Source organism: Tessaracoccus oleiagri, from assembly GCF_900103275.1.
Classification (GTDB): Bacteria; Actinomycetota; Actinomycetes; order Propionibacteriales; family Propionibacteriaceae; genus Arachnia; species Arachnia oleiagri.
In genome coordinates this window covers 113,187-1,027,476 of record NZ_FNGP01000001.1, presented here as the reverse complement: position 1 = coordinate 1,027,476, position 914,290 = coordinate 113,187, and the positions used below count along the sequence as shown (strand labels likewise).

Below are 914,290 nucleotides of genomic sequence, written 5' to 3'. Positions count from 1 at the left end.
GGGGGTCGGAGCTGAAGTTCACGGGGACGTACGGCGTCTCCGCAGTCGCCAGGGTCTCGACGTAGGCCTGCATCTCGTTGACCCAAGGAACGGTGACGGCCGCGTCGCTGCCGGCAGCGTTGAGCACGTTGCGCAGACCGGACTCGCTGAGGTACGTCTTCTGGGCGTCGGTGAGGCCGTCGGCCGGCGTGCGCTCGTGGGAGCTGAACAGCATGAGGCCGGCGATTTGCTCAACGGTCATCTGCCCGGCGAGGTCGGCTGCCCGCTCGCTCGCGTCGAGGCGCCAGTCCTCCCAGGTGTCGAGTTCGCCGTTGCCGTTCATGTCCTTGAACGCGTAGGTCTCCCCGTCGATCTCCTCCTCGAGGAGCGTCACGCCACCGTCGGCGCTGTATGAGAGGTCGGGGCCGTCGCCGGGATTGTCGACGACCTTGAACGTCGTCGTGCCGTCGGTGACCTCGCGCTCGGTGTAGCTGCCGCTCGCGGTGCCGCTGCCGGAACCCGTCGCGGGCGCCGGGGACTGGGATCCCTGCGGCGCAGAGGCCGCGGTGCATCCGGTCAGGGCCATGGCGGCGATCCCGGTGAACGCCAGGAACCGCGTGGCGGAGCGTTGCATCGAGCGCCTCCCCGCACCGTCAGGCTGGTGAACCTTCATCGATTTCTCCTCGTCGAGTGGGACGCGGCTGATACCGCGTGTTACCGAGAGGAACTCAATCAGCCCTCGCGAGGGCCGCCCTCCGCCGTCGCACAACCTGTCGGTCCGTGCGCACAATCGGCTGGGTCGAGGCTTCGGGCTTTGTAAGGACTGCGGATCTTCGGCAATCAATACGCACTCATGCGTATTCCCAACCGCAGCCGCCCGACGGAGACTTTTGTTGGTCCGGTTCCAAATGGGGGGAACCAGAATCGGAAGGAAGACAATGAACCGTCGTACCGCGCAGCGTCTGCTGGCCGTCGCGAGCGGAGCCGTGGCGATCGCCGTCGGCAACGCCTCGCTGGCGAGCGCGCACCACTGTTACAAGGAGAGCTGGGCGGACGCCGCGTACGCACAGCTCAGCCAGAGCAACACCGCCTGGGTGTCGCTGAGCGACATGGGGAAACAGTTCCTCGTGGCACCGGATGAACTCGAAGAGTGTGGCTACCTGATCGACGAGGCGGTGGCGGAGTTCATGGACGCCCACGACCTCGAGCAGGAGCCGCTCATCCATTCGAAGGCCACGATCGGTTCGGGGGCCTACTACAAGAAGGGGAAGGAGCCGGGCAAGATCCGGTACCTGACCGATGACCAGTTCGGTCACCTGACCATGCTGGTCTTCGAGAAGCTTGAGGCCAACGGTTGTTCCTTGCCGGACATGGGGGGCGGCGAGGGCGCCTGATCACAGGCTGGGTAGTAGCCCGAATCGCTGGGCGCTGAGGACCGCGGAGAGGCGGTCCGCAGCGCCCAGCTTCCTGTACAGGTGCTCTTGGTGCTTGTGCACCGTGCGCGGCGAGATCGCGAGCCGCGCAGCGATCCCCTCGACGGTCCTCCCCTGCGCGATGAGGCACAGGATGACCCTCTCCCGGGGTGTGAGCACGGGCCCGCCCTGCGCCACGGCCAGCGCCTGGCGGAGCAGCCGGCAGTGCTTCGCGAGACCGGTGAGCAGGAGGCGGACACGTTCGAGTTCGTCGAGTTCGGCCTCGGTGAACGGGTCGGACGCGAGGAGGACCCAGCCGTCGAACGCGGACGGGTCGTCCCCGACGACCATCGACACCTGCTCGGGGGGCAGGCCGAGCCGCCGGACCAGTTGTCGCCCCTCGTCGTCCATGCGCCAACCGAGCCGCTCGACGTCGCGGAGCGCCGTCACCCTGGTCTCACCGGTGGCGGCGTAGAACGCGTTGAGCGGGTGGCGCCGGATCATCGGCGCGTCCGGCCACGTCTCGGGACGGTCCGGCAGCGAGTCGCCGACCGCGGTGCGCGTCATCCACTTCGGGTCGGTGTTGCTCAACTGCACGTGCACGGCGAGATCCGCGCGCGTGACGGCCGTGAGCGTAGACGCCACCATCTCGTCGGCCTCCGCCGGATCCTCGGCCGCCAATGCCGCAGCCGCGAGGTCCAGCCACACGGTCGGATCCATCGCTTCCCCCTAGGGACGCATGGTAACCCGGCCGCCGGTCGGGCGGAACCCCTCTTCTGCCTGTGGCTCAGGCCTCCAGCTCGACGAGCGGCTGCCCGCCCTGCACGGCGTCGCCCGGGGCCACGAGGATCCGGCCGACCGTACCCGCGGCGGGCGCGGTGATCTCGGTCTCCATCTTCATGGCCTCGAGGACCAGGACGACGGCGCCGGCCTCGATCGCGTCACCCTCGGCGACCAGGATCCGCGACACCGACCCCGCGAGCGGGGCCGAGATGGCGTTGGCGCTCCCGGCGGGGACGGACGCCTTGGTGGGGATGGGGTTGGCACCGGCGTTGACGCCGATGATCACCGGCCCCAGCCCCGGGCGCTCCTCCTCCTGCACCTCGACGTCGATCTCGTACTCCGTCTGGTTGACGGTCACTTTCAGCTTCATGGTTTCCTGCACTCTCGGGATCAACGGACGTGGGGCACGCTGCGGTCGTGGACGCGCTCGCGGGTGGCGGCGGCCCAGCGGGACTGCTGGCCGTAGCGGACGGCCCGCACCCGGGCCTTGTGGCCGAAGTACGCCGCCACCGCCGCGCCGATGGCCACCAGGTCCTCCTCGGGGATCTCCTGGTTCTCCTTCAGCGCCGCCAGCTCCGCCTCCAGTGCGGCGACCCGTTCGGCGAGGACCGCGAGCTGCTCCTGCAGCTGTTCCAATGACATGTCAGACTCCGATCAGGCCGGGCCGAGGCCGTGCTTCTTGGCGGGGCGGAGCTCGCGCTTGCCGATGAGCAACTCCAGGGCCATGGCGATCTCGCGACGGGTGTCGGCCGGGTCGATGATGTCGTCGACGAGGCCGCGGCTCGCAGCCATGTACGGCGTCGAGAACGTCTCCCGGTACTCCTCCACCAGCTCCTGGCGGCGGGCCTCCTTGTCGTCGGCGGCGTCGATCTCCCTACGGAAGACGACGTTCGCCGCGCCCTCGGCGCCCATGACAGCGATCTCGGCCGTCGGCCAGGCGAACACCTTGTCGGCGCCCAGGTCCTTCGAGCACATCGCCAGGTAGGCGCCTCCGTAGGCCTTCCGGAGGACGACGGTGATCTTCGGCACGGTCGCCGCCGAGTAGGCGTAGAGCATCTTGGCGCCGTGGCGGATGATTCCGTTGTGCTCCTGCGCCACCCCGGGGAGGAAGCCCGGCACGTCGACCAGGTTCACCAGCGGGATGTTGAACGCGTTGCAGAACCGGATGAACTTCGACGCCTTGTCGGAGGAGTCGATGTCGAGCACGCCCGACATCACCTTCGGCTGGTTCGCGACGATGCCGACGGTGCGGCCGTTGACGCGCCCGAAGCCGATGACGATGTTCATCGCCCAGCCGGCCTGGACCTCGAGGAAGTCCCGGTGGTCCACGATCTCGGCGATGACCTCGCGCACGTCGTAGCCCTTGTTCGACTGCACCGGCAGGATGTCGCGGAGCTTCGGGTTGGGCTCCACCACGTCGTCGGGGTTGACGATCGGGGCGTCCTCGGTGTTGTTCTGCGGGAGGAAGCTGAGCAGCTTCTGCGCGATCAGGATCGCCTGCTCGTCGTCGTCGGCCACGAAGTGCACGACGCCGGAGCGGCCCATGTGCGCGTCGGCGCCACCGAGCTCGTCCTGCGTCACCTCCTCCCCCGTGACCTGCTTGATCACGCCGGGGCCCGTGATGAACATGTGGGCCTTGCGGGTCTGGATGATGAAGTCGGTCAGCGCGGGCGAGTACGCCGCGCCGCCGGCGCAGGGGCCGGCGATGATCGAGATCTGCGGCACCGCGCCGGACAGCTTCACATTGGCGTAGAACACCTTGCCGTAGCCGGACAGCGAGTCGATGCCCTCCTGGACGCGCGCGCCGCCGGAGTCGTTGATGAAGATGAACGGGGTGCCGGTGGTCAGCGAGGCGTTGAGCATCTCGGTGACCTTGATCGAGTGGGCCTCGCCCGCGGAGCCGCCCATGACCGTGAAGTCCTGGCTGGCCACGTGGACGGGGCGGCCGAACACGGACCCGCTGCCGGTGACCACGCCGTCGGCGGCCATGTCCGCCTTGTCCATGCCGAACGTGGTGGTTCGGTTGCGCCGGAAGGCGCCCACCTCCTGGAACGAACCCGCGTCGAGCAGCGCGTCGAGGCGCTCGCGTGCGGTCAGCTTGCCCTTGGCGCGGTGCTTCTCCAGCTTGTCCTCGCCGCCGCCGGCGTGAACCTTCGCCCTGCGCTCCTGCAGTTGCTCGAGGCGCTCGGCCATCGTGTGCTCGTGAACCATCTGCTGCTCCTTACGCGGGTTCGACCGTGACGCTGTGCTCGCGCCCGGCGAACTTGACGTTGTACTTGACGGGGGCGGTGATGCCCTGGGCGGGACCTGCGGCCTTCGCCTGCTCGGCGGACAGCTGCTCCGGCGTCTTGGCGACGGACTTCGGCCCCTCGGCGCGGGTGGCGAGGAACTTCGCGGCGACGTTCGGGAACATCGCGTTGGTCAGCACGTCCTCCTCGGTGCCGTTGAAGCCCTCGAGCTTCGACGCCTCCTCGGTGAGGTGCTCCCACTCGGGCTCCATGAGGTCGGCGGGACGGACCGAGATCGGCTCCTTCTTGGCCTGCGCCTGCGCGATCGCGACGACCTCGGGGTTGCGCTCGCCCAGGCACTCGCCGTAGTAGCCGAGCATCAGGTCGGCGAACTCGCCGGTCATCACCTTGTAGCGGCCCATCAGCACGTTGAAGACCGCCTGGGTTCCGACGATCTGCGACGAGGGGGTCACCAGCGGCGGGTGGCCGGCGTCGGCCTTCACCCTGGGGACCTCCTCCATGACCTCGTTGATGCGGTCGCCGGCGCCCTGCGCCTTGAGCTGCGACTCCATGTTGGAGAGCATGCCGCCGGGGATCTGCGAGAGGAAGATGTTGGTGTCGACGAGCGTCTTGGACTCGAACTCCTTGTACTTCGGGCGGACGCCGGCGAAGTGGTCGCGGATGCGCAGCAACCGCTCCATGTCGAGGTCGGTCTCGTAGCCGGTGCCCTCGAGCATCTCGACGAGCGACTCGGTGGGGTTGTGGCCGGGGCCGAGCGACATCGAGGAGATGGCGGTGTCGACGACGTCGGCGCCGGCCTCGATGGCCTTCATCAGCGACACGAGCGTGACGCCCGTCGTGGAGTGGCAGTGCACGTTGATCTGCACGTCACCGTAGGTGTCCTTGATGCCCTTGACGATGTCGTAGGCCGGCTGCGGCTGCAGGAGCGCGGCCATGTCCTTGAGCGCGATGGACTCCGCGCCCATGTCGATGAGCTGCCCGGCGAGCTTGATGTAGCCGTCGACGGTGTGCACCGGGGAGATGGTGTAGCAGATCGTGCCCTGCGCGTGCTTGCCCGCGTCGCGGACCGCCTGCATCGCCCTCGCCATGTTCCGCGGGTCGTTGAGCGCATCGAAGACGCGGAAGACGTCCATGCCGTTCTCCGCGGACTTCTCCACGAACTTGTCGACGACGTAGTCCTCGTAGTGGCGGTAGCCCAGGAGGTTCTGGCCGCGCAGCAGCATCTGCAGCCGGCTCTTGGGCATCAGCTTCCGGAAGGTCCGCAGACGCTCCCAGGGGTCCTCGTTGAGGAAGCGGATGGCCGCGTCGTACGTCGCGCCACCCCAGCATTCGACGGACCAGAAGCCGGCGTTGTCGATGTCCTCGCAGGCGCCGATCATGTCCTCGGTGGCCATGCGGGTGGCCATCAAACTCTGGTGAGCGTCACGGAGAACCAGCTCGGTGACCCCAATCTTTCGAGCACTCATGGGTCAATCCAAGCATGATGGTTGGACCGAATTGACGAGACCCCCGGAGAAAGTCTCCGGGGGTCCGCTGGTAATGTTGCAACGAGTCTTGTCAAGGGGCGACGTGGCCCCTCACCCACCCAGCTGCTGCCGCAGGTCGTCGAGCTGCGACTTCAGGTCGGCTTCCGGCACTGCCGCCAACAGCCAGTCGCGTTCGTCCACCAGGCGCTCCCCGTCGTAGAGGTACGACAGGTTGCCGCCCGCCTCGTCGACGAGGGCCACCCTGGTCAACCGCTCCCCCATCATGGCGTCGGACGGACCGAACTCCAGCGAGGCCACCGCGGTCGCCACCTCCGGCGGGATCTCGAGCACCTCCTCGGGCGCGGCGCCGCTCGGCCCGACGGCGCAGACGAAGCCGCCGACTACTGCAGCGGGCTCCGCGGGAACGAGCGTGGGACCGGTGCACGCCTCCGGCCCGAGGCGCGCCGACACGTCGGACTCCGCGCGCTGCGTCGCCCACAGCCCGGTGAGGGTGTTCAGGAACTCCTCGCCGCCCTCGCGGGCGTGCACCTCGTCGGCCGGCCCCGTGTACAGCAGCCGACAGCCGTGCAGCTCGCCGCGCACCGGGAGCCGCTGCCCGTCCAGGTATTCGAAGACCGCCGTGTAGGTCATGCGGTACTCCTCGGTGCACATGATCGCGGCGAGGTCGATGTCCGGGTACGAGTTGAACGTCGCGATCGCCTCGGAGACGGCGTCGGGGTCGGTGAGCGGCTCGTCGGGGAAGACGACGTTGGACACGTCGGGCGCGTCAGGGCAGAGCCACACGCGTGCCGGGGCGTCGGGCAACTCGTCGATGGCGACGATGTTCTCGTCCGCGGTCTCGCTGGGCGGCACGAACGGGTCGCAGAGCTCCGCCGCCGTGATCGTCGGGAACGTCGGGGCGGGCTCGGCGGGTACGACCGGCTCACCGGTGTTGCCCAGCAGCGCGATGCCGAGCGGCACCGCGAGGAGCGTCACCGCACCGAGCGCCACCGCACCACCCGCTGCCCTGCGGCGACGCTGCTTCGCCCGGGCGCGGTCCGCCCAGCCGTGGGTCGGGGGCGCAGGCGGCGCCTGCCGCTGGAACGCTTCACGCAATTCGCTCATGATGGTCCTCCTCCTGGGACAGGTGGTGCGAACTGCGCAGTGCGGCGCAGCCGCGGGAGGTGTGCGTCTTGACGGTGCCCGGGGAGATCCCGAGGATCCGGGCGACCTCGTCGACCGGCCGGTCCTCGAAGAACCGCAGGACGAGCACGGCCCGCTGCATCTTCGGGAGACCCGCGAGGGCGCGCCGAAGGTCGATGTCCGACGGGTACGCCTCCCCCGAGCCCTCGGGCAGGTGCTCGGTGGGCCGCTCGTCGTTCCAACGCCGCCGCCACCACGAGCAGTGCACGCGGTACATCGTCGTCCGGACGTAGGCCTCGAACTGCTCGTCCGTCTGCACGGCGTCGTAACGGGAGTACACCCGCGAGAGCGCCGTCTGGACGAGGTCCTCGGCCTTGTGCGTGTCGCCGGTGAGATACCAGGCGGAACGCCACAACGAGGGACCCTTATCGGCGACGAACCTGTCGAAGCCCATTCGATCGGACACCGGCGCCACCTCCTTCACCCTTGAAGACCGCGATGTGGGGCACACCGGTTGACATACCTCGACGGAAGTTTCCTCCGAAGCTGCGGCGCCCGAAGTGATCAAGTTTCCTGCTCATTTCACCTAGCGGAAACGCTTGCCGACTTATACCCTAGAGGCGGGTCAGTTCAAGCGGACACACCGACACGATGTCCGCTTCTGCGGACGGGGGTCTGGCAGTCGATGAACGCGCCTCGGCGGGCGGCGGAGGAGTCACGGGGGAGGAAGCCTCCGCCGCCGCCCCAACTCCCCTATCGCCGGTTTCCGCCGCGTCGTGCTGCGCGTCCGCCGCGCGCACCGTAGGCTGCGGTGCTGGCGAAAGGGACAAGGATGACCATTCCACTCTCCGACGAGCCGATCACCTGGCTGTTCGTCGGCGACAGCATCACGCACGGCTGCGTGCACACCGACTCGGCCCGGAGCTACGTCGAGCACTTCAACGAGGCCGTGCGCCGCGAGGGCAACCGGAAGACCGACGTGTTGCTCAACACCGCGGTGTCCGGCTGGACCGTCGGCGACCTGCTGAAGGACTTCGAGCACTACGCCGGCCGGTTCCGCCCGGACGTCTGCATCGTGATGTTCGGCACCAACGACGCCCAGGACGGGGTCGAGGGGGTCGCCCGCTACAGGGCCGGCCTGGAGGAGGTGGTGGCGAGGCTGGAGCGCGACAACGCGCGCGTGGTCCTGCAGGTCCCGCCCCCGATCCACGCCGTGGAGTCGGGCCGCGACGAGATCGAGCGGTACCGCGAGGTGGTGCGCGACGTCGCGGCCGAGCGGGAGCTCCTACTGGTGGACCACCCGTCGGACTGGGAAGAGCTGGACGCCGACGGCGGCTACGAGCACCTGCTCGCCGACCACATCCACCCGGGAGCCGAGGGCCACCTCCGCATGGCGGGGCTGGTGCTGCGCACGCTCGGCCTGTCGCACTTGGCGAACTGAGTCACTCGGGGAGGATGGCGAGGAGCTCGTCGGCCCCGAACATCTTGGCGGTGTCCCGGGCGGTGGGCGTCCCGGCATCCGGGTTCGCACCCGCGCCCAGCAGGTGTTCGGCGGAGGCCAGGTCCTTCCGGAAGACCGCGCAGGTGAGTGCGCGCTGGCCCCTGTCGTTCTCCGCCTCGATGTCGGCCCCGTGACGGAGGAGCATCTCGACGGTGTCGGGCTGCTCGTGGTAGGCGGCGAGGATCAGGAAGGTGTCGCCGTTCTCGTTTCGCATGTCGACCGGAGCGCCGGCGTCGATGTACGACGCCAGCCGCTCCGTCTCGCCGTTGCGAGCGAGGTCGAACAGCTGCTGCGCCAACTCGATGAGTTCATCGGACATGGCGCCAGCCTAGTTTCCCGCTGTCGTCAGCCGAAGAGCTTGCCGAAGATCCCCTGCTTGGGTTCGGCGGCGTGGCCCTGGCAGCGCTGGGACTTCGGGACGCCCGAGAGCGCCTGCTCGATGTGGTTGCCGCAGCCGGCCCAGGTCGGCTTGCCGCACTTCCGGCAGGTGGTCTTGTGGCACATATCTACTGGTTTCCTTTCGGTGATTACTTGGTGAGGAGCAGTTCGTCGGCGCGGGGGCCGAGGGTGGCGCGGAGCGTGAGCATGCCGCCCGAGAGGTTGGCCGACCGGAGCCCGGCCTGGGACAATTGCCGGTGCGCCAGGTAGGAGCGCATGCCGGACTGGCAGTAGACGGCGACGCCGCGTCCTCCGGCGGCCTCGCGCACCTCGTCGATCCGGTCCCGCAACTGGGTGTGCGGGATGTTGAGCGCGCCGGGGAGGTGTCCGGTGCGGACCTCACCCGCGCTGCGGACGTCGAGCACAAGCGATTCGCGCATGACGTCCTCTACGTCCTTGGCGTACCAGAGGTTCAGCGTCCCGTCGAGGACGTTGGCCGCCATCATCCCGGCGATGTTCACGGGGTCCTTGGCGGAGCCGTAGGGCGGTGAGTAGGCCAGGTCGAGGTCGATGAGGTCGTGGACGGTCATGCCCGCCTTGAGCGCGACGGCCAGCACGTCGATCCGCTTGTCCACGCCGTCGTTGCCTACGGCTTGGGCGCCGAGCAGCTTGCCGTCGGTCCCGAAGTGGACCATGAGGTGGATCTGGCTCGCGCCGGGGAAGTAGCCGGCGTGGTTGAGCGGGTGGAGGTGCACCGTGTAGTGCGTGATGCCGGCGTCGGCGAGCGCGCGGCGGTTGGCGCCCGTGAGCGCGGCGGTGAGGTCGCCCACGCGGACGATGGCGGTGCCGGTCAGTCCGGGAAGCCGGTGCTGCAGCTTGCCGGAGATGGCGTCGGCGACGAGTCGGCCGGCCCGGTTGGCGGGGCCCGCCAGCGCGACCGGGCGACGGGCGCCGGTGATCCGGTCAACACTCACGGTGGCGTCGCCCGCGGCCCAGACGCGGTCGACGTTGGTGCGGCCCACCTCGTCGACGATGATCGCGCCGCGTTCGCACTCGACACCGGCCGCCTCCCAGACGGAGGTGTCGGGCCGGACGCCGACCGACAACACGATCACATCGGTCTCGAAGCGGGTGCCGTCGGAGAGCACGACGGTGTCGTGCGCCTCGCCCTGCTCGATGGCGTCGGCGGAGACACCGTCGTGGACGGCGATGCCGAGCCGGAGCAGCTCGTCGCGGACGAGGTTGGCCATCTCGTCCTCCAACGGCGGCAGGACGTGGGGCGCGAGCTCGACGATGCTGGTCTCCAGCCCGCGGGCGTTCAGTGCCTCGGCCGCCTCGAGCCCGATGAAGCCGGCGCCGAGCACGACGGCCCGCTTCGCGGTGGCCGCGATGAGGTTGAGCGACAGCGCGTCCGGCACGGTGCGCAGCGTCTGCACGCGGGGCGAGTCGACCCCGGGGATCGGGGGACGCAGCGCCGAAGCACCGGGTGAGAGGATGAGCTCGTCGTAGGTGAGCTCGCTGCGCCCGTCGGCGTCCTCGATCGTAAGCGTGCGGGTCTCCGGGTCCAGCGCCAGCGCGCGGGTGTTGACGCGCACGTCGAGCCCCAGTGAGGCCTCCAAGCTTGCGGGCGTCTGGACGAGGAGCGCGGACTCGTCGGTGATCTCGCCCCCGACGAAGTACGGCAGCCCGCAGTTCGCGAAGGAGACCTCGCCGCCACGCTCGAGCACGATGATCTCGGCGTCCTCGTTGAGGCGACGGAAGCGCGCGGCGGCGCTCATCCCCCCGGCGACGCCGCCGACGACGACCAGCCTCACTTGGCGGCCTCCTGCTTGGCGATCTCGGCGCGGACGGCGTCCATGTCGACCTCGTTCAGCTTGGTGATCAGCTCCTCGAGGGAGGCCGCCGGCAGGGCGCCGGCCTGGTTGAACAGGAGGATGCCGTCGCGGAACGCCATCAGCGTCGGGATGCTCATGATCCCGAGGGCCGCGGAGATTTCCTGGTTCGCCTCGGTGTCGAGCTTCGCGAACGTGATGTCGGGGTGCTTCTCGGAAGCCTTCTCGAAGATGGGGCCGAACATGCGGCACGGGCCGCACCAAGCGGCCCAGAAGTCGACGAGGACGGTACCGGATGCGACGGTCTCCTCGAAGTTTTCAGCAGTGACATTGATGGTTGCCATGCGCTAGACTATACCCCTGGGGGTATGTGCGATGCAAACCCCGGTAGGGTATCCGTCGAAAGGGAGGCGCACATGGATATCTCGACGCAACAGGAAGCCGACGCGCACCGCAAGATCCTCAATCGGCTGAAGCGGGCACGAGGGCAGCTGAACGGCGTCATCGACACGTTCGAGGCCAACGGGCAGTGCAAGGACGTGGTGACGCAGCTCGCCGCAGTGTCGTCAGCACTCGACAAGGCGGGCTTCGCGATCATCGCGAACGCGATGCGCAACTGTTTGATGGACGATGGCCGCGAACCGGAGATGACTCCGGAGGAGCTCGAGAAACTCTTCCTCTCGCTGGCGTGACGGATCCTGGCGAGGCGGCGGCGCCCCCCGCCGTCGTCCCGCCCTTCACCACTCCTGAAGAGAGTGCAGCGGCTCCCCCGGTGATCCACCGGGGGAGCCGCTGACATTGTTCCCGGGTCAGGCGCCGACCAACAGCCCCTTCCGGGCCTCCGCAACGGCGTCGAGCAGCCGCGAGTAGCCGTTCATGAACTGCGTCCGGAACAGCATGACGGGGCCGAAGTCCGCGAACTCGTCGACCTCCAGGCCGTCCGGGTCGATCGCCCGACGGAAGTTGGGCAGCCGCTCCTCCAGCAGGGCCACCTCCTCGTCGCCGGGCCGCTCGAAGGCCGCGGGCGCGTCCAGGTCTCGGCCGAGGTCCAACAGCATCGGCCAGTTCATCGTGACGTCCAGGTCGAGCCCCACGAAGTTCGTGAAGTGCTCGAGCCCCCGGGCGCCACCGCCGATGATGCGGTGCACGGGCAGGCCCGGCTCCCTCGACGCCTCGTACTCGGCCAGCCCGATCAAGGTTCCAGCCTTGCGCAGGAGGTCCGCTGGCACGTCGACCCGTTCGGCCCGCGCCAGGTTCTGGAAGTACTCGTCGGTGATGCCGGTGATGTGAGTGACGTAGAGAGCGGGCGCCTTTCCCGAGCGCTCTGACGCCTCCCGGTAGACCTCCAGCACGGCCCGGTACTGGGAGAGGGAGAAGACTTCCGTTGCACAGATAGGGACGCCATGACGCACCAGCTCGCGGATCACGGCCAGGCCCGGCGCCGTCACGGGGACCTTGGCCATGTAGTTCGGCGCGAGCTGCGCGGCACGCAGGGAGGCCTCGAGGATGTAGTCGGTGTCCTCCTCGCGGCGAGGATCCTCCTGGATGGTGACGAAGCCGCTCCGGCCCCCTGATTCCTCGTACACCGGGAGCCACTGCTCCATGAGCGCCAGGGCGGCGAGGTGGTACGCGCGCTCGGCGGCCGCGGAGATGTCGCGGGAACCGGTGAGCGCCTCGTCGAGGATGCGGCGCATGTGGTCCGGCTCCGTCTGCAGGAGCTTCGAGCAGAACGCCGGGTTCGTCGTTACGCCGATGGCGCCGGCCGCGATCGCCGCCTCACTGTCGGAGAGGGTCGGGTTGTTGACCCAGACCCTGGTGGGCGTGGTGGTCTGGACGTGGTGCAGGTATGACATTGGTTGCTCCTTCTCGGTGAGGGTCACGCGGTGACGGGACGTGCGGACTGGCCCCGGCTCTCGTAGAACTCTTCCTCGGCCGCCGGCGAGACGCCGCGGCGATGCTGCCAGCGGGCCACCCACCCGACGATGAACGGCACCACGAGCGCGGTGGTGACGGTGGCGGCCGCGACCTGAGCCGTGGCGATGGACTCGATGGCCTTGTAGGTGGGATCGAGCAGCGCGAGCGCGGCCGGAGTGGCGATCGCGTTGCCGGCGGTCGTGCCCTCCGCCATGCCGGCGACGAGGTTCCGCACGGGACGCGGGTGCCGGCGGATGACGTGCCACAGCCAGAGGCACACCATGGCGGCTATGCCGGAGAGGAAAATGGTGGCGAGGCCGAGGATGACGCCCTGGATGCCGGCCTGGCCGAAGGTCTTGAAGTCGATTGACCGGCCCACCACGAAGCCGAGGAATGGGATCAGCAGCAGTTCGCCTTGGCTCAGGAACTTCCTGGCCACCTGGCTGAGGTTGCCGAGGATGAAGCCGAGGAAGATCGGCAGGATCGCCCCGATCAGGTCGGCGATGGGGAACGATGCGAGGCCGGCGGCGCCGAGTGCGAGCATCGTGATGAACGGGCCGTCGTTGACCGCGATCACCGAGACCGAGCCGCGGTCGGTGGTGTTGCCGAACTGCTTGAGCAGCGCGACGAAGAGCGTGCTGTTGGAGTTGGTCATCGCGGCGATGATGGCCAGCGGGGTGAGCCCGAGTAGCACGCCGCTGGGCAGGAGGAACGCTACGCCGAGGCCAATGGCCACGCCGACACCCACCTTGCCGATGAGTATTGCGAGCCCCTTCTGCAGGGTGGGGCCGGTCGTGCGCACGTCGAGCTGAGCCCCCATGCAGAAGAAGAACAGGCCGAGCAGCGCACCGGTGCCGTTCTTGAACAGGGCAGTGGTGAAGCTACCGAGTTCGAGTGCCTGCGGGAAGAACGTGTTCATCAGGGCACCCATGAACAACGGCACGATCATCAGTGCGCCGGGGATGACGGAGAACTTCGTGATCCATTCGGCCCGCGTGTGGGGCTCGGGTCCGGGGACCACTGCCGCCGCAGCGCGAACGGGCCTGACGGCATCCACCTCCGGGCTGTCCATTACGTCCTGCGACGCTCGGTCCTGGTCGTGATCTCGCACGGCACCTCCTTGTGTCTCGGGCGGGCAGGCGACGGCATTGCCGCTGCTCGCATCTATCCGGTCTGACCGGTTGTCCCACTCTGCAATCTCCGCAGCCGAGTGTCAAGCGTTTTTCCGGATCAAACTTCCTCTTGACTCCTACACCCGGTCAGACCACTATTGCTCAGAGGATCACGTCCGAACCATCGACGAAGGAGTCACACAGCATGAATCTTCACGGGCTACTGAAGGACCGCGAGCGGGCAGGGACGCCCGTGCGGGTGGGCGTCATCGGTGCCGGCAAGTTCGCCTCCATGTTCTTCTCGCAGATCCCGACGACTCCGGGTCTCCACCTGGTGACCGTAGTGGACCTCGACGTCGAACGGGCGAAGGCTTCGCTCGCCCGGACGGGGTGGGACGAGGAGGACTTTTCGGCCACCTCCACCGCGGACGCGCTCTCCAGCGGCCGGACATACCTGACGACCGACGTCTCCGAGCTCTTCGACTGCCCCGAGATCGAGGTCGTCGTCGAGGTGACCGGCAACCCCATCGCGGGCACCCACCACGCACTCGGCGCGATCGCGGCGCGCAAGCACATCGTCATGGTCAACGTGGAGGCGGACGCGTTCGTCGGCCCGCTGCTGCGCGAGAAGGCCGACGAGGCGGGGGTCATTTACTCGCTCGCCTACGGGGACCAGCCCGCGCTGATCTGCGAGATGGTGGACTGGGCCCGCGCGATCGGGCTGCGAGTCGTGTCGGCGGGCAAGGGCACGAAGTACCTGCCCGAGTACCGCAAGTCCACCCCCGAGACCGTCTGGGACCACTACGGCTTCACCGACGAGCAACTCGCCCGGGGTGACTTCAACCCCAAGATGTTCAACTCCTTCCTCGACGGCACGAAGAGCGCGATCGAGATGGCCGCTCTCGCGAACGCCACCGGACTGGCCGTACCCGAGGAGGGCCTGGAGTTCCCGCCGGTGAGCGCCCTGGAGCTCGCCTCCGAACTGCGGCCGATGAGCGTCGGCGGCGTGCTGCCCCGCAGCGGCATGGTTGAGGTGGTCTCGAGCCTGCACCGTGACGGCAGCCAGGTGGAGAACGACCTCCGCTGGGGCGTCTACGTCACGTTCGAGGCCCCCAACGACTACGCCGCGAACTGCTTCGCCGAGTACGGTCTCCAGACGGACGAGACTGGCCGCTACGGCGCGCTCTACCGTCCGTACCACCTCATCGGGCTCGAGCTGGGCGTGAGCGTCGCCTCGATCGCCACCCGCGGCGAGCCCACCGGCCGCCCGGTCGCGTTCGTCGGTGATGTGGCCGCGCGCGCGAAGCGCGACCTGCGGGCAGGGGACGAGCTCGACGGCGAGGGCGGCTACCTCGTCGTGGGCGAGGTCATCCCGGCCAGGAAGTCGCTGGAGATCGGCGCACTCCCCCTCGGCCTCGCGGGCGGCGGCGCGGTACTGCTGCGCGACGTGGCGGAGGGCGAGATCATCCGCTGGGAGGACGTGGAACTGCCGTCCGACAACGAAGCCATTCGCCTGCGGCGCGAGATGGAGCAGCAGTGGGGAGAGAAGGTCCTCGGCTAGGCTTCGGCTGTGACTTGATCGAGACGCTCCGGGCCCGTCCCGGAGCGTCTCTGCTCGTGATGGGGAGGAACGATGACGGATCCCGAGGGGCTCGACACCGAGCAGCAGCCCACGCAGCTGCGCGTGCTGGCCCAGCTGCGCGAGATGATCCTGGGCGGCCGCTGGGGCGCGGGCGACACGCTTCCCGGGGAGCGGGACCTCGCCACCGAGCTCGGCTGCTCCCGCGCGTCGCTCAGGGAGGCCCTGCGGGTGCTCGAGGCGCAGGGGATCATCGACAGCAAGCCCGGCGGCCGCTCCACCATCCGCAGCCGGGCGAGGAGCGCCTTCGGGAGTGTGCTCGAACTCCAGCTGGCGCTGGGCCAGTACACGACCCCGGAGCTGTTGAACGCCCGCGTCGCGATGGAGATGTGGGCCGCCCGGCAGGCCGCGACCACCCGTCGCCCCGAGCACCTCGAGCGGTTCCACGAGCTGCTCACCCGGATGGGCGACCCCGCGATCCCCGTGCGCGAGTTCAACCAGCTCGACGCGGAGTTCCACGCGCTGATCACCACGTCGGCGGGCAACAACATCGTCACCGACCTCAACCGCGGGCTCCGTGCAGCGATCGAGTTGCAGATGGTCAAGGCCTACGACGCGCTCGACGACTGGTGGGAGTCCACCCACACCGTCCGCAGCGAGCACTGGCAGATCTACCACGCCATCGAGCGGCACGACGGGGAGCTCGCGGCCGCGCTGGTGCGCAGCCACATCACCAACTTCTTCAAGCCCGCACTCGACGGCGAGGGCCGCCTCTTCTGAGGTCCGCCGTCAGACGGTGAGCACCAGTTTCCCGGCCGTACGGCCGGTCTCGCCCAGGCGGTGCGCCTCCGCAGCCCTGTCCAGAGGGAAGGTGCCGGCGATCGTCGCGCGCAACTGCCCCCGCTCCACCAGGTCCGCGATGGCCAGCATGCCCGCGTGGTCGGCCTCGACGAGGATCAGCTCGGCGCGCACGCCCAACTCCGCGGCCCGCTCGAACAGCCCCTCCGCCGCGCGCGGCACCGTCGACACCATGGTCCCGCCGCGCTTGAGCGTCCTCAGCGACCGCAGCTGGTAGTCCTCGCCGATCGTGTCCAGCACGACGTCGACGTCCCGGACGACGTCGGCGAAGTCGACGCTGGTGTAGTCGACCACCTCGTCGGCCCCGAGCGAGCGGACGAAGTCGTGCTTCGGTGCACTCGCGGTGCCGATCACCTCGGCGCCGCGACTCTTGGCGATCTGGACGGCCAGGTGCCCCACTCCCCCGGCGGCGGCGTGGACGAGCACGCGATCACCCGCCCGGACGTGGGCGGTGTCGACCAGGCACTGCCAGGCGGTGAGCGCCGCGAGTGGGATCGCCGCCGCCTGCACGTGGTCGACCGCCGTCGGCTTGGGCGCGAAGGCCCGGGCGGGGCCGACCACGTACTCCGCGTAGGCACCGGCGCCGCCGGGGTACGGCAGCATGCCGAACACCTCGTCGCCCGGCTTGGACAAGGTCACGCCGAGCCCCACCTCCTCGACGACGCCCGAGACGTCCCAGCCCACGACATAGGGCGGGTCGCCCAGGAAGCGGCGGCCGCCACGATGCTTCCAGTCCGTGGGGTTCACGCCGGCGGCCCGGACCCGGACGAGGACCTGGCTGATGCCGGGGCTGGGGCGAGGGATGTCGACCGCCTCCAGCACCTCGGGGCCGCCGAAGCGGTCGACACGCATCGCCCTCATGTCAGAGGCCGAGCTTCGAGCGTCGCAGGAGCTCCCCGTCGGTCTGGTTCGACTCCGCGGTGTGCTCCTTGAGCGGCAGGATCCGCTCGTGGATCGCGTCGAGGATCCACTCGGGCTGCGGGAAGTACTCCTTCTCGAGCTCGGCGGCCGGGGTGATCGCGTTGCGGGAGCCGACGACGACCACCGGGGCGTCGAGCCGGTCGAACGCCACCGACTGGATCCGGGAGGCCACGTCGTGCAGGAACGAGCCGCGGTCCACCTCGTCGGAGGTCAGGACCAGGCGGCCGGTCTTCTCGACGGACTGCTTCACGAGCGTGAGGTCGAGCGGCACGATGAAGCGCAGGTCGATGACCTCGGCCTCGAGCCCGTGGCGCTCCTTGAGCAGGTCGGCCGCCTCCAGCGCGGTGTAGACGGCGGGGCCGATGGCGGCGATGGTGAGGTCCTTGCCCTCGCGGCGGATGACCGGCTGGCCCTCCTCCACCTCGAAGTACTCCTCGGGGACGGCGACGAACTGCTCCGGCACGTCGTAGAGCTTCTGGGACTCGAAGAACACGACGGGGTCGGTGCCGCGCAGCGCGAGGTTGAGCATGCCCTTCGCGTCGTAGGGGCTGGCCGGGTAGTAGACCTTCAGGCCCGGGATGTGCGCGACGAGCGAGCTCCAGTCCTGCGAGTGCTGCGCGCCGTACTTGGAACCGACCGACATGCGCATGACCAGCGGCATCTTCAGTAGGCCGGCGGACATCGCCTGCCACTTCGAGGCCTGGTTGAACACCTCGTCGCCGGCGCGGCCGAGGAAGTCGGTGTACATCAGCTCGACGACGGCGCGGCCGCCGGAGAGCGCGTAGCCGACGCCGGCGCCGATGATGGCGGCCTCGGAGATGGGCGAGTTGAAGAGCCGGTGCCAGGGCAGCAGTTCGGTGAGGCCGCGATAGACGGCGAAGGCGCCACCCCAGTCGCGGTTCTCCTCGCCCCAGGCCGCCATGGTGGCGTCCTTGGTGAAGCGGTGCGCCATGGCCTCGAACAGGCCGTCGCGGTAGCTGTAGGCCTTGGCCTTGGAGACGGGCTTGCCGTTGTCGTCGAGGTGGAAGCGCGCCTTGTTCTTCAGCGACTTCACCCGCGCGTTGTCCTCCAGCGCCTCCTTGAGCTCGGGCTCGCGGGACTCGTCGAGGTTCTCGACGTTGCCGTTGGAGTAGGTGACCTGCTCGATGAAGTCCATCCCGACGCGCGGCGACGAGCCGTCCTCCTTCGTCGCGAGCGCGACGACCTTCGCGAGGCGGTCGATCGTCGCGGCCTCGATGTCGTCGACCTCGCCCTGGCTGAGCACCTTGTTCTCGACGAGGTAGGCGGCGAAGTTGCGGAGCCCGTCGTGCTCCTCCCACAGCGCCATCTCCTCCTTGGTGCGGTAGCTGGAGGCGTCGGAGGGCGAGTGGCCGGAGAAGCGGTAGGTGATGGTGTCGGTGAGGACCGGGCCGCGGCCCTCCTCGAGCAGTTGGCGCTTGCGCCGGACGGAGTCGGCGACCGCCAGGGGGTTGAGCCCGTCGACGCGCTCGGCGTGCATGGCCTCGGCGTTCACACCGCCGCCCACGCGGGCGAGGATGTCGTAACCCATGGTCTCGCCGGAGGTCTGGCCGCCCATGCCGTAGAAGTTGTTGAAGAAGTTGAACCAGATCGGCGGGTTGCCGCGCACCCCGTCGTCCCAGAGGGTGCGGTACTGGTCCATCGAGGCCATCATCATGGCTTCCCAGACGGGGCCGCAGCCCATGGAGGCGTCGCCGATGTTGGCGATGACGATGCCCGGCTGCTGGTTGACGAGCTTGAAGATCGCGGAGCCGGTGGCGATGGTGGCGGAGCCGCCGACGATGGCGTTGTTGGGCATGGAGCCGAAGGGCGCGAAGAAGGCGTGCATCGACCCGCCGAGGCCGCGGTTGAAGCCGGCCTTGCGCGCGAAGGTCTCGGCCACCGTGCCGTAGAGGATGAAGTTCTCGGCGAGTTCGGTGAGGTTGTCGTGGTCCACCTTCTCGGCGAAGCCCAGGGTCTCGCCGTCGAGGAAGGTGCGCATGACCTCCTGCAGCCCGGCCTCGTCGAACTTCCGGGCGGCGGAGAAGCACTTGGCGAGGATCTCGCCGTGGCTGCGGTGCGAGCCGAAGATGAAGTCCTCAGGGCCGAGCTGGGAGGCCTGCCCGACGACGGCGGACTCCTGCCCGATCGACAGGTGCGCGGGGCCGCGGTGGTTGTACTCGATGCCCTGCCAGGCGCCGGTCTTCTTGATGGCGTCCAGCATGGACTCGAACTGGCGGACGACGATCATGTCGTGGAGCATGTCCACCAGCCCCTGCTTGCCGTAGCGCTCCAGCTCGGCCGCGAAGTCGGGCCGGTACTGGTTGACGGGGATCTCGGGTGCCTGGATCACCGACGCCTTGCGGACGTTCGAGGGATCGACGACGAGCGACTTGGTCATGATTCTCCTGGTTTCCTTCTACGTCGGCGCGCTCAGGCCTTGACGGCCCAGGCGGCCTCACGGATGAGTTCGCTGATGGTGGGGTGGGGGATGACGACCTGGCGCAGGTCGTCGATGCTGAGTTCGGTCTCGAGGACGGCGGTGGCGCCCCAGATGGCCTCGGAGGCGTAGGGCGCGAGGAGGTGGATGCCGAGCACCTGGCGAGTGCGCGCGTCGACGACGATCTTCGACGCGCCGACGGCCTGCGTCCCCTCCTCGGCGATGAACCGGCCCGACATGTAGCCCGGCACGGTGGCGGTGACGACGTCGCGGCCGGCGGCGCGCGCCTGCTGTTCTGTGAGCCCGACGCCGGCGGCCTCGGGCAGCGAGTAGACGGCCCACGGGACGAGGTGCCAGCGCATGACCTCGCCGCGGCGGTGCGCCTGCGGGTCGAGGATGTTGGCGACGGCGACCTCACCCATCCGGTAGGCGGCGTGGGCGAGCAGGGACCGGCCGGTCACGTCGCCCACGGCCCAGACGCCGGGCAGGTTGGTGCGCATCCGGTCGTCGACGACGATCCCGCCACGGCCGATGTCGAGCCCGGACTCCTGGGCGCCCCAGCCCTCCAGAGCCGCCCTGCGGCCGACGGCCATCAGGACGACGTCGGCCTCGACGGAGCCGGGGCTTCCGTCGGCGGTCTCGAAGTGGACGGTGCCGCCGTCGACCTTCGTGACCCTGCACGACAGGTGGAAGTCGATGCCCTTCAGCGCGCGGCGCATGGTGGCGGCGAGTTCCGTGTCCATGTTGGGGACGATCTCGGGCAGCATCTCGATGACGCTCACCTGCGAGCCGAGCGTGGCGAAGAGGCTGGCGAACTCGATGCCGATGACGCCGCCGCCGATGACGACGAGCCGCTTCGGCTGCTCGGGGATGTCCAGCAAGCCCGTCGAGTCCACCACCTGGGGGTTGTCCCGCACGCCGGGGATGGGCGGCATGACCGGCACGGAGCCGGTGGCGAGGATCACGTGCTCGGCGGTGTAGGTGCGGCCGTCCGCGCTCACGCGCCCGGGGCCCTCGAAGCGCCCGTAGGCCTCCAGCACCTCGACGCCGGCCTTCTTCTCGCTCTGCGCGACGCCGCCGACGAGGGTGTCGACGACCTTCTTCTTCCAGGCCTGCAGCTTGGCCCAGTCGAGGCTGAGGCCCTCCACCGTGAGCCCGATCCGGGCACCGTGCTGCGCGTGGGCGTAGCTCTTCGCGGCGTTCAGCAGCGTCTTGGTGGGGATGCAGCCCACGTTGAGGCAGGTGCCACCGAGGTACTGGCCCTCGACGAGCAGCACCTTCTTGCCGGCGTGGCCGAGGCGCTCGGCGGCGATGTAGCCGCCGGGGCCGCCGCCCAGGACGATGACGTCGTAGTCGCTCACCTGTCGCCCTCCTAGCCCATCACCGTGAACTCGATGTGCTCGACGAGCCGCACCAGGTCCTGCAGGAAGCGGGCCGCGTCGGCGCCGTCGATCACCCGGTGGTCCGCGGTCAGCGAGAAGCCGATCCGCTGCTGGAGCACGAGCTCCCCGTCGGGGCCGGCCGCGGCGCGGGGCGTGATCGCGCTGACGCCCAGGATGGCCGACTGCGGAGCGTTGAGCACCGGGGTGAACGTCTCGACGCCGAAGCTGCCGAGGTTGCTGACCGTGAACGTGGCGCCCTGGAGGTCGTCGGGGCTGATGGTGCCGTCGATCGCCTGGCGGGCGAGCTCCTTGCTGCGCTCCGAGAAACGCTTCAGCGAGAGCGACGAGGCGTCGCGGACGACGGGGACGAGGAGGCCCCGCGGGGTGTCGCAGGCGAAGCCGAGGTGCACGTCGGCGAAGGTGCGGAGCACGCCGTCGACGAGGTGGGAGTTGTGCGACGGGTGGCGCTCGGCCGCCTTGACGGCCGCGTAGCCGACGAGGTCGCCCACCGTGATGCCGGCGAAGCCCAGCTCCGGGTCCGACTGCTTGAACCGGGCGCGCAGCGCCAGCAGGCCGGCCGCGTCCGCGGTGATGGTGTAGCTGACCTGCGCCGACGAGCTGAGCGAGGCCATCATGCGCTCGGCGATGACCTTGCGGATGCCCTTGAGCGGGGTGTCGGTGTACGAACCAGCCGGGGCGGCCGCGGTGGCGGCGGGCTGCGGCGCCGGGGCCTCCTCGGCGGCTGCCGTTTGGGGGCGTGCGAGGTCGGCGCTGGAGATGCGGCCGCCGAGGCCGGTGCCCTCCACGTCGGTTCCGACGGCCCCGGCGCGTCCGGCGGCGGCCGTGGCGCGGCCCGAGTCGATGGCGGCCTGCACGTCGCGCTCGATCACGCGACCGTGCGGGCCGGAACCCTCGGCGATGGTCTGGATGTCGACGTGCGCGGACGCGGCGAGCGCGCGGGCCCGGGGGCTCGACGCGCCGTCGGCGGCCTGGCGCGCGGCCGGGGCCTGCGCCTCGGCGGCGGGCTCCGGCTCGGGCTCGGCGACCGGCGCGGAGGCGGCCTCCACCTCGTCGCCGGAGGCGTCCCAGCCGGCGTCGTTGAGCGCCGGGCCGGGGTCCTCGCCCGGCTCGCCGACCACGACCAACGGCTGCATGACGGGTACGTCGTCCCCCGCCTCCCAGAGCAGCTTCAGGACGGTGCCGGACGCGGTGGACGGCACCTCCATGGAGGCCTTGTCGGTCTCCACCTCGCAGAGGGTGTCGTTCTCGCGCACCTGGTCGCCCTCGGCCACGGACCAGCCGATGATCAGGCAGCTCTCCACGCTGTTGCCCAGCGCGGGCATCACTACGACGGTCGCCATTGTTTCCTCCTAGACCACGCGTACTTGCGTGTGTTCCGACAGGGCCTCGACCGCCTCGGCCGACAACCCTGCGTCGGTGATGATTCCTGTGATGGCGGCCAGGGGCAGGAAGCTCACGAATCCCGCCTGGCCGAACTTGCTCGAATCCGCGACGAGCCACGTCTCCTCGGCGCGCTCGTGCATGAGGGCCGCCACCTGGGCGCCCTCGACGAACCCGGTGGTGAGCCCCCGCTCCGGCGAGAAGCCGTCGGTGCCGAGGAACGCGATCCGGGTGTTGAACTCGCGTACCGCGCGTTCGGCGGTGGGGCCGACGAGCGACTCGGACTCCCGGCGGAAGACGCCGCCGGTGAGGATGATGTTGAGCGCGGGGTTGAAGCGCGCGTTGTTGAACACGAGGGTGGAGTTGGTGACGATCTGGACCCCGCGTCGCCCGGTCAGGAAGCGGACGATCATGGCAGCGGTCGTGCCCGCCTCGATCAGTACGGTGTCATTGTCCGCGACGAGCTTCGCCGCCTCGGTGGCGATCCGCCGCTTCTGGTCGACGTTGACGCGCTCCCTCTGGAAGATCGTCTTGTAGGCCAAGGGCTTCGCGCCGCCCCGGGTGCGGACGAGCATGCCCTGCTCCTCCAGCGACTTGAGGTCCGCGCGCACGGTCACCACGGAGACACCCAGCTGCTCGGCGAGCTCGGCGACGCTCACGGAGCCGGCGTCGGACAGGCGCGTCAGGATCGCGACCTCGCGACCGCCACGCTCGTCGTTCACTCGTCCTCCTCGACCGGCTTCCACCTTCGGTTCCACCAGCCTAAGACCTTTCGTCTGCTTTCGAAAGACTTTCGCTCAACTTTTTTTGCGGTTTCGCGTAGTCTTTTTGCGTCGCCCACACACGGCCGCCTCTTTCGGGCGCACGATGGTGCGGGCGAAGGAGGAACCAATGGACATCCTGTTCGACACGGCCAGCCTGAAGGCGATCGAGCGGCTCACGCCGATCTACCCGTTCACCGGGGTCACCACCAACCCCACGATCCTGCGGCGCGAGGGCAAGGTGGAGTTCTACGCCCACTTCCGCCGCATCCGCGAGATCATCGGGCCCGACCGGACGCTCCACGTCCAGGTGGTGGCCACCGACTACCAGGGCATTCTCGACGACGCCCGCCGCCTCCTCACGAACATCGACGACCAGGTGTACGTCAAGGTGCCGACGACCGCCGACGGGGTGCGTGCGATGCGCGCGCTGAAGGCCGACGGCGTGCGCGTGACCGCCACCGCCATCTACTCGAAGACGCAGGGCTTCATGGCGATCGCCTCCGGCGTGGACTACCTCGCGCCGTACTACAACCGGATGCAGAGCCTGGACATCGACACCCGCGACACGATCGCCGCGCTGGCGGCCTTCATCGACCGCTTCGACGCGTCCACGAAGATCATGGCGGCGAGCTTCAAGAACATCGCCCAGGTGTCGCACGCCCTCGAGGCGGGCGCCCACGCGGTGACGATGCCCCCGAGCCTGCTCGAGGTGGCCCTCGGCGCCCCGGACATCGTCGCGGCCGTCGACCAGTTCTCCGCGGACTGGAAGAAGGTCTACGGCACCGACCGTCTCCCCGACTGACGCTGCGGCCGGAAACGGCCTCGTGGCACGCCGTCGATCGTAGGATCGGCCCATGAAGAGGCCGACGGTGGAAAGCGCACTCGAGCCGACGCTCGACGACCTGGTCAACGAGGGGCACGACGCCCGCGACGCGGGTGACCACGCCACTGCGCGCGCGAAATGGCGCGAGGCGTGGGAACTCCTGCCGGAGCCGAAGCTCAAGTGGGACTACTACGGGCAGACGATCACCCGTGACATGGCGGGCCTGTGCATCGACACCGGCCGGCTCGACGAGGCAGTGATCTGGATCGACCGTCTGAACGAGGCCCACACCCCGCACACCACCGAGTCGCGGGCGCTCGTCGACTCCCTGCTGGCGAGGCTGAACGAGCGACGCGCGGAGGAGCCGACTGCGCACCCGGGACCCGGACCCGGCGCCGGCTGGGACGTCCGGGTGCCGGAGCCGGGCGTCGGCGAGATCGAGGACGAGCTCGACGACGCCGTCGTGGCCGAGGTGGCGCGCCAGTCCGCCGAGGCCGATGCGTTCATGGAACGCGACGCACCGGGCGCTGCGGCTGCGGCCTACGCCGCCGCGATCGCGCTGCTCCCCCAGCCGTACACGCAGTGGGAGGAGTCGCTGGACCTCTACGTCGGCCTCTGCGACGCCTGCCTGGAGTCGGCGCACTTCCTCGAGGCCGAGCAGGCCGCCCGGATCGCGACGCGCGCCCCCGGCGGGACCGGCAACGGCTACGTGTGGCTGCGCCTCGGCGATGCTCTCCGGTGCCAGGGACGCGATGACGAGGCGCGCGAGGCGTACCTGTCGGCCTACATGCTGGCCGGCCGGGAACTGTTCGACGGCGAGGACCAGGCGTGGGCCGCGCTGGAGGAGGCGGGGATCCCGTCCGACGGGGAGCCCGGCTCAGCTGCTGAGCATGACCTGCCCGCCGGTGACCGGTAGCGCCTGGCCCGTCTCGTAGGCCTGCTCGACGAGGTAGTAGACCGCGCGCATCACGTCGGCGCCGAACGTGCCTCGACGCATCGGCACCTGCGCCTCGTAGTGGCGACGCACGTCGTCGACACTCTTCGCGCCGGGCACCTTGCCCGACTTCCAGTACTGCACGAACAGGCCCTTCACCGGGTCGGACCACAGCGGCCCGTCGAGGAAGTTGCCGGGGCATATCGCGTTGACCTTCACCCCGTGCTCGACGAGCTCCAGGGCGAAGCTCTGGACCAAGCCGATGCCGCCGAACTTCGAGCCGGCGTAGGCGCCGTTGCGGTTCGAGCCGCGGAGTCCGGACTTCGAGTTGATCTGGATGATGTCCGTGAGCCAGCCGGGGCCGCCGGCGTGCTGGTCCCGCAGGATCCGCCCGAGGTGCTTGGTGACCAGGAAGAAGGCGACGTAGTTCACGTCGGTGGACAGCGCGAACTCCGCCAGCGGCTGCTCCAGCACCGAGCCGGCGCGGGCGATGCCCGCGTTGGAGATCACGAGGTCGAGGCCGCCCGTGGTGTCGACGACGACCCTCGCCATCGCCGCCACCGAGTCCTCGTCGGCGACGTTGACCGCCACCGCGGTGGCGCGCTCCCCCAGCTCGTCGGCGAGCGCGGTGGCGCCGTCGGTGTTGAGGTCGGCGATGTACACCCACGCCCCGGAGGCGTGCAGCGCGCGGACGATCTCCTCGCCGAATCCCTGGGCACCGCCGGTCACGAGCGCGACCCGGCCGGCGACGACCGCCGACCTGCTCGCCGCCGAGGCCGCCCCGCGATCACGGGGGTCCAGCACCGGCACGGCGCCGGGCAGCACCTCGGCGCGGACGGTGCGCTGCTCGTCGCCGGACACCACACGGATCACCGCGGGCAGGTCGATGGGCGTCTCAGGCGCCTCCAGGGAGCCGTCGCCCCCGGCGGTGAGCGTGACGTCCGGTGCCTCGTCGCTCGGGCGCAGCACGACGGGCACGCCGTGCGCCGCCATGAGGAGGCCGCGGAGTCGGGGCGACAGGGAGTGCATCATCGTGCCAGTTCCTTCATGGTCGTTTCGGGGGATTCACCCGCCACCAGGCGGGGGCCGAGTGCGCCGTAGCGCTCGACGCGCTCGCGCAGCGGCAGGTCCGCGAGCGGATCCGCGGGGTCGAGCAGGCCGTGGCCCGGCTGCTCGGCGAGGACCTCGTGAGCGACGAGCGCCCAGGTGGACGTGTTGAGGTGTGCGAAGCGCGGCTCCGAGAGCTCGGGGCAGCCGAACTCCTGGCGGGGCGTGTTGATGTCGACGCCGGAGACCTCCATCAGGCCGTGCTCGGCGCACAGCCGCGCCAGCCGCTCGAGTTGCTCCGGGGTGTTGCGAGGCGGCATGTAGGTGATGGCGGGGAAGCCGAGCGCGGCGAGGTGGCCGACCAGCTCGTCGAGGTAGTCGTCCTCGAACTTCTCCGCCTTCTTGTCGCCCGTGGGCGAGGCGGTGACGTCGCCGAGGTACGCGTAGCAGGGCACGGCGCCCACCGACTTGGCGAACTCGACGACTGTGCGCGCGTCGGGCAGTTCGCCGCCTCGCTCGACGTGGTCGGGCTGGATGTAGAAGCGGTCGAGGTACTCGGCCTTGAGCACGCCGAGCAGGTCATAGACGAGGTGCGGGTTGTCCGCGTCGGCGAGCCGCTGCCGGGCCGTGCCGGTCGTCGTGGCGCCCATGCGGTCGAGGCCCTCCACGAGCGCCGGGCCGCGTCCGAAGCCGTCGACGAGCGCGGTCGCCATCGCAAAGAGCAGGTGGCGTTCGGTGACCGTGCCTCCGCGGGCGTACTGGGAGATGCCCACCACGTCGCGGTCGAAGTCGAAGCCGGGGGCGTCGACCGAGGCCAGGATGGCGTTGGCGGCCTCGGCCATCGCCCGGGTGCGTTCGAGGCGGGCGGCGCGGATGGGCGCGAGGAACTCCTCGACGCGCGCCCGGCTCCGCGCGGGGATTCCCTGGACGGTGACGTAGGCGACACCGGCGCTGTCCGGGTTGTTGAGCTTCACGTCGGCGAACCGGGCCTGCCCGGACTCCTCCTCCGCGAGGCTCTGCAGCTTCACGCGGCACTCGAAGCCGGTCACGACGCCCATCCCCAGCATCGCACCCGCCTCCCGCATCTCGGCGGCGGCGGCGATGGAGTCGTGGTCCACCGAGCCCACCACCTGCAGCCCCGCCTCGCGGCCGCGGAGGCACGCCATCGTCGGGGTGTACGGGCTGAAGCTGTAGATCGTGTGGATGTGGTTGTTGGACTCCCTCGTGAACGCGCGCATCGCGGGCGCCCCGTCGAGGTGCGCCCGGAGTGCCGCGAGCCTGTCCTCGGGTGCGGCGCCCGGGTCGTTGAGGGTGGTGGAGAGCATGGGTTCCTCTCAGACGATGCGGAGTTGGGTGTGCTCGGACAGCGAGGCGGCGGCCTCGTCGGTCAGTCCCGAGTCGGTGATGATGCCGGTGATGCGGGCGAGCGGCATGAAGCTCACGAAGCCGGCCTGGCCGAACTTCGACGAGTCGGCCACCAGCCACGTCTCCTCCGCGCGGTCGCGCATGATGTTGGAGACCTGCGCGCCCTCGACGAATCGCGTCGTCAGCCCGCGCTCCGCGGAGAAGCCGTCGGTGCCGAGGAACGCGATGCGCGCGTTGAACTCACCAACGGTGCGCTCGGCGATGGGCCCGACGAACGACTCGGACTCGTGCCGGAACACACCGCCGGAGAGGATTACGTTGAGTGCGGGGTTGGCGCGCGCGTGCGCGAAGACCAGCGCGGAGTTGGTCACCACTTGGATCCCGAGCCGGCCCGTGAGGTGCCCCACGATCAGCGCGGCCGTGGTACCGGCCTCGATCATCACCGCGTCGTCGTCGGTCAGCATGGCGGCTGCGGCCGCGGCGATGCGCTGCTTCTCGTCGACCCGGATGCGCTCGCGCTGGAGGATCGTCTTGTGGCCGAGCGGGCGGGCCCCGCCGTGGGTGCGGACGAGCTTGCCCTGCTGCTCGAGTTTGCGGAGGTCGCCGCGGATGGTGACCTCGCTGACGCCGAGGTCCTGGGCGAGGTCCGCCACGGAGGCCGAGCCGGTGTCCGAGAGGACGCCCATGATGGCGCTGGCGCGGTCGACGCGTTCCGTCATGCCGCCACCCCGCTCCCAGGCAGGGGGCCGGGCGTCGGCTCAGCGGGTGCCGCGCAGCAGCGCATCCTCCGCCTCCCTCGTCCAGACGCCGCCGTTCAGCTTCTCTGCCACGTGCGGCAGGTGCTCCGCCAGTTCGCTGAGCCGCAGGTACGGCAGGTCGCGCAGCTGCGGGAACACCATGATCTTGCCGCCAGACGTGCGGTTCATGACCGCGCCGATGGCGTCCTCGAAGCCGGCGATGCCGGAGATCGCGTCGAGCGAGATGTGGGTGTCGATGATGCCGTCCTCGATCTTGCGCAGGACGGTGCGCATGTCCGAGACGTCGGAGCCCGACGTGCCGAACATGAACACCCGGCGCTCGATGACGTGCTGCAGGTCCATCGGGTGCGGGTTGCCGACGGGGATGCCGGCGAAGGCGTTGAAGATCGCGCCCTCCCCCGCGAGCTCCACGAGTTCCGACACGAACGCCGGTACCGGGACCATGCAGGCGATGTAGGTGAAGCCGGGCTGTAACTGCTCGTCGCCGGTGTTGACGTAGCGGACCTCCACGCCGCGCTCGGCCGCCCGCGCGTCGACGAGGGTGCGCAGGTGGGCGAGCCGCTCGTCGCTCAGGTCCGTCGCGGTGACCCTGAGGCCCTCCCGCTCCAGGACGACGTTGCGGATCGTGTGCATGGTGCCCATCGGTCCCGCGGCGCCGACGATCGCGATGTCGTCGCCGTCGCGGACCTCGCCGGTGGCGGGGATCCAGGCGTAGCCCTCGAGGGGGCTGGAGCCGGTCGTGCCGCAGATGCGGATGAAGTCGTAGTGGATGCGGCCGACGTCGACGCTGACCTTGCGGTCGATCGTCGCGCCGCCGAGGACGAGGCAGAGGACGCCCTTCGGGTCGAGCCGGTCGAGCAGCGCCTCGATCGTCGCGGCGTCATGGCCGAAGTAGACGATGTCGTCGAAGTTGCCCTCGGTCTCCGAGGGATCGGTGGCGCGCACGACGTCGGCCGGGGCGTGGTCCGCGAGCAAGGCGTCGACGTCGCCGTCGCCGACGACGAGGAGCCGGCCCCCGTCGGCGACGTGGTTTCGCTCCTTCCAGGCGTAGGAGCCCTCGACGGTGGCCCACGGCTCGATGAGCCCCACCGCGGCCGCGGACGGCTCGTCGCTCACGTGGATGAGGAACTGCTCGCCGTCGGGGGCGATGACGCAGCGCTCGTCGACGAGGACGTACTCCTGGAGGGCGCCGTCGAAGTTGTAGCCGAACGCCGCGTTGGAGTTCGCAGTGCGGATGTGCTTCCAGTCGGCCTGCACCAGGACGCGGTCACCGACCTTGAAGTGGCGCACCTCGTCGCCGACCCTCACGATGCGCGCGACGGGCTCGTGCCCCGGCGTCGAGGCCTCGGCGCCCGGGTGGTACGACGGGATGCCGGCCAGCGCGTCGGCGTCGAGGCCCTTGACCACCTCGGTCTTGCGCGGGTGCGAGTCGAAGGCGTGCAGCAGCTTCGTGTCGGAGAAGCAGATGCCGCAGGCCTCGACCTGCAGGAGCATCTGCGTGCTGCCGACGGGATCCACCGGCTTCGCCTTGTTGACCAGGATCTCGTCCTTGCCCGTGAACTGGATCGCGTGCTGCGTGGTGGGGATGTCCTGCACCATCGTCTCCCTTCGTCGCTTCCGACTCTAGCGCAAGTCGTAAGCAAATGAAAGGGAAATGAAAGCAATCCGAAGGCACGGCCCTCCTGCTATTCGCCCGGCTGCCGGACTCCGATCGTGACGAGCAGGTTGGCGTAGACTCGGGCCTCGCCGGTCGCGATGACGACGGCCACGTCCTCCGCCCCGGCGGCGGCATAGAAGTCCCAGCGGCTGATGGCGCCGACGGGGACGTCGGGCAGGGCCGCGCGGAACTCGTCGTGGATCGGGATCTCGATCTGCTCGGCGTCCGGGGCTGGGGTCATCACGCTCGCGGCCTCGATCGGGATCGTGCGCTTCAGCACGTCGAGGACGTCCGTGGCGTTGATGAGCCCCGGCGCGAGGTTGAGGAAGACCACCCGGGAGCGGGGGTTGGCGTAGGTCTCGTGCGGGTAGTTCGAGTCCGCGATGAGGATCTTCGCGCCGTGGCCGGCACCCGCGAGGGCACGGAGCAGGGGCGGGTGGGTCATGGGTCCGTGGAGCACGGGGTTTCCTTTCTTCAGGCACTCTCCCGAACGACCAGTTCGGGCTGGAGCACGGTGTGTTCGGCAGGGTGGCCCTGCAGCATGGCGCCGACGCGCTCGACGGCGAGCTGGCCCACCTCGGGGAAGCGTTGGCGGACGGTGGTGAGCGGCGGCGAGTAGGCGTCGGAGCCGGAGGTGTCGTCGAAACCCACGACCGCCACGTCGTCCGGGATGCGGCGGCCGACGCGGTGGGCGTGGCTCATGAAGCCGAGCGCGAGGTGGTCGTTGGCGGTGAAGAGCCCGTCGACGTCCGGCGACAGCGCTCCGGCCACGCGCGCGGCGTCGATCCCCTCCCAGCTGCCGGCGCAGTGCGACTCGTACGGCAGCCCGAGGTCGCGGGCGGCCTCCTCGAAACCCTGCTTGCGCAGCCGGGTGTCGAGCCAGTCCTCGGGCCCGACGATGTGGGCCAGGCTGCGGCGACCCTGCGCCGCGAGGTGCTCGACCGCCAGGCGCGCACCCGCCCGCTGGTCGACCATGACGCCGCTGGCACCCTTGGGCAGTTCTGTGGTGCGGCCGACGTAGACCAGGGGCACCCGCCCCGCGATCGGCTCGAGCCAGGGCTCGGTCTCCTGCATGCCGCCAAGCACGATGACGGCGTCCGCGGTGACCGGCACGATCGAGCGCAGGTCGGTGGTGCCGTAGCCGATGCTGGTCGAGGCCGCCAGGCCGCGCGCGGCCAGCGCCTCGACGATGGCGGTGAAGGACTCGGACATGCCGTGGTAGAGCTTCGCCGCGACGATGACGTGCACGGCCCCGATGCGCCCGGCCGAGAGCGATCGCGCCGCGAGGTTCGGACGGTAGCCCAACAGGGCCACTGCCTCCAGCACCTTCTTGCGCGTCTCCTCCCTCACGTCGGGCGAGTTCCGCACCACGCGGGACACGGTCTGGGCCGAGACACCCGCCAGCGTCGCCACGTCGTGGAGCTTGACCCTGGCGTGGCTGTTCGCGAGCCGGTTGCGCTTACTGGCCACCGCCCACCTCGTACGTGACGGTGCGGGCGGTGCGGGAGATGACCTCGTTGCGTTCGGCCGGGGCCAGCGTCCCCAACGTCTCGAACTGCCCGAGCAGCGATCCGAGCACCGACGCCTCCCCGGGGCCGGCGACCACCGGCAGCCCGGTGGCGTCCGCTGTGAGCTGGCAGAGCAGGCGGTTGCGCGAGCCGCCGCCGACGACGTTGAGCTGCCGGGCGGGCGAACCGGTGAGGCGCACCAGGTCGTCGATGCCGCGGGCGTAGCGGTCGGCGAGGGACTCGCACACGACGCGCACCACCTCCGCGGGCGTCATCCCGTCCCTGCCGCACGCCGCCTCGACGCGCTGCACCATGCCCCCGGGCTGGGCGAAGCCGGGCTCGTCCACGTCGATGATCGTTCCCTGGCTCGGCAGGGCCGCCGCCTCGGCGACGAGGTCGGGGATGCTTGCGCCGAGCCCTTCGTCGGCCCACTGCCGCTCGCACTCCTGGAGGATCCAGAGGCCGGTGATGTTGAACAGGGGCCGCACCCCCGCGTCGGCGCGCGCCTCGTTGGTGATGCCGAGTTCGCGGGCCTCGTCGGAGAGGAGCGCGGTGTCCCGCATCACGCCGAGCACGGACCAGGAGCCGGAGCTCAGGAAGTAGCCCTCGGTGTCGCGGTCGCGCTGCAGCGCATGGACGGCGCAGGCGGAGTCGTGGGCGCCGGCCCGGACGACGGTGAGCTGCTCGAGTCCGGGGACGGTGCAGGGGCCCGCGACCGAGTGCTCCATCGTGAGCTCGCCCACCCAGGAGCGAGGGATGCCGAGCGCCTCGAAGACCTCGGGCGCCCACTCCATGGCGCCGGGCCGGCACAGCGCGCCCGTGGAGGCGATGGAGCGCGACCAGCCCTTCACGCCGCTCAGCAGGTAGGTGAAGTAGTCGGGCAGGAGGAGGACCTGCGACGTGCGCGCCGCCAGTTCCGGCTCCACCTGCAGGTACGCGAACAACTGGTTCGCGGTGTTGATGGTGGCGGGCGCGATGCCGGTGGCCCCCCACAGGGCCGCGTCGGGGATGCGGGCGCGGAAGGCGTCGTGCGTGCGGACGGTGCGCTCGTCTCGGTAGGCCCGGGCCGTCACGAGGCGCTCCCCGTCGTCGTCGAGCGGGACCCAGTCGACGCCCCAGGTGTCGACCGAGACGCTGGAGGCATCCGGGAACCTCTGGATCGCGGCGCGCAGGCCCTCGACGACGGAGGTCCAGATCCGGTCCACGTCCCAGGTGAGGTAGCCGTCGCGGAGCTTGGCGGAGTGGGCGAACCGCGCCACCTCCACCTCCTCGACGCGCCCGTCGGCCAGCGTGCCGGCGACGATGCGGCCCGACGACGAGCCCAGGTCGACGGCGAGGGCGGTGGCGGTCATGGCGTTCGGTGCTCCTGTGGTGTTGGTGGGGGTTCGTGGGTGAGGGGCGGGAAGCCGGGCGGCTCCCCGCCCCTCGTGCAGCGGTCGGTCAGTGGTAGAGCGGGCCGAGTGTGGCGCAGGCGCGGTAGTCGGCGCTCTCCAGGTCCATCGTGCCGAACGCCTTCCAGTTCTTCGGGCGGAAGATCCGGTCCTCGGCGACGTTGTGCATGTTCACCGGGATGCGCAGCATCGAGGCGAGCGTGATCACGAGGTGGCCGATGTGGCCGTAGCTGATGGCGCCGTGGTTGGCGCCCCACGAGTTCATCACCTCGTAGACGCTGGTGAACGCGCCCTTGCCCGTTAGGGTCGGCACGAACCAGGTGCTCGGCCAGCCGGGATCGGTGCGCAGTTCGATGGTCTTGGCGACCTCGTCGGGCAGCTCGATCGTGTAGCCCTCGGCCAGCTGCATGACGGGGCCGAGCCCGTCGACCCAGTTGATGCGCGTCATGGTGACGGGCACGTCGCCCTCGGAGCGGAAGTGGGTGGAGAAGCCGCCGCCCCGGAAGTAGCCGGTGTTGGCGGGGTGGAAGGTGGTGGCCTCCACCATGGCCTTCTGGTCCTCTTCGGTGAGCTCCCACCACGGCTTGATGCAGGGCTTGCCGTCGGCGTCCTTGGCGGCGAACGTGCCGTCGAGGGTGGTGGCGCCGGAGTTGCGCAGGTCGATGAAGCCGCCCTCGCCGCGTCCCTCGAGCTTGTACCCGGTGACCCGCTCGACGGCCTCGGCCGACCAGAAGGTGCGCACGTCGGAGAAGATCTGCGCCTGGTTGGTGAGCAGGTGGTTGAGCAGCATGGAGGCGGCGTTGAGGTTGTCGTTCTCGGTGGCCTGGATGTACGGGGCGCGGGGTCCGTTCCAGTCGAAGGAGGTGTTGAGGATGGTCTCCATCAGGTCGCCGTTGGGCAGGTAGTCGGTCCACTGCCGCTGTCCCTGGAAGCCGGACGCGAGCGCACCGTGGCCCACCGCCTCCTCCTCGAAGCCCTTCTCGGCGAGCTTCGGGTTGCCCACCATGAGGTCCCGGCCGATGAGGACCAGCTTGGTGACGTAGGGCCACCAGTCCTCGTGCTCCTCGCCGGAGCGCTGGAACTCCTCGGGGTTGAAGTCCTCGCCCTGCTGCAGGTTCTCGCGGACCCACGCGTAGGCCTTCTCGTACTCCTCCTCGTCGTAGATGCCGAGCTTGATGCGACGCTCGAGCTCGACCTCGTCGATGTACTCGTTGCGCATGCCGAGGTAGTACTGCCAGAACTCCTCCTTGACCACGCAGCCGGCGATGCCCATGGACACGCCGCCGATGGAGAGGTAGGACTTGCCCTTCAGCTGGGCGACGGCGAGGCCGGCGGTGGCGTACTCGAGCAGGCGGCCGCGGACGTCGTCGGGGATGCTCGCGTCGTCGGAGTCCTGGACCTGCTCGCCGTAGATGCCGAAGGCGGGGATGCCGAGCTGGGTGTGACCGGCGAGGGCGGCGGCCAGGTAGACCGCGCCGGGGCGCTCGGTGCCGTTGAAGCCCCAGATGGCCTGGGGGATGGTGCGGTCGATGTCGATGGTCTCCGTGCCGTAGGCCCAGCAGGGCGTGACGGAGAGGACGAGGCCGACGTTCTGCTCGCGGAACTTGCGGGCGCAGGCCTGCGCCTCGGGCAGGCGGCCGATCGTCGAGTCGGCGATCACGACCTCGACGGGCGCGCCGTCGGGGTAGCGGAGGTTCTCGGTGTAGAGCTTGGCCACGGATTCCGCCATGCGCATGGTCTGCTCTTCCAGCGACTCGCGGACGCCGAGGCGGCGGCCGTCGATGATGGGGCGGATGCCGATCCGGGGATGATCGGTGACCCTCTGGTAGTCAGTCACGTTGCTTTCTTTCTGTGTTCGGGGGCTGGTTGGGATGGACTTGCGGGCGGTGCGGGCCGCGCCGGTCCGCGGGAGGGGGCGGGATGGCTCCCTGCCCCCTCCCGGGACGGGCGGTGTGGGTCACTCGTAGAGGTTGGCGGCGATCTCGGGATCGTCGATGTTGGAGGCGTCGTACCAGGCGAAGCCCGAGTCGATCACTTCCGGCAGCTCCTGGCCGTTGATGGCCTTGATGGCCGCGACGACGGTCTCGTAGCCCATCTTGATCGGGGCCTGGGTGACGGCGCCGGCCTGCTGGCCGTTCTTGATCGCGTCGATCTGGGTCTTGCCGGAGTCGAAGCCGACGACCTTGAGCTCGGAGTTCCCGGACTCGATGGCGCCCTGGACGGCGCCGGTGGCGGCCGCCTCGTTGGAGCCGTAGAGGCCCACCATGTCGGGGTTGGCCTGGATCATCGACTTGGCCGCGTTGGCCGCGAGGCCGACCTCACCGGCGATCTGCTCGGGCAGGACGGTCACGTCGGGAGCGTTCTCCGCCATGTACTCCTTGAAGCCGTCGCAGCGCTGCTTGCCGGTCTGCGAGGTCTGGTCGTGGCAGATCAGGCCGACGGTGCCCTGGCCGCCGATGAGCTCGACGAGGTGCTCCGCAGCAGCCTGCGCCGCGGCGTAGTTGTCGGTCTGGACGGTCGTCAGCGGGATGTCGGAGTCGACACCCGAGTCGAAGGCGATGATCGGGATGCCCGCCGCCTCGATCTGGTCGAGGAGGTCGGAGGCGGCGCCCGAATCGAGGGCGGCGAGGCCGATGGCGGCCGGCTTGGAGTCGAGTGCCGTCTTCAGCATGTTGAGCTGCTCGGTGACCTGCGTCTCGTTCTGGGGGCCGACGAATTCGACCTTGTAGTTGAACTCCTCGCCGGCCTGCTCGGCGCCCTCCCTCACCGCCTGCCAGAAGCGGTGCTGGAAGCCCTTCGAGACCAGGTAGATGGTCTGGGTGCCGTCGCCCTGGGGCACGTCACCGGCGCCTTCGCTGCCGCCCTCCGACGGGGATTCCGAAGGCTCCTCCGAGGCCGACTCGGACTCGGCGGGAGCGGAGGTCGTCTCCTCCGCGGTGGTCGGGTCGGGCGACGACGTGTCGGTGGAGGTGCCACACGCGGTCAACCCGAGTGCGAGCACCGACGCCAGCGCGATTGCGGAACGCATGATGCGCATGGTGGGTTTCCTTTCGTTAAGCGGGAGCCCATTCTCCCGATTTCCTCGTTGAGGTCTGTCAGGCCGCATTCGCGCGGCGTTGACGCTGGATGTCGATAAGGACGGCGATCAGGACGACGACGCCGGTGACCACCAGCTGCCATTCCTGACGGAGGCCCATCATCTGGAGGCCCTTGGTCAGGGTCTGCATGATGAGGGCGCCGATGACCGTGCCGGTGATGTTGGCGCGGCCGCCGGAGAGCGAGGTGCCGCCGATCACGGCTGCGGCGATGACGTTGAGCTCGAAGCCCACGCCCTCGGACGGCTGGACGAACCCGAACCGGCCGGAGTAGAGGATCGCGCCGATGGCGACGAAGAGGCCGCCCACGATGTAGACCATCATCTTCCAGAACCGGACGTTGACGCCGGAGAGCCTGGTGGCCTCCTCGTTGGAGCCGATGGCCAGCGCGTAACGGCCCAGGAGGGTTTTGTTCAGCAGGAACGCCGCAACGATGGCCAGCAGGATGAAGATCAGGACCGAGTTGGGGATCGCGATGGTGCTGCCGCCAAGTTCGAAGCGGGGGATCAGGTTGCCCTGCACGAGGTTCTTGTATCCGGGGTTCGCGATGGAGATCGTCTGGGTCTGGGAGATGACGAGCGCCAGGCCGCGCGCCGCCATCATCATCGCCAGCGTGGCGATGAACGGCGGGAGCCCGAGGATGGCGACGTTGGCGCCGTTGATGGCCCCGATCAACGCTCCCACCAGCAGGACGAGCAGGAGGCCGGCACCGAGCGGCAGGTTCCAGTAGGGCGGTGCGGCGAGGAAGATGCCTGCCGCCACCGCCATCAGGGACATGCCGGTGCCCGACGAGAGGTCGATGCCGCCGGTGGCGATGATGAACGTGGTGCCGAGCGCCATCACGCCGATGTACGCGGACTGCGACAGGATGTCGATCGCGATGCCCAGCTGCGCGAAGTTCGGGGCGGCGAACATGAAGAAGACGTAGATGGCCACCAGCGCGAGGAGGACGAGCAGCTGCTGGAAACTGGAGCCGGAGCGTCCCTCCTTCTTCGCCTCGTGCTCGACTTCCGTCTTCGTCTCCTCGGTGGTGCTCACGAGTGGGCTCCTTCCACGACTGGCTTGCCCACGGTGGCAAGCTCCATGATGTTGGCCTGGGTCGCTTCCTCGTTGTCGAGGAAGCCGGTGATGCGGCCGTTGGCCATGACTGCGATCCGGTGGCTGACGCGCAGCACCTCGGGCAGTTCGGAACTGATGACGACGATCGCCTTGCCCTGCCGGCTCAGGTCGTCCAGCAGCTCGTAGATCTCCTCCTTGGCGCCGACGTCGATGCCGCGGGTGGGCTCGTCGAAGATGAGGACGTCGGAGTCGCGGATCAGCCACTTGGCGATGACGACCTTCTGCTGGTTGCCACCGGAGAGCTTGCGGATGAGCTGGGCGACGCTCGGGGTGCGGACGCGCAGCTTCTTCGAGTACTCCTTGCCGATCTTCTCGATCTTGTCGTCGTGGATGTACCCGGCGGTGTGGAACTTCTCCATCGTGGCCATGGCGGCGTTGTCGCTGATGCTCTGGTCCAGGAGGAGGCCGTACTGCTTGCGGTCCTCGGACAGGTAGCCGATGCCGGCGTTCACCCCGTCGACCGCGTTGTGGATGCGCACGCGCTTGCCGCGCACCTCGATGTCGCCGGACGTGCGGGCGTCGGCACCGAAGACGCAACGCGCCACCTCGGTGCGCCCGGCGCCCACCAGCCCCGCGAACCCGAGGATCTCGCCTTCGCGGACCTCGAAGTTGATGTCGTGCAGGAGGTTCTTCGAGCTGAGGTTCGAGACCTTCAGCACCACCTCGTCGGAGAGCCGCTTCGTCCGGGGCCGCGCCTCTGCCGAGACCTCGCGGCCGACCATCATGGAGACGATCTCGCGCATCTCGACCTCGTCGGTGACGACCGTGCCGACGTACTCGCCGTCGCGGAGGACGGAGACGCGGTCGGTGATCTCGGCGATCTCGGGCATGCGGTGGGAGATGTAGATGAGCCCCGTGGTCGGGGACACGAAGTCGCGGATGAGCTCGAAGAGCCGCTCCGTCTCGACCCCGGTGAGGGCCGCGGTCGGCTCGTCCATCACGAGGATGCGCGAGTCGTAGCTGAGCGCCCGGGCGATCTCGACCATCTGCTGGCGGGCGACGGTCAGGCTGCCCATCCTCGCCCGCGGGTCGATCCGCATCCCGTAGCGGTCGAACAGTTCGGCCGCCCGCTCCTCGAGCGCGCGGTCGTTGATGAACCCGCCCTTGTGGCTCCCGGGTCGGCCGAGGAAGAGGTTCTGGGCGACGGTGAGGTCGTTCACCAGGTTGAGCTCCTGGTGGATGATCGACAGCCCCAGGTCGCGGGCGTGGTTGACGTCCTTGACCTCGACCTGCTTGCCGTCGAGCCAGATCTCCGCCCCCGGGTCAGGGGTGTAGATGCCAGTGAGCACCTTCATGAGCGTGGACTTGCCCGCGCCGTTCTCCCCGCACAGTCCCAACACCTCGCCCTCATTGAGGTCGAGGTGGACGTTCTGCAGCGCTTTCACGCCCGGGAACGTTTTGGAGACGTTCTTCAGTTCCAGCAGCTTCGCCACGTGTACTCCTTCGTGACACGGTCACCAATGACGTTGTTAACGTTAGCAACACGGATAGGCCCTTGGGAAGAGCCCCCGGGAATGTGACCGAATCGCAATCTTTTCCGAGGCACCGGCAACCGCGTCGGGGCCCGGTGCCACAATGGCGCAATGACCAACGCAGTGATGCTCGGAGTGGACGTCGGGACCTCAAGCACCAAGGGGGTGGCGGTCGACGAGAAGGGCCGCCTGCTCGCCGTGGCGGTGCGACAGCACCAGGTGGCGCGGCCGGCGCCCGGCATTGTCGAGATGGACGGCGCGATCTGGTGGGACGAGTTCTCCTCCCTCGCGCGCGAGCTCTCCGCCCACGCCCCCGACGGGTTCGCCGCCGTCGGCGTCTCCGGCATGGGCCCCTGCGTACAGCTCACCGACGCGGACCACCGCCCGACCACGCCCTCGGCGCTGTACGGCGTCGACACGCGCGCCACCGCCGAGATCCAGGAACTGAACGAGGAACTGGGCGCTGACGCCATCTACGAGCGCACCGACTCCTACCTCTCCACCCAGTCGGGCGGTCCGAAGTTCCGGTGGTTCGCGAAGCACCGGCCGGAGGCGTACCGCGCGTCGAGCCGGTTCCACATGCCCGCGAGCCTCATCGTCGCGCGGCTGACCGGCGAGTACGTGCTCGACCGGCAGTCCGCCAGCCAGTCCACGCCGCTGTACGACGCCGCGACGCAGGAGTGGGACCGGGCCTGGGCCGACGTCGTCGCCCCCGGCATCGAACTCCCCCGGCTCGCCTGGGCCGGCGACCTCGCCGGCAGCGTGCACTCCGCCGGCGCCGAGGCGACCGGCCTCCGCGAAGGGACACCGGTGGCCGTCGGGACCATCGACGCGTGGGCGGAGGGACTCAGCGTCGGCGCCGTCGAGGCCGGCGACCTGATGCTCATGTACGGGACCACCATGTTCCTGGTCGCCAACACCGACCACCGCGTCCGGCACCCGGCCATGTGGGGGACGTCGGGGCTCGTGGAGGGCCAGTGGAACGTCGCGGGCGGGATGGCCACGTCGGGCGCGATCACCGGCTGGCTCCGGGAACTGTTCGGCTCACCCGACTTCGGCGCGCTCGTCGACGAGGCCGGCCGCTCGAACCCTGGGGCGAATGGCCTGCTCATGCTCCCCTACTTCGAGGGTGAGCGGACGCCCATCCAGGACCCGCTCGCGCGCGGCACCATCACCGGCCTCACGATCGGGCACACGCGCGGCGACCTCTACCGGGCAGCGCTGGAGGCCACCGCCTACGGCGTGCGGCACAACGTCGAGACCTACCGGGAGGGGGGCGTGGCCATCGACAAGATCTTCGCCATCGGCGGCGGCACCCAGAGCCGGCTGTGGCCGCAGATCGTGTCGGACGCGACGGGCCTGACGCAGCTGATCGCCGAGAAGGCGGTCGGGGCCTCGTACGGCGACGCGTACCTCGCGGCGCGGCTGCTGGACCCGTCGGTCAGGATCGGCGACTGGAACCCCGTCGCCGAGGTGGTGGAGCCGAACGCCCACGACGTCTACGAGCAGGGCTACCAGCTCTACCTGGACCTGTACCGCCAGACGAAGGACATCCAGCACTCGCTGGCGCGGGCACAGCTCTCCCGGTGACCACGACGAACGCCTCCGGTGGGAGGGTTCGCACCGAGCTTGGTGCATTCCCTCCCACCGGAGGCGTCTTGGTTCGAGCGAGCCCCGGACTACTTGCCGAGCGAGGTGCCAGCCGAACGCAGGTTCTGGCAGGCCTCGACGATGCGCTGGGCCATGCCGGCCTCGGCCAGCTTGCCCCAGGCGCGGGGGTCGTACATCTTCTTGTTGCCGACCTCGCCGTCGATCTTCAGCACGCCGTCGTAGTTGCGGAACATGTGCTCGACGACGGGACGGGTGAACGCGTACTGCGTGTCGGTGTCGATGTTCATCTTCACGACGCCGAAGTCGACCGCGTCGGAGATCTCCTCCGCTGTGGAGCCGGAGCCACCGTGGAAGACGAGGTCGAACGGCTTCTCCTTGCCGTACTTGGCGCCGACGGCGTCCTGGATCTCCTTGAGGACCGCGGGACGCAGCTTGACCGCGCCGGGCTTGTAGACGCCGTGGACGTTGCCGAAGGTGAGCGCCGTGATGTAGCGGCCCTTCTCGCCCAGGCCCAGTGCCTCGACGGTGGCCATGCCGTCCTCGACGGTGGTGTACAGCTTGTCGTTGATCTCCGCGGCGACGCCGTCCTCCTCGCCACCGACGACACCGACCTCGATCTCGAGGATGATGTTCGCGGCGGAGGTGAGGGCGAGCAGCTCGTCGGCGATGCGGAGGTTCTCGTCCAGCGGCACGGCGGAGCCGTCCCACATGTGCGACTGGAACAGCGGCAGCCCGCCGGCGTTCACGCGCTCCTGCGAGATGGCGATGAGGGGCTTGACGTAGGTGTCGAGCTTCTCCTTCTGGCAGTGGTCGGTGTGGATCGCGATCTGCACCGGGTAGTTCTTGGCGACTTCCTCGGCGTACTTCGCGAGCGCGACCGCGCCGGTGACCATGTCCTTGATCGTCGAGCCGGAGGCGTACTCGGCGCCGCCCGTCGAGACCTGGATGATGCCGTCGGAGCCGGCCTCGGCGAAGCCGCGGAGGGCGGCGGTCACCGACTGGGACGACGTGACGTTGATGGCCGGGTACGCGAACTTGTTCGCCTTGGCCCGGTCGAGCATCTCGCCGTAGACCTCGGGAGTTGCAATGGGCATGGTTGCCTCTTTTCCTAGCGGGTCGAAAAATATGTCAGGACGATTCTACCGTTCCGCGCCGCCCCCGCGACGGGCAGGGGTCCTACACGGATGCCTCGAGCTTAGCGGCATCGAGATGGTGCCTGCCCAGCGAGTGGGCCCTGACCATGGAGTCGATGACCGTGGGGCTGGCGTCGAGCATGCTGAACGGCACCTCGGCCACGACGTCGCCGCCCGCCACGACCGCGAGCCGCGGCCCGGCCCCACCCCGACCGCCCGTCACCGTCAGGGCGTCGATCTCCCCCCAGCGCAGCACCGCCTCCTGCGGGGCCACGAACTCGAGCCCCTCGGGGTCGATGTAGAAGCTCGGGCCGGGCTGGATGCTCTCGAGGTCCCGTTTGGCGCGGGACAGCCCCACGAGGTTGACCACCAGCCAGAAGACCGACGACCCGACCCACAGCACTGCGAACGCCCAGGTGACCCAGGACGACCAGTCGGGTGGGAAGAAGTAGACGATGGCCACGAGGATCGCCACGGAGATCGCCGTCGTGATCCAGCGCCACTTCAGCGCGCCCCGCTGACGGGTCACCCGGGCCGCCGTCGGGAGTGGCGTGAAGCCCACCTCGAACCGCTGGTCGTCCATGCCGGTCATGCTAGTGCGTCCCCCGTCGGCCGCGCGGAAGGGTGACCGACCGACCAGTGGTACATCGCGATGGCGGCTGCGGCGCCCGCGTTCATGGACCGCGTCGACCCGTACTGGGTGATGGAAACGAGCTGACGGCAACCCGCCACCATGGCGTCCGTGAGCCCGGGACCCTCGGAGCCGAACACCAGGCAGGCGTGGCGGGGCAGCTGCGTCGTCTCGAGCGGCACCGACCCCGGTAGGTTGTCGACGCCCACCGGCGTGACGCCCCGCTCGTCGAGGTGGGCGAACAGCGAGGCCTCGTCCTCGTGGTGGACGACGTGGAGATAGCGGTCGGTGACCATGGCGCCGCGGCGGTTCCACCGCCGCTTCCCGACGATGTGGACGGCGGCGACGTTGAACGCGTTGGCGGTGCGGACCATGGATCCGATGTTGAAGTCGTGCTCCCAGTTCTGGATGGCGACGTGCAGCGGGGCCCGGGTTCGGTCGAGGTCCGCGACGATCGCCTCGAGCCGCCAGTAGCGGTAGCGGTCGACGACGTTGCGTCGGTCCCCGTCGCGGAGCAGTTCGGGGTCCAACCGCTCGTCGTCGGGCCAGGGCTCGGGATGGGGGCCCACCCCGACGGAGGGGGCGGTCGGGTCGAACATCACCGCCCCAGCATAGGGCCGGGAACGCGAACACCCCCGGCGCGCGGGCGCCGGGGGTGGTGCGGTTGGAGCGAGTCGGCTCAGGCCTGCTTGATGGCCGAGATCTCGAACTCGAGGGTGACCTTGTCGGAGACGAGGAAGCCACCGGTCTCGAGGGCGGCGTTCCAGGTCAGGCCGAAGTCCTGGCGGGAGACCTGCAGCTTGCCGTCGAAGCCGAGGCGGGTGTTGCCGAAGGGATCCTTGGCCTCGCCCTGGTACTCCAGCGGGATGGTCAGGGTGCGCGTGACGTCCTTGATCGTGAGGTCGCCGGTGACTTCGACGACATCACCCTTGATGGCGTACTGGTTCGCCTTGAAGGTCATCGTCGGGTAGTTCTCCACGTCGAAGAAGTCGGCGCTGCGGAGGTGGTTGTCGCGGTCCGCGTTGCGCGAGTTGACCGAGGCCACCTGGATGGTGACGTTCAGGTCGAGGTTCTTGGCCTCGTCGATGGTGGCGGTGCCCTCGAAGTCCTCGAAGGAACCACGGACCTTGGTCACCATCGCGTGGCGGGTGACCCAGGAGAAGGTGGTGTGCGTGGGGTCGAGGACGTAGGTGCCCTGGATGTCCTGAAGTGCCATGTCAATAAACCTTTCGTTGGCTTGCGTGATCCACACTACACGATGTTGGTTTAGTATTCAACTACTTTCGTGGGCGCCTTGTTCGCTGGCATCGAACTCGGCATCTCGCCTCGTGAGGACACGGTCCACGACGACGAGCACGCCGACCACCAGCGCCCCGGCCAGGGCCATCAGTGCCACGACGCCGGCATCGCCGCCGGGCGCCAGGAAGGCACCGGACTCGTCCTGCCACGGCCACAGCGCTCGCAGGGAACCGAGCATGAGTCCCGCCATCGTCGTCAGCGTGAGGCTGTGGAAGTGGAGCAGCAGCCAGTGCAGGCCCTTGATGAAGAGCGAGAGACCGGTGATCGCCCCGAGCGCGAAGACGGCGATGTAGGTGAGGTTGCGCTCGTCGATGGCCTGCATGGTGGGCGCGTACAGGCCGATGACCAGCAGGAAGAAGGAGCCCGACACCCCGGGCAGCGCGAGGGCGCAGACGGCGATGGCCGCGGCACCGAACACCAGCAGCAGCGGCGGGTCCTGGACGACGGCGCCGCTGCCCCCCGAGGTCAGCAGGAACGCGGCCACGGCGCCGAGGACGAAGACGACGAGGTGGAGCGGCACCCGCCCGCCACGGACCGTCCGCCAGTCGACGAGCAGCAGGGGCACTGCCACGGAGGCGGCGACCATCCCGAGGAACAGCCCGCGGGAGAGCGACGCGTGGTCCGTCACGAAGGCAGCCATGATCCCGGCCAGGCTGAGCACCGCTGTCGCCATGCCGACCAGCATCGGGATGATCAGCCACCAGTCGACCCGGCGGAGGTGCTCACCGAAGCCGCGACCCCGGTCGGGACCGGTGATGAGACGCCGCACCCCGGAGATGAGGTGGTTGCCGGAGTCGAGGACCCGCTCGTAGATGCCGACGATCAGCGCGATGGTGCCGCCCGACACACCGGGGATGAGTTCCGCGAGCCCGATGAGCCCGCCGCGTACGACGTTGAAAACGACGTCGGCGACGGACACGTGCCTCGGCACATGGGTGAGATCTTGTTCCTCGGCCGTCATTCAGACGTCCCTTCTGCTCGGACATGGGTCCGCCCCGTGTCGGTGGACACGGGGCGGACCCACGGTGGTCTGGTTCGGTTCGATCCTGGCCCGGGCGGCCAGGATCACTGGGCTTCGGGCCGCTCGGAGACCTCGCCGAAGTTGACCTGCGGGGCCTGACGGACGACCGGGTCGTTGGCCTCGAAGTAGGTGGCCTTCTCGAAGCGGCCCGCGTTCGCGACGAAATTGCTCGGCACGGACTCGATGCGGGTGTTGTAGTCACGGACGTTGGCGTTGTAGAAGCGCCGCCCTGCCGCGATGCGGTCCTCGGTGTCGCTCAGTTCACGCTGGAGGTGCAGGAAGTTGGTGTCGCTCTTCACCTCGGGGTACGCCTCGACGGACACGATGAGGTTGCGGATGCTCTGTGAGAGCTCCGCCTCGGCCGCCGCGCGCGCCTCCGTCGGCTCGTGACCAGCGGTGTCCGCCAGCTGGCGAGCCTGGTTGCGCAGGGCGATGACCGACTCGAGCGTGTTGCGCTCATGGGCGGCGAAACCGCGCACCGTCTCTACGAGGTTGGGGATCAACTCGTAGCGCCGGGTGAGTTCGACGTCGATCTGCCGCCATGACTCCTGGATCAGGTTCCGGCCGCGCACCAGGGCGTTGTGCGTCGAGATCCACCAGATGACGACGATGAGCGCCAGGACGACGATGACGACGAGTAGACCGATGAGGAATTCCACGGCTGTCTCCTATGGATGTGGTGCTGCTTCAACGGTAGCAGTCAGCGCCGCCTAGAGGCCCAGATCCCCGAGGCCCACGGCGTAGCGGTACTCGAGCCCGGCGTGTGCGATCCGCTCGGCGGCACCGGTGTCGCGGTCGACGACGACGGCCACCGCCACGACCTCTCCCCCGGCCTCCCTGACGGCGTCCACGGCGGTGAGTGCCGACCCACCGGTGGTGGACGTGTCCTCCACGACGAGCACCCTGCGGCCCCGGACGTCAGTGCCCTCGATCCGGCGCTGCAGCCCGTGGGCCTTCGCCTCCTTGCGCACGACGAATGCGTCGAGGCGCGCGCCCTCGGCGGCCGCGGCGTGCAGCATCGCGGTGGCGACGGGATCGGCGCCGAGGGTGAGACCGCCCACGGCGTCGAAGTCGAGGTCCGCGGTCAGCCCGCGCATGACGCGCCCGACGAGCGGCGAGGCTTCGCCGTCGAGTGTGACGCGGCGCATGTCCACGTAGTAGTCGGCCTCCTTGCCGGAGGCCAGCGTCACCTTGCCGCGGACGATGGCGAGACGTTTGATGTGTTCGACGAGTTCGGCCTTCACTTCGGCTCCTCACTTTCCAGTACTGCGAACCCGACCGCGCGGTCGGGCGTGGGGTAGAGATCCTGCTCGGTCGTGAGCGTCAGCACGGCTTCGTGCGGGTCGAAGTCCTTGCCGGGAACGGGGTCGAGCACCCAGGAGTCCTCGGGGGCGACGGTGAGCTCGGCGGGCGCGACCCGCACCACGTAGGTGTAGCGCTTGATCATCGTCTCGACGACCACCTCGTCACCGCGCTCGAGGTCGAGCAGCCTCCGGAACGGTTCGCCGTGCCCGACGCGGCGGCCGGCGAGGGCCATGTTGCCCACCTCGCCGGGGAGGTTGGTCGTCGGGTACCAGCCCACGCCGCGCGACAGGTCGTCCGGATCGGTCCCGGCGATGATCGGCTGCCGGACACCCAGGGCAGGGATCTCGAGGATCCAAGCCGGTCGTCCCGCCTCGGGCAGCGGCAGTTCGGCCTCCGATTCCGCGGCCGTCGGCGCGCGCCAGGCCTCGTCGAGCCCGGCCAGCGCATCGCGGCGGTCCGCGTCCGCCACGGCGTTCGTGCCCACGTGGAACCAGAGCGCCCAGGCGACGGCGACGAACAGGACGGCCAGCAGCACGAGGCCCAGCACCCCAACCGGGGAGACCCTGCGCGCACGTTTCGCCATGTGGGCCATTGTGGCAGGCGGCGACGTTGGGTCGCCCGGTCGCGCAGCTACCGGGTGGCTCGGTTCCCGTGTCCCAACGACATGGATACCCCCTAGGGTATACTCGCCGGAGACCTTCGAGGAGGAACGCATGGCAGAGATCATCACGATCGAGACCCCCACCCTGGGTGACCGCAGCTACGTCGTCCACGACGGCCGATCCGCCATAGTGATCGACCCGCAACGCGACATCGACCGCGTCGTCGACGTGCTGGAGCGGGCCGGCGTGCAACTCGAGGCGGTGTTCGAGACGCACATCCACAACGACTACATCACGGGCGGCCTCGCCCTCGCACGGAAATTCGGCGCGGACTACTACGTCAACGCCGCGGACGAGGTCTCCTTCGAGCGCTCCCCCATCGCCGACGGGCAGGTCGTCGAGGTCAGCCCAACCATGCACGTGAAGGCGCTGGCCACCCCCGGCCACACGTTCACTCACCTCTCCTACGTGCTCATCGATCCCACGGCCGACGACCACGGCGCCGAGGGGCGAGCCGTCTTCACCGGAGGGTCTCTGCTGTTCGGCGCGACCGGCCGCCCCGACCTGCTCGGCGAGGACCACACCCACGAGCTGGTGCGCCACCAGTACCACTCGGCCCAGCGCCTCGCGGCCGAGCTACCCGAGTCCACCGAGGTCCTGCCGACGCACGGGTTCGGCAGCTTCTGTTCCGCCACCGAGACGGAGGGCGACGAGTCCACCATCGGCCGGGAGAAGCAGGTGAACTCCGCGCTCACCACGGACGAGGAGGAGTGGATCGAGGAGATCCTCGCGGGGCTCGACGTCTACCCCGCCTACTACGCGCACATGGCGCCCGCCAACGCGGCCGGCCCGACGGAGCCGGACCTGTCGGAGCCCACCCGCGCCGACCGAGAGGAGATCCGGGCGCGCCTCGGCCGCGGCGAGTGGGTCGTCGACCTGCGCAACCGCACCGCCTATGCCGCGGGCCACGTGCCGGGATCCTTCAACTTCGGCCTCGACGGCTCAATGGCCACCTACCTCGGCTGGATCATCCCGTGGGGCACGCCGCTGACGCTGCTCGGCGAGTCCCGCGAGCAGGTCGCCGAGGGGCAGCGCGAACTCGTGCGCATCGGGATCGACCGGGTCGCCGCGAGCGCCACGGGCGGGCCAGACGACTGGACGGACAAGCCGGCCACGCTTCAGCAGGCCGACTTCGGCGACCTCCGCGAGGTGCGGCACCACCGCCGCGTCGAGGTCCTCGACGTGCGTCGCGCGTCCGAGTTCGAGGCCCGGCACATCGAGGGTGCCACGAACATCCCCCTCCACGAGCTGCTGGACCGCATGGACGAGGCACCCGGGGGCGAGATCTGGGTGCACTGCGAGAGCGGCTACCGCTCGTCGATCGCGGCCTCCATGCTGTTGGCGGCGCGGAAGAAGGTCGTTGCGATCGACGACGACTTCGACAACGCCGCGAAGCGCGGACTGCCGCTGACGGAGGCGGGGGTCGACGGCGAATGACTTGGTGGTTGGTTCCGCTGGCCATCGTGGTCGGCGTGGTGATGGGCGCGCTCGGCGGCGGCGGCGCCATCGTCACCACTCCCGTGCTCGTCTACCTGGCCGGGCAGGCGCCGGGCGCGGCGATGGTCGGTTCGCTGATCGTCGTCAGCGTCACCGCGATCGCCGGGATCGTCGGGCACTGGCGCGCCGGTCATGTGCGGGCGGTGGAGGGCGTCGAGTTCTCGCTGCTGGGCACCGTGGGCGCCATTGTGGGTTCCCTGCTCTCCATGCGCGTCCCCGAGGACGTGCTGATGATCCTGTTCGGTGCGCTGCTGCTCATGGTGTCCGCGCTGATGGCGAAGCGATTCCTCCGGCCGGGCGCGTCGCGGTCCGCCGACCCGCCGCCGCCCGTCTTCGAGCGTCGCCCCTTCCGTGTGAACCTCCGGCAGCTGCTGCTCGTCGCGCTCACGGCCACCGGGGTGGGGTTCCTCACGGGATTCTTCGGTGTGGGTGGCGGCTTCGCCGTCGTCCCTGCGCTCGTCATGGTGCTGGGCTTCTCCATGCCGCAGGCGGTCGCCACGTCACTGCTGGTCATCCTGCTCAACTCGCTCGTCTCGCTGGGCACCCGCCTGACCGCGGCGCAGGACATCGACTGGCTCCTGATCGGCTCCTTCAGTGTCCTCGCGGCCGGCGGGGCCATCCTCGGCGGCCGGCTCAGCCGCCGGCTGCCGGCGCGCACGCTCGGGTTGGGCTTCGCGGCCCTGCTCGCGGTAGTCGCCGTCGCGATCCTGGCCCAGAACCTCCTCTAGAACCAGAGCTTCGAGCCGAACGGCTTCGGTGACGCCTCCGCGTCGGCGTCGGTGAACGGCTCGGCACCGCCGGGCCAGTCCCGCGCGTCGACGTCGGTCACCCACCGGTACGCGGCCGACAGCGGCGCGGTGGCACGTCGGATCCCGTGGAGGTCGGGCCGCCCCAGCGAACCGACGAAGAGCAGGTTCCCGAACCGTCTGCCCTTGTGCACCGCCGGCTCGGCACCGACAAGGAAGCGCGGCCACCGCTCGGCGACGCCGGCCGCGACCCGCCTGGCCCAGTGGAAGGGGGCGTGGTCCGTGACGTTGACGATCACCACCCCCTCGCCGCGGACGACGCGCCGCACCTCATCGAACGCCTCCGCCGTGATCAGTTCGGAGGGGACGCGCGCCCCGTCGAAGGCGTCGATGATCACGGCGTCGGCCCACCCGTCGGCCATGGCGGCGAGCCCGGTGCGGCCGTCGACGTCGCGGATCTTGATGCCCGAGTGCCTCCCGAGCGGGATCTTCCGTCGGACCTCCTCGGTCAGTTCGGTGTTGGGCTCGCACACGACCTGTGCGGTGCGGGGCCGCCGCCACTCCACCCACCGCGGGACGCTCAGCCCTCCCCCGCCGATGTGCACGATGCGCAGGCGCTGGTCGTCAGGCGCGCGGAGCACGGTGTGGTCGAGGATGAGCGCGATGTGCTGGACGTACTCGAACACCAGGAAGTCCGGGCGCGACGGGTCCACGAACGACTGCTGCGTGAGCCCGAACATCACGCGGAAGGCGCCGGGGATCGAGTCGTCGGGGACCAGGTAGGACATCGACGCCAGCCTAATGCGGCGCAGGGTGCCCGACGGTGGACGGCCGTAGACTGCCGCTCGTGTCCCTGACCCGCCGGATCCTGTCGCTCGCCGTCCCGGCGTTCGCGGCGCTCATCGCCCAGCCGCTGATGACCCTCGCCGACACGTGGATCGTGGGCCGCTTGGGCACCATCCCGCTGGCCGGCCTCGGCATCGGCGCCGTGGTGCTGACGACGATGGTCGGGATCATGATCTTCCTCGCCTACGGCTCCACGGCGACTGTGTCGCGCCAGGTCGGTGCCGGCAACCAGCGGCGCGCGCTCGAGCTGGGCACCCAGGCCATGTGGCTCGCGCTGGCCCTCGGCCTGGCCCTCGTCGTGCTCACGGTGCTCGGTGCGTCGTGGATCGCGGGTGCTCTCGGCGCCGATGACGGGGTGCACGCGCAGGCGGTGGAGTACCTGCGCTGGGCGGTCCCCGGGATGCCCGGGATGCTGGTGATGCTGGCCGCCACCGGCACGTTCCGCGGGCTCTCCGACGCGCGGACCCCGCTGGTGCTGCTGGTGGGCGCCGCGAGCCTCAACTTCGCGCTCAACCTCTTCTTCGTCTATGTGGTCGGCATGGGCATCGGTGGAGCCGGACTCGGCACCGCCGTCGCAGAGACGACGATGGGCGCCGCGGCAGCATTCCTCGTCGCCCGCCAGGGACGACGGCTGGGCGCGCGGCTCCGGCCCGTCCCGGTGGACATGTGGCTCAACCTGCGCGTCGGCCTCCCGTTGATGCTCCGCACCCTCGCGCTGCGGATCGCCATCCTCCTGACCACCTACGTCGCGGCCGCACAAGGCGCGGCGGCGCTCGCGGCGCACCACGTCGTGATGCAGGTGTGGAACTTCCTCGCGAACGCGCTCGACGCGATCGCGATCGCGGGCCAGACCATCATCGGCACGGCCCTCGGCGCCTCGCGTCGCGACGAGGCGCGCGAGTCGACGCGCCTGATGACTCGCTGGTCGATCGGGGTCGGGGCCGTGCTCGGGTTGGTGGTGTTCGTCGTCCGGGGGCCGCTGGCGGGTTTCTTCGCCTCCGACCTCGAGGTGCGCGACCACGCTGCCTGGTTGTTCGTCGTCGTCGCCGTGGCCCTGCCGCTGGCCGGCTACGTCTTTCTGCTCGACGGTGTGCTGATCGGTGCGGGCGACGGGCCCTACCTCGCCAGGGCGGGCGTTGTCGCGCTCCTCATCTACGTGCCGCTGGCGATCGCCGTGCTGTGGCTGCCACGCGGGCAACTGGGCCTCGTGGGACTCTGGCTCGCGTTCGCGTTCGGGTACATGGGCGCACGGGCGCTCACGCTGTGGTGGCGCGCCCGGACGGAGGACTGGATGGTCGAAGGCGCCTGAGCGCGGCGGCCAGCGCCTCGGCGAGCTCGGCGACGGTGCGCGGCTCACGGCCGCGCGTCGCGGTGACGGCACCCCCGGTCTCCGCACCCACCTTGGCCTCCCCCTCGGACCTGACCGCCGGCACGTGGATGAACACCGACGGCACGTCCATCCCGTAGGCGTGGAACGCGACGAAGTTGCAGACGAAGCGGCCGGCCTCGTCGCTCGGCTCCGCCGCCCACCCCGCCTCGCGCATCGCCTCGACCAGCGTGTCGACGTCGAGCGCCGTGGCTCGCTCCGCCGGGGCGCCCGTCTCCACCGGCTCCCCCTGGGGCCGGGCCCCGGCGTTGTCCGGGATGCGTGCGGACATCTCGTTGCGCGCCACCCGCTCGGGAGTGATGGCGTGTCGGCCACCCGCCTCTCCCAGTGCGACGAGCAGGTCCGGCCGGTACTCGGCCACGGCGCGGCGCAGGGAGGCATCGTCGAACACGACGGGCAACTCCGCCCCGACGAGCTCGACCGCCGGGTCCCGCCACGTCGCGAGCAGTTCCCGCAGGGCGCCGGCGGAGGCGTTCTCGGAGTCGTTGCCGAAGGGTTCGAACGCTGTGACGAGGATGCGCATCCCCGCAGGCTACTCCGGGCCCCGATCGTTACTTTCCGTTCATGTTCAGTTAACGTATGGAACTGTGGCCATCGCATCACAGCGGGAGACGAGCACGCCCCCTCCCACGCTAGATCCCTCGCCCGGGCGATCGCTCATCAGCGACCGCAACCTGCACCTCATCTTCGGCGCCCTACTGACGGTGACCGCAGTGGCGTTCTTCCTCTGGTCGCTCGACTACATCGACAACTCGCGCCTGGTCATCATCCTGCTGACCGCCATCGTGCTCGGCATGTTCATGGCGTTCAACATCGGCGGCAACGACGTGGCGAACTCGTTCGGCACGTCGGTGGGCGCCGGCACGCTCACCATGAAACAGGCGCTCCTGATCGCGGCCGTCTTCGAGGTGAGCGGCGCCGTGTTGGCCGGTGGCGAGGTGACGGAGACGGTCCGCAGCGGCATCGTCGACCTGGGCACCGACATCTCCGGCAGGGACTTCGCGTTCATCATGATGGCCGCCCTCTTCGGCGCGGCCCTGTGGCTCCTCGTGGCCACGCGATTCGGACTCCCGGTGTCGACGACCCACTCCATCGTGGGCGCGATCGTGGGCGCCTCCCTCACCCTCGGCTACCTCACGGGCACCGGCAGCCTGGAGATGGTGCAGTGGGATGGCATCCGCGACATCGCGATCTCCTGGGTGGCCTCGCCGCTGCTGGGTGGCGTGCTCGCGTTCCTGCTGTTCGGCATGATCCAGCGGCGCATCCTCCTCTACAACGAGAAGGCCGAGGCCAAGCTGCGCGAGCTGAGCGCGGAGCGGATCGCGCACCGGGACCGCGAGGCGAGTGAGTTCGACCGGCTCACTCAGATCCAGCAGGTGGCGTACACGAGCAAGCTCGTGCGCGACTCCGAACTCGCGAAGAGCCCCGACATCGACCCCACCCTGCTCGAGTCGCGCTACTACAAGGAGCTCAAGAAGCTCGACAAGAAGGTCGACGAGGTCCGCTCGCACCGGGCACTCACCAGCTGGGTCCCGCTGCTCGGGGCGCTGGGCTCGATGGTCATCGCGGCGATGGTCCTGTTCAAGGGCCTGAAGAACCTCGACTTCGAGATCAGCGGGCTCGCGGTGGTGCTGGTGCTCGCGATGGTCGGTGTGATCGCCGGCTTCTCGCTGTTCATCTTCGCGCAGTCGCTGAAGGGCAAGCAGCTGTCGCAGGCGACGTTCGTCCTGTTCAGCTGGATGCAGGTCTTCACCGCGTCGGCGTTCGCGTTCAGCCACGGCTCCAACGACATCGCCAACGCCGTCGGCCCGTTCGCCGCGATCCTCGACGTGCTGCGTACGGGTAGCGTCAGCGAGAAGGCCGCCCTTCCGGCCCCGGTGCTGCTGGCCTTCGGCGTGGCGCTGGTGGCGGGGCTGTGGTTCATCGGCCGGGCGGTGATGCGGACGGTCGGCGAGGGGCTCACGAAGATCCACCCGGCCTCGGGCTTCGCCGCGGAGCTCTCCGCGGCCGGCGTCGTGCTCCTGGCCTCCGTCTTCGGCCTCCCTGTCAGCTCGACCCACATCCTGATCGGCGCGATCCTGGGCGTGGGCCTGGTGAACAAGGCCGCCAACTGGCGCCTCATGCGGCCGATCTTCCTGGCCTGGGTGATCACCCTGCCGGCCGCCGCCGGCATCGGCGCGATGGGACTCATCGCGCTCCGGGCGATCTTCTAGGGGTAGAGGCGGGTGGCGCGCCACCCGTCGGCCGAGCGCGTGAAGCGGGCCCGGTCGTGGACCCTGCTGGGCATGCCCTGCCAGAACTCGAACTCGTCGACCTCGATCACGTAGCCGCCCCAGTGCTCGGGCATCGGCACCTCCGCCTCCCCCACACGCTCGGCCGCCGCCTCGAGCTCGGCCTCGAGCTGTGCCCGCGAGGCGAGCTCCTCGGACTGGCGGGACACCGTCGCCGCGATCTGGCTGGGTCTGGGTCGCGAGTGGAAGTAGCGCTCGGAAGCCGCGCGGTCGAGACGATGGACCTCGCCCACGGCGCGGACCTGCCTCATGGGGCCCGGCCACCAGAACGACGCGCTCGCGACGGGATGGGCCGCGAGTTCCTGCCCCTTCGCCGACAGGTAGTTGGTGAAGAACACGAGCCCCTCGGGCGAGAACTGCTTGAGCAGCACCACGCGGGCGGCCGGGCGGCCGTCGGGGCGCACCGTCGAGACCGTCATCGCCGTCGGCTCCGGGAGGGACGCGGCGATCGCGTCGGTCATCCACTGCTCGAACAGTGCCCACGGGTCGGTGCCAGCCAAGTCGTCGGGGAGCGGCTCGCCCAGGTAGTCGGTGCGGATCTGGTGCAGGTCAGTGGCCAAGGCCTCGCTCCTCGCGCTCGATTCGGTCGACGGCTTCCTTCGCCTCCCGCAGGCCGCCGCCGTACACCTCGCGGAACCTGCGCACCGCGTCGATCTTGCGGTTGGCGTGCACGAGCGCGCGGAGTTCGGCGTCGATGTCACCCGCCGGGTAGAAGAACCGCTGCCGCTCGACCGGACGCCGCCCCCGGGCGGCCTGGATGGCGGGGACGATGCCGAAGAACCACACCGCCGCGATCACGAGCAGCGGCCACAGCCGCATGCCGGTGAAGATGACGACGAAGAACACGATCCAGAAGAATCCCGGCGCCGCGTAGGCCGGCTTCGTGACCCTGGCCTCCACGCTCTGCATCGGTCGGTGTGCGGGCACGTACGGGTGCGGGCCGGCCGCCGGGAACGGGCGAGGCGGGACGGGCTCGTCGAAGGGCTCGTCAGGGAGGTCCAGGAAGATCGACTTCAGGTCGCCGGCGGTGCGCGCCTCGAGCGCCTTCTCCATCCGGTCGTCGAACTCGATCATGTCGATCCGGCCCGCGGCGTGGTGCGCACGGAGGCGGCTGATGGCCTCGTCGCGCTCAGCGTCACCGATGCGGATGTTCGGATCCATGCGGCAAGGATAGCCCGCAGCCTGCTGTCCGACGGATCCGGATGGGCTCGGCACGACGACCTACGATGGAGACAGGCGCCGTCACTCCCATGCGGCGCCCCAGCCCCAGAGGGAGGTGGCGCCATGATCCCCGTCCTGATCGCCGGCCTGGCCGTCGACACGAGGTCCCAGCCGGTCGTGATCCTCAAGCCCCTTGACGACGAGGTCGGCCGGGGGCGCATCCTGCCGATCTGGATCGGCGGCCTGGAGGCGGCCGCCATCGTCGCCGGCCTCAACGAGGTCAGTCCCCCGCGGCCCCTGACGCTCGACCTCATGCGCGACGTGATCCAGTCGCTGGACGCCGAGGTGGAGCGCATCGAGGTGACGCGCCTGGAGGAGGGCACCTTCTTCGCGGAGATCACGCTCGACACCCCGGGCGGCGAGCGCGTGCTGGATGCCCGGCCGTCGGACGCGATCGGGCTGTCGCTGCGCACCGGCACGACGATCTGGGTGGCCGAGGAGGTGCTCGACCGGGCCGGCATCGTCATGGAACAGGATGTCGACGAGGAGGCCGAGGTGGCCGCGTTCAGCGAGTTCCTCGAGCACGTGGACCCGGAAGACTTCCAGGGCTGACTCAGCCGGGGTGACCGAGCGAGTACTCCAGGTCGTCGGGGAGACGGAGGTCGTCCACGTCGCCCTCGGGGTCGACGAACAGCGCGCTCAACCGGCCAGCTTCGACGTGCAGCGACACGACGACGGGTGCGCCACCGACCGAGCCCCTGCCGTGGATCGGGAACGTGAACGACTCGACGGGGATCTCCGGCGCGTCGTCCGGGACCTCGAACTCGACGTAGCCGTGCTCGAAGGGCCCGAGCTGTCGGGCGGCGGCGAACTGCTCGCGCAGCTGGGGGGCGCCCCACTCGTCGGTCCGGGCGAGCATCTCCGCGACCACCTGTCGGACGCGCGGCTCGATCTCCTGCGGGGCGGGGAACTCCGCCTCGTCGTCGGGTGAGGTTCGTCGGGCTCCCTGTACCACCGCCACCGCTCCTGCTGCGAGCGTCAGCCCGGCCAGCAGCAGGCGCGGTTGACCCACGCCCAGACGGCGCAGCTTGTCCACGACGAGGGCGTCGAGCGTGAGGAACGGCTCCCTGAGGCCGAAGGTCACGCCCGTCACGGCCGCCATGGTGGCCGCCCGCGTCCCGGTGCCGAACTCGCCGTCGCCCGCGGCCGTGACGACACCGGCCCCGGTCAGCAGGGAGACGGCGCCCCAGTAGGCGGTGCGACGCCAGCCGTGCAGCCTCCGGTGCTCGACGAGCGTGATCGCGGCCGCAGCGGTGTAGAGCGCGGCCTCCGGCCAGTTGATCCGGCGGGCGTCGTCCATGGTGTCTTCTCCGGGTCGGAAAGCGGTGGTGCCGCCCAGCCTACGGGCCGGGCGGCACCACTGCTGCTGATCACGTCCGCTCAGACGATCGTGACCCCGTCGCGGTCGGTCGTGAGGTCGAACGTCACCGACTGGCCGTCGTGGATGTCGCCGGAGAGGATTCGACGTGCCAGCTGGTCCTCCAGCGTCGTCTGAACCAGCCGTCGCAGCGGCCGGGCGCCGTAGATCGGGTCGAAACCGGTGTCGGCCAGCCAGCGCTTGGCGTCCTCGGTCACGTCGACGGTGATCCGGCGCGGCGCCAGGCGTGCGTTTAGCCGGGCGAGCTGGATGTCGACGATGCGGGACAGCTCGTCGGGGCTCAGCGCCTTGAAGAGCACGATGTCGTCCAGCCGGTTGAGGAACTCCGGCCGGAACGCCTGCCGCACCACCGCCATCACCTCGTTGCGCTTCACCTCGTCGCTGGTGGTGAGGTCGGTCAGGTAGTGCGAGCCGAGGTTCGAGGTGAGGATCAGGATGGTGTTGCGGAAGTCCACCGTCCGTCCCTGGCCGTCGGTGAGGCGACCGTCGTCCAGGACCTGCAACAGGATGTTGAACAGGTCCGGGTGGGCCTTCTCGACCTCGTCGAGCAGCACCACCGAGTACGGCCGGCGACGCACGGCCTCCGTCAGCTGGCCGCCCTCCTCGTAGCCGACGTAGCCGGGAGGTGCGCCGACCAGACGGGCCACCGAGTGCTTCTCGGAGTACTCGCTCATGTCGATGCGCACCAGCGCGGTCTCGTCGTCGAACAGGAAGTCGGCGAGCGACTTGGCGAGCTCCGTCTTGCCGACGCCGGTGGGACCCAGGAAGAGGAACGAGCCGGTCGGACGGTTCGGGTCGGAGATGCCGGCGCGCGAGCGGCGCACCGCGTCGGAGACCGACTGGACGGCCTCGTGCTGCCCGATCAGTCGGGCGCCGATCCGCTCCTCCATGCCGAGCAGCTTCTCCTGCTCGCCCTGCAGCAGCTTGCCGACGGGGATGCCCGTCCAGGCCGCCACCACCTCCGCGATGTCCGCGTCCGAGACCTCCTCGGAGACCATCGACGGGGTCTGGTCGTTGGCCTCGGCCTCCGCGAGCTCCTTCTCCGCGGCGGGGATCTCGCCGTAGAGGATCTGCGACGCCTTGGTCAGGTCACCTTCGCGCTGAGCCTTCTCCGCGGACGAGCGGAGCTGGTCGATCCGCTCCTTGATGTCGCCCACGCGGTTGAGGCCGGACTTCTCCGCCTCCCAGCGGGCCTCCAGGGTGCGGAGCTCCTCCTGCGCGTCGGCGAGTTCTGCCTCGAGCGCGGCGAGCCGTTCCCGGGAGGCCTCGTCCTCCTCCTTCTCCAACGCGAACTTCTGCATGGTCATGCGGTCGACGTCGCGGCGCAGCATGTCGATCTCCTCCGGCGAGGAGTCGATCTCCATGCGCAGGCGGGAGGCCGCCTCGTCGATCAGGTCGATGGCCTTGTCGGGCAGCTGACGCGCGGTGATGTAGCGGTGCGACAGCTGGGCGGCGGCCACGAGGGCACCGTCGGTGATGCGGACCTTGTGGTGGGCCTCGTAGCGCTCACGCAGGCCGCGGAGGATGGCGACCGTGTCCTCCACGCTCGGCTCACCGACGTACACCTGCTGGAACCGGCGTTCGAAGGCGGGATCCTTCTCGATGTGCTCGCGGTACTCGTCGAGGGTCGTCGCGCCGATCATCCGCAGCTCGCCGCGCGCCAGCATCGGCTTCAGCATGTTGCCCGCGTCCATCGCGCCCTCGCCGGTGGCGCCGGCACCGACGACGGTGTGCAACTCGTCGATGAATGTGATGATCTGGCCCTCCGCATCGCGGATCTCGTTCAGGACGGCCTTCAGCCGCTCCTCGAACTCGCCCCGGTACTTCGCGCCCGCCACCATCGAGGAGAGGTCGAGCGACACGAGGCGGCGGTCCTTCAGCGAGTCGGGTACGTCGCCGGCGATGAGCCGCTGGGCGAGGCCCTCGACGACGGCGGTCTTGCCGACGCCGGGCTCGCCGATCAGGACGGGGTTGTTCTTGGTGCGGCGGGCGAGGACCTGCACCACGCGCCGGATCTCCTGGTCGCGGCCGATGACCGGGTCCAGCTTGCCGTCGCGGGCGCGCTCGGTGAGGTCGATCGAGTACTTCGCGAGCGCCGACTCGCCGCCGCCCTCGGCGTCCTCCGACTGCACCCGACGTCCGCCGCGCTGGGCGTTGAACGTGGTGGTGAGCTGCTCGGCGTCGACGCCCTCAGCGTCGAGGACCTTCTTGGCATCGGACTCCACCGTGGCCAGCGCGATGAGGAGGTGCTCCGTCGCGGCGAACTGGTCGCCGAGCTTGCCGGCGATGGTCTCGGCCGTGGCGAGCACGCGCACGAACGGGCCGGACAGCGTCGGCTGGGTGACGGAACTGCCGGTGGCCGCCGGCAGCTTCCGGATGGCGGCAGTCGCGCCGGCGTCGACCTGCGAGGGGTTCGCGCCGCAGGCCTCGAGGAGCGGTGCGACGGTGTTGTCGGGGGTCAGCAGAAGGCCGTGCAGGAGGTGCTGCGGCTCGGCGCTCGGGTTCCCGTTGGTGAGCGCCTGACGGACGGCCGCAGTCACCGCGTCACGGCTCTTGGTTGTCAGCTTGTCAGTGTTCATGGGCTCTCCTGGTCGGATCTACAAGTTGAGTCTACCTCACTCAACTGCGTTTCGAAGAGCGCTGTTCCCGTTGTCCTTCGAACCGCGTGGCCACGCCGGTCGGGTATGAATGGGTGCATGACGAACCTCGCACCGACCATCAACCTGACCAGCGGCCCGCAGATCCCCGCGATCGGCGTGGGCACGTGGCCACTCGACGACCGCGAGGTCGAGCACATGGCCCTCACCGCGTTCGAGATCGGCTACCGGCTGATCGACACCGCGGAGAACTATCGCAACGAGGCGGGCGTCGGCGCTGCGGTGCGCAACTCCGGACTGCCGCGCGAGGAGTTGTTCGTCACCACGAAGTTCAACAAGGAGTGGCATCGCGACCCCCTCGCCGGCATTCAGCAGAACCTCTCCACGCTCGGGCTCGACCAGGCAGACCTCATCCTCATCCACTGGCCCAACCCCGACCAGGATCTCTATGTGCGGGCCTGGGAGGGGCTGATCGAGGCCCGAGACAAGGGCCTCACGCGAGCGATCGGCACCTCGAACTTCAAACCAGCACACCTCCAACGGATCATCGACGAGACCGGTGTGGCCCCCGACGTGAACCAGATCCAGTGCAACCCGTTCACCGAGCGGGCCGAGGAGCGCGCCTTCCACGCCCAGCACGGGATCGTGACCGAGGCCTGGGCCCCGCTCGCGGCCGGCAACGGGCTCGTCGAGCACCCGGAGGTGGCGACGGTGGCGGTCGCGCACGGCGCCACCCCCGCCCAGGTGGTCCTCGCCTGGCACCTCCAGCAGGGCATCGTCCCCATCCCCAAGTCCGCCAACGCGGAGCGGCTGCGGGAGAACTTCGAGGCCTTCGAGGTGCGTCTCACCCCGGAGCAGATCGAGCAGCTGACGCGGCTGACCAGCGACGAGTACCGCCTCTCGGACTCGGACCGGTTCGGCCACTGATCCGCCGGATGACCCCTCCGTTTCAGGATCCGTAGCCGTGCCATCCGGGGATGGTGCCGTCGACGTCCCACAGGTCCAGCCACGAGCCGGCGCCCTCCCAGAGGAAGACCTGGCCCTTGATCAGGCGGTTGTTGCGGTCGGTCGCGCGAAGCGCGTGCAGTTCCTCGGGGGTGAGCCGCAGCCTCGTGGCCTCGAACAGGTCCCGCAACTGGTGCTCCTTGACCGAGAAGGGGATCGGGACGACGCCGCGGTTGATCGCCCACGCCACGCACACCCGCGCCCGCGAGACGCCACGGCTCTCCGCGATCTCGACAACCGCCGGCGAGTCCATGTCGACCAGGTCGTCCGGAGTGCGGTCGCGCTCCGGGCGCGACGGCGAGCCGAGCGGCGAGTAGCCCACAACTTGGATGCCGTGGTCGACGAGGTGCTGGAAGAGTTCGCCCTGCTGCAGGGTGGGGTGGTGCTCGATCTCGGTGAGCGACGGCTGGATGCCGCAGTCGGGCAGGATCCGCTGCAGTTTGGGGACGGTGACGTTCGACAGCCCCGCGTGTCGGACGAGCCCCTCGTCGACGAGCTCCTCGAGCGCCGCCCAGGTGCGCATGAAATCGGCGTGGTTGTAGGGACGGGCGTGCGGATCGCGGTCGTCGACGCCTGCCCCGCGGCCGTGGGAGTTCGGGAAGGGCCAGTGGATGAAGCAGGCGTCGAGGTGGTCGAGCCGCAGGTGGGAGAGCGACTTCTCCACCGACGCCCGGACGCGGTCTGGCGCATGGTGGTCGTTCCACACCTTCGACATCACGAACAGCTCCTCGCGCGGCAGCCCCCCGGCGATCGCGGAGGCCAGCACGTCGCCGATGAGGTCCTCATTGCCGTAGACGGCGGCGCAGTCCACGAGCCGGTAACCGATCCCCAAGGCGGTCTCGACCCCCTTCGCCACCTCCGCCGGCGAGTAGCGGTCGGACCCGAAGGTGCCGACCCCGATCGCGGGCATCGTCGTCCCGTCGCGAAGCGTGCGTTCCAGACTGCTCACCATTGACCTCCGAACTGGGAAACTGTTCCTCGACGAAGGGTAGCGCCGGGCGGGCGTCGCCGGCGGAGGACCCCGCGGCAGGAGGCACCATGGAGAGTCGTCACGTGAGCCGCGTGATCCGCGCTCCGTTCAGCGAGGTGTACGACTTCGTCGCCGACCCGATGAACCTGCCGCGCTGGGCCGCCGGGCTCGCCAGGACCGAGGTCACCCGTAGGGGCGACGCGCTCGTCGCCGACTCCCCGATGGGCGAGGTGGTGGTGCGGTTCGTGTCGCGCAACGACTTCGGGGTCGTGGACCACGACGTGACGTTGCCGTCGGGTGAGACCGTCAACAACCCGTTACGCGTCCTCGCGCACCCCGACGGGGCCGAGGTGCTCTTCACCGTGCGTCAGCTCGGGATGACCGACGAGGAGTTCGCGCGGGACTGCCGCCTCGTCGCCAAGGACCTCGACCGTCTGGCGGCCCTCCTCGAGGCCTGAGCGTCTCAGGCCCTCGACACCGCGCCCGCGTACGATCGGTGCACTCCGCACAGGAAGGCGCACGCATGCGAGAAGAGATACCCGAGTCCGAGAAGGGCAGGCGCGGCGAACTCACCGGCGACCGGTTCGTCGCAGGCAAGGACCTCACGACGTGGCGCTCGGCCGCCGGCCGGTGGCTCGCCGCGGTGGCCCAACGCATCGCCCAGTGGATCGGGCCGCACCTCGCGCTCGTCATCGCCCTCGGCATCGGGGCCGGTTTCGCGGCCCTCACGACGTGGCTCGCCTCGGAGGTCTACGAGGCGGTGGTCGACGCGAACGGCGTGGCGCTGTGGGACGAGCCCCTGCTCGAGGCCTCGGTGGCGCTGCGCACGCCCATCACCGAGCAGCTCGTGACGAGCTACACCGACATCGGCGGCGTCGTCGGCATGCCGCTGATCGCGGTGACGACCATGGTGGTGCTGGCCGTGCGCCGGAAGTCGTGGACCCCGGTCATCCTGATGCTCGCTGCCGGCGGGGGGTCGCTGCTGATGACCGTCGCCGGCAAGGAGCTGTTCGGCCGGGCGCGTCCCGAACTCGCGTTCGCCGTGCCCCCGTTCGAGCACTCCCCCTCGTTCCCGTCGGGGCACACGCTCAACGCCGTCGTGGTGGCCGGCATCGTCGCCTACCTCCTGATGCTGCGGCAGGACTCGAAGCGCACGCAGGCGCTCACGGCGGGGCTCGCCGCCGTCTTCGCGATCACGATGGGGATGAGCCGGGTCTACCTCGGACACCACTGGTTCACCGACGTGCTCGTCGCCTGGGTGCTGGGGCTGGCGTGGCTGGCCGTGGTCATCACCGCCCACCGCCTCTACCTGACCACACGCAAGCGCATCGCGGGTCCCGAGGTCACGGGCGAGATCGAACCCTAGAACGCCAGCCCCGCGGGCTCCGGGCCCAGCTCCACGTTCCGCTCGCCGGGGACCTGGAAGCCGTTGGCCTTGTACGCCTCGTAGTCGAAGTTCTCGCACTCCTCGTAGCCGATGAGGTGGTACTCGTAGAAGCCGTCCCAGTCCTCGTAGCCGTCACCGAGCGAGTGCTCGAGGAAGGCGTCGGCCATGGCCTGCCCCAGCCGCGGGGCGGTCCAGAAGCCGCCCATGGCCAGCACGTTGCAGTTCTTGGCCGTGGCTGCGCGCCGGGCGCTGCTGACGTTCTCCGCCACCGCCGCGTGGACGTGGGGGCACTTGCTGGCGGCGACGTGGATACCCATCCCGCTGCCGCAGAACAGGAGCGCCTTCTCGAACTCCCCCTCCGAGATGCGGGAGCCTACGAGGAAGCCGACGCTCAACCACGTCGGCATCACCGTCTCCGACCTCGATCGCTCCATCGAGTTCTACACCGCCCTGGGCTTCGGCGAGCCGCCGGCCGACTGGGTGTTCACGATCGAGGGCGAGTGGCTCAGCCAACTCGTGGACGAGGAGGGGGCGGTGATCCGCGTGGCGTTCCTCCCGATGGGCGACGGGGTGCTCGAGCTGCTGGAGTACCAGACGCCGCAGGGCGAGAAGGCGAACACCCGACCCAACCGCGACGCGGGCGCGATGCACGTCGCGCTCAACGTCGACGACGTGGACGCGCTCTACGAGCGGCTGAAGGACTCCGTCGAGTTCAACTCGCCGCCGCAGACCGTAGCGATGGGCCCCTGGGCGGGCAACAAGGTCGCCTACCTGAAGGACCCGGACGGCACGCCGCTCGAGCTCGTGCAGGACGTCCACAAGTAGTAGCGGGAGCCCACCGGTCGGGCGGCGGTCCCGGCTTCGTCGTCAGCGGCCCGCCAGCTCGGCCACAAACTCCTTCACCAGCTGGTCCGTGCGGAGCTCGTCGCCGCCGACGCCCGGGCTGAAGCCCATCCGCACGACCACCAGTTCGGCAGACGGGACGATGTAGAGACGCTGGCCGTCGTGCCCGAGTGCGCGGACGGTGTCGACCGGGAGCCGCTGGTCGATGGCGGCGCCGTCCGCGTCGCGGTTGACCCACCAGCCGGCCGCGTAGCCCGCCTCCTCGGTGGAATCCACCGGCTCGACGGTGGTCGAGTTCCGCAGCCAGCCCTCGGGCAGCAGCCGCTCCCCGTCCCAGACGCCGTCCTGGAGCACGAACTGGCCGATGGTGGCCCAGTCGCGCGGCGTCGCCCAGAGGTAGGAGCTGCACACCGGCGTCCCCGCACCGTCGACCTCCCACACCGCCGACGCCAGCCCGAGCGGGGCGAAGAGCTTCCGCCGCGGTAGGTCGGCGCCTCCGCCGGCCCGCTCGGCGAGCACGGAGCACAGGAGGTTGGTGCTGCCGCTGGAGTACTGCTGGTGGTTGCCGGGTGTGTGAGCCAGTGGCAGCCCGGCGACGTAGCCCGCCATGTCGTCCTCGAGGTAGAGCATGCGCGTGATGGGCGTGCCGAGGTCGTAGGTCTCGTCCCACTTCAGCCCGCTGGTGCCCCGCATGAGGTCGTCGACGGTGATGTCGCCCCGCTCGTCGGTCCACTCCGGGCGGAGCGCCGCGTCGTCGGGCTCCACCAAGCCCTCGAGGACCAGCGTGCCGGTCAGCAGGTTGGCGACGCTCTTGGACATCGACCAGCCGAGCTGCGGGGTCGTCTCGGTGAACCCGTCGGCGTAGCGCTCGGCCACCACCTCACCCCGGTGGACGACGACCACCGCCCGGGTCCCCAGCGCGTCGCGGGCCGCGTCGTCGAGGTCGTCGCCGAACACCTCGCCGAACACCTCGGCGACTAGCTCGTCGACCGCCGTGGGCGACGTGGCTGCCCCCGGGAGCGGCTCCCCGGCCTCGACCGGCGTGAGCGGGCCGACGTCCGGCGGCCCGTCGCCCAGGGTGCACCCGACACCGTCGACGAACCAGGCCCGCTGCCGCGCGAGCACCCCGAGCACGCTCGCGGAGGCGCCGTCCTCGGAGGTGTCGACGCGCAGGTACGGGACCAGCGGGTTGGGTGGCAGGTCCTCGTCGGCGGGGCGATCGGCCAGGTGGGTGAGCGCGCAGGCGTTGTGGGCGGCGTAGCCCGTGCCGGTCAGGAGCAGCGGCCTCGCGTACCAGTAGCCGGCGACGCCGGCCACCAGCACGAGCATGACGACCACCAGCAGGATCCGGACCACCCAGCGACGCATGGGGGAAACGTAGCCCAATGGAATACCGCACGGGTCCGAATCCGGCGAGCGCTCTTTGGGAAGATGAGATCAGTTACAGCTCGATGGGAGGAATGGTCATGGCAGACGTTGGGCAGAGGTCGGCGCTGGTGACGGGCGCGGGCGGCGGCATCGGCCGCGCCATCGCGCTGAGACTGGCGCACGACGGGCTCGCGGTGACGGTACTGGATCTGGCAGGTGCCCGGGAGAGGCTGGATGCGCTCGTCGACGAGATCAACGCGGAGGGCGGCAGCGCGCTCGCGGTGACCGGCGACGTCTCCGTCGCTGCCGAGGTGGACGCGGCGGTCGAGGCGCACGTGCGGTACCACGGGAAGCTCGACGTGATGGTCGCCAACGCCGGGATCGCGATCACCTCCCCGATCCACGAGACGACCGACGAGGACTTCCAGCGAACCCTGGACGTCAACGTCCGGGGCGTCTTCCACTGCTACCGCGCCGCCGCCCGGCAGATGATCGAGCAGGGGCACGGCGGCCGCATCATCGGCGCCGCGTCCGTGGCCGCGCACCGCGCCGGCAAGTGGCAGGGCGCTTACTCGGCGTCGAAGTTCGCCGTGAGGGGACTCAGCCAGTCCGCCGCCCAGGACCTCGCCGAGCACGGGATCACCGTCAACGTCTACTCCCCCGGCGTCGTCCAGACGCCCATGTGGGACGGCATCGACCGCGACTGGACCGCCCGCACCGGCGCGCCCGTCGGGTCCGCAATGCAGGACATGGTGGCGCAGATCCCGCTCGGCCGGCTGGAGGTCCCCGACGACGTAGCCGGCGTCGTGTCGTTCCTCGCCTCTCCCGACGCCGCCTACGTCACCGGCCAGTCGATCGTCGTCGACGGCGGCATGTGGTTCTCGTGAAGGACTGGGCGCGACGCCACCGCCGGACGCTCGGGGTGCTGGGGGCGGTCCTGGCTGCGGGCATGGCGGTGCTCTGGGCGTTCGTGGTCCCGGAGCGGGCCGACGAGGCCACCGGCCTCCGGGAGCTCGCCATCCGGGCGGGTCACCCCGTCGCCTGGGCACTGTTGGCCGTGTTCGGCGTGCTGGTGGCGGCGGGAGCGTCCGAGCGGGCGCGCTCGCTCGTCGCGTGGGCCGCGCTGGCCGCCTACGTCGCCTTCGTCGCCGCGCTCGTGCTCTAGCCCGTCAGGACGCGTACAGCCGGAGTAGCCGCGCCACCTCCACGACGACCGCCGTGCTGGCGGCGGTGAAGTACTTGCGGGAATCCACGACGCCGGGGTGCTCGTCGAGCCAGGTCCGGATCGTCTCCGTGAACACCTTGTTGACGTGCGTGGACACGTTGATCTTGGTCATGCCGGCCCGTATCGCGGCCTGCATCCCCTCGTCGCTCACGCCCGACGAGCCGTGCAGCACCAGCGGCACGGGCACCGCCTCCCGCAGACGCGCGATCAGCTCGAGGTCGAGGACCGCGTCGCGGGTGCTCATGGCGTGCGAGCTCCCGACAGCCACTGCCAGCAGATCCACTCCGGTGGCCTCGACGAACCGCGCCGCGTCCCCGGGGTCCGTCCGCGCCCCGGGTGCGTGGACGCCGTTCTTGCCGCCCACCTCCCCGAGCTCGGCCTCGATGGAAACGCCCCGGTCGTGGCAGAACGCCGCCAGTTCCGCAGTCATGGCCCGGTTCTCGTCGTCGGGCAGGTGCGAGCCGTCGTACATCACCGACTGCACCCCCAGCTCGACGGCCTGCCGCACGAGGTTGGGCGACTCCGCGTGGTCGAGGTGAACCACCACCGGCGCCGACGAGGCGCGCGCCACCGCCAGCGTGCCCGCCAGGATCGGCTCCAACGCGCCGTGGTACTTCACGGCGTTCTCGCTGATCTGCAACACGACGGGACGTGCGGCCTCCTCCGCCGCGGCGCAGAACATGGTCGCGTGCTCGAGGTGGATGACGTTGAAGGCCCCGAGCCCGACGCGCGACGCGGCCGCGTCGTGCGCCAGTTCCCGCAGGCTCGCGACGGTCATGCGGACTCCTTCCGAGACAGCAGCGCCCGTGCGGCGCCCCGGACACCATGCTGCGTCAGCGCCTCGAACGCGTCAACGAACGCGAGCCGGAACCGCTGCACCTCCCCCACCGCGGAGAGCTGCGGATGGTCGAGCAGCGACAACGGGACGTCGGGACCGTGCCGGACGATCCTCAGCAGCTCGTCGCGCCGGTCGTCCACGACGGTGAGCTCGCGCCCCTGCTCGTCGACGCCGCGGAGCCCGGCGGCCCAGGCGGCCACGACGAGCGCCGCCGCCTCCACCGGCCCGTCCTTGCGGAGGTTGTCGGCCACAGTCGGCAGCACGAACCCGGGGATGCGGTCCGAGGCGTACGCGACGATGCGCTCGACCGTGTCCGCGATCCCGGCGTTGCTGAACCGCGACCGCAGCACACGGCAGTACTCGACGAGGTCCACCGGCACCGGCGGGCACACCGGCTGCGCCTCGTCGCGCCAGAACAGCTCGAGCACCCCGCCGAAGTCGGGGTCGAGGCAGGCCTCGTGCACGTACTCGAGGCCGGCCAGCCGGCCGAGGTGGCCGAGCACCTGGTGGCCGGCGTTCAGCATGCGCAGCTTCATGTGCTCGTACGGCGTCACGTCGGACACCAGTTCGACGCCGGCGTCCTCCCAGCGGGGGCGCCCGGTCGGGAAGTGGTCCTCGATCACCCACTGCCGGAACGGCTCGCAGGTGACGACTGCCTCGTCCTCCACGCCCAGCGCCTCCGCGACGGCGGCCAGGTCTGACGGCTTCGCCGCGGGTGTGATCCCATCGACCATGCTCGACGGGGTGGCCACCTCGCTCGCGATCCACTTGGCGAGCTTCTTGTCCCACGCCTCCGCAAAGCCGACGAGCGCCGCCCTCGCGGCCTTGCCGTTGGCCAGCACGTTGTCGCACGACAGCAGCGTGAAGGGCTCCACGCCGGCCTCGCGGCGCCGGGCCAGCGCCCGGACGAGGTACCCGAAGACCGTCTGCGGCACCCTGTCCTTCCACTCGGCGGCGACAGCGGGGTCGCCGGTCAGGAAGGCGCCTGTGTGGGGGTCGGCGAAGTAGCCGCCCTCGGTGACGGTGAGGGTGACGATCCTCGTCGCCGGGTCGCTCAGCCAGTCGAGCACCTGCTCCCAGTCGCCCGGGCGGTTGACGTCGGCGATGGCGCCGCTGACGCGGTGCGTCACGGTCCCGTCGGTGGCCGTCTCCCGGATCGTGTACAGGCCGTCCTGCGCCGCGAGCGCCTCCAGCCGGGGCGCGTCGCCGGGGCGGACGCCCACCGAGCGCATGCCCCACTCCACGTCGCCCGCGTTGCGCAGCGCGTCGAGGTAGAAGCCCTGGTGGGCGCGGTGGAAGTTGCCCGGCCCGATGTGCACGATCCAGGAGGTTGCGTCGAAGCGCCCGTAGCCGGGCACCGGCACGTCGGCGGGAAGGTTGGACTGGTTGAGGCGTGCCATGCCGGTCACCAGGAGGTGTAGCCGCCGTCGACGACGACGTTGCTGCCGGTCATGAACGTGGAGTGGTCGGAGGCGAGGAACCGGACCAGGTCGGCCACCTCGGACACCTCCGCCGGGCGCCCCATCGGGGTCTCGTCGAACCACAGCTTGGTCCACTCGGGCTGCAGCGCGGCCACCTGCTCGAGGATCGCGGTGTTGGTGTAGCCGGGCGACACCGAATTCACCCGGACGCCCCGGCGGCCCCACTCGCCGGCGAGCGACTTCGTGAGCATGATCACGGCCGCCTTGGACGAGTTGTACGCGCACTGCGGCTGCGGGTGGTTGGACACGATGCCCGACATCGAGGCGATGTTGACGATCACCCCGGAGCCGCGCTCGAGCATGTGCTTGCCGGCCTCCCGGCAGCAGTAGAAGACGCCGTTCAGGTTGATGTCGACGACCTTGGTGAACTGCTCGTCGGTCATCTCCTCCGCGGGCGCGTTGATGTCGATGCCCGCGTTGTTCACCCAGATGTGGATCCCGCCGAACTCGTCGACGACGCTCTCGACGCACTCGCGCACCGAGGCGGAGTCGGTCACGTCGAGGTGGCGGAACGCGCCGCCGAGCCTCTCCGCGGTCTGCTTGCCGAGGTCGTCGTTGAGGTCGGCGATGACGACGGTGGCGCCCGCCTCCCCCAGCGCGACGGCGATGGCCTCGCCGATGCCCTGGGCAGCGCCCGTGACGACGGCGACGCGGCCGCTCAGGTCGATGGCAACGCTCATGGTGTTCTCCTTCAGTGGTGGGTGTGGGGCTCGAGGTGGACCTTCAGCGCGTCGGGGCGCGCCATGGCGGCGAGGGCCTCGTCGAACTGGTCGAGGCCGAAGCGGTGGGTGACGAGTTGCTCCAGCGCCGGGGCGACGGACCCGATCATGTCGGCCGAGGCGGGGTAGGCGTCGGCCAGCGAGAAGGAGCCGACGATGCGCAGCTCGCGGTTGTTGATGTCGAGCGGGCGGATGGTGATCTCGGTGTCGGCGGGCGGGAGGCCCAGCTGCAGGTAGGTGCCGCGGGTCCGGATCCAGCTGAACGCCTCCTGCACCACCGCGGGCACGCCCGTGGCCTCCATCACGTAGTCGAACGGCTGGTGGAGTTCCGCCGCCGACTCGACGACGCGTGCCGCCCCCATGTCGAGGGCCTTGCGCCGCCGCGCCTCGTGGATCTCGACGACGGTGACCTGGTGGCCGAGCTGGTTGGCCAGCGCGAGGCAGGTCAGCCCCATCATGCCGCCGCCGAAGATGACGGTCGACGCGTCGCGCGCCACGTCGGCGTACTGGAAGGCGTGGATGGCGCACGACAGCGGTTCGATGAGGGCGCCGGCCGTCATGGAGAGGGTCTCGGGCAGTCGCACCGCGAGCCGTGCCGGCAGGCAGAGGTACTCCGCGAGGGCGCCCGGCAGCGTGATTCCCACGGCCGCCCACTGCTCGCAGAGGTTGTAGGCGCCGCGTCGGCACCACTCGCACTCGCCGCAGTAGACGTTGGGGTCGGCGGCCACCCGGTCGCCGGGCGCGAACCCGTCGACGCCGTCGCCCACCGCGTCGACCGTGCCGGCGAACTCGTGGCCGAGGATCAGCGGCCGCCCGCGGCCGGGCGGGAAGTGGCCGTGCATGATGCTGAGGTCGGTGCCGCAGATGCCCGCGGCCTCCACCCGGATCCGCAGCTCACCGGGGGCGGGCTCGAGCGTCGGTACCTCCTGGAGCTCGTGCCGCTCCCCCTCGACGAGGACGACCGCCCTCATCGCCGCGCACCGCCGGGGGTGACGAGGACCTTGCCCGACGAGAAGCGCGCGGCCTCGTCGAACGCCGCCGCGGCGTCCTCGAACGGGTGCTGGGCGGTCACGATCTCGTCGGCAGGGATGCGGGCGGCCATGGTGAGCGCCTTCTCCACGTCGACCTCGGTGTAGGCGGCGCACCCCTGGACCCGGAGCTCCCAGTCCTGGATGAGCGGCATCGGCACGACGAAGTCGCGCGGCGGCACGCCGACGATGCAGATCGTCGCGGCCCGCCGCACCAACTGGGTCCACTGCCGGGCCGACGCCTCCATGGCGACGCAGTCGAAGATCACGTCCGCGAGGCCGCCGAGCGCGCCCTGGACCTGTTCGGCGAAGTCCTCGGCAGCGCCGTCGACGGCCGCGTCGGCACCGAGCCGCACGGCGCGGTCGCGCTTGGCCGGGTCGAGGTCGGTGACGACGATCGTGCCCGCCCCCGCCTCCCGCGCGGCCAGCAGCATCAGGATGCCGATGGTCCCGGCACCCATGACCACGACCCGGGCGCCGGTGATGTCCCCGGCGATGCGGGCGGCGTGCACGGGCGTGGCGAGGCACTCCACCAGCACGGCCTGCTCGTCGGCGGCGTCGGCCGGGACCTCGTAGAGGTTGCGCGACGGCGCGGTGAAGAGCTCCGCCATCGCGCCGGGGTACGCGCCGGAGGGGTCGCAGCCCACCCATGCGAGCCGCTGGCAGGCGTTGCTCCGCCCCGCCAGGCAGTTGACGCACTCGCCGCAGGCGACGTTCGGCTTCAGCAGCACGCGCGTGCCCGCGGCCGGCCCGGTGCCGTCGGCGGCCTGCCGCTCGACCACCCCGACGGCCTCGTGGCCCGGGTAGTAGGGCGGCGGCAGGAGCGGGTGGTGCCCCGCCACCGCGTGGGTGTCCGACCCGCAGATCCCGGACGCCAGGGTCCGCACCAGCGCGTGGTGCGGCGGCGGCGTCGGCTCCTCGACGTCGACCACCTCGACGCGGCCGATCTCGGCGGCGAGCACTCTCTTCATGGATTGACCTTCTCTCTACTTTGACGTCACTTGACGGCGCCCAGCGACAGGCCCTGGACGAGCTTGTCCTGCGCCACCCAGCCCGCGATGACCACCGGGATGGACACGACGAGCGCCGCGGCGGACAGCTGGGCGATGAACAGGCCCTCGGAGGTGATGAAGCTCACCAGGTACACCGACGACGTGCCGGCCACCGTCGCGGTGAGGTTGAGGGCGAACATGAACTCGTTCCAGGCGAGGATGAAGCAGATCAGCCCCGTCGCGGCGATGCCGGGCATGGCCAGCGGCAGCACGATCGACGTGAGGATCCGCCACAGCGACGCCCCGTCCACCTCCGCGGCCGACATGATGTCCTTCGGGATCTCCTTCAGGAACGAGTGCATCATCCAGATCGCGATGGGCAGGTTCATGCCGGTGTAGAAGACGACCAGCGCCCAGATGTTGTCGAGCAGCCCGAGCCGCTGGAAGACGACGTAGACGGGGACCAGCGCGGCGATCAGCGGCAGGAACTTCGTCGACAGGATCCACTGGAGGACGCCCCGCGCCTGCCGGATCGGCTTCACACCGGTGGCGTAGGCGGCGGGCACGGCGAGCGCGATCACGAACAGCGTCGAGAAGCCGGCGGCCATCAGCGAGTTGATCAGCGCCGGCCTCGCCCGGCTGCCGAAGACCTTCTCGTACTGGTCGGTGGTCAGGGGTGCGAGGAAGTCCGGGGGCGACACGGCCGCGTCGACCTCCTGGTGGAACGACACGTACACGGTCCAGGCCACGGGCAGGATGAAGAGGATCCCCAGGACCCAGGCGAGCAGCGAGAGGAGCCAGCCCCAGCGGCTGTGCCCGGGCTGCCGGGCCCTGGTGTCCGCGGCCCGCTCGCGGGTGGCGGCGGTGGTGCTCATCGGGCTGCCTCCTTCGGTGCGATGGTGTCGTCGGCCAGCGAGGAGATCAGCTTCAGGCCGAAGCCAGCGATGATGATGCTCGCGATCACGACGAGGACGCCGGCGGCCGAGGCCTCGCCGTAGTCGTAACCGCGGAAGGCCGTGAGGTAAATGGCGTAGGGCAGGTTGGTCGTCGCGGTGCCGGGGCCGCCCTGGGTGATCGTGAACACCTGGTCGTAGGTGTTCAGGAGGTAGATGACGCCGAGCACGATGCAGAGCTCGATGTAGGGCCGCAGCAGCGGCAGCGTCATGTAGCGGAGCTTGGCCCAGTTGCTGGCGCCGTCGACGTCCGCGGCCTCGAGCACCTCGGGGTCCTGGGACTGCAGCCCGGCCAGCAGGATGAGGAACATGAACGGGGTCCACGTCCACACCAGCACCACGATGATCGACAGCATCGGGTAGTCGCTGGTCATGTTGACGAAGGGCAGGCTGATGCCGATGTCGTCGAGCCAGACGCGGATGCTGCGCAGCATGCCGTACTGCGGGTTGTAGATGAGGTGCTTCCAGATGAGCGAGGACGCCATCGGCATGATCAGGAACGGGGTGATCAGCATGGTACGCACGACGCCCCGGCCGAAGAAGCGCCGGTTGAGGAGCAGCGCGAGGACCAGCCCGAGGAGCAGGCACGCAAGCACGGTGGCGACCACCATGACGACGGTGTTGCCCATGGCGGCGATCATGAGGCGGTCGTTGAGGACCGCCTCGTAGTTCCGGAGGGTCCCGAACGCGGTGTCGTTCGGGTACATGATGTTCCAGCTGGTGAAGGAGATGATGATCGTGACGAGGAACGGGATCTGGGTCATCACGACGAGGAAGATCACCGCAGGGAGCAAGGGCCGCCAGCGCTTCGCGTTGCGGCTCTTGGCCACGCGGATCGCGTTCGCCTCGGCGTGTTCGGTCGTGGCGCTCACGAGGGCCTCCTAACTGTGGGGTTGCCCCGGGGGCGGCGGCGTGCCGCCCCCGGGGCGAGGTGGACGGGCGTCAGCGGTGGCGTTCCGCCGCCGTCTCGCCGTACTCGTAGGAGGCCTGCAGTGCGTCCTCGACGGACTTCTGCCCAGCCAGCGCGGCGCTGACCTCCTGGCCCATGCGGGTGCCGAGGTCCGCGAACTCGGGGATCGCGAGGTACTGGCAGCCGGGCGCGGGGCGGGGGTAGGTGCCGCAGTCGTTCGGGTCGGACTGCTCGATGGCGGCGAGCATCTTGTCGCGGTAGGCCTCGGTGGCCTCCTGGTACTCGGGGATCTCGAACGTGGAGAGCCGCTTGCCGTCGGGCACGCGGGTCCAGCCGAGTTCCTCGCCGACCTTCTGTTCATACTCCTTGCCGGAGGCCCAGGAGATGAACTCCCACGCCGCGTCGAGGTTCTTCGTGGTCTTCGGCACGCCCCAGGCCCACGCCCAGACCCAGCCGGAGCGGGCCTCCTGGCGCGGGGCGTCGGCGTAGCCGACCTTGCCGACGACGGTCGACGAGGTGGGCGACTCGACGCTGTTGGCCGCGCTGGTCGCGTCGAACCACATGGCCGCCTCGCCCTGGCTGAAGATGTTCAGGCACTCGGTGAAGCCGGCGTTCGTTGCGCCCTCCTCGCCGTAGTTCTTCACCAGGTCGACGTAGAACTGGACCGCCTCGGTGGTCTCCGGGGAGTTGATCATGTTCTCCCAGTCGGCGTTGAAGAAGCCGCCGCCGAAGGCGTTGAGCATCGATCCGACGACGGCCATGTTCTCGCCCCAGCCGGGCAGGCCGCGCATGCAGACCGGCGTCATCTCCGGCTCGGCCTCCTTGATCTGCGCAGCGAGCTGCTCGATGTCCTCCCAAGTGGGCTCGTCGGGCATCGTCAGGCCGTGCTCGTCGAAGATGTCCTTGCGGTACATGGTGAAGGCCGACTCGCCGTAGAACGGGATGGCGTAGAGGTCGTCGTCCTTGGACAGGACGCCCTTCATGGCCGGCATCAGGTCGTCCACGTCGAAGTCCTCGTCCTGCTCCGCCATGTCCTGCAGGTTGTGCAGCCAGTCGTTGGCGGTCCAGACCGACCCCTCGTAGGCGCCGATGGTGACGACGTCGTACTGGCCGGCACCCGTCGACACGTCCTGCGCGACGCGGTCACGCAGTTCGTTCTCGGGGAGGATGGTGATGTTCAGGTCGATGCCGGACTCCTCCTCGAAGTCGGGCGCGAGGCCCTCGAGGTCGGTCATCTGGGGGTTGCCCACCATGAGGATGTTGAGGCTGCCGCCCCCGTCCCCGCCGTCGGTGCCGCCGGCGCCCGGGGACGCGGTGTCCGACGGGGAGCCCGCCCCGGAACACGCGGCCAGCGTCGTGGCGAGCGCTGCGACGCCCAGCGTCGTCCAGAAGCTCTTCCTGCGATGTATGCGTTGCATCTTGGTAACTCCTTTGTACCTTGTGAACGACTCGCCGGCGCACGGGAGATGCGCCGACCCTGTCAGGGTGTGTCGACGAACGGGTGGGGCAGGCCCGCCGCCTTGGCCGCCGCCATGGCAGCCCCGACGATTCCCGGCTCGTCCGGTGTCCCGGTCCTGGGACGCTGGTCCAGGCGCTCGCGTTCGCGCCGGATCAGTGGATCGTGGGTCCAGCCGCCGAGGATGGCGGACCCGGTGGGTGGGCCGATGACGCGTGAGATGTCATCGGTCATGGACTTCGAGTCGGCCAGGAGCTGTTCCACTGCCTGGCGCCAGAGGGACGGCCGGTCGTCGCCGGAGGTGACCCCGACGATCGAGAAGCCGTCCAGTGTCACGTCCGCGAGCCGTGCGCCGACGGCCGGGGCGGCGTCCATCGCCTCGCGGCTCAGCGCGAGTCGGTCCTCGGTGGTGGGGCAGCCGACGAGGCGGGCGAGCCGCTCGAGGGTCAGCCCCGTGGGGAGGGTCGACAGCACGTACCACCGGTCGCCCAGCGGGTGCCAGTCGACGGTGGCGCCCAGTTCGACGAGGCGCAGCACCTCCGCCTCCGACAGGCTCGGTTCGACGACGCGGATCTGCGCCTCCGACGTGCCGAGCGAGAGGCAGAGCGATCCGGTGCGGTACTGGCCGATCGACAGCGCCGCTACCGGATGGTCGTGGCCGACGGTGGTGACGACGGCGCCCCTCAGGGAGGCGGGCGCCCCGTCGCCGACGGTCCCCAGCGGCGTCCCCGCCGGCAGCGGCTCGCCGGGGAACAACCACTCCCCTGCGCCCAGGAACTCGAGCCCGTCGGCCCACCAGCGGCGGGCGCGGAGCTCGAAGAGCCCGGTCCGCCCGCTGAGCGAGAGCTCGCTGGCCTCCCGGCCGGTGAGCCGCCAGGTGACGTACTCGGGCATGTTGAGCCAACGCTGGCCGGGCCGGAAGACGTGGCCCTGCGCGCGGAGGTGGTCGAGCTTCACGATGCTGGGCGCGAGGTCGCAGCCGTGCCCGGTGGCGGTCATGAACCGCTCGCGGCCGAGCGCCTCCTGGACGCGGTCGGCGTCGCCGAGGGTGTGGTGCCAGGCGTACCCGGGCGCGATCGGGTTGCGGTCCCGGTCGAGGAGCGCCCCGGTCTCGGCCATGCCGGTGGTGCCGATGGCGACGATCCGGTGGCCGTCGGCGGCGGCGCGATCGGCGCAACGCGACGCGGCCTCCAGGGCCAGGGTACCGAGCTCCGCGGGGTCCACGACGGGGCCGTCGGAGGTGCCGCGCCAGGGCGTGGGGAGTGACTCGACCGCCAGGAGCTCGAACTCCGGCGACACGAGTCCCGCCTTGACGCGGCTCGTCCCGATGTCGATCCCGAGGAGGAGGAGGTCCGTCATCGCCCGGCCCGCCTTCCCCGCACGACGAGCTCGCCCACGGTCAGAACCACCTGGCGTGGGGACTCGCCCTCGGCGCGCGGCTGGATGAGCAGGTCGACGGCGGCGCGGCCCAGCGCGTCGGCGCTCTGCTCCACGCAGTGGATGCGGGCGTCGAGGAGGTCGAAGAGCGGGTGGCCGTCGAACGACGCGAGCTCCAGGTCGAGACCCAGGCGATGGCTGGCGTCGACGACCTGCACGAGGGGCCGGACGCTGAGCCCGATCACCGCGGTGGGCCGCTGGGTGCGCAGCATCTCGTCGAGCGCCTCGGTGGGGATGGTGCCCGACTCGTCGGCGCGGGCCACTGCCCCCGGGTCCAGCGTGATGCCGGCCTCGGCGAGCGTGTCGACCACGGCCTGCAGGCGCACGCTCTGCGTCCAGATCTCCGTGTCGAGGCTGACCACGGCGAAGCGCTCGTGGCCGCGTTCCAACAGCGACAGGGTGAGCGCCCGCGCGCCCTCCTCGTTGTCGGTGGTGACGGAGTCGCAGCCGAGGTGGGGGGCGGGGCGGTCGACGGACACCACCGTCGTCCCGAACTGGGCCTCGGTGCTCAGCTGGATGGGGACCGGGCCCGGCGCCGGGACGACGATGAGCGCGGGCACCCGGTGGCTCACCATCTGCCGCACGAGGCGGTCCTGCTCCTCGGGGTGGTTGTTGTGGCAGCCGATCAGCACCTCGAGCCGCTGGCTGCTCGCCGCCGCCTGCACCCCGGCGGCGACGGCGCCGAAGAAGGGGTCGGCCACGTCGGGGATGAGGAGGCCGACGAGGGACAGCTTCACGCCCGTGCGCAGGGAGCTGGCGAGCGCGTTCTGCGTGAAGCCGAGCCGCTCGGCCGTGGCGGTGATCTGCTCGCGGGTGGCCGGCACCACTCGGGGGTCGTTGCGCAGCGCGCGGGAGACCGTGGAGGGGCTGAAGCCGGTGGCGTCGGCCACGGCGCGCAGGGTGGGTCGGGGCATGCGTTGGGACATCACCGGAGCCGCTCCCTGAACTCGCGGACCTGTGCGGCGTCGGCACGCCCGGGGATCCACTGGAGCACCGCGGAGGCAGCGGTGGCGGTGCCCATCGCCACGGCCTCGGCGAAGTCGTCGCCCCCCGCCAGGGTGGCGAGCAACCCGCCGAGGAAGGCGTCACCGGCGCCGATCGGGTTCACCGTCTCCACCTCGAGGCTGGCGCAGGTTCCCGACGCGTCGGGGGTGGCCCAGGCAGCGCCGGCGGAGCCAACGGTCACGACGACGTACCGGACACCGCGCGCGGCGAGTTCCCGGGCGGTGGTGAGCGCCTCGTCGAGGGCGCCGTGGCCGAACTCGACCGCCTCGACGCTGTGCTGGGCCGAGAGCGCCTGCTGTGCCTCGGCGAGGTTGGGGGTGATGAGGTCCGGTCCCGCGGGCAGTGCGGCGGCGAGCCAGGCGGGGCCGGTGTCGAGCGCCACCTTGGCACCGGCGGCCCGGAGGTCGGCGACGAGGCGTGCCACCTGGTCGGCGGAGACACCGGGAGGGAAGCTGCCCGACAGCACGACCCAGTCCTCGTCGGCGGCCCTGCGGACCAGCGCATCGCGCAACGGCTGCCAAGTGGCGTCGGTCATCGGCTGGCCCTGGCCGTTGATGACCGTGGAGCGGCCGGAGTCCTCGTAGCAGATGATGGTTTCCCGCAGGTGCCCCGGCACCTCGTGGGTCTCCGCGTCGAGCCCCTCCTCGCGCAGGAGCTCGAGATAACCCTCGTTGTGCTCGGGCAGCACGACGAGCAGCGTGGGGCGGAATTCGTGGGCCGCCATCGCCCGCAGCACGTCGACCGGCTTGCCGCCGGCGAGGCGGCGGTTGCGGGTGGCGCGGGAGACGGAACCCGGCCGGAGCTCGGGGAGGAAGACCTGCCGATCCATCGTCGGGTTCATGCACACGACAAGCACTTTCGCCACCTCCCTGTGGGTTCTGCCTGCTGTTATGTCTCGCTGTGCTAACGTTGTCATTCCTGCCGGATCATTGTCAAGCCTTTTGCCGGAATTGCCACCGTGGCGAGGCCCGGCGGCACGCGGAGAGGACTTCGGATGGGCGCAACGGTCTGCGCGATCGACCTCGGGACCAGCAGCGCGAAGATCGCGCTCGTCGCCCGCGACGGCACCATGCTGCGCTCCACCAGCGTCGATTACCCGGTCCGCTCCCCCCACCAGGGTTGGGCGGAGACCGACCCGGCCGAGTGGGCGCGCGCGCTGGAGTCGGGGCTCTCGGAGGTGCTCGACGGCGCCGAGGACGACGTCGTCGGCGTGGGTCTGGACGGGCAGATGCACGGCGTCGTGCTCGGGGCCGGCCGCGTCGCGCTGCGCCCCGCCATGCTGTGGCCCGACTCGCGCGCCATGGCGGAGCTGGAGCTGTGGCGCGGCCTGCCCGCCACCGTCCGCGCCTCCCTCGCCAACCCCCTCGCGCCGGGGATGTTCGGGCCGCTGCTCGCCTGGCTCGGGAGCCACGAGCCCGCGACGATGGAGCGGGCCGAGTACGCCTGCTCCCCCAAGGATTGGGTCCGCGCACAGCTCGCCACCGGGCCGCTCGTCACCGATCCCTCCGACGCCTCAGCCACCCTGGTCTGGGACGTGCCCGGTGGGCGATGGCACGCGGAACTCGCCCGCGCCGTCGGCATCCGGACCGACCTGTTGCCGGAGGCCCTGCCCTCCGGCACCGCGCTGGAGTCGCGGCCGTTCGGCCCGCTGCCCGGCGGGCTCCCCGTCTCGGTGGGCTGCGGCGACACCGCGGCCACGCTCCTCGCCACCCGGCTGCAGCCCGGCGAGGCGCTGGTCAACCTGGGCACCGGCATCCAGGTCTGCATGGAGACCGACGAGGCACGCCCCGCCGAGACGCCCACCTGCCACACCTTCGCCCGCGCCGACGGAGGGTGGTACTCGATGGTGGCGCCCCAGAACGGGGGCCTCGCGCTCGGCCAGGTGCGTGCCCTGCTGCGCGCGGAATGGGACGAGGTCTACGCGAGCCTCGACGAGCAGCCCGCCCCCGGGTCGCGGGTGGCGTTCCAGCCATGGTTCTCGCCCGACCGGCTACCCCGGCTCTGGGCCGGTGACGCCGCGGGCTGGCACGGCCTCGGCCTCGGTACCACCCGCGCCGACCTGTTGCGCGCCGCGCTGGAGGCGGTCGCCTTCCAGGTGGCCGACGCGATCGCGGCCCTCCCGGAGCGCCCCACGTCGCTGCGCCTCTCCGGCGGCGGCACCCGCGACGCGCGCATGCGGCAGTTGCTGTGCGACGCCGTCGGCCTCCCGGCGCGGCGTTCGACCGTCGCCGACGCCACCGCCCTCGGGGCCGCGCGGCTCGGCTTCCACGCGGCAGGGCTGGACCCCGACTGGTCCGTCCCCCGGGAGAGGGAGATCATCGAACCGCATCGGGATCCAGCCCTGGTCGACCGGCGTCACCGGTTCAGTGGCCTCGCTGCTCAGCAGCTGGACTTGTAGACCGCCTCCCCGCCTTCGCCCTCGAGGTTGTCCATGGTGATGATGGTGAAGTCGGTCTGGATGTCCTCCTGCTTCTCCTCGCCCTTAAGCGCCTTGTCGGCGGCCTGGACGCCCATCACGCCGATCTCGAACGGCTGCTGCGCCACGAGCGCCTGCACGGTGCCCGCCTTCAGCGCCTCGACCTGGTTGGGCCCGGCGTCGAAGCCGATGACGGCGACGTCCGTCGCGCCGGCCTGGCGGATGCCCGTCGCGGAGCCCTCGGCCGCGAACAGGTTCGCGGCGAAGATGCCGACGATGTCGGGATCCTTCTGGAGTGCGGCCGAGACGAGGTTCGCCGCGGTCGCCGGGTCGTTGTGGCTGTACTGGACGCCCACGTACTCGAACGCCGAGTCCTCCGCCACCGCTTCCTCGAAGCCCTTCACGCGGGCGTCGAGGGTGGAGACGCCGGGATCGGTGCTGATGACGAGCACCTTGCCGCCCTCGGGCTTCAACTCCTTGATGGCGTCGAACGCGGCGGCGCCGCCGCCGATGTTGTCGGAGGCGATGCCGGTCACGGCGAAGGAGGGGTCCTCCACCGTCGTGTCCACGAGCACGACCTTGATGCCCGACTCGGCCGCCCGCTCGAGCGGGCGCTGCATCGCGGTCACGTCCGTCGGCGCCACGAGGAGCGCGTCAGGCGAGGAGGCGACCACCGAGTCGATGATGGGCTGCTGCAGGGTTGGGTCGAACTTCGTCGGACCCTGCGTCTCGACCGTGTAGCCGAGCTTCTCGGCCTCCGAGAGGATGCCGCACTCCATGGTGATGTAGAACTCGTCGCCCTGCACGCCCTGGACGAAGGCGATCGTTCCGCCACCTCCCTCCGCGGGGGTGCTCTCTCCGCCGGTCGCCTCGCTGGTGCTCTCGGTGGGGTCCGCGGCGCCCGTCGGGGACGTCTCCGGGGCGCCGGTGGTGCAGGCGCCCAGCGCGAGCGTGAACGCGCCGAGGACCGCTGCGGTCCTGATGCTGAACTTCATCGTTCTCTCCTTTGGTTGGTGTTCGGTCAGGTGGTGGCTGGGTGTTTGGTGGTTGGCTGTTTGCCCTTGGTGCGGGGCTTCCCGCCCCTCAGGACCTGGGAGCGCCGCTGCTGGTCCACGTAGACCGCGGCGATGAGGATGGCGCCGACCGCGGCCGTCTGCCAGTAGGGCGAGACGCCGATGATGACGAACCCGGACTGCAGGACAGCCGGGATGAAGAGCCCGATCATCGTGCCGAGCATCGACCCCTGGCCGCCGAAGATCGACGTGCCGCCGATGACCACCGCGGTGATGACGTTGAGGTTCGTCATGCTCTGCCCCGCGATGGTGGTGGTGCCGTACTGCGACAGCGAGAGGATCCCGGCCAGTCCGCAGAGCAGTCCGCCCAGCGCGTAGACGAGGATGAGGTGCCGGTCGACGTTGATGCCGACGCGCCGGGCGGCGATCTCGTTGGAGCCCACCGCGTAGGTGTACCGGCCGAACCTGGTCTTGTGGAGCCAGACGCCGCCGATCACCACCACGGCGAGCGAGATCAGCGAGATGGCGGGGATGCCGAGGAAGCGCCCGTAGCCGATGACGTCCTGCAGCACCACCGGCGCCGAGCGGATGTCGAGGCCGCCGGTCATGATCTGCGCCGCGCCGAGCGCGAGCGACAGGGAGCCCAGCGTCACGATGAGCGGCGGCACCTTCGCCTTCGCGATCACGAACCCGTTGAACAGTCCCCACGCCACGCCGGACACCAGCGCGACGAGCAGACCCACCAGCGCGGTGGTCCAGCCTTCGCCGCCCATCGACTCCATGACCTTCGCCGACATCACCGACGAGAACACGAGCAGCGAGCCGACGGACAGGTCGATGCCCGCCGTGATGATGATGTACGTCATGCCGACGGCGATCACCGCCCAGATCGACACGTTCTGCACGATGTTGGTGACGTTGTTGTAGGTGGCGAACTTGCCCGGGGCCATCAGCGTGAAGAACGCGATGATCACGACGAGGACGACGAAGATCCAGAAGGACTGCATCTTGGTCGTGCGCGCGAGCAGGCCGCCCTTGTTGACCTCTTCGTTGGTGGTGGTCACGCCTGCCCCTTGCTCTCGTCGGTGGTCCTGCTCCGGTCGTGCACCTCGATGGCGCCGGTCATCGCGCCGACGAGTTGCTCGACGGATGCGTCGCGGCCGTCGAAGGTGGCCACCCGCCGCCCCAGCCGGAGCACCTGGATGCGGTCCGCCACCTCCAGGACGTGCGGCATGGAGTGGGAGATGAGGACCACGGCGACGCCCTTGTCGCGGACGCGCTTGATCATGTCGAGCACGTTCTGCGTCTGCACGACGCCGAGCGCGGCGGTGGGCTCGTCGAGGAAGAGCACCTTGCTGGCCCAGGAGACCGAGCGGGCGATGGCGACGCTCTGCCGCTGCCCGCCGGACATCTCACCGATGGGCACGTCGACGCGGCGCACCGCGGAGCCCAGGTCCTGGAAGGCCCGCTTCGCCTCCGCCTGCATGGCGCGGTTGTCCAGGAAGCCGAGCTTTCCCAGGATCCCGCCCCTGACGATCTCGCGGCCGAGGAACATGTTCCCGGCGGGGTCGAGGTGCGGCGCGAGCGCCAGGTCCTGGTGCACCACCTCGATCCCGGCGTCGCTGGCGTCGTGCGGGGTCTCGAAGTGCACCCTGCGGCCGTCCATGAGGAGTTCGCCGTCGTCGATGTCGAGGTTGCCGGTCATGGCCTTCACCATCGTCGACTTCCCAGCGCCGTTGTCGCCGATGAGGGCGACGACCTCGCCGGCGTGGACGTCGAAGTCCGCCTGGTCGAGGGCCTGCACGGAGCCGAAGCGACGACTGAGGCCCCTCGCTTCGAGCAGGGGTGTCCGAGTTTCGGGTGGTGCGGTCACCAATGGCCTCCTGGCTGTGTCGGTGTGGCGATCCATCCCGACCGGCCGTGGTCGGGGGTGGCTACTTGAGTGAGGCTGCGGGCGCCGGATACTGCTCGACGACCGCTCCGTGAGTCCGCCGCGGCGGACCTAGTACAACGTTGTCATTCGGATGTGCACGCCACTCTAAGAAGCGAATGCCAACGATGTCAATGGTTTTTATCAATCTGCAACAACCCGTCGCCGGCGCGCTCGTGCTGTGCCAGAATCGCCGACGTGACGACGCTCGGGCGGCGCCGCAGCCGCCACGTCACCCCTGTACCCCGAGCCCAGGAGGACCGATGACCAGGACCGACCTACCCGTGACCCTCATCACCGGCGCCAGCTCCGGCATCGGGCGCGACCTCGCCCTCCGGCTCGCCCGGCGCGGCGACACCGCCCTCGTGCTCGTCGGGCGCGACCGGGCCCGCCTCGAGGCGGTCGCCTCGGCATGCGAATCCCCGACCCTCGTGGTCGCGGCCGATCTCGGCGTCCCCGGGAGCGCCGAGGAGGTCGTGGCAGCGGCCCTCGCGGAGTTCGGGACGCTGGACACGCTCGTCGTCAACGCGGGTCTCTACTTCGGGGGCGAGCTGGACGATGCCCCGCCGGCCGGTGTGGACGCGCTGCTGGGCGTGAACGTCACCGGCTCGATCCAGCTGGTGCGCTCCGCGCTGCCGACGATGCGGGCCGCCGGCCGCGGCGACGTGCTGCTCGTGACCTCGGTCTCGGGCTACCAGGACATCCACTGGGAGCCGGTCTACTCGGCCTCGAAGCACGCCATGGTCTCCTTCGCGCACACCCTGCGGCGCCAGCTCGTCGGCACAGGCATCCGCGTCATGTCCATCGGCCCCGGTGTCGTCCTGACCGAGTTGTGGGGCTACGACCGCGACGACGAGCGCATCAGCGACGAGGCCGCCGCCGCCCGCGGCATCGAGGTCTCGCAGGTGACCGACACCATCTGCTTCATGCTCGACCGCCCCCGCCACGTCACGATCCGCGACGTGGTCCTCCTCCCCACCAACCAGGAGATCTGACATGCTCACCTTCCACGACGGCCCCTACCTCGTCACGGGCGCCAGCGGCGGCATCGGCGCCGCGACGGTGCGGCGGCTCCGCTCCGCCGGCTGCACGGTGTACGCCAGCGGGCGCGACACGGACAAGATCCGAGCGCTCTGCGACGAGACCGGCGCGTTCCCCCTGCCCTTCGACCTCCGCGACGAGGCCTCCATCGAGGGCGCCGTCTCCGGGATCGACTGGTACGGCGTCGTCAACTGCGGTGGCGACGGCGGCGAGATCGCCGCCCCCCAGGACACGGACATCGAGGTGTTCGACCGCGTCATCGCCGTGAATGCCCGCGGCACGCTGCTGGTGACGAAGTACGCGGCGCGCGAGATGATCGCTGCCGGTCGCGGCGGCGCCATCGTCAACGTCTCGAGCCAGGCCTCCCTCGTCGCGCTCACCGGGCACGTCTCCTACGGAGCCTCGAAGGGCGCCGTCGACACCATCACCCGCGTGAGCGCCCTGGAGCTGGGCCCGCACGGCATCCGCGTCAACGCCGTGAACCCGACGGTGGTCATGACGCCGATGTCCGCCTGGTACTGGGACAAGCCCGAGACGGGCGGGAAGCTCCTGGAGGCCATGCCGCTCGGGCGCTACGCCACCGAGGACGAGATCGCCGCCCCGATCGCCTTCCTCCTCAGCAACGAGGCGAGCATGATCAGCGCCGTGACGCTGCCGATCGACGGTGGCTTCACCGCCGTGTGACGCGTCCGTCCCCCACAATGGACCGATGGACAACGCACCGGGCCACGGCCCCCGAGGCGAGGGGGAACGCGCCCTCGTCGTCATCGACATGCAGAACAGCTACTTCGAATTGCCCGGCCTCGCGGGCAAGGAGACGGAGCTCCTGCCGAAGGTCAACGAACTGATCCGCGCCGCGCACGACGCGGGGCGGCCGGTCTTCCTGGTGCGCACCCAGCACGAGCGCGACCGCTCGACGTGGACCGTGAACATGATGGAGGACGACCAAGGGTTCGCGTTCCCGGGCACCCGGCAGGCGGAGTTCCTCGACGGGCTCGTCACCGGCGACCACGTCGAGATCGTGAAGACGCGGGACAGCTCCTTCCACCGCACGGACCTGCTGGAGCGGCTCGAGGAGCGCGGCGTGACGCACCTCCTGCTGTGCGGCATCTCGACGCACTCGTGCGTCAACCAGACCGCGTCGGACGCGTTCGCCCACGACTTCCACGCGTCGATCGCCGTGGACGCGGTCACCTCCGAGAACCCAGAACTCGCCGACGCGATGCTCGACTTCCTGAAGACCGAGATGCGCCAACCCCTCCTGCGGCAGCAGGAGGCGCTGGCCTTCCTCGCCCGCTGAGGCGCGGCTCAGGCGTCGCCGGAGAGGCGGTCGAGTGCCTCCTTGAGCGCGGTGCGCACCTGGTCGGCGAGCGGCTCCATCTCCGGGTTCTTGGTGACGGTGAACATCGCCTCGGGGTCGACGGCCTCGACGACGGTCAACTCGCCCGTGCGGCGCACCACCACGTTGCAGGGCAGCAGCACGCCCAGCGACGGCTCCACCTGGAGCCCCTGGTAGGCGAACCGGGGGTTGCAGGCGCCGAGGATGACCTGGTCCTCGACGTCGACGTCGATCTTGTTCTTGAGGGTCTTCTTGATGTCGATCTCGGTCAGGATGCCGAAGCCGCTCTCGGCGAGCGACTCCCGGACCTTCGGGAGCACCTCGTCGAAGGGCTCCTCGAGATCGATCTGCAGTCCGTAGCTCATGGTTTCCTCCTGTGTTGATCATGGACCCTGAGGGGGGCGGCCGTGGCCGGCGGGGACAAACCCACCATACCCCCGGGGGTACGCGAAGGTGCTGGATGCTGGCCGGTGCTCGCACCGAGTCGGTAGCGTTGAGCAGGTGACGAGCAAGAACAGCGGACCTGTCCCCCAGGAGACCTTCGCCGACGCTCCCGAAGTCGTCGAGGAACTCCCCGAGATCAGCTTCGACGAGCAGCGCTTCGCCGCGCGCCCCACCCGGCTGAGGCCGCGTGCACGGCGTCGCAGCATCGACGACAGCCCGATCACGCCGCCCTTCGAGCCCACCGGCTCGAACCGCGCCTACGTGGAGTGGCTGGAGGAGCAGTCCATGCTGCACGATGCGGAGCGCGTCGCCCGCCAGCTCGCCGGCAAGCACACCATGTGGTCCAACCCCTACGCGCACCCGGACCCCCGGGCCGCGCTCGCCCGGGCGTCGGTCTGGTACACGGCCTACCCGCTGTCGCACATCACGAAGCCGGGCCAGTCGTTCTTGAACTCGCTCGGCTCGCAGGAGCTGTGGGAGGCGTTCAAGCAGGTGGGGATCGACGCGGTGCACACCGGCCCGGTCAAGCTGGCCGGCGGCCTGAAGGGCTGGGAGCCGACGCCCAGCGTCGACGGCCACTTCGACCGCATCTCGATGGCGATCGACCCGCTCTTCGGCACCGAGGACGAGTTCCGCGACATGTGCGAGACGGCCACGCGCATGGGTGGCACGGTCATCGACGACATCGTCCCCGGACACACCGGCAAGGGCGCCGACTTCCGGCTCGCCGAGCTGAACTACCGCGACTACCCCGGCATCTACCACATGGTCGACATCCCGGAGGAGGCCTGGCACCTGCTTCCCGACGTTCCCGAGGGCCGCGACTCGGTCAACCTGGGCGTCGAGGCGGAGCAGGCCCTGGCCGCCGAGGGCTACATCATCGGCGAGTTGCAGCGCGTCATCTTCTACGAGCCGGGCGTGAAGGAGACCAACTGGTCGGTCACCCCGCCGATCCGCGACTACAAGGGACGGGTGCGCCGCTGGGTCTACCTGCACTACTTCAAGGAGGGCCAGCCGACGATCAACTGGCTCGACCCCACCTGCGCGGGCATGCGCCTGGTCATGGGCGACGCGCTGCACTCCCTGCTCGACCTGGGCTCCGGCGGCCTGCGGCTCGACGCGAACGGGTTCCTCGGGGTGGAGCGCAGCTTCGAAGCGCCCGCGTGGTCGGAGGGCCACCCGCTGTCGCTCGCGGCGAACCAGCTCATCGGGTCGCTCGTGCGCAAGGTGGGCGGCTTCACCTTCCAGGAGCTGAACCTCGCGATCGACGACATCCAGAAGACGGGCGCGGTCGGCCCGGACCTCTCGTACGACTTCATCACCCGCCCGGCCGCGCAGGTGGCGCTCGCCACCGCCGACACCGAGTTCCTGCGGCTCGTGCTGCGGGAGGCCATGGAGATCGGTGTCGACCAGGCGTCGCTCATCCACGCGATGCAGAACCACGACGAGCTGACCTACGAGCTCGTGCACTTCGCCGCCGCCCACCGCGACGACGTCTACGAGTTGGGCGGCGAGCAGTACACCGGGCAGACGCTCGCCGAGCACATCCGCCAGACGATGCGCGACAGGCTCACCGGCGAGGCGGCGCCCTACAACGCCGTGTTCACCACGAACGGCATCGCGAGCACGACCGCCTCGATCGTCGCCGCCAGCCTCGGGATCGACAACCTCGACGACATCACCGACGCCGTGGCCCGCCGCATCCAGCAGGCGCACCTGCTGCTGTGCAAGTTCAACGCCTGGCAGCCCGGCGTGTTCGCCCTCTCGGGGTGGGACCTCGTCGGCGCGCTGCCGCTGCCCCGGCAGGAGGTGCAGGCGCTGATCAGCAGCGGCGACACCCGCTGGATCGAGCGCGGCGCCTACGACATCCTCGGGGTGGCTCCCGACGCGAAGAAGTCGAGCTCCGGGATGCCGAGGGCCCGCGCACTCTACGGCCCCCTGCCGGAGCAGTTGAAGCGGGAGACCTCGTTCGCGTCGCGGCTGTCCGAGGTGCTGAAGGTGCGCAAGCGCGGCGGGATCGACGCGGCCACCCTCGTCGACGTGCCCGACGTCAACCAGAAGTCGCTGCTGGTGCTGGTCAACGAGCTGGCCTCGGGCACGACCCAGATCACCGCGCTCAACTTCGGGCCCGAGAAGATCGAGGCCCGGGTCCAGTCGGCGCTGCTCCCCGCCGGGCGCGCCTTCGACCTGAACACCCGGCGCAAGGTGGCCAACATCGACGAGATGAGCGGCTTCAACCTGGAGCTGCCGGCCTTCGGCGGCCAGGCGATGGTGATCCGCGACTAGCCACTCAGTCGAGCTGCTGGGCCAGGGCGTCCACCCCGGCCTCGCCCGAGGGGTGCCCGCGCAGCAGCGGCAGCTCGACGGTGGGCACGCTGGCGAGGACGGCGCGGAGCCGCTCCACCTGGACGTCCTCCAGCCGCCTGCGCTCGGCGAGCACCTCGCCGGCGTCGCCGGGCGAGCGGCGGTTGATGACCACCGCGGCGAGGGTGACGCCGATCTCGTCCAGGTGCAGGGCGAGCTCGAGCGACTCGGCCATCGGCATTGGCTCGGCGAGGGTCACGAGGACGAAGGCGGCGTCGTCATGGAGCACGTCGCGCAGCCGGGCGAACCGCTCGCGGCGCCTGATCAGGGTGCGACGCAGGGCGGCGTCCCGGTCGGTGGGCGGCTGCTCCTTGTGCGGCACGATCGACTCCAGCACGGCGGAGAACTGCTCCGATCTCGCCCGGCTGCGCAGCAGCGTCTCGGCCCAGTCGGTGAGCTGCTCGGGCAGCATGAGCAGCCGCAGCGTGTGCCCGCTCGGGGCGGTGTCGAAGATGACGACGTCGTAGTCGCGCAGGCCGAGCTCGGTGGCCTCCGCGATCCGCTCCAGCATCGCCGACTCGTGGCTGCCCGGGGCGTGACGGGCCCCCTCGAGGTGCCGCTTGGCAGGCCCGTGGAGCCGCTCCGGCAGCATGCGCTCCATCTGCAGGAGGACGGCGTCGAAGTGGCGCTCGACGACGGTCTTCGGGTCGATCTCCACGCCGTCGATCAGACCGCCGTCGGGCGAGGACGCGAGCCGGGTGGGGTCGTCGCCCACCTTCCGCTCCCAAAGGTGGCCGAGGTTGTGGGCGGGATCCGTCGAGACGAGCAGGACCCTTCTCCCGCGCCGCATCAGCGCGTGGCCGAGTGCGGAGCTCACGGAGGTCTTGCCGACCCCGCCCTTGCCCCCGACGAAGAGGACGCGGTGGCCGGCGACGGCGTTCAGCAGCATGACATGTGGTCCAGTGGTGAGCGGGGCATCCCCATGCGGCGATGCCAGGAGTGGAAGTCCTCGAAGAGGTAGGGCAGCAGTTCGGCGCTGTAGTAGGCGGCCGGGTCCGGCACGCCCAGCGCCTCACCCAGCACGACGAGCGTGAAGAAGTCGTCCTCGTCGCGGCGTTCCCGCGCGAGCGCCTGCCGGTAGGGGCGGGCGTAGTACTCCTCAAGGGAGCGGGACACGCTCGCCCAGCGGGAGGTCATGCGACCCCACCACTGGGCGAGCGAGTCCTTTCGAGGGTCCACTCAGACTTCTTCCCTCACCGCTTCGAGGCGGACGTCCTCGTCGTCGGCCTCCGGCGGGGCGGACTGGGCCTTGCGCATGGCGATGAACGCCTCGATCGCCACCCAGATGCTGGACACGATGATGATGATGTCGAGCACCAGCAGTAGCGCGTCGGGGTTGTCCGGGTTGGCGAAGCTGAACGCCTGGTTGATCGCCGCCCAGAAGGACATGACGAACACGACGGCGAGCGGCAGCAGGGCCGGGAGCGGGTTGCGGCGCTTCCGGATCAGCATGATCGCGATGATCGACAGGGTCAGCGAGGCGAGCAGCTGGTTGGTCGTGCCGAACAGCGGCCAGATGCGCATGCCGCCGGAGCCCTCCAGGCCCTGCGAGAACGTCATCGCGGCGCCGATGGCCACGACCAGCAGCGTGGCGACGTACTTGTTGACCCGCATGTTGAACGAGCTGGCCGCCTCCTGGACGACGAAGCGCATCAGGCGCATGCCGGTGTCCATCGTAGTGGCGGCGAACAGCACCGCCATCGTCGCGAGCACCGTGGCGCTGAGCGAGGCCGGGAGGCCGATGCCCTGCTCCATCAGGTTGCCGCCGCCCTCGACGAAGGCACCGACGCCGCCCTTGCCGAACGCGCTGTAGACCTCCTGCCAGTTGGCCAGGGTGCCGAAGCCGCCCGCGACCGCGAGGATGGTGCCGAGCGAGAGCAGGCCCTCGCCGACGGCGCCGAAGTAGCCGACGAAGCGGGCGTCGGTCTCCTTGTCGAGCTGCTTCGCGGAGGTGCCCGACGACACGATGCCGTGGAAGCCGGAGATGGCGCCGCAGGCGATGGTGACGAACAGCAGCGGGAAGATGCTCGGCGTGCCCTCGGGGACGGCGGTGTTGATCATCGGCGCGACGATGGTCGTCGCGTCCGCGCCCAGGAGGGTGCCGATCAGGACGGCGCCGTAGAGCAGCGCCAGGCCCACGAACAGCTGGACGCCGTTGATGTAGTCACGCGGCTGGAGCAGCAACCACACTGGCAGCAGCGACGCCAGGCCGCCGTAGACGAACAGCACGATGATCCAGAACGCGGCCGGGCCGATGCCGAGGAAGTTCTCCGGGAGCACGACGGGCACGCGGTCGCCCACGACGATCAGCGCGTAGAGGGTGACGACGCCGACCACGGTCACAGGCAGCAGCGGCCACTTCGCGCGGTAGATCGCGAGGCCGACCAGGACCGCCACGACGATGGCGCCCCAGGCGGGGATCACCGAGCTGGGCGTGTTGATCAGCAGGCCGGTGATGACGACCGCGAAGGCGGTCACGACCATGAGCAGCAGCAGGAAGATCACGACGAGGAACAGGTACGAGCCGCGCTTGCCGATGTAGCGGGCCGACAGCGAGCCGATGGAGCGGCCCTTGTTGCGCTGCGACGCCCACAGGGCGCCGAGGTCGTGCATGCCGGCGAAGAACACGGTGCCGATCGTCACCCACAGGAATGCGGGGAGCCAACCCCAGATGATCGCGACGGCGGGTCCGACGATGGGGGCCGCGCCCGCGACCGACGTGAAGTGGTGGCCCCACAGGATGAACTTGTTGGTGGGGACGTAGTCGATGCCGTCGTTCAGCTCGTGCGACGGCGTGACGAACGCCTCGTCGAGCTTGAGCACGCGATTCGCGAGGTACTTCGAATACACGAGGTAACCGAAGGCGAAGACCGCCAATCCGATCACCATGAGCACGAGTGAGCTCATCTTTGGGCTCCTTTGGAGAATGTACGCGTTGGTTTGCGGGCACGGGGGGTGCCTGCGCCTACCCAATCAGGAAACCGCCGGATGTGGGACGAATTTCAAATAACGATCTTGTAACGCTCCTAGCGGGAGCCCTGCGGCGCGCGTACCATCCGCCGGAGCGACGCGATGCCCGCGGCCAGCAGGAGCGCGGCGCCTGCCACGACCCAGCCCATGCCGCGGGGCAGCCCGGCTGTCAGGGCCGCGCCGATCGCGACCGCCACCGCGCCGGCCGAGAGCCCGAGGTACGCGGCGGCGCTCCTCGCCCAGCGGCGCACGACCCCCGCGTCCGCCCGCGCCCAGGGCGGGGATGCCGCGGCGAGCCCGGCCCCGAAGTGGAACACGGCCAGTAGCAGGGCCATCACCGCCCACTGCCACCACGACGCTGCCGCGGCGCCGACGAACCACCACAGCGCCAAGCCCGCGAGCGTGACCGTGGGCGCGGCGGAGTCGGGCAGCACCGCCGAGGCCAGCGCGAGGGCGATCGCCGCGCCGAGCAGGACCGGCCCGTATGGGTGCGGGAACCAGAGGAAGCAGAGCAGGCCGGCGGCGGAACCGGCGACGGCGACGAGGAACCGCAGCAGCGCCTGCGGCAGCGCCGTGGCGCGGAGGGTGACGGTCGCCTCCGAGAGGGTCTCGAACAGGTCCTTCACCGCAGCCTCCGGGGCGCGCTCCGCGCCGCCTCCATCGCCCGGAGCACAGCCGCCAGGCTGGTGGGCCCGCGCCACGGCGCGACGGGGATGCCCAGCTCCTGAAGGCGGGCGACGGCGTCGTCGCGCTCCAGCCGCCGGAGCACCCACGCCTCGCCGAGCAGTGTGTCCGGGCGGAAGTCGGGGATGCGGGCCGCGCGGCCGAGCCCGTCGGGAAGGGTGTCGACGGCGACGACCTCGCCGCCCAGCCGCCGGAGCCGCACCAGCTCGTCGCGGACGGACGGGTCCAACAGCGTGGAGAGGAAGAACACGAGGGTGCCGTCGGCGACGTGCGGGACCCGGCGGAAGAGCCGCTCCTCGCTCCCCTGCCGGCGCATGCGGGAGAGCGCGGTCAGCACCGCCTGCGCCTGGCGCGGCCCGCTGCCGGGACGCAGGTGGCGCAGGCGCCCGCCCACGTCATGGATCGCGACGCGGTCGCCGAACCCGACGTAGTGCGCGGTGATCGCAGTGAGGGCGCGGGCCGCGAGGTCGACGCTGGTGATCGCGTCGCGGGTGCCCGCCCCGTACTCGGTGAGGGTGTCGACGACGACGAGGACGTCGGTGTCGCGCTCCACCAGCATCGAGTTGACGTGCAGTTCCCGCGCCCGCGACGAGACCCGCCAGTTGATGCGCCTGAGCCGGTCGCCGGCGCGGAACGGGCGGACGTCGGAGAGGTCGGTGCCGTCGCCGCGGTCGCGGGAGCGGTGGATGCCGCTGATGCCGATCGGGCGCGAGACGCCCGTCGCGCCCTCGAGACGCTGCACGTCGGGGCGCACGGTGAGCACCACCGGCGTGCCCTCCCCCTGCGCACGCCAGCCCCCCGTGCCGTCGGTGACCGCCACGGTGGGCGCGGGGAGGACGTACCTGCCCCAGCGGTCGGGCACCGCCGCCACGGTGACCCGGGCGGTGGTCGCGACCCGGGCGCCGCCCACCACGTCGAAGTCGACGCGCCCGCCGCCGTCCCACTGGACCGCGGTGAGGTTGCCCGGCGTGCCGGCCTCGACCGCGAGCTCGGCGGCGTCGCCCTCGGCCATCGTCGCCGCGCGCGGGGACGTGCGGACGGCGACCTGGCCCGCCGGCCTGCGCACCCACGCCCACGCGGCGTGCACCACGAAGGGGGCGGCGAGCGCGAGCAGGTCGGGGCGGCCCAGCAGCACGCCCGGTACGGCGAGCAGCAGGCCGAGCCACCACGCGCGGGTGAGCGCCCTCGTCGGGAGGAACGTCACGCGGCGGCCTCGGCGTCCGGCACCGGGACCGACTCCAGCACCTGCGCGACGATGGCGGACGGGGTCACGTCGCTCATCCAGAGCTCCGGCCGCACCGTGATGCGGTGGGCGAGGGCGGGCTGGGCGAGGCGCTTCACATCGTCGGGGATGACGAAGTCCCGGCCGGCGAGCAGCGCCAGCGCGCGTGCGCAGAGCAGTAGCGCCAGCGAGCCGCGCGGGCTGGCGCCGACGAGCGCGTCGGGGTGGGCGCGGGTGGCGCGGGCGAGGTCGACGGCGTAGCGGCCCACTCCGTCGGCGACGTGCACCTCCTCCGCCGCGGCCTGCAGCCGGAGCAGCCCTTCCGGCCCGCACACCGCGTCGACGTGCTGGTCCTCCTCCTTGCGGCTGATCCTCCGCGCCAGCACCTCCCACTCCTCGTCGACGTCGGGGTAGCCGAAGCTCAACCTCAGGAGGAAGCGGTCGAGTTGCGCCTCGGGAAGCGGGTACGTGCCCTCGTGCTCGATCGGGTTGGCGGTGGCGACGACGTGGAACGGGCGCGGGAGGCGGAACGTCGTGCCCTCGACGGTGACCTGCCGCTCCTGCATCGCCTCGAGCAGCGCCGACTGCGTCTTCGGCGGGGTGCGGTTGATCTCGTCGGCCAGGAGGAGGCCCGTGAAGACGGGGCCGTTGCGGAACACGAACTCAGCCCGGTTCTGGTCGTAGATCCAGGAGCCGGTGAGGTCGGACGGCAGCAGGTCGGGCGTGAACTGGGCCCTCGCGAACTCCAGCCCGAGCGCCTGCGCGAGGCTCCGGGCCGCGAGCGTCTTGCCGAGGCCGGGCAGGTCCTCGACGAGCACGTGTCCGCCGGCGAGCACCGCGGCCAGCACCAGGCTCATCTCGTCGCGCTTGCCGACGAGGGCCCGGTCCACCTGGTCCAGGACCCGGGCGGCGAGCCGACCCGCCTCGTCGATGGGCAGGGGAACCACTGGGGCGGTGCTCACAGGGCTTCGATCTCCTTCAGGTAGAGGCGCAGGGTGCGGGGGCTGACGGTGCGGGTGCGGTCGGTGCCCGCGCGGCGGAGGTAGTCCAGCAACTGCGGGCTGAGCAGGCCCTCGGCCTGGGCGAGCGGATCGTCGGCGGGCAGGCCGTGGTGGCGGACGAGGCGGGCGGCGGCACGGTCGGCGAGCGCGTCGGTCAGGGCCACGGCGGTGAACCCCTTGGCCGGCTGGGCGTCGTCGATCATGGTCACCGTGCGGCGGGTCTGGAGGTCGGCGGCGAACCGCATGGGTGCGGGGTCGGCGCGCGGGGGCCGCCAGCCGACGGCCGGCGCGGTGGGCACCCGAGTGCCGACGACCCACCACGCGGCACCGCCCAGCGCGCCGAACAGGAGCCAGGGCCAGACGGACACGTCGAAGCCGGCGACGGTGAAGACGACGAGGATCGCCAGCGCGATCGCCTCCGCGGCCAGCAGGTGCGCGACCGGCCCCCGGCCGTTCACCGCGTAGCCGCCGTGAGGGAAACGTGCAGGCGCTCCAGCGCGTCGAGCGCGGCGTCGCGGTCCTCGTCGCCCAGGGCGTGGGCCGAGAAGGCCGCCTCGCGGTACAGGGCGGCGAGCCGGTGCAGCGCGGCGTCGTCGGCCCGCGTCGCCGACAGCACGTCCACGGTGAACTCGTCGGCGGTCTGCGTGGGGCGGCGGACGGTCCCGGTCGCGGCGACCAGGTCCTCGAGGCGCCGCCAGCAGGCGAGGATCGCGGCATCCACGTCGACCCCGCGGCGCAGCGCGAAGAGCGTCTCCGCGAACGACCCGGCGAGCTCCTCCGCGTCGACCCGCAGCGGCTCCTCGTCGAAGGCGACGTGGGGTGCCTCGGCACGACGCGCGCGGATCGCCAACTGCTGCTGCACGAGCCGCGCGACCACCCACACCACCGTCGGCAGCACCACGAACAGCGCGACGAACCAGAGCACGTCGGTCACCCAGTCGGGGACGCCGGGCAGCAGCGGCAGCTCGGCCTCCGACTCCACCGGGTCCTCGAGGTCGACGTCGTAGGGGTTGGACTCGGCCGCAGACGGCGGCGGGATGCCGACGGTGCGCTCCGGGAAGGCGACCAGCGGCGGCAGCGAACTGCCCGCCCCGAGGCCGGCGACGAAGAGGAGGACCAGGACCGCCGCGACGACGGCGCCCGCCGAACGGCTCAGGGTCCTCGATGACATGGGGTCGATTGTAGGCGGGACAGCGGCCGGCGTTAGCGCGGGGAAGCCGGGCAGCCGCGACCACCGGTCACTAGGATCTGCCCACAGGAGGAGAACCATGAAGGCGATCGTCAAGACCCGCTCGGAGCAGGGGCTCGAGCTCATCGACGTGCCCACGCCCACCGTCGGGCCCAACCAGGTGCTCATCAAGGTGAGCCGCACGGGCATCTGCGGCACCGACGTGCACATCCAGAAGTGGGACGGCTGGGCGAGGAAGACCGTGAAGACCCCGCGGGTCATCGGCCACGAGTTCTCCGGTCACATCGTCGAGCTGGGTGAGCTGGTGACCGGCCTCGAGGTGGGGCAGTTCGTGTCCGGCGAGGGCCACTACGTGTGCGGCCGCTGCCGTGCCTGCCTCGCCGGGCGTCGCGAGGTGTGCGGCAACACGCTGGGGATCGGCTACCACGTCGACGGCGCGATGAGCGAGTACTTCGTGATGCCGGCGGGCAACGTGTGGGTGCACCCCGGCGAGCTGGACCACGACGTCGCCGCGATCTTCGACCCGCTGGGCAACGCCGTGCACACCGCGCTGCAGTTCCCGTGCCTGGCCGAGGACGTGCTCGTCTCCGGGGCCGGGCCGATCGGCATCATGGCGGCCCTGGTCGCGCAGTTCCAGGGCGCCCGCAACGTCGTCCTCACCGACGTGTCCGACCAGCGGCTCGACCTCGCGCACCGCGTCGGGATCTCGCAGACGGTCAACGTCGGGCGCGAGGCGCTGCGCGACGTCTACGGCCGGCTCGGGCTCGTCGAGGGCTTCGACGTCGGCCTCGAGATGTCCGGCGCCCCGGCCGCGCTGACGACGATGATCGACCACATGGTCCACGGCGGCCGCATCGCGCTGCTCGGCACGCCCGTCGCCAACGTGGAGATCGACCTCGCGAAGGTGATCTTCAACATGCTGACCCTGCAGGGCGTCACCGGGCGGCGCATCTTCGAGACGTGGTACCAGGCGTCCGCGCTCGTGGAGTCGGGCCTCGACGTCTCGGGAGTCATCACGCACCGCTTCCACTATTCCGAGTTCGAGGAGGCCTTCGAGGTCGCCGGGGACGGGAAGTCTGGCAAAGTCATCATGAACTGGGAGGACTGAACACATGGTCGAGAACATGCTCGCGGCACTCCGCGACGAGTTGGCACAGCTGCGCGAACAGGGCCTGTACAAGGACGAGGCGGCGCTCACGTCCCCGCAGTCGGCGCACATCAGCGTCGAGGACGGGCGCGACGGGGTGCTCAACCTCTGCGCCAACAACTACCTCGGCCTCGCCGACTCGCCCGAGCTGATCGCCGCCGCCAAGCAGTCGCTCGACGAGTGGGGCTTCGGCATGGCCTCCGTGCGGTTCATCTGCGGCACCCAGACCCAGCACAAGGAGTTGGAGCGGGCGATCACGGAGTTCCTGCACCCGGGCGCGAACGGCTGGGACACCATCCTCTACAGCTCCTGCTTCGACGCCAACGGCGGCCTGTTCGAGCCGCTGTTCGGCCCCGAGGACGCGATCATCTCCGACGAGCTCAACCACGCGTCGATCATCGACGGGGTCCGGCTGTGCAAGGCGTCCCGCTACCGCTACCGCAACCGGGACATGGCCGACCTCGAGGCGCAGCTGCAGGCGGCCGAGGGGGCGCGGTTCAAGGTGATCGCCACGGACGGCGTGTTCTCCATGGACGGCTACCTCGCCCCGCTGGACCAGATCTGCGACCTCGCCGAGAAGTACGGCGCGATGGTGTTCGTCGACGACTCCCACGCGGTCGGTTTCGTCGGCGCGACGGGCGGCGGCACCCCGGAGCACTTCGGGGTCCGGGACCGGGTGGACATCATCACCGGCACGCTGGGCAAGGCGCTCGGCGGCGCGTCGGGCGGCTACACGTGCGCGAGGGCGGAGGTCGTGGAGATGCTGCGCCAGAAGTCGCGGCCCTACCTGTTCTCCAACTCGCTGGCGCCCGCCATCGTCGGCGCGACGATGCGCGTCCTGGAGCTCATCAAGGCGTCGGGCGACCTGCTGCACCGGCTCCGCGAGAACACCGCCTACTTCCGCTCCGAGATGACCGCCCGCGGCTTCGACATCCCCGAGTCCGAGCACCCCATCGCGCCCGTCATGATCGGCGACGCCGTGAAGGCGGCGAGGATGGCCGACGAGGTGCTCGCCCGCGGCGTGTACGTGCGGGCGTTCAGCTACCCCGTCGTTCCTAAGGGGAAGGCGCGGATCCGCACCCAGCTGTCGGCGACGCTCACCCGTGAGGACCTGGACCGCGCCATCAGGGCGTTCGAGGAGGCGCGCGACGCCGTCGGGTGATCCGCACTTGGGAAGCGGCTTTCCGGGGACGGTGAGTATCAAGCATCGGACGTCTTTTGTCAAGACATGGACAGCTTGAATTTTCATCTCGACCGAGGACGCGTCTATGGTGGCTGTATACGATCCAGTCGCTTCCCAAAGGAGTGGAATGACCGCGTCAGTCCTCGAGTCCACCACCACCACCGCCGGCCTGCCCACGACGGGCCGCATCCCCACCCACCCCGGCATCCTCAGCTGGGTGGAGGAGGTCGCCACCCTCACCAAGCCGGCCGCCGTCCACTACTGTGACGGCTCCGACGAGGAGTACACACGCCTCGCCGAACAGCTCATCGCCAGCGGCGCAGCCCGCCGCCTGAACGACGAGAAGAAGCCGAACTCCCTCTACGTGCTGACCGATCCCGACGACGTGGCTCGCGTCGAGGACCAGACGTTCATCTGCTCCGAGGACGAGAACGACGCCGGGCCCACCAACAACTGGATGGACCCGAAGCAGATGAAGACGATCATGACGAAGCTGTACGACGGCTCCATGGCCGGCCGCACGATGTACGTCGTCCCCTTCTGCATGGGCCACATCGACGCCGAGGACCCGAAGTTCGGCGTCGAGATCACCGACTCCGCCTACGTCGTGCTCTCGATGCGCATCATGACCCGCATGGGCGAGGCCCCGCTGAAGGCGATGGAGGAGAAGAACGCGTTCTTCGTCCCCGCCCTGCACTCCGTCGGCATGCCGCTCGTGGACGGCGTCAAGGACGTGCCGTGGCCGTGCAACGACGAGAAGTACATCGTCCACTTCCCCGAGGAGCGGGCGATCTGGAGCTACGGGTCGGGCTACGGCGGCAACTCGCTGTTGGGCAAGAAGTGCTACGCGCTGCGCATCGCCTCGGTCATGGGCCGCGACGAGGGCTGGATGGCCGAGCACATGCTGCTGCTGAAGCTCACCTCCCCCGAGGGCAAGTCGTACAACATCGCGGCCGCGTTCCCGTCGGCCTGTGGCAAGACCAACCTGGCCATGATCCAGCCCACCATCCCGGGCTGGAAGGCGGAGACGCTAGGCGACGACATAGTCTGGATGCGCTTCGGCGAGGACGGTCGCCTCTGGGCCATCAACCCCGAGGACGGCATGTTCGGCGTCGCCCCCGGCACCGGCGAGGCCACCAACCCCAACGCCATGGCCGCCGTCAATGCCGGCAACTCGGTGTTCACCAACGTCGCGCTCACCGACGACGGCGACGTGTGGTGGGAGGGCATGACCAAGGAGGTCCCCGCGCACCTCACCGACTGGAAGGGCCGGTCCTGGACCCCCGAGGGCGGCCCGGAGGGTGGCCGCAAGGGCGAGAAGGCGGCCCACCCGAACAGCCGCTTCTGCACCCCGATCCGCCAGATCCCCACGATCGCGCCCGAGTACGACGACCCTCGCGGCGTCCCCGTCGACGCGATCATCTTCGGCGGCCGCCGCGAAAACACCATCCCGCTCGTCGCCCAGGCCCGCAACTGGGAGCACGGCGTCTTCATGGGCGCCACCTGCTCGTCGGAGACCACCGCCGCGGCGACGGGTGCCGTCGGCGTCCTGCGTCGCGACCCGATGGCGATGCTGCCCTTCATCGGCTACCACGTCGGCGACTACCTGCAGCACTGGATCAACATGCAGACCAAGACCGACCCGGAGAAGCTCCCGAAGATCTTCTACGTGAACTGGTTCCGCCGCGACGGCGAGGGCAACTTCATGTGGCCCGGCTTCGGCGAGAACTCGCGCGTGCTGAAGTGGATCGTCGAGCGCATCGAGGAGAGGGTCGGCGCGGTGGACACCCCGGCGGGCCTGCTGCCCGTCGCCGGCGACCTCGACGTCGAGGGCCTCGACATCGAGCCCGACGTCCTGGCCCAGGTGATCTCCTACCAGGAGCAGGAGTGGAAGGACGAGCTGCCGCGCATCCGCCGCTGGCTGCGGTCGCTCGGCCGGAAGGTGCCGCAGGAGATCCACGACGAGCTGTGGCACGTCGCGATGAAGGTGATCGACCCGCGCTGAGCCGCGGTGCCGGGGCCGCGCGTCAGTCCGCAGCGACGGCGACGCGCGACCCCGCACGGCTCTCGCCCAGCTTGACGAAGACCGTGCCCGCGAGGATCACGAGGCCGCCGACCATCTGTGCCGGGGTCAGCGCCTCGGCGAGGACCAGCCAGGCGGCGAACGCGGAGAAGGGCACCTCGACGAGGTTGAGGAACGACCCGACCGTGGCGCCGATGTGCCGCAGGCCGACGATGCCGCACACGTAGGCGCCCACGGTGAACACCACCAACAGTCCGGCGGGGAGCCACCAACCGACGACCGCCCCAGCGAAGTCGACCTCGGAGGCCGAGAAGCGGCCCTTCATCAGCCCCGTGGCGACGGCCACGCCGATGGTGAGCGCGCCGACGAGCATCCCCAGCCCGGTGAACGCCAACGGCGGGATCGCGTTCGACTGGTGCGACGAGACGAAGAAGTAGACCGCCAGGCACGCCGCCGACGCCAGCGCCGCCGCCACCCCCGGAACGCTCAGCGTGGCGCCGCGGAGGTCGAGCACCAGCAGCACCCCGGCGAGCGACACGACGATCCCTACGACGGTGATGGCGGCCGGCCGTCGGCGCGAGCGGGCCCACAGCCAGGCGACGATGATCAGCGGCGCGCCCATCATCTGCAGCAGCAGCGCGACCGCCACGCTCAGGTGCTGGACGGCGACGAAGTAGGTGCCCTGCATCCCCGCCATGCAGACGACGCCGTAGACGAGCAGCAGTTTCCCGTGTCTCCGCACCAGCCGCCAGCGACGGTGCAGCGCCGCCAGCGTCGGGACTGCCAGGAGCAGCGCCGACCCGACCAGCCGGAGCAGCACCACCGAGCCGGGCGTCCAGCCGGCGCCGTAGAGCGCCTTGGCCACGGGGCCGGAGACGGCGAAGAAGAAGGCGGAGAGGATGACGAACCCGAAGCCGAGGACCGTCGAACGGCTCACCGGAAACCATCCCTTTCCCGACAGCAAGCGTCGAGCGCTCATGCTAGCGAGCGGCGGAGTCCGCCTCAGCCGACGGTTCGGGGCACTTGCTCATCCCAGGTTCGCTCCGCGATCAGTTCGCCATCGCTCTCCGCGGTCATGCGCGCGCGGATGTGGAAGGCCTCGGACGTGGCTGTGACCTCTTGATACGTCGTGGTGCGCACGTTCCAGTCGTCGCGCCTCATCCGCACGTCCCACTCCGAGATCGCGACGGCGGAAGTGGGGTCGTCGCCGGTGATCCGGTAGATCTCCCGCGAGTCCTCCGTGTAGACGAGTCCGTTGTCGAGGACCTTCATCGGCACGTAGCCGGGGTCCACGTCGAGCGTCCAGGTGTTCTTCTCGACGTCGAACCTCACCTCCCTGGAGGTCCGGGTGCGCTCCGGCGACGGTGGGGACGCCGGCTTCGGCTTCGGCTCCATCTGCTCGGGCTCCTCGAACGTGACCTCGTCGGCGCTGGGTACGCGCCCAGGCGCCAGGCGTGGCAGTTCGGCAGAGCTCCGTTCGAGGTTCAGTCGCACGGTGAGCGGCTCCGCGTGCGGCCAGACCCACGGCCAGTACGTCGTCGACACTGTGAACCGAAGCACGTGCCCGGCCGGAACGGTCACGCCGACCGAGGTGAGTGGCACCTCGACGGTCTCCGCCGTTCCGGGGGCCCAGGGCACCTCCTTGTCGCGGCCCTGGCGGGCCGACAAGTTCATCACGCCGCGGGCGAGCAGGCGCGACGCACCATCCGGCGCCACGTCGCACAGGCGGACTATCACCTGGCCACGCGGCTTGTCGGAATCGATGTGCAAACGGGTCCGGACGACGCCGAGCAACGTGAGGTCCTCGGCGAGCGGCTCGCTGTCCAACGCGACGCTGCGGCCGTCATCGCCTCGCTGGTCCGGTGGGAGATCCGTGTCGTTGCCGAAGGGGAAGAACCGCCCGCTGTCGACGCCGTTGTGCTGAGCAGTGCGGACGGTCACCCAGCCGTCGAGCACCGGTACCGACGCCCGGTCGAAGCGGTGCTCCCGTGCACCCACTTCGGGTGACGGCCACGGCGTCGCCATCCAGTTGCCCGGTACGTCGGCGTAACGCACCTGCGGCGGCCGGTAGCCCTCGACGAAGACACGCAGGTTGGCCTCGTCCTCCACACCGTTGGCCTCGCCCTTCAGCCAACGATCCCACCAGCGCAGCGATTCCTGCAGGAAACCGATCGCGGGCCCGGGGCTGTCGGCGCGATCGGGGTACTGGTGCGCCCAAGGACCGAGCAGGCCCTTCACCTCGCCCGGCAGGTTCTCGACGAGCCGCAGCACCGTGTCGTGGTAGGGATCCGCCCACCCGCCGACGGTCAGGACCGGGATCTCGATGTCCGAGTAGTTCTCGCACACCGAGCCGTGTTTCCAGTACTCGTCGCGGGTCTGGTGCGAGAGCCAGGTGGCGACGGGCAGGGAGAGTCCGTCCAGGCGTTCCTGCCACATCCGGCGCCAGTCCCGGCCCACCTGGATCGGGTCCGGCGGGCGCGTCATGAATGCGAACACCGCGCCCGCCCAGGCGGTCATGTCCACGCCGAGCACGGAGCCGCCGACGTAATGCACGTCGTTGTCGTAGCGATCGTCGGTGGAGCAGACGGTGATGATCGCCTTCAGCGCGGCAGGACGTCGAGCCGCCAGCTGCAGGCTGTTGAACCCTCCCCAAGAGATGCCGAACATCCCGACATCGCCGGTGCACCATGACTGGTCAGCGATCCACGCCAGCACCGACTCGCCATCACTCAACTCCGACTCCGAGTACTCGTCGGTGTATACACCTTCGGAGTCACCGGTGCCCCGGATGTCGACTCGGATCGATGCGTAGCCGTGGCCGGCGAACCAAGGGTGTCGCTCATGATCCCGGGTCTCCGTCCAGTCGCCCTTGCGGTACGGCAGGTACTCCAGCAGTGCGGGCACCGGCTTGTCCTCGTCGGCATCCTCAGGGATCCAGATGCGAGCGTGGAGGCGTGTCCCGTCGGGCATGGGGATCCAGGCGTGATCGACGCGCACCGGGCGCGGGAGTTGGTCGGGCGTGACGTAACGCAATGGAAAGTCCTCTCCTCAGGGGTGTTCCGACGGGGCATCGACCGGGAGCCAGGCACGTGATCGGTGACCGTCACCATGGTCCTCCCAAGCACCGTCCGGGTCCGGTTTCCAGGTTCGCTCAGAGCCGGCCTGCGCCAAGGGATCCTGCATCACCCACTCCGCATCCCCCGAAGGCCCTTGCGCCGTGGCGGACGCACCGTCGGGGACCACCAGCGTTGCGGACAGCAGTTCCCTCGTGTACGGGTGGCGAGGGTTCCCGAACACCGCCGCCGTGAGCCCTTCCTCAACGACCAGCGCGTCGTGCATGACGAGCACCCGGTCGGCGATGCCACGTACCACGGCGAGGTCGTGGCTGATGAAGATGCAGGCGAGTCGGTTCTCGCGACGGATGTCGTCGAGCAGTCGTAGGACGCTGGCCTGCACGGACACGTCGAGTGCGGTGGTGATCTCATCCGCGATGATGACCGTCGGGTCGCCGGCGAGAGCCCGCGCGATCCCGATGCGCTGCCGTTGGCCGCCGGAGAGCTGGCCAGGGAGACGCCGCGCGAATTCCGCCGGTAGCTCGACTTGCCCCAGAAGTTCCCCGACGCGCTGCTTCTCCTTGCCGCGCGCGGTGCGGAACAGCTGCAGCGGCCGCCTGATCGATGTGCCGACCGTGAGTCGCGGGTTGAGCGCGGTGTCGGCGTTCTGGAAGACGAGCTGGATCCGGCGGCGCAGCCCCAGAGGACGACGGCGCACAGGCTTGGTGAGGTCGGCCTCCGCGACTTCGGTCCCCTCCGGGTCCGTCGCAGCGCCACCCGAATAGGTCAGAGCGCCGCCGCTCGGGGGCGTGAGTCCGGCCACGGACCAGGCGAGTGTGGATTTGCCGGACCCGGACTCGCCGACGAGCGCGACCACTTCGCCCCGACGCACTTCGAGGTCGACGCCATTGACGGCGTGGACCGCCCGGCTTCCACGGCCATAGGTGACCCGGACGTCGCTGCCCCGAATCAGCGCCTCCGTGTCGCGGACGTCGACCCGGGAGCGCACGCGTCGCGTCCCGTCGTCGGTAACCTCGACGAGACCGTCGTCGGTCAGCCGCGGGGCAGAGGCCAGCAGCATCCGGGTGTAGTCGTCGGCGGGGGCGGCGAAGAGCTCCCGCGCGGGCCGGTACTCCACCTGTCTGCCGTCCCGCATGACGAGAACGTCGTCCGCCATGCCCGCAACGACGCCGAGATCGTGCGAGACCAGGAGCGTGGCAGCGTTGAGTTCGTCCGAGAGATCACGGAGGAGCCGCAACACGCCGGCCTGGGTGACCACGTCGAGCGCGGTGGTGGGTTCGTCGAGCACGAGGGCCTGCGGGCGCGCGGCGACCGCCATGGCGATGGCGACGCGCTGCTGCTGGCCGCCGGAGAGCTCATGCGGATACGAGCGGGCCAGTCGGTTGGGCAGCGCCACCTGGTCCAGCAATTCCGCGACGCGCTCGTCGGATGCTGCGCCGCCGTGCACCGTGAGCGCCTCGGCGACCTGCTTGCCGATGCGCATCGACGGGGTCAGCGCCTGGCCCGCGTTCTGCGCCACCAGTGCGACGGTCCCCCCGCGCAGCTCGCGCAGCTCGGGGCCCTTGAGCGCGAAGACGTCTTGGCCACCCACTGTGACCGAGCCCCCGCGCACGAACGAGCCCGGTCGGAGGTAACCCAACAGCGTTCGCGCCACGGTCGACTTGCCCGAGCCGGACTCGCCGACGATGGCGAGGGTCTGGCCAAGTTCCACCTGCAGGCTGACGTCGTGGACGACGTGCACCGGCGGTCGGCCCTGCGCGGTGCGGTAGCTGATGGCGAGGTCCTGGATACGGACGAACGGGTCGGTGGACCGCGTCATCGTCATGCTCCCTTCGAGAGACGGTCGACACCGAGGCGGCCGGACAGGCCGTCCGCGGCCGAGCTGAGTCCGATCACCAGCGTGGACAGCGCGATGATCGGCGCGAGCACCGCCCAGGGCACGACTGTCATCGCCATCCTGCCTTCCGAGATCATCAGGCCCCAGTCGGGGGTGGGTGGGTTGGCACCGAAGCCGAGGAACGACAGCGTGGAGATCAGCAGCACGGCCCACGAGGCGCGCATCGCATACTCCACGAGCATGACCCCCGGCACGTTGGGCAGGATCTCGCGCACGACGATCGAGAAGGCGGATTCGCCCCTGGCCCGCGCCGCCGTGACGAAGTCGAGTGGTGCCACCGCCATTGCGGCGCCCCGGACCACGCGCGTCACTGCGGGCGTGTAGACAACGGTGACGGCCAGCACGATCACGGGGATGCTGTTGCCGAACACGGTGACCACCACGAGCAGCGCGAGGATCGACGGGATCGCGAGCACCGCATCGATGAGCCGCATCACGACCATGTCGAACCAGCCACCGAGGTAGGCGCTGAGGATACCGAGGGCGGATCCGAGGAGCACCGTAACCGTCGTGGCGATGAACGTGACCTGCAGCCCGAACCGCCCGCCGTACAGGGTGCGCGCCAGCACGTCGCGCCCGTACTGGTCCGTGCCCAGCAGGTGTTCGCCGCTAGGCCCCATGAGCGCACGGCTCGGGTCGGACAGCGTCGGGTTGTGCGGGGTGAGGATCGGTGCGGCGAGTGCGATCACGAGGTGGATGGCGATGAGCACCAATCCGACGATCAACGTGGCGCTGCCGCTGTCCAGCCGGAACTTCGGTTTCCGCTCGATGGGCGCTTCGAGCCCCTCGCGGGTCTTTGCTTCGACGGTCATGCCGCTGCCTCCTGCCTCGTGCGCTGCCGGGGGTCGAGGAGCATGGCACCGAGGTCGGCCGCGAGGTTCGCCAGCGAGTAGATGATGGCGGTCACGATGGCCACCGACTGGATGACCGGGAGGTCGCGGTTGTGGACCGCCTCGATCATGTAGGAGCCGAGCCCGGGGTAGTTGAACACCGCTTCCACGACGACGACGCCGCCGATGAGCCAGGCCACGTTGATCGCCAACACGTTGAGCGTGGGCAGGATGGCCGTCGGGAGGGCATGGCGGATCACGACATCGCGTCGCCGCACCCCCTTGAGCATCGCCGTGGTCACGAACTCCGACGCCATCGCGTCGATCACACCGGTACGGGTCATGCGGAGGATGTAGGCGGTCATGGAAATGGTGAGCACGATGATCGGGAGGATGGTCGCGGGGAACAATTCCCCCATCGTCGCCTGGTCGCCGTCGATGACCACCGCGGGCAGGATCGGGAAGGTCACCGCCAACAGCAGCACCCCGAGCGTGGCGGTGACGAACTCGGGGATCGACATGCCCACGAGCGCCAGACCGGAGGCCACCCGGTCCGGTGCCTTGTCGCGGTTGAGGCCCGCAACGAGGCCGAGGTAGACGGCGAGGGCCACACCGAGGACGAACGTCGGGACGGCGATCATCAGCGTGTTGCGGAGCCGCAGGCCGAGTGCGGGACCGACGGGCTCGCGGGTGACTAGCGAGTTTCCGAAGTCGCCCGTGAAGAGCCCGAGCAGCCAGTCTCCGTAACGCGTCAGGACGGGGCGGTCGAGGCCGAGCTCGGTCCGCATCGCCTCGACCGCCTCGGGAGTGGCGTCCTGCCCCAACACCTGCTGGGCGACGTCACCTGGGAGGAGCTGGACCGCGAGGAACACGAGCGTGGCCGCGAGCAGGACGGTGAGCACGGCGGTGCCGAGTCTGGTGAGGATCATTCGAGTCATCGCAGTCACCGCAATCCGATGTTGATGTAGTCGAACTCGAAGCCGTACTCGTGGTAGTTCAGCACATCGCGCGAGATGCCCACGAGCCGGTCGGCGAACATGGGGGTGAGCGTGGCGCCCTCCTCGACGATCAGTCGCTGCGCATCCTGGTAGTGCTGCTTGCGGCGCTCCGGGTCCACTTCGGCCCTGGCCGCGTCGAGCACCGAGTCGAACGTCTCGTTGGACCACGCCGACTCGTTGTACGAACTTCCCGACCGGAAGATCTGGTTGAGCAGCTGGTCCACCGGGCGTCCGGTGAACCAGTACGTGGCCATGGCGGGCTTCTGCATCCAGACCTCGGTGTAGTACGAGTCGGCCGACTCGTTGCGGACGCTGGCCCGGATGCCGGCCTCGCGAAGCGAGTTGACGAAGGCGACGGCCATGGGCGTGAACACCGGGTCGAGACTCGACGTGGAGATCTCGAACCGGAAGTCCGGACGACCCACTTCGGCCAGCAGCGCGGCGGCCCGCTCCGGATCCCGCTCGTGCGGCAGGTCGAGGTACGTGGCGTCCGTCGGCGGAACCGGATTGTCGTTGCCGACGGTGCCCTGCCCTTGGGCTGCGACGGCCAGGATCCGGGCAGGGTCGTAGGCGAGCTTGATCGCCTGCCGCACCCGGACGTCGGAGAACTCCTCGCTCGTGGCGAGCAACGGGATCGTGTACCACTGCCCGTTCTTGACGCGGGCGATGGTGGCCTTGCTGGAGGCCGCCACCACCTGCGCGCTGGCGAAGTCGAGGTTCGTCTGCGAGAGCAGGTCGACCTGCCCGGCGATGAGGGCGTTGGTGCGCGCCTGCGTGTCCTGGACGGAGTAGAACTCGATCTCGTCGAGCGTGGGGCGTCCGGCGAAATGGTCCTCGTACGCCAAGACCCTGCCTCGGCCTCCGGGGCGGAACGAGTCGAGCCGGAAGGGGCCGGTGCCCACGCCGCTGCGGGCGATGTCGGCGCCCGAGTCCTCCGGGATCACGTAGCACTGGTAGGCGGACAACAGGGAGGGAAGGTCCGAGTGCGGGGCGTCGAGCTCGATCACCAGCGTCGTCGGATCGCTTGCCCTGAGCCCGCCTGCCGACATCACCGGTGACAGGACTCCCAGCTGGGGTGAGGCCAGGTCGGGATCGAGGATCTGGGCGATTGTGTATGCCGCGTCGCGTGACGTGAACCGGCGGCCGTCGTGGAACTGCACCCCGTCGCGCATGCGGAACGTCCAGCGCATCGCGTCGTCGGAGACGTCCCAGTCCTGGGCGAGGTCCGGTACCGGGGTGCCGGCCTCGTCGAGCTTCACGAGCCGGTTGTAGAGCGCGCCCAAGTACTCGTAGGCGGACAGCGACGCGGCGGGGTGCAGGCCTTCGGCACGCGAGTTGGCGGGGCGGGCGATCCGCAGGGTGCCGCCGGGCGACGGTCGGCCACGTTCCGCTGCTTCGGGGAGTGCGACGGGACCGTTGGCGGACGTGCATCCGGCGGTCAGGCCGAGGGCGCCGATCGCACCGAACTGCAGCGCTCGGCGACGCCCTACGGTACGGGACAGGAGTGGCGGCGAATGAGACACCCTCTCGACACTAGCGGTTTCACGTTGGCCGTCCTCGGCCCGCGTCCGAATCTCAAGAAACTCTCAGGGAGCGTGCCCCGGGACTCGCCGCGTGGGGAGGGCCCCTGCCCGCGGCTCCTGAGAGGATGGCCCCGTGACTGTGCAACGAGAAGGCGCGAAGGTTTCGATCGTCGGTGCGGGCGCGGTGGGGTCGTCGCTGGCCTACGCCGCGCTCATGGCGGGGGTGGCCCGTCGGGTGGTCCTGCAGGACGTCAACGAGGCGAAGGTGAAGGCTGAGGCGCTGGACCTCGCCCACGGCAGCCAGTTCTTCCCGGAGGCCTCGATCCTGGGCTCGGCGGACGTGGCGGCGACGGAGCACTCCGACGTGGTCGTGATCACCGCCGGGGCGAAGCAGAAGCCGGGCCAGACCCGGCTGGACCTCGCGGAGTCGACGGTCCGGCTGATGACGCACGTGATCCCGCCCCTGGTCGAGCGCTCCCCCGACGCGATCTTCCTGCTGGTGACCAACCCCGTCGACGTCACAACCCAGGTGGCGCTCGACATCAGCGGCCTGCCGCAGGAGCGGGTGATCGGCTCCGGCACGGTCCTCGACTCGTCGCGGCTCCGCCAGCTGCTCGCCGAGGAGTGCGACGTCGCCGTGAGCAACGTGCACGCCTACGTGTGCGGGGAGCACGGCGACACCGAGATCCCGCTGTGGACCTCCTCCTCGATCGGCGGCGTGCCGCTGCTCGACTGGGAACGATCCACCGGACGGCTCGGCGCGGCCAAGCGCGACGAGATCGCGCACCGGGTCGTCAACGCGGCCTACGAGGTGATCGCCGGGAAGGGCGCCACGAACTACGCGATCGGGCTGGCGGGGACCCGCATCCTGCAGGCGATCCTGCGCGACGAGCACGCCGTCCTCCCGGTCTCGCGCCGGCTCGACGGTTGGTACGGCCTGTCGGGCATGTGCATGTCGGTGCCGACGGTGGTGAGCGCCGCCGGCGCGGGACGGCAGCTCGAGTTGCCGCTCTCCGACGACGAACTCGCCGCCCTGCGCGCCAGCGCGGCCACCATCCGGGACACCGCCGAGCGCCTCGAGCGGGCGCTCTGACGGGTCAGCCGGTCAGACGGTCTGCCAGGTGGGCTTCTCCGGCAGGAGCGCCTCGTACTCGGCGACGAGCTGGTCCTGGTAGGCGCCGCGGTAGGTGCCGGCCAGGAAGCGTGGCAGCGCCTCGTCCTTGAACTTCGCCCAGGACTCGCGCTCGAGCCCCGGCTTGATCGGGTAGAACAGCACGCCCTCGCTGAAGGCGGCGTCCCGGTCGCCGGGGGCGTCGCCGATCAGCATGATGTGGTCGAGGTCGTACTTGTCCTTGGCCGCCCAGCGCACGTGCTCGGCCTTGGATCCCATCTCCTGCCCGGCGATGACCTTCATGTACTTGGCGAGGTCGTGCTCGTTCCACTCGCGCTCGAGCGCCTCGACGGGCGTGGCGGACACGACGATGGTGTCCACCTCCGCCTGCATGGCCTCGATGGCCTCCCGCACGCCCGGGAAGGGGGCGGCGCCGTGGACCATCCACGCGATCAACTCGTTGACGCCCTTGCCCCACTCGATGCACTGGCGGATCTCGTCGGAGGGGTGTTCCTCCGCGAACGCGGCGATCCCCTTGTCGGAGCGGGGATAGCCCGAGTCGAGGAACTTCTGCAGCTCCTTGCCCTCCGGGATCGTCACGCCGCGTTCGAGCACCTCGGGCCGCTGCTTGAGCAGCTCGAACAGGCGGGCCAGCGCCACCCAGCGGTTCTGGCCGCGCGTGGTGGAGTAGAGGTTCACGAACAGCGCCGTCTCGCGCACGAGGGTCGACGCGGCCTGCAGGTCGAAGTACTTGATGTAGGCCGGGGTGAAGCACTCCTGGTGCTTGATGTTCATCGCGTCCATGGCGCAGCCGTCGGAGTCGATGCCGACGAAGAACCGCTTCTCGGGGCCGAAGTCCACCAGTGCCTGGGCCTGCTCGGGTCGCTTCGCGTCAGTCATGGTGCTCCGATCAGATCCGGGTGTCGGGGAAGACGAACATCTCGTTGGCGGGCTTGCCGACGAACTCGCTCTTCCCCTCGAGCTTGTCGAGGAGGATTTCGATGTTGAAGTCCTTGTCGTCGAACGCGCTGATGTACGTCTTGACCTGCCCCATGTCGGGCAGGACGTTCGGCGACGCGGTGGAGACGAGGATCGTCGGGATCTCGTGGACGTACCAAGGCATGTCGAGGGTGCCCTTGGTCCCGGGCCAGTAGGGCCGCTCGATCGCCTGGCCGAGGCCGGTGATGTTGGCGACGGAGATCACGAGGTCGTAGTTGTCGGTGAGGTCCGAGATCGGCGACTTGCCGGAGTACGCGTCGCCGAGGATCTGGCGGACCTCCTCGGGTGACTTACCGCGCACCTTGTCGAGCTGCGACTCGTAGCGGGTGGCCTTGTAGCCGCGCGCGTTCAGCTGCTCGACGAACTTGTCCGCGGGGTGGCCGGCGGCGCCCTCGGCCATCATCGCGAACGGGCTGGGGGCCGCGCCGACGGGCACGACGAGCACGCGCGGGTACTTCTCCGTGGAGATCGGCAGGTTCTCGGGCTGCTTGTTCTTGACGAGCGCGATGGCCTTGTCCGCCACCTCCTCCGCGACCTTCTGGTGCTCGGGGAGGCCGATGCGGGCCAGCGCCTCCTCCTTGGGGGGCAGCAGCTCGGTGCGCTCCCGCTTGTGGAGGCCGAGCATGGCCTTGAGCCCGAGGATGCGGGTGAGCGCCTCGTGGAGGCGCTTGTCGGAGAGCTTGCCGCTCTTCCAGCCCTCCATCATCCAGTGGAAGTCCTCGTCCGGGTCGTTGAAGAAGAGCCACAGGTCACAACCTGCCTCGATGGCCATGGGCAGGAGGTCGGAGCGCTTGCCGGCGCCGGTGAGGCCGACCATGTGCGACGCGTCCGTCACGACGACGCCGTTGAAGCCGAGCTTCTCGCGGAGCAGCTTGGTGTTGATCTCCTTGGAGATCGTGGCGGGGAGGATGTCCTCGTCGCGCATGTCGGGGTTGAAGTGCTTCTGGTAGGAGGGCAGCGCGATGTGGCCGGTCATCAGCGACGGCAGGCCCGCGTCGAAGAGGCCCTTGTAGAGCTTGCCGAAGGTGGCGTCCCACTCGTCGGTGGAGAGCCAGTTGGGGGCCTGCGAGAGGTGCTGGTCGCGCTCGTCGATGCCGTCGCCGGGCCAGTGCTTGGCGGCGGGGGCGATGCCGGACTCCTGGATGCCCTTCATGTAGGCGAGGCTCATCTCGAGGACCAGGTCGGCGTCCTCGCCCCAGGTGCGGCGGGAGACGATGGGGTTGCGCCAGTTGCGGTAGATGTCGACGATCGGGGCGAACGACCAGTTGCAGCCGACGGCGGAGGCCTCGATGCCCGAGATGCGTCCCAGCTCGTAGGCGTAGCGCACGTCCCCCGTGGCGGCGACCTTCGCCTCCCAGCCGACGTACGTGCCGTCGGTGCAAGCGCCGTTGCCCCCGGCCTCCGTGTTGGCGGCGATCAGCATCGGGATCTTCGACTTGGCCTGCAGGATGTAGTTCTGCTCCCAGACCTCCTCCGCCTTGCTGGGCTGATAGCGCACGGCGCCGATGTGGTAGGTGTCGAGGACGCCGGTGAGGTACTCCTCCGTACGCTCGGCCCCCATGTTGACGAACAGCTGACCGATCTTCTCCTCGTCGGTCATGGCGGCGATGGTCTGCTCGACCCAGGCCACCCCCTCGTCGTCGAGATTGAACGGCTGGGCTTTGAGGTCCACCATGAACATTCACTCCTTCGTCGGCTTCGCGTACCCCTGATCGCGATACCCTCTAGGGAACCAACAAAACCAGCAGAGTTGTCAAAGTTGCCGTTAATTTCCGATGATGGCGCCAGCCCTCCGCGGGCCGCGCGTTTCGTGCGCGGCAACCGGCCGCTGCCCCTGAGCAAGAACTGGCAACTTCCCTCAGGGCGCCTGCCGACCGACGAAGCTATAGCCACTAGAAGACTCTCAGTAAGGATGGAACATGGCTCTTCCGATTCCCGCTCCCGCCTCCGCCGACATCGGCGTCACCGGCATGGGTGTGATGGGCTCGAACCTCGCCCGCAACCTTGCCCGCAATGGCTACAAGGTGGCCATCCACAACCGCAGCAGCGCCAAGACCGAAGAGGTCTACACCGAGCACGGCAGCGAGGGTGAGTTCATCCCCTCCGAGAACATGGAGGACTTCGTCGGCTCGCTGTCGCGTCCCCGTGTCGCCATCATCATGGTCAAGGCCGGCGCCCCCACCGACGCGGTCATCGAGGAACTCGCCTCCCGCATGGAGGAGGGCGACATCATCGTCGACTGCGGCAACTCGCTGTTCACCGACACCCGCCGCCGCGAGGCCGCCCTCAAGGAGCGCGGCCTCCACTTCGTGGGCACCGGCGTCTCCGGCGGCGAGGAGGGCGCCCTCTGGGGCCCCTCGATCATGCCCGGCGGCTCCCCCCAGTCCTACGACCGCCTCGGTCCCATGTTCGAGAAGATCTCCGCGCACGTCGACGGCGAGCCCTGCTGCACCTACATCGGCGCCGACGGGGCCGGCCACTTCGTGAAGATGGTCCACAACGGCATCGAGTACGCCGACATGCAGGTCATCGGCGAGGCCTACGACCTGCTGCGCCGCTCGCTGGGCCTGAGCCCCGCCGAGATCGCCGACATCTTCGCCGAGTGGAACAAGGGCGAGCTCGACTCCTACCTCATGGAGGTCTCCGTCGAGGTCCTCCGTCAGGTGGACGCCAAGACCGACAAGCCGCTCGTCGACGTGATCGTCGACGCCGCCGCCCAGAAGGGCACCGGCGCCTGGACCGTGCAGACCGCCCTCGACCTCGGCGTCCCGGTGACCGGCATCGGCGAGGCGACGTTCGCGCGCGGCCTCTCCTCCTCCCCCGCCCAGCGCGCGGCGGCCCAAGGCTTCGCCGGCGAGGCGCAGGAGTGGAACGTCGAGGACCGCGAGGCGTTCATCGAGGACGTCCGCAAGGCGCTCTACGCGTCGAAGCTCGTCGCCTACTCGCAGGGCTTCAACGAGATCCAGGCCGCGGCCGAGGCCTACGGCTGGGACATCAACCTCGGCGCGCTCGCCCGCATCTGGCGCGGCGGCTGCATCATCCGGGCCCAGTTCCTCAACGAGATCACCCGCGCCTACGACGCCGACGCCAAGCTCCCCCTGCTGATCGGCGACTCGTACTTCTACGAGCGCATCGTCGACGCCCTGCCGTCCTGGCGACGCGTCGTCTCCCAGGCCACCCTGCACGGCGTGCCGGTGCCGGTGTTCTCCTCGTCGCTGTCCTACTACGACGGTGTCCGCTCCGAGCGTCTGCCCGCCGCCCTCATCCAGGGCCAGCGCGACTTCTTCGGCGCCCACACCTACCAGCGGACCGACGCCGAGGGCGCCTTCCACACCATGTGGGCGGAAGACGGCCGCGCCGAAGTCCAGTGGTGAGCTGAGAGGAGCCGAACCGACATGCAGTTGCGTGAAGACGCGAAGTGGGCGCTCGTCACCCCCACGTCCATGGGTGTGCGGATCACCCCCGAGAACCGCCAGCCGGTCCACTACTCGGACCGCTTCCTGATGCAGGCCACCTCGGCCGAGTCGAACGTCGCCTCCGTGGCGTCCCACCTGGGCCTGCCGGTCAAGGTGCTGACGAACTTCGTGGAGGGCTCGCCCATCTCGGCGTTCATCAAGGCCAACCTGCGTGCCCGCGGTATGGCGTACGAGGGCCCCGACGTGCCGCAGGGCGACGCCTGGGGCTACCGACACCAGTTCAACATCGCCGACTCCGGCTACGGAGGCCGCGGCCCGCGCGTGTGGAACGACCGCGCGGGTGAGGTCGGACGGACGCTGAAGGTCGAGGACTTCGACCTCGACAAGCTGTTCGGTGACGAGGGCGTGAAGATCCTGCACCTGTCCGGCCTGATCGCCGCGCTGTCGCCCGAGACGTCGAAGTTCTGCGTCGAGGTGGCCCGCAAGGCCAAGGAGCACGGCACCCGGATCAGCTTCGACCTCAACTACCGCGCCACCTTCTGGAAGGGCCGCGAGGAGGAGCTGTCGGCCGCGTTCCGCGAGATCGCGAGCCTCTGCGACGTGCTGTACGGCAACGAGGAGGACTTCCAGCTCTGCCTGGGGATCCAGGGCCCCGAGGCCGGCGGCAAGGACATCGCCGAGGAGATCGAGTCGTTCAAGCAGATGATCGGCCGCATCCAGGAGCAGTACCCGGACGCGCAGTACATCGGCACATCGCTGCGTGAGGTCGTCTCGGCCAACCAGCACAAGTGGGGCATGATCCTGTGGGGCGAGGGCGAGTTCAACGTCGCCGAGCTCCGCGACATCGACGTCATCGACCGCATCGGCGGCGGCGACGGCTCCATCGGTGGCGTGCTGTACGGCATCCTCAAGGGCTGGAAGCCCGAGCAGTGCATGCAGTTCGGCTGGGCCACCGGCGCGCTGGCGGCCACCAGCATTTACGACTACGGCGCACCGGCCGACGAGGACCAGGTCTGGTCCATCTGGTCGGGCAACGCCCGCGTCAAGCGCTGACGAAACCGCATCGGACGGCGTCGGACCCCTCGGGGCCCGGCGCCGTTCGTCGTTCCTACCCGCCCACCACGTTCACCTGCGTTTCCTACGTACACCTGCGATGCATGGCTGGTGCAAGTAGGAATCGCTGGCGGCTTGGCCGGGCCGAGACCCGACGGCACCTTTTGCCAACTTGGCCCAGCGGAGAGACCCGCGAACCGCCCTGTGGTAGGTATGGCTCATGACCAGCCTTTACCCCGGGATCGACGAGGCCGCCCGCATCGGCGGGCCCGATCAGGTCCTCAGCCACGACCAGATCCGCGCGTTCGTCCTCGAGCAGTTGCGCGCCTACGACTTCGACGGCAAGCGCGTGACGTTCATCGTTCCCGACGGGACCCGTCACGCCCCGGTGGACGTGGTGACGAAGATCGTCCACGAGGCGCTGGGCGACCGCCCCGCCGACGTGCGCGTCGTGATCGCGCTGGGCACCCACGACTACATGAACGACGCCGCGATCGGGAAGCTGATGGGCTGCGAGCCCGGCCGGTTCGAGGAGACCTACCCCGGCTGGAGGATCTTCAACCACGACTGGCGCAACGAGGAGACCTTCGCGAACCTCGGCACCATCCCCGCGGCGCGGATCGGCGAGCTGACGGGCGGCCGGCTCACGGACCGCGACATGACCGTCCACGTCAACAAGATGGTGGTCGACACCGACATCTCGCTCATCCTCGGCCCCGTGCTGCCGCACGAGGTGGTCGGCATCTCCGGCGGCAACAAGTACTTCTTCCCCGGCCTCTCCGGGCACGACGTGATCGACATGTCGCACTGGGTGGGCGCCCTCATCACGAGCTTCGAGATGATCGGCACCACCGGCATCACGCCCGTCCGGCAGATGATCGACGCGGCCGCCGAGCTGATCCCGTCGACGAAGCTCCTGCTCGGCATGATCGTGAAGCCGGGCAGCGACGACCTGCAGTTCATGGCCTTCGGCGACTCGCGGGCCGCCTGGGAGGCGTGCGCCGAGGTGTCGAGCCAGGTGCACGTGAAGTACGTGCCCAAGGCGTACAAGCGGGTGGTCTCGATAATCCCCGAGATGTACGAGGACATGTGGACCGGCGCCAAGGGCTTCTACAAGCTCGAGCCCGTCGTCGCCGACGGGGGCGAACTCATCATCTATGCGCCGCACATCAAGCAGGTGTCGGTGATGCACCCGGGCATCGAGGACATCGGCTACCACAACCGCCAGTACTTCGTCGGCCAGTGGGAGCGGTTCAAGGACCACCCGTGGGGCGAACTCGCCCACTCGACGCACCTGCGCGGCCTGGGCGACTACGACCCCGAGACCGGCGTGGAGACCAACCGCGTCACGGTGACGCTCGCGACGGGGATCCCGCGCGAGGTCGTCGAGCGGATCAGCCTCAACTACCTCGACCCCTCCGACGTGGACCTCGCGGCCTTCGAGGCGGACCCGGACACGCTGGTCGTTCCGCACGCGGGCGAGCTGCTGCACCGCACGGAGGCGCAGCGCGGCAAGCTCCCCGCCTGAATCCCCCATACGACGAAGGAGGGCCCCCACCGATCGGTGGAGGCCCTCGCCGTTCGGGGTGGTTACTTCATGTCGTCCGAGTGGGGGGCGACGCCCGCCGCCACGCGACGCTCCTCGAGGATGCGCACGTTCTCGGCGACCTTGTTCTTCTTCAGCGGGTAGAGGAAGAGCAGGGCCAGGGCGACGAGGATCGCGCCGATGCCCGGGAGCAGGTTGGCCAGCATGTAGATGCCCTGCTGAACCGACTCGGCCTGCGCCTCGCCCGCCGCGGCCACCGCCGCGTCGAAGCCGACCGCGCCGAGCGCGAAGCCGATGAGGCCGCCGGCGAGGGCCTGCCCCAGCTTGCGGGCCCAGGAGTAGACGGCGTAGACGGTGCCGTCGTCGCGGGAGCCGGTGCGGACCTCCTGGTAGTCGATGACGTCGGTGATGAGCGCCCAGATCAGGAAGTTGAAGACCTGGATGGCGAACATCGTGATGGCGTAGAAGACGATCCAGATGGCGGGGTTCTCGATCTTCAGGAAGTACGCGACGAGCAGGGTGGCGCCGCCGACGAACATCGCGACGATGCCGACCTCGGCCTTGCCGAAGCGCTTGGCGAGCCAGGGCGAGATGAAGATCAGGACCAGCGACGGGGCGATGCCCGCGATCGAGGCCGGCGACTGCCAGGTGCCGTCGCCGAAGTAGTTCAGGAACAGGTAGCCGAGGATGCCGCCCAGGAACATGAACGTCAGCAGCAGGATGAGCGCCGCCGCGATGAGGCCGAGCAGTGCCTTGTTGGTGAACACGGTGCTGAGCATCTTGCCGATGCTCTGGCCGCCCTCGGCCTTGCCCTTGACGGACGACGGGACGCGCTCCTCGACGAGGGCGAAGCAGACCGCGTAGCAGGCGACGGCGAGGATGGAGCAGACCACGGCGGCCATCGTCATGCGCGGGCCGGACAGCACCGAGACGCCGTCGGCGTTCACCGTGTACACGACCAGCGGCAGGATCGCCATGATCGCCAGGTTGGCGAGCGTGGCGCCGGTGGAGCGGAACACGGACAGCTGGGCGCGGTCGTCGGGGTTGCCGGAGACGACGGAAGCCATGGAGCCGTAGGGGATGTTGATCGCCGTGTAGCAGATCGAGCCCCACAGCAGGTAGGTGGCGACCATCCAGGTCACCTTCAGCGCGTAGGAGTCGAAGTCGGCGACGAAGGACATGTACATGAGCGCGGAGGCCACGGCCACCGGGATGGCGATGTACTTGATCCAGCGCTTGAACTTGTACTGCCCCTCCTTCACGGGGAGGCGGTCGACGATGATGCCCATGCCGACGTCGGTGAAGCCGTCGAGGACGCGGGCGCCGAGCAGGAGGAGGCCGACGTGGGCCGGGTTGATCCCCACCACGTTGGTGAAGAACAGCATGAAGAACGCGGACTGGAGGATGAAGGTGAAGTCGTTGCCGAAATCACCGAACATGTAGCCCAGCTTGTCGCGCATGCCGAAGGGGCGAGTGCTGAGCTTCCCCTTGTATGCGCTGAGTGTGGTGGTCATTGCGACTCCGCTCCGGGCAGCTGCTGTGCCGCCCTGTATGGACTTCGGTTGGCTGCCACACCGGCAGCGACTTGTCAATATTCTGCATATCCCGCCGCCCGATGCGGCAACGTTGCCATGTCTTGCATCGGGCCGGGTACGGGGCGACAACTTCCGGCAACCCCCTGCGTCGCACTCGCCCGGCGTGCGAGCCTGAGACGTACAGTCGATTGGAGTGGTGAACGCCTTGCAGACGTATCGAGCGGCCGTGGTCGGCTGCGGAGACATTTCGGTGGTCCACCTGGCCGCCCTGCGCAAGCTCGAGCTGGCGGAGCTCGTCGCGGTGTGCGACGTCGACCCCGTCGCCCGTGAAGCCGCGGCAACCGCGCACGGCGTGCCCGGGTACTCCTCGGTCGAGGAGCTCCTCGCCAACGAGCAGGTCGACGTCGTCCACGTCTGCACCCCGCACGACCAGCACGCGCCGGTCATCATCGCCTGCCTCGAGGCAGGCGTGAACGTGCTCACCGAGAAGCCGCTGGCGGAGTCGCTCGCGTCCGCGGACCGGGTCATCGCCGCAGAGGCGGCGAGCTCGGCGAAGCTCGGCGTCTGCTTCCAGAACCGCTACAACGCCCCGGTGCGCATCGCGCGCGAGCGGTTGTCGTCCGGGGAGTTCGGCACGATCCGCGGCGGGGCTGGCACGGTGATGTGGACCCGCACCCCCGCGTACTACGCGAGCAAGCCGTGGCGCGGCACCTGGGCGAACAGCGGCGGCGGCCTCCTGATGAACCAGGCCATCCACACCGTCGACCTCCTCCAGTGGCTCGTGGGCCCGGTGGAGCGCGTCGACGGGGCCGCCCACACCCGCGCGCTGGCGGATAGTATCGAGGTGGAGGACACCGCGGACATGCTCCTCACGCACGCCGGCGGCGCGACGAGCATCTTCTACGCGACGAACGCGCACACCATCAACGACTCCGTCCTGGTGGAGGTCGTCACCGACACCGCCGTGTTCCGCATCGGCGAGGACCTGACCATCGCGCACACCGACGGGCGGACCGAGCGGATCACCCCGGCACCCGCGTCCAGCGACGGCCGCGACTACTGGGGCACCTCGCACGAGGACCTCATCCGTGACTTCTACAGCCAGCTCGGCAGCGACGAGGGCTTCTGGATCAGCGCCGACGAGGCGCGCAGGAGCCTGGAGATCATCGCCGACGTCTACGACCAGAGTTACCCCGAGAGAACCCAACCGAAGGAGCAGTAATGGCGAGAATCGGCCTGCAGGTCATGACGGTGCGCGAGGAGTTCACCCGCCTCGGCACCTACGAAGCGCTCAAGCAGATCGCGGAGATCGGCTTCAGGAACCTCGAGCTGTCGCAGGTCTCGATGTCCCCCGACAACGTCGCGGAGATGGAGCGCGCGAAGGGCGACTTCGGGCTCGAGTTCTCCGCGATCTCCGCACCGCTCGACGCGCCGGAGGGCGCGGACTCCCTGAGCGGCACGATGGACAAGATCGTCTCCGACGCCAAGCGCCTCGGCGCGCCGTTCGTCCGCATCGGCATGATGGCCCCCGAGGCCATGCGTTCGCGCGAGACCATCGTCGACTACTCGCGTCGCGCCGACGAGGCGGCCAGGCGGCTCGCCGGCGAGGGCATCACGCTCTGCTACCACAACCACCACGTCGAGTTCGCGCGCATCGACGGCCAGTTCATCCTCGACCTGATCCGCGAGACGGCGCCCAACCTGCGCTACGAGATCGACCTCCACTGGGTGCACCGCGGCGGCCTCGAGCCCATCCGCTTCCTCAAGCAGTACGACGGGGTCGTCGACCTCGTCCACCTGAAGGACTACCGCATCGGGCTGCTGGGCGACGAGGCGTTCGAGGCCTACGACAAGAAGGACTTCGGCGCCTTCATGCAGCACTTCCTCGGCGTCGTGCAGTTCGCCGAGGTGGGCGAGGGCAACCTCGACTTCCCGGCGATGATCGCCGCGGCCGAGGAGGTGGGCGCGAAGCACCTGTACGTCGAGCAGGACGCGACGTACGGCCGCGCCCCGTTCGAGGCGCTGCAGCTCTCCCACGACAACCTCGTGAAGATGGGCTTCCAGGACAAGTTCTAGTCCCGGCCCGGAACGCGAAGGGAGGGGGCGACCGTCACGGTCGCCCCCTCCCTCGTCGTTCGGCTGGTGTCAGGCCTCGCGCTCGGGGAACTTGCCCTCTTCGCGGATGCGCTTGTTGAGCTCTTCGAGGTAGCGCTCGGAGGTGCCCTCCAGCGGCACCTCCTCGCCGGTCCAGCTGGACAGGTGGATGGCGTTGGCCAGGCGCACGCCGTTGATGCCGTCGGCGCCGGGCGCGATGAGCTCGGTCCCGTCGAGGATGTTGGCCGCGAAGTTCACGAGGACGCCCGCGTGCTGCTCACCCCACGGTGACTCGAACTCCTTGGTCTCCTGCGTGTACAGGGTGCTCGGGTCGAGCTTGCCCATGAAGAGCTGCTTCACGTCCTCCATCGTCATCTGGTCCGACAGCTCGCGCTCGGGCTTGTCCAGCTTGGTGACGGTGACCGTCTTGCTGTTGTCGACGACGATCTTGCCGCCGTCGAGGAGGATCTCGAACCGGTCGGTGCCGACGAGGTCGTGCGTCGCGGTGACGAAGGTGCCGGTCGCGCCCTCCCCGTAGTCGACGAGCGCGGTCACCTCGTCCTCCACCGCGATGTTGCGGCGGAACCCGAAGGACGCCTTGGCGTAGACCGACTTCGGCACGCCACAGATCCACTGCCACAGGTCGAGTTGGTGCGGGGCCTGGTTGACGAGCACCCCGCCGCCCTCGCCGCCCCACGTCGCGCGCCATTCGCTCTGCTCGTAGTAGCCCTGCGGCCGCCACCACGTCGTGATGATCCAGTTGCTGCGGCGCAGGGCGCCCAGCTCACCGGAGGCGACGAGCTCGCGGACGTACTGGTAGAGCGGGTTGTTGCGCTGGTTGAACATGATCGCGAAGGTCAGCTCGGGCTTCGACTTCGCGAACTCGTTCATCTTCTCGACTTGCGCCGTGTACACGCCGGCCGGCTTGTCCACGAGGACGTGGAGGTCGCGCTCCATGGCGTCGATCGCCATCTCGGGGTGGAGGTAGTGGGGAACGCAGATCACGACCGCGTCCACGTCGCCGCTCTCGAGCATCGCGACGTGGTTGTCGTAGAACTTCGCCTCCGGCAGCACCTTGGCGACCGCTTCCCGCTTGGCCTCGTCGATGTCGCACACCGCGGCGACGGTGATGTTGGGCACCCTGCCGTCGGCGACGAGCGAGCCGTAGAAGCCGCCCTGTGCGCCGAAGCCGATGATGCCGAGCCGTACCTGCTCCGTCATGTTTCGGACCTCCTTGTTCCTGGGTTTCCGTCGAATCTATGCCGGATTGCAGTTGTCGGCCTCCCCTTGCCGAAAGTTGCAGGGGAGGCCGGGCCACGAGGCTCAGGACTGTGCGGTGAGGACCCGCGCACGCTCCTGCGCCTTCAGCGCGAGCTCCACCGACTTGAAGATGTGCTCCTGCGTCATGGCCTCCTCTGTGCGGTTGAGGCAGTCGAGGACCATCTCGCCGAAGAAGGGGTAGCCCACCTTGCCGTTGGCGTTGAAGCGGTGCTCGCCGTCCCCATTGACCATGAAGACGTTGTCGGGGCCGTCGTCGGTGGTGACATTAACGTACTTGCGCAGCTCGATGTAGCCCTCGGTGCCGAGCAGGAAGGAGCGGCCGTCGCCCCAGACCGACAGGCCGTCGGGGGTGAACCAGTCGACGCGGAAGTAGCCCGTCGCACCGTTGTCGCACACGAGGGTGGCGTTGCCGAAGTCGTCCAGCTCGGGGAACTGCGGGTGGTTGTAGTTGGCGATCGCCGCGTCGGTGATCTCGGCGTCCTTCGCACCCGTGAAGTACAGGATCTGCTCGCAGTTGTGGCTGCCGATGTCGGCGAGGATGCCGCCGTACTGCTCCTTGTCGAAGAACCAGTCAGGGCGGGAGTCGGCGTTGAGGCGGTGCGGGCCGAGGTTCAGCACCTGGATGACGCGCCCGATGGCACCGTCGCGGACCAGCTGCCCGGCCATGACGGAGGCCTCGACGTGCAGCCGCTCGGAGTAGTAGACGTTGAACTTCTGGCCCGTCCGCTCCACGGCCTCGCGGGCGCGCGCCAGCTGGTCGAGCGTGGTCATCGGCGTCTTGTCGGTGAAGTAGTCCTTGCCGGCCTCCATCACGCGGATGCCGAGGTCGGCCCGGAGGTTGGGGATGTCAGCGGCCGCGACGAGCTTGATCTCCTCGTCGGCGAGGAGCTCCTCCTCGCTGGAGGCGACGTGCACGTCGGGGAACATCGTCTTGAATGCGGCCACCATCTCCGGGTCGTCGTCGTAGACCGACTTCAGCGTGGCGCCGGCGCCGAGCAGCCCGTTGACCATGCCGAAGATGTGGCCGTGGTGCAGCCCCGTGACCGCGAAGGGGAAGTCGCCGGGCTCGACGACCGGGTTCGGAATCGGGTCCGGTGCGTAGTTCATTCCGTCCTTGCTCAACTGCGTCTCCCTCTCGCGTGGTCCGTTGCGCCCACTGTACTGTCAGGCCCCCTCCGGGGGGCCGTGTCAGGACTGGCAACACACGGCAAGCGGCCGCGCACCCAGGCTCCGGCGGGGTCGCCCCGCCGCCCGCCCCATTGCTGCAACAAACGGCAATTCTCGCCTGACCGCCATGGAAACGTGGTCGAATTGTCGAGGTAGATACCTGCAGCCCACGCGCAAGGGAGCCAACATGCTGAGAATCCGCCGGTCGGTCCTGAGGACCGTCCCTGGCCCGGACGGCATCGACGGGGAGGGCTCCTGAGCACCATGACCACCACCGACCTGTTCATCCAACTGCAGCCGGACCTGCAGCGGATCGCCGACGGCGTCGCCCGAGACATCCGCGACGCCGCGGGGCCGCGCGCCCGCGTCGGCGTCGCCTACTCCGGCGGCGTCGACTCCACCGTGCTCGCTGCCCTGACCGCCCGGGCCGTCGGGCCCGACTGCACCACGCTGTTGATGGCGGTCTCCCCGTCGCTGGCGAAGCGCGAGCGGCGCCTCGCCACCCGCCAGGCCGACGAGTTGGGCCTGCCGCTCGTGGAGGTGGAGACCCGCGAGCTCGACAACCCGCAGTACGCGGCGAACCCCGTCGACCGCTGCTACTTCTGCAAGGACGAGCTGTTCACCCGCCTCGACGACGACCTCGTCGGCCGCCTGCGGCTGGACGCCATCGCCTACGGCGAGAACCTCGACGACGCCGCGCGCCCCGACCGCCCCGGCGCCCGCGCCGCCCGTGAGCACCGCGTCCTGCACCCGCTGGCGTCCGCCGGCGCCACGAAGGCCGACGTGCGGGCCATCGCCCGCGCGCTCGGGCTGAGCAGCGCCGACAAGCCCGCGGCACCGTGCCTCGCCAGCCGCGTCCCGCACGGCGAGCCCGTCACCGCCGAGAAGCTCTTGCAGGTCGACGCGGCCGAGGACGCTGTCCTGGCCGCCGGGTTCTCCGACTGCCGGGTCCGCCACCACGGCGACATCGCCCGGATCGAGGTGCCCTCGTCCGAGTTCGCGCTGGTCGCGGACGACGAGCGTCGGGAGCGGCTCCTGGCCGCCGTCCGCGCCGCGGGCTTCAAGCACGCGGTGCTCGACCTCGCCGGCATCCAGTCCGGCGCCTTCACGCTGCAGTTGCTCACCGCCAGGCCGGGTGCCGCATGAGCGTCGCCACCCTCGACTTCGACCGCTACGCCCGCCGCGGCTACCCCGAGGCGGTGCTCTGCCAGGGCAAGTCCGTCGCGCAGCTCGTCGAGATCACCCGCGCCTGGCGGGAGCGCGCGGCCCGGCAGGACCTCGGCCCCGTGCTGTTCACGCGCGTCAGCCCGGAGCAGGCGGAGGTCGTCCTCGCCGAGCTCCCGGACGCCCACCACGACGAGACCTCGTCGCTCATCGCGTGGCCGGCCGAGCCGCCGCGGCCGACGGGCGGCCGCGTAGTCGTCGTGTGCGCCGGCACCGCCGACCTGCGCGTCGCCCGCGAGGCCACCCTCACCGCCCGGTACCTCGGGCGCGAGGTCACGGAGGTGGTCGACGTGGGCGTGGCCGGCCTCGACCGCATCCTCTCCAAGCGCGACGTGCTCCGCTCGGCGGACGTGGTGGTCGCGGTCGCCGGCATGGACGCGGCACTCGTGCCCGTCGTCGCCGGGCTCGTCGCCTGCCCCGTCGTGGCGGTGCCCACCTCCGTGGGCTACGGCGTCGCCTTCGAGGGCGTCTCCGCGCTGCTCTCCATGCTCAACTCCTGCTCCCCCGGCGTCGGTGTCGTCAACATCGACAACGGCTACGGCGCAGGCCACCTCGCCGCCCAGATCGCCGCCCCGAAGGACAAACCCCATGCATGACAACCACGCCGGCGGCCACCACCACCATCACCCGAAGTCGCTCCCCGACGGCATCACCACCGCCGACGGTGACATCGTCGCGCCGGGCACCGTGATCCCCGCCGGGAAGCTGTGGGTGGACGAGGGCGCGCCGCGACGTCGGCTGTGGATCGACGCCAGCCAGGGCGCCAGCGGCGACATGCTGCTCGGCGCGCTGCTCGACGCGGGCGCGGACGCGGCCAGCGTCGCCGCGGTGCTGCAGCTCGTCGCGCCGGGCAAGCTGCACCTCCAGTGGCGACGGGTGGAGCGCGGCCCGTTCCAGGCGATGAAGGTCGACGTCATCGCCGACGAGGTCGACCCGCCCGCGCGGCACCTGTCGGACATCGAGGCGATGCTCTCGGTGGACGGGGTTCCCGACGAGACCCGCGAGCTCGCGCTCGACGCGTTCCGGCGGCTCGCCCGTGCGGAGGCGCACGTCCACGGCGTGGAGGTCGAAGACGTCCACTTCCACGAGGTCGGCGCCCTCGACTCGATCGGCGACATGGTCGGCGTCGCGGAAGCTGTCCGCACCCTCGGCATCGGCCGCGCGACCTGCTCGGTCGTCGCCGTCGGCACCGGCACCGTCAACACCCAGCACGGCCTGCTCACCGTCCCGCCGCCGGCCGTGCTCCAACTCGCCCGCGGGTGGCAGGTGGAGGCCGGCGGCCCGCCGGAGGCAGGCGAACTGTGCACCCCGACCGGGCTCGCCCTGCTCCGCGCGATCTGCGACGCCGTCGAACCGCTGCCGAAGATGACGCTGCGCAACATCGGCATCGGCGCGGGGTCCAAGGTCCGGGCCGACCGCGCCGGCGTGCTGCGCGCCACCGTCGGCGATGAGGTGGTCGAGAGGCCGCGACCCGCCACGGCCCAGACCCAGGGCGACCGCCCCGAGACCACCATCCACGAGGTCTCGGCCAACGTCGACGACCTCGACCCGCGCGTCTGGCCAGCCGTCATCGACCGGCTCCTCGACGCCGGCGCCGTCGACGCGTGGCTCGTCCCGATCATCATGAAGAAGGGCCGCCCGGCGCACACGATCACCGCGATCGCGCCCGCGGACTGCGTCGACTACGTCGCCGACGCCCTCGTCACCCACACGTCGACGATCGGGGTGCGCATCACGGCCCCGATGCACCGCCGCGTGCTCGAGCGGGTCTGGATCCCGGTCGAGGTCGAGGGCTTCAGCGTCCGCATCAAGGTGTCCGGCGAGGGCGTCGGGCACACCATCCAGCAGGCCACCGCCGAGTTCATCGACGTGGAACAACTCGCCGAACACCTTGGCGTCGCGCAGCGCGTGGCGCTCACCCAGGCACAGTCTGTCGCCTGGGCCGCCGGGCTCTACCCCGGCGCGCCCTGGCCGGAGGAGGAAGGGGGCGTACGGAGATGACGGACGACGAAGTTCCGACTGACACCCCGATACGCAGGAAGAAAGTCACCATCTACGACATCGCCCGGGTGGCGGGCGTCGCGCCGTCGACGGTGTCGCGGACGTTCGCGCGGCCCGGCCGCGTCAACGCCGACACCGCGGAGCGGATCCGCGCCACCGCGCAGGAGCTCGGCTACCGCGCCAAACCGCTGGCGCAGAACAAGGCCGGCGTCGCGACGAACACGCTCGGCTTCGTCGTTGCGGACGTCGCCAACCCCGTGTTCGCCCACATCATGAAGGGCTTCCAGAACGAGGCCGCCGAGCACGGCTACTCCGTCCTGCTGATCGACACCCGCGAGGACGCCAAGATCGAGCGCGAGAGCATCAGCCGGCTCGCGCCGCTCGTCGACGGGCTCGTGCTGGGCGCGTCCCGGCTGAGCGACTCCGCGATCACGCAGATCGTGAAGGTCCGGCCGGTCGCGTCCGTCAACCGCATCATCGCGGGCCTGCCCTCCATCGTCGCCGACACCCCGCGCGGGATGCGGCGCCTCGTCGAGCACCTCGCCTCGCTCGGGCACACGCGCTTCACCTACATCGCGGGGCCCGCCGCCTCCTGGGCCGACGGGGTGCGGTGGCGCGCCGTCTCCGAGGCCTGCCACGAGCTCAACCTCGTGGTGCGGCGCATCGGGCCCTACGCCCCCTCGCTCGACGGCGGAGTCGCTGCCGCGGCCGCCTGGATGGAGCACCCCACGTCGGCGGTCATCGGCTACAACGACATGATGGCCATCGGCTTCATGAAGTCGGTGCAGCGCTCCGGGCTGCGCGTCCCCCAGGACGTGTCCGTGGCCGGCGTCGACAACTCGATCTCGTCGGTGCTGACCACCCCGACGCTCACCAGCGTCGCACCCTCCACCAGCCAGATCGGCATGCGCGCCGCGCGCGCCCTCATCACCCAGCTGCGACACCGCTCCGCCCCGAGTGCGGAGACGATCGTCGTCCCCATGGACCTGCACCTGAGGGACAGCGTCGGACCGGCACGTCCGACCACACACCTACCCCGCCAGAAGATGGAGTGAAATCCGATGCCCGAACCGCTCACCCTGCACCCCGACCGGCTCTTCCCGGCCGACCCGGCGACCCGCGAGATCGCCCGCGAGCTGTACGCCCGCGTCGCCGACCTCCCGATCATCTCCCCCCACGGCCACGTGCCGGTGCAGTGGCTCGCCGACGACACCCCCTTCACCGACCCGACCACGCTCCTGCTGACGCCGGACCACTACACCAACCGTCTGCTGCACAGCGTCGCGGGCGTGGAGCTCGAGGACCTCGGCGTCCCGGTCGGCTCCCCCATGAGCCCCGAGAAGTCGCGTGAGGCGTTCCGCATCTTCTGCTCCAACTGGAAGGTGTTCCGCGGCACCCAGGTGCAGTTCTGGTTCGAGTCGCAGTTCGTCGACGTGTTCGGCATCGACGTCCGGCCCTCCGCCGAGACCGCCGACCGGATCTACGACCAGATCCTCGAGCGCCTCGGCACCGACGAGTACAAGCCCCGCGCGCTGTACAAGCGCTTCAACATCGACTTCCTCGCCACCACCGACGACCCCTGCGACGACCTCGCCGGGCACCAGCAGCTCGTCGACGACCCGACGTGGGACAGCCGCGTCGTGCCGACGTTCCGCCCCGACAAGTACCTCGAGCCCGCCCGCGCCGGCTGGGTGGAGCTGACCAAGCAGCTCGGCGAGGCCGCGGGCGTGGAGATCGGCAGCTATGCCGACCACGTGGAGGCCATGCGCATCCGCCGCCGCTACTTCGTCGACCACGGCGCCGTGTCATCGGACCACTCGCACCGCGACGCCCGCTGCGAGCGGCTGGCGGACGCCGAGGCCGAGCGCCTCTTCGCCCGGGCGCTCGCCGGCGAGATCACCGTCGACGAGGGCGACGCGCTGCGCGCCCACATGGTCAACGAGCAGGCCCGACTGGCCGTCGAGGACGGGCTCGTCATGACGCTGCACCCGGCCGTGTACCGCAACCACGACACCGCCACCTTCGAGCGCTACGGCGCCGACGTCGGCGGCGACGTGCCGCTGCCGGTGGAGTTCGCCGCCTCCCTCCAGCCGATCCTCTCCGCCTACGGCAACGCCGACGGGTTCCAGCTCGTCGTGTTCACCATGGACGAGACGGTCTACTCCCGCGAGCTCGCCCCGCTGGCCGGCTGGTACCGCGGCATGTACATCGGCGCCCCCTGGTGGTTCATCGACGAGAACGACGCCATGATGCGGTTCCGCCGCGCCACCACCGGCTACGGCACGCTGCACAAGGGCTCCGGCTTCATCGACGACACGCGCGCCTTCTGCTCCATCCCGGCGCGCCACGACGCCGCCCGCCGCGTCGACTCGGCGTACCTCGCCGGGCTGGTCGCGGAGCACCGCCTGAGCCTCGACGAGGCGGCCGAGACCGCCGTCGAGCTCGTCACCACCCAGCCGAAGCGCGCCTTCAAGTTGTGAGATTCCGGGACCCGGACTCTTCAGAAAGGAACACCATGACCGCCGTACCCGCCCTCACGCGTAGCCAGTTCGGACGCCCGGCCGCCCCCGTGCGCATCGTCCACCTGGGCCTGGGCAACTTCACCCGTGCCCACCAGGCCTGGTACACCGAGCACGCCTCCGACCGCGACGACTGGGGCATCGCGGCCTTCACCGGCCGCCGTCCCACCATGGCCGAGCTGCTGACCCCGCAGGACGGCCTGTACACGCTGGTCACCAAGGGCGCCGAGGGCGACTCCTACGAGGTCATCTCGTCGGTCTCGCACGTCCACCCGGCTTCCGACTTCGCCGCGCTCGTGCGCTACTTCGCGTCACCGGAGCTCGCGGTCGTGACCTCCACCGTCACCGAGGCCGGCTACTACCGGGCTTCCGACGGGTCCCTGGACGTCGCCGACGCGGCGGTCGCGGCCGACCTCATCGCGGTGCGCGAGCTGCTCGAGAACGGTGCCCCGTCGGTCGAGGACATCGCGGCGCTGCAGGTCGTCACCTCCCCCGTCCGCGTGATGGCCGGGCTCCTGGCGCGACGCGCGGCCGGCGTCGGGCCACTCACGATCCTCCCCTGCGACAACATCCCGGACAACGGCGAGGCGTTCGGCCGCGTCGTCCGCGACGCCGCAGCCGCCACCGACTCGTCGCTGGTGGACTGGATGGGCGAGAACGTCGCCTGGGCCACCTCGATGGTCGACCGCATCACCCCGGCCACGACCGACACCGAGATCGCCGACGTGGAGGCCGCCCAGGGCTACCACGACGCGGCGCCGGTCCCGACCGAGCCGTTCAGCGAGTGGGTCATCAGCGGGCAGTTCCCCGCCGGGCGGCCCGACTGGGAGTCCGCCGGCGTGCAGATCGTCGACGAGGTGGAGCCCTACGAGCAGCGCAAGCTTTGGATGCTCAACGGCTCCCACTCCCTGATGGCCTACGCCGGCCCGATCCTCGGTATCGAGACCGTCTCCGAGGGGATGGCTGACGAGCGCGTCCGCGAGCTCGTGCAGACCTGGTGGTCCGAGGCGGGCCCCGGGCTCAGCGTCCCGTGGGAGGAGTACGCGGCCGCGCTCGTCGAGCGCTACGAGAACGCGAACATCCGCCACCTGCTGGCGCAGATCGCGGCCGACGGCTCGCAGAAGATCGCTGTGCGCATCGTCCCGACGCTCCGCCGCTTCCGCGCGCAGGGCGAGACGCCGAAGGCGGCCGTGACGGCGGTCGCCGCCTGGCTGCTGCACCTGCGCGGCCACGGGGCACCCGTGAAGGACGCGGCCAAGGACAAGGTGGTGGCGCTCGTCGGCGGCACGCTCGAGGAGGACGCCGCCAACGTGCTCGGCTTCGTGGCCCCCGACCTGGCCGGCGACACCGAGCTGGTGCGGGCCATCGCGGAGGCCGCTGAGCAGCTGCTCGCCTGACCCGAGAAAAGCACGGAACCCCCGGCGCCGATCCGATCGGCCGCCGGGGGTTCTCTTCGTCGGCTCAGCGGGTCGGGATGCGGACCCTGTCGAAGCGGATGCCGTCGTAGGCGCCGTACTCCCACGCGACGGCGACGGACCCGTCGGGCAGGGCGACCGCCACCGAGTAGGCGGCGAGGCCAGGGTCGATCACCTGCGGCTCGCTCCAGTCACCGGGGTGGCCGACGCGCAGGACCAGGTTGCGGCGGTCCTCCCACACGGGGCCCGACGTGGCGCCCCGGCCCCCGGTGGGGTCCGGCAGGTCCACGTCGATCGGTTCGCCGCCGTCCGGGAACACCAGCGTGCTGGCCAGCTGCCCGTTGGGGAGCGTGGTGAGGCCGCCGTTGCAGCCGGGGTCGGGAAGGTCGGCGGCGGCGACGGTGAAGCTCTCGCCGTCGTCGTGGGAGATCGCGAACAGCCGCGACGGGGTGCTGCGGCTGTGCAGGACGACCGTCCCGTCGGGCAGTTGGGCCACCTTCGTCTCGTCGCAGCCCTCGACCGGCCTGCCCAGGCGCCAGTGGACGCCGTCGTCGTCGGAGATCGCCATCGCGCAGTAGCGCTCCTGCGTGCCCCTGCGGCGGATGACGAGCGGCTGCAGGATGCGGCCCGAGCCGAGGACGATGCCGTTGCCGGAGGACGCGAAGAGGCAGCCGCCGTCGTCGGGCCAGACGAAGCCGGTCACGTCGGCGTGGACCCAGGTCTCGCCGTCGTCGGCGGAGCGGGCCACCCAGACGGTCCAGTCGGCGCCGGGGCGCTGGTCGTCCCAGAACGACGTGCCGTCGCTGCCGACGTACCAGCACAGCAACTGCCCGCCCGGCAGGGCGATGAGGGAGGCGTCGCCGCAGCCCCACCCGCCGTCGTGCTCGCGGAGCCAGCGCGGATCGGACCAGGTGGCGCCGTCGTCGTCGCTCGTGCGCACGGCCATGCCGTTGGGACCGGGGAGGTCGAGCGGGGAGGTGCGCACGTCGTAGACGAGCACGAGCCGCCCGGAGGAGGAGCGCGTCAGTGCGGGGATGCGGTAGCAGGGGGAATCGGTCGGCGCACCGTCGAAGGGGTCGCCGCTTCTCGCCAGAATTTCCACAGAGCGACTCTACGCCACCGGGCCCCGGGGCCGACGGGGCCCCGGCGAGACGCCGTCAGGGCCAGGTGATCTGTCGCGGTTTGCGGGCCCGGTAGCGGCCGTGGTGGATGCTGCCGTGCTCGTCGGCGGTGAAGACCCGGCTGATGCCGGTGGACTGCAGCCGGCGAAGGGTGTCGCCGAGCCACTCCACCTGGTCGCGGAGCGTCTCCACCTCGTCCTCGAGCGCGAGGATGCGGCGGATGCCCTCGAGGTTGATGCCCTCGCCCTGCGAGAGTTGCTGCACGTGGCGCAGCTTTGCGATGTCGCGCAACGAATAACGGCGTCCGCGGCCCCGCGCTCGCTGCGGGACGACGAGCCCGAGGCGGTCGTAGCCGCGCAGCGTCTGGGGGTGCATCTCGGCGAGCGACGCGGCGATGGAGACAGGGAAGACGGCCGCGTCCGGGTCGAACGGCTGTGGCAGGTTGTCCATGCCGGTCACCCGAAGAGGTCGGCCCGCGGGTTGGCCTGGTGCGAGGCCTCGGTGAACGCCTTGAGCGCCTCCTTGGCCTCCTCGCTCAGGTCCTCGGGCACCTGGACCTTCACGGTGACCAGCAGGTCGCCGTACGAGCCGTCGGGCTTGCGCACACCCTTGCCGCGGACGCGGAGGGTGCGGCCGTTCGGCGTGCCCGGCGGGATGCGCAGCTTCACGTTGGCGCCGCCCAGCGTCGGCACCGTGATGTCCGCGCCCAGCGACGCCTCGCCGATGGTGACGGGCACGTCGAGCGTGAGGTTGGCGCCGCTGCGCCCGAAGAGCTTGTGCGGGGTGACGGACACCTCGACGTACAGGTCTCCCGGGGCGCCGCCGTTCTCCCCCGCCGCGCCCTTGCCCTTGATGCGCACGCGCTGGCCGTCCTGCACCCCGGCGGGGATGCGGACCTGCATGGTGTTCGTCGACTTGCCTCGCCCGGAACCGTCGCAGTCGGGGCACGCCTCCTCGACGATCAGGCCGCGGCCCAGGCAGTCCGGGCACGGCTCGGACAGCGAGAACACGCCGCCCGCGTCGGAGGACTTCATGCCGGAGCCCTCACAGGTGGGGCACACCTTGGGCAGGGTCCCCGCCTTCGCGCCGGTGCCCCGGCAGGACGGGCAGGGGCGGTCGGAGACCGTCCGCAGGGACACGGTCGTGCCCTCGACCGCCTGCTCGAACGACAGCGTGGCCCGAGCCTCCACGTCGGCGCCGCGCCGCGGCCCCCGGGTGGTGGCGCGGCGGGTGGTGGGGCTGCCGCCGAACAGGTTGCCGAAGATGTCGCCGAACCCGCCCGCAGCGCCCCCGGAGGCGTTGCGGAACAGGTCCTCGAACCCGGTGGCCTGCTGGTGGGTGCCCGGCTTCGGGAACCGGAAGCCGGCGCCGCCGAACAGGCTGCGGGCCTCGTCGTACTCCTTGCGCTTGTCGGGGTTGCTGAGCACGGAGTTGGCCTCGGACGCCTCCTTGAAGCGCGCCTCGGCCTTCTTGTCGCCGGGGTTGCGGTCAGGGTGGTTCTCGGACGCGATCTTCCGGAACGCCTTGCGGATCTCCTCGGCCGAAGCGCTCTTGGACACGCCGAGGACCTTGTAGTAGTCCTTCTCGATCCAATCCTTCGTGCTCATCTGTGCCCTTCCCTGGCTTACGGGTTTGCGACGGCGACGCGCGCCGGGCGGATGACCCGGCCGTGCAGCTCGTAGCCCGGCTGGATCACCTGCGAGATGGTGACCACCTGCACCGGCTCGTCGAGCGGCAGCTGCATGAGCGCCTCGTGCCGCACCGGGTTGAACTCCTCGCCGACCTCACCGAACGTCACCAGGCCGTGCTTGGTGGTGACCTTCCTGAGTTCGTCGATGATCATCCGCGACCCCTCGGCCAGGTCGTCGTGCTGCTGCGCGAGCTGGATGGCGTCGAGCACCGGCATCATGTCCGTCATCACGGCCTCGATGCCCGCCTGGCGGGCGAGGCCGCGGTCACGGTCGACGCGCTTCTTGTAGTTCGCGTACTCGGCGTGGACCCGCTGCAGATCCGCGGTGCGTTCTGCGACGAGCGCCTCGTAGTCGACGGTGGCCGCCTCGGCCTCGACCGTTTCCGCGGCAGGCTCGGTTGCCGCGTCGTCGGCCCCGGTCTGTGGCGGGAGGAACTCCTCCACACCCTCCTTGGCCTCCTCCTCGACGATCTCTACCTTCTCCGTATCACCGGCCGAGGCCGGGGGAAGGAACTCCTCGGTCCCCTCCACCACGGCCTCGTCTTCGCGAAATTCGCTCACTTATCTTCCTTCGGCTCTTCCTCGACGATCTCGGCGTCGACCACGTCGTCACCATTATCGGACGACGGCGTGCCTTCCGCAGCCTCGTCGGAACCCTCGGCCGAGCCGGCCGACTGGGCCTGCGCGGCCTGCGCGGCGGCGTACATGGCCTGGCCCATCGCCGCGGCCTTGGTGTTGAGGTCGTCGATCGCCGCCTTCACCTTGTCGTTGTCGTCACCCTTCAGGGCCTCCTTCAGGGCGTCGACCGCCTCCACGACCGGAGCCTTGGTGGACTCGTCGATCTTGTCGGCGTTCTCGGTGAGGAGCTTCTCGGTGCGGAACACCAGGGCGTCGCCCTCGTTGCGCATCTCGACGGTCTCGCGGCGCTTGCGGTCCTCCTCGGCGTGCGCCTCGGCGTCCTTGACCATGCGATCGATGTCCTCCTTACCCAGGGCGGAGCCACCGGTGACAGTCATGGACTGCTCCTTGTTGGTGGCCAGGTCCTTGGCGGAGACGTGGACGATGCCGTTGGCGTCGATGTCGAAGGTGACCTCGATCTGCGGGACCGAGCGCGGTGCCGGCAGGATGCCGGTGAGCTCGAAGTTGCCCAGCGACTTGTTGTCGCGGGCGAACTCGCGCTCGCCCTGGTACACCTGGATCATCACGGCGGGCTGGTTGTCCTCGGCGGTGGTGAACACCTCGGAGCGCTTGGTCGGGATCGTGGTGTTGCGCTCGATGATCTTCGTCATCACGCCACCCTTGGTCTCGATGCCGAGCGAGAGCGGGGTCACGTCGAGCAGGAGCACGTCCTTGACCTCGCCCTTCAGGACACCGGCCTGCAGCGAGGCGCCGAGGGCGACGACCTCGTCGGGGTTCACGCCCTTGTTGGGCTCCTTGCCGCCGGTCAGTTCCTTCACCAGGTCGACGACGGCCGGCATGCGGGTCGAGCCGCCGACGAGGAGCACCTGGTCGATCTTGTCGACGGAGGTGTTGGCGTCCTTGATGACGGCGTTGAACGGCGCGCGGCAGCGGTCGAGCAGGTCCTGCGTGAGGCGCTGGAACTCGGAGCGCGACAGCTTCTCGTCGAGGTGCAGCGGACCGGAGGCGGACGCGGTGATGTACGGCAGGTTGATGGAGGTCTCCGAAGCGGAGCTCAGCTCGATCTTGGCGCGCTCGGCGGCCTCCTGGAGGCGCTGGCGGGCCATCTTGTCGGCCAGCAGGTCGATGCCGTGCTTGTTCTTGAACTGCTGCGCGAGCCACTCCATGACCGCGTGGTCCCAGTCGTCGCCGCCGAGGCGGTTGTCACCGTTGGTGGCCTTCACCTCGAAGACGCCGTCGGCGATGTCGAGCAGTGACACGTCGAAGGTGCCGCCGCCGAGGTCGAAGACGAGGACGGTCTGCTCGATGTCGCCCTTGTCGAGGCCGTACGCGAGCGCGGCCGCGGTGGGCTCGTTGATGATGCGGTCGACCTTCAGGCCGGCGATCTCACCGGCCTCCTTGGTGGCCTGGCGCTGGGCGTCGGAGAAGTACGCGGGGACGGTGATCACGGCGTTGGTGACCGACTCGCCGAGGTAGGCCTCCGCGTCGCGCTTCAGCTTCTGCAGCACGAAGGCCGAGATCTGCTGCGGGTGGTAGTCCTTGCTGTCGATCGTCTGCTTCCAGTCGGTGCCCATGTGGCGCTTGACGGAGCGGATGGTGCGGTCGACGTTGGTGACGGCCTGGCGCTTGGCGACTTCGCCGACGAGCACCTCGCCGGAGTTCGAGAAGGCGACCACCGACGGGGTCGTGCGCTGCCCCTCGGCGTTGGGGATGACGACGGGCTCGCCGCCCTCCAGGACGGCCACAACCGAGTTGGTGGTGCCGAGGTCGATGCCTACTGCACGTGCCATGGGGGTTCCTCCAGTTACGTTCGTTCAGGTTTCCCTTGAGCGGGGTTGACTCAAGTTAACCACATGGCGCGGACTCATTCAAAGAAAGTTGAGCCGGAGCGACTCAGGGTCGGTTCATCTGCGCGGCGACCGCCTGGTCTCCAGTGGCCACTGCGACGCGGGCAGCCGGTGCCAGTGCGGCACCACGTCGCGGACCAACATCGAGACGACGGCGGCCACGTCGCCGGGCGCCTCCGGCTGCGCGGCCAGGGCCTCCGCCGTGAGCCAGCGCAGGTCGAGCGACTCGCCGTCCCCCGGCGCATCGCGGGGCGGCTCGTCGGCGACGAGCGCGTAGACGAGGTCCGTGTGGAAGTGGCCGGAGCCAACCTCGTGGGTGTTCAGGAACGCGGGCAGCGGGTGCGGGTTGTCATGGGTGAGGCCCTGCACGGGCAGGAGCGGTTGCAGGACCATGAGCTGCTCGAGGTGGAAGCCGGTCTCCTCCCTGAGCTCGTGCGCCAGGGCCTGCCACGGGTTCTCGGTCGGCTCGACGTGGCCGCCCGGCTGCAACAGGAGCCCGAGCTTGCGGTGCAGGTGCACCAACACCTCCGGGCCGTCGCCGGCCTCCCGGAAGACGAACGCCGACGCCGTCAGGTCGTGCCCGTCGGGCTGCGTGTGGAGGTGCGGCATCAGGCGAGCTTGACCGTGTTCCCGCCCATGATCGAGATGCCGCGCAGCACGAGCGTCCCCCGGGAGCCGTCGCCGCGCGCGGAGCGCTTCACGGTGTTCCCGCCCATGACGGACTGGCTCTCGTCGACGACATTGACGCCGGGCGGCACCTTGATCGTCGATCCGCCGAGGACGGACTGCGATTCGATGATGAGCACCACCCCCGGCTGGAGCGCCTCACTGAGGTCCACGTTGTCGCCGCCCATGAAGGACATCAGGTGGTAGCGGGTCACGCCGGGCGGCACCATCATGTCCTTGCCGGAGAGGATCGCGATGCTCTGGTTGGCCGTTCCGGGTGAGGCGATGGCGCGCAGGACGGACGACGGGCCCGGGCGCGACGGGGCGGGCGCGACGGTGGGCCGCAGGACGGCGACGACCTCCCTGCCCTCGGGCAGGTCCTCCAGCAGCTCGATGAACTCGTCCGAGAACTTGGCGGTCAGCGCGCGGTCCTGGCGGTCGTTCAGCTCGACGACGTCGAGCCGCCCGGCCGCGTGGGCCAGCTGCAGCAGGTGCAGGACGTAGTCGCGTTCCTCATCACTGGCACGGAGCCGCCGGCTCCCCTGCATCTCGGACATGGGTCCAAGTGTAGCCAGACCGCCCCGCGACGGCGCGGGCGCTTCAGTCGCGCCACCAGTCGTCGAGGATCGACACGGGCGTTGTCCGCTTGTGCCGGCTCCGCTTCCAGATGGCCTCGATCCTGGCCGCGATCTCCTCGTCGATCTCCCTGCCCTCGAGGTAGTCGTCGATGTCGTCGTAGTCGAGGCCGAGCTCGGCCTCGTCGGCTTGGAGCGGCTTGTCGTCCAGCAGGTCGGCGGTGGGCAGCTTCTCGTACAGGAACGCGGGCGCGCCCATGTACTCGAGCATGGACCGTATCTGCCGCTTGTTGAGCCCGAAGAGCGGCAGGATGTCCGCGCCGCCGTCGCCGTACTTGGTGAAGAACCCCGTGACCGACTCGGCGCCGTGGTCGGTGCCGATGACGAGCAGGCCGTGGTCGCCGGCGATCGCGTACTGGGCGATCATCCGGGAGCGGGCCTTGACGTTGCCCTTGTTGAAGTCAGTGATCTGCTTGCCGAGGCCCGACTCGTAGGCGTTCTCCATCCCGTCGACCGCGTCGCGGATGTTGATCGTCACCGACGTGCGGGCACCGACGAAGTCCATGGCTGCCTGCGCGTCCTCCTCGTCGAGTTGCACCCCGTAGGGGAGGCGGACGCCGACGAAGTTCGCGTGGTCGCCCATTCGCTCGACCGCCAGCTGCGCCATCCGGCCGGCCAGCGTGGAGTCCACGCCGCCCGAGATGCCCAGGACGAAGCCCTGGGCGTTGGCCGCCGCGGCGTAGTCGATCAGGAACTGGATCCTGCGCTCGACCTCCTCCGCCGGGTCGATCGTCGGCTTGACGCCCATCTCCGCGATGATTTCCGCTTGCAAAGCACGCATGGCGAGAGCCTACCTTCGCAGCGGGGCGCGGGACGGGTTGCCCGGGCGGTGGGCACTGGGGCCGGGGGCACGCCGTCGGGTTTACCTGCCCGCGATCGAAAAACCTGCCGGATCCGGCGGGCGAATCGCAGGGAGGCGGGCGCCTTCGAGGGAGGCAGGCCAAGCCGTCCCGCGGCCATCGAGCCACCATCCCGGCCCCACGTTTTCGATACACGAATGCACCGATGACTTGTGTGGCTTGGCAGTATGAGCTTGTGAGGTTCGAAATAGCGCCCATGGACCCCGACGAGGTGGCGTCCGTGGCCAAGGCGCACATCGTCATGCAAGCAGCGACGTACGCGCCCTACGCGCAAGGCGACTTCACGGCCCAGCTCTACGACAGCCTCGACGCGCGCATCCCGGACATGCTGAAGACCGACCGCGTGATGGTGGCCAAGAACGCCTGGGGCAACATCGTCGCGGTGGGGATGGCCGGCGACGGCCCGGAGCACTGGGAGCAGCCCGACGACCCGTCCTTCGTCTGGCCGTCGGTCACCCGCTACCTCAAGACGCTCTTCACCATGCCCGGCACCCACGGCAGCGGCCTGGGCACCGCGATGCTGGAGGCGGTGCTGCCCGACGGCGAGGCCGCCTACCTCTGGACGATGACCGAGAACCCGCGCGCCATCCGCTTCTACGAGAAGCACGGCTTCGCGCCGGACGGCTACGGCAAGATTGCGGTCGGGTTCGGGAACATGCAGATGATCCGGATGGTCCGGAACCCCGACGTGGGGACTGACGGGGTGGGAGTCTTGGTAGATGAAGCGATCTAGGCACGCGATCGACGGGGACTGCGTGGTTCTCCTCGACGAGGATGGCCGGCCGGCCGGCGAGGCCGCGAGGCTCGAGGTGCACGGCACCGACACCCCCCTGCACCTCGCGTTCTCCACGTACCTGTTCGACGCGCAGGGCCGAGTGCTGCTCACGCGGCGCGCCATCGACAAGCTCACCTGGCCGGGCGTGTGGACGAACTCCTGCTGCGGCCACCCGCGCCCCGGCGAGGCCATGGAGGACGCCATCCGCAGGCGGGTCCGCGAGGAGTTGGGGCTCGACGTGCAGATGCTCACCAAGGCGCTGCCCGACTTCCGGTACCGCGCCGTCGACGCGAGCGGCGTGGTCGAGAACGAGATCTGCCCGGTGTACCTGGCCTTCGTCGACTCCGAGCCGACGCCGCACCCCGGCGAGGTCATGGACTACCGGTGGGTGGACTGGGAGTCGTTCGTCAGCGGCATCACCGCCGTCCCCGACGTGTACAGCCCGTGGGCGGTCCTGCAGGTGGCGCAACTCGCGCCGAAGCTGCCGCGCCTGATCGGCGGCCCGCCGCGCTCGCCGTCGGACGTCGCGGCCTGCCTCGCCGAGGTGGATGCCCTCATCGTCCAGGAACTGCAGCGGCTCGGCGACACCTGGAACCGGTTCGCCGGCGACATCGGCGTGGACGTGCTGCCCGAGGACCTGCCGCAGTGGCTGGAGTCGATCATGCTGGCGGGCGGCAAGCGCTTCCGCGTCGCCATGACCTACTGGGGCTTCGTCGCGGCAGGCGGGGTTCCCGGCCGGGCCGGCTACCGCAGCATGATGCAGGCGGCCGCCGCGCTCGAGACGTTGCACCTCTTCGCGCTCATCCACGACGACGTGATGGACTGCTCCGACTCGCGCCGCAACCGGCCGACGGCGCACGTCGAGGCCGCGGAGTGGCACCGCGCCTCGGCGAAGACCGGCGAGCCGGCGCGGTTCGGCGAGAACTTGGCGATACTGCTGGGCGACCTCGCGCACACCCTCGCCGACGCCCTGATGGACCGGCTCCCCGAGCGCCTGCGCCGCGCTTGGTACGACCTCTGCATCGAGCTCATCGTCGGCCAGCGCGCCGACCTGACGAGCGCCGCCGCCGGCCGGCGCGACCTCATGCACGCCAAGGCCGTGGCCAGACTGAAGTCCGGTGCCTACACCGTCACCCGTCCGCTGCAGCTGGGCGCCCTGGCCGCCGGGGCCTCGGACGAGGCGCTCGATGCCCTGATGCGCGCGGGCGAGGACATCGGCCAGGCGTTCGCCTACCGCGACGACATCCTCGGGGCCTGGGGCGACCCGGCCCGGACCGGGAAGCCGTCGGGCGACGACCTCGCCGAGGGCAAGGAGACCGTCATCATGGCGCTCGCCGCCGGGCGGCTCGTCGGCGAGGACGCGGACCGGCTCGCCCGCATGGGGTCGGAGCGGATGCGCGACGACGACGTGGCCATCCTGCAGCGCGCGCTCGTGGAGGCGGGCGTGCGCGACGAGGTCGAGCGCCTGATCGACAAGCGGATGGAGTCGGCGTTCGCCCACCTGGCGTCGTCGTCGTTGGATCCCGACGGGGTCGCCGGACTCCGCGAGGCCGCCCGCACCGCAGCCTGGAGGGAATCGTGAAGGTCGCCGTCGTCGGGGCGGGGCTCTCGGGCCTGTCCGCCGCCATGCACCTCGCCGGGCGCGGGCACGACGTCACCGTCGTGGAGCGCGAGGCCACCCCGGGCGGGCGCAACGGCGTCCTGCGCCAGGACGGCTTCGCGTTCGACACCGGGCCCACCGTGTTCACCATGGTGGACCTGCTCGACGACGCGTTCCGGGCGATCGGGCGCCGCACGTCGGACTACGTGACGCTCAAGCTGCTCGACCCCGCCTACCGGGCCTTCTTCGCCGACGGCTCGACGCTGCGCGTGTGGCACGAGCACAAGCGTATGCGGGAGGAGATCGCGAAGGAGTCGGGCTCCCTCGACGCGGCAGCCTTCGACGAGTTCGTCGTGTGGCTCAGGAAGCTCTACATCGCCGAGATGCCCAACTTCATCGACGCCAACTTCGACACACCACTCGACCTGCTGCGCAACCCGCGGGCGGCGCTCGAGCTGGTCCGGCTGGGCGGCTTCGGTCGGCTCGGCCCGGCGATCGCACGCCGCTTCCAGGACGAGCGACTCCACCGCATCTTCAGCTTCCAAGCCATGTACGCGGGCCTCGCCCCGGCGCAGGCGCTGGCGATCTACGCCGTGATCACCTACATGGACTCGATCGAGGGCGTCTGGTTCCCGGAGGGCGGCATGCGCGCCGTCCCCGAGGCCATGGCGCGGGCGGCCGAGGAGGCGGGCGTCACGTTCCGCTGGTCGTCGCCGGTGCGCAGCATCGCCCGGACGGGCGACGGCCGCGCGTCTGGCGTCGAGTTGGAGGACGGTGAGATCATCCCGGCACAGGCGGTCGTGTGCACCGTCGACCTGCCCGTCGCGTACGAGAAGCTGCTGCCCGACGTGCGCCCGCCCCGCGTGGTGCGCAAGGGCTCGTACTCTCCGTCGGCCGTGGTGTGGCACCTCGGCGTGCGGGGCGAGATCCCCGAGGACAAGGGCCACCACAACATCCACTTCGGCGAGGCGTGGGACGAGGCGTTCACCGACCTGCTGCACAGCGGCCGGCCGATGCGCGACCCGTCGCGGCTGGTGTGCGTGCCGTCGCTCGACGACGACACCGCCGCCCCCGACGGCTGCCACACCCTCTACGTGCTCGAGCCCACGCCGAACCTCCAGGTCGGCCGCATCGACTGGGCCCAGGAGGCGCCACGGATGCGGGAGCGGCTGCTGGCCTTTCTCCGCGCCGAGGGCTACCCCACCGACATCGTCACCGAGCACCTGGTGACGCCGGTGGAGTGGGAGCAGCAGGGGCTCGCGGCCGGCGCCCCGTTCGCGCTGGCGCACACCTTCCGGCAGACGGGGCCCTTCCGGCCCGCCAACGTCGACCGCCGGGTGCCCGGGCTCGTGTTCGCCGGCTCCGGCACCGTCCCCGGCGTGGGGATCCCGATGGTGCTCGTCTCCGGCAAGCTCGCCGCCGACCGGATCGACCGCCTCCGATGAGCCGCGACGAACTGCTCCGCAAGGGTTACGCCCGCTGCGCCGAGCTCACGAAGGAGTACGGCACGACGTACTACTGGGGCGCGCTGCTGTTGCCGATGCGGCAGCGCCGCGACGTGTACACGATCTACGCGCTGTGCCGGCTCGCGGACGACATCGTCGACGAGCCGGAGCGGGTCGACGACGCGGTGCCGCATGAGGGTACGCCCGCCGAGCGGCTCGAACGGTTCCGCGACTGGTTCTACGAGGCCCTCGACCGGGGCCACTCCGACGAGCCAGTGCTCGCCGCCGTCGTGGACAGCGTGCAGCGCCGGGGCACCCCGCGCGACTGCTTCGACCGGTTCTTCCACGCCATGGCACTGGACCTCACCGAGACCTCGTGGCCGACGTGGGAGGCGTTGCGCGACGGCTACATGGAGGGGTCGGCCGCGGTGATCGGGGAGATGATGCTGCCGGTGCTCGAGCCGCTCTCGCCGGCGGCGAAGGAGCCGGCCCGCAGCCTCGGCCTGGCTTTCCAGCTCACGAACTTCATCCGCGACATCGACGAGGACCTCGACCGCGGCCGCGTCTACCTGCCCGCCGACGAGCTGGCCGCGCACGGCGCCGACCCGTGGCAGCGGACGGTGACGCCCGAGTGGCGCAGCTTCATGGCCCAGCAGCTCCGCCGCAACCGCGAGCTCTACGCCCACGGCGCCGAGGGGCTCCCCCACCTGCCGCGCGCCTCACGGCGCTGCGTCGGGACCGCGCTCGTGCTCTACTCCCGCATCCTCGACCGCATCGAGGCCGCCGACTACGACGTCTTCCACGGCCGCCACCGCGTCCCCGGGCGCGAGAAGCTGGGCGAGTTCGCCCGCGCGATGGTGCTCGACCCGAAGGTGCCGAGCTTCTCCACCTAGGAGGGGATCAGCCCCCGCATCGGGACGGTCCAGATATCTTGGCCGGCCACGCCCCACTGGCGCAGCAGCGCGTTGGCGGCGAGGTAGCCGGTGGTGGTGGCGCGCTCCATGAGGGCGACGGGGTAGTCGCAGCGCACCCAGTCGCCGGCCAGCGCCAGCCGCGGCCAGGGGGTCTCGACGCCGGGCCGGTCGGTCCAGCGACCCGGGGTGATGAGCGTGCAGTCGTCGCGGACCAGCACCTCACGGTGACGGACGCCCAGCGACTCGGTCTCCGGGAAGATGCGGTGCAGCTCGCGTTCCAGCGCGTCGACGACGGGCTGCGGGTCGGCGAGCGCGGACTCGTCGCAGGCGTAGGCGTGCAGTTCAACGACGGAGCCGCCCTCCTCGTCGGACCAGCGCGCGGCCCCGGCCTCGAAGCGCTCCAGGACCGAGACGTTGTCCAAGGGCCCGTAGCCGCTGGTGGCCACGAAGGCCGGCCGGTCCGCGTCGACCTTGCCGTCGTACCAGAGCCGCACCACGACGAAGGGCGGCGCGTTGACCGTCGCGGCGACGGAGTCCCGCCACGCCTCGCCGCCCTCGGCCTCCAGACCGGCGACCAGCCCACGCGCCGGAGCCGGGTCGGTGGCGACGACGACCGCGTCGGCCTCCAGCGTGCTGCCGTCGGCCAGGGTGACCGTGGCGCCGTCGTCGCGGACCGCCACCTTCTCGGCGCGGGCACCGGTGCGCACGTCGGCGCCGAGCTCGCGCAGGAGGTTCCCGAGCGGCTGCCAGAGGGCGGTGTCGTAGTCGTCATCGGGCACGTCGAACAGCAGCCCCTCGGCCGAGCCGAGGAAGTAGGTGTGGAACATGGCGACGAGCTCGGCGGCCGAGAAGTTCGACGGGTCGGCGAAGAAGGAGCGGGCGAACACCTCGAGGGCGAGGTCGCGGGCGGCCGCCGGGAAGCGCAGCCGGTCCAGGAACTGGGCGGCGGACTCGTCGTCGTAGTCGCTGAACGTGCGCGGGAACGAGACCCGGATGAGCTCGGTGGCGGCCTTCAGGTCGACGTCGGCGAGGGCCCGCACCGGGAAGGTGGGGCTCTGCAGGACGAAGCCGAGGATGCTCCACGGCGGCGTCTTCGGCAGGTTGGTGAAGGAGTCGCGCAGCCCGTCGGGGCGCTGGAGCGGGTAGTCGTCCACCGGGATCAGCCGGTCGAGGTCCGGATCGGTGCGCTTCAGGAGGCCGCGCAGGTTGTAGTACTGGCGGAAGAAGGCGTGGAAGCCGCGGCTCATCGTGCGGCCGTCGCCGAGCGGCCACGCGGCCACCCGGCCGCCGAGCCGCTCCCCCGCCTCGAGCAGCGTCACCCGCACCCCTCGCTCGGCCAGCACGGTGGCGGCCGCGAGGCCCGCGATGCCGCCGCCCACCACCACGACATGGCGATGGTCGGTGAGCCGGTAGCGGCCCTTGGGCGCGGGGTGCCGGACGGCGCGCGGGTCGCGGCCGGGCAGGTCCTGTCGGTGCCTCCGGATGGCCATGGTCACTCCTCAGGTTTGCGGGCGACGAACGTGTGCAGGATGCCACGCTGCCATCCGGGGACGGTGCGGGTGGCGACGTCGATGAAGCCGGCGTCCGAGAGGCGGCGCATGAACCGGGCGGTGGAGTCGAACTCGTGCACGCTGCGCCAGAGGTAGTGGTAGAGGTCGGGGTTGCCGTCGACCATCACGGCCAGCGGAATGATGATGGAGCGGCTGATCACGTCCCAGCGGCGGGCGGCTCCCGGGTCGCCGGCCACCGAGTATTCCTGCGCGACGAGCCAGCCGCCCGGGCGCAGGAGGTCGAACGTCTCGCGCACGGCCGCGTCGCGCGTCGACTCCGGCACGTTGCGGAACAGGTACGCCGCGAAGATCCCGTCGCGGCTGTCCGGCCCGAGCGAGTCGACGTCGAGGTTGCCGCACACCGCGTGGGCGAAGCGCACCCCGTCGGGCCAGCGCTTGCGGCGCGCTTCCGCGAGCATGCCCTCCGACGCGTCGAGCCCGAGGATGCTCGCGGGGCCGGCGGCGAGGAGCGCGCGCGTGGAGGAGCCGGAGCCGCAGGCCAGGTCCATCAGCCGGTGCCGGCCGGGCGTCCCGATGCGGCGGCGGAGCTCGCGGGCGGCGGAACGGAGGTGGCGGTGGTAGCCGGGATTGAGGGAGGTGAGGAGGTCGTAGCGGCCGGCGCCGCGGTCGAAGGCGGTGCGGACGTTGTGCACGGTGGGTCCTCCCTCGGACGGCCGTTCGGCCTCTAGGCATTGTCTACCAGAAAGGCCCTAGTCTGGGGACAACCAGAGCCGGGAGACGCATCATGGAGCAGCCAGCACCCACCCGTCGCAGCAACAGGCCGGACGAGGCCGACGGCCCCCGCGTCGAGCGGGTCGGGCACGTGTGGCGGATCCGGTCGCTGGCCGCCGCCCGCCAGGTGCTCCAGGCCCGGCACGCGACGACGCAGGCCGGCTTCACCGCGGAGTACGTGCCCAAGGGCTACACGAAGCACCACCCGATCCTCTTCTCCGACGGCGAGCTGCACGACCAGCAGCGCAAGAAGGTCGCGCGGTTCTTCGCGCCGAAGGTGGTGTCGTCCCGGTACCGCGACCTCATGCGCGCGAGCGCCGAGCGGCTGGTCGACGAGGCCGTCGCGGCCGGGCGGTGCACCGTCGACGAGCTGGCGCTGCACTACTCGGTGGAGGTGACGCGGGAGGTCGTCGGGCTCACCGAATCCGACATCCGAGGCATGAGCCGGCGGCTGGTGACGTTCTTCAACCAGCCGCCCTTCGACATCACCAAACCGGGCCTCGGACGGTCGAAGCGGCAGTGGGCCGCGGCGGCGTTCAACGGGCTCGCACCCATCGCCCGGTTCTGGTTCGCCGACGTGCGCCCGGCCGTCAAGGCTCGGCGCAGGGAGCCGCGCGAGGACGTCGTGAGCCACCTCATCGCGGAGGGCTACTCGAACCTCGACATCCTCGTCGAGTGCGTCACCTACGGCACCGCCGGCATGGTCACCACGCGCGAGTTCATCGCGATGGCGTGTTGGCATCTCCTGGACGACGACCGGCTTCGGGCGCGCTACCTCGTCGCCGACGAGCCCGAGCGGCTCGCGATCCTCACCGAGGTCATCCGCCTCGAGCCGGTGGTCGGGCACCTGTACCGGCGGGTGCAGGAGGAGGTGGCCATCAGCGACGGCGACAAGTCGTGGACGATTCCGCCGGGCGACCTCGTCGACGTGTGCATCCGCCCCGCCAATGCGGATCCGCAGGCCGTTGGCGAGGAGCCCCTGTCGCTCTGCCCCGGGCGCGACGTGGCGCAGGGCGTCGACCGCGCGGGCCTGAGCTTCGGCGACGGCGCGCACAAGTGCCCCGGGCAGCCGCTCGCCATCCTCGAGACCGACGTGCTGCTCACCACCCTGCTGCGCCGCGAACCGAGGATCCTCAGCCGCCCGACGTTGGGGTGGGACGACCTCGTCGCCGGTTACGCCCTGCGCGGCTTCGGGCTCGTTCTATGACAAGAGGTTCTTGAGGACTTCTCGGAGCGCCTTCAGGAAGTGCTCCCGCGTGAATTGGGCGGCGTCCGATTGACGAACCTCCTCCTTGCCGTCCTTCACCGTGACGATCGAACCCTCCGGATGCTCGTTGCCCTTGTGGGTTGAGTGAGTCACCGTGCCGTCGGCCGCCACCTCGATCTTGACCCAGCCATCCTTCAGGTGCCCGTCCATCACGTCGGCGATGAACGTGGTGATCGCGTTCCAGGTGTCGTCGTGATCGACGACGAACTTTGCGACGACCTTGATCCCGTACCAGGCAGCCAGCCACCACGCGACAGCATTGGGTGGATTGTCCGGCAGCCCCCTGACGTCCAACTCGACCGCCTTCGCGTCGAGCGACGACTGCAGGGTCTCGAGCGGCGCCTTGGCGCTCTCACCCGCCTCGAGCGTCTGCTCGGTGAATTCGACGACGATACGTTCGCTGTTCATGTTCCCCCCTCGAATAGCGCTTGGTTGCACAGTAACCCGCCGGACGACGTCTGGGAAGGTGCAGATCGGCAGAGAATGGTGACCCATTCGGCCGCCGGTGGCCGGGGGGAGCGCTTACTGTCACCCCATACACCGAGGGGCCCGACGAGGGGCTTCATGGACGAGGGGTGAGAGATGAGACGAATACTGACGAGCTTGGCCGGAGCGCTGGTGCTGCTGGCCATGACGATCGCGCCCGGCCACGCGATCACCGGCAATTACGTACCCGATGACGAGCACCCCTTCGTGGGCCTCGTGGCGTTCTACGACGAAGAGGGCGAGTTCACCGGGCGCTGCTCCGGCTCCCTGCTGTCGCCCAGCGTCTTCCTGACGGCCGGTCACTGCACCGACGGCGCCGACACTGCCGTCATCTGGTTCCAGCAGGACGCTGGCGCCGACTACAACACGGAGACGGGCGAGCCCGCGAGCAGCGGCTACCCCGATGGCTGTGCCGAGGGCACGCTGGGGACACTGTGCGCCACCTCTGACGAGCTCTACAACTGGGGCTTCGACGACTTCGCCTCGTTCCCCGACACCAAGGACCTCGGCCTGGTGATCCTGGACCAGCCCATCTATCTGGAGGAGTACGGCCAGTTGGCCGAGGTGGGCATGCTCGACGCTCTCGCCACCCAACGCGGTCTCCAGAACCTCACCGTGACCGCGAGTGGGTACGGATTGTCCTACAGCAGCCCGGTGGGGGTCGAGTCGTTCCGCAGCCGGCTCATGGCGCAGGGGAAGATCACCAACCTCAACAGCCAGAACAACGCGGGCTTCAACGTCCAGACGGTCGGCAACGGCAAGGGGAAGGGCGGCACGTGTTCGGGCGACTCCGGCGGGCCGATCTTCCTCGGGGGCTACGAGTCCAACCTGATCGTCGCGGTGACTTCGTTCGGGCTCAACTCCTACTGCCGGGGCATCGACTTCGCCTACCGTGTCGACACCGCTGCGGCCCAGCAGTGGATCCTCGACACGGTGGCCGCGTCGTCCGTGCCCGAGGAGGCGGAACTCATCGTCATCGGCTGAGTGGCGCTCCAACTGCAGGGGCGGCGCGGCGGGCATCCGACGCGCCGCCCTCGCGTTCTCGGGGCAGATCGATCAGACGACCGCAACCGTTGCGGGCATCGTAGGGGCTGGCTGCGCTATTGCCTCGGCGGGGCCCTTCCGCCGCAGCACGGCCATCAGGTAGAGCGCGTAGCCCACACAGACGACAGTGGTGGCAGCGAGCATGATCAGGTCTGCCGTGGGGTCACCCAGGGTGATGTTCCCGCTGATGTTGAGCAGCGCATGGAACACGATAAGCGGGACGATGGTCCCGGTGACGACGAAGAGCAGCGCCAGGACGATGCCGAGGACCACGCCGAAGCCGACCTGGATGGCCTGCTCTAGCGGTGTCATCCCACGGGCGAGGTTCACCACGTGTCCGATGCCGAAGGTGACGCCCGAGATCACGATCGCGCGCGTGAGCGTGCTGGTGCGCTGGATGCCACGTAGCAGCATTCCCCGGAAGATGAGTTCCTCGAGGAAGCCGACACAGACCATCAGCACGATGATGAGCAGTACTGCCGTGAAGGTGAGATCTTCCTTGAATCCTTTGGTGAATTGCAGTGAGACGATCAGGAGGAGCGGCAGGTATAGCAGCATCGACTGGAAATCCTCTCGACGTAGCGGGCGGACACCGTAGTAACCCAGCCAGCCACGTCGCCGCAGATCGACAACCAACCACAACGAAAGCAGGACCAGGAGAGCACTAGTCACCGAGTTCGGCTCTCCTGCCATTTCAGAGAGCAAGTCGCCCACGTTGACCGTGATGACGTAGATGGCGATCCACGCCACCGCGTGCCAGACGGGATATTTCTCCTGCAACGTGACCACAGTCACACACCCCCAAACGGACGGGCGAACCCAGTTGTCCACCTTCGACCAGCATGAATACTACGCCCCGTAGGACTGGCCCGCGGCATGTCCGGTCATACCGGAACCGAGCGGATCGAGTTGGTGCCATGGGTCCTCGTCTGGCGGGCGCCATGGATCCGGCTCGGGGCAGACTGGTCCCTCGTCGGGTGGTGGGGCCGTCAGGTCTTGGAGGCGGAAGCGGGGGTGTTGTCGTGGCCTGCGGGCCGGGTCGACGTGGCGCGGCGGGACGAAGACCGGTCTGCCGGTGGCCTCGTCGATGGTGACCTCCCACTGCCACTCGGGTGCCCGCTCGGGGTCCGGCTCGACCAGCCGGTGATGGTGCGGGCAAAGGAGCACGAGATTCTGCAGCGACGTGTCCCCGCCGGCCCACCACGGCTGGATGTGGTGCGCCTCGCAGGCCGCGGGCCGGGCGGTGCAGTGCGGGAACACGCAACCCTGGTCCCGATGCGTCAGCGCCGCCCGCAGCCCCTTGGGGACGAGCCGGTACTCCCGGCCCACGTCGAGGGGCTGGGAGTCGGAGCCCAGGACGAGCGGGATGAGGCCGGCGTCGCACGCCATCCGACGCGCCTCCCCCGCCGACAACGACTCGTCGCCGAACCCGAACACGCCTGCGGCGCCGAGCCCGTCGGTGAGAAGGGACAACGGCAGCGTGATCTGCACGTGGGGACGGTCCCCGCCCTGAGCCGGGACCTCGCCGGAGGCGGCCGCGATCCCCGCCAAGCGCATCAACGCATCCGCCCGGCGGGTCTCCGGGCCCGGCACCTCCCCGCCCTCGTCAACGTATGACGACGCGGGTGGCATCAGCGCATCTAACTGCGCCTGCAGCAGCGCGGCGTCGGCCGTCGGGAGCTGGCCCGACAGGCGCATCGAGCCGTGATGGTCCGGAGTCATCTTGAACGCGCGGCCGGCCTTCGCGAGCCGCTCCTCACGCTCCAGGCGGGTGGCTTCGAGTTCGTCGGCGCCGTCGGGGTCCAGCAGTTCCCACATCCGAAGTGCCGCGACGGTGAGCTCCGCTGGCCCGAGCTCGTCGCAGAAGGTCAGGAGTTGCCGCTGGCACCGCTCGAGGTCGTGGCGGCCGAGCGCGGAAGGGAGGCGCTTCAGCCCGGTAATGATCGCCTCCGCCTGCGCGACCGAGATCGCTCCTTCGGCCAGCGCGTCGGCGAGGACCCAGAACCGGTCCGCGAGGTCCCTCCCCAACCGGAGCACGCCGGAGGCCTGGCCGCTGGTGGTGCGCGGCGAGTTGCGAACCTGGTCCACCGCGGCCGCAGCCCCCGCAGCTTGCGCTTCCCCGATCAACTGCAGCCGCAGCCCGGCAAGCCGCGCCTCCGCGACCTCCAGCCGAGCCAACACCGCCTTCACCTCGGCCACGTCCTCCTCGCCGCCGATCCGAAGCGCGCGAAGATCCGACAGCGCGGCATCGATCGCGCCCTCCAGACTCCGCAGTGAATCGCTCATGTGGTCTATTAGATCAGCCACCTCTGACAAAAGGCGTTCCCGACCGGACCGCATCAGAAATTCTCTTTGAGCAGTTCTGAGCCCACGGTCAGTGGATCGAATTGCGGACAAATGACGTGCCGGACCAATTGGGCCACCGGGCGATGCAGCGACACTTCCTCGGCAGTCATGACGGTGGCAGTATGGGCCGGGTGAAACGAACTTGCCACCTGCCAAAAGTCGAAAAACCTGCTGAATACGGCAGGTAAATCGGACGGAGGCAGGTAAACCAATCCGGCGCAAACAAACCCGCAGACCATAGGGAGGATGGATGGGCACCTATCTCGCGTTCCTGCGGGCGATAAACCTGGGGGCGAACCGCAAGTTCCCGAAGGCCGACATCCAGCGCGTGGTCGAGGGAGTTGGCTTCACTGACGTCGAGACTCACATCAACACCGGCAATGTGCGGTTCTCCACCTCCATGCGCTCGCGGGCGCGGATCGAGGAGGCACTGGAGCGCGCCTTCCTCGCCGACCGCGGTTTCGAGGTGCGCACCATCGTCTTCACGCCCAAGGAGTTCGCCGAGATCGCGCGGGTCGGCGCTGAGCTCCGCGCGGCGCGGCCTGCGGTCGAGCGCCAGTACGTCGAGTTGCTCAAGGACGAGCCGACAAAAGATCAGGCAGCCGCGCTGGAGGCCACGAGCACACCGACCGGCGAGGTCGTCGTACGCGGCCGCGCAATCCACGTGCTCCTCACGCCCGAGCATCAGGGCAACACCGTCGTGGCGGCTGCCGCCGCCGCACTGGGCGTGACCACCAACCGCAACTTCAACGTCATCGACACCATCGCGCGGAAGTGGTGCTGAGGATCAGTCCCCGGCGACCGTACGGCGGATGATCTCCTTGATCGCCTCCGGGTCGTTGGGTGCCTCGACGGTGTGCCGCCGCTTGTCCTCGAGCCCGACGAAGCGCTCCGGCCGGTCCGGCACGATGCCCACCGCAGCCTCGATCGTCTCCGAGAACTTCACCGGCAGCGCGGTCTCGAGGACCGCCGTCACCCCCTCCCCGAGCGCACGCGCGACGTGCAGGGCGTCCGCCGTGTGCGGGTCGACGAGCCCCTCGCCGGCCTCGTGGACGCGGCGGATCGTCGTCAGCCGGTCGGCGTGGGTGGAGTGTCCGGCGACGAAGCCGAACCGGTCGCGCAACCGGAGGAAGGCCGGGTCGCCGGAGAGGTCGAAGAACCCGTCGGCCTGCAGCCTGTCGACGAACAGCTCGCGCGTCCGCTCCGGGCTGCGTCCGACGAGGTCGAACACGAACCGCTCGAAGTTGGAGGCCTTGGAGATGTCCATCGACGGTGAGCTCGTCTGGAGCGCGCCCGGCCGCGGCCGGTAGACGCCGGTGGTGAAGAACTCCTCGAGCACGTTGTTCTCGTTGGTCGCCAGCACCAACTGCGTGATCGGCAGCCCCATCTCGCGGGCGATGTGGCCGGCGGCGATGTTGCCGAAGTTCCCCGTCGGCACCGTGAAGCTCACCCGGGCGGCCGGGCCCTCGGCGTCGGTGATCCTGAGCCAGGCGGCGACGTAGTAGACGATCTGCGCGAGCAGCCGGGCCCAGTTGATGGAGTTGACCGCGCCCAGCGAATAGTCCGCCTTGAACGCGGCGTCCGCGTTGACGGCCTTGACGATGTCCTGGCAGTCGTCGAACACCCCGTCGACGACGATGTTGACGATCGCGGGGTCGTCGATGGAGAACATCTGCGCCTGCTGGAACTCGGACATCCGGCCGGCGGGCGACAGCATGAAGACGCGCACGCCGGGCTTGCCGAGCATCGCGTACTCGGCCGACGAGCCCGTGTCGCCGGAGGTGGCGCCGAGGATGTTCAGTTCCTGGCCGCGGCGGCCGAGCTCGTAGGCGAACAGCTCGCCGAGCAGCAGCATGGCCATGTCCTTGAACGCCGCCGACGGGCCGTTCGACAGGTGCACCAGCCAAGTGCCGTCCGACATCTCCGTCACCGGCACCACGTCGGGGTGCGCGAACTTCTCCGGCGCGTACGCGCGCTCGCAGATGCCGCGGAGGTCCTCATCGGGGATGTCGTCGACGAAGAGCCGCACCACCTCGTACGCAAGGGCGGCGTACCCGTCGCGGCGGAGCAGCCGGCTCCACACCTCGAGCTGCGCCGCGTCGACGCTCGGGTAGGTCTCGGGCAGGTAGAGGCCGCCGTCGGGGGCTAGGCCCTCGAGCAGGATGTCGGTGAACCGGCGCGGGCCGGCGCCCCTCGTCGAAAAGTAACGCACGCCGCCAGCCTACTCAGCGGCCCGTCGGCGCCACCACCATACGAATCCAAGCAGTGGGACGGCCACCACCCCCATGGCGACGTACGGCGGCATCAGGTCCTGCAGCGGCGGGAGCATCGTGAAGCCGGCCAGCAGCAGCCACCACGCCAGGCGCCACTCGTCGCGGAGCTTCGCGAACGCGTAGAACGGGATGATCCACGTGAGGTACCACGGCTGGAGCGCCGGGCCGAGCGCCCCGAACGTGAGCAGCGACAGGATCAGGAACAGCCAAGGGCGGCCGGCGTCGTCGGCCTTCGGCCCGATCCACACGTACAGGGCGACGATGGCGCCCACCATCAGCACGAGCGACACGGTGGTCACCGTGGCGTTGACCGTCTCCACCTCCGCGAGCTCGTGGTAGCGGCCGAACGAGGCAACCCACGACAGCGGCGCGTTGCTCGTCGCCGAGATGGGGTTTCCGGCGGTCGAGGCGGTCCAGCCGAACCCGAGCCCGCTCGCCAGGGACACGACGAGGAAGGTGACGATCGTCGTCGAGCCCGGCACCACCGCGGTCCCGAGCAGTCGCCACCAGCCCCGGCGGCCGTCTCGCAGCCGGGACTCCCAGGCGACGGCCACCAGGCCCAGCCCCGCCAATGCCGCCGACTGCTTGATCCCCATGCCCAGCCCGAGGGCGATGCCGCCGAGCGCGAGCGACCACCAGTCGCGCCGCACCATGAGGACGGCCGCCACCGCGACCAGCGCGATCATGAGCGCGTCGTTGTGCACACCACCGACCCACTGCACCAGCAGGATCGGGTTGGCCACGCCCCACCACCAGGCGAGCCGCCGCGAGACGCCGTAGTGACCGGCCAATTTCGCCACCGCCCACGCCAGCACGACGAACGCCACGACGTTGGGCAGCCGCATCCCGACGGCGGCCCAGTACGGGTGGAAGTCGAACAGCCGCGCCACGAGCCCGAAGATCTCCAGCGACAGGCTGGGGTACACCGACGTCGTCTCGAACCAGTGCACGCCCACCAGCAACCCGGAGGTGCCGGCGTCGCCGGAGGGCACGAGGTACGGGTTCTGACCGTGCGCCATCAGCCACCCCTGGGCGGCGTAGCTGTACGCGTCGCGGGAGTGCAGCGGCAGCACGAACAGCAGCGGCAGCGACCAGATCGACGCCGCGAGGAGGGGGCGACGGTAACCGGGCCCCAGCTGCCACCACGCCAGCAGCAACAGCAGGTGCGCCGGCAGCTGCACCATCGGCCGCCACCACGTCGCCCGCCGCTCCAGCAGTCCGGGCGCGTCGAAGAACTGGGCCGCCACGACGAGCAGCACCGCCAACAGGCCGGTCAGGATCCATGCCGCGGGGCGACCTGTGGTCCGCACTGGCATGAGCTTCCGTCCTAGTTTCCGGCAACAAAGCCGAGCTTAGCGGCGGGGATCACCGCACGTCGGGACGGATCTGTTGTCTGCGCCCCCCGCGACGTACCCTGACGGAATGCAGCTGAAAATGTGCAGCGTCCACGTGACGGATCCGGCGAGCGCCCACGAGTTCTACACCGGCAAGCTTGGATTCGAGACTCTGGTGGCGATGCCCGAGGGCATGCTCTTCGTCGTGCACGCGCCCGGCCAGGACGTCGGGCTCCTGCTCGAGCCCAGCGATCCCGAGATCGCCGAACCGTACCGCGCCGCCGTCTACGAACGCGGCCTTCCTGCCATCGTCTTCGGCTCCGACGACCTCGACGCCGACATCGCGCGCCTCCGCGAGGCCGGCGTGAGCGTCGTCGGCGACGTGATGACCGACCCGTCCGGCCGCTCCGTCCTCATCGACGACGAGCACGGCAATTACGTCCAGCTCCACGAAAGCGTCTCATGACCCACCGCACCGTCATCATCGGCTCCGGCTTCGGGGGCCTGTTCGCGTCCAAGGCGCTCAAGGGCGTCGAGACCGACATCACCCTCATCGCGAAGACCACCACCCACCTCTTCCAGCCGCTGCTGTACCAGGTGGCCACCGGCGTGCTCAGCGAGGGCGAGATCGCCCCCACCACCCGCGAGATCCTCCGCCGGCAGAAGAACGTCGGCGTGCTCCTCGGCCTGGTCGAGAACGTCGACCTCGAGCAACGCAAGGTCTACTGGCGCTTCCACGACTCCCGCCACGAGACCGAGTACGACTCGCTGATCGTCGCCGCGGGCGCCGGGCAGTCGTTCTTCGGCAATGACCACTTCGCCACGTACGCCCCCGGCATGAAGACCATCGACGACGCCCTCGAGCTGCGCGCGCGCATCCTGAAGGCGTTCGAGATGGCCGAGTTCCTGGAGGGCGAGGACCGACGACGTGCCCTCACCTTCGTCGTGGTCGGCGCAGGGCCGACCGGCGTCGAGATGGCCGGCCAGATCCGCGAGCTCGCCGCGGCGACCCTCGCCAAGGAATTTCGCAACTACGACCCCCGCGACGCCCGCGTCATCCTGGTCGACGCCGTCGACCAGGTGCTGCCGGCGTTCGGCGAGAGCCTCGGCAAGGAGACCGAGCGGAAGCTCGAGAAGCTGGGCGTCGAGGTGAGGCTCGGGGCGTTCGTCACCGACGTCACCGACGCCGGCGTCACGCTGAAGTTCAAGGACGGGCGCGAGGAGCACATCGAGTCGTTCTGCAAGGTGTGGGCGGCGGGCGTCCAGGGCAACGAGCTCGGCAGGACGTTGGCCGAGCAGAGCGGCGCCGAACTCGACAGGGCGGGGCGCGTCGTCGTGAACGAGGACCTCACCATCCCCGGGCACCCCGAGGTGTTCGTGATTGGCGACCTGATGAGCTTCCCCGGCGTCCCGGGCGTGGCGCAGGGCGCCATCCAGTCCGCCAAGCACGTCGCGAAGACCATCGCCGCCGACGTGGAGGGCAAGCCCCGGCCGGGGCCCTTCAAGTACCGCGACCGCGGCTCGATGGCCACGATCGCGAAGTTCTCGGCCGTGGTGAAGGTCGGCAAGTTCGAGATCACCGGCTTCATCGCCTGGGTGATGTGGCTGTTCCTCCACCTGCTCTACATCGCCGGTTTCAAGCAGCGCGTCACCACGCTGCTGAGCTGGGCGCTCACGTTCATCAGCAACGGACGCTCCCAGCGGGTGGTCACGAACCAGCAGCTGATCGGCCGCCTCGCGATCGCGCGCCTCGGCAAGGGCAGCTCCGCCAAGCTGATGCGCGGCGAGCCGCCGCAGGAGGACTGACCGGGCGAAACCCCAGCCCGCCGCCGCGCCGCCCACTAGCGTGGACCCATGTTGAGATCGTTCGTCAGGGGTTTCCGCGACGTGGCGCTGCTGCTCGCCCGGATAGCGATCGGGGCGATCCTCCTCGCGCGGGGCTGGTACCGCTGGCAGGTGAGCGGGGTGCAGGCGCAGCAGGACGTCCTGGAGCAGGCCGACCTCCCCGCCACGCAGGCCCTCGCCTGGCTCGTCACCGCGTTCGAACTCGCGGGCGGCGTGCTGCTGATCTTCGGCCTGGGGACCCCCCTCGTCGGGCTCGGCATGCTGGTCCTGAACGGTGGGGTGGCGTGGTACCGCAAGTGGGACAACGGTCTCTACCAGCACGAGGGCGGCTACGAGTACAGCCTGGCGCTCGCCGCGATCGGGCTCCTGTTCCTGGCGTTCGGGTCGGGGCGCCTCGGCGTCGACAACCTCTTCCGCGTGCCCGGGGAGCGCCGCTCGAAGGTCGACACGACCCATGCGCCGCCTCCGCCGCCACCGCCCCCGCTGGAACCCAATGAGGAGACGGTGTTTCACAGGAAACCCACAGCGAACCCATAGCCCGGACCCTGTCGGTCGTGCCACAGTGGTGGCATGGCCACCTCCGAACCTCTGCGCCGCCCGGACGGCACGCCGATCCGGGTCCTCACCGTCGACGATGAGCCCAGCCTGATCGAGCTGCTCGCGATGGCCATGCGCTACGAGGGCTGGGACGTCTCCACCGCCACGACCGGCACCGAGGCCGTGAAGGTGGCCCGCGAGGTCGGCCCCGACGCGATCGTCCTGGACATGATGCTCCCCGATTTCGACGGCCTCGAGGTGATGCGCCGCATCCGCGCCGACCAGCCCGACGTGCCGGTCATCTTCCTCACCGCCCGCGACGGGGTGTCCGACCGCATCGCGGGGCTCACCGCCGGCGGCGACGACTACGTCACCAAGCCCTTCTCGCTGGAGGAGGTGATCGCGCGGCTCAGGGGTCTGCTCCGCCGGACGGGCGCGACGACGATCCGCCCGGACTCGCAGCTGATCGTCGGCGACCTCATCCTCGACGAGGAGTCCCACGAGGTGACCCGCAGCGGGGAGCCGATCCACCTGACCGCCACCGAGTTCGAGCTGCTGCGGTTCCTGATGCGCAACCCCAAGCGGGTCCTCAGCAAGGCGCAGATCCTCGACCGCGTGTGGAGCTACGACTTCGGCGGCCAGGCGAACGTCGTCGAGCTCTACATCTCCTACCTGCGCAAGAAGATCGACGCCGGCCGAGACCCGATGATCCACACCATGCGCGGCGCCGGGTACGTGCTCAAACCGGCGGGCACATGAGACGCACCCTCGAGCGCCAGATCCAGACCCGGGTGGCGCTCACCACGGCCGTCATGGCGCTGCTGCTCGCCGCCATGACGATGCTCGTGGCCCAGAACCTGCTGATCAACCAGCTCGACCGCGACATCCAGTCCATCCCGCTGCGCGTCCAGGGCGGCGGGCCGAACGTGCGCAACCCCGGCATCCCGGTGGGCACGATCCTCGTCGGGCAGTCCCACAACGGCACGCTCTACGCCAGCCTGGTGGGCCGCGGTGACGTCAGCGAGGTCCGCGAGGGGGTGAGCGCGCTCCTGGAACTCCCGCCCGGCGAGCAGACCGTCCACATCCCGACGCTCGGTCGCTACCGCGTGAACGTGGAACACGGCATGGGCTCGAGCATCCTCGTCGTGGGACTCCCGACCGCCGGCATCGACCGCACGATGATCGCGCTGAGCATCTCGGCGCTGTCGATCTCGGTGCTCGCCGTCCTCGGCACGGTGCTCATCACCCGGACGCTCATCAAGCGCGCCACCCGTCCGCTCGACTCCCTCACCCACACCGCCGAGACCGTCTCCCAGCTCCGTCTCGACCGCGGCCCCGTCGCGGTGCCGCGCGTCGGGATCGACGACCTGCCGCCCGAGCACGAGGTGGCGCGCGTGGGCAGCGCCTTCAACCACATGCTCGACAACGTCGAGCACGCGCTGGGGGCCCGCGAGGCGTCGGAGCAGAAGTTGCGGCGCTTCGTCGCCGACGCGTCCCACGAACTCCGCAACCCACTCGCCGCCATTCACGGCTACTCCGAGCTGGTGGAGGGGCACGCCGAGGGCCTCGACGAGAACACCACCTTCGCGCTGGGCCGCATCTCCGCCGAGTCCCGGCGGATGCGCAAGCTGGTGGACGACATGATGATGCTGGCCCGGCTGGACTCCCAGCAGCAGCAGGCCCCCGTCCCCGTCGACGCGGTCGAGGTGGTGCTGAACGCCGTCTCCGACGCGCGGGCCTCGTCGGTGGACCACGTGTGGCGGCTGTCGCTGCCCGACGAGCCGGTCGTGGTGCTGGCGGGCGCGGACCAGTTGCAGCAGGTGATGGTGAACCTCCTCAGCAACGCGCGCAACCACACGCCGCCCGGCACCACCGTGTTGACGGAGGTGACCCCGTCGGGCGTCATCACGGTCACCGACGACGGACCGGGCATCAGCCCCGACGTGCTGCCGCGCGTGTTCGAGCGGTTCACCCGCGCCGACGACGCCCGCCGCCACAGCGAGGCGCACTCCACCGGGCTCGGGCTCGCGATCGTGAAGGCGCAGGTGGAGTCGTTCGGCGGCCAGGTGCGCGTGGAGTCGCGGCCGGGCCGGACGCAGTTCGGCGTCCGGCTACCCCTGGCGAACCTGCCCGCCGATGCTCAGTAGTCGCCCTCGGCGGTGGCCCCGTCGAGCACCGCGCGCGAGCCGGACAGCCCGAAACGGGTTGCGCCGGCGTCGACCATCGCCGCCGCGGTCTCGAAGTCGCGGATGCCGCCGGAGGCCTTGATCCCGAGGCGCCCGCCTACGGTGCGGGCCATCAGCTCGACGGCGTGGACGCTGGCGCCGCCGGCGGCGTGGAAGCCGGTGGAGGTCTTCACGTAGTCGGCGCCCGCGGCCTCGGCGGCCCGGCAGGCGGCGACGATCTCATCATCGGTCAGCGCCGCCGACTCGATGATCACCTTCAGCAGCCCACCGGTGGCCTCACGGACGGCGCGGATCTCCTCCTCGACGGCGTCGGCCCGGCCCTCCTTGAGGAGGCCGATGTTGATCACCATGTCGACCTCGTCGGCACCGTTCGCGGTGGCCTCGCGGGCCTCGGCGGCCTTGATGGCGGCGGAATGGTTGCCCGACGGGAAGCCGCAGACGGTGGCGACCTTCACGTCGCCGAGCTCGTCAGTGATCGGCAGCATCGACGGCGACACGCAGATCGAATAGGTGCCCAGCTCCCGGGCCTCGGCGACGAGCGCCGAGACCTGCGCGCGGGTGGCGTCGGTCTTCAGGAGGGTGTGGTCGATCAGCTTCGCCAGATCGTCGCGGGAAATGCTCATGGGACAGAGACTAGCGCCGCCATCCGGGCCGTGGTGGTGCGAGGTACGCGGACTCACTAGGCTCAGGTCATGCTGCTCAGCGACCGAGACATTCTGCAGGGTGCCGACGAGGGTGCCATCGCGCTCGACCCGTGGGATCCCGCCATGGTCCAGCCCTCGAGCGTCGACGTGCGCCTCGACAAGTACTTCCGCGTCTTCGAGAACCACCGCTACCCCACTATCGACCCCGCCCTGGAGCAGCCCGAACTCACGCGGCTCATCGAGGTGCCCGCGGGCGAGCCGTTCGTGCTGCACCCCGGCGAGTTCGCGCTGGCGTCGACGCTCGAGCTGGTCACGCTGGGCACGACGGTGGCGGCGCGGCTGGAGGGCAAGTCGTCGCTCGGCCGCCTCGGCCTGCTGACCCACTCCACCGCCGGCTTCATCGACCCCGGCTTCTCCGGGCACGTGACGCTCGAGCTGTCGAACATGGCGACGCTGCCGATCAAGCTCTGGCCCGGCATGAAGATCGGCCAGCTCTGCTTCTTCCGGCTGAGCTCCGAGGCGCTGCACCCGTACGGGTCGGACAAGTACGGGTCGCGCTACCAGGGCCAGCGGGGGCCGACGCCGTCGCGCTCGCACCTGAACTTCCAGCGCACGGAGGTCTGAGCGCGGCCCCGACGGTTTTACCTGCCTGCGCACGAAAAACCTGCCGGATCCGGCAGGTTTTTTGCATGCTGACAGGCCAACCGGAAGATAGACCAGCTACAGGTGCCGGGCGGGGCGCCGGAGCACCGTGAACCAGCGGTTGCCGTAGGAGACCTGCTGCCCGTCGCGCACCCGCATCTGCACCCCGGCGGGGGCGGGCTCGAGCTCGCCGGCGGCGGTGACCACGGCGGTGCCGTTGGTGGAGCCGCGGTCGACGATGAACACGCCGCGGGGATCGGTGCCGATCAGCACGTGGGTGCGGGAGATCATCCGCCCGTCGCCGCTCGACGGGACCAAGTGCACCTCGGGGTCATCGTCGCCGCGCTGCGGGTTGCGGCCCAGGAGGACGGTGACGTTGAGATCGACCTCGCGGCCGTCGTCGAGCCGGAGGTACCAGCCCTCGTCGCCGGGGCGGCCCGAGTCCGAGTTGGGCAGCGGCGCGATCGTCGTGCCCTCGTTCTCCTCCACGTCGCCGAACTGCCGGGCGCGCACGCGGATGGACTGCGACTGCGTGGGCTCCAGCACCGAGGTGGGCGTGGGCATCGGGATCCAGCCGGCCTGCGGGGTGGTGCGCTGGGGCAGGCCCGGCTCGGGGTGCGGCGCGGGCGGGAGCGAGTTGGGCTGCGACGGGGCGGACGGCTGCCCCTGCGGCTGCCACTGCTGCGGCGACGTGTACGGCGGCACCTGCTGCGGCGCGGCCTGCGGGGGCTGCGAGTGCGGCTGCGGCTGGGACTGCGCCGACAGGGGGCGCTCCCCAAAGGCCCGCGAGTAGGCCTGCTGCACGCCCGGCCGGGGCGCCCACTCGGACTGGCGGTTGGCCTCGGGGCTGAACGCGTCGGCGAGGTGCGGCGGGAGGCCGACGGTGCTCGTCGTCGCCCTGTGCGCCCGGGTCGGCGCCTTCCTCGGCTCGGAGCCCGCCTTCGGCTGGACGAGCACGGACTTGACGGCGACGTCGTGCCACCCCTGGCGGCGCTCGTGGATCACGAGGAAGACGACGAGCGCGATGCCGCCCACGACGGTGGCCATCAGCGCCGAGAAGATCAGTTGGCGCAAGAACACGCGCCACCACCCGATGGGCTGCCCGTCAGCGAGGCCGACGAGCTGGAGGCCGGCGGCACGCGCGCCGAGACCCGCGCCGCGCGTCGCGTAGGCCCACCACTGGAACAGCCCGTAGGCGAGGCCGAGAACGGCGGCCGCGATGGTGGACACCAGCACCACGGCCGGCTCGGCGGACGAGCGGAACACCAGCCACAGCACCACGGGGATGACCAGTACCGGCACGGAGTCGATCACGAACGCCAGGAATCGGCGTCCCAATCCGGCGACCTCGTGGCCCCTCGGGATCAAACGACTCACGCAAACATCCCCTTTCTCCGGACAGGATAGTTGTCGGCGGGATCGACCATCTACTTGGTCCTCCGGAATGACTTCGTCGACAAGCCCGAGAGCACCCACTTCAGCCACCCGACGGAGCGGCGCATCCCGCCCCGGGCGGCGCCCGTCTCCCGCCAGTACTCGGACGCGACGCGCTCGGCCGGCTCGCCGGGCGCGAAGACCAGCCAGTCGGCCTCCTTCGCCAGGGCGACCAGGTCCGCCTTCTGCGTGACCCGCGGGAACGAGGCCGTCAGCTGCTCCGCCTGCTCCGACCGCGTGGCGGAGAACGACGGCGACCGGCCGAGGTCGCGCGCCTTGTCGACGAGCTCCAGCCACGCCCCCGCCACCCGGTTGGCGACCTCCGGGTCGTTGCGCCGGCGGACCCGCCGGCGCCACTTGAGGCCCAGCACCAACGCGATCGGCACGACGATCGTCAGCAGCGGGATGCCGGCGATGAGCATCATGGCCCCCACCTGCGCCCAGTCGATCGTCGTCTCCTGCGACGGCGGCTCGCCCTGGTCGATCGGCAGTTGCTCGTCGGGCGGCGGCACGTCCGGCTTCAGCGGCGGCGGTGGCGGGTTCTCGACGTACGGCTGCGGCTTCGGCGGCTCGGGCGGCTCGATGTCGTCGGCGACGCGGTCCTTCGGCGGCGTCGGGTCGAACCGCACCCAGCCGAGCCCGTCGAGGTACAACTCGGGCCAGGCGCCCACGTCGTCGCCGGTGACCTGTGGCGAGTCGTCCACCTGGTAGCCGTACAGGACGCGCGCGGGGATGCCGAGCTCGCGGGCCATCAGCGCCATCGCGACCGCGTACTGCTCGTGGTCGCCGATCATCAGCGCGGGGTCCGCGAGCAGCTCGGCGATGCGGTGCTGGGAGTGGCCGGGGACGGAGGTGACCTCGTCGGGCTGCCCGTGGCTGAAGTACCCCTGCTGGAGCTGCTCCTCGAGCCGAAGCGCCTGCGCGCCGGCGCCCGAGATGCCCTCGGTCCAGCGGAGCGCGAGCACGCGCACCTGGTCGGGCGCGCCGGTGATCCGCGGCTGCGGGATGCGGCCCGCGGTCGCCTCGCCGATCTCCGCCTTCGAGGGCCGCGTCGGGACGCGCGACTCGAGCGCGTACGCGTCACCGGCCCGCAGCCCGGCGACGTCGACCGCGGTCCCGGTGGCGTGGTTGTAGAAGAAGTTCTCACCGAGCGGGATCGACCGGTCGCCCTGGAAGCGCACAGAGATCGTGCGGCCGATTGTCGGCACCCACACCCCGTCGTAGCCGTGGACCGTGATCGACGCGTCGAGGTCCTCGCCCGGGGTGTCGTCGGCGATCCACTGGCCGACGCGCTTGAACGACGTCTCGGGCCGCACCGCCGTCTCCTTGGTGGAGACGCGGTAGGCGAGCCCGTCGTAGGTGTCGAGGGTGGCGAGGCGCACGATGTCGCCGGGCCTGGCGCCGCGCACCTCGAACAGGGTCTCCGCGCGGTGCTTGGTGATGTTGGCCCGGAACGCCTGGAGCGGCGAACGGTGCTCGGTCAACTCGATGGGGATCTCGACGTGCGCGCGCAGGTTGTCGCGCTCCGCCGTCCCGGCCAGCACCGGGGCCAGCGCGACGCCGGCACCCCCTGCCACCAACAGCATCGCGAGCGCCAGCCCGACCCGCACCGGCTTGAACGTGATCCGGGAGTCGGAGAGGTGGTCGCGGACGGTCTGCCGGCGCCACGTCGTCCACACGAGGACGACGACGAAGAACGCCAGCCCGCTCGGGACCGGCCAGAGCGCCACCGTCGCGCCGAACAGCGCGGCGACGAGGTAGCCGACCGCCGCCGGCACCCAGGCGAGCATCGGCCGGGCGGAGCGGAGCGAGATCGTGTAACCGAGGAGGCCCAGCAGGTAGCCGATCAGCGCGGGCACGACGAGGAGGTTGAACGTCTCGCCGATGGGCGGGTCGAGCGTCAGCATGTCGCGCCAGGCGGTGACGGGGCCGACGACGAGGCCCATCAGGGTCCGCCAGGTGGGCACGACGTAGCCGATCGTCGACGACGGCATCGCCAAGGGCCCGCCGAGGAGCAGCCAGCCCATGACCGCCGCCAACACGGTGCCCCCGACCGGCCACTGCCGCACGGTCCCGACGAACGCGATCCCCATGCCGAGCGCCGCGAACCCCAGGACCGCGACGAACAGCTGCGCGGTCCCGTAGACGGGCAGGAACGCCAGGCACACCAGCGCGCCGAGCAGCAGCAGGGCGACCGCGTCGACGATCGCCCACCGCGTGCGGTGTACGGACCCGCGCCACGGGGTGTCCGGCGCGGCGGCCCTCCTGGCCCTGGTCACTCCATCGACCTCCGCATCGCGCGCGGGAGGTCCTCGAGCGTCCCCACCTGGTTGACCGTGACGCTGCCCACCTTGCGGTTGCGCAGTTCCTCCCCGGTGGCGACCCGGATGCCGATGAACCGGGTGTCGACGTCGAAGCGGGCGCTCGCGTGGCGCACGTCGGCCATGGACGCGGTCGACCCGGTGACGAGGATCGCGATCGACGCGCCAGGCTCGCGCTGGGTGGCCGTGTACGCGAGGTCGGCGACGCCGCCGCGGGCGGTCTGCTCCACCAGCGACAGCTCGTCGAGCGTGCCGCCCGGCGTCAGCGTGGTGAGCCGCTCCTTCGAGGTGAGGATCACCAGCGGCGACTCGCCGTAGAGGGTCTGGAGCGCGATCGACGCGACGACGGAGACCGCGAGCTCGAACTCGTCCTCGTCGATGTAGGAGGTGCGGCCGGTGTCGAGCGCGACCAGGACCCGCGACATCCGCGACTCCTCGAACTGCCGCACCATCAGCTCGCCGGCCCGGGCCGTCGACTTCCAGTGGACGTGCCGGCGGTCGTCGCCCGGGACGTAGGGCCGCAGGGCGTGGAAGTTCATGTCGGCCGACGTGATGTGCGGGCTCGCGTGCCCCTCGAGGTCGTGCACGAACCCGGTCTGCCGGCCCGGCAGCCGCACGGTGCGCGGGTGGACGTAGACCTCCAGCTCCTCGGTCCAGCGGGTCTCCCGACCGGCGAGCGAGAAGGGGTCGCCCTGCACGGAGTTCGCGGGCCCGACGACGACGAGGCCGCGGCGGCTCGTCGGGATCCGGAAGGTGAAGCGCTCCACCTGCCGGGGCGCCATGATCGGCAGCGAGAAGCTGGCCTGCTGGCGGCCGACGGGGAGGTCCAGCCGGGAGCCGAAGTGGCGGCGGGCCGCCTCGTTGCTGACGAGGACCTCGCCGGTGGCCCGGTCGCCCACCACGACCGTCCGGTCGGAGAGCCGGAGCCCGACGGCGAGGTTCGGCTTCCCGATCGTGAACAGCAGCGCGATGGCGACAGTGACCACGGCGACGATGCCGGCGACGACCAACTCCAGCCAGCCGAGGACCAGCCCAGCGGCGAGCGACACCACGCCGAGCAGGAGGCACACCCAGCCGGCGGTGCGCATGCCGAGCGCCTGGCTGGCCCGGCGGTAGGCGTCGCGCAAGGCGGCGCCCGAGGGCGGGTCAACCGCCTCGGGCACCTCCCATCGCGTGGCCGTGGTGGACATCAAGCGGTGGCACGCTCCGTCGGCGGTGGCACGGCACCGACGACCTGGGCCATCACGTCGACGGCCTGGACGCCGCTGAACTCCGCCTCGGGGTCGAGGATCATGCGGTGCGCGAGGCACGGGATGGCCAGGATCTTGATGTCGTCGGGGGTGACGAAGTGCCGGCCCACGGACGCGGCCCAGACGCGGGAGGCGCGCACCAGCGCCAGCGCGCCTCGAACGGAGACCCCGAGGCGGACGTCATCGGCGTGACGGGTGGCGTCCACGAGCCGGGTGATGTAGTCGAAGATCGACGCCTCGATGTGGACGGCGCCGGCCAGCTGGGCCATCTCGGCCACCTGCTGGCTGGTCACCACCGCCGGCAGCGCCGTCGAGCGGGGACGCGAGCCGCCCGTTGCGAGGATGCGCATCGTCGCCTCGTGGTCCGGGTAACCGAGCGTGGTCTTCATGAGGAAGCGGTCGAGCTGCGCCTCGGGCAGTCGGTAGGTGCCGGCCTGCTCGATCGGGTTCTGGGTCGCGATCACCATGAACGGGTTGCCGACCGGGTAGGACTGCCCGTCGACGGTGACCCTGGACTCCTCCATGACCTCGAGCAGCGCCGACTGCGTCTTCGGCGAGGCCCGGTTGATCTCGTCGGCCAGCACGATCGACGCGAAGATCGGGCCCTGGTGGAACTCGAACTCGGCCGACTTCTGGTCGTAGATCGTCACGCCCGTCACGTCGGAGGGCAACAGGTCCGGGGTGAACTGGATCCGGCTGTGCGTGCCCTGGACGGACTGGGCGATCGCCCTCGCCAGCGAGGTCTTGCCCGTGCCCGGGAAGTCCTCGAGGAGCAGGTGGCCCTCCGCGAGCATGCAGGTGACCGCGAGCCGGATGGCCTCCGTCTTGCCCATGATGACGCGTTCCACGTTGCCGACGATGTTCGCGAAGTTCTCGCTGAACCAGCGTGCTTGTTCTGGATTCACTTGACCGCTTTCTCCGTCACCCGGGGATCGTTCTGGACCATTCGGCCGTGTTGTTGTTGATGCTGCACTCGACGTACACCAGCTCCCGGTAGAGGACGACCTCCGCCGCCGGGTCGATGGGGAACGCCTCGTCCATGTGTATCGTGCCCTCGGCGTTGGGCCGCAGCTCCTTCAGGAGCTCCCGGCCGCCGCCCCAGTGATCGTAGACGTTGCAGGCGCTCGAACCGTACGCATAGCGGACGGTGACGATGAAGTTGTCGCCGCTCTTCTCGAAGCGGGAGACCTGGGGGACCGTGACGTCCTTCGAGTAGAGGGTGCTGTGCCGCCAGGACTCGTTGGTGCCGGGGACGGTGCCCGTCCAGCCCTGGTGCACCGTCGTCGTCTCCCCCGCCGGCAGGCTCGCCGACGACTGGTCCTTGTAGTCGCCGGTGTGGACGTAGTAGTGGCCGCTGGTCCACCCGCCGGACGCCGCCGACCCGGGGTTCGGGTTGATCCCGATGCGCACCCGGTCGGGCGCGACGGTCACCAGCTCGCCCAGTGGCTGCTCGAGCGGCCGGGAGCTGAGCGGCGTCATGGTGGGCAGGTTGCTCACCGACGACGTGCGCTGGTCGGTGGAGTTGGTGAGCACCGCCCTGACGCTGAGGTTCACTGGCACGCCGGGAGTGAAGTCCTGGGCCGTCCCGAGGTAGTCCCCGACGGGGGTCAGCCGCCGCCAGCTGGAGCCGCCGGCGCGCGCGTACTCGTAGGTCAGGCCGGCACCCTCCTTGTTGCGGACCTCCGGCGAGTTGAGCTTCAGGAGCATGCCGCCCGCGTACTCGGGCGTGGTGATGGCGGACAGGAGCTGCACCGACGGCGTGGGCCAGGCCACGATCGCCTCCGGGGTCTCCCCCACCGCGACGCTCGAGTGCAGGTTCTCGGCCACGACGCGGAACCGGACCGCGCTCTCGCCCCAGTTGCTGAACGTGACCGTCGACTGCGCGGGCGCGGGGTACGGCACCTGGCGGCGGGCGTCCTCGCGCACGTTGGAGCCGGTCATCGGCACGACGTACACCCTCATCGCGGGATCGCCGTTCGGGTCCAACCCGGCCGTGTTCACCTCGACGCTGAAGCTGCCGCCGATGCTGTCCTTCACCGGCGCAGCGCTCACGGTGACTGAACCCTTCGGCGGCCCCACCGGGAACATCGGCGACGTGCGCGTCGACTCGGGCGAGTCGCCGGCGTTGTTGGTGGCGACCACCCCGAAGACGTAGTTGCTGCCGTTCGTCAGCCCCGTCCAGGTGTGGCTGAAGGTCGACCCCGACAGCGCCTTGCGGCCGACCTCCGCGCCGTCGGCGTTGTACAGCACCAGCGTGTACTGCGTCACGGGGCTGCCCTGGTTGTTCATGTTCTCGAACGGGGCGGGCTGCCACTGGACGGTGAGCGACTGGTCGCCGCGGGTGACCTGCGGCTGCGGCGGGGCGAGCGGCTTCACGTCGGGGGTGTAGGGGGCCGACTGCGGGGACGGCTCCGAGGGGCCGAGCTTGTTGAACTCGACGACGCTGAGCGTCCACGGCACGTTGTTCCGCAGCCCGGTGACGGTGCAGGTGGTGCCCGGGCAGTCCTGCTGCACGGGCGAGCGGCCGGGCGCGGTGGCGGTGACGACGCGTCGCTCGATCGGGTGCCCGTTGGTGCTGCCCGGCTGGTACTCGAAGCGGATCTGCGCGTCGCCCGGCTCGCCGCCGAACGGCGCGGAGGGGGCGCTCGGCACGTCGGTCACGGTGACGCGGATGCTGCCGTCCTGCCGCCGCGCCGGGTCGCCGGTCGCGTCCATGACGGTGTAGCTGGCGGTCAGGGTGCCGACGAAGCCCTCCGACGGGGTGATGGTGACCACGTCGTCGCGGACCTCGACGGTGCCCTCCCCGGAGAGGATGCGCGCGCCCTCGACGGCCAGGGTCTTGTCGTTCAGGTGCGAGGTGTCGTTCGCCAGCACGGGGACGGTGACCGGCCGGCCGGACTGCGCCTCGTCGACGACGTCCGTCACCGTGGTGGTGAGCGGCATCCGCGACGAGGTCATCTCGAGCAGGACCTCGAACTGGCGCGCCGCGCCGCCGGCGTCGCGGACCTCTCCGCGGAGCCGACGGGTCATGCCCGCCTTCGCGGTGATGGGCGCCTCTGCCACGACGACCGAGTTGTTGGCCTCTGAGCGCCAGGTGATCGGGGCGTCGCCGCCCGCGTCGGCGAGGTCGAGGAAGAAGATGTCGTGGCCCTCGGGGTCGCGGAACAGCGGCATCAGGGACAGGCGGAACTCCCCCTCGTCGGGCCCGACGAGCAGCCGCGGCTGCGTCACCTGCTCGGGCGCGAGGTTCGACACCTGCTGCGGCCCGGACTGGTTGCTCTGGCTGCGCGCGGCCTTCACCTCCACGGGGATGGTCACGTACGCGCGCTTGGCGGTCCGGTCGCCCTCGGGGACGACGTCGATGACCTCGAACACCACCGCGGCGGGGCCCCGGTAGTCGACGTGCGGGGTGAACTCGACGCCGCCGGTCGCGGGAACCGCGCTCCCGGTGGTGGCGGCGATGGTGTCGGTGCTGGTCAGTTTCACCGCGCGGCCGTCGGTGCCGACGAGCAGGTCCTCGAAGCTGATGTGGGCGGGCTGCCCGGCCGTGGCCTCCAGCGTGCGGCTCGGGTCGCGCACGAGCGGCACGGCGTCGTCGGTGCCGGGGATGGTGACGAGGCCGAAGCTGGACTCGCCGTCGCCGTCGACGAGCCGGTACCGCACCTGCTGCATGCGGGCCCCGACCGGCACGGTGAGCAGGCCGCCCTCGCTGATGCGGGCCGCGCGCTCGTCGTCGGCGTCCGCCTCTGGCAGTTCGATGCGCAGCCGCTCGTGGGAGCCGTCCGGGTCGAAGTCGTTGGCCCGCACGTCGACCTCGACGAAGTCCTTGTCGATGATCTCGCCCACGGCGACGATGTCGTCCCGCGCCACGGGGGGCAGGAGCGGGGCCTCCTCGTCGACCGTGATCGCGAAGGTGCCGTTGCCGTACTGCTCGCGGAGGTCCTGGAGGCGGTAGGTGCCGGTGTAGACGCCGGGCTCGGAGATGGGGTCGACCTTGATCTCGCGCTCGTTGACGATCTCGGCGTGCAGGGTGTCGTCGTCCATGGACACCGGGTCACCGGCGGCGAACGCGAACCCGTCGCCCTCGATGTCGTAGTCGTTGGCCAGCGCCGCGATCTGGATCGGGCGCCCGGGCCGGACCCGCACGTCGTCGTGGACCCCGATCGGGGGCTCGTTGATGTTGCCGGGCGGGGCGATGCCGATCTTGACCTGCCCGCGGCCCACCTGGCCGTGCGCGTCGACCACCTCGTAGTGGAAGGTGTCGGTGCCTTGGCTGGAGGGGAAGGCCTCGTAGGTGAGGTACTTCTCGCCCACCTCGGTCACGCGCCCGAGCCCGGGCCCCGAACCCAGGCCGACGAGGCGCACCGCGTCGCCGTTGGGGTCGATGCCGTCGAGCCGGACCGGGATGCGGGTGAGCGAGCCGGAGAGCACGCGGTCGACGACGTCGTGTGGCGTGGGCGCCTCGTTGGCGGCGTCCTCGCTGACGACCGTGACCGCGAGCGTGGCCGACGCGACGTTGCCCTCGGTGTCCGTCACCTCGTACGGCAGCGCGATCTGCTGCGACTGCGAGCCTGCCGGGATCTCCACCCGGATCGTGTCGCCGTCCACCCAGGCGCCCTGCCCCAGCGGGTTCTCGAGGATGCGCGTGAGGCCGAGCCCGAGCCCGATCGGCGACGTGTCGTTCTCCAGCACGTGGGCGGTGGCGACGCTGCCGGCGCGGACCCGGATGTCGTCGTCCACGGCCTTGGGCTGCACGGAGCCGGTGTTCCTCGTCGGGATGACGACGATCGTGCCGCGGGCGGTGTGGCGCCCGTCGGAGACGACGTACTCAACCGTGACGGGCGCGTCGGGCTGCGAGTTGGCCGAGATGGTCATCAGGTGGCGCCGCTCCATGACCACCTTCAGCGACGGGTCGGCGCTGAAGGACTGCACGACGAGCACGTCGCCGTCGACGTCGGTGTCGTTGAGCAGCGGGTCGATGAACACCGAGCCGCCGGGCGGGAGGAGCGCGACGTCGAGCGCCGCGATGGGCGGGTTGTTCGTGCCGGTCTCGACGACGTCGATCCGCACCACGCCCGTGGCGACGGGGCCGCTCTGCACGTTGTAGGTGAGGTAGTGGGTGCCGGCCTGCGTCGCGGAGAAGGAGAACCAGCCCTCGTTGTAGTTCGAGACCACGTTGCAGGCGCTGCAGTCGCCGGCCTCCACCTCGGTGAGGATGAGGTTCTCGCCGATGTCGTTCTCCAGAGGCCGCACCACGACGGTCTGCCCGACGGGCACCGTCGCGAAGTCGCCGTTGGCCAGCGGCGGGACGAGGTCCTCGACCACGTTGACGAGCAGCTCACCCATGGACTCGGTCTGGCCGTCGGAGACCGTGAGGTTGATCTTCTTCACCCCGGGGGTCTTGCCGACGTCCTGGTAGGTGATGGTGCCGTCGGGGGTGAAGCTCACGAGGTCCTCGGCGCCGGGCGGGAGGGCGGCGGCCTCGAGGATCAGCGGGTCCCCCTCGGGGTCGCGCCAGTCGAGCAGGACGCGCTTGGTGAACTTGCCGCCCAGCCGCACCGACATGGGCTGCGCGAGCTCGAACGGGTAGGGTGCCTTGTTCTGCTTCGCCGCGTCGGGGTCGGCCACCGTGACGGTCACGGAGGCGGAGTCGCGGAACTCCCCGTCGCTGATCTCGTAGGAGAAGGTGAGCGTGCCGGCGGTCGTCTCCGGCGGGATCGTGATCTGCAGCCCCGCGCCGCCGCGGACGATCTGCAGCGACGCGCCGTCGATCTCGGCGGGGGCGCTGATCGTCAGGATGTCGCCGTCGGGGTCCGAGTCGTTGTCGAGGACCTGCAGGATCGTCGCGCGGCCCTTCCGGGCGGTGAGCTGGTCATCCTGCGCGACCGGGGGCCGGTTGTCCTGGGAGCGGTCGGGCGGGGTGTTGGTGAGCGGCGCGTCCGGTGGCGGCGGCTGGTCCGTCGTCTCGGGGACGAGGTCGTCCCAGCGGTCGATTCGGGCCATGTCCTGGTCCACGAGCCAGACCACGCCGGTGAGCGCCTCGTTGAGCGCGACGGTGCGGCGGTTGACCTGGAACGACAGCGTCGAGGTCGCGGTGCCGTCGTAGCCGGGGATGGTGCGGATCTCGGGCTCGGCGTCGGGGCAGCGCTTCACGAACTGGTCCCCGAACGCGCCGTAGACGCAGTCGCCGAGCTGGACGGGGGTCACCGGTGCGGCCGCCAGCTGGCCGGACAGCGACCGCGGGCCGTCCTGCGTCACCCCGATGAGCCCGGCCTGGGTGGCGTACACGGCACGCACGCCCTCGGCGCCGCCCAGCGCCTCCGCCGACGGCGGGGCCAGCCTCGCCGAGGAGGCGCCCGACACGTCGAACGCCTGCGGCATGCCCTCCACCCAGATGCGGCCCGACGCTCGGTCGAGCACGACGGCGAGGTCGCCGACGGCACTCAACTCCGCCCCGCCGAGGCGGCCCGCGTCGAGCGTGAACGGCAGGTTGGTGCGCACGACCTCCCCGTCCACCTGCCGCAGCAGCTGCGACGCGCCCACGTCGAGGCCGATGAGGTCCCCGTCCGCGGTGAGGGTGGCCGTGCCGTTGAGGCCGACCTCGAGCTGCGCCTTGTCGCGCTGGAGGTCCATGGCGAGCACGTCGGTGGCCTCGCCGGACCAGACGCGGCCGTTCTGCGGGCTGTTGATGAGGAGCTTGGACCCCACGAGCTGCACCTCCGCGCCCACCGGCAGCGTCATGGGCGACTCGAGCCGGTTCCTGCTCGGCGTGTACTGCGTGAGGGTGCTGGACTCCTGGCCGTGGATCAGCACCAGGTCCTCGTGTTGCAGGATCGACGACTCCGAGTCGCCGACGCTCGTGGCGGCGGTGAGCTCCTCGATCTGCGTGTTGACGGTGCCGACGAGGCCCTGGTCGCGCTTGACGGCGTAGACGGTGCCCTCGTCGAGGTGCACGTCGGTCTCGACCAGCCCGGGATTGGCGTACGCCGCGATCCCGAGCGCGAGGGTCAGCACGGCGACGACGATCCACTGCCACCCCCGGCGCAGGAAGCGTCCGAAGAGGCGCGCCCCGCGGGAAGGGTGCTGCTCGACCACCGGGCCCCTGGCTGCTGCTGGCACCGTCAGCCGCTCCTTGGCGGCTCGATGCGCAGGGAGACCCCGTCGCCGAGGTCGAGGATGGTGCCGATCTCGACGGTGACGCTGCGGCCGTCGCGGAGCTCGAACTCGGGCTCGCCGACCGGCCGCACCGTGGTGCCGTTGGTGGAGTGCAGGTCCGTGACGACGATGTTCCAGTCACGCGTCGTGACCATGAGGTGGCTGCGGGAGATGTCGTTGCCCGGGCTCGGCACGCGCAGCAGGTGCGATCCCTGGGGGCCGTGCGATGCGTCGGGGGCCCGGCCGACGATGACGGCGGTGACCACGTCGGCGAACTCACCGTGGTTTGTGTTCACACCGGCCAGCAGCGGGCGGCGCAACAGGCGAGGGTTGCTGGGGTCCACCGGCGCCTGGCAGATGCGGCACTGGCGGGCGCCCGGCGGGTTGGGGTGCCCCTGGACGCACGGCACCGCCAGCACCTGCTCCTCGTGCGACGCGTCCGCGGCGGCGGGCTTGTGGGTGGCGGCGATGCCGGTGGAGAAGATGGTGCCCGGGTCGTCGTCGACCTCCCCGAAGCTGCCCGGGACCACGACCGGTTCCGAGCGGGTGCCGAGCGGCGTGGGCGACGGGGGCGGGATCGGCACGGCCATCGGCGGCGGCGCTGCCGACGGCGCGGTGAGGGGCTCGACGGGGGGCGGCGCGAAGGGCGGCGGGGACGACGGGCGGTCGCCGATGATGGACTGCGGCGAGGAGGCGGACGCGACCTCGTCGAGGGCGGAGGGGTCGAACGGCCGGGTCTCGAAGCCGGGTTCCGGCGCGGTGGCGGCCGCCGCGTCGGCGAGGTCGGTGGCGCGGGTGGGCTCCTGCGCGTCGTCCTCCGCCGCGGCGCGCTGGGCGCCCGCAGCAGCGACGGGTGGGAGGTCCGCGAGCAGGCCGGTGGCCTCGGCGGTCGGGAAGACGAGACGCTGGTCCGGCGCGGCCGTCAGCGCCACCGAGGAGACGAGCGCGGCCCCCACCACCAGGGGGAGGACCGCCTGGTCGGGCGCCGCCTCCTCGAGGTCGATGGTGTAGGTGCGTTCGGGGTCCAGTCGCTGTTCGGCCCAGGTCAGCGAGCCGGGGTCCGAGAGCACCACGTCGCCCGAGTCTGCGTCGGTGACCCGCACCTCGCCCCGGACGAGGCCGTGGAGCCCGTCGCCGTCCCAGAAGAAGGCGCCGAGGTGCGGCATGGCGGCGATGCCCGAGTCGGAGAGGAACCTCAGCAGGGCGTCGGGGGTACTCGTGCGGAGCGTGCCCTCCCACAACTCGGCGACCAGCGACGACGCCGAGGCCGGCGGGGTCATCATGATGACCAGCGACGTGGGTCCGCTCAGCGCGAGCCAACGGCCCCCGGTGTACGACAGCCGCCACGCGGCCATTGGCTGCGTCATGGAGCCTCCCTCTCGTCGTCGGTCCCCCGTGAGGGCAAAGTATGGGCCATCAAACCATCTGGGGGTGACCAGAAGGTTACGAGACGGCGGACGCCAGGCTTCGCCCGAGCCGATCCGCCGCTTCCCGGATGACGTCCGGGCTGGTCGCGAGGTTCACCCGCACGAACTGGCCGTACTCCGGGCCGAACTCCGAACCGAAGTTGAACCGGACGCGGGCCTGCTCGTGGAAGTGCCGACCGGGGTGGTCGAGCCCCAGCGGAGCGCAATCGAGCCAGGCGAGGTAGGTGCCCTGCGAAGGAGCGTAGCGGAGTGCGGGAAGGTTTTCTTTCAGAAGGTCCACAAACAGTGCCTTGTTCGCGTCGATCTCCTTCTGCGCCTGCGCCACCCAGTCGCGGGCGTGGTTGAAGGCCGCCGCGTGCGCGATGACGCCGAAGTGGCTCGTCGACTCTGACACGTATGCGGGCAGCCCTCGCAGCGCCTCGAGGCTGGCGTCGCTGGCGCCGAGGAGACCCGCCTTGAGCGCGGCGAGGTTGAACCCCTTGGCGGCGGAGGTGGAGACGAACGCCTTCCCGACGCCGGGCAGCGACAGGTACGGGGTGAACTCGTGCCCGTTGAAGGGTGCGTGGATCTCGTCGGAGATGACCGTCACGTCGTAGCGGTTCGCCAGCTCTGCGACGCGCTCCAGCTCATCGCGGGTGTGGACGGTGCCGCCCGGGTTGTGGGGCGAGCAGAGCAGGTAGGCGCGTGCGCCGTCGGCGAAGGCCCGCTCGATGCCGGCGAGGTCGAGGCGGTCGTCGAGCATGTGCACCTCGACGCCGACCCGGCCGGTGCGCTCGATGGTGGCGCGGAACGGCGGGTAGATGGGCGGGTTGAAGACCACCTTGTCGCCAGACTTCGTGCAGGCCTCGAGCGCGTACCGCATGCCCTGCATGACGTCACCGGTGGTGACGAAGCGCGACGGGTCGGCGTCCCAGCCCCAGCGCCACTGCGCGAACCCGGCGAAGGCCTCCTGGTAGTCGGGGCGCTCGGGGTAGCCGGTGTCGCTCTCGTCGACGGCACGGTGCAGCGCCTCGGCCACCGGGGCCGGGATGCGCGTGTCCATCTCCGCCACGAACATCGGGATCACGTCGGGCTCCCAGCGCACCCACTTGATGGAGGTGCGGCGGCGGAGTTCGTCGAGGGAACAGTCGAAGATGGTCAAGTTCATTCTCCTGGGACGGGGAGTTGGGAGGCCACGCTGAGCAGCCAGGTCAGGATGCCGTCGACCGCGCCGGGGGCGATCGCGCGGGTGGTGATGAGGGCGATGGAGTCGCCCCCGAACCAGAGCCGGTCGAACGGCGGCGCCTCGTCGAAACGCGCACGCACGCGGGGGCTCAGGACGCGACGGGCGCCCGCCTCGTCGGCGGTCCTGATGCGCCAGGCGTGGTCGAACGCGGGGTCGCCGACCTCGAAGTCGCCGCCGCCCATCAACTCGGCGAGCAACTCGTCGTCCTTGTGGATGGTGATCTCCGGCAGCGTCAGGCCCGGCAGCCGCACGCCGACCACGTTGCGCAGCGGGGCGGCGGTGAAGCCGAACACGGGGAGGTCGCCGAACTTGCCGACGAAACCGTGCCCCTCCGCGACCACCGGGATCCGGTGCTTCAACCGCTCGTGGATGTCCTTCGCGGTCGTGACCATCCAGCGACGCTCGGCCGCCCACGCCTTCCACGCCTCGGCCGTCGTGCCGGACTGGAACCAGTGGCGGGCCACCGCGGGCGCCCGGGCGGGGGCCGGCGGACGCATCGGCAGCGCGCGTCGCACCCCGACGGCGGTGAGCACCTTGGTGGGGATGGCGTCGACGATGCGGTGCAGGATGGTGAGGTAGTCGTCGAGGTCCTCGGTGGGGATCTGGCGGCGCGTGTTGACGAGGATGGCGTCCTGCTCGAACCACAGGCACTCGAACTCGATCCGGTGCAGGTGCCGGGTGACGTCGGGGATGAGCACGTCGCGCGCGAACGCCGCCGACGGCGACACCGCCTGCCACTCGAGGTCGAACTCCCGGCTGACCGGGACCGGGGTGCCGTCGAGCGTCCCCAGGACCGGGGCGACGGACAGCGACGGGAACTGCGCCCCCGGGATGCGGAGCGCGACCACGTCGAACCCTCCCCACGGGTCCGTGCCGCCGGTGGCGCGGAAGCCGAAGCACGCGTACTCGCCGAAGCGGCCCTCGAAGGCCATCGGCACCTCGCGCATCACGCCCTTGCGCAGCCCACCGCCGCTGAAGCGCGCCAGCACCATCGGCCAGCCGGCGTGGAACATCCACGAGCGCTGCCGCGCCCACAGCTCCCACTCAGTCTCCATGCCCACCTTCCGTTCCGTGGTCAGTCTATGGGGTGCGGGCTGTGGTGGGCTGCGGTCGTTTACTTGCCTCCGGTGTGGTTCACCTGCCTTGGGTGGGGTTCACCTGCCTTCGGTGCGGTTTACCTGCGTCCGTTGAAGCCACCTGCGTCCGGTCCGATTCACCTGTCTACGTAGGCGGGTGAATCGCACCCAACTCAGGGGAACCGATCACCGACCGGCAAACCTCTCCCAACACACTAGGCTGCCGCCATGACGGACACCGCCGGACCGGCGAAGAAGATGCGGCTGCGCTACCAGGGTCAATGCCGACTCTGCGGTACAGAGGTGGAGGCCGGCGCGCAGGCGGTTTACTTCCGCGACGCCAAGGCGATCGAGTGCCTCTCCTGCTTCGACGATGCCGCTGCGGCCGAGCCGCCTACCGCGCCCCCGCCAGCCGACACGCCCGGTGCTCCTACCGCACCCGAGCCGCTCGCATACAGCGAAGGGGTCGCCGGGGATTCGGCCCGCGACGAGTACGAACGGCGGATGGCACGTCGGGAGGCTCGGGTGCGCGAGCGATTCCCGCGAGCGGGCGGCCTGCTCCTCAAGATCTACGAGGAGGGCCAGCCGACCAAGGCGTGGAAGGTCGGCGCGGGTGGCGAGGAGACGCTCGGCGGAACGTTCAACCGGATCGCGGGGCCCGAGCTCCGGGTCCTCCACGACCGGCGAGTCCCCCGCACCAGGGCGAACATCGATCACATCGTCGTGTGCCGCAACGGCGTGATGGTCATCGACGCCAAGCGCTACAAGGGCAGGCCGTCGCTGAAGGTGGAGGGTGGGTTCTTCCGCCCCACGGTCCACAAGCTCACCGTCGACGGTCGGGACCGAACCAAGCTCGTGGAAGGCGTGCGCAAGCAGGTCGACCTCGTCACCGCTGCACTGGAGGACGTCCCCGTGCCCGTGCAGGGCTTCCTCTGCTTCCTCGATGCCGACTGGCCCCTGATCGGCGGCGCGTTCACCATCCATGGTGTCGGCGTGCTCTGGCCGCGGAGGCTGCGGAAGCTCCTGGAGAAGGAGGGCCCTCTCGGCTCGGAAGAGATCGAGCAGATCCAGGCCCGGCTGGCGGCTGCGTTCCCCGCCGCTTAGCCCACCGAATCACGGTCTCCAGATTACGGGGTGAGATTGTTCGCACTCAGCCCTCTCCGGGGGCCTAGTGCCAGAAAACACACTCGCTGATTCTGCGAACCGGCCGACCGGGCTCAGGAGAGGTCGGCGGGGCGGACCTTCCGGCCGGTGTCGGCGGCCAGCGCGATGGCCGCGGTGAGGCGGACGGTCTGGGCCGCGTCGGCGCCGGAGATCGACGAGGGCCGACCCGTGCGGATGGCCTCGACGATGTCGCGCCACTGGGCGACGTGGTTCGCCACGCCGAAGGCCATCGGCTCCGATGACCCGCCGGCGCCGTGCGCCCCCACCACCTCCGGTCGCGGCGCCTCGTGGTCCCACCGGAGGATCTCCTCCGGCCCGAGTTCGATGGTGCCGCGATCGAAGTTGAGCGAGATGGTCGCCGGGAAGCCGGGCGGTGTCGCCGTCGTGACGCTCAGAAGGCCGAGGGCGCCGCTGGCGAAGGAGAGGGTGGCGACGAAGGTGTCCGCGGCCTCGATGTCGTGCGCCAGCGTCGCCGACTGGGCGGTGACCGCCTCCACGGGGCCGGCGAACCAGCGCAGGAGGTCGACGTTGTGGATGCCCTGGTTGTCGAGCGCGCTGCCGCCCGCCTCGGTCCGGCCGCGCCACGGCGCCTCGCGGTAGTACTCGGGGTCGCGCCACCAGTGGACGTGGGTCCGGGCGAGCCGCAGCTCGCCCAGCGCGCCGGAGTCCATGAGCCGGCGCACCGCCTGGTGCACGGGCTCGAACCGGCGCTGGAAGATCGCCGACACATGCAGCCCGCGCTCCGCCGCGAGCGCGTTGATCCGCTCTGCGGCGGCGACGTTGAGCGCGAACGGCTTCTCCACCACGACGTGCTTGCCGGCCCCCAGCGCCTCCATGGCCTGGGCCGCGTGGCCGTCGCTCGGGGTGCAGATCACGATGATGTCGACGTCATCCCTCGCGTACAGCTCGTCCCGGCTCACGCGCTCCGCGTCGGGCCAACCGCCGCGTGCGGCACCGTCGGGCGAGGATCCGGTGTAGGCGCGCAGTTCGACGAGGTCGCGCAACTCGTTCAGGGCCGAGGCGTGCTGGACGCCGATCATGCCCATCCCGAGCAGGCCCACTCGCAACCCCTCTCCCATGGTTCCCTCCCGACAGCAAACTTGACTCTTAAACTACGCTCTGCTTGAGCTTCACGCCCACGCGACGCATAATGGGCTGGCAACGCAAGGCAATGATGAGGCAATCACCTCGGAGCCGCCGGAAGAACGGCCCACCGGCCCAGTAGAACCGGCAGCGAGCACACATGAAGTGGAGCGCATCGCGCTCAAGAAGGGTGGTACCGCGGGCCCCGGCTCGTCCCTTCGTCCGACGAAGCAGACGAACGAAGGACCGCGATGACGTACCGCGCTGTGGACACCCAGGTCGACTTCCCCGCGCTCGAGCACGACGTGCTGAAGCTGTGGGACGAACAGGGCACGTTCGAGCAGTCGATCGAGCGCACCCGCGACGCCGAGACGTGGACCTTCTACGAGGGCCCCCCGACGGCGAACGGCATGCCCGGCACCCACCACATCGAGGCGCGTGTCTTCAAGGACCTCTTCCCCCGCTACAAGACCATGCGCGGCTTCCGCGTGGACCGCAAGGCCGGCTGGGACTGCCACGGCCTGCCCGTGGAGCTCGCCGTCGAGAAGGAGCTCGGCTTCACCGGCAAGCACGACATCGAGGCCTACGGCATCAAGGAGTTCAACGACAAGTGCCGCGAGTCGGTGCTGCGCCACGTCGACGCGTTCACCGATCTCACGCACCGCATGGGCTACTGGGTCAACCTCGACGACGCCTACGTGACGATGTCGACGCCGTACGTCGAGTCGGTCTGGTGGGCGCTCAAGCAGATCCACGACAAGGGGCTGCTCGAGGAGGACTACCGCGTGGCCCCCTACTGCCCGCGGTGCGGCACGGCGCTGTCCGACCACGAGCTCGCGCAGGGCTACGAGGACGTCACCGACCCGTCGATCTACGTCCGTTTCCCGCTGACCTCCGGCCCCCTCGCTGGCGACGTGGACCTGCTGGTCTGGACGACGACCCCGTGGACGCTCGTGTCGAACACTGCGGTGGCCGTGCACCCCGAGGTGACGTACGTCGTCGCCAAGCACGACGACCAGCGCAGCGTCGTCGTCGCCGAGCCGCTCTTCGACAAGGTGCTCGGTGAGGAGTGGGAGCGCACCGGCCAGCAGTTCACCGGCGCGGAGCTGGAGCGCTGGACCTACCAGCGCCCGTTCGAGCTCGTTCCCTTCGAGGAGGCCGCCCACCTCGTCGTGCTCGCCGACTACGTAACCACCGAGGACGGCACGGGCCTCGTGCACCAGGCGCCCGCGTTCGGCGCCGACGACATGGCCGTCTGCCGCCGCTACGGCCTCCCCTTCGTCAACCCGATCCGCCCCGACGGCCACTTCAAGTCGGAGGTCGGCCTCGTCGGCGACACCTTCTTCAAGGACGCCGACCCGACGTTGGTGGAGGACCTGCGCGGCCGCGGCCTGCTGTTCCGCGCGCTCGACTACGACCACGCCTACCCGCACTGCTGGCGCTGCCACACGCCGCTGATCTACTACGCGATGCCGTCGTGGTACGTCCGCACCACCCAGCGCAAGCAGCGGCTCATCGAGGAGAACGACGACACCACCTGGTACCCCGAGAACGTCAAGTACGGCCGCTTCGGCGACTGGCTCAACAACAACGTCGACTGGGCCCTGTCGCGCACCCGCTACTGGGGCACGCCGCTGCCCATCTGGCGCTGCGAGGACGACCACCAGGTGTGCGTCGGCTCGCTCGCGGAGCTGTCGGAGCTCACGGGCACGGACCAGTCCGAGCTCGACCCGCACCGTCCCTTCGTCGACGACATCACGTTCGACTGCCCGACCTGCGGCAAGGAGTCGCGCCGCGTCGCCGAGGTCATCGACGCGTGGTTCGACTCGGGCTCGATGCCGTTCGCGCAGTGGGGCTACCCGCACGCGCCCGGGTCTGAGCAGAAGCTCGCCGACAACTACCCCGCCGACTTCATCTGCGAGGCGATCGACCAGACCCGCGGCTGGTTCTACTCGCTGATGGCCGTCGGCACCCTGGTCTTCGACGAGTCGTCGTACCGCAACGTCGTCTGCCTCGGCCACATCCTCGCCGACGACGGCCGCAAGATGAGCAAGCACCTCGGCAACGTCCTGGAGCCCATCCCGCTGATGGACCGCCACGGCGCCGACGCGGTGCGCTGGTTCATGGCCTGCTCCGGTTCGCCGTGGAGCGCCCGGCGGGTGGGTCACCAGGCCATCGAGGAGACGGTCCGGAAGGTGCTGATCACCTACTGGAACACCGTCGCCTTCCAGTCGCTGTACGCGCGCACCTCCGGCTGGGCCCCGACGGGCGACGCCCCGTCCGTGGCAGACCGGCACGTGCTCGACCGCTGGCTGCTCAGCGCCGCCCACGTCCTGGTGCGTGACGTGTCCGCCGCGCTCGACAACTTCGACACCCAGCGCGCCGGCCAGCTGGTGAGCCACTTCGTCGACCTGCTCTCGAACTGGTACGTGCGCCGCTCGCGCCGCCGCTTCTGGACCGGCGAGGAGGGCGCACTGTGGACGCTGCACGAGGTCCTGTCAATCCTGACCCGGCTCATGGCGCCGATCACGCCCTTCGTCACCGAGCGCGTGTGGCAGGACCTGTTCGTCGAGTCCGACCCGGAGGGGCCGAAGTCGGTCCACCTGGCCGAGTGGCCAGAGCTCGACGAGGCGCTGATCGACGAGGAACTGGACGCCGCGATGGCGGTCACCCGTCGCGCGGTGGAACTGGGCCGCGCGGCCCGCGCCGAGTCGAAGGTCAAGATCCGGCAGGCGCTGAAGCGGATGTTGGTCCCGTCGACGATCCACGCGCACCTCACGCCGGAGCTGGTCGAGGAGATCAAGGCGGAGCTGAACGTCCTGGACGTCGAGACGTTCGCGGAGGCGGGCGACATCGTCGACGTCTTCGCCAAGGGCAACTTCCGCAACCTCGGCAAGCGGTTCGCCAAGCGCACCCCGCTCGTCGCGAACGCGATCGCCGACGCGGACGCCGCGGCCCTGGCCGCCGCGCTGCAGGCGGAGGGCAGGGCGACGGTCGTCGTCGAGGGTGAGGAGTTGGAGGTCGGCCCGGACGACGTGCTGATCTCCGAGCGCCCGCGCGAGGGCTGGTCCGTGGTGAACGAGCAGGGCGAGACCGTCGCGCTCGACCTCGAGCTCACCCCCGAGCTGGTCCGTTCCGGCCAGGTCCGGGAGATCACGCGGTTCGTGCAGGAGGCGCGCAAGGCGTCGGGCCTGGACGTCTCCGACCGCATCACGCTGGAGCTCGCCGTCGACGAGGAGCTCCGCGAGGCGCTGGTCGAGGGCCTGCAGCAGATCTCCGAGGAGGTGCTCGCGACCTCCATCGCGCAGGTCGACGAGCTCGAGGACCCGACGCACACCGACGACGAGTTGGGGCTGCGGATCAAGCTCGCCAAGGCCTGAGCGGACTCACAGCCGGGCCGCGGCCTCCAGCAGCATCCAGCCGGACAGCTGCACGGAGAGGTCGCGCTCCGGCACGGCGGCGCTCGTCACCCCGTTCGGGGCCTGGTTGGCGCCGAGGGGCGCGGCCGCCGTCGGGATGACGGCCGGCGCGGTCCAGTCGTGGCCGAAGAACACGCCGTCGGCGCTCTCGGCGCGGTTGCCCCACGCCGCCTCGGCACTCGTCAGTACGATCCGCCTCGCGGCAGCGGACCCGGCCCGCGCGGCCTCACCCAGGTAGCGGGCCGTGATGCCGGCGAAGAGTCCGCCGTCCCCGCCGCGCGCGCCCACCAGCACGCCGTCGCGGGTGAGCTTCGCCTCGACGGCGCTGGCGACGCGCTCGGCCTCCGCCAGATCCCCCAGCTCCACGAGGGCACCGATGAACGTGCCCTGGTTGTAGGTGTAGAGCGCCGGTCGGGCCGGGCGTAGGCCGTCGACGACGAGGCCGTCGTCACGCTGCAGCCGGCTCCGCAGCCAGTCGACCGCCCGGCGCGCCAGGAAGTCCTCCCCCACGCGTGCGAACAGGATCGCCGCCGGGCCCATGACCGGCGCGTTGCGGAACTCGTCGCCCACCCGCCACGGCAGGCCGCCCAGCGCGTCGCGTCGCCACGCACCGGCCAGCCGGTCGACGATGACGCGCAGCCCGCGCGGGTCCCCGAGCCCGAGCCGACCGGCGCGCTCCAGCGCGAGACCGAACCAGGCGATGTCGTCGTAGTAGTCGTTGGTCCACCGGAAGCCGTTGCGGACCCACATCGCCCGGGGGAACGCCCGGATCAGGCGCCGCCGCTCCTCGTCGGGCTCGCGCAGTTCGGCGTCGACGAGACAGTCCAGGAGGTGCGCCTGCCACCAGTAGTGGAGCGGCCGGTGCCACGCTGCGCCCGCCGCGGGTGGGAACGACGTGATGCCCAACCGTCCGGCCTGCCACACCCTCAGCCGGCGGACATGCCGACGCCTGATCGACGCCTCGGCCGACGAGGCACGCGCCGAGGCGTCAGCCGAGGTCAACCGTCGCTTCCCGGTACTCGATGCCGGCCTGGCGGGTGCACTCGGACAGGATCCGCATGACCTCGAGCGTGTCGGACAGCGGCATCGTCGCGGACTCGGTGCGGCCGGCGAGGATGCACTCGGTGACCTCGGCGAACTGGTGGGCGTAGCCCTTCCCGATCGGGCGGGTCTCTATGACGCGAGGGAGCGCCCCGGCCCGGTTCACGGTCACGGTGGTCGGGTGGTGGAACCGGGGCTGGATCTCCACCCATCCCTTGGTGCCGAAGATCCGGAAGCTGCCCGGGCCGTGCCCGTCGAAGGCGCAGGTGAGCGAACTGAGGGCGTCCGCGTCGTGGCGCAGCGAGATGGTGGCCCCCGCGTCGATCCCCGTCGGATACAGCCGCGCCAGGCACTGCACCTCCTTCACGTCGCCGAGGAAGTGCTGCGCGAGGGAGATCGGGTAGACGCCGAGGTCGAGGAGCGCGCCACCGCCGAGCGCGGGGTCGAACAGCCGGTCCGTGGGGTCGAACTCCCTATGGGCGATGAGGTCGCTCTGCACCCCGACGACGTCGCCGATCCGACCCCATGCGACGACCTCCTTGGCCGCCTGGACCGCGGGCTGGAAGCGGGTCCACAGCGCCTCCATAGCGAACACGCCCTTGGCGCGGGCGGCCTCGACGACCTGGCGGGTGCCCTCATAGGTGGTGGTGAACGCCTTCTCGACGAGCACCGCCTTGCCGCGCTCGATGGCGGCCAGCGCGACGTCGCGGTGCTGGGCGTGCGGGGTGGCGATGTAGACGACGTCGATGGACTCGTCGTCGAGGAGTTGCCGGTAGGAGCCGTAGGCCGTGGTGACCCCATGCTGGCGGGCGTACTCGTCGGCGCGCTCCTGGGAACGGGACGCGACGGCCTGCACCTCGGCGTCCGCGACGAGCCGGAAGTCGCTCACGACGCCGCTCGCGATGCCGCCAGTTCCGATGATTCCCCAGCGAACCGTGTCCATGGCCCAAGGCTACTGCCCAGGCGGGGGCCGTGGGCGGGGACGGCTGCCAGCCGGCCCGGCGGATGGAACCGGGACGGCGAATCGTACGGGCTCGCACTAGTCTGGTGTGCGGTAAGCAAAGGAGTCTCAATGGGTCGCATCGTCCAGAAGTACGGCGGCAGCTCGGTGGCTGACGCCGAGTCCATCAAGCGCGTCGCCCGCCGCGTCGCCCGCGCCCGCAGCGAGGGACACGACGTCATCATCGTCATCTCGGCGATGGGCGACACCACCGACGAGCTGATGGACCTCGCGCTCCAGGTCTCCCCGAAGCCGAAGTCGCGCGAGCTCGACATGCTGCTGACGACCGGCGAGCGCCAGTCCGCGGCGCTGCTCGCGATGGCACTGTCGGACATCGGCGTCGACGCGGCCAGCTACACCGGCTCGCAGGCGGGCGTCATCACCACCCCCACGCACGGCAACGCCCGCATCATCGACATCACCCCGGGCCGCGTCGAGAAGGCCCTCGAGGAAGGGAAGGTGGCGATCGTCGCCGGCTTCCAGGGCGTGGCGCAGACGACGAAGGACGTCACCACCCTCGGGCGCGGCGCCTCGGACACGACCGCGGTGGCCCTCGCGGCGGCGCTCGGTGCCGAGTACTGCGAGATCTACTCCGACGTCGACGGCGTCTACACCGCCGACCCGCGCATCGTGAAGAGCGCGCGACAGATCCACCGGATCAGCTACGAGGACATGATGGAGATGGCGGCCGCCGGGGCCAAGATCCTCCACCTGCGCTGCGTCGAGTACGCGCGCCGCGAGAACGTGCGGGTCCACGTGCGTTCCTCATTCACGGACAAGCCCGGCACGTGGGTCATCTCGCAGGAAGAACTGAAGGAAACGGACATGGAAGAAGCCATCATCACCGGTGTCGCGCACGATCGCGGCGAGGCGAAGATCACCGTCGTCGGCGTCCCGGACAAGGTGGGCAACGCGGCGACGATCTTCCGCGCCGTCGCCGAGGCCGACATCAACATCGACATGGTCGTGCAGAACATCTCCGACCTCTCCGTCGAGAAGACCGACATCTCGTTCACCCTGCCCTCCTCCGAGGGCCGCAAGGCCGTAGAGGCGATCGAGCGGGTCAAGGAGCAGGTCGGGTTCGAGAGCATCCGCTACGACGACCAGATCGGCAAGGTCTCCGTCGTCGGTGTCGGCATGCGCTCGCACCCGGGCGTGACCGCGACGTTCTTCACCGCGCTCGCCCAGGCCGGCGTCAACCTGCAGATGATCTCCACCTCGGAGATCCGCATCTCGGTGATCGTCGCCGACGGGGAGGTGGACGACGCCGTGCGCGCCGCCCACACCGCCTTCGGCCTCGACGCCGAGACCGATGCAACGGTGTACGCCGGTACCGGCCGCTGACGTGCCGAGGCCCCATGGGCGGCAGTAGTCTGCCGTCCATGGGACTCCTTCCGCGACGCGCGCTGCTCGCCGGCACCGCCGCTCTCGCCGCCACGGCCTGCACGCCGTCGGAGGACCCCACCGCCCCGTCGCTCTCCCCTTCCCCGTCCCCGACGCCCACCGCCGGGCCCTTCGGCCTGGCCGTGCCGTCCACGATCCGCGTCACGGTCCATGAGGGGCCGTTCGGCACGTCGATCATCGACGGGGCCGCGGCCCGGCTGCGCGAGAACTTCCCGGGCGTCGAGGTGCAGGTGGAGGCGGTGGTGAGCGTCGCCGACGAGGTGGGCCCCACCCTCTCCACCACGCCGCCGGACCTCGTCAACAACTCCGGCGACGGGCGGCTGGCCCTCGGCACGATCGCCGACGAGCTCACGCCCCTCGGCGAGCTGCTCGAGTCCCCGAACCTCGCCGGCACCCCCATCCGCGACACCCTCTACACCGGCGCGCTGTCTCCCGGCATCGTCGACGACCAGCAGCTGGCGATGCAGTACACCCTGATCGTGCACGGCCTCTGGTACTCGGAGACGCTGTTCAGCGGCCACGGCTGGAGCCCGCCGAACACCTGGGACGACCTCTACGAGCTGGGCGCGGCCGCCGCCGAGACCGGACGCACCCTGTTCGCCTGGGACCCGACGCAGGCCGGCGAGTACCTCGACCTCGTGATCGCCTCCGCCATCAAGGAGGACGGCCACGACCTCCGCCTCGAGCTCGACAATCTTGCTCCGGACGCCTGGCGCAATCCGGCCATCGAGCGCATCCTCGGGCAGCTCCGGCGCCTGGTGCAGTCCGACCAGCTCGCCGAGTACCCGGACGGCGCCAGGGAACGCTGGGCCTCCGGCGGGCCGCTGCTCTGCCCAGCCGGCGCGACGCTGCTGCGGCAGACGAAGCCGACGATGCGCCCCGACTTCATGCCGACGGTCGCACCGGTGCCGACCATCACGCGCGCGCCGAAGCTGCCGTTCGCGGCCATCCACTCCGAGGCGGATGAGAGCTTCTTCGTGCCGCGCAACGCCGACAACCCGCAGGGCGGGATGGAGCTGCTGCGCACGTTGCTGTCGCCGGAGATCGCGGCCGAGTTCTCGGAGCTGAACGAGCTCCCGACGGTGATCCGCGGCGCCACGCCGGAGTCGCCGGCGCTCGCGTCGCAGGTACGGCTCCTCGCCGATGCCGGCGAGAACACGTTCAAGTGGCTGTTCATCAAGTACTACGGGCTCGGCGAGCAGTCCACGGCCGCCATGGCGGAGTTCCTCCGCGGGGAGCTCGACCCCGGGGAGCTGATCGACCGGCTCCAGACCATGTGCGACGAGGTCCGCGAGGACCCGGACGTCGTGAAGTACGAGGCCGAGTAGCGGTCAGTCCCCCGGGTGGAGCCGCACCTGTGTCGCCTTCACGACCGCCACGACCTCCTCGCCCGGCGAGAGCTCCAGCTCGGCGACCGCCGCCGGCGTGAGCGAGGCCCGAAGCCGCTGCCCCACGTCGACGGTGACGCCGACGACCGGGCCGCGCGGCTCGATCGCTACCACCGACCCCCGCAGCGCGTTGCGGGGGCTGCCCTCGGGCCTCGACCGATGCAGGGAGATCGCGTCGGGCGCGACGGTGGCGCGGCCGTGGTGGCCGGGCACCAGGTCGTCGTTGTAGAGGCCGGTGAGTTCGACGACGCCGAGGTCTAGCCGGTTGCCCGCCACGACGGTGCCGCCCAGCAGATTGACGCCCACGAGGTCGGCGAGGAACTGCGTCGACGGGGAGGCGGAGACCCGCTCGACCGGCCCGTCCGCCACGACACCGCCGTCCTCGAGCGCCACGATCCGGTCGGCCAGCGTGACGACGTCCAGCAGTTCGTGGGTGACGAGGATCGTCGTGAGCCCGTGCAGCCGGTGGCGCAGCAGCCGCCGCAGCTCCGGGGTGACGGAGGCGTCGAGGGCGGCGAACGGCTCGTCGAGCAGCACCACGTCGGGATCGAACGCCAGCCCGCGGGCCAGTGAGACGCGCTGCGCCTGGCCGCCGGAGAGCTGGGCCGGGCGCCGGTGGACCAGGTCGCCGCAGCCCGTCGCCTCCAGCTCGGCCACCGCGCGCGCCCGCGCCGCCTGCCGCTTCACGCCGCGGGCGAGGGGGCCGAACATCACGTTCTCCAGCACGTCGAGGTGCGGGAACAGCAGCGGACGCTGCTCGACGTACGCCACCCGGCGCCGATGGGGCGGGAGGTACGTCGTCGGGGATGCCACCTCCCGTCCGCCCAGGGCGACGGAGCCCGACGTCGGCCTGAGGGATCCGGCGACGAGTTGCAGCAGCGTGGACTTCCCCGCCCCGTTGGGGCCCACGACCGCCACGCGCTCGCCCTCGGCGATGGTGAGGTCGACGTCGAAGCCGCGGCCCGCGATCGTCGCGGAGACGGTCAGCGCCTCAGCCACGATTCCTCCGGGTGACCCAGGTGGAGACGGCGACGATGCCGAGCGCGACCACGACCAGGACGAGCGAAAGGGCGAGGGCGAGGTCGGAGTCGGTCTCGCGCAGCAGGTAGATCTCGAGCGGCAGCGTGCGGGTGACGCCCTGCAGCGAGCCGGCGAACGTAAGCGTGGCGCCGAACTCCCCCAGTGCGCGGGCGAACGCCAGCGCGGTGCCCGAGACCACCGCCGGCAGGGCGATCGGCACCGTCACGCGGAAGAAGATGCGCGACGGGGACGCCCCCAGGTTGGCGGCGATCCGCTCGTACTGCGCCCCCGACGCCCGCAGCGCGCCCTCCAGCGAGGTGACGAGGAACGGCAGGGCGACGAACGCCTGCGCGATCACGACCGCGGCGGTCGTGAAGCCGACCTCGATGCCCCACGCCGACAGCGTCTCGCCGATCAGCCCCCGACGGCCGAACGTCACCAGCAGCGCGAGCCCGGCCACGACGGGCGGCAGCACCATCGGCACGGTGACCAGCGTCCGGACCGCGCCGACCCACCAGCCCTCGCTGCGCGCGAGTACCAGCGCGAGCGGCACCCCGAGCAGCAGCACCAGCGCCGTCGCGACGAGGCACGTCGCCAGGCTCAGCCCGAGCGCGTCGAGCGCCCGTTCCGACGAGAGCAGCGCAGCCAGGTCCGCCCAAGGCACCCTGGCGACCATTCCCAGCAGCGGCACCGCCAGCAGCGCCAGCCCGGCGGCGAATGGCAGCCAGGCCCAGCGCGGGAAACCGGTCATGCGCGGGGGCCGAAGCCGTGGCGCTCCAGCACCGGCCCGGAATTGCCGACCAGCCGGATGAACCCCGCGGCTCGCTCCGGGTCACCCCCGGCCACCGCTGCGATCCAGTACGTGTTGGGTTCCTCGGTCGCCTCGGGCATCTCGATCACGTGAACCTCGTCGCCCGCGCCGCGCGCGTCGGTGAAGTACACGAGCCCCGCGTCCGCCTCCCCCGCGATGACCTTGCCGAGCACGTCGGTGACCTTGGTCTCCTCGGACACGGGGTCGAGCTCGACGCCCGCGCGCTCGGCGAGACGGGCGGAGGCGTCGCCGCAGGGCACCTCGGGCGCGCAGACGACGAGCTTCGCTCCGTCGAGGGAGCCGTCGAGGCCGGTCACGCCGGCGGGGTTGTCGGGTGGGGTGACGAGCACGAGCCGGTTGGTGGCGAACATCGTCGGCTCCCCCTCGACGAGCCCGAGCTCGACGGCGCGATCCATGGTCCGCTGGTCGGCCGTCGCGAGGACGTCAGCGGGGGCGCCGCCGGCGAGCTGGTCGACGAGGCCGGACGAACCGTCGAACGAGAAGCTCACCTCGCGGTCCTCGGCGATCTCCTCGAACGGAATGGTGAGCGACGAGGCGGCGAACACCGTCGTCGGCTCCGCCCGGTCCTCGCTGCAGGCGGCCAGCGCGAGGGCGGCCAGCGCCGCCGCGAGGACCCTCCTCATCGTGCAGCCTCGATGGCGACGTTGGTGGACTTGATGACGGCGGTCGCCACGGAGCCGACCTCCAGTCCCAAGTCCTCCACCGCCTCGGTGGAGATGAGCGAGACGATCCGGTAGCGGCCGCACTGAAGCTCCACCTGGCTCATGACCTTGTCCGAGATGACGTTGGTGACCAGACCGGTGAGGTGGTTGCGCGCGGACCGGTGGCCGGCGCCCTCGTCGACGGCGTCCCGGTTCTTCTCGGCGGCCAGGTCCTGCGCCAGCCGGGCGAGGGAGGTGCCGTCGACGGCCTGCCGCCCCGCCTCGTCGCGCGTCACGTCGACCCGGCCCTGGTCGATCCAGCGGCGGAGGGTGTCGTCTGAGACGCCGAGCAACCCTGCCGCGGTGTTGATCCGTATCTGCGTCACGATCGGACACTACCATCCGCAGATGCGGGAGGCGCAGAAAGGTGACATGTCGGCCCGCGCGCGACGACGTCGTTGGCCCGCCAAGTTTCGGAAAACCTGCCGGATCCGGCAGGCGAACGGATTCTGGGCGGCGCCTTCGAGGGAGGCAGGCAAACTGCCCCGCCCGAGGACGCACAACGCTCGTAGACTGATCCCATGGCACACCATGCAGCAGTCATCACCTGTTCGGACCGCGCGTCCGAGGGCGTCTACGGCGACGAGTCGGGCCCGATCATCCAGGAGGGCCTGCGCGCCGCCGGCTTCGAGGTCGGCGACGTGGTGCTGGTCCGGGACGACATCGAGTCGATCCGGGAGGCCATCGAGTCGCTGGTGCACGCGGGCGTTCGCGTCGTGATCACGACGGGCGGCACCGGCATCGCGCCGCGTGACGTCACCGTCGAGGCGACACTGGGACTGCTCGACTTCGAGATGCCGGGCATCGCCGAGGAGGTGCGCCGCGTCGGGATGCAGAAGGTGCCGACGGCGCAGATGTCGCGTGCCGTGGCCGGGGTGATGACCCGCGAGGACAACCGCGCCTTCGTCGCCAACGCGCCCGGTTCCAAGGGCGGCGCCAAGGACACGATCACCGTGCTCGGCCCCATCCTGGGGCACATCGTCGCCCAGATGGACGGGGTCAAGAACCACTAGCCCTCCGCGCGACCGTGCTTGAATGACCTCTGGCCACGACGAAGGAGGAAGCGATGAGCGAGCACGAAGACCTCGATCCGACGCGCGAACCGGGCGACCCGTTCCCCGAGCCGGAGGTGGTGGCTCCCACCGCGACGGGGCAGCTGGCCTCCCTGCTCTCCGGGGAGGAGCACCTCGCGGCGAGCCTCGAGCAGCGTGAGGAGATCGTCCTTCAATCGATCGAGGGCGAGAAGAAGATCGACTGGTGGGTGGTCGGCATCGCCGGGATCGCCGTACTCGCGGTCGTGGTGTGGGGCCTGACGTTCCAGGACAGCTTCGCGCGCGTCGCCTCCAACGCGCTCGGCGCCGTCGTCGACAACTTCGGCTGGGCGTTCGTGCTGTTCGGCACCATCTTCGTCCTGTTCGTCATCGCCATCGCCGCGAGCCGGTTCGGCACGATCCGGTTGGGCGCGATCGACGAGCAGCCCGAGTTCCGCACGGTGTCGTGGGTGTCGATGATGTTCGCGGCCGGCATGGGCATCGGCCTGATGTTCTACGGCGCCGCCGAGCCGCTGACGTTCTACCGCGACGGCATCCCCGGGCACGCGCCCCGCGAGGTCGGCACCGCGATGGCGAGTGCGCTGTTCCACTGGACCCTGCACCCGTGGGCGGTCTACGCGATCGTCGGCCTGGCGATCGCGTACTCGACGTTCCGCATCGGCCGCAAACAGCTGCTGTCGGCCGCGTTCACGCCCCTGATCGGCACGCGGCTGGCGGAGGGCTGGCTCGGCAAGCTGATCGACATCCTCTCGATCTTCGCGACGATCTTCGGCACCGCCTGCTCGCTCGGCCTCGGGGCGCTGCAGATCGGCGCCGGCCTGAACGCCTCCGGACTGATCGAGGACCCGAGCGCCTGGGTGATCACCGGCATCGTGCTCGTGCTGACGCTGGCGTTCCTGCTCTCCGCCGTCTCGGGCGTCGGGCGCGGCATCCAGTACATCTCCAACGCCAACATGGTGCTCGCGGCCCTGCTCGCCATCTTCGTCTTCATTCTCGGGCCCACGGTGGCCATGCTGAACCTGCTGCCGTCGTCGATCGGCGCCTACCTGGCGCAGTTCTTCGAGATGGCCGGACGTACCGCGGTCAGCGCCGACGGGACCGCCGGCGACTGGCTCGCCTCCAACACGATCTTCTACTGGGCGTGGTGGATCTCCTGGAGCCCCTTCGTCGGCATGTTCCTGGCCCGCATCTCCCGCGGCCGCACCATCCGCGAGTTCGCGATCTACGTCATGCTCGTGCCGTCGGTGGTGTCGGTGGTCTGGTTCTCGATCTTCGGCGGAGCGGCCATCACCTTCGAGCAGGACGGCCGCTCCATCTGGGGCGACGGGTCGGCGGAATCCCAGCTCTTCAACCTCCTGCACGAGCTTCCCGGCGGCACGATCATGAGCTTCGTCGCCATGCTGCTGCTGGGCCTGTTCTTCATCACGTCGGCCGACTCCGCGTCGACGGTGATGGCCTCGATCGCCGAGAACGGGCGCTCCGACGCCAGCCCCTGGCTCGCGGCGGTGTGGGGCTCGCTGACGGCGGCGATCGGCCTGACGCTGCTGGTCTCCGGCGGGAACGACGCGCTGGGCAACCTGCAGAACGTGACGATCATCGCGGCCAGCCCCTTCCTGTTGATCATCGTCGCGCTCATGTTCGCGATCGTGAAGTCGCTCAGCAACGACGTCATCTACCTCGAGTACCGCGAGCAGCAGCGCTTCCAGCGGCAACTCGCGCGCGAGCGCCGGCTGCACCGTGAGCGGATGGAGCGCGAGTCGCAGCGGGCGAGGCTGCGCCCCCCGCGGCCGAAGCGCGGCTGAACCCCCGCCTCCCCGCCCGTGCCCGCGGGTTCGTCGCTACCGTGGGGCCATGCCTCCCCGACTGGTCCCGGACGACCCCATGTTCACGACCGAGTCGGAGCGCGTCGTGTGGGAGAGACTGCGCGACACGCTCCGCCCGGTGGACACGCTCATCGCGAACTACCGGCTCACCGACACCCGCAAGGACCACGAGGCGGACCTGGTCGTGGTGATGCCCGACGTGGGGGTGGTGGTCGTCGAGGTGAAGGGCGCCGGCATCGGCTACCGCGACGGCCAGTGGACGATGACGCGCGGCAACACCCGGCGTCCGATCGACCCCGTCGGGCAGGCGCGCGAGACCCGCTACGCGCTGCGCCACTTCCTCGAGTCCGACGCGCGGTGGGCGGGCAGCTCGCGCAGCCCCATCCGGTTCGCCCACGCGGTCGTCACCCCCTTCACCGTCCTCGACGCCGACTTCGACCTCCCCGACTGCCCGCGCTGGATGATCCATGACAAGCACGACCTCGACCGGCTCGCCGAACGGCTGGCCGACATCCCGCTCGGCTTCGAGACGCACCGCCGCCCGCCGGACGAGGACGACTGCGAGGTCATCGTCGACGTGCTGACCGCCCGCGGTACGCAGGCGGTGCCCGGGGTGGTCGACGAGGCCGACGAGCGGCAGCACCGGGCCGACCGCCTCACCCAGGAACAGGGCCTCGTCCTCGGCGTGACGCGGCTGCTGCGGCGGGTCGAGATCCGCGGCGGCGCGGGCAGCGGCAAGACGGTGCTGGCCCTGACCCAGGCGAAGCAGCTGACGCACGGCCGCTCCGACCAGCCCGCCGAGCGGGTGGCGCTGATGTGCTACTCGATCGGGCTGGCCAGCTACTTCCGCCGCGAGGTGGCGACGTGGCACTACCGCGACCGGCCGGCGTTCGTCGGCACCTACGAGGCGCTCGCCAACCTGTGGGGGATCCCCTCGGGATCCCGCGACGACCCCGAGTTCTGGGAGACCCGCCTGCCGCTGCTCATGGCCGAACGGGCTCGCGAACTGCCGCACGGGCAGCGGTTCGACTCCTTCGTCGTCGACGAGGCGCAGGACTTCGCCGAGTCGTGGTGGTCGCCGCTCATCGCCGCGCTCCGCGACGAGCAGGAGGGCGGCCTGTTCCTCTACTCCGACGAGAACCAGCGCCTCTTCAACCGGTTCGGCCGGCCCCCGGTGCCGCTCGTGCCGCTCGTCCTGGACCACAACCTGCGCAACACGCGGCAGATCGCCGAGGTGTTCCGGCCGCTCGCGCCGCTGCGGATGCGGTTGGAGGGCGGCGACGGGCCGCTCGTCACCCACGTCCACGCCCGGCACGAGGACGCGCTCGGGGTGGGCGACGACCAGGTGGAGGCGCTGCTGGACGAGGGCTGGCGGCCGGAGGACGTCGTGCTGCTCACCACCGGGGGACGGCACCCCGAGCACACCGCCCGGCAGGAGATGCTCGGCCAGGAGGCGTACTGGGACACGTTCTGGGACGACGAGCAGGTCTTCTACGGTCACGTGCTCGGCTTCAAGGGTCTGGAGCGCCGCGCGGTCGTGCTGTGCATCAACGAGGACGGCACCCGCGAACGCTTCCGGGAAAGGCTGTACGTGGGCCTCTCCCGCGCCACCGACCGGCTCGTCGTCGTCGGCGACCTCGACGCCATCGCCCACACCAGCCCCGAGGTGGCGAAGGAGCTTCAGCGCTCCCACTGACTCGCCGGCGACCTATAGTGCGGGAAAGGACCACGACGGTCCGCGGCTGGGAGGTTCGAGCATGGCCATCGTCATCCTGGGGGCCGGGTTGGCCGGCGGCACGGCCGCCACCGAGTTGCGCGGGAAGGGCTACGACGGCGACATCGTCCTCGTCGGCGCCGAACCGCACCCGCCCTACGAGCGGCCCCCGCTGTCGAAGGGCATGCTGCTGGACGAGCAGGAGTTCGACGACGCACTGGTCCACGACCGCGACTGGTACGGGGAGCACGACGTCGACCTGCGTTCCGGCGTGCGCGCCACCCGCATCGACCGCGAGCGCCGCGTGCTGCACGTCGAGTCCGCCGGAGGCGGCGACGAGATCGCCTACGAACAGCTGCTGCTCGCCACCGGCGCCACCCCGCGGCCGCTCGACCTCGGCGCGGACGTGGAGTCGCTCACCCTCCGCACCGTCGAGGACAGCAGGGCCCTGCGGGAACGGCTCGTCGACGGAGGGCGCGCGGTCGTCGTCGGGGGCGGCTGGATCGGCCTCGAGGTCGCGGCCGCGGCACGCCACCACGGCATGGAGGTGACGCTCATCTCGTCGACCGAACTGCCGCTGCTGCCCGTGCTCGGTGCCGAGGTGGCGCGGCTCTTCGCCGACCTGCACCGCGGCCACGGCGTCGACCTGCGGCTGGGCCGCAAGGCCCGGCCCGAGGACGTGCGCGGTGCGGACCTGGTCGTCGCCGCCGTGGGCGTCACCCCGAACACCGAACTCGCGGAGGCGGCGGGCGTCGACGTGAAGGACGGGGTGCTCGTCGACGCGACGCTGAGGACCTCCGACGAGCGCATCTGGGCCGTCGGCGACATCGCCTCCCACGACCATCCCGTGCTGGGACGCCGCATCCGCGTCGAGCACTGGGACAACGCCATCGAGCAGGCCAAGGTGGCCGCCCACAACCTCCTCGGCGCGGGCGAGGCCTACGAGCGGCAGCCGTACTTCTTCACCGACCAGTACGACCTCGGGATGGAGTACGTCGGCAGCGTCGGGCCCCGCGGCTACGACCGGGTCGACTTCGAGGGCTCCACCGACGTGCTGGCCGGCGACGCGTTCCGCGCGTTCTGGGTGGCCGACGGGCGCGTCGTTGCGGCCATGCACGCCAACGACTGGGACGCCTCCGACGCCATCCGCGAGAGCATCGGCACGCGGCGGTGAGCGATCAGACGGTGAGCGAGAGCGCGGCGATGGCCACGACGGGCACGGCCGCGAGCGCGGCGACGTAGTACCACTCGTACCTGCGCTGCTTCCTCGGCAGGTAGACCATTAGCGCGGTGATGGCCAGGCCGCCCAGCAGGCCGCCCAGGTGGCCCTGCCAGGAGACGTTGGGCACGAGGAACGTGAACGCCGCGTTGAGCCCCAGCCACACGAGGATGCCGCGGAGCTCGAGCTTGCGCCGCAGCGCGATGGCGAGGAAGGCCCCCATGAGGCCGAAGATGGCGCCCGACGCGCCCAGCGTAGTGAGGAACGGCGGGGTGAACGCCATGACGACCGCGCTGCCGGTGAGCGCGGAGAAGAAGTAGATGGCGAGGAACCTGCCCCGGCCGAGCACGGCCTCCACCTGGGGGCCGAGGATGAGCAGCGCCATCATGTTGAACATGATGTGCCAGATCTCGACGTGCACGAAGGCGCTGGTGATCACCTGCCACACCGCGCCCGACGAGACGCCCGCCTCCCAGGTGAGCCCCTCGGCCAAGCAGCCGGCCTGGTCGGTGAGGAGGATCCGGCCGTCGCCGACGACGCAGGCACCCTCCGGGGTGAGCGCGAGGAGGCCGATCAGCGGGCTGAGCCCCCGGCCGGTGGCCATGACCGCGAGCCACACGACCGCGTTGATCGCCACCAGCGCGATAGAGGTGCCCTGCCCGGGGCGGAACCGGCGCGCCTTCAGCTTCGGCTTCGGACTGGCCTTCACGCACTCGGGGCAGTGGAAGCCCACGGAGCCCTGCACCATGCAGTCCGGGCAGATCGGGCGGTCGCAGCGCTGGCAGTGGATGCGGGTCGCGCGATTCGGGTGGCGGTAACAGGCCTCGGTGTCCATCACGACAAGTATGCCGCCCGGCTCCCAATCGCGTCCGGGGCCCTGCTGCTCCCGCCTCCCCCTACGCTCGTTGGCATGAACGCAATCGCAGCACAGCACGCCGCGCTCTCCGCGCGGTTCGCGGAACTCGCCGCCGGCGTCACTGACTGGGACGCACCCACGCCGGTGAGGGAATGGACCGCGCGGGACGTCGTGAACCACCTCGTCACCTGGCTGCCGGGGATGATGAAGGGGTACGGCGTGGACCTGCCCGCCGTCGACACCACGGGGGACCCGAACCGCACCTGGGCAGCGCACGCCGCGAACGTCCAGGCGCTCGTCGACGATGAGGAGGAACTGGCCCGCCCGATCGAGACGGACCAGGGCGAGAAGACCGTGGGGCAGGCGATCGAGTCGTTCTACCTCCCCGACATCTTCATGCACCAGTACGACATCGCGAAGGCGTCGGGCCAGCCGGTGGGCTGGAACGAGGAGATCCTGGCGGGCATCGTCGAGGGGATGACGCCGCAGGCCGACTTCCTGCACGCGTCCGGCCAGTTCGGCACGCCGAAGGTGCTCGACGAGTCGCACTCCCTCGAGGACCGGCTCGCGGCGCTCATCGGGCGCGACCCGGAGTGGACGCCCCCCACCCGCTGATTCCGCCGGTGCGCTGCTAGGCTCCCCGGCCATGGGGAGCACATCCGACGAGGCCGCGCCGCGGTCCGGGCTCGCCGCGTGGGGCGTGGTCGTCGGCCTCGGCCTGCTCGCGGCGGCCGCCACCGTGCTGGGCAACCAGCTGATCGTGTCGAGGTTCGCGGACGCTGCGCGCCCCGACGACCTGCTGTTCGAACTCCTGCCCTACGTCGGGCCGGCGAAGTGGCTCACGGTCGTCGCGCTCGTGATCGGCTTCGGGCTGTTCGTCTTCGGGGTGCTTCGCCGCAATCTGTCCCGGACCCCCGCGGTGTTGGCCCCGTTCGCGCTGATGTACCTGCTCAGGGCGCTGATCATGGTGCTCACCCCGCTCGCGCCCGCCCAGGGGGAGGGCCCGTTCGTGTTCGAGGTGCAGCAGTACGGCATGTTCCCGTCGGGACACGTCGGCGTCGCGGTGCTGCTGGCCATGCTCACCCCCGCCGACCGGCGCTGGGAGCGGCGGACGCAGTGGGCGATGGTCGCGCTCATGGTCGCGGGCATGCTGCTGGCGCGCGGGCACTACTCCATCGACATCGTCGGCGGCATGCTGCTCAGCTACTTCGTCGTGCACGTGTGGCAGTCCGGGCGGTTGTTCGCCCCGATCGTCGCGGCTACCGGACGCTGAGTCGCGAGGCCCCTAGGCTGGGGCCAGCCGGGCCACGGGGGCCGGGCGGTGCGGAGGGACGCGGATGTTCTTCACCGGAGGCAGGCCGATCCGGAGCCGGCGGGACGGTCGGCTCGTCGAGGAACTGCCGGCGATGCGGCGGGTGGTGCCCCACCTGATGACGACCCGGCTCGAGGCGGCGCTGTACTACCCGCAACAGCTGGATCTCGAGGTCATGGCGCCGTGGCTGGAGCGCCTCAACGAGGGGCGTCCGCCCGAGGACCGGGTGAAGTTCTTCCACGTGTTCCTCACCGCGTTCGCGCGGCTCTACCGCCAGCGGCCGGAGCTCAACCGCTTCATCTCCGGGCGGCGCACCTACGAGCACCGCGACATCTCGTTCTCGTTCACCGTCAAGCGCGCCATGACCGATGAGGCGGACGAGGAGCAGGTGCAGATCTCGTTCACGGGAACCGAGACGCTGGACGAGGTGCGCACGCGGGTCAACGAGGCCCTGACCCGGGCCCGAAGGTTCGACAACAGCGACACCGACAAGCTGATCAACGCGTTCGTCCGGCTGCCCGGGCCGGTGCTCGCCGCCGTGGCGCGCATCGCCTGGACGCTGGACAGCCTCAACATGATGCCGAGGGTGCTGCAGGAGGCGATCCCCGTCTACGCGAGCGCCTACGTCGTCAACCTCGGCTCGCTGCAGGCCGACGCGCCGTTCCACCACCTCTACCTGCGCGGGACGGCGAGCGTGTTCGTCGCGCTCGGCACGATCCGGCCCGAAGCGGTCGTCGACGAGGACGGGACGATCACCGCGCGGCGGCAGGTGCGCGTCGTCTACACGATCGACGAGCGGGTCACCGACGGCTTCTACCTCGTCAGGTCGGCACAGCTGCTGCAGCGCATGTTCGACGAGCCCGACGCGCTGCTGCGGCCCGGCGACTGAGCCCGGTGCGGGGCCGCCGCCGACGGTCGCGGGTACGCTGCTGACCATGGGTCACTCGCACAGCCACGACGACGTCCACGTCGAGGTCGGGACGCTCGCCAAGCGGATCCTCTTCGGGTTCCTCGCCGTGCTGGCCGTGCTGACGCTGGCCGGGCTCATCTGGCTGTGGCCCACCCAGGCGGAGATCGCCGACGGGATCCACCACGTCGAGACGCCCGCCGGCATCGTCGACACGACCGGGACGATCACGGCCGTCGAGGAGTCCTGCGAGGGGCAGTTCGACCCGGACGTCGGCACCCTCCAGTGCCTGGTCTTCACCGTCGACATCGAGGGCGGCCCCGACGCCGGCCGACAGGCCGACGTGCAGGTCACCGGCCCGCCGACGCAGGCGGGGCTGCGCGTCGGCGACCAGATCGACATCACCCGGATCGAGACCCCCGACGGGCCGCTCTACTCCTACAAGAGCATCGACCGGACGCCGGTGTTCATCGCGCTGGGGCTGCTCTTCGTCGCGGCCGTGCTGGCGGTGGCGCGGTGGAAGGGGCTGTTCGCGCTCCTCGGCCTCGTGGTGGCCGGCGGCGTGCTGATCGGCTTCATCATCCCGGGCATCCTGCTCGGCAAGCCGGGGATCGCCGTCGCGCTCGTGGGGTCGACCGCGATCATGTTCGTGGTGCTGTATCTCGCCCACGGGATCTCGACGCGCACGTCGACGGCACTGGCGGGGACGATGCTCGGGCTGGCGGTCACCGCGGGGCTCGGAGCGCTCAGCGTGGAGGCCGCTCGGCTGACGGGGTTCGCCGACGAGACCGAGATGGACCTGCAGCAGCTGGCCGGCGGGATCAACTTCCAGGAACTCCTGATCGCGGCCATCATCATCGGCGGCCTGGGCGTGCTCAACGACACCACCATCACCCAGTCGTCCGCCGTGTTCGAGCTGCGCGCCGCGGCGCCGCACCTGACCCGTCGCGAGATCTTCGCCTCCGGCATGCGCATCGGGCGCGACCACATCGCGTCGACCATCTACACGATCGTGTTCGCCTACGCGGGCAGCGCACTGGTGGTGATCATGCTGGTCTACTTCACCACCGACGACGTGCTCGGCACCCTCAACCAGGAACTGTTCGCCTCGGAGATCGTCCGCACACTCGGCTCGTCGATCGGGCTCATCCTCAGCGTGCCGCTGACCACCGCGATCGCCGCCCTCACTGTGGGCCCGGCGAGGGTCGAGGGCGTGGCGCCGGCCCGCGCCGCGTTGCCCGGCGAGTAGACGCCCTCGCGCGCGCCGGGAGCGAGGCGCTATCGTGGTCGCAACCGTATTGTCATGACAAAAGGACGACCATGAACGACGAAGTTCGCCCCTTCCGCATCGCGCTGCTCGGCGTGGGGCGCATCGGGGTGATGCACGCCCGCTTGCTGGTGCAGCACCCGCTGGTGAAGGAGCTCGTGCTGGCCGACGTGTCGGCGGAGCGCGCCGCCCAGGCCGCCGCCGAGTTGGGCTGCGAGCACGCCCCCATCGAGCAGGTCCTCGACGCCGCCAACCCGCTCGGCCTCGAGGGCCTGGTGATCGCGACGAGCACCTCGACGCACGCCGACCTCCTGGTGCGGGCGGCCGAGATCGGGCTGCCGACGTACTGCGAGAAGCCGATCGCCATGACGCTCGACGACGCGGTGCGTGCGCAGCGAGCCCTCGAGGCGGCCGGGCTGCCGCACCACATCGGGTTCCACCGCCGCTTCGACACCGGCTACACCCGCGCGAAGGCGCTCGTGGAGTCGGGCGAACTCGGCGAGGTGCGCCGCATCCACGCGGTGACCGCCGACCCGTTCCCGCCGGCCGACGAGTTCGTGCCCACCTCCGGCGGGATCTTCGTCGACTGCAACGCCCACGACTTCGACATTCTCCGCTGGGTGCTGGGGCGGGAGATCGTGGAGGTCTACTCGACGGGCGCCGCGCGCGGCCGCGCGATCTTCGCCGAGTCCAACGACTTCTCCGACGCCGTCACGCTCGTCACGTTCGACGACGGGACGGTCGGCAGCGTGCAGGCCTCGCGCTACAACGGGCAGGGCTACGACGTCCGCCTCGACGTGATGGGCACGGACGGCGCCGCCAACGTGGGCCTCGACAACAAGGCGCCCCTGCGGTCCGTGGAGGACGGCGTCGCGTACCCGCCGGAGGACGCCTGGTTCGACTTCATCGAGCGGTTCCGGCCCTGCTACGAGCGGGAACTGGACCACTTCCTGCGCAACCCCATGATCGGCCAGCCCGGTGCGTGCACGGCCGCCGACGCCGTCCAGGCGCTGCGCATCGCGCTCGCCTGCAACCGGTCACGCGACGAGCACCGGCCGGTGCGGGTCGACGAGATCGCCTGACGCACCATCGCGGCGACGCGAAGAGGGCGCCTCCCGGCCGGGAGGCGCCCTCTTGGGTCTTCTTCGCGGATCAGGCCATCGCGAGGCGGCGGCGCTTCTCCTCGGAGGCGTTGCGGCGGACGTCGATCGCGACGGCGATGATGATGACCGCGCCGATGACCATGAACTGGACGTCGGACTGGGCGTTCATCAGCGTGAGGCCGTTGCGGATGACGGAGATCATCAGGGCGCCGATGAGTGTGCCCCAGATGGTGCCCTTGCCGCCGGTGAACGAGGCGCCACCGATGATGCAGGCCGCGATCGCGTCGGTCTCGTAGTTGCCCGACATGCCCGCGGACGGGTTGGCCACACCGGAGCGGCCGACGATGACGATGCCCGCCAGTGCGGCGCAGAAGCCCGCGGCGCTGTAGACGAAGATCAGGACGCGGTCGGTGTTGATGCCGGACAGGCGCGTCGCCTCGGGGTTGCCGCCGACGGCGTAGATGGAGCGGCCGAGCGCGGTGCGGTTGAGCAGGAAGTGGATGATCACGAACAGCACCAGCATGGCGATGAAGGAGACGGGGAAGCCGTTGAAGCCGCCGCCCTTGAGGAGGTCCGCGGAGCCGAGCGCGGTGACGCCCTCGGGGAAGCCGGAGACGGTGCGCGTGGCGAGGATGAACAGCGCCAGGCCGGCGAGCACGTACTTCATGCCCAGCGTCGAGACGAAGGGGTGCGGCAGCTGCAGTTTCGTGAGCAGGACGCCGTTGACGAAGCCGACGACGGTGCCGGTCACGAGCGCCATCAGCAGCAGGACGAACGGGTTGGTGATGCCGAAGGCCACCATGAGGAAGGCCATGGCCGCGGCGCTCAGGATCGCGTTCGTGCCCACCGACAGGTCGATGCCCGCGGTGATCAGCGTCAGCAGCATGCCGGCGGCCAGGAACCCGTTGACGGCGGTCTGCCGCAGCACGTTCATGGAGTTGTTCACCGTGGCGAACTCCGGCGTGATCAGGGTCATGACCACGATCAGGATCACCAGTGCCAGCAGCGGGGCGAGGGCCCTAAGGATGCCTGCGAATCGTTTGTTGTTCACTGTTCTTTCCGTTCTCCCCATGCGGCCTTCATGATGTCGTCCTCATTGAAGTCAGGCTCGTCACGGTTGATCTCCGCCATTACTTCTCCACCGCGCATGACAATCACGCGGTCGCTCATACCGAGCACCTCCGGCAACTCGGAGGAAACCATGATCACGCACTTACCCTGCGAGACCAGGTCGTTCATGATGTTGTAGACCTCGACCTTGGCGCCGACGTCGATGCCGCGGGTGGGCTCGTCGAAGATGAAGATGTTCGACGCCGAGTTCATCCACTTGCCGATGACCACCTTCTGCTGGTTGCCACCGCTGAGCTTGCCGACGAGGTTGCGCGCGTCGGGGGTCTTGATCCGCAGCGACTGGATGTTGCGGTCCGAGACCTCCTTCACCTTCGCGGGCTGCAGCCAGCCGCCGGGCGCCACGGTCTTGTACGACGACATGATCAGGTTGTCGGCGATGGACTGGTTCAGCACCAGGCCCTGGCCCTTGCGGTCCTCGGTGACGAAGGCGATGCCCTTGCTCACCGCGTCGCGCGGCGTGCGGACCTTCACCGGCTTGCCGTCGAGGTAGACGGTGCCCCTGTCGATCGGCAGGTCGCCGAAGATGGCGCGCATCGTCTCGGTGCGTCCGGCGCCGACCAGGCCCGCGAAGCCGAGGATCTCGCCGTAGCGTGCCTCGAAGCTGACGTTCTTGATGGTGCCCACCGAGGTGACGTTGTCGAACCGCAGGGCGACCTCGCCCGGCTGGCCCACGTGCTTCGGGAACTGCTTGTCGACGCTGCGGCCGACCATGGCGCGGATCAGCTTGTCGTTGTCCATCGTCTCGATGGGCTCGGTGAGGATGTGCTCACCGTCGCGCATCACCGTGACGCGGTCGCAGAGCTCGAAGAGCTCTTCCAGCTTGTGGGAGACGAAGAGGATTGCCACGCCCCGCTCGCGCAGGTCGCGGACGACGCGCATCAGCTGGTCGACCTCGCTCTCGCCGAGGCTCGAGGTGGGCTCGTCCATGATGATGAGCTTCGCGTCGCGGAGCAGCGCCTTCGCGATCTCGACCATCTGCAGCACGCCCATGCCGAACAGGCCGGCCTGCTTCGTGACGTCCACCTTGATGCCCATCGAATCGAGCACCTCGGTGGCCCTCGCGTGCATCGTCTTGTAGTCGAGGAGGCCGACGTTGTTCTTGATGGTCTGGTTCAGGAAGATGTTGTCGGTCAGCGACAACTGCTTGATGATGTTGAGTTCCTGGTAGACGCAGGCGATGCCGGCGTCCTGCGCGTCCTGCGGGTTGTGGAACTTCTGGCGCTCGCCCTGGACGTAGATCTCGCCCTCTTCCGGCTGGTACACGCCGGTGAGCACCTTGATGAGCGTCGACTTGCCCGCACCGTTCTCGCCGATGAGACCGTGGACCTCGCCGGGCTCGATCTGGATCCCCATCTCACGCATCGCGACGACGCCGGGGAACTTCTTCGTCACGCCCTTGAGCTCGACAATTGGGCCCATTTCTCCCTCTCCCTCGTGGGTGATGGTGAAGGGGTGCCACCGAAGTGCGGTGGCACCCCTTCGGATTGAACCTGAGTCAGGTGCGGGATCAGCCCTCGCCGAGCTGCTCGCGCAGGGTGGCGAGGTACTCCTCGGCGTTCTCCTGCGTGATGACGGTGGAGCCCGTGTCGATGAACTCCTCGACGGTCTCGCCCTTGGCGGCGGCGATGGCGGCCTCGACGGCCTTGTAGCCCATGCCGTAGGGGTCCTGGGCGACGGTGCCGGCGACGGTGCCGTCGATCACGTTCTGCACGCCGGCCTGGATGCCGTCGAAGCCGAAGATGACGAGGTCCTTGCCCGCGGCCTCGGCCGCGCGCGCCGCACCGGCGGCCATCTCGTCGTTGTTGGCGACGACGACCTTCAGGTCGGGGTTGCTGGTGAGGACGTTCTCCATGACGGACGACGCCTTGTCGGCGAGACCGTCGGCGTACTGCTTGACGGTCACCTCGACGCCGCCGGACTTGAGACCCTCGATGAAGCCGGCCTCGCGCTCGTCGCTCGTGGTGTTGCCCTGGACGCCGCCGATCCACGCGGCGGTGGCGCCCTCACCGGCGAGCTCGGCCGCGGCCTCGCCACCGGACTGGGCGGCGACCTTGTTGCCGGTGCCGATGTAAGACACCTTGGCGTCGTACGGGGCGTCGGTGTCGACGAAGAGGATCGGCTTCTCGGTGTCGCCGAGGACGGAGACGACGGAGTCCGGCTGGAGCGGAGCGATGACGAGCGCGTCGAGCGAGTTGTCGGCGAGCATGGTCTCGATCATGTTGTTCTGCTCGTCGTACGCGGTCTCGGAGGCCGCGCCCTGCAGCTGCACGTCGACGCCGAGCTCCTCGCTGGCGGCTTCGACGCCGGCGGCGACGTAGCTCCAGTACTCGCTCGACAGCGTCTTGAGGATGACGCCGACCTTGATGTCATCGTCGCCCCCGGCTGCGGAACCCCCGGTGTTCCCTGCCCCAGGCTCGCTCGCGCCCATGCTGCAGGCGGAGAGAGCGAGGCTCACGACGGAGACCGCTGCGATGAGAGTCTTCTTCATTGATTCCTCCATGGATCATCGTGCCCCTGTTCCGTCATCAACGACGGACAACTTCCAGAAGTCACTGGGTAAAACATAGGCGCGCTTTCGCGAAGTTGTCAAGACAAAGTCGACGACGCAGGGCTGACGCGCGGGGCGTAGAACTCGGGAATGGTGGCGGGGCGCACGTCCACCGTGCGTCCCGTACGCAGGGCCTCGACGCCCGCCTCGCAGGCGAGCGCCACCTGGAAGCCGTCCCAGGCGTTCGGGCCGTCGACGAGCCGGCCGTCGCGCACCGCGTTCACCCAGCGCTGCACCTCGGTGTCGAAGGCCTGCGCAAAGCGCGTGTCGTAGTAGGTGTGCTCGGCCTTGCGGAACGCACCCTCCTGCCACAGCTCCAGACCGGAGGGCTGGCCGATTCGGGCCACGCCCTTCTCGAAGACGGCCTCGGTCGTGACCTGGTAGCCGAACTGGGCACTGACGTTCATCTCCACGTCGACGAGGACGCCGTTGTCCAGTTCCATCAGCACGAGGATCGGCTCGTGGAGGTGCGGCAGCGAGAGGCTGTTGCGCCGTCCCTGCCGGACGGTGACCGAGCGCACCGGCGAGCCCGCCACCCAGCTGAGTACGTCGAACTCGTGGACCACGGAGTCGTCGATCAGGTTCTGTTGGACGTACTCGGGGTTGGTCGGGCGTGCGTTGCGGTGGGCGGCGTGGATCATCAGGAGCTCCCCCGCGTCGGCGGAGGCGACGAGCTCGCGCAGCCGCATGTACTCGGCGTCGAAGCGGCGCATGAACCCGACCTGGATGTGCGGACGGTCGAGCCGCTGCTCGGCTTCCAGCACCCGCTCGCCAGACGCGGAGTCGGGGGTGAGCGGCTTCTCGCAGAAGATGGGCAACCGCGCCTGGAGCGCCGGCAGCAGGGCCGCCTCATGGAAGCGTCCCGGGGAACAGATCATGACGGCGTCGACGCGCTCGGTTGCGATGAGCGCGTCGACGGCGGTGAGGACGTCGGCCCCGCCGGCGATGGCGGCGACCTCGCGTGCGCGCTCCTCGTTGGGGTCGACGACCGCGACCACCTTGGCGCCGCTCGTGCGCTCGGTGATCCTCCTCGCGTGGTCGGCGCCGATCGCGCCGGCACCCACGATGCCCACCCGCAGTTCCTGCATGCCCGTCTCCTCGTCGAGAGTGTTTTGTCCTAACATATAGCAGATCGAGTGCGAAGGAGCGCGTGTACATGAAGCTGGGATTCCTCACCGACGGGGTGGGCAGGAAGTCGTTCGACGAGGTGCTGGAGTTCGCCTCCGAGCTGGGCGTGGACGGCATCGAGCTGGCCACCGGGAACTGGTCCGAGGCCCCGCACCTGGAACTCGACGAGCTGCGCGGCAGCCCCGACGCGCGCAAGCGGCTGGTGCGGGCGATCGAGGACCGCGGACTGGAACTGCTGGCGCTCAACGCGAACGGCAACCAGCTCCACCCCATCGAGGGCGAGGAGCACGACCGCGTGGTGCGCCGGACGATCGAGGTGGCGGCGGACATGGGGGTGCCGACGGTGGTGCTGATGTCCGGGCTGCCGGGCGCGCGGGGCGATCGCTTCCCGAACTGGATCACGTCGTCCTGGCCGCCCGAGGCGGTCGAGATCCTGCGCTACCAGTAGGAGAAGGTCGCGCTGCCGTACTGGGAGGACCTGGCCGGGCTCGCCCGTCGCCTGGGGGTGCGGCTGGCCGTGGAGATGCACGGCCGACAACTCGTCCACAACCCCGCCTCGTTCCACCGCCTGCAGGACGCCGTCGGCGACGACGTGGTGGGCGCCAACCTGGACCCGTCGCACCTCATGTGGCAGGGCTGCGACATCCTCGCCGTGGTCGAGGACCTCGGCTCGTCGATCGCCCACGTCCACGCCAAGGACGTCCGGATCGAGCCGCGTCGCAACGCGGTCAACGGCCTGCTCGACCCCTTGACGCCGGCGGAGGCGCGGGAGCGGTCGTGGAACTACGTGACCCTGGGCCAGGGCCACGCGGGCGGCGCAACGTTCTGGCGGGACTTCGTCTACGCCCTTCGGTCGGTGGGCTACGAGGGACCGCTCAGCATCGAGCACGAGGACATGATCGTGAGCGGCGAGGAAGGCATCCGCCGCGCCGTCGACATCCTGGGGCCGGCCATCTTCCGGCAGGCTCCCGACTGGGTGCCCGCCGAAGTCTGACCGATCGGCCCGCGACCTCGCGCTTGAGATCCTGATTTCCGTGGTCCAGGCCACGGTGATCAGGATCCTTATTGCTCTAGGCCGTCTCCCAGCCCTCGAGGTCGACCGCCAGGCGCACGGCGTCGCGGATCCTCGGGCCGTGGTCGGTCCAGGTGTGGGGCTCCGCCAGCCAAGTGGTGACGCCGCCGCTGTCGACGGTGATCGCCTCCAGCACGCCGTACTCCATCAGCGGGCCGAGCGTGCCCGGCGCCTTCACGACCGTCCCCTTCGGGAGGTGCCCGACCGCGGTGAGCCAGAGCACGGCGCGCTCCTCGCCGGGAACCTGCATGGGGGTGATTTCACGCTTCGGCATGGCACCACTCTCCCATGGGAGCGTCTAACCTCGTCTCAGCGCCTCAGCCAGCTGGTCTAGGTCCAGCCCGATCTCAGGGTGCCCCAGGGCCGCGGCCAGAGCGGGCACGATGGGCTGGTTGAGCCTGGCCGCCTGCATCGCCTCTGTGTCGTGGAAGATCGCGTCGGCATTGCCCTCGGCGACGATGCGGCCGTTGGCCATGACGACGATGCGCGAGAAGTTCTGCGCGACGAACTCCATGTCGTGCGTGATGGTGATGATGATCTTCCCTCGCGCCTGGCAGTACTCGATGATCTCGGCAATCCGGTTGAGCCCGGCGAGGTCTTGGCCGGCGGTCGGTTCGTCGAAGATCATCACGTCGGTATCGACGGCCAGCACCGACGCGAGCGTGATGAACTTGCGCACGCTGAGCGGGAGGTCGTAGGGGTTCATCTCAGCGTCGGCCGCCAGCCCGCAGCGTTCGAGCGCCTCGGCGACCCGCCGCTCGCGCTCGGCCTCATCGAGGTCGAGCCGCTTCAGGGCATAGCCCACCTCCGCTGCCACGGTGTTGTTGAAGATCTGGTCGTCGGGGTTCTGGAAGACGTAGCCGACGCGGCGCGCCGTCTGGGCCGGTGTGCGCTCGCGGGTGCTCACCCCGTCGATGCGGACCTCACCGGAAGTGGGTTTGAGCAGTCCGTTGAGCATCTTGACCAACGTGGTCTTGCCCGCGCCGTTCTGCCCGATGATCGCCACGGACTCCCCCAGCCCGGCCGCGAACGACACCCCCTTGATGGCCTCGACGCCATTCGGGTACGTGTGAGTCGCCTCACTGACTTCGATGTAGGCCATCAGCGTCCTTCCTTCCCGTTAATGGCGCCGGCGCGGAGGTGCTCGACGAGTTCCTCCAGCGTGAGCTCGCGGCCGGTGACCGGCAGACCCCGCTCCCGCAGGGCCCTCGCGACGAAGAGCGGCTGCGGCAACCGAGTCCCCAGCGCCTCCGTGCGCGGGTCGTTGAACACCTCGGCTGGCGTCCCCTCGGCGACGATGCGGGCGTCGTCCATCAGGATGACGCGATCCGAGTACCGGGCGACGTGTTCCATCTTGTGCTCGACCAGGACGATCGTGATCCCGCGGTCCTTCATGTTCTCGATCAGTTCGAAGATGTCGTCGGTGGACTTCGGGTCCAGCTGCGAGGTCGGCTCGTCGATCACGAGGATCGGCTGACCCATGACGAGGATCGAGGCCAGGGCCACGCGCTGCTGCTGCCCGCCGGACAACTGGAACGGGTGCCGCTCGACGAGCGGCTCCAGGTGGGCCATGTCCACCATGGCGTCGACCCGGCGGCGCATCTCGTCCCGCGGCACGCCGAGGTTGCCGAGGCCGTAGGCGAGTTCGTCGTAGACGGTCGTCGTCGTGCCCGTCATCTGCGTGAACGGGTTCTGGAAGACGAACCCCACCTGTCGCGCCAGTTCGGGGAAGGACTCCTCGGTGACCGGCTGCCCGTCGATGCGCACCTCGCCGGTCAGCTCGCCCTTGAACAGGTGTGGGATGAACCCCCGGATCGCGTTGCAGAGGGACGTCTTGCCCGCCCCGTTGGCCCCGATGATCGAGACGAACTCGCCGCGTTCGATGTCGAGGTTGATGTCGACGAGCGATGGTCCCGTCTCGGACCCTTCATGCGTGAAGGTCAGGTCATTGATCGTCACAACACCCACAGCAGGATCCCTCCGATGAACAGCGCCACAATGGCGAGGATGAGCACGAGACGGAGCTTCCGCTCCCATGCGGGGTCGTCGAGGTCGTGGAGGCTGGTCCTCTTCCCCTTGATGGAGAAGCCCCTCGACTCGAGGGTGAGGGCCTTCTCCTCCACACCGACGATGGAACTGAGCAGGAGCGGCCCGATGGTGGGCACGAACGCCTGCGCCCGCACCCACATGTTGGCGTCCGTCTCGATGCCCCGCGCCCGCTGGGCATCCATGATTACGTTCATCTGCTTGCCCATCTCGGGAATGATGTTGGCCGTCGCCATGATGATGTAGGTGACCCGCGGGTTCACGCCCCGCTGTTCGAGCGCGAGCACGAGTCGGTTGATGTCGAGCAGGGTGACCAGCAGGAGCACCGCCGAGCCGACGCCGATGACGCGACCAGCGAACGAGAGCCCGCGCTGGAAGCCCTCCTCAGTACCGGTGAAGATCCACCACTCGACGAGTGGCGTCTCACCGCCTATGAAGAAGGTCTGCAGGAGGAGGATGATCCCGCTGAGGATCAGAATCGTCTTCCACCAGATCTTGAAGAAGGGCCCGAGCTTGCCGGCCGTCGCCGCGAGCGCGAAGCACGCCGCTGCGACGGCCAGCCCGATCGGCCAACTGAAGAGGCCTCCCGCGACTGCGAGGACGGCGGCGATGCCGACCTGTGTGAACGGGTGCAGCGCCAGCAGCCGGTTGGGTTCCGGCGGACTGGTCAGTCCATCAGCCATGGGAGGCCTCCTTCGGTTTGGTTGGTGGTTGGTCGGGTGGTTGGTCAGGCGTGCGGAGCGGCGTCCGCGGTCGGCGCCTCGACGCCGCGTTTCGCATCACGGCGGGCGCGCCTTGCGTCGACGAAGATCCTGCCGTTGGAGAACTTCAGCAGGTAGCGGTCGGAGATCGCCCGGATCACCAGGACCGCGATGAGGACGGTGAGCACCTTGTCGGGCAGTTCCAACACGAAGGACGAGGACATCTGGGCGAACCAGAACGGGAATCCCGCCGCGATGAGGCCGGCCGCGATCGCCGAGGAGACATGGCTCGAGAAGCCGCCGAAGACGATGTAGCGGATCGCGACCACGGCCAAGACAGAGCCGATGATGACGAGAAGGGTCGCGATGGCGATCTTCCACCAGTTGGTGAACATGCGGCGGCGGGCCATCCAGCCGACGAAGGCGCCCATAAAGGCCGCGAGCATCGTCCATGGCAACGAGGTCGGATCCGTGATGGAGACCGTGAGGAGGCTGATCGCACCGGTGACGGCACCGACCCACGGCCCCGCCAGCATGGCGACGATGAACGTGCCGATCGAGTCGAGGTACACGGGCAGCTTCAGGGCCAGCGCGAGCGAACCGCCGACGAAGTTGATGGCGACGGCCATGGGGATGAGCAGGATGGCCATCAAGGAGAAATCCTTCTTGATGGATTCGACGAATGACATGGGGGTTCCTTTCCTGGATACGGAAATCGGAGGGTCAGGGACGGTATTCGTGTTGGAGAACGCGTTGAATATCCGTCGTGTAGGCGGGGAACAGGGTGGTCAGGAGCACTTCGAAGAACTCCTGGGTCCTAACCGTCGTGGCGACGGCGGCATTGGCGGTGCGATCCCGGTAGCGCTCGGTCCGGGCGACGACGGAGCGGCCGGCACACAGGCCCTCGTCACAGATCTCGACGTGCGCGTCCACCCATCCCGTGATGTCGCGGTCCACGAGTGCCATGGCCGCGAGAGCGTCGCAGAGTTCCGCGCCGACCAGGCGACGGCGCTGCCAGTAGAAGTCGGCGTACTGCTCGGTGATGTCGAACATGAACTTCGCCAGCGGGTCGTCGATATGGCGCAGCAGTTCCCGGGCCCCGGGAGACATGAACACCTGTCCGGTGGCATCCAGCCCGACCATCGAGATCTTCGCGAAGCCGGCCTCGAACACGACCTTCGCGGCACCGGGGTCGTGCCAGAAGTTGAATTCCGCCGACGGGGTGATGTTGCCGGTGCCTTCTGCGCCGCCCATGATCATCAACTCGGGGACTCGCGCCGGGAGCGTGGGGTCGATCTCGAGCGCCTCCGCGACGTTGCCGAGCGGCCCGACCGCGAGGAGCGTCACCTCGCCGGGATGGGCGGCCGTGTGGTCGACGATGAACTGCGCGGCATGGTCCCCGCTGGGCGCGATCGCATCGATGGGTAGCGACACGCCCCCGAGCCCCGTGTCCCCGTGTGCGTCGGAGGCACGGCTGCCAAGTTCCGAGAACCGGCGCCCGGAACCTACGTGTACCGGCACGTCGGTGGCACCGGCCAGTTGCAGGATTCCCAGCGCGTTGCGGGTCGTGTGCTCGAGTTCCACGTTGCCCGCCACGGTCGTGACCGCGTCCAGGGTGATCCCGGGATGACGCAGCGCGAACAAGAGGGCTATGGCGTCGTCGACCCCGGGGTCCGTGTCCAGGATGATCCTCATGGGCGAGGTCCTCTCCGAGCGGAAACCGCTCCTAGTTCGTGCATGTCGTGCTCATCGAGCACGCGTGTGGAGCCTCGTGCCACGAGGGTGCCCTCGATGCGGTGCACCTCGGGTGCGGAGGCGCGAGCCTGTGGAGCTGCGATGAGTTCGAGGAGGCGGTTGACCGCAGCGCGGGCGATCTCGGCGGCGGGCTGCTCGTAGGTGGTAAGCCCGGGCGTGACGTACTCGCCCAAAACCAGCCCGTCGAAGCCTGCGACCTGCAGGTCCTCCGGGATCCGCAGCCCTTGTTGGGCCGCCTCGCGCATGGCGCCGATGGCCATCAGGTCGTTGCCGGCGAAGACGGCGTCGGGGGCCGTCGACGACGCGAGCAACGCGCCAAACTGGCGTTCGCCGGACTCCTCGCTGAAGTCGCCCTCGACGATCTGCACATCGTCGACGCCGTTCGCCGCGAGCTCGTCGCGCATGCCCCGCAGGCGGTCTGCGGAAACGTCCAGTTCCAGCGGTCCAGCGATGTGTGCGAACCGGCGGCCACCGGAGCGGAGGAGGAGCGCCGTGACCCGTCGGGCGCCCAAGTAGTTGTCCACCTGGTAGGTCTCCACACCCGACACACGGGGCACACGGTCGAACGCCACCACGGGCACGAGCGAGGCCAGTTCCTCGCTCGGGGCGCCGCCCGTGCGGTCTGCATCGACCAGCACGAGTCCGTCGATGGCCCGGCGTTTGGCGAGCCAGAGCGCCTCCTCGACCGGCCGCACCGAAGCTGCCGTAATGACTGAGTGCCCGAGCTCGTTCGCGGCCTGGATCGCCTCGCTGATCAGCGTGGGGAAGAAGGGGTTGCGCAGGTCCGGCAGGACGACGCCGATCGTCTCGGTTCTCGTCGCGCGCAGGCTCCTGGCACTGAGGGAGGGAACGTAGCCGAGGTCGTCAACGGCCGCGAGGACCCTCGTGCGGACACCTTCGCTGACCGCCGCGGTTCCGTTGAGGACTCGCGACACCGTTGCGAGCGACACGCCTGCCAGCTTGGCGACGTCTCGGACGGTGACGATCTTCATCGACTTTTCACCTCCTTGTGAAAACGTTTACATTACTCTTAGGGAGTAAGTTGGCACAGCTTCAAAAGGTGTGTCAATACTCAGGACACAAATTGCCTCCGGAACTGACTGGTCCTGGTGGCCCCTGAAAGGAGACCGCCCGCATGTCGCAGGTAGTCATCGTGGGTTCGATCAACGCCGACCTCGCAGTGGACGTCGAGCGCCACCCGTTGCCGGGGGAGACGCTCCACGGCTCGGACGTGGTGTACTCCCCCGGCGGCAAGGGGGCGAACCAGGCCGTCGCTGCGGCGAGTCTGGGCGCGAACGTGACCATGGTGGGCGCCGTCGGCAACGACGCGAACGCCGAGGTCGCTCTGGAGCGGCTGGCGGCCAGCGCCGTCGACCGCAGCCGCATCCGTCGCACCGACGCGCCGACCGGGCTGGCGATCGTCGTGGTGGACGAGCGCGGGGAGAACACGATCATCGTCGCGCCCGGCGCCAACGCGCTCATGGACGCCGCGATGGTCGAGGAAGCCGCGGACGTCGTGCGGGAAGCGGACGTGGTCGTGATGCAGGCGGAGATCCCAGTCTCCGGGATCGAGCGCGCCGCCGAACTGGTCGCCGGCCGCCTGGTCTTCAACCTCGCCCCGGTGACGGAGGTGCCACGCGAGGTCCTGCGCAGGGCCGATCCCCTCGTCGTCAACGAGCACGAGGGAAGGCTCGCGCTACGGATGTTGACGGGCCGGGACGCCGCGGACTCGACGGACGAGGCGATCGTCGACGGGTTGGTCGCCGCGGGCTGCCGCTCGGTGGTCATGACGCTGGGCAGCCGCGGCTCGATCGTCCACGACGGCTCGGGCGGCGCCGCTGCGATCCCGTCGGCGAAGGTGGACGTGGTGGACTCGACTGGCGCGGGCGACGCGTTCGTCGGCGCGCTCGTGAAGGGTCTGGCCGAGGGGGCGACGCTCGTCGACGCGGCCCGTTACGCCTCCCGGGTGGGCGCGTTCGCGTGCACCCGGAAGGGCGCGCAGACCTCCTACCCGACGACCGCCGACCCGCTCCCCGAGCTCCCCGCCTGACGGGCGGGCGCGTCGAGGATCTTCAGCCCGACGACGCACCCGACGATGCCGACGAGCAGCAGCACCTTCACCCACGAGATCTCCTCGGCGCCGGTCGACACCGAGTAGGCGACGGTCAGCACGGTCCCGACGGAGGTCCAGACGGCGTAGGCGGTGCCCGTCGGGATCGACTTCATCGCGATGGCGAGCCCGACGGTGGAGAGGACCGTCGCCACGACGAACAGCACACTCGGCCACAGCCGGGTGAAGCCCTCGCTCGCCGACAGCGCGTTGGCCCACACGGCCTCCAGCACCGCGCTCCCCAGCAGGATCGCCCAGGCCCTCGTCATGCGATCACCTTCAGCCCGACGACGCAGCTGATGATCCCGACGATGAGCAGGATCTTCGGTACGCTCACCGCCTCGTGCCCTCGCAGCATCGCCCACGCCACGGTGAGCGACGCGCCCGTCGCGGTCCAGATCGCGTAGGCGGTGCCGGTCGGCAGGGTCGCGAGCGCGAGCCCCAGTCCGACCAGGGACAGGGGCGCGGCCACCAGGAAGAGCAGCGTGGGCCCCCGCCGCTTGAAACCGTTGGATGCCCCGAGCGCCGACGCCCAGACCGCCTCGAGCACGCCCGACGCGATGAGGATCACCCAGTCCATGGATCACTCCTGACAAGTCAACATTCGTGTGAAAGCTGGCCAGTCTTGTCGTAACCGGGTACTGATCCGTCGTCCGGGGCAGAAGCCGCAGCCCAGTCTAGCAACGGCCTACACTGGACCCGAACCCCCTTCTGGAAGGCTTATCGACATGGCTATCGGATTTCTCACCCGCTCACTGCTCTCCGGCATCTTCGTCGTCGGCGGCGCCGAGGCGGCGAAGGAGCCCGGACCCCGCACCGCGATCGCGCAGCGGTTCATGAAGAAGTTCAACATCGACCTCGACGAGACCGAGGCCGCCACGCTCGTGCAGGTCAACGGCGCCGCGATGGCCGCGGCCGGTGCTGCCCTGTCACTCGGCATCCTCCCCCGCCTCGCCGCGCTCACCCTGATCGGGACGCTGGTCCCCACGACGCTCGCCGGCCACTCGTTCTGGAACGACGACGAGGAGCCCAAGCGCAAGATGAACCAGATCCAGTTCCTCAAGAACCTCGGCCTCATCAGCGCGCTCATCAGCGTCGTCGTCACCGGCAAGGCCAAGCGGAAGTCCTGATCCAGAAGGAGTAGCGTTGCGCCTCATGACGCAACGCCCCCACTCACCTCTCGACACCGTCGCCGACGAGTACGTAGACGAGCTCGTCAAGCTCTACCCGACGCTCGCCACCGAACTCGGCGTGCCCGGCCACGACCACCTCCTCGAGGACTTCTCCCCCGAGGGGCTGGCCGCCGTCGCCGACCTCAACCGCGCTACCCTCCGCCGCGTGGCCGAGGCGCCCGTCGTCGATGCCGTCGACGAGGTCACCCGCGCCGCGATGTTGGAGCGGCTCGGGCTCGAACTCGAACTGCACGAATCCGGCGAGGACCTCGCCGACCTCAACAACATCGCCTCCCCGCTCCAGGGGATCCGCGACGTCTTCGACCTGATGGCCACCGACACGGTCGAGCACTGGGAGAACATCGCCGCGCGCATGCACGCGGTCGAGGGCGCGGTCGAGTCGTACCTCGTCAGCCTCCGTGCCGCTCGGTCGCCGCGGCCAGCGGTGCGCCAGTTCGAGATCGGCATCGCCCAGGCGGAGGAGCTCGCCGCCCAGGACGGCTTCTGGACCACCTTCGCCGCCGGCGCCCGCGCCGGGGAGGCCGAGCTGCCCCCGTCGCTCAAGGCGACGCTGGAGGAGGGCGCCCGGCACGCGGCAGCCGCCTACGGCCGGCTCGCCGAGGGCCTGCGCGAACTGGCCCCGCACGGCCAGCAGGAGGACGCCGTCGGACGCGAGCGCTACGCGCGCCTGTCCCGCCGCTTCCTGGGCGCGACGATCGACTTCGACGAGACGTACGAGTGGGGCAAGGCCGAGCTCGCCCGCATCGTGGCCGAGCAGGAACAGGTCGCCGCCCGCATCGGTGGGCCTGGCACCACCGTCGAACAGGCCATCGCGATCCTCAACGCCGACCCCGCCCGGCAGCTGCACGGCACCGAGGCGCTGCGCGAGTGGATGCAGGCGACGTCCGACGCCGCGGTCGCGGAGCTGGCCGGCACGCAGTTCGACATCCCCGACCCCGTCCGCGCCCTCGAGTGCTGCATCGCCCCCACCGCCACCGGCGGCATCTACTACACCGGCCCCACCGACGACTTCTCGCGTCCCGGCCGCATGTGGTGGTCGGTCCCCGAAGGCGTCGAGACGTTCACCACCTGGCTCGAGAAGACCACGGTCTACCACGAGGGCGTCCCGGGCCACCACCTCCAGATCGCCCAGACCGTCTACCGGGCCGGCCTGCTCAACAAGTGGCGCCGCAACGTGTGCTGGGTCTCCGGGCACGGCGAGGGCTGGGCCCTGTACGCCGAGCGGCTGATGCGCGACCTCGGTCACCTCGACGACCCAGGCGACTACATGGGCATGCTCGACGGGCAGCGGATGCGCGCCGCCCGCGTCGTGCTGGACCTCGGCGTCCACCTCGACCTCGAGCACCCCGACGGCGGCAGGTGGAACCACGACCGGGCGTGGGAGTTCCTGAACGCCAACGCCTTCGCCGCCGAGGACTTCCTGCGCTTCGAGCTGGACCGCTACTACGGCTGGGCCGGCCAGGCCCCCGCCTACAAGATCGGGCAGCGGCTCTGGGAGGACCTGCGCGACGAGGTCGCCCGCCGCGAGGGGGAGTCGTTCGACCTGAAGCGCTTCCACCGTCGCGCGCTCGACGTGGGATCCGTCGGCCTCGACGTGCTCCGCGACGCGCTGCTGCGCTGAGCGACCGAGAACGAAGATCAGGGTCCCGTGCCGAAGTGGCGCGGGACCCTGATCCGTCGTGTGGGGTCGGTCAGTAGCGGAAGATCGCCCTGACCGGGGCGGCGCCGTCGTCGTCGAGGACGACGACCGAGCCGGAATTGCGGAAGACGTCGACGATGATGGCGTCCACCGGGTCGTCCACCAGGTCCGGCTGCCCGTCGACGCGCGACGGCTGGCGGGTCAGCAGGAGCGTGTCGACCCTGCCCTCCTGCGCGGCGCGGGCGATGAGCTCCCGGTCGTCGCTCCCCTTGCCGCCTCCGACGAGGGAGTTGAACTGGTCGGCGAGTTCCTGGTTGCGCTTCGTCACCATCGCCTTGGCGATCGGTCGGGCCGCCTCGTAGAGCTCCTTGGCGCTGAGGTTGTCGGGGTTGCCCGCGACGATGTCGTCCAGCACGTTCAGCTGGCTGACCGATTTGAACGCCGAGTGGTGCTCCGCGACCGAGGCCAGGACGATGGGCGCCTTCGAATTGCCGAGGACCTTGGACACGCCGTCGGAGACGGCGCGGAACAACTGCTCCGTGGCGACCTCGTCCAGGCGCGGCTCGCCGCCGTGGCCCGCGACGCCCTGGGGCGCGCGCGGCATGGACTGCATGTGGGCGCGCTGCGGGTCGTCGTCGAAGCCGAGGTCGTCGACGCTGCGGGGGGTGTCGCCCAGGCCCACCTCGCCGATGGACGTGCGGGTGGCCTCGAACAGCCGCACCGAGTGGTTGCTCAGCGCCAGGACGTAGTACTGGCCGCTCCCGGACAACAGCGGGGCGATCGGCGCCAGTCGGGGGCAGTCACCCACCGACACCTCGTCCGGCAACTCGACCGGCAGCCGGAACAGCCGTGTGTAACCGGGGGCGGCGAACACCGCGAGCCCGTCGGACTGGTTCTGCCAGAACTCGTGCGCCTCCGTCCGGGAGCGCACCTCCGACAGGAGTTGCTGCTGGTCGTGGCCCTGCTCCGCGAGTTGCTTCTCGGCGAGCTTCAGCAGGTTGTTCAGCTGGGAGCGCCCGGCGAGCACCTCGCGGCCGGTGCGGTGCGTGGGCAGGTAGATCGACACCCAGGGGCCGCTGCGGGAGGTGGCCTCCTGCAGGAAATCGCTGTCGATGATGTCGATGTTCGGAACTGTCTGTTGCGTCATGAACCTCTCCCTCGATGACTAACCAATCTAACGAACCGGCCCGCTACGGGGGACGATCAGTCGAAGATGGGCCCGACCGTGCGGGTGCGCTTCAGCTCGTAGAAGCCCGGGTAGGCGGTGACCTTCACGAACCCGTCGAACAGGTCGCCGGCCTCCTCGCCCTTCGGTGCCGGGGAGATGACCGGCCCGAACAGGCTCATGCCATTGACGCGCAGGACCGGGGTGCCGACCTCGTCGCCCACGGGGTCCATGCCCTCGTGGTGCGAGCGGCGCAGGTCGTCGTCGATCTGGTCGGTCTGCGCGATGTCGGCGATGTCGGGGTCGGCGCCCACCTCGTCGAGTGCGGCCTTCAGCGTCTCGATCGACTTGGGCGCCTCGCCGGGGTGGAAGCGGGTGCCGATCGCGGTGTAGAACTCGCGCAGCTTCTCGGAGCCGTGGCGCTGCTCGACGAGGAGCGCCGCACGGGCGGGGGCCCAGGCGTCGTCCATCAACTTCCGGTAGCCCTCCGGGAGGTCCCGGCCATCATTGAGGACCGCGAGGCTCATCACGTGGAAGGTGGTCTTCACGTCGCGGACCTTCTCGACTTCGAGCATCCAGCGGGACGTCATCCAAGCCCAGGGGCAGGTGGGATCGAACCAGAAATCAACTTGCGTCGTCATGCCCTCATCTCACCACATCGGCTCAAGCGGCAGACGGGATTCAGGTGCCCTCCTCGGACCTCGCCCGGGCGACGAGGTGCCTCGCCGCGGTGGCCGCGCTGTACTCGGGATAGCCGTGGTCGACGATGTCGAACGCGAGCCCCAGCGGGTTGCCACGCACCCCGCCCGACTGGATGCCGGTGGAGAAGCGGAACTCCCGCGCCACGTCGTTCGGGAACACCACCCACTCGAAGCCGTGCTCCCTGACGAGGCACTCCCCGATGTACGCCCCGGAGCAGAGCACCATCTGCGCGAGCGGACGCGACCCCTCCGTCCCGAAGGAGTTGAGGAGCTGGTCCAGCCAGCTGAGCGACTCGAGGCTGTGGTCGAGGTCGACGCGGTGCATCTCCCACGCCCCCTTCATCACGACCTCCGCCAGCTTCCCCATGTTCTCGGGGATGGGCGGGTGGGGCAGCTTGAGTCCGTCCTCGGGGGTCCAGGCCGGGCCGCGCACGGCGGGCGGGTCGGGCCATTCCTGGGCCTTGCGCATGAAGAACGGCATGTGTCCACTCCTTTGTCGACGGTTCTGGTCAAGAGTAGACCGCGACCCCGGGGCATCGGCACCGGGCACCACTACCATCACCCCCATGAGGAAGCTCTCGGCCCTGCTGCTCACGTTCGCGATGCTCGGGCTCTTCGGGTGCGGCCCCGAGCCGGACCCGCTCGACGTCGACGAGGGGCAGCGACGGCTGGAGGCGGCCCTCACCGACCTCCCCCACGTGCGCGAGGTGGCGGACGTGAAGTACGAGCTCCAGCGGCCCATCTCGCAGGAGGTCCACGTCATGGCCGCCACGCTGCACTCCGACAGCGAGGAGCCCGAGGTCAACCGGGCGATCCTCGAGGAGGCCGGTCGCCGGATCGCGGAGGCCATGCAGGACAACTACCCGCGGAAGTCGGCCGTCAGCGTCTGGGTGCTCACCCCGTCGGAGCGGCCCTACCGCTTCCGCGAGCTCGGGCTGGAGGCATCCCCGACGCTGGACGACCTGGCGGACCACTTCGACGTCCCCCGGAACCGGTGAGGCAACCCGACATGGACTACGCAGTGGACTACGCCGCGCTCGCACGCGCCGGCGAAAAGGCCAACGGCCTCGCCTCCGACGTCGCCGCCACGCTCCGCGGCATGCGGCTCGACGGGATCGCCGCGGCCGTCCCCGGCGGGCTGAGCGCGGGCGCGGCCGAGCACGTCGACGGCAAGTGGGTCGCCGCCTCCGTCGAACTCGTCGACGCGCTGCGCCGCCACGCCGAAGCGCTGACCGCGACCGCGGACTCGTACCGGTCGGCCGAGGAGCGCGCCGCGGCCGCCGCCGACGCCTTCTTCGGGAGCCTCTGATGGACTGGGGCGACGGACTGCGGGTCAACCCGGGGGTGCTGCACGCCCGGGCGGCCCAGTTGCGGCAGGTGGCGGGCGAGCTCGACCAGCAGATCGCCAGCCACTCGTCGCTCGACCTCGGCCCCTGGCGCGGGGAGGCGCAGCGTGCGCAGCACAGCGCCCACCGCCGGCTCGTCTCCTCGATGGAGTCCCGGGCCCGCCGGATCCCGCCCGTGGCGGATGCGCTCGACGACGCGGCCTCCTCCTTCAGCGACATCCAGTCGGGCCAGTCGTCGCTGGCGGCGCGCGCAGGCGCGTGGGACTTCGGGATCGCCGACTCCGGCTGGCTGCACGACACGGCCAGCGGCTGGGCGCGGCTCGATCCCCGGCGGCCCTTCATGCGCGCCCGCTTCCAGGGCGGCGCGTTCAGCCTGCTCACCCGGCTGAACTTCACCGACGTGTCGCTCGCCGCCCGGCTGCGGGCGAGCGACACCGTCCACGACGGCCGCGACCTCCTCGACGACGCGGGCAACGCCGCGCAGGACCTGCTGGCCACCGCCGCCGACGGGGCGCTCTCGGGCGCCGAGTGGCTGGGCGGCAGGATCAGCGACGGCCTCGACTGGGGCCGGGAGCGGATCGAGGACGCGCAGGAGTGGGGCCGCGACGTCGCCGACGACCTCGCCTCCCGCGTCCAGCACGCCGCGCCGGCGTGGGACCGGTTCCTCGACACCGTCGGCACCACCCCCGAGTGGCTGCGCGACCTGCGCGAGGGCGGCGAGATCCCCCAGATCGCGGAGGTGTTGGGGCAGACGGCGTTCCTCGGCGGCCAGCTCGCCGGCGTCCCCGCCAACTTCCTCGCCGACGACGACCTGCACCTCTTCGACGACGGCCGCCCGTACCTCGCGACGGGCGCCGACATCGACCGCCACGATGCCCGTCCGTTCGACGGCATCAACTCGATCATCGACCCGATGATGGACGTCTACCACACCCAGGACCCGACCGACCATGCCGACCGGCCGCGCGTGCAGGTGACCGCCGTCGAGGACCCGGCCACCGGCGAGGTGCGCTACGTCGTCTCGATCCCGGGCACCACCGAGGACATGGGCGGCCTGAGCGGCTGGGCCGGCAACCCGGCAGGGACGGACTGGGCGGCGAACCTCCGCGGCGTCGGCTACGGCGACACGGCGGCGACGCGGTCGATCATGCATTCGGTGGAACTGGCGATCCAGGAGGACATGGCCGCCCGCGGCGCCTCGCTCGACGGGCAGCGGCCGGAGGTGCTGCTCACCGGCCACTCGCAGGGCGGCATCATCGCGGGCAACATCGCCGGCGATCCGGGGTTCGCCGAGCGTTTCCGTGTGGGCGGGGTGGTCAGCGCCGGCTCGCCGGTGGACACCCTCGGCGTGCCCGGCGACGTCCCGGTGTACAACTACCAGAACCAGTTCGACCCGGTGCCGCGCGTCGACCTCGGCGGCGCCCCGACCGGGACCCCGTCGAACGTCACGAACATCGTGTTCGACCACGAGGGCAGCTACAGCCCGAGCCACACGCACCTGCAGCAGACCTACCAGGACAACATCCGCGAGCTCTCCTACGGGATGGGCACCGCGGAGAATGTCACCAAACAGCAACAGCTGGATGCCGAACTGGCACGCTTCTACAACGGCAACACGACGGCCTACCGGGTCACGTTCGGCCGCGAGACCGAATGACGGGGGACCCGCAGATGACCACCATGATCCAGGCCGACGACCCGACGCTGCACGTCGGCATGATCGGCGGCACCGTGTGGGCCGACGCCGTCGACCGCATCCACGCCGGGGTTGTGCCCGACGACGACGCGGACCTGCGCGCGCTGTGGGAAGCGGCCGGGATCCTCACCCGCGAGGGCATAGACCCGCTGTGGGCACGGGCCATCGAGATCGCGCAGACCTCGACCCGCGGGTGCGAGATCGTCTCCCGCTACGGCGACGTGGTGTTCGCCGCGACGGTGCTGCTCGCCAACGAGCGCGACCAGGCCACGTGCGTCACGTCCCGCGCCACCGTCGCCACGGACGCGGACGGCAGGGAGGTCGTCGGCGCCGTGCATCCCATGGTGGAGCTCGCGATCGCGCCCGCCGACCGGCTCTGGCGGCTGATCCGACGGGTCCTCCCGCCCCTCGACGCCCTCCGGCACGAGCCCCGCGTGACGCCCGAGTCCGAGGCGAAGCGGGTGACGCTCGACGGCGTCACCATCCCCGAGTCGATGACCGCCACCCCAGAGTCGTTCGCCCTGCACCTGCTCGACCTGCCGAACCTGCCCCCGAAGATCCTGGACGCGACCGAGCCGCAGGCCACCGTGTTCACCTACACGCTCGTCGGCGACGGGGACGGGGTGCGCACCCTGAGCCGCACGTGGGCGCTCGGGAAGAAGCTGTACCTGATCGACGCGGAGAGCGCCTCGATCTGGGAGGTGCCGCCCGGCGACGTCGGCTCGGCCCTCGTCCGGGGCCTCACCGACTGAGCCGACCGATGCGGCGAGCCGTCAGCTGAGCGGCTCGCCCAGCACGCGCGACAGCGGGTCCGGGCGCGAGAGCCGCACCAGGTCCGCGGCGTTGTAGCCGGGCCAGCCGTGCACCTTCGACGTCCACGCCGTCGGCAGCGCCGACGCGCCCCAACGTGCACCCAGGAGTCCGCCCGCGATGCAGGCGACGGTGTCGGTGTCGCCGCCGGCGCGCACCGCCCGCTCGAGGGCGAGCCGCAGGTGGGCCGGCGGGTCGTCGTCGGGCACGGGCGTCTGGACGATCGCGGCCCAGGCCGCCTGGAGCGCGTGGACGACCCAACCGTTGTGCTCGAACGCGGTGATGGGCTGCGTCTCCGCCTCGTCGAGCAGGCCCGCCCAGTGGTCGACGCGGTCCTCCGGCAGGTAGTCGAGGGCGGCGCGCACCCCGTCGAACGTCCCGTGGACGACGGCGTGGTGGACCGCGTAGGTCCAGATGCCGCAGGCCTCGGACGAGACGGGGTCGGCGTGGGTGAGTTCGCCGACCAGCGCTGCCGCCTCGAAGAACCCGCGCTCGGTCAGCCGGGCGAGCCCGAGCGGCGCCGTGCGCATGAGGGCGCCGTTGCCGGCGGACCCGTCGGGGTGGTGCACGAAGTGGCTGTAGGCCGCGTCCCGCAGCCCCTCCGCCGTGCGGTCGCCGCGGCCCAGCACCGCGCGGGTCTGGTTGCCGATGTCGGGTGGGTTGCTGTCGGCCCAGTCGTACCAGCGCTCGACGATGCGGTCCTGGAAGTCGTCCGACGAGGGGTCTCCCCCGCTGGCGACGGCCTCCGCGACCGCGACGGCCATCGCGGTGTCGTCGGTCCACTCGCCGGGCGCGAAGCCGAAGGGTCCGCCCCCGACCATGTCGACGGGGGCGTCGTCGGCCATCGGCTTCGAGAACTCGTAGCCCGCGCCGAGCGCGTCGCCGCACGCTGCGGCGAGCAGTGCGCCGGAGCGGCGGTCGGCGGTGTCGGTGTCCTCCATCGAGTCGCCCCTAGCGGCGGCCGCGGCCCAGGAGGCCGCCGAGCAGGTCGCCGAGGATGCCGCCGTCGGAGTCCTCCGTGGTGCGCTGCTGCGGCTCGTCGGCGCGCAGGCTGGGGCGCTCGTCGGGATGCACCTGGGGCGGTGCCTGCGAAGCGGTGGGCCGGCCGAGCACCTGGCCGAGGATGTCGCCCAGCACGCCGCCGCCGGCCGAGGACTCTCGCTGCGCCTGGCCGCCCATCTTCCTGGCCAGCCACGCCATGACGATGGGCGCGAGGATCGGCAGCAGCTTGCGGACGAGGTCGTTGCCGCCCGCGACGCCGCCGAGCCGGTCCACGACCGCCTCCTCGTTGTCGCCGAAGATGTGGTGCGTGATCTTCTCCCCGTCGCGGGTGTCGATCGTGGCGGGGTCGACCTGGTTGTCGAGCAGGTGGGGGTCGTGCTGGTCGAGGGCGCTGATGATCGACGCCTCGCCCGCGGTGTCCTGCGCGTTCGCGCCGAGCCCCATGAGCAGGGCGGGGAGCGCGCGGCGGACCGCGTTCTCCACCTCCGACTGGGGTGCCCCCACCTGGTTGGCGAGCCGGTTGATGTCCAGGCTGTCGAGGATCTCGTCGGTGTTCGACATGGTGTTCTCCTTCTGTGAGGCGACCCGTCCATTAAAACCCGTGGTCGGGTCGCGCACCGGCGTCGCGCGGAACCGGCGGTCAGAGCTCGTGGACGGCGAAGAGGTAGCCATGGTCGGCGTCCATGGCCTTGCCCTGTTCGGCGAGCATGCCGGCGATGAACTCCTCCGGGGCGGGGTGCCCGGGAAGGTCTGCCAGGTACTGCTCGTGGCACGCCAGTGAGGCGACGCCGGCGGCGACGTCCTCCTGTTCGAGCGCGACGCCGTGCGTCGGCTCGTCGCCGTAGACGAGCAGCTTCGACACGGGCCACTTCGCCAGCCCCTCGTCGGCCAGCTCGGGGAACACCCAGCGGTTGTCCGCGTCCCGGCAGGCGTCGGCGGTGACGAGGCCCGCGACCCGGTGGTCGGCGTGGTTGAGTCCCCAGCCCACCTGGGCGGCCCAGGAGTTGGTGACCACGACGTCGGGCCGGAACTGCCGGATGCGGCGCGCCACGTCGCGGCGGAGTTCGAGCGAGTAGACGAGCGTGCCGTCGGGGTGGTCGAGGATGTCGAGCTCGCGCACGCCGACGACGTCGCACGCCTCGCGCTGCTCGCGGGCGCGGAGCGGCCCGGCCTCCGCGGGCGGGCGCTGCATCCCGGCCTCCCCCGCGGTGAGCAGCAGGTAGGCCACTTCGGCGCCGCGACGCACCCAGCGGTGCACCACCGCGGAGAGCCCGTACTCGGTGTCGTCGGGATGCGCCACCACGCACAGCACGCGGCGGAAGTCGTCGTCGTCCAACCTCGGAAGAGCCATGCGGCCACTCTAGGCCCGCACCCGCGCGTATAACACGGACGGCGACGCCCGGACGCGTCGTCCATTCGCGAGGCAGCGGGGCCCGGCTCACGTAGACTGGAGGTCCGTGGGTACCGAGAATCGCGCAAAGCATCTGTTCGTCACGGGGGGCGTCGTCTCCTCCTTGGGTAAAGGTCTGACGGCGTCGAGCCTCGGCCAGCTCCTGATCAAGCGCGGTCTCCGCGTCACGATGCAGAAGCTGGATCCGTACCTCAACGTCGATCCGGGCACCATGAATCCCTTCCAGCACGGCGAGGTCTTCGTCACCGAGGACGGCGCGGAGACCGACCTCGACGTCGGCCACTACGAGCGGTTCCTCGACGTGAACCTCACCGGCGACGCCAACGTCACCACCGGCAAGGTGTACTCGACGGTCATCGCCCGCGAGCGCCGCGGCGACTACCTGGGCGACACCGTCCAGGTCATCCCGCACATCACCAACGAGATCCGCGACCGCATGCTCGGGATGGACGACGGGCGCGTGGACGTCGTCATCCACGAGATCGGCGGCACGGTGGGCGACATCGAGTCGCTGCCCTTCCTCGAGGCGGCCCGCCAGGTGCGGCACACCGTCGGGCGCGAGAACGTGTTCTTCCTGCACGTCTCCCTCGTGCCCTACATCCGGCCGAGCGAGGAGATGAAGACCAAGCCGACGCAGCATTCGGTGGCGGCGCTGCGGCAGGTCGGCATCCAGCCCGACGCGATCGTGTGCCGAGCCGAGCGCGAGGTGCCGCCCGCGCTCAAGCGGAAGATCGCGCTCATGTGCGACGTCGACGACGAGGCGGTGATCTCCTGCGCCGACGCGTCGTCCATCTACGCCGTCCCCCGCGTGCTGCACAACGAGGGGCTCGACGCGTACGTCGTGCGCCGGCTGGGGCTCGGGTTCCGCGACGTCGACTGGACCGAGTGGGACGACCTCATCGACCGCGCCCTCCACCCCAAGCGCGAGGTGACGGTGGCGCTCGTCGGCAAGTACATCGACCTCCCCGACGCGTACCTCTCGGTCCTCGAGGCGCTCCGCGCCGGCGGCTTCGCGCACCACGCCCGCGTCCGCGTCGAGTGGGTGGCTTCCGACGAGTGCGCCACCCCCGAGGGCGCGGAGCGGCACCTCGGGCACGTCGACGCCGTGTGCGTGCCCGGCGGCTTCGGCATCCGCGGCGTCGAAGGCAAGCTCGGCGCGCTGCGGTACGCGCGCGAGCAGCGGATCCCGACGCTCGGCCTCTGCCTGGGGCTGCAGTGCATGGTGATCGAGGCCGCCCGCAACCTCGCCGGCCTGGCCGACGCGGCGTCGAGCGAGTTCGACCCCGCCACCGAGCACCCCGTCGTCGCGACGATGGCGGAGCAGGTGGAGTTCGTCGAGGGCGGCGGCGACCTGGGCGGCACCATGCGGTTGGGCTCCTACCCGGCCCGGCTCGAGGCCGGCTCCGTCGTCGCGGAGACGTACGGCACGACGAGCGTGACCGAGCGGCACCGGCACCGGTACGAGGTCAACAACCGTTACCGCGCGCAGCTCGAGGAGGCGGGGCTGTCGTTCTCGGGCGCCTCCCCCGACGGCGGGCTGGTGGAGTTCGTCGAACTGCCCTCCGACGTGCACCCCTACTACGTGGGCACGCAGGCGCATCCCGAGTTCAAGTCCCGGCCGACCGCGGCGCACCCGTTGTTCCGCGGGCTGATCGGGGCCGCCCTGGCCCGGAAGGGCTGAGCAAGGACCGCTCCCGGGAGCAGCGGGAAAAGGTTGTCCGGTCCCGGCCAAGGTGGCGCCGGGGCCGTGGTGGAGGAGCGAGCGCGGGCCCTAGCGTCGGCGCAGGAGCCACCGTCGGCTCCTGCTCACCACTCCCCGAAGGAACCACCCATGTCACCATTGGAAGGCCTCGGCCGTCGCTCACTGTTCAAGATGGCCGGCGTCGCGGGCGTCGCCGTCGCCGGCAGCAGCATCCTCACCACCCAGACGGCCGCCGCCGCGACGATCAGCTCGCCCGTCGAGGTGGGCTCGCGCTACACGTCGGGCTTCCGCACCTCCGACCGGCCCACGCACGCCGGCTCCGACTACGCACCCAAGGTCGCCGGCACCACCGGCCGCCCCATCTACGCCATCGCCGACGGCCAGGTGGTCCGCGCCCAGTGGAACGCGCTCGCCTACCACTCCGGCATCGCGGTGATCGTCTACCACAGCGCGCTGGGTCGCTACTCGTACTACGGCCACCTCGCGAGCTACAAGGTCTCCGTCGGCCAGAACGTCCGCGCGGGCCAGCACATCGCCGTGATGGGCACCACCGGCAACTCCACCGGCATCCACCTGCACCTCGGGATCTTCGGCGGCTCGCTGAGCTCCCCGAGCTTCGTCGACCCGCACGCCTGGCTGAAGGCCCGCGGCGTCACGCCCGGCGTCACCGCTCCGGTCAGCAGCAGCCTCAAGTGGCCCTACGCGGACCTGCCCATCCTCGGCTACCACACCACCGACTCGCACAACGCCTGGGTGAAGCTGATGTACGACATCGGCTACCGCAACTCGTCGCTCTCGGTGAACCTGCAGAGCTGGCTGAAGGCCAAGGGCTACTACACCGGCTACATCGACGGGCAGTTCGGCTCGATGAGCGTCAAGGCGTTGCAGAGCCTGCTTCGCGACCGCGGCTTCTACGGCGGCTACATCGACGGCGTGCGCGGTGAGATGACGATCAAGGCCGAGATCCGCTTCCTCAACGACCAGCGCCAGTACTACTGAGCCGGTTCCGCCTGTGGACGACAACGAGGCCGGTGCGGGGACTGCCCGCACCGGCCGCGTCATTGCGGGGCCAGGTCGGCGTCGTCGGCCACCACCTTCGCGTCCTGCTTCGGCATGATGACCTCCTGCACCACCATCAGCACCGTCGCGGTGACGGGGACGGCCACGAGGGCGCCCAACAGGCCCAGGAGGGTGCCGCCGACGAGTGCGCCGATGAGCACGAGCGGCGCTGGGATGGAGACGGCCCGCATCATGATGCGCGGGGTGAGCACGTAGGCCTCGATCTGCATGTAGCCGAAGTAGGCGCCGGCGAAGGCCCACCCGAGCCCGCCGATGCTGAGCAGCGACATGATCGACGCGATGCCCCAGAACAGCAGCGGCCCCACCATCGGGATCATCGTCATCAGCAACGCCAGCGCCGCGAGCAGCGGCGCGAACGGCACTCCCAGGACGGACAGCAGGATGAAGGTGAACGTCGCGTTGCACACGGCCAGCACCGCCATGCCCGAGACGTAGCCGCCGACGGACTCGGTGAGCTCGTTGATGATCTTGGCGATGTCGGTGCGCGCATGGGCGGGCGCGAGGCGGGTGAGGCTGCGCTTGATGGACCGCATCGAGGCGAGGAAGTACAGGGAGAGCGCCAGGGCGATCAGCGTCCCCGCGATGCCGTTGACCACTCCGCTGCCGACGGCCAGCGCACCGCCCCCGAGCGCGAGCAGGTTCGCCGGGTCGGCGAGCCACGTCCCGGCGCGCTCCAGCGTCCGGGCGTAGGAGCTCCCTTCCCCGGACTGCTCCGCCAAGCTGCGGAACCATCCCGAGTTCTGGATGTCGGCCACGTAATCGGGGAACGACGCCGCGAAGACGCCGATCTGGGTCACTGCGGTCGGGACGACGATCGCCAGCAGGCTCAGGACGAGCACCAGGAAGGCCCCGGACACGACGGCGATGGCCGCACCGCGGGAGAGCCCGCGCCGCTGGAACACCCGCACCACCGGCTCGAGTGCCATCGCGATGAACATCGCAACCCCGATGGCGATGAGGACCGTCGCCAGCGAGGCCAGCGCCCCGGCCAGCCCGATCGCCACCAGGCCGCCCAGCGTGGCCAGGAAGCCCCAGCCGAACGGGTTGTCCAGGGTGGCGGAGACACGTTGCCTCCGCCGCGAGGGGGCGGTGGCCGACGCCGTCGGGCGATCCGTGGGCGACCCGTCGCGCGGGACCTCGGGGGAGGACGCTCCCGCAGCGTCAGCGTGTGACATGGTGGGAGTCTAGAAGGTCGCCGCGTCGGCCACGGGTTTTGCGCCCAAGGTGCCGACGTCGCGAGGGCCGGTGCGGCCCCGGGCGAGTCGTAGGCTGACCGCATGGTCCGCCTCCGCCGCACGAGTCCTCGCACCCCCGGGTACACGCGCGTACGGCGCGGAAAGGGCTTCAGCTACCACGACGCCGACGGCAACGCGCTCCCCGACGAGGAGGTCGAGCGCATCAAGTCGCTGGTCATCCCACCCGCCTGGAAGGACGTCTGGATCTCGCCGTACCCCAACGGGCACCTCCAGGCGGTGGGCACCGACGACGCCGGCCGACGCCAGTACCTGTACCACCCGGAGTGGCGAATCCGGCAGGACCGCAACAAGTTCGACCGCGTGCTCACCGCCGCCGAGGCGCTGCCGCTGGTGCGCCGTCGCATCGCCCGCGACCTCGCCCTCGACGGCATGCCGCTCGAGCGGTCCACCGCGACGGCGGTCCGCCTCCTCGACGTCGGCTACTTCCGCATCGGCAACGACGCCTACACCGACGCCCACGGCTCCTTCGGCCTCACCACGCTGCAGCGCCAGCACGTGCGCCGCCGCGGGAAGACGCTCGTCTTCGCGTTCACCGGCAAGTCGGGCATCGCGCACACCATCCCCGTCGACGACGCGGCCGCCATCGAGGCGATCGAGGTGATGCGACGGCGACGCGCCGGCAGCGACCGGTTGCTCGCCTACAAGCAACGCAGTTGGCGCGACCTCACCTCGTCGCACGTCAACGAGTACCTGGCCGACCAGTTCGGCGGCGACTTCACCGCCAAGGACTTCCGCACCTGGCACGCGACGGTGATCGCGGCCGAGGTGCTCGCGCTCAGCGAGGAGGACGGCCGCACCAAGACGTCGCGGAAGCGGGCGGTGACGCAGGCCGTGCAGGAGGTGGCCAGCTACCTCGGCAACACCCCGACGGTGGCTCGCTCGTCGTACATCGACCCGCGCGTGATCGACGCCTACGAGTCGGGGTCGACGATCGAGGCCGCGGCCCGGAAGCAGTACAGCACCGCCAACTCCCGACAGAACGGTCTGGAGGAGGCGGTGCTGGACCTGTTGCGGTGAGTGCCTAGAAGACGGGCTTGCCGCCGGTCACGCCGACGACCGTGCCGGTGACGTAGGACGCCTCGGCCGGGCTCGCGAGGAACACGAACGCCCCCGCGAGCTCCGCCGGCTGCCCGGCGCGGCCGAGCGGGGCGTCGCTGCCGAACTTCGGCATGCTCTCACCCGGCTTGGTGGCCGGCTGGAGCGGCGTCCAGATCGGGCCGGGCGCGACCGCGTTGGCCCGGATCCCCTTCGGGCCGAGCTCGGCGGCCAGGTTGACCGTGAAGTTGTTGATGGCGGCCTTCGTCGACGCGTAGTCGAGCAGGGCCACCGACGGGTCGTAGGCCTGGATGGAGCTCACGTTGATGATGCTGTCGCCCTTGCCGAGATACTTCAGCGCCTGCTGCGTCACCCAGAACAGGGCGTACAGGTTGACCTTGAAGATCTGGTCCATCTGCTCGGTGGTGACGTCCTCGAGGCCCTGCTCGCGCCGTGCCCACTGGGCGCCGGCGTTGTTGACGAGGATGTTGAGGCCGCCGAGGGATCCGGCGGCATCGTCGACGACCTTGCGGGCGGTGGCCTCGTCGGTCAGGTCGCCGGGCACCAGGACCGCCTTGGCCCCGGCCTTCTCGATCCACGACGCGGTGTCCTCAGCGTCGGACTGCTCGTCGGGCAGGTAGTTGATGGCGACGTCGGCGCCCTCGCGGGCGAACGCGATGGCGACGGCGCGGCCGATGCCGGAGTCGCCGCCGGTGACGAGCGCCTTGAGCCCCTTGAGCCGGTCACGTCCGACCCAGCTCTCCTCGCCGTGGTCCGGGCGTGGGGTCATCTCCGTGGTGAGGCCGGGCGGGGTCTGCTCCTGCTCGGGGAAGCCTCCCTCGTCGCCGGCGAGTTGCTCTGCTGAACGGTTCGTCTCGTAAAGCTCTTCACTCATCCTTCGACTCTACGTGGCGTCGGTGTCACCCCCGACGGGCGCCGCTGAGGGGTCCGGCGGTGTCTCCGACGGGGTGAGTCGGCGCGCCCGACGGCGCCGGACCAGCGCGCGGATCGGGAAGAACAGCAGCAGCGCGACGAGCCAGAGGGGCGCCGTCGCGATGAGGACGGTGATCGCGCCGGTGACGAGTTCGGCCGCGCCGCGGACGCCGTTGGTGAGCGCCTGGGTGAAGCCCCACGAGTCGCCGCCCGGGCGGACGATCGCCTTCGGCTCGACCAGCTCGACGGTGACCGTCGCCATCGCCGCCTGCCGCTCCAGGTAGGTGACCTGCGCGTCGAGCGACTCGATGTCGCCGCGGACCCGCGCGAGCTCGTTCTCAATCGAGAGCATCTCGGTGACGTTCTTGGCCGCGTCGAAGAACTCGCGGAGCCGGACCTCCTGCGCGCGGAGGTTCTCGAGCCGGGCGGAGAGGTCGACGTGCTCCTGGGTGACGTCGTCGGACGCCTCGGACTGAAACTTCACGGTGCCGATCTTGGCCACCTCGTCGACGAACTCCTCGAAGTCCTCGGTAGGGACCCGGACGGTGACCCAGCCGCGCAGCGCCCCGCCGTCGCCGACCGGGTAGCCGTTCTCGTCGTAGCGGTAGACCCACTCGCCGGTGTCGGTGGCCACCTGCATGTCGGTGACGTGGCCGGAGTGGCTTCGGGCGAGGTCGCGGATGCGGGTGATGGAGTCGGCGGTGCTCTCCACCTCCAGCCGCAGGGTCTTGGACTTGATGATCATGCGGTCGTCGTCGCCGGCGACGTCCTCGTCACCCCCGCCCGCGGTGTCTTCGCCCGCCTCCGGCCGCCCACCGCCGTCGGCAGGGGCTGCGGGTGCGTCGCCGCGGGACACGCCGGGCTCGAAGGACTCGTTGCTGCCGGAGCAGCCCGCGAGCGCGAGCGTCAGGAGCAGGGCGGTGAGGATGCTTCGCCAGGTGCGGGACTGCGTGTTCATGGGGCCCTCCCGGGTGCCGCAGGAGCCGGGGTGGGGCGGCGTCCTCGCGCGCCGTGCTCCCGGATGGCTCAAGCGTACGGCGGGGCATGGGAAAGCAAAATCCCCGCAGGCGAACCGTGCGGGGATTGTTATCAAATGGTGAGCCTAGCTGGACTTGAACCAGCGACCTCTGCCTTATCAGGGCAGCGCTCTAACCGACTGAGCTATAGGCTCGTTCACCGACGCGTAACTCTAGCGCACCCGAATCGATACTCGCAAACCGCACGACAGCCAGGCGCCGGTGAGCAAGTCACGGGGCGGGCATCTCCTCGGCGAGCCATGCCTCCACGAGCGTGGATGCCAGTTCGGCTCCTACGACCTTCGCTCCCATGCACAGGACCGTGGCACGATTGGTGGTGACCGACGTGCGCACCGAGAAGATGTCATCCGCGGTGACGGCGGACACCCCTTCCACCGTGTTGGCGGCGAGGGCGACACCAAGTCCGTTGCCGCAGAACGCCAGCCCGCGGTCCGCGGTTCCAGATGCCACCGCGTTCGCAACTGCGATCGCGACGTCCTCGTGATTCTTTGTCTCGTCCCCCAGCCCGCTGACCCCGACGTCGAGCACTGCATCGACCCGGTCATGGCTCTGCAGGACGCGGATGATCGCGCTCTTGAGGTCAAAGGCCGACTGATCGGCCCCTATTGCGATTCGAAGTCCCATTTGATCTTTCCTTCCGATGAGCCACAAAGTTGCTAGGGGCAGCGCTGGCACAAGCCCTCGGCCAGCGCTGCCCATTGTTTCCGGATGTCAGGCGACTACCAGTGCTTCAGTTTCGCGGCGGAGTTGAATAGCCACCTCCAGTTCGGGGTTGATCTCTATGTCGTCCCAGCTGACGATCTGACCCTGCTTGATGTCGTTCTTGAGCCTGACATCGTGCGCCAGGGCAACGGGAAGGGCGTTGAGTTCACGCGAGTACCCAGCGGAGACGAGCTTGCCCCAGACGGCGTAGCCGCCCTCGCCATCCAGCACATCTCCTGAAGCGAGATCCTTCTTGGCAGTGGCGACGACGTCGGCATAGAAACCCACCGGGTGACCTGTCGAGACTCCCCGCAGAACAGCATTCGCGATGGAGACATTCAGCTCGAGTCCGATGTAGTGGTAGGGACGATAGAGCGCTGCGTAACGTCCGGTGGGATCCGGGTGCCACGGGTATTCGGCGAAGCAAGACGCAACGTAGTCATTCGTTGCCTCAACGACGACGAACACGCCCTCCTGGGTGTTGTTGGGAATCCAATCACCTTCACGCGTCACGCTGGACATCACGTCGACAGAACCATCGTTGGCGAGTACGCCGCCCACCGAACCGGGGCGGCAGATCGTCGCGATCTCAGTGACGTCCCCGGGCGTGAAAGTGAGGCCTTCGTCCGACGGCTTCAGCGCAGCAGCGTTCGCAACTGCCGCCATCTCGATGGCGGCCTTCGTGCCGTCACGGAAGGAGGTGTGCATACGCGGGTTGAGTTGCCCGGAATCGGTCAGCTCCTTGGAGAACTCCCAGAAGTCCCACACATTGTCCGGGTTCATCTGGTGGTACGTCGGTAGGTACTTGGCGCCCTTGCCCGCACAGACAACCTTGAAGCCGGAAGTGCGGGCCCAGTCCACGAGTTCCCAGATGAGCGCAGGCTGGTCGCCGTAGGCCATCGAGAAGACGACACCCGCCTTCTCGGCGCGCTTCTGCAGCGCTGGACCGGCCAGGGCGTCAGCTTCCACCGTCACCATGATGACGTGCTTCTTCGTCTCGATCGCCTTGAGCGCGTGGTTGATGCCCGCGATGGGATTACCCGTGGCTTCGACGATGACGTCGATGTCGGCATCAAGCAGTTCGTTGGCGTCGGTCACCAGCGCGGTCTTTCCGGTCGCGAGGGCTTCATCGACGTTGTAGACGACGTCATCTTCCGGCCAGTCGACCAGCTTGAGTGCCCCTTCTGCGCGTGCCTTGTTCAGGTCGGCGATGCCGACCACGTGCACGCCCGGAATGTTGTGCGCCTGAGCCATGTACATCGTGCCGTAGCGTCCAGCGCCAATCAGGCCGACCTTGATCTTGTTGCCCTCGTCCTCGCGCTTCCTCAGCAACTCGTGGAGGTTCATAGCGGTGTCTCTTTCTCTGGATGGTTCTTTGGTTGGTTGGGCGAAAGGGTCGGTCAGCCGGTGATCTGGCCGACCCATTCCTTTGCCCGATCGGGCAGGGAGTCAATGACGGGCTGGGTCGCCTCGACCCATGCGTCGCGGTCGGTGAGTTCGTGGAACGTCGCGCCCTCGTCTTCCATCTGGGCGCGGTACTCCGCCTCGTCTTCCTGGATGGCCTCGGTGTATTCCTGCCCGACGACGGTCGCGGCCTCGAGGATCGCCTCACGGTCAGCCTCGTCCATGCCCTGCAGCGCTTCGTCCCACATGATGAAGTGGAAGTTGGCGTAGACGTGGGAAGTCATGGTGATTTCGGGAGCCACTTCGTGGACCGAAGCGAACAGGATGGAACTGAGCGGATTCTCCTGACCGTCAAGGACGCCTTGCTCAAGCGCTGAGTAGACCTCGTCCCAGGGCATCGCTTCCGCGCGGGCACCGAGTGCCTGCCAGGTAGCCACCATGGTGGGGGCTGACGGCGTGCGGATCGTGAGGCCCGAGAGATCGTCCAGGCTCGTGACCGGGGTCTTGGTGGACAGTTGTCGGGCACCACGGAACATGTTGCCTGCGATGGCGAAGCCGGTGTCCTCTGCGACGGCACCACGGATCTCGTCGCCGATGTCTCCCTCCCACACCTCAATGAAGTGCTCCGTGTCCCGGTAGATAAAGGGCGCGGTCTCGATCGAGGCCAGCTCGGAGTACGACTCGAGGGTCAACAGCGACTCGATCACGATGTCCGTGGAACCGAATTGCAGACCTTCGATCATCTGCTCCCAGTTGCCGAGCGTGCCGTTGGCGTGGATCTCGATCTCCACGCGGCCATCGGTCGCTTCCTCGACAAGTTCCTTGAGACGCAGGGCGGCCGTTTGACGGGGGTCTTCGTCATTGCCCTCGTGCCCGAGAACCAGCGTGGTCGCGGCTCCGGCTCCGCCGTTGTTGGTCTCGTTCGGGGCCGAGGTGGTCTCGTCAGAGGTGGTGGACTCGCCGGAGCAGGCGGCCAGCCCGAGGACCAGCGATGCTGCGGCGCCCAGCACAGCGGCGCGTTTGAAGATGGACATGGTTGCCTCCGTTGGTTTGTGTGGTGGTGGTTTGCGGATGGTTAGAACAGGACTGTCGGTAGCCAGAGAGAGATGGCCGGGACGTAGGTGATGAGCATGAGGAACGCCAGGACGGCGATCATGAACGGCAGGAGCGCCCTCAGCGTCTGCATGACGTTGAGTTCAGCGATCTCCGCGGCGAGCAGCAGCGTCAGCCCCACGGGTGGGGTCACGAGACCGATGCCCAGGTTGACGACGATGATGATGCCGAGGTGCACGGGATCGACCCCGAGGTCGAGGGCGATCGGCAGGAGGATCGGCACCAGGATGATCAACGCTGCGTTGGCTTCGATGAACATGCCCACGAACAGGAGGAGCACGTTGATCAGCAGGAGCAGGAGGACCGGATTGCTTGTGAGGTCCAGCATCCCTTGAGCAATTGCCTGCGGGATGCGCTCGGAAGTCAGGGCCCACGAGTACAACTGCGCCGCGGACATCACGAGCATGATGAGACCGACGAGTTGCACCGTGCTCTTCAGCGCTTCGATCAACGTCTTCAGATTGAGTTCCCGGTAGATGAAGAAGCCAACGACCAGCGAGTAGACGACGGCCATAGCTGCGGCTTCTGTGGGGGTGAAGAACCCACCACGGATACCGACCAGGATCAGTACGGGCAGCAACAGCGCGGGGAATGCCGCCAGCAGCGATGGGAAGAACTTTGGCGCATGACCCGCGCCTTCTGCTTTCGTCTCGCCTACGTGCCCGGACAGGAAGCCCAGCTTGTTGACCGTGAGATGGACGGTCAACATCAGGATCGCGACGAAGACGAAGGCCGGCACCACTCCCGCGAAGAAGAGCTGGCCGATGGAAGTCCCGGTCACCACTCCATAGAGGATGAGCGTGATGCTTGGGGGCAGGATGGGCGTGATGATCGCTGTTACGGCCGTGACCACCGCGGAGTACGCGGCGGAGTAGTTGCGTTCGCGCATCGCCGGGATAAGGATGCGGCCAAGACTCGAAACGTCGGCGACGGCGGACCCGGAGAGACCACCGAAGAAGAGCGACGCAAGGACGTTGGTCTGCGCCAGGCCTCCGCGGATCCGGCCGACGATCGACTCAGCGAGGTCGAGCAGGCGACGGCTGATGCCGCCGTAAGTCATCAGCGCGCCGGCAAGGATGAACAACGGGATGGCGAGCAGGGGGAAGGGTGTGATGCCCGCGACGATGCGCTGCGGCGCGATATTGAGAGGGACCTCGGTGAAGAGCAGAAGACCGACGATCGATGCCGCGGCGAGGGCGAAACCGATTGGTATGCGTGCGATGATTCCGCCGATGAACCCTGCGAAGAGTGTTCCGCCCATATCAGCGCGCCTCCTCGTTCTTCGGGTCTGTCAGGTCAAGTCCGGAGACCGCTTCCATCCGTTCGAGCAGGCCATCCTTCGTCTCGCGACCGAAGACCGTGCGTACCCACCCTTCGATCCCGAAGACGACGCACGCCCCGAAGCTCACCGGGACGGCGAGGTGCATCCACCCCGTCGCTATTCCGAGAGCCGGGAATACCCTGCGGTAACTCACGGAGAGCGAATCGAACCCGTACCAAGCGAGGATCGCGCTGACAGCGACGATCGCGGCAGCAGCGACAGTGTTGAGCACGACGTTCACTCCACGGTTCTTCACGGAGGTGAAGGCATCCATCACCATGTGCCGGCGCTGACGCACGCCGATGGCGATGGCAAAGAGCGCCGTCCAGACGAAGGCCAGTTGTGCTACCTCAGGCGCCCAAGACGCTGAGGCATTCGTCACATAACGAGAGAAGACCTGCCATGAGACGACCGAAACGACAAGGACCAGACCGAGAACGGCGGTCGCCATCATGACCTTGTAGAGCGCGTCCAGCACCCAATTCACGACTCGCAGAGGGCCTGATGAGGTGTTGATCACCGGCTGGTCTCCCATCTCTTCTGCGCTCTCACCTGCGAGAGCGTCTTGCGATGCAGGGGACCAGCCCCTGCGCCTCAGCGGCGTTCGTTGCCACCGAGGGAGTCAGTCATCGAACTTTGGCTATCGAAGCACACGAGGGAGTTAGCTGTCAACGGTCGACGGTCGACCGTTGACCTCTTAGGGGCAGGTTGTGGTGTAATTGGCTGCATGAAGCCGGAAACGAGTCCTGCACCGCTGCAGGCCATTGAGTTCTCCAACCTGCGCGGCCAGGTCCTCAAGGTGTTGCGCGATTCGATCATTACGGGTGCCATCCCACAGGGCAGCGCCCTGGTAGAAACACGTTTGGCGGGACAATTGAACGTGAGCCGCGGCACCGTGCGTGAAGCACTCTTGGAACTCCAGCAACAGCAACTCGTCGAAGCAACGTCCAACGGTCGCCTACACGTACGCGCTCTTGATGCCCAGAAAGTCTACGAACTCTTCACAGTGAGGGCGGCGTTGGAGGGTCTCGCCGCTCGGCTAATCGCCGAGCACCCTGATCGAGGAAGCCACCAAGAGACGCTTCGGCAACGTTTGGCCGTCATGTCCGAACAGCGGGATGGCCCCATCGTCGACCTCATCGACGCCGACCTGGCCTTCCACCGCACTCTCGTGGAGTTGGCAGGCAATGCGGTGTTGCAGAGTTCTTGGCTCGCACTCGAGGGGCCCCTGCGCATGGCCATAATGCATGCGGGCGCTGATCGAGCGCGCGCAAACATCACCGTGGAGAAGCACAGACCTTTCATCGATGCGCTCGACGTGGGGGTAAAGAACCCAGCGGATGTCATCTATCGCTCACTCACCATGACCGCCGAAACGTTGGTCGGCCCTGGGGCCACCGAAGAGGACGCGGGTCTCTCGTGACTCAACACACCGTGGGCCTCATCGGCACCGGTGCCATGGGCATCCCTATGGCCTTGCGACTTCTGGCGGCCGGAAAAAAGGTCGTCGTGTACTCCCGCTCCATCAAACCCGCGCTCGTCGACGGCGGGGCCGCTTATGTGGACACACCCCGCGAACTAGCGGCACAGGCGCACGAAGTGCTCGTCATGTTGCCGGACCTCCCGCAACTGGAGCCGCTGCTCATCGGCGACGAATCGCTCGTCGCCGCGGCCCGACCCCTGCTGGTGATGGTGGGATCGACGTCGTCGGCAGTGCGGCTACGAGAGCTCGCTCACTCGGTCCGTAGAGCGAGCGAAGGCCGAGTCGAGCTGGTGGACACGCCGGTCTCCGGCGGCGTCGAGGGAGCTGACGCGGGGACGCTGTCCATCATGGTCGGGGCCGATGCCGAGCAGTTCCAACGCGTGGCGAAGGCCCTCAGTCCCTGTGGGACCGTGCATCATTTGGGTCCCCTCGGCGCCGGTGAAGTCGCCAAAGCCTGCAACCAAATGGTGGTTTCCGCGACCATGCTCGCTCTCGGCGAGGCGACAGTCCTGGCGGAACGTTCGGGAATCGAACCCTTCAAGCTGATGGAAGTCCTCAGCGGCGGGTACGCCGGCTCCAAGCTATTGGAGGCGAAGAAACGAAAACTCATCGAAGCCGATTACTCGCCCGGGGGGATCGCGGCCTACATGGTCAAGGACTTGGGGTTCGCCCGTGACATCGCCGAGGCGACCTCGACAGCGGCCATCCTGCTTCCCGCCCTCCAGAACGCCTACGAGGAGCTCGTCTCGGCGGGGTTGGGGGAGGAAGATCTCGCAGTGGTCCGGCGCTTCGTAGCGGAGAGGGTCTGACTACGCCTCACGTGGTGCGCGGATGCACCGGCCGGCGGCGCACCGACGCCATCGCCCACCGCAGCACGTTCGTCGACAGCTTCCCCAGCGGCAGGCCCACCAGCCGGTCGAACCACGCGCTGGTCGGCAGCCCGAGCATCCGCCGCGCCCAGACGGGCAGGATCGAGATCGCGCCGGCGGCGAGCATCCAGTAGCCGGGCCGCGCGAGCCACGGGATCGGCGGCGACTTCAGGATGAAGTCGACGGTGTCCCGCGCGGCCGGGGAGACGCGCAGCTCGGGCAGGTACGACTCCATCGCGCGCTCCAGGTCGGCCAGCGTGCGGGGCAGTTCCTCGGCGCCGAGCATCTCGCCGACGGGGGCGGCCTGGGCGACGTACTCGTCGGCCTCCCCATCGGTGAGGCGGCGGAAGCCGAAATGCCGGAAGCTCAGCAGGAACGACCACGTCTCGGCGACGTGCACCCACTCCAGCAGGTGGGGGTCGGAGGCGCGGTAGGGCTCGCCCTGGTCGGTCTTCCCGCGGACCCGGAGGTGGATCTCCTTGACGCGCTCGACGAGAGACTTGGCGTCGTCGATCCGCCCGAAGGTGGTCATCGCGATGAACTCGGCGGTGCGCTGCAGGCGACCCCAGGGGTCGGAGCGGTAGCCCGAATGGCCCGCGACGCCCGCCATCGCCGCCGGGTGGAGGGTCTGGAGCAGGAGCGCGGCGATGCCGCCGGAGTACATCGACGCGTCGCCGTTGACATGGGCGATCACGTCGTCGGGCCCGTGCCAGCGGGGCCCCGGGGAGCCCCAGATGCGCTCCGCGCGGACCTCGGCGTCCCCGCCCGCGACCCTGGAGCGGACCGTCTCCCCGATGGCCCGCCGCACTCGCTCCAGAGGGTTGATCACGCTCCCAAGGCTACCGGCGACGCAAGCGCGCTGCGCCGGATGGGTTGCGTCCCGCGCTAGGTTGTCGGTGCACGAGGAGGCTCGACGTGACCGCACCGAAGACGGCCGACGTGGGCGGCTGGTTCCGCACCGCCGCCGACGGTGTCGCGCTGCCCGCCGCGCCCGGCTGGGGACCCGGCACCGGGGGCTTCGGACGCATCTCCGGCGACGAGGAACTCCGGCAAGCGCTCGACCTGCTCCACCACCGGCCGACCCTCGTGCTCACCGGTGCCGGCATGTCCACCGGCTCCGGCCTGCCCGACTACCGCGGCCCCGACGCCCGGCCCCGCTCCCCGATGCTCTACCAGGAGTTCGTCGGCTCCGACCTCAGTCGCCGCCGCTACTGGGCGCGCAGCACGGTCGGCTGGCGCTGGTTCCGGCAGGCGCGGCCGAACGCGGCGCACACGTCGCTCGCCGCCCTGGAGGCGCGGCTGCCGAGCGTCGGGGTGGTGACGCAGAACGTCGACGGCCTGCACCAGCGCGCCGGCTCGCCGGAGGTGGTCGACCTCCACGGCCGCCTGGACCGCGTCGTCTGCCTGGGCTGCGAAGGCGTGGTTGACCGTGACGCGCTGCAGCAGCACTTCCTCGCGCTCAACCCGTCCTTCGCCGCCCGCATGGCCGCGCTGGAGGAGGAGGCGATCTCGGCGCCCGACGGCGACGCCGAGGTCGACCGCACCCAGGACTTCCGCTACCCGCCGTGCGAGGCCTGCGGCGGGATCCTCAAGCCGGATGTCGTCTTCTTCGGCGAGAACACGCGGCCGGAGGTGACCTCGTCGGCCTTCGAGCTGCTGGAGCAGGCGTCGACGCTGCTCGTGCTCGGGTCGAGCCTCACCGTGATGAGCGGGCTCCGGTTCTGCCGCCGCGCCGTCCGTGACGGGAAGCCCGTCGTCATCGTCAACGACGGGGCCACCCGGGGCGACGACCTCGCCGAGGTCCGCGTCCACGGCCGGCTCGAGGACGTCCTCGGGGCGTGGGTGCAGATGCTGGGAAGCTGAGGCGTTCCGAATCCGCCCCCGGTGTCCGCGGACCGGTCCGGCGGCAGTTACATTTCCTCCATGCAAGAAGCCACTCTCCCCAAGAAGCGCAACTTCGGGCTGCTTCCACAGATCGTCGTCGCCATCGTCCTGGGCATCATCTGTGGGCTGTTCTTCCCCGAAGGCCTCACCCGCGTGTTCGTGACGATCAACGCCCTCTTCGGGCAGGTGTTGAGCTTCGTCATCCCCCTGATCATCCTCGGGCTCATCGCGCCGGCGATCGCCGACCTCGGTCGCGGCGCCGGCAAGTGGCTCGCCATCACCGCCGGCATCGCCTACACGTCGACCGTGCTCGCCGGCCTCCTCGGCTGGGGCGCCTCCATGCTGGTGCTGCCGCGGGTGCTGCCGCCGGCCCCCGAGTCGCTCACCAACCCTGAGGAAGCGCTGCTCGCGCCGTACTTCACCGTCGAGATCCCGCCGCTGTTCGGCGTCATGAGCGCACTGGTGCTCGCCTTCATCCTCGGTGTCGCGCTGACCGCCATCAAGAGCGAGGTCATCTACAAGGGCGCCCACGAGTTCCGCGAGATCATCGGGCTCGTCATCGCCAAGATCATCATCCCACTGCTGCCGATCTACATCTTCGGCATTTTCCTCAACATGACGCAGGGCGGCCAGGTCACCGCGGTCATCGCCACGTTCCTCGGCGTCGTGATCTTCGTGTTCATCCTCACGTGGATCATGCTGGGCATCCAGTACTCGGTCGCCGGCGCCGTGACCGGTCGGAACCCGATCAAGATGCTCGGCACCATGCTGCCGGCCTACGCCACCGCGCTCGGCACCTCCTCGTCGGCCGCGACGATCCCGGTCACGCTCCGCCAGGCGGTGAAGATGGGCGTCAGCCAGCCCGTCGCGTCGTTCACCGTCCCGCTGTGCGCGACCATCCACCTCGCCGGGTCGACGATCAAGCTCACCTCGTTCGCGCTGGCCATCATGATGCTCTACGGCATGGAGATCGAGCCGCTCGTCATCCTCGGCTTCGTCCTCCTCCTCGGCGTGTTCATGATCGCGGCCCCCGGCGTCCCCGGCGGCGCCGTGATGACCGCGCTGGGCCTGATGCAGTCGCAGCTCGGCTTCGACGAGACCCAGCAGGCCCTCATGATCGCCACCTACATCGCCATCGACTCGTTCGGCACCGCCACCAACGTCACCGGCGACGGCGCCATCGCGGCGATCATCGACAAGATGATCGGTCGCAAGCACCAGTTCGAGCTGAAGGACGAGGCCAAGCTGGCGCACGCGTCGCACGAGAGCGTGGTCTAGCCTCCCCCGTCGGGTTCACCTGCCGTAGTACGGGCTTGGCCTGCCAGCCTCGGCTTGGCCTGCCTGGCTTGAGCTTGGCCTGCCTGCCTCGAAGGGACCTGTCCGCCTTCGATTTACCTGCCGGATCCGGCTGGTTTTTCGAAAGCTGGCAGGTCCCTTGTGTTGGGCCGACGTGCACACTCCACAGGTCGACTGGTTGACCTGCCATATTTGTCCACAGCTGTCGCGTTCGCAATGCCGCATGCGACTCCTATGGGCTGCACTCGCACCATGACATCGACGATTTCGCACGCCGAACTCCTGGCCATGGGCCACTCGCCGCACGACATCACCGCGCTCTGCGACTCCGGTGAACTCACTCGACTTCGCCACAGCATGTACTCCGCCGAGCGCCTCGACGACGAGCTGACGCGTCACCGCACCCTCATCCGAGCGACTACCCGCCTGGTCGACCCGACGAGCGTCGTCAGCCACACGTCGGCGGCCGTCCTGCATGGTTTGCCGGTCCAGCGCTCCAGCTTGGACCGTGTGACGATGACGAGGCTCACACCGGGCCACGGGGACAAGAGTCCACAGCTGCTCGTCCGGAACACCCGCATCATCGAGGCCGAGATTGGCGAGGTGGACGACGTCCGGGTCACAGGGCTCGCCAGGACGGTGTGCGACGTGGCCCGCACCGAACCGCTGGGCTGGGGCATATCCGCCGCCGACGCCGCGCTGGCGGCGGGGATCTCCCGATCGGAACTGGGCGCAGCGCTCGCTATGCATCCACGGCTCCACGGTCTGAGGAGGGCCCGGCGTGTGCTGCGGTTCGCCGATGCCCGCAGCGAGTCACCGGCAGAGTCCATCAGCCGCATCAACATGTCTATCGCAGGGCTGCCGACGCCGGAACTCCAGACCGAGCTCTTCGACGCCGACGGCGAGTTCGTCGCGCGGGCCGACTTCTTCTGGCGCGACTACGGCGTCGTCGGAGAGGTGGACGGCGCGATCAAGTACGGCGCGTTGCTCCGACCCGGCCAGAAACCCGAACAGGCGATCATGAACGAGAAGCGTCGAGAGGGAGGCATCCGCGGTCTAGGGCTCTGGCTCGTACGTTGGGACTGGGAGGTGGCCAACTCCCCGCAGGAACTGAAGCGCATCGTCGGCAGGGCGCTCGAGCTAGGCGCCCGCCAAAATGCGAAAAACCTGCCGGATCCGGCAGGTTTTCCGAAGGTGGGCAGGTCAGCCTGAGGGAGGCAGGCGGCCCCGAGCGGCGCAGGCCAACCGCCGAACCAAGCAGGTTGAACCCGACCGAAGGCAGGTGAACCCGACCGGAGGCAGGTGAACCAGCCCCGGGGATCAGTCCTCCGCCAACGTCACTTCCAGCCCGCCCATGATGACGGCGGCGAGGTTGTAGAGGAAGGCGAACAGGGTGGCGACCGCGGTGAAGATCACGACGTCGATGGCGGCCAGGACCGTGGTGAGGCCGAGGACGCGCTGCCAGCCGAGGTAGTTGGCGATGTCGAAGCGGGCGCCGCCCTGGTCGTCGGCCATGATCCGGTTCACGAAGTCGTTGATGTAGGTCATGGCGTCGGAGCCGGCGAAGACCGACCACAGGACCGCGACCGCGGCGACGATCATCACGCCGAACGCGATGGAGAACAGGAACGCGGTCTTCATCACCGACCAGGGGTCGATGCGGTGCAGCCGCAGCCGCGCCTTGCGCGTGCGGCGCATGCCGCGGGCGGGCAGCGGGCTGCTGTCGTCCAGCTTCGCGACACGCGACGGCGTGGCGGCCGACTGGGCGGGCGCCGCCGCGGGAATCGCCGACGGGGTCACCGCGGCCCGGGCGGGGGCGGACACGTCGGCCGACTTCGCCTCGTACGCCGGCCCCGGCTTGGGGCTCGGCTGCCGCGTGATGCTGTCGAGTTCCCAGTCGTCCGCGCTCTTCAGCGACGGGTTGGCCGCGGCCTCGCCGGTGCCGGCCCCGAAGCCGACCCGCTCCGCGAGCGACGGCGGCTTGGTGGCCGATACCTTCGGGATGGCGTTGGTGGCGTCGAGGGAGTCCGCCGATGGGGCACCCGGGGCGCTCGTCCGGCCGGGTTGGGGCGCGTCGGAACGCGAGAAGTCGAGGCCGGGGGACCCGTTGGCGCCAGGCCAGCGCGGCGCATCACTCATCGGTTTCCTCCTCGATCGCGTCCGTCACCCCTACGGTATCGGCAGCAGCGTCGGACTCCGAAGCTTCCGCGTCGGCGTCCACGGAAATTTCGGCTTCGAGCGCCGCCTCGGCTTCCTCGGACTCAGGGTAGAGCGCGATGACGCTCACGGCGTCGTCCCCGCGCACGCCCACGAACTTCACGCCCATGGTGTCGCGGCCCTTGACGGGCACCTCGGAGACGGACGACCGGGTGATCTGGCCGGAGTGCTTGATGGCGATGACCTCGTCGGTCTCCTCGACGATGATGCCGCCCACCAGCTCTCCGCGGTCCTCGACGAGCTTCATGGCCTTGATGCCGAGGCCGCCGCGGCCCTGGCGACGGTACTCGCTGACCCGGGTGCGCTTGGCGTAGCCGCCGTCGGTGACGGTGAAGACGAAGCGCTCCTCCTCCTCGCCGCCCGCGGGCAGGATCGAGAGGCTGAGCAGCTCGTCGGACTCGCCGCCGACGGTGCGGAACCGCATGCCGGTGACGCCCGAGGTGGCGCGGCCCATGGGGCGGAGCTGCTCGTCGGAGGCCTGGAAGCGGATCGCCTGCCCCTTCTTCGAGATGAGCAGGACGTCGTCCTCCTCCGAGCACACCTGGGCGCCGATGAGCTCGTCGGACTCCTCGCGGAAGTTGATCGCGATGATGCCGGCGGAGCGCGGCGAGTCGTACGCGGTGAGGGCGGTCTTCTTGACGAGGCCCTTCTTCGTCGCGAGCAGCAGGTAGGGCGCGTCGTCGTACGACTTCAGCTTCAGCACCTGGGCGATCCGCTCGTCGGGCAGGAACGTCAGCAGCCCGACGACGTGGCTGCCCTTCGCGTCGCGGCCCGCCTCCGGCAGCTGCCAGGCCTTGATCCGGTAGACGCGGCCGAAGTTCGTGAAGAACAGCAGCCACTGGTGGTTGGTGGCGGTGAACAGGTGCTGCACCTCGTCGTCGGCCCGCAGCGCGGCACCTCGGACGCCGCGGCCGCCGCGCTTCTGGGCGCGGTACTGGTCCGCCCGGGTGCGCTTGACGTAGCCGCCGTAAGTGATGGTGACGACGACGTCCTCGTCGGGGATGAAGTCCTCCTCCGAGAAGTCGCCCTCCGCTGCGATGATGCGGGTGCGTCGCTCGTCGCCGTACTTCTCGACGATCTCCGCGAGCTCGGCGGAGATGATCGACCGCTGGCGCATCTCGTTGGCGAGGATGTCCTTGAGGTCGGCGATCTTCGCCTCGAGCGCGGCGAGCCGGTCCATCGTCTCCTGCCGCTCGAGGGCGGCGAGGCGGCGGAGCTGCATGTCGAGGATGGCGTTGGCCTGGAGCTGGTCGATGTCGAGGAGCGCCATCAGGCCGGTGCGGGCCTCGTCGGAGTTCGGCGACCGGCGGATGAGCGCGATGACCTCGTCGAGCTTGTCGAGCGCCTTCACCAGGCCGCGGTAGATGTGCGCGCGCTTCTCGGCGTCGTCGAGCTGGAACTGGGTCCGGCGACGGATGACGTCGAGCTGGTGCTTGATCCACAGGGAGATGAACTGGTCGAGGCGCAGCGTGCGGGGCACGTCGTCGACGATGGCCAGCATGTTGCAGCCGAACGTGTCCTGCAGCGCGGTGTGCTTGTACAGGTTGTTCATCACGACGCGCGGCTGGGCGTCGCGCTTCAGCTGGATGACGAGTCGCTGGCCGGTGCGCGCGGACGAGTCGTCGCGGATGTCGGAGATGCCGGTGAGCTTGCCGGCGTTGACCAGGTCGGCGATGCGCTGCGCGAGCGCGTCGGGGTTGGTCATGTACGGCAGTTCGGTGACGACGAGCTGGGTGCGGCCCTTGTCGTCCTCCTCGATGTCGATGATCGCGCGCATCACGACCGAGCCCCGGCCGGTCCGGTACGCGTCCTCGATGCCCTGGCGGCCGACGATGAGGCCGCCGCCCGGGAAGTCGGGGCCCTGGATGTGCTGCATCGCGGCCTCGAGGAGCTCCTCGGGCTTGGCGTCCGGGTGCTCGAGCGCCCACTGCGCGGCCGCGCCGACCTCGCGGAGGTTGTGCGTGGGGATGTTGGTGGCCATGCCCACCGCGATGCCCGTCGAGCCGTTGACCAGCAGGTTCGGGAACCGGGAGGGGAGCACCGTCGGCTCCATCTCGCGGTTGTCGTAGTTGGGCTTGAAGTCGACGGTGTTCTGCTCGATCTCGCGGACCATCTCCGCAGCCGGCTGCGCCATCTTGCACTCGGTGTACCGCATGGCGGCGGCCTTGTCGTTGCCCTGGGAACCGAAGTTGCCCTGCCCCGCGATGAGCGGGAGCCGCATCGCCCACGGCTGCGCGAGGCGCACGAGGGCGTCGTAGATCGCGCTGTCGCCGTGCGGGTGGTAGAGGCCCATGACCTCGCCCACGACGCGGGAGCACTTGTTCCAGCCGCGGTCGGGGCGGTAGCCGCCGTCCCACATGGCGTAGAGCACGCGACGGTGCACCGGCTTGAGCCCGTCGCGCACGTCGGGCAGCGCGCGCCCGACGATCACGCTCATGGCGTAGTCGAGGTACGACTTCTGGATCTCGTCCTCGAGCTCGATCGCGTCGACGCGCCCGTGGCCGCCGGCCTGCAGGTCGTCGTTGAGGGCTTCTTCGGGAATCTCTTCGTCAGCCATAGTTCTCTGTTGGTCCTTAGATGTCCAGGAAGCGCACGTCGCGGGCGTTGCGCTGAATGAAGGTGCGGCGCTGTTCGACGTCCTCGCCCATCAGGATCGAGAACATCCGGTCGGCGGCGAGCGCGTCCTCCATGGTGACCTGCAGCAGGATGCGGTTGTCGGGGTCCATCGTCGTCTCCCAGAGGTCGTCGGCGTTCATCTCGCCGAGGCCCTTGTAGCGCTGGATGGGGTTGACCTGCGGGAGCTTCTTGCCCTCCTCGAGGCCCTGCTTCCGCAGCGCGTCGCGCTCGGCGTCGGTGTATGCGAGCTCGTGCGGCGCGTTGGTCCACCGGAGGCGGAACAGCGGGGGCTGCGCGAGGTAGACGTGGCCGGCCTCGATGAGGGGACGCAGGAAGCGGAAGATCAGCGTGAGCAGCAGCGTGCGGATGTGCGCGCCGTCGACGTCCGCGTCGGCCATGAGGATCAGCTTGTGGTAGCGCAGCCGGTCGATGTCGAAGTCGTCCTGGGCGCCGGTGCCGAGCGCGTTGATGATCGCCTCGACCTCCTTGTTGGCCAGGATCTTGTCCAGGCGCGCCTTCTCCACGTTCAGGATCTTGCCGCGGATCGGGAGGATCGCCTGGGTGCGCGGGTCGCGACCGCCGCGGGCGGAGCCGCCGGCGGAGTCGCCCTCGACGATGAACACCTCGCACTCCTCGGGGTTGCGCGAGGAGCAGTCGACCAGCTTGCCGGGCAGGCCGCCGCCACCGAGGAGCCCCTTGCGGTTGCGGGCCATCTCACGCGCCTTGCGGGCGGCGATGCGGGCGGCCGCCGCGAGCTGCGACTTGCGGATGATGTCCTTGCCCTCGGCCGGGTTGAGCTCGAACCAGTCGCCGAGCTTCTCGTTGAGGACGCGCTGCACGAAGCCGCGGGCCTCGGTGTTGCCGAGCTTGGTCTTGGTCTGGCCCTCGAACTGCGGCTCGGAGACCTTGATGGAGACGATCGCGGTCAGGCCCTCGCGGATGTCGTCGCCGGAGACGCGGTCCTCCTTCTTCTTGACCAGGCCCCAGTTCTCGCCCCACTTGTTGACCGTGTTGGTCAGCGCGGCGCGGAAGCCCTCCTCGTGGGTGCCGCCCTCGTGGGTGTTGATGGTGTTGGCGAAGGTGTACACGTTCGACGCGTACGAGTCGTTCCACTGCATCGCGATCTCGAGGCCCATGCCCTGGTCGGGCGCGTGCGCCTCCATGTCGATGACCGTCGGGTGGATCGGCTCCTTGCCGTGGGAGAGGAACTTCACGTAGTCCTTCAGCCCGTCCTCGTAGTAGAAGGAGTCGTGCGTGATGCCGTCGACGTCCTCCTCGCCCTCGAGGTTGACGTGGGAGCGGCGGTCGTCGAGCGTGAGGCGCAGGCCCTTGTTGAGGAACGCCATCTCGCGGAACCGGTTCGCGAGCGTGTCGTAGCTGTACCGGGTGGTCTCGAAGATGTCGGGCGACGGGTAGAACGTGATGATCGTGCCGGTCTGCTCGTCCTCGTCGAGGGCGCGCAGCGTCTCCAGCTCCGTCACCGGGGTGCCGAGGTTGAACTCCTGGCGGTAGTGGTGGCCGTCGCGCTTGACCTCGACGACGAACTTGTCGGACAGCGCGTTGACCACCGACGAGCCGACGCCGTGCAGGCCGCCGGAGACCTTGTAGCCGCCGTTGCCGAACTTGCCGCCGGCGTGCAGCACGGTGAGCACGAGCGTCACCGTCGGGATCTTCTCGATCGGGTGCTCCTTGACCGGGATGCCGCGCCCGTTGTCGGTGACGCGCACGCCCCCGTTGTCGAGGAGTTCGATTCCGATGGTGTCGCAGTAGCCGGCGAGTGCCTCGTCGACGGAGTTGTCGACGATCTCGTAGACGAGGTGGTGGAGGCCGCGCTCGCCCGTCGAGCCGATGTACATGCCGGGGCGCTTGCGGACCGCCTCGAGCCCCTCCAGGACCGAAATCTGGTCGGCGTCGTAATCGCCTTCCACGGAGATGTCTGCCTTGTCCTGCAGGTCACTGATGGGGACAGTGTCCTCCAGCTCGACGATCTCGTCGTGTTCCACACGCGCTCCTCACATGACTCGGCCGTCTCGAACGACGGCCAACCTCGATTCTACCCCTCCGGACCACGTAACCGGGCATCCGGCACAGGGCGAATCCGTCATACGGAGCGAGAAGGCGTCTCTGGCGCGATGGAAGTGGGGGGCGGCATCCGACCACATGGGACGGGTCGGGCCCGCCAAAGCGCCCAAATCGGGACCTTGGCGGGCCGCGGTGCTCAGCGCTGGCGGGCGAACTGCTGCTCGATCGTCTCCAGCAGCAGGGGGTCGACCTTGGCGTCGGCGGCCTTCGGGCCCTGCGCCGTGGCGAAGTGCTCCTTCGCCGCCTCGACGATGCGGGTCACGGCGTCGTCGACGGAGAGCTCAGCGGTGTCGACCACCAGGTCGTAGTTGCTCTCGTCGGCCCAGTTCTCGCCGTAGTAGCGGCGGACGAAGCGGGTCTTGGTGAAGCTGTCGCGCTCCACGCGCTTGCGGGCCTTCTCCTCCGAGATGCCCTCGTCCTCCATCGTGCGCTGGATGCGGACGTCCTCGGGCGCGGTGACGAGCACGTTGAACACGTCGGAGTAGTCCTTGAGCGCCGCGAAGCCGCCGCGGCCGACGATGACCACGTCGTAGCGCACTGCGAGCGTCTCGACCGCGCGGGTCATCCACTCGATGGTCCACTGGGTGTCCTGGTCGAACAGGTCCCGGAGCTTCGGCGGGGTGTCGTAGAGCTCGCCGAGACGGATCAGCCCGTACTCGCTGATCACCCTGTTGATGAACGACCGGTCGACGTACTTCCACCCGAGTTGCTCGGCGACCTTCTCGGCGACCGGACCGCCCAAGCTGCCGTGCTTGCGCGAGATGGTGATGGCAGTCATTTGCGTCCCCTTCCCTGGGTTGTCTAAAAGTTACCAAGCGCCGACCCGCGCGGGAGCGGAACCCCCCAATATGTCTGGACAAGCCTTTCCGTGCGGCCTTTTCCCCGCCGACGGGTCCCCACGGCCCCGCGGAGGGAGACACTGGGGGCAACGACACGACCCGCGCACACGAGGAGATCACCATGACCAGGATCGGTTACATCGTCGGCAGCCTCTCCAGCACCTCCATCAACCGCCGGCTCGCGAAGGCGCTGGAGCGCGTCGCCCCCGCGGACATCGAGTTGCACGAGATCCGCATCGACGAGCTGCCCTTCTACACCCCCGACGCGGACCCGGACTACCCGCAGGTCGCCCGCGACTTCAAGCAGGCCATCGCCGACGTCGACGGCGTCATCATCGTCACCCCGGAGTACAGCCGCTCGATCCCCGGCTACCTGAAGAACGCGCTCGACTGGGCGTCGCGGCCGTGGGGGCAGAACTCCTTCACGGGAAAGCCGACGGCGGTGCTCGGCACCTCGTCGGGGCCCATCAGCGCCGCGATCGCCCAGCAGCACCTCAAGTCGATCCTCACCCACTTCGCCGCGCCGCAACTGGGCCAGCCGGAGGGCTTCATCCAGTCCGTACCCGGGCTCTTCACGGAGGACGGCGACGTGACCAACGAGGAGACCCGGGCGTTCCTCGTCGCGTACCTGCAGGCGTTCAAGGAGCTCATCGAGCGCGTCAATCGGGCTGACGCGCGCTGACCGCCCACGTACCCTTGGGGCGTGAGTAACTTGTTCGAACCTCGCGCCCAGGGGGACGCCTGGTTCCGCATCGGCCGCCTGGACGTCACGTCCACCATGCTGGTGCTGTTCCTGGCCTTCGCGGGCCTCGTCGTCAGCCTCTTCTCGCCCACCATCGGGCGCGCCCTCTACTTCGAGCCGCAGCTGCTCCTGCAGGCGGAGGTGTGGCGGCTGTTCACGTGGCCGCTGGCGAACTACCTGTCGTTCTGGACGCTGCTCACGTTCCTGCTGCTGTGGTACTTCGGCACGAGCCTGGAGAACACGCTTGGCCGCGACCGGATGCTGCGGCTCTACGTCGAGATCTGGGCGGCGCTCACGGTCTCGATGGGCCTGGTGGGCCTGCTGCTGCCCGGGTCGACGGCCCTGATGGGCATCGACCAGATCGAGTTCGTCGTGCTCCTGCTGTGGATCGCGGACAACCCGCACCGACGCTTCTTCTTCAACATCCCCGCCTGGGTGGTGGGCGCGTTCTTCCTTGGCCTGCAGGTGCTCACGATGCTGGCCAGCGCCGCATGGGGCGCGCTGGTGGGGCTCGCGTTGGGGCTGCTGCTCGTCGCGATGGCCGCGAAGCGGCTGGGGCTGCTCGCCGACATCTCCTGGATCCCCGGCTCGCGTCGCAGTGGCCGACGTGGCGGCCGCCGCCGTCCACGGGGCCCGGAGGACATGGCTCCGCGGCCGATGCGCGAGCACCGTCGCCACCACCACCTCACCGACGAGGAGCGGATGGACCAGCTGCTGGAGCGGATCAGCGCGGTCGGGCTCGACGGCCTCAGCAAGCGCGAGCGCGACGAGCTCGAGAAGCTGCGACGGCGCCGCCGCGGCTAGCCCGACAGGACGGTGAAGCCCTCCCGCAGCCGGGCGCGGCCGGTGAGCGCGAGGAGGAGTTCCGGGGCGGTTCCCCAGAGGACCGACAGGTCTACGGCGAGGTGCATGGCGCTGCGCAGCGGTGCCTCCGGCGGCACCGAGTCGACGCCGGCCGCCGCGCAGATGTCGAGTCCGTGCACCACCAGTTCGAAGATGCGCGACTCCAGGTAGACCTGCAGCCGCATGCCGCCCGCGATGGTCTCGATCAGCGGGTCCCCGGCGCCCTCGACGCGCGGGATGACGCGCTCGACGAGGTCGTCGAACGCCGACGGCGGGTCGTCACCGAGCGCCTCCCCCGCCTTCCTGCCGCGCTCCGTGACGGCCTCCGACGGCCCGAGGGAGTCGACGGCCAGGTAGTAGTCGGCGGCGGAGGTGACGACCTCGGCCTCCGCGGGCCGGTCCAGGTAGGTGTCGACGGTGATCAGCGAGCGGCTCGTGTGCCCCACGAGCGCCCGAAGGTCCCACTCGCCCAGCCCGGGGCCGGACCAGTCCGCGTCGGCGAGACGGCCGACGACCTCGCTGGCCCAGCGGGCGGCCTGCGCGAAACGTTCCACGACATCGCTGCTCGTGTCCATGCCTCAGTCTAAGTCGGGCGGCGCGGCCTCAGGGCAGTTCGGGCGCTTCCACGTCGCCGTTGAGGTCGGGCGTCCACCCGTCGACGAGCTCGAACACGCCCTCGAGGACCTCGGTGGCCCGGAACGGGAACACCTCGATGTTCTGCCGGGTGGAGATGCCGGTGAGGACCAGCACGGTGTGCAGCCCCGCCTCCATGCCGGCGACGATGTCGGTGTCCATGCGGTCGCCGATCATGCCGGTGGTCTCGGAGTGGGCGCCGATCCGGTTGAGCGCGGACCGGAACATCATCGGGTTCGGCTTGCCGACGATGTACGGCTTGCGACCCGTCGCGGCGGTGACGAGCGCGGCGATGGCGCCGGTGGCGGGGAGGATGCCGTCGGCGCTGGGGCCGGTGGGGTCGGGGTTGGTGGCGATGAACCGGGCGCCCGCCGCGATGAGGCGGATGGCCGTCGTGATCTGCTCGAACGAGTAGGTGCGGGTCTCCCCGATGACGACGAAGTCGGGGTCGCGGTCGGTCATGATGTAGCCGCGCTCGTGGAGGGCGGTGATGATCCCGGCCTCGCCGATCACGTACGCGGAGCCGGCGGGCTTCTGGGAGGCGAGGAAGTCGGCCGTGGCCAGGGCGGAGGTCCAGATGCGGTTCTCGGGCACGTCGAGCCCGGACGCCCGGAGGCGGGCGACGAGGTCGCGCGGGGTGTAGATGGAGTTGTTGGTGAGCACCAGGTACTCGGTGCCGTTCCGGTTCCACTGGGCGATGAGTTCCTGTGCCCCGGGAAGGGGGTGGTTCTCGTGGACGAGCACCCCGTCCATGTCCGTCAACCAGGCGACGATGTCCTTGCGTTCGCGCATGCCCACAGCGTATTGCGTGGCCGGCACCCCGGCTCGGTGGTCCGCGGTTCAGCGCCCGTCGCCGAGGACCGCCGCGAGTGTGCGTCTCACCGCCGGCATCGTGACGCCGACAACCGTGCCGACGAGGAACGCGGCCACGACGGTGCCCTCCCGCAGGCCACGGAGCTCGCCGAAGAACAGGAACGACATGAGCACCGCGGCGGCGACGAGGGTCACGTCGAACACCACCTTGAGGCGCGCAAAGGGGCTGCGGGTCACCTTGGCGATGGTTGCGATGAGGCCCTCGCCCGGGAGGTACAGGGCGTCGGGGGCCACCTGGATCGCCACCCCGAGCCCGAGCAGCCCCGCGCCGACCAGCACCTGGAGCGCCTGCAGCGCGTAGTGGCCGGGCTGGATCCAGCCGAACACCCACATCCAGAGGTCGATGGCCGACGAGAACACCAGCGCGGCGGGCAGTTGCAGCCAACCGGTCGCGGGGAACCGGCGTCGCAGGATCAGCAGCTGGGCCACGAACATCAGCGCGTTGAGGACCAGGGTCCAGCCGCCGAACGTGAGCCCGCCGGCCAACGTCGCCACCCACACCGGGGCGGAGATCGGCGACGTGCCCAGCCCCGCGAGGGTCATGACGGCGATGCCGAGCGCCATCACCACGAGACCGACGCCGGCGAAGGCGAATCGCCGGGCGGGGTGGGAGCGCATGCGCGCTAGCCTGCCATGCGTGGAGACGTACCGGAAACAGGCGTCCGCCGAGGCCATCGCCTCCGAGGCGGCCGGGCTCCGGTGGCTCGCCGACGCGGGCGGCGCCGCCGTCGCGGAGCTCGTCGACGTGGGCGACACCTGGCTCGAGACCCGGCTGATGCGCCCGGGGACCCCGTCGCGCGACGACGCGGCGGACTTCGGCCGCCGGCTCGCCGCGACGCATGCCGCCGGGGCAGGTTGGTGGGGCGCCGCTCCGCCCGGGGCGGACGCGTCGGCGCAGCGGCTGGCCGAGCTGCCCGCGCCCATGGCGCGCGCGCCGCGGTACGGCTCGTTCGGCGAGTTCCTCGCCGACGCCCGCCTCGCCCCCTACCTACGCGCCGCCGGGGCGCTGGATGACGGCGAACGACGGGTGGTCGGCCGGGCGGTGGACCGGATCGCGGACGGCGTCCATGACAGTCCCCAGCCGGCGCTGGTGCGGCTGTCGGGGCACGAGGCCGCGCGGATCCACGGAGACCTGTGGGGCGGGAACGTCGTCTGGGAGCGGGTGGCGGGCGGCACCGTCGGGACGCTCATCGACCCGGCCGCGCACGGCGGGCACGCGGAGAGCGACCTCGCCGAACTGCACGTCTTCGGTTCCCCACACCTCGACGCCACGATGGCGGGCTACGACGAGGTCAGCCCGCTCGCCGACGGGTGGCGGGAGCGCGTCGGAGTGCACCAGCTGCACATGCTGCTCGTGCACGTCGTGCTGTTCGGGCGCTCCTACGTCGGGCGGGCCGTGGACATCGCCCGGAAGTTGTGATGCACCTTTCCACACCGTTCTCCACAGTCGACCCGGTGCGCGACGCCGCTTGTCGGGGCCGGTTGGGCGCGAGCGAGAGGTCGGGTTGTCCACATCTCCACAGGTGGCGGCGAGAATCAGAGCTTCTCGTCGCCTGAGGAAGTCTGATCTTCGGAAACGCGCTCGTCAGCATCGGAAACGGATTGCTCGTCGACGGTTCCTTGGAGTTTCTCATCGTCCGTTTGGACTTCGTTCTCCGCAGGGTTGTCCACAGCGGCGACGGGGTCCTGGCGGTCGTCGATCTTCCGCGCGGTGGCCCAGCTGAAGAGGATGACGCCCGCCAGCAGCATCGGCAGGGACAGCCACTGGCCCATGCTCATGCCGAGCCCGAGGTAGCCGAGGTGCGCGTCGGGCTCGCGGAAGAACTCGCCGATGAACCGGAAGAGGCCGTAGCCGGCGAGGAACAAGCCGGAGACCTGGCCGCGATAGCGGTTGCGGCGGGCGAAGAGCCAGAGGATGACGAACAGCAGCACGCCCTCGAGGAGCGCCTGGTAGATCTGCGAGGGGTGGCGCGCCACGTCGCCGCCGGTGGGGATCACCATCGCCCACGGCAGCCCCTCGGGCGCGGGGCGGCCCCAGAGCTCGCCGTTGATAAAGTTGCCGATTCGACCGGCCGCGAGCCCGAGCGGGATCGACGGGACGAGGAAGTCGGTGACCTGCAGGAACGGGCGCTTCTTCCGCCACGCGAGCCAGGCCATGGCGAGCACGACGCCGATGACACCGCCATGGAAGCTCATGCCGCCCTCCCACAGCATGAAGATCTCCAGCGGGTGGGTGAGGTAGTAGCCCGGCTTGTAGAAGAACGTGTAGCCGAGGCGGCCGCCGACCAGGACGCCGAGGATCGCGTAGGCGAGGATGTCCTCGATCACGCCCGACGTGTAGGGCGCCGGCTCGGTGATCGAGCGGAACGGCTCGTGCTTCAGCCGCGCGCGCATCAGCAGGTAGGCGATCACGAACGCGAGCAGGTACATCAGCGCGTACCAGTGGATCTGCAGCCCGAAGATGCGGATGGCCACCGGATCGATGTCCGGGAAGGTCAGCACGAGGTTGGTCACGGCTCAAGCTTCCCACAGCGCGGCAAGGTCCCCGAACGGCTCAGTCGGGGCGGCCGTAGGCCTCCAGCAGCCGCAGCCACACCTCGCTCATCGTCGGGTAGGCCGGCACGGCGTGCCAGAGTCTGCCCAGCGGCACCTCCCCCACCACCGCGATCGTCGCCGCGTGGAGCAGCTCCGCCACGTCGGGCCCGACGAACGTCATCCCGACGACGACCGCGCGCTGCTCGTCGACCACCATGCGCGCCGTGCCCTCGTAGTCGTCGGCGTGGAGGCTGGCACCCGCGACGTTGCCGAGCGGCACGTCGACCACACGCACGTCCATGCCTGCTTCCTCTGCGGCTGCGGCCGTGAGCCCCACGGACGCGACCTGCGGGTCGCTGAAGACCACCTGCGGGACCGCGGCGTGGTCGGCGGTGGCGACATGGGCGCCCCATTCGGCATCGTCGACGGCCGCGCCGCGGGCTCGGGCGGCGATCGCGTCACCCGCAGCGCGGGCCTGGTACTTGCCCTGGTGGGTGAGCAGGACCCGGTGGTTGATGTCGCCGACGGCGTAGAGCCAGTCGTGGCCGGTGACGCGCATGCTGTCGTCCACCTCGAGGTACTCGCCGTCGGCCAGTCCAACGGAGCCGAGGCCGAGGTCGTCGCTGCGGGGCTTCCGGCCGAGGGCGGCGAGCACCTCGTCGGCCTCGAGGCGCTGGCCGTCGTCGGTCTCGACGGTGACGCCGCCGCCCCCGCGGGTGACCCGGCGTGTGCCGGTGTCCGTCAGGACCGTGACGCCGCGCTCGCGGAGGCGCCCGGCGACCGCCTCGCCTGCGAAGGGCTCGAACTGCTTCAGCAGGGGGCTGCGCGACACGACCGTCACGGCCGAGCCGAGGTCGGCGAACGCGGTCGCCAGTTCGCAGGCCGCCACGCCGCCGCCGAGGACGAGGAGCCGCCCAGGTACCTGCTTGGCGCTGGTGGCGTCGCGGGTGGTCCAGGGCTGCGCGTCGCGGAGGCCCTCGATGTCCGGGATGGCGGGGTCGGTGCCGGTGGCGATGGCGACCGCGTGCCGGGCCCGGAGCGTCACCGTCGTCTCCCCCTCGACGGTGACCTCCCGCTCGCCGGTGATCCGGCCCCTGCCGCGGAAGAGGGTGAGGCCGGCGCCCTCCACCCACTCCACCTGCGAGGCGTCGTCCCATCCGCTGGTGAAGCCGTCGCGGCGGGAGAGGACCGCGTCGACGTCGAGGTCGCCGGTGACCGCTTCCCGTGCGCCGCCCACCGCCAGCGCGGCCCGTCGGGCCTCGCCCGGCCGGAGCAGCGCCTTGGACGGCATGCAGGCCCAGTAGGAACAGTCGCCGCCGATGAGGTCACTCTCGACGATGGCGACGCTCAGCCCTCCCTGCGCGGCGCGGTCCGCGACGTTCTCGCCGGTGGAGCCGGCGCCGATGACGATGAGGTCGAACTCAGTGTCCATCGCCCCATCGTCACACGGGCTCCGAGCACGACTGCGGCCCTCGACGAAAACCGCTCGCGGCGAAGGTTGCAGGCCCTAGTGTGTGCGCGTGCAAGAGACTGTCATCGACGGCGTCCCCGTCATCTGGGAGCAGGGCCCCGAGCCCCTGACCGCGGCCCTCGTGTTCGGGTCCGGGGTGCGCCACGAGACCTTCCGGACCGTCCCGGTCACGCACCTCATCGAGCACATCGTGATGGCGTCGCTGCCGAAGAGCGCCCTCGACCGCAACGCGCAGGTGGAGCTCGGCAGCACCACCTTCCACGCCACCGGCCGCGCCGACGCGGTCGTCGGATTCCTCCGTCAGGTGTGCGCCGCGCTCAGCGACCTCCCGCTCGACCACCTCGAACGCGAGGCGCGGGTGGTGGGCATCGAGCAGGGCACCGCCGAGCATCCCGCCATCGCCGCCGCGCTGACCTCGCGCTACGGCTTCGTGGCGCAGGGGCTGGTGAGCGCCGCCGGGCCGGGGGCAGAGCAGATCACCGCCGAACAGGTCCGCGCCCACGCGGCCCAGCACTTCAACGCCGCCAACGCCGTGCTGGTCCTGACCGGCCCGCCGCCGAAGGACCTCCGCCTGCCGTTGCCCGCCGGGGAGCGGCCGCCGCTGCCCGTCGCACCGCCGCTGGAGCTGGGGCTGCCCGGCCACGCCAGCCGTGAGCTCGACCTCGTCAGTCTCTCCGGGCTGCTCGACGCCCCGCAGGGCGCGTTGCCGTCGGTGCTGCTCACGGTGCTGGTGGAACGCCTGACCGACGAGCTCCGCGGGCGACGGGGCATCGCCTACGACGTCGACGGCGGCCTCACCTGGGTCAGCCCGGGACAGGCGATGCTCACGGTGTGGAGCGACGGGCGCGAGGAGGAGCTGGGGACGATCGGCACCGTGATGTGGGACACGCTCCGCGCGATCGCGGACGAGGGTCCGGGCGGCGTCGAGCTCGCGCACGCGAAGGACGTCGTGGCCGACCGACTGCACGACCCGCGCGGCACCGTGGACTGGCTCATCACCCAGGCGACGAGGATCCTGCGGGACCTGCCGATGCTGACTCGGCGCGACTTCGCCGCCGAGCAGATGGCCGTCTCGAGCGAGCAGCTGGCCGCCGCCGCGGCGGGGATGTGCCGGTCGGCCCTCGTGCTGCGCCCGGAGGAGGCGGGCGACATCGTCGGGCTCCGTTCGCTGGACGAGGACGAGTACCCGGACGGGCCGCCGCTCGCCGACGCCACCACCTACCGCCGCAAGACGATCTCGACGGCCCCGCGCGACCTCGCCGTGAGCGTCGGCGCCGAGGGGCTGTCGGTGTACGTCTACGGCGGCCGCGCCAGCGCGACGTGGAGCGACGTCGTCGGCGTGGCCGCGGCGCCCGGGCTGCGTGACGTGATCCTCGCCGACGGCCGCGTGTTCACGATCATCGGCAAGCACCTGCGCGACAGCGAGTCGCTCATCCGGCGCATCGACGAGCACGCCCACGACAGGCTGTTCGAGGGCTCAGCGGACGAGATCCTCCGCTGAGCCCTCGGGCTTGACCACCTGGCCGGACGGGGTCAGACGCCGACGGCGTGCTTCGGCTCCACGTCGGCCGGGGGCGGGACGTCGGCCAGCGCGTCGGCGTGCTTGGGCTCGATGCGCTTGTGGAACGGCCACCACACCTTCGGGCCGATGTCCAGGACCAGCCCGGGGATGAGGAGCGTGCGCACGATGAGGGTGTCGATCAGCACGCCGTAGGCGACGATGAACGCCAGCTGGATCATGAACATCAGCGGGATGACGGCCAGCGCGGCGAACGTGGCCGCCAGCACGATGCCCGCGGAGGTGATGACGCCGCCGGTGACGGTCAGCGACTTCAGCACGCCCGCCCTGGTGCCGATCCGCAGGGTCTCCTCGCGGGCGCGGGTCATCAGGAAGATCGTGTAGTCGATGCCCAGGGCGACGAGGAACACGAAGCCGTAGAGCGGCACGCTGGCGTCGGCGCCGGGGAACTTGAACAGGTGGTTGAACACCAGCGCGGCCGTGCCCATGGCAGTGCCGAAGCTCAGCACCGTGGCGCCGATCAGGATGAGCGGCAGCAGGATCGAGCGCAGCAGCACGATCAGGATCAGCAGCACCACCACGAGGACGAGCGGGATGATGATCACGAGGTCGCGCTGGGCGGTGTTGTTGGTGTCGAGCGCCGTGGCGGTGGTGCCGCCGACGAGGATCGAGTCGTCGAGGGCGTGCAGGTCCTCGCGCAGCTGGACCACCGTCGCCTCGGCCTCGGCGGAGTCCGCCGGGTCCTCGAGGGTGGCCTGGATGTAGACGCGGCCGTCGACGACCTTGGCCGGCTCGTTCATCGGCGGGATGCCGGCCGGCGCGCCGGAGGCGGCGGTGATCGTCGCGGAGCCGACGCCTTCGGTGGACGTGATCACCTCGAGGGCTGCCTCCGCCTCCCCCTCGGGGACGATCACCGCGGTGGGTGAGCCGGTGCCGGCGTCGAAGTGGTCGCCGAGCACGGCCTGGCCGTCCTTGGCGTCCGAGGCGCCGAGGATGAGCTCGGACTGCGGCACGCCCTCCGCCTTCAGCGTCGGCACCCAGGCGGCGCCGAGCAGCAGGAGGAGCGCGGTGACGATCCAGACGGTCCGGGGGCGGCCCTCGACGCCGCGCGCGATCCGGCTCCAGATGCCGCGCGCTTGAGCCTCGCCGACGGCCGGGTCGTACTTCGGGCGGGCGGGCCAGAAGGCGGCGCGGCCGAACACGTAGAGCAGGGCGGGCAGGAGCGTCAGAGCCGCGACCCAGGCGAACACGATGCCCGTGGCGGCGATCGGGCCGAGGGAGCGGTTGGAGTTCAGGTCCGAAACCAGGAGGCAGAGGAGGGCGATGGCCACCGTCGAGGCGGAGGCGGTGATGGCGCCGAAGGAACCCTTCCAGGCGGTCTTGATGGCTGCCCAGACGGATTGGGTCTGGGTCAACTCCTCGCGGTGGCGGGCGACGAGCAGCAGCGCGTAGTCGGTGGCGGCGCCGATGACGAGGATCGACAGGATGCCCTGGGATTGGCCGTTGAGCTGGATCCAGCCCGCGTCGGCCATGAAGTAGATGACGAGGATCGACGCGCACAGCGCCGCGATCGACGTGAGCATGACGAGCAAAGGAAGCAGGATCGAGCGGTACACGACGATGAGGATCACGAGGACCACGCCGAGCGCGACGGCCAGCAGTAGGCCGTCGATGCCCTCGAAGGCGCTGGCGAGGTCGGCGGTGAGGCCCGCCGGGCCGGTGACGTGGAGCTTCGTGTCCGCGAAGGGGCCGCCCACGTCGGCGACGGCCTCGCGCAGAGCGTCCACCGTCGTGGGGATCTCGGCGTTCTCGGTGTCGATGAGCGCGACGTACTGGACCGCGAGCAGGTCCTCGGACGGGATCGGGCCGATCACCTGGTCGACGCCGTCGACCTGGCTGAGTTCCTCCGCCAGCGGCGCGAACTCGCCGATCTGCTGCTCGGTGAAGGGCTCGTCGAAGCCGGCGACGATGAGCGCGGGGATCTGGTCGGACTCGTTGAAGCGGGCCGTCCACTCCCCCGCCAGCGTGGATTCGGCGGTGGCGGGGAGGAAGGTGGCCTGGTCGTTGGAGCTCACCTCGGAGAGCTTGCCGAACGTGGGGCCGCCCACTCCGGTGACGGCGAGCCAGCCGAGGACGACCAGCACGCTGATGACGATTCGCAGGGTCACACGGGACTTCGTTGAGGACTTCACAACCAAGACGATAACAGATACTTCGATGATCGAGATACTTAATTTTCGAGGTATAGTGTTTCGCGATGAGCGATCAACCTCCATTCGGCGCGACCCCCGCTTGGGCGCTGATCCGCGCTCTGCGCGAGTACACGGAGCTGTCCGAGCGGGTGGTGGACCTCACCGGGGCGGCCCACGGGCTGCACCGTACCGACATGCGCACGCTGTCGTTGCTGATGCGACGGCAGGCGCAGGGGCTGGTGACCACCCCGTCGGACCTCAGCCGGATCCTCGGGCTCTCCTCCGCCTCGACGACCGCGCTCGTGGACCGCATGGAGAGGCAGGGCCACGCACAGCGGACCCGCTCGGAGACCGACCGCCGGTCGGTGTCGATCTCCCACACCGACTCGGCCGCGCAAGAAGGGCGCGCGCTCTTCGTGCCGATCGCGCAGCACACGATGCGGCACCTCTCGCAGTTCACCGACGAGGAGCTCGAGACCGCCGTCCGCGTGCTCCAGGCCGCAACCGCCGCCATGGCCGACGCGGAGCGGGAACTCGGCGAAGGAGGCCGCCCGCAGACGAGCGGCAGCTGACCGCCTTTCGGGCGTGGAAATTCTCCGGAACCGCCTATTCCCACATGCGAAACCCCGTCGCATACTGGGCGCATGAGCAAGTCGGCCGGCGGCCGGCTGGTCTGGCCGCTCTATCTCGTTCTCGCCTACGGCATCACGTGGGCGGTACAGATCCCTGCGTACCTCTACCTCGTGCCGCGCGGGATCGTGCCGACGAACGAGGGCAACTTCCGTCTGCTCCTCCGGCTCGGCGAGCAGTCACCCTTGACGGTGCTGGCGGTCTTTGGGCTCTGTTTCTCCTTCGGACCCTCGATCGCGGGGATCATCGCGATGGCGGTCTGGCGCGGGGGGCCGGGCCTCCGGGAGATGTTCGCGAGCCTGGCGCGGGTTCGGATCCCCGGACGCTGGATCGCGTTCGCGCTCCTCTTCCCGATCGCGCTGAGCCTGGTGGCCGTCCTCGCCGGATCCATGGTCGGGGGATTCGCGGCACCGAGTTACGGGTTCCTCGTCCCTCTGTCGCTGGCCGTGCCCTTCCTGTTGTTCCTGGTCATCTGCACGGGGTTGGCGGAGGAGCTCGGCTGGCGCGGATTCGGCCTGCCGTACCTGCAGACCAGCCGCACTGCCGAAGGCGCCAGCTGGGTCCTGGGCATCGCCTGGGGCCTGTGGCACGTTCCTTCCGTGGTGCTGTTGCCGCTCATGCTGGGAGCGCCCATCCCGCAGGCGATTTCCTCGCTCGTCGGGCTCACCATCGGCATCGTCGGCTACACCATCGTCCTGACGTGGTTCTACAACAACACGCGCAGTCTCTTCTGGATCGTAATCCTCCACGGTTACGCGAACGCGTGGCAGTCGTACATGGTGCTGAGCTCCGGCAGCTTCGTGGCCCAGGTGATCTACGGCGTGCTGCCCTGGCTGTTCGCCGTCTGGCTCCTGAAACGCTTCGACAAGGAGACGCTGACCAAGCGGATCCCCTCTCGATCTGCAGCGCACGCGGAGTCCTGAATCGCACCGCGGCCCGGGGTTCACCGGCGTAGAGTTGGGTACACGGCCTTCGCCGTGGTGGCTCAAAGGAGTCGGCCATGAGCACCACCACCCACAAAACCCACCCCATGCGCAACGCATGGCTCAGCCTGCTCGGCATCCCCGTCGCCGTCATCATCGCGTTCGCGGTGGGCTCGGCCCTGATGTCCTCCACCGGGACCCCCGAGGGCGAGCTGCTGCCGCGCGGGTCCGCGCTCGTCGTCTTCCTCGTGCTGCTGGTCCTGCTGGTGATCCCTGTGTTCCTCGCGTTCCGGTTCGGCCGGGCAGCGGCCGCCCAGGGGGAGCCGAAGGCGATGCTGCCCGGCTGGGTCGGGCTGGCGATCGCCGCGCTGGCGGTGCTGCAGAACTCCGCGGTCTTCTTCGCGTAGGGCCACTCGGCGGAGGAACCCGTGGGGCGTGGGAGGATTGGCGCCGTGACCGCCATTCCCACGTTCGACGTCGCCATCGCCGGCCTCGGTCCCGCAGGACGGGCCCTGGCGTCGCGCTGCGCCGCGCAGGGGCTGCGGGTGCTCGCCGTCGACCCTCGCCCCGAGGCCGTGTGGACGCCCACCTACGGGATCTGGGGCGACGAGCTGGGCGACCTCCCCGAGTCCGTGGTGCGCTCCAGGATTTCCGGGCCCGAGATCCGCGCCCGCGGCACCCACCGGTTGGCGCGCGACTACCTCGTCCTCGACAACGCCACCCTCCAGGCCGCCCTGCCCCTCGACGGCGTGGAGCTGCGACGCGGCCGCCTCGACGACGCCGGCGTGCGGGCGCTGGGCACGGAGGCGCGGGTGGTGGTCGACGCCCGCGGCGCGCGTCCCGACGGTCGGGTGGCCGACGACCCGGCCCCGGCCCAGACCGCGTACGGCATCGTCGTGCCCGAGGAGGCTGCGGCCCCCGCGCTGCAGGGCGCAGCCGCCCTGCTGATGGACTGGCGCACCGACTGGTCCGCGCGCAAGCACCCGACGGGCACGCCGTCGTTCCTCTACGCCATCCCGCTCGGAGACGGCACCGTCCTGCTGGAGGAGACGTGCCTCGCGGCCGCCCCCGGGATGCCCATCGACGAGTTGCGCGCCCGCCTGCGACACCGGCTGTTGGCGCGGGGCGTCGACGCGGGGGCCCTCGAGTCACCGATCGACCGGGAGGTGGTCCGGATCCCGATGCGCGGCCGGGGCGCGCCGCCGCCCGACGGGGCGCTCGCGATCGGCACTGCTGGCCGCGGCGGCAACCTCGTCACCGGCTACTCCGTCGCCCACTCCCTGCGGGTGGCCGACCCGCTGGCCAAGAGGATCGCGGCCGGCAAGCCGGTGGGGGTGGATCCGTTCGGGCCCGCCGACGTGCTGCGCGAGATGGGGCTGCGCGCGCTGCTGCGGCTCGGCGTCGACGGCACGCTCGGCCTGTTCGACGCGTTCGGCCGGCTCCCGTCGGCGGCGCAGCGCGCGTTCATGTCGCGGGACTCCGGCCACGCCGAGCTGGCCGGGGCCATGTGGGGGATGTTCCGGCGCATGTCCGTGCGCGAGAAGGGCATGCTGATCGCGGCCACGCTGGGGCCGCCGCGACTGCGCCGGGGGGCGCGTTGACGGGCGGGGCCGACCGCCGCCGGGCGTGGGGCTTCCTCGTCGCGGCGATCCTGCTGGAGGTGTCGGCGACGCTGAGTCTGCGGGGCGCGCTCGACCGGCCGTGGCTGTACGCCGTCGTGGTGACGGGCTACGTCGGGGCGTTCGCGGCGCTGGCCGTGTGCCTGCGGGCGGGCATGGGGCTCGGGGTGGCCTACGGGATCTGGGGCGCGAGCGGCGTGGCGGTCACGGCGCTGCTGTCGAGGTGGCTGTTCGACGAGCCACTCACCCTCCTCATGGGTGTGGGCATCGTCGTGATCGCCACCGGGGTGCTGTGCATCGAACTGGGCTCGCAGGCGGCGATGCGGCAACGCGAGGCGCGGATCGGCGACGAGCGGTGACGGCCTGGCTCTACCTCGCCGTGGCGATCGCGGCCGAGGTCACCGGGACCATGAGCCTGCGGAAGGCCGTCACCAGCGGGCGGCGCTGGTACGCGGTGGTGGCCGTCGGCTACGTGGTGGCGTTCACCGCGCTGTCGCTGTCGCTCACCACCGGGATGCCGCTCGCGGTGGCGTACGGGGTCTGGACCGCCGTGGGCGTGGCGGCGACGGCGGTCCTCAGCCGCCTCTTCTTCGCCGAGCCGTTCTCGCCGCTGATGTCGCTCGGCATCGCGCTCGTGATCGGCGGCGTGCTGCTGCTCGAGTTCGGCCGCTGAGCCGCGTTTGCGCCCCGCCGCGCGCTCGTGGCTATACTTGCCGAGCGCTCGGGGCATTAACTCAATTGGTAGAGTGCCACCTTTGCAAGGTGGAAGTTAGGGGTTCGAGTCCCCTATGCTCCACAACCTGACGCCGGATGCGTTTACGCTTATAGGCGTAGCTGACTAGGCCCTTCGGACTCTCACCACTAGGAAAACTCTAGGCAGCTCTTGGGGTGCTTGGTCTACGGGGGAGCTCGAGACCCGCTGGCTCCGTTCCCACCACCCGTCGGTCTTGGCGCGATTGGATGAAGGCGCCGCATCGTGCGAAGGAGAGCCGAACGTTGGACGGCGCAACCGTTCGATGCGCCGGACGATCCCAGCGCGCCCACGGGCCACCCGGCAGCTTCTGAAGGATGGTAGGGGTGGAGGGGCAATCCCGAGCGACGCACCCCACCCGTGTACCCCCCTCTCGCTGGGGTTCCATACGTTCCTGCGGGACGCCTCTTTGGACATCAGCGGCGTGATGACCGATCAGCCACGGACGCAGCCATCGACACCACTCAACGACCGCACCGTGCGGGTCGGAGGAGCTCTGTCGGTCGAGCAGCACGTCGCATGTCCCCAGGCGGAGCTGGTAGCTGGGACTATCAGTCGAGGTACGAGTGAGTTCGGATGTGGTGAACGCCTCGCACGCAAGCCAACGACACGCGTCGGAACGCTAGAGTGCGTAGCGAGTGTCTGGAGCAGCGCGGCTTGTGGCCCGACGCGGTGCGATCTCAACGGAGAAGGAGGTGCGCGATGGGCACACGAGTTCTTACTCGTCAACAAGTCCTTGAGTGGCGCGAGAACTGGAGTCACAGCGACCGCGCGCTCATCGATAACGCACTAGACGCCCTCCCCGAGAGAGACTATTACCAACCGCCGTCGGGGCAGTACGTTGTCGCTCGAGCGAAGGGCCGAGTGGCGCTCCAGATCAGCCCCGGAGTGATGTACTGGACTTCGCCCGAGTGGGCGAAGGGCGTGGATCCCGCACTCATGCCGCAAGGGATTGGTGGTGATGAAAGCAATAACGGTCGTTGGTATCACCTCTCGACATACCGTCCCGGCTCGAGCGGGGGCAAGGATGGTCTAGAGATATTCACCGCGGCGTGCCCAGTCTGTTTTCTCGTACCGTCGCTGAGCGGCGCCTGCGGTTGCGATTAACCTCTGCATCTAGTGGTCGCGGCGGATCCATCCTCGAGCAAAGCAAGAAGGGTGTGAGATGGGCTCGCTTTGGGCTCACCACGGCCGCTGAGGCATAAAATACCTTGTGAGCGCGGATTTCCTTCAGGGTTCGAGTCCCCTATGCTCCACAGCCCTACTCCTTGGCCCAAGCTCTCGGGCTGCGCAGTTTTCTCGTTCTCCTGTCCAGGCGTACGGGTCGACGAACGTCACGGGGACTGGTCCGGGAGTGTGGTACGGGCAAGAAGAGTAAGCCTTCGCTATGGTGGCCACTGTGCACGCTCTTGTCTACCCTCATCGCGGAGGTCATCGACGTGAGCGCCGAGCGGCTTCGGCAGCCCGGACGCCGAGGACGAGGCTAGGGGCGTCTGAATGAGAATCATCGACAACCTCAACGAATACCTCGGCGACAATCTGAAGGCGTCGATCAAGCCGGGTTCGAAGCTGCGCATCGCCGCGAGCACCTTCTCGATCTTCGCGTTCGAGGCGCTTAAGGAAGAGCTTCAGTCGATCGACGAGTTAGAGTTCATCTTCACCGCGCCGTCGTTCACCACGACGAAAGCGACCGACAAGCCGGCGCCTGAGAAGCGCCAGTTTTTCATCCCCAACGACAAGAACCGAGACGCTGCGCTCTACGGCACCGAGTTCGAAATCCGGCTGCGCAACAAGCTGACCCAGCGGGCGATCGCGCGCGAGTGCGCTGAGTGGGTACGGCAGAAGGTCACCTTCCGCTCGAATCACACCGGCGCGCCGATGCAGGCGCTCGCGGCGGTCGACGAGGATGCTGCATACTTTCCGATCCAGGGCTTCACGACGGCCGACCTGGGATATGAGCGCGGGCCCGCCGTTTCCAACGTCGTCACCAAGTTCGAGGGCGCATCCGAGACGAGGCAGTTCGTTCAGCTCTTCGACCAGATTTGGCACAACCCAGACCAGCTCGATGATGTGACGGAGACGGTCCGCGATCACATCGCGAGCGTGTACGCAGAGAACTCGCCGCAGCGCGTGTACTACCTGATCCTCTACAACCTCTTCAGCGAATTCCTCGAGGACGTCAGCGAGGATGGCTGTGATTACGACTTGCCGCGAATGGACCGACGGCTCCCGGTACGAAAGTGCATTCGAAAGACGCGCCTGACAAGTAGCATCGCATCACTGCTGTCCCCACGGGCCAGCGCCGGCCGCACCACCAGGAGGACCGATGACAGTCGACGAGCAACGGGGCGCTCCACGCCGCAGCGGGTTCGGGGGCGGGGTGATGCTCCTGATCGGCCTCCTCGTCGGCATTGCGCTGACCGCCGCAGCCGGGGTCTTCCTCTTGGGCATCGGATGGGCGACCCCACTGAAGGCCCAGCCGGTCATCAGCGCCAGCCCGACCCCGTCGCCTTCGCCGACACCCACCGCCGACGACTCGACCGCAGAGCCGGGAGCCGTCTCTGACGAGTGCGTGCGAGCCGCGGAATACAACCTCGTGGTGGAGCAGGCGGTCGACGAGCTGGCCGCAGGTGCGCAGGCGCAGGACGCGAAGGCGCTGCAGGAGACGTTCGACAAGCTGCAGGACGCCCGCGAGACGGCCGACGGCGCCTCCGAGGCGTGCCTCGCCCAGGCCGGCAAGACACCGCAGGCCGGAGAGTCACCGCAGGGTGAAGAGTCACCGGAGCCCGCTGAGTCGCCGTCGCCGGAGCCCAGCCCGAGCGCGAGCCCGACGCGATGAGCGACGCACCGGCCCGCCCCGAGTCGCCGCCCCGTCGCGGCTTCATGGCCAAGCTCTGGTACGGCTACGCCCGCGTGACGGTCGCGCTGCGCTGGTTCATCGTCCTCGGGTGGATCGCCGCCGCCGTCGCCGCCCAGCTGTACCTGCCCGCGCCGCAGGGCTCCGCGAACGACATCGAGGCGCTCGGCGCCAACGACGCCAGCTTCGCGGCGGAACAGCGGTCGTTGGAGCTCTTCGGGTTCCCCCTCCTGAGCCGCGCGGCTATCGTGCAGCGCGACCCCGAGGGCCTGTCGCCGCTGGTCCAGGCGGAGGCCGTCATGCGCGGCATCGCCATCACCCAGAAGGCCTACGACGTGCCCCTGCTGGGCGCGATCCCGGTGCCGAACGCCGAGGGCGCGTTCCCGGGCGCCGGCGAGAAGAACACGACCGTCGTCACGTTCGTGTTCGGGGACCCGAACATGAACTTCTTCGACCAGACCTACCACATCGAGGAATTCGCTGCCCAGCAGCTCACCGACGCGTCCGACTCCTACGTGGGCGTCACGGGCTCCATCCCCGCCCGGGCGGCCCAGGGCCGCGTCCTCAACTCCTACGTGCACATCGTCGAGGTCGTGACCATCCTGGCGGTCCTGACGATCGTGGCCGTCACCTTCGGGTCTCTCGTGGCGCCGTTGCTCACGCTGATCTCCGTCGGCGCCGCCGTCTTCGTCACGCTCGGCGTCTCCGGGTGGGCCTCCACCGTGATGAACGTCTCGATACCCGCCGACCTCCGGCCGCTGATCGTCGCGCTTCTGCTCGGCATCGTCACCGACTACTGCATCTTCTACCTCTCCGGCCTGCGGGCCCGTCTACGGGAGGGCTACGACCGCCTCGAGGCGGCCCGCCTGGCCACCGCCTCCTTCACGCCGATCGTCACGGTGGCCGGCGTCACGGTCGCCGCAGGTACCGCATCGCTGCTCGTCGCGGAGTCCCCGCTCTTCAGCGGCTTCGGCCCCGCGCTGGCGCTCACCGTCCTCACGGGGTTGGTGGTGGCCATCACGCTCGTGCCGGCCCTGCTCGCCATCCTCGGCGGAGCGGCGTTCTGGCCGCGCAAGCTCGCCGTGGCACCCACCAAGGTGCGCGAACGGCCGTCGTTCCTCACCCGCGCGGTGGCGAACCGCGCCTCGGCCTTCGTCATCGTGCTGCTGTGCGTGGCGGGCCTCGGCGCCCTCGCCTACCAGGCGAAGGACATGGAGCTCGGCCTGGGATTCGTGCAGTCCCTGCCCGAAACCACGAGCGCCCAGCGCGCGGCGGACGCCGCCGGCGAGGGCTTCGCCCCCGGCATCGTCTCCCCCACCGAGATCGTGCTCGAGGCGCCCGGGATCGGGGAGAAGCAGGAGGAGGTCGCCCAGTTCGGCGAGGCCCTCAAGACCCAGCCCGGGGTGGCGGGCGTGATCGGTCCCGGTGACCTGCCCGCCGCCGACGACGCGGGGGCCTTCACCGCCAAGTCGGGCGAGGCGGTGCGCTACCTCGTCGTGCTCGACAGCACGCCGCTGGAGGCGACCGCGATCGACACGCTCGGCTCGATCCGGGAGTCGCTGCCGCAGCTCGCCACCGACGCGGGCCTGGGCGAGGTCACCAGCTACGTGGGCGGCGACACCGCGCTCGCCTCGGGCATCATCGCCGACACCAGCAACGACCTGCTCCGCATCGGGCTCGTCGCGCTCGCCGTCAACCTGTTGCTCCTCGTCATCTTCCTCCGCGCCCTGATCGCGCCGCTGTACCTCCTCGCCTCGAGCGTCCTGGCGCTCGGCGCGACGCTGGGGCTCGCGGTGCTCTTCTTCCAGGACTACCTCGGCCAGGACGGCCTCACGTTCTACGTGCCGTTCGCCGTCTCGGTCCTGCTGCTGTCCCTCGGCTCCGACTACAACATCTTCGCCGTCGGCCACATCTGGCAGGAGGCCCGCAACCGCCCGATGCGCGAGGCGCTGCTCGTCGCCACCCCGGAGTCGACCCGCGCCATCACCTCCGCCGGCCTCGCACTCGCCGCCAGCTTCGGGCTCCTCGCGCTGATCCCGCTCGGCCCGTTCCACGAGCTCGGATTCCTGCTGGGGGTCGGGATCCTGATCGACGTGTTCATCGTGCGCGCGCTGCTCGTACCGTCCCTGATCACCCTGGTGGGCACGTTCAGCAGCTGGCCGTCGACGATCCTGCGGCGAGGGAGAAGGCGACCGGCGGAAGTCGCCCAGTAGCGCCTGACACAGATTGGCTGCCTCAAGGTCTTGCGCTTCCCCGGATGCAGAGTTATCTTTGCATAGAGATCTCTGCATGACCTGTCGCTACTGGCGACCCCGAACTGATCCGCGCAGCATCCACTAGGAGCAGACCATGCTCAATCCCGTCGACCCTTCACTCATGTTCACCATCCACGACGAGCGCCTCGCCACCGCCGAGGAGCGCCACCTCGACCGGCGCGAGCGGCGCGACCGCCTCGAGCACCTCGCCCGCTCGCGGGCAGAGCGCACCTGCGCCACCGGGCAGTGCCCACCGGTGGCAGCGGCCGCCTGAGCCGTCCGCGTCAGCGCCCGACGGCGTACCCCTGCATCCCGCGGGGGTTCGCCGCCGCACTCAGCAAGCCAGACTCCGGGTCGCGGGCGACGGCGCACATCCGCCCCAGCGTCCACGGCCCCTGCTCCACGACGAGATGCCCCCGCCCGCGCAGCTCGTCGAGGACGGCAGCCCCCAGCCGGTCCTCCGCGACGAGCACCCCCGGCTCCACCACCCGCGGGTAGAACGAGCCGGGGAAGCTCGTCGTGTGGAACGCCGGCGCGTCGATTGCCTCCTGCAGCGACTCACCGCCGGTGAGGTGCCGCAGCAGGAACAGCGACTGCCACTGGTCCTGCTGGTCGCCCCCGGGTGACCCGCAGGCGAGGCGGGGCACCTCGTCGCGAAGGACGAGGGTGGGCGTGAGCGTGGTCCGGGGCCGGCGGCCGGGGCGCAGCGACGACGGCAGCCCCTGCTCCAGCCACATCATCTGCAGCCGGCTGCCGAGCGGGAAGCCGAGCTCCGGGATCACCGGCGACGACTGCAGCCAGCCGCCGCTGGGGGTGGCGGAGATCATGTTGCCCCACCGGTCGACGACGTCGATGTGGCAGGTGTCGCCGCGGGTCTCACCCTCGCGGGTGACGGTCGGCTCCCCCACGGCCGGGCCCACCCCGTCGGGCAGTGCGGTCTCGGATGCGAGCGCCGCCATACGCGGCCGGCGGCCGCCCGGGGAGCCGGGCCGCACCGTCGCGTCCGCCTCGTGGCCGATCAGCGACGCGCGCTGGGCGAGGTAGGCGGGGGCGAGGAGGTCGTCGAGCGGGACGGGTTCGTCGCCGGAGTCGCCGAACCACGCCTCGCGGTCGGCCATCGCGAGCTTCCACGCCTCGGCGACGACGTGCACGCCGTCGGCAGTGTCGAGGTCCGGCGGATCCCCCAGCGCGTCGAGCATGCCCAGCACCTGCAGCAGCGCCGGCCCCTGCCCCCAGGCTGCGGTCTTGGCGACGGTGTTTCCGCGGTACTCGGCGACGACCGCCGGCTCCCACGAGGCGCGGTAGTCGGCGAGGTCCTGGCCGGTCACCAGCCCGGGCGCGACCGTCCCGTCGGAGTGCCGGAACGCGCGCCGGCTGAAGGCGTCGATGGCGTCGGCAACGAAGCCCTCGGACCAGGCCGCACGGACCGCGTCGATGCCCGCTTCCCGGGACGCGCTCGCCTCGGAGGCGGCGACGAGTCGGTCGAGGGTGTCGGCCCAAGCGGGGTTGCGGAACAACTCGCCGGGGCCGGGCGGGCGGCCGTCGCGGAGCCAGAGGTCGGCGGAGGTGGTCCAGTCGGACTCGAAGAGTTCGCGGACGAGCGCGACGGTCTGGCCGATGCGCGGGACGAGCGGGTGGCCGTGGCGGGCGTAGTGCTGGGCGGGCGCGAGGACCTGCGCGGGGGTCATGGTGCCGTGGTCGCGCAGGAGCAGCAGCCAGGCGTCGACGGCGCCGGGGAGCGCGGCGGCGAGCGGGCCGGCGCCGGGAACGCGGTCCATGCCGAGCCCGGCGAAGTGCTCGGGGGTCGCGCCGGATGGTGCCGGGCCCTGACCGCAGAGCACGACCGGGGTTGGGTCGTCGGCGGTGGTGATGATCGCCGGGAGGTCGCCGCCGGGCCCGTTGAGGTGCGGCTCGACGAGGTGCAGCACGAAGCCGCCCGCGACGGTCGCGTCGAATGCGTTGCCGCCCTGTTCGAGGATCGCCATCGCGGTCTGCGACGCGATCCAGTGCGTGCTCGACACCATGCCGAAGGTGCCGGTGAGGGTGGGGCGCGTGGTGAAGCCAGTCATGGTGCACCCCACTCAACCACTACTTCTGGTGCGCCGCGCGGGTTACTCCCCCGCCAGCCAGTCGACAGTGCGGCCCCACACCTTGCGGAAGCTCTCCTGGTCGGTGAACTCGGCCGGCGCCCAGTGAGGACCGATGTCGCTGGCGTAGGCGCAGGTGCGGCCGGAGCCCACCTCGCCGAGCACGAGGAGCGGGTCCTCTCCGACGGTCAGCAGCACCTCCGCGTCGTCCCGGGCGACGAGGCGCTGGTAGCCGAGCAGGGGCGCGTCGAACGACAAACCGTCGACGATGGCATGCTCCCCCGCCACCGCTGGCACGACCCCTTGGGGCGTCTCGACGCGGTCGTCGCCGTCGAGCATGGTGACGGGCAGGACTTCCGCCACGACGGTGTTCTTGTAGTTGGCCTTGGCCTCGATGCCCTGGAAGGTCATGTAGCCGCCGATCATCGCGAAGCCGCCCCCGCCGCGGACCCACTCGGCCAGCACCTCCAGCCGGTTCGGCATGACCTGGCCCTTGATGAAGGTGGCGTGCGGGAGGAGCAGCGTGTTGGAGCCGATGTCGCTCAGCAGGACGACGTCGACCGCCGACAGGCCCTCCACCGTCGACGGGAATTCGGTGGCCGCGACGTGGGAGGGCATGTACGACACCTCGTGGCCCTCGTCCTCCAGCGCCTTGATGAGCGCCGCACCGCCCTCGGCGTACTCGACCGTCGTGAACGTGTCGAACCCCTTGGCGTGGATCGAGGTCACCGACCACGACTCGCCGACCAGCATGACCTTCGCCACTTCCAGGCTCCTTCTTCGCCTCGGCCGCCTCTTCGACGAGGCAGCGCGCCGACCCCCGTGGTCGGCGTCCGGTCCGATGATGGCATGGAACGCGTCGCGACAAGGGCGATCACGGCGATGTCACTCGTGGGCACCGCAAGCGCGACGTCGATGCGATCATGAGGCGATGGGGCACCCATGACCCGTGAAGCAGTCGCGAGGAGGCGGCCGGCGCCCTTGACGCCGGCCGACAAGGTCACGCTGCTCCGCGCAGGGCTGGGGGTGGTCGTCGCACTGCTGGTGGTACTCACGTTGCTCGGCCTGCTGCCCGAGCGCTCGTGGTGGCTGTTCGCTGTCCTGGTCCCGACGTTCGCCCTCGACGCCGTCGACGGCGCGGTCGCTCGCCGCACCGGCACGGCGACCGCAAGGGGCGCCCGGTTCGACATGGAGACGGATTCCGCCGTCGTGCTCGTGGTCTCGCTCGCGGTCGCGCCGTTCGCGCCCTGGGCGCTCCTGATCGGGTTGGCCCGCTACCTCTTCTGGCTGGGGGCGCTACTGCGTCCGGCGTGGCGCGGGGCGCTCCCCTTCCGGCAGTCGCGACGGGTGATCGCCGCCCTGCAGGCGGTGGCGCTGGCCGTCGCGCTGGCCCCGCCGGTTGCGGTGCCCGTGGGGCAGGCCGCGACGGCCGTCGCCCTGGCGCTGCTGGTGTTCTCGTTCGCGCGCGACATCAGGCATCTCGAGCGACGGGCCGCAGTGGCCCCGTCGGCGAGTGGCTGAGAGGGCTCACATCGCCACGCTCGGAAGCACGCTCGCCTGCTCGATCCAGGCCCGCAGTTGCTCGTCGAGCTCGTCCCGGTCGTCGTCCTCGCGGATGTCGAGGTAGCGTACCTCGTCGTGCTTCGAGGGCTTCGGCGGCATCGGGTCGAGTGACGTGCCCCTCAGGAACTGCACCTGGACGTAGTCGGTGTAGCAGCGGAACGAGAGGAACCAGCCCTCGTCGTCGGCCCCGTAGAACGGCTGATTCCACTTCACCGCCTTCCGCACCGAGGCGACCGCGCGCGAGACGAGGTCGTCGAGGCGCCTCCCCACGTCGCGTTTCCAGCCCGGCATGGCCGCGATGTAGGCCTGCACCGGCTGATCCCCTTCGCCCTTCGGGATCTGGGGGTTGCCACCGGCGAGCAGCTTCGTTCGGCTCTTCTCGCTGTTCGACATTGGTCGAGTCCTTCCGTGAATCCGCCCGTTCCACGCTACTCCGGGATCCGCGAGTCCGGTATGCCTGCGAATGTACTCAAGAATGAGAAGATACCGCCATGGCCCGCACCGAGAGCACCGCCCACCTGGTCCTGCACCCCGTTCGCCTCCGCATCATCCAGACGCTGCTCGGCGGACGCCGGCTCACCACCGGGCAGATCGCCAAGGAACTCGACGACGTCACCACCGCCACGCTCTACCGGCAGGTGGCCACCCTCGCCGAGGCCGGCATCCTCGACGTGGTGGGCGAGCGTCGCATCCGGGGCGCGGTGGAGCGGACCTACGAGCTCCACGTCGAGGCCTCGCAGCTCTCTCCCGAGGAGCTCGCGAAGATGACGCCCGACGAGCACCGCCAGGCGTTCGCCGCGTTCGTCTCCGGGCTGCTCGCGACCTTCGAAGCCTACACCAGGACGGGCGACGTCGACCTCTACCGGGATCGGATCGGCTACCGCCAGGCCGCCCTGTGGCTCACCGACGAGGAACTCGACAAGCTGGTCGAGGACCTCCGCGCGGAGGTGGCGAGGCGTGCCCACAACCAGCCGGGGCGCGGACGGAAACGTCGCTTGCTCTCGACGATCATGACCCTCGACCGCGCACAGCCCACGGACGACTGATATCAGTATTGACAACAGTCTCATTATTGATAACAATGGAGATACCGAAAGGAACCCCATGCACACAGAGTCCGCACGGCTCGCAGCCGAGACCCCCATCAGCTTCACCTCCGGGCGCGCCACCCTTGCAGGCACCCTCGAGATGCCTGCCGTCCCGCCCGTCGGCGCCGCCCTTCTCATCCCCGGCTCGGGCGAGGTGGACCGCGACAGTGACCACCGCAAGCTCCCCATCAGCGTGACCCGGCACCTCGCCGAGTCGCTGGCGGGCCGCGGGTTCGCGTCGCTGCGGTACGACAAGCGCGGCGTGGGCGAGTCGACCGGCTCCTTCCTCGAGACCGGCTTCCGCGACAACACCGACGACGCCGAGGCGGCGCTCGCGGAGCTCGGCCGACAGTTGCCCGGCGTGCCGCTGTTCGTCGTCGGCCACAGCGAGGGCGCCATGCACGCCACCCTGCTCGCGGCCCGGCACCCGGAACTGGCCGGCGCCGTGCTGCTGGCGGCGCCCGGCACCACCGGCGAGGAGACCATGTTCTGGCAGGGTGTGCAGATCAGCGAGTCGATGGCGCCGTTCACGAAGCGGCTGCTGAAGCTGTTCCGTCTCGACATCCCAAAGCTGCAGCGCAAGGCTGTCGCGAAGATCAAGGCCACCACCACCGATGTCGCCCGCATCCAGCTGCAGAAGGCGAACGCCAAGTGGCAGCGGGAGTTCCTCGCCCACGACCCGCGTGGGGACCTGCGTCGCATCACCGTCCCGGTGCTCGCCGTCACCGGCGGGAAGGACATCCAGGTCAACCCCGACGACCTGGCGATCATCCGCGACCTCGTTACCGGCCCCGTGGAGACGCGCCGCCCCGACGACCTCACGCACCTCCTCCGCAACGAGCCGGGCAAGCCGTCGCTGTCGAACTACAAGAAGCTCGCCAAGCAGCCCACCGACCCGGAGCTGCTGCGAATCGTCGGAGACTGGCTCGTCGCACGCGTCGGAGCCTGACCGCCGGGCGCCAAAGATCCTGATTTCCGTTGCCTGGACCACGGTAATCAGGATCCTTGCGGTGAATCCGCCTCACTGTTTACGCGCGGGCAGCCCTCCCCGTACGCTGGGCAGATGACCGAGCCCAAGCCCGACGACGTCCCGCAGGAGCCCGACGCGGGCAGCCAGCCCGAGCGGGAGGCGCCGCTCGATCCCAAGGAAGCCATGCGCCAGGCGCTGGAGCGGAAGAAGGCGGCCGAGCACGGTGGACGCCCCGGCACCCATGCGGACCGCGGCCAGGCGCACGCCCACGGCCAGGTGGGCGGGAAGCGGGAGTTCCGCCGCAAGTCGGGCAGCTGAGCCCAAGTGGCGTCCGCCGTCCGCGCGGGGCGGACTACGGTGGGCGTTCCGTGCCGGTTCTGATCTGAGGAGTCCCATGACCCACGTTGCCGACAGCCACGACACCATCCGCGTCGAGGGCGCGCGCGAGAACAATCTCCGCGACGTGCACGTCGAGCTCCCGAAGCGGCGGCTCACCGTCTTCACCGGCGTCTCGGGGTCGGGCAAGTCGTCGCTGGTGTTCGACACCATCGCGGCCGAGTCGCAGCGGATGATCAACGAGACGTACCCGGCGTTCGTGCAGGGCTTCATGCCCAACCTCGCGCAGCCCGACGTCGACCGCCTCGAGGGCCTGACGACGGCGATCATCGTCGACCAGGAGCGGATGGGCGCCAACCAGCGCTCCACCGTCGGCACCGCCACCGACGCGAACGCCCTGCTGAGGCGGCTGTTCTCGCAGATCGGCGACCCCCACATCGGCTCCCCCAACGCGTTCAGCTTTAACGTTCCGTCGGCCGTCGGGTCCGGCATGCTCAAGGTCCAGAAGGGGCCGGGGAAGCCGCAGGCCGAGCGCGCAGAGTTCCACATCCTGGGCGGCATGTGTCCCCGGTGCGAGGGCATCGGCAACATCTCCGACCTCGCCCTCGACGAGCTGTACGACGACACGAAGTCGCTGCGCGAGGGGCCGTTCAAGATCCCGGGCTACAACCCCGACGGCTGGAACGTGAAGATCTTCGTCGACAGCGGCTTCTTCGACCCCGACAAGCCCATCCGCGACTACAGCGAGCGCGAACTGCAGGACTTCCTGTACCGCGAGAACACCAAGGTGAAGTTCAACAACATCAACATCACCTACAACGGCCTCGTCCCGTCGATCCAGAGGACGTTCCTCAGCAAGGACCGCGAGGCGATGCAGCCCCACATCCGCGCCTTCGTCGACCGCGCGGTGACGTTCAAGGTGTGCCCCGAGTGCGACGGCACCCGCCTCGCGCCGGAAGCCCGCTCGTCGAAGATCAAGGGCATCAACATCGCCGACGCCTGCCGCATGCAGATCACCGACCTGCTCGAGTGGGTCCGCGGGATCGACGACGCCCGCGTCGCCCCGCTGGTGCGCAACCTCGTCGAACTGCTGCAGTCGTTCGTCGAGATCGGGCTCGGCTACCTGTCGCTCGAGCGCCCCGCCGGCACGCTGTCGGGCGGCGAGGCGCAGCGCACCAAGATGATCCGCCACCTCGGCTCGTCGCTCACCGACGTCACCTACATCTTCGACGAGCCCACCGCCGGCCTCCACCCCGCCGACGTGGAGAAGATGAACCAGCTCCTGCTCCAGCTGCGCGACAAGGGCAACACCGTCCTGGTCGTGGAGCACAAGCCGGAGGTCATGGTGATCGCCGACCACGTCGTCGACCTCGGCCCTCGAGCGGGCTCCGCCGGCGGCGAGGTGGTGTTCGAGGGCACCGTCGACGAGCTCCGCCGCGCGGACACCCTGACCGGCCGGCATTTCGACCACCGCGCCCAGCTGAAGCCGAAGACCCGCAAGCCCAAGGGCGCCATCGAGATCCGCGACGCCAGCACCCACAACCTCAAGGACGTCGACGTGGACGTCCCCCTCGGCTGCCTCACCGTCATCACCGGCGTCGCGGGATCGGGCAAGAGCTCGCTCATCGAGGGCTCCATGCCGCGCGACCTGGAGATCGTCTACGTCGACCAGTCGCCGATCCGGGGCTCACGCCGCTCGAACCCGGCGACGTACACGTCGCTGCTGGAGCCGGTGCGGAAGGCGTTCGCGAAGGCCAACGGCGTGAAGCCCGCCCTCTTCTCCGCGAACTCCGACGGCGCCTGCCCCACTTGCAAGGGCAACGGCATGGTCTACACCGACCTCGGCCCCATGTCGACCGTCGCCACCCTCTGCGTCGAGTGCGAGGGCCGCCGCTTCCAGGCCGAGGTGCTGGAGTACACGCTCGGCGGCAAGAACATCGCCGAGGTCTACGAGATGTCCGTCGACGAGGCGCTCCCCTTCTTCTCCGAGGGCGACGCGAAGGTCCCGGCCGCCGCGAAGATCCTCGATCGGCTGGCCGACGTGGGCCTCGGCTACATCGCGCTCGGGCAGCAGCTGTCCAGCCTCTCCGGCGGCGAGCGGCAGCGGCTCAAGCTCGCCACCCACATGGCCGACAGGGGCGGCACCTACGTCCTCGACGAACCCACCACCGGCCTGCACCTGGCCGACGTGGACCAACTGCTCGCGCTGCTGGACCGGCTCGTCGACGGCGGCAAGTCGGTGATCGTCATCGAGCACCACCAGGCCGTGATGGCGCACGCCGACTGGATCATCGACCTCGGCCCCGGCGCCGGCCACGACGGCGGCGAGGTGGTCTTCGAGGGGACGCCCGCCGAGCTCGTCGAGCAGCGCGCCACCCTCACGGGCGAGCACCTGGCCCGCTACGTCGGCCGCTGAGGCCGGCGCAGGAACGTCAGCCGGCCCGCGGTTCGCCGAGCACGTCGGCGAGGTTGTACTTCACCGGCTCCTCGAGCTGCTCGTAGGTGCACGACTCCGGCGTCCGGTCCGGGCGCCAGCGGACGAACTGGGCGGTGTGCCGGAACCGGTCTCCCTCCATGTGGTCGTAGCGGACCTCGACGACGAGCTCCGGGCTGAGCGGTGTGAACGAGAGGTCCTTCTTCGCGTTCCACCGGGAGTGCGCCGCGGCGCCCGGCGTGCGCGGGACCGGCTGGTCGCGCAGGTCCTCCGGCGTCTCCTCCGGCGCCGCCCAGGCCCAGGGGTGCTCGTCGAACGTGGTCACCAGCGGCTGCAGCTCCGTGAACAGCTCCCGACGGCGGCCCATCGGGAATGCGCCGATAACACCGACGGAGTTGAGCGCGCCGTTCTCGTCGTAGAGGCCGAGCAGCAGCGACCCGACCGCGTCGGTCTCCCCCTTGTACAGCCGGTAGCCGGCGACGACGCAGTCCGCGGTTCGCTCGTGCTTGATCTTCCACATGACCCGCTTGTCCTCGACGTACGGCTCGTCGAGGGGCTTGGCGATCACCCCGTCGAGTCCCGCACCCTCGAACTGCTCGAACCACTGCTTCGCCAGCTCGCGGTCGTCGGTTGCCTGCGTCAGGTGGATCGGCGGCCGCACGACGGCCAGCGCCTCGACGAGCGCCTCGCGTCGCTCCCGGAACGGCCGCTCGGCGAAGTTGGTCTTGCCGAGCGCCAGCAGGTCGAAGGCGACGAAGCTCGCGGGCCACTGCTTGCTGAGCTTCTTGATCCGCGACTCCGCGGGGTGGATCCGCTGCTGCAGGAGGTCGAAGTTGAGGCGGCTGCCGTCCGGGTCGACGAGGACGATCTCGCCGTCGATCACGCACGGGTCGGGGAAGTTCGCCTTCACCGCCTCCACCAGCTCGGGGAAGTATCGCGTCATCGGGCGCGAGTTGCGGCTGCCGAGCTCCACCCGGTCTCCCGAGCGCCAGATGATCGTGCGGAAGCCGTCCCACTTCGGCTCGAACAGCACGTCCGCCTTCGGGAAGTCCTTGACCAGCTTCGCGAGCATCGGCCCGAAAGGCGGCGTGATCGGCGTGCCCCACTCCGCGTCGCGCTCGGCCTTGGGCGCGAGGTAGTCCTCCTCGGGCCGGTCCGCCTTCCGCTTCGACGGCGGCACCCGCGGCGGCTCGCCGGGCATCTTGGGATAGTCGGGCGGGAAGTTCAGCTCCCCGAGCCCGCGCTCGAGGTCGGCCTCCCACAGCGCGAGCGCGCCGGCCACGTCGCCGGGCTCCTCGTCGATCGACGTCCAGGGGCAGGGTCGGTCGGCGAGCAGTCCGGGGACGGTGCGGACGGTGAAGGCCGCGGGGTCCGCGTCGCGGAGTTCCTCCCAGGTGAGCGGGGTGGAGACCGGCGCCCACGCCAGCGGGCGGGGCGAGTACGCGGCGGCGATCGTGCGGTCGCGGTTGGCCTGGTTGAAGTCGACGAACACCCGCTCGCCGCGCTCCTCCTTCCACCACGACGTGGTGACCAGGTCCGGCAGCCGGCGCTCCAGCTCCCGGGCGATGCCGATCACGCCGTGCCGGACGTCCTGGAACTCGTGCGTCGGGCGGATGCGGGCGTAGACGTGGACGCCGCGGTTGCCGGAGGTCTTCGCGAACGCCTTCAGCCCCACCTCGGCCATCACCTCGCGCAGGGCGAAGGCGGCCTCGACAGCGTCGCGGAACCCGCGGCCGGGCTGCGGGTCCAGGTCGATGCGCAGCTCGTCGGGATTGTCGAGGTTCGCGGTGCGCACCGGCCACGGGTGGAACGTGATCGTGCCCATCTGCGCCGCCCACGCGAGCGCGGCCGGCTCGTCGAACGCCAGTTGCTCGTGGCGCCGGCGCGACGGGTAGGTGCACATGACCCGTCGGATGTACGACGGCGCACCCTGCGGCGGGCGCTTGCTGAAGAACTCCTCGCCGCCGACCCCCTCCGGGAACCGCTGCAGCGTCATCGGGCGGTCGCCGTTCAGGCGCAGGAAGGGGGCCGCCACCGCGAGGAGGTAGTCGGCGAGGTCCTTCTTGGTCACCGCGGGGGCCGGGCCGTGCTCGTCGGACTTGGTCAGGGCAGGCCACAGCTCCTTGGTGGGGCTGCTGAGCCTCACCTCTCGCTTGCCGTCGGGTCCGTCCACTTCGAGCACCAGGGCATCGGCCATGGGCGACAGGCTATCCCAGCGTGCGTCCGGAGCCGGGGGATTCGTGGGTCCCGGCCGGTTCGCCTGCGCGGAAGGCCGCCGCTCAGACACCCATCGCCGGCTCGACGGCCGGGGTCGGGGCCGCGGCGACGAGCAGGCGGGCGCGGCGGCGGAAGACCCAGAGCCGCGAGCAGAGGTAGATGTAGACGCCCTCGGCGGCGCCGGCGAGGACCCGGGAGACGAGATAGTGCACGCCCGCCCACTCGAGGAAGCTGGAGAAGCCGACGATCCAGATCAGGTAGTTGCTCACCATGACGAGCACGTACTTGCCGGACTGCTTGCCGACGTCGCCGCGGGCGCGGAAGTTGAGCACCTTGTTGAGCCCGAACGCGATCGCGGCGGCGATGCCGAAGCTGATGCTGACCGCGAAGGGGTACGGCAGGCCCATGATGTGGTGGGTGAGCCAGAGGAGGAAGAGGTCGAGTCCGAAGGTGCTGAGGTTGATCATCGCGAAGCCGACGAACGTCTTCGGCAACCAGCGACCCAGGAACCCGGGCAACACCGAGTGCACGCGCGCGGTGAACCTTCCGAAGGCTTCGGCCGCGGGCCCGTAGGTCGTGTCACTCACGTCCGCCATTATGCGTCGCGACCCCAAGCATCGCCGCATCGAGCCTGAATCTTGCCTTGAGGCTCGCTTAACCGACCCCGCCCGAAGGCTTTTTCCGAAGAATTGGTATTAATACGACAAGTCGTCGTATAGTTCCGTCCAGCACAGTTCTTCACGGGAGAAGACATGAACCCAGATTTTCCGATCTGGCTCCGCGCGAGCCACCTGATCAACTTCGTCCTCATCGGCATGCTGCTCCGCAGCGGCTGGGAGATCCTCTCGTCCCTGCCCCGCCTCTGGTGGAGCAACGACTCGGCCCCCGGCAAGGAGTGGCTGAAGTTCACCAAGCGCGAGCTGCCGAAGGAGGAGGGCGTCTACACCTCCCTCATGGACGAGAAGAGCCTGCACCCGCTGCTGGCCCTCCCCGGACGCGAGAACATCGGCCTCGGCCGCCACTGGCACGGGCTCGCCGCGTCGCTGTGGCTGCTCAACGGCCTCGTCTACGTGGTGCTGCTGTTCGCCACCGGCCTCTGGCGGCGCATCATCCCCACCTCCTGGGAGGTGTTCCCCGACGCGTGGGACTCCCTGCTGGTCTACCTGAGCTTCCGCACGCCCGGCATCGAGCACTTCACGCCGTACGACTCGCTGCAGATGCTCGGCTACACCTTCGTCGTCTTCATCCTCGCCCCCAGCATGGTCCTCACCGGCCTCGGCATGTCGCCGGCCATCCGCTCGCGCTTCCCGTGGTACGTGAAGGCCCTCGGCGGCCACCAGGGCGCCCGCTCGCTGCACTTCATCGCCATGGTCCTGATGGCCGGCTTCATCGTCATGCACGTCGGCCTGGTGTTCCTGGTCCACCGCGAGAACAACCTCGTGCACATGGTGTTCGGTGACGTCGACACCGCCCGCGCCGGCCAGGCCCTGTTCATCGTCGTGATCACGATCGTGCTCGTGCTGCTGTTCTGGTTCTTCCTCAGCTACTGGAGCCTCGCCGACCGCGTCCGCGCCCACAAGTTCCTCGTGAACGCCACCGAGCCCGTCCGCAAGGGGGTCTTCGGCTGGATGCGCCCCCGCGGCTCCACGCAGAACGTCTACACCGAGAAGGACATCTCCGGCTTCCACTGGACCAACGGCCTCCCGCCCACGGCAGAGGAGTCCCAGGAGTGGCTCGACGCGCGCGACTCCGGCGACTGGCACGGCTGGACCATCACGATCGGCGACGACATCAACGGCACCGAGAAGGTCCTCACCCTCGACGACCTGCGCAAGCTGCCCAAGCACGAGTACATCGCCACCCACACCTGCATGCAGGGCTGGTCGGCCACCTCCAAGTGGGCCGGCGTGAAGCTGAAGGACCTCATGCCGCTGCTCGGCCCCCGCCCCGAGGGCGCGAACTACATCATGATCGACTCCTACGGCCTCGCCCAGAAGATGTACGACAACCGTCCGCGCGAGCCCTTCTACGCCGTCGTCGACATGGACATGTACAACGAGGACGACACGGTGCTCGCCTACGAACGCAACGGGAAGCCACTCGAACTGCACCTCGGCGCCCCCGCGCGGCTCCGCGTCGAGTCCAACCACGGCTACAAGATGGTCAAGTGGGTGAAGTCGATCCGCTGGATCAAGGACTACGCGGACTACGGCGACGGCCGGGGCGGCACCCGCGAGGACTCCGCGCTGCAGGCCTTCAACGGCCGCATCTAGGAGCGATGGATGAACACGCACCTGGTCTCCACCACGTACCGGATCGCGGGCATCCGCGGCGACCTGGACGTCAAGTGGGTCCTGCAGGAACTGTTCGACATCTTCACAGAGCAGGGCATCGGTCAGGCGACCGTGGAAATCGCGGGCGACGAGCAGGTGCTCGTCGTGAAGCACAAGCCTGACCAGGTGCCCGACCGGAAGGTGATCGCCGAGGCGATGGGGAAAGCAGGCAACTTCCAGCTCCTCGACTGACCGCCTCCCTCCCCCAACAGATCGTCCCCGCACCGGAATCCCGAACCGGTGCGGGGACGAACTGTGTTGCCGTGGTGGTTCAGAGGCTAGCCACCACTGGCTACCGGCACATTGATGTCGTCCACGCTCAGGTGCCCGAGACCACCGGTGGCGTTGTCGACGACCTCCAGGTAGAGCCGCTGAAGGCGGTGCCCTCGACGACCTCCCAGCCGGCCAGGTCTCCTGTTTCGAAACTCGGGTTCTCAATGGAGTTGGGGGGCAGCGCCATCGCGTCGTGCACTGGGAAGACCAGCCCTGCGGCAAGGAGGGCAGTAGCCACCCCCCAAGGCGCCATTGTTCGAGCGTTCCGCCGCCCGACGGGTGTTCGTCGTCCTTGAAGTTTCATCAGCGTTGATCCTCTTCGTATTGCAGTGGGTACGTTGCTCACGCCCATCAAGCGATGGGCGTGAAGAGACACGTGTCAGGAGCGGCTGACTGCCGCAGGCGTGACGATGCGCGCGGGACCTTGGACGGGGAACGTCTGCATCGAGATGGATATGAGACCGTCGTCGAGGAAGACCTCGATGAGTCCGTGATCCTCCAGAACCACACCGCGAGCGGTGCCCGGGGGGTGGGGAATCGGGTTGGTGGTGGGAATGCCGCCGTGAACGCTGTGAGGGTCCGCGGCGGAGCGGTCGAGGATGAGGCCGCCATCCGGGGTGCGCGAGAGCACGACGCGGCTGGGGTTCTCCCCTTCGCCCGTCTCGATCGCGATCTCGTCGCCGGGGTCCAGCGCGAAATCGAAGCGGTTGATGCCATCGGGAAGGCTGTCGGGCAGGACCGGCCGTTGCCGAAGCCGGAGCCCTCGATCCGTCGTCACGAGGCTGAGTCGGCGCGCCACGGTCATCGCCGACTGCCACGGGAATGTCGGGGTGTCGTTGGAGTAGAGCCAGTTCGCCATCCACGCGATGATGAGCGGCTCGTCGGCACCATGGAAGGAGACGGCCGCGTAGAAGTCGGGACCGTAGTCGAGCCAACGCGGGCCGTCGAGGTCCTGGGTGAACGTCTCACCATCGAAGTCGCCGACGAAATAGCGCATGCCCGAACCACCGGAGTAGCCGCCGGGATTCGTGCTGAGCAGCAGGACCCAGCTCGAGGCATCGGAACCCTCTATCGGCACCTCGATCAGGTCGGGGCACTCCCAGAGCACCCCCTCCTCCCCCACGGGCCCGAAGCTGCTCGCGTGCTCCCAGTCGAGGAGGTTCGGCGATGTGTAGACGAGGACTTGGCGGTCCTTCGCCTCGACGACCACCATCGCCCAGCGCTCGGTCGGCCCGTGCCAGAAGACCTTCGGATCGCGGAAGTCGGCGGACCCACGGTCAATGACGGGGTTGCCCTCGTACCTTGTCCAGGTGTCACCGCCGTCGACGCTGTAGGCGATCGACTGCGCCTGCTGCCGGGGCCTGGTCGGGTGCTCGGACGTGTACGCGCTGGTGAAGAAGGCGACGAGAGGACCCTCGTCACCGGATCCGAGTCCGGAGGTGTTGTGCCGATCCCAGACAGCCGATCCGGAGAATGCCATCTCCTCGGTGGTGGCAGGAATCGCCGTCGGCAACTCCTGCCACTCGACGAGATCCTTCGACACGGCATGGCCCCACCCGATGTTCCCCCAGAGCCGCCCGGTGGGGTTGCTCTGGAAGAACATGTGGTATTGCCCCTTGTGGAAGAGCAATCCATTGGGGTCGTTCATCCAGGTGTCGTCTGGTGTGAAGTGCACCGTGGGGCGGTACTCGGGAGTGTGGTCCATGGTCGGGCCCTGTCGTGTCTAGGTGATGGGATCAGTTGCTCTTGTAGCGGTCATAGGCGGTCTGGTAGACCTCCATGACCTGAGGGAGGCCGATCGACTCGAGCTGACCCAGGTAGGTCTCCCAGCCCTCGTCGATGGTGCCTTCGACGATCCACGTCGCGAACTGGCGTGTCACGAGCGTGTTGATCTCGGTCTGGGCGTCGCCGACCTGGGCCAGCTCCTCGTTGCTGAGCATGACCGGCGGGTAGGCGTCGTTGGCGCGGTGGGGCTCGTAGGACTCCTTGCACATGTCCTGGCGCTCCTTGGCGCGTGGCTCGGGGGCGACGACGTTCTCGAAGTCCTCGCGCGTGGTGATGCACGGGCCCATGGGGGCGACCTTCTGGCGACGCTCGCCCTCGGACTCGCCCGATTTCGCCGGGATCTGTACGAGGATGCCGTCCTTCTCCTCCAGGGTGACGCCGATCGGACCCCAGCGGACCTCGGCAGACATCACCGGATCGTAGAGACGATCGACCCAGCGCATCGTGGCATGGGGGGCCTTGTTGGCGCTCGTGATCGCGAACGCGCCGCGGTTGATCTCGGCGTAGTTCGAGACGGAGGCGCGCTGCTTGCCGTCGAAGCCCTTGAGCACACCGACGTGGACGTAGTCCTTCACGCGATCCTCGCCGACTGCCTCCTTCATCTCCCACCAGATGAACGAACCGAGCTTGACCGGATCGGCCTTGCCCTTCGCCAGGTAGGTGGGATCGTCCTGCGAGAAGCTCTCCGGATCGATGAGGCCCTCCTTGTACCACTCGCCGAGCTTGCGGACCGCCGTGCGCCACTCCTCCGTGCCGGCTGTGAAGATGACCTTGTCGTCCTGGACGATGCGGTGGTCGTTGTTGTCCGGCATGCCACCGATCGCGGCGATCAGGTCGGCGACGTTCGCACAGAAGGAGTCGACTCGGAAGGACAGCGGGATCACGTCGCCGCCGCGGGCCTTGAATGCGCGGAGCGCGTTCTCGTACTCGTCAATGGTGGCCGGGACGCCCAGACCGGCCTCGTCGAGCCACGTCTTGTTGATGAACAGGAAGTTGGGGAACGGCAGAATGCCGAGCTCCTCGACTGCGGGCAGGGTGTAGATGTGGCCGTCGGAGGCGGTGATGGCCGCTCGGATGTCGGGACGCTTGTCGAGGATGCCCTTGAGGTTCGGGGCGTACTCGTCGATGAGTCCCTCGAGCGGGATCAGGGTGCCGTTCGAGCCGTTCGTGACGACCTCACTGTCGGAGAGGCCGGTGTTGTAGAGGGCATCCGGCAGGTCGCCGGAGGCGAGCAGGAGGTTCTTCTTCTCGGCGTAGACGTTCTCGGGGAGGTTCTCCCACTGGACGTCGATGTTGGTGTCCTTCTTCCAACGCTGCACCAACTCCATGGTGTTGTAGTCGGGCGCGAGAGCGGACTTCGATCCGGAGAAGGCGAGCGGCATCGTCGTTTCGACGATCGGGAGGCCTTCCTTCTTGAAGCCGAAGGCATCGGACTCGTCGGCGAGAACGTCGTCACCGCCGCCGTTCGAGCAGCCGGCGACAGCGCCGGACACCGCGAGGGCTGCGAATCCGGCCAGAAGGCTGCGTCGCTTGATGAACATGTGGATTCCTTTCGGGGTTTTTGTGGTCACTTGAGCGCGCCGAGCGTGGCGCCCTTCACGAAGTACTTCTGGAGGAACGGGAAGATGATGAGCAGCGGCACCGTGGAGACGACGATCATTCCGTACTTGATGAGCTCACCCAGCCGCTGGGCGGCCGCGTAGGAATCGATCGATCCGGTGTCGAGGGAGGCGGACGCCTGGGACTGGACCAGGACGTTTCGCAGCACGAGCTGGAGCGGATACATGGCTTCGTCGTTGAGGTAGATCATCGCGTCGAAGTAGGAGTTCCAGTACGCGACGATGTGCGTCATCGCCATCAGCGCGATGAGCGGCTTCGTGAGCGGCAGCGCCACACGGAAGAAGAAGCGGAAGTCGTTGGCGCCGTCGATCTGGGCGGCTTCGCGGAGCTCGTCGGGCACGTTGGTCTGGAAGAAGGTGCGGGCGATGATGAGGTTCCAGACGCCGACGGCGCCCGGCAGGATCACGGCCCACATGGTGTTCAGGAGCCCGAGATCACGCACGACGAGGTATCGAGCGATCATGCCGCCGTCGAAGAACATGGTGATGATGAACAGGATCATGAAGAGGTTGCGGCCGGGCATGTCCTTGCGGGAGAGCGCGTAGCCGGTGCAGAGGATGATCGAGACGCTCACCAAGGTGCCGACGCTCGTGTAGAGGAGGGAGTTGACGACGCCGCGGAGGAGTGCGTCGTTCCTGAAGAGGGTCTCGTATCCCTCCATCGTGAAGCCTTGCGGCAGCAGCCAGACCTTGCCCTGGGCGATCAGGTTCGGGTCGCTGACGGAGGCGATCACGATGAAGTAGAGGGGGTAGATGATCGCGACGGCGGCCAGCAGCAGGATGCCGACGGTGACCACGTTGAACACTGGGTCGGCCAAGCGCGAGACGAGACCGTCGCGACGGTTGAGGGGCGCGTGTGCGGGAGGAAGTTGCGTAGTCATGCTGCTCACCAGAGGGATGCCTGATTGGCCTTCTTGGCCACCTGGTTGAAGGTGATGAGAAGGATCAGATTGAGGACGGAGTTGAAGAGACCAATGGCTGCCGAGTAGCTGAACTGAGCCTGCTGCAGCCCGATCTTGTAGACGTAGGTGTTGATGATCTCCGACGTCTCCAGGTTGAGCGGCGTCTGCATGAGGTAGACCTTCTCGAAGCCCAGGTTGAAGATGTTGCCGATGGCGAGGACGAACAGGATCGTCACGACGGGCAGGATGCCGGGGATGTCGATGTGCCAGATACGCCGGAACTTGTTCGCGCCATCCATCTTCGCGGCCTCGTGCAGCGACGGGTCGATCGCCGTCAGCGCCGCCAGGTAGATGATCATCGAGAAGCCGGCGTTCTGCCAGATGTCGGAGCCGATGTAGAGCGGGCGGAACCACTCGGGGTTGCCCATGAAGAAGATCGGCTCTCCCCCGAAGAGCGTGAGCGCGTGGTTCACGAGGCCCGAGGAGGGGCTGAACAGCAGGAAGATCATGCCGACGACGACGACCACCGAGATGAACGACGGCGAGTAGAGCACGGTCTGGATGAACTTCTTGAACCGCTCCGACGGCAGCTGGTTCACGATCAAGGCCAGGATGATCGGGACCGGGAAGGCGACCAGGAGCCCCACCGTGTTGATCGTCAAGGTGTTGACGAGAAGGTCCTTGAACTGGAACGAGTTGATGAACCGCTCGAAGTGCGCGAGCCCCACCCACGGACTGCCGGTGAAGCCGGCCGCAGGATTGTAATTGCGGAACGCGATCTGCGCGCCATACATGGGCCAGTACTTGAAGATCGCCAGATAGATCAGACCCGGGGCGAGTAATACGTATAACTGCCACGAACGAAGCACAAGGGTGAGACGCGACGCCCCCTTTCGGGGCGAGGGGGGCGCTGCCGCGACCCCGGCCGGGGTGGGCAGCGGTTGCGGAGGCGACGTCGTCGTGGCCGTCGTCGTCGATGCGGAGTGCAGAGAAGAGGTGGATGTCATGCTGGAACCTTTGCTGACGCGACTGAGTGGCGTTCCTTCAGGGAACATTCGACCGTCAATTTCTTCGGCACCGTGCGCCGCTTGAGGACTTCCGTCACGGCGAGACGCCCCATTTCCACGAACGGGAGTTCGAAGGTCGTCAGGCGCGGTGAGAACATCGGAGCGAGGAGCGACTGGTCGTCGAAGCCGACGAGGCTGAGGTCGTCCGGGATCGCCACGTTGCGCATCCGGGCCGCGTGGTAAACGCCCAGCGCCGTGCGATCGTTGCCGCAGAAGATGGCCGTGGGCGCCTCCTCCTGGTCGAGCAGTTCGGCCCCGAACCGGAGTCCATCCTCGTAGCCGCCGGTACCGAATCGGAGCTGGCGGGACTCGAGCGCCACTCCCGCGTCGTTGAGCACCTCCGTGAACCCCTTCTGCCGGCCTGAAGCGGCCGGGAGTCGCGAGCCCTCTTCGGCGATGTTGATCATGGCGATGCGACGATGGCCGGCCTTGAGCAGGACCTCAGCCGCGGCACGCCCGCCGGCCACCTCGTCGGGGAAGATACTGGTGAGCCTGCCCTCAGCGTCCTGCGCGTTCACGCAGACGGCGGGAACACCCTCGAGCCCGTCCGGCGGCGTCACGATTCGGTGATACATGGATGCATAGATGACGCCGGCTACCCGGTAGGACTGCATCATCGACAGGGCGGCCTGCTCCAGACCGGCGTCGCCGACCGTGTCCAACGTCAGGAGCACGTGCCCACGTCGCCAGGCCTCCTGTTGGGCTCCCAGGATCATCTGCCCGGCGAACTCGGTGGAGGCCACCTCGTCGCCGATCAGGCCGATCATGCGCGACCGGCCCTCGCGGAGTACCTTCGCATGCACATTGGTCCGGTAGCCAAGGCGCTTGGCGGCTTCGAAGACGCGCTGGCTGGTTTGGGGCGAGACCCGTCCGGCGGAAGAACCGTTCAGGACGATGGACACCGTCGCCTGCGAGACGCCGGCTTCGGCCGCCACGTCATTCATGGTGGGCTGGTTCATCTTCGGCACCTCCCCGTTATTCGTATAACTGAGGACAGTACGCGGCGATGCAATCGCGTGTCAAGCAATTTCTCCGGTTGATTTTGCAACCACTTTTGGCGCTGGGCAGAGGGCGAGTCATATCGCCCTTCAGTCCTACGGGCGCGTCGCGAGGGTCAGCACGACGGGGCCCCTCCGCCCCGGCAGGGCGCCGGCCCCGCAGCCCGCACGACCGTCGGCGGTGCCGCTGGGACAAGTGCCGCAGCCGCCGTCCGGGCAGCCGCTGCCGAGCTGCTCAGCCGTGAGCCGGCCCATCCGCTGCAGATGCTCCAGCGCCGCGTCGACGACGTCCCTCGCCAACCCGGTGCGCTCAGCCACCGCGGCCCGGGAGCCCGCGCCGTCCGTGATCGCCGCGGCGACCAGCGCCAGCGGGCCGCTCACCAGAACAGCCTTCCGACCTGGAACACCGCCACCGCCAGCACCCAAGCGACGGAGAGCTGGACCGCCACCCCGAACGCGGTCCAGCGGGCGCCGATCTCGCGCCACTGCGCGGCCAGCGTCGCGACGCAGGGGGTGTAGGCAAGCAGGAACACCATGAACGCCCACACCGCCGGCAGGGGGTGGCCGCCGGAGGACTCGTCGAAGGAACGGCGGAGCTCGGCGCCGAGCTCGGCCCCGTCGCCGCCCGCCTCCGGGTCCGCCACGGCGTAGGTCTGGGCCCACGTCGAGATGATCGTCTCCTTGGCGACGAAGCCCGTCACCAGCGCGCCGGAGCTCTCCCACGACCCGAAGCCGGCGGGCGCGAAGACCGGGGCGACGGTCTCCGCGAGGGCCGCGTAGGCGGAGTCCTGGACGGGCACGTCGGCGAACTCGCCCTCGCCGCGCACGGGCCACGCCTGCAGCGCCCACACCACCACGACGGTGGCGAGGATGATGCCGGTGGCGGTCTGCAGGAAGCCCTTCAGCCGGATCCAGGTGGAGATCCCGACGAGCGACAGGGTGGGCCGCTGGTACGGCGGGAGGTCCATGATCAGCGGTTCGGAGCCCATGGCGCGCCAGAGCGTCTTCTTCAGCAGCAGGCCGGTGATGACGATCAGCGCGATGGAGACGAGGTACATGGCGAACACGACGGTGCCGGCGTTGTCCGGGAAGAACACCGCCCCGAGGAGCACGAACACCGTGAGCCGCGCCGAGCACGACGTGAACGGGACCAGCAGCGCGGTGAGCACCCGCTGGCGGCGGGTGGACAGCACCCGTGTGGCGGCGATGGCCGGCACGTTGCAGCCGAAGCCGACGATCAGCGGCAGGAACGCCTTGCCGGGCAGGCCGATGAGGCGCATGACGCGGTCGGAGACCACGGCCGCGCGGGCGAGATAGCCGGAGTCCTCCAGCAGCGCCAGGAGCACGAACATGATGGCCATCAGCGGCACGAAGGTCAGCACCATGCCGACGCCGGCGATCACCCCGTCGACGACCAGCCCGGTCACGATGCGCCCGGCCCCGAGGCCCCGGAGCGCGGTGCTCGTGAGGTCGCTCATCGGTCCGGCGACGAAGGTGTCGAGCGCGTCCTGCAGCGGGACGGCGACGGTGGTGGTCAGCTGGAAGACCGCCCACATCGTCGCCAGGAACAGCAACGGCCCCCAGACGACGTGCAGGGCGACGCGGTCGATGCGATCGGACCAGCTCTGCCCCGGCTTGGCGGTCTGTGTGGTGGCGCGGGCGACCGCGGACTCGATCCAGGCGAACCGGTCGTCGGCGAGCTCGAACTCCCCCAAGCCGGCCGGCACGGGTCGCGCAGCGGGGACGGGGGCGTCCAGTTGGGCGAGCACCGCGTCGTGGAGGCGGGCGAGCCCGGCGCGCCGTCGGGGATCGACGACGACCACCGGCACGGCGAGTTCGCGGCCGAGCGCCTCGGCGTCGACGGTGATGCCGCGGCGGCGGGCGACGTCGTCCATCGTCAGCGCGACGACGAGCCGCAGCGGCAGTTCCCGCAGTTGGGAGACAAGGTACAGCGACCGCGCGAGGTGGGCCGCGTCGACCGTGACGACGGTGACCTCCGGCAGCTCGCAGGCGGGCACGTCGACGAGCAGCGCGCGGGTGAGCTCCTCGTCGGGGGAAGCGGCGTCGAGGGAGTAGGCGCCGGGGAGGTCAACGAGGTCCATCACCCGTCGCCCCTTCCAGGCGCCGCGGCCGACCTCGACGCTGGTGCCGGGCCAGTTGCCGACGCTGCGCCGCGCGCCGGTCAGGGCGTTGAAGAGCGTGGACTTGCCGACGTTCGGCGCGCCCACCAGCGCCACCACCGGGGCCCCGGCGGGGGCGACGGCTCCGGTCCCGTCGCTGTGGCACGACGCGACCCGATGGGGCTGCGGCTCGGTCATGGACAGATGTGCAGGAATCGCAGGGTGTCGGCGTCGAGCGCGAGTTGCGACCCTGCAACTGCCACGACGCGGCCTCCTCCGGGTGTGCGCTGGCCCGCGACGATGCTGGCCCCGCGACGGATGCCGAGCTCGGCGAGGCGGCGCACGGTGCCGACGTTGCGTTCGTTTCGCACGACGCAGGTCACCACCCCGCCGTGTCCCGCACGGCAGGCGCCGAGTTCGACGCAGTCCGTGCACAGTTCCCCGATCGACATGCTGTCATCCTACGTATCGTAGTAAGGCCACCCTCACCCGGGGCGGGATACAGGCGCGTATCGGTTTGTCATCCTGGGCCGGCAGCCGGGATGCTCGACCCATGACCTGGTCGCTCGTCCTCCTCATCTCCGCCGCGCTGGTCGTCGGCATCGCGAAGACGAGCTTTGGCGGGCTGGGCGCGATCGCCGTCGCGCTGCTGGCCATGGGCATGCCGACGAAGGAGTCGACGGCCGCGGCGCTGCTGCTGCTGATCGTGGGCGACGTCGTCGCAGTGCTCAGGTATCGCCGGGCCGCGAAGTGGGCGCTGCTGAAGCGGCTGCTGCCGTCGGTCCTGCCGGGGCTGGTGCTGGGGGCGCTGTTCATCCACTTCGTCGACGATTTGGTGCTGAAGCGCTCGATCGGCGCGATCCTCGTCGTCTCCGTGCTGATTCACCTGGTGCTGCGGCGGCGGAGTACCGGTCCGGCGCCCGAGCACGCGCCGCTGGGGCTCTCGATCGCCGCGGGGACCGCCGCCGGCTTCACGACGATGACCGCCAACGCGGCCGGTCCCGTCATGACGCTCTACCTGCAGCTGGCCCGGGTGGACAAGCTCGCGTTCCTCGGCACCTTCGCCTGGTTCTTCTTCATCATCAACCTGTCCAAGACGCCGTTCACCGCGGCGCTGGGACTCTTCACCCCGGAGGTGCTGCGCAGCGTCGTCATCGGGATCCCGTTCGTGCTGGTGGGCGCGGCGGTCGGGATCCTGGTGATCCGGAAGGTGCCCCAGCGGGCGTTCGACAACCTCACGCTGGCCGCCTCGGCGGTGGCCGCCCTGGCCCTGTTGGTGCTCTGACCGTTCAGTTGGCGTCGCGGGTGTTGAACCACGCGTCCCACCAGCGACGGCCCCGCACCTTCACGGAGACGTGCCGCTGGACCCCGGTGAGGACCACCGTCGGCATCCCCGCGCGTGCCACGGCCTGCTCGTCGACGATGAGGTCGCCCTTCCCTCCGCGCTCGATCCCGACCACATCGACGCCCCACCCGTGGGGGACGATCAACAGCACCGTGCCGGCGCCGCTGTGGCCCTCGACCTCGACGCGCACGACCCGGTCGGCGGGCACCCTGGCCTGCAGCATGTTGAGCACGACCGCGCCCGGGCCCGGGCTCACCTTCAGGTGGGCGGGCACCTCCCAGTCGCCGGCCCGGCGGATCGTCCGCCACCTGCTCTCGACCTCGAGTCGCATCGGCAGTCCGGGAGGGCGAGGCACGACGTCGCGTCCTTGAGTCATGCGCCAAGTTTAGGCCGGACGGGCCACGTCGGCGCGTGATCCGGACGGGTCCGCCGGGCGCAACCGGTAGATTGAGGCAGGTGACGATCCAGGTTCGCCCCATTGATGCCGCACGCCAGCTCGAGTTCATCGCTGCGCGCGGCTCCGCCTCCTTCCTCCAGACCCCCGCGTGGGCGAGGGTGAAGCCCGAGTGGCGCGGCGAGACCGTCGGCTTCTTCGACGGCGCCGAGCTCAGCGGTGTCGGGCTCATCCTCTACCGCCAGCTGCCGAAGCTGAAGCGCTACCTCGCCTACCTGCCCGAGGGGCCGGTGCTCGACTGGTCACGTTCCGACTTCGCCGCCCACCTCGACGCGCTCGTCGCCTACGCGCGGCGCAACAAGGCCTTCGCCGTCCGCATCGGGCCGGCGCTGGTGCACCGCCGCTGGCACGCCGACACCATCAAGTCCGCCATCGCCGACGACGCCGTCACCAAGCTGTCAGAGGTCACCCCCGACGAGACCACCATCGACGGCACCCGCGCGCTGCGCGACCTGCAGCAGCGCGGCTGGCGCACCGACGAGTCCGGCCACGGCTTCGCCGCCGGCCAGCCGCAGTTCAACTTCCAGCTCCCGTTGCGCCACCCCGACGGCACCCAGAAGACCGACGACGAACTACTCAAGGGCATGAACCAGCTCTGGCGGCGCAACATCAAGAAGGCCGAGAAGCTCGGCGTCGAGGTGCGCGAGGGCACCCGCGACGACCTCGCCGCCTTCCACCGCATCTACCTCGAGACCGCCGAGCGCGACGGCTTCACCGGCCGCGCCCTCACCTACTTCGAGACGATGTGGGACGCGCTGAACGCCGAGCAGGAGGGCCGCATGCGCGTCTACCTCGCGGAGCACGAGGGCGACCTCGTCGCGGCCACGACGTACGTGCAGGTGGGCGAGCACGCCTGGTACTCCTACGGCGCCAGCACCAGCGCCAAGCGCGAGGTCCGCGGCTCCAACGCCATCCAGTGGCGCATGATCCGCGACGCGAACGCCGCCGGCTGCGCCGTCTACGACCTGCGCGGCATCGTCGAGGGAGTGGGCGCCGACCACCCCGAGATCGGCCTGATCCAGTTCAAGGTGGGCACCGGCGGCGACGCGGTCGCCTACCTCGGCGAGTGGGACTACCCCATCAACAAGCCCCTCTACAAGGCCTTCGACCTCTACATGAAGCGGCGGTGACCCCGTGACCCTCAAGCTGACGATCGACGCCGAGGCCTGGCGCGGGCACCTCGCCTCCATCGCCCAGCAGGTTCCGGGCCTGGTGCCCGTCGCGAAGGGCAACGGCTACGGGTTCACCATCCCCGTCCTCGCGGCCGAGGCCGCGCGCATGGGCGTCGACGCGCTCGCCGTCGGGGTGCCCGAGGAGGTGGACGCGGTGAAGGTCGCAGGGTTCGGCGGCGACATCGTCGTCCTCAACCCTTGGCGGCCGGGCGACGAGGCCGCCGCGGCCGGGCTGTCGGACCCCCAGGTGGTGACGACCGTCTCGCGCGCGGCCGACGTCGCCGAGGTCGCGCGGCTGGCGCCGGGCACCGCGGTGCTCGTCGAGGTGGCCACGTCGATGCACCGCCACGGAATCCCCGTCGAGGAGATCGGCGCGCTGGACCTCACCGGGCTCGACGTGCGCGGCTGGACCATCCACCTGCCGGCCGCCGGCTCGATCGTCGAGGCTCGGAAGCTGGCGACGGCGGTCGCCGCCCACCCGCAGGGCGCGGCCGGGGTGTGGTTCTCCCACCTGTCCTTCGACGACTACCGCACCATTGCGTCCGAGCTGGCGATTCCCACCCGGATGCGCGTCGGGACCCGGCTGTGGCTGGGTGCTCCGGCGACCTTCCGCGCCACCGGCACCGTGCTCGACGTGCACCGGCTGCCGAAGGGCACGACGGTCGGCTACCACGGGGCCAGGACCCCGGCCGACGGCAGCATCGTCGTCGTCTCCGGCGGCACGGCCCACGGTGTCGCGCTCGCCGCTCCCGCTACGCCGCACTCGTTCCGGCAGCGGCTCATCCCGGTCGCCGAGGCGCTGGAGGAGGTGCGCGGGCGCGTGACGTCACCCTTCGTCGTCGCCGGCAAGAAGCGGCCCTTCGCGGAGCCCCCGCACATGCACAGCTCGCTGCTGTTCGTCCCCGGGCCGGGCGAGCCCGCCAGGGTCGGCGACGAGGTCCCCGTCACCGTCCGCATGACCACGACGACCTTCGACCGCATCGACTTCGCCCCCGCAGGTCCCTGAGGGGCGGTCTTGAAGGGCCTGCGGTCAGTCGCCGGGGCTTCGAGACGCGCGCTTCGCGCGCTCCTCAGCCACCGGGTCAGCAGGTCCCTGAGGGGCGGTCTCGAAGGGCCTGCGGTCAGTCGCCGGGGCTTGGGTAGGGGTGTTTCGCGCGCTCCTCAGCCACCGGGTAGGGGTGTTCCGCGCGCTCCTCAGCCACCGGGCCAGCAGGTCCCTGAGGAGCGCGAAGCGCGTCTCGAAGGGCCTGCGGTGAGCGGGAGCGCAGGTCGCGGACGACGAGGTAGAGCAGCACGAGCTCGAAGGCGAGCCGGATCATCACGGCGAGGACGTAGACCATCTCGGGGCCGCTCTTCTCCGCCGTGAGGTGCCCCGAAAGCCAGCCCCAGACCGCCAGGTAGTGGAGCGCCTGCACCCCGCTCAACGCCCAGGCGGTCACGTCGACGGGGCGGGCGAGGAACACGGCGAACATGACCCAGAGCGCGGTCTGCGGCGGGTAGGCCGGGGCGAGGACGACGAGGATGAGCACGACCGCGGCCGACACCCGTCCTGCTGACGGGGTTCGGCCGGTGACGTACAGCCAGGCCGCCACGATGCCGATTAGCAGCGCCGACACGACGAACGTGAACGCCCCGAGCTCGCGGAACGGGATCCCGACCTCCTGCAGGAGGTACCAGATCGACCCGTAGCTGACGTCCTTGGTGATCTCCGAGTGGTAGTAGCCGTAGACGGCGTCGAAGTTGCGCACCAGCAGCGGCACGTGGACGAGCAGCCAGGTGGCGGCGAACGCCAGCCCGAGCGCGGCCAGCCGGACGGACCGGCGGCGCAGCAGCAGCGCCACGGCCGCGCCGAGCACGAAGGCGAGGGGCATCGTCGCGGCGGAGGCGGCCGCGCCGAGCGCGACGCCGGCCTCGATCGAGCGGTCGCGCGCGAGCAGCGCCAACCCCAGCGCGGTGAGGGCCAGTGCGAGGAGGTCGAAGTTCACCAGCCCTGCCGCCAACACCACGGGCGAGGCGGCGACGAAGAACACGTCCCAGGGCCGCCCCTCGCGCCGCGCGAGCAGCGCGGAGGCGACGATGAACAGCAGGAACGCGGCGAACAGCAGGATCGCCGACGCCCCGAAGTAGGCCGGGACCCCGGCGTACTGCGCGACGTCGGACGCGCCCGGCTGGATGTCCGCACCGAGCAGCCGCGCGAAGTGCAGCACGAAGACCAGGACGATCGCCAGCAGCGGCGCGACGGCCAACTGGTCGCCCCCGAGCGGCGAGCCGCCGGCGGCCCAGCCCTGCCACGTGTAGACCACCGGGATGTCCGAGTAGCAGGCGCGGATGTACGCGTTGATGGGATTCGCCGGATCGATGGTGAGGCACGGCAGGTGCCGCACGTACAGCACGGTGAACAGCACCGCGCCCGCAAGCAGCGCCCACGGCAGCGGGCGGAAGAACACTCCCCGGCGCCGGGCGTGGAGGCCGACCGGCCCGCCGAAGGCGGGCAGCAAGGCGTTGGTCACGGCCACACCCTACTGAACCCGCCGTCGCGGACCGCTACGGCTTGTCACGGCCCGGCGGCACGAAGCCGTCAAGCAGGCCGCCCTCCGTCGACTCCTCGGTGGGCGTCGTCGTGTCCGAGCTGGTCGGCTCCTCGGTCGGCTGCTGCCCGGGGGGCGACGGGTTGCCGGGCGGGGCGAGCGTCGTCGGCTCCGGCAGCGGGCTGGGCTCCTCCGTCGGCTCCTCCGAAGTGGGCTCCTCCGACGGGGTCGGGCTCGGCTCCTCGCTGGGCGTGGGGCTGGGTGACGGGCTCGGCGACTCACTCGTCGGCTCTTCCGACGGCGTGGGGCTCGGCGACTCGCTCGTCGGCTCCTCGCTGGGCTCCGGCGTCGGCGGCGTGTCGAAGTCCTCGACGGGTACCCCCTCCATGGCGGTGGTCATGAAGTCGAGCCACGTCGACAGCGGGTAGCCGGAGCCGTAGAACGTGCGGTCGCCGGGCTGTCGGTAGGGGACGAGGTTGTCGGTGCCGCCCTCCCCGGCGACGTACATCACGGCGGTCGACAGCTGCTTCGTGTAACCCGCGAACCAGGCCGACGTGATGCTGTCCTCCTCGGTGCCGGCGTTGGTGCCGGTCTTGCCGGCGACGGGGCGGTCCAGCGTCTGCGCGCGGCGGCCGGTGCCCTCGTCGACGACGGAGGTGAGCGCGTCGGTGGTGGCGGCGGCGATGTCCTGCTCGATCGTCGGCTCGGCGGCGGGCTCCGCCTCGTAGACGACGTTGCCCTGCGGGTCCTCGACCTTGGCGACGATGAACGTCTCGTTGCGCTGGCCGGAGTTCGCGAGCGTCGCGTACGAGTTGGCCATGTCGAGCGGGCTGACCTCGCCGAACCCCAGCGCGATGCGGTTGTTCAGCTGCTGCTGCCACGCCTCCGGATCCTCCGGCACGCCCGCGTCGAACGCGGCCTGGAGGATGGCCTGGGGGCCGCCCTCGAGCTGCTGGGTCAGGTCCACCATCGCGGTGTTGATCGACTGGGCGAGCGCCTCGCGGAGGGTGACGCTGCCGTACTGCTCGCGTCCCTGGTTGCGGATCGGGTTGGGGTCGCCCTCGGGGGTGAAGGTGTCGCCGTTCAGGCGCGTGTTGAGGTCGAAGCCCTCGCGCAGGCCGGCGATGACGGCGAACGTTTTGAACGTCGACGCCGCGGCGCGCGGGGTGGTGGCCCAGTTGCGCGGCTTCTCGACGTAGTCCGGGCCACCGTAGAGGGCGCGGATGGCGCCGTTGGCAGTGTCCACCGAGGCGAGCGCCACGTGGAGGTTCTCCGCCGTCGCGCCCTCCTCACCGTTCTCGGCGGCCTCCTGGGTGTAGCCCTGCGCCACCTCGACGGCGCGGTCCTGGAGCCGCTTGTCGATCGTCGTGGTGACCTTCAGGCCGCCGCCCTGCACCTGCTCCTGCGGAATGCCGAGCGTCTCCAGCTCGTCCTCCACCATCTTGATCAGGTAGCCCTTGGGGCCCCCGTAGCGGTTGTTGACCGGCACCTCGGGGAACTCCGGCAGCTGCGGGTAGGCGGCCGCGTACTCCTCCTGGGTGATGGTGCCCATCTCGAGCATGCCGTCGAGGACGTACTTGTAGCGGCCGTAGAGCGCGTCGAGCTTCTCCTGTCCGCCGGAGGGGTTGAACGCCGCCGGGTTGTTGAGGATCGCGGCGAGTGCGGCCGCCTCGGAGACCGTGAGGTCCTTGGCGTCCTTGAGGAAGAACGACTTGGCGGCCGCTTGGATGCCGTAGGCACCGCGGCCGAAGTAGATGGTGTTCAGGTAGCCCTCGAGGATCTCCTCCTTGGGCACCTCCTGCTCCAGCTTGATGGCGAGCATCAGCTCTCGCACCTTGCGCTGGATCGTCTGGCTCGGGTCCAGGTAGAGCACCTTGATGTACTGCTGGGTGATCGTCGAGCCGCCCTGCATCTCGCCGCCGCTGGCGATGGACCACGCGGCGCGGGCCATGCCGCGCACCGAGAACCCGGGGTCGGTCCAGAACGTGCGGTTCTCCGCCGCGACGACGGCGTCCTTCATCACCTGCGGCATCTGGTCGTAGGGGATCGTCTGCCGGTTCTGCACCGCCAACGACCCCAGCTGCTCGCCGCCGGCGTAGTGGATGAAGGTCGTGTTGGTCTGGAAGTCCTCGTTGGGATCAGGGACATCCGTCGTCGCGTACAGGTAGATGAACGACCCAACGCCCATCAGGCCCAGCACCAGGACGAGGATGGCCGCAACGAGTGCGATGCGCTTCCCGACGCCCTTGTTCTTCCCCCGTCGAGCCTTCGAGCGTTTGGCCTCAGCCATAGATGTCCTCCACTGTGCGCCGACGACGCGGCGGTTTGCGCTTCTTACCGTCCCCGAGCAGGTACGCCAGGACCATGTGGTTCCACTCGCACTCCGTGCAGACCTCGACGACGCAGACCCTGAACTCGCCGAACTCGGACTGCATCTCGTCCAGCTCCGCGGTGGACTTGATCCGCCCCGAGAACTGGCCGAGCTGCTCGCCGAATACGTAGTTTAGGTTGAGCAGGGGCAGATGCCCGCATACGGGGCACTCCCGCCCGCTCTCCTCGCCGTGGTGCAGCGCCGACCGGATGAGCAACGGATGCGCGTCGAAGTCCCTCAGCGCAGGCGGGACCCGCTGCAGACGCTCGAGCGAAGCCCGTCGCTGCAACGCATAGTCGATCACCTCGCGTTTGGACCACATCGCAGTCAAGCGTAGGCAGGGGGTCAAACCGACGGCGTGTCGGCTTGCGCCGCGCCCGGCGCGCCCTTCCTCGTCTCGTGCCACACGGTGATCGACCATGCCGGGAGCGCCTGGCCCCCGACGACGATGTCGCCGGCGTCCTCGTCCCAGTAGTTGCAGATCGGCTCGAACATCAGCGCGGTGTCGATGAGCTTGCGCCACTGCCACCCGTCGCGGGCTTGCGGCACCTGGAAGTCGACGGTGTGGTTCTCCATGTTCACCATGAGGTAGAAGTCCTCGTCGGGTGCCTGGATCTCAAGCGCGACGGCGCGGGAACCGTCCTGCGGGTCCCCGCCGGAGGGGCTCTTCCACGTGTAGGTGGCGCCGGGCTGGTCCTCGTGCTTGCCCCAATTCCGCTGCCGGAGTGCCTGGTGCTTCAGGCGCAGGTGCGTGAGGAATCGGACGAAGCGGAAGAGCCCGTTGACGTGGTCGTCGGTCTGGAAGACGCCGAGGTTGTCGTGGTAGGCGGCGTCCAGCCCGTGGCCGACGGGCACCGTCTGGGGGGCGTTCGTCGGGATCATGGCGTAGTTGTTGCGCATGGCCGGGGACTCCAGCGCCCACGGGTTGTTGTTGCCGTTCTGGGTGCGGCCGAACTCGTCGCCCGCCACCACCATCGGCACGCCGCGGCTGAAGAACAGCAGCACCCACAGGTTGCGCAGCCGCTGGCGGCGCAGCGCGTGCGAGCCGCCGGAGTCCCACGAGAGGTTGTCGTCGGAGCCGCCGTCGGAGGGGCCGAACGGGTACTCGTGGAAGTTCTGCTTCTCGTTGTAGCTGACCAGGTCGGCCAGGTTGAAGCCGTCGTGGGCGACGATGAAGTTGATCGACTTCTGCGCGCCCTCGTTGTCGGCGAAGTGGTGGTAGTCGCCGTTCATCATCTCGAGGAACTCGAACGTGTTGCCGTCGCCCTTCGAGAAGCGACGGACCGCGTCGCGGTACCGGCCGTTCCACTCGCCCCAGCCGCGCGGGAAGTTGCCGACCTCGTAGCCCCACAGGTCCCACGCCTCCGCGATGGCGGCGATGTCGTGCTCCTTCGCCCAGTCGGCGATGCCGACGAGCAGTTCGTGGTCGGTGAAGAAGCGCTTCTGCGCCTGCCAGTCCTCCGGGTGCGCCTCGTCGGGCTTCCGGCCCAGCACGGTGGCGAGGTCGAAGCGGAACCCGTCGACGTGCATGTCGAACGCCCAGTAGGCCAGCGAGTCCTTGACGAGCCGCACGGCCGCGTCGGAGGAGAAGTTCAGCTGGTTCGACGTACCGGTGGCGCCGTCGATGAGCATGAAGTCGGAGGTCATCTGGTAGTACTCGGCCGTCGCGAAGCCGCCCAGGCTCGTGAAGCCGGTGGTGTTCACGTCGCCGTTCCAGTTGCCGCCCTCCGCGGTGTGGTTGTAGACGACGTCCAGGTAGACCTCGATGCCGTGCTCGTGGAACGCGTCGACCATCTCGCGGAACTCGCGCGTCGGGCCGCCCTCGGTCTGGTCCGACGAGAAGCGGCGGGCGGGCGCGAAGTAGCCGAGGGTCATGTAACCCCACGAGTTGGACTTGCCGGGGCGCCCGGATTCGGAGGCGTTCGTCTCGTGGATGGGCAGGAACTCGACGGTGTTGAAGCCGAGCGCCTTGAGGTAGGGCGCCATCATGCCCGCGCCCTTGTAGGTGCCGCGGAACTCCTCGGGGATGTCGACGACGTCCTCGAAGCCGGGCTCGTGCTGCAGCAGCTCGCGCAGTCGCGACGTCGACTCGTGGCCCGACAGCTGCTCGACCTGCACCTCGTAGATCTGCGCGTCCTCCTCGGGGAGCCTCGGCGACGGGGTGCGCGCCGGCGGCTCGGCGACGATGATGCCCTTGGGCGCGAGGCGGCCGGTGTCGATCAGGCGACGCTCCCTGCCGTGGTACTCCTCGCCGCCGGTGCCGAACACGCCGTCGTCGAAGCCCATCTCGTGGATCTGGTCCGTGTAGACGTTGTGCGTGATCTCGCGGGCGTAGGGGTCGAACAGGACCTTGTTGGGGTTGAACCGGTTGCCGTGCGCGTCGAGGTCCGAGCGGAACCCGCGTCGCGAGCCCGGCTTCCAGTTGCGCTGGTAGCGCCAGTTGTCGCCCCAGGCGCGGAAGGCGTAGAGCGCGCCCAGCTGGAGTCCCTGGAGTTTGCCCCTCCAGACGCCGTCGGCGCCCTTGGCGAGCTCGAAGGAGGCGTAGGCGTCGACGCCCAGCGCGGCCTCGTAGAGCTCGAGCAGGATGCGGGTGGCGTGGGGTGCACGCACGGCGAAGGTGACGCCGTCGGCGTGGGGGTGAGCGCCCAGGGGCCAGTCAGCGGTGGCCCAGTGGTGCGTCTCGATCGGGACGATTTCCATGGGGCAATAGTGGCACGTCGGGGCGCTAGGGCCGCCAACGCCCAAATAGCCCATCTAATAGTTGAATGATAAACTATCTCGCAAGGGGTTTGCGGGCTCTTCAGCCTCGCCCCGCCGGAACCTATGATGCCCCTAGCGACCGACAAGGAAGAGCACCAGTGAGCAACCCGCGACTTCTCCTCGTACACGCCCATCCGGACGACGAGTCGAGCCAGTCCGCTGCCACGATCGCGCGATACGTGGACGCGGGCGCCCAGGTGACCCTGGTGACCTGCACCCTCGGCGAGCGCGGCGAGATCCTCGTCCCCGACTGGGAGCACTTCACCGAGGCCGAGCTCGGGCAGCACCGCATCGACGAGCTCAAGGCCGCCATGGACTGCATGGGCCTCACCGACCAAGTCTTCCTCGGCGGCGTCGGCCGCTACCACGACACCGGCATGGACCGTGCCCCCGACGGGTCGGTCATCGTGCCCGCGGAGGTTCCCGACAACGCCTTCTGGAACGCCGACCTCCTCGAGGCCGCCAACTTCCTCGTCGAGATCATCCGCTCGCGGCGCCCCCACGTGCTGTCGACCTACAACGCCATCGGCGGCTACGGGCACCCGGACCACATCATGGCCCACCGCGTCGCCATGTACGCGGTGACACTGGCGGCCGCGCCGTCGCACGCGCCGGAGCTCGGCGAACCGTGGCAGGTGCAGCGCGTCGTGTGGAGCACGCACAACACCGCGATGTGGCAGAAGGCCTACCCGATCGCGCGCGAGAAGTTCCCCGACCTCTTCGGCGGCGAGGAGCGCGACCCCGACTCCTTCGGCCCCGCCGTCGACTACATCGAGGCCGTCGTGCCCATCGAGGGCTACTTCGACGTGTACCGCCGCGCCCTCGCCGCGCACCCCAGCCAGGTGCGGATCGACGACCCGTTCTGGCAGTTCCACGCCATCACCCAGCAGCTGCCCGAGGCCGGCGAGGCCTACGTCTTCGGCTGCGGCCAGCCCTTCCCCCCGTCGGACAAGCCGCACACCGACCTCTTCGTCGGCCTCGACCTCGACTGACCTCCGGCCCTTCGAGACGCGACTCCGTCGCTCCTCAGGGACCGGGGCGAGGAGCACTGCGTCGCTCCTAGGGACCGCGTTCACCTGCCTCCCTCGCCGTTGGCCTGCCCCCCTCGAAGGGGCCTGCGCGGTTTCGCTTCGCCTGCCGGATCCGGCAGGTTTTCTGCACGCAGACAGGTGAACCCCGGCTACTTCATGGGGCCACCCAAGCCCATTTTCGGCCGTGCCTAGGATTGCGCCATGGCACGGGTTCTTGTGGGTGTGGCGGCGGGTTGCTGCCTCGCGCTCGCGGCCTGCGGCTCGCCGGCGGAACGCGATCTGCCGTCCCCGACGCCCACCGTCCCCCACGTCGCGCTGCCGAAGCCGAAGCTGCCGTGGAACGAGGACTTCGCCGCCCACATCGAGCTGGAGCGCGTCAGCGTCGGGGAGCAATCACTGCTGCTACCCAAGGGCATCCGGCTGCCCGACGACGCTGCCGTGGCGGCGGCGACTGAGGCGACGGTCGTGCTGGCGGACCCGGATCCCGCGTCGGTCGTGCGCGCGGTCGAGTCGAGCGGGAGGCGCAGTGGCTACGTCGAATATGCGGCGTACGACGACGTGACGGTGTGGCTCGGCCACGGCATGGTGGTCCGGCTCGAGGCCCGGCGCGGCGCGCAGGTGCTCGCCTGGGCCCCGGAGTCGATGAAGGACGCGTTCGCCGACTCGCACTGAGCGCAGAGAAACCCGTGGCCCGTCGCCAGCAAGCCAGCGCGACGGGCCACAGGGGTCCTGGGGGTGGGTCAGGCCGAGCGGCGCAGGAGCGTCTCGAAGTCGACGAAGTCGTCCTGCTTCACCCGACGGGGCGCCCCGGCGACGACGTCGGCCAGCTCGGTCGCCGCCCGCTGCACCCGACCGCGCAGCGCCGCAGCGCCCTCGCCGCCGAAGTCCGACGTGGCGGCGTAGACGCCGGTGCCGACCGGGATCGCCTTGAGGTAGGCGAACAGCGGCCGCATGGCGTACTCGATCACCAGGGAGTGGCGCTCGGTGCCGCCGGTGGCGGCCATCAGCACGGGCATGCCCTCGAGCTTCTCCTTCTCGACGACGTCGAAGAAGCTCTTGACGAGCCCGGAGATGCCGGCGGAGAACGTCGGGGTGACGACGATGATCGCGTCGGCCTCGACGAGCCGCTCCATCAGCTCGGCGAACTCGCCCGTCGGGAAGCCGGTGAGCATGTTGTCCATGATCGCGTGCGCGTGGTCGCGCAGCTCGACGAGCTCGACGGCGGCCTGCTCCCCGCGGGAGCGCAGGCTCTCGACGGCCTCGCGGCCGAGGTCCTCGGCGAGGGTGCGGGAGCTGGACGGCGTCGAGAGGCCGCCGGAGATGGCGATGATGTTGCGCATCAGACCTCCTTCAGTTCGTTGTCGTCCTCGGCGCGGGTGCCGGTCCAGCGGTCGACCTGCGGCTCGGTGGCCACGCGCTCCTTCGGGCCGCCGGCGGCCTCGACGAGCGAGGCGTGGGTCGGCGCGTCGGGGACGTGGGCGGGCTTCAGTGCGGCGAACTCCTTGCGCAGCACGGGCACGACCTCCTCGCCGAGGATGTCGATCTGCTCGAGCACTGTCTTGAGCGGCAGGCCGGCGTGGTCGATGAGGAACAGCTGGCGCTGGTAGTCGCCCACGATGTCGCGCATGCCGAGGTAGCGCTCGATCACCTGGTCGGGCGAGCCGACGGTGAGCGGCGTCTCGCGGGTGAAGTCCTCCATCGACGGGCCGTGGCCGTAGACGGGGGCGTTGTCGAAGTAGGGGCGAAACTCGTTGATGGCGTCCTGCGAGTTCTTGCGCATGAACACCTGGCCGCCGAGGCCGACGATCGCCTGGTCGGCGGCGCCGTGGCCGTAGTGCTCGTAGCGAGCGCGGTAGAGCTCCACCATCCGCTTGGTGTGGTAGCTCGGCCAGAAGATGTTGTTGTGGAAGAAGCCGTCGCCGTAGTAGGCGGCCTGCTCGGCGATCTCAGGGCTGCGGATCGAGCCGTGCCACACGAACGGGGGCACGCCGTCGAGGGGGCGCGGCGTCGCCGTGAACTGGTGCAGCGGCGTGCGGTACTGGCCCTCCCAGTCGACGACCTCGTTGCGCCACAGCGCGTGGAGCAGCGCGTAGTTCTCGACCGCGAGGCGGATGCCGTCGCGGATGTCCTTGCCGAACCAGGGGTAGACCGGGCCGGTGTTGCCGCGGCCCATCATGAGGTCGACGCGGCCGCCGGTGAGGTGCTGCACGTAGGCGTAGTCCTCGGCGAGGCGGACGGGGTCGTTCGTCGTGATGAGCGTCGTCGCGGTGGAGAGCAGGAGCTTCTCGGTCTGCGCGGCGATGTGCGCGAGCAGGATCGGCGGGTTGGCGGGCGCGATGAACGGCGGGTTGTGGTGCTCGCCGGTGGCGAAGACGTCGAGGCCGACCTCCTCCGCCTTCTTCGCGATCTCGACCGTGGCCATGATGCGCTCGTGCTCGGTGGGGGTGCGTCCGTTGGTGGGATCGGTGGTCACGTCACCGATGGTGAAGATGCCGAACTGCATTGCTGCTGCTCCTTGCTGTGGCTTGCTGTCACCCACCATAACAAAGTTGAACGTTAAATTATTCCTCGACGCGTGGGCGGGTTCCGACGGCCAGCCCGACCCGATCCAGTTCCAGCTGCGCGAGCGCCCGGATGGTGGCGGGGTCGCCGCTCCGCCACGCCTCGGCCGGCGGCTGCGGGAGCCGGGCCAACTCCGTCGGCGATGCGTGCTGCAGCGCGCGGAGGGCGAACAGGTCGAAGTCGCCGCGCTCGGCGAGGTAGCGACGGGCCGCCTCCAGCTCGCGCGCCCGCCGCAGGCGGCGGGGCAGGTAGAGCAGCACGACCGTGAGCGACGGCAGCAGCCACACCACCCAGGACAGCAGCCACGCCGTCGCCAGCACGGAGTCCGCCTGCGCGTCGGCCTGGGCGGTGAGGTCGGCGAGCTGTCGGCCGAGCGACCCGAACGCGTTCGAGAGGTCCTGCCCGACGAGCGGCAGCGAGCCGAGGTCGCGCGCGGCATCGTCGAGGCGACGGGAGAGGGCCTCGGTGTTGTCGCCGACGCGGGTGAGCGGCTCGGCGAGCCCGTCGACGGCGCGCTTCAGCACCCACGCCACCACCGCCCAGCCCAGCACCCAGGCGGCGACGAGCGCGTCGCCCACCAAGCGGGCCGTGCGTCGTCGGGGTTCCAGTCGCACGTCTGGCATGGTCCCGCCTTTCGTCGTGGGCCCCGGCTGGCGCCTAGGCGACCCGCTGCGTCCAGCCGAACGGGTCCTCCGCGCGGCCGTACTGGATGTCGACGAGGTGCTTGCGCAACTCGCGGGTGATCGGGCCTGGGCGACCGTCGCGCACGACGTGGTGGATCCCGCCCGGCGCCTTGAAGCCGACGATGGGCGTCACCACGGCGGCGGTGCCGCACGCGAGCGCCTCGACGATCTGCCCCGACTGCACGCCGTCGAACAGCGCCTCGACGCTGACCCGCGCCTCCACCGGGGTGAGCCCGTGCAAGGGGGCGAGCTTCAGGAGCGAGTCGCGGGTGATGCCGGGGAGGATGGAGCCGTTGAGCTCGGGCGTCACGAGTTCACCGTCGGAGGTGATGAACATGAAGTTCATCGTCCCGCACTCCTCGATGTACTTGCGCTCGGCGCCGTCGGTCCAGAGCACCTGACCGCAGCCGTTGGCCTCCGCCTGGTTCGCGGCGGCGAGGCTGGCGGCGTAGTTGCCGCCGCACTTCGCCTCGCCCGTGCCGCCCGGGGCCGCTCGGGTGTAGTCGGGCGTGAGCCAGAGGGTGACGGGCTCGTCGTAGTAGGCGCCGACGGGGGACGCGATGACCGAGAAGGTGTAGCCCTTCGCGGGCCGGACGCCGAGGTACGGCTCGGAGGCCACCATGAACGGCCGGATGTACAGCGACTGCTCGCCGGCGGCGTCGGGCACCCAGTCGGCCTCGAGGGCGACGAGCTGGCGGACGCCGGAGACGAAGTCCTCGACGGGCAGCGGCGGCATGCAGAGGCGCTCGGCGGAGCGGGCGAACCGGGCCGCATTGGCCTCCGGGCGGAACAGCCAGACCGACCCGTCCTCGCGGCGGTACGCCTTGAGGCCCTCGAAGATCTCCTGGCCGTAGTGGTAGACGGCGGCCGCAGGGTGCACCTGCCAGGTGCCCATCGCCTCGATGCGGTGGTTGCCCCACGATTGGCCGTCGTGCTCGGCGAGCACCTGGTGGTCCACGAAGTAGTGTCCGAACACCGGGTTGGCGAGAATCTCCGCACGCTGCTCGGCGGTGGCGGGGCTGCTGGATCGGTGGAGGACGTACTCGGTCATGGGGTCAGGGTAGTGCGTCGACCCCGCGCACGAGGGTCAGGGTTCACCCTTCAGTCCGATCTCGCGCGCCGACCTGTTCACGATCCCCGCGTGCGCGTTCCAGCCAGTTGCCTGTATTCTGGTCCGCGGTTGACTTCCTGAGAATTTCTAAGTAAAACCTTGGGTGTCCATGAGCTTCCTGAGAGGTATACGCGTGCGCAAGTGGCTGCTGTCCGTCGCGGCTGTCGTGACGACCGTTGCCGCCGCCATCGGCGCCACCCAGGCCACCGCCCTCCCCGTCGCGCCGACGCCCGCGCCGCCCGTGACCGGCATCCCGACCCCCTGCCTCTCGACGAACGAGTGGCCCGAGGGCGCGTCGATCGCGGAGATCCAGCAGCAGATCGAGCAGCGGTTCAACTTCCGCCTCGGCGGCAAGCAGTGGACCGAGGAGTACCGCCCGTCGATCAAGATCCTCTGGGAGACGCTCGACGCGATGGAGTGCACCGACTACCGCACCACCCTGCAGGGCAAGTACAGCGGCACCGTCGGCATCAACGCCGCCCGGATCCGCGGCTACGCCTGGGGTGATTGGTCGCTCAGCCGCTCCGGCTACGTGTCCTTCGACTTCGAGAAGTTCAAGCAGGCGCTCGCCGACGACGACGAGGGCCGCCTGGTCCGGCTCGTCGCCCACGAACTCGCGCACGTCTACAACTCCGACCGCTACAAGGGCGCCCAGTACTGGGCCGACTTCCAGAAGCTGTACCGCCAGGAGGGACGCTTCTCCGACTACGCCGGTCGCTCCGTCACCGAGACGTTCGCCGACGTGGTGGGCTACTACGTCGGCCGCTGCGCCCTCGACAACCCCTACGACACCGGCGAGCACGACGCCTACTACCAGTTCGCCAAGGAGCACGTCTTCGGCGGCAAGGAGTTCGGCCCCGCCCCCGGCGAGGCGATGAACTGCACCGTCCCCAAGGAGGGAGCGCAGGAGCCGCGCCCGGCGCAGGGGGCGGAGTCGCAGCAGACCGCCGACTGGGTCTCGGAGCTGACGGGCGAGTAGCTCGTCGGCGGCTCGGGGCGGGTTGACCTGCCGCGTCGACGGTTTACCTGCCCCGCTCGGAGGGGCCCGCGGAATTTCGCTTCACCTGCCGGATCCGGCAGGTTTTTTGCACTCTCGCAGGTAAACCGGCCTTCCTGCTCCGCGCCCAACGCAGGTGGCCGCGCAGCCCACCCACACAGGACTAGACTTCCGGCAGAACTTCAAGGAGGAACCGTGCCCGAGGTCACTGCTTACTCGATCGACGCGCCGGACGGCGAGTTCACGAAGACGACGATCACCCGCCGCGAGCCGGGGCCGACCGAGGTCTACGTCGAGATCAAGTACTCGGGCATCTGCCACTCCGACATCCACACCGCCCGCTCCGAGTGGGGCCGCGCGATGTACCCGCTGGTGCCTGGCCACGAGATCGCGGGCATCGTCACGGCGGTGGGCAGCGACGTGACCAAGCACAAGGTGGGCGACCGCGTCGGCATCGGCGTCTCCGTCGACTCCTGCCGCGAGTGCGACGAGTGCCTGTCCGGCAACGAGCACTTCTGCACGGGCAAGGGCGACAAGCGCAAGGTCATGACGTACAACAGCATCGGTCGCGACGGGCAGCCCACGGCAGGCGGGTATGCCACGGGCATCACCGTCGAGGAGGACTTCGCGATCCGGATCCCGGAGTCGATCCCGCTCGACAAGGCGGCGCCGCTGCTGTGCGCGGGCGTCACCACCTACTCGCCGCTGAAGTACTGGGGCGCGGGCCCCGGCAAGAAGGTGGGCGTCGTCGGCGTCGGCGGCCTCGGCCACATGGCCGTGCAGATCGCCGCGAAGATGGGCGCCGAGGTCGTCGGCCTGGGCCGCACGCTGGCCAAGCGCGACGACGCGCTCGCCCTGGGCGCGACGGAGTACGTCGCCACCACCGACGCCGACAGCATGAAGAAGCTGCGCGGCCAGTTCGACATCATCATCTCCTCCGTCTCCGACGGGCTCGACATCGACCTCATGGTGGGCCTGCTCAAGAACCGCGGCGTCCTCGTCGAGGTGGGGCTCCCCCAGCACCCGGCGACGTTCAGGATCGGCTCGCTGGTGGGCCGCAACAAGGTGCTCGCCGGCTCCAACGTCGGCAGCCTCGCCGAGATGCAGGAGTGCCTGGACTTCTGCGCGGAGCACGGGATCGCGTCGTGGGTGGAGGTCATCGGCGGCGACGAGATCGACGAGGCCTACGAGAAGGTCGTCGCCTCCGACGTGCGCTACCGCTTCGTGATCGACACCGGCACCTTCGACGCCTGAGTTGCCACCCCGGCGGGCGGCCCGCGTGAGCCCACGCCCGCCGGGTCTAGAGTGTGCTTGGGTCTGTGGGCTGGAGGCGTGATGGACACGGGCAAGCGCAAGTGGGTGGTCTTCGGCGTCGCCGTCATCGCCTATGCCGTGGCGATGATGCACCGCTCCAGCCTCGGCGTAGCCGGCCTCGAGGCCGCCGAGCACTTCGGCACCACCCCGAGCATCGTCTCGACGTTCGTGGTGCTCCAACTCGCGACGTACGCGCTCGGCCAGCTGCCGTCGGGCACGCTGCTGGACCGCCTGGGCCCGCGCGTCATGCTGACCTTCGGCTCGGCCCTGATGGTGGCCGGCCAGCTCATGCTCGGCGCCACCGACGTGCTGGCACTGGCGTTCGTCGCCCGCTTTCTCGTCGGCCTCGGCGACGCCTGCATCTACATCTCGATCCTGTCGCTCATCCCCCGCTGGTTCCCGCCGCGGTTCGTGCCGGTGCTCACGCAGCTGACGGGCATGCTGTCGGTGGTCGGCCAGCTGATGGCGATCTACGCCCTGCTCCCGGCGATCCAGACCTACGGCTGGCAGGCGGGCCTCACCGCCGCCGCCATGCTGGGCGTCGTGATGGTGGTGGCCGTCTACGCGGTGGTCCGCGACGCGCCGTCCGGCGTCGTCGTCGAGCGGCCGACGGAGAAGCTCACCCAGCTGCACCGCGGCGTCCTGGAGGTGATCCGGCACCCGGGCACGCAGCTGGGCTTCGCGATCCACTTCACGTCGGGCTTCTCGATGAACGCGTTCGTGTTCATGTGGGGTCTGCCGTACCTCCGCTCGGCCCAAGGGCTGAGCCAAGCCGCCGCGTCGGCCCTGTTCACGCTGATCTCGGTGGCGGGCATGTTCATCGGCCCCGTCGTCGGCATGCTCACCGCCCGCCATCCGCTGCGGCGCTCCAACCTCGCCCTCACCGTGATCTGGGCGGGGCTGCTGAGCTGGATCGTCGTGCTCCTGCTGCCGGGACCGGCGCCGCTGTGGCTGCTCGTCGTGCTCGTGCTGGCGCTGGCCGCCGGCGGGCCGGGCACCGCCGTCGGCTTCGACTACCCGCGCACCATGCTGCCCCCGACGCGGATGGGGGTCGCCAACGGCATCGTCATCTCGGGCGCCTTCCTGGGCGCGACCGTCACCATCCTGCTGATCGGCACCATCCTCGAGTTCATGTCGGGCGGCGCCACCGAGTACACGTTCCAGCAGTACCGCGTGGCGCTGTCGGTGCAGATCCCGCTCTACCTCGCCGGCCTCGTCGCGATCTACGTCACCCGCACGCGGCTGCGTCGCCGGATGGCCGCCGACGGCGTGATCGTCCCGCCGTGGCGCGACGCGATCGGCCGGCGCTGGCGCAACCGTCGCCACCTCTGAGCCAGGCCGTTCGCGCTACCGGGCGAACGGGTCCCAGCCCTCCGGCAGCGGCTCCACCGGCTCGAAGGTGCTGTCGACGTCCACCGGCAGTCCCCGTTCCACGGACGCGAGCGCCGCAGCCATCACCTCGACGAGGTGCGCGGCCACGTCGGCGTTGGCGCGCGGCCTGTGGCCGGCCTCGATCGCCCGCACCATCTCCACCACGCCGATGCCTCGTGTGGCCGCGGCCTCCGGGAACGAGGTGACCACCGGCTCCGCGCCGTGCGCCGACCGCACCACCACGTCGCCCACGAACCGGTTCGGGTCCGCGCACACGATGGTCCCGTCGGAGCCCGTGAACTCCAGCACGATGTGCGGGCTGCCCGAGTCGAAGGAGAACGTCGCCTGGGCCGTGGCGCCCGACTCGAAGTGCAGTGTGGTGAACAGCGTCGTCGCGGCGGTGACCGGGAAGACGGTGCCTGCTCGCGGCCCGGCGCCGATCGTGCGGGTCTGCTGCGCGGTCGCGGCCGCCGCGTACACCCGCGCGACCGGCCCGAAGGCGTGCGCGAGCATCGTCAGGTAGTAGGGGCCGACGTCGAGCAGCGGCCCGCCGCCGGGCGAGAACAGGAACTCGGGGTCCGGGTGCCAGCCCTGCGGCCCCTCGGTGGCGAAGTGGGCGTAGCCCCACGACGGCGTCCCCGCGGCCCCGTCGGCGAGCAGCCGCAGCGCGGCCTGGGCGGGCGCACCGAGCACGGTGTCCGGGGCGCAGCCGACCTCCCGGCCGCACGCCTTCGCCACTGCGACGAGGTCGCGCGCGTCCGCGACGTTGGTGGCCAGCGGCTTCTCCAGCCAGACGTGCTTGCCGGCCCGGAGCGCCGCGACGGTCGTGTCGTGGTGGGCGGCAGGGACGGTCAGGTTGACCACGAGTTCCACGTCGCTCGTCAGCAGGTCGGCGGACGTGCCCCAAGCAGGGACGCCGAACGCCTCCGCGCGGTCGCGGGCGCGGGAGGTGTCGAGGTCGGCGACGAGGGCGACCCCCACGTCGGGGAACCGGGTCAGGTTCTCCAGGTACTGCTTCGAGATGACGCCGGCGCCCAGCACCCCGATCCTCATGCGAGCATCCCCTTCAGGTTGGCGAGGCTGGTGGCCACGGCCTCGAACATGTCGCCGCGGTAGTCATCAAGTTCCACCACGGCAAGGGCGGTGGGCGCCACGTCGAGGATCTCCGCGACGGGCATGCTCCCCTCGCCCACGGGCAGCTGCTCGGCCGTGTCCGCCGAGACCGGCCCGTCCTTGACGTGCAGGAAGCCGACGCGCGCCCCCAGCCGTCGCAGCAGCGCGACCGGGTCGTCGCCCCCGACCGCCACCCAATAGGTGTCGACCTCCAGGGCGACCTCGTCGTCGAGCGCCTGCGCGAAGCGCTCCAGCGGGGCGTCGACGCCGCCCGCGTACTCGAAGGCGTGGTTGTGGTAGCCGAGCCGGAGTCCGTGGTCGGCGGCTTCCCGCGCGGCCTCGTTGATGCGGCGCGCCAGGTCCCGAATGCCGTCGACGCTCCCCCACGCCTCGGACGGGGACGACGGCTGGATGAGCGTCGACACCCCCAGCTGCGACGCCGCGGCGAAGATCCGCGCGCGGTCGCCGTCGAGGAAGGCGGTGTGGGCGCTGGGCGCCGAGAGGCCCGCGTCGGCGAGCGCGTCGGCCAGCGCAGCGGGGTCGTCGACGAAGCGGTACGGCTCGACGACGTGGAAGCCCATCTCGGCGACGCGCGAGAGCGTGCCGGGCAGGTCGTCGTCGAGCGCGTGGCGCAGCGTGTACAGCTGGAGCGAGACGGGTCTCATCACGGCACTCCTCGGTTGGTCCGGCGCCGCCTGCCGACGGCTCACTCCAGCCAACACCGTCGACGAGGTCACCGGGCGCGCCACGCCGACGCGCTTGGGTGCGACTGGCAGGTCGCTTGTGTACAAGCGTTACATACAAGACCTATAGTTGCTATGCCGAGGCGCGCGACCAACGACAGGGGTGACCATGCCGACGAAGGAGTCCGGGCCGAAGAACGCTCGCTATCGGGTGTTCCAGCAACTGCGGGCCAGGATCGTGAGCATGAACCTGCCACCCGGCACGCCGATCTCGGAGAACGAGCTCGCCACCCGCATGGGGGTCTCCCGCACACCGATCCGGGAGGCGCTGCTGCTGCTCGCCGAGGAGGGGCTCGTGGAGGTGTTCCCCAAGATCGGCACCTTCGTCACCCGTCTCGACGTCGCACAGATCAAGGAGGCGCAGTTCCTGCGCGAGTCGGTGGAGATCGCGTCGCTGCGCTCGATCGCCTTCCCGCTGGAGGCCGAGCTCGTCGACGAGGTGTGGGCCAACCTGCGCGCCCAGGCCGACGTGCCGCGGGGCGACCTCGCCACCTTCTTCGAGCTCGACGAGGCATTCCACCGGTCGATCATGGGACTCGCCGGGCACGCGGCCTCGTGGGCCACCGTCGCCGCCGCCAAGAGCCACCTCGACCGGGCGCGGGTTCTCGGCATCCAAGAGGTCTCCGAGCACCGCATCTTCTACGAACAGCACCTGGAGGTGTTCGAGGCCATCGTCGCGGAGGACCTGGACTCCGCCGAGCGGCTGCTGCGCGACCACCTGCGGGTGATCTTCTCCGACATCGAGGCGGCCGAGAAGGTGCGCCCCGAACTGTTCAACAAGACGGGCACCGAGCGGCCCGAGCTCCGACCCGCCTACTTCTTCGCCGAGTGGCTCCGCTACGAGCCGCGCGCCGACGTACTCAACAACCAACAACCCTGAAAGGGACCACTGCATTGAGCGCTATCGAGAAGGTCGAGGTGCTGGTCACCGGGGCCGGGCGCAACTTCGTCACGCTGCGGATCACCACCTCCGACGGGGTCCAGGGTCTGGGCGACGCCACCCTCAACGGGCGCGAGCTCTCCGTCGCCTCCTACCTGCGGGACCACATCGCGCCGCTGCTGAAGGGCCGCGACTCCACCCGCATCGAGGACACCTGGCAGTACCTCTACAAGGGCGCGTACTGGCGCCGCGGCCCCGTGACGATGACCGCGATCGCCGCCGTCGACATGGCGCTGTGGGACATCAAGGGCAAGGTCGTCGGGCTGCCGGTCTACCAGCTGCTGGGCGGGAAGTCGCGCGACAAGGTGCTCGTCTACGGCCACGCCTCCGGCAGCGACCTCCCGTCGCTCATCGACGACATGACCGAGTTCCGGGAGCGCGGTTACCAGGCGATCCGCGCGCAGATGGCGGTGCCGGGGATGGGCGGGACGTACGGCGTCCGCAAGGGCGCGATCTACGAGCCGGCCGCCGCGGACCTGCCCGACGAGCAGCTCTGGTCCACCGAGATGTACCTGAAGTTCGCGCCCGACTACCTCGGCAAGGTGCGCGAGGAGTTCGGCTTCGACTTCCACCTCCTCCACGACGTGCACCACCGCCTCACGCCCATCGAGGCGGCGCGGTTCGGCAAGGACGTGGAGCCGATGCGGCTGTTCTGGATGGAGGACCCGACCCCGGCCGAGAACCAGGAGACCTTCCGCCTCATCCGCGAGCACACCACCACCCCGATCGCCGTCGGCGAGGTGCTGAACTCCATCTGGGACGTGCAGCACCTGATCACCAACCAGCTGATCGACTACGTCCGCACCTCGGTCACCCACGCCGGCGGCATCACGCACCTGCGGCGGATCTTCGACCTCGCCGCCCTCTACCAGGTGCGCTCCGGATCCCACGGCCCGACGGACCTCTCCCCCGTCTCGCTCGCCGCGGCCGTGAGCCTCGACATCGCGATCCCGAACTTCGGCATCCAGGAGCACATGGTCTTCGCGCCCGAGACCCAGGAGGTGTTCCGCGGCTACCCGCAGTTCGCCGCCGGGTACGTCACCCCAAGCGAGGCGCCCGGCCTCGGCGTCGAGTACGACGATGCCGCCGCGGCCAAGTTCCCGTACGACCCGAAGTACCTCCCGGTCGCCCGCCGCGCGGACGGATCACTGCACGACTGGTGAGCTGAACGCGGAGAACCCGCCCCGGCCTGGTGGCCGGGGCGGGTTCTGCCGTTGCGGGATAGCGGTCAGCGGTCGACGCGGGCGCTGCCGCCCCCGGCGAGGTGGAGGACGTCGGAGAGCGACACCATCGACGTGTCGCCGGGCGTCGTCATGGCCAGGGCGCCGTGGGCGGCGCCGTACTCGAGCGCGGTCTGGAGCGACTGTCCGGTCATGAGGCCGTAGATGACGCCGGAGGCGAAGGAGTCGCCGCCGCCCACGCGGTCGAGGATCTCGACGTCGGTGCGGTCGGTGGCCTGGAGGACGCCGTGGGCCTTGCTCCAGGCGAGCGCCCCCCAGTCGTTGAGGGACGCGCTCTTGACGGTGCGCAGCGTGGTGGTGATGACCTTGAAGTTGTCGAACTCCTCGGCGACCTGCCCGATCATGTTGCGGAAAGCGTCGATGGGCAGGGCGGAGAGGTGCTCGTCGACGCCCTCGATCTCGAACCCGAGCCCGGCGGAGAAGTCCTCCTCGTTGCCGAGCATGACGTCGACGTAGCGCGCCACCTCGCGGTTGACCTCCTGGGCCCGCTCCTGGCCGCCGATCGACTTCCAGAGGCTGGGCCGGTAGTTGAGGTCGTAGGAGACGACGGTGCCGTACTTCTTCGCGGCCTGGGCGGCGGCGATCGCCGTCTCGGCGGCCTGCTCGGAGAGGGCTGCGTAGATCCCGCCGGTGTGCAGCCAGCGCACGCCGAGCTCGCCGAAGAGGTGGTCGAAGTCGACGTCGGTGGGCTTCAGTTGGGAGATGGCCGTGTGCCCACGGTCGGAGACGCCCTTGGCCTTGCGGAGGCCGTAGCCGCGCTCGGTGAAGTTGAGGCCGTTGCGGGCGGTGCGGCCGGAGCCGTCGTCGCCCACCCAGTGGATGAAGGAGTTGTCCACGCCGCCGCCCTGGATGAGGGACTCGACAAGGCGGCCCACCTCGTTGTCCACGAGCGACGTGATCGCCGCCGACTTCAGCCCGAAGACGCGGGCGAGGCCGCGGACGACGTTGTACTCGCCGCCGCCCTCCCACACGTCGAAGCGGCGGGCGGTGCGGATGCGCATCTCGCCGGGGTCGAGGCGCAGCATGACCTCGCCGAGCGACACCGCGTCGTAGCGGCACTCCTCGGCGGGGCGGAGGTCGACGATGGGGCTCACTGCTGGTCCTTTCGTGCGGCGGCAGCGGCGGCGACTGCTGCGCGGGAGAGTTCGGTGACCTGGTCGAAGTCGCGGTTGGCGAGGAACTCGGGCTTCACCATCCACGTGCCGCCGACGGCGGCGACGTTGGGCAGGCCGAGGTAGTCGGGGAGGTTGTCGAGGCTGACGCCGCCGGTGGGGATGAACTTCACCTGGCGGAACGGCGCGCCGAGGGCCCCCAGTGCCGACGGGCCGCCATAGACGTTGGCGGGGAAGAACTTCACGGTGTCGAGACCGAGGCTGAGCGCGGTCATGATCTCCGACGGGGTGACCGCGCCGGGGACGATGGCGACGCCCCGCTCCTGGGCGCGACGGACCACCGACGGGAGCAGGCCGGGGCTGACGATGAACCGGGCGCCCGCGTCCACGGCCGCGTCCACCTGCTCAGGCGAGACGACGGTGCCGGCGCCGACGAGCATGCCGTCCACCTGCGACATCTCCTCGATCGACCTCGCGGCTGCGTCGGTGCGGAAGGTGACCTCCGCGACGGGGATGCCGCCCGCCAGCAGCGCGCGGCCGAGGTCCGCCGCGAGCGCGTGGTCCTCGAGGACCACCACCGGCACGATCCCCGCTGTCAGCATGTCTTGTTCCACGCCCACCGTTGGACTCCGTTTCAGTCATTGAAACCAATAGTTTCGGATAATGAAAAGAGTACAAAACGCCTCGATGACTTGCAACAGGGAGGTTCAGTAGGCGAAAAGCTCGTGGTGGTGGAAGACTTGCCCCATGGCGACCACTCCCAATGGGCGGACCAACGACGGACCGCCCCGCATCGAGGCGATCGACCGTGCGATGCAGATCCTGGAGGTGCTCGCCAAGGCCGGCGCCGATGGAACCTCGCTGTCCGAGTTGAGCGAGGTCACGAAGATCAGCAAGCCCACCGCGTACCGCGCGCTGGCTACGATGCGCGCCCGCGGTTTCGTGTCCCAGAGCAAGGGCGGCGAGTACCGGCTGGGGCCCCACGCGCTCGGCCTCACCGAGAGCTACTTCAGCAAGGACAACCTGCAGCGGGCGCTGCACCCGGTGCTGCTCGAACTGTCGCGCCGGACGGCCGAGCTCGTCCACCTGGGCGCCTGGGACGGGCCCGAGGTGGTCTACCTCGACAAGGTGGAGCCCACGTCGCGGGCGATCAGGGTCTGGTCGGCCGTTGGGCAGCGGGTGCCGGCGGCCTCGTCGGCGCTCGGGCGGGCCCTGCTCTCGGCGGGTCATGAGACACCGGACGACCTGCGCTACTTCATCGAGTCGCTCCCCGCCGACCGGCACGTGAGCCACGAGCGGCTCGTCGAGGCCATCGAGGAGGCGCGCGCCACCGGGTTCTCGGGCGAGTTCGAGGAGAACGAGCCCGGGGTGGCCTGCATGGGGTTCCCGCTCATGCGCGGCGACCGCGCCGTCGCCGCCATCTCCATCACGTCGGTCTCCGAGCGGATGACGCCCGAGCGACGGCGCGACCTGCAGAAGCTCGTGCGCACCCAGCTCCCCCGCCTGTTGCCCGAGGGCATCGCCCTGTTCAAGCCGACGGGGTCGCCGGCCGACGCGTGAGGCGCGGCTTCTCCGTCGGCGGCTACCAAGGCTTCACCTGCGTTCGGTGCGGTTCACCTGCGTCGGTAGAAGCCACCTGTCTGCGGTCTGGTTCACCCGCCTACGTAGGCAGGGGAATCGAACCCGGCGCAGGTGGCCTGGACGGAGGCAGGGGAACCGGCCCCGGGCGGGAGGCGAGCAGCCTAGAAGAGACCCGGCGGCGCGGGCGGCGGGGGCGCGTACTGCGGGTCGACGTCGTGGAACAGCTTCGAGACGGACTTGCCCAAGTGGATGCGCTCGATCGCCTCGGCGAAGAGTCCCGCGACGGAGAGCGACGTGAGCTTGGGGAAGTCGGCGGGCGGCGGCACGGTGTTCGTCGCGACGATCTCCGAGATGCCCTGGCACTCGGTCAGCCTCTCGACGGCCTTGCCGGTGAACAGGCCGTGGGTCGTGGCGACCGACGCGCTGACGGCGCCGAAGTCGGACAGTCGGTTGACGATCTCGAGGATGGACCCGCCGGTGGCGATCTCGTCGTCGAGCACGATCGCGTGGCGACCCCGCACGTCGCCGACGATGGAATCGATGACCACCTTGTCGTCGCCCAGGCGGACCTTCTGGCCGGCGGCGACGGGCAGGTTCAGCAGCCGCGCGAGCTGGGTGGCCTGCTTGGCGTTGCCGAGGTCGGGCGAGATGACGACGTGGTCGGTGAGGTCGCGGTCGCGGTAGTAGTCGGCGATGACCCCGAGCGCGGTCAGGTGGTCCACCGGCACGGAGAAGAAGCCATGCACCTGCGGGGCGTGGAGCGCCATGGTGAGCACGCGGTCGACGCCGGCGGTGACGAGCAGGTCGGCGACGAGGCGCCCACCGAGCGAGATGCGCGAGGCGTCCTTCTTGTCCGACCGCGCGTACGCGTAGTGCGGCATCACCGCGGTGATCTGGCCCGCCGAGGCGCCGCGGGCCGCGTTGATCATCAGCAGCAGCTCCATCAGGTGCTCCTGTGTGGGCGGCATCAGCGGCTGGACGATGTACACGTCGCGCTGGCGGCAGTTGGCGAGCAGCTGGGCCTGGAGGCAGTCGTTGGAGAACCTGGAGATCTTCACCCCACTGCGGCTGACACCGAGGTGCCCGCAGATCTCGTCGGCCAACGCGTGGTGTGCCGACCCGGAGAAGACGACCACGTCCTTGCCCACAGTCATGGCCACAGACTAGTGGGGATTCGCGCGGCGGGGGCGGGTGCCGCGGTCCCGGCCCAAGCCGCCTGCGATTCCTACGTGCACCTGCCGTGCAACGCAGGTGAACGTAGGAATCGCAGGTCAAGCGGCCGGAGGCACCCGTCGCGCCGCACCCGACGGGCGGACCGCCATGGCGATGGCGGTCGCCCCGGCCTCCGGGAAGTGCGCGCGGTAGTCGGCGACCCACGCCTCGGCGAACCGCTCCGCCTCGTCGGCATCGACGAGCGCCCAGACGCTGCCGCCGAAGCCGGCCCCGAACGACGAGGCCGCCGCGGCGCCCAGCGTGCGCGCCGACTTCACCAGCTGCGACGTCTCCGGCACCTGGTTGCGCAGCAGCTTCTCCGCTGCCGACTGCGACAGCTCCGACACCTTCCCGAACCGCTCCGCGCCGCCCTCCCGGAGCGCGGCGACCGCCTCGGGCACCACGTGCTCGGACTCGACGAGGAAGTGCTCCAGCCTGCGGGTGAGGGCGGCGGAGTCCGCAACGAGGCGACGTGCATCGTCGGCCCCCAGCGCCCGTAGCACCCCGGCGAGGCTGCGCGCCTCGACCCCCACCTGCTTGGCGAGCGCGACGATCTCCCGCGCCTCCGCCGAGCAGCGGTTGTAGTCGGCCAACGCCGCGCCGGTCTTCTCGGCGAGGACCCCACTGGTGGCGACGACGAGCTGCCACCCGTCGGGCACGGGCACGGTGTCGACCAGCTCCAGCGGGTCGAAGCGGAAGTGGGCGAGGTGCCCGTCGGTCCCGAGGAGGATCGCGCAGTGGTCCTCCGAGCCGCCGAAGGTGCCGACGCCGGTGCCGCCGGCGAGGTGCTTGTAGCCGGAGCCGTTCTCGACGCAGGCGAGGTAGGTGGCGAGGTCGAGGTCCGACGTGATGGCCTCGGCCCAGGCGGGGCGTTCGCGCAGCCCGTTGTCGTCGATCAGCGCCAGGGCGGTGCCGATCAGGAGCGCCGACGAGCTGCTCATTCCCGCGGCGAGTGGCAGGTCGGAGGTGACGGAGATCTCGGCGGGCCGGAGGTCGCCGAAGTCGGCGGTCAGCCGTCGCAGCACGGTGTGGACGTAGCGGCCCCAGTGGCCGGGCGCGAGCCCGTCGTCGACGGCCGGATCGAGTTCGACGCGCGCGCCCTGCTCGCTCACGGCGACGAACCGGTCGCCGCCCGCGCGGAGCGTGACGGTGAGCCCGCGGTCGACCGCCGCGACGAGCGTGTTGCCGCCGGCGTAGTCGGTGTGGGTGCCGAAGACCTCGATGCGGCCCGGCACGAACCACGCGGTCACAGGTGCACCGGGCTGTGCTCGAGGCGGTCGGCGACGGCGGACACGTCGTCGCGGTTGGAGAGGTCGAGCACGCCGCCGGAGACGGGCAGGATCTCGACGGGCTGTCCGGCGTCGATGAGCTCGCGGACCGCGTCGACGATCTCCAGCTCGCCGCGCGCGGACGGCCGGACCCGGCGTGCGGCGTCGAACACGCTCGCGTCGAAGCCGAAGCAGTTCATGCTGACGCGGGCGTCGGCCGACAGCTCGGCGAACTGCTGCTCCGTCGGCTTCTCGACGATCTGCCGCAGCCGGCCGTCGGCGTCGGTGACGAGGAGTGCGAAGGCGCGGAGCCGGTCGGCGGGGATGTTGCCGCCCGCGACGAGCGCGTCGCGGTCGAACCCGGCGGCGACATGGCCCGTCGCCTCCCGGACGGCGCGCATCACGTCGGCCGGGTAGTAGTTGTCGCCGTTGACCATGGCGAAGCGCTCCCCGTCGACGAACTCCTCCGCGGCGAGCACGGCGTCGGCGGTGCCGAGCGGCTGGTCCTGGATCGCCGTCGTGATCGTCATCCGGGAGGTCTCGAGGGAGCCGTAGTAGTCGCGGACCGCGTCGTGCTCCGGCCCGATCACCAGGCACGCCTGCGTGTACCCGGCGTCGGCGTAGGCGGAGAGGCAGTGGTCGAGGAAGGGCCGGCCGACGGGGATCATCGCCTTCATGCCGGCGTCGGCGGCGCGGCGCTGCTCGTCGGTCATGTCGGCGCCCGGCGAGTCCTTCCGCATGCGCGTGCCGAGGCCGCGCGCGAGCACGACCACCTTCTTGGTCTCCTGCGCTGTCATGCGCGTCACTCCAGTCCGTAGGTCGCGGCGATCTGGTCGATGATCGCCTGGGCTTGTTCCTCGTCGGGCATCTCGCAGAACACCCTGAGCACCGGCTCGGTGCCGGAGAAGCGGATGGTGACCCACCCGTCGCCGGCGAAGTACACCTTGCCGCCGTCGCTCCACGAGATCCGGTCGACCTCCACCGGGAACTCCGGCAGGTCGTGGTCGACGAAGATGCGCTGCTCGAGCTCGGCGCGCCGCTTCGCGGTCATCGTGTAGCTGCGTTCGAGCATGACGAGCCGGCCGTACTCGTCGACGAGGTCCTGGTAGATCACGCTCAGCGGCTTCTCGCTGGCGGCGACCATCTCCACGAGCAGCGAGCCGGCGTAGATGCCGTCCTTGCCGGGCAGGTGGCCGCGGACGGTGAGGCCGCCGGAGGACTCGCCGCCGATGACGGCGTCGGTCTCGGTCATCTTCGCGGAGATGTGCTTGAAGCCGACGGGGACCTCGTGGCACTCCTGGCCGTGGGCGCGGGCGACGCGGTCGAGCAGGTGCGTGGTGGACATGTTGCGCACGGCCGGGCCCTGCCACCCCTTCTTCGTGAGCAGGTAGTGGTAGAGCAGGACGAGGATTTCGTTGGGGTGCAGGAAGCGGCCGGTGTCGTCGATGATGCCGAGCCGGTCGGCGTCGCCGTCGGTGGCGATGCCGAGGTCGGCGCCGCGCTCGACGACGGCGTGCTTCAACGACTCCAGCGTGCCCTCGGTCGGCGACGGCACCCTGCCGCCGAACAGCGGGTCGTGGCGCTCGTTGATGACGTCCACCTGGCAGCGGGCGGTGAGCAGGATGGTCTGCAGCGACGTCTGCGCGACGCCGAACATCGGGTCGAGCACGATGTGCAGGTGCCGGTGGCGGATGGTCTCCATGTCGAGCTCGTCGATGATCGAGTCGAGGTACCAGTTGATGGACGTCTGCACGGTCACGAGGTCGGAGGCGCGGGCCTCCTCGGGCTCGACGGCGCGGACGTCGTCGCCGCTGAGCCCGTTGACCTGCTCGGTGAAGCTGTCGGTGACGGCGACGTCGGCGTCGCGGCCCCCGCGGGTGAACAGCTTGATGCCGTTGTAGAGGGCGGGGTTGTGCGAGGCGGTGACGCACAGGCCGTAGGGGGTGTTCTTGTTGCGGACCGTCCACATGATCATGGGCGTGGGCACGGGCTTGTCGACGACCGTGACGGGGATGTTGTTGCCGATGAGCACCTCGACCGCCCACCAGGCCGCCTCGCCCGAGAGGAAGCGGCGGTCGTACCCGACGACGACGCCCTCGCCGACGACGTCCTCGTCGCGCATCCGGTCGGCCAGCGCTTGGGCGATGCGGCGGACGTTGTAGCGGGTGAACCCGTCGGCGATGATCTCGCGCCACCCGCCGGTCCCGAACTTCACTGGCTGCATGTTGGTTCTCCCTCGCGGAGCGTGCTCCGAGTGATTGGTAGTGCTCGTTATGGACACTAACACGCAGGAAACGTCACTGCTAGCCCGGGTCCACGCGCGGGGCGTCAGGGCTGCGAAACGCGCAATCCGGCTGCGCGGAGGGCGGCCAAGTGCTCGGGCGCGGCGGCCTCGTCGGTGATGACCTCGGCGACCTCGTCCAGCCCGCAGATGCGCGCGAACGCGGACCGGCCGAGCTTGCTGGAGTCGGCCGGGACGACGGTGGCGGCCGCCGCCTGCATCATCTGGGCGTTGATGGCGGCCTCGTCCTCGGTGTGGGTGTAGAAGCCGCCGGCGTCGAGGTCGACGGCGTTCACGCCGAGGAAGAACGCGTCGAGCCGGATCGCCGGCAGGATCAGCGCCGCGAGCGGGCCGACGAGCTCGTACGAGTTGGTCCGGGCCACCCCTCCGGTGAGCACGACGCGGACCTGCGGGCGGATGATCAGGTCGTTGGCGATGTTGACCGCGTTGGTGACCACCGTGAGCGGCGTCTCGAGGAACCGCTCGTCGGCCGCGGCCTGGATGGCGATCTCATGCGCGATCGCAGTGGTCGTCGTGCCGCCGTTCAGGCCGATCACCTTGCCGGGTTCCACCATCGCCGCCGCCAGCTTCGCGATCGCCTGCTTCTGCACCGAGTGCCGCGACGTGCGGTACCGCAGCGGCACGTCGCCCGACGCCGGCTGGGCTTTCGCTCCCCCGCGCGTGCGCACGACGAGCTGCTGCTGGGCGAGGGCGTCGAGGTCGCGCCGGGCCGTCGCGTGCGACACCCCGAACTCCTCGACGACCTGCTCCACCTCGATCGACCCGCGCTCCATCACGGCCTGCGCGAGCAGCGAGAGTCGCGTTTGCTTGTCCATTGCGGGGTCGGTCCTTGTCGTTCGTCGGCTGAGCCAAACCCTAGCGGCCGGGCGCTTTGGTGGCAGTGGCCCGGCCAGACCAGACGCCCGGTCAGAGCCCGACGAGCAACATGACTAGGGCGAACACCCCGGCGGCGAACACGCACCCAGCGACGACGGCGATCAGCAGCCCGTCGGCCAGTTGACCGCTGCGGCTGGTCAGCACTCGGTGGTGGTGGCCGTAGCGCTGGTGCGACTTCACCATCATCCAGATGCTGAGCCCGAGTCCCGCAGCCGCCGCCAAGATCGCCCACAGTCCGATGACGGGCGAGATCACGCGCGCGTAGACCAGTGACCCGACCCCGATGGCCATCGCGGTGCGCTGCCAGGAAAGGGCGCTGCGCTCGGGCTGGAGGCCAGGGTCGAATGGCGCGGTCATGTCAGCGCAGCACGATCGCGAGCAGGACCAGCACCCCGGCGACGATGACGGCCACCATCGTGGGCAGGGCGAAGATGGAGCTGGGCAGTGGGGTGTTCTGGCGGAGCGCGCGCTCGTTGCGCGCCCAGCCGAACCACGCCTGCAGCGGGGTCAGGATGCCTGTGATCATGAGGACGATCGACGCGGCCAACTGGAGCCCCGGATGCAGTCCGAGCCCCAGGGCCTCGAGCGCCACCCCGCCGGCCATCAGCGCCAGCGACGTGCGGATCCAAGCCAGGAAGGTGCGTTCGTTGGCGAGCGTGAACCGCGCGTCCGGCTCGTCGCCGTGCGCGTAGACCGATCGGGGGAACCGCTCCCTAGCCATGGGCATGCCTGCGTGTCACGCGTCGAGACTAGCGCGGGCCGCCGGTGCCGGCTCCGTGCTTTCACAACCCCATCCGGACCGCCCCCAGCGACGAGGCACGCCCCGAGCCGCTCGGGATAGACTGCCCGGGTGCTGACGATGCAAGATGCCCTGCGTACGTTGTCCGACTACTGGACCTCGAAGGGCTGCCTGACGTGGCAGCCGTTCAACACCGAGGTCGGGGCCGGGACGATGAACCCCGCGACGGTGCTGCGCGTGCTCGGCCCGGAGCCGTGGGACGTGGCGTACGTCGAGCCGTCGGTACGCCCGGACGACTCCCGCTACGGCGAGAACCCGAACCGGCTGCAGACGCACACCCAGTTCCAGGTCATCCTCAAGCCCGAGCCGGGCGACCCGCAGGAGCTGTACCTCGGCTCGCTCGAGGCGCTGGGCATCGACCTCGACAAGCACGACGTCCGCTTCGTCGAGGACAACTGGCAGCAGCCGGCCATCGGCGCCTGGGGGCTCGGCTGGGAGGTGTGGCTGGACGGCATGGAGATCACTCAGTTCACCTACTTCCAGCAGGTGGGCGGCCAGAACCTCGACCCGATCCCCGTCGAGCTCACCTACGGCCTCGAGCGCATCCTCATGGCCATGCAGGGCGTCACGCACTTCAAGGACATCGTCTACGCGATCGCCGCAGACGGCCGCCCCGTGACCTACGGGGAGGCGTACGGCCAGCAGGAGTACGAGATGAGCCGCTACTACCTCGACGACGCGGATGTCGAGGCCAACCGCCGGCTCTACGAGACCTACGTCGGCGAGGCCACCCGCATGGTCGAGGCCCGCCTGCCCGTGCCCGCGCACGGCTACATCCTCAAGTCGTCGCACGCGTTCAACGTGCTTGACGCCCGCGGCGCCATCTCCACCACGGAGCGCGCCAAGGCGTTCGCGACGATGCGTCGCCTCATGCGCGACACCGCCGCCCTCTGGATCGAGCGACGCGAGGAGCTCGGCTTCCCGCTGGTGCGCGAGCCGAAGGCCACCGACACCCCCGCGGTCGACGAGGGCGAGCTGCCCACCACCGCGCAGACGCTCGCGTTCGAGATCGGCGTCGAGGAGTTGCCGCCGCACGTCGTCGGGCAGACCGTCGAGGCCGTCCGCGCCGCGCTCACCGAGAAGCTCGCCGCCACGCGGCTCGAGCACGGCGAGATCCGCGTCGACGGGACGCCGCGGCGCATCGTCGCAACCGTCGCCGAAGTCGCCCCCGCCGAGCCGGACGCCAAGCAGCTGCGCAAGGGCCCGAAGTGGGCCGCCGCGTTCGACGCCGAGGGCAACCCGTCGAAGGCGCTCGAGGGCTTCGTGCGCGGCCAGAAGGCGACGGTCGACCAGGTCGTGAAGGCCGAGATCGGCGGCAACGAGCACGCCGCGATCGAGGTCGACGTCGAGGGCCGCTCCGTCCGCGACGTGGGCGCCGCGATCATCGCGCAGATCGTCAAGGATCTCCGCGCCGAGAAGAACATGCGCTGGAACGACGCCGACCTTTCGTTCTCCCGCGCGATCCGCTGGCTCGTCGCGCTCTGGGGCACCGCCGTCGTGCCGGTCGAGGTCTCCGGGCTCCGCGCCGGCCGCACCACCTACCTGCAGCGCACCACCGCCGGCACCCGCGACGCCGGCCGGCGCGCGGACGGCACCCCGGTCGGCTTCCAGGAGGTGGCGAGCGCCGACGAGCTGCTCCCCCTCCTCGAGCGGGGCCGCATCCAGCTGGCCACCGACGCGCGCCGCGCCTCTGTCGTCGAGCAGGCGGAGAAGCTGGCCACCTCGGTGGGCGGCATGATCGACGTGGAGGGCAACGCCGGGCTGATCGACGAGATCACCAACCTCGTCGAGGAGCCGTTCGGCGTGCTGGGCACGTTCGACGAGCGCTACCTCGAGCTGCCCGCGAGGATCCTCGTGTCCGTGATGGCGAAGCACCAGCGCTACCTGCCGGTCCGCACCGCCGACGGGGCGCTCATGCCGTACTTCGTGACCATGGCCAACGGTGACTGCGACAGCGAGCTCGTCGCCGCCGGCAACGAGTCCGTGCTGCGCGCCCGCTACGAGGACGCGCTGTTCTTCTGGAACCAGGACCTCGCCCAGGAGAGCGTCGACGTGTTCGTGCCCGGGCTCGACAAGCTGACGTTCGAGGACCGACTCGGCTCGGTCGGGCAGCGCGCCCGCCGCATCGCCGACGTCGCCGACAAGCTGGCCGACATCGTCGGCCTCGAGGACCGCACGACGCTGCACCGCGCCGGGCAGCTGGCGAAGTTCGACCTCGCCACCAACCTCGTCGTCGAGATGAGCTCGCTCGCCGGGTTCGTGGCCCGCGAGTACGCGGAGCGCAAGGGCGAGACGCACGCCGTCGCCGACGCGCTGTACGAGATGGAGCAGCCGCACACGTCCGCCGACGCGGTGCCCACCAAGCCGGAGGGTGCGCTGCTCGCGCTCGGCGACCGGTTCGACCTGCTCGCCGCCATGTTCGCGCTGGGCGCGAAGCCCACCGGCTCGTCCGACCCGTTCGGCCTGCGCCGCGCCGCCCTGGGCGTGGTGCGGATCCTGCGCGAGGTGCCCGACGTGGCGTCGATCACGATCCGCGACGGGCTCGAGGCCGCGGTCGCCCGCATCGCCGAGCAGGGCGTCGACGTGGCACCCGACGCGGTCGCCGCCGCCGAGGAGTTCACCATCGGCCGGTTCGCGCAGCTGCTGCGCGACGAGGGCCACTCGGCCGAGCTCGTGAACGCGATCCTCCCCGCCGCCGACACCCCCGGCCGCGCCGCCCGCCTCCTGCGGGAGATCACCGAGCAGCGCGATGAGCTGCCCGCGCTGGTCGAGGCGCTCGTGCGCATCATCCGGATCCTCCCCGCCGACGCCCCCACCGGCTACGACGCCGCCAAGCTCACCGAGCCGGCGGAGGTCGCGTTGCGGGAGGCGGTCGAGTCGCTGCCGAAGGACCTCGCCCAGCAGGACCTGGGGGTCGTCGTCGCGACGATGCAGCCCGTGGTCGCCGCCGCGCACCGGTTCTTCGACGACATCCTCGTCAACGCCGAGGACCTCGAAGTGCGCGCCGCCCGCCAGGGCGTGCTGGCGTCGGTGCTGCAGGCCGCGCCGTCGGGCATCGACTGGAAGGCTCTCGACGTAGCCCTCGCCTGAGCCGTCCTCGGTGGTTGTCGCCGGGAACCGGAGTGCCTGATGGTTGAGCGCCGGCCGGACGAAGTCCCGGCGGCTGGTCGAAACCAAAGCAAGGCGCGCCAGCACCGCGTCGAAGGGTCGAAACCATCTTCAGGCGGTTACCTGTGCCAATGTGGCGTCATGACCCGCGACCACATTCCACACCTCGCACCTGCCACCCGACTCGTCGCCTCCGGCCGGCCCGAGCGCCGGCCCGGGGCACCCGTCAACCCCGAGCTGGTGCTCTCCTCCACGTTCGTCGCGGGCGGCGACCTGGACTACGCACGGGCCGGTAACCCGACGTGGAGCGCGTTCGAGACCACGCTCGCCTCACTCGAAGGCGACGAAGACACCACCGCGCTCGCGTTCGCGAGCGGGATGGCCGCCGTGAGCGCAGCGCTGTCCCTACTCCCCCACGGCGGGCGGGTCATCCTGCCGCAGCACTGCTACAGCGGCACGTCGGCGCTGCTCGACACCTGGGAACGCCAAGGGCGTGCGGCGGTCACCCGCGTCGACCTCGCTGACCTCGACGGCCTGCACGCGGCGCTCGCGAACGGTACCGACCTCGTGTGGGTCGAGTCCCCCACCAACCCGATGCTCGAGGTGTGTGACGTCGCCGCGGTGGTCGAACGCGCCCACGCCGCCGGAGCGCTCGTCGTGGAGGACAACACCTTCAACACCCCGCTCGGTCGCCGACCGCTCGACGACGGCGTGGATGTAGTCGTCCACTCCGCGACGAAGTACCTCGCCGGCCACAGCGACGTGCTCCTCGGCGCCACCGTCACCAACGATCCCGAACTGGCGGCAAAGCTGACACAGCAGCGCCTCCTCGGCGGCGCCATCCCCGGCCCCTTCGAGACCTGGCTCACGCTCCGCGGGATGCGCACCCTCCACCTGCGCTGGGAGCGGGCCTGCGCGAACGCGGCGATCCTCGCCGACCGTCTCCGAAACCACGCAAGAGTCGAGCGGGTCCGCTACCCCGGCCCCGGAGCGATCATCGCCATCGAGGTCAACGGTGGCGCCGAGGCAGCAATGGCGGTCGAGGACGCGGTCGAGCTCTGGCTGCCGGCGACGAGCCTTGGCGGCGTCGAGTCGATGCTGGAGCGACGGCGACGGCACGCTCTGGAGCCGGCCAGCGTCCCCGATAACCTGCTGCGCCTCTCCGTGGGCGTCGAGGATGTCGACGACCTTTGGCTCGACCTCGATCGAGCCTTGTCAGTGGTGACCGACTGACCCCGACCCACGGCGTCCATGCTTGGGAGATACGGCCCCACCGCGAGCCATCACTATCGGGGTCGGTCAGGCTCTTCGTGGTTATCCAAGGCGCCAATCACCAAATCCGCAGCCTCCGCAGCTGATACGTGTTCCCAGACTCGCACCACCGTCCATCCCAAGTCTCGCAAAAGCTGACCTGTCGCAGTGTCGCGCTCACGATTTGAACGCAGCTTCGCCTCCCACCAATCTACATGTGTCTTCGGCGTAACGCGGTGGTCGGGGCAATCGTGCCAGAAGCAGCCATCCACGAAGACGGCAACCTTCTGCTTCGGAAACGCGACATCGATTGAGCGACGCCTGTTACCTGGCACGGGATAATGGATCCGGAACCTGCGGCCTCGGCGATGGAGTTCTCTGCGCAGGGCAACCTCTGGCAACGTGTCCCGTCGCGCCACTTTCGACATCCTGGCTGCAACACCCGACGACGTCGCCTTGGGCTTCGGAAGGGACGAATCTAAGTTCATCTTCACATTTTAGTCTCTCTGTCGTCACCGCTCGACCTGGGCAGCAGAAACGTTGTAGCATGCCCACATCAAGCGGGAGGGCCATGAGCGATTTCATCCAGAGCGCAATAATCCAAGCGATGCGGGCACGGGGCTACAACTTGGAGCAGGCTCGGCTCGCTGCGGTTCAAGGGCTAGCGCAGCTCCCAGGTGCCGAACAACTCGTAAGCGAAGCTGTGGCAGCCATCAAGAAGCAGGCCCTTGCGATCACCATGCTCGAGCGGCTACCGGGAGTCGTCGCTCCGGCTGTCCATGAGGACCTCAAGGAGGGACCTTGGTACACGGGACCCCTCGAGGACGCGACATCTATCTGGTCTCGGCTCAAGACAAGGCTTGAAGGCAGCTTGGGCAGTGCTCTTCCCAGTCTAGATGAAGCGTCCTCGAAAGTTGTCGGCCATCTTGCTCAGCCGAAGGTCAGAAATCTGAAGAAGCGCGGTCTGGTACTCGGGTATGTGCAGTCTGGCAAGACAGCTAACTACACCGCAGTCATGGCTAAAGCCGCGGATGCTGGATACAAGACGTTCATCGTCCTCTCCGGGATGCACAACAACCTGCGGAAGCAGACCCAAGCAAGAATTGACAGGGATCTCGATACTCACTCCTCGGACTGGCTCAGACTGACAACGACCGAAGCAGACTTCGGTGCAGTGGTCGACGGAAACGCGCTAGTCGCCAAGGGCGTGCGCTGTGTCGCAGTCGTAAAAAAGAATGCGACCCGCCTCACGAATCTCAGGGACTGGCTCCGCGATATCGATCCCGCATTGCGTGCCCGATCACCCATCTTGATCATTGATGACGAAGCCGACCAAGCGACACCGAACAGCCTTGCCGCAAAGAACACAATTTCGGCTATTAACCGGCTCCTCCGAGAGATATGGGCCGAAGTCAACAACGGCACTTACGTCGGATACACGGCGACACCGTTTGCCAATATCTTCATGGATCCGGATGACGAGACCGAACTCTATCCTGCCGACTTCATCTTCGATCTCCCACAAGCCGAAGAGTATTTCGGAGCGGAGCGCATATTTGGTCGAGTCGCCCTGGACGACGCTGATGACCCCGACGACGGCTTGGACGTGGTCCGAACGATCGATCCTGACGAAGCCTCAGCCCTGAGCCCACGAGCGAACGAGCGACACGACCACGACCCCGATCTGCCCCCTTCACTGATAGACGCTGTCCGATGGTTCTTGATCGCGACGGCAGTCCGCCGGATTCGTGGTCAGGAGATGGAGCACAGCAGCATGCTGGTGCACACGACGGCCTACATTGAGCCGCACTTCGCGATGAAGCATCGGCTCTCTGCACTCCTCGATCAGTTCTCGATTGCTCTCGCCGACGAAGAGGAGCCTTGGAAGGCGTTATTCCGCAAAGAAATTGGCGCGGTTTCCGGCCTGAACCAATTTGAGGCACCTAGCTGGGACCAAGTGCGCGCACAACTCCCCAGCGTCCTTGGCGATGCGCGCGTCGTCGTCGATAACGGCTCCTCAAACGACCGGCTCGATTATGGGCGCATTGATGCGGAAGGAGAGCCGATTCCTGAGGTCGTGATCGCCGTTGGGGGTAGCACCCTTTCACGCGGCCTCACCCTTGAGGGGCTGATCGTTTCCTATTTCGTGAGGTCCTCGAGCACTTACGACACGTTGCTGCAGATGGGCCGATGGTTCGGCTTTCGCACCGGTTATGAAGATCTGCCGAGGATCTGGGTGACCGATGATCTTCTCGACGATTTTCGATTCTTGGCCTTGGTTGAAGAAGAATTGCGCCGTGATATGCGCCGACTCGAGTCGCTCAGCGTCACCCCTAAGCAGTTCGGTGTTCGGGTACGGGCGCATCCTGGTCGCCTGTCGATCACCAGCCGAAACAAGATGGTCCACGCAGACTTGGTGAGGGTCAGCTATTCAGGCCAGCGGCACCAGACCATCGTCCTTCACGAGAAGGATGGCGCGAAACTCAACGACAATCTCGAAGCCGTCAAACGACTCCTCCACACCTGCAAAACGTGTGCGGAGCCGGGCGGGCTACGCCTTCCCGCGCACACACAATTCCATGGGATTCCGCGTGAAGTGATCAGCGACTTTCTCAAGAGATACCACTTCCACCCCGACCAACCGGGACTTCGGCGCGATCACATCACGGGTTGGCTAGACACGGCCGCACGGGATATAGAATGGAACGTAGTTGTGATGGGTACTACAAAGACCCTAATGAAGAACAATGAGCCAGTCGTGCTGGGAACAGTCGACTTGGGCCTCGGGTATCCAGTACCAATGGTCAATCGATCCGCGCTCACCTCGCCGGGCCCTGGCACGGCAAACATCAAAGCACTGCTCTCTCAATCTGACTGGCTAGCCGACTTCCCACCATCCAAGGTAAGGGAGCTGGCGCCTAAGTCCCAGGACGACTACCGCAGAATCCGGTTCGCGCACCCTGGCCAGAGTGGTCTACTGATCATCTACGTGGTGAGCCCAAAGTCCATTCCATTACGCGCGACACAAGAGGGTCACCGCCGGCCGTTGGCGGCCGTCGCACCGGTGGTGGGACTTGGCTTCGTATTCCCTGAGACGTTCGCTGGTGTCCAAAACGCGGAAGGCGACTATTACTCGGTGAGGCCTGACTGGGCCGAGACACTCGAAGAAGTCGAAGACGCACTACCTCAAGACAATGAGGACTCCACGAAAATCACTGCCAAGGATCTCGAGGGTCTGACAATTGGCTAGAGACATCGCCACCGAGTTTGTGCTTCTCAGGGCTGCCGAGGCGAACGTCCGAGCAACGCAATACGCCACGCGGCCTCTAGGAGCCGGCATGTTCGCCGCGTTGGACCAACATGGGGTAAAGAACCTTCTCGTCCCCATCCCCTCGAACCAGCTCCCACTGCACGAGGACTTGGGCAGCCGAGGGGCGCACTTAGTCGCTACCAACGTGCTGGTCGATGGAAGCGCCCAACAGTACGCGTCACTCCGTTGTGTGGAACAGGATCTCGATCTCGTCTTCGACCGTCTCGCCTCCGATGTCGTCACGCGCGTCTTTGAGCAGAATCTAGAGCCGCTTGACGCCTGCCGTCGGTCACTGGACGACTGGCGCGCGCTCCTCAGGAAGTCGAGCAGCCTCGCCGCGTCTCAAGTAGTCGGCCTTCACGCAGAGCTTGAGCTGCTGCGGAGGCTAGGCGAGGCAGACCCTAGCGCGGCAATGGCTTGGTGGGTGGGCCCACGACATGCCGTCCACGACTTCGTGAATGGACCGAGGGCGTTGGAGGTCAAGGGTACCTCTACCAGGGAGGGTCAGTTCATAGCTATACATGGTCTCGATCAACTCGACCGAGGAACGCTTGCGGAACTCCATCTGGCCGTGGTCCGATGTCGCGAATCGTCTATGGGCGCGTCGCTGGACGACAGAATTCGCGCGCTCATCGATCTTGGTTTCCCTCGGAGCTTGCTCGTCGAACGAGTCGCGGAGGCTGGCTATCTGTTCGAGTCGACCCCCGGCGGCGCGACTTACGAGATCAACGATATCCGGTACTGGCCCGTTGACGACGAGTTTCCCGGGCTTCGTCGCACCCAGATGCCGACGCACCTCCAAAAAGGTGTCAGTGGCGTGCAGTACCACTTGTCCTTGGAGGCCCTACCCGAGCCTCTGTCCGAATCAGAAGTGAAGGGGCTTTTCCAGCGTTGGAACACTCTATGACTGACCTCGAAGCAGCCTTAGCGCCTGTTAGAGCCTTTCACTACGATGAAGAGGTCTCCCCGCGTTCGGTGCTGATGGCGCACATACGCGCGCAGGGGGCTTGGGCAACGAAAAAGACGGTCAGCGCGGCTGAAGCTTGGCTCGCACAAGGCTACAGCTTCGCTAAATCGGCCAGGATGGCCATCGGGCATCCTGCTTCGCCCCGGCGCGCGTCGGTAGAGCGAAAGGCAGACTCATCAGCTGAGTCCTCAGCTGCAGCACGTCGGGGTGACACTGCGGCAACCCACGCCCTTCCGTCCCTCAGCCAGAGCGCCAAGGTGGTGCACCGAGGCGAGGTCACGCCGCCACCCTCCGATTTTGGGACCCTTCAGTGGTTCCCCAAACGCAATTCGATGGGCGATCTGAACGGCAGCGGCGCCGTCAAGCTGCTGGGAACGCCAAACGTACCCCTCTCAACGGTGCTGGTCCGTGAGACGGCCCAGAACAGCTGGGATGCCCGCTTGGGACACGCTCCGGTCTCATACAGCGTGAATTTACGGACGCTCTCCGGTGACGAGATCGCCACCCTCGACAGCTTGATATTCCCAGGTGAAGCGACTGGCCTTGGGCTCAAAGACGCCCTAAGAGCTACCGAGGTTCGAGTACTGGAAATCTCAGATCGAGGGACCATGGGGCTGAGTGGGCCGATTCGTAGTGATTTAGAGATTCCTGAGGGGGGACCAAGAAATTTCGTTGACTTGGTCTTCAATATCGGTGCCCCAAGAGATGTTCACTTGGGTGCAGGCACGTATGGGTTCGGGAAGACTATCGCTTACCGTACCAGCAGGGTTGGCACCGTGCTCTTTTGGTCGCGGAGCATTGAAGGCGACGTGATCGAGGACCGACTCATAGGTTCAGCCTTTGGCCCAAGTTTCACCCGCGGTGGTTATCAATATACGGGTCGTCATTGGTGGGGCAGCCTCGTCGATGACGGCCAACGCGTGGAACCTTGGGTCGGGCACCGCGCGGCCGAAATGGCCCACTCAGTTTTCGAAGCGCGTTTTGCCGATAACCAGACAGGCACGAGCCTGATGATCATCGATCCAGACCTTGGCGGCGCCGACGCGGCTGAAGACGTAAAGCGCTTGGCAGATGCAATCGTTTGGAACCTGTGGCCCAAGCTGCTACCAACCTCACTCGGTATCCAGCCGATGCGCATCGAGCTACTCCATGAGGGCCAAGCCGTTGCCCTCCCCAGCTTGGATGACCACCCAGTCCTGTGTGGTTTCGCCGAGGCCCTTCAGATCACTCGGGCAGCTCAAAACAAGCAGACTTACTCTCCCAAGTTTGACACGCGGGTCATTGAAATCTGGTCACAGAGACCAAAAGCTCTGCTGGGACACCTAGCCGTTACGCGCTTTCCAAGGCAGTTGATGACAGAGGGTCCCCCCAGTGAGACCGAGTCGGTTCATAGTCCCGCAGCGCACATTGCTTGGATGCGCCATGACGCCGAACTCATAGTGAGATACGACGAACGTCAACGGCTGGAGACCGACTTCCTTCAATGGGCTGCGGTCTTCAAGCCCACAGCGACATTTGATGACAGCTTCGCAGCAGCTGAACCTCCAGCGCACGATGACTGGATCCCTGAGTCGCTGTCCGACCGGAGAATGGCCAGCCACGTGAGGATCGCTATTCGACGAACTAGGGAGCAAGTGGCCGAGTTACTTCGACCTGCCGCGCCCACATCTTCCTCGGATGAGGGCCGTGCTTCAGTGGCCGAGCTCGCCGACAGCTTAGCTAAGCTGATCGGGGGCGTTCCTGGAAGCAGACCTCGGAAAGTTGGGGCAAGCCCATCGCGATCAGGGAGTAAATCCAAGCGGCCGAGCGCGAGACTCTATCGAAAGGAGCTCGGGCAGGCCCACAACGGAAGGCGGAGGGTCGGCTTCTTGATTGGGGTAGAATCGGCCGCTGAACCAGTGACAATCAGAGCGTCCTACGGGGCCGCCACGGAAGCTGCCCCCATCAAGGATGAAGACCTTGTGCGCCTGGTTGGGTGGTCCCGTGAGGGCGACGCCGACATCAAACCCACCGATTTCATGGAGGTCAGTCCCGGCATGAAGTACTGGTTCTATCTTGATGCCGAGGCTGACATGGCCGTCAGCGCGAACTTTACCGTGGGGGCTTGAGAGGATGGTCGCAGCTCGCGTGCTTCCACATTTAGAAGCCGCCACGGACTCGATTGAGTGGGGCAGCTGGTGGGTGTCAACACAAGGATCTCGTTCGATCGCAGAGGGTAACGTCCAGAACTGGGATTATTCGACCGCGATCACGTTCGAGCTCCAACCCGCGGTGGATAAGGACGTATTTCTTGAAAGCACGGGCCTTGATGATCTCGACCTGTGCGAAATCGTTGCCATCGCTGAGTGTGCGGCGACTGGGTATAGACACGCCACCCGACACAATCTTGCCGAGATGTTCTCCAGCAGCGAAAAGGTTCTCGCTATCGAACCCTCTCCCAGCACGCTCGCGCAATCCGTCCGGCTCATGGCCCATGTAGTCCTAGCGCGCAATCTAGATCGAGTGCCGAACAATGTTGCATCGCGCCGCGGAGCGCGTCTGGCGCAGTCGACTCCTATAACGTTGCAACTTGAAGGTGACGGCTCCCGCTTTCCTACTGAGGCGGTAAGTTTCCGATCGCTGGGGCTTGACGAAGCGCTTTGGTCTCTACGTTACGACTTGTCACAACCCGAGGAAATGTTCACGACAGCCGTCAGACTTTTCATCAACACGGACCATCCCCGTGCCGAGCAACTGTTGGATGGGTCGCACCCCGAAGCAACTTTGATCAAGTCCGCTCTGGAAACAGACATCGTACGGCAGCTGTTGGCGGGGGCGGCCGAATTTTCAGACCTATTCATACGCAGGGACTGGCCGGAAGCATCGACTGGAGAAACTCTGGAGAGCCTCGCGGAATCTTTCTTCGGTCACTCGTTGGAAGAATTGCTCCGGCGGAGATCGCTCGACCTGATTGAATTCGAGCGTCTCCTCCAAGCCCGCACTGACATGTTCGGTGCGTGAAGATGAACTCCTACTTCGCCTACCCGCGCCTTCCCGACGGCGACACACTTGCGCTTCATAAGGTGATCGTCGAGACAGCGTCAACAGCGCCTGGACGACTAGGCGCTTTGGCCGCGACATCGCATCCCCGTGCGCAAGCGGTTCCCACTGGAGCTCAGATCGCGACCGAGGCTCATATCGAGTGGGTCCGCTCGCGGGTGCACGCGGATCTGGAACGCTGGGGCACAGGTTCCCCGGTCCCGCGTACAGAAACAGTCTCCTTCGACCGCGCTCTAGGAGCTTCTCTGTTTGAACATTTGCAGATCATGCCAGCCGACGCTGGGCACGAAACTACTTGGAATTTCCTGACCGCTGTAGTGTTTCCTGACATAGCTTGGGCGCGATTCCCCGAGCTTCATCCGGATCGAGTGTTGGGTAAGCGGCATAGGAACACCCTGAGGAGGGCCTGGTATAGGCATTCCGTCCTTGGGGACCTACAGGCGCATGCACACCGCCCATTGGGTGAAGATGAGATGACCGGCCTGTTCGAGCGCCCGACACTCGCCATGAATCCTACTCTCATCCGGCTGCTGGCCAAGATGATTATCGAATCCGATATCGAGCCGAGAACAGATTATGCGCGTCACCTCACAAAGCGGGCTACGGCCTTGACGGGGACGTATATGTTGGACGGCCTCGACGCTGAAGAGATACGCGAACTGCTCGATCCGAACCACAGGACCGACGGCGGGGAAGCCACGCCAAGCTCCTCGGGAGCGATGGAACGACATTTGCAAAGGCGCCACGACGCGAACGATCTAGTAGCAGAGTTCCATAGAGAGATGGTGGAGCTGTGCGAACGAATGAGCAATGAGGCAGGCCATCGCCCGATCTCTCTCCGCCACATGGTCGAGCGCGCTGGCGGACTCGAGGCGGCCCGCTTGAGCGTGAGCGGACCTCATCGATCCGAAACCTTCATTGATTTGAGGATCAAAGGACGACTGGACCTGACTGTAGAGAGCCTCGTCATACGCAGCGAGTTTCGTGGCCTATTTCCGCGCAGCGTCGTCGATCAGGCGGAACAGCGCTTGGAAGAGGCACGGCGCTAAACATTTGTGCGATCTCGGCGTAGCAACTAACCTGGGACCAGCCTACCTCTGAGGGATGATGAACAGCCAGCACTCATTTGCCGTACCGCCGTCCGCCTCACGGCTCACCCAATCGCTTCGGGACGTCGGCTACGACTTTCCCTCGGCGATTGCCGACGTCGTCGATAACAGCATCGCGGCGGGGGCGCGTCGTATCCACGTTCACATCGAGTTCGCCGGCGCCGATAGCTTCGTAACCATCGCTGATGACGGATGTGGGATGAGCGCCAACCAAGTGACGGAGGCCCTTCGGTTCGGTTCTCGCCGTGAGTACGGAGTCGGGGACCTGGGCCGTTACGGGCTGGGACTCAAGACGGCCTCATTGTCCCAAGCGCGCTCTGTCAGCGTCGTGAGCCAGTCCCGGACCGGCGTGGTGACCGCCCGCACACTTGACTTGGACCTGATCGAAGAACTGGATGAGTGGATCATCATCGATCCTGGGCAGAGCCCCGCCGTGAGTCGGTCGCGCTCCCTCCTCGCCACGGGCTTCCGGACCGTCATTACTTGGCAGAATCTGGACCGAGTGCTCGTAGCCAACAGACCCGATGGTGCTCACTCGCGCCGTCGCGTGATGAACCTTATCGGTAGCACCAGCCAGCACTTGGCTATGGTGTTCCACCGCCTGCTCGGGCGGATCCGAATCTTTGTTAATAACGAGGAACTGAGCCCTTGGGATCCGTTCGCGCGAAACGAGGCCCGAACACAGGAACTGCCGCCCGTGGTGTTCGAGGTAGAGACACCGGAAGGAACGGGGGTCGCGTCAGTTCGCCTCGAGCGTTTCGTCCTGCCTTCTCGCGACCAATTCTCATCGTCCGACGCGTTCGAGTCCCTGTCAGGACCTCTGAAATGGAACCGCCAGCAAGGTCTATACATCTATCGCGCGGACCGCTTGGTGCAATGGGGGGGGTGGGCTGGGGCTCGTGCGATCGATGAACACACGAAACTAGCGCGGGCAGCGCTTAGCTTCGATACTCCGTTGGATGACTTGTTCAACACAAACGTCGCGAAAATGCGGGTTTCCATACCCTCTGCCGTACGCCAACAGATGACGCCAGCGATTCAAGAACTGTGCCAAGAAGCCGGCAAGGTCTACCGGCAAGCTAGTCTCCGCAGAGGGAGTACTTCCCGTCGAGACGGTGTAGCAGCGAGTGAAGGAAGGAGCCTGGGCGTTGCCCTCCAGATGGCTGCACTGCTCGAGGGTGAATCAGAGTCGCTGGCAAGAGTCATCCGCCGCCTCAAGACTGAGAATCCAGACGCAGCCAATGCCCTTGGGCTTTAGAAGAGCTGCTGCTTGGCCAACCCTCTGCGCTTTCCTGCCTCTACGCAGTGTTGCCGTAGTGGACATTCAGAGCAGACCGGGTCCTCGGGGCGGCAAATGCTTTGGGCAACTTCGACAAGCGCCAGATGAGCGAGCCTGGCATGCCCTCCACCACCGATGAGACGCGCCACGGCAAGCCGGCCGTCCGTTCTGGTGTTCTTCTGATCCACGCTACTTCCCCAAAACCGGGCAACTGGTCGTAGTACGCCGCGCGTCGTGAGGACCGGTTCAGCATCAAGTTCGCCGTCCTCAAGCCCACAAACCAACATCATCAGGTCGCGTCGAGCTGGGGGAACGTCCGAGCTCCTCATCAACCATGAGTCGCTGTCGACTCTCGGAGCAGCCTCTGCGAGGCGAAGTACAAGGGACAACTTTGTGACCTTGTCCAAAACCCTGCCCACCGTTTCCAAAAGAGCGCGTGAGTTCCGGATTCTGACGGGATCAGACAGATCGCGAAGAGCAGGCCACACAGAGCGGACCTGGATCGCGTCGGCGCGCTCCAGCAGCGTTTCTCCGAGCAGAACTGACCAAGCGGACCCGGACCGCAACCATGGCCGCTGCAATTCCTTCTCAGACATCCCATTGTACCAATTGGCGAGATCCGATGAGAGGCTTCGGGTGCTCCAGTCCCGGCGCTCACTTCGTTCCATGGCGGATTTTATTGCCGATCCCATTGCTGCTCCCAGTAACGGCGGAACAGCATTACCTATCTGTGTGAACGCTGCGCTGGGGGGACCAGCGAATCTATACCAGTCAGGAAAGCTTTGCAGGCGCGCCGCTTCACGTACACTCAACGTCCGGTCTTGGCGCGGGTGGATGTACCAGTAACCGTCCTTGGCAATGTGCGCTGTAATCGTGCGGGAAAGATCGTTTTCGTCGAGGCGTTTGTATTTGTCATCAAAGATGTCGTCTCGGTACCTGCGAAGCTCTGGAGCCAAGTCGGAGTATTTCGTCTTTGCATCCATCATCGCAAAGGCTTTTGCGTCATCATCTCGAACAGGTCGAGTGATGTGATCATATACACGGTCAGCGTGACGAGCGTCGACCCTTTCGCGCATTTGTTTCTGATATGAAGACACCGGACCGTCGTATGGGACATACCCGTCAGCCCCTCCTTCGGGCCTGAAGCCGCCCTCGATCTGGGGGAGATCACCGATTGCGTTCCAGACGGTCGTCCGCGTGGATGACGTTTCTGGCCATTCGAAATCGATACCGTCCCTTAGGGCGACGAGAATGAGGCGCTGGCGGTGCTGGGGCACGCCCCATCTCCATGTGTCTGCCACTCGCTCCTCTACCGCGTAGCCGATCTGCTCTAGTTCAGCGACCATGGTACGGAGGATGAACATCTCGCGGTCCAACGCCATGTCGGGCACGTTCTCCATGAGAACAGCGCGTGGCCTAGCAATCTTCACGACTTCCAAGAACGCGCGCCAGAGGTCACGCCGCTCATCGTGCGGATCTCGTAGGCCCTGTTGAACGCGGTAGCGGATGCCCGACCGCCCTGCCTTGGAGAAGGGTTGGCACGGGGGGCCGCCAGCAACCAAATCGATCCGGAGCTCCGCAATCAGTTCTGCCAGCTCCTCGATCCGGTCGGGGTCGGACAGGTCCCAGTCGACAGAGAGGCCTGGGAAGTGATGGCTGTGCGTTTCCACTGCCTCGGCAAAATGGTCACTACTGAGGACAACGGCGTAGCCAGACTCCTGCAGTCCCAGACTCAGTCCTCCCCCTCCAGCAAACAGATCGGCCGCCAGCAGAGCTCCTGGATCCTCCGAGCGTAGCCTCTTCACGAACTCGCGCAGCTCGTCCGCAGAACTGCAATGGTCAGGGTGGGGATCTAGGCGAACAAACGGCCCTCGCACGAGACGGACCCCGATACTGCCCTTCTTTGCCACGAAGCCCTCCCACTCGATGCTGGTCCACTATGTCAACCCGGCAAGGGTAGTCTATTTGTTTGGTACGACTTCCCAGAACTTTGGCCTCCGACGGCGTTGGCCAAGTCGAGTACCGGAACCTGTCTGTGGCCACGGCTAGCCTTCAGGCAGAGCAGGCATGGCCCTGGGAGATCGAGGAGGAAGACGGTTCGATGGCTGAGACTGCGGCAGGTCTTTGGCAGCCCATACAGGGCCTGGCCCAGCCGGTGCACCGAGACTCCTCGCCAAGGCGTAGCTTCGCAAGACTCGACGGAAGCACGAGCGTGCACTCGCCACATGCGGCTGCTCCGCCCGCGGAGGGCTTGCGCGCGATGATATTGGACATCGTAGAAGGCCTATACGTCTACGAGGTCGGTGAAAGTTCTGCAGTCTCGCGACTGGGCATTGAGGAGTTCATGTCCGCCGTGTCGGGAGCTGAGGCGCGCCTGCTCAAGGCGGCCTTCGGAAGCGCCCTTGGCGGCGCCATCAACCGACAAGATCCGCGTGTCATCGGTCCCTTGGCTCCGCTCATGCGGTGTCTCAAACTGCCAAGCCCATGGCGTGCAGTACATGTCGCCGGCAGGGGTGCCGCATCCGCCACCGAACTCGTACAGCGAACCTTCCCTCGCGGTGCGACGTTTGGTGATGCAGGGGTCACGGATGCTGAGCTTTGGCTTGGAAACGCGACGTGCCGCGAGCTAGTTGGCGCCTATGTCAATCCCGAACAAGTTCCAACCCAGAGCGCGGTACGTCCCTGCGTGGTCTTTACCACCGCCCCTAGCGTGAACGCCGCTGTTAACTGGGATGTCGCACATCAATGGTCGCTTCTCACGATTGATCCGACATTTACCCAGGACTTCGAGACTGCTTGGCATGTACTGGAGGCCTTGGTAGATCCGCGTACGATCAGCTCAGTCCGAGATATTGATCCTAGTCTCCATGACGAAGTGCTCGCCGTCGCTAGACAAGCAGAAGAAGACGCTGATCTCGACATGAAGCACGCGCTCCGCTCCGCGCTGAGACCCTCGAACGAGTCACCCGACTGTGCTGCAACGCCAGGAAAGCCGGCCGAGGACACACGCCACTTCCGCCACGGGCGGAACGGAGCTGGGGGCGCCGAGTCCTGCCGCAGGACGCAAGAGCCTCAAGAGAGCGACACAGCGGGCAGAGCTGCAGATTCAGGCGCTCAGTTGGTCACGCTCATTCAAGTAGCAACGACGAGCCTAGGTACATCGGATCACGATCCGTCTGACGGTTCGCCCGAAGGCCCCCTTTTCGGCGAGGTCCAAGAGTCGCTCGCAATCTATCTGACCCAAATCCGTAAAATACCTCTCCTGCGGGCAGACCAAGAAGTGGAACTCGAAAAACAGATCGAGGCCGGCCTCTATGCGCAGCACGTGTTGGAGCAACGCCGTCACGCCATGGCGCAGGAAACAGTTGACCTGTACCAAGAAATGATTGACATTGGCATGAGCGCCAAGGCAAATATGATAGTCTCAAATTTGCGCTTGGTGGTCCAGATAGCTAGACGATACGTGGGACGTGGGCTGCCCCTGCTGGATTTGATTCAGGAGGGCAACCTTGGCTTGATTCGAGCAGTCGAGAAGTTCGACTTCACCAAAGGTTACAAGTTCTCGACATACGCAACTTGGTGGATCAAGCAGTCCATCACCCGCGCAATGGCCGACCACAGTCGAACCATTCGCATCCCAGTGCATGTTGTCGAAGAGATGAACACGCTCAAGGCAGCTTGTCGTACGCTCAGCACTGGATTGAGCACGTACCCGACGACCGAGCAGCTGGCTGTGGCAACAGGTATGAGCGCTCAAAGAATACGTGAGCTATTGTCGTATGACCTCGTGCCGCTCTGGCTGGAGGCGTCTGTCGGGGGCCCAGGAGATCCGCGACTAGCCGACGTTCTCGAAGATGTCGATGAAATGGGACCATGTGAGTACTTATGCGTCAGCCTCCGCAAAGAAGCAGTAACGTACGCCTTGAGTTTCTTGACCGCTCGAGAGGCCGACGTCATTTCGATGAGATTCGGGCTCTATGATGGGAAGGAAAGGACCTTGGACGAAATTGGCAGACTTTATGGTCTGACCCGCGAACGGATACGCCAAGTTCAGAAGGCCGCGCTGGGGAAATTGTCACTTTCGTACTCCAAGAGGATCCTTGAGGACCACCTTCCATAGCCAAGGGAGTAGCAACCCGTACGCCTCGCCCGAGAGCGGCACTCACCGGAGATCCATCGCGTGCGCGGTCCATGGCCAAGTGATTTATTATGACGGCGACGTCCTGCGACCCCACTGGCCAAGCTTGGCGTAACCGCTCAGGAATAGCGGGTGGTGGGTTCGTGTTGGACCATCGCCAGTGGGTCTTCAAGTGGCGTGAACCAACTCTGCGGGGCAGCGAGCATCGATGCGATCTCGTGGCTCGTAGCCGGTCCGGCGGGTGTTACCGCGGACGGCGTCGGGGACCACCCACGTCGTGAATGGTCCCCGAGTCCATTGAGTTGTTTACTAAGGCCTACGTGAGACCGACCGAAGTGGCGCCATACGCCGCTTGGTCGGCGGTGAAACCGTCGTAGAGAAGCTGGTCGATCATCTCGGCCCGGGTGAAGCTGTCGTACTCAAGGTAGCTCGCGGCCTGGCCGGCCGCCTCCTCCCACCAGTTGGCGCCGGAGTTGCGGACCCCGTACGTGGCCTGGGCCTCGGTGTACCCGTCGTACAGGAGCTGGTCGATCAAGCCCGCCTCGGAGAAGTAGAAGATCTCCAGGTAGCTCTTCGCCTCCCGCAGCGCTTGGGCGTTCCAGTCGGCCCCGATGTGGTCCACCGCGTAGGTGGCGTCCGCCGTCGTGAAGCCCTCGTACTCGAGCTGGTCGATCAGACCCGCGCGCGAGAACGGCATGAAGTCCAGGTACTCCTGGGCGGCGCGCATGGCCTGCGCCTGCGACACCGACTTCTGGGTCCTGGTCAGCGTGACGGTCGGGCTCACGGCGTAGCCGGTGCCGGTGCTGACCACCGCGCGGAACGAGTACGTGCCGGGGGTGTACATCCCGTAGGTGAGCGGCAGCGCGTAGAAACCGGTGGAGCTCGTCATGCCGATGCGGGAGTTGGACCACTGGCCGTTCACCCACGCCTGGACGGTCACCGTGCGGTTGGGGGCGCCGGTCGCCGTGCCCCAGATGTTCGTCGAGAGGCCGACCTCCTTGGAGCCGGCCGTCGACGCGGTGACCGTGACGCTCTGCGTCCGGGTGAGGGTCACCGTCGGGCTCACGACGTAGCCGGCGGTCGTCGTCACCACGACGCGGAAGGAGTACTTCCCCGGGGTGTTCATGCCGTAGGTCAGCGGCAGCGCGTAGAAGCCGGAGGCGTTCGTCGTGCCGATGCGGGAGTTGGACCAGTTGCCGTTCACGAGCGCCTGCACGGTCACCGGCCGGTTCGGGGCGCCCGTGACGGTGCCCCAGACGTTGGTCGCCGCGCCGACCGGCTTGCTGCCCGCCGTCGACGCGGAGACCTTGACGTTCTGCACACGGGTGAGGGTCACCGTCGGGCTCACCACGTACCCGGCCCACGTCTCGGCGACCACCCGGTACGAGTACGTGCCGGGCACGTGGCTGCCGTACGTGAGCGGCAGGGCGTAGAAGCCCGTCGCGTCCGCCTTGCCGATCTGCGACGTGGACCAGTTGCCGTTCACGAGCGCCTGCACGGTCACCCGACTGTCGGGAGCGCCGCTCACGGTGCCCCACACGTTGGTGGCCGCCCCGACGTCCTTGGTGCCCGCCGTCGCCGCGGTCACGGCGACGACGGTGTCATCTGCGAGCGCCGCCGGCGAGGAGAACAGCGCACCCACCAGCAGCAGAAAAGCCGTCAAAAAACTGAGACCCCATTTGGTCATGATTCACGCCCCTTTGCGTTGTTAGCGCTGATGCTAGCAACGACAAAGGGGGCGCGGTGAATCAGGGGTCGTAGAGAGGAAAAGGTTGACTCAGCCGGCGCAGAGATCCATCAGCTCGGTCTGGGACTCCTGGAACGCCGCCACCGCGTCGGTGTAGAGGCCCATGGCGTCCGCGTCCTTCTCCACGTAGGCCTTCTGCAGGGCGTCACGGAGCTCGGCGAGATCCTCGGAGGCGGTGTCGACCGCGGCCTCGACCTCGGCGTTGGAGACATTGTCGGCGGCGGACTCATAGGCCTCGACCACGGTGGACCACGCTTCGACGGCGGCCTCCGGGTCGGTCGTCGACGCGGCGATGTCCTGCAGTTCCTCGCTCGCCTGGGTCATCGGCTCGGCGATGGCCGTGCAGGCCTCGGCGACCGACTGCTCCCCCGTGGCCGGGCTCGAGGAGTCGTCCTCCGTCGGCTCGGCCGACTCGGTGGTCTCGGAAGCCGTCGGATCCGCGGCCGCCGACTCCGTGGGAGTGGTTGGCGCGGAGGTGTCGCTCGGCGTTTCCGAACATGCGCTGACGCCGAAGAGAGTCGCGACGGCGAAGAGTGAGACAACGATGCGGGGAGTCATGGGTCATGCCTTCCGTCGAGCGGCTGGCGCTTCCGCCGACCGGCTGTTTCCGGAGCATAACCCCGGCCCCGGATCACCGATCCAGCGCACGGGCGTCCCGATCCACTCAAACGCTCCAGTCCAGCCGCGGGGTGTCGGGGCCCTGATACGGCTGGTCGCCGTAGTGGCGCTGCAGCCGCTCAAGTTCGGCCTCGAGGTCTCGTCGCACCGCGCGATAGGCCGGCTCGTCGACGACGTTGACCAGCTCGGCGGGATCCTCCGCCAGGTCGTACAACTCGTACTCGACTGGCATCACGCGGTCCGACGAACCTGGTGTCCCGAGGCCGTCGTTGTAGTAGACGATGTACTTGTAGCGCTCGGTGCGCACCCCGTAGTGGGCGGGTGCATGGTGGGCCGGGTCGTCGTGCTCCCAGTAGCGGTAATACATCGACGACGGCCAGTCCGGCACCTCCTCGCCCCGCAGCAGCGCTCGGAAGCTGCGGCCCTGTTGCTGCGGGAGGGAAGTGACCGGGTCGACGCCGCACATGTCCAGGAAGGTGGCGGCGAAGTCGACGTTGGTGATGATCGCCTCGCACCGTGAGCCCGGCGGGATCTCCGCCGGCCAGCGGATCACCAGCGGCATGCCCAGCGACTCCTCGAACATGAGCCGCTTGTCGAACCAGCCGTGGTCGCCGAGGAAGAACCCCTGGTCTGAGGTGTAGACGACGATCGTGTCCTCGGTCAGCCCCTCGCGGTCGAGCCAGTCGAGCAGCCTGCCCACACCGTCGTCGACGGCCTGCACGGTCTGGAGGTAGTCGCGCATGTAGCGCTGGTACTTCCACGACGCGCGCTCGCGGACCGCGTCGGGGCCATCGAGCTCCGGCGGCAGCGGGGCCTTCACGTCTTCGTCGGTGAGGTCGTCCGCGATCGTCATGGCGACGTCGCGCACCACCTCGGCCCGGGTGGCGTGGTCGTCCCACATCGTCTCGGGCTCGGGGATCGAGCCCAGCGGGTAGAGGTCGCGGTGGCGCTCGTGCGGCACCCACGGCCGGTGGGGCGCCTTGTGGTGCACCATCAGGCAGAAGGGACGTTCCTCGTCGCGGCGCGCGAGCCAGTCGAGGCTGAGGTCGGTGATGATGTCGGTCGCGTAGCCGTCGATGACGCCCTCGCCGTCGGGCCCGTACATGAAAGGATCGACGTAGTCGCCCTGGTCGGGGAAGATGCGCCACTCGTCAAACCCCCTCGGCTGAGCCTGCGCGGAGCGGCCCAGGTGCCACTTGCCGAAGAGCGCGGTCTGGTATCCCTCGGACTGCAGCACCTGCGAATACGCCGGCACCCGGTAGTCGAGCTCCGAGTAGATGGAGCACGCCCCGTTGACGTGGCTGTAGGTGCCGGTGAGGATCGTCGCCCGCGACGGGGTGCAGATGGAGTTGGTGCAGAACACCCGGTCGAGCCGGGCGCCCTCGTCGGCGATGCGGTCGATGTTCGGCGTCGAGTTGACCCGGCTGCCGTACGCACTGATCGCGTGGGCGGCGTGGTCGTCGGACATCACGAACAGGAGGTTGGGGCGACGACTGGTGCGCATGCCCCATCCTCCCCCGGGCAGGGTGTCAGGCGACCCCGGTGTAGAAGCTGGTCGTGGCCTTGACGTTGTCGGCGACGACGTCCGGATCGGCCCCCGCCTCGACGTGCGCCCGGCCCCAGGCCTCGGCGGCGCCCGAGTAGAACCGCCGCCCCTCTTCGGTACCCGCCCAGGCGGCGGCCTCAGCCGGCGAGAGGGAGCCCTCCGTCGCGCCGAGGTGCAGCCCGAGGCCGAGCAGGCCTCCGTCCCAGCCGACGCCCGTGGCGCCCGGACCGTACGTCTGCCACATCTCCGCGGGGATGTCGGCCACCCGGGCAACGTGTTCAAGCACGAACCGCGTCGACTCCCCCTGTCCCTCGAGCCGGACGGTCACCCACGACTTGCCGCCCCCGAACTCCCACGTGATCCGGTACCCGGCCCGGCCATCGGCCGGGGGCTCGCACTCGAGCACCTCGCCGCCGGCGTTGCCCTCGAGTTGGTAGCGGCCACCGAGCCGCAGGTCGCCGCTCACGGGCAGGAACCAGCGCACGATGCGCTCCGGGTTCGTCACGGCGTCCCAGACGTCGTCGATCGGCGACGGATACGTCTGCTCGAGGCTCTGGACGTGCGACTCCTCGCCGTCGCGCTGCTCGGTGCTGACGCGACGGCTGACCGCGCCCAACTGGCTGATGACGTCGACCATGATTCACTCCTTCTGTTCCGACTCGGGGTGCACGCCCCCACCGTCGAGGCGCCGCTGGCGACGACCGCGCGCCAGCTCGGTGCCCAGCGCGTCGAGCTTCGGCAACCAGAACCGCTCGAAGGGCGTGAGCCACTCGTGCGCCTGCGCCGGGCCGGTGCCGTCGACGGCGTAGAACCGACGATTGCCCTCCGCCCTCACCGTGGCGAAGCCCTGCTCCCGCAGCACCCGTAGGTGCTGCGACACCGCCGGCTGGCTGATGCCGAACTCGGCCATCACCGTCGCCCCGATCTCGCCCGCGGTCAGTTCCCCGTCGGCGAGGAGCTCCAGGATCCTCCGCCGCACAGGATCGGCGAGGACGTCGAGCGCGTGCATGGGGCCAGTCTTCCCCGCACCGCCATATAAGTCAAGACTTATCTTTCAGCCGAGCCACCTAATGCGGCGTAGCGTCGCCCCATGGGCAAGATCATCTTCGACACCGCCACGAGCATCAACGGGTTCATCGCCGACGAGCACAACTCGCTCGACTGGCTGTTCGCCGTCGAGGGCGGGGAGCAGCCCGACGAGGGCCTGTTCCCCGAGGACGTGACCGTCATGGTGGAGGGCTCCACCACCTACGAGTGGATCCTCGAGCACGAGGACATCCTCGCCCACCCCGAGAAATGGCAGGGCTTCCACGGCTCGCGACCGACATTCCTCTTCACCACCCGCAACCTCCCGATCCCCGACGGCGCCGACGTGCGCATCGTCGCCGGCCCGGTCACCGACCACATCGACGCCATCCGCGCGGCCGCGGGCGACGGCAACATCTGGGTCGTGGGCGGCGGCGACCTCGCCGGCCAGTTCCTCGATACGGGGCTGCTCGACGAGCTCGCCATCTCCGTGGCGCCGGTCGCGCTCACCGGCGGGGCGCCGCTCCTGCCCCGCCGCGTCGAGTCCGACTGGCTGCGGCTAATGTCCGCGCAGGCCCATGGCCAGTTCGCGCGCTTGGTGTACGAGGTGCGGCGCGGCTAGCGCCGAATGCCCGGCCAATTCAACCGGAATCCCCAGATGCGCCCTAGTCGCCGTCCCGCGTCACGGCGAGCGCACCCCTCGCCAACTGCCTGGACGCCGGCGAGCCCAAGGGTGCGACAGGGAAGTCGTAGACCCGCCCCGAAGCGGCCCACCGCAGCACCTCCTCGGTGCGGCGAGCGAAGGATCGCCACGGATCGCCCCAACGCGCCAACCCCTCGTCCGGCAAGTGCCAGCCGCGGACGGCCATGAACATTTCGAGCTCGTCGCCCATCGAGCCCTCATCGCGGCCGGCGGCGAGGTGCAGGAGCAGGAACACCGCCGCATCGCGTCCCTCGTCCGGGCGCTCGACGGGGAGGCGGCGGGCGATGTGCCACCAGAGCCCCACCGGGTCCTTGCGGAGTCTGGCGCCGGCCTTGGTCAGCACCAGCCTGCCGCGGGTCTTCCGGAGCAGCCCCATGCCGGTGATGATCTCGCGGGCGTTCAGCAACGGCCCGGTGTGGCGCTCCACGGTCGCGCTGCCGATCCAAGCCCGGTCGGGGTCCAGTTCCGCCATCAGGGCCGACACGCTCGCGGGCTTGAGGTAGCCGGCCGCGGTCATTTCCAGGCCCCCGTCACCCACGTGGTCCAGGAAAGCCCGCACCACAGCCGTGGCCTCGCGGGCCTCGTCGGGTTCGACCCGGACCGGGTCTTCGACTCGGGCAGCGTCCACGTAACCGGCGACGTATTCGGCCGCTTCGTGGCCGAGGCCGCTGAAGAGCTCGCGGATCGCGACGGGGTACGCCCCGGGGTCGCCGATCATGCGTCGTAGGGCTCGGCCACCCGCCATCGCCCGACGAACCGCCAAGTCGTGCGCCTCGAGGTCGAACGCCGCGGCTTCCTCCCGCGTCAGCCGCAGGTTCGCGACGATCTCGCGGGCCCACTCGTACTCGGGCGCGTCGGGATCCTCGGCGCTGTCGAAGATGGTGGAGTAGAAGTGGATGCCGCCGATGTCCTCCGGCGGGCAGGCGCGGCGACCAGCCAGGCAAGCCGCGCGGTCATCGTCGGCGGCGCGTGGTTCAGTCTTCTCGAGCAGGACGGTGTGGTGCCAGCTGTCGCCGAAGTCATACCAGTAGTGCAGCTTGTCGCCCGGCTTCGTGACGAGCGCGTCGAGCCTGATCGTCGATTCCTCGCGCCCCGCGTCGCCCTCCGACACGTCGAAGGGGGTGACTATCTTCTCGGTGCGCTGGCCGAGGCGGTCGTGCCCGGGGGTGAACTGGTGCAGGTGGCTGTTGGTCCATCCCATCGCGGCCTGCAGCACGTGGTGGAACTGGTCGAGCGTCACTTCGGACGGCACCGTGATGCGACGCCAGATCGGCGGCTTGGATCCGTCCAGAGTCACCTTCAAGGTGTAGCGGAGTGACTGGGCGGGCGGTGGGGCAAGCTCGAGTGGTTCCCTGGGCTCCTCCCAGGGCATCACCTGGGACAGGCGGCCCAGGTCCATCAACATGCCGACCGCCTCTTGCGGCGGCATGTCGCGGAGGTCGACCCCGAAGCTGTCGGCGAACCACTGCATCAGGTCCTCGGGCGACATGCCCGGCTTGGGCTGTGGTTGCGTAGCCATTGGTTTCCTCCGGGAACGGCTGCCGTCGTCGGTCGGCACCAAGCTACAGTGCGGGCGCCGTCGCGTTCTAGAGTCGGCCCCATGACTGCGTTCGAGGGGATCCCGCTGGAGGCCGTGGACTTCTACGAGGACCTGGAGGTCAACAACACCCGCGAGTGGTGGGCCGCCAACCGCGGCCGCTACGACACCTTCGTGCGCGCGCCGATGGAGGCGGTGGCCGCCTCGCTGGAGGAGGAGTTCGGCCCCGCGAAGGTGTTCCGACCCAACCGCGACGTGCGGTTCTCCCCCGACAAGTCGCCGTACAAGACGCACCAGGGCCTCGTCGTCACGACTGCGTCACGGATGGGCTGGTACGTGCAAGTGAGCGCCGACGGGTTGATGACCGCCGGCGGGTGGTACGCCTCGACGAGCGACCAGGTCGCCCGCTACCGCGCCGCGCTCGACGACGAGGACGCCGGTGCCGAGCTGCAGCGCATCGTGGACGGCCTCCGCTCGGCGGGCTTCGCCGTCGAGGGCGACCGCCTCAAGACGCGCCCGCGAGGGGTGCCCGACGACCATCCGTTCCTCGACCTCCTCCGCCACCGCACCCTCGACGCCGCCCGCCGGTACGGGGAGCCGGAGTGGCTGCCCACGCCCGAGGTGAGGGACCACGTCGCCGAGGACTGGCGGGCGTACCGGCCTCTGATGGACTGGCTCCGTCGCCACGTGGGAGGCTCGCGGGCATGATCCCGGCCAAGTCGATCCTGCTGTTCCTCGTCGCCGCGCTCGCTGAGATCGGCGGCGCCTGGCTGGTCTGGCAGGGCGTCCGCGAGCACAAGGGCTGGGCGTGGATCGGCGCCGGCGTGATCGCGCTGGGGCTGTACGGCTTCGTCGCCACCCTCCAGCCCGATGCCAACTTCGGCCGCATCCTCGCCGCCTACGGTGGGGTCTTCGTCGCCGGCTCGCTGGCGTGGGGAATGGTGGTCGACGGGTTCCGACCGGACCGCTACGACGTGGTGGGCGCCCTCGTCTGCCTCGTCGGCGTCGCCGTGATCATGTACGCGCCGCGGACCGCCTGAGCCGGTCTGCGGTCAGAGCGTCAGCGGCAGCACCCGCGCCCCCGGCAGGGAGGCCAGCGCTGCCCCGTCGACGAGGAGCTTCGCCCCGCGCGCGCCACCGCCGATGACCACCGGCCCCGCCGCCACGACCGCCTCGTCGACCAGGATCGGCCAGTCATCCGGCAGCCCGACGGGCGTGATGCCGCCCTGCAGCATGCCGGTCGCCGCCTCGGTCTCGGCCTGTGATGCGAACGACATCTTCCGCATGCCCAGCTCCTTGCGGACCGTCTTGTTGACGTCCGCCTTGTCGGTGGCGAGCACGATCACCGCCGCGAGGACGCTCTCCTCGCCGCGCCGCCCCGCGACGACCACGCAGTTGGCCGACGCCTCGACCGCCACGTCGTAGGCGGCACAGAACGCGGCGGTGTCGGCGAGGTCGGGATCGATCTCCGCGACGCGCGCCCCCGGCACCAGATGCGCTGCCGCCGCCACCGGTGGGGCGACCAGCTCCGGGTGGTCGGCGAGCGGCTTCCAGTCGAGCGTTCCTTCGGCAGACGGCATGGGGCTCACTATAGGGAGCCGCGCGCGGAGGAGCCGCTAGCCTGAGCGCCATGCGACTGCCCTGGAGCAAGCGGCGCGACGAGCGCCCACCGCTCTCCCCCGACGCGGAGCGGGTCCGCGACGCCGTGCTGGCCGCAGAGCGTCCGCTGACAACGGCAGAGCTGGCGGAGCGCGCCGGGCTGCCGCGCGACACCGTCGAGGGACATCTCGACGAGCTCCGGAGACGAGGCATCGTGCTGTGGCTGCCTCCGCTGCCCGAGTGGCCCGACGGGGCCTGGACAGCGCGCTGACCGGCACCCTCACAAGGTGATTCATCCTTCAACTGGACTTCTCGGGGCGCATCCTTAGACTCGACGAGGCGCCGAGCCGTCCCGGGGGGACACGACGGCTGCGCCCCGATCGCCGACGAGCAAGGCCGCGGCGGTCCCAATGTCGGCCAGCGCGGGGCCCCTTTACGGGTGTCCGCGCTCAGAGGAGGAGCAGCATGTCGGAAGCAGAGAGCACAGCGCTGGAGTCGTCGCGACGGGCGGCGGACGCCCGGCTGGAGCGCGCGAAACTGGGCGGCACCGATCCCTCCACCGATCGCCGACGCCAACGGCAGGAGCGCGAGGAGCAGTTCCGCGCCCCGGTCACCAGCAGCGAGATGGTGAAGGGACCGACCGAACTGGTCACCGACACCCGGCCCAGGGTGAACTGGCTCGTGCTCGTCGTGGCCTCGGCCATCATCCTCGCGTTCTCCGTCTGGGCGATGCTCGCGCCCTCTCACGCGCGCGACGTGATGCTGCACGTGGTGACGTGGATCGGCACCAACCTCGGCTGGTACTACGTCCTCACCGTCACACTCGTGATCGGCTTCGTGCTGTGGGTGGCACTCTCCAAGGAGGGCAAGGTGCGGCTCGGCCCGGACCACTCCCGGCCGCAGTACAAGCTGTTCACCTGGGTGGCGATGCTCTTCGCGGCCGGCGTGGGCATCGACATGCTGTTCTACTCCGTCACCGGCCCGATCCAGCACTACCTCCAGCCGCCGGCAGGTGCGGGCGGCGACGTCGCCGCGGCGCAGGACGCCGTCGTGTGGACGATGTTCCACTACGGCGTGGCCGGATGGGCCATGTACTCGCTGCTGGGCATGGCGATGGGTTACTTCGCGTACCGCTGGGGCATGCCGCTGTCGATCCGCGCGGCGCTCTACCCGCTGCTCGGCAAGCGTGTGAAGGGCGGCTTGGGCGACGCGATCGACATCGTCACCCTCATCGGCACCATGTTCGGCGTCGCCACGTCGATGGGCATCGGTGTCGTCCTGCTCAACATCGGCTTCTCGCTGATCTTCGGGCTGCCCCAGGGTCTCGCCCTGCAGATCGCGCTCGTGGTCGTCGCCGTGGTGCTGACCGTGGCCGCCACCTCGTCGGGCGTGGACAAGGGCATCAAGCTCGTCTCCGAGCTCAACATCTGGTCCGCCGCCGCGATGATGCTCTACATCCTCGTCACCGGCCAGACGGCGTTCCTCCTCAACGGGCTGGTGCAGAACATCGGCCGGTTCCTCTTCACGCTCCCCGAGCGCACGCTCCAGACCTTCGTCTACGAAGGCGACGGGGCGGTCTGGATGGCGGGCAACACCCTCTTCTTCTGGGCCTTCTGGCTCGCGTGGGGGCCGTTCGTCGGCCTCTTCCTCGCCCGGATCTCCCGCGGCCGGACGCTGCGCGAATTCGTCATCGCCGCCATCACCGCGCCCGTGCTGTGCGACTTCCTCATCGTGTCCCTCTTCGGCAACTCCGCGCTCTTCCAGGTCTTCAACGGCAACATGGACTTCGCGCAGCTCGCGATCGACCACCCCGAGCAGGGCTGGTACGCGCTGCTGGAGATGTTCCCCGGTGCCGCGTTCCTCATCGGGCTCGCCACGCTGTCCGGGCTGCTGTTCTACCTCACCAGCGCCAACTCGGGCGCGATGGTGATGGCCAACTTCTCCTCCTCCATCCCCGATCCGGGCGACGACGGCGCGAAGTGGCTGCGCATCTTCTGGGCGCTGGTCACGGCGATCCTCACCATCGCGATGCTCGTGGCGGGAGGGGTCACCACGATGGAGTACGCCACCCTGATCTTCGCGCTGCCGTTCACGGTCATCGCCTACCTGGTGATGATGTCCTTCTCCAAGGTGCTGCGCATGGAGCGGGCCGAGCGGGAGGGGCGCACGCTCCGTCGCCACTCCGCGGCGGCGCACGGCGGGGCGGTCCCGGACCGGACTTGGCGCCAGCGGCTCGCTGGGATGCGGAGCTACCCGTCGAAGAAGCAGGTCGCCCAGTTCATGGAGCGCACGGTGCAGCCGGCGCTGGCCGACGTGCTGCGCGAGTTCGAGGCCCAGGGCTACGACGCGGCGCTCGTCGCGACCCCCGACGCGGACTCCGGCATCGCCGGGCACCGGCTCACGGTCACGATCACCGGCCAGCGTGGCTTCCAGTACCACGCGAAGGCGGTGGAGGCCCCCGTCCCGACGTTCGGCGGACGCGGCGCGGTGCACAGCGGCAAGGACGTCTACTACCGGGTCGAGGTCTTCGCCCAGACCGGCTCCGAGGGTTACGACCTGTACGGCGTCACCAAGCAGCAGGTCATCGACGACGTCCTCGACCGCTACGAGGCCCACCTCGGCTTCCTCGCCTACACGCACGAGCACGAGTACGCGTCGGTCCTGACCCCGGCGCGACCGGTCGCCGCGGCGATGGTCGACGAGGCCGCCGAGGACGCCGCCGAGATCCGGCAGAACCTGGAGCAGTCGGAGCCCGACGACCGCTGAGCCGCTCCTCGGTCAGGACGACTCTGCGGTTCGCTCCTTCAGCCAGGCGAGCTGCTTGCGGAGGTGGTACGTCGCGCCGCCCTCGTGGCCGTTGAAGCGATACACCTCGATCTCGGACGGGCCGCCGTAGTGGTTCTTCATCGCGAACACGGTCGACGGCGGGCACACGGCGTCCATGAGTGCGGTGGAGAACAGCGCCGGGGCCGTCGCGCGCTTGCCGAGGTTGACGTTGTCGAAGTAGGAGAGCGTCGTGAAGACCTGCTCCTCCTTGTCGCGGTGCACGGCGAGGAATCTCACGATCTCCTCGTAGGGCTCCCGGCCGGTGAGCCCGACCGCCCGCTCGAAGTGGCACAGGAACGGCACGTCCGCCATCAGCGCGGCGACGCGCGGGTTGAGGCTCGCGGCCGCGATGGCCAGCGCCCCGCCCTGGCTGCCGCCGGTCGCGGCCACGCGCGTCGGGTCCACCTGCTCGAGCGCGGCCGCCGCCTCGACGGCGTGGTGGGCGTCGACGTAGAGCCGTCGGTAGTAGTAGTCCCTCGGCTCCTCGATGCCGCGGGTCATGAACCCGGGCGCGGCGGGGCCGCCGGCGTGCCCGGTGTCGGCGGTGGCGCCGCCGGTCCCCCATCCGGCGCCCTGCCCGCGCGTGTCCATCACCACCTGCACGAAGCCGGCACCCGCCCACACCAGGTGCTCCTCCGGCATGCCGCGTCCGCCGCCGTATCCCACGTAGTGCACGACGGCGGGGTGCGGGCCGGGAGTGGTCGGGCTGATCACCCACGCGGCGATGGGTGCGCCGTCGTAGCCCGGGAACGTCATGTCCTGCACGCGCACGTCGCGCAGCCCGGCGTCGACGTCCACGAGGGTCATCCCCTCAGCGCGCCAGGGGTGCTCGTCGAGGGTGGTGGCCCAGAAGTCGTCGAAGTCCGCGGGCTCGACGACGTCGGGCCGGTACTCCTCGAGCTTGTCGAGGGGGAGGTCGAAGAACGGCAACGAGACTCCTAGTCGGTGCCGTGGACGCGCTTGGGTTCGATCACCCGTCGCGTCTCGTCGAGCGCATGCATGGACTCCTCGAACCGCTGCTGCGCCACCCCCACGAAGAGGGAGTCGACGACGGCGAGTTGCGCGAGCCGGCTGCCGGTGGCGGCGGAGCGGAACGTCGTCTCCGTGGCGGCGGTGGTGAGCACGTAGTCGGCGGCGGCTGCCAGCGGGGAACGTGGCGCGTTGGTGACGGCGACGGTGGTGGCCCCGTTCTTCTTCGCCGTCGCGAGCGCCTCGATCGTGTCCGTGGTGGCGCCGGAGTGCGAGATCGCGATGGCGACGCACGTGTCGTCGAGCAGCGCAGCAGACACCATCGCCTGGTGGGGATCGATGTGGCTGAAGGAGATCAGGCCGATCCGGTGCAGCTTCTGCTGCAGGTCCATCCCGACGAGGCCGGAGGCGCCGACGCCGAAGATGTCGATCCGCCGGGCGTTGGTCACGTGCCCGACGACGGCCCGGAGCGTCTCCATGGAGATCGACTTGGCGGTGTCCTCGACGGACCGCGCGTCTGCGTAGAGGATCTTCTCGACCGCCGACGCCAGCGTGTCCTCCGGGGAGATGTCCGTGGAGCCGTCGAAGCGGTCCTGGACCTCGCTCCGGGCTCCCAGCTCGAGGGCGAGCCCGAGCCGGAGCTGCGAGTACCCGTCGATCCCCAACTCGCGGCAGAAACGCACCACCGTCGTCTCCGAGACCTCCGTCGCCTCCGCGAGGTTGGAGATGGTCATTCCCGCGACGTCCTTGGGGTGCGCGATGATGAACGACCCCACGCGCGCCATCGCGGGCTGGAGCCCACCCAGGGCCCCGCGGATCCGCGTGGTGAGGGGCACCCGCGACTCCGCGAACCCCCGGTTCGATCCCCAGCTGCTAGCGGCCATGGCCATCCTTCTCTTCGTACAGGAGCAATTCTGAGTCCCGCTCGCGCAAACCCGACGCACGCTCCAGTTCGCGGACGATCGCGTCCGTGTCCGCAGTCTCCACCAAGCCGCGAAGCTTCGGGCCGCCCCAAAGCAAATCGACGAAGTGCGGACGTTCGACGCCGTTCTCCCACATCGGCTCGCGCCAGGCGAAGTCGGCGGGGTACAGCTGCTGCGCCACGACGAGCATCGTCGTCGCCGTCAACAGCGGGTCGAAGGAACGCGCGTCCTGCAGGTGCAGCTGCACGCCGCCGATCGCCTGACCCTGCCACTTGCTGAACGTCGGCATGAACGACGTGCTGCGGAAGCGCACCCCGGCCAGCCCACGGCGGTTGAGCTCGTCGACGTACCGGTCGCCGATCCACGGCGCCCCGATGAGTTCGAACGGGCGGGTGGTGCCGCGCCCCTCGGACAGGCTGGTGCCCTCGAACAGCGCGGTGCCGACGTACACGAGCGCGGTGAGCGGCGTCGGCATGTTGGGCGACGGCATGATCCACTCGAGGCCGGTGTCGGCCCACAGCATGTCGCGGCGCCAGCCACGCATCTCCACGACGTTCGGCTCCGGCACGTCGTGCCCCGCGTCCCGATCCAGCTGCGCGGCGACCCGGGCGATCTCGCCGATCGTCAGGCCGTGGCGCATCGGCACGTCGAGGCGCCCGACGAACGACTCGAAGCCGGGCTCCACGCCGGGCCCGGAGACCGTGTTGCCGCCGAGCGGGTTGGGGCGGTCGAGCACGTGGAACGGGATCCCGAGCCGGGCCGCGCTGCGCAGGCAGTCGACCATCGTCCACACGTAGGTGTAGTACCGCACGCCGATGTCCTGGATGTCGACGACCAGCGCGTCCACGTCGAGCGCCCGGATCGCGGCGTCGAGGGCTTCGTCGGAGAGCAGGTACGTGTCGAGGACCGGCAGTCCGGTGCGCGGATCGCTGCCGGACGCCTCCGACTCGCCCGCCTGCGCCGTGCCCTGCAGGCCGTGCTCGGGGGAGAGGAGTGCGACGAGCGGCGCGCCGCTGCGATGGAGCGCGACCGAGGACAGCTCCAGTTCGGAGGTGACCCCCGTGTAGTTGGTGATCAGCCCCCAGCGCTCGCCGGCGACGAGGCCGTGGTCGCACAGCAGCCGGTCAATGCCCAGTTGCACCGATGGCATCCACGTCTCCTTCACTCGTGTCGATGGACATCGCGTAACCGCCGAACTCGCCCTCGGCGTTGCGGAACTCGCGAACGACCTCGAAGCCGAGGCTCTTGTAGAACGCGATCGCCCTGGTGTTGCGTCCCCCGACGCCGAGGCCGACGCGCAGCACGCCACGCCCGCGCATCACGGCGCGGAACTCGTCGATCAGGGCCCGGCCGAGGCCCATGCCCTGGACGACGGGGAGGAGGTCGATGTGGAGGTCTGCGGGGATCTCGTCCACCCATTCCGACACCATCAGCGACGGTTCCAGGCCCTTGCGCACCAGCGCGCGCTCCTGGTCGGTCCAAGCCGGGTCGTAGGGGAACCGGGCGGCGAACGCGTCGCGCCAGTGCTCCTCCCACCACCGGGCGAAGTCGCGGACGTCGGCCACCCCGATGATGTAGCCCACCACCTCACCGCCGACGTCGACGACCCGGCACGACTCCGGCTCGTAGTCCACGTAGGGATAGGCGTAGATCCACGGCAGGAGGTCGTCGCTGAAGAACTTGCCCGTGGCGTCGCCGCCGGAGTCGCCGGTGCGGACGCAGATGCGCCCGATCGCCGCGCGGTCCTCGTCGCGGTAGGGCCGGATGGTGACCGCGGGGACCGGCGACGCCCCGGCCGATCCGCTGCGACGCCAGCGCAGCGTGGACGGATCGGTCGGCGACGGGAGGTCGACCGGCAGCGCACCCATCGCGACCCCGGCGATCAGCGCGTCGGCCACGGCCTCGCCCACCCCGGGCAGGTCCCCGTAGCTGAGCAGCATCGGGACGTGTTCGGGCACGAGCGCGGAGTCGTACGGTGACCGCGCCGCGAGCGCGACGCGAACCCGCCCGGCGACTTCCCGCACCTGGTCGGCGACGGCGTCGAAGCGCCAGGCGTCCCGGGTGACCAGGATGACGTCGGCGCCCTCGGGGAGGTCCGCACCGAGCGGGAGTTGCTCGACGGCCCAGCCCCGGCCACGCAGGGTGTCGGCGAGCACCGTCGGGACGTCCTCGATGCCGCGGCCGGCGCTCGGGGGCTCGGGATCGTGCAGCACGACGAGCGGCCGGTCGTCGTCGATCCGGATCGACGTCGCCGGATCCCGCCAGGTGAGCGCCCGCGAGATCGCCATCTGCGCCAGCCGCCGGTGACGCTCGACGTCCGCAGGCATCCCCGTCGGCGCGTCGAACAGTCCCAGCTTGTCCTTCATCGCGACGATGCGCCCCGCCGACGCCCGCAGCTGCTGCTCGTCGAGCTCGCCGTCGCGCGCGGCCGCGGTGACGGCGGCGACGGCCTCGCGCACGTCCCGGGGCATCAGGACCTGGTCGACGCCGGCGGCCAGTGCCGCGACGCAAGCGGCGGCGGAGCCCGATCGGCCGCGGTCATCCTCTCCCAGCTGCGCCCCCGCCATGTCCATGGCGTCGGTGACGATGACGCCGTCGAAGCCGAACCCCTCGCGGAGCAGGCCGGTCACGATCGCGTGGGAGAACGTCGCGGGAGCGCCCGACGGGTCCAAGCCCGGGGCGCGCAGGTGGCCGATCATCACCGCATCCACGCCGGCCGCGATCCCCGCGGCGAACGGGACCCGCTCACGCTCGTACCACTCCTCGACCGTGAGGTCGAGTGTGGGGAGGCCGAAGTGGGAGTCGACGGCGGTGTCGCCGTGCCCCGGGAAGTGCTTCAGGCAGGACCCGACGCCCGCCTCCGCGAAGCCCTGGACGCTCGCCTCGACGAACCTGCCCACCTCGTGGACGTCGCTGCTCGCGGAGCGGATGCCGATGGCGGGGTTGCCCGGCTCGACGTTGGTGTCCGCGACGGGCGCGTACGTCTGGGAGACGCCGACGGCCCGCAGTTCGCGGCCGGAAGCGCGGGCCATGTCGGTCACCTTCGACCACCGCGCCTCGGGACCACCGAAGGCGGCGGCCTGGGCCATCGCGGACGGCCAGCGGGTGGCGGGCTCGCGCATGCGCGTGACCAGCCCGCCCTCCTGGTCGATGGTCATGAGCAGCGGCACGTCGGCGAAGGCCTGAAGCGCCGAGAGCTGCGCCTCGATCACCGCCGGTTGCGCGCCGTCGGGCCCTGCCGGGAAGTAGCAGACGCCGCCGAGGTGCAGGTCGCGGACGAGGCGGCCCACCTCGTCGACGGTGTCGGTGAAGCCGTACGAGCCGTCGGTGTGGTGCCCGACCGACACGCAGAAGAGCTGGCCGACGACCTGCTCGAGCGTCCAGCCGTCGACGATGTCGCGGCGCACGGAGTCAGTCATCTTCGCCATCCTTCTGGAGCGTGCGGGACCAGCGCGGGCCGGGGCCGTCGAGCGGCCGGTGGGCCCAGCCGCGGTGCTCGTAGCGCTCCACCTGTGCGCGCACCGCGGGCAGGAACTCGTCGAAGGTGAGCCTGTCGCCCGCCCATGCCCGCTCCGCGACTGCGGCCAGCCGGGGCAGGAGTTGGAACGACGCCTTCTCGGGGGTCTTCACGTACTCCGCCCAGAGTGCGGCCTCGGCGCCGGTCGCGCCGTCGGGCACCCGGTAGGCGAACGCGTCCTCGAGCGACGTCGCGATGCCCTTGCCGACGCCGTAGCCGAGCGGCTCGTCCGCGCCGAGCGTGGTCGAGTAGTTGAGGTACCAGTGCTGCTGCGGCGACGCGATGGTCGGGTGACCGGCGGCGATGGCCTCCTCGACCGCGTCCGGGCTGCGCCATCCCTGCACCACCACGTCGGTGCCGACGCCGGCGTCCATGGCCTCGTCCCACACGATCGGGGTGCGTCCGCCCGCCTGGAGGTGCTCCACCAGCTGCGTCATGAGCCAGCCCTGCACGTGCTGGACCTCGCTCAGGCCCTCGCTCCGCATGAGCTCGGCCACCTCGGCCGAGGACTCCCAGTCGCGGGTGGGGACCTCGTCGCCGCCGATGTGGATGAAGGGCGAGTCGAAGACTTCCATGACCTCGTCGAGGATCGTGCGGAGCGCGTCGATGGTCTCGGGGCGCACGTTGATGATGTCCGACGAGATGCCCCAGGTGGTCAGCACCTCGAGCGGCTCGGTGGCGTTGCCCCACTCGGGGTAGGCGGCGATGGCGGCCACCATGTGGCCCGGCAGGTCGATCTCGGGGACCACCGTGACGCCGCGCTCCCGCGCGAACGCGACGAGCGAGCGCAACTCCTCCTTGGTGTAGGCGCCGCCATGGGCACGACCGTCGAAGGTGGTGCCCGGGGCGGGCCCGGAGAGCGTCTCCCGGCGCCGGGCGCCCACGGTGGTCAGCTTCGGGAACGCGTCGACGGGCATGCGCCAGCCCTGGTCGTCGGTGAGGTGCAGGTGGAGCACGTTGAGCTTGTGGAACGCCAGCATCTCGACGACCGTCCGGAGCCAGCTCACCGGCATGTAGTGGCGGGCGACGTCGACGAGCAGCCCGCGCCAGGCGAGCCGGGGGGCGTCGTCGATGGCCACCTTGGGCAGGACCGCCGGGGCTCCAGAGCCCGGCATGAGGCAGGCCGGCGGCAGGAGCGCCAGCAGCGTCTGCACCCCGTGCCGCACGCCGCGCTCCGAACCGCGCAACGTGATCCCGTCGTCGTCGATGCGCAGGGAATAGGCCTCGTCGTCGAGATCGTTGGTCTCGACGCGCACGAATCCGTCGTCGACACGGCCCCACTGCTGGATCGCGCCGCAGTCCTCGAGGGTGCGCAGCAGCGGCCGCAGCGCCCGGATGCCGACGTCGGCGCCGGTGATGCCGAGCGACGACGGGAACCGGACGCTGCCGTCGCGCGCCTCGAGGGCCGAGGGACTCGGAATGAGGGTGATGGTCACGGTGCTCTCTCCGGCGCTACTTCGCCTGCGACGCCAGGTGCTCGTCGCGCACTTCCTGCCGGAGCTTGCCGTGGTTGGCCGGCTCGGGCGCCGCATCCAGCAGCGTCTTCGTGTATTCGTGCTGGGGGTTGAGGATGACGTCGTCCGACGCTCCCCGCTCCACCACGTCGCCCTTGTACATGACCATGATCTCGTCGGAGAAGTGCCGGGCGGTGGCGAGGTCGTGCGTGATGTAGAGGACGCCCAGGTTCTCCTCGCGCTGCAGGCGGGCGAGCAGGTTCAGCACCGAGAGGCGGATGGACACGTCGAGCATCGACACCGGCTCGTCGGCGATCAGGTACCGCGCGCCGGGCGCGAGTGCCCGAGCGATGGCGACGCGCTGGCGCTGGCCGCCGGAGAGTTCGTGCGGCCGGCGGTCCGCCATGTCCGGGTCGAGGTTGACGCGCTGCAACAGCTCGGCCACCCGCTCCCGCGTCTCCTGCTTGCTGGAGACCTTCTTGTGCAGGCGCAGCGGCCGTTCGATGTGGTGCCCGATCGAGTGGTACGGGTTGAGCGACGCGAACGGGTCCTGGAACACCATCTGGACGAGGCGGCGATAGTTCCGCATCCCTCCCTCGCGGGAGTCGATGCCGTCGATCTTGATGCTGCCGAGCGTCGGCTGCTCGAGCCGCAGGATCATCTTCGCGATGGTGGACTTGCCGGAGCCGGACTCGCCGACGAGCGCGACGGTCTGCCCCGGCTGGATGCTGAACGACACATCGTTGACGGCGACGAGCTCCGACGAACGGAACCCCTTGCGGATCTTGAACCGCTTGGTGACGTGGTCAACCTCGAGCGACATGTGCTTCCTCCTTGCCGCGCACGAATCCTCCGCGATCGCCGAGCAGCGACGGGAACGAGCTCAGCAGCTGCTTCGTGTAGTCGTGCTGCGGCCGCTCGTAGATGTTCTCGGCCGTGTTGATCTCGACGATCCTGCCCGCCTTCATGACCGCGATGCGGTCGGAGATCTCCAGCAGCATCGGCAGGTCGTGGGTGATGAAGATGACCGCGAAGTTGAACTGCTCCCGCAGGCGCATGATCTCCCGCAGGATCCCGCGCTGGACCACCACGTCGAGCGCCGTCGTGGGCTCGTCCATGATCATCACCTGGGGCTTCAGCGCCAGCGCCATGGCGATCATCACGCGCTGCCGCATGCCGCCCGAGAGCTCGTGCGGGTAGGCGGTGAGCCGCGCGGGGTCGACGCCGACGAGCGACAGCAGCTCCTCGGAGGCGGCCTGCCGTTCCTGCTTGGACATCGACGGCCGGTGGGTGGTGAAGACGTCGGCGAGCTGCGCCTTCACGGACAGCACCGGGTTCAGCGCGTTCATGGCGCCCTGGAACACCATGGAGACCTTGTCCCAGCGGAACTGGCGGAGTTCGTCGTCCACGAGGTCGACGACGTCGATGTCCGTCCCGTTCCTGTCGTGCAGCGTGACGGCGCCCGACCGGAGGATGGCCGGGGGCTTCAGCAGCCGGTTGATGCCGTAGGCGAGCGTCGTCTTGCCGCAGCCGGACTCCCCCGCGAGGCCGAGGATCTCACCCCGGTTGAGGACGAGCGAGACGTCGTCCACGGCGCGCACGGGACGCTCCGCCTGGTAGTCGATCGTCATGTGCTCAGCCGTGAGGACCGGCTCGCGCGCGGCCATGTACTCCGCGAGATCCGGGGTGCTGAGCGGTGCGGGGCCGGTCATCGCTTGACCACCTTTCGCTGGGCGGCCTTGGCGCGCTGGTTGCGACGGGCGATCTTCTCCGCCTTGCGGACGGCGCGGACTGCCTCGGGCGCGCTGCGCAGCTTCGGGTTGATCGTCTCGTCGATGGAGAAGTTGATCAGGGACAGGCCACAGCCGAGCAGCGCGATGAGCGCGCCGGGCGGCAGGAACCACCACCACGCGCCGACGTGGAACGCGTTGTGCTGCGACGCCTGGTTGAGCATCGTGCCCCACGTGATCGCGCCCGAGGGGCCGAGGCCGAGGAACGACAGGCCCGCCTCGGAGAGGATCGCGAGCACCACGGCGGACAGGAACATCGCCGCCAGCAGGGGCAGCAGGTTGGGGAGGATCTCGACGAGGATGATCCGGTGCGTCCGCTCGCCGGCCACCTTCGCGGCCGCGACGTAGTCCCTCGTCCGCAACGACTTCGCCTGGAGCCGGAGGACGACGGCGGATCCCGCCCACGAGGTGAACCCGAGCACCAGCGCGATGATCCACATCGAACGCGTCTCCATGTAGGAGGCGATGACGATGACCAGCGGCAGGCCGGGGATCACCAGCATGATGTTGGTGATGAGGGAGAGGATCTCGTCGACGAAGCCGCCCAAGTAGCCCGCAACGATGCCGAAGAGGAGCGACAGCACGACGGCGATGAAGCCGGCGGTGACGCCCACCATGAGCGAACCCCGGGCGCCCTCGGCCATCTGCGCCAGGACGTCGGCACCGAGGTTGTTGGTGCCGAGCAGGTGCTCCGCGCTCGGTGGGGAGAACGTCGGGTTGTCGTAGTTGCGCGGGTCCTGCGTGAAGTAGCGGCCGAAGACGGCGAACAGCACGATTGAAAGCGTGAGGAAGATGCCCAGCCCGAGCTTCACGTCCATGCGAGGGAGGTCGATGCCGAGGAATTGACGCCGCTTCGAGCGGCGGACCGCGGTCTCGTCGACCGTCTGGTCCGTGATGGTGACCTGGCCGGGCGCGGTGGCGGGGGCCAGTTCGAGGTCGATGGTTGCTTGCTTGTCAGACATTGTTGCGAGCCCTCGGATCGATGAGGCCGTAGATGAGGTCCATGATGAAGTTGGCGGCGAGCACGGTCACGGTGATGACGAGGAACACGCCCTGCATGAGCGCGTAGTCCTTGTCCTGCACCGCGTTGATCATGAGCTTGCCGATGCCGGGGTAGGTGAACACCTGCTCCATGACGATGGAGCCGGCGACGACGAAGCCGAGCGTGATGCCGAACGCCGCCATCGACGGGAGCGCCGCGTTGCGGGCCGCGTACCAGGTGAAGATGCGGCCCCGGGTGAGGCCCTTCGCCTCGGCCGTGACGACGTAGTCCTCGGACAGCGTCGAGACCATCATGTTGCGCATGCCGAGCACCCAGCCGCCGACGGAGGCGATGATGATCGTGACGGCGGGGAGGACCGCGTGGTACATCGCGCTCTGGGCGAATGCCCAACTCCACTCCGGACCGGCCGGGAAGTCGCGCAGGGAGTAGCCGCCGATGATCGGGAAGAGGCGGAACTGGACCGCGAAGTAGGCGACGAAGATGAGGGCGAGCCAGAAGTAGGGCACCGACTGCAGCAGCGTCATGCCCGGGATGATCGCGTCGGCGGCCGTGCCGCGCTTCCATCCGGCGATGGCCCCGAGCGCGACGCCGAGGATGAACGAGATCACGGTGGCGGTGCCGACGAGGATCAGGGTCCACGGGAGCGCCGCGGCGATCAACTCGGTGACCGGGGCCGGGAACTTGGTGATCGAGATGCCGAGGTCGCCGCGCAGCAGGTTGCCCCAGTAGCGGATGTACTGCTCCCAGAGGGAGGAGTCCTCGGTGCCGAAGACGAGGTCGATCGAGTTCTCCATGGCTGGGGTGATCTCACCGCCGCGGCGCATGAGCTTGTCGATGAAGATCGATCGCGCGTCACCGGGCATAAGGCGCGGCAACATGAAGTTCAACGAGATCGCGGCCCATAGCGTGATCAAGTAGAAGATGATCCGGCGAAGGTAATACTTCACGACTGGCCCTTCTTCGCCGGCCTGACGGGTGCGGCCCCGGCGCGACGAAACGTGTGAGTGGGGGACGGCAAACGTCGGTGTGGGGAGCGGTCAGGGCCACCCCCACACCGACGATGCTGGTTACTTGTAGGTCAGCTGCGACATCACGTACGCGGCCTGGAGGGCATCCCAAGAAGCCGGGAAGGCGTACTTGTCGTCCTCGGTCGGCCAACCGTCGAAGTCGACCTGGTTGTAGAAGGTCTGCGAACCACCGTGGAACATCGGGATGTAGGGAACGTCCTCGACGATGGCCTCCATGATCTTGCCGTAGGCCTCCTTCTTCACGGCCTCGTCGTTCGTCTGGGCTGCGGTCTGGACCGCCTCGTCGACGACCGGGTTCGAGTACCGGGCGAAGTTGGTCTGACGCGCCTCGAGCGGGGTACCGACCGGGGTCGTGTAGTCCGTCGTGAACGAGTTGCGGTAGATCGTGTACGGATCGGAGATCGGGGTGCCGAACAGCGCGGAGATGATCATCTCGTAGTCGCCGACCTGGCGGTCCTCCGTGTACTGGTCGAGGGTGACCGTCTCGGCCTTGACCTCGATGCCGGCAGCCTTGGCCTGGGAGACCATCAGCTCGGCCGCGGCGTTGGCATCGGACCAGCCCTCGACGGAGTTCACGGTGAAGGAGGCCCGCTGGCCATCCTTGGCGTAGATGCCGTCAGACCCGAGGGTGTAGCCGGCGTCCTCGAGGATCTTCTTCGCACCCTCGACGTCGGCGCCGCCGTCGACGAGCTTGGGAAGGCCGTCCTTGATCCACTTGTCGTCACGCTCGGGGAGGGTGAACGTCGGCGCGGCGAGGCTCGCGTGGCCGTAGTAGGCCTTCTCGTTGATCTCGTCGCGGTTGAGCACCTTGCTGAACGCCTGGCGCACGGCCTTGTCGGTCTGCGCGCCCTCGCACCCGAGCTCCGCGTTGGAGCAGGTCAGGATGGTGAGCGGGTTCGGCGAGCTGAGCCGCAGGTAGCCGAGGCGGCCGTCGGCGGTGAGGGTCGTCGGGTCCGGGACGAACATCGTCGAGTAGTCGAGCTGTCCGGCCTTGAAGAGCGACTCGGCCGAGGAGTTGCCGTCGATGCCGAGGTACTGGACCTCGTTGATCTTCGGGCGCTCCGGGTCCCAGTAGTTCTCGTTCTTCACGACGTTGTAGGACGCGTCGGTGACGTTCGAGAGCTTGAACGGGCCGGTGCCGACGGGGGCGTCCGCGTTGGTGAAGGTCACCAGATCGGCTTCCTTCTCGAAGACATGCTTCGGGACGATGTAGGTGGAGCCGAGGATGGCGTACTCGTTGGTGAACGAGGGCTCCTTGAACTTCAACTCGACGGTGGTGTCGTCGGCCTTCACGGCCTCGGCCAGGTAGTCCATGGAGACCGCGTCGTTGGTGAAGGAGTAGATGACGTCGTCGACGGTGAGGTCGGTGCCGTCGTTCCACTTGGCGCCCTCGCGGATACCGATCTTCAGCGAAGTGCCGTCCTCCGACCACTCGTACTCGGTGCCGAGCAGCGGGATGGGATCGCCGACGTCGGCCTTGTTGTAGAAGAAGAGGGGTTCGTAGATCGAGCCGAGCGTGCCGGGAAGCAGCGTCGGCGAGTACGGGTTGAAGTTTGCGACGATGGGCGTCTGCGAGCCCGCGAAGACGGCCAGCACGGGGCCTTCGGTCTTCCCTTCCGTCGCTGCGGACGACTCGCCGCCGGCGGGCGACTCGCTTCCGTTTCCGGTGGCGCCCCCTGAGCCCGAACAGGCCGAGAGTCCCATCACACCAGCCACGAGCGCGGCGAACGCCGCCCTCTTCCAACTGCTCTTGGTCAACATCCTTGTTCCTTCCAAGTCCTCAGGTATTGCCTGGGAACGCTGACGTCTCCTCCGTGCCGAGACATCCCGCCGGTGGCAGGCATGACCACTCCGTCACGGACTTGGCATGAGCTTAGGAGGGCCGGAGCGTGACGTCAAGTTTTTTCGCGATTTCAGCTCGATTCGGAAGAAAATTTTTGTCTCGCTCAAACTGGGCTTCGTTGACACGCTTTTCCGCATGTAGTTAATATTCCTACACGATCCCCTGTCGGCAGTTTCTCTACCGATGCGATCCCTAACGAAGTGGAGCTCGACGTGGACTCTCCGACCTTTCAGGCTGATGCGCTTGACGGATTCACCACCGAGATGGTGGACCCCCGGTACCGCGACCTCGACCTGATGACCACCGACGAGATGGTGCGCGCCATGAACGAGGCGGAGGCCGAGGTGCCCCGCGCGGTGGCTGCTGCCTCCGACGCGATCGGCGCGGCCGTCGACGCCGTAGCCGCGCGGCTCGCCGCGGGCGGACGCCTCCTCTACGTCGGTGCGGGAACCCCCGGCCGGCTCGGTGTGCTCGACGCGTCCGAGTGCCCGCCGACGTTCTCCACCGAGCCCTGGATGGTGCAGGGCATCATCGCCGGAGGCCCGGCCGCCTTGACCTCGGCCATCGAGGGCGCGGAGGACGACGAGGACGCCGGCCGTCGCGACCTGGACGAGCTCGGCGTGAACGCGACCGACGCCGTCGTGGGGATCTCCGCCTCCGGGCGCACCCCCTACGTGTTGGGCGCGATGCGGGCCGCCCGCGCCGTCGGTGCGGTGACCGTCGGCGTGTCGAGCAACGAGGACTCGCTCCTGTCCGCCGCCACCCAGTTCCCGATCGAGGTGGTCGTGGGGCCGGAGATCATCTCGGGCTCGACGCGCCTGAAGGCGGGCTCGGCGCAGAAGCAGGTCCTCAACATGCTGTCGACCCTGTCGATGGTGAAGCTGGGCAAGACCTACGGCAACCTCATGGTCGACGTGTCCGCCACCAACCGCAAGCTCGAGATCCGGGCCCAGAACCTGGTGCGCGAGATCACCGGGGTCGACGTGGAGACCGCCCGGGCCGCGCTCGCCGCCGCCGACCAGGAGGTGAAGACGGCGATCGTCTGCATCGAGCGCGACGTCGATGCCCTGGAGGCGCGTGACCTGTTGGCCGAAGCCGACGGTTTCCTGCGCCGCGCCCTGCAGGTCTGAGCCCTTCAGCGGTTTCGGAGCGCTCGTGCGAGCGCTTCCCGGTCGATGGTCGCGCCGCATTCGGCGGCCGCCAGTGCGACGGCGCCAACGACGGGATGATCCGCGTACTCCGTCGCGCCGATGCGCGCCTCGACCCGTCGGCGCAGCGCCTCGGCTCCCAGCACGCCGCCGGCCAGCACCGTCGGCCCGTCGCCCGCGTAGGACAGCGTGTCGGTGAGCGCCGCGGCCGCCGCGTCGAGGATGCGTGACGCGACGGGGTCGCCGTCGCTGCCGATCACGAACGGGGTGACCGTCGCCCACTCGGCCGCGCGCGTGCCGTCGGTGACGCGGACCAGCGCCTGGGCAGGGTCCGGGTCGTCCGCGATGCCGTAGTGGTCCAGCAGTTGGCCGCTCAACACCGTCGGCTCGCCCCGGCCGTCCAGGTCCGCCGCCACCGCTCGCAGCGCCTCGCGTCCGATCCAGCTGCCGGAACCGGTGTCGCCGAGGAGCCAACCGAGGCCGTCGAAGCGGCGGGTCATCTCCCAGTTCGCGTACTGGGCCGCAACCGCTCCCGTCCCGGCGAGGAGGAGTCGCCCGTCCGGCGACGGCGAGGCGGAACGGAAGGCGATGCCGAAGTCGGTGTCGAAGGCGGTGGGTGCCGTGACGCCGGCGAGGGACAGCCCCCGTCGCAGGGTGTCCAGCATCTCGTCGCGACGGGCGGAACCCGTCCCCGCGGCACCGATCCCCACCGCGTCGACGTCGAAGATGCCGGCGGTGCGGATCGCGGTGGCGAGGTTCTCGGCCGGGTCACCCACCGACGACCGGGGATTTCCCCCGGCCGCCCTGCCGAAGCCCAGCAGCGCTCCATCAACGTCGCTGACCACGCAGCGCGTGCTCGTCCCCCCGAGATCGATCCCCATGAACCGCATGTGCGCTCCCAACGTTGGCCGCCTTGCCCGAACGGCAGATTCGGCTCACGAACCTAGCAGGCAGCGGCCGGACCTCGGCGGTTCCGCACCGGAACGCGGCTACATCGTCGCCGGGACCGGCCGCCCGGGGAACAGCTCCCGCCACTGGCGCTCGAAGCGCCGTTTGCCGAGCAGCTTGTACAGCAGCTTCAGCGGCATCGGCATCTCTGCCACCATCGGAGCCACGAGTTCGCGCGGCGAGCCCGCGATGAAGTAACCGAGCAGCGCCAGCTGCCTCGTGAAGGGAATGTCTCCCTGGCTGGCCTTCGCCATCGCGTCCCATTCCTCGCCCGTGATCACCTTCGCGGCCACGGGCATCACCTCCACCACTTCTCGGCGCAGGTGCAGCTTGAGGAGGTCGAGCAGTCCGTCGTACGCCGTGGCGAGTCCGTCGCGGGTCCTGGGGTCCCCGTCGCGGCGCCATTCGGCCAGCCTCGGCTCGATCGTGTGGAGCAGCTCGGCAACCTTCGCGTGCTGCGCCCGCATCTGGCCGACGTGCAGCGCGCAGCCCGGCGCCCGCTCCTCGAGCCGGCCCCAGAGGGTCTCGTCCTCGTGGGTGTGGTGGGCGTGGAGCGCGGATTGCATGTCGGCGAGCCAGGCGCCGACGAGTTCCGCGCGCCTCGCGTCCCAGTCGGCCGTCGACCGGATCAGCCCAGGCGCCTCGCCGAAGACGAACAGGAACATGTTGTGCACCACGCGCATGTCGTCGGCCTTGCAGAGCGTCGGCCCCTCCGGTACCGGCGGAGCCGTCTCCCCGGGCGCAGGGCTGTAGAAGTCGACCATCGTCGGTCCCCCCGTTCGCGCGCTCGGAGCAACCCCCCTGATTGTCGACGCGCCCAATCATTCTGCGCCGCGGCGCTACGCCCCGCAAGGGTCGGCGGTAGGGCTTGGTTTCGACCAGCCGCCAGCCTTCGGCGGGCGGCGCTCAACCAGCTGAGACGGCGCGAACTCAGACCGTGCGCGCCCTCGTCGGGTCCTTGACCGGGATGAGGACGATCAGTCCGATGAGCAGCACGACGACGATGCCGAGGATCCCGGCGTACTGGACCGACTCGTCGGAACCCCCGGTGAGCGCCACGGCGATGCCGATCGACACCGCCCAGCCGATGGACGACAGGAAGCTGACGGCGCGGCCGGTGGTGGCGTAGAGCCCGAAGATCTCGCCGGACTGGCCCTCGGGGATCATGCGCGCCAGGTAGGAGCGCGACGCCGACTGGGCCGGGCCGACGAACAGCGTGAGCAGCAGGCCGCAGACCCAGAAGATGATCTTGCCCATGTCGTGGAAGAAGAAGATCGCGAGCCCGAGGACCACCATCGAGACCAGCGAGAACATGATCACCCGCTTGGGGCCGACCTTGTCGTCGAGCATCCCGAACAGCATCGTGGAGACGCCGGCGGTGACGTTGGCGACGATGCCGAAGATGATCACCTCGCCGCCGGAGAAGCCGAACGTTCCCGCGGCGAGGATCGCGCCGTAGGTGAAGACGCCGCTCAGCCCGTCGCGGAACACGGCCGAGGCGATGAGGAAGTAGAGCGTGTGGCGGGCGGTGCGCCAGACGCGCATGATGGAGCGACCGAGTTCGCGGTAGGCGCCGATGACGCCGATCTTCTCGGGCGCGACGTCGGGCCGGCGGTCCTTGAGCGCGAGGAAGATCGGGACCGAGAAGATCAGCGTCCACGCGCCGCACATGAGCATCGCGAAGCGGATGTCCTCCGGCGGGAAGTCCATGCCGAGCACGGCGACGATGAGGAGCAGGATCGAGATGCCGCCGAGGTAGCCGAGGCCCCAGCCCAGCCCGGAGACCCGGCCGACGTTGGCCGGGGTGGAGACCTGGTCGATGGCGGCGTAGTAGTTGACGTTGGCGATCTCCGCGACGACGTTGCCCAGCCCCAGCAGGGCGACGCCCAGCCAGAAGTACGACGGCGACGGCATGACGAAGTACAGCGACGCGCTGATCACGGCGAGCAGCATCGTCGTGATCAGGAGGTTGCGCATGCGGTGGCCGGTGCGGTCCGAGCCCTGGCCGAGCACGGGCGCGAGCAGCGCGATGATGATGCCCACGCCGGCCATCGCCCAGCCGTAGTCGATGGAGAGCTGGTCGGTGTCGCCGAAGTACGAGCTCGTGAGGTAGACGCCGAAGACGAACGTCGTGATGACCGTGGCGAACGGCTGGGTCGCCCAGTCCCACAGCGCCCAGGAGAACACCTTCCCCTTGCTCGCCCTCGTGCTGCGCAGCGCCTCGCCGGGGATCACCGTCGTGCCCGGCTGGTTCTCGATCGTGTTCGACACGAGTGCAACCTAGCCAAGTTTCGTGAACGGCAGGTGAAGAACTTCTACAAACACGACGCCGCGTAGTTGGAGGCCGCCTATATTGTACGGCATCCGAGACAGCTTTTGCTGGGTGGCCCCGACGGCTAGTATCGACTCGACCATCGCACCCAGAAGCAGGCGCCACCGTAGCCGCTGACCTAGGAAGGGAAATTGCCACATGACCGATAGTGCGGTCCTCAAGATCAACGATACGGAGCTCGAACTGCCGGTGGTGGAGGCTACCGAGGGCAGCAGCGGGCTCAACATCGCCAAGGTGCTCTCGCAGACGGGCTACACCACCCTCGACACCGGCTACGTCAACACGGCGTCGTGCCAGTCGGCGATCACCTACATCGACGGTGACAAGGGGATCCTGCGCTACCGCGGCTACCCGATCGAGCAGCTCGCGGAGAAGTCCACCTTCCTCGAGGTCAGCTACCTGCTGATCTACGGCCAGCTGCCGACCAAGACCGAGCTCGAGAACTTCGCCGACCAGGTCGCCAGCCGCATGATGATCGACGAGCGGCTCAAGGAGCTGTACCGCTCCTTCCCGCGCGGCGGCCACCCGATGATGGTGCTCTCCGCCGGCATCATGGGCCTCGGCGCGTACAACCGCCAGTACCTCGATCCCCACAACCCGGAGCACGTCGAGGAGGCGTCGCTGCGCCTGCTGGGCTCGATGCCGACGATGACCGCCTACGCCTACAAGTCGTCCGTGGGCGAGCCGTTCCAGTACCCGCGCAAGAACCTCAGCTACGTCGAGAACTACCTGCGCCTCTCGTTCGGCACCCCGATGGAGGAGTACGAGCTCAACGAGGACGTCGTCCGCGCGTTCGAGACGCTGTTCATCCTGCACGCCGACCATGAGCAGAACTGCTCCACCTCGACGGTGCGCATGGTGGGTTCGTCCGACGCCAACATCTACGCGTCCATCGCCTCGGGCGTCAACGCCCTGTCCGGCCCGCTGCACGGCGGCGCCAACCAGGCGGTCCTCGAGATGCTGCGCGACATCCGCGACAACGGCATGAACGTCAAGGACTTCGTCGCCAAGGTCAAGGACAAGCAGTCGGGCGTCAAGCTCATGGGCTTCGGTCACCGCGTCTACAAGAACTACGACCCGCGCGCCCAGATCATCAAGGGCCATGCCGACGCGCTGCTCCGCGGTACGGACAACAACAACGCGCTCCTCGACATGGCCATCGAGCTCGAGGAGACGGCGCTGAGCGACGAGTACTTCATCGAGCGCAAGCTGTACCCGAACGTCGACTTCTACACCGGCCTCATCTACGAGGCCATGGGCTTCCCGCCGTCGTACTTCACGGCGCTGTTCGCGCTCGGCCGGCTTCCCGGTTGGATCGCGCAGTGGCGTGAGGAGCACACCGACCCGGCTCGCAAGATCGGCCGTCCCCGTCAGGTCTACGTCGGCGCCACCGAGCGCGACTACGTCCCCATGGACGCCCGCTGACCAGGCGCTGAGCCAAGCACGAAGAACGCCCCCGTCCTCCAGCAGGTCGGGGGCGTTCGTCGTGCCCGGTCAGGCCTGGGCCAGTTCCCGGGCGATCGGGTCGGCGGCACCGGCGACGAGGTCCCTCGCCTCCGGCGCGGTGCGGGCCCCGAGTGCCAACCCGGCCAGCTCCCGGCAGCGCTCCACGGGGTGAAGACCGAGGGCGACGCGGACCGCCGCCACCTTGTTCGGCGACATGGACAGCGACGAGACCCCGAGCCCGACGAGCACGAGCGCCAGCAGCGGGTCGCCCGCCGCTTCGCCGCACACACCGACGCCGGCGCCCGTCGTCGATCCGCCCTCGCAGGCCATCTGCACCATGTCCAGCACCGCGGGCTGCCACGGGCTGAGCAGGTCGGCCAGTTCCCCCTGCATCCGGTCGGCGGCCATCGTGTACTGGGTGAGGTCGTTGGTGCCGATCGAAGCGAAGTCGAGCCCGTCGAGCAGGTGCGCGGAGCGGACCGCCGAGGCGGGAGTCTCGATCATGATGCCGACGGACGCGAGCCCGTGGGCGCGCACCCGCCCGGCGAACCACCGGGCCTCCTCCACCGTCGCCACCATCGGCGCCATGACCCGCAGGTCCGCGCCGGTGGCCGACTGCGCCGCGGCCAACGCCGCGAGCTGGGTGTCGAGCAGGTCCTCGCGGGCGCGGCTGAGCCGGAGCCCCCGCCGTCCGAGCGCCGGGTTCTCCTCGGCGCCCAGGTCCGCGAACGGCAGCGGCTTGTCGGCGCCCGCGTCGAGCGTGCGGATCACGACGCGCCGGTCGCCGAACGCGCGCAGCGCCTCGGTGTAGGTGGCGGTCTGCTCGTCGAGGCTCGGCGGCTCCTGCCGGTCGAGGAACAGGAACTCCGTCCGGAAGAGCCCCACGCCCTCGACGTCCTGCTCGGCCGCCCGCAGGGCGTCGGCGAGCGTGCCGACGTTGGCGAGCAGCGGCACGGCGTGCCCGTCGGCCGTCCGGCCCGGGCCCCAGGACCCGGCCAGCGCGGCACGTCGCCGCTCGGCGCGCAGCCGGAACGCGTCCCGCTGCTCCTCCGACGGGGCCACCACGACCTCCCCAGTGCCCCCGTCGAGCGCGACGACCTCCCCCTCGGCGATGTCCCCGGCGCCTGCCACCCGCACCACGGCTGGAATCCCCAGTCCGGAGGCGAGGATGGCGGTGTGGCTCGTCGGGCCCCCGACCTCGGTGACGATGCCCAGGACGAGCGACGGGTCGAGGACCGCGGTCTCGGCCGGCGCCAGGTCGTGCGCGACGACGACCCCCGGCCCCGTCATCTCCGGGACCCCCGGCTCGGGCAGGCCCCGGAGCTCGCTGATCGCGCGGTCCCGCACGTCGTAGAGGTCCGTGGCGCGCTGGGCCATGTAGCCGCCGAGCTGCTGCAGCTTCCCGACGTAGCCCTCCATCGCGTCGTGCACCGCCCGGGTCATGCCCGCGCCCGCGGCGAGCTGCTTGTCGACGGACTTCGCCAGCCCCCGGTCGGTGGCCAGCTTGGCGGTCATCAGCAGGATCTCGCGGCCCTCGCCGTCGGCCCGCTCGGCCCGCGCCTCCAGGCGGGTGGCGACCGCGGCGAGCGCCTCCCGGACGCGCGCGCCGTCGGCGGCCGCGTCGACGGCGGCGGGCTCCGACGGGTCCACCCCCGGCACCGGCCGCACCCGGACCGCCGGCCCGAGGCCGAACCCGACGGAGACCCCCAGCCCCGACAGCGCGCGGGGTGCGCTCACGCGTCGCCCCTGACGAGCAGCTCGACCAGCCGGTCGAGCGCCTCACCGGCCCCGTCGTCCTCGGTGGCAAGCTCCACCTCGTCGCCGTGCTCGGCGCCGAGGGTCAGCACCTCCAGGAGGCTGCCGGCGTCGGCGGTCTCGCCGCGGAACGAGATGGTGACGTCGAGCCCCGACTCCTCCACCGCGTCGACGAACAACGCGGCGGGGCGGGCGTGCAGCCCGTTCGGGGCGCCGATGGTGGCGGTCCTTGTGATCACTGGGGACTCCTTCTCAGTTGAGGGTGACGGTGGCGGCCGGGCCGGCGTCGCCGTCGGAGACGACGAGCTTCGCGACCTGCTTGGCCTTGGTGCACACGACGGGCGTGATGGGGTCGCGCCCGCCGGCACGGATGGCGGCCACGTCGGCGCGGATGACCGGCTGGCCCGCGTCGACGTGGTCGCCCGTGGCGGCGAGGGCCTCGAAGCCTTCACCCTTCATCTCGACGGTCTCGAGTCCGATGTGGACCAGCACCTCCAGTCCCTGGTCGCTGACGAGCGCGAACGCGTGCCCGGTGTTGAACACCTTGGCGAGCCTGCCCGCGCACGGCGCCACCACGTCGACGGTGCCCGCGTCAGCGGCCGGGACGACGGCGAACCCGTCGCCCAGCATCTTCTGCGAGAACACCGGGTCGGGGACCTGGTCCACGCCCACCACCGCACCCGCGAACGGGGCGAGGAGGGTTTCCTTCTTCTTTCCGAGACCGAACACTTGCTTCCTTCCTAGACTTCCTGCTCACCCATGAGGGCGGTTTCGCTGTCGCGCAGCTCCTTGGCGGCCGCGTCGTAGACGAACTGCACCTGGGGGCCGATGACCACCTGGACGTTCTTCTGCGACGGGCGGATGACCCCGGCGACTCCGGCCTTCTTGATCTCCGACTCCTTCACCTGCGTGTAGTCGTTGATCGTCACGCGAAGGCGGGTGGCGCAGTAGTCGATCGTGTCGATGTTCGACGCGCCGCCCAGGCCCTTGATCACCTGGCGGGCGACGCTGGCCGAGTCGGAGTCGACGGAGAGCTCCGCCACCTCGTCCTCCGCGTCGTCGCCGCGCCCGGGGGTCTTGAGATTGAACAGCGGGATGAGGAAGTAGAACACCGCGAAGTAGATCACGAAGAACACCACGCCCATCACGAGGAGCATCCACCACTGGTTGGCGAGGGGGTTGCGGGCGGAGAGGAACATGTCGACGAAGCCCGCGGAGAAGCCGAAGCCGGCGGTCCAGTCGAACGCGGCGGCGATGCCGACGGAGAGGCCGGTCAGCAGTGCGTGCACGAGGTACAGCAGCGGGGCGACGAACATGAACGCGAACTCCAGCGGCTCGGTCACGCCGGTGAAGAACGACGCGAGCGCGCCCGCGAGCATGAGGGAGCCGACGGTCTTCTTGCGCTTGCTGTCCGCGCGCAGCCAGATGGCGAGCGCGGCGCCGGGGAGGCCGAACATCATGATCGGGAAGAACCCGCCCTGGTACTGCCCGACGACGCCCACGACGTCGCAGGAGCCGTTGGCCCAGATGCCGGGGCAGCTGGCGGCGTCGGTGGCGGCCTGGGCCGCGGCGATCGTCGCGCCGCCGCCGAGGAACTTGCCGATGTCGTTGATGCCGATGACGTCGAACCAGAAGATCGAGTTGAGCGCGTGGTGCAGGCCCGTGGGGATGAGGAGGCGGTTGACGAAGCCGTAGATGCCGGCGCCGATCGCGCCCATGCCCTGGATCCACTCGCCGAAGCTGAACAGCGCGCCGTAGAGCAGCGGCCACACGAAGTAGAGGATGCCGGCGAGCACGATCGCGAAGATGGCGGTCATGATCGGCACGAGGCGGCGGCCGGAGAAGAAGGCCAGGAAGTCGGGCAGCTTCGTCGAGTGGAACCTGTTGTAGGTCCACGCGGCGAGGACGCCGACGAGGATGCCGATCAGGACGTTCTTGTCGTTGATGGCGTCCCAGCCGTGCGAGATCCAGTCGAGCTTCGCGTCGCCCTCCAGGGTGGCGGGGTCGATGCCCTGGTAGCTGGCGACGGACGCGGGGCCGAGGATCAGCTTCACGGTGGCGAAGCCGATGAAGCCCGACAGCGCCGCGGCGCCGTTGGAGTCCTTCGCGAGGCCGAACGCGAGCGCGATGGCGAAGATCCAGCCGAGGTTGTCGAGGACCGCGCCGCCCGACTTGATCAGGATGGCGGCGGCGATGTTGTTGGCGCCCCAGCCGTCGGGGTCGATCCAGTAACCGATGCCCATGAGGATCGCGGCCACGGGCATGACCGCGACCGCTCCCATGAGCGCCTTCCCGAGCTTCTGCAAGCCCTGCATGATGTTCATTCGTTTCCCTTTCTGTGGTGGTCAGCTGCGTTGCTGATGTCCTGTCGCCAGCCGTGGACCGTGACGGCGAGGAACGCCGCCTCGCCGGTCATGTCGCGCGGGAGCGAGTCCGCCCCGAGCAGCCGGCAGAGGATCGTCGTCGCGATGGCGTGGTCCTGGCCGAGGTCCCGCGCGATGGAGTGCCCCGCGTCGTTGCGGCGGATGTTGCCCGCGCGCAGCCGACGGTTGAGCGCGACCAGGTCGCGGGTGATGTCCTCGTGCGCCGACTTCCCGGGGCTGCCCAGGAGCCGCCACACCTCGTCGACGAGCCCCGCGAGCCGGTTCGCGCGCTGCAGGGGCTGCTTGACCGTCTCCCCGGAACGCGCAGCGTTCAGGTGGAGCGCGATGAAGCCGGCCTCGGCCTCGGGCAGGTCGATGCCCAGCTGGGCGTTGAGGTGGCGCACGGCGAGCCGCGCGGCCTCGAACTCCTGCGGGTACATCACCTTGATCTGCGGCACGAGCGGGTTCTCGATCGTCTCGCCCTCGCCGATGCGCTGCACGGCGAAGGCGATGTGGTCGAGCAGCAGGACGTAGACCGCCGGGTGGAGCCCACCCAGCGCGTCGGCTGCGGCCTCGACGGCCTGGGCGATCACGTCGACGGAATCGCTGCCGAGGGCATTGATCCAGTTGAGGACGTGGACGCGTTCGGGGTCGATGTCGACGTACGCCTGCTGGATGGAGGACTCGTCGATCACGTCGCCGTCGGAACGGCCGAAGCCGATGCCGCGGCCGACCAGCACCATCTCGTTGGAGTCGTCCCGGGTCAGCACCGCGTTGTTGCTGATCACCCGGATGATCCGGCGACCTGACAGTTCCACAGGGCTCCTCGGCGAGCAGGACTTTGGACGCTGCCGGTTGGCAGTGCCCAGAACCCGGTAATGCCTGTGGTCAGTTACACCCGGATCGGATTAGCGCAACTTTGGCACATCGCGCTGTTCAGGGCAAGGGGTCGGCGGCAGCCGTCAGCTTCCGGCCAGCGGCGTCGAGGTACTCGGCGACGATGTCGCGCGCCTGGGCGGTGTCCGCGGCGTTCCGGCGGACGCGGGTGCCGTCGTCGGGGTCCAGGTTGTCCGCGGTCATCGGGGTGACGCAGACCGCGAGGCCTGCGAGCGACAGCATGCCGCGGTCGTTCTCGCCGTCGCCGATCGCGATCACCCGGTCCCAGTCGACCCCGAGCGCCTCGAGGATGAGGTCGCCGCCCTTGGCGGTGTGCGCCTGCGTGGAGACGAGGTCGATGTAGTGCTCGCCCGACTTCACGATCTCGGTCCCCGGCCACTGGCTGAACCCCTTCACGACCTCGGCGTGCGTCGGGTCCTGCAGCAGGTACAACACCTTGCCGATCCGGCCGGCGTGCGCGGCGAGGTCGGCCACGCGGGGGGTGTCGCCGATGTAGGAGGCCTCGGTGAGCGCCCAATCCGTCTCCTCGGCGACGAGCCACTCCCGGTCGGTGAACGCCCAGACCTCGAAGCCGCGCGCACGGGCGGATTCGAGCGCTCCAGCGACTGCCTCGACCGGCAGCGGCCGGTGCCCGAGCACCTCCCAGCCGTCGGCGGTGCGCCTGAGCGCGGTGGCGCCGCTGCTGCTGGCGAGGTAGTCGACGTGCGGGACCTCGCGGACGAGGTCCACCATCGAGCCGGTGGTGCGGCCGGAGCAGAGCGCCACCCGGACGCCGGCGGAGTGGAGGTCGTCGATCAGCTCGAGGGCCCCGTCGTTCCAGCGGTCCTTGTGGCGGAGGGTCCCGTCGACGTCGAGCAGCGCTACTTGGTAGGTCACGCCGTCGAGCCTAGGCCAACTCCCAATCGCCGTCATCCGGCAGGATCTCACCCGCGACGGGTTCGGTCGCCTCCAGTTCCCGCGCGGCCGGAGCGGCTTCCGCCGGGTCGACGTCGCGGCCCGCCGCCACCACGGTGCGGATGAACAGCACCATCCAGCCGAGGACCGTCGCGACCGCGATCATCTCGAAGCCGGTGGTGTTGAGGTAACGGATGTCGCGGTGCAGGTACCAGAGCAGCCACATGAACCCGAGGATCGCGAACGAGACCACGCGGAAGCCCCAGGGGATGCGTCGCAGGATCAGCGGCGCCGCCACGGCGAGCATGATGAACGCGAGCACCGTCGCGTACGTCACCCACAGGTGTCCCCGGTGCGAGAGCGTGACGGGGATGAGCCCCACCCCGGCGAGCATCAGCCCCATGATCCCCAGGCCGGCGCGCAGCACGTACGCCTTCCACACGCCCTGCCCCGTGGCCAGGAGCCAGCCGCGCAGGTCGTGGGTGAGGAAGTCCGCGAGGGTGACGATCACGAGCCCGGTGAGCACAAGCGTGTAGTTGAACGCGAAGCCCGAAAAGTCCCCGGTCATGCCGAGCGACGAGAAGTGGACCCGCCACCACTCCTGGTCCGACGCGTTGACCGCGCTCATGAACGCGCCCAGCACGAGGAAGACGCTGACGAGCCCCGACAGGAGCTCCGTGTTGAGGCGACCCGCGATGCCGGCGGCGGTGTACACGCACAGCGCGCACGACAGCGCGATGAACGCGGTACCGGACCACTGGTCCAGCCGCAGCCCGATGAACGCCGACGCGGCCACCCTTCCGAAGGCGCGCATCGCGAACAGCGTCAGCGACCCCATCATCAGCGTGAGGCCCACGAGGTTCAGGGCTTGGCGCAGCGGGTGCATCGTGCGGTGCCAGGGCAGGATGCGCCCGCGGAACACCATCAGCACCCCGAGGAACACCAGCGCCACCAGCACGCCCGACGACAGCGCCGCGATGTCGGCCACGGTGCGCACCCCGCCGCCGGCGAAGGCGGTGAACTCGTCGAGGGACAACAGGCCGATCAGCGTCCCGACGACGAGGGCGCCGCCGCCCATCAGCAGGTTGACGTTCTCCAACCGCAGCCCGGTGGGCTCGAGCCCGGCCCGGTGCTGCTGTTCCACGTCCGTCACGGCACCCTCCTCGTCGCTCACCTGCAAGGGTAGCCAGCCCGCTGGCGTTGGGGTCCAGGGAGTAGGGTCGTCGTTCGTGAAGAGCATCGTTCGGATCGTCTCCAGCGCCCGCCAGCTGACCCCCCTCTACATCGGCATCATCATCGGTGCGGTGGTGACTACGGCGACGACGCTGCTCACCCCGTTCCTGATCGCGCAGGCCACACAGACCGTCGTCGACATGACCACCGGCAGCCGCGAGCCCGCGATCATGCCGCTGGTGTGGCTGGCGGTGATCCTGCTCGGGCTGATGCTCGCCAACTCGGTCGTGACCAACATCACCGGCTACATGGGCGACCAGATGAGCAGCCGGATCCGCGCGATCCTGTCGCACAACTACTTCCACAAGCTGCTGCGCCTGCCCCAGCGCTACTACGACTCGGAACTGACCGGCACGATCATCTCCCGGCTCAACCGGTCGATCACCAGCATCTCCGACTTCCTGCAGGTCTTCGCCAACGGCTTCTTCACCACGATGCTGACCGTGGTCGTCGTGCTCTTCGTGGCCGCGTGGCACTCGCCGTGGCTGGCGCTGCTGCTGATCGTCATCTACCCCACGTTCGTGTACCTCACCGCGCTCACCAGCCGGAAGTGGCAGGTGTGGGAGCGGAAGAAGAACCAGCACTACGACATCGCCGGCGGCCGCTTCGCAGAGGTCGTGGGGCAGCTGCGCGTCGTGAAGTCGTTCACCACGGAGCGCACCGAGCTCGACCACTTCGACCAGCACTACACCGACGCCGTCTCGCTCACCAAGACGCAGTCGCGCTTCTGGCACGCGATGGACGTCGCCCGCCGCGGCGCGCTCGACGTCGTCTTCTTCGGCGTCTACCTGATCATCTTCGTCGCGACGGCGCAGGGCCGGTTCAGCATCGGGTCGATGGTGCTGCTCATCCAACTGATCCAGATCGCGAAGGCGCCCGTCACGTCGATGAGCTACTACGTCGACACCATGCAGCGGGCCGTCACCGGCAGCAACGAGTACTTCCAGGTGATGGACGAGGCCGACGAGCCGCACAACCCCCTCGAGGCCGCCGATGTGAAGGCGATCGAGTGGGTCGACCGCGACCCCATCGTCTCCTACCAGGACGTGAGCTTCGGCTACGACGAGGACCGTCTCGTCCTCGACGGCATCGACCTCGACGTGCACCGCGGCGAACGCATCGCCTTCGTCGGCGAGTCGGGTGGCGGCAAGACGACGCTGGTCAACCTGCTCCTCGGGCTCTACGCCCCGACGTCCGGCACCATCACGGTGCGCGGCCGGTCCGTGACCGAATTGCCGACGAGGGCGCTGCGGCAGCAGATCGGCGTCGTCTTCCAGGACGCGACCCTCTTCTCCGGCACCGTCCGCGACAACCTGCTCTACGGTGACCCGAACGCCGACGAGGAGGCGCTGCGCGAGGCCGCGCGCCGCGCCAACGCGCTGGACTTCATCGAGCGCCTCCCCGACGGGTTCGACACCGAGATCGGCGAGCGCGGAGTGAAGCTCTCCGGCGGCCAGAAGCAGCGCATCTCCGTCGCCCGCGCGATGCTGAAGGACGCCCCGATCCTCGTCCTCGACGAGGCCACCTCGGCGCTCGACACCAAGGCGGAGCGGCAGGTGCAGGCGGGCTTGGAGGAGCTGATGGTGGGCCGCACGTCGCTGATCATCGCCCACCGGCTGTCGACGATCTCGGCCGTCGACCGGATCGTCACGCTCATCAACGGCCGCATCGACGAGGTCGGCTCCCCCGCCGAGCTGGCCCAGACCAACGGCATCTACGCCCAGCTGCTCGCCCTCCAGGCGAGCGACTCCGCCGCCGGCCGCAAGATCCTCCGCCGCTTCGGCATCATCCAGTAGGCTGCCCCGGTCCCTGAGGAGCGAGCACCGGCCAGAGCCTCGAAGGGCCCCGGAAACACAGCACCGCCGCGACTCCTGGTGGGAGTCGCGGCGGGAGCCGGTTGGAGAAAATCAGGCGAAGGTGCCGATGTTGGCGTCGGCGACGATCTGCTTGATCTTGTCGGCGACCTCTCCCCCGAGCGCCTGAACTGGGAAAGCCATGGTGTTGCTCTCGATGATACCCAGCGCCTGCATGGCCGTCTTGAAAGCACCGACACCGGCGGCATCACCCGAGCGTCCCTTGGCGACGAACACGATCTCGAAGCCCTCGCAGATCTCGTCCTGGATGCGGCGCGCGGCCGTCCAGTCCTCGGCCTGCGCGGCCTCCCAGAGGTCGGTGTAGCGGCGGGGGTCGACGTTCGCGTAGCCGGGGACGACCCCGTCGGCACCGAGGAGCAGCATCCCGTCGACCACGCACTCGTGCCCGGTGAGCAGCGACAGCGGGTGGCCGGCGGCCTCGTTGGCGGCGACGAGGCGGCGGAAGGCCACGTCGTTGCCCGACGAGTCCTTGACCCCGGCGACGACGCCCTCCTTGCCGAGGTCGACCAGCATCTGGTGGTCGAGCTTCACGCCGTTGACGCGCACCGGGATGTCGTAGACGAACAGCGGCACGTCGATGGCGGCGGCGATCGCGCGGAAGTGGTCGGCGATCTCGTCGGCCGAGTTGATCGCGTAGAAGGGGCAGGTGGCGACGACCGCGTCGGCACCGAGTGCCTGGGCGCGCTTGGCCTGCTCGATGACGCGGGCGGTGGTGGTGTCGATGGCGCCGGCGATCACGGGCACGCGGCCGGCGGTCTTGGCGACGACGCGCGAGAGGACCTCGTCGCGCTGCGCGTCCGTGAGGTAGGCGACCTCACCCGTCGAGCCCAGCACGAACAGGCCGTGCATGCCGCCGGAGATGAGGTGCTCCACGACGTCGTCGAGGCCGGGCAGGTCGAGCGCGCCGTCGGCGGTCAGCGGGGTGACGACCGGGGGGATGACACCGGTGAATTTGCGGGACATTTCCATCCTTTCGAGGAATGTTCTAGATGAGGGAGGGCACGGCGCTGAGCAGCGTGCGGGTGTAGTCGTCCTGGGGGTTGTCGAAGATGGCCTCGGTGGTGTTCTCCTCGACGATGCGCCCCTGGTTCATGACCGCGATGCGGTCGGAGATGTAGCGCACGGTGTTGATGTCATGGGAGATGAACACCAGCCCGAGCCCGAGGGAGGCCTTCAGGTCCTGCAGCAGGTTGAGCACCTGCGCGCGCACGGACACGTCGAGGGCGGAGGTCGGCTCGTCGGCGACGATGACGTCCGGCCCCAACGCGAGGGCCCGGGCGATCGCGACACGCTGCCGCTGCCCGCCCGAGATCTGCCGCGGCAGAACGTCGAGGGCACTCATCGGCAGGCCGACGACGCGCAGCAGGTCCTTCACCCGGTCGACGCGCTCCTTCTGGGAGCCGATGCCGTGGACGTTGAGCGGGTCCATGAGCGTGTCGCGCACGATCATCCGCGGGTTCAACGCCGTCGACGGATCCTGGAAGATCATCGACACCGCCTTGCCCATCTCCTGCTTCTCGCGGCCGCTGTGCGCCAGGGGCTTGCCCCTGAAGAGCACGGTGCCGCTCGTCTCGGGCTGCAGCCCGACCATGACGCGGGCGGTGGTCGACTTGCCGGAGCCCGACTCGCCGACGATGCCCAAGGTCTGGTTCTTGAACACCGACAGGCTGACGTCGTCCATGGCGTGCACGGTGTCGCGCTTGAACAGCGTGCCGGTCCGCGACTTGTGGATGACGTGGACGTTCTTCAGCTCGATGACGGGCTGGTCGGGGGTCCAGCTGGACTGCGCGGTCATCGTGCACCCTCCTTCTCGAGGATCGCTTCCAGTTCGGGGGTGATGGCGAACACGTGGTCGCGGCTGCCCTTGACGGGCTTCAGCACCGGCCGGGTCTCGAGGCCCACGTCGGGGAAGTTCGACCGCGGGGCGAACCGGTCGCCGGGCACGAACTCCCGCGGCGACGGGACGGTGCCGCGCACCTGGTGGAGCCGCTTGGCCCCCGACTCGATCGACAGCACCGCGCCCAGCAGGCCGCGCGTGTACTCGTGGGTGGGCTGCAGCAGCAGCTCCCGCGTCGGCGCCTGCTCGACGACCTGGCCCGCGTACATCACCGTGATGCGGTGCGCGAGCTGGGCGACGAGGGCGAGGTCGTGGCTGACGAACACCATCGCGAACCCGAGCTCCTCGCGGAGGTTGTTCAGCAGGTCGACGACCTGCTTCTGCACCGTGACGTCGAGGGCCGTGGTGGGCTCGTCGGCGATCACGAGGCTGGGGTCGCGGGTGAGCGCCATGGCGATCAGCACGCGCTGGCGCTGGCCGCCGGAGAGCTCGTGCGGGTAGCTCTTGAGCGTGCGGACCGGGTCGAGGCCGACGAGCTCCAGCAGCTCCTCGGCGCTACGGGTGCCGCCGCGACGGGTGAGCTGCGCCAGCTGCGAGCGCACCAGCATCGACGGGTTCAGGCTCGACAGCGCGTCCTGGTAGATCATGCTGAGCTCGTGGCCGCGCAGCGCGTTGTGCTGCTGCGGGGTCATCTTCAGCAGGTCCTGGCCCTTGTAGAGGATCTCGCCCTCGAGGTGCGCGGTCTTGGGCAGCAGGCCCATGATCGCCATCGACGTGATCGACTTGCCACAGCCCGACTCGCCGACGAGGCCCATCGTCTCGTGGGGGCGGACGGAGAAGGACACGTTGTCGACCACCGCGATGTCGCCGTGCTGCTCCGGGAACCGGATCGAGAGGTTTTTCACCTCGAGGATGGGGGCGGCGTCGCCGGTGTAGACGAGCCGGTCGTCGCGTTCGAGTTCCACCTCGCGCAGGCTCTGCAGTCTGGCCTCGAGCGGGACCTCGGCCTCGGCGGGGCGGACCAGCTTCGACAGCGGGCCGGCCGGCTCGGCGTCGTCGGAGCGTGCCTCGTCGGCCGCGACGTTGACCCGGCGGCGGATCTTGGGCGACGCCATCGCGTCGGTGAGGCCCTCGGAGAGCACGTTCAGGCACAGCGTGGTGATCAGGATCATCAGGCCGGGGAAGAACGTCACCCACCAGTGCCCCGACAGCAGGAGTTCCTTGCCCTCGGAGAGCATGTTGCCCCAGGTGGGGGTGTTGACCGACTTGATACCGGCGCCGATGAACGACAGCGACGCCTCGAACACGATCGCGTCGGCGACGAGCACCGTCGCGAACACCATGATCGGCGCGATGCAGTTGCGGGTGACGTGCTTGGCGAGGATCCACCAGGTCTTGGCGCCCATGACCTTGGAGGCGGCGACGTAGTCCTCGCCCATCTGCGACAGCACGTTGGCGCGCACGACACGCGTCAGCTGTGGGACGTAGAGGATCGCGATGGAGCCGATGATCACCGGCAGCATCGGGGCGCGCGTCGACAGCGCCAGCACCAGCACCGCGGCGAGCGCGATGGCCGGGAAGGACATCACGATGTCGAGCGTGCGCATGAGGACCTCGGAGATCCACTTGCGGGCGGTGGCGGCGACGGAGCCGAGGACGGCGGCGACGACGAGCGCGATGCCCGTCGCGGACAGGCCGACCAGCATCGACACCCGGGCGCCGTAGAAGACGCGGGACAGCACGTCGCGGCCGGAGCCGTCGGTGCCCATCGGGAAGTCGCCGCTCGGCGGCACGGAGTTGTCGGGGACGATCGTCTCGCCGACGCCCTCGATGAAGACCGTGCGGCCACCGCCCTCGGCGAGGCCTGTGGCGGCCGGGTCGTACGGGGCGAGGACGGACGCGAACACGCCCATCAGGACGATCAGCAGCAGCACGATCACGGAGATCTTCGAGCCGATCGGCATGGCCTTCCAGCCCTGGAAGCGCATGCCCGGCTCCATGGCCTTCTTGAAGTGGGCCCTGGTGAACATCAGACGCTCCTGATCCTCGGGTTGACCAGCACGTACAGCAGGTCGACCAGAATGTTGATGACGATGAACGCGAGCGCGATCGTGATGGACACGCCCTGGACGATGTTGACGTCGTTGCGGGTGATGCCCTGGAAGATCAGCTGGCCCATCCCCTGGATGTTGAAGATCATCTCGATGACGACGGCGCCGCCCATGGCGTAGCCGATGCGGAGGCCGAGCACGGTGATGGGGGTGATCAGGGCGTTGCGGAGCACGTTGCGGCCGACTACCTCACCCTTCGGGATGCCGGCGCCGATGGCGGTGCGGACGTAGTCCTTGTCGAGTTCCTCCACCATCGAGGTGCGCACGACGCGGGTCAGCGAGCCGGCGGCGGGGACGACGATCGCGATGATCGGCAGCGTGGCCTGGCGCAGGTAGGTGCCCGGGTCGTCGGTGAAGCCCACCCACTCGGTCACGACAGCCGCGAAGGAGCCGGTGCCGCCGGGGATGTCGCCCCACCACTGGATCATCAGCAGCGCGAGCCAGAACGACGGCGTCGCGAGGAAGACGATGGAGATGATGCGGATGACCTGGTCGGGCCAGCGGTCACGGTAGAGGGCCGCGGTGACGCCCAGGACCGTGGCGACGACCGCCGCGATGGCGATGCCGATGAAGGCGAGCTGTAGGGTGATGGGGAACGCGTTGCCCACCATCTCGGAGATGGGGACGCCCGTGAAGGTCTCGCCCAGGTCGCCCTGGACCAGGCCGACGAGGTAGTCCCAGTACCGCTTGAGCAGCGGGTCGTCGAGGTTGTGCGCCTGGCGGTAGGCCTCCAGTGCCTCTGCGGACGCGGACTCACCCAGCGCGAGGCGGGCGGGGTCGGCGTTGGACAGGGACATCACGAGGAAGACCAGCAGCGTGACGCCCAGCACCATCACGGGCAGGGCGAGGATCCGCCGCCCGATGAGGTGGAGAAGCTTCGACACTGTGAATGCTCCTTTGCTTCGGTCGAACCGCCCGTGGCCCGGACGGCCGGTCTGCACCCGGGTTCGTTCCCGGTCACGACCATTGTCTGATGTCTGATGTTACCACTTGGCAAAAGGGAGGGGGCGGGTGCCCCGGGGCAAACCCACCCCCTCGTCGAGGTCAGGCCTCGGTGGTGCCGACGTTCTCGAACGACAGGCCGGTCACCGCGATCGGCTTGAAGTCGATGAGCGTCTCGCCGTTGTACGCCGTGGGGGACTTCCGGTGGAAGATCGGGTACAGCGGCACGTCGGTGGAGACGATGTCGAAGATCTCGTGCCAGGCGGCGAGCTGCTCGTCGCCGCCGACCGTTGAGGCCTTCTCGAGGAGCTCCTGGACCTTGCCGTGCGCCTCGGTGCCCTTCCAGTGCATGCGCTGGTCAGTCCACACCTCGTTGGCGTACCACCAGCGGAGCAGGAGGTCTGCGTCGTCACCGAAGACCGACGGGTCGCCGGGCGCCACGACGATGTCGAAGGCGTCGGGCTTGCCGTCAATGGTGCCGTAGACGTCGGAGGACTTCTTCTCCTCGAACTGGACCGTCAGGCCGAGGGCCTCGACGTTCTCCTTGATGATCGGGCGCACGGCGGAGAACCAGCCGTGGTCCGAGCACAGCAGGCGGGTGCTCTTGAGCCCGGTCTCGGCGATGAGGGCCTTGGCCTTCTCGGGGTCGTAGGTGTAGACCGTCGCCGCCTCCTTGTACGCCTTGTGCTCGGTGTGGAGGAAGCTCGTAGCGGGGGTGGCGAGGTTCGCCATGCCGGCCGAGCAGATCTTCTCGTAGTCGAGCGCGTACATGATGGCCTGGCGGTTCTTCACGTCCTTCATCGCCTCGGAGGCGACGTTGAACATGGTGAAGACGAGGCCGAAGCCCTGGACGGCGGCCACCTTCAGCGGCTCCTTGAACGAGCCGAGGTCCGCGGCGGGGACCGCGTCGACGGCCTGGACCGCGCCGGAGGTCAGGGCGTTGGTGCGGGTGGTGTTGTCCGGAAGGATCTGCCACTCCATGGCCTTCGCCTTGGCCGGGCGGGGGCCGGTGTAGTCGTCGTTGCGCTCGAAGAGGACCTTCTGGCTGGAGGCGCCGTTGTCGGTCATCTTGTAGGGGCCGGTGCCGATCGGGTTCATGTCGAACGCGGCGGGGTCGGCGGTGGCGTCGGCCTGCGGGACGATCTTCACGACCGCGACGCGCTCGTTGACCAGCGAGTAGGGGTGCTTCAGCTTCAGCGTGACGGTGGTGTCGTCCTTCTTCTCGACCTTGTCGAGGAAGGTGATGAAGGACGCGTAGAGCGACTTGTTGGCCGGGTCCAGCACGCGCTGGAAGGAGAAGACGACGTCGTCGGTGGTGACGGGGGCGCCGTTGTGGAAGACCGCGCCGTCGCGGAGCGTGACCTCGTAGGTCGTGTCGTCGACCTTGCTCGGGAAGTCGGTGCCCAGGGCCGGGTAGACCTCGCGGGTGGCGGGATCGATCTCGGTGAGGCCCTCGAGGGTGTGCCAGTTGACGGCGACGGTGAGGGCACCGGAGGTGGTCATGGGGTCGTAGCCGTTGGTGCCCAGCTCGTAGGAGATGCCGGCCTTGATGGTGCCGTCGGCGTTGCCTGCGCCCGCAGCGGGGGCGGAGCTGCCGTCGGCGCTCGGGGTGGGGCTCGACGTGGTGCCGGTGGCGGGATCGTCCGTGCCGCAGGCCGAGAGCGTGGCGGCGATGCCTGCGGCCGCGCCGATCACTCCCGACAGCTTGAAGAAGTTGCGGCGGTCCACGGATGAAAGATTCTTCATTGAGATCTCCTGGTTATCTGACGTCCTATGTCTGACGTAGGCTGAGTTGAGTGTAGCATTGGCTATCAGCGAGGGAAACCCCACCCTCACCCCAGTTGGATTACGATTTGGCAACGCCAAACAAGAGGACCCGAGGACGTGTTCCGATGAAGACCGCATCGCCCATGACACCGAAGCAACGGCCGGCCAGTCAGGCCTCGTCGACGATGACGGCCATCAAGGACTACATCATCCATGCCAACCTGCAGCCCGGCGACCCGCTCCCCACCGAGTCGCAGTTCTGCGAAGGCATGGGCGTGTCGCGGTCGTCCGTCCGGGAGGCGATCCGCACCCTGAGCGCGCTCGACATCGTCGAGGTCCGGCACGGCCACGGCATGTTCGTCGGCAAGGTGTCGATGCACCCGATGGTGGAGTCGCTCGTGTTCCGCGGCATGCTCAACCCGGGCGCCGACTACCAGTCGCTCATGGAGATCGTCGAGGTCCGCCAGGCCCTCGACCTCGCCTTCGCCGGCCCCGTCGTCGACGCGTGGCGCGGCCGCTACAGCCAGGACCTCCACGACGCGATCGACAAGATGGAGAAGCTCGCGGAGGTCGGCAAGCCGTTCCCCGAGCACGACCGCTTCTTCCACTCGACGCTGCTCGAGCCAGTCGACAACCAGTTGTTCCGGCAGCTGACCGAGGCCTTCTGGGACGTCCACACCCTGACCGCCCCCCGCCTCGGGGTGCCCGCCCCCGTCGACATCCAGGACACCGCCCGCGCGCACCGCGACATGGTCCTCGCCGCCGAGAAGGGCGACGTCGACGCGTACCGCAAGGCCGTCTACGAGCACTACGCGCCGCTCATCAAGAACGTCAGCGGCGCCCACCGCGAGGCGGTGAGCTGACCCGTCGGCGGTTGATCGCTGCGGTCCACCTGCGTCCGGTCTGATTTACCTGTCTAGGTAGGCAGGTGAATCGCACCGCAGGCAGGTGAACCCAAGCCACCTGCCTCGCTTCAGTTCGCCTGCCGGATCCGGCAGGTTTTCCGCACGCAGGCAGGCAAACCGCCGAGCCGGCGACGACGAGCCTCAGCTCCCGGCGACCGCCGCCGCGAACCACGTGGTGATCGTCGTCGGGTGCGTGATCGCCGTGCCGACCACGACGGCGTGGGCGCCGGTCTCGATCGCGGCCCTCGCCTGCTCGGGCGTGTGGATGCGACCCTCGGCGATGACCGGGTGGTCGGGGAACTCCCGTACCAGGTCTTGGAGCAACTCCAGGTCCGGGCCGACGGTCTTCTCGCGCGCGTCCGTGTAGCCGGCCAGGGTGGTGCCGAGGATGTCGGCACCGGACTCGACGGCATGGCGTGCGGTCTCGACGCAGTCGCAGTCGGCCATCACCAACACACCGGGGTGCGACTCCTTCAGCTGCGCGATGGTCTCCGCGACGGTGAGTCCGTCCGGGCGGGGCCGGGGGGTCGCGTCGAGGGCCACGACCTCCGCGCCGAGGTCGGCGATGGCCCGCGCGAGCTCCAGCGTCGGGGTGATGTAGACGCCCTCGTGGCCCTCCTTGACCAGGCCGATGATCGGCACGTCGACGAGCGCGCGGGCCTGGCGGATGTCCTCAAGCCCCTGCAGCCGGACGGCCTTCGCGCCGCCCTCGACGACCGCCGCCGCCACCTGCGCCATGGTCTCGGGGTGCCGCATCGGCTCCCCGGGGTAGGCCTGGCAGGACACGACGAGCTGCCCCTTCAGCGAGTCCAGCAGATCATTCACTTCTGTTCTTCCTTTGCGTTGCTCCAGGCAGCCACCCCGACGAGGGCCGCGTTGTCGAGGTCGGCCGGCACGATGGGCGTGTCGGCGACGATGGTCATGGCCGACTCGGCCACCCCGCGATGCACGGCGTCCCACCAGAGGTCGCCCGCCCGGGCCACGGAGCCCGCGAGCACCACCAGGCCGGGGTCGAGAGAGTTGAGCATGCCGCCGATCGCGCGCCCGAGCGAGTGCCCGGCCGTGGTGATCACGGCGCGTGCCGCGTCCGAGAGCGGCTCGTCGGTGGTCGCCAACCGCGCCACCTCCCCGCCGCGGCGGGGCTCCCCCGTCGCCGCGAGGAACCGCTGCTCGATGCCGGTGCCGGACGCGACGCCCTCCAAGTGCCCGGTGCGCCCGCAGGAGCAGGCGATGCCGTCGGCCGCCGCGACGTCCACGTGGCCGACGTGCCCCGCGACGTACGCGCTGCCCAGCGCGAGCTGCCCGTCGACGACGTAGCCGCCGCCGATGCCGGTGCCCACCGCGATGAGCAGCATGGAGTCGTGGCCGCGACCGCGGCCGTGCCGGTACTCGCCCCAGGTGTGGGCGTGCACGTCGTTCAGGACGGACACGGGCAGCCCGGAGCGGGCGTCCATGCCGGAGCGCAGGTCGGTGCCCGCCCAGTCCCTCAGCGCGTCGGTGGCGGAGGTGACGAAGCCGCGGAGGGGGTCGATGACGCCGGCGGAGGCCACGGCCAGGCGCGACGGTGCCCCGTCGGCCCCGCAGCGGACGCGGTCCGCGAGCTGCCAGGCGGCGTCCATGATCGCCGTCGGCCCCTCCTGCGACGGGGTGGGCACCTGCGCGAGGTGGGTGGCGACCCCGCCGTCGACGATGCCCGCGGCGATCTTCGTGCCGCCGATGTCCAGTGCGAGCACGCTCACCGCGCGACCCCCTGCGTCTCGAGGGGCCCGGAGCCCAGCAGCGGGTACTTCCCGGAGGCGACGACGTGGTCGTAGGTGACGCTCGGGTCGACGGGGTCCAGCAGTCGCGCGACCCACTCGCCGCGAGCACGGAACACGCCCTCGCCTATCCACGACTTGGCGCTCAGGACCTCGTGCACGTGCGTGCCGCCGGGGTAGACGTGGAGCTCGGCGTCGCCGCCGTCCCGCCAGACGCGGCTCGCGAAATCGACCACCTCGTCGCGGAACGGCTCGGTGGAGGCCACGTCCAGGAAGATCGGCGGCAGGTCGCCGAGCCACTCGGCCCGGGCCGGCGCTTCGAGGTAGCTGACATCGTCGGTGCCGCGGCGCTCCCCCAGCGTCGCGTCCCAGGCGACCTCGTTGTCATGGCCAGTCCAGGTCCCCTCGTCCCAGAACTGCCGCACCGCGACCGAATCGTTGCGGTCGTCGAGCATCGGGTACGGGGCGAGGACGCCGAGGATCCCCGGTCCCCGGCGGTCACGGGCGGCGAGCGCCACGGCGAGCGCGAGGTTTCCGCCCGCACTGGCTCCCGTCACCAATACGCGCGACGGGTCGCCGCCCAGTTCTTCGGCGTGGGCCACGGCCCACAGGAAGGTGGCATAGCAGTCCTCCATGCCGGCCGGCGCCGGGTGCTCGGGCGCGAGCCGGTACTCGGGGGAGACGATCACGCCACCGTGTCGTTCGATCATGGGAGCCAGTTGGTCCACGCTGCTGAACCGGTTGCCCTGGATCAGGCCCCCGCCGTGGAACCACAGGAACAGCGGTCCGGGCTCGGTGTCGCCGGGCCGGCGGAGCACGGCGACCGTGAGGTCGCCGTCGGGGCCAGGGATGGTGAGGTCGCGGTGCTCGAGGCCGGTCGTGCGGAGGACGTGGTCGCGCGACTCCTCCACTGGCTTGCGGGTGGCGGCGATCGTCGCGGGGTCGAGCGGCACGTAGAGGCCGTCGCGCACGAAGGCGGCGAGCATGAGCGCGGTGTGCGGCTCGAAGGGCGGTCGCGGGTGTACGGGCTCTGTCATGGGACCTCGTGGCTCAGTCAACGGACATCAGACATCCTAGTCGCGACGGGCCGGGAGACTCACGTCGCGGCCATCGAACGCTCACGTCGAGTGACGTGAGAACTCTCTCATGAAGGCCTCACCGGGCGCTCAGCGCGACGCGGTTGGCTGGCGCCATGGCATCTTCGGTGAACCTCGTGGCGGCGCTCCTGCTGCTGGCCCTGCCTGCGGCCGTCCTCCACCGGCCCGCCTGGTTCGCGGTCCGGTTCCGCGACTTCGAGCTGCTCCGCACGGTGGTCGTGGCCGTCGCGCTGGTGCTGGTGCCGGTCAACCTCGTCTTCGCCGTGACCGGGACGATGGGCCTGTTCAACGGGCTCGTGCTCGCCTCGTCGATCATGGCGCTCGGGTCGCAGGCCGTGTGGCTGATGCACCTGCTCCGCCGCGACGGGGAACCCGCCGCCCCGCGGACCGTGGCCAGCGCCGCCGACGACACCGCCTTCCGCCCGCCGGCGTCCTTCGACGCGCGCCGACGGTGAACCACGGCCCGGCAACCAGCCGAGGGCCCCACACTTGGGGGAGACTACGAATGATGAGCGCCACCACCGAACCCCGTCGCGTCTCGATCCGTCAGCGGATCGGGGCGGCGATGGTGCTGCTCGTCGTGCTGTCGCTGGCCGTGACGGGCGCGATCGTCGTGTTCCTCGACGACCGGTCGAGCCGCAGCCGCATCGACAGCTACCTGACCCGCACGCGCGACGAGTTCGCGCTGCTGGCGCGCGAGGGCGTCGACCCGGCCACCGGCCAGCCGTTCGACGGGCCGTCGCAGCTGCTGCGGACCTTCCTGTCGCGCACCGTGATCGACCAGAACGAGGGCGAACTCGGCATCGTCGAGGGCCAGGTGCGGTGGGTGAGCTCGGAGAACGTCACGCTCCGTCCCGAGGACGATGCCGAGCTGCTCGCCTACATCCTGCCGCTCAGCGAGGGCGACGTGATGCAGATGGGGACCGTGACCACGGCGCAGCGCACCTACCGCTACCACCTCACCCCCGTGAAGTTCCCGACGGAGTCCGGCGCCCTCCTCCACGTCTACGACCTGGACGCCCTCCGCGACGACCTCGGCCGGCTGACGATGATCTTCGTGCTCGCCGGACTCGGCACGTCGCTGGTGAGCGCGCTCGTCGCGTGGATCGTCGTGGGCCGGCTTCTGCGGCCGGTGGAGGACCTCCGTCGCGCCGCCGAGTCGATCAGCGAGACCGACCTCACCAGCCGCGTCCCGCTGCGCGGCAACGACGACCTCACCCAGCTGTCGCGCACCGTCAACCGGATGCTGGACCGAGTGGAGACGTCGGTGACCACCCAGCGCCAGCTCCTCGACGACGTCGGCCACGAGCTCCGCACGCCGATCACGATCGTCCGCGGCCACCTGGAGCTCGTCGACCCGAACGACCCCGCCGACGTGCGGGCCACCCGCGACCTCGCGCTCGACGAGCTCGACCGCATGGGGGCGCTCGTCGGCGACCTCCTCGTGCTCGCGAGGGCCAACCAGAGCGACTTCGTCCAGCCGCAGTGGTTCTCGCTCGCCACGCTCACGGACCAGACCGTCGAGAAGGCCCGCGGCCTCGGCCCGCGCCAGTGGCGGCTCCGGTCGATCGAGTCGATCGACGCCTGGCTCGACCCGAACCGGATCACGCAGGCCTGGCTCCAGTTGGCCGCCAACGCGGTCAAGTACTCCGACGAGGGCAGCGCCGTCACGCTGGGCTCCAGGATCGTGCGCGGCGACGTCCACCTCTTCGTCGAGGACCAGGGCATCGGCATCTCCCCCGACGAGCTGGAGACCATCCGCACCCGGTTCGGCCGGGGCTCCAACACCGGGCTCGTCGCCGGCGCGGGACTCGGGCTGTCGATCGTCGAGAGCATCGCCGCAGCCCACGGCGGCCACCTGAAGATCGAGTCCGAGCCGGGCGTCGGCTCCACCTTCACCATCGTCCTACCGCTCACCCCTAAGGAGCAGCTGCATGAGCACGATCCTGATCGTTGAGGACGAGGAGCGGATCTCCGCCTTCGTCGCCAAGGGCCTGAAGGCCGCGGGCTTCACCACGCACGCGACGAAGTCCGGCGTCGAGGGCGCGCAGCTCGCGGTCCACGGCAACTTCGACCTCGTGGTCCTGGACATCGGCCTGCCCGACATCGACGGCTTCGAGGTGCTCGAGCGGATCCGCGGCCAAGGTGTGCAGGTGCCGGTGATTTTGTTGACCGCCCGCACGTCGGTGACCGACCGCGTCGCCGGCCTCGAGGGCGGCGCAGACGACTACCTCGGTAAGCCGTTCTCGTTCGAGGAGCTGCTTGCCCGGATCCGGCTGCGGCTGCGCACCAGCGCGCAGGCGGCGGAGTCGCCGACGGAGCTCAGCCACAACGGGCTCGTGCTCGACCTGCGGTCGCGGCGCGCGCACGTCGACGGGCGCACCGTCGACCTCTCCGCGCGCGAGTTCACCCTCGCCGAGACGTTCCTGCGCAACCCCGGCCAGGTGCTGAGCCGCGAACAGTTGCTCAGCAACGTCTGGGGCTACGACTTCGACCCCGGCTCCAACGTCGTCGATGTGTACGTCCGCTACCTGCGCGCGAAGCTCGGCAAGGAGCGGTTCGAGACCGTCCGGGGCATGGGTTACCGGCTCGTCTGAGGGACGAGCAACGGCCCGGGCTGCTGCCCGGGCCGTCGTGCGTTCGGTGACTCAGTCGTCGTCGCCGTCATCATCGTCGTCGGAATCGTCGTCGTCATCGCGGTCGTCGTCCCAGTCGTCCGAGTCGTCGTCACCGTCGTCGTAGTACTTGGGCGCCGCCTTCGGGGCCGGCTGCTGCTTCGTCGTCGTGCGCGACTCCCCCTGGCTGTCGGAGTCGCCCTGGGAGTTGTCGTCCTCCTTGACGGCCGCCGGCGCGGGAGCGGTCGACGGGGGCGCGGCCGGGGCCGACGGGGTGGCCGTCGCGCTCGGCTCCGGCGTGGCGGACGGGCTCCGCAGCGACGTCGGGGGGACGCTCGGGGAGGCGACCGCGCTCGCCGACGGTGAGGGCGACCGCAGCTCGACGACGATCGCGTCGTCCTGCGCCGAGTGGTCACGCACCACGACGCCGGGCCGGGGCGACGTGCCGCCCGGGCTTGCGAGGGAGGCGACGACGCCCCCGACCGCGAGGAGGCCGCCGACGGTGCCGGCGGCGATCCAGGTGGTGGTCCGCTTGGTAAGTGCCATGCTCAACCGATTCCTTTCGTGCACCACCCACCCAACCGCATCGAGATGAGCGGTGCCGAAAGCCCGGATGAGAGAACTCTCATACGGCGGTGCCGGTAGCGGTCAGACCCCCGCGCGGACCGGGATGGAGAGGATGGTCGGCTTCGAGACGTCGGCGAAGAAGTCGTTGCCCTTGTCGTCGACGACGATGAACGCCGGGAAGTTCTCCACGTCGATCTTCCAGACCGCCTCCATGCCGAGCTCCTCGTACTCGACGACCTCCACCTTCTTGATGCAGTCCTGCGCGAGCCGGGCGGCGGGGCCGCCGATCGAGCCGAGGTAGAAGCCGCCGTGCGCGGCGCAGGCGTCGGTGACCGCCTTCGAGCGGTTGCCCTTCGCGAGCATCACCATCGAGCCGCCGGCCGCCTGGAACTGGTCGACGTAGGAGTCCATCCGGCCCGCCGTGGTGGGCCCGAAGGAACCCGACGGCATCCCCTCGGGCGTCTTCGCGGGGCCGGCGTAGTAGACGGGGTGGTCCTTCAGGTACTGCGGCATGGGCTCTCCGCGGTCGAGGCGCTCCTTGATCTTCGCGTGCGCGATGTCGCGGGCGACGATGAGCGGGCCCGTCAGCGAGACGCGCGTCTTCACCGGGTGCTTGCTCAGCTCGGCGAGGATCTGCTCCATCGGCTGGTTGAGGTCGATCTTCACGGCCGCGCCCTTGCCGGTCCCGGAGATGCCGTGCGCCTCCGCGTCGAGCTCCTCGTCGACGACCTCGGGCAGGAAACGGCCGGGGTCGGTCTCGAGCTGCTCGATGAACACGCCCTCCGGGGTGATCTTCGCCTTGCACTGGCGGTCGGCGGAGCAGGAGACCGCGATCGCGACGGGCAGCGAGGCGCCGTGCCGGGGCAGGCGGATGACGCGCACGTCGTGGCAGAAGTACTTGCCGCCGAACTGGGCGCCGATGCCGAGGTTGCGGGTGAGCTCGAGGACCTCCTGCTCGAGCTCGACGTCGCGGAAGCCGTGCCCGACGATGGAGCCCTCCGTGGGCATGGTGTCCAGGTACTTGGCCGACGCGTACTTGGCGGTCTTGAGGGTCGCCTCCGCGGAGGTGCCGCCGATCACGATCGCGAGGTGGTACGGCGGGCAGGCCGCGGTGCCCAGCGACCGCAGCTTCTCGTCGAGGAACTTCATCATGGCCTGCGGGTTCAGGATCGCCTTCGTCTCCTGGTACAGGAAGCTCTTGTTGGCGGAGCCGCCGCCCTTGGCCATGAAGAGGAACTCGTAGCTGGTCTCGTGGCCGGGGTCGGTGTCGGCGTAGATGTCGATCTGCGCGGGCAGGTTGTTGCCCGTGTTCTTCTCCTCCCACGTCGTGATGGGGGCGTTCTGGGAGTAGCGCAGGTTGAGGTTGGTGTATGCGTTGTGGATGCCGAGGCTGAGCGGCTTCTCGTCGGTGCCGTCCGTGAGGACGTGCTGGCCGCGGTGCGCGGAGATGATCGCGGTGCCGGTGTCCTGGCACATGGGGAGGATGCCGCCGGCGGCGATGTTGGCGTTCTTCAGCAGGTCGAGGGCCACGAACTTGTCGTTCGGGCTGGCCTCGTCGTCGTCGAGGATGTTGCGCAACTGCTGCAGGTGGGCGGGGCGCAGGTAGTGCGAGATGTCGTGGATCGCGGTCTCCGCCAGCAGCGTCAGCGCCTCGGGCGCCACCTTCAGGAACTTCCGACCCTCCGGTCCGTCGATCACCTCCACCCCTTCGGTGGTCAGCAGACGGTACGGGGTCTCGTCCTCGCCGATGGGCAGTAGGTGTTCGTAACGGAACTCGGCCATTGAGCACTCCTTCAGACTTCGCTGTGGCCCATCTTGGCACGCTCGCGACAGTGCGCCGTTCCCGGGGCGGGCTTGCGGACTGGGTGCGACGGCGGGCTGCGGCGCGCGCCCGTCAGAAGGCGACGACGAGCTGCACCAGCAGGATCTTGACGATGATCCCCAGCGCGAAGAGTGCCGAGTAGCCCGCCTGGGTTCGCTCGTCGTCGATGCTCGCGGTGACGTGGCTGAGGATCGCGGGCTGTCCGACGAAGCCCGCCATCGCCCCGGCGACACGCGCCGTCGAGAGCCCGACGAACCGGCCCAGCCCCCAGAACAGGGCAAGCGCCACCAACAGCAGGCCGGCCGCGATGAGTCCGATGGTCAGGCCCTCGACGCTGAACGCCAGCGACGCGAACGCCTGCCCGCTCGCCATACCGACGGCAGCCAGAAAGATCACCAGACCCAGCTGGCGGATGGTGAGGTTGGCCGCGTTGGGGATGGTCCACACGACGGGGCCGGTGCGGTCCAGGTAACCGAGCACGAGTCCGACGAGCAACGGCCCGGCCGCGCTGCCCAGCGCCAGCGACGCGCCGCCCAGCGGGATGGTGATGAGCCCGACGGCGACGCCCAGCGCGATGCCGAGGCCCATCGAGAAGAAGTCGACCTCCGTGACGCGCCGCTCCGAGTTGCCGAACAGCGCCGCCAGCGAGGCGAGCCGCTCCTTGGGCGCGACGACGAGCACGCGGTCGCCGAGCTGGAGCCGCATCTCAGCGTGGGCGAGGAGGTCGTCGTCGCCGCGGCGCACCCGGGTGATGATGCCGTCGAAGCGGGCGGGGATGCGGAGCTCGGCCACGGTGCGGCCGGCGATCGCCGGGTCGGAGACGACGAAGCGCTCGAAGTCCACCGACGACCGGTCGTCCACCAGCGCCTGGTCCACCTCGCGCCCCAGGTGGTCGGCGGCGCGTCGCACCCCGTCGGGGACGCCGACGAGCAGCACGCGGTCGCCGACGCAGAGCAGCTCGTCGGGGTGGGCGACGGACATGTGCCCGTCGCGCTGGAGGTAGGAGACGCGGACCTCGCCGCCGGCATGGCCGGGGATCGACGCGATACCCGGTATCTGCGAGACGCGCAGCTCGCGCTCGAGCTCGACGGTGACCGCGCGGAGGCCGGCGCCGCCGGGCGGCTCGGGGTCGCGGGTGCCGGGCAGCCGCTTCCGCATCACCAGCGTCACCGCGAGGATCGTCACGATGATCGCGACCGGGTAGGTGATCGCGTAGCTCACCGCGGGATCGGTGGAGCCGCCGGTGGCGGCCGTGGCGGCGGCGAGCGCCGGCGTCGCGGTCAGCGAGCCCGCGAACAGGCCACCGGCGAGCTCCGCGCCCAACCCGAAGGCGCCGGAGGCCAGCACGACCAGCCCCGCGTAGACGGCGAGGATCACCGTCGCGCCCAGCATGAGCGGGGCCTGCTTGCGGAGATCGCGGAAGAACGACGCGCCCGCCGCCAGCCCGATGGTGTAGACGAACAGCGCGAGCCCGATCGACTGGACCAGGCCGAGACCCTCCCCGAGGCGGGGGTCGAGGGCGCCGATCGCGAGGCCGACGAACAGCGCCCCCGCCGGCCCGAACCGCACCGGTCCGAACGGGATCGCCCCCACCAGCGTGCCCAGCGCCACGGCGACGAACAGCGTCAGCAGGGGCGCGGAGGCGAGGATCTCGATCACAGCCTCATCCTAGATCCGGGCAGTCGGCCGGGCCCTTGCGCGGGCCGCCTCCCGCGCGGGGCGTCGTTCGGGTAAGAATGGGGCATGCGCCAGATCACGATCCATGAGTTCGGCACGACTGACGTCCTGAAGCTGGAGGACGCCCCTGAGCCGGAGCTCGGCCCGGGCGAGGTGCTCGTCGACGTGCACTTCGCCGGCCTGAACCCGCTGGACTACAAGATGCGCGACGGCTCGTCGCGGATGTGCGCGCGCATGGAGTTGCCGTGCTCGCTCGGGCGCGAGTTCGTGGGCAAGCTCGTGGGGGCCGCCGACGACGTGGACCTCGCCGACCTCGGGCTCGAGGTGGGCCAGTGGGTCTTCGGCATCCGCTCCCACCAGGACCTCCGCGGCACCTACGCCGAGCGGATCGCGGTGAGCGCCGAGCACGTCGCCCCCGTCCCGGGCGATCCCGACGAGGCCGCGCTCCCCTACTTCGGGGGCCTGGCACTGGTGGGGCTCACCGCGATGGACGCCATCGAGGGCGCACGCATCAACAAGGGCGACACCGTCCTCGTCCACGGCGGCTCCGGCGGCGTCGGGCAGCTGCTGATCCCGATGGCGCTGCGCGCCGGCGCCTCCAAGGTGTGGGCGACGGGCCGCGCCGCCAACGCCGAGCGCATCCGCGAGCTGGGCGCCGAGCCGATCCCCTACGACGGGGTGAACTGGCGCGAAGTGATCACCGAGGAGACCGAGGGCCGCGGCGTCGACGCGGTCATCGACACCCACTACTTCCAGACGTTCCTGCCCAGCCTCGACCACGTCGCCGACGGCGGCCGCATCGTCGCCCTCCCCTCGCTCGCCGACCTCACCCCCGCCAAGGAGCGCGGCATCGAGGCCACCATCCCGGGCATCGCCCCCACCCGGGAGAAGCTCGACGCGCTCGCCGCGGCCTTCAGCGAGGGCAGCCTGCCGCTCGAGGTGAGCGAGGTGCTGCCGCTCGATGAGGTCGGCCGTGCGCACCAGCAGCTCGAGAGCGGCCACACCCGCGGCAAGCTGATCCTCGACGTCCGGGCCTGAAAATTACAGAAAACTCATTTGCTAGGTCTTCTCGGCCCTCCCCAGCGGCCGAGATCGTCAAGCAAATGAGTTTTCTGTAATCCCGGACCTACGCTTGGCCCCATGAGCTCACGAGCCGAGGACGCGAGGCGCCGCCACGAGATGGCGGAGCAGGAGGCGCGACGCGAGGCCGCGACCGCGCAGGTGCTGATCGACGAGTTCGTGGCGGAGGCGAAGCGTCGCGGGATGCCGACGGTGCCGCTGAAGGCCCGCACCCTCGACGGGCACCTCGTGAAGACCGACAAGCGCGGCTGGTACCTCCGGCAGAACCACTCCATCGCCATCGACGAGGACGGCGGTTACCACTACCTCGTCGTCCCCGGCGGCTGGAAGGAACGCTTCACCGGCGTGAAGCTGAAGGGGACCCAGCCCACGCTCGTGATCGGCCGGGGCGGGCGCGACGGGGAGACCGGCTACCTGCGCGAGTTCCTCGCCTGGGTGCTCGAGGGCAAGGTCGACCAGCAGAACTGACCGCTACTCGCCGGTGCGGCCGTCGATGGCCTCGCGCAGGAGGTCGGCGTGCCCGGCGTGGCGGCCCGTCTCCTCGATCATGTGCGTCAGGATCCAGCGCAGCCGGACCACGTCGTGATGGTGCAGGGTGCGGCGCTGCGGCTCGTCGAGGTCGTGCTCGCGGGCGATGCCGTTGGATATCTCCGCCTGGGCGCGATAGGCGTCGAGGATGCCGGCGGTGGTCTCGTGCGGCTCGATGCGCCAGTCGGCGTCGGGGTCCTCCCGGTCCCAGCTGGGTGGCACGTCGTCGCCGAGGAACACGTACTGGAACCAGTGTCGCTCCACCGCGGTGAGGTGCTTGACCAGGCCGAGGAGCGTCATCGTCGACGGCGGCACGGACGGGCGGCGCACCTGCTCGTCGTCCAGGTCCTCGAGCTTGAACTCGATGGTGGCGCGGAGGAAGTCGAGGAAGCCCAGCAGCGTGGCGCGCTCGTCGCCGCGCGGGGGCGGTTCGGGCCGGTGGTCGTCCATGCCGCGATCCTGCCACGCCCGCCCCGTCACGACAGGCCGCTGATCACCCCGTCGTCGTCGAGGTCGATGCCGAACGCGGACGGGTGGCTGGGCAGGCCCGGCATCGTCATGATCGCGCCGCAGATGACGACCACGAACCCGGCCCCGGCCGCGAGCCGCACCTCGCGCACCTGCAACTCGTGGCCCTCCGGCGCGCCGCGGAGGTTCGCGTCGGTGGAGAAGGAGTACTGCGTCTTCGCCACGCAGATCGGGAGGTGGCCGAAGCCGTCGTGCTGGAGGTCGTGGACCTGCTTGCGGGCTGCGGCGGTGTAGCTTACGGTGCCCGCGCGGTAGAGCTTCTTGGCGACGGCGTTCACCTTGTCCACCAGCGGCGAGGCGAGCTCGTAGGGGTGCCCCAGCTCCTCCGGCTCCTCGTCGGCGAGCGCGACGACCGCCTCCGCCAGCTCCATCGTGCCGGCGCCGCCGTGGGCGAAGTGCGTGGCCTCGATCGCCGTCGTGCCGCGCTCGGCCAGCAGCCGCTTGACGAGCGCGATCTCGGCGTCGGTGTCGCCGGGGAACCGGTTGAGCGCGACGACGACCCCCTGCCCGAAAACCTCGGTGAGGTTGTCGAGGTGGCGGCCGATGTTGGACATCCCGAGCCGCAGGGCGTCGAGGTTCTCCGTCGCGAGGTCCGTCTTGTCCATGCCGCCGTGGTACTTCAGCGCGCGCACGGTGGCGACGACGACCGTCGCCCGCGGCTGGAGGCCGGCCATGCGGCACTTGATGTCGAAGAACTTCTCGGCCCCGAGGTCGGCGCCGAAGCCGGCCTCCGTGACGACGTAGTCCGCCAGCCCCAACGCCGTCTTCGTCGCGATCACCGACGAGCAGCCGTGCGCGATGTTGGCGAACGGCCCGCCGTGCACGAACGCCGGGGAGCCCTCGATCGTCTGGACGAGGTTGGGGAGCAGCGCGTCGCGGAGGACGACGGCGATCGCGCCCTCGGCGCCGAGATCACGCACCCGGACGAGTGCCTTGGCGTGGTTGCGGCCGATGACGATGTCGCCGATGCGGCGCTTGAGGTCGGCGATCGACTCCGACAGGCACAGGATGGCCATGAGCTCGGAGGCGACGGTGATGTCGAAGCCCGACTCGCGCGGCACCCCGTTGGGGACCCCGCCGAGGCCGACGACGACGCCGCGGAGGGCGCGGTCGTTGAGGTCCAGCACGCGGTGCCACGACAGCGACCGAGGCTCCAGGCCGAGGGAGTTTCCGTGGTGGAGGTGGTTGTCGATGAGCGCGGCGAGGAGGTTGTGGGCCTGGGTGAGCGCCGCGAAGTCGCCGGTGAAGTGCAGGTTGATGTCCTCCATCGGCACCACCTGTGCATAACCTCCACCCGCGGCGCCGCCCTTCATCCCGAACACCGGCCCCATCGACGGCTCCCGCAGGCACGCCATCGCGTGGCGGCCGATGCGGTTCAGCCCGTCGACGAGGCCGACGGTGGTGGTCGTCTTCCCCTCGCCGGCCGGGGTGGGCGAGATCGCGGTGATGAGGATGAGCTTGCCCTTCGGCGCGGAGCTGTAGCGGCGCGCGGCGGGCAGGGCGAGCTTCGCCTTGTGGTGCCCGTAGGGCACGATCTCGTCGGCGGGGATGCCGAGGCGCTCGGCGATCTCGGTGATGGGCCGCAGCGTCGCAGCCTGGGCGATCTCTATGTCGCTGGGAATCGTCATCGTTTCTCCATCGGGCCCTTGGGGTCGAAGCCAATCTTGCCCGAAGCCGTGGGCGCCCGGGATCGCGGGGCGGCCTTGATCGTCGCGCGCACCAAAACCCCTAGCGAACCGGCACAAATCGGCTCACAGGCGTAGAGTGGAGGTGTCTCGACAAAGGGGGTGGGACCGATGAGCACTACCGTGCGGAGTCCCGACCAGGACGCCCTCTCGACGACGGCCGGAACCGTCGCCCTGGCGCTCGGTGCACTGGCCGTCGCAGCGACGATCTTCCTCTACGCGCTCTCCCTGCTGCCATCGTTCAACCCGTCCAACCCCGTGCGCATCGTCGGCCTCGCCGGCCTGCCGGTGGGGGCCTTGGGCGCGGTGCTCGGCTACGCGATCGCGCGCGTCGGGCCGGGGAAGCGACGGGGTCTCCTCGGCCTCGTCCTGGCCATCGTCGCCGTGGTGGCGACCGGCGTGTTGATCGTCGTTTTCGGCGAGTAGTCCACGCTTTCCCACGGTTGTCCACAGAACCTGTGGACAACGTTGCGGAGAACCGGTCGCCGGATCAGTGCTCGCCGACCTCCAGCGCGCGCCGGACCGCCTCGTCGACGCCTCCGCCCCACGGCTGGCCGTGTCCCGGGAGGATAGTCCGAGCGCCCGTCGCGGCGATTCCGGCGAGCGAGTTGAGCGCCTGGTCGGCGTTCTTCGTCGCCGCGGTGGCGACAATCTGGGGCCCGGATCGGCCGGTGTAGGGGTCGAGGGTGACCAACGCGTCGCCGCTCAGGACGGTCTCGCGTTCGGGCAGGTGCAGCATGACGTGGCCGTCGGTGTGGCCGGGGGTGTGGACCGCGATGGGGCGTCCCGGGACGTCGAGAGGGGTACCGATGGCCAGGTGCAGGACGTCGTCGACGCCCTTGACCTGAAGGGCCCCCGCCGCCGCCATCCTCCCGAGTAAGGGGATAGAGCGGGGGTGGGTGAAGGGGTAGAGAAAACGGTTGCGCTGCGGCTTGTAGCGGTACGGATGTGCGGCGAGGTACACGTCGGCGCGGTGGACGAACACGGGGATGTTCCACGTGGCCCGGGCACGCTTGGCGAAGCCGACGTGGTCGAAGTGGCCGTGGGTGAGGACGAGCGCCTTGACGTCGCGCGGGGTGCGGCCGAGGTCGGCCAGTGCCTGCTGGAGCATGGGCCACATGCTGGGGAGCCCGGCGTCGACGAGGGTGATGCCGTGGTCGTCCTCGATGAGGTAGCAGTTCACGTGGGCGTGCGAGATGAGATGGACGCGGTCCGCGACGTGCGGCGTGATCATGTCGGGCTCCTCCGATGGGTTGTGGGCAATACACCCTACGTTCCCCACGGGTCTCCACAGCACCTGTGGAAAACTCCCTCGATCGGACCGCGGCGACGGGAGTTGTCCACAATCCACCGGTGCATCGCTCCGATCCTGACCCCGGCCTTGGTTAGGTTGCTGCCGGAGGTGGACAGTGTCTCGTCTGGATCCCGAATCACAACCCTTGGCCGCCAGGCCCCAAGCCGTGACGTTGCGCGCCCGCCGCAGCCCGAAGCTCATCGCCGCCGGCGTGCTCACGGTGGCGCTGGGGGCAATCGGCGCGGCTGCCCTCTACACGGCCAACAACGAGGAGATCAGCGTGGTCTCACTCGCCCGGCTCGTCCCGCGCGGCCAGGTCGTCACCGCCGACGACCTCGCCGTCGTCCAGGTGCCCGAGGGTTTCGCGGTCGACACCCATCCCGCCGACGGGATCGAGGACCTCGTCGGCCGGACCGCGCTCGTCGACCTCCCCCGGGGCAGCTTCCCGGTCGAGTCCCACGTCGGCGAGGACCCGCTGCCCGACGGTCAGGCGCTGGTCGGCCTCCGGCTCGCGCACGGTCAGTTGCCCGTCTCCGCCATGCCCGCCGGGACCGCGGTCGAGCTCGTCGACCTCAGCGAGGAGCCCGGCGACGCGGTGCTCACAGGCGTCGTGGCCGTCGCCCCCACGATGCTCGACGACGGCGCTTCCTACACGGTGGACGTGCGGGTCGAGGCCTCCTCGGCGCAGAGGGTCGCCCGCCTGGCGGCGCTCGGTGAGCTCGCGCTGGTCGTCGTGGGGGACGCCTGACATGGCCGTGATCATCCTCACGTCGGCTCCGGGGGCGCCGGGTGTCACCACCACCGCGCTCGCGCTCGCCCTCACTTGGCCCAGGCACGTGCTCCTGGCCGACTGCGACCGGGACCCGTCCCAGGTCGTGCTCGCCGGTTATCTTCGCGGGATGGACTCCGGGGGCCGGGGACTGCCGTCGGTGGCGCAGGCCCAGCGCGAGGGGCGCCCACTCGACGACGAACTGTGGCTCCACACGCTGCCGCTCACGGAGGACGAACCCATCGAGCGGCGCTTCCTCGCCGGCTTCGCCCAGCCGGCGGCGGTGCGTCTGTTCGACACCATCTGGTCGCGGCTCGGGGAGGCATTCGACGTGCTCGACGGTCGCGGCATCGACGTCCTCGTCGACGCGGGACGCATCGGCACGAACGGGCTCCCGACGGGGTTGCTCACCTCCGCCGACGCGGTGCTCGCCGTCACGAGATCCTCGCTGCGCTCGCTCGCCGCACTCCGGCTGCACCTCCCTACGGTGAAGGACCAGCTCGGTGGCCTGCCCGTCGACGTGCCGCTCGCGATCGGCATCGTCGGGCCCGACCAGCCGTACGGCACGCGCGACATCGAGAAGCAGTTCGGCGTCCCGGCCTGGCTCGAGTTGCCGCTGAACGCCCGCGCGGCCGGGGTCCTCACCGAGGGCGAGCCGGAGCCGCGCCGGTTCGGCGAGCAGCTGTTCATGGGTCGGGCCCGCGCGCAGGCCAAGCGCCTGAGCGAGTTGGTGCAGAGTCGACGCGCCACCAGGGAGGAGTTGGTGGGCCGTGTCTGACTCCCTGTCGCTGGCCTCGAGCCTCTCGATGCTGGGCCCCGTGCCCACGTCGCCGACCTCCGGGCCGGTCTCCCAGCCCACTCCTCCGCGTCGTCTCGCGGCCGCTTCGACGGCAGTCGACTGGGGCGTCGTCGTTACGCTCCGCCGGGAGGCGGCGGAGCACATCGGTGCGGCCACCGAGCAGTGGCTGAACGAGCGCGGCCAAGCCATGCCCGACGAGGACCTCCGCGTCCGGGCGAGGGCCATCATCCGCGCGGTCGTACACGCACGGGCGCAGCAGCTGAGCGACGACGGCGAGGCCCTCTGGCCGATCGCGCTCGAGACCCGCTACGCCGACGCCGTCGAGAACGCCATCTTCGGCTACGGCCGGCTGCAGCCGCTCTTCGAGATCCCCGAGGCCGAGAACATCGAGATCCACGGTCACGACAGCGTCATGGTCCAGTATGGCGACGGGCGGCGCGTCGAGCACCCGCCGGTGGCCGACACCGACGAGGAGCTCGTGGAGGCCATCCGCTTCCTCGGTGAGACCGCGAAGCCGCCCCGGCCGTTCGACGACGCGCACCCGACGATGACCCTCGCCCTCGGCTCGCGCTTCCGCTTGCACGCCATCGGCTTCGGCCTGTCGTACCGCCCGTCCGTGGTCATCCGGCAGCACCGCCTGACCGACGTGAGCCTCCACGACCTCGCCCGCACGGGCATGCTGCCCGACGAGCTGGCCTCCCTCCTGGAGGCTGCGGTGCTGGCGCGGAAGTCGATCGTGATCAGCGGAGACCAGGGCGCGGGGAAAACCACCTTGCTGCGTGGCTTGATCGCGGCCATCCAGCCCAACGAGCGGTTCGGCACCCTCGAGACCGACTACGAGCTGCTCACCCACCTGCACGAGCACCGGCGCAACATGCTCGCACTCCAGGCGAGGATCGGGCTCGGCGAGTCCGCCGGCGAGAAGGCCGTCGGCGCCTACTCGGTGGCCGACCTCATCCCCGAGGCCCTCCGCCAGAACCTCACCCGGCTCGTCGTCGGCGAGGTCCGCGGCAGCGAGGCCGGCGCGATGTTCGAGGCCATGCAGTCAGGGGCCGGCACCTTGAGCACGACGCACTCGCACTCCGCCGCGTCGACGATCGACCGCCTCGCCTCCCGCGTCGCGCAGGGCGGCGTCCTCACCGTCGACGAGGCGCTCCGACAGATCGCCCACCACATCGACCTCATCATCCACGTCGTACTGCGCGACGACACCTGGCGCGGCGGCCGCCGAACGAGGTTCGTCAGTGAGGTGCGCCAGCTGACCGGCTCGCTGGAGGGCGGCCGGCCCACCACGCACCTCCTCTACCGGGCCGGGACGGACACCGCCCCCGAGCTGTTCGATCCCAGCCCGGAGCTGCTGTCCGAATTGGCCGAGTTCCGGAGGATGCGACGATGACACTCGCCGCCGCCGCTGCCGGGGCTTTGGTCGCCCTCGGTCTGGTCCTCATCGTCGCGGGGAGCCTGCCGACCGTCCGTCCACCGCAATCCACAGGGCTGTGGAGAAGTCTGGGGAGACGGTGGGAAACCGTGCCGATGCGTCGCCGTCTGTGGCTCGGCGGCGCGGTGCTGGGCGGTTTCATCGTCGCCGCACTGTCCGGTTTCACGCTCGCCGTCGTGCTGGTGCCGGCGCTGCTGCTCGGGGTTCCGTTCCTGCTCAGCGCACCGCCGTCGCGCGAGGTCGAACTGCTGGCGGCGCTGGACCGCTGGGTGCGGCTGCTCGCCACGTCGATCGGCACCGGGAAGTCGATCCGTGACGCGATCTTCGCCACCAGGAGTCAGGCGCCGTCGATTCTCCGCCAGCCCGTCGAGCGGCTCTGCGCGCGGCTGGACCAGCGGTGGACCACGCGCGACGCGCTGCTGCGGTTCGCCGACGAGTTGGACTCGGCCGACGGGGACGCAGTCGCGGCCGCGTTGGCGATCGCCTCCTCGCGAGGCGGAGTTGGCACCCAGGCGACGCTCACCGGCCTGTCGAACACGATCCAGGACCGGCTCCGCGCCCTGCGCGAGGTGGCCACCGAGCGCGCGAAGCCGCGGGTGGTCGTGAAGCAGGTGACGATCATCACCCTGAGCGTGCTGGTGGTCGCGGTGCTCTTCAACGGCCGGTTCTTCGAGCCGTACCTCACCCCCTTGGGACAGGCGATCGCACTCGCGCTCGCCACCGCCTATGCGGGATGCCTCGTCGTACTGCGTCGGAAGGCCACCCCTCCGCCCGCTCCCCGGTTCCTGAGGGCGTGACATGGGGATCGCGCTCGTCCTCGGCATGTTCGCTGGCCTCGGCCTGTTCCTGGTGGTGCTCGGCCTGCTGCCCGCCCCGGTCCGGCTCGGCGATGCGCTGGCGTCGCTGGACCGGCGGCCACCCCGCAACGTCCTCGGTCCGCCGCCGACGAAGCGCCGCGTCAACCTGCCGCTGACCGCCGAACAGCAGCGCCTGCTCAGCATGCAGGGCCGCGACGCAGGCGATTTCTTCACCGAGAAGCTGATCCTCGGCACCACCGGCCTGCTGCTCCCGGCGGTATGGGTGCTGCTGCAGGTGGTGTTGGGGCAACCGCTCAGCGCGCTACCACTCGTGTGGACGCCGGTGGGGGCGGTCGTCGGCTACTTCCTGCCTGATCTGCGCCTACGACGCGGTGCCGCCCAGCAACGTCGCGCCACCAACGACGCCATCCACACCTTCTTCGACCTCGTCGCCCTCGAGCGGCTCGCCAACGCGTCGGCCGCGCAGGCCACCGCGGCCGCCGCTGAGATCTCCGACGCGCCCCTCTTCCGCCGCATCTCCGCGGGCATCGAGCGGGCCCGCATGGAGCAGGTGCCGCCCTGGGCGGAACTGCGGGCCATCGCCGAGGAGTGGCGCGTCCCGGAACTCGCCGACTTCGCCGACGTCATGCAGCTCGAGGAGCAGGGCGCCGCGCTGGCGCACGTCCTGCAGGCCCGCGTGAAGGAGCTCCGCGACGCCCACCTGACCCGCGTGAAGATCGAGGCCAGCGAGGCGAGCGAACAGATGACGCTGTGGATGACCATCCCGGCGATGCTGCTCGGCCTCGCCTTCCTCACGCCGGCACTGCTGAGGCTCACGAGCATGTAGGAACTGTGGAAAACCATCCGACTTCTCCACAGCTACCTGTGGACCCCGAGCAAACGACCCGCCCTTTCACCAAAGTAATCACGTAGGAGGAACCCATGAAACTCATCCACGACACCCTCGGTCTCTGGCTCCAGTTGACCGCCCAAGCACCCAAGCGTGACGAGCGGGGGCTCTCCCAGTCCACCGAGAACGCGGTGCTCTTGGCCGGCGCCGCCGTCATCGCGCTCCTCATCATCGGCGTCATCACGAACTACGTCCGCGACAACCTGCCCGGCTGACAGGGGTTCCCATGCGCTGGCTCCGTGCACTCGCTTCGCTCGCCGTCCTCCTCGGCGTGCTGCTCGGCGTGCCCTGGCTACTCCTGCAGTTGGCGGACCCACTTGGCCTGCTGGCTGTCGACTGGGCGCGGGCACTGACGAGGCCCGACGACGGGCACGTCCTGCTCGGTCTGCTGAGCGTCATCGCCTGGCTCGCGTGGGCCGCACTGTCGGCCACCATCCTCGCCGAACTCGTGGCGGTCCTCACCAAGCAGCGCATCCGCATCCCCGTGCCGGGGACGGGCTGGCTCCGGCCCGTGATCGGTTCACTGGTCGCCGCCGCGACGCTCGCCCCGGCGGCCATGGCGGCAGCGGAGCCACCCCCGGTGGCCGCGGCGACGAGCAGCCAATCACCCAGCGCGGAGCACCCTCCCAACCATGACGAGATCACCACCGGGCGGTCCTACACCGTCCGCGCCGGCGATGAGCTCTGGTCCGTCGCCGAGGCGCAGCTGGGTACGGGCGAGCGGTGGCGCGACCTGCTGGTCGTTAACTCCCAACTCTCCGCGTCGTCGCGGCTGGCGCCCGGCGACGTGCTCCAGCTGCCCCCGGACGTGGAGGTCACAGCCGGCGACTCGCTCTGGGCACTGGCCGAGCGGCACCTCGGCGACGCGCGGCGCTGGCCCGAGATCCATGCCCTGAACGCCGACCTCATCTCGGACCCCGACCATCTGAGGACCGGTTGGCGGCTACTGCTGCCGGCATGGCAGCCCGAATCGGCGGCACCTTCGCAGCCCGCCGCACCCGCACAGCCCGCAACACCCGCGCCCGACGCCTCCGAGTCGCCCACGGACGTGCCACTCGAGTCCCCGGCGAAGGCGCTACCGCTTCCGTCCAACTCATCAGCACCCTCGTCCCGCGCCACCGTCAGGCCGGGCCTGCCGATCGTCGAGCTCACCGATGCCCAGGAGACGCCGGTCGTCGCCGATCCCGAGGTCGATCCCGAGGGCGTGCTCGGACCCATCGGCGGCCTACTGGCCAGCACGATCGTCGTGAGCGTCGCAGCCCGGAGAAGGCTGCAAATGGTGGGCCGAGCGGTGGGTCGCCGCCTCATTCCGATGAAGCCCGATGCCATGCGGTTCTGGACCGCCCTCGCCCACCGCGCCGAAACCGCGGACACGGCGCCCGAGCCACTCGCGGCCACCACAGTCGTGCTCGGGTGGCGCGACGACGGCACCGACGTGTTGCACGACCTCGAGGCGGCGGGCTGGACCTCGCTCGTCGGCGGTCCGGACACCGCGGCCGCGGTCGGTGCGATGCTGACCACGCTGGCATGCGCCCCATGGAGCAGCGACGTGGAGGTGGTCGTCGTGGGCGCCGCCGACCCGTGGGCGGCAGCGCTCGACGACGCGCGGGTGACCCAGGTCGGCGATGCGGCCGAGGGCGTCACCCATTGCCTGAAACTCAGCGCCCGCCGGCGGCTGGAGCTCGGCATGGCCACCCTCGCGGAGGCCCGGGCCGACGAGGATCGGGCGGCCGCCTACCGCCCGGTGGTGTACCTCTTCGCCGAGCGCACCACCACCTCCCAGGAGGCCAAGCTGCGGGAGGCGCTCAGCTTCGGCGCGGTCGGAGTCTCCATCGTGACCCCCGGTGGCGAAGGGGTGCCGATCCACTACGACGGGCAACTCGCCACCCTCGGTGATGTGTCGTTCACCCCGCAGCTCCTCGAGGCACCCGCGCGGCGGGCCCTCATCGACCTCTTCACCGACTCCGGCTCGCTGGACACCGAGGCGGCACCTTGGTGGTCCACCACGCCCGGCCACGACGCGCCCCGGTTCGCGGTGGAGCGCGTCGCCGGTCACCCCTACGTGGTGCTCCTCGGGGAGCCCGAGATCCTCGACCCGGCCGGCGAAACGCCCTCCCGAGCGCGCCAGCAGTGCGTCGAGTACTGCGCCTGGCTCCTGCTGAACCCAGGGTCCACGTCGTCCAAGATGCAGCGGTCGCTGCTGGTCGCCGAATCCACTCGCCGCTCCAACCTCTCGCGCCTCCGGCGCTGGCTCGGCACCGACCCGCACGGCGTCGAGTACCTCCCCGACGCATACAGCGGTCGACTCCAGCTGGACGAGCGCGTCACCTCCGACTGGCAGGTGCTGCAAGGCCTCGTCGGCGTCGGAGTCGATCTCGCCCCCGACAGGGCGTTGCGGCAGGCGCTCGCGCTGGTCGACGGGTCGCCGCTCGGGTCCGCGGCGCAACGCTGGCCGTGGGCGCGAACCCTCGTCGAGGACATGACCGCCCTCATCGTCGACGTGGCGTGTGTCCTCGCTGACCGCTGCCTCGCCCAGGGGCACGTCGACGAGGCGCTCTGGGCGTTGGGTCGGGCCGAGGCGGCGGTCCCCGGCCACGACGAGATCGCCATCCGCCTCGTCGAGGCGCACAGCCGCGCCGGGAGCCCGGAGGACACCGATGCCGCCGCGAGCCGTTTCCTGCGGCAGGTGCTGGAGGACAACCGCGAGGTGGCCCCCGAGCACGCGCGGGGCTTGGCGGTGGCGAGGCAGCGGGTCGCCAAGGCCGCGCCGCAACACGCCATCTAGTGCTGCACCCGCCCGCCCCGATCTACATGTAGTGTTCACGACGCTGAAGGTTCCCGGCGGTCGCGAGACCGTCAGGAGGCAAGAGGGAACCCGGTGTGAATCCGGGACTGCCCCGCAGCGGTGAACGGGAACGACCGTCGTCACCGCCAGACCCGTCTGGCGGTAGAAAGCACTGGAGCAATCCGGGAAGCGACGACCAGTAGGAAAGGCAGCCGAGCTGCCCCGCCCGTGAGTCCGAAGACCTGCCTCAGCCCGGCCGCGACCGCGGCCGGACGCATCCGCGGCCTCGTGGGAGGGCCAGGGATCGGCAGGCCCCCGCCGTCAGCCACCCTTCTCCCCGCGTGGCCGCCGACTTCCGAGGGAGAAGCCATGACCACCACGGTCCGGACGGCGCCACCGTCCACCCACACCAGTTTCGCCGTCATCAAACGCGATGGCGACGTCGCCCGATTCGCGCCCGACAAGATCTCCACCGCCATCCGCAAGGCGTTCCTCGCGACCGAAGGGCCCGTCGCCGGCGACTCCTCACGGGTCCGGGACCTCGTCGACACCCTCACCGCCCAGGTGCTCGCCGCGCTCGTCCGCCGCTACGGCATGGGCTCCAGCGTCCACGTCGAGGAGATCCAGGACCAGGTCGAGCTCGCATTGATGCGGTCCGGGGAGCACAAGGTTGCCCGCGCCTACGTCCTCTACCGCGACGAGCACGCCCGTCGCCGCGACACCGTCGACCACCCTGCCCCGCCGCTCGACCCGCCCTCCCGGCTGGCGGGCCTCACGGTGCGCACCCCCACCGGCACCACGCCCCTCGATGCCGAACGCCTCGTCCTCACGATCACCGAGGCCTGCGCCGACACCCGCGACGTCGACGCCCAACTCGTCCTCCAGCGCACCGCCGACACCCTCTACGACGGCATCACCGAGGACGAACTCCGCCTCGCGCCAGTCCTGGCCGCGCGCACCCTCGTCGAGCGGCACCCCAACTACTCCGCCGTGAGCGCCCGGCTGCTGCTCGACGGGCTCCGCGCCGAGGCCCTGACCCTCCTGGCCGGGGTCCCGGTCACAGCCACCGCCTCGGAGATGGCCCGCCGCTACCCCGCCCACCTGGCCGACTACGTCGCGTACGGCATCGAGGTGGGCCGGCTCGACCCGCGCCTCGCCACCTTCGACCTCGCCCGCCTCGGCGCCGCGATCGAGCCCGACCGCGACCTGCGGTTCACCTACCTCGGGCTGCAGACGCTCGCCGACCGCTACTTCCTCCACGAGCGCGGGCGCCGCTACGAGCTGCCGCAGACCTTCTTCATGCGCGTCGCCATGGGCCTCGCCCTGGAGGAGGACGCCCGCGAGGAACGCGCCATCGAGTTCTACCGGCTGCTGTCCAGCTTCGACTTCATGTGCTCCACCCCGACCCTGTTCAACGCCGGCACGATCCGGCCGCAGCTGTCGTCGTGCTTCCTCACCACCGTCGACGACAACCTCTCCGACATCTTCACCGGCATCCACGACAACGCGATGCTCGCGAAGTTCTCCGGCGGGCTCGGCAACGACTGGACCCCCGTCCGCGGCACCGGCGCCCACATCCACGGCACCAACGGCAAGTCCTCCGGAGTCGTCCCGTTCCTGAAGATCGCCAACGACACCGCCGTGGCCGTCAACCAGGGCGGCAAGCGCAAGGGCGCCGTCTGCGCCTACCTCGAGACGTGGCACATCGACATCGAGGAGTTCTGCGAGCTCCGCAAGAACACCGGCGACGAGCGCCGCCGCACCCACGACATGAACACGGCCCACTGGGTGCCCGACCTCTTCCTGCAACGCGTCGAGGAGGACGGCCCCTGGACGCTGTTCTCCCCCGACGAGGTGCCCGACCTCCACGACAGCTACGGCCCCGAGTTCCGCGAGAAGTACGAGCGGTACGAGCGCGCCGCGGCCGACGGGAAGCTGCACGTCCACCGCACCGTGCGCGCCGTCGACCTTTGGCGCCGCATGCTCACGATGCTGTTCGAGACCGGGCACCCGTGGATCACCTTCAAGGACCCCTGCAACATCCGCTCCGCCCAGCAGCACGCGGGCGTCGTCCACTCGTCGAACCTCTGCACCGAGATCACCCTCAACACCTCCGCCGACGAGGTCGCCGTCTGCAACCTCGGCTCCGTCAACCTCGCCGCCCACGTCACCGCCGAGGGCCTGGACGCCGACCGCCTCCGCGCGACGGTCCTCACGGCCGTGCGGATGCTCGACAACGTCATCGACCTCAACCTCTACACCGTCGACAAGGCCGAGCGCGCCAACCAGCGCCACCGCCCCGTCGGTCTCGGGCTCATGGGATTCGCCGACGCGCTCGTCACCCTGGGCCTCCCCTACGCCAGCGAGGCGGCCGTGGAGTTCGCCGACGAGTCGATGGAGTTGCTGAGCCACGCCGCCATCACCGCGTCGGCGGATCTCGCCGAGGAGCGGGGCGCCTACGCCTCCTTCGACGGGTCGCTGTGGAGCCGGGGCATCCTCCCGATCGACACGGTCGCGATGCTCGCCGACGCCCACGGCGGCGACCTCGACCAGGACACGTCGGCCCGCCTCGACTGGGAGCCGCTCCGCCATCGGGTCCGCGCCGGCATGCGCAACTCGCTCATCATGGCCATCGCCCCCACCGCCACGATCAGCAACATCGTCGGGGTCAGCCAGTCGATCGAGCCGCTGTACCGCAACCTCTACGTCAAGGCGAACATGTCCGGCGACTTCACCGTGATCAACGCGGCGCTCGTCGACGCGCTCGCCGAGCGCGGCCTGTGGGACGAGGTGATGGTGGCCGACCTCAAGTACTGGGACGGCGTCCTCGGCCCCATCGAACGCATTCCCGCGGACATCAAGGAGCTGTTCGCCACCGCGTTCGAGATCGACCCCAGCTGGCTGGTCCGCGCGGCCTCGCGCCGGCAGAAGTGGATCGACCAGGCGCAGTCGCTCAACCTCTACGTCGCCGAGCCCAACGGCCGGAAGCTCGACGAGCTGTACCGGCTCGCGTGGCGCACCGGCTGCAAGACCACCTACTACCTCCGCTCCCAGTCGAAGACGCACGTCGAGAAGTCGACGCTCGCCGGCACCGACGGGCGACTGAACGCCGTGCCCGTCGCGTCCGTCATCGACCTGCCCCTCACCCAGCCCCAGGACGACGCGTCGTGCTCCGTCCTCGACCCCGAATGCGAGGCCTGCCAGTGAACACCCCCGCCACCCCCACCCCCACCGCCGCCACCGCCAGCATCGGCAGCGGACTCACCAGCGACCTGCGCGGCGGCCGCGTCCAGGTGAGCGAGAAGTCGATGATCAACTCCCGCGCCGATGTGAACCAGCTGCTGCCCATGAAGTACGGCTGGGCGTGGGAGAAGTACCTCGCCGGCTGCAACAACCACTGGATGCCTACCGAGATCTCCATGCAGGCCGACATCGCCCTGTGGCGCAGCCCCGACGGGCTCACCCCCGACGAGCGGCTCATGGTGAAGCGCAACCTCGGCTTCTTCGCGACCGCGGAGTCGCTGGTGGCCAACAACATCGTCCTTGCGGTGTACCGCCACCTCACCAACCCCGAGTGCCGCCAGTACCTGCTGCGGCAGGCGTTCGAGGAGGCCGTGCACACGCACACCTTCCAGTACATCTGCGAGAGCCTCGGCCTCGACGAGGGTGAGCTGTTCAACATGTACCGCGAGGTCCCCTCCATCAGCGACAAGGACGCCTGGGCGCTGCAGTACACCCAGCACCTCGAGGACCCCGGCTTCACCACCGGCACCCCGGACAAGGACAGGGCCTTCCTCCGCGACCTCATCGCCTTCTACGTCGTCTTCGAGGGGATGTGGTTCTACACCGGGTTCGCGCAGATCCTGTCGCTGGGGCGGCGCAACAAGCTCGTCGGGATCGCCGAGCAGTACCAGTACATCCTCCGCGACGAGTCCATCCACCTGAACTTCGGCATCGACACCATCAACCAGATCCGCGCCGAGAACCCCCACCTCTGGACGAGCGACTTCCGGGCTGAGGTGCGCACGATGCTCGCCGAGGCGTGCGAACTCGAGATCGCCTACGGACGCGACACCATGCCGCGGGACATGCTCGGCCTCAGCGCCGACGCCTGCGCCCAGTACCTGCGGTTCATCACCAACCGCCGCTGCGCGCAACTCGGCCTGGAGCCGGTGTTCGGCCACACCGACAACCCGTTCCCGTGGATGTCGGAGGTGATGGACCTCGGCAAGGAGAAGAACTTCTTCGAGTCCCGGGTGATCGAGTACCAGACCGGGTCCAGCCTCAGCTGGGACTGATCCCCAAGGACCTCAGATTTACAGAAAACTCATTTGCTGGGGCATCTCGCCGCATGCGCCGAGCGGCGAGACCGCCCAGCAAATGAGTTTTCTGTAATCCGGGCGCCGGCACCCCACGCTCCACCCGGTTGTTACGAAGAGTTCTCATTAATCTAGACTCGGGTGCGTGACCATCACCTCGCGCGCAGTCCGACGCCAGCGCCACGACGTCGACGACCGACCGTTCATCGTGATCTGGGAGGTGACGCGCGCCTGCCAGCTCGCCTGCCTACACTGCCGCGCCGACGCCATCACCCGCCGCAACCCGTTCGAGCTCACCCTCGACGAGGGCAAGCGGCTCCTCGACGGGATCGCCGCCTTCCCCGCCCCGCACCCGATCGTCGTGCTCACCGGCGGCGACCCGTTCGAGCGGCCGGACCTCGCCGACCTCGTCCGCTACGGCACGGAGATCGGGCTGTCGGTGGCGCTGTCGCCGTCGGTCACCCCCAACGTCACCGACGAGCGCCTCCACGAGTTGCGCGAGGCCGGCGCGAAGGCCGTCTCCCTCTCGCTGGACGGCGCGCGCGCCGAGACCCATGATGCGTTCCGCGGCATCGACGGCACCTACGCCGCCACCCGCGACGCCGCCGACCGGGTCCTCGCGGCCGGCTTCCGGCTCCAGGTGAACTCGACCGTGACCCGGGCCACCGTCGTCGAGCTGCCCGCACTGCTGCGCGACGTGATCGAGCTGGGCGCCCTGCTGTGGAGCGTGTTCTTCCTCGTCCCTACCGGCCGCGGCCAGCAGCTCCAGGCGCTGAGTGCGGACGAGACCGAGGACGTGCTGCACTGGCTCGTCGACGTCTCGAAGCACATCGCCATCAAGACCACCGAGGCGCCGCACTACCGACGGGTGGTGCTGCAGCGCGAGCAGATGGCCGCCGACGGGATCGACCACACCCCCGACCGCGGCCCCCTGTACCACCAGCTCACGGAGGCCACCCGCACGGAACTCGCCGGCGCCGCGATTCGCGAGCGGCCCCCGCGCCCGCCGATCGACGTGAACTCCGGCCGCGGCTTCATGTTCATCGATCACATGGGCAAGGTGTATCCGTCGGGCTTCCTCCCCCAGGTGGCGGGCGACGTCCGCAAGACGCCGGTCACGGACATCTATCGGCAGGCGGAGATCATGCGCCGCCTGCGCACCCCCGAGGGCTTCGGCGGGAAGTGCGGCGTCTGCGAGTTCAGGGACGTGTGCGGGGGGTCGCGCTCTTACGCGTTCGCCGCCACCGGCGACCCGCTCGAGGCCGACCCCAGTTGCTCCTACGTGCCGCCGGCCTGGCGCGACGAGCAGGCGCGGCTGGGCGGGCTACCCGTCGCCTGAGGTCGGCGACCGGGGCTCACTCGCAGAGGAACCAGACCAGTTCCTCGATGCGGTGCAGGCGCGCGGCCTGTTCGTCGCTCAGCGTGCCCTCGTCGGCGAGGCGCCGGGCGAGGCCCAGCGGCATGTCGAGTTCGTCGAGGAGCGTGTCACGCTCCTGCAGCGCCTCATTGCACGTGAGGGAATCGATCCGCATCAGCATGTCCAACCTCCTTGCCTTGGTTGGCACCAACATAGGCGTCGCCTCCGACAATTCTGGGAGCACCCCCCGGCAACGGTCAGATCTCGCCGGCCTCCATGCGGCGCAGCACACGCTCGGGCGGCTCGATGACCACGGCGGGGCGGCCCTCGTCGTCCGTGCTCGGGTGCGCGAGCCGCTGGAACCCCTCGCGGTCGGCGTAGTACACCGACGTGCTGATGCCGCCCGGCTGGCTCTGCAGCAGCCGGTCGGCGACCGTGATCATGGTCTTGACGCCCTCGACGAGGGCGAGCGGCGCGTCGAGGAACCCGATCAGCACGACGTGCCGGTTCGGCACCCCGATGAGCAGCCCCTCGCTGAGGTCGAGGTCGCGATCGAGCAGGACGGGGAGCGCCTCGTCGAGCAGGATCACGAGGCCGGTGGTGAAGAACGACTCGCTGGAGAGCGCCCACACGTGGCCCTCGATGTGCTGCACCTCGATGTGGGCCTGCGACAGCTCGGCGGCGGTGTTGAGGAGCGCGACATGCATCGCGTGGTCGAAGTCGACGCCCAGCTTCTCGAGGCTGGAGCTGTCGGTGAGGGTGACGACCGAGTCGGGGAAGTCGACGTTGAGCGTCTGCATCAGGTCCTCGGCGAGCGGCTTCGTCAGCGCCCCGTCGCCCTGGAGTGTGACCCGGCCCGACAGGCGGGTCCGGAGCCGGAGCTTCAAATCCTCCCAGTCGTAGTCGCGCACGTCGGGCGCCTCCTGCAGGCCGCCGAGGAAGGCGCGGATGCCGTCGACGATCTCCTGCTTGCTCGCCTCCGGCGGCACGGCGCGCGCGAGGTTGTCGAAGTTGTAGGCCGCGCCGTCGCGCATCGCGGCGCTGCGCCCGTCGGGATCCATCACGCCGCCGCGCTCGGCCACCTCATCCTGCAGCGCCTCACGGAACATCTCCGTGCGCGGCCCGAGGATCTCGGAGTAGGGATCGGACATGAGCTCCTCCCGGAGTCCTGACGGTCGAGGACCATTCCATCCTAGTCACCCGGCCACGGGCCGCGGCCTGTCCGACGCGGCGCCACCAAATCCTTCCCCCGGCCCCGCGGATCGGGGAGGATCGTGGGTAGTGGCCCCGGTGGGGCCGGTCAACGTGAGGAACGCAGCATGATCAACGTCGGCGTGGTCGGCATCGGCAACATCGCCCCCGCACACCTGCAGGGCTACCTCGCCCACCCGGAGCGGTGCCGCATCGTCGCACTCTGCGACATCGTCCCCGAGAAGGCGCAGCGGCGGAAGGAGTCGCTCGGCCTCACCGGGGTCGACGTGGTCGCCTCCCACAAGGAGCTCCTCGGCCGCGAGGACATCGACTTGGTCAGCCTCTGCACCCCGCCCGGGACCCACGCCGAGCTGACCGTCGACTTCCTCGGCGCCGGCAAGCACGTCCTGGTGGAGAAGCCGATGGCGCCCTCGCTGGCGGACTGCGACGCGATGCTCGCCGCCCGCGACCGCAGCGGGCGCCTGCTGTCGGTGGTGGCGCAGAACCGGTTCCGCGACGACATGGCCACCCTCAAGGCCGCCGTCGACTCCGGCCTGCTCGGCCCCGTCGCCCACCTCGCCGTCGACTCCGCCTGGTGGCGCGGCGTGCCGTACTACGACCTGGCCTGGCGCGGCACCTGGGAGTCCGAGGGCGGCGGCCCGACGCTCAACCACGCGATCCACCACATCGACCTCCTGCTGTGGATGATGGGCGCCCCCCAAGCCGTGCAGGCCATGATGACCAACGCGTGGCACGACAACGCCGAGGTCGAGGACCTCTCCGTCGCGCTGCTCCGCTACGAACGCGCCATCGCCCAGCTGACGAGCTCCGTCGTCCACCACGGGGAGCGGCAGCAGATCGTCGTGCAGGGGCGCGACGCGTCGGTCGCCCAGCCCTGGGCCGTGTGCGCGGAGGTCACCCAACCCAACGGGTTCCCCACCGCCGACGGCAACGCGGCGCTCGTCGCACGGCTCGAGGAGATCGCCGCCGCCCACGTCCCGCTCCCCCACGAAGGCCACGCCGGGCAGATCGGCGACGTGCTGGATGCGGTCGGGCAGGGTCGCGCCCCGGCCGTGACCGGCGAGGACGGGCGGCGCACCGTCGAGGTGGTCACCGCGATCTACCGGGCGGCGATCGAGCGGCGCGAGGTCGAACTGCCCATCGCAGCGGACACCGAGTACCACACCCGCGACGGGCTGCTCGCCAACGCGCCCCGCTTCTTCACCAAGTCGGCGTCGGTCGACGAGCAGGAGGGCTTCATCACCGCGGGAGGGTCGACGGGGCCGCTCGGCTGAGCCGACGCCCCGGGATCAGCCGTACGTGTCGCGGGGGCCGCGGCCGTCGCGCACCGACCGAATGCCGCGCTTCCAGCTCTTCTGCGGGGGCCCGACGACGTCGACCCGCTTCACGGTGTCGTCGCCGAGCTCGCGGTTGAGCTGCGCCACCAACTGCGACGCGGAGTAGCGCATGCCGGTGGCCCAAGCGGTGGAGTCGCACTGGATTTTCAGGACCCCGTTCGTGAAGTCGACGGGCTTGGAGTGCTCCGCGTTCGCCTCGCCGACGAGCCCCGCCCAGTTGCGCAGCACCGTCGACAGCGACAGCCGCTTCGTCCAGCCGCGCTTGCGTACCACGTTCTCGAACACGGACCCGATGGGCTGCGGGTCCCGGTCGTCGGGGTGCGCGCCCGAGCGCTGCTCCTCCATGACCCGGCGACGGCGCGGCCGCGGCTTCTCCGGCTCCGGGGCCACGGGTTGGTAACGCTGCGACAGTGCCGTGGCGCGCGCGATCCGCGACGCCAGGTCGAGCCCCGTCGGATCGTGGTCGCTCGCTTGGTTTCGACCGTCGTCCGCTTGGTTTCGACCGTCGTTCGCTTCGCTCACTGGCTCAACCACCAACTCACTGGCTCAACCACCATCTCACTGGCTCAACCACCGTCCCCCGATTCCTCAGGGCGTACGGTACCCGCCTCGACGAGGAATCGCCGCTCCGTCGGGAAGTCCGGGACGTCGGCGCCGACGGCCGCGGTGATCAGCACCTGCTCGGCGTGCTTCACGGCGTCAGCGAGGCGCTCGCGGCGCGCCGAGTCGAGCTCCGCGAACACGTCGTCCAGCACGAGGACCGGCTCGACGCCGTCGTCGCGCACGAGTTCGAAGCCACCCAGCCGCAGCGACAGCGCCAGCGACCAGGACTCCCCGTGGGACGCGTACCCCTTCGCGGGCAGGTCGCCGATGAAGAGGTTGACGTCGTCGCGCTGCGGCCCGACCAGCGTCACCCCCCGGCGCACCTCCTCGGCCCGCGCCTCCGCCATGGCGTCCAGGAGTCGCTGCCTGAGGGTGGCGCGCACGTCGGTGGCCTCGCTCACTCCGTCGAGATCGATCGAGGTCTTGTACTGGGCCGAGATCTGGTTGTTGACGGGCGCGATGGCCTCGTAGGCGGCCTGGGTGAAGGGGCGCACGTCGGTGAGGGTGTCGAGGCGGGCGTGCAGGAGCTCGGCGCCGATCGTCGCGAGCTGCTCGTTCCACACGCCGAGGGTGATCTCCTCGTCGCCGCCGGTGGGGAGGAACGACTTGCCGGCCATGCCCTTGAGGAGGGCGTTGCGCTGCTTGAGGACGCGATCGAGGTCCTGCCGGACCCCCACCATGCGCGGCCACCGGGTGATGACGAGGGAGTCGAGCCAGTCGCGGCGGTCCGACGGGTCGCCGCGGACGATGGCGAGGTCGACGGGCGAGAACACGACGGTGCGGAGCATGCCGACGAGGTCGCGCGGCCGCGGGAGGGGCCCGCGGTTGAGGCGGGCCTGGTTCTGCCGGCCCTGCGCGATCTCGAGTTCGAGGAGGATCACCCGGTCGTCGGCGACGGACGCCTGGACCCGCGCGCGCACGAGGGCCGACTCCTCCCCCGCCTTGATCAGCGGCACGATGCTCGCGACGCGGTGGGAGGACGCCGTCGACAGGTACTCGATCGCCTCGACGAGGTTGGTCTTGCCCTGCCCGTTGGCGCCGACGAAGACCGTCACCCCCGGCGTGAGCTCGAGCTGGGCCGTCGCGTAGTTGCGGAAGTTGGTCAGCTCGAGCGAACGGACGAACACTAGTTCGGCAGGCGCATCAGCATGATGACGTGGCGGTAGTCAAGCAGCTGATCGCCGTCGATGCTCGACAGGCCCGTGATCAGGCACGGCTTCCCGGGCGCGGTGAACGCGAAGTGCGCGAAGGGGGCGTCGAGGGCGCCGAGCGCGTCGAGCAGGTACTGCGGGTTGAACCCGGCCGCGTCGATGGAGGGCTCGTCGCCGACCACCTCGACGGAGGCCGCGATCGCCTCGGACGCCTGGGCCTGGTCGCCGGTGGCGGCCTCGAGGGCGATGTGGTCGTCGGCGATGATCATGCGCAGCGGGGTGTTGCGCTCCGCGACGAGCTTCACGCGCTTGACCGCGTTGAGCAGCTCCTCGGTGGAGACGCGCACGTTGACGGTGCCCTGCACGTCCATCAGGTGGCGGACCTTCGGGAACGCCTGGGACAGCAGGCGGGTGGTGGCCTCGCGCTTGCCATGGGTGGACTCGCCGATGAAGCCGGCCAGGCCCTCGCCCTCGGACTCGGTGGTGGAGAGCGAGACGGTGACCTCCTCGCCGGAGCCCATGGCCTTGGCGGTGTCGGCCAGGACCTTGCCGGGGATGAGGACGGCGCCCTCGACATCGGGCGACGAGGGGTTCCAGTTGATCTCCTTGAGCGCCATCCGATAGCGGTCGGTGGCAAGCAGGGAGAGGGTCTCGCCGTCGATCTCGACGCGGACGCCGGTGAAGACGCTCAGCAGCTCGTCGCGGCCGGCCGCCACGAACACCTGGGAGACGGCGCGCTCGAACGTCGACGCGTCGACCGTGCCGGTCTGGGTGGGCATCTCGGGCAGCGTCGGGTACTCCTCGACGGGCAGCGTCTGCAGCGTGAAGCGCGCGGAGCCGCAGGTCAGCTCGACCTTCGAGTGGTCGGCGACGAGGTCGACGGGCTTGTTCGGCAGCGAGCGCGCGATCTCCGACAGGAGGCGACCGGAGACCAGCACGGTGCCCTCGTCGCTGACCTGCGCGGGCAGCGCGACCTTCGCCGAGGTCGTCGAGTCGAAGCTGGAGAGGGTGACCGCGTCGCCGTCGGCCGCGAGCAGCATGCCGGAGAGGATCGGGGCGGTCGGACGGTTCGGCAGGCTGCGGGCCACCCAGGCTACGGCGTCGGCCAGAGCGTCGCGCTCCACACGAATCTTCACTTCTCGCTCCTCGTCGATTGGCAGTCGCAGCCGCGTCGCCGGCTACACGGACCCGATCATATCGGCATAGCGCGGGTCTTCGCGCACGCCCCGGGAGACCCGGGGAAGACCTATTCGGCGGCGATCGATTCGAGCACCGGCAGTCGGGCGGCGCGTCGCGCGGGCGCCAGGGCGGCGAGCCAGCCGAACCCGGCAGCGGCGACGACGAACAGCGCCACCTGCCCCCACGGGATGTCGAGCACCGAGATGCCGGAGTCGCGGTTGACCTCCACGAGGATGGCACCGAACAGCAGGCCCAGCCCGACGCCGAGCACCGCGCCCATCACCGTGATGAGGATCGACTCCAGCGTGACCATCCGCCGCACCTGCGGCCGCGTGATGCCGACGGCGCGCAGCAGCCCGATCTCGCGGGTGCGCTCGATCACCGACAGCCCCAGGGTGTTCACGATGCCCAGCACCGAGATCACCAGCGCGAGCCCGAGCAGCGCGTAGAGGAGCGTCACCAGCTGCTGGAACTGGTCCACCTGTGCCTGCACGAACTCCGCCACGTCGGAGACCGCGACGGTCGGGTACTCCGCGGTCGCGTCGCGCAGCCCCTGCCGCACCTGCTCGAGGTCGGCGCCCTCGTCGGCGAAAACGACGAAGTGGGTGACGAGCGAGTCGTCGGCGATCGCGGCGAACGCCTCGGGGTTCACGATGATCTCGCCGGGCGGGTTGGTGTCGTCGTCGGAGATGCCGGTGACGAGCAGGCGCTGGGTGCCGAGCGGCCCGTGCAGGTCGAACAGCATGCCCATCCCGAGGCCGTGCGCGCTCGCGAAGTCGACGCTCACCACCGCGGAGTCCGGCTCGTCGGTCATGGTGCCGGCCGGGACGTCGGTGGCGGTCCCCTCCAGCAGGGCGCGTGGCGTGGTGCCGGCGACGGTGACCACGGTCTCGGTGTCGTCGTTGATCCGGGCGGCGCCGACGGTGAAGCTCGCCACCCAGTCGACGCCCTCGACCCGCTCGGCCGCGTCGGCGACCCGCGCGTCGAAGGGCTGGAAGTTCACGGGCGCGACGACGAAGTCGCCCCGCTGGTCCTCCGCCAGCTCCGTACGCATCGACGTCGTCACGCTCGACGCGAGCACGGCGACCGTGGTCACGAGCGTGAGGCCGATGGTGATCGTCGACGCGGTGGCCGCGGTCCGGCGGGGCTGGCGCCGCGAGTTCAGCGCGGCCATGCGGCCGATCTCGCCGAACGCCTTCCCGGCCAGCCAGCCGAACAGCGCGATCACGGGGGCGCCTATCAGCGGGGCGGCAAGCACGACGCCCACCAGCAGGCCGGCCGCGCCCAGGCCGACCCAGTACAGCGGCTCCGGCACCGCGAGCCACACCCCGCACGCGACGAGAGCCGCGGAGATCTCGATCAGCACGATCCCGGTCATGGCGACGGGGCCGCTGCGCGACTGCTCGGTCGGGACGGCGGTCTCGGTCATCGCCTCGACGGGGCGCGCGCGGCCGGCCCGCACCGACGGCAGCAGCGCGGCGACGAGCGTGACACCCAGCCCGACCAGGTACGAGACGACGACCGCCCGCCAGGTGAGTTGCGGGACCACGTCGCCCAGGCCGACGCCGATCGCGGCCATGGCGGCGAGCAGCCCCCAGACGAGCAGGTAGCCGACGAGGATGCCGAGAGTCGAACCGACGACGCCCACGATCAGCGCCTCCAGCAGCACCGAGTTGCGGACCTGCTTGCGCGTGGCGCCAAGGGCGCGCAGCAGCGCCATCTCCCGGGAGCGCTGGGCGACGAGGATCGAGAACGTGTTGAGGATCAGCAGCGTCGCCACCAACAGCGCGATCGCGGCGAAGATCAGCAGGAAGTTGTTGACGAAGCCCATGCCGACGGCGAGCAGGTCCTCCACCTCGGCGGCCATCTCCTCACCGGTGCTCGCCTGCCAGCCCTCCGGGAGCACCTCGTCGACGGCGGCCGCCACGGCGTCGGGGTCGGCGCCGTCGTCCACCTGGACCCACATCCCCTGGTACGCGTCCGCCCCGTCGACCATCAGGCGCTGCGCGTCGGCCAGGGTGAAGAACAGGTAACTGGCGCCGGCGGTGGAGCCGGACCCGTACGTCGCGGTGCCGACGAGCGTCATGGTCTCGAGGCCGTGCAGCGGGGTGGAGACCTGCACCTCGTCGCCGATCGCGTAGCCGGCGCGCTCCACCGTGCTCGGGTCGACGACCACCTCCCCGTCGGCCTCAGGCGCGCGGCCGTCGACGATGCGGGCCCCTTCCAGCCCGCCGGCTGCGGGGGTGTCGTGCCAGTTGCTGCCGATGCCGGGCGCGCCGCTGATGGCGACGAGCCGGCCGTCGGGGTCGACGAGGTAGACCTGCGCCGAAGTGACCAGCGGCTCACCGCGCGCGACACCGTCGACGGCCTGGACCTCCGCGACGTCGTCGGGGGTGAGCAGCGTGCCCGGGTCGGGCACCGAGGTGGTGAAGTCGCTGAAGCCGGAGTCCTCCCGCACGACGTTCACGTCGCCGACGGTGGACTGGACGATCTCGTCGAAGCTGCGCGACAGGAGGTTGGTGAACATCAGGGAGCCGGCGACGAACGCGATGCCGAGCACTATCGACAGCGCGCTCATGAAGAGCCGGAACTTGCGCGCCAGGAGCGACTTTAGCGTGGCCTTCAGCATGCTCAGAGGGCCCGCTTCGGCCTTGCCATGGGCTCGGGCGGGGCGGGCTTGGCGGCGTCGGGCCGGGGGTAGATGCGGGCCATCTCCTGCAGGAGCTCCTCCTGCGAGGCCTCGTAGAGCTCCTGGACGATCCGGCCGTCGGAGAGGAAGACCGCGCGGTCGGCATAGCTGGCGGCGTTGGCGTCGTGGGTCACCATGACGACCGTCTGGCCGAACTCGTCGACGCTGCGGCGCAGGAAGGTGAGCACCTCGGCCGCGGAGGCGGAGTCGAGGTTGCCGGTGGGCTCGTCGCCGAAGACGATGTCCGGGCGGTTCATCAGCGCCCGGGCGCAGGCCACCCGCTGCTGCTGGCCGCCGGAGAGCTCGGACGGCTTGTGCCCGAGCCGGTCGCCGAGGCCCAGCACGTCGACGAGCGTGCCGAACCACTCCTCATCGACCTTCTTGCCGGCGATCGCGAGCGGCAGGACGATGTTCTCGCGGGCCGTGAGCGTCGGCACCAGGTTGAACGACTGGAAGATGAACCCGATGCGGTCGCGGCGCAGCTGCGTCAGCGGGGTGTCGCCCAGCCGCGCCACGTCGGTGTCACCGACGAGGACCCGCCCCGACGTGGGGGTGTCGAGCGCCGCGAGGAGGTGCATGAGGGTGGACTTGCCGGAGCCCGACGGGCCCATGATCGCCGTGAACTCGCCGGCCTGGATGGAGAAGTCCACCTCGTCCAGGGCCACGACCTCCGCGTCCCCCGAGCCGTACACCTTGGTCAGAGCCTCGGCTCTCGCTGCGACAGTCACGCGAGTTACGGTACCCGCTGACTTCGAACCTCTGCACAGGTCTGACTTTGAAGGCACTTGGATGTGTGATTACTCATAGTGGTCATAGCTGCTGTGGAGACTGTGGAGAAGTCGCGACTTGGCTTGCCGCCCGGCATTTGGCCCGTGTGGAGAACCGGCCTCCGGCTGTCGAATCACAAGTTTAGGATTTGTGGAGAGCTCGGGGTCCGGAAGTTGTCCACAGCCCTGTCGACATCGAGGCCATGTGGGTTCTCCACAGCTCCGAATGACAACTTTTCGGGCGGGATGGGGCGAGAAGCGGGGTCTCGATTGGCTTCGCTCGCTCGACCAACGTGGCAGAACATCAGAGCATGGTGATCGAGAAGATCTCGACCAGCTCGCTCCGCTCGCGCTCGATCTGAGCTGAGCTCCGGTGCCTTCGACGCTGTCGCTTCGCCGGTGGATCGAGCAAGGCGCGTCAGCGCTGCGCCGAGATTTCCCTTGCTCAGTCGCCGGAGCTCGGCTCAAGACTGCTTGATCTTGTTGGTCAGCTCGGTGACCTGGGTGAAGAGAGAGCGGTCCTCGCCGATCTTGTCGCTGATGCGGCGGACGGAGTTGAGCACCGTGGAGTGGTCGCGGCCGCCGAACTTGGCGCCGATCTTGGGCAGCGAAAGGTCGGTGAGCTCGCGGCAGAGGTAGATCGCGATGTGGCGGGGCATGGCGATGCCGGCCACGCGGCTGGGCCCGGTGAGGTCGTCGACGCTTATGCCGAAGTACTGGCTCGTCGCCTCCATGATCGACTGCGCGTCGACCTGGACCTCCCCCTCGGGCATGAGGTCGTTGAGCACCTGCTCGGCGAGTTCCATGGTGATCTCTTGCTGGTTGAGGCTCGCGAGCGCGGCGATCCTCGTCAGCGCGCCCTCGAGCTCGCGGATGTTCGTCGTGATGCGCTGGGCGATGACCTCCATCACGGCGGTGCCGGCGGTCAGGCGCTGCGAGGCGACCTTCTTGCGGAGGATCGCGATCCGGGTCTCGAGGTCGGGCGGCTGGATGTCGGTCATCAGGCCCCACTCGAAGCGGGACCGCAGGCGCGGCTCCAGCGCCTCGAGCAGCTTCGGCGGGCGGTCGGAGGTCATCACGATCTGCTTCTGCGCGTTGTGCAGGGTGTTGAACGTGTGGAAGAACTCCTCCTGCGTCTGGATCTTCGACGCCAGGAACTGGATGTCGTCGATCAGGAGGACGTCGATGTCGCGGTAGGAACTGCGGAACTCCGCGGTGCGGTTGCTGGAGATCGCGTTGATGAAGTCGTTGGTGAGTTCCTCCGTCGACACGTACTTCACGCGGAGGTTGTCGTAGTAGCTCTGGACGTAGTGCCCGATGGCGTGCAGCAGGTGCGTCTTGCCGAGGCCGGAGGGGCCGTAGATCAGCAGCGGGTTGTACGACTTGCCCGGGGTTTCGGCGACGGCGGCGGCCGCGGCGTGGGCGAAGCGGTTGGAGGCGCCCGCGACGAACGACTCGAACGTGTATCGGGGGTTGAGGCGCAGGTCGTTGTTGACCCGCGGCCTCGCGAGGAGCGGTTCGGGCATCGCGGCGACGGTCTCCTCGGCCACCTGCGCGGCGGCGGGGGGCTGCGGCTCGGGCACCTGGTTCGGGTCGATCATGACGGCCAGATGGGTGGGTTCGCCGCAGCGCTCGCTGAGATGCTGCTCGATCAACTGGCGGAGACGGGTCTCGACGCGTTCGCGGGTGGGCTCGTCGGTGACCGCGAGCATCATCGTCGTGCCGTGCATGGCGATGGGGCGCGTGCGACGGAGCCAGGCGCGGGTGGGTACGTCGACCGAGGCGATGACCGTGTCCCAGAGAGACTCGAGGTCAACAGCTTCAGTCACCTGGACCCCTTGTCACCCATCGGGAGCGTTGTGCTCGTTTTCAACATTTCCACATAGTTTCCCACAGCTGGGGAGACGCGGATACCGGAGCCTCGAAGTTAGTAGTCTGGACCCGATTTCGCAACCCGTTTCGGGGAAATGGTCGGCGCGTCGGCTGGACTACATCGTTGTTGTTTGCTTACGTGGTCGGCCCGTTTGGCCAAACCGGCACGCGCAGCGTATCGTTTACAAGTCGCTGCCCTCGTGGCGGCCACTGTTCCCTGCCTCCCGGCAGTACTTGATGAAGACCATTATGGGAGAACTCCTATGAGCAAGCGCACGTTCCAGCCCAGCAACCGTCGCCGCAGCCGCACGCACGGCTTCCGCAGCCGCATGCGCACCCGCGCCGGCCGCGCCATCCTCGCGGCGCGTCGCCGCAAGGGCCGCGTCGAGCTTTCCGCCTGATCGTTCGTGCTGCCCTCGCCCCGGCGCCTCAAGTCTCCAGCTGACTTCGCTGCGAGCTTCAGGAACGGGGCGAGAGCGGCCACCGGGACGGTCATCGTGCACGTCCGCCGCCCAGACACCCAGAATCCACCCGAAGCAACGCGGGTGGGTTTTGTCGTGTCCAAGAAGGTGGGCAACGCGGTGACCCGCAACCGGGTGAAGCGCAGGTTGCGGCACATCGTCGCCACGCTGGAGGCACCCTTCCCCACCGACGTGGTGGTCCGGGCCCTCCCGTCGGCCGCCGTCGCCGGTCCCGAACTGCGCGACGACGTCGCCGGAGCTTGGCGTCGCGCCTTCTCGAAGGCCGCCTGATGCTGAAGTACCCGTTGATCTGGTTCGTCAAGGGATGGCGGAAGTTCATCTCCCCCGTCTACGGCGACGTCTGCAAGTTCCACCCCACCTGTTCCGCGTACGGACTCAAGGCCCTCGAGACCCATGGCGCCCTCAAGGGCAGCTTCCTGGCGGTGGCCCGCATCGTGCGGTGCCACCCCTGGTCGATGGGCGGGGTCGACTACGTGCCCGGAACACCCGAACGCCTAGCCTGGGAAGCCCATGAGGCATCCCTCGACCGTGAGGTAAGCAAGTGATCGATCTGTTCGTCCCGCTGAGCATCTGGGACTCCATCTACGGCGGCCTGTCGACGATGATGCAGCCGCTGTACTGGGCGGTGTCCGGCCTGCTCGTCATGTTCCACTGGGTGTGGGGGATCTGGCTGAGCCTCCCGGCCGGCGTCGCCTGGACCCTGGCGATCGTCTCCCTCACCGTGGTGGTGCGGACGGCGATGATCCCGCTCTTCGTGAAGCAGATCAACAGCTCGCGCAACATGCAGCTGTTGCAGCCCAAGATGCAGGAGCTGCAGAAGAAGTACGGCGCGGACCGCGAGCGGCTGGGCCAGGAGACCATGAAGCTGTACAAGGACGAGGGCGTCAACCCCATGGCCTCGTGCTTCCCCCTCCTGATCCAGATGCCGATCTTCCTCGCGCTCTTCCGCGTGCTCCAGGGCGCGTCCGACGGGCAGGTCCGCGGCCAGTGGCTGAAGGACAACCCCGCCCTGGTGGAGTCCCTGCAGGAGGCGCAGCTGTTCGGTGCCGGGCTGGCGGAGCGCATCTTCCCCCTCACCCCGTTCGGCGCGACGCAGGTCTTCGGCATCCTCCTGGTGCTGGCCATGGTGGCTGCGCTGTTCGTCACGCAGCTGCAGCTCATGCGCAAGAACATGCCCCCGTCGGCCCTGGAGGGACCGATGGCGCAGCAGCAGAAGATGATGCTGTACCTCTTCCCCATCATCTACGCCGTGTCGTCGGTCGTGATCCCGATCGGCGTGCTCATCTACTGGCTCGCCTCGAACATCTGGACGATGGTCCAGCAGGGGCTGCTCATCCGGAACAACCCGGCCCCGAACACTCCCGCGTACATCGACTGGGAAGAGCGCATGCGCGCCAAGGGCAAGGACCCCGAAGAGATCATCCGTGAACGGCGCGAGAAGCGTCGCAAGCAGAAGGCCGCCAAGACGAACACCACCCGCACCGTGCGTGGCGCCGCGGTGGCCACCGACGAGGCCGAGACCGACCTCAAGGCCGCCGAGGAGCAGGCGGAGGCTCGCCCCAAGGTGCAGCGGCAGCAGGTCAACCGCGTGACCGTCCGTACCGACGCGGACGGCAAGCGGGTCGTGACGAGGCAGCAGCCCCAGGCGAAGTCTCGTTCCCAGCGCAAGAAGAAGTGAAAGGAACTTCATGAGTGACAACCAGGCCAGCCTGCTGGCTGAGGGCGATCTCGTCGCCGACTACCTCGAGGAACTCCTCGACATCGCCGACCTGGACGGGGACATCGAGAACTCCGTCGCCGAGGGTCGCGCGCTCGTCGCCATCGACACCGACTCCGAGCTGCTCGTCGGCAAGAACGGTGAGGTCTTGGAGGCGCTGCAGGAGCTCGCCCGCCTCGTCGTGATGACCGAGACCGGGCACCGTTCGCGGATCATGGTCGACGTCGCCGGCTACCGAGAGAAGCGCCGCGCTGAGCTGATCGCGATGGCGAAGGACGCGATCGCCGAGGTGCAGGAGACGGGCGATCCCGTGCGCCTGATGCCGCTGAACGCATTCGAGCGGAAGATCGTCCACGACGAGGTCGCCGCCGCTGGCCTGGTGAGCGAGTCCGAGGGCGAGCCGCCGAACCGGCGTGTGGTGGTGCAGAAGGCGTGAGCGTCGCACCGACGAACGAGAGCGCGGCTTCGGCCGCGCTCTTGTCTTTGTATGCACAAGCGGGCGAACTACTAAATCGATATGTCGATATACTGGCAAGTCGTGGTATCGACTGGGGCTTGATGGGCCCACGGGAGGGTGGCAAGCTGTGGAGCCGACACGTCGCGAACTCCCTCGCACTCGTCGACGTCCTTCCCGTGGGGGTCTCTGTTGCGGACGTCGGCAGCGGCGCGGGCCTACCGGGCCTCCCCGTGGCGATCGTGCGCCCGGACCTCCGCATCGCCCTCATCGAACCCCTCCAGCGACGGGCGGAGTTCCTCAGCCTGGCAGTGGACGAGCTCGGCCTGGGCGAGAGGGTCACCGTCGTCCGCGCACGAGCCGAGGAATACTCCCCCACGGCTGATCTCCCCAAGACCTTCGACGTCGTCACCTGTCGGGCGGTGGCCCCCCTCGGTCGGCTCCTGGGTTGGACCGGTGGCCTCTTCCTCCCAGCCGGGGAACTCGTCGCCCTCAAGGGACGCACGGCTGAGGAGGAGATCCAGAAGGCGAAGGGCGTGCTCGCGAAGCAGGGTCTGGTCGCGGAGGTCCTGGAATTGAGCGCCGGCCCCGGTCTCGAGGGAACAAGGGCCATCCGGGTCCGTCGCGGATAGACGGCCACCGGCCGTCACCGTCTCTCTGATCGCGACCCGATTCACCAACCTCGGCCCCTCAGCTCCGGCGTCCGTTCCACGTGGAACGCATCACCCCCCGTCGGCGGTGGGGCGACAAGCGTGTCGTCCGCGAACTTGGGTAGGATGCCCAAGGTCTAGAGATGGGAGATGCGGTGCCGTTGTTCTTCAGGAAACGGAAGCCACAGCCAAAGGCGACTGATCAGGACTTCTGGAAGGACGCGCGCAACGTTCCACGTGGAACGGGGGTCCCCCTCCCGACCGGCCCCAAGCGCGCGCGGTTCGACATCCCCGAGGACTACGACGCCTCGGACGAGTACGGCGAGGAGTTCGACGTCGAGGAACAGTCGACGCCCACCCTCCCCCGACCGAAGCACCCTCGGGTCTTCGTCGTGGCGAACCAGAAGGGTGGTGTCGGCAAGACCACCACGACGGTGAACGTCGCCATGGGCCTGGCGCTCGGCGGACTCAACGTGCTGGTCATCGACAATGACCCGCAGAGCAACGCATCCACCGCGCTCGGCATCGAGCATCCAGTTGGTACCCCCGGTACCTACGAGACCCTCGTCGAGGGCGATCCCATCATGGCGCACGCGCAACAGTCGCCCCACTCCCCCAATTTGCATGTCCTTCCCGCGACGATCGATCTTGCGGCGGCGGAGATGGAGTTGGCCGTGATGCAGGGCCGCGAGGCCCGCCTCAAGCACGCGCTGGAGCAATACCTCGAACAGAGCGGTGCCGACTACGTCTTCATCGACTGCCCGCCGTCCCTCGGGATGCTGACACTGAATGCGCTCGTCGCGTCCACCGAGATCCTGGTCCCGATCCAGACCGAGTACTACGCACTGGAGGGCGTGACTGCGCTCCTGGGGACCATCGACCGCGTCAAGGGCAACCTGAACGACCGTCTGGAGCTGACGAACATCCTCCTGACGATGTATGACAAGCGGACCAACCTGTCGAAGGATGTGGCTGCCGAAGTGCGCTCGCATTTCAAGAAGCAGACGCTGGCCACGGAGATCCCGCGGTCGGTGCGCATCGCCGAGGCGCCGAGCTTCGGACAGACCGTTCTCACGTACCAACCGCGCTCGGAGGGTGCCGTCGCATACGCGTCGGTGGCCGAGGAGATCGCGAACCAGGTGGAGACGAAGGAGTAGCCATGGCCACCGCAAAGAATTCACGCCTCGGGAGGGGCTTGGACGGGTTGCTGACCCGCACGGAGGAGTCCGATCCGCAGGCACCGGTGCTGCGCGAGGTGGAACTCGACGCCATCCGCCCGAACCCGAAGCAGCCGCGGCACAACTTCGACGAGGACGAACTCGAGGAGCTCGCGGAGTCGGTGCGCGCCTTCGGGGTGCTGCAACCCGTCGTAGTGCGGCCACTCGGCGGCGGACGCTACGAACTGATCATGGGGGAGCGGCGCCTGCGGGCGAGCGAGCGCGCGGGGCTTCGTACCATCCCCGCGATCGTCCGTCCCACGGAGGACGACACCCTCCTGCGCGACGCGCTCCTCGAGAACCTCCACCGCTCGGACCTGAATCCGATCGAAGAGGCGATGGCCTACGAGCAGCTCCTCGAGGAGTTCGGCTGCACCAAGGAGGAGCTCTCGGCACGCATCCACCGCTCACGGCCCCAGATCTCGAATACGGTACGCCTGCTGAACCTGCCCACCAAGGTACAGATGAAGGTGGCCGCCGGCGTCCTGAGTGCCGGTCACGCCAAGGTACTCCTCGGCCTCGACTCCGCCGAGGCCCAGGAGGCCCTGGCTGACCGGATCATCGCGGAGGGGCTGTCGGTGCGCTCCACGGAGGAGCTGGTGCTCCTCGGCAAGCAGGAGAAGCGGACCACGGGCGGTCCGCGCACCCCCAGGAGCCCGTCGGAACGGGAGCGTGAACTGGCCGGCGCCCTGAGCGACCACTTCGACACGCGCGTGAAGGTGAACATCGGTCGCAACAAGGGGCGGATAACCATCGAGTTCGCCACGGGCGAGGACCTCGAGCGGATCATGGCAATCATCGACGGCAAAACGATTAACTGACCAATCGACTCAACTACAAGCATGCAAACCAATAAAAGGATAAGTCGACATATGGCTACCGAGTACGAGGACGATCTGGACGCTCTGGAACCGGAGGACGTGCCCGGCGTGCTGCGGGCGCTGAAGTTCTACCAGGTCCTCGCTTGGGTGGTCGGCGTGCTGCTGGTCGTGCTCACCCTCGTCGCGATGCCACTCAAGTACATCTGGAACGACGGGCGCCTGGTCATGTACGTGGGGATCGCGCACGGATGGCTCTACGCGCTGCTCCTCGTCTCGGTGGTGTCCCTCGGGCTCCGCGTGAAGTGGCGCTGGGTCTGGTACCTGGGCATCGCTCTCGCCGGCACGGTGCCGTTCCTGAGCTTCCTCGCCGAGCGTCGCGCCACGCGGCACGTCCTCGAGCGCCTCGCTGACGTGCCGACGATTCAGCACGACAGGCCGTGAACTGAGCCCGCGGGGCACTTAGGCGGCCCCGAGGGAGGGGAAATGTCCTGACTACTACAGTCGGTCGTATACAGCGAACGTAGTAGTCAGGAGCACCCATGACGATCGTGGCGGATGTTGGGCTCGATCAAGAGCGGACGGGGACGTCCCGTCGATCCTTTCTGAAGTGGTCTGCGGCCGCCGGGGGGACGGCCGCGCTGGTGCCGGCCGTCGCCAACCTGGGCATGCCGGAGGTTCGTGCCGAAGGCGCCACTGGCATGGCCGAGGCCGACCGCACGGTATGGAACGCCTGCCTCGCGAACTGCCAGTCGCGGTGCCCGCTCCGCCTCCAGGTCAAGGACGGCATCGTCGTCCGGGTGCTTCCCGACTCGACGGGCTCCGACGAGATGGGCGATTTCAACATCCGTGCCTGCGTCCGTGGTCGCGCGCAGCGCGAGCGGATCTACAGCCCGAACCGGATCAAGCGCCCCATGAAGCGCGTGGGGGAGCGCGGCGGTGGCCAGTGGCAGGAGATCTCCTGGGAGGAGGCGTTCGACACGATCGCCTCCGAGATGAAGCGGGTGAAGGACACCTACGGCAACGAGGCCCTCTGGTACCACTACGGCTCGGGGTCCACCGGCGGCAACATCACCAAGCGAGGCACATGGCCGCGCCTCCTCAACACCTACGGCGGCTACCTCGGCCAGTTCGGCGACTACTCCACCGCGCAGATCACCGCCGCCTTCCCGTACACGTACGGTGAGTGGATCTCCTCCAACTCGCTCGAGGACGCGCAGCGCTCGCAGCTCCAGGTCATGTTCGGCAACAACCCGCTGGAGACGCGCATGTCGGGGGGTGGCGAGCTCGCCGTCGTCCAGAAGGTACGCAAGGACTTCCAGGTCCGCACCATCGTGATCGACCCCCGTTACTCGGACACCGCCGCGATCGCCGGCGACGACTGGGTCCCGATCCGGCCGGGCACCGACGCGGCCCTCATCGCCGGCATGATCCACGTGATGGTGGAGGAGGGCCTCCACGACCAGGCGTTCCTGGACAAGTACTGCGTCGGGTTCGACGAGGCCACCCTCCCCGAAGGGGCGCCGGCGAACTCGTCGTACCGGGCCTACCTGGCCGGCAAGGGAACGGACGGGATCGAGAAGACCCCCGAATGGGCCGCCGAGATCACCGGCGTTCCGGCCGCCAGGATCCGCAAGCTCGCCCGCGAGATCGCCGCGGCCAAGCCGGCCGCCATCACCCAGGGCTGGGGGCCCCAGCGCCACGCCACCGGCGAGAACAGCGCACGGGCGATCTTCCTGCTCGCCGCGGTCACCGGCAACATCGGGATCCCCGGCGGCGGCAACGGAGCCCGGGAGGGCAACACCACGCTGCCGGTGAAGGCGTTCCCCCTGTTCGACGGGGAGGCGCCGCCCGTGAAGACGCAGATCTCGTGCTTCAACTGGATCGACGCCATCAACGACGGCCCGTCGATGACCGCGACCAAGGACGGCGTCCGCGGCAAGGAGAAGCTCGACGTCGGCATCAAGCTGATGGTGGTCAACGCGTCGAACACGCTCATCAACCAGCACAACGACATCCACGTCACCCAGGAGACGCTGCGCGACGACTCGAAGTGCGAGTTCATCGTCGTCATCGACCACCAGTGGACCGCGACGTGCGACTGGGGCGACATCGTCCTGCCGTCGACGACCAACTTCGAGGAGATCGACCTCATCCCGGGCGCCAGCTGCGGCGACATGGGGTGGGCGATCTACGGGGACAAGGCGATCGAGCCGGTGTTCGAGTCCAAGACGGGCTACGAGATGTGCACCGAGATCGCCCGTCGGCTCGGCATCGAGAAGGAGTTCACGCAGGGTCGCACGCAGGAGCAGTGGCGCGACTGGCTGTTCGAGCAGACGCGCGAGAAGATCCCCGAGTTCCCGACGAAGGAACAGCTCGCCGAGATGGGCGTCTTCCGCAAGCACAGCCCCACGGGGCCCCGCGTGGCGATGAAGGACTTCCGCGACGACCCCGTCGCCAACCCGCTGAAGACGCCGTCGGGCAAGATCGAGATCTACTCGCAGTTGCTGCACGAGATGTCGCAGAAATGGGAGTTCCCGGGGGAGCGCAGCGGCGACCGCCTCACCGCGCTGCCCGAGCACGTCGACTCCTGGGAGGGTGCCCTCGAGGCGCGCAAGTCGGAGTACCCGCTGCAGTGCATCGCCCACCACTACAAGGGCCGCACCCACTCGAGCTACGCGAACCTGCCGACGATGAACGAGGCGCACCCGCAGATGCTGTGGATCAACCCCGTCGACGCGCGGGCGCGCGGCATCGAGAACGACGACGAGATCCTGGTGCGCAATGCGCGCGGCACCGTCAAGACCGTGGCCCGCGTCACGCCGCGCATCGCGCCCGGCGTGGTGTCACTGCCGCAGGGCGCCTGGTACCGGCCGAACAGCAAGGGTGTCGACGAGGGCGGGTGCGTCAACACGTTGATGAAGTACCACCCGTCGCCGCTCGCGAAGGGCAACCCGGGGCACACGGCCCTCGTCGAAGTCGAGAAGGTGAACTGACCATGACCACGAACGCCACCGAAGCGGGTGCCAACTACGGGTTCCACTTCGACCAGACGCTGTGCACGGGCTGCAAGGCATGCCAGGTCGCGTGCAAGGACAAGCACGACCTGCCGATCGGCGTGAACTGGCGCCGCGTCGTCGAGTACACCGGGGGGTCGTGGCAGACGTCGGGCCACACGTTCACCCCGAACGTGTTCAGCTACTACGTCTCCATCTCCTGCAACCACTGCGAGAACCCCGTGTGCACGCAGGTCTGCCCGACGACCGCGATGACCCGCCGTCCCGACGGCACGGTCTACGTCGACGACGAGAAGTGCGTCGGCTGCCGCTACTGCGAGTGGGCCTGTCCCTACTCCGCGCCCCAGTTCAACGCGGAGACCGGGCACATGACCAAGTGCGACCTCTGCTACGACTACCGCGAGACCGGCCAGGATCCGGCCTGCGTCAGCGCCTGCCCGTCGCGGGCGCTCGACTGGGGCCCCATCGAGGAGCTGCGGGCCAAGTACGGGTCGACGAATGACGTCGCCCCGCTGCCCGACCCGCGGATCACCGAACCCCACCTCGTCGTCACACCGCACCGGGACGCGACCCGCTGGGACGCGGGCGCCGGGCGTATCACCAACCCGAAGGAGATCTGATGAACCTCCACGAGCTACCGATGATCCTCTTCACGGTCATCGCCCAGATGAGCGTCGGAACGTTCGTCGCGCTCGGCGTGATGGAACTCGTGATCGGGTGCCGCGCCGACCAGCACACCGTCCGCCGCCTCTACGAGCCGGTCCTGTACGCCATCGGGCCGGCGTTGGTGCTCGGGTTGGCGGTGTCGATGCTGCACATGAACGACGTGACGAACGTCCTGAACGTGGTCCGCAACTGGGAGTCGTCGTGGCTCTCGCGCGAGATCCTCTTCGGCATCGCCTTCGCTGCGCTGGGATTCGCCTTCGCGCTCACCCAGTGGTTCCAGTGGTCCACGCAGCGGGTCCGCGGGATCCTGGGGGTCGTGACAGCGATCGTGGGCCTCGGCCTCGTGTGGTCGATGGCCCAGATCTACTCGTCGCTCGAGCCGTGCCGGCCTGGGACACCCCCTTCGTGGCGGTCCACTTCTTCGGGACGACCGTCATCCTCGGGGCGCTCGCCGTGGGCTGCGCCCTCATGTTCACCGCTCTTGTGCGGCGCCGCAACGAGGCTGCCGTGACGGCACCTCGGCCCGAGCCGGACCCTGCTACCGGGAGCGGCCGGGGCGGCGTCGCACTCGTAACCAAGCCGACGACGGGCCTGCCCTCCGTGCGGGCCCGGGTGGCGGAGATCAACGCGCCCACCACCAACGCTGAGTGGGAGCTGACCACCCGGGTCCTGCAGTGGATCGCGGTCGTCACGGCCGTGGCCGGGCTCGCCGTCCTCATCTCGTACCCGCTCTACATCTCGGCGCTGGCAAGCAGCAACGAGGCGGGGCAGGCCGCAGCCGGCGTCTTCTCGGGCGGGTTCTTCACGGTGCGCCTCGTGCTGCTGGGGCTCGCCGCCGTGGTGCTGGCGCTGTTCTGGTACCGCAGCGCGGGCACCGCGGTGCGCGAGAATCCGAAGCTGCTGGCCGGCCTCATCACCGCCGCGTTCGTCCTCGCGCTGGTGGCGGAGTTCATGGGGCGGTCGCTGCACTACGACGCGCTGTTCCGCATCGGCATGTGACGCTCAGCGGGGGCGCCGCCGGTCCACGAGCCGGCGGCCCATCGCCCCGGCGCGACGGAACAAGCGGGGCCGGTACTCGTGGGGGAAACCCCAGGCGACCACCGCGAGGCCGACCAACGCCCCGATGGCGGTCTCCACGGTGCGGGCCAGGAGCAGCGGGCCCGGGTCCGTCGGGTGTCCGATCTGCGTCATCAGGAGCGCCACCGGGGTGATGAACAGCAGCGCCAGCGAGTAGTTGCGCCCGACGTACAGCTCGCCCAGGAACTGGGACAGGATCACCCACACCACGAGCTGCCACGGCTCCGTGGGGAACGACAGCAGGAACGCGGAGACCAGCACCCCGCCGCTGGTGCCGACGATGCGGTGCACGGCGCGGAAGAAGCGCGCCTTCCGGTGCGGCGGCGCGATGGGCGCGACGGCGGCCACCATCGCCCAGTAGGGGTGCGAGAGCTGGGGGACCAGTTCCATCGACAGGATCCCCAGAGTCCCGGCCACGAGCGGCGCGACGGTGAAGCGCAGCCCGTGCTCGACGAGGTCCCGGCGACTGAACCGCTCGGTCACCATGGGCACCGCCCTCGGCAGCGGGCGCTCCCCGATCAGGTGCGCGCCCATGCCGAGCACCACGGACACGCCCGCCGACAGGAATGCGACGAGTGTTGCCAGCCACACCGGTGCGCCGCCCTCGATCGAGCCGACGGCCGCGGTGGCGAAGATGAAGAAGATCGACCCGGCGGGCTTGAGGTTGTACCGGGCGGCGGCGACGGCGCCGAAGGCCGACACCACCGTCGCGACGAGCATCACCGCCCAGGGACCCGCCGCGAGTGCGCTGAGGACCGCACCGATCGCGACGCTCAGCGTGAGGATCCCGCCGGCGAGCGACTGGCGCAGGAACCGGGAGCGGGGCGACTCGTTCCGGGCGTAGATGCCCGTGAACGCTCCGAACGCCGCGTAGATCGCGAGGTCGAGCCGGCCGATCGCCATCAGGAGCAGCAGCGGCAACGCCACCCCGACGGCGATGCGGAAGGCCGGGATGTGGTCGCGCTGCGCCGGCCGGAGACTGAAGAACTCTTGGAGATGATTCATGGTGGGGCCGTCGGCGGACGGACGCCGACCGATGCAGCTTAATCCCCGGCGTGCAGGGCAGCCTCTGTGCTCCGCGCGGCCGCCTCGCGGCGGCGGGCGATGCGCTCGGCGCGCTTCTCCTCCTGGATGCGGAAGTTGCGCGCCAGGAAGATGGAGAACGCGATGGACGCGAAGGCGAAGACCCACCACTGGAGGGCGTAGCCCTGGTGCATGGCGGTACCCTCGGACTCCGGCAGCTCGGCCTCGGCGGGGGCCAGGCCCTGGGCCGCGGACTGACCATCCGTGAGGGTCACGTAGCCTCCGACGAGCGGTGATGGCCACGTCTGCGCAAGCTGCTGCAGGCGCACCGAGCCCTGGGGCCGGTCGGTGTCGTGGTCGCTGGCCGTGAATATGCCTTCGATCGAGGTCACCCCGGCCGGGGGAGCGGGGGCCGCGGTCAACCCGTCGAGCTCCCCGCGGACCACGGCGACGTGTCTCCCGTCGGCCAGCCGGAAGGCGGTGGCGACCCGCGCCTCGGTGGAGCCGACGACGACCTCGTGCTCCGGCAGGTACTCGCCCTCGGCGAGCACACGACGGCCGTAGATGTCGTCGATGCTGCCGTCCGGGTGGACGTGCTCCGTGAGCTGGACCGGCTCCATCGCGCGCCGCTCGACGGCGACGTCCTGCATGGACAGCTGGAACCGGCTCATCTGCCAGAGGCCGAGCAGCAGCATCACCGCCGCGACGAGGACGCCCACGGTGACGGTGAGGACCTGCTTCAGGCGGAGGCTCATCGCGCCAGGTCCACCAGCCTCGAGAACACCTCGCCCATGGTCCGGCCGCCGGCCTCGAACGCCAGCGGTGACAGCGAGGTCTCGGTCATGCCGGGCGCGACGTTGCCCTCGAAGAACACGGGCGTGCCGTCGGCACGGACGATCATGTCGGCCCGCGACAGGTGCCGCTGCCCGAGCGCCTCGTGGGCGGCGACGGCGACCTCGCCGGCGCGGGCGAGCACCTCGTCGGGCAACTCGGCGGGCGTGACGAACCGGGTGGCGCCGGCGGTGTAGCGCGACTCGTAGTCGTAGATGCCGGACGCTGGTCGGATCTCCACCGGCGGCAGCGCGACGGGGCCGTCGCCCTCGTCGAGCACGGTCACGGACACCTCGGTGCCGGCGATGAACTCCTCGATCACCGCGACCTCGCCGTAGGCGTACGCGCCGACGAGTGCCGACGGCAGGTCCTCGGCGCGCTCCACCTTGCTGACGCCGAGCGCCGAGCCGGAGCGGGCGGGCTTCACCATGAGCGGGAACCCGTACCGCTGGCTGATCCCGCGCATGATGGTCTGGGCGCCCAGCTCGCGGAAGATGTCCTGGGGGAGCGCCACCTGCTGGGGCGTCGCAATCCCGGCCGCGCTGACGCGGGCGTGCGCGATGGACTTGTCGAACGTCATCCGCGACGCCGCCCCGGACGAGCCGACGAACGGGACGCCCATGATCTCGAGGACCTCGCGCAGGGCGCCGTCCTCGCCGAGACCGCCGTGCAGCATGGGGACGGCCACAGCGTCGGGGTGCTCGGCGAACAGCGGCAGCAGCTGCGGGTTGATGTCGGTCTCGATGACCTCACGACCGGCCTCCCGTAGGGCGGTGGCCACCCGTCGCCCGGACCGGAGCGACACGTCGCGCTCGTGGCTCAGCCCGCCGGCGATCACGATGACAGTCATGGATACTCCTTACGAGGCGAGGTCGGGGGACACGGACGGGCCGTGCAGGCGCGAGGGCCGCGTGGTGCGGGTGCCGAAGATCTCCTGCACCTCCAGCTCGCCCTCGATCACCGACGCGAGCCGCTGCACGCCCTCACGGATGCGGTCGGCGGGCGGGAAACAGAACGACAACCGGATGTTGTTGGAGCCCTGGCCGTCGGCGTAGAACGCCGCGCCAGGCACGTACGCGACGCGCGCGTTGACCCCCCGCGGGAGCATCGCCTGCGCGTCGAGACCGTCGGGCAGCGTCAGCCAGACGAAGAAGCCGCCCGCCGGATGGGTCCAGCTGACGCCGTGCGGCATGCGCTCGGAGAGCTCCTCGAGCATCGCGTCGCGGCGGCCGCGGTACATGTGGCGGTAGGTGACGATCTGGCCGCGCCAGTCGTAGTGCTCGAGGTAGTCCGCGATGGCGAACTGCGAGAACACCGGCGGGCACAGCGTCGCGGACTCCTGCGCGAGCACCAGCTTCTCCCGGACGCCGTGGGGCGCGAGCACCCACCCGACCCGGAAGCCGGGGGCGAAGATCTTCGAGAAGCTGCCGAGGTAGATCACGTCGGGGTCGGTGGCACGCATGGCGGGCTGCGGCTCGCCCTCGAGCGTGAGCAGGCCGTACGGGTTGTCCTCGACGACCATCACGTCCCCCGCGTTGCACACGTCGACGACCTCGCGGCGCCGCGCCTGCGACTGCGTGAGCCCGGAGGGGTTGGAGAAGTTCGGGATCGTGTACAGGAACTTGACCCGCTTGCCCTCGGACTTCAGCCGCACGATCGTGTCGCGGAGCGCTGCGGGGTCGATGCCCTCGTCGTCGGAGGCGACGTGCACCACCTCGGTCTGGTAGCTGAGGAAGGTGCCGAGCGCGCCGACGTAGCTCGGGGACTCGGCGAGGATCACGTCACCCGGATCACAGAACACGCGGGTGACCAGGTCGAGCCCCTGCTGGGAGCCGGCGGTGATGACGATGTCGTCCGGGTGGGCGGTGATGCCCTCCAGGGCCATCACGTCGAGGATCTTCTCCCGGATGCGCAGTTCGCCCTGGCCGGAGCCGTACTGCATGATCTGCGCGCCGTGGTCGCGGATCAGGCGCGCCATGTTGTCGGCGATGACGTCGAGGGCGAGGTCCTTGATGTTGGGCATGCCGCCGGCGAGGGACACGATCTCGGGGCGGTTGGCGACGGCGAACAGTGCACGGACTGCGGAGGCCCGCATGCCGTTCGTGCGATCTGCATAGCTGTCGACGAACCGGTCCAGCCGGGTGTCGTGTCGTTGGGTGCTCACCCTCGCGAGTCTACAAGTCGGTCGTCGGTCACTCGGGGAGCTCGTCCAGCAGCGTTTCGAGGGTCTCGACGCTCACGTCGGTGGCCCCGACGATGAGCCGGCCGGTGTCGTCGACGAGGCGCGCGCAGGCGGCGTACCCGGTGTCGGTGGAGGTGCCGCACATGGTGCGGCCGTTGGCGGCACTGCGTTCGGTGAGGTTGGTGATGCCCGCGTTGGTGAGGAACTCCTCGACGTCGGCCTCGGGCCGCGACAGGACGAGGAGGATGCGGGCGGTCCCGTCGGTGTAGTTTGCGTGGACCACTTCCTTGCCGACCCCGGGGGCCAGCGACGGGGCGGCGGTCTCCGCCAGCTGGAAGCCCGCGAGCTGCGCGGGCGGGGCGAGCGCCGTGGTCGGCGTCTCGGTGGGCGCGGGTTCCGGCGCGGTGGCCAGACTGCGGCCGAGCAGGAAGGCCCCCGCGATCAGGGCGACCGCGACCAGCACGGCGACGATCGTCACCAGCGTCGGTACGGGCGGCTTCTGCGCGCGGGGGCTCGTGCTCATCAGGCCAGCTCTTCGATGACCTTCTTGAGCGCGTTCTTCGTCTTGCCGCCGCTCAGCGACTTCGCGACGCGGCCGCCGCGGAAGAACTGGAGCGTCGGGAGGCTCATCACGCCCTGCTGGGCCGCGAGGCCCGGCTGGTCATTCGTGTCGACCTTCACGAACTTCACGTTCTCGTACTCGCGGTCCAGCTCGTCGAGGATCGGCGCGATCTGCTTGCAGGGGGCGCACCAGTCGGCCCAGTAGTCGACGACGACGAGTTCCGGCGCCATCAGCACCTCGTCGGCGAACGTCGACTCGATGACAGCCTTCATAGCCATGTTGCTCCTTGGGTTTCAGTCGTTGAGGCTCGCGAGGTACTTCTCCGCGTCGAGCGCGGCCTCGCAGCCGGTGCCGGCGGCGGTGATCGCCTGGCGGTAGCGGTGGTCCACCAGGTCGCCGCAGGCGAAGACGCCGGGGGCGCTGGTCTGGGTGGTGTCGGTCTCCACCAGGACGTAGCCCTCGGGGTCGAGCTTGACGTGGTCCTTCACGAGCTCCGAGCGGGGGTCGTGGCCGATGGCGACGAACACGCCCGAGACCGGCAGGTCCCGCGTGTCGCCGGTGAGCGTGTCGGTCAGCGTCAGGGACTCGACCGAGTTCTCGCCGTTGATGGACGTCACCACCGAGTTCCAGGCGAAGTCGATCTTCGGGTCGTTCTTCGCGCGCTCGGCCATGATGTGCGACGCGCGGAGCTCGTCGCGGCGGTGGACCATCGTCACCGAGGAACCGAAGCGGGACAGGAACGTCGCCTCCTCGACGGCGGAGTCGCCGCCGCCGATGACGGCGATCGGCTTGTCACGGAAGAAGGCGCCGTCGCAGGTGGCGCACCAGCTGACGCCGCGGCCGGAGAGTCGGTCCTCCCCTTCGAGTCCGAGGCGCCGGTAGCCGGAGCCCATGGCCAGGATGATGGCCTTGGCGCGGTACTCGGTGCCGTCGGAGTCCTTGACGACCTTGATGTCACCGGAGAAGTCGACCTCGGTGACGTCGTCGGCGACGAGCTCGGCGCCGAAGCGCTCGGCCTGCTGACGCATGTTCATCATCAGGTCGGGGCCCATGATGCCCTCGGGGAAGCCGGGGAAGTTCTCGACCTCGGTCGTGGTCATCAGGGCGCCGCCGGCATCTAGGGCGCCCTCGAAGACGAGCGGGTTCAGGTTCGCGCGGGCGGCGTAGATGGCGGCCGTGTAGCCGGCCGGGCCGGAACCGATGACGATGACCTCGCGCACGTCGGACATGCAGATCCTTTGAAAGAGAAGAGGGGAACGATCGTGTTCATACTAGACGACGGGGAAACGCCGCCGCAGGCGGAGCACTACGCCGTCGGCGATACGCTAGGGGCATGAGTGACATGAACCGCGACGACATCGAGGCCGTGCTCGCGGTGCGGCAGGAGAAGGGCGCGGAGATCGAGCCCGCGCTCGTCGACTCCATGGCCCGCCGGATCGAGGAGACGGTGCGTCGCCGCTACGAGGCGGAGGTCGCGCAGCGCGACCGCGCGGACAAGGCGTCGTCCTCCGGCCAGGGGGCCCGCGTGGCCGTCGCCATCACGTCGCTCGTGCTCGCGATCCCGCTGACCGCCATCACCGCCGAGATCACGGGCCTGGCGGGGATGCTCGTCGCGTGGATCGGTATCGTCCTGGTCAACATGGCGATGGCGATGCGTCGCCCGCCGCAGCAATAGAAAGAGGTTGGGTCGAAATGGGTCGGATCACGACGGTGCACGCAGGGGCGTCTGTCAAGCCTTCCAAGCTGGAGCTGCTGGCGCCGTGGCTGCGCCTGCAGCCCTGGTTCCAGGGTGACACGGCCCACCTCACCACGGTCGGCAACTTCCGCTTCGAGGACCCGGCGGGCGAGGTGGGGATGGACTCCCTGCTGATCGAGTCCCGCGGCGACATCTACTACGTGCCGGTCACCTGGCGTTCCCGGCCGGTCGCCGGACCCTCGGACCTGATCGGGCAGGCCGACCACAGCGTCCTCGGCCGGCGCTTCTGCTACGACGCGATGACCGATCCCGCCTTCATCGAGGAGGCCACCCGGGTCATCGTCGAGGGGGACACCAACACCGAGGTGCACACCACCGCGGGCGAGGTCCGCGAAGCGACCGTGCGGGTCAAGGGCAACGGCATCGCGTCGAACGGCCGCCTCCGCGCCGTCCGTCGCCTCGGCACCTACTACCCCGGTCGCGCCCAGCTCATCGCCCACTGGACGCACAACGGCGTCGAACGTGAGGACGTCCTCGCCGCCATCGGCTGAGGTCGCTCGGGTCTCGTCGGGCGCTTCGGATTCGCCTGCCCTATTTCAGGTCGTCCTCGACGACGGGCCGGTTGGGCCGACGCAGGCGCCAGGTCCGCAGCTCGCGCAGCGCCTTCTTCAGCGCCTTGCGGTTGTCGTAGTAGGACTCCTGGTAGTCGAAGACCGGCAGCCGGAGCTTGAACCTCAGCGCCAGGAGGCGGAGCACGAAGCCGACGACCAACGTCGCCACGACGTTGATCTCCTCCCGCAGGCCGACGGCGTCCAGCCCCACGTACATCAGGGCGGCCAGGATCGCGACGGAGGCGTACAGCTCCTGACGGAACACGAGCGGGATACGGTCGCACAGCAGGTCGCGCAGCACGCCGCCGGCGACGCCCGTCGTCACCGCCGCCACGACGGCGATGATGATGCCCATCTCGAGCTCCAGGGCGATCTGCGCGCCGAGGATCGAGAACACGACGAGGCCGAGCGCGTCGAGCACCAGGAACAGCGGGCGGAAGTACTTCATCAGTTGGGCGATGGACACCGTGATTATCGCGGCGACCACCACCACGACCACGTACTCGGGGTCGCGCACCCACGTCAGCGGGTAGTGGCCGAGCAGCACGTCGCGGATCGATCCGCCGCCGAGCGCGGTTACGAGGGCCACCATGATGACGCCGAACATGTCCATGCGTTCGCGTCCGGCGGCGAGCGCGCCGGTCATGCCCTCGGCGGTGATACCGATGACCCAGAGAGTGGTGAGCAGCATCGACGTGCGGGCGTCAGTAGGCGAAGGCGTCGTCGACCGCGTCGACGGGCACGTCCTCGAGCCGCTGCCAACGCCAGGCCGGGCGGTTGTCCTTGTCGACGAGCAGCGCCCGTACTCCCTCGGCGAAGTCGACGGGGATCACCCGCTCGGCGAGCTTGAGGTCCTGCCCGAACACCTCGGACAACTGCAGGCTCTCGGCTCGACGCAGCGCGCGGAGCGCGACGTGCACGGCGAAGGGGCTGCGGGCGCGAAGGTCGGCGGCGGCCGCGGCTGCGGCGGGGGAGTCGTGGGCCTCGAGCCGAGCGACGATCTCGCACGCGTCGTCGCCGACGTAGCACTCCTGGATCCAGGCGGCTTCCGGCGTGAAGAGCGGGGCGGGGAGTTCCCCGTCGGCCGACTCGTCGGCGATGCCGAGGCGGATGGCATCGCCCCCGGTGAACGCCGCACCGGTCAGCGCCAGGTGGGTGCCCACGGCCCCGGCGCGGGAGAGCTGGTAGAGCATGGCGCAGTCGGGGAAGAGCCCGATCTTGGTCTCGGGCATGGCGAGCACCGAATCGGCGTGCACGATGCGCCGATCGGCGTGCCCGGTGAGCCCGAGCCCGCCGCCCATGGTGACACCCCGCATGTGCGCGGTCACGGGCACGGGTGAGTCGGCGATCAGCATGTCGAGCGCGTACTCGAGCTCGAGGAACGCCAACCAGGGGCCGTGGCCGAGCACCTGCTCGCGCAGCGCCCGCACGTCGGCGCCGGCACACAAGCCGCGCTCGCCCTCGCCGGAGATCTCCACGGCGGAGACCTTCTCGTGCCGCAGCCAGCCGTCGAGAATCGCGTAAGCGGATTCCACCATGTCGTAGGTCAGTGCGTTGATGGCTCTCGGCCGGGCGAGGACGATGTGCCCCGTCTCGCCCCGGACTTCGCTGCGGATGTGTTCAGACATGATGGCCGCAAGTGTACCGATTTGTCATGAGGAACGACCCCAATCAGGCGGGGGCTTCCGCGACCCGGCAGACTGGACTTCGGAAAGGGTGTGCACATGGATCTGGAGCAGCGGGCGGCGTCCCTCCGAGCGATGCGCGACGATACCTTCGACGTACTGGTTGTCGGGGGCGGCGTGACCGGGGCGGGCATCGCGCTCGACGCGGCCTCGCGCGGCCTGAGGACCGCGATCGTGGAGGCACAGGACTGGGCCGCGGGCACGTCGTCGCGCTCGTCACGACTGGTCCACGGCGGCTTGCGCTACCTCTACCAGCTCGACTTCAAGCTGGTCGCCGAGGCGCTCAAGGAGCGCGGCCGGCTGCTGAGCCGCATCGCCCCCCACCTCGTCGAGGCGCAGCCCTTCCTCTGGCCGCTGAAGACCCGGGTGATCGAGCGCGCCTACTCCGCCGTCGGCGTGGGCCTCTACGACGCGCTCGCCCTGGCCGGCAGCGGCTTCCGCAAGACGGTCCCCGTCCAGCGGCACCTGTCCCACCGGGGTGCGCTGCGACGCTTCCCCGACGTGGACCCGAAGGCGCTCGTCGGCGCCATCGAGTTCTACGACGCCCGTGTCGACGACGCGCGCCTGGTCATCACGCTGGTCCGCACCGCCGTCCATCACGGCGCCGAGGCGGTCAGCCGCGCGAAGGTGACGCGGATCCTCAAGGACGACTCGGGGGCGGCGAGCGGCGCGGAGGTCGTCGACCTCGAGAGCGGCGACTCGATCACCGTCAGGGCACACCGCATCATCAACGCCACCGGCGTGTGGACCGAACGGACGCAGGACCTCGCGGAGGCCCGGGGCGGGCTCAAGGTCCTCGCCAGCAAGGGGATCCACATCGTCGTCCCCCGCGAGCGGATCCGCGGCGACGCGGGCATGTTCCTGCGCACCGAGAAGTCCGTGCTGTTCATCATCCCCTGGCAGCACTACTGGGTCATCGGCACCACCGACACGGCATGGCACGAGCAGCTGGAGCACCCGGTACCCACCAGCGCCGACATCGACTACGTCCTCGACCACGCCAACTCGGTGCTGTCGCGGCCGCTCACGCGCGACGACATCATCGGCACCTACGCGGGGCTCCGCCCGCTCCTCCAGCCGACCGTCCTGGACGAGACGAAGTCGACGAAGGTGTCGCGCGAGCACACTGTCGCCGAGGTGGTCCCGGGGATGGTCTCGATCGCCGGCGGCAAACTCACCACCTACCGCGTGATGGCGGAGGACGCCGTCGACTTCGCCCTCGGCCGACGTGCCGCCAAGCAGCGCCCGTCGGTCACGGCCGACCTGCCGCTGCTCGGTGCCGAAGGGTACGTGGCGACGCGCAACCGCGCCGACGCGCTCGCCGGAAGATACGGCTTCGACCACGACCGCATGGAGCACCTCCTCGCACGCTACGGGTCCGAGCTGCCAGAACTCCTGGCCGCCATCGACGAGAGGCCCGACCTGGGCGAGCCCTTGGCCGCGGCCCCACAGTTCCTGCGCGCCGAGGTGCATCGCGCATGCACGCACGAGGGGGCACTGCACCTGGAGGACGTCCTGGTCTCCCGCGTGCGGCTCAATTCCGAGGCCCGCGACCGCGGCGAGTCGGCCGTCGACGAGGTGGCGGAGCTGTGCGCGCAGGCGCTGGGCTGGGACGCGGAGCGGCTGGGGCTCGAAAAGGCCAACTACCTGCGGCGGGTCGCCGCCGAGCGCGCCGCCGAGGAGCAGCCCACCGACGAGGCGGCCTCGGCCGCCCGACTCGCCGGGGAGCCGGTGGCCTGAAAAATTAGGGAGGCCGGACGCATGGGGGGAGCATCCGGCCTCTGCACACGCGTCTCCAGGGACGTGTTGGGGGGAACGAACGTACCTTCCGACGCGTGGCAAACATGAATATAGCTTGAGAACGAGGCCAGCGCCAGCGAGCACGGCGTGTCTCTCGATCGATTTATTTATGTCAGGGCATAAACATTCGAAGCGGTGCTGGATTCACTTGTCTGCACATGCCGCCGCGACAAGGGGATACATGCGTGTACTCAAGTCCCTTTGTGCTGACATGGCATCCGTCGCGGTATACCCGAGTTCCGACAATGGAGACGCTGGAATGTAAACCTGAGAAAAACCCCAAGTCAGGCTGGGTACTTAAGTACCTGGCTCTACGACCGCCGAGGCGATCAGGACCGGACCATCCTACCGGCGGGGGATGGGCCGAGCCGCATCGTCGCCATCCGTGTCGCGCAGGGCTGGGTCGTGGCAGTGCATTCGCCCCGGCATACTTGACAGGTGACCTCCTCCCTCCGCCGCGCCGCCGACTGGTACCTGCGGACCCGGTGGGCGCAGTGGCTGGCAGTGGCGGCGGTGGTCGCCGCCGCCGCCCTGCTCACCCTGGGGAGGCCGTGGCTGCACGACGACCTCAACCCGTACCGCATCGACGTCGACGTCTACCGACTCGGCGGCCGGATGATCCTCGAGGGCCGCAGCCTCTACGGAGCCATTCCGGCGACCGAGATCGGCGCCGAACTGCCCTTCACCTACCCACCCATCGCGGCGCTGTTCTTCGCCGTCTTCGCTGTGATGCCGCTGGGTTGGGCGAGCTTCCTGCTGTCCTTGGCGACGGTCGCCGCCATCGTCGCCGTGGTCCACCTGGTGCTCCGCGAGATGACCGACCTGCGCGGCGCGAGGTCTTGGGCCGCCACCGCCGGCGCCTCCGCCGTGCTGCTGTGGCTCGACCCGGTCAAGCAGACGGTCGACTTCGGGCAGGTCAACTCGCTGCTCATGCTGCTGGTCGTCGTCGACGTGCTCCTCGGCCGGGGCCGGTGGTGGCGCGGCAGCCTCATCGGGCTGGCGATCGCGATCAAGCTCACCCCGGCCGTGTTCCTCGCCTTCTTCCTCGTCCGGCGCGACTGGCGCGCTCTCGCCGTCACGCTGGCGTCCTTCGCGGCGTGGACGGGAATCGGCTTCGCCGTGCGCTGGAGCGACTCGATCCAGTACTGGTCCGACACCCTCGGCGACACCGACCGCATCGGACAGGCGGGCTACGCCTCCAACCAGTCCTGGAACGGCTTCATCCACCGCGTCCTGGGCGACGACGTGTCCAGCCTCTGGTGGGTGCTCGGCTGCGCCGTCGTCGGACTCTTCGTGCTGGCGCTCATCCACCGGCTGGACGACGACGAGGCCGCCGGCATGACCGTGATGGGCCTCTACGCGCTGTTCGCCTCCCCGGTCAGCTGGTCGCACCACTGGGTGTGGATGGTGCCGATGGTGCTGGTCGTCGCACGGCTCGCCCTCAGAGGCGGTGGCTGGGCGCCGTACGTGTGGCTGGCCGCGGCCGCCGTCACGTTGTTCGACGGGCCGCAGTGGCGCGAGCCGTACGAGGGCGAGGCCGCCTACCACTGGCCCTGGTGGCAGCAGATCCTCGGCACGTCGTGGCTCTGGTTGCTGCTCGCGGGGTACGCGCTGCTGTGGTTCCGGGCCGACGGCGAGCGGCGTCCCGCGCTTGACAGGCCCGTGCCCGACTGGCCAAATGGGCCCAATGGTGCGTAAGCCGAGCCGACGTGTGTCCGCCGCCGATGTGGCGGCGGCGGCGGGCGTGTCCCAGACTGCGGTGTCCTTCGTCCTCAACGGGCGCGACAGCGGCAACATCGCCGCCGACACGAAGAAGCGCATCCTCGAGGCGGCCGACCGGCTCGGCTACGAGCCACACTTCGTCGCGAAGAGCCTCCGCAGCCGCACCACGCAGTCCATCGGCGTGGTCACCGACGCCGTGGCCACGTCGGTCTTCGGCGGCCGGCTCCTCGCGGCCGCCATCGAACGCGCCCACGCCGACGGCCGCATCCTCCTGCTCATGGACCTGCTGGACCGCGACGAGCTGGGGCCCGCCGCGATCCGCGAGCTCGAGCGGCGACAGGTGGACGCCCTCATCCACGTGACGATGGGCTTCCGGGTCCTCGACCAGCTACCCGAGTCGCGCATCCCGCTGGTGCTCGCGAACTGCACCGCCCGCCGGGCGGACGAGTGGAGCGTGTACCCGGACGACGCGTACGGCGCGACGAGGGCGCTGGAGCACCTCGTCGGCCTGGGGCACCGCCGGCTCGCCATGTTGACCGGCCGCTGGGCCCCGGACGCGGGGCTCCCGGACCCCGGCAACATCTCCGGGCCCATCCGTCGCGACGCGTTCGTCGCGGCCGCCCGGCTGCACGGCGCCGAGGTCACCGTCGTCGAGACCGGCTGGGGCATCAACGACGGCTACCACGCGGCCATGCAGGTGCTCGACGTGCCGCCGCGCGAGCGCCCGACCGCGATCTTCGCCATCACCGACCGCGCCGCGGTCGGCGCCATCCTGGCCGCGGCCAGGCACGGGCTCTCCGTGCCCGAGGACCTGTCGATCATCGGCTTCGACGACGAGGAGAAGATGGCCGATTGCAGCGTCCCACCGCTGACGACCATCGCCCTCCCGCACGCCGCGATGGGCGACATCGCGGTGACGATGGCGATCGCCGCCGCGGGGGGCAAGACGGTCGACGAGCCGCAGCGCGTGCTGCCCTGTGAACTGCTCGTGCGCGAGTCGACGGCTCCGCCGAAGCCAGCTCGTCGATAACGATTCGATAACGGCGCGGCGATACACCTTGACAACTGACCCCTCAGAACTGAACCTAAAGGTGACCTAATTCGATTAAGGTCGCCTCAACAGCCGGATACGCCAACGCTGGCGTGCCGCAACAGAAGGGACAGGCACTGATGCGCACTGGACAGAAACTCGCAGCAGCCGCACTCATCTCCGCGCTGGCGTTGACCGCCTGCGCCCGAGCAGGCGAAGGGGGCGGGTCCGGGGATGGGGACGGCCCCGCCCAGGTGACGCTGTGGACGCACTCCGCGGGCAACCCCGCCGAACTCGAGGTCTACAACCAGATCATCTCCGACTTCAACGGATCCCAGGACGACTACGAGGTCGTCTCCGAGTCCTTCCCGCAGGGTGCCTACAACGACGCCATCGTCGCGGCCGCCGCATCCGGTGACCTGCCCTGCCTCCTCGACATGGACGGCCCGATCGTCCCGAACTGGGCGTGGGCGGGCTACATCCAGCCGCTCGGGATCTCCACCGACGTGACCGACGCCCTGCTCCCCACCGCCGTCGGCGTCTGGGAGGACGAGATCTACTCCGCGGGCTATTGGGACGCCGCGCTCGCGATCTTCGCCCGCAAGTCCGTCCTTGAGGAGAACGGGATCCGCCTCGCGACGGTGGACCAGCCCTGGACGAAGGACGAGTTCGACGCCGCCCTGCGCACCCTCAAGTCCGCCGGCTACGCCACGCCGCTCGACATCGGCGCCGAGGACTCCGGCGAGTGGTGGCCCTACGCCTACTCGCCCATGCTGCAGAGCTTCGGCGGCGACCTCATCGACCGCGACACCTACCTGACCGCGGACGGCGCCCTCAACAGCCCCGAGGCCGTCGCCTGGGGCGAGTGGTTCCAGGGACTCTTCGCCGAGGGTCTGGCCTCCAACACCGGCACCATCGGCAACGAGGAGTTCAACCGCGACGAGGTGGGCCTCAGCTACACCGGCGTGTGGAACGCGCTCGGCTCGCTGGAGGCGGTCGGTGACGACCTCGCCATCCTTCCCCCGCCGGACTTCGGCCAGGGACCCAAGATCGGCGGCGGCTCCTGGCAGTGGGGCATCTCGTCGTCCTGCTCCGGTGAAGCGCTCGACGGGGCACGCGCCTACCTCGAGTTCTCGTTCAAGCCTGAGTACGTCGCCACGTTCGCGGACAAGCAGATCGTGATCCCCGCCACCGAGGAGGGGACCGAGCTCAGCGAGTACTTCGGTGAGGACGGCGTGCTCCGCCCGTTCACCGAGCTCACCCAGTTCGCGGTGCTGCGTCCGGAGACCCCCGCGTACGCCGTGATCTCCACCACCTTCCAGACCGCCGCCATGGACATCATGAACGGCGCCGACGTGAAGGCCACCCTCGACCAGGCGGTGAAGGACATCGACGCCGACATCGAGAACAACGACGGCTACGGCTTCTGATGCCACCGGCCGGGGCCCCCGGGCCCCGGCCCCACCATCTGGAGGACTCACCATGACCGCAACCAGTTCCGTCGACACCGCCGTCGCCGCCCAGGCGAACCCGGCGGCCGCCCGCCCCAAGCGCCGCGGCAAGCGCGAGGGCCACATCGCCGCCTACGGCATGGTGGCACCCGCAGCGCTGCTGCTGCTCCTGTTCCTCGTCATCCCGGTCCTGCTGGCGTTCGGGCTGTCGTTCACCAACGCGAGGCTCATCTCGCCGAACGCGCCCCGGTTCGTCGGCCTCGACAACTTCATCCGGGCCTTCGTCGCCGACCCCACCTTCATCCGCTCCCTGATCAACACGTTCCTCTTCGCGGTGGTCGTGGTGCCGGTGCAGGCCGGACTGGGACTCGTGCTCGCCCTGTTGGTGAACCAGAAGCTGCGCGGCACCACGTTCTTCCGGGTGGTGTTCTTCATCCCGGTGGTGACGTCGATCGTCGTCGTGTCCATCCTGTGGCGGTTCATGTACCAGCCCGACGGCATCATCAACTCGTTCATCGACACGCTCACCTTCGGGGCCTGGGAGAACATCGCCTGGCTCAGCAACCCGTCGACCGCCCTGCCTGCGATCATCGTGCTCTCCATCTGGCAGGCCGTCGGGTTCCACATGATCATCTGGCTCTCGGGCCTGCAGACGATCCCCGAGGAGCTCTACGAGGCGGCCCGCATGGACGGGGCCAGCGCCTGGGAGCAGTTCAAGAACGTCACCTGGCCCGGGCTGCGGCCGACGATGATCTTCATCCTCGTCACCATCACGATCGCGGCGCTGGGCCTCTTCGTCCAGATCGACGTCATGACCCAGGGCGGCCCCGTCGACTCCACCACCACGCTCGTGTTCCACGCGGTCCGCCGCGGCTACCGCGAGCAGCAGACCGGTTACGGTGCGGCGATCTCGCTCATCTTCTTCGTCATCGTGCTGGCGATCGCGATGATCCAGCGCTTCCTCACCCGAGACAAGGACTGACGACATGGACAACACCACTCCCAGCCTCGCGGCGGGCAAGCGGCGTCGGACCCTGCTCCTCTACATCCCGATGGTGATCTTCGCGGTGATCTTCATGTTCCCGCTGATCTTCATGTTCGTGTCGAGCCTCAAGCCCGACGCCCAGATCCTCGCCGACGTCGACAACATCCGCGCCTTCCTGCCGGTGGGCGACATCTCGTTCGACAACTACGCCGGCGTCTTCGACCGGGTCCCGTTCTGGCGGTTCCTGTTGAATTCCGCGATCGTGACGGTCCTCATCGTCGGCGTCGGCCTGGTGGTCAACTCGCTGGCCGGCTTCGCCCTCTCCCGCATGGAGTGGAAGGGCCGCAAGCTCCTCCTCACGGTGATCATCGCGACGCTGATCGTGCCGTTCGAGACCATCGCGGTGCCGATGGTCTACTGGGTCAGCAAGCTGCCGACCCTCGTCTTCGAGGACGGCATGCTGAAGTACGACTTCGGGTGGCTCAACACCTACGAGGTGATGATCGTGCCGTTCATCGCGAACGCGTTCTCGATCTTCCTCTTCACGCAGTACTTCTCCACCATCCCAACGTCGATCGACGAGGCGGCCCGGATCGACGGCGCCAGCTGGTTCCAGGTCTACTGGCGCATCCTCGTCCCGCTGTCCGGCCCGGCGTTCGCGACCGTCGCGATCCTCACCTTCCTGCCGGCCTGGAACTCCTACCTGTGGCCGCTGATGGTGGTGCAGCAGGAGCAACTGCGCCCGGTCATGGTGGGCATGCAGTACTTCTTCCAGCTCAACACCGCCTGGGGCGAGGTCATGGCGTACACGTCGCTGATCACGATCCCGGTGCTCCTCGTGTTCCTCGTCTTCCAGAGGGCCTTCGTCAGTTCGATCGCCGCCAGTGGCGTGAAGGGATAATCCATGTTGAAACTTCCGGACCACTGGGTGTGGGACAGCTGGTCGGTGCGCGATGACGAGGGCTACACGCACCTCTTCTTCCTCCGCGCCTCCCGCGCCCTGATCGACCCCGACCGACGGCACCGCCGCGCCTCCATCGGGCACGCCCGCTCGCGTGACCTCGTCGAGTGGGAGCTCCTGCCCGACGCGCTGGTGACCGCCGACAGCCCCGCCTGGGACGACGGCGCCACCTGGACCGGCTCGGTGGTCCGCGGCGACGACGGGCTGTGGCGCATGTTCTACACCGGGGTCTCGCGGGGCGAGGACTGGATGGTGCAGCGCGTGGGGGTCGCCACGTCGCGCGACCTGATCACCTGGGAGCGGGCCTCCGATGACCCGCTCGTCGAGGCGGACCCCCGCTGGTACGAGAAGCTCGATTCCGGGCAGTGGCACGACGAGGCCTGGCGCGACCCGTGGGTGTTCCGCGGCGACGACGACCGCTGGCACATGCTGGTCACGGCCCGCGTCACCGACGGTGAGCCCATCGGTCGCGGCGTGATCGGCCACGCGGTGAGCGACGACCTCTCGTCGTGGACCGTCGAGCCCCCGCTGTCCGCACCGGCGGGCTGGGGCCAGCTCGAGGTGCCGCAGACCGCCGTCGTGGACGGCGTGCCGTTCCTGGTGTTCTGCTGCTGGCACCCCCACGAGGACGCCCGACGCGGCGCCCAGGCCACCGGCGGGATGTGGTTCGTGCCGGGGGAGTCGCTCCTCGGGCCGTGGGACTTCGAGGCGGCCGGGACCTTCGACCACCCGAGCCTCTACGCCGCCCGGCTGATCGAGCGGCAGCCGGGGGATTGGGTGATCATGGGTTTCTCGGACACGGTCGACGGCCGATTCGTGGGCGAGATCGTGGACCCGATCCCCGTGGTCCGCGACGGGCGGTCGCTCCGGCTCGCCTGAGGTCCGGTGGACGGATCGGGCGTGCTACCTACGGTCGCGTAGGCTTGGGTCCATGACCGCTCCGGGCGCCGCCCAGCCGAAGGCCAGCTCACGGGCCGGCGTGCGCCCGATCGCCCTGCTGGGGCGGGGGCTGCGCACGCTGGCCGGTGCGCTCGCCACGCCCCTGGTGCCCGAGGACTTCCTCGACCTGATCGACCCGCTCCGCTCCGGCGCCGACCTGCGTGGCCGGGTGCTCGCCGTGGAGCCGGAGGGGCCGGGGGCCACCACCCTCACGATCCGCCCCGGGCGCGGCTGGCGGCCCCACCGGCCCGGGCAGTACACGCGGATCGGCTTCGACGTCGACGGCGTCCGGCGGTGGCGGGCCTACTCCATCACGAGCCCCGTCGGCCTGCCGGGCATCATCACGGTCACCGTCCGGGCGATCGACGGCGGCATCGTGAGCCACTACGTCCGCGACGAGCTCCGTCCCGGCACGGTCGTGCACCTCGACCAGGCCACCGGCGACTTCGTCCTCCCCGACGCGCCGCCGCCTGCCGCGCTCTTCCTCACCGCCGGCAGCGGCCTGACGCCGGTCATGGGCATGCTCCGCAACCGCCCCCTGCCGGCCGACGTCGTCGTCGTGCACTCCGCGCCCACCCGGCGCGAGTCGCTCTTCCTCGACGAGCTGAGCGCCCTCCACGACGACGGCCACATTCGCCTCGTCACCCGCTTCACCGCCGACGAGGGCATCCTCCGCCCGGCCGACCTCGACTCCGTGGTGCCCGACTGGCGCGACCGCCACACCTGGGCGTGCGGGCCGACCGCGATGCTCGACGACGCCCAGGCGCACTGGGAGGCCGCCGGCCTGGCCGATCGGCTGCACACCGAGCGCTTCCGGCCGACGGTCCACGCCGTCGGCGACGGGGGAGCCATGACCCTCGCCCGCTCCGGCGTCACCGTCGACGTCGACGCCAGCACCACGATGCTCGACGCCGGAGAGGACGCCGGCGTGCTGATGCCGTCGGGCTGCCGGATGGGCATCTGCTTCAACTGTGTCCTGCCACTCGTCGAGGGCAGCGTCCGGGACCTCCGCACGGGGGATCTCACCACCGCCACGCCCGAGGACCCCGTCCTCGTGCAAACCTGTGTGTCGGCCCCCGCCGGCCCGTGCCGTCTGAACCACTGAGGAACACCGCATGAACACCACCCAGACCCGCACCAACCGCATCACGACGACCACCCCGCAGCTCCGCGAGGCGACCACGCCGGGCGGCAAGCCCAACCCCATCGCCCACCTGACCGCGGAGGAGATCGAGGGCATCGGCCGCGAGCTGGACGCGCTGCGCGACGAGGTGATGAACAGCCGTGGCGCCGACGATGCGGCCTACATCCGTGGGGTGATCAAGATGCAGCGCTGGCTGGAGGCGGCCAGCCGACTCGTGTTGCTGTTCTCGAAGTTCCCGCCCGCGTTCGTCGCCGGGACCGCCGGCCTCACCGTCGCGAAGATCATCGAGAACACGGAGATCGGGCACAACATCCTGCACGGCCAGTGGGACTGGATGCGCGACGAGAAGATCCACTCTACGACGTGGGAGTGGGACTTCGCGTCGCCGGCGGAGCAGTGGAAGAAGTCGCACAACGTCGAGCACCACACCTACACGAACGTCGTCGGGATGGACAACGACCTCGGCTACAACATCCTCCGCGTCGACCCCGACCAGGAGTGGAAGCTGAACCACCTCTTCCAGCCGATCACGAACTTCTTCACCGCGCTCTTCTTCGAGTACGGCATCGCCGCCTACGACCTCGACGTGAAGGGCTGGAAGGAGGGCACGAAGGACCACAAGGAGTTCATGGCAGACCTCAAGGTCGCACTGAAGAAGCTGCGCGCCCAGTTCGCCAAGGACTACGTCGTGCACCCGCTGCTCTCCGGCCCGTCCGCGCTGCACACCCTGGCCGCTAACGCGATCGCCAACACCGCCCGCAACGTGTGGACGCACGCGGTGATCTTCTGTGGCCACTTCCCGGAGGGCGTCGAGACGTTCGAGACGGAGTCCATCGAGGGCGAGACGCGCGGCGAGTGGTACCTGCGGCAGATGCTCGGCTCGGCCAACATCTCCGGCAGCAAGCTGATGCACCTCATGAGCGGGAACCTGTCGCACCAGATCGAGCACCACCTGTTCCCGGACATGCCCAGCAACCGCTACGCCCAGATCGCGCCGCGGGTGCAGGAGCTGATGGAGCGCCACGGCCTGCGCTACGTCACCGGGCCGTTGCACCGGCAGGTCGCGTCGGCGTGGAAGAAGGTGTTCAAATACTCGCTGCCGAACAAGCGCGACGGGGTCAGCAGGCTCCGCGAGGTGACGGACGCGGCCCGCGAAGGCGTCGACGAGGTGTTCCGCTCCACGCGCGGGATGCTGCGGCCGACGCGTCGGCGCGCCCTCCCCGCCTGATCAGAGCAGCAGTTCGGCGACGTCCGGGTCGGCCAGTTCGAGGACGGCCGCCCGCGACTCCTCGGGCGTGAGCGACGCGATCACCGCGTCGGTCATCGCCCGGCACTGGTCCAGCGTGTGCATCGCGAGCGACGCGCGCACCAAGCCCACCTTGGTGAGCGACATGGACAGCGACGAGATGCCCGCCCCCACGGCGACGAGCGCCAGCAGGGGGTCGCCGCCCGCCTCGCCGCAGATCCCGATCGGCTTGCCGGCGCGGGTGCCCGCGTCGGCGGCGTGCTTCACCAACTGCCAGAGGCCCGGCTGCCAGGCGTCGAGCAGGTGCCCGAGCCGGCCCTGGAGCCGGTCGGCGGCGAAGAGGTACTGGGAGAGGTCGTTGGTGCCGATGGAGGCGAAGTCGGCCACCTCGAGGATGCGCTCGGCGCGCAGCGCGCTGCTCGGCACCTCGATCATCGCGCCCACCGTGTTGAGGCCGGCGGCGCGGGCCGCGTCGGCGAACCAGCGGATCTCGGCGACGGTGGCGACCATGGGGGCCATCACCCACACGTCCACGTCGGTGAGGTCGCGGGCGCGGGCGATGGCCTCGAGTTGCGTCTCGAGCAGGCCGGGGAACTCGCGCTGCAGGCGCAGCCCGCGCATGCCGAGGGCGGGGTTCACGTCGGGTCCGAGCGACGCGAACGCCAGCGGTTTGTCGGCGCCGGCGTCGAGGGTGCGCACCACGACCTTGCGGCTTCCGAACGCCTCGAACACCTCCCGGTAACTCTCGGTCTGCTCCTCGACGGTGGGCGCCGAGTGCCGCCCGAGGTAGAGGAACTCGCTGCGGAAGAGCCCGGATCCCTCGACGTCCCCGGCGGCGGCGACCAGCGCGTCGCCGATCGTGCCGATGTTGGCGAGCAGTTCGACGTGCCGCCCGTCCTTCGTGCGCCCCGGCCCCTCCGACTCCGCCTGCAGGCGCTCGCGGCGGTCGCGCTTGTCCTCCAGGTCGGCGCGCTGGGCGGCGTCGGGGTTGACCGTGACCTCGCCCGTGCTGCCGTCCACGCCGAGGGTGGCGGGGTCTGCGTCGAGGATGCCCTCGCAACGCACGACGGCGGGGATGGAGAGCTGCGCGGCGAGGATCGCGGTGTGCGACGTGGGTCCGCCCAGTTCGGTGACGATCCCGAGCACGAGCTCGGGGTCGAGGGCGGCGGTGTCGGCGGGCGCGAGGTCCTCGGCGATGATGATCGCCGGATCGCTGAGCTCCGGCATGCCGGGCTCGGCGTTGCCGAGGAGGCGGGCGTGCGCGCGACGGTGCACGTCCCGCAGGTCGGTGACCCGCTCGGCCATGTACTCACCGAGGCTGGCCAGCAGGACGGCGAAGTGGTCCATCGACGCGGCCAGCGCGGAGAGCCTGCCCTTGCCGTTCTTCAGTTGGTGGGCGATCTCGTCGTTCAGTGCTGGGTCGCGGGCGATCATCGCCGTCGCGCTGAGGACGTCCTTGGCCTCCGGGTCGGACACCCGTTCGGCGCGGTGCTCCATGGCGGCCGCGACCGCGTCCAGCGCGGCGCGGATCTCCGCTTGCGCGCGCTGGGGGTCGGATTCGGCCGGTTCGGCGAGGGGGAGCTCGACGTCGTCGTGGTGGATCCTGATGACCCGTCCCTGCGCCACGCCTGGACTCACCCCGATGCCCGTCAGGTTCATGGGTCCACTCTAAAGGTGGCTCGCATTTTCGCAACATCCACATCCCGCCGGGCTGGGCCACCATCCAATATCCTTTGCACGAGACAGAAGGAGCCCCATGAGCCAAGACCAGCGCCCCGAGGACGCCGAACCCGTGCTGCCGACGAGCGGTCCCGGTCCCGACTTCCAGGACGCCTACGGACAGCCGAGTTCCCCCGGCGCCCCGACGGCAGCCTCCCCCTCCGCGCAGCCGACGCCGAACACCTACGGCGACGAGCCGCTGTACCAGCAGCCGACCACGCAGCCCTACCCGCAGCGTTCGTACGGCACGCCGCCGGCCCCGCCTCAGCAGCCAGCCCCCTACGGCGGGTCGGGTTACGGGCAGCAGGGTTACGGCCAGCAGTCGCCGTACGCCCAGCAGTCGCCCTACGCCCAGCCGTCGCCGTCGTACGGGCAGACCCAGCCCTACGGCCAGGGCTACGGCACCCCGTCGCCGGGGTACGGCGGCTATGCGGGCGCCCCGGCCGAGCACCCCCGCGCCACAGCAGTCCTCGTACTCGGGATCCTCGGCTTCATCTTCGCCATCCCCGCCTTCATCGGGTGGTACATGGGACGCAAGGCCAAGAAGGAGATCGAGCGCGGCGCGCCCTACCGCTGGGACGGCTCGCTGAAGGTCGGCTACATCCTCAGCATCGTCGCCAGCGTCATCACCATCGCCGTCGTCGGTATCTACGTGCTCATCATCGCGGCCTTCATCGCGACCTACGGCGGCATGTAGCCTCGGACACGCAGAGCACCCCGGAAGGAAAACCATGTCTCAGTACGGACAGTCGTCGCAGGGCGGACCAGGCGAGCAGCCGAACTTCGGCGGCGACGACCCCTACGCCCCGCCGCAGAGCCAGCCGTCGCCCTACGGCGCCCCCGAGCCCCAGAGTCAGGCGTCCCCGTACGCGGATCCCGCCGGCTACGGCCAGGAGAGCGGCTACGGCCAGGGCCAGTACGGGCAGGACCCCTACGGCCAGCAGGGGCAGTATGGGCAGCAGGGCCAGTACGGCCAGCAGCCCTACTCCGGCTACGGCTACCAGCAGCAGCCCGGTTACGGCATGGCGCAGCAGCAGTACGGCTACGGGGCGCAACCCCAGGGCGAGCACCCGCAGGCCACCACCGTGCTGGTTCTCGGCATCCTCGGCTTCTTCGTGCCGCTGGTGTCGTTCGTCGCGTGGTACCTCGGCGGCAAGGCCAAGAACGAGGTGGAGGCCGGCGCACCGTACCGGTTCGACGGCGGCCTCAAGATCGGCTACCTGCTCGGCAAGATCCTGAGCATCGTCTCGATCGTCGGCATCGTGCTGATGATCCTCATCATGGTGCTCGGCATGGGCGCCATGATGACCGGCATGTGACCTAGCGGATGAAGACGGGCTGGTCCCTGGTGGACGCCGCCTCGTCGTACCGGTAGCCGAGGTCGTCGAAATCGACGATCTTGGCGACGGTGCGGATGCGGTTGCGCACCAGCCAGCCCGCCATCGCGCCCCTCGCCTTCTTGGCGTGGAAGCTGACCACCCGAGGCGTGCCGTCCGGGCCGCGGTCCTCGAAGCGGGGGCTCACCACCCGGGCGCCCAGCGCGTCGACGTCGACCACCTTGAAGTACTCGTTCGACGCGAGGTTGACCAGCACGTCGGACCCCGGCGACGCGTCGAGGTCCCGTCGCAGCTGGTCGGTGACGATGTGGCCCCACCAGTCGTAGAGCGTCTGCCCGCGCGACGTGTTGAGCCGCGTCCCCATCTCGAGCCGGTGCGGCTGGATGAGGTCCAGCGGCCGCAGCAGCCCGTAGAGCCCCGACAGGATCCGCAGCGACTTCTGCGCCTCCGTGAGGTCGCGGGCATCGAACTCCGTGGCGCGGAGCCCCTGGTAGACGTCGCCGTTGAACGCCAGCACCGCGGGGCGGGAGTTCTTCGTCGTGTGCTCCTGCTCGTAGTCGCGGTAGCGCTGCACGTTGAGCGTCGCCAGCTCCTCGGAGATGGACATCAGCTCCTTGACGTCGCCCGGCGACTTCTCCCGCATGATCTCGATCAGCCCCGCCGACTGCGCCACCAGGCGCGGCTCGGAGTGCTTCTTGGTGATGAGCTTCGTCTCGAAATCGAGCGTCTTCGCGGGCGACAGGACGGTGAGCATTGACCCATTCTAGGAACGTTCGGCGATCATGCACCAAGTTGGGCAAAGCTGCGCCGCACCTCTATCGGCGCGCCGAGTGAGCGCTCGACGGTGCACAGCCGGTGGATGACGCGAGCCAGCACCTCGAGCATGCGGTCGCGTCGGGCGGGATCGATCGCGGCGAGATCGATCTCCATCACCTCTTCGAGGGAGTGGAAGGCGTTGTCCTCCCCCACTTGGCCGGACACCGTGACGGCGAGGGGCGTGCCGTCGCCGTGCTTGAGGTCGAGCTGGGTCTCGGCGGACTTGGCGGCACAGCCGGCCAGCGCGAGAAGCAGCAGCTCCGTCGGCTCGAACTCGCCCTCCCCTGAACCGATCCGGAGTTCCGCTCCTGTACTGGTGCGCCCGACGAACGTCCGAGCGCCGGTGCGAGTCACAGAGACGCCCACAGGATTCTGCTTCATGGGGACAGCGTAGGACCGGCTCGAACCGCCGCGAGGGCTCCGCTGGGAGACTTTGCACCAAGCTTGGTGCAAACCCTCCCACCGGAAGGGTCGCTGGTGAGGAGGCTGGCGCGGCAACTCGAGGTGGCCCCCGGGGTCGCCGCCAGCATCGCCACGCGGCCGGAAATTCATCCGAGCGAAATCGGTGGATTTTGAGACGGGTCTTGTTCGTGACCCGAATCGTCATGTAGCGTCCCCGCCATGAAGACCACCCGCGTACAGGATCTCGTGAGCCGACCTCACGTCGACCTGGCGCGCGTTGCGTCGGCCATGTGTCTGGGCAACTGACGCCCGACCTCCTCCTCCTGTAGAGACCCGGGCCCAGTGAGAGCCCGGTGCATTGCCATACCCGGTTCCTTTTGGGCCCCTTCATGTCCCAAACCCCGAAGGAACCATGACCACCACCCCAGATCGCGTCCGCCTTTCCGCGTCCGGCAAGTCGAACGGCCAGTGGCTCGTCGACGGCACCGAGCCGCTCAACCCCAACGAAGTGTTCAAGGCCAAGGAGAACCCGCTCGCCGTCCGTGACCGGATCGAGCAGGTCTACGCCCGCGAGGGCTTCGACTCCATCCCGCACGAGGACCTCTTCGGCCGCTTCCGCTGGCTCGGCCTCTACACCCAGCGCAAGCAGGGCGTCGGCGGCGAGCACACCGGCAAGTGGACCGACGAGGAGCTCTCGGACCGCTACTTCATGCTCCGCGTCCGCATCGACGGTGGGGCGCTCACCACCGACCAGCTCCGCGTCGTCGCCGGCATCTCCAGCGAGTTCGCCCGCGACACCGCCGACATCTCGGACCGCCAGAACATCCAGCTGCACTGGGTGCCGATCGAGGCGGTGCCCGAGATCTGGCGACGTCTCGAGAACGCGGGCCTGATGACGACGATGGCCTGCGGCGACACCCCGCGCGTCATCCTCGGCTCCCCGGTGGCGGGCATCGCGGCGGACGAGATCATCGACCCCACCCCCGTGATCCGTGACATCGTCGACCGCTACATCGGCGACGAGACGGTGGCCAACCTGCCGCGCAAGTTCAAGAGCGCGATCACCGGGCACCCCAGCCTCGACGTCGTCCACGAGATCAACGACATCTCCCTGGTGGGCGTCGTGCACCCCGAACTCGGTCCCGGCTACGACCTCTGGGTGGGCGGCGCGTTGTCGACGACCCCGCGGCTCGCCGAGCGGCTCGGGGCATTCGTGAGCGAGGCCGACGCCGCGGAGGTCTGGTACGGCGTGGTGCGGATCTTCCGGGACTACGGCTACCGCCGGATGCGCAACAAGGCGCGCCTCAAGTTCCTCCTGGCCGAATGGGGTGCCGAGAAGTTCCGCGAGGTGCTGGAGACCGAGTACCTCGGCCGCCGTCTCCCCGACGGGCCCGCCCCCGCCCCGGCGCGGACGGCCGGCGACCACGTCGGCGTCCACACTCAGAAGGACGGCCGGCGCTACGTGGGCCTGGCGCCCACCGTCGGCCGCACCTCTGGCACCCGACTCGCCGCGCTGGCGGACCTCGTCGAGCGGGCGGGTTCGCGCCGGATCCGGCTCACGCCGCACCAGAAGCTGATCGTCCTCGACGTCGAGCCCGACGCCGTCGACGAGTTGCTCGCCGGCGCCGAGTCGCTGGGGCTGACGGGCACCCCGTCGCCCTTCCGACGCAACACGATGGCCTGCACCGGCATCGAGTTCTGCAAGCTCAGCTTCGTCAACACGAAGGACACGGCGCGCGACACGATCGCCGCGCTCGAGCAGCGGCTCGCCGGCGTGGAGATCGACACCCCCATCACGCTCAACGTCAACGGGTGCCCCAACTCGTGCGCCCGGATCCAGATCGCCGACATCGGCCTTAAGGGGCAGCTCGCCAAGGGACCCGACGGCGGCAACGAGTTCGCCTACCAGGTGCACCTCGGCGGGGGCCTCGCCTCCAGCGACCGCGACGAGCCCGGCCTCGGCCGCACGCTGCGCGGCCTCAAGGTGACCGCCGTCGACCTGCCCGACTACGTCGAGCGCGTGGTGCGGAACTTCCTCGCCGAGCGCACCGACGGGGAGACGTTCTCCCGCTGGGCCCACCGAGCCGAGGAGGAGTCGCTCCGATGACGACGATCGCCCCACCCGCACACGGCCCCGGCCGCGTCCGCAGCGCCGACGAGTTGCGCGCCCTCGCCGAGGAGGCGGCGGTCCGCTTCGCCGACGCCACCGCCGACGAGGTGCTCGCCTGGGCCGCCGAGACCTTCGGCAGCCACCTCGTCGTCGCCTGCTCGATGGCTGCCGACACCGTCGTGCCCCATCTCACGGCCCGGCACCTGCCCGGCGTCGACGTGCTCTTCCTCCAGACCGGCTACCACTTCCCGGAGACCATCGGCACCCGCGACGCGCTGGCGCACGCCGTGGACGTGCGGATCGTCGAGGCGCTCCCGGCGCTCACCGTCGCCGAACAGGACGCCGAGTACGGGCCCCGGCTGCACGAGCGCGACCCGCAGTCCTGCTGCGCGATGCGCAAGGTCGAGCCGATCAACCGGGAACTCGCCTCCTACGAGGCCTGGGTCACCGGCGTCCGACGTGAGGACAACGCCCTGCGCGCCGGCACCGGCATCGTCGAGTGGGACGCCGCCCACCAGATGGTGAAGATCAACCCCGTCGCGGCGTGGAGCACCGACGAGGTGATGGCCTACGCCGCGACCCACGGCGTCCCCGTCAACCTGCTGCTCGACGAGGGCTACCCGTCGATCGGCTGCGCGCCCTGCACCCGCCCCGTCGCGCCCGGCGAGGACCCCCGCTCCGGGCGCTGGGCCGGGTTCGCCAAGACCGAGTGCGGACTCCACACCGACCAGCAAGACGAAGGAACTCCCGTGACCGCCATCCAGACCGCCCCTCCGCCGGCCCGGACCCTCAGCCACCTGCAGGCCCTCGAGTCCGAGTCCATCCACATCTTCCGCGAGATCGTCTCCGAGCTCGAGCGCCCCGTGCTGCTCTTCTCCGGCGGCAAGGACTCCATCGTGATGCTCCACCTCGCGGCCAAGGCCTTCTGGCCCGCGCCGGTGCCGTTCCCGGTCCTGCACGTCGACACCGGCCACAACTTCCCCGAGGTGATCGCCTACCGCGACGCCACCGTCGAGCGGCTGAAGCTGCGCCTCGTCGTCGCGAAAGTGCAGGACTACATCGACGACGGCCGCCTCTTGGAGCGCGCCGACGGCACCCGCAACCCGCTCCAGACCCAGCCCCTGTTGGACGCCATCGCCGAGGGCCGATTCGACGCGGTCTTCGGGGGCGGCCGCCGCGACGAGGAGAAGGCCCGTGCGAAGGAGCGGGTGGTTTCGCTGCGCGACGAGTTCGGCGCCTGGGACCCGCGCAACCAGCGGCCCGAGCTGTGGAACCTGTACAACCCGCGGCACCGGCCGGGCGAGCACGTCCGCGTGTTCCCGCTGTCGAACTGGACCGAGCTCGACGTGTGGCGCTACATCGCCGCCGAGGACATCCCGCTGCCGTCCCTCTACTACGCCCACGAGCGCGACGTGTTCCGGCGCGACGGCATGTGGCTGGCGGTCGGGGACGTGTCCCGCCCCCGCGACGGGGAGCGCGTCGAGCGTCGTCTCGTCCGCTACCGCACGGTCGGCGACATGTCCTGCACCGGCGCCGTCGAGTCCGACGCGCGCACCGTCGAGGACGTGATCCAGGAGGTCGCCCTCACCCGCATCACCGAACGCGGCGCCACCCGCGCCGACGACCGCCTCACCGAGGCCGCCATGGAAGACCGCAAGAAGGAAGGCTACTTCTGATGACCGCGACCGCCTCTCCCGCTTCCCCCGAACTGCTCGACCCCCGGAGCACCACGCTGCTCCGGATCGCCACCGCCGGCAGCGTAGACGACGGCAAGTCCACCCTCGTCGGACGCCTCCTCTACGACTCGAAGGCCGTGCTCGCCGACCAGTTGGAGGCCGTCGAGCGGGTCAGCCTCGCCAAGGGCCTCGGCCACGTCGACCTCGCGCTGCTCACCGACGGGCTCCGCGCCGAGCGCGAGCAGGGCATCACGATCGACGTCGCCTACCGCTACTTCGCGACGGCGAGGCGCACGTTCATCCTCGCCGACTGCCCCGGGCACGTGCAGTACACCCGCAACACCGTCACCGGCTCGTCGACGGCGGACGCCCTCGTGCTGCTCGTCGATGCCCGAAAGGGGGTGCTCGAGCAGACGCGCCGGCACCTCGCGGTCGGGCGCCTGCTGCGGGTGCCGCACATCATCGTCGCCGTGAACAAGATCGACCTCGTCGACTATTCCGAGGCCCGCTTCCGGGAGATCGCCGCCGACGTGCAGCGCCTGGCCGACGACCTCGGCGCCGAGAGCATCGAGGTCCTGCCGGTCTCCGCGCTGGTGGGCGACAACATCGTCGAGCGCTCCGAGCGGCTCGCCTGGTACGACGGGCCGTCGCTGCTCGAACTCCTCGAGGAGCTGCCGGCCGATGACGTCACCGAGCACCCGTTCCGCTTCCCCGTGCAGGTCACGCTGCGCCCCCAAGAGGCGGCGGTGGACCCGCGCTACGTCGAGTACCGCGGTTACGCCGGCCAGGTGGCGTCCGGTTCCGTGCGGGTCGGCGACCCCGTGGTCGTCCTGCCCTCCGGGCGCCGCACGCACGTCGTCGGCATCGATACCCCCGGCGGGGAGCTCGACGAGGCCTTCGCCCCGCAGTCGGTGACGCTCCGCCTGGCGGACGACATCGATGTGGCGCGGGGCGAGCTGATCGCCTCCGCCGACGCGGCGCCCGAACCGACGCAGGATCTCGACGGCATGGTCGCCTGGCTGGCGGAGCGGCCGCTGCGCGTCGGGCAACGGGTGCTCGTGAAGCACACCACCGCCACGACGCAGGCGGTCGTCCGGGAGATCGACGGGCGGCTGGACCTCGACACGCTGCGACCGGAGGCGGTCGACGCGCTGGAGCTCAACGACCTCGGCCGCGTGCGGCTGCGTCTCGCCGCCCCGATCATGGCGGAGCCCTACGCGCAGTCGCGACGGACGGGGTCGTTCCTGCTGATCGACCCGCAGTCCGGCGCCAACCTCGCCGCCGGCATGACCCGCGGCGACCAGGCGTTCTCCGACCGGGCCGCGGTCCCCGTCGGCCCTGCCCCGGACTGGTCGATCTGATGCGCAAACTCCTCCTCATCGGACTGGTCGGCTTCGCCGCGCAACTCATCGACGGGGCCCTCGGCATGGGCTACGGCGTCACGTCGAGCTCGCTGCTGCTCGTCGTCGGCCTCACGCCGGCGCTCGCCAGCGCGTCGGTCCACCTCGCCGAGGTGGGCACCAACGTCGCGTCGGGCCTGTCGCACTGGCGGCTGGGCAACGTTGACTGGCGGCTCGTGCTGCGGCTCGGCGTGCCGGGCGCGATAGGCGCCTTCGCGGGGGCGACGTTCCTGTCCCGGCTCTCCACCGAGTGGGCCGGCCCCCTCATGGCGGTGATCTTGGCGCTCCTCGGCGTCTACATCCTCGGGCGCTTCGCGTTCCGGCCGCCCAGGGTGGCCGACGCGCGGCGCACGCCGCACACGTCGCGGTTCCTGGTCCCGCTGGGGCTGTTCGGCGGGTTCGTCGACGCGACCGGCGGTGGTGGCTGGGGGCCGGTGTCGACGACGTCGCTCCTCAGCGCCGGGCGGACCGCGCCCCGGACGGTGATCGGGTCGGTCGACACGTCGGAGTTCCTGGTCTCGCTGTCCGCATCGGTCGGCTTCCTCGCCGCGCTCGGCGCGAGCGGGATCGACCTGCGCATCGTCGGGGTCCTCCTCCTTGGCGGGCTCGTGGCGGCCCCGCTCGCGGCCTGGCTCGTGACCAGGCTCCCCGCTCGGGTGCTCGGCACGGCGGTCGGCGGGCTCATCATCGTCACCAACCTCCGCACCGTCCTCGGCGCGGTCGGCAGCCCGGTGGACGTCCAGTGGGCGAGCCTCGGGCTCGTGGCCCTGCTGTGGGCGGCGCTCGTCGGCCACTCCGTGGTGCAGCACCGCCGCCACGGCGCCCCGGTGGTGCGCCGGCCCGAGCCGCTGGAGGTGCCCGCATGAGCGCCACGCTCGTCATCGCGCTGCACGGCACCCGTCGGCGCAGCGGCACCGAGTTCGCCGAACGGCTGCGGGACACCGTCGCCGACGCGCTGCCGGGCGTGCGCGTCGAGCTGGGCTGGGTCGACATCCACGACGAGCTGCTGGCCGAGACCGTCCAGCGGTTCGACCGGTCGGTGATCGTCCCCGCGTTCCTCGCCGCTGGCTACCACGTCGCCCACGACGTCACGGCCGCGGTCGGGGCTTCAGGTGGCCGGGCGGTCGCCACCCCGCACGTGGGGCCCGGGCTGGTGGACGCGATCGCCGACCGCCTCCGCGCCGCCGGGCCGCTCGGCGACGGGGTGGTGCTCGCGGCCATCGGGTCGAAGCGGGCGGGCGCGACCGCGGAGGTCCTCGCCACCGCGGAGCGCGTCGCCCGGCTCGTCGGGCGCCCCGTGGAGGCTGGCTTCATCTATGCCTCCTCGCCGTCGCTCGACGAGGCCGCCGCCCGGCTGCGGGCGCGTGGCCTCACCGACCTCACCGTCGCCACCCACGCACTCTGCCCGGGCCTCTACCAGGACCACATCGCAGCCCTGGGGCTGCGCGCCGTCGCCGAACCCATCGGCATCCACCCGCACCTCGTCTCCGCCATCGTCGAGCGCTACCTCGACGCCGCGCGGGCCGAGGCGGCCTGACACGGAGGAACCGAACCTCGTGACCACCACCCAACTGGACCGCGTCGTCATCCGCTTCGCCGGCGACTCCGGCGACGGCATGCAGCTGACCGGCGACCGCTTCACCGCGGACGCCGCCGCCATCGGCAACGACTTCGCCACCCTCCCTAACTTCCCGGCGGAGATCCGCGCCCCGCAGGGCACGATCGCCGGCGTCTCCAGCTTCCAGCTCCACTTCGCCGACGACGACATCCGCACCCCGGGCGACCGCCCCGACGTGCTGGTGGCGATGAACCCCGCCTCGCTGAAGGCCAACATCGCCGACCTGCGACGCGACGGGATCCTCATCGTCGACACGCACGACTTCACCAAGCGCAACCTCGCCCGCGTCGGCTACGCCACCGACCCGCTCACCGACGGGTCGCTCGACGACCACGAGCTCCACGCGGTGGACCTCACCGGCCTCGCCACGGCCGCCGTGGCCCAGTTCGAACTGGGCCGGAAGGACGCGGCCCGCTCGAAGAACATGGTGGCGCTCGGGCTCCTGACGTGGCTGTTCTCGCGGCCCACCGAACCCACGCTCGCGTTCCTGGACCGCAAGTTCGGGCGGTCGCCGCTGATCCGCGACGCGAACCGCGCCGCCTACCTCGCCGGCTACCACTACGGCGAGACGACCGAGGACTTCACGGTCCGCTACGAGGTGCGACGTGCCCCGCTGCCGGCCGGGACGTACCGGCAGATCACGGGGAACAAGGCGCTGGCCCTCGGTCTCATGGCCGGGGCGGCGAAGGCCGGGCTGCCCCTCTACCTCGGTGCCTACCCGATCACGCCCGCCTCCGACGTGCTGCACGAACTGTCGCGCCACAAGGACCACGGCGTCATGACGTTCCAGGCCGAGGACGAGATCGCCGCCATCGGGGCCGCGCTCGGCGCGTCGTACGGCGGCCACTTGGGCGCGACGGTGACCTCCGGCCCGGGGATGGCGTTGAAGAGCGAGTTCATCTCCCTCGCCCTGATGCTCGAGCAGCCGCTGGTGGTGGTGGACGTGCAGCGCGCCGGCCCGTCCACCGGCATGCCCACGAAGACCGAGCAGGCCGACCTGCTGCAATCGGTGTTCGGCCGCCACGGCGAGGCCCCCGTGCCGGTGCTCGCCGCCCAGTCACCCGGCGACTGCTTCGACGTCGCCGTGGAGGCCACCCGCATCGCCCTCACCTACCGGACGCCCGTCATCGTCCTGTCCGACGGATACCTCGCCAACGGCGCGGAGCCGTGGCGGGTGCCCGACCTCGCCGCGATGCCGCCGATCGACCCGGCGTTCGCCACCGAACCCAACGGCCCCGACGGGAAGTTCCTGCCCTACCTGCGCGACGAGAAGCTCGCCCGGCCGCTCGCCGTGCCCGGCACCCCCGGGCTCGAGAACCGCATCGGCGGCATCGAGAAGGCCGACGGGACCGGCAACATCTCCTACGACCCCGCCAACCACGAGGCGATGGTGCGGCTGCGGCAGGCGAAGGTGGACGGCATCGCCGACTCGATCCCGGACCTCGTCGTCGACGACCCCTCCGGCGAGGCCGACGTGTTGGTGATCGGCTGGGGTTCCACGTGGGGACCCATCGGCGCCACGGCTCGCCGGGTCCGCCGCCGCGGCCGGAAGGTGGCGACGGTCCACTTGCGCCACGTGAACCCGCTCCCGCGCAACCTCGGCGCCATCCTCCGCTCGTACGGGCGCGTGATCGCGCCCGAGATGAACCTCGGCCAGCTGGCCCTCCTGCTGCGCGCCCGCTTCCTGGCCGACGTCGAGACCTACTCCCGCGTGCGCGGGCTACCGATCTCCCCGTCGGAGTTCGAGGCCGACCTCCTGGACATCATCGACGGAAAGGACTTCCGATGACCACCACCCTGACGCCCCCGACGACCGGCGGCGGCCTCGCCGGCGTGCCGTTGGCGCTCTCGCCGACGAACCGGAAGGACTTCGTCTCCGACCAGGAGGTGCGCTGGTGCCCGGGCTGCGGCGACTACGCGGTGCTCGCCGCGTTCCAGTCGCTGATGCCGCAGCTCGGTGTGCGCCGCGAGAACACAGTGATCATCTCCGGCATCGGCTGCAGCTCCCGATTCCCGTACTACCTGGACACCTACGGCATGCACTCGATCCACGGCCGAGCGCCGTCGATCGCCACCGGGTTGGCGATGAGCCGCCCGGACCTGGCGGTGTGGGTGGTGACGGGCGACGGGGACGCGCTCTCCATCGGCGGCAACCACCTCATCCACGCGCTGCGCCGCAACACCAACATCACGATCCTGCTGTTCAACAACCGAATCTACGGGCTGACGAAGGGCCAGTACTCGCCCACCTCCGAGTCGGGCAAGGTCACCAAGTCCACCCCGGCCGGGTCGGTGGACCGGCCGTTCAACCCCGTCGCGCTCGCGCTCGGCGCCGAGGCCACGTTCGTCGCCCGCACCGTCGACTCCGACCGCGCGCACCTGACCGAGGTGATGACCCGGGCCGTCCAGCACCGCGGCGCGTCGCTGGTGGAGATCTACCAGAACTGCCCGATCTTCAACGACGGCGTCTTCGACGGGCTCAAGGCGCCCGGGTCGCCGAGCGTCATCCCGCTCCGGCGGGGCGAGCCCGTCACGTTCGCCGGCGGGACCCGCAGCGTCGTCCGCGACGCCGTGACCGGGCGGCTCTCGGTGGTGCCCACCGACGAGGTCGGCGGCCGCACCGTCGTGGTCCACGACGAGCACGACGACGACGTGGCGCAGGCGGTGGCGCTCGCCTCGTTGACCGACAGCCAGGGCCTCAGCCAGTCGCCAATCGGCATCTTCCGTGACGTCGACCGGCCCGTCCACGACGACGCCGCTCGCGCCCAGGTCCGCATGCCGCAGGCCGACGAGCGGATCGCCCACCTGCAGTCGCTGGTGACCGGCCACGACACCTGGGATGCGTGACGGGTCGCCCCACGCGGTGGCCTCAGGCGCCGTCGTCGAGCGCGAGCCCGGCGACGGCGCCCACCACGATGATGGCCGGCGGCGCCATGCCGGCCGCGGCGGCCTCGTCGGCGATTCGGGCGAGCGGTGCCCGCAGGGTGCGCTGGTGGCTCGTGGTGCCGTCGGCGACGATGGCGGCGGCCGTGGAGCCCGGGAGCCCGCCATCGACGAGCGCGGACGCGATGAGGGGGAGGTTGTGGACGCCCATGAGCACCACGATCGTGAGCCCGGAGCGTGCGAGCGCGCCCCAGTCCACGTCGCTGCGCGGGTCGCCGGGCGGGACGTGGCCTGACACCACGGTGAATCCCTGCGACAGGCTGCGGTGCGTGACGGGGATCCCGGCCAGCGCCGGCACCGACACTGCGGACGTGACCCCCGGGATGACCCGGACCGGAATACCGGCCTCCGCGCAGGCCAGCCACTCCTCGCCGCCGCGGCCGAACACGTAGTTGTCGCCGCCCTTGAGCCGCACCACGTGCTTGCCCCGACGCGCCCGGTCGACGAGGAGGTGGTTGATCTCCTCCTGCGGCGTGAACTCGCCGCGCGGGATCTTGCCGACGTTGATGATCTCGGCCCCCGGCGGGCACTCGGCGAGCAGCTCGAGCGGGCCGAGCCGGTCGTGCAGGACGACGTCGGCCTCCTGCAGGGCCTTGAGGCCGGCGACGGTCATGAGTCCGGGGTCGCCGGGGCCGCCACCCACGAGGGTCACCCTGCCGACGGCGCTCACCGGGGTTCCTCCATCGCGCGGTGTATGGCGTCGCGGACTGCCTTCGACCGCTGGGGGCTCCGGTTGCCGATGACGGCGACGGTCATGTCGGCGACGTTGTAACTGGCCGGGGTCCAGGCGGAGCCGTGGCGGGCGTCGTCGCAGCGGACGCAGAAGGTGTGCCGGGCCTCCGCGGCCGCGGCGACGGCGGCGTTGACCTCGGGGGAGTCCGTCGCGGCGATCACGTACCAGGCGCCATCGACGTCCGACTCGGCCACCGGGCGGCGGTGCCACACCAGTGCGCCCTCTTCGGCGCGCCCGGCGACCCAGGCGGTGGCGTCGGGCGCCACCACGCGCACGTTCGCGCCCACCTCGAGCAGCCGCTCGAGCCTGCGCTCCGCCACGGCCCCCGCGCCGGCGACGAGCACGTCGCGGCCGCGCAGCAGCAGACCCGCGAGGTACGCCGGGGAGCCGCTGTCGGTGTGGTCGGGCGGGGCCATGGGCGATCCGGGTCAGCGGGGCGAGTTCGACGTGATGCCGGGCTCGCCGTCGTGGATGATCTTGCCGGGGTTCAGGTTGTTGCCCGGGTCGACGCCCTCGAACAGCTTGCGCTGGATGAAGACGCCGGCGGGGGAGATGTCCTGCTCCAGCCAGGGGCTGTGCTCCTCGCCGACGCCGTGGTGGTGCGAAATGGTGGCGTGGTGGTCGACGAACGACTGCTGGATGGTCCGCTTCGCGACGTCGTAGTTGCGCTCGGCGGTCTCGGTGTCGTCGTTGACGACGAACGTGAAGTACTGGCACGCGCCCGAGTGGTAGGAGTGGCTCAGGTGGCAGAACACGACGCCGCGCTTCCCGATCCGCTCCATCGCCTCGTTGAAGGCCTTGGTGGTCTTGCGGTGCAGGTCCGCCGCGTGGCGCCACGGCGTGGTGGTCTCCGACACGTCGCAGACGAGGCCTCGGTCGAGCATGTAGTCGCGGAGGTACGGGGTGTCGTACTTCTTCTGGTCGTACAGCGCGCCCGGCCCGGAGCCGACGCCGAAGCCGCCGTGCTTCTTCACGATCTTGCCGACGAGGCCCTTCTGGTAGCGCACGTCGTTGGCGGACCCCTCGAACCCGATGAAGCTCATCGCGATCTGCTCGAGGTCCCACTTCTTGGACTCCATGAGCTTCTGGATGCCCTTGCTGGCGAGCTTCTTGACCTTCGACTTCGTCTCCTTGCCGTTGGCCATGATGTACTGCGTCTCGATCGCGTCGGACACGCGCGCCATCATCACCTTGGCGTCGGAGTGGACGATCTCCTCGCAGGCCTTGAGGCCGGCGTAGTAGTCGGGGAAGAAGTAGGCCTGGATCTCGCGGACCTCGGGGATGCGGTGGACGTTGACCCACGCCTCGGTGATTATGCCGAGCCGGCCCTCGGATCCGATCACCATCTCGCGGACGCTGGGGCCCGACGACGTCGACGGCAGCGGGCGGAGCTCGAGGATCTGGCCGGGCATGACCATGCGCAGGCCGCGGGTGATGTCGGCGATGTCGCCGTACTTGTCGGACTGCATGCCGGAGCTGCGGGTGGCGATCCAGCCGCCGAGCGTGGACCACACGAAGGAGTCGGGGTGGTGGCCCATGGTCCAGCCCTTGGCCTGCAGCTGCTCCTCCATGTCGGGCCCGAAGACGCCGGCCTGGATGCGGGCGAGGCCGGACTGCTCGTCGATCTCGAGGACCTTGTTGAGGCGGCCGAGGTTGACGCTCACGACGGGCCGGGACTCGCCCGGGACCGCTTCGAGGGCGGCGACGATGTTGGAGCCGCCGCCGAACGGGATGACCACGCCGTCGGCCTCGACGACCGCGTCCATCACGGCAGCCACCTGTGCCTCGTCGGCGGGGTAGACCACGACGTCGGGCACGCGGCCCAGGTCTCCCCGTCGGACGCGCATCAGGTCTCGCACGCCCTTGCCGAACGCGTGCACGACGCGGGTCAGGTCGTCGTCCTGCACGTAGCCCTCACCGAGGGCGTCGACCAGCTTCGCGCGGAGCTCGTCGCCGAGGATCGACGGCGGCACCGTCAGGTCCTCGAACTTCGGCGCCGGCTTGATGGGGGCATTGATGTCGAGTCCGGTCATCTTCAACACGAACGGTGCGAACTTGGGCTTCCCCTCCGCGGAGTAGGCATGTCCCTCCTCGCCCCAGCCCCACCACTTCTGCTGCTTGACGCCTTCGATCATCGATCCTCCTGGATTTCGGCCTGATGCTTCGCCTGTTCGGCCAGGTGAGCAATCTCGGTGGCTTGGGCCGCCTCGAGCGCGGCGGTGCGGGCGTATTCGACGAGCGTCTTCCTGCCATACGCCTGGGCAGTGGTGTCGTGGAGCTCCAGCAGCTGGCGACGCATCCGCTCGCTGAAGCTGTGGGCGATCTCTCCGGGGCTCGGGTACATGGGGCGGCCGATCACGACGTGCACCTCGGGCCGCGACCGAGGCAGGTGCTTCTGCTGTGCCGGCCACGCCTCGTGCGCGCCGACCAGCGCGACGGGCACGGCCGGGCAGCCGTTGGAGATGCATAGCGCGGCCGCGCCGGGCTTGAAGGGACCCATCGCGCCGTTGCGCGACCGGGTGCCCTCGGGGAACAGCATGATCGGGACACCGTCGGCAAGAAGGGCCGAGGACATGCCGCGCTGACCCTTCCCGCCCTTGCCGCGGTCGATCGGGAAGCCGTTGAGGAAGAGGCTCATGGGGCCGGTCTTCCACCACTTGTCGTAGAAGTGGTCGCCCGCGGCGCCGACGGCCACCTGCTTCCCGAGCCGCGACGGCAGCGACGTGAGGATCAGCGGCGCGTCGAGGTGGGAGCTGTGGTTGCCGAAGACGACGAACGGGCTCTCCAGGCCGTGCAGGTTGGCCAGCCCGTGGACGCGGATCTTCAGCATCCGGTGCAGCGCCGGCTTGAGCAACAGCATCTGCGCCGTTTGCCGCGTGACGGCGCCGGTCTTCGTCGTATAGCGCTTGCGCTGCTCGTCGAGCGACTTGGCCATCACTACTTCTTCTTGCGGGATGCGGTGAGCTTACGCGAGAACCACCGTAGGAAGCTCTTCGGGGCGAACTTGGCGAGCAGCAGCGCCAGCTTCCACTTGAGCGTGGGCACGCTGACCGGCCTGCCCTTCTCGGCGTCGCGCAACGCCTCCTTGACGAGCTTCCCCGAGTCGATCCAGACGATGTCCGGGAGGCTGTGGGCCTTGATGCCGGCACGCTCATGGAACTCGGTGCGCACCCAGCCGGGGCACAGCGCAGTGACGGTGACGCCGGTGCCGTGGAGCTCGACGCCGAGCGACTCGGAATAGTTCAGGCACCAGGCCTTCACGGCGGAGTAGTTGCCCGTGAAGATCTGGCTGGCGGAGGATGCGACGTTGATGATCCGCCCGGAGCCGCGACGACGCATCGCCCGTCCGGCGGCCCCGCCGAGCACGAGCACGGCCAGGCACATCACGTCCAGGGCCCGCGCGTGCACGTCGGTCTCCGAGGGGTCCAGCACGGTGGAGTGGAGGCCGAAGCCGGCGTTGTTGACCACCCAGTCGAGCGGCTTCGACTCATCCTCGATGATCGCGGCGATGCGCTCCATGTCGGCGCGCACGGACAAGTCCGCAGTGTGGGTCTCCACCCGTACACCGAACGTCTGCTGCAAGTCCGACGAGATGGACTCCAGCCGGGCGGTGTCCCGGGCGACGAGCACGAGGTCGGTCCCACGGGCCGCGAATTCGCGAGCGAACTCGTATCCGATGCCGGCGGTGCCTCCCGTGATCAACGCTGTAGCCATGACGCTAACCGTACCGCGTTCCGGGGAGCCGTCGCCCGGCCGTTCGCACCACCGGGGCGGCTACCAGCTGCCGGCGGGGAGCGCCGGCGGCGCGGGCCACCGCGACTGGTCGACGACCGAGGCCGCCTGCGAGACGGAGTCCCGCTGGCCCTCGACCTCGCCGCGCACGTCCGGCAGCGTGAAGAACGCCACGAACGAGAACAGGAAGCTCACGATGGCGACGACGAGCCCGATGATCGCGCCCACGCCCGTCCACCCGGTGGCCAGCGCGACGATGAGCCCCACGTAGGCGAGCAGCATGCCGGCCAGCGCGAGCAGCGCACCGAGGATGTAGCTCTGCAGCGTGTCGTCCAGGGTCCGCATGGACTCGATCATCTTGGTGAGCTGGGACTCGAGGCCGAGGATCTTCGCCTTCAGCGGCTCCACCTTCGCCTCGTAGAGCGCCTGGTTGGGGGACACCCAGCCGGAGCGGTCGCCCATCATGGTGCCGACGTCGACCTGCGACAGGAGCGCGTCCCAGTCGATGTCCTCGTACGCGTCGGCCGCCTCGCGCATGGACTTCACGGTGACCACCATGCCGCACTCCTCCTCGCAGGCGGTGATGAAGCGGTCGGCCTCGGTCTGCAGTTTCGCGAACTCGGCGTGGGCCTCCGCGCGTTTGCCCTCCACCCAGCCGCGGTCCCAGAACACCACCCAGCGGAGGGCGTCGCAGCAGCCGTCGATGACGCCCGGCACGCGGGGCAGGTCCTTCTGCAGGCCGCTCTTCAGCTCGTTCAGATCGGCGAGGTACTGGTCCTCGGTCGCGGTCATTGCGTTCCTCTCAGAGGTCGAGTTCTTCGATGAGCGTTTCGATCTCGCGGGCGATGCCCGCGTTCTGCGCCTCGGTGCGCAGGTACTCGCGCCCCGTGTCGACGACGCCGCTGCGCAGGTCGTTCAGCAGGGCCACCCCCTCGTCGGCGCCGGCCGGGCCGGAGGTCAGCGCCGTGCGCATCTCGTCGTAGGCGTCCCGGAAGGGGGCGAAGCGGTAGCTCTCCTGCCAGTCATAGTCGATGGCGAGGAGGTCGGCGCTGATGCAGGCCAGCTCGTCGGCGGCCGCCTCGAGCTTCTCCTCCTGGGCCTTGAACCAGGAGGCGCGGAACGCGAGGGTGTCGTAGTCAGTCATCGGGGCGGCTCCCGGTAGTCGTCGAGGATCTTGCTGATGGAGGCGTGCTCGGCCCAGAGCGCGGCGAGGTCGTCGCCGGGGCCGCCGGCGCGCGCCGCCCCCAGGGCGGAATTGAGGGCTTCCGCGAGGTCGTGCTCGATCTGCACCGGGTCCTGCGACAGGTGGCGCGGACTCACCTCGATGCCGGTGACGTGCCCGCCCCGCGCGGTCACCGTCACGTGCCGGTAGCGGTCGGTGTGGGTCTCGGGCTCGGGTGGGGCGGACTTCGCGTCGAGCATCTCGACGGCGGAGCGCAGGGCGGCGAAGGCCCGGGTGTTGAGCGCCTGCAGGCGCTGGCCGACGTCATCGCGCACCGACGCCGGGACGCGCAGGGGTCCCGCCCCTGGCCCGGTGGGGGACGGTGCGGTGGCGCGGGCGCGCTGCTCGTGGAAGGCGACGAGGGCGAGCGACCCGAACTGCTCCGGGTCCACCGTGCCGGACCAGCCGTCGGCGATGGTCACGGACTCGACGAGGCCACCGGAGAAGGTGAATGCGACCACGCTCGACGGTTCCGTCTGGGTTTGCATGGCCGCACACTAGCAACTGTCCCGATCAGTACGCTCTGGCATACTGCCGACCATGTCACGCACACGGGAAGAGCGTCTCTGGCGCTCCGCGACCGGCCTCGGCGTCGTGGCGACGGCCCTGGCCGTGGCGCTCATCTTCGTCGTCCCCACCGACCTCCCCGGCGTCCGGCTGCTGGCCGTGCTGGCGGTGGTGGGCGCGCTGGCGGTGACCGCGATGGCGATCGGTCAGTTGCGGGCGGCGCGGGGTCAGGGCGGCACCCGCGACGCGGGCCGCTGGTCGGCGCTGTTGCTGGGGCTGCTTGGCGCCGCCGGCGCACTCGTCGCCGGGCCCATGCTGGGAGACTTCGCGGCCCCGCTCGGGAGCGGGGCCGCGGTGGTGGTCCAGGTGGTGCTGGTGGTGTTCGCGCTCGCCGTCGCCGCCATCGGTATCTGGGGCTTCGTGCGGCGCAGCTGAGGGTCAGCCCTCGCTGATCACACGCATCGTCTCGCGGGCCATGGCCAACTCCTCGTTGGTCGGGACGACGAGCACCTTCACCCTCGACGTGGGCGCGGTGATCTCGCGAGCCACCTTGGAGCGGACGGCGTTCGCCTCGGGGTCGAGCTCGAAGCCGAGGCCGGAGAGGGACTCGACGACGCGGCGCCGCACCTCGGCGGCGTTCTCGCCGACGCCGGCCGTGAACACGACCGCGTCGACCCCGCCGAGGATGGCGGCGTAGGCGCCGATGTACTTCACGATGCGGCGCGTGTAGATCTTCAGCGCCAGCTCGGCGTCGTGGTCACCGGCCTCGACGGCGGCGACGATGTCGCGCATGTCCGTCTTGTCCGCCATGCCCAGCAGGCCCGACTGCTTGTTGAGCAGCGTGTCGACCTCTTGGATCGTCATGCCCTTGCCCACGAGGAACTGGTGCACGCCGGGGTCGATGTCGCCGGAGCGGGTCCCCATCACGAGCCCCTCGAGCGGCGTGAGGCCCATGGAGGTGTCGATGGCGACGCCCCCGTCGATGGCCGACATGGAGGCGCCGTTGCCGATGTGGGCGACGATGAGCTTCAGGTCCTCGAGCGGGCGGCCGAGGAACTTCGCGGCCTCCTGCGAGACGAACTGGTGCGACGTGCCGTGGAAGCCGTAGCGGCGGATGCCGTGCTTGCGCCCCACCTCGCGGTCGATCGCGTAGGTGTAGGCCTCCTCGGGCAGCGAGGAGAAGAAGGCGGTGTCGAAGATCGCGACGTGCGGGACGTCGGGCAGCACGGCCTTGGCGCCCTCGATGCCGGCGATGGCCGGCGGGTTGTGCAGCGGCGCCAGCGGGATCAGCTCGTGCAGCTTGGCGACCACGGCGTCGGTGATCTCCACGGACTCGACGAACTCGTCACCTCCGTGGACGGTGCGGTGACCCACCGCGACGACCTTGTCGAGGCTCGGCCCGTGCTCGTCGAACATCTTCACGACGGCGGCGACCGCCTCCGTGTGGTCGGCGAAGCGCCGCTCGTCATGCAGCTCCTGGTCGCCCACCTCGTGGTCGATGGTGGAGACGTCCTGGCCGATGCGCTGGACGATGCCCACCGCCTCCGGCACGCCCACCTCCGGGTCGAGGAGCTGGTACTTGATGGACGATGAACCGCAGTTGAGCAGAAGGATGGAAGCCAACGTCGGCGCCTTTCTCGGGTCAGAGGGTCTGGGACTGCACGGCGGTGATCGTGATCGTCGAGACGATGTCGTCGACGAGCGCACCGCGCGAAAGGTCATTGACCGCCTTGTTCAGGCCCTGCAGCAGGGGTCCGATGGCGACAGCGCCGGAGTGGCGCTGAACGGCCTTGTAAGTGTTGTTGCCGGTGTTGAGGTCCGGGAAGATGAACACCGTCGCCCGGCCGGCCACCTCGGAGTTCGGCATCTTCTTCTCGGCGACGACGCGGTCGACCGCCGCGTCGAACTGCATCGGGCCGTCGACCTTCAGGTGCGGGGCCCGCTCGCGCACGAGCTGCGTGGCCTCGCGGACCTTGTCGACGTCCGCGCCGGAGCCGGAGTCGCCCGTCGAGTACGACAGCATCGCGATCCGCGGCTCGATGCCGAAGGTCTCGGCGGTGGCGGCGGAGCTGATCGCGATGTCGGCGAGCTGCGCGGGGGTGGGGTCGGGGTTGACGGCGCAGTCGGCGTAGACGAGGACGCGGTCCGACATGGCCATCAGGAACGAGCCGGACACGACGCTCACGCCGGGGCGGGTCTTGATGAACTCCAGCGACGGGCGGATGGTGTTGGCGGTGGTGTTGATGGCGCCGGAGACCATGCCGTCGGCCATGCCGAGGTGGACCATCATGGTGCCGAAGTAGGACAGGTCCTGCAGCTTCTCGCGGGCCTGCTCCACGTTGACGCCCTTGTGGGCGCGCAGATGCGCGTACTCGTGGGCGAAGCGCTCGACCAGTTCCGGGTCGTTCGGGTTGACGACCTCGGCGGCGGACAGGTTGAGGCCCAGCTCGGAGGCGCGTCGCGCGATGCGGCCCGCGTCGCCCAGCAGTATGATGTCGGCCACGCCGCGGGTCAGGACGATGTCGGCGGCGGTGAGCACGCGGTCGTCGGTGGCCTCGGGCAGGACGATGCGCCGGCGGTGCGCCCGCGCCAGGCCCATCAGCTGGTGCTCGAACATCGTGGGCGTGCGGATGCCGGTGCGCGGCAGGTCGATCGCCGCGAGGAGCGCCTCGGAGTCGACGTAGGAGGCGAACAGGTTGCGCGCCGCCTCGATCTTGCGCGGGGACGAGGTGGAGAACGAGTTCACCGACTGCAGCTTCGTCGCCGTCGTGAACGTGTCCTCCTTCGTGATGCCGATCGGCAGGTCGATGCCGGAGTCGGCGAACAGCTTCTCGATCGACTCGGGGATCTGGAAGCCGCCGGTGAGGATCAACGACGCGAGCGGCCCGTACTCGGGGGAGAGGTGCGCCATGATCAGCGCTGGCACCAGCTCGGTGCGGTCCGACGGGAGCACGACGGTGGCCTCGCGCTGCAGGTAAGGCAGCAGGTTCGGCAGGGTCATGGCGCCGACGATGGTGTGCAGCGCCTCCGCGTTGAGGAACCGCTCCTTGCCGCGCCAGAACTGCGCGCCGGTGGCCTCGAACTGCTGGCCGACGGTGGGCGCCCCGAGCAGCGCGTTGAACGGCACGACGGCGACCGGCACGTCGCGGATCGCGCGCAGCTGCTCGGCGACCTCCTCGCGTCCGGCGGGGTCGGCGTGGGTGCCGATGATCGCGATCACGGAGTTGTGGCGGGCCTCGAAGGCGTCGACGGCGGTCTCGGTGAGGCGGGCGACCTCGTCGGGGGTCCGCTTGCCGGCGCGGGTGACGAAGATCACCGGGGCGTTCAGGTTGGCGGCGAACACGGCGTTGTGGTCGAGCTCCTGCGCGGACTCTATGTCGGTGTAGTCGGAGCCGACGATCACCATGGCGTCGTAGTTCTCGGCCAGCGCGGAGTACTTCGCCACGACGGTGTCGATGGCGGCCTCGGGGTCGTTCGCGTACTGCTCGTAGGTGACGCCCAGCGCGGACTGCAGCGACTGCTTGCTCTCGCCGAGGAGCGCCTCGGCGACGATGTCGTGCTCGAGGGAGTGCACCAGCGGGCGGAACACGCCAACACGTTTCACGCGGCTCTCGAAGAGCTCCAGCACTCCGAGTGCTATCGCGGACTTGCTGACCTGCCGCTCGGCAGCTGAAATGTAAACGCTCTTGGTCACGCCGTCAGCCTATCCGAATTAGCGGGTGTGATCCCCCGAGGGCTCACTGTTGCCGCCCGGTGGCGGGGTCAGTCGGTCGGGGCGGGCGTCCGCCTCGTCGAGGTCCTCGGCGAGGTGGTCGACGTTCAAGTTGCGGCTGGGCACGATCCCGGAGCGATAGGCGCCGCGCGCCACCATGTTGGCCGCCACCGGTGAGGTGAGCAACTGGAAGACGATCGTGATGATCGCGACGGACAGCGCCCACCACGTGCGCACCCCGAGCGCGACCCCGATCGCGATGGCCATGACCCCGAGCGACTGCGGCTTGGTGATGGCGTGCAGCTTGCCGAGCACGTCGGGGTAGCGCACCAGCGACACGGCGGCCGCGAAGCACATGAAGGCGCCGACGAGCACGAAGAGCGCGGAGACTAGGTCGAGGACGGCGGTCATCAGCGGTCCCCCCTGATCTTCTCGCCGGACTTCGGACGGTAGACGACGCGCTCGCTGACCAGGCGGGCGATCGAGACGGCACCGGTGAAACCGACCATCGACAGCAGCAGCGGGATCACGATCTCCGTGTCCTGGTCCGCCCAGGTGGCCCACAGCCCCACGGAGCCGATCACGACGGCGACCATCAAGTCGGAGCCTATGCTCCGGTCCAGCTGGCTCGGTCCGACGGCGATGCGCTGGATCGCGACGAGCGCCGAGATCGTCAGCAGCAGCGCCGCCAGCAGCAGGATCGCGTTGACGACGACGGTCATTGCGGTTCCCCTTCCGCGTCGGCCTCCTCGGCCATCCAGTCCGTCGGCGGCATCACCGACGGCGTGATGCGCTCCTCCTGGAACCGCTGCCAGTCCTCCTTCGACCCGATGGCGCGCAGCAGCCGGGCCTCCACCTGGGTGGTCATCTCCTGGATGGCGTCCTCCGGGTCCTCGCCCTCGAGTCCGACGCAGTGCAGGTAGAGCCGCCGCGGGTGCCGCACGACCTCCACCACCACCGTGCCCGGCACGAGGGAGATCATCGATGCGACGCCCACCTGGTAGAGGTCGTCGTCGGAGAGCAGGTCGACGCGCACTATGCCGGCGTGCAGGTCGACCTTGCGCTCGAACGCGTACTTGATGAGCCGGAACGACGAGACCGTGAGGTCCCAAAACAGGCGCACGACAAGCCACGCCGCCCACACCGGCGAGAAGCGGCCCCTCCAGTGCATGGGCGGGAGCGGGAAGACCACGCCGATGACCCAGCCGAGGATCGCCCCCGAGATGAGGATGTGCGGCGCGATGCTCGCCCACAGCATCGACCAGAGGAGGGCGCTGATGATCATCACCGTGGGGCGGAGCCGCCAGCGGCTGGTCTTCCAGTTCGGCGCGGTGGTGGTCATCGCACCCCCTCCGGCAGTACGGCGCTGATGTAGTTCTCGCTGCGGATGGACACCGCGGCCCGCTCCGAGTAGCTGTACAGCGGTCCCGCGAACACGGTGAGTGCCAGGCTGAAGAGGATCAGGACGCTGGTCGCGAAGACCATCAGCGGGGGCAGGAATCGGACGTCGTCGTCGCCGGCGTCCCCGTCGTAGCTGTCCTGGGTGGCGTGGATGCGGTCGGGCACGTTGCCCCAGAAGGCGCGGTTCCAGACCTTCGTCATCGACATCAGCGTCAGCAGGCTGGTGACGATGCCGCCGGCCATGACGACCCACACCAGGGGACCGCCGTACTCGGCGCCGGCCTGCAGCAGGCCCACCTTGCCGAGGAAGCCCGACATCGGCGGGATGCCGCCGAGGTTCATGGCCGGGACGAAGAAGAGCAGGGCGAGGACCGGCGACACCTTCAGCAGCCCGCCGAGCCCGTCGAGCGACGACGTGCCGCCGCGCCGCTCGATCAGCCCGGTGACGAGGAACAGCGCCGCCTGGATCGTGATGTGGTGGGCGGTGTAGTAGATCGTCGCCGCCATGCCCGCGTCGCTGGCGAGCGAGATGCCGAACACCATGTAGCCCAGGTGGCTGACCAGCGTGAACGACAACATACGTTTGATCTCCACCTGGGCCAGCGCGCCCAGGATGCCGATCAGCATGGTGGCCAGCGCGGCGATCATCAGCAGCGTCGAGAGGTCTGAGTCGGGGAAGAGCAGCGTCTGGGTGCGGATGATCGCGTAGATGCCCACCTTGGTGAGCAGGCCGGCGAAGACGGCGGTGACGGGGGCCGGGGCGGTCGGGTAGGAGTCGGGCAGCCACATCGACAGCGGGAAGACCGCGGCCTTGATCGAGAAGGTGGTGAGCAGCATCACCTGCAGCAGCAGCTGCACGGGTTCGGACAGCTCCGCCACCCGCACCGCGACGTGCGCCATGTTCACCGTGCCGGTGGCGGCGTAGATCGACGCGATCGAGGTGAGGAACAGCATCGAGCTGAGCAGCGACACGATCACGTAGGTGGTGCCCGCGCGGATCCGCTCCTTGGTGCCGCCCAGCGTGAGCAGCACGTAGGAGGCGAAGAGGAAGATCTCGAAGCCGACGAAGAGGTTGAACAGGTCACCGGCGAGGAACGCGTTGGCGATGCCGCCCACCAGCAGCAGGAACGTGGGGTGGAAGATCGACACCGGGGTCTCGCGGCGGACCTCGCCCTTGTCCTGCCCGGTGGAGAAGATCAACACGCACAGCGCAACCACACCCGCCACCAGCAGCATGAGCGAGCTCAGCCGGTCGGCGACGAGCACGATGCCCAGCAGGACGGGCCAGTCGCCGATCCACAGCGCCATCGGGCCCTGGGTGTCGGTGTACCAGATGAACAGCCCGGCCAGCGCGACGATGCCGGTCAGGCAGCCGATCGAGATGACGCGCTGCGCCACCGGTCGGCGAGGGATCATGAGCGTGACGGCGGCCCCCAGGAGGGCGAGCATCACGGGTACGGGGACGAGGTTGATCATTCGCTCACCACGTCCTCGCCGGTGTCGGAGAAGCGCGTCGCCTCATAGGACTCGGACTGCTCGTCGGCCTGCGCGAGCTGGCGGATGCGCGCGTCCTCGACGTCGTCGGCGACCTCGTCGTGGCCGTTGAGCTGGAAGCTCCGGTAGGCCATCGCGAGCACGAACGCGGTGACGGCCATGGTGATGACGATGGCGGTGAGCACCATCGCCTGCGGCAGCGGGTCCGCCGCGGTCTCCTCGCTGAACAGCCCGTGGATCGGTGGGGTGCCGGGGTGGCCGGACGCGACGAGGAAGAGGATGTTCACGCCGTTGCTGACGATGATCACCCCGAGCAGGATGCGCGTCAGCGAGCGCTCGAGGATCAGGTACACGCCGCAGGCGATGAGGATGCCGGCCGCGATCGCGAGGGTCATGTTGGCGTTCATCGACGGTCACCTCCGGGGAGCGCCTTGGCGGAGTTCACGACGGGGGTGGGCGCCTTGTCCTGCAGGGTGTGCACGTCGATGCCGGAGCCGAGGCTGCGGGCGAAGTCGAGGATCGTGCCGATGACAACGAGGTACACGCCCACGTCGAAGATCGTCGACGACACCAGGTGCAGCTCGCCGAACAGCGGCAACTGGTGGCCGAACAGCGACCAGGTGTCGGGGCCGGGGAGGTTCAGGTAGTAGTCGTAGCTCTGGAAGACCTTGCCGCCGACGAACACCGGCACCACCGCGGTGCCGATCGACAGGACCAGGCCGGCGCCGAGGAGGCGGCCCGCGTCGAAGGGGGCGGCCTCGTCGAGCTCGTAGCGGCCCGCGGCGAGGTAGCGGATCATCAGCGCGAGCCCGGCGACGAGCCCGCCCGCGAAGCCGCCGCCGGGGTTGTTGTGGCCGGCGAGCAGCAGGTACAGGCTCACGATGAGCAGCACCCAGAACAGGACGCGCGTGACCACCTCGAACATCAGCGAGCGCGCCAGCGGCGACATCGTCTGGCCGGCCCGCAGCCACACGGCGGGCGATGAATCCGCCTCCCGCTTGCGGTTCTTGGCGGCGAGCGCCTCGTCGGTGCGCTTGACCTCGGCCATGCGGGTCTGGAGAAAGATGAGCGACGCGACGCCGGTGGCCGCGATGACGAGCACCGAGATCTCCCCGAAGGTGTCCCAGGCGCGGGTGTCGACGAGCGCGACGTTGACGATGTTCTTTCCGAACCCGATCTCGTAGGCCGCCTGGTACCACGCCTCGGAGACGGGCTCGTGCATGCGGGCGCCGGCGGTGACGAGCGCGATGAGTGTGGCCGTGGTGCCCACCGCCGCGGCGAGCAGCACGCGCCACCAGCGGGACGAGGTCAGTGGCCGGTTGGTGAAGTAGCGGGGCAGCTTGCGGATGACGAGCACGAACACGATCAGCGTGACGGTCTCCACGAGCACCTGGGTGAGGGCGAGGTCGGGCGCCCCCCACATCAGGAACGTGGCGGCAAGGCCGTAGCCGGTGGCGCTGGTGAGGAGGATGCCGCGCACGCGGCCGCGGGACTTGGCGGCGGCGATGGCGGCCGCCGAGATGACGATGGCGACGGCGATCTGCGCGATGGAGTCGAACCAGCGCACCTGCGGCCAGAAGCGGATGTCCATCAGCGCGTAGAGCGTGAGCGCGACGAAGGTGACGAGGATGGTGCCCAGGTAGACCGGCAGCGAACCGCGCTGGGTGCGGGCGGTGGTCTCGACGGCGAGGCGGTCGAGGCCACCCATCGAGCGGTGGTAGAGGTCTTCGGCCGACGTCGTCTCCGGGAAGGTGCTCTGGACGCGGGCGATCGGTTCGCGGAACCAGAACAGCGCGATGCCGCTCGCCATCGCGATCAGCGACATCATGAGCGGCGCCGTGAACCCGTGCCACAGCCCGAAGCCGTGCGACGGCTTCCCCCACGGCACGGTCTCGGCGTAGGGGCCGAGCACCTCGGTGAGCGGGCCGCCCAGGAAGCCGCCGACGAGCGAGGCCAGGCCGAGCAGGGCCGGGATCGCCTCCTTGCCGATGGCGGGGGCCTTCCACTCGAGCACCGGGGCGCCGTCCTTGCTGGCGAACGCCCCCCACCACCAGCGCAGCGAGTAGGCGACGGTGATGGCCGAGCCGAAGACCATGGCCACCGCCAGCAGCGCGCCCGCGAGCGGGGTGATCTGGTACTGGTCGCCGGTGATGAGGTAGACGATCGACTCGAACGCCGCCTCCTTCGTGACGAAGCCCAGCAGGGGCGGGAACCCGGCCATCGACAGCGCGGCCAGGCCGCCGAACACCGCGAGCCACGGAGCGCGATAGCCGACGCCGCTCAGCTGCGTCAGGTCGCGGGTGCCGGCGGCGTGGTCGACGATGCCGACGATCATGAAGAGAGTGGACTTGAACAGCGCGTGGGCGATCACCATGCCGAGGCCGGCGAGCGCGCCGGCCTTGGTGCCCATGCCGACGAGCAGCACCATGAAGCCCAGCTGCGAGACGGTGCCGTATGCCAGCAGCAACTTGAGGTCGGTCTGTCGCAGGGCGCGCCAGCCGCCGGTGATCATCGTCAGCGCGCCGAGGATCAGCACGGCTGGCCGCCAGTAGGGGACCGAGGCGAACGCCGGCGCGAGCACGGCGACGAGGTAGATGCCGGCCTTCACCATCGCGGCCGCGTGCAGGTAGGCGGAGATGGGCGTCGGGGCGGCCATCGCGCCCGGCAGCCAGAAGTGGAACGGGATCAGCGCCGACTTGCTCAGCGCTCCGACGAGCATCATCAGTGCCCCGACGGTGGCGAGCAGCCCCGTCGGCGGGCTGACCACGATCTCCGACAGCGAGTAGGTGCCGGCCGAATATCCGACGGCGACGATGCCCAGCAGCATCGTGAGGCCGCCGGTGGTGGTGACCACCAGCGCCGTCGTCGCCGCGCCGCGGTTGGCCCGTCGGGTGGAGTCGTGGCCGATGAGCAGGTAGGAGAAGACGGTGGTCAGCTCCCAGAAGACGAACAGCACGATGAGGTCGTCGGCGGTGACGAGACCGAGCATGGCGCCCGCGAAGGCGAGCAGGATCGCGCCCGAGAGGTTGGGCATCTTCTCCGCGAAGTACCAGCGGCAGTAGAGGAGGATGAGGACGCCGATGATGGTGACGATCAGGCCCAGCACCCACTGGACCAACCCCATGCTGAGCGTGATGCCGATGCCCAGCGCCGGGATCCAGTTGAACTCCTCGAGCACCCGGCCGCCCTCGAGGATCACCGGGGCCCGCGCGATGAGGTAGGCGGCCGACACGGCGGGCGCCAGCGCCAGCACGTAGAACGTCCGCGCCCGCAGGAATCGGGTGAACACCGGTGTCAACGCAGCCATGACCGCGTGGGCAGCGATCAGGGCAAGCAGCACACCAGGTCCCTTCTGTCAGAAATGGGGCATGGACTTTCTCACCTTATCGGGTGCGCACAAGCCCCCGCTCCCGAGCCGCGACTCCGGTGGGACGGTTTGCACCGAGCTTGGTGCAAGGGCTCCCACCGGAGCGGGGGTCCCGGTCCCTGAGGAGGACGCGGAGCGTTCGTCTCGAAGGGCTCAGAGGCGCTCGCGCAGCCACGCGATGTCGGCGACGTGGCCCTCCATCCCGCCCGGCGTCTCCAGGATGAGGGGTGCCCCGGCGGTGCGGGCGACCTCCACCAACTGCTCCGCCGGCACCTGGCCGGTGCCAAGGTTCGCGTGCCGGTCGACGCCACTGCCGGCGGCACCCTTGGAGTCGTTGAGGTGGACGAGGTCGATGCGGCCCGTGATGGCGCGCACGTCGTCGACGAGCGTGGTCATGTCCAGTCCGGCGGCGAAGGCGTGGCAGGTGTCGAGACAGAACCCGACCTGGCCGATGTTGTCGCTGCCCTCGATCGCGGCCCACAGGACCTGCAGCGACTCCAGGAACCGCGCCATCGCGTACGTCCCGCCGGCGGTGTTCTCGATGAGGATCGGAATCGGGAGGTCGAGGCCGTCGATGGCCTTGCGCCAGTTGGTGAAGCCGTCGACGAGGTCGTCGCCGCCGGTCACGTGGCCGCCGTGCACCACGACACCCTTCGCGCCCACCCGGGCCGCCTCGGTGACGTGCTGCTGCAGCAGCTTGCGCGACGGGATGCGGACGCGGTTGTTCGTCGACGCGACGTTGACGACGTACGGGGCGTGGACGTACACGTCGATGCCCTCGGCGGCGGCCGCGGAGATGTCGACGGTGAAGTCCGGCTTCTTCCAGCCCTGCGGGTCGTCGAGGTAGAACTGCAGGACGTTCGTGCCGAGGTCCCTGGCCCAGTCCAGCGGGTTGGCGGAGTGGGAGTGCGCGCCGAATCGAATCGTCATGGCGGTCAGCCTAGCGGCGGCTCGATAAGCTGGAATTCCGCTGCAGAGGAGCATCATGGTCGATCACGTAATCAAGCGCTTCCGGGCCACCGCGGAGAGGCACGCCTCGCGCCCGGCCACCCGGATCAGGGTCGGTGACGGCTGGCGCGTCCAGACCTACGCGGAGTTCCGCCGACGGGTCGACTCACTCGCGCAGGGATTGATCGACGCCGGCATCGAGGCCGGCGACCGCGTCGCCCTGTTCGCGGGCAACAGCCCCGAGTGGTCCGGGGCCGACTTCGGCATCAACACCGCGCGCGGCGTCGTCGTCCCGCTCTACGCCACCTCCACGCCCGAGCAGATCGCGCACATCGTCGCCGACTCCGGCAGCAAGCTGATCATCGTCGGCGGCCGCAGCGAGGCCGAGCGCGTCATCGAGGCTCGCGACGAGCACCCCATGCCCCCCATCTACGTGTTCGACGACTACGAAGGCCGCCCCGACGACGTCCGCCCCTTCGCCGAGCTCCTGAAGGAGCCGACCACCGCCGTCGACACCCGGCTCGAGCAGGGCACCGGCGACGACCTGTCCGCCATCGTCTACACCTCCGGCACCACCGGGTTGCCGAAGGGCGCCATGCTCACCCACGGCGGCCTCACCGCGCAGGTTGACGCGCTCGAGGACTTCTTCGACTTCAGCCCCGAGGACTCCTCGCTGTCGTTCCTGCCGCTCAGCCACGCGCTCGAGCGGGCCTGGACCATCGTCGTGCTGCTCCACGGCTGCCTCAACACGTACGTCGCCAACCCCCGCACCGTCGCCGAGCAGCTGCAGCTGGCGAAGCCGACGATGATGGTCTCGGTCCCGAAGCTGTACGAGACGGTGTTCACGACCGTCCACCAGAAGGTGCAGGCCTCCGCCGCGAAGAAGCAGATCTTCAGCTGGGCGCTCAAGGTGGGCCGCCACAACCAGTACGCCTACCGCTCCGGCCGCACCCCCGGGCCGATCCTCACGACCCAGCGGGCGCTCGCCGACAAGCTGGTGTTCAAGGCCGTCCGAGAGGCGATGGGCGGGCCCAAGAAGGTGCTGGCCTGCGGCGGGGCACCGCTCCGGCCCGAGATCGAGGAGTTCTTCTCCGCGGTCGGCCTCCCGATCAGCACCGGCTACGGCCTGACCGAGGCGTCGCCGCTGGTCACGTTCAACGCCCCCGGCGACTTCAAGATCGGCACCGTCGGCCGCGTGCTGACCGGCGGCGAGCTGAGCATCGCGGAGCACGGCGAGATCCTCTTCCGGGGCCCCAACGTCATGGCCGGCTACTGGAACAACCCCGAGGCCACCGCCGAGACCATCGACGAGGACGGCTGGCTCCACACCGGCGACGTCGGCTACATCGACAGCGACGGGTTCCTCACCATCACCGACCGGTTGAAGGACATCATCGTCACCCTGGGCGGGAAGAACGTCGCCCCGCAGCCGATCGAGGGTCTCATCCTGTCGGACCCGCTGTTCGAGCATGCGGTCCTGATCGGCGACACGCGCCCCTTCGTCACCCTGCTCGTGAAGCCCCACGCCCCGTCGGTGGAGGAGCTGGCGAAGAAGCTCCACTGGCCGGGTGAGCTGCCCGACTGGATGAACAGCTCCGAACTCCTCGCCGAGCTGAAGAAGCGCGTCGACGAGATCACCGCCAAGCTCCCTTCGCAGGAGCGGCCGAAGGAGACCGAGGTCCTCGCGGAGGAGTTCAGCATGGACAACGGCCTGCTGACGCCGACGCTGAAGGTGCGCCGTCGCGAGGTGGAGAAGCGGTTCAAGGAGAAGATCGACGCCATGTACGAGCGGCTCGAGAAGCTGCGCCACGGCTGAGCCGGCGATGTCGTCGCAACCCCGCCCTTGGTGGTCGACCTGGTGGGCCGTCATCGCGTGGTTCGTGCTGGCGGCACTGGCGGTGTTCCCGGCCGTCCTCGGCTGGGGCCTCTACGCGCTCTACCCGATCGAGAACCAGGCCGGCACCGACATGACCGTCGATCCCGGCCCCGACCCCTGGCTCCGCTGGCTCGCCGCCTTCGGGGCCCTCGCGACGATGACGCTGCCGCTCTTCGTCGCGCGCTGGGCCCGCAAGGCGTGGCTGGGGTTCCTGCTCCTCGGCGCAATCATCAGCGTGGTGGTGCTCGCCGTCGGACTGTGGCTGTTCGGCATCCTCTGACGGCGGCTGCGGCGGAGCGGGTTCGCCTGCGGTATTCCGGTTCGCCTGCGGCGTTGCGCGGTTGGCCTGTCTTGCTCGAAGCCGCCCGTGAACTTTCGAAAAACCTGCCGGATCCGGCAGGTTTTCCGAAACTTGGCAGGCGAAGCGCCGCAGCCGACGGCCCCAGCGAGACCACGGAAGCCCCTCGGCCCCCGGGAAGTGCTGTGCCAGAATGGCCGCATGGGACTTCTGGACTTCCTGGGCAAGCGGTCCTCCTCCGGGCTGACGGTGGAGGAGACGCTCATCGCGCTCAGCAAGGGCGCGGTCCTCATCGACGTGCGCACTCAGAACGAGTACGAGGCCGGTCACGCGCCGGGCGCCCGACCCGTCGACCCCAAGGCGCTCAAGGAGGAGCCGCTTGACGTGATCTTCGGCGACGATCCGCTGGCGGACCGCGAGGCGGCGATCATCGTGATCTGCGACAACGGGCTGCGCTCGTCCATGGTCGCGGCCGAGCTGCGGCAGGGCGGCTTCCTCGCGGAGTCGGTGGCCGGGGGCCTGATCGCCTGGGGCCGCGACGGCAACCCGATCCTCCCCGGCCCGTACCGCCGCCGCCGCTGACCGGCCCGGATCAGACGAAGCGGACCCAGTTGGGGCCGTCGCCGGTGGGGACGCGGTCGACCGCCTTGAGCGAGCCGTCGCTGAGGACGCGGTAGAGCGTCGCGTGCCCTGACCGCTCGCCGACGACGACCACGCGGCTGCCGTTGGCGGAGACCCCGAACCCGCGGGGTTGCTTCTCCGTGTCGGTGATGGCGACGGTCTCCCCGAGCCGGTCCTGCTCGTCGAGGGAGATGGTGACGATGGTCGACTCCGTGCGCTCCGAGGCGAGCAGCCAGCGGCCCTCGCCGGCGAGGTGGAGGTCGGCGCCCCAGATCAGGTGCTCGTCGAGCGGCTTGGCGCCGTAGCGGCTGGTGTGGAGGTTGCGGGCCGGGTCGTAGCCGGGCACGGATTCGGCCCGCGTGAGCCTGCCGGAGGTGGCGTCACGGTCGAAGCGGATGACCTCCCCGGTGAACTCGGTGATCAGGTAGGCGGAGGTCTCGTCGTCGGAGAGGATCAGGTGGCGGGGGCCGGACCCCTCGGGGCATTCCACGACGTCCAGCGCACGGAACCCGTCCTCGAGGAGCGCGACGGGGGCGATGAGGTCGTCGCCGAGGGAGACGAAGTAGGCGTGGTTGCCGTCGGCGGTGGGGACGACGGCGTGCAGGTTCTCGTGTTCGACGCGCGACGTCGGCTCCCCGAGTACGCCGTCCTTCGACGGCCAGGCGGCACCCCACGAGCCGTGGTACGACGCGCCGAGCACGAGCGTGCCGTTGTTGGCGAGCGCGAGGTAGGCGAGCGGGTCGTCGATGCCCCGGCGCGAAGCCTCGCTCAGGCCGCCGGTCGCCGGGTCGAGGGCGAGGGTGACGATGGCGGGCTCCGGCTCGCGGACGGTCGTGTAGACGAGGTTGCGCACGTCGTCGACGGCGAACGTGCTGCACCCCGGCCCGACGTTGCTCACCGACGCCGGCCGCAGCGCATCGTCGGCGATGGTGAAGGCGGCGAGCGTGCCCGCCTTCGCGTTCGCTACCAGGACCAATGGGTTCGTCGTCATGACTCCACTCTAGGCAGCGCGCCAGTCCGCCGGGCGCGCGACGTCGATCCGCGCCCACAAAAGTTCTTGACTGACTGACTGTTCAGTCAGTACGCTGAACACGTGTTCAGTCAAGCGATGGAGGAGTTGTCCGGCAACGACCGGATCCTCCGTGCTGCGATCGAGGCCTTCGGCCGCGACGGGGTGCGCGCCACCAGCCTGAAGAGCATCGCCACCGCTGCCGGTGTCTCGCCGGCGCTGATCCTGCACCACTTCGGCTCCAAGGAGGGGCTGCGAGAGGCGTGCGATCGCACCGTCACGGACGCGATCCGCACCTACAAGTCCGGTGCGATGGCGCAGGGAACCGGGATGGACCTGCTCACGGCAATGGCGCTCGTCGACGAGAACCGTCCCCTGCTGCGCTACCTCGCCAAGGCGCTCGTCGACGGCAATCCGCACATCAACGACCTCATCGACGACCTCATCCGCGACGCCGAGGGCTACACGGCCGACGCCGAGCGGGCCGGCCTCATCCGGCCGAGCGCCGACCCGCACGCCCGCATGGTGGTGCTCACGCTCTGGAGCCTGGGCACCCTCGTCCTCCACGAGCAACTCGAGCGCCTGCTGGGCGCGGACCTGCTGGGCGAGAAGGGCGACATCCTGCCCTACGTCCAGGCGGCGCTCGAGATCTTCACCGACGGCGTCTTCATGCCCGACGCCTTCCACCAACTCAGGCAACCCGGCCAGGAGTGACCGGACCTCACGAACAGAGGAAACCATGTCCCAACCCGCTGTGATCCAGGCCAACGGCCTGGTCAAGAACTTCGGCAACGTCCGCGCGCTCGACGGACTGGACCTGCAGATCTCGCAGGGCGAGATCCACGGGTTCCTGGGCCCGAACGGCGCCGGGAAGTCCACGACGATCCGCGTGCTGCTCGGCCTGCTGCGCGCCGACGGCGGCTCCGCGCAGCTCTTCGGCCGCGACCCCTGGGCCGACGCCGTCGACCTGCACCGCCGCCTCGCGTACGTGCCCGGCGACGTGGAGCTCTGGCCCAACCTCACCGGCGGTGAGGCCATCGACCTGTTCGCCCGCCTCCGCGGCCACCTGGACAAGAAACGTCGCGACACGCTCTGCGAGCGGTTCGACCTCGACCCCAGCAAGAAGGCGCGCACCTACTCGAAGGGCAACCGGCAGAAGGTGGCGCTCATCTCGGCGCTCGCCTCGCAGGTGGACCTCCTGCTCCTCGACGAGCCCACCGCCGGCCTCGACCCGCTGATGGAGATCATCTTCCAGGAGTGCATCCGCGAGGAGCAGGCGAAGGGCACCACGGTGTTCCTCTCGTCGCACATCCTCGCCCAGGTGGAGGCGCTGGCCGACCGGGTGTCGATCATCCGGCAGGGCCAGGTGGTGCAGACGGGGACCCTGAAGAGCATGCGCCACATGACGCGCACGACGATCACGGTCGAGACCGCGGCCCCCGCGGACGGGCTGACCCGCGTCGTCGGCGTCCATGACGTGCGCACCAACGACGGGCAGGTGAGCTTCGAGGTCGACGGCGAACACGTCGAGTCGGTCCTCCGTGAGGTCTCCGCGCTGGGGGTCCGCTCCATCGTCGCGCACCCGCCGACGCTCGAGCAACTCCTGCTGCGCCACTACGGCGACAAGGTGGCGTGACATGACCGCCACAGCCACCCGGGCGCCGGAGCGCGCCGCGACGGGGGAGGCGTCCGCCCTGGCGGGGCTCGGCGCGATGGTGCGGTTCATGCTGCGCCGCGACCGGATCAAGTTCCCGGCCTGGACCTTGGGCCTCGCCCTGTTCGTCGTCTACATCGGCTCGGCGCTGCCGGTCATCGCCCCCACGGAGCAGGAACTGACCGCGTCGGTGCCGATGCTGCAGCAGCCGATCGGGCGCATGTTCACCGGCCCCGCGTACGGCCTCGACGCCATCACCTACGAGCGGTTCTTCTCCGCCGGCTACGTCGCCTACCTCTACATCGTCGCCGCGCTGATGACGATCTTCCTCGTCACCCGGCACACCCGCACCGAGGAGCAGACCGGCCGCGCCGAGCTCATCCGCGCCAACGTCGTCGGGCGCCACACCCCGCTCACCGCGGCGCTGGTCGTCGCGCTCATCACGAGCCTGGTCGCGGGGCTGCTGGTCACGGCGACGGCCGTGTCGCAGGGATTCGCAGTCACCGGCTCCGTCCTCGTCGGGCTCGGCGTGGTGTTCGTCGCGCTGTGCTTCGCCGGGATCACCGCCGTCACCGTGCAGCTCACCGAGTACTCCCGCGCCGCGGCCGGCCTGGCCGGCGCGATCCTGGGGCTCGCGTTCATCATCCGTGCCCTCGGCGACATGGCCGCGATCGGCGGCAGCGCCCTCTCCTGGGCCTCGCCGCTCGGATGGGCGACGCAGACCGCGCCGTTCGTCCTCGACCGGTGGTGGCCACTGGCCCTGGTGGCGGCGCTCGCCGTCGCGGCGGTCGTAGTCGCTTACCTGCTGCAGGCCCGACGGGACCTCGGCGCCGGTCTCGTCGCCGCGCGCCAGGGGCGCCCGGAGGCCGGCCGCTGGCTCGCCGGGCCGTGGGGTCTGGCGGCTCGGCTGCAGCGCAGCGCGATCCTCGCGTGGGGCGGCGGCATCGTCGCGCTCGGCGTGGTGGACGGGCTGTTCACCCAGACCATGCTCGACGTCGGGGACACCATGCCAGAGGCGCTCGGCCAGGTGTTCGGCTCGGACGCACTGGCGACGGGTTACCTCGCCTTCCTCGCCGTGTTCTCCGGCTACATGACCGCCGCGTACGTCGTCTACTCCGTGCAGGCACTGCGGGCCGAGGAGCGCAGCGGCAGGGGCGAGGCCGTCCTGGCCACCCCGACGAGCCGCGTCGCCTGGGCCGGCTCCCACCTCGGGGTGGTGGCGCTGGGTGCGTCGGGGATCATGCTGGTGACCGGGCTGCTCACGGGCACCGCCGCGGCGGCGGTCACCGGCACGTGGTCGTTTGTCGCCGACTCGGTGCTCGCCCACGCCAACCTCCTGCCGGCGGTCCTCGTCGTGCTCGGGCTGTGCGCGCTGGTGTTCGGCTGGCTGCCCCGCTTCCTCGGCATCATCGGCTGGACGATGGTGGGCGTGATGTTCTTCGTCGGCAACTTCGCCCCGATGATGGACGCGCCGCAGTGGCTCATCGATCTCTCGCCGCTCAGCCACCCCGCCAACTACCCGGTGGAGGAGTTCGAGATCGTGCCCGTGCTGGTGTTGGCCGGCATCGCCCTGACGGGCGTCCTCGTCGGCCTGGTGGGACTGACGCGTCGCGAGGTGCTCCAGCGGGGCTGAGCGCGAAAGGAGATTTCGCGAGGGGCGCGGTCGACCGGTACAGTGACAAGTCGGCTGAATCCGTTCGGCCGTGCCCTCCTGCTGCGGGACGTACCCGTGGCCGATTAGTCCGAAGGAGGTGGGGCTAAAGCATGCGCAAGTACGAAGTCATGGTTCTCATTGACTCCGATGTTGACGAGCGTCAGGTTCCCGGTCTCATCGAGAAGCACCTCGAGACCATCACCAACGATGGCGGCACCGTCGACAACACCGACATCTGGGGCCGTCGCCGTCTCGCCTACGACATCAACAAGAAGTCGGAAGCGATCTACGTCGTCCTGCAGATCACCGCGGAGCCCGCGACCGTTTCCGAGATGGATCGACTCATGTCGATCGACGAGAAGGTCGTGCGCACCAAGGTTCTCCGTCGCGAGGACTGAACCCTTTCTGCACAGTGCTCCTGATCTCTGCACACGGGCGCGAGTTCGTGCGCATAGTGTGAGTACCTAGACCAAGTCCGACCCCCGGAGGCATCTTTCAATGGCAGGCGAACCTCAAATCACGGTCATCGGCAACCTGACGGCCGATCCCGAACTCCGATTCACCGCGAACGGCGCACCCGTGGCCAGCTTCACGGTGGCCTCGACGCCCCGCACCCTCGATCGCCAGACGAACGAGTGGCGCGACGGCGAAGCGATGTTCCTCAACTGCTCCGTCTGGCGGCAGTACGCGGAGAACGTCGCGGAGTCCCTCTCCAAGGGCATGCAGGTGATCGTGCACGGCAAGCTCCGCTCTCGTTCCTACGAGACGCGCGAGGGCCAGAAGCGCACTGTCTTCGAAATCGACGTCGACGAGGTCGGTCCCACCCTGCGCTATGCCACCGCCAAGGTCACCAAGACCTCCGGCGGGGGTGGCGGCAACCGCGGTGGCGGTGGCGGCCAGTGGCAGGGCAACCAGAACCAGGGTGGCGGCGGCGACTCGTGGTCGAGCTCCGGCAGCTCCGACCGCAACCGCGGCGGCGACGACCCGTGGGGTCAGCCGTCGCAGTCCGACGAACCCCCGTTCTGACGAGTCGCGTCGCTCCGCGGCGCGTCCAAGCAATCCGTAAATCAAGGCACATTCCGTCGAGAGACGGGCTTGCCCGGGCAAGACCCGGGACGAAAGGAGCACCACAATGGCCGGTCCACAGCGCAAGTCTGTGAACAAGAAGAAGATCCTGCCGGTGAAGACCACTCGCGTGGCCAACATCGACTACAAGGACATCAACACGCTCAAGAAGTTCATCTCCGAGCGTGGCAAGATCCGTGCCCGTCGCGTCACTGGCCTCTCGGTCCAGGACCAGCGCAAGGTCGCCATCGCCGTCAAGAACGCGCGTGAAGTCGCCCTGCTGCCCTACGCGTCGACCGCTCGCTGATCGGAGGAGGACTCATGAAGCTCATTCTCACCAGCACCATCGACAAGCTCGGCATCCCGGGTGACGTCGTCGAGGTCCGCGACGGCTACGGCCGCAACTTCCTCGTCCCCCAGGGCAAGGCCATCGTCTGGTCCCCGGGTGCGGAGAAGCAGATCGAGGGCATCAAGCGCGCCCGCGACGCGCGCGAGATCCGCGGCGTCGAGCACGCCCAGCAGATCCGCGAGCAGCTCGAGGGCCTGACGGTCACCGTCGCCGCCCGCGCCTCCGAGGAGGGTCACCTCTTCGGCTCCGTGACGTCGAACGACTTCGCCGTCGCCGTGAAGAAGGCTGGCGGACCGACGATCGACAAGCGCTCCGTCAGCTTCGCCAAGCCGGTGAAGCTCGTCGGCAAGCACTCGGCCGCGGTCAAGCTGCACGCCGGTGTCACCGCGCACGTCCCCTTCGAGGTCGTCGCCGGCTGACCACCAGCACCGATTCGCTCCGGCCCCGCACACCGTCCAGGTGCGCGGGGCCGGTGCGTTCCAACACCCGGTGAAGCTTCGGTGAACTCGCCGTGATCGGGCGAAAATGTCCGCCTCACCGGTTAGCCTCCTCGTGGAACGTATCCACGAAGGAGCCACCACACCCATGCGCAAGCTCTCCCTACTGGCTGCACTCGCCCTCGGCATCGGCGCCGTCGGACCCCTGCAGTCGGTCGCCGTCGACGGCGACACCGCAACCCTCACCATCGCCTCCACCACCGACCTCCACGGCTACATGCTGAACTGGGACTACTTCCGGGACGCCCCGTACAGCGACCGCGCCGGCCACGAGATCGGCCTGGCGCAGGCCGCGTCCGCGATCGAGTCGCTCCGCGACGCCCGCGGCGCCGAGTCCGTCATCGTCGTCGACAACGGCGACTTCCTGCAGGGCTCCCCGCTCGACACCTACTACGCCACGCAGGCGCCCATCACGGAGACGGGCGACGAGCACGCCGTCGCCGCCGCCTTCGACGCGGTCGGCTACGACGTGGGCAACCTCGGCAACCACGAGTTCAACTACGGTCTCGACTACCTGGCCGCGTTCGAGGGCCAGATCGACCACCCGCTCCTCGGCGCCAACGTGCTCGACGCCGCCACGGGCGAGCCGCTGTTCGACCCGTACACCCTCGTGACGCGGCAGCTCGGCGACGCCGAGGTCACCGTCGGTTTCCTCGGCCTCACGACGCCCGGGTCGATGATCTGGGACTCGAAGCACCTCGACGGCAACGTCGTGATTGAGGACATGGTCGAGGCCGCCCAGCGGTGGGTGCCGGAGGTCCGCGCCGCGGGGGCGGACATCGTCGTGGTGCTCTCGCACTCCGGCCTGTCGGGCTCCAGCTACGCCGACGCGGACCTGCCGCCGGAGAACCAGTCGCAGGCCATCGCCGAGCAGGTGCCCGGCATCGACGCCATGGTCATCGGGCACACCCACCGCGACGAGCCGATCCAGTGGTTCACCAACGCCGAGACCGGCGACCAGGTGGCCGTGACCCAGCCCCGCTACTGGGGCTCCGGCATCACCGACATGACCTTCGACCTCGTCCAGGCCGACGGCGCGTGGACCGTCGAGTCCGTCGACGCCGTCCCGCTCTACTCGAAGGACTACGAGCCCAGCCAAGCCGTGGTCGACGCGGTCGCCGCCGGCCACGCCGACACGATCGAGTGGGTCAACACGAAGATCGCGACGTCGGTCAGCGAACTACCCGCCACCGAGTCCCGCTATCGCGACACGGCGATCATCGACTACATCCAGATGGTGCAGACGGAGACCGTCCGGGCGGCGCTCGCGGGCGGGGAGTACGCCGACCTGCCGGTGCTCTCCATCGCGGCCCCGTTCAGCCGGACGGCGGTCTTCCCCGAGGGTGACGTCACGGTCCGCGACATGGCGGCGCTCTACATCTACGACAATACGCTCGAGGGCGTGCTGATGACCGGCGCGCAGGTGCGCGACTTCCTCGAGTTCTCCGCGAAGTACTACGCGCAGGTCGAGCCGGGGGAGGCGTTCGTCCCCGAGACCATGACCGGCGTCGAGTACAACGGGCAGACGATCCCCGACTACCTCTACGACATCATCGCCGGCATCAACTACGAGATCGACCTGTCGCAGCCGGTGGGCAGCCGCATCGAGAACCTGCAGTACGTCGACGGCACCCCGGTCGGCGACGACGACCAGTTCGTCGTCGCGGTCAACAACTACCGGCGCTCCGGCGGCGGTGGCTTCCCGCACATCTCCGAGGTCCCGGTGGTCTACAACGACCTGGTGGAGATCCGGCAGGTGCTCATCGACTGGGCCATCGAGCACGGCACCATCGACGGCGACGACTTCTTCGTCCGCAACTGGCGCCTGACGATCGCCGACGAGCCGGTGTTCGCCGACGACATCCTCCACACCACGGGCGGCGGCGTCACCCCGACGCCGAGCCCCACCCCGACCCCGACGCCGGAGCCGTCCCCGACGGCCACGCCGGCGCCGGTCCGGCCCGGGCTGCCGAGCACCGGCGCCTAGAGGTACTTCGAGGCCTCCCGCCGGCTGAGCCCGCTCAGCTCCTCGTCGTGCGCGACGAGGAAGCCGCGGACCCAGCCGGCGTCGGTCTTCGAGTACTCCCGCAGCGCCCAGCCGACGGCCTTGCGGATGAAGAACTCGCGTCCGAAGCGCGTCGGCTCCAGGTTGGCGACGAGGCAGCGCGCCAGCAGCTCGGCATCGGTGTCGGCGCGGTGCTTCAACTGGGAGAGGATGGCGGCCCGTCGCAGCCAGAGGTCGCCCGAGACCGCCCAAGCGTCGATGATGGGGGTGGCTTGGTCGCGCTGGCCGCGGAGGATGGGGCCGACGAGGCGGGTGGCGATCTCGTCGACGAGGTCCCACCAGGCGCCGTCGGTGATCAGCTCGCGGTAGAGCGCCAGCGTGTCGACGTCCTGCCAGGGGCGCGCGGAGCGGTGGGCGGCGACGACGAGCGCCGCGTACCGCTCCTCCCGGTGCGTGGCGCCGAACCACAGTTCCCGGACGGTGGCGTCCCAGCGGTCGCGCGTGGTGAGGGCGTGCTCGGACAAGAGCTGCCGCAGGAGCACATCGAGCTCGCTCCGGCCGACGCCGTGGAACGGGAGCGGCGAGCGCATGTAGCGCCGCTGCTGGGCGGCGCGCTCCGGGTCGCCCGCGGCCGCGAGCGCCAGGCGCAATTGGGTGACGAGCCCTTCGTCGGGGTCCATGAACTCATTGTGCGGCCCGTCGCGACGACGTGCCGACCCGCGTCCCACTAGCCTTGACGCGTGCGCCAATACACTGTTGAACTCAACGCCGACCGACGGGTCACCCTCGAGGTCACCGGCCTGGACCTCCCGACACCGGGCAACTTCGAGACGCCCCTCGAGCACCCCAGGCCCGCCATCATCATCTGCCCCGGCGGCGGCTTCGAGTTCCTCTCCCAGCGTGAGGCCGATCCCGTCGCAGTGGCCTTCCAGCGGTTCGGCTTCGCGACGTTCATCCTCCGCTACTCGATCATGGAGTTCGCGGAGTTCCCCCACCCGGCGGTCGACGTGGTCCGCGCGATCCGGTGGGTCAGGGCCCACGCGGACGAACTCGGCGTCGACCCCACGAAGGTGACGGTGATGGGCTTCTCCGCCGGCGGCCACGTCGCGGCGCTCGCCGGCACGCTCTACGACCACCCGGACGTGCTGGAGTCGGAGCGGGCCGAGTGCGACGACGAGTCGCTGCTGCGGCAGCCGGCACGCCCCGACGCGATCGTCCCCGCCTACGCGGTGTTCAACTTCGACTGGGTGCCGGACGCGGCCGACCTGCGATGGGTCGACACCGTCTCGGCCGTGACCCGCGAGACCCCGCCGGCCTTCGTCTGGACGACGGGCGAGGACGCGGTGGTGCCGCCGTCGCAGTCGTTGAGGTTCGTCACGGCGTTGGCGGAGCAGGGGGTGCCGTTCGAGTACCACCACTTCACCCGCGGGGTGCACGGCCTCGCCACCGGCGACAGGCTGGCCAACTTCGACCGCCCCGAGCTGCCGGAGAACGTCCACCACTGGGTGGAGCTCTGCGCCAACTGGCTGCGGGCGACGCTCTAGCGTGAGTCGAGCCGCCTGACGCGCTGGGTGCCGGCGGTCTGGCGGTAGGACTCCTCGACCAGTTCGGCGATCTCGTCCCAGTCAGTCTCCCCGTCGACGGGCACCCCGATCCACCCGCTGGGCCCGATGTACATCGGCCGGTGGGCGCGGCCGGACTGGAGCAGCGCCTGTCGCTCGTCCTCGGGGAGGAGGACGCTCACCGCCTGCGGGCGGCGGACCACCTCGTCGCCCACCTTGTGGCTCATCGCGTAGTAGGCGAACACCTTCCTGGTGTAGAACGCCGGGTGCCCCACGACGAGCTTCTCCCGGGCGTCGGGAAGCGCCAGGGCGATGGCACGCAGGCGGGCGAGGTACTCGTCGGAGCTCATGTGCCCATTGTGCTCCGGCCAGAAGCCGAACGCGGTCAGTAGGCGGTGAGCCCCCGAGAGCGGAAGATCACCCGGGCGGCCTCCACCTCGTCGTGCGACGGGGGCCGCACGTCGGCCAGCTCGTAGTCCAGGCCGAGGGACGACCATTTGTCGGCGCCCATCTGGTGGAACGGGAGGACCTCGACGCGGGTGACGTTGCCCCAGCGGGCGACGATGTCGGCCACCGCCGCGACGTTGACCGGATTGTCCGTCAGCCCGGGGACGAGCACGAAGCGGACCCAGGTCTCCACGCCGGCGGCAGCAAGGCGGTCGCCGAAGTCGATCGTCGGCTGCAGCGAGCGGCCGGTGACCCGGCGGTAGGTGAGCTCGTCGCCGGACTTCACGTCGAGCAGGACGAGGTCGATGTCGGCGAGCATCTCGTCGGTGCACTGGGCGCCGAGGAAGCCCGACGTGTCCAGCGCCGTGTGGATGCCCATCTCCTTCGCGCCGCGCAACAGCCGGGCGGCGAACGCCGGCTGCATCAGCACCTCACCGCCGGTCAGCGTGATCCCGCCGCCGGTCGCGCGGAAGATGCCGCGGTAGCGCTTCATGCGGCCCAGCAGCTCGTCGGCGTCCGTCGGCTCACCGCGGCGCATCTCGAACGTGTCGGGGTTGTGGCAGTAGAGGCAGCGCAGCGGGCAGCCGGACAGGAACACCGTCAGGCGGGTGCCCGGCCCGTCGACCGCGGTGACCAGCTCCCACGAGTGCACGGAGCCGAGCTCGCCGGCTCGCATCCTCTGCAACCGGTCCGCTCGCGTGCCGACGACGGTGCTGGCCTCGACCGTCATGTCAGGCGGACTGGTGGAAGGTGCGGTCCATCACGTCGAGCTGCTGCTCGCGGGTCAGCTTGACGAAGTTCACGGCGTAGCCGGAGACCCGAACGGTGAGGTTGGGGTAGTTCTCCGGGTGCGCCATGGCGTCCTCGAGCGTCTCCTTGTTCAGGACGTTGATGTTCGCGTGGTACAGCCCAGCGACGGTCCCGTTCTTGGCGCGGGAGGCCTGCATGGCGGCGAGGCGCTCGTCGAATGTCTTGGTGGCCATGGTGGTGCTCCTTAGCAGTCGGCGTCCGGGACGAAGCCGGCGTCGAGGATGCCGACCAGGTTCGCGACCTGCTCGTCCTTCGTCCGGCCCAGCCCCTGCGGGGTGATGGTGTTGGTCAGCGAGATGCCGTCGAGGGCGTCCTGGTAGTCGAGCTTGCCGACGCTCAGCATGGAGGCGACCATGCCGTGGGTGTCGGCCCCGTTCTCGGGGTTCGCGCCCGGGGAGAAGGGGGTGCCGGCGGCGTGGCCCGACGGGAAGGCGCCCGTCGCGCGACCGTAGACGACGTTCGACGTGATGGTGAGCACCGACTGCGTGGGGATCGCGTCGCGGTACATCGGGATCGCCTTGATCTTGGCCATGATCGTGTGGACGACGGTGGCGGCGATCTCGTCGGCGCGGTCGTCGTCGTTGCCGTACTTCGGGAAGTCGCCCTCGGTGATGTAGTCGACGACCAGGCCGGTCTCGTCGCGGACGGGGGTCACCGTCGCGTACTTGATGGCGGACAGGGAGTCGGCGACGATCGCGAGTCCCGCGATCCCGCAGCCCATGGTGCGGATGATCTCCGAGTCGTGCAGCGCCATCTCCATCGACTCGTAGGCGTACTTGTCGTGGCTGTAGTGAATGATGTTGAGCGCCTCGACGTAGGTGCCCACCACCCAGTCGAGCATGTCCTCGTACTTGGCCCACACCTCGTAGAAGTCCAGCGGCCCGTCGCCCTCGATCGGGGCAAACCCGTCGACGACCTGCTTGCCGGTCATCTCGTCGCGGCCGCCGTTGATGGCGTAGAGGAGCGTCTTGCCGGCGTTCATGCGGGCGCCGAAGAACTGCATCTGTTTGCCCACCTTCATCGGGGAGACGCAGCAGGCGATGGCGGCGTCGTCGCCCCAGTGGCGGCGGATGTCGCGGTCGGACTCGTACTGGATCGCGGAGGTCTCGATCGAGATCGCGGCGCAGAAGTCCTTGTAGCCCTGCGGCAGTTCGGGGTCCCAGAAGATCGTGATGTTTGGCTCCGGGGCGGGGCCGAGGTTGCGCAGCGTCTGGAGGAGGCGGAACGACGTCTTGGTCACCAGCGTGCGGCCGTCCTCGCCGAGGCCGGCGTCGGACCAGGTGGCCCAGTAGGGGTCGCCGGAGAAGATCTGGTCGTAGTCGATGGTGCGGAGGAACCGCACGATGCGCAACTTGAGGACCAGGGCGTCGATGATCTCCTGCGCCCCGGACTCGGTGAGGCGGCCGGCGGCGAGGTCGCGCTCGAAGTAGATGTCGAAGAAGCTCGACAGGCGGCCGATCGACATGGCGGCGCCGTCCTGCGACTTCACGGAGGCCAGGTAGCCGAAGTAGGTCCACTGCACCGCCTCCTGGGCGGTGGTGGCCGGGCCGGAGATGTCGATGCCGTAGGAGGCGGCCATGGCCTTGAGTTGCTTCAGGGCGCGGATCTGGTCGCTGTGCTCCTCGCGGTAGCGGGCCCAGTGCTCGCTGAACGGCTGGTCCGCGACGGCGTCCTTGTCGCGCTGCTTGAACTCGATCAAGGTGTCGACGCCGTACAGCGCGACGCGGCGGTAGTCGCCGATGATTCGGCCGCGGCCGTACGCGTCGGGCAGGCCGGTGATGACGTGCGCGGAGCGGGCGGCGCGGATGCGCGGGGTGTAGATGTCGAAGACGGCGGTGTTGTGGGTCTTGCGGTATTGCGTGAAGATCCGCTTGACGTCCTCGTTGACCTCCTTGCCGGCCTCCTTGATGGCGGTCTCCACCATGCGCCAGCCGCCGTTGGGCATCATGGCGCGCTTCAGCGGGGTGTCGGTCTGCAGGCCCACCACGACGTCGTCGTCGGCGGATATGAAGCCGGGGGCGAAGGCATCGATGTCGGCGGGGGTGTCGGTGTCGACGTCGTACACCCGGCGCTCGCGCTCGACGGAGAGGTACTCCTTCTCGAGTGTGTCCCAGACCCGCAGCGTCTTCTCGGTCGGGCCGGCGAGGAACGCCGCGTCGCCCGTGTAGGGGGTGTAGTTGCGCTGGATGAAGTCACGCACGTCGATCGCCGTGGTCCACGGCCCGTCCGCGAACCCCTCCCAAGCCTCGACGGACTGGGGGACGAGGGTGTCGGTCACGAGATGCCTTCCTTGGAAGAGTCAAACGAAAACGCCAGGCGGGTGGCCCGCTCTGGCGTGATACGTCGATTCTCGCAAATTGGTAGAACCAGCAATCACCCGGGGTCGGTTAAGGGAAGGCTGACCAAACGGCTGAGAGACGTGGAACCATTGACGGAGTGGCTGGACACGACGGTGTGGTGGCAGAGGGGTTGAGCGATGACGGTCTTGGCGCACGACGAGCAGCGCGCGGCTCCGCTGCGGGTCCCCACGGCCATGACCGTGGCGGTGGTGCCACTCGTGGCGGTGTTCACTTGGGCGGTGGTGGCGGCGGGCAGAGTCTGGCCGGAGATGGCCTGGTACTGGACGGTCCTGGTGATCGGACTCGCCCTCGGCTGGGCCGCCATCTACTACTTCGTCGACGTGCGCCGCCATTGGCCGCTCCTGGTCGCCGGGCAATGGGCAAGCGTCGTCCTCTTCGTTTGGGCGGTCCCTGCGGCGACAGGAGACGACCTGCTGGGCGGCGCGGCACTCGGTTGGGCAGGCGGACTCTGGTGGGGGTCCTGGGCAATGGTCGGCTGGATGGTGCCGGTCGCCGTGCTCCACACGGCGCTGCGGAGCCGGAGCAACGCCGGCTCAGCCTGATGCCAGCAGCCCGAGTCGCCTAGGTCCAGGCGTGGGTGGCGTGCTCGCGTTCGGCGTGCCCGGGTGGCTCGAGCTGGAAGGTGGAGTGCTCGATGCTGACCTCGAAGTGTGACGCCACGCACTCCTGGAGCCGCGCGAGCATCTCGGCGGCGTGGCCGTCGGTGAAGCACTCCTCGTCGAGGACGACGTGGGCGGTGAGGATCGGGAGGCCGGTGGCGACGGTGGACGCATGCAGGTCGTGGACATCTTGGACGTGCGGCATCGCCACCAGGTGGGCGCGCACGTCGGCGAGGTCCAGCCCTTTCGGGACGGACTCGAGCAGGATGTGGCTGGCCTCGCGGAGGATCGTGACGGCGCGCGGCACGATGAGGGCGGCGATGAGCATGCCGGCGATGGCGTCGATGTAGACCCATCCCGTGCTGGCGATGACGATCGCACTGATGATCACGGCGACGGATCCGAGGGCGTCGTTCACCACCTCGAGGAAGGCGGCCCTCATGTTGAGGTTGGCTCCGCGCCCCGCGCTGAGTATCAGCATCGATGCGACGTTGCCGGCGAGGCCCACGATGCCGAAGACGAGCAGTCCGGTGGAGCTGACCTCGTGCGGCACGAAGAGTCGGCGGACGCCCTCGACGAAGGCGTAGACCCCGACGCCCAGGAGGACGATGGCTTGGCCTCCCGCCGCGAGGATCTCGGCGCGACGCGACCCCCAGGTACGCTCCGGAGTCGGGGGCCGCAGCGCCAGGGACGCGGCGACGAGCGCCATCGCCAGGCCGGCCGCGTCGGTGAGCATGTGCCCCGCGTCGACGAGGAGAGCCAGCGACCCCGTCCAGAGTGCGCCGAGGACCTCGGCGACCAGGATCGTCGCCGTGATCCCGAACGCCCAGGCGAGGCGGCCGCGGTGGGTGGTGGCTGTGCCGTGGTCGTGACCGCTGCTCATGCGCGTGCTCCCTCGAGCCGTCCCGCTGCGGGTGTGGCAGGTACCGGCGATTGTCCTGCCCGGCCGGCGCGGACGCCGTTGGCGATGACGACGACCTCCGCCAGTTCGTGGATCAGGACTACCGCTGCCAGGCCGAGGACGCCGAACAGCGCCAGGGGGATGAGGATCGCGATCAGGGCCAGGGAGAGCACGACGTTCTGCAGCATGATCGCCCTGGTGCGTCGGGCGTGGTCGAAGGCGAACGGCAGGAGCCGGAGGTCGTCGCCCAGCAGCGCCACGTCGGCGGTCTCGAGGGCGACGTCGGTGGCCATCGCGCCCATCGCGACGCCGACGTCGGCCGTGGCCAGGGCGGGAGCGTCGTTCACGCCGTCGCCCACCATCGCGATCGACCCGTGGGCCCGCAGCTCCCGGACCGCCGTCGACTTGTCCTCCGGGCGGAGGTCGGCGTGCACCCGCTCGATGCCCGCCTGGGCAGCCAGGGCGCGGGCGGTGGTCTCGTTGTCGCCGGTGAGCATCGCGACGGTGTAGCCGTGATCGGCGAAGCGACGAAGCACTTCCGCAGCCTCCGGGCGCAGCTCGTCGCGGATGCCGACGGCGCCTACCGGTCGGCCGTCGACCTCCACGACGATGGCGGTGGCCCCCGCGCGCTGAAGCTCGGTTACGGCAGCGGACAGGGCGCCGGCATCCACCCAGCTGGGCTTCCCCAACCGGACACGCGCGCCGTTGACCGTGCCTGAAAGCCCCGCACCGACGACCGCCTCGACGTCCTGCGCGGCCGGCACCTCATCGGCGGCGGCCAGGATCGCTGCGGCGAGCGGGTGCTCGCTGCGGCTCTCCAGCGCGGCCGCCCACCCCAGCACCTGGTCGCGGTCGTGGCCCGGTGCGGCGACGACGTCGATCACGGCCGGTTGGTTGCGCGTGAGGGTGCCGGTCTTGTCGAAGGCGACGGTGCGCACCCGGCCGAGCGCCTCCATCGCGGCGCCGCCCTTGACGAGGATGCCGCGACGGCTGGCCGCCCCGATCGAGGCGACCGCGGTCACCGGCACCGAGATGGCGAGCGCGCACGGTGAGGCGGCCACCACCATGACCAGGCCCCGGTGGATCCACACCGACGGGTCGCCCAGCAGCGAGCCGAGCAGCGCCGTCAGCGCACCCGCGATCAGGATGCCGGGCACCAGCGGCCCTGCGATCCGGTCGGCCAGCCGCTGGGTGGCTCCGCGTCGTGACTGCTCCGCCTCCACGATGTGCACGATCCGCGCGAGGGAGTTGCCCTGCGCCGTCGAGGTCACCTCCACCTCGAGGGCGCCGGCGCCGTTGATCGACCCGGCGAACACCTCCTGTCCCGGCCACGTCTCCACCGGCATGGACTCGCCCGTGATCGCCGACGTGTCCAGGCTGCTGCGGCCGGAGCGCACCGTTCCGTCGGTGGCGAGCCGCTCGCCGGGGCGGACGACCATCACGTCGCCGACGAGCAACTCGGCCGGGCCCATGACGAGCTCGCGGCCGCCTCGGATGACGGTCGCCTGCTTCGGCACGAGGTCGAGCAGCGCGCGCAGCCCGTGGCGCGCCCGGGCCAGGGAGTACTCCTCCAGGCCCTCGCTGAGCGAGAAGAGGAACGCCAGCGCGGCGGCCTCCTCGACCTGCCCGAGCAGGGTGGCTCCCACGGCGCCGATCGTCATCAGCAGCCCGACCCCGAGCTTGCCGCGCGCCAGGCGTCGCAGCGCGCCGGGTACGAAGGTCGAGCCGCCGACGAGCAGCGCGGCCCAGGCCAGCAGGAGCTCGGCCAGTTCCCAGCCCGCCAGCCCGGCAAGCAGTGCGGCCCCGAGCAGCGCGCCCGACAGCAGTCCGAGCTGCACCTCGCGTACCTGCCAGACCCTCGTGACCGGCTCTTCCGCGGGTTGGCCGGTTGGTGGAGGAGGCGGCTGGATCTCGCATCCGCACGCGTCGACGAGGACCTCCTCCTCGCGCCGGGTGCTCATGCGCCCGTTCCCTTCGTGTGGGAGCGCAGTTCCTCCGGGGCGGGCAGCCCCTCGGTGCCGATGCCGTAGTTCGGGCACAGCGCCACCGCATGGCCCGAGTCGGCGAGCAGCTGCTCCGCCGCCTCCAGCAGGCCGAGCAGGTGTGGGGCGCTGGTGAGGGAGAACATCGACGCCCGCCCCTCGGGGCGTGAGACGACGAGGCCGCAGTCACGCAGGCAGGCGAGATGCGCGCTCACCGTCGACTGCGCGAGGCCGAGGTGGTCGGTCAGGTCACGCACCCGGTGCTCCCCTGTGGTCAGGTGCCGGAGGATCATCAGTCGCGAAGGGTCCGACAGCCCGTGGAAGAGCGCCGCCGCCACATCGAGGTTGGGTGCCGGGGCGGGGTCCACTTCGACACGACCATTCGCGGATATCATCGTCATAGGGCGATATTAGCGCCGAACGCGGAGTTTGGCGAGCCTGTTGCCGCTGTCTGTGGCTATCCGGGGAGCCGTCCCGAGCTGCCGCGAAGCAGCCTCAGATGGGCGAACTCCGAGAGGGTAGGTGCTTGGATAGGCACCATGAGCCCTCACGTCTCCCAGGTGCACCGCAGTCCCGTGCACGGCTTCAGCAAAACTACTGTCGAAGTCATCCGGCTCATCGAAGGGATCGGCGTCGAAGGCGACGCCCACTGCGGGGTCACCGTGCAGCACCGCAGCAGAGTCAAGGCCAACCCCAGCACCCCGAACATGCGTCAGGTGCACCTGATTCACGAGGAACTGTTCGACGACCTCCGCGCCGTCGGGCACGACGTGCACCCGGGCGACCTGGGCGAGAACATCACCACCCACGGTCTCGATCTGCTGGGTCTGCCAGTCGGAACCCGACTGCTCATCGGCGAGGCCATCGTCGTGGTCACCGGCTTGCGGAACCCCTGCCGGCAGATCAATGACTTTCAGGCTGGCCTCCTCAAGCAGGTCCTCCGCACGCAAGACGACGGGCAGGTCGTGCAACTGGCTGGGGTTATGGGCATCGTGGCCCGCAGTGGAGCCGTCACCGCGGGGGACAGGATCAAGGTCGAACTGCCGGCAGAACCGCACCACCCGCTCACTGCCATCTAGGGCTCAATCTCGCCGGTGCCGACGATTTCTCATTCAAGGGAGGGGTGAACCAATTGACTACTGGAGGGCAGCTGCGCCGCCGTTTCTTGTTGTCGCTCGCCGTCACTGCGCTGGCGGGCTGCCTGCCCTCACGGGGCCGCGAGTTCCTTCAGGTGCTCCAAGAGGATCCGATGGCCAGCGAGGACCTGCTCGGCCTTCCCCTGCAGTCCTCGTAAGAAGAAGACGTCGGGACCGCGCTGGGCAAGACCCACAACGCGTCCCTCAACCGGACCTTCGACATACAAAACAGGGATCCCGAGCGCGTGCTTGCCGACGCCGTCGCTGCCGCCGTGGGGGCAGACTGGCAGCAGCAACCCGGGACCGGAGAGATGGATCTGGCGACTGGTTGGCGAGGCGTCAAGAGCAACCCTGAGCGGGTTTGCAGCCTGATCGTGGCTGAGCAAAAGCTCTTGGTCAGCCTGATCAACATGGAATCGCCGTGACGGTCTCGATGCCGGTCCATCCGATGTTCTCAGTAATGGCGACATTTCACTACGAGACCACGGAGTACCTGCTACCGGCTGGCCGCGTGCGAGGCTTAACCGCTCGTCAGTGGGAGTCTTGCGGCCGGGGCGCGTCGGCGGGCAGTGCCTCGTCGGCATGGCTCTTCCGCTTGGGCAGGAAGTGGATGATCGTCACGACGATGGCGCCGATGATCACGCCCATGATTGCCGAGAACAGCGTGTTGACCAGCCAGCCGAGCGCGCCGCCGACGCCGGGCACCGCGTCGGCCACGGCGACCTCGATCGCGTGCACGAAGCCATACGGCGCGTGGAAGCCGAGCTCGTCGAAGCCGACGAGCAGGATGTGGCCGCCCACCCAGAGCATCGCGATGGTGCCGATGATCGACAGCCACTTGAGGATGATCGGCATCGCCTTGACGAGCAGCGCGCCGAAGCGCTGCGACGACTCGGACGGCTTGGCCGCCATGTGGAGGCCGATGTCGTCCAGCTTCACGATCAGGCCGACGACCCCGTAGACGATCGCAGTGATCGCGATGCCGACGACGACCAGCACCCCCGCGCGGGTCCAGAACGCCTCGTCGGCGACCTCCTTGAGCGAGATCACCATGATCTCGGCCGACAGGATGAAGTCCGTGCGGATCGCGCCGGTGACCATCTTCTTCTCGTGGTCGGGACCCTGCTCGATGGCCGCCGCCTTCTGCTCGGGATGGTGTCCGGAGACCCACTCCCACAGCTTCTCGGTGCCCTCGTAGGCGAGGTAGGTGCCGCCGATCATCAGCAGCGGCGTCAGCAGCTGCGGCAGGAACGCGCTCAACGCCAGCGCCAGGACGATGATGATCGCCTTGTTGAGCAGCGACCCCTGCGCGATCTTCCAGATCATCGGCAGCTCGCGCTGCGGGGTGAAGCCCTGCACGTACTTCGGTGTGACGGCCGCGTCGTCGACGACGACCGCTGCCGCCTTCGCTCCGGCGCGGCCGGCCGCCGCGCTGATGTCGTCAACGGAAGCCGCGGCCATCTTCGCGATGGCGGCGATGTCGTCGAGGAGCGCTGCAAGACCGGCGGCCATGGTCGTCACCTTTCGTTCGGGTACCCGGTCAAGGGTAAGGCCAGAGACGCTCGACTGGCGTTCAGCGCACGCGCCGGACGCCCGCGCTCGCCTCGATTGGTTCGCGCTGCCCGCCGGTGTGCACGATTTCGCCGGCTTCCTCGTCGACGCTGACCTGGCTGGCGTGCGCCCGGAGCGCCTCGACGAGCGCCTCGCGATGCTGCCCCAGCCGCATCAGAACTAACTCGCCCTCGGCGGCCTCGCCGCCGCCGGCCGCCTGCTGATTGACCTCCGGGGACAGCACCTCGTAGAGCGGCACCCCGGCCAGCACGGCGGCGAGGGCCGCGACCTCATGGCAGCGCACGTGGTCCGGGTGGCCGTAGGTGCCGAACGCGTCGTAGCTGATCAGCGCCCGTGCCCCGACGGCGCGCAGGTAGGCGGCCACGTCGTCGGCCGCCTCGTCGACCGAGGTGGAGGTGAACGCGTCGGCCTCGGCGTCCTCGGCCGGGCCCGCCAGGTGGTCCGTGATCCAACGCATGCCCGAGTCGCGGTACCGGCGGGGCGACTCGTCGGCTGCGCGGGCGGGCGGCTCGCCGAGGAAGCGGTGCTCGGCGATCCCGAGGTGGTCGATCGCTCGCTCCAGTTCGCCGCGACGATGGGTCTCCAGCTCCGGCGTCCCCTCGAGGTGGCTGAGCGGCCCGGGCACGACGCCGCCGCGCTCCCCACGGGTGGCGGTGAGGAGGTCGACGCGCTGCCCGGCGGCGGTCAGGTGCCGGATCAGGGCACCGGTCTGGATGGTCTCGTCGTCGGGATGTGCGTGCAGGAACACCACCGGGCCGTCGCCCTCGGGCAGCCACAGCGACGGGTCCGCCACGCCCCAGTAGCACTCCGCCAGTTCGCGGGCCGACTGCTCCCAAGTCCGCTCGGCCGCGTGGGCGACGGCGTCCTCCCGCAACTGGGTGAGGCGAGCGTCGTCCCGCAGCAGTCGCTCGATGGTCGCGCCCCACTCGGCGGGCTCGCGGGACTCCAGCAGGAGGCCCGACTCCCCGTCGCGCACGGCCTCGACGAGCCCGCCGGCCTTCCACGCGATGACGGGCGCGCCGCAGGCGGCCGACTCGAGGGCGATCAGGCCGTAGGTCTCCGAGTGGGATGGGACGAGGGCGAGGGTGGCGCCGCGGAGGAGGTCGGCGAGCTCGGCCCGGCCCTTCGCGCCGACGAACTCCACCTGCTCGTCGAGCCCGAGATCGGCGACGAGTCGGCGCAGCTCGGTCTCGTAGTCGGCGAAGTCGGCCGACCCGGCGCCAGCCACCAGCAGGCGGGGGCGTACGTCGTCGCTCACGTGGGCGAGGGACTCGATGGCGAGGTCGACGCCCTTCAGCGGCTGCAGCCGGGCCGCGGCGACGAGGTACGCCGGCTCGGCGGGCCGCTCGGCCGGGAAGAACACGCTGGGGTCCACCCCCGGCCGGACGACCGTGACCCGCGCCGGGTCGGCGCCCAGCCGTCGGATCGCGGTGCGGGCCTCGGCGCGGGAGACGGCGACGATGAGGTCGGACTCCTGCGCGCAGCGGGCCTCGCCGGGGACGCGTGCAGGGCTCTCGGGCGGCTCGCCCTTGCTCAGCTCCTGGTCGTGGCCGGTGGCGGCGATCGAGTGGAAGGACTGCAGGTGCGGGATGCCGAACTCGCGCGCCACGTCGAGGGCGGCGACGCCGGACATCCAATGGTGCGAGTGGAACAGGTGTGGTCTGCGGCCGGAGTCGGCCAGCAGCGCGACGGCGTCGCGCAGTGCGGCGGCGAACTCGGGGATGTGCTGGTCGATCTCGCTCTTCGGCAGGGCGGTCGGCGGACCGGCGGGGAGGTAGCGGACGGCGAGCGGCGCCCCGTCGACGCTCACGACGTCGGCGGCATCGTCCGAGCGGCGGGTGAAGATCGTCACGTCGTGGCCGGCGGCAGCGAGGGCCTTCGCCTGCGCGAGCACGACGACGTTCATCCCCCCGGCGTCGCTGCCGCCGGGCGAGGCGAGCGGCGACGTGTGGAGGCTCACCATGGCGATTCGTAGGTGCTGCACCCAGCCAGCCTACTTCGGCGGATCCGCCGGAACCGTTGTGTGACCAGCCCCGAAATAGCATGCTTGCGGGTAGGCGCCTCGGCGCGACCGACTAGCAAGGGAGCCGCAAGATGGCCGTTACGTTCAGCCCCTACATCTCCTTCCCCATGAATGCCGCCGAGATGCTCGGCTACTACCAGTCCGTCTTCGGGGGTGAGGTCTCGATAATGGAGTACACCCCGGAGGTCATCGAGGCCATGGGCTTCCCGGTGCCGGAGGGCGCCGTCGCCCACGGCGAGCTCAGCGGCGGCGACGTGACCATCTCGGGCGGCGACGCCGTGATGGGCGAGGCGCCCGACCTCCGCAACCACACCTACTCCTTCATGCTGCAGCCGTCGCTCGAGCGCGCGACGCAGTTGATCGAGCGCCTCGTCGACGACGGCGGCGAGCAGCCGATGCCGTTCGACCGCGCCCCCTGGGGCGCCTACTACGGCCAGGTGATCGACAAGTACGGGGTACTCTGGCACTTCAACGTAAGTTGAAATCTCAATCAAACGGGGAGTCATGAAGAAATTCGGGTTCTTGAGCTTCGGCCACCACGGCGCCGACGGTGATGCGTTCGACGCGCGCGCCTCGCTGCACAGCGCGATCGACCTCGCCGTCGCCGCCGACGAGATCGGAGTCAACGGCGCCTACTTCCGGGTGCACCACTTCGCCCGGCAGGCCGCCGCGCCGATGCCGCTGCTCTCCGCCATCGCGGCGCGCACGCGGCACATCGAGGTGGGCACCGGCGTCATCGACCTCCGCTACGAGAACCCGCTCCACCTCGCCGAGGAGGCGGCCGCGCTCGACCTCATCTCCGACGGGCGCGTCGCCCTCGGCGTCAGCCGCGGATCGCCCGAGCCCGCCTTCCGCGGTTGGGAGGCCTTCGGGTACACCGGCTCCACCGACCCCCGTGGCGCCGACATCGCCCGCGAGAAGTTCCCGAAGTTCCTCGCCGCGATCAAGGGCGAGCCGATGGTCGACGGGGACCCGAAGCAGTTCCCCCAGGGTCACCGTCTCTCGGTGCAACCGCACTCGCCGGGCCTGCACCGTCGGATCTGGTGGGGGGCGGGCACCCGCGAGACCGCCGTCTGGGCGGCCAAGATGGGCGTCAACCTCATGAGCTCGACCCTGCTCACCGAGGCCACCGGGCAGACGCTCGGGGAGCTCCAGGCCGAGCAGATCCGCGCCTACCGCGAGGCCTGGAAGGAGGCCGGCCACAACTGGGAGCCGCGCGTCTCCGTCAGCCGCTCCGTGTTCCCGATCGTCTCCGACCTCGACCGACGATTCTTCGGCTCCGGCGGGGAGGGTCGCGACCAGGTGGGCGTCATCGACGGATTCACGTCGACGTTCGGCCGCACCTACGCCGACGAGCCGCACCGCCTCGTCGAGCAGCTCAAGGCCGACGAGGCGGTCATGGAGGCCGACACCCTCATGATGACGATCCCCAACCAGATCGGCACGGAGTACAACCTCCACGTCCTCGAGTCGTTCGCCCGCCACGTCGCGCCCGAACTCGGCTGGGAACCGGCGAACGCCTGACGGCCCTTCAAGACGGGGCTTCGCCCCTCCTCAGGGGACGGTTCTGGGCGGTGGTGGACCGGTGCGTCGGTAGAGTCGGTCCACCGCCAAACGGGCGGTGGTAAGGAGAAACGCACATGTCCGACAAGGGACTTGAGAACCTCTTTTTCGACACCCTCCGCGACATCTACTACGCGGAGCGCCACATCCTGAAGAACCTGCCGAAGCTCGAGGCGGAGGCGGCCTCGGACGAACTGAAGGCCGCGTTCCAGACGCACACCAAGGAGACGCAGGGCCAGATCGACCGCCTGGAGAAGGTCTTCGGCCTGATCGACCGGCCGGCGACGTCCAAGCGTTGTGAGGCGATCGACGGCATCCTGGCGGAGGGGTCCAGCGTGCTGGAGGAGTACAAGGACACCACCGCACTCGACGCCGGGCTCATCTCGTCGGCCCAGGCCGTCGAGCACTACGAGATCACTCGCTACGGCACGCTGCGCCGTTGGGCGAAGATGCTGAGCATCGGCAACGCCTACGACCTGCTGACCGAGAGCCTCGAGGAGGAGCGCCGCACCGACGAGCTGCTCACCAAGATCGCCGACGCCGAGGCGAACGCCAAGGCCGCGCAGGTCGCCAAGGAGAGCTGACGTCAGTCGCTGCTTGATCGTTCGTCGTCCGGGATCTCCCGCCCGCTGGTGGTGAGGTCCAGGACGAGGACGGTCGACAGGTCGTTCGCCGCGTCGGCGAGATCCGTCACCCGGACCGCTTCGATGTTCGCCGTCACCGCCGGCTCGAACGCGCTCAACACCTCCTCGCGGCTCTTCGCCGCCGCCCGCACCGCCAATTCCTGCCGCACCCCGTCGCTGAGGATGCCGCCCGGCGCCGCCGCCGCACTGGCCACCACCGCCGCGAACTTCTCCTGCTTCGCTGCTGTCTCGGGATCGTCGGAGCCCAACATGGCCGCCGTGTGCCGCAGCAGCGCCTGACCGGTCTCCAGGTCGCCGCCGCCCAGTTCTGTGATCGCGCGGCGCAGGAGGGTGCGCGACTCGTCGTGCGACTCGGCCTCGATCAGCTGCAGCCGCGCGGCGACGATGCGCTCCCGGGTCCGTTCGCCGCCCTCGCCGTGCCGGAGGCTGGGGACGACCGCGTCGCTGGGCGCCGAGATCTGCGGACCCTTCTCGTGGCCGAGGGTCTCGCGCAGCGGGTTGTTGGGGATGGCGAGGGTGGCGACGAACGCGATCCCCACCAGCGGCAGCGCGGCGAGGAACGACAGGTTGAGCTGGTGGGCGAGCCCGGCCTGCAGCGCGTCGACGACCTCGGGTGCCAGCGACCCGGCGAGGTTGGGGTCGACGAGCGAGCCGGCGTCGAGCTGGCTGATCTGCCCGCGGAACTGGCGGGCGAGCGCGGGGGACAGCTGGTTCATGATCGCGCCGGTGAGCCCGCTGGTCATCACCGTGCCGAGCAGCGTGATGCCGACGGTGGAGCCCACGTTGCGGAAGAACTGGGTGAGCGAGGTGGCGACACCGAGGTCGCGGCGCGCGGCCGCATTCTGCACCACCAGCACGTACTGCTGGAACACGAGCCCGAGCCCGATGCCGAAGACCAGCAGCGCCACCTCGAGGTACAGGTAGCTGGTGTCGGGGCTCAGCTGGGTGAGCATCGCGATGCCCACGACCATCAGCGCGACGCCACCGAGCATGAGCGCCTTGTACTTCCCGGTGCGGCTGATGATGTGGCCGGCGACGAGCCCGAACACGATGTGGCCCACCATGAACGGCAGCATCAGCAGGCCGGAGACGGTGGCGTTGGCGCCGAGCACGCCCTGGGTGAAGACGGGGACGTAGATGAGGATGCCGAACATCACCATCGCGGTCGCGAACGCCCCGATCGCGGAGAAGGTGATCACCTTGTTGCGGAAGATACGCAGGGGGACGATCGGCTCGTCGGCGCGCGTCTCGATCCAGACGAACAGGGCCAGCCCCGCGAGGCCGAGCCCGAACAAGCCGAGCACCTGCCATGACATCCAAGGGAACGTCGTGCCGCCCCAGGAGGTGGCGAGCATGAGCGCCACCAGGGTGGGGCCGAGCGTGACCACGCCGGCGACGTCGATCCTCGCCTCCCGGCGGGTGTGGTCCAGCTGCATGAACCGCACGATCGGCACGAGCGCGATCAGCCCCAGCGGGATGGGGATGACGAAGAGCCAGCGCCAGCCGAACGCGTCGGTCACGAGGCCGCCGACGAGCGGGCCGGCGATCGAGGTGACGCCGAAGACGGCGCCCATGTAGCCCTGGTACTTGCCGCGGTGGCGGGCGGGGACGATGTCGCCGAGGATCGTCTGCGACAACGGCATCAGCATGCCCATGCCCATGCCCTGGATGGCGCGAGCGGCCACGAGGGTCCAGAACGTCGGCGCGAGCGCCCCGAAGAGCGCGCCGCCCATGAACACGATGAGACCGGCGATGTAGAAGCGACGGCGGCCGTAGAGGTCGGAGAGCTTGCCGATCAGGGGCACGACGACCGCGGACGCGAGCATCGCGGCGGTGGCGACCCAGGCGTAGTGGTCCATCCCGCCGAGGTCGGTGACGATGACCGGCATCGCGGGGCCGACGATCGTCTGGCTTATGGCGGCCACGAACATGCCGATCATCAGGCCGAGGAAGACCCGCTGTCCCTTGGGCGGCAGTCGATAGACGCTCTCCTTCATGGCCAAACCCTATGTCATGGGCCAATCTGGCGAACCCCTTGACGCCTTAACGAATCTCGATAATACTATCGAATGTCGATAACAACGACTTTCGATAAGGAGCCCGTCGTGACCGAGCTGACCATGGTCCCCCGCGACCGCACGATCCTGTCCGTCGCCAAGGCCGTCGCATGGGTGGGCCTGGCCTTCGCGGGCATCTACGCCTTCTCCGGGGCGGTGTACCCCTTCCTGACGGGCAACGGCGTCCCCGCGCAGGCGTTCACCCAGATCCCCGGTCAGGAGGCGAAGTTCGAGGGCGCCGTGGAGATCGCCGACCCGTCGCTGCTGCTCCTCGCCTCCTACCTCTTCTCCGTGCTCGTCGCCGCCGGCGGCCAAATCATCATCATGGTGGCGCTCCTGCGGCTCGTCGCCACCGCCCGAGCCGGCGAGGCGTTCCTGCCCGGGATGCTCGAGGCGCTGAAGCTCGTCGGATTGGGGATCGTGGTGTGGACCGTCGGCGCCGACGTGCTCCCCGGCGTCACCAGCGCGATCGCCTACCGCGACATGCCGGAGGGCTTCGAGTTCTTCGCGACGTTCAACTTCGCCCCCATCCTCATCGTCGTGGTGCTCGGCGTGATCGCCGCGCTGTTCGACGTCGGCGCCCGGCTCCGCCGCGACTCGGACGGGCTGGTCTGATGCCGGAAGAGGATCTGTCGCGGCTGCACTGCCGCGTCGGGGAGCTGGCCGCCGAACGCGGCCTCACCCTCACCGAACTCGCGGAGAGGGTGGGGATCTCGCTGGTCAACCTCTCGGTCCTGAAGAACGACCGAGCGAGGGCGATCAGGTTCACCACCCTGATCGCCCTGTGCGACGCGCTGGGCTGTCAGCCCGGCGACCTGTTCGAGATGAGGGACTAAGCCGCCTCGCGCCGGGACGTCCACCAGATGCCGGCCACGAGTGGCAGCACCACCCAGACGACGGACGCAACGAGCAACTGCGGCCACAACCCGGGGTCGCCACCCATCTGCATCTGCTGCGCGACGCCGTTCATGTCGATCCAGGCGAAGGCCTCGTTCATCCACTGCCCGAACTGGCGCAGGATCTGCACGGCCATCGGCCCGACGAGGACGATCGCGATCGCGGCGGCACTGTTCTGCACGAGCAGAGCGATCGCGAAGGCGCTGGCCATGAACAGTCCGAACGCCAGCAGATCGAGCGCGACGTCCTTCGCGGGGATCCACATGCCGGCCGTGTCCATACCGGCCACGTCGCGCCCGAGGTAGGTGGAGGCGACCCCGAGTCCTGCGACAAGCCCCCAGACCACGAGCGTGGTGACGGCGGTGACGATGCCCTTGGCGGCCATGATGAGCCCGCGCCTGGGGACGAGGGTGAACGTCGTCATCACCGACCGGGTGCCCCACTCGGAGGTGAGCAGCAGCACGATCAGCGGCGCGAATAGGTACTGCACCGGCATGCGGATGAGGAAGGCGCCCACGAGCCAGTGGTTCGCTGCACCGTCGAACAGCGTGTCGTAGAAGGCGACGATGAGTGCCGCGACCACGAGGGCCGAGCCGAGGGTGAGCAGCGCCAGAACCTGGTTGGCGCGAGTGGCGAGGAGCTTCCGGAACTCCACGGTGAGGACGTTGGCGAACCGCAGGGGGGTGGCCTCACCCCGTCGGAACTGGGCGTGGGTGCGGTCGAGCGGGGCGGTGGTCATGACAGGGCTCCTTCACGGGAGGTGCTGGCGGTGCGGGTGATGAACATCTCCTCGAGATCGTCGCCGGAGGCGAGCAGTTCGGCCAGGGTGCCGTGGGCGACGATGCGGCCCTGGCCGATCATGACCAGCTCGTCGGCGATCTGCTGGACCTCGTGGAGGAGGTGGGAACTGAGCAGGACGGTGCCGCCCCGGCTGACGAAGTCGCGCAGCAGGCCGCGCATCCAGCGAATGCCTGCGGGGTCGAGGCCGTTGGCCGGCTCGTCGAGGACGAGGACCGACGGCGAACCGAGCAGCGCATGGGCGATGCCGAGGCGCTGCCGCATGCCGAGCGAGTACTTCGCGACGCGGCGCTTCGACTCCTTGGCGGTGAGGCCGACGAGGTCGAGCACCTCGCGGACCCGGGTGCGGGGCAGGCCGAGGACGATGGCTCCCTGCGTGAGGATCTCGAGGCCGGTGCGGCCGGGATGCAGGGCGGACGCGTCGAGCATGGTGCCGACCTGGGCCGCCGGCGACGTCAGGTCGTGGTAGCGGTGGTCGAGGACCGTGGCGGTGCCGCTGGTGGGCTCGGCGAGGCCGACGAGGCAGCGCATGGTGGTGGACTTGCCGGCGCCATTGGGGCCGAGGAAGCCGCACACGTTGCCGGGGGAGACGGTGAACGAGATGTCGTCGACGGCGAGGACGTCGCCGTAGCGCTTGGTCAGATTCTGGATCGTGATCATGGCTTCATCACACGCTGGCCGCCCGGGTGCGCGCGAGGGGCAGAAGTAGCGACTTCCGGCTCTCCAAAGTTGCGCCGACGAGAGACTTTGGATGCTGTGGCCGACGCCTCGGCAAGCCCTAGGCTTGCGGGATGGAGCGGACGAAACGCGCGTGGCTGCCGGAGGCGGCGAGGATCGTGCCGATCGCCTTCTTCACCGTCGTCGGACAACTCCTCCCGCTGGGGCTCGAGGGTCGGTACTGGGCGCTCGCCGCGAACGCGGTCGCCCTGGTGTTGGGACTCGTGGCGATGCGCTGGCGCCGTCGCCATCCCGTCACCCTCACGGTCGCGCTCAGCGTGCTGATGCTCCCGTTCCCCTCACTCTGGCTGGTGTCGGGGTGGGCGTATCTCAGCCTGGCCACCCACCTCCGGACGCGGGCGACGGTACTGGTGGGCCTCCTCGTCGTAGTCTGCTTCACCCTCGGCACCGTCGTGGAGTCGGAGCTGCCCACGCCGTCGGACGTCGCCGGCGCCGTCGTGCTGTCCGGGATCTCCGTCGTCGCCCTGGGCGCGCTCGGCAGCTACCTCGGGTCGCGGCGCCGCGAGGAGGCCGCGATCCAGGCCCGGCTCGAGCTGGCGGAGCGCCAGCAGCGGTTGGAGCGCGAGAACGCCAAGGCCGAGGAGCGCAACCGCATCGCCCGCGAGATGCACGACGTCCTCGCACACAAGATCACCCTCATCTCGCTGCACGCCGGAGCGCTGGCGTACCGCGACGACCTCGCGCCCGACGAGGTGCGGCAGGCCGGCGAGACCATCCGAGCCAGCGCCCACGACGCGCTCGCCGAACTCCGCATGATCCTCGGGCAACTGCGCCAGACCGACGGCGGCGCCCCCGCCAAGCCGCAGCCCACGCTCGCGGACCTGCCCGCGCTCGTCGAGGGGCACCGCGAGGCCGGCCACCAGGTCGTCCTCGACGACCGGCTCGAGGCCGAGCCCCTGCAGACCGTCAGCCGGCACGCCTACCGCATCGCGCAGGAGGCGCTCACCAACGCCGCCCGGCACGCGCCCGGCACGCCCGTCGAGATCGTCATCGCCGGCGGCCCGGAGATGGGGTTGTCCCTGAGGATCAGCAACCCGCTGAGCCTCGTCGCCGCCACGTCGCCCGGCGCCGGGCTGGGACTCGTCGGGCTCGAGGAGCGGGTCGACCTGGCGGGGGGCCACATGACCGCGGGCGAGGTGGACGGCCACTTCGTCGTCGACGCCTGGCTCGCGTGGGCCCCGGCGTAGGCTGACGACGTGCACACGATCCGGTTGGTCATCATCGACGATGACGCGCTCGTCCGCGCGGGGCTCGGCATGCTGCTGGGCGGCGGCCGGTCCGGCTTCGAGATCGTCGGGGAGGGCGCCGACGGGTCCGACGCGGTCCCGCTCGTCGAGGCACACCGGCCGGACATCGTCCTCATGGACATCCGCATGCCGCGCGTCGACGGGGTCGCCGCCACCCGGCAGGTGCTGGCGCTGCCCGACCCGCCCAAGGTGATCGTCCTCACGACTTTCTCGTCCGACGACCTCGTCGTCGAGGCGCTGCGGGCCGGCGCCCACGGATTCCTGCTGAAGGACACCGCCCCGCCGGAGATGGTGGAGGCGATCCGCCGGGCCGCGGACGGGGAGCGGGCGCTGTCGCCACAGGTGGTGTCGGCGGTGATCGCGGCGGCCACGTCGCATCCCGGCGACGAGCGCATCCGGCGGGCCCGGGCGGAGCTGGACGGCTTGTCGGAGCGGGAACTCGAGGTGGCGGTCGAGCTCGGCCGCGGGCTTTCCAACGCGGAGATCGCCGGGAAGCTCTACCAGTCGGTGGCCACGGTGAAGGCCACCGTCACCAGGATCCTCGCGAAGCTCGGCTGCACCAACCGCACCCAGGTGGCGCTCCTGGTGCACGACGCGGACCTGGTGGACTGATTTAGGGGTGAGGTTTCTGCCGCTCAGCCCTCCCCAGGGGGCTCAACGGCAGTGAGCCCACCCCATAATTCCGGCACCGCCCTCGGCGGCGCGCTCAGTCGCTGTAGAGCCAGCGGTGGCGGAGGTTGATCGCGCAGTAGGCGGCGGCCAGGATGCCCACCAGGGTGATGCCGATGTTCGCGGCGAGCGGCAGGTCCACCGGGGCGGCGTACTCCCAGGCGGAGACCGCGTCGAACCAGTCGGCGCGCGTCACCCACTGGACCGACTGCGTGACCTCCAGGAACAGGGCCGCCAGCAGCAGGATGGCCGCGACGACGACCCCGGCGACCGCGAGCGCGGGCTGCCGGGCGGAGAACTTCGCCCGCCGGTACTCCCACGAGCCCTTCAGCGGCGTCATCTCCCGCTCGCCCTCGGCGGTGACGACGTGGGCCCGTCGCATCCCGAACCAGCCGATCCGCGCCTCGATCCGCGCGTCCGACCGGTGTTCGCGCCCGGCAGCGCCCACCGCATGCTTGGGAGTCGTGGCCAGTTCGGCGAGGGGGAACGTCGCCGGACTCGTCGCGACGGCCACCTGCACGCCGTCCCGGTAGAGGAAGCACTCCTCGTCCCAGCCGAGCACGTCGGCCTCGAGGGTGTAGCGGTGGCCGTCGACGTCGGCGCCGAACTGCATCCGCCAGAGGCTGTCGAAGCCGGTGGCGGGCACGAGTTCCGACCCGTCCCCGGGTCCCACGTCGTCGACACTCGCCATGCCGATCACCTTCCCACATCCCACCGCGACGAGCGGAGATTTCCGCGAACGGTCAGCCGTCGAGTCGCCCTTGGAAGGCGCCCTCCCGTGCGATGAGCCGGTACCCGAGCCGCTCGTTGATGCCGATCATCTGGTCGTTGATGTGGGAGTTGTACGTGATCAGCACCTTGAGGTGTGGCGCCACCTCCGACGCCCGGCGGTGCGTCGCGAGCTTCAGTCCCAGTCCGAGCCGGTGCCCGCGGTGCCCCGGCATCACGACGGTGTCCTCCTGATGGGCGAAGGTCGTCCCCGGCACGGTGCTGTAGATGATCTCCGACATGCCGACGATCGCCCCGTCGGGCGCGAACGCAACGGCGAGGATGCGGTTCTTCCCGCCGGCGAACATCCGCTCCTCGGCCACGCGGAGCCGTTCGGGGGAGTAGTTGCTCGGCTCGTCCTCGTACTCCTCGCGCGGGTCGTCGGCGTCGAGCTGGCGCTGCAGCACGCAGAAGGCCTCGATGTGCTCATCGGGGATCCTGCCGGTCCAGAGTTCGATGCGGTAGTCGCCGAGCTTGCCGTCCACCTCGGCCTGCAGTTCCGCGGCGACCTCCTCGGGGATGGGCAGCGGACAGGCGCGGATCGCCGCCACTGACCGGCGGGTGAGGCCGATCCGGGTGCAGAGTCGGGCGCCGGGCGCGTCGTCCTGGTCCGGCGGCAGCACCGGCCAGCCGACGACGACGGGTCGCCCCGCCTCCCGGATGTGCGGGAGGAGGTGGTCGACGAACCGGCCGCCGATGCGCTGCCCGCGGCGGTCGGGATGGACGTAGAGGACGACCATCACCTGGTCGAGGTTCTCGGCCTGCGGCAGCAGGAGTTGGGCGAAGGCCACCACGTCGCCCGACTCGTCGACGGCGACGTGTGACCGCACGTCCCAGTACCGCGTGGAGCTGAGCTCGATCCGGGTGGCCTCGGGCGTGCGCCCCTCGGCGCCGCCGTAGGTGGCGATCTCGTCGGCGATGAGGAGGCGACCGATCTGCTCGAGTTCGCGCTCGTCGTCGAGGTTGGCCGGGCGGCAATCAAGCTGCATGGGCACGAGTCTGCTGGGCGACGTGCCCGCGCCGCAAGGGCTGGCTCGTCAGCCTTGCTCGCTCGTGTCGGTCCTGCCCTCGTAGAGGCCGATGACGTTGCCGTCGGGGTCCTGGAAGGTGGCGAGCCAGCTGGTGGCGTCGATGGGCATCTTCTCTGACACGATCTGGCCGCCCGCTGCCGTCGCCTTCGCGAGCACGTCGTCGATGCTGTCCACCTCGACGAACGCCACCGGGTGCTTGGTGGGGGAGGTGGCGCGGTCGGCGAGACCCCCGCCGCTGACCTTGTTGGGCGCCTGCCACATCGGGTAGCCCTCGAAGCCGGGGTACTCCTGGATGTCCCAGCCGAAGAGGTCGCGGTAGAACGCCGTGGCCTTGCCGAAGTCGTTGACGGGGATGTCGAGATGGGTGATGTCGCCGTGGGGCATGGCTCCTCCTTGGTCGCCGGATGGGGCCATCGTAAGTCCGCGAGGTCGCAGGAAACGGGTTTGCGACAACTCTTGAGCTGATACCCCCAGGGGGTATAGGTTGGGGGTGGAGGTAAGGACTATGACCGATCACCACACACACGCTCCGGCCAAGGAGCACGAGGGCCACGCGAAGCACGCCGAGCACACCCAGCACGGCATGCACGTCGGAGGAGACGAGCACACGGGACATCAGGACCATGACGCGCACGGCGGCCACGGCGGCCACGGCGGGCATGCGGGTCACGGGGACCACGTCGGGATGTTCCGGCGACTGTTCCTCGTGATGCTCCTGCTGGCGATCCCGGTCGTCGGCTTCAACCCGATGTTCGCGATGCTGCTGGGCTACGAACTGCCGATGGACGGCTGGACCACCTGGGTCTCACCCGTCCTCGGCACCGTGATGTACGTCTGGGGCGGGCGGCCGTTCCTCACGGGCGCCGTCCAGGAGCTGCGGGACCGGAAGCCCGGCATGATGACGCTCATCTCGCTCGGCATCACCGTCGCGTTCGTCGCGTCGTGGGGCTCGAACCTCGGCCTGCTCGGGCACGAGCTCGACTTCTGGTGGGAGCTCGCGCTGCTGATCGTGATCATGCTGCTCGGCCACTGGATCGAGATGCGGTCGCTGGCGCAGACCACGTCCGCACTGGACTCCCTGGCCGCGCTGCTGCCCGACCGCGCCGAGAAGGTCGTCGGCGACGACATCGTCGAGGTGTCCCCGGACGAGTTGGCGACGGGCGACGTCGTCCTCGTCCGACCGGGCGCGGCGATCCCCGCCGACGGCGAGATCGTGGACGGCAGCGCATCGCTGGACGAGTCGATGATCACCGGCGAGTCGCGGACGGTGCGACGGGGTGAGGGCGACCACGTCGTCGCGGGCACGGTCGCCACCGACTCCGGTCTGCGCGTGCGGGTGACGGCGACGGGTGAGGAGACCACGCTGGCCGGGATCCGGAAGCTCGTCGCCGACGCCCAGGCGTCCTCGTCGCGGGCGCAGCGGCTCGCCGACACCGCCGCAGGCTGGCTGTTCTGGTTCGCGCTCGGCGCGGCGGTGGTCACCGCGGTGGTGTGGTCGCTGCTCGGGACGCCCGAGGTCGCGGTCGTTCGGGTGATCACCGTGCTCGTGATCGCATGTCCGCACGCGCTCGGGCTGGCGATCCCGCTGGTGGTGTCGATCGCGACGGAGCGGGCCGCGAAGGGCGGCGTGCTGGTCAAGGACCGGCTCGCGCTCGAGTCGATGCGCACCGTCGACACCGTCCTCTTCGACAAGACCGGCACCCTCACCAAGGGGGAGCCCACGGTCGTGACGGTGGAGCCTGCGGAAGGCTGGGACGAGGACGAGGTGCTGGCGCTGGCCGCGGCCGCCGAGCTCCCGTCGGAGCACCCCCTGGCCAAGGCGATCGTGCGCGGCGCCGAGCGGCGCGAGCTGCAGGTGGCGCACCCCGGCGACTTCACCTCGTCGCCGGCGGTCGGGGTGCGGGCGGACGTCGGCGGGCGCACGGTCGAGGTCGGCGGCCCGAACCTGCTGGAGCAGCAGGGGCAGGGTGAGCTCCCCGTCGCGGATAGTTGGCGTGCTGAGGGCGCGATCATCCTGCACGTGCTCGTCGACGGCCGGGTGACCGGCGCGCTGAGGCTCGAGGACGAGGTGCGTCAGGAGTCGCGCGAGGCGGTGGACGCCCTGCACGCGCTCGGCCTCCAGGTCGTGATGATCACCGGCGACGCCGAGGCGGTGGCGAATCACGTGGGCAGCGACCTCGGCATCGACCGGGTCTTCGCCGGGGTCCGGCCCGAGGACAAGGCCGCGAAGGTGTCGCAGCTGCAGTCCGAGGGGAGGAAGGTCGCGATGGTGGGCGACGGCGTGAACGACGCTCCCGCGCTGGCGCAGGCGGACGTCGGCATCGCCATCGGTGCGGGCACCGACGTGGCGATCGGCTCCGCCGGGGTCATCCTCGCGTCGTCGGACCCGCGGTCGGTGCTGTCGGTGATCGAGTTGTCGCGCGAGTCCTACCGGAAGATGAAGCAGAACCTCTGGTGGGCCGCCGGCTACAACCTGGTCTCCGTCCCGCTCGCCGCCGGGGCGCTCGCGCCCATCGGGTTCGTGATGCCGATGAGTGTCGGCGCGCTGCTGATGTCGCTCTCCACGGTGATCGTGGCGCTCAACGCGCAGCTGCTCCGTCGCCTTGACCTCACCCCGGAGCGCAGTACGGCGAGGGTGATGGCACGCTCCTGAGGCCCGGAGAACGGCATCCTGTGCGGCGTCAAAGCCGCACAGGATGCCGAACTCCGGCGGGGTGGGTCAGCCCTCGACGGTCACCGCGGCGGTGCTCGGGTCGACGCGGAGTTCCACCTCGTCGTCCTGGCCGGTGGGAACCACGTCGACCTTCCAGCCGGCGCGGTCGTCGTCCTCCCACTTGATCTCCTCGATGATCCCCGCCGTGTGGGCGAGGGCGGCATCGATGGCCTGTTCGACGGTGACGCTCGCGGCGGCCGCGTCGCGGTCATCGTCGTCGGCCGACTCCTGCTCGTCGGTGGCGGTCGACTCGCCGGTCGTGCGGACCTTGACCTCGTAGAGCTGGTCGCCGGCGAGCACGTCGACGTCCCAGCGGTTGTCGCGGTCCTCGAGGTCCTGGCCGATAACGACGCCGCCGGCACCACCGGCGTCGGCGACGTGCGCCAGGGCCAGTTCGCGGGCGATGGCCGCGTCCTCGACCGTACCGGCGACGAGTTGTGCGTCGGAGGACGGCGTCACCGACTCGATGGGCGCGGCCGACTCGGAGGTCGGGGTGGCGGAGGGCGTGGTCTCGGACTCGGAGGCGCTCGCCTCGGACTCCGTGGGGACCACCTCGGAGGGCCCGGCGACGGTGACCGCGGGCTCGGGCGCCTCCGTGGTGTCGTCGGCGCTACAGGCGCCGAGGGCTGCCGTGGCGAGAACCGCCAGGGCCAGGCTGCTGATCTTCTGGTTGCGCTTCATGTCCATCACGCTACGTCGAGCGGGTGAGAGGACCATTAGAGTCCGGTGAGCAGTCTCCAACCGCTCAGGAGACCGCGCGGCGGACGAGCTCGCGGACGCGGTGCTCTGCTTCCTCGGTGAGCTCGTCGATGGCGTACGACGTGGGCCACATCGCGCCGTCGTCGAGGTTCGCGCGGTCGCTGAAGCCCAACGTCAGGTAGCGCGTCTTGAATTTGCCGGCCTCCTGGAAGTGCACGACCACCTTCCCGTCCAGCGCGTAGGCGGGCATGCCGTACCAGGTGCGGGGAGCGAGGTCGGGCGCCGCCTCAGTGATGAGGGCGTGCAGCCGCTCGCCGATCGCCTTGTCCTTCGGGGACATCTTCTCGATGGCGGCGAGCACGTCGGCGGTGTCGTCCTTCTTGCCGGCGGCACCCTTGCGCTTCGCGGCCTTCTTCTGCTCGTCGGCGTGCGCCTTCATAGCGGCGCGCTCGGCGTCGCTCCAGGTCTCGTTGGCCATCGGTGGCCTCCTTCCTCCAGTGACCATCGTGCACCGTCGCCGTGCCGACGCCCCGCCATATCGCACCGGAGAACTTCAGAGAATCGGCCGCCAAATGCCGGAAATACCTCGCCAGCGCGGAATGAGCAGGTACGTTGCGACCAGCCCCAACGGCGGGGCCTCGACCGGAGGAGGCGAACGATGGAAGCGCTCGAGGATTGGCTCGGCACAGTGGCCGGCTGGATTTGGGGACCCTTCTTCCTCATCCCCCTGCTGCTCGGCACGGGCCTGTACCTGACGATTCGGCTCGGAGGGATCCAGTTCCTCAAGCTTGGCCCGGGGCTACACCTCGGGATCCTGCGACGACGCGACCCCGACTCCGAGGGTGACATCTCCCAGTTCCAGGCGCTCACCACGGCGCTGGCCGCGACGGTGGGCACCGGCAACATCGTCGGCGTCGCCACGGCCATCGGCATCGGCGGCCCGGGCGCCCTCTTCTGGATGTGGGTCACCGGCCTGCTCGGCATGGCCAGCAAGTACTCCGAAGCGTTCCTCGCCGTACGCTTCCGCAAGACCGACGTCGCCGGCGAGAAGTCCGGCGGCCCGCAGTACTACCTGCAGCACGCCATCAAGCACCCGATCGGGAAGGTGCTCGCGCTCGCCTTCGCGATCTTCGCCGTCATCGCGTCGTTCGGCATCGGCAACATGACCCAGGGCAACGCCATCGCCAGCAACGTCGAAGGCTCCTTCGGCGTCCCGACGTGGGTGACGGGCCTCATCCTCACGATCCTGACGCTGCTCGTCCTCGTCGGCGGCATCAAGTCGATCGGCCGCGTCACCGCAAACCTCGTGCCGATCATGATCGTCTTCTACGTCGTCGCAGCGATCTACATCCTGATCGTCAACGTCGGCGAGCTGCCCGCGGCCTTCGGCCTGATCTTCACCGACGCGTTCACCGGCACCGCCGCTGCAGGCGGCTTCCTGGGCTCGACCATCATGCTGGCCGTCCAGTACGGCGTCGCCCGCGGCCTCTTCTCGAATGAGTCGGGCATGGGCTCGGCGGCCATCGCTGCGGCCGCCGCGAAGACGTCGCACCCAGTGCGCCAGGGCCTCGTCTCGATGACGCAAACCTTCATCGACACCATCATCGTGGTCAGCTGCACCGGTCTCGTGATCATCGCCACCGGCGCGTGGTCGGTGACCGACTCCGCGGGGGAGCAGCTCTCCGCCGCGGTCATGACGGGCGAGGCCTTCACCCACGGCCTGCCGGGCCAGTGGGGCCACTACGTGGTGACGCTGGGCATCATCCTCTTCGCCTACTCCACCATCCTTGGCTGGGCCTACTACGGCGAGCGCAACATCGAGCGCCTCTTCGGCCGCGGCCTCGTGATGCCGTTCCGCGTGCTGTTCGCGCTGGTCGTCTTCGCCGGGGCCACCCTCGAGCTGGGCGTGGTGTGGAACTTCTCCGACATCATGAACGGCCTCATGGCGCTGCCGAACCTGATCGGCCTGCTGATCCTCTCGGGGCTCATCGCCCGCGAGACCCGCTGGTACCTCAAGCACGACCCGAAGCTCCAGGCCTCCCCGGCCGAGATCGAACGGTTCATGTCGGGCCGCCCCGAGTGGGCGGAGTGGAAGGCGGGCGACGTCGTCGGCTCCAGCCGCGCCTCCGTGAAGGACCAGTAGCCAGATACGATCACGGCCCCTCCCGCCTGCTCGACGGGAGGGGCCGTTCCATGCCGGCGGACACGATGGGGCGACCACCGCACCATGCGCCAAGATGGTGGCCGGAATCGGGAGGGTCATGCTGGAGGTGTTGGCGGTCGTCGTGCCGCTGTACTTGCTCATCGTCGCGGGCCTCCTCGCCGGCCGGAGCGGCGTGTTCCGCGGCGCCGACGCCAGCCTCAACTCGTTCGTCTACTGGTTCGCGCTGCCGGCCTTCCTGTTCGACTCGATCGTCAACGCACCTTCGGGGGCCTCGCTCCCGCAGTCGTTCTTCGTCGTCGCCTTCGGCGTGACGTTCCTCTTCTCGGCGCTCGTCTACCTCGGGGCGCGGCTCATGAAGCTGCGGTCGGTGGCGGGCCAACTGTCCATCTCCGCGGGATACGGCAACGTCGCCTACTTCGCCTACCCGGTCATCCTGAGCGTCGTCGGTCCGGAGGCGACGCTCGCCATGGTCCTCGGCTCCATGGCCCACAACCTCGTGTTCATGATCGGCTACCCGGCCCTCGCCTCCGCTGGACACGCTGATCCTGCGCGGCTGCGGCAGGCGCTGCTCAAGGCCGGCCCGAAGAACCCCATGATCGTCTCGGTGGTGCTGGCGACGATTGTCTACGCCCTCGGCTGGGAGGTGCCGCAGGTGCTGTCGACGCCGATCGAGCTGCTGTCCCGTGCGGTGATCCCGGTGGCGCTCTTCGCGGTGGGCCTCGCCCTCGGCCCGGCACTCAAGGCCTTCAGCAACGGCGGCTACTCGATCGTCGGCGTGCTGATCGTCTCGATCCTCAAGCTGGTCGCGTTCCCGCTGCTCACCTGGGGCGCCACGCGGCTGCTCGTCCCGGATCCGACGGGGACCCTCACCGCCGTGCTCGTGCTGATCGCCGCGATGCCGACCGGCGTCACGTCGTTCACTCTGTCGCAGGAGTTCGACGGCGACGGGCGCATCGTCGCCGCGATCGTCGCCCTTTCGACGCTGCTGGCGCTGGTGACGGTCTCCGCCTTCGGCGTGCTCGTCGTCTGACGCCGGCCCTTCGAGACGCTCGCTGGCGCTCGCTCCTCAGGGACCTGGTGCGCTTCGAGGCGCTCGATCCTCAGGGACCTGGTGCGCTTCGAGGCGCTCGCTCCTCAGGGACCGGCTGGTACCGATGCCTGAGGAGCGAGGTACGAGCGTCTCGAAGGCCTGAGGGACCTAGTGGCCGGCGGCGAGTCGCGGTGCGGCGCGGACCACGTCGATGGCCAGTTGCAGGGCGATCTCGAGGGCGTCCTCGTCGAGGCCGAACCTCGGGTTGTGGTGGCCCTCGGTGAAGCCCTTCTCGGCGTTGCCCGCCCCGATGAAGACGTACGTCGCGGGGGCGATCTGCGAGAAGGCAGCGAAGTCCTCGCCACCCAGCATCGCGGGCTCGTTCACGATGCCCTCCGGCCAGCGGGCCCCCGCGAGCTCGCGGACGATCGCGGTGCGCGCCGGGTCGTTCCAGACCATGTCGTAGCCGAGCAGGTAGTCGAGCTTCGCCTCCAACCCCGGGTTGGCGGCCTCGAGGCCGGCAAGGATCTCGTCGAAGGCGCGGCGTACCGTCGCCCGGGTCTCGGGATCCTGCGTGCGGACGACCCCGCCCACCTTCGCCACCGGCGGGATGACGTTGAGGGCCTGCTGACGCCCGGCCTCGAACCAAGTCGCGGTCACGACCGCGGGGCGCAGCCCGTTGACGCGGCGCGACGCCACGGCCAACAGATGCTGGACGAGGTTCGACCCGGCGACCACCGTGTCGATCGACAGCTCCGGCGTCGACGCGTGCGCGCCCTTGCCCTGCAGCGTGACCTCCCAGAGGTCGGAGTTGGCCGACGCGGCCCCCTCCTTGATGTCGATGGTGCCCGTCGGCAGCATCGACCAGAGGTGGAAGCCGTAGATGAAGTCGAAGCCCTCGAACCAGCCGGTCTCCACCATGTCCTTCGCGCCGCCGGGCGGCGTCTCCTCCGCGTGCTGGAAGATGCCGACGATGGTGCCGGACAGCTCGTCGAGGTGGTCCTCCACCCACGCGAGCGTCGCGAGGACGACCGCCATGTGGCCGTCGTGCCCGCAGCCGTGCATCCGGCCGGGCACCTTGGACGCGAACTCCAGGTCGGGCCGGTCCTCGGTCATGGCGAGGCCGTCGATGTCGGCACGGAGACCGATCTTGGGGCCGGGCCGCCCCGTGTCGAACACGGCGACGAGGCTCGTCGGGGTGAGGTTCTCCAGCTGCGCAGACGGGGTGCGGCGACTCAGCTCGTCGCGGAGGTACTTGACCGTCTCGTGCTCCTCGAACGACGCCTCCGGGTACTGGTGGAGGTGCCGCCGCCAGGCGACGAGCTGCTCGACGTAGGCCTCGGTGTCGGTCATGGGCTGCCTTTCAGGGTCGATCGGTTCAGCTTAGTTGCCGGGGAGCATGAGGGGCCCGTCGATGCCGAGCGGCCACCCGAGCAGGTACCAGACGACCATGAACAGGGTCCACCCGATGCCCATGGCGATCGAGTACGGCAGCAGGGTCGAGATCAGCGTGCCCATGCCGAGTTTCTTGTCGTAGCGCTGGGCGTAGCTGAGGACGAGCGCGAAGTACGGCAGCATCGGCGTGATCGGGTTCGTGATCGCGTCGCCGATTCGGTACATCATCTGCGTGAACGCCGGGTGGTAGCCGAGCAGCATCATCATGGGCACGAAGATCGGCGCGAGGATCGCCCACTTGGCCGACGCGGAGCCGATGAACAGGTTGACGATCGACGACAGGACGATGATGCCGATGATGATCGTCACGCCGCTCTGGCCCTCGAGCAGCTGCGCGCCCTTGATGGCGATGATGGTGCCGAGGTTGGACCAGCCGAAGTAGGCGAGCATCTGGGCGGCGAAGAACACGATGACGATGAAGTTCGCCATGGACGCCATGGAGTCCACCATCATGCGGGTGACGTCGCCGCCGTTGCGAATGGTGCCGGCGAGGATGCCGTAGACGAGGCCCGGGATCAGGAAGAAGATCGCCAGGACCAGGCCCACGCCGTTCATGAGCGGGGAGTCGTTGACGAGGCTGCCCGTCTCGGCGTTGCGCAGGAAGCTGTTCTGCGGCAGCGACCCGACGACGAGCGCGACGATCACCAGCAGGACGGCGATGTTGGCCCAGCGCAGTGCGCGGCGCTGCTGCGGGGTGATGCCGGGGGCCATCTCCGCGACTGGCTCGGCCATCTCGTAGGCGCCCAACCGGGGGACCGTGATCTTGCTGGTGACCACCCAGATGATCGGCAGCAGGAACAGGACCGAGGCGGCGATGAAGTACCAGTTCATCGCGACGTTGGTCTGGATGGTCGGGTCGATGAGCTCGGCGGCGGGCTGCGTGAACACCTGGACGAGCGCGTCGGACATGCCGAGGATGAAGTTGGCGGCGAACCCGCCGAGTGCGGACGCGTACGCGAGCGCGATGCCGGCGATCGGATGCCAGCCCATCTTGATGAAGATCATGGCGGCGAGCGGCGGCAGGACGATCGGCGCCGCGTCGCCGGCGACGTTGCCGAGGAGGCCTATGAAGGCGATCGCCGGGATGATCAGGATGCGCGGGGCCTTGACGACCGCGTTCTGCAGCATGACCTCGAACCAGCCGGTGCGCTCGGCCACGCCGATGCCGAGCATCACGACGAGCACCATGCCCAGCGCGGGGAAGGTGCCGAAGTTGCGCGCCGCCTCGGAGAAGATCCGGCCGAGCCCCTCGCGGTCGAGGAGGTTGACCGCCTCGACGACCTCGCCGGTGGCCGGGTGCGTCGCCTGCACCCCGGCGAGCGCCGAGATGGCGGACGCCACCAGGATCAGACCACACAGCACCGCGAAGATGATGATCGGGTCGGGCAGCTTGTTGCCACCCCACTCGATCACGTCGAGGAACCTGTTCAGCAGGCCCTTGCGCTGGCGCGGCAGGGTCTCGGTCGCTTGGCTCATGGGTGTCGGCTCTCCTCGCCGGACGGGGGCACAGCACTCCCTCGGAAGGGCTGCATGGACCCAGTCATTAAATGTCGAGGCGACGCGCCGTGTCCAACCGAGCTCTTTCTCGACCGATTGTCGAGACACAGCGACGAGCCTGCTTAGGCTTCTTCCCATGCAGATCCTCCGCTACGAAGGAATCCCGCTCGAGCACCCGGACTTCTGGGTCTACGAGCTCGACGCGGCGCTCTGGCGCGGGGTGGTCGAGGGCCTCTACGGGGACGACGACATGGCGAGCCTCCCCGTCGCGCGGTGGGCCGAGGCGCAGGCACCGATGTACTCCCGGGTGCTGCACCTCGTCGCGGTCGACGGTGACCGCCGGCTGGGGGTGTGCGCGATCGAGTTGCCGCAACGCGACAACCGCCACATCGCCTACCTCAGCGTCATCGTCGACCCGGCGTACCGGCGGCGCGGCGTCGGGTCCGCCCTCCTGGACGCGGCGATCCAGTTCTGCCGCGGCGACGAGCGGACCACCTTCCAGGGCTGGACGTGGGAACCACTCCAGCCGGCGGGACCGCGTCGGCTCCGCGGCACCCACGGCGACGGGGAACTGGACGCCGACCGGGACTCCGTGGCGTTCGCGACCCGGCACGGCTTCAAGCTGATGCAGGTGGACACCATGTCGCGGCTCGTTCTGCCGGAGCAACCGGAACTTGAGGCGCAGGCCCGAGCGGCCCGGGAGGCGACGTCGCCCGACTACCGGATCGTGCAGTGGATGGGCTTCCCGCCGGAATGGGCCGACGACCTGGCCGTGCTCGGCAGGGCGATGGGGGCCGACGTCCCCACCGGCGGCGCGGATCTGGAGGAAGAATCGATGGACGAGGAGCGGCTCCGACTCCTCGACGCGGCGCGCACGCGCGTGGGCATCGAACGGCTGACCACCGCGGCGCTGCACGTGCCGTCGGGGCGGCTCGTCGCCAAGTCCTCGATCGTGCGGTTCGCGGCCGGGGACGAGGTGGCGGACCAGTGGGACACCATCGTCCTGCGCGAGCACCGCGGCCTTGGCCTCGGGTGGTTCGTCAAGACCCACAACCACGCCGCGCTGCGGAGCCGCTGGCCGGAGGTGCGCCGCCTGATCACCGGCAACGCTTCGGAGAACCAGTGGATGCTCGCGATCAACCGCCGCCTGGGCTACGAGCCGTTCGCAGCCTCGGGCTGGTTCCAGCGCAAGGGATGATCAGTCGCCCGTGCGCAGCACGATCGAGTGGACGCCGTCCTCTACCGTGAGCTCCAGGGAGCCGCGGAAGCCGGTGAGCTCGTCGGTGCCGGAGCCGGGCGTGGCCTCGTAGTAGAGGGCCGCGTCGCCACCGTCCATCGTGGCGAACTGCTGGAAGACGACGGTGCCGCGCCGGCCGGCGATGGTGCCGGTGAAGCGCTCGATCGCGACGTAGCCGGCGGTCCCGTGCGCCGGGTCGCCCGCGGAGACGAGGGTGCCGTGGCTGGTGCCCTCGAGGTCCCCGGACCACGTCTTGGTGAGGTTCATGCGATCGGTCCCCTCCACCACCGTCTCGGTGGGGAGCAACTCGACCTCGAAGGTGGCGCGGTACTCACTCATGACGAAACGCTAACCCGGGAGCGGGGCCGAATTACAGAAAACTCATTTGCTGGGCGATCTCGACGCTGGGCGGGAGCGGCGAGATCGCCCAGCAAATGAGTTTTCTGTAAATCTGCGGTCAGTCCTCGATGGTGAAGCCGAACCGCTCCGCGAAGGCGGGCACGAGCCCGTCGGCCTGTGCGCGGGTCATGGTGCTGCCGCGGAGCGCGTCGAGGCTGCTGACGGTGTCGATGCGGGCGTCGCGGAGGTCTACCTCGGAGAGGCGCGCGTCGTCGATGGTGAGCGTGCCGATCGCGCAGTCCTCGAACCTCACGCCAGTGGCGCGGGCGGCGCCAAGGTCGAGGTCCGCCACCTGACAGCGGCGGAACACCACGTCGCGGAGCGTCGAGGAGCGGAGGTTCAACCACTCGACCTTGCAGTCCTCCACCACCACCGACTGCCACGTCGACTCGTAGAGCTCCGCCGCGCCCAGCCGCGACGAGGCGATCGTCACCTCCCGGAGTGTGGCGCGGGCTGCGGACAGCGTGGGGGCGGAGACCTCTGCGAGCGTGGTGGCGACGAAGCGCGCACCCTTGAGGTTGGCGTCGCCCAGCCGGAGTCGCTCGAGCCGGCACTCCAGGAAGGTCACGCCCGCGAGGCGGCGGCCGGCGAGGTCCAGCTCGGCGAAGCGGGTGAGTTCGTGGTCGTCGCGCTCGAGCAGGTCGGTGAGGTCGCCGTCGACCAGGTCCGGCGTCATGTGCGGAGCTCGGCGTAGGCGACGGCGAGGGCACGGGCCGAGGCGTCCACGATGTCGCGCCACTCCAGCGCGCCCTCGTCGGCCCCGTCGGAGACGTGCTTGACCATGACCAGCTCGACGCCGAGCATCCGGCAGGCGTGGGCGATCGCGAACCCTTCCATGTCGACGAGCTGGCAGCGGGCTGCGAGCCCGTCGCGCTCCGGGCCGCCGACCACGAAGGAGTCGCCGGTCCCGAGGACGGGGCCGTCGCCGCCGAGTTCGATGCGCTCGTCGGGGGTCAGCCCGGCGGCGCGGAGGGCGTCGGCGTTGAGGTCGCGGTTGATGACGGCAGAGGGGCGCTGGATGCCGCGCAGCGAGGGGTCGAGCGTGCCGGCGGTGCCGAGGTTCACCACGCGTGTCGGGCGGTGCTCGCAGATGGCGCGGGTCGTCGCGACGGCCGCCTGCACCATGCCGACCCCGGTGAGCACGAGGCGCACGTCCTCGGGGAGGTGGGCGGCCTCCTGGTGGGCGGCGACGACGATCAGATCACTCATGGGTGGAACGGTAGCAACGGGGGCCCGGACGGCGAACCGTCCGGGCCCCCGGCGACAGGGTCAGGGCTGGAGGCCGAGACCCCGCAGGTAGTCGAGCGGGTCGCCCGCAGAGTACACGTCGCCCGGCGTGGCGCCGGCGGGGTAGTACTCGAAGTGCAGGTGGTCGCCGAACGCGCGACCGGTGCTGCCGACGTCGCCGATGTGCTGGCCGGCCTCCACGCGTTCGCCCACTTGGACGGTCTTGGCGCTGAGGTGCGCGTACAGCGTGTGGGAGCCGTCGTCGGCGCGGACGATGACGTGCTGCCCGGCCCAGCCGCCGGCGGAGCCCGCCACGACCGTGCCGTCGACGACGGAGTAGACGTCCGTCCCGCCGGCCGCAGCGAAGTCCAGCCCGGTGTGGTACTTCGACCACAGGCCGGTGGCGCCGAACACGGCGCTCAGGCGGTAGCTACCGGCGCTGAGCGGCAGGGAGGCGCCGTCGACGACGGTGTTGCTCGCGCCGCTCGAGGCGACGGTGCGGTCCTGCACGTGCGTGCGGACCTGGTCGCCGATCCCGCGGTGCTCGGTGGCGGTGGCGCGGCGCGGCGTCTCCGCGGAGGTGACCTCCGACAGCTCGGTGCCGTACGCCGCGCGCTTCGGCGCGGGGGCCGGCGCCTGGTCGACGGGCCGCTCGGTTGCCGCGGTCTCCTCGGTCGCCGTGTCCTCGACGGGGGCGGTCTCCTCGACGGGGGCGGTCTCCTCGACGGGAGCCCCATCCTCCACCGGGGCCGACTCCTCGACGGCAGGCTCCTCGGCAGCGGGCTCCTCGGCGGGTGCCTCCTCCTGCGACTCTTCGGTGAACGCCTCGGCCTCGACGGAGGCGTTGGCCTCGTCGGCCGTCGCCTGGCCGTAGTCGGCGGCGTCGGCGCTCTGCTCGTCACGGGTCGTGGCGCCGGTCTCGTAGGAGCCCTGGGCCTCGGCGCTCACCGTCGGCTCGACGGTCTCGTCGGCGGAGGCGCTGGTGACGGCCATGCCGCTCAGCCCCATCGCGACTGAGGCCAGTCCGGCCACGGCAGAGCGTCGCCACCAGCCGGCGGAGGGTGACGGCGTGTGGCCGATCGCGCGACGTGGCGTGATTGCGGTCTTGTTCATGAAGTAGTTCCCTTCTTCTGTTTCTTTGACCGTCCACCACTCTGAGAGATTCTCAGGAAGAATCCAAATCCTCGAGCGGATTCACAGGTCAATCACAGGTTCACTACGCCGTACTTCCCGTGCGCGCGAGACGCTTTGATGAGGACTTCTCTCAGGAAGCGATCCCGGGCCCGCCCGCGGACCTGGTGCGCCCGATAATCGGGGCATGGATCTGCTCGGCATGACGTTCGCCTCCGGCTGGGCGTCCGGCATCAACGCCTACGCGACGGTGCTGGTGCTCGGTCTGCTCGGCCGCTTCGTCGACGTGGGCGGGGTGCCGGAGGGCCTCCAGCGCACCGACGTGCTCATCGTCATGGGGGTGCTGGCCCTGGTGGAGTTCGTCGCCGACAAGGTCCCGGTCGTCGACTCCCTCTGGGACGTGCCGTCGACCGCCATCCGCCCGATCGTCGGTGCCGTCATCGGCGCGCTGATCGCGGGAGCGGAAGGCGACCTGCTGACGATCTCCCTCGCCGCCGTGGGCGGCGTGACGGCGCTGGTGTCGCATCTCACCAAGGCGGGCATCCGGCTGGCGGTCAACACGTCGCCGGAGCCGGTGAGCAACGTCGGCGCCTCCGTGGCGGGGGACATCGGCGTCGTGTCGGTGGCGGCGCTGGCGGCGACGTTCCCCGTCGCGGCCGCCATCGTCGCCGCGATCCTGCTCGGGGTCATGCTGTGGATCGCTTGGGCGCTGCTGTCGAGGATCCGGCGCGGCTGGCGGTGGTTGCGCGCGAAACTCACTCGCGACGAGGCCGCCCCCGCTTAGCGCCCGGTCCGGTGGGCGATCGGATGCGCGACCGCCCTAGCCGTTGACCGGTCTCGCAGTCGCCGGGGGGACGCCGATCTCGCTGATGTCGTGGCCGCTGCAGCCCGCACCGGTGACGCGCGCCTGCTCGATCCGAGACACGAGGAACCACCGCATGGCGTCGCGGAGCCGGCACCAGCCGATCAGGTACCAGTGGCCGTTCCTGGAGGCGAACATCACGGGCTCGACGTCGCGGGTGGTGGTGACGCCGTCGAGCGACGTGTACCGGAGGCGCAGCACCCGTTGCTCGGTCATCCCCTCCTCCAGCGCCGACCTGATCGTCCGCGGGACCTTCGGCGCCTCGACCCAGATGCGTGCCGCCAGTTCGTCCGCCCTGGCCCGGGTGGCGGGGTCCAGCACGTCCACGATCTTCCGGACGCCGGCCAGTGCGAGATCGGCATAGGGAGCGTCAGGAGCGGCGGACACCGCCGCGAGGAGCGCCACCGCCTGCACCGGCGTCACGCTGACCGGGGGGAGCGTCCCTCCGGCGACCAACCCGTAGCCACCCCCGGGCCCCGTGCGCGACCAGATCGGCGCGCCGCTGTTCTCGAGTGCGGTGATGTCGCGCTTGATGGTGCGGACTGACACGCCGAACTCCGCCGACAGCCGCTCCGCCGTGCATCCACGCCGCCCGCTGCGCCGCAGCATTTCGGAGAGGGCGTGGAGCCGTTCGGACCTCTTCATCACTTCGCCCACTGCGCAGCCACGCAAAAATGATGCCACAAATCGTGACATGCCGTTGTCCGAGGCGACTGCGAGCATCGGGGTATGAGCGAGAAGACGACCAAACCGACCATCCTCCTGATCGCGGGCCACTGGCTGGGTGCGTGGGCCTGGGACGAAGTGGTGGAATCACTGGCCGCGGCCGGCTGGTCCGCCGTCCCGATGACGCTGCCCGGCCTCGACCCAGAGGACCCCGCGCGGGCATCCCGAACCCTTGATGACCAGGTGGAAGCCATCGAACAGACCCTGGCCCGGATCGGCGCATCGCCCGGCGAACCTGCGCTCATCGTGGCGCACAGCGGCGCGAACGCGCCGGTCAGCGTCGTGCTCGATCGCCACCCCGAACTCGTGCGCCGCGTGGTGTGGGTGGACAGCGGACCCGTCGCGCCCGGCACCGTCTTCGCGCCGGATCTGCCCTACGCGGTGCAGGAGCTTCCCCTCCCGCCCTTCGAGGCGCTCGGCCAGCAGGCCAGCCTCGACGGCCTGAGCGGCGAGGCGCTCGAGCGCTTCCGCGCGAGGGCGGTTCCACAGCCCGCGGGAGTGCTGCGGGGGCGGGTGGAGCTCGCAAGCGACGCACGCCTGGCGGTCCCCACCACGCTGGTGTGCTGTTCGATGCCGAGCGCGCAGATCGTGGAGCTCGCAAGCGCCGGCCACCCCATGTTCGCCGAGGTCTCGAACCTCCGTAGCGTCGACCTGGTCGACCTCCCGACGGGTCACTGGCCCATGTGGAGCCGACCCGGCGACCTCGCCGACGTCATCGCCGCGGCCGCGGCAACCGCCTAGAGGTCGCGGCTCGAGAGCACGCAGAACTCGTTGCCCTCGGGGTCGCGCAGCACGGTCCAGCTGACGTCGTCGCCCTGGCCCACGTCGGCCGTGGTGGCGCCCATGTCGAGCAGGCGCTGGATCTCCGCGTCGCGGTCCTGCGAGGTGTGCGGGGCCAGGTCGATGTGCAGCCGGTTCTTCACGGTCTTCTTCTCGGGCACGGCCACGAACACCAGGCCCTGCCCCGCCCGCAGCCAGCTCTCGAGGTCGGGCGGCGGGTGCTCGTCGACGTGTTTCGGGATCACCACGCACTCCTCGGGGGTGTCGTGGATCAGCTGCCAGTCGAGCACCTCGGCCCACCAGCGGGCCTGTGCCTGAGCGTCGAGCGAGTCGACCACCACCGTGTACCACCTGAGTGCCATACGGTCACGCTACGCACGCAACGAGGCACTTGATGGCAACTCTGCCCAGAAACCCGACGGCAACATAGGCTCGATGGTGACAGACCTCATGGCAAGGAGAACCACAATCATGAGCACCCCCACGCAGAAGCTCACCGAGGCGGGCGTCAGCATCTGGCTCGACGACCTGTCCCGCCCCCGCATCACCACCGGCAACCTGGCCGGCCTCATCGAGTCGCACAACATCTCGGGCGTCACCACCAACCCGACCATCTTCGCCGCCGCGCTCTCGGGCCACGGCTACGACGACCAGGTGAACCAGCTCGCCGCCGACGGCGTCTCCACCGACGACGCCATCACCGAGCTCACCACCGACGACGTCCGTGACGCCGCCGACGTGTTCCGGCCCGTCTTCGACGCCACCAAGGGCGTCGACGGCCGCGTGTCCATCGAGGTGTCGCCCGACCTCGCCCACGACACCGAGGCGACGATCGCGCAGGCCAAGCAGCTCTCGGCCAAGGTGGACCGCCCCAACGTGCACATCAAGATCCCCGCGACGAAGGCCGGCCTGCCCGCCATCACCGCGGTCATCGCGGAGGGCATCTCCGTCAACGTGACGCTGATCTTCTCCCTCGAGCGCTACGCCGAGGTCATCGACGCGTACCTCACCGGCCTCGAGCAAGCGAAGGCCGCCGGCCGCGACCTGTCGAAGATCCACTCCGTCGCGTCGTTCTTCGTCTCCCGCGTGGACACCGAGGTGGACAAGCGCCTCGCCGCGATCGGTTCCGACGAGGCCCTCGCCCTCAAGTCGAAGGCCGGCATCGCCAACGCCCGACTCGCCTACGAGCTCTACGAGGAGCAGTTCGCCTCCGACCGCGCCAAGGCGCTCCTCGACGCCGGCGCCAACGTGCAGCGCCCGCTGTGGGCGTCCACCGGCGTGAAGGACCCGTCGCTGCCCGACACGCTCTACGTGACCGAGCTCGTCGCCCCCGGCACCGTCAACACCATGCCGGAGAAGACGCTGAACGCCACCCTCGACCACGGCGAGATCGCCGGCGACAAGGTGTCCGGCAACTACGTCGACGCCCACAAGGTGATGGACGACCTCGCCGCCGTCGGCGTCGACTTCAACGACGTGACCGAGCTGCTCGAGCGCGAGGGCGTCGAGAAGTTCGTCGCCTCCTGGCGCGAGCTGCAGCAGTCCGTCGAGAACGCCCTGCAGGCCGCCCGCGCCTGACGGTCCAAGGAGCCCCGGCTCGTCCTAGCGGTTCGCGTCCTCCCAGAGGTCGCGGGCGATCTGGGCGGCCGGGGCTTCGCGCGCCTCGTGCCAACCCGTGCCCGCCCACATGGCGAGGTATTCGGCGCGCCCCGCGACAGCGGCCGCACGTCGGATGGGCAGCGTCATCGTGTGCACCGACGGGTAGGCCGCGGGCGCGATCTTGTGGAAGCGGCGCACGAACTCGTTCTCGAGGCTGCGCGCGAAGCGGCCGGTGAAGGCCCTCGTCGGGATGGCGTCGGCGTAGGAGCGCTCGCGCAGCGCCCTGCGGTAGGCGGGGCCGGTGCCGGCCTCGTCGGAGAGCAGGAAGGCGGTGCCCAGCTGTACCGCGGTGGCGCCCGCATCGAGCGCCGCCCGGATCGCCCGGCCGTTGGTGAGGCCGCCCGCAGCGATGAGCGGAAGGTCGACGACGCGCCGCACCTCGGCGAGCAGGTCGAGCAGCGGCGTCGTGCCGGGAAGGTCGGAGGTGAGGAAGGTGCCGCGGTGGCCGCCGGCCTCCGGGCCCTGCACGATGAGCGCGTCGACGCCGGTGGCGGCGGCGAGCTTGGCCTCGTGCGCGTCGGTGACCGTCACCATGACGGCGGTGCCCTCGGCCCGCAGCCGCCTCACGACCTCCTCGCTCGGCGTGCCGAACGTGCAGGAGACCGCCGGGACCGGCTTGGAGATCAGCAGTTCCACCTTCGCGGCCCAGTCGTCGCGGTCGTGGACGGGTTGGCCCACCTCGACGCCGAGTTCCTCCGCGATGGGCGCCAGCTCCTGGCGGAACACGGCGAGCGCGGCCTCCACGTCGGGGCGGAAGGGCGACTCGTCGGGCAGGAAGACGTTGACGCCGAAGTGGACCTCGGCCGACTGGGCGAGGTCGATGTCGTCGCTCAGCTGGGCCGCGGTCCGGTAGCCGCCGGCCACGAAGCCGAACCCGCCGGCCGCGCCCACGGCTCCGACCAGTTCCGGGGTGCTGACGCCGCCCGCCATCGGCGCGGCGATGATGGGAATCTCCAGTGATTGCAGCGAGAACACGTCGTCCTCCTTCGTCCGCCTACGGCAATTGTCGAGGAATCAGGTGAGGGCCGCTGCCCAATCGGGACTTTCGGTCCCTCCCACGTGGGCCGTCGCGTCGAAGCCGAGCGCCTCGAGGCGGGCACGGGCGACGGCGACCTCGTCGTCGGAGAAGAGCGGCGCGAACCAGGGCAGCACCACCTGCGCCTCTATGGAGTCGACGAGCTGCCCGCCCTCCTGCAGCGCCGCCAGCCCGGCGACGGTGGTGCCGTCGGCGAGGTGCTCGCGGACCGCGGGCACGACACCTTCCCGGGCGAGCGTCCGCATGAACGCGGTGGGCCGGTAACCGGTGCGCTGGGCGGCGCGGAGGCCGGCGGTCACGGCCAGTTGGAGGTGGGTGGCGCGCAGGTCGCGGGCGGCGTTGGCGCGCTCCATGTCGTCGGCGAGCATCGCGTTGTAGTCGCGCGGGTGGCGGCGGAGCTCGTCGACGAGGCGCCGCACCACCTCGGGTGGCTTGTTCTGGCTGAGCTTGCGCAGCATCTCGAACGACTCCACCCGCAGCCTGAGCCCCAGGGTGCCGCGGGCGGCGCGGTGGGCGGCCTCGCCCTGGTGCTCCAGGAGCCTGGGCTCGGGGCGGTGGCCCTCGAACTTGCGGACGAGTTGCTGCAGGACGGTGAAGTTCTCCTCCGCGGAGAGCAGTTCGACGGAGCAGGTGAGGTGCGCGGTGGTGTGGTTCCACGTCGGCACGAACTCGCCCTCGGGGTACCAGTCGGAGGAGATGTAGCCGTGGGCCCCTTGGATGACGACGAGCATCGGGTGCTGCCCGAGTTCGAGCGTTCGGCGGTCCTGCTTGCCGACGTGGGTCACGAGCGTCACGCCCTCGTCGCCCTCGAGGAGCACCGGGTAGTGGCTGGCGCGCAGCCCGTCGGCGGTGTCGGTCACCAGCGTGGCCCACGGGTTGGCGTCGACCAGGGCGCGGAGCTCCGCCACGTCGTCGGACGCGTAGTAGGGGTTGGTCAGCACGTCAGGCGCCGCCCCCGCGGCTCCAGCGGACCATGGCGTCGCGGATGTGGTCCGGCACGAGCAGCAGCTTCGGCTGCAGCTCCTCCCAGCCGGGCATCTTGACCCGGCCGCCGTACTCGGCGTGCGCGCGGTCTATGTCGGAGGCTTCGGGGTCGAAGGCCGGACCGTCCTCGGGCACCAGCGAGAGGTAGTAGATCCACAGCGAGCCGTCGGCCTCGCGGTTGAAGAAGGCCGCCTGCAGCGGCGCGCGCTCCTTGGCGAGCGTGGCGACTCCCTCGTCGATTCGCTCGTTCAGCATCCGCATCCAGGCCTCGGCCTCGCGCTCCATGCCGGGCACGATTTTCGCCCGACCGAGCTCGAGCCGCAGCCCCTCCGGCACCGATGCCGGCATGGGATGGGGGTTCCCGGCGGTGGGCCGGAAGGGTATCTCGGTCATGCCGTGAGTCTATGGGCGGCTCCGGCCAGCCTCCTCCCGGGGTTGAGGTTGTGATACGAACCTGCGGGCTGCCCGCTGCAGCGCCCTCGCCGGGAGTTACCCTTCCGTTATGGACGACGACGTCACCATCACCTGGGGGGAGGCCCGGGACACGAATCGCCTCAACTGGGACGACCGCGCGGTGCTGCACGAGCACTCCTACGGCGTCGAGGCGTTCCGCGACCCCGAGCACCTGTCCGACGTGGTCGCGGCCGACCTGCCGGTGCTGGAGCAGCACCTGGACACCGACGCGCTCGACGAAGGGCGCCCCCTCGAGGGCCTCGACGTGCTCCACCTGCAGTGCCACATCGGCACCGACACGATCTCCCTCGCCCGCGCGGGCGGCCGCGTGACCGGGCTCGACTTCTCGCCGGCGGCGCTCGACGTGGCGCGCCGGCTCGCCGAGGAGGTCGGCGCCGACGTCCGCTGGGTGGAGAGCGACGCCCTCGACGCCCGAGCCGCGGTGGAGGGCGAGTTCGACGTCGTCTACACCAGCATCGGCGCCATCTGCTGGCTCGAGGACCTCCAGCGCTGGGCCGCCCAGATCGCCGCCCTGCTCCGGCCCGGCGGCGTCTTCTACATCCGCGACGGGCACCCCGTCCTCCTCGCGCTCGACGAGGACGCCGACGAGCTCGTCCTGCGCTACCGCTACTTCGGCAACGGTCGCGCCCAGCAGTGGGACGACGCGTCCACCTACGCCGGCGAGGGCGTCGTCGCGCACAGCCGCACCTACGAGTGGCCGCATCCCGTCTCGGAGGTGATCGGCGTACTCCTTGCCGAGGGGCTCGTGCTGGAGCGCTTCGACGAGGGACGCACGCTGCCGTGGCAGTTCTCGAAGCGGATGGTCGACGTCGGCGGCGGGGAGTACGAGTGGCCGGGCGCGGACCGCGAGCGCGTGCCGGTGACGTTCACCGTCGTGGCCAGGAAGCCGCGGGAGTGACGCCATGCGGGTCGGCAGCTGGAACCTCAACCACCGGGGGCGGGCCGCCACCAGGGAGCAGGGCGCGCTCGTGCGCGACCGCGGCGTTGAGTTGCTGCTGGTCCAGGAGGCCAACCCCGCCTCGCTCGACGTGCTCGTCGAGGCGGCGGGGCTCGACTGGGTGGTGACCCCCACCGGCATCTGGCCGGGGGAGCCGACGGTGGGCCGCCAGCCCCTCGCGGCGATCGCCGGGCGGGGCAGCCGACCGGAAGAGGTGGGCCACCTCCCGGGACCCGCGTCGCCGCTGCGGATGGTGTACGCCACGGTCGAGGCCGGAGCGGGCAGCTTCACCGTCGCCTCGTACTGCGCGCCCCACGGCAGCGGCTTCGGCTACGGACGGGTGGAGCACGCGCTGGCGCTGCTCGAGTGGGTGAACGCGGTGCAGGGCCCGCTCATCCTCGGGGCCGACGCGCACGCCCCGAAGGTGGACCACCCGGACCCCGATCTCGTGCGGACCTACTGCCACACCGGTGACCGGCGGCTCCACGGCGCGCGCGGCGACGACGTGATGTTCGGGGGGCGTCCCGAGCACCAGCTCTCGGACGCCTATCGTCGGTGGCTCCACCAGAACCCGGGGCTGCTCCAGGCGACGGCGGTCGCCCAGCCCGTCGGCCCGCTGGCGGTGTCGCACTACGAGCCGGTCCGGCTGCACCGTGATCGGGCGGCGCGCCGCTTCGACGCCATCTGGGTGAGCCGCGAGTTCGACGTCGCGCACGTGACCTACGACTACGACGCTGCGGTGGCGGCGGGCTCGGACCACGCTCTGGTGACGGCGGACGTGACCTGCGACACCAGCGTCCTCTGACACCAGGCGGAACGAACGTGCCGGTTCGGTGCCACAGAGCTGCCGTTCGGCAGGATTCCCGACGATTCCGGCACGAACATGCCGTTATCCCTTGACGCGGACGGTGGAGCAGACGCAGAATGGCGGGAACGGCACGAGCGTGCCGCTTGAGGAGGCCGAATGCTCGCCCACGATGTGCGGAGGCGTCGCCGTGAACTCGGACTGACACAGCCCCAGCTCGCGGATCTCGCCGGCGTCTCGGAGCGGTTCGTCCGCGCGCTCGAGGCGGGCAAGCAGTCCGTCCAGCTCGATCGGGTGCAGGCGGTGCTCGAGGCGCTCGGGCTCGAGCTGCGCGCCGAGGTGAGGGGCGGATCGTGACCTTGGACGTGGACCGCGCCGTCGTCTACAAGGACGGCGTCCCCGCGGCGACGCTCAGCAGGGAGGGGTCGGGGATCCGCTTCGCCTACCTCCCTGGGTACTCGGGCCGCCCCGTCGCCACCACGCTGCCGGTGACCCGGGAGCCGGTCACCACCCTCGCCGGCGCCCTCCCGCCGTTCTTCAGCGGGCTGCTCCCCGAGGGCCGGCGGCTCACGGCGCTACGCCATCGTGTGAAGACCAGCGCGGACGACGAGCTCTCCCTCCTGCTGGCCGTCGGCGCGGACACGGTGGGCGACGTGGTGGTGCTGCCGGAGGGCGAATCGCCCCAGCCGGTGGCGCCGCTGATCGACACTCCCGACTTCAGCTTCACCGAACTCCGCGCCGCCACGGGGCTCGTCGAGCCCACCGGCATAGCCGGCGTGCAGGACAAGGCGTCCGGCGCGATGATCTCGCTCCCCGTCCGGCTGCGCGGGGTGGAGGCGATCGTCAAGCTCGACCCCCCGGAGTACCCGCACGTCACGGCGAACGAGCACTACTTCCTGCGGCTGGCGCGCAGGTTGAGGCAGCCGGTGGCGAACTCCGAGCTGATCCTCGACCGCGACGGGGTGCCGGGCCTGGTGGTCGAGCGCTTCGACCGCGTGCGTTCCGGCGACGGGGTGGCGCGCGTCGCGGTAGAGGACGCCTGCCAGCTGGCGGGGCTCTATCCCGCCGACAAGTACCGGCTCTCCGCCGCCGAGGTCATCCGCGTAGTGGCCGGGGTGTGCGCGGCGGCCGCCGTGGCGAGGCGCGCCGTGTTCCAGCAGCTCGTGTTCGCGTGGCTGACCGGCAACGGCGATCTCCACGCCAAGAACGTGTCGGTGCTGCGGGCGCCCTCCGGGGAGTGGCGTGTGGCGCCGATGTACGACCTCCCGTCTACGCTTCCCTACGGCGACACCAGGGCCGCGCTCACCGTGGCGGGGAGCCGCGAGAACCTCACCCGCCGCACGTTCCTGCGCCTCGCGGAGGAGGTGGGGCTGCCCGAGCGTGCTGCGAACGGCGCGATCGACGAGGCGCTGCGTGCGACCGCGCCGTTGGTGGACGACATCGAGGCCGGCGCCTTTCCGCTGCCGCGTGGGAACACCCGCACGCTGGTCCGGCAGCTGCGGCGCCGGAGGGCCGATCTGGACCATTGACAGGACAGCAAACCTTTTCTAGGGTGCTGGGAGGCACTGACGCCACTCCCCACTGGAAGGTCACTGACGATGGTCCAACTCAACCGACGCACGTTCCTCGCCGGCTCCGGCGCGGTCGCCGGCACTGCGCTCCTCACCCAGCAAGGCCTCGCCACCCTGGCCACCGCCGCCCCGTACGAGGGCGCCCGCGAGCCGCTGCTGTACGGCCCGGCCGCCCGGACCGCCGCGGTGCGCGGCGCGGCGTACCTCGACGGCCTCGTCTACATCGCCTCTCGCCACCCGGTGGGCCCGGGCGTCGTGCGGCTCGGCGTCTTCGACCCGTTCACCGGTGCCGAGGTGGCCGTCCACGACCTCGACCTCGGCGCCCGCTCCGGCAACAACCAGATGGTGGCTGACGACCGCTACGTCTACATCGGCCCGGCCGGCAGCGCCCACGTCTGGCGCTTCGATCCCGCCACCGCCGCGGTGGAGCCCTTCGTCGAGGTGGGTGCCGCCAACACCTGGACCTACTCCATGCGGGTCCACGGCGACCACCTCTGGATCGGCACCTACCCGACGTGCCGCCTCTACCGCGTGCACCGCGCGACGGGGGAGCGCACCGACTTCGGGCGCGTCGGCACCTCGATGTACACCACCGGCATCGCAGTCGACGACGAGTACGTCTACGCCTCGACAGCGGCACCCGGCGCGCTGAAGGTCTACGACCACGGCGGCGCCCTCGTCTCCGACCTGACGCCGCTGCTCGAGCCGTCGCCGGTGGGCACGCTCGACCTGGCCGTGTCCGGCGGCACCGTGTACGTCTCCTGTGGCCGCTTCATCATCTCGATGAAGCCCGACGGCTCCGAGCGCGTCTCCCGGCCCATCGCCGAGGAGGACCGCTACGTCGACAAGCTCGCGGTCACCCCGGACGGGCGCGTGCTCGCGCTCGCGCGTCTCACCAGCAACTACTGGGAGGTCACCCCCGACGGGCTCGAGCATCTCGGCCGCCCCTGGCAGGACGTCGAGAACGCCGGCTTCTTCCCGGTCACCGACGACACCGTCGTGGGCGTGACCGGCGCCGGCCACGTCTGGAGTTCCCCGATCGGCGGCGAGGCGCTCGTCACCTCCACCGCGCTCACGGGCTTCGGTTACCCGGAGGTGGTGCAGTCGATGCTCGCGCACTCCGACGGGTCGGTCTGGGCGGCGGGGCACTTCGCCATCACGGTCCACCGGCCGAAGGACCGCAACAACGGTCGCGGCAACCGCCAGCAGACCGGCTCGACGGTCCCGCCGAAGCTCATCGAGATCAACGGCGAGCCGAAGTCGATGGTGGAGACCGTCGACGGCACCGTCGTGGTGGGCATGTACCCCTCGACGCAGGTCATCGCGATCGCGTCCGACACGCTCGAGCAGCGGGTCCTCGGCACGATCGACAACGAACAGATGCGGCCGCTCGCCATCGCCTATGACCCCGCCCGGGGCGACGTGCTCATCCCGACGACCGGCAAGCACCTGGTCCACACCGGCGCGGTCACGTTCGCCAACCCGGTCACCGGGGCGTTCGACGTGCGCCGCGACTTCCTGCCGGACCAGAACATCCGCAACGTGGTGGTCGTCGGCGACTTCGCCTACGTCGCGGGCGACACCTTCGCCGAGGCGTCGTCGAACCCCGGCCCGCGCAGCGTCGCCTCGATCGCGGAGATCGACCTCCGGACGCGCACGGTGCGCCGCACCTTCGAGCCCGTGGCCTGGGCCGCCTACGAGGACATCACGGTGCGCGACGGGATCCTCTTCGCCACCGGGCGCAACCCTCGCGGCGCCTGGCTGGCGTTCGACCTCGCCTCCGAGCAGGTCATCGCCACCGGCGACATCGGCGGTGTCGGCGGGCTCGACACCCATCTGGGGCGGACCTGGGTCTGGAACGGCACGCACGGCCGCATCCAGGAGTTGTCGACGGCGGGCGGCGGCACCGTCGTCACCCACTACGACTCGATCCCGGGCGGCTTCTACAACCGCGCCGAGCCGAGCTTCGTGGGCGACGCGCGCGGCACCTGGGGCATGCACGGCACGGACCTCGCCTGGTTCCCGCTGCCGAAGTAGGAATCGGCCCCATAGCGTCACCCGCGGGTGAGAATGGGGCATGAAGAACGTCGAGATTGAGCGGAAGTTCGAGGTCGGGAAGTCCGACGAGGTGCCGTCGCTGGAAGGCATCCTCGGGCGCGGCGAGACCAGGGAGCACCGACTCCGGGCGGTGTACTTCGACACCCGCGACGGCCTCCTCGCCCGCCACGGCATCACGCTGCGGCGCCGCGAGGGCGGGGTCGAGGAGGGCTGGCACCTGAAACTGCCGCGCGACGACGGCGACCGGCTCGAGATCTCGGGGCCCATCGTCGACGGTCCGGGGACGTACTCGGTCCCGTCGACCCTCCTGGCGGAGCTCCGCCGCGCGGTCGGGCACGAGCTGCCGGAGGGGGCCGACGGGGTGCTGCTCCCCGTCGCCACGCTGGAGACCCATCGCCGCGACACCAAGCTCGTCGACCCCACCGGCAAGGTGCGGGCCACGCTCAGCGACGACACCGTCACCGTCAAACCGGACGGGAACGTCTGGCGGGAGGTCGAGGTGGAGCTGCGAGGTGAGGACCCCGAGCTGCTCGAGCGCATCGTCGGGGCCTTCAAGGACGCGGGCATCAAGAAGTCGAAGGCGCCGTCGAAGCTGTCCCGCGCGCTCGACGGCCGGTCGGGGAAGACGGCCTGGGAGGTCGTGCTCGCCTACGCGGCGGAGCAGGTCGCCGAGATGATCGGTCGCGAGGACGCGGTGCGCAGCGACGACGAGGACGCCGTCCACAAGGCCAGGGTGGCCACGCGTCGGCTGCGCAGCACCCTGCGCACCTTCCGGCGCCTGTTCCATCGCGACGTGACGGACCCGCTGCGCGACGAGGTGAAGTGGCTGGGCACCGTGCTCGGCGAGCCGAGGGACGCCGAGGTGCTGAAGGAACGCCTGCAGGGCCACATCGACAAGCTGGCCGAGGGCGACATCGTCGGACCCGCCCGCGACCGCGTGGGCAGCGAACTCGACGCGCAGCACCGTGACTCCCATGGGGCGCTCGTGGAGGTGCTCGACTCGGAGCGTTACGCGGCCCTGCGCGACGCGCTCGTCTCCCTCCTCGCGGACCCGCCCCTGCGGGGCAGGGCGTCACGCAAGGCGAAGAAGGAGTTGCCGCGACGGGCGCGGCGGGCGATCGCGCGGACGGAGGAGCAGTGGTCCGCCTCGAGGGACGCCGAGGGCGAGCAACTGCGCCTGCTCCACGAGACGCGCAAGAAGTCGAAGGCCGCCCGCTACGGCTGCGAGGCGCTCGAGCCCGCCTTCGGCGACGCGGCCGTCGAGGCCGCCGAGCGGTGGGAGGAGGTCACCGAGACGCTCGGCCTGCTGCAGGACTCGCTCGTCGCCCGGGCCCGGCTGCGGGAGCTCGCGCGGGCGGCGCAGGACGCGGGGGAACCGACGTTCACCTACGGCATCCTCGTCGGGGTCGAGGCGATGAGCGCGGACCGGTCGAGGACGCAAGGGGAGGCGGCGACGAAGCGCGCACTGGAGCATCCCTGGCCGTAGTCGCCGTTAGCGTTGCGCCATGGACGACCGGTACAGGCTCACCTACCGCGCGGTGCGGCTGGCGCTCGTGGCGCTGCCGGCGCTGCTGTTCGTGTCCTCGGTGGCGATGGCTGTCCAGTCGCGCCAGTTCGAGTCGTCGATCAGCGCCTACTACGGCGGCCCGCTGCGCGACCTCTTCGTCGGCGTCCTGATCGCGACGGCCGTGGGGCTCCTCGTGTACCGCAGCGACTCCATCGCCGAGCAGTACAACTTCCACGGCGCCGCGCTCTACCTGATGGTGGTGGCGCTCGTCCCCACCGGCCTCGAGCAGATCCTCGCCGACCTGCGCGCGAGCTACGTGCTGTCGCCCGAGGGTGTCAGCCCTGAGCAGTACGTGTGGGCGCTGCGGTTCAGCGTCACGTTCACCATGGCGCTCGGCGGGCTAGTGTTCTGGCGCCGGTTCCGGCACGGCGTCCTCGGGTCGGCCGACCGCTGGGCCAAGGCGTTCGTCGTCGTCACACTCGGGGTCCTGGCCGCCTTCCTGGCGTGGATGCTGTGGCAGCTATGGGCGCCGCCCGCGGACCGGGTGACGCTCCCGTGGGTCCACGAGGTGGCGGCCATCTTCTTCATCGCCGCCCTCGTCGTGGCGGTGTGGAGCCACGCCTGGCCGCTGGCGGCCGCACGCCGCGACGGTACGGGCGCCACCCCCGAGGAGGTGGCGGCCCAGGGCGGCTACCGGGTCATCGTCGGGCTCATGGTGCTCGGCCCGCTGGTGACTTGGGTGGTGAGTGCGCTCGTCGCGCCCGACCACTTCGTGCTGCTGCTCGAGTGGTGGGAGATCGCGCTGTTCGCCACCTTCTGGGTGATGGAGACTAGGCGTTCTCGATCGCGTCCTTGAGGGCGCCGAGGACGAGCTTCACGGAGCCGGGGTTGGCGTTGGGGCCCATGAGGCCGATGCGCCACACCGTCGACGCGAACTGCTTCACGCCGGCGCCGATCTCCATGTTGTACTTCTCGAGCAGGTACGCCCGGACCTTGGCCGAGTCGACGCCGTCGGGGACCTTCACCGTCGTGAGCTCGGGGAGGCGGTAGCCCTCGGCCGCGAACAGTTCGAGGCCCATCGCCTCCAGCCCGGCCTGCAGCTCGTCGCCGGCGGCCTGGTGGCGGGCGCGGACGTTGTCGAGGCCCTCGTCGAGGATGCGCTCGAGCGCGGCTGCCAGCGACACGACCATCCCCACCGGCGCGGTGTGGTGGTAGGTGCGCTGCTTCCCGGAGGCCTCGCCGACGTAGCCGCCGAGCATGCCGAGGTCGAGGTACCACGAGCGCGGCTTCTCCACGCGACGCTCCCAGGCGCGGTCGCTGATCGTGAACGGGGCGAGCCCGGGCGCGACGCCGAGGCACTTCTGGGTGCCCGCGTAGCCGATGTCGATGCCCCACTCGTCGGCGAGCAGTTCGATGCCGCCGATCGAGGTGACGGCGTCGACGAGCAGCAGCGCGTCGCCCTTGCGCTCGCCGATGGCCTTGATGTCCGAGCGGACGCCCGTCGAGGTCTCGGCGTGCACGACGGCGATGATCTTCGGGTTGGGGTGGGCGCTGGTGATGGTCTCGGGGTCGACGGGTTGGCCCCACTCGAAGTCGACGCGCACCACCTCGGCGCCGCAGCGCTCCGCGAGGTCGCACATCCGCTCGCCGAACAGGCCGTTGACGCCGACGACCACCACGTCGCCGGGCTCCACCATGTTGACGAACGCGGCCTCCATGCCGCCCGAGCCGGTGGCCGACAGCGGCAGCGTGCGGGCGTTGCGCGTGCCCCACACCTGGCGCAGGCCCTCGCAGGCGCGGTCCATGGTCTCGATGAACACGGGGTCGAGGTGCCCGAGCAGCGGGCGGCCGAGGGCGACGGTGGCTTCGGGATAGGGATTGCAGGGGCCGGGGCCGAAGAGGTGCCGGGCAACCATGACTGACTCACTCATGGGGGTCACTCTTGCACATCGCGCCGGAATACTGTGACCCATGGTCACCTTCCACGACGCCCGCCGGTTCGTCGACGACGTGCTCGCCGAGCCGGGTTGCTCGCGGGTGACCGACGTGCTCGTCGTGAGGGACGGCGACGTGCTGGCCGACCACTCCACGACCGGCGGCGCGCCGCGCGACCTCTTCTCGCTGACCAAGACCGTGCTCGCGGTGCTGGTGGGGTTCGCCGTCCGCGACGGGCTGCTGGACCTCGACGTACCCGTCGCCCGCTACACCGGCCTCGACGGCACCGGTGACCAGACGCTCCGGCACCTCCTGACCATGACCCGCGGCGCCGAGGTGGACGGGCCGTTCGACCTCGACCTCGTCGCCGTCACCGAGCCGCACTGGGCGGCCGCGTTCGCCCGCAGCCCGCAGGTCGCCGCGCCGGGGGAGCGGTTCGTCTACGACAACGGCGCCAGCCAGCTCGTCGCCGAGGCCCTGCACCGCACGGCCCCCGGCGGGCTCCAAGCCTTCGCGACGAGGCACCTCTTCTCCCGGCTCGGTGCCCCGGACCCGCGATGGATGACCGACCCCGCAGGTGTGCCGAGCGGCCCCGCGCACCTGCGGCTCCCGGCGGTGGCACTGGCCCGACTGGGCGAACTGCTGCTCGACGAGGGCGACGAGTGGGTCCGCGCGATGCGCACGCCGACGTCGGCCGGCGGCCCGCCCGAGGGCCGCCCGTACGGCATCGGGCTGTGGCTCGAACCCGACGGCGCCTTCTTCGGCGCTGGCTGGGCGGGTCAGCTGCTGTGGTGCCGGCCGTCGGACCGGCTCGTGGTGGTCACGCTCGCGGATCCAGTGTTCGACTACGGTCCGCCGCCCTCGGACCGGATGCCGACGGGATGGGTGGCGCCGCTGGAACTCCTGCGGCGTCCACGTCGCGCTGCCGCAGCCGGGTCATCAGCCAGACCGCGGTGAGGCTCGCCACCGCCGCCATGGAGACGAACACGACGCCGAGGGAGGTCGCCCTGGCGAGCAGCCCACCGACCGGGCCGGCGATCGCCATCACGCCGTAGGCCAGCGTCGCAGATGCGCCGCCCACCCGGCCGAGCAGCCGACCCGGCACCACGCGCTGGCGGATGCTCATCAGGATGACGTTGCCGATCATGTTGCTCGCGCCCAGCACGAGGAAGGTCGCGGCCACGGCCCACCAGGTCGGCACCAGGAACGGCACGAACAACCCGAGTCCGTTGACCAGCAGTCCCGTGGTCATGAGCCGCACCTCGCCGGCGCGGCGGACCCACCGTCGCGGCACGAGGGTGCCGAGGAGCGCCCCGGCGGTGAGCACCGCGGGCAGGATCGGGTACTGCCACTCCTTCAGCCCGATGGCGGAGCCCTCCCCGACCGCCCACAGCACGAACACCGAGAAGTAGGCGGTGCTCGCGAAGTTGGACAGCACGGCCATGACCACCAGCGGCCGGACGACCCGGTGGGTGGCGACGAGCCGCAGCCCCTCCATGATCTCGGCGCGCACCGACGGCGCCGATCCCTCCTCCGACGGGGCGCGGAACCCGCCGGGGCGCCGCAGCCGCGTCAGCACGACGACCGCCACCGCGACGAGTCCCGCGGCGGCCCCGAACGCCGAGGCCGACGCGAGCGCGACCAGCGCTCCGCCGAGCGGCGCCCCCAGGAACGACTGCATCAGCCGCTCGACGCCCATCACCCGGCTGTTGGCGTGGGCGAGGTCGTCGGGCCCGACGAGTTGGGGGATGAGCGCGGAGGCCGCGAGGTCGGACACCACCTCGGTGACCGCGTAGGCGAGGATCACCCCGAGCAGCGCCCAGATGGTGAGCAGGTCGGCGGCGACGATGGCGAGCGCGCCGGCCAGCACGCAGGCGCGAGCGAGGAGCGCCCGACGACGCACCTGCGCGCGGTCGGTGCGGTCGACGAACACTCCGACCAGCAGCGCGCCCAGCAGCCAGGGCAGCCACATCGAGGTGGAGATGAGGCCGACGAGGAGCGGGTCCCGGGTCAGGGAGATCGCGACGAGGGGCACGGCCCCGGCGAGGATGCCGTCGGCGAGGTTGCTGAGGGCGACACCCGCGAGGTGCGTGTTGAAGAGTCGTCGGTCCTGCACTTCTTCTCCTAGAATCAAGTTGCAAAACAAGTGATGCAAAGACTTCTATGCAAAGGTAACTCTGCACTATGACGGTTGGCAACCCCTCCGAGGGGGAAACCCCACGCAAGCACCCCATGGTCGAACGGTCGGTCAGCGCGGCGGCGCTCAAGGCCTTCGCCCATCCGCTGCGCATGGCGATGTACGAGTACCTCGGCGACCACGGCCCCGCCACGTCGGCAACGCTCGCTCGCGTCACCGGCGAGAGCACCGGCCAGACCAGTTACCACCTGCGGCAGCTCGCCAAGCACGGCTTCATCTCCGAGGTGCCGGGCAGGGGGACCGCCAGGGAGCGCTTCTGGAAGTCCGAGGGTTTCTCGTTCGACCTCGATGTCTTCGACGAAGCGCCCGGCGCCGAGACCCGCACCGCCGTGGACATCGTGCAGCGCCAACTCGTGGAGCAGCGCGTCCACCGCCTGCTCGAGTGGATCGACCGCCAGGCGGGCGAGGAGCGGGAGTGGATCGAGGCGTCGATCAGCAGCGACGTCACCGTGCGGATGACCGCGCCGGAGTTGCAGGAGCTGCAGCTCGCGCTCGCGGAGGTCACGCACGACCACGTCAAGCGGGCGCGAGCCCGGCGGGACGAGGTCGCCGACGAGCCCGGCGTGCGCGTCGTGAAGCTCTACACCCTCGGCTTCCCCCTGCCGCCCGAGGAGTGAACCGATCGGTGTGTAGCGTCGAGAGCCCGAAATGGAAGGAGACCTGCGATGCACACCGTCACCGCCATGATCAACGCCCACCCGAACACCACTGATGGACTCGACGTGGCGAAGCTCGCCGAGTGCATCGCGGCGTGCTTCGAGTGCGCCGCCACCTGCACCTCCTGCGCAGACGCCTGCCTGGCCGAGGACATGGTCGCCGAACTGCGCGACTGCATCCGCACCGACCTCGACTGCGCCGACATCTGCGCCACCACCGGCATGGTGCTCAGCCGCCGCACCGGCAGCGACCTCACCACCGTGAAGGCCCAGCTCGAGGCCTGCCGCGTGGCCTGCGCCGAGTGCGCATCCGAGTGCGAGCAGCACGCCGGCATGCACGAGCACTGCAAGGTGTGCGCGGAGGCGTGCCGTCGCTGTGAAAAGGCTTGCGAGGAGCTGTTGGCGGTCATCGGGAATTAACTCGCCCCGGCCGCCTACTACATACCGTAGGGGGTATTCTGTGAGACATGAATACCCTGCTCATCCTTGGCGCGGGAACGGCCGGAACCATGGCCGCCAACCACCTGCGCAAGGTGCTCGACGATTCGTGGTCCATCACGGTGGTGGACCGGGACGACGAGCACGTGTACCAGCCCGGGTTGTTGTTCATCCCGTTCTGGATGAAGGCCGAGCGCGTCGTCCGCGACCGCCGCTCGTACCTGAATGACGGCATCTCCTTCGTGGAGGGCGACGTCAAGCTCGTTCGCGCCGAGGACCGGCAGGTCGACCTCGCCGATGGGCGCACCCTCGGCTACGACTGGCTCCTCATCGCCTCCGGCACCCGCCCGGACCCGACGATGGTCCCCGGCATGGCCGACGGCGCACTGTGGCGCGACAAGGTCCACGAGTTCTACACCCTTGAGGGCTCGAAGGCGCTCAAGGAGGCGCTCGGCCGGTTCGAGAAGGGCAAGATCCTCGTCCACGTCTCGGAGATGCCGATCAAGTGCCCCGTCGCGCCGCTCGAGTTCGCGTTCCTCGTCGAGGACCACTTCCGCAAGCGCGGCATCCGGCACAAGGTGGACATCACCTACGTGACCCCGCTCGACGGGGCGTTCACCAAGCCGGTGGCCTCCGCCGAACTGGGCGGTCTGCTCAGGGACCGCAGCATCCGGCTCGCCGCGGACTTCGCCGTCGAGCGCATCGACAACGAGCAGCAGAAGCTCGTCGCGTACGACGGGCGGGAGCTGCCGTTCGACCTGCTGGTCACCGTCCCGCCCAACGTCGGGCAGCAGTTCGTCATGGACTCCGGCCTGGGCAACGACGCCGGGTTCATCCCCGTCGACAAGCGCACCCTGCGCTCCACCGAGCACGAGCGGATCTTCGTCCTCGGTGACGCCTCGGACATCCCGACGTCGAAGGCCGGCTCGGTCGCCCACTTCGCCACCGAGCTGTTCGTCGACAACTTCGTCGCCGCCGTCGAGGGCCGTCCCCTGCCGAACCAGTTCGACGGGCACGCGAACTGCTTCGTCGAGTCCGGCCGCGGCCAGGCCATGCTGCTCGACTTCAACTACGACACCGAGCCGCTGCTCGGCAGCTACCCGCTCGCCGGGGTGGGGCCGATGACGCTGTTGAAGCCGTCGCGGGTCAACCACCTCGGCAAGCTCGCGTTCGAGCAGCTGTACTGGAAGGTCCTGCTCCCGGGGCACAAGATGCCCGTCCCCGCCAAGATGTCGATGGCCGGCAAGCGCCGGCCGAAGGAGTGACGACGATGCCCACGAACCAGCTCAATGGCCGCACCTTCGAGGTCGACGCCGAGGGGTTCTTCACGAAGCGCGACGAGTGGGACGAGGCCCTGGCCGCGGACCTCGCGCCGCTCATCGGGATCGAACTCGACGAGGCCCACCTCGCCCCCCTGCGCTTCATGCGCGAGGACTCGAAGAAGACCGGCGTCACGCCGACGCTGCGCCGCATGCAGACCGTCGGCGGCTTCCAGGTCAAGGAGCTCTTCGACCTCTACCCCGGCAAGCCGGCCAAGAAGATGGCCTGGCTCGCCGGCCTGCCCAAGCCCGTCGGCTGCGTCTGAGAGGAGCACGCAAATGACCACCACACTGCCCGAGGGCTTCATCATCCCGGACTTCGGCCCGACGACCACCCGGCGCGAGCCCGAGGCCGGGACAGCGGCGGCGCCGTCGGCCTCCACGGCCCCGGTTCCGGCGGGTCCCCGGAAGATTGCTTTCATCTGCTCGAAGGGCAACCTCGACATGGCGTACCCCGCGCTGATCATGGGCAACGCCGCGCTGGGCGAGGGTGTCGAGGTGCACATCTTCTTCACCTTCTGGGGCCTCGACATCGTCAACATGAAGACCAACCACAAGCTGCAGTTCACGCTTGCCGCCAACACGGCGATGCACATGCCGGACCTGGGGCGGCTGCGCCCGGGGCTCGAGCACGCCTCGATGCCGCAGGCGCTCGGCAACCTGCCGGGGATGACGGGCTACGCCACGCGGATGATGAAGCGCATGATGGCCCAGGAGGACGTTCCCGACGTGCCGGAGTTCCTCGACCTGATGCAGGCGGCGGGGGCTCACATGTACGCGTGCAAGCTCACGTTCGACATGATGAAGCTGCTCGAGGCGGACATGCACCCGGGCGTCGAGGGCGTCATCAGCGCCGCGGACTTCATCGAGATCAGCGAAGGGGCCCAGGTCATCTTCGTGTGAGCCCCGCCCGGGGCCTCAGCAGCAGCGGGCGGCGGCCTCCGTCGACGCCCCGAGGAACTCGCGCGCCACCTCGAGGACGCTCGGGGCGGCGGTGTAGTGGGCCCACCGCCCGCGCTGCTGTCGAGTGACGAGGCCCGCGTCGGTCAGCTTCTTGAGGTGGTGTGACAGCGTCGGCTGGCTGATGCCGAGCGCGTCGGGGAGGTGGCAGGCGCAGGCGGTGCCGTCGATGGAGTCGCTGATGTAGGCGAGCAGGCGGACGCGCGTGGGGTCGGACAGCGCCTTGAAGATCTCGGCGAGGCATTCGGCGCGCTCGGCGGGCATCATGACCGTCGCGGCGCTCGAGCAGTCGACGGCGGACGTCGGGGTGAGTTCGATGTGCGTGGTCATCGTGCCATCCTACGTCACATTGACAGGCGTCGATCGCCGCTGGGAGGATAGGCATCGACATTCGTCAATACGTCAGGAGAATTGTGTCCGTCACGCATTCGCCCGCCCCCCACACCGGCGTCGCGCGCCAGATGAGCACCCTCGACCGCTACCTGCCGGTCTGGATCATCGGCGCCATGGTGCTCGGCCTGGCGCTCGGCCGGCTCGTGCCCGGGCTCAACGAGGCGCTCGACGCCGTCAAGGTCGGTTCGGTGTCGGTGCCGATCGCGATCGGCCTGCTCGTGATGATGTACCCGGTGCTCGCCAAGGTGCGGTACGACGAGACGAGGCGCGTCACGGCCGACAAGCGGCTCATGGGACTGTCGCTGGTGCTCAACTGGGTCGTCGGTCCGGCGCTCATGTTCGCGCTCGCGTGGCTGCTGGTGCCGGACCTGCCCGAGTACCGGACCGGGCTCATCATCGTCGGTCTCGCCCGCTGCATCGCGATGGTGCTGATCTGGAACGACCTCGCCTGCGGCGACACGGAGGCCGCGGCGGTGCTCGTCGCCGTCAACTCCGTGTTCCAGGTGCTCGCGTTCTCGTTCCTCGGCTGGTTCTACCTGCAGATCCTGCCCGGCTGGCTGGGGCTGCCGACGACGTCGGCGGACTTCTCGTTCTGGGCGATCTTCCTGTCCGTCCTGGTGTTCCTCGGGATCCCGCTGCTCGCCGGCTTCCTGACCCGCCACTTCGGCGAGCGCGCGAAGGGGCGCGAGTGGTACGAGCACCGCTTCCTGCCGAAGCTCGGGCCGTGGGCGCTCTACGGGCTGCTGTTCACGATCGTGCTGCTGTTCGCCCTCCAAGGCGAGGCGATCACGAGCCGGCCGCTCGACGTCGCCCGCATCGCGCTGCCGCTGCTGCTGTACTTCGCCGTCATGTGGCTCGGCTCCCTGCTGGCCTCCCGCGCAGCGGGCCTCGACTACGCCCACTCCACGACGGTCGCCTTCACCGCGGCGGGCAACAACTTCGAGCTCGCCATCGCCGTCGCCATCGGCACCTTCGGCGTCACCTCGGGCCAGGCGCTCGCCGGCGTGGTGGGCCCGCTCATCGAGGTGCCCGTGCTCGTCGGGCTGGTCTACGTGTCCCTGTGGCTCGCGCCCAAGCTGTTCAAGAACGACCCGACCGTCCCGGTCCGCTGAGAGGAACCCCATGTCAAAGCCCTCCGTGATGTTCGTCTGCGTCCACAACGCCGGTCGGTCCCAGATGGCCGCCGCCTACACCCGCCACCTCTCCGGCGGTGCGGTGGAGGTGCGCTCGGCCGGCTCCGCCCCGGCCGACTCCATCAACCCGGCCGTCCGCGACGTGCTGCTCGAGGAGGGCATCGACATCTCCGCCGAGAAGCCGAAGATCCTCACCCCCGAGGCCGTCCAGGCGTCCGACGTGGTGATCACCATGGGCTGCGGCGACGCCTGCCCCTTCTACCCGGGCAAGCGCTACGAGGACTGGGAACTGCAGGACCCCGCAGGCCAGGGCGTCGACGCGGTGCGGCCGATCCGCGACGACATCCGCCGCCGCGTCGAGGAACTCTTGGCCTCGCTCGGGGTGCCGCCGGTCGCCTGACCGCGAGTTTTCTGTAACTCGGGGCTACGGTGGCGGGCATGAGCGGTGAGACGGACCTCGGGAAGTTGTTGGCGACGATGTCGCCGGAGGCCCGCGCGGGGCGGTACGTCTTCGCCGCGGTCGACGAGCCGCCCGCGGCCGAGGTGCTGGCCAGCGTCGTCGAGCCCGAGGGACTGAGCGTCGTCGTCGCGCAGGAGGACGCCGACCGGCTCGGGCTGGCGTACGACTTCGTCGCCGGCTGGATCACGCTGCGGGTGCACTCCTCGCTGGCGGCCGTCGGGCTGACCGCCGCGGTCAGCGCGGCCCTGGCCGACGCGTCCATCAGCTGCAACGTCATCGCCGGCTTCCACCACGACCACCTGCTCGTGCCCATCGACCGGCTCGACGAGGCCCTTGCCGTGCTGGGTCGCCTCGGCTGATTCGGGCGGTCGCCGGGCATCCGGTCGTTACGATGGGGTGACGAGGGAAGGACCGACCATGGACCATCGTCAACTGCTCGCCGACGCCGCCCAGCGCCCCGTCGACACCGCCCGCACGGTGCTCGACGGCATCACCCCCGAGGCGCTGCACGCGATGCCCGAGCATCGCGGCAACTCGATCGCCTGGCTCGTGTGGCACGCCGCCCGCCAGATGGACGTCCAACTCGCAGACCTCGTCCAGGAGGAGCAGGAGTGGGTCCGCGGCGGCTGGGCCGACCGGCTCGGGGTCGAGCGCGGGCCGCACACCTTCGGGTTCGGCGACGACAGCGGCGCCGTGGGCGAACTGCGGGTGGCCGACCCCGACGCGCTCGGCGACTACCTCGCGGCCGTCGTCTCCGCCCTCACCGCCTACACCGACACCCTCTCCGAGGAGGACCTCGACGTCGTCGTCGACGACTCCTGGGACCCGCCCACCACCCGCGGCGTGCGGATCATCAGCCTCATCGACGACGCGGTCGCCCACCTCGGGCAGGCCGCCTACGCGCGGGGCCTCGTCGAGGGCTGGCGGATCGGCTACTAGCGGCCCCGCTGCCCCCGTCGTGGCGCAGGATGGGCACATGGAAGAAGCAAGCGACAAGCGGCTCCACCTCGCGTCCATCGACATCGACGCGCTCGCCGAGGCCCTCCGACGGGGCGGCGACGCGTACCTCGACCCCGCCACGGGACGCATCCACGACTACCGCGACGAGGCCGGCGACGAGGCCATCCGCATCGAGTCCGGCTCGGGCGGGAGCTACAGCGAGATCCAGGCCTTCGTCGACCACGTCTCCGACCCGGCGCTCAAGGACGAACTCGAGGACGCGCTCGACGGGCACCGCCTGTTCCGCGACGTCGGCGACGTGATCAAGGAGGCCCCCGAGCGGATCCGGACCGCGTGGGCCGAGTATCGGCAGACGGAGGCCAAGCTGCGGGCGCTGTCGTGGCTGGAGAGCACCGGGCTCGTGCCGCAGTCGGAGATCGACGCGGAGCGCGCCACCCTGCAGGCCGCGGCGGCCTCGTCGCTGGGCAACCTCTGACGCGCTACTCGCTGCGCAGCGCCTCGACGGGGTCCTTCCGGGAGGCGGCCGACGACGGGATCAGGCCCGCGAGGAACGACAGGCCCATGCTGATGAACACCAGGATGACCGCGGCCTGCCAGGGCAGCACGGCGACGTTGGCGACGTCGAAGCGCGACTCGACGATGGCGTTGGCCGGAATCGTGAGCAGCAGCGTGATGAGGATGCCCATCACGCCGGCGACGAAGCCGACGATGAGGGTCTCGGCGTTGAACACGCGGGCGATGTCGCCCTTGCTGGCGCCGACGGCGCGCAGGATGCCGATCTCCTTCCGTCGCTCGAGCACGGAGACGTACGTGATGATGCCGATCATGATCGACGAGACCACCAGCGAGATCGCGACGAACGCGATCAGCACGTAGCTGATCATGTTGATGATGTCGGTCACCGACGACATGAGCGCGCCGACGATGTCGGTCCAGGTGATGACGCGGTCGTCGTTGCCGCTGGCGCGCTGGTCCTCGTTGTAGGCGTTGAGCAGGTCGGTGATGTGCTCCTTGCCCTCGAAGTCGACGGGGTAGAGGTCGATCCGCGACGGCGAATCCGGGTCGGCGTAGCCCAGCGTCCGGAGGTTGCGCTCGTAGCTGTTCTGCTCGGCGGCCGACATCGCCACCAGCAGTTGCGTGAGTTCCTGGGGGTCGAGGTTGAACTGGAACGCCTCCTGCAGGGCGGCCTCGTCGACGCGCATCGCCGACGGCAGGGTCGCGGCGAGCTGGCTCATCGTCGACTCCATCGCCGCGCCCACCTGCGCCTGCAGCGCGTCAGCCACCTGGCCGCTCAGCTGCTCGGTGTAGACGGCCATCACCTGGCCCATGTAGTCGGTGATCGCGGCCTGCAACTGCCGCTCCACGGGCGCGAAGTCGAGCCGGATCCCTGTGTCGGCCAGCGCGGACTGCCCCTCGGGCGAGCCGAGGAACAGCGGCAGGTTGTCGGCCACGTTCAGCGGGTCGAGCGAGTAGTCGTCGGCGAACCGGAGGTAGTCCTCCGCGAACCTCGTCGTGGCGGTGTCCGGCACGACCTGCTGCGGCGCGGGAGCCAGCGAATCGAGGAACGGCTGGAGGTTGCCGGTGACGTCGAGCGGGTCCAGCCCGTCGCCGACGCTGAAGTCAAGGTACCCCTGCACCATGTCCAGGTCCTCGACCGCCACCAGCGCCGCCGAGCCCTCCTCGCTCGCGACGAACTGGTTGAAGTTGTCCGCGAACTGGGCCGGGTCAAGGCCCTGCGCCTCGACGTAGTCGGCATAGGCAGTCATCAGCCCGCCGAGGGCGGCGGCGGCCTCGTCGGGATCCACGTCCGGGATCGGCGAGGGCGACGGGGAGGGCTGCGGCTCGGCCGGGGCCGGCTCGGGAAGCACCAGCACGTCGGAGAGGTCGAGGCTCCCGGCGAGCGACGACAGGTCGAGCGCCGGCATCAGCGACGGGTCGAGGGCGATGTCGGGCATCGCGAGGTCGAAGCCGGAGGGGTCGATGGTGAGCATGGACTCGTCGACGCTGAACGCGCCGGCGATGGCGGACTCGTCGATGGTGACGAGCGACGAGAGGTCGAAGTCCTGGATCTCGGGGTCGTCGTCGCCGAAGCTCTTGCCGGTGAAGACGTTGCGGCTGCGCTCGCCGAGCTGGTCCTTGACGATCGTGCTGTCGGCGGCCACCTCCATGACGTGGTGGGTCAGGGAGGGGTCGTAGTAGATGCCCGGGTTGAGCGCGGTGGCCGACGCGTCCTCCTTCGGCTTCACGATGCCGGCGACGCGCAGCTCCTCGCCCTCCTCCACGAGCCCGCGCAGGTAGGCGGGATCGCTGCGTCGGTCGGTCCAGATGTCGTAGGCGTCGTCGTAGGTGTAGTAGTCGGCGGCGTGGACGAGCGAGAACGTGACGCCCAGGATCTCGTCGTAGTCGTAGGTGCCGGCGGGCGCGGGCTCGGTGAGCTCCTCGCCGTCGCGCAGTTGCTGCACCATCCGGTCGAGCTCCGCGGCGTCGCGCAGCCCGAGTGTGTAGAGGGCGTAGTCGCCGATGCCGCCGCGCGAGGACAGCACCACGACGAGCTCGTCCGGCCCCTGCGGCCAGTCGCCGGCCACCACGTCGTACTGCTCCTCGACGAGTGACAGGTCGTCCATCAGTTCCTCGAACGAATCGCCGCCCAGCTGCGACGCGAAGGGCCCGCCCGCGTCGGGGCTCGCGCCGAAGCCGATGGAGTTGAACGTGGTGTCCGGGTTGACCTGCCGGACCCCGTCGCTGACGTCGCGCCGGTAGATCTGCGGGGTCACGTCGTAGGAGTACTCGATGGCGTTGGTGTACTCATCGATGCCCCCGCCGCCGAAGTCGAGGTAGCGCTTGAGGGAGGTGAGGTCGTTGGTGTTGACGCCGGAGAACACGCGGTTGAGCATCGGGACCTCGCGCACCGGGCCGCCGCCGGGGTCGTCGTCGCCGGCCGGCTCGGAGTCGTCACCCCCGCCGCCGGTCAGCAGCGCGGTCATGTCGATCCCCTGCGCCTGGATCGACAGCGGGTACATCGAGAGCGTCTCCTCCTCGATGTCCTTGATGTAGAGGCCCACACCGTTGGCGAGCGCGAGGATGGCCGCGATGCCGACGATGCCGATGCTGCCCGCGAAGGCCGTCATCAGGGTGCGGCCCTTCTTGGTCATCAGGTTCGTGAACGACAACCCGATCGCCGTCAGGAACGACATCGCCGTCCGGCGCAGCCCGTCGCCCTCGTCGGGCACCTCCGCCGGCCAGTACGGGTCGGTGTCCTGCACGACCGCCCCATCGCTCAGGGCGACGGTGCGCGTCGCGTACTGCGCGGCGAGGTCCGGGTTGTGCGTCACCATGATCACCAGCCGGTCGCGGGCGATCTGCGTGAGCAGGTCCATGACGTGGACGCTGGTGGTGGAGTCGAGGGCGCCGGTGGGCTCGTCGGCGAGGAGGATCTCGGGGTCGTTGATCAGCGCGCGGGCGATCGCGACGCGCTGCATCTGTCCGCCAGAGAGCTGGTTGGGTAGCTTGTGCGCGTGCTCGGCCAGCCCGACGTCGGTAAGCGCGGCCATGGCCTTCGCCCGTCGCGCCGCGCGGGAGACGCCGGCGAGGGTGAGCGCGAGCTCGACGTTGGCCAGCACCGACTGGTGCGGGATCAGGTTGTAGCTCTGGAAGACGAACCCGATCCGGTTGTTGCGGTAGGCGTCCCAGTCGCGGTCGCGGTACTCGCGGGTGGAGACCCCGTCGATGATCACGTCGCCGGAGTCGTAGTGGTCGAGGCCGCCGACGATGTTCAGCAGCGTCGTCTTGCCGGAACCCGACGGGCCGAGGATCGCGACGAACTCGTTGTCCCGGAACGCGATCGACACGTCGTCGAGGGCCGTCTGCGTGAACGAACCCGTCGTGTACGACTTGCGAACGCTCAGGAGCTGGAGCATCTCGCGGCCTTTCTGATCCGCAGGATGCTGCTGCTGAATCGGGGAGATCGGTCGGCAGGCTCAATTGTAGATGGGCGTGCCCAGACCCTCCCCGTCGCCTCCTACCGGGCGAAGTCGACGCCCAGCTGCACCGCCCGCTCGTTGATGACCTTGGCCAGCTCGATGTCGCGGATGGTGATGCCGCCGACGTCGTGGCTCCATAGCCGCAGCTTCACGCGGTCGTAGGTGAGCGTGAGCACCGGGTGGTGGTTGAGCGACTCCGCCGCGTCCCCGATCAGGTTCACGAACTCGAGCCCCGTGGTGAAGTCGCCCGTGTCGAAGTGGGCGACGAGGGTCTCGTCCTCGCGGCGCCACTCGCCCAGCTGGGCGTCGTCGATCTCGGCGGGGGTGAGCTTCTGCTTCGGATCGGTCATGGAAGCAATGGTGCACCTGACCGGGGCCACGTTCGGCGGTTCACTAGCGGTTACGCAGCGACGGGGCGCGCCTCGGCCACAGCGGTCCGGCCTCGGCGAGCTCGTCGGCGGTGGCCGTGCGGAAGGGGGCGTCGGCCGGGGTCGTCGGGGCCCGCCGCCCCTGGCCGCGGGTGGCGTACAGGCTCGCCACGACCGAGGCGACGATGATCGTCGCGATCACCGCGAGCGAGATCGGCGTGGGGATGTAGACGACGTCGACCTTCAGCATCATCTTGATGCCCACCCAGATGAGCACGAACGCGAGCCCGACCTTGAGGTACACGAAGCGGTGCATCAGGTCGGCGAGTAGGAAGTACATCGCGCGCAGGCCCAGGATGGCGAACGCGTTGGCGGTGAACACGATGAACGGCTCGCTGGTGACGGCGAAGATCGCGGGGATGGAGTCGACGGCGAAGAGGATGTCGGTGGCCTCGACGAGCACCAGCACCGCGAGCAGCGGGGTGGCGAGGATGGCGCCGCCGCGGCGGATGAGGAGCCGCTGCCCGTGGTAGGCGTCGGTCATGGGGACGGCGCGGCGGAACCAGCGCAGGACGAGCGAGCGCTCGGGGTCCAGGTGCTCGTGGCGCTGGCGGAGCATCTTCCAGCCGGTCCAGAGCAGGAACGCGGCGAAGACGTAGAGGATCCAGGAGAAGCGCTCGATGAGCACCGCGCCGCCGGCGATGAAGATGCCGCGGAACACGAGCGCGCCGAGCACTCCGAGGAACAGCACCCGGTGCTGGTACTCGCGCGGGACGGCGAAGTAGCCGAAGATGATGGCCCAGACGAAGACGTTGTCGACGGCGAGCGACTTCTCGATGAAGTAGCCGGCGAAGTACTGCTGGCCGAGCTCGGCGCCGTGGAGCCACCAGATCACGCCGCCGAAGCCGACGCCGAACGCCACCCAGACCACGGACCAGAGCGCGGCCTCGCGCACGCCGATGACGTGCGCCTTGCGGTGGGCGAAGAGGTCGACGGCGAGCATTACGACGATGAAGCCGAGCACCGCGACCCACAGCCAGAACGGGACATCCATGACGAAACCTTCCGATCGTTGCGATCGGAGGTCTCTCCCAGCCCTTGTCGGACCCGCTCGCCGGACCCCGGGTGGGGCCGTAGTGACGACGAAGCGCTCGGGGGTACTCCCCTCCTACTGTTGAAGAGTGAAGCACGGGCGGGGCGGCCTGGTCAAGGTTTGGACCCGCGAAATTACAGAAAACTCATTTGCTGGGCGATCTCGACGCTTGGCCGGAGCGGTGAGATCGCCCAGCAAATGAGTTTTCTGTAATCCGGCCGGGGCGGAAGCGGCGTGCCGCCCCCGAAATCAAGAAACTTCACTTGCTTGACGCGGGAGCCGGCGCGCCCCGCGGGGCCGGGGCCCCGGTGGAGCAAGCAAGTGAAGTTTCTTGAATCTGGGCGTCAGGACTGGCGGTTGCGCGTCCAGATCTCGGTGGAGAGCGCGGTGGCGAAGGTGGTCCAGGCGGCGTACGGCAGCAGCGCCTTCCCCAGCTTGGGGTCGGTCTTGCCGGATTCCTTCATGAGCCCGGTGGAGCTCGCGGACAGGGCCCCGGCCACGACGGCGGCCAGGCCGAGCTTCTTGAACTTGAAGAACGCGAAGCTCCAGCCGGCGTTGAGGAGGAGGTTGAGTGCGAGCGCGCGCTTGTACTGGCGGACCCGCTCGTCGTCGTGGCGCCGTTCCGCGTCGGCGAGGACCTTGCCGGCGACCACCGCGATGCTCGTGTACAGCCCGGTCCAGACGACCGGGAACAGCCCGCCGGGCGGCTGCCACTTCGGCTTGTCGAGGGAGCGGTACCACGCGCTCTTGGGGTCGGTGGCGACGGATCCGGCCAGCGCGGTGGCGATCACGGCCGCGGTCGAGCCGAGGAACGGCACCACCTTCGGCTCGGGCGCGGCACCCTTCGTCCTGCTCTTGTGCTTGTTCTTCCTCAACATCGACTGCCCCTCTCGCTCGATCGTTCAGATCTCTCATTCTTCCCCAGCGGCGGGTCGGGGGTTACCGGTTCAGCGAGTCCCGCAGCAGCTGCGCGTAGCGCTCGGCCTCCCCCTCCTCGTACTTCACGCGGGGCCAGAAGAAGCCGCGCAACCCGTCGCCCTTCACGCGCGGCACCACGTGCACGTGCAGGTGCGGCACGGACTGGCTGACCACGGTGTTGATGGCGGTGAAGCTGCCGTCGGCGCCCAGGGTGTCGACCATCGCGTCGGCCACCCGCTGCACCGCGGTGAAGAGGGGCGCGACGAGGTGGGGCGGCAGGTCGGTGAGCGTGTCGACGTGCTCCACCGGGCAGACCAGCGTGTGGCCCTTGAACAGCGGACGGTGGTCGAGGAAGGCGACGGTGTGCTCGTCGCGGTGCACGACCGCGGCCTGTACGTCGCCGCCGACGATGCCGCAGACGAGGTCGGTGGGCGGCTCAGCCATGGTGCGCGGCCAATTCCTTGCGGAACCCGACGAGCGCGTAGAGCCCGCCCGCCACGGCCACGATGGCGAGCAGCAGCAGGCCGAGGGTGTAGCTGCCGAAGGAGTCGTAGATGACGCCCATGAGCAGCGGCGGGACGAAGCCGCCGAGTCCGCCGGCTGCGCCCACGACGCCGGTGACCGCGCCGACCCGCTCCGGCTCCACCAGCGCCGCGACGAGCGCGAACACGGCGCCCGCTCCGGCGCCGAGCCCGGCCGCCATGCCGAGGAAGGCGACGGTGCCGACGGGCTCGAGGGCGAGGTCGATCGTGCCCGCGCCGACCACCGTGGCGAGCAGGGCGAAGGCGCCGGTGGCGACGAGGAGGATGGCGAGCACCTTGGTCTTCGAGTAGCGGTCGCACAGCCAGCCGCCGATGGGCCGCGCCACCACCGACACGACGACGAAGCCCGCCATCCGGAAGGAGGCGCCGCCCTTGTCCATGCCGAAGTTGTTCACCAGATAGGTGGGCAGGTACACGCTGAACGCGACGAACCCGCCGAAGGAGATCGCGTAGAGCAGGGCCAGCTTGATGGCGACCGGTTGCGCGAGGGTGTGGGCCGCCGCGCGCAGCCAGTTCGCGCCGCCGGCGCGCGGGCGGCCCGGGGGAGTCCGCAGCGTGAACCACGCCAGCACCGCGTACGACGCCAGCAGGATCGCCACCAGGATGAACGGCGCCGAGCGGCCGAGCAGGCCGGCGAGGGGGAGGGTCGAGAAGGCGGCGACGGCGGTGCCGCCATTGCCCATGCCGAACAGTCCCAGCGCGGCGCCGCGCTTCGACGGCGGGTGCCAAGCGTTCACGAACGGCACGCCCACGGCGAACGACGTCCCCGCGATGCCCAGGAAGAAGCCGCCGATCAGGAGCGCGGCGAGGCTCGTGCCGAAGAAGGCGAGGAACAGGACCGGCAGGATGGCGATGCCGGCGACGGCCGGGAACATCACCTTCGCGCCGAGCCGGTCGGTCAGCGCGCCGACTGGGATGCGCCCGAGCGACCCCACCAGCACCGGCGTCGCCACGACCAGCGACTGCTCCAGCGACGTGAGCCCGAGCTCCTCCCGGAGCGTGACTGCCAAGGGGGCGAGCAGCGCCCACGCCCAGAAGCAGAGGGCGAAGCCGACGGTGGCCAGCACGAGCATTTTGCGGGCTGTGGCGGCGTCAGGTGTGGCGGTGGCTACGGTCGGGTCGCTCATCGGTGGCTCCTGTCGGGATCGCGGCAACGTGCCGCTCGCCATTGATCCAAAGCCTAAGTCGCGGCCGCCCCCGGCGGCGGGCGAATCGCGTCGATCGACCCGCCGCAACACGCCAATCAGAACGGACGGACGAAAACTGTCAGAGGTGGCATGCAGTGTGGTGACATGGACGAGCTGAACGACACCGGCATCGCAGACCTGTTGCTGATCTACTCCGTGAAGTCGCACCTCATCGCGGTGCGTCCCGAGCTCGAGCGACTCGTCGTCATCGACGACGCGCGTCCCCGCCTCTCCTTCCCGACGTCCCAAGGCCTCATTGTCGTGGCGAAGTCGGACACCTCCGACACCGGGATCTGGACCGTCTCCGGGCCCGGGATCGGGGTGAAGGCGCCGCGCCCGTCGACGGCGGAGCTGGCGAGCACCGCGCTCATCGCGTACGAGTCCGCCCGGGCGAGGCTGCCATCGGCCGCCTGACCGCGCCGGCTCAGGCAAGCTTGCGCTCGATGAACCGGCGCATGCCGCCGTTGTCGGCGAGCGTCAGCGCGTGCTGCCAGGCGCGGGTTGCCTCGTCGTGTTCGCCCACCTCGTCAAGGAACAGCGCGAGCGCCACGTGGTACGGGTGGTGGTTCACGAGTTCGGGCTCGTCGGCGAGCGCCCGCAGCAGGGCAAGCCCCTCGTCGGGCGAGTCCCGGCGCCCCACGGCGATGGCGCGGTTGAGGCGGACCACGGGGTCGTCGCCCTCGCGGAGCAGGAGGTCATAGAGCGCGACGATCTGCGCCCAGTCCGTCTCGGCGAAGGCCGGCGCCTCCGCATGCACCGCGGCGATGGCGGCCTGGATCGCGAACCGGGAGGCGTGCGGCATAGTCGCGGCCCGTTCCGCCAGCCGCACGCCCTCGACGAGGCGCTCGCGGTCCCAGCGGGCGCGGTCCTGGTCCTCCAACGGCACCGGCACGCCGTCGGTGTCCACCCGAGCGGCGGCCCGCGCGTCGGTGAGCAGCAGGAGGGCGAGCAGTCCGGTCGGCTCGGCGTGGTGCGGCACGAGCGCGGCGGTGATGCGGGCCAGCCGGATCGCTTCGGCGGTGAGCTCCGCGCGCTGCGGGTGGTCGCCGCTCGAGGCGTCGTAGCCCTCGGTGAAGATGAGCGAGATCGCGGCCAGCACGAGCGGGAGCCGCCGCGCCCGCTCGTCGGGGTCGTCGGGCACGGTGAGGGGGATGCGGTTGGTCGCGATCCGCTTCTTCGCGCGGGTGATCCGGGCCTGCAGGGTCGGCACCGGCACGAGCAGCGCCTGCGCCACCTCGCCTGTGCTGAGCCCGCCCACGAAGCGCAGCATCAGCGCGACGCGGTCGCGCGGCGCAATGGCGGGGTGGCAGCAGCCCATCAGCATGGCGAGCCGCTCGTCGGGGAGGCTGTCGCCGTCGACGATCGCATCCGGGCTGGGCTGCGGGCGCCGGTCCTCCTCGACGTGCAGCGCGGCCAGCCGTTGGGCCAGCACGGAGTCGCGGCGCACACGGTCGAGCGCCTTCCGGCGCGCGGCGGTGATGAGCCACGCGAGGGGCTGCCGGGGCACCCCGTCGCGCGGCCACGTCGCGAGTGCCGACTCCATGGCCTCCTGGGCGGCGTCCTCGGCGAGGTCGAGGTCGCCGAACCGCCGCACCAGGGTGGCCAGGAGTCGCGAGTGCTCCTCCCGGTGGACCCGGGCGAGCACGTCGTCGGCTGGGGTCACGCGCCCACCATGGGACGCACCTCGACACGCCCGTCGATCGCGCCCGGGCACTTCGCGGCCCAGCGCAGCGCCTCGTCGAGGTTCTCCACGTCGAGGATGAACGTGCCGCCGACGAACTCTCGGCTCTCGGCGTACGGGCCGGCGGTGACCACCGGCTCCGCAGTGCGGCTCGGACGCATGACGGTCGTGGTCTCCTGCGGGTCGGCGAGCTCGAAGCCGTCGGCGAAGACCCCGGCCTCCTGGAGTTCGCGCTGGAACGCGATGTACTCCTCCATGCCCGGCACGTCGTCCTCTCCGCAGCGTGGTCCGTCGACGTTGCCCATCAGCAGCAGTACGTATTTCATGTTCGACTCCTCATCGATGTCGACTGCACCCGTGCGGCGCAGTCACACCCTAGACGAACGAGGATCCGCGAAATCGACACCGATCCTGCGGGAACGGCCACCGTCCTAGACTCGGATCGACCCGAGGGAAGGGAGCCGACCGTGGAGGAGTGGACACCGGACGCGCTCTTCCGGGTCGTGGATGTCGCCGGCGTCGTCGGCAACGGGCTGCTGGGCGGCGTCGTCGCGCGCTCGAAGGGCTTCGACCTGATCGGTTTCCTGTTCCTCGCCATCGCCTCAGGCCTGGGCGGTGGGCTGTTGCGCGACGTGATGCTCGGCATCGGCTTCCCCGTGGCCCTCACCGACCCGGCCTACCTCGTCGGGGCCGTGAGCGCGGCACTCATCGCCTACGTCATCCGGCTCGACGGCCGCACGCCCCGGCGCGCATTGGCGGTCATCGACGTCCTCGCCCTCGGCTGCTGGGCGGCCACCGGCACCACCAAGGCGCTCGGCGCCGGCCTCGGCTGGGCCCCGGCGATCCTGCTCGGCGTCATCACCGCGGTGGGTGGCGGCATGCTGCGTGACGTGATGGTCAACGACGTGCCCAGCATCTTCGGCGGCAACCCGCTCTACGCGACGGTCGCCGTCGTCGCCAGCGCCGAGATGGCGATCCTGCTGCACTACGGCCGCTACGAGCTCGGCATGGCCACAGCGATCCTCACGGCCGCGGCGCTCGGCCTCATCGCCAGGTGGCGCAACTGGCAGCTGCCCGGGGCGCTGTCCGTCTCGCTGCGCCGCCCGAGCTTCGGGCCGTGGGGGAGCCGCCGTGGTGGGACGGGGTCGTGACGATCGCTCTACAGGGCCCGCCGGACAGGATGATTGATGGTTGAGATCATTGTCGGTGGTTCGGGCTGTTGATTTCGACCGGCGCTCGCTTCGCTCGCTGGCTCAATCACCTGGCCGGGAGTCAGCCCCCGACGCGAATGTCGAGAATCAGCTCCTCGAGGCCGGCGACGAGGTCCGCCCACACGTCGGCGGGGATCCGCACCCCGCCAGCCCGGTAGCGCCGCGGCACCGGCTCGGTGGCGACCGCGTCCCCATCGACCTCGACGCCCTGCACCCCGTGCCCGGGAGCGGCGACGTGGTACCTCGCCCTCACCCGGAGGCCGCCCAGCGGCACGACCGCCTCGTAGCGCCCGGCGGGCAGGACCGGGTCGACAAGCAGACCGCCGACGTCCTGACGCAGCCCGAGGAACCCCTCGGTCACCAGCCGCAGGATCAGGCCGGGGCCCGACGAGTAGACCCGCCAGCCGCCCTCGAAGCCGAACTCGGGGTCGAACATCCTGTCCGCCCGGGCCTCGGCGTCGGCGCGGTCGCGGAAGGCGGCGTCCACGGAGGAGAAGTAGGTGTTCGACTGCCTGGGCAGGGCACCCGGCACGGCCGCGGTGAGCCCGTCGGGGATGACGAGGTCGAGGGCCCGCCAGGCGCGGTCGGCGAGCCCGAGCCGCAGCAGCGCCTCGATCCAGCGCAGGTGCGCGTGCGTGTACATGAGCCCGATCTCGCGGCCCCAGAACGACGCGGCCTCGGCCCGCAGGAACGTGTGCGTCTCGCCGCCGTGGTAGTCCACCGGGCGGTCGAACAGGTAGATGCCGGTGGGGCCGTCGAGGTGCTCGTCGACGATCCGCACGTGCGACTCCGCCTCCTCCGGCGTGAGCAGCTCGTCGGCGATCGCGTGGATCACCTGCAGCGACCCGTGTCGCAGCCCGGTGCGCGCGTCGCGCGGGTGCACGATCGGCTCGACCCGCCCGTCGGCGACCACCGCGTAGCCGCAGAGCTCCCCGTCGATGAGGAGCGAGTCGCGGATGGCGGCCTCGGTCTCCGCGGCGATCGCGCGGAGCCGCTCCGCCATCTCGGCGTCGGCGGAACCCAGTCCGTCGGCCAGCGTGCTGAGCGCCTTGACCTCGAGCTCGGCGGTCCAGGTGGAGACCATCTGCCGGGCGAGGTCGGGGTTCGCGGGCTGGAGCGAGTCGTTCCAGTCGCCGTGGCCGTAGGCGGGCAGCCGGGGGTCGGCGCTGCGGGCCGAGAGCAGGTGGTCGACGGCCGCCTCGACGTGCGCGCGCAGCGGGGTCGCGGGCAGCAGTTCGGCCTGCCCGACCCAGCCGACCTCCTCGTCGAGGATCCCGAGATCGCCGGTCATCTGCAGGTACTCGCCGAGCGCGAGGAGCGGCCAGTAGACGACGTCGCCGTGGCTCTCGCGGTGCCCGGGGCCGCGGTCGGCGGCCAGGTACTGGAACCACTGCGGCCAGTCGCCGTCGTCCTGCTGCCCCGCGAAGACGGCGAGCAGCACGTCGCGCACCACGCGCAGCCGGCCGGTGGCGACGAGCAGCCCCACCGGGCCCTGGCAGACGTCGCGGGTGCCCCACGCGCCGCCGGTGAACTGCTCCAGCCCGCGCGGCGCCTGGTAGTGGACGTGCGCGTTGTGGACGAGCCACGGCAGGAACGCGTCGAGGCGCTCGGAGGTCGGGTCGTCGCCGTGCAGCCGCAGCACGGGGGCGTCGGCGGCCGGCGCGTCGGGCCCGCCGACGGGGATCTCGAGGGCGAAACCGCTCGTGGCGGGGTGTTCCTCGGTGCGCCAGTCGTCCGGCGTGGAGATCGAGACCAGCACGTCGAGCGGCGCCCCGCCGACATCGACCCGCACCGTCAGGCGCGCGAGCGTCAGCCGGGTCTCCACCTGCACGGTCCGCTCGCCGAGGCGGTACCACCACGTGGCCGACGAGTCGTCCGCGGCCCAGGCGCTGGGCTGGCCGAGCAGCCGCCAACCCTCATCGCCGTCGCGCACGAACAGCCGCACGCCGTCGGTCTGCACGAGGCCGAGGTAGCTGCGCCGGATGGAGAGCAGCGGCTCACCGGACGCGTTGCCGAGCGTGAGCTGCGACGCGAAGGTGCCGCCCATCCAGGCGGTCACCGCGGCGGTCGGGTCCTGCGGGCGCGCCCCGGCCGAGGCGCGGACGATGTGCCCGTGGGGGCGGAGCACCGCGCGTTCCTTCGCGGCCGCGACGACGTGCGCCCCGCCCACGCTGTACGACCAGGCCTCCCCGTCGGGCCCGCGCTCGACGGAACCCCCACCGCCCACCAGCCGCAGGAACTCGGACTCGTGCAGGTCCTCGCCGTGCGCGAAGCGCGGCGGGCTGAACAGCGTCGGCTCGGCCGGGGCCGCGTCGCCGGAGACCGACGGTGCCGCCTCGGCCCAGCCGTCGGCCAGCGCGCCGCGGACCCGTTCGGCGTCCTCGTCGGACGAGGCTTCGGGGTGGTCCGCCACGACGACGCCGCGGTACCCGACGAACCCCTCCTCGCCCGGCGCGAGCCGCCACGGCTCGGTCTGCAGGCCGGCGAGCGTGTGCTCGTGCTGGAGGCGCTCGGCGGGGAGGTCGGCGCTCAGGTCGAGGCCCGTCCCGGGGACGTCGGGGCGGAGCTGCAGCGCGTCGGTGCACCAACCCACCACGCGGCGGGTCGCGCCCAGCGCGAGCCAGGGGTTCGCGTCGCCGGGCATGTTCTGCCGCACCGCGATCAGCAGGCGGTCGCCGTCGGAGATGGGCGTGAGGTCGAGGTACTGCGCGACGTAGAACTCATTGCGGCGCAGCGCGTCCCAAGGCGTCAGCGCGGCGTCGACTGTCCAGACCGCGTCCAGCTCGACGGGGTGCTCGCCGTGGTTGACCACCCGCAGCCCCCAGCCAAACCGACCGCCGCCCGCGGGCTGGTCCCACCACAGCTCCCACTCGACTTCGTCCTCGCGGCCGCGCAGCACGATGCCGTCGCCGGCCCGCACGACGGTGCCGCCGCCCGCCGGCCCGGTCAGGCCGAGGGGGCGGTGCCCGTCGGGGGAGCGCCACCGCAGCCAGACCTGATGGGGGCCGGGCTCGAGCTCGGAGGCGGGGTACTGCAGGAGGCTGAGGTCGCCGGCGTCGAGCCGGGCGAGCGCCCCGGCACTGGTGAACGTCGGTCGTATCGTCAGCTCGGTCATGATCACCTCGTCGGTAGGGGATCGGCGGGCACGGCTGCGGAGTAGCCCGCCGGGAACAGTGGGTCGATGTCGCCCGCGACGTCCGGCATCGAGGCGCGCACCGCGTCCATTGAGCCGGGGAACGCGACGGGCAGCCGCCCCTCGGGCGGCACCTGGCCGGTGATGGCCTGGATCCAGGCGGTGTCGCTCACGCCGAACGTGACGGTCAGCACGTCGGCCACCTCGAGGAGCGGGGTGAGCACCGCCGGTCGGTCGGCCTTCACGTCGATGATGAGCGGGCAGGGGATGCGCGCGAGCCGGTGCTTCAGGCCCGGCGGGAAGTCGAGGCTGCCCTGGTGGAACCACGACTCCAGGAACAGGTCGTCCCTCGGCTCGAACGGCGCGTTCAACCGGACCAGGCCGACGTCGGCGTCCTCCGGTCGGTCGACGACGACGAGCCCGCCGCTGACCGCCTCCGGCAGCACCTCGTCGAGCCAGACCCGGGTGCCCGGGGCGAGGGGGAGGGCGGCGGTCCCGGCCCTTCGAGACGCGACTTCGTCGCTCCTCAGGGACCGGGGGGTGGCGTGTTCGTCGCTCCTCAGGGACCGGGTGGGCGAATCCACGAGGACGACGACGGAGCGGGCCTGGGTCCGCAGGCCCAGCTCCGTCGCCCGGGGAGTGCCGACGAGGGCGGGGGCGGCTTCCTCGTCGACGTAGGGGTTGTCGAACAACCCGAGCTGGAACTTCACGCGCAGCAGCCGGCGCGCGGACTCCTCGAGGCGGTCGCGCGAGACGTAGCCGTCGGCGACGAGCTCGAGGAGCAGGTGGGTGCACTCCTCGCCGCCGAACTGGTCGATGCCCGCGTCGAGGAGCTTGAGCATCCGCTCGGCGGGGGAGAGGTGCTCGACGCCCCAGGCACGGGCAGGGAGGACCTGGTCGCCGACGAGGTTGTCGTTGACGAGCTCCCAGTCGCTGAGGATCACGCCCTGGTAGCCGAGCCTGCGGCGCAGCAGGCCGGTGAGGAGCTGCTTGTTGTAGCCGAAGCCGACCTCCTCGATGTGGCCCATGCCGAGGTCGAGGCCGACGGGCCGCCCGTAGTAGGGCATCATCGCGGCGGTGCCGGCGGCGATCGCGGTCTTGAACGGCAGCAGGTGCTCGTCGAAGCGTCCGCCCGGGTAGACCTGGTCTCGGCCGTAGGGGAAGTGGGCGTCCTCGCCGTCGGCCTGGGGGCCGGCGCCGGGGAAGTGCTTGGTGGTGGCGCTCACCGACTGGGGCCCGAGTTCGTCGCCCTGCAGCCCGTGGATGGCGGCCTCGGTGAGGCGCGCGACGAGCCGGTGGTCGGCGCCGAACGTCTCGCGCTGCCGTGCCCAGCGGGGCTCGGTGGCGAGGTCCGCGGTGGGGTGCAGCGCGGCGCGGATGCCGACGGCGACGTACTCGCGCCGCACGATGTCGGCGAACTCCCACACCAACCCGACGTCGTCGAGCGCCGCCAGGCCCATCGGATCCGGCCATTGGGAGAAGAAGTTCGACGCCCAGCTCGTGCCCGCGTTCTCGGCGGCCGCGTGCCGGGGGTCGGTGGAGATGGTGACGGGGATGGAGTGCGGGGTCTCGCAGGCCAGCTCCTGGAGCCGGTTGGCCCACGACGCCGCCTGTCGCGCGCTGGTGAGCGCGTGGACGTTGAAGTGGTTCATCCGCTTGCCGACGACGACGTCACGGCTCCCGGACTTGGCGATCCGGCCGGGGCCGTCGAGCAGCTGCCCGTCGTCCCCGGCCTCGATCACCGTGTGGAACATGAGCCCGACGAGCTCCTCCACCGACAGCCGGGGGAGCAGGTCGTCGACCCGCTCCGCCACGCTCAGCCGCGGGTCCTCGAACGGGTCGAGGCGGCCGTTGTGGTTGAGGTCACGGAAGGTGACGCCGTCGGTGGTGGTGAGGAACTCGGCGCGCATCGTCACTCGCCCGCGTTGAACTCTTCGAGCGCGAGCAACGGGCGCAGCTGGGCCTCCACCTCGGCGGTGGCGAACCACCGGCGCAGGCCGCCATTGAGGAGCACGTTGCCGAGCGCGCCCATGATCATCGACTGGTCGAGCGACAGGTGCCGCCGGGCCACCTGACCGCTCCGGACCGCGACCGCGTCGTAGAAGCCGCCGGGGCCGTAGGAGTCGAAGTCGGCCTGCAGGTTCCGCAGGTTCGTCGTCGCCTCCTCGGGCTCGTACATCATGCCGAGGAACGCGGCATGCGGGGTGACGACCCCGTCGCCGTAGGTGGTGGGCGGGTTGTCGGCGTGGTAGTCGGTGCGCTCCTGGTCCGAGAAGTAGCCCTCGGGGTTCATGCCGAGCGCGTCGACGCCGTACTCGCGATAGCCGCCGGCCGGGTTGGACGAGGGCGAGAAGCCCCAGTAGCCGTACTGCGCGTCGTCGAGGCCGTGCTCACGCTGCGCGCGGACGTGCAGCGGGTGGTTGCGGCCCCAGCTGCGCGGGCCCCACGTCGCCTCCGGCACGAAGATGTCCGGCATGAGCTCCTCGAACATCGAGCCGCCCCAGCCGGGCACGACGCGGAAGCCGCGGTAGGTGTAGGCGCCCTCATAGACGGGGAAGCCGAGGTACTCGCGCCACTCACCGACCGGGATCATCTCCTGCCAGGTCCAGTCCGGCGGGAACGTCCGGTAGGTGCCGAAGTAGGCGATCGGCGGGATCTGCTCACGGAAGATGCCGAGGTAGGTGACCATCCGGGCCTCGGAGATCGCGGTGTCGTAGTGGTGCTGGACGTGGTACCAGAGGTCGGGGCCCTCGCCGATCGTCGGGGGCAGCAGGGCGGTGCCGGGCCGCTCGGGGTTCTCGATCCAGAAGCCGCCGTAGTTGGCGCCGGCCGGGGCGCGGAAGTCCTTGTCGTAGAAGATGTCCCAGCGCATCGCGTTGAACAGCTGCAGCGCCGCCTTACGGTTGGACGGGTCCGCTTGGGCGACGACGTAGAGCGCGGCCCCCAGCCAGCCCATGTCGACGGACGACACGAACGGGACGACGGGGTTGCCGTCCTCGGGCCACACCCGCAGGACGTCGCCGGTGGCCTCGTCGTACCAGTTGAAGTACATGCCGCTCGCATCGTGGCGCTCCATGCCCTGCAGGGTGCGCAGGGTGCGGGCGATGATGTTGCGCGCCTCGCCGGGGTTGATGATGCGCAGGTCGCGGGCGACGATCGTGCTCCACAGCAGGCCGCCGATGTTCGTCGGCGACGTGTAGCCGCTGCGGTTGGTGAGGTCGCCGTCGATGTTGTCGGCCACGAGCCCGGTGTTGGGGTCGGTCATGGCGACGAGCGACTTCCAGGTGTCGCGCGCCCAGGTGAGCAGCGTCTCGTCGTGGTCCCCGGGGCGCCCGCGGCCGACGGGGTTGGCGTGTGCGTGGGATCCGGCGGCGGCCAGTGCGCCGGCGCCGGCGGCGGCGCCGAGCAGGGTTCGTCGGGTGAGGTTGGTCATGGCAGTGGCTCCTGTCGGAGGTGGGTGGATGTCACTTGATTCCGGTGGTGGCGATGCCCTCGATGAAGTACCTCTGGAAGAAGAGGAACACGAGGATGATGGGCAGGACGACGACGCTCGCGCCGGCCAGCAGAAGCCCGTAGTCGGTCTGGTTCTGGCCGGTGGAGACCAGGGCCAGCGCGACGGGCAGCGTGTAGGTGCGTTCGGTGGACGCCACGACGAGCGGCCACAGGAAGTTGTTCCACGACGCCAGGAAGGTGAGGATCCCGAGCGTCGCGAGCGCCGGCCCCGCCAGCGGCAGGAACAGGCGGAAGAAGATGCCCAGCTCGCCGGCGCCGTCGATCCGGCCGGCCTCGAGCATGTCGCGCGGCATGCCGAGGAAGAACTGGCGCATGAGGAACACCCCGAACGGGGCGACGAGGAACGGCAGGAACAGCGCGGGCAGCGTGTTGGCGAGGCCGAGGTTGACCACCAGCACGAACTGCGGGATGAAGGTGACGAGGCCGGGGATCATCAGGGTGCCGAGGACGGCGCCGAAGATGATCCGCTTGCCGGGGAAGTTCAGGTGCGCGAGCGCGTAGCCGAGCATGGAGCAGAACAGCAGGTTGGAGATCGTCACCACGAGCGCGACGACCGTCGAGTTGAAGAAGTAGCGGCCGAAACTGAGCCGGTCGAAGAGGCGGGAGAAGTTGTCGAGCGTGGGGTTCTCGGGGATCCACGTCGGCGGGACCTGCAGGAGCTCGCCCTGGGTCTTGAGGCTGCCGAGGATCATCCACAGGAACGGGGTGATCACGAGCAGGAAGAGGATCGTGAGGACGATGTAGAGCCACCAGCGGCTGCGTGAACGCTCCATCACTTCTCCCTCGTCAGCCGGAACTGGACGATCGTGACGATCACGATCACCAGGAAGGTCAGGTACGCCATCGCGCCGGCGACGCCGTAGTTGCCGAAGCCGAACTGCTGGTAGGTGTACATCGACGCGGACAGCGTGCTGTTGAGCGGGCCGCCCTGGGTCATGACGAACGGCTCCTCGAAGAACTGCAGGTAGCCGATCGTCGTGGTGACCATCACGAACAGCATCGTCGGGCGCAGCACCGGCAGGGTGATGTGCCAGAACCGCTGCCAGGACGTGGCGCCGTCGAGGGCGGCGGCCTCGTGCAACTGCCACGGCACGGCCTGCAGGCCGGCGAGGAAGATGATCATGCCGGTGCCGAAGTTGCGCCAGACGGCCATGATGATCAGGGACAGCAGCGACGTGCGGGTGTCGCCGAGCCAGTTCGGGCCGTCGATGCCGACCCAGCCGAGCACGGTGTTGACCAGGCCGCTGTCGGGCTGGAGCAGGAACCGCCACACCACCGCGACGGCGACGATGCTGGTGATCACGGGCGTGTAGAAGCCCATTCGGAACACGCTGCGGAACTTCGTGATGCCCTTGTCGAGCGCCACCGCCGCCGCGAGGCCCGCCACGATCGTCAGCGGGACGCCGATGACCACGAAGATGCCGGTGTTGAGCGCCGCCCGCCGGAACACCGGGTCGCCGAGCGCCTTGGCGTAGTTGTCGAGGCCGACGAAGTTCACCGCGAAGGGCGTGCGGATGTCGGTGATGCGGGTGTCGGTGAAGCTCATGAACATCGACTGCAGCACCGGCCACAGCGTGAACACGGTGAACAGCACCACGAACGGGAGCGCGAGCAGCAGGCCCGCCCGGGCCTCGGCCGCGTTCCGTTTGCCGGAACGCGAGCGAGGCTTGCGGGTGGCGGGCTGCGTCGCCACGGCGGTGGACATGGGGTTAGCCCATCCCGATGGACGTGGCCTCCTGCTGCACCGCGGCCAGGGCCTCCGCAGGGTCGGACCCGGTCTTGGTGACGCGCTCCACCTGGGAGTCGAAGGCGGTCGCGATCTGCTCCCACGTCGAGATCGACGGCGGCGCGAACGCGTTCTCGAGCTGGCTGCCGAACTTGGCGAGCTTCTCGTCGGACGAGAGCGCCTCGGCCTCCCACGCGGACTGCACGGACGGCAGGTCGGTGGTCAGGTCGTACCACTCCACCTGGGTCTCCTCCTGGGTGAGGAAGTCGACGAGCTTCCACGCCGCGTCGCGGTTCTCGGTGTTCTTGAACACGGCGAGGTTGGCGCCGCCGATGAACGACGCGCTGCTCTCGGCCTCGGGCATCTCCATGACGTCGTACTTGTCGGCGAAGCCCTCGCCGCCGGCGGCCTCGACCGCGGCCATCATCCAGGGGCCGGAGATGAACATCGGCACCTTGCCGGAGGCGAAGTCGGCCTCCGTGGTGCCCTGGGCCGGCGACTTGTTGGCGATGCCCTCGTCGAAGAACGACTTGTAGTACTCGAGCGCCTCGACGTTCTCCTCGGTGTCGAACGTGAACTCCGTCATGTCGTCGTTCACGATCTCACCGCCGTTGGACCACATCAGCGGGAGGACGGTCTGCCAGGAGCCGGTGCCACCGGGCTGGAGGCTGATGCCCCACTCGGCGCCGCCGTCGGACTGCATCTTCTTGGCCATCTCCTTCAGGCCCTCCCAGTCCGTCGCGGGCTCGGTGATGCCGGCCTGCTCGGCGATGTCCGTGCGGTAGTAGACGAGGCGGGTCTCGACGTACCACGGGACCGCGTAGGAGACGCCGTCGACGACGGTGGTTTCCTGGCCGCCCGTGAAGAACTTGTCGACGTCGATCAGCTCAGGGGTCGGGTCGAGGGCGTCGAGGCCGACGAACTCGCCCATCCACGTGGTGCCGACCTGCGCGACGTCAGGGGTGGTGCCCGCCGCGATCGCGGAGGTGAACTTGTCGTGCGCGGACTCCCAGGGGACCGGCGTGACGTTGACGGTCACGTCGGGGTTCTCCTCCTGGAACTTCTTGACGAGCTCGGGGAGCTTCTCGCCCTCCGCGCCCATGGCCCACACCTCGAGGGTGCCGGTGGCGGGCCCGTCGGCGATGGGTGCGACGTCGCTCTGGTCCCCGGTGTCCCCGGAGTCGCCGCCGTCGCGGCCGCAGGCGCTGAGCGCGGCGGTCATGGCGAACGCGGCCGTCAATGCCACGAGGGCACGGCTCTTGCTCTTCATTTCTTCCTCATTCCCTAGTGGTGGACGGTGGTTGGTGGTCCTCGCCGCAGCCGCAGGATTCGCGGTGCACCAAGGCGGTGGGAAGGGCGGTGCAGTCGGGCACCGCGGTTCCCGACAACAGGTTGTGGAGGTGTTCGGCCGCCATCGCGCCCAGTTCGGCGACCGGCTGGCGGACGGTCGTGAGCCCGGGGCGGAGGTAGCGCGAGACCCGGATGTCGTCCCAGCCGACGACTGAGACGGCGGCCGGCACGTCGACCCCGAGCTCCTGGAGCTCGTAGACGATGGCCACCGCGATCTCGTCGTTGCCGCAGACGATCGCGTCGTAGGGCATGCCCTGGGCGACGAGGTCCCTCGCCAACTGGAGGCCAGGGCCCTCCTCCAGCTCGACCTCGATCGCGGGCGGCACGTCGAAGCCGGCCTCCCTCAGCGCCCGGGCGAACCCGTCGTAGCGGGCGGCGATGTCCGAGCCGTGGTCGATGGGGCCGACGAACGCGAACCGGGTGCGGCCGATGTCGACGAGGTGCCGGGTGAGCTCGGCGGCGGAGTCCTCGGACTCGGCGTAGATGGCGGGGAGGCCGGGCAGTTGGGCGCGGGCGACCGTGACCGTCGGCCGGCGCTTCGCCACCTCGGTGACCAGCTCGTCGGTGGCCGCGCTCCGGGCCATGAACGCCAGGCCGTCGACGGCGCCGGCGAGGCGGCGGACCGCCGGGCGCTGGTCCGAGTCCTCGCCGACGAGCAGCAGGACGGCGGAGCAGTTGAGTTCGCTGGCGCGCCGCTCGAAGCCGACGGCCAGCTCGGCGTAGTAGGTGCCCTTGATGTGGGGGAGGACCATGCCGAGCGAGCGCACGCTGGAGCCGGCGAGGGTCTGGGCCGCGGCACTCGGGAGGTAGTCCAACGACTCCGCGGCCTCCCGGACGCGCCCGCGGGTGCGCTCGGAGATGCGGGGATCGTTGCGGAGGGCGCGCGACACCGTCGAGATGGAGACGCCCGCCTCCTTGGCGACCTCGTAGATCGTTGCCACTTCCCCAGTCCTCCTCGACATGTCATGCAAGCGCTTGCGCATTTGACGTTACGCCGCAGGTCGGGTCATGTGCAAGCGCTTTACCAAACTGTTGTGGAAGCTAACTATTGGGCAAGCGCCTCGATCGCCGAGCGCACACGGCCCCCGGTAGCAGCACAAGAGGGACTCGGCAGTGAATGGGCATACGCCTTAGGCGTCAGTGCCCTGTGGCGGAGGCGATGCCGACATCCGCAACTGCCGAGTCGCGGTCGTACGCAAGTGCCCGAGTTGCGGTCGTACGCAACTGCCGAGTTGCGGTCGTACGAAACAGGCTCTTCACAATCGAGGGTGTAGGTAGCGCGTTCGGGGGTTGCGGCGTGGCGTCTGGTTGAAGGGGTCGAGGCCCTCCGAAGATGGAAGTTCTCACACTGCCCATCGGGAAGACCTCGACGTGTCCGACGCTACCTTCACGCGCCCTGATCTGACTTCTCCGTAGGAGGTTTCGCGGACGCGCTGCGTGTAGATGCCGTCGATGCTCTGGAAGGTTGGTGCTGGTGCGCCGGGGTTGAGTCCGAGCATGACGAGCGCCGGCGTGCTCTTGGCGGCCAGCGGTCCGATGTATGGCTCCGGCATCACGGTCATATCAACTGCGCCTGCTCCGCTACCGGAGTAGGCGCCACGCCAACGTTCGAGATCGGGATGTAGGCGATGGTCGCCCTTGACCCACCGGCCGATTTCCCTGTCCCAGAACTCTGCGGCAGCAAGAAGGCTCGACATTCAGCGAATACTGCCACATCATCGCAGCTGATTGGTTGACACCGGAGCAGGAGGACGTTTCCACGAATGATCGATGGTTTCGAACGGTTGATGAGCAGGCAGATCGAGTGGGCTCATCGGTACGACGGTTACGCCCGGCTGGCACGCACGCCCGAGCATCTTGCCGGGATTCTGGAGCCCGCACGGCAGGAGTACCGCCGGACCCGTCGGGTTCCGGAATGGTGCCGCGTCGATTTGCTTCGTGGGTGGGCCTTCTACCTGACCCGTGCCGATCGCCACGGGGGTGGCTACGGCCTCATGGAGGGCGGCCCCATGGTCGACGAATGGCGCGCAGTCCTCGAACGAATCGTGTCGCACGAAGAGGTGGCGGCCAACGACATGCCCCCGAGGGATAGAGCGTCAGTCGCAGGTGGCGGAAGAATATGCCTCAATCGTCCCCACCTGCCGCAGGCGGTGGTCTCGGCATTCTTCCCTTCAAGAGACTCAGAACGTCTGACAGATCTTGCTCCGAGCGTTGTTTATCGAGGACGGTTGCGATGCATCGACCGATACGCGTCCGTCGAGCGGTTCCTCAAGGAGCCCGCTTGAGTTTGGCGAAGAAGTCCTCCAAGAGGTACCTGGAGTCGACTCTTACGCAGACGCGGATGGTGTGCTTGGCAACTGCCTCGACGACTGAACCGTCCGCGGCGAACCTCGGAGCGAGGCGTCGGCGCCAGACGGCCCCGAAGGGATTCAGGACTAGGCTGATGGCGGGCGAGTCGCCTAGGGACCGGAAGTCGACAGCGCGGCTCATGTTCTTGTTGTTCCACTCGAGGAGCTGCTGCACGAGGTAGTTGCCCGTTCGGCCCCTGGGTCGGACGCGTTCTTCAAGCTCCTCGTAGCCGACGCCTACTAGCGTGTAGACGTCCATTGGCACCTGCCACACGGAAATGCCGGACGAGAAGACGACGTTCGCCGCGGCGACATCATTGGAGAGGTTGTACTCCGGCCAGTACACAGCCTCGACGTCATCGTATGGGGGGCCGCCGATCCAGACGACCACGACGTCGCGGCTGGCAAGTGTTGGGTCGAGCAAGAGCGCGCTGGCCACGTCGGTGAGGGGCCCGAGGGCCGCAACGTAGAGAGTTCCGGCGTGGTGGGACTCCTCGATGATCTTGTGGGCGGCAGCGCTTTCTACGGCCTGTTTCTCGTCAGCCAGCCGTTGGTGCGCTCCGTTGGCGACAGCTACTTCGCCCTGCATGTCGAGGAGGTCGAGGAGCAGGTCGACTTCTTGGCGGCTGGCCTCAAGAGAACCCACTGTTCCGAAATGCGTAGGGAGGATGCCTCGCACGTCGAGTGTGGGGGACAGGAGTGCGTGCACTATGGCGAACTGGTCGTCAGCCTCGTTCTTGGCGTCTGTGCTGACGAGAAGGCGGGTTCGGGCGCGATCGGTCATGATCTGGTCCCTTCGTGTGGGTGTTGTAGTCCCTTGGACGAACTTAGTTAAGCAGTTGAAATTAGTTCCTGTCTTCAGTTACTGTCAGCTTGTTGCGAGTCCGAGGCGGGCCCGCAGGTGACGAAGGAGTCCTAACATGCAACTTGGCGGCTCCGTGCTCGGGTTGGATGAGGCCCAACGAGTGGCGGTTCCCGGGGAGGCGGATCGAGGCCCAACTCGGGGGTCGGTTCGTCGCGCGCGACGGCCCGCGGGGTTGCGTGCACCCTGGTGGTTCGTCGTGCCGGCAGCGGCGATGTACTTGTTCGTAGTCGTCGTGCCGAGCTTGCGGGGAGCGGTCTACTCCTTCACCGACTGGAACGGGATGTCGGCAGAGTGGGACTTCGTTGGCATCGCCAATTTCGTCGAGGTAGTGACAGATAGGCGGGCGCTGGCTGCCCTCCGGAACACCGTCGTCCTGGCTGCGGTAGTAACCATCGTCCAGAACGTGATCGGCCTGCTTCTTGCCCTCGCGCTGAACTCGGTGTTCCGGTCGCGGTTCGTGTTGCGCGTGGTCTTCTTCGCGCCAGTCGTCCTCACCCCGTTGGTCTCTGGTTACATCTGGAGTTACCTCCTGGCTCCCCGGGGTGCCGTGAACCAGGCGTTGATCTCCTTGGGCCTTGAGGGTTGGACGCGCGATTGGCTCGGTGATCCGGCGACGGCCCTCTACGCCATCTGCTTGTCCATCATTTGGCAGTTCTCGGGCTACTCCATGGTGATCTTCCTCGCCGGCCTCCAAGCCATTCCCGAAGACGTCCTCGAGGCTGCCACGATCGACGGTGCCGGAGCATGGCGCAGATTCTGGAACGTGGTGCTTCCGCTCCTCAACGGGGCGGTTGTCATCAATCTAATGCTCTCCCTCATCGGCGGGCTGAAGCAGTTCGACCAAGTGATGGCAATGACCGGAGGTGGCCCAGGGATCGCCACCGAGACGATTTCCACGACCATCTACAAGAACGCCTTCAGTTCTGGGGAGTACCCCGTCTCTATAGCGCTGGCCGTCGTCATGACGATGGTCATCGCCATCCTCGCCACCATCCAGTACCGGTTGACGTTGCGGAAGGCCGATTGACATGCATCGCTACACCTGGAAGTCCGCGGTCCAAGAACTGGGGTTGATCGTGCTGGCGGTCGCCTTCCTCGTCCCTCTCTACGCATTGGTCAACGTTGCGTTCAAGCCACGTGGGTCACAGACCTCTGCCCTGGAACTGGATTTGCCCCCGACGCTGGAGAATCTTGTGGCCGCATGGCAGCAAGGGGCGCTGGGCGCCGCCATCGCGAACAGTTTCATCGTGGCCGTGCTCAGCGTCCTCGGCGTCGTAGTCCTGGCCGCGTTCGCATCCTATCCCCTGGCCAGAACAGCCCGGGGATGGTCCCGTCTCACCTTCTACGGCTTCCTAGCCGGCTTGCTCATTCCAAGCCAGCTCGGCCTGCTGCCCCTCTACACGACGATGCGTGATCTAGAGCTCCTGGGCAGCCTATGGTCTCTCATTCTCATCAACATAGGCAGTCAGTTGCCCTTCTCGATCTTCCTCTACACCACCTTCTTGCGCGAACTTCCCCTCGATTACGAAGAGGCGGCCCTCGTAGATGGATGCGGGCCCGGGCGCACATTCGTCAGCGTCGTGTTCCCGCTGCTTCGTGCCGTGACGGGAACAATCGTCGTACTCAACTCCGTGGGGGTATGGAACGAGTTCTTCACGCCGCTGCTCTACCTGTCCGGCAGCGGTAACACCACCGCACCAGTGGCGATCTACAACTTCGTCGGGCAGTACGTCTCCCAGTGGCCCTTGGTATTCGCCGCGCTCGTCATCACCGCGATTCCGATCCTGGCCCTCTACTTCGCCCTCCAGAAGCACATCATCAAGGGCTTCGCTGGAGGGCTCAAGGGGTAGCGATTCGCAGCCCCTCATTCATCACGCCTCCCAAGCCAAGCAATGGCGCAACGGAAACCAAAGGAGAAGAAAATGAATCAACTGCATCGCACGGGGCGTCCCGCTGGCGCCGTGGTGCTTGTAGCGGTGGCGCTGGCGCTCGGTGGCTGCTCCACCGAGAGTCCCGCTCAAGGCTCGAGCGGATCGCCTGCCCCGGACGGGACAAGCCAGACGGTACTCACATTCGCCAGCGGTCAGCAGGCTGCAGCCCAGCAACTGCTGGACGGCTTTCAGGAGGCCCACCCCGAATACCGAGTAGAGCCGGTTTTCATTGAGCAGGACTCCGCGTACATCCAGCAAATCCGAACCCAGCTCTCGGCGGGAACGGCTCCCGACATCTTCAAGGTCTGGCCCGGCGGAGGTGATTCCATGGCCATCCTCTCTGTTGCGGCCGACGGGCTAGTTGCGGACCTCAGCGGCGAAGAGTGGGCCGATCTCGTCCCAGAGAATCTCCGCGGCCTCTCAGGCCGCGACGGAGCCCTGCACTCATTGCCGGCCACGATCGGTGGGATTGGCGCCATCTACAACGACCAAGCCATGCAAGAACTCGGTGCCACCCCTCCCAACACTTGGGATCAGGTGCTGGAATTGTGCGCTGACGCTCAATCGGCAGGCAAGGTAGCCTACGCACTCGGCAACAAGGACGCTTGGACGGCACAGTTGCTGCCCTATGCCCTGACTGCCACGCTCGTGTACGGGCCGGACCCTGAGTTCACCGAGAAGCAGATCGCCGGTAGCGCCACGTTCGCCGATTCGGGGTGGTCGGAAGCCCTCGTGAAGATCGGCGAAATGCGAGCCGCGCAGTGCTTCAATGAAGGCGCCAACGGCACCGGCTATGACGATCAGATGACCTTGGTGGCGCGTGGAGATGCTCTCGGCGCCGTCCATGTCAGCCAGGCGGTTTCTGGCGCGCAGCAGTACGCGCCTGAGGGAACCACCTTCTCCTTGGCGCCCTTCCCCGCCACCAACAATGCCGACGAGACCTACACGCCCGTTGCTCCGGGCCTGAACTTCGCCATGAACGCCAAGGCCGAGAATCCCGAGGCAGCCCGTGCCTTCTTGGAGTACGCCGCCTCCCCAGAGGGGCAAGCGCTGTTCGCTGTCGCCTCCAACAGCACCCCGGCTCTCCCAGCCCCGGAGTACGAGGCGGACGCGATCAACCAGCCGCTCATCGCGGCACAGGAATCGAAGCGCGCCACTGTGTACCCGGACCAGACATGGCCGAACACGCAAGTCAAGGAGGAGTTCATGATCTCGATGCAGGAACTCTTCAACGGCACATTGGCGCCCGGCGAGATCCTCGAACGTCTCGACGACGCAATGCAGGGCTGAGGCGTGCCGCGCGTGGTTGGGTTCCGGACCTTGGGGCTCAACCACGCGGAGAAGCCGTGGAGTCTCGCTCCACCAGCCGCGGATCCGCGGCACTCATCACCACCGGAACACCAGTTTCCATTGAGGCCAGCAGGGCTTCAGCGACTTGCTCGCCCAAGCCACGCACATCGCGATTGAGCGCCGAGACCGCTGGTGTCGCCACCCGGCAGGCTACCGAGTCGTCCCATGCAAAAAGGGAGACATCATCCGGGACACCGATGCCCAGGCTCCGAAGGCTAGCCAGCGCAGCAACAGCCATGACGTCGTTGTCGAACACCATCGCTGTCGGCGCTGGGAGCTGATTGATCAGAGCTGCGGTTGCGCGTCGGCCGCCTTCCTCTGTGTAGTCACCCTCGACAACAATTCCATCGAGTCCGACCGCTCGACACGCGGCGTCAAAGGCCTCGGATCGCTTCACGGTATGGGCGAAGCTTGTCGGCCCCGAGACTCGAGCAATCCGGCGGTGTCCAAGTCCTGCCAAATAACCGACAACGTTGAGCATCGGGGAACGCTCGTCGGCCACGACGGCAGCATGACCCGATGCGGCTGGCTCGGGTGTCAAGAGGACGCTATGCAGACCTAGCTCTCTTACAAGCGCGAGCCGGGGATCGTCGTCGACGAGGAGATCCACGAGGATCACACCGTCGACGCGGCCCCCATCCCGCCACCGTCTATAAGCGTCGAGTTCGCTCGCGATGTCTGGCACCACTTGGAGGATCAAGGGACGCTCGTGAGAGGCCAGAACGTCCTCGACACCTCGCATGAACTCCGTGTAGAACTCCTCAATGCCGAGCGTGCGTACAGAGCGCCGCAACACCAATCCAACCGCGCCAGCGGACCCATGACTTGTTCCCACCGCGCCACCCTATCGAGCAGTGCGCTGTTGCGCCCCGTAGACCACCTGTACGACCATTCAGGCGGAGGAAGCGAAAGTAGCGAAGGAGGTGTCGGATGTCTGACCAGCCCAACAACAGAGCCGTAGTTCTTGAGGCGGTGCGTAATCACGCGCCCACCAGTCGCGTAGAACTCGCGCAACTGACGGGGCTGACACCGGCCTCAATCACATACATCGTCCGCACGCTCCTCTCCGATGGGCTTGTCACCGAAGTCGGGCACAGCGAATCGACGGGCGGCAAGCGCCGGGTCCTTCTGGAGATCAACCATGAGGCGCGCTACGGACTAGGTGTTCAATTCACTAGGGGCTCCATCGCTCTGGCCGTCTCGAACCTATGGGGAGCAGTCGTTGGCCGTTCGCGCACCCGGTCCTCCCTCACCGCTGACCCACATGAAACCGTGGCGAAAATGGCAGAAGCCGCCCACGGCCTCGTCTCGTCCTTGGGAATCGACCCGGCTGCACTCGTCGCAGCCGGCGTCACCGCTCCTGGGCCCCTCGACCACACGGGAGGCACTCTCGACGCAGCCCGGAATCTCCCCGGCTGGCAGGGGTTCCCGCTTCGCGATGAGTTCGCAACTGCCACGGGGATTCCGACCTCCCTGCACCACGATGCCAGTGCTGCCGCGGCGGGAGAGTTCTGGAGTGGCGCAGCCCGAAACAGCCGAGCGCTGGGCCTGATTTATATGGACGTCGGCATCGGTGCCGGTCTCATTCTCGACGGTCAACCAGTTGCCGGAGCCAGCGGTAACGCCGGAGAATTTGGGCATCTCGCCGTCGACCGCGGCGGGCCGATGTGCCGATGCGGAGGAAGAGGGTGTCTGGAAGCCGTAGCTGGCCCGCATGCTGTGGAATCGGCCTACGAAGCCCTCACCGGACGTCGACAGTCCTACCACCGCATAGGCTCCGCCGCGCTGGCTGACAATCAGGAAGCGCTTTCGGTGATTCAAGCATCAGCCGACACCATGGGCACCGCAGTGCTATCCCTAGCCAACGTGCTGGATCTCGACCACGTCGTTCTGGCTGGCCCCGGGTTTGGAGAAGTGGCTTCGCTCTATGTACAGGCCATCTCCTCCAAACTCGGCCACGCCTTCGCCTCGCGCAATGCCCACTCAATCCAAGTCGGGATCTCCCTGAACATGCGTGATGCCGCCGCTGTGGGAGCATCGGTTCTCGCCCTACGAGCACATCTCGTCTAGAGAGGCACTGCATCGCGCGTCTGCGTAGCCGCTAGGCAGTCGCCCTCATGCCGCGCTTCCACGGCGGCCCAGCTCGGAGGAGTGGCGAGCGGCTTCAAGAGGTAACCAAGTTACGCTCAGCGTTCGTCACGAGCCAGCCGACTCGGCCATCGAAGGCCCTTCACCAGCTGCAGGCTGAAGCAGAGGCGGGCGCCCCGTTTCCATTACCGGTTAGCCGGTGTTTCCCCGCCGGATGGAACTCTGGCGGCTGGCCAACTCCGGCTGGAAGACCAACTCCCTGCCGGGGCCGTCCTCACCCTCGATGCGCTCGAGGAGGAGCTTCGCCGCGGCTGACCCGATCTCGTAAGTGGGCTGCCGCATCGTCGTGATTGAGGGTGAGGTGAGGTCCGCCCACGGGAGGTCGTCGAAGCCGACGAGGCTGAGCTGCTGGGGGATGTGGACGCCTCGCTCGCGGCAGGCCCGCATCGCGCCGATGGTCATGCGGTTGTTGGCCACGAACACGCCGTCGGGTGGCGTGGGGAGGTCCAGCAGCTGGTTCATCGCCCGGTAGGCGCCGTCCTCCCGGAAATCGGCATGGATGATGAGCTCGTCCTCGATCGGCCGACCGGACAGCTCCAGCGCGTGCCGGTATCCCTCAAGGCGTTCCTCGGAGGTCACCACGTCGGCCGGCCCGGTGATGCATGCCACGCGTTCCGCCCCGAACGACAGGAGGTGCCGGGTGGCCTGGCGGGCGCCGGCCTCGGAGTCGGACCGGACACAGTCGTAGTCGGGGCCGAGCCGGCGACCGATGCCGACGACGGCGATCCCGAGCCGCGACAGCGCCGAGAGGTCCGAGTTCACCGAAGCGGCGCTGATGATCACGCCGGAGACGGAATGGGCCGCGAGGACGTCAAGGTAGGCGGCCTCCTTGCCCGGGTCCTCGTCGGTGTTGCACAGCATGACGGAGAAGTTCTTGCGCCGGGCGACGTCCTCCACGCCTCGGCAGAGAGAGGTGAAGAACGGGTTCTCGATGTCGGGGATGACCAGCGCTAGCAGCCGGGTCGCCTGCTTCCGGAGCCCCCGCGCCACCAGGTTGGGCCGGTAGCCGAGCTCGTCGATCACGGCCTGCACCCGTCGGGCCAGGTCCGGGTCGACGCCCTGGCCGCCGTTGGCGACGCGGGACACGGTGGCGGTCGAGACGCCGGCGGCGACAGCGACGTCACGCATCGTGGGCATGGTCACGCTCTTTCTTCAAGGGGTGGCGATTGCTAGGCACGGGCATACCTTCGCGCGATGGTGGACAGCGCCACGGCGAGAACAAGGATGCCGCCCTTGAAAATGTACTGCCAGAACGTTGCCGTCCCCATCATGCTGAGCCCGTTGAAGCCCACATTGACCACGAGAACGCCGATCAGCGTCCCGAGGATGTGGAACTCGCCGTTGCGCAGCGTCGCCGAGCCGAGGAAGACAGCCGCGAAGGAGTCCATCAGGTAGCCGTCGGCGGCGCTGATCGTGCCGCTGCCCAGCAGGGAGGCGAGCAGGATGCCGGTGAGGGCGGCGCAGACGCCCGCGATCACGAACGCGGAGATCTTCGAGCGGTCGACGCGGATGCCGGCCAGCTTCGCGGCCTCGGCGTTGGCGCCCACCGCCTGGATCCGCTGGCCCATCGGGGTGCGGTTCAACAGGACCCACAGCGCCGCGAGGACGATCAGCATTATCCAGATCGGGTTCTGAATCCCCAGGAACCGGCCCAGCGTGAGCTGGACGAACTCGGGCGGCAGCAGCACGATCGGCGAGCCGGCGCTGTAGCCGTATGTGAGGCCGACGAGGATCGTCCCGATGCCCAGTGTGGCGACGACCGCGTTCACCTTCGCTTTCGTCACCAGCAGGCCGTTCGCGGCCCCGGCGGTGCCGCCGATCAGCAGCACGACGATGATGGCCAGCGGCATGGCCAGCCCCTGGTTGACCATCAGGCCGGTGACGAGCACGCCCGCGAGGCTGGCGGCATAGCCGACGGACAGGTCGAACTCGCCGACTACGAGGACGATCGTCAGGCCACTCGCGATGATGGCGGTCAGGGCCGACTGGTTGACGATGTTGAGCAGGTTGTTGGGCGAGATGAAGGCCCAGTTGGGCACCGAGAAGGTGAAGATCACGATCAGCAGCGCCATCGCGATGAGCGTCCCGTACTTGGACACGGCCGAGAGGACCAGCCGCTTCATGGGCGAACGATCCTTGACAGGTGCCTGATCGGTGGTCAGTGGTCCGCTGGTGGTCATGCTACTTCCTTGGGATGGTGCGCCCGAGAGAAGCTCAGGGCGAGAATGGCCTGGATGGTGACGTCGTCGCCGACGACTTCGCCGCACACGTGCCCGTCGGCCATCACCACGACGCGGTCGCAGAGGGCGACGAGCTCCTCGTTGTCGGAGGAGACGACCAGGACGGCGGCGCCGCGGGCCGCGAGCTCGCGGATGAGGTTATGGATCTCGGCGCGGGCGCCCACGTCGACGCCGCGGGACGGCTCGTCGAGGATCAGCACCTTGCGGTCCTCAGCGAGCCACCGCGCGAGCGCGACCTTCTGCTGGTTGCCGCCGCTCAGGGAGCCCACCGGTTGGCCGGCTCCGCGGGTCTTGATCCCCACCTCCTTGATGAGGCGCTCGGCACGACGCCGGCCGACGCCGAGCTTCAGCCAGGGCACGAAGCGGCTGACTCGCAGCGAGTTGAGCGAGGCGAGGTTGATGTTGAAGTCGATGGACTTGTCCAGGAAGACGCCCTGCGAGCGCCGCTCCTCCGGCACCATGCCCAGCCCCATCGCGACGGCGTCCGCCGGCTCGGCGAAGCGCACCGCCCCGTCGGGGAGGGCCACGTCGCCCGACCGCATCCGCTCGGCCCCGTAGAGGAGCCGGGCGAACTCCGTGCGGCCGGAGCCGACGAGGCCCCCCAGCCCGACGACCTCGCCGGCCCGGACCTGCAGGCTCACGTCCTTGACCATCCGGCCGTCGGAGACGTGCCGGGCGTCGAGGACCACGTCGCCCACCGACGTGGGCGGCTCCGGGCGCTGCGTCAGCTCCATGCGTCGCCCGACGATGGCCTGCACGAGCTCGTGGCTGCTGAGCCGCTCGTTGACGGCCGACCGTACGACGCGGCCGTCCTTGAAGACGGTCACGTCCTCGCACAGTTCGGAGACCTCGGCCAGCCGGTGGGAGACGAAGATGACCGCCGTGCCCGCCGCCGTGAGTTCACGGATGATCTCGTGCAGCCGGTTCGACTCCTGTGGCGAGAGCGACGCCGTCGGCTCGTCCATCGCGATCAGCCGTGCGTCCTGCATGAGGGCGCGGGCGATCATGACGAGCCACTTGTCGGCGGTGCTGAGGTCGTCGATCAGGGTGTCGAGGCTGAAGTGGATGCCCACCCGCTTCGCCACGGCGGCCGCGCGGACCCTCGTCGCCTTCCAGTCGATGATGCCGGCGCGGGTGCGGTACGGCATCCCCAGCGCCATGTTCCGCAGGACGTCCCACCCGGGGATGATGCTCATCTCCTGGTGGATGAACGCCAGCCCGAGCTGCGACGCCACCAGCGGCGTGGTGATGTGCACCTCCTGGCCGTCGAGGTGGATGGATCCGCTGTCGGGGTGGTGGACGCCGGCGAGGATCCGGATCAGCGTGGACTTGCCCGCGCCGTTGGCGCCGACGAACCCGTGCACCACGCCGGGGCGGATGGTGACGGAGACGTCGCGCAACGCCTGGGCCCCGCCGAAGGCCTTGCTCACGCCTTCCGCCGTGAGCAGGACCTGGCCGGTGGCGGCTGGTGGGGCGACCATGTCGAACACTCCTTGCTGGGTCACTGGAGTGCTTCTGGGTGTTCCTTGAGGAAGTCGTCGACGGTGTCGGCGGTCACCAGGACGCCGGGCACGTCCAGGGTCTGCTGCTCCCACGAGTCGCCGGCCTGGATGGCCTCCTGGACGACCTCGAACATCTTCGCGCCCTCACCCTTGCCGTCCTCGTAGACCGTTGCGGTCAGGGTTCCGTCCTGGACTGCCTTGATCGCGGTGCTGGAGCCGTTGATGCCGTAGGTGAGCACGTCGTCGCGGCCCTGCTGCTGCAGCGCGGAGATGGCGCCGAGCGTTGGGTCCTCCCAGCATCCCCAGATGGCGAGCTTCTCGCTGCCGGCCGGGTGCGCGGCGAGCCATGCGGTGGCGTGGCGGGCGCCGTCCTGCAGGAAGCCGGGGATCGTGACCTCGCTCTTGGTGATCTTGATGTCGGGGTGGTCGGCGAGCATCTCGTCGAACACGGCCTCGCGGTCGCGGCAGACCTGGCCGCCGCGGTAGGTCAGCGCCAGCACCGAGCCGGAGTCGCCCAGCTCGTCGAGCATCGCCTGCGTGGCGGGTTCGGCGAACGGGCCGCCGTCGCCGGTGGTCATGACGACGCCGTCGCCGAGGCCTCCGCCCCAGGTGGCGACGGGGATCTTGGCGTCCTTCGCGGCCTGGAGTCCGGCGCCGAGGGACGACACGGGGAAGACGAGGTCGAAGATCGCGCCCGCCTTCTTGCTGACGAAGTTGCGGATCGCGGCGTTGGCGGTGTCGGCGTTGCCCTGGGCGTCGACGACCTCCACCTTCCAGCCGGCGGCCTCGGCGGCCTCCGTCGCGCCGGCGATGACGCGGGCGTTGTTGGAATCCGTGGCCGTGATCGAGACGATGCCGAGCAGCTGGCCGCCCTGCTGGCCGCCGCCGGCGCTGCTCGACGAGCCGCCCGCCGCGGGCTGGGGGCTGGAGGAGTCCGTCGGCGTGCCCTGGGAACAGGCCGTCAGGGAGAGGGCGCCGACCGCGAGTGCGGCCACCGCCATGCGCAGGGATTTGGTGAGAGACATTGCTAGCTCCTCGTCGAGAAAGTGGTGGATGGTTGCGCTGATGATGGGGTGGTGATCCGGCTCGCGACCCCCGGGGCGAGCGTGAGTTCGGCGACGGAGAGGCGGTCGTCGTAGAGCCGGGAGGGGTGCCGGTCGAAGGTGGCGCCCTCGTGGGCGATCACGAGGCGGTTCGAGTCGATGGCCGTGCGGTGCATCTCGTCGATGGCGGACAGCGTGTTCCAGCAACTGCCGCCGCCGAAGCCGATGCTGACGGGCACGCCGCTCTGGTCGATGCCCTCGGCGTTCTCGTAGCTGTAGAGGTTGTCGCCGGTGATCACCCAGGGCTCGTCGCCGGCACGCACGACCACGTACTGCGAGCCGAAGGTGTGCGTGTCCTCCGCGAGCTTGATCTCGAAGCCGGGGAACAGTTCGAGGTCGCCGTCGAGCAGTTCGAGGCGGCCCTCACGCTCCAGCCCGACGAGCATCTCGACGTCGGAGGGGTCGATGGCGCCGATGATCGACTCGAAGAGCCGGCGGTTCTCGAGCGCCCACTGGGCGCCCTCGAGGTCCTTGCGCTGGAGGTAGAACCGGGCGTTGGGGAAGCGACGCGCCGCCCCGGCGTGGTCGTAGTGGACGTGGGTGAAGACGACGGTGTCGATCTCCTCGGGGCGCACACCGATCTTGCCCAACACCTCGGCGGGGGGCTGCCAGTCGATGACGTCGTACCGCTCTGACAGCACGCGGTTGGTGCCGTCGTCGTCATGGCCCACGTCGACGAGGATCTTGTGGCCCTCGCCCTCGACGTAGACGTAGCTGTAGGGGAACGGCCGAGTCCCCGCGTTCCACTGTCCGTAGAAGATGCAGCCCATCGGCTGCGTGAGGCAATGTGAGTACTCGAGCATCCAGATTGAGTAGTCCGCCATGGACCCCTCCTCCTCGTCTGTACACGATTACGTAATCGTGTACAAGACTCAGGATGGGCCTCTCCCTCGGCGCTGTCAAGAGGGATCGAGGAACTTCTCCGGTGCACTTTTCAGGTCGTCGCGACGCGCCGGATCCGCCGCGCGCGCCGGGCTGGAGGTGTCTCGGGGATAGCTACCGTGGGAGAGACTGCAGCGGCCGGCTCCCCATTGGCCCACGGGTGACCCATGCGAGAGTTCGAGCGTCCGGACTTAGGCGATGGTCACTGTCGTCCCGCCGGTTTGCGGAAGCTGAGGAGGAACAGCACGACGATCGCCCAGGACCAAGGCAGTGCGATCACTCCGCCCACCCCGTCCCAGGGGCCGGAGATCCCCGGACCGAGGTCCTCCACGCTCCGGCCGCTCGACCAAGAAGTCAAGGCTGCGAGACCGAGCGCCACGGCGGCAGCCGATCCGGCGTAGCCGAACCAAGCCGCGCCGCCGCGCAGGAAGTTCGACAAGGTCGCGAAAACGATCAGGACCGCCGCTGCAGCGTATCCGCCCGTGGACACCAAGTAGTCGTCACGATCCGGACTGTCGCCGAACAACTGGAACCACACGGCGCCGTAACCGACCACGATCCCGTTCAAGGCGGTAAGTGTGGCCGCTATAACGAGGAGAATGAACCAGCGCGATCCCGGCTTAGGACCTGCATTTGGTCCTAGTTTTGCGTCCATCAGGTATCAACGTGTACAATCAAGTCCGGCGGTATCGGCGGGCTTTCGGCGCGGAGTGAGGTGCGTCATCGGGATGCCAGATCCACCCAACGGGACATGGCTGACTCGTACGGGTGCAACACGAAGATGAGCAGTGCCACGAGCGGGAAGCCGACGAGCCAATATCGGTAGCGGCGGGGCTGGCGGGCGTGTAGCACGGCGATCAGCACTGGTGTGCCCCAGAGCAGCAGGTCGGGTTCGCCGTCGCGGAAGATCATCGCTCCAAAGATCACCAAGGCCGCCCCAGTCACGCCGGTGCGCCAACGCTCGCCGCAGAGGTGCAGGAACAGGATGCCTGCGAAATTTCCGGCAATGAACGCACCCATCACTTTCGGCTCCACCACCGGTCCGATGGGAGTGGTGCCGCCAATGGAGGCCACCGCCCCGAGCATCGTGAACATGGAGGTCAATACTCCCCACACCAAGGCGTAGTACACCAAGCGCCAAGTCGGCAACGGCGTCAAGCTCCCCGTCGGCGGAACTGGGGCCTCTAGCTCAACCACGGTGCCTCCCTCGCTGGCGGACATTTGAAGCGTCGTTGCCTCATTTGTTGCCCGCAGCAATCGTATTCCACACGCAGCGGAATTTTCGTCCATTACGCGTCTTGCTGAAATCCGAGCCAGCCGAGGGTCCGCGTGAGTCAGACTCATTTCCATGACCGATGTTCTGGCGCTGCACGGCTCTCCCGGGGCAGGGAAGAGCACGCTCGCGCGAGCATTGGCGATGACCCTCGGCCAAGCGAACATCTCGTGGGGGGTTATCGATCTCGACGAATTGAGCCTCGTCCATCCCTATCCCGGCCGATCATTCGCCCGCGAGAACCTCCGGGTCGTCTGGCCGAACTATGTGGCGGCCGTGCCCGGCATCAAGCTCATCATCCCCACGGTTTTCGCCGATGAGGAGGAGGTCGAGTTGCTTCGGCACGTGCTGCCGGGTGCGCGGTTGATCGTCTGCGAATTGACGGCGCCCGAGGAGATCCTCAAGCAGCGGGTCACGGAGCGGGAACCCAGCGAGGAGATGGCGGCTGGGCTGCGCCGTTGGGTGGACGCCTACCATGCCCGATCTGATCACTCGCGGATCCGGCACTTTCAGGTGTCCACCCACCCGGCGACTGTGGCCGAGTGCGTGCAGCGGATCATCCAGTTGACGGGTTGGATGTGACCCTGCCCTCCGCATGGGCAATCCTTGCCAAGGCTCAGCACCAATCGCGGGTCACCCCGCCTCCACCACCGAGCCGTTCCGCGGCAGTGCGCCGTGGAACGAGATCGGCACCGCAACGGCGTGTGCCACGTCCGCGCCGCTGATCGCCTGCAGATGGAGGTGCGGCTCGGTGCTGTTTCCCGAGTTGCCACAGGCCGCCAGCATCTGGCCGACGTCGATGCGCTGGCCCAATCTCACCCGGACGCTGCCCCGCTGCAGGTGGCACAGCGCCACGACCGGACCGTTGTCCGTCTGGACCATCACATGGTTCCCCGCAAGCGCTCGCCACCCCGCTCCGGCCCGGCGGGACTGGGTGACGGCGTAGCCGACCGACGGCAGGCCGCGGTGGGCGGCGTGATCGGGCTCGGAGCCCTCGATCGCGACGACGACGCCCGCCAACGGCGCGAGTACGGGTCGGCCGAATCCTGGGAACCGCGTCGGCGGTTCGGGGCGGAAGAGCGAGCTGAGAGTGAACGGCGCGGTGCGGCCGGAGCCGTCCACCGGTACGAAGTCGATCGCGTAAGACGAGGCGTACGCGATCGTCCCGTGGCTCGGGACCCTGTTCGCAGGGCTGTTCTGGGTCAACCAGCGGCCCTGGAAGGGATAGGCCAGGTCCAAGGTGATCGCCACGCCGCTCAACTCCTGTTCGGGCTCCGGACTCTATAGCCGCCGCCTCGATACTAAGTCCCTGGAGGATGCACCTTCTCCGGCCTGTGATAATTTTCCCGTGGGGCCTAATTCGGCCCCTGGTGCAGCGATCGGAAGGCATCCATGAGCGCAGAGAGGCCAGTTCGTCGCCAGCGCGACGTGCTCGCCACGATCCTGGCGCACGGTCCCACGTCGCGCTCCGACGTGGCCAAGATGCTGGGGCTGACGCAGGCCTCGGCCGCCAAGCTCGTCTCGGAACTCATCGAAGAGGGTCTGATCCGCGAAGGCGCCGCGGAACCGAAGGGCGGCAGGGGTCGCCCGCGGATTCCGCTCCACGTGATCCCGGATGCCTGGCAGATCATCGCCCTGCGGATCGGCCCGATCCAGGTCACGACGACGCTGGTCAACCTTGCGGGCGAAGTCCTCGAGTCACACCGCGAGGTCCACGGAGGCGGACAGCGGGCGCTGGATGTCGCCTTCCAGGGAATCGAGCGCATGCAGGCCGCCGCGACGGCCAGGATTCTGGGTCTGGGCGCCATCGCGGGCGGATGGGTGGAGCCCGCGACGGGCGTCGTCCGCCGGTTCAACGACCTGAGCTGGTGGGACGTGCCCCTGCGGGACATCCTCCGCGAGAAGGTCGACGTGCCGGTCCACGTCGACTCCGTCGTCCGCGCCCACGCCAACGGCGACCTCGTCTACGGCCGCGCGAAGGGCGCGCCCGACTTCCTGCACGTGTTCATCGGCCAGCTGCTGCAGGTCGCGCAGGTCGCCGAATCCCGGGTGCTCGTCGGACCCTCGGGCTACGGCGGCGACCTGTCGGGCTGGCTCGTCGGCGACCTGGACGGTACCGCGCACCGGGCGGAGGGAGTGCTCAAGGACTCCGTGGTCCTCGCGCGAGCCGTCCAGCGCGGCGTCATCGACCCGTCCGGCACCTACGACGACCTCACCCAGATCGCGCTCGAACCGGGCGCCCGCGGCCACGCCGCCAATCGACTGCTCATCGAGCGGGCCCGCCTCGCCGGCCGCTTGGTGGCCGACGTCGCCGGGTTCTTCTCCGCCCAGGACGTGGTGGTGAGCAGCGGCGTCACGGCCACGCCGCAGTCCATCGACGCTCTGGTGAACGAGTTCGAGACCCGCCTCGTCGGGCTCCCGCGACCGCGGCTGCACATCGACCCCGACTGGCGCGTCCCGATCGGCAACTCGGCGGCTGCCATGGTCGTGCAGCGGGAACTCCTGGCGCCAGTGCCGGATGAGGAGACTTCGAAGGATCTGGAATCGTGACCGACCCCGAGGCGACCGACCCGACCGCCGGCTGCGGCTGTGCACCGAGCCGTGAAGGCACCGCCGAGGCCCCAGCCCCGATCCATCAGCCCTCCAGCGGTACCCACCCCATCGCCCAGGTCGAGATCCCCGCCGGCTCCTTCACCATGGGCGACTCGTCGGGCGACCGCAACCCCCACGACGGCGAAGTCCCGCTCCGCGAGGTCCACGTCTCGGGCTTCTCCATGGACGTCACCACCGTCACCAACGAGGCCTTCGCCGCCTTCGTCGACGACACCGGCTACGTCACCGAGGCCGAACGGTTCGGCTTCTCCGCGGTCTTCCACCTCGCGCTCGGCGCCCCCGAGGAGGACCTCATGGGCTCCCCGCCGGGCCTGCCCTGGTGGCGCGGGGTCCGCGGCGCCGACTGGCGGCACCCGGGAGGCTCGCTGACCGACATCCAGGGCCTCGCCGACCACCCCGTCGTCCACATCAGCTGGAACGACGCCGTCGCCTACTGCCGGTGGGCCGGCCGCCGCCTGCCCACCGAGGCGGAGTGGGAGTACGCCGCCCGCGGCGGCTTGGAGGGGGAGAAGTTCCCGTGGGGCGACGAGCCCGTCGACGACGGCGGCTGGCGGGCCAACATCTTCCAGGGTGACTTCCCGGCGCGCAACACCTGCGACGACGGCTTCCTCACCACAGCGCCCGCCGCCCACTTCGCGCCCAACGGCTACGGCCTCCACCAGATGATCGGCAACGTCTGGGAGTGGTGCGCCGACTGGTTCCACCCCGAGACGTACCGGCACGACGCGACGCGCGACCCCCGCGGCCCGGCCCGCGGCGCCCAGCGGGTCATGCGCGGCGGCAGCTACCTCTGCCATGACAGCTACTGCAACCGCTACCGCAACTCCGCGCGCTCCCAGAACACCCCGGACTCGTCGATGGGCAACGCCGGCTTCCGCACGGTCGCCCTCGATCCATCCAGGCCGTGAGCGTCGCCGCCGGAGGGGACCGGACCCTGCGGAAGGTGCCGTTCTCCGTCGTGGCCAAGCCCACCGGCGCCGCCTGCAACCTCGACTGCTCCTACTGCTTCTTCCTCACCAAGGACCTGCTCCACGACCCGAGTGAGGCGCAGCGGATGTCGCCGGAGACGCTCCGCTACTACGTCGTCAACCACCTCACGTCGCACCCCGACGGCGACGTCACCTTCATCTGGCAGGGCGGCGAGCCGACCATGCGCGGCCTCGACTTCTACCGTGACGCCGTCCGCCTCGCCGACGAGTTGCGGCGCCCGAGGCAGCGCGTGCGGCACTCGATGCAGACCAACGGCGTCCTCCTCGACGACGAGTGGTGCGCGTTCCTCGCGGAGCACGGATTCCTGGTTGGGCTCTCCATGGACGGCCCCGAGCGGATGCACGACGAGTACCGGGTCAACCGCGCCGGCCGCGGCACGCACGCGCAGGTGGTTCGCGGTTGGGAGCTGATCCGCAAGCACCGGGTGGAGACCAACATCCTCTGCACGGTCAACGCCGCCAACGCAGACCACGGGCTTGAGGTCTACCGCTACTTCCGCGACGACCTCGGCGCGCGCTTCCTCCAGTTCATCCCCATCGTCGAGCGCGCGCCCCGGCACCTGCTGCCCGTCGCCGAGCGCGGATGGCGAGACGACGACGGCCAACGCGTCCTCTACCGGCAGACCGGCGACGCGATCACCTCGCGCTCGGTGACCGGTGAGCGTTACGGCCGCTTCCTCGTCGAGATCTTCGACGAGTGGCTGCGCCGTGACGTGGGGTCGGTCTTCGTCCAGGACTTCGACGCCATGCTGGCCGCCCGCTTCGGCCAGTACGCGATGTGCGTCCACGCGCCCGAGTGCGGCGACGCGCTCGCCATGGACCACGACGGCGCGCTGTACTCCTGCGACCACTACGTCGAGCCCGGCTACCTGCTGGGGACCGTCGCGGACGACCCCATCCAGGCGGTCCTCGCGAGCGACGCGCAGCGCGACTTCGGGCGCGCCAAGCGTTCGACCCTGACCGACCAGTGCCGCCGGTGCCCGGTGCGCTGGGCGTGCAACGGCGGGTGCCCGAAGGACCGCTTCGGCGTCAGCGCCGACGGCGAGCCCGGCCACAACGTCCTCTGCGCGGGCTACTTCCGCTTCTTCCGGCACGCGGCGCCGGTGGTCGAGGACATGGCGCGCCTGCTTCGCGAGGGCCGCGCGCCGTCCGAGGTCATGCATCGTCGCAGCGCCGGGTCCTGACCCTGACCCCCACCTCATCAGCCATTCGGCTGCGGCTTCAACGCGCCCCGACTCGCGAGGATTTATCGGATGAAATGTGGCTAAACGTGTCGGTGCCACGGAAGTGAAGCCGACACATTGACCCAATCGTGACCATTAAAGATCCCCAAAACCCTTGACTCGGGGGCGTTTGTGCTGACAAGCTAGAGAAAGCCTCAATTGCATGGGCGCCAAGGAAGGCGCCGCCTCACCCGAGAGGATCCACCATGGACAACCTGATCGCACGAACGAAGATGGCCGCCAGGGCCATCCTGCTGGGCGGCCTCGCCGTCTCCCTGGCTGCCTGCTCCGGTGGTTCCGACCCGGGCGACATGCCGCTGGGCAGCGAGGGCACGGAGGGGGGCGGTGGCGACGGCGGGGGCGGCAAGCTCGTGATCCCCGTCAACCGCAGCCCCTGGCTCCCCGCCTACAAGGCCCTCGTGGAGCAGTACCAGGAGGACACGGGCGTCACGGTCGAGCTGCGCGAGTTCCCCTACGAGGAGATGCGCACGCAGCAGATCAACGACATCCAGAACGGCACCGAGATCTTCGACGTCTACCAGCTCGACGAGGTCTACATGCCGGAGTTCTTCGTCAACGAGTGGGTGCGCCCCTTCAACGACGTGGACCCCGAGTTCCAGCTCGACCCCGAGGTGAACTCGTACGGCAACTACTCGTACTGGGACGCAGAGAAACAGATCTCCGCCGAGGGCGGCGAGCTCATGGCGGCCCCGCTGAACGGCAACGTCCACCTGCTCATGTACCGCAAGGACATCTACGAGAAGCTCGGGCTCGAGGTCCCCAAGACTTGGGACGAGGCCGTCGCCAACGGGCAGCAGGCCGTCGAGGCCGGCGAGGTCGACTACGGGTACACGATGCGCACCCAGGGCGTCAGCTCCGGCGCGGCCGTGACCTACGACTTCCTCCCGCTCCTCTACAGCCACAAGGCCAAGTGGTTCGTCGACGAGGGCACCGACTGGACCCCCGCGGTGGACTCGCCCGAGGCGATCGCGGCCGCCACGCAGCTGCGTGAGCTCGCCCAGCTCGGCCCCGAGTCGACGACCACGCTCGGCCAGGCCGAGGTCATCGCCGCCATGCAGGCCGGCCAGACCCTCCAGGTCCACGTGGTCGCCGCCGCGGCCGCGCAGCTGGAGAGCGAGGCGGACTCCAACGTCGCCGGCAACGTCGGCTACGCCCTCGTCCCCGCCGGCCCCGACGGCGAGCACGGCGTCGCCTCCGGCACCTGGGCGCTCACGATCCCCGCGCAGATCGACGACGAGCGGGCCCAGCGGGCGCTCGACTACATCGAGTGGATCGAGTCGAAGGAGGTGCAGCTGGAGTTCGCGAAGCTCGGCGGCATCCCCACCCGCTCCGATGCGCTCGAGTCCGACGAGTTCTCCGAGTCGCAGCAGGCCTACTTCGGTGCCGTCAAGGAGACGCTGCCCTACGTGAAGCCGCACGTCCGGTACTGGTTCGCCCCGAGCATGCTCGAGGTCACCGAGCGGATCCTTTCCCAGATCGCCGCGGGCAGCCTCAGCCCCGAGGACGGCATGGCTCAGATGCAGACTGAGCTCACCGCGGTGATGGAAGAGACCGAACTGCCGATGGGGGGCTGAGCATGACCTCCGCGCCCGTTGCGGCGTCGGCGGCTGTCCTGAAGGACGGCCGCCGGCGGCGGCCCCACGGACGGTTGACGGCCATCGTCGCGATCCTGCCCTTCGCCCTGTTCATTGCGTTCTTCGCCGCGTTCCCCCTGATCGAGGTGTTCCGCCTGTCGATCTCGCGGACGTCCATCGTCGACGGCGCGTTCGTCTCGGCCCTGTCCGGCGCCGACAACTACGTCCGGGTGCTCGCCGACCCGCGCGCCTGGAACTCCCTCCGCGTCACGCTGGTCTTCATCGTCGCCGCCGTGGTGGGGACGATCATCCTCGGCCTGATCCTGGCCCTCCTCGTCAACCGCTCGGTGTGGCTCCTCGGGGTGGCGCGCAACATCCTGATCTGGCCCGCCGTCATCGCGCCGGTCGTGGTCAGCCTCATGTGGCTGCTGCTGTTCAGCCCCACGGTCGGCGGCGTCAACAAGGTGTTCCGAACACTCGGGATCGGCCAACAGCAGTGGCTCAACACCGAGACCGGCGCCCTCGTCGTCGCGATCCTCGTCGACGTGTGGCACTGGACCCCGGTCGTGTTCCTGTTCCTCTACACCGCACTGCAGGCGATCAGCCACGACATCATCGAGGCAGCCCGCATCGACGGCGCCGACGAACGCCAGATCCTGCGCCACGTCATCCTGCCGCTGCTCACCCCGGCCATCGCGGCCGCCGCCCTCATCCGGCTGGTGCAGAGCGTCAAGGCGTTCGACGAGATCTTCCTGCTCACCAAGGGCGGGCCGAACGACGCGACGATGCTGGCCAGCCTCCACATCCGCAACATGTTCTTCGACCGGCTCGACTTCGGCTACGCCGCGGCGCTCAGCATCATCGTGGTGCTCACCGTCCTCGTCGCCGTCGCGCTGTACACGATCGCCCGCCGCCGCGTGAGGGGCAAGTCGTGAGGGGCGAGGACGGACGCCGCGCGAGCGTCCCCGTCGAGGCCGCGCTGCTGGCCGCCATCGCGATCATCGTCATCCCCATCGCCTGGGGCACCATGCTGGCCTTCCAGCCCAACCGCGCCATCGTCAATCCCGACTGGGACTTCTCGATGTGGCTCGGCAACTTCGAGTCGCTGTTCGCACCCGGCGAGCCGTTCCTGAACCAGCTGCTCAACAGCGTGCTCATCACGGTCGGCACGGTGGTCCTCTGTCTCGTCATCGGCTCGGCCGCGGGCTACGCGCTGTCGAAGCTGAACCCGCCGCGGTGGATCACGCTGCCCGCCCTCGTGCTCGCCGCGTTCATCCCGATGGTGCCGCCGATGACGCTCGTGCCCGGCATGTACCTGCAGATGGGCGCGCTCGGGCTGCTGAACACGATCGGCGGCCTGGTGCTGCTCAACACGGTGCTCAACCTGCCGTTCGCGGCGCTGCTGATGAAGTCGTACTTCGACGGGGTGCCCGACGAACTGCGCGAGGCGGCCCTCGTCGACGGCGCCTCCGAGGTCCGGGCGTTCTTCCGCGTGGTGCTGCCGATCGTCCGACCCGGCATGGCCGCGGTCGCGATCTTCACCGCGATCATGGCCTGGAACGAGTTCCTCATCGGCCTCACGATGACGGCCGGCGGCCGCACGGCCCCGCTCACCGTCGGGATCGCGTCGCTGGTCCAGCCGTACGAGGTCACGTGGGGGCAGATGGCCGCCGCCGGCGCCGTCGCCGCCGTTCCGATCATCGTCCTCGCCATCATCGCCAACCGCCAGATCGTCGCCGGTCTCACCACCGGTGCCGTCAAGGGCTGAAAGGAACTGTTGTGGCGAAGCGTCCCAACATCGTGCTCGTCCTCGCCGACGACCTCGGCTTCTCGGACCTCGGCTGCTACGGCGGCGAGCTCGACACCCCCAACCTCGACGCCCTCGCCCGCGGCGGCGCACGGCTCTCGTCGTTCTACAACACGGCCCGCTGCGCCCCGTCCAGGGCGTCGCTGCTCACCGGGGTGCACCCGCACCAGGCGGGCATCGGCGTCCTCACCGGCGACGACCGGCCCGCCGGGTACGCGGGCGACCTCTCGTCCGACGTCGCCACGCTGGCCGAGGTGCTCAAGGGTCACGGCTACCGCACCGGGCTGAGCGGGAAGTGGCACCTGTCGGCCGATGTGCGCACCCCGTCGGACTCGTGGCCCACCCGCCGCGGCTTCGACCACTTCTTCGGCACCCTCACCGGGTGCGGCAGCTACTTCTCGCCCGGCACCCTGACCCGGGGCGAGGAGAACGTCGAGCACGAGGCGGACGATCCGGACTTCTTCTACACCACCGCGATCACCGACGACGCGCTCCGCTTCATCGCCGGGGGCGACGAGGAGCAGCCGTTCTTCCTCTACGTCGCCTACACCGCCCCGCACTGGCCCCTGCACGCGCTGGACGAGGACATTCGCGCCTACGACGGCCGCTTCGACGCCGGGTGGGACGCACTGCGACGGGAACGCTTCGCCCGCCAGCTCGAGGCCGGGGTCGTCCCCGCCAACAGCACGCTGAGCCCCCGCGACCCCGACAACCCCGCCTGGGACGACGTCGACGACAAGGAGTGGGAGGCGCGGCGGATGGAGGTGTACGCCGCGCAGGTCACCGAGCTGGACCGGGGCGTCGGCCGGATCGTCGACGAGCTGAGCAGCCGCGGCCTCCTGGACGACACGATCGTCGTGTTCCTCTCCGACAACGGCGCCTCGCCCGAGGTAGTACCTCACCAGAACCGCGCGGGGTTCCTGCAGCGCACCGACATCTTTCGCAGCCACACCCGCGACGGGCGGGAGGTGCAACTCGGGTCGACGCCGGACATCTGGCCGGGCGCGGAGGACACCTACTCCAGCTACGGCCAGGCGTGGGCGAACCTGTCGAACACCCCCTACCGCCTGTACAAGAAGTGGGTGCACCAGGGCGGCATCATCGCGCCGTTCATCGTCCACTGGCCCGGCGGCGGGCTCGCCGAGGGCAGGCTCCTGGACGCTCCGCTGCAGCTGACGAGCGTCGTCCCGACCCTGCTGGAGGCGGTCGGCTGCGACCACCCCGGCACGGCGCCGGGGGCCGAGGTCAAGGCGCCCGAGGGCCGGTCGTTCCTGCGCGGCCTGCGCGGCGAGCCGATCGAGGAGGACGGCACCCTCTACTGGGAGCACACGGGCAACGCCGCCATCCGGCGGGGGAGGTGGAAGCTCGTGCGGTTCTTCGGCAAGCCGTGGGAGCTCTACGACCTGGAGGTGGACGTCACGGAGTGCGACGACGTCGCCGACGAGCACGCCGACCTCGTCCAGGACCTGGCGGCCGACTGGCAGGCGTGGGCCGACCGCGTCGGCGTCATCCCGTTCGAGCGCATCGTCGCCCAGTACGAGGCGAAGGGGCTCACGGTCGTCGAGGCCGAGGGGTGACCGGGAGGCGGCCCAACTTCGTGGTCGTCGTCACCGACGACCAAGGGCAATGGGCGATGCCGCACCGCTGCCCGGACCTCGTCGCGCCCAACCTGGAGCGCCTCGTCGCGGAGGGGCTGGAGTTCGAGAACTTCTTCTGCGCGTCGCCGGTCTGCTCCCCGGCGCGGGCGTCACTCCTGACCGGCATGATGCCGTCGGCGCACGGGGTCCACGACTGGATCCGCGGCGAGGCCTACGGGACGCCCGAGGCGGAGGGGTTCCTCGACGGCCTGGCGACGACCCCCGAGGTGCTGGCCCGGGAGGGCTGGGTCTGCGGGCACAGCGGCAAGTGGCACCTCGGGCTCTCGCGGGAGCCGGCGCCGGGGTTCTCGTTCTGGTACGCGCACCGCACCGGGGACGGGCCGTACTTCGGCGCGCCGGTGTGGCGCGACGGCGAGGCCGTCACCGAGCCGCGCTACGTCACCGACGCCATCACGGAGGAGGCGGTGCGCTTCCTCGAGTCGGCCGCCGACGGAGACGCGCCCTTCTTCCTGCAGGTGCACTACACCGCGCCCCACTCGCCGTGGGTCGGACAGCATCCCGACGAGCTGCTCGCCCCCTACGCCGACAGCGACTTCCCGTCCGTCCCTCGTGAGGAGGCGCATCCCTGGTTCAGCTGGGAGCCGGGGCCGGTCTCCGACGCGATGCGCGACCCGCTCCCCGGCCTCGAGGGGTACTTCGCGTCGCTGACCGGCGTGGACCGCGGGATCGGGCGGCTGCGCGAGGCGCTCAACACATTCGGCGTGGCGGACGACACCTACCTGGTCTTCACGTCCGACAACGGCTTCAGCTGCGGGCACCACGGCATCTGGGGCAAGGGCAACGCCACCTGGCCGCTCAACATGTGGGAGAACTCGGTCCGGGTGCCGTTCGTGGTCCACGGTCCCGGAACCGCCGCGGGGGCCAGCGACGAGCTCGCCAGCGCCGTCGATCTCCACCCCACGATCCTCGAACTCGCCGGCGTCGCCGTCCCCGATGGTGCACTGCTGGCCGGGCGGTCGCTGGCGCCGTGGATCCTGGGCCGCGATGTGGAGGCGCGGCCGGCCGTGTTCGTCTTCGACGAGTACGGCGGGACCCGCATGGTGCGGACCGCGCGATGGAAGTACGTCCTCCGCCTCGAGGGTCCCGACGAGTTGTACGACCTTGACTCTGACCCCGACGAGCGGCGCAACCTCGTCGACGACACGGCCCACAGCGGCATCGTCGACGAGCTGGCGGCTCAGCTCAGCGCCTGGTTCGAGCGCCATTCGACGGCCGACCGTGACGCGTTCCACCGCCCCGTGTCCGGCAGGGGACAGGTGCTGCCGCTCGCCCACGGCCGGCCTGACGGGAAAACCTACAACGACGGTTCTGAGGAACGCTTCGTGGTATAGCGTTTCCCAACGCCCTGGCGATGAGAGGCCTACCGTGAACCAAGACGCGCCACCCGAACCGGCTGTTGGACGTGCGATCGGGGTGCCGCGCCGCCTACTGCTCCTCACTCCGGCAGCGGCCCTGGCGGGATGCGGAGCACCCGGGAACGACCGCACCCTCGAGGTACTTCGGGACGATCCGATGGCCACGCTGACCCCTCCGGGGCTCATCGAGTCCAGTCGGAGCGAGCGGGGCTTCCGCAGAAGCTTGGGGAAACCCTCGTACGCGCAGCTGCGCCGCAAGTTCACGATCGCCGATGACCTGCGCCCCGAGGAGGTGCTGGCCGAGGCCGTCGCGGCCGCGATCGCGGCAGGCTGGTCGGATGAGCGGCCCATCAACGACCAGTTGCAGACTTGGCAGGGGTCCAAGGTCGACCCGCACCGCACCTGCTCGGTGACGGTCCTCGACCGGCGCGAGGTGATGGTGCTGCTGACGAACTACGACGTCGCCTGATCCCTGCCCCGGCAACGCCCGACGGGCGCTTCCACGAGCGGTGGCCCGTCGTAGCGCGACACGCCAACAGCAAGCGGGGCTCAGCATGCACCGAGATGCGCGCTGAGCCCCGACCGTTGCTGGCTCAGGAATCGACCGGTGTGAACCGGGCCGAGTCAGCCCTCAAATTCCCACTGCCCTCCCTCGTGACTCTGACCTGCGCCTCCGAAGAGCCGTCGAAGTCCCACTCGCCAAGGACTATCCACTGGCCGCCGCCGGAGCGCTGGTCCAGCGTCACGGACGCAGCCTCCGACGCGCCGAGCACGTCGTAGCGTGCCGCGGGGGTGCCGGGGGAAGCGGGGTACCAGACAGCAACCTGATACGTGCCGGGTGACAGGTCCGCGGACCACGTCGCCGATGCCCCCGCGGTGCCGCTGTAGCGGGTGGCGGACCCGTCCCATGCCTTAACAGAGGATTGGCGCCAGGCTGAGGCCGGCTCCTCAAGGTAGGGCGGGGTCGCAGGGTCGCAGGTTCCGGTGGTCGACTCGTTGGTGACGATCACGGGCTCAGTAGTCGGGGCGATGATCCGCTCGATGGTGAGCGGCGCACTGGGCTGGGTTGCCCCGCCAGACGTCCAGGCCGTGACCGTGTACGTACCACCGGCTCCCGGCTGGTGCCCGATGTTGAGTTCCGTCGCACCGGCCGTCGACCCGACCTCCGCGGTGCCCGCCACGCCGCAAGCCCCGGTGACGGCGGCGGTGTACCCGAGTGCACCTTCAACGGGTTGCCACGTGAGGGTGTAACGGCCGTCGTCATTGACCGTGTAGTCAAGACCAGAAACGGGTGCGTTGCTGCCGCTCGGACGTTCGATGGTGTCGTCCGACTGGCCGCCGGCGTTGAGCTGATAGCTGTGCCCGGGCTCGACGTCGAACTCCACGGCTCCGGTGATGGGGTCGATCTCGAAGTCAACCCGTCCACCGCCGGACCGGTCCACGACTCGGAGGAGCTCCGGGTCCCAGCCGGTGTTCATGAGCTTGATCGACAAGCCTTCACCGGCGCCGTCCATCTTGTACTCGTCCTGGCGCTCTCCGACGGGGAAGATGCGTGCCTTGAGGGCGCCGTCCTCTCGCTCCACAAGGATGCCGCTGCCACCCACAAACGCCGGCACGCGATCGGTGCCGAGGGGGTAGCTCTGCAGGGTCCGCCGCCCGCTGAACCGGCCGCCGGTCTCGTAATCGATCCACTCGCCCTCCGGAAGGTAGACGTCCCGGGTATGAGCCGACTCGAAGTCGCTGCCGAACACGGGGGTCGCGAGGATGTTCTCGCCGAGCAGCCAGGAGTACTGACGGGCCTCCTTCGATGCCAGGTGGTAGGTGTTGGGATCGTCGGGGAAAGCGATCGGCAGGGGGGTCATCGTTGACGGGTAGCCCGTCCGGTTCGAATCGAGTGCGGCGTCGTAGAGGTAGGGCACGAGACGCTGGTGGAACTGAGTTGCCTTGAAGACGGATTCGGCATACTGCTCACCTTGGTCGCCGTCCACTTGGGGGTCGTCCATCTCCCACGGCCCTCGGCCCATCGCCATGGTGGGACTGACCGCGAGCAGCCAGGCGTTGCGCACGAAGTAGTCCTGGTAAGCCGGGTCGGTCATGCCGCCGGCGCTCGGGGTGCCGCCGACGTAGTCCGCGTAGACGTTCGGGGCGGCGCTGGCGGCGAAGTTCAACATGTTGACGGGGAGCCGATCGGGGTCCTCGTTGTAGTTAGCACCGGTCCCGTAGTAGGTGTCGTTGTTGCGCACGACGTCGCCCGGGACCGAGTAGAGGGCATTGCGCACGATGACCGAATCGCCGGCCTCATGGAGCGCCTTGAGCAGAGGGTTCCAGATGCCGTCCTGGGCGAAGACCGGCTCGTAGAGCATGGCGTCTTCCTTGAAGCCGTCGACACCCCAGAGGCGCGACTGCTCGACGTACCATTCGAGCGCTGCCGCGTTGGGCGCGTCGAGGATGTAGTTCGGTCCCTTCGGGTAGCCGGTCTTCTCGACGGTCACGAGCTCGCCGTCGGCGTCCCGGAGGAAGTAGTCATTCTCAAGGGCGTACTGGGCGAACTCGCCGTCATAGTGCTCGTTGTAGTACTCGCTCTTGTCCGGTGCCTTGAAGTTGTTCCGGATACCGAGCAGGAGATCCATCCCCAGTTCCTTGAACGTCGCCTTCAACCGGTCGGGTTCTGGGTAGCGGGGGCAATCCATGTCCGGGTAGGAGCCGTCCGCCGGGTTGTAGTCGCATGCGTCGTCCCACATGCCGAAGGATGTCGTCGTGCCCTCTATGCCGTTGCCGCGAGGACCAGGCCAGAACCCGGAACCGACGACCCCCCAAGCGAGGTCGTAGCCGTGCTCGGCGTAGCCTCGGACGGTCGCCTCCACGGGCGCTTGGAGCGTGTTCCAGGCGAGGGCACCGTAAGATTCCCAGCCCAGTTCGAATAGCATCTGCCGGGGCGTGACCTCCGGGTAGCCCTCTGCCTCCCGGGCTGCCTTGTAGTCCGCGTAGACCTTCGGCATGTCGCCTACGAAGTAGTAGAGACTGTCGACCTCGGTGGCGTTGTTCGCGCCCAAGCGGTTCTCGTCCTCGGTCAGCGCCACACGCTTGGAGCCTTCCTCGAAGAGCACCTGCGCAAGTCCCTGCTGCGGGAACACGACGAAGTTCGATATGAAGCGCTTGCACGACCCCTGATTGGTCATGTTGTCGAAGATGGCACCGCTGAGTTCGCTGGTGTGGCGGGCATCGACGTTGCCGCCGCATGGTGTGCCTTCATCAATCATGCCGTTGGCGTGCGAGCCGTAGTCGCCGAGGCCGTAGGCGGGTCCGACGGCCCCGGTACGGAAGTCGATGGTTTTGCTGCCGGGAACTTCGTCGACGGTCATCTCGATGACACCGCCGGTCAGGCTCACGTCCACCTCCACCACGTCGTCAGAACTGGTGGTGACCGCCAACCTCAACGACTCGGCGGTGGCGGACAGCAGTTCCGTCCCGACGGCGTCGGCGCCACCCAGCACCAGGCCGGACTGGGCATGTGCCGGAGCGAGGACCGCCCCGGCGGCGTCGGCGATGGAGTAACGGAAGCCCTCCTTGGTAATGGTGATGTTCGCATTGTCATCGTGCAGCGTGATGAAGGCGTCTGACTCGGTGAATCCCATTGGCATGTCCGCTCCGGCGGGCACGGAGATCCCAACGAGACCCAGGGCAACTGCCGCAGACGCGGCGGTAAATCGGCCCCACGGCGATCTGGTCTCTGGACGGTTTGGCATCGACTACTCCCTTGTCCTGTCTGCAACGCAACTTTGCGTTCGCCTCCCTGACCCAATCAGCCACGGTTGGCGCAGGCAATGACAAGATAGAAGATGACCTTTTCTGTACTGAATTTGTGAGTGGTGAGCAAGTTGATCAAGGATGAACGGCTGGGCCTGCTCCGAGTCGAATTGCGCCGCCGTGGCGTTGTCAGCATCGTTGCCATGGCCCGCCGGATCGGTGTGTCCCAAGTCACCGTACGGCGCGACCTCGACGAGTTGGTCGCGAGCGGTCTGGCGGTGCGGGTCCGAGGAGGTGCCCGTGACGCCGAGTCTGCCGACATGAACAAACCCAATACGGGTCCCGAGCCCGACCTGCTGCACGGGAACGCGCTGGCAGAGCGGATCGCCACACTGTTGCGTCCGGGACACGTCGTGGGGGTGACCGGCCGACGCTTCGCTCCCATGATCGCGCAAGCACTGCTGACCGTCGCTGACGTCGGTATCGTGTCAAACTCGCTCTCCGTGGTGGGTGCCCTCAGTCAGCGCTCCGCCGTGCCAATGGTCCTGCTGGGCGGCGTCGTCACGGACAGCGGGTGCCTTGCCGGCCCGCTCGCCGTGGAGGCGCTCGGAAGGCTGCACTTGGATGCGGTGTTCATCGAGGGCGAGGGAGTGGATCCTGCGGCAGGGGTCACCACACGCAACCTGCTCGAGGCCGAGACGATGCGCGCGTTCATCGGTGCGGCGGGCTCGACCTTTCTCACGGCCGCGCCCGATCAGTGGCGGCGCGTCAGCCTTACCACGATCGCCGATCTCGAGGCAGTGGACGCCTTGGTGTCCGTGTCCCCCTCTGATCCTGGCTGGGGTGACAACTTCGAGGTCATCCTCTGATCGTGTGTCCCTCGGTCGACTCACGAATCGTGAGCCGATGCCCCACTGTCACCTGCTCCATGTCCGGGGTCCACGCCAATGGCGCGTTGAGTTGGCGGTGCAGCAGTTCCAGTGCGCTGCGCGCCAAATGCGGGAGGTCGGGTGTCACCGTGGTCAGGGGAGGATTCGAATAGGCGGCCATCGGGATGTCGTCGAAGCCGGCGACAGCGACATCCCCAGGAATGGCAAGCCCGAGTTCGCGCAGGCCCCTCATCGCCCCGAGCGCCAGCGAATCATTCACGCAGGCGAGTCCGTCGGGTCCGGAACCTGATCCGGAGACGAACAGGTCAAGCACCGCCCTCCTCCCTGCGCCGAGAGAGAACTCCGGCACGTCGATGACTTCGTAGGCGATGCCGCTGACCTCACCCACCGCGTCGAGAAACCCGAGCTCACGGCGCCCGGCGGCGTCGGAGGCGGGTGAGGAGCGCCGCCCGATCATGGCGATCCGGGTGCATCCCAGCGCCGCCAGATGCGCAGTGATCTCCCGCATGGCCAACCGGTTGTCCACTGTGACGTGACAGAACGTGCTCCGCTCGACGTGCTCGCCCAACAGCACCAGCGGCAATGGGTTCGGACGCCTGGTGAGATCGGCGGCCGTGAGGAAGCGGGGGACCACCAGAACGCCGTCCACTTCCGGAAAACCGACGCCGCTCACGGCGCCGTGCTCGGCGCCCACGCTGTCGGACGTCTGGAGTACTGCGACTGAGAAACCGAATTCAGGGGCGAACTCGACCACCTGAGCGACCATCTGCGCGAACCATGGCTCTCGCAACGAGGGGACCGCCAGCCCGATGAGACCCGTGCGCTGGCGCCGTGTCCCGAACATCCCGAGCTCTTGTCGCATACGGTTCATTCGTGCCCTTCATCGCCGGTGACGGTTGCGCCCGTGCTGGCATGCCTGTGCCTGGGTGCCGTTCCACGTGCTCGGCAGCCTACAGGTGGGCGTCGCGTCGTCGTCCAGACGATACGATCTTGTGATGCTCGTGTCCGACCGTCGCTCGTCTCTGTTGGCGTTCCTCCGCGCCCACGGTTCCGCCGCGGTAGAGACCCTTGCGAGTGAGCTGAAGGTCAGCGCCATGACGGTTCGACGAGACATCGACGCACTCACGGAGGCCGGTCTGGTCGAAAGGGTGCGCGGTGGTGCGACGATCGTCCGTGGCCAGACACGGCCGGGACCAATGGACGCCGCCATGCACCGGTTGCGAGCCGAGAAGGAGGCCATTGCCCGAGTGGCCGCCACAATGGTGGAGCCCGGGATGGCGGTCGGTCTCTCGGGCGGGAGCACTACCTGGTTCCTTGCGCGTCAGTTGCTGAGGATCCCGGACGTGACCGTTCTCACCAACTCGCTGGCGATCGCGGATCTGTTCGAAGAAGTCGACGACGCTGCAGAAACGGGTACCAGTGTCGTGCTCACGGGCGGCATCCGCACCCCTGGGCGTGCCTTGGTCGGCCCCGTGGCGGTGCGATCGCTCAGCTACCTGCACTGTGACATCTCTTTCCTCAGCGTCCACGGGATCCACGAAGAGGCGGGCCTGACCACCCCGAACATTTTGGAAGCGGAGACGAGTCGTGCGATGGCCGCTTCAGGCGGCCGCACTGTCGTGGTGGCGGACCACACGAAATGGGACGTCGTAAGTCTCACCACGGTGCTGGATCTCGAGGACGTCGACGTCCTTGTGACAGACCGGGGCCTGCCGGACCCAGCCGCCGAAGTCGCCCGGGCTCACATCGCCGACGTGCGGCTCGCGTAGCTGCCTCGAGTCAGCCGCTGCTGTCTCGCTGCACGACGGTGAAGGGCACTGTCACCTGCTCGACCGGCAGGTCCATCGAGAGGGCCGTGGCCATCTGCTTCATCAAGATGGAGAGCGCGACGGTCACCATCAATTCACGATCCGGCTCCACGGTTGAGAGACTAGGAACTGAGAAGGCACCCATGCTGACACCGTCGATGCCGATGACCCGCACGTCGCCGGGGACCGAAACGCGGCGCGCCGCGAGCCCAGCCATCACCCCCAGCGCGACAGAATCGTTCGAACACACCACTCCGTCGAACCGGGCTCCGGAGTCAACCAAACGCAGTGCGGCGTCGTAACCTTCCTTGGCCGAGAAGGCGCGGACCCCGCCCACCAGAGACTCGTCCAGAACGACACCGCGCTGCTCGAGCGCTGATGCGTAGCCGGCGTAACGTCGGTTGGAGGCGTCCGACGCCGGCTCGCGCGGACCGATCATGGCCGGCCGCACACAGCCCCGCTCGAGGAGGTGCAACGTTGCTGCTCCAGCGGCTGCGGCGTTGTCTATGGTGACGTGCGCGAACGGGCTGGAATCGATGTGCTCGCCGAGAAGCACCAGTGGACCGGGGCTTCGTCTGCGGGTGAGGTCGGCGACGCTGAGCGCACGCGGGATGTGTAGGAGTCCGTCGGTGGGGGGCACGCCAATTCTGTTGACGACGTCGATCTCACGTTCGTGTTCTCCCCAGGTCTGGTAGATGACTACCGACAGCCCGTGCTCTTCGGCCCGCCGCACGACAAGCGCGGTCAGTTCTGCGAAGTACGGCTCTTCCAAGTCGGGGACGGCGAGCATGATGGCCCGGGTTCGAACGGCGGGCGCCGCGGGAAACGCCTGGTCGAGCCCCGTGCCGCGCTTCACCGGCGACCTCACTTCTGCACACGTATCGAGACGACGCGCGCCTGCGGGACCCCGTTGGTCCGAGTCACGACAAGGCGGATCGCAACGAACGCTCCCGCTGCTCGCAGGTCGTGCACCCGCTGTCGCGCCCGGTTGTCCTGATGGGTGCTGATCGTGGTCCACCCAGACAATTCGTCGGCACCCGGGCCCAGCACCTCAATGCGGTAGTCACGCACCGCTTGGGGCATCACCTCATAGGGGGTCTTGTGGTGATGGAGGGTGTTGAGATCTACATCCAGGTCCACGTCGAACAGGAGCCGTAGCTCGGAAGCCTCGACCGCCTCATCCCAGTCAAGCCTGAGCCACTCCTCTCCCGTCTCGGAGATGGGCCCGGATGCCCACATGTTGGGGCCACCGTACGGGCGCTGGTAGCCCCCGACCGCGCGCTCGGGGGCGAGGGCCATCGATTCCGGCATCGCGACGAACTCGACCGAGCGGCCACGCAGAGGCTTTGTAGGCCAGCGCATCAGCAGCGACTCGGTATCGACGTCGACGTTCTGGTCGTCGGCGTCCGCACGATGCACGATGTTCAACACACCCGGCGGCAGCATCGCGGTGGTGTGGAGAAGGATCTGCGGATTGGCCTTGAGGACGACGATGCCGTTGCCAGCGGCGGCGGGGCGGTACGGCGTCGGAAGATCCAACCACTGCTCTGGGCCAGCCACGACGGTGAGGGAGCCCGTGGCTTCCAAGTGGCTGGGAACGACGTTCTGTGGCAGGTCGGGTGACCACACCTGGACCTCGATTTCCGTGTCCTCGAGCGCCGTGACTCGAATGCGAACCGATTCCAGCACCGGGTCGACGGGGACCACGATTCCGACGTCGCTCGTGAGGGGGAACTCGTCGCGAGCCGTAGGGATGACGCCTTCCGCGCTGGTGATCTCTGCGCCATCGGGTCGGTGCGTCCCGACGAACCTGGACCACGTTGACGCGCTCACACGCGCAGAGCGCGCCAAGTCCTCGGGGTCCCGGTTGGTCACCCCGATCAAGTTGGCGTCCTGTCGGAGCAGCAACTGCTGCAAGCGGTCGGGGTGCTCGGCCGCCAGTTCGCGGGGGCTGGCTCCCGCCTCGAGGCAGAGGTGTGCGGCTGTCCCGACTGCCTCGCCCATGGCCGCGCACGTCGCCATCACCCGGGCGGCTCCGAACGCCACATGGGTGGCAGAGAAGTCGCGCCCCGCCATGAACATGTTCTCGACGTTGACGGAGTACAGCGAGCGGAAGGGGATCTCGAACACCCCGTTGGAAAAGCGCTGCTTGGCTCCGGGATCCGGCGAGTACATTCCGGCCGCCGGATGGAGATCGATGGACCATCCGCCGTAGGCTACGGAGTCCGGGAAGGAGCGCTGCTCCAGTACGTCGTGCTGGGTCAGGGTGTGATCCCCGATGAAGCGCCGGTACTCACGTTTGCCGGGGACATTGCCGATCCATTCCATCGTGAGGTTGTCGGCGTCGAATAGTCCTGAATTCTTGATGTGGTCCCAAATGCCCAGGATGACGCCGCGCAGTTCATCGCGGATCCGTTCGTTGTCTGCCACGATGTCCAGTTCGCCGCCCCACTCCACCCACCAGTAGTGGGCCCCCGAGTCGCCGCTGCGGATGACCCGGGAAATGGGGATCGGGGTCTTGGTGATGTCAATCGCCGAGTCGGGGGCCACGAACTTCACCGGGAAGCCCATGTCTCTGGTGTAGAACAACAGCGTCGACCCCAGGAACTCCCGCACTGCCTGCTCGGGGGCCCAAGGCTCGTCGAACTCGGCGCGGGCTTCCTTGCCGAGCCGGTACTTCGCCCCGGCCAGGAATCCCACCAGGCCATCGCCGGTCGCATCCACCACCAGCGGCGCCCGGAAGGTCGTCAGGATTTCAGCCCCCATGGTCCATCCGGTGACCGAATCGATGCGGCGGCGATCCTCCGGTCCCGACGCCTGCACCTCGCGAACGTCCGTGTTGAGGAAGAGTGCAATGTTCTTCTCCCGGCGCACGAGGTCGAGCACGACGTCGTCCCAGTAGATGGGGTTGCCCTCGGGGTTGCGGAACTGGTTCTCAACCAGCATCTCACCCACGATGCCGACTTCTCGCGCCCACCTCTGGTTGCCATGTGCAGTGGCACCGCAGACCCAGACCCTCACCTCCGACGACGAGTTGCCGCCCAGCACGGGACGGTTGTTGACGAGGGCGACGCGCCGACCGAGGCGAGCTGCGGCGATTGCCGCGCTCACGCCGGCGAGACCGCCTCCCACTACGAGGAGGTCGGTCTCGACGGTCTGTGTGTGCATGGGGTCCTGCTCCTGAGGGTGGTTGGAACCTGGTTTCGGTTGTTGTCGGGTCAGCTGATCAGGGCCGTCGCAGCCTCGCGAGCCGCAGCCATGGCGTCGGCGGGGCTGGACTGGCCGACGAGGACAGCCTGTACCTGCTCGGAGATCGCAGTGTCGATCTGGCCGTACTGCGGGTACACCCAGAACGGGCTCGGCTGCGCGGTGGCGGTGATCCGCTCAGAGAAGTCGGCGATGAAGGTATCCGACTTGACGGCGTCCGCGGCCAGGCCCTCCTCGGTGGTGGGCGGCAGGCCAAGAGCCTCGAAGTACGCGACGACGGTCTCTTCGTCAGAGGTGAGCCACTGGGCGAACTCCGACGCCGTGTCGGCTGCCTCGCCCTCGACGACCGCGACCACGTGGCCCCAAGCCAGCGCCCGGGGCGCGTCGCCGGAGTTGAGCACCGGACGGGAAGCCGGTAGCAACTTGCTCGCGAGCTCCGGATCCGGCGAATCGGCGACCACACCGGCGCGACCCACGGGGGCATCGTCGTAGATGGCTGCCTTGCCCTGGCTGAAGAGGGAGCGGGCGTCGAAGCGGTCGACATCGGCCCCGATGAGGCCCTCGTCGTAAAGCTTCTTGTACCAGGTGACAGCCTCGATGGAAGCTTCGTCGCCGATGGTCACTTCGCCGTTCTCGACGAGCGAGCAGCCGAAGGTCTGCATCCAGACCTGAACGTCCTTGAGCTGGGCCACCTTCGTCGATGCCGCGTATGGGATGGTGCCATTGCCGAGACCCTTGAGCTCGCGGAGCAGGGCCTCGAAGTCCTCGATGCTGCTCGGGACCGAGTCTGCACCTACCTTCTGAAGCAGCTCGGCGTTGGCAACGAGTCCGATCGCGCCCATGGTCCAAGGGAGACCGTTCTGCACGCCGTCCACCTGACCCACGCTCAGGCCGGCCTCCGTGTAGCCGCGACCCTCCGCATAGCTGGAGAGGTCGCGCAGTTTGCCGAGCGCGGACATAGTGGCGAGCCAGGCGATGTCGAGCTGCATGGCGCCGGAGAACTGGCCGCCGCGGACCTGGAGCGTCAGCTGGTTCAGGTACTCGTTGAACGGGTATGAGACGGGCGAAATCTGGATCCCCTTGTCGGCACCGAACTTCTCGAGTTGCCCAGTGATGACCGGCTTGGCCGCCTCTTCGCTGATGGACCATGAGGCGAAGCTGAAGTCCTTCGCCTCGCTCGAGCCGATGGTCTGCCCGCCGGCGGACGGGGCAGAGGAGGGGTTGGTGTTGGCGGTTCCCTGCGAGCTGCAGGCGGCGAGGCCCGCCGCGCCCGTGCCGACCGCCATGAACTGCAGTAGCCCCCGGCGGCTGAGGGGGCCGAAGCCCTTGGAATGAATGGACATGGGTGGGGTGTTTCCTTTCGGTTGTTGTGGCCGGTTTCGAACGGTCAGCCTTTGACCGCGCCTGCCGTGAGCCCGCCAACGAGGAACCGTTGGAGAGCGATGAATCCGATGACGACCGGGAGTGAGACCACCAAGGAAGCGGCCATCAATTCGGGCCAAGCGGTCGAGGCCTCCCCGATATATGTGTTGACCAGTCCAGGGGGCAACGTCTGCTTGTCCGGACCGGCCAGGGTCAGGGCGAAGATGAAGTCGTTCCAGCCGCGGACGAAGGCGAATAGTCCGGCCGCCACGAGGCCCGGTGCAGCGAGGGGAAGAACAACGACGAAGAATGTCCTGAGCCTCGTCGCGCCGTCCACCTTGGCGGCCTCGATGAGGTCATTGGGAATGGTGTCAAAGAAGCCCTTCAGCATCCACACGCACAGGGGCAGCGTGAAGGTGGTGAACGAGAGCACGAGCGCGGTGTAGGTGTTCAGCAAGTTGTACGCGCTGAAGACGCTGTACAGGGTTACGAGCAGCAGCGCCTGCGGGAACATCTGCGAGCTGAGCACGAGGTACATCAGAGAGCGGCGCCCGCGATAGCGGAACTTGGAGAACGAGTAGCCCATGAAGGCGGAGACGATGACTGAGAGTACAGCCGTGATGACCGAGACGATGATGCTGTTGCGCAAATACGCGAACAGCGCAGGATTGTCGATCAAGGCCCGGTAGGCGTCGAGGGTCGGACTGCTCGGGAAGAGCTTCGGCGGATACGAGAACACCTCCGCGCGGGGCGTCAGTGACGTTGCGAACAACCAGTAGACCGGCAGCATCGCGAAGCCGCCGAAAACGATCACCGCCAACCAGGCGGCCACGGATGTCCCGTTGGACTGTCGCCGCGACGACCCGTGTTCGACTGCAACCTGGCGGCTTCTACTGAGCCGTGGAGCCCGAGCTGTGGAGATCTGGGTCATCATCACTTTTCCCCCTTCTCGGAGAAGTGGATGTAGAGCACCACGAGGATCCCTAGGAGCAACATCCACAGCAGACCAAGCGCGCCGGCCATTCCGAGATCGAAGCCGCGGAATGCGGTGTCGTAGACCGCAGTGGCGAACGTATGGGTGGATCCAGCGGGCCCGCCGCCGGTAAGGACGTAGATGATGTCAAAGTGCTGGAAGTTCCAGATGAACTCCAACAGGATGACGAGCCCGATGATGCCTCGCAGGTGCGGCACGGTGATCGACGCGAAGCGCCGTACGACGCCGGCGCCGTCCACCTCTGCCGCCTCGTACAGTTCCGGCGGCACAGTCTGGAGACCGGCGAGCAACATGACCATCATCCACGGGAAGCTCTGCCAGGTCTTGGCCACGATGACCGCAACCATCGCGGTGTCGGGGTGGGCAAGCCAAGCCTGCGGCGCCCCGATCGCACCGAGACCTTCGAGAAGTGCGTTGAGGACTCCATAGTTTGCGTTGAAGATCCACATCCACAGGAAGGAGACGACGACGCCGGGAACCAGCCACGGGATGAGCATCAGACCGCGCAAGGCCTTGGCGCCCTTGATCTTCGTGTTGAGCGCCAACGCTAGGCCGAAGCCGATGATGAACGGCAGCAGCGTGGTGCCCACGGTGAACGTCATCGTCTGCCCAAGTAGGCGGAGAAAGTCCCCACTCAGCACGGCCGTTATGTTGTCAAGACCTACGAAGTCGCGTCCGGGGTAGAGGAGGCTCTCCTCGAAGAAGGCACTCACCAGTGCCGACACGAGTGGGTAAACCACTACCGCGCACAGGAGGGCGAACCCGGGAAGCGTCAGCAGTAGAGCGAAGGCTCCATCACCCAACTTCACCCCCCGACGCTCCGAGGTAGTCGCAGTTTGCAACATTTTATACACATCTCTGTGAGTATTTGTGAGGCATCGATGCCCTTCCTTACGCGACAGAGTCTGTCTTGAGCGACGTGCCCATGTCAAAGGTTGTGGCGAGAATGGTAAAAGATGATCATGAATGGGATTTATTGAGACTCTCGGGGGTCGCAGATCGTCGGCCAGCTCATTCGTCGGCGCCTAATCTCTCGCGGGTCCGTGGGACGCCCCACTGCCAGCCGCCCTCGCGGGAGGGGGTGAAGAGGTCGGTCGCCCCTCGGGTGTTGCGGCCGCCTTCGCCGTGGCAGACGTCGCAGCCGAAGGCGTCGAGGAGCATGGCGCGGTGCTGGCCCCAAACGTGGGCCGCTGCGATCGAGGCGCTGGTCCACGGTCCGCCGTAGACCTTGCACGGCCCGTCGTCCGCGCCCCTGCGCAGCGGGCAGCCGGTGCGCGCCGGCACCAGCCGGACGGGTACGGGGGTGGGATCGCCGACGTCGACTCCGGGCAGGGTGGGCGCGGGCGCCATGCCGTGCTCGTCCCAGCGCAGGATGACGTTCTGTCCGTGGAACCGTGCCTGGTCTTGGGCCTCCTCCAGGTCGCAGTTGCGCACCAGGGCGCCGCCTTCGACCCATTGCCGGTCCGGGGAGGTGGCGACGGTGGGGCACCAGTCCCAGCCCTGAAAGTCGAGCCGCCAGTGCAGGGCGTGCAAGGTTTCGGCGTCCTCGGTACGGGTGGTGAGGCTGCGGAACGCCTTCACGCCGGAGAGGACGAACACCTCGACGGTGTCGTCGCCGAAGAGCGCGGCCGGGGTGTCGGTCGTGTCGGACTCCGGGTCGGGGACGAGGTCGAACGCGGGGTGCTCGCCCCCTTGGGGCCAGATGCGCACGACGGTCTGCCGGTAGGACTCGACCACCGGCACGTCGGGCGGTTGGCGCAGGATGCCGGTCTCGCTCGCCTGGAAGCGGGTGGGCGGGATGGGCACTCGGATCTGGTCCGGAGGGAATTGGCCCTCTCCCGGGCGCAGGGGATGTGGGGACATGTCGAAGACTCCTCGTCACCGTGCCTCGACGGTGCGAGGCCGCTTGACCTCCACAGGTTCGTGGTGGCCGGGTCTTCCTCGGGAAGCACCGGAGCGGCTCCGGTTGCTGCGCGACCACCCCGAGGAGTTCCGGCCGCGACTCTTGACCTGCAAAAAGCATGACAGGCGCCTCCGACAATCTTCGGGACATAGACCGAAAGAGGAAAAGCGGAGTGGCTTCTGAGACAATCGCTTGGTAACCGACCCGCACAAGGCTCGTGCGAGTGTCACCAATAAGCGGAAGTGAGTGAAGCGCGTTGGCGAGGATGACTCAGCAACGGCTGGAATCGGTCCTGTGGGGTGCGGCGAATGCGCTGCGCGGCCCGGTGGACCCGGGAGATTTCAAGGCGTATGTGTTCCCCGTGTTGTTCTTCAAGTGGATCTCGGACACTTGGGATTACTGGCACCAGATCGCCGTCGACGAGTGGGGCGATGACCTCACCGACGAGATCGAGGCCGACGACTACCAGCCCTTCATCATTCCGCCCGGCTGGCACTGGGATGACGTGCATCAGACCGTCAACCACACCGGGGTGAAGCTCAACGACGCCCTCCAGCGCATCGAGAGCGCCAATCCCGGGCTCGCCGGGGTGTTCGGCGACGTCAAATGGGCCAACACCGACCGCCTCCCCGAAACCGCGCTCGTCGCTCTCCTCGACGCCTTCCACGGCGTCCAGCTCGACCCGGACCACGTCGAAGGGGACATGCTGGGTGCCGCCTACGAGTACCTGCTGCGGGAGTTCGCCGAAGCCTCCGGGAAGAAGGCCGGCGAGTTCTTCACCCCGCGCCATGTGGTGCACCTGCTGGTGAAGATATTGGCCCCGAAGCCGGGGGAGACGATCGTCGACCCGGCCTGCGGCTCCGGCGGGATGCTCGTCGAGACGATCAACGCGGTCAAGGCCGCCGGTGGTGACCATCGCACGCTGCGGCTGCACGGGCAGGAGATCAACCTCACCACCACCGCGATCGCGAAGATGAACCTCTACCTCCACGGGCTCGAGGACTTCACCATCCGCCGCGGCGACACCTTCCGCGAACCCAAGTTCGTCACCAAGGGCAAGCTCGACCAGTTCGACTTGGTGATCGCCAACCCGCCCTTCTCCTTGCAGAACTGGGGCGCCGACACCTGGGCCAACGACCCCTACAACCGGGCGTTCTGCGGGGTCCCGCCGGCGAAGAACGGCGACTTCGCCTGGATCCAGCACATGATCAGCTCCGTCAAGGAGACCACCGGCCGGGTCGGTGTGGTGATGCCGCACGGCGTCCTGTTCCGCGGCGGCAAGGAAGGCGCCATCCGCGAATGCCTCCTGCGGAAGGATTACCTCGAGGCTGTGATCGGGTTGCCGAACAACCTGTTCTACTCCACCTCCATCCCGGTCGCGCTGCTGATCTTCCGCAAGACCAAACCGGCCGAACGGCAGGGCAAGGTGCTGTTCATCGACGCCTCCTCCCGGTACCGGGCGGGGAAGAACCAGAACCTAATGAGCGACGAGGACATCGACATCATCCACTCCGCGTACGAACGGGGCGAGGACCTCGACGGGGAGGGCGGGCTGCACCTGCGGCTCGTCGACCTCGCCGAGATCGAGGGCAACGGGTTCGACCTGAACATCGGCCGCTACATCCAGACCGAGACGGCCGCCGAAGTCGATGTCGAGGCGGCGCTCGTGTCGTACCTCGAGTCGCGGGAGGCGCTGCGGGCGGCGGAGGCTGTGCTGGACGAGAAGCTGAAGGCGGCCGGCTTCAATGCGTGACGGATGGTTCAAGACAACGCTGGGTGAGATCTGCCACCTCGCAAAGGGCGCCACCCCCACGCTGAAGGCCAGGCCGGGTCAATACCCGCTGGTCGTCACTGCGGAGAAGCGGTCGAGCTCAGACGAGTACCAGTTCGATGGTGAAGCAGTCTGCGTGCCCATGGTCTCGTCTACCGGTCATGGGCACGCTTCCCTCAAGCGCGTTCACTACGAGTCGGGCAAGTTCGCGGTCGCCAACATCATCACCGCCTGCACCGCGAAACCCGGGGCACCTGTCGACATGAAGTACCTCTGGCTCCTTCTTGACCACCGACGAGACGAGCTCATCGTGCCGTTGATGAAGGGTACGGCGAACGTTTCTCTGTCACAGAAGAACTTGGCCACCGTCCCGCTGCAGCTGCCGCCGTTGGTGGAGCAGCGGCGGATCGTGGACCTGATCGCCGCCCTCGACGACACCATCGAAGCCACCGAACTACAGGGAGCTCGCGCTCTCCACGCGTACCGCGCCCGAGGGCAGTCGATGTCAATGCCGGGCGATACATCGGTGGAGTTGGGTGACCTACTCGAGGTCGCAAAGGCCGGTGGGACTCCTTCAAGGAAGAACAAGGAGCTGTTTGGCGGCGCGATCCCGTGGGTCAAGTCTGGCGAAGTCGGTGGCGAGGTCATCGTCAGGACGGAAGAGACCCTAACCGAGGCCGCTCTCGCTTCGTCTTCGGCCTGGCTGGTACCCGCGGGCACCGTCTTGATGGCGATGTATGGGGCCACGGCGGCGCAGATTGGGAGACTGGGGATCGACGCAGCCACGAACCAGGCTGTACTGGCGCTGATCCCGAACGGTGAGCTAATGACGCCGGACTTTCTTTACCATCTCCTCCGGGCCGACTCGGAGCGGCTCAAGGGATTGGCGACAGGAGCGGCCCAGCCAAATCTTTCCAAAGGCGTAATCCTGGCTCAGCGCTACTCCCCACCGACTCTGGAAACGCAGGAGAAGCTCTCCGCAGAACTCAACGCGCTACTGTCGATAGCCGAGTCGACCGACGGCGTGCTGAGAGACCTCCGCACCCTGCGCTCTAATCTTCTGGCCGCATTGTTGTTAGGGGAGCATGAGATTCCTGTTTCGTATGACGACCTTATCGGCACCCATCTGGAGGCGGCGTAGCCATGACTGCGAAGCTCGGCGAGATCACCAGCCTGCAGACCCCACTCATCCAAGGCCTGGTCGACGTCGGCTGGACCCACATCCACGGCCCAGCCCTGGATCGTTCTGACGATGCCCCGTGGGTCGAGTCGGAGGTGGTCGACGCCCTGGTCCGGCTGAATCCGGTGATCGGGGAGGTGCCGGAGCGGGCGCAGGAGGTGCTGCAGCACTTGCGGGCGATCTCGATCGGTGCGGGCGACTCCGGGCTGGTGGAGGCGAACCGGGACCTGTCCGCCTGGCTCCGCGGGCTGCGCACCTACCAGTTCCTCGGCACCGACGACCCTGCCATCGTGCGGCTGATCGACTTCGAGACACCGGGCAACAACCGCCTGGTGGTCTCCGACGAGGTCACCTTCGGGGTGCCCGGGCACAAGGCCCGCTTCGACGTGGTGCTGTGGGTCAACGGCTTCCCCCTCGCCGTCGGGGAGTTGAAGACGCCGACGAACCAGAAGGTGTCGTGGCTGACCGGCGCGCTCGAGCTGTTGGAGGTGTACCAGCCGGGCTGGCCGCAGTTCTTCACCGCCAACACGCTGGTGTTCGCCTCCGAGGGCAAGTCGCTGCGGTACGCCGGCGTCGGCGCCCCGGTCGACCAGTGGCACACCTGGGGGCCCGAGCTCGACACCCCAAGCTTGGCGAACGTCATCGGCAAGGCGCAGTCGCTGCTGGCGCCGGAGACGTTGCTCGACTTGCTCGGGGACTTCACGCTGTTCGAGACCCCCGACAGCAACGAGGGGGCGTCGCTGCACAAGATCCTAGCCCGCTACACCCAGTACGAGGCGGTCAAGCTGATCGTCGACCGCGTCCACGACCCCAACCGATCCAAGGGCCTGATCTACCACACCCAGGGCTCCGGGAAGACCCTCGCCATGGTGTTCGCCGCGGGGAAGCTGCTGCGCGACCCCGGCATGAACAACCCCACCATCATCCTCGTCGCGGACCGGGTCCAGCTAGTGGCGCAGATGTGGGACCAGTTCCGCACCACCAACATGCCCCGCCTCCTCGTCCCCAACACCAGTGGCGAGCTACGGGAGATGCTGCGACGTGACCAGCGGGGCATCATCTTCACCACCGTCCACAAGTTCGCCGGCGCCCCACTCCTCAACGAACGCTCCAACATCATCGTGCTGGTCGATGAGGCGCACCGCACCCAAGAGGGCGATCTGGGGATCGCGATGCGGGCGGCGTTGCCGAACGCGAACCTGTTCGCCTTCACCGGCACCCCCATCGTCAAGCTCAAACGCAACACCTTCGCCACCTTCGGCGACGACCAAGACCCCGCCAAGACGCTCCACACGTACAGCAGCGAGGACTCCATCCGTGACGGGATGACGGTCCCCATCCACGTCGCCCCGCGCAAGGTCGAGTTCAACCTCGCCACCGACGACCTCGACCAGGCCTTCGCCGCCCTCGCCGCCGCGGAAGGGCTCGACGAGGACGAGCAGGAGTACCTCACGGGCCGGGCCGCGCGCACCGCGACGTTCTTCTCCAACCCGGAACGGGTCGAGGCCGTGTGTGCCGACATCGTCGACCACTTCTACGACACCGTCGACCCGCTGGGGATGAAGGCCCAGGTCGTGGTCGTCGACCGGACGGCCTGCGTAGCCTACGTCGAGACCCTCGACCAGCTCCTCCACGACCGCTACCAGCGCCAACTGGCCGAGTGGGAAGAGCAGGGCGACCGGTTGGTGGAGGCGCCGGTTCGGGACGAGGTAGCGGTGGTGATGACCGTCGGCACCAGCAAGGACGAACCCGACGAGTGGGCCAAGTACGCGCTGTCGGAAGCCGAGGAGCTCGCCCTGTTGAAGCGGTTCCGCACCCACCAGGATCCGCTGAAGTTCCTGGTGTGCACCTCCAAGCTCGGCACCGGGTTCGACGCCCCGATCGAGGGCGTGATGTACCTGGACAAGCCGCTGAAGGAACACACCCTGTTCCAGACGATCACCCGCACCAACCGCAACTGGCGCAACCCCGACACGAAGCAGTCCAAGCGCTACGGCATCATCGTCGACTACGTCGGCCTCGGCTCCGGGTTCGCCCGCGCCATGGCCCCAGCCGACGGCGACCAGCCCACCGCCGAGATCGACATCGCCGGCCTCCTCGCCGCCTTCGAAGCACAGCTCGCGGACACCATGAAGCGGTTCGCCGGGATCGACACCACCAAGGCCGACGCCGCGACCCTGATCGATGCCCAGGCCCGGATGCCCGGACCCAAGGCGCAGGACGACTTCGCCGGCGAGTTCACCATGCTCGAGGGCATCTGGGAAGCGATCCACCCGCACGAGTCCCTCCTGCCGCACCGCCGCACGTACCGGTTCCTCGCCGCCGTCTACAGCTCCCTCCAGCCCTCCGGCGGCATGAACGAACTGCTCTGGCACCAGCTCGGGGCCAAGACCCTACGGCTGGTGCACGACCACATGTCCGACATCACCGTCACCAAAGCCAAGACCGTTGTCATCGCCGACGCTGAGGCCGCCCAGAAGCTCATCGACGAGGGACTCATCGACTCCGAGAAGGCGCTGGAGGGCAAGACCGCCTCCGACGTGATCGACTCCATCGCCAACCGGCTCAAGAAGAAACTCGCCGGCCCCAACGGCGACCACCCTGTCTACAAGTCGCTGGCCGAACGGCTCGAACGGCTCCGTGAACGCACGCTGGCTGCAGCCCAGCAGTCGATCGAATGGCTGCGGGAGGCATTCCAGCTCGCCAGCGACGTGACCGAGGCCGAGAAGGCCGAACGGGAAGCGGGCCGCGACGGCCTCGACCTCCTCCCCGACCCGCGCGTTGGCGCTCTGACCCAGATCTTCTACGAAACCGCCCCCGACGGCACCCCCGAACTCATCGAACGGGTCGTGCTCGACATCGACGCCATCGTCCGCCGCGTCAGCTACGACGGCTGGGCCGTCAGCAACGAAGGCGACCGTCTCGTGCGTCGCAACGTCCGAGCAGTACTCCGGAAGCATGGCATGCACCAAGTCGAAGGCCTGTTCGAAGACGCCTACGACTACATCTCTAAGAACTATTGAACGATGCCGCCGCGTCCTTGGTTCGCTGGGGGGACACGAAAGCTGAATACATCTGATCCCAAAAGCTGAACGAAGGCCACGTAGCGTGGTTGCCGGGCGAGCCTTTCCACGCGCACGCTAGGGCGCGCTGTCGAACGCCTCCCGCAGCCGATCGAGTCGCACAGGCGCCGCGCGGCCGCGTAGGTCGTCACTTTCAGCTGCTGTTGTCGGTCCACCGCGCCTCGGGTAAGACGGTTTGGAGATCGAGCTGCCCGCCGCGCTGATAGAGCGCCGCAGCTCTACGCTGCTGCCGGAGGCCGACCACTCCGCCGGGCCTTCGGTAGGCGACTGTGCCGTCGCACCGGAGAATGCCTACATCGTGTCGCTTCGCCGAGGAACAGGTCTCGGCGACCTCCGCGTTCGAGAGGGTGTCCGGGCTCCGCAGGCGAATCTGCCTGAGTTGACGCTGGCCGCACGTCGGGGATCCGGGCGTGTAGCGAATATGTGAAAGCACAGGTGCCGTCTGTCATGGCTGCGGGCGCTCCTCTATCAGGGCGGAGAGCGCAAGCGAGCCCGGCATTGATCGCCCATCAGGTCCAAGACCCCTCGCCAAGCGTCGGAGCATGGCATTCTCGAGCCATGGACAGATCCCAGCGACTAGGTGTCACGATTCTGACAGCGCTTCCTTGTGAGACTGACGCAGTGTTGCGGCACATCGAAAGTGCAAGACCTGAAGCACGGGGCGAATCAATCGTCTACGTCGGAGAACTCAACGGCTCTGAGGGCGAATGCATCGTAACGGTCATCGAGGTTGGGCCAGGGAACATCAAGACGGCTGCCGAGGCAGGTCGGATTGAGGGTCGGGGCTCAACGGACATCCTGCTCTTCGTGGGTATCGCGGGCGCGCTCAAGGACCTGCGACTCGGGGACGTTGTGGCAGCCAGCGAGGTGGCCTACATCCACCGAGCCAAGGTTGAAAGCGGAGAACGTCTAGCCCGACAGCAATTGAATAGATGTTCAGAGCTCCTTGTCCGCGTGGCCCGTCACACAGCACGCGAGGACGTCTGGCAAAGGTTGCGGCATCCGGCGTCAGAGGGTCCGGCGCCGAAGGCCTACGTTGGACAGATCCTTAGCGGGGAGGAGTTGGTGAAGGACGCGAACTATAAACAACGGCTCAAGCGGGACCACTCCGATGCGCTAGCAATTGAGAATGAAGGCTTCGGCCTTTCGAGCGTTGCCGGTCCGACCCTCCGAGTACTGGTCATACGAGGTGCAAGCGACAACTCCGACGAAAGCAAGTCGGACTTGGACCAACCGGCAGCAGCGGACGCCGCCGCTGCGTTCACGGCCCAGTTCTTGCGCGACTACATCGATATCGTTCGCGCGCCGACCCTTGAGGTTGGGGACGGGCAGCGAAACACGGGACACACCGGGACGACGCCGGGCCTCATAAGTGTCGTGGATGCCGTGGAGCAAATCATGACCGATCCTGACCTCATAGACGATACGGAAGAGGAAGCGTCAGAACTCGCCGACGCGGAATTCGCAAGACTCGACAACGAGGAGCGGGTGGCGTGGTGCAGGTTGTTGGCATCGGCGCTCAATGATGAGTCGAAACTCAACGGATTTTTCCAGAGAAGAATGATCAGGTTTTCGAAAAGATTCGCGGCGCGCGCTGTGAATGAGAAACTAGCGGTGAACTGGGATGAACTTCTCGTCGAGACCCCAAACGGCGCTGCCCTCATGCTAGCCCAGCCTGACCAGTTAGGGAGTCTCCCCCAGCGCGTACGTCGACGTGTTGTCTCTGCCCTCGTGGGCCCGGCAGAGAACCCTCGACCTATGACCCTGAGCGGGGCAGTCAGCGTGGCAGGACTCCTTAGCTCAGACGCCTTGACTAACGAGGAGCGGTCACGAGTTGAACTTTCCGAGGACCTGACGCCCTACATCGTGCTGAGAGAAGGGGCATGGGGTTGGCCACTCCTATTTCGGAAGTTATCCCGTGATCTTGCAAGTGGCGACTTCGAGCGGCAGAATACCGCTGTCCGGTTCCTATTGCGAAGTGACAGCCCACACCTCCAGACGGGTAATTTCGACCTTGATCAGCAGCGGACGTTGGTGCGCTTGATCATTGGGGCTGCTAGGGGCGGGGCTTACGGTGCCCAGAACGCTACAACGGTAAGCCAGATGTCTCGATGGCCCGCCCCCCTGCTGGCGGAGGCTCTGTGGTGTGACCTGACCGCTGGGCGCCGTCGCCTAGACGCGCCAAGGACGGAGATCAGAACGGTACTCAGCGCTGCCCTTTTGTCGGGAAGTCTCGAGTGCGTGATCGACTGCCTCTTGGAATCCGGTCGAGGGCAAGAGCTAGATCCGATCAATGAGGACTCAGTGACTGAGGACCGAGACTGGCTCGTTGGCTTCGCGTCAAAGCTTCCTAGTGAAGCTAAGATAGAATGGTCGCGCTTCGTTGATGCCCTCTACGAACGAATCCCCAGGAAGTGACCGTTGTTTACATTTCGGTTTTCGGGGCTCCCGTTGAAGCGCTCGGACCGACGCATCTCTTACGGACGTTCCTAATGCAGGCCGGCTCCAAGCGCATGCTTTCAGATCTCACGATCAGCGATCATTAGCAAATGTGCAATTCGGCAGGATCGTTCCAGTGGCTCGTTCACCTGACTACCTCCCTCCCACGGCCGGCGCGAATTCAATACAGTCTCGATGGCGGCGATGCCACGCACGGGTGAGTTTTGGGACATACCCGGTGCTGGGTAAACCATTATGTCGTGCATCCTCTGATCCGACTGGCAAAACTGTCCGCACCGTCCACAAGTGCTTCGAACTATGCCCGCTCACCAAGCGCGGGTGACCACGTCGGCGTAGAACTCCTCTCCGTCGATCGATAACCCCTTGGCCGCGAACCAGTTCGCCATGTTGGTGCAGTCGCGGTAGAGGAACTCGTAGGCATTGGGGTTTGCCACGAGGTCGACGAGCTGGGGCACGTCGATGATCACGAGCCGCGGCGCAGAGGTGCCGAGGCCGGTGACGAGCGTGTTGTAGGGGCTGAGGTCGCCGTGGACCAGGCCCAGCTCGGTCATCGTGTAGAGCGCGTCGCGAAGTTGCTCGAAGAGCGCCTGGAGTTCCGACGGTGACGGCCGGGTTTGGTGCAGCCGCGGGGCGGCGGCTTCCCCGTCGTGGATGTACTCCATGAGGATCTCGCCGCCGTCGATCTGCACCGGGTACGGCACCGGGACGCCGGCGAGGTAGAGCCGTTTGAGCGCGGTCCACTCGGCGGCGGCCCAGAGCCCGGCCTCGACGGCCCGGCCGTGGAGCGACTTGCGGGCCATGGCGCGCCCGTCGCGGCTGTTGCGGACGCGTCGGCCCTCGGTGTAGCCGGTGTCGCGGTGGAACAGCCGGCGCTCGCTGGACCGGTACCGCTTGGCGGCGAGCAGGCAGGACTGGGCCGGGTCGTCGGGCACGGCGCGCTCCAGCAGGAAGACGTCGGCCTCCTTCCCGGACTTCAGGATGCCGAGTTCGGTGTCGATGGCGGCCGCCGAGGTGACGAGCCATTCGGGCCACGGCTCGGGGCCGCGGTTGAGGCGTTCGGTGTGCTCCCACGTGGACCAGCGCTGATCGTCGGCGAGGTCCTCCGAGACGGCACGGAAGAAGGATGCGTCCCAATCAATGGACGAAGGGTGTGACAAGGGTGTTCTCCTGGAAGAAGAGGCACCCCGCAGAAAAAGGTCAGGCGCAGGGGGCCTCGAGTGAATGGGCGATCGGGAACCGACCCGAAACCATGGGTGACATCTCACGACCTCCCTTCCTCGAAGCGCGCGAACGTTGCGCCCCACCACAGTCGCTCACGGCGGGCCCGGTGTCAAGGACTTTCTGCAGTCAGAGGGTGGTGGCAGACTCCGTGTCTGTGACCAAGCCGCAGCGCCCCGACGTGCCCGAGGAGTGGGTGCGTCGCGTCGACGCGGTGCTGAGCGCCCTGCCCGGCTGCGACGAGGACCCCGCCTGGACCGGGGTGCGGTGGCGGGTGGCCGGCGCCACCGTCGCGCACATCTTCGGCGGCCACGACCAGCGCTTCCGCATCACCTTCCGCGCACGGGACGACGAGGTGCTCGCCTTCGAGCACATGGGTGAGCCGTACTTCGTCGTCGGCGGCAACGCGGTGGGGATGCTCCTCGACGAGCACACCGACTGGCAGGAGGTGGCCGAGATGGTCACCGACTCCTACCTCATTCAGGCGCCGCAGCGGCTGGCCGAGCAGGGTGACCCGACGCTGCCGCAGTGAATCGCAGGTTCGCCAGCGCTCGCGCGAGGTGCCTGCGATGCAGCGCAGGCGGACGCGAGGAGCGCTGGCGGCTCGGCGGGGAGGGGGGAATGCAAACGGCCCCGACCCAGCGAGTGGGTCGGGGCCGGAGGGATCCGGAGGGATCAGGCGAACAGCGGCTCGGTGACGGTGAGGCCGAGGTCCGGCACCAGCACGAACAGCGCGAACAGGGCGAGCGCGCCGCCGACGAGCGACAGGGTCTTGTTGAACTGCGTCTGCTCGTTCATCTTGGCCTCGCCCTCCTCGTTCCAGTACTGGTGCATGAGGAAGGGGATCGGCAGGATGGCGACCATGAGGAGGAGCGAGCCGAGGTCACCCCAGATGCCGAGGAGCACGGAGATGCTGCCGACGATCATCAGGATGCCGGACGCGATGACGCTGAACTTGGGCAGCGGGACCTTCTTGTACTGGGCGTAGCCGGTCATGGCCTCGGTGGCCTTGAGGTGGCCGATGCCCGAGGCAACGAAGATGGCAACGAAGAGAATGCGGGCGATGAGGACGATGACGTCCATGAGAACCTCCGGGTGATAGTTCAAAATTCAACTAGAGGGTAACAGTGATGTCCTGACTTCGCCAATTGCGTGAAGCGGAGGGGGTACGAAGGCAACAGTTGCCGCACGGGCGGGGATCGGGCGCGCGACAATGGCCGGGTGAGGGTCCATCCCGGAATGATCTGGGTCCGGGCGTCGGTGCACGAATCGCGCCGCGCCGGGGCCCAACTCGTCGACGTCGACCACCTCCTCCTAGGGCTGCTCGCCGTCGGCGGTGCCGCCGCCCGAGTGCTCGGACGCCACGGCGTCACGCTCGACGGGCTGCGCCAGCGGGTCGGCTCCGCGGGCGCGGAGGAGGAGGGCGACGTCTACTGGCACGCCACCGACCGGGCGCAGGCGGTCGTCGACGCCTCGGGCAGCGCCGCCGGGACGGTCGACCTGGTGGCCCGACTCCTCGACGAACCCCCGGTGCGCGACCTCGTCGCGGCCGAGGGCGCCGACGTCGACGCACTGCTTGCCGAGCTCGGGAGCACGCCCGACGGGTACGCCTCCGAGCCCGTAGCGCCGGATCCCGAACTGCTCCCGACGAGCGGCTACGCCTTCCGCTCCACGACGTTCCTCTCCGCCCCCGCCGTGCGGGTCGCCGAGGCGCTCACCGACCCGCAGGTGCTGCGCGCCTTCGCCTGGGGCCCGGGGATCGAGGTCTCCGACGACGGCCTGACCGGCAGTCGCACCCGCCGGGGGAGGACGACTACGCTGCGGGCGGCCCTTCGAGACGGAGGGAACGGGGAGGACCCGGCCCTTCGAGACGCGCGCTTCGCGCGCTCCTCAGGGACCGGGGACGGGCGCGCTCCTTCCTCAGGGACCGGGGTGGCCGGGACCGTGGTGTGGGTGTTCGTCGCTGACGACGGACGGGTGATGAAGTACGAACGATTCGAGGTGGCGGAGGCGCCCGGCGGTTGCGAGGTCACGCGGGAGCACGGCTTCCGGATCGTCGGCTTGGCGACGAGGCTGCTGCAGTCGCTGAGCGGAGGGCCGAAGGGCTGGGACGAGGTCTTCGTCGGGCACCAGATCGCGGCGCACGTCGCCCGCCGTCAGTAGGTGGGCAGCCGCCCGGCCTTGACGGCCTTCACGAAGGCGGCGTGGTCGGCCTCGGTCTGGTCCGCGTACCGCCTCGCCCACTCGGCGAAGGCCTGCGCCGCCTTGTCCTTCTTGCCCAGGTACCCGGCGATCCGCGACGCGCCCGAGGTGCGGGCGTGGCCCTTCGCGAGCAGGTGCCCGATGATCCCCGCGTAGTCGCGGAGCGCCTCGGGGGTGATGGAGCCGAGGTCGATGGTGCCCTGCTGGTTGCGCCACTGCCGCACGTAGTACTGCCGGTCGCCGATCGTCGTCCAACCGAGCAGCGGGTCCGACACCGTCTGCAACTCGTGCTGGTACTCGACGACCCGCTCGCCCTGGTGCCGGTGCCACGCCACGTCGCCGTGCACGTACGGGGCCAGGACGCTGCGCCGCGCCTCCTTGAGTTGCAGGAACAGGACGTCCTTCGGGTCGGACCCCTCCAGCAGCGCGACGTACGCCCGCAGCCCCACCGACCCGACGCCCACCACCTTGTGAGCCACGTCGGCCAGGTAGTAGCTGCCGACGACGCGCCGCCACTGGGGCGTGAGGGTCGGCAGGTAGGCGTCGACCGCGTCGGCGATCGCCTCCCGCTCCTCGTCGGTTACCTTCGTGATCACCGGCGGGTCCGCGACGATGCGCCGCTGGTGCTGTTCGCCCTCCACGATCTTCGGCAGCTTCCGGTCCGAGACGTTCTTGCGGGCCTTCTTCGCGGTCCGCTCGATCTCGCCCTTCAGCGACTGCTCCGTGACGGTGTGGCGCAACTCGTCGACGGCGAACCGGTTGAAGGCGCGCTGCAGCAGCGGCATCTCCGACAGCAGCCGCACCTCCTCGCGGTAGGCCTCGACCGACGCGATCACCGCCTCCCGACACTCGTCCTCGCTGTTGCCGTTCTCGCGCCCGGCCACCCAGACCGACGTGGTGAGCCGCCGCACGTCCCACTCCCAGGCGCCGGTGTGCGCCTCGTCGAAGTCGTTGAGGTCGATGACCAGGTCGCCCTCGGGGGAGCGGTAGAAGCCGACGTTGCCGAGGTGCGCGTCGCCGCAGACCACCGGCATGAGGCCGGTCGACGGCAGGTGGGCGATGTCCCACGCCATCACGTCGGCCGCGCCGCGCAGGAACGAGTACGGGCCCGACGCCATCCGCTCCACCCGCAGCGGCACGAGGTCGTCCTGCCGGCCGTCGTGCGACGCGATGATCGTCTCGACGGGGTCCGGCCGGTCGTCGCGCGGGCGGAACACGCCGAGCGACTCGAACGGCACCGCCTCGCGCAGGTCCTTGCCCACCTGGTAGCGCTGGTCTCGGGTGAGGAGCCGGCGGCGCACGGTCTGGTCCATCCGCGGGCCGTCGTGGTGGTCGTGCTGGTCGACGGGCACCAGCACCGGCCCGGCATCAGCTTCGTCGCTCATGGCCGGAGCCTACCCGCACCCTACTCGTCAGGTGCTCGAGATTGGTCAGCCCATGGCCTCAAGATTGCATAGTTCGGATGCTCAAGATCGTATAGTTGACAGGTTCAAAGTTGTACAGCTCGATAGCGCTTTCGTGTTACCCTGCGGTCATGACCCTCGATCGAATCGTGGCACGGCGGGCGAGTGTGCTTCTGAGACAGTTGGTCGCGGACGAGCCTGTGATCGCGCTGCATGGTCCTCGGTCAGTGGGAAAGTCCACCGTATTGCGGGGATTCGCCGCCGAAGCCGGAGGAACGGTTCTTGATCTCGACGACATCGAGGTGCGTGACGCGGTCGTCGGAAACTTGGCCGCCGTCGTGGGTCAGCCGACGCCAGTGTGTGTGGATGAATACCAGCGGGTGCCGGAGATATTGGATGCCCTCAAAGCCCGGCTGAACCGAGAGGGCAGCCTTCCGGGTACAGCGGTCATTACCGGTTCCACCCGACAGGACGCCTTGCCGACGACGGCCCAAGCCCTGACCGGGCGGCTCCATTCGCTTACGATCTGGCCGTTGTCACAGGGAGAGATCCTCGGCGTCCGAGAGGATCTTCTTGAGACATTCGTTCTCGACCCCCAAGGAGTGGTCAAAAACGTCCCGTCCTCGTCAACTGCACGCGGGGAGTACGTGGAACGTGTCTGCGCCGGGGGGTTCCCCTTGGCGTTGCGGCGGCAGAGCGCCACGCGCGCGCGGTGGTTCGACGCCTTCGTGCGCGCTTCGGTCGAACGGGATGCTCTGGAACTGAGCCGTATCCGAGAACGGCAAGCAATGACCGATCTGCTGGGCCTCGTCGCCGCCCAGACAGGGCAAATGCTGAATGTTTCCGCCGCTGCAGACAAGCTAGGTGTGAGCCGCGCCACGGCCGAGAATCATCTTCGCCTTCTCGAGGACCTCTTCCTGGTGGTTCGTCTTCCGGCATGGGGCAAGACGTTGCGCTCCCGCGTGAGCGTCACGCCGAAGGTGCACGTCGTTGACTCTGGCTTGGCCGCACGGCTCCTTCGACTCACCCCCGACAAGCTCGGGGGTCTCGACCCGGCTTCATTGACTGACTTCGGACACCTGTTGGAGACCTTCGTCGTGGGAGAGATCCGCAAGCAGGCATCGTGGCTGGCCGAGCCGGTCACATTGGGCCATTGGAGGACCAGCGACGGTGCGGAGGTCGACTTGGTTCTCGAGTACGACGATGGGAGCGTCATCGCCTTCGAAGTCAAAGCCAGCGAGCGTGCGCCCGGCCCGGACTTCCGTGGGCTGGCGCAACTCCGCGACGCGTTGGGGAAGCGTTTCGTGGGTGGCGTCATCTTCACCACGGGTACCCGCTCGTACACCTTCGACGATCGTCTCCACGTCATGCCCATCGATCGTCTCTGGACGCCTGTCGCGCTCCAGTCGACCAGCGATGCCGCGCCTGGCCGCGATCTGTAGCCGTCGATCTGGAAAGCTGGCTCCATGACCACCCAACCGTCGCTTGAGCTCACCGACGAGTTCCGCGCGGCCCTCGCGATGCTGGACGCCGGCCGGCACCTCTTCCTCACCGGCAAGGCGGGCACCGGCAAGTCGACGCTCATCAGGCACTTCATGGCGAACACCGACCGCAACGTCGTGGTCGTCGCGCCCACCGGCATCGCCGCGCTCAACGTCGAGGGCTACACGATCCACCGGCTGTTCTCGTTCGTCCCCGGCATGACGGCCGACGACGTGCGCGGCGACCGCTACTACCCGAGCCGGTTCGCTGCGGCCCTGAAGGCACTCGACACCCTCATCATCGACGAGGCCTCGATGGTGCGCGCGGACCTGTTCGACGCGCTCGCCGCCGCCCTGGAGCGGTTCGGCCCCCACCCCGGCCAGCCGTTCGGCGGGGTGCAGATCGTCCTCGTCGGCGACCTCTACCAGTTGCCGCCCGTCGTCACCGACGGGGAGGGCGCGCACTTCACCACCCGCTACGGCACGCCGTACTTCTTCTCCGCGGACGCGTTCGCCGCCCACCGCTTCGAGGTGGCGCAGCTCACGCACGTGTTCCGGCAGGCCGGCGACCCGCGGCTCACCGAGATCCTCAACGCCATCCGCGAGGGCACCATCGACGAGGACGCCCGCGCCGTCCTCAACTCGCGCACCGACCCGGGCTTCGTCGCGCACGACGGGGAGTTCTGGCTCACGCTCACCACCACCAACCGGATCGCGACCGCCCGCAACCGCGCCGCCCTCGACCGCCTGCCCGGCGACCCGCACGTCAGCCACGCGGTACTCACCGGGGAGCTCGACCAGGCCGACCCGCCCACCGACCTGCGCCTCGAGTACAAGGTGGGCGCCCAGGTGATGCTGCTCGTCAACGACCCGCTCGACCGGTACGTCAACGGCACCCTCGGCACCATCGCGGAGATCGGCACCGACGACGACGGCGCGCCACTGGTGACCATCACCACCAGCGACGGGCGGCGGGTCCGCGTCGGCCCGTATCTGTGGGAAGTGACCCGGCCCGTCGCCGACTGGGGCCGCATCCGGCAGGAGGTCGTCGGCACCTTCAAGCAGCTGCCGTTCCGGCTCGCGTGGGCGATCACCATCCACAAGAGCCAGGGGCAGACCGTCGACCGGCTGGTCGTGGACCTCTCGGGCGGCACCTTCGCGTACGGCCAGCTCTACGTCGCGCTCAGCCGCTGCACTTCCATGGCCGGGCTCGTGCTGCAGCGCGACGTCATCCCCAAGGACCTGAAGACGGACCAGCGCATCCGCCGCTTCCTCGCCTCCGGCACTCCCGCAGAGGAGGCCCGGCCCGTCTACCTCGGCATCTGCTCCGCAGGGAAGGAGGGCCCCCGCACCCGCCCGCGTCCGGTGGAGCTCGCGCTCGTCACCGAGGAGGGCCTCGAGGTGACGACGCTGGTCAACCCGGAGTCCGATCTCTACGAGTCGCGCTCCGACTACGGCATCTGCGCACCCGACGTGGTCGCCGCACCACGGCTGGCCGAGGCGTGGCCCGCGCTGCTCGAGCACCTGGAGGGACGGGTCCCGGTGGGCGTCGGCATCGACCGCGAACTGGAGTTCATCGACTTCGAGCTCAAGCGCTGCGGCGTCGTCGCCCCCATGCCGCTGGGTATCGACCTGCTGCCCGAGCGGCTGACCGTCGACGAGCGCCGCGCACTGCGCGCCCCCACCGCGCTCGAGCGTGCCCGCGCGGCCCGAGCCATCGCCCGACGGCTGCGCCCCGCCGACCCGTTCGCGAGCACTTTCACCGGCCGCGACCGCTCCGGCTACCTGCTGCCCCGCGGCGCCGAGCCCGAGGCCGCGGTGTTCCCGTCGACGATGACCCCCGACGAGCGCGCCGCTTGGGCGGAGGTCGTGCGGTCCCGAGCGCTGGCGGCGACTGACGAGCTCGACCCGGCCACGGTGCTGCTGCAGGGCACGCGCATCTGCTTCACCGGATCCGTCCTCGACGCCTCCGGCCGGGCGCTCGGGCGCGACGAGATGGAGCGGCTCGCCCGTGACCGCGGCCTCGTGCCCGTCGCCAACGTCTCGAGGACCCGCTGCGACGTGCTCGTGTGCGCGGAGGTGGGCACCCAGTCCACCAAGGCCCGGAAGGCGGCCGAGCTCGGCAAGCCGATCCTCGCCGCCGACCGCTTCCTGGCATGGGCCCGCAACTGAACGAGCCCTCCCCGCTCGGGAAGGGCTCGCTCAGGGGGTGGCCGGGTCAGGCGCCGGTGGAGGGGAGACCCGGTCGCACCACGACGCCGTCGCGGTAGCTGAACTGCAGCGGCGCGGAATTGCCGGCGGGATCCATCACGACGACGGAGGCACCACCCGCCGCGTGCGGCGGGGTGACGACCCGGATCGTGTTGTCGTCCACCACGACGAACCCGGTGCCCGGGACGCCATCGAAGGTCACACCAGTGGAGCCGGTGAAGCCGTCGCCCACGATGGTGACGGTGGTCCCGCCCGAGATGGGGCCGCTCGTCGGGCTGAGGCTGTCGGCCCGGGACGGGACGTCGCCACCGTCCCCGTCGCCGTCGCCGTCCCCGTCGCCGTCGCCATCCCCGTCGCCGTCGTCGTCGAGGTAGGTGAACGTCAGCGGCGCGGAGTCGCCGCCCTCGCCGAGTACCACGACGTCCACCGGGCCGGGCTCGTGGGCCGGGGTGGTGACGGTGATGGTGTTGTCGTCGACGACCGTGAAGTCGGTGCCGTCGAGCCCGTCGAAGGTGACGCCGGTGGCGCCGGTGAAGCCCTCGCCGGTGATGGTGACCTCGGTGCCGCCGGCCTCGGGGCCCTCGTCGGGGGTGAGGGTCGTGGCGACCGGGAGTTCCAGGTAGGTGAACGTCAGGGGCGCCGAGTTGCCCCCCTCGCCGACCACCACGACGTCCGCAGGCCCGGGCTCGTGGGCCGGGGTGGTGACGGTGATGGTGTTGTCGTCGACGACCGTGAAGTCGGTGCCGTCGAGCCCGTCGAAGGTGACGCCGGTGGCGCCGGTGAAGCCCTCGCCGGTGATGGTGACCTCGGTGCCGCCCGTCTCCGGGCCCTGCTCGGGGGTCAGCGACTGGGCGACGGTGACCGCCTCCTGGAAGACGCGCACCGTCGACGAGGCCAGCGGCAGTTCCACGACGTTGCCGCCGGGGAGGACGTCGACGCTCAGCGCGTTGATGGTGAACGAGCCGCCGGCACCGTTGAGCTGCTCGTTGACGGTGAGGGTCAGCAGGTCGGCGAGCAGGCCGTCGAGCACGGGGCCGAGGGCGGTGATGAGATCCTCCACGTCGGTGGCGAGCCCGTCCTCGATGATCGTGGCGGCGTCCCCGAGCAGCGCGGTGAGCACCGGCTGCGCCACCGGGACGAGGTCGTCGACGACCGCCGCGAGCGCCGGGGCGAGCAGCGCGTCGAGCGGAACCTCGACGCCACCGATGGTGACGCCGCCGGTGGACGCGATCTCTAGCGCGGGAGCACCGGGCTCCAGGAACTCGGCCACCGTGCCGGAGACGGTGAGGGCGAGGTCGCTGGTGACCGCGCCGCCGGCGGTGACGGTCGGGTCGAAGTTGAGCGTCACGGTGGTGCCCAGGATGGCGGCCTCGACCGCGTCGTCGACCGCCGCGACGAACTCCCGCAGCAGCGTGGTGATGACGTCGGCGATCAGTGCCGCCTGCTCGGCCGTGAGCAGCGACGTGTTGGCCGGCAGGTCATTCAGGTCACCGGCGTGCAGTTGCTCGAGGTCGATGGCCACCTCGCCGGTGCTGAGGTCGATGGTGACGAGGCCGTTCTCGTCCGTGAGGGGTGTGTTGAGCAGGTCGTCGACCACCGCGGAGAGGTCCACCGCCGCGCCGACCTGCGGCGCGCCCAAGTCGACGGTGAGGGCGCCGACCCCCGCCACCTCGACGTTGACCGGGTCGGCGGCCGCGCCGGCGAGCGCCGCCTGCAGGGTGCCGTCGGGGCCGATCACCCCGTCGACCTCCGCCTGCACGTCGGCGACGGTGTCCTCCACCGTCTGCGACAGCGCGGCCACCGCGGGGCTCGACAGCGCCAGCTCCAGGCCGGCGAGCACGTAGTCGCTCTCGACGGGGACCCCCGTCTCCGCGTGCGCCCACGAGGCGAGCACGCCGACATCGAGGCGTGCCCCGTCGGCGAACTGGTCCGTCAGGCCCTCGATGCCGAGCTGCCCGAGCAGCGCGGTGAGCTCGAGGCTCGCCATTGGCGCGCCCTGCTCGTCGATCCCGTCGAGGATGATCGCGCCGCTCTCGGTGACCGCGCCGCTGGCGGCGGTGGCGGTGTTCGCGTCCGGCGCGTAGGCGTAGGCGTTGAGGAGGCCAAGGTCGGCGCCGTCTCCGAGGTGCAGCAGGCCGTCGTTGGTGCCGTTGTTGATCAGCGGGATGCCGAGCGAGGGGAGCTCGACCGTGACGAGCTGGTCGAGGAGGGCGGCGTCGATGCCGCTGGTGTCCCCTTCGGGATCGCTCGGGTAGCCGGACTGGGCGCGGATCGCGTCGGCGAGGTCGGCGGTCAGAAGGTCGGCGTCGATGAGTTGGGCGTAGGCCTCGGCCTCGTCCGAGGCGGCGGCGCCGGCGGCACCGCTGCCGAGCAGACCGCCGGAGATGATGAGGGTGGCCGCGAGCGCGGAGCGCGCCAGCGGCGACGCCGCGCGGGCGAGGGCGGGTGGATTGGATGCTGACACGTCAACTCCTCGTTGAAGGGCGGACAGGCGTTTCCGAACCATCCTTACCGCCCGGCGGGAGCAACCGGCCGCAATCCCGACCGCTATTTTTCGGGGTCAATCGAAATGCCTGGACGCCAGGTCGGGGAGGGCGCGGCGCCCGCGGCCCTCAGCAGTTCGATGAACTCGTCGGCGCGCGCCACTTGGCGCACCAGGTCGTCCCGCCGCGCGGTGGCGTTGCGCAGGTACTCGGCGAGCGCCTCGGCGGTCTGCTCGGACGGCTCGGCGCGATGGGCGTCGGCGGCCCTCAGTACGTCGGCCATCTCCTCGAGCGTGTAGCCCAGCGGCTTCATCCGCCGGATGAGCAGTAGCCGCTCCACGTCGGACTGCGTGTACAGGCGGAAACCCCCCACGGACCGGCCGCTCGGGCGCACGAGCCCGACGTCGTCGTAGTGCCGCAGCGTCCGGATCGAGAGCTCGGTGCGCTCGGCGACCGCGCCGATCTGCAGGGTCGGCGCGCCGGGGTCGGGAGTCTCCATGGAGCCAGTCTGCCGCACGGTCCCCCGCCCGCTCAGTGGGCGTCGCCGAGCTGGCCGGTGAGGCGGCCGTGCCGCGCGGCGGAGGACGGGTTGAGTCCGACGATCTCCACCGTCTTGCCGAGCCGCTCGTACTTCGTCTGCACCGCGTCGAGGGCGGCGACCGTCGAGGCGTCCCAGATGTGGCTGTCGGAGAAGTCGATCACGACGCGGTTGGGGTCGCCGGCGTAGTCGAACTGGTAGACGAGGTCGTTGCTGGTGGCGAAGAACATCTCGCCGATGACCTTGTAGACCCGCACGTCGACGTTGCCGTCGCCGTTTTCGTCGGTGTCCGCGACCTTTTGCACGGAGGCGAAGCGCGTCACGCGGCGGGCGAACACGATGATGGCCGCGTTGACGCCGACGATGACGCCGTAGGCGAGGTTGTGGGTCAGCACCGTGACCGCGACCGTGAGGAACATCACGATGTTCTCGCTGTGCGGCATGCGGCGCAGCGTGTGGGGGTGGATGCTGTGCCAGTCGAAGGTGGCGACGGAGACCATAACCATGACGGCCACCAGCGCGGCCATGGGGATCATGCCGACGGCGGGGCCGAAGCCGACCACGAGGATGAGCAGGAAGACGCCGGCGAGGAATGTGGAGATGCGGGTGCGCGCGCCGGAGACCTTGACGTTGATCATGGTCTGGCCGATCATCGCGCAGCCGCCCATGCCACCGAAGAAGCCGGAGGCGATGTTCGCCACACCCTGGCCCCAGCCCTCGCGGGTCTTGTTGGAGTGGGTGTCGGTGATGCCGTCGACGAGCTTCGCGGTCATGAGCGACTCGAGGATCCCGACGAGCGCCATGGCGAGCGCGTAGGGGCCGATGAGCTGCAGCGTCTCGACGGTGAGCGGGACCTGGGGGATGAACAGCTCGGGCAGCGACTCCGGCAGCTCGCCCTGGTCGGAGACCGAGGGGAGGTCCCAGCCGGCGGCCATGACGATCCCCGTGATCACGAGGATCGCCACCAGCGGGGCAGGGACGGCGGTGGTCAGCCGGGGCAGCGCGATCATGATCAGGAGCGCGAGGGCCACCATGGGGTACACGAGCCAAGGCACGCCGAGCAGGTGCGGGATCTGGGCCATGAAGACGAGGATGGCCAGAGCGTTGACGAAGCCGACCATGACCATGCGGGGTACGAACCGCATCAGCTTGGCCACTCCCAGCAGCGACAGGACGATCTGCAGCACGCCTGCCAGGATCACGGTGGCGATGAAGTAGTCGAAGCCGTACTCGCGCGCGACCGGGGCGATGACGAGCGCGATGGCGCCCGTCGCGGCGGAGATCATCGCTGGGCGGCCGCCGACGACGGCGATCGTCATGGCCATGATGAAGCTCGAGAACAGCCCGACCCGCGGGTCGACGCCCGCGATGATCGAGAACGAGATCGCCTCCGGGATCAGGGCGAGTGCCACCACCAGGCCGGCGAGGACCTCGGTCTTGAGCCGTCGCGGATTGCGCAGGGCGGCCCACGTCGACGTCTCCCGCTCGCCGGCTTCGGGGACGAGGGGGAAGGCGTCGCGATCGGTCGTGGGCGCGCTCGACTCAGCCATGTGGCTCCTTCGTGGGGGATCCGGCAGACCGGCCGGCCCGCCGAACTCTACCGAAACGAGAGGGTTGACGGAAATCGATGGCGCCGGGTCGGGGATGTAAACATCCGCTGGCCGTCGAATTACATCGCCGTAACTTGTGCACAACCGGTGGACAAGTCTGTGGAGAACTCAGTTGATACCGAGCGTCGCCAGTTGTCGGCGGTCCATCCCGTCGAAGAGCGCGTCCGCAGACCCGGGCCGAGAGCGGGCGTCGGCGACTGAGCGGACCTGCTCGACGTTGCGCTCACTCGAGGGGGCTTGTGACCTCCAGCAGCCCCAGGTCCGCCAGCAGGTCCTTGACCTTCACCTCGATCTGGTCGGCGATCCGCCGGACGCCGTCGATCGACTGGCCGCTGGGGTCCTCGATGTCCCACTCCTCGAACCGCTTGCCGGGGTACGGCGGGCACTCGTCGCCGGCCATGTTGATGATCATGTCGGAGGGCCTTCAGGGCATCGTCGTCGAGGGGCTTCGACGCCATGTAGCGGGCCTGGATGCCGCGCTCGGCGAGCACCGCTTCGACGTGTGGGTTGATCTCCCCTGACGGTCGGGCGCCGGCGGACCAGACGTTGACCTGACCGCCGGAGAAGTGCTTCGCCATCGCGGCCGCGATCTGGGACCGGCCGGCGTTCTGCACGCAGACGAACAGCAGTTCGGGCCGGCCCTCCACCGGCATGCCCTTGGCCTTCGCGGCGCGACGCAGCGCGTCCTGGGCCCGCCGCTGGACGAGCAACGGCAGGAACTGCGGCGCCTTCGAGGGGCCCGCGAGCTCGGCGTGTGCCCTGCGGACGGTGGCGCGGACCTCGTTGTAGGTGAAGACGCCCTCGTACTGGTCGGCGAGGTCGCTCATCATCCCCCGGTACTGGGACAGCTCCGCACGCGACTGCCCGGTCACCCCCAGCACCAGGTCCGCGACGCGGTCGGTGAGCTCCTCCACCATGAGCCGCATCCGCTCCTCGCCCTCGATGCCGCGCAGGCTGGGCTCGTCGATTTCCCAAGTGTCGATCTCGGCGGTCATTCCCTCGACGGGCTCCACCTTGGCCTCGGTCCCCACCACCACGACGTGCGTCGCGGCGCGAAGCATCTCGTCGGTGAGCTGCTTGGGGTGTTCGCCGGTGAGACCGGCCCCGACCTCGGCCAGAGCCGCGACCGACTCTTGGTTGAGAGCGGACCCGGGGTGCGTCCCGGCTGACGTGACGTCGACGCCGTCGCCGCCGAGCTGGCGCGCGAGGGCCGCCGCCATCTGCGACTTGCCGCCGTTCTTGACACACACGAACAGGAGGTGGGGATTGGTCTTGGGCATCGCTCGCTCGCTCTCGAAGGCTTTGGCAGGGGACCCCGTATCGACACAAGTCGATACGGGGTCAAGTCGCTGGCGAAGGCAAGCGGCGCGCTACCGGGGATCGCGCGGCTCCAAGTGGCCGGGGTGATGAATTACATGGGTGTGAGTTGTGCACAACTGGTGGACAACTCTGTGGAGAACTACTGGTCGAAGTCGCCCTCGTCGACGCCCAGGGGCTCGCCGTAGGCGACGTCGCTGACCGGGTCCGGCTCCTCCTGCTGGATCCGCTCGTCGAGCGTCTCCTCGGTGAACGTGTCGTCCTCGTGCATCGCCTCGTCGATTGGCCGCTCAGTGTCCCCGGCGATCAGGTCCGCCGCGTCGGCGCCGTCGTAGACCAACTCGTCGGTGGAGAGGTCCTCTGCCGTCACGCGGGTGTAGGGGTGTTCGGCGTCGGCCACTTCCTCGACGTCCAGGTCCTCGATGCCGTCAATGTTTCCGTCTTGCGAGTCCATGCTCATGCCTCCACCTTGGCAAACGGTGGGGCCAATTCAAGGGGTTCACTCCATGGAGTTGAACAGCGCGGGCTCGTCCTCGGCCGGCACCTCCGCCAGCGGGAGCCGCATCACGAACTGCGCGCCGCCGTGCGGATGGTTGCTCGCCTTGATGGTGCCGCCATGGGCCTCGACGGTGTGCTGCACGATCGACAGCCCAAGCCCCGTACCGGGGGTGTTGCGGGCGCGGTCGGAGCGGAAGAACCGGTCGAAGATGTGCGGCAGGTCCTCCTCGGCGATGCCCGGACCGGAGTCGATCACCGTGACGACGCCGTGGTGCAGCCGCACCTTGACCACCCCGCCGGTGGGGGAGAACTTCACCGCGTTGTCGAGCAGGTTTGTGATCGCACGCTCGAGGGTCGACGCGTCGCCCATGACCTGCGAACGGTCGGTGTCGACATCGAACGCGATCCCGGGCCCGCGCCGCTGGGCCCGGGCGACCGAGGCCATCACGATGTCGGAGAGGTCGACCAGCTCGTGGGGCCGCTGCAGGTGGTCGTCACGGGTGAGGGCGACGAGGTCGCCCACCAGGGCTGTGAACTCGCCCAGCTGGGCGGCGACGTCGGAGAGGATCGCGGAACGAGCGCCGGGCGGCAGCATGCCGGAGCGCTCGTCGGCGACGAGCAGCTCGATGTTGGTGCGCATGGAGGTGAGCGGGGTGCGGAGCTCGTGGCCCGCGTCGGCGATCAGCTGCCGCTGCTGCTCACGCGACTGCTGCAGCGAACGGAGCATCGTGTTGAACGACTGCGTGAGCTCGCCGAGGTCGTCGCGTCCATAGATGCGGATGGGGTTGAGTTGGTCGGTCTGGGTGACGTTCTTCACTGCGGTGGACAGCCGCTTCACCGGCGCCAGCACGGCCCGCGCCGCCCACAGCGCGGTGGCCGTCGTCGCGAGGATGCCCAGCGAACCGGAGATGGCGGTCACGCCCCAGAGGGAGCTCAGCGTGTTCTGCAGCGTCTCGATGGGGCGGGCATAAGTGACGGCGTAGTACATGACGCCGCGCTCGTTGGCCACCGACATCGGCACCGTCACCGCGCGGTACTCCACGCCGTTCGACGCAGCCACGGTGCGCTCGACGGTGTCCGACTGGAGACGGGCGATCGCCACCTCCTCCGTGGAGGTCGGGAGCGTCACACTCTGCCCGGCGGGGGCCTCGGCGATCCCCGTCGCCGACACCAGCGAGATGAGGGACCCGGACGAGCCGAGCAGGTCAGGCGTGAGGCTGTCGAGGTTGTCGAGGTCGCTGGCCAGGACGCTGGCGGAGCTCTGGGCGGTGCGGGTGAGGTCGCGGTCCAACTGGTCGAGCAGCGACCACCGGGTGATCAGGAATCCCGCTCCACCGACGATGAGGACGGAGGCCGCGACGGACGCGCCCGTCAGCAGCGCCAGTCGCCACTGCAGCGACTGGCCGGAGACGAGCCTGCCCAGCCCGCGGCGCAAACGTATCCAGGCGCTCCCGATCACGGGGCGGTTTCACGCAACACGTACCCGATGCCGCGGACGGTGTGGATCAGACGGGGGAGTCCGTTGATCTCCGTCTTGCGGCGCAGGTACCCGATGTAGACCTCCAAGGAGTTGGCCGTCGTCGGGAACTCGAAGCCCCACACCTCGTTGAGGAGGGTGTTGCGCTCGAGGACCTTGCGGGGGTTCTCCATGAAGACGTTGAGCAGAGCGAACTCGGTGCGGGTCAGCGAGATGTGGTGACCCGCCCGGGTGACCTCGCGGTGCTGGGTGTCCAGCTCGAGGTCGGCGAACTGCAGGGTGCGCGACTCCTCCTCGGCCTGGGGCTTGACCCGCCGGGTGAGGGCCCGCAGGCGGGCGAGGAGCTCGTCGAGGGCGAACGGCTTGACCATGTAGTCGTCGGCGCCGGCATCGAGCCCGTCGACGCGGTCGTCCACGGCGTCGCGGGCGGTGAGGATCAGGATCGGCACGTCGTTGCCGGAGTCGCGGAGCATCTTCGTGGTCTCGAGCCCGTCGAGCCGCGGCATCATCACGTCCATGATGATCGCGTCGGGCGTGTAGGAGGCGAGGCGGGCGAGGGCTTCGATGCCGTCGGAGGCCGTCTGGACCTCGCTGCCCGTGTACGACAGCGAACGCGCCAGTGAGTCACGCACGGCCTGATCGTCATCCACCACCAAGATCTGCATGGTTGGGATCTTACCCCCGACTCACCGGGGCCGCCGACAAGGCACGGCCCCGGGGAGGCGACGCGGGAAGGGCGCTCAGCCGAACCAGCCGAACATGGTGCAGCCCACGCCGAAGATGACGAGGCCGCCGAACATCGCGATGGTCAGCAGGGCGCTCTCCAGTTCGCTGGGCGGCGTGCCCTCGGACTGGAACTCGTCCGCGTCGAACTCGGTCTCGGAACTCATGCGATCACTCCCAATCGGCTGAAGTCGGCCACCAGCGCGAGCGCCAGGAACACGAACACCACCACCATGAACCACGTGTACATCCAGCGCTTCGGGTGGTTGGATCCCCAGAAGCGGCGGAGGCTGACGATCCCGTTCACCACGGCGTAGACGCAGAGCGCGATCCCGATGGGTGCCGCGATCCACCCCGAAAGGCTGAGCAGCGGGACGAGCACCGGCACGGCGACGTACGTGATGAGGCAGCGGATCGCGGAGATGGCCACCGACACCCGGAACGCCTTGTGCGCGGCGCGGCTCGACTGGCGCTCCCTGCCGGAGACCCCGAGAAGGCGCCGCATGAAGCGGTCGGCGGGGGCCTCCGAGCGGGCGCGTGAGTCCAGGGCGCCCGTCGGGCGGGCGTCGACGGTTCCCGGCTCGGCGGTCATGCCGGCACCTCTGCCCCGTCGCCCACCCTGTCGCCGCGACGGGTCGCGCGCCAGAGCCGGCGGCCGCCGAGGACCGCCAACACAACGCCGAGGCCGCCGATCACGACCCCGACCAGGAGGCCGACGTAGACGGGCGTCAGCCAAGCGTCGCTGTCCTCGGCGACCCCGATCATGCTCCCGATCAGGAAGCCGAACAACGGCGCCAGACCCGCGACGACCACGCCGAGCACGGTCATCCAGAAGCCGGGCGCGGTGGGCACCAGCCGCACCGGGCGGCCGGGCTCGATCTCGTGCGTTTCGTCGTTCATCGTGACTCACTCTCCACTGCTCGGTCGACGACCGCAAGTCCCGGTTTGGTGCGAGTTTCGTCGAGATCCTTGTCGGCATCCCCGGAGAACCGGTTGACCGCGTTCATGAGGGGGCCGACGATGTCCATCGGCAGCGGGAACACGACCGTCGAGTTCTGGTCGGCGCCCAGTTCCAGCAGCGTCTGGAGGTAGCGCAGCTGCAGCGACGCGGGCGCCTCGCTCAGCGTGATGGCGGCGTCGCGGAGCTCCTCCGACGCCTGCAGCTCGCCGCGGGCGCTGATGACCTTGGCGCGACGCTCGCGCTCGGCCTCCGCCTCGCGGGCCATGGCTCGCTGCATCATCTCGGGGATCTCGACGTCCTTGATCTCCACGACCGGCACCTCGACGCCCCACTGCTCCGCCTGCTGGGCGATGGAGTGGGCGAGGTCCTCGTTGAGGTCCGCGCGGTGCGCCAGGAGTGTGTCGAGGTCGGCGCGGCCGACGACGGAGCGCAGCGTGGTCTGCGCGAACTGGGAGGTGGCGATCGCGTGATTCTCCACGGTCATCACCGACATCACCGGGTCGGTCACCCGGAACATCACGACCGCGTTGACGCGGGCGGTGACGTTGTCCTTCGTGATGACCTCCTGCGGCGGGATCGTGAGGGTCACGACGCGCAGGTCGACCCGCACCATCTTGTCGAGGAACGGGAGGATGAAGATCAGGCCGGGCCCCAGCGGGCCGCGGAGGCGGCCGAGCCGGAACGTCACCGCCCGCTCGTACTCCTTGATCACGCGCAGCGACGCGAACAGGAAGACGATGAGGAAGATGACGGCGAGGATGATGAGGATGGTCTCAGGAGGCATGGTCGGCCCTCCGATCTGATGCGTAGTTGCTGCGTTTGCGGGCGAGCGCGGCCGCTGCGGCGGCGCGCTCCGCCACGGTGTCGTCGAGGGAGCGGAAGATGACGCCGTTCGGGTCGACGGGGGAGCGGCGGAGGTGGCTCCACAGCGGGATGGTGCCCAGCGCGATGAGCAGGGCGGTGCCGAGCAGCATGACCTGGTCCACCCACCCGTCGACGGTCAGCGCCGTGGCGGCGGGCCAGGCGACGCCCAGCACCGCCACCGCGCACGCGATCCCGCGGTGGAACCGGGCCGACTCCGAGGCCGGCCAGGTGTCCACCAGGCGCTGGACCTCGCGCCCGTCGTCGGACTCCGTGCAGTTGTCCTTGACGGGGCACGAGTTGCACACCAGCGGGTTGCCCCGATAGCGCATCACCCGGTTCTCCGGGTCGAACGAGCGCGGGAACAGCCACTCGTCCTCCGGGCAGAGCCACGCGTCGTGGCTCTTGTGGTAGGTGAAGCCGCCGTTGCGCTGGTCCTGGAAGCTCGTGTGCGAGCGCTTCGCGAGCAGGTCGATGCCATGCGCGATCAGCAGCAGCGCCACGCCGTACCCGGCCGCGAACCAGGCGGCCACATCGATGCCGGTCATGGCCGCGGCCCCCTCGGGTCGTCGGTCGGGCGCCGGTCGGAGGAGTACCGGCTGGGCGGCAGCTCGTCGCCGGGCTCGGTGGCCAGCGGCCTGCTCGTGGTCGTCTGGGCGAGGCCGGTGCGGTCCTCGCGGGCCTGCGGGTGCTCGACCACGAACAGGGTCTCGGGCTCCATCGTCGTGACCGTGGCGGGGAGGCCGTGGCGGATGCCGAGCCAGCAGATCCAGACGAACGGCAGGATGCCGCCGACGAGGAACACCACGTCACCGGGCATGCGCATCCACTCGAGGATCGCGTTGCCGGGCTGGGCGATGTAGCCGAGGGTGCGGGCCTCGAAGTAGCCGGTGTTGACCGAGTGCCACAGCTGCAGCACGCCGAGCGGGGCGAGGGTGGCGAACACCATCCACGCGAGGCCGATGTTGAGCGACCAGAACGACAGTTTCGCGAGCTTCTCCGGCCAGCGGTTCGGCGGGATGATGTAGCGCAGCGCGAACAGCGCCAGGCCGACGGCCATCATGCCGTACACGCCCATCATGGCGCCGTGAGCGTGGTTGGCGGTCAGGGCGGTGCCGATCTGGTAGTACGACACGATCGGCAGGTTCACGAGGAACCCGAACACGCCCGCGCCGACGAAGTTCCAGAAACCCACGGCGACGAGGAACATCACCGCCCAGCGGTGCGGGAACGGGGCGCTGCTGCGCGACTCCTGGCTCGAGCCCAGCTGCAGGAACGTCCACGCCTCGACCGTCAGGAACGTCAGCGGGATGACCTCCAGCGCCGAGAAGAACGCACCGAGGGCCATGTGCTCCACCGGCGTGCCGGAGAAGTACAGGTGGTGCATCGTTCCGATGACGCCGCCCGCGGAGTAGAGGATGACGTCGAGGAAGATGATCTGGATGGCGATCTTGCGGCGGACGACGCCGAGCATCACGAAGATGTAGGCCACCATCACGGTGGTGAACAGCTCCAGGAAGTCCTCCACCCACAGGTGCACCACCCAGAAGCGCCAGAACTCGGCGACGGTGAGGTGCGTCTCGGTGCCGGCCAGCAGGCCGACGGCGTAGAACGAGGGGATCGCGAGGCCGGCGTAGAAGAACAGCCACGGCATGTTGAACTTCGACTCGCTGCGCAGGCGGGAGCGGATCGCCCGGTAGATGATCAGGATCCAGAGGAACAGCCCGATCACCAGGAGGATCTGCCAGAAGCGCGGCAGGTCGAGGTACTCCCACTGCTGGTCGAAGAAGATCGAGCCCTTCGCCCAGTCGGGGCCGAAGGTGCTGATCGCGGTGCCGCCTAGCGTGCCGACCACGACCAGCGCGAGTGCGCCGAGCAGGCCGTAGGCGAGCCAGTGCTGCCGCTTGGGCTCGCGCCCGGAGATGATCGGCGCGAGGAAGATCGCGGCGGCGAGGAACGCCGCGGCGGTCCACAGCAACGACAACTGTACGTGCCAGGTGCGGCCCAGGTTGTAGGGGAGGATTTGCGCGAGGTCGAGGCCGAAGAAGCTGTCGAGCTCCGCACGGTAGTGCTCCACGCCGGCACCCAGGGTGGCCTGGGCGAGGAAGAGGAGGGACACGACGAAGAAGAACCAGGCAGTGGCCTTCTGCGCCTTGGTGATGCCGACGTCGCCGGGCTGGTGGAACCGCAGCGACGGCGTCTCGGATCCGTGCCAGCCGATCTTCTTGCTCCAGCGACCGTAGATGGCGAACAGGAGGCCGAGGCCGCCCAGCAGCGCGACGAGCGAGATCCCGGACCAGACGAGGATGTCCGCGGTGGGCGTGTTGTCGACGCGGGGCTCCGGCGGCCAGTTGTTGGTGTAGGAGTAGCCCAGCCCGGGACGCTCGGCCGCGCTGGCCCAGGCGGTCCAGCTGAAGAACGCGGTGAGGTCGTGGATCTCCTGGGGGTCGGTGATCTTGGAGGGCAGGAGGCCGTGCTCGGTCGTCGGCACGCCGAAGAATTCCGCGTAGTAGTCGCGGATCTCCTCGAAGGCGCTCACCTGCTCGGGCGTGTAGGTCAGGACGCCGCTGGACTCGTCGTAGCGGTTGGTCCGCATGAGCTCCGAGGTCGCCGTCGACGGGTCCTGGACGCCCTGGGCGGCGAGCTGCTCGTGCACGTGCTCGCTGGCCAGCCGCAGGTACTCCGCGGTGTAGTCCGGGCCCAGGTAGGCGCCGTGGCCGACGATCGAGCCGTACTGCTGCAGGCCGCGGCGCAGGAAGATCTGCTGGCCCTCGGTGATCTCCTCCTGCGTGAAGACCACCTCGCCGCCCTCGGCCACCACCTGCGTCGGCAGCGGCATCGAGTCGCTGTACGTGCGGTAGGCGAGGATGCCCATCACCATGAAGCCGAAGACCATGACCAGGGCCACACCCTGGACCCAGCCCTTGGATATCGCGAGTTCAGCCTTTGTCGGCCGCCCCTCGGCGCTCTTGTCGACGAGGCTCATGCTGTCCACCACCTCCGTTGTGGTCGACGGGCCGACTGCCCGTCGGGTATGTGCCGGAGACTAATCAATGACAAGCTCACGACATTTTTACAATGAATTTGGAGAAATGTCCGGAGCGAAGCTATCACGGATCGAGGGTCGCCCGCTCGTCCTGTTCTCACTCCCTTCGGCGGGCTGACAGCGGGCGCGTCGACGAGTATTGTGGTCTATACCGTTGTGAAGGAGAGGCCTGTGGACATTCGTGCCGAGGAGCAGCGAGGAGCCGCGGAATACATGGACGTCACGCTCGGCATCGCAGCGCGGGCAGCGGAGACGCAGAGGGTGAAAGTTGTCGAAGCGGCCGAGGCGGTGTGTCGGGCGTTGGAGGACGGGCGTCGGTTCTGGGCGTTCGGGACCGGGCACTCCCACACTCTCGTGGAGGAGATCTTCGGCAGGGCGGGGGGGCTGCGGGACGTGACACCCATCCTCGAGCCCTCCCTGATGCTGCACGAGGGCCTCGAGAAGAGCTCCCTGCTCGAGCGTCTGCCCGGCCTGGCCGCGACGCTGCTCGACGTGCATCCCGTCCAGTCCGGCGATGTTCTGCTCGTGATCTCCAACTCGGGCCGGAACCCAGTGCCCGTGGAGATGGCGGAACTCGCACGCGCGCGTGGAGCGACGGTCATCGCCCTCACCTCGCTGGCCCACAGCCATGCCGTCGACTCGCGGGCGCCATCGGGTGCGAAGCTCTGGGAGGTCGCGGACATCGTCCTCGACAATTGCGGTGTGCCGGGAGATGCCGTCATAGCCCAGGAGCCGCACCCGGTGGGGCCCACGTCCACCGTCATCGGCGCCCTGCTGCTGCAGGCGGTCATCGTCCAGGTGGCGGCGACGATGGCCGCTCGCGGGGAGCCGCTGGACACCTACCTGAGCCTCAACGTCTAGATGTCCGAAGCGAGATTCGTGGCCGCCGCTGCATCGGTGGAGATCACGCCGCCACACGGCCTCGCGATGGCCGGCTACGCTGCGCGGACGGCTCGCGCGGACGGGACGCTGGATCCGCTGGAGGCGAACCTGTTGCTCCTGGGTGAGCGCGGTGGTCAGTCGGTGGTGGTGGTGGCGATCGACAGCCTCGCCGTGACCCGGCCCCTCCGGCAGGCGCTCGCCGCCGCCGTCCAGCGCGCCACCGGCGTGCAGCAGGATCATGTCAGGGTCGTGGCCAGCCACACACATTCTGCGCCGCTCGCCTGGGTGGGCCAGATCCACCCGGTGCTCCCTGGTGAGGTCGACGAACGCGAGATCCGACGGGTGGCCGACCTCGTAGGCGCGGCTGCCGAGGGCCTGATGCCTGTTCCGTGTGAACTGACATGGGCCGTCGCCGGTGTCGACGGCGCGGGCGCCAATCGGCACCACGTGGACGGCCCCCATGACCGCACCACCGGTGCTCTCGGCGTAGTGGACGCCTCGAACACACCCCACCACGGCACGACGCTGGCGGTGCTCTTCGACTATGCGTGTCATCCCACGACGCTCGGCCCCGCCAACCTCTCGTGGTCGGCGGATTGGGTCGGCAGCGCCCGGAGACGCATCCGAGAGGACCGCGGCGGGGTGCCCGTGGTGCACCTGCCCGGCTGCGCGGGGGACGTGAGCACTCGATTCTCGCGCCACGGCCGCACCGAGGCGGAGGCGCGCCGGATCGGCGAACTCGTCGCCGCTGCGGTGCTGAAGGGACTGTCCACCGGTGCCGTGTTGGACGGTGGGCTCGCGCTCGAAGCCATGTCGGTGCGGCTCCCGACGAGGTCGCCCAAGCGGCTGCCGGTCAGTGTCCCCGTGCAAGGCGGCAGTCGCCTCGATGAGTCGATCGCCGAGGGCGTCGCGGCAGACCGCGCCATTCGTGATGCGGGACTCCCGTCGCAACTGGACCTGCCGGTGTCGTGGCTCGCGATCGGTGAGGCGCGCTGGCTGTTCCTGCCGGTTGAGCCGTTCGCGCGCTTCGGCCTGCTCATGTCCTTGTCGCCCCGGCCAGTACGGGTGGTCGGCTACTGCGACGCATACCACGGCTACATGCCGGATGACGCGGCCTACCGCGCGGGCCACTACGAGGCGCGCTCGGCTCTCGTGGATGAAGGGGCTGCGGCCGAGTTCTACCGCCTCTGCATGGAGGCGGCGCAACATTGGACCTCAGACAGCGGGCCCGAACTCGAGGCTCTCCGCCAGGTACGCGGGGCTCAGTAGCACCCGCGCATCGATCACGAGGAGCTCGCTGAGGGGAGCGAGCACCTCGACGCCGGCCGCCGTGAGCCGTGAGGTGAGTGATTCAAGGTAGCCCGGTGCCCGACCCAACCGTCCCAGGACGCTGACGCGCGCGACACCTGTCGCGGTGCAGGCCGCGAGACACGTGTCGGCGGCCATCGTCGCGGCGTCGTCGACGAGCCGTCTGCAGCCCTCGCCCGCGGACGACACCACCGATGACGCGATCGCGGCGATTTCGGCGGTGCGCCCGCCCGAGCGCGCGAAGTCGTTGGCGACCGCCCTGTCGAGTGTACGGCCGAGGTGTGCCTCCACCGCAGCCAGCACGTCGGGAGCCGGTTCGAGCCCGTCCAGGTGGCGGCAGGCGGAGGTGAGGGCGGCTCGCCCCAAGTGAAACGCGCCCCCGCGGTCTCCGAGGTCGGGACCCCATCCGTCGAGCCGCACCCACCGCTCCGCGTGACCGAATCCGCTGACGGCCACTCCGGTGCCGATGCTGGCGACCACGCCGGGGCCACCCATCGCGGCAGCGTGGGCGAGCACCGCGTCGCCTGCGAGGTAGACGGTTGCTTCCCCGAACAGCTCCGGTAGGCGGTGTCGGAGCTCCGCGACCTCGGCCGCTCGCTCGGGGAGGGCAGTGGAACCGACGAATACGACCGTCCCCGCACCCGGGCCGATCGAGTGGGCGACCGGTTCGAGGGCCAGCAGGAGGCCGTCGACGAGCGGACCGCCGCGCGCCGGGTCGGCGCCCGGGGCGGTGCGGATTTGCCCCGCCGCCGACCAACGGGTCTGCGACTTGCCGATGTCGACGATCGCGAGGTCAACCATCCAGCTCATCCGGGTGCTGTGGGGCCGGCGCGCCCATCATTCCGAGTACCCAGTCGACGAGCGTCGTCATGGCGCCGTGAGCCACGGCGCGTGGCTCGGCCCGGAGCGCGCGGGCACTCGCGGCGAGCCGTCCGTCGTGCGCCTCCTCGCCGACGAGCACACCGAGCGCGAAGGTAGCAGCGTCCAACTGCCCGCGAGCAGCCGCCACCCAGCTCCCGAAACCCGGGTCGTCGCGCAGACCCTCGAGCGCCAAGGCCAGCTGCCCCAAGTCTTGACGTGCGTGCTCGGCGCGCGACGGCGCGGCCATGGTGGAGGCGATGAGCGCCATGATCGCGCCCGGCGCCTCGTCGACCGGCGCGGCGCCGCAGAGCTCGGCAAGGACGGCGATGGCTTCCGGGTCCAACCCCAGCATGATCGCCGCCTCCGCAAGGGCCCCGTCGGGCTCGTACGCGGCCGGGTCAGCCGCCCATCGCAGGGCGGTGACCGTCGCGGGGAGCGTCACGAGCGGGTCGAGGGCGGCGTTCGTGCCATAGCCGGCCAGCACCCCGGCCAGTGCCGCATCCCGGCCGCGGAGCGCACGGAGGGGGAGCCGGCGGGGAGCGGTGTCGTTGTCGAAGCTGCGGGTGATGCCGTCCCAGTCGTTGACCGGGTAGTTGTCCCACAGCCACAGTGGGCGCGCCCATTGTTCGGCGACGTCCGCGGCGTCCCGAGCGCTGATCGTGCGGCTCGTCACACCGGGGCCGGTCCAGCACACGGGAACGTCCGTGTGCAGGAGGTCGGCCAGTCGGCGACGGTAGGCGCTGGGAGTCACCCCCCAGTAGTGCATCGGACAAACCAGGAAGGACAGGCCGTGCTCCTCGGCGGCCCGCGCCGCGAGGTTGAGCATCGTCGCATGCGCCGCGGCCAGGGGGTGGGGGTCGTGGCCGAACGCCGCACGATCGGCCGGGCTGAGTGCGGCGGACACGTCGTCGAAGGCCACCAGCACACGGGAGAAGCCGAGCGCGGCGGCATCGCGGATTCGTTCGCGCAGGAGACGCTGGTCCTCAATGCTCGAGCATTCGACACCGCGGGCCGGATCCAGCGGCGCACCGGGGGACACGCGCCAGGTGGTGCGGACGCCGAGCGAGGCGGCCCGCGCATTCAGGTCCTGGAGCGCCTCCTCGTCGGCGGCGTACGGCTCACGCCAGCGACCGCCGGTCCGCTCGTCCGCGGCCGGGCCGTAGACGTAGTCGGTGGCGCCGGCGGCTCGCGCCACCTCGAGCACGCGCGCTCGGTCCGACCCACTCCACAGCGGGCCGTAGAAGCACTCCAGCACCGCGCGTTCCGCAATCACTCGCCGATCAACCCTTCATCCCGCTCATGGTGACGCCTTGGGTGAAGTATCGCTGGGCGAACAGGTACGCGATGAAGATCGGGAGGATCGCGAGCGCCGCCGACGCCAACTGGATGTTCAGCGGCTGTGATTCCCTCATCAGCGACGAGACACCCGTCGTCAGCACTCTCATCTCCGGGGTCTGCGCGATGATCAGCGGCCACAGGAAGTCGTTCCAGTGCCACAGGAACACGAAGAGCCCAAGCGTGGCCAGGATGGGCTTGCACAAGGGCAGCACGACCTGGAAGAAGATCCTGATCTCCGACGCGCCGTCCAGTTTGGCCGCCTCCAGCAACTCGTCGGGGAGGGCGATGATGAACTGGCGCAGCAAGAAGATCGCCTGCGCATTGGCCAGCGATGGTGCGATCAGCCCCCAGTAGGTGTTCACGCCGTCCGCACCGGCAATCATGACGAACAGCGGGATGAGGGTGATGTGGTACGGCACCATGAGCATCGCGATGATCATCCAGAACATCGGTGTCCGTCCCGGGAAGCGCTTCTTCGCGAAGGCGTAGGCGGCCATGGAGGACAGCAGCAGCACCAGTACCACCGAGACGACTGAGTAGATGAGCGTGTTCAACGCCCATCGCAGCATCTCGTCGCTCTGGAGGACGTAGGCGTAGGCCGAGATCGTCAGGTCGGTCGGGAAGAGGCTGTCGGGGAACGTCATGGCGGTGGGGGCCTTGAAACTCATGATGACCATGGCGTAGAAGGGGAACAGCGTGATCACCGTGGCGATTGCCAGCAGGATCTGGATGATCACCTTGAACACGCCGCGGGGGCGGAAGAGGGCATCCTCGCCCGTGGAGCGCCGGCGACGCCTCCGCTCCTCGGGGACCGAGTCGACCACGGCCGGCTGGACCGCTTCCTTCGTGGTTGTCGTCATGCCTTGTCCTCCCTGCCCATCAGGAATCTCTGGATCAGTGTGATTGCGAAGACGAGCACGAAGAGTGCCACGGCGACGGCCGAGGCGTACCCGAAGTCGAAGAATCGGAAGGCCTGGTCGTAGAGCATGAAGCCCAACGTGTAGGTCGCGTTCACGGGTCCGCCCTGCGTCATGACGTAGACGGCGTCGAAGACCTGGAAGCTGCCGACCATGGACAGCACGCTCAGGAAGAACAGCACCTGCCGCAGTTCGGGCAGCGTGATGTAGCGGAAACGGGCCCAGGCGTTGGCCCTGTCGACGAGTGCCGCCTCCTCTATCTCGCGGGGGATCTCGTTCAGCCGGGCCAGGATGACGAGCATGTAGTAGCCGAAGGCGCTCCAGGCAGCGACCAGCGCGATGGCGGGCAGGGCGAGGAGCCGGTCGGTGATCCAGCTCTGGCCGCCCAGCCCGAGCGCCTCCATGAGGCGGGGAACCGGGCCGCCGGCGTTGAAGATCCAGACGAAGATGATGCCCGCAAGTACCAACGACGTGATCACCGGCATGAAGAAGGCTGCCCGAAAGAAGTCCACTCCCGCGAATCGTCGGCGCACCAACAGGGCCAGCCCCGTGGCGAGCGCCAGCGTCAACGGAACGACGATGAGCGTGTAGGCGATCGTCACGCGTAACGAATGCCAGAAGAGGGGATCAGCGGCCAAGCGCTCGAAGTTGTCCATCCCCACCCAGGTGAACTCGCCACCCAGCGTGCGCTCCGCGAACGCGAGCGTGAAGCCGCCGATGAAGGGCACGAACCGGAAGATGATGAAGAGGATGAAGGCCGGGAGGACGAAGGCCAGCCCCGCGATGGCCGAGGCCCGCACGGTGCGATTGCGCCACGACATGCCGTGCTCCTTTCGGACTGGTGCCCGGTGGCGTCACGCCACCGGACACCTCGTCGACGATGGTCAGCGGATGAGGGCCTCGCCCGCCTCCTGGGCCGCGGCCATGGCCTCCTCCGGGGTCGCCTGGCCAAGCACAGCCGCCTGGACCTGGGGCGCGATCGCGGACTGCACCGCGCGCCCATAGGGCACGGCCTCGCCGGAGAAGGTGGCGTCCAGGTACTTCGCCGTCTCCGCCTGGATGCTGCCCTCTTCCCAACCGAGGTCGACGTCCTCGCGGGGCGACTGGTAACCCGCCCAGGTGTCCAGTGCCTTGACGGTCTCGGCAGAACTGACGAAGTTCACCCATGCCTGGGCGACGTCCTGCTCTGCGGAGCCCTTCAGGACCACGTGGGAGCCGACGGTGCCGTAGGTGCGCTGTTCCTTGTGGGTGAGCGGCGGCACGACGACGCGGTCATCGCCCCAGACGCCCTCGAGGTTCACCGGGTCCTGGATGAAGGAGCAGACCACCTCGCGCTTGCCGATCGACGACTGCTCGTTCGGAGTCCCGGCCGTCGCGTCGTTCTCGTTGACGTAGCCGAGCTCCACGAGTTCACGCATGAACGCCACGGCCTCGATCACCTCGGGGCTGTCCGCGGTCAGGTTTCCCTCCTCGTCGAACACGTTGCCGCCCGCCTGCCACACGAACGGGTAGAAGGTGGTGTTGAGCGTCGCTGCGTTGGTGGCGATCACCTCGGTGATGTAAAGGCCCTGCTCCTTCGCGATCGCGCCCATCTCCTTGACCTCGTCCCATGTGGCAGGCGCCGTCTCGATGCCTGCCTTCTCCATGGCCTGGGCGTCGCAGACCCCGGGCACCACCGACATGAGCACCGGCGCGCCGTAGATCTCTCCATCGACGCTGGTCGCTTCGAGGGCGTTCTCCCGGATCCCATCCGTCTCGAGTTCGAGGGGGACGAGGGCGCCCTGGCTCTGGAACAGGCGCAGCTCGTCCGGGATCATGTACGCGACGTCCGGGGCGGTGCCGCCCGTGATCGCCGTGGTGAGCGCCGTCTCACGATCCGCCCAGGGCTGGACGTCGATGGAGACCTCCGCCTCGGGATACTCGGAGGTGAATCGCTCGATCTGCTCTTCCCAGAAAGCCCTGTCCTCCGCCTCGTCCTTCAAGGGGTAGACACGCACCGAGATGGCGCCCTGGACCTCTCCCTCGTCCCCGCCGTTGGTGCCGGGATCGGCTGCTTCGGAACCGCCGCATGCGGCGAGGCTGAGCAGCGCTGCGGCCATCAGTGGCCCTACGGCCTTCGTATGGTTCTTCATGGACTGTGCCTCCAATTGGATAACTCGTGAAGCTCCTTCGGCGGGAGCGCCAAGGCGACTACCCGCGGAGGATTCCACCTTGCGACCTCCGCGACGCGGCCACCTTCGGCTCTCGCGCATATTTGGACTATACCGGATAGGGTGTAGGCATTGGAATAGGGAGGTGACATGGATTTCGCGTACCGGACGATCGATGTGCACGCGCACCTGATGGGCGATGGGTTCACGCCATCCGTCCGGCGCGAGGCGGCTGCCCTCGGGGTCGACCACTTCGTCGTCTCCAACATCGGGGAGTACGTCGCGGACCCCACGAGGGATCAGGTGCGTCAGTTGAACCTTGCCACCCAGGAACTCGTCGCCGGCGAACCCGCCCGGTTCTCAGGCTACGCCTACCTCAACCCCCGGCACGGCGCGTGGTGCCTCGAAGAGCTTGAGCGCGCCTGGGAGGGCGGCCTCGTCGGAGTGAAGCTCTGGATCTCGACGCTGGCTGATGATCCGCGCGTGCTCCCCATCGTGCACGCGTGCGCCGAACGTCGCGCCCTGGTCCTGGTGCATGCCTGGGACAAGGCCACCGGCCAGTTGCCCCATGAGTCGACGGCGCACCACGTCGCCCGGCTCGCGGCGTTCTGTCCCGACGCCCGACTGGTCATGGCGCACCTCGGCGGGTTCTTGCCGGGCGCGATGGAGGCGGTGCGCGGGCACCCGAACGTCCACGTCGACACCTCGGGCACGGTGACGGCGAGCGGCCAAATCGCACACGCGGTCGCCACGCTGGGGGCGGAACGCGTCCTGTTCGGCTCCGACGCCACGATGGCCTGTCTGGCCACGAACGTGGGCAAGGTCCTCGACGCCGGACTCGATGAGGAGGCCGCCCGGCTCGTCATGGGCGGGAACGCCGAGCGGCTCCTGCGGGAGGTGCTGAGGTGAGCGCGCCGTTCTGGCCCCATCCCGGGCACCCGGACCCGCTCGCGGACTTCCGGGGCCTCCGCGCCGTCGACACCTGCGCGTGGCTGGCGCAACAGGGCAGGTCCGAGGCCGCCGACGTCGAGGTTGTCGAGGCTCACTGCGAGCGGTTCGGGCTCTCCGAGGTGTGGCTCGGAGCGCTGGACGCCCTCCGGGCGCCGGGGCTGGCAGCCGCCCGAGCCAACGACCGTGTGCTGAACGTCGCCCGGCGGCATGGCCGGACGGCGCCTTTCGTTACGGTCTTCCCGGATGAAGGTCGGCCCATGCACGAATGGGCCGACATGGGCGCACGCGGTGTACGTCTCGCCCCGGGGCGGGCGCCAGGGGTTGAACTCGGTGCGTGGCTGGATCTGGTTCGGGAAGCGGCCGAGTGCGGGCTGGCGGTGCAGGTCGTCGCCCGGATCGAGGATGCACGAGTCGCGCTGTCGGGAATACCTTGGGCAGACCCGCCGCCGGCGGACATCGCCCTCCTGTGCGACGCGGCCCACCCAGCGGGAATCGTCATCAGTGGGCTGAACTTCACGGAGATCCGCACGACCGCGGGGCTCGTCGACCAGCCGCGCCACGTCCGCTTCGACCTTTGGTACGTGGGCGGCCCCACCGGCGCGGTCTCCGAACTGGTGCGCGTGGGGGTGTCGCCCTGCTTCGGCACGGCGTATCCGCTCCAATCGCCTTCAGCCAGCGCGCTCCCCATCGTGAGCCCGCTGCTCAGCCTTGACGAGCGGAAGAGGATCGCGCGGCCTCAGCTCATGTCCCACGAGGCCGAGAGCTCGTAACGGTCGCCGCGGTACGTGGAGCGGCCGGTCTCCATGACGCGCCCCTCCACGTCGCGGACCGTGCTCGTGATCGCCAGGCACGCGTCACCGGGCTGGCAGCCAAGTGCGTCGACCTCGCGCTGGTCCGGCAGTATGGCCTGCGCGGTCGCATCGACGTGGCCCCTCTTCACGCCGTACCGCTCCTCGATGAGGCCGTAGAGCGACACGTCGTCGAGCTCTTCCTCGTCCAGGCCCGGGAAACGCTCCAAGGGCAGGCTTGAGCGCTCGACGCCGACGGCCTGCCCGTCGACGGTGCGCAGCCTCACCACGCGCAGGACGCTGGACGAGCCACTCACGCCGAGGACTTCGGCGAGCCTCGTACCGACGGGGGTCACCTCGCGTTCCAGCACCCGTGCCCCGACCGAGGCGCCTTCGCGGTGGGCAGACGTGGAGAACGAGCGCCCCAGCTGCTGCTGGCTCAGCATCGGCTCCGCGACGAAGGCGCCGGCGCTCGGGCGGACCGTGAGGACGCCGTCGTTGGCCAGGCGGGTGATCTCGTTGCGGACGGTCATGCGCGCCACGTCGAAGTGTGCGGCGATCGCCCGCTCGGACGGAAGCGATGAGCCGGGGGGCAGTTGTTGTGCGAGGGCTTCGAGGATCGCCCGGATCTGAAAGCCCTTGGGGGCGCTTGGGTCCAGCCGGTCGGGGATCCTGAGATCGTCGAGCGAGCGATTGGCCGGTCTCGCCATGTCTTCCCCTTCTCGCGGGCCGTGCTCCGCATCGCTCGCAGGGTTCTGTCGCGACTTGGACGCACGTCAGTGCACTGTTGAAATGATAGGAGGGGGCCGCGGTTCGCGGCCCCCTCCCCTCATTCTTCCGTCAGGCCACGGTGGCCCTCGGGTTGATCCGGAGCAACTGCGTCGAGTCGTGGATCGTCCAGAGGTTGCCGTACTCGTCGATCGTCAGCCACAGGGTGTTGCCCTCGTAGAGGACCTGCAGGCTGGATCCGGCGGAGCCGGTCTCCTTGACTGCGGCCGGGTCGAACGTGAAGACGCCCTCATGGGCGACCTGGCCGTAGATCCGGCCGTCGGGGTGCAGTGCCATGGAGGCGTGGCTACCAGAGATGCGTTCGCCCGGCTTCCACTCGGGGAGGATCTCCTCGGCCTGGATCCACTCGAGCGTCTCCGGGTCGAGCGCCAGGAGCCAACCCTCGGCGTATGCCCACACAGTCCCGTCGGCGTCCGTCGTGAGTGCGTTCACGGAGCGGAGGCCGTCCACGGGTAGCGCGAGCTTGTCGAGCTCGCCCGTGGCCTCGTCGAACACGAGGAGGTAGCCCTCGGAGTCGACCGGCAGGCCATCCCACGCGTAGTAGATGTTCGATCCGCCGAACACCTTGTCCCCGCTCGCAGTCAGCGCGTTGATCGAGTGGTGACCCACCTCTTCACTCATGGTGGTGCACTCGCCCGTCTCCAGGTCGAGCCAGCCGAAGGCGCCCATGTCATGCCCGTAGCCGGCCTGGCTGCCGTAGTAGACACGGTCGCCGTGGCCCAGGAGCGCGTACGGTCGGTTCTGGTCCTGGCCAATGGTGCAGTCCACACGCGGCCGTGCGCCGTCGTAGATGGAATCCGGGGTGAAGGATTGGATCTGCCCCGCTGGGTAGACGCCCTGGTACACGCGATCGCCGTACGTCGTCATGTACTCGGCCTGACCGCCGACGACGTAGGTCGCCTGCCGGTCGTCGCGCATGGGCGTGACGACGCCGAGTCCGCCGGTGAGGTAACCCGAGCTCCAGATCCGGCCTTCGGGGCCGGCCGTCAGGGAGATCAACCCGGTGCTCATCATCGGGATGTCCTCCACGAGCGTGCGGAAGAAGTTGCCCGACTCCGGGTTGTACGCGGCCAGCCACGCTCCGGAGTTCCAGCCCACCACGCTTTCACCCGGCCACGCCGGGTCGCGGAGGTCGATGGCCTCCCACTGGCGAGCGAAGATGCCTGCGGGTGCGTCGTTGATGACCTCTTCGACGCCGGTCTCGACGTCGTAGGAGTAGAGCGGGATCTCGGGGGAGGTGTTCGCCTTCGCGTAGTAGACCTTGCCGTCGATGACCGGGCTGCTGCCATTGAAGATCACGCCCGGGATCTCGGCAACCTTCTCGGCGGTGAGGTCTCCGGCATCGTCGCGGCCCACCTTGAGGATGACGAGGGCATCATTCCCGGTGCTGTTGCTGTCACCGCCCCACACCTGTACATAGCCGTCGCCGGCCGTCAGCCCGTAGACCCAGGTGCTCCCGAGGATCATTTCGCCGAGGAGGGCGCTGAAGTCGGTGCACTCCTCGGTCTCGGCCTCACAGCCCCAGAGACCGGGTCGCGTACCCACACCGGCCCAAACGGAGTCCGACTCCTCCTCGTACGCGACGGCGCGGGTGTAGTAGGCGCTGGTGGTGAGCGTCGGCCCGAACTTCGAGAAGCCGCTGTCCGGGTGGTAGCTCCAGAGCTGCGCTCCCTCGTAACCGTTGGCGGGTTCACCCCAGCCGCCGCCGTAGATGGTGCCGTCGGGGGATGAGCTCAATCCGTAGACCATGCCGCTGCCGGACAGCGGCAGCGTGCCGACGAAGCGAGACTCCTCGTCGCCCGGCGTCCAGGCGTACAGGCCGTGCCGCTGGTAAGTGCCGACGTAGACGGTCCCGTCGGGGGCCTGCTCGATGGTCCAGGACCCGGTGGCGCCCACGAGATCGACCGTCTGCGTGACCTCCTGGGTCAAGATGTCCGTCACGACCAGGACCGCGGGCTGGTGGGCGTTGCCGGTCGCGACTGCGAACGTCACGGCGCGATCGTTCTCGTCATAGCCGGCGGCCATGGCGAGGAACGTGCCTCGTCGGGTGATTTGCGGCCCGAGGTTCGTGTAGGGGGCGGTGATCCGGACGTCGTCGACCCGCACCTGCTTCTGGGCGCCGATCTCGACGGCCACTGCCGTGGTACCGGCGGGAGCGGTGGCCGTGAACTCGACGAACTCCCCGGCGGTGCCCATGCGCTCGGAATGGGTCGACTCAACGACGGCGCCCGCCTCGTCGAGGAAGCGGAGTCCGAGGCTGACTTTTCCGGACCCCGAGGCGTCGGCGAAGACGGTGTAGGCCTCTCCGGCCACCGCATCCACTGGGGAACTGAGAAGACCGCTGGTCACGCATGGGGGAGCGCCTTCGAACTGTACGGCGGTCTGGAGGTCCGTCGCGCCGTCCGAGCCGGTGGAGACCGCGGAAGTGCACTGCTTGGAGGCGGGACCGCCGCGGCCGTTGGTCTGTGTCCAGCCGGCCAGGCCCTCCTCGAAGCTGTGGTTCTGGATCAAGAGGTCGCCCTGTTGGATGCGGGGCGCGGGGGCGGCGTGAGCGGGGAGGTGTACTGCCGCCAGCGTGGCGGCCAGCGCGAAGAGGGTGAATGTTTTGGCTGCCCTTCTGGTAGGGCTCGGATCTTGATGAGGCATCTTGCGACTCCTTCGTCAGACGTGGACTCACTGTAGGCAGACCGAACAGTTCTGGTCAATACCAGAAGTGAACTCGTCTGAACGTTGTGTGAGGATTCGGGCGGTGTCTGGAAGAATTGAGCGCATGAATTTGCTCGGTCGCTCGTTCTTGAAGGAACTGGACTTCACCCCGGAGGAGTGGGGCTACCTGCTCGACCTCTCGGCGCGCCTGAAGACTGAACGACGCGAGGGACGCGAGCAGCGACGCCTCGCGGGCAAGCACGTCGCGCTCCTGTTCGAGAAGACCTCCACCCGCACCCGATGCGCCTTCGAGGTGGCCGTCGGCGAGCAGGGCGGCCAGACGACGTACCTCGACCCCACCGGCTCGCAGATCGGCCACAAGGAGTCGGCCGCCGACACGGCCCGGGTGCTCGGCCGCTGGTACGCCGGCATCGAGTTCCGCGGCTCGGCGCAGTCCGACGTCGAGACGCTCGCCGCCCATGCGGGCGTGCCGGTGTTCAACGGGCTCACCGACGAATGGCACCCCACGCAGATGCTGGCCGACCAGCTCACGATGCGCGAGCACGCCGGCAAACCCCTTTCCGAGGTGGCGTTCGCGTTCCTCGGCGACGCCCGCAACAACGTCGGCAACTCGCTGCTGATCTCCGGCGCCATGATGGGCATGGACGTGCGGATGGTCGCGCCCAAGCAGCAGCAGAACGCCGAGGACATCGTCGCCGCGGCCCGCGGGATCGCGGAGCGCACCGGCGCCCGGATCACCATCACCGACGACGTGGCCGCCGGCGTGCGCGGCGTCGACTTCGTCTACACCGACGTGTGGGTCTCCCTCGGCGAGCCGCCGGAGGCCTGGGCCGAGCGGATCGCGTTGCTGCTTCCCTACCAGGTCAACGCGAAGCTGCTGGAGGCCACCGGCAACCCCGGCGTGAAGTTCATGCACTGCCTCCCCGCGTTCCACGACCTGGGCACCCACGTCGGCCGGGACATCCACGAGAAGTTCGGCCTCGACGGCGTGGAGGTCACCCACGATGTGTTCGAGTCGGACGCCAGCATCGTCTTCGACCAAGCGGAGAATCGCATGCACACCATCAAGGCCGTACTCGTCGCGACGCTGGCCGGTGAGTGATGGCGGCCCGCTTCCTCACCACCAACCCCTGTCAGGACGCCTGCGGCACCGTGCAGACCGACGAGCGCGTCGAGGGCGCCCCGGTCTACCGCTGCCCGGGCTGCGACTCCAGCTGGATCGAGCTGAACGAGCGCACCGAGCCCGCCGAGCCATCGACCGAGCCCGCGCAGTAGACCGGGACTCCGGAATTCAAGAAACTTCACTTGCTTGACCGCAGGCCCTCCGGGCCCCGCAGGAGAACGCGCGCCCTCCACCAAGCAAGTGAAGTTTCTTGAAATCCCGCCTCCGAAACCGACGGAAACGAAGGAGCCGCCCCCTCAGGGAGCGGCTCCTCGTGGTTCAGCGATCAGTTGCCGGTGCTCGGCAGGCCGGGACGCGGCCCGCCGCCACCGTTGTCGTCATCATCGTCGTCGTCGCCGTCATCGACGACGTCGCCCGCGAGGACGCTCACCGGGACGAGCACCTCGGTGCCCGAGTCGGAGACGACGAAGCGGATCCAAGTGTCACCCACGGCCACGCCTGTGGCGGGGATGGTCACCTCGACCGTCGCGACACCGTCGGTCACGTCCGCGGAGCCGACCTCGACGTCGCCGATGTAGGCAGTGACCGAGGTGTTGGGCAGCTGCGGGGAGACCTTGTCGCCCGTGTTCAGGAACATGTCCAGGGTGCCCGGGTTGACGCCACCCTCGACCGCCACGCCGAGCGTGAAGGACCCGGACTCGCCCACCTTGATCTCGGTGGCCGCTTCGGTCACGGACACGCCGCGCTTGGTGTAGTCAGGGGCGAGGTCGCCCTGCGCACCGATCCAGTCCACCCACGCCGTGAGGTCGACGAGGCCGGCGTCACGGGTGTTGACGCCCTCGGCGAAGACGCGGAAGTTGTCGCCACCGGAGATCAGGAACGAGCCTGAGCCGAAGGTGTAGAGCTTGTCCATGTCGATCGGGGCGCCGTTGATGTAGATGCCCGTGATCCGCTCGCCCTCGGGAAGGGTCTCGTCGTAGGTGTAGGAGACGTTGTCCGACAGGCCCAGCGCGAGGTACGGACGCGAGGGGACCTCGCCCTCCGCGTTGCGCTGCCACTGCTGCTCGAGCACCGTCTTGAACTGCTCGCCGGTCAGCTGCGTGGTGAACAGCGAGTTCGCGAACGGCAGCACCAGTGCGGCCTCTTCGTAGGTGATCTCGCCCGCGTCGAACGAGTCGCGCGTGCCGCCGGGGTTCTGGACGCCGATGAACTCGTCGTCGCCGTTGCTCATCATGTCGAAGAACATCTGCGCGACCATGTTGCTCATGGGCGACTCCTGGTCGCGGGTGCTCGCGTCGCCGTCGCCGGCGGTGGAGATGGCCTCGGTGGCGTTGCCGATGACCTCGGCACCCGCCTCCGCGGCAGCGGCCACGGCCGCCTCGACGATGGAGTTGATCTCCGCGATCCGGGCGAAGCTGGCGTCGCCTGCCTCAGGGGCCTCGACGTAGCTGGCGGCCGTCTCGCAGAGCTCGCCGGTGTCGGCGTCGACGCTCAGCGTCACGCGGGCGATGCCGCCGGCGTAGGCGTCGGCCTGCAGGAGGGGCTGGCCGCTCGCGGTCTCCCACACGTACTGCTGGTGGGTGTGGCCGTTGAAGACGACGTCGACATCGGTGGAGATGTCGCCGTAGATCGAGGCGAAGTTCGAGGAGGCGGCGGCGTTCGTCGCGGCATCGGATCCGCCGTCGGGGGCGCCCTCGTGGATCGTGGCGACGACGATGTCGGCCTCGCCGTTGGCCTCGTCACCGTCCGACAGCTCGGCGGCGACGCGGTTCACGGCCTCGACGGGGTCACCGATGGAGAGCGCGGAGATGCCGGCCGGCGACACGAGCGACGGCAGGTCGCCCGTCACGGCGCCAACGACGGCGATGGTGACGCCGCCCTTCTCGAAGACCTCGTAGGCCTGGAGTGGGTCCGCGACGTTGGCGGTGGTCTCGGCGGTGCCCGCGTCGTAGACGTTGGCGGCGAGGTACGGGAAGTCGGAGGCGGCGACGACACGGCCGGACAGGTCGGTCCAGCCCTTGTCGTACTCGTGGTTGCCGGTGGCCGACACTTCGACGCCTGCAGCGTTGAGGACGTCGAGGGTGGGCAGGTCGTCGGCCACGGCCGAGACGAAGGTGGAGCCGCCGATGCTGTCGCCGTTGGAGGTCAGCAGGACGTTGTCCTCGCCGGCCTCGGCCCGGATCTGCTCGACGATGGTGAAGAGGGCGGCAGCGCCCTGGACACGGCCGTGGAAGTCATTGAACGACAGCAGTTCGACCGTGTTCGGTGCGACGCAATCGACGGCGAAGGCCGCCGTCGGAGCTACGGTGGCGACGACCGCGCCGGAGAGGCCCAGCGCACCTGCGGCCAGCCCGGCGATGGAACGCCGTGGGAGTTTGGACATAGAGAGAATCTCCTGTTCGAGGGATGTCCCGCTGTCGCTGCGGGGATCATGAGCCACTCTTGTGACTCCATACCACTTTGGTCAAGTAGTTCTCCGAAAATTCATCTGGTCGAAACCTAAACGGGCACTTAAGTGCCGAATGGGCGTCGGCAAGCGGCGACGGCGGGGGTCCAAGTCGCCCCTGAGAGGTTTGTGAGGAATGCACATCGCGGACCCCGTCCAAAGCACCTACGCTTACGTAAGCTACGGTTGCGTAACTTAGTGGAGGGACACGCGTGCTCGGACAAAGCGACGACATGGTGCAGCTGCTGACGCCCGACGGGCGGCGGGTCGACCATCCGGAGTTCACCTTCCGGGGAACCACCGACGATCTGCTGCGGAGCCTGCGCGACATGTGGCTCGGACGCCGGTTCGACGTGGAGGCCATCGCCCTGCAGCGGCACGGGGAGCTCGGCATGTGGCCGCCGCAGCTGGGCCAGGAGGCCGCCCAGATCGGCGCCGCCCGGGCCATCCGCGACGGCGACCACGTCTTCCCCTCCTACCGCGAGCACTCGATGGCGCTCGCGCTCGGCGTCCCGATGCAGCAGATCCTCGGCTTCTTCCGCGGCACCGACGCCGGCATCTGGGAGATGAACGACAAGTTCCGCACCTACGCACTCGTCATCGGCGTCCAGACGCTGCACGCCGTCGGCTACGCGATGGGCCTCCAGTTCGACGGCCTCGTGGGCAACGACGACGAGTCGACGAACTCCGGCGTGATGGTCTTCCACGGCGACGGCGCCTCGTCGCAGGGCGACGTCAACGAGGCCTACGTCTTCGCCGCCAGCTACAACGCCCCCGTCGTGTTCTTCTGCCAGAACAACCAGTGGGCCATCTCCGAGCCGATCACACTGCAGTCGCGGATCCCGCTCTACGAACGCGCCCGCGGCTTCGGCTTCCCGGGCATTCAGGTGGACGGCAACGACGTCCTCGCCGTCCAGGCCGTGTCCGAATGGGCGATGGACCGGGCGCGCCGCGGCGACGGCCCCACCTTCATCGAGGCCTACACCTACCGGATGGGCGCCCACACCACCGCGGACGACCCGACGAAGTACCGGGCCCGCGACGAGGAGGAAGCCTGGCGCGGCCGCGACCCGATCAACCGGCTCGTCGCCCATCTGCGCGACATCGACGCCATCGACGACGCCCACCTCAAGGCGCTCGAGGAGGAAGCCGACGAGCTCGGCGTCCGCACCCGTGCGTCGATCAAGGAACTGACCGACCGCACCATGGACGAGCTGTTCGCCGGCGTGTACGCCGAGCCGACGGTGGCGCTGGAGGCCCAGCGTCGCCAGTTCAAGGAATTCGCCGACAGCTTCGAGGAGGACTGAATGGAAAAGCTCACGATGGCGAAGGCCCTCAACCGGGGCATGCGCCGCGCGCTCCAGGCCGACCCGAAGGTCCTGCTCGCGGGGGAGGACATCGGCAAGCTCGGCGGCGTCTTCCGCGTGACGGAGGGCCTCCAGGCGGAGTTCGGTGAGAACCGTGTGATCGACTCGCCGCTGGCCGAGTCGGGCATCGTCGGCACCGCCATCGGGCTCGCGATGCGCGGCTACCGGACGGTGATGGAGATTCAGTTCGACGGGTTCGTGTACCCCGCGTTCTCGCAGATCGTGTCCCAGTTGGCGCGCATGCACGGCCGCACCGGCGGCAAGGTGCCGATGCCCGTCGTGATCCGCATCCCCTACGGCGGCGGCATTGGCTCGATCGAGCACCACTCCGAGTCGCCCGAGGCGTACTTCGCGCACACCCCCGGACTCAAGGTGGTCACCCCGTCGAACCCGAACGACGCGTACTGGATGATCCAGCAGTCGATCCGCTCCGACGACCCGGTGATCTTCCTCGAGCCCAAGCGCCGCTACCAGACCAAGGGCGGGGTCGACTTCGAGTCGCGCCCGGCCCCGCTGCACTCCGCGTCGATCGCGCGCTACGGCACGGATGCGACGCTGCTGGCGTACGGTCCCACGGTGCCCACCTGCCTCGAGGCCGCCGACATCGCCGCGGAGGAGGGCCGCAGCCTGGAGGTCGTCGACCTGCGCACGCTGAGCCCCATCGACTGGGTCACGCTGATGAACTCGGTGTCGCGGACCAAGCGCGCCATCGTCGTCCACGAGGCGCACCTCTCGCTCGGGATGGGCTCGGAGATCGCCGCGCGTCTGCACGAGGAGCTGTTCTACGTGATGGAATCTCCGGTACTGCGCGTGACGGGCTACGACATGCCGTACCCGCCGGCGCGGGTGGAGCACCAGTACCTGCCGGGCGTGGACCGCATCCTCGACGCCGTCGACAAGTCCCTGGCCTACTGAGAGGACCAACGAGATGCTGCAGACCTTCCTGCTCCCCGACGTCGGCGAGGGCCTGACCGAGGCCGAGATCGTCGCCTGGCGCGTCGCCGAGGGCGACGTGATCAAGGTCAACGACGTGCTGGTGGAGATCGAGACGGCCAAGTCCATCGTCGAGCTGCCGTCGCCCTACGCGGGCACCGTGAAGTCGTTGCTGGTCAGCGAGGGGACCGAGATCGAGGTGGGGACGCCCATCGTCGAGATCGACGACGGCTCCGACGACGAGGCCCCCGAGCCAGTGCTCGTCGGCTACGGGGCGTCCGAGGCGCCGAGCCGACGACGTCGCCGCAGCCGGCAGACCCCCGATCGCTCCGCCAGCGAGGCGATGGCGAGCGCCTACGAACAGCGGGCCCCGGGCCGCTCCACGGAGGAGGTGCACCCGGCGGAACCGGTCCGCGCCGAGGCCGTGGGCGACCCGCTGCCCACAGCCGGGGAGGCACCGTCGGAGTCCTCGCTCGTGCTCGTGGAGGACAACGACCCCCGCGCCAAGCCGCCCGTGCGGAAGTACGCCGCCGACCTCGGCGTTGACCTCTCCACCGTCGTCGGCACCGGACCGGACGGCACCATCACCCGCCGCGATGTGGAGGCCGCCCTCGCGTTCCAGCGGCTGGAGCAGGAGCCCCGACAGGGCCGCGTCATGAACGACCAGGCCACCTTCGGCGGCGAGCAGCGTGCCTACACCGCCACCGGCAGCCACGGTTTCGGCGGCGCGGCCGGCGGGCCCAGCGGGTTCGGCGACTTCGGCGCCGGGTTCGACCCCTTCGAGGGGCGCGCCGAGCGTCGGGTCCCGATCAAGGGCGTGCGCAAGGTCACGGCCGAGAACATGGTGCGGTCGGTCAACACCCACGTGCACGTGACCGAGTGGGTCACCGTCGATGTCACCGGCACGATGGAGTTCGTCGAGACGCTGAAGCAGCGACGCGAGTTCACCGGCCTCCGGATCTCCCCGCTGCTGGTCTACGCGAAGGCGATCTGCCTCGCGCTGTCGCGCAACCCCGAGCTCAACTCCGAGTGGGACGAGGAGCGCCAGGAGATCGTCTACTACCGCGACGTGAACCTCGGCATCGCCGCGGCCACCCCGCGCGGGCTCATGGTGCCCAACATCAAGAACGCCGGCCGGCTCAGCCTGCTGCAGCTGTCGCAGGCCATCAACCAGCTCGTGCAGGTGGCGAAGGACGGCAAGCTCCAGCCCGCCGACTACAGCGGCGGCACGTTCACGATCACCAACGTCGGCGTCTTCGGCATCGACGCGGGCACCCCGATCATCAACGGCAACGAGTCGGCGATCTTCTGCATGGGGTCGATCCAGCGCCGGCCGTGGGTCGTCGGGGAGGGAGCCGACGAGCGGGTCGAGCCCCGCTGGGTGACGACGCTCGCCGTCGCCTTCGACCACCGGATCATCGACGGCGAGCAGGGGTCGCGCTTCCTGCACGACGTCGCCTCGATCCTCGCCGAGCCGGCGCTGGCGCTCCTGTTCTGACGCTCGGTCCGTGAGGAGGGAGCGCAGCGACCGTCTCGCAACTCGATCCTCGCCGAGCCGGCGCTGGCCCTCCTGTTCTGACCCTCGGTCCCTGAGGAGGGAGCGCAGCGACCGTTTCGCAACTCGGTCCCTGAGGAGGGAGCGCAGCGACCGTCTCGAAGGGCCGACGAGCCGGGCTCAGCGCTGGCGCTTGTCCACGTCGTCGGCGAACACGTCGGGCACGCCGTCGAGGTTGGTGTCGACGTGCTCCTTCTCCTCGATCGTGCGGTAGTAGCGGTTGCGGGGGATGAGTAGGATCGCGCCGACGAGCGAGGCGAGCAGCGACGCGGTGAGCACGCCGACCTTGGCGTAGTCCTGCAGGTCGCTGCCGGCGGGGAAGCTGAGCTCGCCGATCAGCAGCGACACCGTGAAGCCGATGCCGGCGATCGCGGCGACGCCGATCAGGTCGACCCACTTGATGTCGGGGTCCAGGTTGGCGTGCTTCAGGCGCGTGATGAGCCACGTCGTGCCGGTGATGCCGATGATCTTGCCGACGACGAGGCCCGCGATGATGCCGAGGGTCACCGTCGAGGTCCACGACTCCAACAGCCCGGACCAGCCGCCCACCGCGACGCCCGCGCTGAAGAACGCGAAGATCGGCACGGCCAGGATGGTCGAGATCGGCTTGAAGCGGTGCTCGAACGTCTCCGACAGCGAGTACTGGACGCCGTGTTCCTCCTTGGTGTGCACCGGGACGAGGAAGGCGAGCACGACGCCGGCGATGGTGGCGTGGATGCCGGAGTTGTAGAACAGCGCCCACACGAGGACGCCGATCGGCAGCAGGATCAGCCAAGCGGCGGTGAACCAGCGATGGAACCAGTGCTCGAAGCGGTTGGCGAGGAAGCCGTACAGGACCAGGGGCACGATCGCCGCGGCGAGGTAGCCGAGCTGGAGGTCGTCGGTGTAGAAGATCGCGATGATCGTGATCGCGATCAGGTCGTCGACGACTGCCAGCGTCAGCAGGAAGGTGCGCAGCGCGGCGGGCAGGTGCGTGCCGATGAGGGCGAGGATCGCCACCGCGAAGGCGATGTCGGTGGCGGCGGGGATCGCCCAGCCGTTCATCGCGCCTTCGGGGCCGTTGAGGTTGATCGCCGCGTAGATCAGGGCCGGGACCGCGACGCCGCCGAAGGCGGCAGCCATCGGGACGAGCGCCCGGCCGGGGTTGCGGAGGTCGCCGACGACGAACTGTCGCTTGAGCTCGAGGCCGACGAGGAAGAAGAAGATGGCCAGGAGGCCGTCGGCGGCCCAGTGCCCGATCGACATGCGCAGGTTCAGGATCCCGAAGTCGACGCCGAGGTAGGTGTCGCGCAACCCGAAGTATGCGTCGGCGACGCCGGTGTTGGCGAAGATGAGGGCGATCGCCGCCGCGATGAGCAGCAGCACACCGGCCATGGTCTGCGTGGTGAGCGTCTTCTCGATCCGCGAGTACTCGCGGAACGTGCCACGGCTCAGGATGGTGGCGTTGGGATCAGACATGGTTGTCCTCCGGGGTCGACTGACACGTGCATGCCGACCAGACTTCCCGGCGCTCCAGAGTCTCGATTTTTCCACACCGACGCGGACGCGGCCAACCGCGACCGCATGTTGCACCACGCGCAAGTGAGGGAGCGGACCGCGCTCCCTCGCCGCGTGGCAAGGTCTTTTAGTCCTATTCGGGCTTCCTCTGCGCGATCTTGATGAGCGCGATCACGCCCTCGAGGATCACCCTCAGTACGAGGATGGCGAGGGCGGAGCGGAGCAGTCCGACGATGAGCGACTCGGCGACCCAGAACCCGCCCCCGCCCACGTCGGTGAGGGACCAGATCACCTCCGAGAGCCAGATCGCCAGGATCGCCACGATCCCCACGACGTAGATGATCCCCGCGGACCGCGGCAAGGAGAACTCGGTGAAGTTGGGGCTGAACGGGTTGAGCCCCTTGACGGCCCGGCTGCCGTGGCCCTGCTGGACGTAGCCCGCGGCCTCCCAATCCTGCGTCGGCTGGTGCTGCTGCTCCCAGCCGCCCTGCTGCTGTCCCCAGTTCTGCGCCGGCTCCCAGCCGCCCTGCGGCGGCTGGCCCCAGCCCTGCCCCTGGCCCCACTCCTGCTGGACCTGCTGGCCCTGCTGCTGGGACCACTCGTTCGCGCTCTGTCCCTGCTGCCATTCGCCGGCCCCGGTCTGGCGCTGCGACCAGTCGGCGGCGGAGTTGTCGTGACGCTGCGGATCCCACTCGGCGGCGCTGCGCTGACCCGTCGGCGCGGCCCATTCGTTGGCCGACTGCTGCGGCTGCCCCTGCGGCGGCGCCCACTCGTTGGCCGACTGCTGCGGCTGGCCCCACCCGCCGTCGCCCTGCTGCTGCCACTGGCTGTTCTGCCCGTTGTTCCATTGGTCGTTCGACATGCCGGCAAGTCTGCCACCGCCGCAGACCAGAGCCCTTTCGTCGCCCCGGGCGTCGCGTCATTAGGATGGCGCGGTGACCACCAGCCACCTCGCCGTCGACCTCGCCGCCATCGCCCGCAACGTCGAGCGCATGCGCGAACGCGGCGGCGGGCGCGACGTGTTCGCCGCGGTCAAGGCTGACGCGTACGGGCATGGCATGGTCCCCGTCGCGCGGCACATCGAGCCGCTGGTGACCGGGTTCGGGGTCGCGACGGTGGGGGAGGGCCGTACGCTCCGCGACGCGGGGATCACCACACCGATCCTGAAGCTCTCACCCGCGCTGCCCCCGGAACTGCCCGGCGCGCTGGAGTGCGGGATCTCGCTCACCATCGGCGCCCTCGCCAACATCGACGAGGCCGCCACCGCCGCTCGGGAGGCAGGTACCATGGCCCGCGTCCACCTGAACGTGGACACCGGCATGCGCCGCGTCGGCGTCCGGCCCGACGACGCGGTCGCCGCCGCCCAGCGCATCGAAGCGGCCCCGGAGCTCGAGCTCGAGGGCATCTTCACCCACTTCGCGGACGCCGACACCGAAGAGGGCCGCGCCTTCACCCACCAGCAGATCGCCGCCTTCCGGCTCGCCGTCGACGAGGTGGTCGCCGCCGTCGGGCCAGTCCGCTGGGTGCACTCCGCCAACTCCGCCGGGATCCTCAACCACGACCTCACCGGTGACACCGCCGTCCGCCCCGGCATCGCGCTCTACGGGTCGGCGCCCGAGCTCAACCTCGCCGACGACCTGCTCGACCCCGTCGCCCGCTGGACCTCGAGGGTGATCCTGGTGAAGCCTGTGCGGGCCGGCGAGTCCGTGTCGTACGGGCGGACGTGGACCGCCCCGGACGACACGTTCATCGCGACCGTGGCCGTCGGCTATGGCGACGGGTACTCGCGGCTGAACTCCAACCGCGGCCGCGTCCTCATCGCCGGGGTGAGCTACCCCGTCGTCGGACGCGTCTGCATGGACCAGATCATGGTGGACCTCGGTGCCCGGACCGACGTGGTGGCCGGCGACGAGGTCGTGCTGATGGGCGGCTCCGGGTCGGACCGGATCACGCCGCAGGAGCTCGCGAACCTGATGGGCACCATCCCCTACGAGGTCACCTGCCTGATCACGCAGCGCGTACGCCGCAGCTACACCGCCTGACGGTGGTCGGATTACAGAAAACTCATTTGCTGGGCAATCTCGCCGCTCCGCGCGTGCGGCGAGATCCCCTAGCAAATGAGTTTTCTGTAAATCCCGGAGCGTGAGCCCCGGTCAGCCGGCGAGCATCTCCTGCATCTCGGCGATCTCAGCCTCCTGGTCGGAGATGATCTTCTCGGCGAGCGCCAGCGCCTCGGGATTCTCACCCTCGGCGAGCTCTGCATCCGCCATCTCCACCGCGCCCTGGTGGTGGGCGATCATCCCCTCGAGGAACGCCTGGTCGAACTCCTGGCCCTCGAGACCCTCGAGGTGCGCCATCATCTCCTCCTGGCTCATGCCGTCCATCTCCATGCCGCCGTGGTCCATGCCGCCGTGCTCGGAGGGGGAGACGTCTTCGCCCCAGGCCTCGAGCCAGGCCGTCATCTGCTCGATCTCCGGGCCCTGCGCCTGCGCGATCCGCTCGGCGAGGTCCTTCACCTCGGCCGACTCCGCCTTGTCGGTGGCGAGGTCCGCCATCTCGATGGCGCCCTCGTGGTGGACGATCATCATCTGCGCGAAGTCGGTGTCGGCGTCGTTGTGGGCCTCCGAGACCTCGCCGCCGCTGCTCGCCGTGGACGTTGCGGCCGGGGTCGCCGGTGCCGCAGTGGTGGGCTCGGTGCCCGCGTCCGCGCAGCCCACCAACGTTGCGGCCGCGACGACGCCGCTGACAGTGACGGCCAGGAGCTTCTTGCGTGTCATGGGTGATTCTCCATTCCCGCGGGTGGTTGGGCCCGCGTCCTTCACCGTAGGGACGGGTCGGCGCAGGAACCACGCAGGAACGATCAAGAAACGGTCAAGAGGTGGGCAGGGTCGTCCCGGGCAGCGTGAGCGTGAAAGTGGCGCCGGTTCCGGGACCGGGGCTCGTGACCGTGAGGGAGCCGCCGTGCGCGCGGGCGAGGCTGCGCGAGATCGTCAGGCCGATGCCCGAGCCGCCGGCGTCGCGGGCGCGGGAGGTGTCGGTGCGATAGAACCGGTCGAACACCCGGTCGCGCTGGTCGGCGGTGAGCCCCTCGCCCGTGTCCGTGACGGTGATGCGGGTCTCGCCGCGCAGGGTCTGCCCTGCGACGCGCACCTGACCGCCGGGGGGCGTGTGCCGGAGCGCGTTCTCGATGAGGTTCCCCAGGATCTGCCCGACCCGCTGGGCGTCGGCGACGACGGTGCCGCCATCCGCCTCGCCCGACAGCTCGACCCCCTTCGCCGCGTACCGCGGCCGGAACGTCGCCACCGCCTGCTCCACGAGCAGCGCCACCGGGACGGGATGGCGGTCGAGCTCGAACCGGCCCTCCTCCGCCCGGGAGACGTCGTTGAGGTCGTTGGCGATGCGCTGCAAGCGCGCCGCCTGCTGGGCGAGCAGCTCGTGCCCCTCCCGGTCCCACGGGACGAGCCCGTCGCCGATCGCCTCCAGTTCGGCGGTGAGCGTGGACAGCGGCGTGCGTAGTTCGTGGGCGACGTCGGACAGCAGTCGACGGCGGCTCTCCTCGGTCGCGTCGAGTCGCCGCGCCATGCCGTTGAAGGCCTCGCCGAGCGCGTCGAACTCCGGACTCCCGTCGCCGACGGGTACGCGGGCGGCGTAGTCGCCGGACTCCACACGTCGGGCGGCGGCGGCCAACTCGTCGAGAGGACGCCGTAGGCGACGCGTCTCCCACCAGGCGAGCAGCGTCGCCAGTCCGAGCGCGACGACGAGCCCCGCCCCCAGCGACCGCACCCCCGCGTCCAGGAACGCCTGCTCGACGTGCGCCATCTCGGCCGAGCCGCCGGTGTGACCCAGTTCCAGCAGGTGCTCGTGGAACAGCGGGGGCCCGACGATGAGCGCCACCACCGCTGCCGACAGCACCGAGGCCGCGACCACGACCGCGAACGCGAGGAAGGTCCTCGTCCCCCACGCCAGCCGGGGGCGCTCCCCGTCGGCCATCAGCCCTGGCCCATCCGGTAGCCGACGCCGCGCACGGTGAGCACGTACCGGGGCTCGGCGGGCGGGTCGTCGAGCTTCTTGCGCAGGTTCGCCACGTGCACGTCGACGACGTGCTCGTCACCCACCCAGCCGGGGCCCCACACCTCGTCGATGATCTGGCGGCGGCTGAGCGCCAGGTTCGGTCGGGCCGACAGCACGTCGAGGATGTCGAACTCGGTCCGCGTGAGCACCACCGGCTCGTCCCCGAGCCAGGCGTCGCGGCCGCCCGCGTCGATCCGGAGCTGCCCGAACTCGCGCGCCGCCTGCGCGGTCGCGGGTTGGGTCCTGCGCCGCGGCCTGCGCAGCATCGCCTGCACACGCGCGACGAGTTCGCGCGGGCTGAACGGTTTGGTGAGGTAGTCGTCGGCGCCGACCGAGAGCCCGATCACCTTGTCCACCTCGTCCACCCGCGCGGTCAGCATGATGATGTAGCAGTCCGAGAAGGTCCGGATGCGGCGGCACACCTCCACGCCATCCATGCCGGGCAGCCCGAGGTCGAGGATGACCACCTCCGGGTCCAGTTCCTGGGCGAGCCGCACCCCGTCGGGGCCCTCGTAGGCCTCGGCGGTCTCGAACTGCGCCTGCCGGAGGTAGGAGGCGACGATGCCCGCGAGGGGGCGCTCGTCGTCGATGATCAGCGCCTTCGCCGGTGCGGTGTCTGCCATGTCGCCATTATTGCCCGCCCGACTGAACGGCCCCACCCGCGATGTGGCCCTCCCGGAATCCTTGGCCGAATCTTGACCCGCACTGGACAGCTCCTGAACGAGACCCGGTGAGGCTTGGAAACGTGAACGAGACCCTGCAGACCGCCCCCGCCGGACCGACGACGGTCCTCGCCGAAGTAACGCTGGTCACCGCTCCTGCCTGCCACTTCTGCGAGGACGCGCAGGAGCGCCTCGGCCAGCTGGAGACCCGTGGCCTCATGCGCTTGACGCTCGTGCCGTCCGAATCCCCGGAGGGGCAGGAGCTGATCCGCAGGCATCGGCCCGGCATGTTCCCACTGACGCTGCTCGAGGGCCGCTACTTCCACGACGGAAGGCTGCCGCGAGGCAAGCTGGCCCGGCTCGTCCAGCAGCTGGAAGCGCGCTGACGTGGGCGCCGACCTCCTCAGCGCCGGCGGCGTGCTCGCGGCGTTCCTCGCCGGTGGGGTGGCGCTCTTCGCGCCGTGCTGCATCGTGTTCCTCGCGCCCAGCTACCTGGCCGCTGCGGCGAAGAACCGCCGCTGGCGGTTGCTGCCGCTGACCTTCGTGTTCGCGGCGGGCCTCGCGCTCGTGCTCGTCCCGATCACGATGGGCGTGAGCCTCATCGCCGGCGCGATCGCGAAGTACCACGTGGTCCTGTACTGGGCCGGCGGGCTACTGATGATCGGACTGGGCGTGCTGGCGCTGTCCGGGGCGATGTGGTCGATGCCGTCGTTCCTGCGTGCGCCGGACACCGCACGCGGCGACACCGCCACCTTCTTCAGCCTCGGCGTGTTCTCGGGCATCGCCTCCAGTTGCTGCGCCCCCGTGCTCGCGGGCGTCATGACACTGTCCGCGCTCTCGGGCTCAGCTGTCGGCGGACTCGTGCTCGGCTTGGCGTACGTCTTCGGCATGGTCATCCCGCTGTTCGTGATGGCGCTGCTGTGGGACAAGCGGCCCGACGGGATGCGCCGACTGCGGGCGAAGCCGGTTCGTGTGCGGTTGGGTCGCTTCACCCTCGCCACCAACACCGTCAACCTGCTCGTCGCGGTCGGGTTCGTCATCATGGGCGTCGCGGTCATCTTCCAGGCCGGGGCCACCGAGATGACCGGCGCCGACGCGCCCTTGGTCGGCATGGGCGCCTGGCTCAGCGAAGTGTTCGCCTGGCTGCTCGCCATCACCGCGCCCATCCCCGAGTTCGTGCTCGGGCTGTTGCTGCTCGCGGTGGTCTCCGTGTTCGTGCTCGTGACGCTGCGCGACCGCCGGGCCGCGGAAGCGGAGGTCGAGGCGCACGACTGCTGCGGCTCCGACGCCGACGATGCCGACCTCGACCTTCCCGTCACCACCACATCGGAGGACCAGCGATGACCCAGACCAAGCCCGCACCTTCCCGACGCGCCCAGGTGCGCATGCAGCAGGAAGCGGACCAGTCCCAAGCGAAACGACGTGCCACCATCGGACGCGCGGTGAGCGCCGTGGTGGTGGTCCTCATTCTCGCTGTCACGGCCTACGGGCTGTGGTCGGCGGCACCGCAGCAGAGCGAGGCGAGCGGAGCGGCGCCCGACTTCACGCTCTCCCGCACCGACGGGTCGACGGTGACGCTCAGCTCGTTGCGGCCCGATCCCGTGATCCTCTACTTCAACGAGGGCGCCGGCTGCGCGTCGTGCACGGTGCAGATGGCGGAGATCGAGAAGCACCCCGGCTTCGAGGAGGCGGGGATCACCGTGTTGCCGATCGTGATGAACACCGCGGAGCAGATCATGCCCGACCTCGCCCAGTTCGGCGTCAAGACCCCCGTCCTCCTCGACGACGGGACGGTGTCCAAGGCGTACGACTTCCTGGACAAGGGCATGCACGCCGGCCTGCCCGGCCACGGCTTCGTCCTGATCGACGGTGAGGGCGTGCAGCGCTGGTCGGCGCTCTACCCGTCGATGTGGCTTGAGCCTGAGGAACTGCTCAAGGAAGCGACGAGCCGCCTCGGCTAGTGCCTATTCCAGAAAACTCACTTGCTTGGCCCGACTGACGCCGTTTTCCCTTGTCGGCGGACCCCTTCGGTCAAGCAAGTGAAGTTTCTTGAAGCCCGGTCGCAGGGATCCCCAAGCCCGGAAGGGCCTCAAGGCTTGAAGGAACCCATCCGTAGCCACGGCACCGGCGGCGCAATCTGCTTCCCGACGTGAACGAACCGGGGTCAGCTGCCGGGGCAGCTGCGCTCAGCGGACTCCTGGTAGTCGGGCACGGGGCGGGCGGCGGCCTCCTCGGCGGTGGCGGCGATGCCGTTCTCCTCGATGTCCTTGATCAGCCAGTCCATCTCGAAGATCTCGCGGCGCTGTGCCTCGCTGATCTCCACCGCGAGTTCGCAGACCCGCGCGTCCTGGATGCCGGCCCGTTCGGCGCGGGTGATGGCGAGGGAGTGGTGGGGGATCATGCCGCGCATGAAGGCCTGGTCGTCGACGGTGGCCTGGCTACGGTCGAGGGCCGCGCCGCCGCCAAGGAGCAGCAGGCTGACGACGACGATGACGACGTTCGCCTTGGCGTTCTTGTACATGTTGAGCATCCAGGCGAGCATGATCAACCCCATGGCGCCGCCCATGGTGAGCGCCATGAAGATGCGGCTCTGACTGAACCGGATGTGGCTCCATTCCCAGGAGCCGACGAACATGGTGAAGTACATGACCACCATGCCGGTCAGGATCATGGCCCCGAACCGGAGGTACATCTGCTTCTGGTGGTGGGACTGCGACTGGTGGGAGTCGTGCGACTGGCGCGGCTCGTCGGACTGCTGTTCCGCGTGCTCTGGGGGCATGGTCAGCGCTCCTTCCGAATGTGTGCTTGTCAGCATAGGAACCCGGAGGGTCAAAGAGCTTCGTGGTGTCGGAGCGGGCGGCGGTGAACTGAGCCGGGCGTAGCGTGGATCGTCAAGCAGTTTTCCGGCACCAGAAAGGAAGACCCACCATGGAGGACACCTCACCCAAGCTCGTCGATCCCGTCTGCGGGATGGAGGTCCAGCCCGACTCGGCCGCCGCGTCGGCCGAATTCGAGGGCAACACGTACTACTTCTGCTCGCAGCAGTGCGCAGACACCTTCAACTCCGACCCCACGCGCTACGTCGTCGCCTGACCGCGTCGATAACGAAGCGGCCCGCCCCTGGTCGGGGGCGGGCCGTTGTCCGTCGACGGCGGTCAGTGCTCGGCGTGGTCGCCCCCGCCACCGCCGTATTCGGGCACGGTGATGCTGGTGGACTTGAGGCCCTCCGTCGGCGGCGCTGCGCTGTAGCTGACGCCGTTGGGCTTGTCGCCCACGGGCACCGTGGCCACGACCTTGCCGGTCGTCAGGTCGATGGCGGAGACCGTGTCGTCGTAGAGGTTCGTCACCCAAGCACGCTGCCCGGTGGGCTCAATCACGATGCCGTGTGGTCCCGCCCCGGTCTCCACGGACGCTTCGACGGCCAGAGAAGCCGGATCGATGATGCTCACCGTGCGGCCGGGCGCGTCCTCGGTGCCCTGGTCGGCCGAGAGGAGGCGGCTGCCGTCGGCGGTCAAGTACAGCTGGACGGGCGGGGACGGGACGGCGACGGTCCCGACGGCCTTGCGCTGCTCGAGGTCGATCTTCACCACTTCGCTGGAACCGTTGAGGCTGGCGTAGGCGTATCGGCCCTCGGCGTCGACAGCGACCTGCGCCGGCGAATCTCCGACCGGGACGCTCGCCGCCACGGTGTTGCTGGCGGTGTCCACGATGTCGACTGCGCCGGCGGTGGTGTTGGCGACCACGACGAAGGCCCCGTCCGGGGTGGGTCGAAGCCCGTGGGGCCCGGCGCTCAGCGAAAGCGTGGCCTTCGGCTCGAGAGCCGCGGCATCGAAGACGCTCAGGCTGTCGTCGCCGGCGTTGGTCACGTAGACGTTGGAGCCGTCGGGAGAGACGATCACGTGCGCCGGGCTCGGGCCGGTGGGGGCGGTCCCGAGCAGTTCCGAGGTGCGGGCGTCCACGGCGACGAGGGCGCTCGCGTGGCCGCTCACGGCCCAGATGGTGTTCCCGTCGGGCCCTACCTGGACGTTGTGCGGTCCGTCGATGCCGTCGATGGTGGCGACGACATCGCCCGTGGCCGCGTCGATCGCGGTGAGAGAGTCGCCGTCCTCGTTGGCCACCCAGACCGTCCCGACGACGGGCGCCGCGCTCTCGATGGTCGCCGGTGCCGAGCCGCTCTCCCCTCCGCCGCCGCTACTGGCTGTCGCGATAGGCGTCGAGGAGTCGGTCACCGCCTCGGTCACCTGCTCGTCGGGCCCGCATGCGGCGAGTGAGAGCGTCATGGCTGCGACGAGCACTGCGGGCAGTGCTGGGCGACGGGCTACGCGTCGTGAGTGTGCCATCGAATTTCTCCTAAAGTTTGGTGTAAACCTGACGGTCTCACTATGACCGTCCAGCGTTCGAGGACGACCCGGGAACGGTCAAGGTTCGGTCAAGAGCGGGAGCCGGTACGAACGTGGAAAGACGATAAGGCCCGCCCCTCCACGGGCGGGCCTTATCGGTGAGGTGCTTGGTTGGCTTGGTTCAGTCTGTCGGGGTGTGGTGGGCAGCCCGTCTGTCCTGCGCTTCCTGCGTGTCGTGCGCGGCGTGTCCGCCGTGGCCGGCGTGCCCGTGTCCTCCGAACATCATCCCCACCATCATCAGCGGGCACGCCAGCACGACGGCGTAGCTGAATGCCTCGCTCACGGGCTTACCCAGGGCGAGCATCACCAGGAACAGTGCTCCGGCGAGGATGGCCATCCATTTCAAATGGCCCTTGTGGCTCATCATCATGCCTCGCCTCAGTGGATCCCGTAGGAGCCCGCGGTCCTGTGGGCGGTGGGGTCGGCATCGAAGAGCTCCGCGCAATGGGCGCAGCAGAAGAAGTAGCGCTGGCCGGCCCTGTCCCGGAACAGTCCCGCGTCCTCGGCGGTGGAGCGCAGCGTCTGGTTGCCGCGGACGGCGCAGATGACGACCTCGTCGCCCGGTCCCGCGATCACCGTGCCGTGGTGACCGTGACCGGACGCGTGTCCGTGTGCTCCGGTTCCGCCATGCTTCCCGCAGCAGCCCTCGCCGGTTCCGTGGTGGTTCATCATGTTGTCTCGTCCTTCCGTTGTTTTCTGCTACTCGTGGTGGCCGGTGTGCTCGTCGCTCTCGCTGGCGATGGGGCTGGGTGACTCGCTGGTTGCCGACTGCGGGGGTGGCTCGGCGCCGGTGGACGGTTGGTTGAGCAGCGGCCCGATGACGAAGGTGGAGACGGCGAAGAGGGCGGTGAACACGACGACCCCGATGGTCGGGGCCTTCCACGTCCCGAACCGGCGACCCAGCCTGCGGAGCATCGGAATGCTGAGCAGCAGACCGACGGCGAACAGGGCGAGGTTGCCGACCACCCCGGTGAGCAGCGCCGCTCCGGCGATGAAGCCGACGTGGTGGAGCACATGGGGCGTCAGGCCCATCAAGGCGCCGATGGTGGCCCGGATTCCCGCCCAAATCGCGGCGAGCCGGGTGCGCCCGCGGCCGCCATCGATGGCGGTTGCCGGAGACTCCCCTCCGGTGCTGGTGGGCATCGTGCTCACCGCCCGACCGGCTCTGCGGCCCGGTCCGCGGCTTCGTCGGCCGGTGTGGCTACGGGGACGGCCCGCCCCGGCCGGTTCACGGCGGCGCCGATGAGGAGGGCCCCGAGTGCGATGCTCGCGACCCCGAACAACTGCGCCTCGGTCAGCCCGAAGAGGACGCGGTCGTTGATGCGGATGAACTCGAACAGCAACCGCGCGGTGCCGCTCAGGACCAGGTACATTCCGAAGACCGCCAGCGACGGCAACCGGCGACCCACGACGACGAGGACCCCGGCGATGGCGAAGGCACCCAATGACTCATAGAGGGGCACGGGATGGACAGGCACGTCGATCGGTACGGTGCCGTTGGGGAACGCCATGCCCCAGGGCAGGTCCGTCGGCTTGCCGTACGTGCCGTCGCCGGAAAGGAAGCAGCCGATTCGCCCAACCCCGTATGCCACGGAGAGCGGCATGGCCATGGCGCCGGCCACCTTCGTCAACGACAGCCCATGCCGATGGGTCATGACGACGACCGTGAGCGTGCCGCCCACGAGACCCCCGTACCACACGAACCCGGACCCGCCCAGCACGTGGAGGCTCAGGTTGTCCAGGTTCGCGAGCACGAAATAGACCTTCGCGCCGACGAAGCCCCACACCGTGGCCCACAAGGCGATCGAGTGCGCCAACTCCTTGTCGTAGCCGATCGACGTGAAGGCGCGACCCAAGAGGTACGCCCCGACCAGTAGTGCCAACGCCTTGCTCACCCCATAGGACTGGACACCGATCCCGAAGATCGAGAACAACTCAGGCCACATCCGCCACTCCAATCGTGCGCCGTCGCACGCCGGTCGGCGGCGACTGCCCCCAATATCCGGTGCCCACCTGAAGCATCGACCCGGATCGGGACAAGATTCCGTCAAGAAGCAGCGCACGGTTCCCCGATCCAAACCTTGACGCAACCTTTACGATTCCCGGTCACTTGCGAGCGTTCCGCGGCATAGGGTTATACCTATACCCCGTCAGGGTATCTGCTCTCCGGTGCGAGGGCTTGAGATTTCGTACGTGCCTCTTCCGGAACGGCGGTGGGGCCACGTGAGGAGTGATTTGTCATGGGTGCTTCAGAATGGACGGTGCTCGGCGTCGCGTTACTCGCGACCGCCGGGGTGATCTGGTTCTTCTTCGGAAGGAGGAAATCAAGCCGCGCGGAAACGCTGAACGGTGTTCAAGAGGTCAAGGTCTTGGTCAAGGGTGGGTACAGTCCGGACATCATCGAAGTGCGAGCAGGGGTTCCGGTCAGATTCCTCTTCGACCGCAGAGAAACCGGAGACTGCTCCTCGCGCGTGGTCTTCCCCGACTTCAAGATCAACCAAAGCCTGCCCGCCTATGCGACCACGGCCGTCGAGTTCACACCGACCGAGACTGGGGACTTCGGCTTCGCGTGTGGCATGAACATGCTCCGTGGACGGGTACGCGTGGTGGCCGCGGAGGATGCGCCCGCCTCGGGCTCTCGAGTGGGAGGCGCGGTGGCAGTGCTCGATCCGCCGGACTCCGGGGGAGCCCATGACGCTCCAGGTTCCGGCATGGCAGCACCCGATGAGGGCCGAGGCGTCGAGGCCGCTCCAATCGCCGATCTCGTGCCGGATGACGGTGATGCGGAGGAGCGGGAGCGGGACGCCGAGATCAAGGATCTTCGCGGCAGGGTCGTTCTCGGCGCGGTCCTGACCCTGCCCGTGCTGGTGGCGGTGATGGCACAGGACCTCTTCGGAGCTACGTGGGTGCCGCCGATCCTCATGAACCCGCTGCTGCAGCTCGCACTCATCGCTCCCGTCTTCCTCTACACGGGGTGGCCGATCCACAAGACGGGCTGGCTCGCGCTGTCCCACCGCACTGCGGACATGAACTCCCTGATCACACTCGGCACCATCGCCGCCTTCGGGTACAGCTTGGTGGCGACGTTCCTTCCCTGGCTGCTCCCCGCAGACGCGCAGGAGGTGTACTACGAGGCGGTCGGAGTGATCCTGACCCTGATATTGCTGGGACGACTCCTCGAGACCAAAGCGAAGGCCGGCACCGGCGAGGCCATCCGTGCACTGATCGGCCTGCAGCCCAGGACCGCCCGCGTCATCCGCGACGGGGACGAGTTGGAGGTGGCCGTCGAGGAGGTCGTCCTCGGAGACCTCGTCGTGGTGCGGCCGGGAGAGAAGCTGCCCGTGGACGGGGAGGTCGTCGAGGGGTCGTCCGCGGTGGATGAATCGATGGTCACCGGCGAACCCATCCCCGTCACCAAGACCGCCGGCGACGTGGTGATCGGTGCGACGATCAACCAAACGGGAACCTTTCGCTACACCGCGACCAGGGTCGGGTCGGAGACCATGCTCGCCCAGATCATCAAGTTGGTGCGCGAGGCGCAGGGTTCCAAGGCACCGATCCAACGTCTGGTGGACAAAGTCTCCAGCTACTTCGTTCCCGCAGTCATCCTCATAGCGATCTGGGCCTTCGCCGTGTGGGCCATCGTCGGACCTCCGCCGGCGTTGGTGTTCGGTCTGGTGGCCGCGGTATCGGTATTGATCATCGCGTGCCCCTGCGCGCTTGGCCTGGCGACTCCGCTGTCGATCACGGTGGGCACCGGGAAGGGGGCCACGAACGGCATACTCATCCGTTCCGCGGAGGCGCTCGAAATCGCACACAAGCTGGACACCATCGTCCTGGACAAGACCGGAACCATCACGAAGGGTGAGCCGGCGCTGACCGACGTCCATCCCGCCGCCGGGTTCTCCGAGACAGAATTGTTGAGACTGGTCGGCGCCGTCGAACGATCCTCCGAACATCCATTGGCGCAGGCCATCGTGCTCGGCGCACTCGGGCGAGGCATCGAGCTGCCCGAGACGTCGGCGTTCGACTCCCTGACAGGTCAGGGAGTGAGGGGGTTCGTCGAGGGGCATGAAGTGTTGGTCGGGAACGCGCGGCTGCTCGCGAACGTCGGCGTGACCCCTGACTCCGCGATCGCTGACCGGCTGGCCGGCGATGGAAAGACCCCGATGTTCGCCGTGGTCGACGGAAAACTGGCCGGCGTCATTGCGGTCGCGGACACGTTGAAGGAGGGGTCGGCCGCCGCCGTCGCAGCCCTTCGGGCCAGGAAGATCGACGTGGTGATGATGACCGGCGACAATCGTGCCACGGCAGCGGCCATCGCGCGCGAAGTCGGCATCTCGCGGGTCCTCGCAGAGGTGTTGCCCGAGCACAAGGCTGACGAGGTCAAGCGACTCCAGTCCGAGGGCCGCACCGTCGGAATGGTCGGAGACGGTATCAACGATGCCCCCGCGCTCGCGCAGGCAGACGTTGGTTCCGCGATCGGCACCGGGACGGACGTCGCGATCGAGGCTTCGGACATCACGCTCATCTCCGGAGCCCTCTCCGGTGTGGTGACTGCAGTCGACCTTTCGAGGGCGACCATGCGCAACATTCGCCAGAACTTGGTGTTCGCGTTCATGTACAACGCCTTGGGCATCCCGATTGCCGCCGGGGTCTTCTACCCGGCTCTGGGGTGGATGCTCAGCCCGATACTCGCAGCGGCCGCGATGGCGTTGTCGTCCCTATCCGTCGTGGGCAACGCGAACCGGCTGCGTGCCTTCAAGCCCGCAGCGGTCAATCCCAACCCCATCGTCCCCACCACCGACCCGGTGGTGACGGTCGGAAGCACTGAAGAACCGGAAGGAACCATCATGTCCAACTCCACCAAGGTCGTCGATCCCATCTGCGGGATGACGATCGACCCCGCCACTGCGGCCGCCAGCGCCGAGTACAACGGGCAGATCTACCACTTCTGCTCTGACCACTGTGCCTCGACGTTCGAGTCAGACCCGACCCGGTATGCAGGGTCATCGAAGTAGTGACCATGAGCGGGAGGCTCGCCAACCCAACCGATGGCGAGCCCCCCGCGCCGATCAGAAGAGGAGACCGCGATGAGTGGGACCACGAAGGGTGACCTGTTCCTGCGGCTGCGTCGGATCGAGGGCCAGATCCGTGGGATCTCCAAGATGGTCGAGGAGGATCGGTACTGTCCCGAGATCCTCGACCAGGTTTCCGCCGCAACCAGGGCCCTGGAACGGGTGGCGCTCGCCATTCTCGACGACCACGTGTCCCATTGCGTGGTCGAGGCCGTCAAGCTCGGCGGTGAAGAACAAGAGGCGAAGCTGCGAGAGGCGTCGACGGCGATCGCCCGCCTGGTACGCACCTAGGCGTCGTCCATCAGGCCTTGGGGCGGCGGCTGGGGAGCGCGTCGAGGGTGTGGCGGGCGATGGCCCGCGTGCTCCAGGCGTCGACGGCCGCGCCCACGCCGCCACCGACGAACGGCACCCCCTTGGCGAGCATCAGGCCCAGACGCTTCCCGCTGATCGCGCTCATCGCGCGCTCGAGGAGGACCTTCGCGACCGCGCCGTCGAGGTGGCTGTCGAAGACGGGGGCGGTGGCCACGACGAGCGGCGAGCTCGGCAGGACCCCCTTGCTGACGAGCGCGGCGCCGGCGGAGGGGCCGAGCATGCACATCAGCAGCGCGGTCCGCACGCGCGGGTCCTCGAGTTCGTAGCCGCGGAGGTGGGCGATGGCCGACACCATGCGGGCCTGCACGAAGGCGTGCGCCCCGATGTTGGCGGGGATGGTGACCAGGGACATCAGGAAGCCGCCCCAGTTCGTCGCGAATCCCTGCCCGCCCGCGAGCGCGAGGTGTTGGTTGACGATCGCGCGGATGGCGGCCTCCGCGTCGCCGTGCCTGCCCAGTTGCGCCTTGGCGGTGGCGTGGGCGCCGGGCAGTGCCCCCTTGCCGGTGATCGCCAGGTCGAGGATCTGATGGAATACGTCCGCGCTGAGGTTCTCGGCGGCCGCCAGCTGCTTGTCGTCCATGTGCTCTCCTTCAATGCCAAGGTTCCCACACGGCACCAAGCATGTCCGTCGAGCCGCGAGGTTTGTCCCCTGCGCCTGCAACACTGTGGTGGTGCTCAGCAAGCTCTTCGGCGACCCCGCGACCTGGCCCCGCCAGGACCTCATCGCGGTCTCCGAGGACTTCGACGCGCAGATCGTCGTCGAGGCCTATGCCGCCGGCGTGTTCCCGATGCCGGTGGAGCCGTCCTACATGGGGTGGTGGTCGCCGGTGCAGCGCGGGGTGCTGCCGCTCGGCCGACTGCGCATCACCCGTTCGCTGCGCCAGTCCGCGAAGCGCTACACCACGACGGTGAACCGCCGCTTCGGGGCGGTGCTCGCCCGGTGCGCCGACGAGTCGCGCGAAGGCGCCTGGATCGACCGGCGCATCGCCGACGTCTTCACCAACCTGCACCGCGCGGGGGTGGCGCACAGCGTCGAGACGTGGGACGCCGAGGGTCGCCTCGTCGGCGGGCTCTACGGCGTGCACTTCGGTGGCCTGTTCGCCGGCGAGTCGATGTTCCACGACCCGGCGCGCGGCCGCGACGCGTCGAAGGTGGCGCTGCTGCGGCTCGCGCTGCAGCTGCACCATGTGTCGGTGTCGATCCTTGACGTGCAGTGGCTCACCGGCCACCTGGCCAGCATGGGCGCCGTCGAGATCCCCCGCGCCAACTATCTCGCCCGGCTCGACGCGGTCCTCGCCCAGCCGACGCAGCTGTGGGAGGACGAGCGGCTCGACGGGCCGACGCTGCTGGCGCGGCTCGACGAGGTACGCAAGCCACCTGCGTCGGGTGCGGTTCACCCGCCGACGTAGGCAGGTGAAACCGACTGGAGGCAGGTGAACCGCCGACGGAGCCGCCTCAAAGCCCAGAAACCCGAAGGGCCCGGCCGGAGCCGGACCCTTCGGGTGTTGGAGAGGTGCGCTGGGCTCAGGCCCAGCGGGAGGCGTTGGCGCGCTCGGTGGCGTCGTAGCCGTCGGCGATGTTGCCGAGGAGGACGGGCATGCGCTCGATGATCTCCGACTGGCGGGCGGCGGAGCGGTCCCACTGCACCTGCACCTCCTGGTAGGCGTGCCGTGCGTTGTCCTCCCAGAAACCGAGGGACTGGTTGAGCTCGCCCTTGAGGGTCTCCAGCAGGTCGGTGAGTTCCTTGTGCGCCCGGCGCAGGGAGGCGATGCCGTCCTGAAGGCCGGACTGGGTGTAAACGGTTGCGTCGCTCATTTTCGATTCTCCTTGTAAGTCCGTGTGCTCAGGGGGTCAGATCGTGCCGATGAACTTGTTGGCCTCGGCCTGCGACTCGTCCTCGCGGATCGTGTAGTCGCGGAGGGTCTCGGTGAGCGCGCCGTGGATCTTCTCGAGCCCGTTCTTGACCTTCTCGTACTCCTCGTCGAAGCGCTGGTAGCCCTGCTGGAACGCGGTGGACGCCTTGCCGGTCCAGACGGCGGAGAGCTGCTGCATCTCGCCGCGCAGACGGCTCTGCAGGGCCTGGATCTGCTGGTGCTTGGCGTCGATCTGCTGGGCGGCCTTCGCCATTTCGGCGCGGTCTACCGACTTGTTGGCCATGGTGGGGATTCCCTTCGATGTGGAGACTGTGGGCGCGGCAGTCCGGTCGCTGGTGTATGCCGCATGTCGTGTACGACCATAGGCGGGTCATGGGTCATTTGTCAGGCCCGCTGACCCCCTCTGTCCGGTATTCGAGTAGGAGTACCTAGACGCCCGTCGTCGCTACCTACGGACCCTCGTCGGAGGACGGGGGACGGAGCACCTGAACGCTGTCCAGCGAGAGGTTCCGGCCGCCGCGCAGCCCGTCGGGGATCTGCGACAGGAGCCCGCCCGGGACGGGGACGAGTGCGGTCTCGCCGTACCCGAGCGCGCGCCGCGACACCACGTCGGGGATCGCGTACTTCACACCATCGGCGACGAGGAAGGCTGCGGTCTCCGGCGACTGCGAGCCGCTGTGCCGCAACAGGGCCCCGGTGAGGGGCTCCATGGCGATCAGGTCGAAGCTGTTGCCCACGGTGACGCGGAAGTTCGCGGGGAGCTCGGGGGTCTCGTCGCCGTAGCTGATGACGGGATCGTCGGGGCGGTCCTCGGTCCACGTGGCGCAGATGGAGCGGCTCTCGACGTTGGCGTCCTGCGGCGGGCCGACGGGCTGGTCCCACGGCACGTCGGGGGTCCGCCGCGACGGCAGCGAGAAGCGGTCGAGCCCCTTCCAGTCCTGCGCGCCGAGGGTGCGGACCTGGTTCGTCGAGCCCTGGTGGTACTTCTGCACCAGCGCGTCCATGTCGAGGTAGGAGATGCGCACGACACCCTCCTCGGTCTGGACGAACCACTGGTCCTGGGTGGGGTCCGTCGACGCCTCGGCGCGGCCGATGTCGCCGCGGGCGAAGCCGGCGATGTAGCGGCCGTGGTCGTCGCCGATGCCCTGGATGTCCAGGGGAGTGATGGGCAGCCCCTCCGGCATCGCGGCGATCCACGCGTTGCCGACCTCGATCCGCGGCAGGTCCGGCACCATCGTCAGGCCGCTGTTGGTCGGGTCGGTCCACAGGCGGTGCTTCTTGCCGCCGAAGATGATGTACTCCGAGCGGTCCGAGTGCTGGGCGACGAAGGCGAACCCGTCGCTCGCCGGTGGGGAAGCGTTGAACTCGAGGGTGACGAAGCGCTCGCCGCTCAGGTCGGGGGCGGTGGAGCACATCTTCAGCGGGTAGGCGTCCACGTCCTCGGCGGCCGGCAGCTGGCGGGGCGCGCCGTCGATGCCCTCCACCGGCGCCTGTCGCAGCCCTCGCAGCGCGTCGGTGCGCACGTTCATGGTCCGCGGGCGGCCGTCGGCCTCGGCCCCGGCGGCCTTCAGACGGGCCGACGCCACGTCGGCCATGGGGATCAGTAGGTCGCCCTCGGGGCTGTAGACGAACAGGGCCCCGGACTCCGTGTCGGAGATCACGACCCCGCCCTCCTTCCAGCCCGGGTTCGAGTCCGGCCGGATGAGGCCCATCAGGGTGTACCCGGCGACCAGGATGACCCCGAGCAGCACGGACACGAACGTCGCCATGCCGACGCGGCGCAGGGGCGGGGTGGGGTCGTCGGGGTCACGGTTGATGAAGGAGGCGATCATCCGGCGCGACGTGAACGCCTGCGCCTTGAGTAGGTCCTTGCGAGTCGCCAACTTCGATCCCTGTCCGGAGGTGGGGTTTGCCGGTCACATGCTAGACCGGATCGGGCTCCAAGCCGGATCCCTCGCGCGTACGTGCGTGGGCCCGCGTGCCCCTAGAGTGTTCGCGAACGTCGTCGAGAGGACACCATGCTGCGGTCAGCGCCACCTGCGAGGGCTCAGCTGCCGTTGCGTGCGCGCTCGACCCGGCACATCCCCGTGGTCGTGTTCTGGCAGGTGGCCCTCGCCGCCGCGCTGGCTCTCGCGATGCTGGGCCGGCCGTGGTCGTACGCGCTCGCCGCGGGGCTCGTGCTGCTCGGCATCCTGCTGACCGTGCCCGTCAACGGCCGGACGCTGCCCCGCACGCTGTGGCACCGGTACGCGTTCGGCCGACGGCGGCGCGCCTTCGTCGCGGAGGCGGACCAGCCGGAGGACCTCGTCCCGCTGGCGCAGTGGCTGCCCGACCTCGAGGTCACGCAGATCAAGGACGCGCACGACGGCGAGATCGGCGTGGTCGCCGACGGCAGGTCCTGGACAGGGATCCTCGAACTCACCTCGGACCTCCAGCTCTTCTCCGACCGCGGCAACCGGCTCGACCTCGCCGAGCTCGCGACGCTCACGCGGCAGGACGACGTGACGTTCGCCGGCATCCAGGTCGTGACGCTCACGGTCGGCGCCCCCACACGCGCGATGCTGCCCGCTTCGTCGCCCGCCGCCGACGCCTACCGCGAGATCCTCGGCGACGAGCTGCCCCCGCCCGCCGTGCGGCGCACCTGGCTCGCGCTCCGGCTCGACCCCAACCTCTGCCTCGAAGCCGTCGGACGACGAGGCCTCGGTGAGAGCGGCGTCTTCGCCACCCTGCGCTTCGGCCTCCACCGCGCCCAGGCCACCCTCAAGCGCCGGGGCGTCCAGACGGAGCCGCTCGACCCGCTGCAGATCGCGGAGGCCCTCGCGCTCACTTCGGGCGCCGGCCCCGAACCGCGCGAGGAGCGCAGCCGGGAGGAGTGGGAGATGTGGTGGTGCGACGGCCTCGTCCACGAGTCGCGCGCGGTGCGGAGCTTCGGCAAGGACCCGAGCGCCGGCTACCAGTTGCTCCTCGACGCGGTCGCCACCGCCCCCGCGATGATGGCGGTCACGTCGTACACCGTCGCCCCCGGCGAGCCGGCGCAGGGCGCGCTGCGGCTCGTCACCAGCAGCCGTGAGCAGGCGCTGGAGGCCGACGAGGCGGTGCAGACCCTGGTCGGATCGGCGCTGCGGCTCGGCCCCCTGGGCGGCGCGCAGGTGCCCGGCCTCCTCGCCACCGTGCCGCTGGGAAGGCGGGCCGACTCGTGACCGTCGACTTCCAGGCCCTCGCCCCCGACCGTGAGAGCGTCGAGTCCGTCGTCGCGACGGGGCCCTCCGGGCTCCTGCTCGGCCGGGGCCCGGGGGGACCCGTGACGCTGCGGCTCTTCCGACCCCAGCCCACCCGACTGTTCCTCGCGGTCCCCGACTACATGCGTTGGTTGGTCGCCTTCCGCGCCATGTGCCTGGGCGCCCACCTGTCGGTGCTGGCGCGCGACCACCGCGAATGGCTGTCGCTCGCCGACACCATCCGGGCCTGCGGCGGCACCATCGACCTGCTCCACACCCCGGAGAACGTGCCGGGCCAGGGCCGGCCCTTCCGGCCGAGCCTCATCGTCGACGAGGTGGGCGCCATCGGCCCGACCCACCGTCTCGGCGCCTGGCAGGCCGTCGCGCACGTCGGCGACCCGGCCTCGTCGCGGGCGGTGAGCGAACTGCGCAACAGCGACGTCGTCATGGTCTCGTCGCTCGACGGGCGGACCGGCGAGAACCTCCGCCGCGCCTACGCCCTCCCCGCGAGCCAGGTGAAGTCGGCCTCCGGCCTCGGCGAGACGGAGGTCGCCCTGGCGACCGTGCGCCGCATCGCGCGCGTCGCCATGCCTCCGAGCCCGACCGAGTTCCGGCTACTGTTTTCGCCCGGTTCCTGAGACTGAGCAAGGGAGCGCAGCGACCGCGTCGAAGGCTCAGGAATCTGGCGAAGATCGAGCGCGAGCGGAGCGAGCTGGTCGAGATCTCGGCCTGACCGTCCCTGCGAAGCCGCGCCGGGTCTCGGCACGGCCGCAGGCGAGTCAGGCGCGGGGAGGTTTCCAGCGCAGCCGCGCCCGGATCTCGGCCAGCTCGCTCCGCTCGCGCTCGATCTTGAGCTGATCCACGCGCCTTCGACGCGGCGCTTCGCGCCTTGCTCAGTCGCCTGGCCCGGCTCAAATGTTGAAGAGGGACCGGAACCAGACGTAGAAGTCGAGCACGCCCAGCATGAAGGGGACGATCCCGATGATCGCGAGCCACTCGAAGATGTCGCCCCAGCGGCCCCACGTGGGGGAGAGGATCTTCGCGTGCCAACTGGCGGAGTAGTGGGCGAGCAGGTACGCACCGAGCAGCGTCACGCCGAAGAGGACCAGTAGTCCGATCAGCGACGAGGTGGCCGCCATCGCGATCGCGAGCACGCCGACGCCGGTGATGACCGCGCCGCCGAGCAGCAGCGCCAGCCGCTGGGCGAGCCCCACGAACGCGCGGGCCCGCATCAGGAAGGCCAGCCCGACGCTGAGCACCAGCGCCACCGCCCAGACGCTGCCCTGCTGCATCGCGATGAACGCCGACGCGGTCGCCGCGGCCACCGTGCCGGTCAGCATGCCGGCGAGCAGCCGGTCGGCGAACACCGCGCGCTCCACGATGTCCGACTGCACGGGTGTGTCGTCGGCGAGCATGGCCTCCGTGGTCACCGGGAGATTGGGCAGCGCGATGCCGGCGATCTGGAAGCTGAGCGTCGGGAAGAACGCGGTGACGAACACCAGGACGGCCATCGTGCCGGCCGCCACCTCCGCGTCGTGCCCGAAGTTGAGCGCCATGACCGACGAGGACGCCAGCATGATGCCCCCGAACAGCGCCGCGGCGAAGAGCGGCATGGTGTGCACGCGCGCCGCGAGGGCGTTCGCCGCCGCGGATGCGAGGACCAGCGAAGACGCCATGAGGATGTGTATGTGCAGCGCCGCGTTGGTGGCGATCACGTACGGCAGGTACCAGCCCACGACGCCGGCCAGCACGACGCTGCACCAAGCCAGCACCGTCGACGTCGGACGCTCGCGCGCCGCGCGGGCGAGCGCGATGGCCGCGATGAAGGCGGCGAACGACAGGAATCCCGTGGCCGCGAGCACGATGCCGCGGGCGAGGCGGCCCTCGTCCGACGTGCCCAGGATGATCAGGAACGGCATGAACACCAACAGCACGCCGAGCAGCACCAGCGAGATGGTGCGGGAGTGCCGCGCGGCCCACGACGGACGCGCGTTCGTCGCGCTCGCCACCGCGTCGACGACGTCGTCGAATGCCGCGTCGGGGATGGCGTTCTCCCGCTGCCGCAGGTGGAGGGTCTCCCCGTCGCGGATGCCGAGCTTGCTGATCGGGGCGTAGAGGTCGAACGGATCGGAGCCGAACCGCTGCAGCACCCAGGCGTGCACGGCGTCGGTGGGGGAGTTGGCCTCGAGGCCCGCGAAGCGCAGGATGCTGGGCAGCAGCTCGCTCAGGCTCACCGAACCGGGCAGCGCGAGATCGACCCGGCGGTGCGACGAGATGATCGTTACGCGCGCGAGGTCTTCCTCTTGGACGGGTGTGCTCACGGGGAGCACCCTAGTTGGAACGCGGGTCGAAGCTCCACCGCCCCGGTGGCTTGGCACGCGCGCACGAAACGCGCAAGGGGAACGAACGACACCCGATCACTTTGTCACGGACTTGTCACGACTAGTGGGTCGGGAAGTGCCTTTCCCAGTACCCTTCACGCATGAGCGCCGTAAACCTCAAACAGATCGCCGAGCAGGCAGGCGTCTCGTTGGCGACCGCGTCGCGCGTCCTCTCCGGCAGCGACTACCCGGTCAAGGAAGAACTCCGGCAGCGTGTCCTCCAGGTGGCGTCCGAGCTCGACTACGTTCCCAACGCCAACGCCCGGGGCCTGCTGCGGGGCCGATCGTCCACCGTCGGCGTACTCGTGGGCGACGTCTCCGACCCCTTCTTCTCGGGAATGGTCGGCGGTATCCACGAAGTCGCGGGGAAGGCCGGCTACATGGTCACCGTGGTCAACACGTTCCGCGAACCGGAGACCGAGCTCGACACCCTGCGGCGCCTCCGCGCGCAACGCGTCGACATCATGATCGTCGCCGGTTCGGGCCTCGACGACGAGGCGTACACCACCGGGCTGGAGCGCAGCCTCGGCGCCTTCATGAAGTCCGGCAACGCCGCGGTACTCATCGGTCACCACGAGGTGTCCGACGAGTTGCCCGCCTGCCACGTCCGGTTCGACAACCGCGCCGCCGCGCGGGAGGTCGCGGAGCACCTCCACGGGCTGGGGCACCGGCGCATCGCCCTCATCACCGGCGACCCGCGACTCCTCTCGACGCGTGACCGGTGCGCCGGATTCCGCGACGTGTTCGGCGACGACCTCGTGTGCCAGGAGACCGAGCCCACGCGCGACGGCGGGTACGAGGCGGCGGCCAGGATCCTCGACGAGCACCCGGACGTCACTGCGATCGCAGCCACGGCCGACCAGATGGCGCTCGGTGCGCTGGTGCAGCTGCGTGAGCGCGGGATCGCCGTGCCCGGGAAGATCTCGGTGGCCGGGTTCAACGACATCGAAGTGTCCAAGGACCTCGTTCCTTCACTGACCTCGGCCCATGTCCCATTGGACGAGATGGGCCGGCGCGCGATGGAGCTCGGTCTGAAAGCCTTGGAGGGTGAGGTGGCCCATTTCGAGGTGCAGCCGCAGCTCGCCATCCGCGAGTCGACGGGACCGGTCCGGACCGACTGAAGATCCCTCGGCCCGGTTCACCCCGGGCGATAACAAATCAATCACGCCCCTAGACAAGCAACCCTTTGCTAGATAAGGTTTTCTCAACGGAGTCCCGTCAACCCAAAGGAGAGTTGTGATCATCAGACGCTACGCCCGGGCCGCAGCCGCCATCACGGCCGCCGGCCTGCTGGCCGCCTGTTCCGCCGCGGCGGACACGCCCGACGCCCCGCCCACCGGCGACGAAGCCGCGGAGATCAGCGGCGACATCACGTTCCGCACCTTCCCGATCAGCCCCGAGGTCCGCGCCAACGCCGACGAGGACTTCTGGAAGTCCCAGGTCGACGCCTTCATGGACGAGTACCCCAACATCAAGGTCACGAACGAGGTCCTTCCCTGGGCCGACCGCGACACCGCCCTGTCGAGCGCTATCGCCGGCGGCGTGGCGCCCGACATCGTCTACATGATCCCCAACGAGATCGTGCAGTACCAGGCGCAGGGTGCTCTCGCGCCGCTGCAGGACTTCCTTGTCACCGACGGGTACTACGAGAACGCGCTCAAGTACGGCAACATCGACGGCAACCAGTACAGCGCCCCGATCCTGATGTCGGTCGTGCCGACCGTCTGCAACGGCCCGCTCCTGGAGCAGGTTGGCATGGATGTGCCGAAGACCTGGGACGACCTCCTCGCGCTCGGCGAGGCCGCCAAGGCCAAGGGCCTCTACGCGACCCAGCTCGGGTTCAAGCCGAACGACGCCATGGACATGGGCTTCCTGCCCTACGTCCAGCAGGCCGGCGGCAGTACGTTCGACGAAGAGGGCAACCCGACGCTCGACTCCCCCGAGGTGCTCGAGGCCGTGAAATTCCTCCGGACCCTCGCCGACGAGGGCTACATCGACGTCGATGACTCGGTCACCGCAGTCCCGACGGAGCAGTCCGGCATCGCCGAGGGCACCGTCGTCTGTGAGATGAGTCAGGGCGCCGGCATCATGAAGCCGTACTGGGGCGATGATCGTGTCGTGGGCCCGCCGCTGGAGAACGTCACGAGCGCCGGCTACGGCACCATCGGCTCGTTCACCCTCCTCGAAGGCTCCGACCAGAAGGAGGCCGCCGCGGTCTTCCTCAACTGGATCACCCAGCCCGAGCAGTTGACGGCGATCCACGACTTCAGCCTGTTCTACCCGCCGAAGGAATCCGCCGAGCTCACCATGGAAGAGGGCTCGCCCGAGGCCGAAGCCGGCAAGTACCTCGACGTGGTGACCCCGGGTGTTCAGCACCCGAAGGCCCGTGAGGTCAACTCGGTGATCATCGCCGAGATGCAGTCGGTTCTCCTGGGACAGAAGTCGCCCGAGGACGCCGTCGCCGATATGCAGGCACAGGCCGAAGACATCGTCGGCTGACCATGCATCTCGCCAAGCCCACCACATCTGTGGGGAAGACCTCCCGGCGCCGGCTCGTCCAGCGCCGGGAGGCCCTCGCGGGGGTGATTTTCGTCCTCCCGGTAGTCGTCCTCTTCTTCGTCTTCAAGCTCTTCCCCGTGTTCGGTGGGATTCTCATCTCGCTCGGTGACTTCAAGATCACCGGAGCCTTCGAGTTCCTCGGACTTGACAACTACCGCGACATGCTGACCGATCGCGCCTTCTGGAACTCCTTCTGGGTGACGGTCATCTTCACGGTCGCTGTCGTACCGATCCTCATGACGGTCTCCATCACGTTGGCCATCCTGGTCCGACGAATCGCGCCGTTCATCAAATTCTTCCGCGCCGCCTACTTCATCCCCTCGATCACCTCGCTGGTCCTCGCCGGTGCAGTGTTCGTCTGGGTGTTCAACGCGGGTGGCATCGTCCCGAGCCTCGCCCAGCTCGTAGGGGGCGACGGCCGGTCATGGTTGGGTCAGCCGGTTCTGGCGTTGGCCGCCATCGTCTTCGTCGCGGTCTGGGGCCGTTTCGGGTTCGACATGCTCATCGTGCTGGCGCGTCTGCAGGACCTGCCCCGCGAACTCGACGAGGCCGCCTCCATCGACGGCGCCAACGGGTGGCAGCGGTTCTGGTTCGTGACGTTCCCGCAGCTGAAGCCCCAGCTCTTCTTCCTGGTCGTGATCGAGACAACGTTCTCCTTCCAGGTGTTCGACGTCGTCTTCGTCATGACCGGTGGTGGCCCGTCAGGCTCCACCAATGTGCTCGGAATGCTCCTCTACGAGGAGGCCTTCCGGTTGTTCCACTTCGGCTATGCCGCCGCTATCGGCGTCGCCATGATGATCCTGCTTGTTTCCCTGGCCCTGATCCAGCGCGCCGTGATGAATAGGGGTGAGTGACGTGACGACCAGTTCCTCCGTCCTGGATGCCGGGCAGATCCTGGCCGAGGACCGCGAGCCGAAGAAGGCGAGGCCCGCGAAGCTGGTTGCCGAGCGGGACAACCTTGCCCCCCGCGGCTGGGCCGCCGTGGTGCAGTACACGATCCTCGTACTGGCGGGCATCGTGTCGCTATTCCCGTTCTACGCCATGCTCATCATGTCGTTGCGCGAACCCGGCGTGCCGCTGACGTTCCCCGACTCGTTGGTGCCGAAGGACCTCACCTTCCAGCACTACGCGCAGATCTGGAACACCGGCAAGATGCCCCGCTGGCTGATGAACACGGCGATCTACTCGTTCGTGTCGGTGTTCTTCGTCCTGCTGTTCGCGTCGATGGCCGGCTACGGCTTCGCCAAGAAGCGATTCCGCGGGCGCGAGGTGCTGTTCTGGATGTTCATCGCGATGGTGATGGTGCCGTACCACGTGACCTTGATCCCGCAGTTCATGCTCATCTCGAAGATGGGCGGCGTCAACACCTACTGGGGCCTCATTCTGCCGACGCTCGTCAACGTGCAGGCCACGTTCCTGATGCGGCAGTTCATCACGAGCATCCCCGACGAGCTCATCGAGGCGGCGAAGGTCGATGGGGCTGGCGAGGCGCGGATCTTCTTCACGATCATCATCCCGCTGTGCAAGCCGATCCTTGCCACGCTCGGTCTGTTCGTCTTCCTGTGGCACTGGAACGACTTCCTGTGGCCGCTCGTCGTCGCCCAGCACCCCGACGTGCAGGTGCTCACCACCGGCGTCGCGCGGATGCTCCAGGAGAACGCGCCGCTGAGTTCGACGCTCGCCGGTTCGGCGATCGCGCTGGCCCCCATCCTCATCGCGTACCTGTTCGCGTCGCGCCACTTCACCGAGGGCGCGATCATGTCGGGCGTGAAGGGCTGAGCATGAACCTCGAGGCCCGCCAGGAAGGCTACGCCGCGGAGCTGGAGCACTACTTCCGCACGGTGCTCGTCGACGAGTACGACGAGCGCGCGCGTCCGCTCTGGGGCCGCGACTACTCGTCGACGGACGCCTACGCCGTCAGCGTGCAGGCTCGCCGCGACGAGTGGCGCCGCTTGCTGGGGGTGCCGGAGTTCGCCGTCGAGGGCATCGAGACCCGCGAGTCGGACGTTCCCGGCGGCCTCTGGCTGACGGTCCGTCTCGACCGCCACCTCACCGCGCAGGGGCTCCTCGTCGCGCCCGAGGGGGCGACGAGGCTGGTCGTCTTCCAGCACGGGCTCGGCTCCACGCCGGAGCGCGTGATGGGGCTCGGCGACGCGAAGGGCACCTACGACGCCGTCGGGCAGAAGCTCGTCGACGCCGGGTATGCCGTGCTGGCCCCCATGAACCTCATCGGCATCCCGCCGCGCAACCGTGCGCAGTCCCTCGCCCGGCTCGCGGGCACGACGATGGAGGGCCACGAGTTCGCCCGGTTCCAGCGCCTGCTGGCGGCCGTGGCCGAGGTGGCGCCGGAGGTCGACGTCGACGGGTACGCGCTCACGGGCATGAGCTGGGGCGGCCTCGCGGCGCAGTTCTGGGCTCCGCTCGACGAGCGGGCGTCCGCCGTCGCGACGCTCGGGTTCTTCAATCAACGGTCCAACAAGATGGTGGTTCAGGACACGCGCTGGTCGTCGTTCTACGACGAGGCCGAGGACCACGCGTTCCTGCAGGGCCACCTCGTCGGCTTCGGCGACGCGGACCTCGCCTCGCTCGTGTGCCCCCGGCCCTTCCTCGTCCAGCACGGCCGTGCGGACCAGATCGGCTGGTGGCCGGACGTCGCGGAGGAGTTCCGCAAGGCCAGCGCGCACTGGGAGCGCCTCGGCGTAGCCGACCGGGTGTCGCTGCAGATCCACGAGGGCGGGCACGACGTGGACGCCGCCGGCCTCGTCGGGTGGCTCGACGAGCAGTTCCCCCCGCGGAGCTGAGCGAGGCCTCTCTCCGTCGTGGCTGCGCGACTCGATGACACAATCGACGCATGGGAGAGGCGAGAGGGGAGCGGTTCCAACCCGGCGCGCTGGCCGACTGGCATGACTGGCTGGCGGCCAATCACACCCGACGCGAGGGGTCTGGGTGGTGACTTGGCGGAAGCACTCGGGGCGCGTCTCCCCCTCGTACGACGAGCTGGTCCGTGAGGCGCTGTGCTGGGGCTGGATCGACGGCCAGGTGAAGGTGCTCGACGACGACCGGTCGATGCAGTGGATGGCGCCGCGGCGGGGCAGCAGCCCGTGGGCGGCGTCCAACAAGGCCCGCGTTGCCGAGCTTGAGCGCGAGGGGCGCCTGCAGCCGGCGGGCATCGCGGCCATCGAGAAGGCCAAGGCCAACGGGATGTGGACAGTGTTCGACGCGGTTGAGGCGTTGGAGGAACCGCCCGAGCTGCGGGAAGCGCTCGACGCCACGCCGGGCGCGAGACCAGGGTGGGACGCGTGCACGAACAGCCTGCGGAAACAGGCACTGGGGTGGGTGGCGCTGGCGAAGCGACCCGAGACCAAGCGGGCACGGATCGCGGCCATCGTCAGCCGTGTGGCGCGTGGCGAGCGCCCGGTCTGAGGCTCGCCGTACTTGCCGTCAGGCGTAGCGCACGAGGCCGACCGCCGCGGGAGTGGCGTCGACGTCGCGCCTCCACTCGTCGAGGTGCTCGGCGATGAAGTCCTCGTCGGTGAGCTCGGGGTAGCGACGGCGGGCCTGTCGGATCTTCTCGGCCTGGCCGTCAGCCAGACGCTCGTGGTCCGAGAGGCAACGCGACGAGGCCATCAGTCCCTGCTGGCGGAGCATCTCGTTCACGCCCGCGATCGAGCCCGCGAAGCCGTGCTCCGGGTCGAACACGGCCTGGTTGATCGACGTGATGGCGGTAGCGGCGGCCAGTACCGTTTGGGTGACCGGCTCGTCGCGCCCTTCCCAGATTCGACGCGTCAGCTCGCCCGCGGCCCGGGTGCCCACCGCCCACTGGCCGAGGAGGCCGCCGGAGAAGCGCACCTCCTGGAGCAGGCCGTCGCCGTAGCGGTGCGGGAGCATGAGGTCCGAGAGGATCGCGTCGTCGTTGCCGGTGAGCAGCGCCACGTCGGTGCGGCCGCTGAGCGCGAGCGCCTCGGCGACGTCGGCGGTCCGGTAGCGGTCGAACGGCGCCACCTTGATGGCGACGAGGTTGTCGATCTGGAGCAGCGCCTCCCAGAAGCCCGGGGAGAAGTACTGCCCGCCGACGGACTCCTGCATGTAGAAGCCCATGATCGGCATGACCTCGGCGACGGCGCGCGAGCGCTCGAGCCACTGCTGCTCGGAGCGGTCGGTCATGCCGTAGGTGGAGAGGAGGCCGGCGACGTAGCCCAGGTCGCGCGCGGCGTGCGCCTCCTCGACGGCCTGCGGGGTGTCGCCGCAGATGCCTGCTACGAGCTTCGCCTCGGGGCCGAAGTGGTTGCGGACCTCGGCGGCCTCCCGCAGGACACGCCGGAACAGGAGCGGATCGTCGTGGATCTCGAACTGGGTGGTGTGTACGCCGACGGCGAGCCCCGTGGCCCCTGCCGCGAGGTAGTAGCGCGTGACCAGGCGCTGGGAGGCCCAGTCGGGTCGCCCCTGGGCGTCGACGGCGAACGGGTGGGCGGGGATGGTGTAGGGCGGCTGGCCCAGTACGTGCGTCATCAGAATCCTCCGTCGCGACGCTGGAACTTGGTGGGTTTGCCGAGCTGGCGGCCGCCGGCGCGCACCCACGCCGCAACCCACTCGATCAGGGTCTCGGGAGTCACGGTCGGATACCCGAACAGGGCGTGGCACTTGGCGGCGTTGGAGAGGAGCGCCGTGTCTGCCTCCTCGCCCTCGGTACTTAGCTCCCAGCCGCCGTGGGTGGCGAGCCGCTCGGCGATGTAGCGCGTCGACAGCGTCTCGGGGCCGGTGCCGTTCAGGATCTCGGCGGGGGTCCCCGCGATGCGCAGCGACTCGAGCGACCAGGCGTTCGAATCGGCCTGCCACACGACGTTGACGGCCGGCATCGTCACGTCGACGGCCTCGCCGGCGGCGATCTTCTGCGCGATGTCGGCGATGACTCCGTAGCGGAGCTCGGCCGCGTAGTTGAGGCGATAGATGGTGGTGGGGGTGCCCCAGCGCTCGGCAGCCTGCGCGAACGCCTGCTCCCGGGCGGCGCAGGACTGGGCGTACATGCCGACGGGCCCCAGCTCGTCGAGCTCTGTGCTGCCCCCGCGGTTCACCGGCCGCAGTGGATAGACGTTGCCGGTGGAGTAGGCGACGGTTGGGACGCCGCGGTAGCGCGACGCGCAGAAGCCGGGAACGACCGCGTTGAGCCACCAAGTGATCGAGGGGTTCGACGTGGAACCGAACTTGTGCCCGAGCAGGTACAGCACCGCGCCGGCGTCGGGGAGGCCGGCCCAGGAGTCGGGGTCGCCCAGGTCGGCCGAGACGGTTTCGACGCCGTGGTGCCGCAGTTCGGCCGCGGCCGCCTCGTCGGACCAGCGGGAGACGCTGATCACTTTCGCCGACGAACCGGCCTCGTCCAGAGCGCGCCGCGCCATCCGGGCGAGGGTGGGCCCGACCTTGCCGCCGCCTCCGAGCAGCACCAGATCACCGTCGATGTCCCGTAGGGTGTCGATGACGCCGGGAGTGGGACGGGACAGCAGCTCGTCGAGCTGCTCCTCGCTGGTGGGTGATTTCATCGGGCCTCCTTGCTTCCATTCGATGGTAAAGGTTTTCTCAAGGATCGTCAATCATCCAGATGTGGGGGCAGCTGGGCGGAGGACCTGTGTTCGGCTCTTCTGTGCCGTCAGGGCCTCAAGGAAGTAGCGGTTGGGTCTTCCCGTTGCCGTTCGATTGTAATAGATTGCTAGCAATGGTTTTCTATCGAGGAGGATAGATCATGTTGCGAGCAATTCGATGGGGTGTGTCCCTGGCGCTCCTGTTGTCCCTACTTGGGCTGCCACCCGCCCAGGCCACTGACCCCGTGCGCGGAGCGGAGGAGAGCCTCGGCTATCCCATCGCCACCCAAGTGCTGTCCCCGGAGTCGTCGCTCGGAACTGACTCCGAGGGTACCCTGCTCGCCTTCTACGTCACGAACGGTAACGAGGAGGTTCCCGCGATGCTGCAGGTCGTCGACGTGGAGCGCTCCTCCGTCGTCTTCCAGCAGCGGGTTCCCGAGGGGATCAACTCGTGGGCCAATGCGTACTCCACTGTCGACGGCCGAGTCTATTTCGCAACGACCGACGGCCATCTCTACTCGTGGGGGCCGGGCGAGGGCCGGATCACCCAGCACGAATTCCCGCTGACCGGCGAGGGTATCTGGCGGCTCGCGGTCGCCCCCGACGGGATCGTCTACGGGGGAACGTACCCGGGCGGTCTCCTGTTCAGCCTGGATCCGGCGACCGGTTTGGTGACCAACCACGGCCAGGTCAACACCGGCGAGACATACCTTCGCTCGATCGCCGTCGACGACCGATATGTCTACGCGGGCAGTCAGCCGAACGCCAGGCTCGTGAGGTGGGACCGGGAGACGGGGGAGACCTTGGCATTGACACTGCCGAGCGGGCTCACCGGTCAGAACGCGGTCTACGACCTCACGCTAGCCGGCGACCTCCTGTTCGCCCGCGTGGAGTCGTCCAACACGCTCGTCGTCTACAACCGCAGCGACCTCTCCGTCGCCAACGTCGTGCCGAAGATCACTGGCCGGGTGATATCCGGGCTGGACCCGACGGGAGAATTCGTGTTGTTCAGGCTCAACAACGGGGTCGATGCCAGTGGCATCTACCGCTACTACGTGGATGAGCACCGGATCGAGCCGACGGGGTTCAATCCCAACGCGTTCCCCGGTGCGTTCGCTTGGCACGAGTTCGACGACCAGGCGAACTACCCAGGGCACACCCTGGTCATGACCTACTACCGCGGCCGCACGTACGGATACAACTTCGAGAGTCGCAAGGGCACCTACCACGGCGAGTCTATCCTCGAGGCCACGCCCAACCCGATCCAGACCATCGGTGCAGGTCCCGACGGGAACATCTACATCCCGGGTTTCCTCTCCCCGCCCGGAATCGCCCAATTCGATCCTACGACGGACACTACGAGACTGCTCCCGGGTGCCGGCCAGGTGGAAGGCGTCGGCTCCTTCGACGACCTCCTGCTCCTCGGGCGCTACCCGAACGGCCAGTTGACCGCGTATGACACCACGAAGCCGTGGGCCTACGGGACCAACCCTCCGCAGCCATTTCAGATCGGCGATGACCAGGACCGCCCACAGGAGTTCGTCAGGGTGGGCGACGAGGTGGCGGTCAGCTCCGTACCGAAGTCCGGCCGCCTCGGCGGATCCCTCACGATGTGGGACCCGTACAGCGGCAACACCCGCGTGTACACGAATGTCGTGGACCAACAGAGCCCCGTCTCTCTTGCGGAGAAGGACGGCCTCGTCTACGTGGGCACGTCGATCAACGGCGGGTACGGCATCGACCCGGTCGCCACCGAGGCGAAGCTTGTCGGTGTGGACCCCGTGACGGGCGAAGTACGATTCTCAGTCGCTCCCATACCCAACGCCATGACCGTGTCCGGACTGGAGTTCGATGAGCAGGGCAAGCTGTGGGGCATCGCCGACGGTGCGCTGTTCCAGTTCGATCCCGAAACGCGCGAGATACTGCGCGTCGAGCAGACGTTCCCGAGGACGCGCTCCATGTACGGGACGACGAGTGTCATCGAATTCGGCAAGGACGGCTACTTGTACGCCACCAGCGCAGGGGCGCTCTGGCGTGTTGACCCGGCGACCTGGGAGCGGTTGCGGCTTGCCCACACCGGTGTGCGATACCTGGCGCAGGACGGGGCCGGGAACCTCTACTTTGCGCGCGTGGCTACGCTGTATCGCTGGAACTTCGACCTTCCGGGCGCCATCGACGGGACCGCGCCGGTCACCGAGGCCGAGGTGTTGGGGGACGGACAGCGGCCCGACGAGGTCTCCGTCACGCTGACGGCAGTTGACGAGGGCGGTGCCGGTGTCGCCAGCACCCAGTACCGCGTGAATGGCGGCGATTGGCTCGACTACGACGGCGCGATCACCTTCCCGACCGGCGGCAGCTACGTCGTCGGCTACCGTTCGGTCGACGGCGACGCCAACGTCGAGGGCGAGAAGTTCGTGAACGTCACCGTCCGCTACCCCGGCGGATGTGGCGAACACGGCACCGTCGAGGGCAACAACGGGCGACCCGGCTGCGGAAATGTCGAGGGGAGCCCCAACGCTGGCAATCCCTGACTCCACGGTGGACTGCCAATACCGCAACCATGACGGACTTCGGCTTCCTGTGCGGCGTCAGAACCGCACAGGGAGCCGGCGTCTCGCTCAGCCCGAGGTCGCAGTGGCGACGGCTGCCCTCGCCCTCGCTCGGGCGCGCGCGGCGGCGCGAACGACGAGTACGTTCGCCGTCGCGATGATCACCAAGCCCACGCTCTCGGACAGTCCGAGGCGCTCGCCGAGGATGATGGCGCCCCACATCACGGCCATGACGGGGTTGAGGCTCATCATCGTCGAGGCGACGTTCATCGGCAGTCGGCGCAGGGCGATCATGTCGAACGCGTAGGGGAGCGCCGACGACAGCAGCCCGGCCGTGAAGGCGAGCGCGAACACCGTCCACGTCAGGCGGGCGTCGGCGTTGAACAGCAGGTTCGAGGGGACGAGCACGGCCAGGCCGATGAGGCTCGCCATCGCCGACGGCACGAGCCCCGGCAGCCGCTGCCCGGCCACCCGGACCGCGACGAGGTAGAGCGCCCAGCTGACCGCCGCCACGACGGCCCACACGACGCCGGGGCCGGTGGCGGAACCCGTCGGACCGGTCACGAGCACCATGCCGACGAGCGCCAGCCCGGCGCCGACCCAGCCGGGCCACGTGCGGGCGGTGACCGCGGCGAGCGCGATCGGTCCGAGCAGCTCGATCGTGACGCTGAGCCCCACGCCGATGTGCGAGAAGGCCATGTAGATGGAGCCGTTCATGCTGAGCAGGGGGACGGCGACGAGCAGCCCCCAGCGCCAGTCGCTGGCCGACGTCCGACGTAGTTGCCGCCACGCGACCGGCACGTGCACCGCCGCCTGCACCAGGTACCGGGCCAACACGATGCCCAGCACGCCGATCGCCGGGATGACCGACGTGCCGATCGCGGCCCCCAGCTGCACCGACACCGCGCCGACGACCAACAGCAGGACGCCGACGGTGAAGGGCGAGGGGCGTTGCGGGGAAGACACGACGGCCAGCCTAGTGATCGTCTGGCAGTGGACCACGCGGGCCGTTAGGTTTGGTCACGCAATCCTCCGAAGCACGTGCAGAAGCGAGAGCCCATGGGTGTCGTCACGTTCCATCGTCCCAAGCGGGTCACGCCGCCGGCGATGCCTCGCGGCGACCTGCTCCTCGAGTCCCCGCCCGAGATCCCGCCGCCGGTCCCGTCGAAGCCGTTCGGCAACTTCCTGCGGATGCTCCCGCTCATGGCCGGCGCCCTGGCGATGGGCCTGATGGTGATGGGCGGCGGCCTGGGGGGCGGCTCGTCGCCGCTGCGGGGGATCGTGATGGGGCTGTACGGCGTGTCGATGGTGGGCATGATGCTGTCGCAGACCGGCCGCCAGAACGACGACCAGTCGGCCCAGCTGGACGCGAACCGTCGCGACTACTTCCGCTACCTCGGGCAGACGCGGCGCAACTTCGCCCGGACCGCGGAGGAGCAGCGGGCCTCGGTCGCCTTCCGTCACCCGGCACCCGACTCGCTGTGGACCGTCGTCGGCGGCGTCCGGATGTGGGAGCGCCGGCCGGACGCCGAGGACTTCGGGTCGGTCCGGCTGTCGGTCGGCCGCCAGCAGTCGGCGAAGCGGATCACCCCGCCCGAGTCGCAGCCCATCGAGGACCTCGAACCGCTGACCACCGGCGCGCTGCGCCGCTTCATCCGCACCCACCGCGTCATCCAGTCCGTGCCGCTCGCCGTCGACCTGCGCGGCTTCCGCAGCGTCGAGCTCATCGGCGACGAGGAGGCCTGCCGCCAGATGGCGTTCGCCATGGTGGCGCAACTGGTCACCTGGCACGCACCCACGGACGTCGCGCTCATGGTGGCCGCAGCGAAGGAGCACCAGGACGCCTGGCAATGGGTGAAGTGGTTGCCGCACCTCCAGCACCCCGTCGAGACCGACGGCGCGGGGCCCGTCCGCATGTTCGCCACCGGGGCGAGCGAGATCAGCCAGCTCGGCACCTCCGCGCAGGGGGGCGACGCGTCCCCGTCGCTGATGGTCATCGTCTCCGACGACGTCGAGGGCGTGAACGCGCAGCAGTTCATGACCCCCACGACGCGGGCGGTGAGCATCCACGTCACCGGGCAGCGGAAGGTGCCGCGGAGCCTCGAGGTGGGGGTCGCGTACTTCGAGGTGAGCGGAGACGACGTGGTGCTGCATCGTCGGACCTCCAAGACCCCGCACGCGCAGACGCCGTTCGGCCGTCCCGACAAGGTGGCGGGCGTCTACGTGGAGATGCTCGCCCGCGCCATGGCGCCCTACCGGATGCCCGAATTGGTGGCGACGGACGCGGGGGAGTCGGAGGAGGTCGTGTTCGAGCCGCCGAAGGACTACCCGGCGATGCTCGGGGTCGGCGACCCGCTCATGCTCGACCCGCGCGTGGCCTGGCGCCCCCGGCCGCTGCGCAACCACCTGCGCGTGCCGTTCGGCACCGCGGACGACGGCAGCCCCGTCGAGCTGGACATCAAGGAGTCGGCGCAGGGCGGCATGGGCCCGCACGGCATCTGCATCGGCGCCACCGGTTCCGGCAAGTCGGAGTTCCTCCGCACGCTCGTGCTCGGCCTCGCGATGACGCACTCCACGGAACAGCTCAACTTCATCCTCGTCGACTTCAAGGGAGGCGCCACCTTCCTCGGCCTCGACGAGCTCCCGCACGTCTCCGCCGTCATCACCAACCTCGCCGACGAGCTCATCCTCGTCGACCGCATGCAGGACGCCATCGGGGGCGAGCTCGACCGCCGCATGGAGTTGCTTCGCGCGGCCGGCAACTTCAAGAACCGCGAGGACTACGAGAGCGCCCGCCAGGCCGGCGCCGACCTGCCGCCCATGCCCAGCCTGTTCATCGTCGTCGACGAGTTCTCCGAGCTCCTCAGCGCTCGGCCCGAGTTCATCGACCTGTTCGTCCAGATCGGCCGCGTCGGCCGCTCCATCGGCGTCCACCAGTTGCTCGCCTCGCAGCGGCTCGAGGAGAACAAGCTGCGCGGGCTCGACACCTTCCTCTCCTACCGGATCGCGCTGCGCACCTTCTCGCCCGCCGAGTCGCGCTCCGTGATCGGCGTGCCCGACGCCTACGAGCTCCCCACCCCACCCGGCAACGGCTACCTCAAGTACGACACCACCGGGATGACGCGCTTCAAGGCCGCCTACGTCTCCGGCCCGTGGCACGGGTCCGCGACGGTGGCGCCGTCGGAGCAGCAGCCGATGGACGAGGTACTGTCGATCGACACGAAGTCGTGGGTGCCGCCGGTGCTGGAGTTCACCGTCGACTACGTCATCCCGGCGCAGCGCCCGCTGGAACTCGACGACGAACCGTCGCCCGCGCCGGGTGCGCCCGTCCCGGCCCGGGCCGCGGCGCCCGCCGTCGAGGACGACGAGGAGGAGACGCTGCTGTCGATCGCGGTGAGCCGGCTCAAGGGCCACGGCTGGCCCGCGCACCAGGTGTGGCTGCCGCCGCTCGACGCGCCGCCCACGATGGACCAACTGCTCGGCGGGCTCGAGGAGACCGATCGCGGCCTGCAGGCCGCCAACCCGGCGCTGCTCGGGACGCTCCGCGCCCCCGTCGGCATCATCGACCGGCCCCGGCAGCAGCGGCGCGACCCCTGGTGGATCGACTTCTCCGGCTCCGGCGGCAACCTCGGCGTCGCGGGTGGCCCGCAGTCGGGCAAGTCCATGGCGCTCCGCGCCGCCATCGCGGGGCTCGCCCTCACCCACACCCCGACCGAGGTCGGCTTCTACTGCCTCGACTTCGGCGGCGGCGGCCTCACGTCGCTGCGGAAACTGGCCCACGTCGGCTCGGTCACCGGCCGCCTGGACGTCGACCGCGTCCGCCGCACCGTCGCCGAGCTGACGTCGCTGCGCGCCGCCCGCGAGTTGCAGTTCTCGGAGCTCGGCATCGACTCGATGACCACCTACCGCCGCGGCCGCGCCGACGGGTCCATCCCCGCCGACCGCTTCCCGACCGACGTGTTCCTCGTCATCGACGGCTGGGCCACGCTGAAGACGGAGTTCGAGTCGCTGGAGCCGCAGGTGCAGGCGCTCGCCGCCGGTGGCCTCGGCTTCGGCATCCACGTGTGGGTGAGCGCGGCCAAGTGGTCCGAGATCCGTGCCACCACCAAGGACATGCTGCAGAGCCGGATCGAGCTGAAGCTCGGCGACGCGTTCGACTCGGAGATCGATCGCAAGGTGCAGGCGCTGGTCCCGGTCGGCCGGCCCGGTCGCGGCCTCACCGACGGCGGGCTCCACACCCTGATCGGGCTGCCGCGCGTGGACGGCATGGAGCGGGCGCTGGACGTGGCCGACGGGCAGCGGGACCTCGTCGCCCGCGTGAACGCCGCCTGGCGCGGCCCGCACGCGGCGGAGGTGCGCATGCTGCCGGAACGCTTCGAGCACACCGAGCTCCCCGCGATCAGCCACGACGGCCGGGACCGTCGCATCCCCTGGGCCATCGACGAGCTCGAGCTGGCGCCCGTGTACCTGGACCCGGCGAACGAGCCGCACCTCGCGATCATCGGCGGCCCCGAGAGCGGCAAGTCGACGATCCTGCGGCAGCTCCTGCACGGCATCACCACCCGGTACACCCCGAAAGAGGCCAAGGTGGTCCTCGTCGACTACCGGCGCTCCCTCCTGGGCGAGGTCGACTCCGAGCACCTCATCGGCTACTACCCCTCCGCGTCGGCGGCGACGGACAACCTCCGCCAGCTCGCGGAGGCCGTGCGACTCCGCCTGCCCGGGCCCGACGTGACGCAGCAGCAGCTGCGGGAGCGGTCGTGGTGGAAGGGCGGTGACGTGTTCGTGATCGTCGACGACTACGAGCTGGTCGCCACGGCCTCCGGCAACCCGATGGCGGTATTCGCCGACCTCGTGAACCAGGCCGAGGACATCGGCCTGCATCTCATCGTCGCCCGCTCCTCCGGCGGCGCCGGGCGCGCGGTGTTCGGCGACCCGATCATCGCCAAGATGCGCGAGTCGATCAACCCCGGGCTCATCATGTCGGGCTCCAAGGACGAGGGCACGCTGTGGGGTGACGTGAAGGCGTCGCCCATGCCGCCCGGCCGCGGCACGTTGGTCACCCGCAGCTTCAAGGGCCTCGTCCAGGCCGCGCACCGACCGGCGGTCGACCAGGGGGCCCAGCCGTGACGCTGCGACGATGGGCCGCCGCCCTCGTCGCGGTGGGGCTGCTGCTCTCGCAGTCGACGGTGGACGCGGCGGCCGCCGTGACGCCCTTCGACCCGCGCGACTGCCACGTCGCCGCCCAGGGCACCGCCCAGCCGCGCGCGCCCTGGCACATCGAGCGGCTGCAGATGGACCGCGTGTGGCACCTCGCGACGGGCCGCGGCGTCACCGTCGCCGTGATCGACACCGGAGCTGCGACCGTCGGGTCGCCGTACCTGCAGGACGCCCCGGACAAGCGGTTCACCACCTACGACCTGCTCGACGGGGCCGCGAACGCGTCCGGTCAGCCGGGCGAGTTCGACTGCCTCCACGGGACCCGGGTGACCGCCCTGCTCGCGGCGGGACGGGGGAGCGACGGGAAGCCGGTCGACGGACGGGTCGAGTTCTCCGGCATCGCACCCGACGCGCGCGTGATCGCCTACCGGACGCTCCTGGAGTCGCAGGCGGGCGAGGAGAGCGAACCGCAACCGCTGCAGCCCACCACCGAGGCCGTCCTCGACGCGGTCGCCCGCGGCGTCGACGTGATCAACCTGTCGCAGGTGGTGCCCGGCAACGTCGAGGGCATCGAGCAGTTCCAGGCGGCCGTCCAGCAGGCGATCGCGCAGGGGATCGTCGTCGTCGCCGCGGCCGGCAACACCGGCCAGCTGCCCGGCGCGCGCGCCTACCCCGCCTCCTTCGACGGCGTGATCTCGGTGGGTGCGTCCAACCAGTTCGACGCGGGCGACGAGGTCAGCCAGTTCGGTGCCAAGGTCGACGTCGGGGCCCCGGGCGCGGGGCTCGTCTCGCTCGACCCGTCGCGCTACGACGCGTCGCTCGGCATCCAGAGCCAGGTGTACTCCCAGCCCATCAGCGGCACGTCGTTCGCGGCGCCGATCGTCAGCGGCGTCGTGGCGCTCATGATCGAGCACCGCGCCAACGAGGGGCTCCCCAGGCTCACCCCCGCGGAGATCAAGCAGCGGCTGATCGAGACCGCGGACCCGCCCGCCGCCGCCGTCCCCGACCCGCGGCTCGGCGCCGGCATCATCAACCCGCTCCGGGCGCTGTCCGGCGAGATCCCGCAACTCGCGCCCAACCCCGAGTCCGACAACCGCTTCCCCGCCGCCACCTACCCGCCGCCCGCGGAGGTCGACCGGACACCCGCGGTAATCGGCCTCGTCATGGGGCTCGGCGCCCTGTTCCTCACCGGCATGGGGCTCGTGGTCGCCATCGCCGTGCCGGCCGCCCGCCGCCGTCGCCACGGCACCTGAGGAGCCCTTCGAGACACTCGCTGACGCTCGTTCCTCAGGGACAGGGTGGCCGGTGCCTGAGGAGCGACGCAGTCGCGTCTCGAAGGCCCCTCGGCGTCGCGGCCCCCACCGCGCCGACTGAGTAGTGTGGTGCCGTGCTCGGATACTTCGGACCTGCGGGAACCTTCACGCACCAGGCGCTGCTCACGATCACCCACGAGGAGGCGCGCCCCTTCGCCTCGGTGGTCGGCGCCCTCGCGGCGGTGCGCAGCGGGGAGGTGAAGGGCGCCGTCGTCCCCATCGAGAACTCGGTGGAGGGTGGGGTGTCGGCCACGCTCGACGAACTGATCAACGGCGAGCCGCTGATGATCCGCCGGGAGATCCTCGTGCCGGTGTCGTTCGGGCTCTACGTCCGGCCGGGCACGCGGCTGCAGGACGTCCGGCAGGTCCTCACCCACGGGCACGCGGCCGCGCAGTGCCGGGTCTTCCTCGAGGGCCTCGACGCCACGGTGACGGAGGCCGGCTCGACGGCCGGTGCCGCCGAGGAGGTCTCGCGCGCCGACTCGCGATACGACGCGGCCGTCTGCGCCCGCATCGCCGGCCGGCTGTACGGGCTGGAGGAGTTGGCGTACCAGATCGAGGACAACATCGGGGCCGTGACCCGCTTCGTCGAGGTGACCAAGCCGGAGGCGGTGCCCATGCGCACCGGTGCCGACAAGACCACGCTGGTGGTCTTCATGCACGAGGACCACTCGGGCGCGCTGCTCGAGATCCTGGAGCAGTTCAAGGTGCGCGGCGTGAACCTGACCCGCATCGAGTCGCGCCCCACGAAGAAGGTGCTCGGGTCCTACAACTTCTCCATCGACGCCGAGGGGCACCTGCACGACAAGCGCATCGCCGAGACCATCCAGGGCCTCGCGCGGATCTGCCCGCAGGTGTACTTCCTGGGCTCCTACCCGCGCGCCGACGGCCGGGCCCCCAAGCTCGACCCCCGCTTCTCCGACGACTCATTCACCGCCGCCCGCGACTGGGTGGAGGAGATTGACGCGGACTGACTGGTCGGTGGGCAGGCGAACGGCGCGACCTCAGCGCAGCGGCAGGTCCGGCAGCACCAGCGCGACGGCGCCGGGACGCACCTGGAAGGTGACGTCATCCACCTCGCCGACGACGTCGCCGTCGATCTGGCACATCGCCCCGCCCTCGATCTCGAGCCGAAGCTTGCCGCCGCTGTAGCGGGCGAGGTTGGGCCCGTCCTTGGCCTCGGTGAGCACGTCGGTGATCATCTGGGCCATGTCGAGCGTGCTGTGGGGGGTGGCGACGAGGACGTCCAGCTTCCCGTCGTGCGCGCTCGCGTCGGGGATGATCGAGACGCCCTGCTGGAGCTCGCCGACGTTGCCCACGGACACGAGCGACGCCTCGGCCTCCACCGTCTCCGACTGGTCGACGGTGAGCCGCACGTTCATGGGATTGGCGCGCAGGTGCTTCGCCCCGGCGACGATGTAGGCCGCGGGCCCGATGGCCTTCTTCAGGTCCTCGTTGGTGTCGCCCATGATGTCGGCGTCGATGCCGACGCCCGCAAGCACGGCCGCGTACTCGGTGTGGTCGGGGAACGTCACCTCGATGAGGTCGGTGGGCGACACGTCGCCCGTGACCGCCAGCAGCATGGCGCGCTCGAGGTCGAGGGGGATGTCGAGGTTGCGCGCGAGAAGGTTGCCGGTGCCCGACGGCAGGATCGCCACCGGCATCCCGGTGTCGGCGAGTTCGCCGAGGACGACGCGGACGGTCCCGTCACCGCCGGCGACCAGCACGAGGTCGACGTGCCGCTTCATCGCGGCGTGCGCCATGGCGACGCCCGGGTCCTCCTTCGTCGTGTTGAGCCACAGCGGCTCCTTGTAGCCGTGCTCGGCCAGGGTCCGCTCGACGAGCTCGTTGAACATCTCGATGCCGATGACCTTGGCCGGGTTGTAGATCACGGCGGCGGTCTTCTCCGGCTCGAGCTCCTTGCCGAGCCGCACGACGTGCACGTCGGCGATGAGGCTCGCGACCGACGAGGCCAGCCCCGCGAGCAGGACGCCGCCGACGATGTCGGAGACTCGGCTGTGGCCCAGCGCGAGGTCCGCGACGGACAGCAGCCCGACGACACCGCCGCCCGCGATGATCCACGGCCAGACGCTGCGGCGCATCGTCGACTGCAGCGCGACCAGCATGATCGCGGTCATGGTCCACACGGCGATGTGCACCGACGGGTAGGCGTTGCCCAGGTGGGTGATTAGGTAGTCGAACGGCGTCTCGGGGCGCGCCCGTTCCACCTGCGACTGGAAGATGACGCCCAGCGACCAGCTCAGCGCGAACGCCAGCGTGATCGCGCCCGAGGCGGCGAAGAGCCGACGGCGGCTCGCCCAGCCCGTGATGCCCATCAGCGCGATGAACACGACACCGGGGGAGGTGGCGATCGACGTGGCCGCGAGGATCTGGCCGATCGGAGACTCCGGTTGGGGCGGCGACCACCGCCACAGCTCGTCCAGCCAGCCGAGTCCCGGCAGCAGCAACGTCCAGCCCCAGAAGGCCAGCGCGAACGCGAGGGTCGCGACCAGGGCCACCTGCGACCGTTTCCACCAAGGCATGGTCACACCGTAGCGCCTGGGGAAAGCTTCAGGCATGCGGGAAGGCACCTGGCGCCGTCCCATCACCCACCGAACTGCACGAGTGCCGTCGCCGTGACTCGCGGCCAACCTCAGTCGGGCTGCTAGTCGTGCAGCCCTTTGAGGTACCTGCGCAGGTGGGCGTCCTCATGCGAGGGCGCAATCCCCAGTCGTTGGAGCTCGTCCATCGGCAGCCCGCTGTACCGGGGACGTTCTGCATGTGGGGCGACGGCGCGTCGCTGAGCGGCGTAATCAGCTGCGGTGATTGGCGAAACCATCGAGGGGTCGACGCCGAGGAGGCTGTACACCTCCGTCGCGATCTCGTACCAAGTGCGCAAGGGTCCACCGCTCGTCACGTTGTACACGCCCCACGGCTGTCGGCCGGACAGGAGGCTCTGGATGACCCCTGCCAGATCCTCGGCAAAGGTCAGTCGCCCGTATTGATCGGCGATGACCGAAGCCTCAACGCCGTCGCGGGCCAACTTCGCCATGGTTCGCACGAAGTTGTTTCCGTCTCCGACAACCCAACTGGTGCGCAGAATGTAATGCTTGGGCACGAGGCTCGCCGCGAGTTCGCCGGCTGCCTTGGAGGCGCCGTAGTTGTTCAGGGGTGACAGGGATTCTCCCTCGGGGTGCTCGAGTTCCTCTCCGTCGAACACGTAGTCGGTCGATATGTGGACGAGCGTGATGTCATGCTGGATGCAGACCCGGGCAAGATCGCGGACCGCAGTCGAGTTGATCTGCCACGCGTGGCGACGACCGTCATGGGTCTCTGCCCCGTCGACGGCGGTGTAGGCCGCAGCATTGATGATCGCTCCAACGCCAGACCAATCGTGGCGCTCGATCGCGTGGCTATCGGTTAGATCAAGGTCGTCGCGCGTCAGGTAGTCGATATGCGTTGCCCCTAGCTGGACCCGGATGGCGCGCCCGAGCTGGCCATCTGATCCGAGGACCGCCGTCTTCTTGGGCGGTACTGGCGTGATCTCCCGAAGCTCTGGGTGCAGCCGGTCCTTTTCGGAAATCGTGGCATCATCAAGCGGAATCGGCCACTGGATCGAGAGAGCCGGGTCGGCGAGGTTCACCAGCGCGTACTCGGCGTTGGGTGACCAGTGGTCATTGACCAAGTAGCTGTAGTTCGTATCCGCTTCAAGGGTCTGAAATCCGTTGGCGACGCCACGCGGGACGAAGACGGCTGTGTCCGGCCGAAGCTCGGCGGTGAACAGCGTGCCGAAGCTCGCACCCTCGCGGAGATCCACCCAGGCCCCGAAGGCACTCCCGTTCACGACGGAGACGTACTTGTCCCACGGCTCCGCGTGAAGTCCCCGGGTGGTACCACGGTCCGCGTTGAAGGAGACGTTCTGCTGCACGGGTTTGAAGTCGGGTAGACCAAGGGCGGTCATCTTCGATCGGTGCCAGTGCTCCTTGAACCAGCCGCGGGCATCTCCGTGAAGAGGCAGATGCACTAGGAGCAGTCCCTCGATGGGGGTCCCTTCGATACGCAGGTCAGCGCTCACCGGAACTCCTCACCATCCAAGTCGCATGCATTCGGTGCCGGTTTGATCATGGAGGAAGCTTGGGCAGAAGAGACGGTCACCACGAAGCGCCAGATCCGCGACACTAGTTGTTCCTCCGTTCGACCAGCTCGACCAAGTATTCCCCGTATCCGGACTTCGAAAGTTGCGCCGCCCGGTCCAGCAATTGCTGGTCGGTGAGCCAGCCTTGTCGCCACGCGATCTCCTCCGGGCAACCCACTTTGAGCCCTTGACGATGTTGAATGGTCCGGACGAACTCGGTGGCATCGGCCATTGAATCGAAGGTTCCGGTGTCGAGCCACGCTGTTCCTCGCGGCAGCACTTCGACGTGCAGCTTGCCGCGGCGCAGGTACTCGGCGTTGACATCAGAAATCTCGTACTCACCTCTTGCGGAGGGTTCAAGGTCGCGTGCGATCTCCACCACGTCGTTGTCGTAGAAGTATAGGCCGGGGACCGCGTAGTTGCTCTTGGGCCGGGCAGGCTTCTCCTCAATCGAGACGGCGCGCCGATCCGAGTCGAACTCCACCACGCCGTAGGAAGTTGGATCCGAGACCCAGTATGCAAACACCGCTCCGCCGTCAATCTCGGAGAACCTGGAGAGTTGGGTGCCCATTCCGTGACCGTAGAAGATGTTGTCGCCCAGTACTAGGGCCACGTCCTGGCCGGCGATGAAATCCGCCCCGATGACGAAGGCCTGCGCCAGCCCATTCGGATTCGGCTGCACGGCATAGCTGATCGACACGCCGAACTGCGATCCATCGCCCAAGAGACGCTCGAATTGTGGCGCATCATGTGGGGTTGTGATGACCAGAACCTCGCGGACACCCGCGAGCATCAGGGTCGACAGCGGGTAGTAGACCATCGGCTTGTCGTACACGGGTACCAGCTGTTTCGACACCCCAAGCGTCACGGGGTGCAGCCGGCTGCCGGACCCGCCAGCAAGAATGATGCCCTTCACGGTACCTCCACAGTTGCTTTGTTCGTCCCCGCGATGAAACCAGCCAAAGGGCTTGCAACGCGGTCCTCTGCTTGAGCTTAGAGCAAGACTCGGTGATCCATTCCTCTTCAGGGGTCGTGCTTCGGCGCGGTCGGCGACTGCGCCCGGCCGGGGAGTCGGATCAGGGCTCCAGCCGGTAGATGGTGACGAGGGCGTTGCTGTAGGCGACTTCTCCCCATGGCGTCAGATCAGGTTGTGGGAACCCATCTAGGGACTCGACCACCATCCACTCCACCCCGCGATCGCGCATTGCCTGGATGGTCGCATCGGTCGGATTGGCAAACGCCTCGGTGTTGACCCGCAGCACCTCGTCCGAGTCGAGGACCCCGTCAGCTCCGTCGGGGGTGTACCCCCATCCCTCAACCAGCACGCGGCGTCCGCCCACGCCACTGATCCACCAGCGCTTGGTATTGCAGGAAGTGGAGGTGTTGCTGCATGCCGTGTTGGTGGCCATGACATCGTGTAGACCGACGTGTTCACTGATCCAGGACGCAGCCGTACCTTCGGCGAGGCTCCTTTCCGCCGTTTCGGCGCTCACTGGTGCTGGAGGGCCGGGGATGGGCGCCGTGACGTATGGCACCGTCAAGGAGCCGAGAAACAAACCGAGCGAGGCAGCCAGCCCCCAAGGGAGCCTCTCGCGCAGATGGAACCCGGCGAAGGCGAGGACCGCAAGCGCGGCGATGAAGGCCGTGCCCTCGAACAAAAACTCTTGGAGGCGGTGCAACCATGCGGAGTCAGCGGATCCGTCTGGCAACAGGGTCCAGAACCAGGTGCCGAGCAGGCCAAGCCCGGCGGCTAGCACCAACCCAGCCCGGCGGGAGGGACTCCGGCCCACGGCAATGGCGGTGATCCATCCCCAGAGCACCGCGCCGAACGGCATTGCTCCGTAGAGGAAGTAGTACTGACTGTACCCGCGGTGACTCATCAGCAGGAAGGGCAGCCACGCTGCTACGAGGATGCCCCCCAGCAGCCACGCAGCAAGGTCGGATCTCAGCCCCTTAACGATCGGCACGAACACTGCGCTCATCGCGACGACCATGCGAAGGAGAATTCCGAGCATCAGCGCCAACAGAAGCCATGTTCCGACGCCTTCGAGTCGGACAAGGTCATCTGCGAAACGGCTATTGAACTCCGGGTTGCCGCCAAGGTGCCGGAAGGGCGGGAGCAGGGTCAACGCCCCGAGGATCTGCAGCTTGGTGCTGTCGCCTCCCCCGGATACCAGTGCGAGCGCAAAGACGGTGAGTGTGAGTGCGCCGGCGCTTGCCACAATGAGTTCCCTGCGTCGGTGTCGCAGGATGAGCGCGACGATCGTGGTGCCGAATACGGCAGCCGCCAGGACCACCATGGTCGACGACTTGCTGCCTGCGCTGACGACTGCCGCGATCGCAAGCAGCAGCCATCCCCGGAGAGCGAGCGTCCCGCGCAGCAGCTCGACCAGGAGAAGGACGGTCAAGCAACTGACCACAACAGTGAAGATCGACGTTGGGGACAGCGGGCTCAGGTAATTCGAGTTGCCCGTGATGTCTCGCCAGAAGGCGAACTGTCCCTGCGATCCGAAGACCAGCACAGCGGTCACACCAGCGAACGCCCGCCCTGCGACGCGCTCTGCGAGCAGCGCGACGGAGAAGACGGCCAAGGCGATCATCGGCGCTCCCCAGAGGCGGAGCAGCAGGGTTGGCACGTCGATCCCACTCATCAATGACGCTGCCCCGAGGTGAGCGTGCACGAACCACGAGTACTTCAGCAGCCCCGCATCCAACATCTGTGGCACGTGTAGTGGAAACGCCCGGGTCGCCTCCACGGCCAGTCCCATGTGCCATGGGAGGTCGATGTAATAAGGGCGGGAATTGGGCGGCAGGTCGTAGGTGAGTGTGAACGGCCACCACACACGTGCCCAAAGGCTCAGCGTCACAATCAGTCCGCTCACGGCGATCCACGGCGAGCTCACGCGTTTTGGCAGCTCAAAAACGCGTTTGCGCGGCCCTCGTAGTGCCACGAGCGCCAACACCAGGAGTGGCCAGAGCCGCAACCAGCCTTGAAGCTGCAGGAGGCTGAACAGGGCCCAGGCGAACAGCTCAAGACAGATCCCGGTGATCGAACCCCACACCAGATCCGCCAACCAAGTGCCGCGGGTGCCCAAGCAGGTCTTCAAGACAATGGTCCCCGGCAGGCACAGTCCGAGCACGTAGTAGAGGACGAAGCCGATCGCGTCTCGGCCAGCAACCCCTGAACTGATGGACCACAGCACGCCGAACACTACGAGTAGCGTCGCGGAGACAAGGCCGAATCCCACTGGGTTTCGCTGGGTGACAGACTGGATGAAGGCGGTGCTCACAGGTGGCATTGTTCCAGAGCGACCGGCAGATCCACCGGCGCATGATCGAGCGCCGCCGTGGGGTCTGAGAAACGGCGTTGGCTTTGGGCAAGTGTTCCGACGTAGCATGTAGCGGTGCCGACTGCCGAGGGATCAACTGCAGACGAGTCGCCGTCCAAAGGTCACACGGTGCCTCCTGGTGTCGCTGGTCCACCTGGGTGGCTACTCTCCGTCATAAGGGACCAACGGGTCGCATTCCTCATCGTCGGAGGGATCAATACCGTGGTCGGGACCCTTTGGTATTGGCTGTTCTGGGCGCTCCTCCGAGACGTTGGGGGGCGGAACGCCCACTTCATCGCCCTGGTGCCCACATACGTCTTTGCCATCCTGAGCGCGTTCATCCTCTACCGCAAGCTCGTGTTTCGGGTGGAGGGCCACACCGTGCGCGATCTGTTGAGGTTCTCGACCGTCTACATCACGACGTTCCTCGCCAACATCCCCTTGATGTGGCTCATGAAAGACCGGCTCGGTTTCCATCCAATGGTGGCGCAGGTCCTGAACACCGGTGTGGTGACCGTGGCAAGTTTCGTGTTCCACAAGCGCTTCTCCTTCAAACGGACCGCCGATGAGCGCGGGGAGTAAGATCCAGCCCCATGCCGAAGGTCTCCATAGTCGTGCCCTCATACAACAGCGCGGAGTTCATCGCCGCCACCATCGAATCGATCGAAGCCCAAACCTTCAGTGATTACGAGATCATCGTCTCCGACCACTCCAGCACGGACGGTACGGCTGAAATCTTGCAGAGGTACGCGGACGAAGGACGCATCAAGCTGACCACGCTGGCGTCGGGAGGGGGGGCCCCGGCGAACTGGCGGGCGGTGACGGAGTTGGCCACCGGTCAATACCTCAAGTTGGTGTGTGGCGATGACCTGCTAGCGCCGACGATCCTCGCGGAGCAGGTCGCGGCACTCGATTCGAATCCGCGGGCTGTGATGGCAGCCTCAAAGCGCGATCTCGTGGACGCGCAAGGAAAACGAATCATTCCACCACGCGGGCTGGGAGGGCTCAACGGTGTCATGCCGGGGCACGTCGCCGTCCGGCGGTCGGTACTTCGGGGAACGAACATCTTCGGCGAACCGGGGTGCGTGCTGCTCCGGCACGAGTCGTTCAGGGAAGCCGGCGGTTGGACGGACGCCCAGCCGTACGTCATTGACCAGTTCTCGTACTGCCAGGTGCTCATGCTGGGCGATTTCGTGACGGTTCCCGGTTCGCTGGCCTCGTTCCGCATCTCGGATGGCCAGTGGAGTGTGGAGCTCACGCATCGCCAGGCGGCGCAGGTGATCGGGATGCACCATGATCTCGCGGACCGCTACCCGGGTCTCCTGAGTCGTCGGGACCTGCTGATCGGTGACTCGCGAGCCCGTCTGATGGCATCCGCCCGCCGACTCACATATCTGTGGCTCGGGCGGCGCATGAGGGCGGGCAATAGGTGAGGTCCAGACTGCACCCCCGGATCAGCGTGAGAGGGCTAGGCTCTCTGACGTGACGAATTCCAAGCTGCACAAGATCTCGGTGGTGACACCCGTGTATCAGGGCGAGTCCACGCTTCCGGGGCTCGCAGAGGAGATGGCCGCCTTGACGACGGAGCAAGTCACGCCGGATGGACACAGATGGGTGGTCGCTGAGTGGCTGCTGGTCCACGACCATGGGCCGGACCGGAGTCCTGATGTCTTGGGTGGCTTGGATGAGAAGTTCGACTTCGTCCGGCCAATCTGGCTCAGTCGTAACTTCGGGCAGCACCCTGCGACCCTGGCAGGGATGGCCTCGTCCACGGGGGATTGGATTGCCACCATCGACGAGGACGGGCAGCACAACCCCGCCGAGTTGGGGACATTCCTCGACGTCGCGATGCGGGAACAGGCCCAGCTCGTGTACGCCAATCCACTCAACCCTCCGCCCCACGGCAGATTCCGCAACGCCACCAGCAAGTGCGCCAAATGGCTCGTCAGCAAGGCCCTCTCCGACGGTGCTCCCGCGACCTTCCAGAGTTACCGGCTGATGGTGGGCGAGGCGGGCAGAAGTGTGGCAGCCTACGTTGGTACCGGCGTCTACCTCGACGTGGCGCTTAGCTGGGTCATGGATCGTGTCGCGCAGGCGCCCGTGACACTGCGCGCTGAGGGCGGGCGCGAATCCGGCTACAGCTTCCGTCGGTTGCTTGCGCACTTCTGGCGATTGGTACTGACTTCCGGCACACGGGGGCTGCGTCTGGTGAGCGGGCTGGGCATAGCTTTCTCCCTTTCCGGGTTTCTGTATGCGGCGTTCATCATCGTCCAGAGCATCGTCACCCAGTCGGCGCCCCCCGGATGGCCGTCGACTTTCGTGATCATCCTGATCACCAGCGGCGCCATCCTCTTCTCGTTGGGGGTCATCGCGGAATACATTGGGGTACTCGTGGGGATGGCAATGGGCAAGCCGCCTTACCTGATAGTCACCGATCCGAAGGATGGGCCGTGGCAGCAGCGCCCCCAGCCCCGCTGACTTGGGTTGTGGGCGCGGGTGGGCTGCTCGGGCGTCACGTCGCTTCGGCGATGGAAGGTCCTCTCTTTCAACCTCCCCGTGTCCCGTGGAATGAGCCCGCGCTCGCCCGGCAGGTGTTGACAGAGACCGCGGCGTCGTTCGTGGCCGCTGCTGAGGGCCGGGGCGGCGGCTGGCAACTCCTCTGGTGCGCCGGCGCAGGGGTGACCAGCACCAGCAACGACATCCTTGAGAATGAAGTGGCCGCGTTCACAACGACGCTCGAGGCGCTAAGAGGAGTTCCCTCCGGCGCTGTTTTTTTTGCTTCGTCCGTCGGTGGCGTGTACGCGGGCAACCCAGCACCCCCGTTCACCGAGGATTCTGCCCCGATTCCGTTGGCGCCCTACGGTGTTGCGAAGCTGCGGGCCGAAGAGCTCTTGCGGGAATGGTCATCGTCGACGGGCACGCCGAGCTTGGTGGGAAGGATCACGAATCTCTTCGGTCCGGGTCAAGATCTCTCGAAGCCGCAGGGCCTGGTGTCCCAGATCTGCGCGAACCACGTGCGCCGCAGCCCCAGCTCCATCTGGGTCTCGCTGGATACGATCCGGGACTACCTATACGCCCCGGACGCCGGCACCTTGGTCCGCGACTCCATGGTGCGCCTGCGCGCGGAGGGCGGCTTCGTCATCAAGATACTTGGCAGTGGGCGGCCGATGTCGATAGCCACTCTAATTGGGGAAACGAAGCGGGTACTAGGGCGAAAGCCGGATCTCCTGCTCGGCGGATCCCCGAACGCTCGGTACCAAGTTCGCGATCTGAGCGTTCGCTCCATACGGTGGGTCGAGGTCGACCAGATCGCGTTCACACCCTTCGGCGTGGGCGTCGCCGCCACGATCGCCGATCTCCGATTGCGCTTCATGGGCTCCAGCGCATGAGGCCTTATGCAGCCAACCGATTTTGTGGGAGGCACACCGAATCGGTCCAGTAATGTTGGCGCCATGATCGATCCGAAGGTGCTGCGCACAGACCCCGACCGCATCCGTCGCTCGCAGGAGGCCCGCGGGGAGTCTGTGGAGCTCGTCGACGAGCTGGTCGCCGCCGATGAGGCGCGCCGCGCGTCGATCGTCGCCTTCGAGACGCTGCGCGCCGAGCAGAAGTCGCTCGGCAAGGAGGTCGCCCGGGCCAAGGGCGACGACAAGGCCAAGCTCCTCGAGCGCACCAAGGCGCTCTCCTCCGAGGCCAAGGCTGCCGAGGCCGGCGTGGGCGAGGCGGAGGAGCGCTTCACCACGCTCATGAAGCAGGTCGGCAACCTCGTCCTCGACGACGTCCCCCGCGGCGGCGAGGACGACGGCGTCGTGCTGGAGACCGTCGGCGCCCCGCGCGACTTCGCCGCCGAGGGCTTCGCGCCCCGCGACCACCTGGAGCTGGGCCAGCTGCTCGGCGCCATCGACATGGAGCGCGGCGCGAAGATCTCCGGCTCGCGGTTCTACGTGCTCACCGGCGTCGGTGCGCAGCTCGAGATCTCGCTGCTGAACCTCGCGATGCAGAAGGCCGCCGAGTGGGGCTTCACCCCGATGATCCCTCCGGCGCTGGTGAAGCCGTCCGCGATGGAGGGCACCGGCTTCCTGGGGCAGGCCGCGCAGGACGTCTACCACCTCCCCGCCGACGACCTCTACCTCGTCGGCACCTCCGAGGTGGCGCTGGCCGCCTACCACTCCGACGAGATCCTCGACGAGCTGCCGAAGCAGTACGTCGCCTACTCGCCGTGCTTCCGCCGCGAGGCCGGCGCCCACGGCCGCGACACCCGGGGCATCTTCCGCGTCCACTGGTTCGACAAGGTGGAGATGTTCGTCCACTGCGACCCCGCTGACGCCGAGGACTGGCACCAGAAGCTGCTGGCCTACGAGAAGGAGTTCCTCCAGGCCCTCGAGATCCCGTTCCAGGTGCTCGACGTGGCGTCCGGCGACCTCGGTCTGTCCGCGGCCCGCAAGTTCGACTGCTACGCGTGGCTCCCGACGCAGGAGCGGTACCGCGAGGTCACCTCGACGTCGAACTGCACCGACTTCCAGGCCCGCCGCCTCGGCATCCGCGGCCGCTTCGAGGACGGCGTGAGGCCGATCGCGACGCTCAACGGCACCCTGTGCGCCATGACGCGCATCATCATCATGCTGCTGGAGAACCACCAGCAGGCCGACGGGTCGGTGCGCGTCCCGGAGGCGTTGCGCCCCTACCTGGGCGGACGCGAGGCCCTGCAGCCCTTGGGGTGACGTTCACCACGTGTTCATTTGAGACGACGCCGCGGCGTCACGCGGCTGTGGCACCATTCGTGCCTGTACTAAGCATTCCTGAGAGGCAACGATGACCTTTTCCCCCAAGTTGGTGGCGCTTGACATCGACGGCACCCTCGTGGACGCCACCGGGCGGATGCCCGACGAGGTCCACCAGGCGGTCCGCCGGATCGTCGACGCCGGCGTGCCCGCGGTGCTGGCCACTGGCCGCAGCTGGGTCGCCACCAAGCCCGTGTTCGACCACCTCGACCTGCCGCCCGGCTGGGCCGTGTCCTCCAACGGTGCCGTCGTCGTGACGAACCCGCCGTTCGAAGTGCAGCACGAGGTGCTCTTCGATCCCGCCGAGTCCATCGAGAAGGTGTCCCGCCTCGTGCCGCGCGCCCGGCTCGCCGTGGAGCGCGGCCTCGAGCGGTTCGCCAGCGCGCCCTTCCCCGACGGGGAGCTGCAGGGCGAGGTGAAGATCGTCTCCCTCGAGGAACTCGCCGCCGAGCCCGTGTCGCGACTCATCATCCGCGAGCCCGAGACCGAGGACGAGCGCGTGTTCGACCCGCTGATCGACGAGCTCGGCCTGCACGAGGTGAGCTACTTCGTCGGCTGGTCCGCGTGGCTGGACATCGCGCCCAAGGGCGTGGACAAGGCCGCCGGGCTGCAGCGCGTCGTCGACAGCCTGGGTCTCACCAGCGCCGACGTGCTCGCGCTGGGCGACGGGCGCAACGACATCGAGATGCTGGAGTGGGCCGGCCGCGGCGTGGCCATGGGCGACGCGCCCGACGAGGTGAAGGCCGTCGCCGACCACGTGACCGGTGACTTCGCCGAGCTCGGCACCGTCGAGGAGCTGCGTCGCTGGTTCTGACCGCTCAAACGACCTGACACAAAGGGCGCTTCGGCCTGTCACTGACCGGTCTTGGCGTACTTGGCCTCCGTCGCGGCCTTCATCGGACGCCACCAGGACTCGTTGTTGCGGTACCAGTCGATGGTGTCCGCGAGCCCGGAGCGGAAGTCCCGGAAGCGCGGTTGCCACCCGAGCTCGTCGCGGAGCTTGCTCCAGTCGATGGCGTAGCGGAGGTCGTGGCCGGGCCGGTCGTTGACGTGGTCGTAGGCGTTCGCGGGCTGGCCCATCAGCTCGAGGATCAGCTCGATGACGGACTTGTTGTCCATCTCGCCGTCGGCCCCGATGAGGTAGGTCTGGCCCAGTCGGCCCTTCTGGATGATGGTCTCGACGGCCGCATTGTGGTCGTCGACGTGGATCCAGTCGCGCACGTTGAGGCCCGCCCCGTAGAGCTTGGGGCGGATGCCGTCGATGACGTTGGTGATCTGCCGGGGGATGAACTTCTCGACGTGCTGGCGGGGGCCGTAGTTGTTCGAGCAGTTGCTGATGGTGGCCCGGATGCCGAACGAACGCGCCCAGGCGCGCACCAGCAGGTCGGAGCCGGCCTTCGACGCCGAGTAGGGGCTGGACGGGTTGTACGGCGTGGTCTCATGGAACCGCTCGGGGTCGTCCAGTTCGAGGTCGCCGTACACCTCGTCGGTGGAGATGTGGTGGTAACGCACCTCGTGTCGCCGCACGGCCTCCAGGAGGTTGAAGGTGCCGACGAGGTTCGTCGTGATGAACGGCTTGGGGTTCGACAGCGAGTTGTCGTTGTGCGACTCCGCCGCGAAGTGGACGACGAGGTCCACGTCGCGCACCGCGGCCTCGACGGCCTCGGCGTCGGCGACGTCCCCGCGGATCAGCGTCACCCGGTTGGGCGAGAGGTCGGCGATGGACGCCTCATTCGCCGCGTAGGTCATCGCGTCGAGGACCACCACCTCATCGTCGGTGTGCTCGACGACGTAGTGGACGTAGTTGCTGCCGATGAACCCGGCGCCTCCGGTGACCAGTCTTTTCGCCATGCGGAAACAATATCTGACATGCCCCGCAGCACCCACTCCGTCGACGCCGACATGGTGGGGCCGCCCCGCACAGGAATGTGGGGCGGCCCCGGGGCGGCGCGGCTCAGAAGGTGGCCGGCGTCGCCGTGTAGCCGGCCTTCTTCACCGCGGCGACGAGGTCGTCGACGGTGGCAACCGCCGGATCGTGCTGCACCTCGATCCGGGAGGAGGCGAAATGCACCTTCGACTCCTGGACGCCGTCGAGCCGATCCAGCTGGCCCTCGATCTTGGCGACGCAGGAAGGGCAGGAGAAACCCTCCGCGCGGAGGACCGTCTTCTTGTTGGTGGTCGTGGTGGACATGGTGCTTCCCTTTCGTCGGATTCTCGGGCTGTCGGGCTGCGAAGCTGCCTCGATGGCTCGAATCTATGGCCGGATGCGCGAGGGCTCCATGACGTGGATCAAGTAGCCACCCGTCGACGGCAGGGAGAACATGCAGCAGCGCCCCGTCGGGGGAGGCGGGGCGCTGCTGTGATCGGGGGTCTGTGGGGTCAGGCTGCCCTGGGTGCTGCGCTCTCGATCTTGAGCGAGCGGGCGGTGGCGAGGACGACCTCGGCCGAAGGCATCTCGGGCTTCGGGGGAGTGGCCGGTACTCCGCCCTCCTGCTCCAGCCGGCGAAGGTGGCGCTTCACGGTGGAGACGGAACAGCCGACCTTCTGCGCGATCACGCTGAGGGGCTGGTCCGGGTTCGCCATGCGCATGCGGTGGATCTCGTAGCGGTCGAACTGCCTGCCCGAGTTGACGCCGACGTAGGTGTCGAAGTCCTCGGCGGCGACCTGGATGCCCAGTCGGGCCCTGATCTCCTGGCGCTGACGACGGGTGGTGCCGGCGACGAAGCCGGAGACGTCGTGCTTGGTGACTGCTTCGGCAAGACAAGGAGCAAGCATCGGGCACCCTTCGCAGAGACGCTCGGCCTGGGCGCGGAGCATGGACTGCTCGCGGCGCTCGGCCCGGCTGGACGGGGTGGTGCCCTCATCGAGGAGGGGATGCAGGAACACGTTCGAAGCGGTCACGCAGGGGGTCAGCGTTTCGGTCATCGTTACTCCTTGTAGGTGCCTCCGCCGAGGCTCACGCCTGGGCTGCCCTACAAGAATCCCAAATTCAGGGCGAAAAGGCACCAAAATCCTTGGTGGAGGACTCCCAAATTTCCTTAGGTATTCAGCTCACGGGATCTGAGTATCGGTACTTATTGCGTCTGATCGGCGACGCGGAGTTGCGTTAAGAAACGGGATTGACTAGGCGTTATGTATGGTGATCCCCGTCATTGGGGGCCGTGTCTATGCCGAACCAATGCACACGCTAACACCTTGCGGGGCCAGCCGATTGGCTCGAAATACTCCATTCTTTGTCAGGACAGTTCGACGGCCTAATCAACGACTTCAAGTAGTACTTCAATCTAAAACTATTTGCCGGAATGAATCGCGCAATTCGCTGTGGGAGCCGGATCAGGGTGCAAGGTATGCCCGGAGGCTGTCCGCAGCCTCGGGCGGCTCGAATCCCGTCGCGCGGATCCGGGCCAGCGAGAAGACGCTGTGCGGCGGCCGTGGTGCGACGTGTGAGCGCCCGGCGTTGTACTCCTCGGTGGTCACCGCCCGCACGTCTGCCGCATCCCGGCCGCGCAGCTCGAAGACCAGGCGCGCGATCTCGTGCCAACTCATGGCGGGGCCACCGTTCGAGAAGTTGTAGATGCCCGTTGCGCCGCGCTCAACGAGGTGCAGGATCGCCGCGGCCAGGTCGTCGGCGAAGGTGAGTCGCCCGTCGGTGTCGGCGATCACGCTCGGGGACACGCCGCGATCGGCGAGCGTGGCCATCGTCGCGACGAAGTTCTTGCCGTTGCCGACCAACCAGCTGGTCCGCACGACCAGGTGTCGCGGCGCACCCATGGCCGCGAGTTCCCCTGCCGCCTTGCTCTGACCGTACACGCCGAGCGGCGAGAGGGGCTCGTCCTCGTCGTGCTCCAGCCTGCTGCCGTCGAACACGTAGTCGCTCGAGACATGGACGAGGGTGAAGTCGTGCTGCCGTGCGGCGGCTGCGAGATGGGCGACCGCCGTCGCGTTCACCGCCCACGCCCGTCGGCGGCCCCCATCCGTCTCCGCGTCGTCGACGGCCGTGAAGCCGGTCGCGTTGATCACGGTGTCGGCCTGCGAGAAGTCGAAGCGGGCGACCGCCGCCGGATCGGTTACGTCCAGCTCCGCCCTTCCCAGCGCGAGGGCCCCGGGCAGCAGGGCCCGGAGCGCCGAGCCCAACTGCCCGTTCGCGCCGAGTATCACGACACCGCGTTCGGGTCGCGCCATCGGCGTCACGTCGGCGAGCAGCGGGTGCGACAGGTCCGCGTCGGAGACCAGTGACTCCTCGCGCCCGATCGGCCAGGCGATGCCGAGCGCGGGGTCGAAGAGGTTCACGTAGGTGTAGCGCGACCTGGCCTCCGGGCTCCAGTGGGCGTCGACGAGGTACGAGTAGGTCGTGACGTCCTCCAGCGCCTGGTAGGAGTTCGCCACGCCGTAGGGCACGAAGACCGCGACGTCCACGCCCATCTCCAGCGTGACCACCGTCCCGAAGCCCGGCCCCGGTCGGAGGTCCACCCATGCGCCGAAGACGCTGCCGGAGGCGAGGCTCACGAACTTGTCCCAGGGTTCCGCGTGGATGCCCCGGATGGCGCCCCTCCTCTGGTTGTAGGAGATGTTCTGCTGGACGGGCCGGAAGTCCGGCAGTCCGAGGGCGACCATCTTCTCCCGCTGCCAGTTCTCCTTGAACCAGCCGCGGTTGTCGACGTTGATCGGGGTCCTGACCACGAGCAGGCCCTCGATCGCGGTCTTCTCGATCCTGAGTTCGGTCATTCGGGCCCCCGTCGTCCACCGGGCCGTCGCCCGCGGGACGACGGTGCAGGAATTCGTGGGCCACAGCCTAGTTGGGGCCACCCTCCCACGCCGGGGATCAGCGCGACAGTTCGGCGACGTGCGCGCGCAGCGCGGCGATGAACCGGTCCTCGGACATCGACTCGGCGTGGGCCCGGATGCTGCCCGGATCCCACCCGCGGTCACGCGAGCGGCGGACGGCGGCGGCGATGGCTTCGGGGGTGGGGGCGTCGAAGAAGGCGCCGTTGAGGCCCTCGCGCACCGTGTCGACGAGACCGCCGGCGCGCAGCGCGAGCGTGGGCGTCCCGGCGTACGCAGCCTCCAGTGGGGCGTGGCCGTACTCGTCGCGACTCGGAACGAGAAGGGCCGTGGCATGCGTGTAGCACCAGGCCAGTTCGCCGTCGTCGAGCCCGGCGACCAGGCGGACGTTCGGGGGAAGGTCGCCACGGAAGTCGTCGCCCAGCGGGCCATCGCCGACGACGATGAGCCGCTCGTCGGGCAACTGGCGGAACGCCTCGATGGCCTTGTCGACATTCCGGTGGGCGACGAGGCGACTCACCATGAGGTGGAACCCGTGTTGCCAGTCCAGCATTCCCGGCACCTCGACCGGCGGGGTGAGTGCGGCACCCGGCGGGGGTGCGGGCAACACGTCGGCGGCGATCCCGTACAGCTCCGCCAGGCGCGTCTTCACGACGCTCGTGCTGGCGACGAACCTGTCGCTGCCGGCGCGTTCCCGACGGGGGAACGGGTTCAGCACTCGGAGCGCCCGCCCGGCGGCGGTGCGCCGGAGTGCCTCGTCGGCGGAGCGCAGGAAACCCGCGGTCGGGTGGACGTAGACGAGCTGGCGGCCCCGCGTGCGGAATCGGTGGGCCAGGCCCATCGTGGAGGCGAGCAGCACGTCGGCCTCGATGGCTGGCGCCTGTTCGAGGGTCCGGCGGTACATGCCGAGCCCGAGCCGCTGGTCGTCCCGCGGGAGGAGGGGCGCGGCGTCGGTGGCGGTGAGGACGCGTCGCTCCCGGAACTCGGGGAAGGCGGCGTCCGGGTCGTAGACGGTCGTGTGGATGGGGGCCTCCGGGAACGCCCGGGCCATCATGAGGGCCACTCGTTCGGCGGTTCCGCGCTGGGTCAGGTAGTCGTGGGCGATCGCCACGCTGGGTCTGACCATCAAGCCTCCATGCCTGTGCCGTTATGGCGTCATCGTAACGCAGCGCGATCCACATTGGCGGGGGGTGGGACGGTGAACAGCGCGTCAGTGCACCGGCATCATGAGTAGTCACCCGCGAGTTCGCGAAGAAGGATCTCGAAGTGGACCCTTCCCGCCGACGGCGAGTAGAAGTCCTGCCATCGCTGGTAGTCCAGTTGGACGTGCTCGTCGGTGTAGTGCTCGACCGCAGCCCTGATCGCATCGACGAGCGAGTCCACGTCGTCGGGCCGGGCGACGAAGCGGGGATCCTTCCCGCTCACCCCCGCCAGAGCGCCCGCGTCCGTCACCACGAACGGCACGCCGAACGCCATCGCCTCCGCGGCGACCAGCCCGAAGGCCTCGGGCGCGACCGAGGGGAACACCGCCAGGTCGACCTGCCGGAAGAAGTCCTCGGGGGGAACCCACCCCAGCATCACCGGCCTCGGTTCGAGCAGACCCAGCGCCGACTGGATCTCCTCCGCCTCGGGACGGTCGGCGAAGCGGGTCTCACCACCGACCACCAAGTGGTAGCGGCCGGGGTCGGCGCGGTTGAGCCGCTCCACGGCGCGGGCGAGCACGACCGCCCCCTTGCTCCTTGTGACGCGTCCCAAGAACCCCAACCGGATCGGGCGGTGCGTGGGGAAGCCCTCGAAGCAGGGAGGTTTGCGTGCGTCGAACTGGGTCCAGTTGCCCAGCACCCGGGAGTCGATGCCGAGGTGCCCGCGCATCCACTCCGAGGGAACCGTGACCATGCGCGTGCCCTTGGCGGAGAACCGCACCGCCAACTTGCCGGTGCGGGAGGGGAGTTCGTGGAATGAGACGACCCGGTTGGGTCCGCCGGCGGTGGCGAAGGCTGGTCCGAGCCCGTTGCACCAGAGCAGGCCGTCGCGGTGGCGCACGTCCCAGCTCCTGAGTCGGGTGAGGTACTCCCAGCCGTGCCCGGGAATGGCGACCACCCGCGCCCCGTAGTCCTCGGCCCGGTCCAGCACGTCCCTCGGTGACGACGGGGCCACCACCGTCACGTCATGTCCGAGGGAAATGGCGACCCCGACCATCGTCAGCAGCATCACTTCGCCACCACCGAGCCGGCCGTGGCTGGACGCGAACGTGACGCGCATCGCCATGCCTCATCGTAAACGGACGGGACGGTGCGATGGCCGTCGGGGCGATCAGCGCCCGGTGTCCACCTCGTCGAGGTCCCGGTCGCCCCGCATGGCGAGCGGTGTGGCGAGCCAGAGAACCAGTACGACGGCCAAGGTGGCGATGCCGGCGATCCAGCCCGCGGTCGTGTCGAGGACGACGCTGACGATCATGGCCACCGCGCCGACGAGGGCTGCGCCCAGGAAGGCGAGGGACGCCATCGCGAGGGCGCTGCCCAGGCGGACGAGGCTGTCCTTGAGCTTCTGCCGGAAGAGGATCCGGTGCGCCATCACCGGCGCGAGGATGCAGATGGTGGCGATGGTCGTGCAGGCGAAGACGAAGAGGTAGACCCATCGCTGCCGGCTGTCGACCTCGGTGAAGCCGCTCTGGAACGGCACGATCAGGAGGAAGCCGAACAGGATCTGGATGCCCGTCTGCGCCACGCGGAATTCCTGGAGCAGCTCGTTCCAGTTGCGGTCGAGTCGCTCCGCCAGGGTCTCGTGGCGGCGCGGGCCGGGCGTCCTCGTCGATGCCTCCATGGATTCTGCCATCAGACGATTCTAGTGCGGCATAAGCGCAGGTCGCGGGGGAAACCGCGCCGGGACGGCTAGTGCGGGTGGGTCCCTCCCTCCGGCTGTCCCGGCTGCACGGGCCCGACGCGGTAGGGGCGCATCATCTCGTTGTCCTCGTGTTCGAGCACGTGGCAGTGCCACACGAACTGCCCCGGGTTGCGGAACGTCAGCCGGATGCTCGTGACCGTCCCGGGGTAGGAGATCACCGTGTCCTTGAGGCCCCGGTCACCGCCGGGCACCGGGCCCAGCGAGGGACCGATCCCCACCACGTACTCCCTCTCCTCGACCTCTATCCGGCGTCGGTCCAGGACCTCGAACGGCGCCTCGTGGACGTGCACGGGGTGGGCGTCGGCGGTGAGGTTGTAGAACTCCCACACCTCGGTGGCGCCCACTTCGGGGTTCTCGGTGACGGGATCGGCCCACGTCAGCGCGCGGGCCGTCGCTCGGGTGCGGGGGTCGCCCTCGACGACGCCCAGCATGGCGGCCGCCGGCGCCTCCCCCTCCTCGACCTCGTGGTCGGCGATGTCGTGCATGTGCTCGAGCAGGGCGAGGCGACGGATGCGCACCTCCCCGTCGAACGGTGCCCGCTCCGGGAGGACGAGGAACTCGCCGGGCGTGGAGAGGTCGCGCCCCCGCGCCGGGACGACGTCGAATGCCATCACCCGTCCGGTGGTCGCCGGGTCCGCCGGCTCGAAGTCGACGCCAGGTTCCCCGCCGCCGAACGGTTCGTCGGGGCCGAGATTGACGAGGACGTGGCGGCCGAGGGGCACCTTCGTGAAGTCGACGACGAGGTCGGCCCGTTCGGCGGGCGCCAGGAGCAGGCGCAGCCCGTCCTCGGCGAGGTCGTGCGCCTCCGGCGGGAAGCCGCCGTCGTTGCCGATGCGGTGGACGCGGACGCCGGGGAGGTCGCCGAAGTCCAGGATCAGGAATCGGGAACCGCACCCGTTGAGGAACCGCAGCCGGTAGCGTCGCTGCTCCACCTCGTGGAACGGCCAGGTGCGGCCGTTGACGATCAGGGTGTTGCCGAAGAACTCGGGGTTCCAGACGGGCGCGATCGCGGTCTCGGGCGCGTAGGGGCCGGGGTAGCCGTCGAAGAAGGCTCGGGTGTCGGGGTAGAAGAGCGACCCGTCGGCGTTGAACGAGCGGTCCTGGATCGCGAGCGGGATCTCGTACGTCGGCCTTGATCCGTTGCCCGGAGCCGTGCCCGGCGCGGGGGACGGGAGGACCGCCGGGCGACCGGTGCGCCGGTCGAGGATGCGCTGCTCGCCGTGCTCGCCCCCGCGCAGCAGGTAGAAGCCCGCCGGTCCGGCGTAGACGTTCAAGCGGGTGATCCCGAGGGCGTGGTCGTGGAACCACAGCGTCGAGTCGCGGTTGTCGTTGGGGTAGTGGGCCACCTGTTCGCCGGGCCGCCAGGGCACTCCGAAGCGCACTCGGGACTTCTCGGCGAAGTAGGCGTACCAGCTGCCGTGCGACGCGTGGTCGGCGGGCAGGTCTGCCGCCGCGGGCAGGTACCAGGCCTCGGGATAGCCGTCGGACTCGTCGCCCATCCCCATGGCGCCGTGCAGGTGGACCACCATCGGGACGGGGCCGGTGTAGGTCGTGTACTGCGTCTCGGGGTCCGTGAACTCGGATGGTGGCACGTACGAGAGCCCGGTGTAGTCCGGCCGGACGTCGGTGCGCGCGACGCCGTCGGCGCCCGGCCGGCGCGACGGGTTGGCCCAGTGCAGCGTCGGGTCGACCGGCAGCAGGTGTGGCAGGTAGCCGCCCGACTCGTCGACCAGTTCGTTGACCCACCTGACGCGGACCGGGACGCCGTGCTCGGCCTCGATCGTCATCGACGGGGCGCTGTGGCCCGAGCGGCCCGCACCGCCGGCGGCCGGGCCGTAGCCCCACACGACCGTGGGCGGAAGCTCCGGCGGCAGCAACTGCTGGGCGAACTGCCGCACGGAGATGACGTACTCGTCGACGAAGCCGCCGCCTGCACGAGCCCTCCGGGTGCGGGGCATCGTCGGCGGGACGAGGAGGGGGCTCGCGAACTGCCGGATGTCGGCGGCGGCCAACGTGCCGCCCGGGAGCGCGTCGGCCAACGCGACGTGGGCTCCGGTGAGTGGGTCGACCACGACGAGGGCGAGCGCGCCGCCGGCCGAGTAGGTGAAGAAGGAACGCCGGGAGAACTGCATGATGACCGCCTTGTCGCCAGTTGCTGGCGGAGCAGCGGGTTCGCGTCTGTAGTCAGGATCGCCCCCACGGCCCCGAGAGTTACACACTACGTCGCGTCGTAGGACAGCGCCAGATCCGGGTCCGATTTCTTGGCGGTTGCGGAGTGCTGACAGTGCGCCCCCACGGGCGTTCACTTGAGACAACTGCGATCCGGCGCACGCACGGGGCGCCCCGGCTTCAGGAGAGGAACGGCATCATGACCACGACGAGGTACGACACGGCCGCCATCCGTGGGGACGACAACTTGCCCGTCATCCACATCACCCGGGACTTCCGCGCCTCGCCGGCCCAGTTGATGCGGGCGCACCTGGACCCAGAGGTCTTCTCCCGGTGGAACGGGCCCGACTACCTGCGCACCAACATCGTGGAATGGGACGTGCGCACCGGCGGCAGTTGGCGCTACCTCGCGGAGGGGGAGAGCGAGACCCATGGGTTCCACGGCTGCTTCCACGCCGTCGGCGACGACACCGTCGTCCAGACCTTCACGTGGGAGGGCATGCCCGACGAGGTCTCCCTCGAACGGCTCTGGTTCGAGGACCTGGGCGACGGCACCACACGGCTCCACGCCCGCTCGCTCTTCGAGTCGTTCGAGAACCGCGACGGGATGCTGGCCGCGATGGGGCAGGGTGTCGACGACGGGTACGCCAAGCTCGACCGCATCCTGGCCGAGGGCGGAGTCTGATCAGTCGGCGCCGCGACGGGCGGGATGCGCCCGCGCGGCCCGCTCCTCGTCGGTGGCCTCCTGCCAGGAGGACACCAGGGCGATCGTCGCCCACCACCACATGCTGATGCCGAAGTTGCGGAGGAGGTAGGTGTCCACGAGGAAGGCGACGAGGCACGCCAGCGTCGCGCTGGAGACGATGAGCCTGGCGAGCGACGTGCGGGAGCGCCACCAGCCCAGCAGCAGGCTGGCCCCCATGAGGAGGCCGAGCAACGCGCCGACGATGCCCAGCTCGACGAGCATCGCGAGCGGCGTGGAGTGGGGTGTGAGGAGGATGTCGCCGAACGGGGTGGGGGCGAACCGGGTGTAGTCGCCTCCCGGCATCGGGTACAGCCCGCTCTCGTACGCGTACCAGGGCCAGACCCGCCCGGGGCCCGTGCCGAACGCCATCGTCACGGGATCCTGCGACCAGATGTTCAGGGCGGTGAGCAGGTTCTCGGCCCGCTTCGGTTCCTCGAAGGACGTGATCCGGGAGAGGCCCGGCACGAACGGCAGCGAGAACACCCCGACCATCAGCGCGAGCCCCACGGGCCACAGCTTCCGGGAGTCCTTCGGGTAGTGGATCAACCAGCCGGCGGCGATCAGGGAGAGCCAGGCGCCGATGTTCACGATCGCCCCGCGCGACTGGGTGGCGATCACGGCCGCCAGGCCGCCGAACACCAGCCCGGCCGTCAGCCACGGCCTCCGCCCCCGCACGTACTGGGCGAGGCCCAGCGCGACGATGATCAGGAACATCACGTGGATGATCGCCGCGCCTCCCTGCCCGGTGGCGAGACGCACGTAGTTGCGGTGCGCGGACTGGAACGGCCACCCCAGGAAGGCGACGACGAGCGCCGCGAGCCCGCCCCAGGCCAGGATCCGCATGCGCTGTGCCCGTTCCGCGGAGAGGACCATCCCCACGCCCGCGAACATGGCCGCCACCGCGGTGAGCAGCGGTACGAGGACGAAGATCTTCGGCACCGGGCCCCCACCCGGCGCGGTGACCACCGGCTCCGGGTGGAGCAGGAGCGACACGATGCCGTAGGCGACCAGCGCCAGGAAGGCGGCCATGGTGAGCCGGGCTGTCGGGCTGAGCTCCAGCCGGCGTCGCCACCACCAGGGCGACGTGAGGAGCGCGATGGCGCCGAGGACGATCAGTTCGAAGGTGAGCCACCTCGCGCCCGGCACCGGGAAGGCGAGCTGGAGGGCCTGGGCGAGCGCCACGAACGGGATGAACGAGCGGCCGATCCGGTTGCCGATCCTCCTGAAGCGCTCGCTCTCCTCCTGTCGTCCCACTCGCCCCATCCTGCCATCCGACCCGGGTGAACCCCTCGTCGGCGAGGTCACGATTGTGCAACGCCGCTGGGCGACGCCGTCAGGGCATCTGCGCTTCGATGTCCTGGTTGTAGGCGGCGATGACCTCGTTCATCTCGCCGTCCATCTTCAGCCCACCGCCGCGGAGGTAGAGCCCGCGGGTGCAGAACCGCTTGAGGTCCGGCTCGCTGTGGCTGACGAGGAACAGGGTCTTGCCCTGGGACAAGAGGTTCTCCATGCGGCGGTAGCACTTCTCGCGGAACGCCTTGTCGCCGACCGCGAGCACCTCGTCGACGAGCACGATCGGCTGGTCGAGCGTCGTGATCACGGAGAAACCGAGCCGCACCTGCATGCCCGAGGAGAAGTGGCGGAACGGCACATCGAGGGCGTCGCGGACCTGGTCGCCGGCGAAGTCGACGATCTCGTCGAACCGCTCCTGGATCTCCTCCTTCGACAGACCGTGGAGGCCCGCCGTGAGGTAGACGTTCTCGCGTGCGGTGAGGTCGCCGATGAAGCCACCGGTGAGTTCGATCATGGGTGCGACGCCGCCGTGGACCTCAACCTCGCCCTCGTCGGGCAGGAGGACGCCCGCGATGAGCTTGAGCAGGGTGGACTTGCCCTCGCCGTTGGCGCCCACGAGACCGACGGCCTCGCCCTGCTGGATGTCGAAGCTGACGTGGCGCAGCGGCCAGAACGTGGACCGGTCGCCGGTCACCTGCCGCTTGAAGATCATCTCCCGCCAGGACAGTTGGCGCTTGCGGGAGCGGAGGAACTCGATGCCCAGGTCCCTGGCCGAGATGACGACGTCGCCCATCAGATCTCCTTCAGGACCGAGCGCTCGAGGCGCTTGAAGACGTAGACGCCGAGGCCGACGATGAGGGCGACGCCGACCGCTGCGTAGCCGACGACGTGCCACCGGATGTCGGCGTCGAACATGCCGCCCCGGTACAGCTCGAGGATGCCGGTGAGCGGGTTGATCTGGAAGATCCAGCGCAGCCCGTCGGGGGTGCCCTCGAGCAGTTCGAGGTTGAAGATGATCGGCGTCATGTAGAAGTAGATGCGCAGGAAGATCCGGACCGTCGGCTGGATGTCGAACATCATGACGGTGAGCGGGGCCAGGATGAGCCCGAGGCCGGTGATCAGCAGGAACTGCATGACCGCCGCCACGGGGAAGAAGACCAGCTCCCAGTCGAGGGTCGCGTCGCCCGTGACCAGGTAGACGGCGACGAAGAGCGCCAGCACGGGCAGCGAGTAGAGGAACTCGAGCCCCTTCGAAGCGACGACGCGGACCACCCAGATCTCCCGGGGGAGCTTCGTCGACCGGACGAGTTGCCGTTCGGTCACCAGGGCCCGCATCGACTCGGATACCGCGCTGTTGAACCACTGCCAGGGCAGGAGGCCGGCCAGCAGGAACAGGAAATAGGGGTGGTGGCCTGCGTCGCTGCGCTGGAAGATCACCACGAAGATCATGAAGTAGATCAGCGCGTTGGCGAGCGGGTCGATCACGGTCCAGAGGTAACCGAGGAAGCTCTGCGAGTAGCGGACGCGCAGGTCCCGCTTCACCAGCAGGCTGAGCACCTTGCGCTCCTGCCAGAGCTCCTTGATGACGGACACTGATCCTCTTTTCGACCTGGGCAGGCCCCGGGTCAGAACCCGAGACCTTGCGACAGCCTACGCCCGAACGCCTCCGGGCTCAGAGACGGCGCGGCGTAGCGCGACAGCAAAGAAGCTTGCCTCGGGGCCAGCTTCCGGTCCAAATCGGCCAGTTGGGGCGTTCCGACCCGGACCGCGGGGATGCCGTGGATTGCCGCGAGGTTCAGCATGGCCGTGGACGACGCCCCGGCCAGCAGTTTCGCGCCCAGCGCCTTGGCGTTGCACTCCGCCATCTCGGACCCGCCGGCAACGTCCAGGTGGTCGAAGCGTCGCCTCGGCTCCCCGGGGTGGGGGAGCACGACGAACTCGAGACCGGCCGCCCTGCTGGCCCGAGCCACGTCGTCGAGGTGGTGGAGGTACTCGCTCTCGTCCATGATCCCGAGCTCCGGCCAGGGCTGCGAGATGAACACCACGCGGTCGGCCACCTCAGGCTCCGGGGCGAGGCGGCGGAACTCGTCGGCGGCGGGCTTGTTGAGCGCCCACCCCTTCGTGGTCTCGACGTGGAGCGGCCAACGCGTGCTGGTGAGGGCCCACGTCGCGGTCTCGACGGCGCTCGTGCGGACGCTGCGCCATGGCTCGTTCACGCCCTGGCGGCGGTGCGCCTCGCGGCGCGAGAACCAGTTGCCGTACGAGCCGAGCCCCTCGTCGGAGACGATCACCTCGAACCGGCGGCCAGGGTTCTTGGCGTGCAGCCTCAGCCAGGGCTTGATGCCGACGGCCCCCACGCTGAGCATCCAGAGTTGCCGGTCCTTGGGTGTGGCGGCGTTGCTCCAGGGGACGACGGTGACGTGGTCGGGGAGCAGGTCGGCGACCACGGCGGGGGTGATCGCCTCGTCGCCGAAGAACGTGCGGCTGCCCATCATCTCCACCGTCACGTCACCCGGCTGCTGCCTGGTGAGCTCCCGGATCCAGGAGGCGCCGTAGACCAAGTGGGTCCGGCTGGCGACACCGGCCCAGACGACGGTGTGGTTCACCACAGCGGGGGCCTTCCGAGCTTCGCCATGCGCACGACGGTGGACCAGGAGATGGGGTGGCGGCCGCCGGGGGCGCGCGTCGCCCAGCCCTCGCGGAAGCCGCGCAGGACGTGCCGGACGGCGTCGGCGTTCCGGGCACGGACGAGCGTGGCACCGAGCCAGATGCCGAGGTACAGCGGCAGCAGCGGGCCGGGGATGTTGCGTCGCGCGACCCACACGCGGTTGCGCATCGTCGTGAAGAAGTGGTGCGAATGGCGGCCGGCCGGGGTGGCGGGGTGCTGCACGACGATGTCGGGCTCGTAGCGGATCCGCCAGCCGCGGTCGATGAGGCGCATGGCGATGTCGGTGCCCTCGTGGCCGAAGAACAGCTCCCCGCACCAGCCGCCGACCTCGTCGAAGGCGCTGCGGCGGAACATCGCCATCGCCTCCCAGAACACCGCGACGTCCCCCGCCCGCAGTTCGGCGGACTTGCGCAGTCGGGGCACCCAGCGGCGGGGGCTCGGCTTGCCGGTCGGGTCCACGCCGCGGCCCTGCACGACCGCCACGTCGTCGTAGGCGAACCGCTTGACCATCTCGCTGAGCGTGTTCGGGTCGGGCAGGTAGCCGTCGTCGTCATAGAAGAAGAGGAACTCGCCGCGGGTCATCGGGGCACCGGCGTTGCGGCCCCCGGGGCAGCCCAGGTTCTCGGCGGAGTGCTCGGTGCGGACCCAATCGGGGACCCCTTCGGGCACCCAGCCGTTGCCGAGCAGCAGGACGTCGAGTTCGACGTCGCGTTGCTGCGCGAGCCCTTCCAGCGCGTGGGCCAACTCCTCGGGGCGGTTGCCCATGCTGAGCAGCACCACACCGACCGTCGGTTTCGTCATCCAGCCTCCTTGGCCCGTCCCCGTTCATCCTAGTGGGGCCACACCAACCGCGCCGACCCGAGCCGAGCCGCCAGCGATTCCTACAAGTACCAGCGATGCAGCGCTGGTACTTGTAGGAATCGCTGGCGAAGAGGCGGGGCGCACCGCAGAAGCAGCCCTCAGGTGGTGCGGCGCCCGAGAGCGACGACGGCGCCGTCCAGGAAGAGGTGCTCGACGGCGATGTCCGACGGGGCTGGCCGGCCGAGGTCCCCCCGCGCGACGAGCGTCAGCATCGGTGTGTCGGTGAGCTTGGCGACCACCTCGAGCCGGGTCCAGGCCAGCCAGAAGTCCTCGTCGCCCTCGTAGCGGGCCGCCACCGCCGCCGGGGGCGGGGCCGTCGGCAGCTCGACGTCGATCGCCTCGCGGGCCGCGTCTGCGCCCTGCCAGCACCAGCGAATCCCGTCGCTCGTGTAGGAGTGGACGCCGGTGCAGCCGTCCGGGCACCGCTCGCCGCGCGGCACCCGGACGATCACGGGGTCAGATGGAACCGCCACCATCGATGACGAGGGTCTGGCCGTTGATGTTGGTGTCCTCGAACAGCAGCATGTCGATCACCGGCACCACGTTCTCGGGCTCGACGAGGCGCCCCGTCGGGGTGCGGCGGGTGATGGTGTCGAGCTGTGTCTGCCCGAGCACGGAGCTCATCTCGGAGGCGAAGAAGCCGGGGGCGACGGAGTTCGCCAGCACGCGGCCGTGCATCTCCCGGGCGATGGTGCGCATCGCGGAGTCGAGGCCGCCCTTCGTGGCGGAGTAGGCGACGAGGCCGGCGTAGCCGCGCTGGGCGCAGATCGAGGTGACGAACACGACGCGCCCCGTGCCGCGGCCCGACAGGATGCGGCGCAGCACCGTGCGCGACAGCACCAGCGGGGCGGTGAGGTTCGTGTTGATGATGTCGGCGATGCGCTCGGGCGAGGTGTGCACGTGCAGCGAGTCCTGCCCGATGGCCGCGTTGTTGACCAGCCCGTCGACGGGGCCGAGCTTGCGCTCCGCCTCCTTGATGAAGGCCGTCACCGCCTTGGCGTCGGTGGCATCCACCGAGGCGACGTGCACGCGGTCGGGGTGCGCCGCGGCGAGGGCCTCGAGCTCGGGCGTGACGGTGCGGGCGAACGTCGCGACCTTCGCTCCATGGTCGAGGATGCTCTGCACGATGGCCAGGCCGAGCCCTCGGGAGCCGCCGGAGACGACGACGCAGCTGGCGGCGGGGATGGGAGGGTTAGACATCGGACTTCAGGCTCTCTTTCAGGGGGATCTCCTCGACGATGCGGACGCGGCGGGGGACCTCCGTCTCGGCGAGATGTTCGGTGCAGTAGCGGATGATGTCGTCCTCGGTGAGGCCCTTGTCGTCGAGGACGACCGTGGCCTGCACGAGGTTGCCGACGACGGGAGCCTTGCGCGCCTTGATGGCGGCCCAGGCGATCCCCGGGTGGGCGAGCAGCACGTCGCGGACCTTGCCCGCGGACACCTTGGTGCCGCCGACGTTGATCTCGTCGGACCCCAGCCGGCCGGTGATGTGGACGCGGCCGTCGCGGATCTCGACGCGGTCGCCGGTGCGCAGGGTGGCGGGAACGCCGTCGCCGCGGTTGGGGCTGGAGATCAGCAGTTCCTCGCCGTCGACGCTGAGCGCCGGCCGGCCCTCGTCCGCACGGTGGTCGAGCCACTCGACGGGGAAGCCCGCCTTCCCGTCGTGCACGGCGATGGAGGCGCCGGCCTCGGACGAGGCGTAGATCCACGAGATGCGGGCGTTCGGGAAGGCGTCGGCGAGGAGGTCCATGACGGCTTGGTCGACGGGCTCACCGCCGAGCGTGATCTGCTTGAAGTCGACGCCCGCGAGCTCGTCGCGCTGGGTGAGCAGCGCTTGGCGCCAGAACGTCGGGGTGCCCGAGGCGGCGTCGACCCCGTGCTCGGCCGCGATCTCCGCCCAGGGGTGGCCACCGTCGACGCAGACCATCGACGTGCCGGGGTGCGCCAGGGCGAGGGTGGTGACCTGCCACCACGCGTAGGCGCCGGGGGTGTAGGGGTTCAGCCAGGTGCGCGGGGGCTGCTTGCCGCGAACAGTGAGGAGGGTGTCGAGGGTGTGGCCGACCTGCTTGGGGCGACCGGTGGAACCCGATGTGAGGAGCCAGATGCGGCCGGGGTCGGTGGCGCGCTGCGTGGGCGGCTCCTGGACGTTCTCGCCCCCGCCGGAGACGACGGTGAGGCCCAGACGGAGCAGGTCGTCGACGAGCGCAGGCTCGAAGCGTGACTGCGCGGCGATCAGCAGCTCGCGCTGGTGCTCCCGCTGGTGGCGCACGGCGCGCAGTGCCTCGAGGTTGTCGCGGGCGAAGAACGCGGCCCGGTCGGGCAGCTCGAGCGGCTCGAGCTCCTCCCACGTGCCCGCGAAGCCGTCGGCGACGAGGCGGTTCGTCACCGTGAGGGGGGCCTGCGGCGCGTCGGGGTGCTCGAAGCTCATAGATCCTTCTGGAGCTCGTCGATGAAGTCCAGCACGTCGCCCACCGTGCGGATGGAGCGCAGCCCGGGTGCGTCGAAGTTCAGTTCCTCGTCGAGCTCGTCCTCGACCCGCAGCGCGAGCTCCGAGAAGTCGAGCGAGCGGAAGCCGATCTCGTCGAGCGGCGTCTCCTCGGACTCGGGGAGCACCTTGTTCTGGCGACGCATGACCTCGGCCATCATCTCCTTGACCTGGTCACGGCTGATCTGGGCCATCTTCACTCCTGGGTAGGCATCGGGACTCGCGTCAGTCTACCGCCAGCTCCCGGCCCCACCGGCAGGGCGGACTACGCTTGACGGATGAGCGAACGAGGCACGCCCCGCCGCCCGAGCTACAAGCCGCCGGCCGCCATCGAGGCGCTCGGCGAGGGCACCGACCCGATCGCCGAGCTCCACGCCGCGCACGAGTCGGCGGCGGTGCTGCTGCACGCCGGCCGCGCCGCCGATGACCCGGCCGTGACGGAGCGGCTCGTGACGCTCGTCGACGAGATCGGGCTGCCCGTCCTCGCCGATCTGTGGGCCCACCGCCCGGCGCACTCGCTGCCCGGGGCGCTGTACCGCCTGTACGTGCTGCGCGAATGGACGGCCGCGGATCCCGACGGCGTCGCCCGCGAGTACGCGGCCGGCACCCACCTGACGGAACCGCACCACGCCGTCGCGGGCGCCGAGCCGCCGGGCCCCGACGAAGTGCGACGCGTCGCCGAGGCCATCCTCCGAGGGGCGTTCACCGGCGACTTCGCCATCGCGCTCGAACGCGCCGCGGCGTTCTGCCAGGTGGTGGTGGCCGGGCGGGCCGAACTCGCCCGCCACACCCACGACCTCGGGCGCGCCGGCCGGCTGCAGCAGGTGGCCCGCGACCTCACGGTCTGCGCTCGCTTGTGGCGAAACGACGAACTCCACTGACGGTCGCGTTTGGATCGGGGCGGAGCAGCGCCTATTCTCGACGTTGCGTCGGGCTGCGGTAGCCCCGGGCTCCAACCTTCGCCGCTGAGAGCGGCCCCGCGCCGAGAGGCGCTCCCAGTCCGACGCCCAAACTTCCCGCCCGGCGTGTGGCGGGCCCGATGCGGCTCCGTGCCGCGGTTGCGCTACTGTGCTGCCACCACTGGACGACACCGAAGTCACCCACGACAGGTACCCAACCAGCGGCTCTTCCTTTCCGAGTCCAGGAGACGTCATGGGATTCCCCCGTTCGGTGGCGACGATCGCCGCAGTCGCACTGTTCGCCGCCGGAGCGGTGACGGCGCCGGCCAGCGCCGCCCCTTCCCTCTGCCGGGTCAACCTCCAGCCGGCCGCGCCAGTGGTCTTCGAGGTCGACGAGACGGACGTCGTCGTCACGCTGGAGCGCTGCGGCTCCGGCCGGCTGCGGATCGAGAGCGAGGGGCCCGACGGGCTCGGGATCATGCTCATCGGGAGCACGCCCGACGGCACCTACGAGTTCTGGAGCGGCATCGAGTCCGCGGGCGAGTACCGGGTCCGCGCCGTCGTCGACGACGTCGTGTCCGGCTGGGTGCCCCTCGCCATCCTGAAGGAACCGACCGTGTACAGCGCGGGCTGGAAGCTCATCGGGGAAGCCACCAACACGTGGGGCAGGTTCGACGGCAGCCACGCCACCAACGAGCCGGTGTGGACCGAGTTCCTCGTCGACGGCCGCTGGTCCAAGTCCCAGGAGTCCACCACCAGCGGCACCGGGTCCTACGTGCTGCCGCTGACCTACGGCGCCAACACCCCGGGCGAGTACGTCTTCCGTGTCGGGGCCCGCTACTACAACGGCGCGGTGGTGTACACCGAGGCGAGTTCCATCGAGCGGGTCGCGCGGCCGGCCGCGAGTCACGCGGGCGTGAAGATCGTCGGCGAGACGGCCAATGTGTGGGGCCACTTCGACGTCAGGTGGCCGGCGCCCGTGTGGACGGAGGTGTGGACCGGTGCGGGTTTCTCGAAGTCCCAGCAGGGCCTCACCGGCTCCTCCGGCAACTACGTGCTCCCGTTGACCTACGGCGCGAGCAAGCCGGACTTCTACTGGTACCGCGTCGCCGGCGACATCGGCGACGGCGACATCGCCCGCACCGAGCCGTTCTTCTTCCGCCGCGTGTCCAGGCCCACGATCAACGCGGTGCCCACCGCGAAGGTGGGGCAGCCCGTCTATGCCTCGGGAGGCTTCGACGTGAGCGCCGACTACAAGGCGATCAAGGTCTGGACCGAGGTCTGGACCGGCCAGCGGTGGTCGAAGTCGCAGGAGCGCGTGAGCAGCAGCACCGGCCAGTACACGATCCCGTTGACCTACGGCGCCACGACCGCGGGCACGACCCGCTGGCGGGTGGTCGGGCAGTACGCCGAGGGCAGGGTCGTGAGCCCCGAGATCCGGCTGACGCGAGTCCGCTGAATCCCCCGCCCAGATCCCGGGCGGGGGCTGGGCCACCGGGCTAGCGTTGGTGCATGAGCAACACGGAGCGGAACTCGCCGGTCATCGACTGCCCCGCCCACACCGAGCACCATCCCGACGTCGTGGAGTCCTACCCGCCGAAGGAGGTGACGCTCGGCGGCGAGGACGCCCTGCAAGTGCGGCGCACGTTGCCCAACATGCGGCGCTCGTTCGTCGGAGCCTGGTGCTTCGTCGACCACTACGGTCCCGAAGAGGGCAAGTGCATGGACGTGCCCCCGCACCCCCACACCAGCCTGCAGACCGTCAGCTGGCTGTTCTCCGGTGAGATCGAGCACCGCGACTCCGGCGACGTGCACGCCATGGTGCGGCCGGGCGAGGTCAACCTGATGACGTCGGGCTACGGCATCGCCCACTCGGAGGTGTCGACGAAGAGCCGCGCGGCCCTGCACGGTGTGCAGCTCTGGACGGTCCTCCCGAAGGAGTCGGCCGACCTCACCCGCGAGTTCCAGCACCACGCCCCGGCCCTCGACGACAACCACCGCGGCGTGCAGTCGCGGGTGTTCATCGGCCGGCTGGGCGACGCGTCGTCCCCGATCCACACCGAGACCCCGCTCCTCGGGGCGGAACTCATCCTCACGCCCGGGACGACGTGGGAGACCGCGGTGGACCCGAACTTCGAGCACGGCGTCCTGGTGGACACCGGCGTGGTGGACTTCGACGGGGAGCGCCTCGACCACAGCGTGCTCGGCGTCCGCGGCGCCGGGCTCGGCCACCTGCGGCTCCACAACCCCACCGACCGCCCCGCCCGGCTGATGCTGCTCGGCGGCGAGCCGTTCCACGAGGGCATCGTGATGTGGTGGAACTTCATCGGGCGCAGCCACGAGGACATCGCCCGGCTCCGCGAGGAGTGGAACAACGATCCCTTCGACCGCTTCGGCCGGGTGAAGGGGTATCAGGGCCGCACCGACCGGCTCGCCGCCCCGGAGCTCCCCGCGGACATCCGGCTCAAGCGCCGCTTCCGGCGCGGCCGCGAATCCTGAACCGGCGGGCTGCCCCCGCGGCGGGCATAGGTTGGAGGGACCCCTAGCGATGAGGAGCAGACCATGATCGTTGTCACCGGAGCCACCGGGCCCTTCGGCCACGCAGTCGTCCAGCACCTGCTCGAGCGCGGCGTGCCCGCCGGCGAGATCGTCGCCGCCGCGCGAGCCCCTGAGCGTGCGGGGGCGCTGGCGTCACAGGGAGTCGGGGTGCGTGAGGCCGACTACGACCGCCCCGAGACGCTCGCCGCCGCGTTCGCGGGAGCCGACCGGCTGATGTTCGTGTCGGCGAACGGGCCCAACGAGGTGCGGATCGCGCAGCACCGCTCGGTGGTCGACGCCGCCAAGCGGGCCGGCGTGGGGCTCGTCGTCTACACGTCGCTCGTGGACGCCCCCGACAGCCCGTTGATCCTCGCGCCGGTCCACCGCGACACGGAGCAGGCGCTCGTCGACTCCGGCCTGCCCACGGTGCTGCTGCGCAACGGTTGGTACACGGAGAACTTCACCGGCAACCTGCAGTACGCGGTGGACCAGGGCGTGATCGTCGGCGCTGCCGACGAGGACGCGCGCATCGCCTCGGCCAGCCGTGCCGACCTCGCGGAGGCCGCCGCCGCCGTGCTGACCAGCGACGTCCGCGGCGGTGAGGTGTACGAACTGACCGGCGACGACGCCTGGACGCCCAAGGAGCTGGCTTCGACGGCCGACGAGATCATGGAGCACAAGCCGGTGGTCTACCGGCAGTTGTCCCCGGAGGAGTACGCCCAGGTGCTCGCGGGCGCCGGCGTGCCGCCGTTCATGGTGGACATCATAGTCGACGCCGACCTGCGGATGTCCGAAGGCGTGTTCTCGCGCACGAGCGGTGACCTCCGCCGGCTGCTGGGCAGGCCCACCCGGACGCTGCGTGACTCGGTCTGGGACGCGCTGCAGATCGGCAGCAGCTGAGGCCTGGCCCCACTCGACGCCGCGTCCGACGATTGCGGGTGCGGTGCGTGTTGGTTGCTGATCCGTCCCGCATTTTTGCGACCATGGGAGCCGAATCGATGGCACGAAAGTACCGGGAGTGGGCAACGTGGGAAAGATCAGATCAGCATTCGTGACGGGCTTGGCCGTCGCCCTCGGGCTGGGCGGCGCGACCGTCGCCGGCCAGGCGGAGGCGGTGGGCCCCAACTGCAAGGTGGGGGTGACCACCGACCGTTACGTCGAGGTCGAGACCGTCCCGGAGATCACCGTCTCCCTGACCGACTGCGGCAGCGGCAGCCTCGTCGTCGACGTGCGCTCCAGCTCGAGCACGCGCAGCGTGAGCCTTGGCACGGTCGTCGACGGCGAGAAGAACGTCATCCTCGAGGGTGTCAGCGACCTGGGCAACTATGACGTCCGCGCCCGCGTCGACTCGCTCGCCACCGCCTGGACCCCCATCACGATCATCAGCTGGCCCACCGCCCACAGCGCCGGCTGGAAGCCGGTCGGCCAGACCACCTACACCTGGGGCCGCTTCGACACGACCACACCGTTGACCGTGTGGACCGAGGTGAACACCCCCAACGGCTGGTCGCGCTCCCAGCAGACCACGACCGACGCCAAGGGGAGCTACACGATGCCGCTGACGTACGGGGCGAACACCCCGGGCGTCTACCAGTGGCGCGTCGGCGGCCGTTACCCCTCCGGCCAGGTCTTCTACTCCGACCCGTTCATCCTCGAGCGCATCCAGAGGGCCACGGCGTCCTCGGCCGGCGTCAAGGAACTCGGCGCCACCACCTACGTCTGGGGCAGGTTCGACGTGAGCGTCCGCACGGCGGTCTGGACCGAGGTGCAGACCCCGAGCGGGTGGTCGCGCTCGCAGACCGCCACCACCACCAGCAGCGGCAACTACACCATCCCCCTCACCTACGGCGCGAGCACTCCCGGTGTCTACCGGTGGCGCGTCGCCGGTGACGTCGACTCCAAGACCGTGCTCCGGACCCCCGAGTTCTCGTTCCGTCGTGTGAAGTCGCCCTCGATCTCCACGGCGGGCGCCAAGCGCGTCGGCGAGGAGACCTACGTGTGGGGAAGCTTCGACGGCACCGGCCAGCCGATGACCGTGTGGACCGAGGTGCTGACCTCGAACGGCTGGAGCCGCTCCCAGACCGCGAAGACGACCGACTCGGGCTTCTACAGCATCCCGCTGACCTACGGCTCGAACCTCGCCGGCACCACCCGCTGGCGCGTCGTCGCGCAGTACCCCGAGGGCATCCTCTCCACCGTCGAGGCGACGCTCCGCCGCTACTGACGGCGCGCCGGCGTCGACTAGCATGGGATCTCCGACGACGAACGGAGACCCATGCTTCGACCGGCCCGCGACGAGGACCTCGACGCCATGCGCGCCTGGCGCAACCATGACGAGGTGCGCCGGGTGTCGCTGACGCAGCACGTGATCACCCCGGAGGAGCACGTCGGCTGGTGGGAGCGTACGAAGGTGGACCCCACCCGCGAGGTCCTCATCTACGAGCGCGACGGCCTGCCGTCCGGCGTGGTGACGTTCTTCGACATCGAGGACGGAAAGGCGTGGTGGGGCTACTACCTCGACAACGCCGGCCTTGAGGAACGCGGCGCCATGTTCCCCGCCTGGATCTCGATCCAGCGCGAGGCCGTGAAGTACGCCCGCGACGTCCTGGGCCTCACGCAGCTCGACGGCGAGACCCTCGCCAGCAACGCATCCGCCGTGGACTTCAACAGCCGCCAGGGCTTCGTCGAGGTCGAGCGGTACCCTCGCGAGGTGGGTGGCGCGACCATCGAGGTCATCCACTCGCGCAAGATCTTCGAAGGGAAGTGACGATGGCTGACTCCATCGCAATCGGCGGCGTCCCCGTCGGACACGACGCCGACCCGTTCATCATCGCGGAGATGAGCGGCAACCACAACGGCGACCTGCAACGCGCCCTGGACATCGTCACGATGGCCGCGGAGGCCGGCGCGCACGCCGTGAAGCTGCAGACCTACACCGCCGACACCATCACGATCGACGCGGACACCCCGTCGTTCCGGCTCTCGGAGGGCCACGAGCTCTGGGGCGGCCGACGCCTCTACGACCTGTACGACGAGGCGCACACCCCCTGGGAGTGGCACGAGACGCTGTTCTCCCACGCGGCCGACAAGGGCATCCTCGCGTTCTCCAGCCCCTTCGACCCGACCGCCGTCGACTTCCTCGAGAGCCTCGGGGTGCCGGCGTACAAGGTGGCCAGCTCCGAGATCGTCGACCTCCCGCTCATCCGCAAGATCGCCGAGCAGGGCAAGCCGGTCATCATCTCCACCGGCATGGCGTCCATCGCCGAGATCGACGACGCGGTCAAGGCTGCGCGCTCCACCGGCAACGAGCAGATCGTCATCCTGAGCTGCACCGCGGACTACCCGGCCGATCCCGCCTCCGCCAACCTGCGCTCCATCCCAGTGATGGCGAACGCGTTCGACGCGCTCGTCGGCCTGTCGGACCACACCATGGGCATCGGCGTGCCGGTCGCGTCCGTCGCGTTCGGGGCGGTGCTCGTGGAGAAACACGTGACCCTGTCGCGCAACGACGGCGGAGTCGACTCCGCCTTCTCGCTCGAGCCCGACGAGCTGGCCGCCATGGTCCGGGAGACTGCCGTCGCGCGCCTGGCGCTCGGCGAGGCGCGCATCGGCGCCAAGGAGTCGGAGCGCGAGGGTCTGCGCTTCCGCCGGTCGCTGTTCGTGACGCGCGACGTGCGGGCCGGGGAGAGGGTCGGCCCGGACAACGTCCGCTCCATCCGCCCCGCCGGCGGGCTGATGCCCGACGAGTTCACGAAGGTCGAGGGCCGCGAGTTCCGCGTCGACGCGGTGAAGGGCACGCCGCTCACTTGGGACCTCCTCTGACCCGCCGCTGACCGCGACGAAGGACGTGCGCCGCACCCGTGGACCGGGGCGGCGCATATCTTTCGTCTCGGGTCAGTTGCCGGAGCCGACGGCCTTCTTCACCGCCCGCTTGGCGATCCGGAGGACGCGACGAGGGGTCCGGAAGGTGCCGGAGGAGTTGCGCAGCCGCTCGAGGTCGAGTTGGGCTAGCGACAGCTGCGATCGCAGGGAGCGGATGGTCTCGTTGTTGCGGTCGATGGCCGCGACGAGGCTCTGCACGTCGAGCTTGGAGAACGGGTCCGCCGCGTCGGGGGCCGGCGTGATGAGCTGGGCCGCCCGTGCAGGGCTCACTGTGTGCAGCCCGGCCATGATGCCGAGGTGGTTCAGGATCCGGGCGTCGCTGTAGCCGGCGGGCCAGAGGTGCCGCCAGTTGCGGCCCCGGATCAGCCCGACGAGTTCGCCCAGCGCCTCCCACCGGTCGTCGCCGCCGGTCCTGGCGGCCGCGAGGGGACTGAACTCCCAGTCGCCCCCGTCGTTCCTGCGTGCCACGTTCAGGCCGAGGGAGGCGGTGCCGGGAGCTGAGGGTCCGGCGAAGGTCGCGCTCCAGTCGGCGATGAACTTGCGCACGCCCGCCATGTCCTGGGCAGCGCTGAGCTCGGCGAAGACGACGAACGCGGAGCGGGCGTCGTCCGGGAGGCGGGTGTCGAGCGCGACGACGCCCCCCTTCTCGGCCAGGTACAGCGGCGCCTCGAGCGGTGCGCGGAGCCCGCGCGTGACGAGCCAGCCCGACGCGTGGTCGGCCAGGCGGCCGGCGCGGGCGGCCGTGGCGAGGATGTAGACCGGATCGGGGCCCAGCAGGGGCGCGACGCAGGCGCGCTGCGCGAAGGCGGCGTGGGTGGCCTCGTCGACGGAGCCGGGGTCGGCGAGGACGGTCGGCTGTGCCGACGGCCAGGTGACGTGCACGGCCGAGCCGGCGAACGCGTCGCGACACTGCTCGAGCGAGACGGGACGGGACTCGTCGAACGTGGCCATGACGTTCCAGGCGTTGTCCGAGCGCTCGGTGCGGGGGTTGTGGGGGCTGATCAGGCGGTGGATGCCCAAGTCGTTCTCGACCCACATCACTACGGCGGCATCGGGGCGGCCGAGCGCCAGCACGTCGTCGGCGACCTCGCGCCAGGAGCGCGACTCGCTCTCGAGCGGCAGCACCCGGCTCGCGTCGGCGAGGCACAGGACGGTGTCGAAGACCTCCGCGTGGTCGAGCAGCGATCGCGGGTCGCCGCACCACACCTTCGCCGACGGCAGCGCCTCGCCGATGGCAGACGCGTCGACGATGCCGCGCACGAGGACGTGCAGCTCGTCGGCCGCCCCGGCCAGGGCCTCCAACGTGACGGTGGGGGTCCAGCCGACGACCAGCGTGCGCCCAGCGACCTGCGGCAGCAGCAGCTCGCTCCAGTCCGCGTCCAGCAGCAGCTTCGGCCGGTCCGTCCAGAACTGCGAGGCGCCACCGATCAGGGTGACGTTGTCGGGGTGTTCGAGTTTGACGATCTTAGCCATGCTGCCATCCCAGGAGGTGTGCGAGTTCTTCCGGCGGCACGAGCAGATCCGCGCCGAGTTCGAGTCGTGCGAGTTCCTCCGCCGCCGCGCGGTCGACGTTCTCGCCGAACATCCAGGGCCACCAGGCCTGGAACAGGGGCTGCCCGTCGAAGCCGTCCTTGACGGCGGGGAACTCCATGGGGTCGCCGTAGACGCCGACCTCGGCGCCGGTCAGCGCACCGTAGAAGACCGCCGTCGACAACCGGTTGGAGGCCACCTTCTTGTGGCGGCGCAGCTCAGCAAGCTGCTTGTGGAGGAAGAAGCGGTCCGTGTCCTTCCAGAGGGTGCCGCGGTGGCCGTGGCAGATGACCCGGAAGCCGGACTCCTCGTAGAACCGGCGGACGGTCGGGTCCTCGTATTCCACGTAGTAGAGGCAGACGGTGACGTCGTCGCCCTCGACGTCGCGGATCTGGTCGATGAGCACCTGGTGGTCGCCCTCGACGGACTCGAAGTCGACCGTGCCGTGGAACGGGTACCAGATGGTGCCGTGGCGCTCCTCGTCGGGCACCGGCTCCATCGCCTCCAGGTATGCGAAGGGGGCGCCGATCACCAGGTAGTCGGACCAGCCGATGGCCTCGCCGCGGCGCCGGCACACGTCGGACCAGGCGAGCTTCGGGCGGCCGACCGGCGGCTTGTGCGCGGCGCCGAACCCATGGACGAAGGTCCAACCGTGCTGGATCACACCCTCCACCGGGGGCGGATTCTCCTCGTCGAAGCCGCACCACCGGGCCAGCGCGTGGGCGTGGCCGTACCAATGGTTGCTGGAATCCATGGGCGCCAGTGTAGCGGGGGCCCGGCGGGGGCCCTCATCGTCGCGAGCCGCGCCCGGGGGCGGCGTTCGTTAAGGTGAAGCAGGCATTCCCGCCGCACCCATCAGGAGCACCATGCCGCCACTGCTGAGCGTCATCGTCCCGGCCCACCGCGTGGCCGAGTACCTTCCGGCGTGCCTGGACAGCATCCTGGGCAGCACGCTGCGCGACCTCGAGGTGGTCGTCGTCGACGATGGTTCCCCCGACGAGACCGGCGCCATCGCCGACCGCTACGCGCAGCGCGACTCCCGGGTACGGGTGCTGCACACGCCCAATCAGGGGGTCGGGCCGGCCCGCGACGATGGCGTCCGGGCAGCGACGGGGAAGTATCTCGCCTTCGCCGACAGCGACGACCTCGTGCCGGAGGACGCCTACGAGGCGTTGGTCGGCAGCCTGGAGGTGACGGGGTCGGACTTCGCCGCCGGCAACGCGTGGCGACTGCTGCCCGACGAGGGGCTCGTCCCCTCCTGGGTGCACAAGGACGTGTTCGACGAGGACCGGCCCCGGACCCACCTCCGTGCCTTCCCGGCACTCGTGCGCGACCGGATGGTGTGGAACAAGGTCTTCCGGCGCAGCTTCTGGGAGCAGGGCGGGTACACGTTCCCGGCCATGCGCTACGAGGACTACCCGGTGGCGATCCGCACGCACCTGGACGCGCGCAGCGTCGACGTGCTCAGCAGGCGCGTGTACATCTGGCGCCAGCGCGCGGGCGAGGGCTCCATCACGCAGCAGGCGCTGTCCGTGGACAACGTCCGGGACCGCATCAGCTCGGCCGAGATGGTGCTGGACATGGTGGCGTCGGAGGACGAGCAGGTCCGCGACCTCGTCCACGCGCACTTCGTCGCAGTCGACATGACCACGCTCGCGCACGCCATCGCCGCGGCGACGGGCCGGGACCGGGCGGAACTCCGCGTGGCGGCCGTCGCGTTCGCCCGACGCGTGGCCCCGCGTTTCACGGGCGTCACCCGCTTTTCGAAGGTGGTCTACCGTCTGCTGCGCGCGGGGCTGCCGGAGGCGGCGGCGCAACTCACGCGGTGGCGCGACCTCCGGGGTGTGCTCGCCGGGCGGCGCCCGGGGCCGTCGGCGACGAGCCGGGCCGCGGGGTCGCCGTCGCCCGATACAGTGGAGCGCCGCGACCCGCCCCGCCTAAGCTAGGAGAATCATGGCACCGCTTCTGAGCGTCATCGTTCCGACCTATGGTGTGGGCGAGTACCTGCCCGCCTGCCTCGACTCCCTCCTCGCCAGCACGCTCGAGGACCTGGAGGTGATCGTCGTCGATGACGGCTCCCCGGACGAGAGCGGTGAGATCGCCGACGACTATGCCCGCGTCGACCCGCGGGTGAAGCCCATCCACAAGGAGAACGGCGGCGTGGGCGCTGCCCGGAACACGGGCGTGGCCGCCGCCACCGGCAAGTACATCGCGTTCGCGGACCCCGACGACCTTGTCCCCCCGCGGGCCTACGAGCTCCTGGTGGGCAGCTGCGAGGCCACCGGTTCGGACATCGCCGCCGGCAACGCCTGGCGGTACATCGAGGGCAAGGGCAACGTCCCCTCGTGGACGCACAAGGACGTGTTCGCCGAGAACCGGATGAAGACCCACATCCGTGAACTGCCCACGCTGATCCGCGACCGCATGCTGTGGAACAAGGTCTACCGGCGGAGCTTCTGGAACGAGCACGACTACGTGTTCCCCCACATGCGCTACGAGGACTACCCGATCGCGCTTCGCGCCCACATCGACGCGCGCAGCGTCGACGTGCTGAGCGACAAGGTCTACCTCTGGCGCCAGCGGGTGTCGGAGACCTCCATCACCCAGCGCTCCCTCGACCTCGACAACATCCACGACCGCGTGAAGTCGGCCGACATGGTCCTCGACACCGCCGAGAAGGCCGGCGGCGAGATCCGCCGCCTGATCCACGCGTACATGATCGACATCGACCTCGTCACCCTCGCCACCGCCATCCCCGAGGCGGAGGACCCCGGGGACAAGGCCGAGATCGAACGACTCGCAGTGGGGCTCGCCAGGCGGTTGAGCCCCGTCGACGACGGCCCCGAGACCATCTCCCGGCTCATCCACCACGCGCTCAGGCGCGGGGACACTGCTACGGCCGGTCTCCTCGCGCAGTGGCGGGTCACCAAGAACAACCGCGAACTCCTCACCGGCCTCGCGCACGGAAAGTCGCTGGGCATCCTGCCCGCCGTGGCTCGGGTCCTCACCTCCGCCCGACTGAGGCTTCCCCAGCTGCGCGAGCGCAAGCTGAGGGTCCGCCTGATGGAGGTCTCCCGCGCGCACCACTCGTCGTCCTTCCAAGTGGAGGTCAACATGCGGCGCGTGTTCCTGGACAAGGCCACCTTCGACGCGGCGCTCGCCGGCGACGGCCGGGGCGACATGCCGCTCGAGAGCCGGGTCGTCGCCATCAATGGGCAGCGGGCGACCGTGGAGATCGAGTTGCCCGACAGCGCCGTGGCGGCGCTGCCCGACCAGCCGCTGCAGCTCGTCGTGACCGCCCGAATCGCGCCCGCGACCTGGCGCGGCGCGGTGAACTCGCCGCGCGACAAGCACCCGCTCCCGTTCGAGGTGGCGCCGGGCCAGTGGTGCGTCATCTCGCACGCACCGAAGGCGGAGGCCTCCACCTGGGTCCGCCGCGTCACGGAGGACTACCTCGTCGACCTCGAACTGGAGGACGGCGAGCTGCGTGTGAGGCTCGATCCGCGGCACCAGCGCGTCGCGATCGTCCGGCCCGCGCCGAGCAAGCCGCTCATCCGCAGGACCATCGACGGGGTGGCCACCTTCGAGCTGGACCAGGTGCTGAACGATCCCGCCGACGACCCAGTCAGCGGTCGAGCCTTCCGGGACATCGTCGCCCTCGAACCGGAGGCGGCCGCGAAGCTGCAGCCGGGCGGGCTGGACGCTGCGCGCCTGGTGAGCGAGGTCACCGGCGCGAAGGACGAGGAGGCGACGGGAGGGAGCGCGGTTCCGGTCACACCCGGCGAGCTCACGACGGACGTCGCCGCCGGGACGGACGAGACCGAGGACGACGACGCCGACGAGGGCGGCCTCCAGGCGAGGCTTCAGCGCTCACTGGAGCGGACGGGCATCACGCCACTGGTGTTGCGCGACTTCACCGAGACGCCGCTGGTGTGGAGCGAGCACGTCGTGGCGCTCCACCGTTCACGCACCGGCACGGCCGAGCTGTCGCACCAGCTCAAGGACCACCTGCCCCGCTGGTGAGCCGGCTCAGGAGGCGAGCACCTCGGCCAGCGTCTCTATGACGCGGGTCTGGTCGTCGTCGGTGAGGTCGGCGAACAACGGCAGGGACAGCTGCTCGGAGTAGAACCGCTCGGCGTTCGGGCACATGCCGCGCTTGTAGCCGAGATCCTCGAACAGCGGGTGCCAGTAGACGGGCAGGTAGTTGACCTGGACGCCGATCCCGCGCTCCCGCATCTTCTCGAACACCTCGCGCCGCCGGCCGCCGAGGATCCGGGCAGGGTAGAGGTGCCAGATCGGGTCCACCCCGTCGCGGATCCTGTGGACCTCCACGCCGTCGATGCCGGCCAGTTCGCGCTGGTAGCGGTCGAAGATCTCACGCCGGCGCTTCTTGAACTGCTCGAGCCTGGCCAGCTGCGAGATGCCGAGGGCGGCGTGCACGTCGGAGAGGCGGTAGTTGAGGCCCCACTCGTGGACCTCCTGGTGCCAGGGCCCCTCGTCGGGGTAGCGCATGCGTTCGCGGTCGCGGACGAGCCCGATGAAGTGGAACTCGTGGGCGCGTCGGCCGAGGTCCTCGTCGAGCGTCGCGACGGCGCCTCCCTCTGCGGTGGTCATGTTCTTCGTCGGGAAGAAGGAGAACGTGGTGAGGTCGGCGACGGAGCCGATCGGCCGTCCGTCGACCAGCGACCCGATCGAGTGCGCAGCGTCCTCGACGGTCAGCGCGCCGTTGGCGTGCGCGATCTCGTTGAGGCGGTCGATTTCGACGGGCTGCCCGGCGTAGTCCACGCCGGCGATGATCTTCGTCGCCGGGGTGACCGCCGCCTCGACGGCCGCGGGATCGATGTTGGCGGTCTCGTCGATGTCGGCGAAGACGACCTTCGCGCCGGTCGCGAGGGCGCCGGAGGCGGTGGCGACGAACGTCATCGGGGTGGTGATCACCTCGTCGCCCGGGCCGGTGCCCGCGGCGGCGTAGGCGATGTGCAGCGCGGCGGTGCCCGACGTGCAGCTCACCACGCGGGCGGCGCCGGTGAACTTCTCCAGCTCCTCCTCGAAGCGCGCGACGTAGGGTCCGGTGGTGAGCCACTCACCGCGCAGGACTTCGCTGACCGCCTCGACGTCGGCCTCGTTGATGGACTGGCGACCGTAGGGCAGCATCGACGTGTCAGACCTCCGTCGCGAGGATGTTGATCATCTCTTCGCCGGTGAACCAGAGGTCGTTCCGGTCGGACGTGTAGTGGAAGCCGTCCGGGACGGGCTTGCCCTCGGGGGCCTTGTAGCCCCAGGTGGCGAGGTCGGGCTGCAGGACGTAGCGGTCCTCGCTGATCTGCAGCGCGCGGCGGCCCTCCTCGGCGGAGATCATCTCCTCATGCAGCTTCTCGCCGGGGCGGAGGCCGATCTCGTGCATCTCGGCGCCCGGCGCGACGGCCTGGGCGAGGTCGGTGATGCGCATCGAGGGGATGCGCGGCACGTACAGCTCACCGCCCTGCATCAGCTCGAAGCTGTCGAGCACGAACTGGACGGCCTGAGGCAGCGTGATGAAGAAGCGGGTCATCCGGAAGTCGGTGATGGGCAGCGACTTGCCCTCGGCCGCCAGGCGGCGGAAGAACGGGATGACCGAGCCGCGGGAGCCCATGACGTTGCCGTAACGGACGACGGAGAACCGCGTCGGGTAGGCGGCGGCGTAGTGGTTGCCCGAGATGAAGAGCTTGTCGGCGGTCAGCTTGGTGGCGCCGTAGAGGTTGATCGGCGACGACGCCTTGTCCGTCGAGAGCGCGACGACCTTCTTCACGCCGGCGTCCATGGAGGCCTCGATGACGTTCTGCGACCCCAGCACGTTGGTCTTGATGAACTCGCCGGGGTTGTACTCGGCGGTGTCGACCTGCTTGAGCGCGGCGGCGTGCACGACGTAGTCGACGCCGGTCATCGCGCGGCTCAGGCGGTGCTCGTCGCGGATGTCGCCGATGAACCAGCGGAGGCGGGGGTCGTCGTTGAACATCTGCCGGACTTCGTACTGCTTGAGCTCGTCACGGCTGAACACGACGATCCGGCGAGGATTGACATCCTGCAACAGGCGACTGATGAACGCCTTGCCGAACGAGCCGGTGCCGCCAGTGATGAGGATCGACGAATCTTCGAGCAGGCTCACGAAAGCTCCTATGGAGGGACGATTGGGTCGAACGGTCGGTTCGCACCTCCCGCCATCTGGGCACCTTACCATTTGGAGCTATGAACCCTTCGGTGAGCGAGTCCCTCCACGTCGGAATCCGCTGCGACGCCACGGCGCGAGGGGGGACCGGGCACCTCGTCCGGCAGACCGCCCTTGCGGAGGAGCTGCAGGCCCGCGGGCACCATGCCACCTTCTACGGCGAGAGCGACGTGGAGTGGGCCGGGCGCCTCGTCGCTCGTCTCGGACTGGAGTTCGTGACCCCCGAGTACGACTTCGCGGCCCAGGTGCGCGCCGACGCCGTCGACGCAGTCATGATCGACGGGTACCCGTTCCCGGCCGAGCTCGGCGAGGCCCTGCGCGCGTCGGGGCTACCCGTGGCCGCGATGGTCGACGGCGACTTCGGGCGCCACCAGGACGCGGACCTCTACGTCGACCAGAACCTCGGCTCAGAGGATCCCGGCCTGGCGAACTGGCTCGTCGGGCCGGAGTACGTGCTGCTGCGCGACGTGGTGCGGTCGAGGCGCGACGTGGCGCGCGCCCACAGCGACCCGCCGCGGGTGCTCGTCGTGTTCGGCGGCAGTGACCCGTTCGGTGGCTGCCCGGTCGCCGTCGAACTGCTGGCGTCGACGGGCCTGCCGATGCACGTGGTGGCGGTGGCCGCATCGCCGGAGCGCAGGGCCGAACTCGAGGCGATCCCGGTGGTTGCGGGCCAGTCCCTGGAGGTCGTCGGCACGCAGGACGACCTCCCCGGGCTCGCGCTGACCTGCGACTTCGTCGTGAGTGCCGCGGGGTCGAGCGTCTGGGAGTTCGCCTGCCTCGGCATCCCCACCGGGCTCGTGTGCGTCGTCGACAACCAGGTGATCGCCTACGAGGCCGCGACGAGCGAGCTCGCCGTCGCAGTGGGGCAGCTCGACCGCCTCCGGCACAACGACGCCGCCCGTGACGCGGCCCGGTCGGCGCTCGCCCGGCTCGTCGAGGACGCCGGCTGGCGCGCGCAGCTCAGCGAGGGCGGGCGGCGGCTCGTCGACGGCGACGGTCGCGTGCGGGTCGTCGACGCGATCGAGCGGCTGGTGCGGCGGTAGTGTGACGCCATGCGCACGCGAGTCGTCATCCAGTCCAGGCTGTCCTCGTCCCGATTGCCCGGCAAGGCGTTGATGACGGTGGGCGGCATGCCGCTGATCGAGCTCGTCGCGCGTCGCGCGTCGCGGACCGGTTTCGGCGTGGTCGTGGCCACGAGCGTCGAGTCCTACGACGACCGGATCGCGGCCCAACTGGAGCCCACCGGCATCCGCGTGATCCGGGGTTCGCTCGACGACGTGCTGTCGCGCTTCCTCACCGCCACCAGCGACATGGACGACCGCGATCGCGTCGTCCGCCTCACCGGCGACAACCCGGTGACCGACGCCGCGCTCGTGCAGGAGCTCATGGACGCCATGGACGAGAGTGGGCGGGAGTACGGGCGCGTGGACATCGACGTGGTCCCCGAGGGCCTCGGCGTCGAGGTCTTCAGCGTCGGGATGCTGCGCAGGGCCGGTCGGGAGGCGACGGACGCCTACGACCGCGAGCACGTCACCCCCTGGATCCGGCGGCACACCGACGAGCTGCTCTTCGCCCCTCAGCGCAACCCGGGGTACCCGGCCGTCTACCGGGCGACGGTGGACTGCCTCCACGACTTCACCCGGGTGGCCCGGCTGTTCGACGGGTTCGCCGACCCGGTCGACGTGCACTGGGCGGACCTCATGGACAGCCTCGTCGGGCAGGTGAAGTCGCTCGGCCCCATCGCCAAGGAGGTGCCGAAGGCGTCGCGGCGGCTCACGTCGCTGATCCTCTCGGTGACGAACATCGGGCTCAGCGAGAGCGACGCCACCAGGCCCGGTTGGGGCATCCGCGAGGTCTTCACCCGCGCGGTGGAGGCCGGCATCAGCGACGTCATCTCCACCCCCGAGGACGCGCTGATCGTCGCGGCCGGTCTGCTGCCGATGCTCAACAAGCGCATGGGCGTCTCGCTCGTCCTGCCGCCGCTGCGCGACGAGGAGGCCCCCGCGGACCACCTCCGGTACCTGATCGAGAAGACCCGGGCGGAGGGTGGGGCGTCGGGAATCCGCACGGTGTTGCTGGACTGCTCCGACGTCGAGTGCGGTGACGGCCAGGGGCTACTCGACGTGTTGCAGGCATACCGCGAACGCGGGATCGTGAGCGAGCTCGGCATCATGCTCGCGCCCGGTTGCGAGCTGACCCCGGACTCGGCACCGCTCATCGACGTGGTGGCCGCCAGGATGGGCGACGACCTGACTGGACCCTTGGGTGAATGGTCCGCGGCGGGCCGGGTCACGATGGTCCTGGCGGAGCACGAGGACCCCTACGAGGTCGGGACCGTCATGCGCAGCGGCGTGATCGATGCGGTCGCGGTGTCGCCGCGCAACGTCCGCGAGCTCACCTCGCTGCTCGCCGTCGTCTGAGCCACGCAAGACGAAACGGGTGCCGGTCGAATCGACCGGCACCCGTTTCCGTCGCGACTGATCAGTACCAGCCGTTGCGCGTCCAGAAGTTGTAGGCGCCCTGGTAGCCACCGTAGCGCGAGCTCACGTAGCTGTACTGCCACTTGAGGGCGTGCACCGGGTCGTCCCAGTTGGAGCCGAGCTTGGAGCACGGGTAGGCCTGCGGCAGGCCGCACGCGCCGGAGTAGGGGTTCACGGCGCGCGGGTTCCACCCGGACTCGCGCGAGACGATGTAGTCGGCGTACTGCCACTGGCTCTGGGGGACGCCGGCCGCGCTCAGCCAGTCGTACTTGCCGCCGCTCAGCGTCGGCGCGGTGCGCGTCAGCGTGAAGGAGTTGGTGCGTGCGATGTGGCCGTCCGAGTAGCGACCGGCGACGCGGAACGTGTAGCTGCCGGCGGTGTCGGCGCCGTAGGTCAAGGGGAGCGTGTAGGCGCCCGTGCCGTCGGCCCGCGTGGTCTGTGACCGCGACCAGGTGCCGGAGCCGGTCTGGACCTCGGTCCACACCTCGATGCCGCCGCCGTCCTTGAACGTGCCCCACGCGTACGTGGTGGCGCCCACGACCTTGGAACCGGCGGAGTTCGCGGTGGCCTGACCGCCGAAGCGGACGAAGTCGAACGGGTCGGAGTACGCGACGGCGCCGGACTCGTGGCGGCTGCCGACGCGGAAGGTGTAGGTGCCCGCGGTGTTGGTGCCGTAGGTCAGGGGGAGGACGTAGCCGCCGGAGGCGTCAGGTGTGGTGATCTGGGACACCGACCAGTCGCCGCCGACCTCCACCTCGGTCCAGGTCTGGACGCTGCCGGGGTCTGAGGTGCCGCCCCAGGCGTAGGAGGTCACACCGACGTGGCGCTCGCCGGCACTGGAGACGTCCGGCTCTCCGATGCGCGTGAGCGTGAACGACCCGGTGTAGGCGACCGTGCCGTCGGCGTACTGGCCGCCCACGCGGAACTCGTATGAGCCCGCGGAGCCGAATCCGTAGGTGAGGGGCAGCACGTAGTAGCCGCTGGAGTCGGTGGTGCCCACCTGCGAGCGCGACCATGCACCCGAGCTCAGTTTCACTTCGGTCCACACCGTGATGTTGGCGCCGCCGGCGAAGGTGCCCCAGGCGTTCGTGTGCTCACCGGCCGGCTTCACGGAAACGTGGTTGACCGTCGGTGCGGGGGCTGCGGCTGCGTCGAGGGGCATGAGGGAGGCGCTCGTGGCCGCCATGATGAGCGTCATCGTCGCCGCGCGGAGGCGCTGGGAGGGCTTCATAAGGATCCTTCAAATTTCCTAAGACTTCTCAGTGATTCCTCAGGATTACACGTGGATCTTGAATTTCCAAACACTCTTTTCTCAGGGCCGTCCCGCGAGGGCGTCCCGGCGCACGCAAAAGTGGGCGCTCCCCGGAGGGAACGCCCACTTCAGGACGGGTTTCAGCGACCGCTCACCAGTAGACGACGACCTTGTCCCCGACGCGCACCTGGTTGTAGATCCGGTCGAGCGTGACGGCGTCCCGGACGTTGATGCAGCCGGCCGAGCCGCCGATGTAGCCGTTGCTCATGAAATCGGCGGAGTAGTGCACGGCCTGGCCGCCGCTGAAGAACATGGCCCACGGCATCGGGGTGCCGTAGATGCTTGACACGTGGTAGCGCGACTTCCAGCCCACCTGGAACTGGCCCTCGCGCGTCTCCATGCCGACCCGGCCGAAGCGCACCTCGACGGTCTCGATGATGCGGCCGTCGATCATCCAGTGCATCGTGTTGGTGGTCTTGGAGGCGCACATCACACGCCCGGTGAGGCACCGGCTGTCGAGGCCGAGCGCCGTCCGCGTGAGCGTGAACTCCCGCGAGCGGGCGATGGTGCCGTCGGCGTACTGGCCGACTACGCGGAAGCGGTAGGTGCCCTGCACGTTCGTGCCGTAGGTCAGCGGCAGCGTGTAGCTTCCCGTGCTGTCCGTGCGCGTCACCTGCGACTTCGACCACTTGCCGCCCACGTAGACCTCGGTCCACGCGCTGATGCCGGGGCCGGCGTCGAACCGGCCCCACGCGTAGGTGGTCTGCCCGACGGGCTTGGTGCCGGCGCTCGTGGCGGTGGGCAGGGCCAGGCGGCGCAGGGTGAACTCGCTGGTGCGCACGACCGAGCCATCCGGGTAGCGGGCGGCGACGCGCCAGCGATAGGTGCCGGGGGTGGTGGCTCCGTAGGTCAGGGGGATCGTGAACGAGCCGTCCGACGTGCTGGTGCGGGTCTGGGAACGCGACCACTTGCTGCCGAGGAGCACCTCGGTCCAGGTCTCGAGGCTGCGGTCGGTGTCGAACCGTCCCCAGGTGTACGTCGTGAGCCCGACGAGCTTCTGGTTGGCGGACGCCACCGTGGGCCGACCCAGTCGGGTGAGCGTGGTGGTGTCGGAGGCGGTGCCGTTGATGACCGCCCTCAGCTGGTAGGTGCCGGCGATGTCGGTCTGGCCAGAGAGCCGGATGACGTAGCTGCCCGTGCCGGTGGTGGTGACGGCCCCGACGCGGACCCAGCCGGTGCCCACCCTTGCTTCGGCGACGATCGTGCCCGCCGAGCAGTCCCGGACGCTGCCCCAGAGGTTGGTGGCGTAGCCGGGGGCCTTGACCTCGGCCGACGCCGCCGTGACCACGCAGGTGGGAGTCGGGGCCGGGGGCTCCTCGACGGGGGGCTCGGCCTCGGCGGACGGCGACGACGGGGCGGTCGGCTCCTCCGTGAGGGTCGGCTCCTCGACCGCCTTCGGCGAGACGCCGGCCGTGGGCGACACGGAGGCCGTCGGCTCCGGCGTCGGTGCAGCGGTCTCCTCCGCCAGCGAGGCGGGTGCCGTGGTGGCGATCAACGCCAGGGAGACGGCAGCCGCCGCAGCGATGCGGCGGTATCTGCCGGCTACCCGTAACTGTCCAGTTCTCATGAGTCACTTCCCGCTTGACGGAACACGATCCGGGTCAGCATCGCATCGCGATGCGTCGACCCACAAACCATACGATTGAAAGTGGTCGTTTGGTTGCGTCGAGGGTGGGAAAGCTCAGTCGGTGCCGGAATCCATGGCCGAACGCAGGCCTGCCGCATCGATCTCGTCGTCGGCCGGGCTCGCGCCCAGTTCCGCGATCGCCGCCTTGCCGCCCGCCTCTACCTCACCGATCAGGCTCGCGTGCGCGCTGCCGAGGGTGCCCTGAGCGGCGTACAGCTCGAGCTTCTCGCGGGAGTCGGCGATGTCGAGGTTGCGCATCGTGAGCTGGCCGATGCGGTCGGTGGGGCCGAACGCCGCGTCCTCCACGCGCTCCATCGACAGCTTCTCGGCCTGGTAGGTCAGGTTCGGGCCGCGCGTGTCGAGGATGGTGTAGTCGTCGCCGCGACGGAGGCGCAGGACCACGTCGCCCGTGACCGCGGAGGCGACCCAGCGCTGGATGGACTCGCGCAGCATCAGCGACTGGGGGTCGAGCCAGCGGCCCTCGTACAGCAGACGGCCCAGCCGGAGGCCCTCGTTGCGGTAGTTCGCCAACGTGTCCTCGTTGTGGATGGCTGACAGCAGCCGCTCGTAGGCGATCCACAGCAGTGCCATGCCGGGCGCCTCGTAGATGCCGCGCGACTTCGCCTCGATGATGCGGTTCTCGATCTGGTCGCTCATGCCCAGGCCGTGGCGGCCGCCGATGGCGTTGGCCTCCATCACGAGGGCGACCGCGTCGTCGTAGCGCTTGCCGTTGATCGCGACGGGGCGGCCGCGCTCGAAGCTGACGGTGACGTCCTCGGTGTCGATCCGCACCGACGGGTCCCAGTACTTCACGCCCATGATCGGCTCGACGGTCTCGAGCGACACGTCGAGCGCCTCGAGCGTCTTGGCCTCGTGGGTCGCGCCCCAGATGTTGGCGTCGGTGGAGTACGCCTTCTCCTTGGAGTCGCGGTAGGGCAGGCCGCGCTCGGTGAGCCACTGGCTCATCTCGTCCCGGCCGCCGAGCTCGGTGACGAACGCCTCGTCGAGCCACGGCTTGTAGATGCGCAGCTGCGGGTTGGCCAGCAGCCCGTAGCGGTAGAACCGCTCGATGTCGTTGCCCTTGTAGGTGGAGCCGTCGCCCCAGATCATCACGTCGTCGTCGGCCATCGCCCGGACCAGCAGGGTCCCGGTGACGGCACGCCCGATCGGGGTGGTGTTGAAGTAGGCGCGGCCGGCGGAGCGGATGTGGAACGCTCCGCAGGCGAGCGCGGAGAGCCCCTCTTCGACGAGTGCCGACTTGGCGTCGACCAGGCGCGCGATCTCGGCCCCGTACTGGGAGGCGCGGCCGGGCACGGACTCGATGTCCGGCTCGTCGTACTGGCCGATGTCGGCGGTGTAGGTGCAGGGGATCGCCCCGGCCTCGCGCATCCAGGCGACCGCTACCGAGGTGTCGAGACCACCGGAGAATGCGATGCCGACGCGCTCGCCGACGGGCAGGGAGAACAGAACCTTGGACACAGGGTCACCCTAACGGATGCCGCCCTGGTTCAGCCCTCCAGAAGTGCGTTTGAGATCCCCTCGAGCAGCTGGTCGTCGATGTCCGACTGGAGGATGATGAATGTCGCGCGGTCGCCGTTCAGCGCCGCGGCCTCCGACCAGGTCTGCCCCAGGTCCCGTCGCCCGAACCAGGTCCGCGACGTCTCGCCCAGCTGCTCCACGACGGTGCCCTCGCACAGCCCGACCTGCCGCTTGTACTCCTCGAAGTAGCGGGCCGCGGCGTCCTCGTCGGCGAATTCCATGGCGAGCACGATGCCCGGTGCGCCCTCGCGCTCGAGCGTGCCCTCGAGGACCGCGGTGGGCACCATGCCGGCGAGGTCCGGGGGCGCGTCGTCGCAGCCGACGGCGAGGGTGCCGGCCCCGCGGAGGACCGGGTCGACGGCGTGCACCCAAGTGCCATTGCCGAAGAACCCCTCGTCGGCGGAGCCCTCCTTCGCGACCCGCTCCCAGCCCTCGGGGACCGGCAGCACGGACTCGTCGAGGCCGCCCGTCGACGTGTCCGCGGGCCCGGTGGGCAGTTGCGGGTCGGGCACCGGCTCGGCGGTCGCGGTGGGGGAGGGCGACGGGCTCGTCGGCTCCGTCGATGGCGCTGGGTCCGGCGTGTCGGCCGGCGTGGCGCTGGTCGCGGTCGGCGACGGCGATGGGGCGGGCGCCTCGGAGGGCGCGCACCCGGCGAGCACCACCACGGCGAGGGCCGCGGCGACCCGTCGCATCAGGACACCTTCTGGAAGTGGTGCCAGTCCCAACCACTCTCCCAGCGCCAGCCGCGGGCCTGGAAGGCGCGCACCGGGGTGCTCGTCGAGTACAGCATCCCGGTCACCCCGGCGGGCCGGCTGTAGGCGTAGGTCGCGTTGGGGTACCAGGTGCCGGACGGGTCGCGGTAGGGGTTCTCGCGCGGGTTGATGTCGACAGCGATGCCGTAGGCGTGCGGCGACCAGGCGTACGGGTTGCCGACGACCTTCCGGCAGTTGAAGCCCGACGTGTCGTTCGCGGCCATCATCTTGATGTCGTCGCCGCCCCACACCGACGGCAGCCGCATCTGGGCGAACGGGAACCGGGCGTCGAACGACTGCTGCAGCACCGCCGACACCTGCGACGCGAGGTCGTCGCGGACGATGATCTCGCCGCGGCGGATGTTGCCCGAGTAGTCCCAGTGGTTGATGCGGATGGTGCTCAGTCGGGAGGGCTCGACGGGGCAGCTGCTCGTCCAGTACCCCGACACCTCGGCCGTCGTCGTGCGGGTGATCGACGGGGCCGCCGCGGCCACGCGTGTGAGCGTCGTCTCGGCCGTGCTGACGTTGCCGCCCGGCTCGTAGGTGGCGGTCACGCGCCAGCGGTAGGTGCCGGGCGTCGTCGCGCCGTAGGTGAGCGGGATGGCGTAGTAGCCGGTGGCGTCCGTGGTGCGGATCTGCGACGTGGACCACCCCGACGGGAGGAGCACCTGGGTCCGCACGGTCACGGGCTCCCGCACGTCGAACCGTCCCCAGGCGTAGGTGGTGAGGCCCACGGCCTTGCTGCCGGCGGTGGCGACGGTCGGGCGGGCGAGCCGCCAGAGCTCGAACTCACCGCTGCGCACGACCTGGCCGCCCGGGTAGCTGCCGGCGACCCGCCAGCGGTAGGTGCCGGGGGTGGTGGAGCCGTAGGTGAGCGGGATGGTGAAATAGCCGGTCGCGTCGGTGGTGCGGATCTGCGACGTGGACCAGCCGGTGGGGAGGAGGACCTCCGTCCACACCGTCAGCGGCTCGGTGGTCTGGAACCGGCCCCACGTGTACGTGTCGAGGCCGACGAGCTTGATCCCGGCGCTGTGGGCGGTGGGGGGCGGGGGCACGGACAGGGGTGCGACGGCGTCGGCCGCCGCTTCCACGGTGGGCACCACCGCCGGTGCCTCCTGCGGTTCCGCCGCCGGCGCGGGAGAGGGGTCGGCCTCTGGCGACGGAGCGGGGCTCTCTGCAGAGGGCTCGAAGAGGCTGGGCGTGGGGCTCGCGTCCTGCTCGGGGGACGGGCCCACCGTCGGCTCGGGGCTGGGGACAGCGCTCGGGCTCGCCGTGGGCTCCGGTGCCGGGCTCTCCACCGACGCGCCCTCGGACGGCGAAGCGCTGGGCGACGGGGACGGCGTCGGCTCCTCCTCCGCATGCGTCGGCAAGCTCAGCGTGCCCATCGCGACGGCGGTCAGGGCAGCAGCCAGGAATGTTCTACGCATCGTGTCCTCTCGGCGACGAGATCGGGGTTGGCTCACATCTCGAGGATGATCTTCCCGACGTTCTCGCCCGACTCAAGCAGTTCGTGGGCTCGGCGCACCTCGGCGAACGGGATGCGCGTCTCCGGGGACGGCTTCACCCGGCCCGAGCGCAGCATCGGCCACACCTGGCGCTCGACCTTCGCGCAGATCTCGGCCTTCTCCTCGGCCGGCCGGAACCGGAGCGACGTGGCGCTGACGGTCCCCTGCTTGCTGAGCAGGAGTCCGACGTTGAGCGTGCCCTTGACGCCGCCCTGCAGGCCGATGACCACGAGCCGCCCGCGCCGGTTGAGCGCCTTGACGTTGGCCTCGAGGTACTTCGCGCCGATGACGCAGAGGATCACGTCGGCCCCGCGGCCCTCGGTGGCCTCGCGGAGCTGGGTGGGCCAGTCGTCGTGGTAGTCGAGGACGATGTCGGCGCCGTGTGCACGGCTGTGCGCCAGCTTCGCCTCGCTGCCGCCGGTGGACGCCACCCGCGCCCCCAACGCCTTGGCATACTGCGTGGCGAACGTGCCGATGCCGCCGGAGCCGCCGTGGACGAGGAAGGTCTCCCCGGGCTTGAGCTCGGCGAGGTCGAGGTTGCTCACCACCGTGGCCGCCACTTCCAGCACGCCGGCCGCGGTGACGAGGTCGACGCCCGGGGGAGGGGAGATGAGCTGGCCCTCGGGGGCGACGAAGTACTCGGCGTAACCGCCGCCGCTCAGCAGGGCGACGACCTCGTCGCCCACCCGCCAGCGCTCGACGCCGTCGCCGACCTCTTCGACGACGCCGGAGGCCTCGAGCCCGATGATGTCGGTGGTGCCCTTCGGCGGCGGGTAGTGGCCCTGCCGCTGAAGGATGTCCGCGCGGTTGACGCCGGCCGCGACGGTGCGGACCAGGACCTCCCCGGGGCCGGGCGACGGCTTGGGTGCCTCGCCGATGGTCAGGGCCGACGCGTCCCCGGGTTCGTGTACGAGTACTGCCTTCATGCGCCCCACAGTGCCACATCGCCCGGCCCGCCCGGAGCCGTTGCCGGGCTATTCGGCGCGCTCGTCCCGGGCCGGCGCCGGCGTCGTGGGCCAGGGGAGGTGCCTGGGACTCACGAAGTGGCGCTCGGTGCCGTCGACGGGATCGACGAAGTGGAGCTCGCGCGCCAGCAGCCCGAGCGGTGCCGAGAAGTCGTCGATAGGCGTCGGCCGGACCTCCGGGTAGAGCGGATCGTTGTGCAGCGGGATCCCGAGCTCCAGGAAGTGCATGCGGATCTGGTGCGTCTTGCCGGTGACCGGCCGCGCCTCGTAGCGGCCCCACCCGCCGCGCTCCTCGAGGAGGTGGATGTCGGTGTGCGCATTCGGCTCGCGCTCCAACCGCTCCGCCTGCAGCACCCCCACCTCCTTGGTGAGGTGCGACGAGACGCGGACCGGGAACCGTAGCCGCGGGTCCACGGGGGCGACCACCTCGTAGACCTTCCGCGTCGTGGGCTGCCGGAAGATCGAGTGGTAGGCGGCGCGCCAGCGCTGCTCGGTGGTCATCAGCAGGACGCCGGCCGTGCCGCGGTCGAGCCGGTGGGCGGTCGAGAGCTCCGGCAGGTCGAGCATCCTCCGGGCCTTGACCACCGCCGACTGGACCACGTGCCGGCCCCGCGGGATCGTCGACAGGAAGTGGGGCTTGTCGAGCACCACGATGCGGTCGTCGCGGTGGATGACGGTCAGTTCGCCGGGGACCTCCGCCTCGTCGCGCAGTTCGCGGTGGAACCAGACGAAGGTGTGCGGCCGGTAGACCTCGCGCCCGGTCCAGGGCCGGCCGCGCTCGTCGACGAATTCGCCGCGCTCGAGCATGGCGTCGACGAAGTCGCGGGCGGGGCCGAGCTTGTCGAGCAGGAAGTCGCGCATCGTCGGCCAGGGGAGCGCGTTGTGCGGGTCGCGGTCCGGGGTCCGGACCCACGCCGCCTGGAGCCCGTGCCGCGGCGGCAGCGGTGACTTCGGCGGCATCAGGTGATGTCCGCGGTCTCCCGCGCGACGTGGCTGCGGGCGTGGGCGATCGCGTCGCTCATGGCGGTGAAGAGGTGGTTGCGGTGGCGGAGCGAGGCGACGACGCCGCCATGCATCGCGAGCCGCTGGTGGCGGGACTGGATGCCCTTGACCAGCACGGTGATGCCGCGGCGCTCCAGCGTCGTCACGAGCTCGGCGAGCACGCGGGCGCCGGAGGAGTCCATGAACTGCAGCTGCGACATCCGGATGATCACCACGCGGACGTCCTTGTTCATGTCCTCGAGGCGGGCGAGGATGCGGTCGCCGACGCCGAAGAACATGGCGCCGTCGAGGCGGAGCAGGGCGATGCGCTCGTCGCCCGGTAGCGGCTCGACCGGCAGCGGCTCGCGCTCCACCCTCGACATGCGCGACAGCGCGCGCAGGGCGAAGAACGCGGTGGCGGCGATGCCGATGCCGACGGCGATGATGAGATCGAAGGAGACGGTCACCAGCGCGGTGAGGGTGAAGATCAGTGCGTCGGAGCGGGAGGCGCCGATGACGTCCTTGGCGGTCTCCACGTCGATCATGTTGATGGCCGTGACGATCAGGACACCGGCGAGCGCGACGAGGGGGATGCGGGAGACCGCGTCCGCGAGGAAGTAGACGACCCCCGCGAGGAACAGCGCGTGCACCACGGCGGCCGCCCGGGTGCGGGCGCCGGCGCGGATGTTGACCGCGGTGCGGGCGATGGCGCCGGTGGCGGGCATACCGCCGAACAGTCCGGAGGCGACGGAGGCGAGGCCCTGTCCGACGAGCTCGCGGTCGCCGTCGTAGCGGCCCGTGTCGGAGATGCCGGAGGCGACGCGGGCGCTCAGCAACGACTCGATCGCAGCCAGGGCTGCGACGGTGAACGCGGGGACCACGAGGGACTGCAGGAGCGCGAGGTCGAAGCCGGGGAGCGCGGGGGCGGGCAGCGACTCGGGCAGCTCGCCGATCCGGGCGACCGGGGCGCCGGTGAGCTCCACGACGGTGGTGACGACGATGATCGCGATGATGGACCCCGGGATCTGCGGATGGATGCGCGGCGTCAGCATCATGATCGCGACGACGACCGCCACCGAACCCAGCGCCCAAGCCACCCCCGGCCACTCGACCGTCCCCAGCGACTGCACCGCCGCGACGAAGGCGTTGCGCGACTCGCCGGGCACCGTGCCCAGCGCGGTGGGCACCTGCTGGAGGAAGATGATGACGCCGATGCCGAGCGTGAAGCCCTCGATCACCGGCCAGGGGATGAAGGACACTGCGCGGCCGAAGCGCAGGACTCCACCCACCACGACGATGATTCCCGCCATGATCGCCACGAGCGGCAGCGCAGCCGGCCCGTGCAGGGCGGCGATCGGCGCCAGCACCACGACCATCGCGCCCGTCGGCCCCGAGACCTGCACGTGCGACCCGCCGAACACCGCGGCCACGAAGCCCGCCACGATCGCGGTGACGAGCCCCGCCTCGGGTGCGGCCCCCGAGCTGATCGCGAACGCCAGCGCCAGCGGGAGCGCCACGATTCCGACGGTGACGCCCGCCAGGAGGTCCTTGGGCCAGCTGCGCGGGAGCTCCGCATAGTCGGCGGGACTCGGCAGCAGGGTCAACACACGCACGTCGGGGGAACGCACCAAACCTCCAGATCAGGGCATGGCAAAGGGAGGGAAAAGTCCCTCCTTCGCGCGAGGATACGCCCTGCGCTACGCTTGGGCCACCACGGCGGGGTCGCATAGTGGACTAGTGCAGCCGCCTTGAAAGCGGCCGAGGCGCAAGCCTCCGTGGGTTCGAATCCCACCCTCGCCGCCAGCCCGAGAAGGTTCCTCCGTCCCTCGTCAGTGCGGCGCGAGCCGTCAGAGCGGCATGCCGTAGTACTTCGTCTCGAGGTACTCCTCGAGGCCCTCGTACGAACCCTCCCGGCCCATGCCCGACTGCTTCAGGCCGCCGAACGGCGCCGCCGCATTGGAGACGAGCCCGGTGTTGATGCCCACCATCCCGTACTCCAGCCGCTCGGCGACGCGCAGGGCCTCGCCCTCCTCGCCGAAGACGTACGACATGAGGCCGAAGTTCGACGCGTTCGCGCGCTGCACCACCTCGTCGGTGGAGTCGAACGTCTGCATGGCGACGACGGGGCCGAAGATCTCCTCCGACGCGATGCGGCTCTCGGTGCTCACGTCGGTGAGGATCGTCGGGGGCAGGAACGAGCCCGGACCCTCGAGCCGCTTGCCCCCGAGCCGCAGCTTCGCGCCGTGCGCCACCGCGTCGTCGACGAGGCCGACGATGTCGTCCACCGCGCGGTCGTGGATCAGCGCGCCGAGCTGGGTGCCGTCCTCGATGCCGGGGCCGACCTTCCAGTTCTCCAGGCGGTCCTGCAGGCGCCGCTCGAACTCCGTGGCCACGTCGGCGTGGACGTAGAAGCGGTTGGCCGCGGTGCAGGCCTGGCCGTTGTTGCGCATCTTCGCGACGAGGGCGCCCTCGACTGCGGCGTCGAGGTCGGCGCCCTTCAGGACGATGAACGGCGCGTTTCCGCCGAGCTCCATCGACGTGCGGAGCACGTTCTGGGCGCTCTGCCGCAGCAGCGCCTGGCCGACCGGGGTGGAACCGGTGAAGGTGAGCTTGCGCAGCCGCGGATCGGCGATGAGCGCGGCCGAGGTCTCCTTGGAGTTCGAGGTGGTGAACACGTTCACCACGCCCTTCGGCAGACCGGCCTCGACCAGGACCTCCATCAGCAGCAGCGTCGTGAGCGGCGTCTCGGCGGCGGGCTTCACCACGACGGTGCAGCCGGCGGCCAGCGCGGGCCCGATCTTGCGCGTCGCCATGGCCAGCGGGAAGTTCCACGGGGTGATCGCGAACACCGGCCCGACGGGCTTCTTGTCGGTGATGATCCGCTGCTGGCCCGACGGCGCCCGTCCGAAGCGGCCGTGGATCCGCACGGCCTCCTCCGAGTACCAGCGGAAGAACTCCGCACCGTAGGCCACCTCGCCGCGCGCCTCCGCCAGCGGCTTGCCCATCTCCAGCGTCATCAGCGTGGCGAAGTCGTCGGTGCGCTCGATGATCAGCTCGAAGGCGCGACGGAGCAGCTCGCCCCGGTCGCGCGGGTCGGTGTCCGCCCACGCGGGGGCCGCCTCGACGGCCGCGTCCAGGGCGGAGACGGCGGTGGCGACGTCGGCGTCGGCGATGGTGGCGAGCACCTCGCCGTTGGCCGGGTTGCGGACGTCGAGGGCCGGCTCCCCGACCCACTCCCCGCCGATGAAGTTCTGGGTGGGGATCTGCTTCACGATGTCGTTCATGGATTTCCTCGCTTGGGTGCACTCGTCGTCGAATGGGGTGTCACGTGGACCTCGTCGCCCAAAACACTAGCCGTTCCCGGCACGTCGTCGCGCATCGCGTCCCGGGCACGGACACCGGGCGCCGGTCCGGGCGACGGAGTCGCACGGCTACCATTGGCGCATGCCGGAGCGTACTTTCTTCCTCAAGCCGCGCCCCCCGCTGCGGGCCTTCGCGATCGCAGCAGCCCTCAGCCTCGTCGGTGCGCTGTTCCTCGTGCTGGCGCTGCAGCTCGAGTGGCACGTGGTGGTCGCGGTGCTCGCGGCACTCGTGCTGGCGGTCGGCATCACCCTCTTCGCGGTGGCGCTCGTGGCGATGGCCCGCCTCGGGGTGCGGATCACGCTGACCGACGAGGGCTACCACGTCTCGGGCACCAACCAGGAGCACTCCGGCGCCTGGGCCGACGTGACGAAGGTGACCCAGGCCGTCGACAGCGCCCACATCACGATCTACCACGGCAACGTCCGCCGCACCCACCTGATCTTCCCGGGCGGCCCCGCGCAGGAGCAGATGCCGGAGGTCGTCGAGGCGATCACCGAGCGGCTGCGTCGGGTCAAGTAGACCGCCTCTCCGTTCACCTGTCTTGGGTCAGTTTCCCCTGCCTACGTAGGCAGGGGAATCGCACCGGAGACAGGTGGCTCCGACGGACGCAGGGGAACCGCACCCAACGCAGGTGAACCGCGCGGCTCACTCCACCGGGTTGTAGGCGCAGGCGTCGGTGACGTCCTGGGAGCCGTCGACCAGCACCGGCGGCGGGCCCTCGCTCTCCTCGGCGGAGGGCGACTCGCTGGGCGAAGGCGACGCGGAGGCGGACGCCGACGGCGAGGGCGAGGCCGTGGGCGGGTCGATCAGGTCCTCGACGGCGGCGCGCATCGCCTCGAAGTCCGGGTCGGCGTACCAGTAGCCGTTCTTGCCCTGCGAGAACACGAGCCGCTTCATGGGCTGGTCCTTCGTCTTCAGCGCGAGGTCGACGAGCGGCTCGAGCGCCTCGGCGGGGATGTCGGTCTGGACCATGTCGCTCGAGGCGCCGGCGATGGCCTCGAACCGGGTGAGCAGGGTCGTCGGGTTCGCCTGGTCGACGATGGCGTTGATCAGGCAGGACTGGCGCGCCATGCGCGAGTAGTCCGACGTGCTCCAACGGCTCCGGGCGTACCAGAGCGCTTCGTTGCCGGTCAGCTTCTGGTTGGGCCCGGGTTCGAGCCAGCCCCACGTCGCCGACTGGTTGTTGGAGCTGCCGCCCATCGGGAGCCGCTCGTTGATGTTGACGGTGACGCCGCCCATGGCGTCGACGAGCTCGCGCAGCCCGTCGATGTTGAGCATCACGAAGTAGTGCATCTCCAGGCCCGTGATGCCCTCGACGCCCTGCTTGAGGGCCTCCGCGCCGGGGTAGGTGTCGCCGCGGAACACCTGGGGGTGCTGCGCGACGGTGGTCTCCCAGATGGTGTTGATGAACCAGTTGTCGGCCGGGGGCTCGCCGGTGAAGCCGTCGGGGTAGAGCTTCTCCATGTCGCTGCCCTCGGGGAAGGGCGTGTACTGGACGTTGCGCGGGATCTGGATGATCGCCGTCTCGCCGGTCCGCGTGTCGATGCTGGCGGCCATGATCGTGTCGGTGCGGAGCCCGTAGCCCAACTTCTCGCCCTGTTCGATGCGACGTTCGTCCATGTCCGCGCCGAGCAGCAGGATGTTGAGCCGGGGGATGTCCTCGAACGGGTCGGGGCCGCTGATCGTCGGCAGCGAGCCCGCAACCACCTCGGACTGCGGGCTGAAGGTCTGCCCCACCGAGGTGGCGAGCACTTGCGAGTAGCGAGCCCCGACGGCAACCGGTGCCGCGACGCCCATGGACAGCACCGCGACTAGGAAGGCCCCCAGCAGCCGCTTGCCGCGCCCCAGTCTCCGCGGGCGGGTGGCGACGTGAGTGCCTGCGATGAGCGCCACCCACAGCAGCCCGATGGCGGTGAGCAGGACGGTGAGGATGTGCAGCGAGGCCCGGTTGGAGGCGATACCGACGAGCGTGGAGGCGACGGCCGCGGTGAAGCTCTCCCCGGGGTCGCGGTCGACGCGGGTGACGAGGAACACCAAGGTGGCGACCACGAGCGCGACGAAGCCGCCCGCGATGAGCGCGCCGGCGATGCGCACGCTGCGCTGCCGGCTGCCGACGAGGCCGAGCCCGGGCACGAGGGTGGAGATCAGGGTGTAGACGACGCTGTGCCGGAAGCGGGACTCCTCGGGCGGGCGCGATGAGGTGGCGCCGGGCGTGGGCGCGGCGAGGTCCTCGTGCCACAGCTGGTCGTCGTCGGCTCGCCACAGGGTCTCGCGGCGCGGGTGGATGACCGTGGGGCTGTCGTCGTCCTCGATGTAGATCCGGCGGGGCGTGGAGGCGCGGTACAGCGCGTCGAATGAGCCGTCTCCGCTCACTCCACGGCGCGGGCCAGGGCCCTGCGGATCCGACATGGTGACCTCCTGTGCGCACAGTGTAATCTCCACGCGCGGCTCCGCCGAACGCGAGACCGATCGGGCATTGTGCGTTTTGGTGGCGCGGCGGCTACGCTAGGTCGCTGTTGGAGGTGTCGCCTAGTCCGGTCTATGGCGCCCGCCTGCTAAGCGGGTTTGGGGCTTCAACCCCATCGCGGGTTCAAATCCCGCCACCTCCGCCGACGGAATCGGCCCGGGTCAAGCGACCCGGGCCGATTCTTTTTGCCGATTTCCGGTGAGTGCTTGACACCCGCGTCAAGATCACACATGATTCCGTATATCAAATCGTATATCACCACATCGACGTAGTGAATGACGGGAGCCGAGAGACAACATGGACGTCCTCACCGAGACACTGGGGCAGCGGCCCGGCAAGGTCATCGCCGTGCACCTGAGCTACCGCTCGCGGGCCGAGCAGCGTGGCCGCACGCCGGCGCACGCGTCCTACTTCCTGAAGGCCTCCAGCTCGCTCACCGGCTCAGGCGAGGTCGTCCGCCCCGAGGGCACCGAGCTCCTCGGCTACGAGGGCGAGATCGCCGTCGTCATCGGCCGCGCTGCCCGCAACGTCACTCCTGGGGAGGGCTGGGGCCACGTCGGCTGGGTCACCGCGGCCAACGACCTCGGCCTCCACGACCTCCGTTACGCGGACAAGGGCTCCAACGTGCGTTCGAAGTCCGGCGACGGCTACACGCCCGTCGGTCCTGCGCTCATCGAGGCCGGCCGGCTCGAAGAGGGCGCGATCGGCTTGCGGACCTGGTGCGACGGCGAACTCGTCCAGGACGACTCCACCGCCGGTCTCCTCTTCGGGATAGGCGACCTGGTGGCCGACCTCTCCCGCTTCATGACCCTCGAAGTCGGCGACGTGATCCTCACCGGCACGCCCGCCGGCGCCTCCGTGGCGCAACCGGGGCAGACGATCGAGGTGGAGGTCTTCTCCACCACCGACCCCTCGGTGACCACCGGCCGCCTCGTCACCCGCGTCGTCGAAGGGCCCGCGCTGGCGCCGTGGGGCAACCCGCCCAAGGTCGACGACCAGCAGCGCGCCGACGCCTGGGGCCACGACGTGGCCGCGCAGGCTGGGGAACCCCGGTTCGAGCTCACCGACGACCTCCGCGCCCGCCTCGAGAAGGTGGCCGTCGCCACCCTGTCGGCGCAGCTGCGCAAGCTCGGCTACAACGAGGTCTCCATCGACGGCGTCTCCCCGCTCGTGCCCGGCAAGAAGCTCGTCGGCCGCGCCCGGACGCTGCGCTACCTGCCCTACCGCAAGGACCAGTTCGCCGCCCGCGGCGGCGGCTACAACGCCCAGAAGCGCGCCATCGACACCGTGGGGGAGGGCGAGGTGCTCGTCATGGATGCCCGCCGACTCGACGACGCCGGCACCCTCGGCGACATCCTCGCCCTGCGCGCGAAGGTGCGCGGCGCCGCGGGGATCATCACCGATGGTTGCGTGCGCGACTTCCGCCTCGTCGCCGAGCTCGGGCTGCCCGTCTACGCCGCCGGCCACCACCCGGCGGTGCTCGGCCGTCGCCACATCCCGTGGGAGACCGACGTCGACATCGCCTGCGGCGGAGCCCTCGTGCAGGTGGGCGACGTCATCGTCGCCGACGACGACGGCCCGATCGTGATCCCCCCGGCTCTCGTGCTGCAGGTCCTCGAGGCCGCGGAGCAGCAGGAGGCCGAGGAGGCCTTCATCGCCGAGATGGTCGCCGCCGGCGAGTCCGTCGACGGCCTCTACCCCCTGGACCCCACCTGGCGCGCCCGCTACGACGCGTGGCGCTCGGACAAGAAGTAAGGAACACCACGAAGATGACACTGCGGGACAAGCTCAGCGGCGCCATCGCGCCCCTCTTCACCCCCTTCACCGAGGCGGGCGACGTCGACCACGAGTCGCTGCGTCGCATGGTGCGCTGGCAGCACGCCAACGGTTCGTCGGGCGTCTCGATCGGCGGCTCCACGGGTGAGCCCTCGTCGCAGACGATCGCCGAGCGCGCCGCCGCCATCGACACCATCGCCGACGAGATCAAGGGCACCGGCCTCTCCTTCGTGCCGGGCACCGGGTCCTCCAAGCTCGACGAGACCCTGGAGCTCACCGCCCACGCCAAGGCGGCCGGCGTCGACGCGGCGCTGATCATCACCCCGTACTACGCCCGCCCCACCCAGGAGGCGCTCTACCAGTGGTACGCGACGGTGGCGCGCGAGTTCCCCGACCTGCCGCTCATCGCCTACAACGTCCCGTCGCGCACGGCCGTCGAACTCGCACCCCAGACGTTCGCCCGGCTCTACAAGGACTTCGACAACATCGTCGGCATCAAGGAGACCACGAAGGACTTCGAGCACTTCTCGCGCACGATGTTCCACTGCGGACAGGACGTCCTGATGTGGTCGGGCATCGAGCTGCTCTGCCTCCCGCTGTTGTCGCTCGGCGGCGTCGGCTTCATCTCCGCGCTGTCGAACGTCGCGCCCAAGGCGGTCGCCGACACCTACGCCGCCGGCGTCGCAGGGGACTGGGGGAAGGCCCGCGAGCTCCACTACGGGGTCCACCCCCTCGTCGACCTGCTGTTCGTCGAGACCAACCCGGCCCCCGCCAAGTGGCTCATGGCGGAGCGCGGCCTCATCGCCTCTGGGGCCGTCCGGCCGCCGCTCATCCCGCTCACCGACGAGGGGCAGGCAAAGGTCCGCGCCCTCGCCGACGAAGCCGCCGACTACCTCACCGACGTCAACCTCTGAGGAGACCCCGCATGACCACCACGCGCCCCGAGGGGCTGCCCGACCAGCTCCGCCACTACATCGGCGGCAAGCTCGTCGACTCCGTGAACGGCGAGACGTTCGACGTCCTCGAGCCCACCACCAACGAGACCTACATCCAGTGCGCTTCGGGCACCGCTGACGACGTCGACCTCGCCGTCGCCGCCGCGAGGAAGGCCTTCGACGAGGGACCTTGGCCCCGGATGATGCCGCGGGAACGGGCCAACATCCTGTACCGCGTCGCCGACGAGGTCAGCAAGATGAACGAGCGGCTCGCCGCCCGCGAGTCGTTCGACTCCGGGCTGCCGATCCGGCAGGCCAGCGGCCAGGCCAAGCGGGCCGCGGAGAACTTCCGCTTCTTCGCCGACCTCATCGTCGCCCAAGTCGACGACGCCTTCCGGATGCCGGGGCGGCAGATGAACTACGTCAACCGCAAGCCCAAGGGCGTCGCCGGCCTCATCACCCCCTGGAACACCCCGTTCATGCAGGAGTCCTGGAAGCTGGCCCCCGCGCTGGCCTCCGGCTGCACCGTCGTCCTCAAGCCCGCCGAGTTCACGCCGCTGTCGGCCGAGCTGTGGGTGGAGGTCTTCGAGAACGCGGGCCTCCCGGAGGGCGTGTTCAACATGGTGCACGGCTTCGGCGAGTCCGCGGGCGACGCCCTGGTGAAGCACCCGGACGTGAACCTCATCTCCTTCACGGGCGAGACCACCACCGGCCAGATCATCTTCGGCAACTGCGCCCCCACGATGAAGTCGATGTCGATGGAGCTCGGCGGCAAGTCGCCGGCCATCATCTTCGCCGACGCCGACTTCGAGGCCGCGCTCGACTCCACCCTGTTCGGCGTCTACTCGCTGAACGGCGAGCGGTGCACCGCCTCGTCGCGGCTCCTCGTCGAGCGGCCCATCTACGACCGGTTCGTCGAGGCCTACGCCGAGCGGGCGAAGAAGGTGAAGGTCGGCCCGCCGTCGGATCCCGACACCGAGCTCGCCGCACTCGTCCACCCGTCGCACTACGACCGCGTCATGAACTACGTCGAGGTCGGCAAGCAGGAGGCCCGGCTCGTCGCCGGCGGCAAGCGCCCCGACCACCTGCCCGAGGGCAACTACCTCGAGGCGACGGTCTTCGCCGACGTCCCGCGCGACGCCCGCATCTTCCAGGAGGAGATCTTCGGCCCCGTCGTCGCGATCACCCCCTTCGACACCGAGGAGGAGGCCATCGAACTGGCCAACTCCGTCAAGTACGGGCTCGCGGCCTACGTCTGGACCAGCGACGTGACCCGCGCCCACAACGTCTCCCACGCCATCGAGTCCGGGATGGTGTGGATCAACTCCCACAACGTGCGCGACCTGCGCACCCCGTTCGGCGGCGTCAAGGGTTCCGGACTCGGGCAGGAGGGCGGCTACCGGTCGCTCGACTTCTACTCGGTCCAGCAGGCCATCCACGTGACCCTCGGCGACGTCCACACCACGCGCTTCGGCGCCACCGGCTACTCGGAGAACGACCCCGGCCTCGCCGGCCCCGGCAGCTGACAAACACGAAGACTGATCAAAGGAGACAGTATGAGCAACATCCCCGTCCCCACCGTCCCCGCGCCCGACGTCCTGCGCTGCGCCTACATGGAGCTCGTGGTCACCGACCTCGCGGCCTCCCGCGAGTTCTACGTCGACGCGCTCGGCCTCGTCGTCACCGAGGAGGACGAGAACGCGATCTACCTGCGCTCGTTCGAGGAGTTCATCCACCACAACCTCGTCCTGAAGAAGGGCGACGCCCCGGCCGTCGGCGTTTTCGGGTTCCGTGTCCGCAGCCAGGAGGACGTCGACAAGGCGGAGGCCTACTACAAGGAGCTCGGCTGCGACGTGCGCCGCGGCGACTTCAGCAAGGGCATCCGCAACGCCGTCCGCGTGCTCGACCCGCTCGGCTTCCCGTACGAGTTCTTCTACGAGATCGAACACGTCGAGCGCCTCGCCTGGGCCTACGACCTGCAGGGGCCGGGCGCGCTCGTCCGCCTCGACCACTTCAACCAGGTGTACCCCGACGTCGTCGAGGGCGCCGGCTACCTCGAGAACCTCGGCTTCAAGCGCACCGAGGACATCCGCGACGAGGAGGGCACCACCTACGCCGCCTGGTTCACCCGCAAGCACACCGTGCACGACACCGCCCTCACCGGCGGCGACGGCCCCCGCATGCACCACGTCGCGTTCGCCACGCACGAGAAGCACAACATCATCTACATCTGCGACAAGCTCGGTGCGCTGCGCAAGTCCGACATGATCGAGCGCGGCCCCGGCCGGCACGGCGTCTCCAACGCCTTCTACCTCTACCTCCGCGATCCCGACGGCCACCGCGTCGAGATCTACACCCAGGACTACTACACCGGCGACCCGGACAACCCGCTCGTGAGCTGGGACGTCCATGACAACCAGCGCCGCGACTGGTGGGGCAACCCCGTCGTCCCGTCCTGGTACACCGACGCCTCGCTGGTGCTGGACCTCGACGGCAACCCCGTCCCGGTCCGCAAGCGCGAGGAGTCCTCGGAGATGGCCGTCACGATCGGCGCCGACGGCTTCTCCTACACGCGCAAGGGCGACACCGAGCGCGGCTTCAAGATCGGCAACCAGGTCTGAGCGACCGTCCCACCACAGCAGATTTCAAGGAGGAAATTTCCATGACCAGCAAGAAGCCCTTCAGCATCGTCGCAGCGCTCGGCGCCGCGGCCGCCCTCGCCCTCACCGCCTGCGGCGGCGGCAATGCCGACGCCGACAGCGCCGCCGGCGAGACCGTCACCCTCAACTCGGCCACCATGGTGCTCCCGAAGACCCCCAACGCCCCCGTCCAGAACTGGATCTATGACCAGCTCGAGGAGCGCTCCGAGGGCCGCATCCAGATCGACCGCACTGAGCCCGAGAGCATCTGTGCGGCGGCGGAGATCGCCGAATGCGTCCGCGACGGCCGCGCCGACATCGGCGTCTCGATCGCCGACTACACACCGCAGCTGTTCCCCACGCTGACCGTCGTCTCCATCCCGTTCATGGTCGACAACTCCCAGGCCCTCATGCAGAGCCTGCACGGCGCCAACGAGTCCAACGAGGCCGCGCAGGCCAAGTGGGACGAGGTCGGACTCAAGATGATGGCCGCCTGGGGCCCCGGCAAGCTCATCCTGGGCAGCAACGAGCCGATGGAGAGCATGGACGACGTCGCCGGCGTGCGCTACCGCGTCACCGGCGCCTTCCTGCAGCGCGCCTTCGAGGCGGCCGGCGCCAACGTCATCGCCCTCACCGCGGGCGAGACCTACGAGGGCATCGAGCGCGGCATCGCCGACGCCGTCGCCTGGACCATGGACGGCGCCGTCGACTACAAGCTCATGGAGCAGCTGTCGCACTGGACCGACCCGAACATCGGCCACTACACCGCGTTCTCGATGTGGATGAACGCCGACGTCTACGAGGGCCTGCCCGACGACCTCAAGGCGATCGTCGACGAGGTCATCGCCGACGTGAACTCCGGCGAGGGCATGAAGGCGTTCAACGGCGTCACCGAGCCGCAGTGCGACGCGCTGCTGGACTTCGCGAACACCGAGTCGGTCACCGCGTGGGACGAGGCGGCCACCGAGGAGTGGAAGAACGCCGTCCAGGACCAGCTCATCGAGCAGTGGATCAGCGACGCCGAGGGCAACGGCCTCACCGACGCCCGCGGCTACCTCGAGGCCTACCAGCAGGAGCTCGCAGCAGCGGCCGACACCCCGGACCTCGTCGAGGACCCGGTCACGGCCTGTGTCGCCCGCGCCAACGGCTGACGCACCGGGTGAGCGGCCGGCGACGTCCGCCCACCCTCCGGCTCCCTCCCGGAGCCCCATCAGATGAAAGGGGTGAACCCATGGAAAAGGCAGTGAAGGCGATGGCCTCCGCGCTCGGCGTCCTCGCCACGCTGGCCACGCTGGTCATGATGGTCGCGATCGTCGTCGACGTCGTGTTCCGCACCTTGTACGACCGCTCCGTGCCCGGCGTGCTCGAGATCTCGGAGACGGCGCTCGTCGTGGCGGTCTTCCTCGGCCTCGCGTACACCGGCGCCACCAACTCGCACATCGCGGTCGACCTCCTCACCGAACGGCTGCCGGAGCGGATCCGGCGCTGGGTGATCTTCACCGCGTGGTCGCTGACCGCCCTCGTTCTGGTGTGGCTGACCTGGTCCACCGCGCTGCGCGCCATCGGCGCGACCGAGGAGAACGAACTGCGGATGGGCCTCGTGAACTGGCCGATCTGGCCGTCGCGCTGGGTCATCGTCGTCGGCCTGGCGGCGATGCTCGTCGTCGCGATCGTCAACATGGCCCGCACGTTCGCCGGCAAGGAGGTGCTCGGCGTCGACCACCAGATGCCCGACGTGACCGTGCACCCCTTCGAGTACACGAAGGAACACCCACCCGTCGGCGACGAACCCCGTCGCGGGCACACGAATGAGGAAGGGGAGCGATGATGGACAACACCGTGCTCGTGCTCGGAGTCGTCGCCCTGCTGCTGGCCTTCCTGGCCATCCGGATGCCGGTCGCGTTCGCGCTGGCGCTCTCGGGCGGTATCGGCCTCCTTCTGCTCCGCGACTTCGACTTCGTCACCAACATGATGGGCTCGCGTCCCTTCGACGAGACGTCGCGGTTCACCCTGACGATCATCCCGATGTTCATCCTGATGGGCATGCTCGCCGTGAAGGCGAGGATCGCGGAGCAGGTCTACGCGGTCGCGGCCCACGTGTTCCGGCGGCTCCCGGGCGGCCTCGGCGTCGCGACGGTCATGGCCTGCGCGGGCTTCGCCGCCGTGTCGGGGTCGTCCATCGGCACCGCCGCGACGATGTCGAAGCTCTCGGTCGGAGAGATGCGCAAGCACGGCTACCCGACGTCGCTCGCCACCGCCACGGTGGCCGTCGCCGGCACGCTCGGCGTCCTCATCCCGCCCAGCGTCATCCTCGTCCTCTACGCGATCATGACCGGAGAATCCGTCGCCAAGGTGCTCGCCGCCGGCATCATCCCCGGCATCATCTCCACGCTCGCCTACGCGGCCTACATCATGTGGGCGCTGCCCCTGGCCAACCGCAAGCGGGCCACCAAGCTGGGCGACGCGCTCGATCAGGCGTCCGCCGCCGCCAGCGGCGCCGCCGAGGCGCCCGCCCCTCGGCAGCGGCTCCGCGACCTCCCGATGCGCGGCGTCGTGCGGGTGGCCATCCTGTTCTTCATCGTGCTCGGCGGCATGTACTCGGGCATCTTCACCCCCACCGAGTCCGCCGCCGTGGGCGCGCTGGCCGCCATGGTCATGCTCGTCGCCGAGATGTACAAGGAGGGCTGGCGCGCGACGCTGTCGGCCATCGTGGAGGGCCTCAAGGAGACCGCAGGCACCACGTCGATGGTCTTCGCGATCATCGTCGGGTCGTCGCTGCTGTCGGTGTTCTTCGTGGCCGCGAAGGTCCCGCAGATGCTGACCAACGCCGTCGTGGACCTGGGCATGAACCCCCACCTCACGATGGGTCTCCTTCTGCTGACGCTGCTGCCGCTCGGCATGGCGCTCGAGTCCATCTCCATCCTCGTGATCACGGTGCCGTTGCTCTACCCGGTGGCCGAGGCGCTGGGCTTCGACGGGATCTGGCTCGCCATCCTGATCGTCAAGCTCATCGAGATCGGCATGGTGACCCCGCCCGTGGGCATCAACTGCTTCGTCGTCGCCGGGACCTCCGGGGTGCGGGTCTCGGAGATCTTCAAGGGCGTCTTCCCCTTCGTGGTCGTCGACCTCGCCGTGACCGCCCTGCTGTTCGCCTTCCCGGGCATCACCCTCTGGTTGCCGTCCCTGGTGACCTTCTAGCCGGTCGGGGCCGGTCGCCGAACCGCGGCGCACGCGGCCCCGTCGGTTACTCTCGTACACGATCCACCTGTTAGGAGCTGACATGACCAAGGAGGCACAGCCGCTGGCGAAGTCGGAGATGGTCTACCGCGAACTGCGGGAGAAGATCATCTCGGGCCGCTACGGCACGGGCTACCGGTTGGTCCTCGGCCAGATCGCCCGCGACGCCGGCGTGAGCCCCGTCCCCGTCCGCGAGGCCATCCGCCGCCTCGAGGCGGAGAAGCTCGTCACCTTCACGCCCAACGTGGGCGCCGAGGTGGCCTCCGTCGACGTCGGCCGCTACGCCGAGGTCCTCGAGGCACTCGCCTACCTGGAGGGCGCCGCCACCGCGCTCGCCGCGTCGCACCTCACGGTCGACCAGCTCGCCGTCGCCGAGGCGATCAACGAGGAGATGCGCCGGCTCGTCGAGGGGCAGTTCGACGCGGAGCAGTTCACCAAGCTGAACCGCCGCTTCCACGAGGCGCTGTGGGTGGCATGCCCGAACAAGTACCTCATCGAGATGGTCGAGCACGAGTGGGAGCGCATCCAGCTCATCCGCCGCAACGACTTCGCCTTCGCGCCCAACAACGCGCCCGTCTCGGTGCGCGAGCACGCCCACCTGCTCCGCCTCATCCGCAGCAACGACTCGCTGACGGAGATCGAGCACGCCGCCCGCAACCACAAGCTCAGGACGCGACGGGTGTTCGTCGACACGCGCAGCTCCTGACCGAAAGCCCCCGACACCCGCCGACGTCGCCGTCGGCACCCAGACCCATGCACTTCGCCGGAGCGCCCGGCGCCAGTCGTCCACACACAGAAGTGAGGAGCAGCCATGCAATTCCACCACCACGGATACGTCTCGGGTGACCCCCGGACCCTCCCCGCTGCCGGCGTCGGCATCGACCGGTCCCCGGAGCTCCCCGACGAACTCGACGTCCTCGTCGTCGGCGCAGGTCCGGCCGGCATGATGACCGCGGCCCAGCTGTCGATGTTCCCCGAGGTGCGCGCCGCCATCGTCGAGAAGCGTGACGGGCGCCTCGTCGTCGGGCAGGCCGACGGGATCCAGGCCCGCACCGTCGAGACCTTCCAGGCCTTCGGCTTCGCCCGCTCCATCGTCGAGGAGGCCTACCGCATCACCGAGACTGCGTTCTGGAAGCCGGACCCCGCCGACCCGTCGAAGATTGTGCGGGTCGCCCGCACGCCCGACGACCCCACCGGCATCTCCGAATTCGAGCACATCATCGTCAACCAGGCCCGCGTCCTCGACTACTTCGAGGAGTTCATGGCCAACTCCCCGTCGCGCATGAGGCCCAACTGGGGTTGGGAGTTCCAGGGCCTCCAGGTCCACCAGGGCGACGAGTACCCAGTCGAGGTGCGGCTGCTCGGCTCCGGCAAGGACAACGCCGGCGTCGAGAAGACCGTCCGCGCCAAGTACGTCGTGGGCTCCGACGGAGCCCGCAGCAAGGTGCGCGACGCGATCGGCGCCCGGCACGCCGGCGGGGTCTCCTACCACGCCTGGGGCGTGATGGACGCGCTCGCCGTGACCGACTTCCCCGATGTGCGGCTCAAGTCGATCATCGCCGCCAAGGCCGGCAACATCCTCCACATCCCGCGCGAGGGCGGGTACCTCTTCCGCATGTACGTCGACCTCGGCGAGGTGCCGGAGGACGACAACCACGCCGTCCGCCAGACGCCGCTCGAGACGATCATCCGCAAGGCGAACGAGATCATCGCGCCGTACACCCTCGAGGTGAAGGACGTCGCCTGGTGGAGCGTCTACGAGGTCGGGCACCGCGTCACGGACCGCTTCGACGACGTGCCCGCCGAGCTCGTCGGCCGACAGACCCCGCGCGTGTTCATCACCGGCGACGCGTGCCACACGCACTCCGCCAAGGCCGGCCAGGGAATGAACGTGTCCATGCAGGACGGGTTCAACCTCGGATGGAAGCTCGGGCAGGTGCTGCGAGGCCTCAGCCCGGAGTCGCTGCTGGCGACCTACACCGCCGAGCGCCAGGTGATCGCCCAGGACCTGATCGACTTCGACCGCGACTGGTCCACCCGCATGGCCACCGACCCGTCGAAGCTCGACACCCCCATCGAGGAGTTCTACGTCAAGACCGCCGAGTTCCCGGCCGGTTTCATGACCCAGTACAAGCCGTCGGTCATCACCGGCGAGTCCACGCACCAGGACCTCGCGAAGGGCTTCCCGATCGGCAAGCGCTTCAAGTCGGGCGAGGTGGTGCGCATCTCCGACGCCAACCCGCTGCACCTCGGCCACCAGCACCGCGCCGACGGCCGCTGGCGCATCTACGTGTTCGCCGACCACCCCGCCCCCGGCAAGCCGTCGAAGTCGGCGGATCTGGCCGAGTGGCTGCTCACGCCGGAGTCACCCGTCGTGAAGTACACCCCGAAGGACTGGGACGAGGACGGGCTGTTCGACGTGAAGGTCGTCTACCAGCAGCCGTACACCGAGATCGACCTCGGGCAGGTCCCGCGCGCCTACTTCCCGCAGAACGGGCCCTACAAGCTCCGCGACTACTGCAAGCAGTTCGCCGCCATCCCGGACGACGACATCTTCGACGCGCGCGAGATCAGCCGCGACGGCGCCATCGTCGTCGTGCGCCCCGACCAGTACGTCGCCCACGTTCTACCGCTGGACGCCACCGACGAGTTGGCCCGCTTCTTCTCGGGCGTTTTCTCCGGCTAGGGCCCTCGGACCGCGGCCCGGGCGCGGTTGACCTGCCGGATCCGGCAGGTCAACCGAGGCGCCTGCCAGATTTCGGAAAACCTGCCGGGTCCGGCAGGTTTTCTGCATTCGGCGGGCAGGCGAACCGGCCGGCGAGGCAGCCCGCACCGCTTTGGGCCGAGGCAAAGCAAAAGGCCCCGAGGATCACCTCGGGGCCCACCGCGCGCTCGGAGAGACTCGAACTCCCAACCTTCTGATCCGTAGTCAGATGCTCTATCCGTTGAGCTACGAGCGCTGGCGCACTAGAGGACTATACGCGATCCCGGGTGCGGGGGCAAAACGACCATAATGGGGCTGTGACGAAGATCTGGGCCCACCGTGGCGCAAGCGCCTACGCTCCCGAGAACACCCTCCCCGCATTCGAACTGGCCATCGCCCAGGGTGCCGACGGCGTCGAACTCGACGTGCAGCGCACCGCCGACGGCCACCTCGTCGTCGTGCACGACGAGACCGTCGACCGGACCAGCGACGGTACCGGCCGGGTGGTCGACCTGACCGTCGCGGAGCTGCGCCGCCTCGACTTCGGCGATGGCGCGCGGATTCCCCTGCTCGACGAGGTGCTCCGGCTCTGTGCTCCCACCGGCATGGTGGTCAACGTCGAGCTCAAGACGTCGATCGAGCTCTACCCGGGCATCGAGCAGGAGGCGAGGGACGTCGTCGAGGCGGCAGGGATGGGGGAGCGGGTGGTCTTCAGCTCGTTCAACCACTACACGCTTGCGGGCCTGCGCGGGCAAGTCGCGCCCGAGCGGCTCGGGCTCCTGTTCGCCGACGGGATCCACGAGCCGTGGGAGTACGCGCGACGGTTCGGCGCCGGCGCCCTGCACCCCGGCCTTCACCTGCTCCAGCTGCCCGGGTACGTGGAGCGGGCCCACGAGGCGGGGCTGCTCGTGCACGTGTGGACCGTCAACGATCCGGGGCACATGGCCCTCGTGGCCGCGGCGGGCGTCGACGCGGTCATCACGAACCACCCCGACGCCGCAGCGGCCGCCCTTCGCTAGGGTTCGGTCATGACCACCAACCCGTTCAAGCCCGAGCTGTGGGAGCCCGTCGAGGGGTTCGAGTTCACGGACATCACGTACCACCGCGCCAAGAAGGTCCCGGCCGTCCGCATCGCCTTCGACCGCCCCGAGGTGCGCAACGCGTTCCGCCCGCACACCGTCGACGAGTTGTACCGGGCCCTGGACCATGCGCGGATGTCCTCCGACGTCGGCTGCGTGCTCATCACCGGCAACGGGCCGTCGCCGAAGGACGGCGGCTGGGCGTTCTGCTCGGGCGGTGACCAACGCATCCGCGGCAAGGCCGGCTACCAGTACGCGGAGGGTGAGACCGCGGAGTCGGTGGACCCTGCCAAGCTAGGACGCCTCCACATCCTCGAGGTGCAGCGGCTGATCCGCTTCATGCCCAAGGTGGTCATCTCCCTCGTGAGCGGCTGGGCCGCCGGTGGCGGGCACTCGCTGCACGTCGTCTCCGACCTGTCGCTCGCCTCGGCCGAGCACGCTCGGTTCAAGCAGACGGACGCCGACGTCGGCTCCTTCGACGGAGGCTTCGGCTCGGCCTACCTGGCGCGCCAGGTGGGGCAGAAGTTCGCCCGTGAGATCTTCTTCCTCGGCGACGTCTACACCGCCGACGACGCCCACCGGATGGGCATGGTGAACAAGGTCGTCCCACACGCGGAGTTGGAGGATGAGGCGCTCGAGTGGGCGCGCAAGATCTGCGGCAAGTCGCCCACGGCCCAGCGCATGTTGAAGTTCGCCTTCAACGCCATCGACGACGGCCTCGTGGGCCAGCAGGTGTTCGCCGGCGAGACGACGCGCCTGGCGTACATGACCGACGAGGCGGTCGAGGGCCGCGACTCGTTCCTGGAGAAGCGCGACCCCGACTGGAGCCGTTTCCCCTACTACTACTGAGCGGTCGGCGTACCGTAGGCGGTACCGGCGAAACCGTCTCCACAGGGGGAAGCCATGACCGAGAACCGAACGATCGTCGAACGCGACGCGATCCCCACCGCGGTGGTGCGCAGCAAGGAGAAGCTCGACGAGCTCACCACCTTCTACGACCGGGCCTACAACGCCGTCCACGCCGCGCTCCGCGAGCAGGGCGTCGAGCCGGGGGAGCCGTTCGGGCTCTACCTGGTGATGCACGAGGACAGCGCCGAGCTCGAGGCGGGCGTGACTGTCGACCGCGTCATCGAGGACTCCGGGGAGGTGGTCGCCAGCGCGCTGCCCGCCGGCCGGTTCGCGAAGGACAGCCACGTCGGCCCCTACGAGGAGCTGCCCCAGGCCTGGCAGCGGCTCGCCGCCTGGATCACCGAGCAGGGCCACACGCCCGGGCACAAGGTCTTCGAGGTCTACGTCAGCGATCCGTCGTCGACGCCGCAGAAGAACCTGCACACCGACCTGTTCTGGTCGCTCGACGACTGATCAGCGCCCGATCTCGAGGAACTCCAACAGCGGCTCCAACCCGTCGACCTCGAGCGCGTGCCCGGGTCGGACGAGCCACTCGGGGAGCAGCCGGACGCGGATCTCCTCGTCGACCTCGCCCGTGCCTCGCGCGAGCAGCTTGCGCCCATTCTCGCGGTAGCCCACTTTCCGGCTGACCGCCAGCGAGCGCGCGTTGTCATGGAAGGCGCCGCTCATCAGTTCGCGCGCACCGAGGTGGTCGAACGCGAACATCGCTATCGCCTGACGCATCAACGTGCCGGTGCCCCTGCCTTGGTGCGCCACGGCGAGCCATGAGCCGGTCGAGGCGGAACGCAGGGTGGGGAAGTCGTGCCCGGCGATCTCCTGGACGCCGACCGGCGCCCCGTCGCGAAGGACCGTCATGGGGATGACCCAGTCGGCGGGCCGGAGGTTTGCCCACGTCGACCACCAGTACTGCAGCGAGTCGCGCTGCTCGGCGACGGTGTAGCCACCCAGCCCGAAGGGGCTCGTCATCGGGTAATTGGGCACGTCGTCGGCGATGATCCCGCCGTCGATCAGCTCGATGAGCCGGGGCAGCTCGTCGAACCGCACGGGATGCAGCTCGATCGGCCCGCAGCGCAGCGCGAGCCCGAAAGGCGGCCAGAGGTCCGCCCAGTCCATGTCAGTGGGTGAGGCCGTAGAGCCGGTCGCCCGCATCACCGAGGCCGGGGACGATGAAGCCGCGCTCGTTGAGCCGCTCGTCCACCGCCGAGACGACGAGTGTGCACGGGACCTCGAGGTCCTCCAGCAGCTTCTCCATGTTGGCGATGCCCTCGGGGGCGGCCAGCAGGCAGATGCAGGTGATGTCGTCGGCGCCCCGCCCGACGAGGTACTTCACCGCGGCGCCGAGCGAGCCGCCGGTGGCCAGCATCGGGTCGAGGACGTAGCACTGTCGGCCCGACAGGTCCTCGGGGAGGCGCTCGGCGTAGGTCTTGGGCTCGAGGGTCTCCTCGTCGCGCAGCATGCCGAGGAACCCGACCTCGGCGGTGGGCACGAGGCGCAACATGCCGTCGAGCATCCCGAGACCGGCGCGCAGGATGGGCACCACCATCGGGGCCGGCTCGTCGAGCTTCGTGCCGACGGTGGGGGCCACCGGGGTCTCGATCTGGTGCTGGTGGACGCGCACGCCGCGGGTGGCCTCGTAGGCCAGCAGCGTTACCAGTTCCTCCACCAGGCGCCGGAACGTGGGCTGGACGGTGGTGCGGTCACGCAGCAGCGTGAGCTTGTGATCAACGAGGGGATGCGAGACGACACGTACTTCCACACGCTCACTTTCCCACACACCCGATGCCGACACCCAAACTCGGGCCGGGTAATGTGCGATCCGGCAAAGCGTGGTTGGATTGAGGTCCGGTCAAGTGAAGGGAGCCGTGCGATGGGCGTGTTCGACGAAGACGCTGAGCCGTTCGACCTCGTGGAGGACGGCGACGACGATGCGGACCTGGAGGATGACGACGACAGCGACGACGACTTCGAACTCGACGACGCGACCGAGGACGACGTGGACTTCGTCGTCGCGGCGTACCGCGAGGACGGGAAGCCGACGGTGGTCCCCCTCGACTTCGACCTGGCCAACGACCTCGACGAGCTCATCCGCCAGCTGTCCCGGTTGCCGGGCGACTCCGGCGCCGACGCGTTCGTCTCCGTCGACAACGACTTCTTCGTGATCGTGCGCGCCCGCGGCCGCGTCGTCGAGGTGCTGCTCTCCGACGCGACGGCCGCCAACGACTGGCCGCTCGCCCGTGACGTCGTCGACTACCTCGGCGAGGAGATCCCCGACGAGGACGAGGACTCGTACCCGCTGGGCGACATGGAGATGTTCTCCGCCAGCGGCCTGCGCGGCTTCGAGCTCGAGGCGATCGCCACCGACTACGACTCGGACCCGGTGGACCTCGTCGAACTCATCGCCGACAAGCTGAAGATCGGCGACCAGTTCCGGCTCGCGGCGGCGTCCTTCGACGAGGAGTGATGGGCGGCCGCTGGCACCCGACGATGCGGCTCGCCATGGAGGTGGCCCGGCAGGTGGAGGCCCACGGTGACGTGCCGATCGGGGCCGTCGTCCTCGACCCCGACGGTGAGGTGGTGGCCACCGCCGGCAACGAGCGCGAACTCCTGCAGGATCCCACCGCGCACGCCGAGATCCTCGCGCTCCGGCGCGCCGCGGAGAAGCTGGGGGAGTGGCGGCTCACCGGCTGCACGCTGGTCGTCACGCTCGAACCCTGCACGATGTGCGCCGGAGCGATCGTCGCCTCCCGCATCCAGCGCTTGGTCTTCGGCGCCTACGACCCCAAGGCCGGCGCGGTCGCCAGCCTGTTCGACGTCGTGCGCGACTCCCGGCTCAACCACCGCGTCGAGGTGAGCGGCGGCGTGCTCGCGGAGGAGTGCGCGGCCCCCATCGAGGCGTTCTTCGACGCGCGCCGCCCCTGACGGCCGCTGCCGTCGATTGGCGCGCGGAGAAAGGTTGACGGTAAGCTACCGCACGGTGACGTGTCTGAGCGGCCGAAAGAGCTCGCCTCGAAAGCGAGTGTGGGGCAACCCACCGAGGGTTCAAATCCCTCCGTCACCGCCAGGCGAAAAAGCAATCCCCCGGACCAGTCCGGGGGATTCTTCGTTTTGTCAGCTGGTGGGTGACGCGGACGGGTCCGGCGCGGCGCTGCCGCCGGGCGAGGCGGACGGCGACGGCGAGGGGGAGGGCGACGGGTACTCGCACGTCACGCCCCCCTCGGTGGCCACCTCGGGCAGCGGGTTCGGGTTGACGCCCATGTACGTGGTGCCGACGAGCACGTCGACGGAACCGTCCACGCGATCGTCGTGCTGGATCACCGACTCCCGGAAGTGCGACTGGAGGAGCGTGAGCGCGGGCTCGTTCTCCGCGCTGCCGCGGATGATGGTCTCCGCCACCCGCTCGTCGGTGTTCGCGACGCGGAGCACCTCGAAGCCGTTGTTGCGGAGGTGGGCCGCCACCCGCCCTGCGAGTCCTGTGGCGAAGCCGCCGTTGAACACCCGCACGCTCACGTTGGCCGCAGTGATCACCTGCGCCGACCTCGTCACGCACGGCGTCGGCGAGGGCGACGGCAGCGGTGCGGTGAGGTTGCGCCAACCCCACGACGCGCCCCAGACCAGGAAACCGAGCAAGCCAAGCAGCAGAACCGGCGTCGCGATCAGACGAAACATTCGCACGTCGTAGTCCTTTCTGCGGGCGGCTTGGCCCAACTTACTTCAATTCGAGCACGCGCGCGTGCAACGTCTGGCGTTGCTGGAGCGCGGCGCGCAGCGCCCGGTGGAGGCCGTCCTCGAGGTAGAGCTCGCCGCCGTAACTGATGACGTGGGCGAAGAGATCGCCGTAGAAGGTGGATTCCTCGTCGAGCAGCGCCTCGAGGTCGAGGGTGCGTTTGGTTGTCACCAGCTCGTCCAGGCGCACCTGCTGGGGTGCGATGGCGCTCCAATCGCGGGGCTTGTAGCCGTGGTCCGGGTAGGGTCGGCCCTCCCCAACGCGCTTGAAGATCACGTGGCGATACTACCGTGCATGCGCGCCGCCCCCGGGGATGCCGGGCCCGCGGACCCGCATCAGGGCAAACCCCGGCCGGCGGCGGTACTCCTCAGTAGAGTTCCGTAACGTGACTGTGCACGAGATCCAGGACGGCTACACCTTCGACGGCGCCTCGGCCACGCTGGGGGTGCTGATGCACGACGACGCCCCGGTGCCGGACGTGCGCATCAACCTCCCGCTGGCGATGTTCAACCGCCACGGCCTCGTCGCGGGCGCCACGGGCACCGGGAAGACCAAGACGCTGCAGGTGATGGCCGAGGCACTGAGCGCCGCCGGCGTGCCGGTGTTCGCGGCGGACATCAAGGGCGACCTGTCGGGGCTCGCCACACCGGGTGAAGCGAGCGAGAAGCTGCTGGCGCGCGTCGCGCCGCTGGGCCAGGAATGGGCGCCGACGGCGTACCCCGTCGAGTTCTACGCGTTGGGCGGCCAAGGACACGGTGTTCCGGTGCGGGCCACGGTGACCGACTTCGGGCCGCTGCTGCTGTCCAAGGTGCTGGACCTCAACCAAGTGCAGGAGTCCTCGCTCGGGCTCGTGTTCCACTACGCAGACCGGGCGGGGCTGCCGCTGCTGGACCTCAAGGACCTCGTCGAACTGCTGCGATTCCTGACCTCCGACGAGGGCAAGCCCGAGCTGAAGGGGATCGGCGGCGTGTCGACCGCGACCGCCGGCGTCATCCTGCGCTCGCTCGTCGCGCTCTCCGACCAGGGCGGTGACGCCTTCTTCGGCGAGCCGGAGTTCGACCCGGCGGAGCTCCTGCGCACGGCGGCCGACGGTCGCGGTGTGATCTCCCTGCTGGAGCTGCCGCAGCTCGCGTCGCGGCCGGCGCTGTTCTCCACGTTCCTGATGTGGCTGCTGGCGGACCTGTTCGAGACGCTGCCCGAGGTGGGCGACGTCGACCGGCCGAAGCTGGTGTTCTTCTTCGACGAGGCGCACCTGCTCTTCAAGGGCGCGTCGAAGGCGTTCCTCGACTCCATAACGCAGACCGTCCGGCTGATCCGGTCCAAGGGTGTGGGCGTGTTCTTCGTCACGCAGACGCCCAAGGACCTGCCCGATGACGTGCTCGCCCAACTGGGCTCCCGCGTGCAGCACCAGTTGCGCGCGCACACGCCGAACGACGCGAAGGCCCTGCGCGCCACCGTCGCCACCTACCCGGTCTCCGGCTACGACCTCGAGCGACTCCTGCAGGAGCTGGGGATCGGCGAGGCCGTCGTCACGGTGATGGACGAGGAGGGCGCGCCGACGCCCGTCGCGCACACCCGCATGTGGGCACCGAAGGCGTCCATGGACCCGACCCCGGACGCGGAGCTGGAGCGCATCGTCGGGCACTCGCCGCTCAGCGCGAAGTACGGCGCGGCCGTGGACCGTGAGTCGGCGTACGAATTACTGGTGAAGCGGATGGAGGAGAGCGCTGCCGCGGCCGAGGCGGAGGCGCGGGCGGAGGCCGAGGCCGAGGAGCGGGCGCGCGCGGAGAGGCAGGCGCGGCCAGAGGCGCCCCGCTCCGGCCGGAGCCGCCGGCCCGAGCCCAGCCTCATCGAGAGCGTCACGAAGTCCACCGCGTTCCGCCAGGCCGCGAGGACGGCGGCGCGGGAGGTCGTGCGCGGGCTCTTCGGCATGCTGAAGAAACGCTGAGCTACTCCAGCAGGTCGGTGTCCCGCCGGCCGAGGACGGAGAGGTGGTCGAGCCACGGCGACGGGTCCGCCGACCAGTCGAGGGCGCGCATCTGCGCATCGGAGCGGCGGCCCGTCAGCACCCGCGACAGCTCGAACGTCGATCCCCTCAGCGTGGCGCGCGGCTCACCCTCCCCGGCGACGCCCGACCGCGACTCCGTCTCGAACCGCAGCGCGGGGCGCCCGGCCTCGCGCCAGGCTCGATCGAGCCAGCCGACGATGACGTCGAACGCGACGCGCACGCGCTCCTCGTCGCGGGCGCTGTCGTCGTGGAGGGTGCTGCGCACGTCCAGTTCGTGGGTGACGATGTCCGGCAGCATGTCGAGGCCCCGCTCGCGGAACAGCGCGGCCGACTCGAACCTGACCGCGTCGCGCCAGAGGTCCCGGATCTCGAACAGGTCCCGGGCGCTGAACCGCTCGACGTGCCCCGCCGCCCACGCGGGACTGGGGAAGCCGCGGGTGCTGCCGGTGATGAGGTCGATGAGGGCGCCGGTCTGGTGGGCGACGATGTCGCGCAACTCCCACCCGGGGCAGGCAGGCACTGGCAGCCGCTCGTTGTCCTCGGTGACGAGCTCGAGGATCGCCTCCTGCGCCTGCGTGTAGAGCTCCGCCGCCCGCTCGCCCTCGTCTGCCATGGGAAGTCCCTCCCCCGAAAGGAATGCCTCCATTGTGCCCCCGGAACGCGTCGACGGGGGCCGTGCGTGCTGGACGACCCCCGTCCGGGTTCGATGGGGCGGGTCAGTCGCCGAGCCCGGTGCCGACGTCGCGAGCGGTCTGGATCCAGGGGTGGTCGATGGGTACCAGCGAGAGGTTGCCGGCGACGTCCTCCAGCGGGACGGGGGCTGCCCCCTCGCCCTTCGAGGCGACCATGATGCCCGTCTCGCCCGCGTCGATCAGGTCCGCGGCGGCGGCTCCGATCACCGAGCCGAGGATCCGGTCCTCCGCGCACGGCGTCCCGCCGCGCTGCACGTAGCCGAGGATCGTGACGCGGCTCTCCAGTCCGGTGGCGGCCTCCACCTCCCGGGCCAGCCGGAACGGGTTCTCCCGGTGCTCGTCCTGGATGCGGGCGAAGTTGCTCCGTGCGATGGCCTTGGCCTCCGGCGTGGGCGCCGTCTTGATGAGCGACTCGGCCGCGTTGAGCTCGGCGGTGGCGCGGATGTCGCGCGCCCCCTCCGCGACCGCGAGGACGGAGAAGTTCGTCCCGCGCGCTTTGCGGCGCTCGATGGTCTCGACGATGGAGGAGAGGTCGTACGGGATCTCGGGCAGCAGGATGACGTCGGCGCCGCCGGCGATGCCGGCGCCCAGCGCCAGCCAGCCGGCCTTGTGGCCCATGATCTCGGCGATGATCACCCGGTGGTGGGAGTGGGCCGTCGAGTGGAGCCGGTCGATGGCGTCGGTGGCGATCTCCAGGGCGGTGGAGAACCCGAACGTGTTGTCGGTGTGCGCGATGTCCTTGTCGATCGTCTTCGGCAGGTGGATCACCGGGATCCCCGCCTGGTGGAGGCGCAGTGCGTTCTTCGCCGTCCCGCCGCCGCCCAGCATCACCACACAGTCGAGCTTGTTGCGCTCGACGACCTCGGCGATCGTCGGGATCATGTCGGTCGGCTGGTCGTCGACCATCATCTTGTGCACCTTGTCGCGGCTCGTGCCGAGGATGGTGCCGCCCGCGGTGAGGATGCCTGACAGAGAGGTGTGGTCGAGGTTGACCCACTGGTCCTCGGCGAGGCCCCGCACGCCGCCGCGGAAGCCGATGATCTCCATGCCGTGGCGCCCGATGGCCGCCTTGCCGAGTCCCCGGATCGCTGCGTTGAGCCCGGGGGCGTCGCCTCCGGCCGTCAGGACTCCGATGCGCTTGCCCATGCTCCTGGCCTCCATAGTCGGTGGTGCGTCAGACACTACCGTGCCGCCGCGCTCCGATGCGTCGCGTGCCGACGCCGACCCCGTGGGGTCCGCCGGACCGTCTGGGCCTATCGTGGAGGCATGTCGAGGATCCTCATCGTGTACAGCACGCGCGCGGGCACGACGGCGCACGTCGCGAACCTGCTGGCCCGCGAGTTCCGCCGGCTGGGTCATCAGGTGACCGTCGCCTCCGCCTCCGCCCAGCCGTCGCCCGAGGGGGCGGACTTCTACGTCGTCGGCAGCGGGATCCTCGCCAGCAACTGGAACCCCGAGGCGCTGGAGTGGCTCTCCACGCACGCCGACCAGCTGCGCGGCAGGCTGGCGCTCTTCAACGTGTGCCTCACCGCCGCCGACCCGAGCAAGCGGGAGGACGCGCTCGCCTACAACGACGAGGCCGCGGGCATCGTCGAGCCGGTGGCGAGCGAGTCGTTCGCCGGGCGCTTCCGTCCGGAACGCGTCAAGTGGTGGGAGCGGCTCATGCTCCGGATGCTGGGCCAGGGGGTCCAGGACCACATCGATCCCGCCGCCATCGCGGGCTGGGCGGACGACCTCGCTGGGGCAAGACTGGCAGAGTAGGGCCCATGCATGTGATGTTCATCTGCCTGGGCAACATCTGCCGGTCGCCGATGGCCGAGCGGGTCGCGAGAAAGCTCGCCGCGGAGCGCGGTCTCGACGTGCGGCTCACGTCGGCCGGCACCAGTGCCGAGGAGGCCGGGGCCCCGATCGACCGTCGCGCCCAGCGCCTGTTGCGCGAGCGGGGCTACGACGTGGAGGGCCACGTCGCACGACGCATCGACCAGCAGTTGATCGAGGACGTCGACCTCTTCGTCGTGGCGGAGGACTACCACGGGGACCGGCTGGCCCGCCTCGGCGTGGACCGGGCGAAGATCCGACTGGTGACCGACTACGACCCCGAGTCCGAGAAGGGCGCCCCGCTGCCCGACCCCTGGTACGGGGACCTTGACGGCTTCGAGGCCACCCTCGGCGTGCTCGAGCGCGCCATCCCCAACCTCCTCGACGACGTCGCCCGCGGGACGCGCGCGTAGCCTTTCCGTGGAATCCCGCCCCCGGCGGAGGGGGAGCGGCAAGATGGACCGCATGGTGTATCCCACGTATGTTCCCGACCAGAATCGTTACGACGGCCGCATGCCCTACCGCGCGTGCGGGCGCTCCGGCCTGAAGTTGCCCGCCATCTCCCTGGGGCTGTGGCAGAACTTCGGCGACGACAAGCCGATGGAGGTGCAGCGCGCCATCCTCCGGCGCGCGTTCGACGCCGGCATCACGCACTTCGACCTGGCGAACAACTACGGGCCCCCCTACGGGCAGGCCGAGATCAACTTCGGCACCATCATGCGGCAGGACTTCCACGGCCTTCGCGACGAGCTCATCATCTCCAGCAAGGCCGGCTACGACATGTGGCCCGGCCCCTACGGCCAGGGCGGCGGCTCCCGGAAGTACGTGCTCGCCTCGTTGGACCAGTCCCTGAAGCGGATGGGGCTCGACTACGTCGACATCTTCTACTCGCACCGGTTCGACCCCGACACCCCGCTCGAGGAGACCATGATGGCCCTCGACCAGGCGGTGCGCTCCGGCCGCGCGCTGTACGTCGGCATCTCGTCGTACTCCGCGGAGAAAACCCGTGAGGCCGCGCAGATCGCCCAGGAGCTCGGGACGCCGCTCCTCATCCACCAGCCGAGCTACTCGATGCTGAACCGCTGGATCGAGGAGCACCTGTTGGACGCGACGGAGGAGCTCGGCATGGGCGTCATCGCGTTCAGCCCGCTCGCGCAGGGCCTGCTGACCGACCGCTACCTCGGCGGCGAGATCCCTGAGGACTCACGCATGGCGCGTGGCGGCTCGCTGCCGGAGAACCACCTGAGCGAGCAGACGCTGACGCACCTGCGGGCGCTCGACGAGGTGGCGAAGTCGCGGGGCCAGAAGCTGGCGCAACTCGCGCTTGCGTGGACGCTGCGCGACGAGCGCGTCACGTCGACGCTGATCGGCGCCTCCTCGGTGGAGCAGCTGGAGACGAACCTCGGCGCGCTCGAGAACCTCGTCTTCACCGACGAGGAAATCGAGACGATCGACCAGCACGCCGTCGACGGCGGCATCAACCTCTGGGCGCGCTCGTCGGCTCACTGAGCAGCACGGGCTCCGCGGGGCGGTGGTGCTCGGGGCCGATCGTCGGATCGGCCCCGAGCTCCCCGCTCACGTGCACCTTGCAGATCGGCCCGATCTCGAACTCGCCGACCTCCCGGTCGGGCAGCGCGCCGCGCAGGAACCCGAGGTGCACCTTGCACACCGCCTGCAGGGTCTCGGGCGCCATCGTCGAGCGGAACGGGCAGCGGCCGAAGTTGAGCACCTGGCCGTCGATCTCGGGGGAGAACCCCGACTCCTTCATCGCGGTGATGACCTCGCCCACGTTGGCGTTGCCCTCGCGCAGCCGCGAGCCCCACTGGACCCCCGCACGCTCGGCGGACGCGTCGTCGGCGCAGAAGTGGTCGAGCAACATGGTGGTCAGGTCGATGAGGTGCCGATCGCTCACCGACGGCGCTTGCCGGGAGGGGGTGAAACCGACTTTCGGGCGACCGGTAGTCTTCGTGGGAAGAGGCGCGCGCTCCGCGAAGCCGGACTCCACGAGCTGCCCCAGGTGGTGGCGGGCGGAGTTCGGATGCAGATCGAGCACCTCAGCGACCTGGGCAGCGGTCAGGGGCGCGTTCGACTGCTGGAGGAGCTCCAGCACCTTCGCCCGCGTCGGACCGAGACCGTGACTTGCCATGGACCAATCATGCCCCTTGATTCAATGTTTTGGTAAATAAGAAGTAGGATTCCTGATCATGCTAGGCCTCAAGGATGCGTACGGCAGGGTGGCGCGGGACATGCGAGTCTCACTCACCGACCGGTGCAACCTCCGCTGCACCTACTGCATGCCCGCGGAGGGCATGGAGTGGATGCCTGGCGAGGTGACCCTGACCGACGACGAGACCATCCGACTGATCCGCGTCGCCGTCGAGCTCCTCGGCGTGACCAAGGTCCGCTTCACGGGCGGAGAGCCGCTCATCCGACCCGGCCTCGCCGACATCGTCGCCGGCACGAAGGCCATGACCGCGCACCACGGCGGCGCGCCGGAGGCGGCGCTCACCACCAACGGCATCGGGCTCGACAGGAAGCTCCCGGCGCTCGCGGCCGCCGGCCTCGACCGCGTCAACATCTCCCTCGACTCCCTCGACCGCGACCGCTACAAGCAGCTCGCCCGACGCGACCGCCTCGCCGACGTGCTGCGCTCCATCGACGCGGTGGCCGCCTCAGACCTGAAACCCGTCAAGATCAACTCCGTCATCATGCGAGGCGTCAACGAGCAGGACGCCATCCCGCTCGCCGAGTTCGCCCTCCGCAATGGCTACCAGTTGCGCTTCATCGAACAGATGCCGCTGGGGCCGAAGGGGGAGTGGGACCGCTCGCAGATGGTGACCCAGCGCGAACTGCTCGACACCCTGCACACCCGCTTCACGCTCGTGCCCGTCGACGAGCCGCGCGGCACCTCGCCCGCCGAGATCTGGGACGTGCTCCCCGACGGGACCCAGCCGGGCGGTCGGATCGGCGTGATCGCGTCCGTGACCAACCCCTTCTGCGGCGCCTGCGACCGCACCAGGCTCACCAGCGACGGCCAGGTCCGCACCTGCCTGTTCTCCAACACGGAGACCGACCTGCGCTCCATGATGCGCGGCGGCGCCTCGGACCAGGAACTCGCCGACGCCTGGACCGGCGCCCACCGACTGAAGCCCCGCGCCCACGGCATCGACGAGGACGGCTTCGTCCAGCCGGAGCGCAACATGAGTGCAATCGGAGGATGACATGCTGATCCGTTTCTTCGCCGGCGCCGCCGAGGCCGCCGGCACCGACACCCTCGAGGTCGACGCGAGCGGACACACCGTGGAGTCGCTGCGGGCACAACTGGGCGCCGACAACGCGCGCCTCGCCAAGGTGCTGGTGGCCTCGTCGCTCCTCGCCGACGGGGAACGCCGCAGCGAGGGGCCCCTCGACGACGTCGCCCAGCTCGACGTGCTCCCGCCGTTCGCCGGCGGGTAGGGCAGACCCCGCCCCGAGCGCCGAGACCCCCAACCGTTAGGGTGACCGAATGAACAAGATCGCGGCAGTGGTGGACGTCGACATCGACTGCGACGCCCTCTACGCGGCGGTGGCCGACGACCGCGCCGGCGCCGTCGTGAGCTTCTGCGGCGCCGTCCGCAACCACGACCACGGCAAGGCCGTGACCCAGATCGAGTACGTGGGCCACCCCTCCGCCGACGAGGTCATGCGGCAGGTCGTCGACGAGTTCGCCACCCGCGAGGGCGTCCACGCGATCGCCGCCCACCACCGCGTCGGCGTGCTCGGCATCGGAGGGGTCGCGCTCTACGTCGCCATCTCCGCCTCCCACCGCAGGCAGGCGTTCGACTGCGCCGCCGACCTCGTCGACCGCGTCAAGGAAGTCCTGCCCATCTGGAAGAAGCAGTACCTGACCGACGGCACGCACGAATGGTCGCAGTGCCCCTGATCGCTCGCCCGAGGTGCGCGGAGAGGAACACATGAGGACAGTCGCCGAACAACAAGAGATCGTGCGCGCGCTCGCGTCGCCGCTCGGCACCGAGAGGCTCCCGCTCGCGGAGGCCGAGGGCCGGGTCCTGGCCTCGGACGTCGTCGCGAAGCTGCCGGTGCCGCCGTTCACGAACTCCGCCATGGACGGGTACGCAGTCCGGGCGTCCGACGTGCTCGAGGGCCCCGTGGTGCTCGAGGTCGTTGGCGACGTCCCCGCCGGCGCCTCCTCGGTCCCCGACGTCGGCGAGGGCCAGGCCGCCCGGATCATGACCGGCGCCCCCATGCCCCCCAGTGCGGACGCCGTCGTGCCGGTCGAGGCCACCGACCAGCCCCGCGGCGAGGCGCCGCTGCCCCAACGGGTCGAGGTGCGCGAGCCGGTCGACGTCCGTCAGAACGTCCGGCTCCGCGGCGGCAACGTCCTGCCCGGCGACCCCGTCATGGCCGCCGGCTCCGTCCTCACGCCCGCGGCCCTCGCCTCGCTGGCCTCCGTCGGCTACGGGGAGGTCGACGTGTACGTCCGGCCCCGCGTGGCGGTGATCGCCACCGGCGACGAACTGGTCGCCGCCGGCCAGGAGCCCGGCTTCGGGCAGGTCCCCGACTCCAACACGTACCTCGTCGCCGGGCTCGCCCGTCGGTTCGGTGCCGAGGTCGTCGGCACCCATCGCGCGGGCGACGACCCGGGCGCCTTCCGTCGCATCCTCGACGAGGCGGCCCAGCAGGCCGACGTCGTCGTCACCACCGGCGGCGTCTCCGTCGGCGCCTTCGACGTCGTACGCACCGCGCTCACCGAGGCCGAGTACGAACCCGTCGCCATGCAGCCCGGCAAGCCGCAGGCCTCCGGCCGCATCACCACGCCCGACGGCCGCACCATCGTCTTCCTCGGGCTGCCCGGCAACCCCGTCTCCGTGTTCGTCTCCGGCTGGGCCTTCCTCCGCGAGGTGCTCGGCGCCATGACTGGCCGCCACATCCCCTGGCGCAAGCTGCGCCTACCCGCCTCCTGGGGCTGGAAGAGCCCCGCCGGCCGACAGCAGTTCATCCCCGTCGTCGTCGGGGAGGACGGCGTAGTCCCCGCCCACGAGAAGGGCTCCGGCTCGCACCTCATCGCCTCCCTCGTCCTCGCCGACGGCCTCGCCGTCGTGCCGGCCGAGACCACCGACGTGGCCGCGGGGGACACCGTCGACGTGTATCTGGTGGACTGACCCCATGGAGTTCACGCACCTCGACACCCGCGGCCGCGCCTACATGGTCGACGTCACCGCCAAGCAGCCCACCGTCCGCAGCGCCACCGCCGTCGGCTTCGTGGCCTGCTCCGACGAGGTCGTCACCGCCCTGCGCGACGGCACCGTCCCCAAGGGCGACGTCCTCGCCGTCGCCCGCGTCGCCGGCATCGCCGCCGCCAAACGGGTCCCCGAGTTGCTGCCGCTCGCGCACACCATCGGCGTCCACGGCTGCTCAGTGGAGCTCGACATCGTCGACCACGGCGTCGCCATCAGCGCCACCGTCAAGACCGCCGACCGCACCGGCGTCGAGATGGAGGCACTCACGGCCGTTACGGTCGCGGCGCTGGCGGTGGTGGACATGATCAAAGGGGTTGACCGGTCGGCCGAGATCGTGTCGGCGAAGATCGTGGCCAAGTCCGGCGGGCGTTCGGGCGACTGGGTGCGGCCGGACTGATTATTTCGTCTGGGGGCTCGACGGAGAATCGCGTCGGCGGCCCCTGCGTCCCCGGTCTGGGATCGAGGCGTTGCTTCGCGCTGTGTTCGGTGTTTCTTCTTAGGGCCGCCGACGCGATTCTCCGCTCGAGCTTCCCGGCCGCGCCTGTCGCTCCCGGCCGCACCCAGTCGGCCGGGCGCCCGGCCGGCTCGGCGGCGATGTTCGGCCACGCCCTCTCGGCCGATGGGCCGGTCTTCAGGGCTATTTCGAGCGCCGGTTCGGCTTCCAGCCTACGATCAGTAGTAGGACGATGATCGGAGGAATCATGGGCCGGATAGTGGTAGGAGTTGATGGGTCCGACGCCTCGAAGCGGGCCCTGGAGTGGGCGGCCGAGGAGGCTCGGCTGCACGGCGCGTCGCTGGAGCTGGTCTTCGTGTACCACCCGCCGTACGTGTCCGAGACGATCGCCAGCCCGGAGCAGGCGGACGCGATCTTCCTGCGGCCCAAGCAGGACGCGGAGCGGGTGCTCGCCCAGTTCGCGACGGAGGTGCGCGACGTGCCCGTCGAGACCCTGGCCGTCGAGGACGCCAGTCCCGCGAACGCGCTGGTGGACCACTCCCGCGGGGCCGACATGCTGGTGGTCAGTGCCCGGGGCATGGGGGCGTTCCGGAGGCTGATCCTCGGCTCGGTCAGCAGCCAGCTCGCGCACCACGCGGAATGCCCGCTGGTGATCATCCGCGGCGGCAAGCACGGCTGACGTGGGGGACGCAGCCGCTTCACGAGCGGGCCGGGCAGTGGGCGTAGCCTTCGGATTGTGGACCTCAACCGCTCAGCCCGCCGCATAGTCGGAGTCGTCGCCGGGCTCAACCTGCTCGGCGCGCTCGTCGAAGGAACCATCGCGGCCGCCATCGGCTCGGTGGCCCTCTGGGCGGACGCCGCCGACTTCCTCGAGGACTTCCTCATCAACGCGCTCGTCCTCGCCGCGCTCGGCTGGTCGGTCGCCTCGCGGAGGAAGGCGTCCTACGCGCTGGCGGGGCTGATCCTCATCCCCGCCGTGGCGGCGCTCGGGACCGCTGTCTACAAGCTCGCCAACCCGTCGGCGCCGGAGGCGTTCGCGCTCACCGGGACGGCGGTGTTCGCCATGGTCGTCAACCTGGTTTGCGCCATCCTGCTGATGCGCCTGCGAGGCGGCGGGGCGCTCCTCCGCGGCGCATGGCTCGCGGCCCGCAACGACGTCCTCGGCAACGTGCTGATCGTCGCGGCCGGCCTCGTCACGTTCGTGTGGGTGTCACCCTGGCCGGACGTCGCCGCCGGGCTCCTGCTCGCCGCCGTCAACCTGGGCGCCGCCAAGGAGGTCTTCGAGCAGGCCAGGGCCGAGGAACCCGAGATCGAGTTCGACCACGCCTGATCCGCGTCAGCTCAGCAGCTGCTGGATCAGGGGCGCCGCGACGGTGCCGCCCGAGTCCCCGACCTCGACGAACGCGGCCACCGCGTACTGGCCCGAGTAGGCGATCATCCACGCGTGGGTGCTCTGCTGCCCCTGCGCCCCGAACTGCGCCGTGCCGGACTTCGCGCCGGTGGCCAGCCCCTTGAGCATCGTCGCGGTCCCCTTGTTCACCGTCTCGGCCATCATCGCCCGCAACTCGCCCGCCTCCGCCGCCGTCAACGGGGCGGCGTTCGGTGCTGCGCGGTACTCGTCGACGAGCCACGGCACCACCGTCTCGCCCTTGGCCACCGACGCCGCGACGGCCGCCATGCCCATCGGCGACATCGTGACCTGGCCCTGACCGATCATCGACGCGGCACGGTCGATGTCGTTCTGCGGGTCCACGGTCCCGAAGTACGACGTGAAGCCCGCGTCGTAGTCGGTGCCGACGCCGAGCGAGCCCGCCGCAGCGTGCAGCTCGGCGCCCGTCACGTTCGCCGACGCCCGTGTGAACGCGGTGTTGCAGGAGTAGGCGATGGCGTCGGCCAGCGTGATGTTGCCGGTGTGGGCGTAGCCCGGGTAGTTGTTGAAGGTGTAGCTGCCGACGGTGTGCTGTGGGGTGCACTCCACCGTCGACGAGGCCTTCGCCCCCTTGCGCACCATGGCCAGCGCGGAGACGACCTTGAACGTGGAGCCCGGGGCGTACTTGCCGTAGGTGGCATACGGATAGGTGCCGGCGGCGGGGGAGTTGGCCGCCGCCGCGATTCCGCCCGTGGCGAGGTCGATGGCGACGATGGACGCGATTCCCTGCTGCCCGCCGAGGATGTCCTCGGCCTTCGCCTGCAAGTCGGTGTCCAACGAGAGGGTGATGGGGGCACCCACCGACTCCTCCTGGTTGAACACCACCTTCGTCTGGAACGAGGACTCCTCGGACCTCGGGACGAGCTCGACGCGCACGCCGGGCACTCCGCCCAGCCGCTCGTTGTACCGCGACTGGAGGCCGCTCAGCCCGATGACGTCGGTCTCGGTGAGCCGGCCCTCGGACTCGGCGATCATCTCCGCGGTCGGCGTACCGACGATCCCCAGCAGGCTGGCGGCGAACCCGTCGCTGGGCCCGACGGTGGCCTTGGTCTCCTTGACGTGGATGCCCGGGATGGCGGCCACGCCGGAGGGGATGTCCACCTGGCGGAGGGTCTGGGCGATCACGAACTGGCGCTCGCCGCCGCGGAGGACCTTGTTCTCGAAGGCGGCCGGGTCCATGTCGAGGACCGTCGCGAGTTGCCGCGCCGACGCGGCCCACTGCGCCTGGTCGACGCTCGCCTTGTCGATGCCGACCTCGAACAGCGAGACCTCCTCGACGAGGGCGACGCCGTTGCGGTCGTTGATGGGGGCCCGCTTCGGCTCCGTGACGACGCGGCGCATGCGGGACAGTTCGGTGAGCTCCGGGTGGATGACCGTCGGTGACCACACGAGCCGCCACTGTGCGTCGACCCATTTGAACACCGGCTGGGTCTCGTAGGTCCACGGCTCGTGGCCGATCGGGAACGAGTACTGGAAGGTGGCCGTCGCGGAGTTGTCCTCACCCGAGTAGCTGATGTCGCCGACCGTGATCGTGGGCGCCACGTCGTCCATGCCGGCGACGATGACCTCCAGCTCCTGCTGGGCCGCCGCGGCAGCCGACTGCATGGGGATCGCGGAGACGTCACCGGCGGCCAGCGCCTCGGCGAGGACAGCAGCGGCGTCGTCGGCGGCGGGGAGGTCTGTCGGCGGTTCCATCTGCGCGGAGGCGGCGGACTCGGTGCCCTCGTCGGCCTGGTCCTCCTGCGGATCTGGCGCACAGCCGGCCACCAGGAGTACGGCGGCCAGGAGCGCGGCCAGCCAGTGTCGGATCACGGTGGTCTCCCTTCGCGGCAAAGGATACAGATTTATTCCGCGATTGCGCCGTGGGCTACTCTGGAGAACGCGCGTTCGGCCCATGGCCCCGCGTTTCCACCGAACTAGGAGTGTCCACCGTTGAGTGAGATTTCACTGCCCATTTGGCTCGTCACCATTGCAGTGATCGCAGGGCTGTTGCTCTTCGACTTTGTGTTCCACGTCCGGCAGGCCCACATCCCCACTCTGCGCGAGGCCGCGATCTGGTCGGCCATCTACGTCGGCATCGCGATCGCGTTCGGCATCGCGGTGTGGGTGTTCGGCGGGCACCAGATGGGCGCGGAATACTTCAGCGGCTACATCCTCGAGAAGGCGCTCAGTGTCGACAACCTCTTCGTCTTCCTCATCATCATCAGCGCGTTCAAGGTGCCGCGGGCGGACCAGCAGAAGGTGCTGCTCTTCGGCATCGTCTTCGCGCTCATCGCCCGGAGCGTGTTCATCTTCGCCGGCAAGGCGCTGATCGACAACTTCCAGTGGATGTTCTACATCTTCGGCCTCTTCCTCATCTGGACCGCGATCCACATGCTGATGCCGGAGAAGGACGACCGCGACGAGGCGGACAACTTCATGATCCGCCTCGCGAAGCGGTTCCTGCACACCACGGACCACTACGACGGCGACAAGCTGTTCACCTACGAGAACGGCAAGCGCGTGCTCACGCCGATGCTGCTCGTCATGGTCGCCATCGGCGCCACCGACATCCTCTTCGCCTTCGACTCCATCCCGGCCATCTACGGCCTGACGACGAACGTCTACATCGTGTTCACGGCGACGGCGTTCTCCCTGATGGGTCTGCGGCAGCTGTACTTCCTCATCGACGGCCTGCTCGACCGCCTCGTGTACCTCAAGTACGGGCTCACCGCGATCCTCTTCTTCATCGGCGTGAAGCTGGTGCTGCACGCGCTCCACGAGAACGAGGTGCCGTTCATCAACGGCGGCAACCCGGTCCCGGTGATCGAGATCGGCGCCTTCGAGTCGCTGCCCGTCATCGTCGGCATCCTCGCCATCACGGTGCTCGCATCCGTCTACTCGCCCAAGGGCAAGGCGCTGTCCACCGTCACCGCGCTGCACCGCGCCGCGACGGCCTACCTGCACACCGAGGTCGAGGAGACCCCGGAGGAGCGCGAGGCCGCCTACCAGCGGATCCTCGAGCTCGAGGCGAGCCTCGAGTCCTACGACCCCGGACACGTCGAGTCGGCGAAGAACGACGGCCACGACGACCTCGTCGAGAAGGCTCACGCGATGCACGCCGCCGGCAGGTAGGGATGGAGTTCTGGCGGGCGCTGCGGCGTCTGTGGCACCACGTCGGATTCCGCCGCCTGCTCCTGCTCCGCACCCTGTCGCAGGCCGGTGACGGCACGCTGCAGGTGGGCATCGCGAGCTACATCCTCTTCTCGCCGCAGTCCCAGCCCAACGCCTGGGCCATCGCCGGCGTTCTCGCGGTCTCCCTCCTGCCGTACACGATCCTCGGCCCGCTGGTGTCCCCGCTGCTCGACCGGTGGCCCCGTCGCAACATCGCCCTCTGCTCCGACCTGGTGCGGACCGGGCTCGCGCTCCTGATCGGCGCGCTCATCTTCACCGGACAGACCAGCGGCTGGGGCATCCTCGTCATGATGCTGGCCCTGCTCGTGGCACTCAGCATCAACCGGTTCATGCTGGCGGGGCTCTCGGCCGGGCTGCAGCACACCGTCGATCCCGACGAGTACCTGTCGGCCTCGTCCATCGTCCCGACGCTCGGCCCGCTGGGCGTCGTGATCGGTGGGGTGCTCGGCTTCGGCACCCGGTTCGTCCTCGCGGGCACGCTGGAGGCGCACCAGGCCGATGGTGTCGTGTTCCTGCTCTCGGCCGCGCTGTTCGTCTGCTCGACCCTCGTCGCCTCCCGGTTCCCGCGACGGGGGCTCGGCCCCGAGCACGAGCACGCCACCGCCGTCCACCTGCGGGCGGTGCTGACCGGTCTCGCCGACGCCGCCGCGCACATCCGCCGCCGCCCGGCGGCCTGGACCGGCCTCCTGTCGATGACCGCCAGCCGCGTGCTCTTCAGCGCGTTCAGCATCATGGTGATCCTCATCGCCCGCAACGTCTGGCACCCCGTCGACGATCCCGAGGCGGCCCTCGGGGACCTGTCGATGTGGGGCCTGCTCACGGGCGCCGGCTTCCTGCTCGCCGCAGGCCTCGTCCCGACGCTGGTGCGCCACCTAGGGCTGCGCAACACCGTCGTCGTGCTGCTGGTCCTAGGGGCCGTCGCGCAGGCGGTCACCACCTTCACCGACGCGAAGTGGGCCGTCCTCGTCGTGAGCTTCTTGATCGGCCTCGTGGCCCAGAGCGTCAAGATTTGCGTCGACGGGCTCGTGCAGGCGCACGTCGGGGAGCGCTACAAGGGGCGCGCGTTCACGTTCTACGACATGGGCTTCAACGGGGCGTTCGTGGTGGCGGCCGTCCTCGTCGCCGCGCTCTTGCCCCCCGACGGCGACTCCCCGGCGGCGTTCGCCGCCATGGCGCTCGGCTACCTGTTCCTCGCGGGGCTGTTCATCTGGGCCAGCACCAAGATCGGCGTCGAGGACTTCGACCGCGGCACGGAAGACCTCCGCGCCCGTGCGGCGAACTAGACTCAGCCGCATGATGCGCAGAGTGCTGTGGTTCCTGGCCGTGTGCGGCGTCGTCTTCGTCGCGTTCTCTCTGAAGGACCGGCACGACCGCAAGAGGCGGCGGGAACTGTGGGCGGAAGCGACTGACTAGCGGGTCAACAGGCGGGGCCAACAAGGCGCCGCTCAGTAGCCCAGCATCTCCTTGCGCTTCGGCAGCCAGGCGATGGCGTCGCGGACGGCGTCGAGTTCGCTGAGCTGCGCCTCCCAGCCGAGCACGTCCTTCGCCTTCGACGAGACCGTGTAGACCCCAGCGACGTCGCCCGGGCGCGGCGGGCCGAACTGCACAGCCAGCGGGTCACCTGTGATCTGCTCGAAGCTCGCGGCGAGCTCCTTCACGGTCACGCCGTTGCCGGTGCCGATGTTGAAGACCTCGTAGGGGCGCTCGGCCGTCGCCGCGTCGAAGCCCTCGAGGGCGGCGACGTGTGCCCGGGCGAGGTCCCACACGTGGATGAAGTCGCGGATCCCCGACCCGTCGCGCGTGGGCCAGTCGACGCCGGTGACCGTGAAGGTCTCCTTGTTCGACCAGGCCTCGAGCAGCTTCGCCAGCACGTGGGTGGGCTTCTCGAGTTGCTGGCCGGAGCGCAGCTGGGGGTCGGTGCCGATGGGGTTGAAGTAGCGCAGGCTGAGCACCCGCACGTCGGAGGCCTTGGTGAAGTCCTCGAGGATCAGCTCGACGACGTACTTGGTGCGCGCGTAGGGGGAGCCGGGCGCCAGCGGCGACTCCTCGGTGACGACGAACTGCTCGTCCGGGGCGTAGATCGACGCCGAGGACGAGAACAGGAACCGCCCCACGCCGTGGCGCTCCAGCGCCTGCAGCAGCGTCACGGTCTTGCTGACGTTGTTCTCGTAGTAGCCGAGCGGGTCGGCCACCGACTCCGGAACGACGATGCGAGCCGCGCAGTGCACGACCGCGTCGATCCGGTGCTCGGTGAATATCCGGGCCAGCAGTGCCTCGTCGGCGATGTCGCCCTCGTAGGAGGTGCGGCCCCGGAGGAACTCGCGGCGCCCCGTCGAGAAGTCGTCGAGGATCACGACGTCGTGGCCCGCGTCCTCGCTGGCCGACGCCACCGTCGAGCCGATGTAGCCGGCCCCGCCCGTGATGAGGATCTTCATGTTCCGCCCTTCTGTCTCCGCGTCATCGTATTGGCGCAGGGGCGGCGCTCACCACCCGCGCGCAATCCATTCGTCCAAGTGCGGCTTCTCCGCGCCGATCGTCGTGGATTCCCCGTGGCCGGGGTGCACGACGGTGTCGTCGGGCAGGGTGAACAGCTTGTCGCGCACCGACGCGATCACCGTGGCGAAGCTCGAGTAGTCCCAGCGCGTGGCGCCCGGCCCGCCGGGGAACAGGGTGTCGCCGCTCAGCACGGCGCCCAGTTCGTCGATGCGGATCGACGTCGAACCCGGCGTGTGACCGGGGGTGCTCACCGCCCGCAGGGTGGTCCCTGCGACCTCGAACTCCGCCCCGTCGGACAGTGGGGCGAAGCCGTCCTCGAGGCCGGTGGCGTCCTCCCACAGGAACAGGTCCGCCTCGCCGAGGAAGATGGGCGCGTGCACCATGGCCGCGAATTCGGGGGCGGAGCGCGAGTGGTCCCAGTGCCCGTGGGTGAGCAGGACCGCCACGACCTCGCGTCCCCCGACCGCGTCTAAGACGGCCTCGGCATCGTGCGCGGGATCCACGACGACGACCTTCCGGTCGTCGCCCACGATCCAGACGTTGTTCTCGTGCTCGGGCGGCCCCTCGGGGTCGGCGTTGCCGGCGGTCACCAGACGTTCGATGCGGGCTGTGGACACGGTTCCTCCTGACTTGGGCGGCTGTTGCCACTCTACGGCCCGGCACCGGCCGCGTGGGCCGTGGGGGTTCGGAGCTGACCCGCGAGAAATGCCATACTGCCTCGCGTGTCCACGAAGCTGTTCGACGACGACTACGACCCGCTGGCGCCGCCGGTGGGCGTCGGGGAGTCCCCGGCCCCGGACACGTCCGCGGCCGAGGTTCCCGCCGACGATGAGGATCCCGTGGCCGGCGAGGAACTGGGGGAGGCCGGCGACGGCGGATTCGCCGGCACTGACGGCATCGTGCGGATCTGGTTCGACGAGGAGGGCCGCCTGGGCAAGGTGCGGGTCAGCCCGGTGTGGTTCCAGCGGCTGGCCCCGGGGAAGACGCTCGCGGACGCGTTCCGCCAGGCCTTCCGGGTGTCGTCGCTCCGGTTGGGTGAGGCGCCAGACCGTGAGCAGGTGGACTACGGGTCCCTCGATTTCGGCGACCTCCCGCCCTTCACCACGGAGACGATGAACGCCTACCTCGGGATGATGGAGGAGCACAAGCGCCGCTGGGATGACGCGATCGCCCGGGCGGAGGCAGCGCCGCGCCCGATTCGGAGGCCGGCCAGCGGAAAGTCGGCCGGTGTCGTCGTCACGCTCGACGACCACGGTCACCCGTCGTCGGTGCAGTTCGACGAGAACTGGCTCGACGAGGCGCAGGTGGGCGCCATCTGCACGCACGTCCTGACGGCGGCGCAACGCGCCCGGGAGAAGTTCGAACCCGTGGCCGACGGGAGCCTTGCCGAACTGGAGCGGTTCCGGGTGGAACACGACGTGCTGACGGCCGGCTTCCATGCCCTGCTCAACCAGAAGGAGCGTCGATGAACCAAGCAGAGGAAGCCTGGCGGGAGCTGCAGCGGCGCGCGGCGGAGTCGAAGTTCGGCGGCATCCGCGCCGACAGCGACGACCTCCTCCACGACCCCGAACTGCGCGAGGCCCTGATCAACCCCAACGCCGCCGGCGGCAGGGACGGCGAGGGCCAGGGCGGGACGCCGCCCCCCATGATGATGGCCGGGATGGGCGGGTCCGGGGCAGGACCCGGAGCCGTCGCGGCCCCTGGCGGGGCAGCCGGTGCAGGTGCGCTCGGCGCCGGAGCGGTCGGAGCCGGTCCGGCGGCCGCCGGGGCGATGGGCGCGGCACGGGCGCCGATGGCCGGCGGTGGGGCTGGGGCCGCGGGCGCCGGTGGTGGGTTCGGCGGCGGCTCCCCGGGCGGGCCCGGGGGAGTGCTTGCCTCGGGCAGCGACGAGCGCCTCACCATCCCGGAGGGCTGGCAGCCCGGCGACCCGATCCTGCCCGGCGACCCCCGGCACCCCGGCGGTTCCCACCCGATCTTCCCGGGCGACCCCGCCTACGCGGACCTGGTCCCCGGCTGGAACGGCCGCGACCTCGGCGCGCCGAACACCGACGACGGCAACTGGGACTTCGGCTCGCCCGGCAACGCCGGCGACGTCCCGACCGCGCCGCGGAGCCCCGACTGGACGACCACCGCGCCCGGCGGACAGACCACACCCCCGTACCCGGGGACCTCGCCGGGGGGCGTCGGGACGGGAGGCACGTACCCCGGCGGACCGGGCAGCGGCGGTGCCGACCCGGTCGGCGGCGGAACGGCCGGAGGCACCACGGGCGGGAGCGGCACGTCGACCGGCTCCTACCCGGGCGGCTCCTACCCGAGCGGTGGGAGCTACGGCGGGTCCGCGCCCTCGGGGGGGTCGACGAGCGGCGGGCTCCCCTCCGGCGGGGGCACCGGCGGGACGAGCGCGGGCGGCTCGGCGTCCGGCGGCGCGACCGGTGCGGGCACATCGGGCGGATCCGGCGGGGGCGGTGACACCAGCTACGCCGTGGAGCCGGCGAACCTCCGGGAGGCGGCCAAGAAGTGGCACGAGTCGGCGGACACCGTGAGCGCCAGCCGCGCCAACATGGAGGTTCCCGCGGACCTCGGCTTCGCGAGTTCCGCGGCGGGCCCGTCGAGTGAGCTGGCCGCCAGCGTCGAGCAGTGGGCTGCGCAGGCCAGCGAGGAGTTCAACGGCATCGGCGAGAGCCTCGGTGGCGCCGCGGACGCGTACGAGTCCAACGAGCAGACGGGTGCCGCCACGGCGTCCGGGGTCGGGAGCTGAGCAGCATGGTAACCACCGCCGCGGATTTCGCGGGCACCGTCGGGCAGCAACTGAGCGACTACACCGCCAAGTACGGCGACCGCGCGGCGAGCGCGGAGTACCAGAAGCTCGGTCAGGCGCTCACCGACCTCGAGGAGGCGCTCGAGTCCGCCATCGCCATGGACAAGGCGCAGGCGGACGGCTTCTGGATGGAGGCCAAGGCGTTCCTGCGCGACGGCTTCAACTACTGGGGCGAGAAGGCGAAGTTCGACGCGGCCGTGGCCGGCATCGTCGACGGAGCCCGCGACGCGATGGCGAAGATCCGGGCGCTCGTCGAGAAGGAGGCGATCCCCAAGATCCCGCTCCCGGATGAGCTCACCGCGGTCTCCGAGCGCTGGCGCTCGGTCGCCTCCGACGCCGCGGCGGTGACCGGCCGCGTCCCCGAGCTGCAATCCGTGGAGGGCTGGTCGGGCTCCGCCTACGCGCAGTACCGCACCATGACGGGCGTGCAGGTGGAGGCGTGCAAGGAGTTCGTCAACATGCCCCGGGCGCTGACGAGGGCGTACGCGGCGGCCGCCGACCTCAACAAGGCCGTGCTGAGCGTCGTGTACCGAGAGGTCACGGGGGCGCGAGCCGCATCCGCCCAGTGCTACGTGCCGCAGGAGGGCCGCTACTACGTCCACACCGCGAGCATGCGCAACACCCTGGAGCAGTGCCTCGGACGACTGCCGGAGGCCCTCGGGGTGGCGGATGCGCCGTCGTCGTCGCTGGGCAGCGAGCTCAGCGAGGTGCGTTCGGCGCCCGTCGTGATCAGCGGCGGCTGGCCGAGCGGCGCGGCGATGGCGGGTCGACGGGCGGGCGACACCTCGGCCGACGTACCAGCACCGCCTGCTGCCGACATCCCGAAGCCCAACTACCCGGGCGGCCCCGCGGACGGCGTCGAGCGTTGAGGCGCGGCCGCATCGTCCTGTCGCTCATGGCCGCGCTGGGGCTCCTCGCCGGCTGCGGCGGCGGACGGCCGATTCCGGTGCCCCAACCCGAGCCGACCGCTTCGGCGACGCTCCCGGTGCCCGGGGCCGCGCCAGGCAGCGGTCCGGTGGTCGGCGGGGAGAGCATCGATCCCGCAGACTTCGGCGGGTTCCCGCCCCGCAAGGTCGGGCCGCCCACGTTCCTCGGCACCGCGGGCCAGGTGCCGCTGCCCGAGGAGGTCGGCGATTACCAGCTGCTCCCCGCGGCCGCGTGGGTGGACGAGGGACGTTCGCAGGGAAGCTACGAGGGATCTGACGGGCGCCAGTTCACCTTCGTCGTCCACATGAACTTCGGCTCGTACAAGGCGATGATGGAGCGGCTCTCGGGACACCGGGAGGTCGGCAACTCCGTCTGCGGCGAGAGCCCGAGCGGGGAGACGAACTGCGCGGCCGCCACCAAGGACGCCGACCTCACGATCTCACCCGACCTTGGCAGCGACTTCGACGCCGAGGAACTGGACGCGCTCATCGAGGACTTCCTCGACTGGTACGGCGCCAACCTCTGACCTTGGCGCGTCCGGCCGCCGGCGGACCCGCACCCCGGCAAGATGGGGGAGAGTCCCCGAGGAAGTGAGCGCCGTGACCGAGAAGCAGTACGTCCTTTCCATCGACCAGGGCACGACGAGCAGCCGCGCCATCGTCTTCGACCACGGTGGCCGCGTCGTCGCCGTCGGCCAGAAGGAGCACGAGCAGATCTTCCCGCGCGCCGGCTGGGTGGAGCACGACCCGATGGAGGTCTGGCGCAACGTGCGCGCCGTCGTCGCCGAGGCGCTCTCCGCGGCGGAGCTCAACCACCGGGACCTGGCGGCCGTCGGCATCACCAACCAGCGCGAGACCACGGTCGTGTGGGACCGGACCACCGGGGAACCGGTCCACAACGCGATCGTCTGGCAGGACACCCGCACGGCGCGCATCGTCGAGGAGTTGGGCGGCGAGGCCGGGCAGGATCGCTACAAGGACCGCGTCGGGCTCCCGCTGGCGACGTACTTCTGCGGCCCGAAGGTGAAATGGATCCTCGACAACGTCGACGGCGCCCGCGCGCGGGCCGAGGCCGGCGAGCTGCTCATGGGAACGATGGACAGCTGGCTGCTTTGGCACATGACCGGGGGCGTGGACGGCGGCGTGCACGTCACCGACGTCACCAACGCCTCCCGCACCATGCTGATGGACCTGCAGACCCTCGCCTGGGCCGAGGACATCGCCGCGGACATGGGCATCCCCACGTCGATGCTGCCCGAGATCCGCAGCTCCGCCGAGGTCTACGGCCACGGCCGCTCACGCGGGATGCTCGACGGCGTGCCGATCGCCGGCATCCTCGGCGACCAGCAGGCCGCCACCTTCGGGCAGGCCTGCTTCGACGTGGGCATGGCGAAGAACACCTACGGCACCGGCAACTTCATGCTCATGAACACCGGCACGGAGCCCGTCCTCTCGAACAACGGGCTGCTCACCACCGTCTGCTACCGCATCGGCGACGCGCCCCCCGTCTACGCGCTGGAGGGCTCCATCGCGGTCACCGGGTCGCTCGTGCAGTGGCTGCGCGACAACCTGGGCATCATCCGCTCCGCCGAGGAGGTCGAACAACTCGCGGCCGGCGTCGAGGACAACGGCGGGGCCTACTTCGTGCCCGCCTTCTCCGGTCTGTTCGCCCCCTACTGGCGCTCGGACGCACGCGGCGTGCTCGTCGGCCTCACCCGCTACGTCAACCGGGGCCACATCGCCCGCGCCGTGCTGGAGGCGACGGCGTACCAGACCCGGGAGGTGCTCGAGGCGATGGAGGCCGACTCGGCGACCAAGCTCGCGGAACTCCGCGTCGACGGCGGCATGACGGCCAACGAGACGCTGATGCAGTTCCAGGCCGACCAGCTGGGTGCCGACGTGGTTCGCCCGGTCGTCGCGGAGACCACGGCGCTGGGCGCCGCCTACGCCGCGGGCATCGCCGTCGGGTTCTGGGAGGGTGAGGCGGACGTCGTCGCGAACTGGTCCGAGGGCCGTCGCTGGCGGCCGCAGATGGCGTCCGCCGAGCGCGAGCGGCTCTTCCGCAACTGGAAGAAGGCCGTCACCCGCAGCTTCGACTGGGTCGACGACGACGTGAGCTGACCTGGCTCGACGAGATCACCAGCTCGACGCGCCGGTCCCGCCGCCGCCGCTGCCGCCGCCCGAACTGGAGAAGCCCGACGAGCCACCCGACCCGCCCGATCCGCCGGAGCTCGAGGACGCGGACTGCACGCTGCTGTTCAGCCCGTCGACGAGCCCACTCACCCCGTACAGGCCGCCGGCGAAGGAGGCGTCCACAGGCGGGATGGTGCCCTGCTCGGCCATGGTGCGGCAGGCCTGGGCCCACCGCTCGGCGAGGCCCAGCAGCACGGCCCAGGGCAGGAAGCGACGGAACACGTCCTGCGACTCCTCGTAGCGCAGCTGGTGCTGCTCCGCGGTCCGGATGTACTGCTCCAGGCCGACGAGCTGGTCATGCAGCACCGTGCCGTCGGCGGAGAGCGCGGGCCGGTGGGAGACCCAGACGAGCACGAACGCGACGAGCGAGCCGGCGGTGACCAAGGTGCTGAACAGGAAGTTGTGCGCGAGGTAGTGCGGCGCCGGGAGCACCGGCGACGAGGGATCGGTGAGGAGGTAGAAGGCCCAGACGAGCACCGGTATCCCCAGCCCGAACAGCGCCATGAGGCCGCGTCGAAGGCCCTGTCCCTCGCCGCCGGGGAGGAAGAGGCCCGAGTGCTCCAGCCACTCCTTCTGCTCGTCCGTCACGCGCTTCTTCATCTTCAGCAGGCGGCTGTTGTCCAGCGCCGTCTCCTCGCGGGGCACCGCCGAGAAGAAGTTGCGCTCGAAGCCCTTGGCCGCGCGGTTGGGATCGACCTGACCGGCCCGCGCGGGGAGGCCCAAGGTGATCGCGCCCTTCGCGGCCAGCGAGATGAGGAGCGCGGAGAGGTGCGCGGGCTTGTACTTGCGGTCGTGCAGCAGCCCGCCGACCACGACGTCGGTGCCCTCCGGCTCCTCGAAGCGCACGGGGATGTTGACCTTGGCCGGCGAGGGACCGACCTCGGCGGGGTTGCCCCGTACGCCGGGCGGGACGCCGAGGTAGCGCTGGTCGCGGACCAGCCGGCGCCGACCGAGGAGGAAGCCGACCGCGCCCAGCCCGAGCAGGCCGGCGCCGCCGCCGACCCCCGTCGCCATGGCGCGCTGCCAGGCACGGTGGTCGAGGCTCGGCTCGATGGTCTGCGTCCCGCTCGTCACCGCGTCGGCCGGGAACTCCAGGCGCATCCAGGCCAGCTGTGACACCGACTCCGCCTCGTCCAGCGAGACCGAGGTGCCGTCGACGGTCACAGCGTCGGCGAGGGCCGCGTACCGGTCGAAGCCGTCGGCGTCGGTCCGGCCTACCTCGGTGGCCGAGACCGGGCCGGGGGCGTTCCACGAGTACGTCTGGCCCTCGATCCCGTAGGTGTGGTCGACGGCCAGGGGCCAGGCGAAGCGCGCGGTGTCGCCGTCGATGCTGACGGCACCCTCGAACCGGTAGGTGAGCCGCACGGTGGCCTCGCGCTCGGTGCTGGGCAGCTCCATGAGTACCCGGGAGTCCTGGGTGCTCATCTGGGCGGTGTAGCGCGAGGGCTCCTCGACGCGGGTCTCCAGCGGCTTTCCGGCCGCGTCCACCGCGGTCACCTCGGTCACGGTGTAGACGACGTCCTCGGTGCGGCTCAACGGGCGGCGTACCGGAAGGGTGGCGTCCAACCGGTGCGGCCGGCCGGGGTCGGTCGGGAGGAGGTAGGCGAGATCCACCGTGGCCGTGGCGCTGCCGTCGGCGTGGATCTCGTAGTGGGCGTCGTGCCCGACGAGCGACGGGAACTCCACCCGCCGCTCCTCCAGGATCGGCTCCGAGTTGCTGACGGAACCGGACGGGAACGAGGCGACCGCGGTGATCGTCGACCCGTCGGCGTTCCGCCCGGACAACCGGGCCTCGCCGCCCTCCACACGGGCCTCGCACTCGCGGGAGCCGACGAGGCATCGAGCACGCTCGACGGGTGCCGGACCCGCGACGGTGACGTCGAACTCCTCGATCGGCGGGTAGCCGAGGCCCGTGACATCGAGGTGCAGCTCGGGCACGCCGTCGTAGGTGCGCATCGCCCCGGCGATCGTGTACGTGATGACGTAGGTGTGGCGCCGCTCGTCGAGCGTCCGGTCGGGATCACCGACGCGGAGCCGCAGCGAGCCGTCGCTGCCGCCGCCGCGCTCGATGGCCTGGAAGGTGGCCGGCGCGCCGGTGGGGGATTCGACGGCGACGTCGCCCACCTCGTAGACGGCGTCGAGCGAGGGGTCGTTCTCCCAGCGCTCGCGCGTGACGATGTCGAACTGGATACCGCGTCGCCCCTTCTCGCCGAAGTCCCAGTCCAGCTCGTAGCGGACGTCGATGATTCCGTCGGCACGTACGTCGTAGCGCACGGAGAGCCGCTTGACGGCTTCCTCGGCGGCGTGGGCGAAGGGGGCGGGGACGGCCGCGAGCAGCGCGAGGCAGAGTGCGGCCAGGAGACGCAGGAGGGTGGGCACGGCCCCACCATAGGGGGCGGACGGTCCGACGCCTACCAGCCCTGGACCGCGATCTCCGAGATCTCGGAGCGGAAGCCGCCCTCGACGGGTGGCAGCTCGGTGAGGTAGACGAGGACGTAGCGCGTCTCCAGCTCCGAGTCGGGCGCTATCTGCACGTCGCCGGTGGCCGAGCGGTTCGCCGCCACGACGTCCCAGTCGTCGATGGTCGCGGTCGACGGCTCGGCGCCCTGCGGCGCGCGCAGCTCGACGTTGGTGGCCCCGTCGCCGACGAAGCGGACGTCGACGCTGGACACGGTGCGGACTTCGCCGAGGTCGACGATGATGCCGACGCCGGGCTTGAGGCCGCCCAGGTCCGGGCGGTTGAGGTAGCGCATCGTCTGCCAGGTGGTCCCGGTGTCGCCGTCGATGACCCGGCCGACGTTGTCGGGGTACTCCTCGTTGTTCCCGCCGTCGGCCTCGGGGTCGAAGTCGGTCACGTCGGCGATCTCGATGGGTGCCGGGTCGCCCTCCGGCGTGGGGCTCTCCGGCGCGGGCTGGCTGCTGCCCGGCGTGCCCGGGGTCGACGGGGCGGCCTCGTCCTGCTCGTCCATGCCGTTGTTCACCCCGGCGGCGACCAGCGAGACGATCAGGGAGATGAGGGCCAGGATCACGAGCACCCAGAGCACGAAGCGGGGCTTCCGCGGAGCCTGGCCGGGCAGCCGCACCTCCGCCCTGGTGACCGGGGGTTCAGGCGGCGGCGGGGGCGCGGCCGCCACGGTGGGCGGCGTGGCCGTCGTGCGGCCGGAGAGCGCCATCTTCGCCTCCAGGGTGGCGCTGGCGTCGTCGTCGGGGAGAGCGTTGGCGAGGTCGGCCATGGTGGCGATCCGGCCGGCGAACGCGGCCTGCCAGACCCCGGCGAGCGGGTAGCCGTCGGCCGGGTCCAGACTCTCGTCCCACTCCGCCGTCTGCGTGGCCCGCAGGATCGCGGCGAGCGCCACCACGTCGTCCGACTCGCGACGGCTCCACGGCCGCTCGGAGTGGCCGCCCTGCAGGGCGGACTCGACGCCGAACCCGACGATCCGCACGCCACCGCCCGGAGTGATGAGCACGTGGTCGGGGTCGAGGCGCTCGTGGAACAGCCCCTGGTCGTGCATCGGGCTGAGCGCCTCGGCGATCTCGCGCCCGATGAAGGCGCCGTCCGCCGGGCTCAGCGGACCACCGCGGAGGAGTTCCCGCAGCGTCTTGCCGGGCGAGTACTCGCTGATGGCGTAGACGCCGATCGAGCCGCCGTCGTCGAGCTGGTCGACGTCGAGGATGCGCAGGAAGCGGGAGTCGGTGGCTGCGGCGCCGCGACGTGCGGCGCCGAGCAGCGACTCGGAGTCCGCGTCCCCGGCCGCCATGACGTGCGCGACGACGTCGCGCGAGAGCACCTGGTCGTGGGCGAGCCACGTCTCCGAGTTACGGCGGCGGACGAGCCGCCGCATCAGCTGGTACCGCACGCCGAGCACCATGCCGGGCTCACCGATGGGGGCGGCCCCGGGCAGCACGACGGTGTCGCTGCGGTCGTCGACGTGGCCGCGCGTCGGCACCTCGTAGCCGTATTCCGCGGCGTCGGCGTCGAAGTCGGAGCGGTGCAGGTCGGACTCCTCGTCCAGCGAGTGCTCGCTGGGCTCCTCGAAGATCGATTCCATGAACGAGGGCTCCTCCGGGGGGAGCGGGTCCTCGCGGTAGAGGCCGTCGTGGGCGAACTCGCCGGGCAGCGCGGGGCGGGGGCGGATCGTCGTCGGCGGGTCGTCGTCGAAGTCCGGGCGTTCCAGGCCGGAGTCCTCGTCGGCCACCCTCGGCGTCACGGCGGTCTGGTCGGCGGCGAGCTCCGCGGAGGCGGAGCCACTGCCGCTCCTGCTGTCGGCGGAGGGCAGCGAGGGCTCCTCGGAGGACGCGTCCGCGCCGGTCGCGCCCCGGCGCCTGCGCAGGAGCTGCGACAGGCTGCGCATCTCGCGCACCTGGAGCAGCTTGCCGATCCCGAGGGTGAAGCCGAGGATGAGGGCGCCCCCCACCGCCAGCGCCAGCAGCTGGCCCCAGAACGAGCCGGGCGCGCGCCCGTCGATGAAGCGCCAGAAGAACCAGGCCGCGATCGCGCCCGGCGTCGCGCCCAGCGCGAGCCGCACGATGTGCATGCCGATCTCGGTGCCGCGGAGGTCGGGCAGGCGGCGTCGCAAGAACTGCCAGGAGCCGAACACGCCCACGAGGTACGCGAGCGAGTAGCTTGCCGCGAGCGCCGTGGCGACGAGCGTCGGGTCGTCCACCCACCACACCAGCAGCAGCGCGCTGCCGGCGTTGATCGTCGCGATCCCGATCTGCAGCAGGAACGGGGTGCGGGTGTCCTCCATGGCGTAGAACGTCCGCAGGCAGACGAACTGCACCGTGAACGGGATGAGACCGACGGCGAACGCCATCAGCGCCCAGCCCACCCAGTCGGCGTCGCTGGAGCCCTGGCCGTGGCCGAACAGGGCGTTGACGATGGGAGCCGACAGGGCCAGGAACACGGCGGCGGCGGGGACGATGAAGATCAGCGCCAGCCGGATGGTCTTCGTCATCTCCTGCGCCACCCCGCGCATGTCGTGCGAGGCGGCGAGGCGGGAGGCGTTCGGCAGCATCGCGGTGGCGAGCGAGGTCGTGACGAGGGAGTGGGGGAGGATCCAGAGCAGGTGGGCGTTCGAGTAGACGTTCACGCCGGCGCCCTCGCCGCCCGCGGTGGCGGTCGTCGCGAGCCGGTTCACCACCACGAGCGCCAGCTGGTTGACGGCCACGAAGCCCAGCGTCCACTTCGTCAGCGAGAAGGTGTGGCCGAGGCCGGTGCCCTTCAGGTCGAAGCGCGGCCGGAACCGGAAGCCCACCTTGCGCAGGAACGGGATCAGCACCAGCGTCTGGCTCACGATGCCGATCGTGGAGCCGATGCCGAGCAGCAGGATCTGCCCCGTGGTGAACGCGGCCGACTTGTCGCCCTGGTTGCCCCAGACGAGGAAGTAGGTGCCGAGCACGAGGATGGAGATCACGTTGTTCGCGATCGGCGCCCACATCATCGGCCCGAACCGGTCCCGGGCGTTCAGCACCTGGGCCAGCAGGAAGAACGCGCCGTAGAAGAAGATCTGCGGGAGGGTGAGGTAGGTGAGCGCCACCATCGACGCGTACTGCTCGCTCAGCGCGGGCTCGCGCCAGGCCCCGTCGGAGTAGATCGACGTGACCAGCGGCGCCGCGGCCGTCGCGACGATCGCCACGACGCCGACGACCAGCATGAAGGCCGTCATGATGCGGTTCGTGTAGGCCTCGCCGCCGTCGTCGTCGTTCTTGATCGCCCGCACGATCTGGGGCACGAGGACCGTGTTGAGGGCGCCGCCCGCGAACAGGATGTACAGGGCGTTGGGCACCATCGTCGCGATGCCGAGGATGTCGGCCTGCCGTGTGCCGTTGCCGAGGATGAAGGCGATGAGGACCACACGGAGCATCCCGAGGATGCGGGAGATCATCGTGCCCGACGCCATGAGGGCGCCCGCCGACAACAGCTTCCTGGTGCTACTGACCTGACTCACTTGCCTCCTTGGCCTGTTCGCGCCGCACCGCCCTGATCCGCCAGACGGTGCCGCCGAGTACCACCGCGCCCGAGACGATGATGAGGATCCAGCCGACACGTCCGAACTCCGTCGCGGTGATCTCGACTGCCAGCGTAGGCCCCAACCGCTGTCCTTCGGGGGATTGGAGCTGGGCGTGCACGGTGGTCACGCCGTTGGCGGCCGCCTGCGGTTCGAGCAGGAGCGTCATGGATTCGCCCGACCCGACCTCGATGACGTCCGTGTCCGGCACGCGGATCCGCTGGGGGTTCTCGGACCGGAGCGCGATCCGGAGGTGGACGGGCAGCGTCGTCTGGTTCGTGATGGTGGCCGGGAACTGGTTGGTGCGCGACCCCATCACGAACGACGGGGAGACCGTGAGCGAGATCTGGGACGGGTCGAACGCGGCGACCCTCGAGGACGTCAGGTAGCCGACGGCGGTCTCCTGGTCCGGGAGGTTGCTGCTGTAGGCGGCGAGGGTGAGTGCCCGCGTGTCGGCGTCGGGGCCCGGCTCGGTCCCGGGCTCGGTGGTGAGGTCCAGGCGCAGCGGCGTCCGGTTCTGCATCACGGTGACCTGCCCGTCGAGGACGGGCCATGGATCGCTCGCCAGGGGCAGGCCGACAGGGGCGCTGGGCGCGGGTGCGTCGGCGAGGAGCGTTGGTCGCCCGTCGCCCAGGAGGTGGAAGAACCTCGTGGGGCCTTCGCCGGCGGCGAAGGTGACGACATGGTCGAACCCCTGCGGGACGGCGGCCACGTCGCGGACGATCGCGACGCTCGGCACGTCCTCCAACCCCGGCACGACGACCTCGTCCGCCCACACCGGGACCTGGGCGCGCAGCGACTCGGGCATGCGCGCGAGGTTGGGGTTGCCGTGCGGCAGGCGCCACAGCTTGCCCTCCATGCGGAGCCGGTCGATCGCCTCGACGAACGCGATCGCCGCCTCGTCGCCGGCGCCGTCGTCGGCCAACTGGAGGGCGGCCCGGTAGATGGCGGGGTCGATGACCGTCACGGTGGACGCCGGAGCGGAAGCCGCGAGCTGTTCCGTGAGCCGCCCGGCGATGTCCGCCGTCAACTCGTCGCTGACCGCGTTCGAGCCCGGAACCTGCCCGGGGGCCGCGGTCAGGAGGTTCACGTCGACGAGTTCGAAGGGGAGCGCCCCGTGCGGGACCAGCGCCCGGGCCCTCGCGACGGTGACGCGCTGGGAGGTGCCCTCGGGAACGGCGCGGACGTGCACCCCGACGATGCTGGCGAGTTCGCTCGCCTCCGCGGCGATGGCCGAGACGGGGGCGCCGATGGTGAAGGTCGCGGTCGCGCCCGGTGCGAGCGGCTCCTGCTCCGTCAGGATGGTCCCGGGCTCGTGGCGGGTGCCGACGGGCGCCTCGTCGATTGCGGAGATGGCGGCGTCGATCTCCTCGAACGAGCTGAGCCGGCCGGTGTAGTGCCACAGTTCCGCGCTGGCCCACGCGAGGGGGAGGCCGGTGGTGTTGGTGAACGTGCCGCTGATCGTGACGATGTCCTCGGCGTCGGCGGGATCGATGCGGGCGGGGGTCACCGTCGTGATCTGCACGCGTCCCTGGGGTCCCTCGTCCGCGCGGGCGGGGCCGCCGAGTCCGAGCAGGGCCAGGGTCAGCGCCACCGCGAGGCAGAGCGATACCTGGGTGCGAGTCACCGTCCCATGGTAGTCGGGCGGGGAGAACGGCCGGGGAAGGCGCGTGCCGGCGGCCCCGGCCGCGGTCAGGGGTGCCCGGCCGCGAGCAGTTCGCGGATGGGGCCGACCAGCGACTCCGGCAGCCTCGTCGTCTCGCCGATCACCGCGCCGCGGACCGGGGTCTCCCGCAGCGCCTCGACGGCCCGGAACGGGTCGGGCTCCTCGGCGAGGATCCGCGCCACCGTGGTCTTGTGGGCGCCGGCGGTCCTGGCCCGGGTCAGGATCTCCGTGATGCGGCGCGTCGCCTCGTTGCCGCCCGCGCGGGGTGGCGCGTCGGCGTGCCACCGCAGCTCCTCGCCCACCGCCGCCGAGCCGACCCCGACGGTGACCGACCCGCTCGCGTCGCGGTCGCCGACGGCGTCCACCCGGCCGCCGATGAACCGGACCCGCCAGGTCCTCACTCCCGGCAGCACCGACGGGTCGCCCTCGGCGGCCGCCACCGTCAGGGTGCCCGTCGCGTCCTCCCACCGGATCCGCGTGGTGGCGGTGCGGGGGTACAGCCCGCCGTCGTCCTCGACGAGGGTGTACTCGCCGTCGGCCCCGAGCACGATCCAGAGCTCGAACTCCTCGGGGAGGTCGGTGGCGCGCGTACCGGCGACCGCGTGCGGGACGATGGATCCCTCCTTGGCGAGGACCGGGACCGAGGTGAGGTCGCGGTGCATCGTGACCATCCTGTTGCCGTCGTAGCGCACACCGGTCAGCAGGTCCGCCCAGGTGCCCTCCGGGAGCCACACCTGCACCGAGCCAGTCCCGGTCTCGGGGTCCGCCGGGGCCGTGATGGGGGCGACGAGCAGGGCGCTTCCCAGCCAGTACTGGTTGTCCACGTCGTAGGCGTGCTCCGACTCCGGGTGGGAGTGGTACATGGGGCGGACGATCGGCGTACCCGTGCTCCACTCCGTGTAGAGGTAGGGCACCAACGCGTGCCGCCAGCGGAGGAAGGCGCCCATCACTGCGGCCACCGACGGGCTGTAGGACCAGGGCTCCTTCGCCATGAAGGGGTCGTTGGAGGAGTGCAGCCGGTTGATGGGGGAGAGGACCCCGAACTGGAGCCAGCGGAGGGCGAGTTCCTCGTCGCGCTCGCCGAAGAGGTGGCCGCCGATGTCGTGGCTCCACACCCCGTAGCCGATGTTGGCGGCGGTGGCGGTGAACCAGGGCTGGAACGCCAGCGACGCCCACGACGCGATGGTGTCGCCGGAGAAGCCGACGGGGAACCGGTGGGAACCGGGCCCGCAGTACCGCGACAGGATCAGCGGCCGCTTGCCCCGCTCCGCCATGTCGCGGACGTGCAGGTGGTTGAGCAACCACAGGGGGTCGATGCCGATGCGGCTCGTCGTGCCCTGCTGCCAGTCGAGCCACCAGAAGTCGACGCCCATGTCCTCGAGGGGGTGGTGGACCCCCTCGAAGTAGGCGCGGACGAAGTCGGGGTCGGTGAGGTCGAAGTCGACGGGGAGCCCCTCGGCGGGGTCGCGGCCCATGAGCGCGCACACGCGCTCGTAGGGCTCCTCGAAGGCGCGGATCCCGTCGGCGGGGTGGACGTTCAGCGTGACCGCCATCCCGCGCCGGTGGAGGGCCTCGAGGAAGGCCTCCGGGTCCGGGAAGAGGTCGCGGTTCCAGGTGTAGCCGGTCCAGCCGGTGCCGTGGCGGGGGTCGACGTCGGTGACGTGCCAGTCCATGTCGATCACGGCGACGCTGAAGGGCAGGTCCGACTCCTGGAAACGGTCCATCAGCTGCAGGTAGTCGTCGGCGCTGTAGCGGTGGAACCGGCTCCACCAGTTGCCGAGCGCGTACCGCGGGACCAGCGGGGTGGACCCGGTGAGGCGGAGCAGGTCCGCCACCGCGCCGGCATGGTCGAGGCCGTGCACGAAGACGTAGACGTCCACGCGGCCGGGGTGCGGGGCGCGGAAGCCGCCGTCGCCGACGACGAAGGAGCGCGAGTCGTCCAGCACCGCGATGCCGAGGAGGCTCGCCACGCCGTCGTCGACCTCGGTGGCGCCGTCGACGGTGTCGAGCGTCCGGCTCGTGCCGCCCAGGTTCGTCCGGTAGGCCGACAGCCGGTGGAACGGGTTCTCGATTGGCATTCCGTGGCGCCACACCCCGTGGTAGCTGCCCCGCGACTTCACGGTGAGCCCGGTGGCGCTGGGCGTGCCGCCGTCGTAGTCGAGCTGGAAGGCGTCGGTGATCACCTGGACCCCTTCGCCGCGACGGGTGACGCGCACGTCGGTGGGGGCCAAGGGACGCTGCACCACGACCTGAGTGGGCTCGTCGACACGCGTCGACCCGGGGTCCCACTCGAAGCGGACGAGCTTCGGCCCCAGGACGGTTATCCGCCAGAGATCGCCCTCGATGACCTGTTCGTCGCCCTGCTGCGGCACCGACATGAAACCTCCCGTGTGAGTCCGCGCACCAGCGTAGCGGGGACCGCGCGCGAGTCGGATCAGCTGGCGGCCCGGATCATGGCGTCGAGGAACTTCACCACCGCGGCCTGTTCCTCGTCGGTCAGGGTCTCGACCGCCGCCAACTGCCGGGCCTTGTAGGCGTAGAGCGCGGCGTGCACCTGGGTCTGCGTGGTGTCGGTGAGCTCGATCGCGACGGAGCGCCGGTCGTCGGGGTGCGGGACACGGCGCAGGTACCCGGCGACGGAGAGCCGGTCCACCATCGCGCTGGCCGAGGCGGTGGAGATGCCGAGATGATGGGCCAGGTCCTTCTGCCTCAACGACCGCCCCGAAGCCTGGGCTTCGAGGAGGTGGCGGAGGGCCAGGAGGTCGCGGTCGCCCAGCAGCATCGCGCTGCGGGTGTGCTTGCGGATCTCCTGGTCCGCGTCGCGGTACTGCCGCAACATCGCCAGGATGCGCACGGCCGTGGTGTCCTGTCGCCCGGGGTACCAGTAGGCGACGCCGGGGCGCTCCGAACCTCCGGCCTCGATGCCGGCCGGCCCGTCGGCGCCGATTCCCGGGTCCATGTCCATCTGGTCCTCCGGACGTTGTTCTGCGTCGGTGTTCAGCTTCATCGGTACTTCCAGGGTCTTGCTCGTTTGTTAGTCATGCTAACAGATACGAGCTTGATCAGTTTGACCCCCACCGTCGTTAGTGTGAGTCCCAGAACAGTTCGACCAACTGATTGTTCAGTGTCTGGAGCGCCCGGCCGACCGGCCGGGCGTAGGGCACCGGAAGGGAGACCCTCATGACGACCAATCCGGGATCGATGAATCCTTCGCACGACGAGAGCCGCCGGGAGGCGGCCCGCCAGGAGGCGGAGCACGTCCGCCACCAGGCCTCCGGAGCCGCCAAGGACGTCGCCCACACCGCGAAGAGTGAAGCGGGCAACGTCAAGGACGAGGCCAAGTACCAGGTGCGTTCCCTCGCCGACTCGGCGAAGTACGAGGCCCTCTCGCAGGCTTCGACGCAGCAGCGCCGCCTGGCGGAGCAGTCCCGTCACGTCTCCGACGACCTGCAGCGCCTCGCGCGCGGCGAGCAGCCGGAGACCGGACTGGTCCAGCAGGCGCTCTCGGCCATCTCCGATCGTGCCGAGCGCCTCACCCGCGACCTCGAGAACAAGGAACCCGAGGACCTGATCGACGACGTGCGGCGCTTCGCCGCCCGACGCCCCGGCACCTTCCTGGCCATCGCCGCCGGGATCGGCGTGGTCGCGGGCCGGCTGACCCGCGGCATGAAGGACAGCCACGACGACCAGTCCAGCCAGTGGGCGAGCACGGGCTACGAGCGCCGTGGCCAGTACACCCAGCCGTCGCGTTCCCCCGAACCCTATGGCTCGCGCCAGCCCTACGGATCCGACTACGGCACCGCCATCCCCGAGTCCTCGGGCACCGGCGTGCCGCCGACCGGCACCGGCGTGCCCCCCACCACGGGGACGGGCATCCCGCCGACGTCCGGGGCCGGGTTGACGTCGGGCGCCGGCAGCACGGGCAGCCAGGGCTACGACGACCTCACGCGCGGCACCTCGTCGCCACGCCCCACGGATCCCCGCCCGGGTGCGGTGCACCCCGGTGAGGCGAGGGGCATCGTCGATCCCGGAGAACGCCCATGACCAACCCTCAGCACTATCCGTCGGGCACCGGCCCCGTGACCGGCGAGCCGGTCCGGGAGCGGCCGGTCCCGCCGGTGGACGTGACCGCCACCGGTGAGACCGAGGCGGAGCACCGCGCCAAGGAGCAGTCGATCGGCGAGCTCTTCTCGAGCTTCACCGAGCACCTCTCGGCCCTGTTCCGCAAGGAGGTCCAGCTCGCGAAGGCGGAGGCCACCACGTCGGTCAAGCAGGCGGGGGCGGGCGCCGGGATGTTCGTCGGCGCCGCGGTGGCCGGGCTGCTGCTGCTGATCTTCGTGTCCATGTCGCTCATGTGGGCGCTGGGCGAAGTGATGCACCTCGGGCTCGCCGCGCTGATCGTCGCGGTGATCTGGGGCGTGATCGCCGCAGTCCTCGCCGTCGTCGGCAAGAACCGCATGCAAGAGATCAAGGGTCTGGAGCAGACCCAGGAGACGCTTCAGGAGATCCCTCCGACCCTGAACCCGAAGAAGGAGACCCCATGACCAACGATCCGGACGAGATCCGCGCAGACATCGAGTACACCCGGGCTGAGCTCGGGCGGGACGTCGACGCGCTGGCCGAGAAGGTCAGCCCGAGCAAGGCCGTCGGTCGCCAGACCGACCGCATCCGAGACCGACTGGGCAACATGAAGGAGTCCATCATGGGAAGTCCCGACCACGACCCCTACACCGGGCAGCAGTACAGCTCCGGCGGCACCGTGCACGACGCCCGTGAGCGCGTAGGCGAGGTGGCGCACCAGGCCGGCCAGGCGGTGCAGGAGGCGCCGGCCGCCGTCCGCCGGGGGACCCGGGGCAACCCGCTGGCCGCCGGCCTGATCGCCCTGGGCGCCGGTTGGCTCATCGCCTCGCTGATCCCGGCGAGCCGCGCCGAGCAGCAGGCCGCCGAGGCGGTCAAGGAGCGGGCGAAGCCCGTGGTGGAGGGCGCCAAGTCGGTCGCCCAGGAGATGGGCGAACACCTCAAGCCCGAGGCGCAGGGCGCCGTCGACTCCGTCAAGGAGACGGCGCGCGAGGGCGTCGAGCACGTCAAGGGCGAGGGCCAGGACAAGGCGCACGAGCTGAAGGAGGAGTCCCGCCAGTCCGCCGAGCGCGTGCGCGGCAACGACTCGCCCGGCGGCACCACCACCGGCGGCACCACCACCTACTGACGAACAGGCCGCCCGTCAGGCAGACACCCGGAGCCCCCGAGGCCCCGGGTGTCTCTTGATTCCGAACCAGGAAGGGGAGATCCCATGCCCGATCCCGACCACATCGACGAGACCCTGGCGGCCGCGGACGCGCCGCCACCCGACAGCGAACGCAAGCCCGAGTCGCCGCCCAAGCTGAACAAGGAGAGCTGGCGGTACGGGTTGAAGAGGGCGGGCAAGGAGTTCATGGCCGACGGCGGGCTGGACCTCGCCGCGATGCTCACCTACTACACCGTCCTCTCGCTGGCGCCCGCCCTGCTCGCGATCTTCTCGATCGTGTCGCTGGTGCTGGCCAACAACGCAGGAACGGTCACGGGGCTCGTCGAACGCTGGGTGGAGCGCTCGGTCCCGGAGGACTACCAGGGCCTCGTCGTCGACATGGTGGGCACCGTCACCGACTCGACAGAGGGCGGCGTGCTGGCGCTGGTCATCGGTGTTGCCACGGCACTGTGGTCCTCGTCGGCGTACGTGAAGGCGTTCTCCCGGTCGGCCAACACCATCTACGCCCGCGAGGAGGGGCGCGGCCTCGTGAAGCAGACCGGGACCATGCTGCTCACCACCCTGGTGCTGCTGGTCGGCGTCGTGCTCATCCTGGTCGCGCTCGCGCTCGACGAGTCGCTGGTGGGCGGCCTGCTCGGCCCGATCGCCGGGCCCCTGGGGCTCACGGACACACTGAACTTCATGCTCGGGGTGTTCCTGCCCATCTGGGCCTGGGTGAAGTGGCCCGTGATCCTGGGCCTGATGGTGGTGATGATCGCCGTCCTCTACTACCTGACGCCGAACGTGAAGCAGCCGAAGTTCACCTGGATCAGCGTCGGCTCCGTGGTGGCGATCATCGGCATCGCGGTGGCCGCGGTCGCGCTGTACTTCTACTTCGCACTCTTCGCCGGCTACAGCTCCTACGGCGCGATCGGCACCGTGATGGCATTGCTGTTCGCGCTCTGGATCTTCAACATCGTGCTCCTGCTCGGCATGGAGATCGACGCCGAGATGGAGCGGGCGAGGGAACTGCAGGCGGGCATGGAGGCGGAGTCCAACATCCAGCTGCCGCCGCGGGAGACCAAGCGGGTCGAGAAGATGCGCCGAACGCGCGAGTCGCTGGAGAAGGAGGGCCGCGAACTCCGATCGGCGCAGGAGCGTTGACCCGATTCGCCCGAAATGCCGCCATCGGCTGGTTACGGTGGGATACCCGACGATCAAGGAGATGTGGACGATGAGCCGACTGAATGGCAAGAAGGTGGCGTTCGTGCTCACCGACGGATACGAGGACAGCGAGCTGACCAGCCCCTGGGAGGCGCTCAGCGCCGAGGGCGCGGAGGTCACGCTCATCGCGCCCAAGGGCGGCGAGATCGAGGGCAAGAAGGGGTTCCAGGCCCCGGTCGACATCACGACGTCGGAGGCGAACGCCAACGACTACGACGCGCTGGTCCTGCCCGGCGGCGTCGTCAACGCCGACCACCTCCGCATGGACGAGGCTGCGGTGGGCTTCGTTCGCAGCTTCTTCGAGAACGGCAAACCGGTGGGCGTGATCTGCCATGGCGCCTGGATCCTCGCCGAGGCCGACGTGTTGAAGGGCCGGACGATCACGTCGTACCCGAGCCTCCGGACGGACCTGGTCAACGCGGGCGCCGATTGGGTCGACCAGGAGGTCGTGGTGGACGAGGGGCTGGTGTCGAGCCGCAAGCCCGACGACCTGCCCGCCTTCAACAAGAAGCTCGTCGAGGAGATCGCCGAAGGCATGCACAAGGGCCAACGGGCCTGAGCGTGGGCCGCAGGAGAGGGGCCGGGCCATTCGGGTCCGGCCCCTCTCCTGCTTCACTGCTGGGGGTACCCGACGGTGCGATCGAGGAAGTCGACGACGTCGGCGGTCACCTCGTCGCGGTTTATCTCGTTGAGCACCTCGTGGCGGGCCTCCGGATAGAGCTTCACGATCACGTCGCGCAGCCCCGCCTCGCGGTAGCGCGCCGCGGTGCGCTCCACACCTTCCCCGAGGTCGCCGCCGACCGGGTCGCGGTCGCCCGAGAGCAGGAGGATCGGCAGGTCCTCGCGGATGCCCTCCAGCGCCGCGGGCTCTGCCGCGTGGAGCAGGGACTTGAGGTCGGCCGGCAGCGGTGCGGACCAGCCGCTCGCCTCGTCGGCGACGTACTTGTCCACCTCCGCCTCGTCGCGGCTGAGCCACTCGAACCCCGTCCGGTGCTCGAAGGACGCGTTGAAGGCGGACAGGTCGGCCGGCCCCTCCGCGGTGAGCAGCGGGACGAGGTCCACGACGTCGCCGGTGCCGATGAGCACGACGGAGGCCACCTCCGCGGAGTGCTCGAGCAGGTACTGCTGCGCGCCGAACGACCCCATGCTGTGGCCGATGAGCGCGACGTCGAGCTGAGGGTTGTCGGCGCGGATCCGGGCGTTGAGCAGCGCGTAGTCGTCCACCCAGCCGGCCCACCCGTCCGGGCCCCAGTTGCCGTAGTCGCCGGCGGCGGACCTGCCGGAGGCCCGCTGGTCGGGCGCGTAGACGAGGTAGCCGGCGGCCGTCAGGGCCTCGGCCAGTCGACGGTATCGGCCCGCGTGCTCGGCGAGGCCGTGGTGGACCTGGACGGCGGCCTTGGGCTGGTCGTCGGGGGCCCAGCGGTAGACGTGGAGGTTGATCCCGTCGTTGGTCCGGAGCGTGATGGTCTGTTCATCCATGCCCCGACGCTACTGCGGACGCGAGCCGCTCGCGCGGGAATCGACCGGCGGCTACTGGCGCGCGGCCCACCAGTCGAGCAGCAACTCGCGGGCGGTCTCGTCGTCGACGGGCCCGTGCTCCAGCCGGTGCTCGAGCAGGAACTTGTAGGCCTCGCCCACCTCGCGCCCGGGCGCGATCCCGAGGATCTCCATGATCTGCGTACCGTCGAGATGGGGCCGGATGGCGGCGAGCTCCTCCTGGCCCGCGAGCTCGTCGATCCGCCACTCGAGCTCCTCGTACGCGCGGCGGAGCCTGGTGGCCTTGCCGACGTTGCGAGTCGTGCAGTCGGCGCGCGTCAGGATGTGGAGGCGCTCCAGCTCGTCGCCGGCGTCGCGGACGTAGCGGCGGACCGCCGAGTCGGACCAGGCGCCGTCGGCGTAGCCGTGGAACCGGAGGTGGAGCTCGATGAGCCGCGCGACGGACTTGATCACCGCCGACGGGTAGTTGAGCGCCCTGAGCCGCTTGGTCACCATCTTGGCGCCGACGACGTCGTGGTGGTGGAACGTGACCTTGCTGCCCTCGAACTTCCGCGTCGGCGGCTTGCCGACGTCGTGGAGCAGGGCGGCGAGCCGGTTGACGATGTCGGGCTCGTGGCCGCGTGCCTTCTCCAGCGCGATCGCCTGGTCGAGGACCGTCAACGAGTGCTCGTAGACGTCCTTGTGGCGGTGGTGCTCGTCGCGCTCGAGGCGCAGGGCGGGCACCTCGGGCAGGAAGTGGTCCATCAGGCCGGTCTCGACCAGCAGGTTCAGGCCCTCGCGCGGCTCGTCGGTGAGCAGCAGCCCGTTGAGCTCGGCCTGGATCCGCTCCACGGAGACGATCTCGATGCGCTCTGCCATGTCGGTCATCGCGCGCACCACCTCGGGCGCCACCATGAAGCCCAGCCGCGACGCGAACCGCGCCGCCCGGAGCATGCGCAGCGGGTCGTCGGAGAACGACACCTCGGGAGTGGAGGGGGTGCGGATCGTGCCGTCGGCCAGGTCCTGGAGGCCGCCGTACGGGTCGACGAACTTGCGGGTCCGCACGTCGATGGCCATGGCGTTGACGGTGAAGTCGCGGCGGATCAGGTCGCCCTCGATGGAGTCGCCGAACGCCACCTCCGGCTTGCGGGTCTCGCCGTCGTACGCGTCGGCGCGGAAGGTGGTCACCTCGATCTTCCACTCGACGTCCTCGGCCCGCTTCAGCGCACCGATGGTGCCGAAGGCCTTGCCGATGTCCCAGGTGGTGGGCGTGAAACGCTTGAGGAGCTCGTGCGTGTCGTCGGGGCGGGCCGACGTGGTGAAGTCGAGGTCGTGGCCCAGCCGGCCGAGGAGTGCGTCGCGGACCGAGCCGCCGACGAGGTAGAGCTCGTGGCCCGCGGCGCGGAAGAGGTCACCGAGCTCGTCGATCACCGGCGCGATGCGCAGGAGGTGTTCCATAGCGTTGGTCTGGGCTCGGGTCAAACTTGGCACGCCGACCAATCTTACCCGACCTCTGGATTTGGCCCCACGTCCGTGATTTGATGAACCCGTGCGTGTGAAATCGGGGGTCGCCGCAGCCACAGCAGCAGCGCTGGTGCTCGGAACGGCCTCGATCCTCACCTCGCGGGAACCACAGCCGGTCGTGGCGCTGCCGTTGCCCGTCGTCCAGCAGACGATGGACCCCACCTTCAGCACCGCAGAACCCACGGTTCCCCAAGCGATGGCCGAAATGGGGGTTGAGGCGTCGCCGACGCCGGCAGGGCTGCCGTCGGCGGAGCGGAGCGTGCACGTCGGACCCCTGATCGAGGAGTTCACCTACCGCGAGGACCGGTTCCTGCCCCGCCCGCCGCCCGGGACACCGAAGCAGAAGCTGGAGTTCGTCGGCGACGCCGGCGGCGACCTCCTGTCGGTACCCGTGCAGGGCCGGAAGACGTCGCGGTTCGGCATGCGCAAGCACCCCGTCCTCGGCTACTACAAGCTGCACACCGGACTGGACTTCGCCGCGCCCTGCGGCACGCCGGTGGGCGCCGCCGCACCCGGACGCGTGACGTTCGTCGGCTGGGCCGGCGGCAACGGCAACATGGTCTCCGTCGACCACGGACGCCTGGGCGGCTACCGCGTCGTCACCAACTATGCGCACCTGTCGTCGGCGGCCGTGACGGTGGGCCAGGAGGTGGGTCGGCGGCAGGCCATCGGTCGCGTCGGCAACACCGGCTACTCCACCGGCTGCCACCTGCACCTCGAGGTTCGCGCCAACGGCCAGTTCACCGATCCCGAGGACTGGCTGCGCGGGCGTGCGGTGCTCGTCGACACCGCCGGGATGATCGACCTCGGTTTCTCGCCCCGGCCGGCGCTGTCGCCCAGCGCCTCGGCCTCGCCGAGCCCGTCCCCGTCGCCCTCGCCGAGCCGGTCGCCGAGCCCTTCGCCTTCGCCGTCACCCAGCCCTTCGCCGAGCCCTTCACCTTCGCCGAGCCCGTCGCCGTCGCCGAGCCCTTCTCCGTCTCCCGATGCCTCGGGGTCGCCGTCCTCGAGTCCCAGCGGGTCGCCCGACGCGTCGCCCTCGGCCCCGCCCGCGGAGGGCTCACCGTCGGAGCCGCCGCCGTCACAGTCGGAGGAGCCGAGCCCGTCGCCGTCGGAGGAACCGAATCCGCCGCCGTCCGAGGAACCGAGCCCTTCCCCGTCGGAGGAGCCCAGCACGTCGGCGCCGGAAGCCTCGGAAAACTCAGAGCCCAGCCCGAGCCCCGAGCCGCCGCCTCCGCCCTCGGAGGAGCCCAGCACGGCCAGCGCGTCGCCGAGCCCCGAGCCGCCGGCCAGCCCGAGCGGTTAGCATCGGGGGCGATGGAAGATCTCACCACCGGCCTGCTGAAGGCCTCCACCGTCGTCCTCATCGCGTTCGTCCTGCGCGTGGTGCTCGCGTTCGCGATCCGGCGGGTCACCGCGTTCCTGCTCGCCAAGCCGCCGGAGGGCCTGCAGAAGTTCAGCGACCGCGCGTCGGCCCTGCTCGGCACCGACACCCAGAACCTGCGGCACCAGCAGCGCGTCAAGACCCTCGGGTCACTGCTGCGCAGCGTCGCCGACGTGGTGCTCGTCGTCGTGACCCTGCTCACCGTGCTGGCGATCTTCGACATCCCGATGGCGCCGCTGCTGGCCTCGGCCGGCATCGGCGGCGTGGCGATCGGCTTCGGGGCGCAGTCGCTCGTCAAGGACTACCTGTCGGGCATCTTCATGCTGGTGGAGGACCAGTTCGGGGTCGGCGACCTGGTCAAGATCGACGCCATCACCGGCACCGTGGAGGAGGTCACGCTCCGCGTCACGAAGGTGCGCGACGCGTCGGGCACCCTCTGGTACATCCGCAACGGCGAGGTGCTGAACCTCGGCAACGTGTCGCAGGGCACCACCTCGGTCATCGTCGACATCGTCATCGCGGCCGACGAGGACCCGGACCGCGCGATCGCGGTGCTGCGGGAGGCCGTCGCCGGGCTGAACGAGGAGGAGCAGTTCTCCGGCTCGGTGCTCGAACCGCCGAACGTGCTCGGCGTGGGCAGCCTCGACGGGGCCAGGATGACGCTGCAGATCTCACTCAAGACGGCCCCGAACCAGCAGTGGGCGCCCATGCGGGCCATCCGGCAGCGGGCGCAGCAGGCCCTCGCCGACGCCGGAATCCGCGGACCCAAGCTGCCCTGGGGCTCGCAGACCTGACGCCGGTTACGCGCGGCCGGTGGTCACCAGCGCCGAGACCGTCGCCTTGAGCAGGCGGTCGTCGTCGCCCTCCAGCAACTGGTGCAGGTAGATCGCCTCGGCGACGCTGATCAGGTCGCCCAGGGCGAGGCTGAAGTGGGCGCCGAGCGACTCCGCCAACTCCGTGAGGATCGCCTCCATCTTCGGCTTGGTCTCCGACTCGAAGTCCTTGAGTCGCTGCTGCAGCTCCGGCACCCGGGTGGCGCGCAACCGGATCTCGAGCATCGTGAGGCGCGCGTTCATCGTCGGGTTCAGCGACTCGAAGAAGCCCGGGAGCGCGACGTTCAACGCCCAGTCCAGGTCGCCTTCCGGCTCCGCCGAGAAGGCCACCGCCAACTGCTGCAGGATCTGCTCGCGGTTGTACTCCAGGACGGCGATGCAGAGGTCGTCCTTGGTCTGGAAATTCGAGTAGAAGGCGCCGCGCGTGAAGCCGGCGCGCTCGCACAACTGCTCGACGCTCGTCGCGTCGATGCCCCGCTCCCCGAACTCCTCGATCGCAGCCTCGATGAGGCGCGTCTTGGTCGCCTCGCGACTGGGGGTGGTTTCGCTCATCTTCTCCTGCTCCGTCCGGACGGCTCACAGTTTAGGGATCGCGGCGCGCGCGAGTATCCTTGCGTTTGGATTCACTTCTGTATTCAAATCCGAGGAAGTTCATGTCGGCAAAACTCTATGCCCTCGGTCGTTGGTGCTTTCGCAATGGGGGCAGGGTCCTGCTGATCTGGCTCCTTGCCCTAGCCGTCCTCGGTGGGGCCGGGTTCGCCCTGCAGGGCCGCTTCAACGACACGTTCGAGATCCCGGGATCGTCGTCGCAGGAGGCGCTGAAGCGCCTCAACATGACGTTCCCGCAGGGCTCCGCGCTCACGGCGACCGCCATCGTCGTCGCACCCGATGGTCAGGACATCAACCAGCTGCGCGACGAGGTCGAGGCGCTGCTGCCCGAGTTCGAGCAAGCCGGCATCGTCGACGAGGTCCGCTCGCCCTGGTTCGAGTTCGTCGAGGGCCAGGTCTCCGACGATGGCCGCGCGGCGTTGGTGAGCCTCACCCTGAACGTCTCCGAGACCCCCAACCCCGAACAGCTCGCCGAGATCGTCGAGGCGGGCGAGCGCGTGCAGGAGGCGCTGCCGCCCGGCTCCGAGGTGGTGATGGGCGGACAGGCGTTCGAGATCGAGTTGCCCGAGCTGTCGATCACCGAGGCGTTCGGCGTGATCCTGTCCTTCGTGGTGCTGCTGATCATGCTCGGTTCGGTGCTGGCGGCGATCATCCCGATCGTCACCGCGCTGCTCGGCGTTGCGTTCGCCATGGCGCTGATGCTCGGCGCCACGGGCGTCATGGAGATCAACTCCGTCACCCCGATGCTGGCCGTGATGCTAGGGCTCGCCGTGGGCATCGACTACGCGCTGTTCATCTTCTCGCGGCACCGCGATCAGCTGCGGATGGGCATGGCTGCGGAGGAGTCCATGGCCCGGGCGATCGGGACCGCCGGCTCCGCCGTCGTCTTCGCGGGCATCACGAACGCGATCGCGCTGTCCGGACTGGCCATCGCCGGCATCCCCTTCCTCACAGTGATGGGCGTCTTCGCCGCGATAGCAGTGGCCTTCGCCGTGGTGATCGCGCTCACCCTTCTACCGGCCCTCGGCGGCTTCCTGGGTGAGCGCATGCGGCCGAAGAAGGTGCGCGACGCAATGGCCGCCGGCGAGGCGCCCCGCGTCCGCAAGGCGATGCCGCGCAACCCGTTCTCCTGGTGGGTCGGGGTCACCTCGTCGCACCCGATCGCCACCATCATCGCGGTGGTGGCGGTGCTCGGCGTCGCGACGGCGCCTGCGGCCAACCTCGTGCTGTCGCTGCCGAACGCCGGCCAGAGCCCCGCCGAGCGCTCGTCGCGGATCGCCTACGACCTGCAGGCCGAGCACTTCGGCCCCGGCTACAACGCGCCCCTCGTCATCACCGCCGGCATCATCGGCTCCACCGATCCCCTGGGGCTGGTCGACGAGCTGCGCACAGAGGTCGAGGCGGTCGAGGGCGTCGATCGCGTGGTCATGGCGGTTCCCAACCAGCACGCCGACACCGCGCTCATCCAGCTCATCCCCACCACCGCTTCCGACGACCCCGCCACCGTGGGCACCGTCGAGCGGCTCCGTGAGGTGACGGACTCGTGGGAGGAGTCGCGCGGCATCGAGGCCGACGTGACCGGCTTCACCGCCGTACAGCTCGACGTGACCAGCCGGCTGGGCGCCGCGGTGTGGCCCTTCGGGTTCCTCGTCGTCGGGCTGACCCTGGTGCTGCTCGCGGCGGTGTTCCGCTCGGTGTGGGTGCCGATCAAGACCGCTGTGGGGTTCCTCCTGAGCGTGGGCGCGTCCTTCGGGCTCACCCAGCTCGTGTTCAATGAGGGCTGGTTCAAGGAGCTCATCAACCTCGAGAAGCCGGAGGCCATCATCAGCTTCCTGCCGATCCTCCTGATCGGCATCCTGTTCGGCCTGGCAATGGACTACGAGATCTTCATCGTCTCCCGCATCCGCGAGGAGTACGTGCACGGCAAGTCGGCGATGGACTCCATCAGGCACGGGTTCGTCGCCTCCGGCCCGGTGGTCACCGCCGCCGCGCTCGTCATGTTCGCGGTGTTCGCCTTCTTCGTCCCAGCGGGAATGATGGCGATCAAGCAGATCGCCTTCGCGCTCGCCGTCGGCGTGGCGATCGACGCCTTCCTCGTCCGCATGACGCTGGTCCCCGCGGTGCTGGCGCTCCTGGGCGACCGTGCCTGGTGGATGCCGAAGTGGCTCGATCGCGCCCTGCCCGAGTTCGACATGGAGGGCGAGGTGCTCACCAAGCAGTTGGCACTGCGCAACTGGCCGGGCACGGACGCGGTCCTCCACGCGGAGGAGGTCGCCGTCGAGGGCGTGCTCGCCCCGGTGTCGCTGCAGGCCAGGCGCGGGCAGGTCGTGGGGCTCGTCGGCCCGCTCGGCGCCCGCACCGGGGCCGCGCTCGCGCTGAGCGGACGGCTCGCCATCGAGTCGGGCCGCGCCCGCGTGGCCGGCGCACTGCTGCCCGAGTCGGCCGGTGCGGTCCGCCGTCGCGTCGACTACGTCGACCTGGCCGGCACCGGCGACGTCGTCGCCGCGCTCGGCCGCCTCGCCCCGCGCCCCGGCTCCGTGGTCTTCATCGACCACGTCGACGTCGTGGGCACCCCCGCCGAGGTCCGGGCGCTGCAAGGCGTCGCGGAACTCGCGCGGACCAATCAGGACTTCGCCCTCGTCTGCTGCGCAGGCAGCGAGGGCGTGCTCACCGCGGTGACGCCGGACGACGTCGTGGCCGTGGGCGCACCGGCCCAGGAGGAGGTACTCGTATGAGACCCGAGGGAACCCGCAAGTTCGGACGCAAGGTGTCGTGGCCCGTGCTGGCCGCGCTGTTCCTCGTGCCGCTGTTGATCGTCGGCGCCCTGCTGGGGCTGGTCGACCGCGCCGACGAGGACAAGGTGACCGCCGCCATCGTGAACCTCGACGAGGGCACGGAGATCGAGGGCCAGTTCGTGCCCATGGGCCGGCAGCTCGCCGCCGAGATGATGGACCGCGACGGCGAGAACATCACCTGGATCCTCGCCGACGAGCCGAGTGCCGACGAGGGGCTCCTCACCGGCGAGTACTCCGCCGTCGTGACGATCCCCGCCAACTTCTCCCGCGCCGCGATGTCGTTCTCCGCGAACGATGCCGACGTCGCCGAGAAGGCGAGGATCGACGTCGAGATCTCCCGCAACGCGCCCGCCTCCGACGGCGTGCTCGCGCAGGACATCGCCCGGATCGCGACCGGCTCCCTCAACGACATGCTGACGTCGCAGTACCTCGAGAACATCTACCTCGGCTTCAACCAGGTCGGGGACCAGTTCGGGCAGCTCGTCGACGGCGTCGACCAGCTCCGCGACGGCGCCGACCAGCTCGCCGACGGCACCTCCCAGGCAGCCGACGGGTCGGCCGAACTGGCCGACGGCATGGGACAGCTCGCCGACGGCGGCGACCAGCTGGCCGCGGGCGGTGACCAGCTCGCCGACGGCTCGTACGAGCTCCAGGACGGCGCTGTGCAGCTCGCGGACGGCGCGGGTCAGCTCGACGCCGGCGTCCAGCAGATGGCCGGGCAGATGCCCGCCCTCACAGCTGGGGTGCAGCAGCTCGTCGACGGGGCGGAACAGCTGCTCCCGGGGGTCGCCGCCTACACCGAGGGAACCGCGCAGGTCGTCGGCGGGGTGGGGCAGCTCTACGACGGGCTCGACCGGGTCGTCGTCGGCATGGACTCGGCGCAGCCGGACTTCTCTGAACTCGACCAGCTCGTCGACGGGTCCGCGCAGCTCGCGGTGGGCGCCGACCAGGTGGCAGACGGCCTCGACCAGGTCGTCGCGCAGGTGGAGCCGCTCGACGGACTCGTCACCGACGAGATGGTGGCGGCCGCGCAGCAACTCGGCGCCCAGGCCGACCAACTCGGCGGCTTCGTCCGCGACACCGACGCGGCGCTGCGGGGCTACGCGTCGGGCGCCGTACCACCGCCTGCGGAGCTCACCGTGCTCGCGGACCAGCTCAAGGCGGGCTTCGAGTGCACGGTGGACGACCCGGCGCTGTGCGACGAACTGCGGACGGTCTACGAGCAGGGCATCGACCAGGCGCTGGGCACCGGTTTCCAGCAGGGGGCCGGCGCCGCCTCGGAGTTCCTGCACTCCACCGAACCCGAGACCGGCATGACCTACCTCGAACTGGCGCAGTACGCGGGCGACGAGCTGTCGACCGCCATGGGCCCGGTCGTGGAGGGGCTCCAGGGGGCGCAGCAGCTCGTTCCGGGCCTGCGGCAGCTCCGCGACGGCAGCCGCGCCGTCGCGGACGGCAACCAGCAGCTCGCGGACGGCATCGAGGTCCTCGCCACCGAGTTGCCGCGCCAGCTGACCTCCGAGCTCGGCACGCTGCGCGACGGGATCGCCCAGCTCCGCGACGGGGCCGGGCGGATCGTCGACGGCGCCCAGCCGCTGGTGGACAACGGGCCCGCGCTGGCCGACGGATCGACGCAGCTGCTCGGGGGCATCCGGCAGCTCGGCTCCCAGTTGGGGGCGCTGCCCGCGGGCGTGAGCCAGCTCGCCGACGGCACCCGTCAGCTCAGCGATGGCGCGCGCCAGTTGAGCGACGGCGTCGGCCTCTTCTCCGACGGCGTGGTGAGTTACGTCGACGGCGTCTGGCAGTACACCTCGGGCGTGGGCCAGGCCGCCGTCGGCGCCGGTGAGCTGAGCGACGGGCTCGCGCAGCTCGACGACGGCACCGGCCAACTGGCCGATGGCATCGGCACCCTCTCCGACGAGCTGGCCGCCGGCGCGGACCAGCTGCCGTACTACTCCGACAGCGACCGCGCGACGCTCGCCGACACGGTGTCCAGCCCGGTCGACCAGGCGGACGAGCCGATGGCCAAGGGCGACGTGCCACTCGCCGCGGTGATCCTCGTCGCCGGCGTGTGGCTCGCGGCGCTCGCCGCGTTCGTCGTGGCGCGCCCGGTGCCGACCGATGTCGTCTCCTCGAGGGCGAGCAGCCTCGCGCTCTGGACGCGCACCGTCGGGCTCCCGACGGGGATCGTCACCGCGGTGGGGCTGGTCGTCGGGCTGATCGGCGGCGTGCTGCTCGACCTGACGCTCGGCCGGACCGTCGGGTTGATGGCGATCCTGGCGCTGCTCGGCGTCGTGTTCTCCGTGACGCAGCACGCGCTCGCCGGGTGGCTGGGGCACATCGGCCGCGGCATCTCGCTGGTGCTGCTGGCGGTCACCGTCGCGCTCGGATTCAGCTCGGCGGTGCCCGGCTGGCTGGACTGGATCGCTGCGGTGTCGCCCGTGCACTCCGGGATGCTGTTGACGCGTTCGTGGCTGGCGGGTGCCGAGGTGGTGCTGGCGGTGTTCGCGCTGGTGTTCGTCGGGATCCTGTTCGCCGCGCTGTCGTGGATGGCGATCGGGACGCGACGCCAGCTCGCGCCGTCGAAGTTCCGCCGCGCCAGCTGATCGAGCTGCTACCGCCCGTTCGGTTGGTCGAGCTGCCTCCACTCGCCCGTTGATCGAGCCAGTGAGCGAAGCGAACGACGGTCGAGATCACGGTTCCGCAACATTTCCTGAGAGACCCTTCACAATGCCGTCGCGATCAGCAAGTGTGGAGACACAGAGGGGAAGCAACGGCGCTTTCCCTCGCATCACATCCAGACCGTTTGATCAGCCGATGGGCGGGTTCGTGAACCGGCTGTAGTGGCCCTGGAAGAGGGCGTCGATGCGGCCCGTCTCGCCGTTGCGGTGCTTCAGCACGTGGAAGAAGGCCTGGCCGCGCTCCTCGTCGGTGGGGTTCTGCGTGTACATCTCCGGGCGGTGGAGCATGATCACGAGGTCCGCATCCTGCTCGAGCGAGCCCGACTCGCGGAGGTCCGACAGCTGCGGCACGCCGTCCTTGCGCTGCTCGGTGTTTCGCGACAGCTGCGACAGCGCGATGACGGGGATCTCGAGCTCCTTGGCGAGCAGCTTGATCTGCCGGGAGAACTCCGAGACCTCGAGCTGCCGCGACTCCACCTTCTTGCCCGAGCTCATGAGCTGCAGGTAGTCGAGCACGATGAGCTGGAGGTCGTTGCGCTGCTTGAGCCGCCTGGCCTTCGCCCGGATCTCCATCATTGTGAGGTTGGGGGAGTCGTCGATGAAGAAGGGCTTGTTGGTGAGCATCACGCCCTTGTCGGTGACGCGCTGCCAGTCGGCCTCGTCCATCTTGCCCGAGCCGCGCAGGCGGCCGAGGTGGACCGACGACTCGGCCGACAGCACCTTCATCACGATCTCGGTGCGGCTCATCTCGAGGGAGAAGAAGGCGGTGGTCAGGTCGTTGTGGATGGCGGCGGCGCGGCAGATGTCGAGAGCGAACGTCGACTTTCCCACACCCGGGCGGGCGGCGACGATGATCATCTGGCCCGGGTGGAGCCCGTTGGTGAGGCGGTCGAGCTCCACGAACCCCGTCGGCACGCCCGCGAGCGCGTCGCCGGAGCTCTGGATGGCCTCCAGCTCGTCGAACGTGGGCTCCATCAGCTCGCCCAGGCTGCGGTAGTCCTCGCTGGCGCGCTTGTCGGTCACCTCGTAGAGGGTCTGCTGGGCCTCGTCGACGATCTTGTCGACGTCGCCCTGGCCCTGGTAGCCGAGCTGCGCGATCCTGATCGACGCGTTCACCAGCCGCCGGAGCACCGCCTTCTCACGGACGAGCTCGGCGTAGTAGATGGCGTTGGCGGCGATGGAGACGGAGGCGTGGAGGTCGTGCAGGTAGACGGGGCCGCCGATCTTCTGCAGCTCGCCTTGCTTGCTCAGCTCGCCGGCGACGGTGACCGTGTCGGCCGGCTCGCCCCGCCCGAACAGGTCGACGATGGCGTTGTAGATGGTCTCGTGGTTGGGACGGTAGAAGTCCGTCCCACGGATGACCTCCACGACGTCGGCAATCGCGTCCTTGCTCATCATCATGGCGCCGAGGACGCTCTGTTCCGCTTCCAGATCCTGGGGCGGGGTGCGATCGAACTCGCCTTCTGACATTCACTGACCTTCCTGCTTCCAGAAGGGTAGGACATCAGGCAAGGGGGACAGTTTCGGCTGCTGTGGAAGAGGATGTGGACAACCTGTGGACAATGTGTGGACAGTTCGGACGATTCAGCCGCCCGGGTTGTGGAGACCATGCGTGTCCCCGCGAGAATCTGCGTTATCAAATCGTTATAAATACGTTTCGGCGCAGGGTTGTCCACACTTCCCCCCTGTGAGACCGGACTCCTGCGGGGCGGGTTGAGCGACCCAGCGACCTGTGGTTGTGTCGACATTCAGCCTCAGACGTCATTTCCGGCTGACAAGGGCTTTCATATTCTTGAAAGGGATTTCGCGAATCCGCTGGCGCAACCTCATGTTTCCGTGCTATAACGCTTCGTTCACCTGGTGTTTGCCTTGCGGGGAGGCCATGGGGCAACTTTTCCACAGGGGGTGTGGGCTTCCTGGGGATAACTGGCCCGGAGGTGAGCGCACTATACACACGGCGCGGCGGGGCGAAGGAGGGGGGTGGTGTTTGCCTACCCTACCCCCGGGGGGTATGATTCCTCCGGGAGGAAACGATGACCGAAACCACCGAGGGGCATGCCGCACACGGCTACACGCCCGAGAAGGCCAACTACTTGCGTCGGCTCAAGCTGATCGAGGGGCAGACGCGCGGGATCGCGCGGATGGTCGAGGAGGACAAGTACTGCATCGACATCCTCACGCAGATCTCCGCCATCCAGTCGGCCCTCAAGGCAGTGTCGCTGGGGCTGCTGGAGGACCACCTCGACCACTGTGTCGCGCAGGCGGCGGCCAGGGGCGGAGAGGAAGCCGAGCAGAAGCTCGACGAGGCAATGGCGGCCATCCGCCGCATGACCAAATAGGGAGAAAACAATGGAGTCCAAGTACATCGTCACCGGCATGACCTGCGGCCACTGCGTGAAGTCCGTGACCGAGGAGGTCAGCGAGATCGAGGGCGTGAACGACGTGCAGGTCACCCTAGACGGGGGCCAGATGGTCGTCACCTCGGAGGCGCCGGTCGCATTCGAGTCGATCGAGGAAGCGGTCAAGGAAGCCGGCAACTACACCGTCGCCGCGGCCTGAGGCGGTTCGGGGCGTCCCGCTGGGGCGCCCCGCCACTCCGGCCGGTTGACCTGCGCTGGTGCGATTTACCTGCCGTGTACGGCAGGTGAACCGCACGAAGGCAGGTAAACCCAACCCTGCGGGCTGCGTGTGCCCCATGAAACACGCGGAATGGAGTCAAGATGCTGGTCCAGTTGGACATCGACGGCATGACGTGCGCCTCGTGCGCGGCGCGGATCGAGAAGAAGCTCAACAAGGTCGACGGCGTCGAGGCGAGCGTCAACTACGCCACGGAACGCGCGACGGTGGAGGCCCCCGACTCGCTCACGACGGCCGAACTCATCGCCGTCGTCGAGCAGGCCGGCTACGGCGCCCGACTGCCGGAGCCCGACGCACCCACCAACGACGAAGCCTCGAAGCTCCGGCCACGGCTGGTCCTGGCGTTCGCGCTCGGCATCCCCGTCGTCGCGCTCTCGATGGTGCCCGCACTGCAGTTCCCCGGGTGGCAGTGGCTGGCGATGGTGTTGTCGGTCGTCGTCGTGTTCTGGACCGGCCGCAGCTTCCACCAGGCCGCCTGGACCAACCTGCGCCACGGCAGCACGACGATGGACACCCTGGTCTCGCTGGGCACCGTCACCGCGATGGCCTGGTCCATCTTCGCGATGCTCTTCGGCCACGCCGGCATGATCGGCATGAAGCACGAGTTCGAGCTGACCCTCTCCCGCCAGGACGCGCTCGGCTTCGTCTACTTCGAGGCCGCGGTCGCGATCATCGCCTTCCTGCTGCTCGGCCGCTACATCGAGGCGAAGGCCAAGGTGGAGTCGGGCAAGGCGATGCGTGAGCTGCTCCAGGTGGGGGCCAAGCGCGCCCGTCGCCTCGTGAACGGTGTGGAGCAGGAGGTCGACGTCCGCTTGCTCAGGGTGGGCGACGAGATCGTCGTACGCCCCGGCGAGAAGGTCGCGGCTGACGGGGAGGTCGTCGAGGGGCGATCCGCCGTGGACCAGTCGATCATCACCGGTGAGTCGCTGCCCGTCGAGGTGGAGCCGGGTTCGCACGTCGTCGGCGGCGCCGTCAACACCACCGGCCGGCTGCTGGTCCGCGCCACCGCCGTCGGCGAGGACTCCCAGCTCGCCCACATGGCCCGGCTCGTGGAGGAGGCGCAGACCGGCAAGGCCGACGTGCAGCGCCTGGCCGACAAGGTCACCACCATCTTCGTGCCGACTGTCATCGTCATCTCGGTGCTCGCGCTCTTTGTCCACCTGCTTATGGGCTCGGGCCTGACGTTCTCCCTGTCCGCCGCCATCGCGGTCCTGATCATCGCCTGCCCCTGCGCCCTCGGTCTCGCGACCCCGTCGGCGCTGATGGTGGGCACCGGCCGCGGCGCCCAGCTCGGCATCATCATCCGCGGCCCGCAGGTCCTCGAACGGGCGCGCAAGGTCTCCACGATCGTCTTCGACAAGACCGGCACCATCACCACCGGTGCCATGTCCGTGGCGGCCACCGAACCCGTCGACGGCGTGTCCGATGAGGTGCTGCTCCGCGCGGCCGCCACCGTCGAGTCGGCCTCGGAGCACCCGATCGCCCGCGCGCTGGTGGAGGTCGTCGAGACGGGCCAGTTGACGGAGTTCGAGAACCTGCCGGGCAGGGGCGTCAAGGGCCTCGTCGACGGCATCCAGACCTACGCCGGTTCCCCGGCGCTGATCGCCGAACTCGGCCTCGCGCTGCCCGAGCGCAGGCGCGACGTCATCGGCTCCGAGGTGTGGGTGGCCACCGACACGCGCGTGCTCGGCCGCATCGTCGTCGCCGACACCCTCAAGGAGAACGCGCGCCAGGTCATCTCCGAGTTGAAGCGGCTGGGGCTGACCCCGGTGCTGCTCTCCGGCGACAACGAGAAGACCGCCCGCGCGGTGGCCGCAGAGGTGGGCATCGACGACGTCCGCGCCGGCGTGACCCCGCAGGGCAAGGTGGACGCCATCAAGGAGTTCCAGGCCGGCGGCAAGCAGGTGGCGATGGTCGGCGACGGCGTGAACGACGCCGCAGCCCTCGCCCAGGCCGATCTCGGCATCGCGATGGGCTCCGGCACCGACGCGGCGATCGCGGCCGGCGACATCACGCTGATGCGCCACGACCTCATGGCCGCAGTCGACGCCGTGCGCCTCTCGCGCGCGACGCTGAACAAGATCAAGTCGAACCTCGTCTGGGCCTTCGCCTACAACACCGCGGCGATCCCGCTGGCGGCGCTGGGCTTCCTCACCCCGATCATCGCGGGCGCGGCCATGGCCTTCAGTTCGGTCTTCGTGGTCCTCAACTCGCTGACGCTGAAGTTCTTCCAGCCCACCAAGCGGTAGCGCGCCGGAAGTCTGGCGCGGGAGGGCCCCGCGCACGGCAACAAGTGAAAGATTCTCAGATTCGACTTGGGAATCTCTCAGGAATCTCTTAAGCTAGCGGCTGTCCGGTTAAACCGACACAGTTTTGGAGATCAAGAGTTGCTGAAGAAGAAGATGCTGGTTCCGGCAGTTGCGGGGGCAACAGCGCTGGCCCTGGTGGGGGGCGTCGGAGTCGCTACAGCCATGCAGAAGAACGACGTGGCCCTCACCGTCGACGGTGCCACGAAGGCGATCGCGGTGCGTGAGGACACGGTCGGCGAGGTGCTGGAGCTCGAGGGCATCGAGCTCGCCGAGCACGACGTCGTCCTCCCCGGTGTCGAGTCCGAGGTGACCGACGACATGGAGATCACCGTCCTCGTCGCCCGGCCGTTCGAGGTCACCGTCGACGGGCAGACCCGCGAGGTGTGGACCACGGGCAAGACCGTCCAAGAGGCCCTCGGCTTCCTCGACCTCGACCACGCCGACTCCAAGCTCTCCACCTCCCGCTCGGCGGCCATCGGCCGCGACGGGCTCAGCGTGGACATCATCACCGCCAAGGACGTGACGCTGGTCGCTGGCGGCAAGGAGATGGCGGTCCGGTTCGCGGGCACCGTGGCGGACCTGCTCGTCGAGGCCCACATCAAGCCCGATGCCGACGACATCGTCACCCCGGCGCCCGACACCCTCCTGGCCGACGGCATGGAGATCAAGTACGTCGACGTGGAGGTCACCACCCCCAGCGTCGAGAAGGCGATCCCGTTCGGGAAGAAGTCGGTGGAGTCGAGCAAGCTCGCGAAGGGCAAGTCCGAGGTCACCACGAAGGGCGTCGAGGGCCTGAAGCGCGAGACCTACAGGAACGTCTACCACGACGGCCAACTGCAGAGCTCGATCAAGCAGTCGGAGGAGGTCCTGAAGGACCCGGTGACCCAGGTCACCACCGTCGGCACCTACGTCGCCCCCAAGCCCGAGCCGACCCGGACCAGCTCGTCGAGCAGCTCGTCCGCGCCGGCGCCCAGCTCGTCGGGCTCCCGCACCGGCACCAAGTACGACTGGATGCGCGCGGCCGGCATCCCGGAGTCGCAGTGGACCTACGTCGACTACATCGTGAGCCGTGAGTCGGGATGGAACCCCAGCGCCCGCAACCCCAGCAGCGGCGCCTGCGGCCTCGCCCAGGTGTACCCCTGCTCGAAGATCGGCTCCAGCTGGGACGATCCGGTGGCCTCGCTCAAGTGGCAGTACAACTACGTGAGCTCCCGCTACGGCGGCTACCAGGGCGCGTACAACTTCTGGTCGCGCAACCACTGGTACTGATCGCGCAAGATGGTCTGGCTACGGCGTCGGGGTGCACTGCCCCGGCGCCGTAGCCTTTTCCCGAAATAGGATGAGGCCCATGACTGACGTCCCAGGGCTGAAGGCCGCCCACGAACGCGCCGAGACGCTCCGCGAGGAGATCGAGCGCCACAACATCGCCTACCACGTCAACGACGCGCCGCTGATCATGGACGCCGAGTACGACGCGCTGGTGCGCGAGTTGCAGGCGCTCGAGCGCGCGTACCCGGAGCTCGTCAGCCAGGACTCGCCGACGCAGACCGTCGGCGCCGCGGCGGGCCGGGGCTTCCCGCCGCTCGTGCACGCTGAGCCGATGATGTCGCTCGACAACGTCTTCTCCGTCGAGGACCTCCGCGAATGGCTGGACAAGACCGACGCCGCCGTCGACGGTCGGGCCCGGTGGCTCTGCGAGCTGAAGATCGACGGGCTCGCACTCAGCCTCCGCTATGAGCACGGCCGCCTGGTCAGCGCCGCCACGCGCGGCGACGGCCGCACCGGCGAGGACGTGACCGTCAACGTCGAGCGCATCCCGGGCATCCCGAAGCAGCTGCGCGGCGGCCCGCACCCGGACATCGTCGAGGTCCGCGGAGAGGTGTACCTCCGCAAGGCGGCCTTCGAGGAGCTCAACCACCTGCTCGGCGAGCTGCGCGACGAGGTCGTCGAGTCCATGCGGGGCCGCGGCGCCGACGAGGACCGTGCGGCCGCGTCGGCCCAACGTCGCTTCCCCTCCCTCGCCAACCCGCGCAACGCCGCCGCCGGGTCGCTGCGGCAGAAGCTCGACGAGAAGTCCGGCCTCGAGCTGCGGGCCGGCGAGGAGCGGCTCAAGCGGCTCGAGCTCATCGTCCACGGCATCGGCGCCTGGCAGCCGACGGTGGAGTCGCACTCCGAGGTGTACCGGCTGCTGGAGGAGTGGGGGCTGCCCACCAGCCCCGCCGTGATCACGGCCACGGAGACCGACGAGGTGCTCGCCTACGTCGCCCGCTACGGCGAGCTGCGCCACGCCCTCGAGCACGAGATCGACGGGGTGGTCGTCAAGGTCGACCAGCTCGCCCTCCGGCCCGGGCTCGGCCAGACGTCCCGCGCGCCGCGCTGGGCGATCGCCTACAAGTACCCGCCCGAGCAGGTGCACACGAAGCTGCTCGACATCGTCGTCTCGGTGGGCCGCACCGGCCGAGCCACCCCGTTCGCGGTGATGCAGCCGGCCCGCGTCGCCGGCTCGGTGGTGCGGCAGGCCACCCTGCACAACAAGGACGTCGTCCGCGCGAAGGGCGTGCTGATCGGCGACACGGTCGTCCTCCGCAAGGCCGGCGACGTGATCCCGGAGGTCCTCGGCCCCGTCGCCGAGCTGCGCGACGGCACCGAGCGCGAGTTCGTCATGCCGACGAACTGCCCCGAGTGCGGCACGGAACTGCGCCCCATGAAGGAGGGCGACATCGACCTGCGCTGCCCCAACGCCCGCTCCTGCCCCGCGCAGGTGCGGGGGCGCGTCGAGCACATCGGCTCCCGGGGCGCGCTGGACGTCGAGGCGCTGGGGGAGGTCACCGCCGCGGCGCTGACCCAGCCGAGCGTCCCGTCGACGCCGCCGCTGGTGACCGAGGCCGGCCTCTTCGACCTGACGCTCGAGCAGCTCGTGCCGATCGAGGTCGTCGTCCGCGACCCGGAGACCGGCGAGCCCCGCACGGACCCCGACGGGGAGGTGCGCCGCCGCACGCCGTTCCGCCGCAAGGAGGGCGACGAGTTCGTCCCGAGCGCGCAGGCCACGACCCTCATCGCGGAGCTTGAGCGGGCGAAGACGAAGGAGCTGTGGCGTCAGCTGGTCGCGCTGAGCATCCGCCACGTCGGCCCCGTGGCCGCGCGGGCGCTGGCCAACTGGTTCGGCTCCCTGGAGGCGATCGAGCGCGCGACGCCGGAGGAGCTGGCGCAGGTCGAGGGCGTCGGCCCCACGATCGCGGCCGCGCTCACCGAGTGGCTGGCGGTCGACTGGCACCGCGAGATCATCGACCGGTGGCGGGCCGCCGGCGTGCAGTTCGCGATCCCCGACCACCCCGGGCCCGGCGCCCGGCGCGAGGGCGGGGTGCTGGACGGGCTCACCGTCGTGGCCACCGGCTCGCTCGAGGGCTACACCCGCGAGGAGGCACAGGAGGCGATCATCGCCGCCGGCGGGAAGGCGGCCTCGTCGGTCTCGAAGAAGACGGACTTCGTCGCCGCCGGCCCCGGCGCGGGGTCGAAGCTCGCCAAGGCCGAGGCGCTGGGGCTGCGGATCATCGACGCGGCGCAGTTCAAGGTGCTGGTCGAGCAGGGACCCGCGGCGCTGGGCTAGCGGCTAGCGGGGCCGGAGGTCGGCCCCGCGGCCCTCCGCCACCAACTGGTAGAGCCGGAGCATCTCGTCGGCCTGCGACTGCACGGTCCACTGGGACGCGAGCTCGATGGATCGCTTCGTCGCGTTGGCGCGCCACTCGTCGTCGGCCCTCAGCACGCGCATGATAGCTGACGCGAACGACGCCGGGGTCGGCCTCGCGAGCTCGCCGTTCACCCCCGGCTCCAGGACGAGTTGGAGCTCGTGGTCGACGGCGACGATCGGCAGCCCGGCGAGCGCGGCCTCGTGCAGCACGAGCGCCTGCGTGTCGGTCTGGCTGGGGAACGCGAAGAGGTCCGCCATGCCGTAGAACGCGCCCAGGGCCTCCCGCTTCTGCTCGCCGGGGAGGATGACGCCCAGCCGGTCGCGGGCCGCGGCGAGGGCCTTCTTGATCTTCGGGTAGCGCTGCCAGTCGCCGACCACCATGAGCTGCGCGTCGGGCCGCTGCGCACGGACGAGCTCGAAGGCCTGCAGCAGCAGCGGCAGCCCCTTCTCGGGGGCGATCCTGCCGGCGTAGAGGATGAGTGGGCCCTCGCCGCGCGGCATGGGCGGCGGGCCGGGGGGCAGCGGGTCGACCCCGTTGGGCACGCAGATGATGTTCGCGTTCGGCGCGAGTTGCAGGGCGCGGTTGACCGTCTTCGGCGACGGGGTGGTCACCAGGTCGGCCGACTCCAGCATCTTCGCGCACAACCCGAGCAGCGACGCGGTGGAGCGGCCGCGGTCCTCGTAGCGGATCTCCGCGTCCTTCATGGCCTTGTGGTCGATGATGCCGCCCTTGCTCATCCGCGCGAACGCGCGCAGCACGCCGGTCAGGAGCGGCAGGACGGCGGCGTAGTGGTCGGCGTAGGCGTCGAAGTCGGTGTGCCAGGTGACCATCATGGGGATGCGCAGGCGGGCCGCGGCCCACATGCCGAGTGCGCCGACGGTGCCGAAGCCGTGCACGTGCATGACGTCCGGCCTGATCGTGGCCAACTGCTCGATGGTGCGCTCGAAGTGGCGGCCGTTCGCGACGTTCGTCGGGAGCCGGGGCACGCGCACCGACGGGAGCCGGATCTCGGTGCGCCCCTCGCGGCCGTGGTGCGGGTTGACCCCCTTGGCCGCGGGCGCCACGACGATGACCTCGTGGCCGGCGTCCAGCAGGTTGCCCTCCAGCTGCTGCACCGCCACCATGAGGCCGTTGCTGCCGGGGCCGTAGTTGTCCGTGAACTGGGCAACCTTCAATGGACGCGTCACGTCGTCACAATATCGAAACTCCCCGTGCTGCGTGATGAGGCTAGGCCAGCCGCGCCGTCGCCCACGCGATCGCCGCCTCCTCGTAGCGGTCGCGGGCCGGCCGCGGCGAGAGCGCGAGGTCGTGGATGCCGCCGTCGATGCGTTCGACGGTGACGTCCCGGCCGACGTGCGGCGCGAGCCGCACCATGTCGTCGACGTCGAGCACGCAGTCGCTGGCGCGCAGGTCCTCGGCGGTGGGCCGTTTCACGGGCCCGGAGCGTGCCGAGCAGCACAGCAGGACGGGCTCCCGGACGTCGAGGCCCCGGGCGAGCCGTGCCTGCTCGCGGCGGACGCTGGCGAACAACCCGGCCCGGACGGGGAAGCCGGCAAAGGGCTTCCACCCGAGCTCGTAGGTCCACTCGCCGCCGGTGGAGGAGTGGAGGAAGCGGCCGTAACCCTCCTGCAGCTTCCCGACGACGACTCCGGGCGCCACGCGCGCCAGCAGCCGGACCAGCGGCGTCAGCAGCCGCCGCTCGAACCAGGGGCCGTTGTGATCGAACCACGGGCTGTTGAGGACGATGACGTCGACCTCGCCGGGGTGGCGGTGCGCCCAGCCGGCCGCCATGAGGCCGCCGGTGGAGTGCCCCAGCAGCACGACCTGCTGGTGACCCGCGGCGCGGATGGCGGCGAGCGCGATGCCGATCTCCTCGTCGTGGTCGCGGACGTCGCGGATGGCGCCGGGGCGTTCGCCCTCGCGGAGGGAACGGCCGTTCAGGCGCAGGTCGAGGGCGTAGAAGTCGAAGCCGGCCGCGCGCCACCGCTCGGCGTGCGCCGGGTGGAAGAAGTAGTCGGTGAAGCCGTGGAAGTAGAGCACCGCGCGCGGCTGGGCGCCGGCGTCGCTGCGGTGCACAAGAACCGCTTGGGGCTCACGACCGTACCGACGGGAGGGGCGCAGCGGGATGCGGCGCTGGACCCACGGCTCACCGAGCACGTCGGGTTGCGGCGGGTCCAGGTTGGGGGCGGCGTCGACCATGCCGACATTCTTCCACCCCCGCCCCGGCTCGCGTCAGTGCGCGGCGATGATCGGCCCCGCGTCGTCGGCGGGCTTGCGGATCAGCCAGGCGCCCAGCACCAGCGGCGTCGCGGCGACTGCCGAGAACAGGAACGCCGTCTGCGTGCCGTCCGACGTCAGCGTGCCCCCGCCGCCGGAGGCCGCCGCCGCCACGGTCACCATCACCGCGACCCCCGCCGCTCCCGCCACCTGCTGCACCGTGCCGAGCACCGCGCTGCCGTGGGAGTAGTGGTTGCGGGTCAGCGACGCGAGCGCCGCCGTCGACAGTGGGGTGAAGGACATCGCCAGCCCGACCGCGAGGAGCGTCTGCGCCACGACGATGACCGGCACCGCGGTGTCGGCGTCGAGGGTGGTGTAGAACCACAGCATGGCGGTGACCAGCACCGCACCGGGCATCAACAGCACGCGGGTGCCCCAGCGGTCGTAGACGTTGCCGATGATCGGGCCGGCGAGGCCCATCGCAATCGAGCCGGGCAGCACCACGAGCCCGGACTGCAGCGCGCTCAGCCCGTGCACCTCCTGCAGGTACAGCGGCACGACGGTGATCGCACCGAAGAACGCGAACGACATCACCGCGAACTGGGCCATGGAGAGCGCGAAGTTGGTGTTCTGGAACACCCTGAGGTCGAGCAGCGCCCGGTCGTCGCGCTGCAGCCGGATCTGGCGCCACACGAACAGGACGAGCGCGACCGCGCCGACCGCGAGCGAGATGGCGAGCGTGAGCCGGGCGAGGGCGACGTCCGCCGCCGCGCCGCCGGACTCCGCGCCGCTGATCTGGCTGAGCGCGAACACCAGGCCACCGAACCCGAACGCGGACAGGATGACCGACGGCACGTCGAGCGGCGCGTCAGTGGTCCTGCCGACGTTGCGGATCCAACGCGCGCCGACCGCGAGCGCGGTCAGCGCGATCGGCAGGACGATGGCGAAGATCCAGCGCCAGCTGAGCACGTCGAGGACGAAGCCCGACAGCACCGGGCCGATGGCGGGCGCGAACGCGATGACGATGCTGACGCGGCCCATCATGGCGCCGCGCCGGTGGGCCGGCACGAGCATCATGATCGTGGTCATCAGCAGCGGCAGCATCATGGCGGTGCCGGAGGCCTGGACGACCCGGGCCGCGATGAGCACCGGCCAGGCCGGGGCGAGCATCGCCATCGTCGTTCCCGTGGAGAACAGGATCATGGCGGCGACGAACACCTGGCGGGTGGTGAACCGCTGGATGAGGAAGCCGGTCGTCGGGATGACGATGGCCATGGTGAGCATGAAGGCGGTGGTGAGCCACTGCGCGGTGCGGTAGGTGATGCCGAGGTCGGCGATCAGGTGAGGGATCGCCACACCCATCGTCGTCTCGTTGAGGATGGCGACGAACGCGGCCGCCAGCAGGAGCCAGATGACGCGGCCGCCCGTCTCTACCGTGTCGGCGCGCGCTTCCTGGTCGATGGCTTGTTCGGTTCTGGGCATGCGGAGCCTCGAGGTTCTGGAGGGGGAGCGGGCTGGCGATCGCTGAGGACGCACGCGCACCCGGCTCGGAATGGACTTGGTTTCGACGCACGCGGGCGGGGTCACGCGCTCGGCGCGGCCTCGGTCACCCGGCGTGCGGACCCCTTGGGGCACGCGTGTCAGTGGATCACGCGGAGGATCGTAACAAGCGGCGGGGTCGATCTCCAAGACACCGGGTCAGCGGAGCTCGACCACGCGATCGCACGCGGCGGCCACCGACTCGTCGTGCGTGATCACCAACGTCCGGAGCCCTTCGGCGGCGGCCCACACGTCGCGCATGAGGGCCGCGGCGGTGTCGTGGTCGAGGTGCTCGGTGGGCTCGTCGAGGATGAGCAGGTCGCGCTCGCCGACGAGGACCCGCGCCAGCGCGAGGCGCCGCCGCTCGCCACCCGACAGCGTCGAGCCGGCCTCGCCGATCACGCGGTCGAGCGGCAGGTCGAGCCCCGCCCGGCGCAGCGCGTCGGCGACCTGCTCGTCGGTGGCGTCCTTGTTGCCGATCCGCACGTTCTCGGCGACGCTCGTGGCGAAGATGTGCGCGTCCTGCGCCAGGTAGCCGACCCGGCCGGCGCGCTCCACCTCGCCGGCGAGCGGCGGGATGAGCCCCATGAGGGTGGCGGCGACGGTGGTCTTGCCGACACCCGAGGGCCCGACGAGCGCCACCTTCTCGCCCGGGGCGACGATGAGGTCCAGCCCCTCCTGCACCGGAGCCCCGCCGGGCCAGCCGACGGTCGCGTCCGCGAGCTGCACCGCGACCCCTTCGCCGGGTTCCACGTCGCCGGTGCCGACGGGGTCGGCGTCGAGCACCTCACGGACGCGGGACATGGCCGCTTGGCTGCGGGTGAACGTCTGCGCCGCCTTCGCGAAGTCCTGGAACACCTCGTGCAGCGCGAGCGGGGTGAGGACGAGGACGGCGAGGAGGCGGGGGCCGAGGTCGCCCGCCGCCACCGCGTTGCCGCCGATCCAGAGGGCGGCCACGACGGCGATGCCGGCGGCCAGGATCTGGGCCGCGGTCGCCACGCCGCGGACCCAGGCGCCGCGCTGCTCCTGCCGGCGCAGCCGGTCGTCGACCTCCAGCAGCCGGCCCAGCGCGGCGCCGTCGGCCCCGTTGGCGAGCAGGTCCGGGCCGGCGAGCGCGAGCTCGCGCGCCCCGTCGGCGAGCGCGCCGCGGTCCGCCACCGACTCCCGGTCCACCCGCAGCGATGCGCGTTGTGCCCACCACGGCACCAGGACGCCCGCGAGGATCGCGCTCAGCAGGAGCACCAGCGAGCTGGCGACGTTGAACCGCGCGAGCATCACCGTGGTGCCGAGGATCACCAGCGACGCCGACAGCGCCGGGATCGCGACGCGCACCACGAGGTCCTGCACCGCGGCGACGTCCTGGACGATCCGCGTGAGGAGGTCGCCCTGCCGCCGCCCGATGAGGGTGGTGCGGGAGAGCTTGTCGTACGTGCGCGAGCGCAGGACCGACTGCATCCGCAGCGCGAGGTCGTGCCCGACGAGCCGCTCGACGTAGCGGAACGCGCCTCGGCTGATGCCGAACGTGCGCACGCCCACGGCGGCCACCTGCAGGTACAGCACCGGCGGGAACTCCGCGGCCCGGGAGATCAGCCACGCGGACACGCCCATCAGCGCCACGGAGGAGGCCGACGCGGCGGCGGCAAGGAAGGTCGCCAGCGCGAACCGCGCCCGGCCCTTCGGTACGGCGTCGAGGAGTTCGAGGACAAGTTTGCGCATCAGACGCCCGCCCACTCGACGACGCGGTCCGCGGCCGCCAGCACGGCCGGCCGGTGGGAGACGATGAGTGCCGACGCCCCGGAGTCGCGCACCGCCGCGATCACGAGCGCCTCGCGGTCCGAATCGAGGCCGGCGGTGGGCTCGTCGAGCACAAGCAATCTGGCCCCGTGCCGGATCCGCCGCAGCGCCCTTGCCAGCGCCACCCGTCGCCGTTCGCCGGCGGACAGGCCCTCGCCGTCGTCGGCGATCGGCTTGCCCGGCCCGAAGTCGGCCCCCGCGGTGGCGAGGGCGGCGGCGATCTCCTCGTCGGTGGCGTCCGGGGCGCCGAGCCGCACGTTGTCCGCGACGGTGCCGCGTACCAACCCGGGGTTCTGGGCCACGTAGGCGACCTGCGCGCGCCAGGACGCGAGGTCGAGCTCGGCCAGGCTCACGCCGTCGACGGTGACGCGCCCCTCGTCGGGGGCGAGAAAGCCCATCGCCATCGCGAGGGCCGTCGACTTCCCGCCACCCGAGGCCCCCGACAGGGCGACGACCTCGCCCGGCGCCACCTCGAGCCGGAAGCCGTCCAGCACCCGGCGGTCCGTCCCGGGGTAGGCGTAGCCCACCCCCTCGAACCGCAGCGCGCCGCCGGTCGGGGCCGGGCGGGTGCCGCCGTGCGACGGGGCAGCGTCGATGATGTCGAACGCCGCGTCGGCCGCGGCCATCCCGTCGACCGAGTCATGGAAGTGCGTGCCCACCTGCCGCACCGGCAGGAAGGCTTCGGGCGCCAGGATGAGCACGAACAGGGCCGTGAAGAAGTCCACCTGCCCGTAGACGAGCCGGAAGCCGATCGTCACCGCCACCACCGCCACCGACAGCGACGCCAGCAGTTCCAGCGCCAGCGACGAGATGAACGACACCGTCAGCACCTTCATCGTCGCGCCGCGGTAGCGCTCCTCGTTGAGGTCCACGCCCCGCTTCTGCGCGCGGGCCCGGGCGAAGGCCTGGAGCGTCGGGAGGCCGGCGATGAGGTCGGCGAAGTGGTTCGCGAGCCGGTCCGCCACCGCGAACGAGCGCTTCGTGGCCTTCTCCGTCGTCCAGCCGATCAGCACCATGAAGATCGGGATGAGCGGCAGCGTGAACGCGATGATGAACGCCGACGGCCAGTCCAGCAACAGCACCAGCCCGCCGACGAGGAACGGCACCGTCGCCGCCAGGCCCAGCTGGGGGAGGTACTTCGAGAAGTAACCGTCGAGGTCGTCCAGGCCGCGGGTGACGATCCGGATCAGCGACGAGGAGCTCGCGGCCCCGACGGGGGTGGCGAGGTGGGCCGCGAGCACGTCGCGCCGCAACTGCGACTTCACCGCGGCGGCGGACCGGTGCGACAGCCAGGAGTTGAGCCAACCGAGCCCGGCCCGCGCGAGGAACACGCCGCCGAGCGCCAGCAGCAGCACCGGCCAGCCCTGCGGGAGCCGGCCGACGGCGAAGGTGGCGGTCACCCCGTCGGCGATCAGCCACGCCTGGAGGATGATCAGCACCGCGGTGAGGATGCCGACGAGGACGGAGGCGAGCAGGTAGCGCCGCGTGGCCCGGGCGCGCCTGAACAAGCGGGGGTGGATCGGTCCGGTCATCGCCTCTCAGTCTCTCACCGTGCGGAAAATGGGAAGGGGCGCGGCGCCTTCCGACGCCGCGCCCCTTGAGATGGTTGGTCAGGCCGCCATCGAGGCGAGCTTGTCCTCTGGGATGGACTTCGTGCTGAGCCGCTTCCGGAAGACCCAGTAGCTCCACGCCTGGTAACCGAGCACCAGCGGCACGAAGACCACCGCGGCCACCGACATGATCTGCAGCGTCGTCTCCGACGAGGCGGCGGTGAGCATGTTGAGGCGGTCGCCGACGGGCACCGAGGTGTCCTGCGCGAAGCCGAGATTGCCGTACATCTTGAGGAAGATGCCGACGAACAGCGTCACGATGCTGAGCCCCGTCGCGATGAACGCCCAACCGTCGCGCTCCTTCGTGACGAGCACCACCGACGCGGCCAGCGCGGCCACCGAGATGATGCCGACGGCCCAGGTGAGGACGGTGAAGTCGCCGAACTCGGAGGTCGCCGGGTACGCGAGGTTCTGCCAGACGACGAACACGGCCAGCAGCGCGACGGCCACCCAGCCGACCTTCGTGCCGAACGCCTTCGCCCTCTCGTGCATCGTGCCGGACGTCTTCAGCGCGAGGAACGCCGACCCGTGCTGCACGAACAGCGCCAGGAACAGCACGCCACCCAGGAGGGCGAACGGGCTGAACAGGCCCCAGAAGGAGCCATCGAAGAGGAGGCCGTCGTTGGGCATGCCGATGATGAAGTTGGCGAAGCCGACGCCGAGCACCAGCGACGGCAGGAACGAGCCGACGATCGCGAACCAGTCGAGCATGTTGCGGTAGCGCGACGTGTGGTGCTTGCTGCGGTACTCGAAGGCGACGCCCCGGAGGATGAGGCCGACGAGGACGAGCAGCAGCGGCAGGTAGAGGCCGGAGAACAGCGTCGCGTACCAGCCGGGGAAGGCCGCGAACATGGCGCCGCCCGCCGTGATCAGCCACACCTCGTTGCCGTCCCACGTGGGTCCGATGGTGTTGACCATGACGCGGCGTTCCTTGTCGTTCTTGCCCAGGATGGGCAGGAGCATGGCGACGCCGAAGTCGAAGCCCTCGAGGAAGAAGAAGCCGATCCAGAGGACGGCGATCAGCAGGTACCAGACCAGGACGAAGGTCGGGACGGTGGTTTCGAGCAAGGGGAACATGTCTGGAAACCTCTCAGTACGCGAACGACATCGGCTGGTCGGGATCGTCCACGACTTCCACCTTCTGCACCTCGGGCAGGCCTGCCTTCGTGTACTTCAGGAAGAGCCACAGCTCGAGGACGGCGAGCCCGCCGTAGAGGAGCGTGTAGACGACCATGGAGAAGATCACCGCGCTGGGCGACACCGTCGGCGAGACGGCGGTGGCCGTGGGCAGCACGCCCGCGACGATCCAGGGCTGGCGGCCCATCTCGGTGAAGATCCAGCCGAACGCGTTGCCCGCCAGCGGCAGGAGCGGCAGCCCCCAGGCGCCGAGCGTCAGCCACCAGGCCGGCTTCGGGCTGCCCTTGCGCAGCCAGAGCAACATCACCGCGGCGATGCCCATCGCCGCGAAGCCCGCGCCCATCATCAGGCGGAACGTCCAGTAGCTGATCGCCACGTTGGGCACCGGGTCGAGGTCCATGAAGGACCGCTGGATCTCGGGGCTGATCTCGCCGCGCTCGATGGCGGCGGCGACCGCGGCCTGCAGCGCCTGCTGGGAGCCGTCGTTCATGCGGAACCCCTCGGTGCGGTACTGCTCCTCGAGGTCGTTGATGCCCTGGACGGTGTCGTGGCCGGCGAGGATGCTGAGCAGCCCCGGCACCCGGATGAGGTGGACGCCCGACCGGCCATCGAGCGCGCCGATCGTCAGCACCGAGAAGGACGCGTTGGTCTCGGTGTCGAACAGGCCCTCCGCCGCGGCCATCTTCATGGGCTGGGCCTCGGTCATCGCCTTGGACTGCATGTCGCCGGTGATGACGACGAACAGGCCCGAGATGAGCAGGACCCAGGCGCCGAGCTTCGACGCCCAGCGCCAGCTCGCGACGTGGTTCTCCTCGTCGGTGGTGACCCCGTCGGCGATCTGCTTGTTGAGCCGTGCGAGGTGCCAGAACGAGACGCCCGCGACGACGCCACCGCCCACCATGTAGGCCGCGGCGATGGTGTGCGGGAAGGTGGCGAGGAACACCGGGTTGCTGAACAGCGCGAGGAAGCCGCTCACGCCGTCGATCTCCGCCCGGCCGGTCTCGACGTTGAACACCGAGCCGACGGGGTTCTGCATCCACGAGTTGGCGGCGAGGATGAACACCGCCGACAGCATGGTGCCGAACGCGGCCGCGTAGATGGTTGCGAGGTGGACCTTCTTGGGCAGGCGGTCCCAACCGAAGATCCAGAGGCCGATGAAGGTGGACTCGAGGAAGAAGGCGAGCAGGGCCTCGAGCGCCAGCGGGGCGCCGAAGATGTCGCCGACGAACCGTGAGTACTCGGACCAGTTCATGCCGAACTGGAACTCCTGCACGATGCCGGTGACGATGCCCAGGGCGAAGTTGATGAGGAACAGCTTCCCGAAGAACTTCGTGAGCTGGAGGAATCGGTCCTTGCCGGTCTTCACCCAGACGGTCTGGAGAATCGCGACCAGCATCGACATGGCGATGGTGATCGGGACAAACAAGTAGTGATACACGGTGGTGATCCCGAACTGCCACCGCGCAAGCGTCACTGCGTCCATGACCAGCACGGTACTACCACAAGTCGTGTGGAGGCCAACCGGGGGGTCGGCCTAAGCGGTCGGGGGCGCGTCCGCGTGTGGCTGCGGATGGCCCGCAGGCCGGTTTGTCTCCCTATGATGTCCCCATGGTCTCGCGCGGTGAACTGGAACAACGGGTGATGGAGATCCTCTGGGAATCCTCCGAGTCACGCTCCGTTGCCGACGTGCACGCCATCATGAACGAGGAGCGGGAGCTCGCCTACACGACGGTCATGACCGTCCTCGACCGGCTCGCCAAGAAGGGCCTGGCCCGCCGCGAACTGGTCAATCGCGCCTGGCAGTACGAGCCGGCCGACCCGCAACACGCCGTCGTGGCCCGCGAGATGGCGGCGCTGCTCGCCGGGCTGAGGCCCGCCGTTCGGACCGAGGCGCTCGTCGAGCTCTCCAAGTCCCTCTCCGACGAGGACCGCGCGGCCCTGCACGCGAGCTAGTCGCGCTCCTCCAACAGCTGCCGCTTCTGCGCCAGGGCCTCCTCGAGGACCGCCTCCCAGCGCTTCCGCTGTTGCTCGGCGTTGTCCCTGGGCGGCTCGCCGCTGTGCAGTTCCAAGGCCTCCTCCCGGATCTCCACCGACTTCTCCATCGCCTCCCGCACGTTGTCCTCGGTCTCGTCGAGGGACTCGCGCAGGGCCTCGGTGGACATCGTCGCCGCGAGCGCCGCCCGCTGCTGGGCGACGTCGAAGTCCGCCTCGGGCCAGCGGGCGCCGAGGTCAACCATCGCGCGGGTGATGATCTCGGTGATGGCCACCCGGGAGTACCACTTGCGGTCGGCGGGGATCACGTACCAGGGCGCGTGCTCCGTGCTCGTGAGGCGGAACACGTCGGCGTAGGCGGCCTGGTACTGGTGCCATTTCGAGCGGGTGTCGAGGTCGCCGGGGGAGTACTTCCAGTACTTGTCGGGGCGGTCGAGGCGCTCCATGAGCCGCTTGCCCTGCTCGTCGTAGCTCACCATGAGCGCGAACTTCAACACGGTCGTCCCGCCGTCGACGAGTTCCTTCTCGAACTGGTTGATCTCGTCGTAGCGGCCGCGCCACACCTCCTCGGGCACGATGCTGTCCACGCGCTGGACGAGGACGTCCTCATAGTGGGAGCGGTCGAACACTCCGATGCGGCCGGCCCTGGGCAGCGCCTTGCGGATGCGCCAGAGGAAGTGGTTGGCCGCCTCCTCCTCCGTCGGCACACCGAAGCTGCGCAGCTCCACGCCCTGGGGGTCGACCATCCCCATGACGTGCCGGGCCACGCCGCCCTTGCCGGCCGTGTCGAGGCCCTGCACGACGCACAGCACCGACCGCGTCCCGCCGGACCGGCCCTCCGCGTAGAGGCGCTCCTGCAACTCGCTCAGCAGCTCGCCGCGCTGCTCCATCAGCGATTCGCCGTCCTTCTTGTCGCCGTCGAAGACGGGGGTGCCGCCGGGGTCGAACAGGGCGAGGTCGAAGTCGGGTCCGGCGCGCAGGGCCTCGCGCGGGTCGGTGGTCCAGGTGCTCATGTGCGTGTCCGTCAGTTTTCCCAGGTGCCGACGGTGTAGCCCCGGGCCAGCACGTGTCCGCGGGTGCAGAAGGCGGCCATCGTCGCGGTGGCGTTCTCGTCGAGGTCCAGGACGGTGTCGAGCGCGTGCACCGTGAAGAAGTAGCGGTGCGGGCCGTGTCCCTCCGGCGGTGCGGAGCCCAGGTAACCGTGGCCGCCGCCGTCGTGCCGGAGCGTGATCGCCCCGTCGGGCAGCGCCGTGGAGGCGCCCCGCTCGAGGGAGCGGAGGTCCGAGGGCAGGTTGATCACCGACCAATGCCACCAGCCGGCGGGGGTGGGGGCGTCGGGGTCGAACACGTGGAGGTAGATCGACTTCGTGCCCTCCGGTACCTCGGACCACGACAGCTGGGGCGACACGTCCTTGCCGCCGTTGCCGACGAACTCGGCCGTGGACTCGAGCGGCAGCTTGCCGCCGTCGGAGAAGTCTTCGCTCGTGACGCTCAACTCGGCGCCACCATCGATGCCTGCGTATGGGTCTCTCATGGGCACTACTTCACCAACTGTTCGGGTCATCCGCAGGCAAAGGGCGATAACTTGGCGATTCGGCACATTGACTGCCCCGGAGGCCCGACTTACCGTGAGAATCCGGGGCTGCGGACCCGCCCGGCTCCGGCCAAGAAGCCTGGAGGCCGAAATGACACGTTTCCGCTTGCTTGCCCTCATGGCAGTCCTGCTGAGTCTCGGACTCGTCGGACCCGCCCACGCCGTCACCACCTACACCGCCCAGCTCAGCGGGGCGAACGAGGCGAACCCCGTCGTCACCCGCGCTCGTGGCGTGGCAGTACTGCAGCTCTCCGCCGACGGCACCGAGCTTAAGTACCGCCTGGTCGCCTCCAACATCGATGACGTGACGATGGCGCACATCCACGTCGGCGCGGTGGGTGTGAATGGCCCCTTCGTCGCGTGGCTCCATGGTCCGTCGGCCGACGGCGGCACCCAGAACGGCGTCCTCGCCACCGGCACCATCACCGACGAGGACCTCGTCGGTCCGCTCGCGGGGATGACGCTGGAGGACCTCGTCGCGCTCATCGAGTCCGGTGACGCCTATGTCAACGTGCACACCGTCGCCAATCCGGGCGGCGAGATCAGGGGCCAGGTGGGCTGATCCCTACCCGGGAACGCCCACCGAGGCGAGCGCCTCCCGCGCCTGCGCGGGGCGCACGGCACCGACGAGCCGGCTCAGCACCCGCCCGCCGCCGTCGACGACCAGCACGGTGGGCGTGCGGGTGATGCCGTAGAGGTCGGCGAGGTCGAGCCGCTCGGCCACGTCGACCTCGAGGTGCGCCACGCCCTCTTCCGCTCCGGAGATCTCGCCGAGGACCCGGCGCACCGACTTGCAGGGGGCGCAGAACTCCGACGAGAACTGCACGAAGGTCGCCCGCTCGCCCAAGTGCGGGCCGAAGTGTGAGGGCGCCGTCGCGTCCCGGGCGGCGACGGCGCGCGCCCGTCCGTCGGTGAGCGTCCGGTGGACGCCGAACGCCGCCACCAGCGCGACCACGGCCAGCAGCACCCAGAGCCCCGTCATGCCGCTGCCTTCGCGCCCAGCCGCCGCCCGAGCAGGTAGAGCTCGCAGCCGAGGCAGAAGTCGAAGACGGCGTTGAGGAGCGCCGCCGCGAGGGCGAGCCCGACGGCGACGTAGAACAGCCACGCGACGCCGGCGAGCGCTCCGACGAGGGCGAGAACCGCGAAGCCCAGGCCGACGGCCTGCGCGAACCGCGGCGGGCGGGGGTCCTCGAGGTCGGTGGGGGGACGCAGGCGCGGGCGGACGAACCGGGCGTAGAGCCAGCCCCAGGGCTGGTACTTCAGCCCGAGCAGGGCGCCGGCGGCGAAGGCGATGGTCTGGACGACGAGCAGCCAGAGCCCAGCGGCCGGGCCGAGGACGAGTGCGACGCCCAGCAGGACGGCGGTTACTGCGGCGCCGAAACGGGGGCCGCGGGGATCGATGGGTTGGAAAGTGGCGGCAGCCATGGTGGTCTCCTCGGGAGGCGGCGACGGTGGGGCGCAGTGCGCCCGTGGACGTTCGGTGGCGAGCCGGAGGCGTGGCCTCGACAGCTCTCGGGGTCGTCGCTCAGCGACAACACGAACAACAGCACCGGCGCGCGTCGACGATGCTCGTCGCGGTCTGCCGGTACTGGGTCATGCCGAGAATGTTACGTGTTCAACCATCGACGGCCAAGGTCGTCTCGGAAACGGCACTCGGCCGCGGCGATCGGTGGATCGTCGCGGCCGAGTGGGTTTGGATCAGTTGGTGCCGGGGCGCTGCTTCGGCGACATCTGGTAGGTGCGCTCTGCGTCGGTGACCGCGACGCCGGCGAGGGTCTCGTTGACGGCGTCCCAGAGGTCGTCGCTCAGCGGCTTCTCGATGGCCTTCACATTCTCGGCCACCTGCTCGGGGCGGGAGGCACCGATGATGGCGGAGGCGACGTTGGGGTTGTGCAGGACCCACGCCAGCGACAGCTGGACCATGCTGAGGCCCGCCTCGTCGGCGATGGGCTGCAGCTTCTGCACCGCGACGAGCGTCTCCTCCTGGGCAAGCGTGTTCTTGATCATGCTGGCGCCGCCCTTGGAGTCGGTGGCGCGGGAGCCCTCGGGGTACGGCTCGCCCGGCTTGTACTTGCCGGTGAGCACGCCCTGCGCGACGGGGGAGAACACGATCTGGGAGATGCCCAGTTCCTCGGAGGTGGGGACGATCTTCTCCTCGATGACCCGCCACAGCGCCGAGTACTGCGGCTGGTTGGTGACGAGCTGGATGCCGAGCTGGCGGGCCAGCTGGTGCGCCTCGCGAAGCTGCTCCGACGTCCACTCGCTGACGCCGATGTAGAGCGCCTTGCCCTGACGGACGATGTCGGCGAACGCCTGCATCGTCTCCTCGAGGGGGGTCTCGTAGTCGTAGCGGTGGGCCTGGTAGATGTCGACGTAGTCGGTCTGGAGCCGCTGCAGCGAGCCGTTGATGCCCTCCATGATGTGCTTCCGGGAGAGACCGACGTCGTTCGGGCCCTTGGGGCCGATGGCGTTGAAGACCTTGGTGAAGATCTCCAGCGACTCGCGGCGCTCGCCCTTCAGCGCCTCGCCGAGGACGGATTCCGCGACGGTGTTCGCGTAGACGTCGGCGGTGTCGAAGCTGGTGATGCCGGCATCGAGCGCGGCGCGGACGCACGCCGTCGCGACATCGTTCTCCACCTGCGACCCGTGGGTCAGCCAGTTGCCGTACGTGATCTCGGAGATCTTGAACCCGGAGTTGCCTGCGTAGCGATACTTCATGCTGGCCAGCCTAGTCGCGAGCGGGCCGCGGCGGGGTTTACCTGCCTCCGTAGAAGGCACCTGCCTCCGGTCTGATTCACCCGTCTAGGTAGGCAGGGGAATCGCACCGGAGGCAGGTGGCTTGCGCTGGGGCCTCGCCCGACGGGTCGGTCAGCCGACCGAGAGGCGGATCTCGTTGTTCCAGGGGTCCATGACGCTGAGCGTCTGGCCGTCGAAGGTCGGCTGGTGGCCGGCGCCGCGCAGGCGGGCCGCGGTGGTGTCCAGCTCCTCCTTCGTCGGCACCAGGATGTCGACGACGCCCATGCCGAGCGTCGACGAGCGGGGGTTGGCGCCGCGGGAGTTCCATACGTTCATCGCCATGTGGTGGTGGTAGCCGCCCGCGGAGACGAACAGCGCCTGGCCGCCCATGAGGAAGGTCTGGTCGAAGCCGAGGTCGTCGACGTAGAACTTGCGGGCGGTGGGGATGTCCCCGACCTGCAGATGCACGTGGCCGAGCTCGCCCTTGGCCTCCTGGTGCGATGCGTCGCTGAGGTGGGTGACCATGTACTCGTTGGGGTCGACGTAGAGGGTGTCCATCTGGACCTGGCCGTTCACCCAGTTCCACTGCTCCCGGGGGCGGTCGTGGTACAGCTCGACGCCGTTGCCCTCCGGGTCGGTGAAGTAGAACGCCTGGCTGACGAGGTGGTCGCCGGCGCCGGTGTAGGTGTGCGGGAAGTGGCGGGCCATGCGCTCGATGGCACCGGCCAGCCCGGCCTGCTCCTGGTAGAGCACGGCGGTGTGGAAGAGGCCGGCCGAGCCGCGCGGGGCGGGACGGAGGTCCTTGGCCTCGGTGAGGCGCACCACCGGCGTGCCGTGGAGGCCGAGCGTCGCCGCGCCCTTGTCCTCGCTGATCGGCGTCAGGCCGATGCCCTTGGTGTAGTAGTCGAACAGAGTGCCCATGTCACGGACACGGAGTTCGAGGCGGCCCATGCGGGTATCTGCTGCAAGACTCATGCCTCCATCATACAGTTTAAGTTTCAACTATTCAACATGGCTGGGATCCGCTCGGTGCTCAGGCTGGTGTGCCGGGCGACGTCCGTCACGCCCAGCGTCTCGGCCTTCGCCAGCCAGCCCGCGCGCGTTGCGTCGTCGCTCCAGTCCACGCCGCCGAACCGGGTCACACGCACCGGCTTGATGCCGCTGAAGCCGAGGATGTGCCTCGCGATGACCTTCGACGGGTGGTCGCCGGTGAGGCGGAGCATCCAGTCGGGCGTGTCCGAGGTGATCAGGAGTCGCCCGGTGCGGCCGGCCAGCAGCCCCTCCGGGATGCCGCCGCGGACCCCGAGCCTGGCCAGCGCCGGCGGGAGCGGGTTGTAGCGGTACGCCCAGTGCCGAGCGAAGACGCGGTCGAAGAACCCCTTCAGGATGGCCGGCATCGAGGCCCACCAGGTGGGAGTGACCACGACGAGGTGGCTCGCCGCGAGGATGCGCTGCCGCGCGTCGACCAGGTCCGGCTCGAGGTCATCGGGGCCGGTGAGCCCGAGGCTCAGTGAGGGGTCGAAGTGCAGGTCCCGGACGGCCAGAAGGTCGGCCGATGGGTTGCCGGCGACGTACCTGGCGGCGAGTGCTGCGCACAGGGATTCGGGGTTCGGGTGGCCGTCGATGACGAGGGTGGTCATGGTCGCTCCTGGATTGAAGTGGGCGGTGTCAAGAATGTGGACAGTGCCAAGATCGTCCACACGAGAACGTTGCCGTACGATGTTGCGTGTGTCAAGATCGAGCTATCACCATGGCGACCTCGCCCACGCGTTGGAGGCGGCCGCCATGGCCCTGTTGGCCGAGCAGCCGGCGGCCTCCATCAGCCTGCGCGAGGTCGCGCGTCGCGCCGGGGTGAGCCACAACGCGCCCTACCACCACTTCGGGGACCGAACGCAGCTGCTCAAGGTGCTGGCGGAGCGGTCGATGGCCGACCTGGTGGCGGGGCAGCGGGCCATAGAGGAGAAGGGGCTGGAACCGCGAGAGCAGGCGCTGCGACTGGGGCTCGACTACATCGACTTCGCGCTGGAGAGACCGCACGCGTTCGCCGCGATCTACGACCCCACCATCTGCGTCCCCGGTTCCCCGACGGCGACGATGGCGCCGCTCATCGAGGAGCAGGAGCAGATCCTGTACCGGGCGGCCAGGGCGATGATGCGCGAGGCCGGTGAGCGCGAACTCCAGGCGCGCGTCGCCTCCCTCTGGGGCATCGCCCACGGGCTCGCTGAGCTCGGCAGGGCCGGTCACCTCTCACCCGAGGCCTGCCGTGCCGCGCTCACGGACGCCGTCGAACACTTGGGCTGACTGCGCCGCTGGCGGTGATTTCGACCAGCGCGCAGGACTCCGTCCGGCGCGCGCTCAATCATCGGGGGTCGGCCAAGGCCCTTCGAGACGGTCGCTTCGCTCCCTCCTCAGGGGCCGGTGGGGTTGGACTACTCGGCGACGATGACGACTCCCGGGCCGGGGATGGCGAGGCGGCCGTCGTCGAGGCGACGGGGCTCGTCCCAGGCGGCGAGCACGTCGCCGGTGAGCGGCACGTCGACCTCGCGCTCGGCCCGCGTGACGGCGACGGCGAAGCCCGGCCGGTGCAGGACCAGGGTGTCGTCGTCGACGATCTCCGCGTGGGTGGCGCTCAGGCTCGGGTCCATGGCGCCGGGCAGCTCCCGGCGCAGGCGCAGCAGGGTGCGGTACCAGTCGAAGACGCGCTGGTGGGAGCGTTGCGACACCTCCTCCCAGCGCAGCTTCGAGTTGATGAACGTCGACTCCGCCTGCGGGTCGGGCACGGTGTCCGCCCAGCCCATCGCCTCGAACTCGCGCGCCCGGCCGGCGGTGACGTGCGGGCCCAGCTCCGGGCCGAGGTGGCTGAAGAAGGGGAAGCGGCTCGTCGCGTTCCACTCCTCGCCCATGAAGACCAGCGGCGTGAACGGACCGAGCAGGTACAGCGCCGCCGCGGCCGCGTAGGCGCCGGGCTCGAGCGACTGCCCCACGCGGTCGCCGACCGCGCGGTTGCCCACCTGGTCGTGGTTCTGGATGAACACGACGAAGGAGTGCCCGTCGTAGAGGTCGCTGTCGCGGTCGACCGGCGTGCCCCATGCCTTGTCGCGGAAGGTCGAGTGGCCGCCGTCGTGGACGAACACCTCGGTGAGCGCCTTCGCGAGCACGTCGACGGAGCCGAAGTCGACGTAGTAGCCCTGCCGCTCGCCCGTGAAGAAGCTGTGCAGCGCGTGGTGCACGTCGTCGGCCCACTGCGCGTCCATCCCGCGCGCGTCGGGGGAGGACCCGGTGGGGGAGACCATGGCCGGCTGGTTGAGGTCGGACTCCGCGGTCACGAACAGCGGACGCCCCAACTGGGCCTCCCACTCCCGCGCCCGGTCCGCGATCTCCGCGAGGAAGTGGTAGTCGGAGTCGTCTTGGAACGCGTGAACCGCGTCGATGCGGAACCCGTCGATGCCGAACAGGAACACCCACTGGTGCATCGCGCCCAGCAGGAAGTCCCGCACCTCGCGCGACCCCTCGTCGTCCAGGTTCACCGCCGGGCCCCAGGGCGTCTCGTGGCGGTCGGTGAAGTACGGCCCGAACTCGGCCAGGTAGTTGCCCTCGGGCCCGAAGTGGTTGTACACGACGTCGAGCACGACCCCCAGCCCGCGCGCGTGGCAGGCGTCGACGAACCGCACGAACGCCTCCGGGCCGCCGTACGCGTCGTGCGTGGCGTACTGCCCGACACCGTCGTAGCCCCAGCCGCGGCGGCCGGCGAAGTCGTTCACCGGCAGCAGCTCGACGCCACCCACCCCCAGTTCGACGAGGTGGTCCAGCTGCCCGATCGCGTCGTCGAAGGTGCCCCCAGCGGTGAAGGTGCCGACGTGCAGCTCGTACAGCGCCTTGCCGCGCAGTTCGACGCCCTCCCAGCGGGGGCGGTCGAAGACCGCGGGGTCGACGATGCGGCTCTCGCCGTGCGGGCCGTCGGGTTGGTGCAGCGACCGCGGGTCGGGGCGCACCGGCCCACCGTCAAGGCGGAAGCCGTACCGGTCCCCCGGCGCCAGGGGCTCGGCCCGCCACCAGCCGCCCGCACCTCGCTCCATGGACCGCATCCCGGCGTTCACGGACAGCTCGACGCGCTCGGCGTTCGGCGCCCACACTTCCGGTCGGGTGATGTCTCGCATGCGTGCCACCTTTCCAGACGCTCAGTCCAGCTCGGCGTCCGCGGGCACCAGCAGCGCGACGGGGTGGTCGGCGAGGATGTCCGCCAGCGGCGTCTGCCCGCCGGGGACGACGCGGCCCGTGAACAGGTCGCGGAACTCGCCGTCGGGGAGGAAGACCGTGTGGTCGCCCCAGCCGTCGCCGACGGAGTTGAGCAGCCTCGTCGCAATGGTGATGGAGGCGATGTCGTCGTCGACGCCGCGGCCGAACGCGACGACGTGCCCGGTGGTGGCGGCGATGCGACGGTACGCGGCGCGGGCTCCGCGGTACGCGTCCGCGTGCTCCCGACGATGCCGCAGCGCCCGGCTGGTTACCAGCAACTTCTCCGCGTCGAGGTCGGCCACCACGCCCGCGTCGATGGCGCTCAGCATCCCCGCCTGGCGGTAGAAGTCGACAGGACGGCGGTTGTCGGGGTCGACCAGCGAGAAGTCGACGACCTCGCAGCCCTGGTAGACGTCGGGGACCCCGGGCATAGTCAGCTGGATCAGCTTCTGGCCGAGCACCGTGGCCCGGACGGACTCGTACGTGAGCCGCGTGTAGTCATCCAGCGCGGCGACGACCCGCTCGTTGGTGAGCGCCGACGTCGCCAGCCCGAGGATGGCCTCCTCGTAGTGATCGTTCGGCTCGGTCCAGTTGGTGTGGGTCTTCGCCTCGCGCATCGCCTTCGTCAGGTAGGCCGACAGCCGCTCGGGCGAGATGGGTGCGGTCCCCGCGTGCGTGCCGGGCAGGCTCCATGTGGCGGCGAGCGTCTGCCACATGAACAGCTCCGTGGCCCCGTCGACGAGCTCGCTGCGGTCCTCCGCGGTGGCGGCCCGCAGTTCCTGCAGGCACGTCTCCCACTCGCGCCGGTACTCGGTGAGCGCGGCCAGCCGGGCGCGGACGTCCTCGGAGCGCTTGGTGTCGTGCGTCGACAACGTGGTCATCGTGTCGGGCCATTGCTGGCCGAGGAACTCGCTGAAGTCGTGGAACACGTCGGGGGAGAGGCCGATGATCGTCGGTTCGGTGCCCACCTCGTTGACCGCGAGGAAACGGTTCCAGCGGTAGAAGGCGGTGTCCTCCTTGGACTTGGCCATCACCGGCCCGCAGGTCTGCGCGAAGCGGATCATGAACTCCGCCCGCAGCACCCGCGAGTCGTCCCGCTCATCGGGAAGCTGGGTGGTGACCTCCTCGTCGGCGACGGTGGGGAGCGTCTCCGCGCCCTGCCCCTCCTCGCCGGTGCCCGGGTCGCCAGACGCGAGGGCGACGATGAGCTCCAGGGTGTCGAGCTCGTCGGCCGCGAGGTACGGGCGGGCGCGCTCGGCCGCCTCCTCGAGCACCTCCCGGTCGGCGTCGGAGGCGGGGCGGCCGGGCTCGAAGTAGGCGCGGTAGCGGTCCATGCCGAGCAGCAACTCGGTGATCGCGCGGTAAATCTGCCGACGGGTGTGGTCGCGGAGCCGGATGTCCCCGTCGCAGATCTTCACGACGATCGAGGTGAGCCGGTTCACCTCCGTGAACAGCAGGTTGCTCACCACCTCGCCCTTCGCCTTCAACAGCTCCGCCTGGAAGCCCTGCGCGGCGTCGGCCGCGCGCTCCCAGATGTCGTTGAGCCGCGGCAGCGCCGCGGGGTCGTGGAACAGGCCCATGATGCGCAGGAGGGCGTCGTAGCCGGTGGTGCCCGCAGCCTCGAAGTCGTCCGGCAGCACCTCGTCGTACTCGAGGATCTTCTCGGCGACGACCCAACAGCCGCCCGTCGCGCGCTGCAGGTCCGCCAGGTAGCCGCGGGGGTTGGCGAGCCCGTCGATGTGGTCGATGCGGAACCCGTCGATCAGTCCCTCGCGGTGCAGGTCGAGCAGCAGGCGGTGGGTCGCCTCGAACACGCTCGGGTCCTCCACGCGCACCGCGGCGAGCGTGTCCACGTCGAAGAATCGGCGGTAGTTGAGCTCGTCGGCGCCGACCCGCCAGTACGCGAGCCGGTACCACTGCTGCTCCAGCAGCTGCTCGATCGGCAGCTCCTCCGTGCCCGGCCGGACGGGGAAGACGTGGTCGAAGTAGACCACCACGGGCTGCGGCGACGACCCGCCCGCGTGCGGCACGTCGCGGATCTCCAGGCGGATGTTGCCGGCCGCGAGCTCCTTGCCGATCTTCTCGCCCAGCACGGGCATGAGGATGGCCTGGTCGCCGGAGAGGTCCATGTCGAACCAGTGGGCGTACTCCGAGTCCGCACCCGTGCGCATGACTTCCCACAGGGCGTGGTTGTGCCACAGCGGGGTGGGCACCGACATGTGGTTCGGGACCACGTCGACGATCAGCCCCAGCCCGTGCTGGTGCGCGGCCGCGGCCAAGCGCCGGAACCCCTCCTCGCCGCCGAGGTCGGCGGAGATGTGCGAGTGGTCGACGACGTCGTAGCCGTGCGTCGAGCCGGGCGCGGCCTGCAGGATCGGCGAGCAGAACAGGTGCGTCACGCCCAGCGACGCGAAGTACGGCACCTGCGCCACCGCGTCGTCGAACGTGTAGCCCGCGTGGAGCTGGAGCCTGTACGTGGATGCCGGTGTGTTCACCTGCCCCAGAGTAGAGGACGGCCAATCCAAGGGGTTTCCTGAGTCTTGGCGGTCCGTCGCGGCCGAGCCGTTGACCAGCCAGAATGCGAAAAACCTGCCGGATCCGGCAGGTTATTCGCAGTCAGGCAGGTGCCTTGGTTGACCTGCCGGATCCGGCAGGTCAACCGCGCCCCCGGCGCCCTACTCCGTGATCGCCGCCGCGAACTGCGACTGGTAGAGCTCGTAGTAGGCCCCGCGAGCGTCGAGCAGCTGGTGGTGGTTGCCCTGCTCGACGATGCGGCCGTCCTCCATGACGAGGATCACGTCCGCGTCGCGGATGGTCGACAGCCGGTGCGCGATGACGAACGACGTGCGCCCGGTCCGCAGCGTCGCCATCGCGTGCTGCAGCAGCAGCTCGGTGCGGGTGTCGACGGAGCTGGTCGCCTCGTCGAGGATCAGCACCGCAGGGTCCGACAGGAACGCCCGCGCGATGGTGATGAGCTGCTTCTCGCCCGCGGAGATGTTGGAGCCCTCCTCGTCGATCACCGTGTCGTAGCCGTCGGGCAGCGAGTGCACGAACCGGTCGACGAACGTGGCCCTGGCCGCGTCGAGGATCTCCTCCTCCGTCGCGCCCGGCCGGCCGTAGGCGATGTTGTCGCGGATCGTGCCGCCGAACAGCCAGGTGTCCTGCAGCACCATGCCCATCGACCGGCGGGCCTCGCCGCGCGGCACCGTCGCGATGTCGACCCCGTCGACGGTGATGCGGCCGGAGTCGAGGTCGTAGAACCGCATGATCAGGTTGACGAGCGTGGTCTTGCCGGCGCCGGTGGGGCCGACGATCGCGATCGTCTGGCCTGGCGCGGCGGCCAGGTTGAGGTCGCGGATGAGCTCGACATCGGGCTTGTAGGAGAAGTCGACGCCCTCGAACTCGATGCGCCCCTCGACCGGCGCGGGGAGGTGCCCCTCCGGCTCGGGGGACATCTCGTCGGCATCCAGCAGCTCGAAGACCCGCTCGGCGGACGCGACGCCCGACTGCAGCAGGTTCGCCATCGACGCCACCTGCGTCAGCGGCTGCGTGAACTGGCGCGAGTACTGGATGAACGCCTGCACGTCGCCGATGTTCATCGTGCCGGACGCGACGCGGAGCCCGCCGAGGACGGCGATCACGACGTAGTTCAGGTTCCCGACGAAGAACATGATCGGCATGATCAGGCCGGAGATGAACTGGGCCCCGAAGCCGGCCCGGTAGAGGCGCTCGTTGCGCTCCGCGAACTCGGCCTCGACCTCGCGCTTGCGGCCGAAGACCTTCACCAGCGCGTGCCCGGTGTAGGCCTCCTCGATGTGCGCGTTGAGGTCGCCGGTGGCGGCCCAGTTCTCCTTGAACAGCTTCTGCGAACGCTTCCCGATCACGCCCACCACCGCCATGCCGACGGGGACGCTCACCAGCGCCACGAGCGCCAGCGTGGGCGAGATGTAGAACATCATGAACAGCACGCCGATCACGAGCAGCAGCGAGTTGAGCAGCTGCATCAGCGTCTGCTGCAGGGTCTGGGAGACGTTGTCGATGTCGTTGGTGACGCGCGACAGGAGCTCGCCGCGCGGCTGCTTGTCGAAGTACGACAGCGGCAGCGACTCGATCTTCTTCGCCACCTCCTTCCGCATCCGGTAGACCGTTCGCTGGATGGCGCCGTTCAGCACCCAGCCCTGGATCGCCGAGAACACGAACGCCACGACGTACAGCGCGAGCACCAGCAGCAGCACCATGCCGATGGCCCGGAAGTCGATGCCGACGCCCGGCTCGAAGTTCAGGTTGCGCAGCAGGTCGGCGAACTGCGGGTTGTCCCGTTCCGCCTGCGCGACGATCTGCTCCTTCGTCACCCCGGCCGGCATCTGGGCGCCGACGATCCCCTCGAGGAGCAGGTCCGTGGCATGCCCCAGGATCTTCGGGCCCACGACGGTGAGCGCCACCGACGCGGCGGTGAGCAGCACCGAGACGATCACGACCGCCCGCTCCGGGCGCAGGGCCCTGAGCAGCCGGCGCGCGCTCACGCCGAAGTTCGCCGCCTTCTCGCCGGTGCCGCCCATGCCGTGCGGGCCGCCACCGCCGGGGCCGCCCATCCGCTGGGGCCCGTGCTTCGGCCGTTCGTTCGCAACTACCTTCTCGCTCATGCCGCGGCCTCCGCGCTCAGCTGGGACTCGACGATCTCCTGGTAGGTGGAGTTGTCGACGAGCAGTTCGTCATGGGTGCCGATGCCGACGATCTCGCCGTGGTCGAGCACGATGATCTGGTCCGCGGACCGGATCGTGGAGACCCGCTGCGCCACGACGATGACCGCCGCGTCCGCCGTCTCGGGCTTCAGCGCCGCACGCAACCGGGCGTCGGTGGCCACGTCGAGGGCGGAGAAGGAGTCGTCGAAGATGTAGATCTTGGGCTTCTTCACCAGCGCCCGGGCAATCGCGATGCGCTGCCGCTGGCCGCCGGAGACGTTGGTGCCGCCCTGGGAGACGTCCATCTCGAGCTGGTGCTCCTTCTCCCGCACGAACCCCTCCGCCTGCGCCACGCGCAGCGCGTCCCACATCTCCTCGTCGCTGGCCTCGGGCCGGCCGTAACGCAGGTTGCCCGCCACCGAGCCGGTGAACAGGTACGGCTTCTGCGGCACCAGGCCGATGCGGGCCCAGAGGTCGTCGGCCTCGTAGTCGCGCACGTCGACGCCGTCGACGAGGAGCTGCCCGCCGGTCACGTCGAACAGGCGCGGGATGAGGCTCACCAGGGTCGACTTGCCGGCGCCGGTGGAGCCGACGATCGCCGTCGTCTCGCCCGGCCGGGCGGTGAAGCTGATGTTCCTCAGCACCGGCGCCTCCGCCCCGGGGTACGAGAAGGTCACGTCGCGGAACTCGACGAGGCCGCCGGCCGCGGGCGCCTCCGCGGGCACCGCGGGGTCCTTCACCGACGACTCCGTCTCCAGCACCTCCAGGATGCGGTCGGCACACACGGCCGCGCGCGGCGCCATGACGAGCAGCATCGTCGTCATCATCACGGAGATCAGGATCTGCATGAGGTAGGCGATGAAGGCGGTCAGCTGCCCGATCTCGAGCTGCCCGTCGGCGATCCGGTGGGCGCCGAACCACATCACGCCGACGGTGGAGAGGTTCATCACGAACCCCACGAACGGGAACAGGAACACCATCAGGCGCCCCACCTTGAGCGTGGTGTCGGTGAGTTCGGCGTTGGCGACGTCGAAGCGCTTCGCCTCGTGCTCCTCGCGGACGAACGCCCGCACCACCCGGATGCCGGTGATCTGCTCCCGCAGCACGCGGTTGAGGTTGTCGATCCGCTTCTGCATGACCTGGAACAGCGGCCCCATGAACGTGATGAGCAGCACGATCCCGACGCCGAGGATGATCACGGCGACGAGGATGATCCAGGTGAGCCCGAAGTCCTCCCGCACGGCCATGAACACGCCGCCCGCCATGGTGATGGGTGCGCCGATCAGCATGATGGCGGTCATGTGGACGAGCATCTGCACCTGCTGCACGTCGTTGGTGGTGCGGGTGATGAGGCTGGGGGCACCGAACTTGCCGAGCTCCTGCTGGGAGAAGCCGAGGGCCCGGCCGAAGACGGCGGCCCGGACGTCGCGCCCGAACTGCATCGAGGTGTTGGCCCCGGCCCACACCGCGCCGACCTGGGCGAGGACCTGCACGACCGAGAACCCGAGCATCAGCATGCCGGTGCGCCAGATGTAGTCGATGTCGCCCCGGACGACGCCCAGGTCGATGATGCGTGCGTTGAGGGTGGGCAGGTAGAGGCTCATGATGGTCGCGACGGTCTGCAGGACCACGACGATGGCGAGCAGGCCGGCGTAGGGGCGGATGTAGCGGTTGATGAGCCGCCCGAGATCCCGGATCATCGCGGTTCCTTCCGGGCGCCGTGGAGCGCCAGATCGACGAGTGCGTCGTTGGGCAGGGAGGTGACCCCCAGCCGGGCGTGCGTGTGCTGTCCGCCGGTGACGACGAGGAGCAACTGCGCGAACTCCCTGGGGCCGATGGTGAGTTCGTCGGCGTGGGTCGTGAAACGCGCCTCGAGGAAGGCGAGCAGTTCGCGGTAGCGCTCGAAGAACCCCTCCCGGGCGCAGTTGCGGGCCTCGGTGGGGGAGGTGTGGGCGAGGTGGACCATGGTCTTGATGGCCTCGTAGTGGCGGCCGATCGCCTCCACCGCGGCCGCGGTGTCGCCCTCGAGGTCGCCGGGGAACTCCTGCTGGTCGAGCAGGCGGGTCAGCCTGCCGGAGGAGAGCGACTCGCGAATCGTGGCGTCGACGACGTCCTGCAGCGACTCGAAGGCGCGGAAGATGGTGCCCTCCGCGACGCCGGCCGCGTCGGCGACCTGCTTGGTGGTGAGCTGGAGGCCGTGCTCCTCCAGCAGCGGCATCGTCGCCTCGACGATGGCGGCCCGGCGCTCTTCGCGGGGCATGGGTGCGGCTCGTGTCACGTCCGCCAATACTAGTGAGTGAGCACTCACTTCCCAAACGCCCTAGTGGCCGGGGATCAGTCCTCGAACAGGCTCCGGATGATGTCGCCCGCCGCCGGGTGGTGCTCGACGGCCTCCCGCAACTCGTGCGCCCCGTGCGGCGCCATCGCGGCCAGGTAACCGTCGACGAACAGGCGCGGCAGCGGCTCGGCCGCCCCGTCGAGCGGGCCGCCGCGGGCGAGGAGCGCGACGAGGCGCGCCGCGTCGCCTGCGGCCTTGGCCCGGACGGCGTCGGGAGTGAGCCGCTTGAGCCCGAAGAGGGAGGAGGAGTACTGGGAGTCGTTCAGGCTGGACTCGAAGAAGAGCCGCGCGGCGTCGGTGAGTTCCGCCTGCACGGCGGGCGCTCCTGCGGACGCCACCGCGGCCGCCATCTCCCGACCCTCGAAGAAGCGCTTCACGAGCTTGGCGAGGCTGCGCGGGTCGCCGTGCTGCCGGCTGTCCACGACGAGGTGCAGCCAGAACCCGAGGAACTTGTCCTGCTTCCCCCTCGCGCCGCCGTACCTTGCCAACTCCAGGTCGGGGTGCAATGGCTCGTCCATGCCACGGATCTTACGCGCGACCGTCGGCGACCGGTGGGTAGGTCGCGGACGAGCAGGTGGTGGGGTCGGCGGCCCTGATAGGAAAACCGCGGCACGGCGTTCCCGGGGCTGCCCTCCGAAGGTGACGGCCAGGGGCCGCCGACCCCACCACCTGTCGGCCCGACCGCCGGTGATCACCACCTGCTCGTCCGCGCTGTGACGCCCTCATCGCGCAGACAGACGTCGCAGCAGCTTGGCGAGCTCCTCCGTCCAAAGCACCAGCGACGCCATCGCCACGGAGACTCCCCAGTGCGCGAGGTCGAGGTCGACGGTGCCGAACGCGGTCTGCATGAACGGCACGTGCACCACGGCGACCTGCAGGACCGCCGCGAGCCCCACCGCACCCCACAACCACTTGTTGGCGAACATGCCGCGGAAGGCGGAACGGTCGTCGGACCGGGCGTTGAACGCGTTGAACAGCTGGGCGAACACAAGCGTGGTGAAGCCGGCGGTGCGCGCGACCTCGAGGCTGTCGCTGCCCTCGATGAGGCCGCCGGGCAGGAACATGTCGATCGTCAGCAGCGTCACGGCCCCCATCACGAGGCCGATGAACAGGACGCGGCCCCACATGTGGCGGTCGATGATCGCGTCGTCCAGGCGGCGGGGCTTGCGGGCCATGAGGTCGCCGTCGTCGGGGTCCACACCCATGGCGAGCGCGGGCCCCGAGTCCGTGATGAGGTTGATCCAGAGGATCTGGGTGGCCAGCAGCGGGACGGCGAGTCCCCCGTCGGGGTCCGAGAGGCCGATGACGCCGGCCAGGACGACGCCGAAGAACACGGTGACCACCTCGCCCATGTTGGACGACAGCAGGAAGCGGAGGAACTTCCTGATGTTGTCGAAGATTCCCCGGCCCTGGCGGACGGCGGCGACGATCGTCGCGTAGTTGTCGTCGGCGAGGATCATCCGGGCCGACTCCTTGGTGACCTCGGTGCCGGTGATGCCCATGGCGATGCCGATGTCGGCGGTCTTCAGGGCGGGGGCGTCGTTGACGCCGTCGCCCGTCATGGCGACGACGTTGCCGTCGGCCTGCAGCGCGTCGACGATGCGCAGCTTGTGCTCGGGGGCGACGCGGGCGTACACGTCGACCTCGCGGGTGGCCTCCTGGAACTCCGCGTCGGTGAGCCGGTCGAGCTCCTGGCCGGTGAGCGCGCGAGCGTCTTGCCCGGTGATGCCGAGGTCGGCGGCGATGCTGGCGGCGGTCCGGGGGTGGTCGCCGGTGATCATCACCGTGCGGATACCGGCCCGGTGGGCCTCGCGGATGGCGCCGCGGGCCTCGTCACGCGGCGGGTCGATGATGCCGACGACGCCGCCGAAGACGAGCTCGTCCTCGGCCTCCTCGCCGAGTTCGTCGAACCGCTCGGGCAGGTGCTTGTAGGCCACCCCGAGCGTCCGGTAGCCCTCGGCAGACAGCCGCTCCACGTCGGTCAGGATGCGCGCGCGCCGCGCGTCGTCGAGTTCGACGGTGTCCTCCCCGACCCGCTGGCGGGTGCAGTGGTCGAGCAGCACGTCGGGTGCGCCCTTGGTGAACAGCACGTGCCGGTCGACGTAGGGGGAGTAGCCGGCAACGGACATCATCTTGCGATCGGACGTGAACGGCACCTCCGCGTGCCGCTGGAAGCCCTGGGCGCGCTCGACGATGCCTTCCAGCTTGTGCTGCGCGACGAGGAACGCCGCCTCCGTCGGGTCGCCCTGGATCGTCCAACCCTCGTCGGCGTTGGTGAGTTGGGCGTTGTTGGCGATGGATCCGCCCCCGAGGACCAGTCGTGCCTCCTCCAGCGTGGCGTCGTCGGCGTCGGTGGCGACCTCGCCGCTGGGCTCGTAGCCGGTGCCGCTCAGGCCGATCTCGCCGGAGGCGGTGACCACTCGTCGCAGGGTCATCTCGTTGCGCGTGAGGGTGCCGGTCTTGTCCGAGGCGATCACCGACGCGGACCCCAGCGTCTCGACGGAGTGCAGGTTCTTCATCACCGCGTTGCGCTTCGCCAGCGACTGGACCCCGAGCGCGAGGACGAGGGACAGGATCGCCGGCAGCCCCTCGGGCACCGCGGCGACCGCGAGGGATACACCGAGCAGCAGGATCTCGACGGCATCGGCCACGCTGGTGACCCCGTTGAGCAGGAACAGCGCGCCCATGACCACCACGGCGATGCCGATGACGAGGAGGCCCAGCAGCTTGGAGACCTTGTTGATCTCCTTCGTCAGTGGTGCCTCGTCCTCCTCGGTGGAGTCGAGCATGTCGGCGATGGCGCCCATCTCGGTGTCCATGCCGGTGGCCGTGACGACGGCGCGGCCCACCCCCTGCACCACCGCGGTGCCCTTGTGCACCATGTTGTGGCGGTCGCCGATGGAGGCCTCCGCGTGGAGCGTGGCGGGCTCTTTCGTCGTGGCCTCGGACTCGCCGGTGAGCGACGACTCCTGCACGCGCAGGCCGGTGGCCGTCACGAGACGGGCGTCGGCGCCGACGGCGTCGCCCTCGGCCAGGACGAGGATGTCGCCGGGGACGAGTTCGCTCGACGGGACCGAGGCGAGCGATCCGTCGCGCAGGACCGTGGACGTGGCGGCGGTCATGCGCGAGAGGGCGGCGACGGCGCCCTCGGCCTTCGACTCCTGGGCGAGCCCGATGAGGGCGTTGAGGATGACGATTGCGCCGATCACGATGACGTCGATGGGCGCACCCGTCGCGCCCTCGAACAGCCAGGCGACGAGCGAGATCAGCATGGCCACGAAGAGCAGGTAGATCAGCGGGTCCTGGAACTGCTTCAGGATCTTGCGCCACAGCGGCACGGGGGGCTTCGCCCGCAGCTCGTTGGGGCCGTGGACCTCCATCAACTCCTGGGCCCGGTGCTTGGTCAGCCCTTGGTCGGGGTCCACCCCGAGCTCTTCGGCGATGGTCCCCGCGTCGACTTGGCTCGGGTGGGAGCGTCGAAGTGCTGGGGAGGTTTCCATACCTCCACTGTAAGTCGCGGGATTCAACCGGCCGGATGGGGTGCGCGGCCGGATACGGATTCGCATCAAAACGGCGTCGGCCCTTTTGGGAACGGGAAATACGCCCTACTCTTTACTTAGACCGAGGGGGGATGCTCGGCCACGGGGTCAAGGGGGAACTGTGACCATTCCGCGCAGCGCGGATCCAAGATTCATCCGGCAGTGGAACGAGTACGTCGTCTTCGACGCACTCAGAGAAGCGGCCGCGCCCATGCGGGTCTCGGATCTGGCCAAAGCCACAGGGCTCACCGCCGCCTCGCTCGGCCAGGTGCTGAAGGGCCTCGAGTCGAAGGGTTGGGTGGACTCGCACGGGGCGGAGGAGCAGCGACGCGGCCGCCCGGCCCAGGTGTACATGCTGCGCGAGCAGCCCGGTTCGGTGCTCGGGATAGAGCTCGGCGGACATGCCGCCCGAGCGGTACGGATGACCGTGCAGGGAGAGGTCGCCGCTCGGGGGGAGGCCCTGTTCGAGGCCGACCGGCCCGTCGAAGAGCGGGTCGAGGACGTGCGGGCGCTGCTCGACGACGTGCTCGCCGACGTCTCGGGGGAGCCCGTCTGGCTGAGCGGCGTCGCGGCCTCGCGGCGTCTGAGCGAGGCACTCATGGAGGATGGCGCCGTGCTGGAGGGTATGGACAAGCCGGTGCGCGAGATCGCGGCGCAGGTCATGCCCAGCCCGTGGATCGTCTACGGCGACGCGCAAGCCGCCACTTGGGCGGAGCACATCGACGGCGCGGCCAGCGGGCACGACGACGTCCTGCTCGTGCACCTCGGTTGGCGTCCCACCCTCGGCCTCCTGCTCGCCGGGCAGCCGAGGCTCGGTGCTCACGGCGCCGCGGGGGACCTCACCTGGGAGAACCTGTTGCCAGGGGCGCGCGCCGGTGAGGCGCAGGACATCCACGACGTGGTCTCGGCGGCGCTGGCCGGCGACGCGAGCGCCACCGAGCGCGCGAAGGAATACATGCGGGAGGCCATCCCCGGTCTCGTGCTCGCCACCGCCGTCGTCGATCCGGAGGTCCTGGTGCTTGGAGGCGGGTTCGTCGAAATGGCGGACCTGGACATCGCCGCGGTGGAGGAGGCGCTCGCGCGACGGTTGCAGCACCCACCCGCGGTGGTCATCTCGGAACTGGACCAGTTCGCGGTCGCGCTGGGGGCGGCGCACCTCGCCCGGGCCGAGCTCGTCTCCGCGGTGGTGTCGCCCATGAAGGGGGTGGCGGAGCTCACCGTGGAGGCGCGCTTCGCCGATGTCGTGAACCTCTGAGAGTCTTTTTCATACACTGACGTTTTTTTGATCAAGTCCAGATTCTTCGGTATTCTGGGGGCGTGAACAACGAGCAGCACTCAGCCTCCCTCCGGGACGCTAGCCTGCGCGTCACCGCACCCCGGTTGGCCACCATCGCGGTGGTCAAGGAACGTCCGCACGCCACCGCGGAGGAGATCGCCGGGGAAGTGCGGGACCGGCTCGGGTCCGTCTCGAAGCAGGCCATCTACGACGTCCTCGGGGCGCTCACCGATGCCGGGATCCTTCGACGTGTCGCGGTGGATGGCCGCGGCGCGCAGTACGAACTCGAGCTCGGGGACAACCACCACCACATCGTCTGCACCGGATGCGGCCGACTGGAGGATGTCCCCTGCCCGGTGGGGGAGGCGCCCTGCATGGTGCCGCCCACCGACGACCACGGCTTCAGCATCGAAGTCGCCGAGGTCATCTTCAGGGGCCTGTGCGCCGACTGCCGGGCCCGCGCAGAACGTAACGCTGCCGAACCGTCCAAGTGAGGAGAAACACATGAAGTTCGATCCGAACGTCCCGTCCACCACCGAGAGCGGTGAGCGCCGCGAGTCCGACGCGCTGTCGCTGAGCGTCGGCCCCAATGGGCCCCTGCTGCTCCACGACGTCAACCTGGTGCAGAAGCTGGCCCGCTTCGACCGCGAGCGCGTCCCCGAGCGCAGCCCGCACGCCAAGGGCTCGGGCGCCTTCGGCACCTTCGAGGTCACCGGCGACGTCACCGCCTACACCAAGGCGTCCGTCTTCCAGCCCGGCGCGAAGGTCCGCACCCTGCACCGCTTCTCCACCGTCGCGGGCGAGCTCGGCTCCCCGGACACCTGGCGCGACGTGCGCGGCTTCGCCGCCCGCTTCTACACCGACGAGGGCAACCTCGACATCGTCGGCAACAACACGCCGGTCTTCTTCGTCCGCGACCCCATGAAGTTCCCCGACTTCATCCACTCGCAGAAGCGCACGCCGGACTCCGGCCTCCGCTCGGCGAACATGCAGTGGGACTTCTGGACCCTCTCGCCCGAATCCGCCCACCAGGTCTCCTACCTCATGGGTGACCGCGGCCTGCCCCGCAGCTGGCGCACCATGAACGGCTACTCCTCGCACACCTACATGTGGGTCAACGCGCAGGGTGAGCGGTTCTTCGTGAAGTACCACTTCCTGAGCGACCAGGGCGTCGAGAACATGTCGGGCGAGGAGGCCACCCGCCTCGCGGGCGAGGATGCCGACTTCCACCGTCGCGACCTCTTCGAGGCCATCCAGCGCGGCGAGTACCCGAGCTGGACGCTGCACGTGCAGGTCATGCCGTACGAGGACGCCAAGACGTACCGCTTCAACCCGTTTGACCTCACCAAGGTGTGGCCGAAGGCGGACTACCCGCGCATCGAGGTGGGCAAGTACACGCTCAACGAGAACCCGGTCAACCACTACGCGCAGATCGAGCAGGCGGCGTTCTCGCCGTCGAACACCGTGCCCGGCACCGGCGTCTCGCCCGACAAGATGCTGCTCGCCCGCGTGTTCTCCTACCCGGACGCGCAGCGCCACCGCATCGGCACCAACTACAACCAGCTGCCGGTGAACCAGCCCATCAACGCAGTGAACTCCTACGACAAGGAGGGGTTCATGCAGTACCACCACAGCGGCGACGCCCCGGTGTACGCGCCGAACTCGTACGGCCGTAGCTACCAGTCCGAGGGCGTGGTGGAGAACGGATGGGAGGCCGACGGCGAACTCGTGCGTTCGGCCTACACGCTGCACGCCGAGGACAGCGACTGGGTTCAGGCTCACAACCTCGTCCGCGGCGTCTACGACGACGAGCAGCGCGCCCGCCTCGTCGACACCGTCGTGGGCTCCCTCGACGGCGTCGTGGAGCCCGTGCTCTCCCGCGTGTTCGAGTACTGGAAGAACATCGACCAGGAGGTCGGCCAGGCCATCCAGGACAAGTACAACGCCGGCGACGACGAGCGCGAGACCGAGCTGGTCGGCACGTCCGCCTGATCCAACGATGAGCGGCCCGTCCCCTGGTGGGGGCGGGCCGCTCTGCGTTTCGCCTGTCCGGCCGTCCGGCTCGAGGCCGGCTACATCGTCGCGAGCGCCATGTTGGGCAGCTGGCGGCCGTAGTGCCGACGCATGCCCACCTTGTGCTCGAGGTCCTCGATGATCGCCGGCGCGAAGTCGACCCCGTAGAGCTGCTGGCAGCTGCCGAGCCCGCCCGGGCTGAAGACGTTGACCTCCATGAGCTTGTCGCCCACGATGTCGAGGCCGACGAGGAACATGCCGTCGGCGACGAGCTTGGGCCGAACCGCGTCGACCAGGCCGAGCATCTCGTCGGTGACGTTCGCCTTCTCCGCCTTGCCGCCGGCGGACATGTTGGATCGGATGTCCTCGGTGGTGCTGCGACGACGGAAGGCCGCGTAGTGTCCGTCGACCTTGAGCGGTTTGCCGTTCATGACGAACATCCGCACGTCGCCGTTCTTCGCCTCCGGGAGGTACTCCTGGGCCACCACGTACCCGTCGCGGGCGATGGCCTCGATGATCTGCGAGAGGTTGGGCAGCTCCTTCGAGTTGACCATGAACACACCCGACCCGCCGGAGCCCTGCAGGGGCTTGAGGACCGCCTTGTTGCCGAGCTCCTTCACGAACTCGGAGATGCGTTCCTGGTCCCGGGAGATCAGAGTCCGGGGGCGGACCGCCTCGGGGAAGTGCTGGAAGTACGCCTTCGAGAGGGCGTTCGCCAGCGAAGCGGGGTCGTTCACGACGAGGACGCCGCTGCCCGCGATGAGCTGGCCGAACGCGACACCCGCGTTGTTCGCCCACGCGGCGCTGCCGGCGTCGTCCGCGGGGTCGCTGCGCAGCATCACCACGTCGAACTGGTCGAGCGCGATGCGCTTGTCCGCCTCGGGACGCTGCACGTCGGCCAGGTAGCGCTCGAGCGAGCGGTACTTCTTCTCCCCGCCTGCCCTTGCGTGCGCGCTGAGCGTCCCGTCGGGCTCGTAGCCGAAGTCGCCCATTCCCAGCAGCCACACGTCGTGGCCCTGGTTGACGGCGCTCATCGCGAGGCGCGTGGTGGTGTAGGTGGACTTCTCGGTCGCCACGTCGTTGACGACAAAGCCAATCTTCATCGGGATCCTTCAGTTGGTGGGGTCGGTGGGCGGTGGGTCGTTGACCAGCGTCGTGAGGTCCTCGGCCTCGGCGGCCTCGCGGATGCGGGCGAAGGCCCTCGGGTCGGCGAGGTAGCGAGGGGAGACGCAAGGGGGTTCGGTGAGGCCGCGCTTGTGCAGGTCCTCGATGAGCGGCAGGTCCTCGAGCGAGAACTTGCCCAGGTAGAAGAGGTCGAGTGAGCCGCCGTCGCGCACGTGCTCCAGCAGTTCCAGCAGGCCGCGGAGGTAGATCGCGTCCTTCATGAAGCCGCCCGCCCGGTAGACGCGCATCACCGTCGAGAACGCGGTGCCGACGGGGACCCCCGCGTCCGCGAGCTCGGCGTGCGCCTCCGCGAAGGTGGCGCCCGTGAGCATGCTGTGGGCGGTGACGACCCGGGCGGCGAGCTGGCGCAGCCGGAACGACGTCAGCCCCCCGACCGCGATCTCTGCCAGCACGGCGAGCCCCTCCTGCGTCTCGTCGTAGCGCGCCAGCCCCGTGCCCATCGTCTTCACCGGCTGGGCGGAGCCGTTGACCTGGGTGACGAGGTGCGTGCCCACCTCGTGCTGCAGCAGCGCCTCCGCGCGGTGGCGGAACACCTTCGCGTGCTCGCTGATCAACAGCGCCGTGCCCTCGCAGAGGACGCCGGACACGTCGGACCGGATCTCCGCGCGGATGCCGACGTCGGGGTCCACCTCGCGGTAGGCCTCGATCTCCTTCTCGGCCAGCTTCAGGAAGGTCTCGGCGTCGAGCCGCGCCTGGCTCACCGCCGGCACCTCCACGCGCGAGAGCAGGTCTTGTGCCCGCTCCAGGAGGCCGGGGCTGACGCCGCCGTAGAGCTCGACGGAGAGCTGGCGGAAGTCGTCGGTGCCGCGGGTGCGCAACATGTCGAGCTGCAGCTTCATCTCGCGGTGCTTGGCGCGCAGCAGGTGGCCGAGCGTGGTGTCCTCCACCGCGCCCACATCGATCCTGTCCAGCGCGGCCTCGGCCACGTCGGGGTCGACGGAGAGGTCGCGGTACTCGAAGCGCGGCTCCTTCTCCTCCCCCGAGAGGAAGCGGTGACGGGCCTCATCGGCGTTCAGCGGGGTGATCTCGAGCAGGAACCGCACGCTCCCCGAGAGCCCGGCGAGCTGCTGGTCCACCGCGAGGTCGTCGGGCGAGAGCCGCTCGACGTCGGCCGCGGTCATGGCGTGCGCACCCTCGCCAGCGCGTCGAGGACCGGGGCGTGGGTGGCTGCGAGGGCGGCCTGCAACTGCTCGAGGCGCCGGTGGTCGGGCTCGCCGGTCCACTCGTCCATGAACGTCTTCTTGAACTCCAGCGCGAGACAGACACCGACGCCGGCGTAGCGCTCGTGGACCCACCACGACAGGGCGCGGCCCTTGAACTTCACGTTCTCGCGTACGTCGATCGGGCCATCGTCCGTGCGCTGCGCCGACAGGCTCGTGCGGAACGCCTCCACGACCCCACCGAACACCTCGCGGTCCACGGTGCCGGTGCCGAGATTGACCTCCGGATTCTCCTCCACCGGCCCGGGCTCGGCGTCGGCGCCGTTCCTGCGGTGGTTGTAGGAGTGCACGTCGTAGACGACGAAGGGGCCGCGGGCGGCCACCTCGTCGAGCCGGCGGCCCAGCTCGGCATAGAACTCGTCGTAGACGGCGAGGCTTCCCTCGACGATGTCGTCCGGCAGCGGGTTGTCGCGCCACACCTCGAGGCCCCAGCAGTCCTCCGGCCGCCGGTAGACGGCCTCGTCGCGGGGCCGGTTGAGGTCCACCTCGAAGCGGGAGCGGTTCACCACGACGCGGGCCGGGGCGGCGGCGCCGATCACGTCGGTGAAGGGGTCCTCCTCCATCAGGCGCGTCGCCTCGTCGAGGACCACCTGCTGCTGCGTGGCCGGGCGGAGGTCGTGGCCGTTGTGGATCGCGGTGGCGATCAGCTGCCCCGACCAGTCGCCGGTCAGGAAGAACGCGGGTCGCTCGATGCTCATGGGTCCATGTCTAGCAGAGCAGCAAGTCAGCCCGGGTCCATTCACGAGCACCGACGGCGGGTCATTCTTGCCCTGACAAGGGGGCAGGCCCGCCCCCGAGAGGAGACGGGCCTGCCTTGTCCGTGGTCAAAGGGCTCAGCCGGCCACCACGGGGTAGTGCCAGGCGTCCACGCCGCCGGACGCAGCCTCCCAGGAGATCACCAGGGAGCCGTCCTGCGCGAGCGCGGCCCGTGCGTCATCGTCGAGTTCGAGTCCGACGCTGCTGGTGCCCGCACCCACGTCCGCCACGACGCTGCCCTGCAGGTGGCCGCCCATGTCGTCGCCCCACGGTGCCGCGGCGGCATCGTCGGGGAGGACACAGGTGGAGAACCCGAGGTCATCGCCCTCGCAGCTCGACACCCAGACCGGCACCATGCCGAACATGCCGCTCCAGGCGTACGCCCGGATGGTGCCGGCCTCCTTGGCGCGGACGGCGATGGTGGCGCCGGCCTCGTCGAAGGTCACCTTCTGCACCTGCAGCGCGCGGCTCGCCGGCAGACCCGAGATCGTGACGCCACGCGTCGCGGACTGGTGGATCGTCTGCGGCGACTCGACGCCCTTCAGCGCGGTGTCGGGGATGATCGGGTCGGCCGGCTCCGTGGAGCGGTCCGCCGGGGCCTGGTAGCCGTCGAGGTACGCGTGACCCCACCGGTAGGGCTCCGACTGCTGGCTGCCGAACGGCGACCACGCGGTGCGCGTCTTGCCGATGAAGGTCAGCACGTCCGAGTCGTACGGCGTGACGTTGAGGCCCAGGTAGTCCGGATCGACCACGTTCGTAGCGGCGTCGCCCGTGGGGGCGGCGTCCGTGACGACCGCCGCGGGCAGGTTCGCCAACGGGATCTTCACCTCGACGGTGTAGCCACCGCCGGCGTAGGTGCCGTCCGCGTTGCGGGTGACGTCCACCGCGACCTCCTGGCCGGGCGAGTTCGGCGCCTGCTCGATCGTGTCCGCGAGCGGACCCGACGAGAAGCCCTGGTGGTTGTCGGCGTCGCGGCTCCAGCAGGGGCCGTCGACACCGTTTCCGCCCTCGTTCGTCGGGTCGTCCGTGAACGGCATGATGCCGGACTTGAACGTCGTCGACGTGTCACGCGAGCCGCCCATGGGGTCGAGCAGGACCTCCACGCTGTCCACCAGCCAGTGACCGAAGCAGCGCTCGATCGTGGCCGCGGCGCTGGCCTTGTCGTCGACGACGTACGCCACTGCGTAGAGGTCGTCGCCCGACCAGGCGAGCCGTACGGTGCTGCCCGCGCCGCAGTCGACGCCGTTCGGGTCGCACTCGCGTCCCTCCCAGCGCCGGCCGATGTCGAGCGCCGGGCCGTAGGAGTCGTCGGCCGCGCCGTCGACCGTCGGAGCGGTGGTCGCCTGCGGGATCACCGTCGACGGCACCGCGTAGAGCGACAGCGTCTCGGTGGCGGTCACACCGCCGGACGAGGTGGCGATCGTCGCTTCGACGACGCGACCGCCCAGGTCCACCAGGTCCGTGTGCGTGAGGACGAAGTCGACCACGGTCTCCTCGCCCGGCGCCAGCCCGGTGAACGACTTGCTCGCCGCGTCCAGCACGAACGGTGCGGGTGCGGTGATCGAGACCTCGCCGTCGGCGGTGTCGTTGGTGCGGTTCGTCACGATGACCGGGATGGTCACGGACTCGCCGGCGCCGATCTGCTTGTGCGCGGGGGAGCGTCGAGCGATCCAGGTGTACTGCTCGGCCCACTCCTCGTACTCCGAGAAGTTGCCCCAGCGCTCGAACCGGCCCTCGACGCCCGCGACGAGCTCGATGCGGGTGTCGTTGTACGCCGTGACCTTGCCGTTGTCGAAGTGCGCCTCGATCTTGTAGCGGTCGAGTGTGGCTCCGGCGGCCGGCGTCACGGTGAGCGTGACGGAGCTCTCCCGGCCGCTGTTGATGGGGCCGAGCTTGGCGTTGCCCGAGACGCTCCAGCCGTCGGGCACCTTCAGCGTGACGTCACCGGGCTGGATCGTCTCCTTGCCCGAGCGCGCGCGGATGGTGACGTCGAACGGCACGCCCGGCGCCTGGAAGTAGTCGTCCACCTCGATCGCGTAGGTCGATCCGAGCGGCATGCCACCGGGATCGGCGATCACGGCGCCGAAGAGGATCGCGTCGTCGCGGGCGTTGTCGGGGGAGCCGTTCGGCTGGAACGGCACCACGGACTCCGAGATGCCATAGCGAAGGCACTGCGGTGCGAAGGTGCCGGTGAGCTTGCTGCGCGCCTGCGTCGGGTGCGAGAGGAAGCCCTCGCGGCCGACCTGCGCCCAACTCATCGGCGAGCCCGCCTCCATGCCTTGGACATTGCCCTCGAACCAGGTGTACGGCGAGTCGTAACCGCTGTACGTGCCGACGACGGTGAACGGGTTGTTCGCCGCGGGCGTGAAGCCCACCTGGCACTGGTCCGGCGCGACGGTGCCGCCGGTGCCCTGCGTCGACGCCCCGGCGGTGATCACCTTCACCTGCCACGGATCGACGGCGTTCGGGCCCGAGAGTTGCTCCGGGAAGGCCTGCGGGTCGGCGGCCATCTGCGCCGCCTCCCACACGACGCGGCCGGCGTACTGGTGGTTGCCGTGGCCGGCCGGTGCGGGCCCGAAGCCCATGATGATCTCCGGCTGGGTCTGGCGGATCACGTGGACCACCTGGCGCTGGATGCGCTCGGAGCCCCACACCACCTCGGTGAGGGCCGAGCTGGTGTTGTAGAAGAAGTCGACGGCGTCGATGTTGTAGATGTCGACGGTGCCGGAGCGGTAGTGCGACGCCCGGTCCTCGTTCTCGCGACGCAGGCCCAGGTCGGGGCCGGCCTCGTCGCCGACGGAGTTGGAGCCGCCCTCGCCGCGCGTCAGCATGACGATGCCGCAGTCGACGTCGTAGCGGTCGTGCCACACGCCGCACGGGGTGACGAAGCTGGCGTCGTCGTCCGGGTGTGCCCAGATGCCGAGCACATCCAGGTCGGTGGGCGACACCTTGGTCGCCTGACTTTCCTTGCCCACTTCCAGGCTGTGTTCCTGACCCGTGGCCGGGACGGCCAGCGTCAGGCCCAGCACAAGGGCGCCGGCCGTGGCCAGCGCCCTGCGTCTGAAGCGCCTCATGAATCCTCCTAAGCGAAACTGCATCGTTCACTCGTCGTTGAACATCCGTGTCCCGGAGTAGGCACAACGTAAGCCGGTTCTGTTCGAAGCCGCAAGGGATTGTTTGCTAATGATTGAAGATGAATGCGACGCTGACTGCTGCGGCTCGCCTCGGCTGCGGGTGGCCGTGGTTCAGCGTTGCTTGAAGCGCTTGTCAAGGTGGACGTCGCTGCCCGCCCAGAACAGGAATCCGCGGAGGATCAGGGTGCCGTTCGACCCGTCGCCGTGGGCGTCGCGATCGATGTCGTTGCCCGCCATGATGGCCACCGATTCGTCGACGATCCGCACGCCCGGCGGGACGTAGATGTCGTGTCCGCCCATGATCGCGTTCAGCTCGAGGACGACGACCGCGCCCGGGCCCATGGCGTCGGTCAGGTGGATGTCGTGGCCGCCCCACCACGCGAAGTCGCGCATGCCGGGGGAGCCCGGCGCGAGCGCCACGTCGCGCCCGCCCATGATCGCGACGCTGAAGGGTCGGTCATCGTCGAACCGGGTCGGCACGTCGGCGCGCGACGGTGCGGGCGCGGGCAGGTGGTGGCGCGGCGGGGCAAGCTCATGCCGGGACAGACCCTCGGGGAGGTCACACACCAGCGCGCCGAGCTCGTCGACGTACTTCGCGGCGAGGGCTCGGTCCTGCCGCTCGTTGACCTCGTCGATGGTGAGGCGTCCGGCGGCGTGGGCGTCCTGGAGGACCTCGAGGGTGGCGTCCCGGTCGGCGTCGCCGGCGCGGAGACGTGCGGTGGGCTCGGAGTCGGCCATGCCGACAGTCTAGGCACTGGGCTGTGGCGCGGCGACTCTGGGACGATCAGGCGGTCTCGCGGACGACCAGCTCGACGGGCAGCACCCGGGACTCCTCGGCCTCGCCGGTGGTGATGAGTTCGGTGAGCATCGCGACCGCTTGGCGGCCGAGGTCTACCGCGGGGTTCCGCACGGTGGTGAGCCCCAAGGCGTCCGCTGCGGCGAAGTCGTCGAATCCGATCAGTCTCACCTCGCGGCCGGGCGTGATGCCACGCCGCTCGAGCTCCTTGAACGCGCCCACCGCCATCAGGTCGGAGGCTGCGAAGATGCCATCGATCCCGGGGTCCCGGTCGAGCAGCGTCGCCACTCCCAGCCGGCCGGACTCCTCGGTGAAGTCGCCCTCGAAGGTGCTGAAGGAGAGCCCCGCCTGCCCCATCGCCTCTCGCCAGCCGTCCAGGCGGGCCACGGCTGCGTGCATGTCCATGGGCCCGGTGATGGTGGCCGGGTTGCGGACCCCCACCTCGGCGAGCCGGTCACCGGCGATGCGGCCGCCGTGCTCGTTGTCGGTGTCGACGACGTGGGCGCGGGCCGGCTCGGAGTCGCCGTTCAGCAGTGGGGCGCCCAGGAAGACGGTTGGCAGCGGTAGCTCGAGCGCGGCGCGCGTCAGGCCGTCGGAGCGGTGGTGCGACATCACGATCACTCCCGCGACGCCGCCGGCGAGCAGGAACTGGATCGTCGCCGTGGGGCGCCCGGAGGTGGGGGCGAACGCCATGACGAGCTGCATGTCGGTGCCGCTGATCCGCTCTGATACGCCGGATGTGGCGAGGCCGAAGAACGGATCGGAGAAGATGCGTTCGTCCGGCTCGGGGACGACGATCGCGATGGTGTTCGGGCGTCCCGAGGCCAGCACCCGCGCGGCGCTGTTGGGCACGTAGCCGAGTTCGCGCACCGCCCGCTCCACGCGCTCGATGGTGCGGGTGGCCGTGCCGACGTCGCCGCGGACGACGCGGGAGACCGTGGCGCGCGAGACTCCGGCTGCGCGCGCCACGTCCTCCAGCGTCGGGCGATGCATGGGCTGGGTCACTCCTCCTCGACCGCGTTGGCGGCGATGACGTCTCGGTAGAACAGGGCCGACGCCTTGGGCGTGCGCTCCAGCGTCTCGTAGTCCACGCGAACGATACCGAATCGCTTGTCGTATCCCCACGCCCATTCGAAATTGTCCAGCAGGGACCAGACGAAGTAGCCGCGGACGTCGGCGCCCTGCGCGATTGCCTCCTCGACGGCGATGAAGTGCCCGCGAAGGTAGCCGATGCGGTCCTGGTCGTCGACGAAGCCGTCCTCGTCCGCCCGGTCGGGCATCGCGCAGCCGTTCTCGGTGACGTACATCCCGATATCGGCGGGGCCGGTGTACTCGACGTGCAGGCGCTCGAGGAGGCGGCGGAGCCCGTCGGGCTGGATCTCCCATCCCATGTCCGTCACCGGGAGGCCCCGGGGGACGAACTCCACCCATTCCGAGCCGATGTTCGGGTTGCCGACGCGGCGCCCGTTGGCCTCCGGCGACGGCGCGGGGCCGTTGTCCGGGCTGCCGGTGACGGCGGCACCGTTGTAGTAGTTGACGCCCAGCCAGTCGATCGGGGTGCTGATCGTCTCGAGGTCGCCGTCGCGGATGTGCGACTCGAGCCCGAGCCCATTAAGGTCCGCGAGCACGTCGTCCGGATAGGCGCCGCGGAAGATCGGGTCGAGGAAGAGCCGGTTCTGCAGGCCGTCGATCCGGCGGGCAGCCTCCCGGTCGGTGGGTGAGTCCGGGTCCACCGGGTCGGCGACCGTGAAGTTCAGCGTCAGGCCGACGCTGGCGTCATCGGGCAGCACCTCGCGCAGTCGGCGCGTGGCCAGGCCGTGGGCGAGGTGGAGGTGGTGGACGGCCGCGACCGCCTCGCGCGGGTCCGTGTGGCCGGGGGCGTGCTCGCCGCCGGCGTAGGAGAGCAGCGACGAGCACCACGGCTCGTTCAGCGTCGTCCAGTCCTGTACGCGGTCGCCCAGGGTCTCCGCCATCTTCTCGGCGTACTCGACGAACCGGTGGGCGGTGTCGCGGTTGGTCCAGCCGCCGGGGATCGCGGCCGGGAGGTCCCAGTGGTACAGCGTGATCCAGGGGCGGATGCCCGCGCCGAGCAGCTCGTCGACCAGGCGGGAGTAGAAGTCGAGCCCGGCGGGGTTGAACTCGCGGTCGTCGGGCCGGACACGCGCCCACGAGCTCGAGAAGCGGTAGACCTGCAGCCCGAGCTCCTTCATGAGCGCGACGTCCTGCGGCATCCGGTGGTAGTGGTCGCACGCCACGGACCCGTCGTCGCCGTTCACGATCGCGCCCGGGACCCGGCAGAACGTGTCCCAGATGGAGTCCCTCCGGCCGTCCTCGAGTGCTGCGCCCTCGATCTGGAACGCGGCGGTCGCGCTTCCCCAGAGGAAGTCCTGCGGAAATCGGTGGATGGTCATCCCTTTACAGCTCCTTGCATGATGCCGGCGACGAGTTGGCGTCCGGCGACGACGAACACGGCGATGAGCGGCAGGGTCGCGACGACCACGCCCGCCATGATGAGTGAGTAGTCCTTGAAGTACGACGCCTGGAGGAGTTGGAGCGCCACCGGCAGCGTCGGGTTGGCCGATCCGAGGATGATGAACGGCCAGAAGAAGTTGGTCCACGAACCGACGAACGTGAACAGCGCCAGCATCGCGGCGGCAGGCTTTGCCGCCGGCAGCGCCACCGACCAGAAGGTGCGGATCATCGACGCCCCGTCCACCCGGGCCGCCTCGATGAGCTCGAACGGCAGCGCGTCGCGCAGGTACTGGGTCATCCAGAACACGCCGAACGCCGTCACCATGCCGGGCACGATGACCGCCTGCAGCTTGCCCACCCAGCCGAGTTCGCTCATGAGGATGAACAGCGGCACCACGCCCAACTGGGTCGGCACGGCCATCGTCGCGATCACGAAGACCAAGAGCCCGTTGCGACCGCGGAACCGCAGCTTGGAGAAGGCGAAGCCGGCGAGCGTGGCGAAGAACACGACGGACACCGACGTGACGACGGCGACGATGGTCGAGTTGGCGAGCGCGGTCCAGAACTTGATGTCCGACCCCAGGACGCGGGAGACGTTGTCGAAGAAGTTGGGGCCCGGGACCAGGGAGGGGATCGGGTTGCGGGCGATCGTCGCGGCGTCCGAGGAGGCCAGGAGGACCGTGAAGTAGATCGGGTAGATGGAGACGAGGAGCACGGCCACGAGAACCGCGTAGGTGGTCCACGACGGGCGCTTGTTCACCCCGAAGGACTGACGCTCGCGACGGTGGATGGCGCGTGCGGCGCCCTTGCCCACCAGCTGTTGGGCCATCGGGCCAGACATTCTGGACATCAGAGGTCCCCCTTGCCGCCGGACGACGCGATTCGTCGCGTGATGAAGAAGTTGATGGCGCCGATCACGACGATGATCGCGAACAGGATCCACGAGACGGCGGCCGCGCGGCCGAAGCTCTTCTGTGCGCCCCAGCCGAGCTCGTAGATGTACATGGTGAGCGTGAGCCACTGCTTGTCGGCGCCGCCGGTGCCCATGGTGTCGAACATTCTCGGCTCGTCGAAGATCTGCAGGCCGCCGATCGTCGAGGTGATGACGACGAAGATGATCGTGGGCTTGAGCATCGGCACGGTCACCGAGAAGAACGTCCGCCAGCGACGCGCGCCGTCGACTATGGCCGCCTCGTAGACCTCGCGCGGGATGGCCTGCATCGCCGCGAGGAAGATCAGGGCGTTGTAGCCCGTCCAGCGGAAGTTCACCATCGTCGCGATGGCGACGTGGGCCCAGAACGGGTCCGCGTGCCAGCCGATCGGGTCGGCGCCGAACATCGCCAGGAGCGCGTTCGCGGCACCCGACTGGTCGGCGAAGATCTTCGAGAAGATCATCGACACCGCCACCGGGGCGACGACGTAGGGCAGCAGCACGCCCATCCGCCAGAAGGTCTTCGCCCGCAGGTTGGTGTCGAGGAAGTAGGCGATGAGGATCGCCGCGATGATCTGCGGCACCGACGACAGGATGAAGATCGAGAAGGTGTTCCGCAGCGCCCGGTAGAAGTTGGGCTGGTCGAACACCGCCACGTAGTTGGCGAACCCGATCATCTCGCCCTGGCCGCCGATGAGGTGCCAGTCGTGGAGGGACACCCAGGCCGTGTAGAGCAGGGGGAAGAGTCCGACGACGAAGAACAGCAGGAAGAAGGGGCTGATGTAGAGGTAGGGCGACAACTTCACGTCGAGGCGGCTCAGCCGCTGGCGCCAGGTCAAGCTCTGCACGTTCACTCCTAGTTGGATCGGGGGTGGCGACGGTGTACCCGTCGCCACCCCCGACGGGATCAGCTCAGGCCGAGCGCCGAGTAGGACTCGAGCGCCTTCTGCCAGGAGGAGTCGGCGTCGTCCGTGCCATCGACGTCCACGCGGGTCAGCGCGTCGGTGACGATCGTGGTGATGGCGAAGAAGTTCGGGCCCTTGAACGGGGTGACCGAGACGGCGTTGGCGCGCTCGGCGAGGATCTCGCCGACGGGCGCGTCGTTGAAGAACTCGTTGGTGGCGCCCAGCAGCTCGGGGCTCTCCAGCGCCTCGACCTGCGACGGGAACGTGCCCTTCGCCTGGAACGCCTTGATCTGCTGCTCGGGGGCGGTCAGCCAGGCGGCGAGGGCCTTGGCCTCCTCGGGGTGCTCGCCCTGGGCGGGGACGGTGAGGTAGGAGCCGCCCCAGTTGCCGCCGCCGCCCGGGAAGACGTTGGCGATGTCCCAGCCCTCGACGCCCTTGGCGTTGCCCTCGATGACGCCCAGCATCCAGCCGGGGCAGAGCATCGTCGCGAACTTGTCGGACTGGAACCCGTTGGTCCAGTCCTCGCTCCACTGGGCGAGCCCGGCGGAGAGGCCTTCGTCGACGGAGGCCTGGAGCACGCGCGAGTAGACGTCCTTGATGGCCTCGTTCTCCTCGAGCGGGATCGGGGTGCCGTCGGTGTTCTCGAACGGGGTGTCGAGCTGGTTGATCATGCCCTGGTAGGTGGCGCCGGCGGAGTCGAACCAGGCCACGCCGCGGGACTTGGCGACGAAGTCCTTGCCGACCTCGAAGTAGGTGTCCCAGTCGCCCTCGAGCAGGGAGGCCACCTCCTCGCGGTCGCTGGGCAGGCCGGCCGCCTCGAAGAGGTCGGCGCGGTAGCACACGGCCTCGGGGCCGATGTCGGTGCCGTAGCCGATCAGCTTCCCGTCGACGGTGGCAGCCTCGGTCTTCCAGTCGAGCCAGCGACCTTCCACGTCAGGGCTGGCGAGGTCGACGAACTGGTCGGGGTACTGCATGAGCTCGGGCAGCCAGTCGACCTCGATGGCCTCCACGTCGGCGAGCCCGGAGCCGGCGGCGAGCCGGGTGTTCATGTTGTCGCGGGCCTCGTTGGAGGTGGCCGCCTTCTTGTGCTCGACCTTGATGCCCGGGTTCAGGTCCATGTACTCCTCGACGAGTTCCTCGTAGCCGAACTCGTTGAAGGTGGCGACGGACAGCGTGATCTGCTCGCCGCCTGCGGCACCGGTCGCGGAACCCTCCGCGTCGGGGTCGGTGGTGTTGCTGCCGGAGCAGCCCGCGAGTAGGGCCCCGGCGCTTGCGAGGGCGGCGAGGGTTCGGAAGGTGCGACGCACGGTTAACTCCTTTGTCTGTGTGCGAGAGCGCTCTCATTCTTGTCAGCCGAAGCTGAGAGCGCTCTCATTGGGTGTGCACCACAGTACACAGATGCGGGTGACGTGGCAATAAGGGGGGCGGCTTTAGTGGCCCGGGCGCAGCAGCGGGTAGAGGATCGTCTCCCTGATCCCCACGCCGGTGAGCAACATCATCAGGCGGTCGATGCCGATACCGAGGCCGCCCATTGGCGGCACGCCGTACTCGAGCGCCTCGATGAAGTCGTTGTCGAGGCGCATCGCCTCGGGGTCGCCGGCCGCGGCCTTCAGCGACTGCTCGGTGAGCACCTCCCGCTGGATCACCGGGTCGACGAGCTCGGTGAAGCCCGTGCCACGTTCCATGCCCCCGACGATCAGGTCCCACGCGAGCACCTTGCCCGGGTCCTCCTTGTTGATCCGGGCGAGCGGTTGCGCATTCTTCGGGTAGTCGCACACGAACGTCGGCTGGATCAGCTGCGGCTCGACGAGCTCGCCGAACAGCTCCATGACCAGCTTGCCGGGCTCCCACTTGGGGTCGTACTCGACCTCACGCTGCTCCGCGAGCCGCTGCAGCTCCTCGACGGGGGTGTCGACGGTGATCTCGGTGCCGAGCTCGTCGGACAGCGCCGGGAACACCGGCAGCCACTTCCACTCGCCGTCCAGGTCGATGACGCCCTTCGGGGTCTCGATCTGGCGGGTCCCGACGGTGTCGGCCGCGGCGAGGAAGATGTCCTTGGTGAGTTGGGCGATCGTCACCTGGTCGCCCCACGCCTGGTACGCCTCCAGCATGGTGAACTCGGGGGAGTGCGACGAGTCGATGCCCTCGTTGCGGAACACCCGTCCCAGCTCGAAGATCCGGTCGGCGCCGCCCACCATGGTGCGCTTGAGGTGCAGCTCGAGCGCGATCCGCAGGGTCACGTCGATGTCGAAGGCGTTGATGTGGGTGCCGAAGGGGCGTGCCGCGGCGCCGCCGTGCATCAGCTGGAGGATCGGGGTCTCCACCTCCATGTAGCCCTGGGCGTAGAGCGTCTCGCGGACCGAGCGCGTGATGGCGGAGCGCTTGCGCACCATGTCGCGGGCCTCGTCGCGGACGATGAGGTCGACGTAGCGCCGTCGGACCCGGGCCTCCTCGGAGAGGTCCTTGTGCAGGACCGGAAGGGGCCGGAGCGCCTTCGACGCCATCTTCCACTCGCCGGCCATCACCGACAGCTCGCCTCGCTTGGAGACGATCACGCGGCCCTGGACCCACACGTGGTCGCCCAGGTCGACGTCGGACTTCCACGCGGCCAAGGCCTCCTCACCGACCTCGGCCAGCGACAGCATGACCTGGAGCCGCTCCCCGTTGCTCTCGGGGGTGAAGCCGTCCTGCAGCGTCGCGAACGCGAGCTTGCCGGTGTTGCGGATGAAGACGACGCGGCCGCCGATGGTGACGACGTCGTCGGTCTCCTCGCCGGTTTCGAGGTGCTTCCAGCCCTCGCGCACCTCGGAGAGGGTGTGACTGCGCTTCAGGTCGGCCGGGTAGGGCTCGATCCCGGCGTCGAGCATCCGGGCTCGCTTCTCCTTGCGGATGGCGGTCTGTTCAGAGTCCAGGGGCGCGGTCAGGTCTTCAGTCACGCGTCGCATCCTATCCCGTGGCGCCCGTTTCCCTCCCCTCGAGCGGGTGGGGGGCTGGCCGGGGTCTCCGGTGGGACGGATTGCACCGAGCTTGGTGCAAGGTCTCCCACCGGAGGGGCCGGACGGGGCCGGCGGCTACTTCCAGAGGGTCATCAGCGAGAAGCTCGCGATGATGAGGCCGATGCCGATGGCGAGGTTCCAGTTGCCGAGCGCCTGCATGAACGGGACGGAGCGGCCCGCCAGGTTCCACACGACCATCCAGATGACGCCGAGGAGGCCCACGGGCACGAAGACCCACGGCACCCAGTTGCGGCCGCCGGGGGCCAGCCGCGCGGTCTCGCGCTTCTGCTCGGCCGCCTCGTGCCTCGACTTGGCCAGCTTCTTCTTCTCGGCGCTCTTGCGCACTCGCGATTCCGGCACATTTCCTCCTTGTGTCGCCGGACAGCCTAGTTCAGCCGCCGCAAAGTCTCCTAGTCGCGCGTCAGGGGCGGCGCGCGACGTCGATGCCCAGCGAACCGACGAAACCGGGCATCTCGATCGAGTCCCGGCGCTGCTCGCTGTAGCCCAGGCCGTACGCCTCGACGTACTGTCGGTAGATCTGCACCGCCGGGGCGCTCGCCAGGCTCGCCTGCATCCGGTCCTGGTCGCCGATCGCCTCGATCACGTAGGGCGGCGCGTAAGGGACGCCGTGCAGCACGACGGTGTTGCCCACGCACTTGATGCCCGTGGTCGAGATCACGCGCTGGCCCTGGATCGTCATGGCCTCCGCGCCCCCGTCCCACAGCGCGTTCACCACCGCCTGGATGTCCTGCTGGTGCACCACGAGGCTGTCGTCGCTCACGCCGGGCGGCTTCACGTCGTTGGGCGCGTCCGTGAGCACTACCCGCAGTCCGGGCCCGACGACGGGGCGCACCGACGCTGCGGTGGCGGCCTCGTCGAGGTTCCGCTGCAGCTGCCCGAGGCCCAGGTCCTGCCCCGACAGCGAGGAGACCTCCTGCCGCACCTCGTCGATCTGCGTCTGCAGTTGCGAGTTGAGGAGGCCCTGCTCGGTGATCAGGTCGCGCAGCGTGACGTTGCGGTCGCTGCGCAGGTCCGTGCCCTGGGCAGTGATCGCCGACACCGCGATGAACAGGCCGGACACGACGAAGACGAGCACCGACGTCACGCGCCCCGCGGGGGTGCGGGGGCGCTGCTGTCGCTTCAGCGGCGACCGTAGGCGCGTCAACCGGTTCATCCCGCCATCGTACGTGCCCGTCGACGCGCTCCGCTCGCCCAGGGATCGGGAGGGAGGAGCCGGTCGAGGGTGGCACAATGTGCCCGTGGCCCGCATTCTCGTGATCGACAACTATGACTCGTTCGTCTACAACATCGTCCAGTACCTGCAGCAGCTCGGCGCCGACGTCGAGGTGTGGCGCAATGACGACGAACGGTTCGCGTCCCAGGACTGGTTCGGGCCCTACGACGGGGTGCTGATCTCGCCCGGCCCCGGCACCCCGGAGGCCGCGGGGGTGTGCGTCGACGTGGTGCGCCGCCTCGCCGGCGTGCGGCCGCTGTTCGGGGTGTGCCTCGGCCTGCAGGCCATGGCCGTGGCGTACGGGGGTGTGGTGGACCGTGCCCCCGAGCAGCTGCACGGCAAGGTCTCCGACGTCTTCCACGACGGGGCGGGCGTGTTCCGCGGTCTGCCGTCGCCCGTCTCCACGACCCGCTATCACTCCCTCGCGCTGGTGGAGTCGACCCTGCCCGAGGAGCTGGAGGTGACGGCGCGTACCGAGTCGGGCGTCGTCATGGCCGTGCGCCACCGGACCGACCTCGTCGAGGCCGTCCAGTTCCATCCCGAGTCGGTGCTCACCGTCGGCGGCTACCAGATGCTCGCCAACTGGCTCGCCGACTGTGGGGACGAAGATGCCCCCGGCAGGGCCGAGGGCATGTCTCCGTTGATGGCTGCGCACCTGGCCTGACGGCTCAGGGGGTCGCGCTCTCCGTCGGCGTCGGCTCCTCCGCCGGTGCCTCCGCGATGCGGATCGTGATCGGCGTCTCGCGCGACATCGTCGTGTTCTCCTTGGGGTTCTGCTCGAAGACCACGCCGGCGGGCTGCGCGTCGGTGACGACCGTCTCCACCTCGACCTCGAAGCCGGCGTCCTGCGCGGTCTCCCGGGCCTTGTCCTCCGTCATGCCCTCGAGGCCGGGCACGGTGGACTGTCCGGTGGCCAGGACGAGCGTGATCGTCGACGTCACCGGGATTTCGCCGGTGGGCGTCGCCTCCACCACCTGGCCGGCCGCGAGGTCGATGGGCTCGGTGGCCGGATTGGCGTTGGTCACGGAGATGTTGTTGTTGTCGAAGCCGGCGGCGACGAGCTCGTCGCGGGCCTCCTGCTCGGTCATCCCGCGGAGGTTCTCGGGGACGGTCGCGGTGGCGGGTTCGGCCGGGGCCTCGTACTCGTACAGGGAGATCGTGACCTCGCTGCCCCGTTCGGCTTGCGTGCCGGCTTCGGGGTCGGTGCCGGCCACCTGGCCGTTGTTCTCCGCGGTGCCCTCGGTGGGCCCACCCAGCACGGGGACGAAGCCCGCGTTGCGCAGCGTGCTCTCGGCGAGCGCCTGGCCCATGCCGGTCACGCTCGGGACAGCCTCCATCTCCGGGCTCGGTGACTCCGATGGCGACGGGGACGGCGATTCGGAGGCGACGCTCGGAGTCGGTGACGGCGATGGGCCGGGCTCGGCGCTGTTGTCGTTGAACAGCAGGAAGAGGGCGACGATGAGGCCGATCAGGAGCAGGCCGCCGAGCACCGAGATCGTGATGATCGCTCCGCGGTTGCGTCGCTCCTCGACCGGCTCGTCCGCCACGACCTCGGGCGTGTTGCCCGCGCCCGCGGTGATGGGGGAGGCGGCGATGGCGCCAGCCGCCCCGCCCACGGCCGCGGGGATCGCGGCACGCCGGGCGGTGGTGGTGATGGGGTCGGTGGCGATGACCTGGGTCGGCGCGTCACCCACCGGGGGCAGCCCGGCATGGACGGGCTTGTTGTCGAGCGCGCGGAGGATGTCATCGCGGAACTCGGTGGCGTCCTGGTATCGGTCCCGGGGATCCTTCGCGAGCGCCTTCATGACGATCGCGTCCATGTCGGAGGTGATCTCCGGGTCGCGCTCCGACGGGCGGACCGGCGTCTCGCGCACGTGCTGGTAGGCGACGGAGACCGGTGAGTCGCCCTTGAAGGGGGGTTCGGAGACGAGCAGTTCGTAGAGGAGGCAGCCGACGGCGTAGAGGTCGGAGCGGTTGTCGACCTTCTCGCCGCGGGCCTGCTCGGGGGAGAGGTACTGGGCGGTGCCGATGACGGCGGCCGTCTGGGTCATCGTCGCCGACGTGTCCGCCACGGCGCGGGCGATCCCGAAGTCCATCACCTTCACCGTGCCCGGGGGCGTGAACATGACGTTGGCAGGCTTGATGTCGCGGTGGATGATGCCCGCGCGGTGGCTGTAGGCCAGCGCGTCGAGGACGCCGGCGGTGAACTCCAGCGCCTTCTCGGGGACGATCTTCCGGCCGCCGCGCAGCACCTCGCGCAGCGTGACGCCCTCGATCAACTCCATCACGATGAACGGCACCATGACGTCGGAGTTGGGGTCCTTCTCCTCGCCCGTGTCGTAGACGGCGACGATGTTGGGATGGTTGAGGCCGGCCGAGGCCTGCGCCTCGCGACGGAAGCGCGCCTGGAACGTGGGGTCGCTTGCGAGGTCGAGTCGCAACCGCTTCACCGCAACGTCCCGCTGCAGGCGCGTGTCGCGGGCTCGCCACACCTCGGCCATGCCGCCCCTGCCGATCACCTGATCGAGCTCGTAGCGGCCGCCGAGCAGGGTTCCTCGCTCAGTCATCGCTCCCTTTCCTTTCCAACAGTCAACCATCTTGGCAAACTCGCGCCACAGAAACTCATTGCTATCTCACTGCCTGCATGACCGCACGGAAGATCGGCGCCGCCAGTCGGCCGCCCGAGATGTCGTCCCGGGCCACGCCGGCGTCCTCCACGAACACCGCGATGGCCACCTTGGGATCCTTCGCGTAGCCCACGAACCAGGCGTAGTTCGGCCGGCTCGGATCCGACTGCGCCGTGCCGGTCTTGCCGCCCAGGGTGAGCCCGTCGATCCGCGCGGCGCGCCCGGTGCCCTCGCTCACCGTCGTCTCCATCATCTGCTGCAGCTGGCGGGCGGTGGCCTCCGACACCGGCCGGGACAGTTCCTCGGGCCGCGTGCTGCTGATGACCTGCAGGTCGGGCGTGGTGACGTGGTCGACGAGGTAGGGCCGCATCATGCGCCCGTCGTTGGCGATGGCTGCGGTGACCTGCGCCATCTGCAGCGGCGAGGCGGCGACCTCGTACTGACCGATGGCGCTCAGCGCCGTCTGGGCCTCGTCGGCCTCGGTCGGGTAGCGCGACGCCGCGGCCTGGATGTCGATCTGCGGCTCCTGGTTGAACCCGAAGCGCTCCGCCATGTCGAGCATCACGTCGGCGCCGAGGTCGAGCCCCAGCTGCCCGAAGGCGGTGTTGCACGACGTGGCCAGCGCCCGTTCCAGCGTGGTCTCCTCGCCGCCGCAGTTGGTGGAGTTGCCCATCGAGTGGCTGGAGTTCGGCAGCCGCAGCGACGCCGGCGACGGGATGACGCTGTCGGGCTGGATCCCGTTCTCCACGGCGGCGGCCGCGGTGATGATCTTGAAGGTGGACCCGGGCGGGTATACCTCGCGGGTGGCGCGGTTCTTGAGGGGCTCGTCCTCCGCGTTGAGCAGTTCGTCCCAGGCCTCGATCTCGTCGTTGGTGTTGAGCGTGGAGAGCCGGTTCGGGTCGTAGCTGGGGGTGGAGGCCAGCGCGAGGATCTCGCCGGTCTCGTAGTTCATCGCGACGACGGCGCCGCGGGAGTCGCCGAGGGCGTTCATGGCCGCGCGTTGCGCGCCGGGGTGGAGGGTCGTGGACAGGTTGGCGCCCGAGCTCTCGCGTCCGGTGAACACGTCGACGATCCGGTTGAACGTCTGGCGGGAGGCGGTGCCGGCGAGCTCGGAGGAGTACTCCCGCTCCAGCCCGGAGACGCCGTGGATGCGGGTGAACCAGCCGGTCACCGGCGCCCACACCTCGCCTTCGGGGTAGTTGCGCACGTACGGCACGGTCGCGTTGCCGGAGGGCTCGCTGATGGCGATGGCCTCGTTGCCGACGAGGATCGCGCCCCGGTCGCGGGCGAACTCGGCGTCGCGGACCCGGCGGTTGAGCGGGTTCTCGTTCAGCGGCTCCTGCCGGACTGCGGTGAAGAAGGTGAGGTTGAGCAGCAGCGCCGCCATCATGAGGGCGACGAGGATGCTCACCTTGCGCAGGGGCCCGTTCATCGCTCGATCAACTCCGTCGAGTGGTCCTCGAGCTCCGCCCGGGTGGTGGGCGTGGCCGTCGCCGCCTGGGGCATGCGGGCCCGGTGGGAGACGACCATGAGGATCGCGACGAGGATCCAGTTGCTCACCATGGCCGAGCCGCCCTGGCTCATGAACGGTGTCGTGAGGCCGGTCAGCGGCAGCAACCGCGTGACGCCGCCGACGATGGCGAAGACCTGGAGCGCGAGCACGAAGCTCAGCCCTCCCGCGAGGAGCTTGCCGAACCCGTCTGGGCAGACGAGCGCGGCCTTCAACCCGCGCGAGAAGATGATCGCGTACACGAGCACCACGGCCATGAGGCCGAGGATGCCCAGTTCCTCGCCGATCGAGGCGGCGATGAAGTCGCTGTGGGGCAGCGGCGTCAGGGTGGGGCGCCCCATGCCCCAGCCCTTGCCGAAGAGGCCGCCCCAGGCCATGCCGAACTGGCCCTGGATGACCTGCCAGTTGTTGTCGACGTCCGCGAACGGGTCGAGCCAGGAGTTGACGCGGGTGGAGACGTGCGGCGTCAGGTAGTAGGCGGCCACGCCCGCGACGAGGAAGAGCAGGAACGCGAGGATCGGCCAGAACTTGCGCTGGGTGGCGATGTAGATCATCACCGTGAACAGCCCGAACACAAGCAGCGACATGCCCAGGTCGCGCTGGAAGACCATGACCATGAGCGCGATGCCCCACATGATGGCGATCGGGATGAAGTCGCGGGCGCGCGGGAGGCGCACTCCGAGGATCTTGTTGCCGGCCAGCGCCAGCACGTCGCGCTTCTCGTAGAAGTACGCGGCGAACGCGATCGCGAGCGTGATCTTCGCGATCTCGGCGGGCTGGAAGCTGAACCCGAACACGCTGATCCAGATGCGGGCGCCGTTGATGGTGGCGCCGATCGGGGTGAGCGGCAGCACCAGCAGCACGAAGCTGAAGATGAACAGCAGGTACGGGAACCGCTGGAGGCGGCGGTGGTCGGGCAGGATGAAGGCGACGAGGACGAGCAGCCCCGCGCCGAGCGCCGTCCAGACGAACTGCATGTTCGCGTCGCTGAGCTGGTAGCTCTCGTCGAGGCGGGCCAGCATGGCGAGGCCGAGCCCGTTGAGCAGGAACACCCCGGGGAGGATGACGGGGTCGGCGTACGGCAGGCGGACGCGGATCGCCAGGTGCACCACCAGCCCGAGCCCGAACCAGAGGCCGGCGACGACCGCCCAGCCGTCGGGCACGGCGTTGTACATGTTGAGGTGCGTGAGGATCCAGCCGCCGTAGCCGAACGCCTGCGCGAAGAGCAGCAGCGCGAGTTCGACGTTCCGGCGGCGCCGGTAGACGATGACGTCGCCGGAGACCTCTGGCTGTACCGAGACGCTCATCAGCAGCTCTCGGGGTCGGCTTCCGCGGTGGCGGTGGGAGTCATGGGCGCGAGTTGCGTCGGGTAGCCGGGCTCGACGTTCTCCAGCGGCGGGGTGCCGGGCGCGGCGGGGAGGCCGGGGATCGTCGCGCTGGCGGTGGGCGTGGGGGAGACGGAAGGCTCGGCCGGCTTGAGGCGTTCCTCACGGACGGCGCGGCACCGGTCCGCGATCACGCGAAGTTCCTGCGTCGTCGCGCGCGCGGCCTCGAGGTTCGCGACGCCGATGGTGTTGTTGACGGCCCTCTGGTGGAAGGCGGGGAGGTCGGCCACCAGGATGTCGGTGCCCTCGGTCATGGCGTTGAGGGGATAACCGAGGATGTTGCCCGGGAGCCCGTTGTAGATGGCGACCTGTCCCGACTCTGCGGCGATGAAGTAGCGGGATTGCGCGTAGGAGCTGATTCCCCAGGCGCCGGCACCGATGACGAGCGCGATGGCGACCAGCGCGATCAGGACGCCGGGCCAGCGGTGCGGCTGCTCCTTCGGTGCGTAGCGGGCGGCCTCCTCGGGCTCCTGGTCGGTGGCGACCACTTCGGGAGGTGACGGCGACTCCGGGTAGCCGGTGGGCTTGCCGGCCTTCGCCGCCAACGCGCCCACGACGGGGATCTCCACCTCGGTGGCCGAACCGTACAGCGCCCCCGCGCGGGCATCGAGCGCGTCGTCCTGGGCGACGACCTCGCCCACCACCAGCGTGATGTTGTCGTGGCCGCCCGCCAGGTTCGCCATGCGGGCCAGGCGCTGGATCGCCTCGTCGAGGTCCTCGTGGCTGGCGAGCACGTCGCGGATCTTCCAGTCCGGCACCAGCCCGGAGAGGCCGTCGGAGCAGAAGAGGACGCGGTCGCCCTCCTGCAGCTCCAGGGTCATGAGGTCTGGCTCGAACAGTTCCTGCCCGTTGAGGACCCGGAGGATGAGCGAGCGGTGCGGATGGGTGGCGGCCTGCTCGGGGGTGATCTTGCCCTCGTCGATCAGCGATTGCACCCACGAGTGGTCGTGGGTGAACTGGGTGAGTTCCCCGTCGCGGAGCAGGTAGCCGCGGGAGTCCCCGATGTGGCCGACGGCCATCTCGCGCCCGTTGAAGATGCCCCCGCAGAAGGTGGTGCCCATCCCGTCGATGGTGAGGTCCTCCTCGACGAGCTCGCCCAGCCGGCCGTTGGCGCGGGTGATGATGCCCGCGATGGCCTCGAGCATCTCGTCGGCGTCCTCGAACCGGCGGTCCGACTTGCTGGCCTCGGTGGCGGCCACGGCGGACGCAAGGTCACCGGCGGCGGCACCGCCCATGCCGTCGCAGACGAGGAGCATCGTGGGGGACGCGTAGGCGGCGTCCTGGTTGTTCTTGCGGATGCGGCCCACCTCCGAGTGCGCCGCGTAACGGAGGGAGTACATCACACCTCCAGCCGCATCAGGGTCCGCCCGATGCGGATGACGTCACCCACGGTCGCCGGGAGCGGGTCGGACTCGACGCGCTTGCCGTTGACGAAGGTGCCGTTGGTGGACTGCAGGTCCTTGACGAGCCACGTCTCCTGGTCTGTCTGCACCAGCTGTGCGTGGCGCGCGGAGGCGAACTCGTCGTCCAGCACGAGGGTGGAGTCGGCGGACCGGCCGAGGTTGATCGTCGGCTGGACCGGCACGGCGGTGCCCTGTTGGGGGCCGTTCGTGATCGCGAAGCGGGTGGGCACGTGGCTCAGCCGGTGGTTGTCGGGGCGTCCCCGGTCCGCGGGGACGGCGGCCAGCGACGAGGCCGGCACCCGCTTGCCGAACATGTCGGTGCGGATGACGGACGCGAGGAACAGGATGAAGAGCCAGACCAGCGCGAGGAAGACGATCTTGATCGTCGAGACGATGAGTTCCGACACGCGGTCACATCTCCGTCGGCGCGTGCACCAACATGCGCGTGTTGCCGAGTTCGATGCGAGAACCCTCCCGGAGCGCGGTCTTGCTCACTTTCATTCCGTTGACGACGATGCCGTTGGTGGACCCGAGGTCCTCGATGGTGACGACGGGGCGGTCAGGGCTCCCGGCCACCGTGATCAGCGCGTGGCGACGCGAGACGCCGGGGTCGTTCAGGCGGAGGTCGGCGTCGGCGCCGCGGCCGACGACGAGGCCGGGCGGCACCAGCGGGTGGCGCACGCCGTGCACCTCGAGCACCAGGCGGCCGCCCTCCTGCGGTCGGCTCTCGGTCTTGCCCTCGACCGCCTCGCTCTTGATGGTGAACTGCCCGGTGGGCAGGGACGTCTTGAGTTCGTACTCGATGGAGATGGGCCCGTTGAAGACGTAGCTCTGCTCGGCGGCGTGCTCGCGGATGCCGGGGAGGATCTCCGCGTTCAGCGTGCGGGCGTACGGGTAGAGGCGGTCGTAGTCGTGCTGGGAGAGGCCCACGAGGAAGTGGTTGGGGACGAGCTTCTTGCCCTTGCTCAGCAGCCGGGCCTCGGCGTCGAGCTCGCGCTGGATGCCAGCGGCGATCTCGACGGGTTGCACGTCGCCCTTGAACGCGCGCGCGAACACTTTACCCACGACGGAATCGATCTTCCGCTCGGCCTTGTCGAACACGCCCATCGATCCTCCTCTCGCCGCCTCCGACACGAAATCCGCCGTCAGTCTACCCAGATCGGCCGTGTGAGCCATCCCGGCGGGCGCATATGGCCACACGTCCCGGGAATGCTTATTACTTCAGCAGGCGCGACATGCGCCGATCGGCGAGCAGTTTGCCGCCGGTCTGGCAGCCGGGACAGTACTGCAGCGAGGAATCCGCGAACGACACCTGGGCGATCGTCGAGCCGCAGACCGGGCACGCCTCGCCCCCCCGGCCGTGCACGCGCATCGTGCTGCGCTTCCCGTCCTTCAATTCCGACGGGGGCAGCCCGTCGGCCGCTTCCATCGCGCCCCCGAGCACCTCTCGGACCACACGGTGCAGGTGCGCCACGCCCTCGTCATCCAGGCTTGACGCCGGCGTGAACGGGCTGAGCCGGGCGGCGTGCAGGATCTCGTCGGAGTAGGCGTTGCCGATACCCGCGAGCACCTTCTGGTCGCGCAGCACGCCCTTCAGTTGGGCGCGGCCCGCGTCGTGGAGGATGGCGGCGAACCGGTCGACGGTGAAGTCCTCGGCGAGCGGGTCGGGGCCGAGGGCGGCGATGCCGGGCACCTGCTGCGGGTCCTCCACGACGTAGATCGCGAGCCGTTTCTGCGTGCCCGCCTCGGTGAGGGTGAAGCCGCTGCCGTCATCCATGGCGATCCGCAGCGCGGCCGGCGACTTGCCGGGACGGGCGGGGGTGGAGGGGACCTCGTCGTGCCAGGTCAGCCAGCCTGCGCGGGCGAGGTGGAAGATGAGGTGGACGCCCTGCGCGTCGATGTCGACGAACTTGCCGTGGTGGCCGACGCCGGACACGTCGAGCCCCTGCAGCGCCTCCAGCGGCGGGTCGAACGTCTTCAGCGCCGCGAAGGTCAGCAGCGTCCCGCTGGCGATGGCCTTGCCGGTCAGGTGCGCGTCGAGGAAGCGGGAGAGGCCGTGGATCTCGGGAGTCTCGGGCATGGAGCGAGTCTCGCACGCGGGCGGCGCGCGGGGGCCGCCCACCGGGTCACCAGGTGTCGCGGGACCAGGGCAGGTCGGACATCGAGTCCGCGAAGGCCCGCAGGATCTCCTGCGCCCCCTCCAGCGCGCTCAGCTCCTCTGTGGCCAGCGCGGCCTCCACCTCGGCCGCCGCGGCGCGCACCTTCGGGGAGGTGCGCAGCGCCTCCTCGAGCTCCCCGCGGACCATGTTCCACAGCCAGTCGCGCTGCTGGGCCAGGCGTCGCTCGCGCAGCACCCCGGCGGACTCGAGTTCCTCCCGGTGGTGCACGACGGCGTCCCACACCGCGTCGAGTCCCTCGCCGGTGTAGCTGGAGCAGGTGAGCACCGGCGCGCGCCGGCGGTCCTCCTCCGACGTGACGAGCTTCAGCGCGATGCTGAGCTCCCGGGCCGCGACCCTGGCCGCGCCCGCGTTGTCGCCGTCGGCCTTCGTCACCGCGATGACGTCCGCGAGTTCGAGGATGCCGCGCTTGATGCCCTGCAACTGGTCGCCGGTGCGGGCCACCTGCAGCATGAGGAACGTGTCGACCATCCCGGAGACTGCCACTTCGGACTGGCCGACGCCCACCGTCTCGACCAGCACGACGTCGTAGCCCGCGGCCTCGAGGACCAGCATCGACTCGCGGGTGGCGCGCGCGACCCCGCCGAGGTGGCCGCCGGAGGGCGAGGGCCGGACGAAGGCGTCGTCCAGCGCGGCGAACTCGCCCATCCGGGTGCGGTCGCCCAGGATGGAGCCGCCGGTGCGCGACGAGCTGGGGTCGATGGCGAGCACGGCCACCCGGTGGTGCCGCTCCTGGATCAGCTTCACGCCCATGGCGTTGATGAACGTGGACTTGCCGGCGCCGGGCACCCCGGAGATGCCGACGCGGAACGCGCGGCCGGTGTCCGGGGCGAGGGCCCTCAGCAGTTCGTGGGCCTGGCGGCGGTGCTCCGGCCTGCTCGACTCCACCAGCGTGATCGCGCGGGCGATGTGGCCGCGGGAACCCTCGCGGATCTTCACGGCAAGCTCATCGACCGACATTCTGCGCACGTAGCTCACCTTAGTCACCGGCCTCACCGCCAGAGCCGCACCCCTTCGGTACCCGCCGCCGTGGTTTTGGAGGTTGCTGAAAAAACCCAAGACAGATGCGTATCGCGGGGTCTATAGTGCGAGACATCAGAGACGTTTCATGGGGGGAACGACGATGTTTGCTGACCGCATTTTTGGTGCGCGCAGGGGGATGAACCGGGGGGTTCGACGGGGGCTAATGGCTTTCGTGACCGCCCTGACCCTGTTGTTCATGGGGGCCGGTGGGCCCGCCATAGCGCAAGATCTGGAAGACGTAACTACTACTGAAGTCTCCGCGCTCGCCACTGATGGCGAAGCGGTGGAGGACGCTGCCGAGGAGACCCCGGCAGCGGTACCCGAGGAGCCCGCACCGGTGGTGGAAGAACCCGCACCGGTCGTCGAGGAGGAGCCCGCTCCGGTCGTCGAGGAGGAGCCCGCTCCGGTCGTCGAGGAGGAGCCCGCTCCGGTCGTGGAGGAACCCGCCCCGGTGGTGGAGGAACCCGCTCCGGTGGTGGAGGAACCCGCGGCGCCGGTGGCCAAGCCGGCCGCGGCTCCCGCGAAACAGCCGGTGGTCGAGGCTGCGGCCGAGCCGGAGCCGGTGCTGATCGCCCCGATGGCGGTCGACCCGAGCTTCTGGCCCTACGACTACGAGACCATCGTGGACGGACTGAACTCGGCCGGCAACGACGCGTCGGTCTTCGCCCAGGGTTCCAAGGAGAACAACTTGGGCTCGTGGGTCCTGGCCGCGCCTTCGCCGACCGGTGCGGGGGACGTCATCAACGGCTACGTCGGTGCCGCGTACGAGGGCGGCGACCCGATCCTCTACGTCGGCTTCGATCGGCTGACCGCCAACGGCAGCGTCGGATACTTCCTCGAACTCAACCAGGAACCGAACACCACGAACGGCAACGGGGCACCGATCCCGAATCGCACCGAGGGCGACCTGAGGTTCGTGTTCCCGGCGCTGAACGACAAGTTCAGTGTTCCCACGGTCCAGGTCTGGACCGGGTCCGGCTGGAGCGCGCCCATCAGCGTTGACTACGACTTCCAGTTCTCCTCGGATGGTCAGACCGCCGAGTTCAAGTTCAACGTCGAGGACCTGCTGGGCGGCTCCGGCGAGTTCGAGTGCAGCGATTTCGCGTTCAACTCGTTCTTCCTCCGCTCCGGCGCATCGGGCTCCTCCGACAGCTCCGAGCTGAAGGACTACGTCACCGGCCCGATCAACGTCGACTTCTGCGCGGACCTGCGCATCGAGAAGCGCGACGAGCGCGGCAACCTCATCGGGGGCGCCACCTTCGAGATCACGCCCGACCCGTACACGGGTTCCACCACGGCGCTCACCGTCGTGGACAACGAGGCGCCCGACGCCGATGACCGGGCCGGGATCATCCTCCTCGAGGACATCGAGCCGGGGACCTACACCGTCACCGAGACGGTCGCGCCCAGCGGGTACCTGCTGCCCGCCGACCGGGACGACACCATCTCCGTCGACGTGGGTGGCACCGCGACCTTCGTCTTCGCGGATCCGATGATCTGGGCCGCGCCGTCGATCACGAAGACCGTGGTCGGCACCTATGGCGCCGAGTACCTCTGGCAGATCGACAAGAAGGCCAACGGCGAGGACGGCATCTCCGAGGTCATCCGCGCGGGCGAGTCCTACGACGTCGACTACTCCGTCGCCGTGGAGTTCCTCGAGCGCACCACCAGCGACTACGCGCTCGGCGGCGTCATCACCATCGACAACCCGAACGACTACGCCATGGACGTGAGCCTCGCCGACGTGCTCGACAGCGGCCACGAGTGCACCATCGCGGGCGGCACGGAGGTGACCCTCGATCCCGGGGAGTCCACCTTCGCCTACACCTGCGTGGACGGGGAGCTCGGCGACGTCCCGCTCTCCGGCACCAACCAGGCCTCGCTGACCTACAGCAACGCCGACTACCCGTCGGTGCAGGCCCACGTCGACGACCCGGCGACCGCGGGGGACACCACGGTGTCCACCGACCCGACGGCCTACGAGTTCGTCGCGACGGACACCAACCGCACAGTGACCGTGACCGACCAGTTCACCGGCGAGGAGCCGGTCACGCTGGGCACCGTCACCGCCAATCCCGGTGCGGGCGGGACGATCACCCTCGCGGTGACCGCCGACGGCGACTACACCGTCGACGGGAACATCGTCACCTTCGACGCGGGGTCGCGCACCATCACGCCGGAGCCCGGCTCCTGCACGGTGCTGACCAACACCGCACGGATCATCGATCTCTCGGACACCGTCGAGGTCGAGATCTGCGCGGATGCGGACCTGACGATCGCCAAGACGGTCATGGGCTCCTACGACCTCACGCACGACTGGTCGATCACCAAGACCGTCGATCCGACGCAGACCAACCTGCGCAACGAGACCGGCGCGACGCTCGACTACCAGGTCGTCGTCTCCTACGACGGGTCCACCACCAGCCGCTTCGTGGTCTCCGGTGACATCACCATCGACAACCCGAACGACTGGGACAAGGACTACAGCGTCACCGACGTGTTCGCAGGCGTCGCCTGCACCGTCGTGGGAGCCACCGGCACCGTGCCCGCGAACGACAGCGTCACGCTGTCCTACCAGTGCATCCTGCCGATGAGCTTCGACCCGTCCGACTCGGACGCCAACGTCGCGGAGGTCACCTTCGAGGTGGCCGGCGAGACCGAGGTCGTCGCGAGTGACCCCGCCACCGTCGAATGGGTGGTGGACGAGTTCCACAACCCGGTGACGATCACGGACACGTTCGAGTCCGATGCTCCGGTCACGCTGGCCACGATCAGTGTGGGCGCCGACGGGACGCTCACCGCGTCCGAGGGCGTGGTGGACGGCTCCACGGTGACGTTCGACTACTCGAAGGACGTCGACGGCGTCTACGGGGAGTGCGTGACGTTCGACAACACCGCTCGAGTCGTGGACGGCGAGGTCGTGCTCGATTCGGATGACGCCTCCAGCGAGGTGTGCGCCGAGGCCGACCTCGTGGTGACCAAGACCGTCGCCGGGTCCTACGACCTCACCCACAACTGGTCCATCGACAAGACCGTGGACCCGACGCAGACCAACCTGCGCAACGAGACGGGCACCACGCTCGACTACCAGGTGGTCGTCACGCACGACGGGGTCACGCTGAGCGACTTCCTCGTGTCGGGCCAGATCACGATCGAGAACCCGAACAACTCCGAGAGCGACTACTCCGTGAGCGACGTGTTCGCCGGCGTGGAGTGCGACGTCGAGGATGCGACGGGCACGATCGCGGCGGGCGGCTCGGTGGTCCTCGACTACACCTGCACGGTGCCGGCCGACTTCGCCCCGGGCGAGGCCGACGAGAACGTCGCCACGGTGTCGTTCGACGTGTTCGGCGAGACCGACACGGTCACCAGCGCGCCGGCCACTGTCGAGTGGGTGGTGGACGAGTTCCACAACCCGGTGACGATCACCGACACCTTCGAGTCCGATGCCCCGGTCACCCTCGCCACGATCAGTGTGGGCGCCGACGGGACGCTCACCGCGTCCGAGGGCGTGGTGGACGGCTCCACGGTGACGTTCGACTACTCGAAGGACGTCAATGGCGTCTACGGCGAGTGCGTGGCGTTCGACAACACCGCTCGTGTGGTCGACGGTGAGGTGGTGCTCGACTCCGACGACGCCTCCAGCGAGGTGTGTGCCGAGGCCGACCTGGTGGTGACCAAGACGGTGGCGGGGTCGTACGACCTCACCCACAACTGGTCCATCGACAAGACGGTCGACCCGGAGAGCACCGATCTCGAGAACGAGACCGGCGCCACGCTGGACTACCAGGTGGTCGTCACGCACGACGGGGTCACGCTGAGCGACTTCCTCGTGTCGGGCCAGATCACGATCGAGAACCCGAACGCAGCGGCGCGGAGCTACACCGTCGCCGACACGTTCGCCGGCGTGGACTGCTCGATCGCGGAGGCGACGGGAACAATTCCGGCCGGCGGCTCGGTGGTCCTCGACTACGACTGCATGATCCCCGAGGGCTTCGAGCCCAGTGACGCGGACCAGAACGTCGCGGTCGTGCTGTTCGACGTGTTCGGCGAGACCGAGATGGTCACCAGCGCCCCGGCGACGGTGGCGTGGGACGTGGACGAGTTCCACAACCCGGTGACGATCACCGACACGTCCGGCTCGGAGGAGCCCGTCACGCTCGGCACGATCAGTGTCGGGGACGACGGCACGCTCACCGCGTCCGAGGGCGTGGTGGACGGTTCGACGGTGACGTTCGACTACTCGAAGGACGTCGACGGCGTCCTCGGGGAGTGCGTGACGTTCGACAACACGGCGCGTGTGGTCGACGGCGAGGTCGTGCTCGATTCGGACGACGCCTCCAGCGAGGTGTGCGCCGAGACGGGCCTGACGGTCACCAAGACCGTGGCCGGGTCCTACGACCTGACGCACGACTGGTCCATCGAGAAGACGGTCGACCCGACCGCCACCGAGATCGTCGACGGCAACATGGCCGAGCTCACCTACGACGTGGTCCTCACCTACGAGGGCTTCACGCGCAGCAACTACTCGGTCACCGGCGAGATCACGATCGTCAACGACAACGCCTGGGAGAAGGACTACTCCGTCTCCGACGTGTTCGCGGGCCTCGACTGCGAGGTCACCGACGCCGAGGGCGTGCTGGCGGCCAACAGCTCGGTCACGCTCGACTACAGCTGCGCGGTGCCGTCCGGCTTCGTGCCCGGGGACGACGTCAACGTCGCCTCGGTCGTGAGCACCGGCCTCCTGGGCGATCCCGTCCTGGTGGAGTCCGACCCCGCGGCGGTCGTGTGGGACGTCAGCGAGTTCAACAACCCCGTCAGCGTGGCCGACATGTTCGGCGACGACGAGGCTCGCGACCTCGGCACCGTCAGCGTGGGTGAGGGCGGCGCGCTCAGCGCCGTCTCCGAACTCGACGCGGTCGTGGCCGGCGACACCGTCACCTACACCTACGTCACGCTGGTGGAGGTGCCGCTGGGTGAGTGCCTCACGGTCGTCAACGTCGCACACGTGACCGGCAGCGACGACGTGGTCCTCGACGAGGACGACGCCTCCACCGAGATCTGCGCGGAGGAGGACCTGGTGATCTCCAAGACGGTCGAGGCCGCCGTGGACGTGGAGTACCTGTGGTCGATCGAGAAGGAGGCCGTGAACGCGGACTTCGGTCTCGTCGCGGGCGGCACCACGCTGCGGGCCGAGTACGTCGTCACCGTGACGCCCGAGGGCTACCGGTACACGAGGTCCGAGATGACCGGTGCGATCAGCGTCACCAACCCGAACGCCTACAAGGCGGTCGACGTGTCCGTCAGCGACGTCGTCTCCGACGCCGCGTGGGACTGCACGCTCACGGGCGGTGACGTCACGGTCGAGCCGGGCGCGACCGTCGTGGTCACGTACTCCTGCACCGTCACGGGTGACGCCGATCCGGAAGCGGGCGGCGTGAACACGGCGACGGTCACGTGGGAGTCCGAGGACGGCACGTCCCAGTCGGTCGACTTCGTCGCCGACTACGACGTCACCGTCAACGAGACGAACCGCACGATCCACGTGTCGGACATCTTCAACAACAACGAGAACGCGGTCATCGAACTCGGCACGGCCGAGTGGAACGAGGCGGGCGAGCCCACCGAGTTCCGGTACAGCCGCAACGTCGTGGCGGGCTTCGTGCCCGGCGCGGTGGTGATCGACAACCTGGCGTGGATCGTCGAGACCGATCAGGAGGACGAGGCGACCGTGAGGTTCCGCGTGCCCCCGACGGCGGTCTCGCCGGGACTGCCCTCCACCGGTGCGCCGGGCCCCGTGCCCGCCGCCCCGGCGGCCATGGCGACGCTCCTCGTGGTGCGTCGCGAGGACGAGCTGATGTAGTTCGTCACCCGATCACCCCCTGGAAGGGAGGGGCGCCATCTGGAACCGGTGGCGCCCCCTCCCCTGCAAGGGGGGGGGGGAGAGGAAGAAATGCCCGCCCCCTCGGTTGAGGGAGCGGGCATTCTCTTCGTCGGCGGCTACTCGGCGAGGCGGGCGTTGAGCTTCGTGAGCAGGTCGATCGCGGCTTCGGGGATGTTGGTGCCGGGCGGGTAGATCGCGTCGGCCCCGGACGCCCGGAGCTCCTCGAAGTCCTGCGCCGGGATGACGCCGCCCACGACGATCATCAGGTCCTCGCGGCCCAGCTTGTCCAGCTCCTCCCGCAGCGCCGGCACCAGGGTGAGGTGGCCGGCGGCGAGCGAGGAGACGCCGACGATGTGCACGTCGGACTCGACGGCCTGGCGGGCGACCTCCTCGGGCGTCTGGAACAGCGGGCCGACGTCGACATCCATACCGAGGTCGGCGTAGGCGGTGGCGATCACCTTCTGGCCGCGGTCGTGGCCGTCCTGCCCCATCTTGGCGACGAGGATGCGCGGGCGTCGTCCCTCTCGCGCCTCGAACTCCTCGACGAGCCGGCGGGCGTCGTCGACCTTGTCCGAGGAACCGGTCTCCTTGCGATACACACCACTGATCGTACGGATCTGGGCGGTGTAGCGGTTGAAGACCTTCTCCAGGGCGTCGGAGATCTCCCCGACGGACGCCTTCGCGCGGGCCGCGTCGATGGAGAGCTTGAGGAGGTTGCGCTCCGGGTCGGTCGGGTCGGGGTTGGCGGCCACCCAGGTGAGGCGCTCCAGCGCCGCCTGCGTCGCGGCCTCGTCGCGCTCCGCGCGGAGACGCTCGAGCTTGGCGATCTGCTGCTCGCGGACCGACTTGTTGTCGACCTTGAGCACCTCCAGGTCGTCCTCGTTCTCGAGCTGGTACTTGTTGACGCCGATCACCGGTTGGCGGCCGGAGTCGATGCGGGCCTGGGTGCGGGCGGCCGCCTCCTCGATGCGCATCTTGGGGATGCCGGCCTCGATGGCCTTGGCCATGCCGCCGGCCTCCTCGACCTCGCGGATCCGCTCCCACGCCTTCACGGCCAGCTCGCGGGTCAGCTTCTCGACGTAGGCGGAACCCGCCCAGGGGTCGACGGTCTTCGTCGTGCCCGACTCGTGCTGCAGGAACAGCTGCGTGTTGCGGGCGATGCGGGCGGAGAAGTCGGTGGGCAGGGCGATGGCCTCGTCGAGCGCGTTCGTGTGCAGCGACTGGGTGTGGCCCTGCGTGGCGGCCATGGCCTCCATGCAGGTGCGGACGACGTTGTTGTAGACGTCCTGCGCGGTCAGCGACCAACCCGAGGTCTGCGAGTGGGTCCGCAGGCTCATCGACTTGGGGTTCTTCGGCCCGAACTCCTTCACGAGCTTCGCCCACAGCATGCGCGCGGCGCGCATCTTGGCGACCTCCATGTAGAAGTTCATGCCCACCGCCCAGAAGAACGACAGGCGCGGCGCGAACTGGTCGACGTTCAGCCCCACCGATTCGCCGGCGCGGATGTACTCGACGCCGTCGGCCAGCGTGTAGGCCATCTCGATGTCGGCCGTCGCGCCCGCCTCCTGCATGTGGTAGCCGGAGATCGAGATCGAGTTGAACTTCGGCATGTTCGCGCTCGTGAACGCGAAGATGTCCGCGATGATCCGCATCGACGGCGCCGGCGGGTAGATGTAGGTGTTGCGGACCATGAACTCCTTGAGGATGTCGTTCTGGATGGTCCCCGCGAGCTGGTCGTAGCGCACGCCCTGCTCCTCGGCCGCGACGACGTAGAGCGCCAGCACGGGCAGCACGGCGCCGTTCATCGTCATCGACACCGACATCTGGTCGAGCGGGATGCCGTCGAACAGCTGCCGCATGTCCAGGATGGAGTCGACGGCCACGCCCGCCATGCCGACGTCGCCGGCCACCCGGGGGTGGTCGGAGTCGTAGCCGCGGTGGGTGGCGAGGTCGAACGCGATCGACAGGCCCTTCTGGCCGGCCGCGAGGTTGCGGCGGTAGAACGCGTTCGACTCCTCGGCGGTGGAGAAGCCCGCGTACTGGCGGATGGTCCACGGCTGGTTGACGTACATGGTGGCGTAGGGGCCGCGCAGGAACGGCGGGATGCCCGGCCGCGTGTCCAGGAAGTCGAGGCCGGCGAGGTCCTCGTCACCGAACAGCGGCGGGACGAGGATGTGCTCGGGGGTCTGCCAGCCGTGCGAGTAGCCGGAGGCGCCGAGGATCTCGTCGAAGCGGTGGTGGTCCTTGCTCGGCGCCGACTGGCCGAGCTCGACGTCGGAGAAGCGGGGGAAGTTCACTTGCTGGCTCCCATCAGGTCCAGGGTGGAGCGGAGGAGCTCCACGACGTTCATGCCGTCGAAGACGTTGCCGTCGATGGCGCCCTGCGTGTCCTCCACGCCGAGCTCCTTGATCTGGCCGGCGAGGAGCACCTGCCGGGCGCCCACCTCCTTGAGCGCGCGGGCCACGGCGAGCCCCTGCTTCTCGTACCAGGCGCTGTTGGAGCACAGGACCGCCACGGTGGCGCCCGTCTCGGCCAGCTGGCGGGCGAAGTCGCTCGCGTGCTCGCCTTCCGCGACCACCGTCTCGATGCCGGCCACCTGGAACAGGTTCGAGGTGAAGCCCTCGCGGGCGCCGAAGTCGCGGCGCTGGCCGAGGCACGCGAGCAGCACCTTGGGCGGGTTGCCGGCGGCGCGGGCCTCGTCGGAGCGGTCCCGGAGGTCCTCGAAGACCTGCGCGTCGCGGACGACCTGCAGCCCGCCGAGCGCGGGTGCCTCGGGCCGAGCCTTGGCGGGGATGCGCTTCTCGGTCGGGTTGGGGAACATCGACACACCGGTGAGCGGCAGCTTCCGCGTCGCGAGCAGCTGGGCCCGGACACGGTTGAGCTCCTCGAGCTGCGCGGCGATGGTGCCGTCGGCGAGCGCGCTGGCGAAGCCGGCCGCGTCGAGGGACTGGAACACCTCCCAGGCCTTCTCGGCGAGCTGCGCGGTCATCGACTCGACGTAGAAGGAGCCGCCGGCCGGGTCGTTGACGCGGCCGATGTTGGACTCCTCGCCGAGCAGGATCTGCACGTTGCGGGCGATGCGGCGGGAGAAGTCGCTGGGCAGGCCCACCACGGTGTCGAACGGCAGCACCGTCTGCACCTCGGCGCCGCCCGCGGAGACGGCGAACGTCGAGATCGTGGTGCGCAGGATGTTGACGTATGCGTCGTCGCGGCTCAGCTGCCGCAGCGACGTGACCGCGTGCTGGAGCGCACCGCGGTGCTCCTCCGATACGCCTACGACCTCACCGACGCGGTTCCACAGGGTGCGCAGCGCGCGCAGCCGGGAGATCGTGAGGAACTGCTCGGTGGTCGCCGACACCCGGAACAGGATCTGGTCGAACGCCTCGTCGACGCCGAGGCCGGCACCCACGAGCGCGCGGACGTACTCGACGCCCACCGCGACGGCGTACGCCAGCTCGTGGACGTCGCCGGCGCCGGCGTTGTGGAAGATGGTCGCGTCCACGACGATCGGCCGCAGCCCCGGGAAGGGGCGGGCGAGCTCGACGGCCTCGGCGAGCACGGACAGGTCCGCGTCGGTGCCGGCCAGCGCAGCCGCGCCGATCGGGTCGACGCCGAGGTTGCCCCTGATCGCCGCGGCGTCGCCCTTGGCGAGCACGTCGACGAGAGCGCGCGCCGCCTCGAGCTGCTGCGTGCGGGAGGTCAGGTACACGGGCGCGAGGTCCACCATCACGCCCTCCAGCGCGGTGGCGAGGTCGCCTACCGCGATCGCGTCCGGATCGACGCGGAGGTAGACGGCGGTGCCGCCGCGTTCGAGGTCGGCCAGGATGGCCGCCTTGGTCGTGGCGACGTCACCGTCCTCGTGCAGCTGCGCGATCTGCCAGGCGCCCTCCATCTCGCCGGTGCGGACGGTGGCGCCGCGTGTGAACGGCGCCACGCCCGGGTGGCCGAGCTCGGCCGCCCCGTCCTCGCGGGTGTAGAGGGGCTTGATCGTCAGCCCGTCGACCGTGGTGCTGGTCAGGCGCTGGTACGCCTGCTCCACACCGAGTTGCTTGCCTTCGGGCCGCCCACGGTTCAGCACCTTCAGTACTTCGCGCTCCCAGTCCTCTTGGGTCGGGGTGGCGAAGTCTGCAGCCAGGTTGAAGCCCTGCGTCTCAGCGCTCATAACTCTCCATCCAGGGTCCCGGGGCGTCTTACTACCCCATGTGCAAAACCCTAGTCCAGCGACTTTCCAGCCGGACCGCCGGGGTGCAATTGGTTCGGCCAATTGCGGCGGACGAGAGTGACCGGTGTCAGCCCTCCGCGGCGGCGCGCGCAGCCCGGGGGAGCGCATCGACGATGCGGGCCAGGGCGGCCTCGTCGTGCGCCGAGGAGAGGAACCACGCCTCGAAGGCCGAGGGCGGCAGGGAGACGTGCTGGTCGAGCATCGCGTGGAAGAAGCGGCGGAACGCGTCGGTGTCCTGCGCCTTCGCGTCCTCGTAGTTGCGCACCGGCTCGTCGCGGAAGAACACCGAGAAGAGATTGCCCGCGGCCTGCACGACGTGCGGCACCGAGGCGGCGGTCAGAGCGTCGGTGACGGCGGCCTGGACCTCGGCCGAGACGCGGTCGA

At 69.5% G+C, this 914,290-nt stretch carries 828 protein-coding genes, 6 tRNA genes, 6 pseudogenes and 3 riboswitches (2 of these 843 only partly in view); of the genes and pseudogenes, 365 read left to right on the top strand and 475 right to left on the bottom strand.

What is annotated here, in order from left to right:
- On the bottom strand, window positions 1–613 hold the beginning of the coding sequence (locus tag BLR46_RS04685; protein ID WP_093249320.1) for a glycoside hydrolase family 3 N-terminal domain-containing protein. 1,790 nt of this gene lie to the left of the window's left edge; the window shows 613 of its 2,403 coding nt (coding positions 1–613); its start codon is at window positions 611–613; its stop codon lies off the left edge, out of view.
- A gap of 304 nt (window positions 614–917) precedes the next feature.
- Here BLR46_RS04685 and BLR46_RS04680 point away from each other — a divergent pair, with 304 nt between their 5' ends.
- The gene (locus BLR46_RS04680; RefSeq protein ID WP_093249318.1) at window positions 918–1,373 is read left to right on the top strand and encodes a hypothetical protein; all 456 of its coding nucleotides are present in this window, start codon (window positions 918–920) and stop codon (window positions 1,371–1,373) included.
- On the opposite strand, the gene BLR46_RS15245 is transcribed toward BLR46_RS04680, so the two are convergent.
- From BLR46_RS15245 to BLR46_RS04645, 7 genes are all read right to left on the bottom strand, one after another.
- A complete protein-coding gene (locus BLR46_RS15245; protein ID WP_093249317.1) occupies window positions 1,374–2,111 on the bottom strand; it encodes a LuxR C-terminal-related transcriptional regulator in 738 nt (245 codons plus the stop codon).
- A gap of 67 nt (window positions 2,112–2,178) precedes the next feature.
- Window positions 2,179–2,544 carry a biotin/lipoyl-containing protein gene (locus BLR46_RS04670; protein ID WP_093249315.1) on the bottom strand — a complete coding sequence of 122 codons (366 nt, stop codon included), beginning with the start codon at window positions 2,542–2,544 and terminating at the stop codon, window positions 2,179–2,181.
- A 20-nt stretch (window positions 2,545–2,564) separates the two neighbouring features.
- Entirely contained in the window at window positions 2,565–2,816 is a 252-nt protein-coding gene (locus BLR46_RS04665) for a hypothetical protein (protein WP_093249313.1), read from the bottom strand.
- A gap of 12 nt (window positions 2,817–2,828) precedes the next feature.
- Window positions 2,829–4,385, bottom strand: a complete 1,557-nt coding sequence (locus tag BLR46_RS04660; protein WP_093249311.1) for an acyl-CoA carboxylase subunit beta — start codon at window positions 4,383–4,385, stop codon at window positions 2,829–2,831.
- A 10-nt stretch (window positions 4,386–4,395) separates the two neighbouring features.
- Window positions 4,396–5,889, bottom strand: a complete 1,494-nt coding sequence (locus tag BLR46_RS04655; protein WP_093249310.1) for a methylmalonyl-CoA carboxytransferase subunit 5S — start codon at window positions 5,887–5,889, stop codon at window positions 4,396–4,398.
- 111 nt (window positions 5,890–6,000) lie between these two features.
- On the bottom strand, window positions 6,001–7,014 hold the full coding sequence (locus tag BLR46_RS15030) for a hypothetical protein (protein ID WP_176761660.1): 1,014 nt from the start codon (window positions 7,012–7,014) through the stop codon (window positions 6,001–6,003).
- A complete protein-coding gene (locus BLR46_RS04645) occupies window positions 6,998–7,498 on the bottom strand; it encodes a SigE family RNA polymerase sigma factor (protein WP_218118319.1) in 501 nt (166 codons plus the stop codon). The genes BLR46_RS15030 and BLR46_RS04645 overlap by 17 nt, the downstream gene beginning before the upstream one ends.
- Window positions 7,499–7,864: 366 nt before the next feature.
- Here BLR46_RS04645 and BLR46_RS04640 point away from each other — a divergent pair, with 366 nt between their 5' ends.
- Window positions 7,865–8,473 (top strand): SGNH/GDSL hydrolase family protein, encoded by a 609-nt coding sequence (locus BLR46_RS04640; RefSeq protein WP_093249303.1) that lies wholly within the window; start codon window positions 7,865–7,867, stop codon window positions 8,471–8,473.
- Between the two features lies 1 nt (window position 8,474).
- Here BLR46_RS04640 and BLR46_RS04635 read toward each other — a convergent pair whose 3' ends face one another.
- From BLR46_RS04635 to trxA (BLR46_RS04620), 4 genes are read right to left on the bottom strand one after another with little or no spacing between them, the layout of a single operon-like run.
- Window positions 8,475–8,852, bottom strand: a complete 378-nt coding sequence (locus tag BLR46_RS04635; RefSeq protein ID WP_093249302.1) for an ankyrin repeat domain-containing protein — start codon at window positions 8,850–8,852, stop codon at window positions 8,475–8,477.
- Window positions 8,853–8,878: 26 nt separating this feature from the next.
- A complete protein-coding gene (locus tag BLR46_RS15025; protein ID WP_093249300.1) occupies window positions 8,879–9,037 on the bottom strand; it encodes a hypothetical protein in 159 nt (52 codons plus the stop codon).
- A gap of 23 nt (window positions 9,038–9,060) precedes the next feature.
- Window positions 9,061–10,725, bottom strand: a complete 1,665-nt coding sequence (locus tag BLR46_RS04625; protein ID WP_093249299.1) for an FAD-dependent oxidoreductase — start codon at window positions 10,723–10,725, stop codon at window positions 9,061–9,063.
- A complete protein-coding gene (gene trxA / locus BLR46_RS04620) occupies window positions 10,722–11,087 on the bottom strand; it encodes a thioredoxin (RefSeq protein WP_093249297.1) in 366 nt (121 codons plus the stop codon). Before trxA (BLR46_RS04620) ends, BLR46_RS04625 begins: the two co-directional genes overlap by 4 nt.
- A gap of 72 nt (window positions 11,088–11,159) precedes the next feature.
- On the opposite strand from trxA (BLR46_RS04620), the gene BLR46_RS04615 reads away from it, so the two are divergent.
- On the top strand, window positions 11,160–11,435 hold the full coding sequence (locus tag BLR46_RS04615; protein WP_093249294.1) for a metal-sensitive transcriptional regulator: 276 nt from the start codon (window positions 11,160–11,162) through the stop codon (window positions 11,433–11,435).
- A gap of 117 nt (window positions 11,436–11,552) precedes the next feature.
- On the opposite strand, the gene BLR46_RS04610 is transcribed toward BLR46_RS04615, so the two are convergent.
- Both BLR46_RS04610 and BLR46_RS04605 read right to left on the bottom strand, forming a co-directional pair.
- Entirely contained in the window at window positions 11,553–12,596 is a 1,044-nt protein-coding gene (locus BLR46_RS04610; RefSeq protein WP_093249293.1) for a transaldolase family protein, read from the bottom strand.
- 23 nt (window positions 12,597–12,619) lie between these two features.
- Window positions 12,620–13,768 carry a 2-keto-3-deoxygluconate permease gene (locus tag BLR46_RS04605; protein WP_218118318.1) on the bottom strand — a complete coding sequence of 383 codons (1,149 nt, stop codon included), beginning with the start codon at window positions 13,766–13,768 and terminating at the stop codon, window positions 12,620–12,622.
- 206 nt (window positions 13,769–13,974) lie between these two features.
- On the opposite strand from BLR46_RS04605, the gene BLR46_RS04600 reads away from it, so the two are divergent.
- Entirely contained in the window at window positions 13,975–15,330 is a 1,356-nt protein-coding gene (locus BLR46_RS04600) for an NAD(P)H-dependent oxidoreductase (protein WP_093249291.1), read from the top strand.
- 72 nt (window positions 15,331–15,402) lie between these two features.
- Window positions 15,403–16,128 carry a FadR/GntR family transcriptional regulator gene (locus BLR46_RS04595; RefSeq protein WP_093249290.1) on the top strand — a complete coding sequence of 242 codons (726 nt, stop codon included), beginning with the start codon at window positions 15,403–15,405 and terminating at the stop codon, window positions 16,126–16,128.
- Window positions 16,129–16,137: 9 nt separating this feature from the next.
- Here BLR46_RS04595 and BLR46_RS04590 read toward each other — a convergent pair whose 3' ends face one another.
- Genes BLR46_RS04590 through BLR46_RS04570 form a run of 5 tightly spaced genes read right to left on the bottom strand, consistent with a single transcriptional unit; the run spans window position 16,138 to window position 23,069 of the window.
- On the bottom strand, window positions 16,138–17,067 hold the full coding sequence (locus tag BLR46_RS04590) for an NADP-dependent oxidoreductase (protein ID WP_093249287.1): 930 nt from the start codon (window positions 17,065–17,067) through the stop codon (window positions 16,138–16,140).
- A 1-nt stretch (window position 17,068) separates the two neighbouring features.
- A complete protein-coding gene (locus BLR46_RS04585; protein WP_093249285.1) occupies window positions 17,069–19,525 on the bottom strand; it encodes an alpha-ketoacid dehydrogenase subunit alpha/beta in 2,457 nt (818 codons plus the stop codon).
- A 32-nt stretch (window positions 19,526–19,557) separates the two neighbouring features.
- Window positions 19,558–20,925 carry a dihydrolipoyl dehydrogenase gene (lpdA, locus tag BLR46_RS04580; protein WP_093249283.1) on the bottom strand — a complete coding sequence of 456 codons (1,368 nt, stop codon included), beginning with the start codon at window positions 20,923–20,925 and terminating at the stop codon, window positions 19,558–19,560.
- 11 nt (window positions 20,926–20,936) lie between these two features.
- Window positions 20,937–22,307 carry a dihydrolipoamide acetyltransferase family protein gene (locus tag BLR46_RS04575; RefSeq protein WP_093249281.1) on the bottom strand — a complete coding sequence of 457 codons (1,371 nt, stop codon included), beginning with the start codon at window positions 22,305–22,307 and terminating at the stop codon, window positions 20,937–20,939.
- Window positions 22,308–22,316: 9 nt separating this feature from the next.
- Complete coding sequence (locus BLR46_RS04570; protein ID WP_093249279.1) at window positions 22,317–23,069, bottom strand: DeoR/GlpR family DNA-binding transcription regulator; 753 nt, start codon at window positions 23,067–23,069, stop codon at window positions 22,317–22,319.
- Between the two features lie 169 nt (window positions 23,070–23,238).
- Here BLR46_RS04570 and BLR46_RS04565 point away from each other — a divergent pair, with 169 nt between their 5' ends.
- Window positions 23,239–23,913, top strand: coding sequence for a fructose-6-phosphate aldolase (locus BLR46_RS04565; RefSeq protein WP_093249277.1), 675 nt, complete (start codon window positions 23,239–23,241; stop codon window positions 23,911–23,913).
- A gap of 52 nt (window positions 23,914–23,965) precedes the next feature.
- Window positions 23,966–24,850 (top strand): hypothetical protein, encoded by an 885-nt coding sequence (locus tag BLR46_RS04560; RefSeq protein ID WP_093249276.1) that lies wholly within the window; start codon window positions 23,966–23,968, stop codon window positions 24,848–24,850.
- On the opposite strand, the gene BLR46_RS04555 is transcribed toward BLR46_RS04560, so the two are convergent.
- The 11 genes from BLR46_RS04555 to BLR46_RS04505 form a co-directional block, all read right to left on the bottom strand.
- Entirely contained in the window at window positions 24,812–25,900 is a 1,089-nt protein-coding gene (locus tag BLR46_RS04555) for an SDR family NAD(P)-dependent oxidoreductase (RefSeq protein ID WP_093249274.1), read from the bottom strand. The genes BLR46_RS04560 and BLR46_RS04555 overlap by 39 nt on opposite strands.
- Window positions 25,897–27,240, bottom strand: a complete 1,344-nt coding sequence (locus tag BLR46_RS04550; RefSeq protein WP_093249272.1) for a histidinol-phosphatase — start codon at window positions 27,238–27,240, stop codon at window positions 25,897–25,899. Before BLR46_RS04550 ends, BLR46_RS04555 begins: the two co-directional genes overlap by 4 nt.
- A 9-nt stretch (window positions 27,241–27,249) precedes the next feature.
- Window positions 27,250–27,999, bottom strand: a complete 750-nt coding sequence (locus BLR46_RS04545) for a DeoR/GlpR family DNA-binding transcription regulator (protein ID WP_093249269.1) — start codon at window positions 27,997–27,999, stop codon at window positions 27,250–27,252.
- 39 nt (window positions 28,000–28,038) lie between these two features.
- Window positions 28,039–29,637 (bottom strand): alcohol dehydrogenase catalytic domain-containing protein, encoded by a 1,599-nt coding sequence (locus tag BLR46_RS04540; protein ID WP_245701489.1) that lies wholly within the window; start codon window positions 29,635–29,637, stop codon window positions 28,039–28,041.
- 86 nt (window positions 29,638–29,723) lie between these two features.
- A complete protein-coding gene (locus BLR46_RS04535) occupies window positions 29,724–30,155 on the bottom strand; it encodes an RbsD/FucU family protein (RefSeq protein ID WP_093249268.1) in 432 nt (143 codons plus the stop codon).
- 14 nt (window positions 30,156–30,169) lie between these two features.
- Entirely contained in the window at window positions 30,170–31,165 is a 996-nt protein-coding gene (locus BLR46_RS04530; RefSeq protein ID WP_093249266.1) for a LacI family DNA-binding transcriptional regulator, read from the bottom strand.
- On the bottom strand, window positions 31,155–32,555 hold the full coding sequence (locus tag BLR46_RS04525) for a rhamnulokinase (RefSeq protein WP_093249263.1): 1,401 nt from the start codon (window positions 32,553–32,555) through the stop codon (window positions 31,155–31,157). Before BLR46_RS04525 ends, BLR46_RS04530 begins: the two co-directional genes overlap by 11 nt.
- A gap of 88 nt (window positions 32,556–32,643) precedes the next feature.
- A complete protein-coding gene (locus BLR46_RS04520; RefSeq protein ID WP_093249262.1) occupies window positions 32,644–34,431 on the bottom strand; it encodes an L-fucose isomerase in 1,788 nt (595 codons plus the stop codon).
- A 120-nt stretch (window positions 34,432–34,551) separates the two neighbouring features.
- The gene (locus tag BLR46_RS04515) at window positions 34,552–35,622 is read right to left on the bottom strand and encodes an ABC transporter substrate-binding protein (protein ID WP_245701488.1); all 1,071 of its coding nucleotides are present in this window, start codon (window positions 35,620–35,622) and stop codon (window positions 34,552–34,554) included.
- Window positions 35,623–35,689: 67 nt separating this feature from the next.
- Window positions 35,690–36,727 carry an ABC transporter permease gene (locus BLR46_RS04510; RefSeq protein ID WP_245701487.1) on the bottom strand — a complete coding sequence of 346 codons (1,038 nt, stop codon included), beginning with the start codon at window positions 36,725–36,727 and terminating at the stop codon, window positions 35,690–35,692.
- Window positions 36,724–38,241, bottom strand: coding sequence for a sugar ABC transporter ATP-binding protein (locus BLR46_RS04505; protein ID WP_093249258.1), 1,518 nt, complete (start codon window positions 38,239–38,241; stop codon window positions 36,724–36,726). The genes BLR46_RS04510 and BLR46_RS04505 overlap by 4 nt, the downstream gene beginning before the upstream one ends.
- A gap of 150 nt (window positions 38,242–38,391) precedes the next feature.
- Between BLR46_RS04505 and BLR46_RS04500 the strand changes: the two genes are divergently transcribed.
- Window positions 38,392–39,870 carry an FGGY-family carbohydrate kinase gene (locus BLR46_RS04500; protein WP_093249256.1) on the top strand — a complete coding sequence of 493 codons (1,479 nt, stop codon included), beginning with the start codon at window positions 38,392–38,394 and terminating at the stop codon, window positions 39,868–39,870.
- 89 nt (window positions 39,871–39,959) lie between these two features.
- Here BLR46_RS04500 and fbaA read toward each other — a convergent pair whose 3' ends face one another.
- The 8 genes from fbaA to BLR46_RS04460 form a co-directional block, all read right to left on the bottom strand.
- Window positions 39,960–40,985 carry a class II fructose-bisphosphate aldolase gene (fbaA, locus tag BLR46_RS04495; RefSeq protein WP_093249254.1) on the bottom strand — a complete coding sequence of 342 codons (1,026 nt, stop codon included), beginning with the start codon at window positions 40,983–40,985 and terminating at the stop codon, window positions 39,960–39,962.
- A gap of 82 nt (window positions 40,986–41,067) precedes the next feature.
- On the bottom strand, window positions 41,068–41,607 hold the full coding sequence (locus BLR46_RS04490) for a hypothetical protein (protein WP_143008211.1): 540 nt from the start codon (window positions 41,605–41,607) through the stop codon (window positions 41,068–41,070).
- Between the two features lie 5 nt (window positions 41,608–41,612).
- Complete coding sequence (locus BLR46_RS04485) at window positions 41,613–42,254, bottom strand: TrmH family RNA methyltransferase (RefSeq protein ID WP_093249248.1); 642 nt, start codon at window positions 42,252–42,254, stop codon at window positions 41,613–41,615.
- A gap of 80 nt (window positions 42,255–42,334) precedes the next feature.
- Complete coding sequence (locus BLR46_RS04480) at window positions 42,335–42,871, bottom strand: YceI family protein (RefSeq protein WP_093249245.1); 537 nt, start codon at window positions 42,869–42,871, stop codon at window positions 42,335–42,337.
- A gap of 57 nt (window positions 42,872–42,928) precedes the next feature.
- Window positions 42,929–43,915, bottom strand: coding sequence for a DUF368 domain-containing protein (locus BLR46_RS04475; RefSeq protein ID WP_218118317.1), 987 nt, complete (start codon window positions 43,913–43,915; stop codon window positions 42,929–42,931).
- Window positions 43,916–44,019: 104 nt separating this feature from the next.
- A complete protein-coding gene (locus BLR46_RS04470; protein WP_093249240.1) occupies window positions 44,020–44,634 on the bottom strand; it encodes a LemA family protein in 615 nt (204 codons plus the stop codon).
- Window positions 44,635–44,685: 51 nt separating this feature from the next.
- Window positions 44,686–45,219, bottom strand: a complete 534-nt coding sequence (gene pyrE / locus BLR46_RS04465) for an orotate phosphoribosyltransferase (RefSeq protein ID WP_093249237.1) — start codon at window positions 45,217–45,219, stop codon at window positions 44,686–44,688.
- Window positions 45,216–45,863 (bottom strand): sortase, encoded by a 648-nt coding sequence (locus BLR46_RS04460; protein WP_176761659.1) that lies wholly within the window; start codon window positions 45,861–45,863, stop codon window positions 45,216–45,218. Before BLR46_RS04460 ends, pyrE begins: the two co-directional genes overlap by 4 nt.
- Before the next feature lie 130 nt (window positions 45,864–45,993).
- On the opposite strand from BLR46_RS04460, the gene BLR46_RS04455 reads away from it, so the two are divergent.
- Together BLR46_RS04455 and BLR46_RS04450 are read left to right on the top strand one after the other, a co-directional pair.
- Window positions 45,994–47,379: an MBL fold metallo-hydrolase gene (locus BLR46_RS04455; RefSeq protein WP_093249232.1), complete on the top strand. Its 1,386-nt coding sequence runs from the start codon at window positions 45,994–45,996 to the stop codon at window positions 47,377–47,379.
- Entirely contained in the window at window positions 47,376–48,167 is a 792-nt protein-coding gene (locus tag BLR46_RS04450; protein WP_093249229.1) for a sulfite exporter TauE/SafE family protein, read from the top strand. The genes BLR46_RS04455 and BLR46_RS04450 overlap by 4 nt, the downstream gene beginning before the upstream one ends.
- Here the strand turns inward: BLR46_RS04450 and BLR46_RS04445 are convergent.
- Complete coding sequence (locus BLR46_RS04445) at window positions 48,164–48,973, bottom strand: spermidine synthase (protein WP_093249226.1); 810 nt, start codon at window positions 48,971–48,973, stop codon at window positions 48,164–48,166. The two genes, BLR46_RS04450 and BLR46_RS04445, sit on opposite strands and share 4 nt — an antisense overlap.
- Before the next feature lie 59 nt (window positions 48,974–49,032).
- Here BLR46_RS04445 and BLR46_RS04440 point away from each other — a divergent pair, with 59 nt between their 5' ends.
- Window positions 49,033–50,340, top strand: a complete 1,308-nt coding sequence (locus tag BLR46_RS04440; RefSeq protein WP_218118316.1) for an MATE family efflux transporter — start codon at window positions 49,033–49,035, stop codon at window positions 50,338–50,340.
- Here the strand turns inward: BLR46_RS04440 and BLR46_RS04435 are convergent.
- Window positions 50,288–50,941 (bottom strand): pyroglutamyl-peptidase I, encoded by a 654-nt coding sequence (locus BLR46_RS04435; protein WP_093249223.1) that lies wholly within the window; start codon window positions 50,939–50,941, stop codon window positions 50,288–50,290. The genes BLR46_RS04440 and BLR46_RS04435 overlap by 53 nt on opposite strands.
- Window positions 50,942–51,005: 64 nt before the next feature.
- Here BLR46_RS04435 and BLR46_RS04430 point away from each other — a divergent pair, with 64 nt between their 5' ends.
- Window positions 51,006–52,631: an inorganic phosphate transporter gene (locus BLR46_RS04430; RefSeq protein ID WP_245701485.1), complete on the top strand. Its 1,626-nt coding sequence runs from the start codon at window positions 51,006–51,008 to the stop codon at window positions 52,629–52,631.
- On the opposite strand, the gene pdxH is transcribed toward BLR46_RS04430, so the two are convergent.
- Window positions 52,628–53,269, bottom strand: coding sequence for a pyridoxamine 5'-phosphate oxidase (gene pdxH, locus BLR46_RS04425; RefSeq protein WP_093249218.1), 642 nt, complete (start codon window positions 53,267–53,269; stop codon window positions 52,628–52,630). The two genes, BLR46_RS04430 and pdxH, sit on opposite strands and share 4 nt — an antisense overlap.
- Window positions 53,259–53,870, bottom strand: a complete 612-nt coding sequence (locus BLR46_RS04420) for a DUF1707 domain-containing protein (protein WP_093249215.1) — start codon at window positions 53,868–53,870, stop codon at window positions 53,259–53,261. The genes pdxH and BLR46_RS04420 overlap by 11 nt, the downstream gene beginning before the upstream one ends.
- 123 nt (window positions 53,871–53,993) lie before the next feature.
- On the opposite strand from BLR46_RS04420, the gene BLR46_RS04415 reads away from it, so the two are divergent.
- A complete protein-coding gene (locus BLR46_RS04415; RefSeq protein WP_093249213.1) occupies window positions 53,994–54,482 on the top strand; it encodes a bifunctional nuclease family protein in 489 nt (162 codons plus the stop codon).
- A 1-nt stretch (window position 54,483) separates the two neighbouring features.
- Here BLR46_RS04415 and BLR46_RS04410 read toward each other — a convergent pair whose 3' ends face one another.
- Both BLR46_RS04410 and clpB read right to left on the bottom strand, forming a co-directional pair.
- A complete protein-coding gene (locus tag BLR46_RS04410) occupies window positions 54,484–55,230 on the bottom strand; it encodes a hypothetical protein (RefSeq protein ID WP_093249210.1) in 747 nt (248 codons plus the stop codon).
- Window positions 55,231–55,310: 80 nt separating this feature from the next.
- Window positions 55,311–57,887 (bottom strand): ATP-dependent chaperone ClpB, encoded by a 2,577-nt coding sequence (clpB, locus tag BLR46_RS04405; RefSeq protein WP_093249208.1) that lies wholly within the window; start codon window positions 57,885–57,887, stop codon window positions 55,311–55,313.
- A 117-nt stretch (window positions 57,888–58,004) separates the two neighbouring features.
- On the opposite strand from clpB, the gene BLR46_RS04400 reads away from it, so the two are divergent.
- A complete protein-coding gene (locus BLR46_RS04400) occupies window positions 58,005–58,832 on the top strand; it encodes an aldo/keto reductase (protein ID WP_176761658.1) in 828 nt (275 codons plus the stop codon).
- 22 nt (window positions 58,833–58,854) lie between these two features.
- Here the strand turns inward: BLR46_RS04400 and BLR46_RS04395 are convergent, their stop codons facing one another.
- Entirely contained in the window at window positions 58,855–59,859 is a 1,005-nt protein-coding gene (locus tag BLR46_RS04395) for an aldo/keto reductase (RefSeq protein WP_218118315.1), read from the bottom strand.
- An 89-nt stretch (window positions 59,860–59,948) separates the two neighbouring features.
- Between BLR46_RS04395 and BLR46_RS04390 the strand changes: the two genes are divergently transcribed.
- Window positions 59,949–60,338, top strand: coding sequence for an SRPBCC family protein (locus BLR46_RS04390; protein ID WP_093249201.1), 390 nt, complete (start codon window positions 59,949–59,951; stop codon window positions 60,336–60,338).
- A gap of 65 nt (window positions 60,339–60,403) precedes the next feature.
- Window positions 60,404–61,246 (top strand): phosphatase PAP2 family protein, encoded by an 843-nt coding sequence (locus BLR46_RS04385; RefSeq protein WP_093249198.1) that lies wholly within the window; start codon window positions 60,404–60,406, stop codon window positions 61,244–61,246.
- Here BLR46_RS04385 and BLR46_RS15020 read toward each other — a convergent pair.
- Window positions 61,243–61,674, bottom strand: coding sequence for an RpiB/LacA/LacB family sugar-phosphate isomerase (locus BLR46_RS15020; RefSeq protein WP_176761657.1), 432 nt, complete (start codon window positions 61,672–61,674; stop codon window positions 61,243–61,245). The genes BLR46_RS04385 and BLR46_RS15020 overlap by 4 nt on opposite strands.
- Between BLR46_RS15020 and BLR46_RS04375 the strand changes: the two genes are divergently transcribed.
- Window positions 61,631–62,092: a VOC family protein gene (locus BLR46_RS04375; RefSeq protein WP_176761656.1), complete on the top strand. Its 462-nt coding sequence runs from the start codon at window positions 61,631–61,633 to the stop codon at window positions 62,090–62,092. The two genes, BLR46_RS15020 and BLR46_RS04375, sit on opposite strands and share 44 nt — an antisense overlap.
- Before the next feature lie 42 nt (window positions 62,093–62,134).
- Here BLR46_RS04375 and BLR46_RS04370 read toward each other — a convergent pair whose 3' ends face one another.
- Entirely contained in the window at window positions 62,135–63,478 is a 1,344-nt protein-coding gene (locus BLR46_RS04370; protein WP_093249192.1) for a serine hydrolase domain-containing protein, read from the bottom strand.
- 98 nt (window positions 63,479–63,576) lie between these two features.
- Here BLR46_RS04370 and BLR46_RS04365 point away from each other — a divergent pair, with 98 nt between their 5' ends.
- Window positions 63,577–64,365, top strand: coding sequence for an acetoin reductase (locus BLR46_RS04365; RefSeq protein WP_093249189.1), 789 nt, complete (start codon window positions 63,577–63,579; stop codon window positions 64,363–64,365).
- Entirely contained in the window at window positions 64,353–64,643 is a 291-nt protein-coding gene (locus tag BLR46_RS04360) for a hypothetical protein (RefSeq protein ID WP_093249187.1), read from the top strand. Before BLR46_RS04365 ends, BLR46_RS04360 begins: the two co-directional genes overlap by 13 nt.
- Window positions 64,644–64,647: 4 nt before the next feature.
- Here BLR46_RS04360 and BLR46_RS04355 read toward each other — a convergent pair whose 3' ends face one another.
- The 11 genes from BLR46_RS04355 to BLR46_RS04305 all read right to left on the bottom strand — a co-directional run bounded on the left by BLR46_RS04355 (window position 64,648) and on the right by BLR46_RS04305 (window position 76,378).
- Complete coding sequence (locus BLR46_RS04355; RefSeq protein ID WP_093249185.1) at window positions 64,648–65,481, bottom strand: class II fructose-bisphosphate aldolase; 834 nt, start codon at window positions 65,479–65,481, stop codon at window positions 64,648–64,650.
- A complete protein-coding gene (locus BLR46_RS04350) occupies window positions 65,478–66,941 on the bottom strand; it encodes a mannitol dehydrogenase family protein (protein WP_143008209.1) in 1,464 nt (487 codons plus the stop codon). The genes BLR46_RS04355 and BLR46_RS04350 overlap by 4 nt, the downstream gene beginning before the upstream one ends.
- 5 nt (window positions 66,942–66,946) lie before the next feature.
- Window positions 66,947–67,702 (bottom strand): SDR family NAD(P)-dependent oxidoreductase, encoded by a 756-nt coding sequence (locus BLR46_RS04345; RefSeq protein WP_093249179.1) that lies wholly within the window; start codon window positions 67,700–67,702, stop codon window positions 66,947–66,949.
- A gap of 11 nt (window positions 67,703–67,713) precedes the next feature.
- Window positions 67,714–68,712: an alcohol dehydrogenase catalytic domain-containing protein gene (locus BLR46_RS04340; protein ID WP_093249177.1), complete on the bottom strand. Its 999-nt coding sequence runs from the start codon at window positions 68,710–68,712 to the stop codon at window positions 67,714–67,716.
- Window positions 68,709–69,740 (bottom strand): zinc-dependent alcohol dehydrogenase, encoded by a 1,032-nt coding sequence (locus tag BLR46_RS04335; protein ID WP_093249174.1) that lies wholly within the window; start codon window positions 69,738–69,740, stop codon window positions 68,709–68,711. Before BLR46_RS04335 ends, BLR46_RS04340 begins: the two co-directional genes overlap by 4 nt.
- Window positions 69,741–69,766: 26 nt before the next feature.
- On the bottom strand, window positions 69,767–70,636 hold the full coding sequence (locus tag BLR46_RS04330; protein ID WP_093249172.1) for a carbohydrate ABC transporter permease: 870 nt from the start codon (window positions 70,634–70,636) through the stop codon (window positions 69,767–69,769).
- Complete coding sequence (locus BLR46_RS04325) at window positions 70,633–71,586, bottom strand: carbohydrate ABC transporter permease (protein WP_176761655.1); 954 nt, start codon at window positions 71,584–71,586, stop codon at window positions 70,633–70,635. Before BLR46_RS04325 ends, BLR46_RS04330 begins: the two co-directional genes overlap by 4 nt.
- 70 nt (window positions 71,587–71,656) lie before the next feature.
- Complete coding sequence (locus tag BLR46_RS04320; RefSeq protein ID WP_093249169.1) at window positions 71,657–73,042, bottom strand: ABC transporter substrate-binding protein; 1,386 nt, start codon at window positions 73,040–73,042, stop codon at window positions 71,657–71,659.
- Between the two features lie 62 nt (window positions 73,043–73,104).
- Window positions 73,105–74,439: an FGGY family carbohydrate kinase gene (locus BLR46_RS04315; RefSeq protein WP_093249166.1), complete on the bottom strand. Its 1,335-nt coding sequence runs from the start codon at window positions 74,437–74,439 to the stop codon at window positions 73,105–73,107.
- Entirely contained in the window at window positions 74,436–75,443 is a 1,008-nt protein-coding gene (locus tag BLR46_RS04310) for a LacI family DNA-binding transcriptional regulator (RefSeq protein WP_093249164.1), read from the bottom strand. The genes BLR46_RS04315 and BLR46_RS04310 overlap by 4 nt, the downstream gene beginning before the upstream one ends.
- A complete protein-coding gene (locus tag BLR46_RS04305) occupies window positions 75,443–76,378 on the bottom strand; it encodes a 1-phosphofructokinase family hexose kinase (RefSeq protein WP_176761654.1) in 936 nt (311 codons plus the stop codon). The genes BLR46_RS04310 and BLR46_RS04305 overlap by 1 nt, the downstream gene beginning before the upstream one ends.
- A 138-nt stretch (window positions 76,379–76,516) precedes the next feature.
- On the opposite strand from BLR46_RS04305, the gene BLR46_RS04300 reads away from it, so the two are divergent.
- Entirely contained in the window at window positions 76,517–77,920 is a 1,404-nt protein-coding gene (locus BLR46_RS04300) for an FGGY family carbohydrate kinase (RefSeq protein ID WP_093249159.1), read from the top strand.
- Here the strand turns inward: BLR46_RS04300 and BLR46_RS04295 are convergent.
- Genes BLR46_RS04295 through BLR46_RS04285 form a run of 3 tightly spaced genes read right to left on the bottom strand, consistent with a single transcriptional unit; the run spans window position 77,902 to window position 80,824 of the window.
- The gene (locus BLR46_RS04295) at window positions 77,902–78,933 is read right to left on the bottom strand and encodes an ABC transporter substrate-binding protein (RefSeq protein ID WP_093249156.1); all 1,032 of its coding nucleotides are present in this window, start codon (window positions 78,931–78,933) and stop codon (window positions 77,902–77,904) included. The genes BLR46_RS04300 and BLR46_RS04295 overlap by 19 nt on opposite strands.
- A gap of 26 nt (window positions 78,934–78,959) precedes the next feature.
- On the bottom strand, window positions 78,960–80,015 hold the full coding sequence (locus BLR46_RS04290) for an ABC transporter permease (protein ID WP_218118314.1): 1,056 nt from the start codon (window positions 80,013–80,015) through the stop codon (window positions 78,960–78,962).
- On the bottom strand, window positions 80,012–80,824 hold the full coding sequence (locus BLR46_RS04285; RefSeq protein ID WP_245701483.1) for an ATP-binding cassette domain-containing protein: 813 nt from the start codon (window positions 80,822–80,824) through the stop codon (window positions 80,012–80,014). The genes BLR46_RS04290 and BLR46_RS04285 overlap by 4 nt, the downstream gene beginning before the upstream one ends.
- A 320-nt stretch (window positions 80,825–81,144) precedes the next feature.
- On the opposite strand from BLR46_RS04285, the gene BLR46_RS04280 reads away from it, so the two are divergent.
- From BLR46_RS04280 to BLR46_RS04270, 3 genes are read left to right on the top strand one after another with little or no spacing between them, the layout of a single operon-like run.
- Complete coding sequence (locus tag BLR46_RS04280) at window positions 81,145–81,876, top strand: SDR family oxidoreductase (protein ID WP_176761653.1); 732 nt, start codon at window positions 81,145–81,147, stop codon at window positions 81,874–81,876.
- 1 nt (window position 81,877) lies between these two features.
- Window positions 81,878–82,606 carry an SDR family oxidoreductase gene (locus tag BLR46_RS04275; protein WP_093249149.1) on the top strand — a complete coding sequence of 243 codons (729 nt, stop codon included), beginning with the start codon at window positions 81,878–81,880 and terminating at the stop codon, window positions 82,604–82,606.
- 25 nt (window positions 82,607–82,631) lie between these two features.
- Complete coding sequence (locus BLR46_RS04270; RefSeq protein ID WP_093249147.1) at window positions 82,632–83,222, top strand: cysteine hydrolase family protein; 591 nt, start codon at window positions 82,632–82,634, stop codon at window positions 83,220–83,222.
- 8 nt (window positions 83,223–83,230) lie between these two features.
- On the opposite strand, the gene BLR46_RS04265 is transcribed toward BLR46_RS04270, so the two are convergent.
- Window positions 83,231–83,626: a DUF302 domain-containing protein gene (locus BLR46_RS04265; protein ID WP_093249145.1), complete on the bottom strand. Its 396-nt coding sequence runs from the start codon at window positions 83,624–83,626 to the stop codon at window positions 83,231–83,233.
- A gap of 136 nt (window positions 83,627–83,762) precedes the next feature.
- Between BLR46_RS04265 and treS the strand changes: the two genes are divergently transcribed.
- Complete coding sequence (gene treS, locus BLR46_RS04260) at window positions 83,763–85,991, top strand: maltose alpha-D-glucosyltransferase (RefSeq protein ID WP_093249143.1); 2,229 nt, start codon at window positions 83,763–83,765, stop codon at window positions 85,989–85,991.
- A 4-nt stretch (window positions 85,992–85,995) separates the two neighbouring features.
- Here the strand turns inward: treS and BLR46_RS04255 are convergent, their stop codons facing one another.
- The 8 genes from BLR46_RS04255 to BLR46_RS04220 all read right to left on the bottom strand — a co-directional run bounded on the left by BLR46_RS04255 (window position 85,996) and on the right by BLR46_RS04220 (window position 93,117).
- Window positions 85,996–86,958, bottom strand: coding sequence for an ArsA family ATPase (locus BLR46_RS04255; protein ID WP_093249141.1), 963 nt, complete (start codon window positions 86,956–86,958; stop codon window positions 85,996–85,998).
- Window positions 86,949–87,248 carry a cory-CC-star protein gene (locus BLR46_RS04250; protein ID WP_218118313.1) on the bottom strand — a complete coding sequence of 100 codons (300 nt, stop codon included), beginning with the start codon at window positions 87,246–87,248 and terminating at the stop codon, window positions 86,949–86,951. Before BLR46_RS04250 ends, BLR46_RS04255 begins: the two co-directional genes overlap by 10 nt.
- Window positions 87,249–88,976 carry a carbon starvation CstA family protein gene (locus BLR46_RS04245; protein WP_093249139.1) on the bottom strand — a complete coding sequence of 576 codons (1,728 nt, stop codon included), beginning with the start codon at window positions 88,974–88,976 and terminating at the stop codon, window positions 87,249–87,251.
- A gap of 119 nt (window positions 88,977–89,095) precedes the next feature.
- On the bottom strand, window positions 89,096–89,665 hold the full coding sequence (locus tag BLR46_RS04240) for a hypothetical protein (protein ID WP_093249138.1): 570 nt from the start codon (window positions 89,663–89,665) through the stop codon (window positions 89,096–89,098).
- The gene (locus tag BLR46_RS04235) at window positions 89,662–90,927 is read right to left on the bottom strand and encodes a DUF58 domain-containing protein (protein WP_093249136.1); all 1,266 of its coding nucleotides are present in this window, start codon (window positions 90,925–90,927) and stop codon (window positions 89,662–89,664) included. The genes BLR46_RS04240 and BLR46_RS04235 overlap by 4 nt, the downstream gene beginning before the upstream one ends.
- Window positions 90,924–91,907 (bottom strand): AAA family ATPase, encoded by a 984-nt coding sequence (locus BLR46_RS04230; protein WP_245701481.1) that lies wholly within the window; start codon window positions 91,905–91,907, stop codon window positions 90,924–90,926. Before BLR46_RS04230 ends, BLR46_RS04235 begins: the two co-directional genes overlap by 4 nt.
- Entirely contained in the window at window positions 91,904–92,404 is a 501-nt protein-coding gene (locus BLR46_RS04225) for a hypothetical protein (protein WP_093249134.1), read from the bottom strand. Before BLR46_RS04225 ends, BLR46_RS04230 begins: the two co-directional genes overlap by 4 nt.
- Window positions 92,401–93,117, bottom strand: a complete 717-nt coding sequence (locus BLR46_RS04220; protein WP_176761652.1) for a DUF4129 domain-containing protein — start codon at window positions 93,115–93,117, stop codon at window positions 92,401–92,403. Before BLR46_RS04220 ends, BLR46_RS04225 begins: the two co-directional genes overlap by 4 nt.
- A 97-nt stretch (window positions 93,118–93,214) precedes the next feature.
- Here BLR46_RS04220 and tdh point away from each other — a divergent pair, with 97 nt between their 5' ends.
- The 3 genes from tdh to BLR46_RS04205 all read left to right on the top strand — a co-directional run bounded on the left by tdh (window position 93,215) and on the right by BLR46_RS04205 (window position 97,470).
- Window positions 93,215–94,243 carry an L-threonine 3-dehydrogenase gene (gene tdh / locus BLR46_RS04215; RefSeq protein WP_093249130.1) on the top strand — a complete coding sequence of 343 codons (1,029 nt, stop codon included), beginning with the start codon at window positions 93,215–93,217 and terminating at the stop codon, window positions 94,241–94,243.
- A 4-nt stretch (window positions 94,244–94,247) separates the two neighbouring features.
- A complete protein-coding gene (locus BLR46_RS04210; RefSeq protein WP_425441374.1) occupies window positions 94,248–95,444 on the top strand; it encodes a glycine C-acetyltransferase in 1,197 nt (398 codons plus the stop codon).
- A 148-nt stretch (window positions 95,445–95,592) separates the two neighbouring features.
- Window positions 95,593–97,470, top strand: coding sequence for a phosphoenolpyruvate carboxykinase (GTP) (locus BLR46_RS04205; protein ID WP_176761651.1), 1,878 nt, complete (start codon window positions 95,593–95,595; stop codon window positions 97,468–97,470).
- 22 nt (window positions 97,471–97,492) lie between these two features.
- Here BLR46_RS04205 and BLR46_RS04200 read toward each other — a convergent pair whose 3' ends face one another.
- The 6 genes from BLR46_RS04200 to BLR46_RS04175 form a co-directional block, all read right to left on the bottom strand.
- Complete coding sequence (locus BLR46_RS04200; protein WP_218118312.1) at window positions 97,493–98,425, bottom strand: EamA family transporter; 933 nt, start codon at window positions 98,423–98,425, stop codon at window positions 97,493–97,495.
- Between the two features lie 65 nt (window positions 98,426–98,490).
- Window positions 98,491–100,521 (bottom strand): CocE/NonD family hydrolase, encoded by a 2,031-nt coding sequence (locus BLR46_RS04195; RefSeq protein ID WP_245701480.1) that lies wholly within the window; start codon window positions 100,519–100,521, stop codon window positions 98,491–98,493.
- Between the two features lie 15 nt (window positions 100,522–100,536).
- Complete coding sequence (locus BLR46_RS04190) at window positions 100,537–102,381, bottom strand: dipeptide ABC transporter ATP-binding protein (protein WP_218118311.1); 1,845 nt, start codon at window positions 102,379–102,381, stop codon at window positions 100,537–100,539.
- Window positions 102,382–102,383: 2 nt separating this feature from the next.
- Window positions 102,384–103,271, bottom strand: a complete 888-nt coding sequence (locus BLR46_RS04185; protein ID WP_093249123.1) for an ABC transporter permease — start codon at window positions 103,269–103,271, stop codon at window positions 102,384–102,386.
- Entirely contained in the window at window positions 103,268–104,218 is a 951-nt protein-coding gene (locus BLR46_RS04180) for an ABC transporter permease (protein WP_245701478.1), read from the bottom strand. Before BLR46_RS04180 ends, BLR46_RS04185 begins: the two co-directional genes overlap by 4 nt.
- 14 nt (window positions 104,219–104,232) lie before the next feature.
- Window positions 104,233–105,810, bottom strand: a complete 1,578-nt coding sequence (locus tag BLR46_RS04175; RefSeq protein ID WP_093249119.1) for an ABC transporter substrate-binding protein — start codon at window positions 105,808–105,810, stop codon at window positions 104,233–104,235.
- Between the two features lie 133 nt (window positions 105,811–105,943).
- On the opposite strand from BLR46_RS04175, the gene BLR46_RS04170 reads away from it, so the two are divergent.
- Window positions 105,944–106,903, top strand: a complete 960-nt coding sequence (locus BLR46_RS04170; protein ID WP_218118310.1) for an L-lactate dehydrogenase — start codon at window positions 105,944–105,946, stop codon at window positions 106,901–106,903.
- A gap of 12 nt (window positions 106,904–106,915) precedes the next feature.
- On the opposite strand, the gene BLR46_RS04165 is transcribed toward BLR46_RS04170, so the two are convergent.
- Together BLR46_RS04165 and BLR46_RS04160 are read right to left on the bottom strand one after the other, a co-directional pair.
- Window positions 106,916–107,821: an HAD family hydrolase gene (locus BLR46_RS04165; RefSeq protein WP_093249116.1), complete on the bottom strand. Its 906-nt coding sequence runs from the start codon at window positions 107,819–107,821 to the stop codon at window positions 106,916–106,918.
- Between the two features lie 10 nt (window positions 107,822–107,831).
- A complete protein-coding gene (locus BLR46_RS04160; RefSeq protein ID WP_093249569.1) occupies window positions 107,832–109,595 on the bottom strand; it encodes a glycoside hydrolase family 3 protein in 1,764 nt (587 codons plus the stop codon).
- A gap of 244 nt (window positions 109,596–109,839) precedes the next feature.
- Here BLR46_RS04160 and gndA point away from each other — a divergent pair, with 244 nt between their 5' ends.
- The 3 genes from gndA to BLR46_RS04145 all read left to right on the top strand — a co-directional run bounded on the left by gndA (window position 109,840) and on the right by BLR46_RS04145 (window position 113,917).
- The gene (gene gndA, locus BLR46_RS04155; RefSeq protein WP_093249115.1) at window positions 109,840–111,294 is read left to right on the top strand and encodes an NADP-dependent phosphogluconate dehydrogenase; all 1,455 of its coding nucleotides are present in this window, start codon (window positions 109,840–109,842) and stop codon (window positions 111,292–111,294) included.
- A gap of 21 nt (window positions 111,295–111,315) precedes the next feature.
- Window positions 111,316–112,389, top strand: coding sequence for a sugar kinase (locus BLR46_RS04150; protein ID WP_093249114.1), 1,074 nt, complete (start codon window positions 111,316–111,318; stop codon window positions 112,387–112,389).
- Between the two features lie 220 nt (window positions 112,390–112,609).
- Window positions 112,610–113,917, top strand: a complete 1,308-nt coding sequence (locus tag BLR46_RS04145) for a lactate racemase domain-containing protein (protein ID WP_093249112.1) — start codon at window positions 112,610–112,612, stop codon at window positions 113,915–113,917.
- A 62-nt stretch (window positions 113,918–113,979) separates the two neighbouring features.
- Here the strand turns inward: BLR46_RS04145 and BLR46_RS04140 are convergent, their stop codons facing one another.
- Window positions 113,980–115,449, bottom strand: a complete 1,470-nt coding sequence (locus BLR46_RS04140; protein WP_218118309.1) for an MFS transporter — start codon at window positions 115,447–115,449, stop codon at window positions 113,980–113,982.
- Window positions 115,450–115,666: 217 nt separating this feature from the next.
- Here BLR46_RS04140 and BLR46_RS04135 point away from each other — a divergent pair, with 217 nt between their 5' ends.
- The gene (locus BLR46_RS04135) at window positions 115,667–116,692 is read left to right on the top strand and encodes a Gfo/Idh/MocA family protein (protein WP_093249111.1); all 1,026 of its coding nucleotides are present in this window, start codon (window positions 115,667–115,669) and stop codon (window positions 116,690–116,692) included.
- On the top strand, window positions 116,692–117,546 hold the full coding sequence (locus tag BLR46_RS04130; RefSeq protein ID WP_093249110.1) for a sugar phosphate isomerase/epimerase family protein: 855 nt from the start codon (window positions 116,692–116,694) through the stop codon (window positions 117,544–117,546). Before BLR46_RS04135 ends, BLR46_RS04130 begins: the two co-directional genes overlap by 1 nt.
- Window positions 117,547–117,615: 69 nt before the next feature.
- On the opposite strand, the gene BLR46_RS04125 is transcribed toward BLR46_RS04130, so the two are convergent.
- Together BLR46_RS04125 and BLR46_RS04120 are read right to left on the bottom strand one after the other, a co-directional pair.
- Complete coding sequence (locus BLR46_RS04125) at window positions 117,616–118,785, bottom strand: Gfo/Idh/MocA family protein (protein WP_093249108.1); 1,170 nt, start codon at window positions 118,783–118,785, stop codon at window positions 117,616–117,618.
- Window positions 118,786–118,887: 102 nt separating this feature from the next.
- The gene (locus BLR46_RS04120; RefSeq protein WP_176761650.1) at window positions 118,888–119,967 is read right to left on the bottom strand and encodes a Gfo/Idh/MocA family protein; all 1,080 of its coding nucleotides are present in this window, start codon (window positions 119,965–119,967) and stop codon (window positions 118,888–118,890) included.
- 309 nt (window positions 119,968–120,276) lie between these two features.
- Here BLR46_RS04120 and larE point away from each other — a divergent pair, with 309 nt between their 5' ends.
- Genes larE through BLR46_RS04090 form a run of 6 tightly spaced genes read left to right on the top strand, consistent with a single transcriptional unit; the run spans window position 120,277 to window position 127,153 of the window.
- The gene (gene larE / locus BLR46_RS04115; RefSeq protein ID WP_093249105.1) at window positions 120,277–121,158 is read left to right on the top strand and encodes an ATP-dependent sacrificial sulfur transferase LarE; all 882 of its coding nucleotides are present in this window, start codon (window positions 120,277–120,279) and stop codon (window positions 121,156–121,158) included.
- Entirely contained in the window at window positions 121,155–121,832 is a 678-nt protein-coding gene (larB, locus tag BLR46_RS04110) for a nickel pincer cofactor biosynthesis protein LarB (RefSeq protein ID WP_093249104.1), read from the top strand. Before larE ends, larB begins: the two co-directional genes overlap by 4 nt.
- Complete coding sequence (gene larC / locus BLR46_RS04105) at window positions 121,825–123,237, top strand: nickel pincer cofactor biosynthesis protein LarC (RefSeq protein ID WP_093249102.1); 1,413 nt, start codon at window positions 121,825–121,827, stop codon at window positions 123,235–123,237. The genes larB and larC overlap by 8 nt, the downstream gene beginning before the upstream one ends.
- Window positions 123,234–124,292: a LacI family DNA-binding transcriptional regulator gene (locus BLR46_RS04100; protein ID WP_093249101.1), complete on the top strand. Its 1,059-nt coding sequence runs from the start codon at window positions 123,234–123,236 to the stop codon at window positions 124,290–124,292. Before larC ends, BLR46_RS04100 begins: the two co-directional genes overlap by 4 nt.
- 6 nt (window positions 124,293–124,298) lie before the next feature.
- Entirely contained in the window at window positions 124,299–125,717 is a 1,419-nt protein-coding gene (gene uxaC, locus BLR46_RS04095; RefSeq protein WP_093249099.1) for a glucuronate isomerase, read from the top strand.
- Between the two features lie 35 nt (window positions 125,718–125,752).
- A complete protein-coding gene (locus tag BLR46_RS04090; protein WP_093249098.1) occupies window positions 125,753–127,153 on the top strand; it encodes a mannitol dehydrogenase family protein in 1,401 nt (466 codons plus the stop codon).
- A 64-nt stretch (window positions 127,154–127,217) separates the two neighbouring features.
- Here the strand turns inward: BLR46_RS04090 and BLR46_RS04085 are convergent, their stop codons facing one another.
- From BLR46_RS04085 to nadE, 8 genes are all read right to left on the bottom strand, one after another.
- Entirely contained in the window at window positions 127,218–128,273 is a 1,056-nt protein-coding gene (locus BLR46_RS04085) for a sialidase family protein (protein WP_093249096.1), read from the bottom strand.
- Between the two features lie 55 nt (window positions 128,274–128,328).
- Complete coding sequence (locus BLR46_RS04080; protein ID WP_093249095.1) at window positions 128,329–128,742, bottom strand: heat shock protein transcriptional repressor HspR; 414 nt, start codon at window positions 128,740–128,742, stop codon at window positions 128,329–128,331.
- A gap of 5 nt (window positions 128,743–128,747) precedes the next feature.
- A complete protein-coding gene (gene dnaJ, locus BLR46_RS04075; protein ID WP_093249093.1) occupies window positions 128,748–129,899 on the bottom strand; it encodes a molecular chaperone DnaJ in 1,152 nt (383 codons plus the stop codon).
- 17 nt (window positions 129,900–129,916) lie between these two features.
- On the bottom strand, window positions 129,917–130,543 hold the full coding sequence (locus BLR46_RS04070; protein ID WP_342689721.1) for a nucleotide exchange factor GrpE: 627 nt from the start codon (window positions 130,541–130,543) through the stop codon (window positions 129,917–129,919).
- Window positions 130,540–132,411: a molecular chaperone DnaK gene (gene dnaK, locus BLR46_RS04065; RefSeq protein WP_093249092.1), complete on the bottom strand. Its 1,872-nt coding sequence runs from the start codon at window positions 132,409–132,411 to the stop codon at window positions 130,540–130,542. Before dnaK ends, BLR46_RS04070 begins: the two co-directional genes overlap by 4 nt.
- A 114-nt stretch (window positions 132,412–132,525) precedes the next feature.
- Window positions 132,526–133,077 carry an NUDIX hydrolase gene (locus tag BLR46_RS04060; RefSeq protein ID WP_093249090.1) on the bottom strand — a complete coding sequence of 184 codons (552 nt, stop codon included), beginning with the start codon at window positions 133,075–133,077 and terminating at the stop codon, window positions 132,526–132,528.
- Complete coding sequence (locus tag BLR46_RS04055; RefSeq protein ID WP_093249088.1) at window positions 133,077–133,691, bottom strand: DUF1707 SHOCT-like domain-containing protein; 615 nt, start codon at window positions 133,689–133,691, stop codon at window positions 133,077–133,079. The genes BLR46_RS04060 and BLR46_RS04055 overlap by 1 nt, the downstream gene beginning before the upstream one ends.
- A 43-nt stretch (window positions 133,692–133,734) precedes the next feature.
- Window positions 133,735–134,550: an ammonia-dependent NAD(+) synthetase gene (gene nadE / locus BLR46_RS04050; RefSeq protein ID WP_093249086.1), complete on the bottom strand. Its 816-nt coding sequence runs from the start codon at window positions 134,548–134,550 to the stop codon at window positions 133,735–133,737.
- 254 nt (window positions 134,551–134,804) lie between these two features.
- Between nadE and BLR46_RS04045 the strand changes: the two genes are divergently transcribed.
- From BLR46_RS04045 to BLR46_RS04030, 5 genes and pseudogenes are all read left to right on the top strand, one after another.
- A complete protein-coding gene (locus BLR46_RS04045; RefSeq protein WP_218118308.1) occupies window positions 134,805–135,362 on the top strand; it encodes a GNAT family N-acetyltransferase in 558 nt (185 codons plus the stop codon).
- Window positions 135,349–135,891 (top strand): annotated as a pseudogene (gene idi / locus BLR46_RS15555) (isopentenyl-diphosphate Delta-isomerase); the annotation flags it as partial. The gene BLR46_RS04045 and the pseudogene idi, both read left to right, overlap by 14 nt.
- Window positions 135,865–136,986 carry a polyprenyl synthetase family protein gene (locus BLR46_RS04040; protein WP_342689724.1) on the top strand — a complete coding sequence of 374 codons (1,122 nt, stop codon included), beginning with the start codon at window positions 135,865–135,867 and terminating at the stop codon, window positions 136,984–136,986. The pseudogene idi and the gene BLR46_RS04040, both read left to right, overlap by 27 nt.
- Window positions 136,983–138,449, top strand: a complete 1,467-nt coding sequence (crtI, locus tag BLR46_RS04035; protein ID WP_245701477.1) for a phytoene desaturase family protein — start codon at window positions 136,983–136,985, stop codon at window positions 138,447–138,449. Before BLR46_RS04040 ends, crtI begins: the two co-directional genes overlap by 4 nt.
- Window positions 138,446–139,342, top strand: a complete 897-nt coding sequence (locus BLR46_RS04030; protein ID WP_093249083.1) for a phytoene/squalene synthase family protein — start codon at window positions 138,446–138,448, stop codon at window positions 139,340–139,342. Before crtI ends, BLR46_RS04030 begins: the two co-directional genes overlap by 4 nt.
- Here the strand turns inward: BLR46_RS04030 and BLR46_RS04025 are convergent.
- Together BLR46_RS04025 and BLR46_RS04020 are read right to left on the bottom strand one after the other, a co-directional pair.
- Window positions 139,339–140,853 (bottom strand): hydroxysqualene dehydroxylase, encoded by a 1,515-nt coding sequence (locus tag BLR46_RS04025; protein ID WP_093249082.1) that lies wholly within the window; start codon window positions 140,851–140,853, stop codon window positions 139,339–139,341. The two genes, BLR46_RS04030 and BLR46_RS04025, sit on opposite strands and share 4 nt — an antisense overlap.
- Before the next feature lie 2 nt (window positions 140,854–140,855).
- Window positions 140,856–141,566, bottom strand: a complete 711-nt coding sequence (locus BLR46_RS04020) for a class I SAM-dependent methyltransferase (RefSeq protein ID WP_093249080.1) — start codon at window positions 141,564–141,566, stop codon at window positions 140,856–140,858.
- Window positions 141,567–141,658: 92 nt separating this feature from the next.
- Here BLR46_RS04020 and BLR46_RS04015 point away from each other — a divergent pair, with 92 nt between their 5' ends.
- Window positions 141,659–142,852: a cytochrome P450 gene (locus tag BLR46_RS04015; protein ID WP_093249077.1), complete on the top strand. Its 1,194-nt coding sequence runs from the start codon at window positions 141,659–141,661 to the stop codon at window positions 142,850–142,852.
- On the opposite strand, the gene BLR46_RS04010 is transcribed toward BLR46_RS04015, so the two are convergent.
- Window positions 142,847–143,320, bottom strand: a complete 474-nt coding sequence (locus BLR46_RS04010) for a hypothetical protein (RefSeq protein WP_093249075.1) — start codon at window positions 143,318–143,320, stop codon at window positions 142,847–142,849. The genes BLR46_RS04015 and BLR46_RS04010 overlap by 6 nt on opposite strands.
- 174 nt (window positions 143,321–143,494) lie before the next feature.
- Between BLR46_RS04010 and BLR46_RS04005 the strand changes: the two genes are divergently transcribed.
- Window positions 143,495–144,382 carry a trypsin-like serine protease gene (locus BLR46_RS04005; RefSeq protein ID WP_093249073.1) on the top strand — a complete coding sequence of 296 codons (888 nt, stop codon included), beginning with the start codon at window positions 143,495–143,497 and terminating at the stop codon, window positions 144,380–144,382.
- A 72-nt stretch (window positions 144,383–144,454) separates the two neighbouring features.
- On the opposite strand, the gene BLR46_RS04000 is transcribed toward BLR46_RS04005, so the two are convergent.
- The gene (locus tag BLR46_RS04000) at window positions 144,455–145,231 is read right to left on the bottom strand and encodes a CPBP family intramembrane glutamic endopeptidase (protein WP_143008206.1); all 777 of its coding nucleotides are present in this window, start codon (window positions 145,229–145,231) and stop codon (window positions 144,455–144,457) included.
- Window positions 145,232–145,291: 60 nt separating this feature from the next.
- Window positions 145,292–146,728, bottom strand: a complete 1,437-nt coding sequence (locus tag BLR46_RS03995; protein WP_176761649.1) for an HNH endonuclease signature motif containing protein — start codon at window positions 146,726–146,728, stop codon at window positions 145,292–145,294.
- Between the two features lie 310 nt (window positions 146,729–147,038).
- On the opposite strand from BLR46_RS03995, the gene BLR46_RS03990 reads away from it, so the two are divergent.
- Complete coding sequence (locus BLR46_RS03990) at window positions 147,039–147,572, top strand: DUF1697 domain-containing protein (protein ID WP_093249069.1); 534 nt, start codon at window positions 147,039–147,041, stop codon at window positions 147,570–147,572.
- Between the two features lie 3 nt (window positions 147,573–147,575).
- Here the strand turns inward: BLR46_RS03990 and thrC are convergent, their stop codons facing one another.
- The gene (gene thrC / locus BLR46_RS03985) at window positions 147,576–149,000 is read right to left on the bottom strand and encodes a threonine synthase (RefSeq protein ID WP_093249067.1); all 1,425 of its coding nucleotides are present in this window, start codon (window positions 148,998–149,000) and stop codon (window positions 147,576–147,578) included.
- Between the two features lie 9 nt (window positions 149,001–149,009).
- Window positions 149,010–150,377 (bottom strand): polyprenol phosphomannose-dependent alpha 1,6 mannosyltransferase MptB, encoded by a 1,368-nt coding sequence (gene mptB, locus BLR46_RS03980; protein ID WP_093249066.1) that lies wholly within the window; start codon window positions 150,375–150,377, stop codon window positions 149,010–149,012.
- 106 nt (window positions 150,378–150,483) lie between these two features.
- On the opposite strand from mptB, the gene BLR46_RS03975 reads away from it, so the two are divergent.
- The 5 genes from BLR46_RS03975 to BLR46_RS03955 are packed head-to-tail and all read left to right on the top strand — an operon-like array spanning window position 150,484 to window position 154,924.
- Complete coding sequence (locus BLR46_RS03975; protein WP_093249064.1) at window positions 150,484–150,861, top strand: VOC family protein; 378 nt, start codon at window positions 150,484–150,486, stop codon at window positions 150,859–150,861.
- Window positions 150,858–152,201, top strand: a complete 1,344-nt coding sequence (locus BLR46_RS03970; protein WP_093249063.1) for an NAD(P)/FAD-dependent oxidoreductase — start codon at window positions 150,858–150,860, stop codon at window positions 152,199–152,201. Before BLR46_RS03975 ends, BLR46_RS03970 begins: the two co-directional genes overlap by 4 nt.
- 48 nt (window positions 152,202–152,249) lie before the next feature.
- Complete coding sequence (locus tag BLR46_RS03965) at window positions 152,250–152,777, top strand: DoxX family protein (RefSeq protein ID WP_093249061.1); 528 nt, start codon at window positions 152,250–152,252, stop codon at window positions 152,775–152,777.
- A gap of 33 nt (window positions 152,778–152,810) precedes the next feature.
- Entirely contained in the window at window positions 152,811–153,536 is a 726-nt protein-coding gene (locus tag BLR46_RS03960) for a response regulator transcription factor (protein ID WP_093249059.1), read from the top strand.
- On the top strand, window positions 153,533–154,924 hold the full coding sequence (locus BLR46_RS03955) for a sensor histidine kinase (protein WP_093249058.1): 1,392 nt from the start codon (window positions 153,533–153,535) through the stop codon (window positions 154,922–154,924). Before BLR46_RS03960 ends, BLR46_RS03955 begins: the two co-directional genes overlap by 4 nt.
- On the opposite strand, the gene deoC is transcribed toward BLR46_RS03955, so the two are convergent.
- Window positions 154,918–155,586 (bottom strand): deoxyribose-phosphate aldolase, encoded by a 669-nt coding sequence (gene deoC / locus BLR46_RS03950; protein WP_093249056.1) that lies wholly within the window; start codon window positions 155,584–155,586, stop codon window positions 154,918–154,920. The two genes, BLR46_RS03955 and deoC, sit on opposite strands and share 7 nt — an antisense overlap.
- 69 nt (window positions 155,587–155,655) lie before the next feature.
- Between deoC and dcd the strand changes: the two genes are divergently transcribed.
- The gene (gene dcd / locus BLR46_RS03945) at window positions 155,656–156,231 is read left to right on the top strand and encodes a dCTP deaminase (protein ID WP_093249055.1); all 576 of its coding nucleotides are present in this window, start codon (window positions 155,656–155,658) and stop codon (window positions 156,229–156,231) included.
- A 96-nt stretch (window positions 156,232–156,327) separates the two neighbouring features.
- Here dcd and BLR46_RS03940 read toward each other — a convergent pair whose 3' ends face one another.
- The 8 genes from BLR46_RS03940 to BLR46_RS03905 all read right to left on the bottom strand — a co-directional run bounded on the left by BLR46_RS03940 (window position 156,328) and on the right by BLR46_RS03905 (window position 172,116).
- Window positions 156,328–157,626: an RDD family protein gene (locus BLR46_RS03940; protein ID WP_176761648.1), complete on the bottom strand. Its 1,299-nt coding sequence runs from the start codon at window positions 157,624–157,626 to the stop codon at window positions 156,328–156,330.
- A gap of 50 nt (window positions 157,627–157,676) precedes the next feature.
- On the bottom strand, window positions 157,677–159,962 hold the full coding sequence (locus tag BLR46_RS03935; RefSeq protein ID WP_093249052.1) for a transglutaminase domain-containing protein: 2,286 nt from the start codon (window positions 159,960–159,962) through the stop codon (window positions 157,677–157,679).
- On the bottom strand, window positions 159,959–161,194 hold the full coding sequence (locus tag BLR46_RS03930; RefSeq protein WP_093249050.1) for a DUF58 domain-containing protein: 1,236 nt from the start codon (window positions 161,192–161,194) through the stop codon (window positions 159,959–159,961). Before BLR46_RS03930 ends, BLR46_RS03935 begins: the two co-directional genes overlap by 4 nt.
- Window positions 161,194–162,159, bottom strand: coding sequence for an AAA family ATPase (locus BLR46_RS03925; RefSeq protein ID WP_245701475.1), 966 nt, complete (start codon window positions 162,157–162,159; stop codon window positions 161,194–161,196). The genes BLR46_RS03930 and BLR46_RS03925 overlap by 1 nt, the downstream gene beginning before the upstream one ends.
- 16 nt (window positions 162,160–162,175) lie before the next feature.
- Window positions 162,176–168,373, bottom strand: a complete 6,198-nt coding sequence (locus BLR46_RS03920; RefSeq protein WP_143008205.1) for an Ig-like domain-containing protein — start codon at window positions 168,371–168,373, stop codon at window positions 162,176–162,178.
- Window positions 168,374–168,375: 2 nt separating this feature from the next.
- Window positions 168,376–169,776, bottom strand: coding sequence for an FHA domain-containing protein (locus tag BLR46_RS03915; RefSeq protein WP_143008204.1), 1,401 nt, complete (start codon window positions 169,774–169,776; stop codon window positions 168,376–168,378).
- A 76-nt stretch (window positions 169,777–169,852) separates the two neighbouring features.
- Window positions 169,853–170,977: a MalY/PatB family protein gene (locus BLR46_RS03910; protein ID WP_176761647.1), complete on the bottom strand. Its 1,125-nt coding sequence runs from the start codon at window positions 170,975–170,977 to the stop codon at window positions 169,853–169,855.
- A gap of 2 nt (window positions 170,978–170,979) precedes the next feature.
- Complete coding sequence (locus BLR46_RS03905) at window positions 170,980–172,116, bottom strand: hypothetical protein (RefSeq protein WP_093249044.1); 1,137 nt, start codon at window positions 172,114–172,116, stop codon at window positions 170,980–170,982.
- Between the two features lie 249 nt (window positions 172,117–172,365).
- Between BLR46_RS03905 and BLR46_RS03900 the strand changes: the two genes are divergently transcribed.
- A complete protein-coding gene (locus BLR46_RS03900) occupies window positions 172,366–173,241 on the top strand; it encodes a nuclease-related domain-containing protein (RefSeq protein ID WP_093249042.1) in 876 nt (291 codons plus the stop codon).
- A gap of 113 nt (window positions 173,242–173,354) precedes the next feature.
- Here BLR46_RS03900 and BLR46_RS03895 read toward each other — a convergent pair whose 3' ends face one another.
- A complete protein-coding gene (locus tag BLR46_RS03895) occupies window positions 173,355–174,380 on the bottom strand; it encodes a Gfo/Idh/MocA family protein (RefSeq protein WP_176761646.1) in 1,026 nt (341 codons plus the stop codon).
- Window positions 174,381–174,635: 255 nt separating this feature from the next.
- Between BLR46_RS03895 and ileS the strand changes: the two genes are divergently transcribed.
- Window positions 174,636–177,764: an isoleucine--tRNA ligase gene (ileS, locus tag BLR46_RS03890; RefSeq protein WP_093249039.1), complete on the top strand. Its 3,129-nt coding sequence runs from the start codon at window positions 174,636–174,638 to the stop codon at window positions 177,762–177,764.
- A 6-nt stretch (window positions 177,765–177,770) separates the two neighbouring features.
- Here ileS and BLR46_RS03885 read toward each other — a convergent pair whose 3' ends face one another.
- The gene (locus tag BLR46_RS03885) at window positions 177,771–178,805 is read right to left on the bottom strand and encodes a glycoside hydrolase family 76 protein (protein WP_093249038.1); all 1,035 of its coding nucleotides are present in this window, start codon (window positions 178,803–178,805) and stop codon (window positions 177,771–177,773) included.
- Entirely contained in the window at window positions 178,792–179,787 is a 996-nt protein-coding gene (locus BLR46_RS03880; protein ID WP_093249036.1) for a Gfo/Idh/MocA family protein, read from the bottom strand. Before BLR46_RS03880 ends, BLR46_RS03885 begins: the two co-directional genes overlap by 14 nt.
- Window positions 179,788–179,916: 129 nt before the next feature.
- Between BLR46_RS03880 and BLR46_RS03875 the strand changes: the two genes are divergently transcribed.
- Together BLR46_RS03875 and BLR46_RS03870 are read left to right on the top strand one after the other, a co-directional pair.
- Window positions 179,917–181,188: an aspartate kinase gene (locus tag BLR46_RS03875; RefSeq protein WP_093249035.1), complete on the top strand. Its 1,272-nt coding sequence runs from the start codon at window positions 179,917–179,919 to the stop codon at window positions 181,186–181,188.
- Between the two features lie 38 nt (window positions 181,189–181,226).
- Entirely contained in the window at window positions 181,227–182,576 is a 1,350-nt protein-coding gene (locus BLR46_RS03870; protein ID WP_143008203.1) for an extracellular solute-binding protein, read from the top strand.
- A 3-nt stretch (window positions 182,577–182,579) separates the two neighbouring features.
- On the opposite strand, the gene BLR46_RS03865 is transcribed toward BLR46_RS03870, so the two are convergent.
- From BLR46_RS03865 to BLR46_RS03850, 4 genes are read right to left on the bottom strand one after another with little or no spacing between them, the layout of a single operon-like run.
- Window positions 182,580–183,635, bottom strand: coding sequence for an ABC transporter ATP-binding protein (locus BLR46_RS03865; RefSeq protein ID WP_093249032.1), 1,056 nt, complete (start codon window positions 183,633–183,635; stop codon window positions 182,580–182,582).
- Window positions 183,628–184,407, bottom strand: coding sequence for an ABC transporter permease (locus BLR46_RS03860; protein ID WP_093249030.1), 780 nt, complete (start codon window positions 184,405–184,407; stop codon window positions 183,628–183,630). The genes BLR46_RS03865 and BLR46_RS03860 overlap by 8 nt, the downstream gene beginning before the upstream one ends.
- On the bottom strand, window positions 184,404–185,111 hold the full coding sequence (modA, locus tag BLR46_RS03855) for a molybdate ABC transporter substrate-binding protein (RefSeq protein WP_093249029.1): 708 nt from the start codon (window positions 185,109–185,111) through the stop codon (window positions 184,404–184,406). The genes BLR46_RS03860 and modA overlap by 4 nt, the downstream gene beginning before the upstream one ends.
- A complete protein-coding gene (locus tag BLR46_RS03850) occupies window positions 185,108–185,515 on the bottom strand; it encodes a TOBE domain-containing protein (protein ID WP_093249027.1) in 408 nt (135 codons plus the stop codon). The genes modA and BLR46_RS03850 overlap by 4 nt, the downstream gene beginning before the upstream one ends.
- Window positions 185,516–185,710: 195 nt before the next feature.
- On the opposite strand from BLR46_RS03850, the gene BLR46_RS03845 reads away from it, so the two are divergent.
- From BLR46_RS03845 to BLR46_RS03830, 4 genes are all read left to right on the top strand, one after another.
- Window positions 185,711–186,202, top strand: a complete 492-nt coding sequence (locus BLR46_RS03845; RefSeq protein ID WP_093249026.1) for a MogA/MoaB family molybdenum cofactor biosynthesis protein — start codon at window positions 185,711–185,713, stop codon at window positions 186,200–186,202.
- A gap of 53 nt (window positions 186,203–186,255) precedes the next feature.
- Entirely contained in the window at window positions 186,256–188,043 is a 1,788-nt protein-coding gene (locus BLR46_RS03840; protein ID WP_093249024.1) for a BCCT family transporter, read from the top strand.
- Between the two features lie 49 nt (window positions 188,044–188,092).
- Window positions 188,093–189,760 carry an NERD domain-containing protein gene (locus BLR46_RS03835; RefSeq protein WP_093249023.1) on the top strand — a complete coding sequence of 556 codons (1,668 nt, stop codon included), beginning with the start codon at window positions 188,093–188,095 and terminating at the stop codon, window positions 189,758–189,760.
- 61 nt (window positions 189,761–189,821) lie between these two features.
- Window positions 189,822–190,952: an NAD(P)/FAD-dependent oxidoreductase gene (locus BLR46_RS03830; protein WP_093249021.1), complete on the top strand. Its 1,131-nt coding sequence runs from the start codon at window positions 189,822–189,824 to the stop codon at window positions 190,950–190,952.
- Between the two features lie 4 nt (window positions 190,953–190,956).
- On the opposite strand, the gene BLR46_RS03825 is transcribed toward BLR46_RS03830, so the two are convergent.
- Window positions 190,957–191,832 carry a rhomboid family intramembrane serine protease gene (locus tag BLR46_RS03825; protein WP_245701473.1) on the bottom strand — a complete coding sequence of 292 codons (876 nt, stop codon included), beginning with the start codon at window positions 191,830–191,832 and terminating at the stop codon, window positions 190,957–190,959.
- 75 nt (window positions 191,833–191,907) lie between these two features.
- Here BLR46_RS03825 and BLR46_RS03820 point away from each other — a divergent pair, with 75 nt between their 5' ends.
- From BLR46_RS03820 to BLR46_RS03800, 5 genes are all read left to right on the top strand, one after another.
- A complete protein-coding gene (locus BLR46_RS03820; protein ID WP_093249019.1) occupies window positions 191,908–192,468 on the top strand; it encodes a maleylpyruvate isomerase N-terminal domain-containing protein in 561 nt (186 codons plus the stop codon).
- Between the two features lie 31 nt (window positions 192,469–192,499).
- Window positions 192,500–193,126, top strand: coding sequence for a phosphatase PAP2-related protein (locus tag BLR46_RS03815; protein ID WP_093249018.1), 627 nt, complete (start codon window positions 192,500–192,502; stop codon window positions 193,124–193,126).
- Between the two features lie 64 nt (window positions 193,127–193,190).
- Window positions 193,191–194,054 carry a 2-oxo acid dehydrogenase subunit E2 gene (locus BLR46_RS03810; RefSeq protein WP_093249016.1) on the top strand — a complete coding sequence of 288 codons (864 nt, stop codon included), beginning with the start codon at window positions 193,191–193,193 and terminating at the stop codon, window positions 194,052–194,054.
- A gap of 46 nt (window positions 194,055–194,100) precedes the next feature.
- On the top strand, window positions 194,101–195,321 hold the full coding sequence (locus BLR46_RS03805) for a YibE/F family protein (protein ID WP_093249015.1): 1,221 nt from the start codon (window positions 194,101–194,103) through the stop codon (window positions 195,319–195,321).
- Between the two features lie 71 nt (window positions 195,322–195,392).
- Complete coding sequence (locus BLR46_RS03800; RefSeq protein ID WP_093249013.1) at window positions 195,393–196,421, top strand: Gfo/Idh/MocA family protein; 1,029 nt, start codon at window positions 195,393–195,395, stop codon at window positions 196,419–196,421.
- A gap of 70 nt (window positions 196,422–196,491) precedes the next feature.
- On the opposite strand, the gene BLR46_RS03795 is transcribed toward BLR46_RS03800, so the two are convergent.
- The 4 genes from BLR46_RS03795 to BLR46_RS03780 all read right to left on the bottom strand — a co-directional run bounded on the left by BLR46_RS03795 (window position 196,492) and on the right by BLR46_RS03780 (window position 201,209).
- Window positions 196,492–197,493 (bottom strand): ABC transporter permease, encoded by a 1,002-nt coding sequence (locus BLR46_RS03795; protein WP_218118307.1) that lies wholly within the window; start codon window positions 197,491–197,493, stop codon window positions 196,492–196,494.
- Window positions 197,490–198,992, bottom strand: a complete 1,503-nt coding sequence (locus BLR46_RS03790; protein ID WP_093249010.1) for a sugar ABC transporter ATP-binding protein — start codon at window positions 198,990–198,992, stop codon at window positions 197,490–197,492. The genes BLR46_RS03795 and BLR46_RS03790 overlap by 4 nt, the downstream gene beginning before the upstream one ends.
- Window positions 198,993–199,080: 88 nt before the next feature.
- Window positions 199,081–200,061 carry a sugar ABC transporter substrate-binding protein gene (locus BLR46_RS03785; RefSeq protein ID WP_176761645.1) on the bottom strand — a complete coding sequence of 327 codons (981 nt, stop codon included), beginning with the start codon at window positions 200,059–200,061 and terminating at the stop codon, window positions 199,081–199,083.
- A gap of 98 nt (window positions 200,062–200,159) precedes the next feature.
- Window positions 200,160–201,209, bottom strand: a complete 1,050-nt coding sequence (locus tag BLR46_RS03780) for a Gfo/Idh/MocA family oxidoreductase (RefSeq protein ID WP_093249006.1) — start codon at window positions 201,207–201,209, stop codon at window positions 200,160–200,162.
- A gap of 68 nt (window positions 201,210–201,277) precedes the next feature.
- On the opposite strand from BLR46_RS03780, the pseudogene BLR46_RS15400 reads away from it, so the two are divergent.
- Window positions 201,278–202,243, top strand: a pseudogene (locus BLR46_RS15400) (sugar phosphate isomerase/epimerase family protein).
- Between the two features lie 76 nt (window positions 202,244–202,319).
- Here the strand turns inward: BLR46_RS15400 and BLR46_RS03770 are convergent.
- Genes BLR46_RS03770 through BLR46_RS03740 form a run of 7 tightly spaced genes read right to left on the bottom strand, consistent with a single transcriptional unit; the run spans window position 202,320 to window position 207,815 of the window.
- Complete coding sequence (locus BLR46_RS03770; RefSeq protein ID WP_143008202.1) at window positions 202,320–202,595, bottom strand: hypothetical protein; 276 nt, start codon at window positions 202,593–202,595, stop codon at window positions 202,320–202,322.
- Window positions 202,596–202,619: 24 nt separating this feature from the next.
- Window positions 202,620–203,423 carry an energy-coupling factor ABC transporter ATP-binding protein gene (locus BLR46_RS03765; protein WP_093249003.1) on the bottom strand — a complete coding sequence of 268 codons (804 nt, stop codon included), beginning with the start codon at window positions 203,421–203,423 and terminating at the stop codon, window positions 202,620–202,622.
- Entirely contained in the window at window positions 203,423–204,280 is an 858-nt protein-coding gene (locus tag BLR46_RS03760) for an energy-coupling factor ABC transporter ATP-binding protein (RefSeq protein ID WP_176761644.1), read from the bottom strand. The genes BLR46_RS03765 and BLR46_RS03760 overlap by 1 nt, the downstream gene beginning before the upstream one ends.
- Window positions 204,277–205,050 carry an energy-coupling factor transporter transmembrane component T gene (locus tag BLR46_RS03755; protein WP_093249000.1) on the bottom strand — a complete coding sequence of 258 codons (774 nt, stop codon included), beginning with the start codon at window positions 205,048–205,050 and terminating at the stop codon, window positions 204,277–204,279. Before BLR46_RS03755 ends, BLR46_RS03760 begins: the two co-directional genes overlap by 4 nt.
- 44 nt (window positions 205,051–205,094) lie before the next feature.
- The gene (locus BLR46_RS03750; protein ID WP_093248998.1) at window positions 205,095–205,757 is read right to left on the bottom strand and encodes a hypothetical protein; all 663 of its coding nucleotides are present in this window, start codon (window positions 205,755–205,757) and stop codon (window positions 205,095–205,097) included.
- 34 nt (window positions 205,758–205,791) lie between these two features.
- Window positions 205,792–206,763, bottom strand: coding sequence for a nucleoside hydrolase (locus tag BLR46_RS03745; RefSeq protein ID WP_093248997.1), 972 nt, complete (start codon window positions 206,761–206,763; stop codon window positions 205,792–205,794).
- A complete protein-coding gene (locus BLR46_RS03740) occupies window positions 206,760–207,815 on the bottom strand; it encodes a LacI family DNA-binding transcriptional regulator (protein ID WP_093248995.1) in 1,056 nt (351 codons plus the stop codon). The genes BLR46_RS03745 and BLR46_RS03740 overlap by 4 nt, the downstream gene beginning before the upstream one ends.
- Window positions 207,816–207,958: 143 nt before the next feature.
- Between BLR46_RS03740 and BLR46_RS03735 the strand changes: the two genes are divergently transcribed.
- Window positions 207,959–208,873 (top strand): ribokinase, encoded by a 915-nt coding sequence (locus tag BLR46_RS03735; protein WP_093248994.1) that lies wholly within the window; start codon window positions 207,959–207,961, stop codon window positions 208,871–208,873.
- Here BLR46_RS03735 and BLR46_RS03730 read toward each other — a convergent pair.
- Window positions 208,831–209,202 (bottom strand): DMT family transporter, encoded by a 372-nt coding sequence (locus BLR46_RS03730; protein WP_093248993.1) that lies wholly within the window; start codon window positions 209,200–209,202, stop codon window positions 208,831–208,833. The two genes, BLR46_RS03735 and BLR46_RS03730, sit on opposite strands and share 43 nt — an antisense overlap.
- Complete coding sequence (locus tag BLR46_RS03725; protein ID WP_093248991.1) at window positions 209,199–209,513, bottom strand: DMT family transporter; 315 nt, start codon at window positions 209,511–209,513, stop codon at window positions 209,199–209,201. Before BLR46_RS03725 ends, BLR46_RS03730 begins: the two co-directional genes overlap by 4 nt.
- Window positions 209,514–209,547: 34 nt before the next feature.
- A riboswitch (guanidine-III (ykkC-III) riboswitch) is annotated at window positions 209,548–209,611 on the bottom strand.
- A 50-nt stretch (window positions 209,612–209,661) separates the two neighbouring features.
- Between BLR46_RS03725 and BLR46_RS03720 the strand changes: the two genes are divergently transcribed.
- Window positions 209,662–210,063, top strand: a complete 402-nt coding sequence (locus BLR46_RS03720; RefSeq protein WP_093248990.1) for a DoxX family protein — start codon at window positions 209,662–209,664, stop codon at window positions 210,061–210,063.
- A gap of 25 nt (window positions 210,064–210,088) precedes the next feature.
- Window positions 210,089–211,747, top strand: a complete 1,659-nt coding sequence (locus BLR46_RS03715) for a DUF885 domain-containing protein (RefSeq protein WP_093248989.1) — start codon at window positions 210,089–210,091, stop codon at window positions 211,745–211,747.
- Between the two features lie 70 nt (window positions 211,748–211,817).
- On the opposite strand, the gene BLR46_RS03710 is transcribed toward BLR46_RS03715, so the two are convergent.
- The 3 genes from BLR46_RS03710 to BLR46_RS03700 are packed head-to-tail and all read right to left on the bottom strand — an operon-like array spanning window position 211,818 to window position 214,112.
- A complete protein-coding gene (locus tag BLR46_RS03710; RefSeq protein ID WP_093248988.1) occupies window positions 211,818–212,912 on the bottom strand; it encodes a baeRF3 domain-containing protein in 1,095 nt (364 codons plus the stop codon).
- Between the two features lie 56 nt (window positions 212,913–212,968).
- Complete coding sequence (locus BLR46_RS03705) at window positions 212,969–213,571, bottom strand: DsbA family protein (RefSeq protein ID WP_093248987.1); 603 nt, start codon at window positions 213,569–213,571, stop codon at window positions 212,969–212,971.
- Window positions 213,572–213,611: 40 nt separating this feature from the next.
- A complete protein-coding gene (locus BLR46_RS03700; RefSeq protein WP_093248986.1) occupies window positions 213,612–214,112 on the bottom strand; it encodes a hypothetical protein in 501 nt (166 codons plus the stop codon).
- An 85-nt stretch (window positions 214,113–214,197) separates the two neighbouring features.
- On the opposite strand from BLR46_RS03700, the gene BLR46_RS03695 reads away from it, so the two are divergent.
- The 4 genes from BLR46_RS03695 to BLR46_RS15010 are packed head-to-tail and all read left to right on the top strand — an operon-like array spanning window position 214,198 to window position 217,425.
- The gene (locus BLR46_RS03695; RefSeq protein WP_093248985.1) at window positions 214,198–214,629 is read left to right on the top strand and encodes a hypothetical protein; all 432 of its coding nucleotides are present in this window, start codon (window positions 214,198–214,200) and stop codon (window positions 214,627–214,629) included.
- 11 nt (window positions 214,630–214,640) lie between these two features.
- Window positions 214,641–214,940, top strand: coding sequence for a WXG100 family type VII secretion target (locus tag BLR46_RS03690; RefSeq protein WP_093248984.1), 300 nt, complete (start codon window positions 214,641–214,643; stop codon window positions 214,938–214,940).
- Window positions 214,940–216,634 carry a WXG100 family type VII secretion target gene (locus BLR46_RS15015; protein ID WP_093248983.1) on the top strand — a complete coding sequence of 565 codons (1,695 nt, stop codon included), beginning with the start codon at window positions 214,940–214,942 and terminating at the stop codon, window positions 216,632–216,634. Before BLR46_RS03690 ends, BLR46_RS15015 begins: the two co-directional genes overlap by 1 nt.
- Window positions 216,635–216,648: 14 nt before the next feature.
- Complete coding sequence (locus tag BLR46_RS15010) at window positions 216,649–217,425, top strand: hypothetical protein (protein WP_093248982.1); 777 nt, start codon at window positions 216,649–216,651, stop codon at window positions 217,423–217,425.
- 21 nt (window positions 217,426–217,446) lie between these two features.
- Here BLR46_RS15010 and BLR46_RS03675 read toward each other — a convergent pair whose 3' ends face one another.
- The 3 genes from BLR46_RS03675 to BLR46_RS03665 all read right to left on the bottom strand — a co-directional run bounded on the left by BLR46_RS03675 (window position 217,447) and on the right by BLR46_RS03665 (window position 219,836).
- Window positions 217,447–218,424, bottom strand: a complete 978-nt coding sequence (locus BLR46_RS03675; RefSeq protein ID WP_093248981.1) for an ADP-ribosylglycohydrolase family protein — start codon at window positions 218,422–218,424, stop codon at window positions 217,447–217,449.
- A 10-nt stretch (window positions 218,425–218,434) separates the two neighbouring features.
- Window positions 218,435–219,046 (bottom strand): DUF937 domain-containing protein, encoded by a 612-nt coding sequence (locus BLR46_RS03670; RefSeq protein ID WP_093248979.1) that lies wholly within the window; start codon window positions 219,044–219,046, stop codon window positions 218,435–218,437.
- A gap of 79 nt (window positions 219,047–219,125) precedes the next feature.
- Complete coding sequence (locus BLR46_RS03665; protein ID WP_093248978.1) at window positions 219,126–219,836, bottom strand: PIG-L deacetylase family protein; 711 nt, start codon at window positions 219,834–219,836, stop codon at window positions 219,126–219,128.
- Between the two features lie 106 nt (window positions 219,837–219,942).
- On the opposite strand from BLR46_RS03665, the gene BLR46_RS03660 reads away from it, so the two are divergent.
- Together BLR46_RS03660 and BLR46_RS03655 are read left to right on the top strand one after the other, a co-directional pair.
- A complete protein-coding gene (locus tag BLR46_RS03660; protein ID WP_093248976.1) occupies window positions 219,943–221,577 on the top strand; it encodes a CTP synthase in 1,635 nt (544 codons plus the stop codon).
- 150 nt (window positions 221,578–221,727) lie between these two features.
- On the top strand, window positions 221,728–222,597 hold the full coding sequence (locus tag BLR46_RS03655; RefSeq protein WP_093248974.1) for a peptidoglycan DD-metalloendopeptidase family protein: 870 nt from the start codon (window positions 221,728–221,730) through the stop codon (window positions 222,595–222,597).
- Between the two features lie 59 nt (window positions 222,598–222,656).
- Here BLR46_RS03655 and BLR46_RS03650 read toward each other — a convergent pair whose 3' ends face one another.
- The gene (locus BLR46_RS03650; RefSeq protein ID WP_093248973.1) at window positions 222,657–223,853 is read right to left on the bottom strand and encodes an AI-2E family transporter; all 1,197 of its coding nucleotides are present in this window, start codon (window positions 223,851–223,853) and stop codon (window positions 222,657–222,659) included.
- A gap of 102 nt (window positions 223,854–223,955) precedes the next feature.
- On the opposite strand from BLR46_RS03650, the gene BLR46_RS03645 reads away from it, so the two are divergent.
- Window positions 223,956–224,951 carry a DNA topoisomerase IB gene (locus BLR46_RS03645; protein ID WP_093248972.1) on the top strand — a complete coding sequence of 332 codons (996 nt, stop codon included), beginning with the start codon at window positions 223,956–223,958 and terminating at the stop codon, window positions 224,949–224,951.
- Window positions 224,952–224,955: 4 nt separating this feature from the next.
- Here the strand turns inward: BLR46_RS03645 and BLR46_RS03640 are convergent, their stop codons facing one another.
- From BLR46_RS03640 to BLR46_RS03605, 8 genes are all read right to left on the bottom strand, one after another.
- Window positions 224,956–225,864: an SDR family oxidoreductase gene (locus BLR46_RS03640; protein ID WP_093248971.1), complete on the bottom strand. Its 909-nt coding sequence runs from the start codon at window positions 225,862–225,864 to the stop codon at window positions 224,956–224,958.
- Window positions 225,865–225,873: 9 nt separating this feature from the next.
- Window positions 225,874–226,860 (bottom strand): DUF4349 domain-containing protein, encoded by a 987-nt coding sequence (locus tag BLR46_RS03635; RefSeq protein WP_093248970.1) that lies wholly within the window; start codon window positions 226,858–226,860, stop codon window positions 225,874–225,876.
- 136 nt (window positions 226,861–226,996) lie between these two features.
- A tRNA-Ile gene (locus tag BLR46_RS03630) sits at window positions 226,997–227,073 on the bottom strand.
- A 76-nt stretch (window positions 227,074–227,149) separates the two neighbouring features.
- Entirely contained in the window at window positions 227,150–227,563 is a 414-nt protein-coding gene (locus tag BLR46_RS03625) for an RpiB/LacA/LacB family sugar-phosphate isomerase (protein ID WP_176761643.1), read from the bottom strand.
- A gap of 87 nt (window positions 227,564–227,650) precedes the next feature.
- The gene (locus BLR46_RS03620; RefSeq protein ID WP_093248966.1) at window positions 227,651–228,988 is read right to left on the bottom strand and encodes an NAD(P)H-dependent oxidoreductase; all 1,338 of its coding nucleotides are present in this window, start codon (window positions 228,986–228,988) and stop codon (window positions 227,651–227,653) included.
- A gap of 53 nt (window positions 228,989–229,041) precedes the next feature.
- A complete protein-coding gene (locus tag BLR46_RS03615; RefSeq protein WP_093248964.1) occupies window positions 229,042–230,079 on the bottom strand; it encodes a TRAP transporter substrate-binding protein in 1,038 nt (345 codons plus the stop codon).
- Between the two features lie 41 nt (window positions 230,080–230,120).
- A complete protein-coding gene (locus BLR46_RS03610; RefSeq protein ID WP_093248963.1) occupies window positions 230,121–231,419 on the bottom strand; it encodes a TRAP transporter large permease in 1,299 nt (432 codons plus the stop codon).
- Window position 231,420: 1 nt separating this feature from the next.
- Window positions 231,421–231,966 carry a TRAP transporter small permease gene (locus BLR46_RS03605; protein WP_176761642.1) on the bottom strand — a complete coding sequence of 182 codons (546 nt, stop codon included), beginning with the start codon at window positions 231,964–231,966 and terminating at the stop codon, window positions 231,421–231,423.
- A gap of 240 nt (window positions 231,967–232,206) precedes the next feature.
- Between BLR46_RS03605 and BLR46_RS03600 the strand changes: the two genes are divergently transcribed.
- Both BLR46_RS03600 and BLR46_RS03595 read left to right on the top strand, forming a co-directional pair.
- Window positions 232,207–232,902: a GntR family transcriptional regulator gene (locus BLR46_RS03600; RefSeq protein ID WP_093248960.1), complete on the top strand. Its 696-nt coding sequence runs from the start codon at window positions 232,207–232,209 to the stop codon at window positions 232,900–232,902.
- On the top strand, window positions 232,899–233,771 hold the full coding sequence (locus BLR46_RS03595) for an NAD(P)-dependent oxidoreductase (RefSeq protein ID WP_245701470.1): 873 nt from the start codon (window positions 232,899–232,901) through the stop codon (window positions 233,769–233,771). Before BLR46_RS03600 ends, BLR46_RS03595 begins: the two co-directional genes overlap by 4 nt.
- Window positions 233,772–233,778: 7 nt before the next feature.
- On the opposite strand, the gene BLR46_RS03590 is transcribed toward BLR46_RS03595, so the two are convergent.
- Window positions 233,779–234,660 carry an oxygenase MpaB family protein gene (locus BLR46_RS03590; RefSeq protein ID WP_093248958.1) on the bottom strand — a complete coding sequence of 294 codons (882 nt, stop codon included), beginning with the start codon at window positions 234,658–234,660 and terminating at the stop codon, window positions 233,779–233,781.
- An 86-nt stretch (window positions 234,661–234,746) separates the two neighbouring features.
- On the opposite strand from BLR46_RS03590, the gene BLR46_RS03585 reads away from it, so the two are divergent.
- The 3 genes from BLR46_RS03585 (at window position 234,747) to BLR46_RS03575 (ending at window position 238,223) form a co-directional block, all read left to right on the top strand.
- Window positions 234,747–235,694, top strand: coding sequence for an NAD-dependent protein deacetylase (locus tag BLR46_RS03585; protein WP_218118304.1), 948 nt, complete (start codon window positions 234,747–234,749; stop codon window positions 235,692–235,694).
- A gap of 60 nt (window positions 235,695–235,754) precedes the next feature.
- Complete coding sequence (locus BLR46_RS03580; protein ID WP_093248955.1) at window positions 235,755–236,993, top strand: dicarboxylate/amino acid:cation symporter; 1,239 nt, start codon at window positions 235,755–235,757, stop codon at window positions 236,991–236,993.
- Between the two features lie 270 nt (window positions 236,994–237,263).
- Entirely contained in the window at window positions 237,264–238,223 is a 960-nt protein-coding gene (locus tag BLR46_RS03575; protein ID WP_143008200.1) for a hypothetical protein, read from the top strand.
- Window positions 238,224–238,331: 108 nt separating this feature from the next.
- On the opposite strand, the gene BLR46_RS03570 is transcribed toward BLR46_RS03575, so the two are convergent.
- The 4 genes from BLR46_RS03570 to BLR46_RS03555 form a co-directional block, all read right to left on the bottom strand.
- The gene (locus tag BLR46_RS03570; RefSeq protein WP_093248953.1) at window positions 238,332–239,150 is read right to left on the bottom strand and encodes a DUF3566 domain-containing protein; all 819 of its coding nucleotides are present in this window, start codon (window positions 239,148–239,150) and stop codon (window positions 238,332–238,334) included.
- Window positions 239,143–241,785 (bottom strand): DNA gyrase subunit A, encoded by a 2,643-nt coding sequence (gene gyrA, locus BLR46_RS03565; RefSeq protein ID WP_093248952.1) that lies wholly within the window; start codon window positions 241,783–241,785, stop codon window positions 239,143–239,145. Before gyrA ends, BLR46_RS03570 begins: the two co-directional genes overlap by 8 nt.
- Before the next feature lie 16 nt (window positions 241,786–241,801).
- Window positions 241,802–243,832, bottom strand: coding sequence for a DNA topoisomerase (ATP-hydrolyzing) subunit B (gyrB, locus tag BLR46_RS03560; protein ID WP_176761672.1), 2,031 nt, complete (start codon window positions 243,830–243,832; stop codon window positions 241,802–241,804).
- A 230-nt stretch (window positions 243,833–244,062) separates the two neighbouring features.
- Window positions 244,063–244,704 (bottom strand): cytidylate kinase-like family protein, encoded by a 642-nt coding sequence (locus BLR46_RS03555; RefSeq protein ID WP_093248949.1) that lies wholly within the window; start codon window positions 244,702–244,704, stop codon window positions 244,063–244,065.
- Between the two features lie 182 nt (window positions 244,705–244,886).
- Here BLR46_RS03555 and BLR46_RS03550 point away from each other — a divergent pair, with 182 nt between their 5' ends.
- Together BLR46_RS03550 and BLR46_RS03545 are read left to right on the top strand one after the other, a co-directional pair.
- Window positions 244,887–245,447 carry an NADPH-dependent FMN reductase gene (locus BLR46_RS03550; protein ID WP_245701468.1) on the top strand — a complete coding sequence of 187 codons (561 nt, stop codon included), beginning with the start codon at window positions 244,887–244,889 and terminating at the stop codon, window positions 245,445–245,447.
- A gap of 21 nt (window positions 245,448–245,468) precedes the next feature.
- Window positions 245,469–246,311, top strand: a complete 843-nt coding sequence (locus BLR46_RS03545) for a rhomboid family intramembrane serine protease (protein ID WP_143008199.1) — start codon at window positions 245,469–245,471, stop codon at window positions 246,309–246,311.
- Here BLR46_RS03545 and BLR46_RS03540 read toward each other — a convergent pair.
- From BLR46_RS03540 to BLR46_RS03530, 3 genes are read right to left on the bottom strand one after another with little or no spacing between them, the layout of a single operon-like run.
- Window positions 246,308–246,925, bottom strand: coding sequence for a maleylpyruvate isomerase N-terminal domain-containing protein (locus BLR46_RS03540; protein WP_093248944.1), 618 nt, complete (start codon window positions 246,923–246,925; stop codon window positions 246,308–246,310). The genes BLR46_RS03545 and BLR46_RS03540 overlap by 4 nt on opposite strands.
- A gap of 28 nt (window positions 246,926–246,953) precedes the next feature.
- Window positions 246,954–247,775: an HAD-IIA family hydrolase gene (locus BLR46_RS03535; RefSeq protein WP_093248942.1), complete on the bottom strand. Its 822-nt coding sequence runs from the start codon at window positions 247,773–247,775 to the stop codon at window positions 246,954–246,956.
- A gap of 48 nt (window positions 247,776–247,823) precedes the next feature.
- Window positions 247,824–248,474, bottom strand: a complete 651-nt coding sequence (locus BLR46_RS03530) for a YczE/YyaS/YitT family protein (protein WP_093248941.1) — start codon at window positions 248,472–248,474, stop codon at window positions 247,824–247,826.
- A 19-nt stretch (window positions 248,475–248,493) separates the two neighbouring features.
- Between BLR46_RS03530 and BLR46_RS03525 the strand changes: the two genes are divergently transcribed.
- Window positions 248,494–249,276 carry a fructosamine kinase family protein gene (locus BLR46_RS03525; RefSeq protein ID WP_245701466.1) on the top strand — a complete coding sequence of 261 codons (783 nt, stop codon included), beginning with the start codon at window positions 248,494–248,496 and terminating at the stop codon, window positions 249,274–249,276.
- 116 nt (window positions 249,277–249,392) lie between these two features.
- Here the strand turns inward: BLR46_RS03525 and lgt are convergent, their stop codons facing one another.
- Both lgt and BLR46_RS03515 read right to left on the bottom strand, forming a co-directional pair.
- Complete coding sequence (gene lgt, locus BLR46_RS03520) at window positions 249,393–250,370, bottom strand: prolipoprotein diacylglyceryl transferase (protein WP_218118303.1); 978 nt, start codon at window positions 250,368–250,370, stop codon at window positions 249,393–249,395.
- A gap of 40 nt (window positions 250,371–250,410) precedes the next feature.
- Window positions 250,411–251,823 carry a dihydrolipoyl dehydrogenase family protein gene (locus BLR46_RS03515; protein ID WP_093248937.1) on the bottom strand — a complete coding sequence of 471 codons (1,413 nt, stop codon included), beginning with the start codon at window positions 251,821–251,823 and terminating at the stop codon, window positions 250,411–250,413.
- An 88-nt stretch (window positions 251,824–251,911) separates the two neighbouring features.
- Between BLR46_RS03515 and BLR46_RS03510 the strand changes: the two genes are divergently transcribed.
- Window positions 251,912–253,363 carry a peptidase M16 family protein gene (locus BLR46_RS03510; RefSeq protein WP_143008198.1) on the top strand — a complete coding sequence of 484 codons (1,452 nt, stop codon included), beginning with the start codon at window positions 251,912–251,914 and terminating at the stop codon, window positions 253,361–253,363.
- 32 nt (window positions 253,364–253,395) lie between these two features.
- Here the strand turns inward: BLR46_RS03510 and BLR46_RS03505 are convergent, their stop codons facing one another.
- The gene (locus BLR46_RS03505) at window positions 253,396–255,549 is read right to left on the bottom strand and encodes an MMPL family transporter (protein ID WP_245701464.1); all 2,154 of its coding nucleotides are present in this window, start codon (window positions 255,547–255,549) and stop codon (window positions 253,396–253,398) included.
- An 89-nt stretch (window positions 255,550–255,638) separates the two neighbouring features.
- On the opposite strand from BLR46_RS03505, the gene BLR46_RS03500 reads away from it, so the two are divergent.
- The 11 genes from BLR46_RS03500 to BLR46_RS03460 all read left to right on the top strand — a co-directional run bounded on the left by BLR46_RS03500 (window position 255,639) and on the right by BLR46_RS03460 (window position 264,882).
- Complete coding sequence (locus BLR46_RS03500; protein WP_093249557.1) at window positions 255,639–256,145, top strand: MarR family winged helix-turn-helix transcriptional regulator; 507 nt, start codon at window positions 255,639–255,641, stop codon at window positions 256,143–256,145.
- Window positions 256,146–256,217: 72 nt separating this feature from the next.
- On the top strand, window positions 256,218–257,126 hold the full coding sequence (locus BLR46_RS03495) for a CPBP family intramembrane glutamic endopeptidase (protein ID WP_093248933.1): 909 nt from the start codon (window positions 256,218–256,220) through the stop codon (window positions 257,124–257,126).
- Between the two features lie 77 nt (window positions 257,127–257,203).
- A complete protein-coding gene (locus BLR46_RS15230) occupies window positions 257,204–257,533 on the top strand; it encodes a hypothetical protein (protein ID WP_218118302.1) in 330 nt (109 codons plus the stop codon).
- Window positions 257,534–257,578: 45 nt separating this feature from the next.
- Window positions 257,579–258,727, top strand: a complete 1,149-nt coding sequence (locus BLR46_RS15225) for a lycopene cyclase family protein (protein ID WP_218118301.1) — start codon at window positions 257,579–257,581, stop codon at window positions 258,725–258,727.
- Window positions 258,724–259,104 carry a DMT family transporter gene (locus tag BLR46_RS15220; RefSeq protein ID WP_218118300.1) on the top strand — a complete coding sequence of 127 codons (381 nt, stop codon included), beginning with the start codon at window positions 258,724–258,726 and terminating at the stop codon, window positions 259,102–259,104. The genes BLR46_RS15225 and BLR46_RS15220 overlap by 4 nt, the downstream gene beginning before the upstream one ends.
- Window positions 259,101–259,418 (top strand): DMT family transporter, encoded by a 318-nt coding sequence (locus BLR46_RS03485; RefSeq protein ID WP_093248931.1) that lies wholly within the window; start codon window positions 259,101–259,103, stop codon window positions 259,416–259,418. The genes BLR46_RS15220 and BLR46_RS03485 overlap by 4 nt, the downstream gene beginning before the upstream one ends.
- 50 nt (window positions 259,419–259,468) lie before the next feature.
- Window positions 259,469–259,541, top strand: a tRNA-Ala gene (locus BLR46_RS03480).
- Window positions 259,542–260,993: 1,452 nt separating this feature from the next.
- A complete protein-coding gene (locus BLR46_RS15215) occupies window positions 260,994–262,061 on the top strand; it encodes a phospholipase D-like domain-containing protein (RefSeq protein WP_218118299.1) in 1,068 nt (355 codons plus the stop codon).
- A 7-nt stretch (window positions 262,062–262,068) separates the two neighbouring features.
- Window positions 262,069–262,335 carry a hypothetical protein gene (locus BLR46_RS03470; RefSeq protein WP_093248930.1) on the top strand — a complete coding sequence of 89 codons (267 nt, stop codon included), beginning with the start codon at window positions 262,069–262,071 and terminating at the stop codon, window positions 262,333–262,335.
- Window positions 262,332–264,566, top strand: coding sequence for an MMPL family transporter (locus BLR46_RS03465; protein WP_093248928.1), 2,235 nt, complete (start codon window positions 262,332–262,334; stop codon window positions 264,564–264,566). Before BLR46_RS03470 ends, BLR46_RS03465 begins: the two co-directional genes overlap by 4 nt.
- 136 nt (window positions 264,567–264,702) lie before the next feature.
- Window positions 264,703–264,882 carry a hypothetical protein gene (locus BLR46_RS03460; protein ID WP_093248927.1) on the top strand — a complete coding sequence of 60 codons (180 nt, stop codon included), beginning with the start codon at window positions 264,703–264,705 and terminating at the stop codon, window positions 264,880–264,882.
- 10 nt (window positions 264,883–264,892) lie between these two features.
- Here the strand turns inward: BLR46_RS03460 and BLR46_RS03455 are convergent, their stop codons facing one another.
- Together BLR46_RS03455 and BLR46_RS03450 are read right to left on the bottom strand one after the other, a co-directional pair.
- Complete coding sequence (locus BLR46_RS03455; RefSeq protein WP_093248925.1) at window positions 264,893–266,677, bottom strand: gamma-glutamyltransferase family protein; 1,785 nt, start codon at window positions 266,675–266,677, stop codon at window positions 264,893–264,895.
- A gap of 42 nt (window positions 266,678–266,719) precedes the next feature.
- Complete coding sequence (locus BLR46_RS03450) at window positions 266,720–267,460, bottom strand: glutamine amidotransferase (RefSeq protein ID WP_093248924.1); 741 nt, start codon at window positions 267,458–267,460, stop codon at window positions 266,720–266,722.
- 177 nt (window positions 267,461–267,637) lie between these two features.
- Between BLR46_RS03450 and BLR46_RS03445 the strand changes: the two genes are divergently transcribed.
- Entirely contained in the window at window positions 267,638–268,216 is a 579-nt protein-coding gene (locus BLR46_RS03445; RefSeq protein WP_093248922.1) for a CDP-alcohol phosphatidyltransferase family protein, read from the top strand.
- A 6-nt stretch (window positions 268,217–268,222) separates the two neighbouring features.
- Here the strand turns inward: BLR46_RS03445 and BLR46_RS03440 are convergent, their stop codons facing one another.
- Complete coding sequence (locus BLR46_RS03440; RefSeq protein ID WP_093248921.1) at window positions 268,223–268,651, bottom strand: DUF1801 domain-containing protein; 429 nt, start codon at window positions 268,649–268,651, stop codon at window positions 268,223–268,225.
- Between the two features lie 98 nt (window positions 268,652–268,749).
- On the opposite strand from BLR46_RS03440, the gene BLR46_RS03435 reads away from it, so the two are divergent.
- From BLR46_RS03435 to BLR46_RS03420, 4 genes are all read left to right on the top strand, one after another.
- Complete coding sequence (locus BLR46_RS03435) at window positions 268,750–269,304, top strand: helix-turn-helix domain-containing protein (protein WP_093248919.1); 555 nt, start codon at window positions 268,750–268,752, stop codon at window positions 269,302–269,304.
- Between the two features lie 58 nt (window positions 269,305–269,362).
- Window positions 269,363–270,295, top strand: coding sequence for an alpha/beta hydrolase (locus BLR46_RS03430; protein WP_093248918.1), 933 nt, complete (start codon window positions 269,363–269,365; stop codon window positions 270,293–270,295).
- 114 nt (window positions 270,296–270,409) lie between these two features.
- Entirely contained in the window at window positions 270,410–270,634 is a 225-nt protein-coding gene (locus tag BLR46_RS15395) for a DUF5302 domain-containing protein (protein WP_093248916.1), read from the top strand.
- 76 nt (window positions 270,635–270,710) lie between these two features.
- Window positions 270,711–273,068: an ATP-binding cassette domain-containing protein gene (locus BLR46_RS03420; protein WP_093248915.1), complete on the top strand. Its 2,358-nt coding sequence runs from the start codon at window positions 270,711–270,713 to the stop codon at window positions 273,066–273,068.
- A 16-nt stretch (window positions 273,069–273,084) separates the two neighbouring features.
- Here the strand turns inward: BLR46_RS03420 and BLR46_RS15550 are convergent, their stop codons facing one another.
- Complete coding sequence (locus BLR46_RS15550) at window positions 273,085–275,283, bottom strand: ATP-dependent DNA ligase (RefSeq protein WP_093248913.1); 2,199 nt, start codon at window positions 275,281–275,283, stop codon at window positions 273,085–273,087.
- An 82-nt stretch (window positions 275,284–275,365) separates the two neighbouring features.
- Window positions 275,366–275,890, bottom strand: a complete 525-nt coding sequence (locus tag BLR46_RS03410; RefSeq protein WP_176761641.1) for a GtrA family protein — start codon at window positions 275,888–275,890, stop codon at window positions 275,366–275,368.
- 165 nt (window positions 275,891–276,055) lie between these two features.
- On the opposite strand from BLR46_RS03410, the gene BLR46_RS03405 reads away from it, so the two are divergent.
- Both BLR46_RS03405 and BLR46_RS03400 read left to right on the top strand, forming a co-directional pair.
- Window positions 276,056–277,576: a molybdopterin-dependent oxidoreductase gene (locus tag BLR46_RS03405; protein ID WP_093248910.1), complete on the top strand. Its 1,521-nt coding sequence runs from the start codon at window positions 276,056–276,058 to the stop codon at window positions 277,574–277,576.
- Window positions 277,577–277,585: 9 nt separating this feature from the next.
- Window positions 277,586–277,828, top strand: a complete 243-nt coding sequence (locus tag BLR46_RS03400) for a hypothetical protein (protein ID WP_093248908.1) — start codon at window positions 277,586–277,588, stop codon at window positions 277,826–277,828.
- A 460-nt stretch (window positions 277,829–278,288) separates the two neighbouring features.
- Here the strand turns inward: BLR46_RS03400 and BLR46_RS03395 are convergent, their stop codons facing one another.
- From BLR46_RS03395 to BLR46_RS03360, 8 genes are all read right to left on the bottom strand, one after another.
- Complete coding sequence (locus tag BLR46_RS03395) at window positions 278,289–279,614, bottom strand: glycoside hydrolase family 32 protein (RefSeq protein WP_093248906.1); 1,326 nt, start codon at window positions 279,612–279,614, stop codon at window positions 278,289–278,291.
- A gap of 31 nt (window positions 279,615–279,645) precedes the next feature.
- Window positions 279,646–281,235, bottom strand: a complete 1,590-nt coding sequence (locus tag BLR46_RS03390) for an extracellular solute-binding protein (RefSeq protein ID WP_093248904.1) — start codon at window positions 281,233–281,235, stop codon at window positions 279,646–279,648.
- Window positions 281,236–281,261: 26 nt separating this feature from the next.
- Window positions 281,262–282,194 (bottom strand): carbohydrate ABC transporter permease, encoded by a 933-nt coding sequence (locus tag BLR46_RS03385; protein WP_093248902.1) that lies wholly within the window; start codon window positions 282,192–282,194, stop codon window positions 281,262–281,264.
- 5 nt (window positions 282,195–282,199) lie between these two features.
- A complete protein-coding gene (locus BLR46_RS03380; protein ID WP_218118298.1) occupies window positions 282,200–283,009 on the bottom strand; it encodes an ABC transporter permease in 810 nt (269 codons plus the stop codon).
- Window positions 283,010–283,218: 209 nt separating this feature from the next.
- Window positions 283,219–284,241, bottom strand: a complete 1,023-nt coding sequence (locus tag BLR46_RS03375) for a LacI family DNA-binding transcriptional regulator (RefSeq protein ID WP_218118297.1) — start codon at window positions 284,239–284,241, stop codon at window positions 283,219–283,221.
- A 135-nt stretch (window positions 284,242–284,376) separates the two neighbouring features.
- Window positions 284,377–284,661 (bottom strand): FeoC-like transcriptional regulator, encoded by a 285-nt coding sequence (locus tag BLR46_RS03370; protein WP_093248898.1) that lies wholly within the window; start codon window positions 284,659–284,661, stop codon window positions 284,377–284,379.
- A complete protein-coding gene (feoB, locus tag BLR46_RS03365) occupies window positions 284,658–286,598 on the bottom strand; it encodes a ferrous iron transport protein B (protein WP_093248896.1) in 1,941 nt (646 codons plus the stop codon). Before feoB ends, BLR46_RS03370 begins: the two co-directional genes overlap by 4 nt.
- Complete coding sequence (locus tag BLR46_RS03360; RefSeq protein WP_093248894.1) at window positions 286,595–286,852, bottom strand: FeoA family protein; 258 nt, start codon at window positions 286,850–286,852, stop codon at window positions 286,595–286,597. The genes feoB and BLR46_RS03360 overlap by 4 nt, the downstream gene beginning before the upstream one ends.
- Window positions 286,853–286,953: 101 nt before the next feature.
- Here BLR46_RS03360 and BLR46_RS03355 point away from each other — a divergent pair, with 101 nt between their 5' ends.
- Window positions 286,954–287,685, top strand: a complete 732-nt coding sequence (locus BLR46_RS03355; RefSeq protein WP_093248892.1) for a sulfite exporter TauE/SafE family protein — start codon at window positions 286,954–286,956, stop codon at window positions 287,683–287,685.
- Between the two features lie 4 nt (window positions 287,686–287,689).
- On the opposite strand, the gene BLR46_RS03350 is transcribed toward BLR46_RS03355, so the two are convergent.
- Window positions 287,690–288,121 carry a hypothetical protein gene (locus tag BLR46_RS03350; protein WP_143008197.1) on the bottom strand — a complete coding sequence of 144 codons (432 nt, stop codon included), beginning with the start codon at window positions 288,119–288,121 and terminating at the stop codon, window positions 287,690–287,692.
- 80 nt (window positions 288,122–288,201) lie between these two features.
- Between BLR46_RS03350 and BLR46_RS03345 the strand changes: the two genes are divergently transcribed.
- Together BLR46_RS03345 and BLR46_RS03340 are read left to right on the top strand one after the other, a co-directional pair.
- Entirely contained in the window at window positions 288,202–289,329 is a 1,128-nt protein-coding gene (locus BLR46_RS03345; RefSeq protein ID WP_093248888.1) for a lipid II:glycine glycyltransferase FemX, read from the top strand.
- 4 nt (window positions 289,330–289,333) lie between these two features.
- Window positions 289,334–290,377 (top strand): alanine racemase, encoded by a 1,044-nt coding sequence (locus BLR46_RS03340; RefSeq protein WP_093248886.1) that lies wholly within the window; start codon window positions 289,334–289,336, stop codon window positions 290,375–290,377.
- A gap of 115 nt (window positions 290,378–290,492) precedes the next feature.
- On the opposite strand, the gene BLR46_RS03335 is transcribed toward BLR46_RS03340, so the two are convergent.
- The 4 genes from BLR46_RS03335 to BLR46_RS03320 are packed head-to-tail and all read right to left on the bottom strand — an operon-like array spanning window position 290,493 to window position 296,970.
- The gene (locus BLR46_RS03335; protein ID WP_176761640.1) at window positions 290,493–291,881 is read right to left on the bottom strand and encodes a glycosyltransferase 87 family protein; all 1,389 of its coding nucleotides are present in this window, start codon (window positions 291,879–291,881) and stop codon (window positions 290,493–290,495) included.
- 34 nt (window positions 291,882–291,915) lie between these two features.
- Complete coding sequence (locus tag BLR46_RS03330) at window positions 291,916–294,189, bottom strand: transglycosylase domain-containing protein (protein ID WP_093248882.1); 2,274 nt, start codon at window positions 294,187–294,189, stop codon at window positions 291,916–291,918.
- The gene (locus tag BLR46_RS03325) at window positions 294,182–294,592 is read right to left on the bottom strand and encodes a DUF5318 family protein (protein ID WP_093248880.1); all 411 of its coding nucleotides are present in this window, start codon (window positions 294,590–294,592) and stop codon (window positions 294,182–294,184) included. The genes BLR46_RS03330 and BLR46_RS03325 overlap by 8 nt, the downstream gene beginning before the upstream one ends.
- Window positions 294,593–294,615: 23 nt before the next feature.
- A complete protein-coding gene (locus tag BLR46_RS03320; protein ID WP_093248878.1) occupies window positions 294,616–296,970 on the bottom strand; it encodes an alpha-amylase family glycosyl hydrolase in 2,355 nt (784 codons plus the stop codon).
- Between the two features lie 158 nt (window positions 296,971–297,128).
- On the opposite strand from BLR46_RS03320, the gene mshB reads away from it, so the two are divergent.
- Together mshB and BLR46_RS03310 are read left to right on the top strand one after the other, a co-directional pair.
- Window positions 297,129–298,022, top strand: coding sequence for an N-acetyl-1-D-myo-inositol-2-amino-2-deoxy-alpha-D-glucopyranoside deacetylase (gene mshB, locus BLR46_RS03315; RefSeq protein ID WP_176761639.1), 894 nt, complete (start codon window positions 297,129–297,131; stop codon window positions 298,020–298,022).
- Between the two features lie 240 nt (window positions 298,023–298,262).
- A complete protein-coding gene (locus tag BLR46_RS03310; protein ID WP_143008196.1) occupies window positions 298,263–298,733 on the top strand; it encodes a hypothetical protein in 471 nt (156 codons plus the stop codon).
- Between the two features lie 68 nt (window positions 298,734–298,801).
- On the opposite strand, the gene BLR46_RS03305 is transcribed toward BLR46_RS03310, so the two are convergent.
- Genes BLR46_RS03305 through BLR46_RS03290 form a run of 4 tightly spaced genes read right to left on the bottom strand, consistent with a single transcriptional unit; the run spans window position 298,802 to window position 302,357 of the window.
- Complete coding sequence (locus BLR46_RS03305) at window positions 298,802–299,401, bottom strand: FMN reductase (protein ID WP_093248873.1); 600 nt, start codon at window positions 299,399–299,401, stop codon at window positions 298,802–298,804.
- Window positions 299,401–300,564 carry an LLM class flavin-dependent oxidoreductase gene (locus BLR46_RS03300; protein WP_093248871.1) on the bottom strand — a complete coding sequence of 388 codons (1,164 nt, stop codon included), beginning with the start codon at window positions 300,562–300,564 and terminating at the stop codon, window positions 299,401–299,403. The genes BLR46_RS03305 and BLR46_RS03300 overlap by 1 nt, the downstream gene beginning before the upstream one ends.
- Window positions 300,565–300,622: 58 nt before the next feature.
- Window positions 300,623–301,246: a hypothetical protein gene (locus BLR46_RS03295; protein ID WP_143008195.1), complete on the bottom strand. Its 624-nt coding sequence runs from the start codon at window positions 301,244–301,246 to the stop codon at window positions 300,623–300,625.
- Between the two features lie 34 nt (window positions 301,247–301,280).
- Window positions 301,281–302,357, bottom strand: a complete 1,077-nt coding sequence (locus BLR46_RS03290) for a branched-chain amino acid aminotransferase (RefSeq protein ID WP_093248868.1) — start codon at window positions 302,355–302,357, stop codon at window positions 301,281–301,283.
- A 193-nt stretch (window positions 302,358–302,550) separates the two neighbouring features.
- Between BLR46_RS03290 and BLR46_RS03285 the strand changes: the two genes are divergently transcribed.
- The 3 genes from BLR46_RS03285 (at window position 302,551) to BLR46_RS03275 (ending at window position 306,060) form a co-directional block, all read left to right on the top strand.
- Window positions 302,551–303,396, top strand: coding sequence for a hypothetical protein (locus BLR46_RS03285; RefSeq protein WP_093248867.1), 846 nt, complete (start codon window positions 302,551–302,553; stop codon window positions 303,394–303,396).
- A 213-nt stretch (window positions 303,397–303,609) separates the two neighbouring features.
- The gene (locus BLR46_RS03280; RefSeq protein ID WP_093248865.1) at window positions 303,610–304,668 is read left to right on the top strand and encodes an NAD(P)-dependent alcohol dehydrogenase; all 1,059 of its coding nucleotides are present in this window, start codon (window positions 303,610–303,612) and stop codon (window positions 304,666–304,668) included.
- 81 nt (window positions 304,669–304,749) lie between these two features.
- Window positions 304,750–306,060: an MFS transporter gene (locus tag BLR46_RS03275; protein WP_093248864.1), complete on the top strand. Its 1,311-nt coding sequence runs from the start codon at window positions 304,750–304,752 to the stop codon at window positions 306,058–306,060.
- Between the two features lie 15 nt (window positions 306,061–306,075).
- On the opposite strand, the gene BLR46_RS03270 is transcribed toward BLR46_RS03275, so the two are convergent.
- Window positions 306,076–307,152, bottom strand: a complete 1,077-nt coding sequence (locus BLR46_RS03270; protein WP_093248862.1) for a Gfo/Idh/MocA family protein — start codon at window positions 307,150–307,152, stop codon at window positions 306,076–306,078.
- Window positions 307,149–307,877 (bottom strand): sugar phosphate isomerase/epimerase family protein, encoded by a 729-nt coding sequence (locus BLR46_RS03265; protein WP_093248860.1) that lies wholly within the window; start codon window positions 307,875–307,877, stop codon window positions 307,149–307,151. Before BLR46_RS03265 ends, BLR46_RS03270 begins: the two co-directional genes overlap by 4 nt.
- 187 nt (window positions 307,878–308,064) lie before the next feature.
- On the opposite strand from BLR46_RS03265, the gene BLR46_RS03260 reads away from it, so the two are divergent.
- Window positions 308,065–308,835 (top strand): GntR family transcriptional regulator, encoded by a 771-nt coding sequence (locus BLR46_RS03260; protein WP_093248857.1) that lies wholly within the window; start codon window positions 308,065–308,067, stop codon window positions 308,833–308,835.
- Between the two features lie 14 nt (window positions 308,836–308,849).
- Complete coding sequence (gene manD / locus BLR46_RS03255; RefSeq protein ID WP_093248854.1) at window positions 308,850–310,058, top strand: D-mannonate dehydratase ManD; 1,209 nt, start codon at window positions 308,850–308,852, stop codon at window positions 310,056–310,058.
- Between the two features lie 65 nt (window positions 310,059–310,123).
- Here manD and BLR46_RS03250 read toward each other — a convergent pair whose 3' ends face one another.
- A complete protein-coding gene (locus tag BLR46_RS03250; protein ID WP_093248852.1) occupies window positions 310,124–311,230 on the bottom strand; it encodes a sugar kinase in 1,107 nt (368 codons plus the stop codon).
- Window positions 311,227–311,850 carry a bifunctional 4-hydroxy-2-oxoglutarate aldolase/2-dehydro-3-deoxy-phosphogluconate aldolase gene (locus BLR46_RS03245; RefSeq protein ID WP_093248849.1) on the bottom strand — a complete coding sequence of 208 codons (624 nt, stop codon included), beginning with the start codon at window positions 311,848–311,850 and terminating at the stop codon, window positions 311,227–311,229. Before BLR46_RS03245 ends, BLR46_RS03250 begins: the two co-directional genes overlap by 4 nt.
- A gap of 145 nt (window positions 311,851–311,995) precedes the next feature.
- On the opposite strand from BLR46_RS03245, the gene BLR46_RS03240 reads away from it, so the two are divergent.
- Complete coding sequence (locus BLR46_RS03240; RefSeq protein ID WP_093248847.1) at window positions 311,996–312,808, top strand: IclR family transcriptional regulator; 813 nt, start codon at window positions 311,996–311,998, stop codon at window positions 312,806–312,808.
- Between the two features lie 182 nt (window positions 312,809–312,990).
- On the opposite strand, the gene BLR46_RS03235 is transcribed toward BLR46_RS03240, so the two are convergent.
- From BLR46_RS03235 to BLR46_RS03205, 7 genes are all read right to left on the bottom strand, one after another.
- Window positions 312,991–313,983 carry a ribose-phosphate diphosphokinase gene (locus BLR46_RS03235; protein WP_093248844.1) on the bottom strand — a complete coding sequence of 331 codons (993 nt, stop codon included), beginning with the start codon at window positions 313,981–313,983 and terminating at the stop codon, window positions 312,991–312,993.
- A 117-nt stretch (window positions 313,984–314,100) separates the two neighbouring features.
- Window positions 314,101–315,291 (bottom strand): galactokinase family protein, encoded by a 1,191-nt coding sequence (locus tag BLR46_RS03230; protein WP_093248841.1) that lies wholly within the window; start codon window positions 315,289–315,291, stop codon window positions 314,101–314,103.
- Window positions 315,288–316,106: a nucleotidyltransferase family protein gene (locus BLR46_RS03225; RefSeq protein ID WP_093248840.1), complete on the bottom strand. Its 819-nt coding sequence runs from the start codon at window positions 316,104–316,106 to the stop codon at window positions 315,288–315,290. The genes BLR46_RS03230 and BLR46_RS03225 overlap by 4 nt, the downstream gene beginning before the upstream one ends.
- A gap of 5 nt (window positions 316,107–316,111) precedes the next feature.
- Window positions 316,112–317,533, bottom strand: a complete 1,422-nt coding sequence (locus BLR46_RS03220; protein ID WP_093248837.1) for a phosphoglucomutase/phosphomannomutase family protein — start codon at window positions 317,531–317,533, stop codon at window positions 316,112–316,114.
- Window positions 317,534–317,637: 104 nt separating this feature from the next.
- The gene (locus BLR46_RS03215; protein ID WP_093248835.1) at window positions 317,638–318,426 is read right to left on the bottom strand and encodes a DeoR/GlpR family DNA-binding transcription regulator; all 789 of its coding nucleotides are present in this window, start codon (window positions 318,424–318,426) and stop codon (window positions 317,638–317,640) included.
- A 91-nt stretch (window positions 318,427–318,517) separates the two neighbouring features.
- A complete protein-coding gene (locus BLR46_RS03210) occupies window positions 318,518–318,844 on the bottom strand; it encodes a DUF202 domain-containing protein (RefSeq protein ID WP_093248833.1) in 327 nt (108 codons plus the stop codon).
- A gap of 1 nt (window position 318,845) precedes the next feature.
- On the bottom strand, window positions 318,846–319,208 hold the full coding sequence (locus BLR46_RS03205) for a YidH family protein (RefSeq protein ID WP_093248831.1): 363 nt from the start codon (window positions 319,206–319,208) through the stop codon (window positions 318,846–318,848).
- 138 nt (window positions 319,209–319,346) lie between these two features.
- Between BLR46_RS03205 and BLR46_RS03200 the strand changes: the two genes are divergently transcribed.
- Both BLR46_RS03200 and BLR46_RS03195 read left to right on the top strand, forming a co-directional pair.
- On the top strand, window positions 319,347–322,376 hold the full coding sequence (locus BLR46_RS03200) for a glycine--tRNA ligase (protein WP_093249554.1): 3,030 nt from the start codon (window positions 319,347–319,349) through the stop codon (window positions 322,374–322,376).
- 159 nt (window positions 322,377–322,535) lie between these two features.
- Complete coding sequence (locus BLR46_RS03195; protein ID WP_093248830.1) at window positions 322,536–323,627, top strand: trans-sulfuration enzyme family protein; 1,092 nt, start codon at window positions 322,536–322,538, stop codon at window positions 323,625–323,627.
- A gap of 53 nt (window positions 323,628–323,680) precedes the next feature.
- Here the strand turns inward: BLR46_RS03195 and vsr are convergent, their stop codons facing one another.
- A complete protein-coding gene (gene vsr / locus BLR46_RS03190) occupies window positions 323,681–324,073 on the bottom strand; it encodes a DNA mismatch endonuclease Vsr (protein ID WP_093248828.1) in 393 nt (130 codons plus the stop codon).
- A 143-nt stretch (window positions 324,074–324,216) separates the two neighbouring features.
- Between vsr and BLR46_RS03185 the strand changes: the two genes are divergently transcribed.
- From BLR46_RS03185 to BLR46_RS03160, 6 genes are read left to right on the top strand one after another with little or no spacing between them, the layout of a single operon-like run.
- Window positions 324,217–326,895 (top strand): Z1 domain-containing protein, encoded by a 2,679-nt coding sequence (locus BLR46_RS03185; RefSeq protein ID WP_176761637.1) that lies wholly within the window; start codon window positions 324,217–324,219, stop codon window positions 326,893–326,895.
- The gene (locus BLR46_RS03180; RefSeq protein ID WP_143008193.1) at window positions 326,888–327,862 is read left to right on the top strand and encodes a PD-(D/E)XK motif protein; all 975 of its coding nucleotides are present in this window, start codon (window positions 326,888–326,890) and stop codon (window positions 327,860–327,862) included. Before BLR46_RS03185 ends, BLR46_RS03180 begins: the two co-directional genes overlap by 8 nt.
- On the top strand, window positions 327,859–330,030 hold the full coding sequence (locus BLR46_RS14795) for a hypothetical protein (protein ID WP_143008192.1): 2,172 nt from the start codon (window positions 327,859–327,861) through the stop codon (window positions 330,028–330,030). Before BLR46_RS03180 ends, BLR46_RS14795 begins: the two co-directional genes overlap by 4 nt.
- Window positions 330,031–330,049: 19 nt before the next feature.
- Entirely contained in the window at window positions 330,050–330,922 is an 873-nt protein-coding gene (locus BLR46_RS14790) for a hypothetical protein (RefSeq protein ID WP_143008191.1), read from the top strand.
- Window positions 330,923–330,924: 2 nt separating this feature from the next.
- Window positions 330,925–332,010 carry a DUF6339 family protein gene (locus BLR46_RS03165; protein WP_281230822.1) on the top strand — a complete coding sequence of 362 codons (1,086 nt, stop codon included), beginning with the start codon at window positions 330,925–330,927 and terminating at the stop codon, window positions 332,008–332,010.
- 58 nt (window positions 332,011–332,068) lie between these two features.
- Window positions 332,069–333,328, top strand: coding sequence for an ATP-binding protein (locus tag BLR46_RS03160; protein ID WP_093249553.1), 1,260 nt, complete (start codon window positions 332,069–332,071; stop codon window positions 333,326–333,328).
- On the opposite strand, the gene dcm is transcribed toward BLR46_RS03160, so the two are convergent.
- A complete protein-coding gene (gene dcm, locus BLR46_RS03155; RefSeq protein WP_093248817.1) occupies window positions 333,325–335,259 on the bottom strand; it encodes a DNA cytosine methyltransferase in 1,935 nt (644 codons plus the stop codon). The two genes, BLR46_RS03160 and dcm, sit on opposite strands and share 4 nt — an antisense overlap.
- Window positions 335,260–335,693: 434 nt before the next feature.
- Between dcm and BLR46_RS03150 the strand changes: the two genes are divergently transcribed.
- Window positions 335,694–337,469, top strand: coding sequence for a sigma-70 family RNA polymerase sigma factor (locus tag BLR46_RS03150; protein WP_176761636.1), 1,776 nt, complete (start codon window positions 335,694–335,696; stop codon window positions 337,467–337,469).
- Window positions 337,470–337,803: 334 nt separating this feature from the next.
- Here the strand turns inward: BLR46_RS03150 and BLR46_RS14785 are convergent, their stop codons facing one another.
- From BLR46_RS14785 to BLR46_RS03125, 5 genes are all read right to left on the bottom strand, one after another.
- Entirely contained in the window at window positions 337,804–339,174 is a 1,371-nt protein-coding gene (locus tag BLR46_RS14785) for an Ltp family lipoprotein (RefSeq protein WP_143008189.1), read from the bottom strand.
- A 90-nt stretch (window positions 339,175–339,264) separates the two neighbouring features.
- Window positions 339,265–339,792, bottom strand: a complete 528-nt coding sequence (locus BLR46_RS03140; RefSeq protein ID WP_093248811.1) for a hypothetical protein — start codon at window positions 339,790–339,792, stop codon at window positions 339,265–339,267.
- A 106-nt stretch (window positions 339,793–339,898) separates the two neighbouring features.
- Window positions 339,899–341,356 carry a sulfatase family protein gene (locus tag BLR46_RS03135; protein ID WP_093248809.1) on the bottom strand — a complete coding sequence of 486 codons (1,458 nt, stop codon included), beginning with the start codon at window positions 341,354–341,356 and terminating at the stop codon, window positions 339,899–339,901.
- 25 nt (window positions 341,357–341,381) lie between these two features.
- Window positions 341,382–342,035, bottom strand: a complete 654-nt coding sequence (locus BLR46_RS03130) for an SRPBCC family protein (RefSeq protein WP_093248807.1) — start codon at window positions 342,033–342,035, stop codon at window positions 341,382–341,384.
- A gap of 3 nt (window positions 342,036–342,038) precedes the next feature.
- Window positions 342,039–342,407, bottom strand: a complete 369-nt coding sequence (locus BLR46_RS03125; RefSeq protein WP_093248806.1) for an ArsR/SmtB family transcription factor — start codon at window positions 342,405–342,407, stop codon at window positions 342,039–342,041.
- Window positions 342,408–342,488: 81 nt separating this feature from the next.
- Between BLR46_RS03125 and BLR46_RS03120 the strand changes: the two genes are divergently transcribed.
- Window positions 342,489–343,046, top strand: a complete 558-nt coding sequence (locus BLR46_RS03120) for a dihydrofolate reductase family protein (protein ID WP_093248802.1) — start codon at window positions 342,489–342,491, stop codon at window positions 343,044–343,046.
- Between the two features lie 43 nt (window positions 343,047–343,089).
- Here BLR46_RS03120 and BLR46_RS03115 read toward each other — a convergent pair whose 3' ends face one another.
- Window positions 343,090–344,646, bottom strand: coding sequence for a plasmid pRiA4b ORF-3 family protein (locus BLR46_RS03115; RefSeq protein WP_093248798.1), 1,557 nt, complete (start codon window positions 344,644–344,646; stop codon window positions 343,090–343,092).
- Between the two features lie 81 nt (window positions 344,647–344,727).
- Between BLR46_RS03115 and BLR46_RS03110 the strand changes: the two genes are divergently transcribed.
- Together BLR46_RS03110 and BLR46_RS03105 are read left to right on the top strand one after the other, a co-directional pair.
- Window positions 344,728–345,372 carry a DUF2461 domain-containing protein gene (locus BLR46_RS03110; RefSeq protein ID WP_093248797.1) on the top strand — a complete coding sequence of 215 codons (645 nt, stop codon included), beginning with the start codon at window positions 344,728–344,730 and terminating at the stop codon, window positions 345,370–345,372.
- Window positions 345,369–345,704 carry a YnfA family protein gene (locus BLR46_RS03105; RefSeq protein WP_093248796.1) on the top strand — a complete coding sequence of 112 codons (336 nt, stop codon included), beginning with the start codon at window positions 345,369–345,371 and terminating at the stop codon, window positions 345,702–345,704. Before BLR46_RS03110 ends, BLR46_RS03105 begins: the two co-directional genes overlap by 4 nt.
- 12 nt (window positions 345,705–345,716) lie before the next feature.
- On the opposite strand, the gene BLR46_RS03100 is transcribed toward BLR46_RS03105, so the two are convergent.
- On the bottom strand, window positions 345,717–346,244 hold the full coding sequence (locus BLR46_RS03100) for a YbaK/EbsC family protein (RefSeq protein ID WP_093248792.1): 528 nt from the start codon (window positions 346,242–346,244) through the stop codon (window positions 345,717–345,719).
- Between the two features lie 50 nt (window positions 346,245–346,294).
- Here BLR46_RS03100 and BLR46_RS03095 point away from each other — a divergent pair, with 50 nt between their 5' ends.
- Entirely contained in the window at window positions 346,295–346,534 is a 240-nt protein-coding gene (locus BLR46_RS03095) for a helix-turn-helix domain-containing protein (RefSeq protein ID WP_093248791.1), read from the top strand.
- Window positions 346,535–346,728: 194 nt separating this feature from the next.
- Window positions 346,729–349,029, top strand: coding sequence for a choline BCCT transporter BetT (gene betT / locus BLR46_RS03090; protein ID WP_093248789.1), 2,301 nt, complete (start codon window positions 346,729–346,731; stop codon window positions 349,027–349,029).
- Between the two features lie 12 nt (window positions 349,030–349,041).
- Here betT and BLR46_RS03085 read toward each other — a convergent pair whose 3' ends face one another.
- The 10 genes from BLR46_RS03085 to BLR46_RS03030 all read right to left on the bottom strand — a co-directional run bounded on the left by BLR46_RS03085 (window position 349,042) and on the right by BLR46_RS03030 (window position 361,534).
- The gene (locus tag BLR46_RS03085) at window positions 349,042–350,019 is read right to left on the bottom strand and encodes an acetylxylan esterase (RefSeq protein WP_093248788.1); all 978 of its coding nucleotides are present in this window, start codon (window positions 350,017–350,019) and stop codon (window positions 349,042–349,044) included.
- An 8-nt stretch (window positions 350,020–350,027) separates the two neighbouring features.
- Window positions 350,028–350,942: a MurR/RpiR family transcriptional regulator gene (locus BLR46_RS03080; protein WP_093248787.1), complete on the bottom strand. Its 915-nt coding sequence runs from the start codon at window positions 350,940–350,942 to the stop codon at window positions 350,028–350,030.
- Window positions 350,932–352,131 (bottom strand): exo-beta-N-acetylmuramidase NamZ family protein, encoded by a 1,200-nt coding sequence (locus BLR46_RS03075; RefSeq protein WP_093248785.1) that lies wholly within the window; start codon window positions 352,129–352,131, stop codon window positions 350,932–350,934. The genes BLR46_RS03080 and BLR46_RS03075 overlap by 11 nt, the downstream gene beginning before the upstream one ends.
- A complete protein-coding gene (locus BLR46_RS03070) occupies window positions 352,106–354,400 on the bottom strand; it encodes a GNAT family N-acetyltransferase (protein WP_176761635.1) in 2,295 nt (764 codons plus the stop codon). The genes BLR46_RS03075 and BLR46_RS03070 overlap by 26 nt, the downstream gene beginning before the upstream one ends.
- Entirely contained in the window at window positions 354,393–355,934 is a 1,542-nt protein-coding gene (locus BLR46_RS14780; RefSeq protein ID WP_176761634.1) for a beta-N-acetylhexosaminidase, read from the bottom strand. The genes BLR46_RS03070 and BLR46_RS14780 overlap by 8 nt, the downstream gene beginning before the upstream one ends.
- 16 nt (window positions 355,935–355,950) lie before the next feature.
- Window positions 355,951–356,775, bottom strand: a complete 825-nt coding sequence (locus BLR46_RS03050) for an ABC transporter ATP-binding protein (protein WP_093248781.1) — start codon at window positions 356,773–356,775, stop codon at window positions 355,951–355,953.
- The gene (locus BLR46_RS03045; RefSeq protein WP_093248780.1) at window positions 356,759–357,664 is read right to left on the bottom strand and encodes an ABC transporter ATP-binding protein; all 906 of its coding nucleotides are present in this window, start codon (window positions 357,662–357,664) and stop codon (window positions 356,759–356,761) included. Before BLR46_RS03045 ends, BLR46_RS03050 begins: the two co-directional genes overlap by 17 nt.
- Window positions 357,661–358,704: an ABC transporter permease gene (locus tag BLR46_RS03040; RefSeq protein ID WP_093248779.1), complete on the bottom strand. Its 1,044-nt coding sequence runs from the start codon at window positions 358,702–358,704 to the stop codon at window positions 357,661–357,663. Before BLR46_RS03040 ends, BLR46_RS03045 begins: the two co-directional genes overlap by 4 nt.
- A complete protein-coding gene (locus BLR46_RS03035; RefSeq protein WP_093248778.1) occupies window positions 358,697–359,692 on the bottom strand; it encodes an ABC transporter permease in 996 nt (331 codons plus the stop codon). Before BLR46_RS03035 ends, BLR46_RS03040 begins: the two co-directional genes overlap by 8 nt.
- A gap of 120 nt (window positions 359,693–359,812) precedes the next feature.
- Window positions 359,813–361,534, bottom strand: a complete 1,722-nt coding sequence (locus BLR46_RS03030; protein ID WP_093248777.1) for an ABC transporter substrate-binding protein — start codon at window positions 361,532–361,534, stop codon at window positions 359,813–359,815.
- Window positions 361,535–361,828: 294 nt separating this feature from the next.
- Here BLR46_RS03030 and murQ point away from each other — a divergent pair, with 294 nt between their 5' ends.
- On the top strand, window positions 361,829–362,746 hold the full coding sequence (gene murQ, locus BLR46_RS03025) for an N-acetylmuramic acid 6-phosphate etherase (protein ID WP_245701461.1): 918 nt from the start codon (window positions 361,829–361,831) through the stop codon (window positions 362,744–362,746).
- Between the two features lie 5 nt (window positions 362,747–362,751).
- On the opposite strand, the gene BLR46_RS03020 is transcribed toward murQ, so the two are convergent.
- From BLR46_RS03020 to BLR46_RS03010, 3 genes are all read right to left on the bottom strand, one after another.
- Window positions 362,752–363,654 (bottom strand): N-acetylglucosamine kinase, encoded by a 903-nt coding sequence (locus tag BLR46_RS03020; protein ID WP_093248775.1) that lies wholly within the window; start codon window positions 363,652–363,654, stop codon window positions 362,752–362,754.
- A 99-nt stretch (window positions 363,655–363,753) separates the two neighbouring features.
- Window positions 363,754–364,476 (bottom strand): hemerythrin domain-containing protein, encoded by a 723-nt coding sequence (locus tag BLR46_RS03015; RefSeq protein ID WP_093248774.1) that lies wholly within the window; start codon window positions 364,474–364,476, stop codon window positions 363,754–363,756.
- A gap of 166 nt (window positions 364,477–364,642) precedes the next feature.
- Window positions 364,643–365,983 (bottom strand): MFS transporter, encoded by a 1,341-nt coding sequence (locus BLR46_RS03010; RefSeq protein ID WP_245701459.1) that lies wholly within the window; start codon window positions 365,981–365,983, stop codon window positions 364,643–364,645.
- Between the two features lie 199 nt (window positions 365,984–366,182).
- On the opposite strand from BLR46_RS03010, the gene BLR46_RS03005 reads away from it, so the two are divergent.
- Complete coding sequence (locus BLR46_RS03005) at window positions 366,183–367,469, top strand: citrate synthase (protein WP_093248772.1); 1,287 nt, start codon at window positions 366,183–366,185, stop codon at window positions 367,467–367,469.
- Between the two features lie 69 nt (window positions 367,470–367,538).
- On the opposite strand, the gene ptsP (BLR46_RS03000) is transcribed toward BLR46_RS03005, so the two are convergent.
- The 7 genes from ptsP (BLR46_RS03000) to BLR46_RS02970 form a co-directional block, all read right to left on the bottom strand.
- Window positions 367,539–369,227 carry a phosphoenolpyruvate--protein phosphotransferase gene (ptsP, locus tag BLR46_RS03000; protein ID WP_093248770.1) on the bottom strand — a complete coding sequence of 563 codons (1,689 nt, stop codon included), beginning with the start codon at window positions 369,225–369,227 and terminating at the stop codon, window positions 367,539–367,541.
- Window positions 369,224–369,484: an HPr family phosphocarrier protein gene (locus tag BLR46_RS02995; protein WP_093248769.1), complete on the bottom strand. Its 261-nt coding sequence runs from the start codon at window positions 369,482–369,484 to the stop codon at window positions 369,224–369,226. Before BLR46_RS02995 ends, ptsP (BLR46_RS03000) begins: the two co-directional genes overlap by 4 nt.
- A 13-nt stretch (window positions 369,485–369,497) precedes the next feature.
- Window positions 369,498–369,974 carry a PTS sugar transporter subunit IIA gene (locus BLR46_RS02990; RefSeq protein ID WP_093248768.1) on the bottom strand — a complete coding sequence of 159 codons (477 nt, stop codon included), beginning with the start codon at window positions 369,972–369,974 and terminating at the stop codon, window positions 369,498–369,500.
- 11 nt (window positions 369,975–369,985) lie between these two features.
- Entirely contained in the window at window positions 369,986–371,569 is a 1,584-nt protein-coding gene (gene nagE / locus BLR46_RS02985; protein WP_093248766.1) for an N-acetylglucosamine-specific PTS transporter subunit IIBC, read from the bottom strand.
- Window positions 371,566–372,426 carry a PRD domain-containing protein gene (locus BLR46_RS02980; protein WP_093248765.1) on the bottom strand — a complete coding sequence of 287 codons (861 nt, stop codon included), beginning with the start codon at window positions 372,424–372,426 and terminating at the stop codon, window positions 371,566–371,568. Before BLR46_RS02980 ends, nagE begins: the two co-directional genes overlap by 4 nt.
- 118 nt (window positions 372,427–372,544) lie before the next feature.
- Window positions 372,545–373,381, bottom strand: coding sequence for an HAD-IIB family hydrolase (locus BLR46_RS02975; protein ID WP_176761633.1), 837 nt, complete (start codon window positions 373,379–373,381; stop codon window positions 372,545–372,547).
- A gap of 10 nt (window positions 373,382–373,391) precedes the next feature.
- Window positions 373,392–374,552 (bottom strand): DUF998 domain-containing protein, encoded by a 1,161-nt coding sequence (locus BLR46_RS02970; protein WP_176761632.1) that lies wholly within the window; start codon window positions 374,550–374,552, stop codon window positions 373,392–373,394.
- A 76-nt stretch (window positions 374,553–374,628) separates the two neighbouring features.
- On the opposite strand from BLR46_RS02970, the gene BLR46_RS02965 reads away from it, so the two are divergent.
- Entirely contained in the window at window positions 374,629–376,428 is a 1,800-nt protein-coding gene (locus BLR46_RS02965; protein WP_176761631.1) for an ABC transporter ATP-binding protein, read from the top strand.
- A 111-nt stretch (window positions 376,429–376,539) separates the two neighbouring features.
- Here the strand turns inward: BLR46_RS02965 and BLR46_RS02960 are convergent, their stop codons facing one another.
- From BLR46_RS02960 to BLR46_RS02940, 5 genes are all read right to left on the bottom strand, one after another.
- Window positions 376,540–377,469, bottom strand: a complete 930-nt coding sequence (locus BLR46_RS02960) for a dihydrodipicolinate synthase family protein (RefSeq protein WP_093248756.1) — start codon at window positions 377,467–377,469, stop codon at window positions 376,540–376,542.
- Between the two features lie 22 nt (window positions 377,470–377,491).
- Complete coding sequence (locus tag BLR46_RS02955; protein WP_093248754.1) at window positions 377,492–378,301, bottom strand: ABC transporter ATP-binding protein; 810 nt, start codon at window positions 378,299–378,301, stop codon at window positions 377,492–377,494.
- Window positions 378,298–380,373 carry a dipeptide/oligopeptide/nickel ABC transporter permease/ATP-binding protein gene (locus tag BLR46_RS02950; RefSeq protein ID WP_093248752.1) on the bottom strand — a complete coding sequence of 692 codons (2,076 nt, stop codon included), beginning with the start codon at window positions 380,371–380,373 and terminating at the stop codon, window positions 378,298–378,300. The genes BLR46_RS02955 and BLR46_RS02950 overlap by 4 nt, the downstream gene beginning before the upstream one ends.
- Entirely contained in the window at window positions 380,373–381,338 is a 966-nt protein-coding gene (locus BLR46_RS02945; RefSeq protein ID WP_093248751.1) for an ABC transporter permease, read from the bottom strand. Before BLR46_RS02945 ends, BLR46_RS02950 begins: the two co-directional genes overlap by 1 nt.
- Window positions 381,339–381,498: 160 nt before the next feature.
- Window positions 381,499–383,142 carry an ABC transporter substrate-binding protein gene (locus BLR46_RS02940; protein WP_093248750.1) on the bottom strand — a complete coding sequence of 548 codons (1,644 nt, stop codon included), beginning with the start codon at window positions 383,140–383,142 and terminating at the stop codon, window positions 381,499–381,501.
- A gap of 146 nt (window positions 383,143–383,288) precedes the next feature.
- Here BLR46_RS02940 and BLR46_RS02935 point away from each other — a divergent pair, with 146 nt between their 5' ends.
- Window positions 383,289–384,026, top strand: coding sequence for a FadR/GntR family transcriptional regulator (locus BLR46_RS02935; RefSeq protein WP_093248749.1), 738 nt, complete (start codon window positions 383,289–383,291; stop codon window positions 384,024–384,026).
- Window positions 384,027–384,209: 183 nt separating this feature from the next.
- Here BLR46_RS02935 and BLR46_RS02930 read toward each other — a convergent pair whose 3' ends face one another.
- Genes BLR46_RS02930 through BLR46_RS02920 form a run of 3 tightly spaced genes read right to left on the bottom strand, consistent with a single transcriptional unit; the run spans window position 384,210 to window position 386,862 of the window.
- Complete coding sequence (locus BLR46_RS02930) at window positions 384,210–384,893, bottom strand: N-acetylmannosamine-6-phosphate 2-epimerase (protein WP_093248748.1); 684 nt, start codon at window positions 384,891–384,893, stop codon at window positions 384,210–384,212.
- A complete protein-coding gene (locus tag BLR46_RS02925; RefSeq protein WP_093248747.1) occupies window positions 384,890–385,807 on the bottom strand; it encodes an ROK family protein in 918 nt (305 codons plus the stop codon). Before BLR46_RS02925 ends, BLR46_RS02930 begins: the two co-directional genes overlap by 4 nt.
- Complete coding sequence (locus BLR46_RS02920) at window positions 385,804–386,862, bottom strand: alpha/beta hydrolase (RefSeq protein ID WP_093248746.1); 1,059 nt, start codon at window positions 386,860–386,862, stop codon at window positions 385,804–385,806. The genes BLR46_RS02925 and BLR46_RS02920 overlap by 4 nt, the downstream gene beginning before the upstream one ends.
- 155 nt (window positions 386,863–387,017) lie before the next feature.
- On the opposite strand from BLR46_RS02920, the gene BLR46_RS02915 reads away from it, so the two are divergent.
- From BLR46_RS02915 to BLR46_RS02905, 3 genes are read left to right on the top strand one after another with little or no spacing between them, the layout of a single operon-like run.
- Window positions 387,018–387,377, top strand: coding sequence for a hypothetical protein (locus BLR46_RS02915; protein WP_143008186.1), 360 nt, complete (start codon window positions 387,018–387,020; stop codon window positions 387,375–387,377).
- A gap of 53 nt (window positions 387,378–387,430) precedes the next feature.
- The gene (locus tag BLR46_RS02910) at window positions 387,431–388,879 is read left to right on the top strand and encodes a sensor histidine kinase (protein WP_218118295.1); all 1,449 of its coding nucleotides are present in this window, start codon (window positions 387,431–387,433) and stop codon (window positions 388,877–388,879) included.
- The gene (locus BLR46_RS02905; RefSeq protein ID WP_093248743.1) at window positions 388,857–389,519 is read left to right on the top strand and encodes a response regulator transcription factor; all 663 of its coding nucleotides are present in this window, start codon (window positions 388,857–388,859) and stop codon (window positions 389,517–389,519) included. Before BLR46_RS02910 ends, BLR46_RS02905 begins: the two co-directional genes overlap by 23 nt.
- Window positions 389,520–389,570: 51 nt before the next feature.
- Here BLR46_RS02905 and BLR46_RS14775 read toward each other — a convergent pair whose 3' ends face one another.
- The 3 genes from BLR46_RS14775 to BLR46_RS02890 form a co-directional block, all read right to left on the bottom strand.
- Entirely contained in the window at window positions 389,571–390,083 is a 513-nt protein-coding gene (locus tag BLR46_RS14775; protein ID WP_143008185.1) for a hypothetical protein, read from the bottom strand.
- 102 nt (window positions 390,084–390,185) lie between these two features.
- The gene (locus BLR46_RS02895; RefSeq protein WP_093248742.1) at window positions 390,186–391,886 is read right to left on the bottom strand and encodes a fumarate hydratase; all 1,701 of its coding nucleotides are present in this window, start codon (window positions 391,884–391,886) and stop codon (window positions 390,186–390,188) included.
- 112 nt (window positions 391,887–391,998) lie between these two features.
- Complete coding sequence (locus tag BLR46_RS02890) at window positions 391,999–393,585, bottom strand: aspartate:alanine exchanger family transporter (protein WP_093248741.1); 1,587 nt, start codon at window positions 393,583–393,585, stop codon at window positions 391,999–392,001.
- A gap of 84 nt (window positions 393,586–393,669) precedes the next feature.
- Here BLR46_RS02890 and BLR46_RS02885 point away from each other — a divergent pair, with 84 nt between their 5' ends.
- Together BLR46_RS02885 and BLR46_RS02880 are read left to right on the top strand one after the other, a co-directional pair.
- Window positions 393,670–394,641: an NADP-dependent oxidoreductase gene (locus BLR46_RS02885; RefSeq protein ID WP_093248740.1), complete on the top strand. Its 972-nt coding sequence runs from the start codon at window positions 393,670–393,672 to the stop codon at window positions 394,639–394,641.
- Between the two features lie 102 nt (window positions 394,642–394,743).
- Window positions 394,744–395,151 (top strand): hypothetical protein, encoded by a 408-nt coding sequence (locus BLR46_RS02880; RefSeq protein WP_093248739.1) that lies wholly within the window; start codon window positions 394,744–394,746, stop codon window positions 395,149–395,151.
- Between the two features lie 3 nt (window positions 395,152–395,154).
- On the opposite strand, the gene BLR46_RS02875 is transcribed toward BLR46_RS02880, so the two are convergent.
- Both BLR46_RS02875 and BLR46_RS02870 read right to left on the bottom strand, forming a co-directional pair.
- Window positions 395,155–395,661, bottom strand: a complete 507-nt coding sequence (locus tag BLR46_RS02875) for a DinB family protein (protein WP_093248738.1) — start codon at window positions 395,659–395,661, stop codon at window positions 395,155–395,157.
- Window positions 395,662–395,687: 26 nt separating this feature from the next.
- The gene (locus tag BLR46_RS02870) at window positions 395,688–397,367 is read right to left on the bottom strand and encodes a formate--tetrahydrofolate ligase (RefSeq protein WP_218118294.1); all 1,680 of its coding nucleotides are present in this window, start codon (window positions 397,365–397,367) and stop codon (window positions 395,688–395,690) included.
- 168 nt (window positions 397,368–397,535) lie between these two features.
- Between BLR46_RS02870 and BLR46_RS02865 the strand changes: the two genes are divergently transcribed.
- A complete protein-coding gene (locus BLR46_RS02865) occupies window positions 397,536–397,850 on the top strand; it encodes a hypothetical protein (RefSeq protein WP_093248737.1) in 315 nt (104 codons plus the stop codon).
- Between the two features lie 64 nt (window positions 397,851–397,914).
- On the opposite strand, the gene BLR46_RS02860 is transcribed toward BLR46_RS02865, so the two are convergent.
- Window positions 397,915–398,658, bottom strand: a complete 744-nt coding sequence (locus BLR46_RS02860) for an MBL fold metallo-hydrolase (RefSeq protein WP_093248736.1) — start codon at window positions 398,656–398,658, stop codon at window positions 397,915–397,917.
- A gap of 226 nt (window positions 398,659–398,884) precedes the next feature.
- Here BLR46_RS02860 and BLR46_RS02855 point away from each other — a divergent pair, with 226 nt between their 5' ends.
- The 10 genes from BLR46_RS02855 to BLR46_RS02810 all read left to right on the top strand — a co-directional run bounded on the left by BLR46_RS02855 (window position 398,885) and on the right by BLR46_RS02810 (window position 411,874).
- Entirely contained in the window at window positions 398,885–399,466 is a 582-nt protein-coding gene (locus BLR46_RS02855; protein WP_176761630.1) for an SAF domain-containing protein, read from the top strand.
- Between the two features lies 1 nt (window position 399,467).
- Window positions 399,468–400,265, top strand: a complete 798-nt coding sequence (locus tag BLR46_RS02850) for a CpaE/TadZ family protein (RefSeq protein ID WP_093248732.1) — start codon at window positions 399,468–399,470, stop codon at window positions 400,263–400,265.
- Between the two features lie 28 nt (window positions 400,266–400,293).
- Window positions 400,294–401,682: a TadA family conjugal transfer-associated ATPase gene (locus BLR46_RS02845; protein WP_093249544.1), complete on the top strand. Its 1,389-nt coding sequence runs from the start codon at window positions 400,294–400,296 to the stop codon at window positions 401,680–401,682.
- Window positions 401,683–401,819: 137 nt separating this feature from the next.
- Window positions 401,820–402,521 (top strand): type II secretion system F family protein, encoded by a 702-nt coding sequence (locus BLR46_RS02840; protein ID WP_176761629.1) that lies wholly within the window; start codon window positions 401,820–401,822, stop codon window positions 402,519–402,521.
- A gap of 1 nt (window position 402,522) precedes the next feature.
- A complete protein-coding gene (locus BLR46_RS02835) occupies window positions 402,523–403,368 on the top strand; it encodes a hypothetical protein (protein ID WP_093248729.1) in 846 nt (281 codons plus the stop codon).
- A gap of 95 nt (window positions 403,369–403,463) precedes the next feature.
- Entirely contained in the window at window positions 403,464–403,646 is a 183-nt protein-coding gene (locus tag BLR46_RS02830; protein WP_093248728.1) for a hypothetical protein, read from the top strand.
- 11 nt (window positions 403,647–403,657) lie between these two features.
- On the top strand, window positions 403,658–406,216 hold the full coding sequence (locus BLR46_RS02825) for a LysM peptidoglycan-binding domain-containing protein (RefSeq protein ID WP_093248727.1): 2,559 nt from the start codon (window positions 403,658–403,660) through the stop codon (window positions 406,214–406,216).
- 29 nt (window positions 406,217–406,245) lie between these two features.
- Window positions 406,246–406,480, top strand: a riboswitch (cobalamin riboswitch).
- A gap of 105 nt (window positions 406,481–406,585) precedes the next feature.
- Window positions 406,586–409,423, top strand: a complete 2,838-nt coding sequence (locus tag BLR46_RS02820; RefSeq protein WP_093248726.1) for a ribonucleoside-diphosphate reductase subunit alpha — start codon at window positions 406,586–406,588, stop codon at window positions 409,421–409,423.
- Window positions 409,420–410,514, top strand: coding sequence for a ribonucleotide-diphosphate reductase subunit beta (locus BLR46_RS02815; protein ID WP_245701457.1), 1,095 nt, complete (start codon window positions 409,420–409,422; stop codon window positions 410,512–410,514). The genes BLR46_RS02820 and BLR46_RS02815 overlap by 4 nt, the downstream gene beginning before the upstream one ends.
- A gap of 166 nt (window positions 410,515–410,680) precedes the next feature.
- The gene (locus tag BLR46_RS02810; RefSeq protein WP_093248724.1) at window positions 410,681–411,874 is read left to right on the top strand and encodes a TIGR04053 family radical SAM/SPASM domain-containing protein; all 1,194 of its coding nucleotides are present in this window, start codon (window positions 410,681–410,683) and stop codon (window positions 411,872–411,874) included.
- A 16-nt stretch (window positions 411,875–411,890) separates the two neighbouring features.
- Here BLR46_RS02810 and BLR46_RS02805 read toward each other — a convergent pair whose 3' ends face one another.
- Together BLR46_RS02805 and BLR46_RS02800 are read right to left on the bottom strand one after the other, a co-directional pair.
- Window positions 411,891–412,073: a hypothetical protein gene (locus BLR46_RS02805; protein ID WP_093248723.1), complete on the bottom strand. Its 183-nt coding sequence runs from the start codon at window positions 412,071–412,073 to the stop codon at window positions 411,891–411,893.
- Between the two features lie 76 nt (window positions 412,074–412,149).
- Complete coding sequence (locus BLR46_RS02800; protein WP_093248722.1) at window positions 412,150–413,043, bottom strand: hypothetical protein; 894 nt, start codon at window positions 413,041–413,043, stop codon at window positions 412,150–412,152.
- Between the two features lie 168 nt (window positions 413,044–413,211).
- Between BLR46_RS02800 and BLR46_RS02795 the strand changes: the two genes are divergently transcribed.
- Window positions 413,212–414,378 carry a Gfo/Idh/MocA family protein gene (locus tag BLR46_RS02795; RefSeq protein WP_093248720.1) on the top strand — a complete coding sequence of 389 codons (1,167 nt, stop codon included), beginning with the start codon at window positions 413,212–413,214 and terminating at the stop codon, window positions 414,376–414,378.
- Between the two features lie 15 nt (window positions 414,379–414,393).
- On the opposite strand, the gene BLR46_RS02790 is transcribed toward BLR46_RS02795, so the two are convergent.
- From BLR46_RS02790 to dnaA, 6 genes are all read right to left on the bottom strand, one after another.
- Window positions 414,394–414,963 carry a DciA family protein gene (locus tag BLR46_RS02790; RefSeq protein WP_093248719.1) on the bottom strand — a complete coding sequence of 190 codons (570 nt, stop codon included), beginning with the start codon at window positions 414,961–414,963 and terminating at the stop codon, window positions 414,394–414,396.
- A 44-nt stretch (window positions 414,964–415,007) separates the two neighbouring features.
- Window positions 415,008–416,171: a DNA replication/repair protein RecF gene (gene recF / locus BLR46_RS02785; protein ID WP_093248717.1), complete on the bottom strand. Its 1,164-nt coding sequence runs from the start codon at window positions 416,169–416,171 to the stop codon at window positions 415,008–415,010.
- Window positions 416,171–417,331: a DNA polymerase III subunit beta gene (dnaN, locus tag BLR46_RS02780; RefSeq protein WP_093248715.1), complete on the bottom strand. Its 1,161-nt coding sequence runs from the start codon at window positions 417,329–417,331 to the stop codon at window positions 416,171–416,173. Before dnaN ends, recF begins: the two co-directional genes overlap by 1 nt.
- A gap of 110 nt (window positions 417,332–417,441) precedes the next feature.
- The gene (locus tag BLR46_RS02775) at window positions 417,442–420,003 is read right to left on the bottom strand and encodes an ABC transporter permease (RefSeq protein WP_093248714.1); all 2,562 of its coding nucleotides are present in this window, start codon (window positions 420,001–420,003) and stop codon (window positions 417,442–417,444) included.
- A gap of 2 nt (window positions 420,004–420,005) precedes the next feature.
- Entirely contained in the window at window positions 420,006–420,791 is a 786-nt protein-coding gene (locus tag BLR46_RS02770; protein WP_093248713.1) for an ABC transporter ATP-binding protein, read from the bottom strand.
- 503 nt (window positions 420,792–421,294) lie between these two features.
- Entirely contained in the window at window positions 421,295–422,659 is a 1,365-nt protein-coding gene (gene dnaA, locus BLR46_RS02765; protein WP_093248712.1) for a chromosomal replication initiator protein DnaA, read from the bottom strand.
- 306 nt (window positions 422,660–422,965) lie between these two features.
- Here dnaA and rpmH point away from each other — a divergent pair, with 306 nt between their 5' ends.
- From rpmH to BLR46_RS02700, 13 genes and pseudogenes are all read left to right on the top strand, one after another.
- Window positions 422,966–423,103, top strand: a complete 138-nt coding sequence (rpmH, locus tag BLR46_RS02760; protein WP_093248711.1) for a 50S ribosomal protein L34 — start codon at window positions 422,966–422,968, stop codon at window positions 423,101–423,103.
- Window positions 423,104–423,109: 6 nt separating this feature from the next.
- Entirely contained in the window at window positions 423,110–423,454 is a 345-nt protein-coding gene (rnpA, locus tag BLR46_RS02755) for a ribonuclease P protein component (RefSeq protein WP_093248710.1), read from the top strand.
- Window positions 423,454–423,687 (top strand): annotated as a pseudogene (gene yidD / locus BLR46_RS02750) (membrane protein insertion efficiency factor YidD); the annotation flags it as partial. The gene rnpA and the pseudogene yidD, both read left to right, overlap by 1 nt.
- A 38-nt stretch (window positions 423,688–423,725) precedes the next feature.
- The gene (yidC, locus tag BLR46_RS02745; protein WP_093248708.1) at window positions 423,726–424,862 is read left to right on the top strand and encodes a membrane protein insertase YidC; all 1,137 of its coding nucleotides are present in this window, start codon (window positions 423,726–423,728) and stop codon (window positions 424,860–424,862) included.
- 10 nt (window positions 424,863–424,872) lie between these two features.
- Entirely contained in the window at window positions 424,873–425,337 is a 465-nt protein-coding gene (locus BLR46_RS02740; protein WP_093248707.1) for a Jag family protein, read from the top strand.
- 41 nt (window positions 425,338–425,378) lie between these two features.
- A complete protein-coding gene (gene rsmG, locus BLR46_RS02735; protein ID WP_176761669.1) occupies window positions 425,379–425,987 on the top strand; it encodes a 16S rRNA (guanine(527)-N(7))-methyltransferase RsmG in 609 nt (202 codons plus the stop codon).
- A 161-nt stretch (window positions 425,988–426,148) separates the two neighbouring features.
- A complete protein-coding gene (locus BLR46_RS02730; protein ID WP_176761628.1) occupies window positions 426,149–427,162 on the top strand; it encodes a ParA family protein in 1,014 nt (337 codons plus the stop codon).
- Between the two features lie 2 nt (window positions 427,163–427,164).
- Window positions 427,165–428,043: a ParB/RepB/Spo0J family partition protein gene (locus BLR46_RS02725; RefSeq protein ID WP_093248703.1), complete on the top strand. Its 879-nt coding sequence runs from the start codon at window positions 427,165–427,167 to the stop codon at window positions 428,041–428,043.
- A 51-nt stretch (window positions 428,044–428,094) separates the two neighbouring features.
- Complete coding sequence (locus BLR46_RS02720) at window positions 428,095–428,484, top strand: DUF3817 domain-containing protein (RefSeq protein ID WP_093248702.1); 390 nt, start codon at window positions 428,095–428,097, stop codon at window positions 428,482–428,484.
- A gap of 98 nt (window positions 428,485–428,582) precedes the next feature.
- The gene (locus tag BLR46_RS02715) at window positions 428,583–431,036 is read left to right on the top strand and encodes a DMSO/selenate family reductase complex A subunit (protein ID WP_093248701.1); all 2,454 of its coding nucleotides are present in this window, start codon (window positions 428,583–428,585) and stop codon (window positions 431,034–431,036) included.
- A 2-nt stretch (window positions 431,037–431,038) separates the two neighbouring features.
- A complete protein-coding gene (locus tag BLR46_RS02710) occupies window positions 431,039–431,677 on the top strand; it encodes a DMSO/selenate family reductase complex B subunit (protein ID WP_093248700.1) in 639 nt (212 codons plus the stop codon).
- Window positions 431,677–432,234, top strand: a complete 558-nt coding sequence (locus BLR46_RS02705) for a dimethyl sulfoxide reductase anchor subunit family protein (protein WP_093248698.1) — start codon at window positions 431,677–431,679, stop codon at window positions 432,232–432,234. Before BLR46_RS02710 ends, BLR46_RS02705 begins: the two co-directional genes overlap by 1 nt.
- On the top strand, window positions 432,231–432,722 hold the full coding sequence (locus tag BLR46_RS02700) for a hypothetical protein (RefSeq protein WP_143008184.1): 492 nt from the start codon (window positions 432,231–432,233) through the stop codon (window positions 432,720–432,722). The genes BLR46_RS02705 and BLR46_RS02700 overlap by 4 nt, the downstream gene beginning before the upstream one ends.
- Before the next feature lie 3 nt (window positions 432,723–432,725).
- On the opposite strand, the gene BLR46_RS02695 is transcribed toward BLR46_RS02700, so the two are convergent.
- The 7 genes from BLR46_RS02695 to trxB are packed head-to-tail and all read right to left on the bottom strand — an operon-like array spanning window position 432,726 to window position 438,627.
- Window positions 432,726–433,805 (bottom strand): FUSC family protein, encoded by a 1,080-nt coding sequence (locus BLR46_RS02695; RefSeq protein WP_093248695.1) that lies wholly within the window; start codon window positions 433,803–433,805, stop codon window positions 432,726–432,728.
- A 38-nt stretch (window positions 433,806–433,843) separates the two neighbouring features.
- Window positions 433,844–434,578 carry an SURF1 family protein gene (locus BLR46_RS02690; RefSeq protein WP_093248694.1) on the bottom strand — a complete coding sequence of 245 codons (735 nt, stop codon included), beginning with the start codon at window positions 434,576–434,578 and terminating at the stop codon, window positions 433,844–433,846.
- Entirely contained in the window at window positions 434,575–435,504 is a 930-nt protein-coding gene (locus BLR46_RS02685; RefSeq protein WP_093248693.1) for a D-alanine--D-alanine ligase family protein, read from the bottom strand. The genes BLR46_RS02690 and BLR46_RS02685 overlap by 4 nt, the downstream gene beginning before the upstream one ends.
- Before the next feature lie 9 nt (window positions 435,505–435,513).
- Complete coding sequence (locus BLR46_RS02680; protein ID WP_245701455.1) at window positions 435,514–436,818, bottom strand: aminotransferase-like domain-containing protein; 1,305 nt, start codon at window positions 436,816–436,818, stop codon at window positions 435,514–435,516.
- 28 nt (window positions 436,819–436,846) lie between these two features.
- On the bottom strand, window positions 436,847–437,359 hold the full coding sequence (locus BLR46_RS02675) for a hypothetical protein (protein WP_093248692.1): 513 nt from the start codon (window positions 437,357–437,359) through the stop codon (window positions 436,847–436,849).
- On the bottom strand, window positions 437,359–437,676 hold the full coding sequence (gene trxA / locus BLR46_RS02670) for a thioredoxin (RefSeq protein WP_425441373.1): 318 nt from the start codon (window positions 437,674–437,676) through the stop codon (window positions 437,359–437,361). The genes BLR46_RS02675 and trxA (BLR46_RS02670) overlap by 1 nt, the downstream gene beginning before the upstream one ends.
- A gap of 15 nt (window positions 437,677–437,691) precedes the next feature.
- Window positions 437,692–438,627, bottom strand: coding sequence for a thioredoxin-disulfide reductase (trxB, locus tag BLR46_RS02665; RefSeq protein ID WP_093248690.1), 936 nt, complete (start codon window positions 438,625–438,627; stop codon window positions 437,692–437,694).
- A 104-nt stretch (window positions 438,628–438,731) separates the two neighbouring features.
- Between trxB and BLR46_RS02660 the strand changes: the two genes are divergently transcribed.
- Window positions 438,732–439,073 (top strand): hypothetical protein, encoded by a 342-nt coding sequence (locus BLR46_RS02660; protein WP_093248689.1) that lies wholly within the window; start codon window positions 438,732–438,734, stop codon window positions 439,071–439,073.
- Between the two features lie 17 nt (window positions 439,074–439,090).
- Complete coding sequence (locus BLR46_RS02655; RefSeq protein WP_093248688.1) at window positions 439,091–439,645, top strand: maltokinase N-terminal cap-like domain-containing protein; 555 nt, start codon at window positions 439,091–439,093, stop codon at window positions 439,643–439,645.
- A gap of 40 nt (window positions 439,646–439,685) precedes the next feature.
- Here the strand turns inward: BLR46_RS02655 and BLR46_RS02650 are convergent, their stop codons facing one another.
- Together BLR46_RS02650 and BLR46_RS02645 are read right to left on the bottom strand one after the other, a co-directional pair.
- Window positions 439,686–440,396 carry a trimeric intracellular cation channel family protein gene (locus tag BLR46_RS02650; protein WP_093248686.1) on the bottom strand — a complete coding sequence of 237 codons (711 nt, stop codon included), beginning with the start codon at window positions 440,394–440,396 and terminating at the stop codon, window positions 439,686–439,688.
- A gap of 13 nt (window positions 440,397–440,409) precedes the next feature.
- On the bottom strand, window positions 440,410–441,333 hold the full coding sequence (locus BLR46_RS02645) for an enoyl-CoA hydratase/isomerase family protein (RefSeq protein ID WP_093248685.1): 924 nt from the start codon (window positions 441,331–441,333) through the stop codon (window positions 440,410–440,412).
- Window positions 441,334–441,429: 96 nt separating this feature from the next.
- Here BLR46_RS02645 and BLR46_RS02640 point away from each other — a divergent pair, with 96 nt between their 5' ends.
- The 9 genes from BLR46_RS02640 (at window position 441,430) to BLR46_RS02600 (ending at window position 452,650) form a co-directional block, all read left to right on the top strand.
- On the top strand, window positions 441,430–443,130 hold the full coding sequence (locus BLR46_RS02640; RefSeq protein WP_093248684.1) for a glycerol-3-phosphate dehydrogenase/oxidase: 1,701 nt from the start codon (window positions 441,430–441,432) through the stop codon (window positions 443,128–443,130).
- A gap of 498 nt (window positions 443,131–443,628) precedes the next feature.
- Window positions 443,629–444,888 carry a glycosyltransferase 87 family protein gene (locus BLR46_RS02635; protein WP_093248683.1) on the top strand — a complete coding sequence of 420 codons (1,260 nt, stop codon included), beginning with the start codon at window positions 443,629–443,631 and terminating at the stop codon, window positions 444,886–444,888.
- Window positions 444,881–445,942, top strand: coding sequence for a LacI family DNA-binding transcriptional regulator (locus BLR46_RS02630; protein WP_245701453.1), 1,062 nt, complete (start codon window positions 444,881–444,883; stop codon window positions 445,940–445,942). Before BLR46_RS02635 ends, BLR46_RS02630 begins: the two co-directional genes overlap by 8 nt.
- A 140-nt stretch (window positions 445,943–446,082) precedes the next feature.
- A complete protein-coding gene (locus tag BLR46_RS02625; protein WP_093248680.1) occupies window positions 446,083–447,372 on the top strand; it encodes a sugar ABC transporter substrate-binding protein in 1,290 nt (429 codons plus the stop codon).
- A 52-nt stretch (window positions 447,373–447,424) separates the two neighbouring features.
- Window positions 447,425–448,375, top strand: a complete 951-nt coding sequence (locus BLR46_RS02620; RefSeq protein WP_093248678.1) for a carbohydrate ABC transporter permease — start codon at window positions 447,425–447,427, stop codon at window positions 448,373–448,375.
- A 4-nt stretch (window positions 448,376–448,379) separates the two neighbouring features.
- A complete protein-coding gene (locus tag BLR46_RS02615) occupies window positions 448,380–449,279 on the top strand; it encodes a carbohydrate ABC transporter permease (RefSeq protein ID WP_093248677.1) in 900 nt (299 codons plus the stop codon).
- Window positions 449,280–449,282: 3 nt separating this feature from the next.
- The gene (locus BLR46_RS02610; protein WP_093248674.1) at window positions 449,283–450,218 is read left to right on the top strand and encodes a glycoside hydrolase family 68 protein; all 936 of its coding nucleotides are present in this window, start codon (window positions 449,283–449,285) and stop codon (window positions 450,216–450,218) included.
- A gap of 52 nt (window positions 450,219–450,270) precedes the next feature.
- On the top strand, window positions 450,271–451,383 hold the full coding sequence (locus BLR46_RS02605) for a ferredoxin reductase (protein ID WP_093248673.1): 1,113 nt from the start codon (window positions 450,271–450,273) through the stop codon (window positions 451,381–451,383).
- 10 nt (window positions 451,384–451,393) lie between these two features.
- On the top strand, window positions 451,394–452,650 hold the full coding sequence (locus BLR46_RS02600; protein ID WP_093248672.1) for a fatty acid desaturase family protein: 1,257 nt from the start codon (window positions 451,394–451,396) through the stop codon (window positions 452,648–452,650).
- Here BLR46_RS02600 and ptsP (BLR46_RS02595) read toward each other — a convergent pair whose 3' ends face one another.
- Entirely contained in the window at window positions 452,651–454,327 is a 1,677-nt protein-coding gene (gene ptsP / locus BLR46_RS02595; RefSeq protein ID WP_093248671.1) for a phosphoenolpyruvate--protein phosphotransferase, read from the bottom strand. It lies immediately after the preceding gene.
- 97 nt (window positions 454,328–454,424) lie between these two features.
- Here ptsP (BLR46_RS02595) and BLR46_RS02590 point away from each other — a divergent pair, with 97 nt between their 5' ends.
- Window positions 454,425–455,084, top strand: a complete 660-nt coding sequence (locus BLR46_RS02590; RefSeq protein ID WP_093248669.1) for a DUF4190 domain-containing protein — start codon at window positions 454,425–454,427, stop codon at window positions 455,082–455,084.
- Between the two features lie 34 nt (window positions 455,085–455,118).
- A complete protein-coding gene (locus BLR46_RS15205; RefSeq protein WP_218118293.1) occupies window positions 455,119–455,706 on the top strand; it encodes a hypothetical protein in 588 nt (195 codons plus the stop codon).
- A 1-nt stretch (window position 455,707) separates the two neighbouring features.
- On the opposite strand, the gene yaaA is transcribed toward BLR46_RS15205, so the two are convergent.
- Together yaaA and BLR46_RS02575 are read right to left on the bottom strand one after the other, a co-directional pair.
- The gene (gene yaaA, locus BLR46_RS02580; RefSeq protein ID WP_093248667.1) at window positions 455,708–456,478 is read right to left on the bottom strand and encodes a peroxide stress protein YaaA; all 771 of its coding nucleotides are present in this window, start codon (window positions 456,476–456,478) and stop codon (window positions 455,708–455,710) included.
- Window positions 456,479–456,504: 26 nt separating this feature from the next.
- Window positions 456,505–456,921 carry an OsmC family protein gene (locus BLR46_RS02575; protein ID WP_176761627.1) on the bottom strand — a complete coding sequence of 139 codons (417 nt, stop codon included), beginning with the start codon at window positions 456,919–456,921 and terminating at the stop codon, window positions 456,505–456,507.
- A gap of 240 nt (window positions 456,922–457,161) precedes the next feature.
- On the opposite strand from BLR46_RS02575, the gene BLR46_RS15570 reads away from it, so the two are divergent.
- The 9 genes and pseudogenes from BLR46_RS15570 (at window position 457,162) to BLR46_RS02540 (ending at window position 466,593) form a co-directional block, all read left to right on the top strand.
- Entirely contained in the window at window positions 457,162–457,248 is an 87-nt protein-coding gene (locus BLR46_RS15570) for a putative leader peptide (RefSeq protein ID WP_425441378.1), read from the top strand.
- 106 nt (window positions 457,249–457,354) lie between these two features.
- Window positions 457,355–459,049, top strand: a complete 1,695-nt coding sequence (locus BLR46_RS02570) for a nitrite/sulfite reductase (RefSeq protein WP_093248664.1) — start codon at window positions 457,355–457,357, stop codon at window positions 459,047–459,049.
- Window positions 459,046–459,774 (top strand): annotated as a pseudogene (locus BLR46_RS15200) (phosphoadenylyl-sulfate reductase); the annotation flags it as partial. The gene BLR46_RS02570 and the pseudogene BLR46_RS15200, both read left to right, overlap by 4 nt.
- A 27-nt stretch (window positions 459,775–459,801) precedes the next feature.
- Window positions 459,802–460,728, top strand: coding sequence for a sulfate adenylyltransferase subunit CysD (gene cysD, locus BLR46_RS15195; RefSeq protein ID WP_218118336.1), 927 nt, complete (start codon window positions 459,802–459,804; stop codon window positions 460,726–460,728).
- Window positions 460,728–462,089: a sulfate adenylyltransferase subunit 1 gene (locus tag BLR46_RS02560; RefSeq protein WP_093248661.1), complete on the top strand. Its 1,362-nt coding sequence runs from the start codon at window positions 460,728–460,730 to the stop codon at window positions 462,087–462,089. Before cysD ends, BLR46_RS02560 begins: the two co-directional genes overlap by 1 nt.
- Entirely contained in the window at window positions 462,089–462,994 is a 906-nt protein-coding gene (locus tag BLR46_RS02555; protein WP_093248660.1) for a sulfite exporter TauE/SafE family protein, read from the top strand. Before BLR46_RS02560 ends, BLR46_RS02555 begins: the two co-directional genes overlap by 1 nt.
- On the top strand, window positions 462,991–463,665 hold the full coding sequence (locus BLR46_RS02550) for a sirohydrochlorin chelatase (RefSeq protein ID WP_093248659.1): 675 nt from the start codon (window positions 462,991–462,993) through the stop codon (window positions 463,663–463,665). The genes BLR46_RS02555 and BLR46_RS02550 overlap by 4 nt, the downstream gene beginning before the upstream one ends.
- A gap of 19 nt (window positions 463,666–463,684) precedes the next feature.
- Complete coding sequence (locus tag BLR46_RS02545) at window positions 463,685–465,535, top strand: 2-oxoacid:acceptor oxidoreductase subunit alpha (protein ID WP_176761587.1); 1,851 nt, start codon at window positions 463,685–463,687, stop codon at window positions 465,533–465,535.
- On the top strand, window positions 465,532–466,593 hold the full coding sequence (locus BLR46_RS02540; RefSeq protein WP_093248657.1) for a 2-oxoacid:ferredoxin oxidoreductase subunit beta: 1,062 nt from the start codon (window positions 465,532–465,534) through the stop codon (window positions 466,591–466,593). The genes BLR46_RS02545 and BLR46_RS02540 overlap by 4 nt, the downstream gene beginning before the upstream one ends.
- A 22-nt stretch (window positions 466,594–466,615) precedes the next feature.
- On the opposite strand, the gene cobA is transcribed toward BLR46_RS02540, so the two are convergent.
- Genes cobA through BLR46_RS02500 form a run of 8 tightly spaced genes read right to left on the bottom strand, consistent with a single transcriptional unit; the run spans window position 466,616 to window position 472,864 of the window.
- Entirely contained in the window at window positions 466,616–467,302 is a 687-nt protein-coding gene (cobA, locus tag BLR46_RS02535) for a uroporphyrinogen-III C-methyltransferase (RefSeq protein ID WP_245701505.1), read from the bottom strand.
- A gap of 53 nt (window positions 467,303–467,355) precedes the next feature.
- A complete protein-coding gene (locus BLR46_RS15190) occupies window positions 467,356–467,838 on the bottom strand; it encodes a precorrin-2 dehydrogenase/sirohydrochlorin ferrochelatase family protein (RefSeq protein WP_093248656.1) in 483 nt (160 codons plus the stop codon).
- A gap of 12 nt (window positions 467,839–467,850) precedes the next feature.
- The gene (locus BLR46_RS02525) at window positions 467,851–469,557 is read right to left on the bottom strand and encodes an FAD-binding oxidoreductase (protein ID WP_093248653.1); all 1,707 of its coding nucleotides are present in this window, start codon (window positions 469,555–469,557) and stop codon (window positions 467,851–467,853) included.
- Window positions 469,554–470,357, bottom strand: a complete 804-nt coding sequence (locus tag BLR46_RS02520) for a lysophospholipid acyltransferase family protein (RefSeq protein ID WP_093248651.1) — start codon at window positions 470,355–470,357, stop codon at window positions 469,554–469,556. The genes BLR46_RS02525 and BLR46_RS02520 overlap by 4 nt, the downstream gene beginning before the upstream one ends.
- A 2-nt stretch (window positions 470,358–470,359) precedes the next feature.
- Complete coding sequence (locus BLR46_RS02515) at window positions 470,360–471,136, bottom strand: SDR family NAD(P)-dependent oxidoreductase (protein ID WP_093248649.1); 777 nt, start codon at window positions 471,134–471,136, stop codon at window positions 470,360–470,362.
- A 60-nt stretch (window positions 471,137–471,196) separates the two neighbouring features.
- Window positions 471,197–471,946 carry a hypothetical protein gene (locus BLR46_RS02510; protein ID WP_093248647.1) on the bottom strand — a complete coding sequence of 250 codons (750 nt, stop codon included), beginning with the start codon at window positions 471,944–471,946 and terminating at the stop codon, window positions 471,197–471,199.
- A 10-nt stretch (window positions 471,947–471,956) separates the two neighbouring features.
- A complete protein-coding gene (locus BLR46_RS02505) occupies window positions 471,957–472,298 on the bottom strand; it encodes a hypothetical protein (RefSeq protein ID WP_093248645.1) in 342 nt (113 codons plus the stop codon).
- A complete protein-coding gene (locus BLR46_RS02500; RefSeq protein ID WP_143008183.1) occupies window positions 472,295–472,864 on the bottom strand; it encodes a hypothetical protein in 570 nt (189 codons plus the stop codon). The genes BLR46_RS02505 and BLR46_RS02500 overlap by 4 nt, the downstream gene beginning before the upstream one ends.
- 52 nt (window positions 472,865–472,916) lie before the next feature.
- On the opposite strand from BLR46_RS02500, the gene BLR46_RS02495 reads away from it, so the two are divergent.
- Entirely contained in the window at window positions 472,917–473,318 is a 402-nt protein-coding gene (locus tag BLR46_RS02495) for a hypothetical protein (RefSeq protein ID WP_093248643.1), read from the top strand.
- A gap of 3 nt (window positions 473,319–473,321) precedes the next feature.
- Here BLR46_RS02495 and BLR46_RS02490 read toward each other — a convergent pair whose 3' ends face one another.
- The 9 genes from BLR46_RS02490 to BLR46_RS02450 form a co-directional block, all read right to left on the bottom strand.
- Window positions 473,322–474,506, bottom strand: coding sequence for an acetate/propionate family kinase (locus tag BLR46_RS02490; RefSeq protein WP_245701451.1), 1,185 nt, complete (start codon window positions 474,504–474,506; stop codon window positions 473,322–473,324).
- Window positions 474,507–474,525: 19 nt separating this feature from the next.
- Entirely contained in the window at window positions 474,526–476,577 is a 2,052-nt protein-coding gene (gene pta / locus BLR46_RS02485) for a phosphate acetyltransferase (protein WP_093248641.1), read from the bottom strand.
- Window positions 476,578–476,595: 18 nt separating this feature from the next.
- Window positions 476,596–477,006, bottom strand: a complete 411-nt coding sequence (gene mnhG, locus BLR46_RS02480; RefSeq protein WP_093248640.1) for a monovalent cation/H(+) antiporter subunit G — start codon at window positions 477,004–477,006, stop codon at window positions 476,596–476,598.
- Complete coding sequence (locus BLR46_RS02475; protein WP_093248639.1) at window positions 477,006–477,317, bottom strand: MrpF/PhaF family protein; 312 nt, start codon at window positions 477,315–477,317, stop codon at window positions 477,006–477,008. The genes mnhG and BLR46_RS02475 overlap by 1 nt, the downstream gene beginning before the upstream one ends.
- Window positions 477,314–477,937, bottom strand: coding sequence for a Na+/H+ antiporter subunit E (locus tag BLR46_RS02470; RefSeq protein ID WP_093248638.1), 624 nt, complete (start codon window positions 477,935–477,937; stop codon window positions 477,314–477,316). Before BLR46_RS02470 ends, BLR46_RS02475 begins: the two co-directional genes overlap by 4 nt.
- Window positions 477,934–479,472, bottom strand: a complete 1,539-nt coding sequence (locus BLR46_RS02465) for a Na+/H+ antiporter subunit D (protein ID WP_093248637.1) — start codon at window positions 479,470–479,472, stop codon at window positions 477,934–477,936. Before BLR46_RS02465 ends, BLR46_RS02470 begins: the two co-directional genes overlap by 4 nt.
- Window positions 479,469–479,897 carry a Na(+)/H(+) antiporter subunit C gene (locus tag BLR46_RS02460; RefSeq protein WP_093248636.1) on the bottom strand — a complete coding sequence of 143 codons (429 nt, stop codon included), beginning with the start codon at window positions 479,895–479,897 and terminating at the stop codon, window positions 479,469–479,471. The genes BLR46_RS02465 and BLR46_RS02460 overlap by 4 nt, the downstream gene beginning before the upstream one ends.
- The gene (locus BLR46_RS02455) at window positions 479,894–482,830 is read right to left on the bottom strand and encodes a Na+/H+ antiporter subunit A (protein WP_218118291.1); all 2,937 of its coding nucleotides are present in this window, start codon (window positions 482,828–482,830) and stop codon (window positions 479,894–479,896) included. Before BLR46_RS02455 ends, BLR46_RS02460 begins: the two co-directional genes overlap by 4 nt.
- A gap of 180 nt (window positions 482,831–483,010) precedes the next feature.
- Window positions 483,011–483,787, bottom strand: coding sequence for a deoxyribonuclease IV (locus BLR46_RS02450; protein WP_093248634.1), 777 nt, complete (start codon window positions 483,785–483,787; stop codon window positions 483,011–483,013).
- A gap of 55 nt (window positions 483,788–483,842) precedes the next feature.
- On the opposite strand from BLR46_RS02450, the gene BLR46_RS02445 reads away from it, so the two are divergent.
- From BLR46_RS02445 to BLR46_RS02435, 3 genes are all read left to right on the top strand, one after another.
- Window positions 483,843–485,621, top strand: a complete 1,779-nt coding sequence (locus BLR46_RS02445; RefSeq protein ID WP_093248632.1) for an AMP-dependent synthetase/ligase — start codon at window positions 483,843–483,845, stop codon at window positions 485,619–485,621.
- Window positions 485,622–485,628: 7 nt separating this feature from the next.
- Window positions 485,629–485,961 (top strand): hypothetical protein, encoded by a 333-nt coding sequence (locus BLR46_RS02440; RefSeq protein WP_093248631.1) that lies wholly within the window; start codon window positions 485,629–485,631, stop codon window positions 485,959–485,961.
- A gap of 219 nt (window positions 485,962–486,180) precedes the next feature.
- Window positions 486,181–486,561: a rhodanese-like domain-containing protein gene (locus BLR46_RS02435; RefSeq protein ID WP_093248629.1), complete on the top strand. Its 381-nt coding sequence runs from the start codon at window positions 486,181–486,183 to the stop codon at window positions 486,559–486,561.
- A gap of 10 nt (window positions 486,562–486,571) precedes the next feature.
- Here the strand turns inward: BLR46_RS02435 and BLR46_RS02430 are convergent, their stop codons facing one another.
- Window positions 486,572–487,591: a lactonase family protein gene (locus BLR46_RS02430; RefSeq protein ID WP_093248628.1), complete on the bottom strand. Its 1,020-nt coding sequence runs from the start codon at window positions 487,589–487,591 to the stop codon at window positions 486,572–486,574.
- A gap of 102 nt (window positions 487,592–487,693) precedes the next feature.
- On the opposite strand from BLR46_RS02430, the gene BLR46_RS02425 reads away from it, so the two are divergent.
- From BLR46_RS02425 to BLR46_RS02390, 8 genes are all read left to right on the top strand, one after another.
- The gene (locus tag BLR46_RS02425) at window positions 487,694–488,323 is read left to right on the top strand and encodes a TetR/AcrR family transcriptional regulator (RefSeq protein ID WP_143008182.1); all 630 of its coding nucleotides are present in this window, start codon (window positions 487,694–487,696) and stop codon (window positions 488,321–488,323) included.
- Window positions 488,324–488,348: 25 nt separating this feature from the next.
- Window positions 488,349–489,245 (top strand): ABC transporter ATP-binding protein, encoded by an 897-nt coding sequence (locus BLR46_RS02420; RefSeq protein WP_093248625.1) that lies wholly within the window; start codon window positions 488,349–488,351, stop codon window positions 489,243–489,245.
- Between the two features lies 1 nt (window position 489,246).
- On the top strand, window positions 489,247–490,896 hold the full coding sequence (locus BLR46_RS02415; protein WP_093248623.1) for an ABC transporter permease: 1,650 nt from the start codon (window positions 489,247–489,249) through the stop codon (window positions 490,894–490,896).
- A gap of 131 nt (window positions 490,897–491,027) precedes the next feature.
- Complete coding sequence (gene rpsF, locus BLR46_RS02410) at window positions 491,028–491,315, top strand: 30S ribosomal protein S6 (RefSeq protein WP_093248622.1); 288 nt, start codon at window positions 491,028–491,030, stop codon at window positions 491,313–491,315.
- A 100-nt stretch (window positions 491,316–491,415) separates the two neighbouring features.
- Complete coding sequence (locus tag BLR46_RS02405; protein WP_093248621.1) at window positions 491,416–491,943, top strand: single-stranded DNA-binding protein; 528 nt, start codon at window positions 491,416–491,418, stop codon at window positions 491,941–491,943.
- A 106-nt stretch (window positions 491,944–492,049) separates the two neighbouring features.
- Window positions 492,050–492,289 (top strand): 30S ribosomal protein S18, encoded by a 240-nt coding sequence (gene rpsR / locus BLR46_RS02400; protein ID WP_093248620.1) that lies wholly within the window; start codon window positions 492,050–492,052, stop codon window positions 492,287–492,289.
- A gap of 14 nt (window positions 492,290–492,303) precedes the next feature.
- A complete protein-coding gene (rplI, locus tag BLR46_RS02395; RefSeq protein ID WP_093248619.1) occupies window positions 492,304–492,750 on the top strand; it encodes a 50S ribosomal protein L9 in 447 nt (148 codons plus the stop codon).
- 166 nt (window positions 492,751–492,916) lie between these two features.
- Window positions 492,917–494,815, top strand: a complete 1,899-nt coding sequence (locus BLR46_RS02390; protein WP_176761626.1) for a bifunctional metallophosphatase/5'-nucleotidase — start codon at window positions 492,917–492,919, stop codon at window positions 494,813–494,815.
- On the opposite strand, the gene BLR46_RS02385 is transcribed toward BLR46_RS02390, so the two are convergent.
- The gene (locus BLR46_RS02385; RefSeq protein ID WP_093248617.1) at window positions 494,812–495,513 is read right to left on the bottom strand and encodes a DNA alkylation repair protein; all 702 of its coding nucleotides are present in this window, start codon (window positions 495,511–495,513) and stop codon (window positions 494,812–494,814) included. The two genes, BLR46_RS02390 and BLR46_RS02385, sit on opposite strands and share 4 nt — an antisense overlap.
- A 60-nt stretch (window positions 495,514–495,573) precedes the next feature.
- On the opposite strand from BLR46_RS02385, the gene BLR46_RS02380 reads away from it, so the two are divergent.
- The gene (locus BLR46_RS02380; protein ID WP_093248615.1) at window positions 495,574–496,377 is read left to right on the top strand and encodes an alpha/beta hydrolase; all 804 of its coding nucleotides are present in this window, start codon (window positions 495,574–495,576) and stop codon (window positions 496,375–496,377) included.
- Here the strand turns inward: BLR46_RS02380 and BLR46_RS02375 are convergent.
- Genes BLR46_RS02375 through BLR46_RS02360 form a run of 4 tightly spaced genes read right to left on the bottom strand, consistent with a single transcriptional unit; the run spans window position 496,374 to window position 499,930 of the window.
- Entirely contained in the window at window positions 496,374–496,745 is a 372-nt protein-coding gene (locus tag BLR46_RS02375; RefSeq protein WP_093248614.1) for an MmcQ/YjbR family DNA-binding protein, read from the bottom strand. The two genes, BLR46_RS02380 and BLR46_RS02375, sit on opposite strands and share 4 nt — an antisense overlap.
- A 35-nt stretch (window positions 496,746–496,780) precedes the next feature.
- The gene (gene pflA, locus BLR46_RS02370) at window positions 496,781–497,572 is read right to left on the bottom strand and encodes a pyruvate formate-lyase-activating protein (protein ID WP_218118290.1); all 792 of its coding nucleotides are present in this window, start codon (window positions 497,570–497,572) and stop codon (window positions 496,781–496,783) included.
- 1 nt (window position 497,573) lies between these two features.
- Complete coding sequence (grcA2, locus tag BLR46_RS15505; RefSeq protein WP_093248612.1) at window positions 497,574–497,825, bottom strand: autonomous glycyl radical cofactor GrcA2; 252 nt, start codon at window positions 497,823–497,825, stop codon at window positions 497,574–497,576.
- 11 nt (window positions 497,826–497,836) lie between these two features.
- Entirely contained in the window at window positions 497,837–499,930 is a 2,094-nt protein-coding gene (locus BLR46_RS02360) for a pyruvate formate lyase family protein (RefSeq protein ID WP_093248611.1), read from the bottom strand.
- 198 nt (window positions 499,931–500,128) lie between these two features.
- Here BLR46_RS02360 and BLR46_RS02355 point away from each other — a divergent pair, with 198 nt between their 5' ends.
- On the top strand, window positions 500,129–500,554 hold the full coding sequence (locus BLR46_RS02355) for a hypothetical protein (RefSeq protein ID WP_093248609.1): 426 nt from the start codon (window positions 500,129–500,131) through the stop codon (window positions 500,552–500,554).
- Between the two features lie 19 nt (window positions 500,555–500,573).
- Here BLR46_RS02355 and BLR46_RS02350 read toward each other — a convergent pair whose 3' ends face one another.
- Genes BLR46_RS02350 through BLR46_RS02340 form a run of 3 tightly spaced genes read right to left on the bottom strand, consistent with a single transcriptional unit; the run spans window position 500,574 to window position 503,895 of the window.
- Window positions 500,574–501,494, bottom strand: a complete 921-nt coding sequence (locus BLR46_RS02350) for a cation diffusion facilitator family transporter (protein ID WP_093248607.1) — start codon at window positions 501,492–501,494, stop codon at window positions 500,574–500,576.
- Complete coding sequence (locus BLR46_RS02345; RefSeq protein ID WP_093248605.1) at window positions 501,491–503,473, bottom strand: heavy metal translocating P-type ATPase; 1,983 nt, start codon at window positions 503,471–503,473, stop codon at window positions 501,491–501,493. Before BLR46_RS02345 ends, BLR46_RS02350 begins: the two co-directional genes overlap by 4 nt.
- Window positions 503,470–503,895, bottom strand: coding sequence for an ArsR/SmtB family transcription factor (locus BLR46_RS02340; RefSeq protein WP_093248603.1), 426 nt, complete (start codon window positions 503,893–503,895; stop codon window positions 503,470–503,472). The genes BLR46_RS02345 and BLR46_RS02340 overlap by 4 nt, the downstream gene beginning before the upstream one ends.
- 138 nt (window positions 503,896–504,033) lie before the next feature.
- Between BLR46_RS02340 and BLR46_RS02335 the strand changes: the two genes are divergently transcribed.
- Together BLR46_RS02335 and BLR46_RS02330 are read left to right on the top strand one after the other, a co-directional pair.
- On the top strand, window positions 504,034–504,573 hold the full coding sequence (locus tag BLR46_RS02335; protein WP_093248601.1) for an MOSC domain-containing protein: 540 nt from the start codon (window positions 504,034–504,036) through the stop codon (window positions 504,571–504,573).
- A gap of 302 nt (window positions 504,574–504,875) precedes the next feature.
- The gene (locus BLR46_RS02330) at window positions 504,876–505,055 is read left to right on the top strand and encodes a hypothetical protein (protein ID WP_093248599.1); all 180 of its coding nucleotides are present in this window, start codon (window positions 504,876–504,878) and stop codon (window positions 505,053–505,055) included.
- Window positions 505,056–505,161: 106 nt separating this feature from the next.
- Here the strand turns inward: BLR46_RS02330 and BLR46_RS02325 are convergent, their stop codons facing one another.
- Window positions 505,162–506,142, bottom strand: coding sequence for a DUF808 domain-containing protein (locus BLR46_RS02325; RefSeq protein ID WP_093248597.1), 981 nt, complete (start codon window positions 506,140–506,142; stop codon window positions 505,162–505,164).
- Window positions 506,143–506,203: 61 nt separating this feature from the next.
- Window positions 506,204–508,186 (bottom strand): glycosyltransferase, encoded by a 1,983-nt coding sequence (locus tag BLR46_RS14995; protein ID WP_176761625.1) that lies wholly within the window; start codon window positions 508,184–508,186, stop codon window positions 506,204–506,206.
- Between the two features lie 110 nt (window positions 508,187–508,296).
- Here BLR46_RS14995 and BLR46_RS02315 point away from each other — a divergent pair, with 110 nt between their 5' ends.
- The 3 genes from BLR46_RS02315 to BLR46_RS02305 all read left to right on the top strand — a co-directional run bounded on the left by BLR46_RS02315 (window position 508,297) and on the right by BLR46_RS02305 (window position 510,372).
- Window positions 508,297–508,707 (top strand): VOC family protein, encoded by a 411-nt coding sequence (locus BLR46_RS02315; RefSeq protein ID WP_093248595.1) that lies wholly within the window; start codon window positions 508,297–508,299, stop codon window positions 508,705–508,707.
- A 22-nt stretch (window positions 508,708–508,729) separates the two neighbouring features.
- Window positions 508,730–509,749, top strand: coding sequence for an LLM class flavin-dependent oxidoreductase (locus BLR46_RS02310; RefSeq protein WP_093248593.1), 1,020 nt, complete (start codon window positions 508,730–508,732; stop codon window positions 509,747–509,749).
- A 116-nt stretch (window positions 509,750–509,865) separates the two neighbouring features.
- A complete protein-coding gene (locus BLR46_RS02305; RefSeq protein WP_093248591.1) occupies window positions 509,866–510,372 on the top strand; it encodes a YciE/YciF ferroxidase family protein in 507 nt (168 codons plus the stop codon).
- A 2-nt stretch (window positions 510,373–510,374) separates the two neighbouring features.
- Here BLR46_RS02305 and BLR46_RS02300 read toward each other — a convergent pair whose 3' ends face one another.
- The gene (locus tag BLR46_RS02300) at window positions 510,375–512,429 is read right to left on the bottom strand and encodes an MDR family MFS transporter (protein ID WP_093248590.1); all 2,055 of its coding nucleotides are present in this window, start codon (window positions 512,427–512,429) and stop codon (window positions 510,375–510,377) included.
- Between the two features lie 108 nt (window positions 512,430–512,537).
- Between BLR46_RS02300 and BLR46_RS02295 the strand changes: the two genes are divergently transcribed.
- Entirely contained in the window at window positions 512,538–513,104 is a 567-nt protein-coding gene (locus BLR46_RS02295; protein ID WP_093248588.1) for a DUF2975 domain-containing protein, read from the top strand.
- Window positions 513,104–513,325 carry a helix-turn-helix domain-containing protein gene (locus BLR46_RS02290; RefSeq protein WP_093248587.1) on the top strand — a complete coding sequence of 74 codons (222 nt, stop codon included), beginning with the start codon at window positions 513,104–513,106 and terminating at the stop codon, window positions 513,323–513,325. Before BLR46_RS02295 ends, BLR46_RS02290 begins: the two co-directional genes overlap by 1 nt.
- On the opposite strand, the gene BLR46_RS02285 is transcribed toward BLR46_RS02290, so the two are convergent.
- Window positions 513,322–514,125 (bottom strand): hypothetical protein, encoded by an 804-nt coding sequence (locus BLR46_RS02285; protein WP_093248585.1) that lies wholly within the window; start codon window positions 514,123–514,125, stop codon window positions 513,322–513,324. The genes BLR46_RS02290 and BLR46_RS02285 overlap by 4 nt on opposite strands.
- Complete coding sequence (locus BLR46_RS02280; protein WP_093248584.1) at window positions 514,122–514,844, bottom strand: ABC transporter ATP-binding protein; 723 nt, start codon at window positions 514,842–514,844, stop codon at window positions 514,122–514,124. Before BLR46_RS02280 ends, BLR46_RS02285 begins: the two co-directional genes overlap by 4 nt.
- A 131-nt stretch (window positions 514,845–514,975) precedes the next feature.
- Between BLR46_RS02280 and BLR46_RS02275 the strand changes: the two genes are divergently transcribed.
- Both BLR46_RS02275 and BLR46_RS02270 read left to right on the top strand, forming a co-directional pair.
- Window positions 514,976–516,109, top strand: coding sequence for a sensor histidine kinase (locus BLR46_RS02275; RefSeq protein WP_093248582.1), 1,134 nt, complete (start codon window positions 514,976–514,978; stop codon window positions 516,107–516,109).
- Window positions 516,110–516,118: 9 nt separating this feature from the next.
- Window positions 516,119–516,781 (top strand): response regulator, encoded by a 663-nt coding sequence (locus BLR46_RS02270; RefSeq protein WP_245701450.1) that lies wholly within the window; start codon window positions 516,119–516,121, stop codon window positions 516,779–516,781.
- A gap of 94 nt (window positions 516,782–516,875) precedes the next feature.
- Here BLR46_RS02270 and BLR46_RS02265 read toward each other — a convergent pair whose 3' ends face one another.
- From BLR46_RS02265 to BLR46_RS02255, 3 genes are read right to left on the bottom strand one after another with little or no spacing between them, the layout of a single operon-like run.
- Window positions 516,876–517,529, bottom strand: coding sequence for a hypothetical protein (locus BLR46_RS02265; RefSeq protein WP_093248580.1), 654 nt, complete (start codon window positions 517,527–517,529; stop codon window positions 516,876–516,878).
- Between the two features lie 52 nt (window positions 517,530–517,581).
- On the bottom strand, window positions 517,582–518,595 hold the full coding sequence (locus tag BLR46_RS02260; RefSeq protein ID WP_093248578.1) for a GNAT family N-acetyltransferase: 1,014 nt from the start codon (window positions 518,593–518,595) through the stop codon (window positions 517,582–517,584).
- Window positions 518,596–518,643: 48 nt separating this feature from the next.
- Entirely contained in the window at window positions 518,644–519,021 is a 378-nt protein-coding gene (locus tag BLR46_RS02255; protein WP_093248576.1) for a VOC family protein, read from the bottom strand.
- 121 nt (window positions 519,022–519,142) lie between these two features.
- On the opposite strand from BLR46_RS02255, the gene BLR46_RS02250 reads away from it, so the two are divergent.
- The gene (locus tag BLR46_RS02250; RefSeq protein ID WP_093248574.1) at window positions 519,143–521,290 is read left to right on the top strand and encodes a heavy metal translocating P-type ATPase; all 2,148 of its coding nucleotides are present in this window, start codon (window positions 519,143–519,145) and stop codon (window positions 521,288–521,290) included.
- 66 nt (window positions 521,291–521,356) lie between these two features.
- On the opposite strand, the gene BLR46_RS02245 is transcribed toward BLR46_RS02250, so the two are convergent.
- Together BLR46_RS02245 and BLR46_RS02240 are read right to left on the bottom strand one after the other, a co-directional pair.
- Window positions 521,357–522,031, bottom strand: a complete 675-nt coding sequence (locus BLR46_RS02245; protein ID WP_143008180.1) for a PepSY domain-containing protein — start codon at window positions 522,029–522,031, stop codon at window positions 521,357–521,359.
- 64 nt (window positions 522,032–522,095) lie between these two features.
- Window positions 522,096–522,527, bottom strand: a complete 432-nt coding sequence (locus BLR46_RS02240) for an iron chaperone (RefSeq protein ID WP_093248570.1) — start codon at window positions 522,525–522,527, stop codon at window positions 522,096–522,098.
- Between the two features lie 180 nt (window positions 522,528–522,707).
- Here BLR46_RS02240 and BLR46_RS02235 point away from each other — a divergent pair, with 180 nt between their 5' ends.
- Window positions 522,708–524,192, top strand: coding sequence for an alanine/glycine:cation symporter family protein (locus BLR46_RS02235; RefSeq protein ID WP_093248568.1), 1,485 nt, complete (start codon window positions 522,708–522,710; stop codon window positions 524,190–524,192).
- A 94-nt stretch (window positions 524,193–524,286) separates the two neighbouring features.
- A complete protein-coding gene (locus tag BLR46_RS02230) occupies window positions 524,287–525,243 on the top strand; it encodes an AEC family transporter (protein WP_093248566.1) in 957 nt (318 codons plus the stop codon).
- 168 nt (window positions 525,244–525,411) lie between these two features.
- On the opposite strand, the gene BLR46_RS02225 is transcribed toward BLR46_RS02230, so the two are convergent.
- The gene (locus BLR46_RS02225) at window positions 525,412–526,596 is read right to left on the bottom strand and encodes an amidohydrolase (protein WP_093248564.1); all 1,185 of its coding nucleotides are present in this window, start codon (window positions 526,594–526,596) and stop codon (window positions 525,412–525,414) included.
- A gap of 30 nt (window positions 526,597–526,626) precedes the next feature.
- Window positions 526,627–528,174, bottom strand: a complete 1,548-nt coding sequence (locus tag BLR46_RS02220) for an AbgT family transporter (RefSeq protein ID WP_093248563.1) — start codon at window positions 528,172–528,174, stop codon at window positions 526,627–526,629.
- Window positions 528,175–528,331: 157 nt separating this feature from the next.
- On the opposite strand from BLR46_RS02220, the gene BLR46_RS02215 reads away from it, so the two are divergent.
- Window positions 528,332–529,393 (top strand): GNAT family N-acetyltransferase, encoded by a 1,062-nt coding sequence (locus tag BLR46_RS02215; RefSeq protein ID WP_143008179.1) that lies wholly within the window; start codon window positions 528,332–528,334, stop codon window positions 529,391–529,393.
- On the opposite strand, the gene BLR46_RS02210 is transcribed toward BLR46_RS02215, so the two are convergent.
- The 4 genes from BLR46_RS02210 to BLR46_RS02195 form a co-directional block, all read right to left on the bottom strand.
- Window positions 529,394–529,771 (bottom strand): DUF3224 domain-containing protein, encoded by a 378-nt coding sequence (locus BLR46_RS02210; protein ID WP_093248562.1) that lies wholly within the window; start codon window positions 529,769–529,771, stop codon window positions 529,394–529,396.
- 118 nt (window positions 529,772–529,889) lie between these two features.
- The gene (locus BLR46_RS02205) at window positions 529,890–530,507 is read right to left on the bottom strand and encodes a pentapeptide repeat-containing protein (RefSeq protein ID WP_093248560.1); all 618 of its coding nucleotides are present in this window, start codon (window positions 530,505–530,507) and stop codon (window positions 529,890–529,892) included.
- Window positions 530,504–531,040, bottom strand: coding sequence for a nucleosidase (locus BLR46_RS02200; RefSeq protein WP_093248557.1), 537 nt, complete (start codon window positions 531,038–531,040; stop codon window positions 530,504–530,506). Before BLR46_RS02200 ends, BLR46_RS02205 begins: the two co-directional genes overlap by 4 nt.
- 60 nt (window positions 531,041–531,100) lie before the next feature.
- Complete coding sequence (locus BLR46_RS02195) at window positions 531,101–532,171, bottom strand: M23 family metallopeptidase (RefSeq protein ID WP_093248540.1); 1,071 nt, start codon at window positions 532,169–532,171, stop codon at window positions 531,101–531,103.
- A 205-nt stretch (window positions 532,172–532,376) separates the two neighbouring features.
- Between BLR46_RS02195 and BLR46_RS02190 the strand changes: the two genes are divergently transcribed.
- A complete protein-coding gene (locus BLR46_RS02190) occupies window positions 532,377–532,973 on the top strand; it encodes a DUF4126 domain-containing protein (protein WP_093248538.1) in 597 nt (198 codons plus the stop codon).
- A 36-nt stretch (window positions 532,974–533,009) separates the two neighbouring features.
- On the opposite strand, the gene BLR46_RS02185 is transcribed toward BLR46_RS02190, so the two are convergent.
- Window positions 533,010–533,696 (bottom strand): helix-turn-helix transcriptional regulator, encoded by a 687-nt coding sequence (locus tag BLR46_RS02185; RefSeq protein ID WP_093249529.1) that lies wholly within the window; start codon window positions 533,694–533,696, stop codon window positions 533,010–533,012.
- Between the two features lie 84 nt (window positions 533,697–533,780).
- Here BLR46_RS02185 and BLR46_RS02180 point away from each other — a divergent pair, with 84 nt between their 5' ends.
- Window positions 533,781–534,518: an alpha/beta fold hydrolase gene (locus tag BLR46_RS02180; protein WP_093248536.1), complete on the top strand. Its 738-nt coding sequence runs from the start codon at window positions 533,781–533,783 to the stop codon at window positions 534,516–534,518.
- Here BLR46_RS02180 and BLR46_RS02175 read toward each other — a convergent pair.
- Window positions 534,515–534,919: a VOC family protein gene (locus tag BLR46_RS02175; RefSeq protein ID WP_093248534.1), complete on the bottom strand. Its 405-nt coding sequence runs from the start codon at window positions 534,917–534,919 to the stop codon at window positions 534,515–534,517. The two genes, BLR46_RS02180 and BLR46_RS02175, sit on opposite strands and share 4 nt — an antisense overlap.
- A 109-nt stretch (window positions 534,920–535,028) precedes the next feature.
- Here BLR46_RS02175 and tal point away from each other — a divergent pair, with 109 nt between their 5' ends.
- The gene (tal, locus tag BLR46_RS02170) at window positions 535,029–536,135 is read left to right on the top strand and encodes a transaldolase (RefSeq protein WP_093248532.1); all 1,107 of its coding nucleotides are present in this window, start codon (window positions 535,029–535,031) and stop codon (window positions 536,133–536,135) included.
- Window positions 536,136–536,159: 24 nt separating this feature from the next.
- On the opposite strand, the gene BLR46_RS02165 is transcribed toward tal, so the two are convergent.
- Genes BLR46_RS02165 through BLR46_RS02155 form a run of 3 tightly spaced genes read right to left on the bottom strand, consistent with a single transcriptional unit; the run spans window position 536,160 to window position 538,629 of the window.
- Window positions 536,160–537,191, bottom strand: a complete 1,032-nt coding sequence (locus BLR46_RS02165; protein ID WP_093248531.1) for a nitronate monooxygenase — start codon at window positions 537,189–537,191, stop codon at window positions 536,160–536,162.
- Between the two features lie 39 nt (window positions 537,192–537,230).
- Entirely contained in the window at window positions 537,231–538,193 is a 963-nt protein-coding gene (locus BLR46_RS02160) for an FMN-binding negative transcriptional regulator (protein WP_093248529.1), read from the bottom strand.
- A 1-nt stretch (window position 538,194) separates the two neighbouring features.
- Window positions 538,195–538,629 (bottom strand): DUF6176 family protein, encoded by a 435-nt coding sequence (locus BLR46_RS02155; protein ID WP_218118289.1) that lies wholly within the window; start codon window positions 538,627–538,629, stop codon window positions 538,195–538,197.
- A gap of 109 nt (window positions 538,630–538,738) precedes the next feature.
- On the opposite strand from BLR46_RS02155, the gene BLR46_RS02150 reads away from it, so the two are divergent.
- The 7 genes from BLR46_RS02150 to BLR46_RS02120 all read left to right on the top strand — a co-directional run bounded on the left by BLR46_RS02150 (window position 538,739) and on the right by BLR46_RS02120 (window position 546,444).
- Window positions 538,739–539,608 (top strand): class I SAM-dependent methyltransferase, encoded by an 870-nt coding sequence (locus BLR46_RS02150; RefSeq protein WP_093248528.1) that lies wholly within the window; start codon window positions 538,739–538,741, stop codon window positions 539,606–539,608.
- Window positions 539,609–539,612: 4 nt separating this feature from the next.
- Entirely contained in the window at window positions 539,613–540,452 is an 840-nt protein-coding gene (locus BLR46_RS02145; RefSeq protein ID WP_093248527.1) for a hypothetical protein, read from the top strand.
- Between the two features lie 159 nt (window positions 540,453–540,611).
- Window positions 540,612–540,809, top strand: coding sequence for a type II toxin-antitoxin system Y4mF family antitoxin (locus BLR46_RS02140; RefSeq protein ID WP_093248526.1), 198 nt, complete (start codon window positions 540,612–540,614; stop codon window positions 540,807–540,809).
- Window positions 540,806–541,981, top strand: coding sequence for a type II toxin-antitoxin system HipA family toxin (locus tag BLR46_RS02135; protein WP_245701449.1), 1,176 nt, complete (start codon window positions 540,806–540,808; stop codon window positions 541,979–541,981). Before BLR46_RS02140 ends, BLR46_RS02135 begins: the two co-directional genes overlap by 4 nt.
- Before the next feature lie 69 nt (window positions 541,982–542,050).
- The gene (locus tag BLR46_RS02130) at window positions 542,051–544,060 is read left to right on the top strand and encodes an NHL repeat-containing protein (protein WP_093248524.1); all 2,010 of its coding nucleotides are present in this window, start codon (window positions 542,051–542,053) and stop codon (window positions 544,058–544,060) included.
- Window positions 544,061–544,100: 40 nt separating this feature from the next.
- A complete protein-coding gene (locus tag BLR46_RS02125; protein WP_093248523.1) occupies window positions 544,101–545,567 on the top strand; it encodes a CYTH and CHAD domain-containing protein in 1,467 nt (488 codons plus the stop codon).
- Between the two features lie 19 nt (window positions 545,568–545,586).
- The gene (locus BLR46_RS02120; RefSeq protein ID WP_093248522.1) at window positions 545,587–546,444 is read left to right on the top strand and encodes a hypothetical protein; all 858 of its coding nucleotides are present in this window, start codon (window positions 545,587–545,589) and stop codon (window positions 546,442–546,444) included.
- Here the strand turns inward: BLR46_RS02120 and BLR46_RS02115 are convergent.
- Window positions 546,419–547,519 carry a pyridoxal-phosphate-dependent aminotransferase family protein gene (locus tag BLR46_RS02115; protein ID WP_093248521.1) on the bottom strand — a complete coding sequence of 367 codons (1,101 nt, stop codon included), beginning with the start codon at window positions 547,517–547,519 and terminating at the stop codon, window positions 546,419–546,421. The two genes, BLR46_RS02120 and BLR46_RS02115, sit on opposite strands and share 26 nt — an antisense overlap.
- A gap of 40 nt (window positions 547,520–547,559) precedes the next feature.
- On the opposite strand from BLR46_RS02115, the pseudogene BLR46_RS15385 reads away from it, so the two are divergent.
- Window positions 547,560–548,294 (top strand): annotated as a pseudogene (locus tag BLR46_RS15385) (serine hydrolase domain-containing protein); the annotation flags it as partial.
- Window positions 548,295–548,343: 49 nt separating this feature from the next.
- Here the strand turns inward: BLR46_RS15385 and BLR46_RS02105 are convergent.
- A complete protein-coding gene (locus BLR46_RS02105; RefSeq protein ID WP_176761624.1) occupies window positions 548,344–549,639 on the bottom strand; it encodes an MFS transporter in 1,296 nt (431 codons plus the stop codon).
- Window positions 549,640–549,755: 116 nt separating this feature from the next.
- On the opposite strand from BLR46_RS02105, the gene BLR46_RS02100 reads away from it, so the two are divergent.
- The 5 genes from BLR46_RS02100 to BLR46_RS02080 are packed head-to-tail and all read left to right on the top strand — an operon-like array spanning window position 549,756 to window position 553,036.
- The gene (locus tag BLR46_RS02100; RefSeq protein ID WP_176761623.1) at window positions 549,756–550,337 is read left to right on the top strand and encodes a winged helix-turn-helix domain-containing protein; all 582 of its coding nucleotides are present in this window, start codon (window positions 549,756–549,758) and stop codon (window positions 550,335–550,337) included.
- A 48-nt stretch (window positions 550,338–550,385) separates the two neighbouring features.
- A complete protein-coding gene (locus BLR46_RS02095) occupies window positions 550,386–550,796 on the top strand; it encodes a four-helix bundle copper-binding protein (RefSeq protein WP_093248513.1) in 411 nt (136 codons plus the stop codon).
- A gap of 47 nt (window positions 550,797–550,843) precedes the next feature.
- Entirely contained in the window at window positions 550,844–552,079 is a 1,236-nt protein-coding gene (gene sqr / locus BLR46_RS02090; protein ID WP_093248511.1) for a type III sulfide quinone reductase, selenoprotein subtype, read from the top strand.
- Between the two features lie 5 nt (window positions 552,080–552,084).
- On the top strand, window positions 552,085–552,399 hold the full coding sequence (locus tag BLR46_RS02085) for a TusE/DsrC/DsvC family sulfur relay protein (RefSeq protein WP_093248509.1): 315 nt from the start codon (window positions 552,085–552,087) through the stop codon (window positions 552,397–552,399).
- Window positions 552,400–552,412: 13 nt separating this feature from the next.
- The gene (locus tag BLR46_RS02080; RefSeq protein WP_093248507.1) at window positions 552,413–553,036 is read left to right on the top strand and encodes a DsrE/DsrF/DrsH-like family protein; all 624 of its coding nucleotides are present in this window, start codon (window positions 552,413–552,415) and stop codon (window positions 553,034–553,036) included.
- A 15-nt stretch (window positions 553,037–553,051) separates the two neighbouring features.
- Here the strand turns inward: BLR46_RS02080 and BLR46_RS02075 are convergent, their stop codons facing one another.
- Window positions 553,052–553,423: an ArsR/SmtB family transcription factor gene (locus BLR46_RS02075; RefSeq protein ID WP_093248505.1), complete on the bottom strand. Its 372-nt coding sequence runs from the start codon at window positions 553,421–553,423 to the stop codon at window positions 553,052–553,054.
- A 131-nt stretch (window positions 553,424–553,554) separates the two neighbouring features.
- Here BLR46_RS02075 and arsB point away from each other — a divergent pair, with 131 nt between their 5' ends.
- The 5 genes from arsB to BLR46_RS02050 are packed head-to-tail and all read left to right on the top strand — an operon-like array spanning window position 553,555 to window position 556,514.
- Window positions 553,555–554,598, top strand: a complete 1,044-nt coding sequence (gene arsB, locus BLR46_RS02070; RefSeq protein ID WP_093249525.1) for an ACR3 family arsenite efflux transporter — start codon at window positions 553,555–553,557, stop codon at window positions 554,596–554,598.
- A gap of 10 nt (window positions 554,599–554,608) precedes the next feature.
- A complete protein-coding gene (locus BLR46_RS02065; protein WP_093248503.1) occupies window positions 554,609–555,019 on the top strand; it encodes an arsenate reductase ArsC in 411 nt (136 codons plus the stop codon).
- A gap of 38 nt (window positions 555,020–555,057) precedes the next feature.
- Window positions 555,058–555,438: an ACT domain-containing protein gene (locus BLR46_RS02060; protein WP_093248502.1), complete on the top strand. Its 381-nt coding sequence runs from the start codon at window positions 555,058–555,060 to the stop codon at window positions 555,436–555,438.
- A 58-nt stretch (window positions 555,439–555,496) separates the two neighbouring features.
- Window positions 555,497–556,018 (top strand): mycothiol transferase, encoded by a 522-nt coding sequence (locus BLR46_RS02055; protein WP_093248500.1) that lies wholly within the window; start codon window positions 555,497–555,499, stop codon window positions 556,016–556,018.
- Between the two features lie 37 nt (window positions 556,019–556,055).
- Window positions 556,056–556,514: a UPF0158 family protein gene (locus BLR46_RS02050; RefSeq protein ID WP_093248499.1), complete on the top strand. Its 459-nt coding sequence runs from the start codon at window positions 556,056–556,058 to the stop codon at window positions 556,512–556,514.
- A 4-nt stretch (window positions 556,515–556,518) separates the two neighbouring features.
- On the opposite strand, the gene BLR46_RS02045 is transcribed toward BLR46_RS02050, so the two are convergent.
- The 6 genes from BLR46_RS02045 to BLR46_RS02020 all read right to left on the bottom strand — a co-directional run bounded on the left by BLR46_RS02045 (window position 556,519) and on the right by BLR46_RS02020 (window position 564,067).
- Window positions 556,519–559,956 carry an ABC transporter ATP-binding protein/permease gene (locus tag BLR46_RS02045; RefSeq protein ID WP_093248497.1) on the bottom strand — a complete coding sequence of 1,146 codons (3,438 nt, stop codon included), beginning with the start codon at window positions 559,954–559,956 and terminating at the stop codon, window positions 556,519–556,521.
- A gap of 101 nt (window positions 559,957–560,057) precedes the next feature.
- Window positions 560,058–560,369: a 4a-hydroxytetrahydrobiopterin dehydratase gene (locus BLR46_RS02040; protein ID WP_093248495.1), complete on the bottom strand. Its 312-nt coding sequence runs from the start codon at window positions 560,367–560,369 to the stop codon at window positions 560,058–560,060.
- Between the two features lie 43 nt (window positions 560,370–560,412).
- Window positions 560,413–561,441 (bottom strand): TerC family protein, encoded by a 1,029-nt coding sequence (locus BLR46_RS02035; protein WP_093248493.1) that lies wholly within the window; start codon window positions 561,439–561,441, stop codon window positions 560,413–560,415.
- Window positions 561,442–561,824: 383 nt separating this feature from the next.
- Entirely contained in the window at window positions 561,825–562,358 is a 534-nt protein-coding gene (locus BLR46_RS02030; protein ID WP_093248491.1) for a TspO/MBR family protein, read from the bottom strand.
- A 61-nt stretch (window positions 562,359–562,419) separates the two neighbouring features.
- A complete protein-coding gene (locus BLR46_RS02025; protein ID WP_093248489.1) occupies window positions 562,420–562,842 on the bottom strand; it encodes an HIT family protein in 423 nt (140 codons plus the stop codon).
- Window positions 562,835–564,067, bottom strand: a complete 1,233-nt coding sequence (locus tag BLR46_RS02020; protein ID WP_176761622.1) for an MFS transporter — start codon at window positions 564,065–564,067, stop codon at window positions 562,835–562,837. Before BLR46_RS02020 ends, BLR46_RS02025 begins: the two co-directional genes overlap by 8 nt.
- Window positions 564,068–564,232: 165 nt before the next feature.
- Here BLR46_RS02020 and BLR46_RS02015 point away from each other — a divergent pair, with 165 nt between their 5' ends.
- A complete protein-coding gene (locus BLR46_RS02015; RefSeq protein ID WP_093248487.1) occupies window positions 564,233–564,541 on the top strand; it encodes a hypothetical protein in 309 nt (102 codons plus the stop codon).
- A 10-nt stretch (window positions 564,542–564,551) separates the two neighbouring features.
- Here BLR46_RS02015 and BLR46_RS02010 read toward each other — a convergent pair whose 3' ends face one another.
- Window positions 564,552–565,790 (bottom strand): RNA polymerase sigma factor, encoded by a 1,239-nt coding sequence (locus BLR46_RS02010; RefSeq protein ID WP_093248485.1) that lies wholly within the window; start codon window positions 565,788–565,790, stop codon window positions 564,552–564,554.
- Window positions 565,787–566,134 (bottom strand): YciI family protein, encoded by a 348-nt coding sequence (locus BLR46_RS02005; protein WP_093248483.1) that lies wholly within the window; start codon window positions 566,132–566,134, stop codon window positions 565,787–565,789. Before BLR46_RS02005 ends, BLR46_RS02010 begins: the two co-directional genes overlap by 4 nt.
- Before the next feature lie 141 nt (window positions 566,135–566,275).
- Here BLR46_RS02005 and BLR46_RS02000 point away from each other — a divergent pair, with 141 nt between their 5' ends.
- On the top strand, window positions 566,276–566,959 hold the full coding sequence (locus BLR46_RS02000; protein ID WP_093248481.1) for a trimeric intracellular cation channel family protein: 684 nt from the start codon (window positions 566,276–566,278) through the stop codon (window positions 566,957–566,959).
- A 121-nt stretch (window positions 566,960–567,080) separates the two neighbouring features.
- Here the strand turns inward: BLR46_RS02000 and BLR46_RS01995 are convergent, their stop codons facing one another.
- The 8 genes from BLR46_RS01995 to BLR46_RS14770 all read right to left on the bottom strand — a co-directional run bounded on the left by BLR46_RS01995 (window position 567,081) and on the right by BLR46_RS14770 (window position 578,438).
- Complete coding sequence (locus tag BLR46_RS01995; protein ID WP_093248479.1) at window positions 567,081–570,134, bottom strand: GH36-type glycosyl hydrolase domain-containing protein; 3,054 nt, start codon at window positions 570,132–570,134, stop codon at window positions 567,081–567,083.
- A gap of 2 nt (window positions 570,135–570,136) precedes the next feature.
- A complete protein-coding gene (locus tag BLR46_RS01990) occupies window positions 570,137–572,062 on the bottom strand; it encodes a glycoside hydrolase family 3 protein (RefSeq protein WP_093248478.1) in 1,926 nt (641 codons plus the stop codon).
- 2 nt (window positions 572,063–572,064) lie between these two features.
- Entirely contained in the window at window positions 572,065–573,585 is a 1,521-nt protein-coding gene (locus BLR46_RS01985; RefSeq protein ID WP_093248476.1) for a glucoamylase family protein, read from the bottom strand.
- Window positions 573,586–573,616: 31 nt separating this feature from the next.
- Window positions 573,617–574,438 carry a carbohydrate ABC transporter permease gene (locus BLR46_RS01980; protein ID WP_093248474.1) on the bottom strand — a complete coding sequence of 274 codons (822 nt, stop codon included), beginning with the start codon at window positions 574,436–574,438 and terminating at the stop codon, window positions 573,617–573,619.
- Window positions 574,438–575,370: a carbohydrate ABC transporter permease gene (locus BLR46_RS01975; RefSeq protein WP_093248472.1), complete on the bottom strand. Its 933-nt coding sequence runs from the start codon at window positions 575,368–575,370 to the stop codon at window positions 574,438–574,440. Before BLR46_RS01975 ends, BLR46_RS01980 begins: the two co-directional genes overlap by 1 nt.
- A gap of 4 nt (window positions 575,371–575,374) precedes the next feature.
- On the bottom strand, window positions 575,375–576,661 hold the full coding sequence (locus tag BLR46_RS01970; RefSeq protein ID WP_093248470.1) for a sugar ABC transporter substrate-binding protein: 1,287 nt from the start codon (window positions 576,659–576,661) through the stop codon (window positions 575,375–575,377).
- Between the two features lie 7 nt (window positions 576,662–576,668).
- The gene (locus BLR46_RS01965; RefSeq protein ID WP_218118288.1) at window positions 576,669–577,682 is read right to left on the bottom strand and encodes a LacI family DNA-binding transcriptional regulator; all 1,014 of its coding nucleotides are present in this window, start codon (window positions 577,680–577,682) and stop codon (window positions 576,669–576,671) included.
- Between the two features lie 402 nt (window positions 577,683–578,084).
- Window positions 578,085–578,438: a hypothetical protein gene (locus tag BLR46_RS14770; RefSeq protein ID WP_143008178.1), complete on the bottom strand. Its 354-nt coding sequence runs from the start codon at window positions 578,436–578,438 to the stop codon at window positions 578,085–578,087.
- Window positions 578,439–578,504: 66 nt separating this feature from the next.
- Here BLR46_RS14770 and BLR46_RS14765 point away from each other — a divergent pair, with 66 nt between their 5' ends.
- On the top strand, window positions 578,505–579,026 hold the full coding sequence (locus BLR46_RS14765) for a hypothetical protein (protein WP_143008177.1): 522 nt from the start codon (window positions 578,505–578,507) through the stop codon (window positions 579,024–579,026).
- On the opposite strand, the gene BLR46_RS01960 is transcribed toward BLR46_RS14765, so the two are convergent.
- On the bottom strand, window positions 579,010–579,873 hold the full coding sequence (locus tag BLR46_RS01960) for a nucleoside hydrolase (protein WP_093248468.1): 864 nt from the start codon (window positions 579,871–579,873) through the stop codon (window positions 579,010–579,012). The two genes, BLR46_RS14765 and BLR46_RS01960, sit on opposite strands and share 17 nt — an antisense overlap.
- Before the next feature lie 136 nt (window positions 579,874–580,009).
- Here BLR46_RS01960 and BLR46_RS01955 point away from each other — a divergent pair, with 136 nt between their 5' ends.
- The 3 genes from BLR46_RS01955 to BLR46_RS01945 all read left to right on the top strand — a co-directional run bounded on the left by BLR46_RS01955 (window position 580,010) and on the right by BLR46_RS01945 (window position 583,175).
- On the top strand, window positions 580,010–580,981 hold the full coding sequence (locus BLR46_RS01955; RefSeq protein ID WP_093248466.1) for a carbohydrate ABC transporter permease: 972 nt from the start codon (window positions 580,010–580,012) through the stop codon (window positions 580,979–580,981).
- A 1-nt stretch (window position 580,982) separates the two neighbouring features.
- Window positions 580,983–581,804, top strand: coding sequence for a carbohydrate ABC transporter permease (locus tag BLR46_RS01950; RefSeq protein ID WP_093248464.1), 822 nt, complete (start codon window positions 580,983–580,985; stop codon window positions 581,802–581,804).
- A 72-nt stretch (window positions 581,805–581,876) separates the two neighbouring features.
- Complete coding sequence (locus BLR46_RS01945) at window positions 581,877–583,175, top strand: ABC transporter substrate-binding protein (protein WP_176761621.1); 1,299 nt, start codon at window positions 581,877–581,879, stop codon at window positions 583,173–583,175.
- Window positions 583,176–583,212: 37 nt separating this feature from the next.
- Here the strand turns inward: BLR46_RS01945 and BLR46_RS01940 are convergent, their stop codons facing one another.
- Complete coding sequence (locus BLR46_RS01940) at window positions 583,213–584,031, bottom strand: LacI family DNA-binding transcriptional regulator (RefSeq protein WP_281230780.1); 819 nt, start codon at window positions 584,029–584,031, stop codon at window positions 583,213–583,215.
- 134 nt (window positions 584,032–584,165) lie between these two features.
- On the opposite strand from BLR46_RS01940, the gene BLR46_RS01935 reads away from it, so the two are divergent.
- Complete coding sequence (locus tag BLR46_RS01935; RefSeq protein WP_093248459.1) at window positions 584,166–585,305, top strand: ROK family transcriptional regulator; 1,140 nt, start codon at window positions 584,166–584,168, stop codon at window positions 585,303–585,305.
- A 210-nt stretch (window positions 585,306–585,515) separates the two neighbouring features.
- Here the strand turns inward: BLR46_RS01935 and BLR46_RS01930 are convergent, their stop codons facing one another.
- From BLR46_RS01930 to BLR46_RS01900, 7 genes are all read right to left on the bottom strand, one after another.
- Complete coding sequence (locus tag BLR46_RS01930; RefSeq protein WP_218118287.1) at window positions 585,516–586,511, bottom strand: LacI family DNA-binding transcriptional regulator; 996 nt, start codon at window positions 586,509–586,511, stop codon at window positions 585,516–585,518.
- Between the two features lie 41 nt (window positions 586,512–586,552).
- Complete coding sequence (locus BLR46_RS01925; protein WP_093248457.1) at window positions 586,553–587,563, bottom strand: ABC transporter permease; 1,011 nt, start codon at window positions 587,561–587,563, stop codon at window positions 586,553–586,555.
- A complete protein-coding gene (locus BLR46_RS01920; RefSeq protein ID WP_218118286.1) occupies window positions 587,560–589,128 on the bottom strand; it encodes a sugar ABC transporter ATP-binding protein in 1,569 nt (522 codons plus the stop codon). The genes BLR46_RS01925 and BLR46_RS01920 overlap by 4 nt, the downstream gene beginning before the upstream one ends.
- Complete coding sequence (locus tag BLR46_RS01915; RefSeq protein WP_218118285.1) at window positions 589,125–590,150, bottom strand: sugar ABC transporter substrate-binding protein; 1,026 nt, start codon at window positions 590,148–590,150, stop codon at window positions 589,125–589,127. Before BLR46_RS01915 ends, BLR46_RS01920 begins: the two co-directional genes overlap by 4 nt.
- Before the next feature lie 2 nt (window positions 590,151–590,152).
- Window positions 590,153–591,052 (bottom strand): N-acyl homoserine lactonase family protein, encoded by a 900-nt coding sequence (locus BLR46_RS01910; protein WP_093248456.1) that lies wholly within the window; start codon window positions 591,050–591,052, stop codon window positions 590,153–590,155.
- A 260-nt stretch (window positions 591,053–591,312) separates the two neighbouring features.
- Window positions 591,313–591,678: a hypothetical protein gene (locus BLR46_RS01905; protein WP_093248455.1), complete on the bottom strand. Its 366-nt coding sequence runs from the start codon at window positions 591,676–591,678 to the stop codon at window positions 591,313–591,315.
- A 152-nt stretch (window positions 591,679–591,830) separates the two neighbouring features.
- Window positions 591,831–592,205, bottom strand: coding sequence for a hypothetical protein (locus BLR46_RS01900; RefSeq protein ID WP_143008176.1), 375 nt, complete (start codon window positions 592,203–592,205; stop codon window positions 591,831–591,833).
- Between the two features lie 253 nt (window positions 592,206–592,458).
- Here BLR46_RS01900 and BLR46_RS01895 point away from each other — a divergent pair, with 253 nt between their 5' ends.
- A complete protein-coding gene (locus BLR46_RS01895; protein ID WP_093248452.1) occupies window positions 592,459–592,965 on the top strand; it encodes a P-loop nucleotide/nucleoside kinase family protein in 507 nt (168 codons plus the stop codon).
- A 51-nt stretch (window positions 592,966–593,016) separates the two neighbouring features.
- Here BLR46_RS01895 and BLR46_RS01890 read toward each other — a convergent pair whose 3' ends face one another.
- Window positions 593,017–593,634, bottom strand: a complete 618-nt coding sequence (locus BLR46_RS01890) for a M23 family metallopeptidase (protein ID WP_093248450.1) — start codon at window positions 593,632–593,634, stop codon at window positions 593,017–593,019.
- Window positions 593,635–593,775: 141 nt separating this feature from the next.
- On the opposite strand from BLR46_RS01890, the gene BLR46_RS01885 reads away from it, so the two are divergent.
- The 9 genes from BLR46_RS01885 to BLR46_RS01845 all read left to right on the top strand — a co-directional run bounded on the left by BLR46_RS01885 (window position 593,776) and on the right by BLR46_RS01845 (window position 604,092).
- Window positions 593,776–594,933, top strand: a complete 1,158-nt coding sequence (locus tag BLR46_RS01885; protein WP_093248449.1) for an ROK family transcriptional regulator — start codon at window positions 593,776–593,778, stop codon at window positions 594,931–594,933.
- Window positions 594,930–595,904, top strand: coding sequence for a formylglycine-generating enzyme family protein (locus tag BLR46_RS01880; protein ID WP_176761619.1), 975 nt, complete (start codon window positions 594,930–594,932; stop codon window positions 595,902–595,904). The genes BLR46_RS01885 and BLR46_RS01880 overlap by 4 nt, the downstream gene beginning before the upstream one ends.
- Window positions 595,901–597,169 (top strand): anaerobic sulfatase maturase, encoded by a 1,269-nt coding sequence (locus BLR46_RS01875; RefSeq protein ID WP_245701448.1) that lies wholly within the window; start codon window positions 595,901–595,903, stop codon window positions 597,167–597,169. The genes BLR46_RS01880 and BLR46_RS01875 overlap by 4 nt, the downstream gene beginning before the upstream one ends.
- A 245-nt stretch (window positions 597,170–597,414) precedes the next feature.
- Complete coding sequence (locus tag BLR46_RS01870) at window positions 597,415–598,803, top strand: extracellular solute-binding protein (protein ID WP_093248447.1); 1,389 nt, start codon at window positions 597,415–597,417, stop codon at window positions 598,801–598,803.
- A 2-nt stretch (window positions 598,804–598,805) separates the two neighbouring features.
- Window positions 598,806–599,738 carry a carbohydrate ABC transporter permease gene (locus BLR46_RS01865; protein WP_093248446.1) on the top strand — a complete coding sequence of 311 codons (933 nt, stop codon included), beginning with the start codon at window positions 598,806–598,808 and terminating at the stop codon, window positions 599,736–599,738.
- Window positions 599,735–600,571 carry a carbohydrate ABC transporter permease gene (locus tag BLR46_RS01860; RefSeq protein WP_218118284.1) on the top strand — a complete coding sequence of 279 codons (837 nt, stop codon included), beginning with the start codon at window positions 599,735–599,737 and terminating at the stop codon, window positions 600,569–600,571. Before BLR46_RS01865 ends, BLR46_RS01860 begins: the two co-directional genes overlap by 4 nt.
- Window positions 600,572–600,582: 11 nt before the next feature.
- The gene (locus tag BLR46_RS01855) at window positions 600,583–602,187 is read left to right on the top strand and encodes an arylsulfatase (protein WP_093248444.1); all 1,605 of its coding nucleotides are present in this window, start codon (window positions 600,583–600,585) and stop codon (window positions 602,185–602,187) included.
- Window positions 602,184–603,599, top strand: a complete 1,416-nt coding sequence (locus BLR46_RS01850; RefSeq protein WP_218118283.1) for a sulfatase-like hydrolase/transferase — start codon at window positions 602,184–602,186, stop codon at window positions 603,597–603,599. The genes BLR46_RS01855 and BLR46_RS01850 overlap by 4 nt, the downstream gene beginning before the upstream one ends.
- Window positions 603,600–603,846: 247 nt before the next feature.
- Window positions 603,847–604,092 (top strand): hypothetical protein, encoded by a 246-nt coding sequence (locus tag BLR46_RS01845; RefSeq protein WP_143008175.1) that lies wholly within the window; start codon window positions 603,847–603,849, stop codon window positions 604,090–604,092.
- A gap of 124 nt (window positions 604,093–604,216) precedes the next feature.
- Here BLR46_RS01845 and BLR46_RS01840 read toward each other — a convergent pair whose 3' ends face one another.
- Window positions 604,217–607,264: a golvesin C-terminal-like domain-containing protein gene (locus tag BLR46_RS01840; RefSeq protein WP_176761618.1), complete on the bottom strand. Its 3,048-nt coding sequence runs from the start codon at window positions 607,262–607,264 to the stop codon at window positions 604,217–604,219.
- Between the two features lie 228 nt (window positions 607,265–607,492).
- Between BLR46_RS01840 and BLR46_RS01835 the strand changes: the two genes are divergently transcribed.
- Complete coding sequence (locus BLR46_RS01835; protein WP_143008174.1) at window positions 607,493–608,239, top strand: DeoR/GlpR family DNA-binding transcription regulator; 747 nt, start codon at window positions 607,493–607,495, stop codon at window positions 608,237–608,239.
- On the opposite strand, the gene BLR46_RS01830 is transcribed toward BLR46_RS01835, so the two are convergent.
- Window positions 608,229–609,122 (bottom strand): LacI family DNA-binding transcriptional regulator, encoded by an 894-nt coding sequence (locus BLR46_RS01830; protein ID WP_176761617.1) that lies wholly within the window; start codon window positions 609,120–609,122, stop codon window positions 608,229–608,231. The two genes, BLR46_RS01835 and BLR46_RS01830, sit on opposite strands and share 11 nt — an antisense overlap.
- A 133-nt stretch (window positions 609,123–609,255) precedes the next feature.
- Here BLR46_RS01830 and BLR46_RS01825 point away from each other — a divergent pair, with 133 nt between their 5' ends.
- Complete coding sequence (locus BLR46_RS01825) at window positions 609,256–610,029, top strand: DeoR/GlpR family DNA-binding transcription regulator (RefSeq protein WP_093248435.1); 774 nt, start codon at window positions 609,256–609,258, stop codon at window positions 610,027–610,029.
- A gap of 10 nt (window positions 610,030–610,039) precedes the next feature.
- On the opposite strand, the gene BLR46_RS01820 is transcribed toward BLR46_RS01825, so the two are convergent.
- From BLR46_RS01820 to BLR46_RS01795, 6 genes are all read right to left on the bottom strand, one after another.
- Window positions 610,040–610,924 carry a LacI family DNA-binding transcriptional regulator gene (locus BLR46_RS01820; RefSeq protein ID WP_218118282.1) on the bottom strand — a complete coding sequence of 295 codons (885 nt, stop codon included), beginning with the start codon at window positions 610,922–610,924 and terminating at the stop codon, window positions 610,040–610,042.
- 8 nt (window positions 610,925–610,932) lie between these two features.
- Window positions 610,933–613,236, bottom strand: coding sequence for an FAD-dependent oxidoreductase (locus BLR46_RS01815; protein ID WP_093248433.1), 2,304 nt, complete (start codon window positions 613,234–613,236; stop codon window positions 610,933–610,935).
- 50 nt (window positions 613,237–613,286) lie between these two features.
- Entirely contained in the window at window positions 613,287–614,618 is a 1,332-nt protein-coding gene (locus BLR46_RS01810) for an ABC transporter substrate-binding protein (RefSeq protein ID WP_093248431.1), read from the bottom strand.
- A gap of 44 nt (window positions 614,619–614,662) precedes the next feature.
- A complete protein-coding gene (locus BLR46_RS01805) occupies window positions 614,663–615,469 on the bottom strand; it encodes a carbohydrate ABC transporter permease (RefSeq protein WP_218118281.1) in 807 nt (268 codons plus the stop codon).
- Between the two features lie 101 nt (window positions 615,470–615,570).
- Window positions 615,571–616,233 carry a carbohydrate ABC transporter permease gene (locus BLR46_RS01800; RefSeq protein WP_218118280.1) on the bottom strand — a complete coding sequence of 221 codons (663 nt, stop codon included), beginning with the start codon at window positions 616,231–616,233 and terminating at the stop codon, window positions 615,571–615,573.
- Window positions 616,234–616,642: 409 nt separating this feature from the next.
- Window positions 616,643–617,494 carry a DUF3293 domain-containing protein gene (locus tag BLR46_RS01795; RefSeq protein WP_143008173.1) on the bottom strand — a complete coding sequence of 284 codons (852 nt, stop codon included), beginning with the start codon at window positions 617,492–617,494 and terminating at the stop codon, window positions 616,643–616,645.
- Between the two features lie 34 nt (window positions 617,495–617,528).
- Window positions 617,529–617,642, bottom strand: a riboswitch (SAM riboswitch).
- Between the two features lie 157 nt (window positions 617,643–617,799).
- Between BLR46_RS01795 and BLR46_RS01790 the strand changes: the two genes are divergently transcribed.
- The 4 genes from BLR46_RS01790 to BLR46_RS01775 all read left to right on the top strand — a co-directional run bounded on the left by BLR46_RS01790 (window position 617,800) and on the right by BLR46_RS01775 (window position 625,986).
- Window positions 617,800–619,287 carry a type I restriction-modification system subunit M gene (locus tag BLR46_RS01790; protein ID WP_093248428.1) on the top strand — a complete coding sequence of 496 codons (1,488 nt, stop codon included), beginning with the start codon at window positions 617,800–617,802 and terminating at the stop codon, window positions 619,285–619,287.
- Window positions 619,280–620,446 carry a restriction endonuclease subunit S gene (locus BLR46_RS01785; protein WP_093248426.1) on the top strand — a complete coding sequence of 389 codons (1,167 nt, stop codon included), beginning with the start codon at window positions 619,280–619,282 and terminating at the stop codon, window positions 620,444–620,446. The genes BLR46_RS01790 and BLR46_RS01785 overlap by 8 nt, the downstream gene beginning before the upstream one ends.
- A 2-nt stretch (window positions 620,447–620,448) precedes the next feature.
- Entirely contained in the window at window positions 620,449–623,508 is a 3,060-nt protein-coding gene (locus BLR46_RS01780; protein WP_093248424.1) for a type I restriction endonuclease subunit R, read from the top strand.
- A gap of 618 nt (window positions 623,509–624,126) precedes the next feature.
- Complete coding sequence (locus tag BLR46_RS01775) at window positions 624,127–625,986, top strand: 5'-methylthioadenosine/S-adenosylhomocysteine nucleosidase family protein (RefSeq protein ID WP_176761616.1); 1,860 nt, start codon at window positions 624,127–624,129, stop codon at window positions 625,984–625,986.
- A gap of 347 nt (window positions 625,987–626,333) precedes the next feature.
- Here the strand turns inward: BLR46_RS01775 and BLR46_RS01770 are convergent, their stop codons facing one another.
- Window positions 626,334–627,185, bottom strand: a complete 852-nt coding sequence (locus tag BLR46_RS01770; protein ID WP_093248420.1) for a serine protein kinase RIO — start codon at window positions 627,183–627,185, stop codon at window positions 626,334–626,336.
- 218 nt (window positions 627,186–627,403) lie between these two features.
- Here BLR46_RS01770 and BLR46_RS01765 point away from each other — a divergent pair, with 218 nt between their 5' ends.
- Complete coding sequence (locus tag BLR46_RS01765; protein ID WP_245701446.1) at window positions 627,404–627,778, top strand: MmcQ/YjbR family DNA-binding protein; 375 nt, start codon at window positions 627,404–627,406, stop codon at window positions 627,776–627,778.
- A 143-nt stretch (window positions 627,779–627,921) separates the two neighbouring features.
- Here BLR46_RS01765 and BLR46_RS01760 read toward each other — a convergent pair whose 3' ends face one another.
- A complete protein-coding gene (locus BLR46_RS01760; RefSeq protein ID WP_093248409.1) occupies window positions 627,922–628,329 on the bottom strand; it encodes a DoxX family protein in 408 nt (135 codons plus the stop codon).
- A gap of 138 nt (window positions 628,330–628,467) precedes the next feature.
- On the opposite strand from BLR46_RS01760, the gene BLR46_RS01755 reads away from it, so the two are divergent.
- Window positions 628,468–629,409 carry a Clp protease N-terminal domain-containing protein gene (locus tag BLR46_RS01755; RefSeq protein ID WP_143008172.1) on the top strand — a complete coding sequence of 314 codons (942 nt, stop codon included), beginning with the start codon at window positions 628,468–628,470 and terminating at the stop codon, window positions 629,407–629,409.
- Here BLR46_RS01755 and BLR46_RS01750 read toward each other — a convergent pair.
- Window positions 629,403–630,833 (bottom strand): DUF2252 domain-containing protein, encoded by a 1,431-nt coding sequence (locus tag BLR46_RS01750; protein ID WP_093248396.1) that lies wholly within the window; start codon window positions 630,831–630,833, stop codon window positions 629,403–629,405. The two genes, BLR46_RS01755 and BLR46_RS01750, sit on opposite strands and share 7 nt — an antisense overlap.
- A gap of 149 nt (window positions 630,834–630,982) precedes the next feature.
- Here BLR46_RS01750 and BLR46_RS01745 point away from each other — a divergent pair, with 149 nt between their 5' ends.
- Both BLR46_RS01745 and BLR46_RS01740 read left to right on the top strand, forming a co-directional pair.
- Complete coding sequence (locus BLR46_RS01745) at window positions 630,983–632,293, top strand: ATP-binding protein (protein WP_093248394.1); 1,311 nt, start codon at window positions 630,983–630,985, stop codon at window positions 632,291–632,293.
- Window positions 632,294–632,317: 24 nt separating this feature from the next.
- Entirely contained in the window at window positions 632,318–634,504 is a 2,187-nt protein-coding gene (locus tag BLR46_RS01740) for an AAA family ATPase (protein WP_093248392.1), read from the top strand.
- Between the two features lie 46 nt (window positions 634,505–634,550).
- Here the strand turns inward: BLR46_RS01740 and BLR46_RS01735 are convergent, their stop codons facing one another.
- The 13 genes and pseudogenes from BLR46_RS01735 to BLR46_RS01680 form a co-directional block, all read right to left on the bottom strand.
- Window positions 634,551–637,007: a choice-of-anchor G family protein gene (locus tag BLR46_RS01735; RefSeq protein WP_093248388.1), complete on the bottom strand. Its 2,457-nt coding sequence runs from the start codon at window positions 637,005–637,007 to the stop codon at window positions 634,551–634,553.
- 83 nt (window positions 637,008–637,090) lie between these two features.
- Window positions 637,091–637,525 carry a helix-turn-helix domain-containing protein gene (locus BLR46_RS01730; protein ID WP_093248381.1) on the bottom strand — a complete coding sequence of 145 codons (435 nt, stop codon included), beginning with the start codon at window positions 637,523–637,525 and terminating at the stop codon, window positions 637,091–637,093.
- A 32-nt stretch (window positions 637,526–637,557) separates the two neighbouring features.
- Window positions 637,558–639,114: a SulP family inorganic anion transporter gene (locus BLR46_RS01725; protein ID WP_093248379.1), complete on the bottom strand. Its 1,557-nt coding sequence runs from the start codon at window positions 639,112–639,114 to the stop codon at window positions 637,558–637,560.
- Between the two features lie 119 nt (window positions 639,115–639,233).
- Window positions 639,234–640,454, bottom strand: a complete 1,221-nt coding sequence (locus BLR46_RS15380; protein ID WP_176761615.1) for an arsenate-mycothiol transferase ArsC — start codon at window positions 640,452–640,454, stop codon at window positions 639,234–639,236.
- A gap of 179 nt (window positions 640,455–640,633) precedes the next feature.
- On the bottom strand, window positions 640,634–640,951 hold the full coding sequence (locus tag BLR46_RS01715; protein WP_093248375.1) for a hypothetical protein: 318 nt from the start codon (window positions 640,949–640,951) through the stop codon (window positions 640,634–640,636).
- Window positions 640,952–640,990: 39 nt separating this feature from the next.
- Window positions 640,991–642,448 carry a sensor histidine kinase gene (locus BLR46_RS01710; RefSeq protein ID WP_425441372.1) on the bottom strand — a complete coding sequence of 486 codons (1,458 nt, stop codon included), beginning with the start codon at window positions 642,446–642,448 and terminating at the stop codon, window positions 640,991–640,993.
- On the bottom strand, window positions 642,445–643,131 hold the full coding sequence (locus tag BLR46_RS01705; RefSeq protein WP_093248365.1) for a response regulator transcription factor: 687 nt from the start codon (window positions 643,129–643,131) through the stop codon (window positions 642,445–642,447). Before BLR46_RS01705 ends, BLR46_RS01710 begins: the two co-directional genes overlap by 4 nt.
- Before the next feature lie 75 nt (window positions 643,132–643,206).
- Entirely contained in the window at window positions 643,207–643,356 is a 150-nt protein-coding gene (locus tag BLR46_RS14985; RefSeq protein ID WP_176761614.1) for a hypothetical protein, read from the bottom strand.
- Window positions 643,353–643,781 (bottom strand): hypothetical protein, encoded by a 429-nt coding sequence (locus tag BLR46_RS01700; protein WP_218118279.1) that lies wholly within the window; start codon window positions 643,779–643,781, stop codon window positions 643,353–643,355. The genes BLR46_RS14985 and BLR46_RS01700 overlap by 4 nt, the downstream gene beginning before the upstream one ends.
- The gene (locus BLR46_RS01695; protein ID WP_218118278.1) at window positions 643,778–644,089 is read right to left on the bottom strand and encodes a hypothetical protein; all 312 of its coding nucleotides are present in this window, start codon (window positions 644,087–644,089) and stop codon (window positions 643,778–643,780) included. Before BLR46_RS01695 ends, BLR46_RS01700 begins: the two co-directional genes overlap by 4 nt.
- Window positions 644,086–644,934, bottom strand: a complete 849-nt coding sequence (locus BLR46_RS01690; RefSeq protein ID WP_093248363.1) for an SPFH domain-containing protein — start codon at window positions 644,932–644,934, stop codon at window positions 644,086–644,088. Before BLR46_RS01690 ends, BLR46_RS01695 begins: the two co-directional genes overlap by 4 nt.
- Window positions 644,924–645,559, bottom strand: coding sequence for a hypothetical protein (locus tag BLR46_RS01685; RefSeq protein WP_093248361.1), 636 nt, complete (start codon window positions 645,557–645,559; stop codon window positions 644,924–644,926). Before BLR46_RS01685 ends, BLR46_RS01690 begins: the two co-directional genes overlap by 11 nt.
- A 137-nt stretch (window positions 645,560–645,696) precedes the next feature.
- Window positions 645,697–647,997 (bottom strand): annotated as a pseudogene (locus BLR46_RS01680) (nitric-oxide reductase large subunit); the annotation flags it as partial.
- Window positions 647,998–648,228: 231 nt separating this feature from the next.
- Between BLR46_RS01680 and BLR46_RS01675 the strand changes: the two are divergent.
- Both BLR46_RS01675 and BLR46_RS01670 read left to right on the top strand, forming a co-directional pair.
- The gene (locus BLR46_RS01675; RefSeq protein WP_245701445.1) at window positions 648,229–648,918 is read left to right on the top strand and encodes an SIS domain-containing protein; all 690 of its coding nucleotides are present in this window, start codon (window positions 648,229–648,231) and stop codon (window positions 648,916–648,918) included.
- The gene (locus BLR46_RS01670; protein ID WP_143008170.1) at window positions 648,919–650,208 is read left to right on the top strand and encodes a hypothetical protein; all 1,290 of its coding nucleotides are present in this window, start codon (window positions 648,919–648,921) and stop codon (window positions 650,206–650,208) included.
- Here BLR46_RS01670 and BLR46_RS01665 read toward each other — a convergent pair.
- The 5 genes from BLR46_RS01665 to BLR46_RS01645 form a co-directional block, all read right to left on the bottom strand.
- Window positions 650,155–651,057, bottom strand: coding sequence for a hypothetical protein (locus BLR46_RS01665; protein WP_143008169.1), 903 nt, complete (start codon window positions 651,055–651,057; stop codon window positions 650,155–650,157). The two genes, BLR46_RS01670 and BLR46_RS01665, sit on opposite strands and share 54 nt — an antisense overlap.
- On the bottom strand, window positions 651,041–652,381 hold the full coding sequence (locus BLR46_RS01660) for a beta-N-acetylglucosaminidase domain-containing protein (RefSeq protein WP_093248355.1): 1,341 nt from the start codon (window positions 652,379–652,381) through the stop codon (window positions 651,041–651,043). Before BLR46_RS01660 ends, BLR46_RS01665 begins: the two co-directional genes overlap by 17 nt.
- A gap of 7 nt (window positions 652,382–652,388) precedes the next feature.
- Window positions 652,389–653,306 (bottom strand): carbohydrate ABC transporter permease, encoded by a 918-nt coding sequence (locus BLR46_RS01655; RefSeq protein ID WP_093248353.1) that lies wholly within the window; start codon window positions 653,304–653,306, stop codon window positions 652,389–652,391.
- Window positions 653,303–654,184 carry a carbohydrate ABC transporter permease gene (locus tag BLR46_RS01650; protein ID WP_093248351.1) on the bottom strand — a complete coding sequence of 294 codons (882 nt, stop codon included), beginning with the start codon at window positions 654,182–654,184 and terminating at the stop codon, window positions 653,303–653,305. Before BLR46_RS01650 ends, BLR46_RS01655 begins: the two co-directional genes overlap by 4 nt.
- 63 nt (window positions 654,185–654,247) lie before the next feature.
- Window positions 654,248–655,462, bottom strand: coding sequence for an ABC transporter substrate-binding protein (locus BLR46_RS01645; RefSeq protein ID WP_176761613.1), 1,215 nt, complete (start codon window positions 655,460–655,462; stop codon window positions 654,248–654,250).
- A 201-nt stretch (window positions 655,463–655,663) separates the two neighbouring features.
- Between BLR46_RS01645 and BLR46_RS01640 the strand changes: the two genes are divergently transcribed.
- Both BLR46_RS01640 and BLR46_RS01635 read left to right on the top strand, forming a co-directional pair.
- On the top strand, window positions 655,664–656,422 hold the full coding sequence (locus BLR46_RS01640; protein WP_093248347.1) for an amidohydrolase family protein: 759 nt from the start codon (window positions 655,664–655,666) through the stop codon (window positions 656,420–656,422).
- Window positions 656,419–657,234 carry an amidohydrolase family protein gene (locus tag BLR46_RS01635; RefSeq protein WP_093248345.1) on the top strand — a complete coding sequence of 272 codons (816 nt, stop codon included), beginning with the start codon at window positions 656,419–656,421 and terminating at the stop codon, window positions 657,232–657,234. Before BLR46_RS01640 ends, BLR46_RS01635 begins: the two co-directional genes overlap by 4 nt.
- Here the strand turns inward: BLR46_RS01635 and BLR46_RS01630 are convergent.
- Both BLR46_RS01630 and BLR46_RS01625 read right to left on the bottom strand, forming a co-directional pair.
- On the bottom strand, window positions 657,201–657,962 hold the full coding sequence (locus tag BLR46_RS01630; protein WP_093248343.1) for a GntR family transcriptional regulator: 762 nt from the start codon (window positions 657,960–657,962) through the stop codon (window positions 657,201–657,203). The two genes, BLR46_RS01635 and BLR46_RS01630, sit on opposite strands and share 34 nt — an antisense overlap.
- Before the next feature lie 130 nt (window positions 657,963–658,092).
- Window positions 658,093–660,552: a hypothetical protein gene (locus BLR46_RS01625; RefSeq protein WP_143008168.1), complete on the bottom strand. Its 2,460-nt coding sequence runs from the start codon at window positions 660,550–660,552 to the stop codon at window positions 658,093–658,095.
- A 259-nt stretch (window positions 660,553–660,811) separates the two neighbouring features.
- Here BLR46_RS01625 and argF point away from each other — a divergent pair, with 259 nt between their 5' ends.
- Entirely contained in the window at window positions 660,812–661,810 is a 999-nt protein-coding gene (gene argF, locus BLR46_RS01620; RefSeq protein WP_093248339.1) for an ornithine carbamoyltransferase, read from the top strand.
- Window positions 661,810–661,983, top strand: a complete 174-nt coding sequence (locus BLR46_RS14980) for a hypothetical protein (RefSeq protein ID WP_176761612.1) — start codon at window positions 661,810–661,812, stop codon at window positions 661,981–661,983. The genes argF and BLR46_RS14980 overlap by 1 nt, the downstream gene beginning before the upstream one ends.
- 173 nt (window positions 661,984–662,156) lie before the next feature.
- Here the strand turns inward: BLR46_RS14980 and BLR46_RS01615 are convergent, their stop codons facing one another.
- Window positions 662,157–664,214 carry a bifunctional metallophosphatase/5'-nucleotidase gene (locus BLR46_RS01615; RefSeq protein ID WP_093248337.1) on the bottom strand — a complete coding sequence of 686 codons (2,058 nt, stop codon included), beginning with the start codon at window positions 664,212–664,214 and terminating at the stop codon, window positions 662,157–662,159.
- A gap of 296 nt (window positions 664,215–664,510) precedes the next feature.
- On the opposite strand from BLR46_RS01615, the gene BLR46_RS01610 reads away from it, so the two are divergent.
- Genes BLR46_RS01610 through BLR46_RS01600 form a run of 3 tightly spaced genes read left to right on the top strand, consistent with a single transcriptional unit; the run spans window position 664,511 to window position 668,075 of the window.
- Window positions 664,511–665,584, top strand: coding sequence for a thiamine pyrophosphate-dependent dehydrogenase E1 component subunit alpha (locus BLR46_RS01610; protein ID WP_093248335.1), 1,074 nt, complete (start codon window positions 664,511–664,513; stop codon window positions 665,582–665,584).
- Window positions 665,585–666,559: an alpha-ketoacid dehydrogenase subunit beta gene (locus BLR46_RS01605; RefSeq protein WP_093248333.1), complete on the top strand. Its 975-nt coding sequence runs from the start codon at window positions 665,585–665,587 to the stop codon at window positions 666,557–666,559.
- Window positions 666,560–666,572: 13 nt separating this feature from the next.
- Complete coding sequence (locus BLR46_RS01600) at window positions 666,573–668,075, top strand: dihydrolipoamide acetyltransferase family protein (RefSeq protein WP_093248331.1); 1,503 nt, start codon at window positions 666,573–666,575, stop codon at window positions 668,073–668,075.
- Between the two features lie 177 nt (window positions 668,076–668,252).
- Here the strand turns inward: BLR46_RS01600 and nhaA are convergent, their stop codons facing one another.
- Together nhaA and BLR46_RS01590 are read right to left on the bottom strand one after the other, a co-directional pair.
- A complete protein-coding gene (nhaA, locus tag BLR46_RS01595; protein WP_093248329.1) occupies window positions 668,253–669,590 on the bottom strand; it encodes a Na+/H+ antiporter NhaA in 1,338 nt (445 codons plus the stop codon).
- Between the two features lie 172 nt (window positions 669,591–669,762).
- Window positions 669,763–670,491, bottom strand: a complete 729-nt coding sequence (locus tag BLR46_RS01590) for a DUF4282 domain-containing protein (protein WP_093248327.1) — start codon at window positions 670,489–670,491, stop codon at window positions 669,763–669,765.
- A gap of 73 nt (window positions 670,492–670,564) precedes the next feature.
- On the opposite strand from BLR46_RS01590, the gene alr reads away from it, so the two are divergent.
- Window positions 670,565–671,671 carry an alanine racemase gene (alr, locus tag BLR46_RS01585; RefSeq protein ID WP_245701442.1) on the top strand — a complete coding sequence of 369 codons (1,107 nt, stop codon included), beginning with the start codon at window positions 670,565–670,567 and terminating at the stop codon, window positions 671,669–671,671.
- 111 nt (window positions 671,672–671,782) lie between these two features.
- Here alr and BLR46_RS01580 read toward each other — a convergent pair whose 3' ends face one another.
- The 3 genes from BLR46_RS01580 to BLR46_RS01570 form a co-directional block, all read right to left on the bottom strand.
- Window positions 671,783–672,406, bottom strand: a complete 624-nt coding sequence (locus tag BLR46_RS01580; RefSeq protein WP_093248325.1) for a DUF305 domain-containing protein — start codon at window positions 672,404–672,406, stop codon at window positions 671,783–671,785.
- A 94-nt stretch (window positions 672,407–672,500) separates the two neighbouring features.
- Window positions 672,501–673,619 carry a sensor histidine kinase gene (locus BLR46_RS01575; protein WP_093248323.1) on the bottom strand — a complete coding sequence of 373 codons (1,119 nt, stop codon included), beginning with the start codon at window positions 673,617–673,619 and terminating at the stop codon, window positions 672,501–672,503.
- Window positions 673,619–674,323, bottom strand: coding sequence for a response regulator transcription factor (locus tag BLR46_RS01570; protein ID WP_093248321.1), 705 nt, complete (start codon window positions 674,321–674,323; stop codon window positions 673,619–673,621). The genes BLR46_RS01575 and BLR46_RS01570 overlap by 1 nt, the downstream gene beginning before the upstream one ends.
- Window positions 674,324–674,445: 122 nt before the next feature.
- Here BLR46_RS01570 and BLR46_RS01565 point away from each other — a divergent pair, with 122 nt between their 5' ends.
- The 3 genes from BLR46_RS01565 to BLR46_RS01555 are packed head-to-tail and all read left to right on the top strand — an operon-like array spanning window position 674,446 to window position 676,323.
- Window positions 674,446–674,748 (top strand): glutaredoxin, encoded by a 303-nt coding sequence (locus BLR46_RS01565; RefSeq protein WP_218118277.1) that lies wholly within the window; start codon window positions 674,446–674,448, stop codon window positions 674,746–674,748.
- Window position 674,749: 1 nt separating this feature from the next.
- Window positions 674,750–675,706, top strand: coding sequence for a cytochrome c biogenesis CcdA family protein (locus tag BLR46_RS01560; protein WP_093248319.1), 957 nt, complete (start codon window positions 674,750–674,752; stop codon window positions 675,704–675,706).
- Entirely contained in the window at window positions 675,703–676,323 is a 621-nt protein-coding gene (locus tag BLR46_RS01555) for a peroxiredoxin family protein (RefSeq protein WP_093248317.1), read from the top strand. The genes BLR46_RS01560 and BLR46_RS01555 overlap by 4 nt, the downstream gene beginning before the upstream one ends.
- Before the next feature lie 203 nt (window positions 676,324–676,526).
- On the opposite strand, the gene BLR46_RS01550 is transcribed toward BLR46_RS01555, so the two are convergent.
- Window positions 676,527–677,141 carry a DUF305 domain-containing protein gene (locus tag BLR46_RS01550; RefSeq protein WP_218118276.1) on the bottom strand — a complete coding sequence of 205 codons (615 nt, stop codon included), beginning with the start codon at window positions 677,139–677,141 and terminating at the stop codon, window positions 676,527–676,529.
- A gap of 149 nt (window positions 677,142–677,290) precedes the next feature.
- On the opposite strand from BLR46_RS01550, the gene BLR46_RS01545 reads away from it, so the two are divergent.
- Window positions 677,291–677,455, top strand: a complete 165-nt coding sequence (locus tag BLR46_RS01545) for a YHS domain-containing protein (RefSeq protein ID WP_093248315.1) — start codon at window positions 677,291–677,293, stop codon at window positions 677,453–677,455.
- 62 nt (window positions 677,456–677,517) lie between these two features.
- Here the strand turns inward: BLR46_RS01545 and BLR46_RS01540 are convergent, their stop codons facing one another.
- The 5 genes from BLR46_RS01540 to BLR46_RS01520 all read right to left on the bottom strand — a co-directional run bounded on the left by BLR46_RS01540 (window position 677,518) and on the right by BLR46_RS01520 (window position 680,708).
- On the bottom strand, window positions 677,518–678,702 hold the full coding sequence (locus tag BLR46_RS01540) for a YVTN family beta-propeller repeat protein (protein ID WP_093248313.1): 1,185 nt from the start codon (window positions 678,700–678,702) through the stop codon (window positions 677,518–677,520).
- A 181-nt stretch (window positions 678,703–678,883) separates the two neighbouring features.
- On the bottom strand, window positions 678,884–679,129 hold the full coding sequence (locus BLR46_RS01535; protein WP_176761611.1) for a DUF2933 domain-containing protein: 246 nt from the start codon (window positions 679,127–679,129) through the stop codon (window positions 678,884–678,886).
- Window positions 679,130–679,140: 11 nt separating this feature from the next.
- Entirely contained in the window at window positions 679,141–679,431 is a 291-nt protein-coding gene (locus BLR46_RS14975) for a hypothetical protein (protein ID WP_176761610.1), read from the bottom strand.
- A 30-nt stretch (window positions 679,432–679,461) separates the two neighbouring features.
- On the bottom strand, window positions 679,462–679,905 hold the full coding sequence (locus tag BLR46_RS14970) for a hypothetical protein (RefSeq protein WP_176761609.1): 444 nt from the start codon (window positions 679,903–679,905) through the stop codon (window positions 679,462–679,464).
- A 5-nt stretch (window positions 679,906–679,910) separates the two neighbouring features.
- Entirely contained in the window at window positions 679,911–680,708 is a 798-nt protein-coding gene (locus tag BLR46_RS01520; protein WP_093248309.1) for a prolipoprotein diacylglyceryl transferase, read from the bottom strand.
- A 294-nt stretch (window positions 680,709–681,002) separates the two neighbouring features.
- Between BLR46_RS01520 and BLR46_RS01515 the strand changes: the two genes are divergently transcribed.
- Window positions 681,003–683,783: a heavy metal translocating P-type ATPase gene (locus tag BLR46_RS01515; protein WP_093248307.1), complete on the top strand. Its 2,781-nt coding sequence runs from the start codon at window positions 681,003–681,005 to the stop codon at window positions 683,781–683,783.
- Window positions 683,784–683,855: 72 nt separating this feature from the next.
- Window positions 683,856–684,131, top strand: a complete 276-nt coding sequence (locus BLR46_RS01510; protein ID WP_093248305.1) for a metal-sensitive transcriptional regulator — start codon at window positions 683,856–683,858, stop codon at window positions 684,129–684,131.
- Between the two features lie 10 nt (window positions 684,132–684,141).
- Here BLR46_RS01510 and BLR46_RS01505 read toward each other — a convergent pair whose 3' ends face one another.
- Window positions 684,142–684,792 carry an EcsC family protein gene (locus BLR46_RS01505; protein ID WP_093248303.1) on the bottom strand — a complete coding sequence of 217 codons (651 nt, stop codon included), beginning with the start codon at window positions 684,790–684,792 and terminating at the stop codon, window positions 684,142–684,144.
- A gap of 88 nt (window positions 684,793–684,880) precedes the next feature.
- Between BLR46_RS01505 and aat the strand changes: the two genes are divergently transcribed.
- Window positions 684,881–685,621 carry a leucyl/phenylalanyl-tRNA--protein transferase gene (aat, locus tag BLR46_RS01500; protein ID WP_425441371.1) on the top strand — a complete coding sequence of 247 codons (741 nt, stop codon included), beginning with the start codon at window positions 684,881–684,883 and terminating at the stop codon, window positions 685,619–685,621.
- Window positions 685,622–685,736: 115 nt separating this feature from the next.
- On the opposite strand, the gene BLR46_RS01495 is transcribed toward aat, so the two are convergent.
- The 3 genes from BLR46_RS01495 to eccB all read right to left on the bottom strand — a co-directional run bounded on the left by BLR46_RS01495 (window position 685,737) and on the right by eccB (window position 687,969).
- Window positions 685,737–686,027 carry a WXG100 family type VII secretion target gene (locus tag BLR46_RS01495; RefSeq protein ID WP_093248299.1) on the bottom strand — a complete coding sequence of 97 codons (291 nt, stop codon included), beginning with the start codon at window positions 686,025–686,027 and terminating at the stop codon, window positions 685,737–685,739.
- A 36-nt stretch (window positions 686,028–686,063) separates the two neighbouring features.
- Window positions 686,064–686,369, bottom strand: a complete 306-nt coding sequence (locus tag BLR46_RS01490; RefSeq protein WP_093248297.1) for a WXG100 family type VII secretion target — start codon at window positions 686,367–686,369, stop codon at window positions 686,064–686,066.
- Between the two features lie 166 nt (window positions 686,370–686,535).
- Window positions 686,536–687,969, bottom strand: coding sequence for a type VII secretion protein EccB (gene eccB / locus BLR46_RS01485; RefSeq protein ID WP_093248295.1), 1,434 nt, complete (start codon window positions 687,967–687,969; stop codon window positions 686,536–686,538).
- 135 nt (window positions 687,970–688,104) lie between these two features.
- Between eccB and eccE the strand changes: the two genes are divergently transcribed.
- Window positions 688,105–689,286 (top strand): type VII secretion protein EccE, encoded by a 1,182-nt coding sequence (eccE, locus tag BLR46_RS01480; protein ID WP_093248293.1) that lies wholly within the window; start codon window positions 688,105–688,107, stop codon window positions 689,284–689,286.
- Window positions 689,283–689,942, top strand: a complete 660-nt coding sequence (locus BLR46_RS01475; RefSeq protein WP_093248291.1) for a hypothetical protein — start codon at window positions 689,283–689,285, stop codon at window positions 689,940–689,942. The genes eccE and BLR46_RS01475 overlap by 4 nt, the downstream gene beginning before the upstream one ends.
- A gap of 273 nt (window positions 689,943–690,215) precedes the next feature.
- Here BLR46_RS01475 and eccD read toward each other — a convergent pair whose 3' ends face one another.
- A complete protein-coding gene (gene eccD, locus BLR46_RS01470) occupies window positions 690,216–691,625 on the bottom strand; it encodes a type VII secretion integral membrane protein EccD (protein WP_176761608.1) in 1,410 nt (469 codons plus the stop codon).
- A 161-nt stretch (window positions 691,626–691,786) separates the two neighbouring features.
- On the opposite strand from eccD, the gene BLR46_RS01465 reads away from it, so the two are divergent.
- The 6 genes from BLR46_RS01465 (at window position 691,787) to BLR46_RS01440 (ending at window position 697,667) form a co-directional block, all read left to right on the top strand.
- Window positions 691,787–692,806, top strand: a complete 1,020-nt coding sequence (locus BLR46_RS01465; RefSeq protein WP_093248287.1) for a LacI family DNA-binding transcriptional regulator — start codon at window positions 691,787–691,789, stop codon at window positions 692,804–692,806.
- A gap of 115 nt (window positions 692,807–692,921) precedes the next feature.
- On the top strand, window positions 692,922–694,184 hold the full coding sequence (locus BLR46_RS01460) for an ABC transporter substrate-binding protein (protein WP_093248285.1): 1,263 nt from the start codon (window positions 692,922–692,924) through the stop codon (window positions 694,182–694,184).
- 2 nt (window positions 694,185–694,186) lie between these two features.
- Entirely contained in the window at window positions 694,187–695,098 is a 912-nt protein-coding gene (locus BLR46_RS01455; protein ID WP_093248283.1) for a carbohydrate ABC transporter permease, read from the top strand.
- On the top strand, window positions 695,091–696,023 hold the full coding sequence (locus BLR46_RS01450) for a carbohydrate ABC transporter permease (RefSeq protein ID WP_245701439.1): 933 nt from the start codon (window positions 695,091–695,093) through the stop codon (window positions 696,021–696,023). The genes BLR46_RS01455 and BLR46_RS01450 overlap by 8 nt, the downstream gene beginning before the upstream one ends.
- A 2-nt stretch (window positions 696,024–696,025) precedes the next feature.
- Window positions 696,026–697,045 (top strand): dienelactone hydrolase family protein, encoded by a 1,020-nt coding sequence (locus BLR46_RS01445; RefSeq protein WP_093248282.1) that lies wholly within the window; start codon window positions 696,026–696,028, stop codon window positions 697,043–697,045.
- A gap of 148 nt (window positions 697,046–697,193) precedes the next feature.
- Complete coding sequence (locus BLR46_RS01440) at window positions 697,194–697,667, top strand: YdeI/OmpD-associated family protein (RefSeq protein ID WP_218118274.1); 474 nt, start codon at window positions 697,194–697,196, stop codon at window positions 697,665–697,667.
- An 18-nt stretch (window positions 697,668–697,685) separates the two neighbouring features.
- Here the strand turns inward: BLR46_RS01440 and BLR46_RS01435 are convergent, their stop codons facing one another.
- Both BLR46_RS01435 and BLR46_RS01430 read right to left on the bottom strand, forming a co-directional pair.
- Window positions 697,686–698,753 carry a dihydrodipicolinate synthase family protein gene (locus tag BLR46_RS01435; protein WP_093248280.1) on the bottom strand — a complete coding sequence of 356 codons (1,068 nt, stop codon included), beginning with the start codon at window positions 698,751–698,753 and terminating at the stop codon, window positions 697,686–697,688.
- On the bottom strand, window positions 698,753–699,778 hold the full coding sequence (locus tag BLR46_RS01430; protein WP_093248278.1) for an NAD-dependent epimerase/dehydratase family protein: 1,026 nt from the start codon (window positions 699,776–699,778) through the stop codon (window positions 698,753–698,755). The genes BLR46_RS01435 and BLR46_RS01430 overlap by 1 nt, the downstream gene beginning before the upstream one ends.
- Before the next feature lie 200 nt (window positions 699,779–699,978).
- On the opposite strand from BLR46_RS01430, the gene BLR46_RS01425 reads away from it, so the two are divergent.
- A complete protein-coding gene (locus BLR46_RS01425) occupies window positions 699,979–702,348 on the top strand; it encodes an OmpL47-type beta-barrel domain-containing protein (RefSeq protein ID WP_143008166.1) in 2,370 nt (789 codons plus the stop codon).
- Between the two features lie 87 nt (window positions 702,349–702,435).
- Here BLR46_RS01425 and BLR46_RS01420 read toward each other — a convergent pair whose 3' ends face one another.
- A complete protein-coding gene (locus tag BLR46_RS01420) occupies window positions 702,436–703,332 on the bottom strand; it encodes an EamA family transporter (protein WP_143008165.1) in 897 nt (298 codons plus the stop codon).
- A 93-nt stretch (window positions 703,333–703,425) separates the two neighbouring features.
- Between BLR46_RS01420 and eccCa the strand changes: the two genes are divergently transcribed.
- From eccCa to pheA, 3 genes are all read left to right on the top strand, one after another.
- Window positions 703,426–707,496: a type VII secretion protein EccCa gene (eccCa, locus tag BLR46_RS01415; RefSeq protein ID WP_093248272.1), complete on the top strand. Its 4,071-nt coding sequence runs from the start codon at window positions 703,426–703,428 to the stop codon at window positions 707,494–707,496.
- Window positions 707,493–708,779, top strand: a complete 1,287-nt coding sequence (locus tag BLR46_RS01410; RefSeq protein ID WP_093248270.1) for a S8 family serine peptidase — start codon at window positions 707,493–707,495, stop codon at window positions 708,777–708,779. Before eccCa ends, BLR46_RS01410 begins: the two co-directional genes overlap by 4 nt.
- A gap of 134 nt (window positions 708,780–708,913) precedes the next feature.
- A complete protein-coding gene (pheA, locus tag BLR46_RS01405; RefSeq protein ID WP_093248267.1) occupies window positions 708,914–709,813 on the top strand; it encodes a prephenate dehydratase in 900 nt (299 codons plus the stop codon).
- Window positions 709,814–709,843: 30 nt separating this feature from the next.
- Here the strand turns inward: pheA and BLR46_RS01400 are convergent, their stop codons facing one another.
- The 4 genes from BLR46_RS01400 to BLR46_RS01385 all read right to left on the bottom strand — a co-directional run bounded on the left by BLR46_RS01400 (window position 709,844) and on the right by BLR46_RS01385 (window position 716,264).
- Window positions 709,844–711,382 (bottom strand): bifunctional phosphatase PAP2/diacylglycerol kinase family protein, encoded by a 1,539-nt coding sequence (locus BLR46_RS01400; protein ID WP_176761607.1) that lies wholly within the window; start codon window positions 711,380–711,382, stop codon window positions 709,844–709,846.
- A gap of 122 nt (window positions 711,383–711,504) precedes the next feature.
- Window positions 711,505–712,914 (bottom strand): sugar nucleotide-binding protein, encoded by a 1,410-nt coding sequence (locus BLR46_RS01395; protein ID WP_093248263.1) that lies wholly within the window; start codon window positions 712,912–712,914, stop codon window positions 711,505–711,507.
- 103 nt (window positions 712,915–713,017) lie between these two features.
- On the bottom strand, window positions 713,018–713,890 hold the full coding sequence (rfbA, locus tag BLR46_RS01390) for a glucose-1-phosphate thymidylyltransferase RfbA (protein ID WP_093248262.1): 873 nt from the start codon (window positions 713,888–713,890) through the stop codon (window positions 713,018–713,020).
- 160 nt (window positions 713,891–714,050) lie between these two features.
- The gene (locus BLR46_RS01385; protein WP_093248261.1) at window positions 714,051–716,264 is read right to left on the bottom strand and encodes a hypothetical protein; all 2,214 of its coding nucleotides are present in this window, start codon (window positions 716,262–716,264) and stop codon (window positions 714,051–714,053) included.
- 114 nt (window positions 716,265–716,378) lie between these two features.
- Between BLR46_RS01385 and BLR46_RS01380 the strand changes: the two genes are divergently transcribed.
- The 6 genes from BLR46_RS01380 (at window position 716,379) to BLR46_RS01355 (ending at window position 721,898) form a co-directional block, all read left to right on the top strand.
- Complete coding sequence (locus tag BLR46_RS01380) at window positions 716,379–716,885, top strand: GtrA family protein (RefSeq protein WP_093248260.1); 507 nt, start codon at window positions 716,379–716,381, stop codon at window positions 716,883–716,885.
- 11 nt (window positions 716,886–716,896) lie between these two features.
- The gene (locus BLR46_RS01375; RefSeq protein WP_093248259.1) at window positions 716,897–717,736 is read left to right on the top strand and encodes a glycosyltransferase family 2 protein; all 840 of its coding nucleotides are present in this window, start codon (window positions 716,897–716,899) and stop codon (window positions 717,734–717,736) included.
- Between the two features lie 49 nt (window positions 717,737–717,785).
- Complete coding sequence (locus BLR46_RS01370; protein WP_245701437.1) at window positions 717,786–718,781, top strand: glycosyltransferase; 996 nt, start codon at window positions 717,786–717,788, stop codon at window positions 718,779–718,781.
- A complete protein-coding gene (locus BLR46_RS01365; RefSeq protein ID WP_093248258.1) occupies window positions 718,754–719,692 on the top strand; it encodes an NAD-dependent epimerase/dehydratase family protein in 939 nt (312 codons plus the stop codon). Before BLR46_RS01370 ends, BLR46_RS01365 begins: the two co-directional genes overlap by 28 nt.
- A gap of 63 nt (window positions 719,693–719,755) precedes the next feature.
- Window positions 719,756–721,024, top strand: coding sequence for a serine--tRNA ligase (gene serS / locus BLR46_RS01360; RefSeq protein ID WP_093248256.1), 1,269 nt, complete (start codon window positions 719,756–719,758; stop codon window positions 721,022–721,024).
- A 91-nt stretch (window positions 721,025–721,115) separates the two neighbouring features.
- Entirely contained in the window at window positions 721,116–721,898 is a 783-nt protein-coding gene (locus tag BLR46_RS01355) for an HAD family hydrolase (protein WP_093248254.1), read from the top strand.
- 38 nt (window positions 721,899–721,936) lie between these two features.
- On the opposite strand, the gene rfbB is transcribed toward BLR46_RS01355, so the two are convergent.
- The 8 genes from rfbB to BLR46_RS01315 form a co-directional block, all read right to left on the bottom strand.
- Entirely contained in the window at window positions 721,937–722,935 is a 999-nt protein-coding gene (gene rfbB / locus BLR46_RS01350) for a dTDP-glucose 4,6-dehydratase (RefSeq protein ID WP_093248251.1), read from the bottom strand.
- 103 nt (window positions 722,936–723,038) lie between these two features.
- Window positions 723,039–723,275 (bottom strand): heavy-metal-associated domain-containing protein, encoded by a 237-nt coding sequence (locus BLR46_RS01345; RefSeq protein WP_093248249.1) that lies wholly within the window; start codon window positions 723,273–723,275, stop codon window positions 723,039–723,041.
- Between the two features lie 188 nt (window positions 723,276–723,463).
- Complete coding sequence (locus BLR46_RS01340; protein WP_093248247.1) at window positions 723,464–724,009, bottom strand: WhiB family transcriptional regulator; 546 nt, start codon at window positions 724,007–724,009, stop codon at window positions 723,464–723,466.
- A 408-nt stretch (window positions 724,010–724,417) separates the two neighbouring features.
- Complete coding sequence (locus BLR46_RS01335) at window positions 724,418–725,809, bottom strand: sugar nucleotide-binding protein (RefSeq protein ID WP_093248245.1); 1,392 nt, start codon at window positions 725,807–725,809, stop codon at window positions 724,418–724,420.
- Between the two features lie 97 nt (window positions 725,810–725,906).
- Entirely contained in the window at window positions 725,907–726,992 is a 1,086-nt protein-coding gene (locus BLR46_RS01330; protein WP_218118273.1) for a glycosyltransferase, read from the bottom strand.
- Between the two features lie 98 nt (window positions 726,993–727,090).
- Entirely contained in the window at window positions 727,091–728,134 is a 1,044-nt protein-coding gene (locus tag BLR46_RS01325; RefSeq protein WP_093248241.1) for a glycosyltransferase family 4 protein, read from the bottom strand.
- 45 nt (window positions 728,135–728,179) lie between these two features.
- Window positions 728,180–728,701 (bottom strand): DUF6328 family protein, encoded by a 522-nt coding sequence (locus BLR46_RS01320; protein ID WP_093248239.1) that lies wholly within the window; start codon window positions 728,699–728,701, stop codon window positions 728,180–728,182.
- A gap of 56 nt (window positions 728,702–728,757) precedes the next feature.
- Window positions 728,758–730,902, bottom strand: a complete 2,145-nt coding sequence (locus BLR46_RS01315; protein ID WP_093248237.1) for a multicopper oxidase domain-containing protein — start codon at window positions 730,900–730,902, stop codon at window positions 728,758–728,760.
- A 236-nt stretch (window positions 730,903–731,138) separates the two neighbouring features.
- Between BLR46_RS01315 and BLR46_RS01310 the strand changes: the two genes are divergently transcribed.
- The gene (locus BLR46_RS01310) at window positions 731,139–731,624 is read left to right on the top strand and encodes an SRPBCC domain-containing protein (RefSeq protein WP_093248235.1); all 486 of its coding nucleotides are present in this window, start codon (window positions 731,139–731,141) and stop codon (window positions 731,622–731,624) included.
- On the opposite strand, the gene BLR46_RS01305 is transcribed toward BLR46_RS01310, so the two are convergent.
- From BLR46_RS01305 to BLR46_RS01265, 9 genes are all read right to left on the bottom strand, one after another.
- Window positions 731,625–732,938, bottom strand: coding sequence for an O-antigen ligase family protein (locus BLR46_RS01305; RefSeq protein ID WP_176761606.1), 1,314 nt, complete (start codon window positions 732,936–732,938; stop codon window positions 731,625–731,627). It lies immediately after the preceding gene.
- Window positions 732,939–733,017: 79 nt separating this feature from the next.
- The gene (locus BLR46_RS01300) at window positions 733,018–733,770 is read right to left on the bottom strand and encodes an ABC transporter ATP-binding protein (protein ID WP_093248231.1); all 753 of its coding nucleotides are present in this window, start codon (window positions 733,768–733,770) and stop codon (window positions 733,018–733,020) included.
- A complete protein-coding gene (locus tag BLR46_RS01295) occupies window positions 733,770–734,570 on the bottom strand; it encodes an ABC transporter permease (RefSeq protein WP_093248229.1) in 801 nt (266 codons plus the stop codon). Before BLR46_RS01295 ends, BLR46_RS01300 begins: the two co-directional genes overlap by 1 nt.
- A 32-nt stretch (window positions 734,571–734,602) precedes the next feature.
- Window positions 734,603–735,583, bottom strand: coding sequence for a hypothetical protein (locus BLR46_RS01290; protein ID WP_143008164.1), 981 nt, complete (start codon window positions 735,581–735,583; stop codon window positions 734,603–734,605).
- Window positions 735,580–736,446 (bottom strand): glycosyltransferase family 2 protein, encoded by an 867-nt coding sequence (locus BLR46_RS01285; RefSeq protein ID WP_093248225.1) that lies wholly within the window; start codon window positions 736,444–736,446, stop codon window positions 735,580–735,582. The genes BLR46_RS01290 and BLR46_RS01285 overlap by 4 nt, the downstream gene beginning before the upstream one ends.
- 158 nt (window positions 736,447–736,604) lie before the next feature.
- A complete protein-coding gene (locus tag BLR46_RS01280) occupies window positions 736,605–736,958 on the bottom strand; it encodes a hypothetical protein (protein ID WP_093248223.1) in 354 nt (117 codons plus the stop codon).
- Between the two features lie 4 nt (window positions 736,959–736,962).
- Window positions 736,963–737,706, bottom strand: a complete 744-nt coding sequence (locus BLR46_RS01275) for an SDR family NAD(P)-dependent oxidoreductase (protein ID WP_093248221.1) — start codon at window positions 737,704–737,706, stop codon at window positions 736,963–736,965.
- Window positions 737,699–738,934, bottom strand: coding sequence for a class I adenylate-forming enzyme family protein (locus BLR46_RS01270; RefSeq protein ID WP_093248219.1), 1,236 nt, complete (start codon window positions 738,932–738,934; stop codon window positions 737,699–737,701). The genes BLR46_RS01275 and BLR46_RS01270 overlap by 8 nt, the downstream gene beginning before the upstream one ends.
- The gene (locus BLR46_RS01265; protein ID WP_093248217.1) at window positions 738,931–739,185 is read right to left on the bottom strand and encodes an acyl carrier protein; all 255 of its coding nucleotides are present in this window, start codon (window positions 739,183–739,185) and stop codon (window positions 738,931–738,933) included. Before BLR46_RS01265 ends, BLR46_RS01270 begins: the two co-directional genes overlap by 4 nt.
- Before the next feature lie 84 nt (window positions 739,186–739,269).
- On the opposite strand from BLR46_RS01265, the gene BLR46_RS01260 reads away from it, so the two are divergent.
- The 7 genes from BLR46_RS01260 (at window position 739,270) to pseI (ending at window position 746,250) form a co-directional block, all read left to right on the top strand.
- Entirely contained in the window at window positions 739,270–739,872 is a 603-nt protein-coding gene (locus BLR46_RS01260) for a hypothetical protein (protein WP_093248215.1), read from the top strand.
- 271 nt (window positions 739,873–740,143) lie between these two features.
- Window positions 740,144–741,349, top strand: a complete 1,206-nt coding sequence (locus tag BLR46_RS01255; protein ID WP_093248213.1) for a hypothetical protein — start codon at window positions 740,144–740,146, stop codon at window positions 741,347–741,349.
- Window positions 741,350–741,402: 53 nt separating this feature from the next.
- Entirely contained in the window at window positions 741,403–742,389 is a 987-nt protein-coding gene (locus tag BLR46_RS01250) for a pirin family protein (RefSeq protein ID WP_093248211.1), read from the top strand.
- Between the two features lie 63 nt (window positions 742,390–742,452).
- Window positions 742,453–743,328 (top strand): SDR family oxidoreductase, encoded by an 876-nt coding sequence (locus BLR46_RS01245; RefSeq protein WP_093248209.1) that lies wholly within the window; start codon window positions 742,453–742,455, stop codon window positions 743,326–743,328.
- Between the two features lie 127 nt (window positions 743,329–743,455).
- Complete coding sequence (locus tag BLR46_RS01240; protein WP_143008163.1) at window positions 743,456–744,652, top strand: hypothetical protein; 1,197 nt, start codon at window positions 743,456–743,458, stop codon at window positions 744,650–744,652.
- A 51-nt stretch (window positions 744,653–744,703) separates the two neighbouring features.
- On the top strand, window positions 744,704–745,195 hold the full coding sequence (locus BLR46_RS01235; RefSeq protein ID WP_093248205.1) for a GNAT family N-acetyltransferase: 492 nt from the start codon (window positions 744,704–744,706) through the stop codon (window positions 745,193–745,195).
- Window positions 745,196–745,197: 2 nt separating this feature from the next.
- Window positions 745,198–746,250, top strand: coding sequence for a pseudaminic acid synthase (pseI, locus tag BLR46_RS01230; RefSeq protein ID WP_093248203.1), 1,053 nt, complete (start codon window positions 745,198–745,200; stop codon window positions 746,248–746,250).
- 72 nt (window positions 746,251–746,322) lie between these two features.
- Here the strand turns inward: pseI and BLR46_RS01225 are convergent, their stop codons facing one another.
- Window positions 746,323–747,783, bottom strand: a complete 1,461-nt coding sequence (locus BLR46_RS01225) for a hypothetical protein (RefSeq protein WP_093248187.1) — start codon at window positions 747,781–747,783, stop codon at window positions 746,323–746,325.
- The gene (locus BLR46_RS01220) at window positions 747,776–748,594 is read right to left on the bottom strand and encodes a hypothetical protein (RefSeq protein ID WP_093248185.1); all 819 of its coding nucleotides are present in this window, start codon (window positions 748,592–748,594) and stop codon (window positions 747,776–747,778) included. The genes BLR46_RS01225 and BLR46_RS01220 overlap by 8 nt, the downstream gene beginning before the upstream one ends.
- A gap of 112 nt (window positions 748,595–748,706) precedes the next feature.
- Here BLR46_RS01220 and BLR46_RS01215 point away from each other — a divergent pair, with 112 nt between their 5' ends.
- Window positions 748,707–749,786, top strand: a complete 1,080-nt coding sequence (locus tag BLR46_RS01215; RefSeq protein WP_093248179.1) for a glycosyltransferase family 2 protein — start codon at window positions 748,707–748,709, stop codon at window positions 749,784–749,786.
- A 7-nt stretch (window positions 749,787–749,793) separates the two neighbouring features.
- Window positions 749,794–751,863 carry a glycosyltransferase gene (locus BLR46_RS01210; protein WP_093248177.1) on the top strand — a complete coding sequence of 690 codons (2,070 nt, stop codon included), beginning with the start codon at window positions 749,794–749,796 and terminating at the stop codon, window positions 751,861–751,863.
- Between the two features lie 6 nt (window positions 751,864–751,869).
- Here BLR46_RS01210 and BLR46_RS01205 read toward each other — a convergent pair whose 3' ends face one another.
- Complete coding sequence (locus tag BLR46_RS01205) at window positions 751,870–752,994, bottom strand: DegT/DnrJ/EryC1/StrS family aminotransferase (RefSeq protein WP_093248167.1); 1,125 nt, start codon at window positions 752,992–752,994, stop codon at window positions 751,870–751,872.
- 7 nt (window positions 752,995–753,001) lie between these two features.
- Window positions 753,002–753,985, bottom strand: a complete 984-nt coding sequence (gene pseB / locus BLR46_RS01200; protein ID WP_093248155.1) for a UDP-N-acetylglucosamine 4,6-dehydratase (inverting) — start codon at window positions 753,983–753,985, stop codon at window positions 753,002–753,004.
- A 92-nt stretch (window positions 753,986–754,077) separates the two neighbouring features.
- On the opposite strand from pseB, the gene BLR46_RS01195 reads away from it, so the two are divergent.
- Together BLR46_RS01195 and BLR46_RS01190 are read left to right on the top strand one after the other, a co-directional pair.
- Window positions 754,078–755,088, top strand: coding sequence for a PseG/SpsG family protein (locus BLR46_RS01195; RefSeq protein ID WP_143008162.1), 1,011 nt, complete (start codon window positions 754,078–754,080; stop codon window positions 755,086–755,088).
- Between the two features lie 9 nt (window positions 755,089–755,097).
- Window positions 755,098–756,465, top strand: coding sequence for a cytidylyltransferase domain-containing protein (locus BLR46_RS01190; protein WP_093248151.1), 1,368 nt, complete (start codon window positions 755,098–755,100; stop codon window positions 756,463–756,465).
- A 61-nt stretch (window positions 756,466–756,526) separates the two neighbouring features.
- On the opposite strand, the gene BLR46_RS01185 is transcribed toward BLR46_RS01190, so the two are convergent.
- The 8 genes from BLR46_RS01185 to BLR46_RS01150 form a co-directional block, all read right to left on the bottom strand.
- On the bottom strand, window positions 756,527–757,756 hold the full coding sequence (locus tag BLR46_RS01185) for an aggregation-promoting factor C-terminal-like domain-containing protein (protein WP_093248149.1): 1,230 nt from the start codon (window positions 757,754–757,756) through the stop codon (window positions 756,527–756,529).
- Window positions 757,757–757,928: 172 nt separating this feature from the next.
- Complete coding sequence (locus BLR46_RS15375) at window positions 757,929–759,404, bottom strand: L,D-transpeptidase (RefSeq protein ID WP_245701435.1); 1,476 nt, start codon at window positions 759,402–759,404, stop codon at window positions 757,929–757,931.
- A gap of 114 nt (window positions 759,405–759,518) precedes the next feature.
- Window positions 759,519–760,943: an argininosuccinate synthase gene (argG, locus tag BLR46_RS01175; protein ID WP_093248147.1), complete on the bottom strand. Its 1,425-nt coding sequence runs from the start codon at window positions 760,941–760,943 to the stop codon at window positions 759,519–759,521.
- Between the two features lie 29 nt (window positions 760,944–760,972).
- Window positions 760,973–761,695, bottom strand: coding sequence for a hypothetical protein (locus BLR46_RS01170; protein WP_093248145.1), 723 nt, complete (start codon window positions 761,693–761,695; stop codon window positions 760,973–760,975).
- Entirely contained in the window at window positions 761,695–763,182 is a 1,488-nt protein-coding gene (locus tag BLR46_RS01165) for a M15 family metallopeptidase (protein WP_143008161.1), read from the bottom strand. The genes BLR46_RS01170 and BLR46_RS01165 overlap by 1 nt, the downstream gene beginning before the upstream one ends.
- Before the next feature lie 32 nt (window positions 763,183–763,214).
- Entirely contained in the window at window positions 763,215–764,186 is a 972-nt protein-coding gene (locus BLR46_RS01160; RefSeq protein WP_093248141.1) for an NAD(P)H-quinone oxidoreductase, read from the bottom strand.
- Between the two features lie 48 nt (window positions 764,187–764,234).
- On the bottom strand, window positions 764,235–765,086 hold the full coding sequence (locus BLR46_RS01155; RefSeq protein WP_218118327.1) for a pseudouridine synthase: 852 nt from the start codon (window positions 765,084–765,086) through the stop codon (window positions 764,235–764,237).
- Between the two features lie 98 nt (window positions 765,087–765,184).
- Window positions 765,185–766,834: a SulP family inorganic anion transporter gene (locus tag BLR46_RS01150; protein ID WP_093248136.1), complete on the bottom strand. Its 1,650-nt coding sequence runs from the start codon at window positions 766,832–766,834 to the stop codon at window positions 765,185–765,187.
- Between the two features lie 87 nt (window positions 766,835–766,921).
- On the opposite strand from BLR46_RS01150, the gene BLR46_RS01145 reads away from it, so the two are divergent.
- A tRNA-Ser gene (locus BLR46_RS01145) sits at window positions 766,922–767,009 on the top strand.
- Between the two features lie 44 nt (window positions 767,010–767,053).
- Here the strand turns inward: BLR46_RS01145 and BLR46_RS01140 are convergent.
- A complete protein-coding gene (locus BLR46_RS01140) occupies window positions 767,054–768,490 on the bottom strand; it encodes an NAD-dependent succinate-semialdehyde dehydrogenase (RefSeq protein ID WP_093248134.1) in 1,437 nt (478 codons plus the stop codon).
- 160 nt (window positions 768,491–768,650) lie between these two features.
- On the opposite strand from BLR46_RS01140, the gene BLR46_RS01135 reads away from it, so the two are divergent.
- A complete protein-coding gene (locus BLR46_RS01135; protein ID WP_093248132.1) occupies window positions 768,651–769,088 on the top strand; it encodes a hypothetical protein in 438 nt (145 codons plus the stop codon).
- 126 nt (window positions 769,089–769,214) lie between these two features.
- On the opposite strand, the gene BLR46_RS01130 is transcribed toward BLR46_RS01135, so the two are convergent.
- The gene (locus BLR46_RS01130) at window positions 769,215–770,978 is read right to left on the bottom strand and encodes an LCP family glycopolymer transferase (RefSeq protein WP_093248130.1); all 1,764 of its coding nucleotides are present in this window, start codon (window positions 770,976–770,978) and stop codon (window positions 769,215–769,217) included.
- 109 nt (window positions 770,979–771,087) lie between these two features.
- Here BLR46_RS01130 and BLR46_RS01125 point away from each other — a divergent pair.
- The 10 genes from BLR46_RS01125 (at window position 771,088) to BLR46_RS01080 (ending at window position 782,309) form a co-directional block, all read left to right on the top strand.
- Window positions 771,088–771,178 (top strand) — tRNA-Ser (locus BLR46_RS01125).
- A gap of 155 nt (window positions 771,179–771,333) precedes the next feature.
- Window positions 771,334–772,791: a fumarylacetoacetate hydrolase family protein gene (locus tag BLR46_RS01120; RefSeq protein WP_093248128.1), complete on the top strand. Its 1,458-nt coding sequence runs from the start codon at window positions 771,334–771,336 to the stop codon at window positions 772,789–772,791.
- Between the two features lie 14 nt (window positions 772,792–772,805).
- The gene (dapA, locus tag BLR46_RS01115; RefSeq protein WP_093248126.1) at window positions 772,806–773,726 is read left to right on the top strand and encodes a 4-hydroxy-tetrahydrodipicolinate synthase; all 921 of its coding nucleotides are present in this window, start codon (window positions 772,806–772,808) and stop codon (window positions 773,724–773,726) included.
- 11 nt (window positions 773,727–773,737) lie between these two features.
- Entirely contained in the window at window positions 773,738–775,273 is a 1,536-nt protein-coding gene (gene hpaE / locus BLR46_RS01110; protein ID WP_093248124.1) for a 5-carboxymethyl-2-hydroxymuconate semialdehyde dehydrogenase, read from the top strand.
- Between the two features lie 30 nt (window positions 775,274–775,303).
- Window positions 775,304–776,368, top strand: coding sequence for a 3,4-dihydroxyphenylacetate 2,3-dioxygenase (hpaD, locus tag BLR46_RS01105; RefSeq protein ID WP_093248122.1), 1,065 nt, complete (start codon window positions 775,304–775,306; stop codon window positions 776,366–776,368).
- Window positions 776,369–776,409: 41 nt separating this feature from the next.
- A complete protein-coding gene (gene dctP, locus BLR46_RS01100) occupies window positions 776,410–777,537 on the top strand; it encodes a TRAP transporter substrate-binding protein DctP (RefSeq protein WP_093248120.1) in 1,128 nt (375 codons plus the stop codon).
- Window positions 777,538–777,617: 80 nt separating this feature from the next.
- Window positions 777,618–778,214, top strand: coding sequence for a TRAP transporter small permease (locus BLR46_RS01095; protein ID WP_093248118.1), 597 nt, complete (start codon window positions 777,618–777,620; stop codon window positions 778,212–778,214).
- On the top strand, window positions 778,214–779,584 hold the full coding sequence (locus tag BLR46_RS01090) for a TRAP transporter large permease (protein WP_093248116.1): 1,371 nt from the start codon (window positions 778,214–778,216) through the stop codon (window positions 779,582–779,584). Before BLR46_RS01095 ends, BLR46_RS01090 begins: the two co-directional genes overlap by 1 nt.
- An 82-nt stretch (window positions 779,585–779,666) precedes the next feature.
- Window positions 779,667–780,329, top strand: coding sequence for a GntR family transcriptional regulator (locus BLR46_RS01085; RefSeq protein ID WP_093248112.1), 663 nt, complete (start codon window positions 779,667–779,669; stop codon window positions 780,327–780,329).
- A 105-nt stretch (window positions 780,330–780,434) separates the two neighbouring features.
- Window positions 780,435–782,309 carry an FAD-binding monooxygenase gene (locus tag BLR46_RS01080; RefSeq protein ID WP_093248110.1) on the top strand — a complete coding sequence of 625 codons (1,875 nt, stop codon included), beginning with the start codon at window positions 780,435–780,437 and terminating at the stop codon, window positions 782,307–782,309.
- A gap of 201 nt (window positions 782,310–782,510) precedes the next feature.
- Here the strand turns inward: BLR46_RS01080 and BLR46_RS01075 are convergent.
- Window positions 782,511–782,583: transfer RNA gene (locus tag BLR46_RS01075), tRNA-Arg, on the bottom strand.
- A 61-nt stretch (window positions 782,584–782,644) separates the two neighbouring features.
- Between BLR46_RS01075 and BLR46_RS01070 the strand changes: the two genes are divergently transcribed.
- Genes BLR46_RS01070 through BLR46_RS01060 form a run of 3 tightly spaced genes read left to right on the top strand, consistent with a single transcriptional unit; the run spans window position 782,645 to window position 784,768 of the window.
- Entirely contained in the window at window positions 782,645–783,346 is a 702-nt protein-coding gene (locus tag BLR46_RS01070; protein ID WP_093248108.1) for a glycerophosphodiester phosphodiesterase, read from the top strand.
- Window positions 783,347–783,355: 9 nt separating this feature from the next.
- On the top strand, window positions 783,356–784,255 hold the full coding sequence (locus tag BLR46_RS01065) for a 1,4-dihydroxy-2-naphthoyl-CoA synthase (protein WP_093248107.1): 900 nt from the start codon (window positions 783,356–783,358) through the stop codon (window positions 784,253–784,255).
- Between the two features lie 54 nt (window positions 784,256–784,309).
- Window positions 784,310–784,768, top strand: coding sequence for a GyrI-like domain-containing protein (locus BLR46_RS01060; protein ID WP_093248105.1), 459 nt, complete (start codon window positions 784,310–784,312; stop codon window positions 784,766–784,768).
- Here the strand turns inward: BLR46_RS01060 and BLR46_RS01055 are convergent, their stop codons facing one another.
- On the bottom strand, window positions 784,769–785,428 hold the full coding sequence (locus tag BLR46_RS01055; protein WP_176761605.1) for a GNAT family N-acetyltransferase: 660 nt from the start codon (window positions 785,426–785,428) through the stop codon (window positions 784,769–784,771). It lies immediately after the preceding gene.
- A 1-nt stretch (window position 785,429) separates the two neighbouring features.
- The gene (upp, locus tag BLR46_RS01050) at window positions 785,430–786,071 is read right to left on the bottom strand and encodes a uracil phosphoribosyltransferase (RefSeq protein WP_093248101.1); all 642 of its coding nucleotides are present in this window, start codon (window positions 786,069–786,071) and stop codon (window positions 785,430–785,432) included.
- Between the two features lie 111 nt (window positions 786,072–786,182).
- Here upp and BLR46_RS01045 point away from each other — a divergent pair, with 111 nt between their 5' ends.
- From BLR46_RS01045 to BLR46_RS01035, 3 genes are all read left to right on the top strand, one after another.
- Window positions 786,183–786,776 (top strand): tRNA adenosine deaminase-associated protein, encoded by a 594-nt coding sequence (locus tag BLR46_RS01045; protein WP_093248099.1) that lies wholly within the window; start codon window positions 786,183–786,185, stop codon window positions 786,774–786,776.
- A 23-nt stretch (window positions 786,777–786,799) separates the two neighbouring features.
- On the top strand, window positions 786,800–787,234 hold the full coding sequence (gene tadA / locus BLR46_RS01040; protein WP_218118326.1) for a tRNA adenosine(34) deaminase TadA: 435 nt from the start codon (window positions 786,800–786,802) through the stop codon (window positions 787,232–787,234).
- Between the two features lie 54 nt (window positions 787,235–787,288).
- Window positions 787,289–787,376 (top strand) — tRNA-Ser (locus BLR46_RS01035).
- Window positions 787,377–787,423: 47 nt separating this feature from the next.
- On the opposite strand, the gene BLR46_RS01030 is transcribed toward BLR46_RS01035, so the two are convergent.
- Complete coding sequence (locus tag BLR46_RS01030; RefSeq protein ID WP_093248095.1) at window positions 787,424–787,981, bottom strand: LytR C-terminal domain-containing protein; 558 nt, start codon at window positions 787,979–787,981, stop codon at window positions 787,424–787,426.
- Window positions 787,982–788,021: 40 nt separating this feature from the next.
- Window positions 788,022–788,315 (bottom strand): type II toxin-antitoxin system VapB family antitoxin, encoded by a 294-nt coding sequence (locus tag BLR46_RS01025; protein ID WP_093248093.1) that lies wholly within the window; start codon window positions 788,313–788,315, stop codon window positions 788,022–788,024.
- A gap of 109 nt (window positions 788,316–788,424) precedes the next feature.
- Here BLR46_RS01025 and BLR46_RS01020 point away from each other — a divergent pair, with 109 nt between their 5' ends.
- Window positions 788,425–789,987 carry a helicase HerA-like domain-containing protein gene (locus tag BLR46_RS01020; protein WP_245701433.1) on the top strand — a complete coding sequence of 521 codons (1,563 nt, stop codon included), beginning with the start codon at window positions 788,425–788,427 and terminating at the stop codon, window positions 789,985–789,987.
- Window position 789,988: 1 nt separating this feature from the next.
- Here BLR46_RS01020 and BLR46_RS01015 read toward each other — a convergent pair whose 3' ends face one another.
- On the bottom strand, window positions 789,989–790,660 hold the full coding sequence (locus tag BLR46_RS01015; RefSeq protein ID WP_093248089.1) for a maleylpyruvate isomerase family mycothiol-dependent enzyme: 672 nt from the start codon (window positions 790,658–790,660) through the stop codon (window positions 789,989–789,991).
- 103 nt (window positions 790,661–790,763) lie between these two features.
- Complete coding sequence (locus BLR46_RS01010; protein WP_425441377.1) at window positions 790,764–791,900, bottom strand: 6-phosphofructokinase; 1,137 nt, start codon at window positions 791,898–791,900, stop codon at window positions 790,764–790,766.
- Window positions 791,901–792,005: 105 nt separating this feature from the next.
- Here BLR46_RS01010 and BLR46_RS01005 point away from each other — a divergent pair, with 105 nt between their 5' ends.
- From BLR46_RS01005 to mgrA, 3 genes are read left to right on the top strand one after another with little or no spacing between them, the layout of a single operon-like run.
- Entirely contained in the window at window positions 792,006–792,500 is a 495-nt protein-coding gene (locus tag BLR46_RS01005) for a flavodoxin domain-containing protein (protein ID WP_093248083.1), read from the top strand.
- Between the two features lie 5 nt (window positions 792,501–792,505).
- Window positions 792,506–792,970: a low molecular weight protein-tyrosine-phosphatase gene (locus tag BLR46_RS01000; protein WP_093248081.1), complete on the top strand. Its 465-nt coding sequence runs from the start codon at window positions 792,506–792,508 to the stop codon at window positions 792,968–792,970.
- A 52-nt stretch (window positions 792,971–793,022) separates the two neighbouring features.
- Window positions 793,023–794,066: an L-glyceraldehyde 3-phosphate reductase gene (mgrA, locus tag BLR46_RS00995; protein WP_176761665.1), complete on the top strand. Its 1,044-nt coding sequence runs from the start codon at window positions 793,023–793,025 to the stop codon at window positions 794,064–794,066.
- Here the strand turns inward: mgrA and BLR46_RS00990 are convergent.
- Window positions 794,035–794,703, bottom strand: a complete 669-nt coding sequence (locus BLR46_RS00990) for a helix-turn-helix transcriptional regulator (RefSeq protein ID WP_093248077.1) — start codon at window positions 794,701–794,703, stop codon at window positions 794,035–794,037. The genes mgrA and BLR46_RS00990 overlap by 32 nt on opposite strands.
- A 58-nt stretch (window positions 794,704–794,761) precedes the next feature.
- On the opposite strand from BLR46_RS00990, the gene moaA reads away from it, so the two are divergent.
- The 7 genes from moaA (at window position 794,762) to BLR46_RS00955 (ending at window position 799,581) form a co-directional block, all read left to right on the top strand.
- Window positions 794,762–795,778, top strand: coding sequence for a GTP 3',8-cyclase MoaA (gene moaA / locus BLR46_RS00985; RefSeq protein ID WP_093248075.1), 1,017 nt, complete (start codon window positions 794,762–794,764; stop codon window positions 795,776–795,778).
- Between the two features lies 1 nt (window position 795,779).
- Window positions 795,780–796,013 (top strand): MoaD/ThiS family protein, encoded by a 234-nt coding sequence (locus BLR46_RS00980; RefSeq protein WP_093248073.1) that lies wholly within the window; start codon window positions 795,780–795,782, stop codon window positions 796,011–796,013.
- A 49-nt stretch (window positions 796,014–796,062) separates the two neighbouring features.
- Window positions 796,063–796,479: a molybdenum cofactor biosynthesis protein MoaE gene (locus BLR46_RS00975; protein WP_093248071.1), complete on the top strand. Its 417-nt coding sequence runs from the start codon at window positions 796,063–796,065 to the stop codon at window positions 796,477–796,479.
- A 31-nt stretch (window positions 796,480–796,510) separates the two neighbouring features.
- The gene (locus tag BLR46_RS00970; protein WP_093248069.1) at window positions 796,511–797,719 is read left to right on the top strand and encodes a molybdopterin molybdotransferase MoeA; all 1,209 of its coding nucleotides are present in this window, start codon (window positions 796,511–796,513) and stop codon (window positions 797,717–797,719) included.
- 4 nt (window positions 797,720–797,723) lie between these two features.
- Window positions 797,724–798,194: a cyclic pyranopterin monophosphate synthase MoaC gene (gene moaC, locus BLR46_RS00965; protein ID WP_093248067.1), complete on the top strand. Its 471-nt coding sequence runs from the start codon at window positions 797,724–797,726 to the stop codon at window positions 798,192–798,194.
- Window positions 798,195–798,510: 316 nt separating this feature from the next.
- Window positions 798,511–798,930: a universal stress protein gene (locus tag BLR46_RS00960; protein WP_176761604.1), complete on the top strand. Its 420-nt coding sequence runs from the start codon at window positions 798,511–798,513 to the stop codon at window positions 798,928–798,930.
- A gap of 57 nt (window positions 798,931–798,987) precedes the next feature.
- Entirely contained in the window at window positions 798,988–799,581 is a 594-nt protein-coding gene (locus tag BLR46_RS00955; RefSeq protein ID WP_245701431.1) for a cation diffusion facilitator family transporter, read from the top strand.
- Window positions 799,582–799,587: 6 nt separating this feature from the next.
- Here the strand turns inward: BLR46_RS00955 and BLR46_RS00950 are convergent, their stop codons facing one another.
- Complete coding sequence (locus BLR46_RS00950) at window positions 799,588–801,492, bottom strand: penicillin-binding transpeptidase domain-containing protein (RefSeq protein WP_176761603.1); 1,905 nt, start codon at window positions 801,490–801,492, stop codon at window positions 799,588–799,590.
- A 120-nt stretch (window positions 801,493–801,612) separates the two neighbouring features.
- Between BLR46_RS00950 and BLR46_RS00945 the strand changes: the two genes are divergently transcribed.
- Complete coding sequence (locus tag BLR46_RS00945; RefSeq protein ID WP_245701429.1) at window positions 801,613–802,794, top strand: TerC family protein; 1,182 nt, start codon at window positions 801,613–801,615, stop codon at window positions 802,792–802,794.
- A gap of 2 nt (window positions 802,795–802,796) precedes the next feature.
- Window positions 802,797–804,137 carry an MFS transporter gene (locus BLR46_RS00940; RefSeq protein WP_093248059.1) on the top strand — a complete coding sequence of 447 codons (1,341 nt, stop codon included), beginning with the start codon at window positions 802,797–802,799 and terminating at the stop codon, window positions 804,135–804,137.
- Between the two features lie 162 nt (window positions 804,138–804,299).
- Here the strand turns inward: BLR46_RS00940 and galE are convergent, their stop codons facing one another.
- Together galE and BLR46_RS15370 are read right to left on the bottom strand one after the other, a co-directional pair.
- Window positions 804,300–805,289, bottom strand: a complete 990-nt coding sequence (galE, locus tag BLR46_RS00935) for a UDP-glucose 4-epimerase GalE (protein ID WP_093248057.1) — start codon at window positions 805,287–805,289, stop codon at window positions 804,300–804,302.
- A gap of 48 nt (window positions 805,290–805,337) precedes the next feature.
- A complete protein-coding gene (locus tag BLR46_RS15370; RefSeq protein WP_245701427.1) occupies window positions 805,338–805,967 on the bottom strand; it encodes an MBL fold metallo-hydrolase in 630 nt (209 codons plus the stop codon).
- Between the two features lie 105 nt (window positions 805,968–806,072).
- On the opposite strand from BLR46_RS15370, the gene BLR46_RS15365 reads away from it, so the two are divergent.
- The 5 genes from BLR46_RS15365 (at window position 806,073) to glpK (ending at window position 811,215) form a co-directional block, all read left to right on the top strand.
- The gene (locus BLR46_RS15365; protein WP_245701426.1) at window positions 806,073–806,819 is read left to right on the top strand and encodes a hypothetical protein; all 747 of its coding nucleotides are present in this window, start codon (window positions 806,073–806,075) and stop codon (window positions 806,817–806,819) included.
- Window positions 806,816–808,108, top strand: coding sequence for a hypothetical protein (locus tag BLR46_RS00925; protein WP_093248053.1), 1,293 nt, complete (start codon window positions 806,816–806,818; stop codon window positions 808,106–808,108). The genes BLR46_RS15365 and BLR46_RS00925 overlap by 4 nt, the downstream gene beginning before the upstream one ends.
- A gap of 5 nt (window positions 808,109–808,113) precedes the next feature.
- Window positions 808,114–809,037, top strand: coding sequence for a hypothetical protein (locus BLR46_RS00920; protein ID WP_093248051.1), 924 nt, complete (start codon window positions 808,114–808,116; stop codon window positions 809,035–809,037).
- Entirely contained in the window at window positions 809,034–809,621 is a 588-nt protein-coding gene (locus tag BLR46_RS00915) for a hypothetical protein (RefSeq protein ID WP_093248049.1), read from the top strand. Before BLR46_RS00920 ends, BLR46_RS00915 begins: the two co-directional genes overlap by 4 nt.
- 73 nt (window positions 809,622–809,694) lie before the next feature.
- Complete coding sequence (gene glpK / locus BLR46_RS00910) at window positions 809,695–811,215, top strand: glycerol kinase GlpK (protein ID WP_093248047.1); 1,521 nt, start codon at window positions 809,695–809,697, stop codon at window positions 811,213–811,215.
- Between the two features lie 15 nt (window positions 811,216–811,230).
- Here glpK and BLR46_RS00905 read toward each other — a convergent pair whose 3' ends face one another.
- From BLR46_RS00905 to BLR46_RS00885, 5 genes are all read right to left on the bottom strand, one after another.
- A complete protein-coding gene (locus BLR46_RS00905; RefSeq protein WP_093248045.1) occupies window positions 811,231–813,666 on the bottom strand; it encodes a DUF2207 domain-containing protein in 2,436 nt (811 codons plus the stop codon).
- A 32-nt stretch (window positions 813,667–813,698) separates the two neighbouring features.
- Window positions 813,699–817,235: a murein biosynthesis integral membrane protein MurJ gene (murJ, locus tag BLR46_RS00900; RefSeq protein ID WP_143008157.1), complete on the bottom strand. Its 3,537-nt coding sequence runs from the start codon at window positions 817,233–817,235 to the stop codon at window positions 813,699–813,701.
- On the bottom strand, window positions 817,219–818,922 hold the full coding sequence (locus BLR46_RS00895; protein WP_143008156.1) for a DUF6049 family protein: 1,704 nt from the start codon (window positions 818,920–818,922) through the stop codon (window positions 817,219–817,221). The genes murJ and BLR46_RS00895 overlap by 17 nt, the downstream gene beginning before the upstream one ends.
- 65 nt (window positions 818,923–818,987) lie before the next feature.
- The gene (locus BLR46_RS00890) at window positions 818,988–821,339 is read right to left on the bottom strand and encodes a glycoside hydrolase family 31 protein (RefSeq protein ID WP_093248039.1); all 2,352 of its coding nucleotides are present in this window, start codon (window positions 821,337–821,339) and stop codon (window positions 818,988–818,990) included.
- Between the two features lie 56 nt (window positions 821,340–821,395).
- Complete coding sequence (locus BLR46_RS00885) at window positions 821,396–821,968, bottom strand: MarR family winged helix-turn-helix transcriptional regulator (protein WP_093248037.1); 573 nt, start codon at window positions 821,966–821,968, stop codon at window positions 821,396–821,398.
- Between the two features lie 173 nt (window positions 821,969–822,141).
- Here BLR46_RS00885 and BLR46_RS00880 point away from each other — a divergent pair, with 173 nt between their 5' ends.
- The 5 genes from BLR46_RS00880 (at window position 822,142) to BLR46_RS00860 (ending at window position 825,968) form a co-directional block, all read left to right on the top strand.
- A complete protein-coding gene (locus tag BLR46_RS00880; RefSeq protein ID WP_093248035.1) occupies window positions 822,142–823,005 on the top strand; it encodes an ATP synthase subunit B family protein in 864 nt (287 codons plus the stop codon).
- A complete protein-coding gene (locus BLR46_RS00875; protein ID WP_093248033.1) occupies window positions 823,002–823,505 on the top strand; it encodes a phage holin family protein in 504 nt (167 codons plus the stop codon). Before BLR46_RS00880 ends, BLR46_RS00875 begins: the two co-directional genes overlap by 4 nt.
- A complete protein-coding gene (locus BLR46_RS00870) occupies window positions 823,502–824,167 on the top strand; it encodes a DUF3618 domain-containing protein (protein WP_093248031.1) in 666 nt (221 codons plus the stop codon). The genes BLR46_RS00875 and BLR46_RS00870 overlap by 4 nt, the downstream gene beginning before the upstream one ends.
- An 84-nt stretch (window positions 824,168–824,251) precedes the next feature.
- A complete protein-coding gene (locus BLR46_RS00865) occupies window positions 824,252–825,349 on the top strand; it encodes a YhjD/YihY/BrkB family envelope integrity protein (protein ID WP_093248029.1) in 1,098 nt (365 codons plus the stop codon).
- 70 nt (window positions 825,350–825,419) lie between these two features.
- The gene (locus BLR46_RS00860; RefSeq protein WP_093248027.1) at window positions 825,420–825,968 is read left to right on the top strand and encodes a type 1 glutamine amidotransferase domain-containing protein; all 549 of its coding nucleotides are present in this window, start codon (window positions 825,420–825,422) and stop codon (window positions 825,966–825,968) included.
- Between the two features lie 53 nt (window positions 825,969–826,021).
- Here BLR46_RS00860 and BLR46_RS00855 read toward each other — a convergent pair whose 3' ends face one another.
- Window positions 826,022–826,888, bottom strand: a complete 867-nt coding sequence (locus BLR46_RS00855) for an alpha/beta hydrolase (protein WP_093248025.1) — start codon at window positions 826,886–826,888, stop codon at window positions 826,022–826,024.
- A 51-nt stretch (window positions 826,889–826,939) separates the two neighbouring features.
- Complete coding sequence (locus tag BLR46_RS00850) at window positions 826,940–828,343, bottom strand: CCA tRNA nucleotidyltransferase (RefSeq protein ID WP_093248023.1); 1,404 nt, start codon at window positions 828,341–828,343, stop codon at window positions 826,940–826,942.
- 91 nt (window positions 828,344–828,434) lie between these two features.
- Between BLR46_RS00850 and BLR46_RS00845 the strand changes: the two genes are divergently transcribed.
- Together BLR46_RS00845 and BLR46_RS00840 are read left to right on the top strand one after the other, a co-directional pair.
- The gene (locus BLR46_RS00845) at window positions 828,435–829,712 is read left to right on the top strand and encodes a M23 family metallopeptidase (protein WP_143008155.1); all 1,278 of its coding nucleotides are present in this window, start codon (window positions 828,435–828,437) and stop codon (window positions 829,710–829,712) included.
- Window positions 829,713–829,723: 11 nt separating this feature from the next.
- A complete protein-coding gene (locus BLR46_RS00840; protein ID WP_093248019.1) occupies window positions 829,724–830,584 on the top strand; it encodes a mechanosensitive ion channel family protein in 861 nt (286 codons plus the stop codon).
- 6 nt (window positions 830,585–830,590) lie between these two features.
- Here the strand turns inward: BLR46_RS00840 and BLR46_RS00835 are convergent, their stop codons facing one another.
- Window positions 830,591–831,175 (bottom strand): TetR/AcrR family transcriptional regulator, encoded by a 585-nt coding sequence (locus BLR46_RS00835; RefSeq protein WP_093248017.1) that lies wholly within the window; start codon window positions 831,173–831,175, stop codon window positions 830,591–830,593.
- 101 nt (window positions 831,176–831,276) lie between these two features.
- Here BLR46_RS00835 and BLR46_RS00830 point away from each other — a divergent pair, with 101 nt between their 5' ends.
- Window positions 831,277–833,967: an MMPL family transporter gene (locus BLR46_RS00830; protein WP_093248015.1), complete on the top strand. Its 2,691-nt coding sequence runs from the start codon at window positions 831,277–831,279 to the stop codon at window positions 833,965–833,967.
- Window positions 833,964–836,633 (top strand): YhgE/Pip domain-containing protein, encoded by a 2,670-nt coding sequence (locus tag BLR46_RS00825; protein WP_093248013.1) that lies wholly within the window; start codon window positions 833,964–833,966, stop codon window positions 836,631–836,633. Before BLR46_RS00830 ends, BLR46_RS00825 begins: the two co-directional genes overlap by 4 nt.
- A 204-nt stretch (window positions 836,634–836,837) precedes the next feature.
- On the opposite strand, the gene dnaB is transcribed toward BLR46_RS00825, so the two are convergent.
- Complete coding sequence (dnaB, locus tag BLR46_RS00820; protein ID WP_093248011.1) at window positions 836,838–838,178, bottom strand: replicative DNA helicase; 1,341 nt, start codon at window positions 838,176–838,178, stop codon at window positions 836,838–836,840.
- A 563-nt stretch (window positions 838,179–838,741) separates the two neighbouring features.
- Between dnaB and BLR46_RS00815 the strand changes: the two genes are divergently transcribed.
- The 5 genes from BLR46_RS00815 (at window position 838,742) to ligA (ending at window position 845,261) form a co-directional block, all read left to right on the top strand.
- Window positions 838,742–839,047 carry a metal-sensitive transcriptional regulator gene (locus BLR46_RS00815; protein WP_093248009.1) on the top strand — a complete coding sequence of 102 codons (306 nt, stop codon included), beginning with the start codon at window positions 838,742–838,744 and terminating at the stop codon, window positions 839,045–839,047.
- A 10-nt stretch (window positions 839,048–839,057) separates the two neighbouring features.
- Complete coding sequence (locus BLR46_RS00810; protein ID WP_093248007.1) at window positions 839,058–839,267, top strand: heavy-metal-associated domain-containing protein; 210 nt, start codon at window positions 839,058–839,060, stop codon at window positions 839,265–839,267.
- Between the two features lie 161 nt (window positions 839,268–839,428).
- Window positions 839,429–841,594, top strand: coding sequence for a heavy metal translocating P-type ATPase (locus BLR46_RS00805; RefSeq protein WP_093248005.1), 2,166 nt, complete (start codon window positions 839,429–839,431; stop codon window positions 841,592–841,594).
- A gap of 222 nt (window positions 841,595–841,816) precedes the next feature.
- Complete coding sequence (locus tag BLR46_RS00800; RefSeq protein ID WP_176761602.1) at window positions 841,817–842,923, top strand: resuscitation-promoting factor; 1,107 nt, start codon at window positions 841,817–841,819, stop codon at window positions 842,921–842,923.
- A 79-nt stretch (window positions 842,924–843,002) separates the two neighbouring features.
- Window positions 843,003–845,261, top strand: coding sequence for an NAD-dependent DNA ligase LigA (gene ligA, locus BLR46_RS00795; protein WP_093248001.1), 2,259 nt, complete (start codon window positions 843,003–843,005; stop codon window positions 845,259–845,261).
- A gap of 3 nt (window positions 845,262–845,264) precedes the next feature.
- Here the strand turns inward: ligA and BLR46_RS00790 are convergent, their stop codons facing one another.
- From BLR46_RS00790 to BLR46_RS00760, 7 genes are all read right to left on the bottom strand, one after another.
- A complete protein-coding gene (locus BLR46_RS00790; RefSeq protein ID WP_143008154.1) occupies window positions 845,265–846,530 on the bottom strand; it encodes a glycosyltransferase in 1,266 nt (421 codons plus the stop codon).
- A 40-nt stretch (window positions 846,531–846,570) separates the two neighbouring features.
- Window positions 846,571–847,542: an alpha/beta hydrolase gene (locus BLR46_RS00785; protein ID WP_093247997.1), complete on the bottom strand. Its 972-nt coding sequence runs from the start codon at window positions 847,540–847,542 to the stop codon at window positions 846,571–846,573.
- A 33-nt stretch (window positions 847,543–847,575) separates the two neighbouring features.
- Window positions 847,576–849,042, bottom strand: a complete 1,467-nt coding sequence (locus BLR46_RS00780; RefSeq protein ID WP_093247995.1) for an MDR family MFS transporter — start codon at window positions 849,040–849,042, stop codon at window positions 847,576–847,578.
- 216 nt (window positions 849,043–849,258) lie between these two features.
- Window positions 849,259–850,815, bottom strand: a complete 1,557-nt coding sequence (gene cydC / locus BLR46_RS00775; RefSeq protein ID WP_093247993.1) for a thiol reductant ABC exporter subunit CydC — start codon at window positions 850,813–850,815, stop codon at window positions 849,259–849,261.
- Window positions 850,815–852,425, bottom strand: coding sequence for a thiol reductant ABC exporter subunit CydD (gene cydD, locus BLR46_RS00770; protein ID WP_093247991.1), 1,611 nt, complete (start codon window positions 852,423–852,425; stop codon window positions 850,815–850,817). Before cydD ends, cydC begins: the two co-directional genes overlap by 1 nt.
- 78 nt (window positions 852,426–852,503) lie before the next feature.
- A complete protein-coding gene (gene cydB, locus BLR46_RS00765; protein ID WP_093247989.1) occupies window positions 852,504–853,580 on the bottom strand; it encodes a cytochrome d ubiquinol oxidase subunit II in 1,077 nt (358 codons plus the stop codon).
- A 13-nt stretch (window positions 853,581–853,593) separates the two neighbouring features.
- Window positions 853,594–855,123: a cytochrome ubiquinol oxidase subunit I gene (locus BLR46_RS00760; protein ID WP_093249473.1), complete on the bottom strand. Its 1,530-nt coding sequence runs from the start codon at window positions 855,121–855,123 to the stop codon at window positions 853,594–853,596.
- A 125-nt stretch (window positions 855,124–855,248) separates the two neighbouring features.
- Here BLR46_RS00760 and BLR46_RS00755 point away from each other — a divergent pair, with 125 nt between their 5' ends.
- A complete protein-coding gene (locus tag BLR46_RS00755; protein ID WP_093247987.1) occupies window positions 855,249–855,593 on the top strand; it encodes a BlaI/MecI/CopY family transcriptional regulator in 345 nt (114 codons plus the stop codon).
- Here BLR46_RS00755 and BLR46_RS00750 read toward each other — a convergent pair.
- A complete protein-coding gene (locus BLR46_RS00750) occupies window positions 855,590–856,645 on the bottom strand; it encodes a PPK2 family polyphosphate kinase (protein WP_093247977.1) in 1,056 nt (351 codons plus the stop codon). The two genes, BLR46_RS00755 and BLR46_RS00750, sit on opposite strands and share 4 nt — an antisense overlap.
- 11 nt (window positions 856,646–856,656) lie before the next feature.
- The gene (locus tag BLR46_RS00745) at window positions 856,657–857,166 is read right to left on the bottom strand and encodes a YbhB/YbcL family Raf kinase inhibitor-like protein (RefSeq protein ID WP_093247973.1); all 510 of its coding nucleotides are present in this window, start codon (window positions 857,164–857,166) and stop codon (window positions 856,657–856,659) included.
- A 178-nt stretch (window positions 857,167–857,344) separates the two neighbouring features.
- On the opposite strand from BLR46_RS00745, the gene BLR46_RS00740 reads away from it, so the two are divergent.
- Complete coding sequence (locus BLR46_RS00740) at window positions 857,345–857,788, top strand: CHRD domain-containing protein (protein WP_093247971.1); 444 nt, start codon at window positions 857,345–857,347, stop codon at window positions 857,786–857,788.
- A gap of 3 nt (window positions 857,789–857,791) precedes the next feature.
- Here BLR46_RS00740 and BLR46_RS00735 read toward each other — a convergent pair whose 3' ends face one another.
- The 5 genes from BLR46_RS00735 to BLR46_RS00715 all read right to left on the bottom strand — a co-directional run bounded on the left by BLR46_RS00735 (window position 857,792) and on the right by BLR46_RS00715 (window position 861,602).
- Window positions 857,792–858,208, bottom strand: coding sequence for a thioredoxin family protein (locus BLR46_RS00735; RefSeq protein ID WP_093247967.1), 417 nt, complete (start codon window positions 858,206–858,208; stop codon window positions 857,792–857,794).
- A complete protein-coding gene (locus tag BLR46_RS00730) occupies window positions 858,205–858,651 on the bottom strand; it encodes a DUF4395 domain-containing protein (protein ID WP_093247966.1) in 447 nt (148 codons plus the stop codon). The genes BLR46_RS00735 and BLR46_RS00730 overlap by 4 nt, the downstream gene beginning before the upstream one ends.
- A 273-nt stretch (window positions 858,652–858,924) precedes the next feature.
- Window positions 858,925–859,944, bottom strand: a complete 1,020-nt coding sequence (locus BLR46_RS00725; RefSeq protein WP_093247965.1) for an aldo/keto reductase family protein — start codon at window positions 859,942–859,944, stop codon at window positions 858,925–858,927.
- Between the two features lie 150 nt (window positions 859,945–860,094).
- Window positions 860,095–860,937 (bottom strand): VOC family protein, encoded by an 843-nt coding sequence (locus tag BLR46_RS00720; RefSeq protein WP_093247964.1) that lies wholly within the window; start codon window positions 860,935–860,937, stop codon window positions 860,095–860,097.
- Window positions 860,938–860,960: 23 nt separating this feature from the next.
- Window positions 860,961–861,602, bottom strand: a complete 642-nt coding sequence (locus BLR46_RS00715) for an NAD(P)H-dependent oxidoreductase (RefSeq protein WP_093247963.1) — start codon at window positions 861,600–861,602, stop codon at window positions 860,961–860,963.
- Between the two features lie 88 nt (window positions 861,603–861,690).
- Between BLR46_RS00715 and BLR46_RS00710 the strand changes: the two genes are divergently transcribed.
- A complete protein-coding gene (locus BLR46_RS00710; protein ID WP_218118270.1) occupies window positions 861,691–862,263 on the top strand; it encodes a TetR/AcrR family transcriptional regulator in 573 nt (190 codons plus the stop codon).
- A 128-nt stretch (window positions 862,264–862,391) separates the two neighbouring features.
- On the opposite strand, the gene treZ is transcribed toward BLR46_RS00710, so the two are convergent.
- The 7 genes from treZ to BLR46_RS00675 all read right to left on the bottom strand — a co-directional run bounded on the left by treZ (window position 862,392) and on the right by BLR46_RS00675 (window position 874,718).
- A complete protein-coding gene (gene treZ, locus BLR46_RS00705; RefSeq protein ID WP_093247962.1) occupies window positions 862,392–864,119 on the bottom strand; it encodes a malto-oligosyltrehalose trehalohydrolase in 1,728 nt (575 codons plus the stop codon).
- Window positions 864,120–864,140: 21 nt separating this feature from the next.
- Window positions 864,141–866,693, bottom strand: a complete 2,553-nt coding sequence (gene treY / locus BLR46_RS00700; RefSeq protein WP_245701423.1) for a malto-oligosyltrehalose synthase — start codon at window positions 866,691–866,693, stop codon at window positions 864,141–864,143.
- Window positions 866,694–866,873: 180 nt separating this feature from the next.
- Window positions 866,874–868,841: an ABC transporter ATP-binding protein gene (locus tag BLR46_RS00695; RefSeq protein ID WP_093247961.1), complete on the bottom strand. Its 1,968-nt coding sequence runs from the start codon at window positions 868,839–868,841 to the stop codon at window positions 866,874–866,876.
- Window positions 868,838–870,580 (bottom strand): ABC transporter ATP-binding protein, encoded by a 1,743-nt coding sequence (locus tag BLR46_RS00690; protein WP_093247960.1) that lies wholly within the window; start codon window positions 870,578–870,580, stop codon window positions 868,838–868,840. Before BLR46_RS00690 ends, BLR46_RS00695 begins: the two co-directional genes overlap by 4 nt.
- Window positions 870,577–871,158: a TetR/AcrR family transcriptional regulator gene (locus BLR46_RS00685; RefSeq protein WP_143008153.1), complete on the bottom strand. Its 582-nt coding sequence runs from the start codon at window positions 871,156–871,158 to the stop codon at window positions 870,577–870,579. Before BLR46_RS00685 ends, BLR46_RS00690 begins: the two co-directional genes overlap by 4 nt.
- A gap of 56 nt (window positions 871,159–871,214) precedes the next feature.
- Window positions 871,215–871,736, bottom strand: a complete 522-nt coding sequence (locus BLR46_RS00680; protein WP_093247957.1) for a DUF6553 family protein — start codon at window positions 871,734–871,736, stop codon at window positions 871,215–871,217.
- A gap of 204 nt (window positions 871,737–871,940) precedes the next feature.
- Window positions 871,941–874,718, bottom strand: a complete 2,778-nt coding sequence (locus tag BLR46_RS00675; RefSeq protein WP_093247956.1) for a cation-translocating P-type ATPase — start codon at window positions 874,716–874,718, stop codon at window positions 871,941–871,943.
- Between the two features lie 160 nt (window positions 874,719–874,878).
- Between BLR46_RS00675 and BLR46_RS00670 the strand changes: the two genes are divergently transcribed.
- The 3 genes from BLR46_RS00670 to BLR46_RS00660 all read left to right on the top strand — a co-directional run bounded on the left by BLR46_RS00670 (window position 874,879) and on the right by BLR46_RS00660 (window position 878,025).
- Window positions 874,879–876,012: an ROK family transcriptional regulator gene (locus tag BLR46_RS00670; protein WP_143008152.1), complete on the top strand. Its 1,134-nt coding sequence runs from the start codon at window positions 874,879–874,881 to the stop codon at window positions 876,010–876,012.
- A 62-nt stretch (window positions 876,013–876,074) separates the two neighbouring features.
- Complete coding sequence (locus BLR46_RS00665; RefSeq protein WP_093247954.1) at window positions 876,075–876,527, top strand: Fur family transcriptional regulator; 453 nt, start codon at window positions 876,075–876,077, stop codon at window positions 876,525–876,527.
- Between the two features lie 10 nt (window positions 876,528–876,537).
- Window positions 876,538–878,025, top strand: a complete 1,488-nt coding sequence (locus tag BLR46_RS00660; protein ID WP_093247952.1) for a catalase — start codon at window positions 876,538–876,540, stop codon at window positions 878,023–878,025.
- An 80-nt stretch (window positions 878,026–878,105) separates the two neighbouring features.
- On the opposite strand, the gene BLR46_RS00655 is transcribed toward BLR46_RS00660, so the two are convergent.
- The 13 genes from BLR46_RS00655 to BLR46_RS00595 all read right to left on the bottom strand — a co-directional run bounded on the left by BLR46_RS00655 (window position 878,106) and on the right by BLR46_RS00595 (window position 893,615).
- The gene (locus BLR46_RS00655) at window positions 878,106–879,149 is read right to left on the bottom strand and encodes a glutathione synthase (protein ID WP_093247951.1); all 1,044 of its coding nucleotides are present in this window, start codon (window positions 879,147–879,149) and stop codon (window positions 878,106–878,108) included.
- 9 nt (window positions 879,150–879,158) lie between these two features.
- On the bottom strand, window positions 879,159–880,352 hold the full coding sequence (locus tag BLR46_RS00650) for a peptidase MATCAP family protein (RefSeq protein ID WP_093247950.1): 1,194 nt from the start codon (window positions 880,350–880,352) through the stop codon (window positions 879,159–879,161).
- A complete protein-coding gene (locus tag BLR46_RS00645; RefSeq protein WP_093247949.1) occupies window positions 880,349–881,149 on the bottom strand; it encodes an N-formylglutamate amidohydrolase in 801 nt (266 codons plus the stop codon). The genes BLR46_RS00650 and BLR46_RS00645 overlap by 4 nt, the downstream gene beginning before the upstream one ends.
- A 135-nt stretch (window positions 881,150–881,284) precedes the next feature.
- Window positions 881,285–884,281, bottom strand: a complete 2,997-nt coding sequence (locus tag BLR46_RS00640) for a PIG-L family deacetylase (RefSeq protein WP_176761601.1) — start codon at window positions 884,279–884,281, stop codon at window positions 881,285–881,287.
- Between the two features lie 171 nt (window positions 884,282–884,452).
- Window positions 884,453–885,079, bottom strand: coding sequence for a DUF1707 SHOCT-like domain-containing protein (locus tag BLR46_RS00635; RefSeq protein WP_093247947.1), 627 nt, complete (start codon window positions 885,077–885,079; stop codon window positions 884,453–884,455).
- 46 nt (window positions 885,080–885,125) lie between these two features.
- Window positions 885,126–886,130, bottom strand: a complete 1,005-nt coding sequence (locus BLR46_RS00630; RefSeq protein ID WP_093247946.1) for a LacI family DNA-binding transcriptional regulator — start codon at window positions 886,128–886,130, stop codon at window positions 885,126–885,128.
- An 8-nt stretch (window positions 886,131–886,138) separates the two neighbouring features.
- Window positions 886,139–887,548, bottom strand: coding sequence for a GH1 family beta-glucosidase (locus BLR46_RS00625; protein WP_093247944.1), 1,410 nt, complete (start codon window positions 887,546–887,548; stop codon window positions 886,139–886,141).
- Window positions 887,545–888,459 carry a carbohydrate ABC transporter permease gene (locus tag BLR46_RS00620; protein WP_093247943.1) on the bottom strand — a complete coding sequence of 305 codons (915 nt, stop codon included), beginning with the start codon at window positions 888,457–888,459 and terminating at the stop codon, window positions 887,545–887,547. Before BLR46_RS00620 ends, BLR46_RS00625 begins: the two co-directional genes overlap by 4 nt.
- Entirely contained in the window at window positions 888,459–889,388 is a 930-nt protein-coding gene (locus tag BLR46_RS00615) for a carbohydrate ABC transporter permease (RefSeq protein WP_245701421.1), read from the bottom strand. The genes BLR46_RS00620 and BLR46_RS00615 overlap by 1 nt, the downstream gene beginning before the upstream one ends.
- Before the next feature lie 59 nt (window positions 889,389–889,447).
- Window positions 889,448–890,752 (bottom strand): ABC transporter substrate-binding protein, encoded by a 1,305-nt coding sequence (locus tag BLR46_RS00610; RefSeq protein ID WP_093247942.1) that lies wholly within the window; start codon window positions 890,750–890,752, stop codon window positions 889,448–889,450.
- 123 nt (window positions 890,753–890,875) lie between these two features.
- Window positions 890,876–892,381: a lysine--tRNA ligase gene (gene lysS / locus BLR46_RS00605; RefSeq protein WP_281230763.1), complete on the bottom strand. Its 1,506-nt coding sequence runs from the start codon at window positions 892,379–892,381 to the stop codon at window positions 890,876–890,878.
- A 135-nt stretch (window positions 892,382–892,516) separates the two neighbouring features.
- On the bottom strand, window positions 892,517–892,801 hold the full coding sequence (locus BLR46_RS00600; protein WP_093247940.1) for a cell division protein CrgA: 285 nt from the start codon (window positions 892,799–892,801) through the stop codon (window positions 892,517–892,519).
- A gap of 61 nt (window positions 892,802–892,862) precedes the next feature.
- A complete protein-coding gene (locus tag BLR46_RS00595; RefSeq protein ID WP_176761599.1) occupies window positions 892,863–893,615 on the bottom strand; it encodes a DUF881 domain-containing protein in 753 nt (250 codons plus the stop codon).
- A gap of 85 nt (window positions 893,616–893,700) precedes the next feature.
- On the opposite strand from BLR46_RS00595, the gene BLR46_RS00590 reads away from it, so the two are divergent.
- Window positions 893,701–894,339: an aminodeoxychorismate/anthranilate synthase component II gene (locus tag BLR46_RS00590; protein ID WP_245701419.1), complete on the top strand. Its 639-nt coding sequence runs from the start codon at window positions 893,701–893,703 to the stop codon at window positions 894,337–894,339.
- A 4-nt stretch (window positions 894,340–894,343) separates the two neighbouring features.
- On the opposite strand, the gene pknB is transcribed toward BLR46_RS00590, so the two are convergent.
- The 8 genes from pknB to meaB form a co-directional block, all read right to left on the bottom strand.
- Window positions 894,344–896,242: a Stk1 family PASTA domain-containing Ser/Thr kinase gene (gene pknB, locus BLR46_RS00585; RefSeq protein WP_093247936.1), complete on the bottom strand. Its 1,899-nt coding sequence runs from the start codon at window positions 896,240–896,242 to the stop codon at window positions 894,344–894,346.
- Window positions 896,243–896,303: 61 nt separating this feature from the next.
- Window positions 896,304–897,734: a peptidoglycan D,D-transpeptidase FtsI family protein gene (locus BLR46_RS00580; protein WP_093247935.1), complete on the bottom strand. Its 1,431-nt coding sequence runs from the start codon at window positions 897,732–897,734 to the stop codon at window positions 896,304–896,306.
- Complete coding sequence (locus tag BLR46_RS00575) at window positions 897,731–899,119, bottom strand: FtsW/RodA/SpoVE family cell cycle protein (RefSeq protein ID WP_176761598.1); 1,389 nt, start codon at window positions 899,117–899,119, stop codon at window positions 897,731–897,733. The genes BLR46_RS00580 and BLR46_RS00575 overlap by 4 nt, the downstream gene beginning before the upstream one ends.
- Window positions 899,119–900,537 (bottom strand): PP2C family protein-serine/threonine phosphatase, encoded by a 1,419-nt coding sequence (locus BLR46_RS00570; RefSeq protein WP_093247931.1) that lies wholly within the window; start codon window positions 900,535–900,537, stop codon window positions 899,119–899,121. Before BLR46_RS00570 ends, BLR46_RS00575 begins: the two co-directional genes overlap by 1 nt.
- Window positions 900,537–901,007, bottom strand: a complete 471-nt coding sequence (locus tag BLR46_RS00565) for an FHA domain-containing protein FhaB/FipA (RefSeq protein ID WP_093247930.1) — start codon at window positions 901,005–901,007, stop codon at window positions 900,537–900,539. The genes BLR46_RS00570 and BLR46_RS00565 overlap by 1 nt, the downstream gene beginning before the upstream one ends.
- A 4-nt stretch (window positions 901,008–901,011) precedes the next feature.
- Window positions 901,012–901,707, bottom strand: a complete 696-nt coding sequence (locus BLR46_RS00560) for an FHA domain-containing protein (RefSeq protein WP_093247928.1) — start codon at window positions 901,705–901,707, stop codon at window positions 901,012–901,014.
- A 109-nt stretch (window positions 901,708–901,816) separates the two neighbouring features.
- A complete protein-coding gene (locus BLR46_RS00555; protein WP_093247926.1) occupies window positions 901,817–902,680 on the bottom strand; it encodes an Fpg/Nei family DNA glycosylase in 864 nt (287 codons plus the stop codon).
- A 46-nt stretch (window positions 902,681–902,726) separates the two neighbouring features.
- Entirely contained in the window at window positions 902,727–903,737 is a 1,011-nt protein-coding gene (gene meaB, locus BLR46_RS00550; RefSeq protein WP_093247924.1) for a methylmalonyl Co-A mutase-associated GTPase MeaB, read from the bottom strand.
- Window positions 903,738–903,972: 235 nt separating this feature from the next.
- On the opposite strand from meaB, the gene BLR46_RS00545 reads away from it, so the two are divergent.
- Entirely contained in the window at window positions 903,973–909,663 is a 5,691-nt protein-coding gene (locus BLR46_RS00545; RefSeq protein ID WP_143008151.1) for a prealbumin-like fold domain-containing protein, read from the top strand.
- Window positions 909,664–909,800: 137 nt separating this feature from the next.
- On the opposite strand, the gene scpA is transcribed toward BLR46_RS00545, so the two are convergent.
- The 3 genes from scpA to hemL all read right to left on the bottom strand — a co-directional run.
- Window positions 909,801–911,981, bottom strand: coding sequence for a methylmalonyl-CoA mutase (scpA, locus tag BLR46_RS00540; protein ID WP_093247919.1), 2,181 nt, complete (start codon window positions 911,979–911,981; stop codon window positions 909,801–909,803).
- Window positions 911,978–913,846 carry a methylmalonyl-CoA mutase small subunit gene (mutA, locus tag BLR46_RS00535; RefSeq protein ID WP_093247917.1) on the bottom strand — a complete coding sequence of 623 codons (1,869 nt, stop codon included), beginning with the start codon at window positions 913,844–913,846 and terminating at the stop codon, window positions 911,978–911,980. The genes scpA and mutA overlap by 4 nt, the downstream gene beginning before the upstream one ends.
- Before the next feature lie 127 nt (window positions 913,847–913,973).
- Window positions 913,974–914,290, bottom strand: partial view of a glutamate-1-semialdehyde 2,1-aminomutase gene (gene hemL, locus BLR46_RS00530; protein ID WP_425441375.1) — the final stretch only. 970 nt of this gene lie beyond the right edge of the window; 317 of the gene's 1,287 nt are visible here — the last part of the coding sequence; its start codon lies beyond the right edge, outside the window; it ends in the stop codon at window positions 913,974–913,976.

Bases quoted from the DNA above. Each gene is read 5' to 3' on its own strand.
- BLR46_RS02715 (WP_093248701.1), top strand. From the start codon at position 428,583: ATGACGATCGTGGCGGATGTTGGGCTCGATCAAGAGCGGACGGGGACG.
- BLR46_RS03785 (WP_176761645.1), bottom strand. From the start codon at position 200,061: ATGAAGAAGACTCTCATCGCAGCGGTCTCCGTCGTGAGCCTCGCTCTC.
- BLR46_RS03430 (WP_093248918.1), top strand. From the start codon at position 269,363: ATGCACACAGAGTCCGCACGGCTCGCAGCCGAGACCCCCATCAGCTTC.
- BLR46_RS00825 (WP_093248013.1), top strand. From the start codon at position 833,964: ATGAGACCCGAGGGAACCCGCAAGTTCGGACGCAAGGTGTCGTGGCCC.
- BLR46_RS04335 (WP_093249174.1), bottom strand. From the start codon at position 69,740: ATGAAGAGAGTGCTCGCCGCCGAGATCGGCCGCGTCGAGGTGGTCGAC.
- BLR46_RS04590 (WP_093249287.1), bottom strand. From the start codon at position 17,067: ATGAGGGCGATGCGTGTCGACCGCTTCGGCGGCCCCGAGGTGCTGGAG.
- BLR46_RS00975 (WP_093248071.1), top strand. From the start codon at position 796,063: ATGAACAAGATCGCGGCAGTGGTGGACGTCGACATCGACTGCGACGCC.
- BLR46_RS03965 (WP_093249061.1), top strand. From the start codon at position 152,250: ATGTTGAGATCGTTCGTCAGGGGTTTCCGCGACGTGGCGCTGCTGCTC.
- trxB (WP_093248690.1), bottom strand. From the start codon at position 438,627: ATGTCCGACGTGCGCGAGGTCATCGTCATCGGTTCCGGCCCGGCCGGC.
- BLR46_RS04490 (WP_143008211.1), bottom strand. From the start codon at position 41,607: ATGGACGACCAGCGGTTCGAGGTGGGCTTCACGCCACTCCCGACGGCG.
- BLR46_RS02195 (WP_093248540.1), bottom strand. From the start codon at position 532,171: ATGAACAAGACCGCAATCACGCCACGTCGCGCGATCGGCCACACGCCG.
- BLR46_RS02065 (WP_093248503.1), top strand. From the start codon at position 554,609: ATGTCAAAGCCCTCCGTGATGTTCGTCTGCGTCCACAACGCCGGTCGG.
- BLR46_RS02230 (WP_093248566.1), top strand. From the start codon at position 524,287: ATGGTGGCCGGAATCGGGAGGGTCATGCTGGAGGTGTTGGCGGTCGTC.
- BLR46_RS04350 (WP_143008209.1), bottom strand. From the start codon at position 66,941: ATGGCACGCCTCAACCAGTCCAACCTTCCCGCCGACGTGCCGGTGCCC.
- BLR46_RS01600 (WP_093248331.1), top strand. From the start codon at position 666,573: ATGCTGCAGACCTTCCTGCTCCCCGACGTCGGCGAGGGCCTGACCGAG.
- BLR46_RS04450 (WP_093249229.1), top strand. From the start codon at position 47,376: ATGACTTGGTGGTTGGTTCCGCTGGCCATCGTGGTCGGCGTGGTGATG.
- BLR46_RS02805 (WP_093248723.1), bottom strand. From the start codon at position 412,073: ATGCTGATGCGGATCGATTCCCTCACGTGCAATGAGGCGCTGCAGGAG.
- BLR46_RS02190 (WP_093248538.1), top strand. From the start codon at position 532,377: ATGGATCTGCTCGGCATGACGTTCGCCTCCGGCTGGGCGTCCGGCATC.
- BLR46_RS04210 (WP_425441374.1), top strand. From the start codon at position 94,248: ATGGTCGAGAACATGCTCGCGGCACTCCGCGACGAGTTGGCACAGCTG.
- eccCa (WP_093248272.1), top strand. From the start codon at position 703,426: ATGGGTGTCGTCACGTTCCATCGTCCCAAGCGGGTCACGCCGCCGGCG.
- BLR46_RS03555 (WP_093248949.1), bottom strand. From the start codon at position 244,704: ATGACTGCCATCACCATCTCGCGCAAGCACGGCAGCTTGGGCGGTCCG.
- BLR46_RS04415 (WP_093249213.1), top strand. From the start codon at position 53,994: ATGATCCCCGTCCTGATCGCCGGCCTGGCCGTCGACACGAGGTCCCAG.
- BLR46_RS03860 (WP_093249030.1), bottom strand. From the start codon at position 184,407: ATGACCGGTTTCCCGCGCTGGGCCTGGCTGCCATTCGCCGCCGGGCTG.
- BLR46_RS15395 (WP_093248916.1), top strand. From the start codon at position 270,410: ATGACCGAGCCCAAGCCCGACGACGTCCCGCAGGAGCCCGACGCGGGC.
- BLR46_RS01570 (WP_093248321.1), bottom strand. From the start codon at position 674,323: ATGGCAGACACCGCACCGGCGAAGGCGCTGATCATCGACGACGAGCGC.
- BLR46_RS03120 (WP_093248802.1), top strand. From the start codon at position 342,489: ATGGGCAAGATCATCTTCGACACCGCCACGAGCATCAACGGGTTCATC.
- BLR46_RS02615 (WP_093248677.1), top strand. From the start codon at position 448,380: ATGGACAACACCACTCCCAGCCTCGCGGCGGGCAAGCGGCGTCGGACC.
- BLR46_RS02310 (WP_093248593.1), top strand. From the start codon at position 508,730: ATGAAGAAATTCGGGTTCTTGAGCTTCGGCCACCACGGCGCCGACGGT.
- BLR46_RS03715 (WP_093248989.1), top strand. From the start codon at position 210,089: ATGACGCAACGCCCCCACTCACCTCTCGACACCGTCGCCGACGAGTAC.
- BLR46_RS02260 (WP_093248578.1), bottom strand. From the start codon at position 518,595: ATGCAGCTTGATTGCCGCCCGGCCAACCTCGACGACGAGCGCGAACTC.
- BLR46_RS01135 (WP_093248132.1), top strand. From the start codon at position 768,651: ATGCCGGAGCGTACTTTCTTCCTCAAGCCGCGCCCCCCGCTGCGGGCC.
- BLR46_RS02720 (WP_093248702.1), top strand. From the start codon at position 428,095: ATGGCTACCGAGTACGAGGACGATCTGGACGCTCTGGAACCGGAGGAC.
- BLR46_RS02225 (WP_093248564.1), bottom strand. From the start codon at position 526,596: ATGACCGACACCGAGGCCTACGTCGAGCAGCTCGTCGCCTGGCGGCGG.
- BLR46_RS00580 (WP_093247935.1), bottom strand. From the start codon at position 897,734: ATGAACGGGCCCCTGCGCAAGGTGAGCATCCTCGTCGCCCTCATGATG.
- BLR46_RS02730 (WP_176761628.1), top strand. From the start codon at position 426,149: ATGGGAGATGCGGTGCCGTTGTTCTTCAGGAAACGGAAGCCACAGCCA.
- BLR46_RS00725 (WP_093247965.1), bottom strand. From the start codon at position 859,944: ATGAAGTATCGCTACGCAGGCAACTCCGGGTTCAAGATCTCCGAGATC.
- BLR46_RS02625 (WP_093248680.1), top strand. From the start codon at position 446,083: ATGCGCACTGGACAGAAACTCGCAGCAGCCGCACTCATCTCCGCGCTG.
- BLR46_RS01445 (WP_093248282.1), top strand. From the start codon at position 696,026: ATGAACCTCGAGGCCCGCCAGGAAGGCTACGCCGCGGAGCTGGAGCAC.
- BLR46_RS04550 (WP_093249272.1), bottom strand. From the start codon at position 27,240: ATGCTCTCCACCACCCTCAACGACCCGGGCGCCGCACCCGAGGACAGG.
- BLR46_RS00650 (WP_093247950.1), bottom strand. From the start codon at position 880,352: ATGACCGCGGCCGACGTCGAGCGGCTCTCGCCCGACGACCTCGCGGTG.
- BLR46_RS03375 (WP_218118297.1), bottom strand. From the start codon at position 284,241: ATGAACCAGCCCACCATGAATGACGTGGCGGCCGAAGCCGGCGTCTCG.
- BLR46_RS01715 (WP_093248375.1), bottom strand. From the start codon at position 640,951: ATGAGCATGGACTCGCAAGACGGAAACATTGACGGCATCGAGGACCTG.
- BLR46_RS01005 (WP_093248083.1), top strand. From the start codon at position 792,006: ATGTCGAGGATCCTCATCGTGTACAGCACGCGCGCGGGCACGACGGCG.
- BLR46_RS01695 (WP_218118278.1), bottom strand. From the start codon at position 644,089: ATGAACGACGAAACGCACGAGATCGAGCCCGGCCGCCCGGTGCGGCTG.
- BLR46_RS01900 (WP_143008176.1), bottom strand. From the start codon at position 592,205: ATGTTCACGATGCTCGGGGCGGTGGCCTCCATTGGCGGCACCACTCCC.
- BLR46_RS03635 (WP_093248970.1), bottom strand. From the start codon at position 226,860: ATGAACACGCAGTCCCGCACCTGGCGAAGCATCCTCACCGCCCTGCTC.
- BLR46_RS02920 (WP_093248746.1), bottom strand. From the start codon at position 386,862: ATGACAGAGCCCGTACACCCGCGACCGCCCTTCGAGCCGCACACCGCG.
- BLR46_RS01605 (WP_093248333.1), top strand. From the start codon at position 665,585: ATGGAAAAGCTCACGATGGCGAAGGCCCTCAACCGGGGCATGCGCCGC.
- BLR46_RS02420 (WP_093248625.1), top strand. From the start codon at position 488,349: ATGTCCCAACCCGCTGTGATCCAGGCCAACGGCCTGGTCAAGAACTTC.
- BLR46_RS03970 (WP_093249063.1), top strand. From the start codon at position 150,858: ATGACCCACCGCACCGTCATCATCGGCTCCGGCTTCGGGGGCCTGTTC.
- BLR46_RS04185 (WP_093249123.1), bottom strand. From the start codon at position 103,271: ATGACCGTCGAAGCAAAGACCCGCGAGGGGCTCGAAGCGCCCATCGAG.
- BLR46_RS02515 (WP_093248649.1), bottom strand. From the start codon at position 471,136: ATGGCTACAGCGTTGATCACGGGAGGCACCGCCGGCATCGGATACGAG.
- BLR46_RS01935 (WP_093248459.1), top strand. From the start codon at position 584,166: ATGTCTGACCAGCCCAACAACAGAGCCGTAGTTCTTGAGGCGGTGCGT.
- BLR46_RS00570 (WP_093247931.1), bottom strand. From the start codon at position 900,537: ATGTACTCCCTCCGTTACGCGGCGCACTCGGAGGTGGGCCGCATCCGC.
- BLR46_RS00755 (WP_093247987.1), top strand. From the start codon at position 855,249: ATGGTCTCGCGCGGTGAACTGGAACAACGGGTGATGGAGATCCTCTGG.
- pknB (WP_093247936.1), bottom strand. From the start codon at position 896,242: ATGACTGAGCGAGGAACCCTGCTCGGCGGCCGCTACGAGCTCGATCAG.
- BLR46_RS03435 (WP_093248919.1), top strand. From the start codon at position 268,750: ATGGCCCGCACCGAGAGCACCGCCCACCTGGTCCTGCACCCCGTTCGC.
- BLR46_RS04265 (WP_093249145.1), bottom strand. From the start codon at position 83,626: ATGAGCTACGGACTGCAGATCGATCTCGAGGAGCCCTTCGACGAGGTG.
- BLR46_RS02445 (WP_093248632.1), top strand. From the start codon at position 483,843: ATGGTCGATCACGTAATCAAGCGCTTCCGGGCCACCGCGGAGAGGCAC.
- BLR46_RS04540 (WP_245701489.1), bottom strand. From the start codon at position 29,637: ATGGTGCAGGACATCCCCACCACGCAGCACGCGATCCAGTTCACGGGC.
- BLR46_RS04345 (WP_093249179.1), bottom strand. From the start codon at position 67,702: ATGAGCGTTGCCATCGACCTGAGCGGCCGCGTCGCCGTCGTCACGGGC.
- rplI (WP_093248619.1), top strand. From the start codon at position 492,304: ATGAAGCTCATTCTCACCAGCACCATCGACAAGCTCGGCATCCCGGGT.
- BLR46_RS01010 (WP_425441377.1), bottom strand. From the start codon at position 791,900: ATGGAGGCCAGGAGCATGGGCAAGCGCATCGGAGTCCTGACGGCCGGA.
- BLR46_RS01225 (WP_093248187.1), bottom strand. From the start codon at position 747,783: ATGGCTAAGATCGTCAAACTCGAACACCCCGACAACGTCACCCTGATC.
- BLR46_RS00970 (WP_093248069.1), top strand. From the start codon at position 796,511: ATGAGGACAGTCGCCGAACAACAAGAGATCGTGCGCGCGCTCGCGTCG.
- BLR46_RS03895 (WP_176761646.1), bottom strand. From the start codon at position 174,380: ATGGGAGAGGGGTTGCGAGTGGGCCTGCTCGGGATGGGCATGATCGGC.
- BLR46_RS03725 (WP_093248991.1), bottom strand. From the start codon at position 209,513: ATGGACTGGGTGATCCTCATCGCGTCGGGCGTGCTCGAGGCGGTCTGG.
- BLR46_RS03400 (WP_093248908.1), top strand. From the start codon at position 277,586: ATGAACACGCACCTGGTCTCCACCACGTACCGGATCGCGGGCATCCGC.
- BLR46_RS04445 (WP_093249226.1), bottom strand. From the start codon at position 48,973: ATGTCCTACCTGGTCCCCGACGACTCGATCCCCGGCGCCTTCCGCGTG.
- BLR46_RS03225 (WP_093248840.1), bottom strand. From the start codon at position 316,106: ATGACAGCGCAGGAGACCAAGAAGGTGGTCGTGCTCGCGCGCGGCCTC.
- BLR46_RS00695 (WP_093247961.1), bottom strand. From the start codon at position 868,841: ATGAGCGAGAAGGTAGTTGCGAACGAACGGCCGAAGCACGGGCCCCAG.
- BLR46_RS01515 (WP_093248307.1), top strand. From the start codon at position 681,003: ATGGGTGCTTCAGAATGGACGGTGCTCGGCGTCGCGTTACTCGCGACC.
- BLR46_RS03330 (WP_093248882.1), bottom strand. From the start codon at position 294,189: ATGGCTGAGGCCAAACGCTCGAAGGCTCGACGGGGGAAGAACAAGGGC.
- nhaA (WP_093248329.1), bottom strand. From the start codon at position 669,590: ATGTCTGATCCCAACGCCACCATCCTGAGCCGTGGCACGTTCCGCGAG.
- mptB (WP_093249066.1), bottom strand. From the start codon at position 150,377: ATGCCAGTGCGGACCACAGGTCGCCCCGCGGCATGGATCCTGACCGGC.
- BLR46_RS02905 (WP_093248743.1), top strand. From the start codon at position 388,857: ATGAGCACGATCCTGATCGTTGAGGACGAGGAGCGGATCTCCGCCTTC.
- BLR46_RS04340 (WP_093249177.1), bottom strand. From the start codon at position 68,712: ATGAGGGCGGTCGTCCTCGTCGAGGGGGAGCGGCACGAGCTCCAGGAG.
- BLR46_RS01375 (WP_093248259.1), top strand. From the start codon at position 716,897: ATGCCGAAGGTCTCCATAGTCGTGCCCTCATACAACAGCGCGGAGTTC.
- BLR46_RS01520 (WP_093248309.1), bottom strand. From the start codon at position 680,708: ATGTGGCCTGAGTTGTTCTCGATCTTCGGGATCGGTGTCCAGTCCTAT.
- BLR46_RS01425 (WP_143008166.1), top strand. From the start codon at position 699,979: ATGTTGCGAGCAATTCGATGGGGTGTGTCCCTGGCGCTCCTGTTGTCC.
- BLR46_RS01000 (WP_093248081.1), top strand. From the start codon at position 792,506: ATGCATGTGATGTTCATCTGCCTGGGCAACATCTGCCGGTCGCCGATG.
- BLR46_RS03645 (WP_093248972.1), top strand. From the start codon at position 223,956: ATGGTCCGCCTCCGCCGCACGAGTCCTCGCACCCCCGGGTACACGCGC.
- BLR46_RS01685 (WP_093248361.1), bottom strand. From the start codon at position 645,559: ATGACCGGCATCGATGTGGCCGCCTGGTTCGCGGCCGGGTACGGCGTG.
- BLR46_RS00730 (WP_093247966.1), bottom strand. From the start codon at position 858,651: ATGGCTGCCGCCACTTTCCAACCCATCGATCCCCGCGGCCCCCGTTTC.
- BLR46_RS15375 (WP_245701435.1), bottom strand. From the start codon at position 759,404: ATGAGAACTGGACAGTTACGGGTAGCCGGCAGATACCGCCGCATCGCT.
- BLR46_RS00865 (WP_093248029.1), top strand. From the start codon at position 824,252: ATGCCCGATCCCGACCACATCGACGAGACCCTGGCGGCCGCGGACGCG.
- BLR46_RS00635 (WP_093247947.1), bottom strand. From the start codon at position 885,079: ATGGCCGACTCCGAGCCCACCGCACGTCTCCGCGCCGGCGACGCCGAC.
- BLR46_RS01270 (WP_093248219.1), bottom strand. From the start codon at position 738,934: ATGAGCTTCGAGCACCCCGACGCGCCGCAGGCCCCCCTCACGGTGACG.
- BLR46_RS02140 (WP_093248526.1), top strand. From the start codon at position 540,612: ATGCTCGCCCACGATGTGCGGAGGCGTCGCCGTGAACTCGGACTGACA.
- BLR46_RS04205 (WP_176761651.1), top strand. From the start codon at position 95,593: ATGACCGCGTCAGTCCTCGAGTCCACCACCACCACCGCCGGCCTGCCC.
- BLR46_RS03095 (WP_093248791.1), top strand. From the start codon at position 346,295: ATGCGACTGCCCTGGAGCAAGCGGCGCGACGAGCGCCCACCGCTCTCC.
- BLR46_RS03205 (WP_093248831.1), bottom strand. From the start codon at position 319,208: ATGGCTAGGGAGCGGTTCCCCCGATCGGTCTACGCGCACGGCGACGAG.
- BLR46_RS03100 (WP_093248792.1), bottom strand. From the start codon at position 346,244: ATGCCGTCTGCCGAAGGAACGCTCGACTGGAAGCCGCTCGCCGACCAC.
- BLR46_RS04435 (WP_093249223.1), bottom strand. From the start codon at position 50,941: ATGCGCATCCTCGTCACAGCGTTCGAACCCTTCGGCAACGACTCCGAG.
- BLR46_RS02180 (WP_093248536.1), top strand. From the start codon at position 533,781: ATGAGCGAGAAGACGACCAAACCGACCATCCTCCTGATCGCGGGCCAC.
- BLR46_RS02940 (WP_093248750.1), bottom strand. From the start codon at position 383,142: ATGAAGAATCTTTCATCCGTGGACCGCCGCAACTTCTTCAAGCTGTCG.
- BLR46_RS01950 (WP_093248464.1), top strand. From the start codon at position 580,983: ATGCATCGCTACACCTGGAAGTCCGCGGTCCAAGAACTGGGGTTGATC.
- hpaE (WP_093248124.1), top strand. From the start codon at position 773,738: ATGACCACCACGCGCCCCGAGGGGCTGCCCGACCAGCTCCGCCACTAC.
- BLR46_RS04055 (WP_093249088.1), bottom strand. From the start codon at position 133,691: ATGTCCGAGATGCAGGGGAGCCGGCGGCTCCGTGCCAGTGATGAGGAA.
- BLR46_RS02405 (WP_093248621.1), top strand. From the start codon at position 491,416: ATGGCAGGCGAACCTCAAATCACGGTCATCGGCAACCTGACGGCCGAT.
- BLR46_RS02575 (WP_176761627.1), bottom strand. From the start codon at position 456,921: ATGAAGCAGAATCCTGTGGGCGTCTCTGTGACTCGCACCGGCGCTCGG.
- ptsP (WP_093248671.1), bottom strand. From the start codon at position 454,327: ATGAACCTGACGGGCATCGGGGTGAGTCCAGGCGTGGCGCAGGGACGG.
- BLR46_RS04090 (WP_093249098.1), top strand. From the start codon at position 125,753: ATGACCGCCGTACCCGCCCTCACGCGTAGCCAGTTCGGACGCCCGGCC.
- BLR46_RS03215 (WP_093248835.1), bottom strand. From the start codon at position 318,426: ATGGACAAGCAAACGCGACTCTCGCTGCTCGCGCAGGCCGTGATGGAG.
- BLR46_RS04500 (WP_093249256.1), top strand. From the start codon at position 38,392: ATGACCAACGCAGTGATGCTCGGAGTGGACGTCGGGACCTCAAGCACC.
- tdh (WP_093249130.1), top strand. From the start codon at position 93,215: ATGAAGGCGATCGTCAAGACCCGCTCGGAGCAGGGGCTCGAGCTCATC.
- BLR46_RS02600 (WP_093248672.1), top strand. From the start codon at position 451,394: ATGAACACCACCCAGACCCGCACCAACCGCATCACGACGACCACCCCG.
- BLR46_RS14770 (WP_143008178.1), bottom strand. From the start codon at position 578,438: ATGTCGAGCCTTCTTGCTGCCGCAGAGTTCTGGGACAGGGAAATCGGC.
- BLR46_RS14985 (WP_176761614.1), bottom strand. From the start codon at position 643,356: ATGAGTTCCGAGACCGAGTTCGACGCGGACGAGTTCCAGTCCGAGGGC.
- BLR46_RS01610 (WP_093248335.1), top strand. From the start codon at position 664,511: ATGGTGCAGCTGCTGACGCCCGACGGGCGGCGGGTCGACCATCCGGAG.
- BLR46_RS04670 (WP_093249315.1), bottom strand. From the start codon at position 2,544: ATGAAGCTGAAAGTGACCGTCAACCAGACGGAGTACGAGATCGACGTC.
- BLR46_RS15380 (WP_176761615.1), bottom strand. From the start codon at position 640,454: ATGCCCAAGACCAATCCCCACCTCCTGTTCGTGTGTGTCAAGAACGGC.
- BLR46_RS01925 (WP_093248457.1), bottom strand. From the start codon at position 587,563: ATGACCACCAGCGGACCACTGACCACCGATCAGGCACCTGTCAAGGAT.
- BLR46_RS02495 (WP_093248643.1), top strand. From the start codon at position 472,917: ATGTCACGCACACGGGAAGAGCGTCTCTGGCGCTCCGCGACCGGCCTC.
- BLR46_RS03975 (WP_093249064.1), top strand. From the start codon at position 150,484: ATGCAGCTGAAAATGTGCAGCGTCCACGTGACGGATCCGGCGAGCGCC.
- BLR46_RS01665 (WP_143008169.1), bottom strand. From the start codon at position 651,057: ATGAGCTGGATGGTTGACCTCGCGATCGTCGACATCGGCAAGTCGCAG.
- BLR46_RS01700 (WP_218118279.1), bottom strand. From the start codon at position 643,781: ATGACCGCCGAGCCGGGAACCGTCGACGCCCGCCCGACGGGCGCCCTG.
- BLR46_RS02470 (WP_093248638.1), bottom strand. From the start codon at position 477,937: ATGACCACCACCGCGCCGAACTGGAAGACCAGCCGCTGGCGGCTCCGC.
- BLR46_RS03045 (WP_093248780.1), bottom strand. From the start codon at position 357,664: ATGACCGGCCCCGCACCGCTCAGCACCCCGGATCTCGCGGAGTACATG.
- clpB (WP_093249208.1), bottom strand. From the start codon at position 57,887: ATGAACACTGACAAGCTGACAACCAAGAGCCGTGACGCGGTGACTGCG.
- BLR46_RS02275 (WP_093248582.1), top strand. From the start codon at position 514,976: ATGGAGCGGACGAAACGCGCGTGGCTGCCGGAGGCGGCGAGGATCGTG.
- BLR46_RS00850 (WP_093248023.1), bottom strand. From the start codon at position 828,343: ATGGAACACCTCCTGCGCATCGCGCCGGTGATCGACGAGCTCGGTGAC.
- BLR46_RS01320 (WP_093248239.1), bottom strand. From the start codon at position 728,701: ATGGCAGAATCCATGGAGGCATCGACGAGGACGCCCGGCCCGCGCCGC.
- BLR46_RS03165 (WP_281230822.1), top strand. From the start codon at position 330,925: ATGAACTCCTACTTCGCCTACCCGCGCCTTCCCGACGGCGACACACTT.
- BLR46_RS00875 (WP_093248033.1), top strand. From the start codon at position 823,002: ATGACCAACCCTCAGCACTATCCGTCGGGCACCGGCCCCGTGACCGGC.
- BLR46_RS01980 (WP_093248474.1), bottom strand. From the start codon at position 574,438: ATGGAGCGTTCACGCAGCCGCTGGTGGCTCTACATCGTCCTCACGATC.
- BLR46_RS01975 (WP_093248472.1), bottom strand. From the start codon at position 575,370: ATGTCCACCGCCGTGGCGACGCAGCCCGCCACCCGCAAGCCTCGCTCG.
- BLR46_RS02860 (WP_093248736.1), bottom strand. From the start codon at position 398,658: ATGATCACGCCGCACGTCGCGGACCGCGTCCATCTCATCTCGCACGCC.
- BLR46_RS01465 (WP_093248287.1), top strand. From the start codon at position 691,787: ATGAGCGCCGTAAACCTCAAACAGATCGCCGAGCAGGCAGGCGTCTCG.
- BLR46_RS01345 (WP_093248249.1), bottom strand. From the start codon at position 723,275: ATGTCCACCACGACCACCAACAAGAAGACGGTCCTCCGCGCGGAGGGT.
- BLR46_RS02375 (WP_093248614.1), bottom strand. From the start codon at position 496,745: ATGAGCTCCGACGAGTACCTCGCCCGCCTGCGTGCCATCGCCCTGGCG.
- BLR46_RS04480 (WP_093249245.1), bottom strand. From the start codon at position 42,871: ATGGCACTTCAGGACATCCAGGGCACCTACGTCCTCGACCCCACGCAC.
- BLR46_RS01540 (WP_093248313.1), bottom strand. From the start codon at position 678,702: ATGGCACACTCACGACGCGTAGCCCGTCGCCCAGCACTGCCCGCAGTG.
- BLR46_RS01960 (WP_093248468.1), bottom strand. From the start codon at position 579,873: ATGACCGATCGCGCCCGAACCCGCCTTCTCGTCAGCACAGACGCCAAG.
- BLR46_RS02560 (WP_093248661.1), top strand. From the start codon at position 460,728: ATGACCGCGACCGCCTCTCCCGCTTCCCCCGAACTGCTCGACCCCCGG.
- BLR46_RS02465 (WP_093248637.1), bottom strand. From the start codon at position 479,472: ATGATCAACCTCGTCCCCGTACCCGTGATGCTCGCCCTCCTGGGGGCC.
- BLR46_RS02570 (WP_093248664.1), top strand. From the start codon at position 457,355: ATGACCACCACCCCAGATCGCGTCCGCCTTTCCGCGTCCGGCAAGTCG.
- BLR46_RS01655 (WP_093248353.1), bottom strand. From the start codon at position 653,306: ATGACGACAACCACGAAGGAAGCGGTCCAGCCGGCCGTGGTCGACTCG.
- vsr (WP_093248828.1), bottom strand. From the start codon at position 324,073: ATGTCGAAAGTGGCGCGACGGGACACGTTGCCAGAGGTTGCCCTGCGC.
- BLR46_RS03530 (WP_093248941.1), bottom strand. From the start codon at position 248,474: ATGCGCTCCCACCCCGCCCGGCGATTCGCCTTCGCCGGCGTCGGTCTC.
- uxaC (WP_093249099.1), top strand. From the start codon at position 124,299: ATGCCCGAACCGCTCACCCTGCACCCCGACCGGCTCTTCCCGGCCGAC.
- BLR46_RS01120 (WP_093248128.1), top strand. From the start codon at position 771,334: ATGGACGTCCTCACCGAGACACTGGGGCAGCGGCCCGGCAAGGTCATC.
- BLR46_RS04150 (WP_093249114.1), top strand. From the start codon at position 111,316: ATGCAGTTGCGTGAAGACGCGAAGTGGGCGCTCGTCACCCCCACGTCC.
- BLR46_RS03240 (WP_093248847.1), top strand. From the start codon at position 311,996: ATGGCGACCACTCCCAATGGGCGGACCAACGACGGACCGCCCCGCATC.
- BLR46_RS01645 (WP_176761613.1), bottom strand. From the start codon at position 655,462: ATGGCCGCAGCGCTGCTCAGCCTCGCCGCATGCGGCGGTTCCGAAGCA.
- BLR46_RS02235 (WP_093248568.1), top strand. From the start codon at position 522,708: ATGGAAGCGCTCGAGGATTGGCTCGGCACAGTGGCCGGCTGGATTTGG.
- BLR46_RS01705 (WP_093248365.1), bottom strand. From the start codon at position 643,131: ATGCAGATCTTGGTGGTGGATGACGATCAGGCCGTGCGTGACTCACTG.
- BLR46_RS02210 (WP_093248562.1), bottom strand. From the start codon at position 529,771: ATGAGTGAGTACCGCGCCACCTTCGAGGTCGAGTTGCTCCCCACCGAG.
- BLR46_RS02080 (WP_093248507.1), top strand. From the start codon at position 552,413: ATGACCACCACACTGCCCGAGGGCTTCATCATCCCGGACTTCGGCCCG.
- BLR46_RS04145 (WP_093249112.1), top strand. From the start codon at position 112,610: ATGACCAGCCTTTACCCCGGGATCGACGAGGCCGCCCGCATCGGCGGG.
- BLR46_RS00740 (WP_093247971.1), top strand. From the start codon at position 857,345: ATGGCAGTCCTGCTGAGTCTCGGACTCGTCGGACCCGCCCACGCCGTC.
- dnaK (WP_093249092.1), bottom strand. From the start codon at position 132,411: ATGGCACGTGCAGTAGGCATCGACCTCGGCACCACCAACTCGGTTGTG.
- BLR46_RS15550 (WP_093248913.1), bottom strand. From the start codon at position 275,283: ATGGCCGATGCCCTGGTGCTCGAAGTGGACGGACCCGACGGCAAGCGA.
- BLR46_RS01015 (WP_093248089.1), bottom strand. From the start codon at position 790,660: ATGGCAGACGAGGGCGAGCGGGCGGCGGAGCTCTACACGCAGGCGCAG.
- feoB (WP_093248896.1), bottom strand. From the start codon at position 286,598: ATGACCGAGCCGCAGCCCCATCGGGTCGCGTCGTGCCACAGCGACGGG.
- BLR46_RS03420 (WP_093248915.1), top strand. From the start codon at position 270,711: ATGACCCACGTTGCCGACAGCCACGACACCATCCGCGTCGAGGGCGCG.
- BLR46_RS00925 (WP_093248053.1), top strand. From the start codon at position 806,816: ATGAACCAAGCAGAGGAAGCCTGGCGGGAGCTGCAGCGGCGCGCGGCG.
- BLR46_RS04030 (WP_093249083.1), top strand. From the start codon at position 138,446: ATGAGCCGCGACGAACTGCTCCGCAAGGGTTACGCCCGCTGCGCCGAG.
- BLR46_RS04640 (WP_093249303.1), top strand. From the start codon at position 7,865: ATGACCATTCCACTCTCCGACGAGCCGATCACCTGGCTGTTCGTCGGC.
- BLR46_RS03720 (WP_093248990.1), top strand. From the start codon at position 209,662: ATGGCTATCGGATTTCTCACCCGCTCACTGCTCTCCGGCATCTTCGTC.
- BLR46_RS02955 (WP_093248754.1), bottom strand. From the start codon at position 378,301: ATGACCGCGCAGTCCAGCTGGACCCCCGACCAGCCCGTCATCGAGCTG.
- BLR46_RS04280 (WP_176761653.1), top strand. From the start codon at position 81,145: ATGACCAGGACCGACCTACCCGTGACCCTCATCACCGGCGCCAGCTCC.
- BLR46_RS02435 (WP_093248629.1), top strand. From the start codon at position 486,181: ATGGGACTTCTGGACTTCCTGGGCAAGCGGTCCTCCTCCGGGCTGACG.
- BLR46_RS03160 (WP_093249553.1), top strand. From the start codon at position 332,069: ATGAACAGCCAGCACTCATTTGCCGTACCGCCGTCCGCCTCACGGCTC.
- BLR46_RS04475 (WP_218118317.1), bottom strand. From the start codon at position 43,915: ATGACGGCCGAGGAACAAGATCTCACCCATGTGCCGAGGCACGTGTCC.
- BLR46_RS03750 (WP_093248998.1), bottom strand. From the start codon at position 205,757: ATGTCATTCGTCGAATCCATCAAGAAGGATTTCTCCTTGATGGCCATC.
- BLR46_RS02280 (WP_093248584.1), bottom strand. From the start codon at position 514,844: ATGATCACGATCCAGAATCTGACCAAGCGCTACGGCGACGTCCTCGCC.
- BLR46_RS04080 (WP_093249095.1), bottom strand. From the start codon at position 128,742: ATGGACAACCTGCCACAGCCGTTCGACCCGGACGCGGCCGTCTTCCCT.
- BLR46_RS03200 (WP_093249554.1), top strand. From the start codon at position 319,347: ATGCAAGATGCCCTGCGTACGTTGTCCGACTACTGGACCTCGAAGGGC.
- BLR46_RS01490 (WP_093248297.1), bottom strand. From the start codon at position 686,369: ATGGCCAACAAGTCGGTAGACCGCGCCGAAATGGCGAAGGCCGCCCAG.
- BLR46_RS03875 (WP_093249035.1), top strand. From the start codon at position 179,917: ATGGGTCGCATCGTCCAGAAGTACGGCGGCAGCTCGGTGGCTGACGCC.
- BLR46_RS02795 (WP_093248720.1), top strand. From the start codon at position 413,212: ATGATCAACGTCGGCGTGGTCGGCATCGGCAACATCGCCCCCGCACAC.
- BLR46_RS00750 (WP_093247977.1), bottom strand. From the start codon at position 856,645: ATGAGCACCTGGACCACCGACCCGCGCGAGGCCCTGCGCGCCGGACCC.
- BLR46_RS03300 (WP_093248871.1), bottom strand. From the start codon at position 300,564: ATGCAGTTCGGCATCTTCACCATCGGTGACGTGACCACCGATCCCACC.
- BLR46_RS15215 (WP_218118299.1), top strand. From the start codon at position 260,994: ATGAGAATCATCGACAACCTCAACGAATACCTCGGCGACAATCTGAAG.
- BLR46_RS02120 (WP_093248522.1), top strand. From the start codon at position 545,587: ATGGACGACCGGTACAGGCTCACCTACCGCGCGGTGCGGCTGGCGCTC.
- BLR46_RS01495 (WP_093248299.1), bottom strand. From the start codon at position 686,027: ATGAGCGACGCAACCGTTTACACCCAGTCCGGCCTTCAGGACGGCATC.
- BLR46_RS14975 (WP_176761610.1), bottom strand. From the start codon at position 679,431: ATGAACCACCACGGAACCGGCGAGGGCTGCTGCGGGAAGCATGGCGGA.
- BLR46_RS03110 (WP_093248797.1), top strand. From the start codon at position 344,728: ATGACTGCGTTCGAGGGGATCCCGCTGGAGGCCGTGGACTTCTACGAG.
- BLR46_RS00815 (WP_093248009.1), top strand. From the start codon at position 838,742: ATGACCGAAACCACCGAGGGGCATGCCGCACACGGCTACACGCCCGAG.
- BLR46_RS04385 (WP_093249198.1), top strand. From the start codon at position 60,404: ATGCGAGAAGAGATACCCGAGTCCGAGAAGGGCAGGCGCGGCGAACTC.
- BLR46_RS02645 (WP_093248685.1), bottom strand. From the start codon at position 441,333: ATGTCTGAACACATCCGCAGCGAAGTCCGGGGCGAGACGGGGCACATC.
- BLR46_RS01895 (WP_093248452.1), top strand. From the start codon at position 592,459: ATGACCGATGTTCTGGCGCTGCACGGCTCTCCCGGGGCAGGGAAGAGC.
- BLR46_RS03675 (WP_093248981.1), bottom strand. From the start codon at position 218,424: ATGGAGGACACCGACACCGCCGACCGCCGCTCCGGCGCACTGCTCGCC.
- BLR46_RS03695 (WP_093248985.1), top strand. From the start codon at position 214,198: ATGAGGAAGCTCTCGGCCCTGCTGCTCACGTTCGCGATGCTCGGGCTC.
- BLR46_RS00720 (WP_093247964.1), bottom strand. From the start codon at position 860,937: ATGAGTCTTGCAGCAGATACCCGCATGGGCCGCCTCGAACTCCGTGTC.
- yaaA (WP_093248667.1), bottom strand. From the start codon at position 456,478: ATGCTCACCGTCCTGTCGCCCGCGAAGACGCTCGATTTCGAGACGAAG.
- BLR46_RS15025 (WP_093249300.1), bottom strand. From the start codon at position 9,037: ATGTGCCACAAGACCACCTGCCGGAAGTGCGGCAAGCCGACCTGGGCC.
- BLR46_RS14795 (WP_143008192.1), top strand. From the start codon at position 327,859: ATGACTGACCTCGAAGCAGCCTTAGCGCCTGTTAGAGCCTTTCACTAC.
- BLR46_RS04615 (WP_093249294.1), top strand. From the start codon at position 11,160: ATGGATATCTCGACGCAACAGGAAGCCGACGCGCACCGCAAGATCCTC.
- BLR46_RS01790 (WP_093248428.1), top strand. From the start codon at position 617,800: ATGACTCAGCAACGGCTGGAATCGGTCCTGTGGGGTGCGGCGAATGCG.
- arsB (WP_093249525.1), top strand. From the start codon at position 553,555: ATGAGCACCCTCGACCGCTACCTGCCGGTCTGGATCATCGGCGCCATG.
- BLR46_RS00640 (WP_176761601.1), bottom strand. From the start codon at position 884,281: ATGAGGCGCTTCAGACGCAGGGCGCTGGCCACGGCCGGCGCCCTTGTG.
- BLR46_RS02500 (WP_143008183.1), bottom strand. From the start codon at position 472,864: ATGCAAACCCAGACGGAACCGTCGAGCGTGGTCGCATTCACCTTCTCC.
- BLR46_RS02250 (WP_093248574.1), top strand. From the start codon at position 519,143: ATGACCGATCACCACACACACGCTCCGGCCAAGGAGCACGAGGGCCAC.
- BLR46_RS02865 (WP_093248737.1), top strand. From the start codon at position 397,536: ATGAGCACTACCGTGCGGAGTCCCGACCAGGACGCCCTCTCGACGACG.
- BLR46_RS02825 (WP_093248727.1), top strand. From the start codon at position 403,658: ATGCGCTGGCTCCGTGCACTCGCTTCGCTCGCCGTCCTCCTCGGCGTG.
- BLR46_RS03825 (WP_245701473.1), bottom strand. From the start codon at position 191,832: ATGGACACCGAGGCCTGTTACCGCCACCCGAATCGCGCGACCCGCATC.
- BLR46_RS00920 (WP_093248051.1), top strand. From the start codon at position 808,114: ATGGTAACCACCGCCGCGGATTTCGCGGGCACCGTCGGGCAGCAACTG.
- BLR46_RS01785 (WP_093248426.1), top strand. From the start codon at position 619,280: ATGCGTGACGGATGGTTCAAGACAACGCTGGGTGAGATCTGCCACCTC.
- BLR46_RS00840 (WP_093248019.1), top strand. From the start codon at position 829,724: ATGGAAGATCTCACCACCGGCCTGCTGAAGGCCTCCACCGTCGTCCTC.
- dcd (WP_093249055.1), top strand. From the start codon at position 155,656: ATGCTGCTCAGCGACCGAGACATTCTGCAGGGTGCCGACGAGGGTGCC.
- BLR46_RS03390 (WP_093248904.1), bottom strand. From the start codon at position 281,235: ATGTTCATCAAGCGACGCAGCCTTCTGGCCGGATTCGCAGCCCTCGCG.
- BLR46_RS04410 (WP_093249210.1), bottom strand. From the start codon at position 55,230: ATGGACGACGCCCGCCGGATCAACTGGCCGGAGGCCGCGCTCTACACC.
- BLR46_RS03960 (WP_093249059.1), top strand. From the start codon at position 152,811: ATGGCCACCTCCGAACCTCTGCGCCGCCCGGACGGCACGCCGATCCGG.
- BLR46_RS01590 (WP_093248327.1), bottom strand. From the start codon at position 670,491: ATGTCGAACGACCAATGGAACAACGGGCAGAACAGCCAGTGGCAGCAG.
- larC (WP_093249102.1), top strand. From the start codon at position 121,825: ATGCATGACAACCACGCCGGCGGCCACCACCACCATCACCCGAAGTCG.
- BLR46_RS04270 (WP_093249147.1), top strand. From the start codon at position 82,632: ATGGACAACGCACCGGGCCACGGCCCCCGAGGCGAGGGGGAACGCGCC.
- BLR46_RS01340 (WP_093248247.1), bottom strand. From the start codon at position 724,009: ATGACCGAAACGCTGACCCCCTGCGTGACCGCTTCGAACGTGTTCCTG.
- BLR46_RS02100 (WP_176761623.1), top strand. From the start codon at position 549,756: ATGGTCGAACGGTCGGTCAGCGCGGCGGCGCTCAAGGCCTTCGCCCAT.
- BLR46_RS04140 (WP_218118309.1), bottom strand. From the start codon at position 115,449: ATGACCACCACACTCAGCGCATACAAGGGGAAGCTCAGCACTCGCCCC.
- BLR46_RS02130 (WP_093248524.1), top strand. From the start codon at position 542,051: ATGGTCCAACTCAACCGACGCACGTTCCTCGCCGGCTCCGGCGCGGTC.
- BLR46_RS02125 (WP_093248523.1), top strand. From the start codon at position 544,101: ATGAAGAACGTCGAGATTGAGCGGAAGTTCGAGGTCGGGAAGTCCGAC.
- BLR46_RS02215 (WP_143008179.1), top strand. From the start codon at position 528,332: ATGCAGATCCTCCGCTACGAAGGAATCCCGCTCGAGCACCCGGACTTC.
- BLR46_RS02830 (WP_093248728.1), top strand. From the start codon at position 403,464: ATGAAACTCATCCACGACACCCTCGGTCTCTGGCTCCAGTTGACCGCC.
- BLR46_RS03320 (WP_093248878.1), bottom strand. From the start codon at position 296,970: ATGGAAATCGTCCCGATCGAGACGCACCACTGGGCCACCGCTGACTGG.
- BLR46_RS01330 (WP_218118273.1), bottom strand. From the start codon at position 726,992: ATGGTCAGACCCAGCGTGGCGATCGCCCACGACTACCTGACCCAGCGC.
- BLR46_RS01815 (WP_093248433.1), bottom strand. From the start codon at position 613,236: ATGCACACACAGACCGTCGAGACCGACCTCCTCGTAGTGGGAGGCGGT.
- BLR46_RS02150 (WP_093248528.1), top strand. From the start codon at position 538,739: ATGGACGACGACGTCACCATCACCTGGGGGGAGGCCCGGGACACGAAT.
- BLR46_RS02045 (WP_093248497.1), bottom strand. From the start codon at position 559,956: ATGCTCCAGCTCCTGAGCGTTCGCAAGTCGTACACGACGGGTTCGTTC.
- BLR46_RS02505 (WP_093248645.1), bottom strand. From the start codon at position 472,298: ATGACTGACTACGACACCCTCGCGTTCCGCGCCTCCTGGTTCAAGGCC.
- BLR46_RS02030 (WP_093248491.1), bottom strand. From the start codon at position 562,358: ATGTTGAGGAAGAACAAGCACAAGAGCAGGACGAAGGGTGCCGCGCCC.
- BLR46_RS03125 (WP_093248806.1), bottom strand. From the start codon at position 342,407: ATGCACGCGCTCGACGTCCTCGCCGATCCTGTGCGGCGGAGGATCCTG.
- BLR46_RS03610 (WP_093248963.1), bottom strand. From the start codon at position 231,419: ATGGGCGGAACACTCTTCGCAGGGTTCATCGGCGGAATCATCGCACGC.
- tal (WP_093248532.1), top strand. From the start codon at position 535,029: ATGAGCACCCCCACGCAGAAGCTCACCGAGGCGGGCGTCAGCATCTGG.
- BLR46_RS01745 (WP_093248394.1), top strand. From the start codon at position 630,983: ATGACCCTCGATCGAATCGTGGCACGGCGGGCGAGTGTGCTTCTGAGA.
- larE (WP_093249105.1), top strand. From the start codon at position 120,277: ATGACCACCACCGACCTGTTCATCCAACTGCAGCCGGACCTGCAGCGG.
- BLR46_RS03445 (WP_093248922.1), top strand. From the start codon at position 267,638: ATGACCCGTGAAGCAGTCGCGAGGAGGCGGCCGGCGCCCTTGACGCCG.
- BLR46_RS01725 (WP_093248379.1), bottom strand. From the start codon at position 639,114: ATGGCTGAGTCGAGCGCGCCCACGACCGATCGCGACGCCTTCCCCCTC.
- BLR46_RS03305 (WP_093248873.1), bottom strand. From the start codon at position 299,401: ATGCGCAACATCATCGCCATCTCCGGCGGCCTCTCGACGCCGTCCAGC.
- BLR46_RS03350 (WP_143008197.1), bottom strand. From the start codon at position 288,121: ATGACTCAAGGACGCGACGTCGTGCCTCGCCCTCCCGGACTGCCGATG.
- BLR46_RS04190 (WP_218118311.1), bottom strand. From the start codon at position 102,381: ATGACGCGGTCCACCGACCCGTTCGTCCGTATCCAGGACCTCGCCATC.
- BLR46_RS03385 (WP_093248902.1), bottom strand. From the start codon at position 282,194: ATGACTACGCAACTTCCTCCCGCACACGCGCCCCTCAACCGTCGCGAC.
- BLR46_RS02520 (WP_093248651.1), bottom strand. From the start codon at position 470,357: ATGGCCAAGTCGCTCGACGAGCAGCGCAAGCGCTATACGACGAAGACC.
- BLR46_RS03995 (WP_176761649.1), bottom strand. From the start codon at position 146,728: ATGAGCGATTCACTGCGGAGTCTGGAGGGCGCGATCGATGCCGCGCTG.
- BLR46_RS15230 (WP_218118302.1), top strand. From the start codon at position 257,204: ATGAGCACCACCACCCACAAAACCCACCCCATGCGCAACGCATGGCTC.
- moaA (WP_093248075.1), top strand. From the start codon at position 794,762: ATGCTAGGCCTCAAGGATGCGTACGGCAGGGTGGCGCGGGACATGCGA.
- BLR46_RS01580 (WP_093248325.1), bottom strand. From the start codon at position 672,406: ATGACACGCAAGAAGCTCCTGGCCGTCACTGTCAGCGGCGTCGTCGCG.
- fbaA (WP_093249254.1), bottom strand. From the start codon at position 40,985: ATGCCCATTGCAACTCCCGAGGTCTACGGCGAGATGCTCGACCGGGCC.
- BLR46_RS04310 (WP_093249164.1), bottom strand. From the start codon at position 75,443: ATGTCCCAACGCATGCCCCGACCCACCCTGCGCGCCGTGGCCGACGCC.
- BLR46_RS00800 (WP_176761602.1), top strand. From the start codon at position 841,817: ATGCAGAAGAACGACGTGGCCCTCACCGTCGACGGTGCCACGAAGGCG.
- BLR46_RS03245 (WP_093248849.1), bottom strand. From the start codon at position 311,850: ATGCTGACAGCGGGGATCGTGCCGGTGGTGGTCCTCGAGGACCACGCG.
- BLR46_RS04255 (WP_093249141.1), bottom strand. From the start codon at position 86,958: ATGCTGCTGAACGCCGTCGCCGGCCACCGCGTCCTCTTCGTCGGGGGC.
- BLR46_RS01090 (WP_093248116.1), top strand. From the start codon at position 778,214: ATGGACAACACCGTGCTCGTGCTCGGAGTCGTCGCCCTGCTGCTGGCC.
- BLR46_RS01640 (WP_093248347.1), top strand. From the start codon at position 655,664: ATGGATTTCGCGTACCGGACGATCGATGTGCACGCGCACCTGATGGGC.
- pflA (WP_218118290.1), bottom strand. From the start codon at position 497,572: ATGACGGTCGAGGCCAGCACCGTCGTCGGCACGCGAGCGGACCGGTTG.
- rpsR (WP_093248620.1), top strand. From the start codon at position 492,050: ATGGCCGGTCCACAGCGCAAGTCTGTGAACAAGAAGAAGATCCTGCCG.
- BLR46_RS04635 (WP_093249302.1), bottom strand. From the start codon at position 8,852: ATGTCCGATGAACTCATCGAGTTGGCGCAGCAGCTGTTCGACCTCGCT.
- BLR46_RS01275 (WP_093248221.1), bottom strand. From the start codon at position 737,706: ATGTCTAACCCTCCCATCCCCGCCGCCAGCTGCGTCGTCGTCTCCGGC.
- cydB (WP_093247989.1), bottom strand. From the start codon at position 853,580: ATGTTCCCCTTGCTCGAAACCACCGTCCCGACCTTCGTCCTGGTCTGG.
- BLR46_RS01335 (WP_093248245.1), bottom strand. From the start codon at position 725,809: ATGACCGAACTCAGGATCGAGAAGACCGCGATCGAGGGCCTGCTCGTG.
- BLR46_RS04365 (WP_093249189.1), top strand. From the start codon at position 63,577: ATGGCAGACGTTGGGCAGAGGTCGGCGCTGGTGACGGGCGCGGGCGGC.
- BLR46_RS03265 (WP_093248860.1), bottom strand. From the start codon at position 307,877: ATGAGACCCGTCTCGCTCCAGCTGTACACGCTGCGCCACGCGCTCGAC.
- BLR46_RS00835 (WP_093248017.1), bottom strand. From the start codon at position 831,175: ATGAGCGAAACCACCCCCAGTCGCGAGGCGACCAAGACGCGCCTCATC.
- BLR46_RS03440 (WP_093248921.1), bottom strand. From the start codon at position 268,651: ATGTCGAACAGCGAGAAGAGCCGAACGAAGCTGCTCGCCGGTGGCAAC.
- BLR46_RS14785 (WP_143008189.1), bottom strand. From the start codon at position 339,174: ATGACCAAATGGGGTCTCAGTTTTTTGACGGCTTTTCTGCTGCTGGTG.
- BLR46_RS04100 (WP_093249101.1), top strand. From the start codon at position 123,234: ATGACGGACGACGAAGTTCCGACTGACACCCCGATACGCAGGAAGAAA.
- BLR46_RS03880 (WP_093249036.1), bottom strand. From the start codon at position 179,787: ATGGACACGGTTCGCTGGGGAATCATCGGAACTGGCGGCATCGCGAGC.
- BLR46_RS02850 (WP_093248732.1), top strand. From the start codon at position 399,468: ATGGCCGTGATCATCCTCACGTCGGCTCCGGGGGCGCCGGGTGTCACC.
- BLR46_RS03075 (WP_093248785.1), bottom strand. From the start codon at position 352,131: ATGCCATCGGTGCAACTGGGCATTGACCGGCTGCTGTGCGACCACGGC.
- BLR46_RS00855 (WP_093248025.1), bottom strand. From the start codon at position 826,888: ATGGATGAACAGACCATCACGCTCCGGACCAACGACGGGATCAACCTC.
- BLR46_RS04330 (WP_093249172.1), bottom strand. From the start codon at position 70,636: ATGAGCACCACCGCCGCCACCCGCGAGCGGGCCGCGGACACCAGGGCC.
- BLR46_RS02675 (WP_093248692.1), bottom strand. From the start codon at position 437,359: ATGAGCACGAGCCCCCGCGCGCAGAAGCCGCCCGTACCGACGCTGGTG.
- BLR46_RS01060 (WP_093248105.1), top strand. From the start codon at position 784,310: ATGACCGAGAACCGAACGATCGTCGAACGCGACGCGATCCCCACCGCG.
- BLR46_RS01795 (WP_143008173.1), bottom strand. From the start codon at position 617,494: ATGTCCCCACATCCCCTGCGCCCGGGAGAGGGCCAATTCCCTCCGGAC.
- BLR46_RS00620 (WP_093247943.1), bottom strand. From the start codon at position 888,459: ATGTCCAGAATGTCTGGCCCGATGGCCCAACAGCTGGTGGGCAAGGGC.
- BLR46_RS04275 (WP_093249149.1), top strand. From the start codon at position 81,878: ATGCTCACCTTCCACGACGGCCCCTACCTCGTCACGGGCGCCAGCGGC.
- galE (WP_093248057.1), bottom strand. From the start codon at position 805,289: ATGAAGATCCTCATCACGGGCGGGGCCGGCTACATCGGCTCGACGGTG.
- BLR46_RS00890 (WP_093248039.1), bottom strand. From the start codon at position 821,339: ATGTCGGTGCCGCAGCAGGGCGACGAACAGGTCATCGAGGGCGATCTC.
- BLR46_RS00760 (WP_093249473.1), bottom strand. From the start codon at position 855,123: ATGGACGCAGTGACGCTTGCGCGGTGGCAGTTCGGGATCACCACCGTG.
- BLR46_RS03650 (WP_093248973.1), bottom strand. From the start codon at position 223,853: ATGTCACACGCTGACGCTGCGGGAGCGTCCTCCCCCGAGGTCCCGCGC.
- BLR46_RS01910 (WP_093248456.1), bottom strand. From the start codon at position 591,052: ATGGCGGACTACTCAATCTGGATGCTCGAGTACTCACATTGCCTCACG.
- BLR46_RS03805 (WP_093249015.1), top strand. From the start codon at position 194,101: ATGGGTCACTCGCACAGCCACGACGACGTCCACGTCGAGGTCGGGACG.
- BLR46_RS02775 (WP_093248714.1), bottom strand. From the start codon at position 420,003: ATGCTGAAGGCCACGCTAAAGTCGCTCCTGGCGCGCAAGTTCCGGCTC.
- rpmH (WP_093248711.1), top strand. From the start codon at position 422,966: ATGAGCAAGCGCACGTTCCAGCCCAGCAACCGTCGCCGCAGCCGCACG.
- mnhG (WP_093248640.1), bottom strand. From the start codon at position 477,006: ATGACCGCCGTCCTCGACCTAGTCTCCGCGCTCTTCGTGCTCGTCGGC.
- BLR46_RS02695 (WP_093248695.1), bottom strand. From the start codon at position 433,805: ATGAATCATCTCCAAGAGTTCTTCAGTCTCCGGCCGGCGCAGCGCGAC.
- BLR46_RS01260 (WP_093248215.1), top strand. From the start codon at position 739,270: ATGAGCGAACGAGGCACGCCCCGCCGCCCGAGCTACAAGCCGCCGGCC.
- BLR46_RS02475 (WP_093248639.1), bottom strand. From the start codon at position 477,317: ATGACCGTCGTCGTCAACGCGATCCTGCTGCTGGCGGCGCTGCTGCTG.
- BLR46_RS02710 (WP_093248700.1), top strand. From the start codon at position 431,039: ATGACCACGAACGCCACCGAAGCGGGTGCCAACTACGGGTTCCACTTC.
- BLR46_RS01065 (WP_093248107.1), top strand. From the start codon at position 783,356: ATGACCACCAACCCGTTCAAGCCCGAGCTGTGGGAGCCCGTCGAGGGG.
- BLR46_RS02015 (WP_093248487.1), top strand. From the start codon at position 564,233: ATGGACGAGCTGAACGACACCGGCATCGCAGACCTGTTGCTGATCTAC.
- BLR46_RS02205 (WP_093248560.1), bottom strand. From the start codon at position 530,507: ATGACGCCGGACCTGGTCGACGGCGACCTCACCGACCTGCTCGAGCGC.
- BLR46_RS03130 (WP_093248807.1), bottom strand. From the start codon at position 342,035: ATGGTCGACGTCATCAGCCAGTTGGGCGCGGTCAGCCGTCGCGTCAGC.
- BLR46_RS01995 (WP_093248479.1), bottom strand. From the start codon at position 570,134: ATGACCGAGCTGACGATACGACCGACGTTCACCAGTGCCGGGGCGCTC.
- BLR46_RS02880 (WP_093248739.1), top strand. From the start codon at position 394,744: ATGAGCTCACGAGCCGAGGACGCGAGGCGCCGCCACGAGATGGCGGAG.
- BLR46_RS01165 (WP_143008161.1), bottom strand. From the start codon at position 763,182: ATGCGTAGAACATTCCTGGCTGCTGCCCTGACCGCCGTCGCGATGGGC.
- BLR46_RS01780 (WP_093248424.1), top strand. From the start codon at position 620,449: ATGACTGCGAAGCTCGGCGAGATCACCAGCCTGCAGACCCCACTCATC.
- BLR46_RS04390 (WP_093249201.1), top strand. From the start codon at position 59,949: ATGGAGAGTCGTCACGTGAGCCGCGTGATCCGCGCTCCGTTCAGCGAG.
- BLR46_RS01095 (WP_093248118.1), top strand. From the start codon at position 777,618: ATGGAAAAGGCAGTGAAGGCGATGGCCTCCGCGCTCGGCGTCCTCGCC.
- BLR46_RS00830 (WP_093248015.1), top strand. From the start codon at position 831,277: ATGTCGGCAAAACTCTATGCCCTCGGTCGTTGGTGCTTTCGCAATGGG.
- BLR46_RS02305 (WP_093248591.1), top strand. From the start codon at position 509,866: ATGTCCGACAAGGGACTTGAGAACCTCTTTTTCGACACCCTCCGCGAC.
- BLR46_RS15015 (WP_093248983.1), top strand. From the start codon at position 214,940: ATGGACTGGGGCGACGGACTGCGGGTCAACCCGGGGGTGCTGCACGCC.
- BLR46_RS02800 (WP_093248722.1), bottom strand. From the start codon at position 413,043: ATGTCCGATCCCTACTCCGAGATCCTCGGGCCGCGCACGGAGATGTTC.
- BLR46_RS02340 (WP_093248603.1), bottom strand. From the start codon at position 503,895: ATGACGATGATATCCGCGAATGGTCGTGTCGAAGTGGACCCCGCCCCG.
- BLR46_RS03990 (WP_093249069.1), top strand. From the start codon at position 147,039: ATGGGCACCTATCTCGCGTTCCTGCGGGCGATAAACCTGGGGGCGAAC.
- BLR46_RS03270 (WP_093248862.1), bottom strand. From the start codon at position 307,152: ATGAGGATCGGGGTGCTGGGCGCCGGCGTCATCTCGAAGCAGTACCTG.
- BLR46_RS04595 (WP_093249290.1), top strand. From the start codon at position 15,403: ATGACGGATCCCGAGGGGCTCGACACCGAGCAGCAGCCCACGCAGCTG.
- BLR46_RS02845 (WP_093249544.1), top strand. From the start codon at position 400,294: ATGCTGGGCCCCGTGCCCACGTCGCCGACCTCCGGGCCGGTCTCCCAG.
- BLR46_RS04485 (WP_093249248.1), bottom strand. From the start codon at position 42,254: ATGTTCGACCCGACCGCCCCCTCCGTCGGGGTGGGCCCCCATCCCGAG.
- BLR46_RS01235 (WP_093248205.1), top strand. From the start codon at position 744,704: ATGCTTCGACCGGCCCGCGACGAGGACCTCGACGCCATGCGCGCCTGG.
- BLR46_RS00625 (WP_093247944.1), bottom strand. From the start codon at position 887,548: ATGACCATCCACCGATTTCCGCAGGACTTCCTCTGGGGAAGCGCGACC.
- BLR46_RS00940 (WP_093248059.1), top strand. From the start codon at position 802,797: ATGGAGTTCTGGCGGGCGCTGCGGCGTCTGTGGCACCACGTCGGATTC.
- BLR46_RS02725 (WP_093248703.1), top strand. From the start codon at position 427,165: ATGGCCACCGCAAAGAATTCACGCCTCGGGAGGGGCTTGGACGGGTTG.
- BLR46_RS03310 (WP_143008196.1), top strand. From the start codon at position 298,263: ATGGCACGGGTTCTTGTGGGTGTGGCGGCGGGTTGCTGCCTCGCGCTC.
- grcA2 (WP_093248612.1), bottom strand. From the start codon at position 497,825: ATGGCCACCAAGACATTCGACGAGCGCCTCGCCGCCATGCAGGCCTCC.
- BLR46_RS03495 (WP_093248933.1), top strand. From the start codon at position 256,218: ATGAGCAAGTCGGCCGGCGGCCGGCTGGTCTGGCCGCTCTATCTCGTT.
- BLR46_RS01915 (WP_218118285.1), bottom strand. From the start codon at position 590,150: ATGTCTCTCACCAAATCCCTGCGCATGGCGGTGGCCGCACTCGCGGTC.
- BLR46_RS00560 (WP_093247928.1), bottom strand. From the start codon at position 901,707: ATGGGCGTGTTCGACAAGGCCGAGCGGAAGATCGATTCCGTCGTGGGT.
- BLR46_RS04300 (WP_093249159.1), top strand. From the start codon at position 76,517: ATGGGCGCAACGGTCTGCGCGATCGACCTCGGGACCAGCAGCGCGAAG.
- BLR46_RS02220 (WP_093248563.1), bottom strand. From the start codon at position 528,174: ATGAGCCAAGCGACCGAGACCCTGCCGCGCCAGCGCAAGGGCCTGCTG.
- BLR46_RS02055 (WP_093248500.1), top strand. From the start codon at position 555,497: ATGGACCATCGTCAACTGCTCGCCGACGCCGCCCAGCGCCCCGTCGAC.
- BLR46_RS03465 (WP_093248928.1), top strand. From the start codon at position 262,332: ATGAGCGACGCACCGGCCCGCCCCGAGTCGCCGCCCCGTCGCGGCTTC.
- BLR46_RS03355 (WP_093248892.1), top strand. From the start codon at position 286,954: ATGACCTGGTCGCTCGTCCTCCTCATCTCCGCCGCGCTGGTCGTCGGC.
- BLR46_RS01650 (WP_093248351.1), bottom strand. From the start codon at position 654,184: ATGTCGTGGCGCAATCGCACCGTGCGGGCCTCGGCCATCGCGGGGCTG.
- BLR46_RS02005 (WP_093248483.1), bottom strand. From the start codon at position 566,134: ATGAAATACGTACTGCTGCTGATGGGCAACGTCGACGGACCACGCTGC.
- BLR46_RS01670 (WP_143008170.1), top strand. From the start codon at position 648,919: ATGTCCGAAGCGAGATTCGTGGCCGCCGCTGCATCGGTGGAGATCACG.
- BLR46_RS15245 (WP_093249317.1), bottom strand. From the start codon at position 2,111: ATGGATCCGACCGTGTGGCTGGACCTCGCGGCTGCGGCATTGGCGGCC.
- BLR46_RS02590 (WP_093248669.1), top strand. From the start codon at position 454,425: ATGAGCCAAGACCAGCGCCCCGAGGACGCCGAACCCGTGCTGCCGACG.
- BLR46_RS03670 (WP_093248979.1), bottom strand. From the start codon at position 219,046: ATGTCGAACACCGACGAGATCCTCGACAGCCTGGACATCAACCGGCTC.
- BLR46_RS02510 (WP_093248647.1), bottom strand. From the start codon at position 471,946: ATGACCGCGACCGAGGACCAGTACCTCGCCGATCTGAACGAGCTGAAG.
- BLR46_RS04655 (WP_093249310.1), bottom strand. From the start codon at position 5,889: ATGAGTGCTCGAAAGATTGGGGTCACCGAGCTGGTTCTCCGTGACGCT.
- BLR46_RS02820 (WP_093248726.1), top strand. From the start codon at position 406,586: ATGACCACCACGGTCCGGACGGCGCCACCGTCCACCCACACCAGTTTC.
- BLR46_RS04180 (WP_245701478.1), bottom strand. From the start codon at position 104,218: ATGATCCTCACCAGACTCGGCACCGCCGTGCTCACCGTCCTGCTCGCG.
- trxA (WP_093249297.1), bottom strand. From the start codon at position 11,087: ATGGCAACCATCAATGTCACTGCTGAAAACTTCGAGGAGACCGTCGCA.
- cydC (WP_093247993.1), bottom strand. From the start codon at position 850,815: ATGCGCAAACTTGTCCTCGAACTCCTCGACGCCGTACCGAAGGGCCGG.
- BLR46_RS03185 (WP_176761637.1), top strand. From the start codon at position 324,217: ATGAGCGATTTCATCCAGAGCGCAATAATCCAAGCGATGCGGGCACGG.
- BLR46_RS00810 (WP_093248007.1), top strand. From the start codon at position 839,058: ATGGAGTCCAAGTACATCGTCACCGGCATGACCTGCGGCCACTGCGTG.
- betT (WP_093248789.1), top strand. From the start codon at position 346,729: ATGTCGGAAGCAGAGAGCACAGCGCTGGAGTCGTCGCGACGGGCGGCG.
- BLR46_RS03615 (WP_093248964.1), bottom strand. From the start codon at position 230,079: ATGTCCATCTTCAAACGCGCCGCTGTGCTGGGCGCCGCAGCATCGCTG.
- BLR46_RS00860 (WP_093248027.1), top strand. From the start codon at position 825,420: ATGAGCCGACTGAATGGCAAGAAGGTGGCGTTCGTGCTCACCGACGGA.
- ileS (WP_093249039.1), top strand. From the start codon at position 174,636: ATGACGTACCGCGCTGTGGACACCCAGGTCGACTTCCCCGCGCTCGAG.
- BLR46_RS03955 (WP_093249058.1), top strand. From the start codon at position 153,533: ATGAGACGCACCCTCGAGCGCCAGATCCAGACCCGGGTGGCGCTCACC.
- BLR46_RS03135 (WP_093248809.1), bottom strand. From the start codon at position 341,356: ATGCGCACCAGTCGTCGCCCCAACCTCCTGTTCGTGATGTCCGACGAC.
- BLR46_RS04665 (WP_093249313.1), bottom strand. From the start codon at position 2,816: ATGTCATTGGAACAGCTGCAGGAGCAGCTCGCGGTCCTCGCCGAACGG.
- BLR46_RS00575 (WP_176761598.1), bottom strand. From the start codon at position 899,119: ATGAGCGTCTCGGTACAGCCAGAGGTCTCCGGCGACGTCATCGTCTAC.
- BLR46_RS00745 (WP_093247973.1), bottom strand. From the start codon at position 857,166: ATGAGAGACCCATACGCAGGCATCGATGGTGGCGCCGAGTTGAGCGTC.
- larB (WP_093249104.1), top strand. From the start codon at position 121,155: ATGAGCGTCGCCACCCTCGACTTCGACCGCTACGCCCGCCGCGGCTAC.
- BLR46_RS04245 (WP_093249139.1), bottom strand. From the start codon at position 88,976: ATGAGCTCACTCGTGCTCATGGTGATCGGATTGGCGGTCTTCGCCTTC.
- BLR46_RS01315 (WP_093248237.1), bottom strand. From the start codon at position 730,902: ATGCAGTTCTCCCGGCGTTCCTTCTTCACCTACTCGGCCGGCGGCGCG.
- BLR46_RS01155 (WP_218118327.1), bottom strand. From the start codon at position 765,086: ATGCGCGACTTCCTGCTCGACAAGCTCGGCCCCGCCCGCGACTTCGTC.
- BLR46_RS03115 (WP_093248798.1), bottom strand. From the start codon at position 344,646: ATGGCTACGCAACCACAGCCCAAGCCGGGCATGTCGCCCGAGGACCTG.
- argF (WP_093248339.1), top strand. From the start codon at position 660,812: ATGAATTTGCTCGGTCGCTCGTTCTTGAAGGAACTGGACTTCACCCCG.
- BLR46_RS01760 (WP_093248409.1), bottom strand. From the start codon at position 628,329: ATGGACGTCATCGTCCTCATCGCCCGCATTCTCTTCGTTGCCATCTTC.
- BLR46_RS02450 (WP_093248634.1), bottom strand. From the start codon at position 483,787: ATGACGATTCGATTCGGCGCGCACTCCCACTCCGCCAACCCGCTGGAC.
- BLR46_RS00785 (WP_093247997.1), bottom strand. From the start codon at position 847,542: ATGGTCGACGCCGCCCCCAACCTGGACCCGCCGCAACCCGACGTGCTC.
- cobA (WP_245701505.1), bottom strand. From the start codon at position 467,302: ATGACCGTCGCCGGCCTCAAGGCCCTGCAGGAGGCCGACGTCGTCCTG.
- BLR46_RS01310 (WP_093248235.1), top strand. From the start codon at position 731,139: ATGACCACGACGAGGTACGACACGGCCGCCATCCGTGGGGACGACAAC.
- BLR46_RS02610 (WP_093248674.1), top strand. From the start codon at position 449,283: ATGTTGAAACTTCCGGACCACTGGGTGTGGGACAGCTGGTCGGTGCGC.
- BLR46_RS04420 (WP_093249215.1), bottom strand. From the start codon at position 53,870: ATGGATCCGAACATCCGCATCGGTGACGCTGAGCGCGACGAGGCCATC.
- BLR46_RS01185 (WP_093248149.1), bottom strand. From the start codon at position 757,756: ATGAAGCCCTCCCAGCGCCTCCGCGCGGCGACGATGACGCTCATCATG.
- BLR46_RS01505 (WP_093248303.1), bottom strand. From the start codon at position 684,792: ATGGACGACAAGCAGCTGGCGGCCGCCGAGAACCTCAGCGCGGACGTA.
- BLR46_RS03105 (WP_093248796.1), top strand. From the start codon at position 345,369: ATGATCCCGGCCAAGTCGATCCTGCTGTTCCTCGTCGCCGCGCTCGCT.
- BLR46_RS04220 (WP_176761652.1), bottom strand. From the start codon at position 93,117: ATGTCATCGAGGACCCTGAGCCGTTCGGCGGGCGCCGTCGTCGCGGCG.
- BLR46_RS02175 (WP_093248534.1), bottom strand. From the start codon at position 534,919: ATGGCACTCAGGTGGTACACGGTGGTGGTCGACTCGCTCGACGCTCAG.
- BLR46_RS03820 (WP_093249019.1), top strand. From the start codon at position 191,908: ATGAACGCAATCGCAGCACAGCACGCCGCGCTCTCCGCGCGGTTCGCG.
- BLR46_RS01160 (WP_093248141.1), bottom strand. From the start codon at position 764,186: ATGAAGGCAGTACTCGTACACGAACCCGGGGACGCGTCGGCCCTGACC.
- BLR46_RS03380 (WP_218118298.1), bottom strand. From the start codon at position 283,009: ATGTATGGCGCGCAGATCGCGTTCCGCAATTACAATCCTGCGGCCGGC.
- BLR46_RS03550 (WP_245701468.1), top strand. From the start codon at position 244,887: ATGACCAGGATCGGTTACATCGTCGGCAGCCTCTCCAGCACCTCCATC.
- BLR46_RS01205 (WP_093248167.1), bottom strand. From the start codon at position 752,994: ATGCTGCCCTACGGTCGCCAGTCCATCAACGAGGCCGACGTCGAGGCG.
- BLR46_RS01215 (WP_093248179.1), top strand. From the start codon at position 748,707: ATGCCGCCACTGCTGAGCGTCATCGTCCCGGCCCACCGCGTGGCCGAG.
- BLR46_RS15010 (WP_093248982.1), top strand. From the start codon at position 216,649: ATGACCACCATGATCCAGGCCGACGACCCGACGCTGCACGTCGGCATG.
- ligA (WP_093248001.1), top strand. From the start codon at position 843,003: ATGACTGACGTCCCAGGGCTGAAGGCCGCCCACGAACGCGCCGAGACG.
- BLR46_RS00680 (WP_093247957.1), bottom strand. From the start codon at position 871,736: ATGGACGAGCCATTGCACCCCGACCTGGAGTTGGCAAGGTACGGCGGC.
- BLR46_RS03290 (WP_093248868.1), bottom strand. From the start codon at position 302,357: ATGACCGAGTACGTCCTCCACCGATCCAGCAGCCCCGCCACCGCCGAG.
- BLR46_RS02095 (WP_093248513.1), top strand. From the start codon at position 550,386: ATGCACACCGTCACCGCCATGATCAACGCCCACCCGAACACCACTGAT.
- BLR46_RS02660 (WP_093248689.1), top strand. From the start codon at position 438,732: ATGAGTGACATGAACCGCGACGACATCGAGGCCGTGCTCGCGGTGCGG.
- BLR46_RS02540 (WP_093248657.1), top strand. From the start codon at position 465,532: ATGACCACCACCCTGACGCCCCCGACGACCGGCGGCGGCCTCGCCGGC.
- serS (WP_093248256.1), top strand. From the start codon at position 719,756: ATGATCGATCCGAAGGTGCTGCGCACAGACCCCGACCGCATCCGTCGC.
- BLR46_RS03570 (WP_093248953.1), bottom strand. From the start codon at position 239,150: ATGAGTGATGCGCCGCGCTGGCCTGGCGCCAACGGGTCCCCCGGCCTC.
- BLR46_RS04005 (WP_093249073.1), top strand. From the start codon at position 143,495: ATGAGACGAATACTGACGAGCTTGGCCGGAGCGCTGGTGCTGCTGGCC.
- BLR46_RS01265 (WP_093248217.1), bottom strand. From the start codon at position 739,185: ATGGCCCAGATCAGCCGTGACCAGGTCAAGGAGATGATGGCCGAGGTC.
- hpaD (WP_093248122.1), top strand. From the start codon at position 775,304: ATGAGCAACATCCCCGTCCCCACCGTCCCCGCGCCCGACGTCCTGCGC.
- BLR46_RS04515 (WP_245701488.1), bottom strand. From the start codon at position 35,622: ATGCGTTCCGCAATCGCGCTGGCGTCGGTGCTCGCACTCGGGTTGACC.
- cydD (WP_093247991.1), bottom strand. From the start codon at position 852,425: ATGACCGGACCGATCCACCCCCGCTTGTTCAGGCGCGCCCGGGCCACG.
- BLR46_RS01555 (WP_093248317.1), top strand. From the start codon at position 675,703: ATGACCCAGACCAAGCCCGCACCTTCCCGACGCGCCCAGGTGCGCATG.
- BLR46_RS03575 (WP_143008200.1), top strand. From the start codon at position 237,264: ATGACATCGACGATTTCGCACGCCGAACTCCTGGCCATGGGCCACTCG.
- BLR46_RS02255 (WP_093248576.1), bottom strand. From the start codon at position 519,021: ATGCCCCACGGCGACATCACCCATCTCGACATCCCCGTCAACGACTTC.
- sqr (WP_093248511.1), top strand. From the start codon at position 550,844: ATGAATACCCTGCTCATCCTTGGCGCGGGAACGGCCGGAACCATGGCC.
- BLR46_RS02155 (WP_218118289.1), bottom strand. From the start codon at position 538,629: ATGACCGAGATACCCTTCCGGCCCACCGCCGGGAACCCCCATCCCATG.
- BLR46_RS02245 (WP_143008180.1), bottom strand. From the start codon at position 522,031: ATGAAGCGCAACCAGAAGATCAGCAGCCTGGCCCTGGCGGTTCTCGCC.
- BLR46_RS02020 (WP_176761622.1), bottom strand. From the start codon at position 564,067: ATGAGCGACCCGACCGTAGCCACCGCCACACCTGACGCCGCCACAGCC.
- BLR46_RS03730 (WP_093248993.1), bottom strand. From the start codon at position 209,202: ATGACGAGGGCCTGGGCGATCCTGCTGGGGAGCGCGGTGCTGGAGGCC.
- BLR46_RS03655 (WP_093248974.1), top strand. From the start codon at position 221,728: ATGTCACCATTGGAAGGCCTCGGCCGTCGCTCACTGTTCAAGATGGCC.
- BLR46_RS00715 (WP_093247963.1), bottom strand. From the start codon at position 861,602: ATGACCACCCTCGTCATCGACGGCCACCCGAACCCCGAATCCCTGTGC.
- BLR46_RS03870 (WP_143008203.1), top strand. From the start codon at position 181,227: ATGGGACTCCTTCCGCGACGCGCGCTGCTCGCCGGCACCGCCGCTCTC.
- BLR46_RS02525 (WP_093248653.1), bottom strand. From the start codon at position 469,557: ATGATCGAAGGCGTCAAGCAGCAGAAGTGGTGGGGCTGGGGCGAGGAG.
- dnaJ (WP_093249093.1), bottom strand. From the start codon at position 129,899: ATGAGCACGAAGGATTGGATCGAGAAGGACTACTACAAGGTCCTCGGC.
- BLR46_RS03050 (WP_093248781.1), bottom strand. From the start codon at position 356,775: ATGTCGCTCGAGGTTGACCACGTCACCAAGCGGTTCAAGATCCGCAAG.
- BLR46_RS04680 (WP_093249318.1), top strand. From the start codon at position 918: ATGAACCGTCGTACCGCGCAGCGTCTGCTGGCCGTCGCGAGCGGAGCC.
- BLR46_RS02240 (WP_093248570.1), bottom strand. From the start codon at position 522,527: ATGGCCAACGAGACCTGGAGCGACGCCGAGCGCGCCGCTATGAAGGCG.
- BLR46_RS03700 (WP_093248986.1), bottom strand. From the start codon at position 214,112: ATGCCGTTCTTCATGCGCAAGGCCCAGGAATGGCCCGACCCGCCCGCC.
- BLR46_RS03835 (WP_093249023.1), top strand. From the start codon at position 188,093: ATGCCTCCCCGACTGGTCCCGGACGACCCCATGTTCACGACCGAGTCG.
- BLR46_RS03905 (WP_093249044.1), bottom strand. From the start codon at position 172,116: ATGGAGACTGAGTGGGAGCTGTGGGCGCGGCAGCGCTCGTGGATGTTC.
- BLR46_RS02145 (WP_093248527.1), top strand. From the start codon at position 539,613: ATGCGGGTCGGCAGCTGGAACCTCAACCACCGGGGGCGGGCCGCCACC.
- BLR46_RS02430 (WP_093248628.1), bottom strand. From the start codon at position 487,591: ATGACGACGAACCCATTGGTCCTGGTAGCGAACGCGAAGGCGGGCACG.
- BLR46_RS01630 (WP_093248343.1), bottom strand. From the start codon at position 657,962: ATGGCGAGACCGGCCAATCGCTCGCTCGACGATCTCAGGATCCCCGAC.
- BLR46_RS02200 (WP_093248557.1), bottom strand. From the start codon at position 531,040: ATGAGTGATCTGATCGTCGTCGCCGCCCACCAGGAGGCCGCCCACCTC.
- BLR46_RS02620 (WP_093248678.1), top strand. From the start codon at position 447,425: ATGACCGCAACCAGTTCCGTCGACACCGCCGTCGCCGCCCAGGCGAAC.
- BLR46_RS02265 (WP_093248580.1), bottom strand. From the start codon at position 517,529: ATGGCGAGTGTCGACGACGTGGGACCCGGGGACGGGTCGGAACTCGTG.
- tadA (WP_218118326.1), top strand. From the start codon at position 786,800: ATGCGGCTCGCCATGGAGGTGGCCCGGCAGGTGGAGGCCCACGGTGAC.
- BLR46_RS02740 (WP_093248707.1), top strand. From the start codon at position 424,873: ATGAGTGACAACCAGGCCAGCCTGCTGGCTGAGGGCGATCTCGTCGCC.
- BLR46_RS02035 (WP_093248493.1), bottom strand. From the start codon at position 561,441: ATGGATGTCCCGTTCTGGCTGTGGGTCGCGGTGCTCGGCTTCATCGTC.
- BLR46_RS02355 (WP_093248609.1), top strand. From the start codon at position 500,129: ATGACGGTCTTGGCGCACGACGAGCAGCGCGCGGCTCCGCTGCGGGTC.
- BLR46_RS03030 (WP_093248777.1), bottom strand. From the start codon at position 361,534: ATGTTGACCAAGAGCAGTTGGAAGAGGGCGGCGTTCGCCGCGCTCGTG.
- BLR46_RS03755 (WP_093249000.1), bottom strand. From the start codon at position 205,050: ATGGCTGATGGACTGACCAGTCCGCCGGAACCCAACCGGCTGCTGGCG.
- BLR46_RS04370 (WP_093249192.1), bottom strand. From the start codon at position 63,478: ATGCGTCGCTGGGTGGTCCGGATCCTGCTGGTGGTCGTCATGCTCGTG.
- BLR46_RS04025 (WP_093249082.1), bottom strand. From the start codon at position 140,853: ATGGCCATCCGGAGGCACCGACAGGACCTGCCCGGCCGCGACCCGCGC.
- deoC (WP_093249056.1), bottom strand. From the start codon at position 155,586: ATGAGCATTTCCCGCGACGATCTGGCGAAGCTGATCGACCACACCCTC.
- BLR46_RS01535 (WP_176761611.1), bottom strand. From the start codon at position 679,129: ATGATGAGCCACAAGGGCCATTTGAAATGGATGGCCATCCTCGCCGGA.
- BLR46_RS00780 (WP_093247995.1), bottom strand. From the start codon at position 849,042: ATGCCCAGAACCGAACAAGCCATCGACCAGGAAGCGCGCGCCGACACG.
- BLR46_RS02060 (WP_093248502.1), top strand. From the start codon at position 555,058: ATGAGCGGTGAGACGGACCTCGGGAAGTTGTTGGCGACGATGTCGCCG.
- BLR46_RS04010 (WP_093249075.1), bottom strand. From the start codon at position 143,320: ATGAACAGCGAACGTATCGTCGTCGAATTCACCGAGCAGACGCTCGAG.
- BLR46_RS03295 (WP_143008195.1), bottom strand. From the start codon at position 301,246: ATGCCAGACGTGCGACTGGAACCCCGACGACGCACGGCCCGCTTGGTG.
- BLR46_RS00645 (WP_093247949.1), bottom strand. From the start codon at position 881,149: ATGAGCATCGAGCGACCCGCGTTCTTCCTGACCGGCGACTGGTCGGGG.
- BLR46_RS01055 (WP_176761605.1), bottom strand. From the start codon at position 785,428: ATGGACTGGGCGGACCTCTGGCCGCCTTTCGGGCTCGCGCTGCGCTGC.
- BLR46_RS04525 (WP_093249263.1), bottom strand. From the start codon at position 32,555: ATGACCGCCACCGCCCTCGCCGTCGACCTGGGCTCGTCGTCGGGCCGC.
- moaC (WP_093248067.1), top strand. From the start codon at position 797,724: ATGGAGTTCACGCACCTCGACACCCGCGGCCGCGCCTACATGGTCGAC.
- BLR46_RS02115 (WP_093248521.1), bottom strand. From the start codon at position 547,519: ATGAGTGAGTCAGTCATGGTTGCCCGGCACCTCTTCGGCCCCGGCCCC.
- BLR46_RS00870 (WP_093248031.1), top strand. From the start codon at position 823,502: ATGACCAACGATCCGGACGAGATCCGCGCAGACATCGAGTACACCCGG.
- BLR46_RS02915 (WP_143008186.1), top strand. From the start codon at position 387,018: ATGGCATCTTCGGTGAACCTCGTGGCGGCGCTCCTGCTGCTGGCCCTG.
- BLR46_RS03005 (WP_093248772.1), top strand. From the start codon at position 366,183: ATGACCGATAGTGCGGTCCTCAAGATCAACGATACGGAGCTCGAACTG.
- BLR46_RS01045 (WP_093248099.1), top strand. From the start codon at position 786,183: ATGGGCGTGTTCGACGAAGACGCTGAGCCGTTCGACCTCGTGGAGGAC.
- BLR46_RS01970 (WP_093248470.1), bottom strand. From the start codon at position 576,661: ATGAAGAGCAAGAGCCGTGCCCTCGTGGCATTGACGGCCGCGTTCGCC.
- BLR46_RS04545 (WP_093249269.1), bottom strand. From the start codon at position 27,999: ATGACGGAACGCGTCGACCGCGCCAGCGCCATCATGGGCGTCCTCTCG.
- BLR46_RS04460 (WP_176761659.1), bottom strand. From the start codon at position 45,863: ATGGCGAAACGTGCGCGCAGGGTCTCCCCGGTTGGGGTGCTGGGCCTC.
- BLR46_RS01690 (WP_093248363.1), bottom strand. From the start codon at position 644,934: ATGCCTCCTGAGACCATCCTCATCATCCTCGCCGTCATCTTCCTCATC.
- gyrA (WP_093248952.1), bottom strand. From the start codon at position 241,785: ATGGCTGACGAAGAGATTCCCGAAGAAGCCCTCAACGACGACCTGCAG.
- mgrA (WP_176761665.1), top strand. From the start codon at position 793,023: ATGGTGTATCCCACGTATGTTCCCGACCAGAATCGTTACGACGGCCGC.
- BLR46_RS02440 (WP_093248631.1), top strand. From the start codon at position 485,629: ATGTCGTCGCAACCCCGCCCTTGGTGGTCGACCTGGTGGGCCGTCATC.
- BLR46_RS00630 (WP_093247946.1), bottom strand. From the start codon at position 886,130: ATGCATCGCCCGACGCTGGAGGACGTGGCGCGCGCAGCCGGAGTCTCG.
- BLR46_RS01545 (WP_093248315.1), top strand. From the start codon at position 677,291: ATGGAGGACACCTCACCCAAGCTCGTCGATCCCGTCTGCGGGATGGAG.
- BLR46_RS02840 (WP_176761629.1), top strand. From the start codon at position 401,820: ATGCGTCGCCGTCTGTGGCTCGGCGGCGCGGTGCTGGGCGGTTTCATC.
- BLR46_RS03690 (WP_093248984.1), top strand. From the start codon at position 214,641: ATGGACTACGCAGTGGACTACGCCGCGCTCGCACGCGCCGGCGAAAAG.
- BLR46_RS15030 (WP_176761660.1), bottom strand. From the start codon at position 7,014: ATGAGCGAATTGCGTGAAGCGTTCCAGCGGCAGGCGCCGCCTGCGCCC.
- BLR46_RS02690 (WP_093248694.1), bottom strand. From the start codon at position 434,578: ATGAGCCTCCGCCTGAAGCAGGTCCTCACCGTCACCGTGGGCGTCCTC.
- BLR46_RS00885 (WP_093248037.1), bottom strand. From the start codon at position 821,968: ATGAAGCTGAACACCGACGCAGAACAACGTCCGGAGGACCAGATGGAC.
- dapA (WP_093248126.1), top strand. From the start codon at position 772,806: ATGACACTGCGGGACAAGCTCAGCGGCGCCATCGCGCCCCTCTTCACC.
- BLR46_RS03395 (WP_093248906.1), bottom strand. From the start codon at position 279,614: ATGGACCACACTCCCGAGTACCGCCCCACGGTGCACTTCACACCAGAC.
- BLR46_RS01400 (WP_176761607.1), bottom strand. From the start codon at position 711,382: ATGCCTTGGTGGAAACGGTCGCAGGTGGCCCTGGTCGCGACCCTCGCG.
- BLR46_RS00990 (WP_093248077.1), bottom strand. From the start codon at position 794,703: ATGGCAAGTCACGGTCTCGGTCCGACGCGGGCGAAGGTGCTGGAGCTC.
- BLR46_RS01840 (WP_176761618.1), bottom strand. From the start codon at position 607,264: ATGCCAATGGGATTCACCGAGTCAGACGCCTTCATCACGCTGCACGAT.
- BLR46_RS01885 (WP_093248449.1), top strand. From the start codon at position 593,776: ATGAGCGCAGAGAGGCCAGTTCGTCGCCAGCGCGACGTGCTCGCCACG.
- BLR46_RS01220 (WP_093248185.1), bottom strand. From the start codon at position 748,594: ATGGATTCCAGCAACCATTGGTACGGCCACGCCCACGCGCTGGCCCGG.
- BLR46_RS00555 (WP_093247926.1), bottom strand. From the start codon at position 902,680: ATGCCCGAGACTCCCGAGATCCACGGCCTCTCCCGCTTCCTCGACGCG.
- BLR46_RS02085 (WP_093248509.1), top strand. From the start codon at position 552,085: ATGCCCACGAACCAGCTCAATGGCCGCACCTTCGAGGTCGACGCCGAG.
- rpsF (WP_093248622.1), top strand. From the start codon at position 491,028: ATGCGCAAGTACGAAGTCATGGTTCTCATTGACTCCGATGTTGACGAG.
- BLR46_RS00655 (WP_093247951.1), bottom strand. From the start codon at position 879,149: ATGAAGATTGGCTTTGTCGTCAACGACGTGGCGACCGAGAAGTCCACC.
- BLR46_RS01830 (WP_176761617.1), bottom strand. From the start codon at position 609,122: ATGCGACAAGAGCTCGGGATGTTCGGGACACGGCGCCAGCGCACGGGT.
- BLR46_RS03150 (WP_176761636.1), top strand. From the start codon at position 335,694: ATGTCCGCCGTGTCGGGAGCTGAGGCGCGCCTGCTCAAGGCGGCCTTC.
- BLR46_RS01285 (WP_093248225.1), bottom strand. From the start codon at position 736,446: ATGACGAAACCGACGGTCGGTGTGGTGCTGCTCAGCATGGGCAACCGC.
- BLR46_RS03640 (WP_093248971.1), bottom strand. From the start codon at position 225,864: ATGAGTGAAGAGCTTTACGAGACGAACCGTTCAGCAGAGCAACTCGCC.
- dnaB (WP_093248011.1), bottom strand. From the start codon at position 838,178: ATGTCAGAAGGCGAGTTCGATCGCACCCCGCCCCAGGATCTGGAAGCG.
- BLR46_RS03900 (WP_093249042.1), top strand. From the start codon at position 172,366: ATGACGGACACCGCCGGACCGGCGAAGAAGATGCGGCTGCGCTACCAG.
- BLR46_RS02705 (WP_093248698.1), top strand. From the start codon at position 431,677: ATGAACCTCCACGAGCTACCGATGATCCTCTTCACGGTCATCGCCCAG.
- BLR46_RS03840 (WP_093249024.1), top strand. From the start codon at position 186,256: ATGAGCGAGCACGAAGACCTCGATCCGACGCGCGAACCGGGCGACCCG.
- BLR46_RS00660 (WP_093247952.1), top strand. From the start codon at position 876,538: ATGAAGTTCGATCCGAACGTCCCGTCCACCACCGAGAGCGGTGAGCGC.
- BLR46_RS04585 (WP_093249285.1), bottom strand. From the start codon at position 19,525: ATGACCAAGTCGCTCGTCGTCGATCCCTCGAACGTCCGCAAGGCGTCG.
- BLR46_RS02325 (WP_093248597.1), bottom strand. From the start codon at position 506,142: ATGGCCGCCGGTCTTGCAGCGCTCCTCGACGACATCGCCGCCATCGCG.
- BLR46_RS02555 (WP_093248660.1), top strand. From the start codon at position 462,089: ATGCGCAAACTCCTCCTCATCGGACTGGTCGGCTTCGCCGCGCAACTC.
- BLR46_RS14970 (WP_176761609.1), bottom strand. From the start codon at position 679,905: ATGCCCACCAGCACCGGAGGGGAGTCTCCGGCAACCGCCATCGATGGC.
- BLR46_RS03780 (WP_093249006.1), bottom strand. From the start codon at position 201,209: ATGCAGGAACTGCGGGTGGGCATCGTGGGTGCCGGCGCGATCGGCGCC.
- BLR46_RS03070 (WP_176761635.1), bottom strand. From the start codon at position 354,400: ATGACTGACTCCGTGCGCCGCGACATCGTCGACGGCTGGACGCTCGAG.
- BLR46_RS03535 (WP_093248942.1), bottom strand. From the start codon at position 247,775: ATGCGCGAACGCAAGGACATCGTCGCCTGGTTGACGGACATGGACGGG.
- BLR46_RS03600 (WP_093248960.1), top strand. From the start codon at position 232,207: ATGAAGCCGGAAACGAGTCCTGCACCGCTGCAGGCCATTGAGTTCTCC.
- BLR46_RS04560 (WP_093249276.1), top strand. From the start codon at position 23,966: ATGAAGAGGCCGACGGTGGAAAGCGCACTCGAGCCGACGCTCGACGAC.
- BLR46_RS03405 (WP_093248910.1), top strand. From the start codon at position 276,056: ATGAACCCAGATTTTCCGATCTGGCTCCGCGCGAGCCACCTGATCAAC.
- BLR46_RS03455 (WP_093248925.1), bottom strand. From the start codon at position 266,677: ATGACTGGCTTCACCACGCGCCCCACCCTCACCGGCACCTTCGGCATG.
- pseI (WP_093248203.1), top strand. From the start codon at position 745,198: ATGGCTGACTCCATCGCAATCGGCGGCGTCCCCGTCGGACACGACGCC.
- BLR46_RS04375 (WP_176761656.1), top strand. From the start codon at position 61,631: ATGCGGGAGCCTACGAGGAAGCCGACGCTCAACCACGTCGGCATCACC.
- BLR46_RS03625 (WP_176761643.1), bottom strand. From the start codon at position 227,563: ATGGGACTTCGAATCGCAATAGGGGCCGATCAGTCGGCCTTTGACCTC.
- BLR46_RS01430 (WP_093248278.1), bottom strand. From the start codon at position 699,778: ATGAAATCACCCACCAGCGAGGAGCAGCTCGACGAGCTGCTGTCCCGT.
- BLR46_RS01990 (WP_093248478.1), bottom strand. From the start codon at position 572,062: ATGCGCGCCGAGTTCCTCACCACCACCGACGGCGTCACCTTCCGTGAC.
- BLR46_RS02605 (WP_093248673.1), top strand. From the start codon at position 450,271: ATGACCGCTCCGGGCGCCGCCCAGCCGAAGGCCAGCTCACGGGCCGGC.
- BLR46_RS01085 (WP_093248112.1), top strand. From the start codon at position 779,667: ATGACCAAGGAGGCACAGCCGCTGGCGAAGTCGGAGATGGTCTACCGC.
- BLR46_RS03790 (WP_093249010.1), bottom strand. From the start codon at position 198,992: ATGGGCCCAATTGTCGAGCTCAAGGGCGTGACGAAGAAGTTCCCCGGC.
- BLR46_RS02285 (WP_093248585.1), bottom strand. From the start codon at position 514,125: ATGACCACCGCCCCGCTCGACCGCACCCACGCCCAGTTCCGACGGGGT.
- BLR46_RS01740 (WP_093248392.1), top strand. From the start codon at position 632,318: ATGACCACCCAACCGTCGCTTGAGCTCACCGACGAGTTCCGCGCGGCC.
- eccE (WP_093248293.1), top strand. From the start codon at position 688,105: ATGCTGCGGTCAGCGCCACCTGCGAGGGCTCAGCTGCCGTTGCGTGCG.
- BLR46_RS02655 (WP_093248688.1), top strand. From the start codon at position 439,091: ATGGGTCGGATCACGACGGTGCACGCAGGGGCGTCTGTCAAGCCTTCC.
- BLR46_RS01730 (WP_093248381.1), bottom strand. From the start codon at position 637,525: ATGGAGACTCCCGACCCCGGCGCGCCGACCCTGCAGATCGGCGCGGTC.
- BLR46_RS02025 (WP_093248489.1), bottom strand. From the start codon at position 562,842: ATGGCTGAGCCGCCCACCGACCTCGTCTGCGGCATCGTCGGCGGCGAC.
- BLR46_RS02315 (WP_093248595.1), top strand. From the start codon at position 508,297: ATGGCCGTTACGTTCAGCCCCTACATCTCCTTCCCCATGAATGCCGCC.
- BLR46_RS02895 (WP_093248742.1), bottom strand. From the start codon at position 391,886: ATGGCCGAGTTCCGTTACGAACACCTACTGCCCATCGGCGAGGACGAG.
- BLR46_RS04295 (WP_093249156.1), bottom strand. From the start codon at position 78,933: ATGAAGTTCAGCATCAGGACCGCAGCGGTCCTCGGCGCGTTCACGCTC.
- BLR46_RS02550 (WP_093248659.1), top strand. From the start codon at position 462,991: ATGAGCGCCACGCTCGTCATCGCGCTGCACGGCACCCGTCGGCGCAGC.
- BLR46_RS01245 (WP_093248209.1), top strand. From the start codon at position 742,453: ATGATCGTTGTCACCGGAGCCACCGGGCCCTTCGGCCACGCAGTCGTC.
- BLR46_RS01355 (WP_093248254.1), top strand. From the start codon at position 721,116: ATGACCTTTTCCCCCAAGTTGGTGGCGCTTGACATCGACGGCACCCTC.
- BLR46_RS01945 (WP_176761621.1), top strand. From the start codon at position 581,877: ATGAATCAACTGCATCGCACGGGGCGTCCCGCTGGCGCCGTGGTGCTT.
- BLR46_RS03800 (WP_093249013.1), top strand. From the start codon at position 195,393: ATGAACGACGAAGTTCGCCCCTTCCGCATCGCGCTGCTCGGCGTGGGG.
- BLR46_RS03140 (WP_093248811.1), bottom strand. From the start codon at position 339,792: ATGACTCCCCGCATCGTTGTCTCACTCTTCGCCGTCGCGACTCTCTTC.
- BLR46_RS01750 (WP_093248396.1), bottom strand. From the start codon at position 630,833: ATGAGCGACGAAGCTGATGCCGGGCCGGTGCTGGTGCCCGTCGACCAG.
- BLR46_RS01140 (WP_093248134.1), bottom strand. From the start codon at position 768,490: ATGAACGACATCGTGAAGCAGATCCCCACCCAGAACTTCATCGGCGGG.
- BLR46_RS03040 (WP_093248779.1), bottom strand. From the start codon at position 358,704: ATGTCTGACAAGCAAGCAACCATCGACCTCGAACTGGCCCCCGCCACC.
- BLR46_RS03705 (WP_093248987.1), bottom strand. From the start codon at position 213,571: ATGACGACGCAAGTTGATTTCTGGTTCGATCCCACCTGCCCCTGGGCT.
- BLR46_RS01250 (WP_093248211.1), top strand. From the start codon at position 741,403: ATGAGCAACACGGAGCGGAACTCGCCGGTCATCGACTGCCCCGCCCAC.
- BLR46_RS01300 (WP_093248231.1), bottom strand. From the start codon at position 733,770: ATGGGCGACGTCGTCATCTCGGCCAGGGACCTGGGCATCGAGTTCCTC.
- BLR46_RS02685 (WP_093248693.1), bottom strand. From the start codon at position 435,504: ATGACTGTCATCGTGATCGCCGGCGGGCTGAGCCACGAGCGCGACGTG.
- BLR46_RS02185 (WP_093249529.1), bottom strand. From the start codon at position 533,696: ATGAAGAGGTCCGAACGGCTCCACGCCCTCTCCGAAATGCTGCGGCGC.
- modA (WP_093249029.1), bottom strand. From the start codon at position 185,111: ATGAGGAGGGTCCTCGCGGCGGCGCTGGCCGCCCTCGCGCTGGCCGCC.
- BLR46_RS01435 (WP_093248280.1), bottom strand. From the start codon at position 698,753: ATGACGCACGTACTGGGCCAGCCGCCCTACACCATCCCCGCCCACCCG.
- BLR46_RS02950 (WP_093248752.1), bottom strand. From the start codon at position 380,373: ATGTTCACCAGGGCCCACTTCAAGAAGGCCATGGAGCCGGGCATGCGC.
- BLR46_RS01985 (WP_093248476.1), bottom strand. From the start codon at position 573,585: ATGACCAACCTCACCCGACGAACCCTGCTCGGCGCCGCCGCCGGCGCC.
- BLR46_RS03580 (WP_093248955.1), top strand. From the start codon at position 235,755: ATGCAAGAAGCCACTCTCCCCAAGAAGCGCAACTTCGGGCTGCTTCCA.
- BLR46_RS03015 (WP_093248774.1), bottom strand. From the start codon at position 364,476: ATGGTCGACTTCTACAGCCCTGCGCCCGGGGAGACGGCTCCGCCGGTA.
- BLR46_RS04165 (WP_093249116.1), bottom strand. From the start codon at position 107,821: ATGACTGACGCGAAGCGACCCGAGCAGGCCCAGGCACTGGTGGACTTC.
- BLR46_RS01170 (WP_093248145.1), bottom strand. From the start codon at position 761,695: ATGCGACGGGTCGCCGCGGCCCTCGCCGTGGTGGTGCTCGCCGGGTGC.
- BLR46_RS03500 (WP_093249557.1), top strand. From the start codon at position 255,639: ATGAGCGATCAACCTCCATTCGGCGCGACCCCCGCTTGGGCGCTGATC.
- BLR46_RS01615 (WP_093248337.1), bottom strand. From the start codon at position 664,214: ATGTCCAAACTCCCACGGCGTTCCATCGCCGGGCTGGCCGCAGGTGCG.
- BLR46_RS02650 (WP_093248686.1), bottom strand. From the start codon at position 440,396: ATGCTGCTCACCACTCTCTGGGTCATCGGTATCACCGCCGAGGGCATG.
- BLR46_RS02910 (WP_218118295.1), top strand. From the start codon at position 387,431: ATGAGCGCCACCACCGAACCCCGTCGCGTCTCGATCCGTCAGCGGATC.
- dctP (WP_093248120.1), top strand. From the start codon at position 776,410: ATGACCAGCAAGAAGCCCTTCAGCATCGTCGCAGCGCTCGGCGCCGCG.
- BLR46_RS03815 (WP_093249018.1), top strand. From the start codon at position 192,500: ATGGGGAGCACATCCGACGAGGCCGCGCCGCGGTCCGGGCTCGCCGCG.
- gndA (WP_093249115.1), top strand. From the start codon at position 109,840: ATGGCTCTTCCGATTCCCGCTCCCGCCTCCGCCGACATCGGCGTCACC.
- BLR46_RS03325 (WP_093248880.1), bottom strand. From the start codon at position 294,592: ATGTGGTCCAAACGCGAGGTGATCGACTATGCGTTGCAGCGACGGGCT.
- BLR46_RS04130 (WP_093249110.1), top strand. From the start codon at position 116,692: ATGGCGAGAATCGGCCTGCAGGTCATGACGGTGCGCGAGGAGTTCACC.
- BLR46_RS04355 (WP_093249185.1), bottom strand. From the start codon at position 65,481: ATGACCGTCGCGAGCCTGCGGGAACTGGCGCACGACGCGGCCGCGTCG.
- BLR46_RS02460 (WP_093248636.1), bottom strand. From the start codon at position 479,897: ATGAACGCCAACATGACCCTCGCGATCGCGGCCGGCATCCTCATCGCC.
- BLR46_RS02345 (WP_093248605.1), bottom strand. From the start codon at position 503,473: ATGAGCACCCGGCGCGAGGAGGAGGTCCTCGTCGACGCGTGCGGATGC.
- mutA (WP_093247917.1), bottom strand. From the start codon at position 913,846: ATGAGCGCTGAGACGCAGGGCTTCAACCTGGCTGCAGACTTCGCCACC.
- BLR46_RS00595 (WP_176761599.1), bottom strand. From the start codon at position 893,615: ATGAACCGGTTGACGCGCCTACGGTCGCCGCTGAAGCGACAGCAGCGC.
- BLR46_RS02875 (WP_093248738.1), bottom strand. From the start codon at position 395,661: ATGGACGACCACCGGCCCGAACCGCCCCCGCGCGGCGACGAGCGCGCC.
- BLR46_RS04315 (WP_093249166.1), bottom strand. From the start codon at position 74,439: ATGACGGACCTCCTCCTCCTCGGGATCGACATCGGGACGAGCCGCGTC.
- BLR46_RS03915 (WP_143008204.1), bottom strand. From the start codon at position 169,776: ATGACGCAGCCAATGGCCGCGTGGCGGCTGTCGTACACCGGGGGCCGT.
- BLR46_RS03845 (WP_093249026.1), top strand. From the start codon at position 185,711: ATGGCACACCATGCAGCAGTCATCACCTGTTCGGACCGCGCGTCCGAG.
- BLR46_RS03710 (WP_093248988.1), bottom strand. From the start codon at position 212,912: ATGACGCAACAGACAGTTCCGAACATCGACATCATCGACAGCGATTTC.
- BLR46_RS03220 (WP_093248837.1), bottom strand. From the start codon at position 317,533: ATGCAGCCAGTGAAGTTCGGGACCGGCGGGTGGCGCGAGATCATCGCC.
- BLR46_RS00980 (WP_093248073.1), top strand. From the start codon at position 795,780: ATGCTGATCCGTTTCTTCGCCGGCGCCGCCGAGGCCGCCGGCACCGAC.
- BLR46_RS02960 (WP_093248756.1), bottom strand. From the start codon at position 377,469: ATGTCCCGCAAATTCACCGGTGTCATCCCCCCGGTCGTCACCCCGCTG.
- BLR46_RS04660 (WP_093249311.1), bottom strand. From the start codon at position 4,385: ATGGTTCACGAGCACACGATGGCCGAGCGCCTCGAGCAACTGCAGGAG.
- BLR46_RS14980 (WP_176761612.1), top strand. From the start codon at position 661,810: ATGGCGGCCCGCTTCCTCACCACCAACCCCTGTCAGGACGCCTGCGGC.
- BLR46_RS01080 (WP_093248110.1), top strand. From the start codon at position 780,435: ATGCAATTCCACCACCACGGATACGTCTCGGGTGACCCCCGGACCCTC.
- BLR46_RS02040 (WP_093248495.1), bottom strand. From the start codon at position 560,369: ATGACCGATCCGAAGCAGAAGCTCACCCCCGCCGAGATCGACGACGCC.
- BLR46_RS02350 (WP_093248607.1), bottom strand. From the start codon at position 501,494: ATGAGCAGCGGTCACGACCACGGCACAGCCACCACCCACCGCGGCCGC.
- BLR46_RS14775 (WP_143008185.1), bottom strand. From the start codon at position 390,083: ATGGCACTTACCAAGCGGACCACCACCTGGATCGCCGCCGGCACCGTC.
- rfbB (WP_093248251.1), bottom strand. From the start codon at position 722,935: ATGGCGAAAAGACTGGTCACCGGAGGCGCCGGGTTCATCGGCAGCAAC.
- BLR46_RS01455 (WP_093248283.1), top strand. From the start codon at position 694,187: ATGCATCTCGCCAAGCCCACCACATCTGTGGGGAAGACCTCCCGGCGC.
- BLR46_RS04060 (WP_093249090.1), bottom strand. From the start codon at position 133,077: ATGCCGCACCTCCACACGCAGCCCGACGGGCACGACCTGACGGCGTCG.
- BLR46_RS01130 (WP_093248130.1), bottom strand. From the start codon at position 770,978: ATGTCGGATCCGCAGGGCCCTGGCCCGCGCCGTGGAGTGAGCGGAGAC.
- BLR46_RS00805 (WP_093248005.1), top strand. From the start codon at position 839,429: ATGCTGGTCCAGTTGGACATCGACGGCATGACGTGCGCCTCGTGCGCG.
- BLR46_RS03235 (WP_093248844.1), bottom strand. From the start codon at position 313,983: ATGACTGTGGGCAAGGACGTGGTCGTCTTCTCCGGGTCGGCACACCAC.
- BLR46_RS03210 (WP_093248833.1), bottom strand. From the start codon at position 318,844: ATGACCGCGCCATTCGACCCTGGCCTCCAGCCCGAGCGCAGCGCCCTT.
- BLR46_RS02835 (WP_093248729.1), top strand. From the start codon at position 402,523: ATGGGGATCGCGCTCGTCCTCGGCATGTTCGCTGGCCTCGGCCTGTTC.
- BLR46_RS03540 (WP_093248944.1), bottom strand. From the start codon at position 246,925: ATGGACACGAGCAGCGATGTCGTGGAACGTTTCGCGCAGGCCGCCCGC.
- BLR46_RS03740 (WP_093248995.1), bottom strand. From the start codon at position 207,815: ATGAAGATCGTCACCGTCCGAGACGTCGCCAAGCTGGCAGGCGTGTCG.
- BLR46_RS03810 (WP_093249016.1), top strand. From the start codon at position 193,191: ATGTTCTTCACCGGAGGCAGGCCGATCCGGAGCCGGCGGGACGGTCGG.
- meaB (WP_093247924.1), bottom strand. From the start codon at position 903,737: ATGTCGGTCGATGAGCTTGCCGTGAAGATCCGCGAGGGTTCCCGCGGC.
- BLR46_RS02870 (WP_218118294.1), bottom strand. From the start codon at position 397,367: ATGACGATTCCCAGCGACATAGAGATCGCCCAGGCTGCGACGCTGCGG.
- BLR46_RS01865 (WP_093248446.1), top strand. From the start codon at position 598,806: ATGACCTCCGCGCCCGTTGCGGCGTCGGCGGCTGTCCTGAAGGACGGC.
- BLR46_RS15020 (WP_176761657.1), bottom strand. From the start codon at position 61,674: ATGCCGACGTGGTTGAGCGTCGGCTTCCTCGTAGGCTCCCGCATCTCG.
- BLR46_RS04160 (WP_093249569.1), bottom strand. From the start codon at position 109,595: ATGGTGGACCTCAAAGCCCAGCCGTTCAATCTCGACGACGAGGGGGTG.
- BLR46_RS03735 (WP_093248994.1), top strand. From the start codon at position 207,959: ATGTCGCAGGTAGTCATCGTGGGTTCGATCAACGCCGACCTCGCAGTG.
- BLR46_RS01800 (WP_218118280.1), bottom strand. From the start codon at position 616,233: ATGACGTTCACCGTGGGCACCACGCTGCTGCCGTTCATCATCGGCTTC.
- BLR46_RS01190 (WP_093248151.1), top strand. From the start codon at position 755,098: ATGCGCACGCGAGTCGTCATCCAGTCCAGGCTGTCCTCGTCCCGATTG.
- BLR46_RS03080 (WP_093248787.1), bottom strand. From the start codon at position 350,942: ATGGCCGCTAGCAGCTGGGGATCGAACCGGGGGTTCGCGGAGTCGCGG.
- BLR46_RS04555 (WP_093249274.1), bottom strand. From the start codon at position 25,900: ATGATGCACTCCCTGTCGCCCCGACTCCGCGGCCTCCTCATGGCGGCG.
- BLR46_RS01810 (WP_093248431.1), bottom strand. From the start codon at position 614,618: ATGTCCATTCATTCCAAGGGCTTCGGCCCCCTCAGCCGCCGGGGGCTA.
- BLR46_RS02335 (WP_093248601.1), top strand. From the start codon at position 504,034: ATGAGCCCTCACGTCTCCCAGGTGCACCGCAGTCCCGTGCACGGCTTC.
- BLR46_RS02885 (WP_093248740.1), top strand. From the start codon at position 393,670: ATGCGCCAGATCACGATCCATGAGTTCGGCACGACTGACGTCCTGAAG.
- BLR46_RS03930 (WP_093249050.1), bottom strand. From the start codon at position 161,194: ATGTCCACCACGGCCACGCGATGGGAGGTGCCCGAGGCGGTTGACCCG.
- BLR46_RS00690 (WP_093247960.1), bottom strand. From the start codon at position 870,580: ATGATCCGGGATCTCGGGCGGCTCATCAACCGCTACATCCGCCCCTAC.
- BLR46_RS03360 (WP_093248894.1), bottom strand. From the start codon at position 286,852: ATGTCGATCGGGGAACTGTGCACGGACTGCGTCGAACTCGGCGCCTGC.
- BLR46_RS03020 (WP_093248775.1), bottom strand. From the start codon at position 363,654: ATGCGGTTCATGGGGATCGATCTCGGGGGGACGAGCACGCGCTGCGTG.
- treZ (WP_093247962.1), bottom strand. From the start codon at position 864,119: ATGCGAGACATCACCCGACCGGAAGTGTGGGCGCCGAACGCCGAGCGC.
- BLR46_RS01825 (WP_093248435.1), top strand. From the start codon at position 609,256: ATGCTCGTGTCCGACCGTCGCTCGTCTCTGTTGGCGTTCCTCCGCGCC.
- BLR46_RS15205 (WP_218118293.1), top strand. From the start codon at position 455,119: ATGTCTCAGTACGGACAGTCGTCGCAGGGCGGACCAGGCGAGCAGCCG.
- BLR46_RS02935 (WP_093248749.1), top strand. From the start codon at position 383,289: ATGAAGACCGCATCGCCCATGACACCGAAGCAACGGCCGGCCAGTCAG.
- BLR46_RS01775 (WP_176761616.1), top strand. From the start codon at position 624,127: ATGGACAGATCCCAGCGACTAGGTGTCACGATTCTGACAGCGCTTCCT.
- BLR46_RS03460 (WP_093248927.1), top strand. From the start codon at position 264,703: ATGCTCAATCCCGTCGACCCTTCACTCATGTTCACCATCCACGACGAG.
- BLR46_RS01030 (WP_093248095.1), bottom strand. From the start codon at position 787,981: ATGTTTCGTCTGATCGCGACGCCGGTTCTGCTGCTTGGCTTGCTCGGT.
- BLR46_RS01210 (WP_093248177.1), top strand. From the start codon at position 749,794: ATGGCACCGCTTCTGAGCGTCATCGTTCCGACCTATGGTGTGGGCGAG.
- nadE (WP_093249086.1), bottom strand. From the start codon at position 134,550: ATGCGTGCTTTGCAAGCGGAAATCATCGCGGAGATGGGCGTCAAGCCG.
- BLR46_RS03765 (WP_093249003.1), bottom strand. From the start codon at position 203,423: ATGGCCTACATCGAAGTCAGTGAGGCGACTCACACGTACCCGAATGGC.
- BLR46_RS14765 (WP_143008177.1), top strand. From the start codon at position 578,505: ATGATCGATGGTTTCGAACGGTTGATGAGCAGGCAGATCGAGTGGGCT.
- BLR46_RS04455 (WP_093249232.1), top strand. From the start codon at position 45,994: ATGGCAGAGATCATCACGATCGAGACCCCCACCCTGGGTGACCGCAGC.
- BLR46_RS00880 (WP_093248035.1), top strand. From the start codon at position 822,142: ATGACGACCAATCCGGGATCGATGAATCCTTCGCACGACGAGAGCCGC.
- BLR46_RS02300 (WP_093248590.1), bottom strand. From the start codon at position 512,429: ATGAAGGAGAGCGTCTATCGACTGCCGCCCAAGGGACAGCGGGTCTTC.
- BLR46_RS03515 (WP_093248937.1), bottom strand. From the start codon at position 251,823: ATGGACACTGAGTTCGACCTCATCGTCATCGGCGCCGGCTCCACCGGC.
- BLR46_RS15190 (WP_093248656.1), bottom strand. From the start codon at position 467,838: ATGGCCCCGCCCGACCACACCGACAGCGGCTCCCCGGCGTACCTCGCG.
- BLR46_RS01870 (WP_093248447.1), top strand. From the start codon at position 597,415: ATGGACAACCTGATCGCACGAACGAAGATGGCCGCCAGGGCCATCCTG.
- BLR46_RS04015 (WP_093249077.1), top strand. From the start codon at position 141,659: ATGGAGCAGCCAGCACCCACCCGTCGCAGCAACAGGCCGGACGAGGCC.
- BLR46_RS03275 (WP_093248864.1), top strand. From the start codon at position 304,750: ATGGACACGGGCAAGCGCAAGTGGGTGGTCTTCGGCGTCGCCGTCATC.
- BLR46_RS00735 (WP_093247967.1), bottom strand. From the start codon at position 858,208: ATGACGGGGCTCTGGGTGCTGCTGGCCGTGGTCGCGCTGGTGGCGGCG.
- nagE (WP_093248766.1), bottom strand. From the start codon at position 371,569: ATGAACATCATGCAGGGCTTGCAGAAGCTCGGGAAGGCGCTCATGGGA.
- BLR46_RS03260 (WP_093248857.1), top strand. From the start codon at position 308,065: ATGCCGACGAAGGAGTCCGGGCCGAAGAACGCTCGCTATCGGGTGTTC.
- BLR46_RS00675 (WP_093247956.1), bottom strand. From the start codon at position 874,718: ATGGAAACCTCCCCAGCACTTCGACGCTCCCACCCGAGCCAAGTCGAC.
- BLR46_RS01510 (WP_093248305.1), top strand. From the start codon at position 683,856: ATGAGTGGGACCACGAAGGGTGACCTGTTCCTGCGGCTGCGTCGGATC.
- BLR46_RS15570 (WP_425441378.1), top strand. From the start codon at position 457,162: ATGAAGACCACCCGCGTACAGGATCTCGTGAGCCGACCTCACGTCGAC.
- BLR46_RS01930 (WP_218118287.1), bottom strand. From the start codon at position 586,511: ATGCGTGACGTCGCTGTCGCCGCCGGCGTCTCGACCGCCACCGTGTCC.
- BLR46_RS01255 (WP_093248213.1), top strand. From the start codon at position 740,144: ATGGGATTCCCCCGTTCGGTGGCGACGATCGCCGCAGTCGCACTGTTC.
- BLR46_RS03830 (WP_093249021.1), top strand. From the start codon at position 189,822: ATGGCCATCGTCATCCTGGGGGCCGGGTTGGCCGGCGGCACGGCCGCC.
- BLR46_RS03620 (WP_093248966.1), bottom strand. From the start codon at position 228,988: ATGAACCTCCACGAGTTGCTGAGGAAGCGCGAGGACGAGGGCAACAAG.
- BLR46_RS02075 (WP_093248505.1), bottom strand. From the start codon at position 553,423: ATGACCACGCACATCGAACTCACCCCGACGTCCGCCGTCGACTGCTCG.
- BLR46_RS01550 (WP_218118276.1), bottom strand. From the start codon at position 677,141: ATGCCCCCAGAGCACGCGGAACAGCAGTCCGACGAGCCGCGCCAGTCG.
- BLR46_RS04320 (WP_093249169.1), bottom strand. From the start codon at position 73,042: ATGCAACGCATACATCGCAGGAAGAGCTTCTGGACGACGCTGGGCGTC.
- BLR46_RS04565 (WP_093249277.1), top strand. From the start codon at position 23,239: ATGGACATCCTGTTCGACACGGCCAGCCTGAAGGCGATCGAGCGGCTC.
- BLR46_RS04400 (WP_176761658.1), top strand. From the start codon at position 58,005: ATGACGAACCTCGCACCGACCATCAACCTGACCAGCGGCCCGCAGATC.
- BLR46_RS01325 (WP_093248241.1), bottom strand. From the start codon at position 728,134: ATGGCGATGCGCGTCACGTTCGCGTCCAGCCACGGCCGGCTCGGTGGT.
- BLR46_RS04600 (WP_093249291.1), top strand. From the start codon at position 13,975: ATGAATCTTCACGGGCTACTGAAGGACCGCGAGCGGGCAGGGACGCCC.
- BLR46_RS04125 (WP_093249108.1), bottom strand. From the start codon at position 118,785: ATGACGGAGCAGGTACGGCTCGGCATCATCGGCTTCGGCGCACAGGGC.
- BLR46_RS02385 (WP_093248617.1), bottom strand. From the start codon at position 495,513: ATGGACCCCGACGAAGGGCTCGTCACCCAATTGCGCCTGGCGCTCGCG.
- BLR46_RS02290 (WP_093248587.1), top strand. From the start codon at position 513,104: ATGCCGGAAGAGGATCTGTCGCGGCTGCACTGCCGCGTCGGGGAGCTG.
- BLR46_RS02415 (WP_093248623.1), top strand. From the start codon at position 489,247: ATGACCGCCACAGCCACCCGGGCGCCGGAGCGCGCCGCGACGGGGGAG.
- BLR46_RS01955 (WP_093248466.1), top strand. From the start codon at position 580,010: ATGCAACTTGGCGGCTCCGTGCTCGGGTTGGATGAGGCCCAACGAGTG.
- BLR46_RS04610 (WP_093249293.1), bottom strand. From the start codon at position 12,596: ATGTCATACCTGCACCACGTCCAGACCACCACGCCCACCAGGGTCTGG.
- BLR46_RS03745 (WP_093248997.1), bottom strand. From the start codon at position 206,763: ATGAGGATCATCCTGGACACGGACCCCGGGGTCGACGACGCCATAGCC.
- BLR46_RS02390 (WP_176761626.1), top strand. From the start codon at position 492,917: ATGCGCAAGCTCTCCCTACTGGCTGCACTCGCCCTCGGCATCGGCGCC.
- BLR46_RS03665 (WP_093248978.1), bottom strand. From the start codon at position 219,836: ATGGCTCTTCCGAGGTTGGACGACGACGACTTCCGCCGCGTGCTGTGC.
- BLR46_RS03770 (WP_143008202.1), bottom strand. From the start codon at position 202,595: ATGCCGAAGCGTGAAATCACCCCCATGCAGGTTCCCGGCGAGGAGCGC.
- BLR46_RS02640 (WP_093248684.1), top strand. From the start codon at position 441,430: ATGGATCTGGAGCAGCGGGCGGCGTCCCTCCGAGCGATGCGCGACGAT.
- trxA (WP_425441373.1), bottom strand. From the start codon at position 437,676: ATGGCTATGAAGGCTGTCATCGAGTCGACGTTCGCCGACGAGGTGCTG.
- BLR46_RS01575 (WP_093248323.1), bottom strand. From the start codon at position 673,619: ATGGCCGACGGGGAGCGCCCCCGGCTGGCGTGGGGGACGAGGACCTTC.
- BLR46_RS03195 (WP_093248830.1), top strand. From the start codon at position 322,536: ATGACCCGCGACCACATTCCACACCTCGCACCTGCCACCCGACTCGTC.
- BLR46_RS04575 (WP_093249281.1), bottom strand. From the start codon at position 22,307: ATGGCGACCGTCGTAGTGATGCCCGCGCTGGGCAACAGCGTGGAGAGC.
- BLR46_RS02050 (WP_093248499.1), top strand. From the start codon at position 556,056: ATGGAAGAAGCAAGCGACAAGCGGCTCCACCTCGCGTCCATCGACATC.